The sequence below is a fragment of the Bradyrhizobium sp. 61 genome, assembly GCF_023073075.1.
Taxonomy (GTDB): domain Bacteria; phylum Pseudomonadota; class Alphaproteobacteria; order Rhizobiales; family Xanthobacteraceae; genus Bradyrhizobium; species Bradyrhizobium barranii.
Window position 1 is genome coordinate 226602 of sequence record NZ_JADPIU010000052.1, and the last position, 687220, is coordinate 913821.

General features: G+C 64.3%; 643 protein-coding genes, 1 tRNA gene, 2 other RNA genes, 5 pseudogenes and 1 riboswitch (1 of these 652 running past the window's edge). Of the genes and pseudogenes, 374 read left to right on the forward strand and 277 right to left on the reverse strand.

Translation table 11 applies throughout. From position 1 onward, the window contains the following. Positions 1–716: the 3' portion of an adenylate/guanylate cyclase domain-containing protein gene (locus IVB46_RS16025; RefSeq protein ID WP_247302382.1), read on the forward strand. It extends 1075 nt beyond the left edge of the window; the window shows 716 of its 1791 coding nt (coding positions 1076–1791); its start codon lies off the left edge, out of view; its stop codon occupies positions 714–716. Positions 717–905: 189 nt separating this feature from the next. Here the strand turns inward: IVB46_RS16025 and IVB46_RS16030 are convergent, their stop codons facing one another. Continuing rightward, positions 906–2297 carry a hypothetical protein gene (locus IVB46_RS16030; RefSeq protein ID WP_247343077.1) on the reverse strand — a complete coding sequence of 464 codons (1392 nt, stop codon included), beginning with the start codon at positions 2295–2297 and terminating at the stop codon, positions 906–908. 52 nt (positions 2298–2349) lie between these two features. On the opposite strand from IVB46_RS16030, the gene IVB46_RS16035 reads away from it, so the two are divergent. Both IVB46_RS16035 and IVB46_RS16040 read left to right on the forward strand, forming a co-directional pair. Next, positions 2350–2703: a hypothetical protein gene (locus IVB46_RS16035; RefSeq protein ID WP_247343080.1), complete on the forward strand. Its 354-nt coding sequence runs from the start codon at positions 2350–2352 to the stop codon at positions 2701–2703. 284 nt (positions 2704–2987) lie between these two features. Continuing rightward, positions 2988–3422 (forward strand): VOC family protein, encoded by a 435-nt coding sequence (locus IVB46_RS16040; protein WP_247343083.1) that lies wholly within the window; start codon positions 2988–2990, stop codon positions 3420–3422. A 235-nt stretch (positions 3423–3657) separates the two neighbouring features. On the opposite strand, the gene IVB46_RS16045 is transcribed toward IVB46_RS16040, so the two are convergent. Further along, complete coding sequence (locus tag IVB46_RS16045) at positions 3658–3936, reverse strand: hypothetical protein (RefSeq protein ID WP_247302385.1); 279 nt, start codon at positions 3934–3936, stop codon at positions 3658–3660. 237 nt (positions 3937–4173) lie between these two features. Then, a complete protein-coding gene (locus IVB46_RS16050; RefSeq protein ID WP_247302386.1) occupies positions 4174–5661 on the reverse strand; it encodes a hypothetical protein in 1488 nt (495 codons plus the stop codon). A gap of 399 nt (positions 5662–6060) precedes the next feature. On the opposite strand from IVB46_RS16050, the gene IVB46_RS16055 reads away from it, so the two are divergent. Together IVB46_RS16055 and IVB46_RS16060 are read left to right on the forward strand one after the other, a co-directional pair. Continuing rightward, positions 6061–6225, forward strand: a complete 165-nt coding sequence (locus tag IVB46_RS16055; RefSeq protein ID WP_014492421.1) for a Flp family type IVb pilin — start codon at positions 6061–6063, stop codon at positions 6223–6225. A 450-nt stretch (positions 6226–6675) separates the two neighbouring features. Next, on the forward strand, positions 6676–7356 hold the full coding sequence (locus IVB46_RS16060; protein WP_063981105.1) for a TetR family transcriptional regulator: 681 nt from the start codon (positions 6676–6678) through the stop codon (positions 7354–7356). Between the two features lie 151 nt (positions 7357–7507). Here IVB46_RS16060 and pyk read toward each other — a convergent pair whose 3' ends face one another. Then, on the reverse strand, positions 7508–8944 hold the full coding sequence (gene pyk / locus IVB46_RS16065; protein WP_063981106.1) for a pyruvate kinase: 1437 nt from the start codon (positions 8942–8944) through the stop codon (positions 7508–7510). After that, positions 8941–9540 (reverse strand): DUF1036 domain-containing protein, encoded by a 600-nt coding sequence (locus IVB46_RS16070; RefSeq protein WP_014492424.1) that lies wholly within the window; start codon positions 9538–9540, stop codon positions 8941–8943. The genes pyk and IVB46_RS16070 overlap by 4 nt, the downstream gene beginning before the upstream one ends. A gap of 180 nt (positions 9541–9720) precedes the next feature. On the opposite strand from IVB46_RS16070, the gene IVB46_RS16075 reads away from it, so the two are divergent. From IVB46_RS16075 to IVB46_RS16085, 3 genes are all read left to right on the forward strand, one after another. Beyond that, on the forward strand, positions 9721–10023 hold the full coding sequence (locus IVB46_RS16075; protein WP_247302389.1) for a DUF1244 domain-containing protein: 303 nt from the start codon (positions 9721–9723) through the stop codon (positions 10021–10023). Between the two features lie 198 nt (positions 10024–10221). Further along, positions 10222–10494: a DUF2312 domain-containing protein gene (locus IVB46_RS16080; protein ID WP_094976882.1), complete on the forward strand. Its 273-nt coding sequence runs from the start codon at positions 10222–10224 to the stop codon at positions 10492–10494. A gap of 152 nt (positions 10495–10646) precedes the next feature. Beyond that, positions 10647–11072: a DUF1801 domain-containing protein gene (locus IVB46_RS16085; protein WP_247302391.1), complete on the forward strand. Its 426-nt coding sequence runs from the start codon at positions 10647–10649 to the stop codon at positions 11070–11072. A gap of 943 nt (positions 11073–12015) precedes the next feature. On the opposite strand, the gene IVB46_RS16090 is transcribed toward IVB46_RS16085, so the two are convergent. The 3 genes from IVB46_RS16090 to IVB46_RS16100 form a co-directional block, all read right to left on the reverse strand. Further along, complete coding sequence (locus tag IVB46_RS16090; protein ID WP_247302392.1) at positions 12016–13623, reverse strand: DUF882 domain-containing protein; 1608 nt, start codon at positions 13621–13623, stop codon at positions 12016–12018. Between the two features lie 285 nt (positions 13624–13908). Beyond that, positions 13909–16134: a L,D-transpeptidase family protein gene (locus tag IVB46_RS16095; RefSeq protein ID WP_247302393.1), complete on the reverse strand. Its 2226-nt coding sequence runs from the start codon at positions 16132–16134 to the stop codon at positions 13909–13911. 366 nt (positions 16135–16500) lie between these two features. Next, a complete protein-coding gene (locus IVB46_RS16100; RefSeq protein ID WP_166080015.1) occupies positions 16501–17997 on the reverse strand; it encodes a sigma-54 dependent transcriptional regulator in 1497 nt (498 codons plus the stop codon). A 127-nt stretch (positions 17998–18124) separates the two neighbouring features. Here IVB46_RS16100 and IVB46_RS16105 point away from each other — a divergent pair, with 127 nt between their 5' ends. The 10 genes from IVB46_RS16105 (at position 18125) to IVB46_RS16150 (ending at position 30091) form a co-directional block, all read left to right on the forward strand. After that, positions 18125–20032, forward strand: coding sequence for a M3 family oligoendopeptidase (locus tag IVB46_RS16105; RefSeq protein WP_247302394.1), 1908 nt, complete (start codon positions 18125–18127; stop codon positions 20030–20032). Positions 20033–20256: 224 nt separating this feature from the next. Beyond that, complete coding sequence (locus IVB46_RS16110) at positions 20257–23244, forward strand: cell division protein (protein ID WP_247302395.1); 2988 nt, start codon at positions 20257–20259, stop codon at positions 23242–23244. A gap of 140 nt (positions 23245–23384) precedes the next feature. After that, positions 23385–23537, forward strand: coding sequence for an aa3-type cytochrome c oxidase subunit IV (locus tag IVB46_RS16115; protein WP_008136857.1), 153 nt, complete (start codon positions 23385–23387; stop codon positions 23535–23537). Positions 23538–23675: 138 nt separating this feature from the next. Continuing rightward, positions 23676–24803, forward strand: coding sequence for a Re/Si-specific NAD(P)(+) transhydrogenase subunit alpha (locus IVB46_RS16120; RefSeq protein ID WP_247302396.1), 1128 nt, complete (start codon positions 23676–23678; stop codon positions 24801–24803). A gap of 11 nt (positions 24804–24814) precedes the next feature. Next, the gene (locus IVB46_RS16125; RefSeq protein WP_014492434.1) at positions 24815–25132 is read left to right on the forward strand and encodes a proton-translocating transhydrogenase family protein; all 318 of its coding nucleotides are present in this window, start codon (positions 24815–24817) and stop codon (positions 25130–25132) included. Positions 25133–25171: 39 nt separating this feature from the next. Beyond that, a complete protein-coding gene (locus IVB46_RS16130; RefSeq protein ID WP_135216417.1) occupies positions 25172–26569 on the forward strand; it encodes an NAD(P)(+) transhydrogenase (Re/Si-specific) subunit beta in 1398 nt (465 codons plus the stop codon). Positions 26570–26781: 212 nt separating this feature from the next. Further along, positions 26782–27582, forward strand: coding sequence for an alpha/beta hydrolase (locus IVB46_RS16135; protein WP_247302397.1), 801 nt, complete (start codon positions 26782–26784; stop codon positions 27580–27582). 60 nt (positions 27583–27642) lie between these two features. Then, the gene (locus tag IVB46_RS16140; RefSeq protein WP_247302399.1) at positions 27643–28740 is read left to right on the forward strand and encodes an ionic transporter y4hA; all 1098 of its coding nucleotides are present in this window, start codon (positions 27643–27645) and stop codon (positions 28738–28740) included. Between the two features lie 13 nt (positions 28741–28753). Next, positions 28754–29038, forward strand: coding sequence for a cupin domain-containing protein (locus IVB46_RS16145; RefSeq protein ID WP_038954861.1), 285 nt, complete (start codon positions 28754–28756; stop codon positions 29036–29038). 93 nt (positions 29039–29131) lie between these two features. After that, a complete protein-coding gene (locus IVB46_RS16150; protein WP_247302400.1) occupies positions 29132–30091 on the forward strand; it encodes a hypothetical protein in 960 nt (319 codons plus the stop codon). Between the two features lie 86 nt (positions 30092–30177). Here IVB46_RS16150 and IVB46_RS16155 read toward each other — a convergent pair whose 3' ends face one another. Together IVB46_RS16155 and rpsU are read right to left on the reverse strand one after the other, a co-directional pair. Further along, positions 30178–30831, reverse strand: a complete 654-nt coding sequence (locus IVB46_RS16155; protein WP_247302402.1) for a tetratricopeptide repeat protein — start codon at positions 30829–30831, stop codon at positions 30178–30180. 158 nt (positions 30832–30989) lie between these two features. After that, positions 30990–31286 (reverse strand): 30S ribosomal protein S21, encoded by a 297-nt coding sequence (gene rpsU / locus IVB46_RS16160; protein ID WP_014492442.1) that lies wholly within the window; start codon positions 31284–31286, stop codon positions 30990–30992. Positions 31287–31550: 264 nt separating this feature from the next. Between rpsU and aqpZ the strand changes: the two genes are divergently transcribed. Next, entirely contained in the window at positions 31551–32273 is a 723-nt protein-coding gene (gene aqpZ / locus IVB46_RS16165) for an aquaporin Z (protein ID WP_063981124.1), read from the forward strand. Between the two features lie 36 nt (positions 32274–32309). Here aqpZ and IVB46_RS16170 read toward each other — a convergent pair whose 3' ends face one another. Then, entirely contained in the window at positions 32310–33416 is a 1107-nt protein-coding gene (locus IVB46_RS16170; protein WP_014492444.1) for a 5-(carboxyamino)imidazole ribonucleotide synthase, read from the reverse strand. Further along, a complete protein-coding gene (gene purE, locus IVB46_RS16175) occupies positions 33413–33901 on the reverse strand; it encodes a 5-(carboxyamino)imidazole ribonucleotide mutase (protein ID WP_028151673.1) in 489 nt (162 codons plus the stop codon). Before purE ends, IVB46_RS16170 begins: the two co-directional genes overlap by 4 nt. 141 nt (positions 33902–34042) lie before the next feature. On the opposite strand from purE, the gene IVB46_RS16180 reads away from it, so the two are divergent. Beyond that, entirely contained in the window at positions 34043–34756 is a 714-nt protein-coding gene (locus IVB46_RS16180; RefSeq protein ID WP_231143496.1) for a GGDEF domain-containing protein, read from the forward strand. Positions 34757–34818: 62 nt separating this feature from the next. Here the strand turns inward: IVB46_RS16180 and IVB46_RS16185 are convergent, their stop codons facing one another. The 3 genes from IVB46_RS16185 to IVB46_RS16195 all read right to left on the reverse strand — a co-directional run bounded on the left by IVB46_RS16185 (position 34819) and on the right by IVB46_RS16195 (position 35643). Continuing rightward, entirely contained in the window at positions 34819–35070 is a 252-nt protein-coding gene (locus tag IVB46_RS16185; RefSeq protein ID WP_063981128.1) for a hypothetical protein, read from the reverse strand. 21 nt (positions 35071–35091) lie between these two features. Further along, a complete protein-coding gene (locus IVB46_RS16190; protein ID WP_231143495.1) occupies positions 35092–35310 on the reverse strand; it encodes a hypothetical protein in 219 nt (72 codons plus the stop codon). Positions 35311–35436: 126 nt separating this feature from the next. After that, entirely contained in the window at positions 35437–35643 is a 207-nt protein-coding gene (locus IVB46_RS16195; RefSeq protein ID WP_063986093.1) for a DUF465 domain-containing protein, read from the reverse strand. Positions 35644–35972: 329 nt separating this feature from the next. On the opposite strand from IVB46_RS16195, the gene IVB46_RS16200 reads away from it, so the two are divergent. Continuing rightward, entirely contained in the window at positions 35973–36155 is a 183-nt protein-coding gene (locus IVB46_RS16200; RefSeq protein ID WP_008131172.1) for a DUF465 domain-containing protein, read from the forward strand. Positions 36156–36296: 141 nt separating this feature from the next. Here IVB46_RS16200 and IVB46_RS16205 read toward each other — a convergent pair whose 3' ends face one another. Beyond that, on the reverse strand, positions 36297–37400 hold the full coding sequence (locus tag IVB46_RS16205) for an NAD(P)/FAD-dependent oxidoreductase (protein ID WP_247302405.1): 1104 nt from the start codon (positions 37398–37400) through the stop codon (positions 36297–36299). 202 nt (positions 37401–37602) lie between these two features. Between IVB46_RS16205 and IVB46_RS16210 the strand changes: the two genes are divergently transcribed. From IVB46_RS16210 to IVB46_RS16235, 6 genes are all read left to right on the forward strand, one after another. Then, entirely contained in the window at positions 37603–40281 is a 2679-nt protein-coding gene (locus tag IVB46_RS16210) for an EAL domain-containing protein (protein WP_247302407.1), read from the forward strand. Positions 40282–40417: 136 nt separating this feature from the next. Next, positions 40418–41878 (forward strand): glycerol-3-phosphate dehydrogenase, encoded by a 1461-nt coding sequence (locus IVB46_RS16215; RefSeq protein WP_247302409.1) that lies wholly within the window; start codon positions 40418–40420, stop codon positions 41876–41878. A gap of 75 nt (positions 41879–41953) precedes the next feature. Continuing rightward, positions 41954–43111, forward strand: a complete 1158-nt coding sequence (locus IVB46_RS16220) for an ABC transporter ATP-binding protein (RefSeq protein WP_247302411.1) — start codon at positions 41954–41956, stop codon at positions 43109–43111. Next, entirely contained in the window at positions 43108–44022 is a 915-nt protein-coding gene (locus IVB46_RS16225; protein WP_135216409.1) for an ABC transporter permease, read from the forward strand. Before IVB46_RS16220 ends, IVB46_RS16225 begins: the two co-directional genes overlap by 4 nt. A gap of 4 nt (positions 44023–44026) precedes the next feature. Next, positions 44027–44839, forward strand: a complete 813-nt coding sequence (locus IVB46_RS16230; protein WP_247302413.1) for an ABC transporter permease subunit — start codon at positions 44027–44029, stop codon at positions 44837–44839. A 13-nt stretch (positions 44840–44852) separates the two neighbouring features. Continuing rightward, positions 44853–45350: a DUF6622 family protein gene (locus tag IVB46_RS16235; protein ID WP_247343087.1), complete on the forward strand. Its 498-nt coding sequence runs from the start codon at positions 44853–44855 to the stop codon at positions 45348–45350. Here IVB46_RS16235 and IVB46_RS16240 read toward each other — a convergent pair whose 3' ends face one another. From IVB46_RS16240 to IVB46_RS16260, 5 genes are all read right to left on the reverse strand, one after another. Then, on the reverse strand, positions 45351–46343 hold the full coding sequence (locus IVB46_RS16240; protein WP_247302416.1) for a hypothetical protein: 993 nt from the start codon (positions 46341–46343) through the stop codon (positions 45351–45353). A 211-nt stretch (positions 46344–46554) separates the two neighbouring features. Continuing rightward, positions 46555–47421, reverse strand: coding sequence for a carbohydrate ABC transporter permease (locus IVB46_RS16245; protein ID WP_028151662.1), 867 nt, complete (start codon positions 47419–47421; stop codon positions 46555–46557). Next, positions 47418–48290, reverse strand: a complete 873-nt coding sequence (locus IVB46_RS16250; RefSeq protein WP_028151661.1) for a sugar ABC transporter permease — start codon at positions 48288–48290, stop codon at positions 47418–47420. Before IVB46_RS16250 ends, IVB46_RS16245 begins: the two co-directional genes overlap by 4 nt. 97 nt (positions 48291–48387) lie before the next feature. After that, positions 48388–49773 carry an ABC transporter substrate-binding protein gene (locus tag IVB46_RS16255; protein WP_071909773.1) on the reverse strand — a complete coding sequence of 462 codons (1386 nt, stop codon included), beginning with the start codon at positions 49771–49773 and terminating at the stop codon, positions 48388–48390. Between the two features lie 208 nt (positions 49774–49981). Then, positions 49982–51871 carry an AsmA family protein gene (locus tag IVB46_RS16260; protein WP_247302571.1) on the reverse strand — a complete coding sequence of 630 codons (1890 nt, stop codon included), beginning with the start codon at positions 51869–51871 and terminating at the stop codon, positions 49982–49984. A gap of 272 nt (positions 51872–52143) precedes the next feature. On the opposite strand from IVB46_RS16260, the gene IVB46_RS16265 reads away from it, so the two are divergent. From IVB46_RS16265 to IVB46_RS16275, 3 genes are read left to right on the forward strand one after another with little or no spacing between them, the layout of a single operon-like run. Then, positions 52144–52851: a CoA transferase subunit A gene (locus IVB46_RS16265; protein WP_028151658.1), complete on the forward strand. Its 708-nt coding sequence runs from the start codon at positions 52144–52146 to the stop codon at positions 52849–52851. Positions 52852–52867: 16 nt separating this feature from the next. Then, the gene (locus tag IVB46_RS16270) at positions 52868–53518 is read left to right on the forward strand and encodes a 3-oxoacid CoA-transferase subunit B (protein ID WP_011089829.1); all 651 of its coding nucleotides are present in this window, start codon (positions 52868–52870) and stop codon (positions 53516–53518) included. 22 nt (positions 53519–53540) lie between these two features. Beyond that, positions 53541–54176 carry a GNAT family N-acetyltransferase gene (locus tag IVB46_RS16275; protein WP_247302418.1) on the forward strand — a complete coding sequence of 212 codons (636 nt, stop codon included), beginning with the start codon at positions 53541–53543 and terminating at the stop codon, positions 54174–54176. Between the two features lie 98 nt (positions 54177–54274). On the opposite strand, the gene IVB46_RS16280 is transcribed toward IVB46_RS16275, so the two are convergent. The 3 genes from IVB46_RS16280 to IVB46_RS16290 all read right to left on the reverse strand — a co-directional run bounded on the left by IVB46_RS16280 (position 54275) and on the right by IVB46_RS16290 (position 56747). Then, positions 54275–55153: an SUMF1/EgtB/PvdO family nonheme iron enzyme gene (locus tag IVB46_RS16280; RefSeq protein ID WP_247302420.1), complete on the reverse strand. Its 879-nt coding sequence runs from the start codon at positions 55151–55153 to the stop codon at positions 54275–54277. Positions 55154–55205: 52 nt separating this feature from the next. Beyond that, complete coding sequence (gene nirK, locus IVB46_RS16285; protein WP_247343090.1) at positions 55206–56303, reverse strand: copper-containing nitrite reductase; 1098 nt, start codon at positions 56301–56303, stop codon at positions 55206–55208. 237 nt (positions 56304–56540) lie between these two features. Next, the gene (locus IVB46_RS16290) at positions 56541–56747 is read right to left on the reverse strand and encodes a hypothetical protein (protein WP_247302423.1); all 207 of its coding nucleotides are present in this window, start codon (positions 56745–56747) and stop codon (positions 56541–56543) included. A 158-nt stretch (positions 56748–56905) separates the two neighbouring features. Here IVB46_RS16290 and hemN point away from each other — a divergent pair, with 158 nt between their 5' ends. Then, positions 56906–58258, forward strand: coding sequence for an oxygen-independent coproporphyrinogen III oxidase (gene hemN / locus IVB46_RS16295; RefSeq protein WP_247302425.1), 1353 nt, complete (start codon positions 56906–56908; stop codon positions 58256–58258). 109 nt (positions 58259–58367) lie between these two features. After that, on the forward strand, positions 58368–58565 hold the full coding sequence (locus IVB46_RS16300) for a DUF1858 domain-containing protein (RefSeq protein ID WP_014492467.1): 198 nt from the start codon (positions 58368–58370) through the stop codon (positions 58563–58565). Between the two features lie 86 nt (positions 58566–58651). On the opposite strand, the gene IVB46_RS16305 is transcribed toward IVB46_RS16300, so the two are convergent. Next, complete coding sequence (locus tag IVB46_RS16305; protein WP_039153608.1) at positions 58652–59362, reverse strand: Crp/Fnr family transcriptional regulator; 711 nt, start codon at positions 59360–59362, stop codon at positions 58652–58654. Positions 59363–59503: 141 nt separating this feature from the next. On the opposite strand from IVB46_RS16305, the gene IVB46_RS16310 reads away from it, so the two are divergent. Further along, complete coding sequence (locus IVB46_RS16310) at positions 59504–60715, forward strand: NnrS family protein (RefSeq protein ID WP_247302427.1); 1212 nt, start codon at positions 59504–59506, stop codon at positions 60713–60715. Between the two features lie 2 nt (positions 60716–60717). Here IVB46_RS16310 and IVB46_RS16315 read toward each other — a convergent pair whose 3' ends face one another. Further along, positions 60718–61755: an AraC family transcriptional regulator gene (locus IVB46_RS16315; protein ID WP_247343094.1), complete on the reverse strand. Its 1038-nt coding sequence runs from the start codon at positions 61753–61755 to the stop codon at positions 60718–60720. Between the two features lie 202 nt (positions 61756–61957). Here IVB46_RS16315 and IVB46_RS16320 point away from each other — a divergent pair, with 202 nt between their 5' ends. Then, positions 61958–62578: a response regulator gene (locus IVB46_RS16320; RefSeq protein ID WP_247302573.1), complete on the forward strand. Its 621-nt coding sequence runs from the start codon at positions 61958–61960 to the stop codon at positions 62576–62578. A gap of 185 nt (positions 62579–62763) precedes the next feature. Next, complete coding sequence (locus IVB46_RS16325; RefSeq protein ID WP_247302432.1) at positions 62764–64440, forward strand: mucoidy inhibitor MuiA family protein; 1677 nt, start codon at positions 62764–62766, stop codon at positions 64438–64440. Positions 64441–64642: 202 nt separating this feature from the next. On the opposite strand, the gene IVB46_RS16330 is transcribed toward IVB46_RS16325, so the two are convergent. From IVB46_RS16330 to IVB46_RS16345, 4 genes are read right to left on the reverse strand one after another with little or no spacing between them, the layout of a single operon-like run. Continuing rightward, the gene (locus IVB46_RS16330) at positions 64643–65449 is read right to left on the reverse strand and encodes a heme ABC transporter ATP-binding protein (protein WP_247302435.1); all 807 of its coding nucleotides are present in this window, start codon (positions 65447–65449) and stop codon (positions 64643–64645) included. Continuing rightward, positions 65446–66540, reverse strand: a complete 1095-nt coding sequence (locus IVB46_RS16335; RefSeq protein WP_247302437.1) for an iron ABC transporter permease — start codon at positions 66538–66540, stop codon at positions 65446–65448. Before IVB46_RS16335 ends, IVB46_RS16330 begins: the two co-directional genes overlap by 4 nt. Continuing rightward, the gene (locus tag IVB46_RS16340; protein WP_247302440.1) at positions 66537–67487 is read right to left on the reverse strand and encodes a hemin ABC transporter substrate-binding protein; all 951 of its coding nucleotides are present in this window, start codon (positions 67485–67487) and stop codon (positions 66537–66539) included. Before IVB46_RS16340 ends, IVB46_RS16335 begins: the two co-directional genes overlap by 4 nt. Positions 67488–67493: 6 nt before the next feature. Next, positions 67494–67700, reverse strand: coding sequence for a hemin uptake protein HemP (locus IVB46_RS16345; RefSeq protein ID WP_063981151.1), 207 nt, complete (start codon positions 67698–67700; stop codon positions 67494–67496). A 249-nt stretch (positions 67701–67949) separates the two neighbouring features. Here IVB46_RS16345 and IVB46_RS16350 point away from each other — a divergent pair, with 249 nt between their 5' ends. The 6 genes from IVB46_RS16350 (at position 67950) to IVB46_RS16375 (ending at position 73431) form a co-directional block, all read left to right on the forward strand. Continuing rightward, positions 67950–70343 (forward strand): TonB-dependent hemoglobin/transferrin/lactoferrin family receptor, encoded by a 2394-nt coding sequence (locus IVB46_RS16350; RefSeq protein WP_247302442.1) that lies wholly within the window; start codon positions 67950–67952, stop codon positions 70341–70343. 136 nt (positions 70344–70479) lie between these two features. Next, positions 70480–70815 carry an antibiotic biosynthesis monooxygenase gene (locus IVB46_RS16355; RefSeq protein WP_028151060.1) on the forward strand — a complete coding sequence of 112 codons (336 nt, stop codon included), beginning with the start codon at positions 70480–70482 and terminating at the stop codon, positions 70813–70815. A gap of 31 nt (positions 70816–70846) precedes the next feature. Next, positions 70847–71350 (forward strand): heme utilization cystosolic carrier protein HutX, encoded by a 504-nt coding sequence (gene hutX, locus IVB46_RS16360; protein WP_247302445.1) that lies wholly within the window; start codon positions 70847–70849, stop codon positions 71348–71350. A 27-nt stretch (positions 71351–71377) separates the two neighbouring features. Beyond that, positions 71378–72154 carry a tonB-system energizer ExbB gene (gene exbB / locus IVB46_RS16365; RefSeq protein ID WP_247302447.1) on the forward strand — a complete coding sequence of 259 codons (777 nt, stop codon included), beginning with the start codon at positions 71378–71380 and terminating at the stop codon, positions 72152–72154. 3 nt (positions 72155–72157) lie between these two features. After that, positions 72158–72604: a TonB system transport protein ExbD gene (gene exbD / locus IVB46_RS16370; RefSeq protein ID WP_247302449.1), complete on the forward strand. Its 447-nt coding sequence runs from the start codon at positions 72158–72160 to the stop codon at positions 72602–72604. Continuing rightward, positions 72604–73431, forward strand: coding sequence for an energy transducer TonB (locus tag IVB46_RS16375; RefSeq protein WP_071909790.1), 828 nt, complete (start codon positions 72604–72606; stop codon positions 73429–73431). Before exbD ends, IVB46_RS16375 begins: the two co-directional genes overlap by 1 nt. A gap of 249 nt (positions 73432–73680) precedes the next feature. On the opposite strand, the gene IVB46_RS16380 is transcribed toward IVB46_RS16375, so the two are convergent. From IVB46_RS16380 to IVB46_RS16395, 4 genes are all read right to left on the reverse strand, one after another. Then, on the reverse strand, positions 73681–75036 hold the full coding sequence (locus tag IVB46_RS16380; protein WP_247302453.1) for an esterase-like activity of phytase family protein: 1356 nt from the start codon (positions 75034–75036) through the stop codon (positions 73681–73683). A gap of 80 nt (positions 75037–75116) precedes the next feature. Next, positions 75117–75575, reverse strand: a complete 459-nt coding sequence (locus tag IVB46_RS16385) for a DUF6130 family protein (protein WP_247343097.1) — start codon at positions 75573–75575, stop codon at positions 75117–75119. A gap of 19 nt (positions 75576–75594) precedes the next feature. After that, on the reverse strand, positions 75595–76602 hold the full coding sequence (locus IVB46_RS16390; RefSeq protein WP_247302459.1) for an alpha/beta hydrolase: 1008 nt from the start codon (positions 76600–76602) through the stop codon (positions 75595–75597). Between the two features lie 54 nt (positions 76603–76656). After that, a complete protein-coding gene (locus IVB46_RS16395; RefSeq protein ID WP_247302460.1) occupies positions 76657–77628 on the reverse strand; it encodes an MBL fold metallo-hydrolase in 972 nt (323 codons plus the stop codon). 141 nt (positions 77629–77769) lie between these two features. On the opposite strand from IVB46_RS16395, the gene IVB46_RS16400 reads away from it, so the two are divergent. Continuing rightward, positions 77770–78663: a LysR family transcriptional regulator gene (locus tag IVB46_RS16400; RefSeq protein ID WP_085398962.1), complete on the forward strand. Its 894-nt coding sequence runs from the start codon at positions 77770–77772 to the stop codon at positions 78661–78663. Positions 78664–78669: 6 nt separating this feature from the next. Here the strand turns inward: IVB46_RS16400 and IVB46_RS16405 are convergent, their stop codons facing one another. The 4 genes from IVB46_RS16405 to IVB46_RS16420 form a co-directional block, all read right to left on the reverse strand. Next, the gene (locus tag IVB46_RS16405; RefSeq protein ID WP_247343099.1) at positions 78670–79566 is read right to left on the reverse strand and encodes a carbohydrate ABC transporter permease; all 897 of its coding nucleotides are present in this window, start codon (positions 79564–79566) and stop codon (positions 78670–78672) included. Further along, entirely contained in the window at positions 79559–80515 is a 957-nt protein-coding gene (locus IVB46_RS16410) for a sugar ABC transporter permease (protein WP_247302462.1), read from the reverse strand. Before IVB46_RS16410 ends, IVB46_RS16405 begins: the two co-directional genes overlap by 8 nt. Positions 80516–80684: 169 nt before the next feature. Next, positions 80685–82028, reverse strand: a complete 1344-nt coding sequence (locus tag IVB46_RS16415) for an extracellular solute-binding protein (protein WP_247302463.1) — start codon at positions 82026–82028, stop codon at positions 80685–80687. An 87-nt stretch (positions 82029–82115) separates the two neighbouring features. Next, on the reverse strand, positions 82116–83159 hold the full coding sequence (locus IVB46_RS16420) for a C-terminal binding protein (protein WP_247302464.1): 1044 nt from the start codon (positions 83157–83159) through the stop codon (positions 82116–82118). Positions 83160–83420: 261 nt separating this feature from the next. On the opposite strand from IVB46_RS16420, the gene IVB46_RS16425 reads away from it, so the two are divergent. Beyond that, positions 83421–85106 carry a methyl-accepting chemotaxis protein gene (locus tag IVB46_RS16425; protein ID WP_247302465.1) on the forward strand — a complete coding sequence of 562 codons (1686 nt, stop codon included), beginning with the start codon at positions 83421–83423 and terminating at the stop codon, positions 85104–85106. 212 nt (positions 85107–85318) lie between these two features. On the opposite strand, the gene IVB46_RS16430 is transcribed toward IVB46_RS16425, so the two are convergent. Together IVB46_RS16430 and IVB46_RS16435 are read right to left on the reverse strand one after the other, a co-directional pair. Then, positions 85319–86296, reverse strand: a complete 978-nt coding sequence (locus IVB46_RS16430) for a tripartite tricarboxylate transporter substrate binding protein (protein WP_247302466.1) — start codon at positions 86294–86296, stop codon at positions 85319–85321. A gap of 90 nt (positions 86297–86386) precedes the next feature. Further along, positions 86387–87322: a DMT family transporter gene (locus tag IVB46_RS16435; protein ID WP_247302467.1), complete on the reverse strand. Its 936-nt coding sequence runs from the start codon at positions 87320–87322 to the stop codon at positions 86387–86389. A gap of 105 nt (positions 87323–87427) precedes the next feature. Between IVB46_RS16435 and IVB46_RS16440 the strand changes: the two genes are divergently transcribed. Next, on the forward strand, positions 87428–87832 hold the full coding sequence (locus IVB46_RS16440; protein ID WP_247302575.1) for a DUF1330 domain-containing protein: 405 nt from the start codon (positions 87428–87430) through the stop codon (positions 87830–87832). A 100-nt stretch (positions 87833–87932) separates the two neighbouring features. Here the strand turns inward: IVB46_RS16440 and IVB46_RS16445 are convergent, their stop codons facing one another. Further along, positions 87933–88865: a DMT family transporter gene (locus IVB46_RS16445; protein ID WP_247343103.1), complete on the reverse strand. Its 933-nt coding sequence runs from the start codon at positions 88863–88865 to the stop codon at positions 87933–87935. 366 nt (positions 88866–89231) lie between these two features. Here IVB46_RS16445 and IVB46_RS16450 point away from each other — a divergent pair, with 366 nt between their 5' ends. Beyond that, positions 89232–90524, forward strand: a complete 1293-nt coding sequence (locus IVB46_RS16450) for an adenylosuccinate synthase (RefSeq protein ID WP_085398944.1) — start codon at positions 89232–89234, stop codon at positions 90522–90524. 36 nt (positions 90525–90560) lie between these two features. Further along, positions 90561–92186, forward strand: a complete 1626-nt coding sequence (locus IVB46_RS16455; RefSeq protein ID WP_247302471.1) for a hypothetical protein — start codon at positions 90561–90563, stop codon at positions 92184–92186. A gap of 129 nt (positions 92187–92315) precedes the next feature. Here IVB46_RS16455 and IVB46_RS16460 read toward each other — a convergent pair whose 3' ends face one another. The 3 genes from IVB46_RS16460 to IVB46_RS16470 form a co-directional block, all read right to left on the reverse strand. Further along, a complete protein-coding gene (locus tag IVB46_RS16460; RefSeq protein ID WP_247302473.1) occupies positions 92316–92582 on the reverse strand; it encodes a hypothetical protein in 267 nt (88 codons plus the stop codon). A 256-nt stretch (positions 92583–92838) separates the two neighbouring features. Continuing rightward, positions 92839–93069, reverse strand: coding sequence for a hypothetical protein (locus IVB46_RS16465; protein ID WP_071909802.1), 231 nt, complete (start codon positions 93067–93069; stop codon positions 92839–92841). A gap of 37 nt (positions 93070–93106) precedes the next feature. Then, entirely contained in the window at positions 93107–93352 is a 246-nt protein-coding gene (locus tag IVB46_RS16470) for a cysteine rich repeat-containing protein (RefSeq protein WP_071909803.1), read from the reverse strand. Positions 93353–93501: 149 nt separating this feature from the next. Between IVB46_RS16470 and IVB46_RS16475 the strand changes: the two genes are divergently transcribed. Both IVB46_RS16475 and IVB46_RS16480 read left to right on the forward strand, forming a co-directional pair. Next, a complete protein-coding gene (locus IVB46_RS16475; protein ID WP_231143472.1) occupies positions 93502–93921 on the forward strand; it encodes a DUF5413 family protein in 420 nt (139 codons plus the stop codon). A 67-nt stretch (positions 93922–93988) separates the two neighbouring features. Then, complete coding sequence (locus IVB46_RS16480; protein WP_081369133.1) at positions 93989–94531, forward strand: DUF4112 domain-containing protein; 543 nt, start codon at positions 93989–93991, stop codon at positions 94529–94531. Positions 94532–94665: 134 nt separating this feature from the next. On the opposite strand, the gene IVB46_RS16485 is transcribed toward IVB46_RS16480, so the two are convergent. From IVB46_RS16485 to msrA, 4 genes are all read right to left on the reverse strand, one after another. Continuing rightward, positions 94666–94959 carry a hypothetical protein gene (locus IVB46_RS16485; protein ID WP_063981175.1) on the reverse strand — a complete coding sequence of 98 codons (294 nt, stop codon included), beginning with the start codon at positions 94957–94959 and terminating at the stop codon, positions 94666–94668. 214 nt (positions 94960–95173) lie between these two features. Then, the gene (locus tag IVB46_RS16490; protein ID WP_014492503.1) at positions 95174–95338 is read right to left on the reverse strand and encodes a DUF3309 family protein; all 165 of its coding nucleotides are present in this window, start codon (positions 95336–95338) and stop codon (positions 95174–95176) included. Between the two features lie 106 nt (positions 95339–95444). Further along, the gene (msrB, locus tag IVB46_RS16495; protein ID WP_063981176.1) at positions 95445–95864 is read right to left on the reverse strand and encodes a peptide-methionine (R)-S-oxide reductase MsrB; all 420 of its coding nucleotides are present in this window, start codon (positions 95862–95864) and stop codon (positions 95445–95447) included. 45 nt (positions 95865–95909) lie between these two features. After that, positions 95910–96614 carry a peptide-methionine (S)-S-oxide reductase MsrA gene (msrA, locus tag IVB46_RS16500; protein WP_247302474.1) on the reverse strand — a complete coding sequence of 235 codons (705 nt, stop codon included), beginning with the start codon at positions 96612–96614 and terminating at the stop codon, positions 95910–95912. A 244-nt stretch (positions 96615–96858) separates the two neighbouring features. Between msrA and IVB46_RS16505 the strand changes: the two genes are divergently transcribed. Beyond that, a complete protein-coding gene (locus IVB46_RS16505) occupies positions 96859–98544 on the forward strand; it encodes a caspase family protein (protein WP_247302475.1) in 1686 nt (561 codons plus the stop codon). A gap of 240 nt (positions 98545–98784) precedes the next feature. Here IVB46_RS16505 and IVB46_RS16510 read toward each other — a convergent pair whose 3' ends face one another. From IVB46_RS16510 to napE, 6 genes are all read right to left on the reverse strand, one after another. Further along, complete coding sequence (locus IVB46_RS16510) at positions 98785–99900, reverse strand: ATP-dependent RecD-like DNA helicase (protein ID WP_063981179.1); 1116 nt, start codon at positions 99898–99900, stop codon at positions 98785–98787. A gap of 89 nt (positions 99901–99989) precedes the next feature. Further along, positions 99990–100643: a NapC/NirT family cytochrome c gene (locus IVB46_RS16515; RefSeq protein WP_085398940.1), complete on the reverse strand. Its 654-nt coding sequence runs from the start codon at positions 100641–100643 to the stop codon at positions 99990–99992. Continuing rightward, a complete protein-coding gene (locus tag IVB46_RS16520) occupies positions 100640–101110 on the reverse strand; it encodes a nitrate reductase cytochrome c-type subunit (protein ID WP_028151035.1) in 471 nt (156 codons plus the stop codon). Before IVB46_RS16520 ends, IVB46_RS16515 begins: the two co-directional genes overlap by 4 nt. Further along, entirely contained in the window at positions 101107–103620 is a 2514-nt protein-coding gene (napA, locus tag IVB46_RS16525) for a nitrate reductase catalytic subunit NapA (protein ID WP_247302476.1), read from the reverse strand. The genes IVB46_RS16520 and napA overlap by 4 nt, the downstream gene beginning before the upstream one ends. Positions 103621–103637: 17 nt before the next feature. Further along, positions 103638–103952, reverse strand: a complete 315-nt coding sequence (locus IVB46_RS16530; RefSeq protein WP_247302477.1) for a chaperone NapD — start codon at positions 103950–103952, stop codon at positions 103638–103640. Between the two features lie 26 nt (positions 103953–103978). Further along, positions 103979–104164: a periplasmic nitrate reductase, NapE protein gene (gene napE / locus IVB46_RS16535; RefSeq protein ID WP_027532529.1), complete on the reverse strand. Its 186-nt coding sequence runs from the start codon at positions 104162–104164 to the stop codon at positions 103979–103981. Positions 104165–104493: 329 nt separating this feature from the next. Between napE and IVB46_RS16540 the strand changes: the two genes are divergently transcribed. The 8 genes and pseudogenes from IVB46_RS16540 to IVB46_RS16575 all read left to right on the forward strand — a co-directional run bounded on the left by IVB46_RS16540 (position 104494) and on the right by IVB46_RS16575 (position 111699). Continuing rightward, positions 104494–105357 (forward strand): transglutaminase family protein, encoded by an 864-nt coding sequence (locus IVB46_RS16540; protein ID WP_063981184.1) that lies wholly within the window; start codon positions 104494–104496, stop codon positions 105355–105357. A 121-nt stretch (positions 105358–105478) separates the two neighbouring features. Next, the gene (locus IVB46_RS16545; protein WP_247302479.1) at positions 105479–105727 is read left to right on the forward strand and encodes a hypothetical protein; all 249 of its coding nucleotides are present in this window, start codon (positions 105479–105481) and stop codon (positions 105725–105727) included. A 142-nt stretch (positions 105728–105869) separates the two neighbouring features. Then, positions 105870–106319 (forward strand): SLC13 family permease, encoded by a 450-nt coding sequence (locus tag IVB46_RS16550; protein ID WP_247302480.1) that lies wholly within the window; start codon positions 105870–105872, stop codon positions 106317–106319. Between the two features lie 217 nt (positions 106320–106536). Further along, positions 106537–106677, forward strand: a complete 141-nt coding sequence (locus IVB46_RS16555) for a hypothetical protein (RefSeq protein WP_247302482.1) — start codon at positions 106537–106539, stop codon at positions 106675–106677. Positions 106678–106907: 230 nt separating this feature from the next. Continuing rightward, positions 106908–108055 (forward strand): annotated as a pseudogene (locus tag IVB46_RS16560) (helix-turn-helix domain-containing protein). An 86-nt stretch (positions 108056–108141) separates the two neighbouring features. After that, positions 108142–109380 carry an acyltransferase family protein gene (locus IVB46_RS16565; protein WP_247302484.1) on the forward strand — a complete coding sequence of 413 codons (1239 nt, stop codon included), beginning with the start codon at positions 108142–108144 and terminating at the stop codon, positions 109378–109380. A gap of 56 nt (positions 109381–109436) precedes the next feature. Continuing rightward, positions 109437–110642 carry an LLM class flavin-dependent oxidoreductase gene (locus IVB46_RS16570; protein ID WP_247302486.1) on the forward strand — a complete coding sequence of 402 codons (1206 nt, stop codon included), beginning with the start codon at positions 109437–109439 and terminating at the stop codon, positions 110640–110642. A gap of 268 nt (positions 110643–110910) precedes the next feature. Beyond that, a complete protein-coding gene (locus tag IVB46_RS16575) occupies positions 110911–111699 on the forward strand; it encodes a helix-turn-helix transcriptional regulator (RefSeq protein WP_247302488.1) in 789 nt (262 codons plus the stop codon). 332 nt (positions 111700–112031) lie between these two features. Here the strand turns inward: IVB46_RS16575 and chrA are convergent, their stop codons facing one another. Both chrA and IVB46_RS16585 read right to left on the reverse strand, forming a co-directional pair. Further along, positions 112032–113255 carry a chromate efflux transporter gene (chrA, locus tag IVB46_RS16580; protein ID WP_247343209.1) on the reverse strand — a complete coding sequence of 408 codons (1224 nt, stop codon included), beginning with the start codon at positions 113253–113255 and terminating at the stop codon, positions 112032–112034. Between the two features lie 120 nt (positions 113256–113375). Continuing rightward, positions 113376–114866: a multicopper oxidase family protein gene (locus IVB46_RS16585; RefSeq protein ID WP_247302490.1), complete on the reverse strand. Its 1491-nt coding sequence runs from the start codon at positions 114864–114866 to the stop codon at positions 113376–113378. A gap of 462 nt (positions 114867–115328) precedes the next feature. On the opposite strand from IVB46_RS16585, the gene IVB46_RS16590 reads away from it, so the two are divergent. From IVB46_RS16590 to IVB46_RS16640, 11 genes are all read left to right on the forward strand, one after another. After that, positions 115329–116210, forward strand: coding sequence for a L,D-transpeptidase (locus IVB46_RS16590; protein WP_247302492.1), 882 nt, complete (start codon positions 115329–115331; stop codon positions 116208–116210). 337 nt (positions 116211–116547) lie between these two features. After that, entirely contained in the window at positions 116548–117786 is a 1239-nt protein-coding gene (locus tag IVB46_RS16595) for a hypothetical protein (RefSeq protein WP_247343106.1), read from the forward strand. A gap of 220 nt (positions 117787–118006) precedes the next feature. Further along, positions 118007–119173, forward strand: a complete 1167-nt coding sequence (locus IVB46_RS16600) for a cytochrome P450 (RefSeq protein ID WP_247302494.1) — start codon at positions 118007–118009, stop codon at positions 119171–119173. A gap of 81 nt (positions 119174–119254) precedes the next feature. Continuing rightward, positions 119255–119713 carry a hypothetical protein gene (locus tag IVB46_RS16605; RefSeq protein WP_247302495.1) on the forward strand — a complete coding sequence of 153 codons (459 nt, stop codon included), beginning with the start codon at positions 119255–119257 and terminating at the stop codon, positions 119711–119713. Positions 119714–120090: 377 nt separating this feature from the next. Then, positions 120091–121041 (forward strand): sulfonate ABC transporter substrate-binding protein, encoded by a 951-nt coding sequence (locus IVB46_RS16610; RefSeq protein ID WP_247343109.1) that lies wholly within the window; start codon positions 120091–120093, stop codon positions 121039–121041. 38 nt (positions 121042–121079) lie between these two features. Continuing rightward, entirely contained in the window at positions 121080–122033 is a 954-nt protein-coding gene (locus IVB46_RS16615; protein ID WP_247302497.1) for a sulfonate ABC transporter substrate-binding protein, read from the forward strand. 8 nt (positions 122034–122041) lie between these two features. Next, positions 122042–123208, forward strand: a complete 1167-nt coding sequence (ssuD, locus tag IVB46_RS16620; protein ID WP_247343114.1) for an FMNH2-dependent alkanesulfonate monooxygenase — start codon at positions 122042–122044, stop codon at positions 123206–123208. Continuing rightward, positions 123205–124011 carry an aliphatic sulfonate ABC transporter permease SsuC gene (gene ssuC, locus IVB46_RS16625; RefSeq protein WP_247302499.1) on the forward strand — a complete coding sequence of 269 codons (807 nt, stop codon included), beginning with the start codon at positions 123205–123207 and terminating at the stop codon, positions 124009–124011. The genes ssuD and ssuC overlap by 4 nt, the downstream gene beginning before the upstream one ends. A gap of 20 nt (positions 124012–124031) precedes the next feature. Then, positions 124032–124868, forward strand: a complete 837-nt coding sequence (locus tag IVB46_RS16630; RefSeq protein ID WP_247302501.1) for an ATP-binding cassette domain-containing protein — start codon at positions 124032–124034, stop codon at positions 124866–124868. Positions 124869–124900: 32 nt separating this feature from the next. Beyond that, positions 124901–125482 carry a flavin reductase family protein gene (locus IVB46_RS16635; RefSeq protein WP_247302503.1) on the forward strand — a complete coding sequence of 194 codons (582 nt, stop codon included), beginning with the start codon at positions 124901–124903 and terminating at the stop codon, positions 125480–125482. A gap of 97 nt (positions 125483–125579) precedes the next feature. Beyond that, the gene (locus IVB46_RS16640) at positions 125580–125735 is read left to right on the forward strand and encodes a hypothetical protein (protein WP_028160973.1); all 156 of its coding nucleotides are present in this window, start codon (positions 125580–125582) and stop codon (positions 125733–125735) included. A gap of 152 nt (positions 125736–125887) precedes the next feature. On the opposite strand, the gene IVB46_RS16645 is transcribed toward IVB46_RS16640, so the two are convergent. The 9 genes from IVB46_RS16645 to IVB46_RS16685 form a co-directional block, all read right to left on the reverse strand. Then, positions 125888–127036: a M20 family metallopeptidase gene (locus IVB46_RS16645; protein ID WP_247302505.1), complete on the reverse strand. Its 1149-nt coding sequence runs from the start codon at positions 127034–127036 to the stop codon at positions 125888–125890. 254 nt (positions 127037–127290) lie between these two features. Beyond that, a complete protein-coding gene (locus IVB46_RS16650; protein WP_028153246.1) occupies positions 127291–128676 on the reverse strand; it encodes a sigma-54 dependent transcriptional regulator in 1386 nt (461 codons plus the stop codon). A gap of 51 nt (positions 128677–128727) precedes the next feature. Continuing rightward, the gene (gene fliN / locus IVB46_RS16655) at positions 128728–129078 is read right to left on the reverse strand and encodes a flagellar motor switch protein FliN (RefSeq protein ID WP_018318401.1); all 351 of its coding nucleotides are present in this window, start codon (positions 129076–129078) and stop codon (positions 128728–128730) included. A gap of 3 nt (positions 129079–129081) precedes the next feature. Then, complete coding sequence (locus IVB46_RS16660; RefSeq protein ID WP_063981200.1) at positions 129082–129705, reverse strand: FliH/SctL family protein; 624 nt, start codon at positions 129703–129705, stop codon at positions 129082–129084. Then, positions 129705–130796 carry a flagellar motor switch protein FliG gene (fliG, locus tag IVB46_RS16665; protein WP_028153248.1) on the reverse strand — a complete coding sequence of 364 codons (1092 nt, stop codon included), beginning with the start codon at positions 130794–130796 and terminating at the stop codon, positions 129705–129707. Before fliG ends, IVB46_RS16660 begins: the two co-directional genes overlap by 1 nt. 17 nt (positions 130797–130813) lie before the next feature. Next, positions 130814–132424, reverse strand: a complete 1611-nt coding sequence (fliF, locus tag IVB46_RS16670) for a flagellar basal-body MS-ring/collar protein FliF (RefSeq protein ID WP_247302507.1) — start codon at positions 132422–132424, stop codon at positions 130814–130816. A 188-nt stretch (positions 132425–132612) separates the two neighbouring features. Beyond that, a complete protein-coding gene (locus IVB46_RS16675; RefSeq protein WP_002714638.1) occupies positions 132613–132888 on the reverse strand; it encodes a DUF1153 domain-containing protein in 276 nt (91 codons plus the stop codon). A 389-nt stretch (positions 132889–133277) separates the two neighbouring features. Then, positions 133278–133985, reverse strand: coding sequence for a flagellar hook capping FlgD N-terminal domain-containing protein (locus IVB46_RS16680; RefSeq protein ID WP_208072931.1), 708 nt, complete (start codon positions 133983–133985; stop codon positions 133278–133280). A gap of 13 nt (positions 133986–133998) precedes the next feature. After that, entirely contained in the window at positions 133999–135561 is a 1563-nt protein-coding gene (locus IVB46_RS16685; RefSeq protein ID WP_247343118.1) for a flagellar hook-length control protein FliK, read from the reverse strand. 357 nt (positions 135562–135918) lie between these two features. On the opposite strand from IVB46_RS16685, the gene mnmA reads away from it, so the two are divergent. From mnmA to IVB46_RS16710, 5 genes are all read left to right on the forward strand, one after another. Further along, positions 135919–137100: a tRNA 2-thiouridine(34) synthase MnmA gene (gene mnmA, locus IVB46_RS16690; protein WP_063981204.1), complete on the forward strand. Its 1182-nt coding sequence runs from the start codon at positions 135919–135921 to the stop codon at positions 137098–137100. A gap of 21 nt (positions 137101–137121) precedes the next feature. Next, on the forward strand, positions 137122–137760 hold the full coding sequence (locus IVB46_RS16695) for a class I SAM-dependent methyltransferase (protein ID WP_063981205.1): 639 nt from the start codon (positions 137122–137124) through the stop codon (positions 137758–137760). Positions 137761–137943: 183 nt separating this feature from the next. Continuing rightward, entirely contained in the window at positions 137944–138306 is a 363-nt protein-coding gene (locus IVB46_RS16700; RefSeq protein ID WP_247302513.1) for a hypothetical protein, read from the forward strand. Between the two features lie 247 nt (positions 138307–138553). Beyond that, positions 138554–138630: transfer RNA gene (locus IVB46_RS16705), tRNA-Met, on the forward strand. A 238-nt stretch (positions 138631–138868) separates the two neighbouring features. Beyond that, positions 138869–139186, forward strand: a complete 318-nt coding sequence (locus IVB46_RS16710) for a hypothetical protein (protein ID WP_247343121.1) — start codon at positions 138869–138871, stop codon at positions 139184–139186. A 222-nt stretch (positions 139187–139408) separates the two neighbouring features. On the opposite strand, the gene IVB46_RS16715 is transcribed toward IVB46_RS16710, so the two are convergent. Further along, on the reverse strand, positions 139409–141211 hold the full coding sequence (locus IVB46_RS16715) for an NAD(P)/FAD-dependent oxidoreductase (protein ID WP_247304700.1): 1803 nt from the start codon (positions 141209–141211) through the stop codon (positions 139409–139411). 374 nt (positions 141212–141585) lie between these two features. Between IVB46_RS16715 and IVB46_RS16720 the strand changes: the two genes are divergently transcribed. Next, positions 141586–141963, forward strand: a complete 378-nt coding sequence (locus tag IVB46_RS16720; protein ID WP_166102969.1) for a hypothetical protein — start codon at positions 141586–141588, stop codon at positions 141961–141963. A 542-nt stretch (positions 141964–142505) separates the two neighbouring features. Here the strand turns inward: IVB46_RS16720 and IVB46_RS16725 are convergent. Next, positions 142506–142793: a PilZ domain-containing protein gene (locus IVB46_RS16725; RefSeq protein ID WP_247304835.1), complete on the reverse strand. Its 288-nt coding sequence runs from the start codon at positions 142791–142793 to the stop codon at positions 142506–142508. Positions 142794–142983: 190 nt separating this feature from the next. Here IVB46_RS16725 and IVB46_RS16730 point away from each other — a divergent pair, with 190 nt between their 5' ends. Beyond that, positions 142984–143199 (forward strand): hypothetical protein, encoded by a 216-nt coding sequence (locus tag IVB46_RS16730; RefSeq protein WP_247304697.1) that lies wholly within the window; start codon positions 142984–142986, stop codon positions 143197–143199. A 705-nt stretch (positions 143200–143904) separates the two neighbouring features. On the opposite strand, the gene IVB46_RS16735 is transcribed toward IVB46_RS16730, so the two are convergent. Continuing rightward, the gene (locus IVB46_RS16735) at positions 143905–144327 is read right to left on the reverse strand and encodes a hypothetical protein (protein ID WP_231143398.1); all 423 of its coding nucleotides are present in this window, start codon (positions 144325–144327) and stop codon (positions 143905–143907) included. A 784-nt stretch (positions 144328–145111) separates the two neighbouring features. Between IVB46_RS16735 and IVB46_RS16740 the strand changes: the two genes are divergently transcribed. The 15 genes from IVB46_RS16740 to IVB46_RS16810 all read left to right on the forward strand — a co-directional run bounded on the left by IVB46_RS16740 (position 145112) and on the right by IVB46_RS16810 (position 159486). Continuing rightward, complete coding sequence (locus IVB46_RS16740) at positions 145112–147682, forward strand: ATP-binding protein (protein WP_247304695.1); 2571 nt, start codon at positions 145112–145114, stop codon at positions 147680–147682. A 422-nt stretch (positions 147683–148104) separates the two neighbouring features. Further along, positions 148105–149451: an extracellular solute-binding protein gene (locus IVB46_RS16745; RefSeq protein WP_063981213.1), complete on the forward strand. Its 1347-nt coding sequence runs from the start codon at positions 148105–148107 to the stop codon at positions 149449–149451. Between the two features lie 103 nt (positions 149452–149554). After that, the gene (locus tag IVB46_RS16750) at positions 149555–150514 is read left to right on the forward strand and encodes a sugar ABC transporter permease (protein ID WP_247304689.1); all 960 of its coding nucleotides are present in this window, start codon (positions 149555–149557) and stop codon (positions 150512–150514) included. Beyond that, on the forward strand, positions 150511–151464 hold the full coding sequence (locus tag IVB46_RS16755; protein WP_028150087.1) for a carbohydrate ABC transporter permease: 954 nt from the start codon (positions 150511–150513) through the stop codon (positions 151462–151464). Before IVB46_RS16750 ends, IVB46_RS16755 begins: the two co-directional genes overlap by 4 nt. Continuing rightward, positions 151461–151673 carry a hypothetical protein gene (locus IVB46_RS16760; RefSeq protein ID WP_247304687.1) on the forward strand — a complete coding sequence of 71 codons (213 nt, stop codon included), beginning with the start codon at positions 151461–151463 and terminating at the stop codon, positions 151671–151673. The genes IVB46_RS16755 and IVB46_RS16760 overlap by 4 nt, the downstream gene beginning before the upstream one ends. A 6-nt stretch (positions 151674–151679) precedes the next feature. After that, positions 151680–152777 carry an ABC transporter ATP-binding protein gene (locus tag IVB46_RS16765; RefSeq protein WP_063981215.1) on the forward strand — a complete coding sequence of 366 codons (1098 nt, stop codon included), beginning with the start codon at positions 151680–151682 and terminating at the stop codon, positions 152775–152777. Continuing rightward, the gene (locus IVB46_RS16770) at positions 152770–153777 is read left to right on the forward strand and encodes an ABC transporter ATP-binding protein (RefSeq protein WP_247304684.1); all 1008 of its coding nucleotides are present in this window, start codon (positions 152770–152772) and stop codon (positions 153775–153777) included. The genes IVB46_RS16765 and IVB46_RS16770 overlap by 8 nt, the downstream gene beginning before the upstream one ends. Then, complete coding sequence (dhaL, locus tag IVB46_RS16775; RefSeq protein WP_247304681.1) at positions 153774–154388, forward strand: dihydroxyacetone kinase subunit DhaL; 615 nt, start codon at positions 153774–153776, stop codon at positions 154386–154388. The genes IVB46_RS16770 and dhaL overlap by 4 nt, the downstream gene beginning before the upstream one ends. Then, positions 154385–154786, forward strand: a complete 402-nt coding sequence (dhaM, locus tag IVB46_RS16780; RefSeq protein ID WP_028150082.1) for a dihydroxyacetone kinase phosphoryl donor subunit DhaM — start codon at positions 154385–154387, stop codon at positions 154784–154786. Before dhaL ends, dhaM begins: the two co-directional genes overlap by 4 nt. Beyond that, the gene (locus IVB46_RS16785; protein ID WP_028150081.1) at positions 154779–155093 is read left to right on the forward strand and encodes an HPr family phosphocarrier protein; all 315 of its coding nucleotides are present in this window, start codon (positions 154779–154781) and stop codon (positions 155091–155093) included. The genes dhaM and IVB46_RS16785 overlap by 8 nt, the downstream gene beginning before the upstream one ends. A gap of 5 nt (positions 155094–155098) precedes the next feature. After that, positions 155099–156697 carry a phosphoenolpyruvate--protein phosphotransferase gene (gene ptsP, locus IVB46_RS16790; protein WP_166102936.1) on the forward strand — a complete coding sequence of 533 codons (1599 nt, stop codon included), beginning with the start codon at positions 155099–155101 and terminating at the stop codon, positions 156695–156697. Further along, positions 156694–157119, forward strand: coding sequence for a hypothetical protein (locus tag IVB46_RS16795; protein WP_038932448.1), 426 nt, complete (start codon positions 156694–156696; stop codon positions 157117–157119). Before ptsP ends, IVB46_RS16795 begins: the two co-directional genes overlap by 4 nt. Before the next feature lie 39 nt (positions 157120–157158). Continuing rightward, a complete protein-coding gene (gene dhaK, locus IVB46_RS16800) occupies positions 157159–158148 on the forward strand; it encodes a dihydroxyacetone kinase subunit DhaK (protein ID WP_247304678.1) in 990 nt (329 codons plus the stop codon). Positions 158149–158407: 259 nt separating this feature from the next. After that, a complete protein-coding gene (locus tag IVB46_RS16805) occupies positions 158408–158938 on the forward strand; it encodes a DUF1269 domain-containing protein (RefSeq protein ID WP_028150077.1) in 531 nt (176 codons plus the stop codon). Positions 158939–159297: 359 nt separating this feature from the next. Then, entirely contained in the window at positions 159298–159486 is a 189-nt protein-coding gene (locus tag IVB46_RS16810) for a hypothetical protein (RefSeq protein ID WP_224517481.1), read from the forward strand. A 510-nt stretch (positions 159487–159996) separates the two neighbouring features. Here the strand turns inward: IVB46_RS16810 and IVB46_RS16815 are convergent. Further along, positions 159997–160236: a hypothetical protein gene (locus IVB46_RS16815; RefSeq protein ID WP_247343124.1), complete on the reverse strand. Its 240-nt coding sequence runs from the start codon at positions 160234–160236 to the stop codon at positions 159997–159999. 822 nt (positions 160237–161058) lie between these two features. Here IVB46_RS16815 and IVB46_RS16820 point away from each other — a divergent pair. Then, complete coding sequence (locus IVB46_RS16820) at positions 161059–161310, forward strand: hypothetical protein (RefSeq protein WP_135215647.1); 252 nt, start codon at positions 161059–161061, stop codon at positions 161308–161310. A gap of 1192 nt (positions 161311–162502) precedes the next feature. Continuing rightward, entirely contained in the window at positions 162503–162766 is a 264-nt protein-coding gene (locus IVB46_RS16825; protein ID WP_247304659.1) for a hypothetical protein, read from the forward strand. A gap of 499 nt (positions 162767–163265) precedes the next feature. On the opposite strand, the gene IVB46_RS16830 is transcribed toward IVB46_RS16825, so the two are convergent. Continuing rightward, positions 163266–164897 (reverse strand): tetratricopeptide repeat protein, encoded by a 1632-nt coding sequence (locus tag IVB46_RS16830; protein WP_247343128.1) that lies wholly within the window; start codon positions 164895–164897, stop codon positions 163266–163268. 255 nt (positions 164898–165152) lie between these two features. Between IVB46_RS16830 and IVB46_RS16835 the strand changes: the two genes are divergently transcribed. The 3 genes from IVB46_RS16835 to IVB46_RS16845 all read left to right on the forward strand — a co-directional run bounded on the left by IVB46_RS16835 (position 165153) and on the right by IVB46_RS16845 (position 167398). Further along, complete coding sequence (locus IVB46_RS16835; RefSeq protein ID WP_247343131.1) at positions 165153–165929, forward strand: hypothetical protein; 777 nt, start codon at positions 165153–165155, stop codon at positions 165927–165929. Positions 165930–165953: 24 nt separating this feature from the next. After that, positions 165954–166793 (forward strand): DUF1194 domain-containing protein, encoded by an 840-nt coding sequence (locus tag IVB46_RS16840; protein ID WP_247343134.1) that lies wholly within the window; start codon positions 165954–165956, stop codon positions 166791–166793. 428 nt (positions 166794–167221) lie between these two features. Then, the gene (locus tag IVB46_RS16845; protein ID WP_167768162.1) at positions 167222–167398 is read left to right on the forward strand and encodes a hypothetical protein; all 177 of its coding nucleotides are present in this window, start codon (positions 167222–167224) and stop codon (positions 167396–167398) included. A gap of 90 nt (positions 167399–167488) precedes the next feature. On the opposite strand, the gene IVB46_RS16850 is transcribed toward IVB46_RS16845, so the two are convergent. The 9 genes and pseudogenes from IVB46_RS16850 to IVB46_RS16890 form a co-directional block, all read right to left on the reverse strand. Beyond that, positions 167489–168202, reverse strand: coding sequence for a class II aldolase/adducin family protein (locus IVB46_RS16850; protein ID WP_247343136.1), 714 nt, complete (start codon positions 168200–168202; stop codon positions 167489–167491). Further along, positions 168199–169614, reverse strand: a complete 1416-nt coding sequence (locus tag IVB46_RS16855; RefSeq protein WP_247304642.1) for an FGGY-family carbohydrate kinase — start codon at positions 169612–169614, stop codon at positions 168199–168201. Before IVB46_RS16855 ends, IVB46_RS16850 begins: the two co-directional genes overlap by 4 nt. Positions 169615–169620: 6 nt before the next feature. Then, entirely contained in the window at positions 169621–170628 is a 1008-nt protein-coding gene (locus tag IVB46_RS16860) for an ABC transporter permease (RefSeq protein ID WP_247457135.1), read from the reverse strand. Then, complete coding sequence (locus tag IVB46_RS16865; RefSeq protein WP_028150069.1) at positions 170625–171629, reverse strand: ABC transporter permease; 1005 nt, start codon at positions 171627–171629, stop codon at positions 170625–170627. The genes IVB46_RS16860 and IVB46_RS16865 overlap by 4 nt, the downstream gene beginning before the upstream one ends. Continuing rightward, positions 171622–173106, reverse strand: coding sequence for a sugar ABC transporter ATP-binding protein (locus IVB46_RS16870; protein WP_247304637.1), 1485 nt, complete (start codon positions 173104–173106; stop codon positions 171622–171624). The genes IVB46_RS16865 and IVB46_RS16870 overlap by 8 nt, the downstream gene beginning before the upstream one ends. A 112-nt stretch (positions 173107–173218) precedes the next feature. Then, a complete protein-coding gene (locus IVB46_RS16875) occupies positions 173219–174220 on the reverse strand; it encodes an autoinducer 2 ABC transporter substrate-binding protein (protein WP_028150067.1) in 1002 nt (333 codons plus the stop codon). Positions 174221–174506: 286 nt separating this feature from the next. Then, positions 174507–175114, reverse strand: a pseudogene (locus tag IVB46_RS16880) (transposase); the annotation flags it as partial. A 137-nt stretch (positions 175115–175251) separates the two neighbouring features. Beyond that, positions 175252–175674 (reverse strand): SseB family protein, encoded by a 423-nt coding sequence (locus IVB46_RS16885; protein ID WP_247304634.1) that lies wholly within the window; start codon positions 175672–175674, stop codon positions 175252–175254. A 97-nt stretch (positions 175675–175771) separates the two neighbouring features. Further along, positions 175772–177652 (reverse strand): sigma-54-dependent Fis family transcriptional regulator, encoded by a 1881-nt coding sequence (locus IVB46_RS16890; protein ID WP_247343140.1) that lies wholly within the window; start codon positions 177650–177652, stop codon positions 175772–175774. 333 nt (positions 177653–177985) lie between these two features. Here IVB46_RS16890 and IVB46_RS16895 point away from each other — a divergent pair, with 333 nt between their 5' ends. From IVB46_RS16895 to IVB46_RS16940, 10 genes are all read left to right on the forward strand, one after another. Beyond that, a complete protein-coding gene (locus tag IVB46_RS16895; RefSeq protein ID WP_135215639.1) occupies positions 177986–179029 on the forward strand; it encodes an NAD(P)-dependent alcohol dehydrogenase in 1044 nt (347 codons plus the stop codon). A 56-nt stretch (positions 179030–179085) separates the two neighbouring features. Then, positions 179086–179457, forward strand: coding sequence for a hypothetical protein (locus tag IVB46_RS16900; protein ID WP_247304630.1), 372 nt, complete (start codon positions 179086–179088; stop codon positions 179455–179457). A 20-nt stretch (positions 179458–179477) separates the two neighbouring features. Then, on the forward strand, positions 179478–179723 hold the full coding sequence (locus IVB46_RS16905) for a hypothetical protein (protein WP_063629851.1): 246 nt from the start codon (positions 179478–179480) through the stop codon (positions 179721–179723). A gap of 150 nt (positions 179724–179873) precedes the next feature. Continuing rightward, positions 179874–181544, forward strand: coding sequence for an aromatic/alkene/methane monooxygenase hydroxylase/oxygenase subunit alpha (locus tag IVB46_RS16910; RefSeq protein ID WP_028156528.1), 1671 nt, complete (start codon positions 179874–179876; stop codon positions 181542–181544). 105 nt (positions 181545–181649) lie between these two features. Then, positions 181650–182690 (forward strand): 2Fe-2S iron-sulfur cluster-binding protein, encoded by a 1041-nt coding sequence (locus IVB46_RS16915; RefSeq protein ID WP_247304627.1) that lies wholly within the window; start codon positions 181650–181652, stop codon positions 182688–182690. Between the two features lie 47 nt (positions 182691–182737). Further along, the gene (locus tag IVB46_RS16920; RefSeq protein WP_231143386.1) at positions 182738–183841 is read left to right on the forward strand and encodes an aromatic/alkene monooxygenase hydroxylase subunit beta; all 1104 of its coding nucleotides are present in this window, start codon (positions 182738–182740) and stop codon (positions 183839–183841) included. Between the two features lie 46 nt (positions 183842–183887). Then, positions 183888–184244: an MmoB/DmpM family protein gene (locus tag IVB46_RS16925; RefSeq protein ID WP_028150059.1), complete on the forward strand. Its 357-nt coding sequence runs from the start codon at positions 183888–183890 to the stop codon at positions 184242–184244. A gap of 110 nt (positions 184245–184354) precedes the next feature. Continuing rightward, positions 184355–185398: an amidohydrolase family protein gene (locus IVB46_RS16930; protein ID WP_247304622.1), complete on the forward strand. Its 1044-nt coding sequence runs from the start codon at positions 184355–184357 to the stop codon at positions 185396–185398. Between the two features lie 5 nt (positions 185399–185403). Then, entirely contained in the window at positions 185404–186192 is a 789-nt protein-coding gene (locus IVB46_RS16935) for an iron-sulfur cluster assembly protein (protein ID WP_256468610.1), read from the forward strand. 78 nt (positions 186193–186270) lie between these two features. Beyond that, complete coding sequence (locus tag IVB46_RS16940) at positions 186271–187899, forward strand: molecular chaperone GroEL (protein ID WP_166344202.1); 1629 nt, start codon at positions 186271–186273, stop codon at positions 187897–187899. A gap of 94 nt (positions 187900–187993) precedes the next feature. Here IVB46_RS16940 and IVB46_RS16945 read toward each other — a convergent pair whose 3' ends face one another. Then, a complete protein-coding gene (locus IVB46_RS16945; protein WP_247343143.1) occupies positions 187994–189958 on the reverse strand; it encodes a sigma-54-dependent Fis family transcriptional regulator in 1965 nt (654 codons plus the stop codon). A 399-nt stretch (positions 189959–190357) separates the two neighbouring features. Here IVB46_RS16945 and IVB46_RS16950 point away from each other — a divergent pair, with 399 nt between their 5' ends. Further along, positions 190358–190504, forward strand: a complete 147-nt coding sequence (locus tag IVB46_RS16950) for a hypothetical protein (RefSeq protein ID WP_187388109.1) — start codon at positions 190358–190360, stop codon at positions 190502–190504. Positions 190505–190620: 116 nt separating this feature from the next. Here the strand turns inward: IVB46_RS16950 and IVB46_RS16955 are convergent, their stop codons facing one another. From IVB46_RS16955 to soxC, 7 genes are all read right to left on the reverse strand, one after another. Then, positions 190621–191595 (reverse strand): HlyD family efflux transporter periplasmic adaptor subunit, encoded by a 975-nt coding sequence (locus IVB46_RS16955; protein ID WP_247304596.1) that lies wholly within the window; start codon positions 191593–191595, stop codon positions 190621–190623. Next, positions 191582–193912 (reverse strand): ABC transporter permease, encoded by a 2331-nt coding sequence (locus IVB46_RS16960; protein WP_247304593.1) that lies wholly within the window; start codon positions 193910–193912, stop codon positions 191582–191584. Before IVB46_RS16960 ends, IVB46_RS16955 begins: the two co-directional genes overlap by 14 nt. After that, positions 193909–194970, reverse strand: coding sequence for an efflux RND transporter periplasmic adaptor subunit (locus tag IVB46_RS16965; RefSeq protein ID WP_247304575.1), 1062 nt, complete (start codon positions 194968–194970; stop codon positions 193909–193911). Before IVB46_RS16965 ends, IVB46_RS16960 begins: the two co-directional genes overlap by 4 nt. Positions 194971–195141: 171 nt before the next feature. Next, a complete protein-coding gene (locus tag IVB46_RS16970) occupies positions 195142–195459 on the reverse strand; it encodes a hypothetical protein (protein ID WP_247304572.1) in 318 nt (105 codons plus the stop codon). 32 nt (positions 195460–195491) lie between these two features. Further along, positions 195492–195959 carry a DUF302 domain-containing protein gene (locus IVB46_RS16975; RefSeq protein WP_247304570.1) on the reverse strand — a complete coding sequence of 156 codons (468 nt, stop codon included), beginning with the start codon at positions 195957–195959 and terminating at the stop codon, positions 195492–195494. Positions 195960–195969: 10 nt separating this feature from the next. Beyond that, complete coding sequence (locus IVB46_RS16980) at positions 195970–196518, reverse strand: cytochrome c (RefSeq protein ID WP_247304567.1); 549 nt, start codon at positions 196516–196518, stop codon at positions 195970–195972. Beyond that, positions 196505–197776 carry a sulfite dehydrogenase gene (gene soxC / locus IVB46_RS16985; RefSeq protein ID WP_247304564.1) on the reverse strand — a complete coding sequence of 424 codons (1272 nt, stop codon included), beginning with the start codon at positions 197774–197776 and terminating at the stop codon, positions 196505–196507. Before soxC ends, IVB46_RS16980 begins: the two co-directional genes overlap by 14 nt. A 221-nt stretch (positions 197777–197997) precedes the next feature. Here soxC and IVB46_RS16990 point away from each other — a divergent pair, with 221 nt between their 5' ends. After that, a complete protein-coding gene (locus IVB46_RS16990; protein ID WP_247304561.1) occupies positions 197998–198975 on the forward strand; it encodes an AraC family transcriptional regulator in 978 nt (325 codons plus the stop codon). Here the strand turns inward: IVB46_RS16990 and IVB46_RS16995 are convergent. Next, positions 198938–200725 (reverse strand): peptide ABC transporter substrate-binding protein, encoded by a 1788-nt coding sequence (locus IVB46_RS16995; RefSeq protein WP_247304558.1) that lies wholly within the window; start codon positions 200723–200725, stop codon positions 198938–198940. The genes IVB46_RS16990 and IVB46_RS16995 overlap by 38 nt on opposite strands. 263 nt (positions 200726–200988) lie before the next feature. Here IVB46_RS16995 and IVB46_RS17000 point away from each other — a divergent pair, with 263 nt between their 5' ends. After that, positions 200989–201546: a hypothetical protein gene (locus IVB46_RS17000; RefSeq protein ID WP_247304556.1), complete on the forward strand. Its 558-nt coding sequence runs from the start codon at positions 200989–200991 to the stop codon at positions 201544–201546. Positions 201547–201569: 23 nt separating this feature from the next. Here IVB46_RS17000 and IVB46_RS17005 read toward each other — a convergent pair whose 3' ends face one another. Then, positions 201570–202148, reverse strand: a complete 579-nt coding sequence (locus IVB46_RS17005) for a TetR family transcriptional regulator (RefSeq protein WP_247304552.1) — start codon at positions 202146–202148, stop codon at positions 201570–201572. Positions 202149–202290: 142 nt separating this feature from the next. Here IVB46_RS17005 and IVB46_RS17010 point away from each other — a divergent pair, with 142 nt between their 5' ends. Continuing rightward, the gene (locus IVB46_RS17010) at positions 202291–203733 is read left to right on the forward strand and encodes an MATE family efflux transporter (protein WP_247343146.1); all 1443 of its coding nucleotides are present in this window, start codon (positions 202291–202293) and stop codon (positions 203731–203733) included. Here the strand turns inward: IVB46_RS17010 and IVB46_RS17015 are convergent. After that, positions 203707–204072 (reverse strand): hypothetical protein, encoded by a 366-nt coding sequence (locus IVB46_RS17015; protein WP_247304546.1) that lies wholly within the window; start codon positions 204070–204072, stop codon positions 203707–203709. The genes IVB46_RS17010 and IVB46_RS17015 overlap by 27 nt on opposite strands. 71 nt (positions 204073–204143) lie before the next feature. On the opposite strand from IVB46_RS17015, the gene IVB46_RS17020 reads away from it, so the two are divergent. The 10 genes from IVB46_RS17020 (at position 204144) to IVB46_RS17065 (ending at position 215653) form a co-directional block, all read left to right on the forward strand. After that, a complete protein-coding gene (locus IVB46_RS17020) occupies positions 204144–204938 on the forward strand; it encodes a MetQ/NlpA family ABC transporter substrate-binding protein (protein WP_028153283.1) in 795 nt (264 codons plus the stop codon). Between the two features lie 123 nt (positions 204939–205061). Further along, positions 205062–206096 carry a putative FMN-dependent luciferase-like monooxygenase gene (locus IVB46_RS17025; protein ID WP_166102816.1) on the forward strand — a complete coding sequence of 345 codons (1035 nt, stop codon included), beginning with the start codon at positions 205062–205064 and terminating at the stop codon, positions 206094–206096. A gap of 37 nt (positions 206097–206133) precedes the next feature. Then, the gene (locus IVB46_RS17030; RefSeq protein WP_247304832.1) at positions 206134–206757 is read left to right on the forward strand and encodes a CMD domain protein; all 624 of its coding nucleotides are present in this window, start codon (positions 206134–206136) and stop codon (positions 206755–206757) included. A 12-nt stretch (positions 206758–206769) separates the two neighbouring features. Further along, positions 206770–207354, forward strand: a complete 585-nt coding sequence (locus IVB46_RS17035) for an alkylhydroperoxidase domain protein (RefSeq protein WP_247304543.1) — start codon at positions 206770–206772, stop codon at positions 207352–207354. A gap of 55 nt (positions 207355–207409) precedes the next feature. Then, positions 207410–208567, forward strand: a complete 1158-nt coding sequence (locus IVB46_RS17040) for an ABC transporter substrate-binding protein (RefSeq protein WP_247304540.1) — start codon at positions 207410–207412, stop codon at positions 208565–208567. Between the two features lie 56 nt (positions 208568–208623). Further along, a complete protein-coding gene (locus IVB46_RS17045) occupies positions 208624–210447 on the forward strand; it encodes an ABC transporter permease (RefSeq protein ID WP_247343149.1) in 1824 nt (607 codons plus the stop codon). Continuing rightward, positions 210444–211292 carry an ABC transporter ATP-binding protein gene (locus IVB46_RS17050; RefSeq protein WP_085399599.1) on the forward strand — a complete coding sequence of 283 codons (849 nt, stop codon included), beginning with the start codon at positions 210444–210446 and terminating at the stop codon, positions 211290–211292. Before IVB46_RS17045 ends, IVB46_RS17050 begins: the two co-directional genes overlap by 4 nt. Beyond that, positions 211289–212029, forward strand: a complete 741-nt coding sequence (locus IVB46_RS17055) for an ABC transporter ATP-binding protein (RefSeq protein ID WP_063981254.1) — start codon at positions 211289–211291, stop codon at positions 212027–212029. Before IVB46_RS17050 ends, IVB46_RS17055 begins: the two co-directional genes overlap by 4 nt. 254 nt (positions 212030–212283) lie before the next feature. Next, positions 212284–213357: a HoxN/HupN/NixA family nickel/cobalt transporter gene (locus tag IVB46_RS17060; protein ID WP_063981255.1), complete on the forward strand. Its 1074-nt coding sequence runs from the start codon at positions 212284–212286 to the stop codon at positions 213355–213357. After that, the gene (locus tag IVB46_RS17065; RefSeq protein WP_063986109.1) at positions 213338–215653 is read left to right on the forward strand and encodes a TonB-dependent receptor; all 2316 of its coding nucleotides are present in this window, start codon (positions 213338–213340) and stop codon (positions 215651–215653) included. Before IVB46_RS17060 ends, IVB46_RS17065 begins: the two co-directional genes overlap by 20 nt. Before the next feature lie 6 nt (positions 215654–215659). On the opposite strand, the gene IVB46_RS17070 is transcribed toward IVB46_RS17065, so the two are convergent. From IVB46_RS17070 to IVB46_RS17100, 7 genes are all read right to left on the reverse strand, one after another. Then, positions 215660–217171 (reverse strand): ATP-binding protein, encoded by a 1512-nt coding sequence (locus IVB46_RS17070; protein WP_063981256.1) that lies wholly within the window; start codon positions 217169–217171, stop codon positions 215660–215662. A 105-nt stretch (positions 217172–217276) separates the two neighbouring features. Next, positions 217277–218095 carry a YkgJ family cysteine cluster protein gene (locus IVB46_RS17075; protein WP_247343152.1) on the reverse strand — a complete coding sequence of 273 codons (819 nt, stop codon included), beginning with the start codon at positions 218093–218095 and terminating at the stop codon, positions 217277–217279. Positions 218096–218337: 242 nt separating this feature from the next. Continuing rightward, positions 218338–219402, reverse strand: coding sequence for a 2-dehydropantoate 2-reductase (locus IVB46_RS17080; protein WP_247304531.1), 1065 nt, complete (start codon positions 219400–219402; stop codon positions 218338–218340). Positions 219403–220773: 1371 nt separating this feature from the next. Then, the gene (locus tag IVB46_RS17085; protein WP_028153455.1) at positions 220774–221409 is read right to left on the reverse strand and encodes a MarR family transcriptional regulator; all 636 of its coding nucleotides are present in this window, start codon (positions 221407–221409) and stop codon (positions 220774–220776) included. Between the two features lie 849 nt (positions 221410–222258). Further along, on the reverse strand, positions 222259–223584 hold the full coding sequence (gene fliI, locus IVB46_RS17090; protein ID WP_063981292.1) for a flagellar protein export ATPase FliI: 1326 nt from the start codon (positions 223582–223584) through the stop codon (positions 222259–222261). 36 nt (positions 223585–223620) lie between these two features. Then, positions 223621–224349, reverse strand: coding sequence for a flagellar basal-body rod protein FlgF (gene flgF, locus IVB46_RS17095; RefSeq protein WP_231143361.1), 729 nt, complete (start codon positions 224347–224349; stop codon positions 223621–223623). 3 nt (positions 224350–224352) lie between these two features. Continuing rightward, a complete protein-coding gene (locus tag IVB46_RS17100) occupies positions 224353–225153 on the reverse strand; it encodes a DUF1217 domain-containing protein (protein WP_247304527.1) in 801 nt (266 codons plus the stop codon). Positions 225154–225295: 142 nt separating this feature from the next. Between IVB46_RS17100 and motA the strand changes: the two genes are divergently transcribed. From motA to IVB46_RS17290, 38 genes are all read left to right on the forward strand, one after another. Then, entirely contained in the window at positions 225296–226192 is an 897-nt protein-coding gene (motA, locus tag IVB46_RS17105; RefSeq protein WP_063981295.1) for a flagellar motor stator protein MotA, read from the forward strand. Beyond that, entirely contained in the window at positions 226189–227130 is a 942-nt protein-coding gene (locus tag IVB46_RS17110; RefSeq protein ID WP_028153460.1) for a FliM/FliN family flagellar motor switch protein, read from the forward strand. Before motA ends, IVB46_RS17110 begins: the two co-directional genes overlap by 4 nt. Further along, positions 227111–227425 carry a hypothetical protein gene (locus IVB46_RS17115; RefSeq protein ID WP_063981296.1) on the forward strand — a complete coding sequence of 105 codons (315 nt, stop codon included), beginning with the start codon at positions 227111–227113 and terminating at the stop codon, positions 227423–227425. The genes IVB46_RS17110 and IVB46_RS17115 overlap by 20 nt, the downstream gene beginning before the upstream one ends. Before the next feature lie 76 nt (positions 227426–227501). Then, entirely contained in the window at positions 227502–227876 is a 375-nt protein-coding gene (gene fliN / locus IVB46_RS17120; protein WP_063981297.1) for a flagellar motor switch protein FliN, read from the forward strand. Between the two features lie 2 nt (positions 227877–227878). After that, positions 227879–228919 carry a flagellar motor switch protein FliG gene (locus IVB46_RS17125; protein ID WP_014492656.1) on the forward strand — a complete coding sequence of 347 codons (1041 nt, stop codon included), beginning with the start codon at positions 227879–227881 and terminating at the stop codon, positions 228917–228919. 13 nt (positions 228920–228932) lie between these two features. Next, positions 228933–230018, forward strand: a complete 1086-nt coding sequence (flhB, locus tag IVB46_RS17130) for a flagellar biosynthesis protein FlhB (RefSeq protein WP_039153365.1) — start codon at positions 228933–228935, stop codon at positions 230016–230018. A gap of 85 nt (positions 230019–230103) precedes the next feature. Continuing rightward, the gene (gene flgB / locus IVB46_RS17135; protein ID WP_014492658.1) at positions 230104–230484 is read left to right on the forward strand and encodes a flagellar basal body rod protein FlgB; all 381 of its coding nucleotides are present in this window, start codon (positions 230104–230106) and stop codon (positions 230482–230484) included. Between the two features lie 11 nt (positions 230485–230495). Beyond that, the gene (gene flgC / locus IVB46_RS17140) at positions 230496–230912 is read left to right on the forward strand and encodes a flagellar basal body rod protein FlgC (protein ID WP_014492659.1); all 417 of its coding nucleotides are present in this window, start codon (positions 230496–230498) and stop codon (positions 230910–230912) included. A gap of 2 nt (positions 230913–230914) precedes the next feature. Next, positions 230915–231244, forward strand: coding sequence for a flagellar hook-basal body complex protein FliE (locus tag IVB46_RS17145; protein ID WP_014492660.1), 330 nt, complete (start codon positions 230915–230917; stop codon positions 231242–231244). Positions 231245–231261: 17 nt separating this feature from the next. Continuing rightward, positions 231262–232050 carry a flagellar basal-body rod protein FlgG gene (flgG, locus tag IVB46_RS17150; protein WP_085405310.1) on the forward strand — a complete coding sequence of 263 codons (789 nt, stop codon included), beginning with the start codon at positions 231262–231264 and terminating at the stop codon, positions 232048–232050. Between the two features lie 35 nt (positions 232051–232085). After that, positions 232086–232541, forward strand: a complete 456-nt coding sequence (gene flgA / locus IVB46_RS17155; RefSeq protein ID WP_063986113.1) for a flagellar basal body P-ring formation chaperone FlgA — start codon at positions 232086–232088, stop codon at positions 232539–232541. Then, a complete protein-coding gene (gene flgI, locus IVB46_RS17160; protein ID WP_135216095.1) occupies positions 232538–233668 on the forward strand; it encodes a flagellar basal body P-ring protein FlgI in 1131 nt (376 codons plus the stop codon). Before flgA ends, flgI begins: the two co-directional genes overlap by 4 nt. A 67-nt stretch (positions 233669–233735) precedes the next feature. Beyond that, the gene (locus IVB46_RS17165) at positions 233736–234506 is read left to right on the forward strand and encodes a MotE family protein (RefSeq protein WP_071909953.1); all 771 of its coding nucleotides are present in this window, start codon (positions 233736–233738) and stop codon (positions 234504–234506) included. Continuing rightward, on the forward strand, positions 234507–235202 hold the full coding sequence (flgH, locus tag IVB46_RS17170) for a flagellar basal body L-ring protein FlgH (protein WP_028153467.1): 696 nt from the start codon (positions 234507–234509) through the stop codon (positions 235200–235202). A gap of 42 nt (positions 235203–235244) precedes the next feature. Continuing rightward, entirely contained in the window at positions 235245–235688 is a 444-nt protein-coding gene (locus tag IVB46_RS17175) for a flagellar basal body-associated FliL family protein (protein ID WP_085405330.1), read from the forward strand. Beyond that, positions 235685–236425 (forward strand): flagellar type III secretion system pore protein FliP, encoded by a 741-nt coding sequence (gene fliP, locus IVB46_RS17180; protein WP_071909955.1) that lies wholly within the window; start codon positions 235685–235687, stop codon positions 236423–236425. Before IVB46_RS17175 ends, fliP begins: the two co-directional genes overlap by 4 nt. 261 nt (positions 236426–236686) lie before the next feature. Continuing rightward, a complete protein-coding gene (locus tag IVB46_RS17185; protein ID WP_071909957.1) occupies positions 236687–237592 on the forward strand; it encodes a flagellin in 906 nt (301 codons plus the stop codon). Between the two features lie 268 nt (positions 237593–237860). Then, on the forward strand, positions 237861–238772 hold the full coding sequence (locus tag IVB46_RS17190; protein ID WP_071909959.1) for a flagellin: 912 nt from the start codon (positions 237861–237863) through the stop codon (positions 238770–238772). 273 nt (positions 238773–239045) lie between these two features. Further along, complete coding sequence (locus tag IVB46_RS17195) at positions 239046–239954, forward strand: flagellin (protein ID WP_063981304.1); 909 nt, start codon at positions 239046–239048, stop codon at positions 239952–239954. A gap of 308 nt (positions 239955–240262) precedes the next feature. Next, positions 240263–241891 (forward strand): flagellar basal-body MS-ring/collar protein FliF, encoded by a 1629-nt coding sequence (gene fliF / locus IVB46_RS17200; protein WP_063981305.1) that lies wholly within the window; start codon positions 240263–240265, stop codon positions 241889–241891. Further along, the gene (locus IVB46_RS17205) at positions 241888–242589 is read left to right on the forward strand and encodes a hypothetical protein (RefSeq protein ID WP_247304523.1); all 702 of its coding nucleotides are present in this window, start codon (positions 241888–241890) and stop codon (positions 242587–242589) included. Before fliF (IVB46_RS17200) ends, IVB46_RS17205 begins: the two co-directional genes overlap by 4 nt. A 6-nt stretch (positions 242590–242595) precedes the next feature. Beyond that, complete coding sequence (locus tag IVB46_RS17210; RefSeq protein ID WP_247343156.1) at positions 242596–243936, forward strand: MotB family protein; 1341 nt, start codon at positions 242596–242598, stop codon at positions 243934–243936. Continuing rightward, positions 243933–245117: a chemotaxis protein gene (locus tag IVB46_RS17215; RefSeq protein WP_135216101.1), complete on the forward strand. Its 1185-nt coding sequence runs from the start codon at positions 243933–243935 to the stop codon at positions 245115–245117. Before IVB46_RS17210 ends, IVB46_RS17215 begins: the two co-directional genes overlap by 4 nt. Beyond that, entirely contained in the window at positions 245114–246433 is a 1320-nt protein-coding gene (locus IVB46_RS17220) for a flagellar hook-length control protein FliK (RefSeq protein WP_247304519.1), read from the forward strand. Before IVB46_RS17215 ends, IVB46_RS17220 begins: the two co-directional genes overlap by 4 nt. Further along, a complete protein-coding gene (locus tag IVB46_RS17225; RefSeq protein ID WP_247304517.1) occupies positions 246384–246965 on the forward strand; it encodes a transglycosylase SLT domain-containing protein in 582 nt (193 codons plus the stop codon). The genes IVB46_RS17220 and IVB46_RS17225 overlap by 50 nt, the downstream gene beginning before the upstream one ends. 97 nt (positions 246966–247062) lie before the next feature. After that, entirely contained in the window at positions 247063–248295 is a 1233-nt protein-coding gene (locus IVB46_RS17230; protein ID WP_063981311.1) for a flagellar hook protein FlgE, read from the forward strand. Positions 248296–248329: 34 nt separating this feature from the next. After that, a complete protein-coding gene (gene flgK / locus IVB46_RS17235) occupies positions 248330–249805 on the forward strand; it encodes a flagellar hook-associated protein FlgK (RefSeq protein ID WP_071909975.1) in 1476 nt (491 codons plus the stop codon). A 3-nt stretch (positions 249806–249808) separates the two neighbouring features. Then, complete coding sequence (locus tag IVB46_RS17240) at positions 249809–250855, forward strand: flagellar hook-associated family protein (RefSeq protein WP_063981313.1); 1047 nt, start codon at positions 249809–249811, stop codon at positions 250853–250855. A gap of 54 nt (positions 250856–250909) precedes the next feature. Beyond that, positions 250910–251254, forward strand: a complete 345-nt coding sequence (gene flaF / locus IVB46_RS17245; protein WP_208069782.1) for a flagellar biosynthesis regulator FlaF — start codon at positions 250910–250912, stop codon at positions 251252–251254. Next, positions 251254–251673: a flagellar biosynthesis repressor FlbT gene (flbT, locus tag IVB46_RS17250; protein WP_247304516.1), complete on the forward strand. Its 420-nt coding sequence runs from the start codon at positions 251254–251256 to the stop codon at positions 251671–251673. The genes flaF and flbT overlap by 1 nt, the downstream gene beginning before the upstream one ends. A 15-nt stretch (positions 251674–251688) precedes the next feature. Further along, on the forward strand, positions 251689–252108 hold the full coding sequence (flgD, locus tag IVB46_RS17255) for a flagellar hook assembly protein FlgD (protein ID WP_247304514.1): 420 nt from the start codon (positions 251689–251691) through the stop codon (positions 252106–252108). Continuing rightward, a complete protein-coding gene (gene fliQ / locus IVB46_RS17260; protein WP_014492683.1) occupies positions 252105–252371 on the forward strand; it encodes a flagellar biosynthesis protein FliQ in 267 nt (88 codons plus the stop codon). Before flgD ends, fliQ begins: the two co-directional genes overlap by 4 nt. Before the next feature lie 76 nt (positions 252372–252447). Beyond that, positions 252448–254529 (forward strand): flagellar biosynthesis protein FlhA, encoded by a 2082-nt coding sequence (gene flhA / locus IVB46_RS17265; RefSeq protein ID WP_071909981.1) that lies wholly within the window; start codon positions 252448–252450, stop codon positions 254527–254529. Further along, positions 254526–255278: a flagellar biosynthesis protein FliR gene (fliR, locus tag IVB46_RS17270; RefSeq protein WP_063981318.1), complete on the forward strand. Its 753-nt coding sequence runs from the start codon at positions 254526–254528 to the stop codon at positions 255276–255278. Before flhA ends, fliR begins: the two co-directional genes overlap by 4 nt. A 5-nt stretch (positions 255279–255283) precedes the next feature. Continuing rightward, positions 255284–255703 carry a hypothetical protein gene (locus IVB46_RS17275; RefSeq protein WP_247304512.1) on the forward strand — a complete coding sequence of 140 codons (420 nt, stop codon included), beginning with the start codon at positions 255284–255286 and terminating at the stop codon, positions 255701–255703. After that, entirely contained in the window at positions 255700–256185 is a 486-nt protein-coding gene (locus tag IVB46_RS17280) for a rod-binding protein (RefSeq protein ID WP_247304510.1), read from the forward strand. Before IVB46_RS17275 ends, IVB46_RS17280 begins: the two co-directional genes overlap by 4 nt. 39 nt (positions 256186–256224) lie before the next feature. Then, on the forward strand, positions 256225–256737 hold the full coding sequence (locus IVB46_RS17285) for a flagellar biosynthesis protein FlgN (RefSeq protein WP_247304508.1): 513 nt from the start codon (positions 256225–256227) through the stop codon (positions 256735–256737). Next, entirely contained in the window at positions 256734–257192 is a 459-nt protein-coding gene (locus IVB46_RS17290; RefSeq protein ID WP_014492689.1) for a hypothetical protein, read from the forward strand. The genes IVB46_RS17285 and IVB46_RS17290 overlap by 4 nt, the downstream gene beginning before the upstream one ends. A gap of 122 nt (positions 257193–257314) precedes the next feature. On the opposite strand, the gene IVB46_RS17295 is transcribed toward IVB46_RS17290, so the two are convergent. Further along, on the reverse strand, positions 257315–258085 hold the full coding sequence (locus IVB46_RS17295; RefSeq protein WP_028147148.1) for a response regulator transcription factor: 771 nt from the start codon (positions 258083–258085) through the stop codon (positions 257315–257317). Positions 258086–258902: 817 nt separating this feature from the next. Here IVB46_RS17295 and IVB46_RS17300 point away from each other — a divergent pair. Next, the gene (locus IVB46_RS17300; RefSeq protein WP_247343159.1) at positions 258903–259847 is read left to right on the forward strand and encodes a hypothetical protein; all 945 of its coding nucleotides are present in this window, start codon (positions 258903–258905) and stop codon (positions 259845–259847) included. Positions 259848–259861: 14 nt separating this feature from the next. On the opposite strand, the gene IVB46_RS17305 is transcribed toward IVB46_RS17300, so the two are convergent. Then, complete coding sequence (locus IVB46_RS17305) at positions 259862–260443, reverse strand: MarR family transcriptional regulator (RefSeq protein WP_028147146.1); 582 nt, start codon at positions 260441–260443, stop codon at positions 259862–259864. 547 nt (positions 260444–260990) lie between these two features. On the opposite strand from IVB46_RS17305, the gene IVB46_RS17310 reads away from it, so the two are divergent. Continuing rightward, positions 260991–262217: an MFS transporter gene (locus IVB46_RS17310; protein ID WP_247304829.1), complete on the forward strand. Its 1227-nt coding sequence runs from the start codon at positions 260991–260993 to the stop codon at positions 262215–262217. A 101-nt stretch (positions 262218–262318) separates the two neighbouring features. Continuing rightward, positions 262319–263206 (forward strand): dienelactone hydrolase family protein, encoded by an 888-nt coding sequence (locus IVB46_RS17315; protein ID WP_247304496.1) that lies wholly within the window; start codon positions 262319–262321, stop codon positions 263204–263206. Between the two features lie 58 nt (positions 263207–263264). Here the strand turns inward: IVB46_RS17315 and IVB46_RS17320 are convergent, their stop codons facing one another. Then, on the reverse strand, positions 263265–264533 hold the full coding sequence (locus IVB46_RS17320; RefSeq protein WP_247304494.1) for a serine hydrolase domain-containing protein: 1269 nt from the start codon (positions 264531–264533) through the stop codon (positions 263265–263267). Between the two features lie 121 nt (positions 264534–264654). Then, on the reverse strand, positions 264655–265503 hold the full coding sequence (locus IVB46_RS17325) for an NAD-dependent epimerase/dehydratase family protein (protein WP_247304492.1): 849 nt from the start codon (positions 265501–265503) through the stop codon (positions 264655–264657). A gap of 143 nt (positions 265504–265646) precedes the next feature. On the opposite strand from IVB46_RS17325, the gene IVB46_RS17330 reads away from it, so the two are divergent. Next, entirely contained in the window at positions 265647–266402 is a 756-nt protein-coding gene (locus tag IVB46_RS17330; protein ID WP_247304491.1) for an HAD family hydrolase, read from the forward strand. Positions 266403–266426: 24 nt separating this feature from the next. Here the strand turns inward: IVB46_RS17330 and IVB46_RS17335 are convergent, their stop codons facing one another. Both IVB46_RS17335 and IVB46_RS17340 read right to left on the reverse strand, forming a co-directional pair. Further along, positions 266427–266834, reverse strand: coding sequence for a nuclear transport factor 2 family protein (locus IVB46_RS17335; RefSeq protein ID WP_247304812.1), 408 nt, complete (start codon positions 266832–266834; stop codon positions 266427–266429). A 98-nt stretch (positions 266835–266932) separates the two neighbouring features. Then, on the reverse strand, positions 266933–268417 hold the full coding sequence (locus IVB46_RS17340) for a mannitol dehydrogenase family protein (protein WP_247304489.1): 1485 nt from the start codon (positions 268415–268417) through the stop codon (positions 266933–266935). Between the two features lie 145 nt (positions 268418–268562). On the opposite strand from IVB46_RS17340, the gene IVB46_RS17345 reads away from it, so the two are divergent. The 8 genes from IVB46_RS17345 to IVB46_RS17380 all read left to right on the forward strand — a co-directional run bounded on the left by IVB46_RS17345 (position 268563) and on the right by IVB46_RS17380 (position 277289). Beyond that, positions 268563–269372, forward strand: a complete 810-nt coding sequence (locus IVB46_RS17345) for a FadR/GntR family transcriptional regulator (protein ID WP_247304487.1) — start codon at positions 268563–268565, stop codon at positions 269370–269372. Positions 269373–269460: 88 nt separating this feature from the next. After that, complete coding sequence (locus IVB46_RS17350) at positions 269461–270420, forward strand: sialic acid TRAP transporter substrate-binding protein SiaP (protein ID WP_071917185.1); 960 nt, start codon at positions 269461–269463, stop codon at positions 270418–270420. A 233-nt stretch (positions 270421–270653) separates the two neighbouring features. Beyond that, positions 270654–271232, forward strand: coding sequence for a TRAP transporter small permease (locus IVB46_RS17355; RefSeq protein ID WP_071910008.1), 579 nt, complete (start codon positions 270654–270656; stop codon positions 271230–271232). Between the two features lie 4 nt (positions 271233–271236). Then, positions 271237–272643, forward strand: a complete 1407-nt coding sequence (locus tag IVB46_RS17360) for a TRAP transporter large permease (RefSeq protein ID WP_247304485.1) — start codon at positions 271237–271239, stop codon at positions 272641–272643. Beyond that, on the forward strand, positions 272640–273689 hold the full coding sequence (locus tag IVB46_RS17365) for an L-idonate 5-dehydrogenase (RefSeq protein WP_247304483.1): 1050 nt from the start codon (positions 272640–272642) through the stop codon (positions 273687–273689). Before IVB46_RS17360 ends, IVB46_RS17365 begins: the two co-directional genes overlap by 4 nt. Before the next feature lie 73 nt (positions 273690–273762). Then, a complete protein-coding gene (gene uxuA, locus IVB46_RS17370; RefSeq protein ID WP_247304481.1) occupies positions 273763–274953 on the forward strand; it encodes a mannonate dehydratase in 1191 nt (396 codons plus the stop codon). 114 nt (positions 274954–275067) lie between these two features. After that, the gene (locus IVB46_RS17375; RefSeq protein WP_247304479.1) at positions 275068–276213 is read left to right on the forward strand and encodes an alpha-hydroxy acid oxidase; all 1146 of its coding nucleotides are present in this window, start codon (positions 275068–275070) and stop codon (positions 276211–276213) included. 167 nt (positions 276214–276380) lie between these two features. Next, the gene (locus tag IVB46_RS17380) at positions 276381–277289 is read left to right on the forward strand and encodes a lipase family protein (RefSeq protein WP_247304477.1); all 909 of its coding nucleotides are present in this window, start codon (positions 276381–276383) and stop codon (positions 277287–277289) included. 10 nt (positions 277290–277299) lie between these two features. Here the strand turns inward: IVB46_RS17380 and IVB46_RS17385 are convergent, their stop codons facing one another. Next, complete coding sequence (locus IVB46_RS17385; RefSeq protein ID WP_247304475.1) at positions 277300–278238, reverse strand: LysR family transcriptional regulator; 939 nt, start codon at positions 278236–278238, stop codon at positions 277300–277302. Positions 278239–278450: 212 nt separating this feature from the next. Here IVB46_RS17385 and IVB46_RS17390 point away from each other — a divergent pair, with 212 nt between their 5' ends. The 6 genes from IVB46_RS17390 (at position 278451) to IVB46_RS17415 (ending at position 284347) form a co-directional block, all read left to right on the forward strand. Continuing rightward, positions 278451–279533, forward strand: coding sequence for an ABC transporter ATP-binding protein (locus IVB46_RS17390; RefSeq protein WP_247304473.1), 1083 nt, complete (start codon positions 278451–278453; stop codon positions 279531–279533). A gap of 36 nt (positions 279534–279569) precedes the next feature. After that, complete coding sequence (locus IVB46_RS17395; protein WP_071917188.1) at positions 279570–280286, forward strand: HAD family hydrolase; 717 nt, start codon at positions 279570–279572, stop codon at positions 280284–280286. A gap of 15 nt (positions 280287–280301) precedes the next feature. Next, on the forward strand, positions 280302–281609 hold the full coding sequence (locus IVB46_RS17400; RefSeq protein ID WP_247304471.1) for an FAD-binding oxidoreductase: 1308 nt from the start codon (positions 280302–280304) through the stop codon (positions 281607–281609). Positions 281610–281636: 27 nt separating this feature from the next. Continuing rightward, positions 281637–282683: an ABC transporter substrate-binding protein gene (locus IVB46_RS17405; protein ID WP_247304469.1), complete on the forward strand. Its 1047-nt coding sequence runs from the start codon at positions 281637–281639 to the stop codon at positions 282681–282683. Between the two features lie 69 nt (positions 282684–282752). Further along, on the forward strand, positions 282753–283565 hold the full coding sequence (locus tag IVB46_RS17410; RefSeq protein ID WP_085405326.1) for an ABC transporter permease: 813 nt from the start codon (positions 282753–282755) through the stop codon (positions 283563–283565). Beyond that, positions 283562–284347 (forward strand): ABC transporter permease, encoded by a 786-nt coding sequence (locus tag IVB46_RS17415; protein WP_247304467.1) that lies wholly within the window; start codon positions 283562–283564, stop codon positions 284345–284347. Before IVB46_RS17410 ends, IVB46_RS17415 begins: the two co-directional genes overlap by 4 nt. Before the next feature lie 197 nt (positions 284348–284544). On the opposite strand, the gene IVB46_RS17420 is transcribed toward IVB46_RS17415, so the two are convergent. Next, positions 284545–285195: a TetR/AcrR family transcriptional regulator gene (locus IVB46_RS17420; RefSeq protein ID WP_247304465.1), complete on the reverse strand. Its 651-nt coding sequence runs from the start codon at positions 285193–285195 to the stop codon at positions 284545–284547. A 203-nt stretch (positions 285196–285398) separates the two neighbouring features. On the opposite strand from IVB46_RS17420, the gene IVB46_RS17425 reads away from it, so the two are divergent. Beyond that, positions 285399–286739 carry an MFS transporter gene (locus IVB46_RS17425; protein ID WP_247304463.1) on the forward strand — a complete coding sequence of 447 codons (1341 nt, stop codon included), beginning with the start codon at positions 285399–285401 and terminating at the stop codon, positions 286737–286739. A 21-nt stretch (positions 286740–286760) separates the two neighbouring features. Next, positions 286761–288260 carry a carboxylesterase family protein gene (locus tag IVB46_RS17430; RefSeq protein WP_247304461.1) on the forward strand — a complete coding sequence of 500 codons (1500 nt, stop codon included), beginning with the start codon at positions 286761–286763 and terminating at the stop codon, positions 288258–288260. Here IVB46_RS17430 and IVB46_RS17435 read toward each other — a convergent pair. Both IVB46_RS17435 and IVB46_RS17440 read right to left on the reverse strand, forming a co-directional pair. After that, positions 288229–288690 carry a GNAT family N-acetyltransferase gene (locus tag IVB46_RS17435; RefSeq protein WP_247304460.1) on the reverse strand — a complete coding sequence of 154 codons (462 nt, stop codon included), beginning with the start codon at positions 288688–288690 and terminating at the stop codon, positions 288229–288231. The genes IVB46_RS17430 and IVB46_RS17435 overlap by 32 nt on opposite strands. 33 nt (positions 288691–288723) lie before the next feature. Beyond that, on the reverse strand, positions 288724–290421 hold the full coding sequence (locus IVB46_RS17440) for a GMC oxidoreductase (RefSeq protein ID WP_247304458.1): 1698 nt from the start codon (positions 290419–290421) through the stop codon (positions 288724–288726). Between the two features lie 262 nt (positions 290422–290683). On the opposite strand from IVB46_RS17440, the pseudogene IVB46_RS17445 reads away from it, so the two are divergent. Continuing rightward, positions 290684–291415: pseudogene (locus IVB46_RS17445) on the forward strand (metallophosphoesterase family protein); the annotation flags it as partial. Between the two features lie 80 nt (positions 291416–291495). Here IVB46_RS17445 and IVB46_RS17450 read toward each other — a convergent pair. Genes IVB46_RS17450 through IVB46_RS17465 form a run of 4 tightly spaced genes read right to left on the reverse strand, consistent with a single transcriptional unit; the run spans position 291496 to position 294524 of the window. Further along, a complete protein-coding gene (locus tag IVB46_RS17450; protein ID WP_247304455.1) occupies positions 291496–292224 on the reverse strand; it encodes an aspartate/glutamate racemase family protein in 729 nt (242 codons plus the stop codon). 39 nt (positions 292225–292263) lie between these two features. Further along, positions 292264–293022, reverse strand: a complete 759-nt coding sequence (locus IVB46_RS17455) for an amino acid ABC transporter ATP-binding protein (RefSeq protein WP_085405277.1) — start codon at positions 293020–293022, stop codon at positions 292264–292266. After that, positions 293019–293681 carry an amino acid ABC transporter permease gene (locus IVB46_RS17460; RefSeq protein WP_166102640.1) on the reverse strand — a complete coding sequence of 221 codons (663 nt, stop codon included), beginning with the start codon at positions 293679–293681 and terminating at the stop codon, positions 293019–293021. The genes IVB46_RS17455 and IVB46_RS17460 overlap by 4 nt, the downstream gene beginning before the upstream one ends. Positions 293682–293687: 6 nt before the next feature. Continuing rightward, complete coding sequence (locus tag IVB46_RS17465; RefSeq protein WP_247304453.1) at positions 293688–294524, reverse strand: transporter substrate-binding domain-containing protein; 837 nt, start codon at positions 294522–294524, stop codon at positions 293688–293690. A gap of 237 nt (positions 294525–294761) precedes the next feature. Between IVB46_RS17465 and IVB46_RS17470 the strand changes: the two genes are divergently transcribed. The 10 genes from IVB46_RS17470 to IVB46_RS17515 all read left to right on the forward strand — a co-directional run bounded on the left by IVB46_RS17470 (position 294762) and on the right by IVB46_RS17515 (position 304077). Continuing rightward, positions 294762–295679: an NAD(P)-dependent oxidoreductase gene (locus IVB46_RS17470; RefSeq protein ID WP_247304451.1), complete on the forward strand. Its 918-nt coding sequence runs from the start codon at positions 294762–294764 to the stop codon at positions 295677–295679. Between the two features lie 17 nt (positions 295680–295696). Continuing rightward, entirely contained in the window at positions 295697–296050 is a 354-nt protein-coding gene (locus IVB46_RS17475; RefSeq protein ID WP_063981348.1) for a RidA family protein, read from the forward strand. Between the two features lie 9 nt (positions 296051–296059). Next, positions 296060–297286, forward strand: coding sequence for a pyridoxal phosphate-dependent aminotransferase (locus IVB46_RS17480; RefSeq protein ID WP_247304449.1), 1227 nt, complete (start codon positions 296060–296062; stop codon positions 297284–297286). Next, entirely contained in the window at positions 297283–298944 is a 1662-nt protein-coding gene (locus IVB46_RS17485; protein WP_247343164.1) for a thiamine pyrophosphate-binding protein, read from the forward strand. Before IVB46_RS17480 ends, IVB46_RS17485 begins: the two co-directional genes overlap by 4 nt. 3 nt (positions 298945–298947) lie before the next feature. Beyond that, positions 298948–300213, forward strand: coding sequence for an FAD-binding oxidoreductase (locus IVB46_RS17490; protein WP_247304446.1), 1266 nt, complete (start codon positions 298948–298950; stop codon positions 300211–300213). Positions 300214–300222: 9 nt separating this feature from the next. After that, positions 300223–300966, forward strand: coding sequence for an aspartate/glutamate racemase family protein (locus IVB46_RS17495; RefSeq protein ID WP_247304443.1), 744 nt, complete (start codon positions 300223–300225; stop codon positions 300964–300966). A gap of 120 nt (positions 300967–301086) precedes the next feature. After that, positions 301087–301779, forward strand: a complete 693-nt coding sequence (locus IVB46_RS17500) for a GntR family transcriptional regulator (RefSeq protein ID WP_247304441.1) — start codon at positions 301087–301089, stop codon at positions 301777–301779. 328 nt (positions 301780–302107) lie between these two features. Further along, complete coding sequence (locus tag IVB46_RS17505; RefSeq protein ID WP_063981353.1) at positions 302108–302650, forward strand: thiamine pyrophosphate-binding protein; 543 nt, start codon at positions 302108–302110, stop codon at positions 302648–302650. Further along, positions 302650–303240 carry a thiamine pyrophosphate-dependent enzyme gene (locus tag IVB46_RS17510; protein ID WP_247304438.1) on the forward strand — a complete coding sequence of 197 codons (591 nt, stop codon included), beginning with the start codon at positions 302650–302652 and terminating at the stop codon, positions 303238–303240. Before IVB46_RS17505 ends, IVB46_RS17510 begins: the two co-directional genes overlap by 1 nt. 57 nt (positions 303241–303297) lie before the next feature. Continuing rightward, positions 303298–304077 carry an SDR family oxidoreductase gene (locus IVB46_RS17515; RefSeq protein ID WP_247304436.1) on the forward strand — a complete coding sequence of 260 codons (780 nt, stop codon included), beginning with the start codon at positions 303298–303300 and terminating at the stop codon, positions 304075–304077. Between the two features lie 4 nt (positions 304078–304081). Here the strand turns inward: IVB46_RS17515 and IVB46_RS17520 are convergent, their stop codons facing one another. Genes IVB46_RS17520 through IVB46_RS17530 form a run of 3 tightly spaced genes read right to left on the reverse strand, consistent with a single transcriptional unit; the run spans position 304082 to position 307101 of the window. After that, positions 304082–304909: a carbohydrate ABC transporter permease gene (locus tag IVB46_RS17520; protein ID WP_081369148.1), complete on the reverse strand. Its 828-nt coding sequence runs from the start codon at positions 304907–304909 to the stop codon at positions 304082–304084. Continuing rightward, complete coding sequence (locus tag IVB46_RS17525; RefSeq protein WP_085405270.1) at positions 304906–305754, reverse strand: sugar ABC transporter permease; 849 nt, start codon at positions 305752–305754, stop codon at positions 304906–304908. The genes IVB46_RS17520 and IVB46_RS17525 overlap by 4 nt, the downstream gene beginning before the upstream one ends. A gap of 6 nt (positions 305755–305760) precedes the next feature. Continuing rightward, positions 305761–307101: an extracellular solute-binding protein gene (locus IVB46_RS17530; RefSeq protein WP_247304434.1), complete on the reverse strand. Its 1341-nt coding sequence runs from the start codon at positions 307099–307101 to the stop codon at positions 305761–305763. A 77-nt stretch (positions 307102–307178) separates the two neighbouring features. Between IVB46_RS17530 and IVB46_RS17535 the strand changes: the two genes are divergently transcribed. Further along, positions 307179–308234 (forward strand): LacI family DNA-binding transcriptional regulator, encoded by a 1056-nt coding sequence (locus IVB46_RS17535; protein ID WP_247304432.1) that lies wholly within the window; start codon positions 307179–307181, stop codon positions 308232–308234. Positions 308235–308270: 36 nt separating this feature from the next. Then, positions 308271–310421: an ADP-ribosylglycohydrolase family protein gene (locus tag IVB46_RS17540; RefSeq protein WP_247304430.1), complete on the forward strand. Its 2151-nt coding sequence runs from the start codon at positions 308271–308273 to the stop codon at positions 310419–310421. A 6-nt stretch (positions 310422–310427) separates the two neighbouring features. Here the strand turns inward: IVB46_RS17540 and IVB46_RS17545 are convergent, their stop codons facing one another. Genes IVB46_RS17545 through IVB46_RS17555 form a run of 3 tightly spaced genes read right to left on the reverse strand, consistent with a single transcriptional unit; the run spans position 310428 to position 314197 of the window. Beyond that, positions 310428–311222 carry an IclR family transcriptional regulator gene (locus IVB46_RS17545; protein WP_085405267.1) on the reverse strand — a complete coding sequence of 265 codons (795 nt, stop codon included), beginning with the start codon at positions 311220–311222 and terminating at the stop codon, positions 310428–310430. A 19-nt stretch (positions 311223–311241) separates the two neighbouring features. Further along, entirely contained in the window at positions 311242–312975 is a 1734-nt protein-coding gene (locus tag IVB46_RS17550; RefSeq protein WP_247304429.1) for an FAD-dependent oxidoreductase, read from the reverse strand. A 7-nt stretch (positions 312976–312982) separates the two neighbouring features. Then, complete coding sequence (locus IVB46_RS17555; protein WP_247304427.1) at positions 312983–314197, reverse strand: ABC transporter substrate-binding protein; 1215 nt, start codon at positions 314195–314197, stop codon at positions 312983–312985. A 338-nt stretch (positions 314198–314535) separates the two neighbouring features. Here IVB46_RS17555 and IVB46_RS17560 point away from each other — a divergent pair, with 338 nt between their 5' ends. Beyond that, positions 314536–315837 (forward strand): MFS transporter, encoded by a 1302-nt coding sequence (locus IVB46_RS17560; RefSeq protein ID WP_247304425.1) that lies wholly within the window; start codon positions 314536–314538, stop codon positions 315835–315837. A 6-nt stretch (positions 315838–315843) separates the two neighbouring features. Here IVB46_RS17560 and IVB46_RS17565 read toward each other — a convergent pair whose 3' ends face one another. Next, on the reverse strand, positions 315844–317382 hold the full coding sequence (locus IVB46_RS17565) for a hypothetical protein (RefSeq protein ID WP_247304424.1): 1539 nt from the start codon (positions 317380–317382) through the stop codon (positions 315844–315846). Next, entirely contained in the window at positions 317379–318347 is a 969-nt protein-coding gene (locus tag IVB46_RS17570; protein WP_247304422.1) for a LysR family transcriptional regulator, read from the reverse strand. The genes IVB46_RS17565 and IVB46_RS17570 overlap by 4 nt, the downstream gene beginning before the upstream one ends. 129 nt (positions 318348–318476) lie before the next feature. Here IVB46_RS17570 and IVB46_RS17575 point away from each other — a divergent pair, with 129 nt between their 5' ends. The 10 genes from IVB46_RS17575 to IVB46_RS17620 all read left to right on the forward strand — a co-directional run bounded on the left by IVB46_RS17575 (position 318477) and on the right by IVB46_RS17620 (position 328706). Then, positions 318477–319805 (forward strand): cation:dicarboxylase symporter family transporter, encoded by a 1329-nt coding sequence (locus IVB46_RS17575; RefSeq protein ID WP_247304420.1) that lies wholly within the window; start codon positions 318477–318479, stop codon positions 319803–319805. 18 nt (positions 319806–319823) lie between these two features. Beyond that, positions 319824–320858, forward strand: coding sequence for a 4-hydroxythreonine-4-phosphate dehydrogenase PdxA (locus IVB46_RS17580; protein ID WP_247304418.1), 1035 nt, complete (start codon positions 319824–319826; stop codon positions 320856–320858). Further along, positions 320848–322302, forward strand: coding sequence for an MmgE/PrpD family protein (locus tag IVB46_RS17585; protein WP_247304416.1), 1455 nt, complete (start codon positions 320848–320850; stop codon positions 322300–322302). The genes IVB46_RS17580 and IVB46_RS17585 overlap by 11 nt, the downstream gene beginning before the upstream one ends. Positions 322303–322319: 17 nt before the next feature. Continuing rightward, a complete protein-coding gene (locus IVB46_RS17590) occupies positions 322320–323756 on the forward strand; it encodes an MmgE/PrpD family protein (RefSeq protein ID WP_247304415.1) in 1437 nt (478 codons plus the stop codon). A gap of 40 nt (positions 323757–323796) precedes the next feature. Then, entirely contained in the window at positions 323797–324768 is a 972-nt protein-coding gene (locus IVB46_RS17595) for a tripartite tricarboxylate transporter substrate binding protein (protein ID WP_028147098.1), read from the forward strand. A 17-nt stretch (positions 324769–324785) separates the two neighbouring features. Then, positions 324786–325574: an SDR family NAD(P)-dependent oxidoreductase gene (locus IVB46_RS17600; RefSeq protein ID WP_247304403.1), complete on the forward strand. Its 789-nt coding sequence runs from the start codon at positions 324786–324788 to the stop codon at positions 325572–325574. Further along, positions 325574–326392 carry an alpha/beta hydrolase gene (locus tag IVB46_RS17605; protein ID WP_247304401.1) on the forward strand — a complete coding sequence of 273 codons (819 nt, stop codon included), beginning with the start codon at positions 325574–325576 and terminating at the stop codon, positions 326390–326392. The genes IVB46_RS17600 and IVB46_RS17605 overlap by 1 nt, the downstream gene beginning before the upstream one ends. An 88-nt stretch (positions 326393–326480) precedes the next feature. After that, a complete protein-coding gene (locus IVB46_RS17610) occupies positions 326481–327272 on the forward strand; it encodes a fumarylacetoacetate hydrolase family protein (protein ID WP_247304398.1) in 792 nt (263 codons plus the stop codon). 127 nt (positions 327273–327399) lie between these two features. Next, positions 327400–328146, forward strand: a complete 747-nt coding sequence (locus tag IVB46_RS17615) for a transporter substrate-binding domain-containing protein (RefSeq protein ID WP_247304396.1) — start codon at positions 327400–327402, stop codon at positions 328144–328146. A 143-nt stretch (positions 328147–328289) separates the two neighbouring features. After that, the gene (locus tag IVB46_RS17620) at positions 328290–328706 is read left to right on the forward strand and encodes a hypothetical protein (protein WP_084794986.1); all 417 of its coding nucleotides are present in this window, start codon (positions 328290–328292) and stop codon (positions 328704–328706) included. A gap of 10 nt (positions 328707–328716) precedes the next feature. Here IVB46_RS17620 and IVB46_RS17625 read toward each other — a convergent pair whose 3' ends face one another. From IVB46_RS17625 to IVB46_RS17640, 4 genes and pseudogenes are all read right to left on the reverse strand, one after another. After that, a complete protein-coding gene (locus IVB46_RS17625; protein ID WP_063981375.1) occupies positions 328717–329460 on the reverse strand; it encodes a helix-turn-helix domain-containing protein in 744 nt (247 codons plus the stop codon). Between the two features lie 17 nt (positions 329461–329477). Further along, on the reverse strand, positions 329478–330329 hold the full coding sequence (locus IVB46_RS17630) for a CoA ester lyase (protein ID WP_039157795.1): 852 nt from the start codon (positions 330327–330329) through the stop codon (positions 329478–329480). Beyond that, positions 330329–330796: pseudogene (locus tag IVB46_RS17635) on the reverse strand (MaoC family dehydratase); the annotation flags it as partial. The pseudogene IVB46_RS17635 and the gene IVB46_RS17630, both read right to left, overlap by 1 nt. A 29-nt stretch (positions 330797–330825) precedes the next feature. Continuing rightward, complete coding sequence (locus IVB46_RS17640) at positions 330826–332028, reverse strand: CoA transferase (protein ID WP_247343168.1); 1203 nt, start codon at positions 332026–332028, stop codon at positions 330826–330828. A 225-nt stretch (positions 332029–332253) separates the two neighbouring features. Between IVB46_RS17640 and dctP the strand changes: the two genes are divergently transcribed. From dctP to IVB46_RS17665, 5 genes are read left to right on the forward strand one after another with little or no spacing between them, the layout of a single operon-like run. Further along, positions 332254–333282, forward strand: coding sequence for a TRAP transporter substrate-binding protein DctP (gene dctP, locus IVB46_RS17645; RefSeq protein WP_247304389.1), 1029 nt, complete (start codon positions 332254–332256; stop codon positions 333280–333282). Between the two features lie 28 nt (positions 333283–333310). Beyond that, the gene (locus IVB46_RS17650; RefSeq protein WP_028147088.1) at positions 333311–333865 is read left to right on the forward strand and encodes a TRAP transporter small permease; all 555 of its coding nucleotides are present in this window, start codon (positions 333311–333313) and stop codon (positions 333863–333865) included. Positions 333866–333877: 12 nt separating this feature from the next. Beyond that, positions 333878–335167: a TRAP transporter large permease gene (locus tag IVB46_RS17655; protein ID WP_071910094.1), complete on the forward strand. Its 1290-nt coding sequence runs from the start codon at positions 333878–333880 to the stop codon at positions 335165–335167. A 36-nt stretch (positions 335168–335203) separates the two neighbouring features. Beyond that, complete coding sequence (locus IVB46_RS17660) at positions 335204–336370, forward strand: acyl-CoA dehydrogenase family protein (RefSeq protein WP_063981379.1); 1167 nt, start codon at positions 335204–335206, stop codon at positions 336368–336370. Positions 336371–336401: 31 nt separating this feature from the next. Then, positions 336402–337634: an acetyl-CoA hydrolase/transferase C-terminal domain-containing protein gene (locus tag IVB46_RS17665; protein WP_247304387.1), complete on the forward strand. Its 1233-nt coding sequence runs from the start codon at positions 336402–336404 to the stop codon at positions 337632–337634. Positions 337635–337657: 23 nt separating this feature from the next. Here the strand turns inward: IVB46_RS17665 and IVB46_RS17670 are convergent, their stop codons facing one another. From IVB46_RS17670 to IVB46_RS17685, 5 genes are all read right to left on the reverse strand, one after another. Continuing rightward, a complete protein-coding gene (locus IVB46_RS17670; RefSeq protein WP_247304385.1) occupies positions 337658–339229 on the reverse strand; it encodes an AMP-binding protein in 1572 nt (523 codons plus the stop codon). Positions 339230–339262: 33 nt separating this feature from the next. Then, positions 339263–339898 (reverse strand): uracil phosphoribosyltransferase, encoded by a 636-nt coding sequence (gene upp / locus IVB46_RS17675; protein WP_085405247.1) that lies wholly within the window; start codon positions 339896–339898, stop codon positions 339263–339265. 160 nt (positions 339899–340058) lie between these two features. After that, a complete protein-coding gene (locus tag IVB46_RS44895) occupies positions 340059–340187 on the reverse strand; it encodes a hypothetical protein (protein ID WP_256376468.1) in 129 nt (42 codons plus the stop codon). A gap of 90 nt (positions 340188–340277) precedes the next feature. Continuing rightward, positions 340278–340676: a hypothetical protein gene (locus IVB46_RS17680; protein WP_247304383.1), complete on the reverse strand. Its 399-nt coding sequence runs from the start codon at positions 340674–340676 to the stop codon at positions 340278–340280. A 17-nt stretch (positions 340677–340693) separates the two neighbouring features. Further along, on the reverse strand, positions 340694–340885 hold the full coding sequence (locus IVB46_RS17685; RefSeq protein ID WP_063981384.1) for a hypothetical protein: 192 nt from the start codon (positions 340883–340885) through the stop codon (positions 340694–340696). 201 nt (positions 340886–341086) lie between these two features. On the opposite strand from IVB46_RS17685, the gene IVB46_RS17690 reads away from it, so the two are divergent. Next, positions 341087–341380, forward strand: a complete 294-nt coding sequence (locus IVB46_RS17690) for a hypothetical protein (RefSeq protein ID WP_166344033.1) — start codon at positions 341087–341089, stop codon at positions 341378–341380. Positions 341381–341416: 36 nt separating this feature from the next. On the opposite strand, the gene dapA is transcribed toward IVB46_RS17690, so the two are convergent. The 4 genes from dapA to IVB46_RS17710 form a co-directional block, all read right to left on the reverse strand. After that, the gene (gene dapA / locus IVB46_RS17695; protein ID WP_247304381.1) at positions 341417–342334 is read right to left on the reverse strand and encodes a 4-hydroxy-tetrahydrodipicolinate synthase; all 918 of its coding nucleotides are present in this window, start codon (positions 342332–342334) and stop codon (positions 341417–341419) included. Positions 342335–342351: 17 nt separating this feature from the next. Next, on the reverse strand, positions 342352–342606 hold the full coding sequence (locus IVB46_RS17700) for a hypothetical protein (protein ID WP_063981387.1): 255 nt from the start codon (positions 342604–342606) through the stop codon (positions 342352–342354). Between the two features lie 133 nt (positions 342607–342739). Further along, positions 342740–343018, reverse strand: a complete 279-nt coding sequence (locus tag IVB46_RS17705; RefSeq protein ID WP_081369150.1) for a hypothetical protein — start codon at positions 343016–343018, stop codon at positions 342740–342742. A 20-nt stretch (positions 343019–343038) separates the two neighbouring features. Continuing rightward, a complete protein-coding gene (locus tag IVB46_RS17710) occupies positions 343039–343506 on the reverse strand; it encodes a hypothetical protein (RefSeq protein WP_247304379.1) in 468 nt (155 codons plus the stop codon). Positions 343507–343886: 380 nt separating this feature from the next. Between IVB46_RS17710 and IVB46_RS17715 the strand changes: the two genes are divergently transcribed. From IVB46_RS17715 to IVB46_RS17745, 7 genes are all read left to right on the forward strand, one after another. After that, positions 343887–344111 (forward strand): hypothetical protein, encoded by a 225-nt coding sequence (locus tag IVB46_RS17715; protein ID WP_085965673.1) that lies wholly within the window; start codon positions 343887–343889, stop codon positions 344109–344111. An 11-nt stretch (positions 344112–344122) separates the two neighbouring features. After that, positions 344123–344212 (forward strand): K(+)-transporting ATPase subunit F, encoded by a 90-nt coding sequence (locus IVB46_RS17720; protein ID WP_041953522.1) that lies wholly within the window; start codon positions 344123–344125, stop codon positions 344210–344212. Positions 344213–344324: 112 nt separating this feature from the next. After that, positions 344325–346028 carry a potassium-transporting ATPase subunit KdpA gene (gene kdpA / locus IVB46_RS17725; protein WP_247304377.1) on the forward strand — a complete coding sequence of 568 codons (1704 nt, stop codon included), beginning with the start codon at positions 344325–344327 and terminating at the stop codon, positions 346026–346028. Positions 346029–346046: 18 nt separating this feature from the next. Continuing rightward, complete coding sequence (gene kdpB / locus IVB46_RS17730; RefSeq protein ID WP_247304375.1) at positions 346047–348161, forward strand: potassium-transporting ATPase subunit KdpB; 2115 nt, start codon at positions 346047–346049, stop codon at positions 348159–348161. A gap of 57 nt (positions 348162–348218) precedes the next feature. Further along, on the forward strand, positions 348219–348824 hold the full coding sequence (locus IVB46_RS17735; RefSeq protein ID WP_208088428.1) for a K(+)-transporting ATPase subunit C: 606 nt from the start codon (positions 348219–348221) through the stop codon (positions 348822–348824). A 40-nt stretch (positions 348825–348864) separates the two neighbouring features. After that, entirely contained in the window at positions 348865–351588 is a 2724-nt protein-coding gene (locus IVB46_RS17740; RefSeq protein WP_085405238.1) for a sensor histidine kinase KdpD, read from the forward strand. Beyond that, entirely contained in the window at positions 351585–352274 is a 690-nt protein-coding gene (locus IVB46_RS17745) for a response regulator transcription factor (protein ID WP_247304373.1), read from the forward strand. The genes IVB46_RS17740 and IVB46_RS17745 overlap by 4 nt, the downstream gene beginning before the upstream one ends. Positions 352275–352414: 140 nt before the next feature. Here the strand turns inward: IVB46_RS17745 and IVB46_RS17750 are convergent, their stop codons facing one another. After that, complete coding sequence (locus IVB46_RS17750) at positions 352415–353299, reverse strand: Ku protein (RefSeq protein WP_247304371.1); 885 nt, start codon at positions 353297–353299, stop codon at positions 352415–352417. Positions 353300–353416: 117 nt separating this feature from the next. Between IVB46_RS17750 and ligD the strand changes: the two genes are divergently transcribed. After that, on the forward strand, positions 353417–356083 hold the full coding sequence (ligD, locus tag IVB46_RS17755; RefSeq protein WP_247304369.1) for a DNA ligase D: 2667 nt from the start codon (positions 353417–353419) through the stop codon (positions 356081–356083). Between the two features lie 106 nt (positions 356084–356189). Here ligD and IVB46_RS17760 read toward each other — a convergent pair whose 3' ends face one another. Next, the gene (locus IVB46_RS17760; RefSeq protein ID WP_007595743.1) at positions 356190–356354 is read right to left on the reverse strand and encodes a DUF3309 family protein; all 165 of its coding nucleotides are present in this window, start codon (positions 356352–356354) and stop codon (positions 356190–356192) included. Between the two features lie 182 nt (positions 356355–356536). Here IVB46_RS17760 and IVB46_RS17765 point away from each other — a divergent pair, with 182 nt between their 5' ends. Next, the gene (locus IVB46_RS17765; protein WP_085405235.1) at positions 356537–356854 is read left to right on the forward strand and encodes a polyhydroxyalkanoic acid system family protein; all 318 of its coding nucleotides are present in this window, start codon (positions 356537–356539) and stop codon (positions 356852–356854) included. 3 nt (positions 356855–356857) lie between these two features. Here the strand turns inward: IVB46_RS17765 and treY are convergent, their stop codons facing one another. From treY to IVB46_RS17795, 6 genes are read right to left on the reverse strand one after another with little or no spacing between them, the layout of a single operon-like run. Further along, positions 356858–359644, reverse strand: coding sequence for a malto-oligosyltrehalose synthase (gene treY / locus IVB46_RS17770; RefSeq protein ID WP_247304367.1), 2787 nt, complete (start codon positions 359642–359644; stop codon positions 356858–356860). A 1-nt stretch (position 359645) separates the two neighbouring features. Further along, positions 359646–361400: a malto-oligosyltrehalose trehalohydrolase gene (treZ, locus tag IVB46_RS17775; protein ID WP_247304364.1), complete on the reverse strand. Its 1755-nt coding sequence runs from the start codon at positions 361398–361400 to the stop codon at positions 359646–359648. Then, on the reverse strand, positions 361397–363475 hold the full coding sequence (glgX, locus tag IVB46_RS17780) for a glycogen debranching protein GlgX (protein ID WP_166344014.1): 2079 nt from the start codon (positions 363473–363475) through the stop codon (positions 361397–361399). Before glgX ends, treZ begins: the two co-directional genes overlap by 4 nt. A 3-nt stretch (positions 363476–363478) precedes the next feature. Further along, positions 363479–365626 carry a 1,4-alpha-glucan branching protein GlgB gene (gene glgB, locus IVB46_RS17785; RefSeq protein WP_247304362.1) on the reverse strand — a complete coding sequence of 716 codons (2148 nt, stop codon included), beginning with the start codon at positions 365624–365626 and terminating at the stop codon, positions 363479–363481. Next, positions 365619–368909 carry a maltose alpha-D-glucosyltransferase gene (gene treS, locus IVB46_RS17790; protein WP_247304360.1) on the reverse strand — a complete coding sequence of 1097 codons (3291 nt, stop codon included), beginning with the start codon at positions 368907–368909 and terminating at the stop codon, positions 365619–365621. The genes glgB and treS overlap by 8 nt, the downstream gene beginning before the upstream one ends. Before the next feature lie 10 nt (positions 368910–368919). Next, the gene (locus IVB46_RS17795) at positions 368920–370866 is read right to left on the reverse strand and encodes a maltotransferase domain-containing protein (protein WP_247304358.1); all 1947 of its coding nucleotides are present in this window, start codon (positions 370864–370866) and stop codon (positions 368920–368922) included. A gap of 204 nt (positions 370867–371070) precedes the next feature. Here IVB46_RS17795 and malQ point away from each other — a divergent pair, with 204 nt between their 5' ends. Both malQ and IVB46_RS17805 read left to right on the forward strand, forming a co-directional pair. Beyond that, positions 371071–373032: a 4-alpha-glucanotransferase gene (gene malQ / locus IVB46_RS17800; RefSeq protein WP_247304356.1), complete on the forward strand. Its 1962-nt coding sequence runs from the start codon at positions 371071–371073 to the stop codon at positions 373030–373032. A 30-nt stretch (positions 373033–373062) separates the two neighbouring features. Beyond that, a complete protein-coding gene (locus tag IVB46_RS17805) occupies positions 373063–374865 on the forward strand; it encodes a glycoside hydrolase family 15 protein (protein ID WP_247304354.1) in 1803 nt (600 codons plus the stop codon). A gap of 56 nt (positions 374866–374921) precedes the next feature. On the opposite strand, the gene IVB46_RS17810 is transcribed toward IVB46_RS17805, so the two are convergent. From IVB46_RS17810 to IVB46_RS17835, 6 genes are read right to left on the reverse strand one after another with little or no spacing between them, the layout of a single operon-like run. Continuing rightward, positions 374922–375734 (reverse strand): HAD family hydrolase, encoded by an 813-nt coding sequence (locus tag IVB46_RS17810; RefSeq protein WP_247304352.1) that lies wholly within the window; start codon positions 375732–375734, stop codon positions 374922–374924. Positions 375735–375759: 25 nt separating this feature from the next. Further along, the gene (locus IVB46_RS17815) at positions 375760–376290 is read right to left on the reverse strand and encodes a gluconokinase (protein ID WP_208088415.1); all 531 of its coding nucleotides are present in this window, start codon (positions 376288–376290) and stop codon (positions 375760–375762) included. Beyond that, complete coding sequence (gene pgl / locus IVB46_RS17820; protein ID WP_247304806.1) at positions 376277–377026, reverse strand: 6-phosphogluconolactonase; 750 nt, start codon at positions 377024–377026, stop codon at positions 376277–376279. Before pgl ends, IVB46_RS17815 begins: the two co-directional genes overlap by 14 nt. Next, on the reverse strand, positions 377026–378537 hold the full coding sequence (gene zwf, locus IVB46_RS17825; RefSeq protein ID WP_247304350.1) for a glucose-6-phosphate dehydrogenase: 1512 nt from the start codon (positions 378535–378537) through the stop codon (positions 377026–377028). The genes pgl and zwf overlap by 1 nt, the downstream gene beginning before the upstream one ends. Before the next feature lie 40 nt (positions 378538–378577). Next, a complete protein-coding gene (gene gnd / locus IVB46_RS17830) occupies positions 378578–379576 on the reverse strand; it encodes a phosphogluconate dehydrogenase (NAD(+)-dependent, decarboxylating) (protein WP_028160653.1) in 999 nt (332 codons plus the stop codon). Positions 379577–379588: 12 nt separating this feature from the next. Then, entirely contained in the window at positions 379589–382438 is a 2850-nt protein-coding gene (locus IVB46_RS17835) for a bifunctional transaldolase/phosoglucose isomerase (RefSeq protein ID WP_247304348.1), read from the reverse strand. A 302-nt stretch (positions 382439–382740) separates the two neighbouring features. Between IVB46_RS17835 and IVB46_RS17840 the strand changes: the two genes are divergently transcribed. The 4 genes from IVB46_RS17840 (at position 382741) to IVB46_RS17855 (ending at position 388484) form a co-directional block, all read left to right on the forward strand. After that, on the forward strand, positions 382741–383403 hold the full coding sequence (locus tag IVB46_RS17840) for an STM3941 family protein (protein WP_247304346.1): 663 nt from the start codon (positions 382741–382743) through the stop codon (positions 383401–383403). Positions 383404–383702: 299 nt separating this feature from the next. Continuing rightward, the gene (locus IVB46_RS17845; protein ID WP_063981411.1) at positions 383703–385646 is read left to right on the forward strand and encodes a PrkA family serine protein kinase; all 1944 of its coding nucleotides are present in this window, start codon (positions 383703–383705) and stop codon (positions 385644–385646) included. Positions 385647–385674: 28 nt separating this feature from the next. After that, the gene (locus IVB46_RS17850) at positions 385675–386952 is read left to right on the forward strand and encodes a YeaH/YhbH family protein (protein WP_208089552.1); all 1278 of its coding nucleotides are present in this window, start codon (positions 385675–385677) and stop codon (positions 386950–386952) included. After that, positions 386949–388484 (forward strand): SpoVR family protein, encoded by a 1536-nt coding sequence (locus IVB46_RS17855; RefSeq protein ID WP_231143274.1) that lies wholly within the window; start codon positions 386949–386951, stop codon positions 388482–388484. Before IVB46_RS17850 ends, IVB46_RS17855 begins: the two co-directional genes overlap by 4 nt. 231 nt (positions 388485–388715) lie before the next feature. On the opposite strand, the gene IVB46_RS17860 is transcribed toward IVB46_RS17855, so the two are convergent. The 5 genes from IVB46_RS17860 to IVB46_RS17880 all read right to left on the reverse strand — a co-directional run bounded on the left by IVB46_RS17860 (position 388716) and on the right by IVB46_RS17880 (position 390695). Further along, on the reverse strand, positions 388716–389156 hold the full coding sequence (locus IVB46_RS17860) for a DUF1801 domain-containing protein (protein WP_247304345.1): 441 nt from the start codon (positions 389154–389156) through the stop codon (positions 388716–388718). A 2-nt stretch (positions 389157–389158) separates the two neighbouring features. Beyond that, entirely contained in the window at positions 389159–389377 is a 219-nt protein-coding gene (locus tag IVB46_RS17865; protein ID WP_247304343.1) for a hypothetical protein, read from the reverse strand. Positions 389378–389421: 44 nt separating this feature from the next. Continuing rightward, positions 389422–389853, reverse strand: a complete 432-nt coding sequence (locus IVB46_RS17870) for an SRPBCC domain-containing protein (protein WP_247304341.1) — start codon at positions 389851–389853, stop codon at positions 389422–389424. Then, a complete protein-coding gene (locus IVB46_RS17875; protein WP_028147048.1) occupies positions 389850–390173 on the reverse strand; it encodes a metalloregulator ArsR/SmtB family transcription factor in 324 nt (107 codons plus the stop codon). Before IVB46_RS17875 ends, IVB46_RS17870 begins: the two co-directional genes overlap by 4 nt. An 87-nt stretch (positions 390174–390260) precedes the next feature. Beyond that, positions 390261–390695: a DsrE family protein gene (locus tag IVB46_RS17880; protein ID WP_247304802.1), complete on the reverse strand. Its 435-nt coding sequence runs from the start codon at positions 390693–390695 to the stop codon at positions 390261–390263. Positions 390696–390921: 226 nt separating this feature from the next. On the opposite strand from IVB46_RS17880, the gene IVB46_RS17885 reads away from it, so the two are divergent. The 3 genes from IVB46_RS17885 (at position 390922) to IVB46_RS17895 (ending at position 393834) form a co-directional block, all read left to right on the forward strand. Next, the gene (locus IVB46_RS17885; protein WP_208088408.1) at positions 390922–391506 is read left to right on the forward strand and encodes an STM3941 family protein; all 585 of its coding nucleotides are present in this window, start codon (positions 390922–390924) and stop codon (positions 391504–391506) included. Between the two features lie 262 nt (positions 391507–391768). After that, complete coding sequence (locus IVB46_RS17890) at positions 391769–393370, forward strand: SUMF1/EgtB/PvdO family nonheme iron enzyme (protein WP_247304339.1); 1602 nt, start codon at positions 391769–391771, stop codon at positions 393368–393370. A gap of 17 nt (positions 393371–393387) precedes the next feature. Next, complete coding sequence (locus IVB46_RS17895; RefSeq protein ID WP_063981418.1) at positions 393388–393834, forward strand: DUF4399 domain-containing protein; 447 nt, start codon at positions 393388–393390, stop codon at positions 393832–393834. Here the strand turns inward: IVB46_RS17895 and IVB46_RS17900 are convergent, their stop codons facing one another. From IVB46_RS17900 to pqqA, 10 genes are all read right to left on the reverse strand, one after another. Continuing rightward, complete coding sequence (locus IVB46_RS17900; RefSeq protein WP_063981419.1) at positions 393835–394890, reverse strand: 2-oxoacid:ferredoxin oxidoreductase subunit beta; 1056 nt, start codon at positions 394888–394890, stop codon at positions 393835–393837. Next, a complete protein-coding gene (locus tag IVB46_RS17905; RefSeq protein WP_071910167.1) occupies positions 394887–396734 on the reverse strand; it encodes a 2-oxoacid:acceptor oxidoreductase subunit alpha in 1848 nt (615 codons plus the stop codon). Before IVB46_RS17905 ends, IVB46_RS17900 begins: the two co-directional genes overlap by 4 nt. Beyond that, positions 396704–398503, reverse strand: a complete 1800-nt coding sequence (locus IVB46_RS17910) for an FAD-dependent oxidoreductase (RefSeq protein ID WP_247304328.1) — start codon at positions 398501–398503, stop codon at positions 396704–396706. Before IVB46_RS17910 ends, IVB46_RS17905 begins: the two co-directional genes overlap by 31 nt. Positions 398504–398738: 235 nt before the next feature. Beyond that, positions 398739–399416: a DUF4286 family protein gene (locus tag IVB46_RS17915; protein WP_135214843.1), complete on the reverse strand. Its 678-nt coding sequence runs from the start codon at positions 399414–399416 to the stop codon at positions 398739–398741. 143 nt (positions 399417–399559) lie between these two features. After that, positions 399560–400546 carry a prolyl aminopeptidase gene (gene pip / locus IVB46_RS17920; protein WP_247304326.1) on the reverse strand — a complete coding sequence of 329 codons (987 nt, stop codon included), beginning with the start codon at positions 400544–400546 and terminating at the stop codon, positions 399560–399562. Then, entirely contained in the window at positions 400536–401729 is a 1194-nt protein-coding gene (pqqE, locus tag IVB46_RS17925; RefSeq protein ID WP_247304325.1) for a pyrroloquinoline quinone biosynthesis protein PqqE, read from the reverse strand. Before pqqE ends, pip begins: the two co-directional genes overlap by 11 nt. After that, entirely contained in the window at positions 401726–402037 is a 312-nt protein-coding gene (pqqD, locus tag IVB46_RS17930; protein WP_247304323.1) for a pyrroloquinoline quinone biosynthesis peptide chaperone PqqD, read from the reverse strand. The genes pqqE and pqqD overlap by 4 nt, the downstream gene beginning before the upstream one ends. Positions 402038–402049: 12 nt before the next feature. Then, a complete protein-coding gene (pqqC, locus tag IVB46_RS17935; RefSeq protein ID WP_063981425.1) occupies positions 402050–402829 on the reverse strand; it encodes a pyrroloquinoline-quinone synthase PqqC in 780 nt (259 codons plus the stop codon). Next, the gene (gene pqqB, locus IVB46_RS17940) at positions 402826–403755 is read right to left on the reverse strand and encodes a pyrroloquinoline quinone biosynthesis protein PqqB (protein WP_247304321.1); all 930 of its coding nucleotides are present in this window, start codon (positions 403753–403755) and stop codon (positions 402826–402828) included. Before pqqB ends, pqqC begins: the two co-directional genes overlap by 4 nt. Positions 403756–403879: 124 nt before the next feature. Further along, a complete protein-coding gene (pqqA, locus tag IVB46_RS17945) occupies positions 403880–403960 on the reverse strand; it encodes a pyrroloquinoline quinone precursor peptide PqqA (protein WP_007595659.1) in 81 nt (26 codons plus the stop codon). Positions 403961–404208: 248 nt separating this feature from the next. On the opposite strand from pqqA, the gene IVB46_RS17950 reads away from it, so the two are divergent. The 5 genes from IVB46_RS17950 to tarD all read left to right on the forward strand — a co-directional run bounded on the left by IVB46_RS17950 (position 404209) and on the right by tarD (position 408119). Next, positions 404209–404466 (forward strand): hypothetical protein, encoded by a 258-nt coding sequence (locus IVB46_RS17950; protein ID WP_063981427.1) that lies wholly within the window; start codon positions 404209–404211, stop codon positions 404464–404466. 211 nt (positions 404467–404677) lie between these two features. Next, complete coding sequence (locus tag IVB46_RS17955) at positions 404678–406078, forward strand: amidase family protein (protein WP_247304319.1); 1401 nt, start codon at positions 404678–404680, stop codon at positions 406076–406078. 2 nt (positions 406079–406080) lie between these two features. Beyond that, entirely contained in the window at positions 406081–406557 is a 477-nt protein-coding gene (locus tag IVB46_RS17960) for a glutathione peroxidase (protein ID WP_085405205.1), read from the forward strand. Beyond that, positions 406554–406811, forward strand: coding sequence for a DUF3297 family protein (locus IVB46_RS17965; RefSeq protein ID WP_015684132.1), 258 nt, complete (start codon positions 406554–406556; stop codon positions 406809–406811). The genes IVB46_RS17960 and IVB46_RS17965 overlap by 4 nt, the downstream gene beginning before the upstream one ends. Positions 406812–406949: 138 nt before the next feature. Next, a complete protein-coding gene (tarD, locus tag IVB46_RS17970) occupies positions 406950–408119 on the forward strand; it encodes a D(-)-tartrate dehydratase (protein WP_071910182.1) in 1170 nt (389 codons plus the stop codon). A gap of 296 nt (positions 408120–408415) precedes the next feature. On the opposite strand, the gene IVB46_RS17975 is transcribed toward tarD, so the two are convergent. The 4 genes from IVB46_RS17975 to IVB46_RS17990 all read right to left on the reverse strand — a co-directional run bounded on the left by IVB46_RS17975 (position 408416) and on the right by IVB46_RS17990 (position 414003). Continuing rightward, the gene (locus IVB46_RS17975) at positions 408416–409561 is read right to left on the reverse strand and encodes a DUF418 domain-containing protein (RefSeq protein WP_247343173.1); all 1146 of its coding nucleotides are present in this window, start codon (positions 409559–409561) and stop codon (positions 408416–408418) included. 189 nt (positions 409562–409750) lie between these two features. After that, positions 409751–411199 carry an MmgE/PrpD family protein gene (locus tag IVB46_RS17980; RefSeq protein ID WP_247304315.1) on the reverse strand — a complete coding sequence of 483 codons (1449 nt, stop codon included), beginning with the start codon at positions 411197–411199 and terminating at the stop codon, positions 409751–409753. Between the two features lie 228 nt (positions 411200–411427). Continuing rightward, positions 411428–412780, reverse strand: coding sequence for a malonyl-CoA decarboxylase (locus tag IVB46_RS17985; protein WP_247304313.1), 1353 nt, complete (start codon positions 412778–412780; stop codon positions 411428–411430). Between the two features lie 425 nt (positions 412781–413205). Continuing rightward, complete coding sequence (locus tag IVB46_RS17990; protein WP_247304311.1) at positions 413206–414003, reverse strand: helix-turn-helix transcriptional regulator; 798 nt, start codon at positions 414001–414003, stop codon at positions 413206–413208. 59 nt (positions 414004–414062) lie between these two features. Between IVB46_RS17990 and IVB46_RS17995 the strand changes: the two genes are divergently transcribed. Then, positions 414063–415235 carry an MFS transporter gene (locus tag IVB46_RS17995; protein ID WP_247304309.1) on the forward strand — a complete coding sequence of 391 codons (1173 nt, stop codon included), beginning with the start codon at positions 414063–414065 and terminating at the stop codon, positions 415233–415235. Between the two features lie 280 nt (positions 415236–415515). Here the strand turns inward: IVB46_RS17995 and IVB46_RS18000 are convergent, their stop codons facing one another. Together IVB46_RS18000 and IVB46_RS18005 are read right to left on the reverse strand one after the other, a co-directional pair. After that, complete coding sequence (locus tag IVB46_RS18000; protein ID WP_247304307.1) at positions 415516–418674, reverse strand: multidrug efflux RND transporter permease subunit; 3159 nt, start codon at positions 418672–418674, stop codon at positions 415516–415518. A 13-nt stretch (positions 418675–418687) separates the two neighbouring features. Further along, positions 418688–419881 (reverse strand): efflux RND transporter periplasmic adaptor subunit, encoded by a 1194-nt coding sequence (locus IVB46_RS18005; RefSeq protein WP_247304305.1) that lies wholly within the window; start codon positions 419879–419881, stop codon positions 418688–418690. A 238-nt stretch (positions 419882–420119) separates the two neighbouring features. Between IVB46_RS18005 and IVB46_RS18010 the strand changes: the two genes are divergently transcribed. Both IVB46_RS18010 and IVB46_RS18015 read left to right on the forward strand, forming a co-directional pair. Beyond that, entirely contained in the window at positions 420120–420911 is a 792-nt protein-coding gene (locus IVB46_RS18010; RefSeq protein WP_247304303.1) for an ABC transporter substrate-binding protein, read from the forward strand. 13 nt (positions 420912–420924) lie between these two features. After that, the gene (locus tag IVB46_RS18015) at positions 420925–421443 is read left to right on the forward strand and encodes a GNAT family N-acetyltransferase (RefSeq protein WP_247304301.1); all 519 of its coding nucleotides are present in this window, start codon (positions 420925–420927) and stop codon (positions 421441–421443) included. Between the two features lie 38 nt (positions 421444–421481). On the opposite strand, the gene IVB46_RS18020 is transcribed toward IVB46_RS18015, so the two are convergent. Next, positions 421482–422657 (reverse strand): YncE family protein, encoded by a 1176-nt coding sequence (locus IVB46_RS18020; protein ID WP_247304292.1) that lies wholly within the window; start codon positions 422655–422657, stop codon positions 421482–421484. Between the two features lie 269 nt (positions 422658–422926). On the opposite strand from IVB46_RS18020, the gene IVB46_RS18025 reads away from it, so the two are divergent. Together IVB46_RS18025 and IVB46_RS18030 are read left to right on the forward strand one after the other, a co-directional pair. Continuing rightward, a complete protein-coding gene (locus IVB46_RS18025) occupies positions 422927–424666 on the forward strand; it encodes an alkaline phosphatase family protein (protein ID WP_166102303.1) in 1740 nt (579 codons plus the stop codon). A gap of 16 nt (positions 424667–424682) precedes the next feature. Further along, entirely contained in the window at positions 424683–426026 is a 1344-nt protein-coding gene (locus IVB46_RS18030) for a cytochrome c peroxidase (protein WP_247304291.1), read from the forward strand. 113 nt (positions 426027–426139) lie between these two features. Here IVB46_RS18030 and IVB46_RS18035 read toward each other — a convergent pair whose 3' ends face one another. The 4 genes from IVB46_RS18035 to IVB46_RS18050 all read right to left on the reverse strand — a co-directional run bounded on the left by IVB46_RS18035 (position 426140) and on the right by IVB46_RS18050 (position 430459). Beyond that, positions 426140–426922, reverse strand: a complete 783-nt coding sequence (locus IVB46_RS18035; protein WP_166343939.1) for a hypothetical protein — start codon at positions 426920–426922, stop codon at positions 426140–426142. Positions 426923–427240: 318 nt separating this feature from the next. Beyond that, the gene (locus tag IVB46_RS18040) at positions 427241–428314 is read right to left on the reverse strand and encodes a hypothetical protein (protein ID WP_247304289.1); all 1074 of its coding nucleotides are present in this window, start codon (positions 428312–428314) and stop codon (positions 427241–427243) included. 102 nt (positions 428315–428416) lie between these two features. Continuing rightward, a complete protein-coding gene (locus tag IVB46_RS18045; RefSeq protein ID WP_247304287.1) occupies positions 428417–429910 on the reverse strand; it encodes an NAD(P)/FAD-dependent oxidoreductase in 1494 nt (497 codons plus the stop codon). 99 nt (positions 429911–430009) lie between these two features. Further along, the gene (locus tag IVB46_RS18050) at positions 430010–430459 is read right to left on the reverse strand and encodes a cupin domain-containing protein (protein WP_063981444.1); all 450 of its coding nucleotides are present in this window, start codon (positions 430457–430459) and stop codon (positions 430010–430012) included. A gap of 186 nt (positions 430460–430645) precedes the next feature. On the opposite strand from IVB46_RS18050, the gene IVB46_RS18055 reads away from it, so the two are divergent. Then, a complete protein-coding gene (locus IVB46_RS18055; RefSeq protein WP_247304797.1) occupies positions 430646–431671 on the forward strand; it encodes an AraC family transcriptional regulator in 1026 nt (341 codons plus the stop codon). Between the two features lie 11 nt (positions 431672–431682). Here IVB46_RS18055 and IVB46_RS18060 read toward each other — a convergent pair whose 3' ends face one another. Together IVB46_RS18060 and IVB46_RS18065 are read right to left on the reverse strand one after the other, a co-directional pair. Continuing rightward, positions 431683–433539, reverse strand: coding sequence for an ATP-binding protein (locus IVB46_RS18060; RefSeq protein ID WP_247304284.1), 1857 nt, complete (start codon positions 433537–433539; stop codon positions 431683–431685). 134 nt (positions 433540–433673) lie between these two features. Next, entirely contained in the window at positions 433674–434306 is a 633-nt protein-coding gene (locus tag IVB46_RS18065; RefSeq protein WP_085405186.1) for a cupin domain-containing protein, read from the reverse strand. A 203-nt stretch (positions 434307–434509) separates the two neighbouring features. Between IVB46_RS18065 and IVB46_RS18070 the strand changes: the two genes are divergently transcribed. From IVB46_RS18070 to IVB46_RS18110, 9 genes are all read left to right on the forward strand, one after another. After that, the gene (locus tag IVB46_RS18070; RefSeq protein ID WP_247304282.1) at positions 434510–436201 is read left to right on the forward strand and encodes a peptide ABC transporter substrate-binding protein; all 1692 of its coding nucleotides are present in this window, start codon (positions 434510–434512) and stop codon (positions 436199–436201) included. Positions 436202–436228: 27 nt separating this feature from the next. Next, a complete protein-coding gene (locus IVB46_RS18075; protein WP_166102277.1) occupies positions 436229–437179 on the forward strand; it encodes an ABC transporter permease in 951 nt (316 codons plus the stop codon). Positions 437180–437181: 2 nt separating this feature from the next. After that, positions 437182–438057 (forward strand): ABC transporter permease, encoded by an 876-nt coding sequence (locus IVB46_RS18080; RefSeq protein WP_247304280.1) that lies wholly within the window; start codon positions 437182–437184, stop codon positions 438055–438057. Positions 438058–438112: 55 nt separating this feature from the next. Beyond that, positions 438113–439441, forward strand: coding sequence for an FAD-binding oxidoreductase (locus tag IVB46_RS18085; RefSeq protein WP_247304278.1), 1329 nt, complete (start codon positions 438113–438115; stop codon positions 439439–439441). 13 nt (positions 439442–439454) lie between these two features. After that, complete coding sequence (locus IVB46_RS18090; RefSeq protein ID WP_247304276.1) at positions 439455–440381, forward strand: glyoxylate/hydroxypyruvate reductase A; 927 nt, start codon at positions 439455–439457, stop codon at positions 440379–440381. 9 nt (positions 440382–440390) lie between these two features. Continuing rightward, positions 440391–442256, forward strand: a complete 1866-nt coding sequence (locus IVB46_RS18095) for an ABC transporter ATP-binding protein (protein ID WP_247304274.1) — start codon at positions 440391–440393, stop codon at positions 442254–442256. A gap of 273 nt (positions 442257–442529) precedes the next feature. Beyond that, positions 442530–443453 carry a helix-turn-helix domain-containing protein gene (locus tag IVB46_RS18100; RefSeq protein WP_247304272.1) on the forward strand — a complete coding sequence of 308 codons (924 nt, stop codon included), beginning with the start codon at positions 442530–442532 and terminating at the stop codon, positions 443451–443453. 526 nt (positions 443454–443979) lie between these two features. Further along, positions 443980–444495, forward strand: coding sequence for a hypothetical protein (locus tag IVB46_RS18105; RefSeq protein WP_063981455.1), 516 nt, complete (start codon positions 443980–443982; stop codon positions 444493–444495). A 314-nt stretch (positions 444496–444809) separates the two neighbouring features. Next, positions 444810–448139, forward strand: a complete 3330-nt coding sequence (locus IVB46_RS18110) for an adenylate/guanylate cyclase domain-containing protein (RefSeq protein WP_247304270.1) — start codon at positions 444810–444812, stop codon at positions 448137–448139. Positions 448140–448180: 41 nt separating this feature from the next. Here the strand turns inward: IVB46_RS18110 and phaZ are convergent, their stop codons facing one another. Further along, positions 448181–449404, reverse strand: coding sequence for a polyhydroxyalkanoate depolymerase (phaZ, locus tag IVB46_RS18115; protein WP_094184518.1), 1224 nt, complete (start codon positions 449402–449404; stop codon positions 448181–448183). 169 nt (positions 449405–449573) lie between these two features. On the opposite strand from phaZ, the gene IVB46_RS18120 reads away from it, so the two are divergent. Next, the gene (locus tag IVB46_RS18120) at positions 449574–450230 is read left to right on the forward strand and encodes a glutathione S-transferase family protein (RefSeq protein WP_247304268.1); all 657 of its coding nucleotides are present in this window, start codon (positions 449574–449576) and stop codon (positions 450228–450230) included. Positions 450231–450510: 280 nt separating this feature from the next. On the opposite strand, the gene IVB46_RS18125 is transcribed toward IVB46_RS18120, so the two are convergent. Beyond that, the gene (locus IVB46_RS18125) at positions 450511–450735 is read right to left on the reverse strand and encodes a hypothetical protein (RefSeq protein ID WP_014492853.1); all 225 of its coding nucleotides are present in this window, start codon (positions 450733–450735) and stop codon (positions 450511–450513) included. A 187-nt stretch (positions 450736–450922) separates the two neighbouring features. Between IVB46_RS18125 and IVB46_RS18130 the strand changes: the two genes are divergently transcribed. Then, on the forward strand, positions 450923–451279 hold the full coding sequence (locus IVB46_RS18130; RefSeq protein WP_247304266.1) for a hypothetical protein: 357 nt from the start codon (positions 450923–450925) through the stop codon (positions 451277–451279). Between the two features lie 9 nt (positions 451280–451288). On the opposite strand, the gene IVB46_RS18135 is transcribed toward IVB46_RS18130, so the two are convergent. Next, a complete protein-coding gene (locus IVB46_RS18135) occupies positions 451289–452392 on the reverse strand; it encodes a mandelate racemase/muconate lactonizing enzyme family protein (protein ID WP_247304265.1) in 1104 nt (367 codons plus the stop codon). Between the two features lie 170 nt (positions 452393–452562). On the opposite strand from IVB46_RS18135, the gene IVB46_RS18140 reads away from it, so the two are divergent. The 7 genes from IVB46_RS18140 to IVB46_RS18170 all read left to right on the forward strand — a co-directional run bounded on the left by IVB46_RS18140 (position 452563) and on the right by IVB46_RS18170 (position 461203). Then, entirely contained in the window at positions 452563–453408 is an 846-nt protein-coding gene (locus IVB46_RS18140) for an AraC family transcriptional regulator (protein ID WP_247304263.1), read from the forward strand. 240 nt (positions 453409–453648) lie between these two features. Next, positions 453649–454575, forward strand: a complete 927-nt coding sequence (locus tag IVB46_RS18145) for an SMP-30/gluconolactonase/LRE family protein (RefSeq protein ID WP_247304261.1) — start codon at positions 453649–453651, stop codon at positions 454573–454575. A gap of 157 nt (positions 454576–454732) precedes the next feature. Continuing rightward, on the forward strand, positions 454733–455326 hold the full coding sequence (locus IVB46_RS18150) for a GNAT family protein (protein WP_028147003.1): 594 nt from the start codon (positions 454733–454735) through the stop codon (positions 455324–455326). Positions 455327–455340: 14 nt separating this feature from the next. Beyond that, positions 455341–456987: a GMC family oxidoreductase N-terminal domain-containing protein gene (locus tag IVB46_RS18155; protein ID WP_247304259.1), complete on the forward strand. Its 1647-nt coding sequence runs from the start codon at positions 455341–455343 to the stop codon at positions 456985–456987. Between the two features lie 111 nt (positions 456988–457098). Continuing rightward, on the forward strand, positions 457099–457404 hold the full coding sequence (locus IVB46_RS18160; protein ID WP_247304257.1) for a hypothetical protein: 306 nt from the start codon (positions 457099–457101) through the stop codon (positions 457402–457404). Positions 457405–457487: 83 nt separating this feature from the next. Next, positions 457488–457967 (forward strand): hypothetical protein, encoded by a 480-nt coding sequence (locus IVB46_RS18165; RefSeq protein WP_247304249.1) that lies wholly within the window; start codon positions 457488–457490, stop codon positions 457965–457967. 1145 nt (positions 457968–459112) lie between these two features. Continuing rightward, on the forward strand, positions 459113–461203 hold the full coding sequence (locus IVB46_RS18170; RefSeq protein WP_247304247.1) for a hypothetical protein: 2091 nt from the start codon (positions 459113–459115) through the stop codon (positions 461201–461203). A 66-nt stretch (positions 461204–461269) separates the two neighbouring features. On the opposite strand, the gene IVB46_RS18175 is transcribed toward IVB46_RS18170, so the two are convergent. Beyond that, entirely contained in the window at positions 461270–462112 is an 843-nt protein-coding gene (locus tag IVB46_RS18175; RefSeq protein ID WP_063981465.1) for a MoxR family ATPase, read from the reverse strand. A gap of 92 nt (positions 462113–462204) precedes the next feature. Further along, the gene (locus tag IVB46_RS18180) at positions 462205–462450 is read right to left on the reverse strand and encodes a GlsB/YeaQ/YmgE family stress response membrane protein (RefSeq protein ID WP_028152331.1); all 246 of its coding nucleotides are present in this window, start codon (positions 462448–462450) and stop codon (positions 462205–462207) included. A gap of 123 nt (positions 462451–462573) precedes the next feature. On the opposite strand from IVB46_RS18180, the gene IVB46_RS18185 reads away from it, so the two are divergent. From IVB46_RS18185 to sseA, 3 genes are all read left to right on the forward strand, one after another. Next, a complete protein-coding gene (locus IVB46_RS18185) occupies positions 462574–463749 on the forward strand; it encodes a VWA domain-containing protein (RefSeq protein WP_028156289.1) in 1176 nt (391 codons plus the stop codon). A gap of 56 nt (positions 463750–463805) precedes the next feature. Then, complete coding sequence (locus IVB46_RS18190; protein WP_028152329.1) at positions 463806–464219, forward strand: rhodanese-like domain-containing protein; 414 nt, start codon at positions 463806–463808, stop codon at positions 464217–464219. Positions 464220–464405: 186 nt separating this feature from the next. Then, positions 464406–465260, forward strand: coding sequence for a 3-mercaptopyruvate sulfurtransferase (gene sseA, locus IVB46_RS18195; protein WP_247304243.1), 855 nt, complete (start codon positions 464406–464408; stop codon positions 465258–465260). A gap of 2 nt (positions 465261–465262) precedes the next feature. On the opposite strand, the gene IVB46_RS18200 is transcribed toward sseA, so the two are convergent. Continuing rightward, a complete protein-coding gene (locus IVB46_RS18200) occupies positions 465263–466033 on the reverse strand; it encodes a hypothetical protein (RefSeq protein WP_247304241.1) in 771 nt (256 codons plus the stop codon). A 366-nt stretch (positions 466034–466399) separates the two neighbouring features. On the opposite strand from IVB46_RS18200, the gene IVB46_RS18205 reads away from it, so the two are divergent. Then, the gene (locus IVB46_RS18205; protein ID WP_071917197.1) at positions 466400–467596 is read left to right on the forward strand and encodes a L,D-transpeptidase; all 1197 of its coding nucleotides are present in this window, start codon (positions 466400–466402) and stop codon (positions 467594–467596) included. Between the two features lie 56 nt (positions 467597–467652). Here IVB46_RS18205 and IVB46_RS18210 read toward each other — a convergent pair whose 3' ends face one another. Both IVB46_RS18210 and IVB46_RS18215 read right to left on the reverse strand, forming a co-directional pair. Then, entirely contained in the window at positions 467653–468615 is a 963-nt protein-coding gene (locus IVB46_RS18210; protein WP_247304239.1) for a D-2-hydroxyacid dehydrogenase family protein, read from the reverse strand. Positions 468616–468760: 145 nt separating this feature from the next. Next, the gene (locus IVB46_RS18215) at positions 468761–468976 is read right to left on the reverse strand and encodes a hypothetical protein (protein ID WP_028152324.1); all 216 of its coding nucleotides are present in this window, start codon (positions 468974–468976) and stop codon (positions 468761–468763) included. 236 nt (positions 468977–469212) lie between these two features. Here IVB46_RS18215 and ettA point away from each other — a divergent pair, with 236 nt between their 5' ends. Next, positions 469213–470862, forward strand: a complete 1650-nt coding sequence (gene ettA / locus IVB46_RS18220; RefSeq protein ID WP_166102215.1) for an energy-dependent translational throttle protein EttA — start codon at positions 469213–469215, stop codon at positions 470860–470862. Positions 470863–470869: 7 nt separating this feature from the next. Continuing rightward, positions 470870–472096 carry a lytic murein transglycosylase gene (locus IVB46_RS18225; RefSeq protein ID WP_231143213.1) on the forward strand — a complete coding sequence of 409 codons (1227 nt, stop codon included), beginning with the start codon at positions 470870–470872 and terminating at the stop codon, positions 472094–472096. Positions 472097–472196: 100 nt separating this feature from the next. Here the strand turns inward: IVB46_RS18225 and IVB46_RS18230 are convergent, their stop codons facing one another. Next, a complete protein-coding gene (locus IVB46_RS18230; RefSeq protein ID WP_071910256.1) occupies positions 472197–472478 on the reverse strand; it encodes a hypothetical protein in 282 nt (93 codons plus the stop codon). Positions 472479–472689: 211 nt separating this feature from the next. Then, positions 472690–473016 (reverse strand): hypothetical protein, encoded by a 327-nt coding sequence (locus IVB46_RS18235; protein ID WP_063981473.1) that lies wholly within the window; start codon positions 473014–473016, stop codon positions 472690–472692. A 134-nt stretch (positions 473017–473150) separates the two neighbouring features. On the opposite strand from IVB46_RS18235, the gene IVB46_RS18240 reads away from it, so the two are divergent. From IVB46_RS18240 to bfr, 3 genes are all read left to right on the forward strand, one after another. Beyond that, complete coding sequence (locus tag IVB46_RS18240) at positions 473151–473447, forward strand: hypothetical protein (protein WP_224517455.1); 297 nt, start codon at positions 473151–473153, stop codon at positions 473445–473447. Between the two features lie 161 nt (positions 473448–473608). Then, entirely contained in the window at positions 473609–473881 is a 273-nt protein-coding gene (locus tag IVB46_RS18245) for a (2Fe-2S)-binding protein (protein WP_063981474.1), read from the forward strand. A 131-nt stretch (positions 473882–474012) separates the two neighbouring features. Beyond that, positions 474013–474501, forward strand: coding sequence for a bacterioferritin (gene bfr, locus IVB46_RS18250; RefSeq protein WP_014492874.1), 489 nt, complete (start codon positions 474013–474015; stop codon positions 474499–474501). A 172-nt stretch (positions 474502–474673) separates the two neighbouring features. On the opposite strand, the gene IVB46_RS18255 is transcribed toward bfr, so the two are convergent. Beyond that, on the reverse strand, positions 474674–475276 hold the full coding sequence (locus IVB46_RS18255; protein ID WP_028156299.1) for a pyridoxamine 5'-phosphate oxidase family protein: 603 nt from the start codon (positions 475274–475276) through the stop codon (positions 474674–474676). 170 nt (positions 475277–475446) lie between these two features. Between IVB46_RS18255 and IVB46_RS18260 the strand changes: the two genes are divergently transcribed. Next, positions 475447–476883: a S8 family serine peptidase gene (locus IVB46_RS18260; RefSeq protein WP_247304237.1), complete on the forward strand. Its 1437-nt coding sequence runs from the start codon at positions 475447–475449 to the stop codon at positions 476881–476883. A gap of 45 nt (positions 476884–476928) precedes the next feature. Continuing rightward, complete coding sequence (locus IVB46_RS18265; protein WP_028156300.1) at positions 476929–477171, forward strand: hypothetical protein; 243 nt, start codon at positions 476929–476931, stop codon at positions 477169–477171. Between the two features lie 5 nt (positions 477172–477176). Here IVB46_RS18265 and IVB46_RS18270 read toward each other — a convergent pair whose 3' ends face one another. The 3 genes from IVB46_RS18270 to IVB46_RS18280 all read right to left on the reverse strand — a co-directional run bounded on the left by IVB46_RS18270 (position 477177) and on the right by IVB46_RS18280 (position 479149). Continuing rightward, complete coding sequence (locus IVB46_RS18270) at positions 477177–477530, reverse strand: hypothetical protein (RefSeq protein ID WP_028152315.1); 354 nt, start codon at positions 477528–477530, stop codon at positions 477177–477179. A 197-nt stretch (positions 477531–477727) separates the two neighbouring features. Beyond that, positions 477728–478069 carry an MmcQ/YjbR family DNA-binding protein gene (locus IVB46_RS18275; RefSeq protein WP_247304226.1) on the reverse strand — a complete coding sequence of 114 codons (342 nt, stop codon included), beginning with the start codon at positions 478067–478069 and terminating at the stop codon, positions 477728–477730. An 18-nt stretch (positions 478070–478087) separates the two neighbouring features. Further along, positions 478088–479149 carry an alpha/beta fold hydrolase gene (locus IVB46_RS18280; RefSeq protein WP_247304224.1) on the reverse strand — a complete coding sequence of 354 codons (1062 nt, stop codon included), beginning with the start codon at positions 479147–479149 and terminating at the stop codon, positions 478088–478090. A gap of 241 nt (positions 479150–479390) precedes the next feature. Here IVB46_RS18280 and IVB46_RS18285 point away from each other — a divergent pair, with 241 nt between their 5' ends. After that, complete coding sequence (locus tag IVB46_RS18285) at positions 479391–479657, forward strand: DUF2277 domain-containing protein (protein WP_247304215.1); 267 nt, start codon at positions 479391–479393, stop codon at positions 479655–479657. A 97-nt stretch (positions 479658–479754) separates the two neighbouring features. Beyond that, positions 479755–479994 (forward strand): hypothetical protein, encoded by a 240-nt coding sequence (locus IVB46_RS18290; protein WP_247304213.1) that lies wholly within the window; start codon positions 479755–479757, stop codon positions 479992–479994. Here the strand turns inward: IVB46_RS18290 and IVB46_RS18295 are convergent. From IVB46_RS18295 to fabG, 3 genes are all read right to left on the reverse strand, one after another. Then, positions 479991–480488 carry a collagen-like protein gene (locus IVB46_RS18295; protein ID WP_247304211.1) on the reverse strand — a complete coding sequence of 166 codons (498 nt, stop codon included), beginning with the start codon at positions 480486–480488 and terminating at the stop codon, positions 479991–479993. The two genes, IVB46_RS18290 and IVB46_RS18295, sit on opposite strands and share 4 nt — an antisense overlap. A 108-nt stretch (positions 480489–480596) precedes the next feature. Continuing rightward, positions 480597–480845 (reverse strand): helix-turn-helix domain-containing protein, encoded by a 249-nt coding sequence (locus IVB46_RS18300; protein ID WP_014492884.1) that lies wholly within the window; start codon positions 480843–480845, stop codon positions 480597–480599. 205 nt (positions 480846–481050) lie between these two features. After that, the gene (gene fabG, locus IVB46_RS18305; protein WP_247304210.1) at positions 481051–481818 is read right to left on the reverse strand and encodes a 3-oxoacyl-ACP reductase FabG; all 768 of its coding nucleotides are present in this window, start codon (positions 481816–481818) and stop codon (positions 481051–481053) included. A 111-nt stretch (positions 481819–481929) separates the two neighbouring features. Here fabG and IVB46_RS18310 point away from each other — a divergent pair, with 111 nt between their 5' ends. After that, positions 481930–482415: a J domain-containing protein gene (locus tag IVB46_RS18310; RefSeq protein ID WP_247304207.1), complete on the forward strand. Its 486-nt coding sequence runs from the start codon at positions 481930–481932 to the stop codon at positions 482413–482415. A gap of 105 nt (positions 482416–482520) precedes the next feature. Here the strand turns inward: IVB46_RS18310 and IVB46_RS18315 are convergent, their stop codons facing one another. The 3 genes from IVB46_RS18315 to IVB46_RS18325 all read right to left on the reverse strand — a co-directional run bounded on the left by IVB46_RS18315 (position 482521) and on the right by IVB46_RS18325 (position 483854). Further along, positions 482521–482772, reverse strand: a complete 252-nt coding sequence (locus IVB46_RS18315; protein WP_085405155.1) for a hypothetical protein — start codon at positions 482770–482772, stop codon at positions 482521–482523. A 240-nt stretch (positions 482773–483012) separates the two neighbouring features. Continuing rightward, positions 483013–483273: a hypothetical protein gene (locus tag IVB46_RS18320; protein ID WP_085405154.1), complete on the reverse strand. Its 261-nt coding sequence runs from the start codon at positions 483271–483273 to the stop codon at positions 483013–483015. A gap of 197 nt (positions 483274–483470) precedes the next feature. Continuing rightward, positions 483471–483854: a RidA family protein gene (locus tag IVB46_RS18325; protein ID WP_028156312.1), complete on the reverse strand. Its 384-nt coding sequence runs from the start codon at positions 483852–483854 to the stop codon at positions 483471–483473. A 506-nt stretch (positions 483855–484360) separates the two neighbouring features. Here IVB46_RS18325 and IVB46_RS18330 point away from each other — a divergent pair. Further along, positions 484361–484795, forward strand: coding sequence for a hypothetical protein (locus IVB46_RS18330; RefSeq protein WP_085405152.1), 435 nt, complete (start codon positions 484361–484363; stop codon positions 484793–484795). Between the two features lie 124 nt (positions 484796–484919). Here IVB46_RS18330 and IVB46_RS18335 read toward each other — a convergent pair whose 3' ends face one another. The 3 genes from IVB46_RS18335 to IVB46_RS18345 all read right to left on the reverse strand — a co-directional run bounded on the left by IVB46_RS18335 (position 484920) and on the right by IVB46_RS18345 (position 486850). After that, on the reverse strand, positions 484920–485612 hold the full coding sequence (locus tag IVB46_RS18335; protein ID WP_247304205.1) for a glutathione S-transferase family protein: 693 nt from the start codon (positions 485610–485612) through the stop codon (positions 484920–484922). An 11-nt stretch (positions 485613–485623) separates the two neighbouring features. Continuing rightward, positions 485624–486016, reverse strand: a complete 393-nt coding sequence (locus tag IVB46_RS18340) for a hypothetical protein (protein ID WP_247304203.1) — start codon at positions 486014–486016, stop codon at positions 485624–485626. A gap of 183 nt (positions 486017–486199) precedes the next feature. Next, the gene (locus IVB46_RS18345; RefSeq protein WP_247304201.1) at positions 486200–486850 is read right to left on the reverse strand and encodes a glutathione S-transferase family protein; all 651 of its coding nucleotides are present in this window, start codon (positions 486848–486850) and stop codon (positions 486200–486202) included. 166 nt (positions 486851–487016) lie between these two features. Here IVB46_RS18345 and IVB46_RS18350 point away from each other — a divergent pair, with 166 nt between their 5' ends. Both IVB46_RS18350 and IVB46_RS18355 read left to right on the forward strand, forming a co-directional pair. Then, positions 487017–487454 carry a VOC family protein gene (locus tag IVB46_RS18350; RefSeq protein WP_247304198.1) on the forward strand — a complete coding sequence of 146 codons (438 nt, stop codon included), beginning with the start codon at positions 487017–487019 and terminating at the stop codon, positions 487452–487454. A 191-nt stretch (positions 487455–487645) separates the two neighbouring features. Continuing rightward, entirely contained in the window at positions 487646–488374 is a 729-nt protein-coding gene (locus tag IVB46_RS18355) for an SDR family oxidoreductase (RefSeq protein WP_247304196.1), read from the forward strand. A 112-nt stretch (positions 488375–488486) separates the two neighbouring features. Here IVB46_RS18355 and IVB46_RS18360 read toward each other — a convergent pair whose 3' ends face one another. The 8 genes from IVB46_RS18360 to IVB46_RS18395 all read right to left on the reverse strand — a co-directional run bounded on the left by IVB46_RS18360 (position 488487) and on the right by IVB46_RS18395 (position 495726). Beyond that, positions 488487–488996, reverse strand: coding sequence for a mismatch-specific DNA-glycosylase (locus tag IVB46_RS18360; RefSeq protein WP_247304193.1), 510 nt, complete (start codon positions 488994–488996; stop codon positions 488487–488489). A gap of 21 nt (positions 488997–489017) precedes the next feature. Beyond that, complete coding sequence (locus tag IVB46_RS18365) at positions 489018–490106, reverse strand: DUF4062 domain-containing protein (protein ID WP_247304191.1); 1089 nt, start codon at positions 490104–490106, stop codon at positions 489018–489020. Positions 490107–490246: 140 nt separating this feature from the next. Beyond that, entirely contained in the window at positions 490247–492145 is a 1899-nt protein-coding gene (gene thiC / locus IVB46_RS18370) for a phosphomethylpyrimidine synthase ThiC (RefSeq protein WP_247304189.1), read from the reverse strand. 24 nt (positions 492146–492169) lie between these two features. Beyond that, positions 492170–492778 carry a thiamine phosphate synthase gene (locus IVB46_RS18375; RefSeq protein WP_208088345.1) on the reverse strand — a complete coding sequence of 203 codons (609 nt, stop codon included), beginning with the start codon at positions 492776–492778 and terminating at the stop codon, positions 492170–492172. Then, the gene (locus IVB46_RS18380) at positions 492765–493547 is read right to left on the reverse strand and encodes a thiazole synthase (RefSeq protein WP_247304187.1); all 783 of its coding nucleotides are present in this window, start codon (positions 493545–493547) and stop codon (positions 492765–492767) included. The genes IVB46_RS18375 and IVB46_RS18380 overlap by 14 nt, the downstream gene beginning before the upstream one ends. A 171-nt stretch (positions 493548–493718) precedes the next feature. Further along, on the reverse strand, positions 493719–493916 hold the full coding sequence (gene thiS, locus IVB46_RS18385) for a sulfur carrier protein ThiS (RefSeq protein WP_063981493.1): 198 nt from the start codon (positions 493914–493916) through the stop codon (positions 493719–493721). Next, a complete protein-coding gene (locus IVB46_RS18390) occupies positions 493907–494917 on the reverse strand; it encodes an FAD-dependent oxidoreductase (protein WP_166102103.1) in 1011 nt (336 codons plus the stop codon). The genes thiS and IVB46_RS18390 overlap by 10 nt, the downstream gene beginning before the upstream one ends. After that, positions 494905–495033: riboswitch (TPP riboswitch) on the reverse strand. Its footprint overlaps the gene before it by 13 nt. 156 nt (positions 495034–495189) lie before the next feature. Further along, positions 495190–495726, reverse strand: a complete 537-nt coding sequence (locus IVB46_RS18395) for a lytic transglycosylase domain-containing protein (protein WP_247304183.1) — start codon at positions 495724–495726, stop codon at positions 495190–495192. A 224-nt stretch (positions 495727–495950) separates the two neighbouring features. On the opposite strand from IVB46_RS18395, the gene IVB46_RS18400 reads away from it, so the two are divergent. Further along, positions 495951–496151, forward strand: coding sequence for a hypothetical protein (locus IVB46_RS18400; protein WP_028153771.1), 201 nt, complete (start codon positions 495951–495953; stop codon positions 496149–496151). An 8-nt stretch (positions 496152–496159) separates the two neighbouring features. Here IVB46_RS18400 and IVB46_RS18405 read toward each other — a convergent pair whose 3' ends face one another. Both IVB46_RS18405 and IVB46_RS18410 read right to left on the reverse strand, forming a co-directional pair. After that, positions 496160–497488, reverse strand: a complete 1329-nt coding sequence (locus IVB46_RS18405) for an ATP-binding protein (RefSeq protein WP_247304180.1) — start codon at positions 497486–497488, stop codon at positions 496160–496162. Between the two features lie 13 nt (positions 497489–497501). Continuing rightward, the gene (locus IVB46_RS18410; protein ID WP_247304178.1) at positions 497502–498266 is read right to left on the reverse strand and encodes a response regulator; all 765 of its coding nucleotides are present in this window, start codon (positions 498264–498266) and stop codon (positions 497502–497504) included. Between the two features lie 180 nt (positions 498267–498446). On the opposite strand from IVB46_RS18410, the gene IVB46_RS18415 reads away from it, so the two are divergent. Together IVB46_RS18415 and IVB46_RS18420 are read left to right on the forward strand one after the other, a co-directional pair. Next, complete coding sequence (locus IVB46_RS18415) at positions 498447–499025, forward strand: hypothetical protein (RefSeq protein WP_247304176.1); 579 nt, start codon at positions 498447–498449, stop codon at positions 499023–499025. 222 nt (positions 499026–499247) lie between these two features. Beyond that, positions 499248–499781 (forward strand): PRC-barrel domain-containing protein, encoded by a 534-nt coding sequence (locus IVB46_RS18420; protein WP_063981500.1) that lies wholly within the window; start codon positions 499248–499250, stop codon positions 499779–499781. Between the two features lie 108 nt (positions 499782–499889). On the opposite strand, the gene IVB46_RS18425 is transcribed toward IVB46_RS18420, so the two are convergent. The 8 genes from IVB46_RS18425 to IVB46_RS18460 all read right to left on the reverse strand — a co-directional run bounded on the left by IVB46_RS18425 (position 499890) and on the right by IVB46_RS18460 (position 509489). Continuing rightward, positions 499890–501101: an ABC transporter substrate-binding protein gene (locus IVB46_RS18425; RefSeq protein WP_166343804.1), complete on the reverse strand. Its 1212-nt coding sequence runs from the start codon at positions 501099–501101 to the stop codon at positions 499890–499892. A gap of 290 nt (positions 501102–501391) precedes the next feature. After that, a complete protein-coding gene (locus IVB46_RS18430; protein WP_166343800.1) occupies positions 501392–502222 on the reverse strand; it encodes an ABC transporter permease in 831 nt (276 codons plus the stop codon). Further along, positions 502219–503481: an ABC transporter permease gene (locus tag IVB46_RS18435; protein ID WP_247304172.1), complete on the reverse strand. Its 1263-nt coding sequence runs from the start codon at positions 503479–503481 to the stop codon at positions 502219–502221. Before IVB46_RS18435 ends, IVB46_RS18430 begins: the two co-directional genes overlap by 4 nt. A gap of 46 nt (positions 503482–503527) precedes the next feature. Next, the gene (locus IVB46_RS18440; protein WP_247304170.1) at positions 503528–504586 is read right to left on the reverse strand and encodes an ABC transporter substrate-binding protein; all 1059 of its coding nucleotides are present in this window, start codon (positions 504584–504586) and stop codon (positions 503528–503530) included. 56 nt (positions 504587–504642) lie between these two features. Next, positions 504643–505767 (reverse strand): ABC transporter ATP-binding protein, encoded by a 1125-nt coding sequence (locus IVB46_RS18445; RefSeq protein WP_247304168.1) that lies wholly within the window; start codon positions 505765–505767, stop codon positions 504643–504645. Positions 505768–505895: 128 nt separating this feature from the next. Next, the gene (locus tag IVB46_RS18450; protein ID WP_247304166.1) at positions 505896–507464 is read right to left on the reverse strand and encodes a DUF4403 family protein; all 1569 of its coding nucleotides are present in this window, start codon (positions 507462–507464) and stop codon (positions 505896–505898) included. Between the two features lie 137 nt (positions 507465–507601). After that, positions 507602–508240, reverse strand: coding sequence for a PQQ-binding-like beta-propeller repeat protein (locus tag IVB46_RS18455; protein WP_166102064.1), 639 nt, complete (start codon positions 508238–508240; stop codon positions 507602–507604). Between the two features lie 28 nt (positions 508241–508268). Next, positions 508269–509489: a helix-turn-helix domain-containing protein gene (locus IVB46_RS18460; protein ID WP_247304165.1), complete on the reverse strand. Its 1221-nt coding sequence runs from the start codon at positions 509487–509489 to the stop codon at positions 508269–508271. A 150-nt stretch (positions 509490–509639) separates the two neighbouring features. Between IVB46_RS18460 and IVB46_RS18465 the strand changes: the two genes are divergently transcribed. Beyond that, positions 509640–510434 carry a DUF899 domain-containing protein gene (locus IVB46_RS18465; RefSeq protein WP_247304162.1) on the forward strand — a complete coding sequence of 265 codons (795 nt, stop codon included), beginning with the start codon at positions 509640–509642 and terminating at the stop codon, positions 510432–510434. Beyond that, positions 510427–510699 (forward strand): hypothetical protein, encoded by a 273-nt coding sequence (locus IVB46_RS18470; protein WP_247304152.1) that lies wholly within the window; start codon positions 510427–510429, stop codon positions 510697–510699. Before IVB46_RS18465 ends, IVB46_RS18470 begins: the two co-directional genes overlap by 8 nt. Before the next feature lie 179 nt (positions 510700–510878). Here the strand turns inward: IVB46_RS18470 and IVB46_RS18475 are convergent. The 3 genes and pseudogenes from IVB46_RS18475 to IVB46_RS18485 form a co-directional block, all read right to left on the reverse strand. After that, positions 510879–511163 (reverse strand): annotated as a pseudogene (locus IVB46_RS18475) (GIY-YIG nuclease family protein); the annotation flags it as partial. 207 nt (positions 511164–511370) lie between these two features. Then, entirely contained in the window at positions 511371–511793 is a 423-nt protein-coding gene (locus tag IVB46_RS18480; RefSeq protein WP_247304148.1) for a c-type cytochrome, read from the reverse strand. A gap of 110 nt (positions 511794–511903) precedes the next feature. Further along, complete coding sequence (locus IVB46_RS18485; RefSeq protein WP_247304146.1) at positions 511904–512611, reverse strand: L,D-transpeptidase; 708 nt, start codon at positions 512609–512611, stop codon at positions 511904–511906. Positions 512612–512886: 275 nt separating this feature from the next. Between IVB46_RS18485 and IVB46_RS18490 the strand changes: the two genes are divergently transcribed. From IVB46_RS18490 to IVB46_RS18500, 3 genes are all read left to right on the forward strand, one after another. Further along, positions 512887–513939, forward strand: coding sequence for a glycosyltransferase family 1 protein (locus IVB46_RS18490; protein ID WP_247304144.1), 1053 nt, complete (start codon positions 512887–512889; stop codon positions 513937–513939). 35 nt (positions 513940–513974) lie between these two features. Continuing rightward, complete coding sequence (locus tag IVB46_RS18495) at positions 513975–514664, forward strand: methyltransferase domain-containing protein (protein ID WP_247304141.1); 690 nt, start codon at positions 513975–513977, stop codon at positions 514662–514664. A 238-nt stretch (positions 514665–514902) separates the two neighbouring features. Beyond that, a complete protein-coding gene (locus tag IVB46_RS18500) occupies positions 514903–515562 on the forward strand; it encodes a hypothetical protein (protein ID WP_014492925.1) in 660 nt (219 codons plus the stop codon). 376 nt (positions 515563–515938) lie between these two features. On the opposite strand, the gene IVB46_RS18505 is transcribed toward IVB46_RS18500, so the two are convergent. Beyond that, positions 515939–517603: an aminotransferase class III-fold pyridoxal phosphate-dependent enzyme gene (locus IVB46_RS18505; protein WP_247304139.1), complete on the reverse strand. Its 1665-nt coding sequence runs from the start codon at positions 517601–517603 to the stop codon at positions 515939–515941. Between the two features lie 35 nt (positions 517604–517638). Between IVB46_RS18505 and asd the strand changes: the two genes are divergently transcribed. Both asd and IVB46_RS18515 read left to right on the forward strand, forming a co-directional pair. Continuing rightward, positions 517639–518502, forward strand: coding sequence for an archaetidylserine decarboxylase (gene asd / locus IVB46_RS18510; protein ID WP_247304138.1), 864 nt, complete (start codon positions 517639–517641; stop codon positions 518500–518502). Positions 518503–518569: 67 nt separating this feature from the next. Continuing rightward, a complete protein-coding gene (locus IVB46_RS18515) occupies positions 518570–519133 on the forward strand; it encodes an NUDIX hydrolase (protein ID WP_247304136.1) in 564 nt (187 codons plus the stop codon). A gap of 302 nt (positions 519134–519435) precedes the next feature. Here the strand turns inward: IVB46_RS18515 and IVB46_RS18520 are convergent, their stop codons facing one another. Continuing rightward, positions 519436–520893, reverse strand: coding sequence for a FecR domain-containing protein (locus IVB46_RS18520; RefSeq protein WP_247304794.1), 1458 nt, complete (start codon positions 520891–520893; stop codon positions 519436–519438). A 436-nt stretch (positions 520894–521329) separates the two neighbouring features. Beyond that, the gene (locus IVB46_RS18525) at positions 521330–522109 is read right to left on the reverse strand and encodes a DUF2147 domain-containing protein (RefSeq protein WP_247304134.1); all 780 of its coding nucleotides are present in this window, start codon (positions 522107–522109) and stop codon (positions 521330–521332) included. Between the two features lie 592 nt (positions 522110–522701). Here IVB46_RS18525 and IVB46_RS18530 point away from each other — a divergent pair. From IVB46_RS18530 to IVB46_RS18545, 4 genes are all read left to right on the forward strand, one after another. After that, positions 522702–523169: a DUF2147 domain-containing protein gene (locus tag IVB46_RS18530; RefSeq protein ID WP_247304132.1), complete on the forward strand. Its 468-nt coding sequence runs from the start codon at positions 522702–522704 to the stop codon at positions 523167–523169. Positions 523170–523300: 131 nt separating this feature from the next. Then, entirely contained in the window at positions 523301–523633 is a 333-nt protein-coding gene (locus IVB46_RS18535) for a hypothetical protein (RefSeq protein WP_247304130.1), read from the forward strand. A gap of 341 nt (positions 523634–523974) precedes the next feature. After that, positions 523975–525180: an extensin family protein gene (locus IVB46_RS18540; RefSeq protein ID WP_247304123.1), complete on the forward strand. Its 1206-nt coding sequence runs from the start codon at positions 523975–523977 to the stop codon at positions 525178–525180. Position 525181: 1 nt separating this feature from the next. Beyond that, positions 525182–525769, forward strand: coding sequence for a histidine phosphatase family protein (locus tag IVB46_RS18545; protein ID WP_247304114.1), 588 nt, complete (start codon positions 525182–525184; stop codon positions 525767–525769). Between the two features lie 18 nt (positions 525770–525787). Here IVB46_RS18545 and IVB46_RS18550 read toward each other — a convergent pair whose 3' ends face one another. Together IVB46_RS18550 and IVB46_RS18555 are read right to left on the reverse strand one after the other, a co-directional pair. Then, positions 525788–526129 (reverse strand): DUF6665 family protein, encoded by a 342-nt coding sequence (locus tag IVB46_RS18550; protein WP_247304112.1) that lies wholly within the window; start codon positions 526127–526129, stop codon positions 525788–525790. Between the two features lie 54 nt (positions 526130–526183). Continuing rightward, the gene (locus tag IVB46_RS18555; RefSeq protein WP_247304111.1) at positions 526184–526819 is read right to left on the reverse strand and encodes a TetR/AcrR family transcriptional regulator; all 636 of its coding nucleotides are present in this window, start codon (positions 526817–526819) and stop codon (positions 526184–526186) included. 199 nt (positions 526820–527018) lie between these two features. Between IVB46_RS18555 and IVB46_RS18560 the strand changes: the two genes are divergently transcribed. The 5 genes from IVB46_RS18560 to IVB46_RS18580 all read left to right on the forward strand — a co-directional run bounded on the left by IVB46_RS18560 (position 527019) and on the right by IVB46_RS18580 (position 535073). Further along, positions 527019–528329 carry an HlyD family secretion protein gene (locus tag IVB46_RS18560; RefSeq protein ID WP_247304109.1) on the forward strand — a complete coding sequence of 437 codons (1311 nt, stop codon included), beginning with the start codon at positions 527019–527021 and terminating at the stop codon, positions 528327–528329. 29 nt (positions 528330–528358) lie between these two features. Beyond that, a complete protein-coding gene (locus IVB46_RS18565) occupies positions 528359–529942 on the forward strand; it encodes a DHA2 family efflux MFS transporter permease subunit (protein ID WP_247304107.1) in 1584 nt (527 codons plus the stop codon). Positions 529943–530438: 496 nt separating this feature from the next. Beyond that, the gene (locus IVB46_RS18570; protein WP_247304105.1) at positions 530439–532238 is read left to right on the forward strand and encodes an ABC transporter ATP-binding protein; all 1800 of its coding nucleotides are present in this window, start codon (positions 530439–530441) and stop codon (positions 532236–532238) included. A gap of 57 nt (positions 532239–532295) precedes the next feature. After that, positions 532296–533702 (forward strand): MATE family efflux transporter, encoded by a 1407-nt coding sequence (locus tag IVB46_RS18575; protein ID WP_247304103.1) that lies wholly within the window; start codon positions 532296–532298, stop codon positions 533700–533702. A gap of 90 nt (positions 533703–533792) precedes the next feature. After that, a complete protein-coding gene (locus IVB46_RS18580) occupies positions 533793–535073 on the forward strand; it encodes an O-antigen ligase family protein (RefSeq protein WP_247304101.1) in 1281 nt (426 codons plus the stop codon). Here the strand turns inward: IVB46_RS18580 and IVB46_RS18585 are convergent. Beyond that, positions 535070–535813: a sulfite exporter TauE/SafE family protein gene (locus IVB46_RS18585; RefSeq protein WP_247304099.1), complete on the reverse strand. Its 744-nt coding sequence runs from the start codon at positions 535811–535813 to the stop codon at positions 535070–535072. The two genes, IVB46_RS18580 and IVB46_RS18585, sit on opposite strands and share 4 nt — an antisense overlap. 231 nt (positions 535814–536044) lie before the next feature. On the opposite strand from IVB46_RS18585, the gene IVB46_RS18590 reads away from it, so the two are divergent. Beyond that, complete coding sequence (locus IVB46_RS18590) at positions 536045–536305, forward strand: hypothetical protein (RefSeq protein ID WP_247304097.1); 261 nt, start codon at positions 536045–536047, stop codon at positions 536303–536305. A 10-nt stretch (positions 536306–536315) separates the two neighbouring features. Here IVB46_RS18590 and IVB46_RS18595 read toward each other — a convergent pair whose 3' ends face one another. Further along, entirely contained in the window at positions 536316–537677 is a 1362-nt protein-coding gene (locus IVB46_RS18595) for a PLP-dependent aminotransferase family protein (protein WP_247304095.1), read from the reverse strand. A 49-nt stretch (positions 537678–537726) separates the two neighbouring features. Here IVB46_RS18595 and IVB46_RS18600 point away from each other — a divergent pair, with 49 nt between their 5' ends. Together IVB46_RS18600 and IVB46_RS18605 are read left to right on the forward strand one after the other, a co-directional pair. Continuing rightward, the gene (locus IVB46_RS18600) at positions 537727–538185 is read left to right on the forward strand and encodes a DUF983 domain-containing protein (protein WP_256468612.1); all 459 of its coding nucleotides are present in this window, start codon (positions 537727–537729) and stop codon (positions 538183–538185) included. Positions 538186–538257: 72 nt separating this feature from the next. Then, on the forward strand, positions 538258–538971 hold the full coding sequence (locus IVB46_RS18605) for an alpha/beta hydrolase (protein ID WP_247304093.1): 714 nt from the start codon (positions 538258–538260) through the stop codon (positions 538969–538971). A 58-nt stretch (positions 538972–539029) separates the two neighbouring features. On the opposite strand, the gene rnpB is transcribed toward IVB46_RS18605, so the two are convergent. Next, positions 539030–539509: RNase P RNA component class A (gene rnpB, locus IVB46_RS18610), an RNA gene on the reverse strand. Between the two features lie 149 nt (positions 539510–539658). On the opposite strand from rnpB, the gene IVB46_RS18615 reads away from it, so the two are divergent. From IVB46_RS18615 to IVB46_RS18625, 3 genes are all read left to right on the forward strand, one after another. Next, entirely contained in the window at positions 539659–540009 is a 351-nt protein-coding gene (locus IVB46_RS18615) for a YciI family protein (RefSeq protein WP_063981532.1), read from the forward strand. A gap of 100 nt (positions 540010–540109) precedes the next feature. After that, the gene (locus IVB46_RS18620) at positions 540110–540460 is read left to right on the forward strand and encodes a YciI family protein (protein ID WP_063981533.1); all 351 of its coding nucleotides are present in this window, start codon (positions 540110–540112) and stop codon (positions 540458–540460) included. Further along, complete coding sequence (locus IVB46_RS18625) at positions 540460–541692, forward strand: RNA polymerase sigma factor (RefSeq protein ID WP_247304792.1); 1233 nt, start codon at positions 540460–540462, stop codon at positions 541690–541692. Before IVB46_RS18620 ends, IVB46_RS18625 begins: the two co-directional genes overlap by 1 nt. Positions 541693–541810: 118 nt before the next feature. Here the strand turns inward: IVB46_RS18625 and IVB46_RS18630 are convergent, their stop codons facing one another. Then, positions 541811–542674, reverse strand: a complete 864-nt coding sequence (locus IVB46_RS18630) for an N-acetylmuramoyl-L-alanine amidase (RefSeq protein ID WP_175618141.1) — start codon at positions 542672–542674, stop codon at positions 541811–541813. Positions 542675–543104: 430 nt separating this feature from the next. Here IVB46_RS18630 and rsmH point away from each other — a divergent pair, with 430 nt between their 5' ends. The 19 genes from rsmH to ligA all read left to right on the forward strand — a co-directional run bounded on the left by rsmH (position 543105) and on the right by ligA (position 569392). Then, on the forward strand, positions 543105–544094 hold the full coding sequence (rsmH, locus tag IVB46_RS18635) for a 16S rRNA (cytosine(1402)-N(4))-methyltransferase RsmH (protein WP_247304083.1): 990 nt from the start codon (positions 543105–543107) through the stop codon (positions 544092–544094). A 3-nt stretch (positions 544095–544097) separates the two neighbouring features. Further along, complete coding sequence (locus IVB46_RS18640; RefSeq protein WP_014492951.1) at positions 544098–544490, forward strand: hypothetical protein; 393 nt, start codon at positions 544098–544100, stop codon at positions 544488–544490. Then, positions 544487–546241, forward strand: coding sequence for a penicillin-binding protein 2 (locus tag IVB46_RS18645; protein WP_247304081.1), 1755 nt, complete (start codon positions 544487–544489; stop codon positions 546239–546241). The genes IVB46_RS18640 and IVB46_RS18645 overlap by 4 nt, the downstream gene beginning before the upstream one ends. 84 nt (positions 546242–546325) lie before the next feature. Beyond that, on the forward strand, positions 546326–547798 hold the full coding sequence (locus tag IVB46_RS18650; RefSeq protein WP_247304079.1) for a UDP-N-acetylmuramoyl-L-alanyl-D-glutamate--2,6-diaminopimelate ligase: 1473 nt from the start codon (positions 546326–546328) through the stop codon (positions 547796–547798). After that, positions 547795–549174 carry a UDP-N-acetylmuramoyl-tripeptide--D-alanyl-D-alanine ligase gene (gene murF, locus IVB46_RS18655; RefSeq protein WP_247304077.1) on the forward strand — a complete coding sequence of 460 codons (1380 nt, stop codon included), beginning with the start codon at positions 547795–547797 and terminating at the stop codon, positions 549172–549174. The genes IVB46_RS18650 and murF overlap by 4 nt, the downstream gene beginning before the upstream one ends. A 161-nt stretch (positions 549175–549335) precedes the next feature. Next, complete coding sequence (gene mraY / locus IVB46_RS18660) at positions 549336–550439, forward strand: phospho-N-acetylmuramoyl-pentapeptide-transferase (protein ID WP_014492955.1); 1104 nt, start codon at positions 549336–549338, stop codon at positions 550437–550439. A 7-nt stretch (positions 550440–550446) separates the two neighbouring features. Then, positions 550447–551847: a UDP-N-acetylmuramoyl-L-alanine--D-glutamate ligase gene (gene murD, locus IVB46_RS18665; protein WP_247304075.1), complete on the forward strand. Its 1401-nt coding sequence runs from the start codon at positions 550447–550449 to the stop codon at positions 551845–551847. A 236-nt stretch (positions 551848–552083) separates the two neighbouring features. Beyond that, on the forward strand, positions 552084–553235 hold the full coding sequence (gene ftsW, locus IVB46_RS18670) for a putative lipid II flippase FtsW (RefSeq protein ID WP_063981538.1): 1152 nt from the start codon (positions 552084–552086) through the stop codon (positions 553233–553235). 168 nt (positions 553236–553403) lie between these two features. After that, complete coding sequence (murG, locus tag IVB46_RS18675) at positions 553404–554504, forward strand: undecaprenyldiphospho-muramoylpentapeptide beta-N-acetylglucosaminyltransferase (protein WP_247304073.1); 1101 nt, start codon at positions 553404–553406, stop codon at positions 554502–554504. Positions 554505–554624: 120 nt separating this feature from the next. Next, positions 554625–556028 carry a UDP-N-acetylmuramate--L-alanine ligase gene (gene murC, locus IVB46_RS18680; RefSeq protein ID WP_247304071.1) on the forward strand — a complete coding sequence of 468 codons (1404 nt, stop codon included), beginning with the start codon at positions 554625–554627 and terminating at the stop codon, positions 556026–556028. Positions 556029–556302: 274 nt separating this feature from the next. Then, complete coding sequence (gene murB, locus IVB46_RS18685) at positions 556303–557220, forward strand: UDP-N-acetylmuramate dehydrogenase (RefSeq protein ID WP_247304070.1); 918 nt, start codon at positions 556303–556305, stop codon at positions 557218–557220. A gap of 126 nt (positions 557221–557346) precedes the next feature. Continuing rightward, positions 557347–558333 carry a D-alanine--D-alanine ligase gene (locus tag IVB46_RS18690; RefSeq protein ID WP_247304789.1) on the forward strand — a complete coding sequence of 329 codons (987 nt, stop codon included), beginning with the start codon at positions 557347–557349 and terminating at the stop codon, positions 558331–558333. A gap of 350 nt (positions 558334–558683) precedes the next feature. After that, on the forward strand, positions 558684–559712 hold the full coding sequence (locus IVB46_RS18695) for a cell division protein FtsQ/DivIB (RefSeq protein ID WP_247304068.1): 1029 nt from the start codon (positions 558684–558686) through the stop codon (positions 559710–559712). Then, entirely contained in the window at positions 559709–561031 is a 1323-nt protein-coding gene (gene ftsA, locus IVB46_RS18700; RefSeq protein WP_063981543.1) for a cell division protein FtsA, read from the forward strand. The genes IVB46_RS18695 and ftsA overlap by 4 nt, the downstream gene beginning before the upstream one ends. 87 nt (positions 561032–561118) lie before the next feature. Next, positions 561119–562915 (forward strand): cell division protein FtsZ, encoded by a 1797-nt coding sequence (gene ftsZ, locus IVB46_RS18705; RefSeq protein ID WP_247304066.1) that lies wholly within the window; start codon positions 561119–561121, stop codon positions 562913–562915. Positions 562916–563279: 364 nt separating this feature from the next. Further along, on the forward strand, positions 563280–564242 hold the full coding sequence (gene lpxC, locus IVB46_RS18710; protein ID WP_071910404.1) for a UDP-3-O-acyl-N-acetylglucosamine deacetylase: 963 nt from the start codon (positions 563280–563282) through the stop codon (positions 564240–564242). A gap of 259 nt (positions 564243–564501) precedes the next feature. Beyond that, entirely contained in the window at positions 564502–565389 is an 888-nt protein-coding gene (locus IVB46_RS18715; RefSeq protein ID WP_247304064.1) for an outer membrane protein assembly factor BamD, read from the forward strand. 23 nt (positions 565390–565412) lie between these two features. Further along, positions 565413–567083 carry a DNA repair protein RecN gene (gene recN / locus IVB46_RS18720; RefSeq protein WP_247304062.1) on the forward strand — a complete coding sequence of 557 codons (1671 nt, stop codon included), beginning with the start codon at positions 565413–565415 and terminating at the stop codon, positions 567081–567083. Between the two features lie 155 nt (positions 567084–567238). Beyond that, positions 567239–569392 carry an NAD-dependent DNA ligase LigA gene (gene ligA, locus IVB46_RS18725; protein WP_247304058.1) on the forward strand — a complete coding sequence of 718 codons (2154 nt, stop codon included), beginning with the start codon at positions 567239–567241 and terminating at the stop codon, positions 569390–569392. A 242-nt stretch (positions 569393–569634) separates the two neighbouring features. Here the strand turns inward: ligA and IVB46_RS18730 are convergent, their stop codons facing one another. Both IVB46_RS18730 and IVB46_RS18735 read right to left on the reverse strand, forming a co-directional pair. Then, a complete protein-coding gene (locus IVB46_RS18730; protein WP_247304056.1) occupies positions 569635–570915 on the reverse strand; it encodes a multidrug effflux MFS transporter in 1281 nt (426 codons plus the stop codon). Between the two features lie 337 nt (positions 570916–571252). Beyond that, positions 571253–573082 (reverse strand): aminopeptidase P family protein, encoded by a 1830-nt coding sequence (locus tag IVB46_RS18735; RefSeq protein ID WP_247343182.1) that lies wholly within the window; start codon positions 573080–573082, stop codon positions 571253–571255. A 185-nt stretch (positions 573083–573267) separates the two neighbouring features. On the opposite strand from IVB46_RS18735, the gene IVB46_RS18740 reads away from it, so the two are divergent. Then, positions 573268–573447: a hypothetical protein gene (locus IVB46_RS18740; protein ID WP_028147633.1), complete on the forward strand. Its 180-nt coding sequence runs from the start codon at positions 573268–573270 to the stop codon at positions 573445–573447. Between the two features lie 89 nt (positions 573448–573536). On the opposite strand, the gene IVB46_RS18745 is transcribed toward IVB46_RS18740, so the two are convergent. Next, the gene (locus IVB46_RS18745) at positions 573537–574424 is read right to left on the reverse strand and encodes a 50S ribosomal protein L11 methyltransferase (protein ID WP_247304050.1); all 888 of its coding nucleotides are present in this window, start codon (positions 574422–574424) and stop codon (positions 573537–573539) included. A gap of 154 nt (positions 574425–574578) precedes the next feature. Here IVB46_RS18745 and IVB46_RS18750 point away from each other — a divergent pair, with 154 nt between their 5' ends. After that, the gene (locus IVB46_RS18750) at positions 574579–574743 is read left to right on the forward strand and encodes a Flp family type IVb pilin (protein WP_063981551.1); all 165 of its coding nucleotides are present in this window, start codon (positions 574579–574581) and stop codon (positions 574741–574743) included. A 300-nt stretch (positions 574744–575043) separates the two neighbouring features. On the opposite strand, the gene IVB46_RS18755 is transcribed toward IVB46_RS18750, so the two are convergent. After that, complete coding sequence (locus IVB46_RS18755) at positions 575044–576654, reverse strand: NAD(P)/FAD-dependent oxidoreductase (RefSeq protein ID WP_247304043.1); 1611 nt, start codon at positions 576652–576654, stop codon at positions 575044–575046. 178 nt (positions 576655–576832) lie between these two features. Between IVB46_RS18755 and IVB46_RS18760 the strand changes: the two genes are divergently transcribed. Next, positions 576833–579112 carry a fused MFS/spermidine synthase gene (locus tag IVB46_RS18760; RefSeq protein WP_247304041.1) on the forward strand — a complete coding sequence of 760 codons (2280 nt, stop codon included), beginning with the start codon at positions 576833–576835 and terminating at the stop codon, positions 579110–579112. Positions 579113–579222: 110 nt separating this feature from the next. Here the strand turns inward: IVB46_RS18760 and IVB46_RS18765 are convergent, their stop codons facing one another. Beyond that, the gene (locus IVB46_RS18765) at positions 579223–580206 is read right to left on the reverse strand and encodes a glycerophosphodiester phosphodiesterase (RefSeq protein ID WP_247304039.1); all 984 of its coding nucleotides are present in this window, start codon (positions 580204–580206) and stop codon (positions 579223–579225) included. A 142-nt stretch (positions 580207–580348) separates the two neighbouring features. Between IVB46_RS18765 and IVB46_RS18770 the strand changes: the two genes are divergently transcribed. After that, the gene (locus IVB46_RS18770) at positions 580349–581611 is read left to right on the forward strand and encodes a hypothetical protein (RefSeq protein ID WP_247304037.1); all 1263 of its coding nucleotides are present in this window, start codon (positions 580349–580351) and stop codon (positions 581609–581611) included. Positions 581612–581613: 2 nt separating this feature from the next. On the opposite strand, the gene IVB46_RS18775 is transcribed toward IVB46_RS18770, so the two are convergent. Further along, positions 581614–582390: a L,D-transpeptidase gene (locus tag IVB46_RS18775; RefSeq protein ID WP_247304035.1), complete on the reverse strand. Its 777-nt coding sequence runs from the start codon at positions 582388–582390 to the stop codon at positions 581614–581616. 326 nt (positions 582391–582716) lie between these two features. On the opposite strand from IVB46_RS18775, the gene IVB46_RS18780 reads away from it, so the two are divergent. Next, entirely contained in the window at positions 582717–583040 is a 324-nt protein-coding gene (locus tag IVB46_RS18780) for a hypothetical protein (protein WP_247304034.1), read from the forward strand. A gap of 108 nt (positions 583041–583148) precedes the next feature. On the opposite strand, the gene IVB46_RS18785 is transcribed toward IVB46_RS18780, so the two are convergent. Both IVB46_RS18785 and IVB46_RS18790 read right to left on the reverse strand, forming a co-directional pair. After that, positions 583149–583910: an ABC transporter permease gene (locus IVB46_RS18785; protein ID WP_028147642.1), complete on the reverse strand. Its 762-nt coding sequence runs from the start codon at positions 583908–583910 to the stop codon at positions 583149–583151. Continuing rightward, positions 583907–584830 (reverse strand): ABC transporter ATP-binding protein, encoded by a 924-nt coding sequence (locus IVB46_RS18790; protein ID WP_231143124.1) that lies wholly within the window; start codon positions 584828–584830, stop codon positions 583907–583909. Before IVB46_RS18790 ends, IVB46_RS18785 begins: the two co-directional genes overlap by 4 nt. 288 nt (positions 584831–585118) lie before the next feature. On the opposite strand from IVB46_RS18790, the gene IVB46_RS18795 reads away from it, so the two are divergent. Beyond that, the gene (locus IVB46_RS18795) at positions 585119–585847 is read left to right on the forward strand and encodes a hypothetical protein (protein WP_247304032.1); all 729 of its coding nucleotides are present in this window, start codon (positions 585119–585121) and stop codon (positions 585845–585847) included. Positions 585848–585882: 35 nt separating this feature from the next. Here IVB46_RS18795 and IVB46_RS18800 read toward each other — a convergent pair whose 3' ends face one another. Beyond that, the gene (locus IVB46_RS18800) at positions 585883–587061 is read right to left on the reverse strand and encodes a cytochrome P450 (protein WP_247304030.1); all 1179 of its coding nucleotides are present in this window, start codon (positions 587059–587061) and stop codon (positions 585883–585885) included. A gap of 16 nt (positions 587062–587077) precedes the next feature. Continuing rightward, positions 587078–588286: an ABC transporter substrate-binding protein gene (locus IVB46_RS18805; protein ID WP_247304028.1), complete on the reverse strand. Its 1209-nt coding sequence runs from the start codon at positions 588284–588286 to the stop codon at positions 587078–587080. A 104-nt stretch (positions 588287–588390) separates the two neighbouring features. On the opposite strand from IVB46_RS18805, the gene IVB46_RS18810 reads away from it, so the two are divergent. Beyond that, complete coding sequence (locus IVB46_RS18810) at positions 588391–588870, forward strand: MarR family transcriptional regulator (RefSeq protein ID WP_231143117.1); 480 nt, start codon at positions 588391–588393, stop codon at positions 588868–588870. A gap of 9 nt (positions 588871–588879) precedes the next feature. On the opposite strand, the gene IVB46_RS18815 is transcribed toward IVB46_RS18810, so the two are convergent. After that, positions 588880–589557, reverse strand: a complete 678-nt coding sequence (locus IVB46_RS18815; protein WP_247304026.1) for a TetR/AcrR family transcriptional regulator — start codon at positions 589555–589557, stop codon at positions 588880–588882. A gap of 171 nt (positions 589558–589728) precedes the next feature. On the opposite strand from IVB46_RS18815, the gene IVB46_RS18820 reads away from it, so the two are divergent. The 4 genes from IVB46_RS18820 to IVB46_RS18835 all read left to right on the forward strand — a co-directional run bounded on the left by IVB46_RS18820 (position 589729) and on the right by IVB46_RS18835 (position 592441). Beyond that, on the forward strand, positions 589729–590592 hold the full coding sequence (locus tag IVB46_RS18820; RefSeq protein ID WP_247304786.1) for a DUF3313 domain-containing protein: 864 nt from the start codon (positions 589729–589731) through the stop codon (positions 590590–590592). Positions 590593–590654: 62 nt separating this feature from the next. Next, positions 590655–590909, forward strand: coding sequence for a hypothetical protein (locus IVB46_RS18825; protein ID WP_247304024.1), 255 nt, complete (start codon positions 590655–590657; stop codon positions 590907–590909). A 105-nt stretch (positions 590910–591014) separates the two neighbouring features. Continuing rightward, positions 591015–591353, forward strand: coding sequence for a hypothetical protein (locus IVB46_RS18830; protein WP_247304023.1), 339 nt, complete (start codon positions 591015–591017; stop codon positions 591351–591353). A gap of 140 nt (positions 591354–591493) precedes the next feature. Further along, positions 591494–592441, forward strand: a complete 948-nt coding sequence (locus IVB46_RS18835; RefSeq protein ID WP_247304021.1) for a LysM peptidoglycan-binding domain-containing protein — start codon at positions 591494–591496, stop codon at positions 592439–592441. A gap of 55 nt (positions 592442–592496) precedes the next feature. On the opposite strand, the gene IVB46_RS18840 is transcribed toward IVB46_RS18835, so the two are convergent. Together IVB46_RS18840 and IVB46_RS18845 are read right to left on the reverse strand one after the other, a co-directional pair. Beyond that, on the reverse strand, positions 592497–593570 hold the full coding sequence (locus IVB46_RS18840; protein WP_247343186.1) for a tartrate dehydrogenase: 1074 nt from the start codon (positions 593568–593570) through the stop codon (positions 592497–592499). A 21-nt stretch (positions 593571–593591) separates the two neighbouring features. Further along, positions 593592–594890, reverse strand: coding sequence for an MFS transporter (locus tag IVB46_RS18845; protein WP_247304019.1), 1299 nt, complete (start codon positions 594888–594890; stop codon positions 593592–593594). Positions 594891–595046: 156 nt separating this feature from the next. Between IVB46_RS18845 and IVB46_RS18850 the strand changes: the two genes are divergently transcribed. Together IVB46_RS18850 and IVB46_RS18855 are read left to right on the forward strand one after the other, a co-directional pair. After that, complete coding sequence (locus IVB46_RS18850; RefSeq protein ID WP_247304017.1) at positions 595047–595964, forward strand: LysR family transcriptional regulator; 918 nt, start codon at positions 595047–595049, stop codon at positions 595962–595964. Between the two features lie 38 nt (positions 595965–596002). Then, positions 596003–596827 (forward strand): aspartate dehydrogenase, encoded by an 825-nt coding sequence (locus IVB46_RS18855; RefSeq protein WP_247304015.1) that lies wholly within the window; start codon positions 596003–596005, stop codon positions 596825–596827. A 3-nt stretch (positions 596828–596830) separates the two neighbouring features. Here IVB46_RS18855 and IVB46_RS18860 read toward each other — a convergent pair whose 3' ends face one another. Continuing rightward, positions 596831–598135: a sorbosone dehydrogenase family protein gene (locus tag IVB46_RS18860; protein ID WP_247343189.1), complete on the reverse strand. Its 1305-nt coding sequence runs from the start codon at positions 598133–598135 to the stop codon at positions 596831–596833. A gap of 349 nt (positions 598136–598484) precedes the next feature. On the opposite strand from IVB46_RS18860, the gene IVB46_RS18865 reads away from it, so the two are divergent. From IVB46_RS18865 to IVB46_RS18875, 3 genes are all read left to right on the forward strand, one after another. Further along, a complete protein-coding gene (locus tag IVB46_RS18865; RefSeq protein ID WP_247304011.1) occupies positions 598485–599048 on the forward strand; it encodes a hypothetical protein in 564 nt (187 codons plus the stop codon). A gap of 321 nt (positions 599049–599369) precedes the next feature. Further along, positions 599370–599576 (forward strand): hypothetical protein, encoded by a 207-nt coding sequence (locus IVB46_RS18870; RefSeq protein WP_028147657.1) that lies wholly within the window; start codon positions 599370–599372, stop codon positions 599574–599576. A 291-nt stretch (positions 599577–599867) separates the two neighbouring features. After that, a complete protein-coding gene (locus IVB46_RS18875) occupies positions 599868–600074 on the forward strand; it encodes a DUF2934 domain-containing protein (protein WP_071910441.1) in 207 nt (68 codons plus the stop codon). A 526-nt stretch (positions 600075–600600) separates the two neighbouring features. On the opposite strand, the gene IVB46_RS18880 is transcribed toward IVB46_RS18875, so the two are convergent. The 8 genes from IVB46_RS18880 to IVB46_RS18915 form a co-directional block, all read right to left on the reverse strand. Then, positions 600601–600978: a hypothetical protein gene (locus IVB46_RS18880; protein WP_247304009.1), complete on the reverse strand. Its 378-nt coding sequence runs from the start codon at positions 600976–600978 to the stop codon at positions 600601–600603. 236 nt (positions 600979–601214) lie between these two features. Then, positions 601215–601841: an isoprenylcysteine carboxylmethyltransferase family protein gene (locus tag IVB46_RS18885; protein ID WP_063981571.1), complete on the reverse strand. Its 627-nt coding sequence runs from the start codon at positions 601839–601841 to the stop codon at positions 601215–601217. 28 nt (positions 601842–601869) lie between these two features. Further along, complete coding sequence (locus tag IVB46_RS18890) at positions 601870–602901, reverse strand: NAD-dependent epimerase/dehydratase family protein (protein ID WP_071910445.1); 1032 nt, start codon at positions 602899–602901, stop codon at positions 601870–601872. Between the two features lie 29 nt (positions 602902–602930). Then, positions 602931–603467: an Mpo1-like protein gene (locus IVB46_RS18895; protein WP_247304007.1), complete on the reverse strand. Its 537-nt coding sequence runs from the start codon at positions 603465–603467 to the stop codon at positions 602931–602933. 151 nt (positions 603468–603618) lie between these two features. After that, positions 603619–604287: an OmpA family protein gene (locus tag IVB46_RS18900; protein ID WP_247304005.1), complete on the reverse strand. Its 669-nt coding sequence runs from the start codon at positions 604285–604287 to the stop codon at positions 603619–603621. After that, the gene (locus IVB46_RS18905) at positions 604287–604703 is read right to left on the reverse strand and encodes a hypothetical protein (protein ID WP_166101797.1); all 417 of its coding nucleotides are present in this window, start codon (positions 604701–604703) and stop codon (positions 604287–604289) included. Before IVB46_RS18905 ends, IVB46_RS18900 begins: the two co-directional genes overlap by 1 nt. Positions 604704–604791: 88 nt before the next feature. Then, entirely contained in the window at positions 604792–605079 is a 288-nt protein-coding gene (locus tag IVB46_RS18910) for a type II toxin-antitoxin system HicB family antitoxin (RefSeq protein WP_247304004.1), read from the reverse strand. Between the two features lie 8 nt (positions 605080–605087). Continuing rightward, positions 605088–607700, reverse strand: coding sequence for a UvrD-helicase domain-containing protein (locus IVB46_RS18915; protein WP_247304002.1), 2613 nt, complete (start codon positions 607698–607700; stop codon positions 605088–605090). A gap of 237 nt (positions 607701–607937) precedes the next feature. Here IVB46_RS18915 and IVB46_RS18920 point away from each other — a divergent pair, with 237 nt between their 5' ends. Next, entirely contained in the window at positions 607938–608111 is a 174-nt protein-coding gene (locus IVB46_RS18920; protein WP_008556598.1) for a DUF1328 domain-containing protein, read from the forward strand. Between the two features lie 61 nt (positions 608112–608172). Here the strand turns inward: IVB46_RS18920 and IVB46_RS18925 are convergent, their stop codons facing one another. Next, positions 608173–608667, reverse strand: a complete 495-nt coding sequence (locus IVB46_RS18925; RefSeq protein ID WP_028147665.1) for a thioesterase family protein — start codon at positions 608665–608667, stop codon at positions 608173–608175. 84 nt (positions 608668–608751) lie between these two features. On the opposite strand from IVB46_RS18925, the gene IVB46_RS18930 reads away from it, so the two are divergent. From IVB46_RS18930 to IVB46_RS18940, 3 genes are all read left to right on the forward strand, one after another. Next, the gene (locus tag IVB46_RS18930; protein ID WP_247304000.1) at positions 608752–610176 is read left to right on the forward strand and encodes an FAD-linked oxidase C-terminal domain-containing protein; all 1425 of its coding nucleotides are present in this window, start codon (positions 608752–608754) and stop codon (positions 610174–610176) included. Between the two features lie 104 nt (positions 610177–610280). Further along, complete coding sequence (locus IVB46_RS44900; protein WP_256468613.1) at positions 610281–611615, forward strand: Spy/CpxP family protein refolding chaperone; 1335 nt, start codon at positions 610281–610283, stop codon at positions 611613–611615. Between the two features lie 118 nt (positions 611616–611733). After that, the gene (locus tag IVB46_RS18940) at positions 611734–612093 is read left to right on the forward strand and encodes a hypothetical protein (RefSeq protein WP_247304783.1); all 360 of its coding nucleotides are present in this window, start codon (positions 611734–611736) and stop codon (positions 612091–612093) included. 128 nt (positions 612094–612221) lie between these two features. Here the strand turns inward: IVB46_RS18940 and ugpC are convergent, their stop codons facing one another. The 6 genes from ugpC to IVB46_RS18970 all read right to left on the reverse strand — a co-directional run bounded on the left by ugpC (position 612222) and on the right by IVB46_RS18970 (position 620625). Next, the gene (ugpC, locus tag IVB46_RS18945; protein ID WP_247303996.1) at positions 612222–613313 is read right to left on the reverse strand and encodes a sn-glycerol-3-phosphate ABC transporter ATP-binding protein UgpC; all 1092 of its coding nucleotides are present in this window, start codon (positions 613311–613313) and stop codon (positions 612222–612224) included. Between the two features lie 51 nt (positions 613314–613364). Continuing rightward, complete coding sequence (locus tag IVB46_RS18950) at positions 613365–614216, reverse strand: carbohydrate ABC transporter permease (RefSeq protein ID WP_085399493.1); 852 nt, start codon at positions 614214–614216, stop codon at positions 613365–613367. A gap of 3 nt (positions 614217–614219) precedes the next feature. Next, the gene (locus IVB46_RS18955; protein ID WP_063981581.1) at positions 614220–615149 is read right to left on the reverse strand and encodes a sugar ABC transporter permease; all 930 of its coding nucleotides are present in this window, start codon (positions 615147–615149) and stop codon (positions 614220–614222) included. A 149-nt stretch (positions 615150–615298) separates the two neighbouring features. Beyond that, positions 615299–616612, reverse strand: coding sequence for an extracellular solute-binding protein (locus IVB46_RS18960; protein ID WP_247303994.1), 1314 nt, complete (start codon positions 616610–616612; stop codon positions 615299–615301). A 527-nt stretch (positions 616613–617139) separates the two neighbouring features. Further along, on the reverse strand, positions 617140–618807 hold the full coding sequence (locus tag IVB46_RS18965) for a SulP family inorganic anion transporter (RefSeq protein ID WP_247303992.1): 1668 nt from the start codon (positions 618805–618807) through the stop codon (positions 617140–617142). Positions 618808–619134: 327 nt separating this feature from the next. Further along, on the reverse strand, positions 619135–620625 hold the full coding sequence (locus IVB46_RS18970; RefSeq protein WP_247343193.1) for a caspase family protein: 1491 nt from the start codon (positions 620623–620625) through the stop codon (positions 619135–619137). Positions 620626–621053: 428 nt separating this feature from the next. Between IVB46_RS18970 and IVB46_RS18975 the strand changes: the two genes are divergently transcribed. From IVB46_RS18975 to IVB46_RS18985, 3 genes are read left to right on the forward strand one after another with little or no spacing between them, the layout of a single operon-like run. Beyond that, on the forward strand, positions 621054–622085 hold the full coding sequence (locus IVB46_RS18975; RefSeq protein ID WP_231143095.1) for a TRAP transporter substrate-binding protein: 1032 nt from the start codon (positions 621054–621056) through the stop codon (positions 622083–622085). A gap of 31 nt (positions 622086–622116) precedes the next feature. Continuing rightward, entirely contained in the window at positions 622117–623976 is a 1860-nt protein-coding gene (locus tag IVB46_RS18980; protein WP_247303988.1) for a TRAP transporter large permease subunit, read from the forward strand. A 12-nt stretch (positions 623977–623988) separates the two neighbouring features. Then, complete coding sequence (locus tag IVB46_RS18985) at positions 623989–624966, forward strand: hydroxyacid dehydrogenase (protein ID WP_249807421.1); 978 nt, start codon at positions 623989–623991, stop codon at positions 624964–624966. Positions 624967–625121: 155 nt separating this feature from the next. On the opposite strand, the gene IVB46_RS18990 is transcribed toward IVB46_RS18985, so the two are convergent. After that, positions 625122–626288, reverse strand: coding sequence for an ABC transporter substrate-binding protein (locus IVB46_RS18990; RefSeq protein ID WP_247303987.1), 1167 nt, complete (start codon positions 626286–626288; stop codon positions 625122–625124). Positions 626289–626614: 326 nt separating this feature from the next. On the opposite strand from IVB46_RS18990, the gene IVB46_RS18995 reads away from it, so the two are divergent. The 4 genes from IVB46_RS18995 (at position 626615) to IVB46_RS19010 (ending at position 633974) form a co-directional block, all read left to right on the forward strand. Next, positions 626615–629005 (forward strand): EAL domain-containing protein, encoded by a 2391-nt coding sequence (locus tag IVB46_RS18995; RefSeq protein ID WP_247303985.1) that lies wholly within the window; start codon positions 626615–626617, stop codon positions 629003–629005. A gap of 93 nt (positions 629006–629098) precedes the next feature. Beyond that, positions 629099–630400: an MFS transporter gene (locus IVB46_RS19000; RefSeq protein ID WP_247303983.1), complete on the forward strand. Its 1302-nt coding sequence runs from the start codon at positions 629099–629101 to the stop codon at positions 630398–630400. Positions 630401–630556: 156 nt separating this feature from the next. After that, positions 630557–633142 (forward strand): EAL domain-containing protein, encoded by a 2586-nt coding sequence (locus IVB46_RS19005; protein WP_247303981.1) that lies wholly within the window; start codon positions 630557–630559, stop codon positions 633140–633142. A 274-nt stretch (positions 633143–633416) separates the two neighbouring features. Further along, on the forward strand, positions 633417–633974 hold the full coding sequence (locus IVB46_RS19010) for a hypothetical protein (RefSeq protein WP_247303979.1): 558 nt from the start codon (positions 633417–633419) through the stop codon (positions 633972–633974). Between the two features lie 93 nt (positions 633975–634067). Here the strand turns inward: IVB46_RS19010 and IVB46_RS19015 are convergent, their stop codons facing one another. From IVB46_RS19015 to IVB46_RS19030, 4 genes are all read right to left on the reverse strand, one after another. After that, positions 634068–634985, reverse strand: coding sequence for an MBL fold metallo-hydrolase (locus IVB46_RS19015; protein WP_247304778.1), 918 nt, complete (start codon positions 634983–634985; stop codon positions 634068–634070). Between the two features lie 92 nt (positions 634986–635077). Further along, the gene (locus IVB46_RS19020) at positions 635078–636283 is read right to left on the reverse strand and encodes an NAD(P)/FAD-dependent oxidoreductase (protein ID WP_247303977.1); all 1206 of its coding nucleotides are present in this window, start codon (positions 636281–636283) and stop codon (positions 635078–635080) included. A 129-nt stretch (positions 636284–636412) separates the two neighbouring features. Then, positions 636413–636703: a hypothetical protein gene (locus IVB46_RS19025; RefSeq protein WP_071910478.1), complete on the reverse strand. Its 291-nt coding sequence runs from the start codon at positions 636701–636703 to the stop codon at positions 636413–636415. A gap of 310 nt (positions 636704–637013) precedes the next feature. Continuing rightward, the gene (locus IVB46_RS19030) at positions 637014–637625 is read right to left on the reverse strand and encodes a TetR/AcrR family transcriptional regulator (RefSeq protein WP_247303975.1); all 612 of its coding nucleotides are present in this window, start codon (positions 637623–637625) and stop codon (positions 637014–637016) included. Positions 637626–637756: 131 nt separating this feature from the next. On the opposite strand from IVB46_RS19030, the gene IVB46_RS19035 reads away from it, so the two are divergent. From IVB46_RS19035 to IVB46_RS19050, 4 genes are all read left to right on the forward strand, one after another. After that, positions 637757–638986 (forward strand): cytochrome P450, encoded by a 1230-nt coding sequence (locus IVB46_RS19035; protein ID WP_231143083.1) that lies wholly within the window; start codon positions 637757–637759, stop codon positions 638984–638986. Positions 638987–639256: 270 nt separating this feature from the next. Then, complete coding sequence (locus tag IVB46_RS19040) at positions 639257–642901, forward strand: AsmA-like C-terminal region-containing protein (protein WP_247303973.1); 3645 nt, start codon at positions 639257–639259, stop codon at positions 642899–642901. A gap of 199 nt (positions 642902–643100) precedes the next feature. Next, on the forward strand, positions 643101–644219 hold the full coding sequence (locus tag IVB46_RS19045; RefSeq protein ID WP_166343635.1) for a DUF2336 domain-containing protein: 1119 nt from the start codon (positions 643101–643103) through the stop codon (positions 644217–644219). 20 nt (positions 644220–644239) lie between these two features. Continuing rightward, positions 644240–644473: a hypothetical protein gene (locus IVB46_RS19050; RefSeq protein WP_063981598.1), complete on the forward strand. Its 234-nt coding sequence runs from the start codon at positions 644240–644242 to the stop codon at positions 644471–644473. A gap of 16 nt (positions 644474–644489) precedes the next feature. On the opposite strand, the gene IVB46_RS19055 is transcribed toward IVB46_RS19050, so the two are convergent. Continuing rightward, complete coding sequence (locus IVB46_RS19055; RefSeq protein ID WP_085399742.1) at positions 644490–645815, reverse strand: MFS transporter; 1326 nt, start codon at positions 645813–645815, stop codon at positions 644490–644492. 382 nt (positions 645816–646197) lie between these two features. Next, the gene (locus IVB46_RS19060) at positions 646198–646935 is read right to left on the reverse strand and encodes a 3-oxoacyl-ACP reductase family protein (protein ID WP_247303971.1); all 738 of its coding nucleotides are present in this window, start codon (positions 646933–646935) and stop codon (positions 646198–646200) included. A gap of 150 nt (positions 646936–647085) precedes the next feature. Between IVB46_RS19060 and IVB46_RS19065 the strand changes: the two genes are divergently transcribed. The 3 genes from IVB46_RS19065 to IVB46_RS19075 all read left to right on the forward strand — a co-directional run bounded on the left by IVB46_RS19065 (position 647086) and on the right by IVB46_RS19075 (position 649141). Continuing rightward, a complete protein-coding gene (locus IVB46_RS19065; protein WP_247343198.1) occupies positions 647086–647628 on the forward strand; it encodes a TetR/AcrR family transcriptional regulator in 543 nt (180 codons plus the stop codon). A gap of 193 nt (positions 647629–647821) precedes the next feature. Continuing rightward, positions 647822–648250, forward strand: coding sequence for a universal stress protein (locus IVB46_RS19070; RefSeq protein ID WP_063981602.1), 429 nt, complete (start codon positions 647822–647824; stop codon positions 648248–648250). Between the two features lie 399 nt (positions 648251–648649). After that, the gene (locus IVB46_RS19075) at positions 648650–649141 is read left to right on the forward strand and encodes a DUF417 family protein (RefSeq protein ID WP_247303968.1); all 492 of its coding nucleotides are present in this window, start codon (positions 648650–648652) and stop codon (positions 649139–649141) included. A 116-nt stretch (positions 649142–649257) separates the two neighbouring features. On the opposite strand, the gene IVB46_RS19080 is transcribed toward IVB46_RS19075, so the two are convergent. The 3 genes from IVB46_RS19080 to IVB46_RS19090 all read right to left on the reverse strand — a co-directional run bounded on the left by IVB46_RS19080 (position 649258) and on the right by IVB46_RS19090 (position 653037). After that, positions 649258–649755, reverse strand: coding sequence for a GNAT family N-acetyltransferase (locus IVB46_RS19080; protein ID WP_247303966.1), 498 nt, complete (start codon positions 649753–649755; stop codon positions 649258–649260). A gap of 64 nt (positions 649756–649819) precedes the next feature. Beyond that, positions 649820–651526: an ATP-binding protein gene (locus tag IVB46_RS19085; protein WP_247303964.1), complete on the reverse strand. Its 1707-nt coding sequence runs from the start codon at positions 651524–651526 to the stop codon at positions 649820–649822. Further along, positions 651523–653037 (reverse strand): ATPase domain-containing protein, encoded by a 1515-nt coding sequence (locus IVB46_RS19090; protein ID WP_247303963.1) that lies wholly within the window; start codon positions 653035–653037, stop codon positions 651523–651525. Before IVB46_RS19090 ends, IVB46_RS19085 begins: the two co-directional genes overlap by 4 nt. A gap of 397 nt (positions 653038–653434) precedes the next feature. Here IVB46_RS19090 and IVB46_RS19095 point away from each other — a divergent pair, with 397 nt between their 5' ends. Together IVB46_RS19095 and IVB46_RS19100 are read left to right on the forward strand one after the other, a co-directional pair. Continuing rightward, a complete protein-coding gene (locus tag IVB46_RS19095; RefSeq protein ID WP_247304775.1) occupies positions 653435–653701 on the forward strand; it encodes a hypothetical protein in 267 nt (88 codons plus the stop codon). A gap of 162 nt (positions 653702–653863) precedes the next feature. After that, the gene (locus tag IVB46_RS19100; RefSeq protein ID WP_247303960.1) at positions 653864–654610 is read left to right on the forward strand and encodes an outer membrane beta-barrel protein; all 747 of its coding nucleotides are present in this window, start codon (positions 653864–653866) and stop codon (positions 654608–654610) included. Positions 654611–655088: 478 nt separating this feature from the next. On the opposite strand, the gene IVB46_RS19105 is transcribed toward IVB46_RS19100, so the two are convergent. From IVB46_RS19105 to ssrA, 7 genes are all read right to left on the reverse strand, one after another. After that, entirely contained in the window at positions 655089–656960 is a 1872-nt protein-coding gene (locus IVB46_RS19105; RefSeq protein ID WP_247303958.1) for a ferrous iron transporter B, read from the reverse strand. Positions 656961–656983: 23 nt separating this feature from the next. Further along, entirely contained in the window at positions 656984–657259 is a 276-nt protein-coding gene (locus IVB46_RS19110) for a FeoA family protein (protein ID WP_071910502.1), read from the reverse strand. Positions 657260–657374: 115 nt separating this feature from the next. Continuing rightward, entirely contained in the window at positions 657375–657629 is a 255-nt protein-coding gene (locus tag IVB46_RS19115) for a ribbon-helix-helix domain-containing protein (protein WP_014493044.1), read from the reverse strand. After that, positions 657626–657814 carry a DUF4169 family protein gene (locus IVB46_RS19120; protein WP_247303956.1) on the reverse strand — a complete coding sequence of 63 codons (189 nt, stop codon included), beginning with the start codon at positions 657812–657814 and terminating at the stop codon, positions 657626–657628. The genes IVB46_RS19115 and IVB46_RS19120 overlap by 4 nt, the downstream gene beginning before the upstream one ends. Before the next feature lie 278 nt (positions 657815–658092). Further along, positions 658093–659529, reverse strand: coding sequence for a class II fumarate hydratase (fumC, locus tag IVB46_RS19125; RefSeq protein ID WP_247303952.1), 1437 nt, complete (start codon positions 659527–659529; stop codon positions 658093–658095). Between the two features lie 101 nt (positions 659530–659630). Then, entirely contained in the window at positions 659631–660149 is a 519-nt protein-coding gene (locus IVB46_RS19130) for a ClpXP protease specificity-enhancing factor SspB (RefSeq protein ID WP_247303949.1), read from the reverse strand. A gap of 114 nt (positions 660150–660263) precedes the next feature. Next, positions 660264–660629: a transfer-messenger RNA gene (gene ssrA, locus IVB46_RS19135) on the reverse strand. A gap of 96 nt (positions 660630–660725) precedes the next feature. On the opposite strand from ssrA, the gene IVB46_RS19140 reads away from it, so the two are divergent. The 12 genes from IVB46_RS19140 to IVB46_RS19195 all read left to right on the forward strand — a co-directional run bounded on the left by IVB46_RS19140 (position 660726) and on the right by IVB46_RS19195 (position 671442). Beyond that, positions 660726–661331 (forward strand): chromate transporter, encoded by a 606-nt coding sequence (locus IVB46_RS19140; RefSeq protein ID WP_247303947.1) that lies wholly within the window; start codon positions 660726–660728, stop codon positions 661329–661331. Next, positions 661328–661858, forward strand: a complete 531-nt coding sequence (locus IVB46_RS19145; protein WP_063981614.1) for a chromate transporter — start codon at positions 661328–661330, stop codon at positions 661856–661858. The genes IVB46_RS19140 and IVB46_RS19145 overlap by 4 nt, the downstream gene beginning before the upstream one ends. Before the next feature lie 94 nt (positions 661859–661952). Further along, positions 661953–662714, forward strand: a complete 762-nt coding sequence (locus IVB46_RS19150; RefSeq protein ID WP_071910507.1) for a tripartite tricarboxylate transporter TctB family protein — start codon at positions 661953–661955, stop codon at positions 662712–662714. 7 nt (positions 662715–662721) lie between these two features. Next, entirely contained in the window at positions 662722–664236 is a 1515-nt protein-coding gene (locus IVB46_RS19155; RefSeq protein ID WP_028147708.1) for a tripartite tricarboxylate transporter permease, read from the forward strand. 135 nt (positions 664237–664371) lie between these two features. Then, positions 664372–665352, forward strand: a complete 981-nt coding sequence (locus IVB46_RS19160; protein WP_247303945.1) for a tripartite tricarboxylate transporter substrate binding protein BugD — start codon at positions 664372–664374, stop codon at positions 665350–665352. Between the two features lie 170 nt (positions 665353–665522). Further along, positions 665523–666317, forward strand: a complete 795-nt coding sequence (locus tag IVB46_RS19165; protein WP_247303944.1) for a thymidylate synthase — start codon at positions 665523–665525, stop codon at positions 666315–666317. 5 nt (positions 666318–666322) lie between these two features. Beyond that, on the forward strand, positions 666323–666808 hold the full coding sequence (locus IVB46_RS19170) for a GNAT family N-acetyltransferase (protein WP_247303942.1): 486 nt from the start codon (positions 666323–666325) through the stop codon (positions 666806–666808). Beyond that, on the forward strand, positions 666808–667317 hold the full coding sequence (locus tag IVB46_RS19175; protein ID WP_081369153.1) for a dihydrofolate reductase: 510 nt from the start codon (positions 666808–666810) through the stop codon (positions 667315–667317). Before IVB46_RS19170 ends, IVB46_RS19175 begins: the two co-directional genes overlap by 1 nt. A 154-nt stretch (positions 667318–667471) precedes the next feature. Further along, positions 667472–668608 (forward strand): FtsH protease activity modulator HflK, encoded by a 1137-nt coding sequence (gene hflK / locus IVB46_RS19180; RefSeq protein ID WP_063981619.1) that lies wholly within the window; start codon positions 667472–667474, stop codon positions 668606–668608. After that, the gene (locus tag IVB46_RS19185; protein ID WP_063981620.1) at positions 668605–669501 is read left to right on the forward strand and encodes a protease modulator HflC; all 897 of its coding nucleotides are present in this window, start codon (positions 668605–668607) and stop codon (positions 669499–669501) included. The genes hflK and IVB46_RS19185 overlap by 4 nt, the downstream gene beginning before the upstream one ends. A 71-nt stretch (positions 669502–669572) precedes the next feature. Beyond that, a complete protein-coding gene (locus IVB46_RS19190; RefSeq protein WP_025038031.1) occupies positions 669573–669779 on the forward strand; it encodes a DUF2065 domain-containing protein in 207 nt (68 codons plus the stop codon). 157 nt (positions 669780–669936) lie between these two features. Continuing rightward, positions 669937–671442, forward strand: a complete 1506-nt coding sequence (locus IVB46_RS19195; protein WP_071910517.1) for a Do family serine endopeptidase — start codon at positions 669937–669939, stop codon at positions 671440–671442. A gap of 146 nt (positions 671443–671588) precedes the next feature. Here the strand turns inward: IVB46_RS19195 and serB are convergent, their stop codons facing one another. Then, the gene (gene serB / locus IVB46_RS19200; protein WP_247303938.1) at positions 671589–672494 is read right to left on the reverse strand and encodes a phosphoserine phosphatase SerB; all 906 of its coding nucleotides are present in this window, start codon (positions 672492–672494) and stop codon (positions 671589–671591) included. A gap of 11 nt (positions 672495–672505) precedes the next feature. Between serB and miaA the strand changes: the two genes are divergently transcribed. From miaA to IVB46_RS19245, 9 genes are all read left to right on the forward strand, one after another. After that, positions 672506–673462, forward strand: coding sequence for a tRNA (adenosine(37)-N6)-dimethylallyltransferase MiaA (gene miaA, locus IVB46_RS19205; protein ID WP_247303937.1), 957 nt, complete (start codon positions 672506–672508; stop codon positions 673460–673462). Positions 673463–673791: 329 nt separating this feature from the next. After that, positions 673792–675567, forward strand: a complete 1776-nt coding sequence (locus IVB46_RS19210) for an acetolactate synthase 3 large subunit (protein ID WP_063981624.1) — start codon at positions 673792–673794, stop codon at positions 675565–675567. Positions 675568–675571: 4 nt separating this feature from the next. After that, complete coding sequence (locus IVB46_RS19215; RefSeq protein ID WP_071910522.1) at positions 675572–676543, forward strand: threonine dehydratase; 972 nt, start codon at positions 675572–675574, stop codon at positions 676541–676543. Between the two features lie 23 nt (positions 676544–676566). Beyond that, complete coding sequence (gene ilvN, locus IVB46_RS19220; protein ID WP_014493064.1) at positions 676567–677109, forward strand: acetolactate synthase small subunit; 543 nt, start codon at positions 676567–676569, stop codon at positions 677107–677109. A gap of 3 nt (positions 677110–677112) precedes the next feature. Next, positions 677113–677808, forward strand: coding sequence for a class I SAM-dependent methyltransferase (locus IVB46_RS19225; protein WP_247303935.1), 696 nt, complete (start codon positions 677113–677115; stop codon positions 677806–677808). Positions 677809–677857: 49 nt separating this feature from the next. Then, the gene (locus tag IVB46_RS19230; protein WP_247303933.1) at positions 677858–678733 is read left to right on the forward strand and encodes an EamA family transporter; all 876 of its coding nucleotides are present in this window, start codon (positions 677858–677860) and stop codon (positions 678731–678733) included. Between the two features lie 7 nt (positions 678734–678740). Further along, positions 678741–679343, forward strand: coding sequence for a LysE family translocator (locus tag IVB46_RS19235; protein ID WP_247303931.1), 603 nt, complete (start codon positions 678741–678743; stop codon positions 679341–679343). 132 nt (positions 679344–679475) lie between these two features. Then, positions 679476–680495: a ketol-acid reductoisomerase gene (gene ilvC, locus IVB46_RS19240; protein WP_247303928.1), complete on the forward strand. Its 1020-nt coding sequence runs from the start codon at positions 679476–679478 to the stop codon at positions 680493–680495. A 473-nt stretch (positions 680496–680968) separates the two neighbouring features. After that, complete coding sequence (locus IVB46_RS19245) at positions 680969–681820, forward strand: SDR family oxidoreductase (protein WP_247303925.1); 852 nt, start codon at positions 680969–680971, stop codon at positions 681818–681820. A 7-nt stretch (positions 681821–681827) separates the two neighbouring features. Here the strand turns inward: IVB46_RS19245 and IVB46_RS19250 are convergent, their stop codons facing one another. Further along, positions 681828–681998: a hypothetical protein gene (locus IVB46_RS19250; protein ID WP_247303917.1), complete on the reverse strand. Its 171-nt coding sequence runs from the start codon at positions 681996–681998 to the stop codon at positions 681828–681830. Between the two features lie 106 nt (positions 681999–682104). Between IVB46_RS19250 and IVB46_RS19255 the strand changes: the two genes are divergently transcribed. Next, positions 682105–682758: a TetR/AcrR family transcriptional regulator gene (locus IVB46_RS19255; protein WP_247343203.1), complete on the forward strand. Its 654-nt coding sequence runs from the start codon at positions 682105–682107 to the stop codon at positions 682756–682758. A 215-nt stretch (positions 682759–682973) separates the two neighbouring features. Next, positions 682974–684689, forward strand: a complete 1716-nt coding sequence (locus IVB46_RS19260; RefSeq protein ID WP_247304772.1) for a sulfatase-like hydrolase/transferase — start codon at positions 682974–682976, stop codon at positions 684687–684689. A gap of 128 nt (positions 684690–684817) precedes the next feature. Here the strand turns inward: IVB46_RS19260 and IVB46_RS19265 are convergent, their stop codons facing one another. Further along, a complete protein-coding gene (locus IVB46_RS19265) occupies positions 684818–686377 on the reverse strand; it encodes a glycine betaine ABC transporter substrate-binding protein (RefSeq protein ID WP_247343206.1) in 1560 nt (519 codons plus the stop codon). Continuing rightward, positions 686374–687156, reverse strand: a complete 783-nt coding sequence (locus IVB46_RS19270; RefSeq protein ID WP_247303912.1) for an ABC transporter ATP-binding protein — start codon at positions 687154–687156, stop codon at positions 686374–686376. The genes IVB46_RS19265 and IVB46_RS19270 overlap by 4 nt, the downstream gene beginning before the upstream one ends. Between the last annotated feature and the right edge of the window lie 64 nt (positions 687157–687220).

Here is a 687220-nt window from a genome sequence, read left to right on the forward strand (position 1 = left end):
AGTATCTTGCGCAATCGCGCAGCTTTTTTGAACGCGCCTTGGCGCTCGATCCCAAAAATGTCGAAGCGCTGGTCGGATTGGCAGTTGTTGATGCGGCAGCTGTTGGCATGGCTTTGACCGTTGAGCGGGCCGCGCGTCTCGCAGCGGCTGAGACGGCCTTGATCAAGGCTCTGTCCCTGGCCCCCCAGCACGCACGCGCCCACTGGCTTCTCGGAAACATCAAAATGTTCACAAACCGCGCGGCCCAAGGCATTGCTGAATGCGAGCAGGCATTGGCGCTGGACCGAAACCTAGCTAATGCGCACGCCTACATTGGTCGCGCCAAGTATCTTCTCGGTCGCGGCGAGGAGACTGAGGCCCATGTCCAAGAGGCACTCCGCCTCAGTCCTCGTGATACGGAGGCTTTTGTTTGGATGATGTTCGCGGGCTTCGCCAAGCTGCAGCTCGGCGCCGATCAGGAGGCGGTCGCACGGTTCCGTCGCTCGGTCGAGATCAACCGAAATCATCCACGCGCGCACATCTATCTTGCCACCGCGCTAGCGCACCTCGGTCAGCTTGATGAGGCGCGATCCGCGGCCCAAGCAGGGCTTGCGCTCGACCCGACTTTCACTATCTCCCGCTTCCGCGCCAACGTGCCGAGCGACCATCCGACTTACCTCGCTGGACGCGAGCGCTTCTGTGAGGGCATGCGCATGGCCGGGGTGCCAGAGGGGTGATGTCGGAGACAGGTCAGAAGCGGCGGTAGACGCCAAGCTGCTTAGGCGTCTGGTTTACCTCCGACAGCCGACATGACACGTGTTCGGGCGAGTTTCGGCTTCGGGCCACAAGCAGACTCATGCACTGCAGCAAACGGCATCTCTATTCGTCCACCTCGTCGCCACGGGCGAAATCCTTGGCTGCGACGGTCACTCGGGCATCCCGGCTTGCCGCAACCCTTCTTCATATCGCGAGACGTCTTCGGCACGCCGATAAGGGCCCAGCACGTGTTTGAGAGTGGAAACATGTAGCGCGGGATTTAGTTGCCGCAGCCGAGCCACTGCCTTACGTGCCTGCTCCGGCCGTCCGGCCATTGCGTTGCTTGCGGCGTCGATGCGTAATCCCGCTTGATGGTCCGGTTTGTCCTGCAATGCCATTGCCGCCCACGATGCTGCCTCGTCATAGCGGCCCAGGAAGAAATGTGCATGCGCGGTCCCGCTTCGCATTGCCATCGCCCACGGATCAAGTGGGTTCAGACGCATGGCATGCGCGAAGCGCTCGATCGCCAGTTCCGGTTCACCGAGCCAGAGTTTCACCCAGCCGCCGCAATACCATGCGTCGGCAGAATTGGAATTGAGCACAAGCGCGCGATCGATTAAGGCGGCGCCTACCCCGAGATCGCGAACAACATACGCTAACGCCCACCCGCTCGCGGCGAGCGCGATCGCGTCGTCCTTGCCCAACTCGACCGCCCGCCGAGCGAGCCTCGTCACTTCGGCAATCTCGTTCGCTGTGTTTGAACTCCAGCCTTCGCCCTTTGCATAGACGTGGCAAGAGGCGGCACGACCGTAGGCGGACGCAAAGTCTGGGTCGAGCTCAATCGCACTGTTGAACAGGCGCAATGCCTCGTCGTTAGCTTGCCGGTTGGCAAACTGATAAAATCCGGCCAAACCGCGCAAGTAGAGGGCATAGGCGTCGAGACTCTCGGTCGGCTTGCGCTTGGCACGCTCGATCTCGGCTTTTTCCACCGCTGGCGCGATCGCCCCGACAACGCTCTCGGTCACCTGGTCCTGCAGAGCGAAGATGTCGCCGAGGCCACCATCAAACCGATCTGCCCAAAGATGGGCTCCGGTGGCGCTATCGACGAGCTGTCCTGTGATGCGCACTCGGTTTGCCACTTTGCGAACGCTGCCTTCCAGCACGTAGCGCACCCCAAGCTCGCGTCCAATCTGCTTCACGTCGACGGCGCGCCCCTTGTAAGTGAAGCTCGAATTGCGGGCGATGACGAACAGCGCCTTGAAATGAGACAGCGCCGTGATGACGTCTTCGGCCATTCCATCAGCAAAGTAGTCCTGTTCCGGATCACCGCTCATGTTGGTGAATGACAGAACAGCGATGGAGGGCTTATCAGGAAGGGCAAGGGCTGGCTTCGATTCTGGCGAAACTGTCGTTTTCGATTCCTTCGCGCCAGAAACCGCGAACACTTGCACCGGTCGCGCGATGTTCTTCAGCGCGATCTCGCCCTTGTCGTCAAAACACACATTGATCCGGTCACGGACCTGATCGTGAACAGCACGAGAGATCGAAATGCCTCCCGGCACAGCGATGCTTTCGAGCCGCGCTGCAATATTGACGCCATCGCCGAAGATATCGTTGTCGTCGATGATGACGTCCCCCGATGCGGAACTCGATCCGCTCGGCCTGGGGTATCTCCGTGTTCTCGTCAGCCATGCCGCGCTGAACTTCGATGGCGCATCGCGTTGCATCGACGGCACTGGCAAATTCGACCAGCATACCGTCGCCAGTGGTCTTGACGATGCGGCCGCGATGTTTGGCGATTGTGGGGTCGACAAGCGCTTTTCTAAAAGCCTTCAGTTGCGCCAGCGTGCCTTCCTCGTCGGCACCAATCAAGCGGCTATAACCGGCGACATCCGCCGCCAGGATAGCCGTCAGTCGCCGCTCGACGGGCTCGCTGCTCAAGACGCACCCCCGGGCTCGGGAAGCTAGATGTCCATCATAGCAGCATCGTGGGCTGGTGTCCGGCCAGGACCAATGTCCGAGTTGGGTCAATCGCGTCGGTTTGGTTCTCCCGAGACGACTTCCGGTCAGCCCCAGTGAGCGGACATCTTTAGTACCCCTCGCCAGGTCTCATACGGGCCAAAAGCAGACATCGCCTCGACAGCCGCTTGTCTATCAGACAGTCCCAACACGGGAAGATATGTTAGAATTACCCATCATCAGAATTGAGTCGATCTTTTGCGAGCACGACACGAGTGAGGATGTTGCAGGCTATGGCTGTGTCAGAAGACAGATTACCGACTGGCGGTTTTGCTCACTTGGTCCCTGAAATGGATGTGTTCGACCTCAAACAGAGCACGACCTTTTGGTGCGACCTCCTTGGTTTCCGTATCGCCTATCAGCGGCCTGAAAGTCGATTTGTGTACCTGGAGTTTCAGGGTGCGCAGGTCATGCTCAGACAGCACAGCGGCCATTGGCAAGCTGGTGCTTTAGAACGACCACTGGGGCGCGGTATCAACTTCCAAATCTTTGTCGGCTCCGTCGCGCCACTTCTCGATGCTTTGGAAAAGGCACAATGGCCGCTCTTCAGGGAATGTCACGATGCTTGGTATCGGATCGCCGGTGAGGAGCGAGGCAACAGGCAGTTTTTGGTGCAGGACCCCGACGGCTACCTTCTGCGTTTCGCGCAAGACTTGGGAAAAAGATAGCTTTTCGACCCAGCAATCCCACTTGGAGATTGTCCGCTAAGGGTCGAAATGCGAAGAACGCAGAGTGAGTAAAGTCAGTCCGCTCTACCCCACCAAGCGGACCTCAATGAAAGGTGTCGCCACTTCGCTGATGGGCCACAAGCTGACATCGCTGATGCCATACTCAATCACTTCATCTGCGATGCCCAGCGTGGGCGGTATCGTTGCCCCCAGCGCCTTCGCGGTCTTGAGGAAATTAGCGCGCAAATTTGTAGTAAGCGAACCCCGCCGAAGTGACCGTAAGCAATGCCGAAGCAATCCAGATCGGCGCCAGCACAAAGATGGCTATCGCGCCCTGCCCACAGGCACCGCATGCAACCCAGAACAATATTGGAAAAAGGCATAACAGGATGACTACGGCAAATCCTGTACTGAGCCAAACTCCTCTCGACCCCCATCGCGCACCCAAAAACCATGGCATGGCGGGAAAGCCGAAGGACAGAATAACCAGGAGGGTCATCAGATCGTCGAACATGATTGGCTCTTGGTCGTTAACACGAGGCAGATGGTTCAAGCCCATACGAAAACCGCGCGAGCCCTTGTCATCGCTGCTATCCTGACTCCGGGCGCATCAGTCGAATAACAGCAATTGACATTGCCGCTTGACGACCGCCTTGGGTCAAACGGCGAAATGGCCGGAGTGCGTGCCTAAGTCCGCTTCACATCTTTTAGCGAACGTCGCATCTGAGAGGACACGCCTGAAGTCGCTTCCTCACTTCGACGGCGGCGCCGCTCCGTCCGCATTGTCCCGCACATGGATCACCGCGATGTCATCCGTATAGATCCGCTTCCAGCCCTTGAGTTGATCGAGGATTTGCGGGCCCGGCGCATCGGCGACCAGGAGCGTCGCGTCGATCTTGTACTGGTCGAGCAGGCGCGGCAGCAGCTCGGGCTTCTTGCCTTCCGTCGCCTTGAAGAAGTCCATGACGAACTTTTCGCCATAGAGCTCGGCGCGGCCGTCGACGTACACAGGGACGTCGCGCGAGATCAGATAGCCGCCGAACTGATAGGCGTTGAAGATGCGCTGCACCCCGAGTTTTTCGAGCAGGTCGACCGCCGCAACCGGCGTCTGCGTCATCGTGAACGTGAAGCGATGGTGTCCCATGTAGAGCGAGGTCGAGGTCCAGCTCGCGGCCACGATCATGAGCGCGCCGAGCGCGGTGACATAGCGGGCCGGCCAGCGGTCTGCGTCGGCGGTGTCCGCTGGCGGGCGCGGGAACATCGCGCCGAGCGGCTTTGCCAGCACCAGCGGCACCAGGAAGGCGAAGGCCTCGATATTCCTGACATGGGTCAGCGCGCTCCAGGTCAGGAACAGGATCAGGAAGATCCGCGGCGCCGACAGCACGAGGCCGCGATAATAGCCGAGCGCGATCAGGCCGAGCAGTGCGCCTTCGAACCCGGTGAAGGTGGCAAAGTTCGCCGGCATCCATTCGAAGATCAGTGTCAGCAATTCGCCAAGGCTGAGGATGTTGGTCGCGCCCATCAGCGTCCGCCAGCCGTACGGCGTGCAGCAGGCAGCGATCAGCGCGCCGACGCCGAACAGCACCCAGCGCATGAACAGCTTCAGCCGCTGTCCCTTCTCGGCATGCTCGACCGCTTCGAGCGAGATCGGACCGATCAGCGCGAGGCCCAGCACGAAGCCGCCATGCAAATTCGCCCAGAGCGCCATCAGCGGCAGCCAAGTCCAGGACGGCGCGCTTCTGCGGTCGGCAGCCGCCATCAGCAGGCCGACCCACGCCACCATGACGGGCAGCGCCAGAATATGCGGACGCGCCAGCACGTGATGCAGTGCCAGCAGCAGCGCCAGCATCGCGAACAGCACCGCGCGCGGCGCCTCGATCTGCGCGTCGAGCAGATAGACGAAGACCGCAGCGGTGAGCGCCATCCCGGTCGCGGTGAGGATGACCGGACCTGCCCAGCCCCATTGCGCATAGGAGAAGGCGAACAGCACCTGCGACAGCCACGACGTCGAGATCCAGGATTCCCCTGGGCGCGTGAAAGAATAGAAGTCGGTGTAGGGCAGGGCGCCGTGATCGAGGATCCATTGCCCGATCCTGATCTGCCAGAACGAGTCGGAGTCCTGAAGCAGCGTGTCGCCGACGAAGAGGAAGAACAGATAGGTGCCGGCACCGACGCAGAGCGGCAGCAGTGTGCGCGCGCGGCTCTGCATCGCAATGCTGTTGGCAAAGTAAAGGGACATGCCGCCTCGTCGTCCTGCTTGTTCTTGTCGGTCGGAGCATGATCCGGAAAAGTGTGTAGCGGTTTTCCGAGAAGATCATGCTCAAACAATAACCTGAAGTGCGATGAACGATTCATCTCGTCGTGCTTCAGGCCGAGCGGGCGGCATTGGACCATGCGTGGTCATAACTTCGGGTAAATCGCGCCTCCGCGGCATTGCCGCGGATAGCGACGATTTAACGGATTGTTTTCAATTCTCCTTTACCATCGTCGAATACGTGCAATCCGCTTCGTGTTTCCGCAGTCGAATTAACTGCGGCGCAATTCTTTGCCTCTAGGTTCGGTTCCATGGTCGGGCGGCGCTGGGAAGCCGAGAAGACCAGACCATTTGTAAGCCACGTGTACTCTTTGGGAGCAGTCTATGAAGAACCTCGTTTCGCGTTTCGTGAAGGACGAATCCGGCGCCACCGCCATTGAATACGGCCTGATCGCAGCCGGCATCGCGCTGGCGATCATCACCGTCGTCAACAACCTCGGCAGCTCGCTGAACACCAAGTTCGGCTCGATCTCGTCCAGCCTCAAGTAAGACCGGACGATCTGAGAGTTTCGAGAGCCCCGTCCCGGACGGGGCTCTTTTCTTTTGCGGGGTGGAGTGAGCCGGAGGCTGCTCGGCCTGCATGGTTCGCCCGGCGATGCAGAGCATCGTCCGGAGATGCCCGCTTTGGCGGGCTCCTCACCATGAGGGTCTGATATCTTGACGCAAAACGCGACCTCATCCTGAGGGCCCGCCGTAGGCGGGCGTCTCGAAGGATGGGCCCGCAGGCAAGCTTCCCGGCACGTTCTTCTTCAAAGCCCTCCAGCCGGTGTCACCAGGCTTGGCGCTCCCGTCCGTCCGGCGTGACGTTCTACGCATTTGCATCTTGTCATTCACTTTGAATAGTTGTTCAGTCCTTGCGGGACGATTTGCATCTATTGCAGGGACGACGCGTTCGGCCGCGCGGGGCGTGCGGCTGGCGTGTGGGACAGGAAGCGCGCCATGGTTTATCGGCGAACGCATCAAGTGGTGAAGCGCCTTGCGGCCAGGCGCAGTGCGATCCTTGCTGCGGCGCGGGAAGCTGCGGCGGAAGGCGGGATGGCTGCGGTGCAGATCGCACCGGTTGCTGTCCGGGCCAGTGTCGCGGCCGGAACGGTCTACCGCTACTTCCCGTCCAAGTCCGAGCTGATCTCCGAATTGATAGCCGAGGTGTCGCGCGACGAGCTCGCGGCGATCCGCCGGGCGGCCGATGCCGCGCCCGGCCCATCCTCGGCGCTGGCGGCGGCCGTCACCACCGTGGCGGTCCACACGCTGTCGCAGCGCAGGTTGGCCTGGGGCATCCTGGCCGAGCCGGTCGACGTCGATGTCAGCGCGTCCCGCCTCGCCAGCCGCCGCGAGATCGCCGGCGAGATGGCCGCGCGGATCGACGCCGCCGTGCGGGCCGGCCATTTGCCTGCGCAGGATACCGCGCTGGCCGCCACCGCGCTGTTGGGGGCGCTGCATGAGGCTCTGGTCGGGCCGCTCGCGCCCGATAATCTCGACGATCCCGCCAGGATGCGCGATGCGGTGCAGACCGTGACGCTGCTGGCCCTGCGCGCAGTCGGTGTGATGGACGCCCGCGCCCGCGGTCTGGTGGTGCAGCAGACGCTGCTGCCGACCGCGAAAGCGCTGGTCGGGGCCTGAAGAGCAGGTCGCGGCCGGGGCCGAGACCTGATTCCGCTCAGGTCATTGCCCGAGCGCGCCTTTCCACAAAACCCGAGCACCTTCGCCGGCAACGCCGGCTACTGTGCATGGGGTTGTTTTCGTCTTTTTTTGTTTGCCGGGCTCCGGCGGACTAGATATCCGCGCCGCCCTCGGGGCCGACCGAGGCGATGCGTACCATGTTGGTGGTGCCGGGGATGCCGAGCGGCACGCCGGCGACGATGATCACGCGCTGGCCGGCGCGGACAAAACCGTCGCGGAAGGCGATCTGGCCGGCGCGGCTCACCATGTCGTCCTGGTCGCGCGCGTCTTCCGCCACCACGCAATGCACGCCCCAGACCACCGCCAGCCGGCGTCCGGCCGCGATGTTGGGCGTGATCGCCACGATCGGCGGCTTCGGCCGCTCGCGCGCGACGCGCACCGCGGTCGAGCCCGAGCTGGTCCAGCAGATCAGCGCCGGCAGGTCGAGCGTTTCGGCGATCTGGCGGGCGGCGTCCGCGATGGCGTCGCCGGCGGTGGATTCCGGCGCGGGGCGCTGCGCGGTGAGCACGGAACGATAAATCGGGTCGCGCTCGACCTCTTCGCCGATGCGGTTCATGGTCGAGACCGCTTCGACCGGGAATTTGCCGGCCGCCGATTCCGCCGACAGCATAATGGCGTCGGCGCCTTCATAGACGGCGGTGGCGACGTCGGAGACCTCGGCGCGGGTCGGCACTGGCGACTGAATCATCGATTCCAGCATCTGGGTCGCGATCACCACCGGCTTGCCGGCGCGGCGCGCCATGCGCGTCATCTGCTTCTGCAGGCTCGGCACGCGTTCCAGCGGCAGCTCGACGCCGAGGTCGCCGCGCGCCACCATCAGCGCGTCGGAGGCCTCGATGATGTCGGCGAGACGGTCGATCGCCTGCGGCTTCTCGATCTTGGCCATGACAGCGGCGCGGCCGCGGATCATCTTCTTGGCCTCGATCACGTCGTCGGCGCGCTGCACGAAGGACAGCGCGATCCAGTCGACGCCGGTCACCAGCGCGGCCTCGAGGTCGGCGCGGTCCTTTGGCGTCATCGCCGAGACCGGCAAATCGGTGTCGGGCAGGCTGACGCCCTTGCGGTCGGACATCCGGCCGCCGACCACGACGCGCGTCACCGCGTGCTCCTTCGAGGTCTCCTCCGCGATCAGGCGCACCTTGCCGTCGTCGAGCAGCAGCGAATGGCCGGGCCTGAGTGCTGCCAGGATCTCCGGATGCGGGAGATTGACGCGCGTGGCGTCGCCCGGCGTCTTGTCGGAATCGAGCGTGAAGATCTGGCCGTTCTGGAGCTGGACCGCGCCTTCGGCGAAGGCGCCGAGCCTGAGCTTCGGGCCCTGCAGATCGACCAGGATGCCGATCGGCCGGCCATAACTGCTCTCGACGTTGCGGATCGTCGCGACCAGCTCCCGCATCTTGTCATGCGGGGTGTGGCTCATATTGATGCGGAACAGATCGGCGCCGGCCTCGAACAGGCGGCGGATCATCGCGAGGTCCGAAGAGGCAGGTCCCAGGGTCGCGAGAATCTTGATACGGCGAAGACGCCTCATGGCTTATTTCCAGACGGTGGCGAGGGGGCTGGCGGAAGGCCAGGCGCGGCGGGGGGCGTACCACCGGGCGGACTATTGGGCAAACCCGGAACGCCACCACCCGGGCCGACAGGGCCCGGCAGGCCGGGCACGCGCTGCTGCTGTGACGGCTGCTCGTTGGCGTCGGTGAGCTGAACCGTCCAGGCCCGCTGCTCGCCGGTATCGACCTCGAAATAGCCGGTCCGGTCGTAGCCGCGCGCGAGGCAGTCCTCGGTGCCGCGGATGGTGAATTCCTTGTCGCGCGAGCACATGAAGGCCTGGCCCGACCATTCGCCGCCGCGGTCGTAGTCGATCGCATAGATGTAATAGTAGCGGGCGACCAGCGTTCCCCGCAGCAGGGTCTCGCAGGAGCGGGAGGAGATGTTCCACCAGCCCTCGGTGGTCCAGCCCTCGGCGTCCTTGTAGCCGAGCGCAATGCCGACCCGGCTCGAGGTGTTGTTGCAAAGCCGGAAGTCGGCGGAGGCCGGGCTGGCCCAGAGGCACAGCAGGCCAACCACCAGCACCGGGACCAACCGGGCGAGCAGGCGAAGGGGGGCGCGGGGAGATTCGGCGATCATTGTCGCGGAACGTATACCAGATGATTGACGATTTGGCGTAGGGCCGCGGAACCGGCCTTCGGGTTGGCTCTGGCGCCGTTTGCGCCGTGATATGGCAAAATCTGTGACAAGGGCCCACCTGATCCCGTAAGGGTGACCCCCATCGGGGGCAGAACCAATTCAGGCCGAAGGGATCCAGCCATGGCAATCGACGACAAAACCAGAACGGAGCTCGAGGCGGCCGCTTTCCGGCGCCTGGTCGATCATCTGAAGACGCGGACCGACGTCCAGAACATCGATCTGATGAATCTGGCCGGCTTCTGCCGCAACTGCCTGTCCAACTGGCTCAAGGACGCCGCCGACGCGCAAGGCGTCGCGCTGACCAAGGACGAGAGCCGCGAGGCCGTCTACGGCATGCCCTACGAGACCTGGAAGTCGAAATACCAGGGCACGGCCACGCCGGAGCAGGTCGAGGCGATGAAGAAGGTTCACCCCGGGCACTGAACGGCCTCGCCGGCAGTCCGGCGGTGAGTCGCACCACACAACAGCTTTCTTCGCTCCGCCGCAGGAAAGTGTGGGCGCGCTGTGGACGAGCACGATGCTGCCTTGAACGCGAGAGCGGCGAACCCTAAGGGTCAACCAGCACGCGCGGTGAGGATGCCGGCGTCACCTCGTTTTGCCAGTTCCATTTGGAGTACCAAGATGGCCACCACCGCCGCCGTCCGCGACGACGAGCCCGCGACGAAATTTGCCAAGGACCAGCTCAAATCCATCATCGAGCGCATCGAGCGGCTGGAGGAAGAGAAGAAGGCGATCTCCGACGACATCCGCGACGTCTATGCCGAGAGCAAGGGCAATGGCTACGACGTCAAGGCGCTGCGCACCATCGTGCGCATGCGCAAGCAGGACCCGAACGAGCGCGCCGAGGCCGAGACGATCCTCGAGACCTACATGCAGGCGCTGGGAATGCTCTGAGGCGTTGCGCCTCTAGCACTGCTGCCGTAGCCCGGATGGAGCGCAGCGAAATCCGGGTTCTCGCAGTATGGAAGTAGTCCCCGGATTACGCTTTCGCTCCATCCGGGCTACAAGCGTGGCGTGTTGCACTTCGTTTGTGAACGGAGACCGCTGTGACTGCGCCACCGCTGCCGCGCGAGGTGAACCGTGCCTTCGGCGCTCTTCCGGCGCCGATCGGCAAACGGTTGCTCCAGGTGCGTGCGCTGATCTTCGCGACCGCTGCGGCACATCACGATGTCGGCAAGCTCACCGAAACGCTGAAATGGGGCGAGCCGGCTTACCTGACCGATGAGACCGGCAGCGGCAGCACGATCCGGCTCGGCCGCCTCAAGGACTCCGAGCACGCCGCCATTTTGTTCAACTGCAAGACGACGCTGGTCGATACGTTCCGCGAGCGCTTTCCCGATGAGTTCGAATATCGGCAGACCAGGGCTTTGCTGTTGCCCCTATCCGGCGCGCTGCCGAAGCAGGAGCTCACCGTCTGCCTCTCGCTGGCGTTGACATATCATCTGGATCGGCGGGGCAGGAAAGCGAGATAGAAGCTGCAGGCTTCGACACTGTAGTCTTGGAAGTGGCGAGGACGCCATTGCGCCGGTCCGGCACGCAGCCTCGATCCGCAAGATTGTCGGTCTCGGTCTCAATTGCCGCGTCCGCGTTTGGCGTCTCGTCGGGCCTGCGCCCGCTTGTTGGCCTGCGAGACTCTTCCGATTTTTTCCGGTGGGAGTTTCTTGAGCCGGCGACGGCTTGGGATGGACCGCATGCCGTCATGCGAAGTTGGGGTCGTCTGCGGGCGAGAAAACTGACGCGCCCGACGGAGTGCTAACGCCCGTCGCGCCGCTTCCCCGAGCTCCCGTCGTGCTTCAAACTTTCGGATGCGCCTCAGCTCGTTCTTGACGCGCTTGATGGCGCCAGCGAAAACCGATTGGCGCCGGTTTGCATGCTCTGCCGTGCCGGAGAAACTCTTGCCGCGCGGGTCGGCTGTTCCCTTTGTTTCGCGGCGTCGATGCCGCGACAATGTACGCTCCCTGTCGCGCAGATCCCGAAGTCGGGCGCGAAGGCTCTCAAGTCCATCGCGCTCCATCTCTCCGACCACGGGATGGTGCGTACTCAATATGACTTCGCGCTCGTCGTGGTTCAGAAGGCTGAGCTCAGACTTGCATGGAACTGACATCGCATGCTCCTACTTCGCTGTGGCGACTTCCCTTTATGCGGCGCCGCTGCGGAAACGCGGAACACCAAGGCTAACGCAATCGCGTCCTCGGACTTTGTCATCGCGTCCGTTCTGGGCGCATTGCCACAATGCGCGTTTGGAATGCGTAGCGATACCGGGTGGATTACCCGTTGGAAGTGGGGGAATCTCCCTTAGTGCAGATGCGCACCAGGCCGGGACGACACTTGAGCGTGTGGCGCTGTCGTGCCCCAGGATTGCGCTGCGCTTCATCCCGGCTTGCGGGACTACCGAACGGCGTGAGGGGAAAGATCTCAGCGCAGCGCGGCGGTGCGCACCACGAACGACGTCGTCTCGAGCTTCGCGGTCGCGCTGCCCGTAAAACTGTCGCAGGACAGGCCCTGCATCGGATCGTCGGCAAAGCCCATCGCGATTACGGCCTGCGGTTTGACGAAATAGCCGCGCAGGGCAACGGTATCGAGCTCGCCCATCAGCGTCACCGACATCGCGCGGCTGGCGCTCGGCGACAGCATCACGATCTTGAGCCAGATGCTCTCGCCCCTGGCGGCGGAGAGGCGGGTCGCGGTTGCGATCCTGCCGTCGATGCTCTTGCCGACCACCGTGTTGATCTCGGTCGCGGGCGCAAGGCCGCGCGTCGCGGCAACGGGGCGGCCTGTGCGCGGGACCGGCGCGGAGGCGGCGACGACGTTGGCGCGGTCGACCGGGGAGGCGGACGCCGGCGCATAGGCCAGCGCCTGATAGGCCGCGCTGGAGACGGACGCGGTTGCTTGCGGATCGGTGGCGGCGGCGAGCGCCTGGCGGGCCTTCAACGCCGCCACTTGAGCTGGCGTCGCCTGCTGCGGGGTCGCAGGGGCATCCCAGAAGCCGCGGGCATTGATGATGTCGGCCGGGGTCTCCGGCTTGCCGGCCGCAGGCTTGTCAGCCACGGGCGCGGGCTTCGGCTTGGGCGGTGCAACGAGCTGCGCATCGGCCGAAGCGAGCTGGATCGCAGCGGCGATCTGCGGCTTGGCGCGCGGTGTCGGCACCGGATCGGCCGGCTTGGCCGCGGCGGCAACCACGGTCGGCGCAACAGGCTTCGCGGCCGGGGCGGGCGCGCCCTCGTCATCCTCGTCGCTGCTCGTGGCGGCCGGAGCCGACTTGCTCTTGAACAGGGCGGCAAAGAAACTCGGCTTGCTGCCTGAATCGTCGCCTGTGCCGCGGCGCTCGATGTCGGCCTTGGCCAGCTCATAGCCCTTCAGCGGCGTGCCGTCGGTCGGGACGTGGACCGTGCGGCCATCCGGGAACACGCGGGCGAGCTGGTCATGCGTCATGCGCGGCCAGTGCCGGATGCTGCCGGTATCCAGATGGACGAAGGGCGAGCCGGAGGTTGGATAGAAGCCGACGCCGCCGCGCTGCAGGCGCAGGCCGGCGAAGCGGATCTGCTCCAGCGGCACGCCCGGAATGTGGAAGTCCATCGCATGCCCCAGCATGTGCTGGCTGAAGCGCGCCACGCCCGAGGAGCGGCGGCGGAGCATCGCGTTGGTGGCGGGGGAACGGTAGGAGGAGATGATCTGGATCGGCTGCTTGCCGTCGACGTCGCGGTAGACTTCCCAGAGGATGTCGAAGAGGCGACGGTCCATGACCGTCTCGTCCTGGGTCCGCCAGTCGCGCAGGAAGTGGTTGAGCTGCTTCAGCGCGGCCTCGTCGAAGCGGCCATCGCGCTTGAAGGTGACGGTGAGGTCTTCGCCGGAATGGGTGTGGTGGAACGAGAGCGTCTTGGTCTCGTTCAGCGCGGCGGCGTCATGGACCGAGCCCGCGGCAGCAAGCAGCAGTGCGGAAGCGAGGCCAATCCGGGATCCGGCCTTCACTCCCGCATGGGACAACGACAGCACTGCGAATTTGCGTGCGAAACCTGTCAGCACGAATGAGCCCACCCAGTCGACGAGCGTTCAAAATGGACTCTCCCGGCAACCCCGTTAGCGCGCGAAAGAGGATGAACGCTTTCTTAAAGCGAGAAGGTTAATTCGAGGTTGACCTTCTCGACCCCAAACCAAGTCAGAATACGAACCTAAGCGGTTCAGTGTGGCAAAAAAACGCCCGCTGCCGGAGTTCGGGTGGAGAATGGTTAACGTTAAGCGACCCCATCCAGGGGGATGAGGTCGCTGATCTTACTAGAGAATTTCCGACAAAGACCAATCGGGGAGGCCTCAGCGGGTAAACACCCGCTGCTGCTGCGGCCGGCGGCCGACCGGAGCCGGCGGCGGGGTCGGCGCCCCGAACAGCCGCTCGAAGAAGTTCGGACCCGACGAGCCGAAGCCGCCGCCATTGTTGGCAATCGCCACGCCCGAGGGCAGCGTCGTCGCCGGGCGTGAATAGCTCGGCTGGGAGTGAGCAACGACGTTCTCGAGGTCCTTGCCGCGGCCGTTCTTCAGGATGTTGATCATGGTCGCGTCACGGCCATAGACGTCCTTGCGGATTTGCAGCTTGCCGCCATCGTCCACGAACGCGGTCTGGTAGGTGATGTTGACCGGGATCGGCGTCGGGAATTTCAGGTCGATCTCGCTCTTGCCGTACATGCTGCGCACGCGCTCCGGCGTGTACTTCTCGTTCGGCATGGCGATGTTGAGCAGAACGGAGGCGTACTGATCCGGGTTCTGCACGCGCATGCAGCCATGGCTGAAGGCGCGATCGTCCCTGGCGAACAGGTTCTTGTCCGGCGTGTCGTGCTGATAGACCAGGAACTTGTTCGGGAAGTTGAAGCGGATGCGGCCGAGCGCGTTGGCTTCACCGGGCGGCTGCGAGATGTGCACGGAGCCGTCGCGGTTCTGCTCGAGCTTGAGGCCCATGCGCTGGAGCACGGTCGGGTCCTGCTGAAGCGCCGGCAGATATTCGTTGTAGACGATCGACGGCGGCACGTTCCAGGTCGGATTGACCGTGATGTACTTCATCGTCTCGGTGAGCAGCGGGGTCGCATGCGTGCCCGGCTTGCCGGTGACGACGCGGGTGGTCCAGACCTGCTGGCCGCGCTGCATTACCTTCAGCGTGTAGTCGGGAATGTTGAGGATGACATAGGCATCGCCCAGCGAGGGGACGCCGAGGTCGCGCGGCAGCCAGCGCCAGCGCTCCATGTTCACCAGCACCGTGTCGATCTGCTTGTCGCGCTTCGGGGTGTTGATCGCCTTGACGGTCTTGTCGTCGAGGATGCCGGTCGCCTTTATCTCGGCGCCGCTCTGGAATTTTCGCACGGCTTCGGCGACCGTGGCGTCATAGCGGGTGTCGCTGGCGTTCTCGGCGAGACCGAGCTTGGCGCGGAGCTGCGGCACGCGCGGATCTTCAACGACGATTTCAGCCTGCTTCTTGCCGGCCGGAGTGTATTTCAGCGCCGGACCGTCGGCGATTTCGATCACCGGGCCGCTGCCCTGGCCGCGCAGCTCGGCGAGCTTGGCCTTCAGCTCCTTGTAGAGCTTCTGCGGCGGGTTGTAGCCGTCGAGCGCTGCGGAGGCGTCGGCTGCGGTCGTGACCTTGGCGAGCACCTCGCTCGGATCGACCGGATGCTCGGGATAGAGGATGTCGCCGCTGACCTGCGACCAGTGCATGCGGCCGCTCTGGGCCTGGCGCGCATAGTCGAACATGCTGGCGGTGAGCTTCAGCTCGGTATCGGCGAGCGCATCGGGCGTCGTGGCGGCGGCGAAATCCGGTACCGGGTAGTCGGCGGGATTGAGGCCATCGGAGGCCGCATCCTTCAGCCGCGCGATCACGCCCTTGGCCGCAGCGGTGAGGCTGCCGGCCTGGGTCCAGACCGGCGCGAAGTCGCGTGCACCGTAAAACTTCTCGATCGCGGCGCGCTCGTTCTTACGGTCGAAATGGCGCGAGGTCTTGGCGCCGATGATGTCCTTGAGCTTGTCGGCGACCGGCTGGTCGGCGGCGGGAACGTTGCTGGCGGCCTTCACAGGCTCGGCGGCCGGAGCCGCAGCGGGGGCCGCAGGCGCGGCCGGCGTTGCCGTCGCGGTGTCGGCCTTTGCCGGTTCGGATTTGGCGGGCTCGGTCTTGGCGGCCTCGGACTTGGCGGGCTCGGCTTTGGTGGGCTCGATCTTGGCGGCTTCGCTCTTCGGCGCCTCGGGAACAGGCGTGGTGGCGACGTCGGAAGGCTTGGTCTCGACCTTTTCGGGGGCCGGTGCGGCCTCGGCCTTCACCGGTTCCTTTGCGGAGTCCTGAACCGTCGCGGTGGTGTCGAGCTTGATGTCGGATGCGGTCGGGGGCGGGACGTTTGCGGGCTCGGGGCGCGGGATCGCGGCTTCGATCGCGAGTTCGGCGGCGCTGCTGCGCGCCTGATCCTGCGCCAGGGCCGAGCTGGCCGATACCGTGAGGAAGGTCGCCGCGACCGTCATCAAGACGCGGTCAAAGCCCGCACGGTGGTTCAAACAGTCACGCATTGTGTCGCACCCCTCGGGTGAACTGTCCCTCGTGGAACAGCTTCATTATCGCCTAATGAGCTTCGGGCTAAACTGCGCCGGCCGCTCGAAAGTTGCACGCCTGCACGCAACGATTCATACGCGGACGAACGAATCCTACGCAGACGATATACAGGCCCCGTTTGGGCGGCCAGCGCTACCCGGGACAACTCACGACAAACTGACTTCAAGAAAGCCCGTTTGCAACGGATTGTGCGGCTTTGGCAGACGCTTTTCCATGTGTCTGTCACTTCCAAGTCACGGTTCACGTCGCAGCCGGATTTTGCCGTAATGCGAAGGGCTTGCGGCGTCATCGCAACGCCAAGCGAACCTCCGTTCGCATGAGGCTCAGGGCGTCTCCTCACCGCTTTTGCCGCCATGTCCGGGAACCCCGGCTTCGTCGAGCTTGCGGTAGAGCGTGGACCGGCCGATTTTGAGGCGGCGGGCGACCTCGGACATCTGCCCCCGATAATGCGAGATCGCGAAGCGGATGATCTCGTTCTCCATGTCGTCCAGCGGGCGGACGTCGCCGGTGGGGGTCAGCATGGAAAGGGTCCCCGCCAGCGGCAGCGGCGCGATCGGTATTTCACCACCCGACACCACCGAGGGCGCCGCGATCGGCTCGAGCATCAGCGGCGCGGTCGGGATGTCGGTCTCAAGATGCGGCTGCGAGGTGAGCAGGGGGAAGTCGGCAAGGTCGAGCTGGTCGCCCTCGCTCATCACCACCGCGCGGTAGACCGCGTTTTCGAGCTGGCGGATGTTGCCGGGCCAGTCGAGCTGGGCGAGGTGCGCCACGGCCTCGCCGCTGATGCCGGTGATGAGGCGATTCTCCTCGGCGGCAAAGCGCGCCAGGAAATGCCGGAGCAGATACGGGATGTCCTCACGCCGCGCCCGCAGCGAGGGGATCGTCAGCGGCAGCACGTGGAGGCGATAGAACAGATCTTCGCGGAAATGGCCCTGCTTCACCCGCTCCAGCAGCCTGCGGTTGGTCGCGGAGATGATCCGGACGTCGACCTTCAACGGCTTGCGCCCGCCGACTGCTTCGACCGCGCCTTCCTGAAGTGCGCGCAGCAGCTTGACCTGTGCGGTGAGCGGCAGCTCGCTGACCTCGTCCAGGAACAGCGTGCCGCCATGAGCCTCGACGAACTTGCCGGTGTGCCGTTCGGTGGCGCCGGTGAAGGCGCCCTTCTCGTGACCGAACAGGATCGACTCGACCAGATTGTCGGGGATCGCGCCGCAATTGACCGCGACGAACGGCTTCGCCTTGCGCTCGCCGCTGCCATGGATGGCGCGTGCGAACATCTCCTTGCCGACGCCGGACTCGCCCTCGATCAGCACAGGGATCGACGAGCCCGCGGCCTTCTGCGCGGCGCGCATCACGGCCGCCATCGCCTCGGCGCGGGTGATGATGTCGGAGAAAGTCAGCCGGCCCTCGCGGCTATGACGGATACGCTGCAACTCGCCCTTGAGCGCGGAGGCATTGAGTGCGTTGCGCAGAGAGACCTGGAGCCGCTCCAAGCCAACCGGCTTGACGACGAAATCGGCCGCGCCCGCGCGCATCGCCGAGATCACGTTGTCGATGCCGCCATGGGCGGTCTGCACGATGACGGGGACGCCGAGGCCGGCCTCGCGGATTTTCGCCAGCACGCCCATGCCGTCGAGGCCGGGCATCACGAGATCGAGGATGACGGCGTCGATCGCCGGTGCATCGGGGGCGGTGAGGGCGGCGATCGCGGCGTCGCCGGAGTCCACGACGACCGTCTCATAGCCGCATTTCTGCACCATGTTCTCGACCAGCCGGCGGGCCACTGCGTCGTCGTCGGCGATCAAAATACAGGCAGCCATGGTGTTCCCCGCACGCTACTACTATCTGTCTCGAATCGGGTCACTCTGGCCGAAGCCGATTAACGCACTCTTAAACCTTGATGCCCCCGCCCGCCGTCGCGCTTGTTGAACACAGGTTTCCCACACAATGAATTCGCGCTCCAAATCTGCTCTCAAGAAATCTGCCTCCAGCAAGCCCGCTCTCCGCAAGCCAAGCACCAGGAAATCCGCCGCCAAGGCAAAGTCCTCCAAATCTTTGCCCGCAAAGCCTGCAGGCAAGACCGGCAGGCTTCCGGAGTGGAACCTCGCCGACCTCTATTCCGGGATCGATGCGCCGGAAGTGGCGCGCGATCTCGGAAGGATGGACGCCGATTGCGTCGCGTTCGAGACCGACTACAAGGGCAAGCTCGCCACAGGGACAGCAAACGAAGATGGCGGAAAATGGCTCGCCGAGGCGGTGCGACGCTATGAGGCGATCGATGATCTCGCCGGGCGTCTCGGCTCCTATGCCGGCCTCGTCCATGCCGGCGACAGCGTTGATCCCACGATTTCAAAGTTTTACGGCGATGTCTCCGAGCGGCTAACGGCGGCGTCCACGCATCTCTTGTTCTTCGCGCTCGAGCTCAACCGCGTCGATGACGATATTTTGAACCGCGCGATGCAGGCCGCCGAGCTCGCGTATTACCGTCCCTGGATCGAGGATCTGCGCAAGGAGAAGCCGTACCAGCTCGACGACAAGCTCGAGCAGCTCTTCCTCGAGAAGTCGCAGACCGGCTACTCCGCCTTCAACCGGCTGTTCGACCAGACCATCTCCGGCCTGCGCTTCAAGGTCGGCGCCAAAGAGCTCGCGATCGAGCCGACGCTCAATTTCCTGCAGGACCGTGACGGCACAAAGCGCAAGGCTGCGGCCGAAGCGTTGGCAAAGACCTTCAAGGCCAATGAGCGCACCTTTGCGCTGATCACCAACACGCTCGCCAAGGACAAGGATATCTCCGACAATTGGCGCGGGTTCAAGGACGTCGCGGATTCTCGGCATCTGAGCAATCGCGTCGAGCGCGAGGTGGTGGACGCGCTGGTCGCCTCGGTGCGCGCGGCCTATCCAAAGCTGTCGCATCGCTATTATGCGTTGAAGGCGAAGTGGTTCGGCAAGAAGCGGCTGGCTTACTGGGACCGCAACGCGCCGCTGCCGTTCGCCGCGACCGACGTCATCGGCTGGCCCGATGCGCGCAACATGGTGCTGACGGCCTATCGCGGCTTCTCGCCAAAAATGGCCGAGATCGCCGAGCGCTTCTTCACCGATCGCTGGATCGACGCGCCGGTGCGTCCGGGCAAGGCGCCGGGCGCGTTCTCGCATCCGACCACGCCGTCGGCGCATCCTTACGTGCTGATGAACTACCAGGGCAAGCCGCGCGACGTGATGACGCTCGCGCATGAACTCGGCCATGGCGTGCACCAGGTGCTGGCGGCGAAGAACGGCGCGCTGATGGCGCCGACGCCGCTGACGCTGGCCGAGACCGCGAGCGTGTTCGGCGAGATGCTGACCTTCCGGCGGCTGCTGGCGCAGACCAAGAGCGCCAGGCAGCGCCAGGCGCTGCTCGCCGGCAAGGTCGAGGACATGATCAACACCGTGGTGCGGCAGATCGCGTTCTATTCGTTCGAGCGCGCGGTCCATACCGAGCGCAAGAACGGCGAGCTCACCGCGACGCGGCTTGGCGAGATCTGGCTGTCGGTGCAGGGCGAGAGCCTCGGGCCGGCGATCGAGATCAAGGCGGGCTACGAGAACTACTGGATGTACATCCCGCACTTCATCCACTCGCCGTTCTACGTCTACGCCTATGCCTTCGGCGATTGTCTCGTGAACTCGCTCTACGCCGTCTACGAGAATGCGGCCGAGGGCTTTGCCGAGCGCTACCTCGACATGCTCGCCGCCGGCGGCACCAAGCATTATTCCGAGCTGCTGCGGCCGTTCGGGCTCGATGCCAAGGATCCCAAATTCTGGGACGGCGGTCTCTCGGTCATTGCCGGGATGATCGACGAGCTCGAGGCGATGGGCTGAGGCGAAGCGCGAGTTCCTTCCCGGCGCACGGAATGCGGGTGTCGCAAGTTTTTGTGGCCCCCAGTTCCATCCATGCGCGCGGGCGACCTTCGCGGCGGAGGCCGGCAATTTGCTACGTGCGATTGAACGTTCGCGCGGCCCGCAAGACTAACTCAACAGATACTCGAAAGATGATTTTCTACTATTGATTGTGGATTGATCGGTTTCTCCCTGGGGAGGCACCCATGCTCCATCAAGGGCCCGCCACGCCGGTTCCGATGGCGAGAAATGCTGCCGCCGTCGATCAGGAAACGCCCTGGTGCGAGAAGCACCATCAGATCGTCTGCGATGAGATCGAGGCGATCAACACCCGACGCGAGCCGGACCGGCGCCTCGATGCCGACGGCCTGCAACCCTGCCAGTTGCTCGACGTCGTCGGGCTTGCGTTGTCCGGCGGCGGCATTCGCTCGTCGGCCGTTTGCCTCGGCGTGCTCCAGGCACTGAACCACCACAATCTGATCGGCCGGATCGACTATCTCTCCACGGTGTCGGGCGGCGGCTATATCGGCACCTCTCTCAGCGCCACCATGACGACCGCACGGCGCTTTGTGTTCGGCGAAAGACCCGCCGGCGGAGCCGTCACGTCCGCCGAGATCAGCGATACGCCGTCGGTCGGACACCTGCGCAACTATTCCAACTATCTGATCCCTGCCGGGGCCCGCGATCTCCTGACCGGAGTTGCGATCGTCGTGCGGGGACTGGTCGCCAATATCGGGCTGACGTTGCCCATCGTGCTGCTGCTTGCCGCCATCACCATCTGGTCGACGCCGCTGCGGAGCTGCCTGACGGATGCGAACATCTTCGGCATCAGTCTCAACAACAGGTCGTTGTGCGAGCTGCACGATTTTAGCGACATCGATCGTTACGGTTTCAGCACATTCGGCCTGGTCGTCGCGCTGGTGATGTTCGCTTGCAGCGGGCTCGCCTATTTCGCCTCCCGCTCCGTCCGCGGCAGCGGTCCCAGCGTCGTGTTCGCCTATATTGGCGGGATCGCGCTGTTGCTGGGCGTCGCGTGCGACTTCGCGCGGTTTCTCAAGGTCCAGCATTTTGCGTTGAGCCTGTCGATCGTAATCATCGGGGGCGTCCTGTTTTTCGGATGGGCGCTCAAGCAGTCGCTCGCGAGCCCCGGCAAGCGGCAGGAGTTCCGTTCGCACTGGCCGAGCATGGGCGCGACCTTCCTGGTGCTGCTGGCGGTGATCGCCTTCTTCGAGTTTCAGCCCTTCATGCTGGAGCAGATGTTCGATGTCGCCGAGAGCAGCGCAATCGGTGGACCGGCTGCTGCGGTTGCGATCACCTGGATCAAGTCGCTCGCGGCGGTGGCTGCGCCAATCGGCGTCTTCGTCACCGCGTTCAGGCAGCAATTCGTGGAATTGCTGAAGGGCAACAGCGCATCCTCGCAATGGGGTTCGCTTGTGCTCGCGGTCGTGGCCAAGGTCGCGCTATGGATCGCGGGCCTTGCGCTTCCGCTCGTCATCTGGGTCGCATACCTCTATCTGTCCTATTGGGGCATCGCCAACGATCTGTTCGAGAGGTGCCCGTCCGTTATGGGCGCAACCTCCCAGCGAGAGTGCCTGGTCAATGCCAAATCGAACGCGCCGTCCGGCAGCCTCGCAGGCAGGATTCAGTTCGATGTCAGCAAGGGGACCTTGTCGGCGGAAATCACGCCGAAAGCCGCGCCGCAGGTCGTGGCAGATGCCGAGCAGTTGACGCCGACCTGGCACACGCCCGCCTGGCTCCTGTTCCTCGCTCAGAAAGCGGGGCAGGTGGTTCAGGTGCGTTTTTCCAGCCTGTTCCAGGGCAATGCTTCGGAGCTCGCCTACTCCTACAGCCTGCACATGGTGATCCTCTACACGTTTGCCGGCGTCCTGCTGTTCGCCATCTCGTTCTGCCTGACGCCGAATGCGAACTCGTTGCATCGGCTCTATCGCGATCGCCTGAGCAAGGCCTTCCTGTTCGATCCGACGCGTTCGGCCGACGGGCGCGTCGCGCCCGCCGAAGCCAGTCTCGACCAGGGGCGCGATTTCAAGGCGCTCGATCGCATGAAGCTGACGGATCTCTACGCCGCTCCGGCCGCGACGGCCCGGATTCCAGGGCAGCCGGCGGCGCCGAAGCTGCACGCGCCCTATCAGCTCATCAATACGGCGCTGAATATTCAAGGCTCCGACTTTGCCAACCGGCGCGGACGCAACGCGGACTTCTTCGTGTTCTCCGCCCTGAACGTCGGCAGCGAGGCGACGGGCTATGCGCCCACCGCTCTGGTGCAGGACGACGAGCAAAGTCTCGATCTCGCCACCGCAATGGCGATTTCCGGAGCCGCGGCCTCCTCGAACATGGGTTCGAGCTCGATCAAGGCGCTGACGCCGACGCTTGCGCTCCTCAACGTCCGGCTCGGCTATTGGCTGAAGAACCCGCGTTACGTCGATGAGCGTGTACGGCCGCAGCGCCGCTCCACGCCGATCTATTTCTGGTCGGAGATCTCGGGGCGCCTGTACGAGAACAGCGACAGCGTCTATCTGACGGACGGCGGCCATATCGAAAATCTCGGCGTCTACGAGCTGTTGCGGCGCCGCTGCAAGGTGATCATCGCGGTCGATGCGGAAGCCGATGCGCCGATGAATTTCGGTTCCCTGATGACGTTGCAGCGTTACGCCCGCATCGATCTCGGCGTCCGCATCGACCTGCCATGGACGCCGATTCGCGAGCGCACGCGTGCGCTGATGGCGCGCAATGCCGACAAGGCGGGTGATCCCGGCGCGGCCGACGAGCGCGACGACATTGCGCGAGACCACGTCCACGTCGCGATCGGCACCATCGACTATGGAGGCGACGAGCAGGGTTATCTCGTTTACATCAAATCGTCGCTCAATGGCGACGAGAACGACTACATCCGGGACTACGCGCGGCGAAACGACCGCTTCCCGCACGAGACCACGGGTGACCAGTTCTTCTCGGAGGAGCAGTTCGAGGTCTACCGCGCGCTGGGCTTCCACATGGCGCACGGTTTCCTGTCCGGGGACAATCCGGTCGCGGTCGGGGCCGGCGTCGATCCGCATATGGCCCGATTCACTGAAGCGGGCGAGCCGGCGATCGACGCGGTCCGCGAGGCGCTCGGTCTTCCGGTACCCCGGCGGCAAACCGCGAGCGTCACCGCCACGATGATCGATCAGGGCTGAGCAGCGCGACAGCCGGATTCCCGGCAATCGGAATTCCAAATCACCTGATTTGCCCGAAAACCGGCCATCGGTGCCGTTGCCCTGCCCGAAGGTTTGCGGTATCCCAGCCCAAGAATTCGACTTTCGACTGGGGACAATACATGGCTGACCATAGCGAAGTGGCGTACACCACGGCCGACGGCAACGACTACGTTGCCCACGAGCAGACCTATGAGGGCTTCATCAAGCTGGTGAAGTACGGCACGGCCTCGGTCGCGCTCATCGTGATCCTGATGGCGATCTTCCTGACCTGACCTATCGGCAGCTGCACACGTCAGCAGCAGCTGCCGCCTACAAAATTTGCATCCAAGCCGGTCCCAAAACCGGTATCGAACGCTGCGGGAGTAACGCTTAAGTTTGCGCGCGCGCTGTCCCGCGTCGCCGGAGGACCTATGAAGATCGCCGTTGCCAAGGAAATCGATCCGTCGGAGCCGCGTGTCGCCGCTTCGCCTGATACGGTGAAGAAGTTCAAGGCGTTGGGCGCCGAGATCGCCGTCGAGCCGGGCGCCGGCCTCAAATCGGGCCTGCCGGATTCCGAATTCACCGCCGTGGGCGCCACCGTCAGCGCCGATGCGCTGAAGGACGCCGACATCATCATCAAGGTGAAGCGTCCTGAAGCCTCCGAGCTCGCGCAGTATAAGCGCGGCGCGCTCGTCATCGCCATCATGGACCCCTACGGCAACGAGGCCGCGCTGAAGACGATCGCCGATTCCGGCGTCTCCGCCTTCGCGATGGAACTGATGCCGCGCATCACCCGTGCGCAGGTGATGGACGTGCTGTCGTCGCAGGCGAACCTTGCCGGCTACCGCGCCGTGATCGAGGGGGCCGAGGCCTTCGGCCGTGCCTTCCCGATGATGATGACTGCCGCCGGCACCGTGCCCGCCGCAAAGGTGTTCGTGATGGGCGTCGGCGTCGCCGGCCTCCAGGCGATCGCGACCGCGCGCCGTCTCGGCGCGATCGTCACCGCGACCGACGTGCGGCCCGCAACGAAAGAGCAGGTGGAATCGCTCGGTGCGAAGTTCCTCGCCGTCGAGGACGAGGAGTTCAAGAACGCGCAGACCGCCGGCGGCTACGCCAAGGAAATGTCCAAGGAATACCAGGCCAAGCAGGCCGCGCTCACCGCCGAGCACATCAAGAAGCAGGACATCGTGATCACGACCGCGCTGATTCCGGGCCGGCCTGCGCCGAAGCTCGTCTCGGCCGACGTGGTCAAGTCGATGAAGCCGGGGTCGGTGCTGGTCGATCTCGCCGTCGAGCGCGGCGGCAATGTCGAGGGCGCAAGGCCGGGCGAGGTCGCCGACGTCGATGGCATCAAGATCGTCGGCTACACCAACGTCGCGGGTCGTGTCGCAGCCTCGGCCTCCAGCCTCTACGCGCGCAATTTGTTCAATTTCATCGAGACCATGATCGACAAGGGCAGCAAGGCCCTCGCCGTGAACTGGGACGACGAGCTCGTCAAGGCCACCGCCCTGACCAGGGACGGCGCGGTGATCCACCCGAACTTCCAGCCGAAGGTTTAAGGAGAGTCGCCATGGAGCATGCAGCACAGGTCGTCGACCCCTTCATCTTCCGGCTGTCGATCTTCGTCCTCGCCGTCTTCGTCGGTTATTTCGTGGTGTGGTCGGTGACGCCGGCGCTGCACACGCCGCTGATGAGCGTGACCAACGCGATCTCGTCGGTGATCGTGGTCGGCGCGCTGCTCGCCGGCGGCGTCGCCAATGTCTCGAGCGGCTCGGGCTGGGCACGCGCCTTCGGCTTCGTCGCGCTGATCTTCGCCTGCATCAACATCTTCGGCGGCTTCCTTGTCACCCAGCGCATGCTGGCGATGTACAAGAAGAAGTCGAAGTAAGCGGCCACCTCGGGCTGATGGGATCAATGGGGACCTGAGATGAGCGCCAACCTCTCTGCATTTTTGTATCTCGTGGCGGGAGTGCTGTTCATCCTGTCGCTACGCGGGCTGTCGAGCCCGGCTTCGTCGCGCCAGGGCAATCTGTTCGGCATGATCGGCATGGCGATCGCGGTCGCCACCACGCTCGCCAACCATCCGCCGGCAGACGGCCTCGCCTGGGTGCTCGTCATCGTCGGCATCGCCATCGGTGCCGCAATCGGTGCGGTGATTGCCCGCCGCGTGCCGATGACCTCGATGCCCGAACTGGTCGCCGCCTTCCACTCGCTGGTCGGCATGGCCGCGGTGCTGGTCGCCGCCGGCGCGTTCTACGCGCCCGAGGCTTTCGACATTGGCACCCCCGGCAACATCCATCCGCAGAGCCTGGTCGAGATGTCGCTCGGCGTCGCCATTGGCGCGCTGACCTTCACCGGCTCGGTGATCGCGTTCCTGAAGCTGTCCGCGCGCATGAGCGGCGCGCCGATCATCCTGCCGTTCCGCCACGTCATCAATATCGTGCTTGCAGTTCTGCTCGTCGTCTTCATCGTCGGGCTGGTGATGTCGGGCAGCGCGCTGGACTTCTGGCTGATCGTCATCATCGCGCTGGCGCTCGGCGTGCTCATGATCATCCCGATCGGCGGCGCCGACATGCCGGTCGTGATCTCGATGCTGAACTCCTATTCCGGCTGGGCCGCGGCCGGCATCGGTTTCACACTGGGCAATTCCGCGCTGATCATCACCGGCGCGCTGGTCGGCTCGTCCGGTGCGATCCTGTCCTACATCATGTGCCACGCGATGAACCGGTCCTTCATCTCGGTCATCCTCGGCGGCTTCGGCGGCGAGACCGCCGCGGCCGGCGCTGGCGGCGGTGAGCAGAAGCCCGCCAAGCTCGGCTCGGCCGACGACGCTGCCTTCATCATGAAGAACGCCCAGAAGGTCATCATCGTGCCCGGCTACGGCATGGCGGTGGCGCAGGCCCAGCACGCGCTGCGCGAAATGGGCGACATCCTGAAGAAGGAAGGCGTTGAGGTGAAGTACGCCATTCATCCGGTCGCGGGCCGCATGCCCGGGCACATGAACGTGCTGCTCGCCGAAGCCAACGTCCCCTACGACGAGGTGTTCGAGCTTGAGGACATCAACTCCGAATTCGCGCAGGCCGACATCGCCTTCGTGATCGGCGCCAACGACGTCACCAATCCGGCGGCCGAAGAGGACAAGACCTCGCCGATCTACGGCATGCCCGTCCTCCAGGTCTGGAAGGCCGGCACCGTGATGTTCATCAAGCGCTCGCTCGCCTCGGGCTATGCCGGCATCGACAATCCGCTGTTCTATCGCGACAACACCATGATGCTGCTCGGCGACGCCAAGAAGGTCACCGAGAACATCGTCAAGGCGATGTAGGGCGGGAAGGCGAGCGGACCGTGGCCCTGAACAAGGAGTGGCACCGGTCTCATCGCATGCCACCGAAGGCGACACGCGAGCAGTGTGTCGCATGGCACGCCGCCCATGCGGCGGCGTGCGGCTGCCGCGAGATTCCCTTGAGCATCCGGCCGGACGTCCTCAAACTGCTCAAGAGCCGCCGCAAGTCCTGAACTCCGGAATGGCGGGCCGCGATGACATTCCTGAAATGGACCGCCACCATCCTTGCGGCCGGCTACCTCGCCGGTCTCGTCCTGCTGTTTGCCAAACAGCGCGCCATGCTGTTTCCGATACCGACGGCCGAGCGCACGGCGCCCGCTGCCGCGGGACTTCCAGACGCCGAAGAGCATGTCCTGACGACGTCTGACGGCGAGAAGGTCATCGTCTGGCACGTGCCGCCAAAGCCCGGCCGTGCCGTGGTGCTCTTCTTCCACGGCAACGGCGATTCTCTCGCCGGCCTTGTCGGCCACTTCAAGGCCATCACGGCTGACGGCACCGGTCTCGTCGCGCTGTCCTATCGCGGCTATTCGGGCTCCAGCGGCGCACCGGGCGAAGATGGCCTGCTGCGCGATGGCGCGGCTGCGTATGCGTTCGCGACGGCGCGCTATGACGCCCGGCGCCTCGTCGCCTGGGGCTTCTCGCTCGGGACCGGCGTTGCGGTCGCCGTCGCCTCCGAACATCCGGTCGGCAAGCTGATCCTCGAGGCGCCCTATTCGTCGATCGCCGACGTCGCCGCCGCGCATTTCTGGTTCGCTCCGGTTCGCCTCCTGATCCGCGACCCCTTCCACTCGGATGAGCGCATCGCACGCGTCACGGCTCCGCTCCTGATCATGCATGGCGCGCAGGACCAGACCATCCCGATCGCATTCGGCGAGAAATTGTTTGCGCTGGCCCGCGAGCCGAAGCAGTTCGTCCGCATTCCCGGCGGCGGGCACGACGATCTCGGCAGCTTTGGCGCCATCGAGATCGCACGAAACTTCATCAATGGGTCCTGAGGGCTGACGGATGCGATCTTCTCGCGCATAATCGGTCTCCCATTTGAAGGAATCGCCCGCATGAGCGCACACGGACCGATGCCGCGGTCGTCCTGGATCTTCCCCGCTCTGGCGGTGCTGCTGTTCCTGATCGTGACCGCGACCGGCTACAGCTTTACGCTGACGGCGGGCGGAGCCCTGTTCGCGATCGTGCTCCTGGTGATCCTGTTCGGCACCGTGTTCGCGGCCGTTCATCATTCCGAGGTGATTGCCGAGCGCATCGGCGAGCCCTACGGCACGCTGCTGCTCACGCTGGCGGTGACCATCATCGAGGTCGCGCTGATCACCACGATCATGCTGGGCGACAAGCCGGCTCCGGAGCTCGCCCGCGATACCGTGTTCGCCGTCGTGATGATCGTCTGCAACGGCCTCGTCGGCCTCTGCGTCTTCATCGGCGGCATGCGCTATCGCGAGCAGGGCTTTCAGGTCTCGGGCGCCAACGTCTATCTCAGCGTGCTGATTGCGATGGCAACCATCACCCTGATCATGCCCAACTACACGCTGACGACGCCGGGCCCGATCTATTCGACGCTCCAGCTCGGCTTCGTCGATCTCGCAACGATCGTGCTCTACGGCGTGTTCCTCTACACCCAGACCGTCCTGCACAAGGACTATTTCGTCCACGAGAGGGCGGACGGCGAGGGCGGGGAGGCGCTTTTGTCGGGCAGAATGCTGGTGCTCAGCATCGTGCTGCTGCTGATCTCGCTGCTGGCGGTCGTCCTCCTCGCCAAGAAGTTCTCGCTGGTGGTGGACGCGGTCGCCGTTCAGATCGGCGCCCCGCCGGCGTTCGCGGGCCTCCTCGTCGCCCTCCTGATCCTGATGCCGGAGGGCGTCTCGGCGATTGCGGCGGCGCGCAAGAACGACCTCCAGAAGAGCATCAACCTGGCGCTCGGGTCCTCGCTCGCAACCATCGGCCTGACCATTCCAGCGGTCGGGATCGCCACCTACCTGCTCGACCAGCCGCTCGTGCTGGGCCTGAACCCGGCGAACACCGCACTCCTGTTCCTGACATTCTTGTTGAGCATGCTGACTTTCGGTACCGGCAGGACCAATGTCCTGTTCGGGCTGGTCCATATGGTGGTATTTGCCGTCTACGTGTTCATGGTTTTCGTGCCGTAGAAGGAAATTCCCGATGCTTGCCGCCAAATCCGAGGTTCAGATCGACAACGAGCAGGTCCGGGTGACCGAGTGGCGGCTCGCCCCGGGCAGCGCGACCGGGCACCACACCCACGGCATGGACTATGTGATTGTTCCCGTCGTCGCCGGCGAGATGACCATCGTGGCGCCCGGCGGCGAGCGTTCCAAGGCGCAGCTCGCGGCCGGAAAATCTTACTTTCGCAAGGCCGGCGTCCAACACGACGTACTTAACGAAACCTCAACCGAGATCGTGTTCCTTGAGATCGAGCTGAAGCCGTAAGGCGGGCGAACCCTTTGCCATCGATCCGTCGCAGTTGATCCCTTACAATGCCCTAAAGTTCCCGCATCTGATCGCGCGGGGAGTGGCCGAGAAATGCTGAAATACCTCGCTAAAATCTCGATGGATATTCTCCCCTCGGTGCTCGCGACGATCATCGGGGCGTACATCGTTAACCACTACATCAACGCCAAGCCGGCGGCCGATGCCCCCGCGGCCGTGGTGGCGCCTGCCGATGCCGGCAAGAGCGGCAAGCCCTCCGATGTGGCCAACCTCCCGGCGCCCGGCGTCAAGGCCAAAGGCGTCTCCGAGAAGGGCGTGACCGACAAGGCGACGGCCGAGAAGCCCGCCGACAAATCCGGCGAACACCCGGCCGAGACCAAGGCCGCGGACGTTGCTCCCGCCGAGGCCGGCCCGCGCGGCCGCAACCCGGCGCGTGAGAAGGCGGCCGCCAAGTCCGCTCCGGCTGTCACGGCTCCCGCCACCACCCCGGTGGTCGAGGCCAATTCGGCACCGGCGTCCCCGGCTGCGACGCCCGACGCCAATGATCTCGCGCGCGCCGCCATCGAGCGCCTGCGCAAGTCGCCTGAGGGCAAGGCCGCCGAGGCCAGATCTTCCGAAACCAAGTCTTCCGAGAGCAAGCCTTCCGAAGCCCGGCCGGCTGAAACCAAGTCGGCCGAGAGGTCGCCGGAGCCTGCGGTTCGGGAAGCCTCCCGCACCCCGGAAGCCCCGCGTGTCATTCCTGCGGAGCCGTCCGCGCTCCGTCCGCTGCCGCCGCCGATCACTGTGTCGACGCCTTCGTCCGAAGCCTATGGCAATGGCGGCGCGTCGCCGGTCAATCCGCCCTACACCGCCTCGATCGGCAACGACGATCCGAACCGGATGACGCCGCCGGCCGACATTCCGGTGCCGGTGATCGCGCCGCCACTTGACCTGCGTGCCGATGCCGGCGCGACCATGCCGCGGCCGAAGAAGACCAATGTCGCCGACGAGATGCTGTCGGGCATGAAGTCGATGTTCCACTCCGTCCTGCCGAAGAGCGCCATCCCCGATTAAGGCGGTGGCTGAGAGCGTTTTCGAGCGACCTGGACACCGCTTCGCGTGAGGAAAACGCGTCAAAACAAGGATCTCTAGGCGCGCTGTCAGCCGCCGACGCGGGCGAGACCGCTGCGGGCGGTATCGTCGCGAGGACGTAGCGCGACCGCCTTGTTGTAGGACGTGGCCGCCTTGGCCTTGTCACCCAGCCGCTCATAGGCCTGTCCCCGCGCGGTCCACACCTGCGCGTTGTGTGGATCGACCTCGGAGGCCTCATCGAGATCGGCCGCCGCTTCCTTGACCTTGCCGATGGCGAGATAGCTGATGGCGCGGCCGAGTAACGGCTCGACCTTTTGCGGATTGAGCCCGTTGGCGGCGCTGAAATCGGCGATGGCGAAATTATGCTCGTTGTTGCCCTGATAGATCAGGGCGCGACCATAAAGTGCCTGCGCGTTATAGGGATCGAGCGCGACGGCCCGGTTGAACTCGTCCAGCGCGCCGGCCGTCTCCCCCGCCTTTGCCAGGGTCTGGCCTTTTGCGGTGTGAGCCTGGGCCTCGCTGACATTGCCGGCGCTGACCGCGCTGTCGGCGGCCGTCGCAGCCGCCTTGGGCGCCTCCTGCGGCTTCTCCTTCTCGGGCATCATGGAGCCGAGATCGAAGGAGCAGCCGCACAGCACGATCCCCATCAAGCCGAGTGCGAACGGCTGTCGCCAGATCTGGCGTAGCCGCGCCAAGCGGCGTTCGGGGAAAGGGGAGGCCATCTACGGTTCGCTCGCGCTGGTGCCGCATCGGTAGTGCCCCCGTCCCAGAGAAGGCACCGCTCACAAAACAATAACGCGGGCCAGGGGCCCGCGTCATCGAAAACTGAAGTCTTGGAAAACTGAAGTCTTGCAAGTGAAGTCCTGCAAGTCAGGCGGAATCAGCGCGGTCCGCGCGGACCTGCACCCGGGCCGCTGCGGCCGCCACGATCACCGCCGGGACCGGCGCCGAACACCGGCTTCGGCTTCATCGGCAGCAGGCCTTCGCGCTGCAGCTTCTTGCGGGCCAGCTTGCGCGCGCGGCGCACGGCCTCGGCCTTTTCACGGGCCTTCTTCTCGGAGGGCTTCTCGTAATGACCGCGGAGCTTCATCTCGCGGAAAATTCCCTCGCGCTGCATCTTCTTCTTCAGCGCCTTGAGGGCTTGATCGACATTGTTATCGCGAACGAGAACCTGCACGCGGCATCCTCTTCAGTGGATCGGATTTGAATTCTGGTAAGTCAAAGGGGATGGCGAAACGCACAAGCCCTTAACCTTGAGGGCGCGGATGTATCAGACAAAACCCGCGATGTCCACCTGCCAAGCAGGTTTTCGGGCCAAGTTCAGCCATTAAATAAGGCGAAAATACCTCCGCACGGCCCCGATTTGGGTGATTCGGCGCCAAGGGTGGGGCAGTTCCCGGAGCTTTGCTCCGGAAATTCCTGGAATTAGGGGAGACGTCACATGGATATGAAGAAATACGCTGCCGAGGCGATCGGCACATTCTGGCTCACATTCGCAGGCTGCGGCAGCGCGGTGATCGCCGCCGGCTTTCCGCAGGTCGGAATCGGCCTGGTCGGCGTGTCCCTGGCGTTCGGCTTAAGCGTCGTCACCATGGCCTATGCGATCGGGCACATCTCGGGCTGCCACCTCAACCCGGCCGTCACCGTCGGGCTTGCCGCCGGAGGGCGTTTCCCGGCGGGACAGATCCTGCCTTACGTGATCGCGCAGGTCTGCGGCGCAATCGTCGCCGCCCAGCTGCTCTACATAATCGCCAGCGGTGCTCCCGGATTCGATGTCAGCAAGGGTTTTGCGTCGAACGGCTATGACGCGCATTCGCCCGGCCAGTACAGCCTGATCGCCTGCTTCGTCACCGAGGTGGTGATGACCATGATGTTCCTGTTCGTCATCATGGGCGCCACCCATGGCCGCGCGCCCGCGGGCTTCGCACCGCTCGCGATCGGGCTCGCGCTGGTGATGATCCATCTCGTCAGCATCCCCGTCACCAACACGTCGGTGAACCCGGCGCGCAGCACGGGGCCCGCACTGTTCGTCGGCGGCTGGGCGCTATCGCAGCTCTGGCTGTTCTGGGTCGCACCGCTGATCGGCGGCGCGCTGGGCGGGGTGCTCTATCGCTGGCTCAGCGAGGAACCCTCTGGCGTCGTCGCGGGCGTGAAGACGGCCTGATCGAAAGGCGGGATCGCGGCATGCGCCGCGGTCCCGCTACTTGCCCTTCGTCGGCCTGACTTCGGTGACGTGGCCCATCTTGCGGCCGGGGCGCGGCGCGCCCTTGCCGTAGATATGCACGGTCGCGCCCGGCACGCTCAGCCACTTCTCGTAATCGTTGATCTCGTCGCCGATCAGATTGGTCATGGTGACGATTTCGCCGTGGCGCACGGCCTTGCCGAGCGGCCAGCCGGCAATGGCGCGGATGTGCTGCTCGAACTGCGAGACCGAGGCGCCGTCGAGCGTCCAGTGTCCGGAATTGTGCACGCGCGGGGCGATCTCGTTGACCAGCACCTTCGGCCCGGTGCCGTTGGCGAGCACGAACATCTCCACCGCGAGCACGCCGACATAATCGAGCGCGCCGGCGATCTTGCCGGCGATGCTGCGCGCTTCTTCCGCGAGCGCATCCGGAATCTGTGCGGGGGCGCGGGATATCTTCAGAATGTGGTCGCGGTGCTCGTTCTCGGTGACGTCGAAGCACTCGACCTGGCCCGTCGCCGAGCGCGCCGCAATCACGGAGATCTCGCGCTCGTACGGGATGAAGGCTTCGAGGATCGCCGATTTGGTGGCGAGGCTGGTCCAGACCTTGGCGATGTCGTCGCCCTCGCGGATGATGGCCTGGCCCTTGCCGTCATAGCCGAAGCGGCGGGTCTTCAGCACGGCCGGAAGGCCGATCCGGGCGATCGCCTCGCGCAGCGAGGAGACCGAGGTGACGTCGGCATAGGCCGCGGTGCCGATGCCGAGCCGCGTCACGAAATCCTTCTCGGCGAGCCGGTCCTGGGTGGTCTCGAGGATCTTGCGGTTGGGCAGCACCGGGCGGCGCGCGTCCAGCACCATCGCGGCGGCAGACGGCACGTTCTCGAATTCGTAGGTGATGACGTCGACGTCGTTGGCGAACAGCTCGAGCGCTTCGACGTCGGCATATTCGGCGCAGGTCGCGTTCAGCACGACGTCGAAGGCGGGCGAGTCCGGATCGGGCGAGAATACCTGGCAGCGCAGGCCGAGCCGCGCCGCAGCCATGGCGAGCATCCGCCCCAATTGTCCGCCGCCGAGGATTCCGATGGTGTCGCCGGGCTTCAGCTTCACCTGCTTTGCGTCAGTCACGCCTTGTCCTCCGGGCGCTCCGCAACCGCCTCGGTCTGTGCCTTGCGCCAGGCGGCGAGACGGTCGGCCAGGGCCGGGTCGGACAATGCGAGCACTGAAGCCGCAAGCAGCGCCGCGTTGATCGCGCCGGCCTTGCCGATGGCGAGGGTGCCGACCGGGATGCCCGCGGGCATCTGCACGATCGAATAGAGCGAATCGATCCCCTTGAGCGTCCTGGATTCGACGGGAACGCCGAACACGGGCAGTTCCGTCAGCGCCGCCGCCATGCCGGGCAGATGCGCAGCGCCGCCCGCGCCGGCGATGATGACCTTGTAGCCTGCCGCCTTGGCGCCCTTGGCGAATGCAAACAGCCGGTCGGGGGTGCGGTGTGCCGAAACGATGCGGGTCTCGGCAGCAACGCCGAGCGCTGCGAGCGTGTCGGCGGCATGCCGCATCGTCTCCCAGTCCGACTGGCTTCCCATGATGATGGCGATCGGCGCGGTCATGACGTCAATTGTGCTCGGAAAACAGAAAGATAGGCCAGATTAACGGTTCCGGCCGGTGGCTCGCAAGGCGGTGGCAAGGAGAAGGGAATGCACTATCCTGTCTTGGTGAATCCCCGCAAGCCTTCATTGAGCAGGATGCCCATGAAGAAACCAAAAAGGGCAAGCGCTGCGAAGGCCAAAAAGGGCCGGAAAGCCAGCGCCAGCCGCTCCAAAGCCGCCCCCAGGCGGCTGGCGAAGCGCTCGGCCAAGCCGGCGCGGCGCGGAGCGTCGGCCGCCGACGACACCAGGGCGACCATCCGCGGCTTGCGGAGCAAGCTCAAGGAGGCGGAGCGGAGGGTTGCGGAACTGGAAGCTGCGGCCGACACCGATTTCCTGCTCGAGATTCCGAACCGGCGCGGCTTCGAGCGCGAGCTCGCGCGCGCCATCGCCTACATGAAGCGCTACCGCGCCAGCGGCGCGCTGATCGTCCTCGACGTCGATCGCCTGAAGCCGATCAACGATTCCTTCGGCCATGCCGCCGGAGACGAGGTGCTCAAGGCGATTGCGGCCACCCTGACGCGGCAGGTCCGCGCCTCGGACGTGGTCGGCCGGCTTGGCGGCGACGAGTTCGCGCTGCTGCTCTGGAATCTCAGCGAGACCGACGCCAAGGCGAAGGCCGCGACCTTCGAGCAGGCGATCGACGAATTGTCGTTTGCCTTTCGCGGTCAGCGCGTGACCGCGGGCGCCTCCGCAGGTGTCGCGCTGCTGGGGGCGCAGTCCGATGCAGGCCGCGCGCTGGAGGAGGCTGATGCCGCCATGTATGTGCGCAAGGCGCACCGGCGGCACGAGCCGCTGATCAGGCTGGTCAGCAACTAGGGCACGATCTTCGCGACAAATGCGGACCGCGTTGCGCGGAGATCATGCTCAAGCAACAACCCTTACAGCGTGGCCAGATCTTCCGGCACGTTGCCGAATTTACGCAGCAGCGTGGCGTCGCCGAATTCGCCGGTCATGGGATCGCCGCTGCGACTGAACGCAACCGCGCCGATATGGCCGGCACCGTGCGCCAGGATCTCGGCGCGCCGCAACGCGGCCGCCGAGCTCTGGCATTCCTCCGCGGCGCCCGCGACAGGCGATCCGTCGGCATCGATCAGGAAGGGCATTGCAACGTAGTAGGTCACATCCGACATGGCGTTGCTCCGATGTTGAACTCAGGCGGCGCTGCTGTTGCCCCGCACTTTGCTGCGTGCGGTCTCGGGAATGCAGCCGGCTGAAATCGCCGCCTGTAATTCTTCCAGCTCTGCTTCCAGATATTCGTTGGCCATGATCAGGGCCTTGATGGTGCTGCGCAGATTGCCGTCGCACATCGCGATCGCCTGGTCGCAGGCCTGTTCATAATGGCTGTTGTCGAGAAGGGCTGTTGCCGACATCTGCGTTGTCCTCGGGGGTTCCTGGGCGTTTCCTGGGGCGGTGGGATACCCAAATGTTCCTATTTTGTTCTTTTCGAGTCAAGCGGATTCGGATGCGGCGAGCTGCCACGAAAAGGGCCTCGCGGCTCAGGCGATGATGTCCGGCGTGATCTGGTCTTCGATGAACGCGATACGGTCGCGCAACAACAGCTTGCGCTTCTTCAACCGTTGTAACCGCAACAGGTCGGGGGCAGGCGATTGATGCATCGCATCGATCGCGGCGTCGAGATCTCGGTGTTCTTGCTGCAACCGGGTGAGCTCGGCTTCGAGCTCACGCTCGTCTTCATTGGTCATGTTCGCGGTGGCCGAAAACCCGATGGGCGTGAGATTCAAGGCTGTGGATGCCCTGTGGAAATTATCGTCCTTGCGCGCCGTGATCGCAAGCGATCTCGGGCCGCCGCTCACCGAACTCTCGCAAGATATTTCGACGATTCGTTGCGGCGTTGCGCAAGCACGTTGATATCATGGATTTTTCCAGCGTGGTTCCTTACTCACGATTCGTTACATATGAATTTTCAAAAATGACGCTGCGACGACGGATACATATCGACAGAACGAATCGGTGATGTACACTTGTTTGTCCGGATCGAATCCAAGGTTTCCCCCTACCGAGGAGGTTTCGAATGACAATTCAGGCACATCTGGTTGAATTGGAACGGAAGCACAAAACGCTCGAAAACGAATTGCACGAAGCTCTCGTGCACCTTTCAACAGACGACCTGCAAATTGTTGAGTTGAAGCGACGGAAGTTGATGGTCAAGGACCAGATCGAGCGTTTGAAGCACACCGGCGACACGCTCCACTAGTAACCCCTGTAACAGTGTAGAGTTGAACTTACCCTTTCATGCAGGGGTGAGAGCTATTGCGCTCATCCCTGCATGAAGGTGCGCAGCGTGCAAAGTTATTTGCGCGGCACTTGGAGCCTTTCCGCTCCGATGGAAAATCCCCTAGATGCCTGCGAGCTCGGCGACGTGATCCGCGATCGCGAGCGATGACGTCAGTCCCGGCGATTCGATGCCGAACAGGTTGATCAGGCCTTCGACGCCGTGATCGCGCGGGCCCTGCATCAGAAAATCCTGCGTGGCCACCGCCGGCGGCACGATCTTCGGGCGAATGCCTGAATAGCTCGGCATCAGCGCGCCGTCGGGCAGCGTCGGCCAGTATCTCCGGATCGCCGGATAGAAGCGCTCGGCGCGTGATGGATCGACCTCGTAATTGATCGTCTCGATCCACTCGACGTCGGGGCCGAAGCGTGCCTGCCCGGCCATGTCCAGTGTCAGATGCACGCCGAGCCCGCCTGGCTCGGGCACCGGATAGATCAGGTGCGAGAACGGTGCCCTGGCGTTGCAGCTGAAATAATTTCCCTTGGCGAGATAGGCCGGTGGAATCCGGTCGATCGGCATGCCGTCGATGTGGCGTGCGACCGTTGTCGCCGAGAGCCCGGCGGCGTTGACGAGCAGGCCGCATTGCAGCGTCATCGGCGCTTCGCCGCCGGCCTCGATCTCGATCGCATCGCCGACTGCCTTGGCGCGGATCAGCGGGGTGTGAAACGCAAAGGCCGCGCCGGCTGCCTCGGCCTCGCCGCGCAGCGAGAGCATGTAGGCGTGGCTGTCGATGATGCCGGTCGATGGCGAGAGCAGCGCGGCATCGCAGGCGAGCGCCGGCTCCAGCGCGCGTGCGGCCTCGCCGGTGAGCAGCTGCATGTCGAGCACGCCATTGGCCTCGGCATGCGCCTTGATCGATTGCAGCTTCTCGGTCTCCTTGGCGCTGGTCGCGACGATCAGCTTGCCGCAGTTCTTGTGCGGGATGCCGCGCTCGCCGCAGTAGCGGTACAGCTCGTGCTTGCCGCTGACGCACATGCGCGCCATCCAGCTGCCGGCGCGGTAATAGATCCCGGCATGGATCACCTCGCTGTTGCGCGAGGAGGTGATGGTGCCGATGGCCTCGGCTTCCTCGAGCACGATCACCTCGCGCCCGGCCTGGGCAAGCTTTCGAGCCACCGCGAGCCCGACCACGCCGGCTCCGATGACGACGCAATCGACCCTATCCATGGTTGTGCAGTGTATCCATTGAAAGCATCGGTGGCATCAGGCCTGAGAACCACGGCACCGGGCCGTTTTCCATTAAGGAAGCATTTATCATGTCAGGGCAATTGCCGTATTTGGCGTCACATTTTTCTGTTGCGCGTACAGGCGTTTACCCGATCCAAACCCGTGAAGCCAGACAATCCGACGTTGAAAGCGCGGGTGGCTGATGGCTGAGAAGAACTGGCACGTGGGCAGCACGCTTCCGATTGCTGTGCAGGCCGTCGTGTGCCTGGGCAGCGCGGTCGCGCCTGCGCGCGCCTTTGCGCTCTCGGACAGCTTCGCGCCGCCAGGCAAACTCGATCCCAATTTGGTCTGGGAAGCGCTGATCGGCGGCATCGTCGTCTGTGCGTTCCTGGCCGCCATCGCGCTGTGGATCCATTCTTCGCTGCGCCGCACCAAGCGCTTGCAGCTGCGGCGCAACGCCTTCGTCTCCTCCGCCATGAACAATCTCAACCAGGGCGTGGTGATGACGGATGCGCAACGACGCATCATGTTCTGCAACGACCGCTATCTCGAGATCTACGGCCTGGCGCGCTCGGATCTGTGGACCGGGATGACCGGCTACGACATCCTCGAACTCAGGCGCAAGCGCGACGTCCTCGGCGGTGTCTCCGACGATGAGTTCTACGAGAAGGCGGCGAGCCCCAACGGCCTGATCACCGAACTGCCTGATGGCCGCGCCATCCTGGTGAAATATTTTGTGTTGCCGAACGGCGGCTCGGTCGCGACGCATCTGGACGTCAGCGATCAGCGCAAGCTGTCACGGCAGCTCGCCTCCACCAAGCAATTCCTGGAAACCGTGCTGGACCACGTGCCGGCCTGCGTCGCCGCGAAGAACATCGAGGACGGTCGCTACATCTTCGCCAACAGCGCCTATGAACGGTTCTGGGGGTTCTCGCGCGACCACGCCGTCGGCAAGAATGCGCGGGAGCTGTTCGCGCCCATCTCGACGGCCAGCATCGAGGCGGCCGACAAGGCGGCACTGAATTCGCCGGACGGCCAGTTCCGCAATGAATTCGAGGTCGACCGCGCCGGTGAACGGCGCATGGTTGCCTCGATCCGGATCGTGGTCCGCGACGAGAGCAACAAGCCCGAATTCCTGATGCTCGTGTTCGAGGATATCACCGACCGCCGCTCGCTGTCGCAGGAGCTAGAGAGTACGAAGAAGTTCCTGGAGCTCGTGGTCGACAACATTCCGGTGGCGCTGATCGTGGAGCAGGTCAAGGACGGCCGCTACCTGCTCGCCAATCGCAGCGCGGAGACGATCCTCAACCGCAGGCGCGAGGAAGCCACGGGCCTCACCGCGTCCGACATCTTCAATCCCAAGGAAGCCAAGCTGATCATCGCGCGCGACGAGGCCGCGATCAAGAAGCGCGGGATGATCACCGAGGAGCACCCGATCTCCACCAAGGACGGCCTACGGCTGTTCCTGACCCGGCGGGCGACCGTGCTCAGCGATGCCGGCGAGCCGCAATATCTGATCAAGACCCACGAAGACGTCACCGACCGCCGGCAGACCGAGTCGCGCATGGCGCACATGGCCTATCACGACGGCCTCACCGATTTGCCGAACCGCGCCGCCTTCCTTCAGGCGCTGACCCAGATGATCGAGGCCTGCGAAGGCACCAGCGAGGAGTTCGCCGTGCTCTGCCTCGACCTCGACGGCCTCAAGGAGGTCAACGACGTCTTCGGTCATGCGCTCGGCGACAAGCTCTTGATCGAGGTGGCCCAGCGGCTTCAGGATTCCGCGCGCGGCGGCGTGGTGGCGCGCCTGTCCGGCGACGAGTTCGGCCTCATCATCGACGGCAAGCAGCCGGAGGCGGGCCTTGCGCTGGCGCAGCAGCTCGGCGAGGCCGTTGCCCAGGAATTTCAGATCGACGGCCGGGCGGTCCGCGCCGGCGTCACCACCGGCATGTCGATCTTCCCGCATAATGGTGCCGACGGCGCATCGCTGCTGGCCAATGCCGGCGCGGCGCTGTTCCGCGCCAAGCAGAAGTCGCGCGGCACGATCGGCCTTTACCAGCCGGAGATGGACCAGCAGATCCGCGACCGCCGCGTGCTGCACCAGGACCTGTCGAAAGCGATCAAGAACGGCGAATTGTCGCTCGCGTTCCAGCCGCAGGGCATCGCGCGCCACAGCGTCGCCGAGAGCGAGATCATCGGCTTCGAAGCGCTGGCGCGCTGGCAGCATCCGGTGCGCGGCCAGGTCTCGCCGGCCGAGTTCATCCCGATCGCGGAGGAGAGCGGCCTGATCGTCGAGATGGGCGAGTGGATTCTGCGCGAGGCCTGCCGCGAGGCGGCGTCCTGGCCGAAGCCGCTCCAGGTCGCGGTCAATTTGTCGCCGGCGCAGTTCATGCACGGCGACGTGGTCGGGCTGGTCCATTCAATCCTGATCGAGACGGGCCTCGCACCCGGCCGGCTCGAGCTGGAAATCACCGAAGGCGTGCTGATCGAGGATTTTGATCGGGGTCTTGCACTGCTGCGCCGGCTGAAGGCACTCGGCGTGCGCATCTCCATGGACGATTTCGGCAGCGGTTACTCTTCGCTGAGCTATCTCCAGGCGTTCCCGTTCGACAAGATCAAGATCGATCGCGCCTTCATCATGAATCTCGGCCGCAACCCGCAATCGGCGGCTATCGTCCGCGCCGTGATCGATCTCGGCCACGGCCTCGAAATGTCGATCATCGCCGAGGGCGTCGAGACCCTCGATCAGCTCGCCTTTCTTGCCAAGGAGGGCTGCGACGGCGTGCAAGGCTACCTGCTCGGCAAGCCGCTGCCGATCGGGAAATATGCCGGCCTCGTCGGCCGCGCCGAGACCATGGAGCTTGCGCTCAAGACCGGCTAGAGCGTTATCGAGCCAAGCGGATACCGGTTCGCGCAAAGAAAACGCGTCAAAACAAGAATCCAAAGCCTCGTTCCGATTTCATCGGAATGGAAATGGCTCTAGTGATGGCGGGCGCTGGCTCCCATTCGACGGCTTCATGGCGGATTACGACCTTGCGATCATCGGCGGCGGCCTGAACGGTGTCAGCCTCGCCCGCGATGCGGCCGGCCGCGGCCTGCGGGTCATTCTGCTGGAGCAGGGCGATCTCGGCGGCGCGGCGTCATCCGCGACGCCGCGGCTGATCCATGGCGATCTGTCGGTGCTGGAACGCCGCGGTTTTTGGCGGGTGCGCCGGGCGTTGGCCGAGCGCCGGACCTGGCTTGCCATCGCGCCGCATCTGGTCCGGCCGATGCGTTTCGTGATCCCGGCCCATTCCGAGGAGCGTCCACCCTGGCTGCTGCGCGCCGGCTTGTACCTCTATGACGGCCTCACCGGTCGGAGCGGCCTGCCTGCCGCGACGACCCTCGACATCACGCATCATCCGGTCGGCAACGCGCTGAAGCGCCCGTTCGGAACGGCTTTCGAATATTCGGACTGCGTCGTCGATGATTCCCGCCTGGTGGTGCTGACGGCGCTGGACGCCGCCGAACGCGGCGCTGCGATCCGGACCGGGGCGCGCTGTGTCCGCGCCGATCGAACCGACACATGGCGCCTCGCGGTGGTCGATCGTGGCCATCGCCGCGTGGTCACGGCCCGGGCGCTGGCCAATGCCACCGGCGGCTGGACGTCGATCGTCGCAGAGACCGTGCTGCGCCAGCCGCAGCCTGCCATGGCGGCCATGCAGATGAGCCAGATCATCGTGCCGCGGCTGTTCGAGTCCGATAACGTCTACGTCTTCCAAAACAGCGATGGGCGGCTGATCTTCGCGAGCCCCCTTGAGCGCGATTTCACGCTGATCGGCACGGTCACTCGTGATTTCACCGGTGATCCCGCGATCGTGGCGATGCCTGGGGTTGACGTCAGCTATCTCTGCGAGGCCGCCAGCCGCTATTTCCGCGAGCGCGTCGCGCCCACCGACGTGGTGCGCGCGGTCTCCGGCGTCAACCTGACGCTGGCGTCCGTGCGGCGGCGCGACGGGACGACGCTGTTCCACGCGCGCCGGCGCAAGGCGCCGCTGATCACGATGTTCGGCGGCGACGTCACCACCTCGCGCCTGCGCGCCGAGCGGGCGGTGACGAGGCTGACGCCGTTCTATCCGATGTCGCCGCCCTGGACGGCTCGCGCCGCGTTGCCCGGCGGAGACTTTGCCTGGGATCGTTTCGACACCGAAGTCGACCTCGCCCGCGACCGCTGGCGCTTTCTCGGGGAGACGCAGGCCCACCGCCTGGTTGCGGCCTATGGCTCGCGCTTGCCGGCCGTGCTCGGCGAGGCGAAGGCCCGCGACGAGCTCGGCCCCGCCTTCGGCCCCGAACTGACCGGCGCCGAAGTGCGCTATCTGATGACCCGGGAATGGGCCCGTTTTCCCGAGGATATTCTGTGGCGGCGTTCCAAGCTCGGCCTGACGATACCTGCGGCGGATCGCGACGCGCTGGCCGCGTTCATGGCGAATGTGATGTGAACGACGCGCCCCGAACCGGTTGAGCTGGGGACGATCGGCCGCTAGCGTGCGGCGGAATCGGGGTTGGCAGGGACCATGACGGACGAATTGCCCAAGATAGACGCCGGCGCGGATGCGCTTCCCGCGGCGGGGCAGCCGCTGCTGCGCATCGAGGGCGTCGCCAAGACGTTCGGGACGTTCCGGGCCGTGGACGGCGTGTCGCTCGACATCAAGGCCGGCGAGTTCTTTGCGCTGCTCGGGCCCAGCGGCTGCGGCAAGACCACGCTGCTGCGCATGCTCGCCGGGTTCGAGGCGCCGGACGAGGGACGCATCCTGCTCGGCGGCCGGGACATCGCGCAGGCGCTGCCGCATGAACGCCCGATCAACATGATGTTCCAGAACTACGCGCTGTTTCCGCATCTCTCCGTGCGTGACAACATCGCCTTCGGCCTGAAGCGGGCCGGCATGGCGCGTGCCGACATCGCCACGCGCGTGGCGGAAATGATTGCGCTGGTGAAGCTCGAGGGGCTGGAAAAGCGCAAGCCCGACCAGCTCTCCGGCGGTCAGCGTCAGCGCGTGGCGCTGGCGCGTGCATTGGCGCGCCGGCCGCAGCTTCTGCTGCTCGATGAGCCCCTCGCGGCGCTCGACAAGAAGCTGCGCGAGAGCACGCAGGGCGAGCTGATGGAGCTGCAGCGCCGGCTCGGCATGACCTTCATCATCGTCACCCACGATCAGGAGGAAGCCATGACCATGGCAAGCCGGATCGGCGTGATGAAGGCCGGCAAGCTCGCCCAGGTCGCGAGCCCCCGCGAACTCTATGAAGCGCCGCGCTCGCGCTGGATCGCGGAGTTCGTCGGCGACATCAATCTGTTCGACGGCGAGTCCAAATTGCGCGACGGCCATCGTCTGATCATCGGCACGCGCGATGCGGGTGCGCTGGTGGTGGCCGAGCCGCGCGAAGGCGTCGGCGCGGGAAAATTGTCGGTCGCGATCCGCCCCGAGAAGGTCAAGCTGTCGCGCCGCGGTCCGGTGAGCGAGGCCGGTCGTGAGACGGCGATCAACAGCCTGGACGGCGTGGTCGCCGACATCTGCTATCTCGGCGGCACCACCACCTACAAGGTGAAGCTCGATGCCGGCGGAATCGTGCAGGCGTCGGTCCCCAACAGCGCGCGCCTCGACGTCGACGCCTACAGCCTGAACCAGCGTGTCGTCGCCTGGTTCACGCCCGACGACTGCGTGGTGCTGCAATCATGAGCTCGCGCCGCATCTTCGCAAGGCCGGCGCGCTTTGCCGCGATCGCGCCCTATGTCTGGATGGTGCTGTTCTTCCTGGTGCCGTTCGGCTTCGTGCTCAAGATCAGCCTGTCGCAGACGGCGATCGCGCAGCCGCCCTACGAGCCGGTGTTCGACCTGATGGCGGGATGGGAGGCGCTCAAGGCAGCGTTCGCCGCGCTGTCGATCGACAATTTCAAGCTGCTCGCCTCAGACGACATCTACGTGTTCGCCTATGTGCGCAGCCTCACCGTCGCCGTCACCGCGACTGCGCTATTGCTCGTGATCGGCTATCCCATCGCCTACGGCATGGCGCGGTTGCCGAAGCGCTGGCAGGCGGTGGCGATGGTGCTGGTGATCGTGCCGTTCTGGACCTCGTTCCTGATCCGCATCTATGCCTGGATCAACATCCTCCAGCATGACGGCCTGCTGAACCAGATCCTGCTCGCGCTGCATCTGGTCAGCCAGCCGGTGGTGTGGCTCTCGACCGACACCGCGATGTATATCGGCATCGTCTATTCCTATCTGCCGTTCATGATCCTGCCACTCTACGCCACGCTCGCGAAAATGGAGCCGGTGCTGGAGGAGGCGGCCTCTGATCTCGGCGCGCCGCCCTGGCAGGTGTTCTGGCTCGTCACCTTTCCGCTGTCGCTGCCCGGCGTCGGGGCCGGCGTGCTGCTGTGCTTCATCCCCATCGTGGGCGAGTTCGTGATCCCGGACCTTCTGGCCGGTTCCAATTCGCTGATGATCGGCCAGACCCTGTGGCTCGAATTCTTCACCAACAAGGACTGGCCGGTGGCTTCCGCTGCGGCGATCGTGCTGCTGGTGGTGCTGCTGGTGCCGCTGCTGCTGTACGAGCGGCTGCAGAAGCGGCAGCTGGAACAGGGGCGCTGAAGCGATGCGCAAGGTCTCCCGCCTGTCCCGCTTCAACATCGCCTCGCTCGCATTGGGCCTGGCATTCCTCTATCTGCCGATCCTCATCCTCGTCATCTACTCCTTCAATGCCTCGCGGCTGGTGACGGTGTGGGGCGGCTGGTCGCTGCGCTGGTACCACGAGTTCTTCAACGACCGCGCCATGATCGAGGCGGCCTGGATGAGCCTGCGGGTCGCGGTCTCCTCCGCGACCATCGCCACGTTGCTCGGCACGCTCGCCGCCGTTGCGCTGTCGCGCGGCGAGCGCTTTCGCGGCAGCACGCTGTTCTCGGGCATGCTCTACGCGCCGCTGGTGATGCCGGAGGTGATCACCGGATTGTCGCTATTGCTGCTGTTCGTCGCGCTCAACGCCGAGCGCGGCTTCTGGACGGTGACGATCGCCCACACCACGCTGACGATGTGCTTCGTCGCGGTGGTCGTGCAGTCCCGCCTCGGCTCGCTCGACCGTTCGCTGGAGGAGGCGGCGATGGATCTCGGCTGCAACCCGGTTCGCGCCTTCGTCGCCGTGACGCTGCCGCTGATCGCGCCCGCGATCGTGGCGGGCTGGATGCTGGCCTTCACGCTGTCGCTCGATGATCTCGTGATCGCGAGCTTCACCACCGGCCCCGGCTCGGCGACGCTGCCGATCCGGATCTACTCGGAGGTGCGGCTTGGCGTGAAGCCCGAGATCAACGCGATCTGCACGCTGGTGATCGCCCTGATCGCGGTGGTCATCGTCATCGCCTCGCTTGCCTCGAAACTCTCGAGCTCGCAGGGCGAGAGCGCGGCGCCGCTGTAGGCGAGGAGCAATCATGACATTCGCCTACCAGGTCCTGATCCATACGCCGGTCTGGGTCTGGATGCTGCTCGCTTTTCTGGTGTGGCAGGGCGTTCAGGCGATGCAGCCGCGCACGACGCCGATCTGGCGCGCGCTGATCGTGCCGGTCGTGTTCATCGTCTGGGGGATTTCGCGGCTCGGCTTCGGCCACCAAGACAGCGTTTGGCCGCTGGTCGCATGGATCGCGGCCGCGCTGGCGCTGCTGCCTCTTGGCGTGCTGACGCCGCGCCCGTTCGACGTCGATCACCCGACCGGGCAGATCATCCGTCCGGGCAGTCCATTTGGTCTGGTCCGCAACCTCATTGTCTTCGCCTCGCAATATGCGGTCGGCGTGATCTCGGCGATCGATGCGGGCGACCGCGCGCTGGCGATCGTCGCCGGCCGCGCCATCTCGGGCGCGACCGCCGGCTACTTCATCGGCTCGACGATTGCCCTGCTGGTCGCGTATCGACACAAGAGCGCGGAGAGATGATCAGCGTGACCGGGTTGCGCGTTTCGCGGCCTTGGTGCCCGTAGAACGCGATTGCGTTGCGGAAGTCGCGATGGGCGCCGCATATCGCGCGCGCACCGCGCCCTGCATCGCGGCACCGAGCTGCCGCAGCGCGAGGCTGTCGAGCGGAAACTCGAGCAGGATGTGGATCAGGCTCAGCGCCAGCAGGAAGGTGAAGCCGAAAGCGTAGTCGTAGAAGTACAGCGCGGTGGAGGCGGCGCTTGCGGCGGCCATCGCCGCCAGCCGCGCCTTGGGCACCTCAGTCCAGCGGATGACGTCGGCTTTGATGAACCAGTTGAGGTAGTGGTAGGTGTAGACGAAGGCGAGCAGGCTCGTCAGCCGGGTGTCGAGGACGAGGCCGGGGACTCCGAACAGCCGGCCCAGCGCCGGACCGACATTGCCGAAATAGTCCTGTCCGACCCGGGCAAAGCTCGGGATCCGGATTTCGGCCGTTGGCGGCAGCAACAGGATCGTGGCGACCGCAATCAGGTAGACGACCACCAGCGCAGCCTGCACGCGGCTGCCCGACCGGTGCGCGCCGAGCACCATGAAGATCAGCGTGAACAGCGAGACGTGGATCAGGGTCGGAATCAGGATACCGATGACCGCAAGCGACGATCCGCTCGAATACATGATCGCGGACAGGGCGATCGCCACCATGAACAGCAGCATGCTCTCGATCGCGGAGGTGGTAGCTGCCAGCATGGCGCAGACGACCAGCGCGCCCCACATCGCAAAGCCGAACCACGAGGCGTTGTCGATCAGCACCGCGACCACGGCGACGATCGCGAGCACCGCCGCGATCCCGCGATGGGGCAGATAATAGCTGCGATCGTGCAGCCACGAGATCTCGGTGAAGTAGTGCGCCGGGCCAAGCACGACATAGGCCAGCAGCAGTAGCTCGAACGGCACCAGATAGGACGCCGCGAACGCCAGCAGCATCAGGCCGAGATGGATCGCGTCGTTGCCGCGCATGGTGACGTGCCCCGTGACAGGGCTGCGAGGTTAGAGCAGGCGTGGACAACCCGCAATTGTCCACGTCGTCGCTCGAACGCCCTGCTTGCGGCGACGCGATGCGTCCGGGAGCGATTTCGAGCGAAGTGGATACCGGTTCGCGTAAGGAAAACGCGTCAAAACAAGAATCGAGAGCCCCGTTCCGATTCCATCGGAACGAGGCTCTCGATTGTCAGGACTTCACTGCGCCTGCCGTGAGCCCGCCCACCATGTAGCGGCGGAAGGCGTAGTAGACCGCGGCCGGCGGCAGCGCGTAAATGAAGCCGGTGGTCATCAACAGCTCCCAGGGCGAATCGTCGGCAGCGAGGAAGTTGCCGAGCGCGACGGGGAGGGTGATCTCGCGGTCGTTGGACAGAAGCAGGAACGCGTAGAGATATTCGTTCCAGGCGAGCAGCACCGCATAGGTGCCGATCGCGACCAGCGAGGGCATCATCAGCGGCAGGTAGACCAGGCGGAAGATCTGGAGCGTCGTGGCGCCGTCCATCACCGCGGCTTCATCCAGCTCGACCGGCAGCTTGTCGGAGGCCTGCTTGAGCACCCAGATCGCGTAGGGGCTGGCGATCGTCACCATGGCCAGGATCAGCGACCAGTGATTGTTGAGCAGGCCGTAATTGCCCATGGTGCGGTACATCGGCACGGCGAGGAACGCCGCGGGGATGAAATAGGTGAAGAGCGCGAGGTTCAACACGGTGCGGCCGCCCGGCACCTTCAATCGCGAGATCGCGAACGCCGCGGCAGTGGCGATGAACAGCGTCAGCACGCCGACGGAGACCGCGATCACCGTCGAGTTCCAGAACTGGATGTAGAAGTCGCGCAGGAAGTAGTGCTGCTGTTTGAACACGATCTCGAAGTTGTGGAGCGTCGGATGATCCGGCCACAGCTTGCCCGAGAACGCGTCCTCCTTCGGGGAGATCGCGAACAGGAACATGTGGTAGATCGGAATCATCGTCCACAGGAAGACGGGAATACCGATCAGCAGCAGCCGCGCTTCGATCGCGACGTCGCGCCAGGAAAATTCGCTTACGCCGGGAAGCTTCATCGCGACAACCGTTTCATCATAAAGTACACGAGCGGCAGGACGAACGGCATCGCGCAGACGATGGAGGCCATCGCTAGCGAGAGCTGGTCGAGCCGGAGATAGCGGATACCGAGCGTCGCCAGCACGTGCGTGAGGTCAGCCGGGCCACCGCCGGTGAGCAGATAGACGCTGTTGAAATCGCCGAGCGTCCAGATCATCGAGAGCAGCGTGCAGGTGATGTAGAGCGTCTGCATCGACGGCCAGGTGATGTAGCGGAATTTCTGCCACCAGCTCGCGCCATCGACCTCGGCGGCCTCGAACAGATCGTGCGCGATCGCAAGGCGTCCGGTGATCAGGATCAGCGTCCAGAACGGCAGTGATTTCCAGATGTGCACGCCGATGGCCATGCTCAGCGCCACGGCGGGGTCGTTCAGCCAGTTCGGGCCGTCATCGCCGGTGAGGGAGAAGATGAGGTGGTTGACCACGCCCCATTCGGGATTGAACATGAAGCGCACCGACAGGATGGTCGGGATCGACGGCACCGCCCAGGGCAGGATGAAGATCACCGAGAGCCATTTGATCCAGGTGCGCTGCTGCGCGAAGAAGCCGGACAGGAACAACGCGATCAGCATCTTGATGTTGATGCCGATGACCAGGAAGATCAGCGTGTTGACCGCGGCGCGCGCGAAGATCGGATCGTGAAACAGCGCGACATAATTCGACGGGGCCCGCGCCAGCCACAGCCCGTAGCAGACGGGATATACGACGAAGGCGAGGAAGACGAGCAGATAGGGCGCGAGCAGCACGATGCCCCAGACCTGCGCCGGGGTCAGCCGCGACGACAAGGGCGGAGCGGGCATCGACTGATCGCCAGAGAGCGTAATCGCCATTCTTCAGGACTCTTTGAAAGGACTTCCGGCCGCACGAGGCGGCCGGTATTAGCGTTTCGCCTCTCCCCGCGCCAGCGGGGAGAGGAAGAAAGAAGCTTTAGCCTGCAACCTGCTTGATGCGGACGATCAGCTCGTCGACGGCCTTGTCGACCGGGACCTTTTCGCTGACGACCCGGTTCATCGCCTTGGCCCAGACGTTCTCGTTGTTGAGGATCGTGAACTTCCAGTTCTTGGTGAAGTCGAACGCGGCGGTACCGCCGGTGAACTGGGCGTAGACCGCCTTGCGATGCTTGTCGGCCTGCCAGAACGGGCTGGCCTGGCTTTCCTTCGTCACCGGGAACCAGCGGCCGAGCGCGCCCTCGATATAGGGACGAACATTCTCTTCCTGGAGCAGGAAGCTGATGAACTGCTTGGCCTCGGCCTTGTTCTTGGCCGCGGTGAACACCAGCCCGGTCTTGACGTCGGAGCGGTAGCGGATGGTCGAACCGTCGGGCGCCTTCGGGAAGGACGCCGTGACGATGTCCTGCTCATAGGCCTTCTTGCCGGCGTCGCGCTGCTCCTGCGTGAGCGCCTGGTTCTGCGAGTCCTCGAACCACTTCGCCGCGATCGAGATCGTGAAGTTGTGGGTCATCACGATGGTCTTGTTGTGGAACGCGACGTTGTTGTCGGGGTCCTTCCAGGTTGTGGAAGAGGGCGGCGTGCAGCCCTTGATATAGGTATCGGTATAATCCTTCAGCGCGCTGATCAAATTCTCGCGCACCTTGGGATCGTCGACCAGGAGCTTGCCGTCGTCGTCGACCAGCTTGACGTGGTAGGCGTCCATGAAGGTGTAGAACGACTGGAAGGCGTCGGTGGATTCCACGCCCATCGGCTGGCCGACGCCGTAGATGCGCTGGCCGGTGGCTTTACGGATACCCGGCTGCACCTTGTCGCACCAGAACGTCCAGTAGCCCGCCCAGTCAGTCGGGATGTCGGCGAGCTTGAAGCCGGCCTTTTCCAGCATGTCGTTCCAGATCTCGACATGCATGCTCTGCTGCTTCAGCGGGAAGCCGTAATAGGCCTTCTTCTTGGTGACGTCGTTATAGAGGATCGACGCGTCCAGCGTGTTCTGCACGAACCGGCCCTTGATCGGCTCCATGACGTCCGTGAGGTCCTCGAGCTTGCCCTCATAGGCCCACTTGCCCTGCGCCTGCACGTCGTAGGAATCGGAATAGGCGACATCGGGCACGGTGCCGGCATCGAGCGCGGCCACCGTCTTCGGAATCATGTCCTGGATCGCATACTGCGACAATTCGACCTTGATGCCGGTCTTGGCTTCGAACTTCTTGATCGTCTCGATCAGCGCGTCGTCTTCGGACCGATAGAAGCCCTTGCCCCACCAGACCGTGATCGTCTTCTGCTGCGCAAAGGCGGGTGCAGTGGCCGCAAAAAGCCCAACCGCAGCGACCGCCAATGAAACTGCGCCAATAACCTTGGATCTCACGTTTTTCTCCCTCAAACGGCCGGTGTTTTTAACCGGTCGTATAAAACACTAGCGCATGGCCGTCAGCCGATCTAGCGGCATCTTGTCAGACATAGGTCGTGGGGTGTCGGGCCAGCGGAGATGCTTAATCCGCGCATCGATCCAATCGCCGCATCAATTCGGCCGGATCAATTCGCGATGGTCCGGCAGCGCCGGACGATCGCCGTCCTCAGTTGGACTTCGCGTTTTCCTTGGCGTTCTCGGCCGTCGGCGAATCTGGCGGCGCAGGGTGCTTCTCGCCGGTGATGCGCCGCTTCAGGAGGTCCAGGAAGGGGGACGCCGCAGGTGACTGGCGGATCAAGCTTTCGGGGTCGGGGAAGATCAGCGGATCGTCCCAGGGACCCTGCACCATGAAGGGCAATTGAAAGCCGGACGTCGTATTGAGGCTCGCCACGCCCTTCATGTCGTATTCGCGCGTCGGCACCGAGGCAGTGCCCGTCAGCGTGATCTTCGCAGCCGGCCCCTCGATGCGGATGTCCTCGGCGGTGGCGATCCCATCGGAGAATTTCACCGCGATGGTGAGGGTGTCATAAGGGGTCGAGCCGTTGCGGAAATTGCCGCCACCCGACAGCGGCCGCCGCTCCAGCCGCTTCAGGAGCTGCTCGGCGTTGAAGCCCGAGATCGCACCGTCGTGCCCGGTCACGGTGGCAGTGCCGTCGAGCGACTGCACGAGGCCGAACGGGCTGGAGCCGGAGGCCAGCAGCGAGACGTTGATGTTGCCGCGGCCGGACAGCTTGTTGAGGCCGAACAATTCGGAGGCGCAGGCCTGAAGATCGACATCGGTGAACTGGAATTGCGCCTTGACGTCGGCGACGGTGTCGGAGCGCGCGATCCCGAACGAGCCCTTGGCGATGCCGCCATAGACCTGAGCTTCGCCGACCGAGAGCGCCAGCGTGCCGTTGCGCAGATTGGCGCCGATCGCGGTGCGGCCGAGCTTCGACGTCCCGACTGTCAGCCTGGCTGCCGACAGGCGCATGTCGAGGTCGGTGGTCGAAAGCCCGTTGAGATCGAACAGCTGCCTGTTCCAGTCGCGGGCGCCGCTGGCGAGCAGGCGGAAGGTCGAAATATAAGGTGTGAAGTCGAGCGCGTCGGCGGCAAGCGTCGCTTGCAGCGTCTGCCGGCCGTTATTGGCGTAGGTCATCACGCCCTCGGCGGTGTTGCCGTCGAGCTCGACATTGACGTTGGTGAGCGCGATCGAGGCGCCGACGACATTGGCGCGCGCCTTCAGCGCGAAGCGGCCGAAGCCGCCGCTGCCGGGCTGCGGCTGACCGGTCCAGCGCAGCGCGTTGCGCAAGGACGGGCTGTCGATGGTGAGCGTGCCTTCCATCATCGGGCTGGTGCGGTTGGCGACGCTGCCGTCGAAGGCAAGCTTGAGCGGGGCGCTGGCGATCCGCGCCTTCAGCCCGGAGCGGTCGCCGGAGAGGGCGGCGACGAAATCGGCGAAGCTGATCGAGCCGTCGACGCGCTCGCCGCGCCAGTCGAATTGTCCGGTCGCGGCGAAGGACCGCGAGATCGAGGGCCAGGCCAGCGACAGGTCGATGTCCTCGAACTTCTCGGCGGCGTGGGTGGTGGCGTCCTCGTAATTGAGCACACCATCCTGGATCCTGATCTCGGAGAACGACACCTGGTTCTCGGCGCCCGGCTTCATGGTGCGCGCAATGGTCTGGATGAAGGGCGTCCAGTTGCTTTCGCCATCCTGCTTCAGGCTGACATGGATGCGCGGCCGCAGCAGGGTCAGGTCGGCGATCTCGAACCGCTGCAGCAGCAGCGGCAGCAGCCGGAGATTGGCGGTGAGCACGTCGACATGGAGCGCGGGATCGCTGGTGCCGCCGCCCTTCAGGCCGACGTCATGGAACGAAATGTAGCTTGCCGGCAGCAGCGAAATGTCGATGCTGCCTGCCACGCTGAGCTCGAGCCCGGTGACGTCGCGGATCTGCGTTTCCACCGCCTTGCGCAGCGCGTCGCGGTTGATGAGCCAGGAGGTCGCGATCAGGGCGATCAGCGCGAGGCCGAGCAGCGCCGCGATCGGCGTCCCGAGGCGCTTCATTCCTTGGGCCATGGTCAATGGCATGTCCTGATCGGGTTGGTCGCTGGAGCCAGAAGAGCGGACCGGGAAACCTGCGTGCCCACGCCCAACCCCCGCAACTTGATGGGTTTTCTTGTCGCTTTCAAGGCCGCGGACGGGTCTGCCCACGGCGTGGGCAGCTTCTATCACCGGAGGACGGAACGGAGAACCCCGTATCATTGACGGCTTTGGACGATTTCGCCTAATAATCGCCGCCAATGAGGCGCGACGCCTGCCAGCCGAAGGTTCACCCAAAGGTTATTTGCATGAACAAGGTCTATCCCGACGCCAAGTCGGCTCTCGAAGGCGTTCTGAAAGACAACATGATGATCATGTCGGGCGGCTTCGGCCTCTGCGGCATTGCCGAGGAGCTGTCGGACGCGATCCGCGAGTCCGGCGTCAAGGGCCTGACGGTCGTCTCCAACAATGCCGGCGTCGACGGGATCGGCCTCAGCCGCCTGCTCGAAACCCGCCAGATCAAGAAGATGATTTCGTCCTATGTCGGCGAGAACAAGCTGTTCGCCCAGCAATTCCTGGCCGGCGAGCTGGAACTCGAATTCAATCCGCAGGGCACGCTGGCCGAGCGCATCCGCGCCGGCGGCGCCGGTATCCCGGCCTTCTACACCAAGACCGGTGTCGGCACGCTGATCGCTGAAGGCAAGGAAGTGAAGGAGTTCGACGGCGAGAAGTACCTGATGGAGCGCGGCCTGTTCGCCGACCTCGCCATCGTGCACGCCTGGAAGGGCGACACCGCCGGCAACCTCATCTACCGCAAGACCGCGCGCAACTTTAATCCGATGATGGCGACCGCCGCCAAGATCACGGTGGCCGAGGTCGAGCATCTGGTTCCGGCCGGTGAACTCAATCCCGACCACATCCACACGCCCGGCATCTTCGTGAAGCGCATCGTCGAGGTCGGCACGGCCAAGAAGCGCATCGAATTCCGCAACACCCGCCCGCGCACCGCCGCTTAAGCGTCAGGAGACTCACATGGCCTGGACCCGTGAACAGATGGCTGCGCGCGCCGCCAAGGAACTGCGCGACGGCTACTACGTCAATCTCGGCATCGGCATCCCGACGCTGGTCTCGAACTTCATCCCCGATGGCGTCGATGTCAGCCTCCAGAGCGAGAACGGCATGCTCGGCATGGGCCCGTTCCCCTATGAGGACGAGGTGGATGCCGACCTCATCAATGCCGGCAAGCAGACCGTGAGCGAGCTGCCCTCGACCTCGTATTTCTCGAGCGCGGATTCTTTCGGGATGATCCGCGGCGGCCACATGGACCTGTCGATCCTCGGCGCCATGCAGGTGGCCCAGAACGGCGATCTCGCCAATTGGATGATCCCCGGCAAGATGGTCAAGGGCATGGGCGGCGCGATGGATCTCGTCGCCGGCGTCAAGCGCGTCGTCGTCGTGATGGAGCATTCGGCCAAGGACGGCTCGAAGCTGCTGAAGAAGTGCAATCTGCCGCTGACCGGCGAGCGCGTGGTCGACATGGTCGTCACCGATCTCGCCGTCTTCACCATCGACAAGCACGGCGACGGCGGCATGGCCCTGATCGAGCTCGCCGACGGCGTCTCGCTCGACGAGGTCAAGGCCAAGACCGAGGCCGAATTCCGCGTCGCGCTGAAGAATACGTAAGGTCGTCGCAACGGGGGCGCGCATGACGATACGGTCTGCGCGTCCCGAAGACGCCGATTTCATCGCACAAACTATCCTGTCGTCGCAGCGCGGCTATCGGCCGCGCGGCTGGTTCGACGTCACGCTCGGCTGGTCCCAGGCACAGTGCCGCGATTTCATCGCGCGCGTCACGACCGCGCACGCGGTGTCGATGTGGCATGTCTCGCAATTCCTGATCGCCGAGATCGATGGCAAGCCTGCTGCCGCGTTGTGCGCACTGCCGGCGGCGGGCACGGGACCTGCGGCCTGGCGTGCCATCGAGGAGGTCGGTGCCGCGACGGGGCTTGCCGCGCCGGAGCTGGAAGCCATCCGTCGCCGCGGCACCTACACGCGCGCCTGCTGGGTTCAGGGCGGCGAGGGCGACTGGATGATCGAGCACGTCGCGACCGATCCCGCCCATGGCGGTCGCGGTTTCGTGCAGGCGTTGCTTGCGCACGCACTCGATAAGGGACGAGCGGCCGGATTTGCCCGCGCGACGATATCGTTCCTGATCGGCAATCAGCCGGCCGAACGCGCCTACGCCAAGGCAGGATTTGTCTTCGCCGAAGAGAAGCGCGATCCCGCGTTCGAGGCGATCATCGGCGCGCCCGGATTTCGCATGTTTGCGCGAACGATGTGATGCGCCGTAGCCCGGATGGAGCGTAGCGAAATCCGGGGTGCTCGTGGATGGTCCGATCCCGGATTGCGCTGCGCTCCATCCGGGCTACTCGGCGATACCTACGACCGCGCCGCCCACACCTTGCCCCACCGCGCCGACACGCTTGCGACCCATGACGGCTCCTCGCGCACCAGGCGGAAGCCGAGATTGGCGGGCGGCACGCCCTGTGCGCAGCCGCCGGCGCGAGCGTCGCGGATGAAGTCGGTGACGTAGGCGCGGTGCGCGCCCTCGGCGACGCGCACGCCGCAATTCACGGTGGGGCGGCCGGCATTGCCGGCTGCGTCGATCCGCGAGCGCACGAAGCAGGTCGAGGTCCATTCCCAGACATTGCCGGCGAGATCTTCGATACCGTGCTCGTTGGTGCCGAACTTGCCGAACGGATAGGCCGTCGTGTCGGAGAGGTCGCGCTCGGATTCACGCTCGTAGCGGCTGAGCCAGCGCTTTGAAGGATCGTCTGCGTCCACAGGCGCACCGTCGTCCCTGAAACGGGAGCCGGCCGCAAAGGCCCATTCCGCGTCGCTCGGCAGGCGATAGGTGTGGCCGGTCTTGCGCGACAGCCAGCCCGCATAGGCCTGCGCATCGTGCCAGCTCACCTGGACCGCGGGACGATCAGGCGCAATCGCGACGCCGCGATCGAGCGCGCGGCACGCGCCATCCTGCACGCAGAGCTGATAGTCGGATGACGAGACCTGGTGCCGCATGATGTGCAGCGGCCGGTTGAAGCGCATCGCGCGCAGCGGCACTTCGGCCTGTAGCCCCGCGCGGGTGAAATCGCCGGCCTCGCGATAGGAGAGACTGCCCGGCGCGACCCTGACGATGGCAGGCTCCGTCGCCGTGCCATGGACCGCCATGTCCGAGACCAGCGGCGCCACGGCGATCGGCCCTGCGAGCCCAGCGGCGCAGGCGAGCAGCAGTTTCAGCTTGAATGCGATCAGCATGGTCGTCCCCCGAAGAAGGAAGGGGCCGGCGATGACCGGCCCCCTGTCGCGTCTAGTTGGTGTTGGGAGCCGGTATCTCCGCGGGCGCCTTCACCTGGGTCATCAGATCGTCGTTCCACTTGCCTTCGACCTTGAAGTGCGCGGTGGCGCCGAGGTCGGCGGCCTCGATCAGATTATGCGTGACATAGGCGTAGATGCCGGGCTGCAGGAACTTGTAGAGCGCAGCTCCCGCCGAGCCGCCGCGGATGAACCAGGTCTCGAGTCCCGTCTCCGGCGCGTTGGAGAATTTTCCGGTCTCCCAGACATAGTCGCCATGGCCGCCGATCAGGTGCGGACGGCTGTCGCGATTGGCCTGCGAATGCACGATCAGCACGTTCTCGCCGACCTTGGCCGTCAGCGCGTTCTTGCCGGTGAGCGCACCGACCTTGCCGTTGAACACCACGTGGGACGGGATCAGCTTCTTCATCACCTCTTCGGTCTCGGTGAAGGCTTCGCCCGGCGAATCATAGGACTTGAAGTTGCCCTTCTCGTCGCGCGGCACATACATGTCCTGCTCGCCGACATAGTAGACCTTGTCGTATTTCAGCGCGTGGCCCTTGCCGTCGTTCAGTCCGTCGCGCGGAAGCACCATCACCGCGCCATTCATGCCGGAGACGACATGCCAGGGGATCATCGGGCCGCCCGGGGCGCAGTGATAGACGAACACGCCGGTCCGCGTTGCCTTCCAGCGCAGCACGACCTGCTCGCCGGGATTGACCAGCGTGAGCCCGGCGCCGCCGAGCGCGCCGGTCGCGGAGTGGAAGTCGATGTTGTGCGGCATGGTGTTGGTCGCGGGATTGACCAGCGTCACCTCGACGTAGTCGCCTTCATGCACGACCATCAGCGGACCCGGCATCGAGCCGTTGAAGGTCATGGCCTGGAACGTGGTGCCCTTGTCGTCGATGACGACCTTCTTCTCCTCGATGTTGAGCTTGAACTCGACGATCTTGGGCCCCTGCGTCGTGGCCTGCTCGTGCGCGTGCACGAAGGGCGGTGCGACCAGCTCGACCTTCTGCCGCGGCAGCTTGAGGTCGCCGGCGGCGAACGTGGGTGTCGCGAGCATCAGGGCGGTCGCGGCGGCGCTGATCAATGCGGCTCTGCGGGTGAACATCGGAAGCATCCTTCATCTGAAAGGGTTTTGATGACGGATGCAGTCTGCGCCTGTTACGGCAAGAGTGTTTGCGCTGCGACAAGCTTTTGCCGAATTCGCCTCCGGTAAAATCCTTAGGAGGTTTGCCGAAGCGCGTATCGGCCGTGCGAAGCGCACGGCGTCGCGCGGCGTCAGTTGCGCCAGCGGCAAATCGTTCGCATGTTCAACGACGCTCGACTGTGAATGTTTGGTTGTCGATCAGAGAAGCTGGATCGCAATCCAGACCGTGCCCCAGACCGCGAGCGACAGCGCGGCAAAGATGGCGGCCGTGATCGCCAGGATGCGGACGATATAGCCGGCACCAGCGGTGGATGCGGCAGGGATGGGACGAAAATCGTCGAAGCGCGGAATATGACCGCGAACGCCAATGAGCCAGAGAACGAGATCGAGCGCGAACGACGCCATGGCCTATCTCCAGGGGCAAGGATTGAACGTCACCATGGCTCCGATCCGGCGCTCGGACTTTGAGCGAGCGCAAGGTGGTCCGCCCGAAAACGGGTCATCCAATGCCATCCGGGATTTGCCGCGCCACCGCGCGGCATCGATTTACGAATGGGTAAGATATGAGGACCGATCTTGCAGCGAGCTACGGCGAAGAGAGATTGCCGCGCTACACAAGCTATCCGACCGCACCGCATTTTTCGCCGGCGGTCGGCCCGGATACTTATGCCGAATGGCTCGCCGGGCTCCCGGCGGGAGCCAGCGCGTCACTTTATCTGCACGTGCCGTTCTGCCGCGAGATGTGCTGGTATTGCGGCTGCCATACCCAGATCGTCCGCCGCGACGGGCTCATCGCCGCCTATCAGCGGACGCTGCGCAGCGAGATTGCGCAGGTGTCTGAGACCATCGGCCGCCGCATCAAGGTCGAGCACATCCATTTCGGCGGCGGCACGCCGACCATCATGGCGCCGGACGCTTTTGCCGAGTTGATGGCGGCGATGCGCCATTCGTTCTTCGTGCTGCCCTCGGCCGAGATCGCGGTCGAGATCGACCCACGCACGCTGACATCAGAGATGGTGGAGGCCATGCGGCTCTCCGGCGTCAACCGCGCCAGCCTCGGCGTGCAGAGCTTCGATCCGGTCGTGCAGCGCGCGATCAATCGCGTGCAGAGCTATGAGCAGACGGCTTCCGTCGTCGATAGGCTGCATCGCGCCGGCATCAACGGGATCAACTTCGACCTCATCTATGGGCTGCCGCACCAGACCGTCGCGTCCTGCCTGGACACCGTTCGGCGCAGCCTCGAGCTCGGGCCCGATCGTTTCTCGGTGTTCGGCTATGCGCATGTGCCTGACTTCAAGAAGCACCAGCGCATGATCAACGAGGCTGTGCTGCCCGACGGCCTCGCGCGTCATGACCAGGCCTGCGCGATCGCCAATGCGTTGAAGGAGGCCGGCTACGTCCAGATCGGGCTCGACCATTTCGCGCGCCCCGACGACGCGATGACCGTGGCCTTCGAGGAACGGACGCTGCGGCGCAATTTCCAGGGCTACACCACCGACAAGGGCGAAGTCCTGCTTGGTTTCGGCGCGAGCGCGATCGGGCATCTGCCGCAGGGCTATGTGCAGAACCAGGTGCAGATCGGCGCCTACGCCCAGAGCGTCGCCGCCGGCCGCCTCGCCACCGCGAAGGGCTACGGGCTCACCGACGACGACCGGCTGCGCGCCGACATCATCGAGCGCATCATGTGCGAGTTCAGCGCCGATCTCGGCGACATCTGTGCGCGACATGGTGCGGAGCCCGAAGCGATGCTGCAATCGGCCGCGCGCCTGAAGCCGCTGATCTCGGACGGCATCGTCAGGCTCGACGGCGACCGTCTCGCGGTCGCGAGCGACTCGCGCTTCCTGGTGCGCAGTGTTGCAGCGGCGTTCGATGCGCATCTGGACCCGGCGAAGCAGTTGCACAGCAGGGCGGTGTAGTTCACGTCTCCCCGTAAGAACGGGGAGACGAAGAAGCAACCACCAGCTTGCGCTTCAACAAAGAAGCTCGGACCCACCCCGCTATCGTCACTTCGGAACGGAGTTGTCCATGCCCTTCCGATCCGACGATCTGGTCGATGACATCATGCGTGCGGCACCGCACACGATCCGCGTGTTCCTCGCCTTCAGGATGGCTTGCGTCGGCTGTCCGATCGCGACCTTCCATACCGTGGAAGACGCCTGCCGCGAGCATGGCATCGATCGCGACAAATTCCTCGCTGCGCTGTGCGAATGCGTGCCGGCGTGAGGCGGGTTGGAGTTCGCACGGGTCGCGTGCGGATTCCCGGGTGAGGGCGGGCTTGCGCCGTAAGCGGAAGCGCCCTCACCCCTATCTTACGCAGAATTGCCGTCCGCCGTACGCTCCGCCAGCACGACGATCTTGTGCGGATCGCGCAGGATGATGCGCTGGCGGCCGCTCTCGACGAGGCCCTGGCTCTCCCAGCCGCTCAGGATGCGGCTGACGGTGTGCAACGTGGTGCCCGTCATCTGCGCGATGTCCTGTCGGCTGATCGGGAAGTCGATCTCGATGCCGTGGTCGAGCTTCTTGCCGGACTGTTTGGCGAGCCGCAGCAGCGCATGCGCGACGCGCTGCTCGACCTGCTGGGTCGACATTTCCAGGATGCGGGTGTGGCTCTCCTGCAGCCGCGCGCCGACGGTTTGCAGCGTGTTGGCGGCAATCGCCGGAAACCGCTCGATCAGCCGCGGCCAGGCCGAATTCGGCCAGATCAGCACCACGCTGTCGTCGACCGCCATCGCGGTCGCCGGATAGTGCGCGGCTCCGATCGCCATCGCGAGCCCGAAGGTCTCGCCGGGGGCGACGTAGCGCACCACGATCTGCTCGCCGGTCGGAGTGGTCTTGGCCGCGCGGACGTGGCCGTGCAGCAGCAGGAAGAAGGATTGCGCGTCGGCGCCCTGTTCGAAAATGGCGGTATTCCTGGGGTACCGCGCCGAGCGGGCCTCGCGCAGGATTTCCTCGAGGTCCTCCGGTTTGACGCCGGAAAACAGCGGCAAATGCGCAACCAGCGATGTGTCGACCTTGGCCATTCTGCCTCCTTGGCGCTCGGGAGTGTGATGGCACCTGTATTCGTCAGGCAGTTTGCGATAGCGCAAAACGGGCCGGCCGGACGGCAGTATTTTTCCAAATGACGATCCAAGTGACCGTCCGAATTCACAGGAGTTGCCCCCATGGCTGGCGCCCGATCCCGTAACTTTGAGGGCTGGCCGCTGTTTGCGAACAGCTTTCGGCCGTTTTTCCTGCTCGCCGCGATTCAGGCGGGGCTTTCGATCCTGGCCTGGCTGCCGATGTTCTACGGCGAATTGTCGGTCAGTTCCGCGTTCGCGCCGCGCGACTGGCACGTCCACGAAATGCTCTATGGCTTCCTGCCGGCGGTGATCACGGGATTCCTGTTCACGGCGATCCCGAACTGGACCGGGCGGCTGCCGATCCAGGGGACGTCGCTGGGCGCGCTGCTGGTCGTCTGGCTTGCCGGACGTTTTGCAGTGACCCTGTCCGCCGATATCGGTTGGGCGTTCGCGCTCGTCGTCGATGCCGCCTTCCTGGCATTGGTCGTTGCCGCGGCCACGCGCGAAATCATCGCGGGCGGCAATTGGCGCAATCTGCCGGTGGTAGTGCTCGTGCTGGTGCTGCTCGCTGGCAACATCGCCTTCCATCTCGAAGCGCACTTCGAGGGCGCGGCCGATGTCAGCATCCGCGTCGGCATCGGCGTGGTCGTGCTGCTGATCTCGCTGATCGGCGGCCGCATCATCCCGAGCTTCACCCGCAACTGGCTGGTCAAGTTCAATCCCGGCCGCTTGCCGGTGCCGTTCGGGCGCTTCGACGGCGCGATGATCGGATTGAGCGCGCTCGCGCTGATCGCATGGATCGTGGCGCCGCTGAACACGGTCTCCGGCGCGGTGATGGCACTGGTCGGCGGGCTGCACCTGGTCCGGCTTGCACGCTGGGCCGGCGATCGCACCACGCGCGAGCGGCTGCTGCTGATCCTCCATGTCGGTTATGTCTTCGTGCCGCTGGGCTTCCTGCTGCATGCCCTGGCGGTCTTCGGCGCGCTGCCGCCGAGCGCGGGCATTCATGCCTGGATGGCTGGCGCGGCCGGAACCATGACGCTCGCGGTGATGACGCGCGCGAGCCTCGGGCATACCGGACAGGCGTTGACGGCCTCGCCCGCGACGCAGGGGATTTACGCTGCGATCATCGTCGCGGCGCTGGCGCGGGTCGCTGCCGTGGTGTTGCCTGCGCATGGCGATATTCTGCTGCACATCGCCGCCTGCGGGTGGGTCGTCGCGTTCCTCGGCTTTGCGATTGCGTTCGGGCCGCTGCTCGCCGGCAGCCCCCGGCGCGCCCTTGCCATCATGGGCGTGCCCGCTCCGGCACGCTGAGCCTAGGCCGCGGACGCCGAGGGAACGCCGGCGGGCTTGGCCAATGGCCGCACGCCTTTGCGCCATGCGGTGATGGTGCAGCCGAAGCGGCCGCGGAACCAGCGGGCCATCGCGCTCTGCGCGGAGAAGCCGAGCTGGGTGGCGATGTCGGCCAGCGGCCGGCCGGGGTCGTCGATCAGCTGGGTCACGAGATCGGCGCGCTGCGCGTCGAGGATCGCCGAGAAGCTGGTGCCCGATGCGGCGAGGTGCCGATGGATGGTGCGGCGGGTGCAGGCGAGATGCTCGGCCACGCGCTCGACCGTGCAGTCGCCGCTTGCGAGCAGGATGCGTACCACCTCGTCGACCTTCTCCTCCCAGCTTGCCGGCCGCGTCTCGATCGCCTCGATCCGTTTGCGCAGATAGCTCGCGATCAGCGGATGCGCGCTCGGGATCCGCCGCTCCATGTCATGCGCCGACAACAGGATCGCATCGTCATCGGCATTGAAGGTGACGCGGCAACCGAAGAAGTCGCGGTAGCGCTTGCGGTCGTGTGGCGGCGGATAATGCAGATGCACCTCGAGCGGCCGCCAGTCGCTGCTGAACAGCGACTGGATGATGCGGTGGACGCTGCCGAGCGCCATGTCGATCGACTGGCGCGGCGCGGTCGGCTGCCGGCCGCGCAGATGCAGTGTGACCGTCACGGTCTGCTTGTCGCGCGTGACCTCAAGCTTCATGCCGTCGTGATGAACGTGGATGAAGCGCGAGAACGCTTCGATGGCCTCACTGACGGTCGCCTGTTCACGCACGATCAGGCCGACCGCGCCGAAATTGGTCAGCCCGCCGCGCTCGGCGAGCCGCAAGCCGAAATCTTCGGCGCCCGACGCCTCTGCCGACAATTCGAGCAGCCGGCGCAGGCTGGTCACGGCAATGGGGGTATCGGGCTTGTCGAGCACGGCCAGCGGCAGCCTGACCTTGCGCATCATCTGTTTCGGGTCGAGTCCGACCGACCGGGCGACATCCGGGTAGTAGCTCAAGCCTGCGCTGCGCATGAGGTCGGTCATGCGACTCGTTCCTGTCAGCCATTCCCGCAGATGTCCCGAAATGTAAAGTTTCTGTCCCGATCCGTCAAATCCGGGAACAGGATGGAACATACATAAGGGAAACCGAAGCACGGGCGTGAATGCCGTGCGTATGACGACGCGGCGCGACGATGCCCCGCTGCCGTCTCGGGCCATTTGACCAAGACATTGCTGGATCGGGATGATGCCGGGAAACATGCTTTCCAAGGGTGAGATATTCGTCATTGAAACTGACGCGGCCTCCCGCGAACAACTTTCAATGGCGCTTCAACAGAGTGCCTATGACGTGATCTGCTTCGCCGACGGCGCGTCGCTGCTGTCGGAAGCCAAGGCGCGGATGCCGGCCTGCGTGCTGCTGGAGATGCCGCCGGATCGTTCCGCCCTCGACGTGCTCAAGCGCCTGCGCGACGAGAATTGCATGGCGCCGGTCCTGGTGACGTCGGCGAACGGCAGCATCGCCATGGCGGTCGACGCGATCAAGAGCGGCGCAGCCGACTTCATCGAGAAGCCGTTCCGCACCCACGACGTCGTCGGCCGGATCGATGCCGCCATCGACGAGTTCGCGCAGCCCGGTTCAAACCGGCAACGCTGGCTGCCCGGCTGCGAGCCCCTGACCGGGCGCGAAGGCGATGTGCTCGAGCACCTTGCTGCCGGCCTGACCAACAAGGAGATCGCCCGGCGCATGCATCTGAGCGCGCGCACGGTCGAAGGCTATCGCGCCGGCATCCTGAAGAAGGCCGGCGCCCGCAACGTGACCGATCTGCTCCGCCGTATCTTCGGCCAGGGGTCGCCCATCCAGGTCTAAGGATCTGAGTTTAACGGCTTCGCCCCGGGACGACGACACGTTCCGCGGCCTTGGTCGCGCCGCGGCGACGCCCCACGGAAACCCCAATCGAACCAGTTCCTTCCCTGCCGCGTCCAACCATGTTGGCGAGGCATTTGATCGCACGCGTCCGGCTGGCGGCGCGGCGATACGGCAGGAGGGACTTTATGCGCATCACCGCAAGATGTTTGGCAACGACGAGCCTGGTTCTGGTGACCATGGCGGCCGCCTCGCCGTCATGGGCCGCCGATGTGGATGCCACATCGGCCATCGACACCGTCACGGTTTACCCTGACGGCGCCACCGTCACCCGCGTCATCGCGCTGGACCTCGCCTCCGGCGACAGCACGCTGGTCGCCAAGGACTTTCCGCTCTCGCTCGATCCGTCTTCGCTGCGTGTCGAGGGCGAGGCGGGCGCAAAACTCACCATCGGGACCATCGACGCGCGGCCGCCGCGCGCGGCGCCTCCCGTCAACTTGCCCGAGCTCGACAAGCGCATCGAAGCGTTGAAGGATCAGCGCGCTGATCTGCAAGGTGACATCGACGCGGCCAACGCCCGGCGCAAATTCGCGCAGCACTTTGCGGAGGCTTCTCCCGCCGGCCTTGGCGAGAAGGGCGAGGCTCGGCCGATCACCGAATGGCGCGCGGCCTTTACCGCGGTCGCCGAGGAGATCGCGACCGCCGACACTGCGATCCGCGACGCCGCGCGAAAGCAGCGCGAGATCGATCGGCAGCTCGCGCAGCTTGAAGCGGAGCGTTCGGCCAAGCCGCCGAGCAAGCTCGAGGTTCGCATCGATGTCGCCGCCGCCGCCGCGACCAAGGCGACGTTGCGGGTGACTTATGCAGTCCGCAATGCCCGCTGGCTGCCGCTGTATGACGCCCGGCTCGACACCGGTGCCAAGGACCGCAAGCCGCAGCTCGAGCTGGTTCGCCGCGCCGAGGTGACACAGTCGACCGGCGAAGACTGGTCGAATGTCAGCCTCGGTGTTTCCACCGTTCGCGTCAGCCGCGGCGGTAGCGCGCCGGAGCTGAATTCGCTGGTCGTGAGGTATCCGCAACTGCCGAAGCCGCTGGCCTTGGGCGCGGCGTCGGACATGGCGATGCCCGCGCAGCCGATGACGCGGCAGGCGCAATCTCCGGCGATGGCGAAAGCGGCGGAGCCCGAGCTGCGCGAGCGCGCGGACGAGCAGCAGGCCAATGCCGAGATCGGCGATTTCCAGGCCGTGTATCAGATCAGCGGCCGCGTCAGTCTCGGCGCCAATGAGGGCGCCAAGAGCCTGCTCATCTCCTCCATGACGGTGACGCCCGACCTCGCCATCCGCGCCGCCCCGGTCGTGGATCCCACCGCCTACCTCGAGGCGTCATTCAAGCTTGCCGAGGATACCAATCTGCTGCCCGGCAAGGTCGCGATCTTCCGCGACGGCACATTCGTCGGTCGCAGCAAATTCTCGACCGCCGCGCGGAACGACGCGATCCGGCTCGGCTTCGGTGCCGACGACAAGATCAAGATCGAGCGCATCGTCATCAGGCAGAACGAAGGCACGGCCGGCGTGATCTCGTCCTCCAAGACTGACACGCGTTCGTTCCGCACCGTTGTTCGCAACGGGCACGACTTCCCGATCCGCATCGCGATCGAGGATCAGCTTCCGGTCAGCGAGAACGAGGATATTGGCGTCGAGATGCTGTCCTCGACCACGCCGCCCACGACCACCAATCTGCGCGACAAGCGCGGCGTGCTGGAATGGGCGTTCGACGCAAAACCCGGCGAGATCAAGGAGATCAAGTTCGCCTGGCGTATCCGCTGGCCCAAGGACAAGATCACGGTGATCGTGCCGGCGGGGTAAACTCTCGCCTTTGGTGGCGCTTCCTTACCTCGCCCCGCTTGCGGGGAGAGGTCGGAATGCGCGCTGAAAGCGCGGATTCCGGGTGAGGGGGACTCTCCGCGAACTCAACTCTCACCGTCCCCGCGGAGACTCCCCCTCACCCCAACCCTCTCAGCGCGAGCGAGCTCGTCGCGGCCCCGCAAGCGGGGCGAGGGAGTGCACCTCACCGCGAAGCAGGCGCCGCCGCCCGCATCGACTGCGGCAGCACGTAGGGCACGCCGTCGTCGGCCTGATGAACGACGGCGTCGATCTCGAAGATGTCGCGGATGGTCTCGCGCGTGACGATCTTGCTGCGCGGGCCGTCGGCGGCGAGCCTGCCGCCGTTCAGGACGATCAGCCGGTCGGCGAAGCGGATCGCGAGGTTGAGGTCGTGCAGGATCGCGATGACAGCGGTGCCGCCTGCGGCGCGGCGGCGCGCGGCTTCGACGAGGTCGATCTGGTGGCGCAGGTCGAGGCTCGATGTCGGCTCGTCCAGCAGCAGGAGCCCCGGCCCATGCTCGGCCTCGCCGCAGGCGAGCTGCACCAGCACGCGGGCGAAATGGGTGCGCTGCTGCTCGCCGCCCGATAGCGTCGGCAATTGCCGTTCGCGGAAATGTGCGAGGCCAACCTCGTCCAGCGCGGCGTCGACGAGCGACACGGCATCGCGCAGGCTGCGGTCGCCCGCGCCCATCAGCACGATCTCCTCGACCGTGAAGGGGAAGGTGACGTTGATGTGCTGGGACAGCATCGCGCGGCGCGCGGCAAGCTCGCGCGGCGTATAACTGCTGATGTCGCGCTGCTTCAGGTGCACCTCGCCCTCGCTCGGGCGGAGATCGCCGGAGAGCAGCCGCAGCAGCGTCGACTTGCCGGCGCCGTTCGGGCCGATGATGGCGACCATCTCGCCGGCTTCAACCGATAGGCCGACCCCATCGAGCAGCGTGGCGCGGCCGGCGCGCTTGCTTAAGCGTCGCGCCTCGATCACGGCGCTCATAGCGAGGCGAGCCCGCGCTGGCGCAGCAGGATGCCGAGGAAGACCGGCGCGCCGACTGCCGCGGTCAAGATGCCGATCGGCATCTCCGCAGGCGCCACGATCGTGCGCGCCAGCGTGTCGGCGCCGACCATCAGGATCGCGCCGAGCAGCACCGAGGCCGGCAGCAGCAGGCGATGCGCAGGTCCAATAACGAGACGCAGCAGATGCGGCACGACGATGCCGACGAAGCCGATGACGCCGCTGATCGACACCGCGACCCCGGTCATGGCGGAGACCATGACGATCGAGATCCGCTTGAGGCGCTCGACGTCGACGCCGCCGTGAAACGCGTCGGCCTCGCCGAGCACCAGCAGGTCGAGGCCGCGGGCAATATGCGCGCAGGCGCCGAGCCCGATGATGAGGATCGGCGCGAGCACGGCGGCCTTGGTCCAGGTCGCGCCGCTCATCGAGCCCAGCAGCCAGAATGTAATGTCGCGAAGCTGGCGGTCGTCGGCGATGAACACCAGCAGCCCGATGCCGGCATTGGTGATGGCGGTGATGGCGACGCCGGCGAGCAGGAAGATCGCGATCGAGGTCCGCCCCGCGCGGCTGGAGATGCCGTAAAGGATCGCGGTCGTGACCAGCGATCCCGCAAAGGCCGCGAGCGGCAACAGCTCGGTTTGAAGGAAACGCAGCGTCTCGCCGAAGCGCGAGTCCGTGAACACGATCGCGCTTGCCGCCGCCAGCGCGCCGCCGCTGGAGACGCCGACCAGCGCGGGATCGGCGAGCGGATTGCGAAACAATCCTTGCATGATGGCGCCGGCCGCGGCGAGCAGGCCGCCGACCATCGCGGTCGCCGCGATCCGGGGAATGCGGATCGACCACAGCACCAGCTGGTCGCGCGTCGTTACGGCGTCGGCGGTGGTGTTACCTGCGAGACCGAGCGCGGCGGGCAAGCGAGAGAGGGGAATGCCGGCTGCGCCCACGGTCAGCGCGACGATGGCGGTGGCCGCGAGGATCACCAAGAGGAGAGGAATGGCAATCGACGTAAATCGCCGTCCTGCGCTCGCGCGCCGCGGGCTCCGCGAGTCCGTCCCGATCGCCACGCTCATTGCCGGCAGTTCGCCGCCGACAGAGCCGACGTGAAGGCGCCGCCGTTAGCCAATGCCGGATAGAGTTTGACGGAGAGATCGCGGGCCGCCGCGGCCGTGCGCGGGCCGAAGCCGAGCAGATAGAGCCCGTCCATCGTGATAAAACTCTTGTTGGCCGCGACCGGCGTCAGGGCGAAGCCGGGATGGGCGTAGACCGCGTCGGCCTGGAGCGAGTCCTTGCCGCGCTCGATCGACAGCACGACGTCGGGTTTTGCCGCGACGATCGCCTCGTCGCCGATGTTCTTGTAGCCGTCGTAATCCTCGACCGCGTTGGTGGCGCCCGCGAGCTGGATGATCTCGTCGGCGGCGGTCTTGTGACCGGCGACCATCGCCCGTCCGTTCAGGAGCGACATCACGAACATCACGCGGACCGGCTTCGTGACCTTGGCGCGCAGTGCGCGCAACTGCGCAAGATCCGCAGCCACTGCGGTCGCCAGGCACTCGGCGCGTGCATCGACGCCCATGGCATGGCCGACCAGCTTGATCTTCTCGATCAGGCCTTCCTCCGAGAAGGTCTCGGGCACCAGCACCAGCGGCACCTTCGCCGTCTCCAGGAGGTCCATGGTCTCGCGCGGGCCCGATCCCTGGATCGCCAGGATCAGGGTCGGGTTGAGGCCCAGCACGCCCTCGGCCGAAATCTGGCGCATGTAGCCGACATTGGGTTTGTCGTGCAGCGCCGCTGCCGGATACAGGCTCGTGGTGTCGACGCCGACCAGGCGGCTCTCCAGCCCGAGCGCATAGAGGATCTCGGTAATGGCGCCGCCGATCGAGACCGTGCGGGCGAAGTCGGCAACGGCGACATCGCGATTGCGCGCATCATGCACCGTGATACCGGCGGCGTGCGCGGTCGAGGCGAGCGCGATGGTGCCGGTGAACAGGAGGTTTGCGAGGGTGCGACAAAATGTCATTGCAGGTTACTTCGTCAGGATCAGCTTGTTCTGCGAGGTCAGGCGAAGGCGATAGGCGTCCTCGCCATGCGCGATGATGATCTCGCGCTCCGCCGCAAACAGCTCGCGGCTGTCGATCCGGCTCCCGCGTATGGTCAAACTTCTCGTTGTTGCAGAAGGGCTTTGTGTCGGCCCTGCCGCATCGCCGCTATTGTCTCCGGACGTTGCTGACATGGTAGGTGTGATGCGCTTTCGAAATTTCAGATGCGTCTTGTTTGTATAAGCGGCATCAGGCGCATTCCAACGGCGGCAATTTACAATCGATATAAACTGCAACCCGATGACATTGACCGTCAGGGTGTTGCCACGTAACCAAATGGAACAATGCGGGCCGGGGGGCCTGCACCAGAGAATAGCCAGCCAGTCGCTCGCCGCGCGAGCGCACGCCAGCCAAACAAGACATATCATGATTGGGTTGGGTGTATGGCTGACGGGGCTAGGTATTCGCGCGCGCTGATTTTGGGTGCGTCGGTGGTTTCAATTGCGGCGGTGTCGCCGGTGAGCAGCTTTGCGCAGACCGCGGATCAAACCGCGCAATCATCCAAGCCGGCGAAGCCCAAACAGGCCAAGCGCAATCCGGCCAAGCCGCAAGCTGTTCAGCAGCAGGCCAGCACCAGCGTGTGGGATGCACGCGCGCAGGCGATTGTCGGCGTCCAGGCGCTCGACACCATCACGGCCGCCGCCTCCAAGACCGACGAGCGCGCGGTCGATGCGCTCGCACCGGTCAGCGTTGTGACTTCGGCGCAGATCCAAAGTCGCCAGGCCAGCACGGTCGGCGATCTCATCTATAATGTACCGGGCGTATGGGTTCAGAACCGCGGTGACGAGCCGTCGACCTCGATCAATATCCGCGGTCTGCAGGATTTCGGCCGGGTCGCCGTCGTTGTCGACGGCGCGCGGCAGAATTATCAGCGCACGGGCCATTTCGCCAACGGCTCGTTCTTCCTCAACCCCGAATTGATCAGCGGCATCGACATCGTTCGTGGTCCGACCGCCAACATCTACGGCTCCGGTGCGATCGGCGGCGTGGCATCGTTCCGCACCAAGGACATCGAGGACGTCGTGCGTGCCGGCGAGCGCTGGGGCGTCGATGTCAAGACCATCCTTGGCAGCAATTACGGACGCGCGCTCGGTTCGGCCTTCGGCGGTGTTCACGTCAATCCGAACGTGGATGTGTTCGCGGGCGGCACCTATTCGACGCAGGAGAGCTACAAAGACGGCACCGGCTTCGAGGTCGCCAACACCGGCAACCGGCTCACCAGCGGCATCGCCAAGCTGACGGTGCGCCCGGCCGACGGGCACGAGATCAAGCTCGGCACCATCTTCCAGGAGGACATCTACAGCGTGGGTCAGCCGCCGCGCCGTGCCGGCGATCCCAACTCGACCAATGCGAACGGCGCCAACAACCTGAGCGGCACGTCGATCTACAGGTCCGACGTCAAGAACTACACCACGACGCTCGGCTGGAAATATTCGCAGCCGGATGACCAGTGGTTCGACTGGGATGCGAAGGTCTACTGGAATCGCACCGAGAACGACCAGGTCAAGACCGCGCATACCAGCACGACGCCGTCGGTCTTCTGTGGCGGCGTGCCCGGCAATGCCGTGTCCGGCTGTATCGGCAGCAACCGCGGATATCTGCTCGATACGGTCGGCGTCGACGTGTACAACACCACGCGCTTCGATACCGGCAGCTGGCGTCACGCGGTGACCTACGGACTGGACGCTTTCCAGGACAGGGTGTCGACGCAGGACAGGACCGGCACTTCGGAAGTGACGACGCCCGGCGGTCAGCGTACGGTCTCCGGCGGTTTCGTGCAGTGGAAGGCGAACTATACCTCGATGCTCGAGGTGATCGGCGCGCTTCGTTATGACAATTATCAGCTCTCCTCGGCATCCTCGTCGTCCGGCGGCGACCGTTTGTCGCCGAAGATCACCGTCGGGCTCGTTCCCACGGCGGTCGTGACGCCCTATGTCAGCTACGCCGAAGGTTATCGCGCGCCGTCGATCACGGAAACGCTGGTCAGCGGTCCGCATTCGGGCGCGACGATCAACGACTCGTTCTTCCGCTGTCCGTCGGGCACGCCGGGCCCAGGCGCGGATTCGACCTTCTGCTTCGTTCCGAATCCGAATCTGCGGCCCGAGGTCGGCAAGAACAAGGAGATCGGCTTCAACATCAAGAAGAACGATCTGTTCACGGCCGGCGATACGCTGCGCGGCAAGATCAACGTGTTCCGCAACGACATCTCCGACTTCATCGATCAGGTCGCCTATGGAAATCCGCTGGTGGTCCCCACCGGCCCGCCGCCGGCGCCCTCCATCACCGTGCTTCCGTTCCTGCAATATCAGAACGTCGCGTCCGCCCGCATCCAAGGTGTCGAGGCCGAGGCGATGTACGACGCGAACACCTGGTTCTTCGGCCTCTCCGGCTCTTACCAGAACGGCAAAAACCTCCAGACGGGATTTGGCCTGTACAGCGTTCCGCCGCAGAAGGTCACGACGACCGCCGGCGTGCGGTTGCTGGACCGGACCCTGATCCTCTCGGTGATGTGGACGTCGGTGATCGCGAACACCGACATCCCGCCGACCTATACGCCGGCGACGTCGTACGATCTCGTCAACCTCTACGCCCAGTATCAGCCGCGGCCCGATCTCACGCTCAACTTCTCGGTCGAAAATCTTCTCAACCAGTACTACCGGCCTTACGCCATTCCGGTCGGCAGCACGGGCGATACGCAAAACGACGTGAAATGGGCGAGCGCCGGCCCCGGGCTCGTGGTCAAGGGAGGCCTGAAGTACCACTTCGGCGGCATCTAAGGAGTACGCCGACGACAGCAAGCGGGACGCCGTATTGACCGCCAGAGCCACGCTGATGTCCCAGCGTGGCTTCGGCACGTTCTGAAACATCCGCTCGGCATTCGCCGATCAACAAGACTGACAGGAGAAAAATCTGATGTTCATCGCAATGAATCGTTTCCAGGTGAAGCTCGGCTCGGAAGCTGCTTTCGAGACCGTCTGGCGCACCCGCGAATCCTATCTCGGCAGCATGGCCGGCTTCGTTGAATTCCATCTGCTGAAGGGGCCGCTGCTCGAGGACCACACGCTGTATTCCTCGCACACGGTCTGGGTCGACAAGGCGGCGTTCGAGGCCTGGACGCGGTCGGACGAATTCCGTCGCGCTCACGCGCGCGCCGACAACAAGACCGGCGAAAGCCTCTATCTCGGCCATCCCAAGTTCGAAGGGTTCGAGGTCATCATGACCGAGCGCAAGACGAACGCGGCCGCTTGAGATCGCGGCCGATCACGAAAGGGAGCCGGACATGCTGAGCACCGATCTCGCCGATCTCAAGGCGTATATGGCTGACAATCCCGGTGCGGTGATCGAGGACGTTGCGCGCGAGCGCAAGGTCACTCCGCGCGCGGTGATCGAGGCGCTGCCGTCGTCGATGGTCCGCGTTGGTGGCGGCGAGCATTTCGCCGCCGCCATGCAGGACATCGCCGCGTGGGGCGAGATCACGCTGATTGTGCATACGGATGACGCGATCTTCGAGTTCACGGGCGCGGTCCCGGCGGGCGAGGTCGGCCGCGGCTATTTCAACCTGATGCAGCCGAAGGGATTGCACGGCCACCTCCGCCACGAGCGCTGCGGGGCCTTGGCCTTCGTCGAGCGTCCCTTCATGGGCAAGACCTCGGCCTTCGTCGCGTTCGTCAATGCCGACGGCGGCATCATGTTCAAGGTCTTCGTCGGCCGCGACGAGACCCGGGCGCTGCGGGCGGACCAGCTCGTGCGATTCCGGCAACTGGCGGACCGCGTCGCGGCATAATTTCATTCTGTCTGTCGGGAGATCAGGATGCAGAGCAATTTTGGGCTTCGGCATGTGATCCTAACAATTGGGCTGGTGCTCGCGCCGGCCCCGGCCTTCGCGATCGACGAAGCGCTGTTGCCGCGCAATCTGTCGCCCTGGGGCATGTTCCTCGGTGCCGACATCATCGTGAAGACGGTGATGGTCGGGCTCGCCGTCGCCTCGCTGGTGACGTGGACGGTGTGGCTCGCTAAGACCATCGAGCTGCGCCGCAAGAGCACGCTCGCCGTGCAGCGGACGCGCGCGCTCGAGGGCAGGATGAAGCTGGCGGAGGCGGCGGAGCGGACCGGCGACGCGCATGATGCGGTCGCCCAGCTCATCCAGTCCTGCGCGAAGGAGGCCGAGCTCTCCGGCGGCATTGTCGATGACGGCCTCCAGGAGCGCGTGGCGTTGCGGCTGGAACGGGTCGAGGCCGCGATGTCCAGGCAGATCGCGCGCGGGACCGGCGTGCTCGCGACCATCGGCGCCACCGCGCCGTTCGTCGGCTTGTTCGGCACGGTCTGGGGCATCATGAACTCCTTCATCGGCATCTCCGAGAGCCACACCACGAGCCTTGCGGTGGTCGCGCCCGGCATCGCCGAGGCGCTGCTTGCGACAGCGCTCGGACTCGTCGCCGCGATCCCGGCGGTCGTGATCTACAACCATCTCGTCCGCGGCATCGCCAATTACCGCGCGCTGCTCGGGGACGCCTCGGCGCAGCTCATGCTGCTGGTCAGCCGGCAGCGCGACAACAGAGAGTTCCGTTTGGCGCGGGCGGCGGAGTAGGCCATGGCTGCGAAGCTCGGCGCACGCGGGGGATCGCCGCTGAGGCGCGGCGACCCCGGCGATCTCGACGTCACCCATGAGATCAATGTCACGCCGTTCATCGACGTGATGCTGGTGCTGCTGATCATCTTCATGGTGGCGGCCCCGCTCGCCACCGTCGACATCGGCGTCGAGCTGCCGGCCACCGCCGCCGAGCCGGCGCCGCGGCCGGACAAGCCCACCTTCGTGACGGTGAAGCCGGATCTCACCGTCGCCGTCGGCGAGGAGACAATGGCACGCGAAGGCCTCGTCACGGCGCTCGATGCCGCCACCAAGGGCCGCAAGGAGGAGCGCATCTATCTGCGCGCCGACAAGGCTGTCTCTTATGGCGACCTGATGGAGGTGATGAACACCTTGCGCAATGGCGGCTATCTCAAGGTCGCCCTGGTCGGCCTCGACGGACGCAGCTGATGTCGGCGAGCGCTTTTGCCCTGCATGAACCGCTCGGCGAGCGCGAAACGGCGCGTTGGGGCGTTTCGGCCGCGGTGATCGTGGCGTTGCATGTCATCGCTGCGGTGATCGCGATGAATTGGGTGCGGTCGCAACCGGAGCAGGGCGTCACCCTGCCTGCGGTCATGATCGACATGGCTCCGATCACGTCGGCGCCGCAGGCGACGCCGGATGACGTGGTGCCGGGGCCGGTGATGAAGGAGGCCGATGCCTCACCGCCGGAGCCGATGCAGCGGCAGGCGGTCGAGGAGACCATCGCGCCGACACCGCCGCAGGAGAAGCCCGACGTGGTGGCGCCGCCGGAGCAGAAGCTCGAGCCGACACCGGACAAGCCGGAGCCCGCGAAAATCGTGCCGCAGGAAAAGCCGGCGCCCGAAAAGCCGAAAGTAGTTCGTCCGGAGGCAAAGAAGCCGTCGGAGGCGCGCCCCGCGCCTCGCACCAGCGCGCCGCCGCGCGCCGAGCGGGAGGCGCCTGCAGCGTCCGCCATGAGCGCGGGCGCGATCGCATCACTGGTTGCGACCTACAATCAGCGCGTCCGTGCGCATCTGATGCGCCTTCACTCCTATCCGTCCGGCGGCAACGGTCAGCGCGGGGTGGTCCGGGTGAGTTTCACGATCGGCCGTAACGGCCAGGTCACGTCCAGCCGCATCGCTTCGTCCGGCGTTGCCGCGTTCGATGCCAAGGCCACGTCGATGATCCACCAGGCCTCGCCGTTCCCGCCGATCCCGGCGGAGATCAAGAACAGCTCGATGAGCTTTACCGTTCCGGTGGACTTTATCGTGCGGTGAGGTTGCTCTCTCACTCCCTCGCCCCGTTCTTACGGGGAGGGGTGGTGAGGGGCTGTCTCCGCGCACTCATCGAGAGTGCGGGAATGGAGTTCTATCCTCGTCATTGCGAGCGCAGCGACGCAATCCAGACTGCCTCTGCGGAGAGACTCTGGATTGCTTCGCTGCGCTCGCAATGACGGAGGGTGAGGCGCCACTGTCGGTTCCTTCCCTCTCCCCGTGAGAACGGGGGAGAGGGAAGAGAGCGTCGGCTTACTTCGCCTTCAGGAAATCCGCGACCTCGAGCAGCATGAACTCGTCGTCGTCGGCCTTGTTGGGATCGCGGCTGGACGAGAACGGCAGGTTGTTGTCGTTGCCGACGATGATGTGGGTGTCGTCGACGCGATCGACGTTCTCGATGGTGAAGAACGGGAAGGTGTAGACGCCGTCATTGAGGGCTTTGCGCGCCTTCTTGTCGGGGTCCTGGATCTTCATCAGGTCGATATAGCCGATCTTGCGCACGGGCTTGCCGACATTGGCGTCGGTCAGCTCGATCTTGTAGACGCGCTTGAACTTGGCGATGTCGGGGAAGCAGTTCTCGCCGCGGGTGCCTTGCGGGCAGGCTTTGTCGGCCGTGCCTTCGCCGTTGTCGCGCTCGATGATGAGGCCGGAGGCCTGATCGATCATGTTGAAGTCGCCGATGGCGTTGCCATTCTGCTCGAACACATACTGCCAGTAGCGGCCAGTGAATTTTTCGGCGGCGACGTCGAATTCGAGGATGCGGGAGGCTTCCTTGCCGTCGACCTTCTCCCAGTCCTTCTTGTCGGCGTCCCACAGCGGCCCCTCGAGCAGGCCGTAGAGGAACTTGCCGTCCTTGGACGACGCAAAGCCCTCATAGCCCTTGGAGCGGCGGAGGTTGACGTTGGTGTAGGTCGCGCCCGGCGCGCCCGGCGTCGCCACGGCCCAGTTGTCGGGCGAGCGCACCGGCTTGCCGTCGGCAACCGTCTCGAACACGCCGAGGATCTTGCCGGTCTTGTCGGCCTTCAGGATATAGGGGCCGAACTCGTCGCCGATCCAGAAGGTGTCGCCGATGATCTGGAAGCCCTCGGTGTCGAAGTCGGAGCCGGTGAGATAACGCTTCTGGGTGTCCTCATGCACGATGCGGAACGGCACCTTCTTGTCGGGATCGTGCAGGAAGATGGTTTCCTGGCGCTCGATCTTGCCGCTGGCCCAATCCATCTTGTAGCGGTTCAGGTACAGCATCGAATCCGGCGAGTTGGCGCGCGCGCCCATGCCGTTGTCGGTGATGACCCAGTAGCTGCCGTCGGACATGTGCTTGATGCCGGAATGGCCCTGCAACGGCTGGCCCTTGAACGGCAGCGACACGCCGGTCGCACGCTCATAGGACCTGCCCATCACGGTGCCGAGCGCGTCGACGCGCTTGCCGGTGGTGTATTTGCCCGAGGTCTTGAGATCGGCAGGCGCGTCGGCCGGCGCGTCGATGAAGGTCGCGGCCGGCATCACCACGTGGCCGGCGAGCTTCGCCGGGAATTCACCCTCGTTCTGTGCAAGCGCGGTGCTCGCGGTGAGAATGATCGTTGCGACGGTGCTGAGAAAAGTCGCGCGCATGTGCGTCTCCTGTTAGTGGACGACGCCTTATGCGGATCGCATGTTGCAGTTTTGTGAAGGCGGGCCAAACGCCGCAGCAGCTATTGTTTCGGCGGTGCCGGAGAGCGCGCCGGAATCTCGAAGCTGACGGTCTTGCTGTCGATCACGCGGTGCGTGGGATCGGCCAACTCGAACAGTACCTTGTGCGGGCCCGGAGGCAGTCCGACCACGATCACGGTCTCGCCACTGGCATCGACAAAATGCCAGGGCGCATCATCGACCGTGATGTGAACGTGACCGATGCGCGGCGACACGTCGAGCGCGCCCTTGCCGAACACCGGTACGATCCGGAGATTTTCCGTGGTGTACTGGATGAAGACGAGGCCCTGCGCCAGTTGTTCGGCCAGCGGTGGATCGACGATCAGGCGGGCGGGCGCCTGCTTGTCGATGGCAACCAGCGGAGAGGGCCCGCGCACGTCGCGGGCGCTTTGGGCGACGGCGGCTGCCGCAAACTTTGTGGAGACCGCCAGAGCGGCCACGACGTCGAGGGCCGCGTTCATGTTCGTTCCTTCCAGATTATCAGGCGATCTTGCGGCCGAGGAAGTCGCGGATCAGCGGAACCATCTCGTCGAATCTGTCCTCGAGCGCGAAATGACCGGTGTTGATCAGGTGAAACTCTACTTGCGGCAGGTCGCGCTTGTAGGGATGGGCGCCGTCGGCCGGGAAGATGAAATCGTTCTTGCCCCAGACGATCAGCGTCGGCGGCTTGTGCTTGCGGAAGTAGGCTTGCACCGCGGGATACAGCGGCAGATTGGTCCGGTAATCGTAGAACAGGTCCATCTGGATGTCGCTGTTGCCGGGCCGGTCGAGCAGCGCCTGATCTTGTACCCAATTGTCGGGTGAAATCCGACTTACGTCCGACATGCCGTCGGTGTACTGGAATTTCGTCGTTTCCAGCGTCACCAGCTTCATCAGTGCCTGTCGACTGGTATCGGACCCGTCGGCCCAGTATTGCTTGATCGGATTCCAGAACTCCTTCAGCCCTTCGTCATAGGCGTTGCCGTTCTGCACGATCAGGCCGCTGACGCGCTCGGGATGCTTGAGCGCCAGCCGCCAGCCGACCGGGGCGCCGTAATCCATGACGTACATCGCATAGCGGGTGACCCCGACTTGGCCGAGCAGGCCGTCAACGAGTTCGCCGAAGCGATCGAAGGTGTATTTGAACGACGTGCGCGGCGGCATGTCGCTCTGGCCGTAGCCGGGGTAGTCGGGAGCGATCACGTGATAGCGGTCCGCCAGAGCCGGGATCAGGTTGCGAAACATGTGCGAGGAGGTCGGAAAGCCGTGCAGCAGCAGCACCACCGGTGCATCCTTGGGCCCCGCTTCGCGGTAGAAGATCTTGATCCCGTCGACGGATTTGGTTCGATGGTAGACGACCGGATAAGAACCGGTGGCGCCGCGGCCGTCACGCTGCGGTTTCGCCGATGCATCCGGCGAAGCGGTGGCAGCGGCGATTCCGGACAATCCAAGGACCAGGCAACGACGATCGATACGGGTTTGTGGCGGCGTGACCTCTGCACTTTTCATGTCGATCTCCCTGTCCAGAATCGGTGGCTTTGCGGACGTCAGTCGTCCGCGGCTTCAAACGCCCTGGTAGACCAGCCGGGTGAAGAAGCCGGGGTCGATCACGAACTGCCCCCATATCGCATCGAAGGCCGCGGTCGGTTTGGCGGCCACGGCTTCGTCCCGCGTTCGTCCCTGGCTCTTGAGACGGGCGACGTTGTCGCGGATCGTCACCAGCATGTCGCGAAACGCCTGGAGTTCGGCTCTGTTGCCAACCGGCTTGCCGTGACCGGAGATCACGATCGTATCCTGTCCGGTCGCTGCGAGATTGGCTTCGGAAGCCGCGATCATCCCGTTGATGCTGCCGCCGGTCGAGTAATCGATGAACGGATAGATGCCGTTCCAGAAGGTATCGCCGACATGAACGACGTTGGCTTCTGCAAAGGTGACGGAGATGTCGCTGTCGGTATGCGCGGGCCCGTAATATTTCAGGCCGATCGAGGTTCCGTTGAGTCTGAGCTCATGGGTGCTGGAAAATACGTCGCCGGGGATGCCGCCTGGTCCCAGCGGAAGGAAATTGTAGTCCCAGTCCTCTACGCGCTGAACTTCGAGGAGGTACTTTCGCGTGTTCTCCTGCGCGATGATCCTGGCGCCAGCGGAATGGAGCCATTCGTTGCCATCGGCGTGATCGAAATGCCAGTGGGTGTTGACGAGATGGGTGACGGGATCGGCGCCGAGATCGGCCATCGCTTTGGTGAGCTGGGGACGCGAGACGCGGATGCCGGCATCGACTAAAACCTTGCCGTCGGGACCGGTCAGGACCGCGACATTTCCGCCGGAGCCTTCGAGCACGGCTATGTTGCCTCGGAGTTTGTGCGTGGTGATCGGCGATGTCGCCGCACTGTCCTTGATCAGGCTGACAAGGCCTCGCGCTTCAGCGTAGGCCTGCCGCGGCGAAAGCCAACCGTTAGTAGCGGCAATCGTCGCGCCGCTCAGGCAGCAGAGACAGAAATTGCGGCGCGACAGCAGGGCTCTGGTCTCTAACTCCATAGCGTCCTCGATTGACGGCCGGGCGACGGCATTCAAAACGCACGGCGGCTTTGCGCATATCCACCGCGTAGCCGATTGTCGCTGTGGGGAGCAGACGGTATGCTTGAGAAGCACCTTCTCAAGATATGGAAAGCGTATCCGATGGACCGGTTGGAGGCAATGTCGGTGATCGTCGCGGTCACTGAGACAGGAAGCTTCTCAGCCGCTTCGCGGCGCCTCAACACGCCGGTCGCGACAGTCAGCCGCACGGTCGCCGAGCTGGAGGCGCGGTTGAAGGCCCAACTATTTCAGCGATCCTCGCGCCAGATGAAGCTGACCGATGTCGGACGATCCTACATCGAAGCCTGCAAGCGCATTATCGGGCAGGTAGACGACGCGGAGCGCGAGGTCTCCGGCGAGTACAGGATTCCGAAAGGAGATCTCGCGGTCACGTCGCCCTGGGGGCTCGGACACATGCACCTGTTGCCGATCGCGCTCGAATTCATGGATGCCTTTCCAGACATCGCGCTACGGCTCGTCCTGACCGACCGCATTGTCAACACGGCCGAGGAGAATATCGACATTTCGGTTCGCATCGGCAACCTCCCGGACAGCAACCTGATCGCGACCCGAGTCGGCTCGGTCCGGTTCGTGCTCTGTGCGAGTCCCGGTTATGTTGCCAAGCACGGCCAACCGAAGGTGCCTGCCGATCTGGCTGCTCATGACTGTATCAGTATCGACAGCCTCGCGGCTCAGCGGAACTGGAAGTTCGTCATCGACGGCCGCGAAGTAGCGGTGCCGATCCGGTCGAGATTGACTTTGAGCGACTCCGAGGCTGCGGTCGAAGCCGCGATCGCGGGTGCCGGCATCACCCGCGTCATGTCGTACAAGATGGAAGCCGCACGGCGCGCCGGAAAGCTCGTTTTGATGCTGGAACCATTCGAACAGGCGCCATGGCCGGTGCATATCGTCTACGCGGAGCGCAAGCCCGAGCCACTCAAGCTCCGATCTTTTCTCGACTGGGCCACGCCGCGCCTTAAGGAGCGGCTCGCTTAGCTCGTGTTACTCCTTCACCGCACCGGTCAGCGAGGACACGTAGTAATCGACGAACAGCGAATAGAAGATCGCAACCGGCAGCGAGCCGAGCAGTGATCCCGCCATCAGCGCGCCCCACTGGTAGACGTCGCCGGTGACGAGCTCGGTCAGGATCGCGACCGGCACGGTCTTGTTGGCGCCGCTCTGGATGAAGGCGAGCGCGTAGATGAACTCGTTCCACGACAGCGTGAAGGAGAAGATGCCGGCCGAGATCAGGCCGGGCACGGCGAGCGGCAGCGTGATCCGCCGCAGGATCTGGAGCCTCGTGGCGCCGTCGACCAGCGCGCATTCCTCGAGCTCGTAGGGGATCGACTTGAAATAGCCGATCAGCAGCCAGGTGCAGAACGGCACCAGGAAGGTGGGATAGACCAGGATCAGCGCCAGCGGGCTGTCGAACAGGCCGAACTGCACCACGACGGTGGCGAGCGGGATGAACAGGATCGACGGTGGCACGAGGTAAGCGAGATAGATGCCGAGGCCCACATAAGGACTGCCGCGGAAGCGCAGCCGTTCGATGGCATAGGCGGCGAGCGTGCTCGCGATCAGCGACAGCGTGGTCGACCCGATCGCCACAATCATCGTTGTCCACAGCCAGCGCGGATAGGCGGTGTCGAACAGCAGGTGCTTGACGTGCGCCAGCGTCGGCGAAGTGATCCAGAACGGGTTGTGATCCTTAAAATTCATCAGCTCTGCGTTCGGCTTGAACGACGTGATCGCCATCCAGTAGAACGGAAACAGCAGGATCAGCACGAAGCAGCCGAGCGGCAGGTAGATCATCATCAGCCGCCGCAGCCCGGAATCCCAAGCCATGGTGTCGGGCGGTGTGTTGGCGGCGGCGGCCGGCTGCGCGACAGTGTCAGTCATTGGCCTCTCCCTGCTGCCATTTGCGGCGCGCCAGCCCGAAATAGGAGAACAGCGTCGCGAACACCAGGAACGGGATCATCGACACCGCGATCGCGGCACCTTCGCCGAGCTCGCCGCCGGCAATGCCGCGCTGGAACGCGAGCGTCGCCAGCAAATGGGTCGAGTTCACCGGGCCGCCGCGGGTGATGGCGTAGACGAGCTGGAAGTCCGTGAAGGTGAAGATGATCGAGAAGGTCATGACGATCGCGAGGATCGGCATCATCATCGGGAAGGTGATGTAGCGGAAGCGCTGCCAGGCGCTGGCGCCGTCGAGCATCGCGGCCTCGTAGAGCGAAGGCGAAATGGTCTGCAGGCCCGCGAGCAGCGAGATCGCGACGAAGGGGATGCCGCGCCAGATATTCGCCGCGATTAGCGAGAAGCGCGCCGGCCAGGGCGCGCCGAGGAAGTCGATGTTGGTGCTGCGCCAATGCAGCACGTCGACCAGCAAATAGGAGATGATCGAGAATTGCGGATCGTAGATCCACCAGAACGCGAGCGCCGAGAGCACCGTCGGCACGATCCAGGGCAGCAGCACGATGGCGCGGAGCAGGCTCTTGAACGGAAAATGGTTGTTGAGCAGCAGCGCGAGCCAGAAGCCGAGCGCGAACTTTCCGAAGGTCGCGACCGCCGTATAGAACACGCTGTAGAACACCGCGCCCCACCAGAGGGGATCGGTGAGCAGATACTGGAAATTCTCAAGGCCCACGAAGACGCCACGTCGGCCGATCGTGGTGTCGGTGAAGGCGAGCCAGATGCCGAGACCGAGCGGATAGGTCAGAAACACCGCGAGGAGCCCGATCGCGGGCGCCAGGCACATCACGATCAGGAACGGCTTGTAGTCGAACAACCGCACCAGCCAGGATTGCTGCCGGTGCGCCAGTACGGGGGTGGAGAGAGTGGTCACGGACATCGGGTCGTTGTCCTGTTCTAGGCTGTTACCACACCGCCATTGCGAGCGAAGCGACTTGTCCGCCGTAGCTTTGGCGAAGGCAGAAGCAATCCAGTCTGTCTCCGCAGTTGCAGTCTGGATTGCTTCGTCGCGTCGCTCCTCGCAATGACGGCCGCGTTGTCGTCGGCCGCTACCTCTGTCTGCGGAAGTACCGCTTGCAGCGCTGTTCCGCTTCCGCAGCCGCGGCTTCGGGCGTCGCCGCACCGGTCGCGACCGAGGCGAACATCTGCACCGTCACATAGTCCGCACGCACCGCACCTGTGGCGGTCGAAATCGGACCCTTGTAGCCGGCGTAATACGTGCTGTTCATGGTGTCCCTGAAGATCGCGACCTTGGGATCGCCCTTCCACACCGCCGCATCGGCGTAGGCCGCAAGCGGTTGCGACCAGTAACCGCTGTTGGCGTTGAGCCACGGCTCGTACTGGTCCTTCTCCAGCATGAACTGCAGGAAGGCCTTCGCCGCGTTCGGATACTGGCTGTGCTTGAACACCATGGCGTTCAGCGTCAGTCCCGACATCGGCGAGATCGGTGCAAGGCCCTTCGGCAGCAGCTGATGTTCGGAATCCTCGGCGATCGCCGCGGTCGCCGGATCGTTCTTCAGCGAAAAATACAGCGAGACGCCGTTCGCCGTCAGCCCGATTTCCTGCGAGGAATAGGCGCGATTGTTGCTGACGTCGTTCCAGGACGGCGTACCGGCGATGAAGGTCGGGTAGAGCTCCTTCACGAAATTCAGCGCCGCGATGGTCTCCTTGCTGTTGATGGTGACATTGCCTTCCTCATCTAGCAGCGAGGCATTGTGCGACCACATCATCCAGTCCGCAAAGCCGTTGCCGTCGCCGACGGCATTGCCCAGCGCAAAGCCAGCGGGCTTGCCGGCCTTCTGCAGCTTCTTGCAGAGGTCCAGGAGCCCGGCATGATCGTCCGGCGCCTTGTCGAACCCGACGGATTTGAGGATGGATTTGCGATAGATCAGGGGACCGGCGGTGGCCCCGAACGGGAGCCCGATCCAGGTATCGCTCTTGGCCTTTTTGCCGTAGGCCTTCGCAAGGTTCTGCCAGCCGCCATACTTCTTGCCGAGATAGTCGGCGACGTCGGTCAGCTCGATCAGCTTGTCGACATAGATGTGCGGCGCGTCGGAGAAGCCGATGATGATGTCGGGGCCGGCGCCGGAATTTGAGGTCACCGCGGTCTGCTGGTTGATGTCCTCCCAGCCGACGAAATCGACCTTGACCTCGACCCCGGTCTCCTTGGTGAATTTAGCCGCGTTGGCGCGGAATACGTCTTCGTCGGCCTGGACGAAGCGCACCGGCCGCAGCATGCGCAGGGTTGCACCCTTCTCGATCGGCAGTTTCGGTGCGGGGACGTCCGCGGCCTTGATCGTGGATTGGGCGTGCGCTGCAACACCGGTTGCCGCGAGCGCCGTAGCGGACAGGCCCAGAGCCAAGGCATCACGACGGGTGATGTCGTTCCTCATCAGTTCCTCCCTATGATGTCTCCCTTCCCGGCGTTGATCGCCGGTGAAGGGCCGTTCCGATTCCCGGCGCGTTTTGCGGCCGGCCGCCTAGCTGTTCGGCCCGCGATCCATGCTGACGGGCTGCCAGCGGCGGAGCGCGGTGTCTTGCAGCACCGACGGATTGACGCAGCTTACCGGCCACATGCCCTGAAGCACCAGTGACAATTCGTAGCCCACGCGGCGCTTGCGCGCCTCGTCGAACCGTGCCGAGGCCGAGGCGACATGGGCGGTCAGCGTCACGTTCTCCATGCTGAGGATGGGATTGTTGTGCGAGGGGGGCTCCTTCTCCAGCACGTCGAGGGCGGCGTGGGCAATCCAGCCCTCCTGGAGCGCCTTGATCAGGCTTTCCTCGTCGACGGTGGCGCCTCGGCCGGTATTGATGAAAACCGATCCCTTCTTCATCTGCCGGAAGTGCTTCTCGGTCAGCATGTGATGCACCTCGGGCCTTGCAGGGGCGTGCATCGAGACGAAGTCGGATTGCGACAGCACCTCGTTCAGCGTCGCCGGGATCACGCCGTGGTCGTACATCAGCGTTTCCTGGATGAAGGGATCGTAGGCCATCATGCGCAGGCCGAACGGGGCGGCGCGCTTCGCAACTGCACGCGCGACGCGGCCGAACGAGATGAAGCCGAGCGTCTGGCCCATCAGCCGCGGGATCTTCAGCAGCGCTGGCCGGCCTTCGGCCCAGCGCCCATCGCGCACCATCCTGTCCTGCTCGACCAGGCGGCGGAAGCCGGCGAGCAGCAGCATCATGGCGTGGTCGGCGACCTCCTCGATGAAGGTATCGGGAATGTTGGTAACGGGAATGCCGCGGGCGGTCGCGGCCTTCACGTCGACGCTGTCGACGCCGACAGAGCCGAGCGTGATCACCTTGCAGCTCTCCAGCGCGTCGATGATGGTCTTGGAGATCGGGATGCCCTTGGCATAGATGGCATCGGCGTTTTTCGCGGCGGCGATGAACTCGGCCTCATTGGCGGGGGCTTCGACGATCTCGGCATCGATCGGATCGAGCGCCTCTCGCTCGAAGGAATAGTCGCTGCCTGCGACCGTGAAGCTCGCGCCCTTCGGCGTCACCACCCTGTATTTCGGCATTTCCTGCTCCCGATTTGGTCTGTCGGTTCTTGTTGTGACCCGCACCTTGTGGGCGGGCCTTTGCGTCTTTTACGCGAAATCGGAGCGGTCGCGTACAATCGTCGGTTGCCGCTGCGGCGATTTATTCGACTGTTTCGGCCTTCCGTCCGGGCTTCTACGGAGCCGCCCGTAACAGGTTGATAAGAGGTCGCCCACTAAAAGTTGAATCAAATTTATCGATTCCCTTGCGCGCCCGTATCCCATTATTGCCGGAGCTGTCCCGTGAAGTTGAGCAATCTGAAGATCGCCCCCAAGCTCGGTATCCTTGTCGGCGTCACCCTGTTCGGCCTTTGCCTCTCCGGTGTTCTCGCCGGCTATCTGATGAAGCGCGAGATGGTGAATGCGCGCATCGACCAGGCCAAGTCGATCGTCGACCTGGGTCGCAACTACGCCGCGGCGCTGAAGAAACGCGTCGATGCCGGCGAGCTGACCAAGGATGCGGCGTTGGCCGACCTTCGCCGCTACGGCAACGCGATGACCTACGACAACGGCTCGGGCTATCTGTTCGGCACGTCCTATGACGGCATCACCCAGCTCGCGCCCGATCCGAAGCAGATCGGCAGCAACCGCATGGATGTCGTGACCAACGGCCGCAAGCTCTCCGTCGAGCTGATGGACGGCGTCAAGGCCAACGGCTCGATCCTGCTCTATTATGATTACGTGAAGCCCGGCCAGGAGACGCCGATCAGCAAGATCGGTTACGCCGTCGCGGTGCCCGGCTTCGACATGTATCTCGGCACCGGCGCCTATCTCAGCGACATCGACGCCAAGATGGGCCCGGTCTACTGGCTGCTAGGTCTTGCCATGCTCGGCATCGTCATCGTCGCCGGCGGCGTTGCCTGGCTGATCAGCCGCGGCATCAGCCGCCCGCTGGAGCTGCTCGGCGCCCGCATGAAGGATCTCGCCGACGGCAAGCTCGAGGGTGAGATTCCCGGGGTTGGTCGCGGCGACGAGGTCGGCGCGATGGCCTCGACCGTCCAGATCTTCAAGGACAACGCGGTCCGCATCCGCGGCCTCGAGAAGACCGAGGCCGATGCCAAGGAGCGTGCCGCGGCGGAACGTCGCAGCGCGATGGAGGGCATCGCCAGCGATTTCGAACGCAGCGTCAACGGCATCGTCCGCTCGGTCTCCTCGGCCGCCGCCGGCATGCAGAGCACGGCGCAGTCGATGACCGCGACGGCCAGCGACGCCTCGTCGCGTGCGGCGACGGTCGGCGCCGCCTCGCAAAAAGCCTCCGGCAATGTCGGCACGGTTGCCGCAGCCGCCGAAGAATTGTCGAGCTCGGTTGCGGAAATCTCCCGCCAGGTCACGCGCTCGACCGAAGTCGCGAGCCGGGCCGTCAGCGATGCCGAGCGCACCAACGCCACCGTGCAGGTGCTCTCGACCGGCGCCGAGAAGATCGGCGAGGTCGTCAAGCTGATCCACTCGATTGCGGCGCAGACCAACCTGCTCGCGCTCAACGCCACCATCGAAGCGGCGCGCGCCGGCGAGTCCGGCCGCGGCTTCGCGGTCGTGGCCTCCGAGGTCAAGGCGCTGGCGAACCAGACCGCGAAGGCGACCGAGGAAATCTCCGCGCAAGTGGCGGCGATGCAGACCTCGACCAGCGACGCGGTCACCGCGATCTCCGGCATCACCCAGACCATCGCCGAGATGAGCGAGATCACCGCCGGCATTTCCGCTTCGATCGAGCAGCAGGGCGAAGCGACCCGCGAGATCGCCCGCAACATCCAGTCGGTCGCGGCCGGCTCGAACGAGATCAACGCCAATATCGGCAGCGTCACCTCGGCCGCGGCAGCGACCGGCTCTGCTGCCACCGACGTGCTCACCAACGCCCGCGAGCTGGACAGCCAGTCCGGCGCGCTGCGCAGCGCCGTCGACGGCTTCCTCGCCAAGGTCCGCGCGGCGTAAGTTCTTGCGCTGAACTCGTAGGGTGGGCAAAGACGCGCAAGCGCCGTGCCCACCTTTTTTCTTTTTCAACTTTTCGGCTGTCATGCCCCGCGAAGGCGGGCATCCAGTACGCCGCGGCCCATCGGGTCAATCACCAACGTCTCGGAATACTGGATCGCCCGCCCCAGTGCGCAATTGCGCACAAGGCGGGCGATGACAGCTTCCTAGACCCCCTACTGCTTCTCGATCTTCGCGTTCGTGATCAGCTTCTCCCACAGCACCAGCTGCTCGTTCACGAACGTGCCGAGCTGCTCCGGCGTGCCGGAGAAGGCGTCCATGCCGAGCGTGGCGAGCTGGGCCTTGATCTCGGGCTTCTCGACGATCTTCCTGATCTCGGCGTTAAGTCTGGTCACGATCTCCTTGGGCATGCCGGCGGGGCCGAAATAGCCTTGCCACGACGAGATGTCGAAATCCGGCACGCCGGCCTCCTGCATCGAAGGCAGGTTCGGCACCAGCGGCGAGCGGTCCTTGGTGGTGACGGCGAGCGCGCGTAGCGCGTTGCCGTTGACGTGGGGCAGGCCGGTCAGGATGTCGACGAACATCATCGAGACGCGGCCGCCCATGACGTCGTTGAGCGCCGGCGGCGAGCTCTTGTAGGGCACGTGCAGGAGATCGAGCCCGGCATTGTGCGCAAAGGTCGCACCAGACACGATCGCCGATGACGAGCCCGACGCGTAGCTCAGCTTGCCCGGATTGGCCTTGCCGTAGGCGACGAGCTCGCCGACGGTCTTGGCCGGCACCTCCGGATGAACCACCAGCATGAAGGGCAGGTCGCCGGTCCGCGCGATCGGGGTGAAATCCTTGACGGGATCGTAGGTCAGGCTCTTGAGCAGGTAGGGATTGGCCGAATGCGTGGTGTTGGTCGTCACCAGCAGCGTGTAGCCGTCGGGGGCGGCGCGCGCGACATAGGTCGCGGCGATCATGCCGTTGGCGCCCGCCTTGTTCTCGATCACGATGCCGACGCCGAGCGCCTGCGACAAATGCTGCGAGATCAGCCGCGTCGTGGTGTCGGTGCCGCTGCCGGCCGCGAACGGCAGCACCAGCGTGATGTTGCGGCTCGGATAATTGTCGGCCTGCGCGGCGGATGCGGCGGCGAGACAAAGTGCGGCTGCGCCGGCAGCGCGCAGAGCGCGGATCAGTGATGACAGCATGTCTGGACGTTCCCTCTTTTTCGTTGGCGGGGAACCTAGCTTCTCTTCGCAAAAATCGGAAGACGGGAGTTTGCTGCCCACCTCGCGGAATTATTTCACCGCAGAACCCTGGCGCGAGGCGAACACGACGCCGGCGAGCACGAGCGCATAGCCGATCAAATGAAACGGCTGGAGTTTTTCGCCGAGCAGGACGATCGCCATCGCCGAGCCGAACACCGGGACCAGATGGAAGAACGGCGCGGCGCGGTTCGGGCCGATCAGCGCCACGCCGCGGTTGAAGAAGAGATAGGCCAGCGTCGAGGGAAAGATCAGGATGTAACCCAGCGTCGCCAGCGTCACCCCGTCGAGTTGCAGGACACGGCCGCTTAGGGCTTCCCAGATCGCGGCGGGCAGCAGCATGGTCGCGCCGCAGAAGGTGGTGAAGGAGAGAAAGGAGAGCTGGTGGATCTTCGGCCGTCGCGGGATGAAGGCGGAGTAGAGCCCGAACGCCACGAGCGAAGAGGCGAACATGATGTCGCCCCTGTTGAAGCTGATGCTCGCGAGCGCGGCGAGATCGCCGCGCAGGATGATGATCAGCACGCCGAGAAGCGAGATCGCGATGCCGGCGAGCTGCGCGCCCGTCAGCCGCACGCCGAACAGCACCAGCGACCACAGCGCCACGAACAGCGGTCCGGCCGACTGGATCAGCAGCGCGTTCAGCGCCTCCGTGTATTGCATCGCCCAGTACGAGATCGCGTTGTTGAAGGCAAAGCCGACCAGCGACAGGAACAGCATCAGCGGCAGGCTCTTGCGCAAATTCGGCCAGTCGCGCTTCAGATGCGGCCAGGCGAACGGCAACAGGATCAGGAACACGCCGAACCAGCGGATCGTGGTCACCGTCAGCGGCGGCACATGCGCGCCGACATGGCGCGCGAGCACGATGTTGCCGGCCCAGAACAGCGAGCTCAGGCTGAGCAGCAGATAAGGCTGGTTGTTGAGCCAACTGGCCGGATTCGAGGCCTTTGGCGCGGGCGAAGCAATCGTCATTGGCGTTGGATGCGACCTTGCGCCGGATTCTTGTTGTGACACAAGTCTCGCGGCCGCAAGGCTACAATGCAGGCATGGCTTGAGGAGGTGTCATTGGCGGTTAATATGTTGAACATCGAGGGCCTGGAGCGGCTCGATGCAAATGCGCCGGTGATGATGCTGAACCTGATGCGTTTTCACCAGCGCTCGCGCGACGGCGACGGTTCGGGCTGGGACGCGTATCTTCGTTACAGCGCGATCACCGTGCCCATGATCAGGGCACGCGGCGGCACGCTGCTGTGGACCGGCGAAGCGAAAGCGGTCGCGCTCGGCCCGCAAGATGGCAACGGCTGGGATTTCGTCGCGCTGGTCTATTACCCAACGGTTGCGGCTTTTATCGACATGATGACGTCCGAGGCTTACGAGACGCAGGCCGATCCGCATCGCGTCAACGGCTGCGCCGAGCACGTGATCATCGCGACGAACGAAGCCTACAGCAAGTTCAGGATGAATTCACACCGAGATTCGTAGGGTGGGCAAAGGCGCGCGCTTCGCGCGCCGTGCCCACCATCCTTCCCGTTTCAACTGGCATGGTGGGCACGCTTCGCTTTGCCCACCCTACGATGGTGAGTTAAGTCGCCTGCTTCCTTGACGCCACGAATACGCCGGCCAGCACCAGCGCGAAGCCGATGAAATGGAACGCCTGCGGGTGTTCGCCGAGGAACGCCATCGCCATGATCGAGCCGAACACCGGCACGACGTGGAAGAACGGTGCGGCGCGGTTGGCGCCGATCAGGCGCACGCCGCGATTGAAGCAGAGATAGGCGAGCGTCGACGGGAACACCGCGACATAGAACAGCGTCAGCAGGTTCGGCCCGTCGAGCTTCATCACCGGACGCGCGGACAATTCCCAGATCTCGAGCGGGATGAGACAGGCGGCGCCGGCGCCGAAGGTGAAGGCGAGGAACGACAGGCCGTGCATCGGCGGCCGCTTCAGGGTCAGCACCGAATACAGTGCGAAGATGATCAGCGCGACAATGAAGATGAGGTCGCCCTTGTTGAACGCGATGTTCGACAGCGTGGTGAAATCGCCATGCAGCAGGATCGTCAGCACGCCGCACATCGAGAGAGCCACGCCGAACGCCTGTGCCGCGGTGAGGCGGACGCCGAGGATGGCCAGCGACCACAGCGCCACGACCAGCGGCGCGGCCGACTGCAGCAGCAGCGTGTTGAGTGCCTGGGTATGTTCCAGCGCCCAATATTGCAGCGTGTTGAAGGCGCCGATGCCGGTGATCGACACCACGATCATCAGGCCGAGCCTGCTGCGGATCGCGGGCCAGTCCTGGGCGAGATGTTTCCAGGCGAACGGCAGCACCAGCAGGAAGGCGAAGGTCCAGCGCAGGAACGACAGCGTCACCGGCGGGATGTGGCCGGCGGCCAGCCGCCCGACAATGGCGTTGCCGGCCCAGCACAGCGCGGTGATGCTGAGGAGCAGATAAGGCTGGTTGGCGATCCAGCCGTGACTGGATGATTCGGTGCTCGTGGTCTGGCCGGTGGCGGACATCGTGGTTGTTATGGCCCCCGCGTGGAGTACGCCGAGGCACCGGCCCGGCAAGCTCGGGCCGGCTGATAGCCCGGCATGCCCAAAGACACGGAAATCGAAGTGGCATCAACGGGGGGCGGACGCATCGCGACCATGCAGCGGCGGATCGGCCTCGCGCTTTGGCCGAAGCTTACGAAATGGCCATGGAAGGCTTCTGGATTTTACGGGGATATCAAAGGGTTAAAGTGCGTCTTGAGCCCCGAAAAAGCCCCGTTCTTGCTTGCCTAGAGAGGCTGCTTCCTTTATCCGGTTGGCTGCCTCGCGTGCGAACGGCTCCGGCCGTCAGCTGGGCTGGCGCATCTAAAATCTTCAGAGGATTACCCGCGAATGGCCAACGTTGTCGTCGTCGGAGCCCAGTGGGGCGACGAAGGGAAGGGCAAGATCGTCGACTGGTTGTCGGAGCAGGCGGACATCGTCGTCCGCTTCCAGGGCGGTCATAACGCCGGCCACACGCTGGTCATCAACGGCAAGACCTACAAGCTCGCGCTGCTACCCTCCGGCGTGCTGCGCGACCAGAAGCTGTCGGTGATCGGCAACGGCGTGGTGTTCGATCCGCAGGCCTTCCTCGACGAGGTCACCAAGCTGCGCTCGCAGGGCGTCGCGATCTCTCCGGACAATCTGCGCGTCGCCGAGAACGTCACCCTGATCCTGCCGCTGCACCGTGAGCTCGACGCGCACCGCGAATCCGCCAATGCGGCAACCGCGATCGGCACCACCCGCCGCGGCATCGGACCTGCCTATGAAGACAAGGTCGGCCGCCGCGCCATCCGCCTGATGGACCTCGCCGATCTCGACACCCTCCCGCACAAGATCGACCGGCTGCTGGCGCATCACAATGCGCTGCGCCGCGGCCTCAACCTGCCGGAGTTCGACGGCAAGGTGATCCTGAAGGAATTGACCGCGCTGGCGCCGGAGCTGCTGCCTTATGCCGAGACGGTGTGGCGGCTGCTCGACATCAAGCGGCGCGAAGGCAAGCGCATGCTGTTCGAGGGCGCACAGGGCGCGCTGCTCGACGTCGACCACGGCACCTATCCCTACGTCACCTCGTCCAACACGGTGGCGGCGCAGGCCGCGACCGGCTCGGGCCTCGGCCCCGGTGCGGTCGGCTATGTGCTCGGCCTGTGCAAGGCCTATACGACCCGGGTCGGCCAGGGCCCGTTCCCGACCGAGCAGGACAACGAGACCGGCCGCAAGATCGGCGAGCGTGGCCGCGAGTTCGGCACCAACACCGGCCGTCCGCGCCGCTGCGGCTGGTTCGACGCCGTGCTGGTCCGCCAGGCAGTCCGGACCTGCGGCATCAACGGCCTGGCGCTGACCAAGCTCGACATCCTCGACGGCTTCGACACGATCGAGGTCTGCACCGGCTACAAGCTCGACGGCAAGGAGATCGACCATTTCCCGGCTGGCGAGGGCGCCCAGGCCCGGGTCGAGCCGATCTACGAGACCATCGAGGGCTGGAAGGAGCCGACCGCCAATGCCCGCTCATGGGCGGACCTGCCGGCCCAGGCCATCAAATATGTCCGCCGGATCGAGGAATTGGTGGGGTGCCCGGTCGCACTGCTTTCCACCAGCCCGGAACGCGAGGATACTATTCTGGTGCAAAATCCGTTTGAGGCTTAACGATATCTTACCGGGACGTGCGCTAGTTGAGTTGAAATGGCTGATTACTATCCGCTGATCGCCCGCGCTATTTCCGCCCTGGACCCCAACGCTCCCGGCGAAAGCCGTCGCGCGCTCTATGAGCGCGCGCGCACGGCCCTGATCGCGCAGCTCCGCAGCGTGCAGCCGCCGCTCTCCGAATCCGAGATCACCCGCGAACGGCTGTCGCTGGAAGAGGCCGTCCGCAAGGTCGAATCGGAGGCCGCCCAGCGCGCCCGGGAGGCCTCGCGCCCCGGTCCCGGTGGCGGCGCCCGCAGCGGCGGCAGCGGAGACGCCTTCCGCCGGGCCAGCACCCGCGCCGCCGAGGGCAACCCGCCGCCGTCTCAGCCGGCCGCTCCGCGCACCCGTCCGGCTCCGCCGCCGCCGCGTGCCGACCGCCCGTCCTTCAATGTCGATGACCAGGGCGACGCCCCGCGTGCGCCGCGGACCCCGCGTTTCGACGCGCCGCGCCAACCAGGTCCCCCGGCAGCGCCGCCGATGCCGGAGCCGCCGGCTGCTCCGCCGGCCGGACGTGATCGCCCGCCCGGGCGCCGTCCGCCCGACATCGGGCCGCCACCGCCTCAGCCGCCGGCACCGGGCGTACGCGGTTTTCGCGACATCACCGCCGACGTGAATGATCTCGGCGGCGCTGCCGCGCAGGCCAACCGCGCCGCACGTCGCACCTACGCCAATGTGCCCTCGCCCTCGCCGGAGTTCGACCGGCTGGAGCCGAGCCTGGAAAATCGCGCCGGCGAGCAGGACGCGCCCTATTCCTACGACGAGTCGATCGAGGAGGCTGAGCGTTACACGCCGCAGCCGCCATCGTCGCGCCCGCGCGTCGCGCCCGAGCGCGAAGCCAAGAAGCGCGCCCGCACCGGCTCCGCCTTCCCGTTCAAGAGCGCGATCGCCGTCGGCATCGTGCTGATCCTGGTCGGCGCCGGGATCCTCTGGGGCAAGCCCCTGATCCAGACCGTGAGCGGCCTGTTCAAGTCCTCGCCGACCCAGGTGGTGGAGGCGCCGAAGGATCCGGCCCAGCCGCAGAGCAAGCCCAAGATTCCGGATCGCGTCGGCCAGCCTTCGGCCAGCGACCAGCCGGTCGCGCCGGTGGCGCAGAAGGTTGTGCTCTATGACGAGGATCCGTCCGACCCGAAGGGCAAGCAATATGTCGGCTCGGTGGTGTGGCGGCTCGAGCCGATTAAGGCCTCGGGCAACCAGAAGGCCGACGTCGCCGTGCGCGCCGACATCGAGATCCCCGACCGCAAATTCAAGATGACGATGTCGTTCCGCCGCAACACCGACTCGTCGCTGCCGGCGAGCCACACCGCGGAATTGACCTTCATCCTGCCGCCGGACTTTCCGGGCGGCAGCATCTCCAACGTGCCGGGCATCCTGATGAAGTCGAACGAGCAGGCGCGCGGCACGCCGCTCGCGGGTCTCGCGGTCAAGGTCACCGACGGCTTCTTCCTGGTCGGCCTCTCCAATGTCGACGCCGACCGCGCCCGCAACGTCCAGCTCCTGAAGGAGCGCTCATGGTTCGACGTGCCGCTGGTCTACGCCAACCAGCGCCGCGCCATCATCGCCATCGAGAAGGGCGCACCCGGCGAGCGCGCCTTCAACGATGCGTTCGCGCAGTGGGGCGATTAGGGCTCCTCTCTTCCTGTCGAGAGAGATCGTCATGCCCGGGCTTGTCCCGGGCATCCACGGTCTTCGTGCCGCGGTCTAAGGCGTGGATGGCCGGGACAAGCCCGGCCATGACGCTAAGGATGGCCGGCGCTATTGCGCCGCGGCCTCCCGCTTGCGCGCGGCCGCGTGCTCGCGGTCCATCACGGCGCGGCAGCCGGGGCTGACCTGCGCCTTCTTCTGCACCATGCAGGCCCTGACGCGCGAGATGTCGGGAATCTCACTGGAGCACAGCCGCATCGCATCACCTGTGCACATCTGCTGTGCTTCGGACGAGAAGGCGAGTGCGGGCGATGTCTGGAGTACGATGGCGGTGGTTGCGAAAGCGAAGAGCGAAACGATGGTCGTGTAGCGTGTCATGACGAATGCGTCCCCGAGTTCCGTGGTTTGAACCACTTGGTTTTGGGGCGCCGCACGCGGCTTGATCTGCCGCATGTCACAGCCTTCACGCCGGGAACTTTGGTCCCGCATGTGGTCGCTCGATCTCTCGTGGTGTTCGAATCGAAAAGTGCTGCGCCGCCCGATTCGAGTATGCGCGATTGTCACAGGGCTGCAATGGTCCGCTCGAATGAATTCGCAATTGTTGCGTGTCCGTCACGCAGCATGCGGCGCGAGATCAGATCAACCGATCGGACGACGCGTTCGCTTCTTCCGCATCGCTCGCGCCTGATGCTGCGGGGTGTTCCTCGACGGCCGTGACGCCTTTCGCAGTGAGCTCGAACAGATCGCCGTCCTTCATCACGTAGCCGTCGGCGATCAGCTCGCCGATCTTGCCGTGCCGGTCGTCGGCAAAGGCGACCGACTGGCTGATGTCCCGCAGGATCGAGAGCTGTTCCTCGCGCAACATGGCTTCACTCTCCGGGCGCCGGGGATCGTTCCCGGCCTTACATGCCGTGGCTTTGAAACACCTTGCTGCAGGACTTCGACAGCTTGGCCCGGTTGGCCTGCAGGCACGCCTGCACAGCGCCGTCATTGCCGAGGTCCTTCCGGCAGAACCGCGAGGCGTCACGCGAGCAGGCGTTCTGCTCCTGCGGCGTACCCATGTGGCCCTGCGCGAGAGCAGGCGTGATCGACATGCCGCTCAGGGCTGTCAGGGCGAGCGTCGCCATAAGGACGGATTTCCGGGACATCGACAAACTCCAATCTGACTGCAGGTATGAATTTCAGTCCTGTCTGAACTCGTCGCCTTGCCGCTTGTTCCCGTCAGGACGGGCCGGCGCCCCGCTATTCAAGGTTCCCGCGTCGCTGCTATAACAGCGGCGAAGGATGAGGATGCTTGATGAAACGCTATCTGGTGTTTGCGCTTGTCGGTCCGTTCGTCGGCGGGTTCCTGCTGCTGCTGACGACGACCTATCAGTCCGGTTACTGGGCCCAGACCAATCTCAGCGAGGTCGGCAAGCTGTTCGCGGTGTTCTTCAAATCGCTGCAATACAGCTATCTGTTCGGCTTCCTGCCCTCGCTGATGATCGGTGCGGTCGACGACATCCTGATCCATGTCCGCCGGATCGGCCCGGTGCTGCGGATGATCCTGGTCGGCCTGTTCGCCTTCGTGCTGGCGTCGCTGACCTACAGCTCGCGCGGGCCGGATTCGGGCACGGTGCAATTCATCCTATACGGCCTCGTCGGATTCGTGCCGGCGGTGCTTTCATCCTGGCTCGTGCATAGATATGTCGAGGAACCGCAGCCGGCTGCGGCTTAGACCTGAACGCGCGACGTTCGGGCGCGGCGCGGCAACTTCCGCCACACCAGTGCGTTCTCCAAAGGCCATGACCATGTCCGACGACGATATTCTTGCTCCGCTCAGACCCCGTTCCGGGTCCCGCGCGCGCGGGAGTTTTTCGGGCACCGAAGCGCGCGGGCCGATCATCGACCAGGACGGCCATGAGATCCGTCCCGAAACACTGGAGCAGGGGTTTCGCGAGTTTCGCTTCGAGTTCGGCCAGGGAAACCCGTTCGGCGATCTGACGCGGGAACAGCGGGTGGCGCGGATCGAGGCGATCGCAAAGCTGCTCGATGTCGCCTTCATCCTGCCCGGCACGAATATCCGCTATGGCATCGACGGCCTGATCGGGCTGATCCCGATCGTCGGCGACATCATCACCACCGCGATCTCGCTGTGGCTGGTGCGAGAGGCCCGCGCGCTGGGCGCGCCGTGGTATCTCACCGCGCGCATGCTCGGCAATGTCGCGGTCGACGGCGTGGTCGGCATGGTGCCGTTCGCGGGCGATGCCTTCGACGTCATGTTCCGTGCCAACATGCGCAACGTCCGCCTGCTGCGCCGCTGGCTCGACAAGCAGCCACGGATTTAGCGTGGCGCTTCTTCCTTCGCTTCTCTCCCGTAAGAACGGGGAGCGGGAGAAGAGAGAGCACCGCCCCAAAAAGCAAAAAGCGCGACGGCCTTTCGGCCATCGCGCTTTCAGCGCATATCGGGCTTAGCGAAAACTTACGCCGCGTCGGCGTCGGTCTCGGGGGCTGGCGCCGGCCGAGGGCGGCGGGGCAGCGGGAAGGCTTCGCTCTCGTAGAGCGAGCGGATGCCGTTCTGGTCGAAGCGCGCTTCCTCGACCTGGAGATAGGCGCCGTTCAGCGAATCCGTCGGCAACTGCTCCATCGCGAACTGCACGGCTTCGGCCGCGGTGCCGAACCGGCGATAGGTGAAGCCTGCACGCTTCTTCTTGCGGATTGCGGCGGGGAAGAGCTCGGCAGAAGTGTTGAAGTTGAACGGACGCAGTGGACGCATGGTCAAAGACCTCGTGATCTTGTCTGGGGCTTTAAGCGCGTGGGGTTTTGAAAGGCAGGGGCCACCATCGAGTGGGCCCGCCGCACATGTCATTTTCGCCCTCTAATATAGGCTGTTTTGACAGAAATGCGACCCCCGCGATGGGAGATGATGAATCCGCGCATGGCAGCTCCGCGAGCGCCGTAAACCAAATAATTTCAATATGTTAGATGGTTTACAGTTTGCCAAGCAGCAGCAGCACGACCAGGACCACCAGTACGACGCCGCCGATCCCCATGCCGGAATGGCCCATGCCATAGCCGTAACCACCGAACCGGCCGGACATGCCGCCCAGCAGATAGATGATCACCAGGATGATCAGGATGGTCCCAAGCGTCATGGCATCCTCCCTGGCGGCTGCCGGATTGCGCGCGTCGGCCCACCGCCAGAAGAGAAAAGCACATCGCGCCGCCGGGTTCCATGACGGAACCGGGCGGCGCGCAATGTTATTTGGGCTCGAGCTTCAGCGCGGCCGAGTTGATGCAGTAGCGCAGGCCGGTCGGGCCGGGGCCGTCGGGGAAGACGTGGCCGAGATGGCCGCTGCACTTGGAGCACAGCACCTCGGTGCGGACCATGCCGTGGCTGGCATCGTGCTCCTCGTCGACATGGCTCTCGACCGCGGGCTGGGTGAAGCTCGGCCAGCCGCAGCCGGAATCGAACTTGGCATCGGACTCGAACAGCACATTGCCGCAGCCGGCGCAGACATAGGTGCCGGCGCGGTGGTCGTGCTCATATTCGCCGGAGAAGGGACGCTCGGTCGCCTTCTCGCGCAGCACCGCGTACTGCATCGGCGACAATTCGCTCCGCCACTGCTCTTCGCTCTTGATGACCTTGTCGTCGGTGGTTTTCGTCTTGGTGTCGGGCATGGGTCTCCCGTTTGTTTGGTGAACTCGTTTTCGGTGATCTTGCGATCAGTTGGTGGCCTTGCTGGCGCTCACCAGCGTCGGCTTTTCAATGTAGTTATCCGCGAACAGCTTTTTCAGGTTCTCGACCTTCGGAATGTCGTTGTAGGCGATGTAGGGCTGGTTCGGGTGCAGCGTCAGATAGTCCTGGTGATAGGCCTCCGCCGGGTAGAACGCTTCCAGCGCGCCGACCTTGGTCACGATCGGCTTGCTGAATACTTTGGCGCCGTTGAGCTGGGCGATATAGGCCTCCGCCACCTTCTTCTGCTCATCGGAGGTGGTGAAGATCGCCGAGCGATATTGCGTGCCGGAGTCGGGGCCCTGGCGGTTGAGCTGGGTCGGGTCGTGCGCCACCGAGAAGTAGATCTGGAGGATCTTGCCGTAGGAGATCTTCTTCGGGTCGAACTTGATCTCGACCGACTCGGCATGGCCGGTCCGGCCGCTCGAGACCGTCTGGTAATCGGCCGTCGCCTTGGTGCCGCCGGCATAGCCGGAGACTGCGTTGACGACGCCGGCGGTGTGCTGGAAGACGCCCTGAACGCCCCAGAAGCAGCCGCCGGCGATGACGGCGGTCTGGATCCCGGTTGCGGACGCCGCATCCACGGTGGGCGCGGGGATCACGACGGCATCCTCCGCGGCCCTGGACGGCACGGCGAAGGCCAGCGTCAGTGCGGTGGTGGCGGCGAGCAGCGAGGCGAGGGCGGTGCGGCGCATGGCGATCCTCTTCGGAAGGTCTGACAGTGTAGGGCGGCCGGGGACGGGCGAACAGCCTGTTTGGCCGCGTTTTCGGACATCTGAGATACGGACGCAGACGGCGATTGTTACGGGGAAACGGACACGAGTCTGTGAAAAATAGCCTCAGACGGCGCGGCTTGGCGAGGCCGGGAACTCCGGGCTAGATGAACGCGCGCGATCGCGCTCGACTCAATCATGTGGTGGCTGGAGCTGACCTGACAACATGCTGCGTGTCATTCCCCTGACCCTCGCCATCCTGATCTCAAATGCCGCCATCGCCGCGGCCGAGCCGCAAGCCGGCGAGGACCTCGCCACCTGTCGCGACCGCCAGGCGGAGGCCCAGGCCCGCGCGACGGCCTGCGACAATCTGTTGAAGGCCGATAAGCTCGGCGGCAAGGACAAGTCGCTCGCGCTCGTCGTGAGTGGCAATGCGCTGATCAACAAGCGCGACTATGACCGCGCCATCGAGGCGCTGTCGTCCGCCATCGATCTCGATCCGGACAATGTCGGCGCCATCAACCTGCGCGGGCTCTCCCATGAGCGCAAGGGCGAGGACAATCTCGCCATGGCCGACTACAATCTCGCCATCCAGAAGCGCGCGAATTTCGGCTATGCCTACAACAATCGCGGCACCATCCATCTGCGCCGGGGCGCGCTGCAAAGCGCGCTCGACGACTTCAACCTGTCGATCAAATACACGCCGACGTTCCTGCTCGGCTGGACCAATCGTGCCCGCATGCGCACCCTGAACAAGGATTTCGACGGCGCGATTGCCGACTTTGCGGCAGCCGAGAAGATCGACCCGGCCGCGCCGCAGATCGCCGGCAATCGCTGCATCACCTACGGCATGATGGGCAAGTACGACCAGGCTTTCGCCGACTGCGACGGCCTGATCCAGAAGCAGCCCAGGAATACCTTCGCGATCAACAATCGCGCCGAGGTCAACGTGATGAAGGGCGACCTCGACGCCGCGCTGAAGGACTACAACACGGTCATTCAGCTCAATCCGAACAGTGTGCGCGCCCATTCCGGCCGCGGCCAGATCTACGAGCGCAGGAAAGATCTCGCCCAGGCCCGCGCCGACTACCGCGCGGCGGCCTATTCGCTGACGAAGTTCGACGAGCCCGACGTCGCGCGCGCCCGCGCCATCGCGCAGGAGCGCCTGGCCGCACTGACGCCGCAGGCGCCGGCCGGGTCCACCGGGCGCCGCGTGGCGCTCGTGATCGGCAACGGCGCCTACAAGAACGTCCACGCCCTGCCCAATCCGCCGCGCGACGCGAAAATGATTGCAAACGTGCTGCGCGATGTCGGCTTCCAGACCGTGATCTCCGTCAGCGACCTCTCCCGCGACAAGTTCTTCGAAGCGCTGCAGACGTTTGCCACCGAAGCGGAGAATGCGGATTGGGCGGTGGTCTATTACGCCGGCCACGGTTTCGAGATCGGCGGCGTGAACTATCTCGTCCCTGTGGACGCCAAACTTGCCGCCGACAGGGACGCCGAGACCCAGGCGGTCGCGCTGGAGCAGGTGATCGCAGCGGTGGGCGCCGCGAGAAAAGTGCGTCTGGTGATGCTGGATGCCTGCCGCGACAATCCCTTTGCGCCGGCCATGCAGCGCACGCTGTCGCTCAAGCTGGTGGACAAGGGCTTTTCCAACATCGAGCCCGGCGCCGGCTTCATGGTGGTCTACGCCGCCAAGCACGGCGAGACCGCGCTGGACGGCGACGGCGGCGCCGACAGCCCCTTCGCCACCGCACTCGCCCGCGAGATCAAGGTGCCGAAGGTCGAAATCCGGAAACTATTCGACATCGTCCGCGATGACGTCTGGTCCGCCACCAAGCACGAGCAGCAGCCGTTTTCATACGGCTCGCCGCCGGGACGCGAGGATTTTTATTTCGTGGCGGGGAAGTGAGGTCTTGCAGAGACCGTAGCCCGGATGGAGCGCAGCGAAATCCGGGAATCGCGAGCGCGGACCCGAACCCCCGGATTACGCTTCGCTCCATCCGGGCTACAACAGTGCCGTAGGGTGGGCAAAGCGACTTGTCCGCCGTAGCTCGAAGAGCGAAGGCGGAAGCGTGCCCACCATTTTTATTGAATGTGTGGAGAGACGGTGGGCACGGTGCGTTGCGCCTTTGCCCACCCTACGGCAGCGTCACACGACGATGCTCAACCGCTTCGCCGCCCGCGTAATCCCCGTATACAGCCACCGCGCCCGGCTATCCTGAAACGCAAAGCTCTCGTCGAACAGCACGACGTCGTCCCATTGCGAGCCCTGCGATTTGTGCACGGTCAGCACATAGCCGTAGTCGAACTCGTCATACGGCTTGCGTTGCTCCCAGGCGATCGCCTCGACGCCGCCCTCGAAGCAATCGGCGCGCACAGAGACTTTTGTCACCTTGTGACCGAAGTCTTCATCCGGCGACAGCCGCATGCTGAGGATGCGCGATTTCGAGCGCGAGGTGTTGCGCGACTTCACGCGCCACAGGCCGCCGTTGAACAGGCCCTTCTTACGGTTGTTGCGCAGGCACACCAGCTTGTCGCCGGCGACCGGGAAGACGTCCTCGATGTTCTGGCGCTGGCGCACCCGCATGTTGTAGGCGCGTCGCGTGTTGTTGCGGCCGACCAGCACCTGGTCGGCGCCCATGACGCGGTCGGGGTCGAGCTCTTTCCGCGACACCACCTCGCTCTCGCCGTAACGGCCGATATCGAGCTCGCGGCCCTCGCGCACATCCATCGACATCCGCACGATCGGATCGTCCTGGGCCTGGCGGTGCACTTCGGTCAGCATCGCATCGGGCTCGGTGTTGGTGAAGAAGCCGCCACCCTGGATCGGCGGCAGCTGCGCGGGATCGCCGAGCACCAGCAGCGGGCAATCGAACGACATCAGGTCGCGGCCCAACTCGGCATCGACCATCGAGCATTCGTCGATCACGATCAGCTTGGCCTTGGAGGCCGGCGCGTCGTCCCACAGCTCGAAGCTCGGCTGCTCCTCGCCGGATTCGCGGGCGCGGTAGATCAGCGAGTGGATGGTGGAGGCCTCGTCGCAACCCTTGTTGCGCATGACCAGCGCGGCCTTGCCGGTGAAGGCGGCGAACTTCACCTCGCCGTCGACGCCTTCGGCGATGTGCCGCGCCAGCGTGGTCTTGCCGGTGCCGGCAAAGCCAAACAGGCGGAACACCGGCGGCGTGCCGTTGCGGCCGGGTTTTGCCTTGAGCCAGTCGGCAACGGCTTTGAGCGCGGCATCCTGATGCGGGGTGAAAGTGGCCATGTCTGTCTTGAGGAAGGGCAGAATCGAGGCGATTCGCCATCCCTCGAAACTAACCATTCGGCCCAAGGGTTCAAGCGGCCCAGCCGCCCCTATTGCCAGCCGGGAACGCCGCGCATGTCGGGCAGGTGGTGGGCGATGCCCTTGTGGCAGTCGATGCAGGTCTTTTCCTTGGTGAACAGGAAGCGCTGGTGCGCCACCGAGGCCCGCGGCGACTGCTTGGTGATGTCCATGGAATCGGCGCTGTGGCAGTTGCGGCATTCCAGGGAATCGTTGGCCTTGAAACGCGCCCATTCATGCGCGGCCAGCTCGAGCCGGTGGTCCAAGAATTTCTCGCGGGTGTCGATGGTGCCAAAAATTTTGCCCCAGACCTCCTTGGAGGCCTGCATCTTGCGCGCGATCTTGTCGGTCCAGTTGTGCGGCACGTGGCAGTCCGGGCAGGTCGCGCGCACGCCGGAGCGATTGGTGAAGTGGATGGTCGACTTCAGCTCGGCGAAGACGTTTTCGCGCATCTCGTGACAGCCGGTGCAGAACTTCTCGGTGTTGGTCAGTTCCAGCGCGGTGTTGAAGCCGCCCCAGAAGATCACGCCGGCCGCAAAGCCCGCGAGCACCAGCACGCCGAGCCCGAACACCGAGCTCGGCCGGATCAGCACCTGCCAGAGTTCGCGCGCGAAGTCCCAGCAGCGCAGCATAAAGCTACGCTTGGCTTCCACCTTTCCCTTGGGCTCGTCGGCAGCCGTCGTCATCGGCGGCCACCGGGGCTGGCGCGCGACAGCAGCGTGTCGATGTCGATGAAATCGTTGCTCACCGGCGGCGTCGCGGTGTTCTGCGGCACGTGGCATTCCGTGCAGAAGAAGCGCCGCGGCGAGATCGAGGCCAGGAACTGGCCGTCGCGGTCCATGAAATGCGTGATCGAAACCATCGGCGCCTGCGATTCCGCGATGCGTGCCCGCGCATGGCAGGACAGGCATTTGTTGCCGTTGAGGTCGATCTGGTAGCCGTCGATGGTGTGCGGGATCACCGGCGGCTGCTCCGGGTAGTTGCGCACCTCTCTCTCGGACGTATTGCGGTTCGGCAGCATCGGCGGCGCCGCGCCCTCGTCATTGAGCGGGGCCGGTCCGCGCAGGCCTGACGTTACCGTCTGCGCGGTGAGAGAGCTCGCGCCCGCGGCGATCGCGACCGCGAGCAGGGCTATGCCAAATCGTTTCATCATGACAGGTTCACCCGCTCGATGCGCACGGCGCATTTCTTGTAATCGGTCTGCAGCGAGATCGGATCGGTCGCGTCCAGCGTCACCTTGTTGATCATCTTGGATTCGTCGAACCACGGCACGAACACGAGGCCACGTGGCGGCCGGTCGCGGCCGCGTGTCTCGACGCGGGCGCGGATGAAACCGCGGCGGGATTCCACCTTCACCTCGTCGCCGCGCCGGAGTTTTGCTTCCGACGCATCGTCGGGATGCATGAAGCAGACAGCCTCGGGGAACGCCTTGTAGAGCTCGGGCACGCGGCGCGTCATGGTGCCGGAATGCCAGTGCTCCAGCACGCGGCCGGTCGAGAGCCAGAACGGATATTCGCTGTCGGGCGATTCCGCCGGCGGCTCGTAGGGCAGGGCGAAGATGCGCGCTCTGCCGTCGGGATAGCCGTAGAACTGCACGTCGGTGCCCTGCTTGACGTAGGGGTCGCTGCCCTCGCGGAAACGCCATTTGGTTTCCTGGCCGTTGACGACGGGCCAGCGCAGGCCGCGCTCGCGGTGATAGGCCTCGAACGGCGCGAGGTCGTGACCGTGGCCGCGGCCGAACGAGGCGTACTCTTCAAAAAGTCCCTTCTGAACGTAGAAGCCGAACGCCTTGGATTCCGTGTTGGCGTAGCCTTCCTCGATCTCCGAGGTCGGAAACTTGTCGACCTGGCCGTTCTTGTAGAGCACGTCGAACAGCGTCTTGCCGCGAACCTCCGGCTTCTTGGCGATCAACTCCTCCGGCCAGACTTCCTCGATCTTGAAGCGCTTGGAGAACTCCATGAGCTGCCAGAGATCGGACTTGGCCTCGCCGGGCGCGTTGACGAGCTGGTGCCAGAACTGCGTGCGCCGCTCGGCATTGCCGTAGGCGCCTTCCTTCTCCACCCACATCGCGGTCGGCAGGATCAGATCAGCGGCCAGCGCCGTCACCGACGGATAGGCGTCCGAGACCACAATGAAATTGTCGGGATTGCGGAAGCCCGGATAGGTCTCCTCGTTGGCGTTGGGACCGGCCTGGAGGTTGTTGTTGACCTGCACCCAATAGGCGTTGATCAGGCCGTCCTTCAGCATCCGGCTTTGCAGCACGGCGTGGGCGCCGTTCTTGTCGGGAATGGTGCCTTCCGGCAGCAGCCAGAGATGCTCGGCCTTGTCGCGATGCTCCTTGTTGGTGACGACCATGTCGGCCGGCAGGCGGTGCGAGAAGGTGCCGACCTCGCGCGCGGTGCCGCAGGCCGAAGGCTGGCCGGTCAGCGAGAACGGGCTGTTGCCGGGCGAGGAGATCTTTCCGGTCAGAAGATGGATGTTGTAGACGAGGTTGTTGCACCAGACGCCGCGGGTGTGCTGGTTGAAGCCCATGGTCCAGAACGAGACCACCTTTGTCTTCGGATCGGCGTAGAGATCGGCGAGCGCCTCGAGCCGGTTCATCGGCACGCCGGACATCTCGGCCGCCTTCTCCAGCGTGTAGTCCGAGACGAATTTTACGAATTCGTCATAGCTCATGTCGGTGGAGTCGTTGGCCTTGGCCGCACCGGTTGCTTTTTTCTGCAGCGGATGCTCGGGCCGCAATCCATAGCCAATGTCGGTCTGCCCGCGCCGGAAGATCGTATGCGCAGCGACGAAATCCTTGTTGACGCGTCCGGTCTTGATGATGTGGTTGGCGATGGCGTTGAGGATGTAGAGATCGGTCTGTGGCTTGAACACCATGCCGATGTCGGCAAGGTCGAACGAGCGGTGCTCGAAGGTGGACAGCACGGCGACGCGGACATGCGGCGCGGACAGCCGGCGGTCGGCGAGGCGCGTCCACAAAATGGGATGCATCTCCGCCATGTTGGAGCCCCACAGCACGAAGGCGTCGGTCGCCTCGATGTCGTCATAGCAGCCGGCCGGCTCGTCGATGCCGAAGGTGCGCATCATGCCGGCGACGGCGGAGGCCATGCAGTGCCGCGCGTTGGGGTCGATGTTGTTGGTGCGGAAGCCGGCCTTGTAGAGCTTCGAGGCGGCGTAACCTTCCCAGATCGTCCACTGGCCGGAGCCGAACATGGCGAGACCGTTGGGCCCGCGCTTCTTCAGCGTTTCCTTCCACTTCACCTCCATGATGTCGAAGGCTTCGGTCCAGCTGATTGGCGTGAACTCGCCGTTCTTGTCGTACTTGCCGCCCGTCTTGCGCAGCATCGGCTGCGTCAGCCGGTCGTGGCCGTACATGATCTTGGAGAGGAAGTAGCCCTTGACGCAATTGAGGCCGCGATTGACCTCGGCCTTGATGTCGCCGTGGGTGGCGACGACGCGGTTGTCCTTGGTCGCGACCATCACGGAACAGCCGGTGCCGCAGAAGCGGCAGGCGGCCTTGTCCCATTTCAGTTCGCTGTTGTCGCGCTCGGCGACGAGATTGGCGGCGAGCGCCGGTGCCGGCATGCCCGCAGCGGCGGCCGCTATCGCGGCGGCCTCGAGCTTCAGCATCTGGCGGCGGTCGAGCTTTGGCGATGTCATGATGGCTCTCCCGTCCCTTAGGCGGTTTCGATGGCGTGGAAGACCAGCGCCGCGGAATAGACGTTGGGCAGCGACTGGATGGTGTTGAGCAGGGTGCCGAGGCTGCCGGCATCCGGCGCTTCGGTCACGACGACGAGTTTTCCGCGCGGGTCTCGTCCGTGAATTTCGCAGCCGGGAAGTGCTGCGATCTCGGCTTCCAGCGCGTCGAGGCGTTCGGGGCGGGCCTGCACGATGATGCTGGCGATCTCGCAGCCTGGCGGCGCGACGACGCGGTCGGCGCTGAGCACCCGGCCGGTGATCAATGCGCGGCGGTTGAGTGTGGATTGGGCCATGATGCCTGTCTTTCGCTGTTCGGAGGTCAATGCGGGGAGGGTGGCGGGCCGGGAGGACCGGCGAACATCTGGTAGATCCAGACGCCGAGCCCGTATGAGCCGACCGTTCCGACCGCGAGGACGGGCATCACGACCGCGGTCAGGAACAGGAAAGCGAAAATCTCCATGCGCTTACGGCGCACGCGCGAAGTCGTGTCGTCAGGGGCCGACATATTCGGTCTCTCTGAAATGGTGCTGGAATCGGGACGGCATCCGGGCCGTTGCCTTGCTGCACTTTAGATGCAGCAGGGCCGCTGCCGCGTTGATCTGGATCAACCCGTCGACTTGACCGGATGTCGCGGCGCGGCCAACGGACCGAGCCGCGGCGCTCCGTGCGCGCGAGAGAAGCAAGCGGCAACGATCGTTACCCAAAAGCGAAGATGCTTTGCGGCTCGGGGGTCAGGCCGCATACATCTTCTCTTGCCTCGGAAATGCCCGCGACCTACTACCAGTGGTAGCGGGCGCCGCAACATCCATCGCTGCTACGTGGCGGGAGCTACATATGAGGCGAATCCGAATCATTCATAAGACCGAATATTTTTACAATCAGCCGGTCACCTTCGGCACTCATCGAGCCATGATGCGGCCTCGCGAGGGACATGACGTCCACATCGTGAGAGGGTCGATCGATATCGAGCCGAACGCCGAAGTTCGCTGGTTGCGCGACAATTACGACAATGCCATCGCAGTCGTGACCTTTTTGGAATTATCCGACACGCTCAGGATCGCAAGCGAGGTCGACGTCGACCTTTACCACGACGACCCCATTGAATGGCGGATTGCGCCATTCGCCAGTTCATTTCCCTTCCAATATCCCCCGGAGGAGCAGCTTGAGCTGACGGTGTATCGTCTCCCGAGCTATCTCTACGACGCCACCGCCCTGCTCGAATGGTTGCGCGATCTCTACAAACCCGGTCAGTTGATCGGCACGCTGGACCTTCTGAACAATTTGAATACTCACATCTACCGATCGTTCAAATACGTTTCCCGCGAGGCTCTCGGGGTTCAATCACCCAACGAAACGCTGCGACTCGGCAGCGGGACCTGTCGCGACTATGCGGTGTTCATGATGGAAGCTGCCCGCTACTGGGGATTTGGTGCGCGCTTTGTCACCGGCTACATCCAGATGGCCGAGGGACAACACGGCGCCACGCACGCCTGGACCGAGATCTATATCCCCGGAGCCGGGTGGCGCGGCTATGATCCCACCAACAACAAGATCGTCGGCAGTGAACACATACCCGTCGCCGTGACGCGCGAACAGGAAAGGGCCTCTCCTCTTTCCGGGACGTGGGATGGTCCGGCGGATGCATTCAGCCGGATGAACGTCTCGGTGCAAGTCATATCAATACCAGCATCGCCATGATCGTAGTCCACGGTCGATCACGGCAAGCGCGGGTTGGCGGCCAGTCGGTGTGTCCTTGATCCCTCGCCCGTCTTGTCATCATCATTTGAATTGAAGTCGGCGACTTCCATGGCAGGCATCCATGTTTGATCCGACGATTGTCTTGGTCCTTCTCGGGGCTGCGATCCTGATGTTCGCGATCAACAGGCCGCGCCTGGATGTGGTCGCAGTGATCATGCTCCTTGCGCTCCCCTTCACCGGTGTCCTCACCATGAGCGAAGCATTGGCAGGTTTCAGCGATCCGAACATTGTGCTAACGCCGGCAACCCGAACCTCTCGGTCTGGATCGATGAGTACAAACTCGCGGACCGCGAATAACGGCTGCGCGTGACGGAACAATCGTCTCTCGCCGGCATGACCATTGAAGCCCTGGACCTTCGCGGCTCGGCCGGAGCAAGCATTGTGGCCGTGGAACGCAGCCGCAGATTTGGTCACCATCAGCCTGCCCCGCCGAGTCCAAGCAGGTTCTCCAGGTGCCGGGCAAGGCGCCGCAGGCGGTGATTTGCCTGGCGCCCGTCGTTGGTTTGATGGTCAGCGGCCTGATCCCGAATGTGCAGGCCGCCCTGATCGGATGCATGCTGATGGGCGCACTGGGCTGTATCGACATTACCAGCGCTTACCGTTCGGTCGACTGGAAGACCATTGTCCTCATTGTTGGAATGTTGCCGTTTTCAGTCGCCCTGGAGAGAACCGGCGGGGTTGAACTTGCGGCTGATGGGCTAAGAGCCATCACCAGCGGTGCCGGCCATCACGTCATGCTCGCCACGCTCTTTGCCATGACGGCGCTGCTTGGGATGTTTATCTCGAATACCGCGACGGCAGTATTGATGGCCCCCGTCGCTATCGCTGTCGCGAAGGAAATGCATGCCTCGCCGTATCCGTTTGCAATGCGGTGGGCCTGGCTGCTTCGACTGCTTTCATGACGCCTGTGTCGTCGCCGGTTAACACGTTGGTGGTCGCCCCCGGACATTACACGTTCGGTGACTTTGTGCGCATCGGCGTACCGTTTTCCCGGGTCGTCTTGATCGTCTGCACCTTGCTCGTGCCCTGGCTGTTGCCGCTCTGAACCGGGTAACGTCCTGAATTTGTTAAACGTGATTTGCTTCGCGATCTCGTCGGTCGCCGAGAACGAGGAGCACGATGGGCGCCAACGGCCCGACGCAGAACGCTATCCAAAACCAGAGCTTGCGCGATCTGCCACGCTCCCGGGCCATCTCGGCGGCAAGAGGCATTGACGCAAAGAAAACGATGAAAATGAAAATCGACAACGGGTCCATCTGATCGTCTCCGACTGCCATCGCAACCATAACACGGAGCCGGCCTCGGATGCCGGAGCTCAGCGAAAAGTGACAGCGCCTCGACGGCGACGACGAGTTTTCCGCTCTTTCGCTTTTGGGAGATCAATGGGGGAAGTTGGCGGGCCGGGACCACCGGCGCAATTTTGGATTGTGCCCGCGCAAGGGCGGTGCGAGAGTCTGATCTCGAACGGGGAAACGCGGATTGTGAACGCGATGGGGCTCACGGCCATCGATCTCGGACTTCGCGGCGCCGCGTGCGGCGTGTTCCTGCTGATCGTGCTCGCGGCGCTCCAGCGCCGCCTCGCCAATCAGCACGCCTTGCTGGGCATCGCGATGTGCGCAGGCGGCATATTCTATGCGATCGTGACCGCGCCCAACTTCCCCAAAACGGCCTGGTGGTGGACGCTGCCGATCCTGTCCGCGCAGCCGGCCGTCTTCTGGCTGTGGGCGCGCGCGGCGTTCGACGACGATTTCGTGCTCAAGCGGTGGCACGGCGCCCTGTGGCTGAGCATCGTGGCCTATGGGTTTGCGATCACGCTGGGCTGGGCGCACTGGCCCGCTCTGGCTGGTGCAGCCGGTCGAGTCCTGGCATTGGGCACCCTGGTGCTGGCCCTCGCTGCCGCGGTTCAGACGGTCAAGACCTGGCGGGCCGATCTGGTCGCGCGGCGCCGCCGATTGCGGCTGGCGATGCTTGCGATCAATATCGTGCTCATCGCGGCCGTCGGCGCCGCCGGCTTCGCCGCAATTCCCGTCGCGGTTCCCGGCGCGCCGGCAGTCTCCCGACCGCGCTCGGCCTGTTCGTGGTGGCCATGCTCGCCGGATTGGGAGCCTTCGCCACGCAGCCGGCCGAGCCCGTCAATGACGCCACGGCAGCCATTGCATCCAGCGACGCGCGCGAGGCCGATCGTGGTCCTGTGGGCCGGGTCATCGTCGATCCCCGGATCGCCGTCGATCCGATTCTGCTCAGGCGTCTCGACCATCTGATGACCGTGGAGCGAACCTATCGGCAGGAAGGTCTTGCGATCGGGGCGCTCGCCGCACGGTTAGAGGTTCCCGAGCATCGGCTGCGCCAGGCCATCAACGAAGGGCTGGGCTATCGGAACTTCAATGCGTTCCTGAACCGCTACCGCATCGAGGATGCCAGGCTGGCGCTGTCCGACGCGACGCAGCGGGAGGTTCCGGTGCTGACCATCGCCATGGATGCGGGCTTCCAGTCGATCGGACCTTTCAACCGCGCATTCAAGGCCGAGACCGGCGTAACTCCGACCGAATTCCGGCGCGAGGCGCTGAGCCGGCCGCAAACGGCGCCGGATGCCGACCGCTATTTGGAAATCGGCCAGCTGCGCCGAGAAATCGGCTAGCCGATTATAGGATTGGGCAAGAGAGCCCTGACATGATCGGGCAGATTGCCGGAAACAAGCCTTTCACCAGCAAGCCGAGTCCGTCCATGTCCCGATCGACCGCCATCGCCCCCGCATCGGAACGGCTGCACGCGCTCGACGCGGTCAGGGGTTTTGCCCTGCTGCTCGGCATCGTCCTGCACGCAACCCTGTCGTTCGTGCCGGCCCCGACCAGGATCTGGATCATCCAGGATACCCATCAAAGCCTGGCCCTGGGCCTGCTGTTCTTCGTCATCCACGTCTTCCGGATGACGACCTTCTTCCTGATGGCGGGTTTCTTCGCTCGCATGAGCTTTCATCGCCGGGGAATCTGGGGCTTCGTCACGGACAGGTTGCAGAGGATCGGACTGCCGCTAGTGGTCGGCTGGCCGATCGTGTTTACGCCGATGGCCCTGGTGGTCATATGGGCCGCGGGCTTTCCGAACGGCGGCCCGATCCCCGGCGCACCTCGCTGGCCGCCGGTGCTGCCGAATTTCCCGCTGACCCATCTCTGGTTTCTCTATGTGCTGCTGGAGCTATATGTCGCCATGCTCCTGCTGCGCGGCGCAATTGTCTGGCTCGATGTATCAGGCACGCTGCGAACGGTTGTCGACCGCCTCTTTGCGCAGATTATGCAAAATCCGCTGGCGCCCCTGGTTCTGGCGATCCCGATCGGCATCGCTTTCTGCCTCGATCAAAGATGGATCAATGTGATGGGCGTGAGGACGCCGGATCAATCGCTCGTCACGAACCTCCAGGCGTGGGTCGGCTTCGGCACTGCCTTCGGCTTCGGTTGGTTGCTGCATCGGCAGGCCGATCTACTGCGGATTTTGGAGCGACGCTGGCTGTGGAATCTCTTGCCGGCGCTCGGCCTCATTCTGATCAGTTTCGTGCTTGTCGGGGTGATGATGTCCGTGCCGGGTGCGCCGAAACTGCCGGTCAGTTTCGCCACGCTCAGGCTTGTCTCCGCCATCCTGTATGCACCGGCGATATGGATCTCGACCTTCGCGGTCCTCGGCCTCGCACTTCGCTTCATGTCCGGCTTCAGCCCGACCCGGCGCTACCTCGCCGATGCGTCCTACTGGCTCTATCTGATCCACATGCCGATCGTGATGGCGCTACAGGTCGTGCTGTCGCAGCTCGACTGGCCCGGGCCGATCAAGTTCGCCATCATTCTCGTCGTGGCGATTCTCCCGATGTTGGCGAGCTATCATCTGCTGGTGCGCTTCACCTTCATCGGCGTGGTGCTGAATGGCCGCCGCGCCGAAAAGCGCGTTCTCCCGCGCGGCGGAATTGCGACCGCGTAGACAGCGCCTCCCCGCTCACTAAGATGAGCGCAACAAGAATAAGCGGGAGAGGCGTCATGAAGTTCGGCATCTTCTATGAGCTGCAGCTGCCACGGCCCTGGGTGGCCGGCGACGAGCTGAAGCTCTACCAGAACGCGCTCTCGCAGATGGAACTTGCCGATGGGCTCGGTTACGACCACGCCTGGGTCGTCGAGCATCACTTCCTCGAAGAGTACTCGCACTCGCCCTCGCCGGAATCGTTTCTCGCGGCCGCGAGCCAGCGCACCAAGAACATCAGGCTCGGCCACGGCATCCTCCAGCTCACCACCAATCATCCGGCGCGCGTCGCCGAGCGCGTCGCGGTGCTCGACCTGCTCTCCAACGGCCGTTGCGAATTCGGCATGGGGGAGAGCGCCTCCATCACCGAGCTCACGCCGTTCGGCCGCGACATGGAGACCAAGAAGGAGGTCTTTGAGGAGGCCGTGCAGGCGATCTTCCCGATGTTCAAGGATGCAGGGTCCGAGCACCACGGCAAGTACTTCGACATTCCCTTGCGCAATGTCGTGCCGAAGCCGGTGCAGAAGCCGCATCCGCCGCTGTGGATGGCGTGCTCGCAGCTGCCGACCATCGAGCGCGCCGGCCGTCACGGCTTCGGCGCGCTGGGCTTCCAGTTCGTCAGCGCGGATGCCGCGCATGCCTGGGTGCACGCCTATTACAACGCGATGACCAAGCGATTGCACAAGCTCGCCGACTACGAGATCAACCCGAACATGGCGCTGGTCTCGTTCTTCATGTGCGCCAAGACCGACGAGGAGGCGCGTGCGCGCGCCGACGGCGCCACCTTCTTCCAGTTCGCGTTACGCTTCTACGGCGCCTCGCAGAACCGCCAGCGTCCCGCGCCCTACACCGTCAACATGTGGGACGAGTACAACAAGTGGAAGCGCGACAATCCCGAAGCGCAGGAGGCGGCGCTGCGCGGCGGCCTGATCGGCTCGCCCGAGACCATCCGCAGGAAACTGAAGCGATTCCAGAGCTCGCATATCGACCAGGTCATCCTGCTCAACCAGGCCGGCAAGAACAGCCACGAGCACATCTGCGAATCGCTGGAGCTGTTCGGCCGCGAGGTGATGCCGGAGTTCCAGAACGATCCGGCCCAGGCGGCGTGGAAGCAGGGCGTCATGAGTGGTGAGATCAAGCTGGAGGAGATCGACACCGAGGCGTTTACGGATCGCTACGGCAAGCTCGCGATCAACGTCGCGCCGGCGAAGGCCGCGGCGGGCTAGGGGCGCTGGATCCGGCATGGGCCCCGGCTCAGCAGCGCCATAGCGCGTCGAAGACGCGCGTAAACGCGCCTATGTCACGCTGCGCTGCGTCCGGGGCACGAGGCCTTTTCCGCATCGGCCAGCAAGACTCTCGTGTCCGGACGCGCTGCAACGCGTAGCGTTGCTGCGCAGAGCCGGGACCCAGAAGCGGCATAAGCCGCCGTCTCCGACTTTCGGTCAAACCCGGCTGCTGATATCTTCCGCCAAAAGAACTTTTGCGGAGGAAACAATGCGGCCCCACGGCATGGCCTCAACTCCAGCGGCGAACGACATCGCGCCGGCGGTGCTCGCCATCGGCCGACCTGATTTCCCGAATGTCCTCATCGACACACTGCGCCGGCAGGCCGGCGTCGGCCATTGCATGGTGTTCGCGCTGACGCGCACCGGCGCGGCGAGTTGCCTGCTCGATGCCGGCAACATCCCGATCGGCAGCGATCTCGGCGCGGCCTATGCCGGTCAGTTCCACGAATTCGATCCCAATCGTGATGCGCTGTTCGAAGGCGAGGGGAGCGCGCCGATCATGCTGCCGTCGTTCGCGCCGCGCATGTATGGCGCGCGCTACCGCAAAATCTTCTTCAACGACTCTGATATCGTCGACAAATATGCGACAGCGATCTGGGTCGGCGACACCTGCTTCTATGTCAACTTCTACCGCATCACGGCGCAGGGCCGCTTTGGCGACGGCGAACGTGCGCGGCTTCAGACCATTGCGCCTGCGATCAGCGCCAGCGTTGCGCGTCATTTCCAGCAGGCGGCCACCGCGACGCCCGACCTGAACCTCGCCGCGTTGTTCGCAACGCGCGCGCCACTCTCCGCGCTGACGCCGCGCGAGCAGGACGTCTGCCGCCGCATCCTGCTCGGCTTCAGCTCCGAGGCGATCTCGCAAGTGCTCGGCATCAGCCTGCATTCGACCCTGACCTACCGCAAGCGCGCCTATGAGCGGCTCGGCATCTCCTCGCAGAACGAATTATTTTCGATCGTGCTGGGCCTGCTCTCGGGGCCGGGCCACCTGAACTAAAGGGGACTCTAGATCCGCGATATCTGCTTCCGAGAGCAAAGCCGACGCGCAGCCGGCCCTCCGGGGTCGTCGCCTTATGACCCATAGCAGACGTGCGGACGAATCAGCCAAGCGAGGTTTGCTGCTCCGCGGTCTCACTTACCCGCCGCGAGGACACTCCGAGCTTATTGGCAAACTCAGCCAATTTGAGCTTAACCGTCCGATGAACGGGCTGCTCAAAGAATCTCCAAACGACGGCAGCGAGGGCAACGGCGCAGGCAATCACTGCGGTCGTCGCAACCACCCAGTGATTCATCGGCGCCAGTGCTGTGAGAACCTCGCGCGCCCGGCGGTCAGATCAGCGCCATCACGGCGCCGGCCGCGGCACTGAACGCCACAACGACGAGCGGAGGAGCGCGCCAGGCGACCAGCAAGACGAATCCTACCAGCGCGATGCCGAAATCCTTCCCCGTGTGGACGGTCGTGGTCCAGACCGGGTCGTAGAGCGCGGCACCCAGCACGCCGACCACGGCGGCGTTGACACCCCGCATCATCGCCTGGGAGCCGGCGCGCTTGCGGAACGAATCCCAGAACGGCAGGGCGCCGAGAAGGACCAAGATCCCGGGCAGAAAGATGCCGACGAGGCCGAGTGCCGCGCCGGCAAGCCCGTGCGGCTCCGGAGACACCACCGTGCCGAGGTAAGCCGCGAAAGTGAAGAGCGGGCCCGGCACCGCCTGGGCGGCGCCGTAGCCGGCGAGGAAGGCGTCGTCGCTCAACCAACCCGGCGTGACGAAGGCTTCGCGGAGGAGGGGGAGCACGACATGGCCGCCGCCGAAGACGAGCGCGCCGGAGCGGTAGAACGCGTCGAACAGAGCGACGCCCGTGGATCCCGTCAGGCCCCGGAGCGCGGGGAGGCCCGCCAGCAGGATAAAGAACATCGCAAGGGTGATCAGGCCCACGGTTCGCAACACGGAAATCTCGACGTGTCCAGACGGCGCCGGCGCGTCGCTGCGGCACAGCCACAGGCCGGCGAGGCCGCCGAGAACGATTGCGCCGATCTGGGCGATCGAAGCGGTGCTGAAGAGGATGATTAGCGCCGCCACCACAGCGATCGAGGCGCGCTCACGGTCGGGACAGAGGTTACGCGCCATGCCCCAGACCGCCTGCGCCACGATGGCGACCGCCGTCAGCTTCAGTCCGTGCAGCAGGCCCGCGCCGACCGGCCCGCTCAGCGCGCCGGCGCCGTAGGCGAAAAGGACGAGGATCACGGCCGACGGCAGGGTGAAGCCGGTCCAGGCGGCGAGCGCGCCCAGGTAACCGGCCCGCATCAGTCCGATCGAGAAGCCGACCTGGCTGCTTGCCGGGCCCGGCAGGAATTGGCACAGCCCGACCAGATCGGCGTAGGCGTGCTCGTCGATCCACTTCCGCCGCACGACGAACTCGTCGCGGAAGTAGCCGATGTGGGCGATCGGGCCGCCGAAACAGGTCAGACCAAGCTTCAGGAAGATCCGCAGGACCTCCAGCGGCGAGCCGGCCGGAGATTTCTGGAAGGCGGAGATGTCACTCGACGAATTCAAGCTCACGGACGTCCGATCCCGGGTATTTGCTTATCGGAGTTCGATAAACGATGTCGGTCGGGCCGGCTAGTCGCTGATGCGTTTTACGCGCGGCGACCTAATCGCGGCGTGCAGGTGCGTTCAAGCAACGACTTCGATGATGCCCATCATGCCCTTGTCTTCGTGATCGACTGCATGACAATGGTACACAAATCGACCGACGATCACTGGATCGGTGAACGGAATGACGACCTTGAGCGCGCCGGGCCCTTGGTCCGTTGCTGGCGGTACTGAAAAAGTGTCGCGCAGACTATCATCGCGCCAGGAAACGCCGCCTACTTCCGTCACCAGGAACGGTGTCTGGTGAATGTGGAAGCTGTGATACTGCTGATCCGTGTTGATCACCGTCCATTCTTCGGTGTCGCCGAATTTGACGGTTTGGTCGGTGCGCGCCTCGTCGACGACGCGGCCGTCAATCATGAATACCTTACGGTCGGCGGTTCGCGAATAAGATAGCGTTCGGCGCCGCGCGATCGACGCGATGCGAACGTCGTTTATCCATTGCGGCCCAGTGACCCGCTGGCGCAAGATATCATCGTCGATCTTCGCACTCTGCAACGAACCGCTGGAATGGACGACTGCCAGTTGCCGCACCGGTTCCGGCGGCCGCCAGGCTTCGTTCTGAAAAGAAATGGTTCGCATCGGGTATTCCCCCGCGGGCGGACCGATGACAATGGCGTCAATCCGCTCGCCGGGGCCAATGAAAAGTTCGGTCATCTTGCGTGGCTGCGACAAGGCGTGCCCATCGGTTGCCACGACGTAAAGCGGCATGCCCTCAATACGCAATTTGTAGAAATCCGACGCTCCGATGTGCGCAATGCGCCAAAACTGCATTTCGCCGGCGCGCATGGAGATGGCGGGATTGATCTGACCATTGATCGAAACTATTTCGCTTTCGTCGTCGCACTTGAAGTGTTTGATCAGAAGGAAGCGCTCCGGCAATCCGTGTAGCAGCGGGAAAAGTTCGTCAATGCCATCGACGACCAGAGCACCCGACATGCCGCCAATGATTTGATTATTGACGAACCCGTGCGCATGGGGGTGGTACCAGAACAAGCCCGGACTTTGCCGGCCGGACGCCGGAATGCGCACCTGGTATTGGAATGTTTCGCCGGGTTGAACGTGGACGAATACGTTATCGCTGTTGCCTTGCGGCGAGACGCTCATGCCGTGAAAGTGCAGGTTCGACGCGGTGCCGACACCGGCACAAATAGGACCCAGATAGCCAGGGCGATCGAGCCCGGAGTTCAAGTTGTTACGGAAAGAGATCCGCAGCGTGTCGCCCAGGCGTGCGCGTAGCGTTGGCGGCACATAAGCACCATTGTAGAGCAGTCCGGTAAACGCGCGATCGCCGAGTTGCACCGGTCCGGGCGCTGCCGCAATCGTCATATCGAGCACGCCGTTGACGCTGTGCATCTCGGGCGGCTGGATGAGCGGCTCGGGCGTTGGCGCTCTAGGCTGCGAACGCGCCCCCGACATCGATGGGCCAAGCGACAGCAGACCTCCGGCCGCGGCCGTCGCGCTAGCGGCCTTGATGAACAAGCGGCGGTCGGGCGTCCAGGACTGGCGCATTGCATCCCTCATCACGCGCATGGCTACCGCTAGACGATATTAGGTATCCTCTATCGGGCCAAATTGCGTCCCGCCATTTGAGGGTGAGCCGGATGGCGGTAGGCGACTGGAATGTGTCACGACTTACCGTTTTGTCACAGCCTTGCAGCCTCCCATCGCAATTTGCCCGGAGAATGTCCGAGGTGGACAGCTGGAACTTCTGGTTATGGCCCGAAGCCGCCGTCAATGAAGGAGCGGAGCGTGTCCGCTCCGCCGGGCGATTCAGACCTCGACTCGTTTCGCGATGAGAAGCGCGTCGTCCTCGTCGCGATCTGAATATCGAGCGGGACGCACAATTTTGATGTCGCCGAACCAGAGTTGGGCGTTAACCATCGCCAACGGTTCCACTCTGAGCGACATCGCTTCGAAGTTTCTTAAATCTTGCCGGGTACCTCTTCCAGGCATGGTGACCTGGGGAACGACATGAGTAAGCGGGCCAAACGTAAGAAGGCAGAGGCCCTCGCAATACCCATGGCCGCGAGAGTTGCGATTGGCGCCGTGGCCGTCGCCGTCGTGGGGTATAGCTTGCTGTCTAGCCCGGCGGACGTGCAACCGATACGGAAACCGTCCGCACAACAGGCCCAGGCGTCGTCAACTCCGGTTTACGTGTCGACTCCAGTTCGTGCATCAGGGCCAGCTCCGGCTGCGATTCCGGTCCCGGCTCCGATCCCGGCCCCGGCGCCTCTGGTCGAACCACCCAAAGCCGACGCTGGCGTTCCCGGAGCGCTTGTCCGGCAGGTGGTTGACTACGCCAGCCGTCAGGCGCCGGGCACCGTGATCATCGATACCGGAAACACATTCCTCTATTTCGTTCTGAACGACAGGCAAGCGATGCGCTACGGCATCGGTGTTGGCCGCGAAGGTTTCACATGGTCCGGTGAGCAGACTGTGGCCCGTAAGGCGGAATGGCCGGATTGGCATCCGCCTGTGGAGATGGTCTCGCGTCAGCCTTATCTGCCGCGGTTCATGGCGGGCGGTCCCGGCAATCCGCTCGGCGCCCGGGCGATGTATCTCGGCGAGACCGAATATCGCATTCACGGCACCAACAACCCCGATACGATCGGGAAGAAGGTTTCGTCCGGCTGTATCCGGCTGACCAATGACGACGTCGCGGACCTTTACGAGCGGGTGAAGATCGGAGCGAAAGTGATCGTGCTTCCGGCAAACGCCGCCCGCAGGCCCTCCCAGGGAGCGCCGGCCGACGCCGCTTTCCGGTTGCCGGACCCGGCATCGCCGTCGAAGCGGCCCCTGGCGGCTAACGCGCAGATGTTGTCATCCGGACCGAAGATCGCCGAAGCCCGGTAACTCAGTCCTCGGTCCTCGGTCTGCAACCGAGGACAAGGAGGCAATTCAAGTCGTCGCGTTTAAGTCAGTTGCGGGCACTTAACGAACGTTCGCTCATGTGCTTGCCGATGTCCGCCGTCGGGGAATCGCGAATCGACTAAAGCGAGCGGTTTATCGCTTCGATGACTTGGGATAGCATCGTATCATCCCCGCCCTATCGAGGGGTGACGGGTAAGGCCGGCATTTGAATTGGAAGACTTAGGTTTCAAATGCCTCGCTTACGGCCCTCGGAATGTGAGGCATTTCGCAGACAGATCTACGCGCGCATTGTCAACTCTTGAGAGGAGCGAGTCCCGACATGAGACGTCGCGAGTTTGTCACGCAACTAGCCGGTGCGGTGGCGGCTTTGCCAATCGCGGCGCTTGTCCTTGCCCTTGCGAATTCCAAAAGCCTTGCACAGGCAGCCAAGAACGAGCCGAGTACTGAGGCCCTTCGGCTTGAACTCGACAAGGAAAAATGGCGCGACGAACGTGAGATGCGGGTGCGCGAGCTTGCTCTAAAGGAGCGGGAGCTTTCGCTTCGGGAAGGCGAGCAAGTCAGCTCTAAATGGTTCAATCCTCTCTTTGTCGCGATTTGCGCCGCCGCTCTGGCTGCATTGGGAAACCTCTTGGTCACCTTTTTCAACGGGAGGACCCAGCTAAAACTTGAGACAAGCAAGGCGGAGTCCACGCGCATTCTTGAAATGATCAAGACCGGCGACACGGAAGCCGCGGCCAAGAACTTGGAATTCTTGCTCGGAGCAGGCTTGGTCGTTGAGAAGGACCAGGCAATCTCTCTTCGAGAATATCTTGATCGTCGGCAGCCGGGCAAAGGTCCGTCGCTACCATCGCCGGGACGATTTGCCTTTGAGGCTACAACTGATCTGACGGCCGACATTCAAACCGAGCTACAGGGAAAACTCGAGACATACATTGCTTACCTCGACAAGATTGGTTCGCCGCCCGACTTGGTTCAGGCGAAGATCAAGATTGGTGCGGTGCCCGGGCAGTATGCCCGGTACCAAAACAACACGCTCGAAATTGACTCCAGGATCGCCCGCGATGTTTTTGTGGCCTTGCGAGAATATAGCCATCACGCTCTAACGTCCAAAACCAACAATCCATGGACGGGAAACTTCGCCGGGATCGAGTCGGGTCTTGCCGACTACTTTCCAGCAAGCTTCTTGAACAACCCACGGGTAGGTGAAATTTCCGCTGAGATCATCCGCCCGGGTCAGCCATATCTCCGTTGCCTCGACAACAGGCTGAAGTTCAAGACGGCAAAGGCTTTGAAAGATGATCCCTGGACTACCGGCGAGATTTGGGGCGGTGCGTTCTGGGAAATGCGCAATCGACTAACTGGGGATGTGATCGATCCGATTCTTATGAAGGCATGGTGGTCTTTGTTGGACCACCCGTCCAAGACCAGCGCGCCAAAGGCGTTTGCAGCCGAGGTGCTTGCCGCCGCAAAGCTGAATCAGCACGACAAGACGATCCAAACGATTCTGCGAAATCGTGGATTTTCGCTTGATAAGGCCGCGTCCGTCCCTGGCCCTTAGACGCGATCGGTAGATGCTTTGCGTGGGCTTCGCGGATGGCGGCTCGATCCCCGGCCGTGAGAAGCTGTAGGCGCAGGCCATACAGACCGTCCTTACCGCGGCCCGATTCTTTCCCGATGCTTGGCTGAATCTTTGCCGGCTTGTCCCAATCGCTGGGGACAGACAGACGCCTCCGAAAACGGTAACTTGAGGGATCGAGGAAATTACAAGGGAGCAACGCTTGAGCACCGCGCCGCGCATCGACATCGACCCTGCTTCGTTCTGGGCCGATCCCTATCCGATGCTCGCGAAGATGCGCAAGGAAGCGCCGATCGCCTTCGTGCCGCAGCTCGGCTCGACGCTGCTGACGAGCCGCGACGACATCTCGATCTCCGAGAAGCAGATCGACGTGTTCTCCTCGCACCAGCCGGCCGGCCTGATGAACCGGCTGATGGGCCACAACATGATGCGCAAGGACGGCGAGGCGCATCAAATCGAGCGGCGCGCGATGTTTCCGACGGTGTCGCCGAGGACAGTGAAGGCGCACTGGACCGCGCTGTTCCAGGCCCATGCCGACCGCATCATCGCTCGCGTCGAGCCGGGGCGGATCGATTTCATGCGCGACTTCGCGTTGCCGTTCTCCGGCGAATGCCTGAAGTCGATCACCGGCCTCACCAATATCGGCTTCCAGGACATGGACGCGTGGTCGCAAGGCATGATCGAGGGCATCGCGAACTACACCGGCGACCCCGCGGTCGAGGCGCGCTGTCATGCGGCGACGTCGGGCATTGATGCTGCGATCGACGACATTCTGCCCGTGATGCACAAGCATCCCGATCAAAGTATCCTCGGCGTACTCCTCGCTGCGGGCATGCCGATGGAGAGCGTGCGCGCAAATGTAAAACTCGCGATATCAGGCGGCCAGAACGAGCCGCGCAAGGCGATCGCCGGCACGGTGTGGGCGCTGCTCTCCCATCCCGAGCAACTCGATCTCGTGCGCAAGGGCGAGGTGACCTGGCTCGAGGCGTTCGAGGAATATGCCCGCTGGATCTCGCCGATCGGCATGTCGCCGCGGCGCATCGCAAAGCCGTGGACGATCCGCGACGTGTCTTTCGAGCCAGATGAGCGCGTGTTCCTGATGTTCGGCTCCGCCAATCGCGACGAGAAGCATTTTGAGCGCGCCGACGCGTTCGACGTGCGGCGTGATACCACCAAGAGCGTCGCCTTCGGCGCCGGCCCGCATTTCTGCGCCGGCGCCTGGGCCTCGCGCGCGATGATCGCGGACGTCGCGCTGCCGACGGTGTTCGCGAGGGCGAGCCGTCTCGAACTTGCCGACGATGAGCCAGTGCGGATCGGCGGCTGGGCGTTCCGCGGCCTGCTGAACCTGCCGGTGAGGTGGGTGCACTGACCAGACGACGGTCGCCGTGACGGCGAACTCGTATCGTCGGACGATTGAACCGCATCGCTCCCCGGCGACACACATGACGTCATGTTCATTGGCGTCATGTCCATCCAGTTCTGGCCCAAGCCGTGGCTTGAATCGTCTCTGGCCGCCGCGTCGGCGCTGATCGCGTTGCTGGTCGTCGTACCGGCGCGCGCCGCCGGACCGTCCTCCATTTCCGGCTGCTGGACGCAGACCTCGCTTGTGCCTTACGCCCAGACGCCGCCCGGTAAGGAGTGGGGTTCGCGGACCTGGTGCTTCAGGCCAGATGGGACGATGACCAGTGTCCACATCGCATGCGGCCGCGGCGGTTGCGACGGTTGGGATCGGGACGGACGTTACCGCTGGCGACGGCCGATCGTGTGGATCTCCGACGTCGATACGTCAGACGACGGCAAGCATCAGACAAAGGTGTGGCGTCGATGTCGCGTCAGTTTCCGCGCCAGGGATCGCATGGTGCTCGAGAATTGCTATTTCTCGTCCGATCCCTGGTTGCGCGAGCGCTGATCGCGCCTTGTCGGAGGCCCCGATCCACACGCCGCCATGATGCCATCATGCGCCTGTTTTGCCCGACGTGTCAAACGAACTTCGGATAATGCGTAAGTCATTGATCGGACTATTGTCGGCTACTGTGCATGGGGTTGTTTTCGACATTTTATGTTCCGGCGCCGGGAGCGTCGGCCGGATTCCCGCGGCTCTCACATTCGCGTGCGGAAAAGAATCCCTCTGCATGAGCGCGGCCGCTTGAAAGATTAATCATGCGCTTCGCCACGTGCGCAGTGCTCGCATCGCTATTTTCCTTGGCGTCTCGACACCTCCGCTGACCCGCACCATCATTCCTGAAACGCAAGGGAATGACGGCTGCAGGCGGCCGGGAGTGTGGAATGCAGCGTCGTGACTTTCTCAAGCTCTCCGTTGGAACTGCGGCCGCCGCTGCATTTGCCTCCCGCGCGAACGCGCAGGGCGCAGTGAAGGAAATTCGTATCGGCTACCAGAAGACAGGCGTGCTGGTTATCACGCGCCAGCAGGCTTCCTTGGAAAAGCATTTCAATCCGCAAGGCATCGACGTGAAATGGGTCGAGTTCTCCTCGGGCCCGCCGATGATGGAGGCGATGAACGTCGGTAGTGTGGATTTCGGTTCGGTCGGCGATTCCCCGCCGGTGTTCGCCCAGGCCGCCGGAGCGGCGATCGTCTATGCCGCCGGCCAGCCCATCACCAACGGCCAGGGCATCCTGGTGCCGAAGGATTCGCCGATCCGCTCGATCGCCGATCTGAAGGGCAAGCGCATCGGCTTCACCAAGGGGTCCAGCGCCCACAATGTCGTAGTGCAGACGCTTGAGAAGGCCGGTCTCACCTATGCCGACATCACCCCGGTCTATCTGACGCCGCCCGATGCCGGCCCCGCCTTTGCCAATGGCAGCATCGAGGCCTGGGCGATCTGGGATCCCTATTTCGCGATCGGCGAGACCAAGCAGGGCGGCCGCATCCTGATCAATTCGCGCAAAGTCACCAAGACCAACTCCTTCTACATCGCCAACCGTGAGTTCGCGAAGACCCACGGCTCCATCCTGCAGCAGATCGTCGACGTCACGACCGCAACTGGCAAATGGGCCGAACAGAATCGCGGCGAGGTCGCCAAATGGCTCGCCGCCGTCACCGGCGTCCCGCTCGACATCCAGGCCGTCGCGGCCGAGCGCGCGAACTTCGTGGTCGGCCCTGTCACCGACGACATCGTCGCGACCCAGCAGGGCGTCGCCGACCGCTTCTACAAGCTCGGCCTGATCCCGAAGCCGGTCGTCATTCGCGACATCGTCTGGCGCAGCGCGGCGACCTGATCGTGCCGACCAATCTCCCCATATCAAAAGGTCTGAACATGAGGCGCATCGTTCAACGTCTGATCGCCGCCATCGTGCTGTCGATCGGCATCGTCGCCGCCGCGGTCGGCACCTCCTATGGCCAAGACAAGGTGGTCCGCATCGGCTACCAGAAATACGGCAAGCTGGTGCTGCTCAAGAGCAAGGGCACGCTGGAGCCGAAGCTCGCAGCGGACGGCTACAAGGTCGTGTGGACCGAATTCCCGTCCGGCCCGCCGCTGCTTGAGGCGCTCAATGTCGGCGCGATCGATTTCGGCAACACCGGTGAAGCCCCGCCGATCTTCGCGCAGGCCGCCGGCGCGCCGATCCAGTACGTCGCCTACGAGCCGCCGGCGCCGAAGGGCGAGGCGATCCTGGTGCCGAAGGACAGCCCGCTGAAATCGGTCGCCGACCTCAAGGGCAAGAAGGTCGCGCTCAACAAGGGCTCCAACGTCCACTATCTCCTGGTCAAGGCGCTGGAGAAGGCGGGTGTCAAATATTCCGAGATCGAGCCGGTGTTCCTGGCGCCGGCCGATGCGCGCGCCGCCTTCGAGCGCGGCGCGGTCGATGCCTGGGTGATCTGGGATCCGTTCCAGGCCGCCGCGGAAGCCGCCACCGGCGCGCGCACGCTCGCCAACGGCACCGGCATCGTCGCCAACTACCAGTTCTATTTCGCCTCGAAAAAATTCCTCGAAGCCAACCCGAAGATCGTCGACGCGGTGCTGGCCGAGCTGAGCTCGGTCGACGATTGGGCCAAGGGCGACATCCACGCGGTTGCCGAGCAGCTGGCGCCGGCGATCGGCCTGTCGGTCCCCGTGGTCGAGGTGGCGCTGAAGCGGCAGGCCTACGGCATCAAGCCGATCACCGATGCCGTCATCGCCGATCAGCAGCAGGTTGCGGATGCGTTCTTCGCGCTCAACCTGATCCCCAAATCCATCAAGATTTCCGACGTGGCCCGGAAACCAGGATCGTGAGCAAGCACATGAGTAAGCAGTCCAACGCCAACATCCTCTGGTTCCTGCCGACCCACGGCGACGGCCGCTATCTCGGCACCGGCGTCGGCGGCCGTGAGGTCAACTTCAACTATCTGCGCCAGATCGCGCAGGCCGCCGACCAGCTCGGTTATTACGGCGTGCTGTTGCCGACCGGACGATCTTGCGAGGATTCCTGGATCGTCGCCTCATCGGTTGCGCCATTCACCGAGCGGCTGCGCTACCTCGTGGCTGTCCGCCCCGGCCTGCAATCGCCGAGCGTGGCGGCGCGCATGACCGCGACGCTCGACCGCGTCACCAATGGCCGGCTTCTCGTCAACGTCGTCACCGGCGGCGATCCCGTCGAGAACAAGGGCGACGGCATTTTCCTCGGCCATGACGAGCGCTACGAGGTCACCCGCGAGTTCCTCAGCGTCTATAGCGACCTGCTCGCCGGCAGGACCGTCAATGTCGAGGGCAAGCACATCCATGTCGAGGGTGGCAAGCTGCTGTTTCCGCCGGTGCAGTCGCCGCGGCCGCCGCTCTATTTCGGCGGTTCGTCCGATGCCGGCATCGACGTCGCCGTCGACGCCGTCGACAAATATCTCACCTGGGGTGAGCCGCCGGCTCTGGTTGCCGAGAAGATCGCGAAGGTAAGGGAGGTCGCAGCTGCGCGCGGCCGCAAGCTCTCCTTCGGCATTCGTCTTCACGTGATCGTTCGCGAGACCAACGAAGAGGCCTGGCGCGCCGCGAACGAGCTGATTAGGCATGTCAGCGACGACACCATCGCGCTGGCGCAGAAGAACTTTGCCCGCATGGACTCCGTCGGTCAGCAGCGCATGGCGCAGCTCCATGGCGGCAAGCGCGACAAGCTCGAGATCGCCCCGAACCTGTGGGCCGGTGTCGGTCTCGTGCGCGGTGGCGCCGGCACGGCGCTGGTTGGCGACGCTCAGACGGTCGCGGCCCGCATCAAGGAGTATCAGGACATCGGCATCGATACCTTCATCATGTCGGGCTATCCGCATCTGGAGGAAGCCTATCGCTTCGCCGAGCTGGTGTTCCCGCTGCTCTCGCTGGAGCAGCCGAGCAACGTGACCAAGCTGCACTTCAACGGCGGTCCCTTCGGCGAGACCGTCGGCAGCGATTTCCGTCCGCAGCAGCGAGTGTCCGAGTCATGAGCCTGATCGACAGCGTTTCACTTCCGCGCGGCTTCCGCCTGCCGCGGGTCGACGGCCTGATCCAGTGGATCGTGCCGCTCGCCATCATCGCGGTCTGGCAGGTCGCGAGCGTCACCGGCTTCGTGCCGGTTCGCGTGCTGCCAGCGCCGAGCGACGTCGTGCTCGCGGGCTGGAAGCTGCTGCTCTCCGGCGAGCTCGTCCGCAACATCTGGGTGTCGTTCTGGCGCGCCTCGATCGGCTTCCTGATCGGCGGCGGCATCGGTTTCGCGTTCGGTCTCGCCAACGGCCTGTCGCAGCTCTCGGCCAAGCTCACCGACACCACGTTGCAGATGGTGCGCAACGTGCCGCATCTGGCGCTGATCCCGCTGGTCATTCTGTGGTTCGGCATCGACGAGAGCGCAAAGCTGTTCCTGGTGGCGCTCGGCGTGTTCTTCCCGATCTACCTCAACACGCTGCACGGCATCCGAACCGTCGACCCGCAGCTGATCGAGATGGGCCGCATCTACGGCATGACCGACACTGAGCTGTTCCGCCGCGTGATCTTCCCCGGCGCGTTGCCCTCGATCTTCGTCGGCATCCGCTTTGCGCTCGGCATCATGTGGCTCACCCTGATCGTAGCCGAGACCATCGCGGCCTCCTCGGGCCTCGGTTACATGGCGATGCAGGCGCGCGAGTTCATGCTGATCGACGTCGTCGTGCTCTCGATCCTGATTTACGCTCTGCTCGGCAAGCTCGCCGACAGCGCCTCCCGTGTGCTGGAGCGCCTGACGCTCTCCTGGCACCCCGCCTTCCAGAAACGCTGAGCAGAAATACTGGGAATCACATGCAGACAGCTCTTCGTACGGCCCTTCCCGAAACCGAGCTCGCCAGCCGCGCCAATTTCGTACCGCAGGCACGCGTCGTGCGCGAGGAGCGCCCGACGCAGACGACAGGCCTGCCGCTCAGCATCCGTGGCTTGCGCAAATCCTACGGCGACAACGAGGTGCTGCGCGGCATCGACCTGCACATTCCCGCCGGCCAGTTCGTCGCCATCGTCGGCAAGAGCGGTTGCGGCAAGAGCACGCTCTTGCGGCTGATCGCCGGCCTGGAAAAGATCGACGCCGGCAGCATCAGCTTCGGCCAGGATGTCCAGCCCGAGGACATCCGCGTGATGTTCCAGGAGCCACGGCTGCTGCCCTGGGCGCGGGTGCTCTCCAATGTCGAGGTCGGTCTCGGCCGTAATCGCTCATCCAGTGATGCGCATGCGCGCGCTGAGAAGGCGCTGACCGAGGTTGGGCTGACCGACAAGCGTGATCAGTGGCCGTCGGTGCTGTCGGGCGGCCAGAAGCAGCGCGTTGCGCTCGCCCGTGCGCTGGTCTCCCATCCGCGTGTGCTCGCCTTCGACGAGCCGCTCGGCGCGCTGGACGCGCTGACCCGCATCTCGATGCAGCGGCTGCTGGAGCGAGTCTGGCGCGACCAGGGCTTTACCGCGATCCTGGTGACCCACGACGTCGCCGAGGCCGTCGCGCTGGCCGACCGGGTCCTGGTGATCGACGAGGGCCGGATTGCCCACGATGTTACGGTTAACACCGCCCGGCCGCGCGAACGCGGCTCCGCCGAGCTCGCAAGCCTCGAAGGCTCGATCCTGAGCCATCTTTTGTCGGCGGACGATCGTACCTAAATACAGGGGAACCCCGCTTCGGGGACCATGCCATGAATGTAGTGCCTCGCGATCTCATGACTGAAACTGCCGTCTCGTCCGCCGATTTCCGCGGCGCCATGCGCCACCTCACCGGCGGCGTCAGCGTCATCACCGCCGGGCGGGGCAAGGACATTACCGGCATGACGGTGACCTCGGTGACCTCGCTGTCGGTCGATCCGCCGACGCTGCTGGTCAGCATCAACCGCGATGCCTCGTCCTTCCCGCTGATCCGCCGCTACGGCGCCTTCGGCGTCAACATCCTCGCGGCTGACCAGCTGGACGTCGCCGAGCGTTTTGCCGGCAAGGGCGGGCTGAAGGGGGCCGATCGCTTTGCGGGCAGCCAGTGGGTCACGGCGGTCTCGGGCGTCCCGCTGCTGGTCGGTGCATTGTCCGCGGTCGATTGCGAGGTCGAGGAGATCGTCGAGCGGCATTCGCACGGCATCGTCATCGGCCGCGTCAGCAGCGTCAAGAATTCGACCCGCAATGCTGCACTGGCCTATTGGCACGGCCAGTATGTGGCGGTCGACCAGGACGAAGACGCGGCGAGGCTCGCCGAGGTCAGCGTTCCCGCCCGCGGCCTGCGCGGCGTTTGATCGCTGCGCGAGGGTGGCCCGCAGGCTGGCCTTTTCCCCGTCATCGCTCTAGAAGCGCCCTGAGCCGCCCCGTCCGGGACGGCCATGGAGCGGAACGATGAAGCGCGTCGCCACTTGGGCCTTCTACGCCATCGGCGCGCTCGCGATCGGCTACCTCGCGCTCTACGCCTATGCGATGTTCAGCGGCCAGCCGATCGTGCCGGGCGACCCCATCCACATCTTCCGCAAGCCGGACGCGCCGAGTTATTCGTAGTCTCTCTCCTCGTCATGGCCGGGCTCGACCCGGCCATCCACGTACGAGTCTCGTAGGATGGGCAAAGGCGCTCTTGCGCCGTGCCCACCATCTATCCGCGACGACCGAATTGGTGGGCACGCTTCGCTTTGCCCACCCTACGGCAGCTTCGCTCACCCCCGCAAAATCGCCAGCGCCAGCGCCTGGGCGCGCGGAACGATGCTGTCGAGCTCGAGATATTCCTCCGGCGTGTGCGCGAGCCCGCCGACCGGCCCGAGGCCGCAGATCGTCGGTGTGCCGACTGCCGCGGTGAAGCCGGAATCGGCGCAGCCGCCTGAAAACTCGCCCTGGAGCGTGGCGAGGCCGACCTGCTTTGCGGCCGCTTGATAGCCTTCGAACAGTGCCTTCGACTCCGTGCTCTGCACCACCGGCACGAACTCGCCCTTCACCGTGAGCGTCGCGCTGGTACCCGGGACGTAGGACGTCGCGATGATCTTCTCGATCGCGGCCATGATCCTCGCACGATCCGCCGGATCGACGTAACGCAGGTCGATCTGGCCCTCGGCTGAGGGCGCCGTGGTGTTCACGGACTGCCCGCCCGAGACGAGACCGACATTCAGCGTGATGCCTTTGTCGAGATCGGTCAGCGCGTGGATATGGACGATCTTGTGCGCGAGCTCGCCGATCGCACTGATGCCCGCGGCGAAATTGGCGCCGGAATGCGCGGCTTTGCCGGTGATGGCAAAGTGCATGAAGATGCCGCCCTTGCGGCCGGTGACGATGTTGCCGGTCGGCCGTCCCGGCTCGGAATTGAACACGGCGCGTGCGGCGCGTCCCTCGCGCTCGATCACCGGGCGCGAGGAGGGCGAGCCGATCTCCTCGTCCGAGGTGATCAGCACCTTGATCGGATGCGGGCTGCCGCCGAACTTGTGGAAGGCGGTCGCCACGAAGATGTTCATCACGACGCCGGACTTCATGTCGGCAACGCCGGGTCCATAGGCACGCTTGCCCTCAATCGTGAACGGACGCCGCCCGGCCTCGCCCTTGCCGAACACGGTGTCGCGATGGCCCATCAACAGCACCGGCTTCTCGTTGCTGCCGGGTTTGGCGACATCGGCATGGATCGCATCGCCGAAGGTGGCGTTGCTCTCGCGCCGGAACGGAATGCCGTGCTCGGCAAAATGCCGCTCGAACCGCGCACCGACCGCATCGACGCCTTCCTTGTCGTAGGATCCGGAATCGATGTTCACGACATCGCGCAGCAGATCGATCATCGCCTGCCGCTGCGACGCCAGCCAGTCCGTGATTTGAGCTTCCGACATGTGTATCCTCGCGTGGTTCTCACGCGGGGTTATAGGGCCTGACGTCGCCATGGCCTAGTCGGCTAGCGCGGTCCCGTTATGCGAGGAGCGCTCTCAACGCCGTCATTGCGAGCGTAGCGAAGCAATCCAGCTATCACCGCGGAGGAATTCTGGATTGCTTCGCTGCGCTCGCAATGACGAGGTTGGCAGCCTGCATCCAAAAAAATGCCCGGGACCAGCCCGGGCATCTGCATTCTTTCAGTAGGGGGAGAGACCTACGCCCCCACCATCGGCATCCGCGGATATTCGCCCGGCGTTCCCGCCGGCGTGATCGGAATTCCGCCGTCGGAATATTCGTTGAGCTTGTTGCGCAGCGTGCGGATCGAGATGCCCAGGATATTCGCGGCATGGGTCCGGTTGCCGAGGCAGTGCTTCAGCGTCTCCAGGATCAGGTCGCGTTCGACGTCGGCGACGGTGCGCCCCACCAGCGCCCGCGTCACCTGCTCGGCGGCCATGGTCGCATGTGCCACGGCCGGAGCGGTCTTGGCGAGGTCGAGGCGGTCGCCGTCCGGGGTGAGGATGGCGTCGGGGCCGATCTCGTCGCCCTGCGCCATCAGCACCGAGCGGTGCATGGTGTTCTCGAGCTCGCGGACGTTGCCCTGCCAGCGGTTGGTGGAGAGCACGCGGCGCGCGTCCGCGGAGATCGGGCGCACCGGCACGCCGTTGGCTTCGGCATATTTCTTCACGAAATGCTGGGCGAGCTCGAGGATGTCGAGGGGGCGCTCGCGCAGCGGCGGGATCTTCAGGTTGACGACGTTGAGGCGGAACAGCAGGTCCTCGCGGAACGTGCCTTCGCGCACGGCTTCCGCCAGGTTGCGGTTCGAGGTCGCGATGATGCGGATGTCCACCGGCACCGGCTTGGTGCCGCCGACGCGGTCGATTACGCGCTCCTGGATCGCGCGCAGCAGCTTCGATTGCAGGCGGACGTCCATCTCCGAGATTTCGTCGAGCAGCAGCGTGCCGCCGGTCGCTTCCTCGAACTTGCCGATGCGGCGCGCGATCGCGCCGGTGAAGGCGCCCTTCTCGTGGCCGAACAGTTCGGATTCCAGCAGATGCTCGGGGATCGCGGCGCAGTTGATCGAGATGAACGGCCGCTTGGCGCGCGCCGAGCGGGTGTGGACGTAACGGGCCAGCACTTCCTTGCCGGTGCCGGATTCGCCGGTGACCATCACCGAGGCGTCGGAGCCCGCGATCTGCTGGGCGAGCTTGATCACCTTGGCCATCGCCTCGTCGCGATAGACCAGTTCGCGGGAATCGTTGGCGACCGCGGCCAGCACCGCGGCGATCAGTTCCGGATCCGGCGGCAGCGGGATGTATTCCTTGGCGCCGGCGTGGATCGCGGCGACCGCGGCGCGGGCGTCGTTGGTGATGCCGCAGGCGACGATCGGCGCGTGGATGTGCTCGGCCTCGAGCCGCATCACGAGGTCGCGGATGTCGAGGGCGACGTCGACCAGCAGGAGGTCGGCGCCCTTGCCGCCGCGCAGCACGCGCATCGCCTGCTCGTGATCCTCGGCGTGGGTCACGGTGGCGCCGTTCTCCATCGCGATCTTGGTGGCGGTGGTGAGCTGGCCCTTCAATGTGCCAACGATGAGAAGCCGCATGTCAGTCTCCTGTCCGTCTGGTCGCGCTGCCGCGCGTCATTCCTTGCGCTACTAGCTGCGTTCGGTCTTGATGATTTCGGTCATGGTCACGCCGAGCTTGTCCTCGACCAGGACGACTTCGCCGCGGGCGACCAGCTTGTTGTTGACGTAGATGTCGATGGCCTCGCCGACGCGGCGGTCGAGCTCGAGCACGGTGCCGGGCCCGAGCTTCAACAGCTCGCTGACGTCCATCTTGGAGCGGCCGAGCACGGCCGAGACCTGCACCGGCACGTCGAACACGGCTTCGAGGTCGGCGGCGGCGCGCGCAGCATATTCGTCCTCGTTGTAGCCGACGTCCGTACCGGTCGGCGGCATCGGGCCGTTGAGATCGGGCAGCGGGACCTGTCCGTCGGTGTCGCTCATGGCTTAGCTCCCCCTGCGGGACGCGATATAGCGTCCGACCATTTCGTCGATCTTGGCCACGATGGCGCCGCGCTCCAGCACGACGCCGCCGTCGGCCCATTCGATCCGGCAGTCGCCAGTGGCGATATCGGGCTCGGCCAGGATCACCAGCCGGCCCTCGAAGCCGCTCTGCTTGGCGAGCCGCTCCATCTTCTCGCGCGCGCTGTCGTAGAGTGCGTCGTTGATGCGCACGACGAGATGCGGCGTCGCGACAAGGTGCGAGAAGCAGTCCTTGACCAGCGCCATGATCTCGCCGAGCGGTTCGGCAGCGACCAGATCGGCGCACAGCTTGCGCGCCACCGCCACCGCCACGTCGACCGCCTCGGTCTCCATCTTGGTCTCGATGTTACCGATGCCGGCGGCGACGCCGCGGACACCGATGTTGATCTCTTCCATGGCGAGCGCGACGCGGCGGTCGCTCTCGGCCTTGGCTTCGCGCTGGCCGGCGGCAAAGCCGTCCTGATAGGCGCGCGCCTCGGCCTCCGCGATCTTCTGGGCGATCTCGGCGGCGGTCGCAGCCTTCTCGCGCGGCGACCGCTCCGGCGCTGCGAAGTCGGTGTCGAACAGGAATTTTGCCGGGGCGCCCATCAGTACACCAGCTCGTCGTCGGCGCGGTTCTTGGTCAGCATGATCTCACCCTTGGCGGCGAGGTCTTTCGCGAGGTTGACCAGCAGCGCCTGGGCCTCGTCGACGTCGCGCAGGCGGACCGGGCCCATCGCCGCCATGTCGTCTTGGAGCATCTTGGCCGCGCGCGAGGACATGTTGCCGAAGAAGAAGTTGCGGACGTCCTCGTTGGCGCTCTTGAGCGCGACGCCGAGCTTGTCCTTGTCGACATTGCGCATCAGGGTCTGGGCCGAGCCGGAATCCAGCTTCACGAGGTCGTCGAAGGTGAACATCAGCGCCTTGATGCGCTCTGCCGATTCGCGGTTGTCCTCTTCCAGCGAGGTGATGAAGCGGGTTTCGGTCTGGCGGTCGAAATTGTTGAAGATTTCCGCCATCACCTCGTGGGCGTCGCGGCGGCGGGTCTGTGACAGGTTGGACATGAATTCGGTGCGCAGCGTCTTCTCCACGCTCTCGATCACCTCCTTCTGCACCGCTTCCATCTTCAGCATGCGGTTGACGACGTCGAGCGCGAGCTCCTCGGGGAAGATGCCGAGCACGCGCGCGGCGTGTTCCGGCTTCAGCTTCGACAGCACGACTGCGATGGTCTGCGGATATTCGTTCTTGAGGTAGTTGGCGAGGACCTCTTCCTGCACGTTGGAGAGCTTTTCCCACATGTTGCGGCCGGCGGGGCCGCGGATCTCGTCCATGATGCCGTTGACGCGCTCCGGCGGCAGGTACTGCTGCAGCAGCCGCTCGGTGGCGTCGAAATTGCCCATCAGCGCGCCGGAAGCCGACATGCGCGAGACGAATTCGAGCAGCATGTCCTCGACCGTGTCGACCTCGACGGTGCCGAGCGTCGACATTTCCAGCGAGAGCTGGCGCACCTCGTCGTCGTCGAGCATCGACCAGATCTTGCCGCCATATTGCTCGCCCAGCGCCAGCATCAGGATCGCGGCGCGCTTGGGTCCCGTCACCGCTTCGGTCTTGCCGCCCGCGCGGCTGCCCTGGCGGGCACCGAGCGTCGAGATCACGCTGGTGATGTCGTTGGAGTTGGCGTTTTGCAGGTTGCCGGCCATGTCAGTTCACTTCTCGATTATTTCGCGGGTTCAGTCAGCCATTGGCGGATGATGGCGACGGTTTCGTTGGGGTTGCGCTCGGCGAGCTCGCCGACGCGATGGACGGACTGGGCATGGACCTGGCCCTGAATGGTGGCGACGTCGATCGCGCTCGCGGCGCCGCCCGGCAGCAGCGCCTGCCCGGCAGGCGCGGCCTCCTCCGAAGCGGCGGGGCCGGCGAGGGCGCCGGAGATCGCGGCGGCGACCTCCTCGGAGGCGAGGATGCGCTTGACCAGCGGCCGGATCACCAGGAACAGCACGACCAGGCCGAGCAGCATCATCACGCCGAGCTCGACGAAGTACATGACGTCGTCCTTGGTGAACTGGAGCATGCCAAGGAAGCCGGAGGGCTCGGTGATCGGGGCGGTGGAGGGGGCGTCGGCAAAGCGCAGGTTGACGACCTCGACCTGGTCGCCGCGCTTCTGGTCGAAGCCGATCGCCGAGCGCACCAGGGTGGCGATGCGGTCGAGCTGTTCCTTGGTGCGGTCCGTGTAGGCGAGCTCGCCCTTGTCGTTCTTGGAATAGATGCCGTCGACCAGCACCGCGACCGAGATGCGGTTGACCCGGCCGGCCTCGGTCACCTCGGTCTTGGTGGTGCGGGAGATCTCGTAATTGTTGGTCTCTTCGGTCTTCTTGCTCTGGTCCTTCGCCGTGGGACCGCTGTTCTGCTGGTTGCCCGGCAGCTCGTTGTTGACGGTGACCTGGCCGTTGTTGTCGGCGGTGAGGCTGCTCTCTTCCCGGGTCTGGCTCGAGCGCAGCACGCGGCCCTCGGGATCGAACTTGTCCGAGGTCTGGGTGATCTTGTTGAAGTCGAAATCGGCGGAGAGCTGGACGCGGGCGCGGCCGGAGCCGACCACGGAGGAGACGATGTCCTCGACCTGCTTGCGCATCCGCTTCTCGAAGGCGGTGCGGCGCTCGTCGCCGACCGCCTGCTCCGGATCGGTCGCGGCGCCGTCGGCGAGCAACGAGCCGGCCTCGTCAACGATCGAGACCCGCTGCGGCTTCAGCCCGTTGACGGCGGAGGCGACGAGGTGACGGATGGCGCGGATCTGCTGGGCCTCGAGCGAGCCGCGGACCCGCACCACGATCGAGGCCGACGGCTCCGGCGCCTCGCGCGAGAACAGCGGGCGCTCGGGCAGCACGAGGTGGACACGGGCGGCCTGGATGCGGTCGATGGCGCGGATGGTGCGGGCGAGCTCGCCTTCGAGCGCGCGGAGATGATTGATGTTCTGGACGAAAGAGGTGGTGCCGAGCGCGTCCGACTTGTCGAACACTTCGTAGCCGACGCCGCCGCCCTTGGGCAGGCCGCCCTCGGCGAGCTTCATCCGCAGGCGGGTGACCTTGTCCTTGGGCACCATGATGATGCTGCCTTCATTGCGCAGCTCGAACTGGATGCCCTGTCGCTCCAAATCCTTGATAATGCCGGAAGAATCCTCGACCGAGAGGTCCGTGAACAGCGTCGTCATCTGCGGCGTGGTCACACGCATGATGACGAACGCGAAAAAGCCGATGAGCGCGGCGGTGACCGCGATCATCGCCCCGAACCGGGCGGCGCCGATACCCTTCAAAAAGTCCGCAAGACCTTGCAAGCAACCGCCCCGAAGCTTCGACCCGCAACCGAGCGGTCGACTGGGCAATTATTGCCTAGGTGATGGTTTCGATATGGTTAACGAAGGTTAAGAGCTGGGACAAAAGTCGCGCCAAAAGGAAACATGAAAAAAATCGGCCTCGCGGTGCGAGGCCGATTTTCGTCAAAAGCTGCAGATTTCCGGATCGCTTACTGGCGATATTGCTGGATGCGGGTGGTGCGAAGACCCGCCAGACCGTGCTGGTCGATGGAAAACTGCCAGGAGAGGAATTCGTCGACCGTCAGGGTATAACGGCTGCAGGCCTCCTCGAGGGAGAGAAGTCCGCCACGCACAGCGGCGACGACTTCGGCCTTGCGGCGGATGACCCAGCGTTTGGTGCCGGGTGCGGGCAGATCTGCGATCGTCAGCGGACTGCCGTCCGGCCCGATGACGTATTTTACCCTCGGGCGATGGGGTTCTGTCATGGCGTACTCACAAACTCTCAACCACTGAACTCACGCCGTAACCCTACGCGTGCGGGCTTAAAAATCCGCTAAGCCTAAGGCTTCAATACAATTCTCGTTGAAAATGGCTGGAACACAGCCGGCCCGGAGGGCTGGACACCATGATCCGAGCCGTCCGAGCGGGGTCTTCGTAAATACTTTACTAACGAATGGAGCCGGCGAAGCCCCAACTGTCGTCCCGGGGCGCGCGTAGCGCGAGCCCGGGACCCATAACCCCAGGGAGTAATTTGACGACGACTCGGGGTTACGGTCTCACGCGAAAACGACGTCCTGTGGTTATGGATCCCCGCGCCGTGCGCAATTGCGCACCAGGTGGGGATCACATCTCGTGTGCGGCGAGGCGCGCGCCTTTAGTTGCTGCTGGTGGCGATGATGCTCTTCACCTGGCTCAGGGTGTAGCTGGCGCCGTCGATGGTCAGCAGCGGCGGCGACTGGGTCAGGTCGACGGACGACACCACGCCCTGCACCTGCGCGGCGATGCCGACGTTGTTGTTCGCGACATCCTTACCCGTCGCCGTGATCGTGTACTTGCCGTCCGGCCATTGCGTGCCGTCATTGCCCATTCCGCTCCAGGTGAAGGGAATGTCGGTGCCGGCGGCGGCGGTATATTTGCCGGTGAACACGGTCTGGCCGGTGGAATTGGCAACCGTGATGTCGACGGTCGAGTCGGTCGGCACGTTGAGATGCCAGGTCGCCGACGAGTTCGTCATGGTCGCGGTCGAGCCGTCGACCAGCGCGGTCTTGCCGACGAAGCCCAGCGCCTGGGTCGCCTGCGTGGTCTGTTGCAGGGTGACGAGCTGGGACAGCGAGTCATTCGTCTTGAGCTGCTGCTCGACGCCGGCGAACTGCACCAGCTGCTGAGTGAACTGGTTGGTGTCGAGCGGATCGAGCGGGTTCTGGTTCTGCAGCTGCGTCGTCAGCAGCGTCAGGAAGGTCTGGAAGTTGCCGGCCAGCGTCGATCCCGTGCTCGAGCTCAGCGAGTTCGACGAGGACGACTTCGGGACGTCGGTGGTCCCGGAGACGGGCGTCGGGGCGGTGGCGGCATTCGTGGTGGTCATGTTCGAATACTCCTCACACTCTGATGTCGACGCCGCTGCTCGATCCGAGCATGCGGCCGTAGCCGCGCCCGACGGGCGCCGCAGCAACGGTGTCGTCTTCGCTGATGATCAGCCGGCGGGCATTGCCGCCATTGTCGTTGTTCTGGCCGGAGTTCTGGCCCGATGAATTCTGGTCGCGCAGGCTGAAGGACAGCCCGTTGCTGCCGGTCTTGAGGCCGGCATCGTCGAGCGCGCGCTGCAATTGCGGGGCGTCCTGCCGCAGCATCTGCAGCGTCTCGGGCTTCTCGACGGTGAGATGCGAGGTGACCTGGCCGTTGCGGTCGACGTTGATGCGGACGTCGATGCGGCCGAGGTCGATCGGATCGAGGCTGATGTCGAAGCGCGTCTTGCCGGCGCGCGCCGCCGCGGCGATCTCGACCGGCACGCCGCTGATCGGCACGGGTGTGGAATTTGCCGCGGTCGCGGTGAACGTCGCAGTCGATGCGGTGGCGGCCGACGTCGTATTGGTCAGCGGCGCCTGGATGGCGGAGGCGGCCTGCGCGCCGGTGTCGGTCGTGGGCACTGCGGCCTGCGTGCCCGCATGCGCGTGCGTGGTTGCCGTCGCCGGCGTCGCGTCGGAGCGGTCGGAGGCGCCGGTCTTCGCGTCGGCCGGGTTCGCCTCGGCCTGCGGCTTGGCGGCTTGCGCATGCGCGGTCGTCGCCGCGGTTTGCGTGGCGTTCGCCTTGCCCGCGTCCTGGCCGATATTGGAGACGTCGCTCTCGCGTTGCGCGGTCGCGACGGCCTTGAACGAAGGCTTCGGCGTGCCCTGGTCCACTGCGGCGACCAGGCCGCCATTGGTCTTGGCATCGGTCGCGGTGCCGTCGGTCGTGCCGGTGGCGGCATCGCCCAGCGTTGTCGTCGTGTCGGTATCGACCTTGGCACCCGCGGTCTTGGCGCTCTTGTCGCTCGCCGTGGCAGTGTCGGTCTTGCCGCCTGCGATCTGCGCCGCGGTGGAGGCGCTGGCGGCGATGCCGGCTGCCGCAATCGTCAGCGGCGAGGCGGCGGCATCGCCGGCCTGGCTCGCGGCCGCGTTCGGATCGACCGGCACCACGGGCGGGGCCACCAGGATGGCGTTCGGATCGGGCACGGCGACCTGCGTCGCGTCGGGCTGCACGGCGGCATCGACGGTGGCGGCAACGGTGCCGTCGGTCTTGTCGCCCTTGGTGTCGTCGGATTTCTCCGACGATTTCGCGTCGGAGGTCTCGGACTTGTCCTTGGTCGGCTTGGCCGGATCGGCCGTGGCGTCGTTCGCGGTGGGGGCCGATGTGTCGGTGTCGTCGTTCGCCTTGCTCTGCGAGGGCTGGTCGGTCGCGGCGGTATCGCGCGGGCCCTTGTCTGGGGCGGACGACGACTCGGTCCGGCGCGGCGCGGTGTCCTGCGGCGGCGCGTTGTTGCTGATCGCCTGGGTGTTGCTGTCGACCAGCGAGCCGAAGGAGTCGTTGCTGGACGTGTCCTTGGAGCTCTGCGACCGGGCAGGCTTTTGCTGCGCGCTCTGGACTTGCACGCTGGCTGCTACGTCTGACGCCCGACCGACCACGGAAAACCTCTTGGAAACATCTTCGGCATAGAGGTAGCAAGGAGCGGGCCAGCTTCCTGAAGATCTATTTTATCTAGCAAAATCAATTAATTGGGTGATTCTCGCCACCGCCGCGAGGAACGCAAGAGCCCCGCCATTTCTGCCTCCCCGGCAAGAATTGCCCTAAGCGGCCGCCCGCGTGATTGCTTCACCGGAATGCGGCCTATATTAAAGAGCTGCTCTCAGCCGCTTTCGACCGGGCAGTCGTGCCCCCGGGGGAACCAAAGTTCCCGGGGAGCGTCGATGTCCCGCCGGAAGCCGAAGAATGTCCAAGTCATCGCGGATCGCGAACGCCGCCGTCACAACGCTTTAAGGCCCATGCTGAACAGTCTGGATCTCGAAGGCCGTCCTGAGGACACCAGGGTCGTCGTTGCCATGTCGGGCGGCGTCGATTCCTCGACGACGGCTGCGCTGCTCAAGGCCGAAGGCTATGACGTCGTCGGCATCACGCTGCAGCTCTACGATCATGGCGCGGCGACCCACCGCAAGGGCGCCTGCTGCGCCGGCCAGGACATCCACGACGCACGCGACGTCGCCGCCAAGCTCGGCATTCCCCATTACGTGCTCGACTACGAGGATCGCTTTCGCGAGTCCGTCATCGACAATTTCGCCGACTCTTACGCGCTCGGCGAGACGCCGGTGCCGTGCATCGAGTGCAACCGCTCCGTCAAGTTCCGCGACCTCCTGAAGACCGCGCGCGAGCTCGGTGCGCAGGCGCTCGCCACCGGCCATTACGTCGCCTCGCGCCGCCGCGACGACGGCTCGCGCGCGCTGGTCTGCGCCGCCGACAGCGACCGCGACCAGAGCTACTTCCTGTTCGCGACCACGCAGGAGCAGCTCGACTTCCTGCGCTTCCCGCTCGGTGACATGACCAAGCCCGAGACGCGCGAGCTCGCGCGCCGCTTCGGTCTTGCGGTTGCCGACAAGCACGACAGCCAGGACATCTGCTTCGTGCCGACCGGCCGCTACACCGACATCATCACCCGCCTGCGTCCGAACGCGATGGACCCCGGCGACATCGTCGATCTCGACGGCCGCGTGCTCGGCCGGCACAACGGCATCGCCAATTTCACCGTCGGCCAGCGCCGCGGCCTCGGCATCGCCGCTCACGCGCCGCTGTTCGTGGTGCGGCTGGATGCTCCGGGCCGCCGCGTCGTCGTCGGCCCGCGCGATGCGCTGAAGATGCACCGCATCGTGCTGCGCGACGTCAACTGGATCGGCGACGGCGACATCGACCGCGCCATCGGCGCCGGCCTCGAGATGTTCGTGCGCGTCCGCTCGACCCGCAGCCCGCAGCCGGCCTGGCTGCGCGGCGGCAACGGCCATTACGAAGTTGAGCTCGTCGCCGGCGAGGAGGGCGTCTCGCCCGGCCAGGCCTGCGTGTTCTACGACGCGCCTTCGGGCCAGGCGCGCGTGCTCGGTGGCGGCTTCATCCAGAGCGCCGCCGCGAAAGTCGCAACGAGCACTGCGAGGCCGCTGGTGGAAGCGGTACGCGGCTAGAAAATTTCCGGGGCAGGGGGCATGGCAGCAGACATCTCGCGGGCCGGGGTCGAGAAGGCCTATGGCCGCTGGGCGCCGGTCTACGATCTCGTGTTCGGCAAGGTCTTTGACGCCGGACGGCAGTCGACCATCGCGGAGGCCGACCGCATCGGCGGCCGCATCCTCGACGTCGGCGTCGGCACAGGGCTTTCGCTCTCCGATTATTCGCGCACGACAAAAATCTGCGGCGTCGACATCTCCGAGCCGATGCTGCGCAAGGCGCAGGCGCGCGTGCGCGCGCTGCGGCTCAGCAATGTCGAAGTGCTCTCGGTGATGGATGCGAAAAACCTCGCCTTCCCCGAAAACTTCTTCGACGCGGTGGTGGCGCAATATGTCATCACCGCCGTGCCCGATCCCGAAGGCACGCTCGACGAGTTCGTGCGCGTGCTCAAGCCTGGCGGCGAGCTGATCCTCGTCAACCACATCGGCGCCGAGAGCGGCCCGCGCAAATTGTTCGAGCTCGCCTTCGCCCCCATCGCCCGCCGCCTCGGCTGGCGCCCGGAATTCCCGTGGGACCGCCTCGTCAATTGGGCCGCCAGGCACCGCGGCGTCACGCTCGCCGAGCGCCGCCCCATGCCGCCGATGGGGCACTTTTCGCTGATCCGCTACGTCAAATCGTAACGCGATTTGCGGAGATCGCGCCGTCGGGGCACTGTCTCCACAAAACGCGGCCTCATCCCGACGAGCCCGCCAGCGGCGGGCGCCTCGAAGCATCGGCCGCAGGGAACCGCCAGCCAATTTCCAGCGCTTCAATTCGCCGTGCGTCGGCCGGAACCTCCGCATGGCCGGAGACGTTTCCCTCCCATGCGCACGACATCAAACATCATTCTGACCAGCCTCCTGATCGCCGCCTCAGGCGCCGCGATCGCGCAGGCCCCGCCGCGACCCGCAACGCCGCCGCAAGCGACCGCGCCGCCATCGGCGCAGCACGCCGCCAATTGCATGCCGCAGGACCGCCCGAACCGCGCCACCACGCCCGACGGCACCACCACCGGACAGTCCCGGGAACCGCTCGGCGACAAACTGGCAAAATCCGACGGTGTGCTCTGCCCGCCCTCCGGCGTCGACCCTGAGATGCATGCTCCGGCCCCGGACACCGGCGGCAACACCCCCGTCATTCCGCCCCCCGGCAGCCCCGGCGGCGATCCGACGGTCAGGCCGAAATAGGTGGTCTCTTCCTTCGCTCTCCCCGCCCGTGGGGAGAGGCCGGAATCGGCGCAAAGCGCCGATTCCGGGTGAGGGGGACTCTCCACGAGTCTGGTGCCAGAAAAAAATCGCAAAATCTGGTGCGAAATCGGGCCAAAGCGGACTTGTCGCGCCGAAGCTTTAGCGAAGGCGGATTGACAGCCCGCCGCCCCCTTCCTTATATGCCGCGCGTTCGCGAGATCGGCCGTTCCGCCGCTCGCGACCCTGTGGCGGGGTAGCTCAGCTGGTTAGAGCACGGGAATCATAATCCTGGGGTCGGGGGTTCGAGTCCCTCTCCCGCTACCATCTTTCCCCACACCCCTTTGACTTGGTTTGGGAAAGCTTTTTCCCCCAACAGGGCGTTTAACCGGCCTGATATCTCCACCGTTACGCCACCGAGGCGTGATGGATCTCGGAAGACGATGACCGTGTCGATCAGGTCTTTGATGGCTTCGGCGGCCTCTCCGTCGCCCGAACTGATACCCTTCGTTAGCGCCTCCTCGAGCCGACCTAGCTGTTCTTCATAGCGCTTGAGAATAGTTGGATGCAGCGCGACCTCTTTTGCGGCCGGCGGTTCATTCCGCAACTCTTCAGATATTCGCTCGCGTTCGGCGCCGAGGGCGGTCGATCGCGGACCGAGAATGGATGGATCGCCGTGCCCTTTTGCGATCGCATCCACCAGTCGTTCGATTTCTCGATTCAACTGTCTAAGCTGTTGTTCGAGGCGCTGCCTTTTTCCATTCGATGTGATTGCGAGGCGCTTTCGCTCTTCGAGATAAGTACGCACGTACTCCGCAATAACTTTCGGCGCGCTCAATTCAGCCCGCAAACCACTGAGAACTGCGCTCTCAACCGTGTCTAAATAGAAGGTCCAATTCCACTGGCGAGGGGAATTCTCTCAGAACCGGTGACCTCCCTGTCACCAGCTTCGATGACACCCGGAGAGTGCGAAGGCACTTCGCCTAACCATTCCCGAGCCCTTTCTGCTGCGCGCTGACAAGGCGGCCATTGCGCTGGCGAGTGCGGAGACCCGGAAATGGCATGGGGCTCGCAATCCGCGAGCCCCGCTGTGCGCTCGGCAATTTCAGGCCTTGTGATGGACAGTCTGCAGGCCGTAGACCGGCGTCGGGATGTTCTCGTAGCGCGCCTTCAACTGCAGGGAAAGGAATTGCGAGTAATGTCGCGATTGATGCAGATTGCCGCCGTGGAACCATAGGCCTTCCTGCTGCGTCGGCTTCCACATGTTGCGCTGCTCACCTTCCCATGGGCCGGGGTCCTTTGTCGTATTCGAGCCGAGGCCCCAGACCTTGCCGACTTTGTCGGCCATTTCCGGACTCACGAGATCGGCGACAAAGCCGTTCATCGAGCTATAGCCGGTGGCATAGACGATCACGTCCGCTGGCAATTCCTTGCCGTTGTCGAGCCTGACGCCGTTGGGCGTGATTTCCTCGACCTGTCCAGCGAACAGCTTGATTTTTCCGTCAATGATAAGCTGTGAGGCGCCGACGTCGATGTAATAGCCCGAGCCGCGGCGCAGATATTTCATGAATAGCCCGGAATCGTCGTCACCGAAGTCGAGCCTGAAGCCGGCCTTCTCCAGCCCGGCATAGAAAGCGGCGTCGTCCTGACGGATCTTGTCGTAGACCGGCTTTTGAAACTGATTCAAGATCCGGTAGGGCAGTGAAGCGAAGATCAGATCGGCCTTTGCCGTCGTCATTCCGCCGCGGACGGCGCGTTCGGAATAAAGATCGCCGATACTCTCCATCAGCGAATCCGAGCGCACAATGTGCGTCGTTGAACGCTGCACCATCGTTACGTCGACGCCGGCCTCGTACAGCGCAGCGCAGATGTCGTGGGCCGAATTGTTCGAGCCGATCACCGCCACCTTCTTGTTCTTGCCTTTGTAGCCGCCGGAGCCGGGATGGCGTGAGGAATGGTGTTGCTCGCCCTTGAACGTTTCCATGCCTTTGATTTTCGGCATGTTCGGCTTGGCCGACATGCCGGTCGCGAACACAAGCTGCCTGGGCCGCAGAGTAATCTCCTTGCCATCGCGTTCGACGATGACGGTCCATTCCTTCTTGGTGTCGTCCCAACTGGCGTGTTTGGCCGTGGTGTTCGTCCAATAGTTCAGCTCCATGACCTTGGTGTACATTTCCAGCCAATCGCCGATCTTGTCCTTGGGCGAGAACACAGGCCAGTTCTTGGGGAAATCGATGTAGGGCAAGTGATCGTACCAGACGGGGTCGTGCAGGCAGAGCGACTTGTAGCGGTTGCGCCAGGAATCGCCGGCGCGTGCGTTCTTCTCGACGATGATCGTCGGCACACCGAGTTGGCGCAGCCGGGCCCCGAGCGCAATGCCTCCCTGTCCGCCGCCGATGACAAGCACGTAGGGCTGGCTCTTGAAGCCAAGTTGCTCGACTTCCTCGTCACGCAGTTCCTTCCAGGTCTTGGCGCCGGGATTGACGCCATGCCTGGCGCCGAGCGGTCGGCTGAAGCCAGCCTTTTCCTCATGGGCCTTCAGTTCGGCCATGGTTGTCAAGAGCGTCCAGATCTGACCGTTCTGCAGGCGGATGAGTCCATATCCGCGCGCGACCTCGGTCTCGAACGTGATCCAAGATTCGGTCACGCCGCCGGCCTCTGTTGGCGTTTCACCCTCGGCGATTTTCCAGTTGCGCGGCTTCACATGCGCGAGGCAATGCGCGAGCATGTCGCGGACCTGATCGCGGCCTTCCATGGTCTTGATGTTCCAGGTGAAGGTAACGAGGTCGCGCCAGTAGCATTCCGGAGCGAACATTCCTACGGCGGCGTCGAGATCGCCCGCCGCAAGCGCGGCTTCAAACTTGTCGAGGAAAACCTGGACGCGCGCGCTAAGCGTGGTGTCGAGCATCACTTCCTCCCGGATGTTGTTTGCAATTTTTCTACGCAGGCAGCGTAACCTTACTCCAACCATCGCGGGAATCCAGACTCGCGCGGCAGGGTTCCTGGTCGGCTTCAGCGCCTCTCAGCGCTCGCCTGCAACAACGCCGCTTTGCCCACCGACGATGGAGTAGACTAAGAGCTCTATTTGCTGCGGTGCATGCGTCCGGAATTTGGCCCGCAGGCTCCTGTAACGGAGGGGCGGAGCATGTCCGCTCTACCCCGGACAGCTCACGATCGCCATGATTCGGCGGACTGCAACCCGATGCCAGTCCCCCACTGAAATCAACGAAACTACTGCTCACCGATTCGCGCTAAGCTGCGGCATGATCCGGGAGATCAACGATGCGATTGTCTAGCCTTGCCACTCTGGCGCTTGTCGCGGGAGCTTCCAGCCCAACTTATGTTTCTATCGTCCTGGCGGCTTCGGAATGTTCCAGATCAATGGAATTGGCGGATTGGGGCGAGAACTCGACCGGCGACATCAGCGTCGCGTCTGGGGACAGTTGCATCTTCCCGATCACGTTGCGCGGCGCGGCGAGTAGCTCGGAAATCTCGCAAAAGCCAGCACACGGCAAACTGAAGAAGCTCGACGTTGCGACTTACGAGTACAGGACGAAGGCGAGATACAAAGGAAGTGACACCTTTGCCATCAAAGCAACCGGCAAGGGGCCGAAGGCTTCTGGCACGTCGGTCATCACAGTGCACGCGACGATCAAGTAGGCGGGTCGAGCATTGGCGTGACGCCGAGTTGATGCGCGTCGCGTGAGGGCAGGGAGCAATAAGCGTGCCTCAACCCGTCCGAGACGCTCCCAGAACAGCACCCGGTGGCGGATCGTGATCAGGGCCTGGTTGAGAACGTCAGCCAACAGCATCGGCGGAAGTGATTTGAAGGCAGGATCCGAATGCGATTGCGGTCTCGCGCGGGGATGCTCCATCCGCAACTCCGCGAGCTGCCTAAGCGGGTTGGGCCCAGACGCAAACTTGGTTTTGCCGGTATTGCAGCTAAGCTGCTCTCCGCTATGCCCAGAAAGACCCAGCCTCGGAGAGTTGGTTTTCGTTTAGCCAGAGGAGTGCCTGACGAAGACTCAATGGGACCAGTCGCTCCCTACCAAGAGGCGGTGGGGTTCCATCTGTTAGATAGAGCATAAAGCCATCTTTGCTTCGGAAAAGTGCTTCTTTGGCCTCACAACATTCAAGGGACTCTACGTCAAGAGTAGGCAAGCTGCGCTGGACGATCAGCTCCATGTTTTGCAGCATGGCGCTCACGACGCAGACTTCCTCTTATCGTGGATGAAATGCACGCCAGCGGCTGGTCCATCCAACCAGACCAACTGACAGCCACGAAATGCGAGGCCCGTTGACGATAGAACTAGGAAGAACTCTCGCGAGGTTAGGACGTCAGTCGAGCCCTCAACCTCTAGCTTTGCCCCCGTTGCCGAAATGTCGTTGAGAACGCAGACTCGGCTCCAAGTGCCATCCACAGCCATCAAGTTGACGGCGTGCTGATGGGCAAATTGAACACGGTCCGATTTTCTTCGACCAAAGGCCATGCGCGGCAAAAAAATAGAAGTATGAAATATCTGACGTAGAGCGTGTGCCCCAATGATTAACAAGAGTTAGCGATCCGCGCTTCGTAGCTCGACTAATCACTAGCGAAAATTGGCGAACTTCAGTGAGACAGTGCGCGCCGCCAAAAACGGTCGGAGCCTCGCATCCTCTGGCGGAGCCAGGAGGCGAACGATGCGATCAGTCATTGCCATTGTTGTAACGGTGGGGGCGTCCTCGCCTGTGCTCGCCCTGACGCTGGGGGAGATTGAGGCCAAGCTACGTGCCGCGGGCTATTCGCAGATTCAGGAGGTCCCGAGCGGCAAGATCAAGACCGACCGAGCAATCAAGGAGGGTACGGAGCGGTCGCTCATCGTCGACAGCACCGGCCACATCAAGGAGCTTCGGTAGCGCTCTCGCTGGGGGGGGGGCCAGTGTTCGGTCAGGGACGCTGCCGAATGTTCGCGCCAGGCGGCCCGCCTACCGTTTGTATCGGTTCACCTGCCGCACGGTCCAGCGGCGGGTGTGGCCTAGCGAGGCCTACCGTTCCGGGAGGTGCGTCGTTGCTGGCCGTACGAGTATCGAGGCGCTCTGACATGATTGCCGATCCAATGGCGATGGCCAGAGCGATAGCAGATAGGACCAAAGCTGCTCGATTCGGGTCCATCATTAGACCTCCGCGAAACGGCTCCATAGTGCCGGGATAACGCCGATCTGGTGATTTGGTTCTTAGGTTCGCCCACAAAGGTATCCGAACAACACTCGCGCAATTAAATGTTGGTCGGATAGCGAGGCACAACGATAACGATTGATCGAAAGTCGGAAGCGGTTTTGTGGGTCGACCGCGCAACAGTGTTGCACCGATTTGGAGTTCAGCGATGAGAAACGTACCGCATCCAACAATCACGACCCGTCGCTCGCTGCGTCTTTCGACCGCTGCCCTTGTCGTTACGACGGCTGACGCGCCCGCAGACGGTCATCTTCGGAGAGTGGGGAATATTCGAGGGAGTACATCGCCGTTACGAGGCCATCGCGCGCCTTCTCGCCCCACTGACCAACCGTAGGGCTGAGGAGGTCGATCCGTCTTAGACCGAACCGATCTAAGATTCCGCCGACTTAAGCCGACCGTTTGCGATGGTTCTTGCGGTGTTTGCCTTGGGGGCGCCCGTGCGATCGCTCCAGTACTTTCGGCGGAGAAGCCGCCGCTGGCGGAGCTATTGGCGAGGCTTGCTCGACCTCTACCGGCTCGGCTGGGTCGGGGGGCCGTGTGGCCGGCGTTGCACCCAAGGCAGCCTCCTCGAGTTTGGCAAGGAAGTCGCGTCCTTGGTTCGTGATAGTCCAAGCGCCGCGTTCGCGAGAGATGAGTCCTTGGCTGAACGCATCAAGATCCGGCGCAAGTTCAGCGAGACGCTTCATACGCAACGTCCATTCAGGGCCGCTCGTATAGAAAACCGCGAGATGCAGCTTGATAAGCTCAAGGTTTCCCCGGCCGTCTGGCTGCCCTGCCAAAATCTTCAATATGGAAAGCTGAAAACTCACGCGCGCCACTCGAACGCAACGACTCAATCCTTACAATCTATCGGTTCTGGCCAACGGCTCATAGATCGGCCGTCAAGCTTCTCGCGGAGATGCTTGCTCGGTAAGCCTAACCGCCAAGGTTAATCGTGCCTGGAGGGTCAAAGACAGACTTCGACAAGATAAAGGCGCTTGTAACGGAACCGATCCAGGCGGCTCCTTCCGTTACCGAAACACATCCGCCGATTCGTTAGACCATAACTCCATCACCGCCAGCTTTTCCAGGATGGTTGGGCCATGAAGTACCGGCGCTTGCCGGTATCGCTGGCGCGGTCCAGATCGGATCTGTGATCGCCTGGCATTTCATGAGCGATCATGAGCAAGGCGGTGCTTTAAGCAAAGTAGGTTTGATCTAAATTACCGACGCAATATTCCGACGCCGTGGCGCGATCGCGCCCGACGCATTCGAATCGTCGTGCCACAGGTCGAAGTTGCATCCGAGTTGCCGTTGGTCTTGGCAGATAGATGCGCGATGCCCGCTCAAAAAAACAGTACCAAGATTGTCGATTTTGGCTGTACCACCGCGCGATGTCATGGTGCTCGCGAGTAGGGCGGGATTGCAGGGGCGAAGATGCAACATGTGTCATTTGAAAGCGGACGCGGATGAAGCTCGCGCCGCCGCGCATGTTCAACGAGCGGTCACTCGTGGTTCTCACGATCGTGATTGGAATGACGAACGCCTATAAGCGTATCCCCATTGGGATTGAAATGCACAGCAAGCTCCGGGACGATTTGAATACGGCAGAGAATGACCATCTTGTCGCGCCTGTTGGCGCTTGTCGCAGTCGCGTTATTGCCCGCTATCTCGATTCAGGCGTACAACGAAGTTAACCTTCGACGCGCGCGCCAAGTGGACGTACAAAATCAGGCGCTCGGTCTCGCTAAGCTCGCCGCCGAACAGCAGCAACAGATCGTTCAGGGCATTCGGCAGGTCCTGATTGCGCTGTCCGAACTCCCTGCGATAAAGGCGAAAGATAGCAAGGGGTGCAATGCGGCGATGGCAGGGATGAGGTCCCGGTTTCCGGCTTTCCTCACTTTCGTCGCTACCGATCTGAGTGGCCAGCCCTTCTGCGATACAAACACGGATCGCAAGCCGGTGAATGTCTCCGGGCGCCCCTACTTTGCGGATGCGTTGAAGACGGGCGCGTTTACGGTGGGACAATTCTCGATCGGTCTGTCCGTCGATCGGAAACTCATTCAGTTTGCGCTGCCTTTCTACGGAGATGATGGTCAGCCAGGGGGCGTCATCATTGCGCCTCTCGGCCTGGACTGGTTAGCGGACTACATCGCGCGCGCGGGTGTTCCGGCGGGAGACGCGCTGGCCATCACCGATCGCAACGGCACCTACCTTGCCCGCTATCCGGACAATGACCGATTTGTCGGTAAGAAATTGGTTCGCGTTGGTGATGAGAGGCAGTATGGCGACGGTCTCGCAGCCGACCTGGTTGATGTCGACGGCGTCGAGAGGATCGTGGGTTTCTCGACTCTCGGGCCCGATTCTGGGGGACTTCGCGTCAGCTTCGGCCTCGACAAGGCGAACGCCTTTGCCGAGATCCAGAGCCGGACCCGACACGACATCTTCCTCATCGCCCTCAGCGCCATGATGGTGCTGGGCCTGACGCTGCTCGGCGCCCGGCAATTTATCCATCGGCCGCTCGGACTATTAGTTGACGCCGCGAATCGATGGCGCCTCGGCGACTATGCTCGCCGTGTGAACATCCGCGGCAGTTCTGAAATCGCGGGCGTAGCCGGCGCCTTCAACACCATGGCTGATGCGCTGGATCGCCGCGAGCAGGAATTGTCCGATGCAAAAGAGAAGGCCGAGGACGCCGCGGCCCGGCTTACGATGCTCTTCGAAAGCACAACCGACAGCGTCGTGATCGTCGACCACGATTGGCGGATCAGCTTCTTCAACCAGAGGGCCTGGTCTCAGATCGCTCAGGGGCGTGATCTGATTGGAATGCACCTGCAGGCGTCGCTTCTGGATGCCGCCGATACGGGAATCGTCGAGCAGCTTCGGGAAGTCATGTCGGACCGCCGTCCGGTTTCGTTCGAAGCGCACTGTCCTCGTCGTGCCGCATGGTATGCGATCAACGCGTTTCCTTCTGGCGAAGGGATCGCGATCTTCTTTCGAGACGTCACCGAGCAAAAGCATGCTGTGGAGGCGCGCCAGCGCATCGAGGAGCAGCTTCATCAGAGCCAGAAGATGGAGTCCGTCGGACAGCTCACGGGCGGTGTTGCCCATGACTTCAACAACCTGCTTGCCGTCGTTTCGGGAAACCTTGATCTCATCGAGCGCGCGGCAAATGACGGCAAGATCCGGCGCTTCGCCGCGACTGCGCGGCGTGCCGCCGACCGGGGGGCGAAGCTCACCGCACAGCTCCTCGCTTTCTCTCGACGGCAAAAGCTCAACCCTAAACTGATCAATGCCAACGAGCTGATCTCCAACTTCCAGGGGCTCGTCCGTCAGGCGGTCGGCGCAGAATGCGAGGTCAGGCTGAAGATCGACGAGCGATTGTGGCTCTGTCAGGTGGATCCATCCCTGCTGGAGACTGCCCTTCTCAATCTAGCGCTGAACGGCCGCGATGCGATGCCGGGCGGCGGAGTGCTCGAGATCGAGGCGCGGAACGTCGTTCTGGATGGGGAAGCCGTCGCTGGATGTCCGGCCGGATCATATGTGAGGCTGTCCGTCTCGGATACGGGGCAGGGGATGTCTCCCGAGGTGCGAGACCGGATTTTCGAGCCCTTCTTCACCACCAAGGAAGTTGGCAAGGGCACTGGCCTCGGTCTCAGCATGGTGTATGGCTTTGTCCGGCAATCCGGTGGCTATATTTCAGTCGAAAGTGCCCCTAACGCCGGCACCACGATCTCACTGTACCTGCCGAGAGCCAATCAGGAGGCTCGCGACGAGGTGGAAACCGAACAGACCCGGGCTATGCCGGGAGGCTCCGAGCGAATTCTTTTGGTCGAGGACAATGAAGATCTGTTGGAAGTCGTGTCTGCAATGCTGACGAGCTTTGGCTATCGGATTCGCCTTGCTCACAACGGTACCGAAGCCATCCGAATTCTCGACAGCGATCAGGGGTTCGATCTTCTGTTCAGCGATGTCGTCATGCCGAATGGTCCCAATGGCGTCGAGCTTGCTCGCGAAGCAAAGCGGCGGAACAGCAGTATCAAGATATTACTTACGTCGGGCTACGTGGGAGACGTGCTCGCGCGTCACGGGGCGACAGACGAGTTCCCGATTATTCACAAGCCCTTTGGCGTGTCCGAACTCGCTCAACGTCTGCATTCTCTTCTTCAGAAAGAAGATAGTTAGGCAGGCACGAAGCCAGACGGCATCGCCGTCCATAGCGACAATGCGTATTCGTCTCTAGAGCCAGCCATCTCACGGTTCTTGCGGATCAGGTCGAGGCAGCCGTGCGCGAACGCAGAGTCCCTGACGTAACTTAAGGTGGCGCAGATCGCATAGCCAGTACCGGTTGAGCGCATGGTTGCTGCCTCAATTTCGCGAGGAGCACCATGACCGAGAGACGTAAGAGCGTGCTTGCAATGTTTAGTATATAGTGTTTCACTAAACAAATCGAGCTTGGCTGAATCCCTAAGAATCCAGGCAGGCGCGAGGAAACGTCCGTTTAGTCGTTCAGCCCGTGAAGGACTGTATCGCTCTGCTCGAAGCATTCGAGCGGGTTGGAGAGTCGCGCCATGTCGATGGCCGGCCCCACTGGGAGGGAAAGCGTTATGAAACAGACAGTAAAGGCGCTTCTTACTACGTTCGGAGTTCTCGCATCCGCGCTCGGTGTCGGAGTGGGGACTACTCCTGCGCATGCGCAGGCCAAGACCATCACGCTGTGCTGGGCCGCGTGGGATCCTGCCAACGCCCTGGTCGAACTGTCGAAGGATTTCACCGCCAAGACCGGCGTCGGCATGAAGTTCGAGTTCGTGCCGTGGACCAACTATGCCGACCGCTTCCTGAACGAGCTGAATTCGCATGGCTCGCTGTGCGATCTCATCATCGGGGATTCGCAATGGATCGGGGGCGCCGCCGAGAACGGTCAGTACGTCAAGCTCAACGATTTCTTCACAAAGGAAGGAATCAGCATGGACGACTACATGCCGGCGACAGTGGTCGGCTATTCCGAGTGGCCGAAGAACAGCCCGAACTATTGGGCGCTGCCCGCCATGGGTGACGCGGTGGGCTGGACCTATCGCAAAGACTGGTTTGCGCGGCCTGAGATCCAGGCGGATTTCAAGGCCAAGTACGGCCGCGATCTCGCCGTGCCGAAGACGCTCGATGAACTGCGCGACATCGCAAAATTCTTCCAGGGCCGCGAGATCGACGGCAAGAAGGTCTATGGCGCTTCGATCTATACCGAGCGGGGCTCGGAAGGCATCACCATGGGCGTGTCGAACTACCTCTATGATTACGGCTTCCAGTATCAGGATCCGAAGAAGCCGTATTCAATGGACGGGTTCGTCAACTCGCCCGGCGCCGTGAAGGGGCTCGAGGCCTACAAGGAGCTCTACAAGTGCTGTACGCCCCCCGGCGCATCCAACTCCTACATGTCCGAAGGGCTTGATGCGTTCAAGTCGGGGCAAGTCGCGCTGCAGATGAACTTCTTCGCCTTCTTCCCGGGCCTCTACAAAGATCCGAACGTCGGTGGGGACAAGATCGGCTTCTTCAGCAATCCCGCCGGCCCCGCGACCCGGGCGACGCAGCTCGGCGGGCAGGGCATCTCGGTCGTTTCTTATTCCAAGAACCAGGCCGAGGCGCTGCAATATATCAAATGGTTCTCCGGTGGAGATGTGCAGAAGAAGTGGTGGGCGCTGGGCGGCTATTCCTGCGCCAAGTCAGTGTTGAACGATCCGGGCTTCCCGAACAGCGCGCCGTTTGCCGGCGAGTTTTTGAAGTCGATGGGAATGGTCGTCGACTTCTGGGCCGAGCCTTCCTATGCCCAACTCCTGCAAGCCGAACAGAAGCGCGTGCATGACTACGTGGTGGCGGACAAGGGCACCGCGCAGGAAGCGCTCGATGGCCTGGTAAAGGACTGGAAGGCGATCTTCAAGGAAGAAGGCAAGAAGTTCTAGGGCAAACGCCTGGAGCGCACGCCGAGCGCGCTCCAGGCTCTCTTCGGTAGAACCCGCAGGCGTCGCATAGTCGACAATCGCGACGCCAGGATTGACCAGGGCCATGAACGATTTGAGCACTTCGTCGCAGATCACCTACCGGGCCGTCCCGATCCGACCAGGCGTGATACGTCGTATCCGCGGCCTTTCGGACCAGGCGCTCGCATGGCTCTTCATCACACCGACGATCGTGTTGCTGCTGGCGATCAATATCTTCCCACTGGTATGGACGATCTACCTGTCATTTACCAACTTCCGCGCCAATCGGCCGAACGCGCCGACGCTATGGCTGGGGACCGATTGGTACCAGTCGATCCTGACCGATCCGGATATCTGGGCGGCAATGCAGGTCACGGCGCATTTCGTGGTTTGGACCGTGCTGATCGAGACTGTGCTCGGATTCGGCCTTGCGTTCCTGATCGACAAGAAATTCCGTGGCCATGGCCTGTGGACCACGATCATTCTGTTGCCGATGATGCTCTCACCAGCGGTTGTCGGCAATTTCTGGACCTTCCTCTATCAGCCGCAGATCGGGCTGTTCAACTACGTGGTCGCCTTCTTCACGGGGCGCGGCGCTTCGTCGTTCCAGATGCTGGGAGACGTGACCCTCAGCCCGTGGGCCATCGTCATCGTCGACGCCTGGATGTGGACGCCTTACGTGATGCTGATTTGCCTGGCGGGGCTTCGGTCGATCCCGGATTACATTTATGAGGCAGCGGAGGTCGACCGCGCGTCGAATTGGCGGCAGTTCTGGTCGATCACGCTGCCGATGGCTCTGCCGTTCATCATGCTCGCGGTGCTCTTTCGCGGGATCGAGAATTTCAAGATGTTCGACATGGTCAACCTCCTGACCGGAGGAGGGCCGGGCTCGACCACGGAAGTCGCTTCGATCACACTGAAGCGCGCAGCCTTTGAGAGTTGGCGAACCGGCTATTCCTCGGCCTTCGCGATCATTCTGTTCGTGACAGTGTTTGGCCTTGCCAACATCTACGTCAAGGCGCTGAACCGGGTGAAAAGCAGATGAGCGCCTCAAATGCAGCCCACTCAGTCGTCGAACCGTCGACCGGCACTCGCCGCTTTGCCGGCCTGCTCGTCATACTCTATGCCATCATAACGATGGTTCCGCTGATATGGATCGTGCTCACCTCGTTCAAGTCGCCTGACGATGCGATCTCCTATCCGCCGAAGGTCCTCTTCAAGCCCTCCCTTGAAGGCTATTGCAATGTCTTCACAACACGCTCGCGTCAGACTCAGGAGTTTATCCAGACGCTGGGGCCGCCGCAGGGGCTTTGTGACAACATCGCGCGCAGCCGCAACATGGTTGTCGCCGGGCCGTCGAACTACGTGCCGCGCTTCATCAACTCGCTGATCATCGCCTTTGGCTCGACGGTGCTTGCCGTCGCGCTCGGTACGCTCTCGGCTTATGGTTTTTCGCGCTTCCGCGTGCCTCTCAAGGACGACCTCCTGTTCTTCATTCTGTCGACCAGAATGATGCCGCCAATCGCGGTCGCGATCCCGATCTACCTGATGTACCGGACCGTCGGGCTATCGGATACCCGTCTCGGGATGATCCTGCTCTACACTTCGGTGAACGTCTCGCTCGCTGTCTGGCTACTCAAGGGCTTCATCGACGAAATCCCGCGTGAATACGAAGAAGCGGCAATGATCGATGGCTATACGCGCTTTCAGGCGTTCGTGAAGGTGGTTCTACCGCAGGCGACGACGGGGATCGCGGCGACGGCGATTTTCTGCCTGATTTTTGCGTGGAACGAATACGCCTTTGCTGTGCTTCTGACCTCTGGCAACGCTCAGACCGCGCCCCCATTCATTCCGATCATCATTGGCGAAGGCGGCCAGGATTGGCCGGCCGTAGCCGCCGGCACGACGATCTTTCTTGTGCCGATCGTCGTGTTCACGGTGCTGCTTCGCAAGCATCTTCTGCGCGGGATTACCTTTGGGGCCGTTCGCAAATGAACCTTGATGTGAACACGTCAACGCCGCACGTCAGCCTGACGAGCAGAATGTTGCGGCGCAGTCCGCTGGAGGCCATCGCGACGGCGATCATTGCCGCAGGCGTGGTCATGCTGATGCAGCCGTTTTTTCTGACGCTTTATTCCTGGTCTTTCGCGGTCACTCTCTTTGGGACGGTGATGTTCATGATCGTCTCGAAGGTCCGGGAGTAACGCTCGATGGCACAGATCAGGGTCGAAGCGCTCAACAAATCCTTCGGAGAGTTTCACGCAGTCAAGGGCGCGAGCTTTACAGTGGATGACGGACAGTTCCTTTGTCTGCTTGGGCCGTCCGGCTGCGGCAAAACGACAACGCTGCGGATGATTGCAGGACTTGAATTGCCGACATCCGGCACGATCAGGCTCGACGGTGAGGACGTGACGATGAACCGTGCCTCCGCGCGAGATATCGCCTTTGTCTTCCAGCTATTTGCGCTCTATCCGCACATGAATGTCCGGCGCAATATCGGCTTTCCGCTCAAATGCGAGGGGATCGGAGCCGCGGAGTGCGACCGGCGCGTGGTGGAGGCCGCTCGGATACTGCGTATCTCCCACCTCCTTGATCGGTCGGTTTCGACCCTCACCGGCGGCGACCGTCAGCGCGTCGCGCTTGGGCGGGCGATCGTCCGCAAGCCGAAGTGCTTCCTGATGGACGAGCCGCTCGGAGCGCTCGATACCGAGATGCGCGAGGCGATGATCCAGGAATTGCGCGCGCTGCATGACCGGCTTGGCGCGACCACTGTTTACGTCACGCATGATCAACTGGAGGCCATGGCAATGGCGGACCTGATTGCGGTGATGAACAACGGCGTGGTCGAGCAGATTGCGAGTCCGCGCGACATTTATGACCGGCCTGTTTCGCTCTTCGTCGCGGACTTTATCGGTTCTCCAGCGATGAATTTCCTGCCGTTTCGCGGCAGCCTGCAAGCCGGGGCGCAGGCGATCCGGCTCGGGGATCGCGACGTTGCGATACCCACCGCACGCGAGGCTCTGGTGGAGAGCGACCTTGTCCTGGGCGTCAGACCTGAGCATGTGCGTTTTTCCGATAGCGGCATGGTGCGGGGCGAGATCTATGGGTCGGAATATCTCGGCACGACGCAGATCGTGACGGTGACGACGCCTTACGGCGCTCTCAAGGCCCGCTCGCCCGCCAGCATGCCCTTTCGGATTGGGATGAATGTCGGGCTCGATTTTCGGCCCGATACGTTGTCGCTCTTCGACCAGGGGTCGGGACGGGCAATACGCACCGCATTGCACGAGGGAGGCAAGCATGGCTGAAGTCGAGATCGGGGCGGTCTCCAAGGCGTTTGGCAAGACGCAAGCCGTCGTCGGTCTGTCCCTCACCATCGGGGATGGCGAATTTGTTGCGTTGCTGGGGCCGACCGGCGCCGGCAAGACAACGACGCTGCGTCTCGTTGCCGGATTAGAGGCGCCCGACAGCGGCTCGGTCCGCATCGACGGACGCGATGTGACCAGTGATGCGCCGGCGGATCGTGACGTCGCCTTCGTATTCCAGCAATATTCGTTGTACCCGCATCTGACCGTGTTCGAGAACATGGCCTTTGCGCTGCGCGCGCCGACTCGGCGCCTGCCGGAGGCCGAAATTCGCGCAAAGGTCGAACAGGTTGCGCGTCTTCTCCATATCGAGGCCAAGCTCCACAGCAAGGCGACCCAGTTGTCGGGCGGGCAGATGCAGCGCGTTGCGATTGGCCGCGCTCTGGTGCGCTCGCCCTCGATCTACCTGATGGACGAGCCGCTTTCTTCGCTCGATGCCAAGCTGCGCGGTGAAATGCGCCTGGAGCTTAAGCGCATCCAGATCGATCTCGGCGCGACGATCCTCTACGTCACCCACGATCAAACCGAGGCTATGACCATGGCATCGCGCATCGGCGTGATGGAGGCCGGGCGGCTGATGCAGATCGGCACGCCGCGCGAGATTTACGAGAACCCGGTCAACGCCTATGTCGCTGCCCGGCTCGGCCAGCCGATGATCAACCTGCTGCCGGCAACTCTGTTTGCCGACGTTCCGCCCGGCGTTAAGACGATTGGCGCTCGTACCGAGCACCTGGCGATCGCACGCAGCGGCGGGGACGTGTCGGCCACCGTCACGCGGGTCGAACATCTCGGCGACCAGAGCCATGTCCATCTCGATCTCGGCGGCCAACCTGTCGTGACGTTGGCGGACCCTGAGGCGAGGTTAGACGTCGGCGACGTCGTGTCGCTACGCCTTAACAGGCCGCTGTTCTTCGATGCGGCCGGCGGGAGGGTCGCGGCATGAGTCTCGATCGGACCTCTAGGGAGAATCTGGTGCGGGCGCTTGCGGAATCGGTGATCCAGCACGCCGACGAACTGACCAGCCTCGACCAGGCGATCGGTGACGGCGATCATGGGCTGAACATGAAACGCGGCTTCGAGGCCGTGCTCGCGACGTTGCCCGGCCTTGCGGACAAGTCTCTGCCAGAAATGCTGAAGTCGATCGGAATGACGCTGGTCATGAAGGTTGGCGGAGCCTCTGGGCCGCTGGTCGGCACCTTCTTCATGGAGTTGGGCAAGGGGCTTCCAGAGCAGCCAACACGCGCGGAGTTTGTCGCGGCTACGGATATGGCAATCAATGCCGTAAAGGCGCGCGGACGCTCGGAGGCAGGACAGAAAACCTTGCTGGATGTCCTGGTGCCCGTGCAAGCGGTATTGGCTGCAGGCGGCGATGCGCGGGCGATTGCGTTAGAAGCGGTGCAGGCGGCCGATCGCACGACGCCGATGCTCGCTATTCGCGGCAGGGCTTCTTTTCTCGGCGAACGCTCCATTGGTCACATGGACCCCGGTTCGCGCTCAACGTCCCTGTTGATCGGGGCTGCAGTCAAAGTATTGGAATTCGAGGCAAGGTCATGAACAATCCAAATGGCGGCAATGTCGGAATCGTTATCGTTTCACATTCGCCCAAGATAGCGGAAGGCGCGGCAGATATGGTGCGCCAGATGGTGGGCAATGCGGTGCCGCTCGCCTGGACCGGCGGCGATGTCGATGGAGGGCTCGGCACGAATGTTGCTGGAATCCTGGAGGCGATCGAGGCGGCGTGGTCCGCAGCAGGTGTGGCTGTGCTCGTTGATCTCGGTGGAGCGGAGACAAATTCCGAGATGGCGGTGGAAATGTTGGCTGAAGATCGAAGGGCGCGCGTCGTCGTCTGCAATGCTCCGGTGGTCGAAGGAGCGGTGATTGCAGCGACGGAATCCTCGGGTGGCTCATCGCTCGCAGCCGTCAAGCGTAGCGCGGAGGAATTCTATGCATGATGCCCACGCCAGCCGGGCAGGTGAGACGTCGGTGCCGCTGACCGCCTCGGCGGTTCTCGTCAACAAGGTCGGACTTCATGCGCGGCCGTCGGTCAAGCTCACGCAGTGTGCGAAGAGGTTTGCCGCAAAGATCGAACTCGCCCTCTCTGGGGACGGGCCTTGGACGGATGCCAAGAGTCCGGTGAAGGTGATGCGTGTAAAAGCTCCGCAGGGGGCGACGCTGCATTTCCGGGTCGCCGGACCGGACGGAGAGGTGGCGCTCGCTGCCATGCTTGCGCTTGTGCATGACGGTTTTGGTGAGGCTTAACGGCAGTGGCAGAGATCCAACTTATCGGCCGTGCCGCATCGCCTGGCCTCGCGTTCGGGCCGGTCGCCGTGCTGACTGCGGCCGTGGCCGGGCGAATGGCGAGCGAGGATCCGGAGCAGGAGGCTGCAGCGCTGCGGGCGGCGATTGGGGGGGCGAGGGCGCAACTCGCCGAGCAGATCAAGACGATTCAGAGTGAGGCGGCAGACATTCTGGAGTTCCAGGCCGCCATGTTGGAAGACGATGCACTAACAGATACGGCATATGAACTTATCGCGATCGGGATCGCTGCCGACCATGCCTGGCGCCGGGCGCTCGACCTAGAGATCGCCGGCTATCGCGCGGCTGAAGATGAATATTTCCGTGCCCGGGCCGTTGATATCGTTGATATCCGCGATCGCGTGCTTGCGCATCTGGGCGGTGTGGACGTTGTCGCCGGAATCGCGGGCGGTTCGATTGTTGCGGCTGAAGATATCACGCCTTCGACCTTTCTTGCGACTGACTGGTCGCAAGGCGGCGCGATCGCGCTGGCCAGTGGCTCACCTTCCTCGCATGTCGCCATGTTGGCGCGTGCGCGCGGGGCGCCGATGGTCGTTGGATTAGGTCCGTTGTCGTGGCATGGACAGCCACCAGTCTTGGCGCTGGTAGACGGCGACGCCGGAAGGGTCATCTTCGATCCGGAGCCGGAGACCATCCGTCTCTTTGAGCTGCGTATGGCGGCTGCGAAGGCCGAACTGGCTGTCGTCGAGGCGACCAGCCTTGCGCCTGCCTTCGTCGCCAATGGTCGGCGGATAGCGGTTCTGCTCAATGTCGCCGGGCCTGAAGACCTTGCAAACCTTGATTCCGCAATTTGCGACGGCATCGGCCTTGTACGCACGGAATTCCTGTTCGAGGCGGCCCACGGCCTGCCGGACGAGGAAACGCAATACAGGGTCTATCGAGACATTCTCGTCTGGGCCCAAGATAAGCCGGTGACGATCCGGACCTTGGATGCAGGCGGAGACAAGCAGGTTCCCGGTTTGACGGTCGAAGGTGAGAGCAATCCGTTTCTCGGCCTCCGCGGTATCCGCCTCTCGCTCGCGCGGCCGGAGGTGTTTCGCATGCAGCTCCGCGCGCTCTGCCGTGCGGCTGTCCATGGCACGCTGAAAGTGATGTTGCCCATGGTTGCGGTCCCGTCGGAATTGGACCGCGCGAACGAAATACTTGACGCGGAGTTCACAGCCCTCCAAGCGAAAGGAGTTGCCTGCGCTCGACCGCCGCTCGGCATTATGGTCGAGGTTCCAGCGGCGGCGCTCTGTGCAGCGGACTTTGGCGCTGCATTCTATTCCATCGGTTCGAACGATCTAACCCAGTACACCATGGCGGCGGCGCGCGACATCGGCGCAGTCGCTGACCTCAATGATACCAGCAATCCGGCTGTGCTGGCACTGATAGCCGCGACCGTCGAGGCCGGGCTAAAGCGGGGCGTCGAGGTTTCGCTCTGTGGCGACGCCGCGGCCAACACTCACCTCACGGCGGCGCTGCTCGCGACCGGATTGACAACTCTCTCTGTGTCGCCGATTGCCGTCGCACGGCTCAAGGCCGCAATCGCAAAGGTGAGTTCATGAAGGACGATGTCGGCAAGGACACGCCCGGTGACAAGAATGTAGCAGAATACAAAATAATCCTGCGAAAGGTACTCGACAATCGGCCCTCGGGGACGCGCCTGAAGCTTGCGGCGGCGCTGGGCAAGAATCGTTCGTTCGTGAGTCAAATCACGAATCCGGCTTATCTGGTCCCGATCCCGGCGAAGCATGTCGCGGTCATCTTCGACGTCTGCCATCCGTCCAGCGCCGAGCGTGCGGCATTTCTCGATGCGTATGGCCGCGCGCACCCCGGAAGACTGCGCGCACCCCACCGCGAAGCGCGCACGCGTGTCATTACCGTGACCGTTCCTGAACTTGGTGACGACAAGAAGAATCGTGCGCTCGAGCAGCTCATCGTGGATTTAGCCGCGCAGCTCGCGCGCTTTGCGGAAAGCGTCGGTTAGCCATTGAATCGAACTTTAGACCGGACTGGGAGAACGCTCATGAAAAAGCTGATCAACAGCGCCGATACTGTACTCGAAGAAAGTCTTGACGGCCTCGCCGCAGCGCACGCGGATATCCTGCTTCTCGGCGCCGAGCGCAAATTTGTGCGCCGTCGCACGTTGAAACCGGGCAAGGTCGCGCTGATTTCGGGAGGCGGCTCGGGACATGAGCCGCTGCATGCGGGCTTTGTCGGCCTGGGCATGCTCGACGCGGCTTGTCCTGGCCAGGTCTTCACCTCGCCGACGCCAGATCAGATGATCGAGGCTGCGGAGGCCGTCGACACCGGCGCAGGTGTGCTGTTCATCGTCAAAAACTACGAAGGCGATGTGATGAATTTCACCATGGCAGCCGAGATGGCCGGCCGAGAAGTCGCAAGCGTGGTGACGAACGACGACGTGGCGGTCGAAAAGTCGACCTACACGACCGGTCGTCGCGGTGTCGCTGGAACGTTGATCGTAGAAAAAATGGTCGGCGCCGCTGCCGAGACCGGAATGCCGCTTGCCGCGCTCAAGGCGCTCGGCGATGAAGTCAACCGGCGTACACGCTCGATGGGGGTCGCTCTATTGCCATGCACTGTGCCGGCCGCCGGACGGCCAAATTTCACGTTGGCCGACGATGAAATGGAAATGGGCGTCGGCATTCATGGCGAGCCTGGCCGGCGCAGGGTACCGTTGGCTTCCGCCGATGCGATCGCCGCCGAGGTGCTCGACGCGATCCTGAAGGATCTTGCGCCGAGCAAGGGCAGTGAAGTGCTGCTTCTCATTAACGGATTTGGTGCGACGCCTCTGATCGAACTCTATCTGATGGTCAACGCCGCAAAGCGGACTCTGGATCGCGCGGGGATCACGGTGATGCGCTTCCTGACCGGTTCCTACGTCACATCCCTCGACATGGCCGGTGTCTCGATCACCGTATCGGTGCTCGATCGCAAAGCCACGACATTATGGGATGCCCCGGTGCAGACCGCAGCTCTGCGTTGGGGCGTCTGATTTCCGCGCGGCTCATTTTTTGCTGATATCGCAAATCTGCGTCGTGTGGGGAGAGGCGTTAGCGGTCTCCTGACTCGAACCCTGACGCCTCATCTTGTCGGTTCTCGCGAGCCGGTCCGCCCGTGCCGGGTGTGCCCGCCGCCTCCCGTTGTGCCCGGAGCGCCGTCATCCGCTATCCGTAGCGGCTTGCCTGTCCCGCGCGACCGGGCGCATCCTCTCTCGCATGGGCAGCAATCGTTCGAGTAGAGGAGCAGAACAGATGAGCGACCTTGTCGTAATTGCATTTCCAACCGAGGCGAAGGCGGAGGAAGTTCGTCAAAAATTGCTGGCCATGCAGAAGGAGTATTTGATCGAACTCGGCGATGCCGTGATCGCCGTGAAAGACAGCAACGGAAACATCAAACTAAATCAACTGATCAATACCACGGCTGCTGGTGCGGCTACTGGCGCCTTTTGGGGCACGCTGATTGGCCTGATCTTTTTGATGCCGCTTGCTGGTGCTGCCCTTGGCGTCGCGTCCGGCACACTCAGCGGATATTTAACGGATGTCGGCATCAACGACAAATGGATGAAAGAGACCGCTGCCGCCGTTCAACCCGGAACCGCAGCGCTCTTCGTACTGGTGCGCAAAGTCACGGCAGACAAGGTTCTTGAGAGGCTAAAAGGCGAAGGCGGCACGGTGCTAAAGACTTCTCTCGACCACACTAAGGAAGCCGCCTTGCAAGCGGCGCTGGCAGAGGTCAAAGCGGCGGTACCGGCGGCTTCGCCTCCTGATTTGCCGGGCGCTTGAAACGATGGCGACCGCCTGCCGACGACCGCTCTCGGCATTACCGCAGCCCTCTCTGGCCCAGTGACGCCGCACCGGGTGCGGTCATTGGTGCAGTTCCGGGTCCTTTGTGAGGGCCAGAGGCAAGTGCCGGGACCGCGCGACCGCGCCGTATGAATATATTTGAAATTCATCATACCGCGTTAAATTTAGTGCGATCCGTTCACGTGCCTGAGCCCGAGGCACAGCGTTGACCTAGATCAAACCATTGATGGCGGTGACGTTCTTCTGAACGGAGAGGGCCGCCGGGTGAGTGTTCGGCTGGGCTTGTTCTTTAATTCCCAGGATTTTGATCTATTTCGCCAAATGCGTGAGGGATGCAGATGTCGGACAATCCCATCGACGTGATCGAAGCCGCCATTCGCTCCGCCTTCACCAGTTACCCAAAGGAAGACGACCCGGATTGGAGAAGTCCGCACTGGATCAAGTCTGAAGAGTGCACGCACTTGGCACAGGGCATACTGCTGGAATTGCACGCAAAGGGATTTGAAATCGTGAAGAGGCAGACCTGATAGATCGGCGGCGGGCCCGCGCAATTGGTCATTTGAAGCGACCAGATCTCGCGACGTGACACAGGCTCGACGCAGGCGGCCAAGGCGCGCCGCTCGACCGGCACCTTGCGGGCGTTACCATTCTTGCCCGTGCGCTTCCCAACTGCGACAGATGTCGCAGTTGATTTCTTTCGCTCGAACCTTCGTTGCGGCATCGCCTCTGCGCCAGTGCCGCAGGCCACACCGCCTCGACCGCCTCGATCACGCCAGCGGCGCGTGGGAAAGGGAGGGAGAGCTAAATGGAGCGGGGCTGATGGCAAGAGCGGTCAGACGCGAACCAACGATGCCCCTATTTGCTTTCCGGGGTCCCTCGGAGACCAGGGCCCAACGGTGGGACCGCGCGACCGCGCCCTTTGAGGATATTTGGAGTTTTTTGATTTTCGAATTTCCTTTCGTACCATCTCGCAGACAAAGGCTGGTGCGCACTTGCGCCACATCGCGCGCCGCCTTTGTGTACGGGACCGCATAAAATTAAACCAGGAATGCGCGATGGCAAAAATCCTCGTTGGCGTTGTTGCGATGCACCGAACAACGTACGCTCGGCGAGCGGCTCAGGCTGTATGTCGAAGGCTTCACTGGTTCGCCGGTATCTCGCCAGAACAGTCTTTTACCGAGGCTGGCCGCCACTGCGAGGCGGTGGTGGCCGCCGATTAAAGTATGGTCATCGGATGCTGTTGCGATGATCTCGCCGTCTTCGTCCACGATTTTCATGTGCTGCCTCCAATCCAGCGTGCGGCCAGGCCGCCGCGATGGTGCGCAATCTATCTAACCTTATGCGGGCCCTGGGCGTTCCAACCCATGAAGATCATGGCTTCCGTATTCGACATGCGCCACATCGCCGCTCTTTGTGTACCAACTGGCAAGGCCCGATTGCTGAGGGCGCGCGCCAGCACTCGACGGTCCCGGGCCTGGAAGCCGCCCGGCGATGACAAATGGGCAAATTGTTTGTTGTGGATCAATTCCAATGTGCCCAGACAGTCGTACGCTGCCGAAAACGAGGGAGGTTCCACATGGCATCAATCTTCTCGACGCCCCATCCAGAAAAATGCCCTCAATGTGGTTCTGGGTTGGTCCATCTAGAGTGGCGTGAGCGCGTCAATGCCCAAGAAATCCATGACCTTTGGCGCTGCTTTAACTGCAAAAGCGAGTTTGTCACCGCCGCCACTCCTGATGAGAGAGAACCCTCGGTCGTCGAGATAACCAAGCCCTTCTTTACGAGCCTAGTAGTCTAATCGACTGGCGTGGCTCGCGCTTTACTTGACGCCTTGACCGCCGACGCGCGCCGTTCGGCGGAGATCGTGCGGCGTGAAGCGCTTGAGGCCCAATAAATCACAGAGCCGGGGCGTCTTGCTCTTGTCCTCGTTCCGGCGCCAAACGCCACTCTTTGCGACGATTGGGCAAATAGGTCCTTGCCGTTACCTACAGTGAGCTTCGTCAGGCAGGATGCGAACGAGCAAGCGCATCCGGTCCTCCACTGGCCCAGGAAACAGGCTAAGGTCGCAGCCCCCATCAAGGGTCAAAAGGACAAGCTCGATGACCACAATCAAGTTCTTGGCGACTGGATTGATCGCGATCACCGTCCTTACAACGACTGCCGTGGCTCGCGAGAAATTCGCAGCCGGGCCAACGCGCATCACGGTGTACGGCAAGCCCTGTCATATATTCAATACCGGCCCCGGCGGCTGCTGGATTGTCTGGGAGGGCATTCCAATATGGTTCGGTCCGTCGGTCCGGGGCGTGCCCGGCCGCATTTGCGACAATGGCGACAATCCGAGGATATGTTGAGATGCGGACGATAGGAGGTGCGCAGCGGTATCCGAGGCAATCGCTGCGCGGTTCGGCCCTCGGCGGCGTCGGTCAGCGCGGTGGCGGCGAGAAGTACGCGCGGGTGCTTGTGCTCGCGTTTCGGCACCGTCTCGCTGAAGTGCCGGATCGCATCGGGCAACGTGATGAGCTCGGTGCCGCTGGGTAGCACGATCCGAGTGTCAAAGCGGCATAAGCAACCATCGGATTCAGCCATGCTGACGCCAGTCCGACGGTATCCGTTCGCCGCAATCAAAGCGCGCGTATTTCTCGCGAGTCCACGCCTCATGAACGCGCGAGGCCCGGAAATTGGCCTCTGTGCTTTTGGGCAGATATTCGCTCCATGCCACCTCGAACGCCGCGCGGGAGCCGCCTCGAACGACGGCGCCGAGCCTTTGCAGTGCTCGCCGGGCTTCGAGCCGGGATAGAAGCCGCACTGCCATTGCCAAACCTCGGACGAGTCTGGGGTTTCCGACGGCTTTTGCTATGCTGCCGACGTGATGCCGTCAAAGTGGATGTGCCAGCAATCGCTGCGGTGCGGATCGCGCCGGCGGGTGAGGACGGGCATAGGCGCATTTGAGCGGTGCCGGCAAGGTGCGGCGACCCGGATTGGCCGCGCCCGCTACTGGTCGAGCGGCCCCTTCCAATCTGTAAAGTCGTATACAGCCCACCATCGATGCAGTGTCTGCCCGCACGCTTTGCAATCGAAGCGCCCGCTTGCCACGACCGGCCGCCTTATTTGGATAGCGCTGTGAAGCGTCCCGCAAAACAAGCAACTAAAAAAGACGCGCATTGGTCATCGATCCCCGGTCGAAGTGCACCCCGTGCGTTGGGCCAACTGGGTCGCCATAGTAAAAAGGGCAGTTTGTATCTTGGCAGTTCAGGCCGAATATTTGTGAGTTCGCGCCAACGAGGGTCCTCGGTCGCGATGCGGCGCGGTGGGCCCAGGGTGCAGTGAGTGCACATAATTCACAAAGGACAAAAGGCCCGGCTGGGCCGGGCCCCATTGCACGCCACTCGCGTCGGTGACTTGTGAGTTCAGAGGCCAAAGGACCAACCGATTGCGAGACGCTGGCTCACTGGCGAATCAGTACCGTAATTTGTCGACACAATTGAGGCCAACGACGGTCGTCCCCGAGCATCTCAAGCTCGGCACTATGCGGCAGTCACGGCCATGGCAGCGATCCTCACGGCCTATCGCTTCGGCGGCTGCAATTCCCCAGCAAACCACCTGGCGATCTCGGGCGACGTGATCGGATCGGCTTCCTCGCAGTGCAAGCATGTCGGCCGGAGTGGGCCCTTGCCATCCGGTCGCGCTATCAGGACCAGCGGCTTGCCGCAACGCGCACAATTTAAGGTTTTGGATATCCCGTCCATCGCCTCATTATGGCGCGTGGAACCGGAGAGTCCAGATATTGATGGCGATCTCCGCGACTGACACGCACACAAATTCGCGAATGCCTCATCAGGCTACCGCATCGTCCAGCCACAGTTCGAGCAGCGCGCGATGTGCGTCGCATCCCCTCGGCCGCCAAGAGCACCTGGGCGCGCGCAGGCGCGGCATGCACTTGCGGCAGGTCGGTAGCGCAAGCATGGATGACGCTTATTGCCGCTGGCTTCGCCTGGGATCGAATCAACATCTATCTCGCAATGGTTGGCCTGGGCCTAGCGGCGGCGTCTTGGCTGATCGGGTACGCGCTTCGATACGTTTTCACGGGCGGAGATGATGTCATGTCGAAATTGAAGAGAGACAGTTGAATAAAGCCCACTTCAGTTGGTAGCTTCTGGACGTCGCCTGTTGGCCCTTAGAACGAGCTGACACCGGCCTCAAACGGCAAAGCGACGCGGATCACTCCATCCGGAACGGCCTCGAAGCCGCTTCTGCGCCGAAAAAGGCCAACTTGGAATGATCACATTAGGTTCACGCGCCTGAAGCTTTACTGGGCCATTGCCGAGGTGTTGCTCTTGCGAAGTCTGTCGAGGTCCTCATCAACCGCCAGAGCCATCGGCGTATTCCGCGGCGTCATCCGGTACGTCTGCAAAGAGGGTGCGGCCGCGACCAAAGCGGGCCACGCCGCCTCCGCGTCGGCGGCATGGCCGGTACGAATAAGCGACGATAGCCAGACCGCCTTGCAGACACCTATCGCAGGTGTTCGATCCATACATTCGCGGGCGAAACGCAGCGCATCCTCGTAATCCTGCACGGAATAGCGCAGCCTTGCCCCGTAGAGCGCGTAGTGTGCTGGGCGTACCGGGTTCCAGGAGATCGCCTTCTCGAAGGCTTCAATCGCTGCCTGGGTTCGACCGGCATAATGCAATGCACCGGCAAGGACGACCCAGTTGTCCGGATCGCCAGGGCCGAGCTCGATCGCCCGCTCGGCCGCGCTCACCGCTGACTCAGGGTCCTGACCTGCGTCGGTTACTAAGGACAGCACTCGCCACGAACTGGCACGCAGCGGGTCCAGCGCAATCGCGCGCCTGACGTCGGCGATCGCCTGCGGCAAGTCCTGACGACTGAGCCCAGGATCGTGATGGCCAAAAATCAGCATCTTCTTCACCAGTCCGAGTCCCGTCCACGCGGGCGCGTAGTTCGGATCAAGGCGGACCGCCAGTTCGAGTTCCTGCCGCGCTTGGCGGAGGCTCTCGGAACTTGGTGCCATGGTCAGCGCAAGCGTACGCAGCACGCGCGCATGCACATCAAGCGAGGCCGGCGCGCGGCTCCGTAACGCCGCCCGGTCCGACTCGCGCACGGTTGCACCAAGCGAGGCGCTGATCCGAGAAATCAACGTTTCAGTAACGTCGGGTAGGTCCTGCGCAGTGGGCTCGAACCGGCCGCTCCAGACGATGCGGTTGTTGCCGGAATCGATCAATTGCACGTGGAGCTGCAGCCGGTCGCCGCGTCTCTCTGCGCTGCCATCCACAAGGTAGCGAGCGCGGGTCATCGCAGCGATCTGCGCCGGCGACAGGTTCTTGCCGCTAAGTTCGGCTGTGGCGAGGGTTGAGACGATGTGCAGGTCGGGGTTGCGCGCAAGTTCGGAGGCAATCATGTAGGCTAATCCGTTGCCGTCCGGACTGCCTTCCTGAGAGGTGTTAAGTACGCGCAGGGGTAGAACTGCAACGTCGGCCACCATCCTGTTGTGTACCTTGGGGGGCCCGGAGCCGGCGCCGAGCAGTAGAAGTTGCCAGACCACCACGATCGCGACTGCCACCATCGCAAGGGCGGCGGCCAGGCGATAGAATCTTCGCACATCGCGCGGCGCCGTGTCGGCCGCGTCAACGATCAGAAGGTAACCACGTCGTGGCATCGTTCGCACGACTTGCTGCCGGCTGTCACCGAGCGCGCGCCGGATCTCGACCACGCATTGCACGAGCGAGTCGTCGGTGACCGAAACGCCCGGCCACACTCGCGCACCGAGATCGAGTTTTGTAACCAGCTCTCCGGGACGGCGCCCCAATTCAAGCAACACTGCCAGAGCCTGAGGCCGCAGCTCAACGGCCTGGCCGTGCAGGTCAAATACCTGCGCCTGATCCAAATTGAGCGTGTATCCGTTCAGCCGCAGGCAGGTCATGCGCACACCTCCCGCCATTGATCTTAGCGGACCGGAAAGTGCGTCTCAAGGCAGCGGCAGAGCCCGATTTCGTCCTTTATCGTGCCTTTTCGTACGGTTTTCCCGCAGACCTGCACTACGTTGACAACCGGAGAGCCGCTGCCCTGAGCCCGCGGTAACCGAATAACGCGATACCGAGAAAGCTGCACCGCGCTCACAGGGCGCAGAGTGTGTCCAGTGCCAGACGGTGGTCTCTTTCTTCTCGCGAGATTGCAAATGCGGAAGAGATTTTCGATAGCCATCACAGCGGGAAGGGCGCATTGCGGCGGAGTCGACCGTCATTCGCGCGCGCGCCGGGGCAGCCGTTACTTCATTGTGTCGATACTGTGCGCGGCCTGCATCGTTCAGTTCGCAACCAATCCACCGCGGGCTCAATGCACGGCTCGCGATGTCTTGCAAAACCAGCTGAAGCTCAAGACGCGCCCCGCCGAAGTGTCCCAGCAACTCATTCAGTCCGGCCGCGATGTGGCGACATGGAAGACCATTACCATTGGTACCTTCGCTGATCCGCTTGGACTGCGCAATAAGCTGGACGGCATGGGCTGCGGTATCGGGGGGCAGGCCGCTGAAATACTTGCTCGACCGACATTCATCCTTGGCTCTCGCAAGACAGACGTGGAGCTTGTCCTCGTATCGCCAGCCCAGCTTGGATTCACGTCCGATACTGTGACCTTGGCTGATGTTTACGCGCGTGCTCGACAGCTCGGCTTCGAACTCGCGGCAGCCGAAGTCGGCCCGCAATTGCGCATCCAATATCTTGACCAGCCTATCGGTGAATTTCTCATCATCGGAATGGAGCCAATCAAGACGTGGAGTGGCGAGCCGATTGTTCTGAATGTAGCAAATGGCGGCGCCGGATTGATCCTCATCGGCCAGGACGGCAAAGCCGCCTCCGAAATACATGTGACATCTCGGTTCGTCTTTGCGCGCTCGCATCAATCCGCACCCGGCACTGGACCGATCGATCAGGCAGCGGCGTTTCTGCCACCATGAAGAGGAACCAGCAGCGAGGCCACCATGCTTCATCGTGTCTCCATCGCAGCGGCATTGATCGCCGGAGCGATCGCCGGAGGTGAAGTCGCCAACACGGCCGGCCTCAATTCGGGGTACCGAGTGGTTGCCGGCAGCGAGCAGCCATCGGTCGATGTCGAACTCGTTCTTGCTGTTGATGTCTCCTATTCAATGGATCCTGGCGAGCTTTTGCTTCAGCGCGAGGGTTACGCGGAGGCCATCGTTTCCAACGAATTTCTCCAGGCGCTCAAGGCCGGGCCGAACCGAAGGTTGGCCCTGGTCTATGTGGAATGGTCTGGACCGAACGATCAGAAAATCATCGTGCCGTGGAGATTGATCGACAGCCGCGAATCTGCAGCTGCGGTGGCGGCGGAAATCGCGAAAGCGCCGGTTCGCATGGGCTCACGCACCTCGATCTCTGGCGCGATAAATTTCGCATTGCCGCTGTTCGATGCGGATCCGTATCGTGGACTGCGGCGTGTGATCGACGTTTCCGGCGATGGCGTGAACAACGACGGAAGCCCAGTTACCATCGCACGTGATGCGGCGCTGGCAAGGGGCATTACCATCAACGGATTGCCGATCATGCTCGAAGGAAGGCTTCCGTCGCAAATGGACATCGACGACCTCGATCTCTATTACGAGGATTGTGTGATTGGCGGGTCAGGCTCGTTTATGGTGACGATCAGAAGCCGTGACGGGTTCAAGGAGGCGATCCGAACAAAGCTCGTGCTCGAGGTTGCCGGCGGCGTGCCCAGGGACCGGATCGTTTCGGTGACCGAAAGGGAGCCACGAATATCCTGCCTCATTGGTGAGGCAATATGGGCGAAACGAAGCCGGTGGTGAGCGCTTCGGTACCTTTTGGAAGGCGCACAGTTCGATCCGCGTTGAACGAGCGTAGTACGTCTGCTCATGGCCCTCAGCCGACATAATTGGCGTTATGGCTGACTTCCGCTTTACCGGAGATGTCCGACTTCATCATCAAATGCGGAAACCGCTTCCGTCGGCCGGAAAGGCAAGGATCGTGGATGCTGTCACCTCCCACTCATCAGTAGGCGAGCCCGCCTGACACCCTCGCGGGCTGTGCACGAACGAAAAGAGCACGTATCCGGTGTGGTCGTCGCGCTGGGGGTAGCGAAGCTCGCTCCGTGCTGTTGTATTGGCGCGGCAGCTTCGGGCCTGGTGACCCGGAACGGACCTCGTCAAGCGAACGCGGCCGTTGCAGACGATCTGTACAACGCGTACCGTCGCCGATGCCGATACAAGGAGCCCCAATGACTGATCGAGACAAGATTCTGATTGCCCTTGGCGAAAAGCCTCTGAAGGTTTTCGAAATCATGAAGCGCGTGAACATAAAGCATGAGGACGATTGCCAATCGCTCTTGTTGAAGATGCGTGACGACGGCGCCGTGAAGTTCGATATTCACAAGGGATATTGGCACGCTGTCTGACAATTTTCGCTTGATCACCAGCGGCTGGTAGAGTTGCTTGCAAGTTTCCTTAGCGAAGAGAAGACTAGCCGCGTTCAACGACACTCTGAGTCAATGTGGCGCCAGTTTCGACTGAGGCATGGCGCGTGGAACATCACCGACGTCGTCAAGATCGGGCGCCTGGCCGTAGCCCATGCGTTTCATCTGTTCGTGGACCTGTGCCATTTCGGTCTCGCTGAGGCGCGGAGGTTCGCCGATCGCCAGCGCGTGGACATACATCTTCGCCAGGGTCTCCACCTCCACGGCAAGCCAAAGCGCCTTTTCAAATGTCTGCGCCGTTACGATCAAGCCATGATGGCCGAGCAAGCAGGCATTTCGTCCTTCGAGCGCATTGACGGCATAATCCGACAGCGCTTGTGTGCCGAAGCAGGCATAAGGCGAACAACGGATATCGTTGCCACCGGCTACCGCGACCATGTAGTGGAAGCAGGGAATGCCACGCTCGTGCACGGCGAGAATGGTGCTGAAGGTGGAATGCGTATGAAGCACGACGTTTATGTCGGCCCGCGCTCGCAGAATATCGCGATGGAAACGCCATTCTGAAGAAGGGCGATGGTTGCCCTGGTAATTCGCGACAAAATCCATCGCGACAATGTCTTCTGACCGCATGCGCTCGTAGGGCAAGCTTGTCGGTGTGATTAGCATGCCGTTTGGAATCCGGTGCGAAAGATTGCCGGAAGTCCCTTGGTTGAGACCGTTTCGGTTCATCTCCTTGCAGGTATCGACGATGCCCTGGCGGAGATCGGCATGATTGCGGTCTGTCATGATGGGTGCTCCGAAAAAGAAATCCAGGATTGATAGGCGGCGGAAAGGGTGCGTTTGCCCTCATCCTCGCCGAGCGGCGTGACAGCTTCAAGCACCACGCTCGAAACCGGAATCGTACGCGAAAATCTCCGCCACAGTAGCGCCGCGCCGAGCGCCGTTCCATCCCGAGATTGGCTCACCGAGACGCTCTGCGATGGCCGCAACGCGGCCAGAGCGCGCGCGAAGGGCAGGTTGGCGGCGAAGCCACCGTCGATGACGATGTGTTTCGAGCTGCCAAGCGCATCTAGACAGCGGTTTGCGCTGAATGCGGCGTAGAGGACTGCCAACCCCTGCCATTCGGCTGGCGTCTCGGGCCGCGGTCCGATAATGCGTCCGCGGTGAGCTGCACCGGGGAACAGTCCATCATCCCCAACGAAGGAGGGGAGTGCCAGGGTTCCAAGGGCCAGTAGACTCGGCAATGCGGTGAGGACGGCTGCATCAGAAGCGTCGTGGTCTCTGCTGATCAAGTCGTATTCGCGGCCTGTCGCGATCAGCGTGGAGGGTACGTTCTCACCGTCGACATCGATATTGAGCACCATGCCGCGTGTGGCGTCGAGCTTGTCTAGCGCGAGGCCGCGCTGAAAGCCGATCATCCAGGTGCCTGTTGATAGGATCGAGGTATCGGCCATGCCGGCGGCCTTGTAGCGGAACAGGTTGGCGTTGGAATCATGCACGCCGCAGAGGATTTCGGTCGAGCGCGCCAGGCCGGTACGCTTGGCTACGGCCTCCGAAACCCTCCCTAGCACCGCACCGGCGGATGCCCGCTCCGGCAGAAGACGGTCCCAGCCGCGCTTGCGCATCAGGGAGGAAGGCCGATGGTGGAAAAGGTCCCAGATATGGCTCTGAGCCGCGAGCTGTGAAATTTCACTTGCAGCACACCCGCCGAGCCGCAAGGCGAAATACTGCGCAGTCGTAAGATAGGTTTTCGCGCGGGCGAATTCGGCGGGATATGCGCTTTCCTGCCAGAGCAATTGCTTGCCGAGCCGCATCGCGCCGCTGATACCGCAAAACACTTCATCATAGGCAGGCGCAATCCGGGCGTAGGCCTGGTCGATCTCAGGCGGCGAGACCGCATCATAGTCCATCATCGGCAGCACTGGCTCGTCACCTTCGACAAGAACGGCGCCACACCCATGCGCGGTCGCGATCACCGCGCCGATGGTGTGGCGTTGCGTCACCACGGCCAAAGTGTCGAGGAACCACTCTTCCAGCCCGGCAAGATCATAGGCGAGGTATGGTCCTGCAGTGGTCGGCACATTCGGGATCGAAAGTGTTTCGAGCGGCCAGCCGTCCTCACTCGCGACCAGCAGTTTCAGATTCGTCTTGCCAATGTCGAGAACCGCGATCCGGGGAGAGGCTTCCGATCTTGTCATCGTTGTCTACCGGGGCGCTTTGCCGCCCAGATGAGGAACCGCGGCAACGGCAATCAGGATGCCACCCCAGATCGCCAGAGTGAGGAACTGGCTGAGATTGAGAAGGTTGAACGCCGAGGAGATCACCTGAAGGATTATCAGCGCAAGCAGCAATCCGCCGACTTTGCCAAAGCCGCCAAATGGATCGACGCCACCGAGCACTGCTGCAAGAATGGTGACGAGCAGATAGCTCTCGCCATATGCCGCGTTGGCTGAATTGAAACGTGCCAGCATGACGACCGCTGCGACACCGGCGAGCAGGCTCGAGAGGACATATAGCTTGAGCAAGACGGCGCGGGTATCGACGCCGGAGTAGCGGGTTGCCTTCTCGTTCGAGCCGATCATGTAAACCCTTGCCCCGAAGGGCGTTGCGTTTAGCATGAGCGCGACCGGCAACGCACAGAGCGCCAGCACGATCAGGGCAAAAGGCACCCCGAGAACCGTTCCATTGCCGATGAAAACAATGGGCTCCGGAAATCCGGAGATGACATTGCCGCGCGTCAGGCCGATCGCGAGTCCCTTGCAGAGTGTCATGGTGCCGAGGGTTGCGAGGATCGGCGAAACGCCGAGATAGGCGATGCCAAATCCGTTGACAAGGCCGACCAGTGCCGCGACGGCAAACCCTGCCGCAATCGCCAGCACCTGTACGCCGGCCCAGGCAATGCCCTGAGTGCCCGGAATGTAGTGCGTCAGCAGGAAGGCAATGGTCAGTCCGGAGAGATTAGCGGTGGCGATGATGGAAAGGTTGAGGCCGCCAGATAACAAGGCCAGCATCATCGCAAGCGAAAGGATGCCGAGCTCCGGCATCTGGAAGGCCATCGATTGCAGCGTGTTGACGGAGAAAAACCGGTCGCCGATGGTAATGGCGAACACCAACCAGAGCGCAACCAACAACAGCATCAGGGTTGCGATCGTCCCGCTGCCGGCAAAACGGATCAGGCGTCCGCGAAGGGCGAGGGTGGACCCATTTCTCATGGCCGTGCGCTCCGGGTCCGCCGTTCTCGCTGCGACCAGGCTGTTGCCGAGACCGAGATCAGAATGACCAACCCGACAAAAAATGGCGACCAGTAGGACGAAACGCCGAGCAAAATGATTCCATTCTGCAGGATGGCGAGCAGTGCCAACCCCAGAAACGTGCCGAGAACGGTGCCGACGCCGCCCATCAGGCTGGCGCCGCCGAGCACGACGGCCGCAACCACATCGAGCTCCTTGCCCACCAGCACCGTCGGAGCGACGGACTGTGCAAGCTGCGCCTGGACCAGTGAGGCGATACCGGCCATGACCCCCATGTAGCAATAGACCAGCATGTTGAGGCCGAAGACATGGAAGCCGAGTCGCTGCGCGGCATCGGTATTGCCCCCCATGGCGTAGATCTGACGACCGATATTGCTACGATTGAGCAGGAGCCAGGTGAAGAGAAATGAGAACCCGAGCGCGAGGATCTGCAGGTTGACGCCGTAGGACGTATCCTTGCCCCAATCGAACTCGAACCAGAATATCCCGGTCGCGAACCAGTCGGGTAACGAATAGATGTATTTACCGCCCGTGAAGAAAATCAGCAGCCCATAGAAAATGTTCAACGTTGCCACGGACACGATGATTGATGGTATCCGAAGCTTCTGGATGAAGATCGCGTTGAGGGCGCCGAGCGCACCGCCAATGCCGATCGCGATCGCAAAAACGCAGATCCAGTTCGCGCCGTATGCGTTCGCCACCGTAAGCGTGACATATTGCGCCACCGATGCCGTCGCCGTGAAGGAGATGTCGATTCCGCCGGCGATCAGCACCACGAGCAGCCCGAGGGCGAGGATGCCTACGAATGCGTAGGAGGTCAGCAGGTCGAACAGATTCTGCATGGTCAGGAACTGGCCGTTCGCCGCGCCCAGGCTGGCGCAGAGCACGAGGATCACGATCAACAGCCAGAACTCATGGCTGCGCCGAAACCTGCCAAATGAAGCAAACCGCGATTCAGGCATTGACTGCCTGCCGAAGCGCATCTTCGGAGGTGTCTGCGGCCATCACGTCAGCGGTCAAACGCCCTTCGCGCATCACCAGCACGCGATGGCTGTGATAAAGTACCTCGGGGATTTCGTCTGATATCATCAGCACTGCGACGCCCTCGCGGGCCAGCCGCCGGATGATCTCATAAATCCCATCCTTGGCGCGGATGTCGACACCGACCGTTGGGCTATCGAGGATAAGCACCCGCGGGTTGGTCGCCATCCATTTGGCGAGCACGATCCGCTGCTGATTGCCGCCGGAGAGCGTCTTGACCGGGTTGTTGGGATCAGAGACCTTGATTCCGAGTTCGGCGACCCATCGCGCAACATGGCTTTGCCGCGCGCGTGCACCAATCAGGCCGAACGCGCCGGCGAGACGTTCCAACACAGTCAGCGTGACGTTCGCCGTGATCGACTGGTCAAGGATGAGGCCAAGTGTAAGCCTGTCTTCAGATACGTAGGCGATGCCTCGACGGATCGCGTCTGCATTCGTGTTCAGCGCGATGCGGTGGCCGTCAAGCGCCATGGTGCCTCGATCGGGTGGGTTCATGCCGAACAGCGACAGTGCGAGCTCGGTTCGGCCCGATCCAAGCAATCCGGTAAGGCCCACGACTTCTCCGGCGCGCAATTGCAAGCTCACATCGTCGTAGTCACCATCGCGACCAAGGCCCTGGACTTCGAGAACAACCGCACCCACGGCAAGGTCGGGCACCTGTTTCTGATACTCGAAAGCCTTCCCAGTCATCAGGTGACTGAGTTTGCTGCCGTCGATGGTCGCTGCGGCAAAGGTGCCTACCTTGGCGCCGTCCCGCAACACCGTCACGCGTTCGGCAATCTCAAGCACCTCGTCGAGGCGATGGCTCACGAATACGACGCAGATACCGCTTCTTTTCAGGTCGCTGACGAGCTTGATCAAGGTGTTGACCTCGTGGCGGGTCAGCGACGCCGTCGGCTCATCCATGATGAGAAGTTTGGCATCCGCCGCCAAGGCCCGGCAGATCGCGACCAGCTGGCGTCCGGCAATGCTGAGTTCGGAGACTTTTGTTTCTGGATCGACCTCAATGCCGACCTTCGCCATTGTGGCCACGGCGATGGCCCGCATAGAGGACCAGTTCACCGTGTGGACGCCGCCAAGATGGTGCGCCATGGCGATGTTCTCGACGACGGTGAGGTTGGAGAATAGCGATAGATCCTGATAGATGACCTGAATGCCGCAATGGGTGGAGTAGACTGGGCTTAGTTTTGGGTACTCCTTGCCGGAAATGACGATCCGGCCTCCTGGTTCCGGCGCCTCGACGCCGGAAATGATCTTGATCAGCGTGGACTTGCCGGATCCGTTTTCGCCGACAAGGCAATGCACCTCTCCGGCCTCCAGCGTCAGATCGACGTCGCGAAGCGCATGCACGCCGCCGAAACGCTTTGATATGCCGGACATCTCCAGGAAAGTCGTCAAGGCTTCGTCCTGTAATGGGACCGCTTGTCAAGCGATCGCCTCGACGCGGATCGCATTCCCGGCCGGAAAGCCGGGAATGCAGCGCGACGAGGCGGCTGGGACTGGTGTAGTTCTAGAGTCCTCCGGCGATCAGTCCGTCGATGGTTTCTTTGTTGATCCGCATGATCTTGTCGACCTTGATCTGCTTGCCGGCCACATCGACCGCAGCCTTGCCGAGGCCGGGAACATCGACGCCATCCGTGATTGGCTTGCCATCAAGCACGAGCTTGGCAACTGCAACCATGGCGTAACCTGCATCGGTGGGATTCCACAGGAAACCTTCGCGGATGGTATCATCCGCGATGAGCGATTTCGCCTGGCTCGGCAGCACCGTGCCGACCACGGCGATCTTCTTGCCAAGGCGTTGCTGACGCACCGCATTGCCGGCCCCGATCGGCCCATTCGAGCCGAAGCCGAGAATGCCGCGCAGGTTCGGATAGGCCTTGATCACGTCAAGCGTCGTGCGCTGGCTGGTATCGATCTCGTCGGCGCCGGGGAAACGGTCGGCGACGAGCTTCATTTTCGGGAAATTCTTCTGCTGATAGGCAATCGCGGCGTCGGCCCATTTGTTGTGAAGCGGCGTCGTCAACGTCCCGACATAAACTACGTAATCGCCTTCGCCGCCCATGTCCTTGGCTAGACGCTCCATCTGCACTTCACCGAAGCGAACGGAATCGATCAATTCGACATTCCAGTCACGGCCTTCTTGTTCGGGGCCCTCATGGGTGATGACTTTGATGCCGGCCGCCTGGGCGCGCTTGAGCACCGGCTCGCACACTTTGACGTCCAGCGGCACCAAGCCGATCACGTTGACCTTTTTAGCGATCAGGTCATCGAGCAGCTTTACCTGTTGTGCCGGATCGACGTTCGCCGGTCCAACCATGGTGGCATTGATGCTGAAGTCCTTGGCGCCCTTCTGGATTCCCTTTTCAAGAGCGTTGAACCACGGAATGCCGGCGATCTTCACGACCGTGACCATTTCCTTTTGAGCCTGCGCAAAAGCAAACCCCGGAAAACCGGTACCGGCGATCGCCGCCGCACCACCAAGCATTTTGATTGTCTGGCGTCTGTCCATTGTTCCCTCCCAGGAAGCTATTTTTAGCCTCTGCTCCTTTACCCGGCACTCGCCTGGCGGAGCAGTTGGCCTTATTCTTGATTGGCGGCGAAAATTTCGCCTCCAGCCTCAGGACTTGCCTGGGGATTAGAGACCAACGCTACGAGAGGTGTCAAGCAAGCGACATGTCAGCTAGCCCCGCCTGTGGCGATGTCCGGGCATGGCCGATTTTGTCGCAAAAGTCGGCTGTAACCGACGGATGTCTTTCGGCCATTCGGTAAGGCCGACCGGCTTTGATCGGCCGACCCTAACGCGCGAGGCGCCTCAGATTTTGAGCGATTGCAGCAAGAACAAACTCGTCCTGGGCGCCCCGTGGGCCACGAAGCCGAAGCCGACCAAGCCTCAGGATGCGCTTCAAATGCGCAAACCGCATCTCGATCTTCTTGCTTCTTGCGCTGACGTCGCGACGTCTCGAATCCCTCGGTGCCAGCGAACGACCGGGCGACGTCCCGGGCGTGCTCATGTATGTTGCGCGGGATCTTGCGCGATGGTTCTTTTGGACAGCACTGCGGTTTGAGCGGGCATGCGTCGCAGTCGAGCTTGCTCGCACGATACAAAAGCGTTTTGCCCCCGTGCACGGTGCCGCTCGTCCCGAGCCGCTTTCCGGCCGGGGCAGTGGTAGACGTCGCTGGTCGGATCATATCGAAAGTCGCTGCGCGAGAAGGTACCGTCATCTCGCTTCGACTTGTCGAACACGGGGATATGTGGTGCGATGTTCTTCGCCTCGACCAGCCAGTCCAGCATCGGAGCAACCCCGTAAGCGGTATCCCCGGCAAGCCGCTCCGGCTTGAGACCAAAGCGCTCCTCTGTTCATTCGATCATTGTCCTCGCCGCTCCGACCTCGGCCTGGCGAATTCCCATCCGTCCGGCTCGCCACGAGCCTTTGCGGGCACACTTCAGGAAATCAGGCAGATGGTCTAGTGAACTGATGTCGCTGCGCCGTTTTCGAAATAATTCCGCTTGGCCGACAGCATCTGGCAGGAAGTCTGCGCCTATCGCGCGGACTTAATCGGCATGTCAAAGATCTCGCCACTCATGAGGAGGGCGATCTCGGCGGCGGGCAGTGGCTTCTGACATTCGGACAACGGATTGAGCCAGAAATTAGAGTCAGGCAACATTTCGAACAGATTGCGCGCGGCGGCGCCAAGGCACACCTCAGGCTGCTTTATATAGTCGTAGATGCGCTTCTTTGAGGTGAAGGTGGGGTGCCATTTCATGTTCTGGAAGTCGACCGTTGCAACGTTGATCTCCTCCTGAAATTTGAGCGAGCGACGGCGTCCAGGTTTCATCGGCGCTTCCGGCGTCAGAATGTAGATCTCCGTCTCGAGCAACGCGCGATAGAATGCGGGAACGACGCTGGCGTCCCTTGCGGCAGCCTGCATCAGGGCTTCGAGACTGTTTTCCGGTTCAAACATGGCGACACTCCCAATTGAACCCGACGAGGGCTGGACTTCAGCGCCTCCAGTTAGAGCCGGATCGCGCCGTCGCCGCAGAGCCTTCGCCACGATTGTGCTAATCCTTGTTGCCGCGCAGGGCACGATAGATCGTATTGCGCGACACGCCCAGGCGGCGCGCGGTCTTGCTGATGTTGTTGCCCGTTTCCGCATACGCGGTCAGCACATGCGAGCGCTGAATCTCATGCAGATTGGCCTTGAGCCCACCACCCACCGCCTTGCCGGTCAAGCGCTCGCCGCCTGAATGTGCAAGTACGGACTCGACCGATGTCTCGTCGATCAGATCTCCCGGCTCGGCCAGCGACAATCGGGAAAGCACGTTGCGCAGTTCGCGGATGTTTCCATCCCAATCGAGTTCGGCCAAACGATCGATCGCCCCTGCGGTCAAATCCATCAAGGGATCGATCTTGTGGATCAAATGGCGTGCGATCTCGGCGAAATCGGAACGCTCGCGCAAAGGCGGTAACGTCACCTCCAGCGTGTTGAGACGAAACAGCAAATCGGATCGGAATCGGCCCTTCGCAATCGAGTCGTCGAGATTGGCATTGGTGGCAGACACCAGGAGAACGTCGACCTGACGTTTGGTGCCACCGACCGGCCGGACAGTCCAATCGTCCAGAAAGCGCAGCAGCACGGCCTGCAACGTCACCGGCATGTCGCCGATCTCGTCGAGGAAGAGCGTTCCGCCGTCCGCTTCCTTGAACAGTCCCGCCGCGCCGCCCTTTTTTGCTCCCGTGAAAGCGCCTTCGGCATAGCCGAACAGCTCCGCCTCGATCAGACTGTCAGGGAGCGCTGCGCAATTCACCGGGACGAAAGCGCCGGCCCGTCCACTGGCGGTATGAGCATGGCGGGCGAGTTGCTCCTTGCCGGTGCCGGTTTCGCCTCGGATCAGTATCGGCATCTTGCGGACCGCCGCGACTCCCACCCGTTGGACAACGGAAGCGATCGCCGGATCGGCGGAGACGAACTGGGTGGGAACGTCCTTGGGCGTCGACAGCCGAGGCCGCGAGATGGCTTGCATCATCGAGGACTGGCGCGCGTTCTCGATTGTTGCGACGAACTGGCTACCGACCTCGTCCTCGAGGCGCTGGCGTTCCTTGCGCCGGCCTTCATCGACAAAGGCGTTGAATTTCGTACGAAAGACGTCGGCGAAGCGACGACCCGGCAAGGCTGGCAGGCCATGCAGCAGGACGCTTGCGGCCCTGTTAGCTGCAAGGATCCTGCCCTCGTTGTCGACGGCCAGCAGGCCCGCGCTCAACGTATGCAGATATTCGCCGCGGCTATGGAAAGCGATCAGGATGTTTCCGCGGTGATGTTCGCGGAACAGACCATTCTCGATCTGGGTTGCCGCCATCGCGACGAGCGCCTGGGTATGCGCCTGCCTCGACATGCAATCCGATGACGCATCCAGTATTCCGGCCAGTTCGCCATCGGGCGCGAAGATTGGCGCCGCGATGCAAGTAAGATTGTGGTAGCGCGAGAAAAAGTGCTCGCCCCCGTGAACGACGATGGCCCGCTTGAGATACGCGGCGGTGCCGAGGCCGTTGGTGCCGCAAATGGCTTCAGTCCAGATAGTGCCGGGCCGAATGCTCGCTGCGTTCGAGGCATCACTGAAGCTCGAGTCCGAGATGATGTCGAGCAGCAGGCCGTTGGCATTTGCAAAGGCGATCATGAAATTGGAGCCGGCAATCTGCTGATGCAGCGTGTGCATCTCCGCGAGCGCCAGGCCGCGAATCAGTGAGCAGCGCTGCTGCTCCTGGCGCAAAACGGCGGTGCTCACGAACTCGGGCGAAGGAGGGCGCAATGTATCGAGACCAAGCGAAATGCAGCGCATCCAGCTGTCGTAGATATCGGCCGATAGCAGCTCTGCCGGCGGCGCGCCGCGCTGATCGAGCGTCATCCAAGCATTGTCCATGCGTCGGCTGGCGGTCAGCATCATAGCTCCTCCGGGAGTCGCTGCTTGGCGATTTCCTCTTGGTCGTAGCCCGGTTCGGGTCGTTCTCGCGTGTGGCGCGGTTCTCACGATCATAGATCAAACAATCAAAAATCCAAATTTCGGCTCACCCGCTGTTGCAGCCGTCGAACTGTTCCGTCTCGGAACAGTCGCGCGCAAAGTCTGCTCCGAGGCGGATCGGCGCGAGCACTCCCGAGATCGCAAGAACAATAGAAAAATCAGGCCGTTGTGCGCTTGGCACAGCCCTTGCTCAACTGTTCAGCAAGATGGCGATCGCGTCAGATCGACAGAATAATAATTTTGCCGGGGAGGCGTTTAATGAAAGCGGCGGTGCTTCATGAGTTCGACGAGAAGCTGACGGCGAAGGAGTTCGTCAAGTTCGATGACGTAACTGACCCGAAGATCTCGCGCCCGATGGACGTGATCGTGCGCATCGGTGGTGCCGGCGTCTGTCGCACCGATCTGCACATCGTTGAGGGCATCTGGCGCAGCAAGGTCGACGTCAAGCTTCCATACATCATGGGCCACGAGAACGCCGGCTGGGTCGAAGCGATCGGCCCGGGTGTCGAAGGGATCAAGGTTGGCGACAGCGTAATTTGTCATCCGCTGGTGACCAGCGGGCATTGTCTCGCGTGCCGGCGCGGCGACGACATGCATGCGCTGGACAGCTCGTTTCCCGGCATCAATGCCAATGGCGGCTATGCGCAGTATCTGCTGACCGGGCAGCGCTCCCTGATCAAGCTGCCGAAGTCGCTCGCACCGAAGGATGTTGCTCCCTACACCGATGCCGGGCTGACGGCTTATCGCGCCGCGAAGAAGGCATCCCGTCATCTGTTGCCCGGCGAACATGTCGTGGTGATCGGCGCCGGTGGGCTGGGCCATATCGGCGTCCAGGTTCTCGCAGCGCTCTGCGCGGCAGAAATCATCGTGGTCGATCGCGCCGAACAGTCTCTCGAACTCGCCAAGAAGTGCGGTGCACATCACGTCGTGAAGGCAGACGGCAACGAAGTCGAGGCGGTGCTGGCGCTGACCGACGGGCGCGGCGCGGAGGCCGTGATCGATTTTGTTGGCGAGGGTGACGCTATCGCCAAGGGCCTGTCGATGACAGCGAACGCCGGCTACTACTACATCGTCGGGTATGGTGGGAAGATCGATATCCCGACCATCGACATGATCACATCGGAAAAGACCATCGTCGGCAACCTGGTCGGTACATACGCCGAGCTGGTGGAGCTGATGGCGCTCGCGGATCGCGGCCTCGTCGAACTCCACACCAAGGAATACAGGCTGAGCCAGGCCAATGACGCGCTTCACGATCTGCATCATGGACGCATTCATGGCCGCGCGGTCCTGATCCCTTAGGGATGTGCCGCGACATGCAAAGCCTCGGTCCAGATCATCGAACGAGAGTGGCGCGAGTGACAAAGGACAGCCGATGCCGGCCACCGATCACCGCCGAGGAAGCCGCTGAATTGCAGCGCGCCCGTGATCGGATGATTGCCCGGGACAGGCTGATCGACGAGATGGTCGATAACAACGAGATGCAAATCAAGAATGAGTACGCGCGCGGCGGAGCCGAAATCGAACTCGCATGCGCCGTGCGTAGCGCGGCGCGCGCCGACGCCGGAAGCGACGCGCATGCTGAACTGGAGCGAGCGGTCGCGCGCCTGGAGATGCTCCGGGAGGAGCATCGTCGCCTGGTGGCCGAGCGTGAATGGCTCGACACGTCCCTGCTGGAGATCGACAACGGTCCTTCGTCCGGCGACCACCAACGTTCGGGGCACGCATGATGAGCAGGAGCAACGCAACCATGATTGCATCAAAGCAACAGGCACAAATGCCGTCTCCGCAACCGGACATGAGCGAGGAAGCCGGGTCGAAAGACGCCTTCTTTATTCAGCTGGCCGAGATCGCGGAGGCCATGATCGCCGCGCACGGCAGGGATTTCGCTACTGGTGCGCTGGTCCTCTCGGCGAAATTCGTTGCCGAAGGCAAACCTCTCATCAAACGAGCCAACGGAGGTGACGAGACCGTCAGCGCCGAGAAACCGGGCTGACGTGAAGCGACGAGTCAGCAGATCAATCAATCCATTTAACGGACTTAAAGTGTGTTTTGCGGCGGAGAATTTCAACAAAGCGATCCAGGGGTTTGACCCGGAACCGAAGCGAGAATGCCGAAGATAACGCAACGTTCAAAGGAGCTGGAAATGTCTGCAAGTCTGACACTGAACAAGATCACCGCGCAGAAGGGGATCAGCATCGCTGAAGCGGCCAACCGCGTCGCGGACCTTGGCTGGACGCCAAGCTACGTGCAGGAGGCGATGACTTTCCCGACCGACTACAAGATCTCGAAGACACCGCGCGACCCGATGAAGCAGGTCCTGCGGTCATATTTCCCGATGCAGGAAGAGAAAGACAACCGCGTCTATGGCGCGCTGGATGCGGCGTTGCGCGGCGACATGTTCCGCAATGTCGAGCCGCGATGGGTCGAGTGGATGAAGCTGTTCCTGGCGATCATCCCGTTCCCGGAGATCTCGGCGGCGCGTTCGATGGCGATGGTCGGGCGGTTGGCGCCCGGCGAGGAATTGCGCACCGGATTCACCATGCAGATGGTCGACGAGTTCCGGCACTCGACGATCCAGATGAACCTCAAGAAGTGGTACATGGAGAATTACATCGATCCAGCCGGGTTCGATATCACGGAAGCCGCGTTCGGCAAATGCTATGCGACCACGATCGGCCGCCAGTTCGCCGAGGGCTTCCTGACCGGTGACGCAATCACCGCGGCCAACGTCTATCTGACGGTCGTCGCGGAAACCGCCTTCACCAATACCCTGTTCGTGGCGATGCCGTCGGAAGCGGCGCGCAACGGCGACTATGCATTGCCGACCGTGTTCCTGTCGGTCCAGTCGGACGAATCCCGTCATATCGGCAACGGTCACTCGATGCTGATGGCGATGATCAACGATCCGTCGAACCACCAGTTGCTGGAGCGCGATCTGAAATACGCCTTCTGGCAGAATCACGCGATTGTCGATGCCGCGATCGGGACGTTCATCGAGTACGGCACGACCAACCGCGACAAGAACAAGGAGTCCTACGCCGAGCTCTGGCATCGCTGGATCTACGAAGACTATTACCGGACCTACATGCTGCCGCTCGAGAAGTACGGCATCAAGATCCATCACGATGACGTCGCCGCCGCCTGGGATCGGATCGTCAAGAAGAACTACGTCCACAAGACCGCGCAGTTCTTCACGGTCGGATGGTCGGTAAACTTCTGGCGTATCGAGGCCCAGACCGAGCGGGACTTCGAGTGGTTCGAGCACAAATATCCGGGCTGGTATGCCGAATTCGGCGACTTCTGGAAATGGCACGCCAAGCTCAGCGTGCCCGGCGAGACCAACATCCTCTTCAACAGCGAGGTGGGCTATTCATACCCGCATCGTTGCTGGAGCTGCATGGTCCCTTGCCTGATCCGCGAGGACTTCGTCTGCGACGAGGTCGACGGCAAGATCTACACTTACTGCTCCGAAGGTTGCCGTTGGACCCACAAGGTGGCGTTCGCCGCGGAATACGAGGGCCGCGCGACGCCGGCAATGGGCCGCTTCAGCGGTCGCCGTGAATGGGAGGACTGCTATCACGGCTGGGACGTCGCCGACGCGATCAAGGATCTCGGTTTTGTCCGGCCCGACGGTAAGACCATGATCGCGCAACCCCATCTGCGCTTCGACTCCAAGGACATGTGGACGCTCGATCACGTGCGCGGACACACGCTTGGCAGTCCGTTGCGTGGCTTCAGAGCGCTTTCGCCGATCGAGCGCGAGGTGGCGACGGCCGAATACCGAAAGGGCTTCAAGATCAATCCCTGCCACTAAAGAGATGATGAGGGGGAGGGGCCGCTTTCGGCGGCCCCTCTTGCCGGGACCGGCAACGGTTTGCCGATCGTTCTGTACAACTGCCACGACGACAGGGCCGGGATAATGACGGACGTGCGGGTTCACAAGGTTCGTTTCGAACCAGTGGGTATCGAGATGGAAGTGGAAGAGGGCGAGACCGTCCTCGATGCCGCGTTTCGTCAGGGCATCTCGCTGATGCATGGCTGCAAGGAAGGTCAGTGCGGCAGCTGCAAATCAAAGCTGGTCGAGGGGGACATCGAGCTTCTGAAATACTCGACCTTCGCTCTGCCGGATTACGAGAGCGAGACCGGCCACATCCTGCTGTGCCGGACGCATGTCTACAGCGACATCGGTGTTGAATTACTCAACTATGACGAAGACCTGCTCAGCCGTTCGATCGCGGTGAAGGCATTTTCCGGCCGCGTGGCACGGATTAGCGCGCTGACGTCAGACATCAGATTGCTGGAGATCGAGATCGAGAGGCCGATGAAGTTCTGGGCCGGCCAGTACGTCGATCTGACGCTTCACGACGGCACCATCACGCGCGCCTTTTCGATGGCGAACCCGCCCGGAGAAGGCACCAATCTTCGCTTCATCATCAAGAAATATCCGAACGGGGCATTCTCGTCCCAGCTCGATGGGAAATTGGCCGTCGGCGACGCCGTGATCGCCAAGGGGCCGTATGGCACCTGCTTCCGGCGCGAAGAACGTCCGGGGCCGATGCTGCTGATCGGCGGCGGCTCGGGCATGTCGCCGCTGTGGTCGATCCTGGCCGATCACATCGGGAGCGGCGAGCAGAGACCGGTCCGGTTTTTCTACGGAGCGCGTACCCGCGCCGACTTGTTCTACCTCGACGAACTCGCGGCCATCGCGGCGCGGCTGAACGATTTCAAATTCGTGCCGGCACTGTCGCATGTGGAGACGGGTGACGGCTGGGACGGCGAGACCGGACTGATCCACGAGGTCGTGCTGCGCCATCTGCGCGAGGAGAAGCTGAGCGGCGCCATCGACGCCTACGCGTGCGGGCCGACGCCGATGATCGACGCCGTATTGCCCGTGCTGCAAATGAACGGCGTCGAGCCGGACCACATCTATTTCGACAAGTTTACGCCGGCGGTGCGATGACGGCGTTCAAGGTTCGTCGCAACAGAATGGCAGAAAGGGAGTAAGCAATGAGCGCGCAAACGAGCAGAGCAGCAGCGACCAAGCCTGCGGCAATCGTCAAATCCGGAGCCGCGGGGGCAGCGGTTTTCCCGGGCTCCGACAGCCGCAAATACAACTACTTCGAACCGAAGGGGCGCAAGGCGACCCATTACGAAGACATGACGGTCGATGTTCAACCCGATCCGGAGCGATATCTGCTGCAGGATTGGATCATCTCGTTCCCTGACGGAACGCCGACCTATTCTAAGGACTGGACGGCGGCAAAAAGCTCGAACTGGCACAAATTCCGCGCTGTCGACCAGGAGTGGGAGCGTACCCATTACCAGCGCCAGTCGACGATCTGCGGCATGGTGCAGAACACCATCGAGAATGGCCGGAAATCGGGCGCGCCGACCCGCTTCGATCCCGCCTGGGTGAAGATATTGCAGAACCATCTCGGAGCCTACAAGCATGCCGAGTTCGGTCTCGGCACCTCGACGATGCAGGCGCAGCGTTATGGCTACACGCAGATGGTCAACAATGCGATCTTGACCAACTCGTCCTACAAGCTTCGCTTCGCGCAGGACATCACTCTTTATCTGAGCGAAATCGGCCTCGACCTTCCAGGCTTCGACATTGCCGCCGGCAAGAAGCACTGGCTGGAAGATCCGATCTGGCAAGGCGTGCGCAAGTCGGTTGAATCAGTGATGGGTTCAAACGACTATCTCGAGCAATATTTTGCGACCAATGCGGTGTTCGAGCCGCTGGTCGGCGAACTCTTCCGCTCAGGCTTCCTGATGCAGGCGGCATCTGCGCAGAACGACTTCATCACTCCGGCTGTCGTCTCCGCTGCGGAGGCCGACTATGAGCGCAATCTCGCCAACACCGTCGAGCTGTTCCACATCCTCGGCACTGATCCGACCTTCGGGGCGCAGAACCTTGCGTTGTTCAACAAATGGTTGGCCAATCATGCCGATCTCGCGCTCGATGCCGCCAATCATTTGCAGCCCATCTGGTCGCAGCCTCGAGTCAAGGTCGCGGCTTTCGCCGATGCCATGGCACACGCGAAGAATCGTATCAGGGGTATCGCCTCCGAGCTTGGCCTGACGGTTCCGGCCGGACTGGCGTCGTAATCGGCATCGCTTCACGCCCTCACACTCAATCCTTCTGGAGACCGACATGCTGCACGAGAATGACAACATCTTCAAATCGATGAAAGACATCACGTTCGAGGACACGGTGTCGCATCAATGCGGAGTGACAATGAACGATAGCGTCGAGGCGCGCGCTATCGCCGAAGTCATGAGCCGTCATGAACACATCAAGGTGACCTACATGCCGGCGATGATCCGTATCGATGGCGACGGCAAGATGGAATTCAAGATGGATGAGATTTCCGAAGAGTTGGGCCGCGTCATGACCCCACATCTCTTCGAGATTTCAACCTCGACGCATTACGGCCGCATGGTCATGACGGATGATAACACCGTCATGCTGTTCGGCGACATGAACGAGATGATGAAATACATCGTTTAATGATCGCCAGCGAACCAGCCTGGCCGGCACAGAGCCGGGCGGGCTCATTTCGACGACATCAATCGCGCCTCACAACAATACGCAATATCCAGCGCAGCGGGAGTAACGCCATGTACAGGACGGCCAAGGGTGAAGAGATTTTTGTCATCGATGGGCATACGCATTTCTGGGATGGCAGCCCAGCCAACCAGAAGAACATCCACGGCAAGCAGTTCATCGAGTGCTTCTACGCCTATCACTCGAATCTGAGCCCGCCGTCGGAGAAATGGGAGAAAGAGAAGTTCGAGAAGTACGACGCCAAGACGATGTTCGACGACCTGTTCGTCACCGGTTACGACGACATGGCGATCCTGCAGCCGACCTATCTCACCGACTTCTACAAGAACGGCTTCAATACCACCGAACGAAACTCGGCGATGAAGAAAAACCATCCGGACCGCTTCATCCTGAACGGCGCCTTTGATCCGCGTGACGGTACCAAGGGCATCGAAGACCTTCATGCGCTCGCCGAGAAGCACAAGCTGAAGGGTGTCAAGCTTTACACCGCCGAATGGCGTGGCGAGTCGAAGGGCTACAAGCTCACCGACAAGGCGTCCTACCAGTATCTCGAGGCGGCGCAGAAGCTCGGGATCAAGAACATCCACGTCCACAAGGGGCCAACGATCATCCCGTTGAACCGGGATGCGTTCGATGTCGCCGATATCGATGACGTCGCCACCTCGTTCCAGGATTTGAACTTCATCGTCGAGCATTGTGGCTTGCCGCGCCTTGACGACTTCTGCTGGATCGCGACCCAGGAAACCAATGTCTATGCCGGCCTCGCGGTGGCGTTGCCCTTCATCCATTCGCGGCCGGGGTACTTCGCCCACGTCATTTCCGAACTGCTATTCTGGGTCGGACCGGACAAGATCCTTTACGGCAGCGATTATGGCATCTGGACGCCGAAATGGCTGATCGACAAGTTCATGGCATTTGAAATTCCGGCCGACGTCACCAAGGAGACCGGTTCGGTGCTGTCGATGGAAACGAAAATCAAGATCCTCGGTCTCAATGCCGCGCGCATCTACGGCATCGATGTCGAAGCGCAAAAGAAGAAGATCCAGGCGGGCGGCGGTTATGCCCACTTGCCCGAAGCCGTTCACGCGCCGAGGTGATGGCCATGAAGCGTGGCGTTGAGGGGAGGGAGCGGCCGAGAAGCCGCTCGTCAGTTGACAGGCAGGCGCAGATATGGGCCTGCCTGCGAGACGTGATGGACCCGGAACTCGACGAGTCCGTCATCGACCTGAATTTCGTGACCAGGGCCGATGTCGACGCGAAGGATCGGGTCCACATCGAGTTCCGCTTGCCGACCTATTGGTGCGCTGCCAACTTTTCGTTCCTGATGGCGGACGACATGCGCCGGTCCATCAGCGCGTTGGACTGGGTCAAGGGCGTCAGCGTGGTCTTGGGTGAGCACATGTATGCCGACAAGATCAATGCGGGCCTCGCGCAGGGGCGCTCGTTCCAGGAAACGTTCGGCGCCGAGGCCGATGGCAGCCTCGATGATCTGCGTCAGACATTCCTCGTCAAGGCGTTCCAGCGCCGGCAGGTTGCGCTACTCAGTCACCTCATCGCGCTGGGGCAATCGCCGGCAGAGATCGTGAGCCTGACGGTGACGGAGCTCGGTTGCCTGCCGCTCGACGATGCAGGTGAGACGCTGATTCAGCGCTATCTCGAGCGACGTGCCGTCGTAGGCCCGGCAAGCGGTGGTGAACCCGCCTTTGTCGATGCGAACGGAGCGCGGCTGAAAGCCGACGGCCTTGCCGCATACCTGTCGAATCTACGGCGCGTGGGCATCAATGCTGAATTCAACGGCGCACTGTGCCGCGGCCTGCTTGCCGCGCGGTTCGACCTCGATACACCGTTCGTACCGAAATCGAGGACGATGCCGGCGTCGCCGGACACGTAACAGGTGCGGTGATGCGGGTGCGCAGCATCGATAACAAGTCCAGACCAGACGACCTCAAGGCAAAGTCGGGGATATAGAATGCCGAAGATCATGTTGCACGATGAAGCTGCGCGGGCCGCGCTGGGCCGGGGCGTCGCCAAGCTCGCCAAGGCGGTACGCGGAACGCTGGGTCCGAGGGGCATGAACGCGATCATGGACCGACCGATCGGAACACCGATCGTGTCGCGCGATGGCGTCAGCATTGCCAGCGAAATCGAACTTGAATGCCCGTTTGAGAATATGGGCGCGCAGGTGTTGCGTGAGGTTTCAGCGCGAACCAATGAGGTAGCCGGGGACGGCACCACCACGGCCACCGTGCTGGCCGATGTTCTTGTGCAGGAAGGCCTGAAATGTTTAGCGGCCGGCGCCAATCCGGTCGAGCTGGTTCAAGGGCTGGAACTGGCGGTTAGTGAGACCATCACGGCGTTACGACGGTCGGCGAGACCGCTGCAGGGGTCTGCTGGCCTGCGGGCTGTTGCGAGCATTGCCGCCAACGACACAGCGCTTGGCGACATGGTCGGCGAAGCCTTCGAGCGCGCCGGCAATCACGGAATCGTCGCGGTGGAATTTGGCAACACGGTCGAGACGACGCTGGAAATCGTTGAAGGCATGGCCTTCGATCGCGGCTATCTTTCACATCATATGGTCACCGATGTCGAGAAAATGCAGGTGGTTCTCGACAGTCCGTTCATCGTCATGACCGATCTCAAGATCCAGACCGGGGAGCAACTGGCTGGTGTGATCTCGCTCATCGAAAAGAGCGGGCGACCTTTGCTGATCATCGCCGAGGAAGTGGCGCCATCCGTCATCATGCAATTGCTGGCGCGTCGGGAGAAATCCAATTTCAAGGTTGCCGCGATTCACCCGCCGGAGTTCGGCCATTGGCGCAAGGCGATGCTCGAGGATATCGCGATCGCGACCGGAGGGCGCGTTATCTCGGCCGATCTGGGCGGAAGGCTCGAGAAGGTGGAGCTGCACGACCTCGGGTCCGCGCGCCAAGTGCGCATTTCCGCCTCGAAGACCCTGATCACGGCGGGAGGTGGCGATCAGAAGGCCATCGCGGCGCGACGCGAGCAGGTGTTGCGCCAATACGATGCCGCTCCCGAAAATATTGAGCGGGACAAGTTCCAGGAGCGCATCGCAAAACTGTCCGGCGGCACAGCGATGATTCTTGCCGGCGGCGCGACGCCGGTCGAGCAAAAGCGCCGGACCCAGTTGATCGAGGATGCGATCAACGCGACCCGCGCCGCGATCGAAGAAGGCATTGTGCCGGGCGGCGGAGTGGCCTTGCTCAGGATCGCTGCGAGGCTCGACGAATTGATCAACCGTCTGGACGGAGGCGCCAGGCAAGGCGCCGAGCTGCTGCAACGCGCGCTCAGTCGGCCGCTTTTCTACATTGCCGCCAATGCCGGTCTGAATGGAGAGGCGGAAGTTGCGAGAATTGCCAAGGCCACGAATGGCCACGGGCTCGACGTGCGCAATGGTTCGGCGGTCGATCTTGTCGAAGCTGGCATCATCGACCCGGTCAAGGTTTGCTACAGCGCGGTTCGCAATGCGGCATCGGTGGCCGGACTGATCCTGACGACTCAGACCTTGATCGCCAAGAAGCCGGATGACTACGATCCGACCGCCGGCCCGGCCCGAGGTGGTGGTGCTGAGCTGCTTTGAACGGAACAATCATCGGTTCGAAGCGACCGGCGCTCCGTCCATAGCTGGGCATGCTGCGATACTCGCAGCATCGGCGCTTCGAGACACTATGGCATCACTCGGGCTTCCTCTGCCCCAGTGCGCGATAGATGGTGTTTCTGGAGACGCCGAGGCGTCGCGCGGTTTCGCTGACGTTTCCGGCGGTCTCGGCATACACCACAAGGATTCGCGCGCGGTGGATGTCGTGGAGCGATCCGGACTCCGCTCCGGGGTGTTGAACGATGCTCTCCGCGCTGGCTTCGTTGATAGAGCCGTCCGCAGCGGCAAGGGTGAATCGCGCCAGAACGTTGCGGAGCTCGCGGACGTTGCCAGGCCAGGGACGTGCGGCGAGATGCGCAATGTCCGTCCGCGTGATCTCGCAATTCGGGTCGATCGCATTGAGCAGATGGCGAACGATGGCATCAAAGTCGTTGCGATCCCGGAGCGGTGGCAGGTTGACCTCGAGCGTATTGAGACGATAGAGCAGGTCGGATCGGAACCGGGCTTCGGCGATGGCCTTGTCCAACCTGGCGTTGGTGGCGGAGATGAGAAAGACATCGACCTTCGATCTGACGCCGCCGACGGGGCGCACGGTCCAGTCGTCGAGCAGGCGCAGAAGCACCGCCTGCAGCGCGACGGGCATGTCGCCGATCTCGTCAAGGAACAGCGTGCCGCCGTCGGCCTCCTTGACCAGTCCAATCGCGCCGCCGCGCCGCGCCCCGGTGAATGCTCCCGCGGCATAGCCAAACAGCTCGCTCTCGATCAGACTTTCCGGCAGGGCGGCGCAATTCACTGGAACGAACGCGCCGGTCCGCCCACTCGCCATATGGGCGTGGCGGGCAAGCTGTTCCTTGCCGGTTCCGGTCTCGCCTCGGATGAGGATGGGCATCTTGCGTGCTGCCGCGGTCTCGACTTGACGGACGATCGCTCGGACCGCGGGGTCGTGCGCAACGAAGCCGGCGGCCATGCTCTGAAGAGACCGTGGTTCCGGCTTTGAATCCTTTCGGGCGGATGATGAGCTCGCGGTCTCGCGGCCTTCAGATTCGGATCTCGATTTCTGGACGTCGCGATGCGTGATCAACTGGCGTCGTCGCGCATGCAGCACCACGATGGCGCCGATGCCGGAGCGTTCGTTCTCGACGAAGTTGAAGCTCGCGTTGGGAAGCAGCTCCTTCAACCTGCTCGGCCACTCATCGAAGGGAACCGTCTTCAAAAAGCGGGTTGGCGCGTCGTTGTGAATGCCGTGGCGATCATGCTGGAGTGCGTTCAGAGCACGCTCGGTGGCGTGGAGGATCGCGCCACGACGATCGAGCACGATGCATTCATCGTTCGCCCATTGCGATCTCCTGCCGAGAAAGCGGCACAGCAACTCCTCATGTTCCTGTCGGACCGATTGGGCCAGAACGCTTTCCACGTGATGGCCGACCGCGACGGCCAAAGCCAGGCTCTGCGGATTGAAGGTGCTTGCAGGACCCGAGATGTCGACTACGCCAAGCAGTTCGCCATCGGTCGGGTCATGAACCGGGACGGCAGCGCAAGTCCACCGCTGCACCTCCGAGCAGAAATGCTCTGTACCGTGAATTTGGACAGGCTTCGATTCCGCTATCGCGGCGCCAATCGCGTTGGTGCCGATGTCGGCCTCGCTCCAGCGTCCTCCGTGTTCGAGATGGACTGCGCGGCCGGCGTCGATGACCCTGTCGTCGCCCTGCGTATCGATGATCAGCCCACTCGGATCGGTGAGGATCATGATTGAGTTTGCATCGCGCAGAAATGTTTTTGAGTTCTCGAGAGCGCAGCGGGCGGCATGACGGAGCGACGCGTATTTGGAGCGATGACGAAACAACTCGGCGTCCGCGACGAGCGGCGCTCGCGCACGGTCGACGGTGACGTGATGGTTCCTGGATCGCTGCCACGACGCTGCGACCGATGATCTCAAGTCGGATGACAACGCTCCGCGCTCGACGAACTTCTCCCACGCCGCCAGCACTTCTCGTTGGTCCATCCCGGCTCCTCCGACGTGAAAGGTGCTGGACCCGCTCATGACGGGCCCTGCGATCATTCACCTGAATGCGGGACTGCCTGCCGCAACTGCCGGTTCGCTCATGCAAGGCCCGACGGCAAGACCCTTCGAGGCCGCCGTGACGGCCGTCTGAATCGGATTCCATATCCGCCGCACCCGCCGTGAAGACGACCGCGCCTTCCGATCAAGCAACCCCTTCAGCGTTCCACGTCCCGAACGTCCCAGGCCTTTCTCTCAAGCCCGTTGACCAGATCAGCCTATACATTTTGAATGGTTCTAGCAAAGGTAGCGATCGAAGTTCCGCTGGGCCGCGGCTCGATCAGTTCGAAAGTCCGGGCTAGGCGCGCTGTAGTGCGGCGCAGCATCAGGGAATTGGGCGGCGCGCGCTAGTATCTTCGGCCATCCACACGGGCCGCAGCTATGGACATCGGGGTGATTCACTTCCTGAAGAACGTGATGATGGCGGGCGGACTGCTCCAGATCGCGGCTTTCGGTGCGGGCGCTCTCAGCATCGACAACCGCGCGAAGAATACGGCGCCCTACACCGAAGCCGCCGTCACCAGCTAGGCTGAATTCGAATTCCGCAAGGCTGTTGAAAAACCCCAGTGGTCTCAATGACTGCTGGGGCTTCATTTTGCAGACGGTCGGAACAGCTTGGTTCCGCGAGCTCAAATCACCGGGGTTTAGGGGCCGATCCAGACGGTCATGCCCGGCTCAAGGCCTGCTAACTCTCCCTTCGGGTCGAGGCGCAGGCGAAGCGTGTTGCGGTCGTGATCGCCGATGACCCGCTCAGCTTGCCAGGTGGCAAACGTTCCGAGCGGCCGCAGCTCGGTGATGACCGCCTTCGTCGCGACATCGGCGCCGTTCCGCATCACATTCGCTGTTTCTCCCATCGAGAGACGATCGAGATGATCCTCGCGCACGTTGAACGAGAGCCATTGCCTGCCCGCCGCCTCGACCATCAGGATCGGTTGGCCCGCGCGAACATTTTCGCCGACCTCGGCGGCGATGACGCTGACCACGCCGTCGGCCGGCGCGCGCAACACCATCTTGTCGAGGCGGTGCTCGAGCACGGTGACCGCGGCGGCCGCGGCCTGCACCTGCGTGTCGGCGATAGCGCGCTCTTCTCGGGTCGGGCCCGCCACGGCCGCATCGTAATTGGCCTGGGCCTCGGCCACGCCGGCGCGTGCGCTGGCGACGTCGTTCTCGGCCTGGTCGAGCGACTGCTGGGATTCAAAGCTCTGGCGCGCCAGCGTGCTGGTCCGGGTGAGCTGAGCCTGCACGTAGTCGAGGCGGGCGCCGGCCTTGGCGATGGCGGCTTTCAGCGAGTCGACCTGCTCGCGGCGCACGCCGGCATAGACATTGTTGCGGCTTGCGACGGCGGACGCGAGCGCGGCACGCGCCTGGTCCGCCTGCGCCGTCAACTCCACCGCCGAGAGCCGCGCCACGACGTCGCCGGCCTTCACAGAGGCACCCTTCTCAACCGCGATCGAGACCAACTGGCCGTTGACCTCCGGCTCGACCCTGATCTCGGTCGCGCGCACGACGCCGACGATGGCTGCCGGCGGTGCCGAGTGGCGCATGACATAGAGCAGCGCGCCCGCCGCAACCAGCGCGAACGGAATCGCGACGAAGGCGGCAGGTCTAAGGTTGGGCATGTCCCTGTCTCCTCCTGACGGCAAATGCTGAGATCACCGCGAGCGCGAAGTAGCCGAGCGCCAGGCACCACAACGCGAGCCAGTCATGCGCAACCTCCCAGATGCCGGCGCCGAGCTGGTTGACGCGCACGAGGCCGTCGATCGCGGAGTCGGCCGGGAATAACCGGCCGAACGCAAGGGCCACGTCCGGAATAGCTTCGCGCGGCCACGCGAAGCCGGCCATGAAGAACTGCGGCAGGCTCGTCGCCAGCAACAGGATGGTTGCGTTCTCCGGTCGCGTGAACCAGGCCCCGATAGCCTGCCCCATGAAGCTCGTTGCCAGCAGAAAGACAGTCGCGAGTGCGAGGATCTGCGGAAGATGGCCGAGCGTCGAAAAACCGTAGATCCGGGGCAGCACGATGACGTAGAGCGCGAGCGCAGGAAGGTAGATCGTCAGATGCGCGATGCCGCGGCCGAGCACGCCGGCAAAGGCTGCGCCTCCGCTCGCCAGCGCGGTGCCGGTCAGCATAGCTGCGCCGATCAGCAGGGTCTGCTGCAGGATCAGGATGAACGCCGCCGGAACCACGTAGCTCGCATAGCCGCCCACCGGGTTGAAGATCGGCTGCAGCAACACGTCGGCCGGGCTCGACGTCGCGAGCTTCGCCTTGACGAGGCTGCCATCCGAGCGCGCGCCGCGCGAAACCAGCTCGGACGTCAAGGTTCCGATGGCGGTGGCGACCCCGCTGGCGCTCGATCTGAAGATGAACAGATAGGTTGCGTCCGCATAGATGGGTATGTGGGCGGTGATGCCCTTGAGCACGTCGCGTTCGGTGTCGGGGGGAATCTCGACGGCGGCAAAGGCCTGCCCGCGATCGATCGCGCTGCGCGCCTCGGCGAGCGTTCGGGCGCGAACCGTCACGCTCAATGCGCCGCTCGCATCCAGCGTCTCGACGATCTGCCGGCTGAGATCGCTGAGATCGTTATCGACGACCGCAATCGGAAGCTTGCGAAGGATCTGGTTCAGATAGGGCTGCGGATAGTAGATGCCGTAGACCAGGGGAGCGAGAAACAGCAGAGCGAAGGCGCCCCGCGTTCCCAGCACGCGCCGCCACTCCGCCACGAAGGCGCCGCCGACGCCGCGCGGTGTGGAGATGACCTCGTGTGGCTCGGCAGGCCGCGCTGTTGCAAACCATCCCTTGCGGGTGACGTTCGCCATGCGCATCCACGCCAGGCCGGCAAAGAGCAACGCCAGGCCCGCAAGCGCCGCGAAGGGAATAGCGGAATCCGCGACCGGCAATCCCCGCGCGGCTTGTCCCAGCAGGACTGCCATGTACCAGCGAAGCGGCAGGATCGCGCTCCATGTCTGCGCAAAGGCATTCATGCCGATGGTGGGAAAGCCGACGCCGGCATAGCCGAACGCTGGCGAGGCAATGAGGCCCGCAAGCCCGAGTCCGGTGGCGAGATCGCCGACCAGAAGCTGGAGCAGGGCGCCGAGCGACAGATAGGCGATGATCAGCAGCGAGGCCGCGGCGATCATCAACGGCAGATTGCCCTTGAAGGGGATTTCCAGCACGCCTTCCAGGAACAGTGGCTCGGCCAGCATGATCAGGAAGAAGATGCAGAACAGCGGTGCGAGCTTGCCGGCCAGCGCGACAAGCGGATCGCCGCCGGCGCTTTCGAGCCAGGCCCGCGCGTCGCGGCGGCGGAATTCGGAGCCGACGGAATAGCCGGCGGCAAGGGTCATCACCACATGGATGATGGTCGGCAGCAGCGCGCGCAGCAGGAACTGCGCGTAGTTCTTCTGCGGATTGACGAGCGCCATGGTCTCCGCCTTGAGCGCACCCAGGGACGCTGGCGCAGGTGCCGCGCGACTGGCGGGAGCGGCCACCGCTGCCGCTGCGGAAAGTGAATCGCTCAGACCCGAGGATGCGATGCCGGAGGGAGTCAAAAACTGCTGGTTATAAAATCCGACGATCTGCGGGCGGCGCGCGGCCTTCAGGTCACGCTCGAAATCCGGCGGGATGTAGACGGCCGAAATCGACTTGCCGGAGCGTATGTCCTGCACGGCCGTGGACAGCGTGCCGGAGCGGTCGACGATCTTCAGGCTTGGCGACGCCGCAATGTATTCCACCAGGGCGCGCGACGCGTCCGACTTGTCCTCGTCGACGACAGTCACGCCGAGCCCGCGGATGACCGGACGGCTAAAGACCGTGGTGAGAACCACGAACGCAAACAGCGGCACGCCGAAGATCAGCAGCAGCGCCACACGATCGTGAAACAGCCAGCGGCACTCGCGCCGCGCGACCAGCAGAAATCCGGGCTTGGGCGCGGGCCTCATGGCCGCGACCGCCAGTCGAGATAGGCGCTCATTCCAGGTCGCAGCTCGGGCACGGGCTGAACGGGATAGGCACGGATCGAAAACGTTCGCAGGTCGAAATCGCCCGAAGCACGCGTGGCTCGCCAGCTTGCATATTCGCCCTTGGTCGCGATGAGCTTGACCTCGACCGTGACGGGGCGGTCGCCGAGGGCGGGGATGCGGACATCGAAGCGATCGCCGACCTTCAGGCCTTTGACGAGATCCTCGCGAAGATCGAAATGCACCCAGAGGTCCGCCAGATTGATCAAGGTGACGAGCGGGACGCCCGGCGACACGTATTCGCCGGGTTCCACATTACGCTGATAGATCTGCGAGGCTACGGGCGCATAAACCACGAGCTGGTCGATGATCGACTGGACACTCTGGATATCGGCACTGGCCTTTTCGACATTGGTATTGGCAATGGCCCGCTCCTCCTTGGTGTAGCCATTGACCGCCTGCTCATAGGCCGATTTGGCCTGATCGACCGCGCGTTCGCTTTCATGCAGCGCATCGGTTGCCTGATCGAGGCGCGCTTGCGGCGCGTTGCCTTGCTCGGTCAATGTGTGCGTGCGGTCAAACGTCTTCTGTGCCAGCACCAGCGCCGCTTGGGCGCGCTCCATCTCCGCCTTCCGTGCCGCGATCACTTCCACCCGCGTTCCGACGAGTATGTTGGCAAGCTGGGCGTCCGCAACGGCCTTGGCCGCCTTCATCTGGTCGTGTTTGGCCAGCGTTTCCGGATTGTCGATCTGGACCAGCACCGCGCCCGCAGCGACGTTCTGGCCGCGCTCGACGGGAATCTTGCCGACCCGTCCGTCCACGCGCGCCGCGATATCGAGCCGCGTTGCATCGACCTCGCCTTGAACGAGCAATGGTTCGGGTCGTAAGAGATAGAAGGCGGAAAGCGCGACGACGGCAGCCGCAACGACACCGACGATGATGGAAGGAGTACGTGTTGGGTTGCGCGTGGTTTTCGCCTGTTCGTTAGCCGGCTCGTCGGGTGTGTTTTGAATGTCCTTGTCAGAGCTCGGCGCGTCCATGCCTGACTCCCTTTCTCGTGACGGGATGGCCCACTCTATTCGGTTGCCAGGCCCAGTCGCAATCGCGAAGCGGTGCGGTACTTTCAATACTCCGCGACGTGCCGGCGGCCATCTTATTCGGATTGCTCGTCGGGCAAAACACCCGTCACCCCGTCAACCCCTTGTTGCGGCTCAGCGCGGGCCGCTCTGTCCATCGTCCGCATCGCTCTCCGGCTCCCGAATCAGCACCACCGGCTCGTCATAGCCTTTGCGGCTGCTGTAAAACACCAGCGCCATCAGGCCGACGCCGACGACCAGCGAGAACACCACGCCGAGCACGAGCGCGACATAGCCGGACGCCGGCACGCTGGTATCCGTGCTGGTCCAGCCGAGATAGCCGAGAACGCTCGCGGCGACGAGCATGGCGCACAACACCGCGATGACCAGCCATCGGGCGAGCTTGCTGTCTTGCGCCTTGAGCGGCGCCGGTTGCCCGCTGGTCACGTTCATGAACCTCTCCTCGTGCGGCCGTCGCGGCGCGCTTACGGTGCGGTGGCCTTGGTCGCGATCGCATGCAGTGCGGCGGTCATGGCGGTGACGGCAGCCTTGGCCGGCTCGCCGACGCCGTGACGGCCGGCGAGATAGGTCGGATCGTTGTACGACAGCCAGGTCGCGCCTTGCTCGTCCTGCCAGACCAGCGCCTTCAGCGGCAGGTCGATGCCGATGGTCTGCGCCTGCTGCATCAACGGCGTGCCGCCCTTGGCGTTGCCGAAGATGAGGAGATCGGTCGGCCGCAAATTCATGCCGACGGCGGCAGCGCCCGCGGCGTGATCGACATGAGCAAACACGGTGAGGCCCTTGGCCTTCACCTCGGTCTCGAGCCGCGTCATCGTGTCCTGCGGGCCAAAACTGCTCTTGATGGTGATGAGTCCGTCTGTAGCCATTGCCTGCGTCTCCCAGAAACATGTCGCGATCAGTGCGAAGATCCGGATCAGTGTGAAAAGCCTCATGATTACCCGCTCACTTCTTGCGGAATAATCGCGCCGGGTCGAATTCCGGCTCCGGAATGAAGCCGTCGCGGTTGGGCATCCTGATCTTCGGCAAGGACTCCTTGTCGACCTTGCCGTCGGCGGGAACGATGCCGTTGAGGCTCAATATGTAGGCGGTGACGGCATAGGTCTCGTCGGTGCTGAGCGAGCCCGGCGTCGGATATGGCATCGCGCGATGGATGTAGTCGAACAGCGTCGTCGCATAGGGCCAGAAGCTGCCGACGGTCTTGACCGGCATGTTGGACGCGAGCGTGCCCTGTCCGCCGGCGAGACGATCCTTGACTCCGCCCTGGCCGTTGTCGCCATGACAGGCCGCGCAATTGTCGGCAAAAATCTGCTTGCCCTGCGTCGCCGTGCCGCTGCCGTCGGGCAGGCCCTTGCCGTCGGGGCCGACGTCGATGTCCCATAGCTTGATTTCCTGCGGTGTTGCCGGACGGCCGAAATCGAACGCCAGCGCGGGCGCGGCGAGCAGGCCGGCGGCGAGGATGCCGGCGAGAAGCAGCTTGTCATGCGAGGACATTGCGGACCCTCCCGGCTTCGTCGATGCTCCAGGTCTGCTGGGCGTTGTAGTGAAACAGCGCGTTGGTCCCCATCGCGGCGATGAAGGACTGCCGGTCCGGCTGAACGTTGCCGTGGTCGTCGGTCGAGCGGCTCACGATTTTTGTCGGCTTGCCGTCCCACGCCCAATCCATCTGGAAGCGCACCTGCGCCTTGGACAGCACCGGCTCGCTCAATTGCGCGGGCTTCCAGGTCTTGGCGCCGTCAGTGGAGATCTCGACCTTGGCGATCTTGCCATGGCCGCTCCAGGCAAGACCCGAGATGCGGTTGTAGCCCGGCTGGATCTGCATCATGCCGGAGGGCTGGGTGATGACGGAGTTGGTTTCCATCCGCAGCTGGAACTGCCGCGCCTTGCCGTTGGCCAGCAGCTGGGTGTAGCGCGCCGTCTCCCAGCGCGTCATCCAGGGCTCGCTGCCGAACTTGAGGCGGCGCAGCCATTTGATGTTGAGGTTGCCTTCGAAGCCCGGCATCACCAGCCGCATCGGAAAGCCGTGCGCGGGCCGCAGCGGTTCGCCGTTCTGGCCGTAGGCGACGAAAGCCTCGTTCACGATCTCGTCGGTGAGGGGAATGCTGCGATCGACGCCCGCGCCGTCGCCGCCCTCCGCCAGCATCCAGTTCGAGCCCTTGTCCTTGGCGACGAGGTCGATCAGGAATTTGAGCGGAACGCCGGTCCATTCATTGGTGCTGACGAGGCCATGCGTGTTCTGCACCGTCACGTCAGGATCGGCCTTTTTCCAATTCTCCCAGCCGTTGCCGGTGCATTCGATGAACACGACGCGCGTGACCGACGGCATCCGCTTCAGATCGTCGACGCTGAACACCAGCGGCTTGCCGACCATGCCGTGGATCAGCAGCCTGTGCTGGGCAGGATCGATATCGGGCACGCCGGAATGGCTGCGCTCATAGTGCAAATCTGTCGGCGTGATGTTGCCGACGAGCTTCTGGTGCGGCGTCTTGGAATTGATGGCATCGCCGGGGTCGACGTTGCGCTTGCCCGGTGTCGCCTCGGGAATGCGATCGAGTTTTGCAAACCGGGAGCGTTCGCTGTGCGCGCTGAGATCGGCGCCGGGCCCGCGATCGGGGACGTCGGCGAGCGTCTCGGCGCCCGCCGCCTCGCTCGCCACCGCGCCAAGGACGCCCGCCGACAGGCCTCCCACGAAGCCGCGGCGCGACACATTCGCAGGCCGTGGCAACAACTCGATTGGCGTCTTGGACGTCATATGATCTCCCCTCGATGAACCTGTTTTTTGGAAATCCCTGCCGCCTTCATGCCGTGACATTACCGAACACCGTGAGGATTGCTCGTTAGGATGTGTTAAAAGCCATGAGTACTGGTCCACTCATGCGCGGGACGGCCCGCTCATACGGTAGATGCGCTTGGCTGTTCCATGGAATGGCCGGGCGGCTCGGAGATATGTCCGGGCGGATCAAGGGGAGAGGGATGTCGGAGGCGGACGCGGCGGAATTGTTGAAGGCAATGGTGCCGCTGTTCAGGATCCGTCCAATATTCGAGGATTCCTGCAAATTCGGCGGCAGCTGGGAGTCGCTACACGCGCCGAACGGCAAGGGATGGGCGCAATTCCACATGGTTACGCGCGGCGCTTGTGTGGTCGAGCGGCCGGGCCTGGGCCCGCAGCGGCTGGAAGCCGGAGATATCCTCTTGCTGCCGCACGGCGACAGTCACGCGGTTCGCAGCCGGACGGGCGGCGCCGTCGGGCGTGTTACGACCGAGGTCCGAAATGGCGTCCGCCAGCGCGCGACGGTCGAGGCCGAGGTCGATACCGAACTGCTGTGCGGCCGTTTCCTGTTCGAGACGTCGGATGAGAACCCGCTGATCGCCGCCCTTCCCGACGAGATCATCCTGCGCACGGCGGAGGAGCCGCTGCTGGAACGGTTTCGGCGCCTGCTGATCGACATCCGCGAGGAGCTCGACGCTGGACGGGTTGGATCGGAGGTGGTCGCGGCCGACCTCGCGAGAGCGTTGTTCGTGATGATGCTCCGCGACCATCTTGCGGACGATGCCTCCGGGAATGGGACGGTGTCGCTGTTGCGCGACCGCGTGACGGCGCGTGTGGTGTCGGCGATCCTCAACGATCTCGCCCGGGACTGGACGCTCGACGACATGGCGGCGGTGGCGATCGCCTCGCGCGCGACGCTGGTGCGGGCTTTTCAAAAGCGCGCGGGGGTCGCGCCCATGACGTTCCTGTCCGATTTGCGATTGACGGTCGCGCGCAAGCGGCTGGCCGGCACCTCCGATCCGATCGCCAAGATCGCCGGCGAAGTCGGGTATGCGTCCGAGGGCGCGCTGAGCAAGGCCATCATGCGCAGATACGGCATGCGACCCGGCGCCTTGAGGGAGCCGGGTCCTCGCGCGCCGGTTGTCAGACCCGATACCAGCTCCCCAGATTCCAGGTCGTGACGTCCCAGCCCGAGATGTCGGCCATGAGGTTATTGACGCCGGCGCCGACGATGTTGCGGGAGAGCAGCGGCACCAGAATATTGGCTTCGCAGAAGATCTCGTTGACCTTGATCAGGAGCGCGGCCCGCTTGACCGGATCGAGCTCCTGCTGCGCGGTCTTGTAGGCGTTGTCGGCCTCGGGATCGGACCAGCGCGAGATGTTTCGGCCGAGCCACTTGTTCTCCTTGTTGGCGATCTCCCAGGAGACGCACTGGTTCAAGAACCGCTCCGGATCGGGCTGCGGCTGCGTCGTGTTGTACATCTCCATGTCGCAATAGAGTTTCGAGTAGGTGTCGGGATTGCCGACATCAGACGAGAAGAACACCGATGCGGTCACCGACTTCAGCTCGATGTCGATACCGGCCTTCTGGCAGGCCTGCTTGATGATGGCCTGCGTCTTCTGGCGCGGGGCGTTGATCGAGGTCTGGAAGACGTATTTGAGCTTCTTGCCGTCCTTCTCACGGATGCCGTCCGCGCCCCGCTTCCAGCCGGCCTCGTCGAGGATTTTGTTCGCCTTGTCGACGTCGAAGGCGTAGGTCAGCTTGCCCGACTTGAACTGCTGGGGCTGGTTGACGAAGCTTGCCGTGGCGATGCCGCCGCGGCCGTAGATGAATTTCTGGATCGCCTCGCGATCGATCAGGAGGTTGAACGCCTGGCGGACGACCGGATCGGACAGCGTCGGGTGCTTGGTCTTGACGCTGGAGCGCTCGCCGTCGACCTCGGTCCACGGGTCCGTCGTGTTGAGGATGATGAACTCGACGTTGCCGGACGGCGTGATGTCGACCCTGCCTTTGCCGCTGGCCTCCATGCGCTTGAGGACCTCCTCCTCCACCAGCAGGTTCCAGGCATAGTCGTATTCGCCGGTCTGGAGCACGGTGCGCGCCGCGGAGACCGCGTCGCCGCCGCCCTTGACCTCGAGCGTGTCGAAATGCGGCTGGTTCTTGACGTGATAGTCGGGGTTGCGCTCGGCCCGGATCAGGTCGCCCGGCTTGAACTCGACGAATTTGTACGGGCCGGTGCCGACCGGCTTCAGATTGCCCGGCGCCTCGCGCGACTTCGCGCCGGCATAGTCGCCGAAATGATGCTTCGGCAGGATCTGGCCGACCGAGCCGACGAAGGGGTCGGCCCAGAACGGGGTCGGGGCCTTGAACAGCACCTTGACGGTGTGGTCGTCGATCTTCTCGACGGTGATGTCCTTGTAGGATCCCGTGCTGTAGGCGGCGGTCGCGAGGTCCGCTGCGTAGGCCCAGGTGAAGACGACGTCGTCGGCGGTGAAGGGCTTGCCATCATGCCACTTCACGCCCTGCTTCAGCTTCCAGATGACGCTCATGCCGTCGGCCGCGAGGCTGCCGTTCGCCTTGGTCGGAATCTCGGCGGCGAGGCAGGGGATGAGGTTGCCGTCCTTGTCCCAGCCGGCCAGCGGCTCGAAGAAGATGCGCGAGGCGATCTGATCCTTGGTGCCAATCGCGAAATGCGGATTGAGCAGGGTGGGGGCCTGCCACAGCAGGATCTTGAGCGGGCCGCCGCCGCCGGCCTTGGTCGGCTTGTATGGCAGCGTGGCATCCGCCATCGCGACGTCGTTCCAGAGCAGGATCTGGCTCGCGACCGGCGCGGCGATCCCGGCCGCAGCCATGGTCCGGATGAACGAGCGTCGCGACAGCGTGCCTTGCTTCACCTCCGCGATGGATTTGCGAATCTCGTCTTCATTCATCGAATGACCCCCACCTCGAAGAAAAATCGTCTTCGGCACCCCATCATGTTGCATCATGCACGAGGCGGCAATGCCGGCGAGGCCGCAAGGCCCTGCGACGAAATGGCGAACGTGGAGATGGGCAGCTTCTGCCGGGACATAATTGCCGGCGTGAAGGGGATGCCGGCTGGATTTCGCGATAAGCCCTTGATGGCAATGAGGCTCCCATCTGGCATGCGCATTGCACGCAAAGCGTGCGTTCGCAATGACAGTGGAGTACGTGTATGAGCGTCAGCAGCATGAGCAGCATCGGTGGTGGAAGCGCGGCGGGGTCGCCTTCATCCACCAGTCAGTCGAAATCGGCCGGTTCACAAGACGGCGCCTCGATGTTCTCGTCTCTGCTGGAGAGCGGCACGCCCTACGACGAGGTCAAGGTGAGCCTGCCGAACGGCATGTCGATCGGCATCGTCCATTTCGGTGGCGGCGGCTTCGACAGCAGCGCGCTCAAGTCCATCGAGGATTTCGTGCAGAAGCTCGCGAGCCAGCAGATATCTGGTGATCCGGCGTCCGGCGCCGACCAGTCGCAGAACGGCGACACGCCCGACGCCGTCGGGATCGACAAGGTTCATGTCGATCTTCCGAACGGAATCTCGTTCGAGGTGCTGCATTCCTCCGGCGGCCATGCCACGGACAGCGACGCCGTCCTGAAGGAGCTCACCGAGGCTGCCGAAGAACTCGCCGAATCGCTGTCGCACTATTCACCGGCATCGGCCGCAGCTTCCGCTTATGCCTCGCAAGTAAGTTCGTCCGGTCGCAGCAGCCAGCTCGACGCGAGGAGCTGAGCAACACGCAGGCCGCCCTGGGGCTAGCGCCCCTTCGCAAGCGCCAGTGCAGCATCCACCGCGTTTTCGAGAATCTCCTCCGACAATTGCCTGTCGGTCACCGCGCGCGACAATTGCAGCGCGCCGACCATGGTGGCGTAGGCCGCGATGGCGCGGCGGCGCCGCTCCGCCGGCGTGCCCTCAGGCATTTGCGCTGCCATCAGCGCGAGGATGTCGGACATCTTGCCGGTGAACGCCTCGCGCGTCGCCTTCGGATGCCGCGCGATCTCGGAGACGAGGGCCGCGGTCGGGCAACCGGTCGCCGCGCGATCGCGATGCCTGGGCGAGAGATAATCGCGGATCACGGTCTCGAGCGCGACGCCGTTTTCGAGATTGTCCCTGTGCCGCTGCTCGCGCCGCTCCAGCGCGTCGAGCAGTACCGCGCGCACCAGATCCTCCTTGGAGGCGAAGTGCGTGTAGAAGGCGCCGTTGGTCAGGCCCGCTTCCGCCATGATGCCGGCGAGGCCGACCGCGGCGATGCCGCTCTCGCGGAACTGCGAGGATGCGACATCGAGAATGTGCCGCCGCGTCGTGTCCCTGTGTCCCTTGTCATAGCGCGCCAATTCCGCCTCCTGCGAACCCGCCGCCCCCTATGCCACAAAATCGTGAGGTCTGTCCTATTGCATTACGGTCATACTAATACATTATGATCATAATGCAATGGGCGGCCGACCGGGCGGTCCGAGGGAACCACAGGATCGAACCATGTCCGTCGAAGATGCCGCCGCGCCGGCCTTGTCCGCGCCATTTGTGGCCCACACCGCGGCGCCGCTTCGCCAGGCGGCTGCGCCGGCCCCAAGCGCCGCTGAGCAAAGGCGCGCCGCGCTCCTGACCGCGCCGATCTTGCCCACGCTGCTCAAGCTCGCGCTACCGACCGTCACCGTCCTGGTGGCACAGACCGCGGTCAACATCGCGGAGGCCTATTATGTCGGCTATCTCGGCACCGATGCGCTCGCCGGCGCCGCGCTGGTGTTCCCGATCTTCATGCTGATGACCATGATGTCGAACGGCGGGTTCGGCTCCGGCGTTGCGTCCTCGGTGGCGCGCGCGGTTGGAGCCGGCCGCCGCGCTGACGCCGAGGCGGCGCTGTTTCATGCCGTGGTGCTTGCGATCATTGCCGGCGGCGTGTTCACGCTCGGCGTCGTCCTCGGTGGTCCGCATCTCTATCGCGCCCTCGGCGGCACCGACGGTGCGCTTGCCGCTGCCACCACTTATTCCAACTATCTGTTCGCCGGCGCCATTCCGGTGTGGATCGTCAACCTCCAGGCTGCCGCGCTGCGCGGCGCCGGCAACGTCAAAGTGCCGGCCCTGGTGACGCTGGTCGGCGCCATCGTGACCATTCCGGTCTCGCCGGCACTGATCTTCGGGTTCGGGCCGATCCCGCGGCTCGGCATCGGCGGCGCCGGCATAGCCTTCGGCCTCTATTACGGCGCGGCGATGCTGTTCCTGCTGCGCTACATGTCGACGGGCGCGACTGGCCTGAAGCTGCACATCGTGCCGTTGCGCGCAAAAATCTTCGGCGACATGCTGAAGGTCGGCATCCCCACCGCGTTCAACGCGGTGCTGACCAACCTCACCGTCATTCTCGTCACCGGCGCGGTCGGCCTGTTCGGCACGTCCGCGCTCGCCGGCTACGGCATCGCCTCGCGGCTGGACTACATCATGATTCCGCTGCTGTTCGGGATCAGCACGGCGACGCTGACCATGGTCGGCGTCAACATGGGCGCGGGCCAGACCGCGCGGGCACGAACGATTGGCTGGATCAGCGGCGTGGTCGGCATGATCATGACCGGCACGATCGGCTTGCTGGTTGCGATCTTCCCGACGGCCTGGCTGCACCTCTTCAGCCATGACGCGGACGTCGTCAGCGAGGGCATGACCTATTTGCGCATCGTCGCGCCCGCCTATGCCGCGCTCGGCTTCGGTTTTGTCAGTTCGTTCGCGGTGCAAGGCACCGGCCGAGCGATGGGGCCGCTGGCTTCGTCAGTCGCGCGCATCTTGATCGCGGCCGGCGGCGGCTGGATCGCGGTGGCGAGTTTTGGCGCGGGCATGGCGGGTCTCGCCACCATGGTCACGGCCTCGCTCGCCGCCTATGCCGCGATCTGCGTTCTGATCATGCTGTCACCGTGGACGTGGCGCTCCGAGTAAACAGGCATCACTGGATGCCGGTAGCGCCGACAGCAGCAGCAGATTGCTCAGCCACTTGAGCGGCGACGCGTTGATCAGCTTCATCGTCAGGGCGACGCCGGAATTGAACGGCACGCCCTGGAGCAAGGGATAGAGCCTTCGAGGCGGTTCCGGCTGGCGAACTTCGGGGCGGCGAGGCCGGTCATGACTGAACTCCTTGCTGATCTTGCTGCCAATCTCGCATCCGGAGTGACACTTTGCCGTGATGCCCATCACGCTTGCGCAACGCGCCCCATGACCTGCGAATTCGTTTCCTATTTTGCGCCAAATGGAGAACGAGAGTCCGCCGCCGGTAGTCATTATGGATTTTCATTTCATTGATTTCGCCTCACGGAGAAGCGAATACGGTTCCACTGAATGCCGCCCGCGTGATGGAGACCAAGATGTCGTTTCGCCTCCCCCTGATCCTCGCAACCGCGCTTGCCGCCTGGTCGGCAGCAGCAACCGCCGAGACCATCAAGATCGGTGTGACGCCGGGCCCTCATGCGCAGATCTTCGAGGCGGTGAAGCCGATCGCCGCCAAGCAGGGCCTCGACATCCAGCTGATCGAGTTCTCCGACTACGTCGTGCCGAATGCCGCGCTCGATGCCGGTGAGATCCAGGCCAATTCGTTCCAGAACCAGCCTTATCTCGACAACCAGAAGGCCGACCGCGGCTACAAGATCGAGTCCGTCGGGCTGACCGTGAACTTCCCGATCGGTGTCTATTCGAAGAAGCACAAGGCCTTCGCCGACATCCCTGAAGGCGGCAAGGTCTCGATCCCGAACGATCCGACCAATGGCGGCCGCGTGCTGCTGCTGCTGCGCGACAAGGGCGTGATCAAGCTGAAGGACGGCACGGGCTTCAAGCCGACGGTGCTCGACGTCACCGAGAATCCCAAGAAGCTGAAATTCATCGAGGTCGATGCGGCGCAGGCGCCGCGCGCGCTCGACGACGTCGATGCCGCCGCGATCAACACTAATTATGCAACCCAGGCGGGCCTCGATCCCGTCAAGGATCCGATCCTGCGCGAGGACCCGAAGGGACCCTACGTCAACCTGATCGCGGTACGTGCCGCCGACAAGGACAAGCCCTGGGTCAAGATCCTCGTCGACAGCTACCACACGCCCGAGGTGAAGGAGTTCGTCCTGACCAAGTTCAAGGGCGCGGTGCTGCCGAGCTGGTAGGCAATCTGCCTAACCAAGGTCCAGCGCGGGGGCGATCCGGCGGGCAGCCTTGCGCAATGCCCGCTTGTCTGGAACTCCGGCAACCGACATCATCGGGGCCCATCCTCGCCCGACAGGGGTCGTATGAAACGCTTTGCAAACCTGAAACGACTGGGGTTCTTCACGCGCCTCCTCGATGAAGCCCCGCCAGCGGAGCGCTACCGCTTCGCCGCCGAGCAGATCGTGCGCGCTGAGAAAGCGGGCCTCGATTCCGCGTGGATCGCGCAGCATCATTTTCACGAACGCGAGGGCGGCCTGCCGTCGCCCTTCACTTTCCTCGGCTACGTCGCGGCGCAAACCTCGCGCATCCGTCTCGGCACCGGCATCGTCACGCTGCCGCTGGAGAATGCGGTGCGGGTGGCGGAAGATGCCGCCGTCCTCGATCTGCTCTGCAACGGCCGCTTCGAGCTCGGCGTCGGCACTGGCGGCAATCCGTCGGCCTTTGCCGCCTTCGGCCTCGACAGTGCCCAGCGCAACGAGATCTTTGCCCGCAATCTTGACGTGGTCCGCACCGCCCTGGTCGGCAAGCCGCTCACTGGCGGCGATACGCTGTATCCGCAGCGGCCCCAGCTGGACAAGCGGATCTGGCAGGCGACATTCTCGGTCGCGGGTGGCGCCCGTGCCGGCAAAGCCGGCGATGGCTTGCTGCTGTCGCGCACCCAGCCCCGGACCAAGGAGGCGCCGAAGGCCACGCTTGCCGAGATCCAGAATCCGGTCATCGATGCCTATCTCGAAGCGCTGCCGCCGGGATGCGAGCCCCGGATCATGGCCTCGCGCAGCGTCTTCGTCGCCGACGACCGGACTGAAGCGATGCGCCTTGCCGATATCGGGCTGCGGCGCGCGCTGCCGCAGTTCCTCAAGGGCGGTCACGCCAGGCCGGGCGAGACGCTGGAGGAGATGATCACCGCATTCGACACGCATGTCGGCGCGGCCGACGACGTCATCGCCTCGCTCCGCGCCGACGCCACGCTGGAGCGGGTGACCGACCTCGTCTTCCAGGCGCATTCAGTGGACGCGCCGCATCCTCATATCCTGCGCTCGATCGAGCTTGTCGCGGAGAAGGTCGCGCCGGCACTGGGCTGGGCCCGGACGGCGGCTGACGTGGCTCTGGCGGGCTGATCGAAAAGAACATGATCGCGTTGCACGAGGCTGAATGATGGCTACGAAAGATATCATCGACACGCTTGCCGGGATCGAACTGGGCACGGCTCTGGATGGCATTCGCGGACGCCGCCTGCAGGCGCGCGAGAACGCGCAGAAGAGCTATCTCTCGCTGTTCGAGCCGATCGACGCCGGCGATTTTTCGCTTGTCGAGCGCGCCGCAGTCGCGCTCTTCGTGATCGGCCTTCACCGCGAGCCCAATGTGGCCGCCTTCTACCGGGCGAAGCTCGCGGCGACCGCCGATGGTGCGCGCCTGGCCGAGGCGATCGAAGTCGAAATCAGGCGCGGCGAGACGTCAGGCCCGTACGGTGCGTATCCGGCCGGACCGCTGTCAGTCGAGAACACCGCCGGCCTGATCTATCGCGTGAGTGCGGAGGGCAAGTCCGTCCTTGGCGCCAGGCTCGCCGCGGCGCTGGAGCATGCGCATCTGCTGGTGTTCCGCCCGCGCGATGCCGCGTCCGCTGACATGAAGGCGCTGCTGGCCGCCGGCTGGTCCGACACCGGCATCGTCACCTTCTCTCAGCTCGTCGCGTTCCTGTCGTTCCAGGTGCGCGTCGTCACGGGCCTCCGCGTGCTCGGCGCCTCGCTGGGCACCGCAAGCGCTGCGGCCGGCGCGTAAGGAGACTGCATCATGAGCGCAGCAAATAATGTCAATCCGCCCGTCGTCTTCACCCAGGACGAACTCGGCTGGGTGTCGTGGATCGATCCGCTGCCCGAGGCCGAATTGACCGAGCGGCATTTCGCGGGTCTGGTCGATCGCTCCCGTGCCAAGTCCGAATACTTCCGCCTTCTCGTGCGTGATCCCGAGGTGCTCGAAGCCCGCACCAAGACCGACAAGGATATCTTCTACAACGTCGCCGATGGGCTGCCGCGCGCCGAGCGTGAGCTCGCGGCGGCCGCGACCTCGCGCTACAACGGCTGCATCTATTGCGCTTCGGTGCATGCGCGTTTCGCCAGCACCTATTCCAAGCGTCGTGACGACGTGCAGCGGCTGCTCGACGAAGGTGTCAAGGCCGACCTCGGCGAGCGCTGGAATGCGGTGGTCAGGGCCTCGGTCGCGCTGGCCGCGACGCCGATTGCCTTCGGGCCTGAGAATATCGCGGAGCTGCGCCGCGCCGGCCTCGACGACGCCGAGATCGTCGACGTGATCAACGGGGCCTCGTTCTTCAACTGGGCGAACCGGCTGATGCTGTCGCTCGGTGAGCCCTCGAAATAGGCAATCTCAGCGGCTTAAGAATTGCTGCTTGTTTCAACACTGGATGGAGCCGTGCATGAGCAACATCGATCGTCGTACCCTGGTCAAGGGCTCGCTCGCCGCCATGATGGCGGGAGCAGCCTTCTCGCGCACCGCCCTCGCGCAATCATCCGAGCCGATCCTGCTCGGTGTCAGCGGTCCCCTGACCGGGCCGAACGCGCAATATGGCACGCAGTGGAAGCAGGGCTTTGATCTCGCGCTCGACGAGATCCAGGCGGCCGGCGGCATCAACGGCCGCAAGCTCACCTACAATTTCGAGGACAGCCAGAGCGATCCGCGCCAGTCGGTGGCGATTGCGCAGAAGTTCGTCTCCGATCCCCGCATCGTCCTTGAGCTCGGCGACTTCTCCAGCCCGGCCTCGATGGCGGCCTCGCCGATCTATCAGCGCGCGGGCCTAGTGCAGTTCGGCTTCACCAACTCGCATCCTGACTTCACCAAGGGCGGCGACTTCATGTGGAGCACCTCGGTCAGCCAGGCCGACGAGCAGCCTCTGCTGGCGTCCTATGCCGTGAAGCGTCTCGGCCTCAAGAAACTCGCGGTGCTGCACCTCAACACCGATTGGGGCCGCACCAGCCGCGACTATTTCGTCAATGCTGCCAAGGAATATGGCGCGGAAATCGCGGTCACCGAGGGTTATATCGCGGAGGAGCGCGACTTCCGCTCCACGCTGGTGCGCGTGCGTGATGCCAATCCAGACGGGTTGATCCTGATCTCCTACTACTCCGACGGTGCACTGATCGCGCGTCAGGCGCGACAGGTCGGGCTGAAGCAGGTGATCTGTGCAGCAAGCTCGGTCTACTCGCCGAAGTTCCTGGAACTCGGCGGCGAGGCGGTCGAGGAGGTCCATGTCGGCACGCGCTACTTCCCGGAAGACCCGCGGCCCGAGGTGCAGAAGTTCATCGCGGGCTTCAAGAAGAAGTACAACGGTCTGGAGCCAGACGCCTTCAACGCCTACGCCTATGATGCGATGAACATGGCGGCCGCCGTGGTGAAGATCGGCGGCACCGACCGCAAGGCGGTCCGCGACGCCTTCACCAAGGTCAAGGACGTCCCGAGCGTCATCTTCGGCGCCGCGACGTTCGACGTTGCGACCCGCCGCGTCAAGGGCGCCATGAACGCCGAGCTGGTCGTGCGCAAGGGTCAGTTCGCGCTCTGGGACGGCAAGCCGACCTGACCTGATGGCCGGAGCGGGGGCTCCGGCCACTTTCCTCTCTACGCGGTGATATCAGCGTGTCTTCCTGGCTCGACTACACGATCAACGGGCTGATCGTCGGCAATGTCTACGCCCTCGTTGCGGTCGGGCTCGCGCTGATCTTCGGCGTCAGCCGGCTGATCAACTTTGCCCAGGGCTCGATCTATCTCGTCGGCGCCTATATCGGCTGGGTCGCGGTGGTGCAGCTGCATACGCCGCTGCCGCTCACCATCATCGTGGTGGCGGTGGCGGCCGCGATCGTCGGACTGATCATCGAACGGTTCGGCCTGCGTCCGCTCCAGAACTCCGTGCGCATCGCACCATTGCTCGCGACCATCGGCATCAGCTTCGTGCTCGATCAGCTGGTGATGCTGACCTTCTCGCCCAATCCGCGCGCGCTGCCGAGCCAGCTGCCTGACGTGCGATTCCAGGTCGGTGGCGGCACGATCGGACCGCTTGATCTGCTGATCGCCGGCGTCGGCCTCACCAGCGCGCTGCTGCTGTTCGTGTTCCTGCGCTACAGCAAGCTCGGCTGGGCGGTGCGCGCGACCGCGCAGGACCGCGACGCCGCGATGCAGATGGGCGTCGACGTCAACCGGGTCAATCAGGCCGTGTTTGGCATTGCGGCGGCGCTCGGTGGCGTCTCCGGCCTGCTGGTCGGCATGTACTACAACCAGATCGACACCGCGATGAGCCTGCAGGCAACGCTCAAGGGCGTCGTTGCGGAAGTGGTCGGGGGTGCCGGCAACGTGCCGGGCGCCGTGATCGGCAGCTTGTTGCTCGGGCTGGTCGAGAGCTACGGCGTCGCCGTGTTCGGCACCAGCTACCGCAATCTGTTCGCGTTCCTGCTGCTGGTCATCGTGCTCGTGCTGCGTCCGAACGGCCTGTTCGCCAGCGCGCGGCAGGCGCCACCCGAGCCGCTTACCGGCACTTTCATCGCGCCGAGCCGTCCGGTGCGGATTCCGCGTTGGGCGGTGCTGGTCGCCGCCGGCGTGTTCGCGACCTTGCCGTTCTTCCCGGTGTCCTTCTACGTGCTCCAGACCCTGATCAACGCCTGGCTGCTCGGCATGCTCGCGCTCAGCCTGACGCTGGTTGCGGGCACGGTGGGACAGGTCTCGCTCGGACATGCCGCGCTGCTCGCGATCGGCGCCTACACCTCGGCGCTGCTGTCGCTGAATTTCTCCGTCCCCGTCGGCCTCGCCATCATCGCCGGCGGCCTGATGAGCGCCGCGCTCGGCACCGCATTGATCTCGCCGTCGTTCCGCCTGCGCGGGCATTACGTGTCGATCGCGACGCTCGCCATCGGCGAGATCGTGTCGCTGGTGATTTTGAACTGGGAGAGCGTCACGCGCGGTCCGATCGGCATCTCCGGCATTCCGCCGCTGTCGCTGTTTGGCTACGATCTGGTCAGCCCGACGTCGATCTACTGGTTCAGCTTTGTCGTGATGGTCGTGCTGGCGCTGCTGCAGGGGCGGCTGCTCGGCTCGCATCTCGGCCGCAGCTTCCGCGCCATCCGCGACGACGACATCGCCGCGCGCGCCTATGGCCTCAGCCTGAACCGCTACAAGTCGCTGGCCTTCATCTTCGGCGGCTTCGCCGCCGGCGTCAGCGGCGGCATCGCCGCGCATCTCTATTCCTACATCAACCACGAGACCTTCAACACGCAGCAATCCATCCTGGCGCTGACCGTCGTGATCCTCGGCGGCCTCGGCAACGTCGTCGGCGCCATCGTCGGAGCGGTCGCGCTGGTCGGCTTGCCGGAGGTGTTCCGGATCGCGGCGGAGTATCGCATCCTGATCTACGGCATCGTGCTGCTGCTGCTCGTGCGGTTCAGGCCGCAGGGCCTGTTGGGCACGATATGATGGCGGAGCACGCGCCCATGCTGTCCCTGCGCGGATTGACGCGCCGTTTCGGCGGCCTCACGGCCGTGGACGCCATCGACCTCGATCTCGCCAGGGGTGAGCTCATCAGCATCATCGGCCCGAACGGTGCCGGCAAGACGACGCTGTTCAACCTCGTGACCGGGCTCGATCGGCCCGATGCCGGCAATGTCGGCTTTGAAGGTCAGGACATCACGGGTCTGTCGCCCGAACGGCTCGCTGCTGGAGGTATCGCGCGCACGTTCCAGCTCGGTCGCGTCTTCGGCAATCTCAGCGTCATGGACAACGTCCTGATCGGCGCGCATACGCGGCTGCGCGCGGTGAAGCCCGCAGTGCCTGTGATCGGCCCGCTGCTGGAGTTGGGGCTGGCGCTGTTGCGTCCGGCCAGCGTCAGGGACGAAGAGGAACGGCTGCGCGAGGAGATGAAGACTATTCTCGCACGCTTCGGCGAGCGGTTGCTGCCGCGGATCGACCAGCCGGCCTACAGCCTGTCCTATGCCAACCGCCGCCGCGTCGAGATCGCGCGCGCGCTTGCGCTGAAGCCGCGCCTGTTGCTGCTCGACGAGCCGACCGCCGGCATGAACCCGACCGAGACCGCGGAGATGCAGGGCCTCGTCGCCGAGCTGAAGGCCGAGGGGCTGACCATCCTCCTGATCGAGCACAAGCTTGAAATGGTGATGCGCCTCTCCGACCGCGTCATCGTCATGGACGAGGGCAAGAAGATTGCGGAAGGGCCGGGTGAAGTGGTGCGTGGCGATCCCAAGGTGATCGAGGCCTATCTCGGCCATGGCCTGTCGGAGACGCCGGAGCGGGAGAGCGTGGTATGACGACTGGCGCATCCGAGCCGCTGCTGGCGCTCTCGAACGTCAACACTTTCTACGGCCAGGCGCAGGTGCATTTCGACCTGTCGATCACGGTCGGCCGCGGCCATATCGTCTGCCTGCTCGGCGGCAATGCCAGCGGCAAGTCGACCACGATGAAGATCATCTTGGGCCTGGTGAAACCGCGCTCGGGTGACGTGACCTTCGACGGTGCCTCGCTGCTCGGGCTCACCACGCCGCAGATCGTCCGCCGTGGTATCGCATCTGTTCCCGAGGCGCGGCGGTTGTTCGCGGACATGAGCGTGCGCGAAAACATCCTGATGGGGGCCTTCGTGCGCAACGACCGCGATGCGGTGGCGCAGGATCTCGACAAGATGCTGACGCTGTTCCCGAAGCTTGGTCAGCGGCTGTCGCAGCGTGCCGGTTCGCTCTCCGGCGGCGAGCAGCAGATGGTCGCGATGGCGCGCGCGCTGATGAGCCGTCCGAGGATGATCGTGATGGACGAGCCGACCATGGGCCTGTCGCCGCTCTATGTCGACCGCGTGCTGGAGTTGATCCGCACCATCAACCAGGAAGGCGTGTCGGTCTTCATGGTCGAACAGAACGCCAGCCTCGCGCTCGAGATCGCGCACGAGGCCTATGTGCTCCAGACCGGCAAGATCGTGCTCTCAGGCCCGGCGCGGGCGCTGAAGGACGACCCCCGCATCCGCGATGCCTATCTTGGTGGTTCCGAGGCCGCGTAGCACCATCTCGGCCTGCATGGTTCGCCCGGCGATGCAGAGCATCGTCCGGACGCCCGCTGCGCGGGCTCCTCACCATGAGGGTCTGCTCGCAACGTGGCCGCGAATCCAGGCCTCATCCTGAGGACCCCGCGCAGTGGGCGTCTCGAAGGATGGTTACAAGCATTCCTGCAAAGCGGCCCCCTGGAATTGCATTGGTTAGTGTGATCATTCTATGAAAAGATCATACCGTTGCCGCGAAGGGGCGTGCGAACGGAATGATTGTCGTGACGAAATGGTCCCTACGGGCGGTGGAGCCCGCCACCGTGTTGCTGTTCGGCGGGCTCATCGCCGCCAACGTCGCCGCATGGGCCTGGGCCTTCGCGGCGTTCGGTGACCGGCCGACGGTGATGGCGACCGCGCTGCTGGCCTGGGTGTTTGGCCTCCGCCATGCCGTCGATGCCGACCACATCGCCGCCATCGACAATGTCGTGCGCAAGCTGATGCATGCGGGCGGTGCGCCGCGCAGCGTCGGCCTCTATTTCGCCCTCGGCCATTCCACCGTGGTCGTGGTCGCGACCATGCTGCTGGCACTCGGGGTGGTAAGCCTCGGCGGCGACAGCCTGCTCAGGGATATCGGCGGCCTCATCGGCACATCGGTGTCGGCGCTGTTCCTGCTCGTGATCGCGGCCATCAATCTCGCCATCTTCGTCGGCCTGTGGCGGACGTTTCGCATCGCGCGCGCGCAGGGCATCCACGACGCCGCGCAGCTCGACGCGCTGCTGGCGAGCCGCGGATTCCTGGCGCGCCTGCTCGGCCCGATGTTCCGCCTGGTGACAAAGCCCTGGCACATGCTCCCGCTCGGGTTCCTGTTCGGGCTCGGCTTCGACACCGCGACCGAGATCGGCCTGCTCAGCATCTCCGCGACGGAAGCCGCGCGCGGCGCTTCGCTCGTCGACGTCATGGTCTTTCCCGCGCTGTTCGCGTCGGGCATGGCGCTGGTCGACACCGCCGACTCGGCGCTGATGGTCAGCGCCTATCGCTGGGCCTTCGTCGATCCCCTGCGAAAGCTCTGGTACAACCTCACCATCACCGGCGCGTCCGTCGCGGTGGCGCTGTTGATCGGCGGCATCGAGGCGCTCGGCCTGATCGCCGATCGGCTTGGTCGAACCGGCGGCGTGTGGGCGCTGGTCGACGGCCTCAACGAGTCGCTCGCCAATGTCGGCTTCGCCGTGATCGCGCTGTTTGCGATCGCCTGGCTCGTTTCGATCGTGCTCTATCGCCGCATGTTTGCGGGCGCCGCGTCCCGCGCGAATGTACTTCGGGGCGCCGATGCGACCGAGGCGGCCTGAGTCTGGCCGTCGTCGCGGAGCGTTGACGGCATTTTCGGCCATCATGCTTCTCGCGGATGACGGCAGCGCCTTCGCGCAGAGCAGTGGCGCCTCGCGCGAACTGCCGCCGATCCAGGTCTCCGGCGGCGAGACGAAGCCTCACAAGCGACTGCCCGCATCGCGGCGAGCCAGCAAGCCGGTCCCGGCCAATCGCCGTCACGTAGCTCAGTCGACGCAAGCCCCGGCCTCGGACGCCCGCAGCGTCGCCTCCGGCGCAAAGGGCCCGCCAGGCATGGCGAGCGAGATCACCGTTTCCGGCGATGAGATCAACGCGCGCCCTTTCATGCGGCCGGGTGAGGCGCTCGAAGTCGTGCCGGGGTTGATCGTGACCCAGCATTCCGGTGAAGGCAAAGCCAACCAGTATTTTCTGCGCGGCTACAATCTCGACCACGGCACCGATCTCGCCATCTATGTCGATGACGTCCCCGTCAACATGCGCACCCACGCGCATGGCCAGGGCTATGCCGATCTCAACTGGCTGATCCCGGAAACCATCAGCGCGATGGATGTGCGCAAGGGGCCGTACTTCGCCGACGAGAGCGATTTCGCCTCTGTCGGCAGCGTGCGCATCGGCCTGATCGACCGTACCGAAAAGGGTCTCGCGCAGGTGACCGCCGGCAGCTTTGGCTATCGTCGTCTTCTCGGCATGGACTCAGCGAAAGTCGGTGACGGTTCGCTGCTCGTCGCCGGCGAGCTCGGCACCTACAACGGCCCCTGGGAAAATCCGGACAACGTGCGCAAGCTGAACGGTCTCGTGCGCTACAGCCGGGGCACCGCGACGGATGGCCTGACCATCACCGGCATGGCCTATGCCAACAAATGGAATTCGACCGACCAGGTGCCGCAGCGCGCGATCACCGGCGGTTTTCTCGATCGGTTCGGCTCGGAAGATCCGAGCGACGGCGGCAACACCAACCGCTTTGCGCTCTCGGGCCGCACCGCGCAGAGCGATGATGTGGGGTCGTGGCAGGCCAACGCCTATGTCGTGAAGAGCCAGCTCGACCTCTTCAACAACTTCACCTATTTCCTCAGCGATCCCGTGCTCGGCGACCAGTTCCACCAGCACGACGACCGCCTGATGGCGGGCGCCAACATCTCGCGCACGCTGAACGGCTCGTTCGCCGGCCTGCCGATGCAGACCACGATCGGCCTGCAATCGCGCTATGATTCGATCGATCTGGCGCTGAGCAACACGTTCCAGCGCGGCTTCCTCTCAAGCATTCGCAGCGACAAGGTCGGCGAGGGCAGCGTCGGTGTCTTCGCCGAGAACACCGTGCGCTGGACTGATTGGCTGAGGACCACTGTCGGCCTGCGCGGCGACTACTATGCGGCCGACGTCACCTCGCTGTTCAATGCCAACAATTCCGGCCGCACTGACGCCGCGCTCGGCAGCCCGAAATTCCGCGTGGCGCTCGGCCCGTTCAACCAGACCGAATTCTTCCTCGGCGCCGGCACCGGCATGCACTCGAACGACGCGCGCGGCGCGACCACGACGGAAGATCCGAGCGATCCCGCCACGCGACTGACGCCGTCGCCGCTGCTGGTGCGTACCAGGGGCGCGGAGGTTGGCGTCCGCAGCAAGATCGTGCCCGGCCTCGACACCTCGTTCAGCCTCTTCATCCTCGATCAGGATTCCGAGATCCTGTTCTCCGGCGATGCCGGCGATACCTCGGCGACCCGCGCCAGCCGCCGCTACGGCTTCGAGTGGACCAATCATTACCGTCCGCGCTCGTGGATCGACATCGATGCTGATCTCGCCATGACGCATGCGCGCTTCCGCGGCACTGACAGCGAGCAGGCGGAGGTCTATGCCTCGCTCGCGGGCTATCCCGAAGCGCAGATCGGCAACGCGCCCGGCAACTACATTCCGAACGCGCCGGCGATGGTGGCCTCAGCGGGCATCACGCTCGGCGAGAAGACCGGCTGGTTCGGGTCTTTGCGCTGGCGATATCTGGCGTCGAGCCCGCTGACGGAAGACAATGCGTTCCGCTCGTCCGCGACCAGCATCTTCAACAGCCGCCTCGGCTATCGCATCGACAATGGCTGGCGCATCCAGCTCGACGTGCTCAATCTCTTCAACACGCAGGCGAACCAGATCACTTATGCCTATGGCTTGCTGCTCAAGACCGACACGCTGTACAATCTCTGCACCGGCGGCGTCGCGCCGACGGCGGTCTGCCAGAATGGCGTGATGGATTACGTGCTGCACCCGGTCGAGCCGCTGACCTTTCGCCTGACTGTCGCCGGGACGTTCTAGGCGATCTCAAGCCGAGGCCGCGCTCGGAACCGGCTCGGCCGGCAGATCGTCGCCGTTGGGATCACCCGGCGCGGTAGCCCAGGCCAGCTCCACCAGCGTCACGATCCGGCGGCCGGCGCCGTCGAGCTGGCAGACGATCAGGCCCTGCTCCTCCATATAGCCGAGCAGGCGCTGGGCGCGGCGCAGCGAATGCGAGCCGTAGGCGCGCGCGATCGCGGCGTCGCCGGGACAGGGCCAGCCTTCCTTCGCCGCGCGTGCGATCATCATGAACACGCCCTGCATGTCGTCGGGCAGGATCGAGGCGCGCAGCGACACGTCCTGCCAGACGTCGTCCTCGGCATGCTCGGCGCCGAGCCCGGCGCGTGCGCGTGTCAGCATGCGGCGGAATTCGTTCAGATCGGGCACCGCGGAGCCGAGGCCCTCGATTCGGCAGCGAACCACGAACTCCTGATAGAGCACGCCGACGGCGCGGAAGCCGGCATCGGGCTCGGCGAGCACGGCGCGAAGCGTACGATCGACGCGCTCGCGCCGCTCGGCGAGCTCCTCGGCGCTGATCGGCACCTCGGTCACCTCAGGCCGGATCTCCGGCGCGGCCGCCTTCGCGGCGCGGAGCTGCTCGAGCAGATCGGGCGCGGGCCGGCGCTGCGGGCGGCTGGCATCGGGCGGCGGTGCGGCCAGGATCACGGCGCGCATATCCTCGAGTGCGGCTTCCGGCATCGGCATCAGCCGCGGCGTGGAATTGCGCGCGTGGGTGTCGGTCGGGCCGATATGCAAACGCAGGGGGCGTCGCGACAGCGCCGGGCCGAGCGCCATGAACTGTCCGCGCTCGAGATCGCGAAAGGATTCGGCCTGCCGCCGCTCCATGCCGAGCAGGTCGGCGGCGCGCGCCATGTCGATGTCGAGGAAGGTCCGGCCCATCAGGAAATTGGAGGCTTCCGCCGCGACGTTCTTGGCGAGTTTTGCCAGGCGCTGGGTCGCGATGATGCCGGCGAGGCCACGTTTGCGGCCGCGGCACATCAGATTGGTCATCGCGCCGAGAGAGAGCTTGCGCGCCTCGTCCGAGACCTCGCCGGCGACCGCCGGCGCGAACAGCTGCGCCTCGTCGACCACCACCAGCATCGGGTACCAATGATCGCGGTCGACGTCGAACAGGCCGCCGAGGAACGCCGCGGCACGCCGCATCTGGTTCTCGGCGTCCAGCCCTTCGAGATTGAGCACGGTGGAGACGCGATGCAGCCGCGCCCGCTCGCCCGCGACCTGAAGGCCGCGCTCGGTGTGATCCTCGGCCTCGATCACCAGATGGCCGAATTGCTCGGCCAGCGTGACGAAGTCGCCTTCGGGGTCGATGATGGCCTGCTGCACCCAGGGCGCGCTCTGTTCGAGCAGCCGCCGCAACAGATGCGACTTGCCGGAGCCCGAATTGCCCTGCACCAGGAGCCGGGTCGCCAGCAGTTCCTCGAGGTCCATGGCGGCCGCGGCGCCTGCCGTGGTCTGCCCCATCTCGATCGCAACTGTCATGTCCCCGACTCAAGTCCCCATCATTCGCGGAGTGGGGCTTATCAACCCGGCCGGGGCGCGTCGAGCGGCACCGTGCGAATCATGCGGTGTTGCCCACGGCGGAGTTCAGGCATGATTCGATTGCCGTAAAAGTGCGGGCCGATAGGGCGCCTGCGGATCGTCGTCCTCGTTCTCGGGGATCGCACAGGAGCCGAATTCCTGCCGGATACGCTCGATCTCGGCGATGCGCTCGTGCAGCCGCTGCAGATGCTCGGGCGATGTCGCGCGCCAGAACCGGAAGGTGTCGGTGGTGAGCGGCAGGAACGCCGTTCCGAACAGCGTCGGCTCGGGAACGATGGTGCGTCCGAGCAGCAGGAACCGGTTCTCGCCGGAGACCACGAGGGTCGCGTAGCCGCGGTTACCGATCCGCCTGATCCCGTTCAGCGACCATTCGACGAGCTTGCTGAAATAAGGCTCCTCGCGCCAGCGATCGGGGCAGTGGTCGTCGACCGTCACGTTGACCGCGTCCTGGCTGAAATGCACGATGATGCCTGATGTCGCCGGAAACCAGGTGTCATCGAGATGGCCTTGCAGCCAGGCGCAGACGAAGGACCGGCACATTTGCGGACGGCGGTCGTAGATGGTGCACCCGGTTCCCGTCTGCCAGTGTCTGCACAGCTGGTTCACCGGCTTGTCGACGGCGGCCACTTCAAGGATATCGCAGCAGGCGTTGCACGATCCGCACTGCCGGGTCAGCGGCGCCGTTTTCGGCAGGCCGGTCGCGCGAAAACCCTGGCCGTCGCGGACCAGGAGCTTTTGCTTCTCCAGCGTGCTCAGCGCGCGCTCGACCTTGAGGCGGGACAATCCGGTCGCGTCAACGATCCCCTTCATCGTCGTCGCGCCGGCCTCCACCGCGCGAGCGACCTGCAACGCCGTCTGATCCATCGTCTTCTACTTGTTCTTCAGCCCTTCGATCCGGCCATCGCGCTGCCCCGGAACCTGCGGAAATCGGCGCCCGCGTGACGGCTAGCAGTCGCATGTATGCGGGATTTACGCAAACGGACTGCTGAGCAGGATCGCCCGTATTGGGCCAAATTGTAAGCCCATGCTGAGGGGCGATCCGATCTGCATCGACAATTCGATCAGTGCAGGCCGGCGCGACCTATGACGGCAGCGCCGGCACGCTGCTACTGCGCGCCAGATCCGCCCTGCACGATCTTCTCGTTCAGCTTCAGGTCCACGGTCTCGACCGTGCGGTCGATCTCGGCATTGGGGGTGCCGAGCTGATGCGAGATCAGCTTCACCAGCAGGTCGACGCGCTCGATGAAGGGCGCGCCGCTCGCGACCGCGCGCGCGGCCGATGACGGCTTGAGCAGGCTCTCGGCGGCCTTGGCGTATTTCGCGAACGGCACCTGGTCCTGCGGATCGGCGCCGAGACGGCGGGCGATCGCGTCGACATGATCGTAGATCGTCTGCGAGCGCTTGAGATCGCCGTGCACGGCGTCGCGGATCGACTGCGGCTCGTGCGGCGTGATGCAGCGATAGTTGCCGGTCAGCAGCATCGACCATTTCGCCAGCGGCACGAACAGCGAGTCGAACACTTTCAGCTTCACCGGCACGTCGTGACCGTCGAGCGTCACCGCGTCGATGTCGGCTTCGAGCTCGCGCAGCACCTTGTTGTGCTTCTCGTCGGCGAAGGCCGATGCCTTGAAATTCGTGGGCAGGCCGACATGAAGCACGTTGGCGGCTTCTTCCGGCGGACGGAAGGCCTGCGGGTCGGGCGAGCACAGCGTCACCAGGCCGGGCTCGAAGCGCTCCCACACCTGCGCATTGGTGTAGGCCTCCTCGAGATCCATGTCGGCGAGCGACGGGATCCGCTTCAGGTAGGGCAGCGGCGGCATGTTCATGATCGACAGGCACGGCAGCTTCGCCGCGGCGATCTTGACCATGAGAACGCGGACCGTGTGGTTGGTGTATTGCGGCTCCTGCATTGCCAGGCCGACCATGTCGTAGCGCGAGAGGTCGACATTGCCCGGCGTCACCGCGTCGAGCTTGCCGGGCAGGTCGCGCGAGAAGATCGCCCGGTGCACCGCCTCGTCGCGCAGCTTGATGCGCACCTCGGTACCGTCACGGTTGATCAGCTCAGCGGTCTTGGCGCGGCAGACCAGGGACACGTTATGGCCCGCCATCAGCAGCTTCGTGCCCAGCAGGGAACCGTAGGAAGCCCCGAGAATCAGGATGTTACGCGCCATATTCCGTCCCTTTGAAAATGTGTGTGATTTTTGAGCCCCGGCCGTCATCCGCGGGCGAGTTGCCGGCATGTAAAGCGAAGTCCGCGGGGATGGCAACTGGGATAATGCATACAAGGCGGAAGGCGGACTGCCGGGCTGGCGCGGGTGATCGGTCGCCCGGATGGAGCGCAGCCCGATCCGGGACCGCTCGTCCGGCGCCCACGCCTTTCCCGCATTGCGCGGAGCCTGTCATCGGGCGGCGCTTCGCGTCGACCCGTTGGCTCCATCCGGGCGACGGGGCTCTCGTTGCCCGACGGGCAAAACACCCGAGAGGGCGTCAAGCCGCGCGGGCGAAAATATTCCACTTTACCGAAATTCGGAATTGGCGTATGTGCTGCCCATCCCGGCTCACCAAGAGGGGCGATCTTGTGTCGTCACTGTCGCGAGCCGGGCTTGCGGTGGACGCGGCAGCGTCGGGCGCGAGAGGTCGAGGGCAGGGCGGATTGCTCTCCGTGAGCCCAAGACTTCGTGCCGGATGAGCGGCGCTGTCAGGTTCGTCTCGTCTGTAAGTTTCCGGCTCCGTCGACAGGGCTGGAAAAACTGCGGCGAAATGGCGGGCCGTGCGTACGGCAAAACCGTGTGGTCCTGGCCGTCGTTGCTACGGTCAAGTGCTTTGCGAATGCGGCAGTCGCGTCAACCGGCGCGGTGTCGGTGACTTTCGCAAGCGTGAGGGAGGCCAGAAGGAACTCGGCTCCCGGGAGAGCACGGCATAAGCCGTCCAACCACTGCGCAGGGAAGGCCGAGTGATTGGCGCCACCTGTATGCTGCTGTGCGGTTTCCTTGCGCTACCTTTCGCGCAGCGGACCGCGGGTGCGAGGTCAGCACCCGGCTTTCCCTGCGCCCTCTTGGCTTCGAGGGTGGAGTGACCAGGCAAAACTCGGGCGAAACATGCCGCGAGGATGCGAAGGCGTGTCTGCGACCAGGCACTCGCTGTCGTCGCCCGGCTTGACCGGGCGATCCAGTATTCCAGAGACGGCTGTGATTGAGCCGAGAGGCCGCGGCGTACTGGATTCCCCGCTTGCCGCCTACGCTCAAGCTTCGGCGTCCCTAGACTGAAGCCCCGGCGAAGCCTTGGCGTAGCCGGGTCGCGGGGAATGACAGGGGGACTTGGAGGACGATGGCGATGTCTCATACTTCGTCATTGCTTTGCTGCGCTCGCAACGACGTGGAGGGAGCGTGCGCCACTATGCCCCCGTGCTTGGTCAGCGCATCCGGGAGACCGGAGGAAACGAGCGTGTTTCAAAGAACGATACCGCTGAGAAACTTTACGCAAGCGCCGGCGATCGCATCCGCCCGAAACTTGCGCGTTCCATCACGTCGCGAACTCCCGCCTCATCCCTGGCTCGCCATGCGCGCGCGGTCGAGATGCCCCTCGATCTTGGGGCGGTCGCGGGTGCGCTCGAAGCTGGTGCAGAGGAGCTCGGTCTCCTCGAGAGAAACCGGGGCGCGGTACAGCCGGCACATGAATTCGGCGCTCGCGCGTCCCTTGCCCGTGCCGGGACTGCGTTCGGCGAGAAACATGCAGTCGCGGCAGATGCTGGCATCGAGCCGCTGATGGGCCGCGTCGAGATGATTGAGGATCTCGCGCAGCGAGTCGCGCAGCCTGACGCATTCGTCGGTGCCGAGAGACGTGACCGCGTTCACCACGTGATTGATCGGGTCGTGCTGGCTCAGGCATTTCTCGCCTTGCGCGGTGACGTGCAGCACGACGGACCGCTTGTCCTCGTGCGACGGCTTTCGCACCAGGAAGGACTTGGCTTCCAGCGTCTTCACGATCTGCGATGCGGTGGCGCGGGTCGCGCCGATGAAGCCGGCCAGCGCGGACGGCGTGCGCGAGAACCTGTTGGCGCGGTGAAGAAAGCGCAGCGCCATCCATTCCCGGTCGCGCAACCCGTGCTGATTGCCTTCGAAATACCAGGCTCTGGCCGCCTGAACCAGCAGCTCGACGGCCTCGCGTGCCAACGGCATAAATTCCTACCTTGCCCCGGATATCACGTCTGCGGCGCCCCGGAGCCGCCTTCCGTCGTTGCGCACCAGCCCTTCGCGAGAAGCCGTACCAACCACAACATCCGACACATGCGCCGAGCCAGGCTCTCGCGCGAAAGCACGGACTGTTCTGCCGCCGAACTCGACAGATGGACCCTGCGAGATACGGCGCGAGAAGCTGTGTCGATGATGGTGTGCCAATCGTGGCGTCGTCGAACGAAAGCCCGAGTTGCCGTCACAGCCGGACGATGGATCGGTATTGTTCAACCGTAGCCCCTGAAGTTCAAGTCACACGCAGACGTTTCTTGTATTCCATCGAAACGATGAATGAGCTTCTCAACAAAATCAAGTAGAGACGCTCCCGAAGACTGGCTGTCGCTCGAAGCGATTGTAACGTTCAAGACAATCTCGTTTGTCAGGACACATCATGGTGATCGCAATACGCAGTGTAACAAGCTACTTGCACGCAAATGTGCGACGGTTTGATTGCACGCCTGCTGCTGTTCGCCGTTGATGCAAATTGATGGAAGCTTGTGCATGACGGTGACGCGCAGCGGCGCGTCATCCACAACTTGTGCGATCCGTCACAGAATCGGCAATGGAACTCGTAGGGATTGCACGCAGCGGTTGTTGTGATAATGACAGGGAGACGGGTTCGCCGGATCGCTTTCGCCTCGGCGGCGCGATCTCCACCGAACGGCCGATGCTAGCGCGCGACGGAAAGCGGCAGTCGGCGACGGGTGCGCATGCGCCGGAGGCGCAGCGGTATGCGTGATCGACTGTCGCGATAATGAGCAGGTCGACGACGACGGGCGCGCCGGCCGCGCCCGGCTAGTCGCCCTTGAGCATGTCTCGCAGCTCGCGGAATGGATCGGCGCTCGGCCCTGCCGAGGCGTCCTGCCGCATGGCGCTGTAGATCTTCGGAACCATGTCGACGGCCTGGTCGAGACCCGAATCACGCCCCGTCTGATATCCGCCCATCAGGCGAAGATCGCGCGTGTCCTCGTATTTGGCGATCATGGTGCGCAGCTTGCTCACCAATTCGCGCTCCTCGGGGTCCCAGACGTTGTGGGCGAGGCGGGAGACCGAGGCCAGAACGTCGACGGCGGGATAGCGCGCCTGGTCGGCGATGTGCCTGGAGAGCACGATGTGGCCGTCGAGGGTGCTGCGGATGGTGTCGGCGATCGGCTCGTTGTGATCGTCACCGTCGACCAGCACGGAGAAAATGCCTGTAATCGTCCCGGATCCCTCCTCGCCGGGGCCGGCGCGCTCCAGCAGGCGGGGCAGGTCGGTGAAGACCGTCGGTGCGTAACCGCGTGCGACCGCAGGCTCGCCGGCGGCGAGGGCGACCTCGCGGGCGGCATGGGCGAAACGGGTGATCGAATCGACCACCAGCAGGACCGATTCGCCCCGGTCGCGGAAATATTCGGCGACCGCCATGGCGGTCTTCGGCGCCAGCCGCCGCATCATCGGGCTTTCATCTCCCGTCGATACGATGGTAATGGCGCGGCTGCGGTTGGCGCCGAGCACGTCCTCGATGAATTCGCGCACCTCGCGGCCGCGTTCGCCGACGAGCGCCAGCACGACGGTGTCAAAGCCCTGGCTGCGGGCCAGCATCGCCAGCAGCGTCGACTTGCCGACGCCGGAGCCGGCAAAGATGCCGACGCGCTGGCCGGCGCAGATCGGGGCGAACAGGTCGATGACGCGCACGCCGGTGTGCAGCGGCTTGTGGACGCGCGCCCGCTTCATGGCCGCCGGCGCCTCGGCTTCCGCCGAGACGGTGCGCGATCCCGGGGTGAGGGGACCTTGTCCGTCGAGCGGCGCGCCGAGCGCGTTGATGACGCGGCCCTTCCAGCTCGGATCGGGTGCGAAGGACAGTGGCGGCATCCGGTAGGCGACCGAGCCGAGGCCGCCGGCGAACTGCCGGTCGAACGGCTTGGCGATGATGCCCTCGCTGTCGATCCGCACCACCTCGCCGATCTGGGGCTTGCCGCCGGAGTTGACGCCGATCAATTCACCAAGCCTGACGAAGCGCGACAGGCCGGAGACGCGGAAATGCGTCGGAGCGATCTCGGAGATCGCGCCGCTGACGCTGGCCAGGGGAGTGCTCTGCTGAAGCTCCAGCAGCGCCCACTCGAGTTGCCGAAGAGCGTTCAAGGAAACCGTCCACCCTCAATGCGCATGCAGCGCAGTCTATTTACCCGGCTCGCCCAGCGTCCGGATTGCGTTCTGGAGCGAGCTCTCGGTGCCCTCGATCATCGAATTGGTGCCGTCGAAGGCGCGCGAAGCCGCGATCAGCTTGGTCAATTCCATCATCGGATTGGCGCTGGAGCCCTCGACATAGCCCTGCTTGAAGCCGTCGCGGGAGAAATCGGCGATGGCGGTCGCGGGCCGGTCCGGCGTGACGCCGGAATTGCCGTAGCGCTCGAGACTGGCATCGGCGGGAATGTTGAACAGGCCGATGGAGCCGATCTCGTTGTTGTCCTGGGTGATCGCGCCGCTGCGGGCGATCGCGATCGGTCCGCCGTTCGGGTCGAGCGTGATCTGCGCGCCGCCGGCATCGATCACGGGGAAGCCGGACACGGTCTGAAGGTCGCCGTTGGGGGCGATCTGGAGGCGGCCGTCGCGCGTATAGACCGTGCCGTTCGGGCCGGCGAAGGCGATCCAGCCCTGTCCGACCACGGCGACGTCGAGCGGGTTGCCGCTCTCGGTGATGCTGCCCATCTCGCGCGAGATGATGTTGTCGCCGGGCGAGGAGAAGGCGACCGGGTTCGCGCCGGCCTTCGACAGCACGGTCTCGAACTTCACGACGTCGGTGCGGAATGCCGCCGTGTTGACGTTGGCGACGTTGTTGGCGATCGTCTGGAGGCGCTTTTCGAGGGCGACCTGCGCCGACAATCCCACATAGAGGGCCGATTGCATGACTTACTTTCCGAACCGGATGGACTGAAGCTTCGTGAGCATGTCGGTATCCAGGCCGGCCATCGACGACGCGCCGCCGATCAGGACCAGCGCGGAGTTGGTCGAGTTGCCATTGTTGATGTCGTTCTGGGCCTGGGTCGCATCCCACATCGCGGCGAAGCGCTGCACGAACTTGGTGACCTTGACCGGGTCCTGGAAATCGGTGAGGTCGATCTTGCTCGTGATCAACTTGGCCTGGGCGTCGATGTCTGCCGCGCTGATGGTCGACGGCAGCCCGAGCGCGGTCTGGACCACCTGCGTCATCGCCTTGTCGGCGAGGATCTGGTAGGAGGTGCTGATGGTGGAGGCCTTGCGGGTGAAATAGAGCGCCAGCCGCAGACCCTCGTTCTGGTCGCCGGCCTTCTCCTCCATCGTCTGCGTGACGTATTGGGTCGCCGTACCGGTCGTGGCGGCGGCGGTCTGGGTCGCTTTGTCGCCGAGGGCGGCGAAATTGAAGGCGGCGGCGAACTGCCGGTAGCGGGTGTCGGTCAGCTTGTTGGCGAAGCTCTTGGAGTCGGAGACACCCTCGGTCAGCACCTTGCGCATGAACGCCTTGGCATAGGTCATGTCGCTGAGACCAAAGGCCTTCATCGCGTAGGAGTAGAGGCGATAGTCCTTCAGGAAGTCGTCGATCGTCTTCACATTGCCGATATGGCTGAGAAAATAATCGGTGTCGCGGCTGACGTCCGGCTGGGCCGCGACCTGCGTCAGCGATTTGCCCATGTCCTTGGTCAGTCTGGTGTAGTCCGCGATCGTGGATAGCATGGCACGCGCCCCTCTGGCCGCCGTTGCGACATCGTCTCAAGCTGCCGCGAATTGCTTGCGCGGGGCTGGCGACCACGAAGCCAGCCTCGCGCAAGCGTCGCCGACTAGATATTCCCGATGGGATCGGCGATGGAGTGGCGCGTTGCTCAGTTTCGTGGGGATTTTCATCACGGTAGCGGCACTGCTCGGCGGATTTGCCGCCATGGGCGGGCATCTGGCCGTGCTCATGCAGCCGTGGGAATTCGTGATCATCCTGGGCACCGCGATCGGCACCTTCATCGTCGCCAATCCGTGGAAAACGGTCGTTGATACCGGCGTGGCCTGCATGCAAGCCATCACCGGCGCGGTGCCGAGTGAGCGCTATTACCTCGATCTGCTCGGAGCGCTCCATGCCCTGATGCGGGAGCTGCGGGGCAAAGGCCGCAACGAGGTCGAGGCGCATATCGACGATCCCGCGTCCTCCGAGATCTTCAAGGCGTTCCCGAGCGTCCTCGGGGACCCGCCGTTGCTGCAGTTCATCTGCGACTATGTCCGCCTCATCATCATGGGCAATGCGCGCACGCACGAGATCGAAGCGCTGATGGACGAAGAGATCCACACCATCGTGAAGGCCAAGCTGGCGCCCTACAATTCGATGGTGGTCGTGTCCGAGGCGCTGCCGGCGCTCGGCATCGTCGCCGCCGTGCTCGGCGTCATCAAGGCCATGGGCGCGCTCGACCAGTCGCCGAAGCTCCTTGGCGGCTTCATCGGCGCGGCGCTCGTCGGCACCTTCGCCGGCATCTTCCTGTCCTACGGCGTCCTCTCGCCCTTCGCGATCAAGATCAAGATGACGCGAGAGAAGCGCTGCCGGCCCTACATCATCGTCAAGCAGACGCTGCTGGCGTTCATGAACGGCGCCATGCCGCAGATCGCCGTCGAGCACGGTCGCAAGATGATCGCGAGCGGCGAACGGCCGTCGATCGACGTGGTCGAGAACGAGACGATCGCGGGTCCCAAGGCCGTCGCGACCGAGGCTGAACCGAAGGCTGCCCGCGCATGATGACGGAAGACCTCGACGTCGATCAGCGGAAGCAGCTGCCGAACTACCTGCTGGACGCCGCCGGCATATCGATCGAGCGCATGCCGATGCTCAATGTGATCTTCGATCGCATGGCGGCATCGTGCACCGACAGCCTGCAGCCGATGGCGGGAACGCCGTGCTACTTCTCCGTCAACGGCATCACCAACGACCCGCTCGGCGACATCATCAAGGATTACGAGGGCAACGCGGTTGCCGCCGTGCTCTATGCCGAGCAGTGGGACTCGCGCGTCATCATCATGCTGGATCGCGACTTCGTGTTCACGATGGTCGAGGCGATGTTCGGCTCCGACGGCGCCGAACCGCCGCTCGACGTCGAACGCACCTTCTCGAACATCGAGATCCGGCTGGTCCAGGCACTGTTTGAGCGGTTCGCCAAGGCGCTGCAGGGCGCCTTCGCCGGCACCTCCAATGTCACCTTCCGTGTCGAGCGAGTCGAGACGGCGATGGCGTCGCTCGCGATTGGGCGCGCCAGCAATATGTCGATCTGCGCGAACATGATGGTGCAGGCGCTCTATCGCGGCGGCCAGATGTTCCTGATCATTCCGCACTCCGCGCTCAATCCGCTCAGGCAGAAGCTCGCCCACGTCGTCGTCAGCGACGGCCGCGCGGCCGATCCGCGCTGGCGCGAGCAGATGGAGAGCGAGGTTCACCGTACCGAAGTGACGCTGAGCGCGGTGCTCGACGAGAAGATGATTTCCCTCGAGGACGTCGTGCAATTCAAGGTGGGGCAGGTTCTGGAGCTCGAAGCCACGCCGCGCACGCTGGCCCGGCTCGAGAGCAACAACCAGGTGCTGTTCTGGTGTCAGATCGGCCAGCTCGATGGCTATTACGCCATGCAGGTGGCCGATCCCGTCGATCAGAAGCGGGAGTTCGTCGATGATATCCTATCTCGTTGATGCCGTGCTGCTGATCGCGCTGGCCTTCACCAGCATGAGGGTGACCCGGATGCACCGCGAACTGGCGCGGCTGCGCAGCTACCAGGGCGAGTTCTCGACCATCGTCCACGAGACGGCGGGCGCCTTCGACACGGTCATCACCGCCGCGCATGATTCCACCGCAAATCTCGGCCGGCTCGCCAACGTGCTGAGCACGAAGATAGATCAGGCCCACGAGGCGATTGCGGCGCTCGACGCGCGGAGCGGGCTCCAACCGGCCTCAACCGTGAGCGGCGCCGAGGCGAACAAGCATTGAATTCGGGACTTGCAGAACACGTACGATCGGACCGTCGCGGCGCTCCGGGAGCGGAAATACCAAGAGGCGATACCAAATGGCGCAATCTTTCGACTATGAGTCTGCATCGGCATCGGGAGAGACCGATGCGTCTCCGCTGGAGCGGCTGGCGGAGATCGCCGCGCGCACGGCGGAGGAAACCGGCAAATTCGCCAATGTCGATGCCATCCTGCGCATTCCCGTCACGATGCAGGTCGTGCTCGGTTCGGCGACCATTCCGGTCGCGAACCTGATGAAGCTCGGCCGCGGCGCGGTGGTTCCACTCGATCACCGCGTCGGCGAGCCCGTCGACGTCGTGGTCAATGGCCGCGTCGTTGCCCGCGGCGAAGTGGTCGTCGTCGAAGAGGACAATTCCCGCTTCGGCGTCTCGCTCACAGAGATCGTCGGACCGCTGGGGCAGGGTGATACCTGATCATGGCGGCACAGGTCGGCGTCGCTCCTATCAAGCAGCGAGGCGTTGCCACGCTGGGCGGAACGGAAAAGGTCGCGGCACTCCTGCTGGCCATGGGCCGGCAGGCGGCCGCGAGCGTGCTCTCGCAGTTCGAGCCGCAGGATATCCGCATCGTCACCAAGGCCGCGGCCGAGCTGCGGCCGATCACCGCGCAGGAGCTCGAGTCGATCGTCGAGGAGTTCGCCCAGCAATTCTCGATGGGCGCCAACATTCTCGGCACCATCGGCGGTCTTGAAGCCGTGCTCGGCGACGTGCTGCCGGCCGACCAGGTCTCGGCAATCATGTCGGACCTGCTCGGCAATTCGAGCCGGTCGGTGTGGGACCGCGTCTCGTCGGTGTCGGAAAACTCGCTGGCGACGTATCTCTCCAAGGAGCATCCGCAAACCGCGGCGCTGATCCTATCCAAGGTCAAACCGTCCTGCGCCGCCAAGGTGATGAGCCAGCTGCCGTCAAGCCTGCGCAATGAGCTGATGCGGCGCGTCCTCAGCCTCAAGCCGATCGTCGACGACGCCATGAAAGTCCTCGAGAAGACCTTGCACGAGGACCTGACGCTCAATTTCGCCCGCAACCTCGGCGCCGACACCTACGCGCGCGTCGCGGACATCATCAACAAGATGGAGCGCGGCCATATCGAGGACATGCTGAAGAGCTTGTCGGAGAAGCGTCCGAAGTCGGCCGAAGTTCTGAAGGAACTGCTGTTCACCTTCGACGACGTGGTCAATTTGACCCCGAAGGCGCGCACCATGATCTTCGACCAGGTGCCGACCGATCGCATCGTTATCGCGCTGAAGGGCACGGACAAGCATTTCCGCGAACTTATCCTGTCCTCGGTTGCCTCGCGCGTCCGCCGCGTCGTCGAGCACGAGCTCGCCATCGGCGAGCCGTCGAACCAGCGCGACGTGCTGGAGGCGCGCCGCGTCATCACCGACCTTGCACTCGACCTGGCGGAAAAGGGCGAAATCGAGCTCAACCCCGAGCAGGAGGATGAGCTGGTCTTCCGCTGACCGCTGAACGGGCATGGCAGAAACATCCGATCAGGAGAGCAAGACAGAAGAGCCGACCGAGAAGAAAGTCCGCGATTCGCTCGAACAGGGCAAAATCCCGGTCTCTCGGGAGGCTTCTATCTTTGCCTCGATGGCTGCGCTGATGGTGATCCAGGCGTTCCTGATCGGCCAGGGCGTACAGCAATTGACGCCGACGCTGAAGAGCCTGCTCGACGATCCCGAAGGCTTCCCTCTCAGCAACGGTGCGGACGCGCGCAACCTGCTCACGGTGGTGGGGCTCGAGGCGCTGCGATTCCTGGTGCCGCTGGTCGTCACCCTGGCGGTGTTCGGCCTCGCCGCATCGTTGCTGCAGAATGCGCCGCGCCTGGTGCTGGAGCGCATCAAGCCGCAGTTGTCGCGAATCTCCCCGATCAGCGGCTGGAGCCGGCTGTTCGGAACGCAGGGCCTCGTCGAATTCGCCAAGTCGCTGTTCAAGCTCGTCTCGGTGACGGTCGTCGTCGTGTTCGTGCTACGCTCGTCCGAAGCCAGGGCGTTCGAGGCGATGTACACGGATCCGGTCGCGCTGCCGGAGATGATTCTCAACATCGCGATGCGGATCGTCTCGGCGATCTGCATCGCGACCATCGTCCTGGTCGCGATCGATCTCGCCTGGGCGCGCTTCCACTGGCGGCGCGAGCTGCGCATGACCAAGCAGGAGATCAAGGACGAGCACAAGCAGGCGGAAGGCGATCCCCTGATCAAGGCGCGCCTGCGCTCGCTGGCGCGCGACCGCTCGCGCCAACGCATGATCGCGTCCGCCTCGCGTGCGACGCTGGTGATCGCCAACCCGACGCACTTCGCGATCGCCCTGCGTTACAAGCGCGAGGAAAACGCCGCGCCCATGGTCGTCGCCAAGGGCATGGACGTGATCGCGCTGAAGATCCGTGAAGTCGCGGAGCAGAACCGGATCCCGGTGATCGAGAACAAGGCGCTGGCGCGCGCGCTCTATGAGGCGGTTCAGGTCGACCAGGTGATTCCGGCGGAATTCTTCCGGCCAGTCGCCGAGATCATCTACTTCCTGCAGTCCAAGCAGGCGCCGCGGACCGAGAAGGTTCAGTAGATTTCCGAGCATAGCGTCGGCTGCATCAGCCTGACGAAAGCTTGCGGCCCTAAACTTAATCTTAAGAAATCAGCATGGGGCCGTCGTGGGACCGCTTTATCTCTTCGAACTCGCATCGTCGCAGGCGCGGTACCTCGAGCTCCGCCAGTCGACCATCGCGACCAACGTCGCCAACGCCAATACGCCGGGCTTCAAGGCGCGCGACGTCGAGCCCTTCAACAAGGTGCTCGACGCCACGCCGGTCAGGCTCGCGACGACGTCGCCCTCGCACATGCAATTGTCCGCGGCCGAGACCGATACGCGGAAGACCGCGAAGAAGGACAGCTGGGAAGTGGTTCACTCCGGCAACTCCGTCAGCCTCGAGCAGGAAATGATCAAGGGCAGCGACGTCAGTCGCGACTACTCGATGAACTCGGCGGTCGTGCGGTCGTTCCACCGCATGCTGCTGTCGAGCGCGAAGAGCTGAGGTGAATTGACATGCTGGACTCACTGCAAGCGTCATTGACGGTCGCGAGCTCCGGGCTCGAGGCGCAGTCGACGCGCATGCGCATCGTTTCGGAAAACCTTGCCAATGCGACCTCGACGGGGCGCACGGCCGGCGCCGATCCGTATCAGCGCAAGACCATCACCTTCGATGCCGCCATGGACCGCGCCTCGGGCGCGCAGCTCGCGAAGGTCAAGGAGATCGGGGTCGACACCACGCCGTACCGCGTGGAGTACGAGCCGGGACATCCCGCCGCCGACAAGGCCGGTTACGTCAAGCTGCCGAACGTCAACATGATGATCGAGATGGCCGACATGCGGGAAGTCAACCGGTCCTATGAAGCCAATCTCCAGGTCGTGAAACAGGTGCGGTCGATGCTGGGCATGACCATCGACCTGCTGAGGAGCTGACAATGCTTGAGGCGATTTCATCCACCGCGATTTCCGCAGGGCAAGCGGCGAGCCGCGCGACCGAGACGCAGGCCATCGCGCCGGCGGCACCGACCGCCATTCAGTCCACCGACGATGTCGGATTCGAATCGGTGATGAAGCAGGTGACGACGGACGCGATCGGGACGCTGAAGGCGGGCGAAGCGGCGTCGATCTCGGCGATGCAGGGCAAGGAATCGACCCGGAAGGTCGTGGAGGCGCTGATGTCGGCCGAGCAGGCCTTGCAGACCGCGGTCGCGGTTCGCGACAAGGTCGTGCAGGCCTACCAAGAAGTCGTCCGGATGTCGATTTGATCTGAGGGAATGAAGCTGTGAAATCGCTCGCCATTGCGGCCACGGGCATGAACGCCCAGCAGACCAACATCGAAGTCATCGCGAACAACATCGCCAACATCAATTCGACGTCGTACAAGCGTGCGCGCGCGGAATTCACCGATCTGTTCTACCAGATGGACCGCATGCAGGGCGTCGCGAACGTCAATGGCTCCTCGCCGATCCCGGAAGGCTCCAATCTCGGTCTCGGCGTCAAGTCGACGGCCATCCGCAAGCTGCACATCCAGGGCGCGCTCACGCAGACCGGCAACCCCTACGACCTCGCGATCAACGGTCGCGGCTGGTTTCAGGTGCTCGGCCCGAACAACGAGGTGCAATACACGCGCGCCGGCTCGTTCAGCCCCAACGCCAACGGCCAGCTCGTCACCACCGACGGCTATCTGCTGGATCCCGCAATCACGATACCGCAGGGAACGGTTCAGGTCGTCGTCAACCAGACCGGACAGGTGTTTGCCAAGCTGGATACGGAAGTGAACCCGCGGCAGATCGGCCAGCTCAACCTCGCCAATTTCGCCAACGAAGCGGGCCTCGAGCCGCTCGGCAGCAACCTCTATCGCGAGACCACGGCGTCCGGCACGCCGGTCGTCGGACTGCCGGGCGATTCCGGATACGGCAAGCTCAACCAGCAATATCTCGAAGCCTCGAACGTCGACCCGGTCAAGGAAATCACCGAGTTGATCTCGGCGCAGCGCGCCTACGAAATGAACGCCAAGGTCATCCAGGCCTCGGATGAAATGGCCCAGACGGTCTCGAAGGGCATGCGCTAGTTCCGGTGTTCTCGATGTCGAACAGGGTGGGCTTGATGGTGCGCGGGTTGGCCGCCGTGCTGCTGGTTCTCGTCTCGGCGCGCCTCGCTGCGGCCGAGGAGAAGCGGCTTCCCGTGCCGGCCGTGTCGATCCGCGCCGGCGAACTGATCCGGGACGACATGATCACGGAACGCGCCTTCGCGCCGAACGTGCTCGGCGTTGCCATGTTCATCGAAGGACGCCAGATCCTGGTCGGACGCATGGCACGGCGCGCGCTGCTGCCGGGCCAGCCGATTCCGACCAATTCGGTGGAAGATCCCTGGACGATTGCCCGCGGCGCCATGGTCAAGGTCGTGGTGGAAGACAGCGGCCTGTCGATCGTCACCTACGGCGCGGCGATGCAGTCGGGCGCGACCGGCGCGCTCATCCCGGTGCGAAACACCGACACCGGCGTGATCATCAGAGGCGTCGTCCAGCCGGACGGCACCGTCAAGGTCGTGGATGGATCATGACCAGATTCCTGCTTGCGCTCGTCCTGCTCGTTTCCGCCGCCAGCGCCCAGGCGGCCGTCCGCATCAAGGACATCGCGGACATCAAGGGATTGCGCGAAAACCAGATCGTCGGTTACGGCCTCGTCATCGGCCTGAACGGCACCGGCGACACGCTCCGCAACGCTCCGTTCACGGAGCAGTCCCTGCAATCGATGCTTGAGAACATGGGCATCAACGTCAGGAACGAGACCACGAGCACCAACAATCCCCCGCGTCCGACGACGCTGCGCACACGCAACGTCGCAGCCGTCATGGTGACCGCGGATTTGGCGCCCTCGATCGGAGCGGGCGAGCGCATGGACGTGACCGTATCGTCGCTCGGCGATGCGACCTCGCTGCTCGGCGGCACGCTGGTGATGACGTCGCTGCGGGCGGCGGACGGCGCGGTCTATGCGGTGGCGCAAGGCGCGGTCACGGTCGCCGGTTACAGTGTGGGAGGGCAGGCGCAGAACGTCAGCCAGGGCACGCCGACGGCGGGCCGCATCCCGAACGGTGCGCTGGTCGAGCGCGAGGTGCAGGGAAGCCTCCACGAGATGGAGTTCCTGGTGCTGGAGCTCAAGAACCCTGATTTCGTCACCGCGACACGCATTCTCGACGCCATCAACGGTTACGCCGGTGGCCGCTACCGCGCGCAGATCGCCTTCGAGCGCGACTACCGCACCATCGTGCTGTCGAAGCCGCGCCATATCGGCCCCGTCCGCTTCCTCGCCGAAATCGGCGAGCTGACGGTCGAGCCGGACACGCCGGCGCGAGTGGTGATCAACGAGCGGACCGGTACGGTGGTGATCGGGCGCGACGTGCGCATATCGACCGTCGCCGTGACGCATGGCAACCTGACGGTTCGTGTCACCGAGCTTCCCGTGGTGTCGCAGCCGGCGCCGTTCTCGCGAGGGCAGACCGTGGTCGTTCCCCAGACGGTGGTCGAGGCCAACGAGGCCGGATCGCAGGTGGCGATCCTGAGCGGCGTCGACCTCCAGCGCCTGGTGCGCGGGCTGAACCAGATCGGCCTGAAGCCGTCGGGCATCATCGCGATCCTGCAGGCGATCAAAACGGCCGGCGCACTCCAGGCCGACGTCATCGTGCAATGATGCACAAGCGTCGTGCAAGCTTGGTCGCTCAATGCTCAGGTCTCGACCGAGAATCGCACGCGGCCCGATGCTGAAGCTGGATCACAAAGCCAAACTCCTCCTCCTGGTCGCGGCCTGCGCGTTCGGATGCGCTTCGCCCGTTCTGGCGCTGGATGAGGCCAAGCCGTCGAAGCCGCTCAACCTGCTGTCCTTCGCGCGTGCCCGCGCGCCTGGTCCGCAGAAGCCGTATCCGGCGGCCTCGTCGATACCGGGCGACAATGCGTCGTTCCGGGCGACGGCGTGGGCCGCCGAAGATTCCGGACCCGCAATCACGGGGGCCGTGCCGGCTCCCGAGAAGCCTGCGCCGGCGCCCGCAGTCGCGCCCGTGCGCCCGGCCAAGCCGGGCAGCGTCACGGCGCCGCCGAAGCCCGCACCGGCACAGGCTGCGGTACCTGCGGACAATGAGGTCGCCCTGTTCTGCAGCAATGTCGCCGACCCCGCCGTCGATGCGCGGCTGGCCTGGCAGCTCAGGGAACTGGAGAAGGCCGAGACCCAGCTCCGGGAGCGGATCGCCGAGGTCGAGGCCAAGCGCGCCGAATACGAGAAGTGGATGGCGCTGCGTGACGACTTCCTGAAGAAGGCCGAAGCCAGCGTCGTCGAGATCTATTCGCGCATGAAGCCGGATGCCGCGGCGACCCAGATCGCCGGGATGGCGGACGAGACCGCCGCCGCCGTGCTTGCAAAACTCAGTCCGAGGAGCTCGAGCGCGATCTTCAACGAGATGGAGACGGCACGCGCGGCACACCTTGCCGATCTGCTCGGCGGAATGCGTCGCGTGGATGACGGAAAGACCAAATAGATGAAGAATCTGATCCTCATCCTGCCGCTCCTGATGCTGACCGGGTGCATCGGCGATCCCGCGGAAGTGCTGACCGGTCCGCGACTGTCGCCGGTCGGCACCGGCCTGAGGACACAGGCCGATCCGATTCCGGTGACGCCCCGCATGCGTACGCCCGTCAGCTATCGCTCGACCTGGGACGACGGCACGGATCTCTATCGCGATCCCCGTGCCCGGCGCACCGGCGACGTCGTGACCGTCATCATCTCGATGCAGGACAAGGCCAAGCTCGACAACAAGACCGATCGTTCGCGCGATTCGCAAATCAAGTTCGGGCTGGATTGGCTGATGGACGTCGCCGGATGGCAGGACAAGGGCTCGACCAGCGCCAATCTGAACACCAACACCCAGATCAAGGGGAACGGTCAGATCGATCGTACCGAAGACATCAAGCTGTCGATTGCCGCCATCGTCACCGACGTGTTGCCCAACGGCAATATGATGATCAGCGGCTCGCAGGAGTTCAAGGTCAATACCGAGATGCGCGTGCTCAACGTCGGCGGCATCGTGCGTCCGCGCGATATCTCGCGCACCAACACGATCTCCTACGAGAAGATCGCCGAGGCACGCGTGGCTTATGGCGGTCGCGGAAATCTGTCTGACGTGCAGCAGCCTGGATGGGGACATCGGATCTATGACGCCGTGGCACCATTCTGAGAATCGCGCCGACCGCGCCGCGCCGCGAGGGCAGGGGACGTGATGCGCCTGATTGCGGCCATTGTGGTGCTGACCCTGATCGCGATCGGTGCGGGCGCGGTTGCCGGCCTGCAGCTGTTCGCGGCCGCGGAGCGCGCCGCCGACGCGAAGAAGAGCGCCACGCCGCCGCCCCTTGCCACGAGCTACGCCGGCAGTGCACGGCTGAGAAAGCTGTCCCCGATCGTGACCAATCTCGCCGCGCCGGCCAACAACTGGGCCCGTGTCGAAGCCTCCATGGTGACCGAGAGCATGAGCGACGAGGATGCCGGCATCCTGGCCGCCCATATCAGCGAGGACATCGTGACCTATCTGCGGTCGGCATCGGTTGGCCAGTTCGAGGGATCGCGGGGTCTTCAGCATCTGCGCGACGACCTGACGGAGCGGGCCAATATCCGCTCGTCGGGCAAGATCCGCGAATTGATCATTGAGACCTTGGTGATTCAGTGAGAGTGAGAGTCCTGCTGCTCGCGTTGGTTCTGGTCGTGCTGCCCGAGGTGGCACTAGCCCAGATTCCGGACCTCAACTCGCTGCTGCCGCCGGGCAACGGCTCCACCAGCGGCCGCATCATCCAGTTGATGGCGGTGATCACGGTGATGTCGGTGGCGCCGGGGCTGCTGATCATGGTGACGAGCTTCACGCGATTTGCGGTGGCGCTGTCGTTCCTGCGCTCCGGTCTCGGCCTCCAGACCACGCCGGCCAATCTGGTGCTGATCAGCCTCGCGCTGTTCATGACCTTCTACGTGATGGCGCCGACCTTCGACCGCGCCTGGGAAACCGGCGTCCAGCCGCTGATGAAGAACGAGATCTCGGAGGAAGAAGCCTATCTGAAGATCACCGATCCGTTCCGCGAGTTCATGCTGGCCCATGTCCGCGACAAGGATCTCCAGACCTTCGAGGCACTCGCCGCGGAGAGCTTTCGCAAGAAGTTCGACGACAAGCGCATCGACATGCGCGTCATCATTCCGGCCTTCATGATTTCCGAGCTCAGGCGCTCGTTCGAGATCGGATTCCTCATCATCCTGCCGTTCCTCGTCATCGACATGATCGTGGCGACGCTGACCATGTCGATGGGCATGATGATGATGCCGCCGACGATCATCGCGCTGCCGTTCAAGATGCTGTTCTTCGTGTTGATCGACGGCTGGAACCTGCTGGCCTCCGGACTGGTGCGGTCGTTCTCGTAGCGAACGCGATCGCCGGCCGGTTATGGTTAGCGAAAAGTGCCGGTCTATGGTTAGCAGAGGGTAATGTTAACTATATGATATTACAGCGAAATTCAAGCCGATCTTAATCTCGGCGCAAGATTCGACGTGCTAGCAATGCGGCACGGCGGGTTGGACCCCACCCACATCAGTCCAAAGGCATGATGCCGCCCCTCCGTACCGGTGAAAGCCCGGTATGTCCCCTCGTGAAAATGTAACGCGTACATCAAAGGGACATTCGCAATGTCAAGCCTGCTTACGAACTCGACCGCCATGACCGCGCTCCAGACCCTGCGGTCTGTCAGCTCGCAACTCTCCACCACGCAGAACCGGATCTCGACCGGCCAGCGCGTGGCCACCGCTTCCGACAACGCCGCCTACTGGTCGATCGCAACGTCGATGCGCGCCGACAACGCCGCGCTCTCCGCCGTCTCCGACTCGCTCGGTCTGTCGGCTGCGACGGTCGACACCGAATATACCGCTCTGACCACGGTTATCGGCAACAAGGACTCCGGCCTGACCAAGCTGCAGGCGCTGCTGGTCGAAGCCAAGACCGCTGGTATCGACCGCACCAAGATCCAGGCGGACGTCACCCAGATCCAGCAGCAGATGAAGGCGACAGCCAATGCGGCGACCTTCAACGGCGTGAACTGGCTGAGCACGACCGCCACTACCCCGGCGACCGTGAACCTGGTGTCGTCGTTCTCCCGCGTCGGCAGCACGCCGACCACGGGCTCGATCACCCTGACCACCGCCAACTACTCGCTCTACACCGCGACCCAGGGCGGCTTCCTGGACAAGGTGAGCGGCGCGGCGTCGATCGACACGCTCAGCATCGCGGCGCTGACCGACTCCGCGGCTGACCAGACCACGCTCGATGGCTACATCGCGCAGGTCACGGCCGGGATCAACTCGGTGGCCTCGGCCGCCGCCGACCTCGGCGCCGTCAAGACCCGTATCTCGACCAACACGGACTTCGTGAAGTCGCTGATGGACTCGGTTGATCGCGGTATCGGCCAGCTCGTCGACGCCGACATGAACCAGGAGTCCACCCGCCTGGCGGCCCTCCAGGTCCAGCAGCAGCTCGGCGTGCAGGCGCTCTCGATCGCCAACAACAGCAGCCAGAGCATCCTGTCGCTGTTCCGCTAAGCCTTAGACCATCTGGGGAGGGCCGCGCTTCTCGCGAAGCGCGGCCCTTTCGTTTGGTGTGTTGCCGCGCGCACGCCGCAAATTCGGCTGCCCTGTTGCAGTCCGGGCACAGGGCCACAAGCCTCGCACAAGCTTCGCGCGCTATCGTCGCCGCTACGACAGGTTGGGCCTGCTTTTTCGCCGCCCAAAGGCATGACGCCGCCCTGTCGTACCGGTGCAAGCCCGGTATGTCCCCAAAAACAGTTCAATCTTCAAAGGGACATCAAAAATGGGTTCAAGTCTGCTCACCAACTCGTCTGCAATGACTGCGCTGCAGACCCTCCGCAATGTCAGCTCGCAGCTCGCGACCACGCAGAACCGGATCTCGACCGGCCAGCGCGTGGCCACTGCTTCCGACAACGCCGCCTACTGGTCGATCGCGACGTCGATGCGCGCCGACAACGCCGCGCTCTCCGCCGTCTCCGACTCGCTCGGTCTGTCGGCCGCGACCGTCGACACCGAATACACCGCTCTGACCGCGGTTGTCGGCGACAAGACCGGCGGCCTGACCAAGCTCCAGGCGCTGCTGGTCGAAGCCAAGACTGCTGGTATCGACCGCACCAAGATCCAGGCCGACATCACCCAGATCCAGCAGCAGATGAAGGGTACCGCCAATGCGGCGACCTTCAACGGCGTGAACTGGCTGAGCACGACCGCGACCACGCCGGCGACCTTCAACCTGGTGTCGTCGTTCTCGCGCGTCGGCGGCACGCCGACGATCGGATCCATCAGCCTGACGATCGCCAACTACTCGCTCTACACCGCGACCCAGGGCGGCATCCTGGACAAGGTGAGCGGCGCTGCATCGATCGACACGATCAGCATCGCGGCGCTGACCGACTCGACGGCTGACATGACCACGCTCGATGGCTACATCGCGCAGGTCACGGCCGGGATCAACTCGGTGGCCTCGGCCGCCGCCGACCTCGGCGCCGTCAAGAACCGCATCTCGACCAACACGGAATTCGTCAAGACCCTGATGGACTCGGTGGACCGCGGTGTTGGTCAGCTCGTCGACGCCGACATGAATGCGGAATCGACCCGCCTTCAGGCCCTGCAGACCCAGCAGCAGCTCGGCGTTCAGGCGCTCTCGATCGCCAACCAGAACAGCCAGAGCATCCTGTCGCTGTTCCGCGGCTAAGCCTCAAAACCATCCGGGAAGGCCGCGCTTCTCGCGAAGCGCGGCCTTTTCATTTGGCGTACGCTCGTCACGCGTCGTGACCTCCTGGCTCACCGTGTTGGGGTCCAGCCACGTCGCCACAAGCCTCGCACAAACTTCGCGCGCTATCGTCGCCGCTACGACAGGTTGGGCCCGCTCTTCGGCCGCCCAAAGGCATGATGCCGCCCCGCCGTACCGGTGCAAGCCCGGTATGTCCCCAAAATCAATTCAATCCGTTTCAAAGGGACGTCAAGAATGGCCTCGAGCCTGCTTACCAACTCCGCTGCAATGACCGCGCTCCAGACACTCCGGAGCGTCAGCTCGCAGCTCGCGACCACGCAGAACCGGATCTCGACCGGCCAGCGCGTGGCCACCGCTTCCGACAACGCCGCCTACTGGTCGATCGCGACGTCGATGCGCGCCGACAACGCCGCGCTCTCCGCCGTGTCCGACTCGCTCGGTCTGTCGGCTGCGACCGTCGACACCGAATACACCGCTCTGACCGCGGTTGTCGGCGACAAGACCGGTGGCCTGACCAAGCTGCAGGCGCTGCTGGTCGAAGCCAAGACCGCTGGTATCGACCGCACCAAGATCCAGGCCGACATCACCCAGATCCAGCAGCAGATGAAGGGTACCGCCGATGCGGCAACCTTCAACGGCGTGAACTGGCTGAGCACGACCGCCGCCACCCCGGCGACCTTCAACCTGGTGTCGTCGTTCTCGCGCGTCGGCGGCACGCCGACGATCGGGTCCATCACCCTGACGATTGCCAACTACTCGCTCTATACCGCGACCCAGACCGGTATCCTGGACAAGGTGAGCGGCCCGGCGTCGGTCAACACGATCAACATCTCCGCGCTGACCGACTCGACGGCTGACCAGACCACGCTCGATGGGTACATCACGCAGCTCACCACTGCGATCAACTCGGTGTCCTCGGCCGCCGCCGACCTCGGCGCCGTCAAGAACCGCATCTCGACCAACACGGAGTTCGTCAAGACCCTGATGGACTCGGTGGATCGCGGTGTCGGTCAGCTCGTCGACGCCGACATGAATGCGGAATCGACCCGCCTGCAGGCCCTTCAGACCCAGCAGCAGCTCGGCGTTCAGGCGCTCTCGATCGCCAACCAGAACAGCCAGAGCATCCTGTCGCTGTTCAAGTAAGCTTCGGCTTTGGAAACAACCGTGCTCCCCCGGGAGCACGGTCCCTGCCATGACCGGCGGGTGTGGCGGCACAAGATGTGCCCGTAATGGAAGTTCTTCCGACGCCAGACGTCATGCAACACGCCGCAGCCGATTGCGCTGCCATGCGCTCGTGCGCCTGCTTGTTGCTGCTGAGTTGATCGCGTCGTCCAGGATTCTTGTAAAATTGCAACGCCTCGCCCGCGAACCGACACATTCGCCTCCTCGCGCAACCTTCAGACAAGGTTGGCAGCGGAGTGTCCCATACGTTCGCATTGGTACGAGGTCACATGCTGCTCAGTCGTGCGCAGGTACAGCAACTGCTCAACAATCTGCTGGAGCTTGGGCCGCGGCGCCTGATGGCCTTGGGACTGATCGGCTTTGCCGTTCTCGTCACCGTCGTCGGCGGGGCCTATTATCTGAGCCGGCCTGAGTTCGAAACGCTCTATACAGGCCTGAATCGCGAAGACGTGACGCGCATCGGCGCCGCGCTGCGCGAGCAGAATATCACATTCGACGTCAATACGGCCGGCGACGCCATCTCGGTGCGCCCGAGCCAGACCATGCAGGCGCGGATGCTGCTTGCCGAGAAGGGGCTGCCGACCAGCGCCAATTCCGGCTACGAGCTGTTCGACAAGATCGGCTCGCTCGGCCTGACCTCGTTCATGCAGGAAGTCACCAAGCTGCGGGCGCTGGAAGGCGAGATCGCGCGCACCGTGCAATTGATGAAGGGCGTCAAGGCGGCGCGGGTGCATATCGTGATGCCGGTGCGCGGCTCGTTCCGGGCGACGCAGCAGCCGCCTTCGGCGTCGGTCGTGCTGCGCACCGACGGCGCGATCGAGGCGCGTACGGCGCAGTCGATCCGCCACCTCGTCGCGGCGGCCATCCCCGGCATGAGCCGCGACAAGGTGACGGTGCTGGATGCCGATGGTTCGATGCTGCTCGCCGAAGAGGACGAAGCCAGCGCGGCCCCGACCAAGATGGCGAGCCTCCAGAAGACGGTCGGCGGGATGGTGCAGGAGAACATCCGCAAGGCGTTGACGCCATATCTCGGCCTGGACAATTTCGAGGTGAGCGTCGCGCCGCAGCTCTCCACCGACAAGCGGCAGACCAACGAGACGGTCTACGACCCGGAGAGCCGCGCCGAGCGTTCGGTCCGGAACGTGCGCGAGAAGGAATCGTCGCAGAATGCGGACCGTTCGACGCCGACCACGGTGCAGCAGAACCTGCCGGACCAGCAGGTGAATAGCGGCGGCACGAAGAATTCCAGCGAGGACAAGACCCGCCGCGAGGACGTCACCAATTTCGAGGTGTCGTCCAAGACAACGACGACGGTGAGCGACGGTTACCTGGTCAAGAAACTCTTCATCGCCGTGCTGGTCAACCGCGCGCGGCTCGTCGCCGATCTCGGCGACAAGAGCAACCAGGCGATCGTCGACAGCAAGCTCGCCGAGATCAGCCAGCTCGCGGCGACGGCAGGCGGACTGGACAAGCAGCGCGGGGACCAGATCCAGGTCACGGCCGTCGACTTCATCGAAGGCTCGCGCGAACTGGCGCCGGTGCCGCCGATCAGCTTCGTCGAGATGATCAACAAGCAGCTTGGCAGCGTCATCAATGCGGTCACCATCCTGGCCGTTGCCTCGATGCTGGTCTGGTTCGGCCTTCGCCCCGCGGTCAACGGCATTCTGACGCATCGCGCAGCGCAGGAGCAGACCGAGGCGGCCGAGGCCGCCGAGCTTGAAGCTGCAACGGCCCTTGCACTGGCCGACAGTCAGGACCCCGAGCTCAACCTCGTCGAGGATCTCGAAGGCAAGATGCAGCGGACGCCGCAGAAGCGGCTGGAGCAGATCGTCCGGCTCGATCAGATGCAGGCGGCAGCAATCCTTAAAGACTGGATGCGACGCGAGGAGGCAGCATGAACGCGGCTATCGGAAAACTCCTGACGCAGTTCGACGCGAATGGGCGGGCCAAGTCTCCGCCGCCGCCTCCGCCCCCCAAGATCCAGGATGTGCTGACAAGGCCGATGGAGGTGCGGCGCGAGCCTCAGCCTCAGCCGCCGCGTCAGGTCCAATCGCAGCCGCAGCTTCAATCGCCGCTTCCGGCGCCCGAGGCGGAAGCTCCGTCGGTCAATCTTCTCGAAGATGCCTATCGTCGCGGTCACGCCGCCGGTGTTGCGGAAGGCGATGCCAGGGTCGCCGAGGAGCGCGTTCGCAGCGCGATCCGGCTCGGCGAGGAGCGGGCCAAATGGTCCGACCAGCAGGCGGCCACGATCGTGGGCGGCTTCGAGACGGCCTGCCGCGAGATCGAAACCAACATCGCAAGCTCGGTTGCGCGGATATTGCTGCCTTTCCTCGCCGATGCCGTCCGTGACAAGGCGATCGGATCGCTGGTCGAGCAGATCGCAGCGCTGACCGGCAATTCGCCGGTGCCGGTGTTCAAGATCACCGGCCCGGGCGAATTGCTCGATCTGGTGCGCTCGCAGCTCCAGACGGCCCGGCGAACCGGGATTGAATACGAAGCCGCCGAGACTTTCGAGGTCCGCGTTGTCGCCGACCAGACCGTGATCGAGACGCAGATTGCGGCGTGGAGCGAACGTCTGAACGAGGCGCGCCGGTAGTCCGCCATGGAAGAAGTCAAGCACGAGCTGGTGATCATCCGCAGGCGCAGCGCCTTCGCCGAGGAGGCGCATCACGGTGGCGTCTGGAAGATCGCGTATGCGGACTTCATGACGGCGATGATGGCGTTCTTTCTGGTCATGTGGCTGCTCAATGCGCTCAACCAGGACCAGAAGCAGGTGGTCGCGAGCTATTTCAACCCGATCAAGCTCGCGGAGAACGCACCCGCCCCGAAGGGCCTCAAGGATCTCAGCAAGAAGGAGCCGACGCAGTTCGAGGGCCAGGATGGCAAGCGTCAGCCGGCCGGGCCGAACGAAGAACGCCGCGGAGACTCGCCGACAGCGGAGAAGCCTGCCTCCTTCGAAGAGAAGGTTCTGTTCCGCGATCCCTATGCGACGCTTGCCGAGATCGCGAACAGCGCGAACCAGGCCTCGGGCCAGCGCCGTGCCGGCGCGCTGACCTCCGCCGAAGAGGACGGCCTCAAGGGCGGCGATGCCTACCGCGATCCCTTCGATCCCGGCTATTGGAAGTTGACGCCGCAGACGTCCAAGGACGCGGATCACTTCGTCGACAGCGAGCCAAAGCCGAACGCGTCCGCGCGCGACAACGCGTCCGGGACAGGTCAGGGCGAGCCGCAGGCGCAACGTGCCAAGCAGGACGATGCCGGCGGAAGCGTGGCGCCGAACGCGGACGCGTCCTCTGCAAGCCTGTCGCCCCTGCTGCCGCCGGGGCCGGCGCCTTCGCAGGCTCAACGCGATGGCATTGCCCAGGCGAATGCGCCGCAACCGGGCGCCCAGGCTGGCGCTCAAGCCAATGCCGCCGCGCAGCCACGCCCCGGCGATCAAGCGAAGAACTCTGAATCGCGTGATGCGGCACAGACCCAGCAGCCGACCGTCAAGCAGCTACAGTCCGCGATCGCGGATGCGCTGTCGGACATCAAGGCCGGCGCGGGACCGGTTGCCGAGGTGCGTCAGGTCGAGGAGGGCCTTCTGATCAGCCTGACCGACGATGCGAGCTTCGGCATGTTCGCGGTCGGCTCGGCCGAGCCGCGGCCCGAGCTGATCCGCGTGATCGACAAGATCGGGCCGCTGCTGACGAAGCGCCAGGGCATGGTCATCGTGCGCGGCCACACCGACAATCGGCCGTACAAGTCCGAGAATTACGACAATTGGCGGCTGTCGACCGCGCGCGCGCAGATGGCTTACTACATGCTGGTTCGGTCCGGTGTCGATGCGCAGCGGATCGAGCATGTCGAAGGCTACGCCGATCGGCGGCCGAAACTGACGAACGATCCTGCTGCCGCTCAGAACCGCCGGATCGAGATCCTGGTCCGGGAGAAGCGCCCTTGATCAGGCCGCTCCTGCGCGCCGCGCTGCTGCTGCCGTTCACGACGGTATGCGCGTTTGCCGATCCGGCACCGTCCCCGGCATCAACCTCGGGCGAGCCCTATGAACTCGTGCGCACCTTGCAGGCGGTGCAGGATGGCATTGCCCGTGGCGACACCGCGGCGCATGGCAGCCACATCGCGCTGACCCGGCAGGTCGGCGAAAAGTTCCTCGCCGCCGATCCGGGCGTGTGGAGCAACGCGCAGAACGGCCAGGCCGTCATCATCTATTTGCTCAGCGGCGGCGGGCCGCAGGTCGTCCGAAAGCTGCCGCGCGACAAGTTGAACGTCGACGAGCGGCTGTTCAATGGTGCGCTGGCCTATGTCGAAGGCCGCCAGGACGAAGCGCGCGAACTGCTCAAGGACGTCAAGCCGCGCACGCTGCCAACGGGCCTGGGCGGACAGGTCGCGCTGGTCCAGGGCGCGCTGTTCGCGCGCGCCGAGGCATCGCTCGCGATCGAGCGCCTGGACGACGCGCGGCTGCTGTTGCCGGGCACGCTGGTGGAGGAGGCGGCGCTGCGGCGCGAGATCCTGCTGGTCGGGCAGGCCGAGGATTTCGACAAGTTCGAGTTCCTGACGCTCGCCTATATCCGCCATTACCGCAACTCGGTCTATGCCGGGGACTTCTGGCAGCGCTTCGCCTCCGGCCTGACGCAATCGAGCATTGCTCTCGACGAACGCCGCTTTGCGCGGATCGTCACTCTGCTGGAGCAGATCGACCGCGCGAGCCGCCTCAAGCTTTATCTCGTGATCGCGCGCACCGCGATGGTGCATGGACGGCTGGCGGTGACCCGGCTTGCAGGCGAGCGTGCGCTGACGCTTAGCGCCGACGCGTCGGAGGATCGCGAGCGCGCGCATTTCTTCCGCGGCGTCTCGCGGGCGCTCACTGACGAGTATGACGGCGGTGTGGCCGAGTTGAAGGCCCTCGACCGCTCGAAGTTGCCCGAGCGCGACGTTCCGTTGCTGAATGCGACGTTGCAGCTCGCACTCGATGTCCGCAAGCCGTTCGCGGGCGGATCCACCGCCGCCGCCGACAAGCCTCCGGTCACGCCGGCGCGTCTCGATCTCGCCGCGTCGACCGAGACGCTGGCGCGCGCGCGGAAGCAGCTCGGCGAACTCGAACGCCTTACCAGGGATCGCCCATGACGAAGCTCAGTGGAACCTCTGGACAGGTCTTTTCGGGTCTCGCCGAAAGCCTCAACGTGCGCGGCGCATCGCGCTCGGGAAAATCCGCCGGAACGAAATCGCCGGCAGATTCGTCGTTCAACGATCTGCTGCACACCGTCTCGAATCTCGCGAAGCGGGCGCTCAACGACGAGGGCGGCAACACGAGCGCGAAGGCTGGAGCGTTACGAACACACCTCGCGCGCCCGACCGACAAGGACAAGACGGTGCGGGAACGCACCGAGGCCGATGACGAGCCCGAACCCATTCGCAAATCGTCCGACGAGAAAACTGAAAAATCGCCGGAGACGCAAACTCCGGTCGACCACAGCGCGAAGACCGATGTTTCGGCCCGATCGAGCATTCCGGCGGTCGTCGAACAGCAGTTCGCCGCCGTGCCGGCCGTGAAGCCGCAGCTGCAATCGCCGGCGGGCGACAAGAAGGACGCGCCTGCGCGCGACGAGCGCTCTGCCTCGACGAAGCGTGAGGTCCAGGGCACCGCGAAGGTCACGTCTGCCGAGCCCGCGCCGCCCGCTGCCGCTTCAACGGGCACGCGCTCGCAGGCCGCGCCTTCGCAGGCGGCGGCAGCCGCGCAGCAAGGCAGCGATGCGTCCTCGAAGGCAATGCCCGCGACGCAAGGCTTCGAGGCCGTCACGGCCAATGTCGAACGCGCCGTCAAAGCCTCGGCGCGGGACGCATTGCCCGAAGCGACCAAGGTCACCGTGGTCCAGCAGGAGACCCATCTGCCGCCGGCGCAGTTCAGCGCTCCGCAGCAGGTCGCCAACGCAGTCGTCGCCGAGCTGAAGGAGTCGCCGGCTCCGACGGCGTCCACCGCCCCCGATCTCGCGACGTCGCAGACCAATGCACCTGAGCCGCTCAAGATCCTGACGATCAATCTCGAACCGCCGGCGCTCGGCAACGTCACGGTACGCCTTCGCCTCGTCGGCTCGGAGGTTTCCGTTCACCTCGCGGCCGCGCGCAAGGACACCAGCCTGATGCTGGATCAGCAGCGCGAGTCGATCCGCGATCTCATGCAGTCGGCGGGCTATGTCGCCGACGTCGCGCCCGTGCAGCACGGCTCGCTGGACGGATTCCAGAGCGGCTCCGGCCAGCCGCAGCTCTCGGGCCAGCAACAGCCATCGTCGCAGTCGCAAGGCACGTTCGGCGGCGCCGGCACGTCGTCCGGGCAATCGGACGGCGGTGCGAAGCAGGCCCGGCAGGAGCGCCAGTCCAACGAGGAGACGCGTCATGACCAGGACGTGGGGCCGCATACTCGCCGCGGCCCTGTTTATCTGTAGCGCGGGCGCCGCGGTAGCGGCGACCGACAGCGCACGCCCTTGCGAGCGCGAGATGGCGCGCGCGTCCCAGCAGCATGGGATCCCGCTCGGCATTCTCTATGCGGTCGGCCTCACCGAGACCGGACGGCGCGGTTCGCTCCACCCTTACGCGCTCGGCGCCGACGGCCAGACCGTGTTCGCCAAGGACATGAACGACGCGATCGCGAATTTCGAGACGATGCGCAGCAAGGGCATCAAGCTGATCGACCTCGGCTGCATGCAGATCAACCATTATTATCACGGCGACAAGTTCACGTCGGTGCGCGCGATGTTCGATCCCGCGAAGAACGTCGAATACGCCGCGCGCTTCCTGAAAGAGCTGAAGCAGCGCGAGGGCAGCTGGACCATGGCGGTCGCGCGCTACAACGCAGGCCCCAACAATCAGCCCGCGCAGAAGCGCTACGTCTGTCACATCGTCGCTCATCTCGTCTCCAGCGGCTTCGGTGCGTGGACCGACAAGGCGCGCTCGTTCTGTCAGCCGAAGACGACATGACCGCTACCACCTGAAAGTTGTGCACGGGTCCCAATCATCAGCCCCGCGCAAGCAAGAACCCGCATTGTAGATACAACCTGACAAAGGAGCCTACTTCATGAGCCTGTATGGTGTTATGCGCACCGGCGTTTCCGGAATGAGCGCGCAGTCCAACAAGCTGTCGACGGTTTCGGACAACATCGCGAACGTCAACACGACCGGTTACAAGCGGGCTTCGACGGAATTCTCGTCACTGATCCTGAAGAGCGGCTCCGGCAATTACGACTCCGGCGCCGTCGAGACGACGGTTCGCTACGCCATCAGCGACGCGGGACACACGCAGTTCACCACGTCGACCACGGACCTCGCCGTGCAGGGTAACGGCTTCTTCGTGGTGTCGAACGCCGCCAACACGCAGCAATATCTGACGCGCGCCGGCTCGTTCGTGCCGGACGCCCAGGGCAATCTAGTCAACGCGGCCGGCTACTACCTCCTAGGCCAGCCCGGTAAGGTGACCAATTTCTCGCAGAACAGCCTGTCCGGCATGCAGATCGTCAACATTGCCCAGGTTTCGCAAGTGCCCGTGCCGTCGACGGCGGGAACGCTCACGACCGGCAATCTGGATCCGAAAGCGGCTGTGATCGCCGGTCCGCCCGGGCCGGCGTCATATTCGTCGAAGAGCTCGATCGTGGCCTACAACAATATCGGCCAGGCCGTTACGCTCGACGTCTACATGTCCCATACGGCGACGGCCGCCGGCTCTGACACCTGGCAGCTTCAGGCTTACAACTCCGCGACAGGTGCGTCGGTCGGTGCCGCCACCACTTTCACCTTCGACACGACCGCAGCCGGCAAAGGCACGCTGGCCGCGGCGAGCCCGACGACGCTCGCCCTCACCGTTCCCGGCGGTGCGGCGATGAGCCTGGACCTGTCGAACATGACGCAGGTCGGAACCGACTTCAGCTTCAAGGCGACTGTCAATGGCAGCGTTCCATCGGCCATCGACAAAGTCGATGTCGACGATTCGGGCTTCGTGACGGCGATCCTCAAGAACGGTCAGCAGCTGACGCTCTACACCATCATGCTTGCCGACGTCGCGAGCCCCGACAACCTGACGCCGGAGCCCGGCAACGTCTATTCGACCAACATGAATTCCGGCAACGCGCAGGCCGGGAATGCCGGTACCGGCGGTCTCGGCACTGTCCAGTCGGGCGCGCTGGAGGACTCCAACGTCGACCTCGCGGACGAACTCACCGGGATGATCGAGGCGCAGCGCGGCTTCACTGCGAATTCGAAATCGTTCCAGACCGGCGCCGATCTTCTCGACGTCGTCGTCAACCTGAAGCGCTGAATCCTCAAGCGCTCATTCCGGGCAAGAGCAGATCATGTCCCTTACCGCCGCTCTCGACTCCGCTCGTGCGTCGCTCATGGCGTCGGGCATCCAGTCGTCGACGATCTCGCGCAACATAGCCGGTGCCAGCGCCGCCGGCTATTCGCGCAAGATCGCCGTGCTGGACAATCTCCCCGGGGCCGGCGTCTATGTGGCGGCGATCCAGCGCGCCGCCAGCTCGGGTCTCTATAATAACGTCTTGATCGCGACGTCTGGGTCCGCCAAGCAGAATGCGATCCTGGACGGTCTTCAGAAGATATCGGCCTCGACTGTGGACGATCCCGAACTTGGGCAGTCGCCGGCCGCCCAGCTCAACAAGCTGAAGCAGGCGCTCCAGCAATATGCCAACGCTCCGGACAACACCACGCTGGCGCAGGCGGCGGTCACGTCCGCCAAGGACATGGCGACCGCGCTCAACCAGGCCACCAAGACCGTGCAGACGGTGCGCCAGGGAGCGGACGCCGACATGGCGACTTCGGTCGGGAATATCAATCAGCTCCTGACCCAGTTCGATAAGGTCAACACCGCGATCGTGAAGGGGACGATCGCCGGCGACGACGTCACCGATTATCTCGACCAGCGCGACAACATCGTCTCGAAGATGTCGCAGGAGGTCGGCGTCTCGATGACGCTGCGCGCCAACGGCGACGCGGCGCTCTACACCGACAGCGGTGTCGTGCTGTTCGACAAGACGGCGCGCTCGGTCAGCTTCGCGGCGACCAACATCTATACGCCCGGGACCACCGGAAATGCTGTCTATATCGACGGTGTCCCGGTTACCGGCGCCAATTCCGTGATGCCGATCAAGACCGGCAAGCTCGCTGGCCTCGCCCAATTGCGCGACAACGCCACGGTCACGTATCAGAGCCAGCTCGACGAGGTCGCACGCGGCCTTGTCGAATCCTTCAAGGAGGTCGACCAGTCCGGCGCCGCGCTGCCCGACCGGCCCGGCCTCTTCACCTATCCCGGCTCACCCGCGATGCCCGCAAGCGCGACCGTCTCGGTCGGCCTGGCCGGCTCGATCAGCGTTGCCGCGTCGGTCGACCCGGCCCAGGGCGGCAATCCCAACCTGCTGCGTGATGGCGCGATCAGCGGCAACGTCGCCTACAGATACAACACCACCGGCAATGCCGGCTACTCGACCAGGCTGCAGCAGCTGATCGGCAACATGGATGCGTCGCAGCCGTTCGATGCAACCACGCAAGGCAAGCCGAGCGGCAGCTTGATCGACTTCGCTGCGTCGTCGACGAGCTGGATCGAAAACCAGCGCAAGGCCGCGGACGACAACGCCACCTACCAGAACACGCTGCTCGACCGCAGCTCCGCGGCGCTGTCGAACGTCAGCGGCGTCAACATGGACGACGAGATGTCCTTGATGCTTCAGGTCGAACGTACCTATTCGGCGTCGTCGAAGATCATCTCGACCGTCGACCAAATGTTGCAGAGCCTGCTGGCCGCCGTGGGGAATTAAGTCATGATGAGCGCCAACTACATCTCGACCCTGATGCTGTCTTCGTCGTTGAGGTCCTCGATCACGAACAATCAGGCCGCGCTGACCAAGGCCTCGAAGGAAGCCACCACCGGCCGCTTCGCCGATGTCGGCCTCGAGCTTGGTGCCACGACGGGAAGCGACGTCACGCTGCGGGCGGACCTGAGCTTCGCCGATCAGCTCGTCGATACCAACGGGCTCGTCTCGGGGCGCCTGGACACGACGCAGAACCGGATCACCCAGCTCGGCACGACCGCAACCTCTTTCCTCAAGGACCTGATCGCGGCCCGCAGCACCGACGGCGGCGGGCGGATCATCCTGCCGCCTGCGTCCGCCAACCTCCAGGATCTGATCGGCGCGCTGAACGTCTCCTATAATGGCTCGTATCTCTTCTCGGGGGTCAACACGCAGAACACGCCGATCACGGCTTACACCGCGGGTTCGGCCAGCAAGAACCAGGTCGATGCCGATTTCCTCGCGACCTTCGGCTTCTCGCAATCCTCGGCCAGCGTGAGCACCATTACCCCGGCCCAAATGCAGACCTTCCTCAACACCACCTTCGATGCCGAGTTCGCGAGCCCGGCCTGGAACACCAATTGGTCAACGGCCACCGACCAGACCATGCAAAGCCGTATCTCCACGACCGAGATCGCCGATACGTCCGTTAGCGCCAACCAGATCGGCTTCCGTAGGCTCGCCGAGGCCTACACCATGATGGCGGATCTTGGGAACGCGAACCTGAGCCAGGACACGTTCCAGGTCGTCGTGGACAAGGCCATCGGCCTCGTCGGTAACGCCATCACTGACCTCGCTACGCTCGGCGGCGGCGTCGGCACGGTCCAGCAGCGGGTCACCGGCGCCACCGAAAAGCTCAAGACGCAGCAGGACATTCTGAACAATCAGATCGTCAAGATGGAGGCCGTCGACCCGACGGAGGCCTCGGTCCGGGTCAACACCCTGCAGACCCAGATCAAGACGGCGCTGTCGCTGACGTCGCAGCTCCAGCAGATCAGCCTGATCAACTATCTCTGAGCCGGGGTCTGTAACTTTGTCTTGTTGTTCGGTCTCCTGCGCAGAGTGGTTCTAATGACGTTTGAAGCCTATGAAGCGGTCGTCGATGATAGCGCCTCTGAGGCGCGGGGCCGCGAGCGGCAGGCGCTCAGTCTCGGCATCGACCGGCTCGAGCGGGTCCAGGGCGGGCGCTTCAGCTTCGAAGATCTGGTCGAGAGCCTGCTCTACGTGCGGCGGCTGTGGACGATCTTCATCGAGGATCTCGCCCATCCGGAAAACGCACTCCCGGAAAAGCTGCGCGCCGACATCATCTCGATCGGCCTGTGGGTCGTCAAGGAAGCGGATCGGCTTCGCGAGGAGAAGTCGAACGACGTGATGCAGCTCATCGAAATCAACCGCCTGATCCGAGACGCGCTCTGATGAAAATATCCTTGCGGGCGGGCGAGCGGATCTACGTCAACGGCGCTGTGCTGCGCGTGGACCGCAAGGTCTCCGTCGAGCTCGTCAACGACGTGATGTTCCTGCTCGAAGGGCAGGTCATGCAGGCTTCCGACGCCACTACGGCGATGCGGCAGCTCTATTTCATCGTCCAGCTCATGCTGATGAACCCGACGGATATCGGCGCCGCAGTCGCGCTCTACGGGGAACATCATGCGGCCCTGCTCGCGGTTTGCGAGAGCCGCGAGATGCTCGACGGGCTCGCCGCGATCCACGAGCTGGTCCGTACGACCCGCTATTTCGAGGCGCTCAAGCGGATCCGGGCGCTGTTCCCGGTGGAGGACGCAATCCTGGCCGGGCTGGCCGGCGTCGCCACCGAGATCCCATTCCAGGCTGCCTGACAGCGGAGAGGCTACATGAACGTCACCAGCGCGACCGACAGCACCAGTAAGTCCAATGCGACCGATTCCACGAAGAACACGGCGAGCAACACCGTCGACTACAATACCTTTCTTCAGCTCCTCGTCGCCGAGATGAAGAACCAGGATCCGACCAATCCGATGGATACCTCGCAATACATGAGCCAGTTCGCCCAGCTCTCGACGGTCGAGCAGGCCATGCAGACCAACTCGAAGCTGGATGCGCTGCTGTCGTCGCAGTCGCTGTCGCAGGCCAACGGGCTGATCGGAAAGACCGTCAGCTTCACCGACGCGACCGGTGCGAACTTCAGCGGCAAGGTCGTTTCGATCTCCATCAACAGCGACGGCTCCATCGCGACCCTCGAGAACGGCACGAAGGTGGCGGTCGGGCCCGGCCTTACGATCAGCCAGTCATGAACGAGCGCGACGCCCTCGACATCGTCCAGGCGGCGATCTGGACCATCATCGTCGCCTCCGGCCCCGCCGTTGGCGCCGCGATGCTTGTCGGTACCGCCATTGCGCTGATCCAGGCGCTGACCCAGGTCCAGGAGGTGACGCTGACCTTCGTGCCGAAGATCATCGTCATTCTCCTGGTCGTTGCCGTTTCCGGCTCCTTCATCGGCGCCCATCTCTCCACCTTCACCGAGATGGTCTATTCGCGGATCGAGCACGGCTTCTGATCCGCGAGAGCCCGGCCACCACCCTCGCGTAAGCTTTGCACGGCAGATTGCGGGGCGGACCCTCTGCCGGTGACCCATGGCCGATACATTAGCTGCTAGCCTGCCGACCCCGCGACGATTGGGGGCCGACGCCTTTTTCGCGGGCGGTATCGTGGCCATGCTCACGATCCTGTTCCTGCCCATACCGCCGATCCTGATCGACCTCGGCCTCGCCTTCTCGATCGCGCTGTCCGCGCTGATCCTGATGGTTGCGCTGTGGATCCAGCGGCCGCTCGATTTCTCCGCCTTCCCGACCGTGCTGCTGATCGCGACGATCCTGCGACTGGCGCTCAACGTCGCGACCACCCGTCTGATCCTGTCGCGGGGCGGGGAGGGCGAACAAGCCGCGGGCCACGTGGTTGCCGGCTTCTCGAAGTTCGTCATGGGCGGCGACTTCGTCATCGGTCTGATCATCTTCGCCATCCTGGTGACGGTGAATTTCGTCGTGATCACCAAGGGCGCAACGCGTATCGCCGAAGTCGGCGCGCGCTTCACCCTGGACGCCATCCCGGGCAAGCAGATGGCGATCGACGCCGACCTCTCCGCGGGCCTCATCGACGACAAGGAGGCCCAGCGCCGACGCCGCGAGCTCGAGGAGGAGAGCGCGTTCTTCGGCGCAATGGACGGTGCTTCGAAATTCGTCCGCGGCGACGCAATCGCCGGCCTGATCATCACGGCGATCAACATCTTTGGCGGCATCATCATCGGCGTGACGCATCACGGGCTGACGCTGTCGCGCGCCGCCGACGTCTACACCAAACTCTCCGTCGGTGACGGTCTGGTAACGCAGATGCCGGCACTGATCGTGTCGCTGTCGGCGGGCCTCCTGGTCTCCAAGGGCGGCACCAGGGGGTCGGCGGAGCAGGCCGTGCTGAGGCAGCTCGGTGGCTACCCGCGCGCGGTGTCGGCGGCGTCGTTGATGATGTTCGTGCTCGCCTTGATGCCTGGGCTGCCGATGGCACCCTTCGTGCTGCTCGGCGGCGCCATGGCCTTTGTCGGCTACTCGCTGCCGCGGCGGCAGGCGGCGCGGGAAAAGAAAGAGCATGCGCGCAAGGCCGACGAGCGGGCCCAGGCCGATGCCAAGGAATCCGTCAAGGAATCGCTCAAGACCGCAGAGATCGAGGTGTCGCTCGGCGGCCATCTGTCGGTCCATCTGCTGGGCGCCCGCACCGAGCTTGGGCACCGGGTCAGCAAGCTCCGCAAGAAGTTTGCCAAGCAATACGGCTTCGTCATTCCGGAGATCAAGCTCAGCGACAATCTGTCGATCGATCCCAAGGGATACCAGATCCGGATCCACGACACGCGTATCGCCCATGGCGAGCTGCGGCTCGGCGAGGTGCTGGTGCTCGTCGACAAGGACGGCAAGCCCGACGTGCCCGGCGAAGAGGTGATCGAACCCGCTTTCGGCATGAAGGCGCTGTGGGTGACGGAGGCGTTCACCGACGAGGTCAAGCGTCAGGGCTGCAAGCCGGTCGACAACCTGTCGGTGCTGCTCACGCACTTAAGCGAAGTGCTCAGGGCAAATCTCGCGCAGCTGCTGTCCTACAAGGACATGCGCGGGCTGCTCGACCGTCTCGATCCTGAATACAAGCGCCTGGTCGAGGATCTCTGCCCGTCGCAGATCTCCTATTCGGGCTTGCTGGCGATCCTGAAGATCCTGCTGGCCGAGCGCGTGTCGATCCGCAATCTCCATTTGATCCTGGAGGCCATTGCCGAGATCGCACCCCATGTGCGGCGCTCCGAGCAGGTCGCGGAGCATGTGCGGACCCGACTTGCCCAGCAGATCTGCGGCGACCTTTCCGACAACGGTGTGCTGAACGTCGTCCGCCTCGGCAATCGCTGGGACCTGGCGTTCCATCAGAGCCTGAAGCGCGACGCCAAGGGCGAAGTCTTCGAATTCGACGCCGATCCTCGCCTGATCGAGCAGTTCGCAACCGAAGCCAGCGCCGCGATCCGAAAATTCACCGAGAACGGCACCAGCGTGGTTCTGGCGGTCACCCCGGAAGCCCGCCCCTATGTCCGGATGATCCTGGAGCGGGTGTTCCCGACCTTGCCGGTCCTGTCGCATGTCGAGGTCGCGCGCAGCGCCGAGATCAGGGCGCTGGGAGCCATATCGTGATCAGCGGCCTCGCCGACAGCGTGCTGGTCACGTTCATCGTGTTCTGCCGCATCGGCGCCTGCCTGATGCTCGTGCCCGGCTATTCCAGCGTCAACGTTCCGGCCCAGGTTCGCCTGTTCGTCGCGCTCGTCACGACGTTTGCGCTGACGCCGATCCTGATCTCGGTCCTGAAACCTCTCACCGACAACGCCGCGCCGCTGACGCTTGCGCTTCTGATCTGCTCCGAGCTTGTGGTCGGCAGCGTCATCGGGCTCGGCGGGCGCGTGTTCTTCCTCGCGCTGCAGACCATGGCGACCGTGATGGCGGGCGCGATCGGGTTGAGCAACATCCCGGGAACGCCGGTCGGCGACACCGATCCGGCGCCGGCCCTGGTCCCGCTGATCATGGCAGCCGTCACCACGCTGTTCTTCATGACCGATCAGCACTGGCAGGTCCTGCGCGGGCTGATGAACTCCTACGACGTCTGGCAGCCCGGCAACAGGATCGGCGGCAGCATGGCGCTCGAACAGCTGGTCAGCCGCCTGTCCGAGGCGTTCGTGCTGACGCTGCGGATCACCAGCCCCTTCATCGTCTATTCGGTCATCGTCAACCTCGCGGTCGGCCTGATCAACAAGCTGACGCCGGCGATTCCGGTCTATTTCATCTCGGTGCCCTTCGTGCTGTTCGGCGGCTTCCTGCTGCTCTACCTCACCAGCGACGAGCTCTTGACGCAATTCATGCTCGGCGTCTCGTCGTGGCTGGCGGAGTGATGGTCATGACGTCGCGCGCGGACAAGCTCGGCCGGATGGTCTCGCTCGTGAAGCTTCAGCTCCGGCTGTCCGAATGGCAGCTCGCGCATTTGCGGCAGCAGGAGCGCAGCTTGCAGGACGAGCAGGAATGGCTGGTAGGAACCCTCAACGAGGGCAAACCGCCGGCGGGCTCATCGAGCGATTCAATCGCGCGGCGCCTGAACAGGACGAGCGCCGGTGCGCGCGCGGTCCAGGCGCAGGCGTCGCAGCAGCTCGACCAGGTCCGCGCGGACACCCGCCGTGTGAAACAACTCGAGCAGGTCGCGAAGGCCGCGCTCGCAGACAAGCTTCGCGACGCGGAGGCGCGCTCGCTCGAAGAGATGACGGGAATAAGCCCCGCCGTGCGTGACTGGACGCCACGGCCAGCCAGCCGGAACAACACATGATCGTGACAGCGACGCCCGACCTCGTTCTCGATGTCCTCGATGCCGCCGACCCCGTGACGCAGCGGGCGGCGACCGCGAAGCTCGATGCACTGAAATCGTCGGACGCCGATTTCGCCGCCACCATGGACGCGGAGGTCGGCAAGGCCAAGGCGGCGAATGCCGATCAATCCGCGGCGCAGGCTGCCGAAGCGCAGCAGCCGGGTACGGTGAACGGGCCGCCGGTGCGGGTGATCAAGGCACCCGCATCCGGCGAGGTGTACCGGAAGTTCGAGGCGTTCATTCTCCAGACCTTCGTCGAGACGATGCTGCCGAAGGAGTCGGAGGAAGTCTTCGGCAAGGGCACGGCCGGCGGCGTCTGGAAGTCGATGCTGGCGGAGCAGCTTGGTGCTCAGCTGGCAAAGGGCAAGGGCATTGGCATTGCCAAGCAACTCGCCGCTGCGCAACCGGCGGGGCCCGGCGTTACGGAAAAGACCGGATCATGATCCGGGAATGGGTGACAGAAGTTGAGGGGTGAATTTCCTATGCAAGCACAAGAAGGTGCGGCGGTCCTGGTGGTGGAGCAGCCGGTCGTGGACGCCGAGGCGATGACGCTGGAAGCGGCAGAAGGCGATGCGTTCTTGCCTGCGCTGCTGCCGAATCTCGGCGGTGACGTGGTGAACGACGGCACCGACGCGGCGAGATCGGACGAGGTGCGTGGCCTGCTGTCTGCGATCCGCCGGCTCGAGAACATCGTCGAAGAGGAGACGGTCGCGCTCTCGACGGGCAAGAAGATCGATTTCGACGACTTCAGTGCCCGGAAGAGCCGGAGCATGCTCGAATTCGTCCGCTTGATGCGGGCACGGATGCATCTCGGCAACGAGGTCGAGATCACCGAGGAGATCCAGCGGTTGCGCGAGAAGCTCGAGCGAAACCGTTCCATCCTCGAAATGCATTACGATGCGGTGCGTGAGGTCGCGGCCATCATCGTCAAGGCGATCAAGGAAGCCGAGTCGGACGGCACCTATACCGGCCGCTCAGCACAGGACGGAAAATGATCAGACTCGTGCTGGCCGGGCTCTGGGTATGCATCCTCACCGCGGGCACGAGCTATGCCGTGGCCTATTGGAAGGAAAATGGCAGCCTGCTGCCGGCGAAGGACGAATATCTCGACGGCCTTCAATACCAGAAGACGCGGGCGCTGAGCGTGCCAATGGTCGAGGGCGGCAGCGTGCAGGGCTACATCGTGGCGCGCTTCGTCTACACCGTTGAGGCGCGGATCATGCACCAGCTCAACGTCCCGCCGGAGCCGTTCGTCGTCGACGAGGCGTTCCGCAGGATCTATGCCGACGACCGCCTCGATTTCAGGAAGCTCGCCCGTTACGACCTTTCCATCCTCACGACGGCCATCAAGCAGCGCGTCAACGAGCGGATGCAGGCCGACGTCGTCCAGGACGTCCTGGTCGAGGACTTCAACTATGTTTCGAAGGAAGAATTCCAGCAGAAGCCGTAGCTGTCGCGGCGCCGGCATCGCGAGGCCGCTGTTCCGCCATCCCTGCCGCTGAAAGTGCAACGGCCTCTGCGAAGGGTACTCCGCAGAGGCCGTTGTCGTTTTCGTGGCGGTGCCCTGCCGCGTTAGTTTCCGGCCGGGTACGCCGCCGGGGCGGCATGTGCCCTGTTCAGGAGGATGCCGACTTCGTCGAGTTCCTGCATCGGCACGTCGATGGTCTCGCCGGCCGGGATGTTGAGGCGGTATCCGACGTAGCGCCGGGCCACGATCGCGTCGAAGCCGAGGCGGTCGCGGAGTTTCTTGCGCAGCTTGCTGACATGGCTCTCGATCACGCTCTCGTCGAAGGTCGACTCGAAGATGCCGTAGACCGCGTTGAAGATCTGCGTCTTGGTGATCCACTTGCCGTGGTTGCTGACCATATACTCGAGAATGCGCAGCTCGCGGCGGGGCAGGGTGAGAGCGTGGCCCGCGATCTCGGGGTCACGTCCGTTGAAGAAGACCTGGATCCTGGTCTCGCAGGGCCTCGGTAGCTCGCCCACCCGGCGGCGCGCGATTGCGGCCGTTCGGGCGAGGATCTCGCGCAGGTGAATCGGTACATGGACGACGTCGTCGACGCCCGATTCGAACAGCTCAAGCGTGTTCTTGAGCATCTTCTGGCCGCTCATGGCGATGATGGGCGCCGAGGAGCGCTTGCGCATCGCCCGCGGCAGGCTTCCGCGGGCATCGCAGTCCCCGAGGAGAAAGGCGTCGACCGCCGCCAGATCCGGTTCGCTCGCAGATTGCAGCCAGTCCCAGAATTCTCCGGAGGAGAAGCCGATCGACGATACACCTTCGCGAACGAGCCCTCCAACGTAGCTGTTCGTGACGCTCTCGCGATCATCAACGATAATATACATTAGTCTTTCGCCCCTGTTTCGCACTTGTTGCTGCCGGATGGTTGTTGTGATGCCCGGCTCGGCAACCATGCTGTTTGACGATATTTCCATCCCGCGAACCGTTATTATGGTTTCGATATTCGCGGGCAGCCCTACGCATTCAGTGCCTGCGTGTGCAGGCCTGCTACTTCGACTCGATACTGAACGCTTACTGCGTGAGGCTCGGCGGGTGTCTTACGGATCACCTCGCGGAGCGGATTGAGACAGACCTAGAACAGTTGCGCCAACTTGCCGATTGCGTCCGAACGCACCTGAACCGTGTCGATCTCCTCGCCAACTGGCGAGAATCACTTGAGTAGGACCGTAACAATTGCCGATTTCCGATCAAGCGCGCGCAGCAAAGCGGTTGCTATGCGTGTTTGATGCTGTTGATTCGTTTCTGGTTGTTTCTTTGTATGTTCGATCGCATCAGTTGATTTGGTAATCGAACTAGTTTTGCACCGTAGCGTTTCTAAAGTTCCGCATCCCCGCGTAATCACAGCTGTTTTGCGCGGTGCTGCGGGTCATGCGCATAGCGGGGTTTTCAACCCGGGATTGACTCTCCTGCTGGTGTTTCCCCATGCGACAATTCGACTCATGTATGGCGCGGCGACTCCAGCTTGGCGAAATCTTGGCGAGTGTGTGTCTTTCGAGTCGCACTCTCGCCACGTCCATGACGCTTTTGACTCATGCGACGTCGCATCGGGCGCGATGAAAAGTTTTCGCTGCGCACGTTTCAGGCAAGCTTCGGCAAATAACTTCACCGTTCGATAGATCGAACCGAACGGAGCATTTTCACATGTTGTCCGATGGACAAGCTCGTCCCAACGCGACCGCTGATGTTTCCGCGGCGGCGAAGCCGGCTCCGGATGCGCGCGATACAAACACGACACAGACGGCCAAGCCCGCTGCAAGCGCGAAGCGTGTGTCGGCTGCGGCGAACGACGAGACTCTGGCGAAAGAGGCGCTCGAGGGCCTGAAGCGTATTCGCGCCAAGGCGCGCCTCGACAAGATGGCGATACCGAAGCCTGCGCCGACCGTGATGAAGCCGGCCGTGATCGTGGCCAAGCCGCCGCCGCCGCGTCCGACATGGGTCGCGCCGCTCGCAACATTGGCGGTCGCTGCGATCCTGGTGGTCTGCGCCTGCACCGGCGTGATCGCCTATCTCACCACGCAGCCAGCCCAAAGCAACGTGGCCGCCAATACGGAGATCAGGAATCTGCGCGAGACTGTCGCGCTGCTGCGCAAGCAGGTGTCGGGCGTGTCCGAAAATCTCGACGGTCTGCGCACCGCGGTCGATCAGTCGAGCAAGGCGACCAACGATCGCTTCGGCAGGTTCGCCGAGAATCTGGACCGTATCGAGCGGGTGAGCTCGTCCTCGACGGTGAAGCTGGACAAGCTCGCCCAGGCTCAGGCTCAGGCTCAGGCTCAAGCGCCGGCGCCGGCGGCCGTCGCCTCGCAGCCGCCCTCGCAGACGATGCCGATGATGGCCTCGGTTGCCGCGCCCGAGATCACGGGTTCGGTTCCTCCGTCGGCGCCGCGCAAGGTGGTCAAGGGCTGGTCGGTCCGCCAGGCCTATGAGGGGATTGCGATCCTGCAAGGTCCGAACGGCGTCATCGAGGCCGTGCTTGGACAGCAGGTACCCGGGCTTGGCCGCATCGAAGAGATCAAGAACGAGAACGGCCGTCTGGTCGTGGAGTCCAGCGGTGGCGTCATCTACTCGTCACGCAAGGCGACGCCGTGATCGAGGGCCGTCTCCTATTGGCGATGATGCTCGAAGCTGGTGCATAGCAGATCGATCTCCGCCTCGGCGATCGGCGCGCGAAACAGGCGGCAGCTGAACTCGGCGGCGCCGGGCTTGCCGTCCGTGGCGGTGCGATCTTCGCGCAGGAAGATGCATCGCTTGCAGACGTCGGTATGGTGCCGCTGCTCGGCTGCGTCGGCCTGATCGAGCACGTGCCGGAGCGTGTCGCGAAAGCGGATCTTGGCCTCGTCGTCGAGGACGGCGATCGGCTCGAGGAGAACGCTGATGGGGTCGCGCACCAGGAACTTCTTTCCCTGCTGCGTCACGCTCAGCGTCACCGAACGCTTGTCCGTCGCGGAGCGCTTTCGCTCCAGATATCCGAGCCGCTCGAGCTCGCCGATGATGAAAGAGGCGGTGCCGCGCGTGGTGCCGACGTAGCTCGCGAGCGCCGAGGGCGTCCGCGAGAAACGGTTGGCGCGGGACAGAAAGCGCAGGGCCATCCATTCGCGGTCGCGCAAGCCATGCTTGGTGCCTTCGAACCACAGGATGCGGGCCATCTGTCCCAGCAATTCAATCGCTTCGCGAGCTAAAATCATTTCAGTTCCAGGTCGGACAAGCTTTATTCAATTGAGCCTTTGGTAGCGCAATCTGGGTGGACGAGAATGAAAGTTCTCGGGCGATTCTTCGTCCGTTGCCGGATGGAGGGACCGCGCTCGGGAAGTTGCATCCGTTGTGCAGATGGAACTTCCGGCCGTGGAACTAGAGCGTCACACAGAAAGTTCGAGTAAATCGCACGGCTCAACTCTTCTGAAAATTTCAGTCAAATCACGACAGCTTGCGCGTGAATTGACGGTGATGTGCGACGCCTGAGCAACATGATGTGTCATTGTCGCCACTGCGAGGCCCATTTGTTGCGGCCTGGAGTTTCGAATACGCAAAAGGGCGCATCACCGGCAACGCCTGGCGATGTGGCTGGCCGGGAGAGAACCCTCTCTTTCGGTTAATGGATGTTGCGACGCAATGCAGCCAGCCGGTTAAGTCCGGCAAACGAGCGAATCCAGGGAAGTCAAAGTGTCGTTGGGAATTGAGCAATCGGCGCCGTTCAACGTCAAACGAGCAGCATTCGCAGCCACCATCGGCAACATGCTCGAATTCTACGACTTCATTACCTACAGCTTCTTCGCCATCCAGATCGGCCATACCTTCTTCCCGACCGGAAGCGAGTACGGCAGCCTGATGCTGTCGCTGGCGACGTTCGGGGCCGGCTTCGTGACGCGGCCGATCGGCGGGATCGTGCTTGGCATCTATTCCGACCGGATCGGCCGGCGGCCCGCCATGCTGCTGAGCTTCGCGTTGATGGGAGCTGCGATCCTGACCATCGCGCTCACGCCGTCCTATCGCATGATCGGCGTTGCCGCGCCCATCATCGTGATTGCGGCGCGCATGGTGCAGGGCTTCGCCCTCGGCGGCGAGGTCGGACCGACCACCGCCTATCTCCTCGAGATTGCCCCGCCCGAGCATCGGGCGCTGGTCGTGGCATGGCAGCCGGCGAGCCAGGAGATCGCGGCGACCGCCGGCGCGCTGGTCGGCGTCATCCTGAGCACGATCATGGCGCCGGAGATGCTGGACTCCTACGGCTGGCGGGTGGCGTTCCTGATCGGGGCCGTCTGCCTGCCGTTCGGGCTCTGGATGCGGCGGACACTGCCCGAGACGATTCCGTATGCCGATGCCGGTGTCGCAGCGAAACAGCGCACGGGTCACCTCTCGCAGGCCCGGCGTCACCTCGGCATCATTGCGCTGGCCCTGATGATCCTGGCCAGCGGCACGATCTCGACCTATGTCACGCAATACATGACGACCTATGCGCAGAATACCCTGCACGTGTCGTCGACACTGGCTTTCGCCGTGTCGCTCGTCAGCAACGGCATTCAGTTCGTCGGCGCACTGGTCGGCGGATGGCTCGCCGATCGTCTCGGCCGTAAGCCGATCATGATCTGGCCGCAGCTCGCAACCCTCCTGCTCACCTATCCGACCTTCCTGTGGATCGTCCATGCACCGGGCGCGCTGTCGCTCCTGATCGGCTTCGGCGTGCTATCGATCATCGGCTCGCTGCCGTTCACCGCGTTCTATGCGACCTTCACCGAAGCGCTGCCCCAGAACATCCGCGGAGGCGTATTCGCGACCGTCTACGCGGTGGCGATCGCGAGCTTCGGAGGTACGGCGCAGCTAGTGGTCACCTGGCTCCTCCACGTCACCGGCAATCCGCTGGCACCGGCCTGGTACCTCCTGCTTGCGGCGATCGTCGGACTGGTCGCAATGAGCCTGATGCCCGAAACGGCGCCGGTGAAAAGACGTCAGGGCCTGGCCTGAACGCGGACATGCTCGCAGGCTGGTGATTTGCGTTTCGCCAGTAATTATCGGCGAATGCGCCGCCTGAGGAATCAGGGCCCAGCATCAGGAAGGATCGACCGATGAGCTTCGAAACCACCATGACATCCGACGTCGTCGGGCTGACGAAAGTCGCGCCGGTCTCGCGCCGCGGATTCATGAGCGCCACCGCGGCCGTCGCTGCCGGCTACACGCTTGCGGCCGGTCCGGTCCGTGCCGAAATCATCACGACAGATACCGGCGGCCTCCAGGCTGGCGACGCCAGGATCAAGGTCGGCTCCGAAGAGATGCCTGCCTATTTCGCTCGCCCGGCCGGCAACACCAAGGCGCCAGTGATCATCGTGGCGATGGAGATTTTCGGCCTGCACGAATACATCAAGGACGTGGCACGGCGCCTCGCCAAGCTCGGCGCATTCGCGGTCGCGCCCGACTATTACTTCCGCAAGGGTGTCGACCTCACCAAGGTCACCGACATCAAGGATCTGCTGTCGGTCGTTAATGCCAAGCCGGACGCCGAGCTGCTGTCCGATCTCGATGCGACGGTGGCGTGGGCGGGATCGCAAGGCGGCGACACCACGAAGCTCGGCATCATCGGCTTCTGCCGGGGTGGCCGCAATGTCTGGGAATACGCCGCCCACAGTGGCACCCTCAAGGCTGGTGTCGCGTTCTACGGTGCGCCGGTCGATCCCGCCAATCCGGTGTGGCCGAAGAGTCCGCTTCAGCTCGCCCCCGAGATGAAGGCGCCGGTGCTCGGCCTCTATGGCGGCGCCGATACCGGCATTCCAGTGGCCCAGGTCGAGCAGTTCAAGGCGACGCTCGAGCAGGACAAGAAGGTCGCCGAATTCAAGATCTATCCGCAGGCGCCGCACGGCTTCCATGCCGACTATCGCGGCAGCTATCGCAAGGATGCGGCGGAAGATGCCTGGAAGCAGGCGCAGGCCTGGTTCAAGAAGTACGGCGTGTTGAGCTGACGCCAGATTCGAAAAGGGCGGCCCGAGCGGCCGCCCTTTCTATTCCAGCGCGCCGGTCTCACTTCACCATCGCGCCATAGACGATGTCCTGCACCTGCTCGCGATAGTATTTCCTGAGCTCGCCCGGCGCCGCCGTTCCCACCACCACGACGAGACGCTCCTTGGGATCGCAGAAGAACTGCGTCCCGTAGGCGCCGTTCCAGGTGAACTCGCCGGGATTGCCGGGAACCGACGACAGCCCCTCGCTGGTCCGGACCGCGACCGCGAGACCAAAGCCGAAGCCTGCGCGATGCGGCTCGATGTTCGCCACATTGTTCTTGATCTCGGGACCGAGGTGGTTGGTTGTCATGTGATGCACGGTCTTCGGGGAAAGAATGCGCTGGCCGTCGAGCTCGCCGCCGTTGAGCAGCATCTGGCCGAAGCGGATGTAATCGCCCATCGTCGCGAACGAGCAGGCACCGCCGCAGTCGAACTTGGTCGGGGTGTCCAGCAGCTTGATGGCTTGCGGCTTCCCGGTCAGCGGATCGTTGGCGAACGGGTGGGCGAGGCGAGGGCGCTGCGCGTCGGTCGGGTGGAAGGTCGCGTCCTTCATGCCGAGCGGCTGCCACACATTGGCGGCGAGATAGTCGCCGAGCCTCTGCTCGCTCACCTTCTCGACGACGGCGCCGAGCACGTCGATCGAAAAACCGTATTCGAACTCGGTCGAGGGCTGATGTGCCAGCGGCAGTTTCGTGATGCGGCCGATGAAGGCCTCAGTGTCGCCTTCCACCGCCGGGACGACGCCATCGGGGTATTGCCGCGCCACCGGGCTCGATGAGTCGGGGCGGCCGCCATACATCAATCCGGACGTATGCCGGTAGAGATCGTGGATGAAGATCGGGGACGCCTGCGGTTCGAGCTTGAGCGAGCCATTGGCCTCGGTCGCGCCGACCTTCATGTCGGCAAAGCCTGGATAGTAGTCGGACAGCTTCGCCTGGAGCGGCAACTGGCCTTTCTCCATCAGCGTCAGGCCGGCGACCGCCGCCATCGGCTTGGTCATCGAGGCCAGCGCGAAGATCGCGTCGACCAGCATCGGCGTGCCCTTGTCCGGATCGAGCATGCCGTAAGCCTTGTAGTGCACGAGCTTGCCGTCCCGCGCCACCGCGACGACGGCGCCGGGAACGCGCTTGGCGGCGATCTCGCGCGCGAAGAAGCTGTCGAGCCGGGCGAGACCCTGCTTCGAGAAACCGGCGTCATCAGGGTTGGCTTCGGGCAGTGGTGCGGCGCGCGCCGCACCGAACGTGATGACGGCAGCCGCCGTCGCGATCATGGCGATCGTCTTGTTCATTGCATCCTCCCAAGGCGAGCTCGTTCTGTGGTGGCTCGCCGAGCGGCTAGATCACGGCTGCGCCAGAGCGAAGTCAAGCGCGGGCGGGGCATGTCTGGGACGCGTTGGAGATAACCGGAACCTATCGCCCTTGCCCGGTGCGCCACAGCGCATCCAGGCCATCCCGATAGGTCGGATGGGCAAGCGTGACACCGAGCTCGTGCTTCAGTTTCGCGTTGGAGACCCGGGCACTGCTGGCATAGAAGCTGCGGGCCATCGCCGACATCTCGGCGGTCTCGAACGGCTCTTCGGGCGGCGGCGCAAGGTCCATCAGCTTCGCCGCATAAGCGATCACATCCTGCGGCGGCGCCGGCTCGTCGTCGCAGACGTTCCATGTGCCGCCGTCACCGTGCTTCACCGCGGCCATGATCGCGCTCGCGATGTCGTCGGCGTGGATGCGGTTGAAGACCTGTCCCGGCTTGATGATGCGCCGGGCCGTCCCCGCCCGCAAGGTCATCAGCGCATTGCGGCCGGGACCGTAGATGCCCGCAAGCCGCAGGATCGCGACGTCGCCGCGCGCCGCGGCGGTCCAGGCTTGCTCCGCCGCAACGCGCGTTCGCGTGCGGTCGAGGGTGGCCTGCGGCGGCGTGCTCTCGTCCACCCAGCGGCCTGCGTGATCGCCGTAGACGCCGATGGTGGAGAGATAGACGATCTTCCGCCGCCGGCCCGCGAGCGCGTCGGCAAAGGCCGTAACTGCGGGGTCGCCCGCGCTGCCGGGCGGGATCGATATGAGAAGGACATCGGCGTCGCGGACTCGCTCGACCACCTCGCGGGCCGGACTGCTGCCGGAAAAGGCGTGCACCTCGATGCCGGCAAGGTCGTTTCGCTTGCCGGGATCGCGCATGGTGCCGGCGATATGCGAGAAGGCGCCGCCGAATTGGCTGACGAAATGCCGGGCACTGTAGCCGAGGCCGAGGATGAAGAGCCGCATGCGCCTGCCGTGCTGGAGTTCCCGCTCGCTCGAGCTGCGCGCCGTTCGCTCATAAGGGATTTTTGGGTCCGGCAAAAGATATTGCAATTTTACTCGGCCGCCAGGGCAGGCGATGCTCGCTTGTCAGGAGGGAGGCGTCGGTCATGCAGGCAGAAGCGCCGGCCGCAGTGCTATGCGGTGCCGCGGAGTTGATCGGGCACGCCGCCGCGCTGATCTTCGATGTCGACGGTACGCTGGCCGAAACCGAGGAGCTGCATCGGCAGGCCTTCAACCACGCCTTCGTTCGCCACGGTCTCGACTGGCAGTGGGACCGGGCCGTCTACAAGGAGCTGCTGCGTGTCACCGGCGGCAAGGAGCGCATGCGCGCCTTTCACGCGAGGCTGCAGGTCGCGCCGCTATTGCCGGATGCCGATATCGCAGCCCTTCACCGCATCAAGACCGCGCATTACGCCGAGCTGATCGAAACCGGCTGCTGCCCCTTGAGGCCCGGTGTGGCGGACCTGCTCACCGCCGCGAGGGCCCGTGGCCAACGGCTCGCGATCGCGACCACCACCTCGCACGGCAATATCGATGCGCTGCTGTCGCAAGCGCTGGGAAAGCGCTGGGCGGCGGATTTTGATGCGGTCGTCGCCGGCGACGATGTCCGCCACAAGAAGCCGGCCCCCGATGTCTATCTGGAAACCCTGGCGCGGCTGAAGCTGGGCGCAGCCGACTGCGTCGCGATCGAGGATTCCCGCAACGGTCTGATCGCGTCCTCGCGGGCGAACATTCCGGTGCTCATCACCAGGAGCATGTTCTTTCGGGACGATGATTTTAGTGCGGCGCAGGTCGTGCTGGACGATTTGTCGGAACTCGGGGGCTCAAGACAAAAAAATGAAAAACAACCCCATGCACAGTAGAAAGCGCCGGCCGGCCCGCCGCGGTCAGTGGACGCGGTGGCTCGTCCTATCGTCTTCAGCCTGCTCGACAATCTGCGCGATCGGGCTCGACTGGTGGTGCACCAGCCGCCAGCCGTCACCGACACGCCGAAAATGGTTGGCAGCGGCCAATGCGGTGCCGTCGACGATCTCGATGCAGAGCACGCGCGCGCTGTCGCCGTCGACGATCGCCTGCGGTTCGGCGCAGACGATCTGCGGCCGCTCCGGATTTTGCAGGATGTCGCGCCAGCTGCCGATCACCGTGGCCCGGCCGATGATGGCCGGCCAGCCGGGATGGATGCAGGAAATGGCGTCGTCATCCGCCCACATCCGCTCCATTTCGTTGAAGTCGCCCGTTGAAAAGGCGGCGTAGAAGGCCGCGTTCGCGGCGATGACCTTATTGTCCTTTGCCATGCCTCTCGGGTGGGGCAATGGCAGGCAAAAATCAAGCGCGACTTCCGTCCGACTTTGCGTTCGATTTGGACCGCAGTGCAGCATTGCCTGCTTTGTGGTCACGCCGAGACAGATGTCTCCACCGCTCGCCGCGCACCATCCTTATAAAGACGGCCGAGCGCCGTGGTCACGGCCTCGCGCAGGCGCGGCTCAGTGCCCAGCGGTCCGAACACTTTCTCGACCCCGAGCAATGCGGGCGCGAGCCGTTCGGCGACGGGACCCGCCTCGCGCGCCAGCGCGGCGAACTCGGCGGCGAGCGGATCGCGAACGTCGATGGCGCGGCCCTGCTCGTCGCGTGCGGTGACGTAACGCATCCAGCCGGCCACCGCGAGCGCATGCGTCGCGATCGGCAGGTCTTTGCGCAGGCGATCCTGCATCGCGCCGAGCAGGCGCTGCGGAAGCTTCTGCGAGCCGTCCATCGCGATCTGCCAGGTACGGTGATGCAGCGCGGGGTTGGCGAAGCGCTTGAGCAGCGAGGCGCGATAGGCGGCGAGATCGGTGCCAACAGGCATCGTCAGCGTCACCGCGGCCTCTTCCATCACCTGCGCGGCGAGACGGGCGAAATGCGGATCCAGCATGGTGTCGGCGATGGTCTCGTAGCCCGCGAGATAGCCGAGATAGGCCAGCGCCGAATGGCTGGCGTTGAGCAGCCGCAGCTTCATCAGCTCGAACGGCTTGACGTCGATGACGAGCTCGACACCGGCGGCGGCGAAATCGGGCCGCCCCGCCGTGAAGCGGTCCTCGACCACCCATTGCGTGAACGGCTCGGTCATCACAGGCCAGGCGTCGCGCATGCCGAGCGCGTTCGAGATCGCATCCCGGTCGGCGTCCGTCGTCTCCGGCACGATGCGGTCGACCATGGTCGACGGGAAGGCAGTACTATCGGCGATCCATTTGCCGAGGTCCTTCGAGCGGAGCGCGGCGAACTGCGTCACGATCCGCTGCACGGTGTGGCCGTTGGCGGCGAGATTGTCGCAGCAGAGCACGGTGAAGGGCGCCAGCCCCTGTGCACGCCGGCGCGCCAGTGCGGCCACGATGAAGCCGGGCGCCGAGCGCGGCGCGTCAAAATTGTTGAGATCGTGCACGACATCCGGATGCCGCTCGTCGAGATCGCCGGTCTGCGGCGTGTGGCAATAGCCCTTTTCGGTGACCGTCAGCGAGACGATGCGAATGGCGGGATCGGCCATCCGATCGACCAGTGCTGCCGGCTTCTCGCGCGCGACGACGCTGTCGAGCAGCGCGCCGATGACGCGGTGTTCGGTGCCTTCGGCGGCACGTACGGCGACAGTGTAGAGATGATCCTGCGGGGCGAGGGCGTCGCGCGTATCCGGGCTGCGCAGGCTCGCGCCGACGATACCCCAGGAGGAGCTGCCTGCGGCAAGGCAGTCGTCGATGACGACGGCTTGGTGCGCGCGATGAAATGCGCCCAGGCCCAGATGCACGATGCCGGGCGTAACGCGCGAGCGGTCATAGGCCGGCCGGCGGATGGCGGACGGCAGCCGGTCGAGATTGGCGCGGCCAAGACGCGTTGAATTATGGCGCATGGTCGTCTCTCCCTGTGTTTGGCCGCTGCTTGACATGACGCCTGTCCTCGGTCAATGCTTCGGTCAATTGGTAAGACCAATTTCCAAAATTGGCGGGCCGCCGGGACGCGATGCTTCCCGGCGAGACCCTTTCGGGGAGGCCAGCGTGCCGCTGGAAGCTGTGGAGGCGAGACGGCTTTACCGCCAGGTCGCCGATCAATTGCGAAGCCTGATCGACAGCGGCGAGTACGCGGTCGGCAGCCGCTTGCCGACCGAGCGCGAACTCGCCGAGCAGCTCAAGATCTCGCGCCCCACGGTGCGCGAAGCCCTGATCGCGCTCGAGGTCGAGGGCCGCGTCCGCATTCGCGTCGGCTCCGGCATCTATGTGACCGAGCCAGCGGACGCCGCGCCTGCGCTTCCGGCCGCCGGCATCGAAGGCCCGTTCGAGCTCCTGCGCGCCCGCGAATTCCTCGAAAGCGCGATCGCCGAGCAGGCCGCGCGCGTGGCGACCAAGGACGATATCGCCCGCATCAATGCGTCGCTTATCGCCATGGAGAATGTCGAGCATCCCGGCGAGGCCTCGATGGTGCACGACCGTGCCTTCCACGTCGCGATCGCCGGCAGTCTCGGCAATGCCGTGCTGGTGCGCGTGGTCGGCGAGCTGTTCGACCAGCGCCTCAATCCCTATTTCGCGCAGCTTGCGCATTACTTCGAGAGCCCAGGCACCTGGCGCACCGCGCTCGACGAGCATTGCGCCGTGCGTGACGCGATTGCGGCGCATGATCCGGACGCCGCGCGCGAGGCCATGCGCAAGCATCTGGCGCGCTCGCAGGAGCGCTTTGCGCAGAACTTTGGTGCCGAGACCGCCGCGGGATCGCCCGCGGAGCGGGGCCGGGTCGCGCGCACGCCGGCGAAACCGGCAAAACCAAAACGCGCGAAGACGCAGGCCAAAAGCGGCAGCGCGCGGCGACGATGAGATTGGGCGGCTCGTCCCGGTTTTGGGCGGGTGAACAAGAAGCAGACTTTAGTCAGTGGAGGATAAGTCAGTGTTGAAGAAGATGACGATGGTGCTGGCGACTTCGGTCGCGGCGATGTTTGCGGCGACCAATCCCGGCATGGCGCAGACCAAGCTCAAATGGGCCCATGTCTACGAGACCTCGGAGCCGTTCCACACCGCCTCGGTCTGGGCCGCGCAGGAGATCGGCAAGCGCACCAACGGGCGCTATACCGTCGACGTTTATCCGGCGTCGCAGCTCGGCAAGGAAGCCGACATCAACCAGGGCCTCTCGCTCGGCTCGGTCGACATCATCATCTCCGGCTCGAGCTTCGCGGCCAAGAGCTTCCCGCCGATCGGCGTGACCTACTATCCCTACACCTTCCGCGACGCCGACCATCTCCTTGCCTACACCAAGAGCGACATCTTCAAGGAGCTCGCCAAGGGCTATGAGGACAAGAGCGGCCACCACATCGTCGCGGTGACCTATTACGGCGTGCGCCAGACCTCGTCGAACAAGCCGATCAAGACCTGCGCAGACCTCAAGGGTCTCAAGATGCGCGTGCCCGACGTTCCGGCTTATCTCGCCATGCCGCGCGCCTGCGGCGCCAACACCGCGCCGATCGCGTTCGCCGAAGTCTATCTCGCGCTCCAGAACGGCACCGTCGAGGCGCAGGAGAACCCGCTGACCACGATCGAGGCCAAGAAGTTCTACGAAGTGCAGAAGCACATCGTGCTGACCGGCCACATCGTCGACCACCTCAACACGGTTGTTGCGGGCGCGCTCTGGAAGAAGCTGAGCGACGAGGACAAGAAGATCTTCACCGACGTCGCCCAGGAGGCGGCTGCGAAAGCGACCGCTGAGATCAAGCAGAACGAGGCCAAGCTGGTTTCCTTCTTCAAGGAGAAGGGACTGACCGTGACCGAGGTCGACAAGAACGAATTCCGCGACATCGTGCTGAAGAACGTTGCGTTCGAGACCTTCGGTTATCGCAAGGCCGACTGGGAACGCATTCAGGCGGTGAAATAACTGAGACCCTCATGGTGAGGAGCGCGAAGCGCGCTCCGGACGATGCTTCGCATCGCCGGGCGAACCATGAAGGCCCGGATGTCGCTCAGGCGTCGCCCGAGGCCATCCTTCGAGACGCTTGCTTCGCAAGCTCCTCAGGATGAGGAGCGGAGTTCGTAGAACTAAGTCGTCGTTCCGGGTTCGGCTCTTCGAGTCACCCCGGAATGACGATTAAGAGGTTGAGGAGTAACCCCATGTCCACCGTCGAAGTGCACCGGCAGATCACCGGGGACGAGATCGCCCACACCTTCGAGGAAGAGGCGGTGCCGAAGGTCGATCTCGGCGTCTACGCTTTCGAGGACTGGGTGGCGCTGGTGATCTTCTGGGTGATGGCGCTTGCCGTCTTCCTCCAGTTCTTCACCCGCTACGTCCTCAACGACAGCTATGCCTGGACCGAGGAGATCGCGACCTACTGCCTGATCGGCGTGGTCTTCATCGGCTCCTCGATGTGCGTGCGGCTGTCGCGGCACATCCAGGTCGATCTGATCTACCGCTATCTGCCGCATGTCGTGGCGCGCGCGCTGTCGACCGTGATCGACCTGATCCGGATCGCCTTCTTCGGCTACGCCATCAAGCTGGTCTGGGTCTACATCCAGATCATCGGCGACGAGTCGATGACCACGATCAATCTGCCCAAGGACTACGTCTATTACGCCGTGCTGGCGGGCTTCGTGCTGATGTTCGTGCGCTCGGTGCAGGTGGCCATCCAACATTTGCGACAGGGCTATTCGATCCTCGAACGTCCCGGCGCCTACGACGGTTTTGAGGGGTAAAGTTATGTTGCTGTTGCTTGGAGGCTTCCTCGTCCTGATGCTGCTCGGCGTTCCCGTGGCGATCGCCATGGCCGCGTCGTCGCTGCTCTACATTCTGGTCAGCGGCGTGACGCCTGACGTCACGCTGGCGCAGCGCATGATCGCCGGCGTCGAGAGCTTTCCGTTGCTCGCGGTGCCGTTCTTCATCCTGGCCGGCAATCTCATGAACATCGCCGGTGTGACCGGCCGCATCTACAAATTCGCGGTCGCGCTGGTCGGCTGGATGCGCGGCGGCCTCGGTCACGTCAACATCATCGGCTCGGTGATCTTCTCCGGCATGTCCGGCACCGCGATCGCGGATGCCGCCGGTCTCGGCACCATCGAGATCAAGGCGATGAAGGACCACGGCTATTCCACCGAGTTCTCGGTCGGCGTCACCGCGGCGTCCGCCACGCTCGGGCCCATCATCCCGCCGTCGCTGCCCTTCGTGATCTACGGCATGATGGCGAACGTCTCGATCGGTGCGCTGTTCCTGGGCGGCGTCATTCCCGGCATCGTCATGACGCTGCTGATGATGGCCACCGTCACCTATTTCGCGCACAAGAACAAATGGGGCAGCGATACGCCGTTCTCCTGGCCGCAGCTCGGCTCGGCCGGCCTCGAGATCACCATCGTGCTCGCTTTCCCGCTCGCGATCTGGCTGATGGTGCTGGCCGGCATGTCCACCAACATGGCCGTTGTCATCGGTCTCGGCGCGCTGCTTGCGATCGACTGGTACTTCGACTTCTCGGCGGTGATGGCGCTGATGGCGCCGGTGATCCTGATCGGCGGCATGACGCTCGGCTGGTTCACGCCGACCGAGGCCGCGGTCGCAGCCGTGATCTGGTCGCTGTTCCTCGGCCTCGTCCGCTACCGCACCATGACCATGAAGACGGTGGCGAAAGCGACCTTCGACACCATCGAGACCACGGCCTCGGTGCTGTTCATCGTCACGGCAGCCTCGATCTTCGCCTGGCTGCTGACGGTGTCGCAGGCAGCCCAAATGCTCTCGGACTGGATGCTCAGCATCACCCACAACAAATGGGTGTTCCTGGCGCTCGCCAACGTCCTGATCCTGTTCGTCGGCTGCTTCATCGACACCACGGCGGCGATCACCATCCTGGTGCCGATCCTGCTGCCGATCGTGCTCAAGCTCGGCATCGATCCGATCCATTTCGGCCTGATCATGACGCTGAACCTGATGATCGGCCTGTTGCATCCGCCGCTCGGCATGGTGCTGTTCGTGCTCGCCCGCGTGGCAAAGCTCTCGGTCGAGCGCACGACGGTCGCGATCCTGCCCTGGCTGGTGCCGCTGATGGTCGCGCTGATCGCGATCACCTACATTCCCGAACTGACCCTCTGGCTGCCTAAATACATGGGACTCTCCAAATGACCTCCACCGCTCTCGCCGCAACCCTGTTCGGCCCCGAAGATCTGCGCATGATCGAGCATCCGCTCGACAGGCTCGCTGATGGCATGGTGCGCATCCGCTTCGGCGCCGGCGGCATCTGCGGCTCCGACATGCATTATTTTCGTCATGCCCGGACCGGCGATTTCGTCGTGAAGTCGCCGCTGGTTCTTGGTCATGAGATCTCGGGCGCGGTCGTGGAGATCGCAGGTTCCGCAGCGAACCTGAAGGTCGGCGACCGTGTCGCCGTCAATCCGTCGCGCTGGTGCGGCCATTGCGTCGCCTGCCGCGAGGGACGGCCTAATCTCTGCGAGAACATCTACTTCATGGGCTCGGCCTCGAAGACGCCGCACATGCAGGGCGGTTTCGCCAATTATTTCGACGCGATCCCCGCGCAGTGCGTGAAGATCCCCGACCATGTGTCCTATCAGGCCGCAGCGCTGGCCGAGCCGCTCGCGGTCTGCTTGCACGCTGTCGCGCGCGCCGGCAACATCGAGGGCAAGCGCGGCATCATCTTCGGTGCCGGGCCGATCGGGCTTTTGACCATGCTCGCCGCACATCGCGCCGGCATGGCCGACATCACGGTGGCCGACATCGCACCGGCGCCGCTCGCCTTTGCGACCCGGCTCGGCGCTTCGCATGTCGAGAACGTCTCGGCCGGCGAGGAAGGGCTGAAGGCACAGGCCGCATCGCGTCCCTATGATGTCGCGTTCGAGGTCTCGGGCACCGCCGCGGGCCTTGCCAGCGCGATCGGCATTGTCAGGCGCGGCGGCATTGTGGTGCAGATCGGCAATCTGCCGGGCGGCCAGATTCCGACGCCGTCGAATGCGGTGATGGCCAAGGAGATCGACCTGCGCGGCTCGTTCCGCTTCGGCTTCGAGTTCATGACCGCGGTGGAACTGATCGGCGCCGGCAGCGTCGACGTGCTGTCGCTGGTCACCGCCGAGCGGCCGCTGTCGACCGCGCCGGACGCACTGCGGCTGGCGCTCGACCGCTCGCAGAGCGTCAAGGTCGTGCTGACCGCGAACTGATTCTTTGTTTTGACGCGTTTTCTTCACGCGAACCGGTATCCACTTCGCTCGAAAACGCTTTAGGAGAATTTCGATGATGCTCGAGGGATGGCGCTGGTACGGTCCGGATGATCCGGTGTCTTTGGACGATGTCAGGCAGGCCGGGGCGACGGATATCGTCTCGGCGCTGCATCAGGTGCCGATCGGCGAAGCCTGGACACGCAAGGCGGTCGAGGAGCGCAAGAACTTCATCGAGCACGGCCAGCCCGGCCGTTCGCAACTGACCTGGTCGGTGGTGGAGTCGATTCCGATTCCCGACGACGTCAAGCGGCTCGGGGCCAAGGCGATGGCCTCGATCGACGCGTGGATCGCGAGTCTCGAAGCGGTGGCCGCGGCCGGCATCAAGATCATCTGCTACAACTTCATGCCGGTGGTGGACTGGTGCCGCACGGACTTGGAGTGGGAGCTGCCGAACGGCGCCCGCGCCATGCGCTTCGACCAGGACCGTTTTGCAGCGTTCGAGCTGCATATCCTGAAGCGTCCCGCCGCCGTTCAGGAGTATTCGCCCGAGCAGCAGGCGCGCGCCAAAAAGCTGTTCGACCAGATGAGTCAGGCCGATATCGACTATCTCGTCATGGTCATCGCCAGCGCGCTGCCGGGCTCGACCACCGAGCCGATGACGATCCCGCAATTCCGTGACCGGCTGGAGACCTACCGCGACATCACGCCAAAGATCCTGCGGCAGCATCTCGCCGAGTTCCTGGGCCGCGTCACGCCGGTCGCCGAGCAACTCGGGGTGTCCCTGACGCTGCATCCCGACGATCCGCCGCGCCCGCTGTTCGGCCTGCCGCGCATTGCCTCCACCGCCGACGACTATCAGGCGCTGTTCGACGCCGTGCCGTCCAAGGCCAACGGCATCTGCCTGTGCACCGGCTCGCTCGGCGTGCGCGCCGGGAACGATCTGCCCGCGATGGCCGAGCGCTTCGGACCGCGCATTGCGTTTGCCCATCTGCGCGCGACCAAGCGCGAGGCCGATGGCCTGTCCTTCTACGAGTCCGACCATCTCGACGGTGACGTCGACATGGTCGCGGTGTTGAAGGCGCTGTTGAAGGAGAACGCACGGCGTTCGCCCGACAGGAGAATCGTGTTCCGTCCCGACCACGGCCATCGTATGCTCGACGATCTCGCCGCCACCAAGCGCACCAATCCCGGCTATACCGCGATCGGACGCCTGCGCGGCCTCGCCGAACTCCGTGGCGCGATCAGGGCGATCGAGCATCGATAGGAGACCGGCGGCGCCATCAGGCGAGAGATCGCCGCGAAGGCGGCCGCTGACAGCATCGGCGGCGCGATGGCAAGATGATCGACGCGCAGAACATGCCGTGAGCGGAGTTGAGAAATGCGCCTGACACAGTGTCATAACTTCCACGATTTCCGGCGGCTGGCGCGCCGCCGACTGCCCGGTCCGATCTTCGACTACATCGATGGCGCGGCCGACGATGAGACCACCCATCGCCGCAACAGCGCGAGCTTCGAGCATTGCGACCTTCTGCCCAACGTGCTGCGCGGCGTGCAGGACGTCGATCTCTCGGTCACCATCATGGGCCAGAAGCTCGCGCTGCCATTCTATTGCTCGCCGACCGCCTTGCAGCGCCTGTTCCATCATGAAGGCGAGCGTGCCGTCGCCGCTGCTGCGGCGAGCTACGGCACCATGTTCGGCGTCTCCTCGCTGGGCACGGTGTCGCTCGAGGAATTGCGCAAGGCCCACGACACGCCACAGGTCTATCAATTCTATTTCCACAGGGATCGCGGTCTCAACCGCGCCATGATGCAGCGCGCCAGGGACGCGGGCGTCGAGGTGATGATGCTGACGGTCGACAGCATCACCGGAGGAAATCGCGAGCGCGATCTGCGCACCGGCTTCAGCATTCCCTTCCGTCTGACGCCTGCGGGCATGTTGCAGTTCGCGATCAAGCCGATGTGGGGTATCCAGTATGTCAGCCACGAGAAATTCAGGCTCCCGCAACTGGAGGAGCATGTCGACATGAGCGGCGGCGCCATGTCGATCGGCCGCTACTTCACGGAAATGCTGGATCCCGCGATGAATTGGGACGATGTCGCGGAGATGGTGCGGACCTGGAATGGCCCGTTCTGCCTGAAGGGGATCATGTCGGTGGAAGACGCGCGCCGCGCGGTCGATATCGGCTGTGCCGGGATCGTCCTTTCCAATCATGGCGGCCGCCAGCTCGACGGCTCCCGCTCGGCTTTCGATCAGCTCGCCGAAATCGTCGATGCCGTGGGTGACCGCATCGACGTGATGATGGACGGTGGCATCCAGCGCGGAACCCATATCCTGAAAGCGCTGTCGCTCGGGGCCAAGGCGGTCGGGCTTGGACGATACTATCTCTATCCGCTCGCCGCCGCCGGCCGGCCCGGTGTCGAACGAGCCCTCGGCCTGCTGCGGGCCGAGTTGGTGCGCGATATGAAGCTGATGGGATGTACGTCGATCAGCCAGCTATCGCGCGCCAATCTGCGCTTCAGGTAGCTGGCCGCGATCGCCCTACATCAATAGGGCAGCAGGGCCTCTTTAAAGTTTGCGAGGGCTCGGGTCATTGCTCGCGGAGATTGTCTTCAGTTCCTGTGTATGCCAGAGTGGCTGCATTGCATTTTGATCGACGCATTGCAGCCACAGGCCATTTGTAGGAGCCGAACATGAGCTTCCTGGTCGAACTCCCTCCCGAGCAATATGATCGGGCCGCCTTCTCCGGCTTCAATTCATCCAGTACGACCTTCAACCTGTCCACCGCGCGCGCGATGATGTGGATGTCGCAGCTCGCCTATGAGACCCACGTACCCGCGACGATCGAGGCTGTTTCGAAGTTCTTGCAGCTCTCTGCTGTCACGGTGTTGAGCAAGCCCGCGGTGTCGTCGCTGCCGATGACGGACACGCGAGGTGTCATCGTCAAAAGGGACGATGCGACCATCGTGGCCTTCGCGGGCACGGATCCTCTTCATCTTCTGAACTGGGTCAGCGACTTCACGCTCGGCCGTCCGCAGACGGCCGTGCATGAAGGTTTTCGCGATGCGGCCGCTGCCGTCTGGGATGACGTGAAGGTGGCACTTACGGCGGCACGAGACAGCGGCTCGCCGATCTTCATCACCGGACACAGTCTGGGCGCCGCCATCGCAGTGGTCACAGCAGATTTCGCGCGCCAGCAACTTCAACTCGGCAATGCGCAGATCTATCTGTTCGGTTGTCCGCGTGTCGGCCGGGCCGATTTCGTCGCGCCCTACAACATTGTGTTCGGAGCGACGACCTATCGTCTGGTCCACGGTGCTGACGTCGTTCCGACGGTACCTCCGCCGCTGCTCGGATTTCACCATGTCGGCGGCTTTATGCAATGTGCCTCGGGCGGGAAATTCAGCGGTCCTGCAGCTGCGCCTGTTCTCGGTTCGGACGAGCCAGCCGCGGACACCACATTGGGAACCCAGCTTCGCAATCTCTTCGTGGGCTTCTCGCAGAATGCGCGACTGGGTGCGCTCGGCCAGCTCTCCGTGGCATTACCCCCTGGGATCGGCGATCACCTGCCTGATCGTTACTGCGCCGCGCTGACGCCGTAGCTTCGCCCACTCAATAGCAGGCGGCCATCGCGCCGAGTTTCGGATAGAGCCGATCGATCGCGGCGATCTCGCTTTTCATCTGCGCGATGATCCAGTCGCGGATCTCGGCAGCGATGGGGCGCATCGGCCGGTTGCGCGGCGGCAGGAATTCGCAGATGCGCCGCGTGGTGGTGAGCGTCTCGGAGGCCGGCACGAGCGCGCCGGTCAGGAGCCAGTGCGAGGCCACCGTCAGCCAGCCGAGCGCGATGCCCTGGCCGAGCAGGGCGGCCTGCATCACGACGGCATAGTCGGTGAAGCTCAGCGCCTTGGCCGCGCCGCGGCGGCCGGTGAGAAGCGAGGCGTAATCCGCCGCCCAGTCGCCCGGCGTCTCGGCGAGGCGAATGATGGTGTTGCCTTCAGCGGGATCGGTCTCGCCGAGATAGCCAGGGCTGCACATCGGCAGCATGACTTCCTTCATCACCAGCGTGCCGCCGGATGACGGCTCGTCGCGGTCACGGAAGCGCATGCCGAGGTCGACATTCTCGACCGGCCCGCGCAGCGCGCCGGAGATCAGCTGGAAGCGCAGATCGACGTCGGGAAATTGCTTCTGGAGCTTGTCGATGCGCGGCATCAGCCAATGCGTGGTGAAGGCGGAGGAGACCGACAGCGTCACCGTCTCGGTGCCCTTGCGGCGCCGCTCGATCTCGACGAGCCCGGTCTCGATGCTGCGAAAGCCTTCGAGCACGCGGCGATAAAGCAGCTCGCCTTCCTCGGTGAGCACCGCGCGCCCCGCAGTGCGGTCGAACAGGCGGACGCCGAGATGCTCCTCGAACTGTCCGAGCATGCGGCTTACCGCCGGCTGCGTGACGTTGAGCTCGGCTGCTGCCGCCGTGAAACTGCCATTGCGCGCCGCTGCGTCGAAGACGAACAGGGCGTTACTGGAGGGCAGCATCCGGCGCAGCTCGGGCATAACGCCATGTTATGGACGCGGTGAGAATTTGGCAATTGCCGAGTTTTGCCAAGTCTGGTGTCATTGGCATCACAGCCTAAAGACAGGGCTTGCGAGCGAAGAATTGGTGCGGTGCACGCTTCGGCCGTGAGTGGTCAACATTCCTGTCTATAAAGCAGGCTTATGGCGCGCAGTGAGGCACGCCATTGCAGGGAACGAGGCGAGGTCGATCGTTGGACAAACGAGCGGAAAGCGTCGAGATCAGGTCCGCGAGCAAGGCGTATGGCCCCGTTCGCGCTCTCGACGACGTTTCGCTCAATGTCGGCGCCGGCGAGTTCGTCTCGCTGCTCGGGCCGTCCGGCTCCGGCAAGACCACGCTGCTTGGAATTCTCGGCGGCTTTATCCTGCCGTCGCGCGGAACCATCCTGTTCGGCGGCCGTGACGTCACCTGGATGCCGCCGCACAAGCGCGACATCGGCGTGGTGTTCCAGAACTACGCGCTGTTCCCGCATATGAGCGTCGGCGAGAACGTCGCCTTTCCCCTGCGCGCACGGCGCCTGCCGAAAGCGAGCTGGCCCGACAAGGTGCGCGCAGCGCTCGCGATGGTCGGTCTCGCCGGCTATGAAGAGCGCGGCATCGCGCAGCTCTCCGGCGGCCAGCGCCAGCGCGTGGCGCTTGCGCGTGCGATGATCTTCGAGCCGCGCCTGATCCTGATGGACGAGCCGCTCTCCGCGCTCGACAAGCAGCTCCGCGAATCCATGCAGATCGAGCTGCGCGCGCTGCACCGGCGCATTGGTGCCACCATCATCTACGTCACCCACGACCAGCGCGAGGCGCTGACCATGAGCGACCGTGTCGCCGTGATGAAGGACGGCCGGCTGATCCAGATCGACGCGCCCGAGCGGCTGCACGATCATCCCGCGGATTCCTTCGTCGCGAGCTTCATCGGGGAAGCGACGATGCTGCCGGTTCGCCGCGTCGATGCCTCCAGTGTCGCGCTCGGCAACGCGCTCTTGCGCAGCGCCCGCGCCATTCCCTCTGGCGATGCCCTGATGCTCGCCGTGCACAGCGAAAAGCTCTTGATCGACGACGGCGCGCAGGATGCCGCCTGCAACCGGCTGACCGGGACGGTCACCGACATTGTCTACCAGGGCGAGAGTCTCCGCATCTTCCTGGCGCTCGCCGATGGCATCGCGCTCAGCCTGCGCCAGCCGAGCTATCACCAGGCCTACAACCGCATCCCGCCGCTCGGCGGCAGCCTCACCGTGACCCTTCACCCCGAGGACACCATCGTTGTCCCCAGGGCCGGGGACTGAACTCAAGCCCTGTTCAACCGAGAGAAGAAACCAAAGATGTCGTCAGCAGCCTCGTTCAGCAATTTCAAGGTTCTCACCTTCGACGTCGTCGGCACCTTGATCGATTTCGAGACCGGCGTGCTCTCCGCGGTGCGCAAGATCTCCGGCAAGTCGCCGGCCGAGCTCAGCGACGAGCAGATCTTCGAGCCCTACAAGCGCGGCCGCGACAACCATTATGAGCGCTCGAGCGAGGCGATGTTCCACGTCTATCGCCATCTCGCCAAGGAGCTCGGGCTTCCTTCCGACGATGCGTCCTGCGATGTGTTCCAGCTTTCGGTGCTGCGCTGGGGGCCGTTCGCGGATTCGGTCGAGGCGCTGAAGCGCCTGCGCACGAAGTTCCGGCTGGTGGCGATGACCAATGCGGACCGCGTCGCGCTCTCCTGCTACGCGCACGCCCTCGGCAATCCCTTCGACGACACCGTCTGCGCCGACGATACCGGCGTTGCCAAGCCGAACCCGGAGTTCTTCGCCTACAACAAGGGGCGCCAGTCGGCTTTCGGCTACAAGCAGTCCGACATCCTGCACGTCGCGCAGAGCCAGTACCACGACATCGGGATCGCGCGGAAGCTCGGCTACAAGGTGTGCTGGATCGAGCGCCGCCAGGGCATCGCCGGTTTCGGCGGCACGCCGGCGGTTGAGACGCTGACCAAGCCGGACTTCCACTTCCCGACGCTGAAGGCGCTGGCCGACGCGGCGATCGGACCGGCGGCGTAAGGCATGAGCGGCGGCATGACACGGGACTGGAGCGCATTGCCATCGGCCAACTCGCTGTGGGAAGCCACGGCGGAGCCGGCGCGCGCGTTTCCCGTGCTGTCGGGCGAGCGACAGGCGGATGTGGTGATCATCGGTGCAGGCTACACGGGCCTCTCCGCGGCGCACCACATCGCCAAGAGCGGTTTGTCGCCGGTCGTGTTGGAGGCCAACCGTCCCGGCTGGGGCGCGAGCGGGCGCAATGGCGGGGTGATCACCGCGAAGTTTCGGCTGTCGTTCCGCGAGATCGACGCCACCCATGGCCGCGCCATGGCGCAGCGCATGTACGAGATCGCGCATGAATCGACTGACATGGTCGAAGAGCTGGTGTCCGAATTCGGCATCGCCAGCGCGGCGCTGACACGCACGGGCCAGGTCAAGGCCGCGCATAACGAGACGACGCTGAAAGCCGCGATCGACGAAGCCAACTGGATGACGCGCGAGATGGGCTCCGCCGAAGTCCGCATCCTCGACAAGCGCGGGGTACGTGACGAAACCGGCTCCGACATCTTTGTCGGCGGCGTGCTCAATCCCGGCTCCGGCGGCATTCATCCGCTGAACTATCTGCGCGGGCTCGCCGATGGCGTCGCGCGCCGTGGCGTTCCGATCTTCCAGGAGTCGCCGGTGGTCAAACTCCGGCGCGAGAACGGCGGCATCGTCGCCGAGACGCCGCAAGGCGCGGTGCGCGCGAAACAGGCGATCATCGCCACCAACAGCTATTCCGACCTGACCGATGCGACTGCGCACATGCAGCGCACGTTGATCCCGTTCCGCAGCGCCATGGTCGCGACCGAGCAGCTGCCGCGCAATCTCGCGGGCAAGCTGATGCCGACGGGGCGCACCTACACCGAGACCAAGCGCATGATGCGCTGGTTCCGCATGGTCGACAACCGCGTCATCTTCGGCGGCCGCGGCGCCTTCGGCAAGCAGGACTCGCAAGCTGCCTTCGACGCCTTGCGCAAGGCGATGGTCGGCATCTTCCCGGATCTCGCTGATGTGCCGCTTGCCTATAAATGGTCGGGCCTCGTCGCGATGACGATGGACTCGGTGCCGCATATCGGCCGGCTCGACGACCGCACGCTGGTCTCGATGGGCTACAACGGCGCCGGCGTTGCGATGTCGAGCCTGATGGGCCGCTATCTCGCCGCCTTCGTGCGCGGCGAGACGCCCGAGGTCGGGCTGCTCGATATCAGGCGCATGAAGGCGATCCCGTTCTATCCGCTGCGCGAGCCCGCCGTGCGCATGGTCGCCGGCTGGTACCAGTTTCTCGATGCGATCGGTCAGTGAGATTATTTGGTGATGGAGGAGGCGAGGATGACGACGACACGGAATTTTGGATTGGGCTGTGCCGCGCTGGGCGCAATCGGATTTACCACCGCGGCGAGCGCCGCCGAGCAGATCACCTTCGTCTCGCAAGGCGGCGCCTATCAGGCGGCGCAGACGGTGGCGATCCTCGATCCCTCCGCCAAGAAGCTCGGCATCACCATCAACCAGGACTCGATCCCCGACGCCTGGCCGGCGATCAAGACGCAGGTCGGCAGCGGCAAGCCGATCTGGGACGTCGTCGACACCCCGACCGGCTATTGCCTGCGCGGTGGCGAGCAGGGGCTGATCGAAAAACTCGACTTCTCCAAAATCCCGAACGCGGCGGCGATGCCGGAGGCCTATCGCAGTCCCTATTCGGTGTCTTACGAGTTCTATTCCAGCGTGCTGGCCTACAGCCAGAAGACGTTTCCGAAGGACGCGCCGAACAGCTGGGTGGATTTCTGGGACGTCAAGAAATTCCCCGGCCGCCGTGCGCTGCGCAATCACCCGATCGCCACGCTCGAGGCCGCGCTGATGGCCGACGGCGTCGCGCCCGACAAGCTCTACCCGCTCGACGTCGACCGCGCCTTCAAGAAGCTGGAGGAGATCAAGCCGCACATCACGGTGTGGTGGACCTCAGGCGCGCAGTCGGCGCAGCTCCTCAATGACGGCGAGGTCGACATGGAGATGGCCTGGAACGGCCGCGTCAGCGCCGTGGCCAAGGAGGGTGCAAAGGTCTCCTTCACCTACAACCAGGGCGTCCTTCAGAGCACTTCGCTCTGCATCCTCAAGGGCGCGCCGAATTTGGAGACGGCAGTCAAATTCGTCAACGAGGCCGTCGATCCCGTGCACCAGGCCAATCTGCCGCTCAACATCGACTACGGCCCGGGCAATCCGAAGGCGTTCGAGACCGGCGTGATCAAGCCCGAGCGCGCCGCGCAATTGCCGAGCGAGCCGGCGAACGCGGCCAAGCAGGCGCTGATGTCCTACGCCTGGTGGTCCTCGCCCGCGGGCGAGGCCGCCGAGAAGCGCTGGGCGTCCTTCATGCAGAAGTAAGCGAGGTCAGCGTTGTCGACATCCGTGCCAGATTCCTCCCAAAAGCATCAGCGCCGCGAGCATGCGCTGATGCTGGCATTGGTGTCGCCGGCGCTGCTCGTGATTCTTCTCCTGATCGTACTGCCGGTCGGCTGGCTCGCCTGGCAGTCGATCTACCATGACGGCTTCACGCTGGAGAACTATCGCCGGGTCTTCACCGAAGACATCTACTGGCGCAGCTTTGCGCTGACCTTCGAGATCAGCCTCGCCGTCACCGTGATCGCGCTGCTGCTCGGCTATCCCGTGGCCTATCTCGCCAACGCAGTGCCGAAAGGATGGAGCATCCTGATCCTGTCGCTGGTGGTGCTGCCGTTCTGGACGTCCGTGCTGGTCCGCGCCTATGCCTGGCTGGCGCTGCTCCAGCGCACCGGCGTGATCAACCAGCTCCTGCGCTATCTCGATGTGATCTCCGAGCCGCTCGCGCTGGTGCACAACACGTTCGGCACGGTGGTTGCGACCGTGCACATCCTGCTGCCGTTCATGGTGCTGCCGCTCTATGCCACCATGCAGAAGATCCCCGGTGATTTGATGCAGGCCGGCGCGAGCCTGGGGGCGAGCCCGTCGCTCACCTTCTTCCGCGTGTTCCTGCCGCTGTCGCTGCCGGGCGTGCTCGCCGGCTGCACCATGGTGTTCGTGCTCTGCCTCGGCTTCTACATCACGCCGGAATTGCTCGGCGGCGGCCGCACCGTGATGGTGTCGATGCTGGTGAGCCGCAATGTCGAGCTCTACAACCAGTTCGGCGCCGCGAGCGCGGTCGCCGTGGTGCTGCTCCTCAGCGTGCTCCTGATCTTCTTCGCCGTCAGCCGCTTCATCTCGCTCGATCGCGTGTTGGGGCAGAAATGACGCGCACTTCGCCCGCACGGATGGTCCTCTACGTGATCAGCGCGCTGGTGCTGGTCTATCTGATCCTTCCCGTCCTGATCATCGCGCCGATCTCGTTCTCCAGTGCGCGCTTCCTGACGTTCCCGCCGCCGTCGTTCTCGCTACGCTGGTACCAGCAATATTTCGCCAATCCGGCCTGGATGCAGGCGACGCGGGTGACGCTGACGGTCGCGTTCTTCACGGTCCTGATCGCAACGCCGTGCGGGGTTGCGGCGGCCTACGCGATCAGCCAGTCGAAGCTGCGCATCATGCGCATCATCCACATGGCGCTGCTGCTGCCGCTGGTGGTGCCGATCATCATCACTGCGGTCGGCATCTTCTTCGTCTATGCAAAAGTCGGCCTGGTCGCGACCATGCCCGGCCTCGTGCTGGCGAACGTGATGCTGGGCCTGCCCTATGTCGTCATCTCGGTGCTTGCGGGCTTGCAGAGCTTCGATCCGGCGCAGGAGATGGTGGCGCGCAGCCTCGGCATGAACCGTCTGCGCAGCTTCTTCGCGGTGACGCTGCCGCAGATCAAGTCCAGCGTGGTCGCGGGCGGCATCTTCGCCTTCATCTCGGCGATGGACGAGACCATCGTCGCGCTGTTCATCTCCGGCGGCCAGTATCAGCCGCTGACCAAGCGCATGTTCACCGCGCTGCGCGACGAGATCGATCCGACCATCGCCGCGATCTCGACGCTGATGACGGTGGCGTCGTTCATGCTGGTGCTGCTGGCGAGCACGCGGGGCAAGAAGGGCGGGTGAGGGGGCTCCGGCCTCCGCCGTCATCACCCGCGAAAGCGGGTGATCCAGTACTCCAGAGACGGTGGTGGTTCCTCGATAGGCCGCGGCGTACTGGATTCCCCGCCTGCCGCCTACGCTAAAGCTTCGGCGCCCCTGGACCGCAGCCCCGGCGAAGCCTTGGCGTAGCCGGGTCGCGGGGAATGACAGCGAGTGTGTGGCTAAGCCTTCGCCGCCAGCCACGCCAAGATCATCTCCACGATCTGCGTCCGGCTCTTCGCCAGCACCCTGGGCTCGCTGAGGTCGCGGTCGAACAGGGCGCCGAAGGTGTGGCGGTTGGCGACGCGGAAGAAGCAGTAGGAGGAGATGGCGAGGTGCAGGTCGATGGCGTCGACGTCGTCTCGGAAGACGCCTTCGCCGCGGCCGCGCTCAAGGATGCCGTCGAGTGTCGCGATCACGCTGGCGTTGAGCTGGCGCAGTTGCAGATTCTGCTTGAGGTGCTTGCCGTGGTGGATGTTCTCGATGCTGACGAGGCGGATGAAGTTCGGATTGCGCTCGTCATGGTCGAAGGTCGCCTCGATCAGCCGGCGCAATCCCTCGCGGGCGTCGCAGCTTTCGATGTCGAGTTGGTCCTCCAGCGCGCGGATGCTGCGATAGGCCTCCTCCAGCACCGCGAGGTAGAGCTGCTCCTTGCCGCCGAAATAGTAATAGATCATCCGCTTGGATGTGCGCGTGCGCGCCGCGATCGCATCGACGCGGGCGCCGGAATAGCCCTCCGAGGCGAATTCGGCCATCGCCACTTCGAGGATGTCGCGCTTGGTGCGCTCGGGGTCGTTGGTGCGCTTCGATGGGGGCGGCATGCGCTCGAGCATCACTGTTTCTCCCGCCAGTTTCCACGGATCACCTTGAAGGTGAAGGCAAATTTCACCCGTCCGGGCACTGATCCAATGCGTATTGCATAAACGTACTAGTTCGTACATTATCAGACCAAAGTTGCGGCAACCAGAACCAGAAAACGCGCGCGAGGCGATCTGCCTGACGCGAACCGCACCGGCCACATGGGGAGGAGCCTTCAATGACGTTGACGCCAACCGCACCGCTGCGCGCATCATCCAGCGCGGAAGCCACGCCGAACAAACTGCCGAAGCGCGCCGCGCTGGTCAGCTTCGTCGGCAGCATGCTCGAATACTACGACTTCTTCATCTACGGCACCGCTGCGGCGCTGATCTTTCCGAAAGTGTTCTTCGCCAACGTCGATCCCTCGACCGCGACGCTGCTCGCGTTGCTCTCCTTCGGCATCGGCTATATCGCCCGGCCCGTGGGCGCCGTCATCCTCGGCCATTTCGGCGACCGTATCGGCCGCAAGACGGTGCTCTTGTTCACGCTGGTGCTGATGGGCGGCTCGACGCTGGCGATCGGCCTGTTGCCGGATGCCAAGACGATCGGCAATGCCGCGCCTGTCATCCTGACGCTGCTCCGCCTGTTGCAGGGCCTGTCGGCTGCCGGCGAGCAGAGCGGAGCCAACTCGCTGACGCTGGAGCATTCCGCCAATTCGAACCGCGCCTTCTTCACGAGTTGGACCCTGAGCGGCACCCAGGCCGGCGCGATCCTTGCAACACTGGTGTTCATCCCGGTGTCGAGCCTGCCGGAAGACCAGTTGTTGAGCTGGGGCTGGCGCATTCCGTTCCTGCTCTCCGCGCTCGTGCTGCTGGTCGCCTACCTGGTGCGGAGGACCATGCCGGAAACGCCCGTCTTCGAAGACATCAAGGACAAGGCGCAGGTGGCGCGCTTCCCCGTCGTTACGCTCATGCGCGACTACTGGCCGGACGTGCTGCGCGTGATCGTCTGTGCGCTGATCGCCACCGTGAGCACGATGACCGCGGTATTCGCGCTCGGCTATGCCACCAGCAAGTTCGGCGTCGCGCGCCCGACCATGCTGTGGGCCGGCGCGCTCGGCAATGTCACCGCGCTGATCACCCAGCCGCTGTGGGCGCTGCTGGCCGACAGGATCGGCCGCAAGCCGGTGTTCATCGGTGGCGTGCTCGGCTGTGCAGTGCTGGTGTTCCCGTACTTCATGCTGGTGACATCAGGGAATACGCTGGCGATCTTCGCCGCGGCAATGATCCTCTCGGGCGTCATCTACGCCGCGCCGAACGCGATCTGGCCGTCGTTCTATGCGGAGATGTTCGACGCGCGCGTGCGTTACTCCGGCACGGCGATCGGCACGCAGCTCGGCTTCCTCGCCGCCGGCTTCACGCCGCTGGTGAGTGCGAGCCTGGTCGGCGAGGGGCCGAACGGCTGGATTCCCGTGGCAATCTTCGTTGCCTGCTGCTGCGTGATCTCGGCGGCATCAGCGGCCACCGCGCGCGAAACCCTCAATGTCGACATCGCCGATCTCGGCAAGCGGCACGCCTGAGCCAGCATGAGTGAAAGTCGCATGTTGACCAATGCAGTTTCGACCACCAGCGGGCCGATCATCGGCGCCGAGCAGAACGGCCTACGCGCCTTCAAGGGCGTGCCGTTCGCGACCGCGCGGCGTTTTGCCAGGGCGACACCGCCGCTCGCGTGGACGGAGCCGCGCCGATGCACGGACTACGGCGCTTACGCGCCGCAGCCCGGCCACCTCGATCATGCTGACGAGGAATCCTGTCTCAGCCTGAACATCTGGGCGCCGGCGGCGGATCACCCGCTGCCGGTCAAGTTCTTCATCCATGGCGGCGCCTTCGTCACCGGCGGCGGCGCCGACTATGACGGCTCCTTCCTCGCTGCCCACGGCCCGGCGGTCATCGTCACCATCAACTACCGGCTCGGGCCGCTCGGCTTCCTGCAACTGCATCGCTACGGCCTCACCGAAGCCAACAACCTCGCGCTTCAGGATACGCTCGCAGCGCTCGATTGGGTCCGGGCCAACATCGCGAATTTCGGCGGCGATCCGGATGCGATTACGCTGTCGGGACAATCTGCCGGCGCCTCCATGGTGATCGCGCTCGCAACCCTGCCGCAGGCACGAGGCAAGTTTATCCGTGCCCTCGCGCTGAGCGCGCCCGGGCGCAACATCATGAGTGCGGGGCACGCCGACGATGTCGCGCGCCACGTGCTCGAGGAGCTCGAGCTTGCGCGCGATCCCAGCGCGATTGCGTCCGTGCCGCTGCCAAAGCTGTTCGCGGCGGTAGAGCGCGTCGGACGCAGGCTCGCGGACGAGACGGACGCAGGCACCGTGTTCGGTCCGGTGCTCGACGGGACCGTGATCGCGCGCGAGCCGCGCGACGTCTTCGCCGACGAAACTTTGCGCGACATTCCGCTCTGGCTCGGCTCCTGCCGCGACGAGATGGTGATGTTCCTGAAGAGCATGCCGCCGGCCGCGATGATCCGCACCACCGAGCGACAAGTGCGCGCGGCGTTCGGCGATGCCGGCTGGTGCCGGCTGCTATCCTATTATCGCGCCAACGCGCGCCTCGACGAGGATCCGTACGAGGCGCTGTTGTCGGATGCGTTCTGGCATCGCCCCATGGCCGATCTCGCGCGGCGTCATGCTGCGGCAGGCGGCGCGGTGTGGTTGAGCCGGTTCGATCATCGCCCGGCGCTGGAGCCGTTCCTGTCGCAGGGACCAACCCATGGCGCGGACAATGCCTGCCTGTGGGCGCATCTGCCTGATTTCATCGATCGGCCGATCCTCAGGCGCAAGGGCGGGCCGATGACCCCGGCCGACATTGATGTCGCGGCGCGGTTTCAGGCGAGCGTCTTGCGCTTCGTCACGACCGGCATGCCGGACGTCGCGCAAGCGTGGCCGCAGTTCGAGCCGGGCCATGAGCCGCTCGCGATCTTCGGCCAGCCGTTTCACATCGTGCCGCTCAACGACGGCGCGCGCTTCCGCGTATGGGCGGAGCTATCGGCGCAGTCCGGACCTACGAAACAGCAGCGAGCGATCGCTCCATGATGATCGTGCGCTCATCGCCATAGTAGCTGTCGCGCACGGCCTTGAACCCGAGCCGCGCGTAGAAGGATTCGGCGGTGACTGAAGATGGGACGGTCAAAAAAGCGATGTTTCGCTCGCGCGCGATGCGCTCGATCTCGGCCATCAGCCGTTTGCCGATCCCCAGGGCCTGAACGTCGGGAGCCACGAAGACCGTGCGGACGACGCTTTCGTCAAGGCTCGCCGTTCCAACGACGCGGCTGCCAACGGCGGCAACAAGGACCGTGCGTTTGCGGATCAGTTCCAGAACGGCGGTCGGGCTGAAGCTGTGCTCGACCCGCTCGATGATCTCGACGGTGTAGTCCTTCGCATTTGTCTCGCGCAGTGCGCGCAGAATGACGGCGCTGATTTCGCCGCTGTCCTCTTGGCGCGCCGGGCGGATGGTGCATTCCATTGATCTCTCCGTCTGCCCGGCAGTCGTTAGTGCTCACTGCATTATCGCCGCCGCGATCTTCTCCGCCGACATCAGCACCGGAAAATTGGTGTTGGCGCACGGCACCACGGGGAAGATCGAGGCGTCGACGACGCGCAGGCCCTGAACGCCTTTGACGCGGCCTTGATTATCGACCACCGCCATCGGATCGTCGGCCCGGCCCATGCGGCATGAGCACGAGGCGTGCCACACCCCGATGGTCGCCTTGCGGACGAAGGCTTCCAGCGCATCGTCGTCGTTCATCACCTGGTCGAAGGTGAAACCTTCGACGACGAAATTGTCGATCAGGTAGTGGCGCAGCGCCGCCGGCCCGTCCATCAAGGTCGCGGCGATCTTGGTCAGGATCCTGTTTTTGGTATTGACCACGCCGATCTTGCGCACCTTGTCGGTATAGGCGGCTGGAAACGGCTTGTCCGTCACCGCTTTCACCACGTCGCTCATCTGCACGGCCGCCATCTTGCGGAAGCCGCTCATCAGGCGGTCGAGGTCGCGGCGGTCGGACAGCAGATTGAACTCGACGATCGGCTCGGCGGCGGGATCGCGCGAGGCGAGCTTGACCTGTCCGGTCTCGGAATAGGTCTTGTTGACGAAGGTCAGCAGCGAGCCGATCTGCTCGCCGACCGCGTGCCAGGCCGATTTGCTGAGCAGGACGACGAACATGTCGCCCTTCGGTACGCCCGACAGCCCGGATGAATAACGCAGGCCAAGCTGCATGTGGCGCCTGGTGTGCTCGTTCATGCGCGCGCCGCGGCGGACAAAGGACGACAGCGAAATCGAAGGATGATCCATCAGGCGCTGACCGACGCCTGCCAGCCCCATCAGGACGGGAATGCCCATATCCTTGAGATGACCGACCGGGCCGATGCCGGCGCGCAGGAGATGCGCCGGCGAATGGATCGCGCCGCTGGAGAGGATGATCTCGCGGCCGCGGAATTCCTGTTCCCGTCCGTCGACCGTCGCCTTCACGCCGACGCATTGCGTACCTTCGAACAGCAGCTCTCTCACCTGCGTGTTGGTGGAGATGGTGAGATTGGCGCGCTTGCGCGTGTCGCGATCGAGATAGCCCATCGCGGCCGAGACGCGTTGCTCGGCCTGATTGGAATGCGTCACCGGAAAATAGCCGTCGACGAACTCGCCATTCTGGTCCGGCACGAACTGATGGCCGGCCTGGTGGAAGGCGTCGGCGAACGCCTGCGAATGCCGCGTCCAGTGTTCACGGGGAATTCTGCGTACCGGAATTCGGCCGTTCTTGCCGTGGTACGGGCCGTCGAAATCGAGGTCGCGCTCGACCTTCTTGAAGAAGGGCAGCACGTCGTTCCAGCTCCAGCCGTCGGCGCCCCGCGCGTCCCATTCATCGTAGTCGGTCGGTGCGCCGCGGTTGGCCATCTGGCCGTTGATCGACGAGCCGCCGCCGAGCACGCGCGCCTGCTCGTATTTGCGTAAAGGAGGGCGCGCTTCGTTCGGATTGTTGTGGCTGACGATCTGGGTGGTGACCTTGAGTTCGGTCCAGTGGAAGCGGGGATCGAAATAGGCCGTGCCGGGATAGCTGTCCCTGATCTCTGCGGGCTCGTTGCCGGGCGGTGTGTCCTGTCCGGCCTCGCACAGCAGGACCTTGTTGGCGCTCTTTGCGGAGAGCCGGTGGGCCAGCACGGACCCCGCCGAGCCGCCGCCGACGATAATGAAGTCGTACACGATTGGCGTTTCCTCTTGGTCTTGTCCGGGAAACGTAGCGTGTTATTTTCCCGAGGTCACGTCGGCATTGCCGCGACAGTTCGTAACTCGCATTGCTTGCCTGGCAACCACGATCGTGTAATTCTTCTGGCAGCGCCGATTTGATCCTCAGCTTGCGGGCGCTTCTACAAATGCAGCTAAAGAGACGTAGCTAAATTGACTAGCCAGTCCTGCATCCCCCGCATAGCGAGAACGATCGGCCATTCCGAATGGGAGGGGCCAAATGAGATTTGCTGCCATCGCGGACGTGCATGGGAATCGTCCGGCACTTGAAGCCGTCCTTTTGGACATTGCCATGCTTGGCATCGACGAGGTCGTGAACCTCGGCGACCATGTCAGCGGTCCGCTCGAGGCAGCCGGGACCGCGGACCTGTTGATGGCGCGAGGCTTTCCCTCGATACGGGGCGATCAGGATCGAATCCTCGTCGAACTCTGGCAGGCCGGCGGCTCCGCTCGCAGCGATTTCCGTCAGCTCACGCGCAAGCATTTCGAGTGGATGGCAAGCATGCCGTCCACGCTCACGTATAAGGAGCGGGTGTTCCTGTGCCATGGATCGCCGCGGGATGACGCAGCTTTCTGGCTCGACCACATCGCCGACGACGGCTACCCGCGCCCGAGCGGCATCGACGCGATCGAGGCTGAAGCTGAGGGGATCGACGCCGAGATCATCCTGTGCGCCCACACCCACATTCCGCGCGTGGTCCGCCTGAGGGATGGCCGGCCGGTCGTGAATCCCGGCAGCGTCGGGTTGCCCGGTTATGACGGGAAGGCGCCCGTTCCCTACGTGGTCGAGGTCGGTACGCCGCATGCGTGCTACGCGATTCTGGAGCATGCCGGCGCAGACTGGTCCGCGACGATCCGCTACGTGCCCTACGACACCGCGGCCATGGCCGCACTGGCGCGCAGCAAAGGCATGCTCAGCTGGGCAAGCGCGATTGCGACGGGTTGGGTTCAGCGGGAGGGGGGGAGGCCGACGCGTCCGTCACGCCCTGACGCGTCTCGTTCCGGCCGGCAACGAGGGGCAGCGGGGCTCGTTCAGCGCAGGAACGGCACCGGATTGGCCGCGCGGTAGAACAGATTGATCAGCGTGTTGATGTCGAACACGGGCAGGTTCGAGACTTCGGCGACGTCCCGCGAGAACGGGCACATGTTGGTGCACTCGAACAGGATCGCACCCGGGTTTTTACAGGACGCCATGAAAGCTTCCGTCATCTCGATCATCTCGGCGCGGAGGACGTCGGTTTCCAGTTCCTCGCGGCCGAGAATGTAGGTTGCGGGAAACTGCGCATCGGGCTTCATGCCCTGGATCTGGACGGGGATCTCGTCCGGCGACCAGCCGACACCGCGGAAATGCCCCTCGTTCATGTGGTGGCCGCGTTCGGTGAAGATGCCGATGACCTTGCCCGGCGGCAGCATGGCATGGATCAACGGCGCCTGGATCAGGCTCGAGGTGAAGACCGGGATGTTCACGGCTGCCGCGAGCTGCTGCTGAAATGGCGCGAGGAAGCCGCAGCTCGTGGTGATCGCCTTGACGCCGTCAGCTTCCAGCTCGCGGGCCGCCGCGATGAACGGCTCGAGCAGGGCGGGATCGGGATGGTCGCCCATGATCCTTATGGCGTGTGCGCCGCGCACGATCTTGTAGCGCACCGGGAAATCATAGGAGAGCGCATTGCCGATGTCGCCGCGCGGGCGCGGGAAGCGGGTATCGAGCATCAGGATGCCGATCGTCTCGCCGTAATTCGTGAAGCCGCCGCGGAGTTTCATGGGTGTCCCCACCGATTCGGAATGGTCGTGCCAGGCAGTCTAATGCGTTTCGTGAAACCGGCTGAGGAAGGACTTCAGCCGTTCGCTGCGGGGCTGGCGGATGGTCTCTTCGGGCGTGCCGATCTCGGCCATGATGCCGTCGTTCATGAAGCCGACGCGGGTGGAGACGTCGGCGGCGAAGGCCATCTCATGCGTCACCAGCACCATGGTCATGCCTTCGCTCGCAAGGCTGCGGATGACGGACAGGACTTCGCCGACAAGTTCGGGATCGAGCGCCGAGGTCGGCTCGTCGAACAGCATCACGTCTGGCTTCATCGCGAGCGCACGCGCGATCGCGACGCGCTGCTTCTGGCCGCCGGAGAGGCGGCTCGGAAAGGCGTCGGCCTTGTCGGCGAGGCCGACCTTGGCGAGCAAATCGCGGCCAAGCGCATCGGCTTCGTTTCGCGCCATGCCCTTCACCTGCACCGGCCCTTCGGTGACATTGGCGAGCACCGACATGTGCGGGAACAGGTTGAAATGCTGGAACACCATGCCGACGCTGCGGCGAAGCAGCGCAAGCTGCGCATCGCCGGCGGCGCGCATGCCCTTGCCGAAGGCGAATTTGTGCGTGCCGATGGCAAGCTCGCCCTGCTGCGGCATTTCCAGGAGATTCAGGCAGCGCAGGAAGGTGGATTTGCCGGAGCCGGAGGCGCCGATCAAGGTGACGACCTCGCCGCGGGCGACCGAAAGTGAGACGCCCTTGAGCACCTCATGGTCGCCGAACGCCTTGTGGATGTTGTCAGCGATCAGAGCACTCATCGATGCGCTCCCATCTTGAGCTCGACCCTATCAGCGACCAGCGTCAGCGGGAACAGCACGACGAAATAGAGCACGGCGATCGTGGTGTAGACCTCGAGCGGCTTGTAGCTCGACGCAGTGATGACCGTGCCCTGATAGAGGAGGTCGCCGACCGCGACCACCGACACCAGCGAGGTGTTCTTCAGCTGCATGATGGTCTGGTTGATGAAGGAGGGGATCATCACCTGCGTTGCCTGCGGCAGCACGATGCGGCGAAAGATCTTGCCGCGGCGCATGCCGATGGCGCGGCCGGCCTCCCACTGGCCGGTGTCGACGGCCTCGATGCCGCCGCGGAAGATTTCCGCATAGAACGAGCCGGCATAGAGCGACAGCGCGATGAAGCAGGCCATCGCCGGCGACATGTCGACGCCGATCAGCACGGGGAGGGCGTAGTAGACCCAGATCAGCTGCACCAGCAGCGGCGTGCAGCGGAACACCTCGATATAGAGACGCAACGGCACCGTGACCCAGCGCGGTGCCGTCGTGCGCAGGATGCCGACGAACAGTCCGATGGCGAGACCCGCGACCACCGTGGTCACCGTGTAATACACGGTGACCAGGAGCCCTTGGCAGATCAGGCCCCAATACGGCTTGAGCGCCGCGAAGTCCCAGACATACATGGCCGATCAGAACTGCACTTCGGCCGGAAGATCGTCGGCGGTGAGGCCGACGGCCTCGAAGCCTTTCAGCATCCAGTCGCGGGTCTGGCCCATCGAGCGGTTGTAGTCGGCCCAGGCGCTGAGGAAATCCTTGTAGCGGCGGTCGCTCTCGGCGCGGATGCCCATGTTGGTCGGCAGCGTCAGCAGTGGGCGCGGAATGGCGAGATCGCCGAGGTTCGGGTTCTTCTTCAGCGTCGAGACCGAAAGCACCGCCAGCGAGACGTTGCAGTCGGCACGTCCCGTCGCGACCGCAAGGATCGCCTCGTCGCGGTTCTTGAAGCCGAGGATGGTCGCCTTCGGGCAGTAGCGGCGCGCGATGGTCTCATGGGTCGAGCCGATGTCGACGGCGATCTTGACCTCCGGCTTGTTGAGCTCGGCCCAGGTCTGCGGCTTGGCAAAGCCCTTCTTGGTGATGACGGTGAAGGAGTGCACCAGGATCGGCGTCGAGAAGTCGATGACGAGCGCGCGCTCCGGCGTCGGGTTCACGGCGAAGGCGAGGTCGACCTTGTCGGCCTGGAGATCGAGGATCTGGTTGCCCCAGGTCGATTCCAGCGTCTCGACCTTGGCGCCCAGCTTGCCGGCGATGTCCTTGGCCATGTCGATGCAGGCGCCCGACCATTCGTTGGTGGCGAGGTCCTTATGGAAATAGGGCTCCTGGCCGACGATGACGGCGACGCGCAGCACGCCATTCTTCTTGATGCGGTCGAGCGTGGAGGTCGGCGCATCGGCCTTGGCCGAGCCGCTCGCGGCGGCGAACGCTGCGCCTGCCAGCGCGACGGTGGTGAGAGCATCCCTGCGATTCATGGTCTCTGTCTCCCTGGAATCTGGGTCGGATCGTGTCCGGCCTCTGGACTATTTCTGTATTCAGGATAAAATGCAATACGGTATTTCGAGTTGCTGGCCATTTGGGCGGCAAGGCAGAAATGAGCCCAATATCTTGGCAGGATTGCGCAAAATTCCTGATGGGGAGGGGTTGTAAATTGCATTTAAGTCTGAATACAAGACTGAACGCAATATGGAAGTGAGCTGAAGGAGAGGCCTGTGCGCGCCCTATTCGTCGATGCGAACGAGACCCTGGCAGCGGTGACCGACAAGCTGCTGCGCTCTGCGAGCCTGCCGGTCGGCATCAACCGCAATCCCTCGATCAAGCCCGACGATCTGCCCGGCCTGCTCGGCGATGCCGAGATCATGATCGTCGACCACACGGCGGTGCCATCAGCGATTGCCGAGAAATGCGCGAAGCTGAAGCATGTCGTCTTCCTCGGCACCGGCGCGCGCAGCTACATGAATCCGGAAGAGCTCGCCGAGCGCGGCATCTCCGTCCACACCATCAAGGGTTATGGCGATACGGCCGTTGCCGAGTGCGCGATCGCGCTGATGTGGGCGTCTGCGAAGAGCTTTGGCGAGATGGATCGCGGCATGCGTGAGGGCAACTGGCTGCGCCGTGACGCGGTTCAGCTCACCGGCAAGACGCTCGGCCTGATCGGCTTCGGCGGCATCGCGGCGGAAGCCGCGCGCATGGCGGCGGGCTGCGGCATGAAGGTGATTGCCTGGAACAGGACGCCGAAGACCCATCCCGGCGTCGAGTTCGTCTCGCTGGAGAAGCTGCTCGCCGAGAGCCACGTCGTCTCGCTGCATCTCTTGCTCAACGACGAGACCAAGGGTTTCCTGTCGCGCGAGCGCATCGCCCAGATGCGTAAAGGCAGCATCCTGATCAACACCGCGCGCGGCGCCGTCGTCGACGAGGACGCGATGCTTGACGCGCTGCGTTCAGGCCACATCGCGCATGCCGGCCTCGACGTCTTCACCGTCGAGCCGCTGCCGGCGGGGCATCCCGTAACCAAGCTGCCGAACGTGACGCTGTCGGCGCATTCGGCGTTCCGCACGCCCGAGGCGAGCGACAACCTCATCGGTGCGGCGCTCGACCACTGCCGCCGCATCATCGCCACCGGCAAGTAAAGACATAAGGACATCCCATGTCGGATATCACCCGCATCGACCAGAACGCCCGCCGCAGCCGCGCTTCCGTGTTCGGCGATCTCGTTTTCCTCGCAGGTCAGGTGGCGGACACCAAGACCGCTGATATCACCCAGCAAACGAAAGAGGCGCTGGCGAAGGTCGACGACATGCTGGCGCGCGCCGGCACCGACAAATCGCGCCTGCTCAGCGTGCAGGTCTGGCTTAGGAACATGGACGATTTCGACGCCATGAACGCGGTCTATGATGCCTGGGTCGTGCCGGGCAACACGCCGACCCGCGCCTGCGGCAAGGTCGAGCTCGCCGATCCCGCCTTCCGTATCGAGGTGATCGCGATCGCCGCGCGCAGTTGAGGCTCGGCCGTGACTGTCCAGGCGCCCGCATCGACCTTCCGTCCCGCCCAGCGCATCAGCGCGATCGGTGTCTCCGAGATCTTGAAGATCGGCGCGGTCGCGCAGCGGCTCAAGCGCGAGGGGCGACCGGTGATCGTGCTGGGCGCCGGCGAGCCTGACTTCGATACGCCTGATCATGCCAAGGACGCGGCCGAGCGCGCCATCCGCGCCGGCCAGACCAAATATACGATCCTCGACGGCACCGTGGAATTGAAGGCGGCCATCGCCGAGAAATTCCGCCGCGAGAACGATCTCGTCTATGCCGCCGACGAGATCACCGCAGGCGCCGGCGCCAAGCAGGTGATCCACAACGCCTTCATGGCGACGCTCAGTCCCGGCGATGAGGTGATCCTCGCCGCGCCCTACTGGACCAGCTATGCCGACATGGTGCGCATCGCCGACGGCACGCCGGTGGACGTGCTCTGTCGTGAGGAGAACGGGTTTCGGCTCGATGCCGCCGATCTCGAACGCGCGATCACGCCGAAGACGCGCTGGCTGCTCTTGAATTCGCCGTCCAATCCGACGGGCGCCGCCTATTCGGCCGCGCAGCTTCGCCCGATCCTGGATGTGCTCAAGCGCCATCCGCATGTCTGGTTGATGGCGGACGATATCTACGAGCACCTGATTTATGACGGCATGCCGTTCGTGACCGCAGCGGCGCTCGAGCCGAGCCTGAAATCACGCACGCTGACCGTGAATGGTGTTTCCAAGGCCTACGCCATGACCGGCTGGCGCGTTGGCTACGGCGGCGGTCCGCGCGAATTGATCGCGGCGATGGCGGTGGTGCAGAGCCAGAGCACGACCAATCCCTCCTCGGTGAGCCAAGCCGCTGCGATCGCCGCGCTGACGGGGCCGCAAGGCATCCTGATCGAGCGCCGTGCCGCCTTCCAGCGCCGCCGCGACATCGTGGTCGATGCGCTCAATGCCATCGATGGTGTCACCTGCCGCCGGCCGGAGGGCGCGTTCTACACCTATGCCAGCTGCGCCGGCCTGATCGGCCGCCGCACGCCGGATGGTACCGTCATCGACAGTGACGCGGCGTTCTGCCGCTTCCTGCTGGAGAGGCATGACGTGGCCGTGGTGCCGGGCAGCTGTTTCGGCCTTGCACCTTATTTCCGCCTGTCCTACGCCACCTCGGAACAAAACTTGCGCGAGGCCGTGATGCGCATCGCCAAAGCCTGCAGGGAGCTGTCATGACCATTCGCAACACCCGCACCGGGGGCCAGATCCTGATCGATCAGCTCGTCGCCCAAGGCGTCGACCGCGTCACCTGCGTGCCGGGCGAGAGCTACCTCGCGGCACTCGACGCGCTGCATGACAGCCCGATCGACGTCGTGATCTGCCGCGCCGAAGGCGGTGCAGCGATGATGGCGGAAGCCTATGGCAAGCTCACCGGCCGTCCCGGAATCTGCTTCGTCACCCGCGGCCCCGGCGCCACCAATGCCAGCCACGGCGTCCACATCGCGATGCAGGATTCGACGCCGATGATCCTGTTCGTCGGACAGGTCGACACCGGCATGCGCGAGCGCGAGGCGTTCCAGGAGCTCGACTACAAGGCGGTGTTCGGCACCATGGCGAAATGGGCCGTCGAGATCGATCGCCCCGATCGCATTCCGGAGCTGGTCGCGCGTGCCTTCCGCGTCGCCATGCAGGGTCGTCCGGGTCCCGTGGTGATCGCGCTGCCGGAGAACATGCTGACCGAGACCGCGGCCGTTGCGGACGCCATGCGCATCGAGCCGGCCGTGAGCTGGCCGGCGCCCGCTGACATCGAGCAGGTCAGTGCGATGCTGGCGAGTGCGAAGGCGCCGCTCGTCATCCTCGGCGGCTCGCGCTGGACGGATGAGGCGACCAAGAGCATCGCGCGCTTCGCCGAGCGGTTCGACCTGCCGGTCGCGACCTCGTTCCGCCGGGCCTCGCTGATCGACGCCGATCATTCGCATTATGCCGGCGATCTCGGCATCGGGCCGAGCCCTGGCCTGAAGGCGCGTATCGATGGCGCCGACGTCATTCTCCTCATCGGCGGCCGCATGTCGGAGATGCCGTCCTCGTCCTACACGCTGTTCGACATTCCGACCCCGCAGCAGAAGCTGATCCACGTGCATCCGGGCTCGGAAGAGCTCGGCCGCATCTACCAGCCGGCGCTCGCGATCCAGGCGACGCCTGCCGCGTTCGCGGCCGCCGTCGAGACGCTGAAGCCCGCTGGCGCCGTTGCCTGGAAGGGCGAGGCCGCCAAGGCGCATGCCGATTACCTCGCCTGGACCGACAAGGCGCGTGAGCTGCCGGGCACATTCCAGTACGGCCAGGTCATGACCTGGCTCCGCGACCGCCTGCCGAAGGACGCGATCGTCTGCAACGGTGCCGGCAACTATGCCGGCTGGATCCATCGCCATCACCGTTTCCACAGCTTTGCCGCCCAGCTCGCGCCGACGTCGGGCTCGATGGGATATGGCGTGCCGGCCGCGGTGCTTGCAAAGCGGCAATATCCGGATCGCGTCGTCGTCGCCTTTGCCGGTGATGGCTGCTTCCTGATGAATGGCCAGGAATTCGCGACCGCCGTGCAGTACGACGCGCCGCTGGTGGTCATCGTCGTCGACAACTCGCAATACGGCACCATCCGTATGCACCAGGAGCGTGATTATCCCGGCCGCGTGGTCGGAACTCAGCTCAAGAACCCTGACTTTGCGATGTATGCGAAGGCATTCGGTGGCCATGGCGAGCGCGTCGAGCGCACCGAACAGTTTGCGCCGGCGTTCGAGCGCGCGCTCGCTTCGGGCAAGCCGTCGATCCTCCACTGCATCATCGATCCGCGCGCGATCTCGGTCGGCAAGGATTTCGCGCCGGCGGTGAAGGCGTAGCCGATGTCGGAAGGCCGCCACGTCGCTATCATCGGAGCCGGCGCGGTCGGCGTGATCAGCGCCATCGAGGCGCTGCGCGAGGGGCATCGCGTCACGCTGATCGACGCAGGCGAGCCCGGTGGCGAACAGGCGGCGAGCTACGGCAATGCCGGCTGGCTCTCCTCCCATTCGGTGATTCCGCCGGCCGAGCCGGGCCTCTGGAAGAAGGTGCCGGGTTATCTGATGGACCCGCTCGGCCCGCTCGCGATCCGCTGGTCTTACTTGCCGAAGGCGCTGCCCTGGCTGATCAAGTATTTGCTCTCGGGCTGGACCGAGGCACGGGTCGAGAAGACGGCGTTTGCGCTGCGCGATCTGCTGAAGGACGCGCCGCTGCTGCACAAGAAGCTCGCGGAAGAAGCGGGCGTGCCCGAGTTGGTCGAGCGCAACGGCGTGATGCACGTATTCCCGTCGCGCGGCAATTTCGACAGCAATCTCGGCTGGCGCCTGCGCAAGAAGGTCGGCGTCGAATGGCTGGAGCTGAACGCCGACGAGATGCGTCAGCGCGAGCCGGATCTGCATCCGCGCTACACCTTTGGCGTGGTGGTGGAGGAAGCCGGCCGCTGCCGCGATCCCGGCGCTTACGTTGCGGCGCTGGCTCAGCATGCGCTCGCGAGCGGTGCCAAGCTCGTTCATGCCAAGGCGACCGGTCTGAAGCTTTCAGGCAACAAGCTCGTTGCCGTTCTCACCGAGACCGGTGAGATTGCTTGCGATGCCGCGGTAGTCGCCGCCGGCGCGCGGTCAAAACAGCTCACCGCATCCGTCGGCGATCCCTTGCCGCTCGAAACCGAGCGCGGCTATCACGTCATGATCGAGAACCCGGAATCGGGTCCGCGCAGCTCGATGATGGCGTCCGACGTCAGCATGGTGGTGAACTGGACCGACAAGGGCCTGCGCGCCGCCGGCACGGTCGAGATCGCGGGCCTCGAGGCCGCGCCGAACTGGAAGCGCGCCGAAATCCTGCGCAACAACCTCTTCAGCATGTTCCCGAAACTGCCGAAGGATATTTCAGATTCGCGCATCAAAACCTGGTTCGGCCATCGGCCGAGCATGCCGGACGGCCTTCCCTGTATCGGCCATGCGCGTGCCTCGCGCGATATCGTCTACGCCTTCGGCCATGGCCATGTCGGCTTGGTCGGATCGGCCCGCACCGGCCGTCTGGTCGCGCAGCTTCTGAGCGGCAAGCAGCCGGAGATTCCGCTCGCCCCGTTCGCGCCCACTCGCTTCCTCTGAGAACGCAACATGACCTATGCAGCCAACTCGTCCTCTCGCATCGCCCGCGGCGGCAAGGCCATCTATGGCGCGCCGCTCGGCATTTTGATGCTGGAGGCACGCTTTCCCCGCATTCCCGGCGATATGGGCAACGGCACGACCTGGCCGTTCCCCGTGCTCTATCGGGTGGTGAGCGGCGCGTCGCCGGAGAAGGTGGTGCTGAAGGGCGCCGCCGGCCTGCTGCCTGACTTCATCGATGCGGCGAAGGACCTGGTCCGGCTGGGCGCGGAAGCCATCACCACCAATTGCGGCTTCCTCTCGCTGTTTCAGAAGGAGATCGCGGCCGCCGTCGGCGTTCCCGTTGCGACCTCGTCGCTGATGCAGGTGCCGTGGGTGCAGGCGACCTTGCCGCCGGGCAAGCGCGTCGGTCTCGTCACGGTGTCAGGCTCGACCTTAACGCCGGCCCATCTCGAAGGCGCCGGCGTGCCGCTCGATACGCCACTGGTCGGCACCGAGCACGGCAAGGAATTCTTTCGCGTCCTGATCAAGGCCGAGAAGGACGACATGGATGTGACCCAGGCCGAGCGCGACGTGGTCGAGGCGGGCAAGGAGCTGGTCGCGAAAAATCCGGATGTCGGCGCCATCGTGCTCGAATGCACCAACATGCCGCCTTATGCGGCAGCTCTGCAGGCCGAAGTTGGACTGCCGGTCTACGACATCTATTCCATGATCACCTGGTTTCATGCTGGACTGCGCCCGCGCGCGTTTGGCTGAGCCCGGCTGTCGCAAAGCTCTGCACAAGATGTGCTAGGCAGCTGTTTGGATTGCAATCGTCCATGCAGCCCCGGTATATTGGGCTGTGTTCGGGCATGAATGCAGCTTATGAAGAGCAACGTGGAACTGGCTTCCGATAGTATCGTCGATCGCGTCTATGAACAGCTCAAGGCGATGGCCGTGAGCTATGAGTTCAAGCCGGGCGAACGGCTCAACGAGGGCGAACTGGCAAAGCGCCTCGGCGTCAGCCGCACGCCGCTGCGCGAAGCGCTCAACCGTCTCAACACCGAAGGCTTCCTGCGCTTCACGCCGGGCAAGGGCTTCTTCTGCCGCGAGCTCGACGCGCACGAGATCTTCGATCTCTACGAGTTGCGCAAATCGATCGAGGTCGCCTCGATCCGCCTCGCCATCAAGCGCGCCAGGGACGAGGACATCGACGCGCTCCTGAAATTCCTCGAAGCTACCGGTCCCGATCCCGGTGAGCGTTCGTCGGTGGAGCTGGTCGAACTCGACGAGACCTTTCACGAGCGGTTGATGGGGATGTCGAACAACGCCGAGATGCTGCGCGTGCTGCGCAACGTCAACGCCCGCATCCGCTTCGTGCGCTGGATCGACATGGACCGCATCAACCGCTCCAACACCCAGGCCGAGCACCGCGCGGTGATCGAAGGACTGAAGGCGCGCGACGAAGAGGCCTGCGTCTCGGTGCTGGAGAAGCACATCGACCGCCGCCTCGACCGCATCACCTCCGCGATCAAGGAAGGCTACGCGCAGATCTACATGCCGGCTGCGGCAAGGTCTGCGGCGAATTGAGTCGCTAGTCCAAGCGACAGTGTCTCTTCCCTTCTCCCCTTGCGGGAGAAGGTGGCGCGAAGCGCCGGATGAGTGGTATCTCTCCGCGCATATCGATGCATATGAATGCGCCGAGAGATACCCCTCACCCCAATGAGTTTGTATCTTCCCGCGGTGATGCCCTCTCCCACAAGGGGAGAGGGCGCAGTCATGCGCATCGTGCGCTGTCCCACAGGCGGCAGCAGAAAAGGCAGCTATACAATCCTTCAATACCTGATCGTGCCAGACGGTCAGAGCCGTCGCGCGGAATAATCGCTAGGGTCCGCTCGAATTTCACGGAGACCTCGCGGTGCACAGCCCTCAACCGAATCCCGAAACGCGCAGCAGCGACGACTGGCCGTCCGAGCTCTATCGTATCCTCAAAGCCGCCGACGTCAGGCAGATGTCCTACGTTCCCGATGCCGGCCACAGCCAGCTCATCCGCATGTTCTCGGCCGACCGCGACGTCACCACCAACGTGCTGACGACCGAGGAGGAGGGCATCGCCATCGCCGCCGGCGCCTGGCTCGGCGGGCAGCGCAGCGTGCTGCTGATGCAGTCGAGCGGCGTCGGCAATTGCATCAACATGCTGTCGCTGTCGGCGATCGGGCGCTTTCCGCTGCTGATGCTGGTGACCATGCGCGGCGAATGGGCCGAATTCAATCCGTGGCAGGTGCCGATGAGCCGGGCGACGCAGCCGTCGCTGGAAGCGATCGGCCTGAAAGTGATGCGCGCGGAGACGGCGGAGGATCTGGTCGAGACGGTCGAATCGGCGGCATCGCTCGCCTACGAGTCCGACCAGCAGATCGCGGTTCTGATCGGGCAACGCCTGATCGGCAAGAAGAAGTGGTGATGCCGATGCAAGTTCAACTCGATCGTCGCGCCGCTGTCGCCGCGCTCCTGAAGGACCGCAAGGACACGCTGGTCGTCTCCGGTCTCGGCTCGCCCACCTACGACCTGCATTCCGTGGGGGATCACGACGGCAATTTTTATCTCTGGGGCGCGATGGGCGGCGCCGCGCTGATCGCGCTTGGGCTCGCGCAGGCGCAGCCGGGCAAGCGCGTCCTCGCCTTGACGGGCGATGGCGAGCAGTTGATGGGGTTCGGCGGCATCGCCACGATCGGCGTCGCGCGTCCGCGCAATCTCGACATCGTCGTGATCGACAATCAGCATTTTGGCGAGACCGGCATGCAGGCGAGCCACACCGGCCGCGGCGTCGATCTCACGGCAATTGCCGCCGCCTGCGGCTTCGCCGCGACCGGAACCATGCGGACGCTCGAGGAGGTGCAACGCCTCGCCGCGCAGATCGCCGGACCGGCCGATGGCCCGCGGCTTTTTGTCATCAAGGTTCTGGCGGAAAATCCGCCGCGCTCGCTGCCCTCGCGCGATGCCGTCTTTATCAAGAACCGGTTCCGTGCTCATCTCGGCTTCGCGGCGGCTTGAACCGGGGTCCTCTCCGGGATAGCTCGCTGCTCAAGCAGCTATCCTGGAGTGAGACCCATGAAACTATCCGGCAAGGTCGCCGTCATCACCGGCGCGGCGCGCGGCATCGGCAAGGCGTGCGCAAAGCGATTCCTCGACGACGGCGTCAAGGTCGTCATCTCGGACGTCGATACGAATGAGCTCGAGAAGACCGTCAACGAGCTGGGCAAGCCCAAGGAATTGTATGCCGTGCCATGTCACGTCGCACGGCGTGCGGACGTCGATCGCGCGGTGGCGACCGCGGTCAGGGAATTCGGCCGGCTCGACATTATGGTCAACAATGCCGGCGTCGCCCGCAACCGCGACATCCTGGAGATTTCCGAAGAGGAATTCGACGAAATCATCGGCATCAATCTGAAGGGCGCGTTCTTCGGCGTGCAGGCGGCGGCCAAGCAAATGATCGCGCAGGGCGGCGGTGGGGTCATCATCAACATGTCCTCGGTGAACGCGCTGCTGGCGATCCCGACGCTTGCGACCTACGCCATCTCCAAGGGCGGCATGAAGCAGCTGACCTCGGTCGCCGCGGTCGCGCTCGCCCCGCACAACATCCGCGTCGTCGCGGTCGGGCCGGGCACGATTTTGACCGATATGGTGGCGTCGTCCATCTACACCTCGGAGGATGCCCGCAAGACCGTGATGTCACGCACGCCGGCTGGCCGTGGCGGCGAGCCGAGCGAGGTGGCTTCCGTCGTGGCGTTCCTTGCGAGTGATGACGCGTCTTACATCACCGGGCAGACGATCTATCCGGATGGTGGGCGGTTGATCCTGAACTACACGGTGCCGGTGAAGGAGAAGTAGGGCTTCAAGACTTCACCGCGCCCGACGTCATGCCGTCGATGAACTGACGCTGCAGCAGCACGAAGATCGCAACGATCGGCAGCACGATGGTGACGGCTGCGGCCAGCATCTCGCCCCAGTCGGTCGAATACTGGCCGGTCAGATTGTAGAAGCGCACGATCGCGGTGACGTTGCTGTCGTTCTGCAGGAACGTCACGGCGATGACGAACTCGTTCCAGGCGTTCAGCCCGACGATGATGGCGACCGTGAGCAGCCCGGGCCGCATCATCGGCAGGATCACGTACCAGAAGGTCTGCCACGGCTTTGCGCCGTCAACTTGGGCTGCTTCCTCGAGCGCGACGGGAATCGCGAGCGCGTAGGTGCGCAAGAGGAAAATTGCAAACGGCGAGAACATCGCCGTGTAGATCAGCGCCACCGCGGGGATCGAATTGACCAGCCCGAGCTTCGCGAAGATGAAGTAGAGCGGGTAGAGATAGAGCTGCACGGGCACGGTGATCGTGGCCATGAAGTAGAAGGTGATGAAGCGCCAGAATTTTCCCTTCTGCCGCGCCAGCACATAGGCGCAGGGCGTCGCGGTGACGCACACCATCAGAATGGTCAGGATCGCGACTTCGGCACTGTGCAGCAGGCTCGGGCCAAGCTGGGCGTTGCGCCAGGCGGAGGAAAAATTCTCCCAGTGCAGCTGGGTCGGCAGCGCGAGCGGATTGCTGCCGATCTCGACCGTCGTCTTCAGTGCGTTCATTACGGCAAGCACGATCGGCAGCAGGGAGCTGAACGATGCGATGCCGATCAGCCCGAGGCTGAATGTCCTGCTCCAGCGATCCCCGATCATGTCGATTGCGCGTCGTCGGTGATCTGGAGCCAGAGATAGACGGCGGTGGCACACAGGCCGAACAGGCTCATGACGCAGGCGGCGGCTGCAGCCTGGCCGACATCGCCTTCGAAGAAGGCGTGGCGGTAGGCAAATGTCGCCAGCACCTCGCTGCCATAGGCGGGGCCGCCGCGGGTGACGATGAAGATGAATTCGAAGACCTGGAACGACCAGATCACGGTCAGGATCAGCATCAAGGTCAGCGTCGGGCGGATGCCCGGGATCAGAACGTAGCGGAACAAAGCAAAGAAGCCGGCTCCGTCGAGCCGCGCGGCTTCGATCTGGTCGATGCTGATCTGCCGCATCGCCGACAGGAACACGACCGCGAGAAAGCCCCACCAGTGCCAGATGTCGACCGCGGCGACAGCATAGAGCGAGCGGTCGGGATCGGCGAGGGGATCGGAGATCGAAAAGCCGTGCTCGTTCAACCAGGCGACGACGCCGGTCGCGGGGCTGAAGATCATGCCCTGAAAGATGCGGCCCGTGACTGCGACAGCGATGATGCGCGGCAGGAAGATGATGGACTGGACCACGATGCGCGCCTTCGGCGCCATCAGCAGCGCTGCTGCCATCACGAGCGCGAGGCAGACCGGCACGGTGAGGAAGATCGCCGTCCAGATGAAGTTATTTGTCAGCGCCGACCAGAACACGGGATCGGCGAACATGTTCTGGAAGTTGGCCAGTCCCGCCCACGCCGGCTTTCCGACACCGTCCCACATGAAGAACGCCGCCGTGAATGTCAGCACGGCGGGAACCAGGATGATGCAGACGTTAATCAGGAGCGCTGGAAGCGCGAAGAGCCACATCGTGCGTCAGGCCGTCCGCGGCGGCAGCGGCGGCACCTTGCCTTCCTTTGCTTCCTGGCTGAAGAGCGTCTGCATCCGCGTGAGGTAAGCGTCCGGCGTAATCTTGTTGAGCCAGACCTGCTCGATGCCTTCGATCAGATAGGAGTTGGTGGCGCCGGGCCAGAACGTCCAGGTGGTGAAGCCGTACTGCCCCTTGCTGAACGCTTCGTGCAGATTCGCGATCGTCTTCTCGAATAGATGATAGCCGATGCCCTGGAGCATGTCCGGCGGCAGGTCCTTGACCGGGAGTGCCCATTTGCCGGGCCAGTCGCGGTTCATGGTCTCGTAGAACTTGCGCGTCAGCATGAACTCGAACACTGCGGCTGCGCCTTCCGCATTCTGCGAGTTCTTGGCGATCGACAGCGTCGCGCCGCAGGCGAGATGGACCAGTGATCCAGTGAAGGCCGAGCCGAGGGTCGGCGTCGGCATGACGTCCATCACGGTGTCGGGCTTCGACATGCCGTAGGATTTGGTACCGAACGACCAGGTGCCGCTGAACGCCATCGCCGCCTTGGCGTTGACGACCTGGAGGAAGCTCTGCTCGATGGTCAGCGAGAAGTAGTTCTTGCCGAAATAGCCCTTGTTGTACCACGCCTTTGACAGTTCGACCGCCTCGACGAACGGCGGCGCGGTCCAGGGCAGTTCGCCGGCAAGTGCCTTGCGCACGTTGTCGGGGCCAGCGACGTTGTTGAAGAACACCGTCATCAGCCACTCGTTCACGCCCTTCCAGTCGGCATTGCCGGCGCCGAAGGGGATGATGCCTTTGGCGAGCGCTGCGTCTGCGATCGCCTCCATCTCCTGCCGGTTGGTCGGCTGCTTCCAGCCGTTCTGCTTGAACAGCTCCTTATTGTAGAACAGGTGCATCGACTCGTAGTCGCGCGGCAGCGCGTAGAGCTTGCCGCCGTAGACGCTGGTGTTGAGCAGCGGCGCCAGGAAGCGATCCTTCCACTTGTACTTCTCGGCGAAATCGTCGAGCGGCAGCACCTGGCCGGCATTCGCGATCGCGGTGAGATAGGCGGGACCCGCTGTCTGCACGATGTCCGGGCCGTTACCGGCGACGAGTGCGACCTTCAGGAGGTTGTTGACGGCGGCGCCCTTCACCTCGAGCTGGAGCAGATATTTGTCCTGCGAGGCGTTGAACGCCTCGACCAGATCGTTGCGCAGCGCGGCCTGGCCGTCCGAATTCGCCTGGCCGAACCAGAAAGTCACGACCTTGCGCCCGTCCTCGGCGCGAACGTCGCGCGGCAAGCTAACGGCAAGCGCGGCAGCGGGGATGGCGGCAACAAGCTGGCGTCGGGTCATGGTCATGGCGATGAACCTCGGTTTCCTCAGGTCATTGGCAGTGATTGTTGATTTTCCTTTAGTAATACGTATAACTAAGCCAAATGGCGACGTCAACAACGAGGACGAAGCGGGGGAAGGGGCGCGACAAGCAGGCGCCGGCCCGCCCCACGCAGAAGGATATTGCGCTCGCGGCCGGTGTTTCGCAGGCCGCGGTGTCGCTTGTCCTGAACAAGGCGGAGACGCCGTCCGTTCCGCCTGCGACGCGCACGCGCATCCTCCAGGTCGCGCAGGAGCTCGGCTATCAGCCGAACCATCCGGCGCGGATGCTGCGCAGCGCGCGGACCATGACGTTTGCCTGTGTCATTCCAGATATCACCAACCCGTTCTATCCGGGCCTCGTCCGGGGATTGCAGACGGTCGCGGCGCCGGCTGGTTACGACGTCCTGATCTTCGACACCGACGGGCGGCCGGAAGGCGAGGCCCGCGCCATCGACTGGCTCCTCCAGGGACGGGCCGATGGCGTCGTCGCAACGTTCTTTCATCTAAGGGCGCCCCAGCTCGCCGTGCTCGCGCGTAAGGGCATCCCGCTGGTGCGGCTGGAGAGCCAGCACAAGCCGGACGGACCGCTCGCGATCGACAGCGTCTATATCGACAATGCCGAAGCGGCCGCGGAAATGACGCGGCTTCTGATTGCGCGCGGGCACCGGCGCATCGCGATGATCCAGGCCGAGTTCGGCCCGAGCCAGCGGCGCGCGCAGGGTTACGGCGCGGTGATGCGGGAAGCGGGACTTGCGCCTGATTTCATTACCGACAGCGCCTATTCCGAGGAATCCGGCGCGCGTGCGATGAAGCGGCTGCTCGAAAGAAAGGGCGATCGCCCGACCGCCGTGTTCGGCGCGAGCGACGTGCTGGCGCTCGGTGCGATGGAGGCGGCGCGTGCAGCCGGGCTCTCGATCCCCAGCGACATTGCAATCGCTGGCTTCGACGATATCCCGGTCGCAAAGCTGCTCGGGCTCACCACGGTGCGGCAACCGGAGTTCGATCTCGGCGCGCTTGCGGCGGCGACGCTGGTCAAGCGGTTGCAACCGGGCGGGCTCATGGCTCCGGGCCGGAGCCATGAATTGAAATTCGAGATCATGAAGCGCTCGTCGGTCTGACCCGCGAGCCAAGTAATTGGATATGGGAGTGAACTCGTGACAGCTATTCCTCATGACTACGCGGAGCGGGTCTACGCCGGCGTGCTTGGCAAGCTCATCGGTGTCTACCTCGGCCGGCCCTTCGAGGGCTGGACCTATGAGCGCATCATGAAGGAGCTCGGGCCGATCAACTACTATGTCAACGAGCGTCGTGACGTCGCGTTGCGATCCCATCATCTCGTCGTCACCGACGACGACGTCTCCGGCACTTTTGCGTTTCCCCGCGCGCTTGCCGACAATGGCTATCCGAAGCGTCTCACGTCGAGACAGATCGGGCAAGCCTGGCTGAACTACATTGTCGAGGAGCGCGCCATCCTGTGGTGGGGTGGCATCGGCAATTCCACCGAGCACACCGCCTATCTGCGGCTGAAGTCCGGTATCCCGGCGCCGCAGAGCGGCTCGATCGAGCTGAACGGCACGACCGTAGCCGAGCAGATCGGTGCGCAAATCTTCATCGACGGCTGGGCGATGGTGAGCCCGGGTAATCCGGAGCAGGCCGCTTATCTGGCCGAGCAGGCCGGGCGCGTGAGCCATGATGGTGAATCCGTGCATGCCGCAAAACTGCTCGCGGCGATGGAGGCGCTGGCCTTCGTCGAGCACGACGTGCAGAAGCTGATCGATGTCGGGCTCGGCTTCGTGCCGAAGGACGCGCTGATCCGGCGCGTCGTCAACGACGTCCGGGAATGGCACGCCGGCGACAACGGCAACGACTGGGAACGGACCCGTGCGCTGATCGCCGAACGTTACGGCTACGACAAATTCCTCGGCAATTGCCATGTCGTGCCCAACCACGCGCTGATCATTCTGGCGACGCTCTACGGCGGCAACAGCTTTCAGGAGGCGATGCGCATCGCCAACACGGCCGGCTGGGATACCGACTGCAATGCCGGCAATGTCGGTTGCCTGTTCGGCATCCGCACCGGACTTGCCGGCCTCGACGCCGGGCCGGACTTCCGCACCCCCATCGCCGACCGCATGTACATCTCGACGGCCGATGGTGGCGCTGCGATCTCCGACGCCGTGATCGAGACGCAGTCGCTGGTCGCGGCCGGGCTTGCGCTCGCCGGTGCGCCGGCGCTGGCGGTCGCCAAGGACGGCGCGCGCTTCAACTTCAACTTTCCGGGCAGCCTGCAGGGCTTCCACGTGAAGGGCGGCTCGCCCGCACGGCTCCACGAGGTCGAGCTCAGCAATGTCGCCGGCCACAGCCGCACTGGGGAGCGGAGTCTGGCGATCGACTTCCGCCGTCTGGCGCCCGGACGCGTGGCACGCGTTGCGAGCCCCACCTTCTTCGACAAGGAGGTGTTTACGATGCCGACCTACCAGCTAGTGGCCTGTCCGACGCTGTATTCGGGGCAACGGGTGGAGTGCCGGATTGAATCGGAAGCGGATAGCGGCACAGTGGCGGTGCGACTGTTTTCCAGCGTCTATGACGAGCACGACGAGCTGATCCAGATCTACGGCGATGCGCATGAGCTGACCGGCGGCTGTCACGCCGTGCTGAGCTGGGAGGTCCCGGAGACCCATGCCTATCCAATCTTCGAGATCGGGGTGCAGATCGAAACGCGCGATCCGCTCGGCGTCGATGGCACGCTCTATCTCGACTATCTGACCTGGGGTGGCGCGCCTGACACCGTGCTGAAGCGGCCGGACAACAATCTGAGCACGATGTGGAAGCACGCCTGGGTCAACAATGTCAGCCAGTTCCAGACCCGCTGGGAGGGCCTGCGCGTTACCAATGGCGACGGGCTAGGCTTCATCGCGCAAGGTACGCGCGACTGGAAGGATTATCGCGTAACGTCCGAGATCATGCCGCTGCTGGCGAACGCCTGGGGCCTCGCGGCGCGGGTGCAGGGACGCGAGCGCTATTACGCGCTGATGTTCGACCGTGCCGAGGGCGGCCGCGTCCGTTTGGTCAAGCGCGTGCATGACGAACTCGTGCTCGCCAGCGAACGCTTCGACTGGCAGCTCGACCGGAGATATCGGATTGAGCTGCGCGTGGCCGGAACCGACATCGAAGCCCATGTCGATGGTAAAAAACTCTTCAGCGTTCAGGACACGGGCGATCTCCCATTGACCAGCGGCGCCGTCGCGCTCGTCGTCGACAGCGGATCGATCTCCGCGGAGGAGGTGCGCGTTTCGCCGGCCTAACAGGCCTCACTCCGCCGCGATCGTCATCCCGTAGCCGAGCCGCTTCGAGATGCCGCCGGCGCAGTCGCGCAGGGCATGGGCGATGGGGCTGTCCCATCGTGCATCAAAAGTGCCTTCCGGCCCCATCGCGGTGATCACCAGCGCGACATGGCCGGAATGATCGAACACCGGCGCCGAGAACGCATTGACGCCGGGCAGGGGATCGCCGAGCGCGCGGGCGAGGCCGTGCTTGCGGACCTCCGTGAGCATCTCGGCGACCTTCGCGCCCTTCACCGCGCGCTTCGGGTTGTAGCCGACGCCATGACGGTCGAGGCCACTCTCGAGCGCGGCGTTGATCGTCTTCTCCGGCAGGAACGCCGCAAAGGCGCGGCCGGTCGCGGTTTCCAGCAGCGCCATCACCGAACCGGCACGCATCACGATGTGCACGGGCTGGCCCGGCTCTTCGAGCTGCACCACGGTCGGGCCGTGGGTGCCCCAGACCGCGAGCGAGACGGCATGGCCGATCTGGCTCGCGAGGCCTGCGATCTTCGGACGCGCGATGCGCACGCCGGAGAGGCGGCGCAGGCTGATCAGGCCGAGCTCCAGCGCCAGCGCGCCGATCTCGTAGCGGCCGGTGGTCTCGTCCTGCTCGATCAGCCCGATGCGGGAGAAGCTGGCGAGATAGGGATGCGCCTTGGCCGGCGTCATGCCGGCCTCGCGAGCGAGATCGCGCAGCATCATCGGTTCGCCGCATCTCGCGAGCGCGCGAAGCAATTCTCCGCCGACTTCGATCGACTGGATGCCGCGGCTTTCTCTCTTCATGCGTCTCCTGGCGCGTGGCTTACGCCGCGTTGCGCTTGGCGGCGCTGTCGGCGAGATGACGGCCGGCAATGTAGCCGAAGGTCAGCGCCGGCCCAAGCGTGATGCCGGCACCGGGATAGTTGCCGCCCATGATGCTCGCCATGTCGTTGCCGGCGGCATAGAGCCCGGGAATCACCCGGCCTTCGGCGTCCAGCGCCCGCGCGTTCTCGTCGGTGACGATGCCGGCATAGGTGCCGAGATCGCCAATCACCATCTTGATGGCGTAGAACGGGCCGTTCTTAATCGGCGCGATGCAGGGATTTGGGCCGTGCATGGCGTCGCCCTGGTAGCGGTTATAGGCTTTTGAACCTTTGCCGAAGGCGGCGTCGTGCCCTTGCGGCGCAGTCGCATTGAACTGCCTGACCGTATCGGTAAACGCCGTTGCATCGATGCCGGCCTTCGCCGCCAGCGTCTCCAGCGTGTCGCCACGCATGAGATAGCCGGTATCGAGGTGATGGCCGAGCGGCATCGGGAACGGCGGCACGCAGCCGAGGCCGTATTTGCGCAGCGTCGGGTGATCGCAGACGAGGTACGCGGCGATCTCCTCGCCGGGCTTTGCGGCCTTGATCATGGCCTGGACGAAGTCGTGATAGGAATTGCCCTCATTGGCAAAGCGCCTGCCGTCGCGCATCACCGCGATCACGCCGGGTTTGGCGCGGTCGATGAAATGCGGCATCACGCCGCTCGAACCATCCTTGCGTTTGGTCACCGACACCGGCACCCAGGCCGCCGCGTTCGGCAGGCGATCCTCGACATGTCCGCCGGCGCTTTCGGCAAGGCGCAGGCCGTCGCCGGTGTTGCCGGCCGGCCCGGGCGAAAAATGCTCATGGCCGGTCGGTGCGTGTGGAAACATCCTCTTGCGGCGTTCGACGTCATGCGGGAAGCCGCCGCAGGCGAGCACGACGCCCTGCCGCGCGCGGACGCGCACCTCGCGTCCTTCGCGGGTGACGATGGCGCCGGTCACCGCGCCGTTCTCGACCGTCAGCTCGCGCACCGGCGAGGACAGCCACATCGGAATCTTCAGATCCTGTGCGGATTTTGCGAGGCGCCCGGCCAGCGCGTTGCCGTTGGTCAAGGTCATGCCGCGGCCATAGCGCAGCACGTCCATCAAATGGCGCGACAGCCGCTTTGCGACATAGGCCGCCGAGGTCAGCGACTTCGTCACGCGCATGAAATGGATGATCTCCTTGCCGGAGCCTAACATCATGCCGAACACAGTGAGCTCGGGAAGCGGCATGCCCAGCGTCTTGATCTGGTCGCCGAGCTCGCGGCCGTCGAACGGGCGCGTCACCATGGAGCGGCCGCCCTGCGCGCCGCCCGGCGCTTCGGCGTGATAGTCGGGAAACACCAGCGGCATATCAAAGCGCAGCGCGGTCCTGGTGGTGAAGAAATCGACCGCCTCGGGGCCGGCGCTGAGAAATGCGTCGACGCGTGCGGCATCAAAATTGTTGCCGGCTTCGTGCCGCAAGTAGGTGCGGGCCTGCTCCGGCGTCTCCTCGATGCCGTAGGCCTTCGCCAGCGAGGTGCCGGGGATCCAGAGCCAGCCGCCGGAGCGGGCGGTGGTGCCGCCGAAGCGCGGCTCCTTCTCGACGATCAGCACGTCGAGGCCGCGATAACCCGCGGTGATCGCGGCCGACATGCCGGAGGCACCCGATCCGGCCACGAGCACATCGCACTCGTAAGTCTCAATTGCGTTGCGCTCGTTGCCGGTCACGCGGGCCTCATTTCTTCAGCAGCGGACATTTGGATTCGGAGACCGGGCGGAAGGCGTCCTCACCCTTCACGGTCTTGACGATCTCCAGATAGTCCCACGGCTCCTTGGACTGCTCGGGCGATTTCACCTTGGCGAGATACATGTCGCGGATGACGCGGCCGTCCTCGCGCAATTTGCCGCCATGCACGAAGGTATCCTCGATCGGCAGCTCGCGCATCTTGGCCATGACCTTGGCGGGATCGTCGGTGCCGGCGGCCTTGATGCCCTTCAGATAATGCAGCACCGAACCGTAGACGCCGGTCTGGATCATGGTCGGCATCACCTTGGTGCGCTCGTAGAATTTCTTCGACCAGGCGCGGGTCGCCTCGTCCATGTTCCAGTAGGACGCCGTTGTCATGTAGGTGCCCTGCGCGGCCTTCAGGCCGACCGCATGCACGTCGGTGTCGAACATCAGGAGACCGACCAGCTTCTGGCCGCCCTGCACCAGGCCGAACTCGCCGGACTGCTTGATGGCGTTGTCGGTGTCCTGGCCGGCATTGGCGAACGCCACCACGTCGGCCTTCGAACTCTGCGCCTGGAGCGCAAAGGAGGAGAAGTCGGCTGTGTTGGTCGGATGCTTCACGCCGCCCAGCACCTTGCCGCCCATCTCGTTGATGAACCGCGTGGCGTCCTTTTCGAGCTGCTGGCCGAAGGCATAGTCCGCGGTGATGAAGTACCAGGACTTGCCGCCTTCCTTGATCACGGCGGAGGCCGTCACCTTGGACAGCGCGTAGGTATCGTAGGTGAAGTGCACGGTGTTCGGGCTGCACAGCTCGTCGGTGAGCGAGCTCGCGCCGGGGCCGGAGAGCAGCGCGATCTTGTTGCGTTCGCGCACCATGTTGTGCACGGCGATCGCGATGCCGGAGTTGGGGATGTCGACGACGGCGTCGACCTTGCCGTTGTCGAACCAGCCGCGCACGATCTGCACGCCGACATCGGTCTTCATCTGGTGGTCGGCGCTGATGATCTCGATCGCCTTGCCGAGCACGGTCGGCCCGAACTCCTCGACCGCCATCTTGGCCGCCTCGACCGATCCCGGCCCGCTGTTGTCACGGCCCCAGCTCGACAAATCCGTCAGCACGCCGATCCGCACCGCGTCATCGGAGACTTGCGCGCGCGCCGCCGTGGTCATGGCAGCCGAAGTCATGGCCGCGAGCAAGGTGCAGGCCAAAAGCCCTCTCATCGTCGATCCCTCTCTTATTGGCCGCTTGGCGCGGCTGGTTATTCTGGGGGGGTAAATTAGATATTGGCGAATGAGTTTGTCAATGGCGAATAGCGAGTTCCTTCTGGTGGCAGGGCGCATCTGTTTCGACAATCGTCATTGCGAGCGAAGCGAAGCAATCCAGTCTCTCTCTGTTGAGGGATTCTGGATTGCTTCGTCGCAAGAGCTCCTCGCAATGACGGGTGTGGAGCAGCGGCGTATAAATCTCGCGCAGTTATCCTGTGAGAGCCATCACGCTCGCAGGTTGCAACCGTCCACACGATTAGCCATGATGCCGTCAGGAATCTTTGGGGCAGGGCATGACGGCAGCAACGGGGGTCTCCGCGGCCGCGGAGAGATCGACGACGGCGCATGTGGTGTGGGCAAGCGCGCTCGGCACCGCGATCGAGTGGTACGATTTCCTGATCTACGGCACGGCAGCTGCGCTGGTCTTCAACAAGCTGTTCTTTCCGAGCTTCGATCCCTTCGTCGGAACGCTGGTGGCGTTCTCGACCTATGCGGTCGGCTTCGTGGCGCGTCCGATCGGCGGCGCGATCATCGGGCATTACGGCGACCGGCTCGGCCGCAAGACCATGCTGGTCGCGACCATGATCGCGATGGGGCTCGGCACCTTCCTGATCGGCTGCCTGCCGACTTACAGCCAGATCGGCGTCTGGGCGCCGATCCTGCTCATCATCCTGCGCTTCGTCCAGGGCATTGGGCTCGGGGGCGAATGGAGCGGCGCTGTCGTCATGGTGATCGAGCACGCCGGTGATCGGCGCGGCTTCTACGGCAGTCTGGTGCAGATCGGCTTTCCGGTCGGCGTCGCCGCCTCGACCGGTATCTTCGCCCTGATGACGCAACTGCCCGAGGCCGACTTTTTGAGTTGGGGCTGGCGCGTGCCGTTCCTGATCAGCATCCTGCTCGTCGGCGTCGGCTTCATCGTGCGGCTCAAGCTCGCGGAAACGCCGCATTTCAAGGAAGTCGTCGAGCGCAAGGAAGTGCTGGCGCAGCCGGTGCTGGAGGTGCTGCGCCGCGACTGGCGCAGTTTTCTGCTCGCGATCGGCATCACGGTGTCGGAGGTCGGGCTCGCCTATCTCCTCACCGTCTTCACCGTGGTCTATGCGACGACGAAACTCGGCCTGCCTCGCCAGGTGATCCTGAACGCGGTGGTCTATGCCGCGCTCGTCGAGTTCGCGACGCTGCCGCTCGCCGGCTGGCTCTCCGATATCTTCGGCCGCAGGGCGCTGTATCTCGCCGGCGGGGTGTTCTCGGTGGCGCTGGCGTTTCCGCTGTTCTGGTTCCTCGACACCAGGGAGCCGGCGCTGATCACGTTCGCGCTCGTCGTCACGATGACGCTGACGCACGCGCTGCTGTTCGGGCCGAAGGCGGCGTTCATGCCGGAGCTGTTCCGCACCCAGGTCCGATACAGCGGCGCATCGCTCGGCGCCAACGTCGCGGCCGCGCTCAGCGGCGGCTTCTCGCCGCTGATTGCGACCGCACTGCTCGCATGGGCCGGCTCGTACTGGGCGGTGTCGGTCTACATCATCGCGCTGTCGGTCATCACGATCATCGCGACGCTGATGGCGCCGGAGACGGCGCGCGACGCGCTGAAGCCGTAAGCGCGGTCACCGGCAGGCGGGGTTTGCTGCGTCCGGAAACGCCAGGAAGGTGACGGTCGTCGGAACCAGCCGGATCGCTCCTGCAGGTGTTCCGCGCGGCTCAAGTCGGGGCAGTTCGTCGTCGGCACTCAGCGCGAGCGTCTTGCCGTTCAGCTGAACTGTCGCGTCTTGCAGCCGCCTCGCATGTATCGTGTAACGCTCGGCGGGGTGTGACAGCGTCAGGGTCGACGATGCGTGCCGCGACGCGTTGATTGCGAGCACGGATACGGCGCCCCGCATGCCCGGATGGCAATGCGCGTAGAGATGGAGATCTGGCGCGGCGACCGGGTTCGCGTCGAGCACGATCGTTCCCATCAGCCGATGCCAGAGCAGCGCGGCCCAGTAGTTCGGCCGCGGACGGAACGTTCCCTCGTCGAGCAGGCCGTAGTCGCTGGCGGCCAGCGTGTTGTGCATCACCACCTGGACGCCGGCCCTCGCCAGGCGTCCGTGCTGGTCGAGATAGCGGAATGTGTCGAGAAACGTCTTGTCCGATGGATTGCCGCCGCAGGCGGCGTTTGCCGTCTCCGTCAGCCAGATCGGCTTGCCCGGCTCGAATGCGTCGCGCAGGGCGCGGTAGGTCGCGAACGTCGCGTCGGTGCGTGCCAGCCAGTCCGAGGAGAGCGCCAGCGCCGGATCGTCGCGGCCGCCGCAGCGCGGCGAGAGCGTGTTGTAGTGATGATAGGAGAAGCGATCGATGGCGGGGGCGGATGCGGCGAGCAGATCGTGCGTGGTGATGCCCGACCCGGATGGCGACGGCGCGTCGCCGGTTGAACCTGGACCGACGATCAGCGTCTCGGGCGCCGCGCGTTGCATCCATTCGCGAAAGATCCTGAAGTCCCGGCCATAAGCGGCCGCATCATATCCCGGCGGCGCGCCGTTCGTCGCCGCAAGCGTCGGCTCGTTCATAAATTCCACCGCCGCGATGTGGCCACCCAGCGAACGCGTCGTGTCGATCAGGCGCTGCGCCTGATCGGTCTTCCACGCGCCATCCGCATCGCGGCTACCCGGACTGATCGCGAAGGAGGTGACGATCTCCGCGTCGACGGCTCGGGCGAAGTCGATCACGCCACGCCACTGTTGACGGCTGAGCACAGAGTCGAATCCCGGCGGGGGCTTGGCCGGTGCATGGTCCGTGTCGGCAACGAACGTGGCATTGGCCCAGGTGCCGCTCACGCGCAGATAGGCCGGCGCCAAAGCGGCGGCGAGCTTGCGCAGCCGCGCATTGGCAAGATCGATCGGCGGCCTCTCGCCGTAACGATCCCGCTCATCGAGCGCGCGCATTGGTCGCGGATAAGGCTTCCAGAACCGGCCGCCGGTCACCTCCACCATTTCGATATTGTAGGATTGAAAGCGCGCATCGATCGTCCCGATCGCCTTCAGCTCGGCGGGTGCGATGGAGGCGCCGCCGGCGTGCGCCGCGTCTAACGTTGTGGCAGCGAGCAGGCTCATCAGAAGCATCTGCGGCCGAAGCAGCCCGAAGGCCGACTTGATCCGCGACACGGTCATCTGGTCCGCGGCGCAGCGGCGATGGATTTTCCTCCCGGCCGGCCCTTGCGCACCGAATTCCAGAAATTCTCGGCCGCCCGGGTCATGCGGGCCCGCGTGCGGAACAGCGAGACGCTGATCGGAATGTCCCAATCCGCGCCGCCGGCGCGCAACAGGCGGCCGCTGTCGAGATCGGCGCGGACGAGGCTCATCGGAGCCCACGTCACGCCGCGCCCTTCGCGCGCCATGTCGACCAGCAGCATGACCGGCGCGGCGAAGCCGGGCGCTAGCCACGCCGTCGAATCCTTCGCGGCCAGGAACGAGGTGACGAGCCGCCCCACGCCCGAGCCGGGGTGATAGGCGAGATAGGGCAGCGGCGCGCCCGATGCGCCGGGCAGGGCGTAACGAGGCTGTGCCTTTCTGCTGCTGCGTCCACCGCGGCCCGGTTTTGCGGCCGGCGCGCTGATCGGGATCAGCACGTCGGTCGCGAGATCGACGCGCTGGAAGCGGTCCATGTCGAGCCGGCTCACCAGCGTCGGATGGTAATGCGCCAGCATGAAATGCGCTTGCGCGTCCAGAAGTAGCTTCTCGCAGCCGGCGAAATTCGAAGCGACGAGCTGAACGGCCGAGTCGGCCCGCGCGCTGTCGGAGTTGCGGATCCATTCCGGAAAGAAGGTCTGCGACAGTGAATGCGTGGCCGCGAAGGTGATGGTCTCGGCCTTCAGCCGCGCCATTTCGAGCGCTTCCTCACGTCCGACCAGGACCCGGCGCAGCACGTCCTCCGCGACGGGGCGGAAACTCTCGCCGGCCGGCGTCAGCGTGATCGTGTGGGTCGAACGTTCGAACAGCGGCGTGCCCAGCCACTCCTCGAGCGACCTGATGCGGCGGCTCAGCGCCGGCTGGGTCACATGCCGTCGCTGGGCGGCGCGCGAGAACCCGCCTTCCTCGGCGATGGCAAGGAAATCCTCCAGCCAGACCAGGTCCATGATGCGCCTCAAATCATACCGATACGGCATTAGCGCCTGACACGCCGCTGGTCCAATGTAAACGGCATCGCAAGACAAGAACAAAGCGCCACCTTCGCATGGCGCGACGATGCCGTTGGAGGAAGCAAATTGCAGATCGCCGCAACGCCGCTGTCTGAGCCCATATCGACTGAGCCGATGTCGCGCCCGGTTTCCGAACGCCGCCGCAAGCCGCTCTGGCGCGAGCAATATGTCCTGGTCGTCGCCGGCGCCGCGCTCGGCGCACTGTTCGGCTTCCTGCTTCCGACCGTCGCCGTCGACTTCAAGCCGCTCGGCGATGCCTTCATCTCGCTGATCAAGATGACGATCGCGCCGCTGATCTTCCTGGTGGTGGTCACCGGCATCGCGCAGGTCGGCGACATGAAGGCGGTGGGCCGCATCGGGCTCAAGGCCTTCGCTTATTTCGAGGCGGTGACGACCGTCTGTCTGTTGATCAGTTTTGTGGTGGTGCGCTGGGTGCAGCCCGGCGCGGGCGTGGCGCATGCCACGGCGCAGCAGGCGGAGACCGTCGCGCGCTATTCGCAGGCCCATGTCGGGTCGCTGTCAGCCTACATCCAGCACATGATCCCGGAGAGTTTTGTCGGCGCGTTCGCGGCCGGCGACGTGCTCCAGGTGCTCGTGCTCGCGCTTCTTTGCGGCATCGGCCTGCTGCTGCTCGGCGAAAAGGCCGCGCCGCTTCGGACGGGCCTCGAGCGCGTGACCGAGCTGGTGTTCAGCGTCGTTCACGTCGTGGTGGCGCTGGCCCCGATCGGAGCGTTCGGTGCCATGGCTTTCACCGTGGCGAAGTTCGGCGCCGCCACCCTCTATGCGCTGGCGCTATTGGTCGGCACCGCGTGGGCGATGATGGCGTTCTTCATCTTCGTCATTCTTGGCACGATCTGTCGCCTCGCCGGTATTCGCCTGATGGATTTGCTGCGGCTGCTGCGGAACGAACTGCTGGTCGTGCTCGGCACCTCCTCGTCGGAGACTGCCATCCCCGGCATGATGGAGAAGCTGCCGAAGGCGGGTGTGGGGCGGGCAGTCGCTGGCCTCGTCATTCCCTCCGGCTATTCCTTCAATCTCGATGGTGTCGCGCTGACGCTGCCGCTCTCCACGATGTTCGTCGCCCAGGTCTACGGCATCGAATTGTCGGCCGGCCAGCAATTGAGCCTGTTCGTGGTGATGCTGTTCACCAGCAAAGGCGCCGCGGGCGTCACCGGCGGCGCTTTCGCCGCGCTCGCCGCGACGGTGATCGCCGCGGGGTTGCCGGCGGAGGGACTGGCGCTGCTGCTCGGCATCGACCGCTTCATGTCGCTGGCGCGCTCGATCACCAACACCATCGGCAATGCCGTCGCCGCGATCGTGGTCGCGAAATGGGACGGAGAATTCAACCGGGAGGACTGGGCTCAGTCCACCGCTCAACTCCAACAAGCGAAGTAAGGATCCAAGGCTTTCAATATGGCTACCAACACCAACGAACTGCCCGTCATTGCGCTGACCCCTGGCGACTGTACCGGCATTGGCCCCGAGCAGATCGCGCGCATCCTCTCCGACGACCGGCTCGCTGACGCAGCCCGCCTCGTCGTGATCGGTGACGCCCGCGTGCTAGAGATGGGCATGGCGCATGCCGGGGTGAATCTGAAGGTCGAGCGGATCGCTTCGCCCAAGGCGGCCAATTGGGGCCGCGGCACGGTGCAGCTCGTCGACCTCGGCAACACCGATCCCGCCAAATTCCCGATCGGCAAAGCCAGCGCCGAGTCCGGCCGGCTGACCGGCGAGACGCTGTCGCGCGCGATCGACTTCGCCAAGGCGGGCGAGGTCGACGCGATCACGTTTGCGCCGCTCAACAAGCGCGCGATGTTCGACGGCGGCTGGAAGTTCCCCGACGAGCACAAGATGTTCGCGAGCCTGCTCGGCCACAAGACTTACTTCTCCGAGATGAACGTGCTCGACGGCCAGTGGATGTCGCGCGTCACCGGGCATCAGTCGCTGCGTGAGGCGCTCGACGGCATCAATCCGGAGAGCATCACCGACTCGATCGAGCTGGTCGACCGCATGATGCGGAGGGCTGGCGTCGCCAGGCCGCGCATCGCGGTCGCCGCGCTCAATCCGCATGCCGGCGAGAACGGCCTGTTCGGCCGCGACGAGATCGAGATGATCCGACCGACCGTCGAAGCCGCCGCGAAGCGCGGCATTGCCTGCACTGGGCCATATCCCGCCGACACTGTCTACGTCCGCGCCTTCGCGGGCGAGTTCGACAGCGTGGTCGCGATGTATCACGACCAGGGCCAGATCGCGACCAAGCTGCGCGGCTTCAACCGCGGCGTCACCGTCACCGCGGGTCTCGAGACCGTCTTCACTACGCCATCGCATGGCACCGCGTTCGACATCGTCGGCACGGGCGTCGCCAAGACCGGCGCGCTCGAAAGCGCGGTGCGGCTCGCGGCACAACTGGTATCGATCAAGGTCAAGGAGGCTGCCCATGCAAACTGATCGCAGGACTCTGCTTCAGGTGGCGGCCGCGCTGCCACTCGCAACCGTTGGCGCCAACGCCGCCTTCGCGCAGACGCCGGCCGCAACGTCCGCCGCGGCGCCACCCAAGGAGGTGACGCGTGCGCTGGCGCATTATCTCGTGACCGCGAGTTATGACGACCTGCCGGCCAATGTGCGCAAGGAAGGCGTGCGCACGCTGCTGAACTGGGTCGGCGTCGCCATCGGCGGATCGCATCACGAGACGGTCGATATCGCGGTCTCCGCGCTCGGTCCGTTCTCCGGGCCGCAGCAAGCCTCGCTGTTCGGGCGGCGCGAGCGGTTCGACATCATGAACGCGGCCTTCATCAACGGTGTGTCGAGCCATATCTTCGACTATGACGACACCCACCTGAAGACGATCATCCATCCTGCCGGTCCCGTGGCCTCGGCCATTCTCGCGCTGTCGGAAATGCAGCCGGTATCGGGCAAGGATTTCCTGAACGCGCTGGTGCTCGGCGTCGAGACCGAGTGCCGGATCGGCAACTCGGTCTATCCGAACCATTACGATGTCGGCTGGCACATCACCGGCACCGCCGGTGTGTTCGGCTCGGCCGCGGCCGTCGGCAAGCTGTTGAAGCTGAACGAGCAGCAGATGACGTGGGCGCTCGGCCTTGCCGCCTCGCAGCCGGTGGGCCTGCGCGAATCCTTCGGCTCGATGAACAAGAGCTTCAATCCAGGCCGTGCCGCATCAAGCGGCATTTTCGCGGCGATCCTGGCCTCGAAGAATTTCACCTCGTCCGACGCCATGATCGAGGCCAAGCGCGGCTGGGCCAACACGATCAGCACCAAGCAGGACTACAACGAGATCCTGGGCGACCTCGGCAAACGCTATGAGGCCGCGCTCAATACCTACAAGCCATTCGCCTGCGGCATCGTCATGCACCCGGCGATCGACGCCGCGATCCAGCTCCGCAACGAGAGCAAGGTGACTGCGGACCAGATCGAGCGCGTCGACCTCAAGGTCCATCCGCTGGTGCTGGAACTCACCGGCAAGAAGACGCCGAAGGCGGGCCTCGAAGGCAAGTTCAGCATCTATCACGCGGTCGCGGTGGCCATCGTCGAGGGCGCCGGCGGTGAGAAGCAGTTCAGTGACCGGGCCGTAACCGATCCGACCGTCGTCGCGCTGCGTGGCAAGGTGAACCCGGTCACAACATCAGGCATCAAGCCGGAGCAGGTCGATCTCACCATCGTGCTCAAGGACGGCCGCAAGCTCAACCGCTACATCGAGCATGCGATCGGCAGCGTCGAGGTGCCGATGACGGACAAGCAGCTCGAAACCAAATTCTCGGACCTTGCAGAGGGTATCATCCCTGCTGCGACGATCCGGCGCGTGATGGACGCCTGCTGGAATGTCGAGAACCTGCCGAACGCGGCGGAGATCGCAAGGATGTCGGTCGCAACCTGACCGCGGAGGAGAACAGCATGCCGTCACGCCGCCGTTTCCTGCAGTCCGCCGGTTCGGTTGCCGCCCTGGCCGCGACCGGTGGCCGTGCGGCTCTCGCCGAAGGTCCGGGCGTGACGGAGCGCCTTGCCCGCTACATGGTCGTCGCGCGCGATCAGGAACTGCCCGCACAAGTCATGCTCGAATGCAAGCATCGCATTCTCGACACGCTCGGTGCGATGGTGTCGGGCTCGCGCATGCGGCCGGGCGAGATGGCATTGAAATATATTCACACGCTCGGCGGTGATGAGCAGGCATCCGTGATCGGTTCCGATTTCCGCACCACGGCGGTCAACGCGGCATTGGCCAACGCCATGTGTGCGCATGCCGACGAGACCGACGATTTCGAGCCCGTCACCAAGGCGCATCCGGGATGCTCGGTCGTGCCCGCCGCCCTCGCGATTGGTGAGCGCGAGCATCGCAGTGGGCAGGATTTCATTCGCGCCGTTACGCTCGGCTACGACCTGACCTGCCGCCTGCTGATGGCGCTGGGTCCGGATCTCGTCCGCGGTACGCACCGGAGCGCAGAGGGGACGTCATCGACCTTCGGCGCGCTTGGTGCCGCCGCCTCGCTGGCGCTGTTAGATGAGAAGGGAATGCGTTACGCGATCTCCTATTCGTCGCAGCAGGTCTCCGGCCTCTGGAGCTGGGTGAAGGACCACGACCACATCGAGAAAGCGTTCGACTTCGCCGGCATGGGGGCCCGCAACGGAGTGATGGCCGTCGACATGGTGAAGAATGGCTTAACAGGCGTCGACGACGTGCTCGACGGCACGCATAATCTCTTCATTGCACTGTCGAGCGATCCGAAGCCGGAAGAGATGGTGAAAGAGCTTGGCAGTCGCTTCTACGTCACGGAGACCGCAATCAAGACCTTCTCGGTCGGCTATCCCATCCAGTCGCCGCTGGATGCGATGCTGACGCTGCGCAAGCAGCACAGCCTCACGCCAGATAATGTGCGTAGCATCCTGGTCAAGCTGCCGACCGATGCGATGGGAATTGTGGGCGAGAGCGCGATGCCAGACGTCAACTGCCAGCATCTCGTCGCTGTCGCGCTGGTCAAGGGCGCCGTGTCGTTCAACGACAGTCACAACGTCGCGCTGATGCACGATCCGAAAATCCTGGAGCAGCGCGCCAAGGTGACGCTGGCCGGCGACAAGGCACTGATGGACCCGGCAGCGCCGCGCGGCGCTGTCGTCGAGGTGACATTGACCGATGGCAAGAAGGTCGAGCACTTCACGAAGTATCCGCCGGGCACCAAGGAGAATCCGCTGAGCACGGAAGCAGTGGCGGCCAAGACGCGGGATCTGATTGCACCGGTATTGGGCAGTGACAGGGCCGAGAAGCTGATCGACCAGATCGGCAATCTCGAACGGCTTGACGACGTCGGCAAGTTGAGGCCATTGCTGACGGCGTGATGAATCAATCAACAACAAGACAAACATCAAGGAAGTGCCCATGCGCGGGGTTATGCGACGCACCTTTCTGGCCGCCTGTGCGGCCGTTCTGTTCTCCGGCTTCGCGGTAGCGCAGGATTATCCCTCCCGACCCGTCAAGATCATCGTGCCGTTCCCGGCCGGCGGGTCCAACGACATCATCGCCCGTATCGTCGCGCAGAAGCTGACCGAACGGAACGGCCAGACCTTCCTGGTGGAGAACCGCGGCGGCGCCGGCGGCAATATCGGCGCCGAGACGGTCGCGAGCGCAGAGCCCGATGGCTACACCCTGCTGCTGACCGCGCCGCCTCCGCTGACGATCAACGGCTCCCTCTACAAAAAGCTGCCGTTCGATCCGGCCAAGGCGTTTGCGCCGGTGGCGCTGATCGCCTCGGTGCCGATTGTGCTGGTGGTCAATCCGTCGGTGCAGGCGAAGAATGTCGGCGAGCTGATCGCGCTCGCCAAGGCCAAGCCCGGCTCGCTGAATTTCGGCTCGTCCGGCATCGGCTCGACCAATCATCTGGCGGGCGAACTGCTCAAGAGCATGGCCGGCGTGGACATCGTGCACGTGCCCTATCGTGGCGCGGCGCCGGCGATGAACGACCTGCTCGCGGGCCAGATCCCCTTCATGTTCGACAACATGCCGGCGGTGCTGCCGCAGGTGCAGGGCAAGGCCATCAATGCGATCGCGGTCGCAGGCGCCAAGCGTGCGGAAGCACTGCCCGACGTGCCGACGGTGGCTGACACCATTCCCGGCTTCGAGGCTTCGTCCTGGTTCGGACTGGTGGCGCCGGCCAAGACGCCTGCGCCCGCGCTCGCCAAGCTGAGCGGCGAGCTCGAGACCATTCTGAAGATGCCGGATGTCAAGAAGCGGCTCGCTGAACTCGGGGCCGAGCCCGGCACCGTTTTCGGCGACGCATTCGGTCAATTCATGACGGACGAAACCGCAAAATGGGGCAAGCTCGTCAAGGCCTCCGGCGCCACGGTTGATTAGCGAGTTGGGGTAGCGTCATGGATCTCAATCTGGGCAGCAAGGTTGCCGTCGTGACCGGCGGCAGCATCGGTATCGGCCGTGCCATTGCCGCCGAGCTTTCGCGCGAGCAGGCGCATGTCGTCATCGTCGCGCGCGACGCGGAGCGCCTTGCCGCGTCGGCGCAGGAGATGTCGCGGGATACGGGCCGGCGCGTGATCGCCTGTGCCGGCGACATGACCAAGCCCGACGACATCGCCCGCGCGATGGCCACCGCGCGCGAAGCCTTCGGCCGCATCGATATCCTCGTCAACAACGCCGGCGCCTCTCCGATGGGCCGGATCGCGGAGACGCCGGATGCGACCTGGGCCAAGTCGATCGAGCTAAAACTGCTCGGCTACATGCGCTGTGCGCGCAATGTCTTGCCTGAAATGCGCGACCGCCGCTGGGGCCGCGTCATCAACATCATCGGCCGCAGCGGCCACCAGCCGCGCGCGGCCTATATGGCGGGCGGCGCGGTCAACGCGGCGCTGCTCAACTTCACGCTGGCGCTCGCCGAGGAATGCGCGCCCGACAATGTGCTGGTCACCGGCGTCAATCCCGGACCGGTGCAGACCGATCGTTGGGACAGCCTCATCTCTCAAGGTGCGGCGATCGCCGGGCAAGATCAGGGCGCGACCAATGCTGCGGCGATCGCCTCGGTTCCGCTCGGCCGCGTCGGGCAGCCGCACGAGGTGTCCGGCATCGTCGCGTTCCTCTGTTCAGACCGCGCGTCCTTCATTACTGGTACCTGCATCAATGTCGATGGCGGCGGAACGAGGTGTATCTGATGGGTAGCGAACTGCGGAAGATCGGTGTCAGCGAGGATTGCGAGCTTGCGGTTCGCATCGATGATTATCTGCTGCCATGGGACGTCAAACCGCCGGTCGTGATGCTGCACGGGCTCGCCGAGAGCGGCGAGGCGTTCCGGCGCTGGGTGCCGTATTTCGCCACGCATCACCTCGTGGTGCGGCCTGACCTGCGCGGCTATGGCGATTCGACACCGATGCAGGGCGACTATGTCTACCGCTTCGCAGGCCTTGGCGACGACATCATCCGGATGCTGGACGTGCTGAAGCTCGATCGCGTTTCCCTGGTTGGCGGCAAGATCGGCGGCACCCTGGCGATGCACCTGACCGCAAAACACCCGGATCGCGTGATCGCAGTCGCCGCGGTCGGTGCGCCGGCCTCGCTCACCTCGTTCAACGAGCGGGCGCCGACCTGGCGCAAGCAGATCCGCGAGCAGGGCGTCGAGCCCTGGGTGCGCGAGACCACCGCAGGCCGACTCGGCTCGTCGCTGCCGCCGCCGGCGCTGGACTGGTGGATCAAGCTGATGTCGAAGACCAAGGCTTCGACGCTGGAGGCATTCCTACAGATGGTGCCGACGGTCGACGTCACCGGCGAGCTTCCGTCCATCAAGCGTCCGACGCTGGTGATCACCACGACCGGCTCCGGTCTTGGCGACGTCACCTCCGTGAAGGCATGGCAGGAGACGATTCCGGGCTCGAAGCTGGAAGTGCTGCCGGGCGATTCCTATCACGTCGCCGCGACTGACCCGGACGCATGCGCGCAAAAAGTTCGCGCGTTCTTCGATCGCGTCGCGACTTAAGACGTACAGGGCGGGCCATTGGCCCGCCCTGCATTTGGCTCTAAGACTACCGTTCGACAAGAAACGGCAAATATCAGGGAGTGAAGCCATGACAAAAACCACGCGACGCAGCGTGCTCACTGCCGCGGCCGCGATGACAGCGGCAGGCCTTACTGAGGCGACGCCGGCTGCGGCGCAGGCCGCACCCAAGCCGATCTTCCCGGTGCCGATGGTTTCGATCCCGATCGTCGGCGAAACGAGTGTGTTCCAGGTTCGCCGCATCTACTGCATCGGCCGCAACTATGCCGCGCACGCGATCGAGCGCGGCTCGGATCCGAACCGCGAGCCACCCTTCTTCTTCCAGAAGCCGACCGACGCGATCCAGAACGTCGCGGTCGGCCAGGTCGCCGACCATCCCTATCCGTCGCTGACCAAGAACTATCATCACGAGGTCGAGCTGGTCGCCGCGCTGAAATCCGGCGGCACCAACATCCCAGCCGACAAGGCACTCGACCATGTCTATGGCTACGCGCTCGGCCTCGACATGACCCGGCGCGATCTCCAGAACGGCATGGCCGCGGAGAAGAAGCCCTGGGAGATCGGCAAGAGCTTTGACCACGCCGCGGTGATCGGGCCGATCCATCCGGCCAGCAAGACCGGCCATTTCGAGAAGGGCGCCATCTCGCTCGCGATCAACGGCACCGTCAAGCAGAACTCGGATCTCAGCAAGATGATCTGGAGCGTCGCCGAGCAGATCGCAAAGCTCTCCGAAGCGTTCGACCTGAAGGCCGGCGACATCATCTATTCCGGCACGCCGGAGAATGTCGGCCCGGTGGTGAAGGGCGACGTGCTCTTGTGCAAGCTCGAGGGCCTGCCTGATATGTCGATCAAGATCGTGTAGTTCTTTACCTCTCCCCGTAAGAACGGGGCGAGGGAGCGCATCGTCAGCTTGTCGACGGATTGTCCAATCTTGGAGGCGCTAAATGTTGCGGCGTGGTCTGATTGCTGCGTTGGGCTTGGTCTTCATTATGACCTCCATTCCCAGCTTGAAAGCCGAAGGCCCCGTCGACATCGCGCCGACGGGAGCGCTCCGCGTGGCCGTGGCCGTCGGCCCAGCCGCGTCGGCCTTCTGGACGACGCGCGATCCTTCCACCGGAAAGCCGCGCGGCGTCACCGTCGAGCTCGCCAAGGCCGCCGCCGACAAGCTGCACGTTCCGCTCCAGCTCATCGAATATCAGAGCTCCGACGAGATCGCGGCCGCTGGCAGTAAGGACGTCTGGGATCTCTCCTTCATGCCGGCGGACGTCAAGCGCGAGGCGTTCGTGGACCAGGGTCCAGCTTACGTCGCCTATATGAGCGGCTATCTCATCCGCGCCGGATCGGTCATCCGCTCGGTTGCGGATGTCGATCGCGCCGGCATGCGGGTTGGTTGCATCGAAGGGACATCGACGTCACGCACGGTCGAGAAATCGCTAAAACAGGCGAAGCTGACAAAGTTCGTGAAGCCCGAAGAGGCGGCCGAATTGATCGGCAAGGGGCAGCTCGATGCTCTGGCGATGGGCATGGGAGCTCTGGAAGACCTTTCGCGAAAGCTGCCCGGGACCAAGGTGCTGGATGAGGTGATCCAGTCGACCGGCGTGGTCGTGGTTGTTCCCAAGGGCAAGGCCGTGGCGAAGGCCTGGGCGGCGCGCTTCCTGGATGAAGCCAAGATAGACGGCACCGTGCGTCGTGCGCTCGATGGTAACGGATTCACCAGCGACAAGATCGCGCCGTGATCTGGCCCCGCTGGAACCACGAGTGGCGGCGGAGGTCTTTGAATTGCCGGAGTTCCATCGGTCATTGCCCCGTGTTGGGCAACGAACAAACCTCGTGCGGCCATATTTGAGTAAGAGTGATCTCCCGAGAGGGAGGCGCTCCGATGAAGAAAGTTTTGATCACTGCGGTCGTGCTGCTGGCTGGCGTGCCTGCGAGCGCCGTTGCGCAGGAGCGCGCTGGTGCTGCGGCGATAGGCGCCGTGTCCGGGGCCGTCGTGCTCGGTCCGGTCGGTGCGGTCGCGGGTGCAGTGATTGGCTATACCGCCGGTCCTTCAATCGCGAGGTCATGGGGCGTGAGAGGTTCGCGGTCGGCAAGACACCAGCAGCCGCCACGCCGCGAGGCGTACCGCGCAGCCGCGACCGGCGCTCCGCCGCGCGCGCGTGAGGCGATGAATGCTAACGGCCAGATCAGAGCTGCCAGCAATCCGCCGGCTCAAGCCACGCCCCCGGTGCAGCCAGTTCAAGCTGCCCCGGCTCCGCCGGCGGAGACTTCGACCCCGCCCGTTCAGGGACTCGAATGAGGCTCCGGCTTTAGGCCGCGGTCGTCTTCGGCCGCAGCCGGTCGACGGTCCGTGCGATCAGCGCGGCCACCTCCGGCACTTTTGGACCAATGCGAAATTCCGGCCCTGCGACGACGACCGAGAGCCGGCGGTCACCGATCGGCAGCGGGATCGCCGCGCCGGCGAGGTCGCGGCTGTAATCGGCGAAGCTCTGGCAATAGCCGCGCGCGATCGAATTGCGCAGCTCGATCTCGACCGCCTCGATGCTGATCGGCGTCGAGGGCCCGTATTGCTTGAACTCGATCTTGCGATAGACGGAGTCGCGCTCTTCCTGCGAATATTGCAGCAGCAGGGCGCGGCCGCTGGCGGTGGCGTGGATCGGCACGCGGTGGCCGATGGTCGCGAAATAGCGGATCGCGGCCTGGGATTCGACGACGTCGATGAACACCGCCATCACGCCGGCCGGCGCCACGATCGATGCGGTCTCGCCCGTCTCGGCGGAGAGATCTGCGATCAGCTGATGCGTCCACGGCGGCAGCGGCTCGACCTCGGAGATCATCCGTGCCATCGCCAGCCAGCGCGGCGTCGGATAGAATCCGGCGCGCGGCCGCGGTTCATAGAGGTAGCCCTTCTCGGACAGCGTCGCGAGCAGGTTGAAGGTCGACGAGCGCGGCCAGCCGAAATGATCGGCGATCTCGGCAAGCGTCGCCGGCTTCCTCGTTTGCGCGAAGAATTCCATGATCTCCAGGACGTTTGCGGCTTGGCGAACGATCATGGTGGCGGCGTTCCGATCTAGGTCTGGCCGAGGATCTTCTTCGCGGCGCGAAGATGCGGCTTGTCGATCATCTGGCCGTCGAGCCGCAGCGTGCCGGAGTTCGGATTGCTCGCGAATGCCGCGATCACTTTTTCCGCCCAGGTGCGCTCAGCCTCGGTCGGCTCGAATGCCGCGTTGACGACGTCGACATGTTTCGGATGGATCAGCGCCTTCGCCGAAAAGCCGTCGCGCCGCGCCGCCCGCGTTTCCTGCTCGAGGCCGGCGAGGTTGTCGATGTCGGTATAGACGGTGTCGATCGGCGCGACTTCGGCCGCGGCCGCCGCCATCAGGCAGAGATCGCGCGCGAGCCGATAGGGGCTGTGGAACACGCCGCCCGAGGCTTTCTCGGTGGCGCCGAGCGAGGCCGAGAGATCTTCCGCACCCCACATCAATCCGGCGAGGCGAGGAGAGCAGCCCTTGTAGCTGCCAAGCCCGAAGATCGAGCTGGCCGTCTCCGTCGCGACACAGACGATGCGGGTCGCGCCGACCGTGATGCCGGCCGCGGCTTCCAAGGCTTCGAGCCAGGTTGCAACCTGGCGCACGTCATCGCCGCCTTGCGATTTCGGCAGCACGATGCCGTCGGGCTTGCCGGGCATGACCGCGGCGAGATCGGTGAGCGTCAGGCCGGTATCGAGCGCGTTGACGCGGACATAGAGCTGATGCGGGCCGGGGCGGCCCTTCAGCATCGCAAGCGTCAGCCCGCGCGCTTCCGGCTTCTTCTCCGTGACGACGGAATCCTCGAGATCGATGATCAGCGCGTCGGCCTTGCCTTCGCTCGCCTTCTCGAATTTGCGCGGGGAATCCCCCGGCACGAACAGCATCGAACGCATCAGACCGGCCTCTTGTGCATCATCGCCATGCGGCGGCATTTGCCGACGATCTCGTCGTTCTGGTTCAAGGCGTGGTGCTCGAACTCGACGATACCCGCTCTCGGGCGCGATTTGGATTCCCTCAACGAAAGCACCTTCGTCGTCGCCCGCAAGGTGTCGCCATGGAAGACCGGTTTTGGGAACGTGACGTCGGTCATGCCGAGATTGGCAACGGTGGTCCCCATGGTCGTATCATAGACCGTCATGCCGATCATGATGCCGAGGGTGTAAAGGCTGTTGAAAATGCGCTGGCCGAACTCGGTCTTTTCAGCGAAATGCGCGTCGATATGCAGCGGCTGCGGGTTGAGCGTCAGCAGGCTGAACATGGTGTTGTCCATTTCCGTGACGGTCCGGGTCAGCGGATGCCTGAACTCCTGGTCCACAGAAAAGTCCTCGAAATAAAGTCCGGCCATCGCGGTTTCCTCCCTGTCTCGTTGCGATTTGGCCCGCGCTGCCGTTAGGGCGGCGCGGCTAGGTGAACTGCTTTTTGCTCTGCGAGTTGTTCGATTTCCTCGGTCGAGAAACCGGCCTCGCGCAAAATGTCGCGGCCATGCTGGCCGAGCGTCGGTGCGGGGCCGGCGGCTTCCGGCTGGGTCAAGCTCCAGGTGGAGGGCACGCGCATCTGGCGGATCCGGCCTTCCACGGGATGATCCACTGTCCTGAAGAAGTCGATCGCGTTGAGATGCGGATCTTCGAGGATCGTCTCCAGCGTATGCATCGGCATCACCGGAATGTCGGCGCGCTCGAGCAGCTCGCGCCATTCTGCGGTGGTGCGCGTGAGGAAGATGTGGCCGATCTCCTCATAGATCTCGTCGATGTGTTTTGTGCGCGCGGCGTGGTTGGCGAAGCGCGGCTGATCGAGGAAATGCGGCTGCCCGATCGCCTCAAAGAAGCTGCGCCAGTGCTTGTCGTTGTAGATGAGGACGCAGAGATAACCGTCGCTGGTCTTGTAAGGGCGGCGATAGCGCGACAGCAGGCGGGCGTAGCCGCCATGGTCGAGCGGCGGATCGTAGGTAAGGCCGCCCAGATGATCGACCAGCACGAACTCCGTCATCGATTCGAACATGGGAACGTCGATGCGTTGGCCGACGCCGGCGCGGCTCTGATGCATCAGCCCGCCCATGATGGCGTTGACCAACATCAGGCCGACGATGCGGTCGGCGATGGTGACGGGGACGTAGCGCGGCGTGCCGTCGCCGGCGGCTGCGAGCAGCGTCGGAATGGTGGCGGCGCCCTGGATCAGATCGTCGTAGGCGGGCTTTGCGGCATAGGGCCCGGACTGGCCGTAGCCGAACGCGCCGACATAGACGAGGCCGGGGTTGATCTCGCGAAGTGTCTCGTAGTCGAGGCCGAGCCGGGCCATCGCCTGCGGGCGCACATTGTAGACGAGCGCGTTGGCGCGCTTGGCCAGCCGCAGCAAGGTGTCGCGGCCTTCCGTCTTCTTCAGGTCGAGCACGATGCTGCGTTTGCCGCGATTGGCATTGAGGAACATCCCGCCCATGCCGGGCGTGCGGCCGGGACCGATCTGGCGAACGATGTCGCCCTCGGGGCTTTCGACCTTGATGATGTCGGCGCCCATGTCCGCCAGCACCTGGGTGCCGTAGGGGCCCATTAGCACCGAGGTCAGGTCGAGAATGGTGAAGCCGGCGAGCGGTCCCATGACGCCTCGTTGGATAAATTCATATACGTGGAGTTAGAGTTCATAAAGCGGCCGTGTCAATTCAACGGCCTCGGTCTACGGCGCATAGCTCCATGCGTAGTTCATATACTTGACAGATAAATTCACATATATGTACATTTTCAAACAAGAAATAGAGCGAGGGCCGGACGGTGCCGCAGCAATTCGCTGCCGCGTTCGGCGTGGGGACGCGTCAAGGAGAACGACATGAAGAAGAATCTGGTCAGGGCCGCAGCAGTGCTCGCTCTCTCGCTGCCGGTCTCGACGCTGCAGGCGCAGGCCCTGGAGCTGAAGGTCGCCGATAGCTTCCCCGCCGGTCACTATCTCGTCCGTCTGATGCTCAAGCCCTGGATGGACGACGTCACCAGGCGCACCAATGGCGCGGTGACCTTCACCTATTATCCGAACCAGCAGATCGGCAAAGCCGCCGACATGCTGCGTCTGACGCAGTCCGGCGTGGTCGACATCGGCTACATCGGACCGTCCTATGTCTCCGACAAGATGCCGCTCTCGGAAGTCGCGCAATTGCCGGGCGCGTTCGCGACCAGCTGCCAGGGCACGCTCGCTTATTGGAAAACCGCGCGTGAAGGCATTTTGGCGAAGCAGGAATACGCGCCGAACAAGATCAAGCTGCTGCTCGCCGTCGTGCTGCCGCCCTACCAGGTGTGGACCGTCAAGTCGAAGGTGGAAACCACCAAGGACATGCAGGGCCTCAAGCTGCGCACCACGGGCGGCGCGCAGGACCTGACGCTGCGTGCGCTCAGCGCCGTGCCGGTGCGCATGGCTGCGCCCGATGCCTATGAGTCGCTGTCGCGCGGCACGATGGACGGGCTGCTGTTCCCGCTCGACAGCGTCGTCTCCTACGGCCTCGACAAGCTGGTCAAGCACGCCACCGAAGGCGTCAGCTTCGGCAGCTTCATCGTCGCCTATTCCATCAACCAGTCGGTCTGGGACAAGCTGCCCGACGACGTGAAGAAGGCGATGAACGAGGCTTCGGAGGCGATTACGCCGCAAGCCTGCGCCGGCGTCGAAAAGGAAGGCGAAGTCACCAAGAAGCAAATGCAGGACGAAGGCATCAGATTCGATCCGCTGCCGGAGGCGACGCGCACCGAGATCAAGGACAAGCTCAAGGGCGTCGGCAAGGAGTGGGCGAGTGGGCTCGACAGCCGCGGCAAGCAGGCATCCGCCGCGCTGAAGGAGTTCGACGATCTGCTCGCCGCCGGTGGCGCCAAGTAGTCCGACATCCAACAGGGAGGCGCTAGAGGTGATCAAACGGGCAGGAGATGTGCTCGGCGCGCTGGAGCGCGCGCTGACGGTGATCGCGGTGGTCTTCATGTTCGTGATCATGCTGCTGGTGGTGACCGACGTGTTCATGCGTTACGCGCTGAACAGCCCTTTCTCCTTCACCTATGATCTGATCGGGCTCTATCTCCTCGCCGGCGTGTTCTTCTTCACGCTGTCGGATGCGTTGCGCGAGCATGTCCATGTCGGCGTCGACATCCTCTTGTCGCGCTTCTCGCTGACCGGGCGACGGTTGTCCGAGATCGTCACGGCGCTTGCCGGCCTGTTCGTGTTCATCCTGATCTGCAAGGTCGGCTTCGAGCGCGCGCTGGAGAATTACGAGCAGCACGACGTGCTCTCCGGCGCGATCCCCTGGCCGACCTGGATTTCGGCGGCGCTGGTGCCGTTCGGCTGCGGCGTGCTGGTGCTGCGGCTCGCGCTGCAGCTCGTCGGCAATGTGTTGAGCCTCGTCAGCGGCCGCGACCTCTATCCGCTGCCGCCGGTGACCGGCGTCGGCGAAGCACGCGGCTTCGAGTAACGGGCGATATCCATGACACCTTTCATCGTTCTCGCCCTGCTGTTCGGCCTGCTTGCCCTCGGCACGCCCGTCGGCTTTGCCATGGCTTTCTCCGGATCGGTCGGCCTCGTCATGGTTGGCGGATGGCCCACGCTGTTCGGCATCCTGCAGACAGCGCCGCTCTCGACCGTTTCGGCCTACGAGCTGATCACCATTCCGATGTTTCTCTTGATGGCAGACCTCGTGCTGCTGTCGGGCGTCGCGGACGATCTGTTCAAGACCGCCTCGGCCTGGGTCGGCCGCATTCCCGGCGGCCTCGGCATGGCGACGGCGCTCGCTGGGGCAGGCTTCGGTGCGATCTGCGGCACCTCGACCGCCTCGGCCGCGACGTTGTCCTCGACCAGCCTGCCCGCGATGATCCGCCAGGGCTACGAGCCGAAGATGGCGGCGGGGGTCGTTGCGATCTCAGGCACGCTGTCGATGCTGCTGCCGACCAGCGTTGCGCTCGTTATCTTCGGCCTGCTGGCCGAAGTGAACATCGGCAAGCTGCTGATCAGCGGCATCATCCCGGCGATCCTGGTGACGTTCACCATCATGGCCACGATCTATTTCCTGGTCTGGCAGGATCCCTCGCGCGCACCGGCCGCGAAGTCGGTACCGTGGCGCGAGAAGTTTGCGCTGCTGTGGCAGGTCTCGCCGATGGTGGTGCTGTTCTCGATCGTGACGGGCACGATCTATCTCGGCGTCGCGACGCCGACGGAAGCCTCCGCCTTCGGCGCGTTCGGCGCCTTCCTGCTCGCCATCGTCAAGGGCAAGATCACGCCGTCCTCACTCTATGCGACGCTGCTGCGCGCCTGCCACGGCACCTGCATGATCATCATGATCCTGGTCGGTGCCTCGATCTTCGGCTATTTCTTCACGCTCACCCATGTCACGCAGGACCTCGTCGCCTGGATCGGCAGCCTGCCCGCCTCGCGCTGGGTGATCATCACGCTGATCCTGTGCGGCTACATCGTGCTCGGCTCGTTCATGGACCAGATCGCAATCCTGGTGCTGACCGTGCCGATCGTGCTGCCGCTGATCAAGACGCTCGGCTTCGATCCGATCTGGTTCGGCGTCATCAAGATCGTCACCGCCGAGGTCGGCATGATCACGCCGCCGGTCGGGCTCAACTGCTTCATCGTTGCCCGCTATGCCAAGCGGCCGGTGGCGGAAGTCTTCCACGGCACCTTCCCGCACTTCATTGCGCACCTGATCGCGATCGCGATCCTGGTGGCGTTTCCCTCGATCATTCTCTGGCTGCCCTCGCAGATGGGGCGCTAGGATCGGAGCTCGGCTCCCAAGAAGGAGATCAAGAACATGGATTTCGCGCTCACCGATCAGCAGGAAGCCATTCGCGCCGCCGTCGCAAAAGTTTGCGAGGACTTTCCTGACGCTTATTGGCTGAAGAAGGACCACGACGGCGGCTTCCCCCATGACTTCCACAAGGCGATGGCCGATGCCGGTTGGCTCGGCATTTGCGTGCCGGAGGAATATGGCGGCTCCGGGCTCGGCATCACCGAGGCCGCGATCATGATGCGTGCCATCGCGGAATCCGGCGCCGGCATGTCCGGCGCCTCCGCGGTGCACATCAACGTCTTCGGGCTCAACCCCGTCGTGGTGTTCGGCACCGAAGAGCAGCGCAAGCGCATGCTGCCGCCGATGGTCGAGGGCCGCGAGAAGGCGTGCTTCGCCGTCACCGAGCCCAACACCGGGCTCAACACTACCCAGCTCAAGACGCGTGCTGTGGCCAAGAACGACCGCTACATCGTCAACGGCCAAAAAGTGTGGATCTCCACCGCGCAGGTCGCGCACAAGATCCTGCTGCTGGCGCGCACCACGCCGCTGGAGGACGTGCGCTCGCCGACCCACGGCCTCAGCCTCTTCTATACCGATTTCGATCGCAAGAAGATCAAGGTCCACGAGATCGAGAAGATGGGTCGCAAGATCGTCGATTCCAACGAGCTGTTCTTCGAGGATTTCGAGATCCCGATGGAGGACCGCATCGGCGAAGAGGGCAAGGGCTTTCAGTATATCCTCGAAGGCATGAACCCCGAGCGTATCCTGATCGCCGCCGAAGCCGTCGGCCTCGGCAAGCTCGCGCTGTCGCGCGCGACCGAATACGCCAAGACGCGCGTGGTGTTCAATCGGCCGATCGGCAAGAACCAGGGCATCCAGCATCCGCTCGCGGTGAACTGGGTCGAGCTCGAGGCGGCCTGGCTGATGGTGATGCAGGCAGCCTGGCAGTACGACAAGGGCTTGCCCAGCGGCGCTGGTGCGAACGCCGCGAAATATTTCGCAGGCGAAGCCGGATACCATGCCTGCGAGCAGGCCGTGATGACCCATGGCGGCTTCGGCTATGCCAAGGAATTCCACGTCGAGCGCTATTTGCGTGAAGTTCTGATCCCGCGCATCGCACCGGTCAGCCCGCAGCTCGCGCTCAGCTTCATTGCGGAAAAGGTGCTCGGTCTGGCGAAGTCTTACTAGTCTTCGCGCGGATCGCTTAGCGGGGACGCCAATGGAAGTCGACTTCTCCGGCCTGATCCGGGAGGGCGACCGTGTCGTGTGCGGGCAGGCAACGGCTGAGCCGGTCACCCTGACCGAAGCGCTGGTCGCGCAAGCCGGGCATCTGCCGGCGTTCCGCATGATGGTCGGTCCAATATTCTCCGACACGTTTTCCGCGGCGTGCGCGCCCAACATCTCGTTCCAGAGCTATGGTGTGATCGGGAATGCGCGGCGGCTCGCGAAAGCGGGACGGCTCGACGTGATCCCGAGCAACTACAGCGCCTTCTGCGCCGATTTCGCCTCACGGCGCCACCGTGCGGATGTGGTGCTGGTGCAACTCGCCGAGTCCGGCGATGGTCGATTGAGCGCAAGCCTCTCCAACGATTATGTCATCGATGCCGCACGGGGCGCGCGCATCGTCATCGCCGAGATCAATCCGGATGCGCCCTGGACGTTTGGCGCGGAATGGCCTGCGGACGCGCCGATCCATCTGCGGGTCGCCGCTCGCCGTCCGCCCGTCGAACTGCCGCCGGCGCCACTTGATGACGTCTCACGGAAAATCGCGTCACATGCGGCGAGCCTGATCGCCGACGGCAGCACGCTTCAGTTCGGCGTCGGCCGGATTCCGGATGCGATCCTGTCTTCGCTGTCGCATGCGCGCAATCTCGGCATCCATTCCGGCCTGATCAACGACGCCGTCGTCGATCTGATCGAGCGCGGTGCGGTGACGAATGCGGCGAAGGGGATCGACGCCGGGATCACGGTGACGAACCAGGTGATCGGCACGAAGCGGCTCTATCGCTTCGTGCACGAGAGCAAGGCTGTTTCGGTACGGCCGACGTTGTATACGCACGGCCAGAACGTGCTGGCGCGGATCAACCGGCTGGTCGCGATCAACTCGGCGCTTCAGGTCGGGCTCGACGGCAGCGTCAATTCCGAGACGCTGAACGGCGTCGCGATCGGCGCCATCGGCGGGCAGCTCGATTTCGTGCGCGGTGCCAATGCATCGCCCGGGGGCAGGGCGATCATCGCGCTGCCGGCGACGGCGTCCGACGGGACCAGCCGCATTGTCGTCAATGTGGAGACCGTGACGACGCCGCGCGCCGACGTCGATGCCATCGTGACCGAATGGGGCGTTGCGGAGCTGCGCGGTTGCGGACTTGCCGAGCGCGCGCGCCGCATGATCGCGATCGCGGCGCCCGGGCACCGCGATGCGCTGTCGGCACAACTTCGCGCCGCGCACTAGCGAGCTATCTGAAACAGGCCGGCCTATTCGGCGGCGATCCGTTCCATTGCCATGGCGCGAAGCCGGGCGCGCTGGATTTTCACACCGTTGGCGCTGTCGGTGACGGGGAAAGCGTCGACGATATAGATTCGGGCCGGCACCTTGTAGCCGGCGAGCCGCTCGCGCAGGCGCGCCACCAGCATCTCCTGCTGCGGCGGCTCCTTGGCCGGGATCACAAAGGCGACGCAGCGCGCCTGACCCCTAAGATCGATCGCGACAGCCTGGGCGTCGGCAACCCCCGTGCAGGCTTTGAGCTCGTCCTCGATCTCGCCCGGCGCAACCAGGAAGCCGCCGAGCCGCATCGCATCGCCCGCGCGGGTCTCGTAGACGAAGGCGCCGTCGCCGCGCAGGCGGCCGATATCGCCGGTGCGGAAGAAGCCGTCGGCAGTGATCGCATCGCGCGTCGCATCCGGGTTGTTGAAATAGCCGAGGAAGCACGAGGGCGCGCTGATCTCGATCTCGCCGGAGATGCCTTGCGCCGCCAGCTCCCCGGTCTCGGTATCGCGCACGCGCACCTTCGCGCCGGGAGACATCGGCCAGCCGCCGCCTTCGATGCGATCGGCGAAGGCATCACCGGGGCGGGCGATCGAGAACAGCGCCTGCACCTCGCTCGAACCGTAGAGGCCGAACAGCGGCATGCCGCGCGCCTCGGCCTCCGCGGCGAGCTCACGCCAGCCGGGCTGGAACGCGGCGAAGCCGCAGACTTCGAGATGCGGGAATGGCCGTGGTGTGTCGGCGAGCGCGAGGATGCGGCGGAACATCTCGTCGGAGCCGAAGGCGTGCGTGATCTTGTGTTCGCCAAGGACCTTCGACGCTGATGCCGCCTCGAAAGCATCGAGCACATGGATGGTCGCGCCGGCTGCGATGAAGCCGAGCAGGCTGGTCATGCCGAAGGTGCCGCAGAACGGCAGCATGGCCAGCAGCGAATGGCGCTGTGGCGAGAGTTTGAGCGCCTTGGCGACGGAGGCGGCGTGCGTGGCGAGCGTCCGCTGCGAATGCGCGACGAGCTTCGGTCCCTTGGTCGTGCCCGATGTCGTATAGAGCAGCACCGGCAGATCGACATCGTCCTGCGCCGGCGGGGCTGGCGGATAGGACGTCTCGAACGCATCGAAGCGCGCACAGGGCCAGTGAGCGGGGATCGCATCCCCGCCGACCATCACGAGCCTTTGCAGCGCAGGCACTTCGTCCCTGCTGACCTCGGCGAGGATGGCGGCAAAATCGATCGAGCGGAACGCGGCCTCGACCACCATCAGCCTGGCGCCGGACACCTTGAGCAGATGGCCGACTTCCGCGCTGCGGTAGCGGGTATTGACCGCGGCGACGATCGCACCGCAGCGGGCGGCGGCGAACAGCAATGCGATCCATTCGACCCGGTTGACGAGCCAGACCGCGACCACGTCGCCCTGGCCGATGCCTTGTGCGGTAAGCCATGCGGCGGTCTGCTCGACCTTCCCGGAGAATTCCGCGCGCGAGACCGGCCTGCCGTCAAACACGAAGGCGGGCTCGGCGCCTTCGGCACCGATCAGCGATTGAAGCGAAAATTGGTCGACGCTCATGGCAACCGGACTAACCCGATCGCGCAAATCTGTCTACTTGGTGCCGAACATCCGGTCGCCGGCATCGCCCAGGCCCGGCACGATGTAGCCGTGGTCGTTGAGCCGCTCGTCGATCGCGGCGGTCCAGATCGGCACGTCGGGATGCTCGCTCTGGAACTGCGCGATGCCTTCGGGCGCGGCCAGAAGGCAGACGAAGCGGATGTCGCGGGCGCCGCGCGCCTTGAGCAGGGAGGCGCCGGCGCAGGCCGAGTTGCCGGTCGCCAGCATCGGGTCCATCAGGATCACGGTGCGGTCGGACAGGTCCTGCGGCGCCTTGAAGTAATATTCCACGGCCTGCAATGTCTCGGGATCGCGGTAGAGCCCGATATGGGCGATGCGCGCCGAGGGCATCAGCGCCAGCATGCCGTCGAGGAAGCCGACGCCGGCGCGCAGGATCGGCGCCAGCGTGAGCTTCTTGCCGGCAATCTTCGGTGCCCGCATCGGCGAGATCGGCGTCTCGATCTCCACCAGCTCCAAAGGCAGATCGCGCGTCACCTCGTAGCCGAGCAGCATCCCGATCTCGTTCAGGATCTCGCGAAAACTCTTGGTCGAGCGGTCCTTCTCCCGCATGAGGGAGAGCTTGTGCTGGACCAGGGGGTGGGCGACGACGTTGACGCTGCTTGTGCTCATGAAACCGATCTACACGGTTCCGTGAAATAGCGCCAGATCGGCCAGATCTTTTCGCGGGGATACGCGGCCTCAGGCGAGCATCGCGCGACGGCGCTATGCGCCCGGCTGCTCGCCTCGTAGGCAGCCATGGTCAATTCACGGTCTATCGATGTGCCGGGTTCTAAACTCCCAGCCCGCGTGCCACGAGCGTGATCACGATTGTCAGGATCGCGCCCCAGATCAGGCTCAGCGTCATGGTCAGGATCGTCGTCGTGACCGCCTGCTCCAGATTTCCCTTGAGGAGCTGCATGCTACTTGTCCGAGGCAGGCGCGACGCCGATGCGCATGCCGAGCAGCAATGCACCCATCACCGCAACCAGGATGGCGATCTTGAGCTCGATCATGTCCGCAGCCTTGCCGCCGCGCGGGCCAGGAGCCGCCTCGCGCCCTCCGCCAGCGCAATCAGCGGATTGCCGCGGTTCTCGATATCGAGCTCGAAGGTCTCGGCGGGAAACACCAACGCGCATCTTGCGAGGCCACTCTGCCGGTTGGCGAAATCGACCGCTGAGCTCTTGAACAGGAAGAGACCGCCGATGCGTCCATGCGCCTCGCGCGCGACCCAGAGGCCGGCGCCGTTGCGCCCGATGAAGAAGGCGGGGATGGCGGTGCTTATGACATCCGGGTCGATCGGTCCAAGGCACGCCGCGGACGCGGCCATTGTCGGTCGCTCGGGCTGGCGACGCGCGGCTTGAAGGGCGATCGCGGCCATGGCGGCTTCCTCACACATCTGCAAGGTCATGATGGTCTCCCATGCCGTCAGGCGTGGAGGTGCCAGACATAGATCGCGGTCTTCAGCGCGATCAGCGCTGCGAGCACGCTGCCCATCGAGAGCAGGGTCAGCGCGCTGAGCGCGATGCGCTTGAGCTGCGCCTTGCGCTCCGGCGAGATCCGTGCGGGGCGTTCGGCCCAGCCAAGGGAGCGCTCAACGCCATGTGTCAGCATCGACATGTCTGCATTCCTTCGTCAGCATGGCGGCGGCCGAGGCCGCCGCGATCTGCCTCCTATGATGTCCATCGTTGCGTAGGATTGCGAGATGAGCGCCGAGGCAGCAGTATAGGAATGCTATAAGGATGCCGACCGTCGCGCCGGCAGCCCTCTGAAGAGACCGGGGTTCCGCTTCGGCCGGGCCTGAGACGGCGCAGGATCCGAATGCGTCATCCCGATCGCTGCGGCAAAGGCGTTCCGCAGCCGCGGTTCCTCGATCTGCTTGCAGAAGCATTCCAGCGTCGCTTCCACACTCTGCCGCTGCCCGCTGATGGCCGCACAGAGTTGCGAGCTGGTCCGCCGAAAGAAGTGGAGGGAGTCCCTGGCGCCGCCGCCCAGATGATCGAGCTCCGCCGCGAGCGCGGCGACATTAAGCCTGTCGGACTCATCGAGCGTCACGGCAAATCGCAGCAGCGCGAGCTGCCAGGCGCGGAGCAGCCTGTGAGGCCTTTCGATTGACTGCCGCATGGGGATACCCGGATGCCGTGCGACGCCTCAGGCGCCGACGCGGTCGATCAGCTCCTCGTCGGCGAGCGCGGCGAATGCGCGTACCACTTCCCTCTGCGCGGCTGCGTCCAGCGGAACGATCGGAAGCCTTGTGGCGGACGACATCAGGCCAAGCACGCCGAGTGCACATTTGAGTGCGGCCGGGCTCTCCTTCCCGAGGCAGGCGATCAAGGGGATCAGGCGCCTGTGCAGGTAGCGGGCGGATTGCAGCCGGCCCTGCCTGACATGCGAAAAAATCGTGCGGCAGAGATCCGGCGCGACGTTGGCAACCTCCGAGATCGCGCCATCGCCGCCGTCCGCGATGAAGCCGAAGGCGGTGCTGTCGTCGCCGGATAGACAGCGGAATCCGGCAGGCAGGCGGCGGGACAGGCGCATCGGACGGGTGATGTCGCCACTCGCATCGCGCAAGCCGACGAACTGGCGCGATTCGACGAGACGCAGAAGCGTCTCGTCGGCGAGCAGGCGCAGCGTGCGGGAGGGCGCGTCGTGCAGGATCACGGGCAGGCCGATCGAGCCGGCAATGGCGCGGAAGTGCGCGAGCATTCCTTCCTGCATCGGCTTGTTGTAGGCGGGCACGACCGACATCACGGCATCGGCGCCGCCAGCCTCCGCGCGCCGCGCGAGTTCGATGGCGTGGCTCGTTGAATTCGACACGGCGCCGGCAATGATCCGCACGCGGCCACGCGCGACATCGACCGCGGTGCGAATGATCAGCGCCTGCTCGGCCGGCGAGAGCGTCGGTGCCTCGCCGGCGGTCTCACACACCACCAGTGCGGGTACGCCGGCTGCGATCTGACGCTCGCAGAGCGCGGCGAACGCCTTCAGGTCGATCGCGTCGGCCGAATCGAACGGCGTCGGCAGGTCCGGTATGAACCCGGTGAACCAGGCGGAGGGTGGGATGAACATGGTTTTTGCCGAGGAGCTCAGGCGGCGCGCTTGGGAGCGGCGGCATCGGGCCTGCTGCCCATGTCGAGCTCGATCTCGCGCGGCAGCTCGATGATGGTCTCGGGATGCTGTCCGTTTTCGAACAGCGCATATTTGATGGCCTGGGCGCGGTTGACGAAGAGGCCACCGTAGAGGCCGTTCTGCTGCTGGGCGACCCACTGTCCCCTGTGGTTGCGGCCGATGAAGACGATGGTCGAGGGAGAGCTGCACGAGGGAGGTTCGACGAGTTTCACTTTCGTATTCCTTCCGATTGACGCGGGCGGCGGGTGCGTGTCCCGCGACCACCCGATCAATATCTTTTCAAGCGAATATGATTTCGAGTGAGGCTGCGCGACGATCTCATAGGAAGGTCATAAAGCCCGATGTTCAGGCCAGCTCGTTGACGACCTGAACCAGCGCGAACAGGGCGCCGAAGGCAACGCCCTCGTCCCAATGATTGAGGACGGCACCGAACAGCGGCTCGCGCCTGACGAGGCCGGCGAGGGCGCACAGGATGATCGACATCCAGAGCAGAGCGGAGAGGCTGCGTGCAAAGCCGACGCTGCCGAAGGCTGCAAAGGCGACGAGCAGTGCGATGCGGACGGCAAAGCGCGCGATCAACCGCGTCGGGCTGAGGCCCCGCGACATGTCTGAAGATTGCGGCAAGGCGCGAACCTCCGCTTGGCCTAGCTGAAATTCTCGCAAGCGACCGGCTGATAGAGCGGGTCCGGGGCGGGGCGCACGGTGGGAACGCTCGGCCGCGATACCTCCACGGCCAATGCCTGTACTTCGATGAAGGCCGACAGCAAGGCCAGTGCGAGATCGGCATGCCGGGCTTCGACGGCGGCGTCGAGCCAGTCCGGCAATTCGCGCTCGCGCGACAGCGCGCAATGCCACTCGCCCTCGTCATAGGCGATGCGGCGGACCTGCCACATCGGTAGCTCGAACTCGATCAGCGCCAGCGCGGCGTCGGTCCAGGCCTCGGCATCGACCAGGCGCGTGATACGCGCACTGCGCTCGCTCCGCCCGCGCGACGGGAAGCGCCGGCAGGCCTGATCGATGATGTCGAGCATCAGCGGACGCGTCATTGCCGGTGCCGCGCGAAGCAGTTGGTTGAGGGAAGGTGGGGCAAGGCGTCGGAGAACGGCGGTCATGTCAGGCCTCCTGGAATTGGCGTCGGTCAGTCGGCCGGCCTCTCCAAGATGGCTGGAAGCGCATTTGAAAACGAGATGGGGGCGGGACGGGAGATATAAGGATTTCATAAGTGCACGGAATCTTCCGGATAAGAGCGACAGATCCCCGGCCGCCGTCGCCGCCGAAGGTCGAGGCTTATAGAAGCAGGGCTTTTTGAAAAGACCCTGGCCATGGCCTGCCTTAACAACGGTAGTGAAAGCAACGGTGGCTTGTGTCGCTGCGCTGCCTGCTCGGAACGACCGCCCGGAATACAATGTTGGCGCCACATGGCGGACAGCCACGACGCGTCGGCCTTTATGGAATTCATATAACTTCGCCATAGGCCTCATCTCGAAAACCTATGCCGGTGGTGGCACTTCAACACGGTCAAAAGTCCCGGCTGGTGCCGTGGAAATGCTTTGCATTTCCTTCGTTCCACGCGCTCGCCGGACGCCTGAGAAACGGTTGCGTCCGACATAAAGCTGCAACGAGGAGCATTCCCATGATGGACATTCTGATGCTGGCGCTGGGCTTTGGCTTCTTCGCGCTCGCAATCGGCTACACCTACGCCTGCGAACGGCTGTGAGGGAGCGGACCATGACCTTCGATTATTCGCTCGCCGCCGTCGTCTCGCTCGGTCTCCTGTTCTACCTCACTTATGCGCTGCTGCGGCCCGAGCGGTTCTGACCCGTGCTGCTGCTTCTCGAATTGCTGCTCGCGGACGCCGCGCTGGTGGCGTGCCTGCTTGCCCTGATCCTGCCGCTCCTGCGCAGGACAAACGTCCTAAAGGGTTGATGCCATGACTATGATCGGTTGGCTCCAGATCATTCTCTTTTGCGCGATTATCGTCGCGCTGACAAAACCGCTCGGCGGGTACATGACGGCTGTGTTCAACGGCGAGCGGACGTTCCTGTCGCCGGTGCTGCGGCCGATCGAGGCCGGCATCTACTGGTTTTCCGGCGTCGAGGAGAGGCGCGAGCAGCATTGGCTGACCTACACGGTCTCGATGCTGCTGTTCCATGTCGGCGGCTTCCTCATCATCTACGGCGTGATGCGGCTTCAGGCGGTGTTGCCGTTCAACCCGGCCGGGCAGGGCGCGGTCGCCCAGGATCTCTCCTTCAACACCGCGATTTCCTTCATCACCAACACCAACTGGCAGAATTACGGCGGCGAGAGCACGGTATCCTATCTCGTGCAGATGCTCGGCCTGACGCACCAGAATTTCCTGTCGGCGGCGACCGGCATCGCGCTCGCGGTGGCCATGATCCGCGGATTCTCGCGCGCCTCGATGCGCACGGTCGGCAATTTCTGGGTCGACGTCACCCGCACGACACTTTACGTGCTGCTGCCGATCTGTGTCGTCTACACGCTGTTCCTGGTCTGGCAGGGCATCCCGCAGACGCTCGGCGATTACGTCGAGGCCACGACGCTCGAAGGCGCCAAGCAGACCATCGCGGTCGGCCCGGTGGCCTCGCAGGTCGCGATCAAGATGCTCGGCACCAATGGTGGCGGCTTCTTCAACGCCAACGCCGCCCATCCCTTCGAGAACCCGACCGCGCTGTCGAATCTCGTGCAGATGCTCTCGATCTTCCTGATCGGCGCGGCCATGACCAATGTGTTCGGCCGCATGGTCGGCAACCAGCGCCAGGGCTGGGCGATCTTCGCGGTGATGGGCGTGCTGTTCGTCGCCGGTGTCTCCATCACCTACTGGGCAGAAGCCAACGGCACCTCGATGATGCATGCGCTCGGCCTCACCGGCGGCAACATGGAGGGCAAGGAAGTTCGCTTCGGCATCGTCGCATCCTCGCTGTTCGCCGTGGTGACCACGGCCGCCTCGTGCGGCGCGGTCAACGCCATGCATGACAGCTTCACCGCGCTCGGCGGCATGATCCCGCTGATCAACATGCAGCTCGGCGAAGTCATCATCGGCGGCGTAGGCGCCGGCCTCTATGGCATGCTGCTGTTCGTCGTGCTCGCGATCTTCGTCGCCGGCCTGATGGTCGGCCGCACACCGGAATATGTCGGCAAGAAGATCGAGGCGCGCGAAGTCAAGATGGCGATGCTCGCGATCCTGGTGCTGCCGCTGATGTATCTCGGCTGGACCGCGGTCGGCGTGGTCTATCCGGCGGCGGTCGCCTCCATGGCGAATGCCGGCCCGCATGGCTTCACCGAGGTGCTCTACGCCTTCACCTCGGCGACCGGCAACAACGGCTCGGCCTTCGCGGGCCTCACCGGCAACACGTTGTTCTACAACCTCACGCTCGCGTCCGCGATGTTCGTCGGCCGGTTCTTCATGATCGTTCCGGCGATGGCGATTGCGGGCTCGCTGGCCGCCAAGAAGTCGATCCCGCCGTCGGCGGGCACGTTCCCGACCACGGGTGGGCTGTTCGTCGGCCTCGTCGTGGGCGTGATCCTGATCATCGGCGGCCTGACCTTCTTCCCGGCACTCGCGCTCGGCCCGATCGTCGAGCAACTCGCGATGAACGCCGGCAACGTCTTCTGATTGTTTGGAGTGACCTCCATGGATACGATGAAACTGCAAAAACGTGCCCCGATGTCGGCAATGCTCGATCCCAAGATCGTTCTGCCCGCGATCAGCGCGTCCTTCACCAAGCTCGACCCGCGGCTGATGATCAAGAACCCCGTGATGTTCGTGGTCGAGATCGTGGCCGCGCTCACCACGGTGATCTTCCTGCGCGACCTCGTCAGCGGCGGCGAGAATCTCGGGTTCACCTTCCAGATCATCCTCTGGCTCTGGTTCACGGTGCTGTTCGCCAATTTCGCCGAAGCGGTGGCCGAAGGCCGCGGCAAGGCACAGGCCGAATCGTTGCGCAAGACCCGCACCGAGAGCCAGGCCAAGCTCCTGAGCGGCGCGGGCCAGGCCTTCACGCTGGTACCGGGCACCAGCCTGAAGGTCGGCGACATCGTGCTGGTCGAGGCCGGTGACGTCATCCCATCCGACGGCGAGGTGATCGAGGGCGTGGCCTCCGTCAACGAAGCCGCCATCACCGGCGAGTCCGCGCCCGTGATCCGCGAGTCCGGCGGCGACCGGTCGGCGGTGACCGGCGGCACGCAGGTGCAGTCCGACTGGATCCGCGTCCGCATCACGGCCGCGCAAGGCTCGACCTTCATCGACCGCATGATCAAGCTGGTCGAGGGCGCCGAGCGCCAGAAGACGCCGAACGAGATCGCGCTCAACATCCTGCTCGCCGGCCTCACCATCATCTTCGTGTTCGCCACCGTCACCATTCCGAGCTATGCGGCTTATGCCGGCGGCTCGATCTCGGTGGTCGTGCTGGTCGCACTGTTCGTGACGCTGATCCCGACCACGATCGGCGCGCTGCTGTCGGCGATCGGTATCGCCGGCATGGACCGCCTGGTCCGCTTCAACGTGCTGGCGATGTCCGGCCGCGCGGTCGAGGCTGCCGGTGACGTCGACACGCTGCTGCTCGACAAGACCGGTACGATCACGCTCGGCAACCGTCAGGCGACCGCCTTCCGCCCGGTGCGCGGCGTCACCGAGCAGGAGCTCGCCGATGCGGCGCAGCTCGCCTCGCTCGCCGACGAGACGCCGGAAGGCCGCTCCATCGTCGTGCTGGCGAAGGAGAAGTATTCCATTCGCAGCCGGGACATGGCCGAGCTTGGCGCCACCTTCATTCCGTTCACGGCACAAACCCGCATGAGCGGTGTCGATGCCGGCGGCTCGTCGGTGCGCAAGGGCGCGGTCGATGCCATGCTCAACTATGTCGGCGGCGGTGCGCCGCTGGCCGTTGCCTCCGGCAACACCGCGCGCGCCATCCAGCCTGCGGTGCTTTCCGACGCCGGCCGTGAAGTCCAGACCATTGCCGACGAGATCTCGAAAGCAGGCGGAACGCCGCTTGCGGTCGCCAAGGACGGCAAGCTGCTCGGCGTCATCCAGCTCAAGGACATCGTCAAGGGCGGCATCCGCGAGCGCTTCGCAGAACTGCGCCGCATGGGCATCCGCACCATCATGATTACGGGCGACAACCCGATGACGGCCGCTGCGATCGCGGCGGAGGCGGGCGTCGATGATTTCCTCGCGCAGGCAACGCCCGAGGACAAGCTCAAGCTGATCCGCGACGAGCAGGCCAAGGGCAAGCTGGTCGCCATGTGCGGCGACGGCACCAACGACGCGCCGGCGCTCGCCCAAGCCGACGTCGGCGTCGCCATGAACACCGGCACCCAGGCCGCCCGCGAGGCCGGCAACATGGTCGACCTCGATTCCAACCCGACCAAGCTGATCGAGGTGGTCGAGATCGGCAAGCAGCTGCTGATGACGCGCGGCGCGCTGACGACGTTCTCGATCGCCAACGACGTCGCAAAGTATTTTGCGATCATCCCGGCGATGTTCCTGGCGTTCTACCCACAGCTCAACGTGCTCAACGTCATGAACCTGTCGAGCCCGCAGAGCGCCATCCTGTCGGCGATCATCTTCAACGCGCTGGTCATCATCGCGCTGATCCCGCTGGCGCTGAAGGGCGTGGCCTATCGCGCGGTCGGTGCCGGGGCATTGCTGAGGCGCAACCTCCTGATCTACGGCCTCGGCGGCATCGTGATTCCCTTCATCGGCATCAAGGCGATCGACCTCGTCGTCACCGCCTTGCATCTGGCTTGATCGTCGTCGCGGGGCGCACCGCGCCCCGCGCAATGACGAAAGATTTGGAGACCTAACATGCTCAGAGAAATTCGCCCCGCCATCGTCCTGCTGCTGGTGCTCACCGCCATCACCGGCCTGGCCTATCCGCTCGCAATGACCGCTATTGCCGGTGCGATCTTCCCCTCACAGGCGCAGGGCAGCCTGATCGAGCGGGACGGCAAGGTGATCGGCTCCGCCCTGATCGGGCAGGAGTTCAAGGAGGACAAATATTTCCACGGCCGCCTCTCGGCGACTTTGGCGCCGGACCCGAATGATTCGACCAAGACTGTGTCGGCGCCCTACAACGCGGCCAACTCGGGCGGCTCCAACCTTGGCCCGACCAGCAAGGCGCTGGCCGACCGGCTCAAGGAGGATGTGGACAAGCTGAAGGCTGAAAATCCGAACGCCGCCGTGCCGGCCGACCTGGTCACCACCTCGGCCAGCGGCCTCGACCCGGACATCTCGCCGGAAGCGGCTGAATTTCAGGTGCCGCGGGTGGCGAAGGCGCGGAATCTGCCGGACGCTCAGGTCAAGCAGCTCGTGGCCTCCAACACCCAGGGCCGTTTGCTCGGCCTGATCGGCGAACCGCGGGTTAACGTTCTGGCACTGAACCTCGCGCTCGATCGCGCCACCGCGAAGTAGCGGTCTAGGCTGGGGGCGGGCGGATGATTATATTGGCCTGATGGTCCGAGAGCGCCGCGATCCCGAACAACGTCCGTCCCCAGAGGCGCTGCTTGAAGCCGCGCGTCGGGAGGAGAGCGCGAGCGGCAAGCTGAAGATCTTCGTCGGCGCCGCCCCCGGCGTCGGCAAGACCTACGAGATGCTGCAAAGCGCCCATGCCAGGCGCAAGGCGGGCATCGACGTGGTGGTCGGCTTTGTCGAGACCCATGGCCGCGCCGAGACCGAGGCGCTGGTGCGCGGGCTCGAGGTGGTGCCGCGCAAGAGGTTCGATTACCGCGGCCAGAGCGTCGAGGAGATGGACCTCGATGCCGTGATCGAGCGCCGCCCTCGAATCGCGCTGGTTGACGAGCTCGCTCACACCAATGCCGCCGGCAGCCGCCATCCCAAGCGCTATCTCGACGTCGAGGAGCTGCTGTCCCACGGTATCGACGTCTACACCGCCGTCAACATCCAGCATATCGAGAGCCTCAACGACGTCGTCGCCCAGATCACCCATGTGCGGGTGCGCGAGACAGTGCCGGACTCGGTCTTCGACCGCGCCGATGCGATCGAGCTGATCGACCTCACGCCCGACGATTTGATCCAGCGGCTGCGGGAGGGCAAAGTCTATGTGCCCAAGCAGGCCGAGCGGGCGCTGGAGCACTATTTCTCGCCGGGCAATCTGACCGCGTTGCGCGAGCTGGCGCTGCGGCGTACGGCCGAGCGGGTCGACGAGCAGCTTCTCAATCACATGCAGGCGAATGCCATCGCCGGCCCCTGGGCCGCGGGCGAGCGCATCCTCGTCTGCATCAGCGAGGATCCGCGCGCGGCCGGGCTCGTGCGCTACACCAAGCGGCTGGCCGACCGGCTGCATGCGCAATTCACCGCGATCTCGATCGAGACCCGGCGGTCGCTCCAGCTTTCAGACGAGGAGCGCGACCGTCTCGCCGATACGCTGCGGCTTGCCGAATCGCTGGGCGGTGAAGCGCTGACCATTCCCGCTGTCGGCCGCCGCATCGCCGACGACGTCATCAACTTCGCGCAAGGCAACAACGTCACCCAGATCGTGATCGGGAAATCGACGCGCTCGCGGTGGTTCGAACTGACGCGCGGCTCCGTCGTACATGATCTCGTGCGCAGTTCCGGCAATATCAGCGTTCACGTCATTCCCGGCGATGAGCTCGCGGCCGAGCCGGCGCCGAAGACGGCGGTCCAGACGGCGGCACGGGCAGAGGCGTTTGATGCACGTCCCTATTTGAAGGCGCTCGGGATCACCGCGCTCGGCCTTGCCGCAGCGGTGGCCATCAAGCCGTATTTCGGTATCGAGAACGTCGACCTGATGTTCTTGACCGCGGTTGTCGCCGTGGCTGTTCGCTACGGGTTGTGGCCGTCGCTCCTTGCGAGCGTCGCGGCGTCGCTGGCGTACAACTTCTTCTTCCTGCCGCCGGTCTACACTTTCACCATTACCGACCCGACCAATGTCGCGGCGTTCTTCTTTTTCATGTTGATCGCGTTCGTGGTGTCGAACGTCGCCGGGCGGGTGCGCACGCAGGCGGACACCGCGCTCGGCCGCATCCGCACGACCGAGCAGCTCTATGCGTTCAGCCGCAAGCTCACGGGCACCGGGACGCTCGACGACGTGCTCTGGGCAACTGCCTATCAAACCGCGCTGATGCTGAAGGTTCGCGTGGTCCTGCTGCTGCCGGAGGAAGGGCTGCTCACGGTGAAGTCCGGCTATCCGCCCGAGGACCAGATCGACCAGGCCGATCTCGCCGCCGCCAATTGGGCCTGGAGCAACGATCGTCCCGCCGGCCGCGGCTCGGACACGCTGCCCGGCGCCAAGCGCCTGTTCCTGCCGATGCGCACCGGGCGTGGTCCGATCGGCGTCATCGGTATCGACAATGATCGCACCGGTCCGCTGCTGACCCCGGACCAGCGCCGGCTGCTCGATGCACTCGTCGACCAGGGCGCACTGGCAATCGAGCGCGTGCTGCTGGTCGAGGACGTGGATCGCGTCAAGCGCACCGTCGAATCCGAGCGGTTGCGCTCTGCGCTGCTGACCTCGATCTCGCACGATCTCAAGACGCCGCTCGCCTCCGTGCTTGGCGCGGCCTCTACCATGCGCGATCTCGCCGGTGCCTTGTCCGACACCGAGAAGCGCGATCTGCTCGCCACCGTGATCGACGAGTCCGAGCGCCTCAACCGCTTCATCGCCAATCTGCTCGACATGACAAAGCTCGAATCCGGCGCCATCGTGCCCAACGCGGCACTGCACGATCTCGGCGAGATCGTCGGCAGCGCGCTGCGGCGTGCGAGCAAGATATTGACGGCGCACAAGGTGGAACTGGTGCTGGCCGCCGATCTGCCGATGCTTCAGCTCGATGCGGTGCTGTTCGAGCAAGTGTTGTTCAATCTGCTCGACAATGCCGCGAAATATTCGTTGCCCGATACAACGATCTCGATCCGCAGCCGGCGCGAGGGGAATCATGTTGTGCTAGAGATCGCCGACCAGGGTGGCGGCATTCCGCCTGACGAGCTCGAGAGCGTGTTCGACAAGTTCTATCGCGTGCAGAAGGGCGACCATGTCCGTCCCGGCACCGGGCTGGGGCTCGCCATCTCCCGCGGCTTCGTCGAGGCGATGCAGGGCACGATCTCGGCCGCCAACCGCGGCGACCGCAGCGGCGCGATCCTCACCATCCGACTGCCCGTTCCGGCTCGGACCCACGCATTGGATACAGCCGCATGAGTGCCGCCCCGATCAAGGTTCTGGTCATTGACGATGAGCCGCCGATCCGAAAATTGCTGCGGATGGGACTCTCGACGCAGGGCTACGAGATCCTGGAAGCGTCGAACGGCAAGACCGCGCTCGAGAAGCTCGCGGAAGAACCCGCGCTGATCATTCTCGATCTCGGCCTGCCCGACATCCAGGGCCACGAGTTGCTGCGCACCATCCGCGGCCGCAACGAGGGCGTGCCGATCGTGGTGCTGTCGAGCCGCGGCGACGAGGCCGGCAAGGTGCAGGCGCTCGATCTCGGCGCCGACGATTATCTGACAAAGCCGTTCGGCATGGACGAGCTGTTGGCGCGCCTGCGCGCGGCGCTGCGGCACCAGCTCCAGGTGAAGGGCGAGCGTCCGGTGTTCCGCACGGGCGATCTCTCGGTTGATCTCGTGCGTCGCATCGTCAAGGTCGGCGAGCGCGAGATAAAGCTGTCACCGAAGGAGTACGATCTTTTGCGCGTGCTGGTGCAGCACGCCGGCAAGGTGCTGACCCATCGGTTCCTGCTCAAGGAGCTCTGGGACGAGCTCACCGACGCACAATATCTGCGCGTCTATGTCCGCCAGCTCCGCCAGAAGATCGAAGCCGATCCCGAACGCCCGCACTATGTGCTGACGGAGACCGGGATCGGGTACCGGCTGAAGGCGGGGGATTAGCTTTCGATCCTCATCCTGAGGAGCGCGGAACGCGCGTCTCGAAGGATGAAGGCCCGGCTGCAGCAGCGAGGCCTGCATGGTTCGAGACGGCGCTTCGCGCCTCTTCACCATGAGGGCAGAGAGTGGGTCGCGCGGCGAAATCACCCCGCCTTCCTCTGCCGCGCCGTCGAGCGCTGCGTCTTCTTCGCCGCTCGCTGGCGCCCGGTGGCGCGACGCGCATGGGACTTCGCCGCCGTCTTCTTCCCGCCGCGTCCCTTCAAGCTCTGCTTCAGCGCGTCCATCAGGCTGACGACGTTGCTCGGCCGCTCCTCGCGCTCCGGCAGCTCGATTGTCTTGCCGCTGGCCTTGCGCTTCACCAGCGCCTTCAGCGCGGTCTCGTACTCATCCTTGAACTTGCTCGGGTCGAAATGTGCGGCCTTGGTACGCAGGATGTGGCCGGCGAGCTCGACCATGTCCTTGGTGATCTTGGGGCTCTTGATGCCGTCGAAGAACTGGTCCTCGTCGCGGAGCTCGTAGGGGAAGCGCAATGTGGTGCCGAGCAGGCCCTTGCCGAGCGGTTCGATCGCGATGATGTGCTCGCGGTTGGTGAGCACGATCTTGGCGAGCGCCACGCGGTCCTGGTCCTTCATGGCGTCGCGGATCACGGCAAAAGCATCGACCGCAGCCTTGCCGTCGGGCGTGATATAATAGGGATGATTGAGATAGCGCTGGTCGATCTCGTCGCTCGGCACGAAACTCTCGATGTCGATGGTGTGGTTGCTTTCGATCTGGACCGCCTCGAGCTCCTCCGGCTCGATCTCGACATATTTGCCCTTGCGCAGCTCGTAGCCGCGTCCCTTCTGGCCGCTCTCGACCACGTCACCGGTCCCGGAGTCCACCATCTGCTGCTTGAGCCGGTTTCCGGTCTCGCGGTTGATCATGTGAAACCGCGTCTTCTCGGCCGCGGTGGTCGCCGGATAAAGCGCGACCGGGCAACTGACCAGCGAGAGCTTTAACGTTCCCTTCCAATAGGCGCGCGGGGCCATTCCGTTCTCCAGCGTTTCAAGGCATTTTGGAACCCCAACAGCCCCATCGGGTTTTGGTTCCGGGTGGGACTTCCGCCGTGATAGGCTTCAACGCCGAAAGAGAATGCGGGATCGGTCGTGCTGCGAAAACTCTCCACCTACCGACAGAAACGCGATTTCGAGAAGACACCGGAGCCGTCGGGCAAGACCGCGGTGGCGCCATCGGCGCAGCGGCGCTTCGTGATCCAGAAGCACGATGCGACGCGACTGCACTATGATCTGCGGCTCGAGTTCGACGGCGTGTTCAAGTCGTGGGCGGTCACCAAGGGACCCTCGCTCGATCCGCATGACAAGCGGCTGGCGGTCGAGGTCGAGGACCATCCGCTCGACTATGGCGATTTCGAAGGCACGATTCCGGAAGGGCAGTATGGCGGCGGCACGGTCATGCTCTGGGACCGTGGCACCTGGGAGTCCGAGGATCCCGAGCGCAGCTTCCAGAAGGGCGACCTCAAGTTCACGCTCCACGGCGACAAGCTGCATGGAAGCTGGGTGCTGGTGCGGATGAGGCATGACCGCACCGGCGGCAAACGCACCAACTGGCTCCTGATCAAGCATCGCGACGAATATGCCAGCGAGAGCGACGACATTCTCAGCGAGGACAAGTCGGTGGCCTCCGGCCGCGCGATGGCAGAGATCGCCGATGGCAAGGGTCGCGCGCCAAAACCGTTCATGCTGGTGAAGGGTGCCAAGGTCAAGGCCGATGCGGTCTGGCAGTCCAATCGTGCCGAGGAGCCGAAAGGGCGCACGGTCAGGCCGGCGCCCGGTGCGGCGTTGAAGCGCGGGACGGGCGCAAAGAAGAAAGCGACGACCGCGACGACCGCGAAAAAAGTCTCGGAGATGCCGGACTTCGTCGCGCCGCAGCTCTGCACCCCGGTCGAGCGGCCGCCGGCGGCCGACGGCTGGTGCCACGAGATCAAGTTCGACGGCTATCGCGTCCAGCTCCGCGTCGAGGACGGCGAGGCGACGCTGAAGACGCGCAAGGGCCTCGACTGGACCGACAAGTTCGCAGCCATCGCGAAGGAGGCGGGCGAGCTTCCCGACGCCATGATTGACGGCGAGATCGTCGCGCTCGATCACAACGGCGCACCGAATTTCTCCTCGCTCCAGGCCGCGCTGTCGGACGGCAAGACCGAGGACCTGATCTTCTTTGCGTTCGACCTCCTATTCGCCGAGGGGCTCGATTGCCGGCGCCTGCCACTCGGCGAGCGCAAGGACCGCCTCAGGCAAGTCCTGGACGCAGGCAAGAAGAAATCGAGCCAAATCCGCTATGTCGAGCATTTCGAGAGCAGCGGCGATGCCGTGCTGCAATCGGCCTGCAAACTCGAGCTCGAAGGCGTGGTGTCGAAGAAGCTCGATGGGCCTTACCGTTCGGGGCGAACGGAAAGCTGGACCAAGGCCAAATGCCGCGCCGGCCATGAGGTCGTGATCGGCGGCTGGAAGACCACCAACGGCAAATTCCGCTCGCTGATGGCCGGCGTGCACCGCGGCGATCATCTTGCCTTCGTCGGCATGGTCGGCACCGGCTTCGGCGCGGACAGGGTCAAGCGCATCATGCCGTCCTTGAAGGCCATGGAGGCCAGGCAAAGCCCCTTCGGCGGCAAGAACGCGCCGAAAAAGACGCGCGACGTGCACTGGCTGAAGCCGGAGCTCGTCGCCGAGATCGAGTTCGCCGGCTTCACCGCCGACGGCAACATCCGCCAGGCCGCCTTCAAGGGCCTGCGGCAGGACAAGCCGGCCGAGGAGGTCGAGGCGGAAACACCCGCTGATACCGAACTCGCAAAGCCCTCGGCCAGGAAGCGTGCCGTGCCGAAGGCAGGCAAGCGGAAGGATGCCGGCACGGCCGAGGTGATGGGTGTCGTCATCTCAAAGCCGGACAAGGAGCTGTGGCCGGATGGCGGCGACGGCGAGGGCGTCACAAAACTCGATCTCGCGCGCTATTTCGAGGCCGTCGGCGCCTGGATGATCGAGCACATCAAGGGCCGGCCCTGTTCGATCCTGCGCGCGCCTGATGGCATCGGCGGCGAAAAATTCTTCCAGCGCCATGCCATGCAGGGCACGTCGAACCTGCTGGAGCTCGCGAAGGTCTCGGGCGATCGCAAGCCGTACCTGCAGATCGATCGCGTCGAGGGGCTCGCCGCGGTCGCGCAGATCGGCGGCGTCGAGCTGCATCCCTGGAATTGTGCCCCGGACGCCTACGATACGCCGGGCCGGCTGGTGTTCGATCTCGATCCCGCGCCGGACGTCAAATTCGCCGATGTCGTGGACGCCGCCAAGGAGATGCGGCAGCGCCTCACCGACGTCGGCATGGAGAGCTTTTGCAAGACCACCGGCGGCAAGGGCCTGCACGTGGTGGTGCCGCTGCTCCACGGCGCGCGCGACAAGGTGAGCTGGAAGGAGGCCAAGGCGTTCGCGCAAGGCGTTTGCCAGTGGATGGCCGACGACAATCCCGAGCGCTATCTGCTCAACATGTCGAAGAAGCTGCGCAACGGAAAGATCTTCCTGGATTATTTGCGCAATGACCGCCTGTCGACGGCGGTAGCTCCGCTGTCACCCCGTGCGCGCGATGGCGCGACCGTGTCGATGCCCGTGACATGGGCGCAGGTGAAGGGCGATCTCGATCCGAAGCGGTACACGGTGCGGACGGTGCCGGGTCTGCTGGCGCGCTCGAAAGCCTGGGATGGCTATGACAACGCGGCCACATCGATCACTGCGGCGGCGAAGAAGCTCGCGGGGAAGAAGAAGTAGGGTGGGCAAAGCGAAGCGTGCCCACCAGCTTTCTTATTGCGGCGAAGAGGTGGGCACGGCGCGTTGCGCCTTTGCCCACCCTACGAAGCCGCTACAGCTCCTTGCGCTAGATCCGTCCGAGCAACAGCAGGATCAGCAGGATGACGATGACGAGCCCGAGGCCGCCGCCGCCGTAATAGCCGGTGCCGTAGAACGGGCCGCCGCCGATGCCGCTGAAGCCACCGAGCAGCGCGATGACCAAAATGATCAGAATGATCGTACCGATAGACATGCTAGTCTCCTCCAGCCCTTTGTTGAAAGGGTCGTTTGCACCTGTCCCGTGGTGCGAGGGCAACTTGCCGCAGGTTCTATAGTTCCCACGATGAAACACGGCGAACGGGCCCAACTTGCATGGAACCTTTGCTAGTCCAGGCGGCATGACTATGTGAGGATCAGTCACCACAGGGCAGCGCCATGTCAGCACCGCTTGTCGTCTCCATTCCGCATCGTCTCGGCCGCGAGGAAGCCGTGCGCCGGCTCAAGACCGGGCTCGGCCGCGCCGCAGCCAGCATTCCCGTGATGCAGGTCGAGGAGGAGCGCTGGAACGGTGACAGCATGAATTTTCGCATCCGCGCGCTCGGGCAGATCGCAAGCGGCCAGGTCGATGTCGCCGACGACCACGTCAAGGTTGAGGTGGTGTTGCCATGGCTGTTGCAGCGCTTCGCCGAGATGGCGCAGGCGACCATCCGCAAGCGCGGGCAGCTGCTGCTGACCAAGGACGGGGGCAAGTAGCCGTCAGGTACGAGCGCGCTGTTGCCTGGGTCTCGCCGTGCTGGCGGCACGTGCTTCGATGACCGCAGCAGGAAAATCCCGGAAGGCTTGCGCGAGCGGCAATTCAATGCCGGCAAGGCCCGGCCCGGTGTAGCCGGTGACGTCGATCGTCGCGTCAACGTCCTCGAACGCGGGCCATTGTCGGCCCTCTTGCGTGAACGGCGCAAACTGGCGCCCGACCACGACGATCGCAGCCGCGCGGCCGTGTCGGCGGACAAAGGCAATGATGTGGTCTGCGTGCGCGCCCTGGACCTGCAGCGGCTGATACTCGCCCTGCGCGAACACATCGGCGAGTTCGTTGCGCAATTTGAGCAGGTGCCGCGTCCAGGCCAGCTTGAGCTGGCCGTTCGGCCAGGTCTTGATCCGCTCGCGCCAGTCCGGCGCTTCCAGTGACGTCAGCGCCGTCTGCCGCGCGGCAAAGTCCACCGGGCGGCGGTTGTCGGGATCGACCAGCGACAGGTCCCAATATTCGGTCCCTTGGTAGAAGTCGGGCACGCCGGGCAGCATCGCCTTGAGCGTGAGCTGGCTCAGCGAGTTCAAGGCGCCGAGCAGCGCGACGCGGCGTGCCAGGGTTTGCAGCGCCTCCAGGAACTCGCCGGATTGCGCTGGATCGAGGATCTTCGCGATGAAGCTCGCGACGCCGTTCTCATAGGCCTCGTGCGGGTTGAGCCAGCTGGTCTCCTCCTTGCCCTCGCGTGCAGCCTTGAGCGCATAGGCCTGGATGCGCTCGACGAAGCCGGCATCGGCCGTCTCCCCAAGCGACCAGGCGCCGAGCAGGGTCTGATAGAGCATGTATTCGAACGTCGCCGACGGCGCGCGCAGATTGCCGTCGAGCGCGAGGTGCGGCGCGTTCAGGACTTTCCAGCGTGCCACGGCGCTGGTCCATTCGCCGGGAATCTCGCTGAGCGCCGCGATGCGCGCGCGCGCGTCCTCGCCGCGCTTGGTGTCGTGGGTCGCGGTCGCCGTCATCCCTTGCGGCCATTCGTTGGCACGCGCGCGCATAGCCTCGTGGAAGGCAGGTACCGTGAGGCCGTTGCTCGCGGGGTCGCCGCCGACCTCGTTCAGGGCGAGCAGCCGGTGGAATTGATAGAACGCGGTGTCCTCCAGCGACTTCGCCATCATCGGTCCCGTGAACTGCTGCACCTTCAGTGCGAAGCGGCGCACCCGCGGGGCGCTGTGCGGGGGACGGCCGGGCTTGAGCAGGTCCATGGTGAGGGTATCGCGCAGGAAATCGAAGATGCCTTCATCCGCGGCGAACCATTCCGCGCGGGCCCGTTCGATGGTGTCGTCGATCAGCTTGCGGTCGAGCGCGGTCGGGCCGCTATGCGTCAAATACGTGCGATAGACCGGGAAGTGCAGCACGTACAATTCGAGTGCCTGCCGCAGGCTGTCGGCGGAGAAGTCGCGGGTCGAGTAATGCCCGTTGGCGATCCGCGCGAGCAGGCGGGTCAGCACGGTGAATTCGCTGGTCAGCAGCGTCTCCAGCACGCGCCGCTTGGCATCCTTGACGTAAGGCGCCAGCCGCGGCGGGCGGTTGCTGATCTGCCGCCAGGTCTCGTTCAGCGCCTCCAGCCCTTTCGCGTCGACCAGAACCTGGGTGATGACGTTCATCCACTCGTAGCCCGTGGTGCCCTGAACGCCGGCGAAATGCGGCAGGCGCTCGTGCTCGCACAGGATTTTTTCGATCACGGTATAGAACGGTTTGGTGTTGCCTTGCGCGTCGCGCACCAGCCGGCGCAGCCGCTGGCAATATTGTGCGGGATCGCGCAGGCCGTCGATGTGATCGAGGCGGATGCCTTGCAGCTTGCCGTCGGCAATGAGCTGCTTCACCAGCCGGTGCGTGGCGGCGAACGTGCTCGCGTCCTCGACGCGCAGGCCCGCGAGCCCGTTGACGTCGAAGAAGCGGCGATAGTTGATGTCGCTGGAGGCGAGCCGCCAGTGCCCGAGCTTGTAGTGCTGGCGCTCCAGCAGATGATGCAGCGCCAGCGTCTGCGCCGGACGATCCTTGGCGGAACGATAGGTGGCGAGACCGCGTTCGATGATGTCGACGCTGCCTGCGATCTCCTTGAGCTCCGCCTTGAAGCCGGGCGCTTCCCTGCGGTTGGGGCGACGCAGCCCGGTGTAGCGGGCCGCGAGCGCGAGCAGGCGCTTGCCGGCCTCGGTCTCGGCGGCGTCGGCTTCCTTCACGATCACGCGCAGCATTTCGCCATAGCGTTCCGGCGCGATCGGCAGGCGATGCTCGAAATACCAGGCGGAAAAACTGCCTTCATCGGCATCGTAGCGCAGCTCGATGTCGCCGCGCTCCAGCGCCTCGCCATAGGGCGAGCCGAGGATCGGCAGCAGCACGCCGCCGCGGGCACGATAGGCCAGTTGATCCCAGTCGATGTCGAAGGAAACCGCGTGCGGTGATGCCTGGCCCCATTCCAGTACGTCGAGCCACCAGGGATTGTCGGCAAAGTGCACGCCGACATGGTTCGGCACGAAGTCGATGATGAGGCCGAGGTCGTGCTGCGTGAGGGCATCGCTCAATCGAGCAAAGCCGGCCTCGCCGCCGAGCTCGGGATTGAACTGGCTGTGGTCGACGGTGTCGTAGCCGTGGGTCGAGCCCTTGCGCGCCTTCATCACCGGCGAGGCGTAGAGATGCGTGATCCCGAGTGCCTTGAGGTAAGGCACGATCGCGGCGGCCTTGTCGAAGTCGAAATCCGCGGTGAGCTGAAGCCGATAGGTCGCCAGAGGAATGGCAGGAGGCATGCTAACCTCCGAGATGCCAGATCACCGACCAGGGTGGGAGCCGATCGCCGTTGACAGAGCCCCAGATCGGCGTGCCTGTCGCGTCGCTGGGACGTGCGATGTCCTTGTCCGAGAGATTGGCGGTCAGGCGCAGCCTCGCGCCGTCGCCCATGCGCCAATGCGCGGTGAGCAGGCCGCTATCAGCCGTCCCGGCATCGCCGAACCTCGCACCCTTCAGCCGCGGTGCGATCTCCTTGTGACGCAGCGCGAGCAGCTCCCGCACCAGCGCCAGCCGCGCATCCTGCTCCGGCGTGTGGCCGGTCCAATCCAGCACGGCCGATTGCAGCGTTTTGGGATCGAGCGGATCGGGGACCTCGTCGCCGTATTTCTCGTAGGCCCAGGCATATTCCTGCTTGCGACCCTTGCGGACGGCATCGGCAAGGCCACCCTGGAAATCGCAGAAGAACGGGAAGGGCACCGTGGAGCCCCATTCCTCGCCCTGAAACAGCATCGGCACCATCGGTGCGAGCAGGGTCACCGCGAGTGCGGCTTCGATCTGCCGCGGTGATGCCAGGCTCTCGAGCCGGTCGCCCAGCGGGCGGTTGCCGATCTGGTCGTGGTTTTGCAGGAAGTTGACGAAGGTCGCCGGCGGCAGCTCGCCGCTCGCCTCGCCGCGCGGCTTCTTGCCCCAGAACTCCGAGGTCTCGCCCTGGTAGACGAAGCCCGACGCGAGCGCGCGCGCAAGATCCATGCGCGGCGTCTGGTAGTCGGCGTAATAGCCCGCGAGCTCGCCGGTCAGCATCACGTGCCAGACGTGGTGATAATCGTCGTTCCACTGCCCGCGATATTTGCCGTTGGGAGGATCCTGCGCGGCATCGAGCAGGCTGGCGCGGTTGTCGCCGTTCTCCAGCACGAGATGGATGTGCCGCCCGGTGGCCTTGGCAAGCTCGCCGGCGGCGACGCTGAGATCCTGCAACATCGACTGCTCGCCCGGGATCGCCATGATGTGATTGGCGGCATCCAGTCTCAGGCCGTCGAAGCGGTAGTCCGTGAGCCAGGACAGCGCGTTCTCGACCGCGAAGGCCCGGACCTGCGGCACGCGATAATCGATCGCGCTGCCCCATGGCGTATGCGCATCGGTGAAGAAGGCCGGCGCATAGCGGCCGAGATAATTCCCCTCGGGGCCGAAATGATTGTAGACGACGTCGAGGAACACCATCAGCCCGCGCAGATGCGCCTCGTCGATCAGTGTCTTCAGGTCCTCGGGCCGGCCATAGGCGCTGTCGGGCGCGTACCACAGCACGCCGTCATAGCCCCAGCCGCGGCGGCCGGCGAAATCGGCCAGCGGCATCAATTCCAGCGCGGTGATCCCGGTCGCAACGAGATGATCGAGCTTGTCGATCATGGCGCGGTAGGTGCCCTCAGGCGTGAAGGTGCCGACATGGGTCTCGATCAGCACCGTCTCTTCCCAGGGACGTCCGCGCCAATCGCGCGCGCGCCACGCAAAGGCATCATGATCGACGACTTCGCTCGGGCCAAAAACGTCGTCCGGCTGGAAGGCTGATGCGGGATCGGGCACGTCGATCTCGTCGTCGATCCTGAACTGGTAGGGACTTCCGACGGGCAGGCCGGCAATCTCGGCGACATACCAGCCATCCTGCCGGCGCTGCATCGCGTGCCTTCTGTCGAGCAGGAGATCGACTCGGCGAGCACCGGGCGCCCACAGCCGGAACGACACGCCGTCCTTGGTCGGCCTCGCCCCGAAGGATGGTCTCATAGCGCCCCCGCGAAGGCGAGCACGGAGCGCGGCGGCGCCTTGCTGTCGCTTCCGGGCTGCAGATCAACACTGTTCGGTCTGGCATCGGTGGTGTTCAGGATCTGCTGCCAGCTTTTGTACTCGGCCATTTTGGGCAATTTGAATGCGATCTCTTCGGGGGCGGCGTTCAGTACGATAAAGATCGCGGCGCTCCCCGGTTCCATCGGCCCCATCACATAGGAGAGGAACCGCCCTTCCGGAAATTTCCAGTCGTTCTCCGTCATCTCGTCGCCGGCGGGCGTCAGCCACAGCGCGCCGTAGGAGACGCCGTCCTTGGGCCGGCCATCGAGCCAGCGATGGCTGCGAAGCTGCGAGAAGCGGCGGCGGATCTCCGCGAGCCCGGCGACGAAATCGACCATGTCGTCGCCGTCCTTGCCGAGATTGTCCCAGCCGACCCAGCCGACCTCGTTGTCCTGGCAATAGGCGTTGTTGTTGCCGGACTGCGAATTGCCGACCTCGTCGCCGGCCAGGATCAGCGGAACGCCCTGCGCCAGCATCAGGCAGGCCAGCACGTTCTTGCGAAGCTGCCGCCGCAGCCCGAGAATCCCGGGATCGTCGGTCGGACCCTCGACACCGCAATTGTTGCTGTGGTTGTCGCTGGAGCCGTCGCGATTGTCCTCGCCATTGGCCTCGTTGTGCTTCTCGTTGTAGCTGAAGAGGTCGGCGAGCGTGAAGCCGTCATGCACGGTGATGTGGTTGATGCCGGCGCGCGGCCGCCGTCCGTCATGGTTGAACAGGTCGGATGACGCCGTCATGCGGCTCGAGATGTCGCCGATCAGGCTGCCTTCGCCGCTCCAGTAGCGGCGCATGGCGCTGCGATACCGATCGTTCCACTCCGACCATTGGGAAGGGAATGCGCCGACCTGGTAGCCGCCGAGCCCGAGATCCCAGGGTTCGGCGACGAGCTTCACCGCCGCCAGCACCGGGTCCTGCCGGATCGCCGTCAGGAACGAGCTGCCGCGATCATAGCCGTTCGGTCCGCGCGCGAGCGTGGTGGCGAGGTCGAAGCGGAAGCCGTCGACATGGCAGACCTCGACCCAGTAGCGCAGCGAATCCATCACCATCTGGAGCACGCGCGGATGGGTGAGGTTCACCGACGAGCCGCAGCCGGTGAAGTCGTCGTAATAGCGCGGGTTCTCGCGGTTCAGCCAGTAATAGGAGGCATTGTCGATGCCGCGGTAGCACAGGGTCGGACCGAGATGATTGCCTTCGGCCGTGTGGTTATAGACGACGTCGAGCATCACCTCGATGCCGGCATCGTGCAGGCGCGCGACCGTGGTGCGGAAGGAATCGAGCGCATTGTCCTGGGCGTAGCGCGGTTCGGGCGCAAAGAAGGACAGCGTGTTGTAGCCCCAGTAGTTGACGAGCTTCTTCTCGACCAGAATGCGGTCGTCGATGAAGCTGTGGATCGGAAGCAGCTCGACGGTGGTGACGCCGAGCGTTTTCAAATGCTCGATCATCGCCGGCGACGACAGGCCGCCATAGGTGCCGCGCAAATTCGGCGGCACGTCGTCGCGCTTCTGCGTCAGGCCCTTGACGTGGGCCTCGTAGATGATGGTGTCTTCCCAGGGGATGTTCGGCCGGATCTCGCGACGGCCCCAGTTGAAGGTCTCGTCGACGACGACGGCCTTGGGCATGCCGCGCGCGTTGTCGCGCCGATCGAACGAGAGGTCCTCGCGCGGTGAGCCGGTGCGATAGGCGAAATGGGCATCGCTCCAGACCAGCCGCCCGGCGAGCCGTTTGGCGTAGGGGTCGAGCAGCAGCTTGTTGGCGTTGAAGCGGTGGCCGTGCTCGGGCTCGTAGGGGCCGTGCACGCGATAGCCGTAGAGCTGGCCCGGCGAGATGTCGTTGAGATAGCCGTGCCAGACGTCCTCGGTCCGCTCGGGCAGCTCGACACGCTCGAGTTCGCGCCTTCCCTGCGTGTCGAACAGGCACAGCTCGACTTTCTGCGCATTGGCGGAGAACAGCGCGAAATTGGTGCCGCGTCCGTCCCAGCTTGCGCCGAGGCGTGCGGGCGATCCGGCGGTCAGGCGCATCGGTCAGCTTTCCGGAACGAGGAAGATCGCGGCGAGCGGCGGAACGGTGAGGCGAAGCTCGGGCGCCTTGCCGCCAGCGGCATGAACCTCGCCGATGTTTCCGACATCGGTGCCGCCGTAATGGGCGGAGTCCGAATTGAACACTTCTTTCCACTTGCCGGCAAAGGGCACGGGGACGCGATAGTTGCGATAGACGTTGGGTGAGAAGTTGATGATCACGAGACACCGTGCGTGCTCGTCGAATCCCTTGCGCAGCCAGGCGAACACGTTGCGGTTGGCGTCATCCGTGATCAGCCATTCGAAGCCGGCCGGTTCGCAATCCATCTGGTGCAGCGCCGGCACCGCGCGATAGAGCCGGTTGAGGTCGCGGATCAGCGCCTGGATGCCGGAATGGTACTTGTATTCGAGCAGGTGCCAGTCGAGCGACTGGTCGTGATTCCATTCGCGGCTTTGCGCGAGTTCCGCGCCCATGAACAACAGCTTCTTGCCGGGATGGCCGAACATGAAGCTGTAATAGGCGCGCAAATTCGCAAACCTCTGCCACTCGTCGCCGGGCATGCGGCCGAGGATCGAGCGTTTGCCGTGCACGACCTCGTCATGCGACAGCGGCAGAATGAAGTTCTCCGAGAACGCGTAGTGCAGACCGAACAGGATATCGCCGTGATGATGCTTGCGGTGGATCGGATCCTTGCTGATGTAGTTCAGCGTGTCGTGCATCCAGCCCATGTTCCACTTGTAGCCGAAGCCGAGCCCGCCGAATTCGACTGGGCGCGAGACCTGCGGCCACGCGGTGGATTCCTCGGCCGCCGTGGTCGCCTGCGGGAAGCGCGCGAACAATTCGGTGTTGAAGCGGCGCAGGAACGCGATCGCCTCGATGTTCTCGCGGCCGCCATACTGGTTCGGAATCCAGGCGCCCGGCGGGCGGCTGTAGTCGAGATAGAGCATGGAGGCGACCGCATCGACGCGCAGGCCGTCGATCGCGTAGCGCTCGAGCCAGAACAGCGCGTTCGACACCAGGAAGTTCGTCACTTCGGTGCGGCCGTAATTGTAGATCAGCGTGCCCCAGTCGAGGTGGCGGCCCTGGAGCGGATTGGCATGCTCGTAGAGCGAGGTGCCGTCAAAGCTGCCGAGCCCGTGCGGATCGTCAGGGAAATGGCCGGGCACCCAGTCGAGCAGCACGCCGACGCCCTCGCGATGGCAGGCATCGACCAGGGCGGCAAAATCCTCAGGCCCGCCGAAGCGGCTGGTCGGCGCATAGAGGCCGGTCGGCTGATAGCCCCAGGAGCCGTCGAACGGATGCTCGCTGACGGGCAGGAATTCGAGATGGGTAAAGCCCATGTCGCGGGCATAGGCCGGCAGCTGCTCGGCCAGCTCGCGATAGGTGAGCCATTCGTCGCCGTTCTTGCGGCGCCAGGAGCCGAGATGGACCTCGTAGATCGACATCGGCGCCGAGAGCGCGTTGATGCCATCCGGCGCCGGGCGCGGGCGCGCGAGATGTGCCTCGTCGAACACGATGGAAGCCGTCTTCGGTCGCACCTCGCTCGCAAAGGCCATGGGATCGGACTTCAGCGGCAACTGGTGGCCGTGCGGCCCGATGATATCGAACTTGTAGTGGTCGCCGCCCTTGGCGTGCGGGATGAACAATTCCCAATAACCGGCACCGCGCACCCGCATCGGATGGCGCCGCGCGTCCCAGAAATTGAAATCGCCGACCACGGACACGCGCCGCGCATTCGGCGCCAGCACGACGAAGCCGATGCCGTCGATGCCTTCGAGCCGCATCGGATGCGCGCCGAGCTTGTCGTAGAGGCGCTGATGGGTGCCTTCGCCGAGCAGATAGAGATCGAAATCGGTCAGGATCGGCGGGAAGCGATAGGCGTCCTCGAACTCGACGGTGTTGTCGCCGAACCTGGCGCGGAGCTGATAGCGCTTCGAGCCGTTCGGCAAGGCGCCGATGAACAGGCCCGAAGCGTGGACGCGATCGAGCTTCGCCACCTCGCCATGTTCGCCCACCGCCTCGACATTGCTGGCCTCGGGGAGGAACGCGCGCACCACGCTCTTGCCGCCCTCGGGATGCAACCCGAGATAATGGAAGGGGTCGGGGTGGCGGCCCTCGATGATCGCGTAGGCCTCGGCTGGCAGTTTAGGCATGGGCTTCGCTCTCATTGGACAGAATGCGAAGCAGTCCGGTCAGCGGCGCGCGGAGCCCCTCAGGCCGGTGGGACAGCTCGTACTCTACTTCGTCGAAGGCTTGATCAAGCAGGAAAAACCTTAACAGGCCTTCCGCGGATTGCCGATCTTCCGGCCACAGCCGGCGATCGGTCATGGCTTCGCGGTAAGCGTTAAGGAATGTCGCGGCGGCGCGTTCGCGCCATTCGCCGAGTGCGGTCGCGAGCCGGTCCTGCTCGTCGGATGCGCCCGTCAGCGCGCGGCTGAGCGCTGTGTTAACCGAAAGCTCGATCGAGCGGATCAGGCCGGCGACGTCGCGTGCGGCCGGTGCCTTGCGCCGCTTGTCGGCCAGCGGCAGACGCGGATCGCCGTCGAAGTCGATGATGAAGATATCGTCCTTCACGATCAGGATTTGCCCGAGGCGGAAGTCGCCATGATGACGGATGTTCAACCCGCCGATGTCGGATGGCAAGAGTGCATAGAGGTGGTCGGGCAGGGTCGCGCGCACCGCGACGAGCTGGTCGATCAGAGGCCGGTCGGCCTCGCGCAGGCCGTCGCGGCTGTCGGCCAGCCGTTCGAAGATCCGCTCGGCCCGTGCCTTGAGCCCGGATGCCCAGCGCTCGACCTGTGCGGGGCCGATCGGCTCCGGCGCGAGATCATCGGGCCTTGCGGCGGCGAGAGCCACATGCAGCTCGGCGAGCCGCCGGCCGATCTGCGCCATGAAGTGCAGGTAAGGCGCCTGCTCCTGGGTCTCTCGGGGCGCTTCGCTCATCGGCGCCAACCGCTGCTCGTCGATATAGCGGTCGAGGTAACCCGTGGTGACGGCCCAGCCGTCGCCCTGGTTCTCGACATAGGCGTGCAGCACGCCGACCGCGCTGCTTCTGTCGCCTTCGACCAGTTCGACGCTGCCGAGCAGCGCCGGCGTATTGGCAAAGTGCGCGACGTCGGTGAGGTAGGAGCCAATCTCGATCTCGGGATTGATGCCGCCTTCGAGCTGGCGATAGATCTTGGCGACGTACTGGTTGTCGACCAGCGCCGTGCTGTTCGACTGCTCGATGGCGCGGATGCGTTCGGGCTCCTTGATGATGTAATCGGCGAACCGGCTGGTCGCCTTGAACTCCAGACGCAGATTGTTCTCTTCCACCACCAGGTTCTGCGACAGATTGCGCAGGAACAGGCCGATGAAGATCTGCTCGGTCGCAACGTCGAGCAAGGTACCTTCGCGCGCGCCCTGACGCACGGCGGCGAGCGCCTTCGGGTTGAAGCGTTCGCGGTCGAAGCGCACCCATTCGATCTGCATCGCCAGCACGTAGCGCGCCGTGGCATCCTGTTGCGCGGTTTCGAAGATCGCGATCCAGGGCCTGTTGTCGCCGATGTCGCAGAACGGAACCGCCGAGGTCAGCGTCGGCTTGATCTGCTTGGGATCTTGCTCGGGATACCAGCGCGTGCGCGACAGGAAGCCTGGCAGCACCTCATGCTCGAACACGCCGCGCTCGCGCGCCAGCGACACCCAGGTCGAATTGACCGGCACCACCAGCGTCTCGAACTCAGGCACCGCGCGCGGCGTCACCGGCTCGGACTTGTTGCGCTCGGTGAGCTGGAACCAGTAGAAGCCGTAAGGCCCCAGCGTGATCATGTAGGGCACCTCGCCGATCGGCGGAAAACGCGTGCGTCCGAGCATCTCCTGCGGAATGCGGTCCTTCCACGGCGACAGATCGAGCTCGGTCGCCTGGGCTGCGCGCGAGAGGTTGGCGACGCACAGGATCACCTCGTCGTTGTACTGCCGGACATAGGCCAGCACGGCGCGGTTGGCCGGGCGGATGAAGGTCATGGTGCCGCGGCCGAAGGCGAGGGTCGATTTGCGCACCGAGATCAGGCGCTTGGTGGCGCTGAGCAGCGAGGACAGGCTGCGCGACTGCGCCTCCACGTTCACCGACTCGTAGCCGTAGACGGGGTCCATGATCAGCGGCGCGTAGAGACGGGCGGGATCGCAGCGGGAGAAGCCGCCATTGCGGTCCGGGCTCCACTGCATCGGCGTGCGCACGCCGTTGCGGTCGCCGAGATAGATGTTGTCGCCCATGCCGATCTCGTCGCCGTAATAGATGATCGGCGTGCCGGGAAAGGACAGCAGCAGCGAGTTCATCAGCTCGATCTTGCGGCGGTCATTGTCCATCAGCGGCGCCAGCCGCCGGCGGATGCCGACATTGATGCGGGCGCGGGGATCGTTGGCGTAGGTGGTCCAGAGATAGTCGCGCTCGACGTCGGTGACCATCTCCAGCGTCAGCTCGTCATGGTTGCGCAGGAACAGCGCCCATTGGCAGCTTGCGGGAATGTCCGGCGTCTGGCGCAAGATGTCGGTGATCGGAAAGCGGTCTTCCTGCGCGATCGCCATGTAGATGCGTGGCATCAGCGGGAAGTGGTAGGCCATGTGGCACTCGTCGCCGCGGCCGAAATATTCCTGCACGTCCTCCGGCCATTGATTGGCCTCGGCCAGCAGCAGCTTGCCCTTGGAGTAGGAGTCCAGTTCCTGGCGCAGGCGCTTGATGATCGCATGCGTCTCCGGGAGGTTCTCGTTGTTGGTGCCGTCGCGTTCGCAGAGATAGGGGATGGCGTCGAGGCGGAATCCGTCGACGCCGGCATCCAGCCAGCGCTTCATCACCTGGATCAGGGCGCTGACCACGCGCGGATTGTCGAAATTGAGGTCCGGCTGGTGCGAGAAGAAGCGGTGCCAGTAGAACGCCCCGGCCTCGTGGTCCCAGGTCCAGTTCGACTTCTCGGTGTCGGTGAAGATGATCCGCGTGCCCTGGTATTTCTGGTCGGTGTCGCTCCAGACATACCAGTTGCGGGCGCTCGAGCCCGGATGGCTGCGGCGCGCGCGCTTGAACCATTTGTGCTGGTCGGAGGTGTGATTGACGACGAGCTCGGTGATGACGCGCAGGCCGCGCTTCTGCGCTTCCTGGATGAAGCGCTTGAAGTCCTTCATTGTCCCGAAATCGGGATTGACCGAACCGTAGTCGGCGATGTCGTAGCCGTCGTCGCGTCCTGGCGATGGATAGAACGGCAACAGCCACAGCGCGGTGACGCCGAGCTCCTGGAGATAGGGCAGCTTCTCGGTCAGTCCGGCGAAATCGCCGATGCCGTCATGGTTGCTGTCGGCAAACGCCTTGACGTGGAGCTGGTAGATGATGGCGTCCTTGTACCAGAGTTCATCCACGATCTCGGCTGCCTCGGCTTTTTGGGTGTCGACGGAAGACAAAACATTCATGGCGTGATCCTTACGCCAGGCAGCGGAACAGCAGCGCCGGGTCGCGGTCGGGATCTATATGTAATTTGATCCCGCCCCATTCGATGCGGGACAGTTCGCCTGTGATGAGATTTTCGAGTGCGGTGACGTGGCGGCGTGTGCCGCCGGCGTCGATGGTGAGGTCGCCGAGCGGCAACCAGACTTCGCGGACATGGCGCGAGAGGGCGATGACCGCGACGACGGTGTTGGCTGGATCGGCCGCCTCCTTGGCAAAGGCGATCGTCTCGCCGTCCTCGACGCCGAGGAAGCGCAAATTCTCCATTTGTTGAAGTGCGGCGTTATCGTTGCGGATGCGATTGAGCGCGGCGATGTAGGTCTTGATGTTGCCGGGCCGGTCCCAGTCGCGCGGCTTGATCTGGTACTTCTCGGAATCGAGATATTCTTCGCGGCCGGGAATCGCGTCATGCTCCAGCAGCTCGAACCCGCTGTAGATGCCATAACTGCTAGAGAGCGCCGCGGCCAGTGCGACCCGTGACTTGAACGCCCAGGGCTCGCCGCCCTGGAGATGATAGGGCAGCAGGTCGGGCGTGCTCACGAACAGGTTCGCCCGATAGAAATCGCGCTCGGGATGGCGGGTCAGCTCGCCCAGATATTGCTCCAGCTCCCACTTCGCCGTGCGCCAGGGGAAATAGCTGAAGGACTGTGCAAAGCCGAGCTTGGCGAGGCCCTTCATCAGCTTCGGTCGTGCAAAGGTCTTGGAGAACAGGATCACCTCGGGATGGCGGCGGCGGATGTCGCTGATCAGCCACTCCCAGAACGGAAGCGGCGCGGTGTCGTGATTGTCGATGGCGAAGATGGTGACGCCGTGGTCGATCCAGAACAGCATGGCATCGCGAAACGCGTTCCACAGCCCGGCCCGGTCGACGGAGGCGAAGTCGGGGATGACGATGTCCGAATAGGGATCATCCGCCGTCCGCACCGAGCGGTCCGGCCGCCATTTGAACCATTCCGGATGCTGCGTCAGCCAGGGATGGTCCGGCGAGCATTGCACGGCGAAGTCGAGCGCGAGCTCGAGGCCGTATTCGAGACAGGTCGCGACCAGCGCGCGGAAATCCTCGATCGTGCCGAGCTCGGGATGCAGTGCATCGTGCCCGCCCTCGGCCGTGCCGATCGCATAGGGCGAGCCGGGATCGCCTTCGGTCGCCACCGGCGCATTGTTGCGGCCCTTGCGGCGGGTGCGGCCAATGGGGTGGATGGGCGTGAAGTAGAGCACGTCAAAGCCCATCGCGGCGATGTCGGGCACGCGCGCGATGCAGTCACGCAGCGTGCCGTGCCGGCCGGGACTCTGGCTCTGGCTGCGCGGCATCATCTGATACCAGGCGCCGAAGCGCGCTCTGTCGCGGTCGACGATCAGCGGGAAGTTCTGCGAGCGGGTCAGGTCGGGCCGCGACTGGCTCTCAGCCATGGCCGCGCCGAGATCGGCTGCCAGCAGCGAGCCGACATCGCCGGTCTGAAGATAGTCCTCGCATTGCTTCACGATGACCGCCGCGGCGTCCTGCCGGGCGCCATGTGCCTTGGTCAGGAGGCCGGCGCCCTCGATCGCATCGAGGCTGACGTCCGCGCCGGCGCGCCGTTTGCGTACAACCCCGTGCGACCAGGTGGCGAATTCGTCGGTCCATGCCTCGATCGCATAGACATATTGGCCGGGCTCGACGGGGGTGAACGCGCCGGACCAGCGGTCATTGCCGTGATGGATCATCGGCTCGCTCCGCCATTCCCGGTCCTGCTCTCCTCGCCAGATCAGCGCGGCACCGATCACCGCGCTGCCGTCGCGATAGATGTCGGCCCAGACGTCGACCCGTTCGCCCGCAATCCGCTTCACGGCGAAACGGCCGCCGTCGATCGAGGGATAGATATCTTCGATGAGGAAAGCGCCGCCGGCTGCGGCACTCTCGACAGTTTGAATTGTCTTGTTCACGGTGATGCCATTGACAAGAAAGCAGGAGCCCGTTTCCCTTGTCGGGAACCTACGCTTGATACCAATATAGAAAGCCGCTTGTGTGTCATTGGTTCCCTCGGGAACGGCAGGCACGGTCTGCGAGTTAGCCCTGACTAACCTCTTCCACGACCTCGTTAAATTCCCTGCCCCCGGCCGGATGACGGCCTGCAAGCTGCGTGCCGAATGGATCTTTTAGCTCAAGCCCGGATCAAGGGCGTTCAGTCCGAATTCGTCGATGCCCTCGGAAAGCTGCGGGTCACCGATCCCGTGGCCCTCAAATCCATCCTCGAGGCCCTGCCGGAGAAGCGGGTTTACCGCTTCGTCGGCGGGCCCGTGGTGGTGCGCGCCCTGGGACATCCGCGCACCGAATTGACGACAATCGGCGCGCCGCCGCTGCAATGGACATTGCGCGCAAACGGCAATGTGATCGCGCAAGGCGAGACCCACGAGCCCGTGATCGCCTGGCCCGCTGGCCTGCCGCTCGGTTATCACCGGTTGACGCTGACCGATGCCAAGGGTGTTGCGGAAGAGGTGCCTATGATCGTGGCGCCCGAACGCGCCTTCGGCGGCGATTTAGCCCGTGGCTGGCTGCTCGCCGTGCAGCTCTACAGCGTCCGCTCGGAGCGCAATTGGGGCATCGGCGATTTCACCGACCTTGCCGGCCTCGTCCGGCTCGCGAGGCAGCTCGGCGCCGATGGCGTCGGGCTCAATCCGCTGCATGTCCTGTTCGACAACCACCCCGCCGATTGCAGCCCCTATTCGCCGAACAGCCGGCTTTTTCTCAACCCGCTCTATATCGACGTCGAGGCGATCCCGGAATTTTCCGCCGACCTCGTCCCCGACGCGGCTGCGACCGCCGCACGGCTGCGCGAAGGCGATCGTGTGCCCTATGCGGACATGGCGGCGCTGAAATGGCTCGGCCTGCGCGCCGCCTACAACAGTTTCGTGACGAGCGCGAGCGAGCCGCGCCGCAAGGAATTCGACGCCTTCCGCGCCGACCGCGCGCCGCTGTTGTCCCGCTTTGCCTGCTTCGAGGTGCTGCGGCATCGCTTCACCGGGCCTTGGTGGGAGTGGCCGCAAGAGTGGCAGCAGCCGGATGAAGCCAAATGCGCCGAGCTCCGCAACGGTCCCGACAAGCGCGAGGTCGAGTTCGTCGAATTCGTGCAATGGACGGCCGATAGCCAATTGCATGCCGCCAAGGAATTGGCCGGCCAGCTTGGCATGCGCGTCGGGCTCTATCTCGACGTCGCCGTCGGCGTGCAGTCCAACGGCTTCGACGCCTGGAACGAGCAGATGGCGATTTCGCGCCATCTCGCCGTCGGCGCGCCGCCCGACGTGCTCAACACCGTCGGGCAGGATTGGGGCCTTGCCGGCTTCAATGCCGGTGGTCTGGAGGCGCAATCCTTCGTGCCGTTCGCCGACATGCTGGCCGCCTCGATGCGCCATGCCGGCGCGATCCGGCTCGATCACGTGCTGGGCTTGAAGCGGCTGTATCTGGTGCCGCGCGGCTTCAAGCCGGACAACGGCGCCTATGTGCGGATGCCGTTCGAGGCGCTGCTCGGCGCCGTGGTGCGCGAGAGCGCGGCGCACAAATGCATCGTGATCGGCGAGGACCTCGGCACCGTGCCGGAAGGTTTCCGCGAGACCATGCAGGATTTCGGCATCTGGTCCTACCTCGTCATGATGTTCGAGCGCGACGATGCCGGCCGTTTCCGCAATGCCGACCATTACCGGCCCAATGCGCTGGTCACGCTGAACACGCATGATCTGTGCACCTACGCCGGCTGGCGCTCCTTCAGCGATCTCAAGATGAAGCGCTCGCTCGGGCTCGACCCCGGCGAGAATGACCAGGCGCGCTGGGATGCGCTCGGCAGGCTCGACGAGATCCTGCGCCAGAACGGCATCAACGCCAACGATCTCTATTCGGTGCTCGCGTTCCTGTCGCGGACGCCGTCGCGTCTGCTGGCGGTGTCGCTGGAGGATCTGCTCGGCGTGATTGACCAGCCCAACATTCCCGGTACGATCGACGAGCATCCGAACTGGCGCCAGCGCCTGCCGGTGGCGCTCGACAAGATCGCCGCCAAGGTCGATGTTACGGCCTTGAAGGCGGCGACGCGGGAACGCTCGTTGACCGGCGGGAGTTGAAACGGCGGATTTTCCGGGGCTCGTGACACATTGGCTCAGAGGATCGAGGACTATGCGCTGATCGGCGATTGCGAGACCGCAGCGCTGGTCGGGCGCGACGGCTCGATCGACTGGCTGTGCTGGCCGGCCTTCGATTCCGATGCCTGCTTTGCCGCGATCCTCGGCACGCACAAGAACGGCCGCTGGCTGATCGCGCCGGGCGAAGACACGACCTCCATCTCGCGCCGCTATCTCGGCAACACCCTCATCCTCGAAACGCGCTTCGAGACCAGGAGCGGCGCCGTTGCGCTGATCGACTTCATGCCGCCGCGCGGCAAGGCCTCCGACATCGTGCGGCTGGTCCGCGGCCTCACGGGCACGGTGAAGATGCGGATGGAGCTCGTCATCCGCTTCGGCTTCGGCGTCGACATTCCCTGGGTGCGACGCATCGACCATTCGCTGCTGGCGATCGCCGGCCAGGACATGACGGTGCTTCGCACCCCGGTGGAGACCCGCGGCGAGGATCTGACCACGGTCTCCGACTTCGACGTGAAGGCCGGTGAGACGGTGCCGTTCGTGCTGACCTACGGCCCCTCGCATCTCGATCCGCCCGCGCCGATCGATCCGGAGATCGCCTTCCAGGAGACAGAGAAATTCTGGAACGAATGGTGCAGCCGCTGCACCCGCGACGGCGAATATCACGATCTGATCGTACGCTCGCTGATCACGCTGAAGGCGCTGACCTTCGCCCCCACCGGCGGCATCGTCGCGGCGCCCACCACCTCGTTGCCGGAAAAGCTCGGCGGCGCCAGGAATTGGGATTACCGCTTCTGCTGGTTGCGCGATGCGACCTTCACGCTGCTGGCGCTGATGAACTCGGGTTACACCGAGGAAGCGTTGGCCTGGCACAATTGGCTGCTGCGCGCGGCGGCAGGCTCGCCGGCGGACATGCAGATCATGTACGGCATCTGGGGCCAGCGGCGTCTGCTGGAATGGGAAGCGGGCTGGCTCGACGGTTATGAGGGCGCCCAACCGGTGCGCGTCGGCAACGCCGCGCATGCGCAGCTCCAGCTCGACGTCTACGGCGAACTGATCGACGCCTTCCACCAGTCGCGCATGGCGAAGCTGAAGCTCGACGACGAGACGACCTGGGCGCTGGAATGCGCCGTGCTCAACCATCTCGCCGAGGTCTGGGACCATCCCGACAACGGCATCTGGGAGCTGCGTGGACAGCCCAGGCACTACGTGTTCTCCAAGGTCATGACCTGGGTCGCCTTCGACCGCGGCATCAAGAGCGCCGAGACCTTTGGCTTCAAGGCGCCGCTCCTGCATTGGCGTGCCCTGCGCGAAGCCATTCATCGCGATGTCTGCAACAAGGGATTTGACGCGGAGGAGAATGCCTTCGTCGACTTCTATGGTTCAAAGCTGCTCGATGCCAGCGTGCTACTGCTGCCGGCCGTCGGCTTCCTGCCGCCATCGGACCCGCGCATTCGGGGCACCATCGCCGCCGTCGAGAAACACATGATGCGCGACGGTTTTGTGCTGCGCCACGATCCCCGCGAGATATCCGAGGAGAAACAGCCGATCGAGGGCGCGTTCCTGGCGTGCAGCCTGTGGCTGGCCGATGCGCATGTGCTGGCCGGCGATCTCGACAAGGCGCAAGCCTTGCTCGACCGCGTGGTCGGCATCGCGAACGATGTCGGCCTCTTGGCCGAAGAATATGATTCAGGCGCCCGGCGCCAGACCGGCAATTTCCCGCAGGCGCTGACCCACATCGCGCTGATCAACACCGCTCATAATCTCTCGGCGGCGAGGCAGGAAAGCGAAAAGCCGGCGGTGCAGCGGTCGAAGTAAGGGGGGAGGGAACGCACCTCCGTCGCGGCGCCAGTCGAGTATCATCTCATCAGATATCAGCCCACCCCGTTCCGCTTCAAGATCACCTCCATCGCCTCCGCAAAGCCGTCCTGTTCGTTGGTCGCGGTGACGTGGGTGGCCTGGTCCTTGACGCTGTCGGTGGCATTGCCCATGGCGATCGAGGTGCCGCTGACGCGGAACATCGCGAGGTCGTTCTGCATGTCACCGATGGTGGCGACCGCGTCGGAGGAAATACCAAGGCGCTTGGCCATGGCTTGCACGAACGTGCCCTTGTCGAAGCCGGGCGGCGTGATGTCGAGATAATAGGTCTGCGAGCGCACTGCAGTGGCCGCGCTGCCGAGCGCCTCCTGCATCGCTTTCTCGCAACGCTCCAGGCCGGCGGCATCGGTGCTGGCGCCGACGATCTTGCAGGCGTTCGCAAGGTACGGCGAGAAATCCGTCACGATGGTGGGATCGGAACGGATCGTGTGCTGCTCGTGCGCGACGTATTTACCATCAGGGTTGTCGATCAGCCATTTGTCGGTGGTGAAGAGCCAGATGTCGGCGCCGAACTCCCGGAGGATCTGCAAGGACCGTTCGGCGGCGCTCGCCGGGATCAGGTGCTGCTCGACCGGATGCATCTCGGGATCGACGATCGAGGAGCCGTTGAACGGGCCGATCGGCAGCCAGAGCGCCAGCGGCTCGACCAGGAACCGCATGCCGATCGCGGGGCGGCTGGAGGTGATGGTGAAGCCGATGCCGGCCTTGTGCAGCCGCTGGACCGCGGACCGCGCGCGCTCCGTCAGCGTCTTGTCCTTGGTCAGCAGCGTGCCGTCGACGTCGGAGACGACCAGTGAGATTTTCGTCATGGCAGGACCTCAGGGTTTATCGGCCTCAGCGTTTCGCCCCGCTCAGCTTCAATTGCCGTACCACGCCGTCCACGATCGCCTCGACGGATTCGTCGATCGAGACGGTGACGACGTGCTCGCCGGCCTCGGGCGGCTCCAGCGTCGTGAATTGGCTCGTCAGCAGTCCGGGCGGCATGAAATGGCCCTTGCGTTGCGCGAGGCGGGCGGCGATCAGCTCCCTGGTGCCCCTCAGGAAGACGAAGCGGACGTCGTCGCGTCCGCGCAGCAGCACGTCGCGATAGGTGTGCTTCAGCGCCGAGCAGGCGATGATCACGTGCTCGCCCTTGTCGCAAACCCGGGCGATCTCGTCGGCAATGGCGTTGAGCCAGGGCCAGCGGTCCTCGTCGGTGAGGGGATGGCCCGCCCGCATCTTCTCGACATTGCTGGCGGGGTGAAAGCTGTCGCCGTCCTCGAAACGCCAGCCGAGCCGCTGCCCGAGCGCCTCCGCAACCGTACTCTTGCCTGAACCCGACACGCCCATCACGATCAACGCACAAGGTGCTTCAACGCCCGCCACGAATTCCCTCCGGAAGCGCGGCCTGGTCGACCAGCCAGACGGTCTCACCATTCGAGCGCGCGCGTACAGCCGGCAGAGTCTCGCCATTGAGCAGGCGCGTCAAGATCGGCTGCTTGTCGTGCCCGGCAATCTCGAACAGCATCTCGCGGCAGGAGGCCAAGGCGGGCAGGGTCAGCGACACCCGCGGCACGAAAGGCGCGACATTGGCCTTGGGGACGCCGACCACCCAGCGTGTGGTCTCCTCGGTCGCGGGGTAGCCGGGGAAGAGCGAGGCGGTGTGACCGTCCGGGCCCGCGCCCATCAGGACCATGTCGAACAGCGGCCGCGCCGGATCGAGGTTTTCGGCGCCGTAGAAGGACTGAAGCTCGCGCGCATAGGCCTCTGCACCCGCTTCGGGGCTCTCAGTCGTGGTCGGGATCGGGTGAATATGCCCGGAGGGCGCATTGCGGTCGAGAAAGGCCGCGCGCGCGACTGCCATGTTGTTGAGAGGATCGCTCGAAGGCACGAAACGCTCGTCACCGATGAACCAGTGCACGCGGTCCCACGGGATCTTGCCGCGATACGCGTCGCTGCCGAGCAATTGATAGAGCTTTTTCGGGCTGGATCCGCCGGTGAGGCAGATCGCGATCCGCCCGGGATTGGCGGCGATCCGCGCCATCACCCGTTCGGCTGCGGCCTGCGCCAGCGCCTCGGCGTCGGCTGCGACGATCAGCATCGGCTGGTCGGCCGCTTCCATCACGTAAACTTCCGCCAGCTTCGCCCGTCGCGCCGGAGCAGCTCATCGGCGCAGGCGGGGCCGTCGCTGCCGGCGGAGTAGGTCTCGATGCCGTTGGTGCCTTCACTTTTCCAGGCGTCCAGGAACGGCTGCACCGCCTGCCATCCGGCCTCGATGCCGTCGGCGCGCTGGAACAGGATGTTGTCGCCGATCATGCAGTCGTAGATCAGCGTCTCGTAACCGGTCGAGGGATCGGCGCGGAAATAGTCGCCGTACTTGAACTTCATCTCGACGCCGTCGATGGTGATGCTCGGCCCCGGGATCTTGGCGTTGAACTGCAGCTCGATGGTTTCGGTCGGCGCGATGCCGATGGTGAGGAAGTTCTGCGACAGGCGGTCGACATCCGTGCCTGAGAACATCGACAGCGGCGCCTGCTTGAACTTGATCGCCACTTCCGTGCGCTTGTGGCCGAGCGCCTTGCCGGTGCGCAGATAGAACGGCACGCCGGCCCAGCGCCAATTGTCGATCATCAGCTTCAGCGCGACGAAGGTCTCGGTGCTGCTGCCGGGCTTGACGTCCTCGGTCTTGCGATAGTCCGTGATCTCGTCGTCGCCGATGCGGCCGGCGAGATATTGCGCGCGCACCGAATTCTTCAGCGCCTCTTCCCGGGTCGGCTGCTGGATCGACGTCAGCACGTCGGCCTTTTCGGAGCGCACGGAATGCGCATCGAACCGCGCCGGCGGCTCCATCGCGACCAGCGACATCAGTTGGAACAGATGGTTCGGCACCATGTCGCGCAGTGCGCCGGTGGCATCGTAGAAGCCGCCGCGATGGCCGACGCCGAGCTTCTCCTCCACGGTGATCTGGATGTGGTCGATATGGTTGCGATTCCAGATCGGCTCGAACATGCCGTTGGCAAAGCGCAGCACCAGGATGTTCTGGACCGTCTCCTTGCCGAGATAATGATCGATCCGGTAGATCTGGTGCTCGTCCATGATCTTCAAGAGCTCGGCATTCAGCGCCTTGGCTGACGCGAGATCGGTGCCGAACGGCTTTTCGATTACGAGCCGACGCCAGGCGCCGTTCTCCTTCATCATTCCGGTGCGGCCGAGCTCCCGCGCGGTCGGTGCGAAGGCGGCGGGCGGGGTCGCGAGATAGAACAGTCGGTTGCCGCCGGTGTCCTGCGCGCATTCCAGCGAATCCAGATGCTCGCGCAAGCGGTCGAAGGAGGGGGGATCCTTCGGATCGGCCTCGACGAAGGTCACGCATTCCAGCAGCTTCCGGGCAATGTCGTCGTCCACGGGCCGCGTCGCGAACTGGCGCAGGCCCTTCAACAGGCTGTCGCGCAGCTCGTCATCCGACTGGCGGTTGCGGGCCACACCGACGACGCAGAACTTCTCCGGCAACAGGTGCTCGGCGGCCAGATTGTAGAGCGACGGCATCACCAGCCGATGGGTAAGGTCACCGGTCGCGCCAAAGATGACGAAGGCGCAATTTTCGGGCTTGCGCTTGGCCTGCGGGTCTTTTGTCACGAATAATCGGCCTTCGCTCTGTTACTTGTTACTTCGGCTCTTATTTGGGTTTCGAAGCGCCCGGCTGCTTCGGCTCCTTGTGACCGCCGAAGCCCGCGCGCATTGCGGAGAGAATTTTTTCGGCGAAGGTGTGTTCCTTGCGGGAACGGAAACGTGTGTAGAGGGCCGCGGTCAAAACTTCGGCCGGCACCGCCTCGTCGATTGCCGCATTCACGGTCCAGCGGCCTTCGCCGGAATCCTCGACGAAGCCGGAATATTCCGCCAATGCAGGGCTGTCGGCGAGCGCCGTCGAGGTGAGGTCGAGCAGCCAGGACGGGATCACGCTGCCGCGCCGCCACACCTCGGCGATGTCGGCGAGGTCGAAATCGTAGCGATGATCAGCCGGCAAGGCCTCGATGTTGGCATTCTTGAGGATGTCGAAACCTTCGGCATAGGCCTGCATCAGGCCGTATTCGATGCCGTTGTGGATCATCTTGACGAAATGGCCGGCGCCCACGGGGCCTGCATGGATGTAGCCCTGCTCGATGCGGGGATCGCGCCCCTCACGTCCCTCCGTGCGCGGAATGTCGCCGGCGCCGGGCGCAAGCGCCGCGAAGATCGGATCGAGCCGGTCGACCACCTGCTTCTCGCCGCCGATCATCATGCAATAGCCGCGGTCGAGCCCCCAGACGCCGCCTGAAGTGCCGACATCGACATAATGGATGCCGCGCTCCTTCAGCGCCTTGCCGCGGCGGACGTCGTCCTGCCAGAACGTGTTGCCGCCGTCGATGATGACGTCGCCGGCCTGCATCACGGCTGCAATCGTGTCGATCGTCGTCTCGGTGATATGGCCGGCCGGCAGCATCACCCAGGCCGCGCGCGGCCGCTCCAGTTTGGCGACAAACTCCTCCAGCGTCGCCGAGCCCTGTGCGCCGTCTGCGGCGAGACCCGCGACAGCCTTGGCGTCCTTGTCGTAGACCACGGTCGTATGACCGTGGCGCATCAGGCGGCGAACGATGTTGCCGCCCATCCGGCCGAGGCCGATCATGCCGAGTTGCATCGAGAGTTTCCCTTAGTTCAGCGCATCGTTAAGCGCCGCGTTGAGCGCCGCGAGACCTTTCTTGAGCCCGCCCTTGAGGTGGACCCGGAGCGCGCGCCGGCCGCGCTCGGTGAGCACGTCGAAGTCGCCGCGCGCCTGCGCGGCCTTGATCACGCCGAAGCTCGCCTTCTGGCCCGGCACCGACAAGTCCTTGGCATCGTCGGCCGTGATCTGGAGAAACACGCCGCTGTCGGGCCCGCCCTTGTAGGCCTGCCCGGTCGAATGCAGGAAGCGCGGTCCGAACTCGGCGCAAGTCGCGACGTGACGCTTCTCGCGCACTTCGAGACGCATGGCCTGGAGTGCGTCGATCGTCGCCTTGTCGCGCGCGATGTAGCCGAGCAGGGCGACATAGTCGCCATGGCCCGAGCGGGAGAGATGCGCTTTCAGCCACGAGGTGAGGTCGCCGTTGGCGCCGGCGGCGCGCAGCGCCGTGGCGTTGGCCTCGTCGGTGTAGAGATCGGCCTCGTCGGTGCTGACCACCGGCTGTTCGGCCGGCAATGCACCGGTCTTCTCGAACGACGCGGTGAGCTCGCGGGTCTTGATCTTGGCCGCTTCCACGTCCGGCTGGTCGAACGGGTTGATGCCGAGGATGCTGCCAGCGACCGCCGTCGCCATCTCGAAGCGGAAGAACTCCTGACCGAGATGGTCGATCGATTTCATCACGATGCGCACGACGGGATGGCCGGCGGCTTCGACCGCGGCGAGCTTGGAGTCATGCGCGGCGTCCGCTTCGCCTTCGGTGCGAATGTCGATGAAGAAGCGGTCGTTGCCGTAGAGCGCGGGCTCGCCGAGCGGTTCGCCGGCGATCGGGATCAGGCCCTTGCCTTCCTTGCCGGTCGATTCCGCGATCAGTTGTTCGGCCCAGGCGCCGAAATCGGCGATCTTCTCCGACGACAGGATCGTCACCTTGTCGCGGCCTTCGAGGCCGGCGAGGCCCATGGCAAGGCCGAGCTGGACGCCCGGGTTCTCACCTGGCGGCACGTCGGGTCCGCAGGAACGGGCCATGGAGAGCGCGTGCTTGATCAGCGTCTTGACGTCGATGCCCGCGGTCGCCGCTGGCACCAGGCCGAACGGCGAGAGCACCGAATAGCGGCCGCCGATCGTGGGTTCGCCATGGAAGATGCGGGCGTAGTTGAGGCTCTTCGCCGCCTTCTCCAGCGACGAGCCGGGATCGGTCACCGCGATGAAGCGATGGCCGGTCTTCACTTTCGGCCCGACCGCCTGTGCGACGCGTTCGTGGAAATAATCCTTCATCGCGTTCGGCTCGGTGGTCCCGCCGGATTTGCTGGACACGATGAAGACGGTGTTGGCGATGTCGATCCTGGCCTCCATTGCCCGAACCTGTGCCGGATCGGTGGAATCCAGCACGTGCAATTTCGGGAAGCCGGACTTCCGCGCAAAAGTCTCGGCCAGCACCTCGGGGCCAAGGCTCGATCCGCCCATGCCGAGCACGACGGCATCGGAGAACTTTTGGCCCTTCACGCGGCTCGCATAGTCCTCATAGTCGGCGACGTCGGCCTTCGCCGCGCTGTCGAGCCAGCCGAGCCATTTGTCCTCGTCGGTGCCGGTCCAGACCGATTTGTCGCGCTGCCACAGCCTGCGGATCTTTGCCGAGGCGCGCCATTCCTCGGTGCTCTTGGCCACCGCCTTGCCGAGGCCGTCGCCGAGCGAGAGAAGCTGGTGGTCGATCGCGGGCCCGAGCACGGTCGCCCGCTTGTGGGCGACGGCGCCATAGAGCTTGTCGGCGGCATCGGCGAACTGCTTGACGCCGTCCTTGACGAGCTCCTCGGTGATTGCCTCGAGCGAGACGCCGGAGCGCTCCAGTTCTTCCAGCACGCGGCGGGCGTCGTCGACGTTCTCTTCCAGGCTGTCGCGCGGCTTGCCGTGGTCGCGGAACGCATCGAGCGTCGCCGGCGGCACGGTATTGATGGTGTCGGGGCCGATCAGCTCCTCGACATAGAGGACGTCGCTGTAATCCTTGTTCTTGGTGCCGGTGGAGGCCCACAGCATCCGCTGCGGCTTGGCGCCCTTGGCGGCGAGCTTGTCCCAGCGCGGGCCGGAAAACAGGCGCTTGTAATCTTGGTAGGCGACCTTGGCGTTGGCGATCGCGACCTTGCCCTTCAGCGCGGCGAGCCGCTCCTTCTCGGATGGATCGTTGGCGCGGGCGATCTTCTCGTCGAGCTGCTTGTCGACGACCGAGTCGATGCGGCTGACGAAGAAGCTCGCGACGCTCGCCACGTGCGACGGGTCGCCGCCGCCGGCGACGTATTTTTCCAGACCGGCGAGATAGGCCTCGGCAACCTGGAGGTAGACGTCCCTTGCGAACAACAGCGTGATGTTGATGCTGATGCCGTCGCCGATCAGCGTCTCGATCGCCGGCAGGCCCTCCGGCGTCGCCGGCACCTTCACCATCAGGTTCTTGCGGTTGACATCCTTCCAGAGCCGCCGCGCCTCGGCGACCGTGCCGGCGGTGTCCATCGCCAGATAGGGCGAAACTTCCAGGCTGACATAGCCGTCGCCGGCCCTCAGGCGGTCATAGACCGGGCGGAGCACGTCCGCGGCGTTCTGGATGTCCTCGATCGCGACGGCCTCGAACAGGTCGGCCACGGTCCGGTCGCCGCGCTTCAGCGCCTTGCCGATCGGGGCGTCATACTCGTCCGAACTGCCGATCGCCTTCTCGAAGATCGACGGGTTGGAGGTGACGCCCTTGACGCCGTCGGTGTCGATCAGCCGCTTCAGGTCGCCCTTGGCGATGAAGCCGCGGGCCAGGAAGTCCAGCCAGACGGCTTGTCCGTGCTTTTCCAGTTCTTTGACGGGATTCATGATGTTTATTTATCTCCAAGCCTGCGGGCGAGGGGTTTCCGCGCCGGTCCTGACGCGCTATCCTCTAGCCTACATGCTCCCGGGAGGGAACCAATCAAGGGGATAGGCGTCTACCCTCCAGTGTAACTCCGTCGCGATCATGGCGATCCAGGCGGAAGTAGCCGTGTTGCGTAAAAAGTCGTCGGCCGGAACAATGGCCAAGGGCTCGTTACCAACGTAGCCGCTTCGTCTCGTCAGCCCAGTCTGCATGGAGTGTCATCAGCGGATTACGGTCCGCCTGATAGATCGTCGCTCGGCCGCGAATGGCCATGCTGGGGAAAAGCATGCACGCACATCATGACCGCCTGACGCTCGCTGTTGCCGACAGCCCGCAATCGCTCGCACCGGCCGCGTGCATCGATGCGACCCACGATCTCGAAATCAGCCCATGTACGACCCAGCTGCGGCTGCTGGTCGCGGCGGGTTTCGCAATGACCCTGTTCAGTGCGACCCTAGCCTTCGACTGGTGGGACGGTCTGGGCGACTACGATACGACGGTCGGCTATGCCGGCGTCGTGCTGTTCGGCCTGGTGACCGGCCGGCTGATCTGGCTGCTGCCCGCCGAGCGGGGACCGGTGGTGATCGTCACCCCTTATGGCATCCGCGACCTCCGCATCGGCAACGAATTTCTGCTGTGGGACTCGATTGCAGAGATTTCGGCTGAGGAAGGCCGCGGCCACAAGGCGATCGTGCTGACGCTGACGCCAGCCTTGCAGCGGCAGCTCTGCACCATCAGCACCTTGGTGCCCGGTGCGCAGAATGAACGGCAGAATGAACGGATTGTCATCCGCTCCGAGGGTTTGGCGACCGATTTTGACACACTGCTGCGCGCTTGCCGCGATTGTCATGCTGCGAGCGCTGAGCGCACCGCATTGCAGCAGGAAGATGAACGCGGCACGCAAGGCTTCGCCGTACAAGCGTCATAAGATTGCCGCTCGCAGATCGCTCCATGTTGCAGTGCCGGATGGGCTCATCCCCGGTAATGCCCGGATGTTGCGACCAAGTGACATTTTCTGGAAATGAGCGAAGATAGATACAGATTCGCACAAATTACAGGCATGTGCCTGTTCGTAACTCAACGAGTGCCTACGTTGTGCGTTGCGTCGTGTTGGCACCAGGGTGTCCAATGATCGTCATGTGCTCACGCTGATTCGAAATGGCCTGAGGAACGGTCCGGTAACTGCTTTCGTTTCAGCTTGTGGCGGAACTCACGCGGAGAGGGATCATGTATAACGATTCTCTATTCAACGCTTTCGCTAAGTCGTTCGAGGCGAGAAGCCAACACGACATGTCGATGGCGGAATATCTGGAATCGTGTCGAAGCGATCCCATGAAATACGCGAACGCGGCCGAACGATTGCTAGCAGCGATCGGTGAGCCTCAGACGATTGACACGGCCAAGGACCCACGCCTTGGCCGTATTTTTTTGAACCGCACCATCCGGACCTATCCGGCCTTCGCCGGCTTCTACGGCATGGAAGAAACCATCGAGCGCATCGTCGGTTTCTTCCGTCACGCGGCGCAGGGGCTCGAAGAGCGCAAGCAGATCCTCTATCTGCTCGGCCCGGTCGGCGGCGGCAAATCCTCGCTCGCCGAGCGGCTCAAGTCGCTGATGGAAGTGCAGCCGATCTACGTGCTCAAAGCCGGCGATGAATTGAGCCCGGTGTTTGAAAGCCCGCTCAGTCTGTTCGATCCCGATCATCTCGGACCGATGCTCGAAGAGAAGTACGGCATTCCGCGCCGTCGCCTCACCGGCCTGATGAGCCCGTGGTGCTACAAGCGGCTGGAAGCCTTCGGCGGTGACATTTCTCAGTTCAGAGTCGCAAAAATCCAGCCGTCGCGGCTGCGCCAGATCGCGGTCTCCAAGACCGAGCCTGGTGACGAGAACAACCAGGACATCTCCTCGCTGGTCGGCAAGGTCGATATCCGCAAGCTCGAGACCTACGCGCAGAACGATCCCGACGCCTACAGCTATTCGGGCGGCCTCAACCGCGCCAACCAGGGCATCCTTGAATTCGTCGAGATGTTCAAGGCGCCGATCAAGATGCTGCACCCGCTGCTCACCGCAACGCAGGAGGGCAACTACATCGGCACCGAGAATATCGGCGCGATCCCCTTCACCGGCGTGATCCTCGCGCACTCGAACGAAGCCGAGTGGTCGAGCTTCAAGGCCAACAAGAACAACGAGGCCTTCATCGACCGCATCTGCGTGATCAAGGTGCCGTACTGCCTCCGGGCCACCGAAGAGCAGAAGATCTACGAAAAGCTGATCCAGGGCTCGGAGCTGGCGGCCGCGCCGTGCGCACCCTCGACCCTGGAGACGTTGGCGCGGTTCTCGGTGATGTCGCGCCTGCGCAAGCACGAGAACTCCACGCTGTTCGGCAAGATGCGGGTCTATGACGGCGAGAGCCTGAAGGAATCCGATCCGAAGGCACGGAGCGTCCAGGAATATCGCGATGCCGCCGGCGTCGACGAGGGCATGGACGGCGTCTCCACCCGCTTCGCCTTCAAGATCCTGGCTGCGACCTTCAACCACGATCCGCAGGAAGTCGCCGCCGACGCCGTGCATCTGATGTACGCGCTGGAGCAGTCGATCCGCCGCGAGCAGCTCCCCGAGGAAGTCGAGAAGCGCTATCTCGAATTCATCAAGGCGGACCTGGCGCCGCGCTACGCCGAGTTCATCGGCAACGAGATCCAGAAGGCCTATCTCGAATCCTACTCGGATTACGGCCAGAATCTGTTCGACCGCTACGTCGACTACGCCGATGCCTGGATCGAGGATCAGGACTTCAAGGATGCCGACACCGGCCAGCTGCTCGATCGCGAGCTTTTGAACCAGGAACTGACCAAAATCGAGAAGCCGGCGGGTATCGCCAACCCGAAGGACTTCCGCAACGAGGTGGTCAAATTCTCGTTACGGTCGCGGGCCCAGAACGGAGGCAAGAATCCAACCTGGATTTCCTACGAGAAGATTCGCGACGTGATCGAAAAGCGGATATTCTCGCAGGTCGAGGACCTGCTTCCGGTCATCTCCTTCGGGTCGAAGAAGGACGGCGAGACGGAGAAGAAGCACGGCGAGTTCGTCGCACGCATGGTGGAGCGCGGCTACACCGAGCGTCAGGTTCGCCGGCTCGTCGAATGGTACATGCGTGTGAAGCAGGCCGGTTGAGGCGGATGGAGCGGATGGAAAAGTGCCCATTCACATTATTGACAGGCGCCTGAATCCAGGCGGCAAGAGTCTTGAGAACCGGCAGCGGTTCTTGCGTCGGGCCAAATCCCTGGTGCAGGGCGCCGTCAAGAAGACCTCGCAGGAACGCGACATCAAGGACGTCCTGGAGGGTGGTGAGGTCACGATACCGCTCGACGGCATGCACGAGCCGCGTTTCCGCCGTGAAGGCGGAACGCGCGACATGGTGTTGCCCGGGAACAAGAAGTTCATCGAGGGCGATTACCTCCAGCGATCCGGCCAGGGCAGCGCCAAGGATTCCGGTCCCGGCGAAGGCGACAGCGAGGACGCGTTCCGCTTCGTCCTCTCCCGCGACGAGTTCGTGGATCTGTTCCTCGACGACCTCGAGCTGCCGGATCTTGCCAAGCGCAAGATCGCGCAGACCGAGAGCGAGGGCATCCAGCGCGCCGGCTACACCACGTCCGGCTCGCCCGCCAACATCTCGGTCAGCCGAACGGTGAAGCTCGCGCTGGCGCGCCGCATCGCGCTCAAGCGTCCCCGCAAGGAGGAGATCGAGGAGCTGGAAGCCGCGATCGCGGCATGCACCGACGAGGACGAGCGTGTGGTGCTGCTCGCCGAGCTCGAAAGGCTGAAGGCGAGGACCAAGCGCATTCCCTTCGTCGATCCGCTCGATATCCGCTACCGCCGCTACGAGAAGGTGCCGCGGCCGGTGGCGCAGGCGGTGATGTTCTGCCTGATGGACGTCTCCGGCTCGATGTCCGAGCACATGAAGGATCTCGCCAAGCGCTTCTACATGCTGCTCTACGTGTTCCTGAAGCGGCGCTACAAGCATGTCGAGATCGTCTTCATCCGCCACACCGACCGCGCCGAGGAGGTGGACGAGCAGACCTTCTTCTACGGTCCGGCCTCGGGCGGCACGCTGGTCTCCAGCGCGCTGCACGCCATGCACGAGATCGTGCGCGAGCGTTTCAATCCGGCGGACTGGAACATCTACGCCGCGCAAGCCTCCGACGGCGACAATTCCTATTCCGACGGCGAGCTCACGGGCATGCTGCTGACCGACAAGATCCTGCCGGTCTGCCAGTTCTTTGCCTATCTCGAGGTCGGGGAGTCCGGCGGCAGCGCCTTCGATCTCTCCGACTCCTCGCTCTGGACCCTCTACGACCGCCTGCGCAACAGCGGCGCACCGCTCTCGATGCGCAAGGTCAGCGAGCGCAGCGAGATCTTCCCGGTGTTCCACGATCTGTTCCAGCGCCGCGAAACTTCCCAGGAGAAAGCCGCTCCATGACGGAACGCTTGTTCGAAGGCGCCGATTGGGATTTCCGCACGTTGCAGCGCATCACCGATGCCTGCGAGGAGGTGGCGACGAAGGATCTCGGGCTCGACGTCTATCCGAACCAGATCGAGGTCATCACCGCCGAGCAGATGCTGGATGCCTACTCGTCCGTCGGCATGCCGCTGTTCTACAAGCACTGGTCGTTCGGCAAGCACTTCGCGTTCCATGAGGCCTCGTATCGCAAGGGCCTGATGGGGCTTGCCTATGAGATCGTGATCAACTCCTCGCCCTGCATCTCCTATCTGATGGAGGAGAACACGGCGACGATGCAGACGCTGGTGATCGCCCACGCCGCCTTCGGCCACAACCATTTCTTCAAGAACAACTATCTGTTCAAGCAGTGGACCGACGCCGACGGCATTCTGGACTATCTCGACTTTGCCAAGAACTACGTCATGACCTGCGAGGAGCGCTACGGCCGCGTCGAGGTCGAGCGCACCCTGGATGCCGCGCATGCGCTGATGTCGCATGGCATCGACCGCTATCCCGGCAAGAAGAAGCTGGATCTGCGCGCCGAGGAAAAGCGGGCGGGGCGCCGCCGTCAGCACGAGGAGGAGGTCTTCAACGACCTCTGGCGCACCGTGCCGAAGGGGGCGTCGAAGACCCGCTCCGCGCTCAGCATCGAACGCCGCCGCAAGCTGCTCGGCCTGCCGCAGGAAAACCTGCTCTACTTCCTGGAGAAGAGCGCGCCGCGGCTGGCGCCCTGGCAGCGCGAGCTTTTGCGCATCGTCCGCCACATCGCGCAATATTTCTATCCGCAGAGCCAGACCAAGGTGATGAACGAGGGGACCGCGACCTACGTCCACTATCGCATCATGACCAAGCTGCATCAGCAGGGCCGCATCTCCGACGGCAACTTCCTCGAATTCCTGCAGTCGCACACCAACGTGGTGTTCCAGCCCGAATTCGACGATCCGCGCTTCTCCGGCTTCAATCCCTATGCGCTCGGTTTTGCCGTGATGCAGGACATCGAGCGCATCGTCACCAGGCCGGAGGACGAGGACCGCGAGTGGTTCCCCGACATTGCCGGCAAGAACGACGTGATGGGCGTGCTGCGGGACGTCTGGGCCAACTACCGTGACGAAAGCTTCATCGCGCAGTTCCTGAGCCCGAAGCTGATGCGGCACTTCCGCATGTTCCACCTGCACGACGATCCCGAGGAGCGCGCCGGCATCCGGGTCGATGCCATCCACGACGATCGCGGCTTCCGCCGGGTGCGGCGCGAGCTGGCGCGGCAGCATGATGTCGGCTTCATCGACGCCAATATCGAAGTGGTCGACGTCGATCTCTCCGGCGACCGCCGGCTGATCCTGCATCACCACGTCATCAAGGGCTCGCAGCTCAACGAGACCGACGCCAAGCGCGTGCTCCAGCACCTCGCCGATCTCTGGACTTACGACGTCTCACTGATCGAGGTCGATGCCAACGACAAGGTCCTGCGCGAATATGTCGTAAGCCCGCGCCCGATCCCGGCGGCGGCCTGAGACGGCTGGTAGCTGCTAGAACATCGACGTGGCGGATAGCTCGCCCGCGGCCCATCCTTCGAGACGCCCGCCTCTGGCGGGCCCTCAGGATGAGGACGGAGTGTGCGGGAGCTATGTCGACAGACAGCGATTCTGGTTAGCCTCATCGTGAGGAGACCGCGGAGCGGTCGTCTCGAAGGACGAGGCGCTTGCTCTGGCCGTCACCAGGAATTTGCATCGACTTGACGTGGTCTAAGTCGATCGCTTCTTCGCCGGCTTCTTCTTGGACCCATTCAGCTCCACCGCCGTGCGAATGAGCGCCTTCAACGCCTTCTCGTTGATCTTTTCGCCTTCGCGAATGTCGATCGCGCGGCGCACGTTTCCCTCGAGGCTGGAATTGAACAGGCCGGCCGGGTCGTCCAGCGCCGCGCCCTTGGCAAAGGTCAACTTCACGACGGCTTTGTAGGTCTCGCCGGTGCAGATGATGCCGTCGTGCTCCCACACGGGAACGCCCCGCCATTTCCATTCCTCGACGACCTCAGGATCGGCCTGCTTGATCAGGCCGCGGATGCGCCCCAGCATCTCGCCGCGCCAGTCGCCGAGCTCCTTGATCCTCCCGTCGATCAGCCTGGAAGGCGAAGCGCCGTCCGTCTTGGTCGCGCTGCTTGTCTTCGCGGTCACAGCCTTCTTCATGATCACGCCTCTTTCCGCGCGCCGCTGCGGCGGTCGACATAGGGCAGCGCGAACATGTAGAGCCCGGTCGCGAGCAACGGAATCAGCGGGACGAATGCCAGCAGCCCGATCCACGTGGCCTGGATTTGCAGCGTCAAGGCAACAATGTTCGCGATCACGGCGAGCGTGAAAGCGATGGACAGCCAGCGATGGATTTGTCGAACCCACATATTCCCGGTCAATGAAACCTCCTCTTGGGATGATCGAATGAAGGCCGGCGACGGACCTAGTCAGCCCGCGCCAGCACCTCGTCCAGCCTTGCGAAAAACTGCTTCCAGCCGGCATGCGCGCCGCCATAGGCCTGCTTCTGGGTCGGGCTGAAGCCCGCCTGCTCGACGCGCAGATGCGTGCCCGCGTTCGTCGGTGTCAGCGTGAAGGTCACCACGCTTTTCAGATCGAACGCCGCGTCCTCATGCGAGAAATTCCAGGTATAGGCGAGCGCGCGCTGCGGCTCGAGGGTGAGCACCTCGCAGTCCAGCACGCCGCCCCATTCGCCGCGAAGATTGAAGCGATGACCGACGACCGGCTTGAAGTCGTTCTTCATCAGCCATTCCTCGATCAGATGCGGCTGCGTCAGCGCGCGCCAGATCCGCTCGGCCGGAAAGGCAAATTCGCGCTCGATCACCACGGAGCGCATCTCGGCGGCAGCTTCGGTCATTGGTCCATCCTCTTCAGGAGATCGTCGAGAGCATCGAGCCGGTTCTGCCAGAAGCCGGCCATCTGGCCGGTCCAGTCGATCAGCGGATTCAGCGCGCCGGGCTGCGCGCTGTAATGGGTCTGGCGTCCTGCATGGCGGTCGCGCACCAGCCCGGCCTGCTTCAACGCGCCGAGATGTTTTGAGACCGCCGGCTGGGAAACGCCTGACGTCGCGGTCAGTGCCCCGACCGTCTGCTCGCCCTCCCGGCACAGCCGCTCGAAGATCGCCCTCCGGGTCGGATCGGCGAGCGTCCTGAACAGAAGATCGTGCGCGGCGGACATGTGAAATCCATAACCTATAAGTTATGGATAGACCCATAACCGTAGAGTTATGGATAAGTCAAGCCCGAGATTGGAAGACTTCGGCACCTAAGGCCGCAAATAGAGATAACCCTGCGACTGGAGTTCGGCCAAACGGACCACGCCGCCTTTCTCCGCGCTGACGAAGCCCGGCAGCAAACCCGTCAGCGCGACGTTCTGCGCCTTCATGGTGTTGGCGCACGCCGCGAGTTCCACACCGTCCTTGGAGAAATCGCCGACGCGCTTGCCGACGTCGGGGTTGGCCTGCGCCCGGTGAAACGCCTTCAGCGCCGGCCCGTGAATCACCAGCGCGATGGTGACGTGTTGGGGACCGCCGACGCCGTCAATGTGGTTCTGGATGTTGCCGAGCACGAAATTGACCTTCTCGGCGTCGCTGAGGTGATAGACGACCTTGAGTTTGTTGCCCGTGCCGGCTTCCGTCGCGGCCTTCGCGCTGGAGCCGCCAAGCGCCGCGCCCAGGGCCGAGACGGCGCTCCACAAGATGCTCCGGCGGTTTTCATGATCGCACCGGGCGCGTGAACTGTTGACGGCCGCATCGGAGGGGGGTGAGAGCCGACTGGCGGTTAGTCGCAAGCCGAACGCCGCGCGTTCAAGTGCCGATGCCTTGCATTCCCGTGGGCAGCCTCGCGCAAGGTTCCAGTCCTAATAACTCGGGAGAAGGGGCGTTCGTAAACCCAGGGTTGCTGCAAAAGGCTGGTGGCGGTCGAACATGTCCGTAGGTCAGAACTTGCCCAACATTACGATCGGCTATTCCCGGGGACGGCTGCTGGTGTTTTTCGGCGCCGGTCTGCTGCTGACGCTGCTCTGCGCTGCGCTCGCATTCATGTGGCAGCAAGGCAAGAACATCACCACGTTCGAGGTCGCCGCCTGCTATGTCGGTGCGGTGTTTTTCGGCCTCGCCACCTTCAGGATGCTCTGGAGGTTGATCTCGGCCAGGTCGCCGGTCGTCTTCATCAGCCGTGTCGGCATTCGCGACCTCAGGCTCGCCGACGAGACCATCGCCTGGAGCTCCGTGCGGAAGATACAGATCTGGGAGCAGCGCCTGCAGAAGTTCGTGGTGCTCAAGCTCGATCCCCTTGTCGCCGGGCGATTCTCCGGGGGCTTCCTGAGGCGTGCCTTGTCGCTGATGAACAAGACGCTTGGCGCTGACAGCGTGATCGTCAATGCGGGCGGCCTGACCATGGACGTCAAGACATTGCTCGAGACCTGCAAGCAATATTGGGGTGCCGGACGACCGGCCCCTTCGGACCACTCCGTGCCGGAGCCTGAACCGGAGCCCGAGGCTGTCAGCTGAAGCGGGCGAGGATTCGCCTGCATCGGGTAAGATGCCGCGCATCGCAGCGGCGGTCGAAGCAGGCATAGGCTGCGCTGCCGGGTGGTCGCGCGAGCCTTAGTCCACTGTCGGTCCGCGAAGGTTCAATCCTTGCCGCGATTCCGCCCGGGAACTCGGCGCCGCTGATTTCTGCGAGATTGTCGCGGATCATCAATGTGATAGTCTTCACAGACAGCTGAAATTCGATGTCGTAAGCTCACCCGCGTTTGTGGAGTTCCCCGCAATGGGCGAGATTCGTAACTTCAGATCCGGAAATCATGACGAGCCGCCTCCACACGGCTCGATGCCTCGTCGTCTCGCCGCAATCATCGTCGGTGACATCGCTTCCTACAGCCGCTTGATGCAGGCCGACGAGGAAGGCACGCATGTTCGCGTCAAGCGGATCGAGCGGGATCTCATCGAGCCCAGCATCGTCGAACACCATGGAACGTTGGTGAAGACGACGGGAGACGGCTTCATCGCGATCTTCGACAGTCCGGTTGAGGCCGTTCGCTGCAGCATCGTCATTCAGCAGAATCTCGTCGGGCGCAACGCTTCGCTTCCGAAGGACTCCCGGATCGAATATCGGATCGGCGTCAATCTCGGTGACGTCATCGTGGAGCCGGACGACGTCTACGGCGACGGCGTCAACATCGCCACGCGCATCGAGGGTATCGCCGAGCCCGGTCAGGTCTACATCTCCGGCGCGATCTACGAGCAGATCAAACACAAGGTGGTGTGCGGCTATGAGTCGCTCGGCGACCGCAAGGTCAAGAACATCACCGATCCGGTGCGCGTCTATCGCGTGCTGCCGGATGCAGATGCGGTCGGGAGGACGCGAGGCCGGCGCGAGAATACCCTGATCTTCCTTCTCGGCGTCACGCTCCTCGTGATCGCTTCCGGCGTGCTGTGGTATCTGCTGGCGCAGCCGTCGGGCAGGGTGAGGGAGCAGGCCGCCGCGCCGACTGTTGCTCCGGTCGCATCGCCGAGCCCGCAACCTCCACCGCGAGAAGCCGCGACACAAACGCCGCAGCCGTCTCCTTCATTGGCGGCATCATCTCCATCGCCCGCTCCGGCGCCAAGTGCTTCAGCGTCGAGTGCTCCGGCGCCAAGTGCTTCGACGTCAAGTGCTTCGACGTCAAGTCCAGCACCAAGCCCATCGGCCACGCCGCTCCGCGAACCCGAGATGATCGCCATTCGCGGCGGCAGCTTCGCGATGGGAAGCAATGACGATCCGACCGAACGTCCCGTCCACCAGGTCACGGTCAAGCCGTTCTCGATCGGCAAATTTCCGGTGACCGTGCAGGAATGGAACGAATGCGCGGCTGCAAAGGCGTGCGGCTTCACCGCCATCGGCAAGGACGATGCGCCGATCACCAATGTGAGTTGGACCGACGCGCAGCAATATGCGGCCTGGCTCGCGCGGACCACGAAGAAGTCGTATCGGCTTCCGAGCGAAGCCGAATGGGAATACGCCGCGCGCGGCGGGACGCAGACGAAATATTGGTGGGGCGACAAGCTCCAGCCGGGCATGGCGGGATGCAAGGATTGCGGTGACCTCGCGGCCGAGCAGCCGGCGAAGGTCGGCAGCTTCAAGCCGAACCCGTTCGGCCTCCACGACATGGGTGGCGGTGTCGATCAGTGGGTCGAGGACTGCTGGCGCAGGACCTATCAGGGCGCACCCGGTGACGGCTCGGCATGGACCGGCGGGGACTGCTCGTCGCATGTCCTGCGCTCGGGTTCATGGAAGAACGATTCGAGATATGTGAGGCCGTCCAACCGCGATGGCTACGATACCAATGTTCGTTATCCGACGCATGGATTCCGCGTTGCGCTAAGTCCTTAAGTGGTGGAGTCATTTCGATGCAGATCATTCGTTGCGCCGCCTTGGCGGCGGCGCTCGCATTGCTTCCAGGCGTCGCCTATCCGCAGGGCAAGACCGCTCCCAAGGATGCCAAGCTTTATTTTATCACCCCGCGTGACGGGCAGAAGGTTCGGGGCGGGTTCTGGGTCCGGTTCGGCTTGCGCAATATGGGCGTGACGCACGCCGGCGACGAGTACCAGAACGCCGGCCATCATCATTTGCTGGTCGACGTCAACGATCCCATCGATCCCAAGGAGCCGATCCCGCAGGACAAGTCGCATCTGCACTTCGGGGCGGGGCAGACCGAAACCCTGCTCGAACTTCCACCCGGGATGCACACGCTGCAACTGGTGCTGGGCGACGCGAAGCACTATCCGTTCGAGCCGCCTGTCGTATCGGAGAAGATCACCATACGTGTCAGGCAGCCGGTCGAGCGCGGTCGATGATCACCGCAGGCTGGCGTTGAACTTGTCCAGCGCAGCCGAGCCCGGGCACAGCGTGTCCGCCTCCAGCGTATTGAGCGGCGTCTCGACCGTGTTGAGATGCGTGTGCAGGTCTTCCGCATCGGGATCGACGTAGAGCAGACCGGTGACGATCTGGCCCTTGGCGGCGTGCTTCTGGAGGAAGGTCTGGGCGCCGAGGCGGTCGTGCGGGTCGTAATCCGCGTCGATCTTGCGCAGCGCGATCTTGCTGCCGTCGTGCTGCTCGACCACCTGCACCGTTCCCGGCGCATACTCGACGGCGATGGGATCGCGGCCGACCAGCACGTCGAGCCGGTTCACGGCGTCATTGTGCTCCCGCACATAGTCGAAGCTCTTGGTCGATCCGGCGTGGTTGTTGAAGGCGATGCAGGGGCTGATGACGTCGATGAAGGATGCGCCCTTGTGGCCGATCGCGGCCGCGATCAGCGGCACCAGCTGGCTCTTGTCGCCGGAGAACGAGCGCGCGACGAAGGTGGCCCCTAGCTGCAGCGCGATCGCGACGAGGTCGATCGCGTTGTCGGTGTTGGTCACGCCTTTCTTGGACTTCGAGCCGCGGTCGGCGGTCGCCGAGAACTGGCCCTTGGTCAGGCCGTAGACGCCGTTGTTCTCGACGATATAGGTCATGTTGACGCCGCGCCGGATCGAATGCGCGAACTGGCCGAAGCCGATCGAGGCGGAATCGCCGTCGCCGGAGACGCCGAGATAGATCAAATCGCGGTTGGCGAGGTTGGCGCCGGTCAAGACCGACGGCATGCGGCCGTGCACGGAGTTGAAGCCGTGCGAGTTGCCGAGGAAATAGTCCGGCGTCTTCGACGAGCACCCGATGCCCGAAATCTTCGCGACCCGATGCGGTTCGATCGAGAGCTCGTAGCAGGCTTCGATGATCGAGGCCGTGATCGAGTCGTGGCCGCAGCCGGCGCACAGGGTCGAGATCTTGCCCTCGTAGTCGCGGTGCGTGTAGCCGAGCTCGTTCTTCTTGAGGCCCGGATGATGGAACTTCGGCTTGGCAATATAGGTCATGACACGGCCTTGCGGAGCGGGGTCACCTTGAGGTGATCCTGGTGGTCGCCAATGGCTTTTGCGATGTAGCGGGCGGTGATCGGGGTGCCGTCATAATGTACGATCGGCACGAGGCGCACCGGGTCGATGCCGTTCTCGTTGACGATGAGCTGGCGGAGCTGGGCGTCGCGGTTCTGCTCGACCACGTAGACGAAGTCGTGCTCGGCGAGGAAGCTCGCCACGCTCGAGTGGAACGGGAAAGCGCGGATGCGCAGGCGGTCGAGCTGATGCCCGCGCGCCTCCAGCAGGCCGATCGCCTCGTCCATCGCGGGCGAGGTCGAGCCGAAATAGATCACGCCATATTTGGTCGGTCGTTCCGCGTTGGCCTGGAGCGGGCGCGGGACCAGGTCCTGCGCGGTCTCGAACTTGCGCACCAGACGCTGCATGTTGTCGGCATAGACCGAGCCTTCCTCGGAGTAACGCGCATAGCGGTCGCGCGAGGTGCCGCGGGTGAAATAGGAGCCCTTGGTCGGATGTGTGCCGGGATAGGTGCGGTAGGGAATGCCGTCGCCGTCGACGTCGAGATAGCGGCCGAAGTCGCGGCCTTCCTCCAGCATCTCCGTGGTCATCACCTTGCCGCGGTCATACTGTTTCGCGTCGTCCCACTTCAGCGGGCGGCAAAGACGGTGGTTCATCCCGATGTCGAGGTCGAGCATCAGGAAGATCGTGGTCTGGAGCCGTTCGGCAAGATCGAATGCGGCCGCCGCGAACTCGAAGGCCTCAGCCGGATCTTCCGGGAACAGCAGCACGTGCTTGGTGTCGCCATGCGAAGCATAGGCGCAGGCGATGATGTCGCATTGCTGGGTGCGGGTCGGCATGCCGGTCGAGGGACCGGCGCGCTGGATGTTCATGATCACGGCCGGGATCTCCGCGAAATAGGAGAGGCCGATGAACTCGGTCATCAAGGAGATGCCGGGGCCGGAGGTCGCGGTGAAGGCGCGGGCGCCGTTCCAGGAGGCGCCAATGACGATACCGATCGAAGCCAGCTCGTCCTCGCCCTGCACGATCGCGTATTTCGCCTTGCCGGTCTCAGGGTCGTGCCGGTACTTCTTGCAGTGGGCGGTGAAAGCCTCCGCCACCGACGAGGACGGTGTGATCGGATACCAGGCGCACACGGTGGCGCCGCCATAGACCGCGCCGAGCGCGGCGGCGCTGTTGCCCTCGATGAAGATGCGGTCGCCGACCTTGTCGGTTTTCTTCACCCGCAGCCCGATCGGGCATTTCAAATTCTGCAGCGCCCAGTCGCGGCCGAGATGCAGCGCATGGACGTTGGAGGAGAGCAGCTTCTCCTTGCCCTTGTACTGCTCGCCGATCAGCTGTTCGATCAGCTTCGGGTCCATGTCGAGCAGCGCCGAGAGGCTGCCCAGATAGATGATGTTCTTGAACAGCTGGCGCTGGCGCGGATCGGTGTAGGTCGAGTTGGTGATCGCGGTGAGCGGCACGCCGATCACAGTGATGTCGTCGCGGAATTTGGTCGACGGCATCGGCTTGGTGGAATCGTAGAACAGATAGCCGCCGGGCTCGATGCCGGCGATGTCCTTGTCCCAGGTCTGCGGGTTCATCGCCACCATCATGTCGACGCCGCCACGGGCGCCGAGATGGCCGTCTTCCGTCACCCGCACCTCGTACCAGGTCGGCAGGCCCTGGATGTTGGAGGGGAAGATGTTGCGGGGGGAGACCGGAACGCCGTGACGCAGGATCGCGCGCGCGAACATCTCGTTGGCGCTGGCCGAGCCCGAGCCGTTGACGTTGGCGAAGCGGACGACGAAGTCGTTTACGCTGCTGAGCGGCTTTTTGTCGGACATGTCGAACCTGCGTAAGTCATCTCGATGAAATATTTCTGCATGTCCCAGGCTCCGGTGGGACAGCGCTCGGCGCACAGCCCGCAATGCAGGCAGACGTCCTCGTCCTTGACCATCACGCGCCCGGTCTTGAGGTCGCTGGAGACGTAAAGGTCCTGGTCGGGATGTGGCGAGGGCGCCTTCAGGCGCTGGCGTAGGTCGCTTTCCTCGCCATTATCAGTGAAGGTGATGCAGTCCATCGGGCAGATATCGACGCAGGCGTCGCACTCGATGCAGAGCGAGGTCGAGAACACGGTCTGGACGTCGCAGTTCAGGCAGCGCTCGGCTTCGCCCAGCGCCAGCTTGACGTCGTAGCCGAGCTCGACCTCGGTTCGGATGTCCTTCAGCGCAATCACCTTGTCGCGATGCGGAACCTTGAAGCGCTTGTCGTTGGAGATGTCGTTGTCATAGCTCCATTCGTGGATGCCCATCTTCTGCGAGGAGATTTGCACCTCCGGCAGCGGCCGTTCGGTGATGTCATCGCCCGAGAGCATCTTGTGGATCGACAGCGCGGCGTCGTGGCCCTGCGCCACGGCCCAGATGATGTTCTTCGGGCCGAACGCGGCGTCGCCGCCGAAGAACACTTTCGGATTGGTCGAGACGAAGGTCTTCGGATCGACCTTGGGCATGTGCCATTTGTCGAACTCGATGCCGCAATCCTGCTCGATCCAGGGGAAGGCGTTCTCCTGGCCGACCGCGACCAGCACGTCGTCGCAGGGAATGGTTTGATCGGGGTCGCCCGAAGGCACCAGATTGCGGCGGCCTTTGGCGTCGTATTCGGCTTTGACGTGCTGGAAGGTGACGCCGATGAGCTTGCCGGCGACATGCTTGAATGCCACCGGCACCATGTAGTTGAGGATCGGAATGTCCTCGTGGATCGCGTCTTCCTTCTCCCAGGGCGAGGCCTTCATCTCCTCGAAGCCGGAGCGCACAATGACTTTCACGTCTGCGCCGCCGAGGCGGCGCGCGGTGCGGCAGCAATCCATCGCGGTGTTGCCGCCGCCGAGCACGATCACGCGCTTGCCGATCTTGTCGATATGGCCGAATGACACCGAAGACAGCCAATCGATGCCGATATGGATGTTGGCGGCAGCTTCCTTCCGGCCCGGAACGTCGAGCTCGCGTCCGCGCGGTGCGCCGGAGCCGACGAAGATCGCGTCGTATTTCTCCGCGAGCAGCGCCTTCATGCTCTCGATGCGGTGGCCGCCTTTGAATTCGACGCCGAGATCGAGGATGTAGCCGGTCTCCTCGTCAATGACCGAATTGGGCAGGCGGAATTTCGGGATTTGCGTGCGCATCATGCCGCCGGCTTCGGGATCGCCGTCGAACACGGTGCAGTGATAGCCGAGCGGGGCAAGATCGCGCGCCACCGTCAGCGAGGCGGGGCCACCGCCGACGAACGCAACGCGCTTGCCGTTCTTCGACGAGGGACGCGGCAGGCGCTGCCTGATGTCGTCCTTGAAATCGGCGGCGACGCGCTTGAGGCGGCAGATCGCCACCGGCGTCTCCTCGACGCGCCCGCGCCGGCACGCCGGCTCGCATGGACGATCACAGGTGCGTCCCAGAATTCCTGGGAACACGTTCGATTTCCAATTGATCATGTAGGCGTCGCTGTAGCGGCCTTGTGCGATCAGTCGGATGTATTCGGGAACCGGGGTGTGTGCAGGACAGGCCCACTGGCAATCGACCACTTTGTGAAAGTAGTCGGGGGCCGCGATGTCGGTCGGTTTCATTCCTACCCTGTCCGCACAGGCCCAAAGACCCGGCGGCCTTTTCTTGAGCTTGGCGAACGCTAATGCGCGTCGATCTGGTTTATGAATGACGTCATTGGGTTAGCTTATTAGAACCGTTCCGAAGTACAACGGCAAATTTGCGCGATCACCTGCTTTCATAGGTGCTGCGCGCGCTCAGCATTAACGGCCGCGCGCAAGATGCGTGCGGTGCAATATGTTGCGTTGCGGATGGCCGCTAGCCGGGCGCGATATCGCTCTTCGCGAGATCCCACATCAGGCTGTAAGTGCCGACGGAGACGGGAAGCGGGAAGGGCGATGCGGCGGGGCCGGTGAAGCGTTCGGCAATGACCGCGGAGACCGCGCCGACATGCGTGCCGTCGATCAGCACGAACCAGTCGCGCGCGCCCTCATTGCGCACCGCTGGAATGTCGGCGGTCGCGCCCGACAATTCCGGCTCGCTTTCGAGCAGATGCATCGAGATGATGCCCTCGCGCTCACCGGGCGTCAGCTTTTCGTGCAGTGCATCACGCCATGTCCCGGCATTGTCGGCGCTCGGCCGCAGCCGCACCAGCCCGAGCGCTGCGCCGCGACCGGTGCCCTTGCTGATGGTGATGCGCGCGACGACGCGCAGCATGTTCTTGAAATGCGCCATAGTCCGCCGCGACCATTCGGTCTGGTTGGCGAGGCGGGCCCGGTAGGCGGGACTGTCGAGCACGTCGAGCGTCGCGGTCGAGTACAGCGAGAGATATTTGGGATTGGCGGCATGCGCGACATAGCGCCGCGCCTCCAGGAAACCCTCGATCGCGACGCGCTCTTCCAGATGCTCGCGATCGTACCAGCGGTTGAAATCGGCCTCATCTGGAACGTCGATGTTCATCGACGTCAGCAGCATGCCTTGCCCGGCGAGCGGCATTGTTCTTGTCCTTCCCATTCAGACCCTCATGGCGAGGAGCCACGAAGTGGCGTCTCGAACCATGAAGGCCCCGCTGCTAGATCCGGGCCTTATCCTTCGAGACGCGCTCCTTTTGGAGCGCTCCTCAGGATGAGGAGATCGATCTAGCGCGCGGCTTTCGACGCGAGATCGGCGATCGACTTCATGACCGCGTCCCGCACGCCGGCATCATAGAGCGAATGTCCGGCTTCTTCCACGATCCGAATCTCGGAACCCGGCCAAACTTTCGCAAGCCGCTCGGATGTCTCAGGAGGGCACAACAGATCGTAGCGGCCCTGCACGATGATGCCGGGAATGCCAGCGAGCTTGCCGGCGTTCCGCAACAGCTGGTCGTCCGTCATGAAGCTGTCGTGGACGAAATAATGCGCCTCCATGAACGGCGTCGCCGGCAGCGTGCGCCACACGTTCAGCGATGCGAGGTCCAGCCGCGTCTTGGCCGCCTTGTGCTCAGACAAGACGCGCTCGGTGTCGTGCCAGGCCCGCGCGGCGGGACCATGCACGGCCGGATCGGCTTCGAGGATGCGGCGCCAATAGGCGTCCACCGGGTGTGCGCGCTCATCGGGCGGCAGCACGCTGAGAAAATCCTCGTAGAGCGCTGGATAGAATTGCGACAGGCGCGATGTGAAGGCGGTTTCGACCTCGGCGCGGGTGCCCAGGAAGGTTGCGCGGAGCGCAATGCCGGAGACGCGCGCGGGATGGGCCTGCGCATAAGCCAAGGCCAGCGTCGCGCCCCAGGAGCCGCCGACCACCATCCAGCGGTCGAAGCCAAATTTCTCGCGGATCTTCTCCATGTCCGCGATCAGATGCGCCGTCGTGTTGTTTTCGCGCGATCCCTTGGGCCGGCTGCGGCCGCAGCCGCGCTGGTCGAACAGCACCGCGCAGAAGCGTTCGGGATCGAACAGCTTGCGATGGTCGGGCTGGCAGCCAGAGCCGGGCCCGCCATGCAGGTAGACTGCGGGAATGCCATCGGCGCGGCCGACGCTCTCGACATAGAGCTCGTGGCCGTCGCCGACGTCGAGCATGTCGGAGGTCAGCGGCGCAAAGGGATCGGCGCGTTTGGCCGCTGCGGCCGCGTCGGCGTCAGGCATCATTCCCGGATTCCAGAGTGCCGCCGGCGAAATTGCGATAGAGGAAGCGGTTGGTCTCGCCCTCGGCCTCGCGCTCGGCCTGCTTGAAGATGGTCTCGTGCAGCGGCGACAGCGCGCAGGCGGGATCGGTGTTGGCGGCATCGCCCGTCAGCGCAAAGGCCTGGCACCGGCAGCCGCCGAAATCGATCTCGCGGAATTCGCAGGTCTTGCACGGCTCCTTCATCCAGCCGGTGCCGCGATAGCGGTTGAAGGCATCCGAGTTCTGCCAGATCCAGGCGATCGAATGGTTGGAGCGCACCGACTCGAACTCGAGCCCGGTGATGCTCTCGGCGGCGTGGCAGGGCAGCACCTTGCCGGCGGGCGAGATGTTGAAGAACTGGCGGCCCCAGCCGCCCATGCATTTCTTCGGCCGCAGCGCGTAATAATCGGGAACGACATAGTCGATGGCGAGTGTGCCCTTCAGCCGCTCGCGCGCCTCCTCGACGAGGCGGGTGCATTCGTCGAGCTGCGCCACGGTCGGCATCAGCGCGGCGCGGTTCTTCAGCGCCCAGCCGTAATATTGGACATTGGCGACTTCGAGCCGGTCGGCATCGAGATCAATCGACATCTGAATGATATCGGGGAGCTGATGCAGGTTCTGCCGGTGCATCACCGCGTTCACGGTGAGCGGCAGATCGAGCTCGCGGGTCCATTTCGCCACTTCGAGCTTCTTGCGGTGTCCGTTCTTGTAACCGGCGACGCGGTCGGCGAGACCTTCTTCAACGCCCTGGAAACTGATCTGCACGTGACAGAGCCCGGCATCGGCCAGCTCGCTGAGCCGCTCGCGCGTCAGCAGCACGGCCGAGGTGATCAGATTGGTGTAGAGGCCGACGTCGCTGGCATGCTTGACCAGCTCGACGAGGTCTTTCCGCGCCGTCGGCTCGCCGCCGGAGAAATGGACCTGAAGCACGCCGATCTCGGCGAGCTCGCTCAAGACCTTCTTCCACTCCTCGGTGGTCAGCTCCTTGCCGGAGCGGTCGAGCTCGACGGGATTGGAGCAATAGGGGCATTGCAGCGGGCAGCGATGCGTGATCTCGAGCAATACGGCGAGCGGAATGCCGAACGTCTCCGCTGTCGAGCGTTGCTTCTCCAGCACCGCGAGGCTGTCGCTGATGTCGGGCGGAAGATTGCCGAGCAGGTCGCTCATGACGTCTTCTCCCGGGCCTCGGTGAGGAAGCCCTTGTCGGCGAGATCCTGGAGCATGACGATGACGTCGGCCAGGATCGCTTCGCGCGGCGCGGCGTATTTCGCGGCCAGCTGGTCGGCGACGTTGCCGACATTGCGCTCGCCATCGCAGAGCTGCAAGACCTCGACCGCGATCTCGTCGGGCGCCAGCACCCGTTCCGGCGCCAGGATCACCCAGACCTTGCGCGTCTCGTCATATTTCAGCTTGGCATGCCGCGGCAGCACCGGGCGGCTTGCCTCGCTGACGCTGATGTTCCGCGGCCCGGCCATTGCGCTTGTCCCTCAGCTCGCCTTAGGCACGAACGCGCCCGGCGGAATGTGGCCCTCGACATAGGCGTGCTGGAGTGCGTCCAGCTGCACCCACAGCACGTTGGTCTTGAAGATCAGCGCGTTGCAGACGGAGGCGCGCTGCTCCGGCGTCGTGGCATGCGCCTTGACGTAGTCGAGCGCGAAGCCGGCATCGCGCGGCGCCTGCGCCAGCCGCCGCTTGAAGTAGCTCATGATGTCGGGGTTGACGAAGTCGTAGTGCTCCAGCATGCCGGAGATGCGCTCCTCGTGAAGGTTCGGCGCGAACAATTCGGTGAGCGAAGAGGCGATCGCCTCCAGCGGGCTCTTCTCGCGGCAGTAATGGACGTAGGCTTCGACCGCGAAGCGCGTCGCCGGCAGGATGCCTTCGGTCGATTCCACATAGGCCGTGTCGAGACCGAGGCCTTCGGTCAGCTTCAGCCAGCGCTCGATGCCGCCCTCGGAGCCGACGTCGCCGTCATGGTCCTCGATGCGGTGGCGCCATTCCAGCCGCGTGGCGCGGTCGCGGAAGCGCGAGATCACCACGGCGTCCTTGATCGGGATCGTGCTCTGGTAATAGTAGCGGTTGAGCGCCCAGGCCTGCACCTGGCCCTTGTTCAGTTTGCCGCCGTGCAAGAGCTTATGGAACGGATGCAGGCTGTGATAGCGCGTCGCCCCGATATGGCGCAGCGTCGCCTCAAGCTCCTCGGCCGAGTTGAGCCTGATGTCCTTGCCAACAGAGAGCGCGGTCATTCCAGTCAGTGACGCGGCATTCACAGCACGATCTCCGTTCCGTCGGCGGGTATCCGCCAGCCCGCGGCCTCGAGCGCTTTACGCTCCGGCGTATCGGGCAGCAGCGCCGGATTCGAGTTATTGATATGCAGAAACATCTTCCTGTCGAGAGTGAGGTCGGCGAGGCGCGCGATCGCGCCATCGTGACCGGACATCGCGACATGGCCCATGCTCTTGCCGGTCTTGTGGCCGAGCCCGGCCTTGATCATCTCGTCATCCTGCCAGACCGTGCCGTCAAAGAACACCAGTGCTGCGCCATCGATCTCGGCCTTGAGCGCATCGGTCACCTCGGCGCAGGCGGCGATGAAGTAGAAGCACTTGCCGGTTGATTTGTCCGTGATCTTGAGTCCCAGCGTATCGCCGTCGCCGGTCTCGCCGCCGGGATGCGCCTTACCTTCCAGATACCAGGCCGACTTGCCGGGCACGGCGAAGGGCAGCACCTCTATCCCTGAGCGCGTGCCATCAGGTAGCCGCGGCTCGAACGGCTCGTGGATGGAAACCGGCTGGCGCTGTACGTTTTTCTCGTTCAGCACGTTGAAGATGCTGTTGCTCTTCAGGATCGCCAGCACCTTCTGATGCGCATAGACCGTGAAGGGTGAGCCCTCGCGCATCGACAGCAGACCCGCGACCGCATCCACCTCGCTGTTGGTCAGGATCACGCCTGCAACAGGCGTATGGCGCAGCGCGCCGGCCTTGGGATGCAGCTGCGGCGTGGCGTTCAATTGCTCGCGAAGGTCGGGGGATGCGTTGATCAGGAACCAGTGCTCGCCATCGCCACTGAACGCGACCGAGGCCTGGGTTCTCTGAAGCTCCTGGCCGTTTTCACGGGCCGCCCGGCAGCCCTCGCACCCGCAATTCCATTGCGGGACTCCGCCGCCGGCCCCGGCGCCCAGGACGACGACGCGAAGCATAATACGTCTCCTGGAGGGAACGTCGCGAGGTGGATCTCAGGCCGACACGGACGCCGACAAAGTTCGTGTCTTCCGGAAACCGATCGTGACCGAAAGATCCACCTGCGCAGAAACCACCAACCGCTTACTTGCGGGTGGCGCTCACATACATGTTGATTTCCATGCCACAGGGCACTTCGACGATCTTCGGGGCTTTCCAAGCCATTTTGGCTCTCCATTTTCACGAATTCGGACGTATCCGCCCAACGGTTAAAGTAATGCGAGCAGAAAACTTCGCTAGTGAAATCTTCCCGAGAAAGCCATGTTGCGCCGCGAAAATGATGGTGGAACATCACTTCCCGTGATGCTGCCTTGCGCGTGGCGCATTCGGTCGCGAACCCTGTCCTGATAAAGCAGTTGTGAGTGCAGTGCAGCTTTCAATCCGGTACAGGCCTCCCAATTTGGACCCTCGTGATGCCCAGATACTTCTTCAACACCCGCATCGGCGACGAATTGATCGTGGATCCCGACGGAGAGGACCTGCGTAACCCCGATCGCGCCTGGGAGGTCGCCCGCCAGATGATCCTGGAGGTGGTGAAGTCGGAGGGCGCCCAGCCGGCGCTCATGGAGGCCGTCATCGAGGTGACCGACGACGACGGGGAGATCGTGCTCGAATTCCCCTTCACCGAGGCCCTGCTGGACATCCCGGATCAGTCCGCGACCAGGCATTGAGGCCCCCGCTCTCCCCGGTCATTGCTAGGAGCCCTTGCGACGAAGCAATCCAGACTGTCTCCGCGGAGGGATTCTGGATTGCTTCGCTGCGCTCGCAATGACGGAGAATGAGGCGCCACCCCGACGCCAAACCCGCTCTTGCTCCCCGCGAAATCCGCATGGCTTTGCCGCGTTCCCGGCGCTAAAAGACGCCGGTTAAACGGAGCAAGCCATGCAAGATCTCTGGCGCCTGTCGGCCGCCGACCTCGCCACCCTCGTCAAATCCAAAAAGGTCTCCGCCAGGGAGGCGGCCAAGGCCGGTCTGGCCCGCCTGGACGCCGTCAATCCCCAGCTCAACGCGGTGATCGACCACCGGCCGGAGGACGTGCTCAAGCAGGCTGATGCCGTCGATGCCGCCATCGCCAGGGGAGACGATCCCGGTGTGCTCGCCGGCGTGCCCGTCACCATCAAGGCCAATGTCGACCAGGAAGGCTTTGCCACCACCAACGGCCTGAAACTCCAGCGCGACCTGATCGCGCGCGAGGATAATCCGGTGGTCGCCAATTTCCGCAAAGCGGGCGCCATTCTCCTTGGCCGCACCAATTGCCCGGCCTTCTCCTATCGCTGGTTCACCACCAATCTGGTCCATGGCGACACCAAGAACCCCCGCGATGCCTCCCTGACCCCGGGCGGCTCGTCCGGCGGCGCCGGCTCGGCGGTCGCGGCCGGCATCGGCCATATCGCCCACGGCACCGATATCGCCGGCTCGATCCGCTATCCCGCCTATGCCTGCGGCGTGCACGGCCTGCGCCCGACGCTCGGCCGCATCCCCGCCTTCAACCCGGCGCTGCCGGAGCGTCCGATCGGGCCGCAGATCATGGCCGTGTCGGGCCCGCTGGCGCGCACGGTCAACGATCTCAGGATCTCGCTCGAAGCCATGTCAGCCCGCGACATCCGCGACCCCTGGTTCGTGCCGGCGCCGCTGGAGGGCCCCGCGCGGCCAAAGCGCGCCGCGCTCTGCCTCAATCCGGACGGCCTTGCGACCAAACCGGAGGTGAAGGCCGCCGTGACTGACGCCGGCAAGCGGCTGGAGCGTGCCGGCTGGACTGTCGAGGTCATCGAGAACACGCCGCCGATGCGCGAGGCGGTCGAGTGGCAGAGAAAACTCTGGCTTGGCGACGGCTATGAGGCGCAGCTGGAGATGGCTGAGCGCGAAGGCGATCCCGGTGCGCTGGCCTGCCTGCGGGGCAATCGCGCCAAGGTCACGCCGATGGACCAGGCGGACTACGCCAAGGCGCTCACGCGACGCGCCACGCTGACCCGCGACTGGATGCTGTTCTTCGAAAAATATGCCGTGGTGCTCACGCCGGTGTCCGGCGAGTTGCCGTTCCCGGATCATCTCGACCGCAAGGACAGTGAGTCCTTCGAGCGCGTCTGGGAGGCGCAGATGCCGCAAATCGCGACCCCGTTCATGGGACTGCCGGGCCTCGTGGTCTCCACCGGTCTGGTCGGCAAGGCGCCTGTCGGCGTGCACATCGTGTCCGGCCGCTATCGCGAGGATCTGTGTCTGCTCGCGGGCGAAGCGATCGAGGCGGGCGGCGTGCCGCCGTCGCCGATCGATCCCGTGGGTTAGCGATGTCTGTGATCTACGACTTCAAGGCCAACTCGCTTCTCGGCGAGGAGGTGCCCATGCGCCGTTTCGAAGGGCAGGTGCTCTTGATCGTCAACACCGCGAGCAAATGCGGCTTCACGCCGCAATATCGCGGGCTCGAGGATCTCTATCGCGACCTCTCGCCGCGCGGCTTCTCGGTGCTCGGCTTTCCCTGCAACCAGTTCGGTGCGCAGGAGCCGGGGCCGGCGAGCGAGATCCAGGCCTTCTGCTCCACCAACTACGACGTCACCTTTCCCCTGTTCGAGAAGATCGACGTCAACGGCGCCCACGCGCACCCTCTGTATGACTACCTGAAACGCCAGCAATCCGGCCTGCTGGGCGCCTCCATCAAATGGAATTTCACCAAATTCCTCGTGGACCGTGCCGGCAAGGTGATCGCGCGCTACGCGCCGACCGCACGGCCGGAAGGACTGCGGAATCAAATCGAGACCCTGTTATGAGCGAGACAATCATGAGCGACGAATTTCCGGACCGCCTGTCGGTCGACCCGAACAGCCCCTATTACAACGCGGATATTCTCTCGCGCGACGTCGGTATCCGCTTCAAGGGTGTCGAGAAGACCAATGTCGAGGAGTACTGCATCAGCGAAGGCTGGGTCCGCGTCACCGCCGGCAACGCCAAGGACCGCCACGGCAATCCGCTGACCATCAAGGTGCATGGTCCGGTCGAGCCGTATTTCAGGGATAAGAAATAAGCGCTCGCATACTCTGTCCTCGTCATTGCGAGGAGCGCAGCGACGAAGCAATCCAGGGTCTTTCCGCGGTGGCAGTCTGGATTGCTTCGCTCCGCTCGCAATGACGAACGTTTCTCACCGTTAGCGAAAGCCAACCCCATGTCCGTCCGCATCGTCGACGTCCGCGAGATCACAAAACCGATCTCATCGCCGATCCGCAACGCCTATATTGACTTCACCAAGATGACGACGAGCCTCGTCGCCGTCGTCACTGACGTCGTCCGCGACGGCAAGCGCGTCGTCGGCTACGGCTTCAATTCCAACGGCCGCTACGGGCAGGGCGGCCTGATCCGCGAGCGCTTTGCCTCGCGCATCCTGGAGGCCGATCCGAAGTCGCTGCTGAATGCAGCCGGTGACAATCTCGACCCCGATAAGGTCTGGGGCGCGATGATGACCAACGAGAAGCCGGGCGGCCATGGCGAGCGCTCGGTCGCGGTCGGCACCATCGACATGGCGGTGTGGGACGCCGTTGCGAAGATCGCAGGCAAGCCGCTGTTCCGGCTGCTCGCCGAGCGGCACGGCGTCAAAGCCAATCCGCGCGTCTTCGTCTACGCTGCCGGCGGCTATTACTATCCCGGCAAGGATCTCTCGATGCTGCGCGGCGAGATGCGCGGCTATCTCGATCGCGGCTACAACGTCGTGAAGATGAAGATCGGCGGCGCGTCGATCGAGGACGACCGCACCCGCATCGAGGCGGTGCTGAAGGAGATCGGCAAGGACGCGCAGCTCGCGGTCGATGCCAATGGTCGCTTCGATCTCGAGACCGGCATCGCCTACGCAAAAATGCTGCGGGACTATCCGCTGTTCTGGTACGAGGAGGTCGGCGATCCCCTCGACTACGCGCTGCAGGCCGCGCTCGCCGAATTCTATCCGGGCCCGATGGCCACGGGCGAAAACCTGTTCAGTCACCAGGACGCGCGCAACCTCATCCGCTACGGCGGCATGCGCCCGGACCGCGACTGGCTGCAATTCGACTGCGCGCTGTCCTATGGCCTCTGCGAATACCAGCGCACGCTGGAGGTCCTGAAAACCTACGGCTGGTCGCCGAGCCGCTGCATCCCCCACGGCGGCCACCAGATGTCCCTCAATATCGCCGCCGGCCTCGGCCTCGGCGGCAACGAGAGCTATCCCGACCTGTTCCAGCCCTACGGCGGCTTCCCGGATGGTGTGCGCGTCGAGAACGGCCACATCACCATGCCCGACCTGCCGGGCATCGGCTTCGAAGGCAAGTCGGATCTCTACAAGGAAATGAAGGCGCTGGCGGAGTAGGATTGGGCTCGACGGCCGCGCCGACACTCTCCGTCATTGCGAGCGCAGCGAAGCAATCCAGAGTCTTTTCGCAGAGGCAGTCTGGATTGCTTCGTCGCTGCGCTCCTCGCAATGACGGCGGGGAGAGCGGCGTCTCGCGCCGATACCCCGCGCAGACCTCGGCCAGCGATTGCGTCAGGTGCTGCCACACACTCCGTCTTTGCGAGCGCAGCGAAGCAATCCAGAATCTTTCCGCGGAGGCAGTCAGTATTGCTTCGTCGCAAGTGCTCCTCGCAATGACGGCGGAGGGACCTTGGTCACTGCACGCCCTCCACCCGTGACAACAACATCGGCTGCAGTGCACCATACATCAGCGTGCGCCACAGCCATTCGATCGGGCCGTATCGGTAGTGGCGCAGCCACCATGCGCTGAACAGCACCTGTCCGACGTAGACGGCGATGCCGATAGCGAGGGCCTGGGTGATGCCGAGCCGTCCGAACAGGCCAAGGCCGTAGCCGTAGAAGATCCAGCCGAAGATGAGCGATTGTGCGACGTAGTTGGTGAATGCCATCCGGCCGAGCGGCGCGGCCCAGCCGAGCAGCCTCTTGCTGCGTCCGAAACTGGCGATGAAGAGGATGGCGGCACCATAGCCCAGCGCCAGCAGGATGTTGCCGAGCGGCTCGATGCCGACGTAAAGCAAGGCCGCGCCGAGACAGATAGCCGGAAGCGCGATGACGAGCAGGCCGCGGGCATTTTGCAGAATGCCGCTCCGCCAGGCCAGCGCTCCGACGAGAAACAGCCCGATCGTGCGCAAGAAGACGAACGCGTGCAGGGACGCGATGAGAGGAATTTCGCGGAGACGAAACGCCAGCACGTCGAGGAAGCCGCCCGTCGCATAGATGCGATTTGCATCCATGACGTCCCGCCAGATCGCGGTCCTGCCGGGAAACAACCCCGCGGGCGGAAAGGCCTGCATGGCCAGATACAGCGCGAGAGACGCCAGCGCGGCGAGCGTCAGCAACCAGCGCGGGCCAAACAGGAACGGCAGCACGATGAATCCCGCCAGTGCATATTCGGTGAGGATATCGCCGTTCCAGATCAGGCACAAATGAATGACGCCGAACACCAGCAGCACAGCGAGCCGCCGCTGGAGCAGGAAAGTGCGGCGCTCGCTGTTCGCGAGCCGGTCGAATTGAATGGCAAGGCCTGCGCCGAACAGCAGCGAGAACAGCGCAAACGCCTTGAGCTCCACGGCCTGCGTCAGGATCGTTTCGACGGCGCGATCAACCGGCGAAGCAAGCGTTCTGGCACCAAGAAACTGCTCGAAGATCGAAATGCGAAATTCCATGACCACGTTGATGGCCATGACGCCGAACAGGGCAATGCCCCGCAGCACGTCGATGGCGTCGATCCGGTCCGAGGGGCTTATTGGCCGGGGAGATGCGGCACCATCGGATGTCATGGAAGAATTCCAATTGTAGCTCGACGACGCGTGGCGCGGGGCGAGATGCCTGCCACACGCTCCGTCATTGCGAGCGCAGCGAAGCAATCCAGAATCTCTCTGTGGAGGCAGTCTGGATTGTTTCTTCGCAAGAGCTCCTCGCAATGACGATGTGGCGAAAGTCTGCCATCCCTTACGAAATTTCACTCCTCATACGCGTTGCAGCAGCGGCCGCAAGCTGCGGATGTCGGTCACAGCCTCAATCTCATACACCGACTTGATCAACCGCTCGGCCTTCTCGCCGCCGACCACTGGGGCAATCAGATCGCGCGCCTTGTCGATGACCTCGTCGCGCGTCATCGGGTTGCGCGGCGTGCCGCGCACGGCGGTGACGCGCTCGGAGAGGCGGCTTCCATCAGTGAGCTCGATCTCGACGACGGCGACGCGCACCGGCAATAGTTTGGCCAGCTCCTCGTCGCGCACCAAATTCACCTTGGCGCGCTCCTTCAAAACCGCCGCGTCCTGCATGCGCGGCTTGTCGTGCGCGGCGTGGAACGAGGCGGTTTTGTCGAGCAGCATCACGGCGACCATGTGCTGGAGACAGATGTCGGGGATGTCGCGATTGTCCACGACCTCGGCGACCGACGGCGCGAGGCGCACGGTCACGCGCTTGACCTCTCCGGCCTCGAACGCCTGCTTGCTGCGGATGGCGTAGACCGCATCGAGCGGTCCCTGGATCGGTGAACCCACCGTCCATTTCTTGATGTCGGTGCCTGCGATCTCGTAACGCTCGCCAAGCTTCTCCACGAGTTTGCCGGTCGCAGCCTTTGGCGCATAGGCCAGGAAGTAATTGTCTGGCCCTGAGAACACGTCGTCGACGCCGTTCCAGTCCGAACGCACCAGCAGTGCCGACGTCACGCCGTTTCGGGCCGGCATGCCGGCGAACACAAACCCTTTCTCGATATGGTCGACGTCGCGCCGCCACACGATGAAGCCGGAGGATTGCTGCGCGGCATAGTCGAGCACCCAGCGCATCCGGCGCGCGTCGAAGCCGGCGACACAGGCGGCAGCAGCCGAGGCGCAGAACGTGCCGGCAATGCTGTGCGTGCTCAGCACGCTCTCATAGCTGAAATCGGCTCCGCCCATCGCCATCACAACGCGGGTGCCGACGTCGTAGCCAAGCGTCACCGCGCGCAAAAAATGCGCGCCGTCGATGCCAAGGTTTTCACCGAGCGCGAGCGCCGCGGGAACGGTCGAAGAGCCCGGATGCGAGCGCGACGGGCTGTGCGAATCGTCGGTCTCGTCGGCATGCGCCATGACGCCGTTGGCAAGCGCGGCCTCGACTGGCGACGCGGTGAGCGATGTGCCGGCGATGGTCGATGTCCCCTGCGCAGCATTGGCGCGAATGTAGCGCTGCGCCGCCTGACCGGGCGACAGCTCCGATCCTGATATCATCGACGCCAGCGTGTCGAGGATGTGGTGCTTTGCTTGTTCGACGACTTCGGGCGGCAACGCGCGGGTTTTCGCAGCGCTCATGTAGTCGCACAGCGCCGTCATTTCTGGCCCGGAGCCAGATCCCTCCGCGAAACCGCGTGCGGGCGAAAGCGAGAGGCCGGTTGCCGCCGCTGCGGTCAGGCCGAGAAAGTCGCGTCGTTTCATGGTGTCCCGTCTTTGGTGCAGGAACTGATGAAACGTCTAGCGCTTAGGACGGCCGCATGTCCAGTCGGCGACGCATCCACAACCCCGCTGTCATGCCCCGCGAAGGCGGGGCATCCAGTACGCCGCGGCGAATGTGGTTAGGGCGAGCTCTTCAACGCCGGCCTCTGGAATACTGGATCGTCCGCCTTCGCGGACGATGACACCGTCTCTGGAGCGACATCTCCGCGCTTACGACAGCCGCATATCCAGCAGCCTGCGCCCCTCGCCCTTGAGCAGCTTCTTCACCGCGCTCGACGCCACGACCTCGCCGTCATTGGCGTAGGCTTCGTGGTTCTTCTCGATGTCGTCGAGGCGGTAGAGGTAGTTGACCATCACGCCGGCGGACTCGCGCGCGCCTTTCGGCGAGAGGTCGCCGAGCCAGTTGATGCGCTCGAGCCGTGCGCCGTTGCCGAGGTGGAAGCGGGCGACGGAATCGATCAGCTTGCCCTTCGGCGTGCGCGCCTTCAGGAAGTAATAGGCCGCGAGCGGCTCGATCACGGTGCGGAGCAGCGTCGTCGTCTCGGGGTTCTCGAACCATTTGGGATCGTCGAGGCGCTTCAGCACCTCGCGGTCCTCGTCCGAGAGCGGCAGGTCAATGTCCTGCTTCACCCATTGCATGAAGCCCGGCACCGGCGACAGCGTCACGAAGGTGTCGAGCTTTGGCGTCTCGCGCCGCAGCTCTTCGACCACCTGCTTGATCAGGAAGCTGCCGAAGGAGATGCCGCCAAGGCCGCGCTGGGTGTTGGAGATCGAATAGAACACCGCGGTGCGCGCGCGCTCGATCGGCAGATGCTGGCGGTCGACCGCCAGCAGCGGCGCGATCGCACCGGGGATCGTCTCGGTCAGCGCCACCTCGACGAAGATCAGCGGCTCGTCGACCATGGCGGGATGGAAGAAGGCGTAGCAGCGCCGGTCGACCGGGTCGATGCGGCGGCGCAGGTCGTCCCAGTCGCTGATCTCGTGCACGGCTTCGTAACGGATGATCTTTTCGAGGATGTTGGCCGGGGTCGACCAGTCAATCCGGCGCAGCACGAGAAACCCCCTGTTGAACCACGACGAGAGAAGGTGAGAGACGTCGCGATCGAGCGCGGCGAGATCGGTGTGACCGTTCATCATGCCGAGCAGATCGGCGCGCATGTTGACGAGATCGCCGGTGCCGCCCGGCGCGCGGTTGAGGCGGCGGATCAGCTCCTGCCGGCGCGGCTCGGAGGCGAAGTGCAGCGAGCTCGCGTCTTCGTCACTGGGCTTGGCGCGCCATTTTTCGATCGCCTTGGACAGGCGTTCGCGATCGGGGCCGAAATCGCGCACCAGGGCTTCGAAGAAGGCGCGGCGTCCTGCCGCATCCAACTCCTGGTAGATGTCGAGCACCTCACGCGCCATGGCAGTGCCCGAAGCTTCGCCACGACCGGACAGCAGCGCACCGCAGAGCTCGATCAGGCCTTCGGCATCGTGCTTGGTGTCGTCGGAATCCCCGCGGCGCAGCAGTGTGCGGCCGCGATCGGAGATGGTGGCGAGCAGGTCTGAGAAGAAGGCGTTGGCCATCTGGTCGTTTCGATTCCGGTTTGTGCGATGCGGAAGCTTACACGGGATTTAGGCGGAAGCCGATCACAATCAAGCAGGGAATTTTGTATCTTTCGTGGTGCCATGCGCCACCAGGAAAGCTGTCATGCCCCGCGAGGGCGAGAGTGCCACCAAAGCTGTCATGCCCCGGCTTGACCGGGGCATCCAGTACGCCGGGACCTATCGGTTCACTCGCTGCCGTAGGGTGGGCAAAGGCGCCCTTGCGCCGTGCCCACCCTGTCTCGACAGCTGCGAAAGAATTGGTGGGCACGCTTCGCTTTGCCCACCCTACGGCCTGTCATGCCCCGGCTTGACCGGGGCATCCGGTACGCCGCGGCCTCTCGGCTCAATCACAGCCGTCTCTGGAATACTGGGTCGCTCGGTCAAGCCGGGCGACGACACCGTGACTATTTCCCCGCAAACTCCGTCGGCGTCCGCCCCGTCACCTGACGGAATGCTGCCGAAAACGCCGGCACGCTGGCATAGCCGAGCTGGGTGGCGAGCTGCTTCACCGACACATTGGCGTCGGTCGACAGACGCTGGATCGCTGCCGCAACCCTTGCGCGCTGGCACCAGCTCTTGAAGCTCAATTGCGTCTCGGTCGAAAACAGTCGCGACAGCGTGCGCGCGGAGGTTCCCACCTCGCGCGCCAGCGTGTCGATGTCGTGCAGGCCGGTAGGATCGTCGAGCACGATCATCGCGGCGCGCCGGCAGCGCGGCTCATGCGGCAGCGGCACGAAGGTCGCGGAATCCTCGGCCTGGTGCAATTCCAGCATCACCAGGCGGACCAGCAGCTCGGTCCGCTCCTCGGTGTTGCGTGCGTCGAACAGCGCCAGGATCGCCTGGTTGAGCAGCGGCGATACCCGCACCACGAATTCCTTGGTCAGCCCCTCATAGCGTTGCTCGCGCTTGAGCCATGGCAGGTCGAAATACAGCGTGCGCATCTCGATGTCGGCGAGCAGGTCGATGGCATGCTCGAGCCCAGCTGGCACCCAGACGGCGCGGTCCGGCGGCACCAGCCAGCGCCCCGCGGGCGTCGTCACCTGCATCGTCCCCCTGGCCGCGTAGATGAGCTGTGACTCGCGGTGCATATGCGGATCAATCCGCATGCCCTTGGGATAGTCGCGTGCAACCAGGTGCACGCCCGCGGGCGAGAGATGGTTGCTCCGGACCTCCCGGAGGATTGGCGTTTCCAAGACATTCATTGGCGGCATCCCGTCATGGGTCCGACATATAACTCATTTCGGAGCAAGAGAGGATTCCCATGAACAGCCCCAGCCGGGTGATCAGTTTCGTCAACGCAGGCCATTTCATCGACCATTATGCGATGCTGATTTTCGCCGCCGCCGTGATCATCATGGGGCCGGCGCTCGGCATGGCCTATTCGGAACTTCTGCCTTATGCGACGCCGGGCTTCGTCGCCTTCGGCGCGGGCTCGCTGCTCACCGGCTGGCTCGGGGACCGCTGGAGCCGCCGCCACATGATGCTGATCTTCTTCGTCGGCATCGGTGCTTCCATGATCTCGGTCGGCTTCGTGCAGACCCCGGCACAGCTTGGCGCGGCGCTGTTCGCGATCGGCATCTTTGCTTCGATCTATCACCCCGTCGGCACCGCGATGATCGTGTCCTATGCCGACCGTCTCGGCCGCGAGATGGGGATCAACGGCGTCTGGGGTAATCTCGGCGTCGCCTCCTCGGCGCTGGTCACCGGCGTGATCGGCCAGTATCTCGGCTGGCGTTTTGCCTTCATCGTGCCCGGTGTCGTCACCATCCTGATCGGCATCGCCTTTGCGATGATGGTCGTGCACGAGGACCGCAAGGGCTCGAAGCAGGCGGCAGCTCAAGTGCGCGTGGCGAAGAAAGACATGTGGCGCGTGATCCTGTCGCTGCTGATCGTGGTCATTGCGATCTCGACCACGTTCAATGCGGTCACCGTCGCGCTGCCAAAGCTGTTCGCGGAGCGGCTTGCCGACCTGACGAAAAGCCCGGCGCTGCTCGGCGTCATCGCCGCCTGCGTCTACGTGTTCGGCGCGATGACCCAGTACACGATCGGCCGGCTGCTCGACCGCTATTCGCTGAAGACGGTGGCGCTGCCGCTGTCCTTCATGCTGGCGCCGTTCCTGTATCTCGCCGCGAGCCTGTCCAATCTGCCGCTGATCCTGGTCTCGATCGGCATCGTCATGGGTGCGTTCGGGCAGGTCACGGTGAACGATGCCATGGTCGGCAAATACACCAGCGAGGAATGGCGCTCGCGCGCCTATGCGGTGCGCTATTTCATCGGCTTCACCGCCGCGGGCGCCTCCGTCGGCCTGGTCGCCTGGCTCTACGAGCAGGGCGGCTTCGTCACCATGCTGCACGCCTTCGCCGCGCTCTGCCTGCTCGCGATCGCCGCAGCGATCATCCTGCCGCGCGAGATCAGGACGCCGCAGGTGGCGTGAGGCCGGGGCTCTCTCCGCTCGTCATTGCGAGGAGCGTAGCGACGACGCAATCCAGACTGCCTCCGCGGAGGGACTCTGGATTGCTTCGCTGCGCTCGCAATGACGGGGGATGGACCGGCGCATCGTGCACCCCGCCCATCATGCCATTCTGCCGGTGTTTTGCCCGACGTGTCAAAGCACTGGAACGCTCCAAAAACTCCAATGCCATCAACGCCGTTCTACGGTGCATGGGGTTGTTTTCGACTTTTTTGTTCGTCCGCAGCCTGCCTCCGCGGAAAAACTACGGCTTCACCTCGGCCACCGTCTTTGCCTTCGGCGCCTTCTTCGACGTGCGCCAGTTCTCGAAGCGCTGCACCACCACGAAGAAGGCCGGCACGAATAGCACCGCAAGGCAGGTCGAGGCCAGCATGCCCGAGAACACGGTGATGCCGATCGACTTGCGGGCGCTGGCGCCGGCGCCGGTCGCGATCACCAGCGGCACCACGCCGAGGATGAAGGCGAACGACGTCATCAGGATCGGCCGGAAGCGGGCGCGCGCCGCCTCGATCGCGGATTCCAGCACCGGCTTGCCGTCGCGGTTATGCAGCTCGAGCCCGACCTCGACGATCAGGATCGCGTTCTTGGCCGACAGCGCGATCAGCAGGATCAGGCCGATCTGGCAATAGAGGTTGTTGTCGATCTTCAAGGCGTTGAGGACGAGCATGGGCCCGATCAGCGATAGCGGCACCGCGAGGATCACCGAGATCGGCGCGTACCAGCTCTCGTACTGGCCGGCGAGCACGAGATAGACCAGCAGCATGGCAAGGCCGAACACCCAGTAGATCTGGTTCGAGACGGCCTTCTCCTGATAGGACATCGCGGTCCACTCGTAGCCCGTGCCCGGCGGCAGCGTCTTGTCCGCGATCTCCTCCATCAGCTGCAGCGACTGGCCGGACGAGTAGCCCTGCGCCGGCAGGCCGACGATGGTCGAGGAAGGGTAGAGGTTGTAGAGGCTGATCAGCGACGGGCCGGTGGCCGGCGTGATCGTGGCGACGGTGCCGATCGGGATCATGTCGCCGTTCGAGTTGCGTACCTGCATGTTGGCGATGTCGCGCTCGGTGACGCGGAATGCCGGATCGGCCTGGGTATAGACCTGGAACACGCGTCCGAACTTGTTGAACTGATTGACGTAGGACGAGCCGAGATAGGTCGAGAGCGCCGCGAACACCTGATCGGTGGTGACGTGCAGCGTCTGGGTCTTGATGCGGTCGATCTCGACGTTGAACTGCGGCACCGACGAGCGGAACGAGGACGATACGCGCTGCAGCGCGCTCTGGCTCTGGGCGTTGGAAACCATCGCGCCGGTGATGGCTTGTAGCTTTGCAAAATCGCTGTTGCCGTCGCGCAGCTCGACCTGCATCGAGAAGCCGGCCGCGTTGCCGATGCCCTGGATCGGCGGCGGCGGCAGCACCAGGGTGCGCGCCTCCATGATGGTCGCGAGCTTGTCGTTCAGCCCGTAGACCAGCGAACGCAGATCCTCGCCGGGCCCTTTGCGCGCCGACCAGTCCTTCAGGATGATGTAGGCGACGCCGGCATTGGCAAGGCTGGCGCTGTTGTCGAGCGCGGAGATGCCGGCGATGGTGATGACCTGCTGGACACCAGGCGTGTCCTTGATCAGCTCGCTCGCTCTGTCGAGCACCGTCTGGGTCCGCTCCAGCGCGGCGCCGTCGGGCAGTTGCACGGCCGCGATCAGATAGCCCTGGTCCTCGATCGGCAGGAAGCCGGTCGGCACCCGCGACAGGCCGTAGCCGCCGATCCCGATCAGCACCAGTGCGAATGCGACCGAGATCGTGCTGTTCCTGCACAGCACGCCGATGAGGCGCGTGTAGCCCCGCTCGACGCGGTTATAGACGGCGTTGAAGCCACGGTAGAAGAAATTGCGCTGCTCCGGCGGCACCGTCGGCCGCAGCCAGAGCGCGCATTGCGTCGGCTTCAGCGTGGCCGCGTTGATGGCGGATAGCAGCGCGGTCGCCGCGATCACCAGCGCGAATTGCGAATAGATGCGCCCGGTGAGGCCGGCGAGGAACGAGGCCGGCAGGAACACCGAGATCAGCACCAGGGTGATGCCGACGATCGGCGCGAACAGCTGGTCCATCGCCCTGATCGCGGCGTCGTGGCCGTTCATGCCCTGCTCGATGTTGTGCGCGGCACCTTCGACCACGACGATGGCGTCGTCGACGACGATGCCGATCGCGAGCACGATCGCGAACAGCGTCGACATGTTAATGGTGAAGCCGAGCGCCGCCATTGCCGCGAACGCGCCGATGATGGTGACGGGCACGGTGGTCGCCGGCACCAGCATCGCTCGCCAGTCCTGCAAGAACACCAGGATCACGACCAGCACCAGCAGGCCGGCCTCGATCAGCGTCATGTAGACCTCGTGCACCGAGGCTTCGACGAATTTGGTGGTGTCGAACGGCGTGTCGTATTTGATGCCTTCGGGGAATCGCTTTGCAAGCTCCGCCATCTTCTTCTCGACGGCCTGCTCGACCTGGAGCGCGTTGGCGCCCGGCGACTGGAACACGCCGATGCCGGTGGCCGGCTGATTGTTCAGCGAGAAGATCTGGCTGTAGGTCTGCGCGCCCAGCTCGACCCAGCCGACGTCGCGCACGCGCGTGACGTCGCCACTGGTGCCGGTCTTGACGATAATGTTCTCGAACTGGGTGGTGTCGTCGAGCCGACCGTTGACGTTGAGCGTGTACTGGAACGCCTGGCCCGGCGGCGTCGGCGGCGCGCCGACCTGGCCGGCCGAGACCTGCTGGCTCTGCTGCTGGATCGCCGTGACGACATCCGACGGCATCAGTCCGCGGACCTGGAGCTTGTTCGGATCGAGCCACACCCGCATCGAATACTGGCCGGCGCCGAACACCGTGACGTTGCCGACGCCGGGCAGACGCGAGAGTTCGTCGCGGATGTTGATGGTGGCGTAGTTGCTCAGATAAAGGCTGTCGAACGTCCTGTCCGGCGAGGTCAGCGTCACGAAGAGCAGGATCGAGGTCGATTTTTTCTGGACGGTGACGCCCTGGTTCTGCACGGAGGTCGGCAACTGCGACAGCGCGCTGGAGACACGGTTCTGCACCAGCACCTGCGCGAAGTTGAGGTCGGTGCCGATCTTGAAGGTCACGGTCAGCGTATAGGTGCCGTCGGAGCCGCTGTAGGACTGCATGTAGAGCATGTCCTCGACGCCGTTGACCTGCTGCTCGATCGGCAGCGCGACGGTGTCGATCACGGTCTTGGCGCTGGCGCCGGGATAGCGCGTGGTGACCTGCACCGTCGGCGGCACCACGTCGGGATATTGCGCGACCGCGAGGTTGAACAGCGCGACGCCGCCGATCAGGATCATCAGAAGCGCGATGACGTTCGAGAGGACCGGCCGTTCGATGAAGAATTTCGAGATCATGGCTGGCGACCCCTCACTTGGCCGACGCCTGCGGTAGGTCGATCTTCGTCGGTTGCGGATCGATCTTCTGGCCCGGGATCACGCGCAGTAGCCCCGCGATCACCACGCGGTCGTCCGGCTTCAAGCCGCTTTCGATCACGCGCAGGCCGTTGTCGACCTGACCGATCTGCACCTTGCGCTGCTCGACAATGTTGTCGCTATTGACCACCAGGAGATAGCGGCCGCCCTGGTCGCTGCCGAGCGCGGTGTCGGGGACGAGGAGGGCGTTCTTGTCCTGGTCGAAGGGCACCCGGACCCGGACGAAATAGCCGGGTAGCAGCGCTCGCTTGCCGTTGGGCAAGACGCCGCGTACCGCGAGCGTGCCCGTTGATGTATTGAGGGTCGGCGAGACGTAGTCGAGGTGGCCTTCATGCGGATAGCCGGTCTCGGTCTGGAGGCCCACCTGGATCGGCAACTGTTTGAGGTCGGCCACGGTCAGCCCGCGACGGGCCGCTTCGGCGCGGATGCGAAGGACGTCCTGCTCACTGACCGTGAAGTTCACCCAGATCGGATCCAGCGCGACGATGGTTGCGAGCTGGGTCGGGGAGGAGACGCCGACAAGCTCGCCGATCGAGACCAGGTGCGCGCTGACGATGCCGTCGAACGGCGCGCTCACCTTGGTGTAGCCGTAATTGACCTCGGCGAGCCTCGTATTGACCTGGGCTTGCTGGAGACTGGCCTGGGCGTTGTCGCGGGTGGATGTCGAGGTGTCGAGAGTCGCCTGCGAGACAGCCTGGCGCTGCACGAGGTCGACCTGCCGCTTGAAATCGGCTTCGGCCTGCTTGAGCGTGGCCTGCGCACCGACCTCGGCCGCCTGCGCCTGCTCGAGCTTGAGCTTGTAGGTCTCAGGCTCGATTAAGAAAAGCTGGGTGCCCTGCTTGACGAAGCTGCCGTCCTGATAGTCGATCGATTGCAGGAAGCCCTGTACGCGCGCCACCAGATCGACGCTCTTGACCGGCGCGGTGTTGCCGGTGGCTTCGACATAGCGCGTCACCGCGCGCTGCACGGGCGCCGCGACGTCCACCTTCGGCGGCGGCGGCGCCACGAATGTGTTCTTGTCCTCGCAGCCGGCGAGCGCCACCACGGCCGCCGCGGCAACGAGTGCCCGCCCGACATGTCTCCACGCTCCGTTCCGTTGTGCGAGATCAGCGGGATTCGCGCAGGTCATTCGGTGGCCCCCGATTATTGTCTGTCGGTGTGGCAGGCTACCAACAAATGCCCGGCCGTGGAACACCATAGCCATGGCGGTCACCAGCCTTGCACTGCAAATGGCGCAGTGGCCTTTGACACGTTTGTCATGGCAAACCGCTTTTCATCGTGCATGATCGACCAGAATTGTGTCAAAGGCCGAGTGACGGAAACGAAGCGGTCGAGAAGCAGAGAAGAAAAGGTGAGGAGAACATGACATGCCCACGTCCCTCCAGGCGGCCCTTGCCGGCCTCGTTTTCGCAGCGGCAGTCGCCATGCCCGCGCTAGCCGATGGCCTGAAGGACGAGATCGCGCCGACCGGCAAGCTGCGGGTCGCGATCGCGATCAGCCCGGCGGGCGGCGCGTTCTGGTCGACCAAGACCGAAGCCGGCTATGCCGGCGTGCCGGTCGACCTCGGCAAGGAGATGGCGGCCCAGCTCGGCGTGCCCGTCGAATATGTCGTGCACCAGAATTCCGGGCAGATCACCGACGCGGCGTCGAAGGGGACCTGGGACGTCACCTGGCTGCCAAAAGATCCCGAGCGCGAGACCAAAATGATGTTCGGCCCGATCTACGAGGTCGCGGATGCCACCTACATCGTCAAGCCCGGCTCAGCCATCACCAACTTCGCCAGCCTCGATCAACCCGGCATCAAGGTCGCGGCCGTCAACGCCACCACGACCATGCGCGGCGCGATCGCGCATCTGAAGAATGCGAAAGCCACGGGCTATCAGACCTATGACGAGATCTTCGGCCTCCTGAAGAGCGGCGAGATCGACGCCTTCGCGCTGTCGCGCGACCAGCTCAACAAGATGGCGCAGAAGATCCCGGGCACGAAGGTGCTGGACGAGACCTTCAAGAAAACGGTGACGGCGGTGGCCGTGCCGCTCGGTCACAGCCAAGCGCTGGCGTTCGTCACCAAGTTCATGAACGAGGCGGTGACGAACGGCGCCTTGCGCAAGGCCTATGACAACAATGGCCTTAAGGACACGCCGATCCGGACGGAGTAGCGGCAGCGGCTCCATGGCAAGCGAGATTCAGATCCGCGCTTTCTTGCTGGCCGATGCGGCCGCCGTGCGCGAGCTGTTCATCCAGGTCAATCGCCTGTTGGCGCCGGTGCATTTGGCGGAGGCGTTTGAAGGATACATCACCCGCTCCCTCGCGGAGGAGATAGATCGTCTCGCCGATTATTATTCGGGTCGGAGCGGCGGTTTCTGGGTCGCCGTCGATGACGATGAAATCGTCGGCATGTTTGGACTGGAGGCCTCTGGCGAACACGCGATGGAGTTACGGCGCATGTACGCTGCTCCCGGCGCGCGGCGTCGGGGTATCGCGCGAAAGATGCTGGCGTTTGCGGAAGAGGAGTGCCGCCGCCGCAATCGGCTGCAATTGCATCTGAGTACGTCCGAGCTTCAGCAGGACGCGCTGGCGCTGTATCGAAACGCGGGATACGAGAATGTGCGCGAAGAGATCGCCGATGCCGCCAGCAACAAGACGCTAGGTGGTGGCATTCGTCGCTACCATTTCACCAAGCGGCTCTGACGGCATCTCGGGGCGCTTCGCCCGTTATTAGGGCTGACTCACGGCTCCGCGGTGCGAATGCCTGCGGGGCTCACCTGCAGCTTGAGTGTGGACGTCCTGGTCAGCGCCTTGCCGTCGAACGAGAATGCGATCAGCTCGTTCTCGACCATGCACTGCGCCACGACATGCTTGGAGTCCTTCGACCACACCATGCCCTGGCACCAATGGCCGATCTTGGCCTCCGCCACCGGCGTGAGGTCGGTGCCCGAGATCTTGTAGACTTTGAGCAGGCCGAAATCGTTGAAGAAGGGCGAGGCCGATGGCTTGTTCGAGCCGTTCATGACGGTGACGGCGACATGGCTGCCGTCCGGCGACATCTTCACGGCCTCAGGTGTCTGTCCAACGGTAACCGTCGTGACGACGCGGATCGGCTTGGCGGTCATGTCGATCAGACTGATCGTGTCACTGTCGCCGCTGCTGGCACCGACATTGCCGACGACGGCCACCGCGCTGCCGGTGAGGTCGATGTCGTAGGGGCGGATGCCGGCGGAGAGGTCGCGCTTGGTGTATTCGACCTTGGTCCCGTCCACGCTCAGAAGCGAGATCTTGCTGTCGCCGTCGCGGGTGACCAGCGCGGTGGCTCCGTCGCGGGAGAACACTACATGGCTGGGGCCGGACTTGGCATCGCCGAGTTGAATCTTCCCGCCTGCGGTCAGCGTATTGCCGCTGATCGCGAAGACCGAGACGGTGCCTTCGCTGCGGTTGGCAACCAGCGCCAGCGTGCCGGCACGGTTGATCGAGACGCCGGCGGCGCCTGGGCCGGCCTGCAATGTCGCGAGCACCTTTGGCGGGGTGGATTTGAGGTCGATCACCGAGAGCTTGTCGTCGGGGACCGTCTTGGTCGTATCCGCGGGATCGAGCTTCATCGCACCCGTGACCAGCGCAAGCGAGCCGTCCGGCGCAATCGCGACGCTCGGCGGCGGCCCGACTACGCTGGCGGGTGCCGGCACCTCGCCCAAAAGCTTCAGCGCGCCATCGGTGAGATCGATGACGCTGACCGTGTCCGGCAGCGGCTGCTTGCGCACCACGGCATTGCCGTTCTCCAGCATCATCTTGCCGTCATTGGCGGTGACGACGATCTCGGCATGAGCGGCGAAATTTGCAAAGCCGGCAAAGGACGTTGCGACCAGAGTAGACGCGACATGGCGCGTGCGCCTGTGAACAGCGGCTTTCATGTTTCCCCCTGAGACTTTGTTCTTGTCAGGTCAAGCTAAATGCAACCGGGGGCATTGCGCAACAATCTGAACGCGATCATTTTTGCCTTCGCCCTTGGAATAAAACGGCAAGGCGCGCTTCGGCACGGCCGAAGCGGGTGGCTGCATAAAAAATTATGCCTCGACCACTGCGCAAAGTGTCTCGTGCGTCAAACTGACACGGCTCTGTCACTCGCGATGTTTAGAACATTTCTGATCGTAAACATCCTCATTTCCGGGGCCTCAAAAAAATGAAATCGAGACTACTGACGACGGCTGCGATTGTCGCGGCCGCGAGCGCGCTCGCGTGCACTCTTCCCGTCCTTGCGGACGATTTCGGCCGTGACCGCGATCACGGGCATGATCAAGGTCGCGACAACGATCACGACCGTGATCATCACCGTCATCCGCATGACATCCACACCGAGACGCCGATCAAGCATCTCGTGATCATCTTCAACGAGAACCGCTCGTTCGATCATTACTTCGCGACCTATCCGAACGCGGCCAATCCGTCGGGCTCGATCCCCTTCGTGCCGAAGCCGCATACGCCGAAGGTCAACAATCTCGCCAACGCGCATTTGCTGGTGAACAATCCGAACAACAGCGCGGCCAACGGCACCGGCGCGACGGATCCGTTCCGCCTCGACCGCACCCAGGCCAACACGCGCTCGCAGAACCACTCCTACACGCCCGAGCAACAGGCCGTGGACAACGGCAAGGAAGACTTGTTTCCGAAATTCACCGGCCGCGGCACCGCCGGCGGCGCCGGTGCGTTCGGCACCAACGGTCAGGTCATGGGCTATTTCGACGGCAACACCACCACCGCCTTCTGGAATTACGCCCAGCACTTCGCCATGAGCGACAATGCCTGGACCGACACTTTCGGTCCGTCGACGCAGGGCGCGCTCGCGGTGATTTCTGGCCAGACCAATGGCGCGCAGAACATCGTCGGCACCTCGGCGTCGATCGCCGACGGCCAGGGCGGCCTGACGCTGATCGGCGACACCGACCCGGCCTACGATTCCTGCTCGAGCACGAGCAGCACCGTGCTGATGACAGGCAAGAACATCGGCGACCTGCTCAACGACGAGCGCATCAGCTGGGGCAGCTTCATGGGCGGCTTTGACCTGACGCTCAAGAATGCCAACGGCACCACCGGCTGCGCGCGCACCACGTTCTCCAGCAACGTGAACGGCACGATCGTGGACTACAGCCCGCACCACGCCTGGTTCCAGTACTACAAGTCGACCGCCAACCCGACCCATGCGCGGCCGAGTTCGGTCGATGCGATCGGCCACACCTACGAGAAGGGCGGCAAGACCGTCGATCCGGCCAACCACGCCTACGACCTCGAGGACTTCTACGCCGCCGTGAAGGCCGGCAATTTCCCGGCCGTCTCCTACATCAAGATGTCGGCCTACCAGGACGGTCACGCCGGCAACTCCGATCCGCTCGACGAGCAGGTCGGCAATGTCGAGCTGATCAACTTCCTCCAGAAGCAGCCGGAGTGGCGCGAAACCGCGGTCATCATCACCTATGACGACTCCGACGGCTGGTACGACCACCAGTACGTTGCGCCGAAGACCGCTTCTTACGATCCGACCGCCGATCAGGTCAACGGTCCGGGCCTGTGCGGCCTCGGCCCGCAGAAGCAGCCGGCACCGAAGGGTCTCTCCGGCAAGCCGGTGAACGGCCGCTGCGGTCCGGGCACGCGCATTCCGTTCATCGTGGTCTCGCCCTACGCCAGGACCAACCATGTGAGCAGCACCTACATCTCGCAGGCGTCCGTGGTCCGCTTCATCGAGGACAATTGGCTGCGCGGCCAGCGTATCGGCGGCGGCTCGTTCGACGCCAGCTCCGGCTCGATCATGGACCTGTTCGACTTCGATCAGGATCACAGCCATGACTACCGGACTGACGCGCTGTTCCTCGATCCGACCTCCGGCACGGCGATCACCAGCCCGCCGGACGAGCACCACCACCACTAGTCCGACGGGACGCTTGATGAACAGCCGCACCATGTGGCTCCTCGGCGCCGGCCTGCTTTGTCTGGCCGGCGCCGTCTTTGCGGCCGGGACGCAGGGACTTGCGGAGACAAGCCAGCTCGGCGCGAACCCGAATCCGGTTCGCCTCATGCGCCCGCCCGTCGCGCCATTGTCCGCGATGGCGCAGCTCGGCAAGGAGATCTTCTACGACGCGTCGCTGTCGTCGTCCGGTGCGCTGTCCTGCGCATCCTGCCACAGCCCGGATCACGCCTACGGCCCGCCCAATGACGGGCCGGTGATGCTCGGCGGCGCCGCCCTGTCGCGGCAAGGCGCACGCGCGGTGCCCTCGCTGACCTATCTCGATCGCCACCCCAATTTCAGCATCGGCCCCGACAAGGGCGACGACGACAACGTCATCGACCTCGCGCAGATGGCTGCAATCGGCCAGCAGGCTGCGCGGACGACGAAGACGGCCGGCGGCATCGGCGCATCGGCGAACATCGTGCCGCAAGGCGGCCTGTTCTGGGACGGCCGCGCCGACACGCTCCAGGACCAGGCGTTGTTCCCGCTGCTCGACCCCAACGAGATGGACGGCGGCAGTGCCGAGATCGTCGCAGACAAGCTGCGCCGTGCGCCTTACGCCAATCGCTTCGTCGAGCTGTTCGGCGCCGGCGTGCTCAGAAATCAGCGGCTCCTGATCGCGGAGGCGATGTTCGCCGTGGCGCGCTATCAGGTGGAGGAAGTCAGCTTCCATCCCTACACCAGCAAGTACGATTACTGGCTCGAGGGCAAGGCGCGACTGTCCGAAAGCGAGCTGCGCGGCCTGCAGATGTTCAACGACCCCGACAAGGCCAATTGCGCCGGCTGTCACACCTCGGCGCCGACCCGCGACGGCCTGCCGCCGCTGTTCACCGATCACCAATACGAGGCGCTCGGCGCGCCGCGCAATGCCGCGCTCGCCGGCAATCGCGATCCCAGCCATTTCGATCTCGGCGTCTGCGGCCCGCAGCGCACCGACATTCCCGAGCAGACGCAATATTGCGGCATGTTCCTGACGCCGACGCTGCGCAACACGGCGACGCGCCACGCCTTCTTCCATAACGGCGTTTTCAGTACCCTCGAGCAGGTCCTGGATTTCTACAATTTTCGCGACACCAATCCGGAAAAGGTTTTTCCGCGCGGCGCCGACGGCGCGGTGCGGAAATACGACGACCTGCCGCAAAAATATCATGCCAATGTCGACGTCACCGATCCGCCCTTCGATCGCCACCCCGGCGACAAGCCGGCAATGACGGAGCAGGACGAAGCCGACATCATCGCGTTTCTGAAGACGCTGACCGACGGCTACAAGGCGGAGAATTAGAGTGCCGACGAATTAGAGTGTCGACGCATGATTCCGGGATGCGGATGCGGCGAAAAAGTCAGTCATCGCCTGCATGAACACTCCTGCCGCCGTGTCGGATCGCGTGGCCGTATTCAAAAGAACTCAAGCGAAGGAAAGTGATTGACCAGTCTGTCCCAGAGCGAGGACGGCGGCCGTGGCTGCCTTTTGGCATCCTGGAGGGACAGGCACCGCGGTGCCAGTCTCATTCCATAATAGAGGTTCGCTCCAGAGAGGCTCTGACCGCCCTGTATGCTGACAGTCGGATCGAAATTATTCCTTATCAAGTCCGTCGTTTGCTCCACGGAGCCCGCCGCTGAATTGTCATAGGCCGCGACGTATTTCGTCGACGCCTTGAGAACCCGCTGTCCCTGGCAAACGTATTCCCCGTTTTCCAGATAACGTTTCACTTCCCGATCGCAGGACTCGCGGCGGAACAGCTCCTCCGCGATGATTGATAGATCTTCAAGTGAGATTTCCAACACTTGAACGTCATCAAGCTCGAGCTTTACAGCTTCTGCCAATTTTGCATCGGTATGTGACTGAATCGAACGCACGACTTTTGAGTCGAGCGAATACTGTGTCTTTCGTAGCTCCGAAGTGACCTGGGTCGCTGAAGATGAAGTACGAGTGACGCCGACCAGCCGATCCGGCGAGACTTCGCACAGCATGTCGTAATCCTGGCCGTTCGGAGAGACATGATAGATGGAGCCTGGAGCGCGCAGGAGGACCGGTGGCGTTATCGGGTGAAAGCCGATAGCGGTGATTGCTTCGTTGAGCCTATTTGGGGGCGTGCGTAGATGTATCGCGGCCACGGATGCCAGTGGTGCGATGCTCACGATCGCGACTAATGCCCCCCACTTGACCAATGGGCGCATTGGAATTCTCCGCCGATTATCCGCAACAATAGTGTCCGCAGGGGCGCGCGCACGCGTTGGCCGAATCTGCAGGAACAGTCGTCGTGAGTGCGGCGAGAGTGAAGACAAAAAGCAGTGCTGCGAACTTCATGGCCTGTCCTCCTATGGATTGACAGATGTTCGCTCGGCTTGACGTCCGGAAACCCGCAACGCTTTGGCGCCGGGACGCGAGACATCTCCTTGCAAAACTACGCCCGGCATGGGGTCGCTGATATGAACTAGCTCACACTCTATCTATAATTGTGCTGAGTCTCGCGGGGCGTCGCCTTCTGTATGTCCTCAGCGCCCCTTGATCTCCGAATATTTCACCATCGCGCGCTCGAACTTGCGGTTGAACAGCCACATCGCAGCGAGGATCTCCCGGAAGCTGGCCGAGTTGCGCGCCCGGTCGGCCTGTCCAAACGCGAAGATGCTGTTGTTGCGCAGGTGCTTCATAATCGTTGGACTGGACACCCTGTAATTCAGGAGATCGCCGGACTTGAGCGCGGACCGCGTCGGGGTCGGCACGATCTGGATCAGCTCGAACAGCTTCATCTGGTCGATCGGATCGGGAAGTGTCTTCACGATTCCCGGGATCTCCCGAAACACATCCGCGTGCGCGTTCATCAGGCCGTCGCGCACGTTGGTCCAATGGTTGAAGCGATAGTCCGTGCCGCGGGCGCGTGCCTCTTCCTTGTCGTCGCGCGCGCTCAGCTCTGGGTCGGCTGCCGCGATGTCTCCCCTGATGGCCTCCCACTTCCTGCGGCCGTTGCGGTCCTCGGACGGGCCGGTCTGGAAGCTGCCCATATAGGTATTCGAGCGCCCGTTGCGGACATTCTGCTTGCCGTTGGTCTCGGCGAAGAACAACCCGAGGCTGATCCGGCCCGCAGCTTCGGCGTGAGCCGGTGCGAGCCCCTTGGCGCGCGCGATAGCTGTGGCGAGATCGACGACGTCCTTGAAGGGCGTCGCCGAGTTCTGCGCGCCCGCGGGCGGCGCCTCCATGACGTCGAACAGCTTTGAATATTCGTCGATCAGCGGCTCAATGTCGGCGTCGAAATAGGCCGGTGGTATCTCGAACTTGTTGGGCTTGCCGATCCGCGACGGCATGGCGTCGGTGAGATCCTTGTAAGAACTGATGACACCGACGCGTGCCAGATAGAGCGCCTGTCCCGGCAGGTTCGGCAGCGGCTCCTTCGCCTCGATCTGCCGGCGCCGCTCGGCAAGGATGGATTTGAAATCGCCGAGCGCGCGATCGTAGGTGGTGAGCGCCTCCGATTGCTTCGCGTTAAGCGTTTGTGCCCGGCCGACTGTGAACGTCGTGAGGATCAGCCCAAGCACCGCCAGGGCTATGGCGGCGTGACATCGTCGTCCCATGGCGGGTTCCCATGTGCCGGAGATTCGTCGGTCACGGGATCGTAAACATCAAACGCGCGGACTGGCGAGTTGCAAATCACGCACAGTCCGGGTTCTCCGACCTTACGCTGTGGCCCGGTACTCCGGCGCCGAGGCCAGGAATTTCGCATAGGCATCCGCATCCGGCGGCTGGAAGTGTCCGGCGAGCCCGCCGCGTTTCTGGTTCTTGGCGCCGATATCGGCCATGAGCTCGTCGAAATGGCGGTAGTGATAGGGCGCGACGCAGAGGCCGCCATAGACGCCGGCAGCCGGCCGTTCGACGCGCTTGAAGTGCAGCATCATCTCGACATTGTCGCGCATCGCTTGCGCTGTCGGCTGGTTCGCGAGCTGTCCGTCGGCATAGCGAACCAGCCAGTTCGCCGCGAGGTCGGCACAGAGCACGGTGCAGAACGACGAGTTGAAGCCGACGAAGCCCATCTCCGGCAGATCAGGGTTGGCGATCAGGCGGTAGAGCCGGTATTGCCCGTCCGCATCGACAAGTTTTTGCCGATAGGCCTCGGGCAGGAACGGCACGCCGAGCTTGTAGCCGATCGCGAGCACGGCGACGTCGGCCGCGACGCGCTCGCCGCCGCTTATCACGATGCTGTCGCCTTCATAGTGGTCGAAGCTGCCGAACACCGCCTTGATGCGGCCATCGGCGACCATCGGGTAGAAGTCCGGCGTTGCGATCGGCACCGAGCAGTTGACGCCGTCCTCGATCCGCTCCTTCGGCACCATCTTGCACCGGTTCAGCTTGAGCTGCGCCTTCAGCAGGCTCTCCAGTCCGCGCCAGTTCGCCCAGATCAGCGGCGCGGCGATGCGGTGCGCGAGCCGTGCCATTGAGCTCGCGCCCCAGCCCGGAAACATCTCCTCCTGCGCACGGATGTAGAGGATGCGCTTGAAGTTCACGAGCCCGCCGATGAAATAGGGAATGCGCCACACCGGCTCGCGCATCACGATCGTGACTTCGCGTGCACCTGATTTCACCGCGTTCACCGCGATGTCGGTCGCCGACTTCGAGCCGCCGAGCACGACGACGCGCCGCCCTTTCGCCAGCGTTGGATCGCTGTATGTCGACGAATGCAGGATCTGGCCGCCCTGCGCCAGAAAGCCGTCCTCGCCCGGGCAATGCAGCTCGCGCGGCTCGTTGAACTGCCCGGTGCAGACCGCGACGAAATCGAAATTCTCGTTCGTGGTCGCGCCGTCCTTGCTTGATAGCGTGAGCGTCCAGCCCGGTTTGCCATCGGCGCGGCGCTCCATGCCGGCGACCCCAGTGTTGAGGCGCAGCATGTGGTCGAGGCCGAAGTTTCTCGCATAGTCGCAGAGATAGGCATGGACCTGCGGCCCGGTCGGCCATTCCGGATAGGTGTCCGGCATGGCGCGATCGGTGTAGCGGTAGAGCTCCTTCGGGCTCTGGGTCTGCACCTCGGGATAGGAGCGCGCCGGCTCCCAGACGCCGCCGAGATCGGCACTGCGCTCGACGATGGTGACGCGGTGGCCGTGGTTCGAGAACGCCTTTGCGGCGGCGAGGCCGGAGACGCCGGCGCCGATCACGCAGACATGCTTGGGACTGACCATGGGATTCCTCAATCAAGTGTGTTTCGGGCGCAAGCGACCGCGCTCGGCCGCGATGCGCGACCGGCGGACCCGCAAGCAGATGAAACTGGACGAGAAGGCTTAGTCGTTGGCCTCTGGCGGCAGGAAGTCGACCTCGTGCAGTGCCGAGATGCGCACGACTTCGGCGGGGTCGGTCAGATTGTGGAGCTGGTTGAACAGCGCCTCCAGCTTCTGCATCGGCGAGACCCAGAACAGCGCGCGGCACGGCTTGTCGGACTTGTTGAAATAGCCGTGCGGGATGCCGCGCGGCATGCGCACGAGATCCCCGGCATGGGCCTTGACCCATTGGCCGTCGAGCTTGAGGTCGAGCGTGCCTTCCTGCACCAGGATGAATTCGTCCTGGGTCGGATGGATGTGCACCGGCACGAACTGGCCGGGCTCGCTGTTGGTCTCGAACGCGAAGGTGGAATCTGTGACGGCCTTGGGAAAATAGACCTGGCCAAGGATGTTCCAGCTCTTGCCACCATAGCCCGTGCCAACAGCGGTTATGCCCTTTTCGAGTGCAGTCATGGCTCGCTCCTCATGGATTCCGGCGAGGATGGAGCTTCGACCCGTCGACGGTCGGTGTCTATCCGCTAAACGAATCCGGACGCGACTGTTGCCGTGCAGCATGATGATTTTGCGACGCGGCCCTTTCCGCGTTCGAGGAACCATTATAGGCTTAAAGCAATTCCGTGACGCGAAGCGTGGTCGATGATGTCCGCAGCCGTGCTGGAAATGACCGCAAGAACGTCTGCAGCCGAACGGCTTGCGGACTTCGCCCGCGTCACCACGGACGATGTCGACGAAGCGGCAGAGCAGATCGGACGCATCTTCTGCCCGCACGATCTCAAGCCGGTACGGCCGCGCGGACCGGGGTTCTCAGCCCGGCACAATTGCGCGGCGTTCGACGGCTTCTCGATCAACTATGTCGCCTATGGCGGGTCGGTGAGCATCGATCCCGGCTGCCTCGAGCGCTTCTTCCTGGTACAGGTCCCGCTCACCGGCACCGCCCGCATTCGTGCCGGCGTCAGCGAAATCGATGCTGCGCCGGGCCGGACGGCGTCGCTGCTGTCGCCGACCATCCCGACCCGGATGATGTGGAGCGACTGTGCGCAGGCGATCCTGCTGCTCGACCGTCGCATGGTCGAGCAACGCGCTGCGTCGCTGTCGGGCAGGGCGGCCGGCCCAGTCGAGTTTGATGCCGCGATCGACCTCGACGCACCGGCGGGGCAGGCCCTGCAGACCAGCCTTGCCGAGCTGATGCTGCTCGCCGAGCGTCTCGGGCCGTCCGGCAGGCTTTCACCGGTCGCGATGGCCGATTGGCGCGAGGTGCTGCTCGATCATCTCCTCAATGGCCAGCGCCATGGCCTGTCGGATGCCATCAGGAGGTTATCGGGGCAAGCCGAGCGTTTGCCGCGTGCACTGCGCGCCGCGCGGGACCATCTTGCGGAAAATGCCGGTGAGCCGCTCGACCTCGCGCAGCTCGCCTGCGCGTCCGGGATCGGCGTCCGTGCGCTCCAGCTCGGCTTCCGCCGCCACTTCGGCGTATCGATCTCGGAGATGCTGCTCGACATGCGCCTCGCTGCTCTGCACGTCCGGCTCGCGCAGGCTTCGCCGGATGTCTCCATCACCGAGATCGCCTTCGATCTCGGCTTCACCCATCTTGGCCGCATGGCGGGTGCCTACCGCGAAAAATTCGGCGAGACGCCGTCGGCAACGCTGCGGCGAAGGATGAGCTAGGCGGCAGACGCCTATTTTCGCGATCGCGTCGTGCCGCTGTCTTCAGCCGCTTGCCTCCGCAAAAAGCCCTCGACATCAGCCTGCACCGAGTAGGGCGTCGGGATCGGATCGCCCGCGGCATCGACGGCGGTGTCGAGGGAGCGGCGCAGCATGCGCGCGAGCTCGGCTTTTCGGTACGGCTTTGCCAGCAGCGGCGCACCCATGGTGGCGCGTCCCTGCGCGTGCAGCGAATCGTAGGCATAACCCGACGTGAACAGCACCCGCAGCGAGGGCCGCGCAGCCACCATCTGTTCGGCGAGCTCGCGTCCGTTGACGCCGCCGGCCATCACGATGTCGGTGAAGAGCAGATCGAACGGCGTGCCTTCGGCCACGATGGCGAGCGCTTCGGTCGCGTTGGCGGCGGAGATGACCTTGTAGCCGAGGCTTTCGAGCTGGACGGTGACATATTGGCGGACGTCGCGATCGTCCTCGACGCAAAGGATTGTCTCCGTGCCACCCACGACCTTGCGCTCGTCATAGCCGGCCGGTCGGAGCGTGCTGGTCTCGGCCTTCGGCAGGTAGATCGTGAAAATCGTGCTGCGGCCTTCTTCAGACGTGACCTTGATACCGCCGCCGGACTGCTTGACGAAGCCGAACACCATGCTGAGACCGAGCCCGGTGCCCTTGCCGACATCCTTGGTCGAGAAGAACGGATCGAAGATGCGTTCGAGAATGGCTTGCGGAATACCCGTGCCGGTATCGGCGATCTCGATCTCGACATAGTCGCCGGCATAGCCGGCGCCCACCGCGACGGCCTCGCGCACGCCGAACACCACGTTGCGTGTCGTCAGCGTGAGCTTGCCGCCATCCTGCATCGCGTCGCGTGCGTTGATCGCGAGGTTGAGCAGCGCCGCGCTCAGTTGGCCGCGGTCGGCGAAAGCCAGCCAGACGTTGCGGTCGAGCCTGGACACGATCTCGATCTTCTTGTCGAAGGTCGCCAGCAGCAGCTTTGCCACTTCTTCGAGCAGTTCGTTGACGTCGATCTCGGCCGGCTGGAGCGCCTGCTTGCGGGCAAAGGACAGCAGGCTCGATGTCAGCGCGGCGCCGCGATCGGCCGCCTCGCTGATCAGCTTGGTGATGGTCGCAAGCGGCGGATCGTCCTTCACGGCGTCGGCGAGGATCTCGATCGTACCCGTGATCACGGTGAGCATGTTGTTGAATTCGTGCGCGATGCCGCCGGTGAGCTGGCCGACCGCCTCCATCTTCTGGGCCTGGATCAGTTGCTCCTCGGCCGCGCGCTTCTGGGTGACGTCCTTGACGAAATTGTTGATGATGGTGCGCCCGCCGAGCTGGAGCGCCGTGCTCGACGCCTCGATCAGGATCCGGTCGCCGTTCCGGTGCAGCAGCGTCGCTTCGAACCGGATGCCGATCGGCGTATCCGACAGCTCCGGCAATAGCCGCATCATGCGTTGCCTGAAGCCGTCGCGGAGCGACTCGGCGATGAGGAGGTTGACGACGTCGGCGCCGAGCGCCTCCTTGCGGGTCCATCCGGTCAGGGCCTCGGCCTGGACACTCCACTCCAGGACGATGCCGTTCGCATCGGTCTGAACGAAGGCGTCGAGCGCGGTCTTGATGACGGCCTGGGTCATCTGTGCGCCGGCCTGGGCCTGCTCGGCCAGTTGCGCGGCGGCGCGTTTGTCCTGCGCCGTTTCGATCGCGCGCGTGCACAGCCGTGCGAGCAGCACCGCAACGGCGCCGCTTGCCAGCAAAGCGATGATCTGGGCCAAGCCGAACCCGGTCCCGGTCGCGGCATAGGAGGCGAGGAGGGCCACGGCGGTCACGGCGACCTGCGCGGCCAGCGCGAGTGTCAGAAGCGGTCTGAGTTTCATGGTCTCACACCAACGACGTCAATCGCGGGACCCTCGCGCTCGGGCTGTAGATTGCTCCGGCTTCACGTCAGCTACAGGCTCCGCGAGCCTGCGTCGAGGGGCAATTTCCGGCGGGGCGCCGGCGTTCCTTGCGCTCAACCTGCCGGCGAATCGGTCTGGCGCAGCGTCGTGACCCAGATCACACGCGCGGCCTGCTGGGTCGGGTTGTCGAACATGTGCGGCACGATGCTCGGAAAGCGGAAACTGTCGCCGGCCTCGAGCAGATGAGCCTGGTTGTCGAGCCACAGCCGCAGGCTGCCGGACAGGATGTACCCGGCCTTCTCGCCGGTGTGCTGCAAGAAGTCGGTGCCGGACGAGGCGCCGGGGTTGAGCGTCAACTCGTAGAGTTCGAGCTGGCCCTCGTCTGCCGGCGTCAGCGCTTCCTTGACGACGCCGCTGGCGGTGAGCCGCAACAGGCGCCGGCTGTTCTTGCGCACGATGTAGCGCTGCACGTCGGCGGGATCGGTGGTCTCGAAGAAATAGGAGATGGGCACGTCGAGCGCGATGCTGAGCAGGCGCAGCGTCCGTATCGACGGCATGGCACGCGCGCGTTCGAGCTGGCTGATCATGCCGTTGGAGAGCCCGGTCTTGGTGGCGACGTCCTGGATCGAGAGGCCGGCGCGCTGCCGCAGCAACCGCACGGTTTCGCCGAGCCGCTGGTCGACCGCATCGTCAGCCTCGATCGCCGGGGCGTCCTTCGGGCCGTTGGTCTCGCCGCGACCATCCATGTCGCTCTCCCATGCATTGCCTCGCCGCCGGAATGGCCGGCGGCGTGAAAAGGTCGCGCATCCTAGCAATGTGATTGACAGCTGTATTTAGTCATGATGAACTTTTGACTGAAAAATTTAGAAGCACTAAAGCCCACTCCTGTCCCTTTGCCGGGTCTCGGGGGCGCGGGAGACGGTGCCGTGTGCGGGAACGGAGACTGGTCATGGCAGACAGCACCGGCAAGTTCGGCGTTGGCGGACTGCGTCATCTCGGCATTCCGAATCGCCGACAATTTTTCCAGCTCGGCGCGGGCGCGGCGGCGGGATGGACCCTTGCGGGCAACGCCTTTGCGCAGAGCGAACGCCCGACCAATCCGCCGGACAAGCCGCGCGGGCAGGTGATCGCGGCGCTGTCGCAGGAGCCGACCGTCTTCCATCCGCTGATGCCGGGCATCGAGGTCGATCAGGGCATCTGGTGGCAGGTGTTCTCGCCGCTCTGGTTCATCGAACCCGACGGCAAGTTCGTCGCTGATCTCGCGCGCGAAGTCCCGACCGTCGAGAATGGCGGCCTGTCGGCCGACGGCCTGACCTGGAAGATCAAGCTGCGCAGCGACGTGAAATGGCACGACGGCACGCCGTTCACGGCCGAGGACGTGAAGTTCTCGCTGGACCTGATCAACAATCCCGACTTCCGCGTCCGCAACCGCGTCGGCCACAACCTCGTCAAGGACATCAAGGTCGTCGCGCCCGACGAGATCCACTGGCGGATGGAGGCCCCCTATTCGCCCTACATGTCGATCCTGTCGCTCACCTTCATCGTGCCAAAGCACATCCTGGAAAAGCTGTCGGATCCGAACGCCTCGCCGTTCCACAATGCGCCTGTCGGCACCGGGCCGTTCCGCTGGGGCGAGCGCGTGCCCGGCGACCACATTCAATTGAATGCCCACGCCGGCTATCACGGCAAAGGACCTTACGTCGAACGCGTGGTCTTCAAATACATTCCCGATCTCACCGTGCTCTACACCCAGTTCCGCACGGGGCAGGTCGACTACACCGGCCTGCAAGGCATTTTGCCGAACTTCGTGCAGGAGGCGAAGACGCTGAAGGGCCGCAAGATCTTCGTCTCCGCGACGTCGTCGGTGGAGCACGTCGCGCCCAATCTCGAATTCGGCCCCTTCGCCGATCGCGCGGTGCGCGAGGCGCTCTACCTTGCCATCAACAAGCAGGCGATCATCGATGCGCTGAACTACGGCCTGCCGACGCAGACCGAGAGCTTCGTGCCGCAACAGGCCTGGTCGTTCCAGCAGGGCCTGCCGCAGCACAAATACGATCCGGCCAAGGCCAACGCGTTGCTCGATGCCGCCGGCTGGACCCGCGGCTCCGGCGGCATCCGCGAGAAGGGTGGGGTCAAGCTCGAATTCACCAACTCGACGACGTCGGGCAATGCGGTGCGCGAGCAGACCCAGCAGCTCCTGATCCAGGACTGGCGCGCGATCGGCGCGGCGATGCGGGTCAACAACATGCCGGCCGCCGTGATCTGGGGTGATTTCTGGCAGCAGTCGAAGTTCAATTCGGTGCTGGTGTCCGTGAACTTCATGCTCGGCAGCGACCCCGACGTGACGCCGCGCTTCGGCTCCGGCGCTATCCCTGCCAAGGGCGGCCGTGGCTTCAACACATATCAGTACAACAGCGCCGAGGCCGATCGTCTCCTTGCCGAGGGCGCCAAGCAGTTCGATCTCGCCCAGCGCAAGACGACCTACGGCGATCTGCAGAAGCTGATCCGCAACGACCTCGCCATCCTGCCGCTGTTCCAGGGTTTTATCGCCGAAGGCGTGAAGGAGGGGCTGCAAGGCTTCCGTCCCAACATCAACACCTCGATCAATTGCTGGAACATCCGCGAATGGTACTGGGCCTGATGCCTCAGGCTCGCTGGATCGCCTGAGATGGCCCGTTACGTCGTCAACCGCCTGGCGCAGGCGATCATGCTGCTGGTGATCGTCTCCGCGATCGGGTTTGCCATCCTGCATCTGGCACCCGGCGGTCCGCTGTCGCAATACGCGGCGTCCGCGCAGATGACGCAGGAGGATCTCGACCGCGTCACCAGGCAGCTCGGCCTCGATCGCCCGTTGCCGATCCAGTATCTCGACTGGTTCGGCCGCATGCTGAAAGGCGATTGGGGCAAGTCTTATCGCGACGGCGAGGCGGTGCTGTCGGTGATCTCCTCCCATCTCGGCGCCACGCTGGAGCTGATGGCGACGGCGACCATCATCGCGGTTTTGCTCGGTTGCTGGATCGGCGTGCTGGGCGCGCTGCGCCGCTATTCGCTGTTCGACACGCTGGCGACCGTCGGCGCCATGATCGCGCTGTCGATCCCGACCTTCTGGTTCGGCCTCGTCACCATCTACGTGTTCTCGGTGAAGCTCGGCTGGCTGCCGGCCGGCAATCGCCAAACCGTCGGCGATGGCTCCTTCCTCGACCTGCTGCATCATCTGATTGCGCCGGCGCTGGTGCTGGCGCTGGTCGAGACCGCGATGTGGGGCCGCTTCATGCGCTCCTCCATGCTCGAGGTGATCAACCAGGATTACATCCGCACCGCGCGCGCCAAGGGCATGCCGGAATGGCGCATCCTCACCGTGCACGCGCTGCGCAACGCCCTGCTGCCGATGATCACGGTGGCCGGCCTCCAGTTTCCGACGCTGCTCGGCGGCGCGCTGGTCGCCGAGACCGTGTTCACCTGGCCCGGCATGGGCCGGCTGTTCCTGGATTCCATCGGCTACCGCGACTATCCCGTGGTGATGGGCATCCTGATGTTCTCGGCGACCATGGTGCTGATCGGCTCGCTGCTCGCCGACATCCTCTACGCCGTCGTCGATCCGCGCATCCGGGTGGGCTAGGGATGACGGCTGCGACCCTCTCGACCGTTCAGCTTGCGCCCGGCCAGGCCGCATGGCGGCGCTTTCGCCGACATCGCCTTGCGCTTGCGGGTGCTGTCATCATTCTGGTTCTCGTCCTCGGCTCAGCGTTCGGTCCCTATCTGCTGCCGTTCGACGACACCTATATCGACATCATGAAGCGATTCGCGCCGCCGCTCTCCGGGGCGCATATCCTCGGCACGGATGAACTTGGCCGTGACGTGCTGGCGCGGCTGATGATGGGCGGACGCGTCTCGCTCACGATCGGCATCGTCGCAATGGTGATTGCAATGGTCGTCGGCATCGTCGTTGGCGCCTTTGCCGGCTTCTATGGCGGCGTGGTCGGCGCGATCCTGATGCGGCTGGTCGACGCCGTGCTGTGCTTTCCGACGATCTTCCTGCTGCTCGCGCTGGCGGCGCTTACCGAGCCCGGCCTGATCACCACGACCGTCCTGATCGCGGCGACCGCCTGGATGTGGGTGGCCCGCGTCGTCGAGGCCCAGGTGCGCTCGCTGCGAGAACGTGAGTTTGCGGTTGCTGCGCTCGCATTCGGCTCGTCGAACCTGCGGATCATGTTTCGCGAGCTCGTGCCCAATGCGATCGCGCCGATCGTGGTCGCGGCGACGCTGAACGTCGCCAAGGCGATCCTGCTGGAATCCTATCTCAGCTACCTCGGCTACGGCGTCCAGCCGCCGGCCGCGAGCTTGGGCAACATGCTCAACAACGCGCAGATCTATCTCACCAGCGCGCCGTGGCTTGCGATCGTGCCGGGCGTCGCCATCACGCTCGCGGTGACGAGCTTCAATTTCCTCGGCGACGGCCTGCGCGACGCGCTCGACCCGCGAATGAACATCCCATGATGAGCCTGCCCCCGAGCCGACTTGCTTCGATCGAACTGAATAGCTGGAGTGTCCCATGTCCCCGCCGCTCACCCGTATAAACAGCGACGAACGCCTGCCGGCGCAGGTGGACGTCGTCGTCATCGGCGGCGGTGTCATCGGCGTGTCCGCGGCCTATCATCTGGCGAAGAAGGGTCTCTCCGTCGCCCTCGTCGAGAAAGGCCATGTCGGCGGCGAGCAGTCGAGCCGCAATTGGGGTTGGTGCCGCCAGCAGGGCCGCGCCCGCGAGGAGATCCCGCTGGCCCGCGAGGCGCTCCGGCTATGGGAGGACATGCAGAACGATGCCGGTGTCGATGCCGGCTTCCGCCGCACCGGCGTGCTGTTTCTGACCAAAAGCAAGGACGAGCTGGCCAGTTGGGAGCGATGGGCCGCAACGGCGCGCGAGATGCAGGTCCACTCGACCGTCCTGACACCGGCGGAAGTCGCCGAGCGCCTGCCCGGCAATTCCGAGAAATGGGTCGGCGGCCTGCACACGCCGAGCGACGGCCGCGCCGAGCCGTCGATGGCCGTGCCGGCGCTCGCCACCGCCGCACGCAAGCACGGGGTGACCATCCATCAGGGCTGCGCTGCGCGCGGACTGGAAACGCAGGGCGGACGGGTCAGCGCCGTCGTCACCGAGAAGGGCACCATTCGCACCCAGTCCGTGCTGCTGTCGGGCGGCGCGTGGTCGTCGCTGTTCTGCCGCCGTCATGGCATCGAGCTGCCGATCGGTCTCGTCAACGCCACCGCATGCCGAACCACGCCGGGACCGGAGATCACGTCCGGCGCGCTCGGCACCGACTTCTACTGTATCCGCCGCCGCCTCGACGGCGGTTTTACACTGGCGCTGCGCGGCCGCGGCACGGTCGAACTGTCGCCAGACCTGTTCCGCTACGCGCGCACCTTCTGGCCGACCTACCTGCATCGCAAGAACGGGCTGAAACTGTCGTTCGGCAAGTCGTTCTTCGACCAGATCGTGCGCGGCACGAGCTGGAGTTTTGACAAGCCGTCGCCGTTCGAGACCGAGCGGGTGCGCGATCCGGCGCCTGACATGTCGCTGGTCAACGCGGCGCTGGCTTCGCTGATCAAGTCGAATCCCGAATTGAAGGACATCGAGATCGCGGAAGCCTGGGGCGGCACGATCGACTGCACGCCGGACACCATTCCCGTGATCTCGCCGGTCGATGCCTTGCCGGGCTTCTTCCTCGCGACCGGCTTCTCCGGCCATGGCTTTGGCATCGGTCCTGCGGCCGGCAAGCTCGCCGCCGACATCGTGACCGGCGCGACGCCGCTGGTCGATCCCGGGGCCTACAGCCACAAGCGAATGATCGACGGCCGGCGTCTCGCGCCGGTCAGCCCGTTCTGAGAGTGCTGGTGGCATGACGGTTCTCTACAAGGCCAACATGGTTCGCGGCGCCGAATGGGCGCGCTTCTTCGCCGAGCGCGCGCCCGATGTGCCGTTCCGGCTCTGGCCCGACATCGGCGATCCCGCAGAGGTGCGCTACCTGGTGGCGTGGGTGCCGCCTGATAACATCGCGACGACCTTTCCCAATCTCGAACTGGTGTTTTCGGTCGGTGCGGGCGTGGATCAGTTCGATGCCACAAAAGTTCCGGCGCACATTCCGCTCGTCCGCATGCTGGAACCCGGCATCGCCGAGACCATGGTGGAGTACGTCACCATGGCCGTGCTCGCGCTGCATCGCGATCTCCTGCACTTCATCAGCCAGCAGAAGGAACAGGTCTGGCGCGAGATTCGGATCACGCCGGCCAAACGTCGTCGTGTCGGCGTGATGGGGCTCGGCCAGCTCGGCCAGGCCGTGCTCGACCGGCTCAAGGCGTTCGACTTTCCGCTTCTCGGCTGGAATCGTTCGCCGCGCGAGATTGAAGCCGCCACCTGTTACGCCGGTACGGACACCTTGCCAGAGTTTCTCGCGCAGGCCGACATTCTCGTCTGCCTGCTGCCGCTGACCGACGAGACCCGCGGCATCCTCAATGCCGATCTGTTCGCGCGCCTGCCGCGCGGAGCAGGGCTCGTCAATGTCGGGCGTGGCCCGCATCTCGTCCAAGCCGATTTTCTCGCGGCGCTCGACAGCGGCGCGCTATCCGGTGCGGTGCTCGATGTCGCCGATCCCGAGCCGCTGCCCGCCGGCCATCCGTTCTGGAGCCACCCGCGCATCCTGCTGACGCCGCACAATGCCAGCATGACGACGCCTGATACGGCCGTCGATTTCGTGCTCGACGTCATCGCGCGCCACCGCCGCGGCGAAGATCTGCCGGGGCGCGTCGATCGCAGTCGCGGCTATTAGGGCAATCGCATGAGCATCGGCGCAAGCAGGCCTGATCTCGTTGCCGAAGCGCAGGCGCCCGTGTTGTCGGTCGCGGGCCTGACCACGTCCTTTCTGCGCGAGCGGCAATGGATTCCCGTCGTCCGCGACGTGTCGTTCGATATCGCGGCCAAAGAAACCGTGGCGATCGTCGGCGAGTCCGGTTCGGGCAAGAGCGTCACCGCGCTTTCCATCATGCGGCTCATTCCGAAGGAGAGCGGCCGCGTCGAGGGGCGCGTCACGCTCGCGGGCCGCGATCTGCTGACGCTGTCCGAAGCGAGCATGACGGATGTTCGTGGCAACGATGTCGCCATGATCTTCCAGGAGCCGATGACGAGCCTCAATCCGGTGCTCACCATCGGCTTCCAGATCGCCGAGGCGCTGATCCAGCATCGCGGCCTGTCGCGCGCGGCGGCGGAGGCCGAGACCATCCGTCTGCTCGATCGTGTCCGCATTCCCGCGGCGGCATCACGCTTCCACGAGCATCCGCATCGTTTCTCCGGCGGCATGCGCCAGCGCGTGATGATCGCGATGGCGCTCGCCTGCAAGCCGAAGCTGCTGATCGCCGACGAGCCGACCACGGCACTCGACGTCACCATCCAGGCGCAGATCCTGGAGCTTCTGAAGGAGCTCCAGCAGGAGGAGGGGATGTCGATCCTCTTCATCACCCACGACATGGGCGTGGTCGCCGAGATCGCGGACCGTACCGTGGTGATGTATGGCGGGCAGGCGGTCGAGACCGATGCGACCGCGCGCATCTTCGCAGCACCCTCGCACCCCTACACAAGCGCGCTGCTCGCGGCTGTGCCGCGTCTCGGTTCCATGGGCGGGCGGACGCGGCCGATGCGGTTTCCGATCGTCGACAAGGTGACGGGTACCTCGGACGAGCCGACGGAGACACCTGAGACGGTCTCAACCGCCGAGCGGCCGCTGCTCGAAGTCTCCAACCTCTCCACGCGCTTTCCGATCCGCTCCGGCTTGTTCGGCAAGGTTTCGGGCCGCGTCCACGCGGTCGAGAACATCTCCTTCACCCTGCGCGCCGGCGAGACGCTCGCGCTGGTTGGCGAATCCGGTTGCGGCAAGTCGACGACAGGCCGTTCCATCCTCAAGCTGACGGAGCCGGACAGCGGCACCGTCCTGGTCGACGGCCAGGACGTCCTCGCCATGAACGCCCGGACCTTGCGTGACTTCCGCAAGCAGATGCAGATCGTATTCCAGGATCCGTTCGCGAGTCTCAATCCGCGCATGTCGGTGGGGACGGCGATCGCAGCGCCGGTGCTCGCCAACGGGCTCGCCACGGCATCGCAGGCGCGCGACAAGGTCGCCGACCTCCTCGTGCGCGTCGGCCTGACCGCCGACATGGCCGCGCGCTTTCCGCACGAATTCTCCGGTGGCCAGCGCCAGCGCATCTGCATTGCGCGCGCGCTCGCGCTCGGGCCGAAGCTGATCGTTGCGGACGAAGCGGTCTCCGCCCTCGACGTCTCGGTCAAGGCGCAGGTCGTCAACCTGATGCTCGACCTCCAGGCCAGCATGGGCCTTGCTTATCTCTTCATTTCCCACGACATCGCGGTGGTCGAACGCATGAGCCATCGCGTCGCCGTGATGTATCTCGGCGAGATCGTCGAGACCGGCCCGCGCGCAGCCTTGTTCGGCAATCCGCAGCATCCCTACACGAAGAAGCTGATGGCCGCGGTGCCCGTGCCCGATCCGTCGCGCCGCGGCACGAAGCGCGAGACCTCGAACGACGAGATCAGAAGCCCGGTGCGCGCACCGGATTATCAGCCGCCGGTCCGGCAGTATCGCGAAGTCTCGCCCGGCCACGTCGTCCAGGTCTGGGGCGAGGAATGGTCGGCCTAGCGGCGCAAAGGCGCGCAGCGGATGCTTTCCAGAACGCACGATAAAATCGTGCCCTGATCAGCCGCACACGTTAACGCTGTTGTCCTTCGCGATGCCAAGCCTGTGAAATCGTGCTGAAATCACAATGAATTCACCTCGTCGCGACGGAGTGCGACTGCCTGCCACAATCTATATGCTAATCCGGCGAAGCTGGACCGTCGGCCGTCGATCTCCGATAATGCATCGACTCGGAAAGGCTGGCGCAGACGTGCCTTTCACGGATGGAATATTGAAATGACACAAGCAGGCGTCTACGGGCAGAGGCTCGGGCGGGGCCTTCACGTGAAGGAAGCTCCGGTTCTGATCACGCGCTCGCTGCGCAGCGCGGAGCTCGCGGTCACCGAAGTCCGCAATGACAAGCCGACGTCCGAACTTTCCGGCTCGTTGCCGGCTGAAGATGCTTACCTTGTCAGCCTGAAGCTCCGCGACTATCCCGCTTGCGAATGTTGGGAGGAAGGCCGCTACGTCACCAGGGAGGATATTCGTGCGGGCGCGACCTATCTGTACGACCTCAAGCGCGACCCGCGCTATGTGATCGACAAACCGTTTCACTCGCTCTTCTTCTATTTGCCGCGCTCGGCCCTTCACGACATGGCGAGGCAACCCGGCGCGCCGCGCATTGGCGAGCTCAGTTACGAGCCCGGTGTGGGCCATGACGACGGGGTCATCCGTCATATCGGCGCCAGCTTGCAGGAAGCACTGCGCCGGCCTGACGAGACCAACCAGCTTTTCGTCGATCACATGATGCTCGCGCTCACCGCCCACGTCGCCCAGACCTATGGCGGGCTGAAGCCTGTCGCTGAGCCTAACCGCGGCGGCCTCGCGCCATGGCAGGTGAAGCGCGCGTGCGACCGGCTCGACTCCGATCTCTCAGGCAAGGTCGCGCTGGAGCAGATCGCGACCGAGCTCGGCCTCTCGGTCAGCCACTTTTCACGCGCATTCCGGATCTCCACCGGCCTGCCGCCGCATCAATGGCTGCTGCGCCAGCGCGTGAAGGCGGCCACGCAGCTGATGACCGTCCGCAACCTGCCGTTGTCCGAGATTGCGATCTCGGCCGGATTTGCCAATCAAAGCCATTTCACGCGGGTGTTCACGCAGATGGTCGGCGTCAGTCCGGGCGCATGGCGCCGCGAAACCCATGGCGGGCAGGACGCGTAGAGCGTTTTCGCGTCAAAGTTCCATCTTCAATCCGGCCAATCTCGCCGACGGCATCGGCCATCCGCCTGACGAGATTTTTGCGGCGCGCCGCGGCCTACACGACGCGAATCGATCTGACGTGGCGCAACGCGGGACAGCTTGCGAACTCACGGCGCCTGTCAGTTCGCGCTTCTGCGCTCCCGCGTATGCAACGATGCAAACTTAGTCCTCCTGAGATCGTGACTGGATGGAGCGACAGGGAACAGGAGTATGTGAACAGTCTCATAGTCCATCACTCTCTTTTCGAGCTAACTCTCCCCCAAGAAATTGCTGCACCCGGAGCTGACTGACAGACACGGGTGAGATGCAATGCCTGCGAAGCCGCGAGCTCGCAGCTTTGGACTGGCTCTCGTCTTGGTTACGAGCAAGCCAGCCCCATCACTCAGCCACATCTTTTGGAAATTGGAATCAAGGGCATCGCGAAGCGCGTCCACGCAGCTTCTAATCGGGGTCGGCCGGTAGGCTGCTACTTATTGAGGAGCCCCCAATGAAGATAGGCAACGCAGTTTTCAGCGCATTTTCCCTAACGAGGTACGCCGGTAATCTTGGGATCGCCCGTTCCAGTCTTATCAAGTCGGCCCATCTCCTCGAAAGAATTGGGCTAGCAGCCGTTGGGGCCTCTTGCGGCCTCTATGTGGGTGCGACCCTGTTGCGTCAGAAAGGCGGGCTTTTTGAAAGCGGCTGGATCGTGCTGCTAACAATGCTCTACGGAGCTCTCAGCTATTATGTTGGAATTGATTTGTCCCGGTCTGTCGCTCGGAGGTCGATTTCGAGCACCTCGGAAGAATACAACGGCTCTGAGGTTGCTGAGATCATGAGTGCGGCCGGTACGTTCGGCGCGGCGATTGCAGCAACTCTGTCCGTCAGCATCCTTGTCCTTGATCAAAGCCTACCCAATGCGCTGATAGCGTTTCTCGCCGGCTGTTGGGTCGTTGGGTCTTCGCTTCAAGTTGCGGCGGGAACGATGGCGCGCAACTACGTAGTGCCCAAGGACGAAGAATGAAGACAATTGTGCTCACGGAAAAACGTCTGCTTGGCGTCGTGATGTGGGCACCAGTGCCAGTGCTGACGTCAGGTCTGAAGGCGAGTGGTTGACGGCTCATCGCAACTTCTGTCGTTCAACGCTGCGTGCAGACGATTTTTAGTAGCGCGACCGTTTGCATCGAGCAATGTCCTTGCTTGGAAGCGGCATCGGTACTGAGCAACCTAAGTTATCGCGCAACAAACAAGACGTGCCATCATGGTGGCGTTGGGATATTGTCCCCGCGCCGTGGTCCAAAATTCTGCTAACCGCCAACCGCACGATCGGTGGAGCCAATGCAGATTGCGGAGTGGCTCGAGAAGCTGGGGCTTGGACAATACGCAGAGCGTTTTGTCCAAAATGGGATCGACATGGGCGTCCTTCCCGAACTGATGGCCGAGGACTTCGATAAACTCGGAGTCCTGCTTGGCCATCGCCGCAAAATGCTGCGTGCCATTGCCGACCTCGATCCAGCCGCGTTGATCGCATCGCCGGCTCCTCCTCACGACGCCGAGCGGCGTCACCTGACCGTTATGTTTTGCGACCTGGTCGGCTCGACTGCGCTCTCCGCGCGTCTCGATCCCGAGGATATGTGGGAAGTGATCCGGGCCTACCGCGCCGCCTGTGCGAGCGTCATCGCTGCTTATGACGGCAGGATCGCCAGGTTCGTCGGTGACGGAATACTGGTCTATTTCGGCTATCCCCGCGCCCACGAGGACGATGCGGAGCGCGCAGTGCGAGCGGGCCTCGACACCATTTCTGCGATTGGGCGACTCAAGACGGGCGCTGACGAACGGGTTGAACTGCGGATCGCAATCGCGACCGGGCTTGTGGTGGTCGGCGACCTCATCAGCGGCGATGCGTCTGAGGAGCACGCAACGGTCGGCGATACACCAAACCTCGCTGCCCGGCTGCAGAGCCTGGCGGAGCCGGGAGCGGTCGTCGTTGCCTCGTCGACGCGCCGGCTGCTTGGCGATCTCTTCACTTTTCGCAATCTCGGCCGCCGCGAGGTCAAGGGGATAGCCGAACCCATCGCGGTCTGGGCGGTCGAGGGGGCGGCCGCATCGGAAAGTCGCTTCGAGGCGGTCCGCGCAGCGCGTTCGATTGGCTTTGTCGGTCGCAAGGAGGAGATCGAATTCACGCTCTCGCGCCAGCGATTGGCATGGCAGGGGCAGGGCCAAATGGTGTTGATCTCCGGCGAAGCAGGCATCGGCAAGTCGCGCATTGTCGCAACGCTGTCCGAAAACCCCGCGTTGGGGGCGCATCGCCGGGTGCGATATCAGTGTTCGCCCTACCACACCAACAGCGCGCTTCATCCCTTTGTCGCGCAGCTGGAGCGCGCAGCCGGTATCCGCTCGCACGACATGCCGGAGCAAAAGCTCGACAAGCTTGAGGCAATGCTGGCGCTTGGAACGCAACAGGTCGCCCGGGCGACACCGTTCATTGCGGCTCTCCTTTCGATTCCAACCGGCGACCATTATCCGCCGCTTGGTTTGAGCCCGGCGCAGCAGCGGCGACAGACATTTGCCTCGCTTCTCGATCAGCTCGAGGGGTTGGCGCGAGAGCAACCCCTGCTGGTTATCTGCGAGGATATGCATTGGGCCGATGCCACGACACTTGAACTGTTCGATCTCGGGGTCGACCGGATCAGGGGACTGCCGATACTCATGCTCATGACGTCCCGGCCAGAGTTCGAGCCCTCCTGGTCGGGCCTCGCCAACGTCAGCCTGTTGCGGCTCGACCGGCTTGACCGGCAGGACACGCGTGCGCTGGTCGAGCAGGTGACAGTTGGCCGCCAGCTGCCGCGCGAGATGATGGAGCAGATCATCGACAAGACTGACGGCATCCCGCTATTCGTCGAGGAACTGACCAAGATGGTGCTGGAGTCCGGACTGCTCGTCGAGGATTCCGGACGCTACCGCCTCGATAGTCCGCTCCCGCCGCTCGCTATTCCCGCGACGCTGCAGGATTCGCTGATGGCGCGGCTCGACCGGCTGGCTCCCGTCAAGGAGGTGGCGCAGATAGGCGCCGCCATCGGCCGCGACTTTTCATACACGCTGCTAAGATATGTGACAGGACGCGATGATCTGACGCTGAGCGCTGCGCTGGGGCAACTCGAAGAGGCGGAACTGCTGGTGCGTCGCGGGACGCCGCCCGACGCAAACTATAGCTTCAGGCACGCTCTCGTTCAGGAAGCGGCCTATGAAGGCCTGCTCAAGAGCAAACGGCAGGTGCTTCACAAGCGCATCGGCGATGTCCTGCGCGAGAAGTTTCCCGTCGTTGCCGAGACTGAGCCGGAAGTTCTGGCACACCACTTCACTGAGGCGGGGCTGAGCGAGATCGCCCTCGAATGGTGGCGCAAGGCGGGCCAGCAAGCGCTGAAGCGCTCGGCCTATTCCGAGGCGATCGCGCATCTCGGCAAGGCGATCGCGTCCGCCGATGAGGTGCCGGATGATCCCCGCCGGATGATGAGCAGGCTGCATCTTCAAATCGAATATGGCCGTGCATTGCGAGGCAGCCTCGGCCACAGCGCTCCCGAAACGGTAGCCGCATGGACGCGTGCCCGACAGTTCGCTGCCGACATCAATGATCCCGTTGAACTCGCGCCGGTCCATTCGGGTCTCTTCAATGCTTGCCTGACACACGGCGAACTCGCTCCGATGCGGGAGCTGGCGGATGCCATCAGGAGCGCCGCTGACCGACGACCGGACTCACCGGTGGCCGCCGTCGTTGCACATTGGACGGGCGGGGTTACCTGCTGGTTCGGCGGTGACTACTTGAACGCGAGGATGCATCTCGAGCAGGCACTCGAGATCTATGGTGCCGAGCCGGATCCCGCGACGTTCAGGGCTTCGGCACTGGATCTCCCGTTCGTGATCATGAGGTTTCTAGCCCTGGTGCTTTGGCCGCTTGGCAAGATCGCGCGCGCACGCCGCCTCGCCGCCGAAGCGGTGAGTGCTTCGGGAGAAAAACGGGCGCTGTCCCAGGCCAACGCGCTGGTTCATCGCGCCGTGTTCGACGGACTATGCGGAGGCATGTTGCAGCAAACGGAGACGATCCTGGCGCTCGGTCTCGCGCGCGACCACACGATGCCGTTGTACGTGGCCGCCGGCACCTATCTGGATGGCCTCGCCAAGTGGCGTGCCGGCGACCAAATGACCGGACTGACGGAAATGCGTCGCGGCTGGACCCTGCTGCACGAGAATGACTGCTATCTCTGTGAGCCGTTTTGGGGGATGCATGTCGCCTTGGCGAACGCAGCGTCGGGCCAACTCGAAACCGGGCTGGAAATCTTGAGCGAATTGATCGCATGGACCGGGCAATCCGGCCAGCATTGGCTTGATGCCGAGCTGCATCGCGCCCGCGGCGAGCTTTTGTCGCGTCTTGATCCTTCGGACGAAGCCAGTGCCGAAGCTTCTCTCAAGCGAGCGCTTGAGATCGCACGACGCCAGCAGACGAAGACTTTCGAGCTCCGCAGCGCCCTTGGACTTGCACGCCTGCACAAGAGAAATGGCCGAGCAGGCGGGGTATCCGAAGTGCTCGCTCCCGTGCTGGCCGAATTCGATGTGGAGCGAAATCTTTCTGAAATCGTGGAAGCGAAAGAGCTGCTCGAGCAAGTGCATTAGCACGTGCCGTTTTCCCCCAGTCCGGGGGCAGGGAATGACAGTCAGGAATTCACGTGCACGAAATCCCGCAGCAGCGGATAGATCTCGTTATTCCACCGCTTGCCCGAGAACACGCCGTAATGGCCGACGCCGGCCTGCATGTGGTGGACGCGGCGATAGGCGCGCACACCGGTGCAGAGGTCTTGCGCGGCGAGCGTCTGGCCGATCGAGCAGATGTCGTCCTTCTCGCCTTCGACCGTCATCAATCCCATGCGGCTGACGGCCTTGGTGTTCACGGGACGGCCACGGTGCATCAACTTGCCTTGCGGCAACAGGTGCTCCTGGAACACGTCGCGCACGGTCTCGATGTAGAACTCGGCCGGCAGGTCCATCACGGCGAAATATTCGTCGTAGAAGGTCTTGATGCTCGCGGCCTTCTCCTTCTCGCCCTTGGCGATATGGTTGGCGAGATCCATGTGCTGCTTGATGTGGCGCTCGAGATTCATCGAGACGAACGCCGTGAGCTGCACGAAGCCGGGATAGACCTTGCGGAGCGCGCCGCGGCATTGCACCGGCACGTAGTTGATCAGGTTCTGCTCGAACCAGTCGATCGGCCTGCTCTTGGCGAACTCGTTGACCCTGGTCGGCTGGATGCGCGTGTCGATCGGGCCTGCCATCAGCGTCAGCGTCGCAGGCCGCGAGGGATGGTTGCCCTCGCACATGACCGCGGCGGCCGCGAGTGCCGAGACCGAGGGCTGGCAGATCGCGACCATATGCGGACGCGGGCCCAATTGGCCGAGGAAGTCGATGAGGTGATCGGTGTAATCGTCGAGCCCGAAGCGGCCTTCGCGGCGTGGAATGTCGCGCGGATTGTGCCAGTCGGTGATGTAGACGTCGTGATCCTGCAGCAGCGTTTTCACTGTGCCGCGCAGCAGCGTGGCGAAATGGCCCGACATCGGCGCCACCAGCAGCATGCGCGGCTGCTCCGGCACGCCGTCCTTCCTGAAGTGCAGCAGCGAGCCGAACGGCGTCGCGTAGGCGACCTCCTCGGTGACGCCGACCTCACGGTTGCCCACCATCACGCTGTCGATGCCGTAGGCCGGACGGTGATAGGTGAGGGTGGAGCGCGAGATCAGCTCCAGCGCGGCCGAGAGCCGGCCGACGACCTGATCTGATAGGCCCTGCGGCACCAGATGGAGGAATCTGAGCGCGGACGAAGCTCCCGCCCGCCACGGCGCGGTGAGGTCCATATGGTTCTGAAAGGCCTGATAATACATCGACATCATACTGAAACGCCCACCTTCCCGTGCTGTCATGCAATATCGAAGCCAAATGGGAGCCCTACCGCCCTCAAAACTGGCACATCGCTTGCTCCTCCTTTTGCGGGAAGCACAGGTCATGAGCACTCCCGCGGGCCGGGCGGCGTGCAAGTCACAGGCGTAGGGAATGGGCCACATGGCGAAGGCGACACTGACGATCAGCAGCAAGAACTATTCGTCCTGGTCGCTGCGCGGCTGGCTGCTGACGAAATTTTCCGGGCTCGATTTCGAGGAGATCGTCACCGCGCCGGACGACGCGTCGGCGCGCGCGGAAATCCTGCTGCTGTCGTCGTCGATCCTGGTGCCATGCCTGCGCCACGACGGCGCCGTGGTCTGGGATACGCTGGCGATCGCCGAATATCTCAACGAGGCGATGCCGGATGCCGGTCTGTTGCCTGATGACCGCGTCCAGCGGGCGCATTGCCGCTCGATCTGCGGCGAAATCCATTCCGGCTTTACAACGTTGCGCGCTTCGCTGCCGGTCAATCTGAAGGGGCACTTCCCCGGCTTCAAGATCTGGTCGCGCGCGCAGGCCGATATCGACCGCGTCTGTTCCATCTGGCGCGACTGCCTGGAGAAATCAGGCGGACCCTTCCTGTTCGGCGCGAGGCGCACCATGGCGGATGCGATGTATGCCCCCGTGGTGACGCGCTTCGTGACCTATGACGTCAAGCTCGAGCCGCTGCTGAAGGCCTATGCCGATACCATCATGGCCATGCCCGAGATGAAGGAATGGATCGCGGCGGCCAAGGATGAGCCGGCCGAGATCGAGGAGCTCGAGGTCGAATATTAGGCAGGCCTGGCGCCCGCCTGCCTGTTTTGGGAGCGAGACCCGGGCTGCCGCAGCCGGCCGCCATGTCTTTGAAGCCGTTAACTTTTAGCACCCGCAGCCGGCTCGGGCCGGCCCACGTGCTGCGCAGATATTGTATACGCGTGCGGGCTTGTTGCGACATCTAGCCGTGAACAGCCGCGTACACGGCGTTCCGGCTGATTCGGACGTGATTCGTTCGGGCCGCGTTCCGTTAGTTAAGGCAGAGCGCGGCCCCGTTGCATTTTGAGACAGACGCCGCTCGTCAGGCGAAGCCCGAGTGCTTGACGCGCGGCACGCGCCAGCCGATGACGGTGGCTTCCACCGGGACGCCGGCCGCATCGTTCTGCCAGCGGCCCTCGACATAGCGGCAGGCGAACGGCAGCTGATACGTTCCGCTATGGTCCTCACACAGCACTTCGACCGGCAGGCCAGGGGGCGGTTCTCCGGCGCCATCGAACTCCGCTAGACGTCTATCGCGCGTTGCCATTCCAAAAATCTCCCCTAATCAAAGTCGCGGAAACAGCGCCCACTTCTTCTTCCGCGCACGGTTCACTGCTCCCCGTCCAAGGGAACAAGCCAAGCTCAACGCGAGAATGCGGTACGAGTGTGGTAGCCTCCGGCGTCGGCGAACAAAAAGCGCACATTGCCGTGATTGATTTGGACGAGGAACCTGCATGCTGCTTCGAAGCGCCGGCGTTTGTTTCGCGATGTTGTTGCTCGCCCCGCTGGCGATTGCGCCGGTCCGCGCGCAAGACGTGCCCGGCATCGAGATCTGCACCGTCGAGAAGACCATGGAGCGGCGCACGAGCTGCCTCCAGAGCAACGTCGACTTCCTGCAGAAGACGATCACCAAGCTGACGCTCGATCATCAGCAGAAGCTCGATGCCGCCAACCGCCAGATCGACGCGCTGAAGACGCTTGTGGCCGGCCTGCAGAAGACGCTGGGCGATCTCCAGGCTGCACAGGTGAAGATCGCGGACGATCTGAAGAAGAAGCAGGACGCGCCGCCACCGAAGGATGCGGCGAAATAGCGGTCGCCGTCACGCCACGCGGTAGCGCTCCATCACGCCGCGATCGGGCTCATAGCCGAGCCCGGGCCCCGAGGGCACCGCAACGTGGCCGGTGGCATCGACATCGGCGCGGCCGCCCCACAGACACGCTTCGCGTTTCAGATAGAACATCTCGACCAACCCGTCGTCGCGCGTCGCCAGCAGGTGCAATGTCGCCAGCAGGCCCGGACCGAAATACGGGGAGTGCGGGACGATCTTGACGCCGAGCTGATCGGCGAGTGCGGCGACCTTCAAGAATTCCGTGATGCCGCCGACCTTGGTCACCGATGGCTGGGCATGGCTGACCGCGCCTGCATTCATCATCTGGCGGAATTGATATTCCGTGCAGGCGTTCTCGCCGGCGGCGACGCCGAGCCCGCCCTTGCGGCGGACCTCGGCGAGTGTGGCAAAATCCTCCGGCGGCCAGACCGGCTCTTCCAGAAACATCGGCTGCGCGTCCTCGCACGCCTTCGCGAATGCGATCGCCTGCTCGCCTGTGAGCGGGCAGTTCATGTCGACCATCAGCGGGATGCCGGGCCCGATGGCCTCGCGCGCGGCAAACACCGCCGACGTCGTGGTCTCATGCAGCTTGATGGCGCCATAGCCGAGCGCGAGCGCCTTCTTGCATTCGCCCGTGATGTTCTCAGGCAAGCCAATTCGCAACAGGCTCGCATAGGCGGGAATGGACGAGCGCCTGGTCTCGCCGATCAGGCGATGCAGCGGCACGCCCTCGATCTTCGCAGCCAGGTCCCACAGCGCGATGTCGAGCCCTGATATCGCGAACATGGTGATGCCGTAGCGGCCGAACAGATGCAGGTTGCGCTGGATCTGTTCCATCACCGCCGGAATGCCGGCGGCATCGGGAACCTTCAGCCCGCGGGCCTGCGGCGCGATCATCTCCTCGACGGCGCTTCGCGTGGTGCGCGGGGAGACATAGGCAAAGGCATCGCCCCAGCCGGTCAGTCCGGCATCGGTCGTGACCTCGACCAGCACCATGTCGAGCGCGGAGATTGCGGACGCGCCCTGGCGAAAGCTCGCGACACCGGCGTCATAGGGGATGCGGATATGGTGCGCCCGCACATCGGTGATTTCCATGACGCGGTTCCTCTTTCTGGTGAGCGGTTGCAACGAGTGTAGCTGCGAATGCCGGGGCGTTGCCAGTGGCTATTCCGGAACTATTCTCATGCGAGGACAGCAATGCCGATCAAGCGAGGCGGTGGCCGTCAGCGCATCATCGCCACGCTTCGAACGAGGGCCCTTGACGCATGAACCCAGCCCAGTGCGCGCTCTGGTATATCGAGAGCCATCTGGCCGAGCCGATGACGCTCGACGAGATTGCTGCGATATCTGGCGTGTCGCGGTTCCACATTGTGCGGGCGTTTGCCGCAGCCACCGGACTTCCGGTGATGCGCTACGTGCGCGCGCGGCGGTTGACGGAAGCGGCGCGCAGTCTTGCGAACGGCGCGCCGGACATCCTGTCGCTGGCGCTGGAGGCGGATTACGGCTCGCACGAAGCGTTCACCCGCGCGTTCCGCGACCAGTTTGGCACCACACCCGAAGCGGTGCGGGCGGCAACGTGCCTCGACAAACTCAAGCTTCAGGAGCCGATCCTCATGGATTCCACCATGCTCGACCATCTGGTCCCGCCGCGTTTCGAAGCCGCGAAGGCCTTCCTCGTCGCCGGCCCCGCCGAGCGCATCTCCTGCGACAACGGCGCCGTCATTCCGGGACTGTGGCACCGCTTCCATCAGGAAGTCGCCGACATTCCCGCACGCATCGGCCAGGGAAAATCTCAAGTCGCCTATGGCGTCTGCTGCAACGGCGATGATTCCGGCAATTTCGACTACATCGCCGGCGTCGAGGTCGCCGATTTCTCTGACCTGCCGCGCCGCTTCGGTCGCATCCGCATTCCCGAGCAGCGCTACGCGGTGTTCGCCCACACCGAGCACGTCGCCTCGATCCGCCGCACCGTCAACACGATCTGGAATCAGTGGCTGCCGGCGTCCGGCTTGAAGGCTGCGGATGCGCCGAACTTCGAGCGCTATGACGAGAAATTCGATCCCGCGACCGGCAATGGCGGCTTCGAGATTTGGATACCAGTGCGGGAGTAAGCACGATCCGGACCCGAAGGGCCGCGTTCGCGCAAAGTGCGCAGCGGTTTTCCGAAGAGATCATGCTCAAACAAGACCTAAAGCGCGATATGTCATCGCGCTTTACGTTGCAACGCTGGCATACCATCCCGCTTGCTTGGCAAGCCCCGGCGACTTTGTCATAACCGCAGGCAAATCTTGCGTGTGGGGCCCGTGCCGGACATCCCGTGCAAGCCATAACAAGCAGCCGGGAGGGTCCCCATGTCCAACGTTCGCGTTCTCGCCACCGACCTCGAATTTCCCGAAGGGCCCGTGGTGATGCCGGACGGCTCGGTCGTGCTGGTGGAGATTCGCGGCCAGCGCCTGACCCGAATCCATCCCGACGGCCGCAAGGAGGTCGTTGCCAAGGTGCCGGGCGGCCCGAACGGCGCAGCCCTCGGCCCCGACGGCAAGATCTACATCTGCAACAATGGCGGCTTCTCCTGGATTCCGACCGGCAAGATGATCATGCCCGGCCCGCAGCCGGACGGCTATCTCGGCGGCTCGATCCAGCGCGTCGATCTGCAATCGGGCAAGGTCGAGACCGTCGTGACCAAATGCGGCGAGCACGATCTGCGCGGGCCGAACGACCTCGTCTTCGACAAGCACGGCGGCCTCTGGTTCTCCGATCTCGGCAAGCGCCGCGCCCGCGAGATGGATGTCGGCGGCATGTATTATCTCAAGCCCGGCATGACCGAGATCGTCGAGGTCGTGCATGGCGTGCTGCCGGCCAACGGCATCGGCCTGTCGCCGGACGAGAACACCGTCTACATCGCGGAGACCCCGACGGGGCGGCTCTGGGCCTATGAGCTCTCCGCGCCCGGCACGCTCAAGCCGCGCGAGGTGATCTACCGCGGCGAGCGCGGCAAGCCGATCTGCGGCCTCGGCGGCTACCAGATGTTCGACTCGCTCGCGGTGGAGGCGAACGGCAATGTCTGCGTCGCCACCCTGGTCTCCGGCTGCATCTCGGTGATCGCGCCTGATGGTACGCTGGTGGAGCAGGTCCCGACCGGCGACCGCGTCACCACCAACATCGCCTTCGGCGGCGAGGGGCTGAAGACCGCCTACATCACGCTGTCGGGCAAGGGCGAGCTGATCGCCATGGACTGGCCGCGCGCCGGTTTGCCGTTGAACTTTCTGAATAAGTGAATGTATCTGAGCAGCCGTGCCGATGCGTCGGTCGTCATTCCGGGATGCGTGCGCCAGCACGCAGGCCCGGAATCCATAACCCCGGGCGGTGATTATGGATTCCGGGCTCGCGACGTCGTCGCGCCCCGGAAGGACGGCAGTCATTATGGAGAGAGAAATGCCCTGGCCTGATCCCGTCACCCTGCGTGGGCAGCACGCCCGTCTCGAGCCGCTGTCGAAAGAGCACCGCGAGGGGCTGGTGGAGGCCGTGAAGGACGGCGAGCTCTACACGATCTGGTACACCGCGATCCCGACGCCGGAGAACGTGGCCAAGGAGATCGACCGCCGCTTGGGCCTCCAGGCCGCAGGCTCGATGCTGCCGTTCACCGTGTTCGATGCCGGTGGCAAGATCGTCGGCCAGACCACTTATATGAACATCGATGCCGCCAACCGCCGCGTCGAGATCGGCTCGACCTGGTATGCGAAGAGCGCGCAGCGCGGGCCGCTCAACACGCAGTGCAAGATTCTGCTGCTGACCCACGCCTTCGAGACGCTGAACTGCATCGCGGTCGAATTCCGCACGCATTTCTTCAACCATCAGAGCCGCCGCGCCATCGAGCGCCTGGGCGCCAAGCAGGACGGCATTCTGCGCAGCCACCAGGTCACGCCGAACGGCACGCTGCGGGACACCGTGGTTTACAGCATCACCGCCGCCGAATGGCCGACGGTGCGGACGCATTTGAACTATCAACTCAACGACAAGCCGCGCTGAGCGGCCGAGGCACCATGGACAGATTCGATTATGTGATCGTCGGCGCGGGCTCCGCCGGCTGCGTACTGACCAGCCGGCTCAGCGAAGATCCGAACGTGAGCGTCTGCGTGCTCGAGGCGGGCCCGAGCGACTGGCATCCCTACATCCATCTGCCGGCGGGCTTCATCAAGACGTTCCACATGAAGAGCATCAACTGGGCCTACCAGCAGGAGCCGGGGCCCTACACCGGCGGGCGCAGCATCTATGCGCCGCGCGGCAAGACGCTCGGCGGCTCGTCCTCGATCAACGGCCACATCTACAATCGCGGCCAGCGGATGGATTTCGACACCTGGGCGCAGATGGGCAATCGCGGCTGGGGTTATGCCGACGTGCTGCCTTACTTCAAGCGGCTGGAAAAGCGGGTCGGCGAGGGCGAGGACACCTATCGCGGCCGCGACGGCAATCTCACCGTCACGACGATGGAGTGGCGCGATCCGCTCTGCGAAGCCTTCATGGAAGGCGCAGTCTCGCTCGGCATTCCCCGCAACCCCGATTACAACGGCGCTAAGCAGGAAGGCGTCTCCTACTGCCAGCGTACCATCGACAAGGGCCTGCGCGTCTCCGGCTCGACCGCGTTCCTCAGGCCCGCGATGAAGCGCCCGAACGTGCATGTGCACACCCACGCGCACGCGACCGAGATCATTTTTGAAGGCAAGCGCGCCGTCGGCGTGCGCTACACCAAGGGCGGACGCGGCGGCACGCCGGTCGAAGTGCGTGCCAACAAGGAAGTGATCCTGTCCGGCGGCACCTATAATTCGCCGCAGCTGCTTCAGCTCTCCGGAATCGGCTCACCCGATCTGCTCGGCGCGCACGGCATCGCGGTGCGCCATGCGCTGCCGGTCGGCGAAGGTCTGCAGGATCATTACGCCCCGCGCACCGTAGCGCGCGTCAAGGACATCAAGACCATCAACGAGCTCCGCCGCGGCTTCTCGCTGTGGATCGAAGCGCTGAAATGGGCGACCGCGCGCCGCGGCCTGCTCTCGCTGTCGCCGACCATGGTCTATTGCTTCTGGCATTCCGGCGAGAGCGCGGACTCGTCCGACTTGCAACTCACCTTCACGCCGGCGAGCTACAAGGAGGGCGTACAGGGCCAGCTCGAGGACGAGCCCGGCATGACGGTCGCGTCCTGGCAGCAACGCCCCGAGAGCCGCGGTTATGTCCGCATCCGCTCCAACGATCCGTTCGCGCCGCCGATCATCCAGACCAACTATCTCGACGCCGAGCTCGACCGCCGCGTCATCGTCGGCGGCATGAAGCTCGCACGGCGCCTGCTGAAGAGTGCGCCGTTGTCGCCTTACTACGCCTACGAGGATTTCCCCGGCCCGAACATCAACACCGACGACGAATTCCTCGCCGCCGCCACCGAACGCGGCACCACCACCTTCCACCCCGGCTGCACCTGCCGCATGGGCCCGGCGGACAGCACGTGGGCGGTGGTCGACGACCAGCTCCGCGTCCATGGGTTGGAGGGCCTCCGCGTCATTGACGCCTCCGTGATGCCGCGCATGATCTCGGCGAATTTGAATGCGTCCACTATGATGATCGCCGATCGTGCCTCGGATTTGATCCGCGGCAAGCAGCCGATGGAATCCGCGCGTGTGCCGGACGCAGCGGTGGCGTGAGATACTTCGCCTCTCCCCGCTTGCGGGGAGAGGCCGGATCGCATCGAAGATGCGATCCGGGTGAGGGGGACTCTCCGCGAGTCAGATTTTCGCTTTCCAAGGGACCTGCCGATGACTATTGCCGCGATCATCGAGCAGCTGGAAACCGAGTGGAATACGGATGGCTTCTTCGATCGCGTCCGCAATGGCGATTATGATGCAACTCGAGGACAAGCGGTCCTTGCCATCTTGCGCGCAATCAAGATCGGCGACGAAAAGATGGTACCAAAGCGCTTGGTATCCTTGCTCTGGTATCTGCCGTCTTTCCTGGCTTGGCAGACCGAACGGATAGCCGAGAAGGGCGGAGACCGGACCGCCTATGAGCGCTTCGTGACCGAGATCCTCAATACTCTGCAAGAGGTCCTTGGCGTGCCGTAGAGCTATCTGCGTAGGGTGGGGTAGCGTAGCGTAGGCCCCCTTTTTGTTTCCGCGTCGAGAGAAGTGGTGGGTTACGCTGACGCATGAACGAAAACTCAAATCATCCGGATGATGAAATTCCGACCATAAGCGCGGTCGATGCCATTCGCGCGAAGCCTGATATGTATGTCGGCGAATTTCCCACCGGCGCTCTGCTTTTGGCGCGCCTTGTAGAGACTTTGATCCTGCTGGACGCCACCCCTCTGAGAGTGGGGCGCGCAGGTGCCTGGTATTCCGTGTATGCAGAGAGGGACTGGCTGATGAGGGAATCCGGAGTCATCTGTCTGGACGCATTCCAGCGCTCGATACCGCTGCCGAGCGGCGGCCGATTTTACGACAGAGCGGAAGTTATGCTGACGGCACTGGCCGACGCTGTCGTAACATCTGACATGAGCGGAGTTACCTGGATCAGCGGTGAGCCCGATAAGTGGCCGCTACGTGCCGATGTCGACTTGGCATTGCCTCTGCAAAAAGGGCGGACCGTCGCCTTTCACTATTTCAAACCTGATCCTTTGGATGGGTAGGCGCATTGTCGAAGCAATGCGCAGGCGGGAATCGATCGAATGGTGGCGTATGTCGGATTATGAGGGGCTTGGCGAACCAACCCGTTCTGAGGTTCGGGAGAAGATACGTGCCCTTGTCGGTGATGACGAGGCGCGTCAGAAAGTCTCGGATTGGGCAGCGCAGTGGGTTCGGCAGTTCGACCCCGGCATCGAAGATTCTCAGGTATGGCTAGCCATCACGAGGTTGTCCGGCGCAGACTTTCGCAGTTCTCCGACCACATATCTCCACGGAGGCGAGGATTTCGCTGCGTGGCTGACGGATTTGGGAGAAAGCTAGATTTTATGATTGATGGAGCGGCCTAGATTGCGCCGTCGGGCAAAACACCGGCCGCCGCGAAAACCCGTCAACCCATCCCAGCAAAAATATTCCACTTTACCGAAATTCGGAATTGCGGCATACATCGAAACAGCCCGGTCCGAGGAAGAGGGGCGGTTCGCGAGTCGTTCGAAACGCGGGCCGGGTTGCGGTGGACGCGGCAGCGTCGGGTGCGAGAGGCTAAGGGCAGGGCGGATTGCTCTCCGTGAGCCCTGAGGCTTCGTGCGGACGAGGGCGCTGTGTGCGTACGGCAAAACCGTGTGGTCCTGGCCGTCGTTGCTACGGTCAAGCTCTTGCGGAGGCGGCATTTGCGTCAACCGGCGCGGTGTCGGCGACTTTCGCAGGGGTGAGGGAGGCCAGAACGAACTCGGCTCCCGGGAGAGCACGGCATACGCCGTCCGACCACTGCGTAGGGAAGGCCGTGTGTTTGGCTTCACCTGTATGCCGCTGTGCAGTTCTTCTGCGTGTGCTTTCGCACAGCGGACCGTGGGTGCCAGCCGGCACCCGGCCTTCCCTGCGCCCTCTTTCCTGGAGGGCGTGACGGAGACAGCAAAGCTCGGGCGAAATGCGCCGCGAGGATGCTGCGGCGTGTCTGCGCTCGCAATGACGATGTGGAGAGCGTGCGCTTTCCCTCTTTCCTCGAGCGCGGGCTCCTCGGGACATTCACCCTTAAATTGCAGGATGCGCCTTGACGTAGTAGAAACAGCAGATGCGCTTCATCTCAATACTCTGCCTCTTGATCCTCACGATCTCTCCCTGCTTTGCCCAGTCTCCCCGGGCTTCCGCAGAGGTGACGACCCTGATCAGCCAGGGGCCGCTGCTCGCGGTGCTCGATCATGACAATTCATCCGCGCTTTCGCTGGTGAACCTGTTCGGGAAAATTCACGCCGCGCAAAAGCTGCCGCAGCCGGCGGTCGCGGGCGGCCCGACGCGGGCGAGCGATTTGTCTCAATTCAGTGGGACCTACGCGCAGTTCGCTGCCGTGATGTCCGCCGACATCACGCGTATCACAGCGGGACTCGGCATCGATTGGGAAAAGGAGATCCTGAAAACCTACGACCCGAAGTCGGCCAAAACGGACGCTGGCAAGACGCTGCGGCTGAATGGCAATGTTGCGCGCGTGTTTAACGAGAGATGGCTCGGTTCCAGCGACGGATTGTTCCTCTTGTCGGGCGTAGTCAATCGGATGGACCGCCGCGATTTCGATTCCGCGCATTGCGGCGAATTGCGCTTCATCTACCGGCTCGGCTACGAAGTGAGGATGAACGGCAAGACTTACGCGTCGCGCATGCCGTTCACCGTGAACATGGTGTTCAGTTACGCGGATGACGGCAGGAATTGCCAGGACGTCGCCTCGCTCTGGCGCGTCGCCGGGATCGATACTGACGATCCGGCAGTGGTTGCCCAACGCCTGCTGCAGGGGCCGCTGGATTTTTCGCGACTGATCTTCAAGCAGATGGAGATCAATGCGCAGGTGGTGCGCTTCCCATCAGACCTCGAAAACATGGAGAACCGCAAATTCGCCGGACAGGCGATCTACTGGATGCGGATCTTCGCGTTGAGGGATGGCAAGTTTCAGCCGACACGGCTGGAAAATACGCCTGATGTGCAGGCAATCCTGAAGGATCCCGGCAAGCAGAAGCAGTTGCAGGACTATCTCGCCGGCCACATCGCCGAGATCGACAACGGCACCTTCAGGATACCGGAGAGCCTGGAGGCCGATATCGCGCTGAGTTTTTCCACTGCCGGCAGCGCGCGCATGGCCAATCGTCCCTTCGATCTCGCAATCGGCAGCGAGCAGGCGGCACGGATCGTCGCGGCGGCGGGTGTCCCCGGGAGGTCACAAAAATTCGTGCAATCCGGCGCGGGTCTGCTCGAACGCCTGAACACGTCGTCCTGCATGGGCTGCCATCAATCATCCTCGACCGCCGGATTCCATTTTCTCGGCGTGGACCGGTTCGATTTCGGCCGCGACGCGGAGGCCATCAGAAACGCCCTTGACGGTAACGAGTTGCAATTGCCGTTCTCGCCCCACGTCTACGCGGAACTTGTTCGCCGCAAGAACTATGTCGAGCGGGTTTCGCTCGGTCAGGCGCCGAACAGTTTTCGCCCGCATCCTTCGGCGCCCCCGGCGGCCTGGGAGAGCGGAAATCCGGCCTATATTGTCGCCGGCGACAACATGCCGTGCCCTTTGAATGCGGATCTGGCGCAGGCCGCGAAATGGAGCTGCAATGCCACGCGTAACCTCACTTGTCAGGCGTTGGTGACGAACGCTGCGACTTCCTCCAATCTCGGCCAATGCGTGGCCGCGGCACAGAATGTCGCCGCGGGTTTGAGCTGCCGCTCAAACGTCATCGAGGACTCCACAGCGAAGACCGCCGCCAACAACCCGCTCGGCTTCAACCTGCGCGCGTTCAGCGACCGCGTCAGCAAGGAAGAACTCGTCTACAAGCTGCCGGAAGGAAAATTGAGCGGCTACGGCTACAACTGCCGTCCAACGAAGATCGGCGTGCCGCTGGGCCGCGTCACGCGTCCCTGCAAGCCCGAGGAGGCGTCGCTGGCGGTGATCCGGCCGGGCAGCGTGCCCGAGGAAATCTGCGCGATCGTCGGAGGCAAGGGCTTTGAGCAGATGGCCAAGGGATATTTCGACAGCGGCATTTTCGCCGCTGGCGTCGGCCGCGGCCTCCTGAACACATGCTCGCCGTCGCGGTTTTGCCGCGAGGACTATATTTGCCAGCAGATGCCGGATTTTGTCACGAGTGCAAGGTTCAACGTCAGTGCCCCGGCGTTGAATAACTTGAGAAGCCGAAAGATCGGGTTCTGTACCCCAACCTATTTCGTTTATCAGCTCCGCCTTGACGGTCACCCGAATCCGAGATGACGCGGGGAAGCGCGGCCCAGATTAGCGGTAGGAATTGCGGTCAGGTTGTCTCTGCGCGCTTGCAGATCAAACCTCCCTCCGGCTCAAAAACGCCAGCCGCTCGAACAGGTGCACGTCCTGCTCGTTCTTGAGCAGCGCGCCGTGCAGCGGTGGGATCAGCTTGCGCGGGTCGCGTTCGCGCAGTTGCTCGACGCTCATGTCCTCGTTGAGCAGCAGCTTGAGCCAGTCGAGCAGCTCGGAGGTTGAGGGCTTCTTCTTCAGACCGGGCACCTCGCGCACTTCGAAGAAGATGCGCAGCGCTTCCTCGACCAGGCGCTTCTTGATGCCGGGGAAGTGGACGTCGACGATGCGGCCCATCGTGTCGGCGTCGGGAAACTTGATGTAGTGGAAGAAGCAGCGGCGCAGGAAGGCGTCCGGCAGCTCCTTCTCGTTGTTGGAGGTGATCATCATGATCGGGCGCTGCTTGGCCTTGATCGTCTCGCCGGTCTCGTAGACATGGAATTCCATGCGGTCGAGCTCGAGGAGCAGGTCGTTCGGGAATTCGATGTCGGCCTTGTCGATCTCGTCGATCAGCAGCACCGGGCGCTGCTCGGCGGTGAAGGCGTCCCACAGCTTGCCGCGCTTGATGTAGTTCCTGATGTCGGAGACACGGGCATCGCCGAGCTGGCTGTCGCGCAGGCGCGACACTGCATCGTATTCGTAGAGGCCCTGCTGCGCCTTGGTGGTGGACTTGATGTGCCAGGTCAAAAGCGGCGCGTTGAGCGCCTTCGCCACTTCCTCCGCCAGCACGGTCTTGCCGGTGCCGGGCTCGCCCTTGATGAGCAGCGGCCGCTCCAGCACGATTGAGGCATTGACGGCGACCTTGAGATCGTCGGTCGCAACATAGTCCTTGGTGCCGGTAAATTTCATCGCGCGTCCTTGTTGGTCGTCGGCCGGGCATCGCCCTGGTCCAACAAACGGAACGGCCGCTCATGGCGGCCGTTCCTGGTTCGGTCAGGCTTTCAGACCCGTTTTATCAGTGAAAGGATGACGAGCACAATCACCGCGCCGATGGTGGCATCCACGATGGCGCCGATCGTGCCGGTGGCCAGCGCAATATGCAGTTGCGGCAACACCCAGCTCGCCACCAGCGCGCCGATGATGCCGACCACCATGTTGCCGATCAGCCCAAATCCCGCCCCATGGACAATCTTGCCGGCAAGCCAGCCGGCGATCGCGCCAATGATGAGCGCTGCGAGAATTCCCATTGCAAACGTCCCCAAAACAACCCCGTGAGACGGTCAATTCTAGAGCAAAAAGCCGACCGGTCCAGCGTCCCGCGGCGGGCTCGGCCCCTTGACGTTCGCCCCCCGACGGGCAATCTGTCACCCATGTTCCTGCAATTCTTCACTTCTCTGCGCGATGCGCAGGTCCCCGTGACGCTGCGCGAATACCTCACGCTGATGGAGGCGCTCGACGCTGATCTGTCGGACTACTCGGTCGAGAATTTCTACTATCTGTCGCGCACCTCGCTGGTGAAGGACGAGCGCAACCTCGACAAGTTCGACCGCGTCTTCGGCACGGTGTTCAAGGGGCTGGAAAGCCTGCTCGACGCCATGGAGAAGGCGGAGATCCCCGAGGAATGGCTGAAGAAGCTCGCCGAAAAATACCTCAGCGAGGAGGAGAAGAAGCAGATCGAGGCCATGGGCTGGGACAAGCTCATGGAGACCCTGAAGAAGCGGCTCGAGGAGCAGAAGGGCCGGCATCAGGGCGGCTCGAAGTGGATCGGCACCGCCGGCACCTCGCCGTTCGGCGCCCACGGCTACAATCCCGAAGGCGTGCGCATCGGCCAGGAGAAGAACCGCAACAACCGTGCCGTGAAGGTGTGGGACAAACGCGAGTTCAAGGATCTCGACGGCAATGTCGAGCTCGGCATCCGCAACATCAAGGTGGCGCTGCGGCGCCTGCGCAAATTCGCGCGCACCGGCGCGCCTGATGAGCTCGATCTCGACACCACCATTCGGGAGACTGCCAATCACGGCTATCTCGATGTTCACATGCGGCCCGAGCGGCGCAATGCGGTGAAGCTGCTGGTGTTCTTCGACATCGGCGGCTCGATGGATTCGCATATCGAGCAGGTCGAGGAGCTGTTCTCGGCGGCGAAGAGCGAGTTCAAGCACATGGAGTATTTCTACTTCCACAACTGCCTCTATGAAGGCGTGTGGAAGCAGAACAAGCGCCGCTTCACCGACCGCACGCCGACCTGGGACGTGCTGCACAAATACCCGCACGACTACAAGGTCGTGTTCGTCGGCGACGCCTCGATGTCGCCTTACGAGATCATGGTGCCGGGCGGCTCGGTCGAGCATGTCAACGAGGAGCCAGGCTCGGTCTGGCTCGATCGCATCATCCGCACCTATCCGCATACGGTGTGGCTCAATCCGGTGCAGCAGAAGCACTGGGACTATTCGGAATCGACCACCATCATCAAACGCATCTTTGCCAACCGCATGTACCCGATCACGATCGAGGGTCTTGAGGGTGCGATGAAGGAATTGACGCACTAGCTGCACGCGCCGTCAGTCCGGACGGCCGCGCAGAGGCCGACAAGAGGGAGAACCACATGCCCCAGACCATCACCCGCGGCATCAAGGCGCTGATCGACGAGGCCAATGCCGAGATCGAGACGCTCAACGCCAAGGAGGCCATCGAGATCTCCAAGAACGGTGACGTCGTCATCGTCGACATCCGCGACCCCCGTGAGATCGAGCGCGACGGCCGCATCCCCGGCGCGTTCGCCTGCACCCGCGGCATGCTCGAATTCTGGATCGATCCGCAGAGCCCCTATGCGAAGCCGATCTTCCAGGAGGACAAGAAATTCGTCTTCCATTGCGCCGGCGGCATGCGCTCCGCGCTCGCGGCGAAGACCGCCAAGGACATGGGCCTGAAGCCCGTCGCCCACATCGCCGGCGGCTACGCCGCCTGGCGCGATGCCGGCGGTCCGGTGGAGCAGTGGGAGCCGAAGAAGAAGGGGTGAGAAGTGCTGCGCTGTCGCGCCAATCTCCGCTGTTATTCCCCGCGAAAGCGGGGAATCCAGTACGCCGCAGCTTCTCGACTCAATCACAACCGCCTCTGGAATACTGGATCGCCCGGTCAAGCCGGGCGATGACAGCGGAGTTTGATGCGCATTGCTTCAACTTCGGAATGACAAGAAAGACCTCGCATGACCGCCACCGACCCCCTCGTCTCCACCGAATGGCTCGCCGCCCACATTGACGACGCCAACGTCAAGATCCTCGACGCCAGCTTCAAGCTGCCGGGCGTGCTGCCGCTGCCGAAGGACGACTATCTCGCCGCGCATCTGCCGGGCGCCGTGTTCTTCGACGTCGATGCGGTGTCGGATCATTCCAACCCGCTGCCGCACATGTATCCGAGCGCCGAGCAGTTCGGCCGTGACGCGGGCAATCTCGGCATCTCCAATGCCGACACCGTCGTCCTCTACGATGCCGGCGGTTGGGTCGCTGCTCCCCGCGCCTGGTGGATGTTCCTGGCCTTCGGCCACAGCAATGTGCGCATTCTCAATGGCGGGCTGAAGAAGTGGCGCGCCGAGGGGCGTCCGGTCGAGAGTGGCGAGGTGAAGCCGAAGCCCGCGACGTTTAGGGCGAGCTACGATTCAAAACGCGTGCGCAGCATGCAGCAACTGATCGCCAACGTCGAAAGTCGGGCCGAGCAGGTGATCGACGCACGCGCCGCCGACCGCTTCGAGGGCCGCGCGCCCGAGCCGCGCGCGGGCATCCGCTCCGGCCACATCCCCGGCGCCCGCAACGTGCCCTATAATCAGCTGTTCGATGCCGCGACCGGCGAGATGAAGCCGCTCGACGATCTCCGCGCCGCCTTCGCGAGCGCCGGCGTCAAGCTCGATGCGCCGATCGTGACGAGCTGCGGCTCGGGCGTGTCCGCCGGCGTGTTGACGCTCGCACTCTATCGCCTCGGCATCACCGACACCGCGCTCTATGACGGCTCGTGGTCGGAATGGGGCCAGGCCGGCGGCCCGCCGGTCGCGACCGGGCCGGCGTAACCTTACTGGCGCGTGCGCGTGGCCGTTGTCGCCAGCATCTGCTGCTGGCCGAACGGATCATAGCTCTGCCGCAACTGCTGAGGCGGAGGACGCTGCACCATGCGGTGCCGCTTCTTCGCCTTCGCCTGGCGCTTGGTCGCCTTGCTGTCCGGGGCGCTGCTGTCCGCCTTCGCGTCTCCCTTGGCCTTCGCGGGCGCATCCTTCAAGGCCGGCGCCGCCGGATCGTTCAGCGCGGCCACCTTGGCTGGGGCAATGTCGGGCGCCGGGGAGGCGAGGGCGGCACCGGGATCGGCCGGCGCCGGTTCGCTGGCGGTCACGGCAGGCGTGGGCTCGGGGATCGATGCCGTTGTGTCGGCCGGGGTGAGTGTGTCGGCAGGAGCCGGCGCGATGGCTTCCGTCGTGGCCTCGGCCTGGACCGGTTCGGCGGCCGGAGGCGCGGCCTCGGTGACCTGCGGCGGCACGTCGGGCTCGGTCGTCAGGGCGGCCACCTGTTCGGGCTCGTTCGCCGGCAAGCCGATGGTTGGCACCCGGTCGCGCAGCGATGGCGTGGGCTCGGCGGCCGCCTCAGGCTCGGCGCGCAGCGCCGCGAGCACCGGCTGGGCCGGCTCGGAAGCCTGCGCAAACACCTTCTCCTGCGGGCCGTTCCGCCAGGAGGGGTTGCTGACATACTGCTCGTGGGTGGCCCGCAGCAGCGCGGCGGCACCTAGGCCGAACACCAGGATGGAGGTTGACAGCACGATCGCGGCAAACAGGAAGCGAAAGCCGGGAAGCATCGGACGGGTTACGAATTTCCGCCCCGGCGGGTGGCGGCCGGGACCCAAGAGCCATCTGAACGCGGTGACGGTACTGATTGCCGTTCGCCACGCCGGGACAGAAGCTCAATGCGGAGGCGAATCAGGCTGATTCGAACATATCGCAACGCCTCCGTGCCGTTCCCTTAAATTCGGGGCCGGAGACCCCGGCAATCTACGGCCCGATGCGATTTCCGCCCCCTGATGCAACGAGGCAACTGTGTGTGCCTGCATCACAAATCGCTAACTCAGGCACAAATCAGCCTGTAATGTCTTGAATGTGCCGCTATCTTCGGTCATCTGGCCGTTAACGGTCCGGATGGGCTCGGGGACTATACAAGAGCGATGATGATCAAACATTTTCTGACGATATGCGCTGCCGCAACAGTCGCTGCGGCGGGAACCTCGCTCGCACAGGCTCAGAGCTATCCGGTCCAGCAGGCGCCGAGCTACGGCGCTCCGGCCGAATATCGCCCCGGCGACCGCACGCCGAATTTCGACTCGCTGGACGACGAAGACGACGCGATGCCGCAGGCGTCGCTGCCGCCGCCCGGTCCGGCCGACGATCCGCGTTACGGCCGCCCGGCTGGCCCTCCGCCGGTCTATTCCGCCGCCCCGCCGCAGGGGCCGGTGATGTCGCCCGATGATCCGCGCTATGGCCGTCCGGCTGGCGCTCCGCCGGTCTATTCGGCGGCGCCGCCGCAGGGTCCCGTGATGTCGCCCGACGATCCCCGCTACGGCCGCCCCGCCGGCCCGCCCGCGGTGATCTATGCCGATCGTCCGGGTCAGGCACCCGGCAGGGACGGCCTGCGTCCGCCGGAGGCCGTTGGCGGCCCCGCCGCGACCGGAACGGTTCAGTCCGGCCAGCCGCCCGTGGGCAACGATGGCCGGCCGATGGCGATCGCTTCGCTGCCGCCCGAGGAGCAGCCCGACGCTGCTCCCGCGCAGTTGTCGCCGAACCTGCGCCGCCAGGAAGTCTCGCTGGCGACCAAGGAGCCGGCTGGAACGCTCATCGTCGATACCCCGAACACCTACCTCTATTACGTGCTCGGAGGCGGCCGTGCGATCCGCTACGGCGTCCGCGTCGGCCGCGATGGCTTCACCTGGACCGGCGTGCAGAAGATCACCCGCAAGGCCGAGTGGCCGGATTGGCATCCGCCGACCGAGATGATCGAGCGTCAGCCCTATCTGCCGCGCTTCATGGCCGGCGGCCCCGGCAATCCGCTCGGCGCACGAGCGATGTATCTCGGCTCGACCGTCTACCGCATCCACGGCACCAACCAGCCTTCGACCATCGGCAAGTTCGTGTCGTCGGGCTGCATCGGCATGCTGAACGAGGACGTCTCCGACCTGTTCGACCGCGTCAAGGTCGGCACCCGCGTGGTGGTGATGCCGGGTGGCCCGCCGCCGGGAACGGCGACCGCCTCCGCTGCGCCGACGTCGGGCGCTGCCGGTCCGGCTCCGATGGCTGCCCAGGCTGGCCCCGTCCCGGGCACCCAGCCGACCGTGGTGCCGCCGCTGCCCGCGCCGGTCACCGTGCGCTAAGCGCTTCGAAACAGCTCAAATCGCGAAGGGCGTGCCGTCGGCACGCCCTTTTCGTTTCAGGCCAGCTTGCGCGGCAGCTCGCGACCCCCGGTGAAGGCGTCGATCGCCTCGACCATCTGCCCGTAATGGATGCGCAAGCCGTCCTCGGTGGCGTAGCCGAGATGCGGCGTCAGTACGAGATTGTCGAGCTTGCGGAAGGGATGGTCGACCGGCAGCGGCTCGACCGAGAACACGTCGATGCCGGCGCCCGCGATCTTCCGCTGCTGCAAGGCTTCCAGCAGCGCCTGCTCGTCCACGATCGGACCGCGCGCGGTGTTGACGAGGAAGGCCGTCGGCTTCATCCGCGCGAGATCGGCAGCTCCGACCAGTCCGCGCGAGCGATCGCTCAGCACCACATGGATGGTGATGATATCGGCCTTGGCGAACAGCTCCTCCTTGGTGGCGTAGCCGACGTCGGCTGCCGCGCATTTCTCCGGCGTGAGGTTCGGGCTCCAGGCGATCACGTTCATGCCGAATGCTTTCGCGATGCCCGCCATCTTGCTGCCGAGCTTGCCGAGCCCGACGACGCCCAGCGTCAGTCCCTCGATCTCGACACCGGCAAAGGTCTGCCAGGGCTCGCCGGCATGCATGCGCGCATTCTCGCGGCCGATGCCGCGGGTCAGTTCGAGGATCAGGCCCATGGTCAGCGGCGCGGTCGGATCGCGGGAGTATTGCGTGCCGCCGATGGCAACGCCTTGCGCCTTCGCAGCCTCCATGTCGATCGAGGCGTTGCGCATGCCGGAGGTCAAAAGCAGCTTCAGCTTCGGCAGCGACGCGAACAGGCTCTTGGGGAACGCCGTGCGCTCGCGCATCGCGCAGATGATCTCGAAATCGGCCAGCGCGCTCGCCGCGGCCTGCTCCGAGGCAAAGGGATGGCTGAACACGGTGACGTCGACGCGGTCGGACATTTTTTGCCAGTCGGCGACGTCGAGGGCGAGGTTGAAATAGTCGTCGAGAATTGCACAGCGCAGCCGCGTCATCAGCTTTCATCCATAGCGAGAGGTGACGGCGCCAGGCGGGGAGCGCCATCGTCGGAACCTGGCCATGGTTGCGCGCAATCACGCCTGCGCGCAAGCAGCTGACGTGTTCAAAAATCCGATAGGAGATCCGATAGGGGAGAAGGGTTCAGAGGTCGCGGGGCTTGAGGCGGAACGGCGTATCCATGCCGTGCTTGGCGCGCCAGGCGGGACCGGGACCACGCATGTAGTGCAGCTCGGGGCGGTAGGGGTTGAAAGCGGTAGCGAAGAAACGCTTCCAGAAGCCCTTGATCTCCGTGACGAGTCCGGAAGCGCTACCGGCTCGTGCCGGAACGGCTATGGAATTGGTCTCGATCAGAGCCATGATGTGGCCTCGCTGTTCTCCCCGTCGCTTCTGCCGCGGGTGGCGTCTTTTTCGGCGCCATGACGAGCTTTGGCCCACTTTATTAAAAAATGGTTTCAATTGTCCGGATCGGCGGCCGGATGGTGTCCATTCCGTATTGATCCGTGGTGAACGGAGGGAAAACATTGCCCTTTGGGGGCGGGATCGTTACATCGGCGGCAAGCAAATTTCCTCAAATCGAAGGTTTCACGGGACCGATGGCGCGCCAGTTCATCTATTTCATGCAGGGCCTGACCAAGAGCTACCCGACCCGGAAGGTGCTCGATAACATTCATCTGTCGTTCTACCCGGACGCCAAGATCGGCGTGCTCGGCGTCAACGGCTCGGGCAAGTCGACGCTGCTCAAGATCATGGCCGGCCTCGACAAGGAGTATAACGGCGAGGCCTGGGTCGCCCAGGGCGCCCGCGTCGGCTATCTCGAGCAGGAACCGCATCTCGATCCGGCGCTCTCCGCGCGCGAGAACGTCATGCTGGGTGTCGCCAAGCAGAAGGCCATCCTCGATCGCTACAACGAGCTGGCGATGAACTATTCGGAAGAAACCGCCGACGAGATGACCAAGCTGCAGGACGAGATCGAGGCCCAGGGCCTCTGGGATCTCGACAGCAAGGTCGACCAGGCGATGGACGCACTGCGCTGTCCGCCCGACGATGCCGATGTGACAAAACTCTCGGGCGGTGAGCGTCGCCGCGTCGCGTTGTGCAAACTGCTGCTCGACCAGCCGGAATTGTTGCTGCTCGACGAACCGACCAACCATCTTGACGCCGAGTCCGTGTCTTGGCTGGAAGGCCATCTGCGCAACTATCCCGGCGCGATCCTGATCGTCACCCACGATCGCTACTTCCTCGACAACGTCACGAGCTGGATTCTCGAGCTCGACCGCGGCAAGGGAATTCCCTACGAGGGCAACTACTCGTCCTGGCTGGTGCAGAAGCAGAAGCGGCTCGAGCAGGAAGGCCGTGAGGACGCCGCGCATCAGAAGACGATCGCCCGCGAGCAGGAATGGGTCGCGTCCTCACCGAAGGCGCGTCAGGCCAAATCCAAGGCGCGCTACCAGCGCTACGAGGATCTGCTCAAGCAGGCGAGCGAGAAGCAGACCCAGACCGCGCAGATCATCATCCCCGTCGCCGAGCGGCTCGGCGCCAACGTGGTCGATTTCGAAACGCTCAGCAAAGGCTATGGCGATCGCCTGCTGATCGACGATCTTACCTTCAAGCTGCCGCCAGGCGGCATCGTCGGCGTGATCGGCGCCAACGGCGCCGGCAAGACCACGCTGTTCAAGATGATTACCAAGCAGGAAACGCCGGACAAGGGCACCATCACGGTCGGCGAGACCGTGCATCTCGGCTATGTCGACCAGTCGCGCGACGCGCTCGACGGCAACAAGAACGTGTGGGAGGAGATCTCCGGCGGCAACGAGCTGATCCTGCTCGGCAAGAAGGAAGTGAACTCGCGCGGCTATTGCTCGTCGTTCAACTTCAAGGGTGCCGACCAGCAGAAGAAGGTCGGTGCGCTCTCCGGCGGTGAGCGCAACCGCGTGCATCTCGCCAAGATGCTGAAGTCCGGCGCCAACGTCCTGCTGCTCGACGAACCGACCAACGATCTCGACGTCGACACGCTGCGCGCGCTCGAAGAGGCGCTGGAGGATTTTGCCGGCTGCGCCGTCATCATCAGCCATGACCGCTGGTTCCTCGACCGCATCGCGACCCACATCCTGGCCTTCGAAGGCGAGAGCCACGTCGAATGGTTCGAAGGCAACTTCCAGGACTACGAGAAGGACAAGATGCGCCGCCTGGGCCAGGACAGCATCATTCCGCACCGCGTGAAGTACAAGAAGTTGACGCGGTGATGAGGGCATGATGCGGCGGGCGCTCATAGCTGCGGTGATCGCTATCATCTGCGGCCTGTCGCCCGCCCGCGCTGCCGACGCCGCCTTCACGCAGTTCATCGCCTCGCTCTGGCCGGAGGCGCAGGCCGCCGGCGTGTCGCGCGCGACATTTGATGAGCAGACGCGCGGGCTCGAGCCTGATTACAAGCTCCCCGACCTGATCCTGCCCGGACGGCCTGCCACCGGCGCACCGTCGCAGGCCGAGTTCGTGCAGGTGCCGGCCGACTACGTCAAGGAAGCCTCGATCGCGCGGCTTGCGGGCGAGGGGCAGCGGCTGCTGCAAAAATATCGTCCGGCGCTGAGCGAGATCGAGAAGAAATCCGGCGTGCCGGCCACCATCATGCTCGCGATCTGGGGCCGCGAGACCGATTACGGCCGCTACACGCTGCCTTACGATCTCGTGCGCGTGCTGGCGACGCAGGCCTATGTCGGGCGACGCAAGGACACCTATCGCAACGAGTTCATCCTCTCGCTGAAGATCCTCGGCGAGGGCGTGGTGACGCGCAAGGACATGCGCTCGTCCTGGGCAGGAGCCACCGGGCTCACGCAATTCCTGCCGTCCGAATATTACAAGCACGGTGTCGACTTCGAAGGCGACGGCCGCATCGACATCTGGCATTCGGTGCCGGATGCACTGGCCTCGGCCGCGCAACAGCTCGTCAACAAGGGCTGGCAGAGCGGCGTGCGCTGGGCTTACGAGGTGCAGGCGCCGGCCAAGGTCGATTGCACCAGCGGCGTGCCCGAGGTGACGAAGCCGATCGGCCAGTGGCTGCGCGAAGGTTTTGTGCCGGTGCGTGGCGAGAAGCTGAGCGCTGCCGAGCAGGCGCAGCCGGCCTCGCTGCTGCAGCCGGAAGGCATTTACGGCCCGTCGTTCCTGACGACGAAGAACTACTTCGTCATCAAGGAGTACAATTTCTCCGACCTCTACGTGCTGTTCGTCGGCCATCTCGGCGACCGCATGACGAGCCCGCTGCCGTTCGCGACACAATGGGCGGCCTCCAAGCAGTTGCGCACCAAGGACGTCGAGACCATGCAGCGCGGGCTCACGCGCGTCGGGCTCTACAAGGACAAGATCGACGGCAAGGCCGGGATGCAGACGCGCGCGGCGCTCGGCGCCTACCAGAAGTCGGCGGGCATCAAGGTCGATTGCTGGCCGAGCGAAGAGGTGCTGCGCTCGATCCAGGCGGCGCGGTAACGGGCTCAACTCTTCACCAAAGAAAAAAGCCCGGCCGAGGTGCTCGGCCGGGCTTCGATCGCGGCGCGGATGCGCCATGCGATCGGATCTTGCGATCAGATCAGTAGCAAACGCGAACCGGGCGGACGACCCAGCCGTAACCGTCCCAATAGCGCTGGCGCTGCCAGTAGCAGGGCGCGGGCGGCGGGGGCTCGGCAATGTAGACCGGTCCGCCATAGGCGGGACGGCTCGACGCGATGGCGCCGCCGACGATGGCGCCACCGATCAGGCCGGCTGCGATGCCGGCGCCGACGCCGTCATGGGCCTTCGCGGACGGAGTGGCGGTCACCAGCGAACCGGCGATCGTCGCAACCGTGAGGGCGGCAACAAAAGTCTTCTTCATGCTCTTGGCTCTCCTGGGAGATGGACGTCCCTTGTTAGGAGCGCCCGGGTTTCAAAGGTTCACGCACACTCTGATGAAATCGACCGTGCAGCTAGGAAGCGCGCAATTGGTCAATCCACGGTAAACGCGCACGGAGCTGTGACGAGAAAAAGCGGTCTTTTTCGGGCCCGGAGATGAACGGCGCGTCCGTAATCAACCGGTTCAACGCGCCTCAGCCACAGACTCTGACGCGGCGGGTGCGCCAGGCGTAGCCATCCCAGAAGCGCTGCCTCTGCCAGACGCAGCCGTCGCCGTAATAGTCGTCGGCGACATAGCCGGGACCCGGCGCGTAGTAGCGGGGCGGGTAATAGCCGGGGCCATAGGAGTAGCCCGGACCGGGCCCGTAATAATACGGAGAAGCCAGCGCGCCGCCGACAATGGCGCCACCGATGATCCCGGCGGCCACGCCGGCGGCGACACCACGCTGAGCGTGGGCCGGTGTCCCGGCCGTGAGGGCCAGGGTGGCGACGGCGGCGACCGTCAGTAAGAACTTCTTCATTGGCGTGACCTTTCGCACAAACAGGCGGGAACTCTTTGGGGGTAAAGTTCCATACTTCGTTTGAATGATCAATGAACGGCACCTTCGCCGAGGACGACCAATTAATGGATCGCAGGTCCGCGAGGGAGACGACGATGGGCAACGCGATGATGAATACTCTGATCGCTGCCGGGGTCATTTTCGCGATTGGCTATGGCTGGTTCACCCATCTCCAGAACCGTGGACGGCGCTCGCGCGCGGGGGCCGGCAGTGACGGAAGGAGTAGCGGCGACGGCTATTCAGGGGCCAGCGACGGCTTCTCGCTGGGGAGCTGGTTTTCCAGCGACAGCTCCGGGAGCTCGAGCGACAGCTGTTCCAGCAGCGATAGCGGTAGCAGTGGCGGGGATTGCGGAGGTGGCGGCGATGGTGGTGGAGGCGGTGGCGGTGACTAGGTCCGCCAAGATCTTGATCCAGCGCAACTCCCTATTTTAGAGCCGTTCTAGGCTGTTTCCGGGCTAGTTTGGAATAGCTTCAAATACCGGTTTTTCCCTTTGCATCCGGACGGCCCCTTAAATATCGATGATGACGCATCACCGAAGGGCCTGCCGCTTCCATGATCGTTTGTTCCTGTAACGTGCTGAGCGATGACGACATCCGCGCCGCGGTCGCCGAGTCCGACGACGCCGTACGTCATGCCAAGCAGGTCTATGGATGCCTCGGCTGTAGCGCCGAATGCGGCCGCTGCGCCCGTACCATCAAGACCATCATCGACGAAACGCTTGGCCCCTGCGCCAAGTCCTGCTGCTCGGGCTGCCCGCACAGCCACACCGTGGCCGCCAATGACGAGACGGCGGAACTCCCCCGGTTCGCCCTCGCGGCCTGCTGAAAACTTCCGCAATTTCGGCTGAGCTTTTCCCCGGCTGCGTCCCCGTGGCCGGTTGCTCTCGTCCTTAAACTGATTTAGAAGCGTTCTAAAGTCGGTTAGGGCCGATTTGGACGCAAGATTTGGAGTGCATCATGCAGGGCGACGCAAAAGTCATCGACTATCTCAACAAGGCGCTGCGCCACGAGCTGACTGCAATCAACCAATACTGGCTGCACTACCGCTTCCTCGACAATTGGGGCCTGCGGGACATGGCCAAGGTCTGGCGCAAGGAGTCCATCGAAGAGATGGAGCACGCCGACAAGCTCACCGAGCGGATCCTGTTCTTCGACGGCTTCCCGAACATGCAGGTGCTCGATCCCCTGCGCATCGGCCAGAACGTCAAGGAGATCATCGAGTGCGATCTCGCCGCCGAGATGAGCGCGCGGGCGCTCTACCAGGAGGCCGCCGGCTATTGCAACGGCGCCAAGGACTACGTCACGCGTGACCTGTTCGAGAAGCTCATGAGCGACGAGGAACACCATATCGATTTCCTCGAAACCCAGCTCGACCTGATCGGCCGCATCGGTCTCGAACTCTACACGCAGAAGCACGTCGGCGGGCTCGAGGGCGAGGGGCACTAAGCTCCGGCACCGGCTCTCTCCTTCGTCATGGCCGGGCTTGTCCCGGCCATCCACGTTTGGCCGCGCGACGAAGACGTGGATGCCCGGGCCTTCGCCTCGCCGAAGCGACTTCGGCCGCGCAGGCGGGACTAGCCCGGGCATGACGGTTCTTTTGAGCGGCGAACGCTCTCACCTACAACTGCGTCTTGTAGCGCTCTTCCACGATCTCCTGGCTCTCCGGCTCCCCCAGGCCCGTCTGGTCGTGAATGACCTGGCCGATGCTGGGCATCACCGAGCGCTGCACCTTCTCCGGTGACCACAGCTTCGAGCGCATCAGCGCCTTGCCGCAGTGGAAATAGACTTCGCTGACCGCGACGTTCAGGACCGCGCGCGGCGGCTTGCCGAATTCCACCATCGATGCGAGCAGGTCCGGATCGGCCGAGAGCGTGCCGCGTCCGCCGACGCGCAGCGTCTCGTCGATGCCGGGGACGAAGAACAGCAGATGCACGAAGCCCGAGCCTTCGACGACGTTGCGAAAACTGTCGATCCGGTTGTTGCCGGCACGGTCGGGCATCAGCACCTGGTTGGGGCCGGCGACATGGACGAAGCCAACCCCTCCGCCGCGCGGCGATGCATCGACGCTGCCGTCGACGCCTGACGTAGCGAGCACGCAGAACGGCGACATCTCGATGAATTTCTTCGCATGCGCATCGATCGCGGGACGCGCCTTTGCGATCACGCGTGGGCTCGGCTTGGCATAGATGGTGGCGAGGTCTTCGGCGCAGAGATCGGTCACGAAGGTCTCCCTGATTGAGGGGCACAAGATAGCATTCTCCGGCTCGACCGCTATCCCCGAAATAGCAGGTGCGGCCCGGTGTAGCCACGGCATGACGCAGGTGGCGTGGACCAGAAATTTCGCTTATAACGGGTGTCGTATTTTGTCGCTTTTCAAGGAAGGAATTCGTCATGGCCTCAACGCAGGCAATGCGGGTCGCGGGCGATCGGCCGCGCCGTCGCAAGCATGTCCCGGGACAATTGATCGTTCGGTTGAAGCCGGCCGCTGTCCGGCAGATCGCGGCAGCCTCGCTTCAGGCGACAACGTCACGCGCGCTGATGGCTGCGATGCCCGATGACGTCAGAGGTCCGATCGATTTCCTGCGCGACAATTTCGGGCTTCAGTCGATGAAGCCGCTGTTTGTGGTCGGCGAAGATGAGGCACCCGCGCAGCCCCAGGCGATGGCTTTGGCCGCGGTTCATCGCTCGATAGCGCGCTCCGCAACGGCGCCGCCGCGGGAGGCGCTGGCCGGATTTCAGATCGTGCAGTTGAAGGACGGGAAGGTAGATGCAGGCGTCCTGAAGCGCCTGCGTGCCTCCAGGGCGGTGGATCTGGTCGAGCCCGTTCCCAACCGGTGGCTCAGTGCCGCCGCCGATCCCATGAAGATCAGGCAGTGGGGGCTTCGCGCCATCAGATGGTTCGATCGACCGCGGCCAGGTGCGGGGCGGGTTCATGTCGCTGTGCTCGATAGCGGTGTCGACGCCGGACATCCCGATCTCGTAGACGCGATCGAGGACTACAGGCACGACGGCAACGGACCGCGTGATTTTCTCGGTCATGGCACCCATGTCAGCGGCACGATCGCGGCCGTGGTCAATAACTCGGCCGGTATCGCAGGCCTAGCCAATTGCCGGTTGCACTGCTGGAAGGTGTTCGACGATCCCAAGCGCGCAGGCGACGACGAGAATTTCAACTTCGATTTCTACAGCAAGGCACTCGCGGCCGCGCTCGATTCCAACATCAAGGTCATCAACCTCAGCATTGGCGGCGAGGACCATTCAAAGACGGAAGCGACGGCCTTCGCCGAACTGATCGAAGCCGGCGTCGTCATCTCCACCGCGATGGGGAACGAGTTCGAGGACGGCAATCCGAAGGAATACCCGGCGGGCTACGTGGACACGATCGGAGTTGGCGCCGTCGACGAGTCCCATCGGCGTGCCTCGTTCTCCAATACGGGGAAGCACATCAAGCTGGTCGCGCCGGGTGTCAACATCCTGTCGACGGTGCCCCGGATGAAGGCAAGCTTCGCCGACAATACCAGCTACGATTCCTGGCCCGGGACGTCGATGGCAACACCGCATGTGACGGGCGCCGCTGCACTCGTCTACATCAACAAGACGAAATCCAGGGCGTCCGGGTTTGCGGTCGCCAGGCGCCTGATCGCGACTGCGACCAAATTGCCGGCGATGCGAGGCAAGGATTTTACGCCGGAATACGGCGCCGGCCTGCTGGATGTTGCCGCTGCGCTCGGCCGCGCGAAAGCGGCAAGGAAATCGGGCAGGAAGGCTGCCAAGAAAACTGCCAAGAAAACTAAAAGGGCGAAGCCGGCGAGAATGGGACGAAAATAGATTCTGCGACCTTGATCGGGTGCCGCGAGCGGCTAGCTTTGCATCATGTCCGTGCAGTTCAAATTCCACGACCATGTCGATCAGCGCCGGCGGCGCATGATCATCAAGACGCTCGGCGATGCCGGCTACGCCGCCGAGAGCCTGTTTCCGGGACAGAAGCGGCAAAACCTGGCCGCGATCTTCACCGTCGCCGAGGCCGACGCCAAATCCGTTCGTGCCGCGCTCGACGATTTCGGCGATGACATCGAATATGTCGAGGCCTCGCCCAAGCGAGACCTCAAGGCCTGAGCGGCCTACACCGCATCGGCCGGCACGAAGCAACTGATGATGATGGCGCCGCGGTGGTGGACGTACCACACCACGGCCTGGCCGACCGGATTGCCGCGATCGCGGATGATGGCGCGCTCGGGCACCTCCATCCACTGTCCCTCGATCGGTACCCAATAGGTGCCGCCTCGCACATCGTAGTCGGTGCGATGGCCGTCGGAGATGTCGCAGCAGGGCACGCCGTTCGGCGCGATCACGCTCTTGAACCAGGCGCGGATGTCGGGCGGCACATGGTCGTATTGGCCGTTGTCGAACGCGAACGCGGCGCTCGTCTGCGCCATCGTCGCGGCCAACCAAACGCACAGCGCGAGCCTGTGCATGCGAACTCCTCCCTGCGTCGCGCGCCGACTGCGCGCGATCGCGTCGCGTTCGATTCGTATCGTTGATGCGATTAAGCCCGAGCTGTCAGCGCAATGCATGCTCAAATAATATGCGGCGCGAGAGATGCCGCATATGATGCGTTGCGGTATGAGCGGCCAGCCAGACGCACAGCGCGAACTTGCGCCTACGATCTTTCCTATCCCGTCTCGAGCGATGCAAGCAGCGATTTCGGCGCGACATTGCGCCATGCCATCTCGAGTGCGCTCCGCAACGTGACCTGATCGATCTTCGCCAGCTTCACATTCGTGCTGCCGCTCCTGCCCCAGGCGCCGGGGACCGGACGAAACATCTCCGGTTCCGCGTCGATGAGCACGGCCTGCTGGTCGGGAGTGAGCTTCACCATGCCCCATTTTTCATCGGGATAGCCCAGCGTCGCGAACACGCGCTTGCCGACACGAAAGTCGGCATGGCCGTGATGTGCGCCCTCGATGACGCCGGGAAGCGCGAGCGCAGCCTTGCGAAAGCGAGCGTTCGACATGCGGTCTTGCTGCTCGGCTCACATCGTCCGCTGCGGCGCGGTTTGCAGCAATTGCCTGACCTGCTCGACGTAGAATTTCGCGTTGCCGGTGGTGCCGTGGCCGCGCGTCTCGGTGCTCGCGGGGATCAGATACAGCTTGCCGTTCTTGACCCGCTTCATCGCGGCATCCGTGATGCCGGTCTCCGGCGGGTTGCGCTCGTCGTCGGCGGAGTTGATCAGCAGCAGCGTCGCCTCGATCTGCTCCAGCTTGTCGCCGGCATTGTAGTCTTGCGAGGAGCCCCACTGGTAGAGGAAGTCGTTGGCATCCGCCGTGATCGGTGTCGCCAGCCGCTCGTCGACGATCTTGTCGGCCTTGGCCGCGGTCGGCGCCTGCTGCTGATAGGCGAGCGTGCCGCCGATGCTGGCGATGCCGTAGGCGGTGATGGCGTATTTCATCGTGCGCGGCTGGCTGGTGTAGTTGCCGCCATTGTAGTCGGGATCGCTGCGGATGGTGTCGAGCATGATCCGCCGCATCATCCAGTTGCGCGAGGCCATCTCGGTCGGCTGCGAGGCCATCGGCACCAGCGCGTCCATCTCCTGCGGATATTTCTCGCCCCACAGCCAGGTTTGCATGCCGCCCATCGAATTGCCGATCACGAGCCGCAGATGTTTGACGCCGAGGCCTTCCTTCACGAGGCGATGCTGCGCCTCGACCATGTCGTCGTAATTGTATTTCGGGAAGCTCGTCTTCATGCCGTCGGACGGTTTTGACGATTTGCCGTGGCCGATCGCGTCGGGGATGATGATGTAATATTTGGACGCATCGAGCGGCTGTCCCGCACCGAACAGCTCGCCGGCGAAGGCGGGCGACAGCATGCTCGCGCCCGAGCCGCCGGTGCCGTGCAGCACCAGCACGGGCTGGCCAGAGGGCTCACCGACGGTGGTGTAGTGCAGCTTCAATTCCTGCATGGTCTCGCCGGTGTGGACCTTGAAGTCCCTGGCGATCCAGTCGCCTTGCTTCGGCGCCGGATAATCGGCGGCCATAGCCGGCATTGCGATGGACAGCAGGATGGCCGCTAGCGCCGCGCAAGACGTTTTCATGTTTCTCTCCCCATGCGGCTCATGGTCGGCCGCGTTGGACGCGATCTTATCAGCTGGTTACGGAGGATCGAGACCGGACCCATCATCGCCCCCCGAAAAACATTCCCCGATGGTGCGGCGCGCAAGGGGAATAATTGCGGATCAGATATGGCTGGTCCTGCCTATGACACGGCTGCTCCCGGGATGTAGGATTTCGACCTCGCCGATCGTCCTCAGGGAACACCGCTACGGGAGAGCCTGCATGTGCCGCAACATCAAGACGCTGTTCAACTTCGAGCCGCCCGCGACGGAGGACGAGATCCACGCCAGCGCGCTCCAGTTCGTGCGCAAGCTTTCCGGTTTCAACAAGCCGTCTCAGGCCAATGAAGAGGCCTTCGAGCTTGTGGTCGCAGAAGTGTCGGCGGCTGCGCGAAAGCTCCTGACCTCGCTGCATACCCATGCGCCGGCGCGTGACCGTGAGATCGAGGCGGAGAAGGCCAAGGAACGTTCGCGGCTGCGGTTCGGTTAGGCAGTCGCCTGCGTCCATTCCGTGATCTGGCTCACGGTGAGAGCGGCCTCAAATTGCGATGATGTCCGCCGGGGTTTTGACAGCCCGGAGCACGACCATGAGCCGCCCCCTTATTCCTCTCAGAGCAGGTGCCGTCACCTTCACCGTGCTGTGGACCGCATGGATGATGTGGTGGAGCGGCTCCTACAGCAGCGTCAACCTCGTCATCCTGACGCTGCTCGGCACGCTGGTCGGCTATCTCTGGTACCGCGCCATGCGCTGGCAGTTCGAGCGCATGGGCATGCTGCCGCGCAAGGATGAGTCCGCCGGGGCGTCGAAGCAACTTCCGCCCGGCTAGTCCTTGTGGCCGTGCTTCTTCTTTTTCTTCTTCTTCCGGTGATCGTCGCCTTCGCTTTCGCCGTCGTCGGCGTCGTCATCGACGATCGCCTCTTCAACCTCATGCACGGCGGCTTCCAGCGCCTCGCGCTCGGCGGCTTCACGCTCGCGCTGGCGGCGGCGCTCGTCCCAGGCGTCGAAGAGTTGATCGAGCCACGGCAGCACCTGCTCGATCGACGGCAGCTGGCCGGGCGGTCCGGGCTCGCCGCGCGGCCCCGCCGGCCCCTGCGGCCCGGCAGCGCCCCGAGCACCGGATTCGCCGGGCTTGCCCGGCAGGCCGGCCTTGCCCTGCGCTCCGGCCTTTCCGGCCGCCCCGGGTTTGCCTTGTGGTCCCGGCTTGCCGCGCTGGCCGTCCGGGCCGCGCCGGCCGGGATGCCCCTGCGGCCCCGGCCGTCCGGGTTCGCCCTGCCGTCCGCGCGGACCTTGCGATCCCTGCCGTTTCTGTTCGTCTGCCACGCCACTGCTCCCTTGACCGGAAGCAAGCTACTTAGCGGCGTTTGACGACAGCAGCAATTCCGCCGGCGCCTTGCGCCGGGCTTGATCAACACCAATCGTGCCCGCGTGCTAGTCGTGATACGCGGGCACGTCGATGCCGGACGCTGCATAGATCCTGATCTTGTTGCGCAGTGTACGCACCGACAGGCCGAGCACGCGCGATGCGCGCGTGCGGTTGCCGTCGCAGCGTGCGAGCGTCTGGAGCACGAGCTCGCGCTCGACCTCGTCGACGGTCGCGCCGATCAACAGCGGAACGATTTCGTTAGGGGCAAGAAATTGCGCGCCCGGATCGGACGCAGCGACATGAACAGTGGTCATCAACACACCTCCCGATCAACGCCCGCTTCCATCTCTGGAAGCGATCGAGAACCAACGGCCCCCTAGCCGTAGATCTACGGTGGGCGGGTTTGGTTAACGAGTGGTTAATCGCGAACGATCGCACCAATTGACCTTGGGATTGCCGCGAAGGTGCCGCGATTGGCACGGGATGCATAGCGATGCGGGCCGATTTTGCGCGCCCCGCTCACACCGTCCGGTACCCGCCGTCCACCATCACGATCGTCCCCGTGACATAGGCCGACAGATCCGACGCCAGGAAGATCGCGGGGCCCACGATGTCCTCGGGCTTGCCGGTGCGCGCCAGCGGGGTGTGATCGACGAAGGCCTGCACCAGCGCCGGATTGGTCGCGCGCACATTGGCGTTGATGTTGGTCTCGATGAAGCCCGGCCCGATCGCGTTGACGCGCACGCCTTCCTTGCCGAGCTCGACGGCGAGCGCCTTGGTGAAGCCGAGCACGCCGTGTTTCGAGGTCGTATACGCCGCCGAGCTCGGCGTGCGCAGATGCACGAAGGACTGGATCGAGCCGATGTTGACGATGCGGCCCCTGGCGGCCCGCAGCGGCGCGAGGAACGCCTGCGTCACGTTGAAGACGCCGTTGAGGTTGAGCGAGATGATGTCGTTCCAGTCCTTCGCCACCGTCTCCGTGTCCGCGGTGAAGGCGTTGCGGCGGGTGATGCCGGCATTGTTGACGAGGATCGAGACCTGCCCGACCTTGTCGGCGACCTGCCTGGCGAGCGCAAAGCATTCGTCACGCTTGGTGACATCGAGCGCAAAGCTCTCGGCCTTGCCGCCGGCCTTGCGGATCTCCTGCGCGGCCTCCGCGACCGTGTCGGCGTTGACGTCGAGCAACACCACTTGCGCGCCCTCGCGGGCGTAGCCGGCCGCGATCGCCCGGCCGATGCCGGATCCGGCGCCCGTGACGACGGCGATGTGGTTTGCGAGCAATGCCATGACAATTTCCTCCCGGATTCATTTCGAAGTTTCATGAAAGGCTAACTCGAAATTAAGGGGTCGGAAACGGCCGCCTTGGCATACTGATCTTCATTGCTAAACGTTGCGCGCATGATGGGACGGCTTGAATCCTGGAAACTCGCTCTCGAACGCCTGCGGTCGGCGCAGCCGGCCGACTGGGCCGAGGCGGGCCGGCTCGTCGCCGAGATCGTGCGCATGAGCACGGATGCCACGCTGCGCCAGGCGGCCGAGCAGGCGCTTCCGGTGCTGCGCCAGGCCGCGGACAATGACGATCACGGCATCACGCTGGCGGCCCAGCGCCGCGTCGGCGTGATCCTCGAGGTCGTCCATGATCTCACCGCGCCGCGCTTCGGCCGCCGCAACGCCAAGCCGAAGCAGCTCTCGAGCGAAGATCGCGCCCGCAGGATGCTGGGCCTGCCGCTTGCCGTGCAGCTCACCTGCGACGACATCAACCAGGCCTACCGTCGCGCCGCCAAGGGCAAGCATCCCGACCAGGGCGGCAGCGCGCAAGCCTTCATCGACCTCGCCGCTGCGCGCGACATCCTGATCCATCCCGGCGCGCACAAGGACGCGTGAGCGCGCGCTGTAGCTGCGCCTCGGCGGTCCGCTCTGTGCAGGCCAAAAAAGAGCGGGCAAGAACGCGTCGCGCCCTTGCCCGCTCGTCGTCCGCCGATCGAAATTTTACCAGGTGCAGTGACCGCTCTTCAACGCGTGATCCTTCAGCACGAGTGCATCGACGAAGGTCGGCACCGTCGTGCTGACGCGGGCGTAGTCGGAGGGCCACGGCGCGGTCGGGATGCTCTCGTCCCAGATCTGGCAGAAGCCGGTGTCCTGCCAGCGGATCAGGTGATAGCTGGCTTCGGCAGGGCTCGCGGCGACGAAGGCAGTGACGGCAAGACCCGCAGCAGCGCACAGCACGGAAATACGACGCATGATCAGCTCCTCAAATGAAAGATGTGATGCGCCTCCCGACAATGACGGGGAGGCATGGTGTGGAGCGCTTTTGGGGATGCGCCCCGGACAAGATGTGAGTAGTTCCGTCGGCTGATCAGGTTCAAAGCGTGCGCGCATGAAATGCGCCATTTGAGCCGGAAAAAACCAGCGCGCGCCTGCAAAGGAAAAGGGCGGGTCGCTCGCGCGGCCCGCCCTCAAAATCAAATTCGTCGGTGACGCTCAGAGCGTGCAGCGGCGCTCCGAACGCAGCTTGATCTGGAGATCCGAAGCCGCGGTGAAGGTCGGGACCGGCTTGCTGACGACCTTGTAGGTCGACGCGCCCCACTGGAACGGCTTGTACTTCAGGTCCTCGTTCCAGACCTGGCAGATGCCGGTGTTGTCCCAGCGGATCACGTAATAGCCGACCGCCGCCGAGGCCGGCACGGCAAACACGGAGGTGGCGATGCCGGCAACGGCACAGAGGGCGAGAACGCGACGCATGGAAAATCTCCTTGTGGGGATGTGTGACGCGAAAATCCGTGCGGTAAAAGCAGGTCCTTGGCAAGCCGAGGGGCGGCCGTTTCACGGATATGTCAGATCGAGTCGTGCACTTGGTTCGGCCGAGTGCCCGGCAAGACACATACGCCAAGACACTTGCGCCAAGACACTTGCGCCAAGACACATACGCTAAGCGTGGCTCACTTCGCCAGCGATGCAACCGCCTCGATCTCGATCAGCATCTTCGGGTCGGGCAGGGCCTGCACCACGCAGGTGGTGCGCGCCGGGTAGGGCGGCGGGCCGAACGCGCCGGCATAGAGTGCGTTCATCGCGGCGACGTCGGAGGCGCGCGTGAGCAGCACGTTGACCTTGACGAGATCGCGGACCGTCGCGCCGGCCTCGTCGAGCACGCGCTTGATGTTGATGGCGACGTTGGCGAACTGCGCCTCGAAACCGTCCGGCAGCGCGCCATTGCCGTCGAAGCCGGGAATGCCTGAGACGAACAGGAGATCACCGACGCGCGTGGCAAAGGACAGCGGCGGCGCCTTGACGTGCGGCGGGGGTGCGAAATGCTGGATCGACATGGGATCACCTCGGATGGAACGGTCGCGTCGCCCGCACGAGCGTAGCGACATGCGGGGGAGTTACAATCGGCATTGGGGAAGGCTGGTAAAACAAAAACGCGAAAACAACCCCATGCACCGTAGAAATCGTCAGCGTTTCAAATTCGGTATAGCCGAACAATTCGCTTGCTCCGTCGGGCAAAACAGGGGCATGATGGCATCATGTCGGTGGTGCTCGTTTGCGCGGCCTCTTCCTTCGCCTCGCCCCGCTTGCGGGGAGAGGCCGACGCGCTCGGCAGCGCACTTGCGCGCCTGAGCGCGGCGGGTGAGGGGGACTCTCCGCGAGTCCAACTCCTACCGCTTATGCCGAAGCAGCCCCTCACCCTAACCCTCTCCCCGTAAGAACGGGGCGAGGGAGTGCACCGCGCAGGCCTCACGCTCCATCATGTTGCCGCCGCGATCCATCGGATACATTCGCTGCGTCTGATTCGAATCCTCTCTTGAAAAATAGCCCCCGGAGACGCCCCATGAAGCTCGCTACCACCTTCCGCGCCGCGCTGGTCGCCATTGCCGCTCTGGCCGGCCTTTCGACCTCGGCGCTGGCCGACGGCGGCACCGTGGTGCTGACGATCTACAAGGCGGGCTGGATCATCGGCGGTTCGGGCGGTTCGGGCGTGCTGAACTTCCGCGGCCGCTCCTATGGCCTCTCGACCGGCGGGCTCGACTACGGCCTCGTCTTCGGCGGCTCCAAGACCGTGCTGCGTGGCCGCGTCTCCAACATCAACCGCCCCTCCGACGTCGCCGGCGTCTATGGCGCGGCCGGTGCCGGCCTTGCCGTCGGCCGCGGCGCCCGCGCCATCGTGCTGACCAACCAGAAGGGCGCGGTGCTGGAGCTGTCGGGCTACCAGACCGGCCTGATGGCGAATGCGGATCTGAGCGGGCTCGCGATCACGATGCGGTAAAACAGGTACGTAGGGTGGGTTAGCCTTGCGGATGCGCGAAGCGCGTCCGCTGGGCGTAACCCACCTCTTTCGTCTCCGCTGTGACAGAAGTGGTGGGTTACGCTGCGCTAACCCACCCTACGGATTACGCACTCACCGCCGCATGAATCCGCTCGCAATGCGCGACGAGATTGGCGTGCGCATCGACGAAGGCCTTCAGCGGCGTCGGGATCGGAAAATAATAGATGTTGGCGATGAAGCCGTAGATGCCGGCATCACAGCTGGTCGGCGTCGCGCCGTGGACGAAGCCTGCCGTAGGCACGATCTCGGCCAGCACTTGCAGATCGGCAAGCCCCCGCGCGTAAGCCTGTTCGGGCGTGTAGCGGCCGATGCCCTGGTAATAATAGCGCTGCGCGTTGTAAGCCTTGGCTTTCTCGAATCCGGCCGCGTCGATCTGCGGATGCTGCGCGATGAAGGCGTCGCGGAATGCCGGATAGAAGCGATCGTCCTTCCAGCGCGAATACGACATCACCCAGTAGAGATCGTCCAGCATGCGGGTGATGAGATGATTGGTCCGCCGTGCCTCCTGCGACAGCGCGGCATCGATGCTCAGGCGATATTTGGCGATCGCATGCGCAATGATGGTCTCGCTGTCGCCGATGGTCTGGCCGTCGTCGACGACGTAAGGCAGCTGCCCGCGCGGCGCAGCAGAGGCATCGAAGACATGCTCGTGCACGAACGGCACGCCTGCGAGCTTCAGGAACGCGTAGACCTTGAGGCCGTAGCCGTTGTTGTCGGCGACGCCGAACAGTTCCGGGTAGGAATAGAGCGTCAGCATGGTTGTTCCCTTCAGCGCGATGGCACCTTGGCGTGTTGCTCCGTCGTGGCCGCTTGCGCGGCCTTGCTGGCGCGGATCATCAGGAACGCGCCGGAAGAGCCAGGCAGCTGCCAGCGCCCGTCGATTTCGGTCGCCTCGGCGTTCACCGTGCCTTCGTAATGGACCGTGTCGTAGCCGTGGCCGGGCGGCTCGTAGTGTTTGACGAACGAGACCGCGTTGCCGGAGCGCTGACCCGCGATCGAGGCGTTGTGGGTGCGCAGCGGGCATCGCGGGTTCGAGCAGGGCTCGGTCACGCTTCCGCTGAGCGCGCCGCCGGTTTCGGCCAGAGTTGCGGTGAAGGTGACCATTCCGGTGCCCGGTTGAATGTAGCTGCCATCCCAGACGCCGGAGAGATCGTCGCTCATGGCGGTGCCTTCCTGCGGGCCGGTTGATATCAGGCTCTTCCACCTCAAGTCGTATCGCCGGAGCGACGGGCTGGCAACAGTCCTGCGCATTGTGCGCAGCGTCATTCGATCGGAGGACGCCCGGCGTCGCCCGTTCGACGTATGGGATCGGAAATGTACCGGCTTCAGTGAGAGGCGCGGGCTCTATTTGCCGGTCGATGCGGCGGTGAACACCGCCAGTTGCGCATCGAACGCCCGCCGGAATGCAGGCCGCGCTTCGCCGCGGGCGACATAGGCCGAGAGGTCGGGATATTCCTCCAGCAGGCGAGATGCATTCAACCGGCGCAGCACCGTCACCATCATGAGATCGCCGGCGCTGAACGCGCCGTCGAGCCACTCGGCCTCGCCGAGGCGACGGGACAATTCGCCGAGCCTGATCCGGACGCGATCCTTCAGGACCGGCAGCCGCTCCTCGTACCAACTCTTGTCGCGCTCGAACAGCATCGTCATCCCGAACTCGACGATCGGCGGCTCCAGCGTGTTGAGCGCGGCAAACATCCATGCGATCGCGCGGCTCCTCGCATTCGCATCCTTTGGCAACAATCCATCGTGGCGCTCGGCGATATGGAGCACGATCGTGCCCGACTCGAACAGGACGAGATCGCCGTCCTCATAGGTCGGAATCTGCCCGAACGGATGCAGCGCAAGATGGGCGGGGTCCTTCATCGCCGCGAACGACACGAGGCGGACGTGGTAGGGCAGGCCCACTTCCTCCAGCGCCCAGCGAACCCGCATGTCGCGGGCCTGTCCCTTGCCGCGGTCGGGTGAGTTTTCGAAGGCTGTGATGGTGGGCATCTGGCGGCTCCGGGGTGATCGGCGTTGCATTCAAAGGACGAATGGCCGGCTCGGGTTCCGACAGGGGCGTCTCAAAAAGACCAGCGCCCGTGTCGGAACACGGTCCCGCCGCTCGTCCTTGGAGCGATGGTCGCACGTCCGGTCTAGGACGAAAGGATACAATTTCATGACGTCAATCACGCCGTTCCTCTGGTTCGCCAACAACGTCCAGGAAGCCGTCGCCTTCTACAAAGCGGTGTTCCCCAACGCAAAAGTCGAGACCGTCAGCGACTCCATGGCGGTGTTCGAGCTCGAAGGCCAGCGCTTCCACGCACTCAACGGCGGGCCGCAATACCGCTTCACCGAGGCGGTCTCGTTCTTCATCAGCGTGGAGACGCAAGCCGAGGTCGACTACTTCTGGAGCCGTCTCACCGCCGACGGCGGCGAGGAATCCCGATGCGGCTGGCTCAAGGACAAGTTTGGCCTGTCGTGGCAGGTGATCCCGTTCGCGCTCGGCCGCTACCTCGGTGATCCCGACCGCACGAAGGCGAACCGCGTCATGCAGGCGATGATGGAGATGCGGAAGATTGTGATCGCGGATCTGGACAAGGCGTATGCGGGGTGAGCGGCTGACGGTGTCGTAGGGTGGGCAAAGGCGCGCTCTTCGCGCGACGTGCCCACCGTTCGTCCGGATTTTTTGGAGAGATGGTGGGCACGGCGCAAGAGCGCCTTTGCCCACCCTACGAGGCCGGCGATCAGCATCGCCAATTCGCCTTGCATCGCTATACTGCCGACCATCAGCAGGATGGTGACCCCATGGGAAACGAATTGGAAGGCAAGGTTGCTGCCGTGACCGGAGCCGCGTCGGGCATCGGGCTGGCGAGTGCCGAGGCAATGCTGGCCGCGGGCGCGCGCGTGGTGATGGTCGACCGCGACGAGGCCGCGCTGAAGGCGCTCAGCAACAAGCATGGCGACGCCGTGATCCCGCTGGTCGTCGACCTCCTGGATCCCAGGGACTGCGCATCGTTGCTGCCGCGCGTCCTGGAGCAGGCAGGTCAGCTCGACATCCTGCATGCGAATGCGGGCACCTATGTCGGTGGCGATCTGGTCGATGCCGACAATATGGCCATCGACCGGATGCTGAACCTGAATGTCAACGTGGTGATGAAGAACGTGCACGACGTGCTGCCGCACATGATCGCGCGCCGGAGCGGCGACATCATCGTCACGAGTTCGCTGGCGGCGCATTTTCCGACGCCCTGGGAGCCGGTCTATGCGTCGTCCAAATGGGCGATCAACTGTTTCGTCCAGACGGTGCGGCGCCAGGTCTTCAAGCACGGCATTCGCGTCGGCTCGATCTCGCCCGGCCCGGTCGTCACCTCACTGCTCGCGGACTGGCCGCCGGAGAAGCTGCAGGAAGCCAGGGAAACGGGCAGCCTGCTGGAGGCTAGCGACGTGGCTGAGGTCGTGATGTTCATGTTGACGCGGCCGCGCGGCATGACCATTCGCGACGTGGTCATGCTGCCGACCAATTTCGATCTTTAGGGTCCGTGCTCTCGTAGGGTGGGCAAAGGCGCGCTCTTCGCGTGCCGTGCCCACCGTTCTACCGGATTTGTGGAGAGTTGGTGGGCACGGCGCAAGGGCGCCTTTGCCCACCCTACGCGGCGATCCACGCCGCAAGCTCGCGCCACGGCTCCAGCGTCCAATGCCCGGACGCAGCGCCGGAGGGAGAGGGCAGCACGAAAATCTCCGGCAAACTCTCATCGCGCGGCTGCCGCCCAAGCGAAATCACGCTCGACGGCCTGCCGTAAAACAAGCTCGCCGCCTTCTTGCTCGTGAACGCAATCGTCCTCGGCCGATACGTCTCGATCTTGGCCTTGAACCCCGCCACGTCGATCGTCTCCGTCGCGATCTGACGATCCATCCCGGCGCCCGACTTGGAGAGATCGGTGAAGCCGATCCCAAGATCGAGCAGCATGGCGAATTCGCCCGGCTGATAGCGGCGCGGCGTGATGCCGGCCTCATGGATCGCGCGCCAGAAGCGGTTGCCGGGATGAGCGTAGTAATGCCCGAGTTCGGCCGAGCGCGTGCTGGCGGCGGTGCCGACGAAGACGAGCCGGAGGTTCGGGAGGAGTTGGTCGGGCAGGCGGTGGGAATTGTTGTTCAAATCGTAGGCCTGAAGGATACGTCAGCTCGCAACCTGACCATGCCCGCCTTCGGTCTGCGCTTCGCTTGCTGGTGTTTGCTCTGTTGGCTTTCCCTGCAAAACCGTTCCGTCAGACTTTGGTATTCCACGAAGCTTCATAAGGACGGTTTCCCCGTAAGGAGTAAGCGACCAGTATCTATTTGTGTCAGAAGGAACGTGCTTCTTCGAACTCTTTTGGATTAAGCCAAGAGCGAATAACTGAACCTTGATCGTATCGAATTCGTCGTCATGTATAGAGACGTTTGCTCCAGATGGAAATTGATCAAACTCATAGCGCCAAATCTCTCGAGAGAGTCTTTTCTTCATCTGCTCCTCGGTGGCTTCCTCCATAAGAATGGGGCCTACTTCGAAGAAGATTGAGTTCCAAGAGACGTGGACTTTGTGTGCTCCGGAGGACCATTCCCCCTTTTTTGCGTTGTACACATTATATGCGCATATGATCTCAAACTGGTCCTTCCCGCCGGCGTAATTCTCCGATCCGCTTGGTGCTTCCAAGCTTATAATCGCGAGCTCGCCGCGCAGAGCGTCAATCTCCTTTCGCAATGATTCCAAAAGAGCCGGGTCTGCACTCCGGCTAGCTCGAATCCAGCCTTCTTGAGGATTACGCTTTGTTTCAGCGGAAATTGACTGAATGACTTTGGCTCGAAGGTCATCAGCTCCGCTCCAATATTTGACATGCCTGCCGTCTTCGACTTTCTTTCGAAAGGTTTCCAGTTTGGCTTGGGCTTTATCGCTGAGATCGGTCTTTCCTGCCGGAATTAGACCGGGATTCTGGTGAATGAAAGCAAGCACGGGCTTCTTGCGCAATCTGGCGTAGTCAAATTCCATTTCGGTGTAGCTGATGCCATCTTCGGTAGTTGATCCATATCGCCCACCTATGACGAGAACATAGTAATCACTGTCGTCAATCACGCCTTTGATGAGGGCCCATTGGTCTTCATCTGAAGCAGGGAACAGTTCCATTCCAGCAGGGAAATGATCGAGGCTCAGTAAGGCCTGCATTACAGCTTGTCGCTCCTCCTGCAGATCAGCAAAAGTGGAGCTAACAAAAACTTGGTAGCGCTTATCCATGGGGCGAGCTCTAAACTCAAGCCGGGTTAATCTTGCTCGCAAAGGTAGCGGGCGCAAATGGTATATACAATAAGGAAGCCGGGCTTTTGCCCGGCTATCCAAAGATTCGAAGTCTAGTTCGGCGAGATCGGTGCAGCCCTTCACAACACCCGATTGCTCTCCTTCACCTTCTCCGCGTCGAGATACACGCTTGAGCCCATCTCCTTGAACTTCTCGCTCATCCTGGCCATGCCGTCCTCGGCCGTGCCGCTGATCGACATGCCCACGCTGTTCGGATCGTTCAGCGTCGCCGCGTAATCCCGCACGTCCTGCGTGATCTTCATCGAGCAGAACTTCGGTCCGCACATCGAGCAGAAATGCGCGACCTTGTGGGCTTCCTTCGGCAGTGTCTCGTCGTGGAAGTTTTTCGCGGTGTCCGGGTCGAGGCCGAGGTTGAACTGGTCGCTCCAGCGGAAGTCGAAGCGGGCGCGGGAGAGGGCGTCGTCGCGGAGCTGGGCGGCCGGGTGGCCCTTGGCGAGATCGCTCGCATGCGCGGCGATCTTGTAGGTGATGACGCCGACCTTGACGTCGTTACGATCAGGCAGGCCGAGATGCTCCTTCGGTGTGACGTAGCAGAGCATGGCACAGCCGAACCAGCCGATCATGGCCGCGCCGATGCCCGAGGTGATGTGGTCGTAGCCCGGCGCGATGTCGGTGGTCAGCGGTCCAAGCGTGTAGAACGGCGCTTCGCCGCACTCCTTGAGCTGCTTGTCCATGTTGATCTTGATCTTGTGCATCGGCACGTGGCCGGGGCCTTCGATCATGACCTGGCAGCCCTTGTCCCATGCGATCTTGGTGAGCTCGCCGAGCGTCTCGAGTTCGGCGAACTGCGCGCGGTCGTTGGCGTCGGCGATCGAGCCGGGACGCAGGCCGTCGCCGAGCGAGAACGAGACGTCATACTTGCGCATGAGGTCGCAGATCTCGTCGAAGTGCGTGTAGAGGAAGCTCTCCTTGTGATGCGCCAGGCACCACTTTGCCATGATCGAGCCGCCGCGGCTGACGATGCCGGTGACGCGGTTGGCGGTGAGGTGGATATAGGACAGGCGCACGCCGGCGTGGATCGTGAAATAGTCGACGCCCTGCTCGCACTGCTCGATCAGCGTGTCCTTGTAGAGCTCCCAGGTCAGCTTGACCGGATCGCCTTCGCACTTCTCCAGCGCCTGGTAAATCGGCACGGTGCCGATCGGGATCGGCGCGTTGCGCAGAATCCATTCCCGGGTGGTGTGGATGTTGCGGCCGGTGGAGAGGTCCATCACGGTGTCGGCGCCCCAGCGGATCGCCCACACCATCTTGTCGACTTCCTCTTCCACCGACGACGTCACGGCGGAGTTGCCAATATTGGCGTTGATCTTGGTGAGGAAGTTGCGGCCGATGATCATCGGCTCCAACTCAGCGTGGTTGATGTTGCAGGGGATGATGGCGCGGCCGCGCGCGATCTCGCTGCGGACGAACTCCGGCGTGATGAAGGCGGGCACCGCGGCACCAAAGCTTTCGCCATCGGCTAGCGCTGCCTCCGCGCGTTCGAGCTGCTTTTTGCGGCCGAGATTTTCGCGCTCAGCGACGTAGATCATCTCCTTCGTGATGATGCCGGCGCGGGCGAATTCGAGCTGGGTGATCTTGTGGCCGTCGAGGCCGCGTAGCGGCTTGTGGTGCGCGGTGAAGGCCTTTGCGGCATGCGAGGCGCCGACGTTGCCATTGTCCTCCGGCTTGATATCGCGGCCCTGATACTCCTCGACGCCGCCTCGCTCCTTGACCCAGGCGAGACGGTTGCGCGACAGGCCGGCGTTGACGTCGATGGTGACGGTCGGGTCGGTGTAGGGGCCCGAGGTGTCATAGACCGGCAGGTTCGGCTCGCCGGCGCCCTCGGAGAGGATGATCTCGCGCAAGGGCACGCGCATGTCGGGCGCAGCGTCCGGAGACGCGAAGATTTTTCGCGACGAGGGCAGCGGGCCGGTGGTGACGGCGGGAACGGTCTTTTCGGGGTTGGAGCGGATGTTCATGGGATCCTCCGTTGTATCTCTCGTTCAGGCGGCTTTGGCGGAATCGCCAAGCCATTGTTTGACTCGCGCGTCGGGGTCGGCGTTTTGGGTGACGTCGCTGACGACGGCGATGGAATCGGCGCCGGCGGCAAAGATCTCCGCGGCGTGCTCGAACTTGATGCCGCCGATTGCGACCAGCGGGATGCTGCCGATCCGCTTCTTCCATTCCGTGATCTTCGGAATGCCCTGCGGTTCGAAGCGCATCGATTTGAGCGTGGTGAAGAAGATCGGACCCAGCGCGACGTAGTCGGGTTCTGCGGCGAGCGCGGTCTCTAGCTCCGCATCGTCATGGGTGGAGACGCCGAGCGACAGGCCGGCCTCGCGGATGGCCTTGAGGTCCGCGTCCGCCAGGTCTTCCTGACCGAGATGCAGATATTTTGCGCCGGCGACGACGGCCGCGCGCCAATAGTCGTTCACGACCAGCTTGGCCTGCGTGTCCTTCGTGATCGCCAGCGCGTCGGTGACGATCTGGAGCGCGTCGGCGTCGTTGAGGTCTTTCGCGCGCAGCTGGATGGTGCCGACGCCGAGCTTGGTCAGGCGTTCGACCCATTTGAGGCTGTCGACGACGGGATAGAAGCGATCAGGATACGGCATGCCAGAATGGTGTCCCAACGACAGGGGTGGAGGGGGAGGCGAAGTCGCGGGCGTTCATCAGCCCGGCTTCGTAAGCGGTGCGGCCGGCATCACAGCCGAGACGGAAGGCATTGGCCATCGCGACGGGATCGGCGGCTTTTGCGATGGCCGTGTTGAGCAGCACGGCGTCGTAGCCGAGCTCGAGTGCCTCGGCCGCATGTGACGGCGCGCCGATGCCGGCATCGACCACCAGCGTGATATCGGGCAGCCGCTCGCGCAGCAGTTTCAGCGCGTCGCGGTTGGTGATGCCGCGGGCCGAGCCGATCGGCGCGGCCCAGGGCATGACGACCTTGCAGCCGGCATCGACCAGGCGGTTGGCGACCGAGAGATCCTCGGTGCAATAGGGGAACACTTCAAAGCCGTCCTTGATCAGGATGGCGGCGGCCTCGACCAGGCCGACGACGTCGGGCTGCAGCGTGTCGTTGTCGGCGATCACTTCCAGCTTGATCCAGGATGTGCCGAACAATTCGCGCGCGAGTTTTGCGGTGGTCACGGCCTCGCGCACGCTGCGGCAGCCGGCGGTGTTCGGCAGCACGCTGACGTCGAGCTCACGGATCAGATTCCAGAACGCGTCCCCGGTCTTGCCGCCGGCGGCTTCGCGGCGCAGCGACACCGTGACGATGTTCGAGCCGGAGGCACGGATCGCCGCTTGCATGATCGCGGGCGAGGGATAGAGCGCGCTGCCGATCAGCAGGCGGGAGGGGAAGGTTTTGCCGTAGAAGGTCACCATGTCCGAGGTGTCTCCTCAAGTTCAACTGTCGTCCCCGCGAAGGCGGGGACCCATACCGCGTGATTTCTCTTGGGGCACGTGGGGAGAGACCGGCCGCCATAACCGCTCCCTGTGGTTATGGGTCCCCGCCTTCGCGGGGACGACAAGTGGAGAGAGCGTGCCATCATCACCTCACCCTCCCTGCCGCGGCGTGATGATCTCGATCTCGTCTCCGGCCTTGAGGTGGGTCTCCGCCCAGCGGCTCTTCGGCACGACGTCGTAATTGAGCGCGATCGCGAAATGGGTGCCCTCGTAGTCGAGCTCGCTGAGCAGCGCGTCCACGCTGGCCGAGTTCACCTCGCGCTGCTCGCCGTTGACGATCACGCGCATTGCATCACCTCATTGTCGATCTGGCCGCGCTGGACGTATTGCAGCGTCAGCTCGGCGAGCGCCGGTGCGATCAGGAAGCCGTGGCGGTAGAGGCCGTTGACGGCGATCCTCTCGCCACGAATGCCGATGCGCGGCAGATTGTCGGGGAAAGCGGGCCGAAGGCCGGAGCCGAATTCGACGATCCGCGCCTCGCCGAAGGCCGGATGCACGGCATAGGCCGCACCCAGCAGCTCCAGCGCCGAGCGCACGCTGACGCCGGTGTCCTCGGCCTCGATCGAGGTCGCGCCCAGCATGAACAGATTGTCCTCGCGCGGGATCACGTAGAGCGGCCAGCGCGGATGGATCAGCCGCACCGGGCGCGCCAGCCGTACCTCGCCGGTCTCGATCAAGATCATCTCGCCCTTGACGCCGCGAAGCTCCGGCTGCTCGTCGCGCGCGCCAAGGCCGCGGCAGTCGATCACGATACCGTCGAGGTCTTTGGCGGAGACGTCGCTATCAAACTTGATGGTGCCGCCGGCGGCGCGGATGCGCTCGTGCAGCTTCGGCAGCACGCGGCGCGGCTCGACATGGCCCTCGGTCGGGAAGAACAGCGCGTCGCGGAAGCGGCCCTCCAGCGACGGCTCGAGCTCGGCAAGGCTGGTCGCATCGAGCCGGCGGTGGCCTTCGGTCATCCGCGCAAAACGCTCGAAATCGTTGCGCTCGCGCGGGTGGGCGACGACGAGCGAGCCGTTGAAGGGGGTGTCCGGCAGCTCGCGCCGCCAGATGTCCAGCGAGCGCTGGCCGAGCCTGGAGATGATGGGTTCGGCGACCTCCGCCTCGCACCAGGGCGCGAGCATCCCGCCGGCCCAATGGCTGGTGGAATCGGTCATCGCGGCGTCACCGCGCTCGTGTAGCGTCACGGCATGGCCGGCCTGCGCGAACAAAAGCGCCTGCCAGGCGCCTGCAATGCCTGCGCCGATGATGGATACCGGGGAATCCGGTCGCTTGGTGGTCTGCAACATCCCTGTCCCTTCGCCGGCATGACCCGGATCAGGTTCAAAGGGTCACCGCGGTCCTGGGCCTTCTGACCCATTTAGCGGTATCTCAGCTCCTCCTCGGAGCACCCCTCGGAACGGCTCTAATGTATGCCAGCGGGACGAGGTGGTCAACGCGCTAGCCACAGGGCTGACATTCCGGCGCGGTCCGCCGGACCGAACCCCGGGTGCGCAATTGCGCACCGGGGAAGCTCGAGATTCCGGGCTCGATGCTTCGCATCGCCCCGGAATGACGCTGGCTAGTGGTTGGGAACCTGCGCCCGCGCATTGCTGACGCGCTGGGCCAGCTTCTTATGCGGCGCCGTCCCGAGCATCGGCTGCGGATTGCCGTTCGGCTCGAGCCAGGTGTCGCCCATATTGGCGACCTGCACGGCCTCCTGACGCTGCCGCTTTGCAACGTAGTAATAGCCGCCCGCGAAATAACGCACGGCTCGGGCGTGGTCGCCATTGGCGGCGCGATAGGCGCCGGCGAGGTATTTGACGGCGTAGGTAAGGTTGGTGTTGGGATCGCGCAGGCCGGCGGCGTCGCCGGTGTAGCCGACCCCGCGGGCGGTCGCGAGCTTGATCTGCATCAGGCCGATGGTGCCGCCGCGGCCGATCAGGCCGGGCTGATAGCGGCTCTCGCGCATGATGACGCGATGCACCAGCGCTTCCGGCACGCCGTTGGCGCGGGCATGGGCCGCGACCATCTCGGCGTATTCGGCTTCGCCCGCGAATGCGGCCTGGGGCAACATCAGCCCGGCCGCAGCGACCACGGCAATACGCAAAATTTTCATTGAATTATTCCTCGGCAGAACGAACCTGCACCCGTGCGCGTTAGGCCGTGGGAACACGGCGATGATGTGGCGAAACGCCGCCAGCGGCGATTTTCGCGGGGCCGTCGTTTTTACGACTCAAACCCAGGTTAGGATTGCACTTGGCGATGTGCGTTACGCGACAGCAGGTCTGTCTATTGGTGCATTCGCCCAAAAATCGCTATTCAAAATTCGGGAGAACGTCCATGACCCGAGCAGACATCGGCGACATCCCCAAGCAGAACCCCTGTGCGCAATGTGGGGCACCGATCCCGTCTCCGGACTGGATCGAGCCGGGCGAAGGCCGCGTTTCCTATCTCTGGAAATGCCACGCCTGCGGCTACCGCTTCGAGGCGGTGGCGATCTTCGATGAGCACCCGATCGAGCATCCGCCGCTCGCCGCCTGAGGCGTGCCCTACGCCGCCCGCCGCGGCTGCTGCCACACCGGCAATTGCATCCGCACGATCAGCCCGTGCGGCGTGCGGTTGTGCAACGACAATTCGCCGCCATGGGCGATCGCGATCGCGCGCGCGATCGACAGGCCGAGCCCGAAGCCGGTGTGCTCGTCCATGGTGCGCGCGTCGTCGCCGCGCGCGAACGGCTCCAGCATCTCCTGCTTGCGCGCATCCGAGATGCCGGGGCCGTCGTCCTCGACGTCGATGACGAGCCTGGTGCCTGACACGTCGAGGCGGATCGTCACTTCGGCGCCGAAGCGCACCGCGTTCTCGACGAGGTTGGTGACGCCCCGATGCAGTTCGTCGGGCCGCGCGGCGGCCGTCGCCGAAGCGGGGCCGTCATAGTGCACGACATGACCCATGTCGCCGAACTGGTCGGCGATGACCTGGAGCGTGCTCGCGATATCGACCAGCGTCACCGCCTCGATCTTGCGGTCGTTGCGCAGCAGCGACAACACGGATTCCAGCATCGAGCGCATCTGGTCGAGATCGATCAGCATGCGCCTGCGGTTACCCTCGTCCTCGATGAATTCCGCGCGCAGGCGCAGCCGGGTGATCGGCGTTCGCAGGTCGTGGCTGATCGCCGCCAGCATCCGGGTGCGATCCGACATCAGCCGCGCGATCCGCTCATGCATGCGGTTGAGCGCGCGCGCGACCGAGCGGATCTCCTCCGGGCCGCGCTCGGGCAGCGGATCGGCCGCCCCGTCCAGGCTGAAATTCTCGGCGGCCCTGGCAAACGAGGACAGCGGCGCGGCCAGCGCGTAGGCCGCCCACAGGCCGAGCATCGTGACGCTGATCAGCGCGAACAGCAGCGTTATCATCCAGGGGCCGCCCCAGAACCGCGGCGGATGCGGGCCCTGCTCGACGCGGCCTGCGATCACACTGCCGTCGGGAAGCTCGACCGCGACGCGGTGCACGCCGAAGTTCGGGGCCAGCGCGACCACCTTGTACTGATGGCCGAGATGCCGGCGCACGTTGCGCAGATGCGGGCCACCGCTGTCGTCGGCGACCGAGAAGGTCCCCGGCGCGAGGAGCTCGATGCCGGCCTTCGGAAACGCACGCACGATATTGGCGAGGATGCGCGGCCGCTCGCTCGCATCCGTGCCGTTGAGCAGCAGCGCCGCGTCCGCGAGCTGATGGGCGGCGTCGGGCGGCGGCTCGGCCCGGTCCGGCCGGCTGATCAGGAAGCTGGCGGTGAGGATCAGATGCAGCGCGACGATCGACGCCACCACCAGCGCGGCGATCTGTCCGCCGATGCTCTTGAGGTGGAAGAAGCGGAACGGCGTCATGACGACCGCTCCACTAACCGCTCAGGGTCGCCGCGACCGCTTCATTGCCAGCTGCTTCAGTCCCGGCCGCTTCGGTTCTGGGCGTGAACAGATAGCCGCCGGAGCGCACCGTCTTGATGATGGTGGGATCGGCCGGATTGGGTTCGATCTTGCGGCGGATGCGGCTGACCAGCACGTCGATCGAGCGCTCGAACGAGCCGGTGTTGCGCCCTTGCGTGAGGTCGAGCAGGCTGTCGCGCGACAGCACGCGGCCGGGCCGCTCGCAGAACGTCCGCAGCAGATCGAACTCGGCGCTGGTCACCGCGACGCGCGCGCCTTCCGGATTGCGCAATTCGCGCAGGCGCAGATCGATGCGCCAGCCCTCGAAGACGAGCGTGGAGGCGCCCTCTATCGAGCTTGCCGCCTGGGCTGCGGCCTGGCGGCGCAGCACCGCGTTGATGCGTGCGAGCAGCTCGCGGGGGTTGAAGGGCTTTGGCAGATAGTCGTCCGCGCCCATCTCGAGGCCGACGATGCGATCGACGTCCTCGCCGCGCGCGGTCAGCATGATGATCGGCGTCTGCGCCTCCGAGCGTACCTTGCGGCACAGGCTCAAGCCGTCCTCGCCGGGCAGCATGACGTCGAGGATGATGAGGTCGACCCTGTGATCGGCCAAGGCACGCGACATCTCCCGGCCATCGCTCACGGTGGTGACGTTGCAGGCGTTGTTGCGCAGGTACTTTGCAATCAACGTCCGGGTTTCGCGGTCGTCCTCGACGACCAGGATGTTGGGATTGGCCATGCGCTTTGTTTGTCCAAGATTCGGGCCAAATGGCGAAGATTTTTGTTTCGGATTGTTTCTGCCTGTCCGGGCGCAACAGCAGGCAATACCCGGGCAGGGAAGCGGCAAGGTCTCGTTAAGGCCGCTAACCATACCGTGGCGGTGTCGCTTACGAAACCCCGCAAAAGCCACGGAGCCATTATGACCTCGATTTCGGCGGCCTCCGCCGGTAACTACCAGTCGCCCCTGCAGCGGCTTCAGCAGCAATTGCAATCGGACGTTTCCGACGGCACGATCTCGTCGTCGGACCAGTCGGCGCTCTCGACCGCGCTGACCGACATCGACACCGCCTTGCAGTCGAGCCGATCCAGCGATCAGTCGAGTGGCACGCGTCCTTCCAAGGACGAGATGAAGTCGAAGATCGACGATCTCATCGCCAACGAAGTGTCGAACGGGACGCTGACCTCGGACCAGGCGGACGAACTGAAGAACGTGTTTCAGTCCGCTTTCGCCAAGGGGCCCGGCGGCGCCGGTGGTCCCGGTGGTCCTGGTGGTCCCGGTGGTGCGGGCGGACCGCCGCCCGGTCCGTCGCCGGATGACAGCTCGTCGGATTCGTCCTCGACCAGCAGCACGTCGACCAACACGACCACGGCGGACATTCTCCAGCAATTCCTCCAGGCGCTCCAGCAGTCGCAATCGTCGAGCGCGTCCTACGGCGCCAGCGGCAGCTCATTCGGCGGTTCGGATTTCTCCGCACTTCTGATCGACTTCAAGAGCTGACCTGAGCGTTCCTCGCCGCGATCGTGCTTCACCCAGGGCGCATGATCGTCGGCGGGGAACTGTGCATCAGGAACGTTCCTGATCGAACGTTTCTGAGTGACGCAGGAACTTTCGTCGCAGCGCAGCGCCATCATCGCGTGACGAAATTGCCGCAGAAAAGGAACTGCGGATGATCGCCGCTGTTCTCTCCGCATAAGCTTTCTGCTGAAGGAGAGGACAACAATGTTGATGAAATCGATCGCCGCCGGCCTTGCCGGCACCGCACTGCTTGCGACCGTTGCGTTCGCGCAAAACCCGACCGCCACCACCGACAAGGCAGCGCCCGCGGCCACAACCACCACCACGACGACGACGACCGCGTCGGGCGAGTGGCGTGCCTCGAAGATGTCGGGCCTGAAGATCTACAACGACGCCAACGAGAACATTGGCTCGATCAACGACCTGCTGATGGACAAGAGCGGCAACATCAAGATTGCCGTGATCGGCGTCGGCGGCTTCCTCGGCATGGGCGAGCATCTGGTCGCCGTCCCCTACGAGAAGCTGAAGTTCGTCAACGAGGCCGTGGCCTACACCGGCACGGGCGCGAAGCCTGCGGCGACCACGACCACTGGCGCTGCGACCGGCACCGAGAAGACCACCACGACGACGACGGCCACGACCGCCTCGTCCACGTCGAAATGGTATCCCGACCACGCCGTGTTCAATGCCAGCAAGGACGAGCTGAAGAACATGCCCGAGTTCAAGTACTCGGAGTAATGCTGCTCACGTGACGGCCGAAACGAAGCGCGCCCGGTTTTCACCGGGCGCGCTGTCGTGTCTTTCGTCTTTCACCTCTCCCCGCAAGCGGGGAGAGGGAGAAGACGTTCAGTGCGTCACCAGCGGACAGCCACCCTTGTCGAGCGGACGGAAGGCTTCGTCGCCGGGGACGGTGGCGATCAGCTTGTAGAGGTCCCACTCGCCCTTGGACTCCTCCGGCTTCTTCACCTCGAACAGATACATGTCGTGCACCATGCGGCCGTCGATGCGGATCTTGCCGTTCCTGGCGAAGAAGTCGTTGACCGGCGTTTTGCGCATCTGCTCCATCACCTTCGGCGCCTCGTCGGTCTTGATGGCCTCGATCGCCTTCAGATAATGCATGGTCGCCGAATAGAGCCCGGCCTGGATCATGGTCGGCATATGACCGACCTTCTCGTTGAACCGCTTCGAGAAGGCGCGTGTCTCCTCGTTCATGTCCCAGTAGAATGCGTCGGTGACGATCAGGCCTTGCGTCGCCTTGATGCCGAGCGAATGGGTGTCGGTGATCTCCTGGAGCAGCGCGATCATCTTCTGGCCGCCCTGAACGAGACCGAATTCGGCCGCCTGCTTCAGCGCGTTGGTGGTATCGCCGCCGGCATTCGCCAGCGCGACCACCTTGGCCTTGGAGGCCTGGGCCTGCAGCAGGAAGGACGAGAAGTCCGAGGAATTGAGCGGATGGCGGACCTCGCCGAGCACCTTGCCGCCGCTCTCCTTGACCACGTTGGCGGCGTCGCGCTGCAGCGCCATGCCGAAGGCGTAGTCGGCGGTGACGAAGAACCAGGTGTCCTCGCCGCGCTTCACCATCGCCTTGCCGGCGACGTTCGACAGCGCATAGGTGTCGTAGGTCCAGTGCACGGTGTTAGGCGAGCAGGCGACGCCGGTGATGTCCGATGACCCGCCGCCGGAGTTGATGTTGATCTTGTTCTTCTCGCGCGTCAGCGCCGAGATCGGCAGTGCCACCGAGGATGTCGGCACGTCGAAGATCGCGTCGACCTTGTCGTTGTCGTACCAATTGCGGGCGATGTTGACGCCGACGTCGGGCTTGTTCTGGTGATCGGCGGCGACCACCTGTACCGGCTTGCCCGCGACCTTGGCGCCGTAATCGGCAACCGCCATCTCGACGGCGGCGAGCGAGCCCTTGCCGGTCGCGTCCGCATAGAGGCTCGACATGTCCGTGAGCACGCCGATCTTGACGACGTCGTCGGAGATCTGCGCCTGCGCGGCGCCTGACGTGGCGGCGAGAGCAAATCCGGCCGCGACGGCGGCGATGAGTTTTTGCATGTGTTTCTCCCTGTGTTGTTGTTTGGGTTTTGTTGCGGGGACTGTTCTAGCGACAATCGGTCGCGGCGGTAAAGCCCGAGATGCGCGAGGAGGGTTGAGAATAAGTAGGGGGCTGCGGTGTTCTTACCCTCTCCCCTTGTGGGAGAGGGTGGCTCGCCGCGTAGCGGCGAGACGGGTGAGGGGTCTCTCTCCGCACGTACCCATCTTGCATTCGTACTTGCGGAGGTAACCCCTCATCCGGCGCTTCGCGCCACCTTCTCCCACAAGGGGAGAAGGAAGAAAGACGCCTTTCAGCCCCCGCTGCCCTTGAGCCGTTCGTTGCGCCGGCGCAGGCCTTCCAAAGTCGCGAGGAGGATGACCGATACTGTCGTCAAGATCACCGCCGCTGCCGTGATTGTCGGGCTGATGTTCTCGCGGATGCCGCTGAACATCTCGCGCGGCAGGGTGCGCTGCTCCGGACCTGCCATGAACAGCACGATCACCACCTCGTCGAAGCTGGTCGCGAAGGCGAAGAGCGCACCCGAGGCCAGGCCGGGCAGGATCAGCGGCAGGATCACGCGGCGGAACGCATAAAGCGGCGAGGCGCCGAGCGAGGCGGCGGCGCGTGCCAGATTGGTGTCGAAGCTTTGCAGCGTCGCGCCGACCGTGATCACCACAAAGGGCGTCGCCAGCGCGGTGTGGGCCAGGATCAAGCCGAGATAACTGCCGGTCAGTCCGATCGGCGCGAAGAAGAAATACAGGCCGACCGCGGTGATGACGCCGGGCACGACGACCGGCGACAGCACGAAAGCCAGCACGAGCGGTTTGAACCGGCTCTTCCACTGCGCCAGCCCCAGCGCGGCCAGCGTGCCAAGCACCATCGACAGCAGGGTCGAGGCGACGCCGATGATCATGCTGTTCTTCAGCGAATTCATCCAGCGCGGCGAATTGATGAAGTCGTCGTACCAGCGCAAGGAGAGGCCCGGCAGAGGATAGGTGAGGTACGAGCCCGAGCTGAAGGAGAGCGGCATGATCGCAAGGATCGGGGCGATCAGGAAGATGAACACCAGCGTGGAGATGACGATGGTCGCGGTCCACGCGATGCGCTGGCTGGGCGTGCGGAGGGAAGAATGATCGCTCAATTCTTCATCCCTCCCGTGACCTGCTGCCCCTGCACCAGCTTGCCGTAGACGAGAGCGAGCAGAACAGTGGCCAGCAGCAGCACCGCACCCAACGCCGAAGCAAGGCCCCAATTGGCCGTCTCGGTCGTGTAGAGCGCGATGAAGTAGCTGATCATCTGATCGGCGGCGCCGCCGACGAGGGCCGGCGTGATGTAGTAGCCGAGCGCGAGGATGAAGACGAGCAGGCTTCCCGCGCCGATGCCGGGCAGCGTCTGAGGCAGGTAGATCCGCAGGAAGGCGGTGGTCGGTGGCGCGCCGAGCGAGGCGGCGGCACGCATGTACGCAGGCGAGATCGCCTTCATGCTGCTGTACAGCGGCAGGATCATGAACGGCAGGAGCACGTGGGTCATGGCCACGCAGACCCCGAAGCGGTTGTAGATCAGCCGCAACGGCTCGTCGATGATGCCAAGCCAGTGCAGGCTGTCGTTCACGACGCCCTTGCTCTGCAGCAAGACGATCCAGGCGCAGGTGCGGACCAGAAGCGACGTCCAGAACGGCAGCAGGACAAAGATCATCAGCAGGTTCGACCGGCCCGGCGGCAGCGTTGCCAGCAGGTAAGCGACGGGGAAGCCGAGGATCAGACAGAGTGCCGTGACGCTGAAGCTGATGAGGAAGGTGCGGGCGAAGACGTTGCGGTAGATCGCCTGGTCTGATGCGGCCGCGACGATCGCACCATCGACGTTCCGCGTCAGGTCGAGCGCCGCCAGCAGATAGAAGCCGGTCACCGGGCCACCGGCATCCTTGATCGTCGTCCAGGTGGCCCGTTCGCGCCAGGCCGGATTGATCTTGCCCAGTGTCTCCCTGGCCGTGCCGGGTTCCGGCGCCGCCTTCAGATTGCGCGCCGTGCTGGTCAGGATCGTACGAAAACCGTTCAGGGCGTAGTTGAGCCGCTTGGCCGCGATGGCGATGGTGCCGGAGGCGCGCGCCGCCAGGATGTCGCTTGCCAGCGCTGCAAAGGCCTTTTCATCCGGCAGGTCCTTGCCGTCCCAGTCGGCGAGAGCAGCGATGGTTTGCGGCAGGACCTGACGCACCTCGCGGTCATCGACCGCGCGCCACAGCATGCCGGCGATCGGGCCTGCGAAGGTGAACAGCAGGAAGACGAGAAGCGGCAGCACCAGCGCCAATGCCTTGACCTGACGTGTCCGCTCCGCACGCCTCAATCGGCGCTTGAGCGGCACCTCGGTCAATGCATTGGCGCCGGTCAAGCGCGCATCCGTCATTGGTCGAGCCTTGGATCGAGCCTTGGATCGAATCTTGCGGGTCGCGCTATTTCGCGGCCCATTTGTTGAAGCGCTCGGTCAGGCGGTCGATGTTCTCGAGCCAGAAGCCGACGTTGATCTCGACCGCGTTCTTGATGTTGTCGGGCGCTGTCGGCAGGTCCTTGAGAACAGCGGGCGCGAGCAGGGCGGCTGCGTCCTTGTTCGAGGTGCCATAGGCGATGTTCTGCGACAGTTTTGACTGGTTCTCCGCTTTGCCTGCGAAGTCCAGGAACTTGTAGGCCGCGTCCTTGTTCGGACTGCCCTTCAGGATGACCCAGCTGTCGAGGGTGAAGAGCGCCCCATCCCATACGATGCCGAAATTCTTCTTGTCGTTCTTGTTCGCGGTGTCGATGCGGCCATTGTAGACCGAGGTCATCGCCACCTCGCCGGAGGCGAGCAATTGCGGCGGCTGGGCGCCGGCCTTCCACCAGACGATGTCGCCCTTGATGGTGTCCAGCTTCTTGAACGCGCGCTCGACGCCCTCGTCGGTCGCCAGCACCTTGTAGACGTCCTTCGGTGCGACGTCGTCGGCCATGAGGGCGATCTCCAGCGTGGTCTTCGGGCCCTGACGCAAGGCGCGCTTGCCCGGAATCTTTTTGGTGTCGAAGAAGTCGGCCCAGCCGTTGGGGGCGTCCTTCAGCTTGTCCTTGTCGTAGCCGAGAACGAAATCGTAGAGGATGGCGCCGACGCCGCAGGGATTGACCGACGGCGGGATATAGGCGGCCTCGCCGCCGATTTTGGAATAATCCATCTTCTCGAACAGGCCTTCCTCGCAGCCGACCGCGAGTTCGTCGCTCTCGACCTGGACGAGGTCCCAGGTGGCGGCACCACCCTGCACCTTGGCGCGCAACACGCCGACGCCGCCGTCCCAGGACTCGTCGTTCATCGCGACGCCGGCTGCTTTCTTGAACGGCTCGAAATAGACCTTCTTCTGGGCATCCTGGTAGGCGCCGCCCCACGACACGACGGTGAGGTCACGCGCCTGCGCGACCGTGGCCAGCGCGGCGCTGGCGCTGAACGCCACGGCGAACCCCAGAGCAATCTTGCCAGTCTTGCGCTTCAGCATGGTCCTTGTTCCTTCTTCATCTGCGTTGCGTTGAGGTTGATCGATGCCGGTCCGGATCAGACGGGATCGAGGGCCAGGCAGTCCTCGGGACGGAAGGTGATGAATACGCTTTCACCAGATCTTAGATTGCCATGTCTCAATCCGTCATGCGCCCCCGGCTGAAGCTTGACCATGAACTCCCCGTTGCCGGCGACATCGAGCACGGCCAGTGCGTGGTCGCCGAGATAGATGGTGTTCTGCACCTTGGCCGGCAGCCGGTTCGGTCCCTCGCTGGAGGTGCCGTCCGGGATGATGGCGATCCGCTCCGGCCGCACCGACAGGGAGGTCGACGCGCCCGCGCCGGATACATTGACCGCCCGTGCGGTCACGGCGCCGCCACCAGCCAGCGTGACGCGGCAATAGTCCTTCTCGACCGTCTCGACGGTGCCGGACAGCACGTTGTTCTCACCGATGAAGTGAGCGACGAAGCTGTTCACCGGATGCTCATACAGCGCGTCGGGCCTGTCGATCTGCTGCACGATGCCGTCGTTGAACACGGCGATGCGATCCGACATGGTGAGCGCTTCGCTCTGATCGTGGGTGACGTAGACGACGGTGATGCCCATCGTCTCGTGCAGCTGCTTGATCTCCAGTTGCATCTGCTCCCGCAGGCGCTTGTCGAGGGCGCCGAGGGGCTCGTCCATCAGCACGAGCTGCGGATTGAAAACCAGTGCGCGGGCCAGCGCCACGCGCTGCTGCTGACCGCCGGACAGCTGCCCGGGCCGCCGGTGCGCCAGGGTTTCCATCTTGATCATGCGCAACGCCGCGTTGACGCGCTCCTGCGCCTCGGCCTTGGCCGTGTTGCGAACGGATAGCGGGAAGGCAATATTCTCCGCGATCGTCAGGTGTGGGAACAAGGCATAGTTCTGGAACACCATGCCGATGTCGCGCTTATGCGGCGGCACGTTCTTGATCGACCGTTCCGCGAGGTAGATTTCGCCATGGGTCGGAACCTCGAAGCCGGCCAGCATCATCAGCGTGGTCGTCTTGCCCGAGCCCGACGGGCCGAGCAGGGTGACGAACTCGCCCTTCCTGATTTCGAGATCGAGGTTCTTCACCACGAGGTGCTCGCCATCGTAGGTCTTTTGAATACCGGAAAAGCGCACCAGCGCCGGCGCAGGCGTGACCATGCCGGCTTCCATGTTGTCCTCGCGTTGTCCCCTGCAGTGCTGTCAGCACCTCGTTCGAGGTTGCGGGAAACAGCTTAGCATCCTCCGACCAGAATGCCAGCGGCGCAAGCGACGCCGCCGATCCGGTGAGTGAAGACGCCCTACATCCCCGACAGCTTCGTCACGTAGACGTTCAGCGAGCCGCCGGCTTCCGCGACGATGCGCAGCGTCTTGGAATCGAAGGCGATGTCGGCGAGGGTCAGGCTGTCGATCTTGGCGTCGACCTTGAGGCCATCCTCGCTCTTCTGGTAGTCGGCGATCGCGGCCGCGATCTTCTCGCGCGCATTGGCGGCGATCGGCTTCAGATCGAGCGTCGCTTTCTGCACCAAGGCCTGCTGCATCTGCGGCACCACCGCGCGTGCGGCCGCGCCGAGCAGGCCGAAGGCGGCCTCGGATTCCACCGCGAGCTGGATGTCGGCGAGCCGCAGCGTCTGCTGCGCCTGGTCGAGCATCGGCCGGCCCCAGATGTGCACGGTCGCTTCGGCGCCGAGACCGAGCCAGCTCTTCTTTTCCTTGGCACGCACCAGCAGCGAGATCAGGAGACGATCGCCCGACGGCACCACGTTGACGCCTTTTACGGTGACGTCGACCGGGCCGGAGCCGTCCTCGGGATAGGTGTGGCCGACCATCTGCGCCGCGATCAGCTTGTTGATCTCGGTGAAGGGCACGTCGATCGGCACGCCGATGTTCACGCCGGTGCCGGTCGGCGGCACGATCGAGATCTTGTCGGGGAAGGGACAGTCCGGCTTGGTCGACGTCGAGGTCACGCGCGTCTCGAGCTCGAGACCGAGCAGCAGCGTCACGTTCTGCGCGTCGACGCGCGGCTGCGCCGCGATGGCACGGGTCGGTTTCATCTCGAGCCAGAGCGGCGGCAGCGCGGCCGAGGAGCCCGAGCCCTGCAGCGGGATCGAGCGGCAGGCCTTGGCCCATTGCAGTTTCGCATTCTCGCGCAGCGAGGGATCGTTGCGGATGCGCTCGGAGACGATGTTGATCTGCTCGCCGACATTCTTGTCGATCAGCGGCTTCACCTGCGCCGGCACGTTGACCTTGGCGCCGGAGACATTGAGGTTGGTGTCGCCGAGATTGACCTGGGCGCCGAGATTTGGCTCGAGATGCCAATTGGCAGCGAGCTTCGGGCGCGAGGTGACGACCACGTTGCCCTTGATCTCGGCGCTGGCGTTCAAATTCTTGATGTTGACTGCGCCGATCCGTTTCGCTGCGTCACCGCCGAGCACGCTGCCGAGCGCGTCGCCGAGCGCGCCGGTGGCTTTCGACGACAGCGAGCCCGTCACGTTGAGCTTGCCATTGAGCGGCGTCGAGATCGTCAGCACGTCCTTGTCGCCGGCAGCCGCCATCGGCCCGCGCACGGCGGACCAGCCGATGTCGGCATTCTCCAGGATCTGCGAGATTGGATTATCGGCCTTGCCGGCGAAATTGCGCGGCGCGGCTTTCTCGGCCTGTTCGCGGATCGCCGATATCGCGATTGCCACCGGCGCCACCACGATCGAGCTCTTCGCGACCGGCGGCAGCGGTGGCAATTGTGCGACCGGCGGCGCAGTCGTCGCCGCGCGCGGCGACAGCCAGTCCATCGCCTTCAGGCTGACGAAAAACGACGCCGCGAGCACCGCCACGGCGATCAAGACAGTCTTCAAGTTCAGCGTCAGTCGCATCAATCCCCCAAGCCGCCCAGGTCCGGAAGTCTACAGGGCAGGCGAGGGGGGCGCTAGAGCGCACCGGTGGGGTGGAATTGGGGCGAACAGATTAACGGTTGCGGCAGCATCGGTGCCGCGCATCCGCCATCGCGCACCTAGCTGCGCCTCGGGCGGCGAACCGCCCTCACATTGCCGCGATCGCCACCGCCGCAGAAGAAGCGGTCGCCGCCGTCGGACTCCAATCCTGACACCATCGTCCCGGCGGGCAGGTCGAGCTGCTCCAGCACCTTGCCGGTCTCAGGATCGATCCGGCGCAAATCGCTTTCCTCGCCCTCCCAGGTGCCATGCCAGAGCTCGCCGTCGACCCAGGTGACGCCGGTCACGAAGCGCTTGCTTTCGATGGTGCGGAGGATCTTTCCCGTCTCCGGATCGACCTGATGGATCTTGCGCTCGCGATACTGACCGACCCACAGCGAACCCTCCGCCCAGGCCAATCCGGAATCGCCGCCGCCGCCCGGCGCCGGAATCGTGCTGATCACCTTGCCGGTCGCGGCGTCGATCTTCTGGATGCGATCCTCGGCGATCTGGAACAGGTGCCGGCCGTCGAATGCCGTCCCTGCATGCGCGGCGACATCGATGCAGCGTGCGATCCTGCCGTTGGCCGGATCGACCGCATTCAGCTTGTCGCCGGATGCGAACCAGACATGGGTCCCGTCATAGGTGACGCCATGCACGGCCTCGACACCCGCAAAAGGTCCGTACTCCCTGACGATCTCGGCGGCGGAACGCTTCATGTGCTTGATCCCTGTGATGTGATCCAACTTACGCCTTCAGGAGCGGTCCGGGGAGTAACAAGCCTGTCGGGAAACCCGGGACGGGCGGGGTCATCCAGCGCCGTGCCCGGCCGTGTCCGAACGATTGCACCTTGTTCGACCGCGCCAGCTCTTCGAGGGCCCGCTGCACGGTGCGCGCGCTCGTCCCCAGCGCCAGCGCGAGCGCCGAGCTCGACCAGGGCTCGCCGTCGGAGAGGACGGCGAGCACCGCGGCGTGCTTCTCCTCGACGGGACGTGCCAGCACGAGGACGTCGCGCGTCTTGCGCGGTGCCAGCACAAAACCCTGCTTCGTCGCGCTGATGTCGGCCAGCGGCTTGAGCTGGGTGCGGAGCCGCCCGATCTCCACGCGCAACCGCGCGCGATGCGATTCGTCGGCGTGCTTCGCCCGGAACGCGCCTGATATCAGCGCCTCTCGCGAGACGTCCGCGGGCCATGCCTGCGCCAGGAGGCGGGCGAGCGCGAACAGCACCGGCCGCGTTCCGAGCGAGACGATGCGGCCTTGCCTGCGCAGGGCATGATGAAAGGTGTCCACGACGAGCGCCGTCGAGGTCGCCAGTCTCTCGACCTCCCCGAGCAGCAACGGGTGCTCGCTGCCGCGCGCGATCAGGCGCGCCGCCGGCGTGTCGAGGATGAGGTTCGCGCTGTCGACCTCGGCCACGAGCGCCGGGATCTTCGCCTGCCGCGCTGCGTGGGCGGCGCGGTTGAGCGCTGCGCGCGCATCTTTCGCTCTCAATCGTCTGATGGCGATGCCGGCGACCACGAGCTCGCGGACGACTTGCGATGCAGGCGGGAGCGGGGAGGGGCTGAGCTCGGCCAGCGTGCGCTCGGCTTCGTCGAGCTGCCCGACGAGGAGAAGGCGGCGCGCCTCGATGTGGCCCGCATGGGCTGCATTGGCGAGATCGCCGTGCTGTTCGAGCGTCGCGCGGGCCGCCGCGAGCGTTTTCACCGGCCAGCTCAGGTCGCGCGAGACGAGCGCGATCTCGGCTTCGGCCACCACGCATCTTGCGCGCGCCACCGCCTCTCTTGGACCGAACGCACGCGCGGCGCTCCGCAGCAGCGTCTTCGCTTTCGCGAGATCGCCGAGCTGCGCCATCGCGATGCCGCGTAGCGCCAGCGACGGCGCATCGTTGCGCAGCGCAACGCGGTTCAGCGCGCCGAGCGGATCGCCGGCCTCAAGCGCGCGCGCGGCAGCCGTGATCAGCGACTCCATTCAAATCCCGCCACACTTGTTACTCCCACCGCGCAACCGCTTGGTGCCAGAAATCGTTGACGACCGACAATGTGCGGTGAGGGTCGAGCGGTTCCGCGTCCGTCGTAGCGCGACGCGGAATGACCGCCCGGACAAGAGGAATGGAGAGCCATGATGACATCAGCAGACAACGCAGGAACTAACGGACAGGCCGCCATGCAAACACCGCCGGTGGTGTCGCCGCAGGACTGGGAGGCCGCCCGTCAGCAACTGCTCGTGAAGGAAAAGGCGCATACCCGTGCCCGCGACGCCCTTGCCGCTGAGCGCCGGCGCATGCCGTGGATGGAAGTCACCAAAACCTATGCGCTCGAGGGGCCCGGCGGCAAGATCAGTCTAGTGGATCTGTTCCAGGGCCGGCGGCAGCTGATCGTCTACCGGGCCTTCTTCGAGCCGGGCGTGCTCGGCTGGCCCGATCAAGCCTGCCGGGGCTGCTCCATGGTGGCCGACCAGGTCGCCCATGTCTCGCATCTGAACGCCCGCGACACCACGCTCGTGTTCGCCTCGCGCGCGCCCCAGGCCGACATCATCAGGCTGAAGCAGCGGATGGGCTGGACCATGCCCTGGGTCACCGTCACCGACAGTTTCGACGCCGATTTCGGCGTCGACGAATGGCACGGCACCAACGTGTTCTACCGCGACGGCGACCGCATCTTCCGCACCTATTTCGTCAAGAGCCGCGGCGACGAGCAGATGGGCGGCACCTGGAACTATCTCGATATCACCCCGCTCGGCCGGCAGGAGGTCTGGGAGGACTCGCCAAAGGGCTATCCGCAGACGCCAACCTACAAATGGTGGAACTGGCACGACAGCTACGCGGAAGGCGCTGCGCCCGACAAGAAATGGGTGGAGATCTCGGACGCCGGCGAGAAGGCTTTTCGCGAGGAGGCCGCGGAAGGCCGTGACTAGTCCCGCCAACGTGGCCACCGGCGCGAGCCGCGATGGCGTGGTGGCCGCACGCCACCTCGCCAGATGGCTGGCTCTGGCGGCGACGCCGACCTTCGCGATCATGGCCGTGTTGACGGCCGTGCTCGGCGGCGGCCCGGCGGACATGCTGTGTGCCGCCGGGTACGGCTCCGTGCTGAGTGGGATGGTGCCGATGTATCTGCTGATGAGCGCGATTCATTCAGCAGCGTGGCTGAGGCTGATCTCGGAGCGGCAGAGGGCGCGGTAAGCGGCTTCCGCCGGTGTGAACGCCTCGTCCGTCGAGACGCGCGCAAGAGCGCGCTCCTCAGGATGAGGCTAACCAGCACTCGTAGGTTCGCGCGGGTCCTTCAACGAAAACCTCGAGCTGCGCACTCCGCCCTCATCCTGAGGAGCCGCCGGAGGCGGGCGTCTCGAAGGATGATGAGATCCGCGCTTCGCCAATTCATGCAGCTCGGCAAAATCGCCGCGCATGAAGGCTTCCTTCTTGGCGCGGCTCCATTTCTTGAGTTTGCGCTCGCATTCGATCGCGTTGGTAATCCGGTCGAACCATTGCGAGAAGACCAGGGTCACGGGCCTGCGTGACTTCGTATAGCCGCCGAACGTGCCGGCGTTGTGCTGCGCGATTCTAAGCTCAAGCTCGGTGCGCGTCGTGCCGATGTAATAGCTGCCGTCGACGCATCTGAGAATGTAGAGGTACGCGCCTTCCGTCATCGTGCCCGCCCCATCCTTCGAGACGACCGCTTCGCGGTCTCCTCAGGATGAGGCTAACTGGCATTTGTGTCTCGTTGCAACCGCTGCTGACAGATTTGCGGCCGCGCACCCCGCTCCTCATCCTGAGGAGCCCGCCGGAGGCGGGCGTCTCGAAGGATGCGCCACAATCGCATCGCAAACCAAAATGCAGCGGTGCACCGTGGCCCGCTACTGTGAACCCGACGTCGCCTGCAGATAAGCAACCACCTTGGCCGCGTCCTCCGCGGAGACACCGCCATATGGCTGCATCTTGTTGCCGGACACGACCTCATCCGGCTTGACCATGAAGCGGGTCAGCTTGTCCTGGTCCCAGACGAAGCCGGCGTCTTTCATCGACGGGGAGTAGTTGTAGTTCGGCAGCGAGCCCGCCTTGCGTCCCACGACCTTGTTGAGATTGGGACCGAGGCGATTGTCGCCGTCCTTCACCGAGTGGCAGGTGCGACAGGAATTGTTGAAGGCCTGCTGGGCCGCCTCGTCGTTCGCCGGCTGCTGGGCGAGCGAAGAGGGCGCAGACAGGAGCAGCGTCAATGCGCCGGCAGCTGCGATCGAGCGCAGCCATGGACCCGGCGATATTTGCAGGCGTGATCGCATCCGCGCCTCCGAACTGTGCTTCTCCAGGCGAGGCCGCCCGGAGAGCATGATGCAAACGAAAACGGCCCCGGTGGGTTCCGGGGCCGTTTGCGTCACAATGTCCTGTCGCGTTAGCGCGTCGCGGCGCCAAGGTCCGCGCGGCGTTCCGTCATCGGCAGAACGATCACCTTGGTGCCGACGTTGACGCGGGAGTAGAGGTCGGTGACGTCGTCGTTGGTCAGGCGGATGCAGCCGGACGAGACGTGCTTGCCGATCGTGTCGGGGGCGTTGGTGCCGTGGATGCGGTAGATGGTGCCGCCGAGATACATGGCGCGGGCGCCGAGCGGGTTGCCGGGGCCGCCGGCCATGTGGCGCGGCAGATAGGGCTGGCGGGCGATCATTTCCGGCGGCGGGGTCCAATCCGGCCACTCGGCCTTCTTGGTCACCGACTGCACGCCGGACCAGGTGAAGCCGTCGCGGCCGACGCCGATGCCGTAGCGAACGGCCTGGCCGTTGCCGAGCACGTAATAGAGATAGGTGTTGGGCGTATCGATGATGATGGTGCCCGGCGCCTCGCGCGTTGCGTAGGAAACCGTCTGGCGGCGGAAGCGCGCCGGCATCTCGACCGCGTCCTGATCCTCGGACGGCGCGGCCTGGTAAGGCGTCGCCTGATAGGGCTGGTAAGGCTGCGGTGCGGCCATCGGCGGCAGCGGCTGGAAGAACGGGAAGAGCTGCACCGGCGCAGCCTTGACCGGACCGGCAAATGCGATAGCGGAGATCGCGACGGCGCTGAGCGCAACCGCGCGCGAATACGTCTTGAACGTGTCCAGATTGATCATTGATCGCCCCTGTTTGATCGGTGTTTCTTGACCACCGCGGCACCGTTTCGGTGCTCCGTTGCCCAATTCACTAACGGCAAAACGTTTCGGGAGCTTTGCGCGGAAAACCGAAAACGGTTTCATGGCGGAAAGGATTTGTTTCATGACGGTTTCGTGGCGGCGCGGACCCGTTAACCAACAAAACAGCGGGCCGACACTTCTGTGACGTCACACGCCTGAAATATCCGTGGTTGATGGTCCTAAGCCGAGAATCATCAAACTCTCGGGATTTCCCCATGCGGGTATTAATCGCGACTGACGCCTGGCATCCGCAGGTCAACGGTGTGGTCCGGACGCTGACCTCGCTGGCGAACGCGGCCAAGGCGCTCGACGTCGAGATCGACTTCCTCACGCCGGACGGCTTTCGGTCCTGGCCGCTACCGACCTATCCGGGCCTGCGCATCGCGCTGCCGAGCGGTAAGGAGATCGCGCGGCGGATCGAGAAGGCGGCGCCGGAAGCGTTGCACATCGCGACCGAGGGCCCGATCGGCTGGGCCGCGCGCGCCTATTGCCGCCGTAACCGCCTTGCCTTCACAACCTCCTACACGACGCGCTTTCCCGAATACGTCTCGGTGCGGACCGGCATCCCTGACGCCGTCGGCTATGCCGTGCTGCGCCACTTCCACGATGCCTCCGCGATGACCATGGTGGCGACGCCTTCGCTGCGGCAGGAGCTCTCCGAGCGCGGCTTCAAGCGGCTCGGCTTTTGGACGCGCGGCGTCAACACCGAGCTGTTCCATCCCGACGCTCCGGCCAAGCTCGACCTGCCGGGTCCGATCTTCATGACCATGGGCCGCGTCGCCGTGGAGAAGAATCTCGAAGCGTTCCTCTCGCTCGATTTGCCCGGCACCAAGGTCGTCGTCGGCGACGGCCCGCAGAAGGCGGCGCTCGAAAAGAAATATCCGGATGCCGTCTTCCTCGGCGAGAAGAAGGGCGCGGATCTGACCGCGCATCTCGCCGCCGCCGATGTCTTCGTCTTCCCGAGCCTGACCGACACGTTCGGTGTGGTGCAACTCGAGGCGCTCGCCTGCGGCACGCCGGTGGCGGCGTTTCCGGTGACGGGCCCCAAGGACGTCATCGCCGATCATCCGATCGGCGCGATCGACCATGATCTGCGTACCGCGTGCCTCCGCGCGCTCACCATGTCGCGCGAGACCTGCCGTAACTTCGCGCTGGAGCGCTCCTGGGAAAACAGCGCGCGTCAGTTCGTCGGAAATCTCACCTCACTTCAGCCCAGCCGCATCCTGCGCGCCTCGCCGGTCATGGCGCGGCGGCCGGTGCGCGGCTGATCTGCAACGTTTGACCCACAGCGAGAACCTCATCGATGGCTAAGATCATGAACCTTGACGGCACCCAGCAGCTCGACCTCACCCGTGGCACGGTTGAGCAGGCCTATGACCGCTGGGCACCCGTCTACGATCTCGTGTTCGGCGGCGTGTTCGCCAAGGGCCGGCAGGCCGCGATCGCGGCCACCAACAAGATCGGGGGCCGTGTGCTCGAGGTCGGCGTCGGCACCGGCATCTCGCTGCCGCTCTACGCGCCGCATCTGCGCATCTTCGGCACCGACATTTCGGAAGCGATGCTCGACAAGGCGCGCCAGCGGGTCAGCGAGGGCAAGCTGAAGAACGTCGAGGGCCTCGCGGTGATGGACGCCGAGAAGCTCGAATTCCCCGACAATTCCTTCGACGTCGTGATGGCGCAGTATGTCGTCACCGCCGTACCGAACCCGGAGAAGGCGCTCGACGAATTCGCCCGCGTGCTGCGTCCCGGTGGCGAGCTGATCATCCTGACCCGCGTCAGCGCCGACACCGGCATGCGCCGTTTCATCGAGCAGAGGCTCCAGCCGGTGGTGCGCCCGCTCGGCTTCCGTACCGCCGAGTTCGCCTGGTCGCGTTATACGAAGTGGTTGGCCGGCGCGAATGGCATCGAGCTCGCCGAGCGCCGCCTGATTCCGCCGCTCGGCCATTTCTCGCTGGTGCGCTTCCGCAAGGTCGACGTCGCCAAGGCAGCCTGACAGTCACTCCTCGTGGTGAGGAGGCGCGTAAGCGCCGTCTCGAACCATGAAGGCCCGTGCTGATGCAGCTCGGCCTTCATCCTTCGAGACGCGCGTTCCGCGCTCCTCAGGATGAGGGGAGAGAGTAACACGTGCGTCATCGCGCCGCTGCACATCGTCACATGACAAAATGATGATGTCACACGGCCTACATCGAATCCCTGTAAATCCTGAACCCGAAAGCATTTTGGGGGAGAGCATGATCAAGAATTATCTCGAGCAGCTGCGGATCCAGCGCTGGGACGACCATCGCTACTATCACCACAGCCGCATCAATCAGAGCCTGCACTTCGTCAGCGCGCTGAGCTTTCTCTTCGCCTATGTCTGGCTGTTCGTCGATCCCATGATCTCGGCGCTGGTCGGCTGGCTGGTCTCGATGACCTCGCGCCAGGCCGGTCACTTCTTCTTCGAGCCGCACGATTACGACCACATCAACCAGGCGACGCACGAGTACAAGGAAGACATCAAGGTCGGCTACAACCTTCAGCGCAAGGTGGTGCTGATGGCGATCTGGGCGCTGTCGCCGCTGGTGCTGGTTGTCGATCCGACGCTGTTCGGCCTGTTCACGCCCTGGGCGAGCGCGACCGATTTCATGCGGCAGGTCGCCAAGATCTGGCTGGTGATCGGCGGCGGCGGTCTTCTGTTCCGCACGGTGCACCTGTTCTTCATCCGCGACGTCGAGACTGGCCTGGTCTGGATGACCAAGATCCTGACCGATCCCTTCCACGACCTGATGCTCTATCGTAGCGCGCCGCTCGCCCTGATGCGCGGCGAGCTGATGGACCCCGGCCTGCACCTCAACCCCGAGCACACGCTGGGCTTGATCTCCGAGCCCACGCTCGAAGAGCAGCACGCCTGAGCGCGCTGTTCTCACACAACACTCCGATGTCTGATGGTTACGTCATGCCCGGCCTCGTGCCGGGCATCCACGTCTTGGGGATACCTTTAAAGTGACTCAGCGGAGCCCAGCGCTCTCTTCACCTCGCCCCGTTTGCGGGGAGAGGTCGGATTTGCGCGTAGCGCAAAGCCGGGTGAGGGGGGCTCTCCGCGGGGGGACTGCTAGTGGATCGTTGATCAACTCTCACCGCAAGCGCGGAGAGTCCCCCTCACCCCGACCCTCTCAGCGCGAGCGTAGCTCGTCGCGGCCCCGCATCCGCCTTCGCCAAGGCTTCGGCGGACAAGGGCGGGGCGAGGGAGAAGGGCAGGCGGTGTTCGTGGCGAAGGGTGGAAGAGCCTCAGCGCCCGAAACGCTTGGCCAGCATCTCTTTCAAAATCTGCCGTTTGATATTCTTGTTGGTGAGCACGCCGTCGTGCCACCAGAAGCCGTCGGCTTTCATCTTCTCGGCCGCCCGGACGAAACGCTCGGCGACCTCGGTGAAATCGGCGTCGGTGTAGTTCAGGCTGAAGATCAGCCGTCCGGTGCCGACCCAACTCAGCGACAGGCCTTCGGCGCGCAGGTAATATTGCAGCATCCAGTTGTAGCGGGACGGGGTGGTGTATTTCACCGTCCAGATCGACGAGAAGTTCGCAAACTGCACCGGCAGCTTCGCGTCCGTCATCATCTGGTTGAGCTTCTGGACGCGGCCGTTCCAGGTAGCGTCCAGCCCATCATAGATGGCACGGAAGTTCGGGCTGGCGAGCCGGCTCAAGAACTCGTCCATCGCCGTCATGACGTAGGGATGCGAGTTGAAGGTGCCGCGGGCGAAGCAGATATCGGCGGGGCGATCGTCGCGGAAGCGACGCATCAATTCCTTCTTGCCGCAGACCACGCCGACCGGCAGGCCGCCGGCGAGGCTCTTGCCGTAGGTCACCATGTCGGCCTTGACGCCAAAGTACTCCTGGGCGCCTCCGGCGGCGAGACGGAAGCCGACGAAGACCTCGTCGAAGATCAGTGCGATGCCGCGCTCGGTGCAGACTTCGCGCAGCTTCTTCAGCCACTCGGTATACGCCGCGCGGTCAAAGTTGCCGCCGCGGGAGGAATCGACCAGCGAGGAATCGCCGGGCGCGTTGCCGTTCGGATGCAGGCCCTGCAACGGATTGACCAGCACGCAGGCGATGTCCTTGCGCGTGCGCAGCACGTGCAATGTCTTCTCGGACATCTCGGCGAGGGTGTAGGTCTCGTGCGCGGGAATCGGATTGCCGACGCCGGGCTGCACGTCGCCCCACCAGCCGTGATAGGCGCCGGCGAAACGAACGAGATGCGTCCGCTTGGTGTGGTAGCGCGCAAGCCGCACCGCCTGCATGACGGCCTCGGTGCCGGACATGTGGAACGAGACTTCGTCGAGGCCCGAGATCTGGCAGAGCCGCTGCACATTCTCGAGGATGACGGGATGGTAGGGGCCGAGCACGGGGCCGAGTGCATGCGCGCGCTTCTCCGAGCCCTCGATGCACTCCTTGTAGAAGTCGTTGCCGAAGATGTTGACGCCGTAGGATCCGGTGAGGTCGTAGGAGGTGTTGCCGTCGACATCCGTGACGGTGACGCCGCTGGACGATTCCATGAAGGTCGAGGTGCCCAGATGCTCGCGGACGAGGCGCGAGAACTGGAACGGCACGCGGTAGGTTTCGGTGAAGTGCAGGTCGGAGATCTTTTCCGCCGCTTCCTTCGTCATCGCGCGCCCCTTGGGGTAGCGCTCGGCGTAAAGGCTGGCGAGGCGGAAGAAGGCGTCCTTGCGCTGCTTCACCACGTTATCAGGCGCGCCGTCGCAGCCGAAATACTGATCGCCCTCGAACTCGTAGAACGGGAGCAGCTTGGCCACCCGGCGCGACATCTTGGAGTGCCCGGCGAGCGACCGGTGCTTGGCGCGGGACAGTTCGACCCGCGCCTTGATCTTCGGGAAGGCGGCGGCAGCGGACGCTGCGGCGGCCACGGAAAATGAGAGAATCGGGAGTGTCGTTTCCATGACAACAAGCGCTAATACTGCGAGCTGACAGATTCATGACAGTCAAAGCCCTGATCGCCTCTTTCACCCAGCAGGAAGACCTCAACTTCCTGTTGACCAACCGTATCCCCCGCGCGGCCCTGACCCGCTTCATGGGCCGGTTCTCCAAGATCGAGAACCCGCTCGTCAGGGACTTCTCGATCGCGCTGTGGAAGCTGTTTTCCGACCTCGATCTGTCGGAGGCACGCAAGACCCACTTCAAGAGCCTGCACGATTGTTTCACCCGGGAGCTCAAGCCGGGGCTGCGGCCCTTCGATCCCGACCCTTCCATTGTCGCCAGCCCCTCGGACGGCATCGTCGGCGCCCATGGCCGGATCGCCGACACCGAGCTGTTCCAGGTCAAGGGTGCGCCCTATTCGCTGCTCGACCTGCTCGGTGATTCCGCGCTCGTGGATCAACACCGCAACGGAAGCTTCGTCACGCTGCGGTTGACCTCGAGCATGTATCATCGCTTCCATGCACCTTTTGACGCGCACATCGAACGCGTCACGCTGATCCATGGCGACGTCTGGAACGTCAACCCGATCGCGCTGAAGCGGGTCGAGCGCCTGTTCTGCAAGAACGAGCGCGCGGTGATCCGCACGCATCTCAGCTCAGGCGAAGCCGTAACGCTCGTGCCAGTTGCGGCCATTCTGGTCGCAAGCATCCGTCTGCACTTCCTCGACATGGTGCTGAACGCGCAGACCCGCGGGCCGGTCAATTTCCCCTGCGACGTCAACGTGACCAAGGGCGAGGAGCTCGGCTGGTTCGAGCACGGCTCCACCATCATCATCCTGGCGCCCGGCGATTTCAACTTCTGCGACGGCATCGGCGAGGGCACCCGCATTCGCGCAGGTCAAGCGCTGTTGAAGAAGAACTAGCCTTCAATCCGCCGCGTCGGCAGCCTATATCGTCGGCGGGCCGATTGGATCGACACGGAATCTTGTGATGGTGCGGGCGCCGGTGATGGCGGCGGGTGGTATTGTGCTGCGGCGTGGCGCGCCGCCGCTGGTTGCGGTAGTGCGCCAGCGCAAGCGCAACGAATGGGTTTTGCCCAAGGGCAAGCTCGACGACGGCGAAACGCCGAAGGAAGCCGCGCACCGCGAAGTGCTGGAAGAGACCGGCCACAATGTGGCCATCCACGAATTCCTCGGCACGCTCGTCTACCAGTCGGGAGGGCGCTCCAAGGTCGTGCATTTCTGGCGCATGGAGGCCGAGGGCGGTCCGGTTCGCAAGCTGATGAACGACATCAAGGCGGTGGACTGGCTGACACTGGAGGATGCGCTCGCGCGCCTGTCGCGCGAATATGAGCGCGCGTTCCTGGTACAGGTCGGTCCGATCGCGCTCGCGGCGGCCGGGCTTGAGCCTACGCCGGTGCCCGAGCCGGCGCCAGCAACCGACGACATCGATGTAGCTTTGCAACCCCTGACGCCCGCTGAAGCCGCCTCAGTCGACGAACTGCGTCATGGCCTGTTGCAGAAGGTGAAGGCCTGGCTGCGCGGCGAAGCGTGAGTTGTCTTCACGCTGCTCTGCTCGCGAGCTTGGAAACATCCGCGACCTAGCAAGTTTGTGGGAGCCTTAGTTCCCTCCAAGTCGTCATTGCGAGCGCAGCGAAGCAATCCAGAGTCTCTCCGCGGAAAGATTCTGGATTGCTTCGCTTCGCTCGCAATGACGGAGGAGAGGGCCGCGCACTCGACGTCGACCCTCATGGTGAGGAGCGCGCATCGCGCGCGTCTCGAACCATGCGGCCCGACTGTGGCCTCGCCCTTCGAGATGCTTGCTTCGCAAGCTCCTCAGGTAAGGAGAGGCACCGTTCACCGCCGCTCTTTCTTCTCCTTCGGAGCGGGCGCCGGTCTGCGCGGTGCTGCGGGACGTTGCGCGGCGGGGAGGCGCTGCTGGAATCCGCCCTGGCGCTGGATGCCGTCTGGCTGCTGAGCCGCGGGCGGCTGACCCGGCTGCAATCCGGTGCGCGGCGTTTGCGGCTGCGGCGCCGTGCCCGGCTGCGACGGCACGACTCCGCCGGGCTGCGCCGGAGTCTGTCCGTTTCGCTGTGGCTGCGTCTGCCGCGCGCCGCCGGGCTGCGTGCCTTGTCCAGTACGCGGCGCACCTGCCGGCTGTCCCGCACCTTGCTGCTGACCTGGTTGCTGCTGGCCCTGTCGTTGCTGGCCTCGCTGCTGCTGACCCTGGCCCGCGCGCGGCGTGCCCGGCTGCACGGCGCCGCCCTGCCGCTGCGGCGGCTGCGCGCCCTGGCGGCCCGGCGTGCCCGGCTGCTGCTGGCCCGGACGGTTGTTCTGGCCGGGCTGGCCGTTCGGGCGCTGCGGCTGCTGGCCGGGCGCTGTCGTCGGCCGCAATTGCTGCTGCTGCGGTGGCTGGGTCGGCCGCGGAATGCGGCTGATCGCGGCCGGATTGGCGCGACGGAAGTCGCGCTGCTCGGTGACGATCTGCCGGCCGGTGGTCTGCGCCAGATGCACCTGGCTGACGAAACCGCGGTCGCGCGCGATCTGCTGCGGAGCGATCGTGATCGGCACGGCGGCAAAGCGCATGCCGCCTGTGCTTCCGGCGCCCGGGCGGATCGCAAAACCGCTTGCGGCCTGCGTCAGCGCGCCGAGTCGCGTGCCGCTGGTGCGGTCGTTGACCTCGATGTGGCCGACCCGGCCGTCGGCGTCGGGATAGAGCTTGATGTTGACGTTATTCGCAGCACTGGCCGCCGCGCCTTCGGGAACGTCGACGACGCCGGTGGTGCCGCGGATGCCGAGCGTTGCGGTCGGCGTTGCGATCTTCATGTCGCCGGTCTTCGCCACAGCTGCCGCAACGAAGGCAACGGTGCCCTTGCCGATGTCGAAGATCGCCGAATTTTGCTTGCCGCCGTCCTCATAGACGTAATTGTCGATGGTGATCTTCGCGCTGGCGGAGAGGTTGAACGTGGTGGCGTCGTTGAAGGTGATGCCGAGCGAGGAGTTCGACGAGGTCTGCACGACGTCGTTGAGATAGATGTCGTCGCGCACGCGCAGCGGATACGAGTTCCTGTCGCGGACCACGGTCGCGATCCCCGTCACGGTCGCGACGTTGCCGATGGGCTCGACGGCGGCGGGTTGCGCGTCCGTGGCGGGCGCAGGTGAAGCCGACGGCGTCGGGGAGGGGGCGGGATTTGGCTGCGCTTGGGGCTGGGCCTGCGCAAGCTCGATCGCATCGGATGCGAGCGCCACGCTCGCGCCGGCCAGCGGCAACGCCAGCAACGGAAGCGCGAAGACGAAGCGGCGCCAAGCCACCATTGATGTCACGAGGAAGTCCCGGTGAGAGCGCGAGGCGAGATCGGCCGATATCAACCGGGGTTAGCTGAATGGCGGATGAACATGTGTCGCATGGACGGGGCGAACGTTCAAACGACACTCTCTCCCCTCATGGTGAGGAGCGCGCCCTTGCGCGCGTCTCGAACCATAGAGGCCCAGCTGTCGATCCGGGCCTCGCCCTTCGAGACGCCTGCTGCGCAGGCTCCTCAGGGTGAGGGGATAGAGTTTGTTCGGTTGTGGCGCGGTGTCTCTCAGATCGTCATGGCCGGACTTGTTCCGGCCATCCACGCCTTGACGCGCGGTGCTGAGAACGTGGATGCCCGGGCCTTCGCCTCGCCGAAGCGGCTTCGGCCGCGTAGGCGGGACAAGCCCGGGCATGACGATCATTGTGCACCTGTCGAGGATGACATCGTTGATGTCAGCTGACGCGCTTCCAGGTCTGGCCGCCGCAGAACATGCCGCCGAAGGCACAGCCCTGCACGCGCATCGCATTCGGGCCCTTCATCGCGATCGTGGAGTCGTAGTTGCGGCCGGAGTCGGGATCGTGGATGCGGCCGCTCCACTTCGCGCCGTCGGGCTTCATGTTGATCAGGATGCGCTCGTTGGACTTCATGGCGTAACCGCAGAGATTGGCGCCGCACTGTTCGACGCGGACATTGCCCTTGTTCTCTTCGGTCGCCCAGACGCCGATCGGCGTGTTGGCGGCTTGCACGGGCGCGGCGGCAACCGGCGCCGGAGCGGGCGCAATCGCGACCGGTGCAGGCGCGGCAACGGGAGCCGCGGCGGGCGCGGTCTGCGCGGTGTTGTCGTAGGCGGCCGGAGCCGCGGCAACAATCGTGGCGGGAGCCGCGGGGACGGCGACAGCAGGCGCGGCCGGCGCGGTCGCCTGCACCGGCGCCTGTTGCACGGGCTGCTGCTGCACCGGAGCCGGCTGCGCGGTCGTCGTGGACGGAGCTGGCGTGGTGTCGTCGTCGTCCTTGGAGCCGCCGAGGCCCTTGAGGTTGATGTTGTTCAGCTTGATCGGCTTGTCCGACAGGCCTGGTGCCACGATCGTCACGCAATCGAGCGAGGCGCAGTTGCGCGGCGTCTCGATGCGGATGTGCTGGCCTTCGATCTGGAACGCAATCGAGTTGCCGGCATGCGCGGCGGCGGTCGAAGCGAGGAAGAGCGCGGTGGCGGCGATGGTGAGCTTGTTCATGGCAACCTCTGAAAATTGTGCCGGTCTGAACTGGTGTCGCTGGTGGATGAAGCGTGGTTCGACCCTAGGCCGAGCCTGTCCCGACTTCTGTGATGGACGTCACAACGGTCCGCGCCGGCTGGGTGAGGCAGCGCACATTCAGCGGCGGGTCATCCCGCGTAACCTCGTGGCGACACAGAGGGAGGCGCCGATGAAGCGGCTTGCGACATCGCTTGGCACATTGATCGCTTTGGTGGCGATAGCGTCTTCGGCCCAGGCCGGTTCCTACACCTTCTCGATCGGCGGCCACCGGTTTCATGTCGAGGCGCCGCGGCATTGCCGGTCTGCTTCCTGCGTGTCGGTTTCATCCAATCGCAGCCTCCGGCGGACGAACGATGTCGACACGACACCTGCTCCGCCGCCCGCGGTCGCGCCGCAGCAACCGGCTTGTCCGGTAGCTCCGGTCAGGCCGGCGCCAGCGGCCGTCGTCGTGGCACCGCCCGCGCCGCCCGCCCCCGTCATGGCCGCGGCCACATCGCAGCCTGTAGTCCTGCCGTCGCCGCCAAGACTCGAGGCGCCGAGCCTCAATCCGCCGCGAGTTGAGATGCCGCGCATGGATCCGCCGAAGACCGTCCTGCTCGATCCGCCGCGCGTGGAGGCGATGGCCGTCGCTCCGACGCCCGAGATCGACCAGACCTCCGCGATCGCACAACGCAGCGATGACGAGCCGGCTTATTCACCGCTCGGCGAATGGGAGAGCGCAGGCGCCAAGGGCACGGTTCGCATCGAACGCTGCGGCGCCGCGCTGTGCGGCTATGCGCTGACCGAAGCCTCGAGCCACGGCGAAAGCGTGCTCATCAACATGAAGCCGAAAACCCACGACGCCTGGACCGGCAGCATCTACAGCCGTTCCAGCGGCAGCACCTATTATGGGACGATGACGCTGACGGCCTCCGGCAGGCTTCGCGTCGAAGCCTGCGCGCTCGGCCGCTTCTGGTGCTCCGGCAACGACTGGACGCGCGTCGAGGAGCGGCAGCAGAAGGTGATCACGACATCACGGCAGTGGGGGGCAAGGTCGTAGCGTTTCTCTTACCCTCCCCTAGAGGGGGAGGGTGGCAGCTTGCCCCTGTCCAATTTGTAATCGTCCCGCACCGAACCTGCTTCTCGCTTGCACGCGACCGATGGCTGACGACGCATGCAAGGAGAGCGAACATGAAACGTCTCGGCCTCATCGCCGCGCTGCTGATCAGCAGCGCGATCCCGGCCCACGCCGACACCGACATCTGGAACAACATGCTGAAGCAGCAGCGCGGCGACGATGCGCTGCATGTCGACAGCGCGCTCTGCGACGCGCAACTCGGTGCGCCGCAGAACGGCACGGTGACCTCAGCGCAATACAAGCGCTGCATGCGCACGCGGGGCTGGCGCTTCAGTCATACGGTTCGCGAGAAGGACGACGGCTATCCCGATCCTGACAATCCCGGTCTCGTCTGCCACGACTTCAAGATCGGCGGCGTCACGGGATCGTCCTGCTCGAATTTCTGAGCACGGCAATAGGCCCGACGGCCGGATGATCCGGCGCCGCCGGGCAAGCCCGTGATGCGGTCGGTGATGTCTCTAGATCATGCCGAGCACGATGGCGCCGACAAAGGCCATGGCGAGGCACGCGGTGATAACGCTCAGTCTCCCGGCGAACGTCATAAAATCGCTCCCGCTGTTGTCCCCCGTGCGAGCGCATCATGGTTAACAGAGAGTCTCTCTCCGAAAAAGTCAGCCTTGCTTCCGCTGCTGTCGGGCGGCGCACGCGCGTGCGCGCCGGTATGGTTAAAGAACACTGAAATCAACACGTTGAAGAGTCTTTAAGTAAATTCACCGAACGTGCGTGCATGACGCGCGGAGTTCGTTTGTATCTCGTCGGCTCCATCGTCCTTGTTTCGCTTGCGGGTTGCGGACGCGGTTTTTTCCAGGCCGAACGCGAACCGTGGCGGGCCGAGGCCGAAGCCGCATGCCTGAAATCGGGCGCGGTGAAAGAGGGGCCGGATCTCGTCCGCATCGACCCGATCTCGGGCCCCGGCATGTGCGGCGCCGAGTTCCCGTTGAAAGTCGCCGCCATCGGTGAAGCCTCGGGCAGCTATGGCTTTGCCGACGAGGAACTGCGCCCGCCGGGGAGTGTCGGCGGCCAGCCGCGATGGCCGGTGACGCAGCCGCGATCGAACGCTCCGCGGAGCCAGAACTATCCGGCATCCTCCTATCCGCAGCGGTCGAACTATCCCGAGAGCGCGGTGCGCCAGCCCTCCGGCTATGGCAATTCGCCCGGCCCGATGTCGCTGAACGCGCCCGGCGTGGCACAGCAAGAGGACGAGATCGACCTGCCGCCCGAGGGCACCGATGCCGCGGGCGCCGCACGCTACATGAATGCGCCGAGCTATCCGGCGCGGCCGGCGCCGTACTCGCAGGCGCCCGCGCAGCAACCTTTGCCGCGTCTTGGTCCGGCGCAGGGCAATCCCGTCATCGCCGTCGGCCCCGTCGCGATCAAGCCGACCGCGACGCTCGCCTGCCCGATCGTGTCCGAGCTGGATCGCTGGCTCGCCGACACCGTGCAGCCATCGGCGATGCGCTGGTTCGGCGCCCGCGTCGTCGAGATCAAGCAGATCTCCGCCTATTCCTGCCGCGGCATGAACGGTAACTCGCACGCCCACATTTCCGAGCACGCCTTCGGCAACGCGCTCGACATCGCCGCCTTCGTGCTCGCCGACGGCCGCCGCGTCACCGTGAAGGATGGCTGGCGCGGCATGCCGGAAGAGCAGGGGTTCCTGCGCGACGTGCAGTCGGGCGCGTGCGCGCATTTCACCACGGTGCTCGCGCCGGGCTCGAACGTCTATCACTACGATCATATCCATGTGGATCTGATGCGCCGCGCCAGCCGCCGCCTGATCTGCCAGCCCGCCGCCGTCTCCGGCGACGAGGTCGCCGGCCGCGCCCAGCAGCGCAACCCTTACGCCGGTCGGCGTGATCCCTATGTCACGGGCTCGCTCGGAACGCGCAAGAGCGCGACGCGCAAGCAGGAAGAGGACGAGTACGCCGACGAGTAAGATGCCCGCCGATATCGTCCGCTATCTCACCCATCCGCAGGTGCAAATCGATCCCGCCGTGCCGGTGCCGCAATGGGGCCTCAGCCCGGTCGGTCGAACGCGCACCGAAGCGCTGGCGAATGCGGGCTGGCTCGCGAACACCACGCAGATCGTCTCGAGCGCCGAGCGCAAGGCGATCGAGACCGCGGAGATCATCGCGGGCCGCCTCGCAATCATGATCGAGATCCGCGAGGCCATGCATGAGAACGACCGTTCGGCGACCGGCTTCCTGAAGCCGGCCGAGTTCGAGGAGGTCGCCGACCGGTTTTTCGCGCAGCCATATCTCAGCGTCCGCGGTTGGGAGCGTGCCGTCGATGCGCAGGCACGCATCGTGCGCGAGACCGAGGCGGTGCTGGCCCGCAATCGCCCGGGCGATGTTCTCTTCGTCGGCCACGGTGCCGTCGGCACGCTGCTGTTCTGCCACTACGCCGGTCATGCCATCGATCGCGTTCACGATCAGGCGGCCGGCGGCGGCAACTGCTTCGCATTCACCCGGGACGGGCGCCGCGTCCTGCATGGGTGGCGCAAGATGGAAGAGATCGGGACCTAGCTCCAGGGTGCCTGACAATCACTGCGAGGCCGGCTTCGACGGTGCGGGGACCATCCCCATGCACCGCTGCACCTCGCCCGGAACGTTGTAGGTCCGCATGATATGGCGGCTGTCGCGCAAGCCGGTCGCCTCACGTTGCACCACGAGCATCCAGAGCGCCTGGCCGGCTTCCATCACCAGCTTGCGCCGCGCCGCTTGCATTGAGGCCGGCACTTCCGAGCGCGCGTGAGCGGCGTCGAATTCGCGCAGGCGCGCAAGACTCTGTTCGAGTGCACTGCCCATCCGTCCAAGCGCTGAGGCCTGTTCCTGGACGATCTCGTAATGGAGGATATCGACGGGCGGGCGAAGATCACGGGACATGGTGCTTAATATAATGCCGCGGCAGCGGCCAGCGCAACGCGTGGCCCGCCACTGCTACTTCGCGCGGTATGCCGCCAGAAACATCCGCGTCGCGCTGTCGACGACCTCGGTCATGCGCTCTTCCGACGGCGCGGGCGCGGCCTGGAAGACGAACGGCAGGAAGAGCGAGGCCTTGCACAGCTCCATGAACTGCGACGCCGCCAGATCGCAATCGTCGATCTTGAGGTCGCCGGAGGCGACATGGATTTTGAGATATTCGGAGAGCCGGTTGATGGTCTTGTCCAGCACGCGCAGATAATAGCGGCGGCCGACGTCGGGCATGCGCTCGGCGATCGCCATCACGGTGCGGATCGCCGAACCGCCGCCGGGCCGGCACAGCAGATGGATATAGGCCCGGCCAAAATCCTTCAGCGTGGTCTCGGCATCGCGCGCGGGATCGAAATTGAAAACGACCTGGCCGTGCTGGAGCGCTTCCTCCTCGAGAATGGATTCGAACAGCGCGCATTTGTCGGCGAAGTAGACGTAGAGCGTGCCCTTGGAGACCTGCGCCGCGCGCGCGATCTCGCCCATGCTGGCACCGTCGAAACCGAGATCCATGAACACCTTCCGGGCCCCGTCCAGGATCTGGCGGCGCTTGGAGCTGTCCTCCTCTTGGACGACGTGGAGATGTTCGCGGCCGGCTACAACCATTGGTTCAGCGTCTCGGAAGGTTTCTGGATCGGGCCCGACCCATGAAACCCAAATAAAGGATTCGGGCCAGTAGGGTCCCGCCCGGGAATATTATCTATGTTGACCGAACCGTTCGGTCAATGATATTTGGGATGGGCGAGAGGGAACCGGCCGCAGGACGGCCGTCCCTGGTCGCCGCTTTTTTGTTGGGGAGGCCTTTATGGCCGTATCGAGAGACCAGGCTGCGCGTGTCCTTCGCCAGGAAGCGGTGGAGACGACGCCGGGGCAGGCCGGCAGTGAAGCTGCGACCGAGAAATCCGTCGCCCTTGCCGAGCAGTTGCGCTCTCATGTGGCCGAGGAAACCAAGCGCCGCACCAATGAGGCGCCGGAGACGCCCGTGACCGACAAGCCGGCTGCACCCGCTGCCGCCGACGCGCCGAAGCCCGGCAAGCGCAAATTCGTCCTGATGGGTGTTGGCCTCGTGCTGGCGCTCGCGGCCGCGAGCTACGCCGGCTACTACACGCTGGTTGGCCGCTTCTACGTCGCCACCGACGACGCCTATGTCCGCGCCAACAACACCATGCTGGGCGCGCGCGTTGCCGGCCACATCTCTTCGATCCTCGCCGGCGACAATACGACCGTGCGCGCCGGCGACGTCGTCTTCCGCATCGATGACGGCGACTACAAGATCGCAGTCGATGCCGCCGCGACCAGGATCGCGACCCAGCAGGCCACCATCGATCGCATCGGCCGCCAGATTGCAGCGCTCGAGAGCCAGGTTGCACAGGCCAAGGCACAGCTCGTCTCGGCCGAGGCGGGCCTCAAGCGCGCCGATCTCGATTATGAGCGCCAGCAGGCGCTGAGCAGCAAGGGCTTTGCTTCGCGCGCCACGTTCGAAAGCTCGGAAGCCGGACGCGACCAGGGCGCCGCCGCGGTCAAGGCCGCGCAGGCCGCCTACGACGTCGCGGTCAGCAATGTCCACGTCACCAAGGCGCAGCAGGCCGAAGCGCAGGCGCAGCTCGCCGAGCTCAAGACCTCGCTCGCCAAGGCCGAGCGCGATCTCTCCTTCACCGCGGTGCGCGCGCCGGTCGACGGCACGTTCTCGAACCGCCTGGTCAGCGCCGGCGACTTCGTCGCGGTCGGCCAGCGCCTCGGCAACATCGTGCCGCTCGACGACGTCTATATCGATGCCAATTTCAAGGAAACGCAGCTCAAGCGCATCCGTCCCGGCCAGCCGGTGACAATCAAGGTCGATGCCTACGGCATGCGCAAGTTCTCCGGAATCGTCGACAGCATCGCAGCGGGCGCGGGCTCGGTGTTCACGCTGCTGCCACCTGACAACGCCACCGGCAACTTCACCAAGATCGTGCAGCGCGTGCCGGTCCGCATCCGCGTGCCGAAGTCGGTGGCGAAGCAGAACCTGCTCCGCGCCGGCATGTCGGTGTATGCGACCGTCGATACCAACAAGGGCGCGGCCGACGCCGACAGCGAGATCGATCTCGACGATCCCACCGCGATCCACCCGCAGTAGCCACAAATCGAGCGCTGCGAGGTCAGACCATGGCCAACGCCACCACCGCTTCACCCGCCATGATGGCGGACCCCGCTTCGGAGCGCATCGCGCCGAAGCGGCTGTTCGCCTTCATCATCATGGTGTTCGGGATGTTCATGTCGATCCTGGACATCCAGATCGTCTCGGCGTCCCTCAGTGAAATCCAGGCAGGCCTGTCGGCAAGCTCCAGCGAGGTCGCCTGGGTCCAGACCGCCTATCTGATCGCCGAGGTGATCGCGATCCCGCTGTCGGGCTTTTTGTCGCGCGCTTTCGGCACGCGGCTGCTGTTCGCGATCTCGGCCGCGGGCTTCACGGCCTCGAGCCTGCTCTGCGGCTTCGCCACCACGATCGAGGAGATGATCCTCTGGCGTGCCCTTCAGGGCTTTTTGGGCGCCGGCATGATCCCGACCGTGTTCGCCTCGGCCTACACCGTGTTCCCGCGCTCCAAATTCCACATCGTCGGTCCCATCATCGGGCTTGTTGCGACCCTGGCTCCCACGATCGGCCCGACGGTCGGCGGCTACATCACCGATCTGATGTCGTGGAACTGGCTGTTCTTCATCAACGTCGTGCCCGGCATCGGCATCACCCTGGGCGTGCTGGCGCTGGTCGATTTCGACGAGCCGCATTTCGAGCTGCTCGACCGCTTCGACTGGTGGGGCCTGCTCTTCATGGCCGGCTTCCTCGGCACGCTGGAATATGTGCTGGAGGAAGGTCCGCAACATGAGTGGATGCAGGACACGTCCGTCGCGATCTGCGCCTGGATCTGCGCGATCTCGGCGATCGCCTTCTTCTGGCGCGTCTTCACCGCGGCCGAACCGATCGTCAATTTGCGCACCTTCTCCAACCGCAATTTCGCGATCGGCTGCGTCCTGCAGTTCTGCATCGGCATCGGCCTCTACGGCCTGACCTACATCTATCCGCGCTATCTCGCCGAGGTGCGCGGCTACAGCGCCCTGATGATCGGCGAGACCATGTTCGTCTCCGGCATCACCATGTTCCTGGTCGCGCCGCTGGTCGGCCGTCTCATGGTGAAGGTCGACATGCGCTACATGATCGCGTTCGGCCTCGTCGTGTTCGCGATCGGCTCCTACCAGATGACCTGGATCACGCGCGACTACGATTTCTACGAGCTGCTGGTGCCGCAGATCCTGCGCGGCATCGGCATGATGTTCGCGATGGTGCCGACCAACAACATCGCGCTCGGAACGCTGGCACCCGACAGGGTGAAGAACGCCTCCGGCCTGTTCAACCTGATGCGCAATCTCGGCGGCGCGGTCGGCCTTGCCGTCATCAACACCGTGCTCAACAATCGCACCGACCTCCACATCACCCGCCTTCAGGAGCGGGTGACCTGGGGCAATGCGACCGCGACCGAAACCCTGACCATGTTCATGCAGAAATTCCAGGGGCTCGGCGATTCCACGCTGATGGCGATGAAGCAGCTCAGCCAGATCGTGCACCGCCAGGCCGTGGTGATGAGCTTTGGCGACGCCTTCTTCGCGCTGACGCTGTTTTATCTCGGCCTCAGCCTGCTGGTCACGCTGCTGAGCAAACCGGCCTCGATGACCGGTGGCGGCGACGCGCATTAGGCAAGCGGCTTACGAGGTGTCATCGCCCGCGAAGGCGGGCGATCCAGTACTCCGCGGCGGAAGTTGTGTGAGCTAACTATCGCCGCGGAGTACTGGATGCCCCGGTCAAGCCGGGGCATGACAGCGGAGATTGAGGCGGCGGCGATGCCGGACCAAGGCGCCACGCACCAAATTGCAACACCCGTCCGTGAATTCGCGGAAGCCCCGTTGCAAATCAGCCGTGACACATCTATAAAGCGCATCTCATTCAATCGAGCCAGGGAGAGATTTGCATGATTTCGTCGCACTCGCAGATCGTACGCCCGCGTTCGATGTTCTGGTTCGGTATGTCGGCGGCCTGTTAGAGGCCCCTTCCGCCAGATTCGATCGGGTCACGAGTCCCGATCTCTCTACTTCCCAAGTCAAAATCAGCTGTGAGTGATGCCGGTCAGGCCTCCGTGGCGGACTTGCGTCCGTCGATGGAGCCGGCCTGCACAGAAAGCGGCCGGATAATGTCATGACCTCTCTGTCAAAAAGGCCCGCGGCCATACGCGTGGTGCTGCCCTTCGTATTCCGGCACTGGCTGAAGCAGCCCGGACGCGGCCTGATCGTGGCCGGCGGCCTGCTGGGCGCAACCATCGCGGACCTGTTCATGCCGGTATTCTCCGGACATCTGGTCGATGCGCTGACGCGCGGCTCGTCCGATCCCGACGCGCGCCGCGCGGCGCTGGTTGCGTTCGGCGCCATCGTGGCGCTCGGTGCGGCGTCCGTGGTGCTGAGGTTGATCGGTCTCCAGGCAATCGTCCCGTTCACGCTCAAGATCATGTCGGATGTCGCCCAGGAGGCTTTCACGCGCGTGCAGCGCTTCTCGACCGACTGGCACGCCAACTCCTTTGCCGGCTCCACGGTGCGCAAGGTCACCCGCGGCATGTGGGCGCTCGACCTGCTCAACGACACCATCCTGATGGCGTTGGCGCCGTCTCTGCTGGTGTTGATCGGCTCCATGGTCCTGATCGGCCTGCACTGGACGTCGCTCGGCGCGGTGATCGCGGTGGGCGCGCTTTTCTACGTCGCCATCACTGTGCTGTTCTCGACGCGCTACATCGCGCCGGCCGCGCGCGTCTCCAACGCCTGGGACACCAAGGTCGGCGGTACGCTGGCGGACGCGCTGACCTGCAACGCCGTGGTGAAATCCTTCGGCGCCGAAGCGCGCGAGGATACGCGGCTCGCCCGCGTCATCAACCGCTGGCGCGTGCGCGTGCGGCGGACCTGGTTTCGCTACAACTACACGGCCATGGCGCAGCTCTCGCTGCTGCTATGCCTGCGTGCGTCCGTGATCGGCGGCGCGGTGCTGCTGTGGATGTCCGGGCACGCCTCGCCCGGCGACGTCACCTATGTGCTGACGAGCTATTACGTCATCCACGCCTATCTGCGCGACGTCGGCATGCACATCAACAACCTCCAGCGCTCGGTCAACGACATGGACGAATTGGTGGCGATCCATGGCGAGCCGATCGGGATCGCCGATGCGGCCAGTGCGCGGCCGATCGCGATCGAGGCCGGCGAGATCGTGTTCGACGACGTCACGTTCCATTATGGCGGCCACCGCGCGCCACTGTATGACGGACTGTCGGTCACGATCCGCGCCGGCGAGCGCGTCGGCCTGGTCGGCCGCTCCGGCTCCGGCAAGACGACCTTCGTCAAGCTGGTGCAGCGGCTCTACGACGTCTCCGGTGGCCGCGTGCTGATCGACGGGCAGGACATCGCGCACGCTACGCAGCAATCGCTGCGCAGCCAGATCGCGATCGTGCAGCAGGAACCGATCCTGTTCCACCGCACGCTTGCGGAGAACATCGCCTATGGCCGGCCCGGTGCCAGCCTGGAGGCGATCGAGCACGCGGCGCGGCTGGCGAATGCGCACGACTTTATCCTGCGCCTGCCGAAGGGCTACGGCACGCTGGTTGGCGAGCGCGGCGTGAAGCTCTCGGGCGGCGAGCGGCAGCGCGTGGCGCTGGCGCGCGCCTTCCTGGCGGACGCGCCGGTGCTGATCCTGGACGAGGCGACCTCGAGCCTCGATTCGGAATCGGAGGCGCTGATCCAGCAGGCGATGGAGCGGCTGATGAAGGGCCGGACCTCGATCGTGATCGCGCACCGGCTGTCGACGGTGCGCAGCCTCGACCGGATCCTGGTGTTCGACCGCGGCGAGATCGTCGAGCAAGGCACCCATGCCATGCTCGCGGGCAAGCCAGGGGGCATCTATCGCGGTCTGTTCGAGCGCCAGGTGGTGGAGCTCGGGCGCATCGCGGCGGCGGAATGAGAGGCGCGCGGCAGCGGGACGCAAGTCCCGCGGTCACGCCGTTAAGGATGGAATGAGATGAAGGACCTGACGCGCGGCTCCATCGTGAGCCACATTCTGAGCATGGCGCCTCCGATCGTGGTCGGCATGATCACGATCATGATCTGTCAGCTCGTCGATCTGTATTTCGTCTCGGGTCTGGGCGAGGCGGCGATCGCCGGCGTCGCGGCGGCCGGCAATGCGGGCTTTCTGGTCAATGCACTGATGCAGGTGCTTGGCGTCGGCACGGTGGCGCTGATGGCGCACGCCGTGGGGCGGAAGGACCGCGGCGACGCCAATCTGGTCTTCAACCAGTCGGTCGTCCTGTCGGTGCTGTTCGGGATCCTGACATTGGTCGCGGGCTTCGCGCTGTCGCGCCCCTACATGCGCGCGGTTGCGGCCGACGAAGCTACGGTCGAAGCCGGTACCGTTTATCTGCTCTGGTTCATGCCGGCGCTGGCGCTGCAATTCGCCACGCAAGTGATGGCGTCCGCATTGCGGGCGACCGGCATCGTGCGGCCGAGCATGCTGGTGCAGGCGCTGGCCGTGGTGATCAACATCGCGCTGGCGCCGGTGCTGATCACGGGCTGGGGCACCGGACATGCGCTCGGTGTCGCCGGTGCCGGCCTTGCCAGCTCGATCGCCGTCTTCGTCGGCGTGCTGATGCTGCTCGGCTATTTCCTCAAGCTGGAGCGCTACGTCGCGTTTCACCCCGAGCAATGGCGGCCGCAGCTGCGGCAGTGGAAGAGAATCCTCAATGTCGGCCTGCCCGCCGGCGGGGAATTTGCGATGATCTTCATCATCATGGCCGTGGGCTATTACGTGCTGAGCATTTTTGGCCCGGCGGCGCAGGCGGGGTTTGGCATCGGGACGCGTCTCCTCGGGCTGATCCAGATGCCGGCGCTCGCCATTGCCCTCGCTGCAGGGCCCATCGCCGGCCAGAATTTCGGCGCCGGCAATGGCGCACGTGTGCGGGAGACCTTTGTCAAGGCGTCGCTTATCGCGACCGCCGTGATGATTGTCTTCATGATCCTCGCGCAGTTCGCGCCCGGTCTGTTGCTTGCCGGCTTCTCCAGGGATCAGGAGACGATGGCGGTCGCGTCGCTGTTTCTGCGCCTCGTCTCGCTCAACATGGTGGCGCAGGGGCTGATCTTTACCTGCTCCAGCATGTTTCAGGGGCTTGGCAACACCAAGCCGGTGTTGTGGACCTCGGCGGCGCGGGTCCTCACCTATTCCCTGCCGTCGATCTGGCTCTCGACGTGGCCGGGCTTCCGGATGGAGCATGTCTGGTATTTGTCGATCGCGACGACCACGCTACAGGCCGCCCTGAGCGTGTGGCTGTTGCTCCGGGAGTTCAGAAAACGCCTTGCGCTGCCGGCACAGGAGAAGGTCGCGAAGCCAGCAAATTCCGAGCCGGTTGTGCCTCCGATGCGCGAGCCCGCGTAGCAGATCGAACGGACGCGCGCTTGTCGCCCACCCACGGCTCCGGCTAGTTTGCCGCGCCGTGGGTGGGCCGCGAATCTACTGGGGACAGGAATGACCGAAGTGTTGAACGAGCAGGGACGAGCGTCCTGGCTCTCCGCGATCTGGGCGGCGCGCTACCGCACACCGGCCCGCTTCGTTGCGCTGGTCGCGTTGCTGCTGCCCTGGAGCACCACCGGCGTGACTTTTGCGCTCGTGCCGTGGCTGATCGCCTTTGCTTTCATCGACCTTCGCGAGCTCCCGCGCTCGCTGCTGCGCCCGATCTGCCTGCTGCCGATCGCGCTGTTCGTGCTGGCACTCGTCGGCACGCTCTGGTCGGTTGCGCCCTGGGCCGAGCGGCTGCACGCGCTCGGGCCGCCGGCAAAACTGCTGGTGATCCCGCTGCTGATCTACCAGTTCGAGCGCTGGCCCTACGGCAAATGGGTTTTTGCGGCGTTCCTGGTCTCCTGCACGCTGCTCATGCTGTACTCCTTCACTGTCGCGATCGATCCCAGGCTCTCGCTAAAGCTCTATCTGTCGCGCGGGCCCTACCAGGTCGAGAGCGGGATTGCCGTGCGCAACTATATCGACCAGAGCCAGGAATTCGCGCTCTGTGCGATCGCGCTGGTGTACCCGATCGTGACGCTGGTCCAGCAGGGCCGCGTTCGGATCGCGGCGTTGTTCGCCGTATTGGCGCTCGGCTTCCTCGCCAACATGATGTTCGTCGTGGTCTCGCGCACGGCGCTGGTGACGCTGCCGGTCCTGCTCGTGGTGTTTGCACTGCTGCATCTACGCTGGCGGGCGGCGCTCGTCGCCGGCGCTGCGACGGCGTTGATCGCCGTAGCGCTCTGGGCCGTCTCGCCGCATCTGCGCGCGACCGTCGGCAAGTTCCAGAGCGATTATGAAAGGAGCCTGGAAGCCGAGAACAATTCGATCAGCGGCATGGGCTCGCGTCTCGAATACTGGCGGAAGTCCCTGAGGTTCATCGCCGACGCGCCGCTGATCGGGCACGGCACCGGCTCGATCCGCGGTCTGTTCGCCGGCGTGGCCGCCAATCCGCATGACGACCCGCTGCGCGGCGAGATCGTCAGCAACCCGCACAATCAGACCCTGAGCAATGCCGTGCAGTGGGGGATGGTCGGTGTGCTGGTCCTCTACGCGCTGTGGATCGCGCACCTTCTGATGTTTCGCGGCGAGGGACTGGCCTGCTGGATCGGCATGCTGGTCGTGGTGCAGAACATGCTGTCCTCACTGCTCAACACGCATCTGTTCGATTTCACCTCGGGCTGGATCTACGTGCTCGGTGTCGGCGTCGCCGGCGGCATGGCGCTCGCGGCGAAGAGGACGCGCACCTAAAGCGCGGCAATACTGTTCCAGACGAGGGTCAGGCCCGACAGGAACAACAGGCCGAGCACGACATCGCCAAAATGCTTGTCGTTCAGCGCGTGATAGACGCGGGCGCCGGCCCAGGCGCCGATCAGCGTGCCCGGGAAGGCGACCAGCGCGAGCCAGACCACCTTGAATTCGACGAGGCCCGACGCCGTCTGCAACACCAGCGCGGTCGCGAGCACGGTGAAATTGAAGAGCTGGAAGATGCCGCGCCGCTCGTGCTTGTTCCAGCCGCGGATATTGGCCCAGAGGATCGGAAGCGGCCCGGACAATCCGGCGAGGCCGCCGAGAATGCCGCCGGCAAAGCCGATCGCGCCGTCGGCGATGCGGCCACCGAACGTCACGGCGAGGGGCCTCTTGTTGAGATAGAGAGCGGCCGAAAAGATCAGGATCAGCACGCCGACGCTCAGCTTGAACACTTTTGGATCGGCGGAGGCGATCAGCATGGTGCCGAGCGGCACGCCGATCAGGCCCCCGATCAGGAACGGCCAGACCAGCGACAGGTCGAAACTCTTCCACATCGACGGCAGCGTCGAGGTCTGCGCGATCACCGAGCAGATCAGCACCAGGGGCACCGCGAGCGAGGGCGGCAGGACGTAGAGCCAGATGCCGAGCGCCATCAGCGCGGTCCCGAAGCCGGCCAGTCCCGAGACGAAGCCGCCGGCCAGCGCGCCGAACAGCAGCAGCGCATAAGTGAGCGTTTCCAACAGATTGTCCTTGTCGCAATGGGCGATCCCGAACTGTTGATCGCCAACGCCCGCATAGCACGGCTGCGGCCGTGCAGGTCAATTCCAAAACCGCACGCAAGCGTGATCCCCAACCGCGGGCATTCGCCAACGGCAGGCCTACATGATGACCATACTTCAATCCGGGGGCCTGCCCGACGCCATGATGCGCTCTCATTGGCCTTTCCCCGAACGAGATGATGGAGAACGACCATGACCCGCACGAAGATTGCCGTTGCAGCCGCGCTGCTGTCTGCGGCGGCCCTGATGCCGACGATGGCGCAGGCGCAGTTCTCCGAACCTGCGGCCTATCAGGCCGCCCATCCCGACCGCGATGTGCTGAACGGCGGCCAGCTCACGCCTGCGGCGCGCCAGGCTCGTGGCGAGACAGTGGCACCGAGCGAGGCCTATGCGGCTTATCCGTCAAGTGTGACGCCGGTCGTTCGCCCGCGCCACCGCCGTCACCACCAATAATAAGAAGAGTCTAGACGATCTGGCTTGTGTCGGCCGGCCTGTGCAGCGCGCCGACCAGGATGCGCAGCGCTTCCGTCAGCTCCGATCGATTGCGCGCGGCGCCGAGCGAGACGCGCGCGGCATGCGGCGGTGTTCCGTCCACGGTGAAGGCATCGCCGGCGACGACTGCAAGTCCATTCCGCAACAGATGCGCGGCGACGTCGGGACGGCCGTCCGGCAGCCGCAGCCAGAGATGATGGGCGGCGGGCTTGGCCAGGAACTGAATGCCTTTCAGCGCGCGCTGCGCAATCTGCTGGCGGCCGATCGCCTCGTTGCGGATGGCGGCGATGATGCGATCGGCGATGCCGTTCTCGATCCAATGCGTCACCAGCGCGACCATCAGCGGCGCCGGCATCTGCACGGTGGCCTGCAAGCCGGCACGCATGTCGCGCTGCGCGGCGTTGTCGGGCGCCACGAGATAGGCGACGCGCAGCGCCGGCGCGATGCATTTCGACAGCGTGGTTGCGAGATAGGTCCGCTCCGGAATGAGGTTTGCGATCGGCGATGCCGAACGGTCGAGCAGCCCGTAGGCATCGTCCTCGATCAGAATCGTATCGGCATCGCTGATGATCTTGGCGATGGCGTTGCGCCGGTCGGCGGAAAGCGTCGCGGTGGTCGGATTGTGCAGTGTCGGAATGAGATAGACGGCCTTGGGCCTGTACGTGCGGCACGCCTTCGCCAGCGCATCGGGCAGGATGCCGCCGTCATCCATGGAGACACCGACGAGCTTGACGCCGAGCCGCGCCGCGGCGGCCTTGATGCCGGGGAAGGTGAGCGCTTCCGTCAGCACGACGTCGCCGGGCCGCGCGAGCAGGTTGAACAGGATCGTCTGCGTGCCGGGAAAGATCACGAGCCTGTCGGCGCGCGCGTGCGGAACCCGTGCACGCATCCAGCGGGCCGCGACCTCGCGCTCATGCGCGCTGCCGCCGGGCGGCTGATAGTTGAGATGCGCCGTCAGGCCCGATTGCGCGCGGATGGCTTCCATCCCGGCAATGATCCGCTCGTCGAGTTGCGCTTCCAGCGGATGCGGCGGCACGTTCATCGAGAGGTCGATCGCGACCGGGTGCGGCATGTCGACCGCGCGGCGCGCGCTGGTCTCGGATACGAATGAGCCTTGTCCGACCCGGGCTTCCATGATGCCGCGGCGCCGCGCCTCGGTGTAGGCACGCGTCACCGTGGTGAGGTCAATGCCGAGGGCCTTCGCCAGCGCGCGCTGCGTCGGCAGCTGCTGGCCGCGCACCAGCCGGCCTGCGGCGATGTCGGCCTCCATGGCCTCGACGATGCGCTGGTAGCGCGGCCCGCTCAGCTCCGAGATTGTAGGGGTCCAATCCATGCAATTCAGGCCCATATCCTTTGAATGTATGGATACAAGATATTATTGTATGGATCAGCGAAAAGGAAGAGATGCTGTCATGGCAACCGGTTCAGTCTCTCTCACGAAGGCGATGTGGCGCGGCTTCTTGGGCAAGTGCCCGAACTGCGGCGAAGGACACATGTTCGGCCGTTTCCTGAAGGTCGCGGACAGCTGCGACCATTGCGGCGAGGAGCTGTTTCACCAGCGCGCCGATGACTTCCCGGCCTATCTGGTGATGGTCGTAGTCGGCCATCTCGTGGTGCCGGCGATCCTCGCGGTCGAGACGGCTTACGCGCCGGCGGTCTGGCTGCAATTGGCCGTGTGGTTGCCGGTGACGCTGTTCGCTTCGCTCGCGCTGCTGCAACCGACCAAGGGCGCCATCGTCGGCCTGCAATGGCAGATCGGCATGCATGGTTTTGAGGCGGGCAAGCTGAGGCGGGAGGCCGTCGCGCCCGTCCTCGTGAAGGCGAACACCCGCGCGGCCTGAGAGGCCGCAGCGTTTACATCGCGCGCGCGGCCGCTACACTCCATCGTACAAACAAGAACGATGGAAACGCCGATGGCCGCACGCGCGAAGACTTTTCTGCTCTGTCATGGCGCATGGTCCGGCGGATGGGCCTGGAAGAAGATGCATCCGCTGATGGCGCAGGCCGGCCACCGCCTGGTGGCGCCGACCTACACCGGGCTTGGCGAGCGTGCGCATCTGGCCAGTCCCGCGATCGATCTGGATACGCACATCCAGGACATCCTCAACGTCATCAAGTTCGAGGACCTCGACGACATCGTGCTGCTCGGCCACAGCTATGGCGGCATGGTCGCGACCGGTGTTGCCGACCGCGCGCGCGAGCGCGTCACGCAACTGATCTATCTCGATGCCTTCGTGCCGGGTGACGGCCAGTCGCTGTTCGATCTCAATGAGGGCGGGCGCGAGCCGATGCGCAAGGCGGCTGCCGCGGGTGATGGTTATCGCATCCCGCCGAATCCGCCGCCGCCGGATACGCCGCAGGCCGATCTCGACTGGCTCAATGCGCGACGCATCAACATGCCGATCAAATGTTTCGAGACGAGGCTCAAGCTCGAACACGGCGAGCCGGCGATGCCGCGCAGCTACATCTATTGCAGGCGCATTCCGCCGGGCGACGTATTCGGGCAGTTCGCGAAGCGCACGAAGAACGAGGAGGGCTGGCGCTATTTCGAGCTCGATGCGAGTCATGCGCCGAACGTGACGGCGCCCGAGGCTTTGATGCAGACGCTGAAGGAGATCGTGGCGTAGGGCAGCGGCCAAAATGGTGAGGGGCTCGATGCGGTCAGCATCGAACCCCTCGTTGCAAGATATCAGCCGGCCTGTAAGCCGGGTTCTGTAAGGCACCGTCCGCTTGCGCGAACGATACGTGACGGCCATTCCTCTGGGACCATGTTTGCACATGGCCTCGAGCAACCTACCCGGACGGCGGGCCTGACATCGCCCCGCGGCGTTATCGCTTGCGCGAACAGCCCGCTACGCCGTCCCTATTCGGTTTTGCTCCCGGTGGGGTTTACCATGCCGGCTCCGTTGCCGGAGCCGCGGTGCGCTCTTACCGCACCTTTTCACCCTTACCTGCCTACGCAGCTTGCGCTGCTACGGCACGGCAGGCCCGAGGGCTTGCCGCGCCAGAGCCCCGAAGGGGCGTCGGCGGGCGGTTCGTTCTCTGTGGCACTTTCCCTGGGGTTGCCCCCGCCGGACGTTATCCGGCACCGTATGTCAAGGGAGCCCGGACTTTCCTCCCCGGCGGCCTTTCGGCACCTGCCGGAGCGGCCGTCCGGCCGACTGACCGGCTACGCATGGGGCATTTGTGACGGTTCCGTCAAGCAGAGATCGCCGCGCACGCCGGCTGCGAATAATTTATCCTGAACATGTCGTTGGTCGTGGGCCCGGTTCGACTGGATGCCGGCAATCCAGCCGAGCAACAGGAGTTAAGCGATGCAGTATTTGCTGCTGATCTACCGGAACGAAGCTCAACAGAGCAAGATGGACCCCGCAGATTACCAGAAGCTGTTGGCGGAGTATTCCGCCTACACCCAGTCCATCGTCCAGAGCGGCAACTTCAAGGCCGGCGACGGGCTCCAGCCGACCTCGACTGCGACCACCGTTCGCGTTCGCGACGGCAAGGTACTCGCGACCGATGGTCCGTTCGCCGAGACCCGCGAGCAACTCGGCGGCTATTATCTCGTCGAGGCGAGAGACCTCGACGCAGCGATCGCGATGGCCGCGCGGATTCCCGGAGCCAGGGACGGCTCGATCGAAGTCAGGCCCGTGATGATCTACAAATGATCTCGTCCCCTGATATCGAATAATTATCCCGAGGATGTCGTTTGATGTTGGCCCCGTTCGACTGGATGTCGGCAATCAGGCCGAACAACAGGAGTAAGCCATGCAGTACCTACTGCTGATCTACCGGAACGAAGCGAAAATGATCAACATGTCCCCCGCGGACCGTCAGGCGCTGTCGGCGGAGTACGGCACTTACACGCAGTCCATCGTCCAGAGCGGCCATTTCAAGGCCGGCGACGGGCTTCAGCCGACCACGACGGCGACCACCGTGCGCGTGCGCGAGGGCAAGACCCTGACGACCGACGGTCCCTTCGCGGAGACTCGCGAGCAGCTCGCCGGCTACTATCTGGTCGAGGCCAAGGATCTGGACACCGCCGTCGGACTGGCTGCTCGGATTCCCGAGGCCAAAGAGGGATCCATCGAAGTCAGGCCGGTCATGATCTACAAGTGATCTGTCCTGCCGACATCGCTCGGATTTTTCGCGACGAGGCGGGGCGGGTGCTTGCCACGCTGATCCGCCTCGTCGGCGATTTCGATCTCGCCGAGGACGCGCTCCAGGATGCCTTCGCGGTCGCGCTGGAGCGCTGGTCGGCGGGCGAGGTGCCCGATAATCCGCGCGCCTGGCTGGTCAATGTCGGTCGCAACAAGGCGATCGATCGCATCCGGCGGCAGGCCGTGTTCCGCGGCAAGCAGCGGGCGCTCGTGCATGAGCTCGAGTTCAACGCGCAGGCGCCCGACGAGCCGCCAGCAACGCTCGATGACGATATGCTGCGGCTGATCTTCACGTGCTGCCATCCAGCCTTCGCCATCGAGGTCCAGGTCGCGCTGACGCTGCGCACCGTCTGCGGGCTGTCCATGGCGCAGGTCGCGCGCGCCTTTCTCGTCGGCGAGGATGCGATGGCGCAGCGCCTCGTCCGCGCCAAGCAGAAGATCAGGCTCGCCGGCATTCCTTATGAAGTGCCCGAGCACGCCGCGCTTGCGCCGCGGCTCAACGGCGTGCTCGCCGTGATCTATCTCGTCTTCACCGAAGGCTATGTTGCGACCTCGGGCGCGGATTTGATGCGGCCCGATCTCGCGGTCGAAGCGATCAGGCTCGGCCGGTTGCTCGACCGGCTGATGCCGGATCGCGCCGGGATCAAAGGCCTGCTCGCCTTGATGTTACTGCACGATGCGCGCCGTGCCGGGCGCGAGACCACAGCCGGCGACGTCGTTCTGCTGGAAGAGCAGGATCGTTCGCTCTGGAATTGCGTGCAGATCGAGGAAGGTCTGCGTCTCGTGGACGACGCGCTCCGCGTGCCTGGCCGCCCGCAGCCCTATGCTGTGCAGGCCGCGATCGCCGCGCTGCATGCCCGTGCGCCGAGCTACGAGCAGACCGACTGGCCGCAGATCGCCGGACTCTATGAGGTGCTGCTGCGCATCAGTCCGTCGCCGGTGATCGAGCTTAACCACGCCGCCGCAGTCTCGATGGTCGACGGCCCGGCGCGCGCGCTCGATCTCGTCGATGCGACCGCCGCGCGCGGCGGGCTTCGTGGCTACGAGCTGTTGCCGGCGGTGCGTGCCGATCTGCTGCGGCGGCTCGGCCGCAAGGACGAGGCGCGCGAGGCGTATCGCGCGGCGACGGAGGCGACGCAACTGGAGCCGTTGCGGCGGCTCTATGCGCGACGGATGCGGGAGATGGAGTAGCTGCTACATACTCCGTCATTGCGAGGAGCGTAGCGACGAAGCAATCCAGACTCTTTCCACGGAGGCAGTCTGGATTGCTTCGCTGCGCTCGCAATGACGAAGTGTGTGGCTCGCGCCGTTACTTCGCCGCGACAGCCGTTGCATCCGCCGGCAGGCTCGCGAGCAACGCCTGCAATGTCGACAGCGTCGAGTGATCCGCGACACCATCGAGCCGCGCCGGGCGGAAATGGCGCTGGAAGGCGGTGACGACTTCCATCGTCGCGGCATCGTATTTGCCGGTCAGCGGCACGCCGTAGCCGTATCGGGCGAGCGCCTGCTGCAGGCTCAGCACCTCGTCGCTGATGGTGCCGAGCATCAGGCTCTCGCCGCGCACGACCGGCGCGGGCGTCACCCAGTGTCCGACGCCGGAATTGGCCAGCGAATGCCACGGAAATTTCTCGCCGGGATCCTTCTTGCGCGCCGGCGCGACGTCGGAATGGCCGAGCACCCGGTGCGCGGCGACGTTGCGGCGAAGCATGATGCCGCGGCACAACGTGATCACGGCGGCGATCTGGCGCGACGGATATTCCGGATAGCCCCAGTCATGGCCGCGATTGATGATCTCGATGCCGATCGAGCAGGAGTTGATGTCGTCCTCGCCGGCCCAGGACGAGACGCCCGCGTGCCAGGCGCGCTTGGCCTCGGGCACGCATTGCACGATGCGGCCGTCCTCCAGCACGACGTAATGCGCCGACACTTCGGTGCCCGCCGTGCACAGCCGCGCCAACGCGCCCTCGACGTCGGGCATGCCGGTGTAGTGCAGCAGGATCATATCCGGCTGCCGTCCCTTGTTGCGGTCGCCATGGTTCGGCGAAGGGATGATGTCGGAGACGATCGAGGAATCCGGCTCGAACGTCCGCGTGTTCGCCGCGGCCTTGGGAACCGGGAGAACGCGTTGACGTTTCGAATCAGATCCAGACGGCGTGGAAGGACCGGACGACATAGACAGCTCAAGTCGGACAGAGAGTGGGCCAAGCCCTTCTCTTTACTATTCCTTTACCCTCCGCCGCGCGCAATCGCGCGGCGCGGTTAATGGATGCATTTTGGCGCATGTGTGTGGATGGAGCATCACCGACGCGTCACCTTTTCGACTTGTAACAAGCCGATCAACGCTTTCTTAACGCTAAGGGCCGTTACTGAGGATTGAAGAGCCGACCCGCGTCCGGAGGCGGCCAAAGCGTATTTTGGCTCGAAATCCCATGGCTGCCCGACAAATTCCACTGGGAACACTGGGTTTGCGGCCCGGGATGACCGGGCTCGGTAACCATGCTGGACGAAGGTTGGGTCGTGGAACCGCCGCGACGCGGAATTATTCGAGGCGTAATGGACTCGCTCGTCCCAGATCTCGCATGGACGCTCTGCGGGTGTGGCGCATGAGCTCGGTTCCGCACATCCCCGTTCTTGGCCGTGAGGCGGTCGATCATCTCGCGCCGCGCGCGGGCGGGATCTATGTCGACGCCACCTTCGGCGCCGGCGGCTACAGCCGCGCCATCCTCGACGTGCCGGGAACCCGGCTGATTGCGATCGATCGCGACCGCACGGCGATCGCCGGCGGGGCCGAGCTCGTCGAACGCTCCGCGGGCCGGCTGACGCTGGTCGAGGACCGCTTCTCCAATCTCGCCGAGGTCTGTGCGGGGCAAGGCGTCGATGCCGTCGACGGCGTCGTGATGGATGTCGGGGTCTCCTCGATGCAGCTCGACCAGGCCGGCCGCGGCTTCTCCTTCCGTCTCGACGGTCCGCTCGACATGCGGATGGGGCAGGCGGGGCCGACGGCGGCCGACATCGTCGCGCGCGCCTCGGAAAGCGATCTCGCCGACATCATCTATCTCTTTGGTGAGGAGCGGCAGTCGCGCCGCATCGCCCGCGCCATCGTCGCCGACCGGCAGGAGACGCCGTTCACGACAACGCGCGCGCTCGCCGATCTCGTCGGCAGGGTCGTGCGCTCGAAACCCGGCGATATTCATCCGGCGACGCGAACGTTCCAGGCCCTGCGCATCTTCGTCAATGAAGAGCTCGAGGAACTCCAGTCCGCGCTCGCTGCGGCCGAGCGCGTGCTCAAGCCGGACGGCCGCCTCGTGGTGGTCTCGTTCCATTCGCTGGAAGACCGCATCGTCAAAAATTTCCTCGCCGAGCGTTCGAAGACCGGCGGCGGCTCGCGGCATCTGCCGGAAGTCGCGCAAGTCCCGCCGAGCTTCCAGCTGCTGACCCGGCGGCCGGTGATCGCGGGTGAGGAGGAAGTCGCGCATAATCCGCGCGCGCGTTCCGCAAAGCTGCGCGCCGCTGAACGTACCGATGCGCCCGCGCACGACGACGGCGAGCCCTCGTCCTGGCCAAAGCTCTCCGACGTGATGAGGGGCGGCTAGCGCATGCGCTTCATCCACCTCCTCGTCATCGGCGCGCTGATCTTCGCGGCGGCCTACGTCTACCGGATCAAGATGGACTCCACGGCGCGCACCGAAAAGGTGCTGCGGCTGCATGCGGAGATCCGCGAGCAGCGCGATGCGATCGCGGCGCTGCGCTCCGAATGGGCCAAGCTCGATGCGCCCTTGCGCCTGCAGGGCCTGTCCGACCGGCATCTGCCGCTCAAGCCGGTCAACGGTACGCAATATGACTCGCTGAAGAACCTGCCGGAGCGTCCGCCGCGGATGTTCAGGCCGGGCGAGCCGGATCCGATCGGGGCCATGCTCAACACCATCGAAGCCGCGAGCGATCCGGATACGGTGACGGGCTCCGTGCCTCAACCCGAGGACAAGCAATGAGCGCTGTGACCCCGGCCAAGCCAACTCAAAAGCCGCCCGAGCCCTGGCGGCAGCGGCTGATCCGCAGCCTGCTCTACGGGCGCAACGTTGACCGCGCCGCGAAGGCGCGCGCGCGCGTTGGCCTCGCGATGATCGCCTTTACCTCGGTCTACGTCCTGATCGGCGGCCGGCTCGTGATGTTCGCGATCGGTGCCGACGCCCACAGCGCGCGCCGTGCTGCCGCGCAAGAGGTGGTCGCGACCGCGCGGCCCGACATCGTCGACCGCAACGGCGCGATCCTCGCGACCGACGTCAAGGCCGCGAGCCTGTTCGGCGAGCCGCGCCGCATCATCGACAAGGACGAGGCGATCGAGCTTCTCACCGCCACCGTGCCCGACCTCGACGAGGCCGAGGTGCGCGAGCGCTTGTCGGCGCGAAAGGGTTTTGTCTGGCTCAAGCGCGAGATCACGCCGAAGCAGCAGCAGGACATCCACAAGCTCGGCATTCCCGGCATCGGCTTCCTGCGCGAGAACAAGCGCGTCTATCCGACCGGCAACGAGGTCGCCCACCTCATCGGTCTCGTCAACATCGACAACCAGGGCATCGCCGGCATGGAGAAGTGGCTCGACAATCAAGGGCTCGCCGATCTCCACCGCGCAGGCTTTGCCACCGACCGGCTGCAAAAGCCGATCGAGCTGTCGGTCGATCTGCGCGTCGAGCACGCGCTGCGCGACGAGCTCTTGAAGGCCAAGGAGAAGTACCACACCAAGGCCGCCTCCGGCATCGTCTCGAATGTCAAGACCGGCGAGATCGTGGCGATGGTCTCGCTTCCGGATTTCGATCCCAACAATCCGAAGGAAGCGCACGACCCCGACCGCATCAACCGCCTGACCACGGGCGTCTACGAGATGGGCTCGACCTTCAAGGCGTTCACGCTGGCGATGGCGCTCGATTCCGGAAAGATCAATTTGAACTCGTCGTGGGATGCGCGCGGAAACCTGCACTACGGCAAGTTCACCATCCACGACAGTCATTCGCTCGGACGTTTCATCAACACCAAGGAAGTGTTCTATTACTCCTCCAACATCGGCGCTGCGCGGATCGCGCTCGGCCAGGGCGTCGAGGCGCACAAGGCGTTCCTTGCCAAGATGGGCCAGTTGACGCGGCTGCGCACCGAGCTGCCCGAGAGCGCGGCTCCGCTGGTGCCGCGCCGCTGGAGTGAGCTGAACACCGTCACCATCGCGTTCGGCCAGGGTCTGTCGGTGGCGCCACTCCAGGCGGTGATGGGTATCAACGCGCTGATGAACGGTGGCTATTTGATTCCGCCGACCTTCATGAAGCGAAGCGAATCCGAAGCGGCGGCGATGGCCAAGCGCGTGATCAAGCAAGAGACCAGCGATAAGATGCGGTATCTGATGCGGCTCAATGCTGAGGTCGGGTCGGCGAAACAGGCAGACGTCAAGGGCTATTATGTCGGCGGCAAGACCGGCACGTCCGAGAAAGTCATCAATGGCCGCTACGCCAAGAAGCGGGTGCTCAACTCCTTCACGGCGATCATGCCCTCCGACAATCCAAAATATCAGATCCTGATCATGCTGGACGAGCCGCAGGCGCTGCCCGAAACGCATGGTTTCATCACCTCGGGCTGGAACGCAGTGCCGACGGGCGGCAAGGTGATCGAGCGGATCGCGCCGCTTCTGGGCATCGAGCCACGGTTTGACCTGCCGCCGTCCGACCGCCTTATTCTTGCAGCATCCAGGACAACCCAGTAATCAACGGGGGTGGGCCGTCGCCGCTGCTGAGTCGGGGCTTTTCCGAAGATCCGGCTTTCCGGACGGCATGTCGACTGGAAGACCATGAAGCTGCGCGACCTCCTAGGTCAGGACATTCCAGGCAATGATGCCGCAATCGAGCCCGCTGTCGCGGCGCTCGATGTGACCGGCGTTGCGCTCGACAGCCGTGTGGTCAAGCCCGGCGATCTCTTCTTCGCCCTCGCGGGCAGCAAGACCGACGGCGCGCGCTTCGTCGATGCCGCGATTGCAGCAGGCGCGGTGGCGATCGTCGGCGACCATGCACCTGATGGCAGCAAGGTGCCGTTCGTCACGGTGGCCAATCCGCGCCGCGCGCTGGCGTTGGCCGCGGCCAAATTCTTCCCCGCGCAGCCCGCGACCATCGCGGCGGTGACCGGCACCAGCGGCAAGACCTCGGTCGCCGCGTTCACGCGCCAGATCTGGGAGCGGCTGGGGCATGCCTCCGCCAGCATCGGCACCATCGGTCTCGTCTCGCCCAAGCGCACCGTCTACGGTTCGCTGACGACGCCGGATCCGATCGCGCTGCACCGGCAGCTCGATGAGATCGCGCGCGAAGGCGTGACGCATCTCGCCTTCGAGGCGTCCTCGCACGGACTCGACCAGTACCGCCTCGACGGCGTGCGTGTCTCCGCCGGCGGCTTCACCAATCTCTCGCGCGACCACATGGATTACCATCCAACCGTCGCGCATTATCTCGCAGCAAAACTCCGCCTGTTCCGCGAATTGGTCCCGGCGGATGGGGCGGCGGTGATCTCCGCCGATCATGATTGCTCGGCGGAAGCAATCAATGCTGCCCGGTCGCACGGCCTGCGCGTGATGGCGGTCGGCCGCAACGGCGACGGGGCAGGCGAGGGCATTCGTCTCGCCGCGGCCGAGGTCGAAGGTTTTTCGCAAGTCCTTGCCGTCGAACATCGCGGCAAGCGTTATGCGGTCCGGCTGCCGCTGGCCGGCGAATTCCAGATCGAGAACGCACTGGTGTCGGCCGGTCTGGCGATCGGCACCGGCAGCGATCCGGCCAACGTGTTTGCGAGCCTCGAACATCTCGAAGGCGCCAAGGGTCGGCTCGAGCGCGTCGGCGAGCGCAACGGTGCGCCGATCTTCGTCGACTACGCCCACAAGCCCGACGCGTTGGAGAAGGCGTTGCAGGCTTTGCGGCCTTACGCAAAACGCCGGCTGGTCGTCGTGTTCGGCGCCGGCGGCGACCGCGATGCCGGCAAGCGCCCGATCATGGGCGAGATCGCGGCCGAGAACGCCGACCGCGTCATCATCACCGACGACAATCCGCGCAGCGAGAAGCCGGAAGCCATTCGCGCTGAAATCCTCGCGACTGCAATAGGTGCCCGCGAAATCGGCGACCGTGCCGCGGCGATCCGCACCGCGATCGAGGAGTTGGAAGACGGCGATGCGCTGCTCGTCGCCGGCAAGGGCCACGAGACCGGACAGATCGTCGGCGGCGAGGTGCTGCCCTTCAGTGATCACGAGGCGGTCGCCGCCGCATTAGCGTCGAGGGATGCATGAGCGCGCCAATATGGACGGTTGCCGAAGTGGCGCGTGCGCTGGGCGCTGCGGGATCATTTCCGGACACGCCGATCGACTTCGTCACCCAGGACAGCCGCCTGGTGAAGCCGGGCTGCCTGTTCGTCGCGCTCAGCGGTACGCCGAGCGGCGGCTTTATCTCGGCCTTCGCCAGCGCGCGCGACGGCTGGGAGTTCGCCGACAAGGCGGAAGCATCGGGCGCGGTCGCGATGATCGTGCCGCACGAGATCGCCGGCATCCGCATTCCCCAGATCGTCGTCAAGGACACGCTGATCGATGGTCTCTGGGGCCTCGCACGCGCCGCACGCGCCCGTTTCAACGGACCGGTGATCGGACTCACCGGCAGCGCGGGCAAGACCAGCACCAAGGAATTCCTTGCAGCCTACCCCGGCGCCTATGCCAGCCCATCGAGCTTCAACAATTTCTGGGGCGTGCCGCTGACGCTGTGCAACGCCAGGCCCGACGCCAGCCTCTGGGTCGTCGAGATGGGCATGAACCAGACCGGCGAGATCGCGCGGCTCAGCGAGCTGACGCGGCCGACCGTCGCGCTCGTCGTCAACGTTCAGCCGGTGCATCTGGAAAAGCTCGGCTCGCTCGAAGCCATCAGGCGCGAGAAGGTGTCGATCGCGCTCGGCCTGCCCGAGGATGGCGTGCTGGTGCTGCCTGCCGGGATCAAGGCGCCGGACTGGAAGGGCAAGGTGGTACGGTTCGGCGAGAAAGCCGAGGTGCACGAGGTCGCGCACGCGCCGCATGGCGAGAGCTGGCAGGTCGTTGCCGCGCTCGGCAAGAAGGAGATCGCCTTCAGCCTGACGCCGGGCGCACCGCACCGCGTGCAGAATGCGCTCGCGGCGCTCGCTTCGATCCGCGCCGCGAACCTCGATGCGGCGACGCTCGCGATCAAGCTCGACCGGGTCGGCATCATGACCGGCCGCGGCGTCGAGCAGGCGATCGGCAGCGTCACCGTGATCGACGACAGTTTCAACGGCAATCCGGCCAGCGTGGCTGCTGCACTGCAAAGCCTCCAGGCGCGCAACGTGACCGGCGGCCGCCGCATCGCGGTGCTCGGCGACATGCTGGAACTGGGCGATGACGCACCAAGCTACCACACGGCCCTCGCTAAGCATCTCGACGGCATCGACGGCGTCTACTGCGTCGGTCCCTTGATGCGCCATCTCTACGACGTGTTGCCGGCGGGCAAGGGCCTGGGCTGGCACGACGACCCCGCCACGCTGAAGCCGGGCGAGGTCGCAAATCTGCTGAGGGCAGGCGATGTCGTGGTTGTCAAGGGCAGCAAGAAGATGTTCTGGGTCAACAAGTTTGTGCCGGGCCTAGTGGCCGCCTTGCAGGCAAAGGCGTAAACTGCTTGGAAGGCGCAGTTCCCGAATCCCACCCTTTGCGGCGCGAAGCCGTCCGTTTTCCCAGAGGTCGCCCGACCCCATGAAGAAGACCCGCGAATGCGCGTGAGGCAAGTCAAGGCCAACACCAGGGCCGCGTGCAAAGGCGCCATAGGACCGTCTGAATGTTTTACTGGCTGATCGAGCTCTCCAACACATTTCCCGGCTTCGGTGCCGTTCGCACCTTCCTGAACGTCTTCCGCTACATCACCTTCCGCACCGGCGGCGCCGTCGTCACCGGCGCGCTGTTCGTGTTCCTGTTCGGGCCCTGGATCATCGACCATCTGCGCATCCGTCAGGGCAAGGGCCAGCCGATCCGGACCGACGGCCCGCAATCGCATCTCGCCAAGAAAGGCACGCCCACCATGGGCGGGCTGATGATCCTGTCCGGCCTCACGGTCGGCACCGTGCTGTGGGCCAATCCGCTCAACCCCTATGTCTGGATCGTGCTGGCGGTGACGCTCGGCTTCGGCTTCGTCGGCTTCTATGACGATTACCTCAAGGTGACCAAGCAGACCACGACGGGCTTCGGCAGCAAGCTGCGCCTGCTGATCGAGGCCGCCATCGCGCTGGTCGCCTGCTATGCGCTGGTGCGATTGAACCGCGATCCCGCGTCGACCGCGCTGACGATTCCCTTCCTCAAGGACACCGTGCTGCATTTCGGCTGGTTCTTCGTCGTGTTCGGCGCCTTCGTCATCGTCGGCGCCGGCAATGCGGTGAACCTCACCGACGGTCTCGACGGCCTCGCCATCGTGCCCGTGATGATCGCGACCGCGAGCTTTGCGATGATCGCCTATCTCGCCGGCAACGCGGTGTTCGCCGACTATCTCCAGATCAAATATGTCGCGGGAACCGGCGAACTCGCGGTGCTCTGCGGCGCGCTGCTGGGCGCCGGTCTCGGGTTCCTCTGGTTCAACGCGCCGCCGGCCTCGATCTTCATGGGCGACACCGGCTCGCTCGCGCTCGGCGGCATGCTCGGCGCAATCGCGGTCGCGGTGAAGCACGAGATCGTGCTCGCGGTGATCGGCGGCCTGTTCGTGCTGGAAGCGGTTTCCGTCATCGTGCAGGTGGTGTCGTTCAAGCTCACCGGCAAACGCATCTTCCGGATGGCGCCGATCCATCACCATTTCGAGCAGCTCGGCTGGACTGAGCCGCAGATCGTGATCCGGTTCTGGATCATCTCGGTGATGCTGGCGCTCGCCGGTCTCTCGACGCTGAAGCTGCGGTGATCGATCGATGATCCCGGTCACATCCTTCGCCGGCAAGACGGTCGCGGTGTTCGGCCTCGGCGGCTCGGGGCTTGCGTCCTGTCACGCGTTGAAAGCGGGCGGCGCCGAGGTGATTGCCGCCGACGACAATGCCGAGAACGTCGCCAAGGCCGCGCAAGCGGGTTTCATCACCGTCGATTTGCGCAATGTCTCCTGGGCGAATTTCGCGGCGCTGGTGCTCGCGCCCGGCGTGCCGCTCACCCATCCCGTGCCGCACTGGAGCGTGCTGAAGGCGCGCGAGGCGGGTTGCGAGGTGATCGGCGATATCGAGCTGTTCTGCCGCGAGCGTCGCCGTCACGCGCCCAACGCGCCGTTCGTCGCGATCACCGGCACCAACGGCAAGTCGACCACGACCGCGCTGATTGCGCATCTGACAAAGGTCGCCGGCTACGACACCCAGATGGGCGGCAATATCGGCACCGCGATCCTGTCGCTGGAGCCGCCGCGCACGGGCCGCGTCCACGTCATCGAGATGTCGTCCTACCAGATCGACCTCACGCCCTCGCTCGATCCCTCCGTCGGCATTTTGCTCAATGTCAGCGAGGACCATATCGACCGTCACGGCACCATCGCGCATTACGCTGCGGTGAAGGAGCGTCTCGTCGCCGGCGTGCAGGCCGGCGGCACCGCGATCGTCGGCGTCGACGATGGCTTCTGCCGCGACATCGCCGACCGGCTCGACCGTGCCGGCAAGAACGTGGTGCGGATCTCCGTCAAGAACCCGCTGGCCTCCGGCATCCATGTCGAGCACGGCAATATCGTGCGCACCGCTGGCGGCGCGCGGAGCGAGGTCGCAAAGCTCGGCGGCATCGGCTCGCTCCGCGGCCAGCACAACGCGCAGAACGCGGCCTGCGCCGCCGCTGCCGCGCTTGCGATGGGCATCAGCCTCGATGTGCTGCAGAACGGGCTGCGCAGCTTTCCGGGCCTCGCGCATCGGATGGAGCAGGTCGGCCGCCGCGACAACGTGCTGTTCGTCAACGACTCCAAGGGCACCAACGCCGATGCCACCGCGCATGCGCTGTCGTCCTTTTCGGAAATCTTCTGGATCGCCGGCGGCAAGCCGAAGGCGGGCGGCATCACCGGCCTGACCGGCTACTTCCCGCGTATCCGCAAGGCCTATCTGATCGGCGAGGCCGCACAGGAGTTTTCGGGAACGCTGGGCACGCAGGTCGCGCACGAGATCAGCCAGACGCTGGACATCGCCGTCGAGCACGCCGCGCGCGATGCCGAAGCCTCGGGCCTCGCGGATGCAGTGGTGCTGCTGTCACCCGCCTGCGCGTCCTTCGACCAGTACCGCAATTTCGAGATCCGCGGCACCAAGTTCCGCGAGCTGGTACAGGCGCTGCCGGGTGTGAAGCCGGTGGTGTAGGGCGCGGCTACTCCTTGCTCCGCTGTCGTCGCCCGGCTTGACCGGGCGACCCAGTATCCCAGAGGCGGTGCTTGAGCCGGGAGGCCACGGCGTACTGGATGCCCCGGTCAAGCCGGGGCATGACGAGCATGTGAGGTCGGCGCTCGCTCCTATCTCCAAACATCCGCGTTTCCTTAACCCCCCGGTAACCAACCTCGGCGACCAATGGACCGACCTCTGTCCGAAAGCGGCCGCCCATGCTCTCCCGTGAAGAACGCACCCCCTTTTCCGAGTGGTGGTGGACCGTCGACAAGCCGCTGATGGGCGCCATCCTGGCGCTGATGCTCACCGGCGTGATCCTGTCGCTGGCGGCGAGCCCGCCGGTTGCGACCCGCATCGGGCTCGATCCCTTCCACTTCTTCAGCCGGCACGTGATGTTCCTGGCGCCGTCCTGCCTGGTGCTGCTCGGGGTGTCCTTCCTGACGCCGCGCGCGATCCGCCGCTCGGCCCTGATCATCTTCGCGGCCAGCATCATCCTGATCGTGCTGACGCTCGCGATCGGCCCCGAAGTGAAGGGCTCGCGGCGCTGGATCACGCTGCTCGGCGTCAACATCCAGGCCTCCGAAGTTGCAAAGCCGTCGTTCGTCGTCATCGCTGCCTGGCTGTTCGCGGAATCGACCAGGCGGCCCGAGATGCCGGCGACCTCGATGGCGCTGGTGCTGCTCTTGATGCTGGTCTCGCTGCTGGTGATGGAGCCGGACTTCGGTCAGACCATGCTGATCCTGATGGTGTGGGGCTCGCTGTTCTTCATCGCGGGCATGCGCATGATCTGGGTGTTCGGCCTGGCGGGCGCCGCCGCGGCCGGTCTGTTCAGCGCTTATCTGTTCGTCCCGCACGTCGCCGGCCGCATCAAGCGTTTCATGAATCCGGCTTCCGGCGACACCTTCCAGGTCGATACCGCCATGGAAGCCTTCTACAACGGCGGATGGTTCGGGCTCGGGCCCGGCGAGGGCATCGCCAAGCGCAGCCTGCCGGACAGTCACACCGACTTCGTGTTCGCGGTTGCCGCCGAGGAGTTCGGCATCATCCTGTGCCTTGCGATGCTGGCGCTGTTCGCTTTCGTCGTGATCCGCACGCTGTCGCGCGCCTACGCCAATGAGGACATGTTCTCGCGCTTTGCGGCGTCCGGCCTTGCGATCCTGTTCGGCGTGCAGGCCGCGATCAACATGTCGGTCAACCTCCAGCTCATCCCCGCCAAGGGCATGACGCTGCCCTTCATCTCCTACGGTGGCTCCTCGATCGTGTCGCTGGCCTATGGCGTCGGCATGATGCTGGCGCTGACGCGGCTGCGCCCGCGCACCGAAGTCGAGGCGAGCGGCCACGCCGAGGCGATGCGCAGTTACGCGTGACCACTCTCGTGTCCCGGACAAGCGGAGCGCAGAGCCGAGACCCAGACTGCCGCACCAATGGGCCCCGGTTCAGCAGCGCACCACGCCGCGAAGTACGGCGCGCTGCGCTGCGCCCGGGGCACGAGCACGGCTCGCAATAGGCGCTTTTTCCCTGTAAATACCGCTACCATGGACACTTCCCCCCTGATTCTTCTCGCCGCGGGCGGCACCGGCGGCCATTTGTTTCCGGCCGAGGCGCTCGGCGTCGAGCTGATCCGGCGCGGCTTTCGCGTCCGCCTCGTCACGGACGAGCGGGCGCTGCGCTATAGCGGGCTGTTCAGCAAGGACATGATCGACGTCGTCTCGAGCGAGACCGCGCGTGGCCGCAATCCATTGCAGCTCGCCTATGCCGGCCTCACGCTCGCCGCCGGCACGCTGTCCGCCTACGGCCTGATCAGGCGATTGAAGCCCGTCGCCGTCGTCGGCTTCGGCGGCTACCCGACGCTGCCGCCGCTGGTCGCTGCAAAGTTTGCGGGCGTGCCCAGCATCATCCACGACGCCAATGCGGTGCTCGGCCGCGCCAACCGGTTCCTGGCGAGCCGCGTCCGCGCCATCGCGACGTCGTTGCCCGGCGTGCTCGACCGCGATCCGGCGCTGGCAGGCAAGACCACGACCGTGGGCACGCCGATGCGTCCGGCGATCCTCGCCGCAGCCGCCGTACCCTATGTCGCGCCTGAAGCGAACGGACCGCTGCGCCTGCTCGTCGTCGGCGGCAGCCAGGGTGCGCGCATTATGGCCGACGTCGTCCCCGGTGCGATCGAGCGCCTTGAGCCTGCGCTATGGAGCCGGCTCGTCCTGACCCAGCAGGTGCGCGACGAAGACATGGCGCGCGTGCGCGCGGTCTACGACAAGCTCAAGATCAATGCCGAGCTCGCGCCGTTCTTCACCGATCTGCCGGCGCGGCTCGCCTCCAACCATCTGGTGGTGTCGCGTTCAGGCGCCGGCACGGTCGCCGAACTCGCCGCGATCGGACGGCCCTCGATCCTGGTGCCGCTACCCGGCTCGATCGACCAGGACCAGTTCGCCAATGCCGGCGTGCTGGCCAAGGTCGACGGCGCGATCCGTATCCCGCAGACCGAGTTTACCTCCGACCGGCTCGCCGCCGAGATCTCCGCCTTCGCCGCCGAGCCCGCGCGCCTCGCATCGATGGCCGCAGCCGCGAAGGGGGCGGGGCGGCTCGATGCGGCCGAACGTTTGGCCGATCTGGTGGTCAAAGTCGCGGGAATCTGACGCGAAAAAGCCCTTGTCTTGGCCTTCCAAAGCGGGGCATCCAGTAACAACGGCGCGGCTGATTTGGCCGTGACCTTCGCCAGATGCCGCCTTTCCGGCGGCGAGGTCAGGGAACAGAGCATGAGACTGCCGCGCGAGATCGGACCCATCCACTTCGTCGGGATCGGCGGGATCGGCATGAGCGGCATCGCCGAGGTGCTGGTCAATCTCGGCTATGTCGTGCAGGGCTCGGACGCCTCCGACAATTACAATCTCGACCGTCTGCGCAAGGCAGGTGCAAAGGTCTCGGTCGGCCACAAGGCCGAGAATGTCGACGGCGCTGCGGTCGTCGTCGTGTCCACCGCGATCAAGCGCGACAATCCGGAATTGATGGCGGCGCGCGAACGCCGCATTCCCGTGGTGCGCCGCGCCGAGATGCTGGCCGAGCTGATGCGGCTGAAGAGCTGCGTCGCCATCGCCGGCACCCACGGCAAGACCACCACGACCACGATGGTCGCAACGCTGCTCGATGCCGGCGGCCTCGATCCCACCGTGATCAATGGCGGCATCATCAATGCCTATGGCTCGAATGCGCGCCTCGGCGCCGGCGAATGGATGGTGGTCGAAGCGGACGAGAGCGACGGCACGTTCCTGAAGCTGCCGACCGATGTCGCGATCGTCACCAATGTCGACCCCGAGCATCTCGATCACTTCAAGACCTTCGAGGCGGTGCAGGACGCGTTCCGGCATTTCGTCGAGAACCTGCCGTTCTACGGCTTCGCCGTGATGTGCATCGACCATCCCGTCGTGCAGAGCCTCGTCGGCAAGATCGAGGATCGTCGCATCATCACCTATGGCGAGAATCCGCAGGCCGATGTGCGGCTCGTCGATCTCACCCCGATGGGCGGTGGCTCCAAGTTCAAGGTCGCGTTCCGCGATCGCAAGACCGGCGCCGTGCACGAGATCGCCGATCTCATGTTGCCGATGCCGGGACGCCACAACGCCTCCAACGCGACGGCCGCGATTGCGGTCGCGCGCGAACTCGGCGTGTCGGACGAGGCGATCCGCAAGGCGATCGCAGGCTTCGGCGGCGTCAAGCGCCGCTTCACCAAGACAGGCGAGTGGAACGGCGTCACGGTGATCGACGATTACGGTCATCACCCCGTCGAGATCGCGGCAGTGCTGAAGGCGGCGCGGGAATCCACCAACGGCAAGATCGTCGCCGTGGTGCAGCCGCATCGCTACACCCGCCTGCAATCGTTGTTCGAGGAATTCTGCACCTGCTTCAACGATGCGGATACGGTTGTTGTCGCCGATGTCTATGCCGCCGGCGAGGCGCCGATCGACGGCATCGACCGTGATCATTTCGTCGCGGGCCTGCGCGCCCACGGCCACCGCGAGGTGATCCCGCTGCCGGCCGCGCCGGAGCTCGCAGGTATCGTCAAGGGCCTAGCGAAGCCCGGCGATCTCGTCGTGTGCCTTGGCGCCGGCAACATCACGCAATGGGCGTATGCGCTGCCCGGCGAATTGAAGGCGCTGGGGTGAGCGAGCGGATGTCAAGTCATCGTCGACCACCGCCCGTGTGGCCACCCCTCTCCCTAACCCTCCCCCGCAAGGGGGGAGGGAACCCATCCGCCGGCGCCTCCCTGACTCTCGCAAAGGATCAGAGCGCAGCTGTGACGCTGGATGAGGTGAGCACGCTGGTCAGGCTCCCTCCCCCCTTGCGGGGGAGGGTTGGGGAGAGGGGTAAGCCCCGGGCGCTGGCGGACAACGTCACACGGCGCAATCTCAATCCAGCTCGCATGTCGGTCAGCGCACCATGAGCTTCCCCGACATCACGCCCGATCTCAAAGCTGCGATGCCGGAGCTGCGCGGCCGGATGCTGGCCAACCAGTCGCTCGCCGAGCTCACCTGGTTTCGCGTCGGTGGTCCCGCGCAGGTGCTGTTCACGCCGGCGGATGAGGACGATCTCGCCTACTTCCTCGCGCATCTTGCGTCCGACATTCCCGTCTATGTCGTCGGCGTCGGCTCCAACCTGATCGTGCGCGACGGTGGCATCGCGGGCGTGGTGATTCGGCTGGCGCCGCGCGCCTTTGGCGAGGCGAGCGCGAGCGGCGATGTCGTCACCGCTGGAACTGCCGCGCTCGACAAGCGCGTGGCGGAAGTGGCGGCCTCCGCCAATATCGGCGGGCTCGAATTCTACTTCGGCATTCCCGGCACCATCGGCGGTGCGTTGCGCATGAATGCGGGCGCCAATGGCGGCGAGACCAAGGACGTGTTGATCGAGGCGACCGGCATTGCGAGGGACGGCAGCAAGCACGTGTTCTCGAACGCCGACATGAAGTTCGTCTACCGCAACAGCGGCGTCGACCCCTCCATCATCTTCACCTCCGCGCGCTTTCGCGGCGCGATCAGGGATCCTGATAAGATCCGCGCGCGGATGGCGGAGGTACAGACCCATCGCGAAACCGCGCAGCCGATCCGCGAAAAGACCGGCGGCTCGACCTTCAAGAACCCGCCCGGCCATTCCGCCTGGAAGCTGGTCGACGCCGCCGGCTGCCGCGGCCTGCGCGTCGGCGGCGCGCAGGTCTCGGAGATGCACTGCAATTTCTTGATCAACACGGGCGATGCCACCGCGCACGACATCGAGACGCTGGGCGAGACCGTGCGCGAACGGGTGAAGGCAAATTCCGGAATTGAGCTACATTGGGAAATCAAGCGGATTGGGGTTTCATGATCACCGTCATTCCGGGATGCGCCGTCAGGCGCAGGCCCGGAATCCATAACCCCAGGCTGTGGTTATGGATTCCGGGCTCGCGACTTCGTCGCGCCCCGAAATGACGAACTAGAGAGAACTATGAACATGCGCATCACCATCCTCTTCGGCGGCTCCAACCGGGAGCGTCTGGTTTCGGTCGCCTCAGCCCAGGCGCTACATCAGGCGCTGCCCGAGGCCGATCTCTGGTGGTGGGACGTCGTGGACAAGGTGCATGTCGTGCACTCGAAGCAACTGCTCGAACACGCCCGTCCGTTCGAGGACGAGTTCAAGCCCGGCACATCAGGCATTCCGCTGGGGCAGGCGCTCGACCAGGCCAAGGCGGAGGGCCGCGTGCTGGTGCTTGGGCTGCATGGCGGGCGCGCCGAGAACGGCGAATTGCAGGTGATGTGCGAGGCGCGCGGCGTGCCTTTCACCGGATCGGGCTCGGCCTCCTCGCATCTCGCCTTCGACAAGATCGCAGCCAAGCATTTCGCCGCGCTCGGCGGCGTGACGCCGCCGGCCAACGTCGCGCTGGACAAGATCGACGAGGCCTTCGCCGAATATGGCCGACTGATCGCAAAGCCGGCGCGTGACGGCTCGAGCTATGGCCTGATCTTCGTCAACGCCAGGCAGGATCTCGTCGCCGTCCGCAATGCGGCGAAGCACGAAGACTATGTGATCGAGCCCTACATCACCGGCGTCGAGGCAACCTGTGGCGTGCTGGAGCGCCCCGACGGCTCGATCATCTCGCTGCCGCCGATCGAAATCATTCCGGGCGAGGGCAATTTCGACTACGCCGCAAAATATCTCCTGAAGTCGACCCAGGAGATCTGCCCCGGCCGTTTTGCGCCCGAGATCACCGCTGCGCTGAAGGAGCAGGCGATGCTGGCGCATCGCGCGATGTCCTGCACCGGCTATTCCCGCTCGGACTTCATCGTCTCCGACAGGGGCCTGGTCTATCTCGAGACCAACACGCTGCCCGGGTTGACCAAGTCCTCGCTCTACCCCAAGGCGCTGAAAGCCGAAGGCATCGCGTTCGTCGACTTCCTGCGTGGCCTGGTCGAGCTCGCCGGGCGGGGCGTCAGAAAATAATTAGGACTGGTTAACGGCCGAACGGGCGAAATGGCCGGTTTTGGAACCCAAAACCGGTAAAATGCCGGACATCGCGGCATAAATGCCTCACACGCCTGGGCAAAACGCATCCCGCGTTAACGAAGTTTACCTTTTGTTTACCAGGACGTCCGAAGGTTAACGCTGGCGGCGCATATGACGCTTTGGCTGCCGGCGCGTGGGCTGTTGCGGGTGATGTCACCTCCAGCGAACGCTTTGAAGGGGAGAGGTTTTCTTCTTCTGAAGACCAGCACCCGGCCCGGCAAGTCCGAGACGTCATGTTCGCCAGGACCCGCGCGATGTCGCGGGCTAACTGTTGACGAGCTCGTGCAATGGATGGTGCAGGAAGCCTCACCCGGTCGTTTCTGAGATCGCTGAGGCCCCAAGCTGACCTGAAGGCGGCCGCTATCGGAGCGGTCGTGCTTCTGCGCGAGTGGGTGCAGGATAAGCGCGACCAGAAGCGCGCTGTCGCCCAGAACAAGATCAGGTCCAAGACCAAGGCCAAGCCCGTCGTCGAGCGCGAGCCGCCGCCGCGCGTGGTCGCGCTGGTCGAGCGCTATGCGCCGCGCCGGATCGGGATCACCATGACCGTTCTGCTGCTGGTCGGAAGCTGCGGCTTCGGCATTGTCAGGGGCGGCCACCTCCAGGATTTCATCGCCGCGGTCAGCGACACCCGCAACGCGCTGGCCAATTCCGCGGGCTTCCGCATCACCTCCGTCGTGATCAACGGCCGCAAGCAGCTCAGCCAGGACGAGATCCTCGCGGTCGGCGGGGTCAGCGGCCGCTCCTCGCTGCTGTTCCTCGACGCCGACGTCGTGCGCGACAAGCTCAAGGCCAATCCCTGGATTGCGGATGCGACCGTGCTGAAGCTCTATCCGGGCCGGCTCATGATCGACATCACCGAGCGCCAGGCCTTCGCGCTGTGGCAGGAGGCCGGCCGGCTCTCCGTCATCGCCGATGACGGCGCGGTGCTCGAGCCTTACGTCTCGCGCCGGTTCCTGTCGCTGCCGCTCGTGGTCGGCAAAGGCGCCGACACCCAGGCGCGCGATTTCCTGGCGCTGCTGGCGCGCTATCCGCAGATCAATTCGGTGACCAAGGCCGCGATCTATGTCGGCGAGCGGCGCTGGAACCTGAGGCTCAAGGATGGCCTCGACATCCGTCTGCCCGAGCAGGACGTCGGCAACGCCCTCGCGACGCTGTCCAGGCTCGACAAGGAGGACAAGCTGTTCTCCCGCGACATCGTCGCCGTCGACATGCGCCTGCCCGATCGCCTGGTGGTGCAGCTGTCCGACGACGCCGCCAAGGCGCGCGAGGACCTGTTCAAGGACAAGAAGAAAAAGAAGGCCGGGGACGCCGCATGACCGGTCTTGATCGCACCCAGACCCCGAAGACGCGCCCGATGCCGCACAAGCGCGGCGGCATCGTCGCCTGCCTCGATATCGGCACCAGCAAGATCGCCTGCATGATTGCGCGGCTGAGGCCGTCGGCGCCGAGCGAAGCCCTGCGCGACCGTACCCACGCGGTGGAGCTGATCGGTTACAGCCAGATCCAGTCGCGCGGCATGAAGGCCGGCGCGGTGGTCGATCTCGCCGAATGCGAGCAGGCGGTGCGCCAGGCCGTCGGGCTGGCGGAGAAGATGGCCAAGGTGCGGGTCGAGTCCGTGCTGCTGTCGGTCTCCGGTGGCCGCCTCTCCGGCCAGCTGGTCGAAGCCGCGGCCGACATCCGCGGTGGCGCCGTGACGCCGGCCGATGTCAGCCGCGTCACCTCGACCGGCATGCGCCACGCCACCGGCGAGGGCCGCACCGTGCTGCACGCGCTGCCGGTCGGCTACACGCTCGACGGCGTCAAGGGCATCCGCGATCCGCGCGGCATGGTCGCGCATCAGTTCGGTGTCGACATGAACGTCGTCACCTGCGAGGCCACCGTTGCCCGTAATCTGATGCTGGCGGTGGAGCGCTGCCACATCAATGTCGAAGCCATGGCGGCGAGCCCCTATGTGGCTGGCCTGTCGGTGCTGACCGACGACGAAGCCGATCTCGGCGCCGCCGTCGTCGAGATGGGCGCGGGCACCACCACCATCGCGGTCTATTCCGGCGGCCGCTTCGTGCATGCGGCGGGCTTTGCGGTCGGCGGGCAACACATCACGATGGATCTCGCGCGCGGACTCTCCGCGACCATTGCCGATGCCGAGCGAATCAAGACGTTATATGGGACCGTCATCACCGGCGGATCGGACTCGCGTGAGCTGATGTCTGTACCGACAGCCGGTGACGAGCAGGATCTGCCGCAGATCGTCTCCCGCGCCACCATCGCCAACATCGTCAAGCACCGTGCCGAGGAAGTCTTCGAAATGGTTCGGGACAAGCTGAAGGATTCGCCCTTCGCCTCAGAGCCCAACGGCCGCGTCGTGCTCTCCGGCGGCGCCTCGCAGCTCACCGGACTCGTCGAACTCGGCACACAGATTCTCGGCCGGCCCGTGCGGGTCGGACGTCCGCTCGGTTTCGGCCGGCTGCCCAACGAGGCGAAGAACGCCGCGTTCGCTGTGCCGGCCGGGCTCCTCGTCTACCCGCAATATGTTCATCACGAGCATGTCGAACCGCGGCATACGCGGCAGCAGGTCAAGACAGGGACGGGCGGTTATTTTGGAAAGGTCGGACGATGGCTACGCGAGGGCTTCTGATGAACCGGTTCCGCAACCTTCGCATTTCACCAACTCCCGCGGCCGCCGGCCGGGGCGAACCCACGCGCGCGTGATCGAGAGGCAAACATGACCATCAGCATCAATGTTCCTGATATTCACGAATTGAAGCCCCGGATCACCGTGTTCGGCGTCGGCGGCGCCGGTGGCAACGCCGTCAACAACATGATCACGGCGGGCCTCCAGGGCGTCGACTTCGTGGTCGCCAACACCGACGCACAGGCGCTGACGATGTCGAAGGCGCAGCGCATCGTGCAGATGGGCACCGCGGTCACGCAAGGCCTCGGCGCGGGTTCGCAACCGAACGTCGGCGCGGCGGCGGCGGAAGAGGTGATCGACGAACTGCGCGACCATCTCTCGGGCGCCAACATGGTGTTCGTCACCGCCGGCATGGGCGGCGGCACCGGCACCGGTGCTGCTCCCGTCATCGCCAAGACCGCGCGCGACATGGGCATCCTCACCGTCGGCGTCGTGACCAAGCCGTTCCACTTCGAGGGCGGCCGCCGCATGCGCACCGCCGAGGCCGGCATCAACGAGCTGCACAAGGTCGTCGACACGCTCCTGATCATCCCGAACCAGAACCTGTTCCGGGTCGCCAACGAGAAGACCACCTTCGCCGACGCCTTCGCGATGGCCGACCAAGTGCTTTACTCCGGCGTTGCCTGCATCACCGACCTGATGGTCAAGGAAGGTCTGATCAACCTCGACTTCGCCGACGTTCGCGCCGTCATGCGCGAGATGGGCAAGGCGATGATGGGTACGGGCGAAGCTTCCGGTGACAAGCGCGCGCTGACCGCCGCTGAAGCCGCGATCGCCAACCCGCTGATCGACGATAGCTCGATGAAGGGCGCCAAGGGCCTCCTCATCTCGATCACCGGCGGCAAGGACCTCACCTTGTTCGAGGTTGACGAAGCCGCGACCCGCATCCGCGAGGAAGTCGATCAGGACGCCAACATCATCGTCGGCGCGACCTTCGACGAAGCGCTCGACGGCCTGATCCGCGTCTCGGTTGTTGCCACCGGCATCGAGCAGGCAACGATCGCCCGCAACACCCAGGCCACCAGCGCCCCGGTCGCGAACGCGGCGCCGCAGCAGATTCAACAGGTGCAGCAGGCTCCCGCTGCTCCGGCCGCCGCTGCCGAGAGCCGTCTTGCCGATCTGACCGCGCGTCTGCGCGCCGACAATCAGCGCATGGCCGAGCGCGCCCAGAAGCTGGAAGCCCAGATCCCGGCCGCCGCCCCGACCGCGCCGCGTCCGAATGTCGAGCGCGCCGCGCTGGCCGCCATCGCGGCTGCCGTTGCCGAGGTCCCGCAGGCGCCCGCGCCGATGCAGACCTATGGTGACGTCACGGTGCGTCCGATCGCGCAGAAGCCGACGCTGTTTCCGGAGCCCGACATGGCCCCGGTCGCGATGCAGGAGCCGATGACGCCGGAAACCTTCATCCCGCCGCAGGCCGAGCGCGGGCCGGTCCGTGCACCGCGGATGCCGCGTATCGACGAACTGCCGATGCCGGCCCAGGCCGAGCTTCGCCAGGCCCGCGGCGAGGCTGAAGAAGAGACCCCGCAGAAGACCCGCCTGTCGCTGCTCCAGCGCCTCGCCAATGTCGGCCTCGGCCGCCGCGACGAGGAGAGTGAGGCGCCGGTCGCAGCCCGCACCGCCGGTCCCGCGATGCCGCCGTTGCCCGATCGCCGGCCCCAGAAGAGCGTGGCGCAGCAGATCGCGGCGAGCGAGCCGGTATCGGAGTATGCCCGCCGTCCTGCGCCTCAGGGCCTGGACATGCATGGCCGCCCGGCGCCTGTTGCGCCGGCGCCACAGGGCGACGACCATCTTGATATCCCGGCCTTCCTGAGGCGTCAGGCGACCTGAGGATTGTTACAATAAGGCTGACGAAAAAAGGTCCCGGCGGGAAGCTTGCCGGGACCTTTCCTTTGGTCCCGTGCATGCCCGGATTGCGGGATCAAACAACTGATTTTAAATCATTAATTACGCATTTGGTGGTTCAGTAAAACTGCCGATAACGGTCCCAAACTCCGGCGCAATTTGGTTAAGCCTTGGCGCGAATACGGCAGGTTTGGGGTAACAATCGGTAAAAAAGCGTGAGTTGGCGCTGTTTGAGGCTGTGACTATGGTTTGCCGTGACTTGGGGATACGGAGATTCGCAACCGTCGGCACTGGCCGGCCAAGCGGGCCTAGTATAAGTCGCAGTGGGTCGTAGTGGGGCGGATTCCTGATGAAATTTAGCCGGCAAACAACGCTTCGTGCGCAAGCCACCGTGGCCGGCGTTGGCGTTCATTCCGGTCTTCCCGTCACTCTCACGCTGGGGCCTGCGCCCGTCGACGCGGGTTTTGTTTTTGTCCGCACCGGCCTCGAGGGAAGTGACCGTGAGATTCAGGCGACCGCCGACCAGGTGATCGCGACCGACTTCGCCACCGTCCTCGGCGATCGTGACGGCCCGTTGGTTTCCACCGCCGAGCACGTGCTTGCTGCGCTTCGGGGCATGGGCGTCGACAACGCCACCATCGAGATCGACGGACCGGAAGTGCCGATCATGGACGGCAGCGCCGCGGCCTTCATTGCCGCGATCGACCAGGCCGGCATCGTCAGCCAGCCGGCACAGCGCCGCTTCATTCAGATCTTGAAGCCGATCTCGGCCAAGGTCGGTGACTCCTTCGGCGAGATCCGGCCCTACGCCAACGGGTTCCGCGTTGATATCGAGATCGACTTCACCAATCCCGTCATCGGCCAGCAGAGCTACGGCTTCGACCTGAGCCCGGAGCGCTTCCGCCGCGAAGTCGGCCGTGCCCGGACTTTCGGCCTGATGTGCGACGTCGCCCGGCTCTGGAGCGCGGGTTACGCACTTGGTGCCTCCTTCGACAATACCGTCGTGTTCGACGACGAGCGGCTGCTCAACACCGAGGGCCTGCGCTACGCCGACGAATGCGCCCGCCACAAGGTGCTGGACGTGATCGGCGATCTCGCGCTGGCCGGCCTGCCGCTGCTTGGCGCCTACCGCTCGGTGCGTGGCGGTCACAAGCTCAACCACGCTGTCCTGACCGCGCTGCTCGCCGACCGTACCGCCTGGCGGGTGGTCGAGGGCGAGGCGGTCCGCCGCACCACGCGTCCCGTGGGCGAAGTCGGTCGCGGCATCGTCGGCGGTCGGATCGCCGCGGCCTACGGGCCGGACGTGTCCTGAAGAGACCTGTCGCCACTGGCGTTCTGTTGCCGCCGGCGTTTGGCGGCGGCTCCCGGGAAACTCCTGGTAACGATGATCGGCTAGGATTGCGGCGCGTTCGCCTTAATCCGGGCGAAATGCCTGCCTATCCGGTTGGTTCGAGATCGTTTTTCGGTTACACGGCGTGGTCGCATGGCAGGCGCCACGGCTACATTTCGCGCCCATGACGGGGTTCATGGGCTGGCGGACACCGCATCACAGGGCGTCAGGGCTTAAATTCATGTCGGCACAGCGTATGACGCGCGGATATCTCTCGGTCTCGCCTGGAGTCCGCGGGCTGCTTCAAGCCGCCACCTTCGCGGTGCTCGCGCTGCCGCTGGCCGGCTGCGGCACCGGCGCGCTCTGGGACAAGTTCACCGCCAAGGACGACACCTTCACCGAGGAGCCCGCCGACAAGATCTATAATGAGGGCCTGTACCTCATGAACGAGAAGAAGGACATGAAGGGGGCGAACAAGAAGTTCGAAGAGGTCGACCGCCAGCATCCTTATTCCGACTGGGCTCGCAAATCGCTGTTGATGTCGGCCTATGCCTCCTACCAGGGCGGCGACTATGACGGCTGCATCGGCGCCGCGACCCGCTACGTCACGCTGCATCCCGGCAGCCCGGACGCGGCCTATGCGCAGTACCTGATCGCCGCCTCCCATTACGATCAGATCCCGGACATCAGCCGCGACCAGGCCCGCACCGAGAAGGCGATCGCCGCGCTGGAAGAGGTGAACCGCAAATATCCGAACTCGGAATATGCGACCTCGGCCAAGGCCAAGATCGAGGGTGCGCGCGACCAGCTCGCCGGCAAGGAAATGAATGTCGGCCGCTATTACATGCAGAAGCGCGACTACACGGCGGCGATCAACCGCTACAAGGCCGTCGTCACGCAGTACCAGACCACCCGCCATGTCGAGGAGGCTCTGTTCCGGCTCACCGAGGCCTATATGACGATCGGCATCGTCGCCGAGGCGCAGACCGCAGCCGCGGTGCTTGGCCACAATTTTCCTGACAGCCGCTGGTACAAGGACGCCTATAATCTTGTAAAATCCGGGGGTCTCGAGCCGAGCGAGAATCAGGGTTCCTGGATGAGCAGGGCCTTCAAGAAGATAGGCCTATAGTCTCGGCTAGGAAATTTGATTCCATGCTGGCGCGTCTGTCGATCCGTGACATCGTCCTGATCGAGCGGCTCGATATCGAATTCGCCACCGGACTTGCGGTTTTGACCGGTGAGACCGGTGCGGGCAAATCCATCCTGCTCGATGCCTTTGCACTGGCGCTCGGCGGCCGCGGCGACGCCGGGCTCGTGCGCCATGGCGCGGAGCAGGGGCAGGTCACCGCCGTCTTCGATATCCCCAAAAATCACCCCGCGACGAGGATTCTGGCCGAGAACGGCCTGGATGATACTGGCGAGATGATTCTCCGCCGGGTGCAACTCGCCGACGGCCGCACCCGCGCTTTCATCAACGACCAGTCGATCAGCGTGCAGACGCTGAAGGCGGTCGGTGGCGCCCTGGTCGAGATCCACGGCCAGCATGACGAGCGTGCGCTGGTCGATGCCGCCACCCACCGCCGCCTGCTCGACGCCTTTGCCGGGCTCGAAAAGGACGTCACCGCGGTCGAAGCGCTCTGGGACGCGCGCCGCACGGCCAGCGCCGCGCTGGAAGAGCACCGCACCGCCATGGAGCGCGCCGCGCGCGAGGCGGACTATCTGCGCCACGCCTCCGACGAGTTGAAGCAGCTCGCGCCCAAGGAAGGCGAGGAGACCTCGCTCGCCGGTCGCCGCACCACCATGATGCAGGGCGAGAAGATCGCCTCCGATTTGCGGGAGGCGCAGGAAGCCGTCGGCGGCAATCATTCGCCGGTCGCCTCGCTGTCGGCCGCGGTGCGCCGGCTGGAGCGGCGCGGTGTCAACTCGCCGGCGCTGGTCGAGCCCGCCGTGAAGGCGATCGACGTCGCGATCAACGCGCTGGAGGAAGCCGACCAGCATCTCCTGGCCGCGCTCGCCGCGACCGACTTCGATCCGGGCGAGCTCGAGCGCATCGAGGAGCGGCTGTTCGCGCTGCGCGCCGCCTCGCGTAAATATTCGACGCCGGTCGATGGCCTCGCCGCGCTTGCCGCCAAATATGCTGCCGACGTCGTCCTGATCGATGCCGGTGCTTCGCGGTTGAAGAAGCTGGAGCAGGCAGCGATCGAGGCTGACGCGCGCTATGCCGCTGCCGCCAAGAAACTGTCGATGGCGCGGCAGAAGTCGGCGGACAAGCTCAACAAGGCGGTCAACGCCGAGCTCGCGCCGCTCAAGCTCGAACGCGCCAAGTTCATGACGCAGGTCGAGACCGATGAGGCCGCGCCGGGCCCGCAAGGTTTCGACCGCGTCGAGTTCTGGGTGCAGACCAATCCCGGCACCAAGCCGGGTCCGATGATGAAGGTCGCTTCCGGCGGCGAACTCTCCCGCTTCCTGCTGGCGCTCAAGGTCGTGCTGTCCGACCGCGGCTCGGCGCCGACGTTGGTGTTCGACGAAATCGACACCGGGGTCGGCGGTGCGGTCGCGGACGCCATCGGTGGGCGGCTCGCGCGGCTTGCCGGCAAGGTGCAGGTGATGGCCGTGACCCACGCCCCGCAGGTCGCCGCCCGTGCCGGCCAGCATCTGCTGATCTCCAAGGACGCCCTCGACAAGGGCAAGCGCGTCGCCACCCGCGTCAATGCGCTGGCCGCCGACCACCGCCGCGAGGAGATTGCCCGCATGCTCGCCGGCGCCGAGATCACGGCCGAGGCGAGGGCGGCCGCCGATCGGCTGCTCAAGGCGGCGAGTTAGACTTTGTGTCCCGGATGCGCGTAGCGCGAGCCGGGAAACGGAATGCCGCCACACAGGCCGCGGCTCTGCAGCGCACGGCTCCGCGCTGCGCAGCGTCCGGGGGCACGAGACCAACCGCCTTTACCCTCCCGCCCGCTCCGTCGTATCCAAGCACCATGGCAAGAGCAGCAAAATCCAAAGCAAGGCCGCTTCGCGACGTCGCCGACCTCACCAAGGCGCAGGCCAAGGTCGAGCACATGCGGCTCGCACTCGAACTCGAAGAGCACGACAGGCGCTACTATCAAGAGGACGCGCCCACCGTGACCGACGCCGAGTACGACGCGTTGCGCCAGCGCTTCAACGCGATCGAAAAGCGCTTTCCGGATTTCGTCAGCGCGGAGTCGCCGTCCCAGAAAGTCGGCGCGGCACCGTCGGGTCGCTTCAGGAAAGTCCGGCATTCCGTTCCGATGCTGTCGCTCGACAACGCGTTTGCCGAAGAGGACGTCCGCGACTTCGTCGGCCGCATCGTGCGCTTCCTGAAGCTCGACGACGACAAGGTCGATTTCTCGGCCGAGCCGAAGATCGACGGCCTCTCGATGTCGCTGCGCTACGAGGGCGGCGAGCTCGTCACCGCGGCGACCCGCGGTGATGGCGCTGAAGGCGAGGACGTCACCGCCAACATCCGCACGCTCGAAGACGTGCCGCAGAAGCTGAAAGGCCGCAACGTCCCCGACGTCTGCGAGGTGCGCGGCGAGGTCTACATGACCAAGAAGGCGTTCCTCGCGCTCAACGAGCGGCAGAAGGCGGAAGGCAGCACCATCTTCGCCAATCCGCGCAACTCGGCCGCAGGCTCGCTCCGGCAGAAGGACCCGACCATCACCGCCTCACGCCCCCTGGGCTTCTTCGCCTATGCCTGGGGCGAGATGAGCGCGATGCCGGAGGGTACGCAGAGCGGCATGATCGGCTGGTTCGAGCGCTGCGGCTTCAAGACCAATCCGTTGACCAGGCTCTGTCATTCCGTCGAGGAGCTGCTCGCGTTCCATCATTCGATCGAGGAGCAGCGCGCAAAACTCGATTACGAGATCGACGGCGTCGTCTACAAGGTCGACCGCATCGACTGGCAGGAACGGCTCGGCTTCGTCTCACGCACGCCGCGCTGGGGCATCGCGCACAAATTCCCGGCCGAGCGCGCCGTGACGGTGCTGCGCGACATCGAGATCCAGGTCGGCCGCACCGGCTCGTTCACGCCGGTCGGCAAGCTCGAACCGGTCGGCGTCGGCGGCGTGATCGTGCAGAACGTCACCCTGCACAACGAGGACTACATCAAGGGCATCGGCAACAAGGGTGAGGTGCTGCGCGAGGGGCGCGACATCAGGATCGGCGACACCGTCGTGATCCAGCGTGCCGGCGACGTCATCCCGCAGGTGGTCGACGTCGTCCTCGACAAGCGGCCGAAGACGGCCAAGGAATTCCAGTTCCCGACGAAGTGCCCGTGCCCGCTGCACACCGACGTCACGCGCGAGGAAACGGCGGCCGGCGAAGAGGGCTCGCGCGCCCGCTGCACCGGCGAGTTCGCCTGTCCCTATCAGAAGATCGAGCACCTCAAACTGTTCGTGTCGCGGCGCGCCTTCGACATCGACGGTCTTGGCGAGAAGCAGCTCCAGTATTTCTTCGACGAGGGATGGGTGAAGGAGCCCGCCGATATTTTCACGCTGGAGAAGCGCAATGCGAAGCTGAAGCTCGAGGAGATCGAGGGCTACGGCGAAACGTCGGTGCGCAACCTGTTCGGCGCCATCGAGAGCCGGCGCAGAATCGCGCTGGAGCGCTTCGTCTTTGCGCTCGGTATGCGTCATGTCGGCGAGACCACGGCGCTGGCGCTCGCACGCGGCTATGGCTCGTGGGACGCTTTCCACGACGCCTGCCTCAAAGTCGCCAAGGGCGACGAGGAGGCGATGGCCGAGATGGACGCGCTGGACCAGATCGGCGACACCGTGATCAAGAGCATCGCCGACTATTTCGGCGAGAGCCACAATCGCGGCATCGTCGAGCGGCTGACCAAGGAAGTCGAGATCATCGACGCCGAGAAGCCGAAGAGCAACTCCGCCGTCGCCGGCAAGACGGTGGTGTTCACGGGATCACTGGAGAAGATGACGCGCGACGAGGCCAAGGCCACCGCGGAGCGTCTGGGGGCGAAGGTGTCGGGCTCGGTGTCGAAGAAGACCGACCTCGTCGTCGCCGGCCCCGGCGCCGGCTCCAAGCTCGCGGAAGCCAACAAGCACGGCGTCAAGGTGTTGACCGAGGACGAGTGGCTGACGTTGATCGGGGAGTGAGAGAGGCACTTCACTCTCCACTTACTCCGCTGTCATTCCCCGCGACCCGTCTACGCCAAGGCTTCGCCGGGGTTTGAGGTCTAGGGGCGCCGAAGCTTTAGCTTAGGCGGCAGGCGGGCGATCCAGTATCCCAGAGGCGTGCGTTGAAGATCTCGCTGTTGCTGCCGGCGTCGCGGCGTACTGGATGCCCCGGTCAAGCCGGGGCATGACAGCGAGGTTGCGGCACGCGCGGTGCGCCCCCCTCACATCATCCCGCTCTCTTCCTCCTCCGCCTGCTCGATCAACTCCTCGCTCACCACCACCTCGCGGCGGGGGACGACGAAGATCATCATGCAGGCGCAGAGCAGCGAGATCGCGAGCACCGCCGAGGTCAGCGGCAGCGTCGTGGCGGAGTGGCCGCCGAGATAGGCGCCGAATTGCGACATCAGCGCGCCGATGCCCTGTTGCAGGAAGCCCATCGCGCCTGACGCGGTGCCGGCGGCTTCAGGGCGGATGCTGATCGCGCCGGCGGCGGAGTTCGCCATCACGAAGGCATTGCCGACCATCACGATCATCTGCGTGCCGAACAGCCATGCGGGTGCTTCGTTCCAGCCCGTAAAACTCCAGAGCAGGTTCAACAGGCTGCCGCAGAGTTGCAGGCCGAGCCCGAACCAGATCAGCTTTTCCAGCGAGTGTCGCGGCGCGAAGCGCACGCAGAGCAGATTGCCGACGAGATACGCAAAGCCTGTTGTCGCGAACCAGGCGCCGTATTCGGCGCTGGTCCGGCCCATCTGCGTCACGACGATGTAGGGGCCGCCGCCGGCGAAGGTGAAGATAATCTGGGACGCCAGCACCTGGCACATCACATAGCCGATGAAGGCGCGGCTCTTGATCAGGGTGCCGACGTCGCTGCGAAAGCCGCCGCTGCCGACCGCGCGATCGCGGCGGGTCTCGGGCAACGCGATCGCGATGCCGATTGCGACCGCGATCGCGCCGATCGTGACGGCGTAGAAGATCGCCCGCCAGCCGAATGCGGTCTCGATCAGGCCGCCGGTGAGCGGTGAGACCATCTGGCCGATCATGAGCGCTGCGATTACGAGGCTGATCATGGAGGCGACGCGGTTGCGCTCGTAGATATCGCGGATGATGGCGCGGCTCACCACCATGCCGGAGGCGCCGCCGAGCGCCTGGAAGAAGCGCGCTGCGATCAGTTGCGGCAGCGTTTCGGCGAAGATGCAGGCGATGCTCGCCGCGACCATCAGCGCGAGGCCGCCAAGCAGCACCGGACGCCGGCCGAGCCTGTCCGACAGCGGTCCCATGATGAGCTGCGACAGTGCGATGCCGACCATGTACAGCGACACCGTCATCTGCGCGATCGAGATGTCGCGGCCGAACGTCGTCGCCAGCACGGGCAGCGCCGGAACCAGGATGTAGAGCGAGATCGGCGCGATCCCGGTCATGACGACCAGCAGCAGCAACACCACGCGCGAAGTCGCGATGTTTTTCGTCGCCGCGTCCGGCGGCCTGCTGATCATGCCGTGCATAGTCGTCCGTCTTTCGAAGTCGAATCGACTGTAGCGTGCTCGCGCAAGACGGATATCGGCGTTTCGGAATGCGGCTATTCGGATTTCGGGACGGTTACGATAACAGCGTGTGGAGACCGTTATCCTAAGGGGGCGCGTGTGCTGAGATGTTGTGCGGTCGTGCCACATCTTCGGTGTCATTCCCCGCGAGGGCGGGGAATCCAGTATTCCAGAGGCCGTAGTGATTGAATCGAGAGGCTGCGGCGTACTGGATGCCCCGCCTTCGCGGGGCATGACAGCGAGTGTGAGGTGAGAGCGTTGCGCAAATCGCGTAGCGCCATGCATCTCCGGCGCGAGCTTACGCCTTCAGCTCTGCCGTCGCCTGATCGAGCCAGGCCTTCGTCGCCTCGTCCAGCGCCGGCCGCACCTCGGCCCTCACGCGGGCGTGGTAGGCATTGAGCCAGTCGAGCTCGTCCTTGCCCAGCATCGCGACATCGACCAGACGCCGGTCGATCGGTGCCAGGGTCAGCGTCTCGAACGCATTCATCGGTTTTTCCGCGCCCTCGATGTCGGCGGCGACCACCAGCTCGAGGTTCTCGATGCGGATGCCGAAGCCGTCGGTCTTGTAATAGCCGGGCTCGTTGGAGAGGATCATGCCGCGCTTCAGCGGCGTTGTGCCGAGCTTCGAGATCCGCGCCGGTCCTTCGTGCACGCTGAGATAGCTGCCGACGCCGTGGCCGGTGCCGTGCTCGAAATCGGCGCCGGCGGCCCAGAGATATTGCCGCGCCAGCGTGTCAAGCTGTGCGCCGGTGGTGCCGTCGGGAAACACCGCGCGCGCGATCGCGATGTGGCCGCGCAGTACCCGGGTGAAGCGGTCGCGCATCTCCTCCGTCGGCTCGCCCACGGCCATGGTACGGGTGACGTCGGTGGTGCCGTCTTCATATTGCGCACCGGAATCGATCAGCAGCAGATCGCCCGGCGCGATGCGCCGGTTGCTCTTGCGGGTGACGCGGTAGTGCACGATGGCGCCGTTCGGGCCGGTGCCTGATATGGTCGGGAACGAGACGTCCTTCAGCGCGCCGGTGTCGCGGCGGAACGTCTCAAGCGCTTCGACCGCGTCGATCTCGGTCAGCTTGCCGCTTGATGCCTCGCGGTCGACGAAGGCGAGGAAGCGCGCCAGCGCCACGGCATCGCGGCGGTGCGCCGTCCGTGTGCCCTTGATCTCGGTCGCGTTCTTGACGGCCTTGAGCAGTGCAATCGGATCGCTGCCGCGCACTGGCTTGCCGCCGGCGCTTGCGATCAGCCGGCTGAGCGCGTCGGCCGCGGTGGCGTTGTCGAGTGCGATCGCGGCGCCGCTCTTGGCCAGCGCCATCAGCGTCGGTGCCATCGCATCGGGCTCGCGCACATCGGTGGACTGCTCCAGATGGTCGCGGGTCAAATTGGAGAGTTTTCGGTGGTCGATGAACACGGTCGGCCGGCCGTCCTTCGGCACCAGCGCGTAGGACAGCGGCAGTGGCGTATGGGCGACGTCGGCGCCGCGGATGTTGAAGGTCCAGGCCACGGCGTGGCTGTCGGAGAGCACCAGCGCGTCGACGCCGAGCTTGGCGATCTCGCTTTTGATTTGCGTGATCTTCTCGGCCTCGGCGACCCCGGCATTTTGCAGGCTGTGCACGGCGACAGGGGCCAGCGGCGGCTGCGGCCGGTCCTGCCAGATCGCGTCGACCGGGTTGCTGTCGACGGCGACCAGCTCGGCGCCGGCCTTGGCGCAGGCGGCGGCGAGGCGCTCGGCTGCCGAAGAAGTGTGCAGCCACGGATCAAATCCGAGGCGGTCGCCGGCCTTCAGGTGCGTCGATACCCAGCTCTCCGGCGGCGGATCGATCAGCGATTCCACCGCCCAGGCCTTTGCATCGACCTGCTTGGCCGCCTGGATCGTGTAGCGGCCGTCGACGAAGACCGCGGCCTCATGCGTCAGCACCACCGCCAATCCTGCGGAACCGGTAAAGCCGGTCAGCCAGGCCAGCCGCTCTTCCGAGGGGGGCACATATTCGTTCTGCTGCTGATCGGCGCGCGGAACGACGAGGCCGGTCAGCTTGCGGCGGGCGAGTTCTTCGCGGAGCGCGGCAAGGCGCGCCGTCAATGCGACGCCGGCCTCGGGCTCCTCGAATGTCTGGAAGTGTGCTTCGAACATGGCTCAGTTTAGGATCATGAGGATCAGTCCGCAATGTAGACGCATTTGGGGTCGCATCTGGCACGGACCGTGCTTGAAAATGGTCCATTCGAATTGAGTGGAGTAGAGGATGCAGCAGTTGCGCTTCGTCCGGATAACAGGGAAATTCGAGCGGGTGGTTCATCTCAACGGCGAGGGGACACACGATGCCAGCGTTCATGTTTGAGAAGATTTCGCCGCCGGCCCACCGCGCCCCGGCCGCAACGACACCGAAGAAGCCGCGCGGCCTCATCAGCCAGATGATCGACCGTTTCGCCGAGCGCCGCGCCAGGCGTGCCTTGCAGGGTAAGCGCGCGACACGTCGGGATGAGAAGCCGGCGGAGTAGGGCGGTGTCGTAGGGGGCACGCTTCCGCCGTCGCTCTTCGAGCTATGGCGGACAAGCCGCTTTGCCCACCCTACGGCGCCTAGGCTGCCTTACCCCATCTTCCGCAGCAACAAGCTGCTCCACCCCTCGATCCGCAGGTGCCGCAGCGGCACGAGGCCGCGTGCGCGGTAGGCGGCGATCACGGCGGGGGCCTGGTGGGTCAAGAGGCCGGAGAGGATGACGCGCGCGCCGGGCGCGAGGTGCCGCGCCATCGGTCCGGCCAATTGCCTTAACGGATTGGCAAGGATGTTGGCCAGGACCAGGTCGAACGGGCCGCATCTGGCAAAGTCCGGTGCGGCAAATCCGGTGGCGCGGATCACCCGCACCTGGTTGCCGACGTGGTTCAGCATCGCGTTCTCTGCCGCCACCCGCACCGACGGCGGGTCGATGTCGGAGGCGAGCACCGCGCGATGCAGCGCCTTCGCTGCGGCGATGCCCAGCACGCCGGTGCCGGCGCCGAGGTCGAGCAGGTTCCTCGGCCGAGAACTCTTCAGGACGTGGTCAAGCAACAGTAAACAGCCGCGGGTGGTGCCGTGGTGGCCGGTGCCGAAGGCGAGCGCCGCCTCGATCTCGATGGCAAGCTTGTTCGGCGCGACGCGGTCGCGATCGTGGCTGCCGTGCACGACGAAGCGGCCGGCCGGTACCGGGACGAGATCCTCGAGGCTCGCCTTGACCCAGTCCTTGGCCTCGACAATGTCGAAGATGAGCGTGTCCGCGATCTCGTTTCCTGCCGAAGTTACAATGAGTTCCCGCAGCCATGCCTGATCGGGCGCCTCGGCGAAATGGAGCGTGACGTCCCACTGTCCGTCCGGCCGTTCGAAGGCGGCGACCGCCGCATCGCCGTCGAAAAAGACCTCCGTGAGCACGTCGACGACGCGCTTGGCCGCGGCCTCGGTGCCGATCGAAAAGCAGGCGCGATGAGTGGGAGAAAGCTGCATTCTAGGGTTCCGTCAGTTCAATTTTTGGAACTTTTGTTCCCAATTTTCCGCATAACTTGCAGGTTCCGATTTAACCTGACTGCAGGTTGTATCCCGTAGATTTCCGGGTGTTGGATCCAGCCAACGCACCTTGGAATTGAAACGGAGGCGAGTCTTGAAGAGCATGGTTTTGAAGTTCTGGTCGGACGAATCCGGTGCAACCGCGATCGAATACGGCCTGATCGCAGCGGGCATCGCGCTGGCGATCATCACCGTGGTGAACAGCCTGGGCACCAGCTTGAACGACAAGTTCGGTTCGATTAGCAGTTCCTTGAAGTAATTTCCGCCTCCCATTTCCTGGCGGGGGCTGTTTTTCTTTAGAGGCTGTTACCTGACGATCGCCCGCACGGGGAGTTGCCCCCGGCGGGCGAGGTCGTTTTGGGGGGCGGCCCGGAAATGCCCACAGGCCTTCCACTCGCTTCCCCCAAGTTGTCCACGGCTTTATCCCGCCACTCGTCCCCAGCTTTTCCACCGCCTTGTACGGGGCGCGCCGGGCCTGCCGCGCGCAGGCTGTCCACTGTTTTCTCACAGCGTTGCCAACAGCCTTGCAAACAGCCTGTCCACAGCTCTTTCCACAGACCTATCCACGGCTTCCGAACAGCGAGCGGTGATCCCTCAAGATCGCTTGCGCGGCGTTGTGGCCGGGGGCGCCGGTGACGCCGCCGCCGGGATGGGCGCCGGAGCCGCAATGATAGAGGCCCTTCAGGGGACCGCGATAGTCGGCATGGCCCAGCATCGGCCGCGCCGAGAACAGCTGGTTCAGCGTCAGCGCGCCGTGGAAGATGTCGCCTCCCAGCAGGCCGAATTGCCGTTCGAGGTCGAGCGGGGAGAGGATCTGGCGGCCGAGCATGCTTGCCGCAAAGCCAGGTGCGTATTTGTCCACTGTCGCGATCATGAGATCGGCGACCTCCTCGCGATGGTCGTCCCAGGACTTTCCGTCGGGCAGTTCGGGCGCGACGTGTTGGCAAAACAGGCTCGCGACGTGTTTGCCCGCCGGTGCGAGCGTGTCGTCGAGGGTGGAGGGGATCAGCATTTCGACGACAGGCTCCCGGCTCCAGCCTAGCGCGCGCGCGTCGAGATACGCGCGGTCCATGTAGCCGAGGCTTGGCGCCAGGATGATGCCGGAGGTGAGGTGATCGCCGTCGCCCGGTAGCGCGGTGAAGGAGGGCAGGCGGTCCAGCGCCACATTCATGCGGAAGGTGCCGGAGCCGTTCTTCCAGTGCCGGATGCGCGCGAGGAAGTCCGGGGGCAGGGCGTCGGCCGCGATCAGCCGCGTATAGAGCAGCTTTGGATTGACGTTGGCCGCGACATATTTCGCGCGGAGGGACGTGCCGTTGTCCAGCACTACGCCGACGGCGCGGTCGCGCTCGACGATGATCTCGCGCACACCCGCATCCGTGTCGATCGTGACGCCGCGACCCTGCGCGGCGCGCGCCATCGCCTGCGTGATCGCGCCCATGCCGCCGATGGCGTGGCCCCAGACGCCCTTCTTGCCGTTCACCTCGCCGAAGGCGTGGTGCAGCATCACATAGGCCGAGCCCGCCGCGTATGGACTGGCATAATTGCCGACGATGGCATCGAAGCCGAACAGCGCCTTGACCAGATCGTGCTCGAAGCGCTCGTCCAGCATCTCGCCGGCCGAGCGGGTGAAGAGATCGAGCAGGCTGCGGCTTTGCTCCAGCGTCAACCCGCGCAGGATGTTGGCGCTCTGGAACGCGTTCACCGCTTCGCGGATCGCGTTCGTGCCAAAACCGTCGAGCAGGTTCGGCGGCGCGCGCAGCACGAACTGCCGCAGCACGTCGGCGATGTCTTCCAGCTCGCGCGAGAACCCGTCGAGGGCGTTGGCGTCATGCGTGCTCAGCCGTGCGACGGATTCCTTTGTCCGCCCCTCGCCGGTGAGCAGATAGCTGCCGTCGGGCGCGGGCAGGAAATTCTGCGCGCGCCGCTCGACGATCCGCAGGCCCTGCTCAGTGAGGCCCAAGTCGCGGATCACCTGCGGATTGAGCAGGCTCACGGTGTAGGCCGCGACCGAGTTGCGGAATCCGGGGTGAAACTCCTCCGTGACCGCGGCCCCGCCGACCACCTTGCGGCGCTCGACGACGCGCACGCGCAGGCCCGCCATCGCGAGATAGGCCGCACAGGTGAGGCCGTTATGGCCAGCGCCGATAATGATGACGTCGGTTTCGCTCATGAAGGGGTCAAAATGTTCCGCGCTCTTTCCGGGATGGTCCGAAGGACCAGACCCGGAATGACATCTGTATATCAAGCAATCGTCGCCGCAACATCACGAGACCCTTTATTGCCCGTTCATGCGCCCTGTGCTCCATTGCGCGCGTCCGGCGCCCGCCGGGGTTTAAGCCGGAGCTTCCATGGATTCGATCGTGCAACCCGCCGCCACGGAGCAGCCGTCCTCGTCGCGCAACCGGCTGGTGCTGACGGTCTACACCGCCGCGATCTTCGTCAGCGCGCTGCTGCTGTTCTCGGTGCAGCCGCTGTTCGCCAAGATGGTGCTGCCGCGGCTCGGCGGCTCGCCGGCGGTGTGGTCGGTGGCGATGGTGTTCTTCCAGTCGCTGCTGCTGGCGGGCTATGCCTATGCGCATCTCTTGATGCAGATCAGGAATCGCATCGTTCCGGTCGCGGTGCATCTGGTTTTGCTGATCGCAGCCTTCGCCACGCTGCCGCTCGGCATCGCCACCGCCTATGGCGAGCCACCGGCCTCTGGCTATGCGTTCTGGCTGCTCGGCCTGTTCGTGGTCTCGATCGGCCTGCCGTTCTTCGCGCTCGCCGCCAACAATCCGCTGCTGCAGGCCTGGTTCGTCCGCACCGGCCATCCTGCCGGACACGATCCCTATTTCCTCTATGCATCCTCCAACATCGGCAGCTTCCTCGCGCTGTTGTCCTATCCGTTCCTGCTGGAGCCGATTTTCACGCTGCACACGCAGAACCGGTTCTGGACCCTTGGCTATGGCCTCCTGATCCTCCTGATCGCCGCCTGCGGCGTGCTGCTGCTGCGTTCGCCGAAGCTGGCCGTGGTCGACGCAAAGACCGAGGACATCAATGCGCCGGCGCCAGGCTTCGTGACGCGGCTGCGCTGGATCTTCCTCGCCGCGGTGCCGTCCGGCCTGCTGATCGCCGTCACGGCGCACATCTCGACCGACGTCGCGGCGGCGCCGTTGCTCTGGGTGCTGCCGCTGTCGCTGTATCTGCTCACCTGGGTGGTGGTGTTCCAGTCGCGGCCGCTGTTGCCGCACAAATGGATGTTGATGCTCCAGCCGGTCGCGATCGCGGGCGTCATCGTCCTGCTGGCCTTCGGCGGCGAACAGAATCTGCTGCTGACCCTCGGCGGCCACCAATTGTGCTTCTTCGTTATCGCTATGGCCTGCCATGGCGAGCTGGCGCGGACACGGCCGGCCGCCAAATATCTCACGGGCTTCTATGTCGCGCTGTCGTTCGGCGGCATGGTCGGCGGCCTCTTTGCTGGCCTCGTTGCTCCATTCACCTTCTCCTGGATCGCCGAATACCCGATCCTGGTCGCGCTCGCCGCGCTGTGCCGGCCGCCGGCGAACGAGCGGCTGGCGGGCATCGTCAGATGGTACTGGCTGGCACTCGCCGTGCTCGCGGTGGCGCTGGTCGCGCCGTCTTACATGACCGGCGATCTCTCGACCTGGTTCGAGGATCATCGCGTCTGGGTCGCGGGGGCCGTCGGCGTGCTCGCTGCGCTACTCGCGCTGGCGCTCAACGCCAGCCGCTGGAAGATTTTTGCGACCGTCGCCCTCGCGCTGGCGCTGATCCGCGTCTATCCCGCGGACGAAGGCCGCGTCACGACGGTGCGCAGCTTCTTCGGCGTGCACAAGATCGTGGTGACGCCCGGCGGCTATTTCCATGTGCTGATGCACGGCACCACGATCCACGGCGCCGAGCGCTTCCGCAACAATGACGGCACGCCGGTCGTCGGCCGGCCCGAGCCGATCACCTACTATCACAAGGACGGCGGCATAGGGCAGGCCATCACCGCGCTCCGCGAGCGCAAGGGCGCGCCGCTGAAGGTCGCTGCAATCGGCGTCGGATCGGGCACGCTCGCCTGTGCCGCCGAGCCCGGCGAAAGCTGGACCTTCTTCGAGATCGACCAGTCCATGGTCGACGCGGCGAGCGATCCGAAGAACTTTCGCTACATATCGAGCTGCATGCCGGGCCTGAAGCCGGTGATCGGCGATGCTCGCCTCACCTTCGCGAAAGAGCCCGACGGCGCTTATGACCTGATCATCGTCGACGCCTATTCGTCGGATGCGATCCCGATTCATCTCGCCACCGAAGAGGCGATGAGTATCTACAAGGACAAGCTGGCGCCGCACGGCGCCGTGGTGATGCACGTCTCCAACCGGCACCTCGATCTCGAGACCGTCGTGGTCGGTATCGCCGATGCCAACGATCTGAAGAGCTGGGTCTTCAACGAGGATTCCGGACGCGACGGGGACTACATCTTCTCGACCGACGTCGTCATCTCCGCGCGCGAGGAGGCCGACGTCGGCCGGCTCGCCTCCTCCAAGTCATGGGAGCTGACCGAAGCCGACGACCGCGTGCGGGTCTGGACCGACGATTATTCCAACATTCTCGGCGCGCTGTACCGGCGTCTGCGGGATGGGGAGTAGGGACGCCTTCGCAGCCCGGATGGAGCGAAGCGCAATCCGGGGGCGCTTCCGCGTGGCGACACTGCTCTCGGCTTTCGCTGCGCTCCATCCGGGCTACAAGGGGAAGGCTTCTACGGCACGACCGGCGTTCCCGCCGGCAATGCAATTCCTTTCTCGCCCGCGACTTGCCGCAGCAGGTCCGGCCTGTCCGAGATGATGCCGTCGACGCCGAGCTCGATCATGCGCGCCATGTCCTCGCGCTTGTTGACGGTCCAGACCACGATGCGCAGTCCGAGCGTGTGCGCCTCCGAGATGACCGCCTCGGTCACATCGCCGAAATAGGGCGACCAGACCGCGCCGCCCGCAGCCTTGATCGTCCGCGGCAGCGAGCCGCCGTGATCGGCCGGGCTGAAACCCGCCGTCCAGTTCGTCGCCTTGTCCAACGCGACCGTCTGGCCCGAGCCGCGCTGGAGCGTCAAATACACCGTCGGAATGTTGGGCGCCTGCTGCTGGACGAGCAGCAGGGTCCGCCAGTCGAACGACTGGATCATGACGCGATCAGAAAATCCCTCGGCCTCGATCAGCCCGAGCAGCTTTGCGACAAAGCCTCGCGGATCGAGTGACTCGTCCGGATGGTTTGGATCGATCTTGGTTTCGATATTGAAGCGAACGCGCGTGTTGCCGGCCTTGCGCACCAGCGCGAACAGTTCGCCCAGGGTGGGAATGCGTGTCCCCGGCACGGCCCGCTGGTCGGGGAATTGCTTCGCGTAGGAACTGTCGGGGCGGATCTGGCCGACGTCATAGGCCCTGACCTCTTCGAGCCGCAGCTTCACGAACGGTGTGCCGGGCGCGGCGACATAGGCGCCGCCTGCATCGCGCGCGAGGTCGGGATTGAGCCCGCGTTCATGCGACACGACGACCTCGCCATCCGCGGTGACGCCGACGTCGAGCTCCAGCGTATCCACGCCCATCGACAGCGCGTTGGCGAAGGCCGGCAGGGTGTTTTCCGGCAACAGCGCGCGCCCGCCGCGATGCGCTTCGAGATCAAAGGCCATGGCTTGTCCCGCAGTGAGAACCGAGAGCACGGTCAGGATTGTTGCGACACGTGACGGCATCGAGGTTCGCAGCCCAGGTGAAAAGAGGAGTTTATGAAATCTTCGCCCGGTTCGTCCAGCTTCGTGGTCGACAGGTGCTTGACGGCGGCCGGGGAAGGCGGAAACTGGCTCTCAAAAAACAACGGTTCAGGGAGCCATTCATATGCGGCTTATCTTCATCGCAACGATGGCGGTTCTCATGGTCGGACAGGCGCTAGCCAAGGATGTGCTCTCGGGTGCGAGCCTCTACGAAGATGTAGCGCGCTATGCATCCTTCGGTCTGCACCGCTTCGGCTCTGCGGGCGATCGCGCGACGGCCGACTGGATCGCCGGCGAGATGAAGCAGGCGGGTTTCGAAATCAGCTTCCAGCCCGTCGTGCTCGGGCGGCAATATGTCGTCGAGCGGGCCAGCGCCGAAGCCGCCGGCATCTCTGTCGAGGCGACGCCTTTCTGGTGGCCGCCGGAGGACAAGGCCAGCTTCCATCTCGCCGCGCCGCTCGCGCGCGATGGCGATGTCACCGGCAAGATCCTTCTGCTTGATCTGCCGTTCGATCGCGGCGCCTATCTGGGGCCGAGTCATCGTGCGGCGATCGCGGAAGCCGCGGCAAGGAAGCCGGCGGCCATCCTGCTGATGATCGGCAATCCCACCGACGACCGCTTCGCCTATAATGTCACGCAGGAGGATGCGCCCTGGCCGGTGCCGGTGATCGTGGTCGGCGCGGCGTCGCGAGCGGTGTTCGAGCGCGCGGTCGCCTCAGGCGCGCCTGTCACCTTCGACGTCAAGGGCCATTACGAGCGCGATGTTGTTGGCCGCAACGTCATCGCCGAGATCGGGGCCGGCCGTGGGCCGGTCATCGTCGTCTCGACGCCGATGACCGGCTGGTACTCGTGCGTCTGCGAGCGCGGCCCCGGCATCGCCAACTTTCTCGCGCTGGCGCGCACCGTCGCCGCCGAGAAGTGGCCGGCGCATTTTGTTTTCATCGCCACCGCCGGCCACGAGATCGGCCATGGCGGCATGGAGCTGTTTTTGAAGCACGGAGCGCCGGCGCCGAAGGACACGCTGGCGTGGATTCATTTCGGTTCGTCGAACGCCTGCTATGCCTTCGCGGAAGGCGCCCGGACCGATCGGCCCGAGCAAGAGCGTTATCTCGTGCTGAGCAAATCCGCCGTCGCGCTGACCGACGAGACTTTTGCAAAAGTCGAGGCCAAGCGTCTGGTGACGGAGAAGCAGGCGGTCGGTGAGCTGCGCGACGTGCATGCGGCGGGCTACGCCAATTTCCTCGGCATGGCCGGGCGCCATCGGACGTTTCATACGCCGTCGGACGATCTCGCCGCGACCGGGCCCGAGATCCTCGAGCCGGTCGCGCGCGCCTTCGTCGATGCTGCGCGAAAGATCGTCGAACGCGGCAACGCCGCGTTCCGGTAACGTCAGTTCTGATAGTAACCGCGCGGCTGATAATATTGCCGGGGCTGAGGCTGATAGTAGCCCTGCTGGCCGTAGCCCTGATTGTAGTACTGCTGCGGCTGCTGCTGATAGACCTGTGCGTCATAGAGCGGACGGCTGGCCGAGCGCGGCGCGGGATAGCGCGTGCCGGTGTCGCTGCCGTCGGCTGGGTAGATGTAATTGTCGTCCTGCGGCATGTAGCGGCGGGCAGGCTGCGCCGGCGGTGCGAGATTCACGGGATCGCCTGAGGTGGCATACTGCTCTTCGGCGGGCTGCGGCGCGCGGGCCACTGCAGTGGGGTTGCGGCCGCGCGGATTGCGGGCCAGAGCCACCTGGGCCGAGCCGGTCAGCGTCACCGTGGTGTTGAGCACGCCCTGCTGCTGCACCAGCGCATAGAGCGTCGAGGCATTCTGACGCGACAGTCGCACGCAGCCGTGCGACGCCGGCGAGCCGAGGCGGCCGACCGAGTCGGTGCCGTGGATGGCGTGCCCGACCTTGGTGAAGAAGATCGCGTGCGGCATCGGCGCGTCGTCGAATTCCTTGGAGTAGTGATCCTCTTCCATGCGGAAGGCGCGGAAGGCGCCGCCCGGCGTTTCGCGCGAGGGGATGCCTGTCGACACCGGCCAGCGATAGCGCGCGACGCCGTCGACGGCGACGGTCATCTGCTGATTGTCCTTGTCGACGGTGATCTCGACCTTGGCCTGGGCGGCGCCCGCGCTCAAAAACATCAATGAGGAAAAAGCGATGAAAAAAGAACGCATCTGGAAACGCATTTGAGTTCTGGCCTCCGGCCTGTTCACGCTAGGCGCCGCGGCTCTCCGTCCCCCGGCGTGCAATATGCCTGCAATCCGGCTTTCGTTCCAGCGGGCTGCCCCCCATCGTTAACGCGATGCCGGGCGTAAGCAAGGCCGCTTTGTGCCGCGTGGCTGGCGGTGGCGCTGACATTTTCGCGAGCGTGCCAAGCAGTCACAACGCCGACAATTCGTCACAAAGGCGCAACCATTCGGCCGCTTCAGGCGTTGATCGTGGCTGCCCTCGACGGGCGGCTTCCGCTGCCCTCTCCCCTTTAATTCCCTTGGGACCGAAGATGAACAAAGCCCGTATCGCCGCCGCGCAATTGCCGGCAGGTTTGCCCATCCGCCTGCTGTTCGCAGCCACCGCCATCCTGCTCGCGCTGTTGTCGCTGCCGCAAGCCGGCCACGCCCAGGGCATCGTGCGCGGCGCCCAGGAAGGCTCCTATGAAGGCAACCGGATCGCCGGGCCTGTCGGTGGCGTGGTTGGCGGCGCGGTCGGCGCCGGTGTTGGCGGGGCCGTGGGTGCGGTGGAGGGCGTGTTCGGTATTCCGCATCACCGCCATTACCGCTGCCGCGGCTACTATGACGGTTACCATCGCTTCCACTGCTACAGGTGAGGTAGCGCCGTAGCCCGGATGGAGCGAAGCGCAATCCGGGGCCGCTGGTGCGTGAGGTGACGCTCGTCCCGGATTTCGCTGCGCTCCATCCGGGCTACGGATCTGCGGTCAATTCTTCAGCCGGTAGCCCGTGCGGAAAATCCACCAGATCACGGCGAGGCAGATCACCAGGAACGCCGTCGTCATGCAGATGCTGACGGACACGCTGACATCCGCAATCTCGTAGAAGCTCCAGCGGAAACCGGAGATCAGATAGACGACCGGGTTCAGCAGCGCCACCGTGCGCCAGCCTGCCGGCAGCATGTCGATGGAATAGAAGCTGCCGCCGAGGAAGGTCAGCGGCGTCACCACCAGCATCGGGATCATCTGGAGTTTTTCGAAGCCGTCGGCCCAGATGCCGATGATGAAGCCGAACAGGCTGAACGTCACCGCCGTCAGCACCAGGAAGGTCAGCATCCAGACCGGATGATGGATGTGCAGCGGCACGAACAGGCCGGCGGTGGCGAGAATGATCAGGCCGAGAATGATCGACTTCGTCGCGGCGGCGCCGACATAGCCGAGCACGATCTCGCCATAGGAAATTGGCGCCGACAGGATTTCGTAGATCGTGCCGGTGAATTTCGGAAAGTAGATGCCGAAGGAAGCGTTGGCGATGCTCTGCGTCAGCACCGAGAGCATGATCAGGCCCGGCACGATGAAGGTGCCGTAGCTGACGCCCTCGACCTGGCTGATGCGCGAGCCGATCGCGGCACCGAACACCACGAAATAGAGCGAGGTCGAGACGACAGGCGAGACGATGCTTTGCAGCAGCGTACGCCAGGTGCGCGCCATTTCGAACAGATAGATGGCGCGGATGGCGCGATGATTCATGACGTCCTCACGAGGTCGACGAAGATGTCCTCGAGCGACGATTGCGTCGTGTCGAGATCGTTGAAGCGGATGCCGGCGTTGCGGAGGTCGCTGAGCAGGCTGGTGATGCCGGTGCGCTCGCCCTTGGTGTCGTAGTCGTAGACGAGCGTCGCGCCGCCGTCGCAGAGGTCGAGCTCGTAATGGCTGAGGCTGTCCGGCAGCGTCGTGACCTTGCCCTGCAGATGCAGCGTCAACCGCTTCTTGCCGAGCTTCTCCATCAACGTCGCCTTGTCCTCGACCAGCACGATCTCGCCCTTGTTGATGACGCCGATGCGGTCGGCCATCTCCTCGGCTTCCTCGATGTAGTGCGTGGTCAGGATGATGGTGACGCCGGATTGCTGCAGGGTGCGCACCACCTCCCACATGCCCTTGCGCAGCTCGACGTCGACGCCGGCGGTCGGCTCGTCCAGGAACAGGATCTGCGGCTCGTGCGACAGCGCCTTCGCGATCATCACGCGGCGCTTCATGCCGCCGGAGAGCGTGATGATCTTGTTGTCCTTCTTGTCCCAGAGCGAGAGGTCCTTCAGCACCTTCTCGATATGGGCGGGGTTCTTCGGCTTGCCGAACAGGCCGCGGGAGAAGCTCACCGTCGCCCACACGCTCTCGAAGGCGTCGGTGTGCAATTCCTGGGGCACTAGGCCGATCAGCGAGCGGGCTTTGCGGTACGAGGTCTGGATGTTCTCGCCGCCGACGAGGACCGTGCCTTCGCTTGGGTTGGCGATGCCGCAGATGATCGAGATCAGCGTGGTCTTGCCGGCGCCATTGGGGCCGAGCAGTGCAAAAATCTCGCCGCGCTTGATGTCGAGATTGACGTTCTTGAGCGCCTTGAAGCCGGACCCATAGGTCTTCGACAAATTGGCGACGGAAATGATGGAGGACATGATGGCCGCAGGGCTGAAAGGTAAAGACTGGGGAGGGGAGGCTGGAACCGTCCGGGAGGAGGTCAGCGGAGCCCTGAAATAGGAATGCACTTGCCCGGCCGCAATTGGCCGGAGAAAAATGGTCTCAAAACAGCCCCTTCGGTGGCAGGTTCCGGGGAAGTGTTGCGCGAGGGTCACGGCTCGTGGCTAAGATTGCCGCTCACGCGCCTCTTTGTTGCGTCTGCGAGCAGGCCGTGGCTACGATTCCGGCCAATCGCAAAGCGTATTGTCCCCAGGGAAAACATCGAGATGAGACCGAACGGCCGTCACACCGCCGGCGCCAGCCAGTTGCCCGCCCTCCGTGTGTGGGCGATCTGCCTGCTCCTGCTGTCAGCTGTTGCCATCAGCCCGACCACCGCCAGGGCGGCGCCCAGCCAGTCCGCGGCCGCGACCACCCATGTCTACCTGCTCCGCGGCGTGCTCAACATCTTCTCGCTCGGCCTCGACACGATCGGCTCCCGCCTCCAGGCGCAGGGCGTCCAGGTGACCGTCGCGAACTTCGTGTCCTGGTCCTCGCTCGCTGATGAGGCCGCGGCCAACTACAGGGCCGGTCGCGTCAAGACCATTGTCCTGGTCGGCCATTCCTCCGGCGCGACCGCGCTGCCGGACATGATCGCCAAGCTCAACCAGCTCGGCGTGCCCGTGAAGCTAGCGATCGGCCTCGATTCCGTATTCAAGACCAGGCTGTCGACTGGCGCCGAACGGTACATCAACATCTATATCGGCGACGGTCCCGGCGAACCCGTGCGGGCAGCGGCTGGCCTGCGTGGCAAGCTCGACAATGTCGACGTCCGCGGCACCGGCGTCGGCCACATCTCGATCGACAAGAGCGAGGCGATCCAGCGCCGCGTCATCGGCGAGATCGACGCCGCCATCATGCGCTCGCGCGCCCCGGCAGGTCCGGTCGCCGAACCCGGCGCACCCAGGGCCCCGCGGCAGGCGCGCTCGGCGGCGGCGACGGCTCCGGCCAGGAACTGAGGGCGCGTCGCGCCCGCAGCCCCGCGTGATGCCGCCTAAGCGGCGGTCACGCGGACCGGCATGCTCTCCAGCCCGCGCAGGGAATTGTTGAGCCTGCGTTTCGGCTCTGCCGTGAGCTCGATGGTCTTCACGCGTCTTGCGAGCTCGCCGAAGATCAATTCGCCTTCCAGACGCGCGATCATCTGGCCGACGCAGGCGTGAATGCCGGCGCCGAAGCCGACATGTCCGGTCGCGCTTCGTTCGACATCGAAGCGGTCGGGTTTGTCCCACCGCGCCGGATCGCGGTTGGCGGAGGCCATGAACAGCAGCACCTTGCGGTGCGCGGGGATCACGCCGCCGCCGATCTCGACGTCGCGCGAGGTGGTGCGAAAGAATGTCTGCACCGGTGAGTCGTAGCGCAGGCCTTCCTCGAAAGCGTTGCGCGCCAGTTCCGGCTTGTGGTGCAGCTTGCGATATTCATCCGGATGCGTGGCGAGTGCCAGCAGGGTATTGCCGATGCCGTTGACGGTGGTGTCGATCCCGGCCGTGAGGAACGGCCGCACCAGATGCGTTGCTTCGTGCTCGGTGATCTCGCCGTCGTCGGCGGCCTGGTAGATCATCATGCCGAGCCCGTCGGGCTGCAGCGCGTCCCGGGCGCAGCATTCCATGATCCAGCTCTGTGCGGCGAGGCCCGCCGTGCGCGATGCGGCCAGCATTTCGTTCTCCGGGCCAAAGCTGTCGAACACGAAGGTGCTCCAGGCCAGCAGCTTCTCGCGGCCGTCCGGCCGGATGCCGATCGCATCCGGAAACACTTTCATGGGATAGGCTTCCGCAAGATCGGTCACGGCATCGAACGTGCCTCTGTCGGTCAGCTCCGAGACCTTCTTCTCCGCCTCCTGCTGAAACGTCTCGCGCAGCTTCCTTGCGACGCCCGGAGACAGCGTGCGGCCGAGAACCCGCCGGCCCTTGTCGTGATCGGGCGGGTCGATCTGAAGCGTCAGCGGCTTTGGCAGCGCAGGATTCATCCCGTTGAGGCCGACACCCTCGCCGCTGATGAAGGTCTTCCAGTCTTTCAGCGCCGCCTCGACTTCGGCATAGCCTGCCATGGCCCACACGTCGTAACGCTCGAGCGCGAACGCAGGCCCGAGCGCGCGCAGCGCTTCATAGGCGGGATAGGGGTCCATCAGGAAGTCAGGCGCGAACGGGTCGATCGGACTGGATGCAATGCCGCTCATGGTCAGCTCCCGGCCGTTATTGCGTGGTCAGCGGACACTTGCCTTCGCTCTCCGAGCGGAATGCGTCCTCGCCCTTGATCGTGGCGACGACCTTCAGCAGGTCCCAGGCCGAATTCGACTCCTCGGGCGCCTTGACCTGGAGCAAATAGAGCGGGTGGATCTTGCGTCCGTCCTTGCGGATGTAGCCCTTGCCGAACAGCGGATCGTCCGTCGGCATCTCCTTCATCGCGGTGACGACGGCCTTGCCGTCCTTGGCGCCGCCGACCTTGTCGACCGCCTTGAGGTAGTGAATGACCGAGGCATAGACGCCGGCCTGCATGTCGTTGGGATAAGCCTTCGAGGGGATGCGCTCGGCGAAGCGTTTGGCGAAAGCCCGCGTGCCGTCGTTCAGATCCCAGTAGAACGGGTTCATGATCTGCGCGCCCTGCGCAAACTTCAGTCCGAGTGAGGGAAGGCCGTTCATCCCCAGGATCAATCCGACCAGCTTGTGGTCCCTGGTCAGCCCGAACTCGGCGGCCTGCTTCATCGAGGTGATGGTATCGTCGCCGGCATTGGCGAAGCCGACGACGTTCGCGCCCGAAGCCTGGGCCTGGAGCAGGAAGGAGGCGTAGTCGGCCGTTCCCAGCGGATGCCGCACGCTGCCAAGCACCTCGCCGCCGGACGCTTTCACGGCCTCCGCGGCCTGCTTCTCCAGATCGTGACCGAACGCGTAGTCGGCGGTGATGAAGAACCACTTCTTGCCGCCTTGCTGGACGATCGCCTTGCCGAGGCCGCGCCCATAGGCATAGGTGTCGTAGGTCCAGTGCACGGTATTCGGCGTGCATTTCTCGCCGGTCAACAGCACCGTGCCGGCGCCCGATCCGACGAAGACCTTGTTCTTCTCGGCGCTCATGCCGGCGACAGCGAGCGCGATCGACGAGTTGGGGATGTCGAAGATCGCGTCGACGCCGTCATTCTCGTACCAGCGTCTGGCGATGCCGATCCCGATGTCGGTCTTGTTCTGATGGTCGGCCGCGACGACCTCGACAGGCTTGCCGGCGGCCTTGCCGCCATAATCCTCGACCGCCATTTTTGCGGCGACGACCGAGCCGATCCCCTGATAGCTCGCGAACGGACCGGATTGGTCGTTCAGGATGCCGATCTTCACGGCATCCTGGGCAAAGCCCGGCGCGGCAACCAGCATCGAGGCCAGAATGCACAATTTGTGCAGGAATTTGCTGTTCATTGTGTCCCTCCCATATGCGGTCTTGGTGCCGCTAAATAATAGTTATATTTTATAGCTATTTTTGAGAGTGTCAATTCGGCTGTGGCCGCCGCGGATTGAGGATCATGAGCTCGAAAACCGTAAGACCCGGGTTGAAGTCCGATCAGCAGCCGGAGAAATCGCTGGATCTGCGCGCGCTCCGGCGGACGCCCGGGTTCATGCTGCGCCTCGCGCAATTGAAGTTCTTCGAAGGCTTTTACGAGGAGTTCGCCGCGTTGGGCCTGACGCCGGCGACCTATGCGATCTTCGCCGTCATTCGTGACAATCCCGGCGTGCCGCCGAGCAGCCTCGCCAGCCTGCTCCGGTTGCGCCTGCCGAACCTGATCAAGATCCTGAACGAGCTCGAATCGTCCGGCTTCATCAAGCGCAACCGCTCGAAGGCGGACCGCCGTGCCGTCGAGCTGATGCTGACGCCGAAGGGCGCAAAGCTCATTGCCGAGGGGGCAAGGCTGACGGAGCCCTATAACGAAAAGATGCTGGCCCCGCTCAGCGCGTCCGAGCAGCGCACGCTGCTGGAATTGCTGAACCGGCTCCTGCCGCTCTAGGGTCGGGCTCTATCGCTTCCTGACCAGCTTCAGGGGACGACCGGTCTTCTGAATGCGGGGCTTGATCGCAGCGCTCTGTGCGTCGGGCGGGTTCAGGAAGCGCGCGAGCATCGTTCTCAGATGCTCTACGCTCTGCTTGATATCCAGCTTCGGATTGCGGATCGGCATGGCGCGGGATCCGTCGACGAGGGCGATCAGGATGTTTGCCGTCGCGTCCGGATCTAACCCAGGATCCACCCGTCCCTGCTGCTGCGCGCGGCGCAGGAAGTCGCTCCACATGCGGCGGACCGCCGCGGTGTGGCGTTCGATGATCGCAGCGAATTCAGGATTGCGGGCGGCCTCCGCGAGACCATCCAGATTGAGGATCTGGGCGGGACGAAATCGCAGGCTGGATTCCTCGATATCGACGAGCAGCGCCTCGATCACGTCCGGGGCGGCCAGAATTTTTTCGAACTTTTCGGCCGACCGCGCGAGACCGAGGTCGATCATCGCCTCGATGATCGCCTCCTTGCTCGCGAAGTAGTGATAGAGGTGGCCCGGACTGATGCCGGCTTCGGTGCAGATATCTGTCGTGCTGGCGCCGCGGAAGCCGTCCCTGATGAAGCAGCGGATCGCCGCGCCGAGGATTTCCCCGCGCTTTTGCTCATGCTTGACGGGGTCGACTTTCCTCAAACCGGACATCTCCATTCACACTCGCCCGTTTAGCACGACGGTCCGCCACGAGAAAATCAAAATTAGAGAGTTCCATCTATTTATGTTGACGGATGTTGCGAGGCGTGAGAAGTGATTATTAGAGCGATCTCTCTAATAAGTTGCCGATGCAGGAATGGGACCATGCGCTTTCCACGGACGGCCCTGATGGGTGCCGCGCTTGCGCTCGGAGGGTGTGCGACCGCGCCGCTCGAACAGGCCGGCTCGCTCAGGAGCTATGACCGGATGTCGGAAGCGAACGGGCTGGTGACGCGATCGAAAATCCGCGTGAACAAGCAGGATGTTCTGGCGGCGAAGACGATCCGGATCGCATCGACCGTTTTTCCCGCGCGCACCGATGTCGTGTTGAACGAAAAGGAACGTCGCCTGGTTGCGAACGCCATCAGCCGCGAGCTGTGTCTCCGCTTGAGCGAGCGCTTCCGTATCGTCTCATCCGATGACGACGCCGATCTCACGGTGCAGGCGACGGTGACACATGCCGCGCCGACCAGCCCGACCGCCTCCGGCGCATCGAAAGCCCTGTCGATAGCCAAGACCGTTGCGCTTCCCGGCGTGCCCGTACCGGTGCCGAGGCTTCCGGTCGGGCTCGGCAGCCTGTCGGTCGAGGCGGAGGCGCGCGATTTTGCAGGATTTCAGAAGGCGGCCATGGTCTGGGCGCGCGGCGCCAACTCGATTACGAACTCTCCGCGGGTCGCCAATGAGGGCGATGCCTACGATCTCGCCGCCGATTTCGGCGCGGACTTCGCAAAACTGGTTACGACCGGAGAATCGCCGTTCGGCGGCATCCCCGCGCTGCCGCCGATGGACAGCATTCCCGTGCGGCTCGGCGGTGCGCCCAAATACGTCGCATGCGAAGCGTTCGGACGGTTTCCCGGCATCACCGGCATCGCGGGGCAGGGGCTCGGCCTGCCGCCGGCCTGGACCGATTCCGGCGCCAAGGAGAGCCCGGCCAACAATGCGGTCCCGCCGCCTGTGCCCGGAGCGAATTCAGAGCAGGCGCTGACACAATAATGCGGCCGCGCGCCCCGCAACATCCGAACTCGACATATTGGTAGCCGATCAGAGTTGATGACATGCTGACATCCGGAATAACTCGCCCTTCCCAACGCGCTTTGCGCCAAAGCGCAGCGCGCGACGATGCGCGCGCGAGCAGCGTTCCCCTGTTCACGGCCGATGAGGCGTGGAGCCGGACGAATGCAGATCGGCGTGCAGTCGACGAGAGGGATGACCAGGACTCGATGCTCGAGCCCGGCTTCTGGATGACGGCCCTGGTCGCGTTCCTGCCCACGGTCGCCGGCTGCCTCTATCTCGTCCTGACCCAGGGATGAGACGCGCAGCGAGCGCGGCACCGGGGACAAGCGATGCATTCACGATATGAGTTGGCGTGCGGCCAGCGAAGGTCCGTCTTCGGCCGCCGCAGATCTCTCGCGGCCTTGTCCACCATCTTGACGCTGCTGCTGGCGGGATGCGCGTCGAGCGGGAATTTGCCTCCTGTCTATCATCCTCCGCGTCCGCCTGGTGCCAAGGCGGTGCAGGAAGGCGTCAGGAAGGCAGCCGCCGAAGTCAAGCTGACCGGGGGACTCGAGACATCCGCCGTCCGCCCTACCGACCACGGGCCGGGGGCGTATTTCGTCTGCCTGAGGCAGGGCGCTGGTCCGTCTGACAGATACCCCGCCTATTCGGTCTTTTTCGACGATGACGCCTACAAGGGAGTCCAGAGCTCGGTGATCCTTGATACCTGCGAAGCCCAGCCATGGGTTCCCTTCAATTGATGCCGGGATGTAAGGGGCAGGATGAGAACCTCGACCGACGGGCGTCATGGGCCCGGTTCCGTGCCCCAAAATCCACCCAATCGGTGGTCACTAAGCCCGCGGAGGAGGCCTTTGCCTCCCATGGTGGGACTGCTGGACGGATGATCGATTTGAGGCGGCTAGTCGTGCTGGCAGCGGTTGCGCTGCTCGCCCTAGGCACCGGCATGGCCGCTGCCTCACCTGCGAAGCCGAAGCGCCCCGCGGTCGCGACCGCTGCGCCGCCGCCTCCCGCTCCGCCGGTCGAGCCGCTGCCGCCGCCAAAGATCTACCTGTTCCGCGGCGCCATGGGGCCGATCTTCTCGACCGGCATGGACCGGCTCAGCGAAAAGCTGACGAAGGCCGGCTTCTCGGCCGACGTCTATGAATTCACCATCTGCCGATGGATCGGCGATCGTGTCATCTCCAGCTACAAGGAGAGCCCGGCGCCGATCGTGCTGATCGGCCACTCCATGGGCGGGCTGTGCTCGGTCGTGATCTCCGAGATGGCGGCCAAGGAGAACATCCGGATCAGCCTCGTCATCGCCATCGATTCCGCGCATGCGACCGGCGACGTGCCGCTCAATGTCGAGCGCTTCATCAACATCTTCCTCTCCGACAGCGTGCTCGGCGGCGGCGACGTCGTGGCCGTGCCCGGCTATCGGGGCCATTACGCGAGCTACGACCTCAAGGAGAACAGCCGCGTCTCGCACATCAACATCGAGAAGTCGGACGACATCCATCGCCAGATCATCGAGATGGTGACGCAGCTGCCACGCATCCCCGCGCAGAGCCAGGCCGATGCGGTACCGTTGCGCTATCTCGTGCCGCCGAACACGCCGGTGGAATTGTGGGACAGCGGCGTGCGGGTGCCCGTGCGCACCGGCGACACCATGGAGAGCATCGCCGCCGCCCGCCGCGTGCCACTGTGGACGCTGGCGCAGAGCAACTCGCTGGCGGAGAACGCGACCCTCACCCCCGGCCAGTCCATCATCGTCCCGCGCCATCTGACGCCGCCGGAGCCTGTGGCCGCGATGGCGGCGCCGGCGCCGCCATCGCAAGGGCGGAAGTAGTTGATCCACAACTCGTCATGGCCGGGACAAGCCCGGCCATGACGTCGGGTAGCGATTACACGTTCGTCCCGTGGATCGCGTCGATCACGGCGTCCGTGACTTCCTTCGTCGTCGCCTTGCCGCCGACATCGGGCGTCAGCACGCCGGCCGCGCAGACGCGCTCGACCGCCGACATCAGCCGTATTGCCGCGTCCTTCTCGCCGAGATGCTCGAGCATCTGGGCACCGGTCCAGAAGGTCGCGACCGGGTTGGCGATGCCCTTGCCGGTGATGTCGAACGCCGAGCCGTGGATCGGCTCAAACATCGAGGGGAAGCGGCGCTGCGGATCGATGTTGCCGGTCGGCGCCACCCCGAGGCTGCCGGCGAGCGCGCCGGCAAGATCGGAGAGGATGTCGGCGTGGAGGTTGGTCGCGACGATCGTGTCGAGGCTCTTCGGATGCAGCGTCATGCGCAGCGTCATGGCGTCGACCAGCATCTTGTCCCAGGTCACATCGGGGAATTCGGTCGCGACTTCGGCTGCGATCTCGTCCCACATCACCATGCCGTGGCGCTGCGCGTTCGACTTGGTCACGACGGTCAGGAATTTGCGCGGCCGCGACTGCGCGAGCTGGAAGGCGTAGCGCATGATGCGGGTGACGCCGACGCGGGTGAACACCGCGACCTCGGTGCCGACCTCCTCCGGCAGGCCCTTGTGGGCACGGCCGCCCATGCCGGCATATTCGCCTTCCGAGTTCTCGCGCACGATCACCCAGTCGAGATCGCCGACGCCGACATTGCGCAACGGCGAAGCGACGCCGGGCAGGATCTTGGTCGGCCGCACATTGGCGTATTGGTCAAAGCCCTGGCAGATCGGCAGGCGCAGGCCCCACAGCGTGATGTGGTCGGGCACGTCAGGGGCGCCGACCGCGCCGAAATAGATCGCGTCGAATTTCTTCAGCTCGGCAAGGCCCTCGGCCGGCATCATCACGCCGTGCTTCTTGTAATAGTCCGAGCCCCAGTCGAACGTCTTGACGTTGAAGGCGAGGTCGCCGCTGCGTTTTGCCAGAGCCTCCAGCACGCGGACGCCGGCCGAGATGACCTCGGGGCCGATGCCGTCGGCCGGAATTGCTGCGATCGAATGAGTGCGCATGAAGATGCTCCGTTTGAGATGTCAGTGGGATTGCGGGACGGGTTCGACGGGCGCGGTCTGCGCGCGCGACAATAGCAAGGTCAGGACCGCCGAGAGAACGAGCAGGCCGCTGACAAAATAGAGGCCACCGACAAAACTGCCGGTCTGGTCCTTGATCCAGCCGATCATGGCCGGACCGACGAAGCCGCCGAGATTGCCGATCGAGTTGATGGTGGCGATTCCTGCCGCGGCCGCGGGGCCGGACAGGAACAGCGTCGGCATGCTCCACAGCGGCGGTTTTGCGGAAGAGATGCCGATGTTCACCAGCGTCAGCGCGACCAGCACAGCGACGACGCCGGTCGCAAGGCCGGCATAGGCGAGGCCTGCGGCCGCGAGCAGGCAAGCGAGCACGACGTGCCAGGTGCGCTCGCCGGTGCGGTCCGAATGCCGCGCCCACAGCACCATGGCAACGACGGCGGCGGTTGCCGGCAGCGCATTGAGGAAGCCGACCTGGAGCGTGGACAGGCCGAACTGCTTGATGATCTGCGGCGCCCAGACGCCGAGCGTGTAGAGGCCGGCCGAGGTGCCGAAATAGATCAGCGACAGCGCCAGCACCCGCGGGTCCGCAAGCCCGCGCCAGATGCTGTGGCTCGCGGTCGCGGCCTTGCTCGTGGTCTCAGCGTTCATGGTCTCGACCAGCCAGCGCCGCTCGTCCTCCGCAAGCCATTTCGCCTTCTCGGGGCGATCGGTCAGGAAACCGAGCACGACGAAGCCGAGCACCACCGCCGGCAGCGCCTCCAGCACGAACAGCCATTGCCAGCCCTTGAAGCCGAGATGGCCGTCCATCTCCAGCAGCGCGCCTGATATCGGCGAGCCCAGCACGGTCGAGAGCGGCGCGGCCGCCATGAACAGCGCGGTCACCGAGGCACGCTGGCGCGCCGGGAACCAGTAGGAGAGGTAGAGGATGATGCCGGGAAAGAAGCCGGCTTCGGCGACACCAAGCAGGAAGCGCAGCACGTAGAAGCTGGTCGCGCCTTGCACGAACGCCATCGCCGCCGACACGAGGCCCCAGGTGATCATCACCCGCGCGATCCATATCCGCGCGCCGACCTTGTGCAGGATGATGTTGGAGGGCACCTCGAACAGGAAATAGCCCCAGAAGAAGATGCCGGCGCCGAAGCCGTAGACGGTGGGCGACAGGCCGATGTCCTTGTTCATCGTCAGCGAGGCGAAGCCGATATTGACGCGGTCGATAAAGGCCACGAAGTACAGCAGCATGATGAAGGGAACGATGCGCCAGGTGATCTTGCGCAGCACGCGCGTCTGAATTTCGCTCGCCACCCTGGCCTCCTCGAGTTCCGGTTTGTTGTTGTATCGGCGGACCCGGAGGTCCACGCCGGCAACGAGCCTAGGCGGGGGAGGGAGGCATACTCAATTGGCGCTGGTTTATACAAAAAAATAATATAATCCTCGCCTGGCGAGACGAGAGGACCTTGGATGGAATTGCATCAGTTGCGATGCTTCGTGGCGGCGGCCGAGCAGCTGCATTTCGGCCATGCGGCACAGCAGCTTCAGATGCTGCCCTCCGCGCTCGGCCGGCAGATCAGGCTGTTGGAAGAAGATCTGGGAACGCGGCTGTTCGCACGGACCACGCGCGCGGTGTCGCTGACGGAAGACGGCACGACGCTGCTGCGCGATGCCCGCGCCATCCTCGCCAAGGTCGAGGCGGTCGAGAGCAATCTGCGCAGCCGCTCGCGCGCGGGCGCCGCGCGGCGGCTGCGGATCGGCGCCATCGACAGCGCGGCGGCGGGATTGCTGCCGCCGCTGTTGCGCGATTTCCGCGACAAGCATCCCGAGATCGCGGTGCAGCTGCTCGAAGACAAGACCGTCCGGCTGCTGCCGAAGATTTTGACCGGCGCGCTGGATCTCGCCTTCGTCCGCCCGCCCGACAGTGCGGACAAGCGGCTCGAATTCCGCGATCTGCTCCAGGAGACCGCGATCGTGGCGTTTCCGCAGCGGCATGCGCTCGCCGAGCGCAAGTCGATCACGCTGGCGCAGATCGCCGACGAGGCGATGCTGGTGCCGGACCGCCGCTCGCGGCCGCACAGCCATGACCTCACGATCAAGCTGTTCGAGCAGGCCGGGCTGACGCCGCGCATCGTGCAGGTCGCCGACGAGAAGCAGACCATCATCCATCTGGTGGCAACGAAGCTCGGCGTTGCGATCGTGCCGCGCTGGACCACGCGGATGGCGGTATCAGGCGTGCGCTTCGTGCCGCTGCGGCCGAAGCAGAGCGGCCCCATCGGCCGCCTGCCGCTTGCCGCCGCATGGCTGCGCGGTTCGCGCGACCCGGCCCGCGATGCCATGCTGGCGGTGCTGGAGGCGCGCCTGCGCAGCTATGCGCGGGAGGCGTGAGCGGCTATGACATTGGCCTGGCGAGAAGGCGGGATGCGATGACTGGACAGAAAGCTTCGAACGAATTGCGGGTTGCCATCGCAGGCCTGGGCTCGATCGGCACCAAGATCGCGTCGGCGCTGGATCAGGGTATCGAGGGACTGACGCTCTCCGCCGTCGCGGTGCGTGATCCCGCAAAGCATCAGGCCTTTATCGGCGGTCTGCGCCGTCCGCCGCAAATCGTGCCGATCGATCAGCTCGGCGAAGTCGCCGACATCGTGGTCGAATGCGCGCCGAGCAGCCAGTTGCGCGCGATCGTCGAGCCCGCGGTGAAACGCGGCAAGGCCGCGGTCGTCGTCAGCGTCGGCGGGCTGCTCGACAATTTCGATCTCGTCGATCTCGCCCGCGCCAATGGCGGCCGCATTATCGTGCCGACCGGGGCGTTGATCGGGCTCGACGCCGTCAACGCCGCCGCAATCGGCAATATTCATTCGGTGAAGATGGTGACGCGCAAGCCGATCGACGGCTTGAAGGGCGCGCCCTTCATCGTCGAAAACAACATCGATATCGACAATCTGCGCGAGCCGCTCAAGCTGTTCGAGGGCACCGCGCGTGAAGCCGCAAAGGGCTTTCCGGCCAATCTCAACGTCGCGGTCGCGCTGTCGCTCGCGGGCGTCGGGCCCGACCGCACCTCGGTGCAGATCTGGGCCGATCCGACCGTGACGCGCAACGTTCACCGCATCGAGGTCGAGGCGGATTCGGCGCGCTTCTCGATGTCGATCGAGAACATCCCGTCGGAGAATCCCAAGACGGGCCTGATCACGGCGCTGTCCGTGATCGCGCTTCTGCGCAAGCAGCGCGCCACGCTTTGTGTCGGGACGTAACCTCTACGCGCCCGTGACGCGCCAGATCACGTTGCCGACGTCGTCGGCCATCAGCAGCGACTTCTTGTCGGGTCCGATCACGACGCCAACCGGGCGGCCGTAGGATTCCTTCTCGTCCGGGGACAGGAAGCCCGACAGGATGTCGCGACCGGGGCCGGACGGGCGGCCGTTCTCGAACGGAATGAACACCAGTTTGTAGCCCGAGAGAGTGCTGCGATTCCACGAGCCGTGCTGGCCGATCACCATGCCGTCCGGAAAGCCCGGCAGCGTGCCGGCGGGCATCCAGCACAGGCCGAGCGAAGCGGTGTGGCCGCCGAGCGCATAGTCCGGTTGAAGCGCCTTGGCGACCATCGCGGGATCCTGCGGCACGCGATCGTCGAACGTCTTGCCCCAGTAGCAATAGGGCCAGCCGTAGAAGCCGCCGTCGCGCACCGAGGTGAGATAGTCCGGCGGCGTCTCGTCGCCGAGCCCGTCGCGCTCGTTGACGACGGTCCAGAGCACGTTCGTATTGGGCTCCCACGCGAGTCCAACCGGGTTGCGCAGTCCCGCACCAAAAATGCGATGCGTGCCGGCGGCGAGATCGAGCTCATAGACCGCGGCGCGGCCTTCCTCGACCTCCATGCCCATCTCGGCGATGTTGCTGAGCGAGCCGACACCGGCATAGAGCTTCTTGCCGTCGGAGCTTGCGAGCAGGCTGCGCGTCCAGTGGCCGCTCGGCTTGAACGTCGTGAGCCGCTTGCCCGGCGCGGTGATGCGGTCGGCATTGGCGACATAGGGGAAGGCCATCACGCCGTCGGTGTTGCCGACATAGAATGTGTTGCCGACCAGCGCCATGCCGAAGGGCTGGCTGAGGTTCTCCATGAAGGCGCCGCGCACTTCTGCGACGCCGTCGCCGTCCTTGTCGCGCAGCAGCGTGATGCGGTTGGCGCTGACGCCGAGCGCTGCGGCTCGCCGCATCGTCGCCTGCATCGCATAGTGAAACACCGACCTCGGCGCGCCCGCAATCTGCGTCGCCTCCGCGATCAGCACGTCGCCATTCGGCAGCACCTCGATCCAGCGCGGATGGTCGAGCCCGGCCGCGAATGCATTGACCTTGAGCCCGGGGGCGACCGTCGGCTTCTGCCCCTCGCTCCAGCCTCTGGCCGTCGGCATCTTCAAGGTCGGCAGCGCCCCCTGCGGCTTCGCTTCCGGAATCGCTGGCGCCTGGCCCCAGGCCGGCGCGGGTGCGGTCCCCGACAGCCGCCGCCATTGCAGCGCGGCACCGCCGATCAGCGCGACGAACTGCGCGAAGATGCTGGAAAAGGTCATGGAAATCCCCTGTTGAACGTACGGCACAGTCCAACGACGGATGGCCCAAAGCCCCGCGCGGGCTCAGACCTTATCGTCGACCTCTCCAGATCCACGATGGGATGTCGTCGTGCCTTTTTGCGCGCGCATCCAACTGGGTAGCGGCAAAAAGGTCAACCGTTACGGAACTCGATCAGCGCCTATTCCCGAGGAATGGCAGCCGACCAAATTTGCATGGAGAGGAAAGTCAGCGGCCGATGTGCCGGTCCAGCCGCCGGCGCGAGCCTCTGCTGCTACGCTAGGCACGCCCAAAGAACTGACTGATTTTCGGTGCCATTGCCCGCCGCGCGCCGTTACGACATCTCCAGGCATGCAACTGTTTAACCATCCGTTAACCATAGCTATTCATGATACTGCCCGTGTATGTGTGTTCGCGACGAGCTTGATCTGCATGGCGCAGCGTGGTTCCAGAGCGCCAGTTGGAGGGGATGAGGGCGTCCTGAGCTTTCCCTCACCGCTGGCACCAGACAAGGGAGCAACAGCTCTCGATCTGGTATTTCAAGCGGCCGATGTCTTCCGCGATATGGAGAAGCACGCCCGCGAGACCGAAGCCCGTGCCCAATCACTTTGCGCGAGCGCCATAGAAAGATTGCGGCTGGCCGAAGGGCGAGCGGAGGCCGCCGAGCGGGCACAGCGTGAACTCACCGTAGCCACCCAAACTAAGCTGCAAGATGCTTGCCGAGCGCTGGAGCAGGCCCAGTGCTGCATTGAAGCTCAGAAGGATAAGTTGACGGCCGTAGAGCTTCGCGCCGAAGTTGCGGAAGCCGAAGCGCGACAAGCCAAGGAAGCGCTCGCGCTCGTTGAAGAGGCCATTCGCAAGCGTCTGCTTTGCGCAAATCCGCATGCCGATGGCAGGTTGGCAGCGGTAGCCTGATCAATTGCGACTGCAATTGCTCACTGGGGCTACCGCGCGGACCGGCGCGGCACAGGCGAACTACCCCTGCTGCAAGCCTGGCGGTAGCCACCTCCTTTAGCATTTGAAATCGGCTGGGATTGGGTTCGATCCAAATAGGGGCTGTGCAGCCTGAGAGGCTCATTTTACTTGCGGGACAAGACGCCGCGTGACCCACGCGCCAATGCAAATGACAGAGCCAAACGATAACGAACTATTAACCATGTTGGGCTATCTGGAGAATTGGGCATTCGGGGCGCGTGTGCTGGCTTGCGGGCCAGCCGGTAGCGTAGGCGTGGACCCATGGCCCTTGACCCGGAAGAACTCGTCACCCTGACAGATCACGGCTCGATGAAACTGCGCGCGGCAGTATCGCGCGCGATGACGTTGCCACCCAAGGAACGCAAGCGGACGACAATCGTCCGCGAGGGTGAACCGGCGATCCTGCATTTCGAGCAGATCAAAAACCTTGCGGCGCGGTGGAACGAACGGCTCGCGCCAATCGACTGACTAGTTTCGCTCTGCTGGTGTCAATCGGGCCCCGAGCCCCCAAAGAGGCGGCCCGTGCACGGCCTCGTCGACCCTCGGTAAGCATGAGTTTGATGCCGGTCGCCGCATGCGGATTATCGTTCGTGCGACCGGCGTCCGCGAGCGCTGCCGAGATTTCTCGCAATGAGCGCCGACCGCCCTTGGGCCGCACCCGCACGACTCATGGCTTCCGCTGCCCCGTTAAGATTTCATTAACCCTACTGGAGCAAGTCTTTTGGCCGGGCTGGGCGGATCATTCGCAAGGAAAATCCCATGCCAAATCTGGAAGAGGCAATTCGCGAGCGCGCCTACCACCTCTGGGTCGCCGATGGGCAACCCGACGGAAAGGCGGAAGTCCATTGGATGCATGCTCAATACGAAATTCTCGAGGCGTCAGTCGCAAACCCTGCTGTGGCTGACATCGCAGTGACAAAACCCGCCAGAAGGGTGCGATCCCCGAAAAAGCAAAACTCGCGCTGACGGGTCCAGCGCGAGGACGTGCGCCATTCGCAATTCGGTCGGCGGGCTGCCGGTCGTCGTTAGAAATGACATCCAACGATGCGGGAACTGGCAGCCTCGCTAACCCAAATTTCTTCGAGAGGAACAGACAACAACACCTAGACTATTCGTCGGGTCGGCAGTTCAATTGGCATTGGTTGATCGAGTCGGTTTCTCGCACCATCCAGCGCCGAGAGCGACGAGCGCCGACGTGACCAGAGCCGATGGCAACCAGTGTCCGACGGGACCAGCGTCCATAAGGCCAGCGTCAAGGAGGCCAGGGTCCAGAAGGCCAGCGTAAAGCGAGCATCAACCCTGCAAGCAGCCCGCCAAGTCTGCTCGCAGCCCAACTTGGCAAGACACGGCAAGGCCTTTGCCAGCGAAGAGCCTTTGAGGCTTTTGGGACCATCGGTTACTCCGATGGTCCCTTTTCATTGTGGTGTGCCATTGGCGCGAGACATCGGGCGGCTGTTGCTTCCGCGTTCACCATGCAATCGAGCGAGGAACGCTATTTGATCGTCGTGTGCACAGTGATTACCGACGTGCCAGAAGCTGTCGGTCCCTGACCCGTCGCTTTGATGGCAAAGGTATCGCTACCCTTATATTTGGCCTTCGCCTTGTATTCGAACGTAGACAGGTTGAGCCTTTTCAGCTTGCCGTGTGACGGCTTTTGAGAGATGTCCGAGCCACTCACCGTGCCGCGTATCTTGATTGGAAATTGGCAACTTCCTCCGGACGTGAGGTCAATGTCGGCCGTCGAGTTCTCGCCCCAATCCGCTAGTGTGCCCGAGATTGAGCATTCAGAAACGGCCGCCGCCCGAGATACAGACAGTAGGCTTGGACAGCTAGCGATGAGCGCCAACGCGGCGACCTTTGACAACTGCATAATAGGCTTCTCCGTAGCGTTGTCAGTTTACGGACATCACTCCTCTGGCACCCCGGCTAGGGCTAGGCCGCATGCCCTCGCAGACCCGCTCTCGTCCTGCGAGATATTTCGTATCGTCGCTTGCTTGGCTGACAAGCAAGCGACTGATGGTAAAGCTTGGATCGAGCGCAAGTCCGACACTAGCAGTAACGTCGTGCAGAGAAAGCGGAACGCAGCGACCGCGCCTTCAGGACGCTTCACCGCGGCGACAGGAACGGAATGATCATCGGCACGCGACGGCAATAGGCGCCGTAGGCGTCTTCGCCGAGCTCCTTGGACAGAAACACCTCTTCCATCCGGCCCTTCTGCCACATGCCGAGCGAGATCAGGATGGCGCCGAGGATCGTCGTTACGAGGCCGATCGCGATGCCGGTGACGAGCATGCCTGCAATCAGTCCCGTGTAGATCGGGTGACGCACGATGCCGTAGGGGCCAGTGTCGATAACGCGGTGGTCTTCCTTGTGGGTGATGGTGTTGGACCAGAATTTTCCGAGATGCAGCCGGCCCCACCAGGCGAAGGCGATGCCGGCGGCCGAGAGGACCGCGGCGATGTAGATGCCGGTGTTGCCGAGCACCCAGAGCGGCTTCCAGCCCAGGACCTGTGCAACCCACGGCGTGTACAGGATTCCGCCGACCAGGATCGGCAGGCGATAGCGCTGCGACTCCAGCGTCATGACCTGCTTCTGGGTGCGGCCCTGCCAGAACGAGGCGCCGACCCAGCTGGCGAGAAAGGCGAGCCAGATCAAGGCCAGGAGTTCGGTCGGCCAGGTCGTGGTCCAGCCACCCCAGGCCACGGAGAGAAGCTTGCTGAAATCGAAGGACATGAAGGTTCTTTGCGTTTGGGCGGAGGCCTTAGCTCGCGCGCGAGGAAAGCGCGTGATGCTCGATGGCGCCGGAGGGCCGCTGGCCGTTGCGGGCGAGCAGATGGGTGATGGTTTCGCGCAAGACCGGTTCGATCGGGCGCGGCGCGTAGCCGAGCTCGGTGCGCGCCTTGCCGATCGAGAGGTCGCTCGCGGCAAGCGCGATGCGCACGCCCTCGGCGGTGCCGTTGGGCGGCCGGCGCGTGATGCGATCGGAGATGGATTCGAGCATGATCGCGGAGAGCTCGGCGATCTTGCCGGGCACGACGACCGGGAACTGCCGGCGGCCGCTCATCGCCGACATCATCCGCAGGATGTTGCCGAGCGGGACGCAGTCGCCGCCGAGGATGTAGCGCTGGCCGATGCGGCCGCGCTCCATGGTCAGCACGAGACCCATCGCGACGTCGCGGACATCGACGAGATTGACCAGGAAGTTGAGATGCGGCTGCACCTTCTTCTGGAGGAAATACCACAGCATCGCGGTCGGCGGCGTCAGATTGTGGTCGGCGGCACCGATCGGCATGGTCGGCGTGCCGATCACGAGCGGGAAGCCTGCGGCCGCCGCCTTCGCGGCGTGGTGCTCTGCGAGCGACTTCGACCGCGTATAGGCGCCGGGCATCGCATCGGCCGGCTGCAGCGCCTCTTCGGCGGCAACGCCGTTGAGGTCGGAATAGGGGAACAGGATCGATTCCGTCGAGCAGTGCAGGAAGCGCGACACGCCGCGCTTCATCGCCGCGGCAAGCACGATTTCGGTGCCGCGGCAATTGACGTCGTGGAAGTCCTGCTTGTTGGCGACCCACATGCCGGGCAGGCCGGCGAGGTGATAGACCTGATCGACGCCGGCGATCGCGGCCTCGACCGCGGTTCCGTCCAGCACCGAGCCGTGGATGTGTTCAACGTCCGCGTTCGCCGCGGCCGGCGCACGGACATCGAGAACGCGTACCCGCTGCCCACGGGCGCGGAGCGCTTCTACGAGATGATGTCCGATGAAGCCGCTGCCACCGGTAACCAGTACGAGAGCCATGCAGAAGGTTTGCTGTTTCGCTTCTAGAGCTATCGGGTTGAAAGGGAATTGGTCGGAAGAGGCGCCAAAATCGCGGCAAGGTCGCGACGGAAGCCCAATGCAATGAATAATTTCGCCATGACAAACATCGGTCCAAGCAGGAAATGCGCGGGGTGGTCGACCATCGACGGCTGCCGTTCCTCGAAAACCCTGTGGCCCACGATCTGCGCCGCGACGCCAAATCCGATCAGCAGCGCAAAAATCGACCACATCATGACGATCGAGGCCTGATTGCCGATTGCGGTTGCGACCGAAAGCAGCACGGTCATCGCGGCAAGGATGCCGAGTCCAATCCCGGCGTCCAGCATCAGCCAGTAAACCAGCACCGGCAGGGCCGCAACCACGGCCAGGCTCACCTCGATCCCGAAGATGGGAAAACGCACGAGGGTGAGCGGCAGCACGGCGCCGGTGAAGAGCAGGAGGATTCCGACCACGTGCATCGCGCAGTTCCAGGGATCGCGATGATATTCGACGTAATCGGCCAGTTGGCGTTGAAAATAACCAGCCATCTCGGTCTCGTGCAGCATGGGGTCGGGGAAGGGCGAGAGCAGGCTATAGCACCTGATAGGGCAGTGCACAAACCGGCTCGGCTGTCGCGCAAAGCATGGCTGTTGCGCTTTCGACAGGCCGCAAAACGGTCGGAACTTCAAAGAGTTCCGTCAGGGGAAGCGATCTCGCTCAGCGCTTCTTGGCGGGCTTTTTCGCCGCAGGCCCAGGCGCCGCAGCTGGATGCGCAGGCGCCTCCTCCGGCACCTTGGCATAGGTCAGGATTTGCAACTGACCGTTGACCGTCGAGGTCGGCTTGGCCCGGTCGAGAAACTGCTCCTCGCCGAGGCCGATCGGATGCAGCCGCTTGGTCGAGATCTTGAAGGTGTTCACCAGGACGTCACGGATCGCATCGGCGCGTCGCTGGCTTAGGATCGCATTGGCCTCGCGCGTCTTCGCATTGGATTCGACATGGCCGACGATCAGGAACGTGTACGGCAGCAGCGAGGAGTTAACCAGCGCGTCCGCGATGCGGCCGACGGTCTGGTAGGACGCCGGCTGGATGATCGGCGTGTCGGCGTCGAACTGGATCTGCGCGTTGAAGGCGGGCAGGTTGGCGAGGTCAGGCGCGATCGGCGGCCGGTTCACCGGGCCCGGATCGTTCTTGATCCTGGCCTTGGCGCGCTCCATCACCTGCTGCTTCAGCGCGGGAAGGTCGACCTCGGCGGCCTGTTCGAAATGGTTCAGCTTGCCGACGATGTCGTCACGGGTCGGCGCCGCCGTCTGAGCGCTTGCTGCGCCCGCGAGCAGGGCCAGGATCTGGACCACGACCAGCGTGATGGCGATTCCGTTCGCGCGCATCACCGATACCCCGCGTCGTCGACGGCCTTCAGGCAGTTGTTGCTGATGCCCTTGGGCGTCGAGACCAGGCAGGGGATCGACTTGCTGGTCTCCTTGGTCGAGCCGCCGCAGACCTTGACGATCTCGCGCTGGCAGGCGTTCGCCACCGTGACGCGCGCGGCGACGCGCTTCTGGATGGCATCGAAGGCGCCGAGATAGTCGCTCTGGCATTGCTGGGAGAGCACGTCGCGGTTGCGCGACAGGCACTCTTTCAGCCGGGTCGAGTCCGGATTGACGCCGCGGCAATTGGCGACGATCTCCGCGCCGCAACTCTTGGCCAGGAGCCCGATCGAATCGCCAAAGCTCATGGTCTCCGCCGCCGCTAGCGACGGCATAACCAATGCCAGCAAGATCAGTGTGATGGAGCCCCGGACCATGGGCGCATCTGATACGGGGAAGTTCGCGGTGGTCAAGGGGCGTTCGGGCGAGAACTGTCGAACGTCCGGCCAGTGCGGCGAACAGTCCTCACCCGGCCTCAGGGAGGGGCGGCCATTCGATCAGGGCGACCGTGTGCTTCCTGAGGTCGTCGGCCACAGCAGGGTCGGCCTTGAGCTCGTCCAATGTCCGCGGCGGGGGAAGCTGGCGGCCGTCCGCGCTCAGCTCCTGCGCATAAAATGCGAGCGCCTCGGGCGCACCCTCCAGGGCCTCGTCGACGTCGTCGCCGCCGGAAATGCAGCCCGGCAGGTCGGGAAACCACAAGCCGACGGCGTCGTCCGGGCCTGCGTCCTCGATGATGGCGACGTACCGAGGCATATCAGGCCTCACGCCCGCTGCACAAAACTGTCCACGACCTTCTTCTCGCCGGCCTTGTCGAAGGCGATGGTGAGCTTGTTGCCGTCGACCTTGGTGACGCGGCCGTAGCCGAATTTCTGGTGGAAGACGCGGTCGGAGAGGGAAAATTCCGAGGTGGTGCCGGTGGATTTGGCGACCAGCTCGCCCTCGATCGTCATCGGCCCGCGGCGGCGTGAGGAGAAGCTGCCGAAATCCGGGCCGGATGAGGAGGAGAACGACGAGGCTTGTTCCTCGAAGCCGCCTTGGCCGCCGCCACTGCGGCCGCCGCCGCGGTTGCGGTTGGCCTGGGCGCGCTGCCAGCCCGGGGTCGAATAGGTGGAACCGAACGCCTCCATGTCGTCGAAACGCGAGGCGCCGTAGCCGCCGGTGCCGCCCCAGGCCGAGCCGCCCTTGGATTCCGTGATCTCGACATTGGCGGACGGCAATTCGTCGAGGAAGCGCGACGGGATCGTGGTCGACCAGGTGCCATGGATCCGGCGGTTGGTCGCAAAGTAGATCTTTGCGCGGCGGCGGGCGCGGGTCAGGCCGACATGGCCGAGCCGGCGCTCTTCTTCGAGGCCGGCGCGGCCCTGTTCGTCCAGCGTGCGCTGGCTCGGGAACAGGCCTTCCTCCCAGCCGGGCAGGAACACGTTGTCGAATTCGAGACCCTTGGCCGAATGCAGCGTCATCAGTGACACCGCGTCTTCCTCGGCGCCGCCGTCGCGATCCATCACCAGCGAGATGTGCTCCAAAAACCCTTGCAGGTTCTCGAACTCCTCCATCGAGCGCACCAGCTCTTTCAGGTTCTCCAGCCGGCCCGCGGCGTCGGCCGAGCGGTCCTTCTGCCACATCTCGGTATAGCCGCTCTCGTCGAGCACGATCTGGGCGAGATCGGTGTGCGCGGTGACCTCGCGCTGGGCACGCCAGCGGTCGAACTGGGCGACGACGTCGCGCAGGCTTCCGCGCGCCTTCGGCTTCAGCTCGTCGGTCTCGATCACCGCGCGCGCTGCTTCGAACAAGGGAATGCGGCGCTTGCGGGCGTGGTCATGCAGCATCTGCACTGTGGCGTCGCCGAGGCCCCGCTTGGGCACGTTGACGATGCGCTCGAAGGCGAGGTCGTCGGCCGGTGAGTTGATGACCCGCAGATAAGCCAGCGCGTCGCGGATTTCGGCGCGCTCGTAGAAGCGCGGGCCGCCGATCACGCGGTAGGGTAGGCCAAGCGTGACGAAACGATCTTCGAACTCGCGCATCTGGTAGGAAGCACGCACCAGGATCGCGATCTCGTTGAGCTTGTCGCCCTGGCGCTGGAGCTGCTCGATCTCCTCGCCGATGCCGCGGGCTTCCTCTTCGGAATCCCACGAGCCCGTCACCGTGACCTTCTCGCCGTCATGGTCCTCGGTGCGCAACGTCTTGCCGAGCCGGCCTTCGTTGTGAGCGATCAGGTGCGAGGCGGCGGCGAGGATATGGCCGGTCGAGCGGTAATTGCGCTCGAGGCGAATGACCTTGGCGCCGGGGAAATCGTGGTCGAAGCGCAGGATGTTGTCGACCTCGGCGCCGCGCCAGCCATAGATCGACTGGTCGTCGTCGCCGACGCAGCAGATGTTTTTGACGTGGGGCGTCTGCTCCCTCGCCCCGCTTGCGGGGTCGCGAAGAGCTTCGCTCGCGCTGAGAGCGTCGGGGTGAGGGGCTGTCTCCACGAGTTCAGTCTGCGGAGAGTCCCCCTCACCCGCATCGCTTTGCGATGCGACCTCTCCCCGCACGCGGGGAGAGGTGAAGGAGGGAGACGTCGGCGCCTGCGACAGCAGCCGCAGCCACAGATATTGCGCGACGTTGGTGTCTTGATATTCGTCGACCAGGATGAATTTGAAGCGCTGCTGGTACTGCCGGAGGATATCCGGGTGCTCGCGGAAGATCCGGATGTCCTCGAGCAATAGATCGCCGAAATCGGCGGCGTTCAGGATCTTCAGCCGCTCCTGATAGCTCGCATAGAGCTTGCCGCCCTTGCCGTTGGCGAACACGGCGGCTTCGCCCGACGGCACCTGCGACGGCGTCAGGCCGCGGTTCTTCCAGCCGTCGATCAGGCCGGCCAGCATGCGGGCCGGCCAGCGCTTGTCGTCGATGTTGTCGGCCTGCAGCAGCTGCTTGAGCAGCCGCACCTGGTCATCGGTGTCGAGCACCGTGAAGTTCGACTTGAGCTGCGCCAGCTCGGCATGGGTGCGCAGGATGCGGCCGCCGATGGAGTGGAAGGTGCCGAGCCACGGCATGCCTTCGACCGCATGGCCGAGCATCTGGCCGAGCCGATGCTTCATCTCGCGCGCGGCCTTGTTGGTGAAGGTCACCGACAGGATCTCGGCGGGGCGGGCGCGGCCCTGGCTGAGGATATGGGCGATGCGCGTGGTCAGCACGCGCGTCTTGCCGGTGCCGGCGCCGGCCAGCACCAGAACCGGGCCGTCCAGCGTCTCCACGGCGTCGCGCTGCTCGGGATTGAGCCCGGACAGATATTTCGGGCCCACGGAGGCGCGCGCACGCGCGGCGATGCCGCCGGCTGCGGGCTGGTGGTCGGGTACGCTGGTGATTTTGCTCGGCTCGGTCATGCGAATCATTGGCCCCACGATGGCACCGCGGGGTGGTGGAAGGGAGCCTTCTTAACAGGGATTGGTCCCTATATGGGGCGCCGGGCCGAGGTTTTCCACGTGCGCGGCGGGCCGATTTGTTCCCTCGGCGAGGGCGAATTTCCAGCTTGCGTGGCCCGGAACCATCGTTCCCGCGTCGAGATTGTCTGGACAGGTGGCGCGGCCAGCCGCGCCGACGCAGACAGACATCAAGACGAGGGTTTGACCATGCTAGGCTGGGTTGTGACGTTTCTGGTTATCGCACTGATCGCCGGCATCCTGGGCTTCGGCGGCATCGCCGGCGCCTCGATCGAGATCGCCAAGATCATCTTCTTCATCGCGGTCGTGCTGTTCCTGGTCTCGGCCGTGGTGGGCCTTGCCCGCGGCCGCAACAGGATATAGCGCGGTCTGATTGGCGCATGATCTTACCGGAAAACCGCTTCACACTTTTTCGGATCATGCACTACCGCTTCGAGGGCATCGCCACGTTCCGGCCGATGCCCTCGGGCCGCGGCACGGCGCCGTGGGCGCCCACGACGGCTGCGATGCGCTGCCGGATATCGGGCGGAAAGGCCGCCACCTTTCGCGAGCCCATGTCGATGTGGAGCGACATGTTTTCGGAGGTCGCCGACAGCCAGCCTTCGGTCGCGTGCCGCAACTCCTGGAACGTATGCAGCCGCTTGTCGTCGGCTTCGAGCAGCCAGACCGACACCTGCACGGGATCGCCAAGGTGGATTTCGCGCAGATACCGCACATGGCATTCGGCAGTGAAGGTCGAGCCGCCTCGCTCCTTCATGTAGCCCGGCCCGATCCCGAGCTGTAACCACATCTGGTCGATCGCGCGGTCGAACATCACGTTGTAATAGGCCATGTTGAGATGGCCGTTATAGTCGATCCATTGCGGCTCGATCTGCATGATCGACGAGCGGAACGGCTCGGCAGCGGCGGTCTCCGGCATGTGTCTTTCCTGCTATGCGCGCGGTCGCTTGACTTGACCGGTCAGATGTCCTTTGCCACGGTTCTTCTGTCGGGAGGAATGTCCGTGGGTACGACCATCACCAATAATCCGCCGCGGGTCGAGCCGAAAGCCCTCGCAAGCGCGCTGGAGCAGCTTGCCGCACGGTTCGGCAACCGCCTCATCACCTCGCAGGCCGTTCGCGAGCAGCACGGCCATACCACCACATGGATCGTCAACCAGCCGCCGGACGGCGTGGTGATGGCGCAGGAGACCGCCGACATCCAGGACGTGGTGCGGATCTGCGCCAGGAACCGCGTGCCCGTCATCGCCTTCGGCACCGGCACCTCGCTGGAGGGCCAGGTCAACGCGCCCGCCGGCGGCATCTCGATCGACCTGCGCGACATGAACAAGGTGCTCGCGGTGCATGCCGAGGATCTCGACTGCGTGATCCAGCCCGGCGTCACCCGCAAGGCGCTGAACGAGCATCTGCGCGACCAGGGCCTGTTCTTCCCCATCGACCCCGGAGCGGATGCTTCGCTCGGCGGCATGGCCTCGACCCGCGCCTCCGGCACCAACGCGGTGCGCTACGGCACCATGCGCGAGAGCGTGCTGGCGCTGAAGGTCGTGCGCGGCGACGGCGAGATCATCACCACAGGCACGCGCGCCAAGAAATCATCCGCCGGCTACGACCTGACGCATCTGTTCGTCGGCGCCGAAGGCACGCTCGGCATCATCTCCGAGCTGACCATTCGCCTGCGCGGCATCCCTGACACGATCGCGGCCGGCGCGGTGTCGTTCGAGACCGTGCACGGGGCATGTCAGGCGGTGATCCTGGCGATCCAGACCGGCATTCCCGTGGCGCGCATCGAGCTGCTCAACGCCGCGCAGGTGAAGGCCTGCAACGCCTATTCGAAGCTGACGCTGCCGGAAACGCCGCTGCTGCTGATGGAATTCCACGGCAGCGAGGTCGAGGTCGGCGAGCAGTCCAAGGCCTTCGGCGAGATCGCAAAGGATTGCGGCGGCGGCGATTTCTCCTGGACCACCAAGCCGGAAGATCGCACCAAGCTGTGGCAGGCGCGGCACGACGCCTATTGGTCGGTGAAGGCGCTGCGGCCCGGCGACAGCATCGGCGTGGTTGCAACCGACGTCTGCGTGCCGATCTCGCGGCTCGCCGATTGCGTCGGCGAGACCGAGGAAGACCTCAAGCGCCTCAACCTGCTGTCGCCGATCGTCGGCCATGTCGGCGACGGCAATTTCCACTGCTCGCTGGTCTGCGACACCAACGATGCCGACGAGATGGCGCGCGGCGAGGAGTTCATGCATCGCCTGGTCGAGCGCGCGCAGGCGATGGACGGCACCTGCACCGGTGAGCACGGCATCGGCCAGGGCAAGCAGAAATATCTCAAGGCGGAACTCGGCCCCGAAGCGCTCGACGCGATGCGGGCGTTGAAAAAGGCGCTCGATCCGCTGAATATCTTCAATCCCGGCAAGATCGTGCCGGAGGCATAGCGCGCGGCCGGCAGCGTCGCGGTCGCGGAACTTTCGGCAGTCAGGCCGGTTCCAATCCCGTCAATTTCCGATGCCTCGATGGCGCGGCTCTGCGGGAGGATGCGATGTTGCGACCTGTCATTGGAATTGCCGTGATGGCGCTTGCCTGCATGCTGGCGGGCACGGCTCTGGGCAAGGGCGGGCATGGTGGCGGCCATGGTGGTGGGCACGGAGGCGGGCATGGCGGTGGCCATCACGGCGGCGGTCATCATGGTGGTGGTCATCATGGAGGCGGCCATTTTGGTGGTCATGGCTTCGGGCACGCGCATGGCGGCGGGCATCATGGCGGGCCCCGCTTCGCAACTGGCGCGCGACATCGCGGCCCGAACTTCGGCCAGATCCGCAATGCGGCCGTCCGTCCTGCGAATTTTCGCAACGCCCTCAACGTGCATTCCAGCGCCTTCCGCAACGGCCGTCTGATCAGCAATCCGGCCGCGCGAGCCCAGATCGCAGCGGCGGCCGCACTCGCCGGCTGGCACGGCGCCAGCAGCGGGTGGTGGCAACATGCGGGCGGCGGTTATGGCTGGGTCGGACCGCTGTTCTGGCCGTTCGCCTACAACGATCTCTACGACTACACGATCTGGGGCGACGGTCTCGGCTTCTGGGGCTACGGCTATCCGGACATCTATGCCGGCATCTTCGGGCCCTACGGCTATGACGGTCTCTCGGCCTATCTGCCGCAGCGGCCGGTGGGACGGCGCCAGGCGCGCGGCGTCCCGCTGGATCGGCTCTGTGGCAGCGACCGCCGCGAAATCGTCGGTCTGCCGATCGACCAGATCGCCGCCGCGGTGCAGCCGACCGAGGCGCAAGGCGCAAGCCTCGACGAACTCGGCAATGCCTCGATCCAGGCGTCCGAGATGATCCGCGCGTCCTGCCCGTCGCAGGTCGCGGCGACAGCGCCAGGTCGGCTGACGGCGATGCAGCAGCGCATCGAGGCGATGGAGAAAGCCGTCGATCTCGTTCAGCCCGCGCTCGATCGATTCTACGGCTCGCTCACCGACGAGCAGAAGGCGCGCTTCAATGCGCTGGCCGAGGATCAGCGTCGTGCGACGGCTTCCAGCAACACCGGCGGATCGCTGGTCCAGAATTGCGCGACGTCTGCTGCGCTCGATTGGCCCAGCACTGACATCGAGGCGAGGCTTCATCCCAACGACACCCAGCGCGCCGCGCTACAGGTGCTCCAGGATACCAGCGCGAAGGTCAGCGCATCGCTCAAGGCGGCCTGCGAGCCCAGCGACGTGATGACGCCGCCGGCGCGAATGGCGGCGGTTCGCAAGCGGCTCGACACGATGCTCGACGGCGTCAAGTCGGTTCGCGCAGCGCTGGAGGATTTCTACGCCACGCTGAACGACGAGCAGAAGGCGCAGTTCGAGGCCATCGGACCACGTCGGACGTCCTGACTGCATATCGATAATGCGTGGCGGAAAAATCGCCTCGCCGATCTCGACCGGCCTCTCTATGCTGGGCGAGGCGGGAGCGCGGAACGACGGCGGCTGGAAGACCATTGGTGACGGGGCGATGAAGTGGTTCGCGAAGCAAAACCCGGCGGACATCTGGGACGAGACGATCGAAGGACCGCTCGGCGATATCGAGGCCGCCGAGCGCATCCGCGCGATCTGTGACGCCGCAGCCGCGAGCGCGGCCGGTTCGGCGCGCAACGACACGCGAGAAGGTGAGCGCTATGAACGCGCGGCCAAGGTGGCGATGGAAATCGCGATGAAGATCTCGGATGGATTGATGCGCGACGCCGCCGTCCATCGCATCGTGAATCTCTGCATGACAGCGAACGACCTCAAGACCGCGCAGATCCTGTTTCGCGCGATCCATGCCAGCTGGATCCGGGAGACGGTGCAGCGGGATCATCCGACCCTGGCCTAGAGGCGTGTACTCGTAAATCCGGTGTGCCCGGCCACGAGCCAAGTGCCATCGCGCTCTCCGGGCGTCATCGAAGCTGGTGACAAGAAGGCGAATTCCCGCTCACCGGTGGAATTGATCCTCTGCCGGCGTTAGATGGCCGCCTCGGTCTGCGCGTCGAAAACATGAAGCCTGGAAGGCCGCATGGCAACGCGCAGCTTGTCGCCCACCCTCACCCTCGCGGTCGGCTCGACGCTCGCCACCATGATACTCTCGCCGACCTTCATATCGAGCAGGATTTCCGAGCCGAGTTGCTCGACCACCTCAATCACAGCATCAAAGCATGGGTGGCCGAGATCAAAGCTACCCGCCACGGTGAGGTCCTCCGGCCGCACGCCGAGCATGACCTCGCGTCCGATATGGCCGCGCAGCCGCTGCGCGGTCTCGTCCGGCAGCTTGATGCGCAGGCCGGAGTTCTCGGCAATCAGCGATCCGTTCGCCTCGGTCACCGTAACGGCGGCGAAATTCATGGCCGGGGAGCCGATGAAGCCGGCGACGAACTTGTTGGCGGGCTGATTGTACAGTTCGAGCGGCTCCCCCACTTGCTGGACCACGCCGTCTTTCATGACGACGACCCGGTCACCCAGCGTCATGGCCTCGACCTGATCGTGGGTAACGTAAATGGCGGTGGTGCCGAGACGGAGATGCAGTTTCTTGAGCTCAACGCGCATCTGTACCCGCAGCTTGGCATCGAGGTTCGACAGCGGCTCGTCGAACAGGAACACGCGGGGGTGACGCACAATGGCACGACCCAACGCCACGCGCTGGCGCTGGCCGCCGGACAGCTGGCGCGGCTTGCGCGTTAGCAATTCACCGATGCCGAGGATGTCGGCCGCCTCCCGCACGCGCTTGTCAATCTCGGGCTTTTCGAATTTGCGCATCTTCAGGCCAAACGCCATGTTGTCGTGCACGCTCATGTGCGGGTACAGGGCGTAGTTCTGGAACACCATGGCGATGTCGCGGTCCATCGGCGCCAATTCATTGACCACGTTTCCGTCGATGGAAATGTCGCCGGAACTGATCGCTTCAAGCCCGGCGATCATTCTCAGCGTCGTGGTCTTGCCGCAGCCGGACGGTCCGACGAACACCACGAACTCCTTGTCGCGGATCTGCAGATTGACGTCTTTGACAGCGTGCACGCTGTCGTAGAACTTGTTGATCCCCTTGAGGACGACCTGGCCCATTCGCTCCACCCGCCTTCCGCATGCCCACTTTCCTGATGATCCGGGGTGCTGTCAGCCCTTCACCGATCCAGTCAGTCCTGCGACGTAGTGCTCGACGAAAAACGAATAGGCGATAGCAACCGGGATCGATCCGAGCAGGGCGCCAGCCATCAGCGGTCCCCAGAAGAATACATCGCCGCGGATCAGCTCCGATGTGACGCCGACCGGCACGGTCTTCTGTCCAGGCGAGGACAGGAAGACAAGTGCGTAGATGAACTCGTTCCACGACAGGGTGAAAGCGAAGATGCCGGCCGAGAGGATGCCCGGGATCGCCACCGGGATGACGATGTAGAGCATGGCCTGCCAGCGCGAGGCGCCGTCAATGCGCGCGCATTCCTCGAGCTCCTTGGGCACCGCCTTGAAGTAGCCCATCATGAGCCAGGTGCAGAACGGAATGAGAAAGGTCGGATAGGTCAGGATCAATGACCAGGGCGTGTCACCCAGCCGATAGTTGCGGATGATCTCTGCCAGCGGAATGAAGAGCAGCGTTTGAGGCACCAGATAGGTGATGAAGATGCCGGTGCCCAGGCTGCCTGCAAATGGAAAGTTCAGCCGCGAGAGAGCATAGCCGGCGAACACGCCGCACACGAGCGAGATGGCGGTTGACGCGAGCGCGATGAACGTCGTGTTCCACAGCCACGATGCAAACAGCGTCTCCTCGAACAGGTACCTGACATGGTCCCAGGTCGGGTTCCAGGTCCAGAACGGATTGTAGTTGATCGAATTCCAGGGTCGGTAAAGCTCGCCGTCCGGCCGCACCGAAGTGATCACCATCCAGTAGAACGGGAACAGCAGGAAAAGCAGGAACATCGCCATGGGGACGTAGAAGAACGCCCACTTTCGCCACCTTGCGCCCTCGATCATGGCTCAGCGGACCTCCACGCGGCGGATGTAGAGAAGTTGGATGATAACGACCAGAAACAGGACCGGAAACATGGCGAGCGAGATGGCAGCGCCCTCGCTTAGGAGGCCGGTGCCGATGCCGATCTGATAGGCGTAGGTGGCGAACAGGTGCGTTGCATTGGCTGGTCCGCCGCCTGTCATCACATAGACGATCTGGAAGTCGGCGAACGTCTGAATCACCGAGAACAGCACCACGACCATGGTCACGGGCAGCAGCAGGGGCCAGGTGATGTGCCAGAACCGCTGCCACGGCCTGGCACCGTCGATGGCGGCGGCCTCGCTAAGTTCGGGACTGATGGTCTGCAGGCCGGCGAGCAGGCTGATGGCGAAGAATGGCACTCCGCGCCAGATGTTGACGATGATGATCGAGATCATGGCGAGGTCTGGATCGCCAAGCCAATTGATCCGACCGCTGATCAAACCGAGATGGTAGAGGAGCCAATTGAGGACGCTAAATGTCGGGTCGAACATCCACTTCCAGGCGAAAGTCGAGAGCACGGTCGGGATGATGAAGGGCAGCAGGATGAAAGCACGGGTGAAAGCCTTGCCGCGGAAATTCCGGTTGAGCAGCATGGCCAGCCACAGCCCGAGCGCCAGCTTGAAGACGGTGGTTACGCCCGTATAAAGAAACGTGTTGTAGACGGAGGTGCGAAAGATCCCGTCATTGAAGATCTTGTAGAAGTTGGCGAGGCCGACGAACTCGCCTGGAACGCCGACGCGCGAGTTGGTCACCGACAACAAGATGCCGCGCAAGAACGGATAGGCGATGAACGTACCGAGCAGCGCCAGGGTCGGCACCAGCAGCACGAATGCGAGCCAGCGCTCGTCCTCAAGCAGCCGGATTCTGGGCCGCGGCGCCTGCGGCATGTAGACTTGGGTCTCGGCGATCGCCATCTCGCTTCACCTCTAAGCGCACGCCAACAGACGCGTCATGCGAAACTTTGATCGCGCCGCCTCACAGAGAGACGGCGCACCGTACAAGTCCGAGACGCGGGGCGCGCGGCAGCCACTTCGCAGCCGTGCGACGTGCTGCGCACGTACTTTCAAGAGTAGACCTTCTTGAGTTCGACTTCCGCCCATTTCACGGAATCCTCCGCCGGAGCGCCCTGGATCGCTTTGGCGTACATATCTGTGATGATGTATTTGGTGAGCACTTCGGCAGCCTTCTTGCCTGATGAGGGCAGAGGGTACCCGGGCGTCTGACCCAGGAGGCCGGCGATCTTGAAGGGCGCCATGACCTTGTCCTCTTCCCACAACTTGTGTTTCTCCCATTCGTGGGTCGGCGGTGTCGCGAAACCTTTCTGGGAGACGAACCACGGCTCGTAGTTCGCCCTGGTATGGACCCACTTCAACAACGCCTTCGCACCGTCCTGATTCTTCGAATAGTTCGGAATGACGTGAGAGAAATAGGTGTGCATGGCGAATTGGCCGGCCGGGCCTTTGGGCAACGGCGAGTGCTGGATGTCGGTCTTCAGCTGTGCGCCTTTTTCAGTAATATATTTGTCGGGGTTGCGCAGCGATTCGATGTAGATCGAAGCGCCGTTGAGGGTGGCGCAGATGGTTTGCGACAGGAACGCACGGTTGTTGTTGGTGTCATCCCAGGCAAGCCCGCCCTCGTCGTGGGCTTCCTTCCAGAAAGCCGTCATGAACTTGACGGACTCGATGACCTCTTTCTTGTTGATGTTGACAGTCTTGCCGTCCTTCTCGACCTCGGTGCCGCCCCACGACCACATGTACGGGTAACTGAACGTCGGCGCGTCACCGAACGTGTGGCCGAGCGTCTGACCGATCGGCCGGCCCTGGGCCTTGAGCTTCTTGCCAACCTCGCGATACTTCTCCCAAGTGTCCGGGAAGGTCGATGAGCCGATCTCATCGAACCAGGATTTTCGGTAGGCGATCATGGCGCCGACGATGGTCCACGGCAAAGAGATCCATTTTTGGCCGTCGGCGGAGTTGGACTTGCACAGATCATAATAGCCATCTTCGGCCTCGCTCACACGACCTGCGATGTCGGACAGGTCGATGACGCTCTCCGAATAGATCTGCGGGTGGTTATTGAAGAGCATGATGATGTCGGGACCTGAGCCCGACTGGATCGCCGAGGTGATGCGCGGCTGCAGGTCGTTGCCATTCACAGTCTCAAGATTGATCTTGATTCCCAGCGCCTTCTCGGCAGCAGGCAGCAGCTCCTTGCGCAATAGCTGATCGGAAGCTGGCACGAAGTCATTCCAACGCAGCCAGTGTACCGTGGTGCCCTGTGCAAAAACGGGAGCCCTGCCAGTGGCCAGGATGCCGGCCATGCCGCCCACAAGCGCCGTGCCGCCCTTGAGGATGTTACGTCGGGTTACCGTCGTCATGCATTCCTCCCTCGGTGTGTCTGAGCTAATATCCTTTGGCCAGTCTAACGCCGGCCTGGAGTGCCTTTCAGTCTATCGCGCCTCCGTGGCCCAACGCATGCGCCCGCGACAACGTCCGCAATGTATTGGCTCGATGATCATTTGGTGGCGTTCCACTTGCAGCGCCGGGGTGGCGAGTTCGCCGCGAACCAGGGGTGTTCTTCGCGGAGCAGCGGCGCGATTGCACCGCACCCAATCGTAACGGCGATACGATCGGCGGCCTGGATCATGTCGGCGCTGCAGCCAGCGCTTGAACCCTACCGTCATAACGATCCCTCCCGCGCAGCGACGGTATAGCCGCGGCCAAGCGGGTTTTCCCCGTCTTATATGAAGTTCGGTACCGGAAGCTGGCGCGACATCATTGTCGCCCGTCGCAGCAGGAAATCAAGTGCTAGCTTTGACGCGGCGGCCATGGTCTTACTCCGCGAACTGGCCGGCGACCAAAAGTATCGCTCCCTTTGGGGCGGCGGACCGAGTGAAGGCGGTGGTTATTTCGCCAGCTTGCGCACGGCTTCATCCACGCTGTGGAAGACGTGTTCGCGCGGCAGGGCGTCGAACAGTCTGAAACGTTCGAACGCGTTCTGCGCGCGCACCGATTCCAGCCGCGCCAGCGCGACGGTGACGCCCTGTTCGCTGCACGCCTTGAAGACGTCGAGCAGGATCTGCGCGGCGGTGAAGTCGATCTCGACCATTCCGCTCGCCTCCAGCACCAGCAGTTGCGGCGTCGACGTGCTGAGCACTTTGGCCACGTCGCTGCGAAAACCCGGCGCGTTGAGGAAGGACAGCGGCGCCTGGAGCCCGATCACGGCGACGCCGGCGATGCGCTCGCCGGTGATGTGCGGATGCGCCGGCCACCAGATCGTGGTGCCCGGCACGCGCTCGAACTCGACGAGCCGCGCGCGCGTCGTGCTCCAGATGCCGTGCAGCAGCGACAGCACGATGCCGAGGAAGGCGCCCTGCTGGATCGGCAACACGATGATCAGCGCGGCAGTGGCGACGATCAGCAGGAACTCGCTGAACGATTGCCGGTAGATCGTGGCGATCTGCTTCACCCGGATGATCCGCAGCGCCACGAACAGCAGGATGCCGCCGAGCGCGGCGTCCGGAACGTGCTGCAGCAGCCCCGTCCCGAACGCGAGCAGCGCCAGCACGATTGCCCCGGCCGCAAGGCCCGCGAGCTGCGATTGTCCGCCGGTCTCGACAACGATCCCGGTTCGCGGCGGGCTGGCATTGACCGGAAACGCGCCGAACAGGCCGGACAGCACGCTGCCGGCGCCCGCACCGAGGAAGTCGCGGTCGACATCGGCAGGCTTGTCGGGATCGGACGGGAACGACCGCGTCGTCGCCGCGGTCTGCACCATCACCACGACCGTGATGACGAAGGCGAGCGGCACCAGGCGCACCCATAGCTCCGGTGCAAGGTCAGGCAAGGTCGGCCGCGGCAGCGTGCCGGGCACCGCGCCGACGACGCTGACGCCCTTGCTTTCGAGGCCGAGCGCGATTGTGGCCAGCGTCGCGGCGACGAGCCCGATCAGCGCGCCCGGAATTTTCGCGCTGACCCTCTCGGCGATGAAGACCACGGCGAGCACACCAAGCCCGATGCAGAGCGTGAAGGGGTTGGTGCGGCCGAGTTCGGTCGCGAGCACGCCGATGCGGTCGAGCGTCGGCCCGCTCGGCGACGGAAGCCCGAGCACGCCCGGCAGTTGCGAGACGATGATGTGGACGGAGATGCCGGCGAGGAAGCCGACCATCACCGGCACGGACAAAAGATTGGCGATGCCGCCGAGGCGGAAAGCGCCGCTGGCCAGCATCATCGCGCCGACCATCAGCGCCAGTGCGATGGCAAGCCCCTGATATTCGGGCGAGCCGGTGGCAGCGAGCGCGGCAAGTCCGCCGGCGAAGATCGGCGTGATCGTGGAATCCGCGCCGCAGGACAGGAAGCGGTTGCCGCCGAGCAGCGCAAAACCGAGCGAGCCGGCCATGAAGGCGAAGAAGCCGATCTGCGGCGCAAAACCGCCGAGCCGCGCGGTGGCCATCTGCTCGGGGATCGCGATCGCCGCCAGCGTCAGCCCGGCCATGAGATCGCCGGGCAGGGAATAGGACGCGAGCGACCGGAACAGCGGCCATGCATGCTTGGCGGGTGCGTCGTGCGGCATCGATGTGGAATCCCCCGGAAAGGCTGGCGTCAGCAGATCAGACTACAGCATTTTCGGATTGGAAGACGGCGTATGCGAATATCGGCAAATCTCGTGTCCCGGACGCGCTGCAACGCGTCAGCGTTGCTGCGCAGAGCCGGGATCCATCGTGCCGCACAGTACGCCGCCGCATGGGCCCCGCTCTGCAGCGCACCGCACCGGACGATGCTTCGCATCGCCGGGAGCGCTGCGCTGCGTCCGGGGCACGAGAGTTGCTGGCCGCTCACCATCAACAGAAATGTCCGCAGGCAGGGCCTGCGGACATCCATTCGCTTGGTGAACTGGGGCTCAGTACCTGCCGCGATTGTAGTCGCCGCGTCCGTAGCCGCCTCCGCCACGGCCGCCCATACCCATGCCGAGACCAATCCCGACACCAATTCCGACGCCCACGGCTTCAGGTGGCGGGCCAGGGGGCGGCGCGCGCTCGTAGATCACTTCGTCGGGCGGCGGCCGGCGCGGCTTCGGCGGCGTCTCGACCACCTTTCGCTTCGGCGGGGTGTCGTCGACGCGCTTCTTGATGACGGGCGCCACCGCCGGATTGACCGGCGTTGCCGGTGTCGACGGCGCCGAGCACGGGCAGGTCGGGGCCATTGCGACCGCGACCGGAGCAGGGGCCGCTGCGGCCGCGACCGGCAAGGCATAGTTGCGGTTCTGCACGCGGAGCAGCAGCCGGCGCGCGGTTGCGGCGAGGTCGCTGTTGTCCCAATTCGCCAGATAGGCCTCGAACGAGGCGCGGGTGTTGATCGCGGTGGCGCGCTCCCAGGCCAGCATCTGACGCCGGCGCTCCAGGATCGTGCGCAGACGCGGCGTGTAGGAGGCCTGTGCGTAGAGCTCGACATAGGCCTGATACGCCTCGACGGTGTCGTCGGCGATCACCAGCTCATAGGCAGCCTTCGGCTCCTTGCCCTGCAAATCCTTGCGCCAGTCCGCGACGCTGCGCGTGCCGCTGGCGAGTGCCATGGCGGATGCGCCCGGGAGAGCAGGCTGTCCGCCACTGCTTTCGCCGCCGAAGAACTTGAAGTCGGTCGTCAGCGACGAGCTTTCCCACGGGATCTGCCGCCCGTCGGTCGATTGCGCCACGGCGATGCGGATGCGCTTGAACACTTCCTCGATTGGCAGGTTTGGCTGCTTGGCGACGGTCAGCGCCGCGGTGGTGTAGGGGCTGTCGACGCCGGAGCCGTCCTCGGCTTCGGCGCCGGGCGAGGTCGAGTAGGAGATGAAGGAGCCGGGTGCACCGGCCTTGGTGTCGACGATTGCAAGCCCGTGGCCGGCGCCGCTGAGCGCAGGGAACGGATTGTTGCGGCAGGCGTCGAGCATGAAGATGCGTGCCCGCGTCGGCAGCGCGCCGAGCGTGTTGAGCAGATCGTTCAGCCGCACGCCCTGCAGCGGAATGTCGGCCTCGCGCTTGGGATCGAGATCGACCGGCACCAGATAGTTCTCGCCGTCGATCTGCAGGCCGTGGCCGGCATAGAACACCAGTGCGACGGTGTCGGCGCCGCTGGCGCTGACCTTGCCGGCGAAATCGGAGATCGCAGCGCGCATCTCGTTCTGCGCCAAATTGGCCGCCGTGGTGACGGTGAAGCCGGCATTGCCGAGCAGCTCCGTCATGCCCCTGGCGTCATTGGCGGCGTTGGGCAGCTCCGGCACCGTGCGATAGGCCGATTGGCCGATCACGAGTGCGAGCCGCGCCTCGGCGTCGGCGTCGGTCGGCGTCATCAATTGCGTGAGCGCGACAAGGCTGGAGGCAAGAAACAAATTGCGAAGGACTGGACGGCGCATGATGTCACCTCCATCGGCAATGCGCACGATGATGTCACCTTTTCTAGGTCGCAGCCACGCGTCTGTCTGTGCACTGGATCACGCTGCAAGCTGCGGCAAAATGGGGCAGGGCGTCTGCCGGAGCCGCCGGGGCATCGCTCGGGCGGCATCCATGTGAATTGCGCATTGATCCATGCACCAATTGGATTGATCCCCGCTGTTGCGCGAAGCGTCCTGTCGCACATCGGCCACCAGGCCGATCCGATCGAGAATCCCGGACAAACATGGTTGTTCTGACGGCGCCGACGACGTCGATGTTCGCAACACGCCGCTTTGCGACGGCCGGCCGCGACCCTTGCCTGCCCCGTCGCTTTGGCCATACAGTCCGCGCAACAGGCCGCGGAAGCGATCTCGGCCGTAAACAAGAATATTCGGGGAGAGACCGCGCCATGACCATCGTGCCCGTGAGCCGTCGCACGTTCATCAAGTCGTCGACGGCGGTCACCGCCGGCCTCGTTCTCTCTCCTGCCATCATCGGTCGCGCCGAAGCGGCGACGCTGAAGCTGAAATGCTCTTCCTCGCTGCCGAACGATCCGAAATACGCCAACGGCCGCGTCTACTATGACAACCTCGTCAAGAACCTGAAGGGCAACGGGCTCGGCGAGCAGGTCGAGGTCGCCTTCTTCCCGGACAACCAGCTCGGGCAGGAGATCGACGTCATCAATTCGGTGAAGCTCGGCGTCATCGACCTCATGGTGTCGGGTTCGTCGATCTCCGCCAACCTGGTGCCGCTGGTCGGCACCTTCGACCTCGGCTTTCTGTTCTCGAGCTTCCCGCAGCAGACCAAGGCGTTCGATTCCGGCGCCGCCAAGCCGATCGAGGACGCGCTGCTCAAGAGTGGCAACATCCGCATCATCGCCTGGGCCTATAATTTCGGCTCACGCAGCGTGCTCGCGAGGAAGCCGGTGAAGACGCCGGAGGATCTCGCCGGCCTCAAGATCAGGACGCTGCCGAATCCGGTGATCACGGAATGCCTGCGCCTGATGGGCGCCGCCGCGACGCCCCTGGCCTTCGGCGAGATCTACACGGCGCTCCAGGCCGGCGTGCTCGACGGGCTGGAGCACGATCCGCCGACGATCCTGGCCAGCAAGTTCTTCGAGACGGCAAAATTCTACTCGCTGACGCAGCACAATTTCTCGCCGCTTGCGATCTACTTCAGCGACGTGACCTACAACCGCATGGATCCGAAGCTGCGCGAGGGTTTCCTCGATGCCGCCAAGAAGGCTGCGGCCGACACGCGCGCCCACGGGCTTGCGGTCGAGAAGGAGGCGCTGACGGCTTTGACCGAGAAGGGCGTGACCGTGGCCGAATGCGACCGCGAAGCCTTCAAGAAGCGCGTCGCGCCGCAGCACGAGAACTTCATCAAGGCGCGGCCGGAGTCCAAGGCCGTCATCGACATCATCCGCGCGACGCAAGCTTGAGATGGCCAAATCTGGGCTGGCCAAGTCTGAGATGGCGTTGACAGCCGCCGTGTCTCTCTCGGGCGGCCGCCACGGGAGCATCGCGCTGCTGCTTCGCTTCAGCGACGCGATCGCGGCAATCCTCCTGGCCGCCGATCTCGTGGTGGTGTGCGCCTCCGTGCTGCTGCGCTTCTGCTTCAATGCGCCGGTCGAATGGTCCGACGACGTCGCGCGCGGCCTGATGGTCGGCTCGGCCTTCTTCGGCGCGGCCAGCGCGCTCGCGCGCGGCGAGAATGTCGGCGTGTCCTTCTTCCGCGATCTGCTGCCGGTGCGGCTGCGCTCGCTGGTCGATGCCGCGAGCGCGCTTCTGGTCGTGCTGATCTCGGGCTACGTCGCCTACAACGCGATCAAGCTGGGATCATTTACGGCCGGCCAGACCACCGGATCCGGCCTGCCGCTGGAGCTGACCTTCTACCCGATGGGCATCGGCGCGCTGTTCATGACGGTGTTCGCGATCGACCAGCTCTGCGCGCGGCCGCTGCCTGACATCGTCAGGGGCCTCGTTGCGGTCGTCATCGTCAGCGGCCTCTATCTCGCCTGGGATTATCTGTCGCCGTCCACGGTGCCGTCAGCGGGTACGCTGATGTTTATCGGCTTCTTCGCAACCCTGTTCGGCGGATTGCCGATCGGGTTCGCGCTGGCGCTGGCCGCGCTGATCTTCATCTGGGTCGAGGGCGCGCTGCCCGGCGTGATCTTCGCCCAGCAGATGGCGCGCGGCATCGACAATTTCGTGCTGCTCGCGATTCCCTTCTTCATCCTCGTCGGCTACCTCATGGAAGCCAACGGCATGTCGGTGCGGCTGATCGAGCTGCTACAGCGCGGTGTCGGCCGTATGCGCGGCGGCCTGAATGTCGTGATGGTGGCCTCGATGGTGCTGTTCTCCGGCATCTCGGGCTCGAAGATGGCGGATGTCGCCGCGGTCGGCTCGGTGCTGATCCCGGCGGCGCGCCGCTCGAAGCAGAACCCGGGCGGCGCGGTGGCGCTGCTTGCCGCATCCGCGGTGATGGCGGAAACCATTCCGCCCTGCATCAACCTGATCATCTTGGGTTTCGTCGCGAACCTGTCGATCGGCGGGCTGTTTGTGGCCGGCCTCTTGCCGGCGGCGCTGATGGCGCTGGTTCTGATCGCCGTCTCGATCATCTTCGGCAAGCGGCCGGCGGATACCGAGGACGTCGCGCCGCAGATGCCGGTGTCGGGCTTGTGGAGCGGCGCCATCGCCTCGTTCGGCCTGATCTTCATGATCTTCTTCGGCTTCAAGAGCGGATTTGCCACGGCGACGGAGATATCCGCGTTTGCCGTGGCCTATGCGCTCGTCGTCGGCAGCGTCGTGTTCCGCGAGCTCACGTTTAAGTCGGCCGCACACAGCTTCGTGCAGGGCGCGACGCGTGCGGGGCTCGTGCTGTTCATTGTCGCCGCCGCGCAGTCGCTGGCGTTCACGCTGACCCTGCAGCAGGTGCCGCACGCGGTCGGCGACTTCATGTTGGGATTGTCCAAGACATCAGGGACGTGGCTGTTCATCCTGCTCGCGATCGGCGTGCTGATCGTGATGGGCTCGGTGCTGGAAGGCGCTGCCGCGCTCATCATCTTCGGGCCGCTGCTGCTGCCGGTCGCCGTGCAGCTCGGCGTCGATCCCCTGCATTTTGGCGTCGTGCTGGTCATCGCGATGGGCATCGGCCTGTTCGCGCCGCCGCTCGGGCTCGGACTCTATGGCGCATGCCTGATCGGCAACGTGCCGATCGAGCAGACGGTGAAGCCGATCATGGGCTATCTCGGCCTGTTGTTCCTCTGCCTGCTCGTCATCGCCTTCGTGCCATGGCTCTCGACCGCGCTGCCGCGGGCATTCGGCTACTAAGGGAGTCCCGTCTTGAAAGTGTTGCTCGCCCACACGCCGGAGATGCGTCGCAATTACTACGGCGACCGCAGCCTGAACGGCCTGCGCGCGGCCGCCGAGGTCATCCTGCACGAGAGCGACGACACACTGGACGCGGATACCCTCGTGCGCGCGGCTGGTGATGCCGACATCATCGTCGCCGACCGCATGACGGAAGGGCGCGGCGAGATCTTTGCGCGACTGCCGCGCTTGCGTGCCTTCGTCCGCTGTGCCGTCGACATCCGCAACGTCAATGTCGATGCGGCCTCGAACGCCGGCGTGCTCGTGACGCGGGCCGGTCCCGGCTTCGTGCAGGCGGTGGCCGAGCTCGCGCTCGGCTACATGGTCGATCTCTCCCGCGGCGTGTCGCGGGCGACGGCGGATTACCAGGCCGGTCGCAAGGTCGAGGCGCGGATGGGCCGCCAGCTCGCCGGCAGCCGGATCGGCATCATCGGCTATGGCAGCATCGGGCGCTATCTCGCCGAAATCGCCAAGGTGATGCGCATGGAGGTACTGGTCTCCGATCCCTTCGCGACCGTCAGCGACGGTGCCGTCCGGCAGGTCAGTCTCGACGAGCTTCTTGGTGCGTCCGACTACGTCGTCTGCCTCGCGATCGCCAACGAGCAGACCGAGAATTTGATCGGCGAGGCGGCGCTGGCGCGCATGCAGAAGCATGCCGTCTTCATCAATCTCTCGCGCGGCAATCTCGTCGACGAGGCCGCGCTGGCACGCGCGCTGCGTGAGAACCGCATTGCCGGCGCGGCGATGGACGTCGGCCGCGCGCCCGACCAGATGCCGAGCCCGGAGCTGGCGATTCTTCCCAACGTTATCGCGACGCCACATGTCGGCGGGCTGACGCCGCAGGCGATCGAATACCAGTCCCTGGAAACGGTGCGGCAGGTCGAGGCGATCGTCAAAGGCGAGGTCCCGCAAGGCGCCGTCAACGCCGACCGCTGGACGCGGCGGCCTTGAAGCTGCGGAGCTAACGCAAGTTATACAGTCGCTGTGCGCACCAAAGCTTCCGCATCGTCATGGCCGGGCTTGACCCGGCCATCCACGCCTTTGCCCGCGATGCCAAGAACGTGGATGCCCGGGTCAAGCCCGGGCATGACGACCTCCTGCCGCAGCTACAGCCGATCCACCGCCCTGAACGTCCCGTCCTTCTGGATCACGGTCAAGAACACCTTCGGCGGCGCGTCGGTCATGCGCGCGCCGACGGTGACGATGCTGCCGCTGATGTCGAAGCGGCCGACGTCGTTGATGGCGCGCAACAGGCTCGCGCGGGTCGGCTGCGGCCCGGCCTTTTCCAGCGCCGCGGCCGCGAGGCGGCCGGAGAGATAGCCTTCGAGCGACACGAAGTCCGGTGTCAGCGTCGGGTCGAACGCCCTCTGCGCCGCCTGGTAGTCGGCGACGAGCTTTTGCGAGCGATCCCAGGGAAACGGCACGACCTGCGAGACGATGACGCCTTCGCCGTCGGGGCCGAGCTCTCGGGCGAGCGCATTGGCGCCGACGAAGGAGATGTTGACGAAGGTCGGATGGAAGCCGCTGCGATGCGCGAGCTTGATGAACTCGGCGCAAGGGCCGTAGGTCCCGACCATGACGACGGCTTCGGGCTCGGCGCGCTTGATCATGCGCCAGGCCGCGCCGACCGCGCGGGTGTTGCGCTCGAAGGTGCCTTCGGCGGCGAGCTCGAGGCCGCGCCTGGCGAGTGCGCGCTTCACGCCGGCGAGACCGTCGCGTCCGAAGGAATCGTCCTGGTAGAAGATGCCGATGCGGGTGAAGTGGCGATCCTCGGTGAGGTGCTTGACCCAGGCCTCGGCCTCTGCGCCATAGCTCGCGCGGATGTTGACGACGTTCGCGAGTTCGAGGTCGCGCAGGAATTCGGCGCCGCTGAACGGACCGATGAAGGGAATGTTCCTGGTACTGGTGATCGGTATCGTCGCCATCGCGGTCGGCGTGCCCACCGCGCCGATCAGCGCGAACACCTTGTCGTCCTCGATCAGCCGCAGCGTCTGCGCCACCGAGCGGTCGGGATCGTAGCCGTCGTCGCGGCTGATGAGCTGGAGCTTGCGGCCGTGGACGCCGCCTTTGGCATTGATCTCGGTGAATGCCGCGACGATGCCTTGCCGCATGCGCTGTCCGAGCGCCGAGGAGGGGCCTTCGAGCGCGGCGGCCTGGCCGAACAGGATCGCATCGTCGCTGACGCCGACCTCGTCGCCTTTCGCTGCAGGATTGGCCGCGGCGAGTAGCGCGACGGCCAAAGCGACGCAGGCCGCTGATCGCGATCGTGTCATGAGGATGCTTGCCGGATAAGGGAATACCTGCCGAAAACGATAGTCCCGTCGTCCTGAACAGCTCGCTAACCCCTGATGTAACGGTGTTCCGTAAGACTCCGGGGAAAAGCGGCAAATTGCTCGCACAATGGGCCCTGCTTGCAGGCCAATCGTTAACTAAGCCGCGCAATCTGCGACGACCCGGTTCTGAAATTGTGCGGTTCTTAACCCCGATCCTTGTCCGATAGCAGTTCCGGCAGCTCAACCAGAAGTGGGTTGCCGCGCCGAGGGGGACTTGCGGGATCAAGATGGGCGGTCGGGGGCGGAACGATCAGGATCGGAAACGTATGACCGGATGGTGGCGCGCCGCGCCGCTGCTCGGACTCTATCGCCCTGCGCTCGTCGCGGTCGGCGTCGGTCTTCTGTTCTCGCTCGTGGGCGCCGCCGCCGTGGCGCGATGGGAAAACCGCGTCAACAAGATCGAGTTCGAGAACGCCGCCGAAACCGAAGCCATCGTCATGCAGAACGGCATGAGCGAGTACATCTCCAGGCTCGTCGCGCTGCGTACGCTGTTCGAATCGACCAACGAGGAAATCACCCGCAGCGAATTCGAGACGTTCAGCTCCCGGCTGTTCGAACGTCATCCCGGCATGCTGCGCATCTCCTGGCTGCCGCGCGTCAACCGCAAGGAGCGCGCCGAATACGAGGCCGCCGCGGCCACGGACGGCGTGTCCGGCTATCGCATCAAGTCGCTCCAGGGCGAGACCTTCGCGACCGCGCCGCAAGCCGATGAATATTTCCCGGTGTTCTACTCGACCCAGCCGAAGACGTCGTCGGTCTACGGCATGGATTACGCGACCGTTCCAGAGCGCCGCGCAGCCCTCGAGCGCGCGCGCGACAACGACCGCGTCGCCGCCATTCGCACGCGCCTCTACGAACCGAAGGAGGGCGGCCGGCAGCCCGACGTGCTCGTTGCCATTCCCGTCTACGCCAAGGGAACCTCGCGCGAGGCGGTGGCGGACCGGCGCCGCAATCTGGCAGGCTTCGTCGTCGGCGTCTTCGACCTGCCGTTGCTGATCCAGTCCATTCGCGTGACCACGGGAGCAAGCCCCGCGGTCAGCGTGAACGTCTATCCGCCCTTCACGGGGCAGATCGTCAGCCTGGAACAAACCCTGCCGGATTATTCGTCGGCCGCCACGTCGCCGCAGTCGATGCGGGACGTCGCCCGGGCGCTGCATTGGTCGGGCAGCCTCAAGATCGGGGATACCGACTGGCAGGTGCGCGCCATGCCGACGGCCGGAGGTTCGCTGGAGACGGCCTACGACCGCGCCGTTGCGGTCATCGTCGTCGGCATGCTGCTGACGCTGTCGCTCGCAACCTATCTCATGCTCGCCAGCCGCAACTCGCGGCGGCTGTCGCTGGCGAACCGGCGGGTGCTGGAGCTCGCCCAGACCGATATCCTGACCGGGCTGCCGAACCGCGCCTTCTTCCTGACCCGGCTCGACATGATGAACAGCCAGTTGAGCGTGCGGGGCCTGCCGTTCGCAATCCTGATGCTCGATCTCGACCGCTTCAAGAACGTCAACGACTCGCTCGGCCACGGTGCGGGCGATGCGCTGCTGCGCCAGGTGGCGCTGCGGCTGAGATCTGCGCTGCGCGCCACCGACGTGCTGGCGCGGCTCGGCGGCGACGAGTTCGCCATCATCCAGGAGGCTTGCGACGATCAGCGGACTTGCGCGACCGAGCTCGCCGCGCGGATCGCGAAGCTGGTCGCCGAACCGTTCCTGCTGCCCGGCCATCGCGTCGAGATCGGCACCAGCATCGGCATCGCGATCGCACCGGACCACGGCAGCGACCAGGAGCAGTTGCTGAAGAAGGCGGACCTCGCGCTCTACCGCTCGAAATCGGCCGGCCGCAACTGCTTCACCATCTACGACGAGGTGATGTCGGCCGAGCTCGAGGCCCGCAACACGCTGGAAGGCGATTTGCGCGATGCCATCGCGCAGTGCCAGCTGGAGGTGCACTATCAGCCCTTTGTCGACGTCGCCAGCGGTGGCCGTCGCGGCTTCGAGGCGCTGGTGCGCTGGCGGCATCCGAGCCGCGGCCTGATCCCGCCGGACCAGTTCATCGGGCTTGCCGAGGAAACCGGGCTGATCGTGCCGCTCGGCGAATTCGTGCTGCGGCGCGCCTGTGCGGACGCCGCCGCCTGGCCATGCGATCTCATGGTTGCGGTGAACCTGTCGCCGATCCAGTTCAAGGAAACCGAGCTGTTCGAGACGATCTGCGCGGCGCTGGCAGATTCCGGCCTTGCGCCGCAGCGGCTGGAGATCGAGATCACCGAGTCCGTGCTGCTGGAACGCGGCGTCGAGAACCTCGCCTTCATGGAGCGGCTGAAGCACATCGGCATCGAGCTCGCGCTCGACGATTTCGGCACCGGCTATTCGTCGCTCAGCTATCTGACCACGTTCCCGTTCGACAAGATCAAGATCGACAAGTCCTTCATCCGCAACCTCACGCATCAGCCGCGCAGCTCCGCGATCATCGCCTCGATCGTGACACTCGCGCGCGGCCTCGATATGTCGGTCACCGCCGAAGGCGTCGAGACAGCTGAGGAGTTCGAGCGGCTGACGGTGCTCGGCGTCAATTTTGCGCAAGGCTATCTGTTCGGCCGCCCGCAGCCGGTCGACCAGATCGCATTCGACCCGCCAGTCCGGGCTTCACAGCGCGACGCGGCCTGAGCGCCCCGCGCAAAGGGGCGTTTCGTGAAAATCGCTTGACCCAGACGGCTCCGGATGGTCGGTAGCACCATCTAGGGATGAAATAAGCACAACATGCGGCTTCCGTTCTTCTACGGCTGGGTCGTGGTCGCGGTGACCTTCGTGACCATGGCGATCGGCGTCAACGCGCGCACCGCGTTTTCGCTGTTCTTTCCTCCCATCATCTCCGAATTCGGCTGGGAACGCGGCGTCACTGCCGGCGCGTTCTCCTTCGGCTTCGTCGTGTCGGGCATCGTCAGCCCGCTGATCGGCCGCCTGATGGATCGCGCCGGCCCGCGCGCGGTGATGGAGCTCGGTGTCGTGCTGATGGGCGGCGGACTGCTGCTCGCGCCACTCACCAGCACGCCCTGGCATCTCTACGTGACCATCGGCGTCATGGTCGGCGCCGGCTCGGTGTGTCTCGGCTATTCCGGCCAATCGCTGTTCCTGCCGAACTGGTTCATCCGCAAGCGCGGCTTCGCCATCGGGATTGCCTTTGCCGGCGTCGGCATCGGCTCGGTGACGCTGCTGCCCTGGGTGCAGCACATGATCGAAGAGACCGGCTGGCGCACCGCCTGTACCGCGATGGGACTGCTCATCCTCGTCGTGCTGGCGCCGATCAATCTGTTCCTGCACAAGCGGCCCGAAGACATCGGCCTTCAGCCGGACGGCGATGCCACGCCGGCGGCGGGCGCGGCGACACCGGTCTCCAACATCGTCGATCCCGTCTGGGTCGGCACCGACTGGACGCTCAAGCGGGCGGTTGGGACCGCGCGCTTCTGGTGGATCGCGCTCGGCTATTTCAGCGGCTTGTACATCTGGTACGCGGTGCAGGTGCACCAGACCAAATTCCTGCTCGACATCGGCTTCAGCCCCGGCGTCGCGGTGTGGGCGCTCGGCATCGTCAGCCTGCTCGGCATTCCCGGCCAGATCCTGCTCGGCCACGTCTCCGACCGGATCGGGCGGGAATGGGTGTGGGCGATCAGCTGCGCGGGCTTTGCGATCTGCTTCGCGGCGCTGATGGCGCTGAAATTCCAGCCGTCGCTGTGGCTGGTCTATGTCATGGTGTTCGCGCAAGGCGCGCTCGGCTACGGCCTCACCTCGATCATGGGCGCGGTGGTGTTCGAGATCTTCCAGGGCAGGCACCAGGGCAGTATTTTTGGAACGATCATGCTGGCGGCCCTGGCCGGCGGCGCGGCGGGGCCCTGGCTCACGGGTTTCCTCTATGATCGCACCGGCGACTACACGCTCGCCTTCGCCATCGCCATGGTCGTGAGCGGACTGTCGGCGCTCTCGGTCTGGCAGGCCGCTCCACGCAAGGTGCGGGCGGTGGCCGGCCGGCTGCACAAGCTCAAGCCCACAAGCGCGGCCGAATAGGTTCCGAACGCATCGGATTGCTTTCGCATCTTTTGCGAGCCGTTAAGCATGTCGCGTCTTGGCCGGACGCGACCCGGTTGCAAAAACGTCTTGGACACCATCGCGGCGCTAGCCTCGGCCCCCCTTGCCATCTTCCCGATGCATCCGGGCCCAACGATGTCTGCCGCCGATTGTCCCATGACAGAAATTCCGGACGTGCTGCTGGCTGCGCTCGAATGCGCCGACGGCGGCATCGTCATCGTCGATGGCGCGCGTCGCATCACGCATTTCAATGCCGGTGCTGAGCGGATCTGGAAACTCGCGCGCGCCGAGGTGCTCGGCCGCGACGCCGAACTTCTCACGCTCAAATGCCTTCAGGCCGATCCGGTCGCGGAGTTCCGCGACGAGATCAGCCTCGTGCGGCGCGACGGCACCCGGATCCGGGCGGCCATCTCGCTTTCATCCGTCACAAGTGGCGGCGTCAGCCATCACGTCGTGTTCGCGCGTGACGTCACCGCGGAGGCCGAGCGCCGCGTCAGAATCGGCCTTCTCCACGCTGTCTCCGACCAGACCAACCGCGCGGTGCTCATCACCGACACGGAGCAGAACATCGTCTACGTCAATTCCACCTTCGCGACGCTGTTTGGCTACACCAGCGAGGAAGCCGAGGGCCGCCGCGCAGGCGAGTTGATCGCCGGCCGCCACACCGATCGGAAGGCCGTCGCGAAGCTCGTCAAGCGCCTGATGACCGGCGGCCGCCGCGGCGAAATCGAGACGCTGGTCTACAATAAGGACGGCGAGGAGATCTGGGTCTGCGCCCGTATCGACGTCTTCCGCGACAAGAAGGGCCGTGCCAGGCACATCTTCGCGCTGCTCGAGGACATCACCGAGACGAGGCAGCTGCGCTCGCTCCAGCAGCTCATCATGAGTGCGCTGGCCGACGAGGTTCCGATCACCGACATCGCCGACAGGCTGTGCCGCCGGGTCGAGGAGATCGCGCCCGACGTGGTTTGCTCGCTGCTTCACGTCGATGCCGCAGGCCTCGTCCATCCGCTCGGCGGCCCCAGCCTGCCCGAGGACTATTCGCGTGCGCTGGACGGCATCGCGATCGGTCCGAATGTCGGATCCTGCGGCACCGCGGCCTTCTACGGTGAACCGGTGCTGGCCGAAGATCTTGACACCGATCCGCGCTGGCAGCCCTACAAGACGCGTCCGCTCGAAGTGGGCCTGCGCGCCTGCTGGTCGACACCGATCAAGGCCAAGGACGGCCGGGTCATCGCCACCTTCGCCTTCTATTTCCGTGAACCGCGCGCGCCGAGCAACTGGCACCGCCGTATCGTCAACGCCTGCGTCGACCTCGGCGCCTTCGCGATCGAGCGCAAGGAAGCGCGGGCCGAGATCGCGCGGCTCGCCTATCACGACATTCTCACCGGGCTGCCGAATCGCGCGCAACTGCGGCACCTGATCACCACGGCCATCGATGCCTGCCCGACCGGCAGCCACGTCGCGCTGGCCTTCCTCGACGTCGATCATTTCAAGGACGTCAACGACACGTTCGGCCACGCCGCCGGCGATGAGCTGCTGATCCAGCTCGCGCAGCGCCTGCGCGAGCAGATAGGCCCTGAGGACATGCTGGGACGGCTCGGCGGCGACGAGTTCGTCATCCTGCTGCCGCAGCGCAACGCCGAGAGCGCCGAGCGCGTCGCGGCCGGGGTCACGGAGGCGCTCGCCGCGCCGCTGCGGCTTGGCTCCAGGCAGCTGCAGATGTCGGCGAGCATCGGCATCAGCCTCTATCCCGACCATGCGACCGACATCGACACCTTGATGCAGCAGGCGGACGCGGCCATGTACATGGCCAAGCAAGCCGGCCGCTCCACCCATCGCATCTTCAGCGCCGAAATGAACGGGCTCACCGAGCAGCGCCTGGCGCTGATTGCAGCACTCCGTCGCGCCATCGCCGAGGGCGCGCTGACCCTCAGCTACCAGCCGCAGATCCGCAGTTGCGACGGTGCCGTCCACGGCGTCGAGGCATTGGCGCGCTGGCATGATGCCGTGCTCGGCGACGTCTCGCCGGCGAAATTCATCCCGCTCGCCGAGGAGTGCGGCTTGATCGAGCAGATCGGCCTGTGGTCGGTGCGTGAGGCCTGCCGGCAGATGGCGGACTGGCGCCGCGCCGGGCTCAACATTCCCAGCGTGTCGGTGAACCTGTCGCCGATCAATTTCCGCAACGTCACGCTGGCGGCGCGGCTCAAGGACATCCTCGCCGAATACGATCTGCCGTCGGACGCGCTGATGCTCGAGATCACCGAAGGAACCTTCATGCAGGATGGCGCCGCCGCGCTGGAGACGATGCATGCGATCCGCGCGCTCGGCATCGGCTTGTCCGTAGACGATTTCGGCACCGGCTATTCCAGCCTCAGCCGGCTCGCGCATCTGCCGATCCGCGAGCTGAAGATCGACCGCAGTTTCATGCGCGACATCGAGAGAGACGCGGGCGCGCTCGCGGTCGCCACCGCCGTGGTGCGCGTCGGACAGGGCCTCGGCATGACCGTCGTCGCCGAAGGCGTCGAGACCGAAGGCCAGCGCAAGACGCTGGCCGAGCTCGGCTGCGACGTCGTCCAGGGCTTCCTCTACGCGCCCGCGCTGCCGCCGGTCGCACTCGAACGCTGGCTGATCGAGCACTGCGCCGAGCAGGCGAGGGCAATGCTGGGGCGGCTCGATGTTACGCCGGCAGATCGCGACGTGGTGAAGCGGTCGGCGTAGTCGGCTCCAGGGCGTTCGCACACAAGCCGGAAGTCATCCCTTTCAACGGGTAGCCCCAGCTGATGATCGGCTGGTCGGATTTTTGTTTCTGGATATTTCCAATTGCCGATCGGCAATATCGAGCAACCGGGGCGGCGCTCTGCCAAATGCTCCGCGCCAGCTCCCGTTCCTACCACCGCGCAACCGGGCAAATCCAACTGCCAGGGCGAACTCAGGACTGGATGGGACTCGGGGCAACGTCACCTCGGGTCCGCCAAAAGCACGGAAAGCCACCATGACCTCGATTTCGGCGCTCTCCTCCCATCACCACCGCTCATCACCGTTGCAACTGCTGCAAGACGAACTGCAAACGGAAGCCGGTTCCGGCGCGATCGATGCGTCGGATCAGTCGGCGCTGTCGGCCGCGCTCAGCAGCATCGGCTCCGCGTTGCAGTCAACCGGCGCAAGCGATCAATCCGGCGGCGGGACATCTTCGCCCGACGCCTTCGCGTCGAAGATTAATGGCCTCATCCAGCAGCAAGTGTCGGCCGGCAAGCTGACGGACGAGCAGGCCACCGAGCTCCAAGGAATTTTCAAGGCGGCGCTCTCGCATGGACCGCACGGAGCGGGTGGACCGCCGCCGGACGGGCCACCGCCATCCGGCGAGCCTCCCTCGGTCAACGGCACGGACGACTCGTCAAGCGGCAATTCGACGGCGGAGCTGCTGCAACAGTTTCTCCAGCAGCTGAAAAGCTCGCTTGCGGACTCGACCTATAGCGCGACGAAAGCAGACGATACGACCAATGCGAACGATCCGTCGTTGTCCGGCGTCCTGATCAACGATCGGATCTGATATCGGCGGCGCGCCGCGCTTACTCGGTTCGCGCATCGAAACCAGGGCCCGCCATGAATGCGCGCCCTGGTCTCATGTTGGCTCAGCGAGCGATCAGTAATCCCAGAACACCGGCACCCAACGGAAGGCGTCGCCGGCGACCGCCACGTGGCCGACGGACGGGAACGGCATGTGGGTCGCCACCAGCATCTCGCCGCTCGCGGCAATCTCCCGCAACAGACCGATCCGAACGCGCGCCGCCTCCTCGGGGTCGTGTTCGAAACCGTTGTGCCAGTCGGGTTGATCGAACCCGACGGCAAACACGGCGTCGCCGGCGAATGTCAGCCCGTCGCCGCCGGATGCCACGCGAACCACGCTGTGTCCGGGGGTGTGACCGCCGGTGCGACGAACGACGACGCCCGGCGCAACCTCCTGCTGCTCATCGAACTGCCGCAACTGACTTCCGTACTCCTTGACGAACCGCGTGGCGGTCGCCCGAAGCGCGTCCGGGAAGCCCGGCGGCATCGCGGTGTGGGAGAAATCGGGCGCCTCCCAGAATTTGACCTCGGCGGCCGCCACGTGGATCCGCAGGTCTTTACGCAGCCGCTCCTTCACCCCGTCGACGAGCAGTCCGCCAATGTGATCCATGTGCAAGTGGGTCAGCACCAGATCGGTCACGGACGAAAGATCGATGCCGGCGGCTTCCAGTCGCTTGATCAACTGGCCGGCGCGCGGCAAGTGCAGATCCGGGTCGGACCCCAGTCCAGCGTCGATGAGGATGGTCTTGTCGCCGCTGCGGACCACGACCACATTCAGCGCCCAGTCGAAAGCGTCCTGCGGCAGGAACATGTCGTGCAGCCAGGTCGCCCGGACGGCCGGGTCGGCATTGTGCGCCAGCATCGTGGTTGGCAGCGGCAGCACGCCGTCGCTGACCACCAGCACGTCGATCTCGCCGACCTTCAGCGCGTAGCGCGATGGAACGAGCTCTTCCGGCTTCGATGTCGCGGGGTATGAGGTGTTGTGCAGGTTCATGTTGGTCTCCTGTTTCAAGATAGGGCTCCCGGCTGGTCTTGGTTGAGCAGGCCGCGCAGCCAGGGAGGTGCGGCCGTGATCGTTTCGTGCCTCTAGAGGCTCGTCACACGTTCCGGATCGGCCGACGCGAGCGCTGCGGCACGCTCGGCGCGGGGCGGGTAGATCCAGACCGTGTTGATCTCCTGCTTGGTCTTCTTGGCGACGTCGCCGACCATCTCGACCTTGCGCTCCCAGCCGCGCGTGAACAGCGCGCCGGCTTCGCCGAGATCGAGGCAGGTGACGTAGGCCTTCTGGTGATACGGCCTGGTCGGGACGCGCAGGAGTTCAGCGGCCGCATTGTTGCCGGCAAAGGCGCCCATCCGCGTGGCGTGCTGGCACGACATCAGAGCGTAATTGCCCTCGTCGTCGCACGCGGCTCGCGCCGCATCGCCGGTGGCGAAGACGCCGGCGATGCCGGGCACGCGCAGATCGCGGTCCACCAGCAGCCGGCCGAAATTGTCGCGCTCGGCGGGAATCTGCGCTGTCAACGGCGCGGCGCGAATACCGGCTGCCCAGATCACCGTCTCGGTCTCGATGTGTTCGCCGGTCGACAGCGTCACGCCGGATTTGTCGAGCGAGGCAACGCCGGTGCCGAGCCTTGTCTCCACGCCGAGCTTGCGTAGCGCTTGCTCGATGACCGGGCGGGAGCCTTCGCCCATGTCGGGAGCGATCGCGCCGTTGCGCTCGACGATGATCACGCGCGTCCTGGCGTTTTGGCCGAAGATGGCGCGCAGGCGCGCGGGCAGCTCGGTCGCCGCCTCGATGCCGGTGAAGCCGCCGCCGGCGACCACGACCGTATCGCGTCCATTGACGGCCGGCCGGTCGGCGAGGCCATGCAGATGCTTGTCGAGGGCAACCGCATCGTCGAGCGAGTCGACGCTGAAGCCGTGCTCGGCAAGGCCGGGAATGTTGGGTCGGAAGAGGCGGCTGCCGGTGGCGATCACCAGGCGGTCGTAGGACAGGGTCTTGCGGGTGCCTTTGGGAGTCGAGATCTGCACCGTCAGCGCCTCGGTGTTGACAGTCTCGGCGCTCCCCTGGATGTAATCGACGTCGATCGCCTTGAGGACATCGAGCAACGGCGCCGTCAGGGTTTCCGGCTTCGGCTCATAGAGCCGAGGGCGGACCACCAGCGTCGGCTCGGGTGCGATCAGCGCGATCTCGAGCTCTTCCGGCGAGACGCCCTGAATGTCGCGCAGGCGGGCGGCGGAGAGGGCGGCGTACATGCCGGCGAAGCCGGCGCCAATGATGAGCAGTCGCATGTGGTTCACTCCTGGATTTGGTTCTGGGTTTGTTGGTTCGAAACGCGCGCCATCGCCGCCGCTCGATGCGAGCAGTGCCTGTTGCGAGCGATGATGACGCGAAGAGGTGAGACGGAGACCGCCGGGCCCTTACGGCGCGGTGCAGTTGGGCAGCGAGGACAGCAGCGCAGGGCCTTCACATCCTGCGCGGCAGCTTCGCGGGCCCGATGGCCAGCCGCGCAGGGCGACCGGCAGCGCAGGTTTGTTGGTCCAGCCCCGATCGATCAGGATCGACGTCGAGACCTTGGCGTCTTGTGCGATCTGTGGCGGCGCCTCATCGGCCGTCGGCGAGGTGAAACGCACGGTCAGTGAAAGCCCGTACATGAGCGCCGTCGAGACGGCCTTCCGCCGTGGCGCGATTGCAAGCCGTTTCCTGTCCATCGTTTGTCTCCGTCCCCATGATGTGACGTTGCGATGTTTAGCCAACCGGATCGTCGGCTGCGCCAGAGCGATTGCCGTCCCTGTCGAGAGATTGCTGCTAACCCACGCGCCTGCGCCAATCGCCCGGTGTCTCGCCGGTTAGCGGCGCGGAGGCCCGGCGTATTTCCCGAAGCGGAAATGCCTTGTCCGATCCTGCTGCAATCAGGGCACGTTTTCAAAAACGCACGATTGGGGCGGGCGGCGAGTTGTCGGAGAATTCAACGCCGGTCGGATGACGGTCCGGTCGTGGGCCTGATATCGGCGATCCAGGCTAGTTCGACGACAATCCCGTCCTGCGCCTCAAATCCGTGATCGCGCGCAGAAAACTGTCGGCCGGCGTCGTCTCCGGATCGATCAGGCGGTGCAGGCGAAAGCCGTCTTCCAGCGCCAGCACGACGGAGGCCATCCACGGCGGATTCAGCGGGTCGTTCCTGCCGTTGCTCTTCAACGTGGCCTCGACGATGTCGGCGACCAGCTTGCGGCGCGCGCGCAGCCGCTTGGCAAGCTCCGGGCGGCGCTTCTCGGCGCGCGCGACGAACAGGATCATCTCCATGTGCAGAAGGGGCGAGCGGCCGAGCGGGTCTTGCCGGCTGCGATCCATCGTCTTCAGCGCCGCGATGAAATCGTCGAGATTGTCGTGCTGCGCGAGGATGTCGAGGTTGCGCCGGATCGACTGCTCGACGTGATCCTCGAGCATGGCGATGATCAATTCGTCCTTGCTCTTGAAGTTGGAATAGAACGCGCCGCGGGTGAAGCCCGCGGCGGCCGCGATCGCCTCGATGCTGGCGCCGCCGATGCCGTCCGCCTCGAACACGCGCGCGGCCGCCTCGAACAGTTTGTCGCGTGTGTGGTCCCTGGTCGGCCTGGTTCTCAGCCTTGACATCGGCGCAGGTTAGGGCAGAATGCAACTCGATACAACAATGTATCGAGTTTATAGTCTTGGGGATGGTTACGCCGCGCACGCAAGGGGGCTGCCGGCGTATTCGTGTCATGCGGCAACCGATTGAGGTCACCATGAACGAGCAAGTGCAACCCGCAGGCGGACCGCTGTTCAACCCGCTGTCGCCGGACTTCATCCGCGATCCCTATCCGCACTATGACCGGCTGCGCACGATGGAGCCGATCCATGTGACGCCGTTCGGCCAATTCGTCACCAGCCGCCACGCCGATGTCAGCCTCGTGATGCGCGACAAGCGCTTCGGCAAGGATTTTGTCGAGCGCTCCAAGCGCCGCTATAGCCCTGCCATCATGGACGAGCCGGTGTTCCGCAGCATGAGCCACTGGATGCTGCAATCCGATCCGCCCGACCACACCCGCCTGCGCGGTCTCGTCGTGAAAGCCTTCACCGCCCGCCGCGTCGAGGACATGCGGCCGCGGATCCAGGCGATCGTCGACCAGGCCATCGATGCGGTGATCGAGCGCGGCCACATGGACCTGATCGAGGATTTCGCCTTCCGCCTGCCGGTCACCATCATCTGCGACATGCTCGGAATCCCCGAGGATCATCGCGAGACCTTCTACAACAGCTCGCGCGATGGCGGGCGGCTGCTTGACCCCGTGCCCCTCACGCCGGAGGAGATCGCGAAGGGCAACGCCGGCAACATGATGGCGCAGATGTATTTCCAGCAGCTGTTCGAGCTGCGCCGCCGCAATCCCGGCGACGATCTCACCACCCAGCTGGTGCAGGCCGAGGAAGACGGCCACAAGCTCACCAACGAGGAATTGACCGCCAACATCATCCTGCTGTTCGGCGCCGGCCACGAGACCACCGTCAATCTGATCGGAAACGGCCTGCTCGCGCTGCACCGCAATCCGGATCAGCTCGCGCTCCTGAAGGCGCGGCCCGAGTTGATGGTCAACGCGATCGAGGAATTCTTGCGCTACGATTCCTCGGTGCAGATGACCGGACGCGTGGCGCTGGAGGACATCGCGGATCTCGGCGGCAAGAGCATCCCAAAGGGCGAGACCGTGCTGTGCCTGCTCGGCTCGGCCAACCGCGATCCGGCGGTCTACCCTGATCGCCCCGACAGGCTCGACGTCACCAGGCCCAACGTCAAGCCGCTGTCGTTCGGCGGCGGCATCCATTTCTGCCTGGGCGCCCAATTGGCGCGCATCGAGGCCGAAATCGCCATCGCGACGCTGTTGCGGCGGCTGCCGGATCTGCGCATCGACGACGTCGAGAACCCGGAATGGCGCCCGACCTTCGTGCTGCGCGGCCTGAAACGCCTGCCGGCAAGCTGGTGATGGCCGCCAGCGCTGCATCTGCGAGCGCCGGTCCTCATCCTGAGGAGGCTGCAAAGCAGCCGTCTCGAAGGATGGCCGCGGGCGCGGGGGCCTCTATGGTTCGAGACGGCGCTTAGCGCGCCTCCTCACCATGAGGGTCTCCCGCCAGCGTTAACCTCCGCGCGCAACAGTCGCTGTGACTTCGCCACACTTCCCCTTATATAAGGGGCTGTTCCGGCGCGCCTGAGGCCCTCAGGTTCGGCCCGGGCCGATTTGGCCGAGGGGAGACCCGTGCAGACGACGCTGCTCGGATTGGCGATTGCCTTCATCATTGCGCTGCTGACCGCGCTGATCGGGCCTTACTTCATCGACTGGAACCAGTTCAGGCCCCAGTTCGAGGCGGAGGCGGGCACGATCATGGGCGTGCCGGTGCGGGTGGCGGGCGAACTGGATGCGCGGCTGCTGCCGGCGCCGACGCTGCGGCTGCGCTCGGTGACCTTCGGCGGCAACAACGATCTCGGCCGCCTGCGCGCCGACAAGCTCGACGTCGAGTTCAGCCTGAGCTCGCTGATGCGCGGCGAATGGCGCGCCACCGAGCTGACCGTCAACGGCATGGCGGTGGATCTCGGCCTGGATGCCAAGGGCCGGGTCGATTTGCCGTCCACCGCGAGCGGCACCTTCAATCTGGCCTCGCTTGCGATCGAACGGCTGAACCTCACCGGCCGCATCGCCCTGCACGATGCCGCCAGCCGCTCGACGCTGGAATTGAACGACATCACCTTTTCCGGCGACGTGCGCTCGCTGGCCGGCTCGGTCCGCGGCGACGGCAGCTTCACCGCGACCGGGGTGCGCTATCCGTTCCGCGTCTCCTCCGGCCCGAGCGCCGACGGCAGCGCCACCCGTCTCCACCTCAACATCGATCCCGGCGAGCGCGCGATCTTGGCCGATCTCGAAGGCGTGCTCGCCTTCGACAACCGCCTGCCGAAATTCGACGGCGCACTGACGCTCGCTGTGCCCCCGGTCAAGAAGGCGGGCACGGCGGGGCCGACACCCTGGAAGCTCACGGCAAAGCTCAAGGCCGATCCGGCCGGCGCCAAATTCGATCAGATCGACGCGAGCTTCGGCGCCGAGGACAATGCGCTCAAGTTTGGCGGTGTCGGCGATGTCAGGTTCGGCGCTTCGCCGCTGCTGCGCGCGGTGCTGTCGGCGCGCCAGGTCGATGCCGACAAGCTGGCGGGCAAGGACGATGCCGAGCCGCAGCGCGTCCTGCCAGCGCTGCGCGCGGGCCTTGCGGCGATCCCGCAGGCGCCGATGCCGGCGCAGATCGAGTTCAACTCCGACCAGATCATGCTGGGCGGGCGTCCGCTTCAGAACATCACGGCGGAGCTTCAGACCGATGGAAGGTCCTGGACTTTCCAGCGGCTCGAGCTGCGCGCACCCGGTATGACGCAGCTCTCGCTCAACGGCGCAACGCCCGGCGCCGACAGCTTTAGCGGCCGGCTCAGCGTCGAGTCGTCCGACCCCGATACGCTGGTGGCCTGGCTCCAGGGCCGCAGCGAGATCAACCGCCGCAGCACGCGGCCGCTGCGCCTTGCCGGCGACGTGACCATCGCCGCCAACCATCTCGCCGTCGACAGGCTGAAGGCCGAGATCGAGGGCGGCGCGGTGGAGGGCCGCATCGCCTTCGTCCAGACCGGCGCGAGCAAGGGCTCGCGGATCGACGCCGAGCTCAAGGCCGACCGTCTCGACCTCGATGCCGCCGCAAGCTTCGTGCGCGCGCTCGCAGGGCCGCAGGGCGAATGGCCGGAGGAAGCCAAGCTTGCGCTCGATGTCGGCCGCGCGATGTCGGCCGGACAGGAGCTGCGGCCGTTCACGGCGAAGCTCGGCTACGGCCCTGCGGCGCTGTCGCTGGAGCAGTTGCGCTTCGGCCAGGCGAGCGGGGTGACCACCGAAGCGAGCGGCAGCTTCGACCGCGTTCATGCCACCGGCAAGCTCGCGCTGAAATCCTCGGCCAATTCGCTGCGTGAGCTCACCGCGCTGCTCGAGCCGATCGCGCCTTCGGTGCGCGCGCGGTTCGACGCCATCCAGTCATTGCCCGGCGCGACGCGGCTGAAGCTCGACCTCAGCCTCGACAAGAACGCCGACCATGCCGATCGCAGCGACGCGCGCGCCGTGCTCGATCTCGATGCGCCGCAGCTCAAGGCCACCGCGACGCTGGCCGGGCAGACGCCGGTGGCGGCGGTCAACGGCATCGACATCGACCGCTTGCGCAACAGCGACTTCACGCTGGACGCGAAAATCTCGACGCCGAAGGCCGGCGCATTGCTGGCGCTGCTGGGCCTCGATCGCGTCGCCGCCGCGGGCGAGGGCCCTTCGCAGTTCGAGGGCCGGTTGAGCGGCGCGTGGCGCCGGCCGTTGCAATTGAACGCAAAGCTCAGTGGCGGCGGGCTGGATGCGGATGCGCAAGGCAGCATCGAATTGTCGGACCCCAATTCGTTCCAGCCGAAGGCCAGCGTGAATTTGCGCGTGCGCAATGCCAATCTGGCGCCGCTGTTCGGGACCAGCCCGGCGGACAAGTCAGTGCAGAGCGTCAATCTGTCCTCGCGCGTCGGCCTCTCCGGCAACCGTCTGACCTTCGACGATCTCGACAGCAGCGCGGCCGGCTCGCATCTGCGCGGGCATCTCGCGGTGACGCTCGACCAGGAGAAGAGCGTCGATGGTGAAATCGGCCTCGACGCGCTCGATCTTGCGCCGGCGTTCGCGATGGCCATCGGCGCCGCCGGGCATGATGCCGGTGATCCCCTGAGTGCGGGGCTGCTCGGTGGCTGGCGCGGCCGCATCGCCTTCCAGGCTTTGCGCGGCACCTTGCCTGACGGCATCGAGCTGCGCCCGGTCGGCGGCACGATCCGCAGCGACGGCCAGTCGCTCGCGCTCGATGCGCTCAAGGGTGGTATCGGCGGCGGTGAGATGTCGGCGAGCTTCGACGCGCGCAATGGCGCCAACGGCGTTGCGCTGAACGCGCGTATCGAGCTCCGCAATGTCGATGCGGCGGCGCTGCGCTACCGCGATCTCGCATTGCCCAAGGGACGCGCCTCGGTGCAGATGGCCCTGACCAGCCAGGGCCGCAGCGTTGCGGCGTTGACCGGTGCGCTCGCCGGCAATGGCACGGTGACGCTCGAGGCCGCGGAAATCAGCGGTCTCAATCCGCGTGCCTTCGAGATCGCCATCCGCGCCAGCGACGGCGGCCAGGTTGCCGACGACAACAGGCTGCGGCAGCTCGTCGAACCCGCGCTGTCGGCAGGTCCGATCGCGGTCGCCTCGGCGCAGATCCCGTTCACGATCCGCGACGGGCGCCTGCGCGTCGGCGCGACACCGCTGGAGGCCAAGAACGCGCGGGCCATCGTCTCCGGCGGCTACGACATTCCCGCCGACCAGGCCGACATCCGCGCCAGCCTGACGCCGATCATGACCGGACTTTCGGGCGCGCCGCCGGAGATCCAGTTGTTCGCGGCGGGTCCCCCCGACAGGCTCAACCGCACCGTCGATCTCGCGCCGCTGTCGTCCTGGCTCGCGGTGCGCACGATCGATCGCGAGACGCGCCGGCTGGACGCGATCGAGCGTGGCGAGCCGCCGCCGGCGACTGCGGCGCTGCCGACGCTGGTCTCGCCCGATCCGGTGCCCGAGCCGTCGCTGACCGACGTGCCGTTGCCCGGCCGCGATCCGCGCCGCGCGCCGCCGAAGCCAAAGGCCGCGCCGACGCCGAAGGCGCCGCTGGCCGCCCCTGCAGCGCCAAGTCCTCCACTCACAAGCCCGCCGCTCGCGAGCCAGCAGATCGCCCCGCTGCCGCCGCCGATCGAGGTGAGGCCGGCGCCGGGCCCGCCGCCCGCAAAACCCAAGCCGAAGCCACCGCTGGTGCTGACGCCGTCGAATCCGTGAACGCGGCAGCCTGTTCGGCAAGCGCTGGCCCTTGCCCGCCGGTAAACCCATTCCCGCGCATTTTAACGAATTTTGCTCGGCAAAACTGATCTGCCGACTTTACTGGATTCTCGCGTTTGATCTCTAGTGTCGGTTCCCAGAGGAATTCGGCGTCCTGCCAGCACAAGCAGGATGGCTAACCAAGAACTGGGGTAACGAGATGAACGGGGCGAAATCGCTTCTGCAGGATCTGGACGACGCGATCGCGCGCGGCACCGACGAGAGCCGGGCGAAGGCGTTGTGGCATGCGACCGACATCCTGATCACCGGCCGCTACAGCGACGACGAGATCAGCATGTTCGGCGAGGTCATCGGGCGGCTCGCCGACGAGATCGAGGTCGCCGCGCGGGCGCAGCTCTCCGAGCTGATGTCGGCCTGCGACCACGCTCCGCTCAATGTCATCGAAAAGCTCGCCCTCGACGACGAGATCGACGTGGCCGGTCCCGTGCTGCGCGACTCCGCTCGTATCGACGAGAAGATGCTGGTCCAGAGCGCCATGACCAAGGGCCAGGCGCATCTGCTTGCGATCGCCCAGCGCAAGTCGATCGGCGAAGCCGTCACCGACGTGCTGGTCAAGCGCGGCGACCAGGCGGTCGTGACCTCCGTCGCAAGGAACGAGGGCGCGCGCTTCTCGGGCTCGGGCCTGCTGCACATGGTCCGGCGCGCGGAGGGCGACTCGATCCTCGCCGAGCAACTCGGCCTGCGCAAGGACGTGCCGCGCCACATCTTCCAGCAGCTCATTTCCAAGGCGTCGGAAGACGTCCGCCGCCGCCTCGAGCACGAGCGGCCCGAGATGATGGCGCAGATCCAGAGCTCGGTGACCGACGTCACCGGCGATCTCCAGTCCAAGTTCGGTCCGTCCTCGCGCAGCTATTTCGTCGCCAAGCGCGTGGTGACGACGCAGTACCGCCAGGGCAACCTCAACCAGGACTCGATCTCGAACTATGCGCGCCAGCACCGTTTCGACGAGGTGCAGATCGGCCTGTCGCTGCTGTCGTCGCTTCCGGTCGACGTGATCGAGCGCGCGATGATGGACCGCAATCGCGAGATACTTCTGGTGCTGTGCAAGGCGCTCGACTTCTCGTGGGACACGACCATGTCGCTGCTGTTCCTCGGCGCCAAGGATCATCTGATCACGGCGCGCGAGCTTCATGACAGCGAGCGCGAGTTCGGCAAGCTCAAGATCGAGACGTCGCGCAGCATTCTGAAGTTCTACCAGTCGCGCAAGACCGGCGCGGGTGCCGATACGGGCCGTCAGCCCGAACTCCAGGTGCACTGAGCCAGAGGGGAGTATTTGCAATGTTGCCTCAATTCGGCACCGCAATTCGCAAGAACAAGAGCCTGCCCGTCGATGCCGGCGGTTCGGCTCCCGAGAAGGCTTCCGTCGACGCCGCCTGGCTCGTGCTCGAAGCCGCCAACGATCTCGGCGATCACGCCGCGATCGCGGCCTGCCGCCGCGTCATCGACGCCGAGCTCAACGGCACGGTTGCCGGCAGCGCGGATATCGATCTCGTGCTCGGGTATTTCAGGTAGCGACGGTCACCAGCGTCTAGTGCGCCATCGCGATTTCGCCGGACACTTGCTCGCGCCTTGCATCGATGCGTAGCAGCACGACAACGACTGCGCCCACCAGCGCGCAACCCGCCAGCAACAGAAGACCTGCGGTAAAACTGCCGGTTAAATCCTTCAGGTAGCCCATTGCGTAAGGACCGGCGAAACCGGAAAGATTTCCAAGCGAGTTGATCGCGGCGATGCCGGCGGCAGCCGATGCTCCCGTTAGAAAGCTCGCCGGCAGCGGCCAAAACATCGGGGGGACCGCGGAGACACCGATCTGCGCGAAGCATAGCAATGCCATGACAAGGACGGAGTTGGAAACGAGACCTGCCACTCCGATTCCCACCGCTGCCATCAACAGTGCCGCGGCGACGTGACCCTTTCGTTCCATGGTCCGATCGGAATGACGACCAAGCAGCACCATGCCCGCGGCCCCGAAAATAAAGGGCAGCGCTGCGAGCAAGCCGGTCTGGGTATCGCTGACGCCAAAACCCTTGATGATGGTTGGCAGGAAGAACGCCACGCCGTAACTCGCAGCATTCAGGCAGAAGTACACCAGAGCGCACAACAAAATGCGGTAATCGGTGAGCGCCTGACCCAATGACAGGTGTTCGACTTTCTCCTTGTTTCGCTTCTCGGTGGCCTGCACGTCTTCCAGCCAGGCAATCTCGTCTTGTTGCAGCCAGCGGGCCTGGCGCGGAAAATCGGTCAGATAGAGCAGGACGCAGATGCCTACCACGACCGACGGCAGCGCCTCGAGAATGAACAGCCACTGCCAGCCTTCCAATCCCCAACCGGTCACGCCGAGCAGAAGCCCGGAGATGGGCGACCCGATGATGGACGAAATCGGGATCGCCAGCATGAACAGGCTGATGACCCGAGCCCGGTAAACCGCCGGGAACCACAGGGTCAGATAGAAGATGATGCCCGGAAAGAATCCCGCTTCGCAGGCGCCGAGCAGCAACCGGAGAGAGTAGAAGACGCCCGTCGTCGGTAGTCCCGTTGCTGCCGATATCGATGGGATGAATGCGAAGGCCGCCGAGACGATCCCCCACGTAATCATGATGCGGGCGATCCAGACGCGCGCACCGACTCGTTCCAGGAAGATGTTGGAGGGGACTTCAAACAGGAAATACCCGACGAAGAACAAGCCCGCGCCCAGTCCGAACGCTGCTTCACTTAAACCCAGCGCCTGGTTCATGTGCAGCTTAGCAAAGCCGACATTGACGCGGTCAAGATAGGCCACGAAATAGCAAACGATCAGGAACGGTATAAGCCGCCACATAACCTTGCCAATGACACGCTTCTCGACGTCTTGCATGGCAAGGCCTCCCGTTTGATCACCGGAACCCGCTCAACATCCGGGCGGCGTTGCGAAACAATGACGGGTGCGAACGATGAGTGCAAACGGCATTTTGACGTTCAAGCCAAAGTGACAGTTGTGCTGTCATGCTCGAAGCTGGACGAGGGACGAAGCACGCGACACGTTCCACCTAACGCTCGCGGGGCGGCCGAGGCATCGGCCGCCCGCCATGATGATCGCGAACATCATCTTATTTTGTCATCGCCGTCCCGGCCGACTCGATCCTCGCCTTGCCGGCATCGCGTTTGAAGCTCGCGCCTTTCTGCGTCGGCGGAAACTCGATCGCAATCATGGCCAGCTTCTCAACCTCCTGTTGGACGAACACGAAGCGCCAGAATGTCTAGGCGTTCGCGCCGCCGTCGACGGTCAAGGTCGAGCCGGTGATGTATTTTGCCTTCGCGCTTGCCAGGAATGCCACGGCATTCGCGATGTCTTCCGTCGCGCCGTACCGGCCCAGTGCCATGAACTGTTTCAGCGTCTCCGCGGTCGGTCCGTGCGCCGGATTCATGTCGGTGTCGATCGAGCCCGGTGCCACGAGGTTGACCGTGACGTCCCTCGGGCCAAGCTCCCGCGACAGCGCCTTGGTGAATGCGGTTAGCGCCGACTTCGACGCCGCGTACACGCCGAGCGCCGGCGAGGGCACGCGGTCGGCGAAATAGCTGCCGATGGTGATGATGCGGCCGCCCTTGCCAAGGTGCGGCAGCGCCGCCTTGCTCGCGGCGATCGGCGAACGCACGTTGACGTTCAGCATCGCGTCGATGTCGGCGAGCGAGATGTCGTTGAGGCCGCCCAATCGCAGAATGCCGGCATTGTTGACCAGGATGTCGAGCCCGCCCAGCTCCTTGACGGTCTTGTCGACCGAAGCCTGAACGGCAGCGACATCGGCGCTGTCGGCCTGGATCGCTACGGCTTTCCGGCCCGTCGCCTTGATCGCGTCCACGACCTTGGCGGCGCTCTCCGCCGACTTCTCGTAAGTAACCGCGACATCGGCACCTTCCGCGGCGAGCGCCTTCGCGATGGCCGCACCGATACCCCTGCTTGCGCCCGTCACCAGGGCCCGTTTTCCTGCCAGCGTCATGTGATCTCTCCAATTCTGTAATGATCGACACAGAATATGTGGAGTCTTGATTGCCGCGGTCAAGTGAATTATGTGTTGATCATTACAGAAAGGCGGGCGATGGCAGGTCGGCCACGGGAATTTGATCGCGACGCGGCGTTGGAGGCCGCCATGCTGCTGTTTTGGCGCAAGGGCTTTGCGGCAGCCTCGATGCACGACCTTTGCGACGCCATGGGCGTCAGCTCGCCCAGCCTCTATGCGGCCTTCGAAAGCAAGGAGGCACTCTACCTTGCCGCGATCGAGCACTACGTCGAGACCCAGGGCCAGCCGGTCTGGGACCGGCTTGCGGAAGGCGCGACCGCGCGCGCCGGCATCGAGAATCTGCTGATCGGCGCGGCCGAGACCCTGCCGAAATCCCGGAGAGCGCCGGCCGGCTGCATGGCCGTGCTGGGCGCCGTCAGCGACGAATGGCCGGCAACGATTGCCCGCGAGATCAAGAAGGCCCGGCTCGACATGCTCGGCAATTTGCGCGGGCGGCTGGAGGCCGCGGTCGCGAGCGGCGAACTGCCTGCCGCAACCGACATCGATGCGCTGAGCCGGTTCTACCTCAGCGTCTTCGAAGGCATGGCCATCCAGGCCAAGGACGGCGCGACGCCTGAGGAGTTGAGAGGCGTAGCGAAGGCGGCCATGGCGATGTGGCCGGGCGAGCGGTAGCTCGCGGCCTGTACGATGGGTAGAGCGCAGCCAGACCCATCGTTCCATCCAGGCGTGTTGATGGGTTTCGCTCCGCTCTATCCATCCTACGAGCTGGGCCGAGAGATTGATCTATCTCAAGACCGTATCCGAAACGCGGGCCCAGCTTACATTCGGAAGGCAGCGATACGTCCAGACAGGCGGGAGGTGAAGCATGTACCGGCATATTCTCATTCCGACAGATGGGTCGGAGCTAGCGGAGCACGGCGTGGCGCATGGGTTGGCGCTGGCGAAATCCCTTGGAGCCAAGGTATCTCTAATCTTCGTTGTGGAGCCGTTTTCAGAAATGACAGGGCGGTTCCGTGAAGCAGTCGCAACATATGCCGAGCTGCGCAAGGAACAGGCCACGAGCGCGTTGGATCGCGCGGCAAATGCGGCCAAGGAGGCCGGCGTTTCCTGCGAACCGATTCAAGTGGAGAACGGGCAACCCCATCAAGCCATCATCGCAGCAGCCGAGAATAAAGGTTGCGATCTCATCGTGATGTCATCCCATGGCCGCAGCGGACTCTCCATGCTTCTCATCGGTAGCGTGACAAACAAGGTGCTGGCACAGGCGAAAACTCCCGTACTGATTTGTCCGTGAATGTGCGGATCTGCTGACAGAGTTCTCGCTCGCCGCGAGGACTAGAAAACTCAACGGCCGCATAAACCGCCTTGTCTGCTTTCGTCATCTGCGGGCCTTACCTGCCGGTCAGGCCTTGTCGGCCCGGCACCCGGGTAGCCGGTGACAGTGCACTTAACTCGAAGCAGGGGACCCCGTGCGCATCAATTGAATGCACTGTCACCGCAATTGCGGCGACGGCTAGAGCCTGTCGATCCGAAATGCGCGAGTCTCGACCGCGGTGCGAACACGCGCGTTGCACGCAGCTGTGATCGTGGAACCCCGCCACGGATGTAACGACAGACGCTCCCCTCCGAATAGCCCGTAGCGGACGCTTCGTTCGCCAATAGATGGATGCGCAATCCGGGGAGAAATCGTCGCATGATGGGATTCAACGTCGCGGAGAATGGTGGAGGCTCTTATCGTCCGCTCGCCATTCTGCGCTGGGTCATGGTGGTCATATTCGTATCGTTTGGAATGCAGAAATTCACACTGCAATCCGCACAGGGTATCGCCCAGTTCATCAGCCACAGCCCGTTCATCTCCTGGCTGTCGGTATTCGGCCTGAGGGGAGAGGCCTATGTTCTCGGTGTCGCCGAATTCGTGATCGCGGCGCTGCTCGTGGCAGGCAGCTTCAGTCCGGTCTTGTCGGCACTGGGTTCGTTCATGGGCATGGTGACCTTCGCGATCACGTGGTCGTTCTTCTTTACGACGCCGGGCGTCGTCACATGGAGCCTGTCAACCGATCCGATGGCGTGGAATCTGGCCGGCGAGTTCCTGTTCAAGGACATCGTCCTGCTGTGTGTTTGCGTTGTGCTGTTTCTCGCTTCGTTGCCGCAGTCGGTTGTCCGGCTCCGCACCGGCGGAGCGTAAAGCGGCTTTGCGATAGCCCGTAGGACGGGGAGAGCACAGCGAAACCCATCACGCTTCAACGCGCCCGGAAGCAAGGATGGGTTTCGCTTCGCTCTACCCACCCTGCGAGACGCATCTCACCGCCGAGCGCGGTAAATCACGACATCATTGCCATGACGCGTCGTGCTCTTCTCGAGGATGTAATTGGCCTTCTCCAGCACGCGGCGGGATGCGCCGTTGCTGACATAGACAAGGCCGATGAGAGACGGCAGTTCGTGGTGCGACAGCCCAATGTCCGTCAGCGCGATTGCGACCTCGCTCGCAAATCCGCGGCCCCAGAACTCGCGCTTGAATGCGTAGGCAATCTCGATCTCGTCGATGTCGTCCACGAGGATGTGCCGGATGCCCGCTCGCCCGGCGAAGGCGCCGTCCTTCGTTCGCAGCACCCACAGCCCAAAACCGTGCTGGTCCCAATGCGCCATGTTGGTCGCGAGATAGGTCTTGGTGACCTCGGGTGCACGCACGCCGCCGAGATAGCGGGACACCTCGGCATCGAGATGCAGCGTGACGAGGTCTTCGAGGTGGTCTTCGCGAAGCCTCTCGGCGGTCAATCTGTCGGTGCTGAAGCGGTCCATGGAGACTGATAGCCGCTTTGGAGGCCGGTCGTCGATCGCTTTCGCGATGCGACACTGCACGCCATCAGCAGCGGCTGGACCGCTTGGACCCCATGTCGCGCCCGGGTTCTGCCTTTGCCGCGCTGAGCGCCGCGGCCAGCTCGTCGATATGGTAGGGTTTCGGCAGAATCTGCAGACCCGCCAATTCGGCGTCGTGAACTGCGGCTTCGGAGTATCCGCTGGTCAGAAGCACGGGTATGTCGCTTCGCCTTCTCTTGATCTCCCGCGCCAGCTCGACCCCATTCATGCCACCGGGCATCATGACATCGGAAAAGACGAGGTCGACGGCGCGGCCGTCGGCCAGGGCACCGAGCGCGGCCGCGCCACTCGCCGCGTGCGTGACCTCGTAACCGAGCTGGCCCAGCATCTCGCTCACCAGTGCGGCAACCTCGTCATCGTCCTCGACCAGAAGGATGCGGCCATGATTGCTCTTCTTCGGCCGCACCATGTTGAGATCGATCAGGTGTCGCTCCCTGGAAGGAATGCTGAGCGACCGCGGCAAATAGAGTTCGATGCTGGTGCCTCGGCCGACTTCGGATCGAATCCGGACCGTCCCCCGTGACTGCGTCGCGAATCCATGGACCTGGGCAAGCCCGAGCCCCGAGCCCTTTCCGACCTCCTTGGTCGTGAAGAATGGTTCGAAAACGCGTGACAGGATCTCCGGACTCATGCCGACACCGGTATCGACGACGGACAGGCGCACATAGTCTCCGGCGATCTGCTCGTCATTCAGATCGGGCAGATTTTCCCCGCGCACGAGAATCGTGCCGCCATTGGGCATGGCGTCGCGGGCGTTGACGGCGAGGTTGAGGATCACGAGTTCGAGCTCGCCGGGATCGACCTCCACCGGCCAGAGCGTGTCCGGGAAATCGAACTCGACATGGACGTCGCCTCTCAGGCTTCGATCGAGCAGTTCGCGCATGCCGCCCATCTGCGAGGCGACGTCGACGGGCTCCGGCCGGAGCGTCTGCCGGCGGGAGAACGCGAGAAGCTGCCTGGTCAGGCTGGCCCCGCGCTGGGCGGCTTGGACCATCCCGTCCATGAGTCGGCGGCGACGGTCCGGATCGGTCTGGCGGTCGAGCATGTCGAGGCCGCCGGAGATCACCATCAGCAGATTGTTGAAGTCGTGCGCCACCCCGCCGGTCAGCTGTCCGATGGCTTCGATCTTCTGGGCTTGCCGAAGCGTTTCCTCGACCCGGGCACGCTCGTCCATCTCGACGCGCAATTGCTCGACGGCTTCCGCAAGGGCCCGCGTGCGCTCGACCACCAGCGTCTCGAGCTCCTGAGCCGCCTGTTCGCGCGCCGCGAACAGAGCCCGGATTTCATACTGGCGCCGCCGCGCGCGCAGTGCCGATTGAACGGCGCTGGTCAGCGTCATTGGCTGAACCGGCCGTTCGAGCAGCGAGACGTTACGGAGAAGCGCGACAATGCTGCGGCGCCAGGCGAGGACGGCCGGCTGCTCGCGATGGCTGGTCAGGACGACGAAGGGCAGGTCGGACCAGGGCGGCTGGCTCTCGATCCATTGTGCCAGCGGCGAGGTGTCTTTCCCGAACAGAGCTTCCTCGGCAAGGAAAACGGCGCCGACGCCGGCTGCCATCTCGCTGACGAGTTCGGGCAGACTGCGGCAGCTGGTCGCTTCCAGGTGCGAACTCCGGAACAGCTCGACGGAGGCAAGTCCGTCGCGCCCGATCGGAGCAAAGACGAGAACATGGTGATCTCGCTCAACGCTCATTCAACCGACCCTTCGGGCTTAGGTGCCCCGGTATAATGCGGATTGCCGGAAAAGATGCCGCTGAACTCCCTCAGGGGCGGGCCGAGCGTGATGCCGGCGCTGCTAAGCCGAAATTCCCGGATGGTATGCTCGTGTCGGCCGCTGCGCTTCTTGACGACAGACAGAGCGCGCCGCACCGTTCCGCCGACCTCGAAATAGCGCAGCATGACCACGGAATCGCTGAGATAGCTGATGTCGAGAGGCGTATCCATCGGACCGACGAGGCCATGCTGGGCGAGGACCAGGATGGTCAGCACACCCTGCTGCCCCAGGTAGCTCAAGAGTTCGTGCATCTGCAGGATGAGAAATCGCTCGTCGGGCATCGCGGCCAGATAGCCGTTCAGACTGTCGATGATGACGAGGCGGGCATTGTCGGCCTCGACGCTCTTTCGCACGTTTGCGGCGAACTCACCCGGCGACAGCTCGGCGGGATCGATCTGCTGAAACCGGACAAGCCCCGAATCGACGTGTTCTTGCAGGTGCAGGCCAAGTGTCCGGGCGCGCGCTTCGACCGTGCCGCGGCCTTCATCGAACGCGAAGAACACCGCGTGCTCGCCACGTTCGGCCGCCGCGATCGCGTAGGTGAGCGCAACCGATGATTTGCCCACGCCGGCGGCGCCGATGAGCAGCGCATTGGTGCCGCGCTCGAGGCCGCCTCCCAGGAGCTGGTCGAGCTCGGCATTGCCGCTCGGGGTGAAGTCGCCGACGAAGGTCTTGTGATGTTCGGCCGCCACCAGGCGGGGGAATATCTGCAGGCCGCCTCGCTCGATCGTGAAATCGTGAAACCCGCCGCGAAACCGGATGCCGCGCATCTTGATCACGCGGAGCCGGCGCCGCTCGGCGCCGTAATCGATCGCGACCTGTTCGAGCATCACCACGCCGTGCGCAATGGAATGGAGCTGCAAATCGTCCTGAGATGACGAAAGATCGTCGAGCAGGACCACTGTGCAATTGCGGTTGGTGAAAAAATGTTTCAGGGCCAGCACTTGGCGCCTGTAACGAAGCGGGTTCTGGGCAAGCAGGCGCAGTTCGGACAGGCTGTCGAGCACGACGCGGTTGGGATTGACCCGCTCGACTTCCCTAAAGATCAGGCCGGTCGTCTCGCTCAGCTCCATTTCGGCGGGATGAAACACCGTGAGCTCGCGCTCCGGATCGAGCGTCGTCTCCGGCGGAACCAGTTCGAAGATGTCGATGCCGTCCAGCGTCCAGCCGTGCCGCTGTGCCACGACGTCCAGCTCGCGCTTGGTTTCGGACAGCGAAATGTAGAGCACGCGCTCTCCGTCCCGCACCCCCCTCAGCAGGAACTGAAGCGCGATGGTGGTTTTGCCCGTGCCGGGCTGCCCCTCGTAGAGATACATCCGGTTGGCGTCGAAGCCGCCTCCCAGGATGTCGTCCAGGCCGGCGCTGCCGGTCGATATTCTGGACAGCTCTCGGGGCGCACTGTCCGCAACAGTGCTGGATGGACTGCTCATTGGTTTCCCTTGACGCTTCGAGAGAAGGGCGCCACCGCCCCTGCACGAGCTCCGGGGCTCGCACTCGGTTAAGCCGAACGGCCTTGGAACGAACTCTCAGCTCGGCGCCGGGTTCCCTGCTCATGGGGAGGCGGTCGGCCCTGATCACGACGCCGATCCAGCCCGAAGACGGTATCGCACCGCCACTCGCAGGACGGAGACGGTCGCGAGCCGGATGTCGCTGAAGCCGACGATGCCATCGTGCTCCTGTGTTGCCCGACGGGTCAACCGATCCTCAGTTCGCAGCCCGGCGCGTCAAGCGTTCGCAGTCAAGTCGCTGCTTGATCTGAATCAAACAGGCGGACGATGGCCGCACCACAACGCGACTCCAGGGACTGGTGACATGTTGGTGTGCGCAATGAGTCCGACCTGGTACGTCACCTTCGAAGTGCAACGGCGAGGCGTTCTGCCGAGACAACGAAGTCCGCGCGAGACGAGGACCTTCGCGACTGAGCATGAAGCCAAGCTGTTTGCGCGCGCCAAGCGCGATGAGGGACTTTCCGTCTTTGCAGGCACGATCAACCCGCACCTGCCGAAGCGGGTGATCCCATCCTCCGGCATCGGCGCGTGGCTTGCTGACGAACAGGACGGTGCTGGAGCGCACGGCACTTCAAAGACTGACTAAGCACTCTTCTGTGCACAGCGATGGCCCTCGGGTGTTGCCATTTTGATACGAGCCCAAAATCCCCTCGCGCGTAAACTTCAGGATGTTCGCAAGCTTTATGCACGCCAGCCTGCATTAGGGCTCGCTTCTGACCAAAGAAATTTGAGCAAAGGGGACGAAACGATGAAAAAGCTTTCGATCGCGACGATCGGCTTCGCGGCGCTGAGCATGGCGGCTCCGGCCATGGCGGCCGATATGGCCGTCAAGGCGCCGCCGCCGGCACCGGTGATGGCGGTTTACAATTGGACCGGGTTCTACATCGGCGCCAACGGAGGCTGGGGGCAGAGCCACGGTTGCGTCGATTTGATAACGCCCGCAGGCAACGTCGCAAGTGGTTGCGCCGATCGCTCCGGAGGCCTCGCCGGCGGACAGATCGGGTATCGCTGGCAGACCAATCAGTTCGTGCTCGGCCTGGAAGCCCAGGGCGATTGGGCCGAGATCAAGAACACGCGCGTCAGTTTGATCGATCCGTTGATCTCGACCACGGGCAAGACCGATGCCATCGGGCTGTTCACGGCTCAGCTCGGTTGGGCATGGAACGCCTCACTGCTCTACGTGAAGGGCGGCGCCGCCGTGACGCGCAATCGCTTTGACATCTTCAACAATGTCACCGGCGTCGGCCTCGCCTCGGCGGGTCACACGCGCTGGGGCGGTGCCCTGGGTGTCGGCTGGGAGTATGGCTTCACCCCGAACTGGACGGTCGGTGTCGAATACGACCACCTCTGGATGGGGCGTGACAACACCTCCTTCGCAGGCGTGGTCACACCCGGTGGGTTCACCCTCACCGGCAGCGGAGTCACCCAGGATATCGACATGGTCACGGTTCGCGTGAACTATCGCTTCGGCGGTTACGGCGCGGCGCGCTATTGATCCAAAGTCTTCCCGGTGAACTCAGGCCCCGGCATCGACCGGGGCCTTTTTCATGGGGGAGCGAAAGCAAACGCGCGGATGTCCGGCATCAATTCCTGCGGTTATGTTTGCCAGTAATGATGAGGCACCGGAGGAGGCCTTGCGTCGCCTCCATTTGATTTGTTGATTTTGGTTCGGACCGAACGCGTCCAGTCGTGTGGTGGCGCAGTCGAGGTGGCAATCCCGGGAGGATGCCATCATGCTCCTGTTTTGCCCGACGGCGCAACCGGCACGCCGTAGTCCGTAGCCCGGATGGAGCGAAGCGCAATCCGGGAATCCTCGATCGGATGCGCTTTCCCGGATTTCGCTGCGCTCCATCCGGGCTACGTCTGTTTCCTCGGACGTATCAACGACTTCACCGACGTCACCGGGCGCTGGCGCGGTAAACGCCGCCTACTGTGCATGGGGTTGTTTTCGCAATTTTAGTTTGGAGAGGGCGCTACCCCGCGCCGAGCGCGACCGCGACGTTGTAGGTCAGAAGGCTCGCGGCATAAGCCAGCACCAGCATGTAGAAGAACGTCACGGCCATCCAGGTCCAGCTTCCGGTCTCGCGCCGGATCACGGCGAGCGTGGATGCGCATTGCGGGGCGAAGATGTACCAGGCCAGCATCGACAGCGCGGTGGCGAGCGACCATTTCGTCGCCAGCACCTGGCCGATCTGCTCGGCGGCTTCCTTGCCGCCTTCGATCGCATAGACGGTGCCGAGGGCTGCGACCGCGACCTCGCGCGCCGCCATGCCCGGGATCAGCGCGACCGCGATCTGCCAGTTGAAGCCGACCGGCGCGAGCAGCGGCTCGAGCGCCTTGCCGATGATCGCGGCCAGGCTGAAGTCGATCGCCGGCTCGGTGGCGCCCGCGGGCGGCTGCGGGAACGAGGCCAGAAACCAGATCAGCACCATCATCGAGAAGATCGTGGTGCCGGCGCGGTGCAGAAACATTTTCGCCCGCGTGTAGACGCCGATCGCGATCGATTTCAGCCGCGGCATCTTGTAGTCCGGCAGCTCCAGCATGAATGGCGCCGGCGCATAGTCGCGCAGCATGAAGAATTTGATCAGGAACGAGACCGCAAGCGCGCTGGTGATGCCGGCGGCGTAGAGGCCGAACATCACGAGGCCCTGGAGGTTGATGAAGCCCCAGACGTCCCTGGCCGGAATGAAGGCAGAGATGATCAGCGTATAGACGGGAATGCGCGCCGAGCAGGTCATCAGCGGCGCGATCAGGATCGTGGTCAGCCGGTCGCGCTTGTTGTCGATCACGCGCGTCGCCATGATGCCGGGAATGGCGCAGGCAAAGCTCGACAGCAGCGGAATGAAGGCGCGGCCGTGCAGGCCGGCGCCGCCCATGATGCGGTCCATCAGGAACGCGGCGCGCGCCATGTAGCCGAAGTCTTCCAGCAGCAGGATGAACAGGAAGATGATGATGATCTGCGGCAGGAACACGATGACGCTGCCGACGCCTGATATCACGCCGTTCTGAAGGAAGCTCTGCAAGAGGCCGGCGGGCAGGGTGGCGTGCACGAACTCGCCGAGCGCGTCGAAGCCGTTGTTGAGCAGGTCCATCAGCGGCTGCGCCCAGGCGAACACCGCCTGGAACATCACGAATAAGATCAGCGCAAGCACGATGAGCCCGCCGACGGGATGCAGCACCACGGCATCGATCCGCGCAGTCCAGGTGTCGGGTCTAGCAGGCAGGCTGACGCAGTCGGCGATGATGCGATCGGCCTCGCGCTGGGTGGCGCGCAGCTCGGCGACGCTGAGCGCGCGCCAGCTGTTCTCCCGCGGCTCCGCGGCGAGTTTCGCCGAGATCTCGTCCGTCAGCGCCAACAGGTCGGCCGTGCCGCTCTTGCGCACCGCGATCGAGGTGACCACGGGCACGCCGAGCTCCTTGGCGAGCCGCTCCACGTCGACGGTGATGCCGCGCCGGCTCGCGATGTCGAACATGTTGAGCACGAGGACCATCGGCCGGCCGGTGCGCTTCAGCTCCAGCAGCAGGCGGAAGGTCAGGCGCAGATTGGTCGAGTCGGCCACGCACAGCACGAGGTCGGGCACGGTCTCGCCGGACGCCTTGCCGAGCACGAAGTCACGGGTGATCTCCTCGTCCGGGCTGCGTCCGCGCAGCGAGTAGGTGCCGGGCAGGTCGACCACCGAGACCTGGCGTCCCAGGGGCGTGACGAAGAAGCCTTCCTTGCGCTCGACGGTGACGCCGGGATAGTTCGCGACCTTCTGTCGGCTGCCGGTCAGCGCGTTGAACAGCGACGTCTTGCCGCTGTTCGGCGTGCCCACCAGGGCGAGATGCAGCAGAGGAGCTTCCATGGGATCGGATTTCCGGTCGCTATCTAGGCGACAATGATGGCCATGGCTTCACGACGGCGGACCGCAATCGTGATGTTGTCGACACGGACGGCGATCGGGTCGCGCCCGACCAGGCCCTCGTGCAGGACCTCGACCCGGGCGCCCTCGACGAAGCCGAGCTCGATCAGCCGGCTCTCGAGCTCGATGTCCGAGAGCGCCGAGCCCGCATCCCTGGCGGAAAGATGTTGGATGACGCCGATATAGCCGCGCTGGGCCAGGCCCAGCGGCATCCGCGAACGCGTGTCATTGGTGTCGGTCATGCCCTGTATTTTCAACGCAGGGCAGTGAGGTCAAGCGCGCGGGTCGGCTGAAACTGCACCTTAGAGTGATTTTAAAGTGCAGAACCGTGAGGCGCCGTTGGGGGACGCCCAACGGCTACTGAGCCGGGACCTTTTCCGGCTGGATGGCGGCCATGGCGCGGCTCTTGAAGTAGTCGAGGACGAACAGGCGGATCGCCGAGGACAGATTGCCCTGCTGGCGGTTGCCGTCGATCTCGCCGACCAGCTCGGACAGCGTCATGTTGCGCAGGCCCGAGATCTCCTTCATGCCGTTCCAGAACGCCTCTTCCAGGCTGACGCTGGTCTTGTGGCCGGCGACCACGATCGACCGTTTCACCACGGGCGACTTCATGACTGATCCTCGCGATCGATCTGATGCTGGTCCAGACGCGCCTTCGCCTGGTCCGCGCGCGTCTCCTCCGCCGACCGCTCCGCCTTCGTGCGGCCGAACTTCGCCCGATTGGTGTCCGCCTGCTTCGCCGATGCTTCCCGCTCGGCGCGCTTCCTGAAACGATTCAGGTTGATGACGTTCCCCATGCCGCGTCTCCATCATCCGCTCCTCTTCTGGCAGGATGAAACATTCAGAAACTGGGTGCCGTGTTGCGCCCTATGAGACTTGATCGCCATTCGCTCGTCCTCGTCAATTGGCCCCTCGGGCCATCAAACGATGAATTAGCCCCGTCAAAGGGCAGAGAGGCCTGCGTAGCACGCCGCCTCGCCACAACATTGACGGTAATCAAATCCCGGCCCTTAGGCCTTATATTTATGAGCCCCAGGGCACCGTATCATTACGGATGACTATCGGAATTCGGAATTCATCCAGGCCGCGTCATTTTCTCCGGCTGCACCAGCCGGTCGAACTCGTCGGCCGAGACGAAGCCGAGCCGCAGCGCCTCCTCCTTCAGCGTGGTGCCGTTGGCATGCGCGGTCTTCGCCACCTTGGCGGCGTTGTCGTAGCCGATCTTCGGGGCGAGCGCGGTCACCAGCATCAGCGAGCGCTGCATCAGCTCCCTGATGCGCTTTTCGTCGGCGCGGATGCCGCTGACGCAATGTTCGGTGAAGGAGCGCGCGGCGTCCGCCATCAGCCGGATCGAGTGCAGCATGTTGTAGGCGAGCACGGGCTTGTAGACGTTGAGCTCGAAATGACCCTGGCTGCCGGCGACTGTGATCGCAGTGTGATTGCCGAATACCTGGCAGCACACCATCGTCATCGCCTCGCACTGCGTCGGGTTGACCTTGCCGGGCATGATCGAGGAGCCCGGCTCGTTCTCCGGCAGGATCAGTTCGCCGAGGCCCGAGCGCGGGCCCGATCCGAGCAGGCGGATGTCGTTGGCGATCTTGAACAGGCCTGTCGCGACGGAATTGATGGCGCCGTGCGCCAGCACATAGGCGTCGTTCGAGGCCAGCGCCTCGAATTTGTTGGCGGCGCTGGTGAAGGGCAGCTTCGTAATCCCGGTAACGTGCTTTGCGAACAGTCTTGCGAAGCGCGGCTTGGAGTTGAGGCCGGTGCCGACGGCGGTGCCGCCCTGGGCCAGCGGATAGAGGTCCTTCACCGCCACCTTGAGGCGGGCGATGCCGCTTTCGACTTGCGCGGCGTAGCCGGAAAATTCCTGGCCGAGCGTCAGTGGCGTCGCGTCCTGGGTGTGTGTCCGCCCGATCTTGACGATTTTTGCGAACTCCTTCTCCTTCTTGCGGAGCGCGCGCAGCAGCTCGCCGAGGGCAGGGACGAGATCGGCATTGATGCGGCTTGCGGCCGCGATGTGCATCGCGGTCGGGAACGAGTCGTTCGACGACTGGCTCATGTTGACGTGATCGTTGGGATGCACCGGCTTCTTGGCGCCGAGCTCGCCGCCGAGCAGCTCATTGGCGCGGTTGGCGATGACCTCGTTGAGGTTCATGTTGCTCTGTGTGCCCGAGCCGGTCTGCCACACGACCAGCGGGAAATGATCGTCCAGCTTGCCCTCGATCACCTCGCGCGCGGCGCGGATGATGGCGTTGGCCCGGCGCTGGTCGAGCAGGCCGAGCGCGAGGTTGGATTGTGCGGCGGCGAGCTTGACGATGCCGAGCGCATGCACGAGCTCGATCGGCATGCGGTCGATGCCGATGCGGAAATTCTGGCGCGAGCGTTCGGTCTGCGCCCCCCAATAGCGATCGGCGGGGACCTCGATGGGACCGAAACTGTCGGTCTCGGTGCGGCTGGCGGGGCGGGCAGTCTTCGAGCGAGCGGTGTTCGAGCGAGCAGTCTTGGCCATGAGCACATCCATTCTGCGGCGCGGAATTCCGCGCAGCCTCTTCATGTGCTCTTCTATATCGGCAGTTTGGCCGGGCGCGACCGTTTCGGGTCCAACCTAGATCATTTCTTGCGGAAACGATCGAGCCGCACCACCTCGGCGCCGCCCTGGTTCGGGGCGGTCGGCTCCTCGGCACTTTCGGCCGGCTCACTGGCAGGCGCGGGCACTGCGACGGTCGACGGCGCGGGAGCGGCCGGCAATGTCTCGGGCGACACCTCGGCGACATCGGAGGTGTCGAACTGGAGGCCGAACTTCACGGACGGATCGAGGAAGCTCTTGATCGCGCTGAACGGCACGATCAGCCGCTCCGGAATGCCTCCGAAGGACAGGCCGACCTCGAAACGGTCCTCGAGCACGGTCAGATCCCAGAACTGGTGCTGGAGGATGATCGTCATCTCTTCCGGGTATTGCGCCAGGAGCCGCGACGACAGCTTCACGCCCTCGGCTTTCGACACGAAGGTGATGAAGAAATGGTGCTCGCCCGGCAGTCCATGGGACGCGGCATCGGTCAGCACCTTCCGCAGCACGCCGCGCAGCGCGTCGCGGGCCAGCACATCGTATCGGATATGATCGGTCGCCATGGTGGTCCTGTTGCATTCCAGGAGTTGGGCCCTGCCGGCCCGACTCGCCAAGCCGCAATAGTACCGCGCCTGACGGGTCAGCAGGAGTCCCCGCCGGGAAGGAAATAAGAGGTAAGTGGAGGCTTCTGTTGCCAGGTGCCTCCGAACCCCGCCTAACGGAGCTTAACCCGTTAGGACTTTAAGATGGTCTTTCAAACTGCGTTACGCAGCCTGAGCAACCGGAGCAAAGTTGTCGTTGGCAACTATTGCAGTAGCCCGATAACGGCGGAACAATACCGGGAAAAAGCACGCCCTTTACGCCCTCGTCGATCCTATTTCGCCCCCGCCAAAACCCGCTCTGGGTGAGCCCGCTGGTGGGCTTTGGTGGAGGCGCCGGGTACCGCCCCCGGGTCCGAATGGTTTATTGCGACGACCGTTTATTTCCATAGCCGGCGAACCGGCACCCCCAATATAGGGGGCAAAGGTTTCAAATGACAGGTGTTTCGAGCGGCGATCCCACGGTTCCCTTTGGATAGGTTCCGGCCGGGCCTCGGTATGATCTTGGCCCTGGGACGGCCAGCGTTCTAAGCTCCTGACATGTCCACGGATTCAGCACCGGCCGCCCAAGAGCCGGACCATCCAGCCGCCCACGCTCCTCCGCCCGGCCTCGTCGCGCTGTTCCTGGCCTTCGCCCAGATGTCGCTGGCCGGCTTCGGCGGGGTGCTGGTGTTTGCCCGCCACGCCATCGTCGATCAGCACCGCTGGATGACGGCGGACGAGTTCAACGAGACCTTTGCGCTCTGCCATTTCCTGCCCGGGCCCAACATCGTCAACCTGTCGATGGTGTTCGGGTCGCGGCTGCGCGGCATCGCCGGCGGCGTTGCCGCCTTTACCGGGCTGTTGCTGCCGCCGACGGTGATCATGACCGTGCTTGCGATCATCTACGCCCGGTTCGGCGACGTAGAAGTGCTGCGCCGGATCCTCGCGGGCATCTCCTGCGCGGCGGTCGGGCTGCTGATCGCGGTGGTCTTCCGCATGATGATGCCATTGCTCAAGCGGATGGACGTCGTCGTGCTCATTCTCATGCTCGGCGTGTTCGTTGCGATCGGCGTGCTTCGCCTGCCGCTCCAGGCGGTGCTGCTGGTCGCGATCCCCGTCAGTATCGGCGTCACATATTGGGTGCGGCGGAAGGTAGCAGCATGAACAGCGAAAACCCGATCTGGGCGCTGATCTCCACCTTTGGTCTAATGTCGCTGTTCGCAGTCGGCGGCGCTGCGGCGGCGGTACCGGAGATGCACCGCATCGCGGTCGACGTGCATCACTGGATGACCGAGAAGCAGTTCGCCGACGCCTATGCGATCGCACAGCTCTCGCCAGGTCCGAACGTACTTATCGTCACGTTAATCGGCTATGCCGTCGCCGGCATCCCCGGCGCGCTGGCGGCAACGCTGGCGATGTGCCTGCCGACGGCGCTGCTTGCCTATTATGTCAGCCGTCTGCTGAGCCGGCCCAGCCAATCGCGCTGGCCCGCCTTGATTCAGACTGCACTGGTTCCGCTATCGATTGGATTGATGGCAGCCAGCGCCCTGATCCTGGCCCAGTCGACCGATCGCACCTTTGCTGCGCTGCTTCTGACCGCGGCGGTTGCAGTGCTCGCGTCCGTCTCGCGCATCAATCCACTCTGGCTTCTGCTCGCCGGAGGCCTGATTGGTTTTGCTGGCATTGTGTAATGAAAATCGCTAGGCAGTGATCCGGGCGGGGGATCCTTTTCCAGCCGATTAGAACAACAGTGCTCGTGACTTAGGAGTCGCGGAGGAGACAAGCATGGCCGACACGATGGGCCACTCGGCGACTGCCACCCGAAACACCTCGGTGGCGATCGGCTTCTGCCTGCTGGCGATTGCGCCGCAGATTTTCGAATTCATCTGGTCGATCGGGACGATCTTCGGCTGGGGTGCCGGGCGCGGCCCACTGCAGGTCGTAACCGGCCATGCGACGGCGCTGCTCGCCGGCGCGCCCAGTGCAATATTCGGATCGTTCGGTGGCGGCGCCAAGAAGGCGTCATCTGATGTGCTGCTGGCGCTGATCTACTCCTATCCGCTGTTTGCGGTGGCGATCCTCACGCTGTTCATGACGATCCGGTCGGCGCAGGACTATGTCGGCGGCGTCATCCTGATGGCGCTCGCCCTGTTCGCGCTGTGGGCGTCGAGCGATCTGCAGGGCATGCGCGGCTTCTCCTTCGGCGCCGGCACGGCACCGCGGATGTTTGGTGGATTGCTGGTGGCCTTGTCGGCCGGCATCGCCTTGACCGGCCTTTTGACCGATGGGCCGGCGATGGCCCATTATTCCTGGCGCGGGCCTCTGTTCGTGATGGTCGCGATCCTGTTTTTCGCGCTGGCGATCCGGCCGCTCGGCCTCGTGGTCACGGCCTTCGTGAGCTTCATGATTGCAGCGCTGGGCTCGCATGAGACGCGCTGGCTGGAGGCCGCCATCGTCGGCGCCTGCCTGACGCTCGGCTGCGCAATCCTGTTCCCGTACGTGCTCGGGTTGCCGATGCCGATGTTCCCGCGTTTCCTGGTTCAGTGAGGGTGTAATGGAGCTCTTTGCCAACCTCGCTCACGGTTTTGCCGTCGCGTTCTCTCCGATCAACCTGCTGATGTGCCTGATCGGCGCCCTCGTGGGCACGCTGGTCGGCGTGTTGCCGGGCATCGGCACCATCGCAACGGTCGCGATGCTGCTGCCGATCACTTTCGGCCTGCCGCCGGTCGGCGCGCTGATCATGCTCGCCGGCATCTATTATGGCGCCCAGTACGGCGGCTCGACCACGTCGATCCTGGTCAACATACCCGGTGAGGCGACCTCGGTCGTCACCGCCATCGACGGCCACCAGATGGCCAAGCAGGGCCGCGCCGGCCCGGCGCTGGCGATCGCCGCGATCGGCTCGTTCTTCGCCGGCTGCGTTGCGACCGTTTTGATCGCCGTCCTCGGCGCGCCGCTCACGAAGCTCGCGCTGGCGTTCGGTCCGGCCGAGTATTTCTCGCTGATGGTGCTCGGCCTGATCTTCGCGGTGGTGCTGGCCAAAGGCTCGGTGCTGAAGGCGATCGCGATGATCGTGTTCGGCCTGCTGCTCTCGATCGTCGGCTCGGACATCGAGACCGGCGCCTCGCGCATGGCCTTCAACATTCCGGAGCTCGCCGACGGCCTCGGCTTCGCGACGGTAGCGATGGGTGTATTCGGCTTCGCCGAGATCATCCGCAATCTCGACGCCGGCGCCGAGATGAATCGCGATCTCGTGCAGCAGAAGATCACCGGCCTGATGCCGACCAGGAAAGACCTGACCGACTCGGCGCCTGCGATCCTGCGCGGCACGGTGCTCGGCTCGATCCTCGGCATTCTGCCGGGCGGCGGCGCGGTCATCGCGTCGTTTGCCGCCTATACGCTCGAGAAGAAGCTCGCCAAGAACCCGTCGCGGTTCGGCCGCGGCGCGATCGAGGGCGTGGCGGGGCCGGAAAGCGCCAACAACGCCGCGGCGCAGACCTCGTTCATTCCGCTGCTGACGCTCGGCATCCCGCCGAACGCGGTGATGGCGCTGATGGTCGGCGCGATGACCATCCACGGCATCGTGCCGGGCCCGCAGGTCATGCAGAAGCAACCGGATCTGGTCTGGGGCATGATCGCCTCGATGTGGATCGGCAATCTGATGCTGATCATCATCAACCTGCCGCTCGTCGGAATCTGGGTGCGGCTGCTGCGCGTGCCTTACCGGCTGATGTTCCCCTCGATCGTGATCTTCTGCGCGATCGGCATCTACTCGGTGAACAACGCACCGGTCGACGTCATCCTCGCGGGCGTCTTCGGTCTGGTCGGCTACTGGCTGATCAAGCACGATTTCGAGCCGGCGCCGCTGCTGCTCGGCATGGTGCTCGGACCGCTGATGGAAGAGAACCTGCGTCGTGCGCTGCTGATCTCGCGCGGCGACTGGAGCGTGTTCCTGACGCGTCCGTTGTCGGCGGTGCTGCTGGCGATCGCGGCGTTTCTGCTGATCCTCACGGTCCTGCCCGTGCTGCGCGCCAAGCGCGACGAGGTGTTCACCGAATCCGAGAACTGACCGCGCCTGCGTCGTCGCGGCGCCCTGCGTCCGCACGCCGCATTCGGAAGTCGAATCGACTTGTGTGACCGCTTCGTGAAATGAAAATGCCGGCCCTGTGGCCGGCATTTTTGTTTTACGTCCGAGGGGATCGAGATGACTTCCATTCGCGCGCTTGCGGGCGCATGTGCTGCGGCGTTCGCATCGTTGTGCGGCTTTGTCGCACCGGCGGAGGCGCAGACCTATCCGACGCGCAGCATCACCATGATCGTGCCGTTCGCGGCCGGTGGACCGACCGACGTGATTTCGCGCATCGTCACCGGGCACATGGCGCAGACGCTCGGACAGATCATCATCATCGAGAACGTGGTCGGCGCCGGCGGCACCACCGCGACCACGCGCGCTGCGCGCGCGGCCAATGACGGCTATACGCTCATTACCGGGCATATGGGCACGCATGCCGCCTCCGTGCCGCTCTATCCGAAACTCGCCTACCACCCCGAAAAGGATTTTGAGCCGGTCGCGCTGCTCGCGGGCACGCCGATCCTGATCCTGGCGCGCAAGGACTTTCCGCCGAAAGACCTCAAGGAGTTCGTCGCCTACGTGAAAGCGAACGCCGAGAAGGTCAATGCCGCGCATGCCGGCGTCGGCTCGGTCTCGCACGTCTCCTGCGAGCTCCTGCACTCGATCCTCGACATCAAGCCGGTCGGCGTGCCCTTCAACGGCACGGGCCCCGCGATGAATGCGCTGGTGGCCGGACAGGTCGACTACATGTGCGACCAGATCGTCAATGCGGTGCCGCAGATCAATGCCGGCACCATCAAGGCCTATGCGATCGCGACGGCCGAGCGCAATCCGTCGCTGCCGAACGTGCCGACCACGGCGGAGGCCGGCCTGCCTGCATTCCAGGCCCAGGCCTGGAACGCGATGTTCGCGCCGAAGGGAACTTCGCCCGCGATCATCGCGAGCCTGAATGCCGCCGCCATCAAGGCGCTCGACGACGAGACCGTGAAGAAGCGCCTGCTCGAGCTCGGCAGCGTCATTCCGGGTCCCAAGGACCGGACGCCGGAGGCGCTGGCGACCCTCGTCAAGAACGAGATCGCGAAGTGGACCCCGGTGCTCAAGCCGGCAACTTAACCAGCACTTTCAAGCCGATAGGCGAGGGGCGGGACGCAAGTTCCGCCCCTTGTTGTTTGCACCGGGAACAGTCACTTTTCGGGGTATAATGGGCTTAAACAGCGAATCGCTGCTGTCGTAGCGCGGGGCGCGCCGTTAAGTTCGCCGCCTCCCCAAAGGCTCAATGGCACATGCACCAGTATCAGGACCTGCTCGAGCGGATTCTTTCAGACGGCGCCGAGAAGACCGACCGGACCGGCACCGGCACGCTGTCGGTGTTCGGCCATCAGATGCGCTTCAACCTGTCTGCCGGCTTCCCGATGCTGACCACCAAGCGGCTGCCGCTGAAGGCGATCGTGCATGAGCTGTTGTGGTTCCTGAAGGGCGACACCAACATCAAATATCTGCGCGACAACGGCGTCACCATCTGGGACGAGTGGGCGGACGCCGATGGCAATCTCGGGCCGGTCTACGGCCATCAATGGCGTTCCTGGCCCACGGCCGACGGGCGCAGCATCGACCAGATCGCCAATGTCATCGAACTGATCAAGCGCACCCCGGATTCGCGCCGGCTGATCGTCACCGCCTGGAATCCCGCCGACGTCGAGAAGATGGCGCTGCCGCCCTGCCACCTGCTGTTCCAGTTCTATGTCGCTAACGGCAAATTGTCCTGCCAGCTCTATCAGCGCTCGGCCGACGTCTTCCTCGGCGTGCCCTTCAACATCGCGTCCTATGCGTTGCTCACGATGATGGTCGCACAGGTCACGGGGTTGAAGCCCGGCGACTTCGTCCACTCGCTCGGCGACACCCATCTCTATTCCAATCACCTGGAGCAAGCGCGGCTCCAGCTCACGCGCGCGCCGCGGACGCTGCCGGTGATGCGGATCAATCCCGATGTGAAGGACATCTTCTCCTTCCGCTACGAGGATTTCGAGCTTGTCGGCTACGACCCGCATCCGCACATCAAGGCGGAAGTCGCGGTCTAGCGCAGATGTCGTTGACCATCCGCCGCGTGCGCGCCGGTGAAGCCGGGCTCGCTCTTGCCTTCATCCGCGAGCTTGCCGAATACGAAAAGCTTTCGCACGAGGTCGAGGCGACCGAGGCGATGATTGCGGAAGCGCTGTTCGGCGAGCGTCCGCAGCTCTATTGCGCGATTGCCGAGTGGAACGGCGAGCCCGTCGGCTTTGCGGTCTGGTTCGTCAATTTCTCCACTTTCAGCGGCCGTCACGGCATCTATCTCGAAGATCTCTATGTGCGGCCGTCGCATCGGGGCAAGGGCCTCGGCAAGGCGCTGCTGGTCTATCTCGCCAGGGAGTGCGTCGACAACGGCTGGTCGCGGCTGCAATGGGCGGTGCTCGACTGGAACGCGCCGTCGATCGCGTTCTACAAATCGCTCGGCGCCGTCATGATGGACGACTGGACGCTGTGCCGCGTTACCGGCCCTGCGCTGACACGGCTTGCAGGGGGCGCGTCCTGATGGAGATCGTCTTCGTCGTAGCGATCGCGGAGAACGGCGTCATCGGCGCCGGCAACGGGTTCCCGTGGCGATTGAAATCCGATATGGCGCGCTTCAAGGCGCTCACGATCGGCAAGCCCGTGATCATGGGCCGCAAGACCTTCGAAACCCTGCGCCGGCCGCTTCCTGGCCGTACCAACATCGTCATCACGCGCGATGCGGATTATCGCGCCAATGGCGCCATCGTCACGACATCGGCTGCCGATGCGGGCGCGGTTGCGCTTGGCGATGCCCTGCGGCGTTCGGTCGCCGAGATCGCGGTGATCGGTGGCGCCGAGATCTATCGGCAATGGCTCGATCGCGCCGATCGCCTCGAAATCACCGAAGTGCATGCGCGTCCCGAAGGCGACACGCATTTCGACATCGACAAGGCAGAGTGGGATGAGGTTGAGCGCATCCGGCATCCTGCCGGACCCGACGACAGCGCCGACTACTCCTATGTGACATATCGTCGGCGGGCGGGCAATTAACCGCATTCGTCAATGTTTACATTGACTTTTTCGTGCCCGAGCATAGCTCGAAGGACAGCCCGGGCCGCGTTGTAAGGGACTTGCCTGTCCCCTATAAAGCCGGACCGGACAAAGCGGGCGGGGGCGATTTTCACCCTGCCGAGGAGAGCGTCGAATGCCGTGGAAGAATCAGGGCGGTGGCCCATGGGGCTCGGGTCCGAAGGGACCATGGGGCAACGGCCCGCAACCGGTCGGGCCAAGGCCGCCGGATCTGGAAGACCTTCTGCGGCGCGGCCAGGACCGCCTCCAGCAGATCATGCCGGGCGGCTATTTCTCCGGCATCGGCATCACGCTGATCGTCCTGCTCATCATCGCGTTCTGGCTGCTGTCGGGCTTCTTCCGGGTGCAATCCGAAGAGCTCGGCGTCGTGCTGCGCTTCGGCAAGCATGTCCGCACCGTGCAGCCGGGTCTGAACTATCATCTGCCCTATCCGATCGAAACCGTGCTGCTGCCGAAGGCGTTGCGCGTCAACACGATCTCCATAGGCATGACGCTGATCGACGATCCGGCGCGGCGCGGCCGCTCCATTCGTGACGTGCCGGAAGAGAGCCTGATGCTGACCGGCGACGAGAATATCGTCGACGTCGACTTCACCGTGCTCTGGCGCATCAAGCCGGACGGCGTCGGCGACTTCCTCTTCAACATCCAGAATCCCGAAGGCACCGTGAAGGCGGTCTCCGAGAGCGCGATGCGCGAGGTGATCGGCCGTTCGCAGATCCAGCCGATCCTGACCGGGGCGCGCAACGTTACCGAACAGGGCGTGCAGGAGTTGATCCAGAGGACCCTGGACAGCTACGGCGCCGGTATTCTCATCAGCCAGGTGCAGATGCAGAAGGTCGACCCGCCGGCGCAGGTGATCGACGCGTTCCGCGACGTCCAGGCGGCGCGCGCCAATCTCGAGCAGTTGCAGAACGAGGCGCAGACCTACGCCAACCAGGTCGTGCCGCAGGCACGCGGACGTGCGGCGCAGATCACGCAGGCTGCCGAAGGCTACAGGGAGCAGACGGTCGCCGAGGCCAAGGGCCAGAGCTCGCGCTTCCTGAAGGTTTACGAGGAATACAAGAAGGCGCCCGACGTGACGCGTGAACGGATCTATCTGGAGACGATGGAGCGCGTGCTCGGCGGCGCCGACAAGCTCGTCTATGACGGCGGCCCCTCGGGCCAGGGCGTCGTGCCCTATCTGCCGCTCAGTGAGTTGACAACCAAGCGGCCGCCTACCACCGGTCAGCAGTCGAGCGGAGGCAACCGATGAGGTCTCCGGTCACAGGTATCGTCACGCTGCTCGCCCTCCTGCTCGTCGTGATCGTCGGCTACATGTCGCTGTTCACGGTGCAACAGACCGAGCAGACCATCGTGCTGCAGTTCGGCCGTCCCGTCGACGTCGTCACCGCGCCCGGCCTGCACTTCAAGGCGCCGTGGAATTCGGTGATCAACATCGACAAGCGGATCCTCGATCTGGAGAACCCGTCGCAGGAAGCGATCGCGTCCGACCAGAAGCGGCTCGTGGTCGACGCCTTCGCGCGTTACCGCATCAAGGACGCGCTGCGCTTCTACCAGAGCGTCGGCTCGATCCAGGCCGCCAACATCCAGCTCACCACGCTCCTGAACGCGGCGCTGCGCCGCGTGCTCGGCGAGGTCACCTTCATCAACGTGGTGCGCGACGACCGCGAGAAGCTGATGCAGCGCATCCGCGACCAGCTCGATCGCGAGGCCGACGGCTACGGTATCCAGGTCGTCGACGTCCGGATCCGCCGCGCCGACCTGCCGGAGCAGAACAGCCAGGCGGTCTACCAGCGCATGAAGACCGAGCGCGAGCGCGAAGCCGCCGAGTTCCGTGCCCAGGGCGGCCAGAAGGCACAGGAGATCCGCTCCAAGGCCGACCGCGAGGCGACCGTGATCGAGGCGGAAGCCAAATCGCAGGCCGAGCAGATCCGCGGCGTCGGCGACGCCGAGCGCAACCGCCTGTTCGCGGAAGCCTACGGCAAGGACGCCGACTTCTTCGCCTTCTACCGGTCGATGACAGCCTATGAGAACGGGCTGCGCGCGAACGACACCCGCTTCCTGCTACGGCCGGACTCGGATTTCTTCCGGTTCTTTGGTAACCCGTCCGGCAAGACGGCGACCGAGACGCCGGCGAAGCCGTGAGCTAGACAGAGGGCGGCAGTTCTGCCGCCCTTCGTCCAGACAAGAACAGCACTACGGGAGGTTCCATTCCGATGAGGTCCATTGCGTTCGCCGACTTCCTCATCGGCTTAGGCATCCTGTTCGTGCTGGAAGGCTTGATGTTCGCGGCAAGTCCGAACTGGATGCGCAAGGCCATGAAAAGCGCCATCGCCACGCCGGACAATATCCTGCGGGCCGTTGGGATCGGTTCGGCCGTGGCCGGCCTGGTCTTGATCTGGGTTATGCGCCGTCCGATTTAGGCGTCACGCCAACGCCAAAGTGAAGGCGAGAGACTGGTTTTCGCCGTATTATCCGGGTCTTGAGGCCCGTTAAGCTCCGCGCTTGCGCCGTCCCCCCGTTCGAGCGCAGTCTTGGAGGCGAATCCTTGGCGCCTGATCCTTTTCTCTGGAGATACCAATGACCGCTGCCACCATTGCCCCGACCCGCTTGCGCTTAGGGCTGGCCGCGCTCGCCGTCAGTGCATTCAGCGCGTTCGGCACGCCGGCCCTTGCGCGTGGCCCGGACGGGATCGCCGACGTCGCCGAGAAGGTGATCGACGCGGTCGTCAACATCTCGACCTCGCAGACCGTCGAAGCCAAGGGCGGCGGCGGCGGCAGCAACACCATGCCGCAACTGCCGCCCGGCTCGCCCTTCGAGGAGTTCTTCGACGACTTCTTCAAGAACCGCCGCGGCCCCGGCGGCGGCAGCAAGGGTGGCGAGCGCGGTGACAACCCGCCCCGCAAGACCAACTCGCTCGGCTCCGGCTTCATCATCGACACCGCTGGCGTCGTCGTCACCAACAACCACGTCATCGCGGACGCCGACGAGATCAACGTCATCCTCAACGACGGCACCAAGATCAAGGCCGACCTGGTTGGCGTCGACAAGAAGACCGACCTCGCCGTGCTGAAGATCAAGCCGCCGAAGCCGCTGGTGGCAGTAAAGTTCGGCGACTCCGACAAGCTGCGCCTCGGCGACTGGGTGATCGCGATCGGCAATCCGTTCAGCCTCGGCGGCACGGTAACGGCCGGTATCGTCTCGGCCAAGAACCGCGACATTTCCTCGGGGCCGTATGACAGCTATATCCAGACCGACGCTTCCATCAACCGCGGCAATTCCGGCGGTCCGCTGTTCAACCTCGATGGCGACGTCATCGGCGTCAACACGCTGATCATCTCGCCCTCCGGCGGCTCGATCGGCATCGGCTTTGCCGTGCCCTCGAAGACGGTTGTCGCCGTGGTCGATCAGCTCCGCCAGTTCGGCGAACTGCGCCGCGGCTGGCTCGGCGTGCGCATCCAGAGCGTCACCGACGAGATCGCCGAGAGCCTCAACATCAAGCCCGCGCGCGGCGCGCTGGTCGCCGGCGTCGATGACAAGGGCCCGGCCAAGCCCGCCGGCATCGAGCCCGGCGACGTCGTCGTCAAGTTCGACGGCAAGGACGTCAAGGATCCCAAGGATCTCTCCCGCGTCGTCGCCGACACGGCGGTCGGCAAGGAAGTGGATGTCGTCATCATCCGTAAGGGCCAGGAGGAAACCAAGAAGGTCACGCTCGGCCGTCTCCAGGATCCCGACAAGGTGCAGGCCGCGGTGAAGACCGACGAGCCGGCGCCCGAGAAGCCGGTGACGCAGAAGGCGCTCGGTCTCGATCTTGCCGCGCTCAGCAAGGATTTGCGCACGCGCTACAAGATCAAGGACAGCGTCAAGGGCGTGGTCGTCACCAATGTCGACGCCAATTCGGACGCTGCCGAGAAGCGCCTCTCCGCCGGCGACGTCATCGTCGAGGTTGCGCAGGAGGCCGTCTCCAGCGGCGCCGACATCCAGAAGCGGGTCGACCAGCTCAAGAAGGACGGCAAGAAGTCCGTGCTGCTGCTCGTCTCCAACGCCGACGGCGAGCTGCGTTTTGTGGCGCTGAGCGTGCAGTAGTCGCCGCACAATCCAGTAGGGTGGGCAAAGCGAAGCGTGCCCACCATCTTTCCACCATTGCGGCAAGAGTGGTGGGCACGGCGCAAGTGCGCCTTTGCCCACCCTACGGCCGCTGGGCGTGCCGCAAGTGCTGACGACGGGAGAGGCTAAGCCTCCACGAACTCGTCCCGCCGATACCCCTGCGCGTAGAGCAGCGCGGTGAGATCGCCATGGTCGATCCGCGCGGCGGCCGCAGCCGCGACCGCTGGCTTGGCGTGATACGCCACGCCCAGTCCCGCCGCCTGGATCATCGCGAGATCGTTGGCGCCGTCGCCGACCACGACGGAGTCGATGTCGTCGAGATCGAACGACTCCATCAGATCCACCAGCGTCGCAAGCTTTGCCGCGCGGCCCAAAATCGGCTCCTTGACCTCGCCGGTGAACTTGCCGTCGCGGACAACGAGCTCGTTGGCGCGGTTCTCCTGGAAGCCGATCTTGGCGGCGACCGCGCGCGTGAACAGCGTGAAGCCGCCGGAGACGAGACAGGTATAGGCGCCATGGGCGCGCATGGTCGCGACCAGTTCGCGGCCGCCCGGCGTCAGCGTGATGCGCTTGGCCAGCACCTCGTTGACCACGCTGGCGGGAAGGTCCTTCAGCAGCGCGACGCGCTCGCGCAGCGCCGGCTCGAACTCGATCTCGCCGCGCATCGCGCGTTCCGTGATGGCGGCCACGTGGGCCTTCATTCCGACGAGATCAGCGAGCTCGTCGATGCATTCCTGGCCGATCATGGTGGAATCCATGTCGGCGAGAAAAAGCTTCTTGCGCCGGAAGCCGACTGGCTGCACCACGATGTCGATGGGAAGGTCGCCGCGAAGCTCGCGCAACCGCTGTTCGATGGCGTGACGGTCGCCTTGGAGGTTATCCTGCGCGCCGAAGGGAATGTCGACCGCAACCCCGTCGAACAGCCAGTGCGCAGGTTGCGCCTGGGGCAGCACGGCGCGGGCGCCGTCGACGATGGTGCTGTCGAGCGCGGGATTGTCGGGATTGCAGATCAGCGTGGCGACGAGGGACATTTGAGGTTTTCGTGAGCGAGGGACAAGTCAGCAGAAGACATGTTGGCAAGGCCGTGCTTATCGCAGGCCCGACCGCCAGCGGCAAGTCGGCGCTGGCGCTCGAGCTTGCCCTGAGTACGGGCGGAATCGTCATCAATGCCGATTCCATGCAGGTCTATCGTGACCTCCGCATCATCACCGCGCGCCCCACGCATGGCGAGGAAGGACGCGCGCCGCACCGTCTCTACGGCCACGTCGATGCGGCCGTGAATTTCTCGGCCGGCGCATGGGTGGTCGACGCGACGAAGGCGCTGGAAGAGGCGAAAGCCGAAGGCCGCCTGCCGATCTTCATCGGCGGCACGGGCCTTTATTTCAAGGCGCTGACGGCGGGCCTCTCCGTGGTGCCGCCCATTCCCGCCGAAACACGTGAGGACGTGCGCGCGCGGCTGGAGCGGAACGGCGTCGAGGCGCTGCATGAGGAACTTGCACGCCGTGATCCGCGCGCCGCCGAACGATTGAACCTGCGCGACCGCACCCGGATCGCGCGCGCGCTCGAAGTGGTCGAAGCGACGGGCCGTTCGCTGCTCGACTGGCACCATGAAGGCCAGCCGCCGCTGCTGCCCAAGGACAGTTTTCGCGCGGTGTTTCTCGCCCCCGAGCGCGACGAGCTCTATGCCCGCATCGATGCCCGTTTCGATGCCATGCTCGGTGCCGGCGCGTTGAGGGAGGTGGAGTGGCTCGCCGCCAGACATCTCGATCCGCTGCTGCCGGCGATGAAAGCCCATGGCGTGCCGGCCCTGATCCGGCATCTGCGCGGTGAGATCGGCCTGGACGAGGCGGCCACGATCGGTCGTGCCGACACCCGCCACTACGCCAAGCGGCAATTCACCTGGTTCCGGCACCAACTGCCCGAGTTCGAATGGGTGAAGCCGGAGGAGGCGAGGGGGTGGCTTGCCGCCATCGTGAATGCGGCCCGAGACCCCGGCTGACGCGCTTTTGTACCCGGGTTCCCGAATTTACCTCTCGCCGAACCCTGGGAACACCGCTACATTGCCAAAATCGCGCGGGAACGGTCGCATTGCCTTGACATCCGGGCTTTGACCGTTATGTTTCGCGCAACCTTTGGGAAGCCGGGCACCTGCCATGCGTAACATTATTACCAAACTCCTTATCGCCGTCGTACCCAGGCACACCGCCGGGGGTGGCTAGCTGCCATCCACAAGACAGGCGGTGTGCATGGGCCCTCTTCGGGGCCTTTTTTATTTCCCGAACCCGACACGAACGAAGCCGCTGACAACAGCGCATCCGGAGCAAGACAATGAGCGACAAGAGCCACGATCCGAACCAGATGACCGGCGCCGCGATGATCGTTCGCGCGCTCATCGATCATGGCGTGACCGACATTTTCGGCTATCCCGGTGGCGCCGTGCTTCCGATCTATGACGAGATCTTCCAGCAGAGCGAGGTCCAGCACATCCTGGTCCGCCACGAGCAGGGCGCGGGCCACGCCGCCGAGGGCTATGCGCGCTCGACCGGCAAGCCGGGCGTTGCATTGGTGACCTCCGGTCCCGGCGCCACCAACATGGTGACGCCACTGACCGACGCGCTGATGGACTCGATCCCGCTGGTCTGCATCTCCGGCCAGGTGCCGACGCATCTGATCGGCAACGACGCGTTCCAGGAGTGCGACACGGTCGGCATCACGCGGCCCTGCACCAAGCACAATTGGCTGGTGCGCGACGTCAACGATCTCGCCAAGGTGCTGCACGAGGCCTTCTATGTCGCGACCTCCGGCCGTCCCGGCCCGGTGCTCGTCGACGTGCCCAAGGACGTGCAGTTCGCGACCGGCACCTATCACCCGCCGCGCAAGTCGGACGTGCACCGCTCCTACGCGCCGCGCGTGAAGGGCGACGCGACGCAGATACGCAAGGCCGTGTCGCTGCTCGCCAATGCGAAGCGCCCTGTGATCTACAGCGGTGGCGGCGTCATCAATTCCGGCCCCGAGGCGACCAAGCTGTTGCGCGAGCTGGTCGAGGTCACCGGCTTCCCGATCACCTCAACGCTGATGGGTCTGGGTGCCTATCCGGCGTCGGGCAAGAACTGGCTCGGCATGCTCGGCATGCACGGCACCTATGAAGCCAACATGACCATGCATGATTGCGACGTCATGCTGTGCGTCGGCGCGCGCTTCGACGACCGCATCACCGGCCGCGTCGATGCGTTCTCGCCGGGCTCGAAGAAGATCCACATCGACATCGATCCGTCCTCGATCAACAAGAACATCCGTGTCGACGTGCCGATCATCGGCGACTGCGGCAACATCCTCGGCGACATCCTCCAGGTGTTCAAGGCGGAAGCGAAGAAGCCCGACATCAAGGCCTGGTGGCAGCAGATCGCGCAGTGGCGCGCCCGCAACTCGCTCTATTACAAAAAGAGCAACGACGTGATCCTGCCGCAACACGCGATCCAGAGCCTGTTCGAGGCGACACGCGGCAAGGACACTTACATCACGACGGAAGTCGGCCAGCACCAGATGTGGGCGGCGCAATTCTTCGGTTTCGAGGAGCCGCATCGCTGGATGACGTCGGGCGGTCTCGGCACCATGGGCTACGGCCTGCCGGCCGCGGTCGGCGTGCAGGTTGCCCATCCCGACAGCCTCGTCATCGACATCGCGGGCGATGCCTCGGTGCAGATGACGATGCAGGAGATGTCGACGGCGGTGCAGTACGAACTGCCGATCAAGATCTTCATCCTGAACAACCAGTACATGGGCATGGTGCGGCAGTGGCAGCAGCTGCTGCACGGCAACCGGCTGTCGCATTCCTATTCGGAGGCGTTGCCGGATTTCGTCAAGCTCGCCGAAGCCTATGGCGGCGTCGGCATCCAGGTGCACAAGCCCTCTGATCTCGACGGCGCCATCCAGGAGATGATCTCGGTCAAGCGTCCGGTGCTGTTCGACTGCCGCGTCGCGGCGCTCGAAAACTGCTTCCCGATGATCCCCTCCGGCAAGGCGCATAACGAGATGCTGTTGCCCGAGCAGGCGAACGACGAAGCCACCGCAAAGGCGTTCGCCGGCGGCAAGGCGCTGGTGTGACGTCATGTTCGACCTGACGGAGCTCGAGCGCGCACATGCGATCGTGGGGCAGGCGGTGCCGGCGACGCCGGCACGCGGCTGGCCGCTGCTCGCCGAGCGCCTCGGGACGCAGGTCATCGTCAAGCACGAGAACCATACGCCGATCGGCGCCTTCAAGGTGCGCGGCGGTCTCGTCTATCTCGAACGGCTGAAGCGCGAGCGGCCGAACATTCCGGGCATCATCTCGGCGACGCGCGGCAATCACGGCCAGAGCCTGGCCTTTGCCGCGAGCCGTCACGGCGTGCCGGCAGTGATTTACGTGCCGCGCGGCAACTCGGTCGAGAAGAACCGCGCGATGAAGGCGTTTGGCGCCGAGCTCGTCGAGCATGGCGAGGACTTTCAGGCGGCCGCCGAAGAGGCGCAGCGGCGCGCCCAATTTACCGGCCTGCACATGGTGCCGTCGTTCCATCCGGATCTCGTGCTCGGCGTCGCCACCTATGCGCTCGAACTGTTCCGGACGGCGCCGGATCTCGATGTTCTCTATGTGCCGATCGGGCAGGGCTCTGGCATCTCCGGCTGCATCATGGCGCGTGACCTGCTCGGCCTGAAGACCGAGATCGTCGGCGTGCAGTCGACCGAAGCGCCGTCCTACGCGCTGTCGTTCGCGGCCGGCAAGGTCGTGACGACGAAGACCAGCAACACGCTGGCCGACGGCATGGCAACGCGCATTCCCGATGCAGACGCGTTCGCGCTGATCCGCAAGGGTGCCGCGCGCATCGTGCAGGTTTCCGACGACGAGGTCGCCGCCGCGATCCGCGCCTACTGGACCGACACGCACAATCTCGCCGAAGGCGCGGGCGCCGCCGCGCTCGCCGCGGCGCTTCAGGAAAAGAACAAGCTGTCAGGCAAGCGCGTCGGTCTCGTGCTGTCCGGCGGCAATATCGATTTCGATCTGTTCCGCAGTTGGGTCGGGGCAGAGGCGCCAGCGATGGCGTGACGGAGAGACAAGAGGGGACGACCATGAACCAGCCGGCATCCGCCTATTTCATCGAGGACCGCCACGATCCCAACGAGACGCATACGCTCTCGGTGCTCGTGCAGAACGAGCCGGGCGTGCTCGCGCGCGTCATCGGGCTGTTCTCCGGGCGCGGCTACAACATCGAGAGTCTCACCGTCTCGGAGACCGAGAGCCAGAAGCATCTGTCGCGCATCACCATCGTCACCACGGGCACGCCGATGGTGATCGAGCAGATCAAGCACCAGCTCGACCGCATGATCCCGGTCTATCGCGTCGTCGACATGACCCTGACCAAGCGCTCGATCGAGCGCGAGCTTGCGATGGTGAAGGTGCGCGGGCAGGGCGAGCATCGCGTCGAGGCGCTGCGGTTGGCGGATGCGTTCCGTGCCCGCGTGATCGACGCCACCACCGAGAGCTTTGTGTTCGAGATCACAGGCAATACGGACAAGATCAACCAGTTTATCGACCTGATGCGCCCGCTCGGCCTTGTCGAGGTGTCGCGCACCGGCGTTGCCGCGATTGGCCGCGGGCCTGAGGGGATGTGAGCCATGCTGGCGCGCGACTGGTACTATAACGAGCGCAACCGGATGGGGATCGAGCCCGCAGTGGCCTCGATCTACGACGCCCATGACGATGCCGATCTGCGGGCGCGCGCCGCGCTGAAAATGCTTGGGGTGCAGCGAGGCTGGCGCATCGCGGATATCGGCTGCGGCAACGGCGTGCTCGCCACCGAAGCGGCGTTGTTGGGTGCCGAGGTGGACGCCATCGACATCTCGCCGGCGATGCTGGCGCTCGCCGAGATCTACGCCCGCGACCGCAAGGCCCCCGTGCGCACGCAGTCGGCCGGCTTGCTCAGCTTCGCCTACCGCCCGGAATCCTACGATCTGATCGTCAGCGAGTTCACGCTGCACCATCTGCCGGATTTCTGGAAGGCGGTGGCGATGTCGCGGATCTACCGTGCACTGAAGCCGGGCGCGAGCTTCTATCTGCGCGACATCGTCTACGCCTCGATGCCCGACGCCATCGAGCGCGACGTCGAGCAATGGGCCGACTTCCATATCAAGAACCACGATTTTTCGCGCGAAAGCGTCGTCACGCACATGCGCGACGAATATTCCACCTTCGGCTGGGTGATGGAGCGGATGCTGATCGATGTCGGCTTCACGCTGGTCTCGGTCGACTACCACGCGCCCATGCACGGCACTTATCTGCTGCGGAAACCGAAAGCCGGCGAGCAAGGCTAGAACAGAACAACAAACAGGGCTGCACGACAAAGCAGAACCGAGAACAACAATGAAGCCGGCCGATATCCTCATCGCCATTCTGGTGGCGGTCATCTGGGGGCTTGCCTTCGTGGCGAGCCGGATCGCGCTCGACGAATTTTCGCCGGAGTTGATGACGGCGATGCGCTTCACCATTGCCGCGGTGCCGTGCCTGTTCATTCCCAAGCCGAAGATCGCCTGGTCGCTGCTGATCGCGATCAGCTTCACGCTGTTCCTCGGCCAGTTCCTGAGCCAGGCCTATGGCATCGCCCACGGTGTTCCGGTGGGGTTGACCAGCGTCGTCGTGCAGAGCCAGGCGTTGTTCACCATCGGCTTTGCCGCGATCGCATTTGGCGAGCGGCCGACGCCGGTGCAGACCCTTGGCATCGTCCTCGCCGCAGTCGGACTGCTCTTGATCTGCGGTACCGTCGGTTACGATTTCAGCGTTGGTGCCTTCGCGGTGCTGATGATCGCCCCGATTTGTTTTGCCGTCGGCAATCTCCTGCTGCGCGGCGCCCGTGGCGCGCCGATGTTCGACCTGTTCGCCTGGCTCTGCCTCACCGCCGCCGTGCCGCTGTTCGGGCTGGCGCTGGTCGTCAACGGGCCGGTGCCGACCTTCCAGTCGCTGATCCATATGTCGCCGACTGGCCTCGTCTGCCTGCTGGCGATCGGCGCCATCTCGACCAGCATCGCCTATTGGCTGTGGGGTCGGCTGCTGCGTGACTATCCCGCAGCGCAAGTAGTGCCGTTCGCGCTGCTGGTGCCGTTCGTCGGCTCGGCTGCTTCCAGCCTCGTGTTTGGCGAGAAGTTCGGCCCGTTGCGGCTGGCCGGGATGCTGACGGTCATCGGCGGCATCGCGGTGATGGTGCTGGCGAGACGCCCGCAGCCGCTGCCGAAGATCGCGTGAGGTGAGCATGTCCCAGTCGCTGCTCTATGCCTTCATCATCTTCGCCCTCGTGATGTTCTTCACGCCGGGGCCGAACAACATCATGCTGCTGTCGTCGGGACTGACTTACGGCTTCCGCCGCACCATCCCGCATATCGCCGGCATCACGATCGGCTTCGCCTTCATGGTCGGCGCCGTCGGCCTCGGGCTCGGCACGGTGTTTCTGGCCTATCCGATCCTCCAGACCATCCTGAAATATGCCGGCGCCGCCTACTTGATTTACCTCGCCGCGGTGATCGCCTTCTCGGGGCCGGCCAAGCGGGGCGAGAAGGACGGCCGTGGCCCGATGACCTTCTGGGGCGCGGCGATGTTCCAGTGGATCAACGCCAAGGGCTGGGTGATCGTGATCGGCACCATCACCGCCTATGCCGCCATCGCCCAATTCCCCCTGAACATCGCGATCCAGACCCTGATCAGCCTGCTCGTCGGCACAGTCTCGACGGTGGTCTGGGCCTTGTTCGGCACTGCACTACGACCGGTACTGACCTCGGAGCGGCTGGTCCGCGCCTTCAATATCGTGATGGCGCTCCTGCTGCTCGCCTCCCTCTACCCCGTTTTCATGGATGCATGATGTCGCGGATTTCCATGCAGAAACGGGTTTCCCTAGGGGCTGAAAATGCTCTAGACAGCCCCCGAAATCCGCAAATTTCACCCTTCGGACACTGACCTTTGGCCGATTCTGGCCCTGAACGAGGAAACGACTATGCGTGTTTATTACGATCGCGACGCCGACCTGAACCTGATCAAGGGCAAGAAGGTCGCCATCGTCGGCTATGGCAGCCAGGGCCACGCCCATGCGCTCAACCTCAAGGACTCCGGCGTCAAGGAAGTCGCCATTGCGCTGCGCAAGGACTCGGGCTCGGTCAAGAAGGCGGAAGCCGCCGGCTTCAAGGTGATGGAAGTCGCCGACGCCGCCAAATGGGCCGACCTCGTCATGATGCTGACCCCGGACGAGCTCCAGGGCGACATCTATCGTGAGCACCTGCACGACAACATGAAGAAGGGCGCCGCCCTCGTGTTCGCGCACGGCCTCAACGTCCACTTCAACCTGCTCGACCCGCGCGCCGACCTCGACGTGCTCATGATCGCGCCGAAGGGCCCCGGCCACACGGTGCGTTCGGAATATCAGCGCGGCGGCGGCGTGCCCTGCCTGATCGCAATCGCCAAGGACGTCTCGGGCAACGCCCATGACCTCGGCCTCTCCTACGCCTCTGCCGTCGGCGGCGGTCGTGCCGGCATCATCGAGACCACCTTCAAGGAAGAGTGCGAGACCGACCTGTTCGGCGAGCAGGTCGTGCTCTGCGGCGGCCTGGTCGAGCTGATCAAGGCCGGCTACGAGACCCTGGTCGAAGCCGGTTACGCCCCGGAGATGGCCTATTTCGAGTGCCTGCACGAAGTGAAGCTGATCGTCGACCTGATCTATGAAGGCGGCATCGCCAACATGAACTACTCGATCTCCAACACCGCGGAGTACGGCGAGTACGTCACCGGTCCGCGCATCGTCACGGCGGAGACCAAGGCCGAGATGAAGCGCATTCTCGCCGACATCCAGGGCGGCAAGTTCGCCCGCGACTGGATGCTCGAGAACAAGGTCAACCAGACCTCGTTCAAGGCGACCCGCGCCAAGCTCGCCGCGCACCCGATCGAGGAAGTCGGCGCGAAACTGCGCGACATGATGCCCTGGATCAAGAAGGGCGCGCTGGTCGACAAGAGCAAGAACTGACGGGTGCGCCGTCATTCCGGGGTCGCGACTTCGTCGCGCCCCGGAATGACGAGCGAAACACAAGCTTCGCTTGCCAAACCAAATTTTAAACCTTCTCGACTACATCGGAGCGAGATCGCGAACGGCGGTCTCGCTCCTTTCATCTCGCGCGAAGCATTGCCGCTTCATTCAAATTCTTCGCGAGCTGACATGCCCTCTGAGCGCGAAGAACTGACGCTTAAACCACATTCTTGGTCTCGCGTCGTTTTCATAACTTCTCCAGAAGCTCGCGATCGCCAAAAGCCCAGCGTCTTCAAGATCGAGGATTCGGATCTTCACCTGCATCCTCAGGGCGCAATCAATCTCATGTCGCGAAGTTCGCGCGCCGCTTCATCTTAAGAATCGACACCCGCGACGTCCCTTTGAGCGTTGGGTGGCATTGCGCTGACACATCCTTCTCTCCATGATCGCGGGAACTTGAGGGGGAGGGGTCTATGCGATCTGTCGTCGTCACCGGCGCGTCCACCGGCATCGGCTGGGCCATTGCGAAATTTCTGATCGGGCGCGGCTACCGCGTCTTCGGCAGCGTCCGCAAGCAGGCCGACGCCGACCGGCTCAGGGGTGAGTTCGGCGCGAACTTCACGCCGCTCCTGTTCGACGTTACCGACGAGGCCGCCGTGCTCGCCGCTGCGCGCCAGGTTCGCGAGGCGCTGGCTGGCGACACGCTGGCGGGGCTCGTCAACAATGCCGGCATTGCGGTCGCGGGGCCGGTCCTGGAATTGTCGGTCGACGATTTCCGCCGCCAGATGGACATCAACGTCATCGGCCCGGTCATCGCGACGCAAGCCTTTGGGCCGCTGCTCGGCGCGGACCCATCGCTGAAGGGGCCGAAGGGGCGGATCGTGATGATCAGTTCGGTCGCCGGCAAGAACGGCAATCCGCTGTCGGCGCCTTACTGCACCTCCAAGCACGCCATAGAAGGCCTGTCGGAGAGCCTGCGGCGTGAGCTGATGCTGTTCGGGATCGACGTCATCATCGTCGCCCCGGGCGCAGTGAAGACGCCGATCTGGAGCAAGGCCGAAGAGATCGATCTCTCCGTCTATCAGAACTCGCCCTATCTGCCGGCGCTGAACAAGGTCATGGCGTTTATGATGGACCTCGGTGCGAAGGGTCTGCCGGCCGAGCGGATCGCCGAAATCGTGTTCGAGGCGCTGACCGCCGCGAGCCCTAAGGTGCGCTACCAGATCACGCCGGATCCGTTGCGCCATCTGATCGGCGCATTGTTGCCGAAACGGACGGTCGATCGCATCATCGCCAAGCGCCTCGGGTTCCCGCCGCAGGGCTGATCGACGTTCAGCTCGCTTCGGCCGTCCGTCGGCGGGGGTGGGCGGCCATGATCACCATCCATACGCCCTCGACCTCGAACTGCCGCATCGACGCGATCCACAGGCTGAGCGCGATCAGGCTCAGGGTGAGCACGGCGAGCAGCCGCCAGCCCTCGAACCAGTTTTGGCGTTGTGACATGGCGGTCTCCTCCCTAATGTAAGCATCGATTACATTTCAGGCTGGCGAAATCGTCAGCGGTGTAATCGGTGCTTACATTCACGTTCGGGTGATGCTAGGAAGCGCCATGCCCGCCCGACAGCCGTCAAAGCCGCGCGCCCGCCGCCAAACGCCAGAAGCCCGGCCCTATCATCACGGTGACCTCCGCCGCGTGCTGATCGATGCTGCGTTGCAACTGGCGGCGGAGGGTGCCGAAGTCTCGGTGCGCGAGGCCGCACGCCGGGCCGCGGTTTCGCCGGGGGCGCCGTTCCGGCACTTCCCCAACCGCGACGCGCTGATGGCGGCGGTGGCCGGGGAGGCGCAGCGGCGCTTTCGTGCCGAGATCGAGGTGGCGCTGGACCAGGCGCCGGCCACCGACCCGCTCGGCCGCTTCCGCGCCTTCGGGCTCGCCTACCTGCGCTGGGCGATGCGCTACCCCGCACATTTCGAGATCATCTCCACGGGGCGCTACTTCGCCCATGGCAGCTCCGCGGAGCTGACCCGCGACAATGCCGAGCTGATCGCTCTGACCGAACGGATGCTGGCTAACGCGGCGGAGCAGGGCCTGTTGCGGTCGGCCGACCTCAAGCGAATCCAGATCGCCGGCCGCGCCCTGGTCTACGGCTTTGCCCGGATGAATCTCGACGGCCACTTTCCGCGCTGGGGGGTCGAGGAGGGCGAGACCGAGCGGATGGCCGAAGGCGTGATCGACCTCTTTATCGCGGGGATCGCGAAGCCCTAGCTTGGCCAGCGGCTCCGCCCCTCGCTGTGCGGCACTTCCGCCCGCCACCACCATTAAGCGAAGGTCGGACCGCCGCGCGCGTTGCCTGTCATTGACTGTTCCGTTACAGTTTTATGACACGGTGCAGGCTTCCGGCTGCGCCGGATGCCCTTGCCGTCGTTAGGCCGGCCAGACGGCTAGGTATCATTGCGCCGGACCAGCTGTTGCGTGCCGTAATGGCGTCCGCGCCGAATCCAGGTCCTTCTGCCACCACCGCCGTGCTGGCGAGCGTTGCCGCGCTCGGCATCTGGCGCCTGCTTGCGGTTGCCGCGCCGCATCTTGCCGCCCTCGCGCTCATGTACGAGACCGAGACCGATTTCGGTTCGCGGCTTTCGTTCGTGCTCGCCTGGGGCATCCTCAATTTCTTCTGGATCACGCTCTTGCGGCGGCCGGCATTGTCGGGCGCGCTGTCGCTGACCATGGTCGTCGTGCTGGTGCTGCTGTCGCGGCTCAAGCACGACGTCGTGCAGATGACAGTCAACTTCATCGACCTGATGATGATCGACCGCGACACCGTGGCGTTCCTGTTCACGATCTTCCCGAACCTGCGCTGGTCGGTGATCGGGACCGGCCTCGTCACGCTGCCGCTGATGTATGCGCTGTGGTGGCTCGATCCGTTTCGCATCCGCCGCCTGCCGGCGCTCGCCTCTATGCTTGCCTGCCTTTCTGTGCTGGTCGGTTATTCGCTCTATCATCCTGATGAAGCCTGGCGCGGCTATTACGACGACGGCTATCTCTCGAAATTCTTCCGCTCCGGCGTCAGCGCGGTTTCCGACTTCGCGCAATACGGCTTCATGGAGTCGGCCGCCTCGACCAACGAGCGGCTCAACATGCCGCTGGTGGATGCCTGCCACCCCGCGGGTCGCCGGCCGAACATCATCATGGTCCATGATGAATCGAGCTTCGACATCCGCGCCGCCCAGGGCATCAAGGTGCCGCCGCGCTATGGCGATCATTTCAAATCCTTTGACGGCAAGCAGCGCACGTTCCTGGCCGAGAGCAATGGCGGGCCGAGCTGGTTCACCGAATACAACGTGCTCGCTGGCCTCTCCTCGCGCTCGTTCGGCCGCTTCGCCTATTTCGTGACGCGCATCGCCTCGAACCGCGTCGAGCGCGGCCTGCCGCTGGCGCTGCGCCGCTGCGGCTATGACACGCTATCGCTCTATCCCGCCTATGGCGGCTTCATGGGCGCGCGCAGCTTCCAGATGACGACCGGCGTCGAACGCTTCCTCGACTCGAAGGATCTCGGCGCCAAGGACGTCGAGCCGGACTCCTTTTTCTACGACAAGGCGCTCCAGCTGATGGGCCAGCAGCCGCCGAACAAGCCGCTGTTCACTTTCATCTATCTCGGCGCCAATCATTTCCCCTGGGAGACGCGCTTCCGCCCCGATCTGCTGCCGAACTGGCGCGCGCCGGGCAACAATGTAGCGTCCATCGACGAATATCTGCGCCGGCAGGCGATGAGCGCCGAGCAGTACAGAGCGTTTGTGGCGGGGCTGAAGAAGAATTTTCCCGGCGAGCCCTTCCTGATCGTGCGCTACGGCGATCATCAGCCCGAGTTTGCGCCGAACCTCCTCGAGCCCGGGCTCGACGAGGGCGCGCTCGGCAAGAAGCTCGACGCTTACGACCCGCGTCTCTATGCGACCTATTACGCGATCGACGCCATCAATTTCGAGCCGGTGAAGAGCGAGGCCGTGATGGACACGGTCGACGGCCCCTATCTCCCGCTGGTGATTCAGGAAGCCGCCGGCATTCCGCTCGATCCCTCCTTTGCCGAGCAGAAGCAGATCATGCTCCGCTGCAAAGGCATCTTCTACGGCTGCAAGGACGGCGCCGAGGCGCGGCGGCTCAACCGGCTGCTGATCAATGCCGGGATCATCCGGGGGCTGTAGCGCTGATCGCTACGCAGACCCAGATCGTAGGGTGGGCAAAGCGAAGCGTGCCCACCATCCCGTTGCTCGTGTTGAGAGACGGTGGGCACGGCGCTTACGCGCCTTTGCCCACCCTACGAAATCCGGGCCTACCGCTTGCCCACCTTCTCCCACAGCCATCTTGCCACAACATCCGGCGACGAATTCGCGTCGTTGCCGCTGGCGCGCAAATTGGCCTCGCGCATTGTGGCGATGTCGATCTTGCCGAGCAGCGGCCCGAGCGCGGCCTGTAGTCGCTCATCGCCGCCCCGCTTCGGCGCCAGCAGCAGGATCGCGTCGTAGGGCGGGATCGCGTGCCTGGGATCGTCCAGCACGACCAGATCGTATTTCGCGATCAGCCCGTCGCTGGTGTAGCCGGCGATCACGTCGACCTCGCCGCTGGCGACGGCCGCATACATGAAATCCGGCTGCATCTGGCGCTGGGCGCGGAACGAGAGGCCATAGGATTTTTGCAGCGCCGCCCATTCCGGGCGCGAGAAGAACTCGTAGTCGCCGGCGATGGACAGGGTCGGTGCATGCGCGGCGAGATCGGCGATGGTGCGGATGCCGAGCGCTTCGGCGCGCTTCTTCGGCATCACCAGCGCATAGGCGTTCTCGAAGCCGAGCTCGCCGAGCAGGGTGATGTTGTCCTTCGCGAGCGCCGTCTTGAGCTCCGCCAACAACTCCGCGCGCGGCTTGATGTCCGTGCGGTGCAGCTGGTTGGCCCACAGCGTGCCGGAATAATCGACATAGAGATCGATGTCGCCGGCCTTGAGCGCCTCGAAGATCACGCTGGAGCCGAGACCCGACCGCGCGGTCGCGGAGAGGCCGGCGGCCTGGAGGCGGTCCCTGAGCAGGGCGGACAGCACATATTGCTCGGCGAATGTCTTGGCGCCGACGACATAGCTCTGCGACGAGCGTCCCATCGTCGGCACCAGCGTTGCGAGGACCAGCGCCGCGATCCCGATGCCGCCGAGCGCGGCAGGCAGGCGGCTGCGGTGGCGCAAGCCGCTCTCGATCAGGCCGAGCAACTGATCGACGGCGAGCGCGAGCAGCGCCGAGGCAAAGCAGCCGAACAGCACGAACACCCAGTTCTGGGTCTGAAGCCCGGCAAAAATATAATTGCCGAGGCTGGTCTGCCCGATCGGCGTTGACAGGGTCGCGGTGCCGATCACCCACACCGCCGCGGTGCGGATGCCGGCCATCATCACCGGCAGCGCCAGCGGCAGCTCGACCATGATGAGCGACTGCCGCGCGGTCATGCCGACGCCTTTGGCGGCTTCGATCAGCGCGGGATCGATGCCGTTGAGGCCCGTGATGCCGTTGCGCAGCACCGGCAGCATCGAATAGAGCGCAAGCGCCAGCATCGCCGGCAGGAAGCCGAAAGCGGAGAAGGAGACGCCGAACCAGGCCAGCGTGACCGAGGCAGCCAGCAGCAGCAGTGGATAGAACAGCGCGAGCAGCGCCAGGCCGGGCACCGTCTGCACGATGCTTGCGAGCGCAAGCAGGACGGCGCGCGGCGCCGGGCGGTTGCGTGTCAGGATCGCCAGCGGCAGGCTGACGGCGAGGCCGAGCGCGAGCGCGGCGAGGCTGACCCGAACATGGTTGCCGAGATAGTCGGGCAGATGCGACAGCGCCTCGCCCCAGCGCGGATCGGCGAACAGGCTCATGCCGCACCGCTTTGTGGCAGCAGCGCGTTCAGCCGCTCGACCTGGCGCCGCGGCGTGCGCAGCAGCTCCAGCACATAGCCGTCGCCGCTCGTCGAGAGTTCCGCGGGCGTGCCTTGCGCCAGCAGCTGTCCGCTGCGCATCACCGCGATGCGGTCGGCGAGCAGGATCGCTTCGGTCATGTCATGCGTGATCATGACCGTGGTCAGGCCGAGGCTGCGGTGCAGTGAACGATAGTCGTCGCCGAGCGCATCGCGGGTGAGGGGATCGAGCGCGCCGAACGGCTCGTCCATCAGCACGATGCGGGGCCGTGCCGCGAGCGCCCGCGCCACCCCGACGCGCTGGCGCTGGCCGCCGGAGAGCGCCTCGGGCAGGCGATCGCGATGCGCGTGACGGTCGAGTTGCACGAGCTCGAGCAGCTCGTCGACCCGCGCGGTGATGTCCGCTGCCGGTGCGCCCAGCAGCCTTGGCGTGATCCCGATATTGTCGGCGACGCTCAGATGCGGAAACAGCCCGCCGCTCTGGAAGACGTAGCCGATCCGGCGCCGCAGCGCGACCGGATCGACGGTCTGTACATCCTCGCCCTCGACCGTGATGGTGCCGCCATCGGCCTCGATCAGCCGGTTGGCGAGCCGCAGCAGCGTGGTCTTGCCGGAGCCGGAGCCGCCGACAATGGCCAGAAATTCGCCCTCGGCGATATCGAGCGACACATCGTCGACGGCCTTGAGTGAGCCGAAGTTCTTGCTGACGTGGGAATAGCTGATGGCAGGTTTGGAGGGCATTCGACGCGGCTCACTCTTCCTTACCCTCCCCTGGAGGGGGAGGGTCGCTCGCGCGAAGCGCGGT

Excerpts from the sequence above, each read along its gene's own strand:
- IVB46_RS16040 (WP_247343083.1), top strand. The coding sequence starts at position 2,988 with ATGGCTGTGTCAGAAGACAGATTACCGACTGGCGGTTTTGCTCACTTG.
- IVB46_RS16045 (WP_247302385.1), bottom strand. The coding sequence starts at position 3,936 with ATGTTCGACGATCTGATGACCCTCCTGGTTATTCTGTCCTTCGGCTTT.
- IVB46_RS16050 (WP_247302386.1), bottom strand. The coding sequence starts at position 5,661 with ATGTCCCTTTACTTTGCCAACAGCATTGCGATGCAGAGCCGCGCGCGC.
- IVB46_RS16055 (WP_014492421.1), top strand. The coding sequence starts at position 6,061 with ATGAAGAACCTCGTTTCGCGTTTCGTGAAGGACGAATCCGGCGCCACC.
- IVB46_RS16060 (WP_063981105.1), top strand. The coding sequence starts at position 6,676 with ATGGTTTATCGGCGAACGCATCAAGTGGTGAAGCGCCTTGCGGCCAGG.
- pyk (WP_063981106.1), bottom strand. The coding sequence starts at position 8,944 with ATGAGGCGTCTTCGCCGTATCAAGATTCTCGCGACCCTGGGACCTGCC.
- IVB46_RS16070 (WP_014492424.1), bottom strand. The coding sequence starts at position 9,540 with ATGATCGCCGAATCTCCCCGCGCCCCCCTTCGCCTGCTCGCCCGGTTG.
- IVB46_RS16075 (WP_247302389.1), top strand. The coding sequence starts at position 9,721 with ATGGCAATCGACGACAAAACCAGAACGGAGCTCGAGGCGGCCGCTTTC.
- IVB46_RS16080 (WP_094976882.1), top strand. The coding sequence starts at position 10,222 with ATGGCCACCACCGCCGCCGTCCGCGACGACGAGCCCGCGACGAAATTT.
- IVB46_RS16095 (WP_247302393.1), bottom strand. The coding sequence starts at position 16,134 with ATGCGTGACTGTTTGAACCACCGTGCGGGCTTTGACCGCGTCTTGATG.
- IVB46_RS16100 (WP_166080015.1), bottom strand. The coding sequence starts at position 17,997 with ATGGCTGCCTGTATTTTGATCGCCGACGACGACGCAGTGGCCCGCCGG.
- IVB46_RS16105 (WP_247302394.1), top strand. The coding sequence starts at position 18,125 with ATGAATTCGCGCTCCAAATCTGCTCTCAAGAAATCTGCCTCCAGCAAG.
- IVB46_RS16110 (WP_247302395.1), top strand. The coding sequence starts at position 20,257 with ATGCTCCATCAAGGGCCCGCCACGCCGGTTCCGATGGCGAGAAATGCT.
- IVB46_RS16115 (WP_008136857.1), top strand. The coding sequence starts at position 23,385 with ATGGCTGACCATAGCGAAGTGGCGTACACCACGGCCGACGGCAACGAC.
- IVB46_RS16120 (WP_247302396.1), top strand. The coding sequence starts at position 23,676 with ATGAAGATCGCCGTTGCCAAGGAAATCGATCCGTCGGAGCCGCGTGTC.
- IVB46_RS16125 (WP_014492434.1), top strand. The coding sequence starts at position 24,815 with ATGGAGCATGCAGCACAGGTCGTCGACCCCTTCATCTTCCGGCTGTCG.
- IVB46_RS16130 (WP_135216417.1), top strand. The coding sequence starts at position 25,172 with ATGAGCGCCAACCTCTCTGCATTTTTGTATCTCGTGGCGGGAGTGCTG.
- IVB46_RS16135 (WP_247302397.1), top strand. The coding sequence starts at position 26,782 with ATGACATTCCTGAAATGGACCGCCACCATCCTTGCGGCCGGCTACCTC.
- IVB46_RS16140 (WP_247302399.1), top strand. The coding sequence starts at position 27,643 with ATGAGCGCACACGGACCGATGCCGCGGTCGTCCTGGATCTTCCCCGCT.
- IVB46_RS16145 (WP_038954861.1), top strand. The coding sequence starts at position 28,754 with ATGCTTGCCGCCAAATCCGAGGTTCAGATCGACAACGAGCAGGTCCGG.
- IVB46_RS16150 (WP_247302400.1), top strand. The coding sequence starts at position 29,132 with ATGCTGAAATACCTCGCTAAAATCTCGATGGATATTCTCCCCTCGGTG.
- IVB46_RS16155 (WP_247302402.1), bottom strand. The coding sequence starts at position 30,831 with ATGGCCTCCCCTTTCCCCGAACGCCGCTTGGCGCGGCTACGCCAGATC.
- aqpZ (WP_063981124.1), top strand. The coding sequence starts at position 31,551 with ATGGATATGAAGAAATACGCTGCCGAGGCGATCGGCACATTCTGGCTC.
- purE (WP_028151673.1), bottom strand. The coding sequence starts at position 33,901 with ATGACCGCGCCGATCGCCATCATCATGGGAAGCCAGTCGGACTGGGAG.
- IVB46_RS16180 (WP_231143496.1), top strand. The coding sequence starts at position 34,043 with ATGAAGAAACCAAAAAGGGCAAGCGCTGCGAAGGCCAAAAAGGGCCGG.
- IVB46_RS16185 (WP_063981128.1), bottom strand. The coding sequence starts at position 35,070 with ATGTCGGATGTGACCTACTACGTTGCAATGCCCTTCCTGATCGATGCC.
- IVB46_RS16190 (WP_231143495.1), bottom strand. The coding sequence starts at position 35,310 with ATGTCGGCAACAGCCCTTCTCGACAACAGCCATTATGAACAGGCCTGC.
- IVB46_RS16195 (WP_063986093.1), bottom strand. The coding sequence starts at position 35,643 with ATGACCAATGAAGACGAGCGTGAGCTCGAAGCCGAGCTCACCCGGTTG.
- IVB46_RS16200 (WP_008131172.1), top strand. The coding sequence starts at position 35,973 with ATGACAATTCAGGCACATCTGGTTGAATTGGAACGGAAGCACAAAACG.
- IVB46_RS16205 (WP_247302405.1), bottom strand. The coding sequence starts at position 37,400 with ATGGATAGGGTCGATTGCGTCGTCATCGGAGCCGGCGTGGTCGGGCTC.
- IVB46_RS16210 (WP_247302407.1), top strand. The coding sequence starts at position 37,603 with ATGGCTGAGAAGAACTGGCACGTGGGCAGCACGCTTCCGATTGCTGTG.
- IVB46_RS16215 (WP_247302409.1), top strand. The coding sequence starts at position 40,418 with ATGGCGGATTACGACCTTGCGATCATCGGCGGCGGCCTGAACGGTGTC.
- IVB46_RS16220 (WP_247302411.1), top strand. The coding sequence starts at position 41,954 with ATGACGGACGAATTGCCCAAGATAGACGCCGGCGCGGATGCGCTTCCC.
- IVB46_RS16225 (WP_135216409.1), top strand. The coding sequence starts at position 43,108 with ATGAGCTCGCGCCGCATCTTCGCAAGGCCGGCGCGCTTTGCCGCGATC.
- IVB46_RS16230 (WP_247302413.1), top strand. The coding sequence starts at position 44,027 with ATGCGCAAGGTCTCCCGCCTGTCCCGCTTCAACATCGCCTCGCTCGCA.
- IVB46_RS16235 (WP_247343087.1), top strand. The coding sequence starts at position 44,853 with ATGACATTCGCCTACCAGGTCCTGATCCATACGCCGGTCTGGGTCTGG.
- IVB46_RS16240 (WP_247302416.1), bottom strand. The coding sequence starts at position 46,343 with ATGCGCGGCAACGACGCGATCCATCTCGGCCTGATGCTGCTGGCGTTC.
- IVB46_RS16245 (WP_028151662.1), bottom strand. The coding sequence starts at position 47,421 with ATGAAGCTTCCCGGCGTAAGCGAATTTTCCTGGCGCGACGTCGCGATC.
- IVB46_RS16250 (WP_028151661.1), bottom strand. The coding sequence starts at position 48,290 with ATGGCGATTACGCTCTCTGGCGATCAGTCGATGCCCGCTCCGCCCTTG.
- IVB46_RS16260 (WP_247302571.1), bottom strand. The coding sequence starts at position 51,871 with ATGGCCCAAGGAATGAAGCGCCTCGGGACGCCGATCGCGGCGCTGCTC.
- IVB46_RS16265 (WP_028151658.1), top strand. The coding sequence starts at position 52,144 with ATGAACAAGGTCTATCCCGACGCCAAGTCGGCTCTCGAAGGCGTTCTG.
- IVB46_RS16270 (WP_011089829.1), top strand. The coding sequence starts at position 52,868 with ATGGCCTGGACCCGTGAACAGATGGCTGCGCGCGCCGCCAAGGAACTG.
- IVB46_RS16275 (WP_247302418.1), top strand. The coding sequence starts at position 53,541 with ATGACGATACGGTCTGCGCGTCCCGAAGACGCCGATTTCATCGCACAA.
- IVB46_RS16280 (WP_247302420.1), bottom strand. The coding sequence starts at position 55,153 with ATGCTGATCGCATTCAAGCTGAAACTGCTGCTCGCCTGCGCCGCTGGG.
- nirK (WP_247343090.1), bottom strand. The coding sequence starts at position 56,303 with ATGTTCACCCGCAGAGCCGCATTGATCAGCGCCGCCGCGACCGCCCTG.
- IVB46_RS16290 (WP_247302423.1), bottom strand. The coding sequence starts at position 56,747 with ATGGCGTCGTTCGCGCTCGATCTCGTTCTCTGGCTCATTGGCGTTCGC.
- hemN (WP_247302425.1), top strand. The coding sequence starts at position 56,906 with ATGAGGACCGATCTTGCAGCGAGCTACGGCGAAGAGAGATTGCCGCGC.
- IVB46_RS16300 (WP_014492467.1), top strand. The coding sequence starts at position 58,368 with ATGCCCTTCCGATCCGACGATCTGGTCGATGACATCATGCGTGCGGCA.
- IVB46_RS16305 (WP_039153608.1), bottom strand. The coding sequence starts at position 59,362 with ATGGCCAAGGTCGACACATCGCTGGTTGCGCATTTGCCGCTGTTTTCC.
- IVB46_RS16310 (WP_247302427.1), top strand. The coding sequence starts at position 59,504 with ATGGCTGGCGCCCGATCCCGTAACTTTGAGGGCTGGCCGCTGTTTGCG.
- IVB46_RS16315 (WP_247343094.1), bottom strand. The coding sequence starts at position 61,755 with ATGACCGACCTCATGCGCAGCGCAGGCTTGAGCTACTACCCGGATGTC.
- IVB46_RS16320 (WP_247302573.1), top strand. The coding sequence starts at position 61,958 with ATGCCGGGAAACATGCTTTCCAAGGGTGAGATATTCGTCATTGAAACT.
- IVB46_RS16325 (WP_247302432.1), top strand. The coding sequence starts at position 62,764 with ATGCGCATCACCGCAAGATGTTTGGCAACGACGAGCCTGGTTCTGGTG.
- IVB46_RS16330 (WP_247302435.1), bottom strand. The coding sequence starts at position 65,449 with ATGAGCGCCGTGATCGAGGCGCGACGCTTAAGCAAGCGCGCCGGCCGC.
- IVB46_RS16335 (WP_247302437.1), bottom strand. The coding sequence starts at position 66,540 with ATGAGCGTGGCGATCGGGACGGACTCGCGGAGCCCGCGGCGCGCGAGC.
- IVB46_RS16340 (WP_247302440.1), bottom strand. The coding sequence starts at position 67,487 with ATGACATTTTGTCGCACCCTCGCAAACCTCCTGTTCACCGGCACCATC.
- IVB46_RS16345 (WP_063981151.1), bottom strand. The coding sequence starts at position 67,700 with ATGTCAGCAACGTCCGGAGACAATAGCGGCGATGCGGCAGGGCCGACA.
- IVB46_RS16350 (WP_247302442.1), top strand. The coding sequence starts at position 67,950 with ATGGCTGACGGGGCTAGGTATTCGCGCGCGCTGATTTTGGGTGCGTCG.
- IVB46_RS16355 (WP_028151060.1), top strand. The coding sequence starts at position 70,480 with ATGTTCATCGCAATGAATCGTTTCCAGGTGAAGCTCGGCTCGGAAGCT.
- hutX (WP_247302445.1), top strand. The coding sequence starts at position 70,847 with ATGCTGAGCACCGATCTCGCCGATCTCAAGGCGTATATGGCTGACAAT.
- exbB (WP_247302447.1), top strand. The coding sequence starts at position 71,378 with ATGCAGAGCAATTTTGGGCTTCGGCATGTGATCCTAACAATTGGGCTG.
- exbD (WP_247302449.1), top strand. The coding sequence starts at position 72,158 with ATGGCTGCGAAGCTCGGCGCACGCGGGGGATCGCCGCTGAGGCGCGGC.
- IVB46_RS16375 (WP_071909790.1), top strand. The coding sequence starts at position 72,604 with ATGTCGGCGAGCGCTTTTGCCCTGCATGAACCGCTCGGCGAGCGCGAA.
- IVB46_RS16380 (WP_247302453.1), bottom strand. The coding sequence starts at position 75,036 with ATGCGCGCGACTTTTCTCAGCACCGTCGCAACGATCATTCTCACCGCG.
- IVB46_RS16385 (WP_247343097.1), bottom strand. The coding sequence starts at position 75,575 with ATGAACGCGGCCCTCGACGTCGTGGCCGCTCTGGCGGTCTCCACAAAG.
- IVB46_RS16390 (WP_247302459.1), bottom strand. The coding sequence starts at position 76,602 with ATGAAAAGTGCAGAGGTCACGCCGCCACAAACCCGTATCGATCGTCGT.
- IVB46_RS16395 (WP_247302460.1), bottom strand. The coding sequence starts at position 77,628 with ATGGAGTTAGAGACCAGAGCCCTGCTGTCGCGCCGCAATTTCTGTCTC.
- IVB46_RS16400 (WP_085398962.1), top strand. The coding sequence starts at position 77,770 with ATGGACCGGTTGGAGGCAATGTCGGTGATCGTCGCGGTCACTGAGACA.
- IVB46_RS16405 (WP_247343099.1), bottom strand. The coding sequence starts at position 79,566 with ATGACTGACACTGTCGCGCAGCCGGCCGCCGCCGCCAACACACCGCCC.
- IVB46_RS16410 (WP_247302462.1), bottom strand. The coding sequence starts at position 80,515 with ATGTCCGTGACCACTCTCTCCACCCCCGTACTGGCGCACCGGCAGCAA.
- IVB46_RS16415 (WP_247302463.1), bottom strand. The coding sequence starts at position 82,028 with ATGAGGAACGACATCACCCGTCGTGATGCCTTGGCTCTGGGCCTGTCC.
- IVB46_RS16420 (WP_247302464.1), bottom strand. The coding sequence starts at position 83,159 with ATGCCGAAATACAGGGTGGTGACGCCGAAGGGCGCGAGCTTCACGGTC.
- IVB46_RS16430 (WP_247302466.1), bottom strand. The coding sequence starts at position 86,296 with ATGCTGTCATCACTGATCCGCGCTCTGCGCGCTGCCGGCGCAGCCGCA.
- IVB46_RS16435 (WP_247302467.1), bottom strand. The coding sequence starts at position 87,322 with ATGACGATTGCTTCGCCCGCGCCAAAGGCCTCGAATCCGGCCAGTTGG.
- IVB46_RS16440 (WP_247302575.1), top strand. The coding sequence starts at position 87,428 with ATGTTGAACATCGAGGGCCTGGAGCGGCTCGATGCAAATGCGCCGGTG.
- IVB46_RS16445 (WP_247343103.1), bottom strand. The coding sequence starts at position 88,865 with ATGTCCGCCACCGGCCAGACCACGAGCACCGAATCATCCAGTCACGGC.
- IVB46_RS16450 (WP_085398944.1), top strand. The coding sequence starts at position 89,232 with ATGGCCAACGTTGTCGTCGTCGGAGCCCAGTGGGGCGACGAAGGGAAG.
- IVB46_RS16455 (WP_247302471.1), top strand. The coding sequence starts at position 90,561 with ATGGCTGATTACTATCCGCTGATCGCCCGCGCTATTTCCGCCCTGGAC.
- IVB46_RS16460 (WP_247302473.1), bottom strand. The coding sequence starts at position 92,582 with ATGACACGCTACACGACCATCGTTTCGCTCTTCGCTTTCGCAACCACC.
- IVB46_RS16465 (WP_071909802.1), bottom strand. The coding sequence starts at position 93,069 with ATGTTGCGCGAGGAACAGCTCTCGATCCTGCGGGACATCAGCCAGTCG.
- IVB46_RS16470 (WP_071909803.1), bottom strand. The coding sequence starts at position 93,352 with ATGTCCCGGAAATCCGTCCTTATGGCGACGCTCGCCCTGACAGCCCTG.
- IVB46_RS16475 (WP_231143472.1), top strand. The coding sequence starts at position 93,502 with ATGAAACGCTATCTGGTGTTTGCGCTTGTCGGTCCGTTCGTCGGCGGG.
- IVB46_RS16480 (WP_081369133.1), top strand. The coding sequence starts at position 93,989 with ATGACCATGTCCGACGACGATATTCTTGCTCCGCTCAGACCCCGTTCC.
- IVB46_RS16485 (WP_063981175.1), bottom strand. The coding sequence starts at position 94,959 with ATGCGTCCACTGCGTCCGTTCAACTTCAACACTTCTGCCGAGCTCTTC.
- IVB46_RS16490 (WP_014492503.1), bottom strand. The coding sequence starts at position 95,338 with ATGACGCTTGGGACCATCCTGATCATCCTGGTGATCATCTATCTGCTG.
- msrB (WP_063981176.1), bottom strand. The coding sequence starts at position 95,864 with ATGCCCGACACCAAGACGAAAACCACCGACGACAAGGTCATCAAGAGC.
- msrA (WP_247302474.1), bottom strand. The coding sequence starts at position 96,614 with ATGCGCCGCACCGCCCTCGCCTCGCTGCTCGCCGCCACCACCGCACTG.
- IVB46_RS16505 (WP_247302475.1), top strand. The coding sequence starts at position 96,859 with ATGCTGCGTGTCATTCCCCTGACCCTCGCCATCCTGATCTCAAATGCC.
- IVB46_RS16510 (WP_063981179.1), bottom strand. The coding sequence starts at position 99,900 with ATGGCCACTTTCACCCCGCATCAGGATGCCGCGCTCAAAGCCGTTGCC.
- IVB46_RS16515 (WP_085398940.1), bottom strand. The coding sequence starts at position 100,643 with ATGACGACGGCTGCCGACGAGCCCAAGGGAAAGGTGGAAGCCAAGCGT.
- IVB46_RS16520 (WP_028151035.1), bottom strand. The coding sequence starts at position 101,110 with ATGATGAAACGATTTGGCATAGCCCTGCTCGCGGTCGCGATCGCCGCG.
- napA (WP_247302476.1), bottom strand. The coding sequence starts at position 103,620 with ATGACATCGCCAAAGCTCGACCGCCGCCAGATGCTGAAGCTCGAGGCC.
- IVB46_RS16530 (WP_247302477.1), bottom strand. The coding sequence starts at position 103,952 with ATGGCCCAATCCACACTCAACCGCCGCGCATTGATCACCGGCCGGGTG.
- napE (WP_027532529.1), bottom strand. The coding sequence starts at position 104,164 with ATGTCGGCCCCTGACGACACGACTTCGCGCGTGCGCCGTAAGCGCATG.
- IVB46_RS16540 (WP_063981184.1), top strand. The coding sequence starts at position 104,494 with ATGAGGCGAATCCGAATCATTCATAAGACCGAATATTTTTACAATCAG.
- IVB46_RS16545 (WP_247302479.1), top strand. The coding sequence starts at position 105,479 with ATGTTTGATCCGACGATTGTCTTGGTCCTTCTCGGGGCTGCGATCCTG.
- IVB46_RS16555 (WP_247302482.1), top strand. The coding sequence starts at position 106,537 with ATGGGCGCCAACGGCCCGACGCAGAACGCTATCCAAAACCAGAGCTTG.
- IVB46_RS16565 (WP_247302484.1), top strand. The coding sequence starts at position 108,142 with ATGTCCCGATCGACCGCCATCGCCCCCGCATCGGAACGGCTGCACGCG.
- IVB46_RS16570 (WP_247302486.1), top strand. The coding sequence starts at position 109,437 with ATGAAGTTCGGCATCTTCTATGAGCTGCAGCTGCCACGGCCCTGGGTG.
- IVB46_RS16575 (WP_247302488.1), top strand. The coding sequence starts at position 110,911 with ATGCGGCCCCACGGCATGGCCTCAACTCCAGCGGCGAACGACATCGCG.
- IVB46_RS16585 (WP_247302490.1), bottom strand. The coding sequence starts at position 114,866 with ATGCGCCAGTCCTGGACGCCCGACCGCCGCTTGTTCATCAAGGCCGCT.
- IVB46_RS16590 (WP_247302492.1), top strand. The coding sequence starts at position 115,329 with ATGAGTAAGCGGGCCAAACGTAAGAAGGCAGAGGCCCTCGCAATACCC.
- IVB46_RS16595 (WP_247343106.1), top strand. The coding sequence starts at position 116,548 with ATGAGACGTCGCGAGTTTGTCACGCAACTAGCCGGTGCGGTGGCGGCT.
- IVB46_RS16605 (WP_247302495.1), top strand. The coding sequence starts at position 119,255 with ATGTTCATTGGCGTCATGTCCATCCAGTTCTGGCCCAAGCCGTGGCTT.
- IVB46_RS16610 (WP_247343109.1), top strand. The coding sequence starts at position 120,091 with ATGCAGCGTCGTGACTTTCTCAAGCTCTCCGTTGGAACTGCGGCCGCC.
- IVB46_RS16615 (WP_247302497.1), top strand. The coding sequence starts at position 121,080 with ATGAGGCGCATCGTTCAACGTCTGATCGCCGCCATCGTGCTGTCGATC.
- ssuD (WP_247343114.1), top strand. The coding sequence starts at position 122,042 with ATGAGTAAGCAGTCCAACGCCAACATCCTCTGGTTCCTGCCGACCCAC.
- ssuC (WP_247302499.1), top strand. The coding sequence starts at position 123,205 with ATGAGCCTGATCGACAGCGTTTCACTTCCGCGCGGCTTCCGCCTGCCG.
- IVB46_RS16630 (WP_247302501.1), top strand. The coding sequence starts at position 124,032 with ATGCAGACAGCTCTTCGTACGGCCCTTCCCGAAACCGAGCTCGCCAGC.
- IVB46_RS16635 (WP_247302503.1), top strand. The coding sequence starts at position 124,901 with ATGAATGTAGTGCCTCGCGATCTCATGACTGAAACTGCCGTCTCGTCC.
- IVB46_RS16640 (WP_028160973.1), top strand. The coding sequence starts at position 125,580 with ATGAAGCGCGTCGCCACTTGGGCCTTCTACGCCATCGGCGCGCTCGCG.
- IVB46_RS16645 (WP_247302505.1), bottom strand. The coding sequence starts at position 127,036 with ATGTCGGAAGCTCAAATCACGGACTGGCTGGCGTCGCAGCGGCAGGCG.
- IVB46_RS16650 (WP_028153246.1), bottom strand. The coding sequence starts at position 128,676 with ATGCGGCTTCTCATCGTTGGCACATTGAAGGGCCAGCTCACCACCGCC.
- fliN (WP_018318401.1), bottom strand. The coding sequence starts at position 129,078 with ATGAGCGACACCGACGGACAGGTCCCGCTGCCCGATCTCAACGGCCCG.
- IVB46_RS16660 (WP_063981200.1), bottom strand. The coding sequence starts at position 129,705 with ATGGGCGCCCCGGCAAAATTCCTGTTCGACACCGACTTCGCAGCGCCG.
- fliG (WP_028153248.1), bottom strand. The coding sequence starts at position 130,796 with ATGGCCGGCAACCTGCAAAACGCCAACTCCAACGACATCACCAGCGTG.
- IVB46_RS16675 (WP_002714638.1), bottom strand. The coding sequence starts at position 132,888 with ATGACAGAACCCCATCGCCCGAGGGTAAAATACGTCATCGGGCCGGAC.
- IVB46_RS16680 (WP_208072931.1), bottom strand. The coding sequence starts at position 133,985 with ATGACCACCACGAATGCCGCCACCGCCCCGACGCCCGTCTCCGGGACC.
- mnmA (WP_063981204.1), top strand. The coding sequence starts at position 135,919 with ATGCTGAACAGTCTGGATCTCGAAGGCCGTCCTGAGGACACCAGGGTC.
- IVB46_RS16695 (WP_063981205.1), top strand. The coding sequence starts at position 137,122 with ATGGCAGCAGACATCTCGCGGGCCGGGGTCGAGAAGGCCTATGGCCGC.
- IVB46_RS16700 (WP_247302513.1), top strand. The coding sequence starts at position 137,944 with ATGCGCACGACATCAAACATCATTCTGACCAGCCTCCTGATCGCCGCC.
- IVB46_RS16710 (WP_247343121.1), top strand. The coding sequence starts at position 138,869 with ATGCAGCGCGACCTCTTTTGCGGCCGGCGGTTCATTCCGCAACTCTTC.
- IVB46_RS16715 (WP_247304700.1), bottom strand. The coding sequence starts at position 141,211 with ATGCTCGACACCACGCTTAGCGCGCGCGTCCAGGTTTTCCTCGACAAG.
- IVB46_RS16720 (WP_166102969.1), top strand. The coding sequence starts at position 141,586 with ATGCGATTGTCTAGCCTTGCCACTCTGGCGCTTGTCGCGGGAGCTTCC.
- IVB46_RS16725 (WP_247304835.1), bottom strand. The coding sequence starts at position 142,793 with ATGGCCTTTGGTCGAAGAAAATCGGACCGTGTTCAATTTGCCCATCAG.
- IVB46_RS16730 (WP_247304697.1), top strand. The coding sequence starts at position 142,984 with ATGCGATCAGTCATTGCCATTGTTGTAACGGTGGGGGCGTCCTCGCCT.
- IVB46_RS16740 (WP_247304695.1), top strand. The coding sequence starts at position 145,112 with ATGACCATCTTGTCGCGCCTGTTGGCGCTTGTCGCAGTCGCGTTATTG.
- IVB46_RS16745 (WP_063981213.1), top strand. The coding sequence starts at position 148,105 with ATGAAACAGACAGTAAAGGCGCTTCTTACTACGTTCGGAGTTCTCGCA.
- IVB46_RS16750 (WP_247304689.1), top strand. The coding sequence starts at position 149,555 with ATGAACGATTTGAGCACTTCGTCGCAGATCACCTACCGGGCCGTCCCG.
- IVB46_RS16755 (WP_028150087.1), top strand. The coding sequence starts at position 150,511 with ATGAGCGCCTCAAATGCAGCCCACTCAGTCGTCGAACCGTCGACCGGC.
- IVB46_RS16760 (WP_247304687.1), top strand. The coding sequence starts at position 151,461 with ATGAACCTTGATGTGAACACGTCAACGCCGCACGTCAGCCTGACGAGC.
- IVB46_RS16765 (WP_063981215.1), top strand. The coding sequence starts at position 151,680 with ATGGCACAGATCAGGGTCGAAGCGCTCAACAAATCCTTCGGAGAGTTT.
- IVB46_RS16770 (WP_247304684.1), top strand. The coding sequence starts at position 152,770 with ATGGCTGAAGTCGAGATCGGGGCGGTCTCCAAGGCGTTTGGCAAGACG.
- dhaL (WP_247304681.1), top strand. The coding sequence starts at position 153,774 with ATGAGTCTCGATCGGACCTCTAGGGAGAATCTGGTGCGGGCGCTTGCG.
- dhaM (WP_028150082.1), top strand. The coding sequence starts at position 154,385 with ATGAACAATCCAAATGGCGGCAATGTCGGAATCGTTATCGTTTCACAT.
- IVB46_RS16785 (WP_028150081.1), top strand. The coding sequence starts at position 154,779 with ATGCATGATGCCCACGCCAGCCGGGCAGGTGAGACGTCGGTGCCGCTG.
- IVB46_RS16795 (WP_038932448.1), top strand. The coding sequence starts at position 156,694 with ATGAAGGACGATGTCGGCAAGGACACGCCCGGTGACAAGAATGTAGCA.
- dhaK (WP_247304678.1), top strand. The coding sequence starts at position 157,159 with ATGAAAAAGCTGATCAACAGCGCCGATACTGTACTCGAAGAAAGTCTT.
- IVB46_RS16805 (WP_028150077.1), top strand. The coding sequence starts at position 158,408 with ATGAGCGACCTTGTCGTAATTGCATTTCCAACCGAGGCGAAGGCGGAG.
- IVB46_RS16810 (WP_224517481.1), top strand. The coding sequence starts at position 159,298 with ATGTCGGACAATCCCATCGACGTGATCGAAGCCGCCATTCGCTCCGCC.
- IVB46_RS16815 (WP_247343124.1), bottom strand. The coding sequence starts at position 160,236 with ATGAAAATCGTGGACGAAGACGGCGAGATCATCGCAACAGCATCCGAT.
- IVB46_RS16820 (WP_135215647.1), top strand. The coding sequence starts at position 161,059 with ATGACCACAATCAAGTTCTTGGCGACTGGATTGATCGCGATCACCGTC.
- IVB46_RS16825 (WP_247304659.1), top strand. The coding sequence starts at position 162,503 with ATGGCAGCGATCCTCACGGCCTATCGCTTCGGCGGCTGCAATTCCCCA.
- IVB46_RS16830 (WP_247343128.1), bottom strand. The coding sequence starts at position 164,897 with ATGACCTGCCTGCGGCTGAACGGATACACGCTCAATTTGGATCAGGCG.
- IVB46_RS16835 (WP_247343131.1), top strand. The coding sequence starts at position 165,153 with ATGCGGAAGAGATTTTCGATAGCCATCACAGCGGGAAGGGCGCATTGC.
- IVB46_RS16840 (WP_247343134.1), top strand. The coding sequence starts at position 165,954 with ATGCTTCATCGTGTCTCCATCGCAGCGGCATTGATCGCCGGAGCGATC.
- IVB46_RS16845 (WP_167768162.1), top strand. The coding sequence starts at position 167,222 with ATGACTGATCGAGACAAGATTCTGATTGCCCTTGGCGAAAAGCCTCTG.
- IVB46_RS16850 (WP_247343136.1), bottom strand. The coding sequence starts at position 168,202 with ATGACAGACCGCAATCATGCCGATCTCCGCCAGGGCATCGTCGATACC.
- IVB46_RS16855 (WP_247304642.1), bottom strand. The coding sequence starts at position 169,614 with ATGACAAGATCGGAAGCCTCTCCCCGGATCGCGGTTCTCGACATTGGC.
- IVB46_RS16860 (WP_247457135.1), bottom strand. The coding sequence starts at position 170,628 with ATGAGAAATGGGTCCACCCTCGCCCTTCGCGGACGCCTGATCCGTTTT.
- IVB46_RS16865 (WP_028150069.1), bottom strand. The coding sequence starts at position 171,629 with ATGCCTGAATCGCGGTTTGCTTCATTTGGCAGGTTTCGGCGCAGCCAT.
- IVB46_RS16875 (WP_028150067.1), bottom strand. The coding sequence starts at position 174,220 with ATGGACAGACGCCAGACAATCAAAATGCTTGGTGGTGCGGCGGCGATC.
- IVB46_RS16885 (WP_247304634.1), bottom strand. The coding sequence starts at position 175,674 with ATGTTTGAACCGGAAAACAGTCTCGAAGCCCTGATGCAGGCTGCCGCA.
- IVB46_RS16890 (WP_247343140.1), bottom strand. The coding sequence starts at position 177,652 with ATGATGCTGACCGCCAGCCGACGCATGGACAATGCTTGGATGACGCTC.
- IVB46_RS16895 (WP_135215639.1), top strand. The coding sequence starts at position 177,986 with ATGAAAGCGGCGGTGCTTCATGAGTTCGACGAGAAGCTGACGGCGAAG.
- IVB46_RS16905 (WP_063629851.1), top strand. The coding sequence starts at position 179,478 with ATGATTGCATCAAAGCAACAGGCACAAATGCCGTCTCCGCAACCGGAC.
- IVB46_RS16910 (WP_028156528.1), top strand. The coding sequence starts at position 179,874 with ATGTCTGCAAGTCTGACACTGAACAAGATCACCGCGCAGAAGGGGATC.
- IVB46_RS16915 (WP_247304627.1), top strand. The coding sequence starts at position 181,650 with ATGACGGACGTGCGGGTTCACAAGGTTCGTTTCGAACCAGTGGGTATC.
- IVB46_RS16920 (WP_231143386.1), top strand. The coding sequence starts at position 182,738 with ATGAGCGCGCAAACGAGCAGAGCAGCAGCGACCAAGCCTGCGGCAATC.
- IVB46_RS16925 (WP_028150059.1), top strand. The coding sequence starts at position 183,888 with ATGCTGCACGAGAATGACAACATCTTCAAATCGATGAAAGACATCACG.
- IVB46_RS16930 (WP_247304622.1), top strand. The coding sequence starts at position 184,355 with ATGTACAGGACGGCCAAGGGTGAAGAGATTTTTGTCATCGATGGGCAT.
- IVB46_RS16935 (WP_256468610.1), top strand. The coding sequence starts at position 185,404 with ATGAAGCGTGGCGTTGAGGGGAGGGAGCGGCCGAGAAGCCGCTCGTCA.
- IVB46_RS16940 (WP_166344202.1), top strand. The coding sequence starts at position 186,271 with ATGCCGAAGATCATGTTGCACGATGAAGCTGCGCGGGCCGCGCTGGGC.
- IVB46_RS16945 (WP_247343143.1), bottom strand. The coding sequence starts at position 189,958 with ATGAGCGGGTCCAGCACCTTTCACGTCGGAGGAGCCGGGATGGACCAA.
- IVB46_RS16950 (WP_187388109.1), top strand. The coding sequence starts at position 190,358 with ATGGACATCGGGGTGATTCACTTCCTGAAGAACGTGATGATGGCGGGC.
- IVB46_RS16955 (WP_247304596.1), bottom strand. The coding sequence starts at position 191,595 with ATGCCCAACCTTAGACCTGCCGCCTTCGTCGCGATTCCGTTCGCGCTG.
- IVB46_RS16960 (WP_247304593.1), bottom strand. The coding sequence starts at position 193,912 with ATGAGGCCCGCGCCCAAGCCCGGATTTCTGCTGGTCGCGCGGCGCGAG.
- IVB46_RS16965 (WP_247304575.1), bottom strand. The coding sequence starts at position 194,970 with ATGGACGCGCCGAGCTCTGACAAGGACATTCAAAACACACCCGACGAG.
- IVB46_RS16970 (WP_247304572.1), bottom strand. The coding sequence starts at position 195,459 with ATGAACGTGACCAGCGGGCAACCGGCGCCGCTCAAGGCGCAAGACAGC.
- IVB46_RS16975 (WP_247304570.1), bottom strand. The coding sequence starts at position 195,959 with ATGAGGCTTTTCACACTGATCCGGATCTTCGCACTGATCGCGACATGT.
- IVB46_RS16980 (WP_247304567.1), bottom strand. The coding sequence starts at position 196,518 with ATGTCCTCGCATGACAAGCTGCTTCTCGCCGGCATCCTCGCCGCCGGC.
- soxC (WP_247304564.1), bottom strand. The coding sequence starts at position 197,776 with ATGACGTCCAAGACGCCAATCGAGTTGTTGCCACGGCCTGCGAATGTG.
- IVB46_RS16990 (WP_247304561.1), top strand. The coding sequence starts at position 197,998 with ATGTCGGAGGCGGACGCGGCGGAATTGTTGAAGGCAATGGTGCCGCTG.
- IVB46_RS16995 (WP_247304558.1), bottom strand. The coding sequence starts at position 200,725 with ATGAATGAAGACGAGATTCGCAAATCCATCGCGGAGGTGAAGCAAGGC.
- IVB46_RS17000 (WP_247304556.1), top strand. The coding sequence starts at position 200,989 with ATGAGCGTCAGCAGCATGAGCAGCATCGGTGGTGGAAGCGCGGCGGGG.
- IVB46_RS17010 (WP_247343146.1), top strand. The coding sequence starts at position 202,291 with ATGTCCGTCGAAGATGCCGCCGCGCCGGCCTTGTCCGCGCCATTTGTG.
- IVB46_RS17015 (WP_247304546.1), bottom strand. The coding sequence starts at position 204,072 with ATGACTACCGGCGGCGGACTCTCGTTCTCCATTTGGCGCAAAATAGGA.
- IVB46_RS17020 (WP_028153283.1), top strand. The coding sequence starts at position 204,144 with ATGGAGACCAAGATGTCGTTTCGCCTCCCCCTGATCCTCGCAACCGCG.
- IVB46_RS17025 (WP_166102816.1), top strand. The coding sequence starts at position 205,062 with ATGAAACGCTTTGCAAACCTGAAACGACTGGGGTTCTTCACGCGCCTC.
- IVB46_RS17030 (WP_247304832.1), top strand. The coding sequence starts at position 206,134 with ATGGCTACGAAAGATATCATCGACACGCTTGCCGGGATCGAACTGGGC.
- IVB46_RS17035 (WP_247304543.1), top strand. The coding sequence starts at position 206,770 with ATGAGCGCAGCAAATAATGTCAATCCGCCCGTCGTCTTCACCCAGGAC.
- IVB46_RS17040 (WP_247304540.1), top strand. The coding sequence starts at position 207,410 with ATGAGCAACATCGATCGTCGTACCCTGGTCAAGGGCTCGCTCGCCGCC.
- IVB46_RS17050 (WP_085399599.1), top strand. The coding sequence starts at position 210,444 with ATGATGGCGGAGCACGCGCCCATGCTGTCCCTGCGCGGATTGACGCGC.
- IVB46_RS17055 (WP_063981254.1), top strand. The coding sequence starts at position 211,289 with ATGACGACTGGCGCATCCGAGCCGCTGCTGGCGCTCTCGAACGTCAAC.
- IVB46_RS17060 (WP_063981255.1), top strand. The coding sequence starts at position 212,284 with ATGATTGTCGTGACGAAATGGTCCCTACGGGCGGTGGAGCCCGCCACC.
- IVB46_RS17065 (WP_063986109.1), top strand. The coding sequence starts at position 213,338 with ATGCGACCGAGGCGGCCTGAGTCTGGCCGTCGTCGCGGAGCGTTGACG.
- IVB46_RS17070 (WP_063981256.1), bottom strand. The coding sequence starts at position 217,171 with ATGACAGTTGCGATCGAGATGGGGCAGACCACGGCAGGCGCCGCGGCC.
- IVB46_RS17075 (WP_247343152.1), bottom strand. The coding sequence starts at position 218,095 with ATGGATCAGACGGCGTTGCAGGTCGCTCGCGCGGTGGAGGCCGGCGCG.
- IVB46_RS17080 (WP_247304531.1), bottom strand. The coding sequence starts at position 219,402 with ATGGCGCGTAACATCCTGATTCTCGGGGCTTCCTACGGTTCCCTGCTG.
- IVB46_RS17085 (WP_028153455.1), bottom strand. The coding sequence starts at position 221,409 with ATGCCGTTGGCACGCGAGGCCGTCGAGCTGCTGGTTCAGGCGGCCAGA.
- flgF (WP_231143361.1), bottom strand. The coding sequence starts at position 224,349 with ATGCAATCGGCCCTCTATGTGGGATTGTCGGCGCAGGTCGCCCTCGAA.
- IVB46_RS17100 (WP_247304527.1), bottom strand. The coding sequence starts at position 225,153 with ATGCTATCCACGATCGCGGACTACACCAGACTGACCAAGGACATGGGC.
- IVB46_RS17110 (WP_028153460.1), top strand. The coding sequence starts at position 226,189 with ATGATGACGGAAGACCTCGACGTCGATCAGCGGAAGCAGCTGCCGAAC.
- IVB46_RS17115 (WP_063981296.1), top strand. The coding sequence starts at position 227,111 with ATGATATCCTATCTCGTTGATGCCGTGCTGCTGATCGCGCTGGCCTTC.
- fliN (WP_063981297.1), top strand. The coding sequence starts at position 227,502 with ATGGCGCAATCTTTCGACTATGAGTCTGCATCGGCATCGGGAGAGACC.
- IVB46_RS17125 (WP_014492656.1), top strand. The coding sequence starts at position 227,879 with ATGGCGGCACAGGTCGGCGTCGCTCCTATCAAGCAGCGAGGCGTTGCC.
- flhB (WP_039153365.1), top strand. The coding sequence starts at position 228,933 with ATGGCAGAAACATCCGATCAGGAGAGCAAGACAGAAGAGCCGACCGAG.
- flgC (WP_014492659.1), top strand. The coding sequence starts at position 230,496 with ATGCTGGACTCACTGCAAGCGTCATTGACGGTCGCGAGCTCCGGGCTC.
- IVB46_RS17145 (WP_014492660.1), top strand. The coding sequence starts at position 230,915 with ATGCTTGAGGCGATTTCATCCACCGCGATTTCCGCAGGGCAAGCGGCG.
- flgA (WP_063986113.1), top strand. The coding sequence starts at position 232,086 with ATGGTGCGCGGGTTGGCCGCCGTGCTGCTGGTTCTCGTCTCGGCGCGC.
- flgI (WP_135216095.1), top strand. The coding sequence starts at position 232,538 with ATGACCAGATTCCTGCTTGCGCTCGTCCTGCTCGTTTCCGCCGCCAGC.
- IVB46_RS17165 (WP_071909953.1), top strand. The coding sequence starts at position 233,736 with ATGCTGAAGCTGGATCACAAAGCCAAACTCCTCCTCCTGGTCGCGGCC.
- flgH (WP_028153467.1), top strand. The coding sequence starts at position 234,507 with ATGAAGAATCTGATCCTCATCCTGCCGCTCCTGATGCTGACCGGGTGC.
- IVB46_RS17175 (WP_085405330.1), top strand. The coding sequence starts at position 235,245 with ATGCGCCTGATTGCGGCCATTGTGGTGCTGACCCTGATCGCGATCGGT.
- IVB46_RS17185 (WP_071909957.1), top strand. The coding sequence starts at position 236,687 with ATGTCAAGCCTGCTTACGAACTCGACCGCCATGACCGCGCTCCAGACC.
- IVB46_RS17190 (WP_071909959.1), top strand. The coding sequence starts at position 237,861 with ATGGGTTCAAGTCTGCTCACCAACTCGTCTGCAATGACTGCGCTGCAG.
- IVB46_RS17195 (WP_063981304.1), top strand. The coding sequence starts at position 239,046 with ATGGCCTCGAGCCTGCTTACCAACTCCGCTGCAATGACCGCGCTCCAG.
- fliF (WP_063981305.1), top strand. The coding sequence starts at position 240,263 with ATGCTGCTCAGTCGTGCGCAGGTACAGCAACTGCTCAACAATCTGCTG.
- IVB46_RS17205 (WP_247304523.1), top strand. The coding sequence starts at position 241,888 with ATGAACGCGGCTATCGGAAAACTCCTGACGCAGTTCGACGCGAATGGG.
- IVB46_RS17210 (WP_247343156.1), top strand. The coding sequence starts at position 242,596 with ATGGAAGAAGTCAAGCACGAGCTGGTGATCATCCGCAGGCGCAGCGCC.
- IVB46_RS17220 (WP_247304519.1), top strand. The coding sequence starts at position 245,114 with ATGACGAAGCTCAGTGGAACCTCTGGACAGGTCTTTTCGGGTCTCGCC.
- IVB46_RS17225 (WP_247304517.1), top strand. The coding sequence starts at position 246,384 with ATGACCAGGACGTGGGGCCGCATACTCGCCGCGGCCCTGTTTATCTGT.
- IVB46_RS17230 (WP_063981311.1), top strand. The coding sequence starts at position 247,063 with ATGAGCCTGTATGGTGTTATGCGCACCGGCGTTTCCGGAATGAGCGCG.
- flgK (WP_071909975.1), top strand. The coding sequence starts at position 248,330 with ATGTCCCTTACCGCCGCTCTCGACTCCGCTCGTGCGTCGCTCATGGCG.
- IVB46_RS17240 (WP_063981313.1), top strand. The coding sequence starts at position 249,809 with ATGATGAGCGCCAACTACATCTCGACCCTGATGCTGTCTTCGTCGTTG.
- flaF (WP_208069782.1), top strand. The coding sequence starts at position 250,910 with ATGACGTTTGAAGCCTATGAAGCGGTCGTCGATGATAGCGCCTCTGAG.
- flbT (WP_247304516.1), top strand. The coding sequence starts at position 251,254 with ATGAAAATATCCTTGCGGGCGGGCGAGCGGATCTACGTCAACGGCGCT.
- flgD (WP_247304514.1), top strand. The coding sequence starts at position 251,689 with ATGAACGTCACCAGCGCGACCGACAGCACCAGTAAGTCCAATGCGACC.
- fliQ (WP_014492683.1), top strand. The coding sequence starts at position 252,105 with ATGAACGAGCGCGACGCCCTCGACATCGTCCAGGCGGCGATCTGGACC.
- flhA (WP_071909981.1), top strand. The coding sequence starts at position 252,448 with ATGGCCGATACATTAGCTGCTAGCCTGCCGACCCCGCGACGATTGGGG.
- IVB46_RS17275 (WP_247304512.1), top strand. The coding sequence starts at position 255,284 with ATGACGTCGCGCGCGGACAAGCTCGGCCGGATGGTCTCGCTCGTGAAG.
- IVB46_RS17280 (WP_247304510.1), top strand. The coding sequence starts at position 255,700 with ATGATCGTGACAGCGACGCCCGACCTCGTTCTCGATGTCCTCGATGCC.
- IVB46_RS17285 (WP_247304508.1), top strand. The coding sequence starts at position 256,225 with ATGCAAGCACAAGAAGGTGCGGCGGTCCTGGTGGTGGAGCAGCCGGTC.
- IVB46_RS17290 (WP_014492689.1), top strand. The coding sequence starts at position 256,734 with ATGATCAGACTCGTGCTGGCCGGGCTCTGGGTATGCATCCTCACCGCG.
- IVB46_RS17295 (WP_028147148.1), bottom strand. The coding sequence starts at position 258,085 with ATGTATATTATCGTTGATGATCGCGAGAGCGTCACGAACAGCTACGTT.
- IVB46_RS17300 (WP_247343159.1), top strand. The coding sequence starts at position 258,903 with ATGTTGTCCGATGGACAAGCTCGTCCCAACGCGACCGCTGATGTTTCC.
- IVB46_RS17305 (WP_028147146.1), bottom strand. The coding sequence starts at position 260,443 with ATGATTTTAGCTCGCGAAGCGATTGAATTGCTGGGACAGATGGCCCGC.
- IVB46_RS17310 (WP_247304829.1), top strand. The coding sequence starts at position 260,991 with ATGCTCGAATTCTACGACTTCATTACCTACAGCTTCTTCGCCATCCAG.
- IVB46_RS17315 (WP_247304496.1), top strand. The coding sequence starts at position 262,319 with ATGAGCTTCGAAACCACCATGACATCCGACGTCGTCGGGCTGACGAAA.
- IVB46_RS17320 (WP_247304494.1), bottom strand. The coding sequence starts at position 264,533 with ATGAACAAGACGATCGCCATGATCGCGACGGCGGCTGCCGTCATCACG.
- IVB46_RS17325 (WP_247304492.1), bottom strand. The coding sequence starts at position 265,503 with ATGCGGCTCTTCATCCTCGGCCTCGGCTACAGTGCCCGGCATTTCGTC.
- IVB46_RS17330 (WP_247304491.1), top strand. The coding sequence starts at position 265,647 with ATGCAGGCAGAAGCGCCGGCCGCAGTGCTATGCGGTGCCGCGGAGTTG.
- IVB46_RS17335 (WP_247304812.1), bottom strand. The coding sequence starts at position 266,834 with ATGGCAAAGGACAATAAGGTCATCGCCGCGAACGCGGCCTTCTACGCC.
- IVB46_RS17340 (WP_247304489.1), bottom strand. The coding sequence starts at position 268,417 with ATGCGCCATAATTCAACGCGTCTTGGCCGCGCCAATCTCGACCGGCTG.
- IVB46_RS17350 (WP_071917185.1), top strand. The coding sequence starts at position 269,461 with ATGGTGCTGGCGACTTCGGTCGCGGCGATGTTTGCGGCGACCAATCCC.
- IVB46_RS17355 (WP_071910008.1), top strand. The coding sequence starts at position 270,654 with ATGTCCACCGTCGAAGTGCACCGGCAGATCACCGGGGACGAGATCGCC.
- IVB46_RS17360 (WP_247304485.1), top strand. The coding sequence starts at position 271,237 with ATGTTGCTGTTGCTTGGAGGCTTCCTCGTCCTGATGCTGCTCGGCGTT.
- IVB46_RS17365 (WP_247304483.1), top strand. The coding sequence starts at position 272,640 with ATGACCTCCACCGCTCTCGCCGCAACCCTGTTCGGCCCCGAAGATCTG.
- uxuA (WP_247304481.1), top strand. The coding sequence starts at position 273,763 with ATGATGCTCGAGGGATGGCGCTGGTACGGTCCGGATGATCCGGTGTCT.
- IVB46_RS17375 (WP_247304479.1), top strand. The coding sequence starts at position 275,068 with ATGCGCCTGACACAGTGTCATAACTTCCACGATTTCCGGCGGCTGGCG.
- IVB46_RS17380 (WP_247304477.1), top strand. The coding sequence starts at position 276,381 with ATGAGCTTCCTGGTCGAACTCCCTCCCGAGCAATATGATCGGGCCGCC.
- IVB46_RS17385 (WP_247304475.1), bottom strand. The coding sequence starts at position 278,238 with ATGCCCGAGCTGCGCCGGATGCTGCCCTCCAGTAACGCCCTGTTCGTC.
- IVB46_RS17395 (WP_071917188.1), top strand. The coding sequence starts at position 279,570 with ATGTCGTCAGCAGCCTCGTTCAGCAATTTCAAGGTTCTCACCTTCGAC.
- IVB46_RS17400 (WP_247304471.1), top strand. The coding sequence starts at position 280,302 with ATGACACGGGACTGGAGCGCATTGCCATCGGCCAACTCGCTGTGGGAA.
- IVB46_RS17405 (WP_247304469.1), top strand. The coding sequence starts at position 281,637 with ATGACGACGACACGGAATTTTGGATTGGGCTGTGCCGCGCTGGGCGCA.
- IVB46_RS17410 (WP_085405326.1), top strand. The coding sequence starts at position 282,753 with ATGCTGGCATTGGTGTCGCCGGCGCTGCTCGTGATTCTTCTCCTGATC.
- IVB46_RS17415 (WP_247304467.1), top strand. The coding sequence starts at position 283,562 with ATGACGCGCACTTCGCCCGCACGGATGGTCCTCTACGTGATCAGCGCG.
- IVB46_RS17420 (WP_247304465.1), bottom strand. The coding sequence starts at position 285,195 with ATGCTCGAGCGCATGCCGCCCCCATCGAAGCGCACCAACGACCCCGAG.
- IVB46_RS17425 (WP_247304463.1), top strand. The coding sequence starts at position 285,399 with ATGACGTTGACGCCAACCGCACCGCTGCGCGCATCATCCAGCGCGGAA.
- IVB46_RS17430 (WP_247304461.1), top strand. The coding sequence starts at position 286,761 with ATGTTGACCAATGCAGTTTCGACCACCAGCGGGCCGATCATCGGCGCC.
- IVB46_RS17435 (WP_247304460.1), bottom strand. The coding sequence starts at position 288,690 with ATGGAATGCACCATCCGCCCGGCGCGCCAAGAGGACAGCGGCGAAATC.
- IVB46_RS17450 (WP_247304455.1), bottom strand. The coding sequence starts at position 292,224 with ATGAAACTCCGCGGCGGCTTCACGAATTACGGCGAGACGATCGGCATC.
- IVB46_RS17455 (WP_085405277.1), bottom strand. The coding sequence starts at position 293,022 with ATGAGTGCTCTGATCGCTGACAACATCCACAAGGCGTTCGGCGACCAT.
- IVB46_RS17460 (WP_166102640.1), bottom strand. The coding sequence starts at position 293,681 with ATGTATGTCTGGGACTTCGCGGCGCTCAAGCCGTATTGGGGCCTGATC.
- IVB46_RS17465 (WP_247304453.1), bottom strand. The coding sequence starts at position 294,524 with ATGAATCGCAGGGATGCTCTCACCACCGTCGCGCTGGCAGGCGCAGCG.
- IVB46_RS17475 (WP_063981348.1), top strand. The coding sequence starts at position 295,697 with ATGTCGGATATCACCCGCATCGACCAGAACGCCCGCCGCAGCCGCGCT.
- IVB46_RS17485 (WP_247343164.1), top strand. The coding sequence starts at position 297,283 with ATGACCATTCGCAACACCCGCACCGGGGGCCAGATCCTGATCGATCAG.
- IVB46_RS17490 (WP_247304446.1), top strand. The coding sequence starts at position 298,948 with ATGTCGGAAGGCCGCCACGTCGCTATCATCGGAGCCGGCGCGGTCGGC.
- IVB46_RS17495 (WP_247304443.1), top strand. The coding sequence starts at position 300,223 with ATGACCTATGCAGCCAACTCGTCCTCTCGCATCGCCCGCGGCGGCAAG.
- IVB46_RS17510 (WP_247304438.1), top strand. The coding sequence starts at position 302,650 with ATGCCGATGCAAGTTCAACTCGATCGTCGCGCCGCTGTCGCCGCGCTC.
- IVB46_RS17515 (WP_247304436.1), top strand. The coding sequence starts at position 303,298 with ATGAAACTATCCGGCAAGGTCGCCGTCATCACCGGCGCGGCGCGCGGC.
- IVB46_RS17520 (WP_081369148.1), bottom strand. The coding sequence starts at position 304,909 with ATGATCGGGGATCGCTGGAGCAGGACATTCAGCCTCGGGCTGATCGGC.
- IVB46_RS17525 (WP_085405270.1), bottom strand. The coding sequence starts at position 305,754 with ATGTGGCTCTTCGCGCTTCCAGCGCTCCTGATTAACGTCTGCATCATC.
- IVB46_RS17530 (WP_247304434.1), bottom strand. The coding sequence starts at position 307,101 with ATGACCATGACCCGACGCCAGCTTGTTGCCGCCATCCCCGCTGCCGCG.
- IVB46_RS17535 (WP_247304432.1), top strand. The coding sequence starts at position 307,179 with ATGGCGACGTCAACAACGAGGACGAAGCGGGGGAAGGGGCGCGACAAG.
- IVB46_RS17545 (WP_085405267.1), bottom strand. The coding sequence starts at position 311,222 with ATGAAGAGAGAAAGCCGCGGCATCCAGTCGATCGAAGTCGGCGGAGAA.
- IVB46_RS17555 (WP_247304427.1), bottom strand. The coding sequence starts at position 314,197 with ATGAGAGGGCTTTTGGCCTGCACCTTGCTCGCGGCCATGACTTCGGCT.
- IVB46_RS17560 (WP_247304425.1), top strand. The coding sequence starts at position 314,536 with ATGACGGCAGCAACGGGGGTCTCCGCGGCCGCGGAGAGATCGACGACG.
- IVB46_RS17565 (WP_247304424.1), bottom strand. The coding sequence starts at position 317,382 with ATGACCGTGTCGCGGATCAAGTCGGCCTTCGGGCTGCTTCGGCCGCAG.
- IVB46_RS17570 (WP_247304422.1), bottom strand. The coding sequence starts at position 318,347 with ATGGACCTGGTCTGGCTGGAGGATTTCCTTGCCATCGCCGAGGAAGGC.
- IVB46_RS17580 (WP_247304418.1), top strand. The coding sequence starts at position 319,824 with ATGGCTACCAACACCAACGAACTGCCCGTCATTGCGCTGACCCCTGGC.
- IVB46_RS17585 (WP_247304416.1), top strand. The coding sequence starts at position 320,848 with ATGCAAACTGATCGCAGGACTCTGCTTCAGGTGGCGGCCGCGCTGCCA.
- IVB46_RS17590 (WP_247304415.1), top strand. The coding sequence starts at position 322,320 with ATGCCGTCACGCCGCCGTTTCCTGCAGTCCGCCGGTTCGGTTGCCGCC.
- IVB46_RS17595 (WP_028147098.1), top strand. The coding sequence starts at position 323,797 with ATGCGCGGGGTTATGCGACGCACCTTTCTGGCCGCCTGTGCGGCCGTT.
- IVB46_RS17600 (WP_247304403.1), top strand. The coding sequence starts at position 324,786 with ATGGATCTCAATCTGGGCAGCAAGGTTGCCGTCGTGACCGGCGGCAGC.
- IVB46_RS17605 (WP_247304401.1), top strand. The coding sequence starts at position 325,574 with ATGGGTAGCGAACTGCGGAAGATCGGTGTCAGCGAGGATTGCGAGCTT.
- IVB46_RS17610 (WP_247304398.1), top strand. The coding sequence starts at position 326,481 with ATGACAAAAACCACGCGACGCAGCGTGCTCACTGCCGCGGCCGCGATG.
- IVB46_RS17615 (WP_247304396.1), top strand. The coding sequence starts at position 327,400 with ATGACCTCCATTCCCAGCTTGAAAGCCGAAGGCCCCGTCGACATCGCG.
- IVB46_RS17620 (WP_084794986.1), top strand. The coding sequence starts at position 328,290 with ATGAAGAAAGTTTTGATCACTGCGGTCGTGCTGCTGGCTGGCGTGCCT.
- IVB46_RS17625 (WP_063981375.1), bottom strand. The coding sequence starts at position 329,460 with ATGATCGTTCGCCAAGCCGCAAACGTCCTGGAGATCATGGAATTCTTC.
- IVB46_RS17630 (WP_039157795.1), bottom strand. The coding sequence starts at position 330,329 with ATGCGTTCGATGCTGTTCGTGCCGGGGGATTCCCCGCGCAAATTCGAG.
- IVB46_RS17640 (WP_247343168.1), bottom strand. The coding sequence starts at position 332,028 with ATGGGACCGCTCGCCGGCTTCACCATTCTCGACCTGACCTCGGTGCTA.
- dctP (WP_247304389.1), top strand. The coding sequence starts at position 332,254 with ATGAAGAAGAATCTGGTCAGGGCCGCAGCAGTGCTCGCTCTCTCGCTG.
- IVB46_RS17655 (WP_071910094.1), top strand. The coding sequence starts at position 333,878 with ATGACACCTTTCATCGTTCTCGCCCTGCTGTTCGGCCTGCTTGCCCTC.
- IVB46_RS17660 (WP_063981379.1), top strand. The coding sequence starts at position 335,204 with ATGGATTTCGCGCTCACCGATCAGCAGGAAGCCATTCGCGCCGCCGTC.
- IVB46_RS17665 (WP_247304387.1), top strand. The coding sequence starts at position 336,402 with ATGGAAGTCGACTTCTCCGGCCTGATCCGGGAGGGCGACCGTGTCGTG.
- IVB46_RS17670 (WP_247304385.1), bottom strand. The coding sequence starts at position 339,229 with ATGAGCGTCGACCAATTTTCGCTTCAATCGCTGATCGGTGCCGAAGGC.
- upp (WP_085405247.1), bottom strand. The coding sequence starts at position 339,898 with ATGAGCACAAGCAGCGTCAACGTCGTCGCCCACCCCCTGGTCCAGCAC.
- IVB46_RS44895 (WP_256376468.1), bottom strand. The coding sequence starts at position 340,187 with ATGCAGCTCCTCAAGGGAAATCTGGAGCAGGCGGTCACGACGACGATC.
- IVB46_RS17680 (WP_247304383.1), bottom strand. The coding sequence starts at position 340,676 with ATGACCTTGCAGATGTGTGAGGAAGCCGCCATGGCCGCGATCGCCCTT.
- IVB46_RS17685 (WP_063981384.1), bottom strand. The coding sequence starts at position 340,885 with ATGTCGATGCTGACACATGGCGTTGAGCGCTCCCTTGGCTGGGCCGAA.
- IVB46_RS17690 (WP_166344033.1), top strand. The coding sequence starts at position 341,087 with ATGCGTCATCCCGATCGCTGCGGCAAAGGCGTTCCGCAGCCGCGGTTC.
- dapA (WP_247304381.1), bottom strand. The coding sequence starts at position 342,334 with ATGTTCATCCCACCCTCCGCCTGGTTCACCGGGTTCATACCGGACCTG.
- IVB46_RS17710 (WP_247304379.1), bottom strand. The coding sequence starts at position 343,506 with ATGACCGCCGTTCTCCGACGCCTTGCCCCACCTTCCCTCAACCAACTG.
- IVB46_RS17715 (WP_085965673.1), top strand. The coding sequence starts at position 343,887 with ATGCCGGTGGTGGCACTTCAACACGGTCAAAAGTCCCGGCTGGTGCCG.
- IVB46_RS17720 (WP_041953522.1), top strand. The coding sequence starts at position 344,123 with ATGACCTTCGATTATTCGCTCGCCGCCGTCGTCTCGCTCGGTCTCCTG.
- kdpA (WP_247304377.1), top strand. The coding sequence starts at position 344,325 with ATGACTATGATCGGTTGGCTCCAGATCATTCTCTTTTGCGCGATTATC.
- kdpB (WP_247304375.1), top strand. The coding sequence starts at position 346,047 with ATGGATACGATGAAACTGCAAAAACGTGCCCCGATGTCGGCAATGCTC.
- IVB46_RS17735 (WP_208088428.1), top strand. The coding sequence starts at position 348,219 with ATGCTCAGAGAAATTCGCCCCGCCATCGTCCTGCTGCTGGTGCTCACC.
- IVB46_RS17740 (WP_085405238.1), top strand. The coding sequence starts at position 348,865 with ATGGTCCGAGAGCGCCGCGATCCCGAACAACGTCCGTCCCCAGAGGCG.
- IVB46_RS17745 (WP_247304373.1), top strand. The coding sequence starts at position 351,585 with ATGAGTGCCGCCCCGATCAAGGTTCTGGTCATTGACGATGAGCCGCCG.
- IVB46_RS17750 (WP_247304371.1), bottom strand. The coding sequence starts at position 353,299 with ATGGCCCCGCGCGCCTATTGGAAGGGAACGTTAAAGCTCTCGCTGGTC.
- IVB46_RS17760 (WP_007595743.1), bottom strand. The coding sequence starts at position 356,354 with ATGTCTATCGGTACGATCATTCTGATCATTTTGGTCATCGCGCTGCTC.
- IVB46_RS17765 (WP_085405235.1), top strand. The coding sequence starts at position 356,537 with ATGTCAGCACCGCTTGTCGTCTCCATTCCGCATCGTCTCGGCCGCGAG.
- treY (WP_247304367.1), bottom strand. The coding sequence starts at position 359,644 with ATGCCTCCTGCCATTCCTCTGGCGACCTATCGGCTTCAGCTCACCGCG.
- treZ (WP_247304364.1), bottom strand. The coding sequence starts at position 361,400 with ATGAGACCATCCTTCGGGGCGAGGCCGACCAAGGACGGCGTGTCGTTC.
- glgX (WP_166344014.1), bottom strand. The coding sequence starts at position 363,475 with ATGCGCCTGACCGCCGGATCGCCCGCACGCCTCGGCGCAAGCTGGGAC.
- glgB (WP_247304362.1), bottom strand. The coding sequence starts at position 365,626 with ATGCCTAAACTGCCAGCCGAGGCCTACGCGATCATCGAGGGCCGCCAC.
- treS (WP_247304360.1), bottom strand. The coding sequence starts at position 368,909 with ATGAATGTTTTGTCTTCCGTCGACACCCAAAAAGCCGAGGCAGCCGAG.
- malQ (WP_247304356.1), top strand. The coding sequence starts at position 371,071 with ATGGATCTTTTAGCTCAAGCCCGGATCAAGGGCGTTCAGTCCGAATTC.
- IVB46_RS17810 (WP_247304352.1), bottom strand. The coding sequence starts at position 375,734 with ATGACGAAAATCTCACTGGTCGTCTCCGACGTCGACGGCACGCTGCTG.
- pgl (WP_247304806.1), bottom strand. The coding sequence starts at position 377,026 with ATGGAAGCGGCCGACCAGCCGATGCTGATCGTCGCAGCCGACGCCGAG.
- gnd (WP_028160653.1), bottom strand. The coding sequence starts at position 379,576 with ATGCAACTCGGCATGATCGGCCTCGGCCGGATGGGCGGCAACATCGTT.
- IVB46_RS17835 (WP_247304348.1), bottom strand. The coding sequence starts at position 382,438 with ATGAATCCCGTCAAAGAACTGGAAAAGCACGGACAAGCCGTCTGGCTG.
- IVB46_RS17840 (WP_247304346.1), top strand. The coding sequence starts at position 382,741 with ATGGCCATGCTGGGGAAAAGCATGCACGCACATCATGACCGCCTGACG.
- IVB46_RS17845 (WP_063981411.1), top strand. The coding sequence starts at position 383,703 with ATGTATAACGATTCTCTATTCAACGCTTTCGCTAAGTCGTTCGAGGCG.
- IVB46_RS17855 (WP_231143274.1), top strand. The coding sequence starts at position 386,949 with ATGACGGAACGCTTGTTCGAAGGCGCCGATTGGGATTTCCGCACGTTG.
- IVB46_RS17860 (WP_247304345.1), bottom strand. The coding sequence starts at position 389,156 with ATGAAGAAGGCTGTGACCGCGAAGACAAGCAGCGCGACCAAGACGGAC.
- IVB46_RS17870 (WP_247304341.1), bottom strand. The coding sequence starts at position 389,853 with ATGACCGAAGCTGCCGCCGAGATGCGCTCCGTGGTGATCGAGCGCGAA.
- IVB46_RS17875 (WP_028147048.1), bottom strand. The coding sequence starts at position 390,173 with ATGTCCGCCGCGCACGATCTTCTGTTCAGGACGCTCGCCGATCCGACC.
- IVB46_RS17885 (WP_208088408.1), top strand. The coding sequence starts at position 390,922 with ATGTCCGTAGGTCAGAACTTGCCCAACATTACGATCGGCTATTCCCGG.
- IVB46_RS17890 (WP_247304339.1), top strand. The coding sequence starts at position 391,769 with ATGGGCGAGATTCGTAACTTCAGATCCGGAAATCATGACGAGCCGCCT.
- IVB46_RS17895 (WP_063981418.1), top strand. The coding sequence starts at position 393,388 with ATGCAGATCATTCGTTGCGCCGCCTTGGCGGCGGCGCTCGCATTGCTT.
- IVB46_RS17900 (WP_063981419.1), bottom strand. The coding sequence starts at position 394,890 with ATGACCTATATTGCCAAGCCGAAGTTCCATCATCCGGGCCTCAAGAAG.
- IVB46_RS17905 (WP_071910167.1), bottom strand. The coding sequence starts at position 396,734 with ATGTCCGACAAAAAGCCGCTCAGCAGCGTAAACGACTTCGTCGTCCGC.
- IVB46_RS17910 (WP_247304328.1), bottom strand. The coding sequence starts at position 398,503 with ATGAAACCGACCGACATCGCGGCCCCCGACTACTTTCACAAAGTGGTC.
- IVB46_RS17915 (WP_135214843.1), bottom strand. The coding sequence starts at position 399,416 with ATGCCGCTCGCCGGGCAAGGCATGCTGCTGACGTCGATGAACATCGAC.
- pip (WP_247304326.1), bottom strand. The coding sequence starts at position 400,546 with ATGATGCCTGACGCCGACGCGGCCGCAGCGGCCAAACGCGCCGATCCC.
- pqqE (WP_247304325.1), bottom strand. The coding sequence starts at position 401,729 with ATGAGCGACCTGCTCGGCAATCTTCCGCCCGACATCAGCGACAGCCTC.
- pqqD (WP_247304323.1), bottom strand. The coding sequence starts at position 402,037 with ATGGCCGGGCCGCGGAACATCAGCGTCAGCGAGGCAAGCCGCCCGGTG.
- pqqB (WP_247304321.1), bottom strand. The coding sequence starts at position 403,755 with ATGCTTCGCGTCGTCGTCCTGGGCGCCGGGGCCGGCGGCGGAGTCCCG.
- pqqA (WP_007595659.1), bottom strand. The coding sequence starts at position 403,960 with ATGGCTTGGAAAGCCCCGAAGATCGTCGAAGTGCCCTGTGGCATGGAA.
- IVB46_RS17950 (WP_063981427.1), top strand. The coding sequence starts at position 404,209 with ATGCCCAGATACTTCTTCAACACCCGCATCGGCGACGAATTGATCGTG.
- IVB46_RS17955 (WP_247304319.1), top strand. The coding sequence starts at position 404,678 with ATGCAAGATCTCTGGCGCCTGTCGGCCGCCGACCTCGCCACCCTCGTC.
- IVB46_RS17960 (WP_085405205.1), top strand. The coding sequence starts at position 406,081 with ATGTCTGTGATCTACGACTTCAAGGCCAACTCGCTTCTCGGCGAGGAG.
- IVB46_RS17965 (WP_015684132.1), top strand. The coding sequence starts at position 406,554 with ATGAGCGAGACAATCATGAGCGACGAATTTCCGGACCGCCTGTCGGTC.
- tarD (WP_071910182.1), top strand. The coding sequence starts at position 406,950 with ATGTCCGTCCGCATCGTCGACGTCCGCGAGATCACAAAACCGATCTCA.
- IVB46_RS17975 (WP_247343173.1), bottom strand. The coding sequence starts at position 409,561 with ATGACATCCGATGGTGCCGCATCTCCCCGGCCAATAAGCCCCTCGGAC.
- IVB46_RS17980 (WP_247304315.1), bottom strand. The coding sequence starts at position 411,199 with ATGAAACGACGCGACTTTCTCGGCCTGACCGCAGCGGCGGCAACCGGC.
- IVB46_RS17985 (WP_247304313.1), bottom strand. The coding sequence starts at position 412,780 with ATGGCCAACGCCTTCTTCTCAGACCTGCTCGCCACCATCTCCGATCGC.
- IVB46_RS17990 (WP_247304311.1), bottom strand. The coding sequence starts at position 414,003 with ATGAATGTCTTGGAAACGCCAATCCTCCGGGAGGTCCGGAGCAACCAT.
- IVB46_RS17995 (WP_247304309.1), top strand. The coding sequence starts at position 414,063 with ATGAACAGCCCCAGCCGGGTGATCAGTTTCGTCAACGCAGGCCATTTC.
- IVB46_RS18000 (WP_247304307.1), bottom strand. The coding sequence starts at position 418,674 with ATGATCTCGAAATTCTTCATCGAACGGCCGGTCCTCTCGAACGTCATC.
- IVB46_RS18005 (WP_247304305.1), bottom strand. The coding sequence starts at position 419,881 with ATGACCTGCGCGAATCCCGCTGATCTCGCACAACGGAACGGAGCGTGG.
- IVB46_RS18010 (WP_247304303.1), top strand. The coding sequence starts at position 420,120 with ATGCCCACGTCCCTCCAGGCGGCCCTTGCCGGCCTCGTTTTCGCAGCG.
- IVB46_RS18015 (WP_247304301.1), top strand. The coding sequence starts at position 420,925 with ATGGCAAGCGAGATTCAGATCCGCGCTTTCTTGCTGGCCGATGCGGCC.
- IVB46_RS18020 (WP_247304292.1), bottom strand. The coding sequence starts at position 422,657 with ATGAAAGCCGCTGTTCACAGGCGCACGCGCCATGTCGCGTCTACTCTG.
- IVB46_RS18025 (WP_166102303.1), top strand. The coding sequence starts at position 422,927 with ATGAAATCGAGACTACTGACGACGGCTGCGATTGTCGCGGCCGCGAGC.
- IVB46_RS18030 (WP_247304291.1), top strand. The coding sequence starts at position 424,683 with ATGAACAGCCGCACCATGTGGCTCCTCGGCGCCGGCCTGCTTTGTCTG.
- IVB46_RS18035 (WP_166343939.1), bottom strand. The coding sequence starts at position 426,922 with ATGCGCCCATTGGTCAAGTGGGGGGCATTAGTCGCGATCGTGAGCATC.
- IVB46_RS18040 (WP_247304289.1), bottom strand. The coding sequence starts at position 428,314 with ATGGGACGACGATGTCACGCCGCCATAGCCCTGGCGGTGCTTGGGCTG.
- IVB46_RS18045 (WP_247304287.1), bottom strand. The coding sequence starts at position 429,910 with ATGGTCAGTCCCAAGCATGTCTGCGTGATCGGCGCCGGCGTCTCCGGC.
- IVB46_RS18050 (WP_063981444.1), bottom strand. The coding sequence starts at position 430,459 with ATGACTGCACTCGAAAAGGGCATAACCGCTGTTGGCACGGGCTATGGT.
- IVB46_RS18055 (WP_247304797.1), top strand. The coding sequence starts at position 430,646 with ATGTCCGCAGCCGTGCTGGAAATGACCGCAAGAACGTCTGCAGCCGAA.
- IVB46_RS18060 (WP_247304284.1), bottom strand. The coding sequence starts at position 433,539 with ATGAAACTCAGACCGCTTCTGACACTCGCGCTGGCCGCGCAGGTCGCC.
- IVB46_RS18065 (WP_085405186.1), bottom strand. The coding sequence starts at position 434,306 with ATGGATGGTCGCGGCGAGACCAACGGCCCGAAGGACGCCCCGGCGATC.
- IVB46_RS18070 (WP_247304282.1), top strand. The coding sequence starts at position 434,510 with ATGGCAGACAGCACCGGCAAGTTCGGCGTTGGCGGACTGCGTCATCTC.
- IVB46_RS18075 (WP_166102277.1), top strand. The coding sequence starts at position 436,229 with ATGGCCCGTTACGTCGTCAACCGCCTGGCGCAGGCGATCATGCTGCTG.
- IVB46_RS18080 (WP_247304280.1), top strand. The coding sequence starts at position 437,182 with ATGACGGCTGCGACCCTCTCGACCGTTCAGCTTGCGCCCGGCCAGGCC.
- IVB46_RS18085 (WP_247304278.1), top strand. The coding sequence starts at position 438,113 with ATGTCCCCGCCGCTCACCCGTATAAACAGCGACGAACGCCTGCCGGCG.
- IVB46_RS18090 (WP_247304276.1), top strand. The coding sequence starts at position 439,455 with ATGACGGTTCTCTACAAGGCCAACATGGTTCGCGGCGCCGAATGGGCG.
- IVB46_RS18095 (WP_247304274.1), top strand. The coding sequence starts at position 440,391 with ATGAGCATCGGCGCAAGCAGGCCTGATCTCGTTGCCGAAGCGCAGGCG.
- IVB46_RS18100 (WP_247304272.1), top strand. The coding sequence starts at position 442,530 with ATGACACAAGCAGGCGTCTACGGGCAGAGGCTCGGGCGGGGCCTTCAC.
- IVB46_RS18105 (WP_063981455.1), top strand. The coding sequence starts at position 443,980 with ATGAAGATAGGCAACGCAGTTTTCAGCGCATTTTCCCTAACGAGGTAC.
- IVB46_RS18110 (WP_247304270.1), top strand. The coding sequence starts at position 444,810 with ATGCAGATTGCGGAGTGGCTCGAGAAGCTGGGGCTTGGACAATACGCA.
- phaZ (WP_094184518.1), bottom strand. The coding sequence starts at position 449,404 with ATGATGTCGATGTATTATCAGGCCTTTCAGAACCATATGGACCTCACC.
- IVB46_RS18120 (WP_247304268.1), top strand. The coding sequence starts at position 449,574 with ATGGCGAAGGCGACACTGACGATCAGCAGCAAGAACTATTCGTCCTGG.
- IVB46_RS18125 (WP_014492853.1), bottom strand. The coding sequence starts at position 450,735 with ATGGCAACGCGCGATAGACGTCTAGCGGAGTTCGATGGCGCCGGAGAA.
- IVB46_RS18130 (WP_247304266.1), top strand. The coding sequence starts at position 450,923 with ATGCTGCTTCGAAGCGCCGGCGTTTGTTTCGCGATGTTGTTGCTCGCC.
- IVB46_RS18135 (WP_247304265.1), bottom strand. The coding sequence starts at position 452,392 with ATGGAAATCACCGATGTGCGGGCGCACCATATCCGCATCCCCTATGAC.
- IVB46_RS18140 (WP_247304263.1), top strand. The coding sequence starts at position 452,563 with ATGAACCCAGCCCAGTGCGCGCTCTGGTATATCGAGAGCCATCTGGCC.
- IVB46_RS18145 (WP_247304261.1), top strand. The coding sequence starts at position 453,649 with ATGTCCAACGTTCGCGTTCTCGCCACCGACCTCGAATTTCCCGAAGGG.
- IVB46_RS18150 (WP_028147003.1), top strand. The coding sequence starts at position 454,733 with ATGCCCTGGCCTGATCCCGTCACCCTGCGTGGGCAGCACGCCCGTCTC.
- IVB46_RS18155 (WP_247304259.1), top strand. The coding sequence starts at position 455,341 with ATGGACAGATTCGATTATGTGATCGTCGGCGCGGGCTCCGCCGGCTGC.
- IVB46_RS18160 (WP_247304257.1), top strand. The coding sequence starts at position 457,099 with ATGACTATTGCCGCGATCATCGAGCAGCTGGAAACCGAGTGGAATACG.
- IVB46_RS18165 (WP_247304249.1), top strand. The coding sequence starts at position 457,488 with ATGAACGAAAACTCAAATCATCCGGATGATGAAATTCCGACCATAAGC.
- IVB46_RS18175 (WP_063981465.1), bottom strand. The coding sequence starts at position 462,112 with ATGAAATTTACCGGCACCAAGGACTATGTTGCGACCGACGATCTCAAG.
- IVB46_RS18180 (WP_028152331.1), bottom strand. The coding sequence starts at position 462,450 with ATGGGAATTCTCGCAGCGCTCATCATTGGCGCGATCGCCGGCTGGCTT.
- IVB46_RS18185 (WP_028156289.1), top strand. The coding sequence starts at position 462,574 with ATGTTCCTGCAATTCTTCACTTCTCTGCGCGATGCGCAGGTCCCCGTG.
- IVB46_RS18190 (WP_028152329.1), top strand. The coding sequence starts at position 463,806 with ATGCCCCAGACCATCACCCGCGGCATCAAGGCGCTGATCGACGAGGCC.
- sseA (WP_247304243.1), top strand. The coding sequence starts at position 464,406 with ATGACCGCCACCGACCCCCTCGTCTCCACCGAATGGCTCGCCGCCCAC.
- IVB46_RS18200 (WP_247304241.1), bottom strand. The coding sequence starts at position 466,033 with ATGCTTCCCGGCTTTCGCTTCCTGTTTGCCGCGATCGTGCTGTCAACC.
- IVB46_RS18205 (WP_071917197.1), top strand. The coding sequence starts at position 466,400 with ATGATCAAACATTTTCTGACGATATGCGCTGCCGCAACAGTCGCTGCG.
- IVB46_RS18210 (WP_247304239.1), bottom strand. The coding sequence starts at position 468,615 with ATGACGCGGCTGCGCTGTGCAATTCTCGACGACTATTTCAACCTCGCC.
- IVB46_RS18215 (WP_028152324.1), bottom strand. The coding sequence starts at position 468,976 with ATGGCTCTGATCGAGACCAATTCCATAGCCGTTCCGGCACGAGCCGGT.
- ettA (WP_166102215.1), top strand. The coding sequence starts at position 469,213 with ATGGCGCGCCAGTTCATCTATTTCATGCAGGGCCTGACCAAGAGCTAC.
- IVB46_RS18225 (WP_231143213.1), top strand. The coding sequence starts at position 470,870 with ATGATGCGGCGGGCGCTCATAGCTGCGGTGATCGCTATCATCTGCGGC.
- IVB46_RS18230 (WP_071910256.1), bottom strand. The coding sequence starts at position 472,478 with ATGAAGAAGACTTTTGTTGCCGCCCTCACGGTTGCGACGATCGCCGGT.
- IVB46_RS18235 (WP_063981473.1), bottom strand. The coding sequence starts at position 473,016 with ATGAAGAAGTTCTTACTGACGGTCGCCGCCGTCGCCACCCTGGCCCTC.
- IVB46_RS18240 (WP_224517455.1), top strand. The coding sequence starts at position 473,151 with ATGGGCAACGCGATGATGAATACTCTGATCGCTGCCGGGGTCATTTTC.
- IVB46_RS18245 (WP_063981474.1), top strand. The coding sequence starts at position 473,609 with ATGATCGTTTGTTCCTGTAACGTGCTGAGCGATGACGACATCCGCGCC.
- bfr (WP_014492874.1), top strand. The coding sequence starts at position 474,013 with ATGCAGGGCGACGCAAAAGTCATCGACTATCTCAACAAGGCGCTGCGC.
- IVB46_RS18260 (WP_247304237.1), top strand. The coding sequence starts at position 475,447 with ATGGCCTCAACGCAGGCAATGCGGGTCGCGGGCGATCGGCCGCGCCGT.
- IVB46_RS18265 (WP_028156300.1), top strand. The coding sequence starts at position 476,929 with ATGTCCGTGCAGTTCAAATTCCACGACCATGTCGATCAGCGCCGGCGG.
- IVB46_RS18270 (WP_028152315.1), bottom strand. The coding sequence starts at position 477,530 with ATGCACAGGCTCGCGCTGTGCGTTTGGTTGGCCGCGACGATGGCGCAG.
- IVB46_RS18275 (WP_247304226.1), bottom strand. The coding sequence starts at position 478,069 with ATGTCGAACGCTCGCTTTCGCAAGGCTGCGCTCGCGCTTCCCGGCGTC.
- IVB46_RS18280 (WP_247304224.1), bottom strand. The coding sequence starts at position 479,149 with ATGAAAACGTCTTGCGCGGCGCTAGCGGCCATCCTGCTGTCCATCGCA.
- IVB46_RS18285 (WP_247304215.1), top strand. The coding sequence starts at position 479,391 with ATGTGCCGCAACATCAAGACGCTGTTCAACTTCGAGCCGCCCGCGACG.
- IVB46_RS18290 (WP_247304213.1), top strand. The coding sequence starts at position 479,755 with ATGAGCCGCCCCCTTATTCCTCTCAGAGCAGGTGCCGTCACCTTCACC.
- IVB46_RS18300 (WP_014492884.1), bottom strand. The coding sequence starts at position 480,845 with ATGACCACTGTTCATGTCGCTGCGTCCGATCCGGGCGCGCAATTTCTT.
- fabG (WP_247304210.1), bottom strand. The coding sequence starts at position 481,818 with ATGGCATTGCTCGCAAACCACATCGCCGTCGTCACGGGCGCCGGATCC.
- IVB46_RS18310 (WP_247304207.1), top strand. The coding sequence starts at position 481,930 with ATGATGGGACGGCTTGAATCCTGGAAACTCGCTCTCGAACGCCTGCGG.
- IVB46_RS18315 (WP_085405155.1), bottom strand. The coding sequence starts at position 482,772 with ATGCGTCGTATTTCCGTGCTGTGCGCTGCTGCGGGTCTTGCCGTCACT.
- IVB46_RS18320 (WP_085405154.1), bottom strand. The coding sequence starts at position 483,273 with ATGCGTCGCGTTCTCGCCCTCTGTGCCGTTGCCGGCATCGCCACCTCC.
- IVB46_RS18325 (WP_028156312.1), bottom strand. The coding sequence starts at position 483,854 with ATGTCGATCCAGCATTTCGCACCCCCGCCGCACGTCAAGGCGCCGCCG.
- IVB46_RS18330 (WP_085405152.1), top strand. The coding sequence starts at position 484,361 with ATGAAGCTCGCTACCACCTTCCGCGCCGCGCTGGTCGCCATTGCCGCT.
- IVB46_RS18335 (WP_247304205.1), bottom strand. The coding sequence starts at position 485,612 with ATGCTGACGCTCTATTCCTACCCGGAACTGTTCGGCGTCGCCGACAAC.
- IVB46_RS18340 (WP_247304203.1), bottom strand. The coding sequence starts at position 486,016 with ATGAGCGACGATCTCTCCGGCGTCTGGGATGGCAGCTACATTCAACCG.
- IVB46_RS18345 (WP_247304201.1), bottom strand. The coding sequence starts at position 486,850 with ATGCCCACCATCACAGCCTTCGAAAACTCACCCGACCGCGGCAAGGGA.
- IVB46_RS18350 (WP_247304198.1), top strand. The coding sequence starts at position 487,017 with ATGACGTCAATCACGCCGTTCCTCTGGTTCGCCAACAACGTCCAGGAA.
- IVB46_RS18355 (WP_247304196.1), top strand. The coding sequence starts at position 487,646 with ATGGGAAACGAATTGGAAGGCAAGGTTGCTGCCGTGACCGGAGCCGCG.
- IVB46_RS18365 (WP_247304191.1), bottom strand. The coding sequence starts at position 490,106 with ATGGATAAGCGCTACCAAGTTTTTGTTAGCTCCACTTTTGCTGATCTG.
- thiC (WP_247304189.1), bottom strand. The coding sequence starts at position 492,145 with ATGAACATCCGCTCCAACCCCGAAAAGACCGTTCCCGCCGTCACCACC.
- IVB46_RS18375 (WP_208088345.1), bottom strand. The coding sequence starts at position 492,778 with ATGCCGTATCCTGATCGCTTCTATCCCGTCGTCGACAGCCTCAAATGG.
- IVB46_RS18380 (WP_247304187.1), bottom strand. The coding sequence starts at position 493,547 with ATGGTGACCTTCTACGGCAAAACCTTCCCCTCCCGCCTGCTGATCGGC.
- thiS (WP_063981493.1), bottom strand. The coding sequence starts at position 493,916 with ATGCGCGTGATCGTCAACGGCGAGCAGCGCGAGGTGAACTCGGCCAGC.
- IVB46_RS18390 (WP_166102103.1), bottom strand. The coding sequence starts at position 494,917 with ATGTTGCAGACCACCAAGCGACCGGATTCCCCGGTATCCATCATCGGC.
- IVB46_RS18395 (WP_247304183.1), bottom strand. The coding sequence starts at position 495,726 with ATGAAAATTTTGCGTATTGCCGTGGTCGCTGCGGCCGGGCTGATGTTG.
- IVB46_RS18400 (WP_028153771.1), top strand. The coding sequence starts at position 495,951 with ATGACCCGAGCAGACATCGGCGACATCCCCAAGCAGAACCCCTGTGCG.
- IVB46_RS18405 (WP_247304180.1), bottom strand. The coding sequence starts at position 497,488 with ATGACGCCGTTCCGCTTCTTCCACCTCAAGAGCATCGGCGGACAGATC.
- IVB46_RS18410 (WP_247304178.1), bottom strand. The coding sequence starts at position 498,266 with ATGGCCAATCCCAACATCCTGGTCGTCGAGGACGACCGCGAAACCCGG.
- IVB46_RS18415 (WP_247304176.1), top strand. The coding sequence starts at position 498,447 with ATGACCTCGATTTCGGCGGCCTCCGCCGGTAACTACCAGTCGCCCCTG.
- IVB46_RS18420 (WP_063981500.1), top strand. The coding sequence starts at position 499,248 with ATGTTGATGAAATCGATCGCCGCCGGCCTTGCCGGCACCGCACTGCTT.
- IVB46_RS18425 (WP_166343804.1), bottom strand. The coding sequence starts at position 501,101 with ATGCAAAAACTCATCGCCGCCGTCGCGGCCGGATTTGCTCTCGCCGCC.
- IVB46_RS18435 (WP_247304172.1), bottom strand. The coding sequence starts at position 503,481 with ATGACGGATGCGCGCTTGACCGGCGCCAATGCATTGACCGAGGTGCCG.
- IVB46_RS18440 (WP_247304170.1), bottom strand. The coding sequence starts at position 504,586 with ATGCTGAAGCGCAAGACTGGCAAGATTGCTCTGGGGTTCGCCGTGGCG.
- IVB46_RS18445 (WP_247304168.1), bottom strand. The coding sequence starts at position 505,767 with ATGGAAGCCGGCATGGTCACGCCTGCGCCGGCGCTGGTGCGCTTTTCC.
- IVB46_RS18450 (WP_247304166.1), bottom strand. The coding sequence starts at position 507,464 with ATGCGACTGACGCTGAACTTGAAGACTGTCTTGATCGCCGTGGCGGTG.
- IVB46_RS18455 (WP_166102064.1), bottom strand. The coding sequence starts at position 508,240 with ATGAAGCGTTCCGCCGCCGAGATCGTCAGGGAGTACGGACCTTTTGCG.
- IVB46_RS18460 (WP_247304165.1), bottom strand. The coding sequence starts at position 509,489 with ATGGAGTCGCTGATCACGGCTGCCGCGCGCGCGCTTGAGGCCGGCGAT.
- IVB46_RS18465 (WP_247304162.1), top strand. The coding sequence starts at position 509,640 with ATGATGACATCAGCAGACAACGCAGGAACTAACGGACAGGCCGCCATG.
- IVB46_RS18480 (WP_247304148.1), bottom strand. The coding sequence starts at position 511,793 with ATGCGATCACGCCTGCAAATATCGCCGGGTCCATGGCTGCGCTCGATC.
- IVB46_RS18485 (WP_247304146.1), bottom strand. The coding sequence starts at position 512,611 with ATGATCAATCTGGACACGTTCAAGACGTATTCGCGCGCGGTTGCGCTC.
- IVB46_RS18490 (WP_247304144.1), top strand. The coding sequence starts at position 512,887 with ATGCGGGTATTAATCGCGACTGACGCCTGGCATCCGCAGGTCAACGGT.
- IVB46_RS18495 (WP_247304141.1), top strand. The coding sequence starts at position 513,975 with ATGGCTAAGATCATGAACCTTGACGGCACCCAGCAGCTCGACCTCACC.
- IVB46_RS18500 (WP_014492925.1), top strand. The coding sequence starts at position 514,903 with ATGATCAAGAATTATCTCGAGCAGCTGCGGATCCAGCGCTGGGACGAC.
- IVB46_RS18505 (WP_247304139.1), bottom strand. The coding sequence starts at position 517,603 with ATGGAAACGACACTCCCGATTCTCTCATTTTCCGTGGCCGCCGCAGCG.
- asd (WP_247304138.1), top strand. The coding sequence starts at position 517,639 with ATGACAGTCAAAGCCCTGATCGCCTCTTTCACCCAGCAGGAAGACCTC.
- IVB46_RS18515 (WP_247304136.1), top strand. The coding sequence starts at position 518,570 with ATGGTGCGGGCGCCGGTGATGGCGGCGGGTGGTATTGTGCTGCGGCGT.
- IVB46_RS18520 (WP_247304794.1), bottom strand. The coding sequence starts at position 520,893 with ATGGTGGCTTGGCGCCGCTTCGTCTTCGCGCTTCCGTTGCTGGCGTTG.
- IVB46_RS18525 (WP_247304134.1), bottom strand. The coding sequence starts at position 522,109 with ATGAACAAGCTCACCATCGCCGCCACCGCGCTCTTCCTCGCTTCGACC.
- IVB46_RS18530 (WP_247304132.1), top strand. The coding sequence starts at position 522,702 with ATGGATCCGCCGAAGACCGTCCTGCTCGATCCGCCGCGCGTGGAGGCG.
- IVB46_RS18535 (WP_247304130.1), top strand. The coding sequence starts at position 523,301 with ATGAAACGTCTCGGCCTCATCGCCGCGCTGCTGATCAGCAGCGCGATC.
- IVB46_RS18540 (WP_247304123.1), top strand. The coding sequence starts at position 523,975 with ATGACGCGCGGAGTTCGTTTGTATCTCGTCGGCTCCATCGTCCTTGTT.
- IVB46_RS18545 (WP_247304114.1), top strand. The coding sequence starts at position 525,182 with ATGCCCGCCGATATCGTCCGCTATCTCACCCATCCGCAGGTGCAAATC.
- IVB46_RS18550 (WP_247304112.1), bottom strand. The coding sequence starts at position 526,129 with ATGTCCCGTGATCTTCGCCCGCCCGTCGATATCCTCCATTACGAGATC.
- IVB46_RS18555 (WP_247304111.1), bottom strand. The coding sequence starts at position 526,819 with ATGGTTGTAGCCGGCCGCGAACATCTCCACGTCGTCCAAGAGGAGGAC.
- IVB46_RS18560 (WP_247304109.1), top strand. The coding sequence starts at position 527,019 with ATGGCCGTATCGAGAGACCAGGCTGCGCGTGTCCTTCGCCAGGAAGCG.
- IVB46_RS18565 (WP_247304107.1), top strand. The coding sequence starts at position 528,359 with ATGGCCAACGCCACCACCGCTTCACCCGCCATGATGGCGGACCCCGCT.
- IVB46_RS18570 (WP_247304105.1), top strand. The coding sequence starts at position 530,439 with ATGACCTCTCTGTCAAAAAGGCCCGCGGCCATACGCGTGGTGCTGCCC.
- IVB46_RS18575 (WP_247304103.1), top strand. The coding sequence starts at position 532,296 with ATGAAGGACCTGACGCGCGGCTCCATCGTGAGCCACATTCTGAGCATG.
- IVB46_RS18580 (WP_247304101.1), top strand. The coding sequence starts at position 533,793 with ATGACCGAAGTGTTGAACGAGCAGGGACGAGCGTCCTGGCTCTCCGCG.
- IVB46_RS18590 (WP_247304097.1), top strand. The coding sequence starts at position 536,045 with ATGACCCGCACGAAGATTGCCGTTGCAGCCGCGCTGCTGTCTGCGGCG.
- IVB46_RS18595 (WP_247304095.1), bottom strand. The coding sequence starts at position 537,677 with ATGGATTGGACCCCTACAATCTCGGAGCTGAGCGGGCCGCGCTACCAG.
- IVB46_RS18600 (WP_256468612.1), top strand. The coding sequence starts at position 537,727 with ATGGATCAGCGAAAAGGAAGAGATGCTGTCATGGCAACCGGTTCAGTC.
- IVB46_RS18605 (WP_247304093.1), top strand. The coding sequence starts at position 538,258 with ATGGCCGCACGCGCGAAGACTTTTCTGCTCTGTCATGGCGCATGGTCC.
- IVB46_RS18615 (WP_063981532.1), top strand. The coding sequence starts at position 539,659 with ATGCAGTATTTGCTGCTGATCTACCGGAACGAAGCTCAACAGAGCAAG.
- IVB46_RS18620 (WP_063981533.1), top strand. The coding sequence starts at position 540,110 with ATGCAGTACCTACTGCTGATCTACCGGAACGAAGCGAAAATGATCAAC.
- IVB46_RS18630 (WP_175618141.1), bottom strand. The coding sequence starts at position 542,674 with ATGTCGTCCGGTCCTTCCACGCCGTCTGGATCTGATTCGAAACGTCAA.
- rsmH (WP_247304083.1), top strand. The coding sequence starts at position 543,105 with ATGAGCTCGGTTCCGCACATCCCCGTTCTTGGCCGTGAGGCGGTCGAT.
- IVB46_RS18640 (WP_014492951.1), top strand. The coding sequence starts at position 544,098 with ATGCGCTTCATCCACCTCCTCGTCATCGGCGCGCTGATCTTCGCGGCG.
- IVB46_RS18645 (WP_247304081.1), top strand. The coding sequence starts at position 544,487 with ATGAGCGCTGTGACCCCGGCCAAGCCAACTCAAAAGCCGCCCGAGCCC.
- IVB46_RS18650 (WP_247304079.1), top strand. The coding sequence starts at position 546,326 with ATGAAGCTGCGCGACCTCCTAGGTCAGGACATTCCAGGCAATGATGCC.
- murF (WP_247304077.1), top strand. The coding sequence starts at position 547,795 with ATGAGCGCGCCAATATGGACGGTTGCCGAAGTGGCGCGTGCGCTGGGC.
- mraY (WP_014492955.1), top strand. The coding sequence starts at position 549,336 with ATGTTTTACTGGCTGATCGAGCTCTCCAACACATTTCCCGGCTTCGGT.
- murD (WP_247304075.1), top strand. The coding sequence starts at position 550,447 with ATGATCCCGGTCACATCCTTCGCCGGCAAGACGGTCGCGGTGTTCGGC.
- ftsW (WP_063981538.1), top strand. The coding sequence starts at position 552,084 with ATGCTCTCCCGTGAAGAACGCACCCCCTTTTCCGAGTGGTGGTGGACC.
- murG (WP_247304073.1), top strand. The coding sequence starts at position 553,404 with ATGGACACTTCCCCCCTGATTCTTCTCGCCGCGGGCGGCACCGGCGGC.
- murC (WP_247304071.1), top strand. The coding sequence starts at position 554,625 with ATGAGACTGCCGCGCGAGATCGGACCCATCCACTTCGTCGGGATCGGC.
- murB (WP_247304070.1), top strand. The coding sequence starts at position 556,303 with ATGAGCTTCCCCGACATCACGCCCGATCTCAAAGCTGCGATGCCGGAG.
- IVB46_RS18690 (WP_247304789.1), top strand. The coding sequence starts at position 557,347 with ATGCGCATCACCATCCTCTTCGGCGGCTCCAACCGGGAGCGTCTGGTT.
- IVB46_RS18695 (WP_247304068.1), top strand. The coding sequence starts at position 558,684 with ATGGATGGTGCAGGAAGCCTCACCCGGTCGTTTCTGAGATCGCTGAGG.
- ftsA (WP_063981543.1), top strand. The coding sequence starts at position 559,709 with ATGACCGGTCTTGATCGCACCCAGACCCCGAAGACGCGCCCGATGCCG.
- ftsZ (WP_247304066.1), top strand. The coding sequence starts at position 561,119 with ATGACCATCAGCATCAATGTTCCTGATATTCACGAATTGAAGCCCCGG.
- lpxC (WP_071910404.1), top strand. The coding sequence starts at position 563,280 with ATGAAATTTAGCCGGCAAACAACGCTTCGTGCGCAAGCCACCGTGGCC.
- IVB46_RS18715 (WP_247304064.1), top strand. The coding sequence starts at position 564,502 with ATGTCGGCACAGCGTATGACGCGCGGATATCTCTCGGTCTCGCCTGGA.
- recN (WP_247304062.1), top strand. The coding sequence starts at position 565,413 with ATGCTGGCGCGTCTGTCGATCCGTGACATCGTCCTGATCGAGCGGCTC.
- ligA (WP_247304058.1), top strand. The coding sequence starts at position 567,239 with ATGGCAAGAGCAGCAAAATCCAAAGCAAGGCCGCTTCGCGACGTCGCC.
- IVB46_RS18730 (WP_247304056.1), bottom strand. The coding sequence starts at position 570,915 with ATGCACGGCATGATCAGCAGGCCGCCGGACGCGGCGACGAAAAACATC.
- IVB46_RS18735 (WP_247343182.1), bottom strand. The coding sequence starts at position 573,082 with ATGTTCGAAGCACACTTCCAGACATTCGAGGAGCCCGAGGCCGGCGTC.
- IVB46_RS18740 (WP_028147633.1), top strand. The coding sequence starts at position 573,268 with ATGCCAGCGTTCATGTTTGAGAAGATTTCGCCGCCGGCCCACCGCGCC.
- IVB46_RS18745 (WP_247304050.1), bottom strand. The coding sequence starts at position 574,424 with ATGCAGCTTTCTCCCACTCATCGCGCCTGCTTTTCGATCGGCACCGAG.
- IVB46_RS18755 (WP_247304043.1), bottom strand. The coding sequence starts at position 576,654 with ATGAGCGAAACCGACGTCATCATTATCGGCGCTGGCCATAACGGCCTC.
- IVB46_RS18760 (WP_247304041.1), top strand. The coding sequence starts at position 576,833 with ATGGATTCGATCGTGCAACCCGCCGCCACGGAGCAGCCGTCCTCGTCG.
- IVB46_RS18765 (WP_247304039.1), bottom strand. The coding sequence starts at position 580,206 with ATGCCGTCACGTGTCGCAACAATCCTGACCGTGCTCTCGGTTCTCACT.
- IVB46_RS18770 (WP_247304037.1), top strand. The coding sequence starts at position 580,349 with ATGCGGCTTATCTTCATCGCAACGATGGCGGTTCTCATGGTCGGACAG.
- IVB46_RS18775 (WP_247304035.1), bottom strand. The coding sequence starts at position 582,390 with ATGCGTTCTTTTTTCATCGCTTTTTCCTCATTGATGTTTTTGAGCGCG.
- IVB46_RS18780 (WP_247304034.1), top strand. The coding sequence starts at position 582,717 with ATGAACAAAGCCCGTATCGCCGCCGCGCAATTGCCGGCAGGTTTGCCC.
- IVB46_RS18785 (WP_028147642.1), bottom strand. The coding sequence starts at position 583,910 with ATGAATCATCGCGCCATCCGCGCCATCTATCTGTTCGAAATGGCGCGC.
- IVB46_RS18790 (WP_231143124.1), bottom strand. The coding sequence starts at position 584,830 with ATGTCCTCCATCATTTCCGTCGCCAATTTGTCGAAGACCTATGGGTCC.
- IVB46_RS18795 (WP_247304032.1), top strand. The coding sequence starts at position 585,119 with ATGAGACCGAACGGCCGTCACACCGCCGGCGCCAGCCAGTTGCCCGCC.
- IVB46_RS18800 (WP_247304030.1), bottom strand. The coding sequence starts at position 587,061 with ATGAGCGGCATTGCATCCAGTCCGATCGACCCGTTCGCGCCTGACTTC.
- IVB46_RS18805 (WP_247304028.1), bottom strand. The coding sequence starts at position 588,286 with ATGAACAGCAAATTCCTGCACAAATTGTGCATTCTGGCCTCGATGCTG.
- IVB46_RS18810 (WP_231143117.1), top strand. The coding sequence starts at position 588,391 with ATGAGCTCGAAAACCGTAAGACCCGGGTTGAAGTCCGATCAGCAGCCG.
- IVB46_RS18815 (WP_247304026.1), bottom strand. The coding sequence starts at position 589,557 with ATGGAGATGTCCGGTTTGAGGAAAGTCGACCCCGTCAAGCATGAGCAA.
- IVB46_RS18820 (WP_247304786.1), top strand. The coding sequence starts at position 589,729 with ATGGGTGCCGCGCTTGCGCTCGGAGGGTGTGCGACCGCGCCGCTCGAA.
- IVB46_RS18825 (WP_247304024.1), top strand. The coding sequence starts at position 590,655 with ATGCTGACATCCGGAATAACTCGCCCTTCCCAACGCGCTTTGCGCCAA.
- IVB46_RS18835 (WP_247304021.1), top strand. The coding sequence starts at position 591,494 with ATGATCGATTTGAGGCGGCTAGTCGTGCTGGCAGCGGTTGCGCTGCTC.
- IVB46_RS18840 (WP_247343186.1), bottom strand. The coding sequence starts at position 593,570 with ATGCGCACTCATTCGATCGCAGCAATTCCGGCCGACGGCATCGGCCCC.
- IVB46_RS18850 (WP_247304017.1), top strand. The coding sequence starts at position 595,047 with ATGGAATTGCATCAGTTGCGATGCTTCGTGGCGGCGGCCGAGCAGCTG.
- IVB46_RS18855 (WP_247304015.1), top strand. The coding sequence starts at position 596,003 with ATGACTGGACAGAAAGCTTCGAACGAATTGCGGGTTGCCATCGCAGGC.
- IVB46_RS18860 (WP_247343189.1), bottom strand. The coding sequence starts at position 598,135 with ATGACCTTTTCCAGCATCTTCGCGCAGTTCGTCGCGCTGATCGGCGGT.
- IVB46_RS18865 (WP_247304011.1), top strand. The coding sequence starts at position 598,485 with ATGCAACTGTTTAACCATCCGTTAACCATAGCTATTCATGATACTGCC.
- IVB46_RS18870 (WP_028147657.1), top strand. The coding sequence starts at position 599,370 with ATGGCCCTTGACCCGGAAGAACTCGTCACCCTGACAGATCACGGCTCG.
- IVB46_RS18875 (WP_071910441.1), top strand. The coding sequence starts at position 599,868 with ATGCCAAATCTGGAAGAGGCAATTCGCGAGCGCGCCTACCACCTCTGG.
- IVB46_RS18880 (WP_247304009.1), bottom strand. The coding sequence starts at position 600,978 with ATGCAGTTGTCAAAGGTCGCCGCGTTGGCGCTCATCGCTAGCTGTCCA.
- IVB46_RS18885 (WP_063981571.1), bottom strand. The coding sequence starts at position 601,841 with ATGTCCTTCGATTTCAGCAAGCTTCTCTCCGTGGCCTGGGGTGGCTGG.
- IVB46_RS18890 (WP_071910445.1), bottom strand. The coding sequence starts at position 602,901 with ATGGCTCTCGTACTGGTTACCGGTGGCAGCGGCTTCATCGGACATCAT.
- IVB46_RS18895 (WP_247304007.1), bottom strand. The coding sequence starts at position 603,467 with ATGCTGCACGAGACCGAGATGGCTGGTTATTTTCAACGCCAACTGGCC.
- IVB46_RS18900 (WP_247304005.1), bottom strand. The coding sequence starts at position 604,287 with ATGCGCGCGAACGGAATCGCCATCACGCTGGTCGTGGTCCAGATCCTG.
- IVB46_RS18905 (WP_166101797.1), bottom strand. The coding sequence starts at position 604,703 with ATGGTCCGGGGCTCCATCACACTGATCTTGCTGGCATTGGTTATGCCG.
- IVB46_RS18910 (WP_247304004.1), bottom strand. The coding sequence starts at position 605,079 with ATGCCTCGGTACGTCGCCATCATCGAGGACGCAGGCCCGGACGACGCC.
- IVB46_RS18915 (WP_247304002.1), bottom strand. The coding sequence starts at position 607,700 with ATGATTCGCATGACCGAGCCGAGCAAAATCACCAGCGTACCCGACCAC.
- IVB46_RS18920 (WP_008556598.1), top strand. The coding sequence starts at position 607,938 with ATGCTAGGCTGGGTTGTGACGTTTCTGGTTATCGCACTGATCGCCGGC.
- IVB46_RS18925 (WP_028147665.1), bottom strand. The coding sequence starts at position 608,667 with ATGCCGGAGACCGCCGCTGCCGAGCCGTTCCGCTCGTCGATCATGCAG.
- IVB46_RS44900 (WP_256468613.1), top strand. The coding sequence starts at position 610,281 with ATGTTGCGACCTGTCATTGGAATTGCCGTGATGGCGCTTGCCTGCATG.
- IVB46_RS18940 (WP_247304783.1), top strand. The coding sequence starts at position 611,734 with ATGAAGTGGTTCGCGAAGCAAAACCCGGCGGACATCTGGGACGAGACG.
- ugpC (WP_247303996.1), bottom strand. The coding sequence starts at position 613,313 with ATGGGCCAGGTCGTCCTCAAGGGGATCAACAAGTTCTACGACAGCGTG.
- IVB46_RS18950 (WP_085399493.1), bottom strand. The coding sequence starts at position 614,216 with ATGATCGAGGGCGCAAGGTGGCGAAAGTGGGCGTTCTTCTACGTCCCC.
- IVB46_RS18955 (WP_063981581.1), bottom strand. The coding sequence starts at position 615,149 with ATGGCGATCGCCGAGACCCAAGTCTACATGCCGCAGGCGCCGCGGCCC.
- IVB46_RS18960 (WP_247303994.1), bottom strand. The coding sequence starts at position 616,612 with ATGACGACGGTAACCCGACGTAACATCCTCAAGGGCGGCACGGCGCTT.
- IVB46_RS18965 (WP_247303992.1), bottom strand. The coding sequence starts at position 618,807 with ATGCCGCACGACGCACCCGCCAAGCATGCATGGCCGCTGTTCCGGTCG.
- IVB46_RS18970 (WP_247343193.1), bottom strand. The coding sequence starts at position 620,625 with ATGCGCCGTCCAGTCCTTCGCAATTTGTTTCTTGCCTCCAGCCTTGTC.
- IVB46_RS18975 (WP_231143095.1), top strand. The coding sequence starts at position 621,054 with ATGACCATCGTGCCCGTGAGCCGTCGCACGTTCATCAAGTCGTCGACG.
- IVB46_RS18980 (WP_247303988.1), top strand. The coding sequence starts at position 622,117 with ATGGCGTTGACAGCCGCCGTGTCTCTCTCGGGCGGCCGCCACGGGAGC.
- IVB46_RS18990 (WP_247303987.1), bottom strand. The coding sequence starts at position 626,288 with ATGACACGATCGCGATCAGCGGCCTGCGTCGCTTTGGCCGTCGCGCTA.
- IVB46_RS18995 (WP_247303985.1), top strand. The coding sequence starts at position 626,615 with ATGACCGGATGGTGGCGCGCCGCGCCGCTGCTCGGACTCTATCGCCCT.
- IVB46_RS19000 (WP_247303983.1), top strand. The coding sequence starts at position 629,099 with ATGCGGCTTCCGTTCTTCTACGGCTGGGTCGTGGTCGCGGTGACCTTC.
- IVB46_RS19005 (WP_247303981.1), top strand. The coding sequence starts at position 630,557 with ATGTCTGCCGCCGATTGTCCCATGACAGAAATTCCGGACGTGCTGCTG.
- IVB46_RS19010 (WP_247303979.1), top strand. The coding sequence starts at position 633,417 with ATGACCTCGATTTCGGCGCTCTCCTCCCATCACCACCGCTCATCACCG.
- IVB46_RS19015 (WP_247304778.1), bottom strand. The coding sequence starts at position 634,985 with ATGAACCTGCACAACACCTCATACCCCGCGACATCGAAGCCGGAAGAG.
- IVB46_RS19020 (WP_247303977.1), bottom strand. The coding sequence starts at position 636,283 with ATGCGACTGCTCATCATTGGCGCCGGCTTCGCCGGCATGTACGCCGCC.
- IVB46_RS19025 (WP_071910478.1), bottom strand. The coding sequence starts at position 636,703 with ATGGACAGGAAACGGCTTGCAATCGCGCCACGGCGGAAGGCCGTCTCG.
- IVB46_RS19030 (WP_247303975.1), bottom strand. The coding sequence starts at position 637,625 with ATGTCAAGGCTGAGAACCAGGCCGACCAGGGACCACACACGCGACAAA.
- IVB46_RS19035 (WP_231143083.1), top strand. The coding sequence starts at position 637,757 with ATGAACGAGCAAGTGCAACCCGCAGGCGGACCGCTGTTCAACCCGCTG.
- IVB46_RS19045 (WP_166343635.1), top strand. The coding sequence starts at position 643,101 with ATGAACGGGGCGAAATCGCTTCTGCAGGATCTGGACGACGCGATCGCG.
- IVB46_RS19050 (WP_063981598.1), top strand. The coding sequence starts at position 644,240 with ATGTTGCCTCAATTCGGCACCGCAATTCGCAAGAACAAGAGCCTGCCC.
- IVB46_RS19055 (WP_085399742.1), bottom strand. The coding sequence starts at position 645,815 with ATGCAAGACGTCGAGAAGCGTGTCATTGGCAAGGTTATGTGGCGGCTT.
- IVB46_RS19060 (WP_247303971.1), bottom strand. The coding sequence starts at position 646,935 with ATGACGCTGGCAGGAAAACGGGCCCTGGTGACGGGCGCAAGCAGGGGT.
- IVB46_RS19065 (WP_247343198.1), top strand. The coding sequence starts at position 647,086 with ATGCTGCTGTTTTGGCGCAAGGGCTTTGCGGCAGCCTCGATGCACGAC.
- IVB46_RS19070 (WP_063981602.1), top strand. The coding sequence starts at position 647,822 with ATGTACCGGCATATTCTCATTCCGACAGATGGGTCGGAGCTAGCGGAG.
- IVB46_RS19075 (WP_247303968.1), top strand. The coding sequence starts at position 648,650 with ATGATGGGATTCAACGTCGCGGAGAATGGTGGAGGCTCTTATCGTCCG.
- IVB46_RS19080 (WP_247303966.1), bottom strand. The coding sequence starts at position 649,755 with ATGGACCGCTTCAGCACCGACAGATTGACCGCCGAGAGGCTTCGCGAA.
- IVB46_RS19085 (WP_247303964.1), bottom strand. The coding sequence starts at position 651,526 with ATGAGCGTTGAGCGAGATCACCATGTTCTCGTCTTTGCTCCGATCGGG.
- IVB46_RS19090 (WP_247303963.1), bottom strand. The coding sequence starts at position 653,037 with ATGAGCAGTCCATCCAGCACTGTTGCGGACAGTGCGCCCCGAGAGCTG.
- IVB46_RS19095 (WP_247304775.1), top strand. The coding sequence starts at position 653,435 with ATGAGTCCGACCTGGTACGTCACCTTCGAAGTGCAACGGCGAGGCGTT.
- IVB46_RS19100 (WP_247303960.1), top strand. The coding sequence starts at position 653,864 with ATGAAAAAGCTTTCGATCGCGACGATCGGCTTCGCGGCGCTGAGCATG.
- IVB46_RS19105 (WP_247303958.1), bottom strand. The coding sequence starts at position 656,960 with ATGGAAGCTCCTCTGCTGCATCTCGCCCTGGTGGGCACGCCGAACAGC.
- IVB46_RS19110 (WP_071910502.1), bottom strand. The coding sequence starts at position 657,259 with ATGACCGACACCAATGACACGCGTTCGCGGATGCCGCTGGGCCTGGCC.
- IVB46_RS19115 (WP_014493044.1), bottom strand. The coding sequence starts at position 657,629 with ATGAAGTCGCCCGTGGTGAAACGGTCGATCGTGGTCGCCGGCCACAAG.
- IVB46_RS19120 (WP_247303956.1), bottom strand. The coding sequence starts at position 657,814 with ATGGGGAACGTCATCAACCTGAATCGTTTCAGGAAGCGCGCCGAGCGG.
- fumC (WP_247303952.1), bottom strand. The coding sequence starts at position 659,529 with ATGGCCAAGACTGCTCGCTCGAACACCGCTCGCTCGAAGACTGCCCGC.
- IVB46_RS19130 (WP_247303949.1), bottom strand. The coding sequence starts at position 660,149 with ATGGCGACCGATCATATCCGATACGATGTGCTGGCCCGCGACGCGCTG.
- IVB46_RS19140 (WP_247303947.1), top strand. The coding sequence starts at position 660,726 with ATGTCCACGGATTCAGCACCGGCCGCCCAAGAGCCGGACCATCCAGCC.
- IVB46_RS19145 (WP_063981614.1), top strand. The coding sequence starts at position 661,328 with ATGAACAGCGAAAACCCGATCTGGGCGCTGATCTCCACCTTTGGTCTA.
- IVB46_RS19150 (WP_071910507.1), top strand. The coding sequence starts at position 661,953 with ATGGCCGACACGATGGGCCACTCGGCGACTGCCACCCGAAACACCTCG.
- IVB46_RS19155 (WP_028147708.1), top strand. The coding sequence starts at position 662,722 with ATGGAGCTCTTTGCCAACCTCGCTCACGGTTTTGCCGTCGCGTTCTCT.
- IVB46_RS19160 (WP_247303945.1), top strand. The coding sequence starts at position 664,372 with ATGACTTCCATTCGCGCGCTTGCGGGCGCATGTGCTGCGGCGTTCGCA.
- IVB46_RS19165 (WP_247303944.1), top strand. The coding sequence starts at position 665,523 with ATGCACCAGTATCAGGACCTGCTCGAGCGGATTCTTTCAGACGGCGCC.
- IVB46_RS19170 (WP_247303942.1), top strand. The coding sequence starts at position 666,323 with ATGTCGTTGACCATCCGCCGCGTGCGCGCCGGTGAAGCCGGGCTCGCT.
- IVB46_RS19175 (WP_081369153.1), top strand. The coding sequence starts at position 666,808 with ATGGAGATCGTCTTCGTCGTAGCGATCGCGGAGAACGGCGTCATCGGC.
- hflK (WP_063981619.1), top strand. The coding sequence starts at position 667,472 with ATGCCGTGGAAGAATCAGGGCGGTGGCCCATGGGGCTCGGGTCCGAAG.
- IVB46_RS19185 (WP_063981620.1), top strand. The coding sequence starts at position 668,605 with ATGAGGTCTCCGGTCACAGGTATCGTCACGCTGCTCGCCCTCCTGCTC.
- IVB46_RS19190 (WP_025038031.1), top strand. The coding sequence starts at position 669,573 with ATGAGGTCCATTGCGTTCGCCGACTTCCTCATCGGCTTAGGCATCCTG.
- IVB46_RS19195 (WP_071910517.1), top strand. The coding sequence starts at position 669,937 with ATGACCGCTGCCACCATTGCCCCGACCCGCTTGCGCTTAGGGCTGGCC.
- serB (WP_247303938.1), bottom strand. The coding sequence starts at position 672,494 with ATGTCCCTCGTCGCCACGCTGATCTGCAATCCCGACAATCCCGCGCTC.
- IVB46_RS19210 (WP_063981624.1), top strand. The coding sequence starts at position 673,792 with ATGAGCGACAAGAGCCACGATCCGAACCAGATGACCGGCGCCGCGATG.
- IVB46_RS19215 (WP_071910522.1), top strand. The coding sequence starts at position 675,572 with ATGTTCGACCTGACGGAGCTCGAGCGCGCACATGCGATCGTGGGGCAG.
- ilvN (WP_014493064.1), top strand. The coding sequence starts at position 676,567 with ATGAACCAGCCGGCATCCGCCTATTTCATCGAGGACCGCCACGATCCC.
- IVB46_RS19225 (WP_247303935.1), top strand. The coding sequence starts at position 677,113 with ATGCTGGCGCGCGACTGGTACTATAACGAGCGCAACCGGATGGGGATC.
- IVB46_RS19230 (WP_247303933.1), top strand. The coding sequence starts at position 677,858 with ATGAAGCCGGCCGATATCCTCATCGCCATTCTGGTGGCGGTCATCTGG.
- IVB46_RS19235 (WP_247303931.1), top strand. The coding sequence starts at position 678,741 with ATGTCCCAGTCGCTGCTCTATGCCTTCATCATCTTCGCCCTCGTGATG.
- ilvC (WP_247303928.1), top strand. The coding sequence starts at position 679,476 with ATGCGTGTTTATTACGATCGCGACGCCGACCTGAACCTGATCAAGGGC.
- IVB46_RS19245 (WP_247303925.1), top strand. The coding sequence starts at position 680,969 with ATGCGATCTGTCGTCGTCACCGGCGCGTCCACCGGCATCGGCTGGGCC.
- IVB46_RS19250 (WP_247303917.1), bottom strand. The coding sequence starts at position 681,998 with ATGTCACAACGCCAAAACTGGTTCGAGGGCTGGCGGCTGCTCGCCGTG.
- IVB46_RS19255 (WP_247343203.1), top strand. The coding sequence starts at position 682,105 with ATGCCCGCCCGACAGCCGTCAAAGCCGCGCGCCCGCCGCCAAACGCCA.
- IVB46_RS19260 (WP_247304772.1), top strand. The coding sequence starts at position 682,974 with ATGGCGTCCGCGCCGAATCCAGGTCCTTCTGCCACCACCGCCGTGCTG.
- IVB46_RS19265 (WP_247343206.1), bottom strand. The coding sequence starts at position 686,377 with ATGAGCCTGTTCGCCGATCCGCGCTGGGGCGAGGCGCTGTCGCATCTG.
- IVB46_RS19270 (WP_247303912.1), bottom strand. The coding sequence starts at position 687,156 with ATGCCCTCCAAACCTGCCATCAGCTATTCCCACGTCAGCAAGAACTTC.